Genomic DNA, 891,741 nt, shown 5'->3' on the forward strand with positions numbered 1-891,741 from the left:
CCGCGTGATAAAGCGCAAATCCCCGAACTGTTTTCTCAGGCCGATCAAGCGTTGTATAAAGCTAAGAACAATGGTCGTAATCGCGTAGAAATGTACAAACAGGAATACCAAGTGCCGCCATCGCAACAAAATAGCGACGATTTACCCCTCGGTGATGTTAATTCGAATTTAGCGAATCCTTAAATTTCGCGCATAAAAAAGCCAGCTCAACGCTGGCTTAATACGTTTATGCGTTGGGTTAGATTAACTCAATCCTAATACTACTTTTTCAGAACGCAGTGAGCGGGCTAATAACAATGTCATCGCCACGGCCACCGCCAGTGTAGAAATATTCGTAAAGGCGAATGCAGCAATATCCAAGCTTTCCCCTTTATACAAATCACCCATGATGATGTTTTGTCCCGCAAGCGGCACGTAATCTAACCATGCTGGTTTATGCGGCATAATAGTCACCGCCATTGGCACTAACATAGGTAATAACAGAATCATCGATAGATAAGACTGTGCTTCTTTAAAGCTCTTAGCTTGATATGCAAAAAACAGCTGGGCGATCCCCGCTAAATACGCCAGCGGAATAATCATCAAGGTAATGTAAATCATAGTTACCGGATCGATAATGATAGAAATACCCAGTTTTTCCATCGGCAACATCGACATGGTAAAGCTCATGGTGAACATGGTCAGAATTGAGGCAATACCGCCATAAACACTTACACAAACCACTTTCGACAATACTACTTTTACCGTTGACACAGGCTGACACAAAATTAACTCTAGTGAATGACGTTCGCGCTCGCCCGCACTAGTGTCGATAGATGCAGTCATCGATGCCGTAAATAGCGCCATCATGATAAACATGCCCACTAATCCCATTAATAATCCACTTGTCGATTCAGGCGTTGCCGTACTTTGAACATCGATGGTAATCGGCTGAGTAATTCGTGGATCAATACCACGCATTAATAAACGTGTTGTGCCAATTTGACTGCTATAAGCATTAATAATGGTCTCAATACGCTCAAGCGTTGTACGCAGGTTTTTATCGCTGTAATCCGCTTTAATCGTGATCTTAGCTGGTTTACCAGCGTTTAAGCGCTCGGCAAAATCATCGCTAATGGTTAAAACGATTTCGCGCTCTTTCCATTTCGCCGCTTCACTCTCAGGCACTTCTTCAATAGGTTTAAACTGCTGTGCTTTAAGATAGTTAATCAATTCTGGGGCGTTTTCTTCTCCCACAAATTCAACATAGCTATCTTTCACCGACAATTGCTCGTCAAGTTGAAACATCAATACAGCGGCCATAATAATAGGCCCTGTGACAATGGCAAACAGCGCCGCCATAATGGCGCGCTTATCGCGAAATGCTTCGCGAAATTCTTTGACTACCAGTCCTTTAAAAATACTCATTACGCGGCAACTCCTTCGTCAGTACCAATTATCGCAACAAAGGCGTCTTCTAAATGTTCTTTGCCAGCAAGTTCACACAGCTCTTGCGGAGAGCCTTGTGCAACAACCTTACCTTTAGCGACAACGATTACACGGTCGCACAGTGCCGCTACCTCTTGCATCACATGGCTTGAGAATAAAATACAATGGCCATCGGCTTTGAGTTTCAGTAATTGCTCGCGCAGTAGACGCGTACTCATAACATCAAGGCCACGGGTTGGTTCATCGAGTACCAAGTTTTGCGGACGATGCACTAACGCCTGAGCTAAGGTCACCTTCATGCGCTGACCCTGGGAAAACCCTTCGGTTTTGCGATCGCTAATATCCTGCATGTCTAAATCACTAATCACGCGATCTAATGCTTCATCAAGAGCTTTGCCCGTTAATCCGTGCATTTGCGCGAAATATTCAATCTGTTCACGAGCAGTTAGGCGCTCACTCATACCAAATTGGTCAGGGAAAATGCCTAATGATCTGCGTGCATCGAGCGGCGACTTTGCCACATCAATATCATTGATAAATGCGTGACCAGTATTGGCCTTAAGCAGGCCGTATAAAATGCGCAGCGTCGTGGTTTTTCCGGCGCCATTTGGCCCAAGAATACCAGTGATTTCACCGTCTTTAGCTTCAAAAGATACCGATTCAACGGCGGTAAAATCGCCAAAGGTTTTTGATAAGTTATCTACTTTTAACATGGCTATTTCGCCTCCTTCGCTGAGTCTTTTGCAGGCACAGCCATATTACTGTTGTTGTTTAATAAGAAGCCCGGCAGTGGCTGCTTATCTAAACACGCACTATTTACATCATCAAAATTAAGATTTTCTAAATATTCACTAATCATGTTCGCGGCACAGCTTTGGGTGATAAGTCCGTGGCCTGCATTTTTTGCTATGTAATGTTTGCTGTTGCTTAACCCTTCAGCGGCCAATGAGCCCCAAGCAGGCGGTGTTACAGGGTCTAATTCGCCTGATAACAACATCGTTGGGATATCTGATGTAACTTTATCACCGAAGTTTTCTGGCGCATCGAAAGTTGGCCAGTGCTCACAAATGCTACTGAACACTTCAAATGTATGGGCACCAGAGAAACGATTGGCGCTGTCTTTGGCTAACAGATCGCGACTTGCACGAGGAATATCTTCATTACACAAAATATTAAAGGTCAGGCCGACATACATACCGCCGGTTGAATCTTCACTTTGCGACATCATGCCAACAAAAGGTTTGTAATTGCCTTTACTAAATTCACTCACCACATAAGGGACTAACTCACGCATACCAACGCTGTAGAACATGTTGCGAATTTGATTGATAAACTTTTTACTATCGATGTTTAACGCAATCGGCTTGTCGGTAACAGGGTGATCAATCATCGTTTTGATCGGCGCTTGTTCTAATTGGGCGCGGATTTTTTGATAATCGCCAAGGAAATTAGGAAACTGCTTAGCACAGGCCTCACTTTGACTACACTGCTCAATCATAATATCGAATGCACGCTCAGCTTCGATCCCCATAGGACCAACCACCACCTGTGGCGGTACTACGCCATCTAAAATGACTGAGCGCAATGCAGCTGGTTTTTCGCGCATATACACCATGGCGGCGCGTGAACCATAAGAGATGCCATAAAGATTAATCTGTTGATAGCCAAGTGCTTCACGCACTGCGTCAAAATCTAAAATGGCATTATTGGTATTGTATTGTGATAAATCGACATCAAACGAGGCAATACACTTTTTAACATCATCAACGTTAAAGTCACTGCTGAGCACTTCGTAAATATCGCCATCTTCTTCATCACACACTAACGCGCTTGATTTACCTGTACCGCGTTGGTCGATGAAAACCAAATCGCGATCTTCTCGCACGCTGCGAAAGATTTTTAACAAGCCAGCCACCAGCTCTGAGCTTGCTTGGCCCGGGCCGCCCATTAATAAAAATAGCGGATCGCTTTTTGGCGATTGAGAAACCGCATTGGCAACAATCACGTTAAGATCGAGTGTTTTGTCACTCGGAGCTTGCCAGTTCTCTGGCACTGCTAATGTGCCACATTGCAGTTGTTTAGTTACACCAGCAACGAAACAGCTGTCGAGTTTCAAGGTGGGAGTTGTCCCTTGTGCGGCAACGGCGGAATGTGACATCACAGAAGTCGCTAACGCGCCTGTAAACATGGCGCTAGACAACAGGGTGCCAGTAAGCAAAGAATGTAATCGCTTCAAACCATATCCTTATTCATTATTATTAAAGTTAACGGAGTGTAGCCTACTCTAATGTCAAAAAGCGAGCATCGATTGACATTTTATGTCATTGATAGTCGCCTTAATTTGTAAATTTTTATGTTGATTGAGTTGCGGGCAACATCCAACTTTATAGTCAGCTAGTGCGCCAAGGTGTAGCGCTTCCTTCATCACAATATAAAAAAGCGAGTATCATTTAACATTTTATGTCATTGATACTCGCCTTAATTTGTAAATTTTTATGTTAAGTAAAAGTGCTAACTCAGGTTAACCCACCTTATAAGCCGCCACGGCATCATTAAGGTGCAGCGCATGTTTCGCTAGCTCATCGCTAAGCGCCGCATTGTTGTTTGAATGCTGCGCCGTTTTATCCACTTGCTGACGAATAGATTCAACCCCAGTGTTCACTTCCATCACCCCTTGGCTCTGATGATCGATGGCATCGGCAATCGAAGTGGTCATAGATAAAATGCTCGCCATATTTTCGGTAATTTCAGACAGCATATCGCCTGCTGCAGCGGCCTTATTAGCGCTTTCTACACCTTGTTGCTGACAGTCGGTGATCAGCGCCATCATGTTTTTGCTGCGCTGCTGCAAGGTGTCGACAATGCTCTCGATTTCTTGGGTCGAATCTTGGGTTCGGCTTGCCAGCGTTCGTACTTCATCTGCCACAACCGCAAAACCACGGCCTTGCTCACCTGCCCGCGCAGCCTCTATCGCCGCATTAAGTGCCAGTAAGTTAGTTTGTTCGGCGATTCCGCGGATCACATCCATCACCGTCGTGATATGTTCGCTATCATTCACCAGCTTTTTAGCTTCGGTATGTGATTGTTCGAGGTTATGGGACAGCTGCTGAATTTGCGTTATCGTCGCTTGCACGCCTTGATTACCATCGAGCGCGTTTTTGTTAGTCAGCTGCGCTTTTGATGCAGCGTCTGTGGTATTAACCACTATACCATCGATAGTTGCGGTTAGGTTTTCCATCGCGCTAGTTACTGTTTGCGCCTGATGAAGCTGTGATTCGATGCTTTGCTGATTATCGCCAACGCTATGCGACAAGTCGTCGGTAGCGCCATTAAGTGTTTTTACGCTGTGATTAACATCGACAATAATACTTTCAAACTTCTTGAGCAGCTGATTAAGATGAAACGCCATTTCCGCAATTTCATCCTTGCCAACGTCATTGGCTCGCTTGGTTAAATCATTGGTTTGTTCAACATCAATCATTAAGTTACGTAATCGGCCTATTGCTTGCAAAATACGATTGCTGTTAACAAGGTTAACTACTAACGCTAATGCACTAATCGCCGCAAAGGCACCATAGAGAATCCAAGCCATTAAGCTATTAGTAGCGGTTATTTCTTCCTTACTATGCATAATCAGAGCGTTAAGCATTTCCTCCGTAGTATGAATCGTCGAGCGCATGGTGCCTTGAATACCTAGCTTTGGCGTCAACCCCATGGTTTCATTGGCTTGGGTGAGCTGAATAAACTTATCGTAATAATTATGCAGCACGTCGATATTGCCGTAACTCTGGCTCTTCATTAATTGCTCAAGCTTATAAAAGTTACCTGTAAATTTATCGACGTACTTGGTATCTAAGCGCAGCATAAAATCTTTCTCATTGCGGCGCAGTTGCAGCAACATTATGGTCAGCGAAGGGTCACCACCTTTAACTTGCTCTTCTATCTGATGAGCCGCATCTCTAAGTTCACCATAAAACCCGTCTTTAGGATGATAACCGATGCGTTTTTGCTGGGCGACTAACGCCATAAAATGTTCGCGGTATTTTGCTGTTGCGTTAGCTAAGCCATCGATTTCATTGGTGGTTAAATCGTATTGGACAAAGAGTGCTTTTAACTCAGCAATATCTGCGGATAATTTTTGATATCTGTTGTTGTATTTGTCGACATATTTATCGTCTTTACGCGCCAGAAAATCTTTTTCGTTGCGGCGCAGCTCAAGAATGTCGCTTTTAATGGTTCCCGTTATCTCCACTCCATGACTGAGATCGCCAACTGTTTTTTCGGTATAAGTAGTGACCGAAATGACCACCAGCAAACTCAAAATGAGTAAGGCAGTATTGAACATTAAGCGGTATTTGATAAGCATCTTATTCCCCTTGCAATCAATATGTTGAATGTGGGAATAACGCATTGAGATGGTAAGGAGAATGAACAAAGTCCTTGTGCTATGCAGTAATCCCGAGACTCACTGCTAACATCTAGCGCCGTTTTGCTAGATATTTCGTCCTTAATAAACCATTCAACGCTATCAAAAGGACACTGTCAACGAATTCACCACAAATTGTATAAAATTTGTGTAATTGTTTTTCTCAACCTTTCTCGACATTACATTAGAGAAACCTAATAAATACTTTACATTAGAAAAAACTAATATAAACTATCTGGCATTGTACTATTTTTGAACATGCTCTCATGAACACACTGTCTTTCAATCAACGTTTAGCGCAAATGGTTACCCACTGGGCAATCCATTGGCCAAAGACCATTTATGCCGTTGTCGCCATTATTGCCATTGCCTTGCTGACACAAGTTCCGCGAATCAATATAGATACCGATCCGCAAAATATGCTAAGCCAAGACAATCCGGCTCGTGTCTTCCACAATCAAGTGAAAAAAGAATTCAATCTTTACGATGCCATAGTGTTGGGTGTTGTTAACAAGCAAGGAATTTATACACCACAAAATCTTACCACCATTAAACACATCAGTGATTTTGTTGTGGGTATCGACGGTGTTATCGCCAATGAAGTGATGGCGCCCAGTTTAGTCGACAATATAAAAAATGAATCAGAGGGAGCGCTGCGTTTTAGCTGGCTAATGCCCAAAGCACCGCAAACCCAAATGCAAGCAGATGCAGTGAAAGAAGCTATTAATCGCCTGCCAATGCTAAAAAACACATTAGCATCTAACGATCATCAAGCCATCGCTATCTATATTCCTATTGAAAGTAGCGATGTTAGTTACGCCATTGCCGAGCAAGTTCGTGAATTTATCGCCACGCAAGATCAAAGTAATGAGTATTTCATTACCGGACTACCCATTGCAGAAAACCAATTTGGCAATGAAATGTTTGTGCAAATGGCGATTAGTGCGCCATTAGCAGGCTTAATGATCTTTACCATGTTGTGGCTATTTTTACGTAAAGCCATTGTCACTATGGGGGCAATGCTGGTAGCTATGAGCACGGTGGTTATTACCATGGGCAGTTTAATTGCGCTTGGTTTTTCGGTGCATATTCTGTCATCGATGATTGCCATCTTTTTGATGCCAATTGCCGTGGTGGACGCTATTCACGTGTTATCTGAGTTTAAAGAAAAACTGCAACACAACCGCGCCTATAACATTGAACAATCCACCGAAGATGCCATTAGCGATGTCATCGGTCACTTGTTTCAACCAATGCTATTTACTACCTTAACCTCAGCTATTGGTTTTTATTCGCTAATGCTCACGCCAATTCCACCTGTGAAAGTCTTCGGCGGATTCGTCGGCAGCGGTATTATTGTCGCCTTTATCCTAACAATGACCCTATTGCCTGCGTATTTATCCCGTTTAAACCCGCAAACCATTAGTGCTTTATCACAAAGCGATGACGAAAAGCCCACTATGCTCGTGCGCGGGTTGATCGCCTTATCTCGCTTCACAGTCAATGCCAACAAAACTATTATTGTGTCGTTAATTGCTATTACTGCCATTGGTATTGTTGGAATTAGTCATATAGTGATTAACGATAATCCGGTGCGCTGGTTTAAATCAGATCACCAAATCAGCGTCAGTGATCGCGTGCTAAATCATCATTTTTCAGGTACCTACAACGCTTATCTTGTGTTGAATTACGATAACAACCACCAACAAAATGGCCTTGTCGATAGCTTAATTGGTCAAGCTAATAGCCATGATTTAACACTGCCACAATGGATAACTAAACCTTCATTAGCGCAATTAGCACAAGCCTTTGACGATATAAGTTTTGAAGGTGAACTTAATGAAAAACAGAGTGATTTTGTCGATCGTTCATTAGAAATCATGACTAATGCACTGCGCTCACAGCAAGATTTTTATCAGCCATCCGCGCTTAATGTTATAGAAAACCTTGCCACTCACCTGCGCGCAAACCAATATGTTGGCAAGGTTAATTCGCTAAGCGATATCACTAAAACCGTTAACCGTGAATTGCTCAGCGGCCAAGATGCTGATTACAGGCTGCCAAGCAGCAGTGACGCAGTTGCCCAAGTATTATTGCAATATCAATCGTCACATCGCCCTGGCGATCTCAATCACTTTGTGACACCGAGCAAAGACAAAACCTTGCTCTGGTTACAACTAAACACTGGTGATAATCAGGCAATGATGGAAGTCATTGACAGCGTAAATACTTATTTAGCCAATAACCCTTTGCCGCAAGGTATGAGCATTAATTGGGCGGGCAAAGCTTACATCAACGTTATTTGGCAACAAGCAATGGTTGAAGGCATGCTCGAATCATTATTAAGCGCCTTTGTACTGGTGTTATTGATGATGGTAGCCCTATTTCGCTCTATTCGCTATGGCCTGCTCGCCATGCTGCCATTATCAATTACCATTATTTCAATCTACGGCGTTATTGGCTGGATTGGCAAAGACTACGATATGCCAATTGCCGTACTGTCATCGCTAACCCTTGGTCTATCGGTGGACTTTGCCATCCACTTTATCGAGCGCTATCGCACCTTCCGCAAACAAGGTCAAAGTGCCATTGCAGCTATAGAAGCGATGTTTAGAGAGCCAGCGCGAGCAATTTCCCGCAACGCCATTGTTATTGCATTAGGTTTTACCCCACTGCTTTTCGCACCATTAGTGCCTTATGTCACTGTGGGTCTGTTCTTAGCAAGCATCATGCTGTTATCAGCGTTTGTCACACTTACCCTTATTCCTGCGGTGTTATCCGTCACTGATAAGTCAAATGCTTAGGAGTCAACAATGAAACTACTTACTTCTTTATTTATTACGGCACTGGCAACAACTTCAATCAATGCGAACGAACTTTCAGTGGACGAAATCATTAAACGCGCTAATCATGCTGCATTTTATCAAGGAGATGATGGTTCAAGTGCCGCGCGCATGAAAATAATCGACGAGCAAGGCCGCGTGCAAATGCGTCAATTTAACGTACTACGTCGTGACATTGAAGATGGTGGCGATCAACAATTCCTTATCGCCTTTTCACGCCCGTCTGATGTTAAAGGCATGATGTTTCGAGTTGAAAAGCACATTACTACCGATGATGATCGCTGGCTATTTTTACCAGCTCTTGATTTGGTAAAACGCATTTCCGCCAGTGACAAACGCACCAGTTTTGTGGGTTCGCATTTCTACTATGAAGATATCTCTGGGCGTAATACCTCATTAGATAGCTTTGAGCTTATTGAGCAAACGCCAACTCATTACATCATCAAAGCTGTGCCAAAAGATCCAAGCGTGGTGGAGTTTGCTAGCTATATGGTGGAGATCAAAAAAGATGTGATGCTGCCGACGAAGATTAGCTACACCAATAATAATGGCGATGTTTATCGCATCATCGAAGCGAAAAAGATCAAAGTCATCGACGGTTATCCAACGGTAGTTAGTTCGCAAGTGAGTTTACCGCTCACCGGCGCCAAAACCTTAATGCAATTTAAGGGCGTGAAATACAACAAAGGTATTCCGCAAACAGTATTCTCCGAGCGCAGTCTGCGCAATCCACCTAAACGCTGGTTGAAATAGCTCATGAATCGCTTTTCACCACCAACATTATTGCCAGCGTTATTGGTTTCAGCGTCTCTGTTACTGTGCGCAACAAATGTACACGCCAATGACGACGAATGGGACGATTGGCAAGAGACACCAAGCTCACCATGGAGCTATAACGGCTTTGTTCAAGGTAAGGTAGGTCGTTTTCTGTCAACTCAACCGCAATCTACAAATTTCAGCGCCAAAGATCTTACCTTGCGCCTTGAGACCCAATATGAAGGGGAACTTTTCCAAGCGCAGTTTAAAGCTGATAGCCAATACTTGCTGCTCAAAAGCGATTGGCAACATCAAGTGCGAGAGCTGGCAGTTAGTGTCGATTTTGCCAATAGTGATAATGAGACAATTAGCGACTCAGCGCTGGCTGGCCTGTCGTTTAAAGTGGGCAGGCAGAGCCTGAGTTGGGGGTTAGGTGAGTTTATTTTCCTTAACGATCTGTTTGCTAAAGATTGGCAATCGTTTTTTAATGGCGATGATATTAGCTATCTGAAAAAGCCAAATGACGCCTTGAAACTGAGTTATTTTTTTGGCGAATCGAGTCTCGATGTTGTCTATCAATCACAGCACAGTGTTGATGATTTGTATCAGCCCATCAGCGGCCTGACATCACCAAGTGATAGCAGTATTCACGCCCGTTACTATTTTAGCAGCGGACAAACAGACTACGCTTTTTACGCCAGTGACGGCATTGGCAACACACCGCAATTTATCGCTGGACGGTTTGAATATCAGCAACTAAAAAGTCTTGGTGCCAGCATGGTAAAACCGCTGGCGGGTGGTTTATTTAAAGCAGAGTTTTCCAATTATTGGCTCGATAACTCTCTAGCGCAAAGCAGTAAACAGCAGCGCTATTTAATTGGATTTGAGCGCGAAATAATGCCGCGCCTAAACCTATCGCTACAAGCGCACTTAGAGCAAGACAGCAATCCATACGCCTCTCATACGCTAGACAACCGTCAGCTAATAACCACTAGCTTTAACTATCGCTCTAGTGATGACAATTGGAATAGCCAACTCATGTTATTTCACTCGCCAAACCATCACGACAATTATTTACGTATTAGCAGCAGCTACCGCTATAGCGATCAAATCATTTTGAGTGGTCACATTAATAACCTTAATGGTCACAGCGACACCTTCTTTGGCCAATTAAAAACCATTGATAACGCAGCACTGCGAATCACGTTTTATTTTTAGTAGATTTTTGAATCAGGAGAACCTTATGACATATCAACGCGCAACCTTTATGTTTGCTGGCATTATGATTATTCTGTCAGTTGTTTTAACCCAGATGGTACACCCAAATTTCGTGTACTTTACCCTGTTTATTGGTCTTAATATGATGCAATTTTCCATTAGTAAGTTTTGCCCTGCATCATGGCTATTTAAGCGCCTTGGCATGAAATCAGACTGCGAAATAAAAGAAAGGAGCACAACATGAAACAAATGCTATTAGTACTAACCACAATAATGACCCTATTAATCAGCGTAAATAGCGCCAATGCCGAGCAAGCATCTCGCGAACAAATCGCATGGCAGGATATTAATAACGGCGTATTAGTGATCGACGTGCGCAGTGCTAAAGAGTTTGCTAGCGGCCATATCAAGAACGCCCTAAATATTCCACACGATATTGCCGTAAAACAATTTACCGCATTAGGCATCAATAAAGATCGCCGCGTTGTTCTGTACTGCCGCAGCGGTAACCGCTCAGGTAAAGCGATTGCGGCGCTAACTAAAGCTGGTTACACCAATCTTCATAACGGTGGTGGTTATCAAGGACTCATGACACAAAAACAGTAAAACCCCACTACATTAGACGTGAAATAGCAGTCAAAGCCATTTTTGACTGCTATAATCCGGCGTCCTTTTTTCAACACGTAACTTCAATGATTTCAGATCCGCAAATTTTAGAGCGCCTCGATAAGAGTCAATCGCGCATCACCAAAGCCGTATTCCCATTTACCACTAACCACCACGACACGCTATTTGGCGGTCAAGCACTAGCTTGGATGGACGAAGCCGCCTTTATCGCCGCCACCCGTTTTTGTCGCAAACGTTTAGTTACCGTATCGTCGGATAAGATTGACTTCAAACACCCGATCCCCGGCGGCAGCTTGGTAGAGTTAATTGGTCAAGTGATCCACGTAGGTAACACCAGTATTAAAGTGGAAGTGAATATTTACGTTGAAGACATGTACCACGACCACCGCGAGAAAGCCATTACAGGTACTTTTAGCTTCGTTGCTGTTGACGAAAGTGGGAAACCAACACCAGTTTTACCAGTGGAATAACATCAAAAAAGAGCTTTAGGAAACTAGGGCCTGTTGATCATTCGAGGATGAATTTTGTGCAACTGACAAGGCTTTTTCACAAGGCATAAGGAGCGACGCCTAGTTTACCTCGGCTTTGTCTCCTGAGTCGCTCTACTTCCTGCATCCATGCAGTCATAGGCGAGCGACGAATAACGCGGTGAAAATATCTTGTCATTGCATCCGAAGGACAGCGTTTGTTCGTGATTTCTACGGCGTTATCCTCTGCTAGCTTAGCCCGCTAAGCGTCGCAGGCTCTTCCTTGTATAAAACCCGAACAACTCGCTGCAAAAACCTTCACCAAAGATCAACAGGCCCTAATGCTCTTTTTTATTTTTAAGCTCGCCCCGTTACACGATCACCAACTAAAGGATTCGATGCACGCTCTTTGCCAAAAGTGGAATTAGGTCCATGACCACAAATAAACTCCACCTCGTTACCTAACGGCCATAATTTATTGCAAATAGAATCGATAAGTTGCTGATGATTGCCTTGTGGAAAATCAGTGCGACCAATTGAACCAGCAAAAATTACATCACCAACCCAAGCGCGATTGCTTGCTTGATGATAAAACACCACATGACCAGGAGTATGGCCCGGACAATGCACAACGTTAAGTGATTGCTTACCAACCTCAACCACGTCACCATCATTAAGCCATGTTGTCGGCGTGAAATTATTCGGGGTAGCAAAACCAAACATTTGCGCTTGCTGCGCGAGATTATCAATCCAGAATGCATCGCCTTGATGAGGGCCAATCACAGGCACGTTATAAGCGCTAGCAACATCAGCAGTAGCACCAACATGATCAAGGTGCCCATGTGTTAACAACACCTGCTTAACATGAAGTTGTTGCTGATTAATAAACGCCACTAATTTCTCGATATCACCGCCGGGATCGACAACCGCCGCTTCCTTAGTTTCGTCACACCACAAAATACTACAATTTTGCGCGAATGCGGTCACGGGAATAACTTGATGCCTCAACATAAATTTTGCTCACTATAATTTTTTTCGCCTATTATCCTGCGCTCCGAGCCATTAATCCAGCGTCAATCTATAAAACTTTAAGCTGATAACGTTCCCAAATTCAAAGAATTATCATATGCTTAAATTAGCCGACAAGGAGTCCTACACATTGCGCAGCGGTATACTTATCATTTCTTTATTATTTGCAGCTTCCGCATTTGCCGCCACAGCAAAGGATGAACCGCGCGCCAAAACTCTTTCAACCGTAAAGCAGCAATGCCAATGGCACTTAAAAGTTCCAGTGCCAGACAGTGAATTTCAGACACCACCCATCGAGATCCCAAAATTTCTCGACGGCAAAAAGATAGGCGACATTCAATACACCCGCTACAACGTATTCAGTGATGATGATTCTGTCTCTCTAAACTGGCTCTATCAATGGCTTAATGGCATTCATACCGTCACCAAAGAAAAAGTAATTGAGCAGGAATTGTCATTTAAACGCGGCGAATCTTTCAGTGAAGTCAAAGTACGAGAATCTGAGCGCTTATTGCGCAATCAAAAATTCCTCTACGATGCCCGTATCGAGCCAGTTTCATTATGTAATGACACCGTCGACTTGCGCATTGCCACCCGAGATACTTGGTCAATTACGCCTGCCTTTAACGTCTCTCACAATGGCGATGAAACTAAAACGCGCGCATCTATTACAGAATCAAACTTTCTTGGCACAGGAAAACTGATATCGATTGCCCGTTCAAAAGACGATCAACGCAGTGAATTCGCGTTTATTTATCGCGATCCCAATGTTGGTGGTACACACATTCAAAATGAGTTAGAGATTAGCGATAACAGCGATGGTCACCGTCATTTTATCGCCATTAACAAGCCTTTTTACTCCTTCGCCAGTGTCGATAGCTATGGCGTAAGCTATCTCAACGAAAAACGCGAAGATCCGCTTTATTTGAACAAAGATAAACTCACTGACATTGGTCACGAACTCAAGCACTATTCGGCCTATTGGGGGCACTCAAATGGTTATCACAAAGACAAAACAACGCGCTGGCGTTACGGCGTTAGTTTTGTCGAAGACACTTTTTGGAAAACCGAAAACACCACGCAATTAAAGCCGCTTAACTCGCGTAAAAGTATCTACCCGTGGATTGAATTTAATCTGTTGCAAGATCACTACACCACCCTAACCAACTTTCATTCAATCAAGCGCACCGAAGACATCAACCTTGGCCGCAACTTCTCCGCTAGCCTTGGTTATAGCCCATCATCGTGGAGCGATGACGAGTCGCGTTACATCTTTCATGTGCGTTCTGAAAATGCCTTTAAATTTGATAAAGAGCTAATTGCAGTATCAGGCAGTGTAAGCGGTCACTACCTCAAAGACAGCAGTACAACGAAAAACCTCAGTGCCAACTTTAACGGCGAGTATTATCACTTTTCCACCTCAGATCGCGTATTCTTTGCTGGCGTTAACTACAATTTACTGAAAAATCCATATATTGAAAATCAACTATTTCTCGGTGGCGATACCGGTATGCGTGGGTATCCAGTGCGCTTTCAAACTGGCGATAGAAACGCCGTGTTGAAACTAGAACAGCGCTACTACACCGATCAGTACTGGTGGAAACTGATCCGCGTCGCCGGAGCCGTATTTACCGACATTGGCCGTAGTTGGGGCAAACAAAGTCCATTAGCCAATGCGACTTCGCAAAAAACACCATGGCTGGCAAATATTGGTGCAGGCCTACGGTTAACACCAAGTCGCGCCGATGCTAATCACGTTATTCACATTGATTTGGCCGTCCCCCTCACCGAGCGAGAACACGCCGATAGCGTGCGTTTTATGGTCAGTGTTAAAAACTCGTTTTAACGTTGATTTAGGATAGGTTTAGAAGGTAGAGAATTTGTCTGATAAACTAGTGCCAATATTCGCATGACTCAGGCCAGCGCTTTGCCACAACGCACTATAGAACAACATCACATCGACATTTACCTCGTCGAGCCACAAAGCTTATCCAGTGATGTGCTTTTCCAGTATAAGCAAATAATCAGCCGTGAAGAAAGTGACAAGGCGCAAAAAAAGTATAGCGATGATGGCAAGCGCGACGCGCTAATTACCCGTGGTCTTGTGCGCAGTGTATTATCACAATACGCAGATATTGAAGCGACCGACTGGCAGTTTGACAAAGGCTGGAACGGTAAGCCTTTCATTCAAGAGGTTAATAGCCAACCAACTGAGCTTGAATTTAACCTCTCCCATGCCCACCAGCTGATTGCCTTAGCAGTCACTAAAAATACACCTGTCGGCATTGATGTCGAATACACCAAACGCAAAAGCGACACCAAAAAACTCGCGCCACGTTATTTTAGTGCCGCCGAAACAGCAGCGTTACAGTCACTGCCAGATGATGAGCAACAACGTGGATTTTACGATTATTGGACACTCAAAGAGTCATACATCAAAGCCTGTGGCGATGGCTTAGCCGCCCCACTGCATCAATTTAGTTTTGACGTAAGTGATAAAGAGAATATAGTTTTAAGCTTCGATGAAGCCCGAGATGACAATAGCGACCATTGGCAGAGCAAGCTTTACACAGTGAGTGACGATCACAAAATGGCATTGACGGTTAACACCTCACCGCAAATGCCGCTTAGCGTGCGACTATTCAAACTCAATGAAAACGGTAAAGCAATCGAGTGTCAGCTACCTTTTTAAGGGTGATTGCTGAGTTACAGTAAATGGCGTTTTTCAATCGGCGTGTATTCATCAGCAGCTTCAATCAGCGCACCAGCTGTGAGATCTAACACGCCAAACACCTGACTAGAAACTTGGTGAGTATCGCGCAGCTCATCAAGCAAAATGGCAAAATCACCATCGCCCGATAACAAAATCACTTCATCGACATCAGGCGCGTGTTTAAGCACATCAATGGTAATTCCAACGTCCCAATCGCCCTTTGCACTGCCATCACGGCGCTGAATAAAGGGTTTTAATTTAACGTTAAACCCAATATGACGCAGCGCACTTTGAAACTTCTGTTGTGATACATCGTCTTTATCAATTGCATAGGCATAAGCGGCGACAATCTCATATTCTTGTGCAATACCAAACCAAAACTGACGATAATTAAACGGCCTACCGTAAGTATCTCTAGTGGTGTAATAAATATTTTGGACATCAACGAAGATAGCGACTTTTTTCAAATTATTTCCTTTACGTGCGCTTTAGTGCGCGACACGAATAATTCCAATAGGCACATCATACAGTGCTCAACAACAATTTAGAGCCAATAATTAAATATTTTACCTCGTTTGCTGCACACAACTGAGCGCCAAACTAATAACCATCAATTAAATCCTATATACTAGCGCCCAATTCAATCATTCAAGGCCATCACTGTGCAATCAACTAGCTTTTCTCAATTGCCTCTCAACGCATCGCTGCTAGAGAACTTAAAAACCTTGTCATATAACGAGATGACGCCAATTCAAGCACAAAGTCTGCCGCCGATTTTGGAAGGCAAAGACGTGATTGCTCAAGGTAAAACAGGTTCTGGTAAAACTGCCGCCTTTGGTCTTGGATTGCTTAACAACCTTGATGTAAAAAAGTTTCGCGTACAATCGCTAATCTTATGTCCTACTCGCGAACTCGCCGACCAAGTTGCTAAAGAAATCCGTAAACTGGCGCGCGCGATTCACAACATCAAAGTACTAACGCTATGTGGCGGCACACCGATGGGGCCGCAAATTGGTTCACTTGAGCACGGCGCACACATCCTCGTTGGCACACCGGGACGTATCGAAGATCACCTGCGCAAAGGTCGTATCGACTTAAAGCATCTCAACACGCTAGTACTAGATGAAGCAGATCGTATGCTAGAAATGGGCTTTGTTGATGCCCTTGATTTAATTTTCTCGCTTTGCCCACCAAAGCGTCAAAACTTATTGTTTTCAGCGACTTTCCCTGACGGCGTAAAACCAATCGCTAAAAAGCTAATGAACGACCCAGTATCGATTGAAGTGGCCTCAACCCACGATGACAACTCAATCAATCAAGCGTTTTTCCTTGTCGACGACAACCGTCATCGTGCACACGCCGTACGTTTATTACTGCAAGACACGCAAAGTGAATCTACGGTTATCTTCTGTGCTACCAAGCGCGATGTACAAGATGTCGCTAGTAATCTAAAAGATTACGGCTTTAGCGTCCTCGCTCTACACGGCGATCTAGAGCAGCGCGATCGCGACCAAACCCTAATTCGCTTTGCCAATAAAAGCGCCTCAATCTTGGTTGCCACCGACGTTGCTGCACGCGGTTTAGACATCGACAGTCTCGATACGGTAATCAACTATCACGTGTCGCCAGATCCAGAAGTACACGTTCACCGCATCGGTCGCAGTGGCCGTGCAGGCGCTAAAGGCCGCGCGTATTCGCTGTTTAGCGAGAAGGAATACAACAAAATAGCCCGTATCGAAGAATTCACTAACATCACCGTCGAGCCAAGCGATTTGCCAAACAACAGCGTATTAGATAAGCCACTGCTAAAACCGGCCATGGCAACGCTGCAAATCGATGGTGGTAAAAAGCAAAAAGTCCGCGCAGGCGATATCCTAGGCGCACTAACAGGCAAAGGCGGCATCGCGGGTAAAGACGTAGGAAAAATCAACCTAGCCGACAACTGGGCCTACGTCGCCGTAGCCGCCAGCAAAGCCCAAATCGCATTGCGCAAGATTAGTGAAGGTAAACTTAAGGGACGCAGTTTCAGAGTCCGTAAGATTAAATAACGATACGTTTGATATATCCAAACAATTTAGAAAAACGAGCACATTGATGCTCGTTTTTTTATTTGTCAAATTCATAAGCCTTTGACATTGAATTATTTAATAGTTAGCTTTGAAGTCGCTTGTTTGTATTGAAAGCTTACTCGTATTAAATACACCATCGTATTGTATAAGGAAATTGCATGTGAAACTTTTCTATCTATTTTTCGTCTTTATCTCATTTAATACTGAAGCACTTACTTGCGTTGTGACTGATGAAATGCAGAGTGAAGATAATCGTAAATATGGAGATAAACTATCCATAGAAACAAGACTCAAAGAATCAAATTACATTGTTGAGATTAAGCTTCCGCAGAAAATAGACAATGGCAAGATTAAAAACATCGCATTATTCGCTGACAGTGTAAAAGAGCCGACATTTTTTGCTCCATTAGAAACTTTTGAAGAAGATGGAAATATTCTGACATGGTATAGCATTGACTCTGGCTTCATCAGAAAGCATTTTATAGTGGTTTCATTCGGCGATGATTGCGGTTCAAGTATAATCAAAGAAGTTATTTACGCATAAAATGGCACTGCCGTTGAATTGACCCTAGAGGCTTTAGGCAAAGCGCGATCCATTTTTCATTATTGCTCAATAACCATATCTATGTTGATAAACCATGGACCAACTAACATCGAACGACATTCATTTTTTAGTAGCACTACTTGCAAGTGAAGAATCTGCAGTCCACGAATTAAAAACGGAGTTTGCCGCTCGGGGAGTTGAACAAGAAAACGTTCAATCTATTTTAAGGGGCTTAATCCTTGATGGAACCATCGGTGTTACAAAACTACAAGGGGAAATTTTTCACGACTATAAGAAAGACGAATCTCTCAATTTAATCGAAGATTGGAATTCCTTTATTCAAACAAAGCTACAAATATTTCTTACCGACGAAGGTTATCAACGTTGGGACGTCGATGACTGGGGTATAACAACTGAAAGAGCCAGATATCTGATGCTTTCAAATCAAGGACAAGTGATCCGCGTATTATAAAATGTAACAGCGAAAAACTATTTCTTCGCTAAGAACCGAATCAGAGTGCGATCAATGAAAAATGTTCTAGTTATATCAATTTTACTCGCTATATGCGTGCCTCTATCCTTCAAGGGATACGCACTCTATTCACTTCATAAGAATATAAAAAACAGTGGGATAGTGATTTCAACGCTAAAACTTAGAGAGTTTGAATTACCTGTTTACGAAACCGAATTACCTTCAAAGCCAATGACGGTTTTCGCGCTTAATTTCAGTATTTCAACAGAGTTTAGTATTCACGACAACCAAGACTTTATTACACCGAATAGAGTACTGCTCACAAACGCTAATCAGGTAAAAAATAAATCTCTGCTTATTACTCGTAATACTACACAGCGCAGTTACTCTGAATATCTCAAAAAAAATGTATCAGCAGATAAACTATTAAATCTGTTTGGGCAGGGTAATTTAAATTCTGACTACGCTCTGCGTAAACATCTCTATTCGATAAACCTTAACGAGCTATCACTCATGTCCGATCTTGAAACATATAAATTGGCAAATATAGCCATACTCACTCGAACAATGGACACATCCCGTTCTAAACACCTATTTTCATATCACCTTCCCAATATTAATCTCAATATTTTTCAATTTGGATCACCTCACGACGATCAAGAAGTATACGTAGAACTTCATAATCAAAATCATTTATACACTTTGAAATTTAGAGGCTTCAAACAATCCGATATTGATTTATTACTAACATCATTAAAACTCAACTATTCTAAGCACTAGTCTTTTCAAGGGTTGCTATATTTTACTACGCAAACAGGATTAGAAAATAAACAGTAGTAAGCCAGCATAAAAAGACCTAAAATAAGAACTTAATTTAGCGCTAATTTGGTGGCATTATGAGACAGGTTTTAGCTGACTGTTCAGCAAGTATTTCAGAATTAAAGAAAAACCCAACTGCACTTTTAAATGAGGCAGATGGTTCTGCTATTGCTATTTTGAATCACAATAAGCCCGCAGCGTATTTAGTACCAGCTGAAACTTATGAATTCCTAATGGAAATGATTGATGATTACGAGCTTTCTAAGCTTGTTGAAAACCGCAGAGATGATTTATCAGACGCTGTGGAAGTTAACATCGATGACCTATAAGTTAAAATTTGTTCCCGCTGCCCAAAAAGAGTGGAGTAAGTTAGCAACTCCCATAAAGCACCAATTTAAGAAGAAATTAAAAGAACGTCTCGAGAATCCTCACGTGCCCGCATCTAAATTACGTGGCTATGATTCGGTATATAAAATAAAACTACGCACCGCAGGTTATCGTTTAGCTTATGAAGTTATTGATGATGAAATTGTTGTCTATGTGCTTGCGATCGGCAAAAGAGATAAAGACGCAATTTACAAAAAGCTAGCAGCACGATTTGATTAGCTATTTTTCGGGAGACGACTAAGTCAACTTGCAAAAATTGCTATCACTGCTTAATTTTCACTCAAAAATCATTAAAGGCTCGTAATAAAATGGACAACTTAGAACTTAGTTTTTTTCTCCGATTAAAAGGTCTAATTTGTTCTTTTTTATTTTCTGTACCAATCGCTTATGCTTTATATTTTTTGCTGACAAACATTCAAGAAATTAGGAGCGACGCCATTCCCTTTGCACTGGCGTGTATAATTATTTTACTTTTTTCTTTGTACTCGATTTTCAAACCACTTAGTTTTGTTATAGCCACCAAAAATCTATTTAGAATACTAGTAATTCTTAAACGATTACGTTGTTAGCTGATAAACCACTACATCCAAGTTTTGGTCGATAATTGGATAATCGACGGTAGACATATCCGAATAGAATTAAAGACTTCATTATTTTAGAAAACGTCGGGCATAATATGGTTTGCGGTTATCTCAAATTTAAACAATAAAATTCACAGGTATCTCTAGTTGAACATCACCATAAGAAAAGAACATCCAAACGACATTCAAGCGATTCATGACGTAACTGTTTCTGCGTTCCTAAACGCGCCACACACAGGCCATACTGAGCAGTTTATTGTAAAAGCGCTACGTGAAGCTCGTGTTCTTTCAATCTCGCTTGTGGCAGAAGTCGAGAGCCAAATTGTTGGCCACATTGCCCTCTCCCCAGTGACGATTTCTGACGGTTCAATGGATTGGTATGGACTAGGCCCGATATCCGTTATCCCTGAATATCAAGGAAAAGGCGTCGGTTCAGTATTAATGAAAGAAGCTATTGCAGCATTAAAAGCCCTTAATGCCAATGGTTGTGTATTGCTGGGCGATCACAACTATTACAAGCGCTTTGGCTTTGCCCCTAAAGATGGATTAATTTTACCAGAGGTGCCAGCAGAGTATTTCCAAGCATTGGTACTGCAAGGCGAATTACCGAAAGGAAATGTTGCTTATCACGATGCGTTTTTAGCAACAGCGTAGAATCAGTCAATCTCTAATTTACATTGACTTGAAAATCCCTAAACGAAAACTCGTTTAGGGAAGTACACCACCCCACCAAAAGATAATGACAAGTAACTTTCGATTGATAAGCGTCGACTGAGCGTTGCAGAGAGTCAAATACTTCTTCTATTTCAGTTGGTGTTTTGACTTGAAACACCATGATCTTATATTCAGAGTCAGCCTGTAATAGCTTATTGAAATCATAGCGAAAGTGATAATCCGAGACTTCAATTTCCATAGTAAGGACAACACGCTTTAAGTTATTTTCGTCATCAAATTCACGCCATACAAAATCATAAAGCCATTCACCAGCATTAGTTAAGTGAGACGGTCTTGCTTTAAATCCTCGCGCATCGCCTTCAATGGCAAATCGCGTTTTGATATCCTTATTCTTTTGCGGGCTTGCCCAAATCTCGTGTCGCCATTTCGATTCATCCCCTTTAGCTTGCGCTTTTTGTTTCTTGGTGTCTATTGCCTGCTGGCGGATTTCTAAAAACCATTGTTTAAACGTTTCAATCATCGATTATTATTGGCTCTTGTTTAAGTTATTCGAATAATAATACTATCTAAGAAAATATAAACTATTGAAAAAGTGTAATACTTCATGGATATCACTCAATTAAAGCTTGGATTATTATCCCTACTATTCTCCGTATCTCTTTCAGCGGAAACGATCGTTGTAGGTATTAGCAAAGAACCAAACCCACCGTTTAGCTATCGTAACTTAAACGGCCCTTGGCAAGGGGTTGAAATTGAATTGATTGACGCAATCTGTAAGCAAGCTAAGCTCCAATGTCGTCTAAAACCTGTTCCATCTGACGATTTACTAAAATCTTTATCTAACAAGAAAATTGACGTGATTATGTCTTCTTACGAAATCACCCCAAGACTTTTTGAAAGAATAGATTTTACAGATCGTTACTATCATACGCCATTGCTAGTACTGAGTAAGAAAAAGGAAGATTCGGCGCCAAGTAAGCCGATAGAAGACATCATATTAGGCTTAAGGGTCACCTCGATACCACAAATTTACGCCCAGAAATACTTAGCTAATATTCAAACAAAAATGTATCACTCATCATCACGTACGATTATTAATAATGCTAAGCGTGACCTAATATCAGGGAAAATAGATGCCCTGATTGAAGACGCAATCACAGTCGATCGTTTTCTCGATACACACGACGGAAATTGTTGTGAAATCACTCAGCAATTACCCATTGATGCAGAAATTCAAGGATACGGTGTTGGCGCTGGACTTTTAAAAGGTCAAGACAAGTTAAAACAGCGGCTCAATGACGCAATAAAAGCAACTATTAACAACGGCGATTATCAAAAAATTACCGAAAAATATTTTCACTTTAAAATGATGTAATCAGCCAACTGCTGATAATAAAAAAAGCGCTTACCTAGGTAAGCGCTTTTCGTTCTAGCCTAACTAAACTCGATTGTTAAGCAGTTTCTTTATCGCTAATGCGCATAAACACCGAATAGAGCACAGGGATGAGCAGCAGAGTTAACAGGGTGGCGAATGTTAGACCAAACACCAATACTACAGCCATCGACTGGAAGAAGGCGTCGAAAAACAGTGGGATAACGCCAAGTACTGTGGTTAGTGTACCCATCATTACCGGACGAACACGGCTAGTTGCTGAATCGATAACGGCATCGAAACGCGCCTTGCCATCGGCAATTTCAATATCCATTTGATCCACCAACACGATAGCGTTTTTGATCAACAATCCAGAAAGTGATAACACACCCAAGATGCCCATAAATTCAAGTGGAATACCAGTAACTACAAGGCCAAATACTACGCCGATAAACGACAGTGGCACTACTAGCCAGATCACAATCGGCTGACGTAATTTGCCAAACAGTATTACCACTACCAACACCATCGCCAATAAGCCTAGTGGAATAGTCGACATTAAATCGTTTGACGATTCTGACGAGTTCCCCGCTTCACCGTCCCACGTTAAGGTGTAACCGTCTGGTAATTCAATCGCTTCGATTTGCGATTGAATACGTGCTTGTAGCACCGATGCAGGCACGCCAGCGATAGGATCACACTGCGCGGTGATGGTAAAGACGCGATCTTCACGGCGAATGATGCCATCGCGCCAAATGGTTCTAAAGCCATTTGTCACTTGCGCGATAGGCACCGAGCGACCAGTTGCTGAACTTAACACCTGGATGTTGTAAATATCGTCAATGGTCGCGTTTTGCGAGTCAGGTACACGAGAGATAATCGGAATTAAATCTTCGTTTTCACGATAAACACCCACGGTTTTACCCGAGTAATAATCTGCCAACGCATTGGCTAAGTCTTGACGAGAAATACCAGCACGACGGCCTTTAGACTCTGAATAAATCGGCTCGATAACGGCAACAGGCTGACGCCAATCGTCTTTTACCGACAAGCTTTCGCTGTCGCTGGCCATAATGTCTTTCGCTTGATTAGCCAATTGACGCAGAATTTTTGGATCGTTTCCTTTAAACACCGCTTCAATTTTTGAGCCGCCACCAGGACCTAATACAAAACGCCATGCTTTTGCTTGCGCCGTTGGGAAGTTCTTGGCGATATAATCTTGCACCTGCGGCAGCATGCCGTTGATTTCGTTGTAATCATCAACACGCACCAACAATTGACCGTAAGCGCCATTGGCAGGCTCTGAGCCATAGGTCAGCATAAAGCGTAAACCGCCACTACCGATGAGTGTTTGCACGGCATTAACACCATCCATTTTACTGACATACTGCTCAATCACCTTCATGTCTTCGGCTGTCTTTTCGATTTTAGTGCCTTCAGGCAACCAGTAATCAATCACCATTTGCGGCGTAGTCGATTGCGGGAAGAAGCCTTGCGTCATGTACTTTGCGCCCCACACTGACGCGCCAAATAAAGCAATTGAGATAAAGATAACAGGCCATCTAAAGTGCAAGATGGTGCGCATAAAGCCTTTGTATTTTACCGCCAAGGTACTTGGCTTATTGGCAGCTTCATCATCGCTATTCTGTGGCAATAACCAGTAACAGGCTAATGGCGTAAGGGTGATAGCGAATATCCAGCTAAACATCAGTGAAATCATTACCACCCAGAACAAGTCGCCAGTGTATTCCGCCGTTTCACCCGGTGCGAAACCGATAGGTGCAAAGGCAATAATGCCAACAAGCGTGCCGCCTAGTAGCGGCCATTTAGTTTGACTAACAATATCTTTGGCAATTTGCAGTTTCTTAGCGCCATTCTTAAGGCCAACTAAAATTCCTTCAGTAACAACAATGGCGTTATCAACCATCATCCCCAAGGCAATAATAAGCGCGCCCAGCGAGATACGGTGCATTGGAATATTAATCATATTCATAGTGGCAAGTGTCGCGCCAATGGTCAGTAGCAAGATAAAGCCAATAACCACGGCACTGCGAATCCCCATGAATAAGAAAATAGTGACAATGACGATAGCTAGCGCTGCAATAACGTTCCACACGAAATTATCAACGGACGCCTCTACAATACTGCCTTGATGGTAATATTCGTGAACTTCCATGCCAATCGGACGGCGGCTAATTGACTCAGCGAGCTTGGCATTTACCGCCTCGCCCATGACCACAACATTACCGCCAGCAACATTACTGACACCTAATGCGATAGCCTCTTGCTGGTTGTAGCGAATATACTGGCTAGTAGGCGTTTTGTAACCGCGATACACCTTGGCGATATCTTTAAGATAAGTAATCTTGCCGTCGGCACTGGTTGAAACTAGTAAGTTTTTAATCGATTCAATCGAGTCGATGCCGCCAGACGGGTCGATAATCAACCGTTGATCGCCAATGGCCACATTGCCCGCTGCAACTACTTCGTTTTGCGCCCCTAGAATCTCATATAGTTTAGAGATAGAGACACCTAATACGGCAGCAGTATCACGAGAAATCTCGACAAAAATGGCTTCTTGTTGTTCACCTGCTAACGCTACTTTGGCAACACCTTTAATTTGCAATAGCTCTTTTTGCAGCGACTTAGCGTATGTACGCAGCTCCGCCGGTGAATAATCAGGACCAGTAATGAAGTAATACAGACCGTACACATCACCAAAGTCGTCATTAACAATTGGCGTAGATGCTTGTGATGGCAACGAGCGCTGAGCGTCTTTTATTTTGTTACGGATCTTGGTCCAAATTACCTGCAGGTCTTCTTTGTTTTTCGAAAACTCGTATTTCACATCAACATTGATTTCAGAAACACCCGCCGACGATTTAGAGCGCACTTCCTTCACTTCTTGCAATTGTTGCAAGGCTGTTTCAAGTGGTTCTGTGACTTCGCGTGCCACCTGCTCAGGACTGCCACCGGGATATTGGGTGAAAATAACCGCGGTGCGAATAGTAAATTCGGGATCTTCAAAACGCGCCATATTCTGATAGGCCTGCCAACCACCAGCTAACGACAGCAAGATAATAATGACACTTAAGATCTGATTTTTAATGGAAAACTCTGCAATATTCATAGCACGCTCTCACAATTGGATAAGTAAAATGAAGGTGAAGTCATTAGTCTTTCACCCACGCGCGTACTTTAGTGCCCTGCACTAATGAGTCGATGCCAGCAGCGACTATGGTTTCGCCTTTGGCTAAGCCGCTAACTACTTCTAAATTCGCGCCAACGCCCGGTTTTAGCACCACATCGCGTTTGCTCACCGCCATGGTTTTCTCATCGACAACCCACACAAAGGTTGCGTCGCCATTTGAACCGATTGCCGTTAATGGCACAGCGATATTACTCGATTTTTTAGCTTGAGTCGGCGGCTCTAACCATAACGTCGCACTCATTCCCGGCAGGATATTAAGATCGTTAATGGCGTCGAAGCCAAATACCACTTCATAGGTTTGCGAGTTCAAATCAGCTTCTAGATTTAATTCTTTAAACGAAGCATCAATCTTTAAGTTTGGCGCAGCGTCTAACACAATATAGGCACGTGGCGCTTCAGACTCTTCTTTTGGGGCGCGCAGAATTATGTTCGATGGGATGTTAATTTTTGCTTCCAGCTTAGCAAGCGATAACAAGGTCACTACCGTTTGTCCCGCTTGAATGGTTTCTTGTGGCTCGATCAGTACATTGGCCACGTTGCCAGTAAATGGCGCTCTTAATGTGGTGTCATCGAGTGCCTTTTGTGCACTGACCATTTGCGACTGTGTCACTTCGTAATCAGTTTTCTTACGGGCTAGTTCACTCTTAGAAATAACCTTGGTGTCCATTAACTGTTTCGCGCGCTCGTATTCTGCTTTCGAGTTTTCAAACTGTGCTTTAGCAACATTGAGCTTTGATTGATAATCGCGTTTATCAAGCTGTGCTAGTACATCACCTTGCTTGACTTCATCAGAATCGCGCACCGCTAAAGTGTCTACCTTACCGCTCACTTGAAACGCCAATTGCGACGACTGGCTCACTTCAATAACTGCTGGGAAATTCAAAAAATGACTTGTTTGTACCTGACCGATTTTAATGAGTTTGGCAGGACGAATAACTTCTTTAGCGTCTTTTACTGTTGCCTTGGTGTCGTCTTGGCAACCGCCAATCAATGGCAAGGTGATAATAAGAGACATCACCATGGCGAGTTTGGTTAATTTCATAGTTCCTCCGTAGGAGCTGATATGGACTGATATTTGGGTAAGTTAACAAGAGCATAACCCATTGCTGTGTATATTGTTTTTTCTATTTCTTCTCGAGTACCTGATTTGAAAGATGCAATGAGACGTTCAATTCCTGTATCGGTATCAACGAACCATTTTGCATTATCGATGGCTTGCCTAAACTGGTGATTGGATTTAATCGCACTAACCCAAGAATCGTAAAAAACATCGGGATTATCGAAACACAATGCATCGCGAATAATTATTGAAATCTGCGGTCGTAATTCAGCGAGTAAATCGTCTTTCTTTTTAAAATGAGCATTAATGCTAGAACGCCCGATAGCGGCTTTGTTAGCAAGATTGGTAAAGGTTAGAGCTGACACACCTTGAGATAATAAAATCTCCAGCGCACAGTCGATAATTCGCTGACGTGTTAGCTGCGCTTGTTGTTGGCTAACTTTAGGCATTTAAGATCCAAGAAGAAAAAATAAAGGATAGCATCCGTTATTCGTAAAAAGCCAGTAGTTTATTCTTACTTTAGCGCTAAAATTTGAACAAAATCAATAAAGGAGTTGGTTATCAGTAAACTACGAACGAAATTCAGTAAACATAGTTCAGTAATTGAGAATAGACCTTCAACACGAATCACTGCTTCTATTAATTTGTGTCGAAGGTAGAAGTGGGAGTTAATGAATAGAGCGAAATTGTTGTGGTGTCATATTAGTTTTTTTCTTAAATATCCTGCTGAAATACTGAGGATATTCAAAACCTAAACCATAGGCGATAGTAGCTACACTGTCGTCGCTGTTGAGCAAGCGATATTTGGCCTTTTCGATTAGTTGATGGTGAATCAATTCTTGCGCACTTTTGCCCGTTTGTTTACGCAACAAGTCGCTCATATAATTGGGAGACATATTCATCGCCATGGCTAATTGATTAACCGTTGGCAAGCCTGACTCTTGCTCTACTGCGCTGTCTAAATGCGCGTTAACTAACTTGGAAAAGCGCTCTACACTGTCTTGATAAAAGGGCTTACGTGTCAAAAACTGTCGATTAAAATAACGATCCGTATATTTAAGTAACAATTCGACACTAGATAAGATGATATCGAGACTAAATTCATCTAGATTCTGATTAATTTCTCGCTTGATTTCCCCCACCATCTGATTGAGCGTGTTTTGCTCTTTATCTGACGCATGTAGTGCCTCACAAACATCATAGGAGAAATAACCATATTTCTTGATCTTCTCTTGCAACGGATGATTGAGAAAAAGATCGGGATGCCACATTACCGACCAGCCTATGAGTTCTCCCGGCTTGTACTCCTCATCAATTTGAATTGTTTGTCCAGGCGCATAAGCCGTGATGACGCCACTACTAAAATCGTACCTATTGCGACCGTATTGGACCTTTGAACTCGCGTTAACTTTAAGTACCAAGCTATAAAAATTACTGCAAATTCTAGTATTTAGAAACTCAGGAAGGATCTGTGTATCTGCTAAGTCAACGACGTGGATAAGCGGGTGTTGCACCGCTTTTCCGGTGTACATTTTAACCGCTTCTTCAACGCTATTTATTTCTATCAAGTTAGGCATAAGTCGACTATTTTACTGTTTTTTGAATTATATTTTCGCTTTTGCGCTCAGGTGATATTGCCCACCATACAAAGGCTATAAATACAAATTGTAACGCTATTCTAAAGTGTAAAACCAGCGCTGGAATGTCACTAAAATGCTGGGCATTCACTGACATATGAATATGGACCGGCAATACCGCCAGCATAAATGCTATTAAACAATAACCAGCCGCGAGACGAGTTCTAGCAAGTAGAATACCTACAGCTCCCAGTAATTCAAAAACGCCGGTAATCGCAACTAACTCTGCATGATAGGGCAAATAATCTGGCATCATTGCTGTGAAAAATTGTGGATTTGCAAAATGGCTAATGCCGCCAAAGGCAAAATACAGCGCAATAAATAGTAAAGGTAATCTTGGCATGTTAGCTCCGTCTGTGCGGCGCAATGCATTGTCATCTTGCACCACAAAGAATTAATAGAAATTAAGTTTGAGGTAAAAAATTTAGTCCGAGAATGCGTTCTGTTGTGTGCCATAGTTTTTGTCTGTGATTAGCGTCTTCAGCCGATGTCGGCAGTGTATTAAATCCTGGGTAACCGCGATAGTTCGACATTTTCATTGGCCCGATATATTCGCCTCCCTTGAGCGATGGATCTGTTGCCGCTTTCAAAGTAGGTAAAGCTCCCATCTCAATTTTTTGTGCCATCAAAGTATTCATTACGGTGCCTAAGAGCCCCATGTGTTGTTGCAAGTTTGTTGCGGTATAACCAGGGTGTGCGGCGATTGACACAACTTTGCTACCAGATTCCTTAAGGCGTTTATCTAACTCAACTGCGAACATAGCGTTGGCTAACTTACTTTGCGCGTACGCCGCCATCTTGTCGTATCTTTTCTCGAAATTTAGATCTTGATAATAAATATCTGCTGCTTTCATCTTGGCCACTAAGCTGCTCAAAGTAACAATTCGCGGTTGTTCGGCTTTTTCGAGTAGCGGCAATAGTCCAGCAGTAAAGGAAAAATGGCCTAGGTGGTTAGTAGCCCACTGAATTTCATGCCCTTGAACCGATTTAGTGTGCTGATTCAACATCATTACACCAGCATTGTTAATCAATACATCAATCTTCTTATCTGTTTCGATGAGTTGTTTTACGCAACTATTTACTGAATCTAAATCTGATAAATCAAGCGCGATTACACTAGTGTTAGCCGATGGAACCAAGGCCAAAATTTCTTGTTGTGCCAGTTTACCTTTATCGAGGTTTCGCACCGCTAAAATAACTTCAGCACCTTTAGAAACAAGCATCTTAGCTGTTTCTAATCCAATTCCGCTATTGGCCCCAGTGATTAATACGCGTTTGCCTGCCTGACTCGGGATATTTTCTGTAGTCCAGTTCATGAATAACTCCTCACTGTTTTCTCAATTCGTATTAGTTAACGAAAATCAGTATAGGAGCAAGCCAGCTAAAGTCAGTTATACAAATCATGGAAGTTTGTATACGGATTACAGCTCTAGAGGCAATCAAGAATTAATGATAGCTACTGTTACGAGTGGTTATAATCTCAGCAAAAAAATTGGGGAGGGAGTTCTCCCGAATTTTCGTTAGTTGAAAATTCGGGAAGTTATACCTCAATAAGTTATTTCTAACTCATTGATTAATTGCAATTAAAACGAATCAATTAATACAAAATCAAACTCGCCAGCACCATCACGCAGGTGTTTAACTTGCTGATATTCTTCGCTGTTATACCATCGTTTTGCTTGCTCTGAGCTAGGAAACTTAAAAATAACAGTACGCTCTTTGTTATGGCTCCCTTCCAATACAGCATTTAAGCTACCGCCGAGTAAATAGCTGCCATTGTATTGCTCTAAAGAACTTTCTGCCGCAGCCACATAATCTTGAAAAGCAACTGGATCTGTTAATTTCGAATGAACAATCAGTAGTGACGACATAAATATCAATCTCCAACAAATAAAAACGGAAACTCTATGGTTTGCTCTTGGTTTACACAATGGACGCGATTAGATATTTACATTTTTTACACCAGCAACATTCTTCAACCAATGCTTAGCGATGTCTTCACGCGTCGCAAACCACACATCGTCAAACTGTGTCACATATTCGAGGAATCGTCTCATGGCCATAATACGGCCGGGTTTGCCTAAAATTCGACAATGCATACCGATCGACATCATTTTTGGCGCTTTGTGACCTTCTAAATATAAGGCGTCAAAGCTGTCTTTAAGGTAATTAAAGAACTGATCGGAATAAGAAAAACCATGTGGTAAAAAGCGCATGTCGTTATTGTCGAGCGTATAAGGAATAACTAAGTGCTGTTTGCTGGTAATTTCTGGGGCGAAATACGGTAGGTCGTCATTATAGGCATCGCTGTCATACAAAAAGCCGCCTTCTTCGACCACTAGTTTGCGGGTGTTTTCACTGTCGCGCCCCGTATACCAACCAAGAGGACGTTTGCCAATCATCTGCTCTAACACTTCGATACTTTTATACAGATGATCGCGCTCGACAGACTCTTCAATATTTTGGTAACTGATCCAGCGATAGCCATGTGAACAAATATCATAATTGTGCTGCGCGAGATATTCAGCAAGTTTCGGGTTTCTCGCAACAGCCATAGCAACGGCGAAAATAGTAACAGGCACATCAAAGTCTTTAAACAGCTCTAAAATACGCCATACGCCAACGCGCGAGCCGTATTCATACAAAGATTCCATCGATTTATGACGTTGGCCGACAAAGGCTTGTGGATTAACCATGTCAGAGAGGAATACTTCAGAAGCTTCATCACCATGGAGAATCGAATTCTCACCGCCCTCTTCGTAATTTAAAACAAATTGCAGTGCAACCTTGGCGTTATTCGGCCATTTAGGATTAACTGGGTCGTTGGCGTAACCGATTAAATCGCGAGGGTAATTGTGATCAAACATCGTCTTAGTATTCCTTGTATTTATTGCCTTGCTGTAGCCTTGTATTTATTGCTTTGTTGTAGATAGTGCAATGCAAATTTATAAAACGGAGTATTTAAACTAACTGCAATAGAATACTAAGTCATTAGTGTTGTTGATATTTTTAAGATAAATTGCGAGCTAGTTATCAATTTATAGAATTCTCAATTTACCCTCACAGCAGATTAAATTCTAAATTTAATTAACGGTAAGACCTCTCGACTTAGCGACCTTTCTAGTCTTTTCATCGATAATAGCTCCCTGTTTCACTAAATAGTCAAACGTTTTTTGATCTTTACAAGCGAATGTATAAAAGATGGGAGAAACACCGTCTTTAGATAGCACGTTTATATTTGCTCCTAATGCAATAAGCGCTTTGATGTTGTCGAGTCGATTAGAATTTACGGCTAAATGAAGGGGTGTCATACCTGTTTCAGGAATGGCAAAATTAATATCGAAACCTGCTGAGTTGAGATATTTAATGACTTCAGGATTAGCTTCTATAGCAGCAATATGTAACAGACTCAGTCCCCAAGTGTATTTATGAGTAACTAATGGCGCGCCATTTTTTACAAGTCGCTTAACATCTTTTAGACTGTTCGCCATTACAGCAGCCTCTACAATATATCGAGAGTCTTCTTCAGTCGATTGCGCAACAAGCTCTGCTAGCTTAGCTTGTGCTAGCTGGTAATTTTCTCCGAAAACATCACACAAACTATTGCCATTACTAATCTTGGCAGAAATAACATTTGCTCTTAAAGCAAACAGCTCTTCTTCGCGCTTGCTCCCAAATTGCATCGTTATATTTTTGAACTCTAACTGCTTCCTCTTTTTATCTTCTGCGCTAAAGCAATAGAAACTACAAAATATTAATAAAAACAATATAGTAATACGCATATCTTTCCTTATTTAAGCGTAACTCATGAAAGTCGACTCTATTAAGTCAACGTTATGACCACCTTAACTTTGCCCTTATTCAATTCGCCAATAAAGCTATTAAAGGATACAAGTTGGCAAAACTCACCAAAGTCGTTATTGCGTTTAGATTTGGCCAGCCATTGGTTGTAAAAACTATCGATTGAAGCTTCAGTCTGTGGTTTGAGTTTTTTATCGATCAGCCAAATAGCGCCAGCGCCTTCAACACCTGCAAGCTCAGTTTTAGTCAGAGTCGAGCCAAACATTTCCATTAACATTACAAGCTCAGTTTCCGAGGCCAGTGTGATGACCTCTTCTGATTCAACGCGATAATCGATGTCATTTAACTGCGTTGCCGATAGCTTTTTAAGCGGCACAAATGAAAATTTGATCAAGCTAATAATCCTCTCGCGATGTCGTTACGACGCATCTTGTTGTTGAATAGTCACTATCCGCTGCGGGAATGGAATTTCAATGTTATTTTCGTTCATGGCTTGATAAACCAAGCGATTAACCGCCAATTTCGTTTCAATAATCTTCGTCGTTGGTACCCAGTAACGATAGCTAATAGTGACTCCGCTAGCAGCAAAGGCTTCGATACCTACTTTACATTGCGGAGCATCAGCAACGTTGTCATGCTGAGCTAACACCGATTCAATCAGCGAAATAGCGGTATCAGAGCAGGCGTTGTATGCAATATCAATTTCGCCTTTCACTAGTGAAAACTCATTCGAGTTATGGAGAATTTCGCCAATGACATGCTTATTGGGAATGGTAATTTCGACGTTTTCTTCGTTAACTAACACCGTATGACCTAAATCGATGGTTTTAACCTGACCACTAACCCCCTTCACTTCGATAGTATCGCCAACCACATAGGGTCGTGTCGCAATAATAGCTAAACCAGCGCCATAGTTGGCCAGCATTCCCTGTACCGCAAGGCCCGCACCTAGCGATGCCGCACCAATAGCAGCGACAAATGGCGTCACGCTAATGCCGATTTTTCCAAGACATATCACAACTACACCGATGATTATCAGTACCTTTACCACACTACTTACAAAGTTGGTTAGCGTGATATCGACATTGTGGCGTGTCATTACTTTTGCAACTAATGCTGCTGCCTTCTTAGCAATCCATAAGCCGATGATAAGTATGAAAATCGCACCAACAATTTGCATGCTGTAGGTCAGGAGGTATTCCATCAACATGTTGTAGTATTTTTCAAATTGGGCGATTTCTTGGTCAATCATAACGCGCTCTTTTTAAAGGAATTAACATTGATAGCTATCTTAATCTGTCTATTTTAAGTTAGCCATAAAAAAAGCGCTGTTTAGATAACTAAACAGCGCTTTATAGACGATGAATATTTCAGTTTCTACTTAAGTAACTCTAAAACCTTAACACAACGACCGATTTCCTGATGGCTGCGCTTCACGCCTTTAAGTACTTGTGGCTTCATGCCTTGATACTTTTCAACTAATTCACCAAGCTCTTGATGACTTTCAGCAGTACAAGACGTTGGTAACATCGCGCCAGCAAAAGCACCTAATAGCATGAGGTTGCCTTCGTCATTAAGTTTCTCAATGTGCGCTAGAATACGCTCTTTATATGGCGCTTCGAGAGCTTTTTGATTGCCTGGGAAAATTCCCCACATTGCATAACGCAGTGTCGCTAGCTTAAGGTTATCAGGGTTATTGATAATAATATCAAACCACTTTTCTTTAACCTTAGGATCTGGACGTAAAACTTCGGCTAAGATAGCGTTTTTCGCCCCCAAATCAGATTTATCACGCTTAACTTCTGCCGCTAAACGCGCCTTGTAATCACCTACTTGACGGTGGTTCAAGGTGCGAACGATACGCCAGCGCTTATCTTGGTCGATCTTCAAGCCAGCAAACGTTAGTTTACCGTCGAGAATATCTTCTAATTTAGCAAGCTGTGCTGGCGTGCGAGTCGTCGACAAGAAACGGCCAAACCACAATTGCTGCAAGTCACTGCCCGCTTGCGCGTTTTGTAGTTGCTTAAAGTAAAAATCATTCACTTGGTTCCGCTTGGCATTAAAATCAGCAACGCCTAACTGGGTAGCAGTACCTAAATAGCCAAGTGCACCACTAAGCTTGCCAGAGATTGAACGAATAACGTTAAGATCTTTCTCGCCTTCAAGATTGGCCAGTGCAAAATCGACAAAAGTCGCTGGTGATAACTGTGCATCGTTCACACTATCAGACAAGCTTTGCCACAACATTAAGCGCAGTGATGGGCTTTCAAAATCGTTGATATGCTTGTTTAGCGTAGCGAGTGAACGCTTATCGAGATTGACTTGCACATAGCCCCAGTCATCGAGATTTGGATATACTAAATCAGGACACTGTTTACCTTTCATCGAGGCAACATCAGTCATCGCACCTTTATAGGTAACAGGCATTTCACCTGTTAACTTCATGGTGCCATTGTCATAGTTAAACAAGCCAACATTCACGCGCTGCTGACGCAGCGTTGGATATTGCTCTGGTGCCGTTTGTTTGATGGCAAATGAGTCGATAACACCGGCATTACACTGATAGCTCACCTCGATGGTGTTTAAACCCGCTTTATAAAGCCAATCTTGTGTCCATTGCGTAAGATCGGTATTAGACGCCTCAGCCAACGACGTAATAAAGTCATTTAGTGTGGTGTTTTTATACGAATATTTCTTCAGGTAATTACTTACCCCTTTGCGGAAGTTTTCTTCACCAAGGTATTTAGGCACTTGCTTTAATACAGAGGCACCTTTACCGTAAGTGATACCGTCGAATACTTCCATCGCTTCGCGCGTTGTTGCTACAGGTAGTTCTATCGCGTGAGTATTTACCGAACGATCGGTGCTATATGCCCATTGTTTAAAGCCCGTGTAGAAGTCGTCCCACACATTCTCAAAGTCAGAGCCTTTTTCTAACGCAAGCACCGCCATGTAGCTGGCAAAACTCTCATTGAGCCATAAGCCGTTCCACCAATCCATGGTCACGAGATCGCCAAACCACATGTGTGCCATTTCATGGGCGATAGTATCTGCTAGTGATAAACGCTGTGCTTCTGTTTTAGCACCACGAGAAATAAAACTCTCGTTAAAGGTTACCGCAGCCACGTTTTCCATTGCGCCGGAATTGTAATCTGGCACCATCACCTGATCGTATTTGCCAAACGGATATGGAATTTCAAAGTAGTTGTTAAAGAATTTAAAGCTTTGCTTAGTCGGCGTGAACCACTCTTCGGTATTAACGTATTCCGCCATGCTTTGACGAGCGAATAAACGCAGTGGAACATCGCCAGTCTTGCCGTGATAAACATCTTCCCATACCGCGTATTTACCTGCGTGGAGTGCAAATACATAGCTAGAGATTTTGGCCGAAATTGGGAAATCCCAGTGTTTAACGCCATCTTTCTCAGTGATCTTAGTTTCGCGAGTGGTTGAAATAATTTGCCAATGACTCGGCGCATCAACTTTAACTTTAAACGTCGCTTTTAGGTTTGGCTGATCAAAATGCGGGAACATTTGATTAGCTGCATACGGCTGAAAATCAGAATAAAGATAAACATCACCGTTAGCTGGGTCTTCAAAGCGATGTAAGCCAGAGCCATCGGTTTCGTATGGACGGTTATAAACAATTTCTATCGCGTTTTTCCCCGGATTAAACACCGAAGGATCGATAGTAATAAACCATTTCTCATAATCAAAAGCGACAGGCTTGCCGTTAACCTTCACCGCATCGACAGTGCCAGAATCAAAATCAACAGTGACTGGAGACTTGTTGCCTTTCGATAAGTTAAATTCAATTAACGTCTTACCGTTGTAAGATTTTTTCTTATTATCGAGATTAAAATACAACTCATACGCCACGTCGCTAATTTGCTGCTCACGCATCACCGAGTATTTCTCAGAGAGTGCTTCATTGAACTCGCGGATCACTGGTGCATTTTGCTCCATGGTGCGAACGGTTGAAATTGAATTGTCGGTTGTCATACAACCTGTTAACGATAGCGAACTAATGGCTAACGCACTGGCAATTGCCAATTTAGTGGGGGTAAATTTCATTGTTATGTGCTCTTTCCGTTGAGATTGGAACCAGCTATGCTGGATTTTTGTGACCTTGTTATATCACAATTTTGAAAAAAGCACTTTATAGAACAGATATTTAGGACATTGAATGTGTTTCAAGATGTAACACATTCAATGAAGGCTGGGGACTAATCTTTAATACTTGGCCAAACAAAGCCACCATCGCTAGTTGAACGGCTCTTGCGCTCTGCAGTTTTGTTTGCATGCGATGAATTACGCTTTCTCGTTGGCTTTTTATCACTAAAAGTCGAGATATATAGCTCTTCAACTTTAGTACGCGCCCATTGCGTTTTTCGCAAAAACTTCAAACTCGATTTCACACTAGGCTCGTGATAAAAACAGCGAATTTCAATCTGGCGACTCAGCGCCTTAAACCCATAATGGTCAACCAATGCGGTTACTATAGCTTCCAGAGTTAAGCCGTGAAGTGGATCGTTATTGCCTGCGTGCATTGGTTGCCTGTAATTTAGGAAAAATAAAGGAAGTATTTTAGCAAGGAATAGCTAACGAATATAGCCTTAAAATGATACTTAACATCACCAAACCTCATCTTTATCAGCCATTTTTTCCCCTAAGAATTCTAACCAAACTCTTAGCTTTTCCGGCATGTATTCCCGCTCGGGATAAACGGCGTAAATTCCGTGCTCTGGCAATGTGTAATCGTCTAATAAAGTGACTAACTCACCGCTTTTTAAATATGGCTCGACGATAAATAGTGGCATTTGGCAAACACCGACTCCATCAAGCAATAGTTGCTTAAGCACTTCACTGTTATTAACTTGCATATTGCCTTGCGGCTTAATGCGTTCAATACCGTTGGGGCCAGTGAAACTCCATTCTATTCCCGCTCGAAAATAGGAATAAAACAAACAGTTGTACTTTTTAAGTTGCGACAGTTCTGTTGGCATCCCTGCTTGTTCAATATAATCAGGAGAAGCGCACAAAACACTGCGACAGCGCGATAGTTTCTTAGCGATTAAGGTCGAATCAGGCAATGCTCCGATACGAATCGCCACATCTATTTGATCGGCAAGTAAATCAACGACTCTATCGTCTAAGGTAATAACAAGCTCAATATCAGGGTAACGGCGGGAAAATTCAGCTAACAGAGGTGCTACATGCTTTTGGCCAAAAACCATCGGTAAGCTTACTTTTAGTAGCCCTTTTGGCGAACCTTGCAGGCTATTAACTACATCTTGACCATCTTGAATTAGAGCTTGTGCTTGAGCGATATAACCGTAATACAACTCCCCAGCTTCGGTGAGGCTTAACTTTCGAGTGGTGCGCTGAATCAACTTAACGCCTAGCTCTTCTTCAAGCGTCTTAATTCTTTTACTGACAGCGGATTTTGTCATACCAAGTTGTTGGCTAGCAGCCGAGAAACTGCCCGCTTGAATAACGGCATGTAAAATTGGAATATTTGTAAATACAGACATTTCTGTCAACCCTGAGGAAACAAAGTTATTCCAATTTACACAATTATCAACTATCAGGAAACAAAATATAATCTTCGTATCCTAAACATCAACAGATTAACAAATGAAACAAGGTTTATTTAATTACCTAATTGCCTTTAGTGGCGGCTGTTTATTAGCGCTAATGATCGCCTCAAATAGCGAGTTGGCAAAATATAGTTCTGCCGTTGGCGCATCTTGGGTAGCGCACCTAATTGGCACTATTGTCTCACTAATTTTAATGGTGATTACGACTCTTTATTTCTCCACCTCAAACAAAATATCTCATCATCGAAAAATCCCAATGTGGGCCTATAGCGGTGGTATTTTTGGCGCTTTTACCGTGGTATTAGCGGCAATCACTGTTAATAGCCAACTCGGTCTAGCTGTCACCATTGCACTTGTTATGTTCGGACAGTTGCTATTTGGCATAATTAGCGATTATTACGGATTATTTGGCTCTAACCGAAAGAAGCCGATGCTTAAAGATATTCTTGGCATTTGTCTTACCTTCAGCGGTTGTATTGTTATGATTATGGGAGCGCAATACTAATGATTACGTTGTGTTTAATCGCTTTGTGCAACGGTGTGGTAATAAGCATGTGCCGCGTTATAAACGGTAGATTAGCGCAAGATACCGATGCTTTTCATGCCGCCTATTGGAATCATTTGGTGGGTTTAGTCGTCCTCAGCGTTATCTGCTTAGTTAGTAGTTCCGGTATCAGCACTCTCCTATTTAATGCACCTTGGTGGGCATGGTCAGGAGGCATCATTGGCGCTCTTTTTGTTGCTATTAATGCCTTTGTGGTCACTAAATTGGGCGCGACACTCACTGCGCTGTTAATAATATCTGGCCAACTCTTTAGTGGAACAGTGATTAGCTTATTTCAACAAGGCTTTTCACACGGAATGGCAATAACCCCACTCATTGGCTGTGTGCTTGTTTTTGGCGGCATCGTCATTATCAAATCAGATTTTAATACAACAAATACAAAGGAAACGACGTGAACAACATCATTAAAAAAGCCGCTTGGATAACAATTAAAGACAGAAAGTTACTTTGCGTACGCTCAACAGGCAAAACGTTATTTTATGTGCCGGGTGGTAAAATTGAGGCTAACGAATCTATAGAGCAAGCCCTTATCAGGGAGATTAAGGAAGAGCTATCTGTCTCACTTATTGAAAGTTCAATTGCCAAGTGTTGCACTGTTACATCTCCAGCTGATGGTAAACCTGCTGGCACCTTAGTTGAGCTTTCCTGTTTCACAGCTAATTACAGCGGAACATTAACGGTAAATGCAGAAATAGAAGAATTGGCTTGGCTAGGGATAGAAGATACAGAGAGATGCTCAGTGGCCACAAGAGCACTATTTGAAAAACTTATATCATTAAAACGATTAAAATAATCTCAAACACATTAGATTTTCTTAGGCAGCTGTTTATTTTCTAATTGAGCTGTATTGCTTTCATGATTATCTAGTAACGATTTAGCTTTGTCATAGCCAGATTCAACCGCGAGTTTTAGCATTTTCAATGCAAAAGCCTTTTGTTCGGCGTTAAATTGCTCAGGTATTTCAATGTGGACGATATAATAAAACATCGATGCTGCGTGATTGTGGCCAGAAAACGTCGCAGCGGCGTATAGATCGAGAGCCATTTTAAGATCTTTATCTACGCCATAACCGAAGAAATAAAGCTCAGCGAGTAGTGTCGTACTACTGTTATTCTTTTCAATCTCATGGCCAATACCACACCACTTAAACGCTTTAGCATAATCTTTTTCGACACCTTTATAGCCGTAACTATAGGCATAACAAGCGTCGTGCGCAGAGTCGAAACCGTCAAACATTTTGTCTGAAGCTGCATTTATAGAACACGTGATAAAGCAGCACACGGCGAATATTAAACGGTTCATTTAAAGTCCTTTTTAAAATTCAAGAGTCTTAATCACTCTAGCGTTAATTAATAAATGCCGCTAGTTTTTTGAATATCTCGCAATAAATTTCTCACAATCTCCAGCATGCGTATTATCAATCAAATAAACAATCTTCCAGTCATTATCAAATTTCACCAACTGAAAACTGTTAACGCCACAATGACTTAGTTTACCGTCGAGATAAAACACGTATGGTGTCCAAACTGAGGCTAGGTTGTCGCTGATAGAAACGTCCACCGCTAATAACTTTTCATCCAAATGCTTATCAGTTTTCGAAACGAATGCTGCGAACTTTTTAAGATCATTGGTTTTGACCTCGTCGCCCTTACCCGCTCGCTGCAATATCGCATTGTCAGTAAACTGAGCTAATAGCTTGTCGCCATTATGCTCCCGCATTGCGTCAAACATGTTGTTAATTGGCTTTGCGCTAGCGTGCTCTTTTGCAAAACTAGGTGTGCTCATAGTGAAAGAACTCATTAAGGTCGCTAGTAATAACAGTGATTTTTTCATAACTTTTCTCCTATCAATAAAAAAGCGAGTGAACTTTCACTCGCTTTTTCGTAGTCCAATTAACTACTTAATAGTGCCGAAGCTAATTGAGCTTGGGTACTTAGCACTGTGGTAGATTTTGTGCGTTGCCTTAACAAAATCGACTTCCTTCGCGTTAAAGATGTTGTCCACGTAGTGTTGTGGGTTGCGATCGATAAACGGGAACATGCTACTTTGGATTTGAATTTGTAGCTTGTGTCCGCGTTTAATGGTGTGCAACACATCGTATAACTCAAACGACACCTTTGTCGGTTTGTTTGGCACGAATGGTTTAGGGTCGCTCATGCTGTCTCTAAAGCGGCCGCGGATAACGCCCCAGCGCACTAGCTCGTGACGATTCGCTTTTTCGCGATCAACTTTATCGGTGTTTTCATTGATGCTTGGGAACACATCCACCAGCTTAACCACAATATCGGCACTGCTTTGTGATGTAGAGAACCATAAGTCTAAATCAATAGCACCTGCGATAGTTTTGTCTTGTTCCATTACTGGCGTTTCAAAGACTAATACGTCTGAGCGACGCGCCGCAAAACGCTGATCTTCAACCATGTATGGCTTGTCCCAACCACGGCTAATTTTTGCTGAATGCGGTACAGGTTTGTTTGGATCGCTCACCCAGTCACTAGCGCTTTCGCTGTGCTTAGGCTTACTCGCTGTCAGTACTTGCTTTTCATCGAGGAACAGCGTTTCTTTCTTAGCGTTCTTCGGTGGCCATGCATCGAAGTGTCTAAAGCGGTTAGCACCAGTTTCAAACATCGTCGCCTTAGCTAAGTTTGGATCTTTCTTGCCTTTTAAATGGTGATTAAAGAACGGCAGTAGTACAGACTTTTGGAACCATTTACTGGTATCAAAGCCAAAGTCCGCTTCACCGAGTTTGTTGCCCTTACCGCGATTCCATTGACCGTGATACCAAGGGCCCATAATCATTTTTACGTTGTCTTTTTTATTGTTCTTAGACATCGATTGATAAGTCTCTAACGGACCGTATAAATCTTCGGTGTCATACCAACCACCAACAACTAAGGTTGCAGGCTTAACTTTGTTAAGGTGCGGCAGAATGTTGCGCGCTTGCCAGTACTCATCGTAATTAGGATGCTCGGTCAGCTCATTCCAGAATGGACGCTTGCCGTGGAAATATTTCTTATTAACGTTCGACAATGGGCCGAGTTTTAAGAAGAAATCGTAACCGTCTGTAGTTTCACGTTTCATACCTTCTGGCCAATGAGCGTGCGGCTTTTCACGTTGCTTATCAAAGGTATCGAAGAACAAGAACGCCATTGGCACTACAAAGGCACCGTTGCGGTGGAAGTCATCAAAAAACCAATCAGCGATTGGCGCTTGTGGTGAAATCGCTTTTAGCGCCTTGTGACTGTTAATCGCTGCAACAGAGGTGTAATAACCAGGGTAAGAGGTTCCGTGCATCCCCACTTTACCGTTGTTGTTATCAACGTTTTTCACCAGCCAATCGATGGTGTCATAAGTGTCTGTCGCATCATCAACCGCTTTTTTACCGCGTTTGTAAGCGTCTTGCGGGCGCATGTTTACGTATTCACCCTCTGACATGAACTTGCCGCGCACGTCTTGGAATACGAAAATAAAGCCTTCTTTTTCAAACATCGCATCTGGACCAAGGCGCGTTTTGTATTTATCGCTGCCATATGGCCCAACCGTATAAGGTGTGCGCTGCATGATCATTGGATAGGTTTTTGAACGATCTTTTGGCGAATAAACCACAGTAAAGAGTTTAGTGCCATCGCGCATTGGGATTTGATATTCGTATTTGGTGTAGTTAGCGCGAATGTATTCGGCGCGAGGGTTTTCTTTCTTTGCCGCATAACTACTAGCAACAGGTGCAGCAAGCAGCGACAGCGCCATACAGACGGCGGCTAAAGGCTTCAAGTTCATACCATTTTCCTTAACAAAAACAGGTTATTATTTTTATAAAATCGGCTTATATTAGCGCACTGATTACTTTCTCCACAGCATTAGTTAAATAAGACTTGTAACTAAATGCTATAGCGCTATTATCTGCCTCCAATAACGGTTAGGAATTTATTCAAATGAGCAAAAAACATTACGTGGTATGGAAAGGATTGAAAACTGGTGTTTTCGATTCATGGCCAGAAGTCAAAAGCTACATCGACGGCCAAGCAGACGCACAATACATGGGATTTGCCTCGAAACAACTGGCCGAAGAAGCGTTTAAAGACAACTACACACGCGCCTTAATGAAACGCTCTTTAGAAAAAGGCGGTAAAGCGAGTGCACCAGCTTCAAGCAAACCTAAAGTCAGCAATCGCGCAATCACCTCAGCCGATGTGGATATTTATTGTGATGGCGCCTGTTCACCAAATCCTGGCAAAGCCGGAACAGGTGTTGCGGTGTATGAACAGGGAACACCTACCAGCTTGTACTATGGCTTATATGACGCCAATGGCACTAATAACTCAGCGGAATTACTGGGCATGTTAGAAGCTTTTAAACTTGCGCAAACTTTTGTATCGCAACAAAAAAGCGTACAAATTTTGTCAGATTCAAAGTACTCCATTGATTGTATTACCAAATGGGCTGCAGGCTGGCAGAAAAAAGGCTGGGTGCGTGGTAAAAACGAGCCAATCAAGAATCTAGCGTTAATTCAAGAGTGCTTCGCTCGCTATCAACAACTTCAAAATCACATTACTATTAGCCATGTAAAAGGTCACGCCGATATCGAAGGTAACGAATTATCTGATCGCATGGCGGTGTATGGTCGTACTACTAAAGAAACTGGCTTTGTGGCGTATCAAAACGCCATTGATATTAAAGAAATTCTCGCGATGCCATCAGGCTAAGCGACAATGCATTAGGTTTCATGAACAACACATTATCACCAACGCCCAAAGTGGCAATTATCGGCGGCGGCATTGCTGGCTCAACCGCCGCGTTAGGGCTTGCTAGCCATCAGCTTGACACGGTGCTTATCGAAGCTGGCCCAAGTTTAGTCAACGGGCCGCCAATTTGTCATCTCCATGCCGGCGGTAACCTCTATCGCGAAATCGATGACGAGCAGTGCTTAACTTTGCTTAGACAATCTATCGATACCCTAAAGCTTTATCCGCAATGTGCCGATTATCGCCCGACACTCATTGCCATTCCCAAGCGCGATCCCGGCACCTTTGAGCAATTATTACCGCGGCTTGAACTATTAAAGTCTCATTACCAAACCTTGGTCAATGAGAGTGAAGACAATCGGATGATTGGCGATCCCGCTAATTATTATCACGTGTTTGAACAAGCTGACGTTGAAGCGCTGCTTGAGTTGCCTAATCCAACTATCGCTAAAACGCCACGCGACTGGTTAATTCCAGTCGTTAAAAAACTCGATATTACGCAAATAAAATTTCCGCTGATTTTGGTCGAAGAATATGGCCTTAATGTGTTTAGACTTGCTGCCAGCGCAACACTTGCCAGTGAGCAATTGTCGCATTGCCAAGTGATGACCAATACACGCGTCCAAGCCATAGCGCGCATTGATAATCAGTGGCAACTAACGGTAAATAACAATGGCGATGTTAGTACAATCAATGTCGACTATCTCGTTAATGCCTGTGGATTTAAGAGCGGCAGCATCGACGATCTTATCGGTTGTCACGAACAGCGTTTAGTGGAATTTAAAGCGGCCTACGTGACTAAATGGAATGAAGTAGAGGGCCATTGGCCTGAGGTTATTTTCTATGGCCAGCGTGGCACGCCAAATGGCATGGCGCAGCTTACCCCGTACCCTAACGGCTATTTCCAAATTCATGGCATGACCAAAGATATTACCTTGTTTGACGATGGCTTAGTCAGCAATGATAGCGATTCTTCACAGCCTGAACTGCCACAAGGACTCGCTAGCAAAATTGCTCAGCACCAATGGCCAGCAGAGGTTGCCAACGCACGAACTCAGAAATCCATTGATTTTATGGCTCATTTTATTCCGGCCTTTGATAGCGCACAAATCGGCGGTATTCCGCTTTATGGCGCGCAACAAATACCCGGTAAAGATCCCGACCTGCGTGCAGCCGATGTCGACTTTTCCACACCGTTTTACGCCCGCAGTGAAATTGTAAAAGCCTCATCAGCCATTGACGCTACTGCGCTGATTTACAATGATATTTGTGAAAAATTCAGCCTCGAATTAGCGCCTTTTTCGATGCCTGCAATCAATAATACCCTTATTGAGACTGACGTTGCAGCAAAGGCCGTTCAACTCGCTAGCGAGCGCAAATACCCTACCTATTTAGCTAGCCGCATCAACGAAGCCTAAAGCGCGCATTCTATAAAAATTGGACTTAGTAAATTGCTAAGTCCATTTTCCCGTCTATACTTTGTTGGAATTGTCGTTAAATGCTTGACCACAAAGCATTTCATCAACATTTAAAACGATTGTTAAAAGTAGTTAATAAAATTAGATGCCAGATGCATCAATGAGACTATCCCCATGAAGAGTATGACTATTGACCTTAATAAGCGCTTGGTCTTAAAAGTACTATGGACCCTCTCGCTGTGTGATGTAATTCTTCTATTAACCCTATTTTTCGCCGCAGAATATTTCACTAAATATCAGGCGCAAAACGAACTGCAACAAGCCTTTGCTTACATTTCATTTAATTTTCCCAAGCTCAACCTCGCCATCGGCTTAGTGCTTATTGTTGCCTTAATGATTGGCATTTATACCTTACAAAACATCGAACAGCGTGAACATGATGATGTCGACTCGACCATCAACAATCTCATCGATGGCAAAATTGCTAATATCAAAATCCTTGAACGTTATACCGTGCTGCGACATCTCGCCGTTTTTATTCTGCGCTTAAAACAATCTTTGCGTAAGACCGAACGTCAACGAGAAGCGCTCCTTAGCGATATTGAAATTCTCGGCGACAGCAAAGCCCATTATTTTATGCTGTTAGATGTTACTGCCACTGCCACCCTGACCATCAACGATTCACAAGAAATCGTTCAGTTTAATCAGGCAGCACAGCGCATGTTTGGCTACGAAAAGCACGAGATTATTGGCCGCTCCCTAGTTACATTATTGCCAAAGCATGTGCGCGCTGGACACCATAAGAAAGTCAAAGCCTTTGATAAATCCAAAAATAGATTCGCGAGCCTCCGAGAAGGCGCTCGTGTACAAGGCGTAAGGAAAAATGGCCAAGAATTTCCCGTCGAAGTCGATGTCACTAAAGTTGAAATAAAATCTGAAAAGCTGTTTATTGCCTCGGTATTCGATATTTCCCAGCGCTTAGTCCAGCAAGAAAAACTGGCGCAACAAACACAGCAACTAAAGCAAAATAATCAACAACTCAAACACTATCAAAAAATGCTGGAAGAGCTCGTCAATGAGCGCACCGACGAATTAGAACTAAGTGAACTAAGCCTTAGTGCAGCCAACCAGCAACTAATAGACGCTGAGAAAATGGTTGCCCTTGGAGAAATGGTGTCAGCTGCAGCACATGAGATTAATACGCCAATAGGCATTGGCATTACCTGTGGCTCTAACCTGCTTGAAGCCACTGAAAGTCTAAACAAGCGAATCGCTGATAATCAATTAACCAAAAGTGACCTTAATGCTTACACCGCCATGGTGGAGAAAAGTGCCAAAATTGTCCTTAGTAACATGGAGCGGGCAGCGGGTTTAGTACACAGCTTTAAAGCAGTTTCTTCTGATCAAGTCACCGACATGCAACGTTTGTTTAATTTGCGCGAATATTTAGAAGAAATTCTACTGAGTCTAAATCCAAGAATTGGCAAAACATCACATGAAGTACTAATCAACTGTGACAGCAATATTGTGCTAGATACGAAGCCCGGTGCGATATCGCAAATTATCACCAATCTCATTATGAATAGTCTCATTCACGGTTTTGAAGCGATGGAAAATGGTATGGTCAATATCAATGCGACTCAACTCGGTGGTGAGCTTCAACTTATCTACAAAGACAATGGCAAAGGACTTAACAAAGAGCAATCAAAGAAGCTATTTGATCCTTTTTACACGACGAAAAAAGACCAAGGTGGTACAGGTTTAGGCATGCATATAGTCGAAGAGCTAATCAAAGACTCATTACAGGGAAATATCGAATTGATGCCAAGTGAAGAAGGTATTTGCTTGCGTCTTACCTTCCCCACTATTTTAGAGAGCGCAGAGTCGTGAGAGCAAAAAAGAAGCTACTCAGTCGCCTCTTGCCAACAAGTAATATCTAGCTGAATTGACGTGTCACCACAACTGAGCCACACATCGCCATCACTGATGGAAAATTGTAGCTGCATAGTGCGCTGCGCAATTGCCGCCAATTGTTCCATGGTGTCATCACTCACAAAATACACAGCTAAATTACTGTATTTACGAGCGATATTTTGATGCTGCTTCCACCACTCATTAGCGCTATTACTGCTATAAGTAAACAGAATCGCCTGTTTTGAACGGACACTTGCTTTCTTTAAGCGCTTTTCATCTGGCGTGCCCAAATCAATCCACAGCTCGATTTCGTCGCTGTAATTCTTTTGCCATAACTCAGGCTCGTCTTCTTCACACAACCCTTTGGTAAATGTCAGTTGTTCATTGGCATTTAATGCCCACGCTACAATGCGTAGCATCATGCGTTGCAGTGTCTCTGACGGATGCTGTGCGATGGTTAGATTTTGATCGAGATAGATATCTTGATCCATGTTCGCCAAGTTAACATCGGCTTTGTAAATGGTGGCTTTTTGCGCCATGGGGATTGTCCAAAAATTTGCAGATGGCTAATGGTACGACAACTACTTAAAACTTCCAATTATTTAACAATTTATCTATCGATAAGATCACCTTGTTTGTTACACTCAAGCCGTTATACACCCGCTGGAAATGGAAGATGCAAACAAGCAAGCTCAACGTAGAACTACTACTCACTGGCAACGAACTGATGTCAGGTGATGTAATTGATAGCAACTCAGCATTTATCGCTCAAGAACTTGGCAGTTTAGGCCTCGAAGTGACCCGCCGCGTTACCGTCAAAGATGACCTTTCAATGCTAGCAGAAGAAATTGCTTGTCACGCCAAGCGCTGTGACATACTCATCATCAACGGCGGTTTAGGGCCGACAGTGGACGATATGACAGCGCAAGCGCTTGCAATGGCCGCAGGTGTTGATATTAGCGAACATCCTGATGCCATGGCGCATCTGGTTGATTGGTGCCAACGCCGCAACTACACGCTAAGTGATTCCAATAAAAAACAAGCGATGCTGCCAACGGGCTGTGACATTATTCCCAATGAAGCAGGCAGCGCCGTTGGCTTTACCATGCGCGTCGGCAGCTGTCAGATCTACACCACGCCGGGTGTGCCGCGTGAATTAAAGAAAATGCTTGGCAGTGAAATTCTGCCGCACATTCAGCAGTGTTTTTCGATTAACGACACGACAGACGTTAGCCGCTTTCAAGTATTCGGCCTCGGCGAATCAACCATTCAAGACATGGTTAATGCACAACTCCCAGATTGGCCAAAGCACATCGAACTAGGCTATCGCGCCGCCATGCCAATGCTAGAAATCAAGCTCACTAGTCACCATCAACAAGGCCATGACGACAAGCTAATTTGGCAACAAAAGCTAATGGATATTCTCGGTGCTCACGTGATTGGTGAGGGCCGCATTTCGATGGCGCGCTCGCTCATTAACGTGTTAGAAGAACAAGATAAAACCGTCACCTTTGCCGAGTCTTGTACTGGTGGCTTAATGGCTTCATTAATCACCAAAGAAGCAGGCTCTTCGGCTGCATTTGAAGCGGGCTTTGTCACATACTCTAACGCCATGAAGACCAAGTTAGTCAATGTGCCGGAGCAAACCTTAATCGACCACGGCGCAGTTAGTGAGCAGGTAGTTATCGCCATGCTAAAAGGCGCACTCGAAGTAAGCGGCGCCGATGTTGGTGCAGCAGTGTCAGGCATCGCAGGCCCCGGTGGCGGCAGCGACGAAAAACCAGTGGGCTTAGTGTGGATTGCATGGGGCGATAAAGACAACATCAACACCGCCGCATTATATCTGCCACTTGGCCGGCTCTACTTCCAACAATACGTCGCCACTTGCGGCTTAGATTTAGTGAAGCGACATCTATTAGATATCGCAGAGCCTGCTAAGTATTTAGATGCTAGAAAGGCTACAATTTAGAGTAGTTAAGGGCGACTAACTACTTTGTTGTCGCCCTTGGTTAATAACATACTGCATATAAATAACGTGAAGAATTGACGTTATAAACGGATTCAACCACATCCTCTCACCGCGTTTTGTTGCCGTAATTCGATTAATCCGGTTGCGCACCATAATTATCCAAGTGACATCAAATAGCGTTGAAATTGCATGGATAACAATAGTCAACTCAATAGCTTCGGGGCTATTCAGATTCATAAAAACATGAATCAAACTAGCGAACGAAACTCCAAAGAGAAATATCGCTGTGGCAATAAACCAGCTCGGAATTTTATATTCGGTATATCGATTAATACGTTGAGAATACTGATATAGCTTTACAATCAAATAAATGCCAACAGTAAGAATACACAGTACTAAGACCTTAGCAACAGACTCGTATTCAAAAATATCGGCCACTTTATTTTGCACTATAGTTTCCATAAATAATTCAATCTATCCAAATGAATCTCATAACCAATCACCATCTGAGCACAATAATTCTTTTAGTCGATTACTCTTGGTGGAAGATAAATCGTAAATTCATTGAGCGGCTCTATCAACACGCAGTATGGTTTTTGTTGCTCCTCTTTTGTAACAATATTTAAGTCAGTTAATAGCTTAAACTGAGCTGATACTAAACGCGCAGGGTTAACTGCCAACTCTTTATGCCACACACTATAGGTTCCTAATTTACCGTCTCGACGATAATAAAAACCCGTCAATGGATGCGTTAGATAAACCAACATCGATTCCTTGTTAGGAAATCCTGAATATTCAAATTGGTCGTCGATAGACTGTTTTAATTCCACCTCTGCGGCAGCCCATTCAGACTGTGTTTGCATGCAATATCTGTCATACAAGCCAGTGCTGTTATTCAATGAACAATCAAAATGCACTTTGCCTGCATGCCATGGCAGATTCCACAAATAGCGTGGCACAGCCAGCGTCCAAGAATCGAGTGTCGTGCCAATAAACCACACACACCGCTCTCCAGTCTGCTTATCAATGATATACACGCGATAGTTTGTCTGCCCCATCGTGAATTTGGGAAACGGAAACACCGCTGAAGTGAAATCGACATCAATAAAAGGAACTACTGAAATAAGCCCGAGGGACTGTCCATTTGCTTCTATCGTATCCAATTCAAATCGGTCAGGAAACATGCCATTAAAGCGCTCAGCAGGCACCCCGTAGGTGATAATCGCGAAGTGCTTTAAGCCACACAAAACATCTATACCACTCGGCTTTAGGCGCGGCGTTAAATAATCGTTAAACTCTCTGGACTCTTGCATCTAAAACTCCATCTAACTAAATCCTAAATAAATCAATACCACGCCACCAAACACAGCAACAAAGCCTAACGGCCTAAAATACGGGCCAATCTTCGTGGTTAGTGCTGCAAACTTCTTGTGATTATTGCTGCCAATGACCAGTAAAAATACGCTGACAAAACAAAGCACTGCGCCGATTACTTTTACTGTTAACGGATAGGACGTTTGTTCTGCAAATAGAATCAATAAAACACCTACAGTTAAACGACTGACAATTTCAAAGGCGTGAAACCACGGTTTTTCACTAAAGGCAGTAATGCCTTTTGCGAATGCGAGTGGTTTTGCAATCATCAAACAGCCGAAGAGACACATGCCTATTCCGAATAGAGTGAGGATTATCATTAGTGAGCAGCCGTTTTCTGGTTAGCCTTATTGCGCAATAAAATCACACTAAAAGCAATTAATGGCAGATTTGTGGTGACTGGGTTAAAAGCCTCAATTAACAATTGCGGCTGTAAAGTCGCCACAAAAAGAAGTAACGCTAACATGCCGATAATGTTAAGAACATTGAGGATCTTATTGGTATAAAAGACGAAGAAGACTATTCCGAAAAGTATCTCACTTACCCCAGCAAAACGAGTCACCCAGTCCGACATCTCAGTTGATAGACCCAAACTTGCAGTCATCAGTCTTTCTAAAGGTGCAATATGTATTAATTTGGGAAACAAACCGTGGTAAATCCACGAGAAGGCAATAACATAGCGAGCGATTTGTTGTGCGTTCAAGGCACTTCCTTTTTCTATTCTGATTTACAACACGAGTAAAACTTGAGTGACACTTGCTGTACCTGCTAATCCTTTTATCATCTCTCAAAGGCAAAGTACAAATATTCATATTCATATTTATTGAGATACGCATTGATTCAGAAGTGCTATGAGCTAGGCTCACACACATACCCAACTTCAAACTCAGTCGCAGAAGCGCAGTGGACGAAATCTTCGTTATTGTCTTTACCAACAAACGTCTTAGTCTCTCCCTGAGCTAGCTTGAAGTCTTCTAAATCAATAGTAATACAGGTTTCCCTACCAGCATCTAGAAAACAACGTCGAGAAGCGACTTTAAAATAACAAACTCCAGAATCACTTTCTTTACAGTCGATAACAGTCGATTCGTTTTTAATAGCCGTGATAACGGTCATTTTAACGCCGTCTTCAATGGTAGTATTTGTATGATGAGCATAGCGCGTTGAAAAATCACAGCCAGCAAGCAGAATCACGCCGAAAATTAAGGTTAAGAGAGTTAGTCGCATAGATACATCCTTGTATATTGAAAGTTTTGACACCATAGATTTATAGTCTAAAAAGTCCTAGGTTGATACTTTATTTGTGCTGATGACGAATTGAGAAACTTTTGGGTATCTATTGTTTTTTTGTCCTTTTGAATGACTTGTTATGCAGACTTTTGCCAAACGCTCTCAAACTCTTCTCTTGATATTTCTCGCGAATCTGACAAGCCTAGATCTTTAATGTTTCCATCATATAACCAACACTCTTCAACTGAATCATTTCTAGATGAAAACCACTTACCATCATATTGTTCAACCTGCCTGAGCGCATGTCCCTCATCAGCAAACTCTGTCCAAATAGTTCCTTCGTCTAAGTATGATTCAGACACTCCTATCCAATATTGCACTGAATTTCCTTATCTGCATAACGCCCCAAGCAGGGGCAACGTTTAAGCTGGTTAAAATTAGGAGCGAAGCGACGGGAGCCAGCTTAAATTGTCCCGTTGGCTAGGCTTGTTAGGTGTTACCTACTCTAGACCACTGAATTTCATTTATTCCGTCGGTTTCTTCTAAGATATCACGAACGGCATCCAATAAAGGCTTTGTTAATTCTAAAGGAGCTTTGTTTCTTCCGAAAAAACCTCTAGCGTATGGTTCAAGAAAGCACTGCCACTCAGTCTGCGAACCTTCAACGTTGCCACAACATAACCTATATTCATTGTCACCTAAAAAATGTTCGATATACCAACCCCAATCTTCACTTTCAGGGTATGAAGTTACAATCCCCTTAGACGATAACTTTTTACTAATCCAAAACGCTAACTCAGCACCATAAACTTCAGGATTCACCTGCAATTCATCTGGTAAAAACGGTTTGAATAGCTCGGATTTAAAACTTACAGACGTATCCATACGTAACACCTAACGCTCCAATAATGGGCTAAAACTTGTTGGCTATAATGACTGAGGCACGAAGGAAAGCCAACGAGTTTTTGTCCCAGTGACCGAAGGGAACGAATTCATTGGCTTGTTATATTCTCAATCACTCAAAGCCATTTTGATTGCTTTATCTAAACGGTCTTCGTCATCTGCTAGATGTTGATAATCAGCGTAAGGCAATTGGCCATCATTGAATTGTTTTTCGAAGAAAATCTTCAAGCGCCATTCATCCGGCTCATCTTCACCGAAATCAAAGTCGATTCCACCGACCTCAGGGGTTTTAAAAACATCTATACCTACACCATGTGTACGATAAAACCAGTTTGTCCCTGGAATTTGATTTCTTCCTCGATATTTTTGACCCAAAATATCTTTTGCATCATCCAGTTTATAAGAATGAACCAATACTTCTTTTACCCACGCCATAACTCCATGCCACAAAGGGATTAAGTTTTTAATTAACTCTTCGTCTTTCACCAAATTTCCCTGAGAATATAGCAGTATATTATCCAGCACGCTTAATAATACCGGACAATTAATTTTAAAACAGACACAAACATTAGTAATAAATACAATATTTGTCAATGAGTTAGGAAATGCAAACACATGGACATTCATTGGAATGCTTTGGGGAAAGCGTGCATTGCGTCATACATTGCACACCTATGCAATGTATGACGCACAGCTATAATATTTATCATTTAGTAATCAATTGTTTATAAATTCTATAGTGTAGAAAGCGTGCAACATCATGCACGCTTTCCACACAACATTTAATATTTTTCATAGAACTTATTATAACTGTACAGATAAACAGCGTTAAGCTGTGACGGTTCCGATCATTATTTCACTTAAATCTAATACCGCTCTTGAACGTCCTTGGGCATTGACTGAATTTGAAAATCCACCATTGCTTTGAAGCTTGTTAGTAAGCCTTCAAACTTGTCGCCTTCGACGACGGTTAACACCGCGTGAATCGCTTCTAGGGTCGATAAACTATCAGCGCGGGAAGATTTGCGGATACGGTAATCGCTTTCGTTAACCGCGTCGATACCAATAGCTGGTAAGTCAGATAGAAATGGATTAAGTTGGAGGGTTTTGAATGCCTTTTTCCAGCTGCCGTCGATCACCACTAGTTGGTAATCACTTAGCTTTAATGCATGATTTTCAAAGATTTGTTGCGCGAGTTGTTGCGGTAAAATGGCGTCTTCTTGAGGGTATAACAACAAGCTCTTTTTAGCTGCTAGTTTAGTGAGTAATTCGTCGTTATCCGTAAAGTCTTCTCCGACAAAAACATCGATATTATTTAGGGATAACTCGACGATTTTCGCGGTGCCTTTCGCGTGCTTCACTTCGCTGGTGTGTTGTAAAATTATCACAGGTAGCTCATTGTCAATCAGGCTAATGGTGTGACAAAAACAAGCGGCTAAGGCTCTGTTACATTGTGGGCAGCGGGCTCTTTTACTCATGATGATTTTTCTAGTGTTAAAAACGCCGTTATTGTATCACCAATCGCATCGGGCACATGGTTACATTGCTACCGATTTGTGTAACACTGCCCACAACCTTGTGATTTGTTATTATTTTTCCAATGAAGTACTTTTACGTACCATCTAAATATCTACTAATGCCACTTGCGCTAATTTTAATTAGCAGCTGTTTATATATACTACAGCCTGTTTCATTACCATTGTTTGAGTTTAGCCGTATTGCCATCGAAAATGGAGAGTTATGGAGACTCTTTAGTGGCAATTTGATGCATTCTAATATTTGGCACTTATTGATGAATCTAGGAGGGTTATTTCTCGCAACAGTCCTTACTGGGCACCTATATTCCAAAAAGCACTTTTTATTGTTTACATGTGTTAGCTTTAGCTTAGTAGGGTTATTTGTATATTTTTTTAGCCCCAGTACCAAATTTTATGTTGGTCTTTCTGGTTATTTACACGGCTTTTTTATTTACGGCGCATTATTAGGAATTTTAAAATCATATAAGTTGAAACTGCTTCATGATAAGTACTTTCCATTGGCTACTGCAAAAAATAGTGCACAATTTAAAATCCCCCAAAAGTGGTTGAGTAAAATTGATTTTGACAGAAACACATATCTTTTTTTATTGCTAGGATTAATTGGAAAGATAGGCTACGAACAAATATTTGGTGCCAGTGAACAGCTAAGCCAGATGATTAACATAAAAATAGCAACCGATGCCCACCTTTATGGCGGTGCAACGGCCGTTCTACAATTTGTATTACTTCTTTGTTACCTTCGAATTAGACGCTAACGCGCCAACACAATTTCGTTGAGTTTTTCAATTTCATCACGCAATTTAGCGGCTTCTTCAAACTCAAGATTACGTGCGTGTTCATACATTTGATGCTCGATATCGGCGATTTGTTTTTCGATGTCTTTGTTGGACATCGCTTGGTAAGTCGCTTTTTCTTCCGCCACTTGATCCAAGCTTTCTTCATCACCCACATCCAGATAATCGGCGATTTTCTTATTGAGGCCTTTCGGCACTATGCCGTGCTCTTCATTAAAAGCCTCTTGAATGGCGCGACGTTCAATAGTCGCATCCATCGCCTTTTTCATCGATTTAGTAATGGTATCGCCATATAAAATAGCTTTACCATTGAGGTTACGCGCAGCGCGGCCAATCGTTTGAATCAGTGAACGCTCAGAGCGTAAGAAGCCTTCTTTATCGGCATCGAGAATAGCCACCAACGACACCTCAGGGATATCCAAACCCTCGCGTAACAAGTTAATTCCGATTAATACGTCAAACTTACCAATACGCAAATCGCGAATAATCTCGATGCGCTCAACAGTATCAATATCTGAGTGAAGATAGCGGGCTTTTACGCCGTGCTCATCCAGATATTCCGATAAATCTTCCGCCATTCGTTTAGTTAGCGTGGTCGCCAAGATACGTTCGCCTTTGGCAGTGCGTGCAACAATCTCACTGTAGAGATCATCAACCTGTGTCGCTACTGGGCGCACTTCAATCACAGGATCAAGTAAACCAGTTGGTCTCACGACTTGGCGGGCAATTTCATTACCAGATTTTTCTAATTCGTAATCCGCTGGTGTTGCCGATACGTAGATCGCTTGCGGACAAATTGCCTCAAACTCTTCAAATTTAAGCGGACGATTATCAAGCGCCGATGGCAAACGGAAGCCATATTGAACAAGGTTTTCTTTACGTGAACGGTCACCTTTATACATCGCGCCTATCTGCGGCACGGTTACATGCGACTCGTCGAGAATGATCAAACCATCGCTTGGCAGATAGTCAATCAGCGTCGGTGGCGCTTCGCCAGGCTGACGGCCAGAGAGATAACGCGAGTAGTTTTCAACCCCTGAGCAGTAGCCCAGCTCTAACATCATTTCAACGTCGTAGCCGACGCGCTCACTAATACGCTGCTCTTCGATAAGCTTGCCGAGAGATTGCAGCTGTACCTTGCGCTCTCGCAGCTCTTCTTTGATTTTATCAACCGCGCCTAAAATAGTTTCACGAGGAGTCACATAGTGAGTTTTCGGGTAGATAGTAAAGCGAGTAACCTGACGCTCCATTGCACCAGTTAGCGGATCGAATAAGGTAATTCGCTCAACTTCATCGTCGAACATCTCAACACGCACCGCGAACTTTTCAGAGTCAGCTGGGAAAATATCAAGTACTTCACCGCGCACACGGAAGGTACCGCGGGCAAACTCCATATCGTTGCGCTTATATTGCAGCTCGGCCAAACGGCGTAAAATGGCGCGCTGCTCCATGATGTCCCCTTGACGGAAATGCAGTAGCATTTTCATGTAGGAATCAGGATCACCAAGACCGTAAATCGCCGATACAGACGCAATCAACACAACGTCTTTACGCTCAATTAGTGCTTTAGTGGCTGATAGTCGCATTTGCTCGATATGAGCATTAACAGCAGCATCTTTCTCAATAAAGGTATCTGTCGAAGGCACATACGCTTCTGGCTGATAGTAGTCATAGTAAGATACGAAATATTCAACGGCGTTATGCGGAAAGAATTCTTTCATCTCGGCATAAAGCTGCGCCGCTAGAGTTTTGTTTGGCGCAAGAATTAAAGTCGGTCGCCCCATCTTGGCAATTACATTGGCCATGGTGTAAGTTTTACCCGAACCAGTTACACCCAGTAATGTTTGGTGTGCGAGCCCAGCTTCAATACCTTCACATAATTGTTCAATGGCTTTTGGTTGGTCACCTGCCGGTTGGTAATCACTGACTAATGAAAACGTCATTGGTGTTATTCCGCCGTTTATTCTTTTGAAGTTTCTTGATCGGTATCGTGACAGTCATTACGTTCGTCACAATCACCCAACAATTCCTTGAGGTTTTTACGCATTAATAGCAAGGCAATAATACCAGTTAACACACCCGATAAACCAACACCAATAATCAAACCACGAATGTCATCGATGTAACCGCCTAAATAAGCTAATGGCAGCATTAATACGAATAGACGAATAATGTTGAGCCCCACCGACGCCATTGGTTTGTGCAGCGCATTAAGGGATGAGTTGGTTAAGATAGTGATACCACCAAAGCCGTGAGAGATTGGAATGATCATTAAGTATAAAATGATAATCTCCACTACAGATTTATCATCGGCAAAGGCTTCGGCAATCATGCCTGAGAATACTAATAGCACTAAATAAATAGCCGCCTGCCACAGCATGACAAATTTGATACTTGAGTAATAAGCTTGCTTAACGCGTTTATAATGGCCCGCACCATAGTTTTGGCTAATAAATGGCGGTAGAGACATCGACATTGCCAGCACCACAATCATTGCAAAAGACTCAATACGCGAGCCAACACCAAACGCCGCCACGGCTTCACTACCATAGGTCGCTACAATGGCAGTTAAAATACTTGATGAAATTGGCGTCATCATGTTTGACGCAGCGGCTGGTAAGCCAATCGCCAGTACCTTTGTCGCCGATTCTTTAATTTGTGCAAAGCTGTAACCCCAACCCAGCATGTCAAAAGTATGAGTTACACGATAAAACACAATGATACAACTGACAATGCTAGCGATGATGCTGGCAATAACAGCACCTTGCAGCCCCATTGCCGGAACAGGCCCCCAACCAAAAATAAACAGTGGATCTAATGCAGCATTAATCACCGCACCAATGCCCATCACTTTGGCAGGCGTTTTGGTATCGCCCGAGGCGCGCATTACCGAGTTGCCGATCATCGGCATAATCAGTATTAAACTACAAACAAGCCACGGTGCCATGTAATCGCGAATAAGGCCGAGATTTTCAGGCTTCGCGCCCATTAAGGTAAAGATGAAATCGTGTTGCCACCAGCCAATCATTGCCAAGCTAAAGATCAAAATAGCCGAAACGCCCATAGATACGGATGCGTGCTGACGTGCGCGATCTTTATTGTTCTCACCAAGGGTTTTCGCAACTACCGCAGAAACACCAATCCCCATACCGATAGCTAAGCTAACTAAGGTAAATGTTACTGGAAAGGTAAAACTAAACGCCGCCAACGGCTCTGTGCCCAACATACTGACGTAAAGCGTATCGACGATATAAAATGACATCATTAGCACCATGCCGTAAAGCATAGGGATCGTCATGTTTTTGATCGTTGAATTGACCGGAGCGTTTAATAAGGTAGATGGATTCATCAAAAAGCCGCAGTGAAAAAATAGGAAGCTAATCCTATCAGATTGCTTTAATACAATGAACTCAAATACACTCATGAGTGCACATATTTGCGTTACAAGATGTTAAGTAATGCCAGTGATCGAAAAACAAGCAAAAAGCGATCGAAAAACTTGCTATTTAATCGTTGACAATTAGAGAGCCCTTATAAAATGCGGCATTATTCGATAATTAATACAGCATGAGTTGTTGAATGCCAAATTATTGGCTGAGCAAAACTTATCCAACGATGTGACAATAAAAAGTCAGACTAAATGTCAAGAGGTTAAAGAAGGACTAACTCAAATCATAATTTACCTATCCACAGGCTATTGACTTGAACTAAGTGCATGAAAATAAAATGATTTATAGTTTTGAACAAAAAACATCAAAAATGTATACAAGTCCCGCTACCATGGGCTTTGATCGACTTCTAAAAGTTTAATAAACACACTTATCCACAGATTTGGTGGATAACCATCTCTACCCCTTTTATTCATTGGGTTTGTGATTTATTCACTGACGATGAAAATAATTCTCAAAAAAAATTAATTCAATAAATTAGAAAATATCGATCATCATTTTTCGATCTTTTCTCAGGATCTTTTCGTACTTTCATTATGATCGCCTGTTCATTTTTTGACGTTTCACCTGAGATTATCGCCAATCGCACAACTTCGTCGTTTAACAAACAGTGAAAACGGTCCCCGAACATCTATAAAATGATTATCAAACAAACGAAATGGCGAAAACTAGTTCTATTTGTTTAACTGTTGCACAAACAGACATTTTTTAAAGATCGAGTGTTGACAGCTGTGCTACCAATCTTTAATATGCGCTCCGTCTTCACCGACAATCGATTCCCCAATAGTTCAGTTGGTAGAACGGCGGACTGTTAATCCGTATGTCGCTGGTTCGAGTCCAGCTTGGGGAGCCATTATTTTTAACTTATTGAAAGTAGTGGTTAAATGTTTTCTACCAAAACTACGATTGCACCGGTGATTTTGTGATTCCCCAATAGTTCAGTTGGTAGAACGGCGGACTGTTAATCCGTATGTCGCTGGTTCGAGTCCAGCTTGGGGAGCCATTTCTTATTCAAACTTAACTTTGAGTTTTTAGTAAGAATTGGTTTCACAACAAATAGTAATTCCCCAATAGTTCAGTTGGTAGAACGGCGGACTGTTAATCCGTATGTCGCTGGTTCGAGTCCAGCTTGGGGAGCCATTACTGACTCAAACTTTGTTGATTGAGATAGGCATATTTAACAGTATTGTTAATCCACTCTTTATCTCACACTAGTTCGAGTCCAGCTTGGGAAGCCATTCTTTTAAAGATAAGCTATTTGAACATCAGACAATTCAAGATTCCCCAATAGTTCAGTTGGTAGAACGGCGGACTGTTAATCCGTATGTCGCTGGTTCGAGTCCAGCTTGGGGAGCCATCTTATTTCTTAAGTTAATCCGTGATAAATCAATAACAGTCCAAGACTGCTAGTCCCCTGTTTATCTCACACTGGTTCGAGTCCAGCTTGGGAAGCCATCTTACTTCTTAAATTACTCCGTGATATATCAATAACAGTCCATGACTGTTAATCCACTCTTTATCTCACGCTGGTTCGAGTCCAGCTTGGGGAGCCATCTTATTTCTTAAGTTAATCCGTGATAAATCAATAACAGTCCAAGACTGCTAGTCCCCTGTTTATCTCACACTGGTTCGAGTCCAACTTGGGAAGCCATCTTACTTCTTAAATTACTCCGTGATATATCAATAACAGTCCATGACTGTTAATCCACTCATTATCTCACGCTGGTTCGAGTCCAGCTTGGGGAGCCATCTTATTTCTTAAGTTACTCCGTGATAAATCAATAACAGTCCAAGACTACTAATTCTTTCTTATCTCATACCAGTTCAAACCTGATTAACAGCTATCAATACTTAAAAATTTCATGCAATTAGGTGTACATTGCAATAACGCCTATATCAATTCGCAATCACGTCTGTCATAAAAACGACTTTATCCAACACTACACTCTTAGTCTATCAATTTTCGAAGTCGTGACTTTTTCAAATTTCTGCAACAGTTTTGTCATAAAGCCACCTTAAACTGGTCTAGTCCAATAGATGATTTAAGGTTTTATTGTGTTGCGTATTACCAACTACCTCAAGCAATCTCCAACAATAGTGTTTGTGATGTATGCGTCTTGTGCCGCATTTATGACCTACTTTTGTATGTATGCCTATCGCAAGCCCTTTGCCGCAGGCACCTATGAACAGGCAACACTATTCCTAGGGATCTTAGATTTCAAAGTTGCACTCGTATTATCTCAAGTATTGGGCTATCTATTATCCAAACTCATCGGTATCAAAATCGTTTCTGAAATGACAGCAAAACGCCGTGCTGTATCACTGCTATCACTCATTATGGTGGCACAACTGGCGCTTGTTCTATTTGCTGTAGTGCCAGAGAACATAAAGCCTCTTGCAATGTTTCTCAATGGCATTCCCTTAGGCATGATATGGGGCATCGTTTTTAGCTTTCTGGAAGGCAGAAAAACCACAGAGATACTTGGTGCGTTTTTAAGTATTACTTTTATCGTAGCTTCCGGCTTAGTCAGAACCACAGGTAAATGGCTCATTTTAGAGTTGGATATTGCGGAATATTGGATGCCAGCCGCAACGGGTGCCCTATTTGCCATTCCGCTATTTTTATCGGTATTTCTCCTATCACAATTACCGCCGCCAAGTGCTAGCGACAATGCGGCTCGTCAAGCGCGTTCACCTATGGATGGTGCACAACGCAAACGCTTTTTTCTCGCCTATGCGCCGGGATTAATTCTACTCATTAGTAGCTTCTTATTATTTACAGGCCTACGTGATTTTCGAGACAACTTCGCCGCTGAAATATGGGCGGCGTTAGGCTACGGGCAAGAACCAACAATATTTGCCTATGCAGGTATTCGTATTGCAGGGTTAGTATTAATCGCCTTGGCGTTAATGGTTTTAATTCGAGACAACACCAAAGCATTTTTAACAAACCACTTATTTATTTTACTCGGTTGTTGCTTACTGGGTGGCTCAACATTGGGCTTTAGCCAACAAATCATCGACGGTAAAACGTGGATGGTATTGCTCGGTGCGGGTCTATATATTGCCTATATCCCCTACAATTGCTTTTTATTCGATCGCATGATTTCAGCCGTAGGCTCAATTGCTAATGCCGGATTTTTGATTTATCTCGCCGATTCCGCTGGCTATTTAGGGAGCGTTAGCATTTTACTTTATCGCACCTTTGCATCGCCAGATATCAGCTGGCTCACATTCTTTATCAACCTCTGTTTTATTGTTGCCACCGTCGGTGGAGCATTGGTCATAAGTTCAATGATTTACTTCAGAAAAAAGCTGCAAGTTCATCAATCTAGCAACGTCGCCAGCGCGGCTGTTGTTCCGCAAACAAATCAATAAATTAAGGAATTATCAATGAATAACATCGAAGCTGTGATACTCGATTGGGCAGGCACTGTTGTCGACTATGGCTCAGTGGCGCCAACAACTATTTTTGTTGAAGCTTTTAAACGCGCCTATGATTTTGACGTCACATTAGCAGAAGCACGTGTACCAATGGGAATGGGAAAATGGGATCACATAAAAACGCTTGGTCAATTGCCTTCAGTCGATAGTCGCTGGCAACAACAATTCGGCGCATCAATGTCTGATGATATTGTCGATGCTATCTACAATACCTTTATGCCACTACAAAAAGCGAAAGTAGCAGATCACGCGACGCCGATTGATGGCGCTTTGGCAACAATTGAGTGGCTAAAAGCACAAAACATCAAGATAGGCAGCTGTTCAGGCTATCCACGTGAAGTCATGGAGATCTTAGTTCCTGCCGCTAAAGAGCAAGGCTATGAGCCTGATTGTTGGGTGGCCAGTGATGACACTATTGGCTCTCGTCCAGGCCCGTGGATGGCACTTGAAAACGTACAAAAACTTGGTATCAAAGATGTTGCAAACTGTATTAAATTTGACGACTCAGCACCTGGTATTACCGAAGGAATTAGCGCAGGCATGTGGACAGTGGGAATCGCCTTAACTGGTAATGCGGTCGGTCTTACTGAAAATGAATGGTTGGCGCTATCAAGCGAGCAACAAGCAGAATTAAAACGCAAAGCCTACAGCGAGCTCTACGATGCCGGCGCACACTATGTGGTTGATTCATTAGATGATGCTATTGCAGTTGTGCAGCAAATTTCAAGCCTTCGTGCCCGTCAAATGAGACCTTAACAGCCCTCTCCCCATTCAACGCCGTCTTTGTACACAATAACATAAAGAACGGCGTTTATTCTCGTCATAAAATTGCAATAAAAATCAGTATAATTACTACGGTAAGCATTCACGACGTTATCACTAGCATTTGCAAAATAACACGTTATCATAAACCTAATTAACTTTGTTAGGGGACCCAAAGCTCAATGTTGCTTTATCAACAAATTCGCTGCGATCTGCAGCAAATGCTCGCTGATCAACCAGCGCTCAAAAAGCTTCCCTCTGAACGCACCTTACAAGATAAATACAATTCCACGCGAATTACCATTCGAGAAGCCTTATCAAAACTCGAAGCCGAAGGCGTTATCTATAGGCAGAATCGCAAAGGATGGTTTATTTGCCCGCCTCGTTTTAAATGGGATCCAGTGCAAAAAGTTAATTTTTATCAATTCGCTCAAGAGCAAAATTTCAGTGCTAAAACAGCATTAATTAGCCTTACAACGTCGCCTTGTAACTCTGAATTGATGAGCTGTTTTTCATTGACTGAATCAGAGCCTGCATATTGCATTACACGTATGCGCTCCCTTGACGAACGGCCAGTAATGGTAGAAGAAATTTATTGTTTAAGTTCAAAGTTTGACGACTTACAAAGCAAAGCATTAGACGGTTCAGTAACATCGATTTTTGAACGGGATTACGGCGTAGAAATTGCCTATGAGCGCAGTACGTTGATTGTAACTGCAACCCCAGAAGACAAAGCGAACCTGCTTAATTTAAGCTCTGGTTCGCCGTGTTTGAAAATTATTAGATCTCGCTACGCTAAAGACGACACATTGGTCGACCACAATATCGAATATTGGGTCCACGGCGCTATCGAAATTAGCGTGCAAAGTAATCGTTTTTAAGCAGTAACTGGTAATTTTTCCCAGTAGATAGTTTCTTCAATGGCCGCTAACAATCTGTCGATATCAGCTGGGTATACCTCTCCGATATTACCGATTCTAAAACAATCGGCGTCTGACACTTTGCCTGGATAAATCACAAATCCTAGCTGCTTTAGTCCCTCGTAAAAACGCTTGAAGTCATAATCACTTGCCGCAGGCGAGTAGAACGAAGTAATAATTGGCGAATGCATGGTTGATGATAACAAAGGCTCAAAACCTAACTTGAGCATGCCTTTAACCAAGCGCGATTGATTTTCACGATAACGCTCTTGACGCGCAGCAACGCCGCCTTCCTGTTTAAGCTCAGTTAACGCTTGAGCAAATGCGCGCACTACATGAGTTGGCGAAGTAAAACGCCATTTTCCATTTGCCGTTTCCATTGTATGCCATTGGTCGTAAAGATCTAAACTCAATGAACTAGCATTGCCACGACAACGTTCTAGTGACTGTTTTCGACCAATAACAAAACCGAACCCCGGTACGCCTTGAATGCACTTGTTAGCAGAACTAATCATAAAATCGATGCCAAGATCACCAATGTCCATTTCTATACCGCCAAAGCTCGACATAGCATCGAGAATAAAACGGATATCTAGGCGCTGACACATTTGAGCGACATCAACCAGTGGATTTAACATACCGGTTGTGGTTTCACAGTGCACCATCGCCAAATGAGTAATTTCTTTATCTTGAGTAATTGTTTGCTCAATAAGCTCAAGATCTGGCGCTTGTGTTTCTTTAAAATTAAGCACATGGTGATTGAGCTTTAGCACCTGACAAATCTCAGCCATACGCTTACCGTAAGCACCGTTATTAATAATTAATATCTTATCGCTTGGCAATATTGCACTGCCCAATACAGACTCGACAGAAGCTGTACCACTGCCTTGCATTAATACGCTACTGTAATGCGGTGATGTTGTCGCCAACGACACTAATTCCGCTCTAATTTTTTGTACTACGCCAACGTTGTAATCGTCATCCCAAGTACACCAATCTTTGAGCATAGCTTGACGCACAGTCTCTGATGTCGTTAAAGGGCCAGGGGTTAATAGTAAATAATGATTCATGTGAACTCCGTCCCATCTGGTCTAGTCCAATTATAAAATTTATCTGTCAACAAACTCAATACGTCACATCAATTGTCACGAAATTGTCATATTGGCAGCGAAAAAAGCGCGTTACTTCGACGCGAGTGATAACAACTCAGCTGTGCTTAACACCTCTGAAAACACATAAAACTGTGAGAGACGAGCATTGAGTTTATGGTCAAGGTTATATCGCCCTAAACCACCTTCGCCTAAGGTAAGTGGCAATCCAGAATCTAGCTGCGGTTTACCCTGTAACTCAATACTTCGCTGATGAAGTCCTGAGTCAACATCGAATACCGTTAGCTGAGCAGACTGATGCTCTGCATCAATAGTGATAGCGGTAAAAAACCATTGTTTCTTAGGCACTGCGATAGGTTTAATATCATTACGCGCTTGGTTGCCACCGATATTAAAACCTATTTGCTGATCTTTGAGATATAACGTAAAGCCGGGATTACCACCTGAGCGCCAGTCTTTATTGGCGATAATATTGGGATCGCCCATCACAGAGCCATCGAGATAAATCCAAGCAGCAATCGTCATTTTTCCATCGATTGACGGGAGCGACGTTGTAGCAAAGCCGCGTTTACGATTAAGTACAACGGCTTTGTCATCTTCGCTATTGCCTGGTGCATAAGGAACAACAAATCCACCACGCCATGTAAAATCTCCTAACGCATTACGGAAGCCTTCACTAATTAATGCCTTTTTAATAATGGCCGCTTTATCAGGTAACTGACCTAGATTGAAACTCAGCTGCGTTGAAACAGCAGAACCACGCTTGGCAACTAGTGTGTAGTTAACCACCTGTGGCCCTACACCCAAGTCTTGTTCAGTAAGGGTTTCACTGTAAGATGTTGTACCTGCAGCTAGCTCTGTAACCAATTGATTATTGCGATACAACTCAATGACTCCCGCTTGCAAAGGCACTTGCCATGCTAAATCGATCACGGCGGCACTTTGCTTGCGAACAACCTTGTGCTTGCCATAAAGTTTATGGACACCAAGAGGACCAATCAGGGATGCGCTGTCAAAGTGATAAGCTTTTGATGGTTGCTCGGCTAAATAACTCATTATCGTCGGCACAATGGCCGTTATTGCCGGATAAGCCACTAATTGATTTTGTTGAGCATTATCGGTTAACGCCAGCGCCTTTGCAGGTTGCTTAAATAGTTTGTTCATCAATTGTGGACGATTTGTCCCTATTACCGATGTGCGCTCCACTAATAAATCGCCGCCGTGGCCACCTTGTTGCTTATGGCCATGATCTGACACTAGCAACACCAGCCACTCTTCATTAAAACGCTGTTCTCGCGTTTGCACAGCATCGAGTAAACGACCTAATCGCTTATCTGTTTTAGCCACCTTCTTTTCATATAAGCCACACCAACCGCACGCATGACCAGCGTGGTCAATATCGTCAAGGTGAACAAAAGTGAACAATAAATCAGATGCCGGATCCGCCAAATCTGCGACGGCCTTACGCGTAATAAAGTCATCAACGCCTTCTCCTTTTGGATGAGAGGCGCCGTCAATGCGGTGGCTTACATAGGCCATGTCTTTGACTAAATGACCTGCGTTAATAGGAGTCCACGCAGCGTAACTTCCCATTTTGGCCTTGGGAAACAATTCGTGCAGATAATTAAAAATTCCCTTAACTTGAACCGGTTGTTTGTTGTTGCGAGGGATTTTATGACGATTGACCCAAGTGCCCGTCAAAATACTTGCCCAACTAGGCCCTGATGAAGATGCCTGATACGTTTGGGTCGATAGCATGCCACCAACATGCGCTTTGCTAAGGCTTAAGCGAGCAAAGTTTGGCGGTTGCACATCATTTAATTTGGCGTCATTAACACTATCGATATACGAATACATTAAGCCATCAACGCCAATTAGCAAGACTTTGCGCTCAATAGGTTGTACTGCGTTTACATTATCACAATGGCTACTACAACTGATGAGCGACAAGGTTGCTAGCAATCCTAACCAACTGGATAATTTGCGATTTATCATACTTGCTTTCCACTAAAAAAGGGCAGTGCTACTGCACTGCCCTATTGGCGATATTAGAACTTAAAAATTCCAGCTTAAGCCCAAGTTAAATACGCGACCGCCTTCAACATAATCCATCATATTGCGACGCGCAGAGCCTGATGTCGTAAAGTAGCTAGCTTCTTCAGTTAAGTTTTTCGCTTCAAAGCTCACACGAACATCGTACTCTTCCCAGATATAGCTGATATTCATATCAACATACTCAAGCGCTTGATGATATTTATCGATACCGTAATCGCGCGGCGATTGTAGGTATTTACCAGTGCGCTGATAAGAGATGCGCGCTTCCCAGCCATTTTGCTCCCAATATACTGATAAGTTCTGTGTTTGATCCGGAGCACTTACAATTTCAGGATCATCGTTGCGCCAGTCGTGAATGTTATCGCTTTTGGTGTCTTGGAACATTACATTAGCGTTAAAACCCAAGCCATCGAATGGCGCCGGTAACATTGTTAGCTGTTGACTAAAGCCTAGTTCAATGCCTGTGATTTCTGCGCTATCTAGATTGGTTGGCTCAGTAACTAATACATCACCTTGGTTACCCGTTTGATTATTTGACGCGCCAACCACTAAGTAATTATCGATATCTTTGTGATAAGCAGCAACTGACAGGTAGCCCGTTTCCATGTAGTACTCAAACGAGATATCTAAATTAGTAGACTCTTGTGGCTTTAAATTGATGTTTTTACGCGAAATTGAATCTATTTCATTACCATCATAGTTGTAACGAGTTTGACCGGCGATCATGCTAAACGCAGGACGAGTAAAGCTGGTCCAAATTGCGCCGCGTACGGTAATTTCGTCGCTAGGACGGTAATTAACGTGAAAACTTGGTAAAACGTTGTCGTAGTCTGCTTCTGCAACTTCAGCGCGAGTCACGTTTTGGCCATTGCGACTTTCAGTGGCCAAGGCATCAGATGAATGCTCAGTGTATTCATAACGGATACCCGAAATCACTTCCCACTCATCTTGCGCACCAAAGTTCCACGTCCCCATCACGTAAGCCGCCAAGATATCTTCTTCAAATTTCAACTTATCATCGCGGGAACCTTCACCGCTGCGGTTACAATCTTCGCTTTGGAAAAAGTTTGTATCACAGTTGTTGATCAAAGCATAAACGGCGTTGATATCTTGACTGCCGCCTAAGGTGCGTAGACCGCTGTAACGACCATCGAGATGAGAGTTAAAATAAGGACCTTTTATACGGTCATCAGCCAAACTAATGCTATCGAGGGCTCTAAAGTTAACACGGCCTTCATCTGAATTACGCTCAGAGGTTGAGTATTTAGCACCAAAATCAATAGTAGTTAAGCTGCCAGAATTAAACTGATAACTGAAATCGATTTGACCGCTTAAACGCTTGTCTTCCGATTCTTCCCACTTATCCCAAGCACCTACATTGCGATACTTAGTCATATCTTGCAGATCTCTTAATCCTTGCTCGCCATTACGCGGATTAAATTGAGGGTAACGCGGATCGCTAATATCAAATAATATACCGCCAGCTTCATTGAGTTGCGCGGTATTGTAGCTGCCTGCAATACCGTATGCTTTAGGCAAAGAAGTCTCAGACTTAGCATGAGAAATTGCATAATCAATGGCTAGCATATCGGTGTTGTGCTCACCACCAATAGTGATGATGGCTTGATTTTCTGTTTCTTCACGAAACTCAGTACGACGTGCTGTGCGATGGGCCACGGGATCCCACTGACCTTGCTCGTTGTATAAGCTATTATTGCCATTGGCGCGAGCTGTCGGGTAATTACGCATCTCTAATGAACGATGCACTTCTTCGTCAGTGTAATCGTTGTAACTACCGCGTAAATAAACGCGATTATCATCGCCATAACGACGATCTAGGGAAAAATTCACGCCATAACGATTAAGTTCTTTCTCGTAGCGATCTAATTCATCACCTTGCATATGCAGCGTGTGCTGGTCAGCGTATTGATTCGTAGCAGTTTGAGTCTGAGGTTCCCAGCGTCCCCAGTTTTCGCTTTCCTCAGAAACGATATCCTTATTGCCTACATAACCAGCTAAATAGATCCCCCAGTCGTCACCGAGGATGTTTGATACCGAGCCAGAGAATAAGGTACCAGATTTATCAGAGCGATCTTGCACACTGTAGTCTGCGCTAAAGCTTGTTTGAAAACCATCGAAATCAAATGCGTTAAACAACTCAACATCAACCGCTCCTCCCAATGCATCACCATCCAAATTTGGCGTCAGCGTTTTAGTGACAGAAATAGACTTTACACCTTCTGGTGGTAACGATTGCAATGACACTCGACGGTCACCACCCGACGTTGCCATACGTACACCGTTAACACTGTATGTGTTTAATGAAGCGTCTAACCCGCGAATAGTAACGTATTTACCTTCACCAGTTTCAAAGTTCAACACAACACTCACGCCCGGTAAGCGACCTGCCGCTTCTGCGATATTATTCTCAGGTAATTTTCCCAAAGCGTCGACACCGACAAAATCAGCAATCACAGATTTGTCTTGTTTCATTTGTTGAGCTTTAAGACTCTGCGCTACTGAACCGTAAACACTAATGGTTTCAACTTTTTTATTGTTGTTTGCATTTGCCTCAGCGATAGCCTGCTGGCTCAATATTAAGGCAGTTGCTATGGCACTAAATTTAAACGTCATGTTGTTTTTCATCGTTTCAAATTCCGAAAGAGAGAGTTATGTTGGTAAAAACTCAGTGCCCTAATCTCTGTTGAGCAACTTTGAGTTTTACTTTTATTTACACAGTTTATATTCGCTACAAATCTGGTATAGACCAAACTTTAAAGACTCAAGATGACAGAAATATTTAACTAAAGTTAAAGTTATAATTCGCAGAGGTTACAATCTGATTACGATAAGCTAAAAACCAAGCTGGTAACTAGGTTGGCGCCCATAACCAAATATTTCGATAACATCTTTTTTAAATAAAACTCTCGCAAAAGACGTATTTTGGGTGTCTAGCATCGCGTGAAGGGTCAGGTAATGGATGCCGTCTTTTTGAGCATAATCACCATTGTGTTGATGCCCGTTAAACCACACTTTTACATTGTCGTATTGTGATAACAGCAATCTCACTTGCTCTGCGTTCCATAGATTGTGAGCGTTGGTTGGGTATATAGGGAAATGGCAAAACAATGCTACTTTTTGATTCGCTGTTTTCGCATCCTTTAATTGAGACGTTAACCAGTTAAGTTGCTGCTTACCAATACCGCCATTCCAGTCTTTTTTATCCTTAAAAACCGCTTGATATAATTTACTACTACGCAAATATTGAGGACTATTCTTAGGCCACGCATACAAACTTACATCATTGCCATCGAGATAAATAAAGCGCCAATCGCCAATAACTTGTGATGAATATCGCGTCGAAAGTCCCAAGTGTTGAGGCACCTTGAGCTTTTCGTCATCACTCACCCAAAATTCGTGATTCCCTAACACATGCTGTATTTTGAGCGGATGCTTATTGACAACGTCATCGAGAGGCTTAAAACTCTGCCAGTCGCGATCGATGTAATCCCCCAAATGCACAACAAAATCAACCTGCTGTTTTGATAACGTATTCAAAGCATTATCAAGTTTTTGTGGACAACTGCGATACAAACGCTGCCCTTTTTCAGCTTGATCCGCGTATTGGCAATCAGCAATCAGTCCGATATCAATTGTTGTGTTGGTCGGTTCGGCAAACGCAATGGCCGAAAATAATGAGGCGATAACATAATATTTATAATTCATAATTCACTCCGTCAAATCTGGTATAGTCCAGACTAACGTTAAATTATGACAATTAGATGGCATTGAGTGTTGAAGTAATGTGAACATTTTTTCAACGGAATGTAAAAGTGGGCAAAGTTACTTGCGGCGGCACTGCGCCGCAATTATGATGAGCGTGTAAGTGTCAAATTCAGTCTAAACTACCGCATTCTAAGGAATAGAAACGTGATCTCGATGAAAAGTTTTGCAATTGCTCTAATGGCTATCGGCATTATTTCAGGTGCCGGATTATTGTTTGTGCTAATGGACTCAAGCACGCATGCCAAACTACCGTTTGACAGCATTCGCTGGTTTTTAATCATCCCTATTAGCGCTCTAGTCAGTGGGATTGTTTTATCCTTTAACCTCGACGCGTCTTCGTCTGACTAATCGCCAAACCAACACCTACTACAACACAAGCGAGCAATTGAAATGACGTTAATTGCTCGTCTAAAATTAGCCATGCCAGTAATAGTGTGAACACTGGAATCAAGTTAATAAAGGCGCCTGCAATAGTCACAGGCAATTTAGTAATCGCCAAGTTGTAGCACAAGTACGCGCCTAGCGTGACACAGGCACCTAGATACAATATGGCGCTAATGCTCGGCCAATTAATTTGTGTTGGCCACGGCTCAATCACTACAAACACGCTAAAAAATAACAAACCGATAAACGCCGGAAATGCCGTTAAAAACATTGGCGAATAGCGACTACTAAAACGCTTTAACAACACTGAATACGCCGCGGCGCAGCACATGGCAAGGAATTCTAAGAAATTACCTAACAGCGGATTTGGCGCGTCTTCTGTCGCTTCGCCACCAAGCGATAATGCCACTACACCAGCAATAGAAATCACAAAGCCAAACAACTGACGCCGAGTAATGTTTTCATCAAGCATATAATATGCGAGCACTGCGATTATCAGTGGGCTAAGCGATGCAATCATCCCAGCTTCTGACGCACTGGTTAGCTGCAATGCTTTGGCCTCTAAAATGAAATACAAACAAGGCTCAAGCGCCGCCATTACTAAGAGTAATTTCCAATCCCCTGCTTTATATTCAAAGCGCATCACCTGTTTGATAAACACCAAAAAGCAAACTGAAGCGATCAACATCCGCGCCCAAATCACTAACATCGGCGAATAATTCTCAAAGGCAATCTTAAGTGCGATAAAAGAGCTCGCCCACAACAGCATCGCGAAAACGAGCAGGATCATCGATGAATAATAAACAGGTTTTTGCATGATAATAAACAGCGACCTCGAATGAAATTGGCGCCAGTGTAATTGAAAACCACCGTTTGGCAATCAAAACGCCATGATTTGCGTCAAATGATAGGAATTTTCTGCATTACACCTATAGCTTATGTGGTTGTTTATCGGCGAATAAACACGGATAATATGCGCCATTAAAAATACAATGAATAGCATAATGGTCGAATACTTTTTACTATTAATTGGCACAGTGTTGGTAAACAACTTTGTGTTAGTTAAATTCCTTGGCTTATGCCCGTTTATGGGGGTATCGAGCAAACTCGAATCCGCCATCGGCATGTCCATGGCAACTACCTTCGTACTCACGATAGCCTCGCTTTGTAGTTATCTAGTTAACGAATTTTTGCTGGTGCCACTCGAACTAGAATACCTTCGTACCTTGAGCTTTATCCTCGTTATTGCTTTCGTTGTTCAATTCACCGAAATGGTGGTACGCAGCACGAGTCCAGCGCTTTACAAAATGCTTGGTATCTTCTTACCACTAATTACTACCAACTGTGCGGTTCTTGGTGTTGCGCTGTTAAACACCAATGAAAACAACAACTTCATTGATTCTATTATTTACGGTTTCGGTGCCGCAGCAGGCTTCTCTCTAGTATTAATTCTATTTTCGGCCATGCGTGAGCGACTTGCGGCCAGCGATGTGCCTATGCCATTTCGCGGCGCTTCGATTGCCATGATTACCGCCGGATTAATGTCCTTAGCCTTTAGCGGTTTTAGTGGGTTAGCTTAATGTTGAGTGTTGTATTAATTGCCATCGCCGTATTAGGCGTACTCGGCCTAATCTTTGGTATGGCGCTTGGCTTTGCGTCAATCAAATTCAAAGTACAAGAAGATCCTATCGCCGAGAAAATCGATAACATTTTGCCGCAAACTCAATGTGGTCAATGTGGTTACCCAGGTTGTAAGCCATACGCCGAAGCCGTTGCCAATGGCGACGACATCACCAAATGTGCACCGGGAGGCCAGCAAACTATTGAGACCATCGCCGAGATTATGGGTGTTGAAGTTCCTGCCGCCGGTGGCGATGTCGAAGAGCCAGTTAAAAAAGTCGCCTTTATTATCGAAGAGGATTGTATTGGCTGTACCAAGTGTATTCAGGCGTGTCCTGTCGATGCCATTTTAGGCACCACCAAACAAATGCACACCATTATCGCCGATGAGTGTACGGGGTGTGATTTGTGTGTCGATCCTTGTCCAGTTGACTGTATAGAAATGATCCCAGTGGCGCAAAAGACCAATAACTGGAACGGTCAACTCAATATCATTCCTGTGAAGCAGTTGGAGCCTTGATTGTGAGTAGTATTTTTGAATTAATCGATCAAGGTCAACTGGGACAATTCCACGGTGGCATTCACCCGCCGTCGCGTAAAGATCGCACCAAAGATTTAGGCATTATCGACATGCCAATGGTGGACAAAATTGCGCTACCACTCGCCCAACACTCCGGCCAAGCGGCATTGTGCAGCGTAAAGGTTGGCGATAGCGTCAGCAGCGGTCAAATTATTGGCCACAGCGATGGTTTTGTCTCAGCCAACGTATTAGCCCCGCTTGGCGGCATAGTAAGCGATATTACCCAGTATCCAGCCAGTCATCCATCAGGACTTAACACCGAAACAGTGGTGATAAAAACTGAATCAGATGCGCTAGAGTCGTGGGAGAAATTATCGTTAGAAGACGACAATCAACTGATTTTAGATCGCATCAAACAAAGTGGTATTACCGGACTTGGCGGCGCAAGTTTCCCAACGTCAGTGAAATTATCACCACGTAAATCTATCGATTTATTGCTGATTAACGGCGCGGAGTGTGAACCTTATATCACCGCAGATGACGCGTTAATGCGCGCCCACAGCGAACAGATTATCGCTGGCATTATGGTAATGAATAAACTACTAACGCCACAGCGCGTGGTTATCGCCATTGAAGACAATAAACCACAAGCCATTAAGGCGATGGAAAACGCCGCCAGTAAACACGAGCATATCGTCGTTCGCCCTATTCCAACGCTTTATCCTGCCGGTGGCGAAAAACAGCTAATCGAAGTTATCACTGGGCATCAAGTGCCTAGCGGTAAGATCCCAGCCGATATCGGCGTTGTCGTACAAAACGTAGCAACAGCGCATGCTATTGCCGATGTTGTTTTTCACGGCAAACCACTATTGTCGCGCGTTGTTACTGTGACTGGCGACCTCGTCGAGCGCCCGGGTAACTATCGCGTATACCTTGGCACCCCGATTATCGACTTGCTTAACTTCTGTGGTTTTAAAGCCCAAGAACGACAAAAAATCATCATGGGTGGCCCTATGATGGGCTTTGCATTGCAAAACCTCGATGCACCTGTAGTCAAAGCCACCAACTGTATTATTGCCGCCAGCAATCAAGAGTTACCAGATGCACCAGCAGAGCAAAACTGTATTCGCTGTGGTGATTGTGAACAGGTATGTCCTGCACAGTTATTGCCGCAACAGCTACAATGGTTTGCCAAAGACAAAGATCACGACAAGCTGCAACAACACAACCTATTTGATTGTATTGAATGTGGTGCTTGTGCCTACGTTTGTCCGGCGCATATTCCACTGGTTCAATACTATCGCGTTGCCAAAGCAGAGATTCGCGAAGCGCACCAAGAGCAGCTTGCCGCGCAGCGCGCGAAAGAGCGCTATGAACAGCGCCAAGCACGACTTGAACGTGAAAAACAAGAGCGCGAAGAGCGCAATCGTCTCGCAAACGAACGCCGTAAAGCCGCGATGGCGAAAAACAATGATGGTGACGCTATTGCCGCCGCGCTAGCTCGTGTAAAGGCGAAAAAAGCAGGTACACCAGAGCCAGCAGCTGACACCCCAGCGAAACCGCAAAACGATCGCGTCGCAGCAGCGATTGCCAGAGCAAAAGCTAAAAAAGCGGCAGCGGCTGGCGAGCAAGCTGTCACAGATACAAACAGCGACAGTCCAGCGCCAATTAATCCAGATAAAGCCCGTGTTAGCGATGCCATCGCCCGCGCCAAAGCAAAAAAAGCAGCTAAGGCGGCGCAAGCATCAAATGCTAACAACAATGTGGCAGCTGAAAGCAGTGCTGCGCCTGAAAGTGGCGATGACAAAAAAGCGCGCATCGCCGCGGCAGTAGCCAAAGCGAAAGCCAAAAAAGCGGCGCAAGCAACTGACGTAGTGGAAACAGCTGAAACGGCTGAAAGTACTGATGATGCAACTGCATCGACCCCAGCCGATGACAAAAAAGCACGCATCGCAGCGGCGGTAGCCAAAGCAAAAGCGAAGAAAGCGGCGCAAGCAGCTGGAAATGAAACAGCCAACAAAACCGTTGTTGAAGCTCCAAACGATTCTGAAACATCAACGCCAGCCGATGACAAAAAAGCGCGCATTGCTGCGGCAGTTGCCAAAGCAAAAGCGAAGAAAGCAGCGCAAGCTGCTGGAAATGAAACAGCCGATGAAACCGTTGTTGAAGCTCCAGTCGATTCTGAAGCATCGACCCCAGCCGATGACAAGAAAGCGCGTATTGCTGCCGCTGTAGCCAAGGCTAAAGCCAAAAAAGCAGCGCAAGCAGCTGACACTGTGGAAACAACTGATGATGCACCAACATCGACACCAGCTGACGACAAAAAAGCGCGCATTACCGCTGCGGTAGCCAAAGCGAAAGCAAAGAAAGCGGCAAAAGAAGCGGGTTCACAAACTAACGATGACAGTGCTAGCGATACTCAGCAGTCGCCAGAGCCAAAACAAGCGCAAGATTCAGAGGTTGAAACAGACTCTGAAAGCACCGTCACGCCAGCTAATGAAGCAACACCAGCTGATGAAAAAAAAGCACGTATTGCTGCGGCAGTTGCCAAAGCCAAGGCTAAAAAAGCTGCGCGCGATTCTCAAACAAATGATAAATAGGCACCGATAATATGTTTTTATCCGTCTCACCATCACCACACAATTTAGCGCAAGTTGATGTCTCGCGTGTTATGCGCGCCGTCGCACTGGCGACTATTCCCGGCATCATTGCCATGGTGTTTTTCTTCGGCATCGGTAGCCTAGTTCAAATCGCCTTATGTATCGGCGTTGCGCTGATTAGTGAAGCGGCCATATTGAAGATCCGCAAGCGCCCAATTAGCCATGTGCTAAAAGACAACAGTGCCCTGCTAACCGGGTTATTACTAGGAATTTCCATTCCTCCGCTTGCCCCTTGGTGGATCAGCGTTATTGGCGTTGGCTTTGCGATTATCGTCGCTAAACAACTCTACGGCGGTTTAGGTTTTAACCTGTTTAATCCTGCAATGGTGGGATATGTACTGTTGCTGATTTCCTTCCCTGTGACTATGACCAACTGGCAAGTTCCTAGTGAACTGGCGCAATATCCACTGAGTATTGGCGATGTATTTAGCGCTATTTTCACTGGCGTAACAACCTCGGGACTGACGGTTAACGAACTGCGTCAAACCGTTGATGGCGTGACTATGGCAACGCCACTAGACACACTGCGCACCGATTTAAGCCTTGGCTTAACCACTTACGAGAGTTTTACCAAACCAATCTTTAATGGCTTTGTGAGCGTTGGCTGGGTATGGGTTAATCTCGCCTTTTTATTTGGCGGTTTATGGTTAGTGGCGCAGCGCATTATTCGCTGGCATATTCCTGTGGCAATACTGGCAACCCTGACAGTTTGTGCCACCTTGGGATATTTAGTTGATCCTGATACTCACGCATCGGCATTTTTCCATTTGCTTAGCGGCGCAACCATGTTTGGCGCATTCTTTATTGCTACCGATCCTGTAACAGCGGCCACTAGCAACAAGGGAAAAATCATCTTTGGCATCATTATCGGCATGCTGCTGTATATCATCAGACAATACGGCGGTTACCCTGACGCCCTTGCCTTCGCCGTATTGTTAGCCAACATGACAGTGCCAGTAATTGATATGTACACCAAGCCATCGAGCTATGGTCATCAGCGTCAGGGAGGTAAATAATGACTAAAGTTATCTCGAAAAACGGATTAATTTTAGCGGTATTTGCGCTCATAGTTACCGCCATTGTTGCCCTCACTCAACAGCTAACCAAAGATGCTATTAACAAACAAGAACAGCGCTACCTGTTGACCTTGTTAGAGCAAGTTGTCGATCCTAAAACCTATAACAACGATTTAGCCAACCAATGTGTTTTAGTGACTTCACAAGACATGCTTGGCCGTGCGACACCACAACGCGCTTTTATCGCTAGAAAAGACAATACTCCTGTCGCCATAGCTATTGAAACCACTGCGCCAAATGGCTACAGCGGCAATATCGACATTATCGTTGGCATAACCACCGAAGGTGTTGTTAGCGGGGTGCGTACCTTGCGTCACCAAGAAACACCGGGCCTTGGCGATAAAATCGAAATCACAAAATCGTCTTGGATGGACAGCTTTAAAGGCTGGTTACTCACCGATAAAAACGAATCACAATGGCGGGTTAAAAAAGACGGCGGCGAGTTTGATCAATTCACCGGCGCAACCATCACGCCGCGCGCCGTGGTTGAAGCCACGCGTAAAGCGCTTGCGTTTGTTAACAAAGAGCAACGCGCAATTATCGAATCAACTCAACGCTGCGGAGGTCAATAATGAATACCTACGGCGAACTCACATGGCAAGGATTGTGGAAAAACAACCCCGGACTAGTACAACTACTTGGTCTGTGTCCACTACTCGCGGTTACTTCGACCCTCACCAATGCACTGGGTATGAGCTTGGCGACAATCTTGGTAATGGTCGGCTCAAACGCCACTGTCTCCCTTATTCGTCAGTTCATTCCCAAAGAAATTCGCATCCCAATCTTCGTGATGATTATCGCGGGCTATGTAACCTGTGTTCAATTGCTGTTTAACGCCTATGCATTTGGTCTCTATCAATCACTGGGTATTTTCCTACCGCTGATTGTAACTAACTGTATTATTATCGGCCGCGCCGAAGCCTACGCCTCTAAAAACGCGCTTATTCCGTCTATTTACGATGGCTTCATTATGGCAATTGGCTTTAGCGTAGTATTAGTGCTGTTAGGTGCTATCCGTGAAGTATTGGGCCAAGGCACCTTATTTGATGGCGCAGATTTACTACTAGGTCCGTGGGCGAGTAGCCTGCGAATCGAACTATTCGCCATCGATCAATCCTTCTTATTCATTATGCTGCCACCGGGTGCATTCGTCGCCTTGGGCTTTATTTTGGCACTTAAAAACAGCCTCAATAACAAAGTTGAAGCTATGGTGGTGCCGCCCGTTGAAAAGAAAGAAATCGAGCGCGCCCGCGTTAGTAAAGTCTCATAATAATCGGAATAAATAATGACTCAGCCACTATCAAAACAACAAAAAGTACAGGCGATCATCGATATTCTCGACGAGTTATATCCAGAAGTACCGATCCCTTTAGATCACACCGATGCCTACACACTTCTGGTGGCGGTATTGTTATCGGCCCAATGCACCGATGAGCGCGTTAACCAGATTACCCCGCTGTTATTCGCTAAAGCAGATAATCCGTACGACATGGTGAAGATGACCATTGAAGAAATTCAAGAAATCATTCGCCCATGCGGTTTATCGCCAATGAAATCGAAAGGCATTTGGCACCTATCGCAAATGATTATCGAGCAACACGACGGCGAAGTGCCAGCTGATATGGCCGCGCTTGAAGCCATGCCGGGAGTTGGCCATAAAACCGCATCTGTTGTTATGGCGCAAGCCTTTAATATTCCAGCCTTTCCAGTTGATACCCACATCCACCGTCTGATGTATCGCTGGGGTTTGTCTAACGGTAAAAGTGTTGAGCAAACCGAGCGCGACGGTAAACGCCTGTTTCCAAAAGAACGCTGGAACGACTTACACCTACAAATAATTTACTACGGCCGTGAATATTGCCCCGCCCGTGGTTTTTCGCTAGATAAGTGTATTATCACCCGCGAATATGGCCGCAAGAGCTTTATTAATGAAGTGCTTAAAGAGCAAGAGAAGAAAGCCCAAAAACAAAAAAAGCAGCAGCAAAAGAAGAAATGAATAAGTCGAAGCGCCAACAAATACTAACGATTTTGCGTGACGAAAATCCACATCCGGAAACGGAGCTGGAATTCAATTCACCATTCGAACTTTTGGTGGCCGTGACGCTATCAGCGCAATCGACTGATGTTGGTGTTAACAAAGCCACTCGCGTTCTTTTTCCAATAGCCAACACACCACAGGCCATCGTTGATTTAGGCGTTGAAGGGCTTGCAAGCTACATCAAAACCTTGGGGTTATATAATTCCAAAGCGAAAAATGTTCACAAAGCCTGCCAGATGCTCGTTGAGCTGCACAACGGTGAAGTACCAGAGAGTCGCGAAGCATTAGAAGCACTGCCGGGAGTGGGCCGCAAAACCGCCAATGTCGTCCTTAACATCGCTTTTGGCTGGCCAACAATTGCCGTCGATACCCACATTTTCCGCGTCGCCAATCGCACCAAATTCGCGATGGGTAAAAACGTCGATCAAGTAGAAGAAAAACTACTAAAGGTCATTCCCGCAGAGTTTAAAGTCGACGCCCACCATTGGTTTATTCTACACGGTCGTTATATCTGCACCGCCAGAAAACCCAAATGCGGCGCCTGTGTTATTGAAGAGCTGTGTGAGTTTAAAGAAAAAACAGAGTATTAGTTCTCTTCAAAAAATCAAAAAAGGAAGGTTTACACCTTCCTTTTTACTTCTCCATCAAAACCCTTAATGACCAAACTTAAAGCGAATGCCCGCATTAACTGTGAATCCGTCATTACGAGACCAGATATCTGTCGCCCAACGACCACTTGGGGCACGTTCTAACAACAAAAGTGACTCGTCTTTAGTTTGACGTACATTGAGTAGGTTTTCCGCGTTAATGAAGTAACTCACCTTACCAATGGTAATTTGGCCAAGCAGTCCTAAGTGCCAATAAGCATCACTTTTCTCGCGATAGGGATTACCTTCAAGGTGCTGAGTACCTGTGTAATAGGCTTCAAAGCCAACAAGATGACTCCCGTGCTCTTCCCACATTAATACTGCACCTGCAGAATGTTTCGGTGTTAAGGTAAGCGGCGCGCGGCCAATATCGTTTTGCGCTTGCTTTGTAGCGTCAGTATATAAATAACTGCCTGTTAGCTTAATGTCTCGCCAGCGATAACGCAGCAGTAATTCTGCGCCGCGAATTTCGCTCTCTCCCGCTGCGTTAATAATTCTTACCTGCTTAGCTGCCTCGCTATTAACAAGCGGATCAATCACTTCAAGCTCGGTAACATTATCAACATTAGACGCAAACAAAGTAACGCTGGCTTCAACATTATCCATCGCGTAGCTGACATCGATAGATGCCGTCGTAGCTCGCTCCTCTTCAATGCCATCAAGCGGCGCTAAGCGTGATAGCCCAGCGTCTTCAATATCTTCAATAAACGGCGTTGGCGCAAAGAACCCTTGGCCATAAGAGCCGCGAATTGTCCAAGTCTCTGGGCTATAAAGCACCGACACACGTGGGCTGACCTGTGTGCCGTATTCACTATGCCAATCAGCACGGGCACTAAGTGACATAGACACATCATCGTTGGCTTGATAGTCAACTTGTGAGAATAATCCCGGCACTTGGTAGTCGTAATTAAACTCACTAAAGTCTTGCGAATCAAAACGCTCTGATTGATATGCAGCGCCCAGTAGCCATGCTATTTCGTCGCTATAACCAGAAATGCTCGACTCCAAAAGATAGCTCTCATGAGTATCGTTTTCTTCAACGACACCATAAAGATGATCGTGCTCTTGCCGCATCGCTGAGCCACGCAGGTTGAGATTAAGATCATCTGCCAGTGGCTGATCGAAAATAAAGCCACTATCGAGCCTTAACGAGTCTTGGTTTTGGGCAAACGGATTGCCATCGGCAACAGTGCCTTGTGCGGTAGTGCCTCCTTCTCGCTCTTCTTTCATTGCGCCAAAGGTTACATACAAATTAGCGCCACTGTCGCTCTCCCAATACAAACGCGGACGAACCGTTGCTCGTTGATATTGGGCAATATCATTCCAGCCATCACTATCGAGATCTTTATCTGCTTGATTATGTAAGCCAGCAGTTACTGAGGCACTTGTCGACTCATTAATTGGCGAGGCAAAATAAGAAGTAACATCTTGGCCGCCTTTTGAGGTGGCATTTAATAACACCTCTCCCTCAAATTCATCAGATGGCGTGCGAGAGATAAGTTTAATTACGCCGCCAAGTGCTGAACCGCCATAGAGTGAAGACGCCGAGCCTTTGATGATTTCAACGTTAGCTAAATCTGTCGGCGGAATTTGCAATAAGCCAATGGATGCGGTTTGGCCGCCATATAGCGGTAAACCATCGCTCAGTAGCTGTGTATAACGACCATATAGACTTTGTAATCGAATGTTGGCACTGCCTAGCGCAGGCGAAGTATTTTGGACTCGCACGCCGCCAGTTTCAGCCACCAGCATTGAAATGTTTCCGGGTCTCATGAGCGCTTTTTCTTGCACTTCTTCGCCGTTGATAATTTCAGTGCGGGTTGCTGATTCCGTAACAATGCGACCTAGGCGCGACGCCGTCACTTGAATTTTCTCTATCTTTTTATCTTCGTGTTTATGATGCTCGTTATGATCATCGCCACCAGCGATTGCCATTGATGGTGCAAACAACACTGCCAGTGCCACTTTAGAATATTTAGTAAGCATTTCGACCTCAAATAATGCTAATGCTTATTCCATGTTATTGATGGAATAGCGTTAAACCGCGTCAATTCGCAGCAAGTAATGTAATTAAGAATGTGAAAGATTAAGAACCGAAAATGGGAGGTCGATATAAGGATTTGGCGAATAAATGAGGCTGCTTAGTTGAGACTATGCACTGCGCTTCATTCAACATCACTAATTCTGACAATGAGAAATTGGCGATGAGATAGGCGTAAGAACTACAACTGTTGTCAGGGCAAATACACTCGCCGACACAACAATCTACGTCACAACAATCATCCTCTGCTGAGGACTCATTGCTATGGTTCGATTCTTGGTAAATCTCAGCTGTTTTTTGCTGCTGGGTTTGAGAAGACGCGAGATCGTCATGTACTGTCGCCATATGATAAGCCATTGATTGCCCTGTAAAGGCCACCAAAGTAACTAACATAACTAAACAGCGTAACAATGATTTAATCATAACTATCTCAAACAAAAATCGCCGCTATTGTAGGTGCTTTTATAATAGATGTGAAGACGTTTCAAATCAGTGAATCACCTGTCATAAAACTTCGGTATAATCACGCTCATAAAAAATAGAGCAAAGCAATCTGGAGAAAATCATGCGTTTTTTACACACCATGTTACGCGTCGGCAACTTAGAACGTTCAATAGAGTTTTACACTAAGGCGCTAAAAATGCGCTTGTTACGCCAATCTGAAAACACCGAGTATCGTTACACACTAGCGTTTCTTGGTTACGACGATGAAGCAACAGGTACCGTATTAGAATTGACTTACAACTGGGACACCAGCGAATACGATATGGGCACGGCCTTTGGCCACTTAGCCATTGGTTGTGATGACATTTACGCCACCTGTGACGCTTTAAAAGCAGCAGGCGCAACCATTTGCCGCGAGCCTGGCCCAGTGAAAGGCGGCACAACAGTGATTGCCTTTGTTGAAGATCCAGACGGTTATAAAATTGAGCTGATTGAAAACAAGTTTGCAGGTAAGGGCTTAGGCGAAGATTAAGTTACAACAGATACAACAAACAAAAATGGCGCTACTTCATTATGAGAGCGCCATTTTTATTTGAATATTAGGATTGGTTTAGTATCCACGATTCATGGTGATCACCACGCGTCTGTTCCCGTTACGTCCTTGCACCGTTTCATTTGATGCGATGTGACGTTTTTCACCGTGTCCTGTCACTAAAATTTTATCGCCAGCGATGCCCGACTCTTCTAACATGCGCTTAATATCATTAGCACGCTGCTTAGATATTTGACGGTTTTTCTCACGGCCACCGTAACTATCGGTGTATGAGTCTACCAGCACCAACTCCATCTCAGGCTCGTATTTAAGATAATCGCGGATCATCTTGAGCTTTTGCTGTGAGCGGCGATCTAAAATCTGCGTATTCTTTTTGTAATTGAGCGTCGTAAATGAAATATCTTCGAAGCTATATGGCAGCAACTTGCTTACGCATTCCATAAACGCTAGATGTTGCGGTGCGAAATTAACCGCTGACACACCAACGGCAACAGAGTCGTTGCTGTTGTACCAATCGCGATAGAAAAAGGTTGGATTCATGCCCTTTTCTAATTCGTTAAGCATTAACCACGCTTGATCGTCTAACACTTCGCCATCGAACTGCTTGTAATAAGCGAGATCGGCAATATGGGCTGACGGTGAATTTGCACGCCAGCTTGGCGGCATTGAGCGCAGTTCAACTTCGGTATATTTAGCCGGCTTTTGCAACATATTCATTGCAAAATCGAGATTGATGTTTTTGTTGGCAACACTGGAAAAGTTCACTTTGCCAAAACGCGGAATACTGTGTTCAAGTACACAGGCAGTCGGCGTGTTTTTGGTCATCGACCAACTAGATTCCTGCATCGACGCACCATAACTACGCATCATGCCATTGGCAGGTAAAGCCAATAATGCCGTTACGCTAAGCGCTGCACTAAAACTAAGCAATCGATTTGTCATTGACACCTGTCCTGTGTTGTCTGAGGAATACTTAAAAATACTATCGGCGCTGTTTATTAGATCTTTAGCAATAAAAACGATCTTTATTTGCCAGCTAAAACCTTGGATAATGTCGACTCTTTAAATCGAAATTACCGAATAATATGTCTGACCAAGCACCTTCATTGATGAGCCAACGCTTTCGCGGCTACTTCCCTATCGTTATCGACATCGAAACCGCAGGCTTTAATGCCCAAACTGATGCCGTGCTCGAACTCGCTGCCAGCATATTGCAATTCGACGATAACGACAATCTAGAAATCGCGCAAACGCATCACTATCACATCGAGCCATTTGAAGGTGCGAACCTAGAGCAAGCATCATTAGATTTCACAGGCATCGACCCATACAATCCATTGCGCGCTGCTGTTAGCGAGCATGATGCTTTACACGATTTATTTAAGCACGTGCGTAAAGCCATGAAAGCACAAGGTTGTCATCGCGCCATCTTAGTGGCCCACAACGCCGCCTTTGATCAAGGATTCTTTAAAGCCGCAACAGCGCGTAGTGGCCTTAAGCGCGACCCATTCCATCCTTTTGTTACCTTTGATACCACAACGCTTGCAGGATTAGCAATTGGCCAAACAGTGCTAGCCAAAGCCTGTATCGAAGCCGGCATTCCATTTGACAATAAAGAAGCCCATTCGGCACTTTACGACACTGAGCGCACTGCCGAACTGTTTTGCTACATAGTTAATAAATGGAAAGACTTAGGCGGTTGGCCAATGGCAGTGCCAGCGCAAGACGAAGAGTAACCATTAGGAAATACTCAGTGTTTAGCATTTAAATGAACAACACTAGACGTAAAGTGATATTCAGCGCTAAGGGACTACTTAGCGCGTTCTATGTTATGTAATTAACCTCAGCATAAATTAGCGATATTTCGCTGCCGTAATAAATTCATTAAAACTCTCGCACCACACAATCACTGTATTGTATTGCGACGGATCGACATCACTTGGCAGGTTAACCACAAAATTATCGAAGGTTTTTACATCCCCCACTAACGCCATTTGCGATTTTAGTTGTTTAAATTTCGCTTCGGTCTCAACAAACTCTTTAGCTAAATACAGCTTATAAGATGGTCCCGGAGCCAGCTCCCCCATTAGCGTAATGGCGTTGTTACCAATAGTAACCTCGCCTTCTCCCCAATGCAGCGTGTCACTATCGGCAAGATCACGCGTAAATTGCGCTGAATATTGTACATCGCTGACGGCATTGGTGACTTGCTGTGCTGTTGGCGCAGGCGGCGCACTTAAAATAGGCAGGGTATAAATCCCTAGTGCGAATCCGAAAAAGCCAATGGCCAAGTGGCTCACAACCAAAAATGCTAATAATCTCTTACTCATTGTTCTACCGTTAAAAATTTTTCTTCTGTTAACTACTTAAATTTCAATCTTGTTCAATATGTAAAACACCCCGTTTATCGAGTGTCAATACTTGAAAATCCTGCGCTAAAAACAATGACCGTGAATAAGCTGTTTTTGCTTCATTTTCAATGTCACTAATATTTGGCGACTTAGTGAGATCTTGCTGATAGCGCGCACTAAAATGCGTCAGTACCAAGTTATCGATGTTGGCACTCTCAGCAAATTCTGCAACTTGTCGTGCATAACTATGACCAACATCGCCTGCCTTAGTTGCCATCTCTTGGGTATAAGTAGATTCATGTACAAGCACCTGAGACGACTTACACAACTCCTGCAATAACTCAGGATTATCATTGTCACCACACACCACGATTTTACGCGGTGCATTATCCACAATCAGATAATCGCAACTCTTAATGGTGTTACCTTGAAATTCAATGTCATTACCAGCTTGTAGTTGCCCCCACAGCGGCCCTTTGGGAACACCAAGTGCACTAAGCTTAGCGCCATCAAGTCGTTTAGTGTTTTCCGTTTCGGTAAAACTGTAGGCAAACGAAGGGACGCGATGAGACAATTGCGCCATATCAATTCGCGTCTTACCAATCAATTTAGGCGTAAAATCCTCAACTTGTTCATACTTAATTTCATAAGGAAAAAACAGTTCTGTGTGGCGTTGTGTCGCTTCAAGCCACTCTCTTATACCGCGTGGCGCAACTATTGTGAGCGGCGCAGTTCGCCCGTTCATTCCAGCACTTGCTAGCAGTCCCGGCAGACCATAACAATGGTCACCGTGAATATGCGTAATAAAAATAGCCTTTAATGAATTCACCGATAATGATGTGCGCAGTAGCTGATGCTGAGTTCCCTCGCCGCAATCAATCAAATACCAATCACTACCCTGACTTTCAATAATGGCAACCGCTGATACATTGCGATCTCTAGTTGGCGCCCCCGACGAGGTGCCTAAAAAACAAATTTTCATAATGGTTCAATAACTACTAACAATTAAACTTATAAGCTCTTTTTACTTCGACCACTTGCACTAAATACGACTCATACCATTTATCGCGGCCAAGTTGCTGGGCTATGGTGTGTTCACTGTCGCTTTTCCACTCTCGAATAGCTTCTTCGGTTGGCCAATAGGAAATAGCAATTTCTTGATCGCCCTCGGTCACCGCGACAAAATCAATGCAACCGTATTTCTCAAACGCCAACTCACGCATTTTCGCCACCATAGTCCCGTATTGACTATCCTGCTGTCCCGCTTTTGCTCTAAAAATTACAGCGTACATATCATTTTCTCAGTATATTAAGTGCTTCGTCAGCCAATGGCGGCTCAAAGTATTGGGTGACTTGATGAAATACTTGTGGCGTGTCGAATTTAGCCCGCGCTGGCTGTTCAATGCGGCGTTTAGCAATTTGCCTTAAACACACCTCATCGCTGACCTCGAGATAAATCAGTTGGTGCTGACAGCCAACTTCCTGCGCCAGTGTTAAGAACCAAAGACGTTGACGTTTCATATTGGCTGGAAAATCCATCACCACGCTTACGCCTTTAGCTAACAATTGCTGCACATGCTGTTTGATAAAAGGTTTTATTTGCGCCGAATAACGGATGTAATCATCAAACGAGTGTATCTGCTCAGGATAATGCGCGGCAAGCCAATCATCTTCACTGATCAGAATAGCCTCGTGCTCACTTGCTAGTTCTTTAGCTAGCGTCGATTTTCCCGCGCCCATCTTTCCACAAAGAAAATATAACGTTGCAGTCAAATTTAACTCCGTTAGTTAGAACAATGGATTAAAGAAACTGCGCTCATAACTAACGATGCAGCGTGTTTTCTCGGCATACGCAAATGCGGCAATACATTCATCATCTTGCATCGAGCGCTTACGATAGTCTTCATAAGCCGCCATGCTTTCGAACGTAAACAGTGCCAATGCAATGTTATTAGCGCCTTCTGACGGTAAAAAGTAACCGTGATGTTGGCCGCCAAATTTATTCACCAACGGGATCCACAGCTTGGCGTAATGTTCAAATTCATCGAGCTTATAAGGGTCGATAACATACCTTAAATAACAAGTAATCATGAAGTTTCCTTAGTTAATAAAGGTATCTTTAGCACGCTGCGAAACAAATAAATACGGCGTCCAAATAAGTAATGCAAAACCACTACGAGCAAGCGCTCTAATGGTATCTATGTCAAACATTTCTATCTCGGGAAAGAAGACGATTTTGGCAATGGCGGCATCAAATAAAATAAAGCCGGTAGAGGCCAGTGCCAAGCCAAAGTACCAATGAGGAAAATAGCGCTTCTTTTTAAAAAACAGCACCATCAAATAAAAACTACAGCTAATAATCAATAAATTAATGACGATTTCACTAGCAATAAAAGCTGCTAATAGCGGAGCGTAATGTTCACTCGTTGGCTCAACAAACATATCCCAAGTGCCATCAGTGAAAATTGGAATAAATAATGACGCCATTTCAAACGACACCCTAAAAGGTGCGATAACGACGCCGATTGCAACAAGAATTAACCAGCCACCAATAGGCAATGCCGTTGCTTCATTTTCGGGTTGTAAAGAAGTTACTTGTGCGGGAATGGTCTGCGAAGAGTGCTGTTGAGATTCCAAAATTAAGTCCATCTAATATCGTAAATATGGACACCGATAATAGACTACTTAATGCCCTTTTGAATACCTCTATTCAAATAAAAAGGCCACTTCATAATGGGAAGTGGCCTTTGAGTTTACTAATATCGCTTATTGATACTTGTTAAACCATGCGATGGTATTTTCTATTTTGGCAATCATTCGCGATGGTCGCCCAGCGATGCCGTGAGGCGCATCAGGCACGCGCACCATAATGGTATCGACCTTTTTAAGTTTCAGCGCTTGATAAAACTGCTCTGTTTCTGACATCGGCGTACGGCGGTCATTCTCGCCAGTAATCAACATGGTTGGCGTTGTTACATTGCCAACAAGTGATAGCGGTGAACGCTCCCAATAATGCTCAACGTTATCCCAAGGTAAGCCCGGGAATTGATACGGGATTTGGCCTAAATAGCTATCTGCCGTCAGTACCTTAGACAACCAGTTAATAACGGGTTTAGATACCGCAGCCGCTTTAAAACGATCAGTTAAGCCAATGGCATAGGCACTGGCGATACCGCCTGCCGAACCACCAGCAACATACAAGCGGTTTTCATCAATAAAGCCTTTATCGATCATCGCGTTAATACCACTGTTGTGATCGGCAAAGTCCCACTTACTTGAATATTTATTTTGCAGCAATAACGCAAAGCGCTCGCCATAAGAGGTACTACCGCGATGGTTGTCGTAAAACACCACGTAACCTTCCGCCGCAAAACGCTGTAGTTCAGCAGTAAAATGCGGGCCATATGATAGATGCGGGCCACCGTGAATTTCTAAAATCAGTGGGTATTTTTTCTTAGGATCAAAATTCGGTGGCAAGATATACCAGCCTTGAATTTCCTCACCGTCGATAGACGATTTATAAACAATCTCTTTCACTTCACCCAAGGTTTTATGGCCCAGCACGTCTTCGTTTAACTCAGTCAACTGACGTTCTTTACCGCGGTATAGGCTATAAATATCTGCTGGGCGATCGGTGCGACCTTTGGTAAAAGCAATGACATCATCGTTAACGTCAAAGGTTGCCGATGTATATGGACGCCCCATACTGCCGCCACCTAAACCAGTCACTAGCTTCTTGTGTTTACCTTTGATTGTGGTGTAGCCAATGGTTACCGAGCCACGCTCTGCCATTTGGTAATACAAGCCTTTGCCTTTCTTTTGCCAATGAATATTAGCAATCGAATTATCGATATCTTTCGACAGGTTCTTAGTTGAATCGCTACCAATTTTCTTCACCATCAAATAGCGATTGCGATAAGCGAGCTTTTTGCCGTCGGTGTCCAAGTAGGCTAAGTACTTGCCATCAGGGCTGACTGTTGGATTGTATTCGCTACCTTCGTCATCGGTAATTTGTACGATGTCACCTTTAAGACTGACCGAGAAAATATCAGAGTCGCGTTGCTGATATTCCCACTCTTTATTGCGATTAGCTGAGAAATAAATTTTATCGCCGTTGCTGCTCCACGATAATTTACCGCCGTGATTAAAGTTGCCAGACGTTAGCTGACGCGGCGTACCACCTTCACTAGGCACCACGAAAATATGCTTATAAGCTGGCGATAATATGCCGCGACCATCTGCTTGATACTTCGCCTTGGTCACATACTTAACCGGTTTAGACCACTTAGCGCCTTTCGGTTTTTTCGGCATCTTAACTTTTAGTGGCTTACTGTTATCACTTACATTCATTGCAAAAGCGATTTGTTTACCATCAGGTGACCAAGTAATGCTGCCAATAGATGATTGCACGTTAGTCACTAGCGCCGTTTGGCCACTATCCATCCAGCGCACATAAAGCTGCGTTTTACCTTCTACATTCGACAAATACGCCAATCTATCACCACTTGGTGAGTAGACTGGTGACCAAAAGTTGCTTCTACCAGAAAGCAGCGGACGATGAGAATTACCGTCGATACTAGCAATCCACAAATTAGAACGACTAGAGTCTTTCATGATGTCGTTAGAACGGCGTACATACACCACATTTTCACCATCAGGTGAGACCTTGGGTGATGTGGCAACTTCAAGATTAAAAATATCTTCCGAGGTAAAGGTTGTTACTTCATCTGATTGTGCGGCAGCGTTAAACGACGAAGCACATAACAACCCAAGCATTAATGGCTTAATAGGAAATTTCATCACTTTCTCTTGTTATCAATTTATCGGGGATTAATACTGGCTCAAGGCTAGCATGGTGAAACCAATAAATCACGACAGTAATCTCCATAGATTGTAACAAGTTACTCGATAAAATCCTTAGTTCACGATAAGCATTTATTTCTTAGCAATCGCCTGTACTACTGACGCTAACCCCGTATGATAGATTCCCTCCACCACCTCGCGCTCAATCTCTTGTAAGTGAATAAACTCTAGCTGCGGAAACTCCGCTGCTAGCGAGGCTTTGGACTGCATAGTATCGGCATCATCGCCACCGCCAGTACCATAATGTACTTGCGCTGGTGTGTAAGATTCAGTTAAGAAAACACCACCCTTTTTCAGTCCTTTTATTACTCGTTGATGCATCAACTTACGCGCTTGAGAACCTAACGGGCTGTAAATGGATACAATGGCATCCCAGCAAGCTTCACCCATATCAAAAGTCGCTAGATCAGCTTGAATACATTCAATGACTACGCCTTGTTGCTTAGCCAACTGCTGCGCTTTTTCGAGCCCCACTGCAGAGCTATCGACAGCCGTTACTTCATAACCCTGTTGAGCAAGAAAAACCGCATTGCGCCCCTCCCCTTCTGCTAAGCTTAATACTCGCCCTTTTGGCAAGGCACTAAAATGCTCACGTAAAAAATCATTCGGCTCAGTGCCATAAGCATATTCTTCACCACTAAATCGTTGATCCCACATCGTTAACTCCTCGTCATTGTTCAATTAATCAAATGTGTGAGACCATGCTACAACGTCAAGTCGACTTTAAGTCAATAACAAATTTATCAGGGGAGAAGAATGGATATTAAAGAGGTTTCTAAACGCGCCAATTTACCCGCTTCAACACTGCGTTATTACGAAGAAAAGGGATTGATTCAATCCATTGGCCGCAGTGGCATCACACGCGTATTTGCAGAAAACATAGTAGAGCGCTTGGCTTTTATTTCACTAGGGCGCTCGGCGGGATTATCACTTGATGAAATTAAGCTCATGCTTGCACCAAACAACATTACCATCGATCGCACATTACTACTTAACAAAGCAGATGAACTAGACGCCCAAATCAAACAACTCAAATCAATGCGCGATGGCCTGCGCCATGCAGCACAGTGCACAGCGCCCAATCATTTTGAATGTCCTACCTTTAAACGGCTATTAACGATTGCAAATCAGCGTTGGAACAGAACAAATAGATAGCACTTGAGAAACAATTGCTAGCAGCAAGCAGCTAGCTATTCATTTGGCCGAATTGCTTTAATATCCTGATCTGCCGCCCAAGACAATACATCCTCGCGTTTTAATGCCGTCGCCATAAGATCCGGAAATTGATCTGGTGAACATGCAAATACCGGGCTTCCGATTGCTGCAAAATCCCCAGCCATTTGGCTATCATACGAAGGTTTACCATCATCACTAAGCGCCAACAGTGTAATCACGTTGACATCTTGCCTAATTAAGTTAGCAACCCGTGTTTTTAGTGCTTCACCGTCACCGCCTTCATAAAGATCGGTAATTAGGATCAAATGGGTCTTACTCGGCTGCTCAATTTTTCCTTCACAATAAGCCACAGCCTGATTAATATCCGTACCACCACCAAGCTGCACACCAAATAATACGCTAACGGGATCGGCTAAATCTTCAGTTAAATCAATGACTGCAGTATCAAAACAAACGAGCTGTGTATTTACCGCTGGAATCGATGCCATAACGGCCGCAAAGATTGAACTATAAACCACAGAAGTCGCCATAGAGCCAGATTGATCAACGCACAAAATCACATTGTCCAAATCAGCTATTCTGCGCTGCTGACGCATAAAGCCTATGAGTTTTTCGGGAATAACAGTATTTAAATCAGGCTGATAATGACGTAGATTGGCACCAATAGTACGATGCCAATCGATGTCATTAAACCGCGGGCGAAAGGTCTTTTTAGACCTATTAATTGCACCACGAATCGACTCAGTGGTGCGTTGTTCTAGACGCTCCATTAGTTCATCAACGACTTTTTGAATAACTTGTCGCGCCGTTTCCATGGTTTTTTCTGGCATAACTGAGCGTAAACTAACAAGATCTGCCACTAAATGAACGTCTGCTTCAATTGCCGCTAAAAACTCCGGTTCCATTAGCATTTCTTTTAGCCCCAAGCGTTCAAAAGCATCCTTTTGCACCACTTGAACTACGCTCGATGGAAAGAACTCGCGGATATCACCAAGCCATTTAGATACTTTTGGCGCAGAGCGAGAAAGGCTACCGCGTCCTTTATCAGACGCTTCACCGCCATAAAGAGCAGTAAGTGCAGACGACAAACGTCGATCAGATGCAGATAAACTACTGCTCTCATCGCTCTCTGCCCCCAAGACTAACCGCCAGCGGCGATCTTTATCCTGCTGCGAGCTCTCATCTTGATTAATATCTTGTAATGAAGTGCCCTGTGATGAATTATCTATTGCTGCCACGCCTTATTCCTTTTCAATAACAGTGAAACACGAGCGAGTTGCAGTGGCCACGTCTCTAACATTGATTCATTAACCACCAACTCAGATTGACGCTGCTCTCTTCCTAACAGCACACGATCGATGAGACGCTTTCGCTCCATGGCGTCTAGATCGGAAAAGATACGGCGAAATAGCGGTAAATTTTGAACAAAGTCATCTTCATCAATACCAATCAGCCAATGTTCTATCGCGTTTAACAACACGTCGTCATAAAGTAACCTATCCACAGCATCGCTAAAAAAGCCATCGAAATAACGTGCAGCCTGTGCAGGTTCAATTGCTAGCGACAACATTTTCGCCAACAATATTTCTAGCTCGTCATCAGATAATCTTTGCGCTTGATAAAGCAGACGAGAACACAACCCTGAAACTTGGCGAGTACTGGCTTCAGTTTCGATGATTACCTGTAAAGTTTTCCACCATTGTTCGGCGGTGGCGTCATCCCAATCAGTCAGAAGTAATGCCTGATGCGCATCACTAATGGCGCGGCGATAATGCCAAGCCTCGTCATCGTCTAGATTACGGCAAGCATAAGGCAACGCCAAAGCGGCTTGAATCGTTAAACGTTCTATCAATTGGACAATATGTGGCAATGAAATTTCACGCGCAGTACCGTAGCGACTAATTTCAATGAGTGGAGTGATACTTTCTAACAGCTCAAGGCAATCACTAGTATGTGCCGCGCGCTTGCTCAGCAACTCGATGCCCAAACTTGCTGCGTTATCCAGCTGCGACTCCAAACATAGGTGGACAGCATTAGCTAATTGACCGAGGTTCTTTTCCTTGCGAATGATTTCACTAATTTTATTGCTTGCCGCAAGTTCGATACTACTGCCGTAGACTAGGTTCTCCACTAGCTTTACCGAAAACTCAGGTTGCCAGCTCAACGTCCAATTTTCTCTAAAGGTTCCGCGACTCTTGCCACCACCATTGAGATTTCCCCAATCAACGCCGAGAATAACCAGACGATGTAACAATGTGGACTTGCGAAGTCCCGCATCGCTACGCAGATCTAGAGCAACCTCTCGCGGCAGTGCTTCTGGCTTTAACTTGAGCTTCTTTTGCTGACTTTGCAAATCCTCAATCAGCGGAATAAGAGGAGCGTCAGCAGGAATTTCCCCCACTGCGCTGCCGAGTAACAATTTCGCCTCAATTTGGTGCCACAAAGCCTGCTCACCAAAACACAAACAGGCGATAACGGCCTCGCGAATTTCTTCAAAACCAACAGCAGGTCTATTTCGCACAGCAGCTAATGTTTGGCACAAACGACTTGCTTCGATCACCGACGCAGTAGAGACAATATGACCAGTGGCTCTCAGTTCATGGCAAACCTGCGCTAGCCAGCGCTCAATTTTATTGACATCATTGTGATATTGCCACAAATGCTGATACCACATCGGTGCGTCAATCCCCGCACCGTAGCCTGAGCGCACTGATAGTCGTGCGCTGGTCCAAGGGATCCAGGTCGATTTTAATTTCTTGGCAGATAATTTATTCGGCAGAGTTTTCACTAACTCACGATCAGCTTTTAATGTGTGTTTTGCCGTTAAAGCAGGTACATGCCATGCGCCGCAAACGACAGCAATGGGACCGTCGGTAAGCTTTTTAGCTTTGTTAATTTCAAGACGCATATAGGCTTCACGAACCAAATCACGTTGCATTGATGGAATATCACTGGCAATGCTTTGTCGTAATGTGCCCATCGCGTTTGCGACAACATCGAAAATAGCGGCATTATCATCGCTATTTTGTTCAATTAAATCATTCCACCACGCCTCACCGTCTTGATAATCTGCAAGTTTTGCTAATTCACCGATAGGATCTAACACTACTGCGGGTGTTGCGAGATGCTCGTCTGTAGCTTCTGTCTCAGTATCAATTTCGTCCTCGCTTAATGCGCTTTCCTTCGCGGCCACTTGCACAGCTAACTGAATATTGACTGGAACATCGATAAAAGCAGCTTCAACATTATGCTGTGCGGCGTAAAGCGTTGCTTGATACTCTGGCGAATATTGCGCAAAGGGATAAAACACACTACTATTGGCGTCATCGGTGGCATATGCTAGCAACGCCACCGGAGGTTTCATTTCTGCATGTGCCAAAAGTGACAACAACTCAGAACAATCTGTCGGCCCTTCGATTAAAATTCTCGCTGGCTGCAATGCTTCCAATGCAGATATTAAACGTTGGCTCGATCCGGGACCGTGATGACGAATTCCAAAATAATGAATGTTGGACATGATGCGCCCTTACAAAACTTCGTTCATTATCTTGTAATAATCAGCATATCCGGGACGTTTCTTAAGTACGGTTTCTAAATATTCTTCCAATACAGCTTTGTCTTGCACCGGATCTTTAACAATCGCTCCAACGATATTGCTACTTAGATCTTGAGCATCTAGTGCGCCGTCGCCAAACCAATTCGCTTGACTCAAGCCACCCACCATCACGGCAATAGCTTCGGCAGTCGATAAGTTGCCTGTTGGCGTTTTCAAAGTTACCTTACCGTCTAAAGTTTCTCCCCCGCGCAATTCTCGGAAAATGGTCACAACCTTTTCAATTTCCTGCTGAGCGTCTTTAGGCATAGGTAAGGCCAAGCTTTCACTCATTTCCTCAACGCGTTTAGCAATAATGGCAATCTCTTGCTCCATATCATCAGGCAACGGCAGCACAACAACATTGAAACGGCGTTTGAGTGCAGCTGATAACTCATTGACGCCTTTATCGCGATTATTAGCGGTAGCGATGATGTTAAAGCCTTTCTTTGCATAAACAGCATCATTAAGCTCGGGAATTGGCAACATTTTTTCAGATAACACAGTGATTAACGTATCTTGAACATCAGAGCCCATACGGGTTAATTCTTCTAAACGACATAATGTTCCCGCTTCCATGGCGCGATAGAGTGGTGTTGGCACTAAAGCATCACGACTAGGACCGTTAGCGAGTAATTGCGCGTAGTTCCAACCGTAACGAATTTGGTTTTCATCTGTCCCCGCCGTACACTGAATGACCTGTGTACTATTACCACAAATACCCGCTGCTAGGTGCTCCGAGACCCAAGATTTCGCAGTTCCAGGCACCCCCAAAAGTAATAACGCGCGATCTGTCGCCAGCGTAGCAACTGCGGTTTCAATAAGCCGACGATTACCAATGTATTTAGGGCTAATTTCAACGCCGTCTTTCGTTGTTCCGCCTAATATATAAGTGACTACAGCTTGTGGAGATAATGCCCAGTTTTCAGGTTTCTCGCCGATATCCTGTGCTTTTAATGCATCCAATTCAGCTTGATAAATTACTTCAGCGGGTTGGCGAAGAATGTCATTCATAAATAATTCCTTGTTTTGTTCACACCTGATATTTACTGTAATTCAGAGAGTTTAATATTTAATTTAAGACAATCGAAAACAGGATCAACGTTTAGCATGCCTAGTTTTACCAAGCGTTCGATAATTTGTTTAGCGCAGTCACTTGAAACCAATAAACCAAGCGCGATAATTCCTCGAGTGGCGTATGACTGTTCGAGATAACTCGTTTTTTCAATTTGTTCGATAATCTGTTGTTCAAGCGTCTTCCACGCAAGTGTTTTAGCTAATACACGCCATTGAATGGCACCTATAGGCTGGTCAGTAAAAGGTAATAACTCGTCAAAACGATAAATAGCTTTGTTATGCGACATAATTTCCGATACCAACTTCTGGCGTTCATCACTACTTAACCGAGGCAATAACAGCTCAAGTAAGTTGATAGCGTGTTGTTCTTCGTTCAAATAGTCTCTTAAACGCGTAATAACAATTTGAATAATTTCATCTGGCGCATGGCGAGCGACGTTGGTGATAAAATTGTAGTTATCGAGATAGCGATGCTGGCTAAATTGCCAGTTCTCTACCAACTCGCGTGGCGATAGTGACAGTGCTTGTGCTAAGTGAATTAAAGACACTTGCTCTAACCACTCTGAACGAAGCGCTTGTTGTTTCTTGCTCTTTAAGGGCGCAGCGACAACGTGTTTTGTTTTTTTAAACAAACCAGAAGTTTTTACAGTTAACCACGCCGCTAATTCATCCGCCAATTCACATGCTCGCTGATCATCTGTAGGCGGTACATTCTCCCCTAAGCGCATCAGCAATTGAGTACTTAACTCGACGACCTTTTTAGAGCGATCATTGGCAAGAGAATTAAGATATTCGATATCTTGCTGTGACAACTTGATTGCTAATGTATCGATAACTTTATAACGTCGCTCTGCCGGCTCATTAGCGGCACATTGTGCAATAATTTCACGCGCTTGTTGCGGGTTATTTCTGCGCAATGCGCGCAATAACTCTATGTGTTGAGCAGGTAAAAACTGTGACCAATTATCAGCGGTTAACGATTGCTGTGACTGATTGACTTGCGTAACCCACGCTAACCACGGCCAATATAGTGCGGGTACATCGTCGTTTTGTTTTGGTAGCCAATCTGCTGGATGCGCACTGATTTTGTGTTGTGCCAGTATATTCAATAGATGATTGGTTTTACTTGGTGAAAACTGTTTAGTTTGCTCAAGGCAGCGTTTAAACAGTCCTCGAAGATCGTCAGCTAGCGTTACAAATTCGAGCTGCGGCAAAGGTGGCTTAGTAAGCAGTTCTTGAGGTTCAGACTGCGCCAGCAACCATGACCGTTGAGCGCTAGCCAAAATAAGTGCTTGGCGTCGTTGACAACTATGAGAAAGATTCTGATCCAGCTCTGGCCAACTCTTTGGCAATTGCGTATCAATTGCAGTTGTTCCCTGACCACCAATTAACCAACGCTTATACAACTGATCAATTTGCGCGAGTTCTTGTCTTGCAGTTTCAATTAACACGAAATGGTCCCCCACAATAGCGTATTGGCACTCATAAGTTGCGCTTTGTAACCATCCGACAAAACAAATGCATGCGACAATTCACTCCCCAACAAGACGGAGTTAATCGATTTATTACTCAAAGCAATCGTTTGTTCAGAGACCTGATCACTCCACCAATAGTCGCCACTCTCACTCTGAGCAATACGACCAGCACCAATTAATACAGGAAAAGACTCTAGCCATGGCGAAGATGCTAAATACCGTTGAAAGGCAGCTTGATGGGTGCTTATTTGATAACTTGGAGTTTCTGATGCATGAGTTATGACTTGATACTCGCCAAGTACAGCGCGCAATGGCTGACGTGCAGGATAGAAAATCAATTCTCCTTCGATTAAACGGTCTATGCTGCTAATCATTTCTTTACGACCAGCACTAGCAGGATAAAAATCGAGCAATAAAGCAGGCTCTTGATAGCGACCATCAACGTTTATTAACCACTTAGCGTGCGCTATCAAACCATCCTTACGGCTTTCGATATGTTCGCCGACAGTCTGCCATATTCCAGTGATTCTTAATGCTTTTTCGTCACTAATGATTTGTTCTCTAGTTTCCGACTTCGCCACAGCACGCCTAACATCTACATCGTTACAATCGGTAAACCACGCCTCTGATAACATAGCTAACTTGCCAAGTTCTTGATAAACCATCTCGGCTTGCACAGCGGCATCGGCAGCCATAACTTTAGCTGGTAACTCATCGACACGTGCAGCAAAGTTAGTTGCCTTAGCATCAACAAGACGCGACGCAATGCGTCGGCAACGCTCATTTACTTCCTTAATGAAGGTGGTAACACCATTGAGTAACTGATCATCTAACCACTGTTGAAACTCCACAAGTCCTTCGCTAATCGAGGTGTCTGTCTTAGCTTTGTTACTTGCAGCTCGCTTAGCCTGCGCCGCTTCTTTTTTCGCTAATTCCTCAGGAGATAATGGTTTAGCTTCTTGTGTTATCGCTCCAATATCTTTAGCTACTGTAGGTTTAGTTGCTTCTACGGAGCCAGCAGTAGGTTTACGCTTTCGCCTGCCTAACCAATCGTGCACCCATTGCGGTGGTTCCGCGTCAGCAAAACCGTGCTGTGCATCTGAAAACTGCCACAGCAGAGCCAATACGTGTTTACAGGGAAATTTTCGTGATGGGCATGTACACTTGTAACCGTGCTCAACAACATCAGCGACAGTGTAATAGGGTTTAGAGCCAGAGCCTTGGCACTCACCCCAAATGGTATTAATTGCAGGTGCTTGTTCAAGTACTGGCCATTTTGCGGGTTTGAGTAGTTTTTTTGCGGCATTCAAAGACGCCTGATCTGGCGCTAACTCTTGAATGGTTTCAAGCGAAATATTCACGTCCTTTTGAACTCTTGTATCTTAATTTTTATTATCGGCAGTGATTATAGATTAAAAACAATAAATTGATACGGCGAATTTAGTTCGGTTCAATTGATATGTGTTGGAATCAATTGAAACACAATGAATAAAACAAAGTATAGAAGAGCTGTGAATGCTCACTAAACGTGACAGGATTATATAAAATATAGGACAACCGTAAATATCCCTAGCGGATTACAATGATTGGAGCTTTTAATATTTTGTGGGCGTCTAATATTTTGTGAATGAGCATTATTAGTTACCCAATGCGCTCAATCAATAAATTAACTATATTAATCACAAGGCTGCCAGTTAACCACCAAATAAGAACTCTAATTAATACAACTTTTTGAAATAGCTTAAAAGTTTTTCCCCCCCCCAAATATGTATTGAAACCAGAAACAACGATATTCCAACAATCAGTTCAAATATCAAACTCGATTCACCTAGTGTTAGATACAAAAATATACCAATATAAAACAGGAACACATGAAAAACCGCCGTTAAAACAGCGGTCTTAGCATTTGGCTTTGGATAGGTAAGAATCTTTACAATTTAAGTACACAATCATCACGAATTTAATAACTGTTCGACACAAAAATGTATCGAATAACACTCAACCGTCATTCTCTCGTTTAAAGCAGTTAAAACAAAAATTCACTGTAACAAACATAAGAAAACTAAAGACGAATATAAACACTACCTTGTAGAAATAGAGTAACTGTTCAGCACTGAAAAAATACTGATAAATAGCATTCCCAATGGCAGTACATAATGACATATAAAAACTATGTATGACTTCCTTTTTCATAAACTCTCCTTGATATATAACAATAGGTTATCCAGCATGCATGGAAGTAATGGATATTAAATTAAGATAGGAAATTTAACTGTAGTAATGGCCTCAATATCTATCAACGAACGGTGAAATAATACTAAATGCTAGTCCAGCGAACACAACGGGAAATGACGTGATAGAAAGGTGTAGCGGCAAAATCAATTAAACTGTTTCTTGCCCTAGCCATAACAACCTCCTCAAAAAAGAGTGATTATTAGACTAGGACAAAATCAATTTATTGCCAGAATCTTTTGGGTGTCTATTTTTTGTTACGATTATGGCTAGTCTCTCTGAACAGATCTCAATTTTCTTTCATTTTTCGCGCTAACATACATCAAACACATTACGTGTTTATTTCTTTCTGAGACCTCAATAGAGTCCAAATATTTTCGCAAATTGTTTCTTGCATTTTTGGTAGAATAACCCTCCTTTCGATAGTCCCCTGTCATGCCAATTAAAACCTCGGGACTAGTCTTATCGCCAAGTACAGGGAAATAGTTGAAGTTCAGGCTAATTCCGCTTACAAGTGAATCACACTGTAATTCTTCAAAGTTTGGAAATGTAGCCATCTCTATTTTTCGGTTTTTTGACTCAACTATGGAGTAATGAGGGTGGTAGTCCGTAGTAGATCCCACATTCCTGTGGGCAGTAGTTGCAACTGTTGTAATATAAAAATTTTCAGCAAACCTATTATTACGTGGACCTTCGTCAGGGTCTTCAATATGCGTATGTGCCGAAAGCCATAAGTTTCTATTTTTTCCCTTTAATAAAAGATCTGCTGGTCTTCCCACATAAACACTAGTATATCCAAGTCCTTCAATCGGATAGTGTGACGTTATGATTCGGACATCATCATATGAAGAATTTAAATTGCTATTTATCCAGTCTGTTTGCCCACCTTCTTCCCATGAAATACTTCCTCTAACACCATAAACTTCGGTTATTAACACCTCAGGTTTAACATTAATATCTTGGTAATCAGAAGTATCAGTCAAAATTATCTGCCCTTGAATTCCCCCTTTGCTGTATTCAATGATACCGGAGTAAAAGCATCCGTTCTTGTGCTGTTCCTGTGATGGCCCAGGACATATGTCATCAAGGCTTTCTTCTATGGTTGTCCCTGCTTCAATGGGGTGTATATTGTCTTTGAATGTGATAAATATTGATGGATCACTAAAGCTTGAAAATGATTCCCTATTAAACTGGTAAGTCATTTTTATAATTTCTTTCTTTGTATAGTAGAATTTATCTGTCGAGCCTTCCTCGCCTCCACAAGACGCCCGTCGAATAGCCGGTTCAACTTGATTTCCGGTCGCCAAATAGTCATGATTTCCGATAACAAAATATATTGGTTTTCCAAGCTCTTTTCTTGAATGCCTTAGTGTTGAAAAAAATTCATCCGCCTCGTCCTTACAACCGCTATTCATTCCGTCGCCAAGGTAAAAAACAATATCTGGATTTTGATTCTTCATGTCAGAAAAAAAATAGCCAAGATTTTCAAGTGCTAATGTTTCCTGTGTTGTTGTTCGCACAGCCCAATTTGAAAATTTGTCAGCAAGAGGCGTTCTAAAAGGGTTACCTTCGCTATTTTTCTCTGTTGTAATTTGAGAATCAGCAATCGTCGCGATCTTAATTCCAATATCTATATCTTCACCCTCTCCCATTAGTGATATATTTGTAACTATTGAACATGAGCTCAGCATCAATGATGCAGTTAGAAGAGTAATTGCTCTTATCATGGTTGTCCCCTATTACTAGCTTAAATGTATTGATTTTTTGACGTTATTCTCTGTTGTAGGCCCGAACACTTAACGCCGCCAACACAGGCCGAGCGGACAAGAATAATTCGTCGACACCCAAAAATTAGCTTGGATATTTTACCTCTCAGCCAATGTCCTTATACCTACAGCGGTAATGCTCATTAGCGCACTGCCTTAACCGTTCTAGCGAGCCTACGAATTTACCGTATTGGCGTCTAAAGTGATTTATGATTTCTATCCAGTCATCACTTGCAATCCCCAAACTATCAAGTAATTTAGGCTGATACTCTTCCACAAAACCGCGCTTATTAGGCACTATTTTCCTTGAACTCCAGTCAGCTAATTCAAAATAATCATATAGTGTAAATTGAATAGCAAGTGATAATAGTATTTCGTTGACACCCAGAAATTAGCATGGACGTTTAACCAATTTTTTGCAATTCGTTTTGCAGCAAATTTCAATCAATTAACAATTTCATTTCAATTAAATCGGTAATAAATCGTTTTAGAAGTGTTTATTGCTATCAGACGCCGAGAAAAGCACAAAGAAAGCCTGTAAACAACTCGATTATCTACATTTCTCAGATAGCTTGGCTAGTTTATCCGTTAGCCAACGCCCTTATACCAACAGTGATGATGCTCATTGGCACACTGCCTTAACCGCTCTCGCGAGCCTGCGAAGTTACCGTATTGGCGTCTAAAGTGATTAACAATTTCTATCCAATCATCACTAGCAATCCCCAAACAATCAAGTAATTTAGGCTGATGCTCTTCCACAAAACCGCGCTTATTAGGCACTATCTGTCTTGCACTCCAATCCGCCAGTTCAAAGTAATCATAGAGGGTAAAAGGGATGGCAAGCGATTGTTGCGAACCGCCAAATGGTAAAAGGTTAGCGGGTTGTTTCGGTGAGGCTTTATTGTGTTTGGAGGTGGTTCTTCGGTCTTGCTCATAACTACGGATTCTGGCTTGAATTGAGGTAAAATCACTCTCTTTAAAATCATTGGCCATACCTGCGCGAATAGGGTTTAAATCAACATACATCATGCAAGATAACAAAGCTTGTTCATCCAACAATGCCTGTGAATAATAACGACCTTCCCAGTAGCGTCCTTTGCAGTTATCTTCTTTATTAGCGGCTCGAGCTATCGACTCATTGAGGTGACGCATAAACCAACTAATGTCATAAAGCCTAAATCGCCACACGCTGACCACCTCAGCAACCTTGGCTAGACTCGCTTTGTCGTCTATCTCGCCTTTGCGATACCTATCAACGACAGGATGACCTTTATGCAGTTGATACCAACGTTCAATTACCTCATCATCAGACCAACTTAACGCACGTTCTCGGTCTACACGCAATACTAAATGGTAATGGTTACTCATAATTGCATAGGCAGCGATATGGATAGCGAAAATCCCTGATAACGCATGGAGCTTGTCCAACACCCATTGGCGCCTGTGGTTATAGTTCTTACCGGAGTATTTATCTTCACCACACAGAAATGCGCGACGAACACAACGAGAAATGACGTGATAGAAAGGTGTGGCGTCTAAATCAATTAGACTGTTTCTTGCCCTAGCCATAACAACCTCCTCAACAAAGAGTGATTATTAGCCTAGGACAAATTCAATTTATTGCCAGAAACTTTTGGGTGTCTATTATTTTGTTTAAAATTAGCGAGGAACGAGCAAAAGCCAACTGTTTTTTGTCCGTTCTTTAGCGCCTTGTTAGGTATTGCCTACACCAATAAAATCACTATTGGCCGCAACCCCACATAATCCAGGAGTTTCAGGCCACCACATGACATGTAAGAAAGGTAGTAGATTCTCTCTTGGCACCACTGTAAAAGTTCCTACAGCATTCCCATCAATAACTTTAAAATCAAGTTTCTGCGATTCTTGCATAAACTTGAAACCTTCAGCATTCTTCGGAGAGTAACCCAAGTTTATCTCTAACTCATCTAACCCTCCTATTTCGGATGGAATAATAAATTTATATACACCTTTATCGTTAGTGCTGATAACTTCTATTTGCTCGTTAAATCGTTGACACCCAAAAATTAGCTTGGATGTTCAACTACTTTATTTCAAGTCGTTTTGCGCTAAAATTTCAATCAACTAATACATTGACTTCAATTAAATCACTAATAAACAACTTTAATTACGTTTTTTGCTACCAAACACTGATAAAAACACATAGCGATCCCTCAAGTTGCACGATTATCTGCTTCTTTTTTGAGATAACTTGGATGGTTTATCTGTCAGCCAACACCCTTGTACCAACAGTGATGATGCTCATTGGCACATTGCCTTAACCGCTCTCTGGAACCTGCGAAATTACCGTATTGGCGTCTAAAGTGATTAACGATTTCTATCCAGTCATCACTAGAAATTCCTAAACTATCAAGTAATTTAGGTTGGCTATCTTCTACAAAACCACGCTTATTGGGTACTATCTGTCTCGCGCTCCAGTCAGCCAATTCAAAGTAATCATATAACGTAAACGGTATGGCAAGCGGTTGTTTTGAACTGCCAAATGGCAAGAGTTTAGTGGGCTGTTTTGGTAATGTTTTACTCTCTTTTGAAATCTTTTTTCGTTCTTGCTCGTAACTTCGTATTCGGGCTTGAATTGAAGTAAATTCGCTCTCTTTTAAGTTCTTAGCCATTCCTGCACGAATAGGGTTTAAATCAACATACATCATGCACGATAACAGTGCTTGCTCGTCCAATAATGCTTGAGAATAATAGCGTCCTTCCCAGTATCGTCCTTTACAGTTATCTTCTTTATTAGCCGCTCTAGCTATCGACTCATTAAGGTGACGCATAAACCAGCTAATGTCATAAAGCCTCAATCGCCACATTGAGACAACTTCAGCAACCTTGGCTAGGCTCACTTTATCATCTATTTCACCTTTGCGATACCTATCAACAACAGGGTGACCTTTGTGAAGTTGATACCAACGTTCAATTACCACATCGTCAGACCAACTTAATGCACGCTCTCGGTCAACACGCAATACTAAATGATAGTGGTTGCTCATAATCGCATAGGCAGCGATATCAATAGCAAAAGCCTCCGCTAACGCGTGTAGTTTATCCAGAACCCATTGGCGCCTGTGGTTATAGTTCTTACCGGAATATTTATCTTCGCCACACAGAAATGCACGACGAACACAACGAGAAATGACGTGATAGAAAGGTGTGGCGTCTAAATCAATTAGACTGTTTCTTGCCCTAGCCATAACAACCTCCTCAACAAAGAGTGATTATTAGCCTAGGACAAAATCAATTTATTGCCAGAAACTTTTGGGTGTCTCTTATTTTGGTGTAAAGTTTGTCCGACTGGCTGCGCTTGTTATATCACCACGCCTCAGGATTTTCACACCTAGGACAAACGTTGTCATATGTATCTTCCCAATAGGACATTTCCCCATTTGGCCAAGGGCAACCACAAATATCACAATCCACTTCGATTTCTTCTGATTCTTCATTCTCGCAACTATTTACAGTGCAACGATAGCCGGTGGAAGAGTCAGTATTAGGGATCATCGTATCATTGCCGCAACTCTCACATGTATATACGTTCCATTCGATATCCATCTGATGCTTTGGGCGTACGCCCGCGAAAAGCGCATGCTTTGCCTCAGTTACATCTATGGATGCTTCTTTAAGTTCGTGTTCGTACTCGTCGGCTAAAACTTCAAATACATGGTATTTCTCTGTGCCTATCTCTTCTACCAAATCAAACAGTGAGAAAATGTCAGTAAACTCTGAAAGTCCTCTAACCAGTCTACCAACACACAACCGTACATCTTTAGCTGTAAATTCAAACTGGAAATGCTCTATAGAGTTACGCAAAGATTTCATCCAGTTTATGTCGTCAATGAACTCCTGATCCACAAGATCATTACCTGTAACACTGCATACTTCGCACCTCGCAATGGCTAATGCTTGATCTACTGTTACTGTATGAGGATTACTTTGACCCTTAACTACATTTTCAAAATCAAAGCTTTCAGATTCGAGGGAGTTGAATGCCTCTAATAAACTCACTCCATCAGCTTTAGCTCGCTTTGTGACTTCTCTATAACATTTAGAAAAAACCAGGCTCTCATCTAGAGATTGAAGATACATCTTCAATACCAGCTCGATGCAGTGTGATAGGTGTGTAATCGAGAATTTAAAGGCTTTTAATTCTCCCCCCTCACCTTCTTCATACTTGGACAAAGCCTCGTTGAAGCTATCTATAGCGTTTTCTTTGATATCAAATTCAAATTTCAAATTTAGCTCCATCTATCTTTGGGGATATAACGCCCGCTTAACAGACAAATGCTGGTTGGCTAAAATCCGAAGCGCAGCGTAGGAGCCAATCAGTATTTGTCCTTGTTGAAGTGCTTGTTATGCGCCGCTACCTTGAGTAAAAATAGGCTAGCGGACTAAGGAGTAACAATGTTAAAAGCAATAAACCAAACAACAATATGAAACTGGAAAGTCTTGCTAAAGCCAACGCTATGCTGTCATTCGATTTTTTGTAAATTACACCAGAAACCACAATTAAACAAATTGAAACCACATAGGTAATAAGTGCCATAGAGGTTCCGACTGTAATCCCTTCGCCATTACTGCCATAAAACTTATACAGCCGCCATAGTGCACTAGAGATTCGCTCTCCAACACCATAAAGCTGAATAAAACCTATAAATAAGATAACCAGAGTTAAAGAACGATACAAAAATTTCATAGGCATATAACGCCGCCAGCAGAGGCACGAAAACCAAAGCGAAGCGGCGGTTTTTGTGTCCCTCTGACTGGCCTTGTTAGCTGCTGGCATTTTTCCCACTGTAGAGAGGACTCTCATCATTATTTTCCTTTAGCCACATCTCGTATCCTTCAATGTCAGGGCCACCTACATTAATTGTCATTTCTACGCCATATAGGGCTAAAATGAAATACAATTCTCCCTGCGGAGTATGAAGGAAATCATATTCATGGACTAGCTGGCCTTTTTCGCCATGAATCTCTTTATCTTCATTTGCGTCGTATATGCGCCTAGAGTAGATAGGCCATTCTTTTGGCTGGCCATAACGAGCATGATGTCTTATAGGGTCAAATTGTTCTTCGTCAACAATGTACTCAACCCCACCTTCGTTGCCGAGTACTCGTTGTGCTAATGCTTCAGTTGCTACTTTAGCGATAAATCTAGATGTTTCGCTAACAGTAGGTTTCTCAAAGCCCATGGGTAAGTACAATTGTGAAGAACCGCCGCTCTTTACGAGTTCAAATTGTTCCCTATCGAGCTCTATATTCATAACCACATCCTCTCCATCAAGAACTCGATGCGCTCTTATTGGGGACGATGACCCAGAAATAATACCCTTGATAGGTGGAATTCTGCCCTTCTTACTCGGGATAGCCTGATGAAAACGCAATGCTTCCATATCTGGAGAGCACAAAAAGGGCTTTTCAACTTTCCTTGAAAAATAATTATTGCACTTGTCACAAACAACTCCGGCAGGAAGTATTTGCTTAGTATTCCATAAGCTCTCTGGAATGATATGTTCAACACTCTTTGATTCTGTCGAATCCTTTTTACAGAAAATGCACTTCATATTTTTTCAGCTAACGCCCCATTCAGGGGCTTTTAATTAGTTGGCTAAAATAACAAACGCAGTGAGGGAAGCCAACTGTTAAAAGTCCCACACTGCAATGGCTTGTTAGGTAACGTTTAATTACAAGTGTCACCTGTATGCCATAAAACTTTGCATTGCTCACAAACGAATATAATTGCTTCGTTATCTGCTCCACTATTTTGAGCTGGAGAACTTATGCTACTGCCACAGTCTTTGCACGTAAAAGCTTCGTTATATTCAAGCTTTGTGCGAATAGATACCAAAACCCCAACTAAAAAACCAAGCCCTATTGCCGCATTTGAATACTCAGAATTTTCGATAAATAACGAAGCAACCCAACCTAAGATTATTGAACCAAACAGAAAACTAAAGGCAATGCTTCGTGACTTCAAATTATAGTTTTTGGCTGACTTGACTCGAAATTCCATTTAGTTACCTAACGCCTCATTCAGAGGCAAAAATTGTTGCTTAAAAAAAGCGACGCAGGAGCAAAAAACAACTGTTTTTTTGTCCTTTGGAGTGACTTGTTATGTTTTACATTTTGGCACATCTATTTGTTGCTTTAACTCTTCTCTATACGCTTTTACAGTTTCAATTGGCAACTTAAATACTTCACAATGAGACACATCAACTTCTTTCATTGGAAAAGAACCATAATTTACAAGGTGACTACACCCGCCACCAATATTTTTGCCTAACCCCTGTTTAGTGCATGCAGCAACAGCTTTCCAATGAAAAGCCTCCTTCATTGATTTTTTACAATCAAGATAAGGCTTAAGGATCTCTCTAGATTTAATATAAACCTGTTTACGAGCGTCTTTATAAGACTCAGTTAAAATGCACTCTTCTGATGCAAATGTAAGTGAGCTAAAAAGTAGAGATAATATTAAATACTTCACAGTACTCCTGTAAAACCTAACAATATATTATCCAGCATGCGCGATAATACCGGATTTAAATTTTAAAATTTGAATTTACATTATTAGTAAAACTAATACCTGTCAATTACTTAGGTAGGTGATTTGAATTCGAATTACTTTAAACTATTTGGAGAAAGCATGCATTGAGTTTTACATTGCACAACTATTGATATATGACGATAACCTTTCTACTCCTTATAATTCTCCAAAAACAAAAAAGGCTGCGAAAGCAGCCTTTTATCAAAACAAATTGTTAAGCCTTAGCTTACCAACCAGTCTTTTCTTTTAGTGCAACACCGATGTCTGCTAGAGAACGTACAGTTTTAACACCAGCCGCTTCTAATGCAGCAAATTTCTCGTCAGCAGTACCTTTACCACCAGCGATGATTGCGCCAGCGTGGCCCATACGTTTACCTGGAGGAGCAGTAACACCAGCGATGTAAGAAACTACAGGCTTAGTTACGTTTTCTTTGATGTATTCAGCAGCTTCTTCTTCTGCTGTACCACCGATTTCACCGATCATTACGATAGCTTCAGTTTGGTCATCTTTCTCGAACATTTCTAGAACGTCGATGAAGTTAGTACCTGGGATAGGGTCACCACCGATACCAACACAAGTAGATTGACCGAAACCAGCATCAGTAGTTTGCTTAACGGCTTCATAAGTCAAAGTACCAGAACGAGAAACGATACCTACTTTACCTGGCTTGTGGATGTGGCCTGGCATGATACCGATTTTGCTTTCACCTGGAGTGATAACACCTGGACAGTTAGGACCGATCATGCGAACGCCAGATTGCTCTAGCTTAACTTTCACATCAACCATGTCTAACGTTGGGATACCTTCAGTGATAGTAACGATTAGTTCGATACCAGCATCGATAGCTTCTAAGATAGCGTCTTTACAGAATGGCGCTGGTACGTAGATAACTGTTGCAGTTGCACCAGTTGCTTCTACTGCTTCGCGTACTGTGTTGAATACTGGAAGACCTAGGTGCGTTTGACCGCCTTTACCTGGGCTTACGCCACCAACCATTTGTGTACCGTAGGCAATCGCTTGCTCTGAGTGGAAAGTACCTTGACCACCAGTGAAACCTTGACAGATTACTTTAGTATCTTTGTTAATTAATACAGACATTATTTGCCCTCCGCAGCGGCAACAACTTTTTGTGCTGCGTCTGTTAGTGATTCAGCAGCGATTACAGCAACATCAGAGTTCTCTAATACTTCGCGACCAGCTTCTGCATTTGTACCTTCTAAACGTACAACTACAGGTACTTTAACGCCTACTTCTTTAACAGCGCCGATGATACCTTCAGCAATCATGTCACAACGTACGATACCGCCGAAGATGTTTACTAGAACAGCTTTAACGTTGTCGTCAGATAGGATGATTTTGAATGCTTCAGATACACGCTCTTTAGTCGCGCCGCCACCAACGTCTAGGAAGTTAGCTGGCTTGCCGCCGTGTAGGTTTACGATGTCCATTGTACCCATTGCTAGGCCAGCACCGTTAACCATACAACCAACGTTACCGTCTAGTGCAACGTAGTTAAGTTCCCACTGTGCAGCATGAGCTTCACGCTCATCTTCTTGAGATGGATCGTGCATTTCACGGATTTTTGGTTGACGGTAAAGTGCGTTACCATCGATACCGATTTTGCCGTCTAGACAGTGTAGGTTACCTTCGTCAGTGATTACTAACGGGTTGATTTCTAGAAGTGCGAAATCGTGGTCGTTGAACATGTTAGCTAGACCCATGAAGATCTTAACGAACTGTTTCATTTGTGTTGGGTTTAGACCTAATTTGAAGCCTAACTCACGTGCTTGGTAAGCTTGTGGGCCAACTAGTGGATCGATTTCAGCTTTGTGAATTAACTCTGGAGTTTCTTCAGCAACAGTTTCGATTTCAACACCACCTTCAGTAGAAGCCATGAATACTACTTTACGAGTACCACGGTCAACAACAGCACCTAGGTATAGTTCGTTAGCGATATCAGTACAGCTCTCAACTAAGATTTTTGAAACCGGCTGACCGTTTTCATCTGTTTGATAAGTTACTAAGTTTTTGCCTAACCAGTGTTGAGCAAACTCTTTGATTTCTTCTTTTGATTTAACTAGCTTAACACCGCCAGCTTTACCACGACCACCGGCATGTACTTGGGTTTTAACAACCCACATGTCACCGCCAATTTTATCAGCTGCTTCAGCGGCTTCTTGAGGGGTATCACACGCGAACCCTTCAGATACTGGCAGACCATATTCTGCGAAAAGTTGTTTCGCTTGATACTCATGCAAATTCATGATGATTTTCCGTCATTTGGTTGAAAAAAAGTTGCCAGCCTTTTTACTGGCAACCCTCATAGTGGTGTGAAAACACCAAACTTAAAATTGTTCTACAGTTGATTAAACATCAAGTAGTAGACGCGTTGGATCTTCTAGTAGCTCTTTAACAGTTACTAGGAAGCCAACACTGCCTTTACCATCAACGATACGGTGATCGTATGACAGTGCAAGATACATCATTGGTAAGATTTCTACTTTACCGTCAACAGCCATTGGGCGATCTTGGATTTTGTGCATTCCTAAGATAGCGCTTTGTGGCAAGTTGATGATTGGCGTAGAAATTAACGAACCAAATACACCACCGTTAGTTACGGTGAAGTTACCACCAGTCATTTCGTCAACAGTTAGTTTGCCGTCACGACCTTTGATAGCTAATTCGCGAATCTTCTTCTCGATGTCAGCCATGCTCATTTGGTCAGTGTCACGTAATACTGGCGTTACTAGACCACGTGGCGTAGAAACCGCGATGCTCACGTCGAAGAAGTTGTGATAAACGATGTCATCACCGTCGATTGACGCGTTGATTTCTGGGTAACGTTTCAACGCTTCAGTAACCGCTTTCACGTAGAAAGACATGAAACCTAAACGACAGCCATGACGCTCTTCAAATACTTCTTTGTATTGCTTGCGAAGATCCATGATTGGCTTCATGTTGATTTCGTTAAACGTTGTCAACATTGCTGTGTCGTTAGTCGCTTGTAATAAGCGGTTAGCGATTGTCTTACGCAGACGTGTCATAGGAACGCGTTTTTGATCGCGCGCGCCCATTGCTGGTGCAGGAGCTGCTGCTGGTGCAGAAGCTGGAGCCGCAGCGCCGCCTTTAATGTGCTTTTCAACGTCTTCTTTCGTTAAACGACCGCCAACACCAGTACCTTTGATGTTGTCCGCGTTTAAGTTGTGCTCAGCAAGTAGACGACGTACTGATGGGCTTAGTGCGTCAGAAGTTTCTTCAGAAGCAGCTGCTTCTGGTGCCGCTGCAGGAGCCGCTTCTTCTTTCTTCACTTCTTCGCCAGCTACAGCGCCTTCTTTGATGATGGCAATCACTTGCTCACCAAGAACCGTTGCACCTTCTTCTTCGCGAATTTCAACGATTACACCTTCAGCTGGTGAAGGAACTTCTAAAACCACTTTGTCGGTTTCGATATCAACTAGGTTGTCGTCACGTGAAACGCTATCGCCCACGCTAACATGCCATGTTGCAACAGCAGCATCTGCTACTGACTCTGGTAATACAGGAACTTTAATTTCGACAGTCATCGACTTTTCCCTTAATAATTATTTAATTGTTAACGCAGCGTCAACTAAATCTAGTTGTTGCTGTTTGTGCATAGCTGGGTAACCACACGCTGGTGCAGCTGAAGCAGCACGACCTGCATAAGTCAGGTTGGCCCCTTTTGGAATTGCATTCCAGAAGTGGTGCTGGCTACAGTACCAAGCGCCTTGGTTTTGTGGCTCTTCTTGACACCAAACAAAATCTGTCACGTGGCTGTATTGCTCTAATAACGCATCAACTTCATCGTGTGGGAACGGGTATAGTTGCTCAACACGAATAATAGCGATGTTATTAAGCTTATCTTCACGGCGTTTTTGCAGCAGTTCGTAGTAAACCTTACCACTACAGAACACAACGCGTTCCACTTGCTTAGGATCGATCTCATCAATCTCACCGATAACGTTCTGGAAAGAACCTTCAGCTAGCTCTTCTAATGAAGAAACACACAGTGGATGACGCAATAATGACTTAGGCGTCATTACTACCAATGGACGACGCATTGGGCGAACCACTTGGCGACGTAACATGTGATAGATTTGCGCTGGCGTTGATGGAATTACCACCTGCATATTGTGATCGGCACAAAGCTGTAAGAAGCGCTCTAAACGAGCCGATGAATGCTCAGGACCTTGGCCTTCATAACCGTGTGGTAATAGCATAGTTAGACCACATAAACGGCCCCACTTTTGCTCACCCGATGAAATGAATTGGTCAAATACCACTTGGGCACAGTTAGCGAAATCACCAAATTGTGCTTCCCAAATGTTTAGACCAGCCGGCTCAGCTGTGGTGTAACCGTATTCGAAGGCTACTACTGAGTTTTCAGATAGCACAGAGTCGAATAAACGGAATTTACCTTGATCTTCAGATAAATTCTTAAGCGGCACATAAGTCGACGCATCGTTTTGGTTATGTAGCACTGCATGGCGGTGGAAGAAAGTACCACGACCACTGTCTTGACCGATGATGCGAACATTCGCTTTGTCGTTCAAAATAGTTGCGTAAGCTAGGTTTTCAGCAAAGCCCCAATCAACTGGTTTTTCGCCGTTAGCCATAGTAACGCGGTCGTTGTAGATCTTAGCAACACGTGAGTGTAGCTTGTGATCTTCTGGGTATTCACACATCTTATGCGCAAGTGACTTAACCGTATCTAACGGTAAAGTGTTGTCATAAGGGATGTCCCAATCGTGACCGATGTACGGAGACCAGTCAGTTGAATGAAGGGTCATTGGACGCCACTCGTCAACCACACAGTCACCGTGATCTAGACGATCGCGATAGTCATTAATCATGGCCGAAATATCACCCTGCTCTACTAGACTTTGACCTAATAGCTTGTCAGCGTAAATCTTACGCGGGGTAGGATGACGTTTAATCTTTTGATACATCAATGGCTGTGTTGCATTCGGCTCATCGGCTTCGTTGTGACCGTGACGACGGTAACAAACAAGGTCAATAACCACATCGCGCTTAAACTTGTTACGGTAATCAACCGCAATGCGCGATACGAAAGCAACAGCTTCAGGATCATCACCATTAACGTGGAAAATAGGTGCCTGAACCATTTTCGCGATATCCGTACAGTACATAGTAGAACGGGTATCTTGTGGGTTGCTGGTTGTGAAACCAACTTGGTTATTAACCACGATACGAATAGTACCGCCCACTTTAAAGGCACGTGCCTGAGACATGTTGAAGGTTTCTTGAACCACGCCTTGACCAGCAATCGCGCTATCACCATGAATGGTAATTGGCATTACTGAGCTGCCGTCACTACAACCTAAACGGTCTTGACGAGCGCGTACACTACCGATAACCACTGGATTAACAATTTCCAGATGAGATGGGTTAAAGGCTAATGCTACGTGCAGTGCACCAGATGGCGTTTCAAAATCTGAAGAGAAACCTTGGTGATATTTAACATCACCCGAGCCATTCATTTCGTCGTGGTTACCAGCGAACTCGTCGAATAGTTCCGACGGTTTCTTACCTAGTAGGTTAACCAATACGTTTAGACGACCACGGTGTGCCATACCCAATACGATTTCTTTTGCGCCGTGCTCACCAGCTTTGTAAAGCACTTCGCGTAGCATTGGGATTAATGCACCACCACCTTCTAGCGAGAAGCGTTTTGCACCAGGGAACTTAGCACCTACGTATTTTTCAATACCTTCGGCACAAGTTAAGCCTGATAACAGACGTAGCTTTTCTTCTTTCGAGTATGCAGGTGTACTTTGCACTGATTCAAGTTGTTGTTGAATCCAGCGTTTCTCTTCTGTGTCTGTGATGTGCATGTATTCAGCACCAACACTACCACAGTAAGTTTGTTCTAACGCTTTGTGCAAGTCCTTGAGTTTCATTGAGTCTTTGCTTACCGCAAAAGAGCCAACGTTAAACTCAGTGTCCATGTCGTCTTTATCCAGATTGTGAAATGCTGGATCAAGCTCCGCCACTTTATCACGCTGCCATAATCCTAATGGATCAAGGTTGGCGTGTTGATGACCGCGGAAGCGGTAGGCGTTGATCATTTGCAGTACTTTTACTTGCTTAGAAGCAGTCTGCGGATCAATTTCGCTTGCACCACCACCACGAATCTCTTTGGCAGCGCGACGGAAATAATCGCGGATTTTAGTATGATTTACTTCTTCAACGCCATCAGTTTCGCTGCGTGGTAGTTGCTCAAAAACAACACGCCACTCATCAGAAACTAATGTTGCATCTTCGAGGTATGCTTCATACATTTCTTCTATATAGCCCGCATTAGCACCAGCTAGGTGTGACGATTCAAGCCACTCCTTCATTATGCCTTCATGCATTTTTTGCCCTTATAAATTAGCCAAACGCTACAATTAATTTCAGAAACCACCGCTACAAGTCAACTATCTCAATCGAGAATACTTATCATCTAGCGTAAATTCAATCAAAAATTTTAAAAGTTTCTAACGCAAAAATAGCCATACCTCCACGGGAGAATACGGCTATTTAATTCTTATTCTTTTATCAACCTAAGGTCAACAACCATACAGTTACACCGCGCGGTTTAACAGCATAGATTTGATGTGACCAATGGCTTTAGTTGGGTTTAATCCTTTAGGACAAACATTTACACAGTTCATGATACCGTGACAACGGAATACACTGAACGCGTCATCCAACTCGCTCAAACGCTCATCTGTTGCTGTATCACGGCTATCGATTAAGAAGCGGTAGGCGTGAAGTAGGCCAGATGGACCGATGAACTTATCTGGGTTCCACCAGAACGACGGACAAGCAGTCGAACAACAAGCACATAAAATACACTCGTATAGACCATCTAACTTGTCGCGATCTTCAATTGATTGTAAGTGCTCGCGTGCAGGCTGCTCTTTACCATCGTTAATTAGGTATGGCTTGATCTTCTCATATTGAGTGTAGAACTGGCTCATATCAATAATTAGGTCACGTATAACCGGCAGGCCTGGTAATGGACGTAAAACAATCTTGCTACCTTTAAGTGCAGATAGTGGCGTGATACACGCCAGACCGTTTTTACCGTTCATGTTAACGCCGTCACTACCACATACACCTTCACGACAAGAACGACGGAAAGATAATGTAGGATCTTGCTCTTTAAGCATGATCAGGGCGTCTAGCACCATGATGTCAGAGCCATCTTCTAGCTCTAACGTGTAATCCTTCATGTAAGGCTTCGCATCAACATCAGGGTTGTAGCGATAAATTGAGAATACTTTTTTCATCACTCTCTCCTTAGTATGTACGAGCTTTAGGTGGGAAGGCTTCGCGAGTCTTAGGCGAGAAGTTAACTTCACGCTTAGTCATCGTTTCTGATTGTGGGTGATAAACACTGTGACATAGCCAGTTGTCATCATCACGCTCAGGGAAATCTTCACGAGAGTGAGCACCACGAGATTCTTCACGGAAGTTTGCAGCCATTGCCGTTGCAAATGCAGTTTCCATTAAGTTGTCTAACTCTAGACACTCGATGCGTTGAGTATTGAACTCTGCAGAGTTGTCAGACAATTTCGCGTTCTTAAGACGCTCACGGATCTTCTTAAGCTCTTCAAGACCTTCAGCCATTGCTTTACCTTCACGAAATACCGAGAAGTTAAGCTGCATACATAGCTGCATGTCTTTCTTGATTTGTGCAGGATCTTCACCGTCTTTGTTGTTTTCCCAACGGTTTAGACGCGCTAGTGCAGCATCGATGTCAGCTTCTGAAGCATCTTTGTGCTGTAGGTCAGATGTTAGGTATTCACCTAAGAACTTACCAGCGCTACGACCAAATACAACTAAGTCAAGCAGTGAGTTACCACCTAGGCGGTTTGCACCGTGTACAGATACACACGCAATCTCACCAACAGCGAATAGACCTTCAACGATCTTATCTTCGCCGTCTTCGCCACGTGTTAACGCTTGACCGTGGATGTTAGCCATTACACCACCCATCATGTAGTGACATGTTGGTAATACTGGAATCGGCGCATCAACAGGATCAACGTGTGCGAATGTACGTGATAAATCACAAACACCAGGTAGACGAGATTCAAGTGTCTCTTTACCTAGGTGATCAAGTTTTAATAAACAGTGTGGACCTAATGGGCCATCTAAACCGCGACCTTCGCGGATTTCGTTCATCATAGAACGAGCAACAACGTCACGAGATGCTAAATCTTTAGCATTTGGTGCATAACGCTCCATGAAGCGCTCGCCGTCTTTATTTAATAAGTAACCACCTTCACCACGACAACCTTCGGTTACTAGTACACCAGCACCAGCGATACCTGTCGGGTGGAATTGCCACATTTCCATATCCTGCATAGCACAGCCAGCACGGATAGCCATACCAACACCGTCACCAGTGTTAATGTGAGCATTGGTAGTAGATGCGTAAATACGACCAGCACCACCAGTTGCAAGTACAGTAGCGCGAGATTTGAAGTAAACTACTTCGCCAGTCTCGATGCTCATTGCTGTACAACCAACAACAGTACCTTCGTCGTTTTTAACTAAATCTAGTGCATACCACTCGCTAAATACGTTAGTTTTGTTTTTAACGTTTTGTTGGTATAGCAAGTGAAGTAGTGCGTGACCTGTACGGTCAGCTGCCGCTGCAGTACGTGCCGCTTGCTCGCCACCGAATTCTTTCGATTGGCCACCAAATGGACGTTGGTAGATTTTACCGTTTTCGAAACGAGAGAATGGTAGACCCATGTTCTCTAATTCGATGATAGCTTCTGGGCCAGCTTCACACATGTATTCAATAGCGTCTTGGTCACCGATGAAATCAGAACCTTTTACGGTATCGTACATGTGCCAGTGCCAGTTATCGTCGTGGCTGTTACCTAGAGCAACAGTGATACCACCTTGAGCTGATACTGTGTGTGAACGCGTAGGGAAAACTTTTGAGATTAACGCACAAGTTTTGCCTTCTTGTGAAATTTGCAATGCAGCGCGCATACCCGCACCGCCTGCGCCGATTACTACGGCATCAAATTCTAATACTGGAATGCTCACTTTACACTCTCCATAGGATAACAAGACCAGCAACTACGTAGCTGAACGCTGCCGCATTAAGTGCTAGTTGAAGAACAAAACGAAGGCCAACAGGTTTAACGTAATCCGTTAATACTTGCCATAAGCCAATCCAGATATGTGCGAGTAGTGAAAGCAAAGTAATAATTGTGAATACTTGCATTCCTAGGTTTGAAAATAGATCTTTCCAAACATTGTAAGTAACATCGTTGCAAAGGAAAAAACCAAGTAGGAAAATTGCATACAATGCTAAGTTAATACCGGCAACACGAATAATAATAAAGTCATGAACGCCACTGCGTCCTAGAGTTGCTGCATTGTTTACCATAACCACACCCCTGCTAATACTGAAAGAATCACCGAAATTACCATAGATAGTTGAGCCGATTTGGTAGCTGAATCAAATTCTTCACCGTAACCCATATCCATAATAATGTGGCGAACGCCAACAACGAGGTGGTATGCAAGAGCAGTTAGAGTGCCCCAGATAATGAACTTAGCTGCGAAGCTATCCAGAATATCTTGAACGTTAGCAAAACCCATTGGGCTTGATAGCGACTCAGATAACAACCACATAAGGATACCCACAGCGAAGAACATAATAACGCCACTGATACGGTGTAAGATTGATGCGATTGCAGTTAATGGAAAGCTAACGGTCTGTAAGTCTAGATTTACAGGTCTTTGCTTTTTCACGATTGTGCTCACTTAAGCTAAAAATTGAGGCCCATTATTTTTATAAAAGAGAAAGCCTCTCGGCCTCCGACAAGAAATATTTTCAGTAACTAACACCCATTAATTACCTATCTTTCTCTTTGTTTGGTGCTTACGGATTGTGTCAAATCACCACAAGCCGTTAAATCCGACGAAAGTATACTGGGACTGTTACATAAATACAATTAATGTGAGCCCATTATTCGTGCTTTTTCGGCGTCTAATATAGACTAATAACCAACATCAGTTTTAACAATTTGGACACATTCCCTAATTAAGGTATCTATTAATCGCACATAACGGTCAACAAATAAACACCGGTCGTACATTATTCGTCCATCACAGCACTAAAACACGCATTTGAATTGACAAGTTATGCAAATATTAGGTTAAATACAGGCCATTTATTTATGTAGCCTGAATATTTATTGGTCAGATTGAATAAACTGATATAAAAAAATAGACAGAAAAATTACAGGAGCAAATCGTATGACAGAGCGTCACGCTACCCTATCGATCGACGGAAATGATCTTATTGAACTTCCAATTTCATCTGGTACCGAAGGTCATGATGTAATCGACATCAGCAAGCTTGGCAGCACCGGCCACTTCACATTTGATCCGGGCTTTATGGCGACAGCCTCTTGTGAATCTGAAATCACTTACATCGATGGTGCCAAAGGCATCTTATTACACCGCGGTTACCCAATTGATCAACTAGCAAGCAACGCAGATTACTTAGAAGTTTGTTACATTCTGCTACACGGCGACAAGCCTTCACAAGCAGAATACAACGAATTTGTTGCGCTAATTAAGAACCACACTATGGTTCACGATCAACTAATGCAATTCTTCAAAGGCTTCCGCCGCGATGCTCACCCAATGGCTATCCTTTGTGGTGTTGTTGGTGCATTATCGTCGTTCTACCACGATTCACTAGACGTAAACAACCCACGTCACCGCGACATTTCAGCGATTCGTTTAATCGCTAAAATGCCAACACTTGCAGCAATGAGCTACAAGTACAGCATCGGTCAACCGTTCGTATACCCTAAGAACGAATTATCTTACTCAGAAAACTTCTTAAACATGATGTTCTCTGTACCGGCCGAAGATTACAAAATCAGCCCGACTATCGCTCGCGCAATGGACCGTATATTCACTCTACACGCTGACCACGAGCAAAACGCTTCAACGTCAACTGTACGTTTAGCAGGTTCTTCTGGTGCTAACCCATTCGCGTGTATCGCTGCAGGTATTGCGTCACTATGGGGCCCTGCTCACGGTGGTGCTAACGAAGCATGTCTAAACATGTTAGAAGAAATCGGTTCAGTAGATCGCATCGAAGAGTACGTTGCTAAAGCGAAAGACAAGTCTGATCCATTCCGTCTAATGGGCTTTGGTCACCGCGTTTACAAAAACCACGATCCACGTGCAACAGTAATGCGTGAAACTTGTCACGAAGTACTTTCAGAACTAAACATTGACGATCCACTACTAGACGTAGCTATGGAACTAGAGCGCATCGCCCTAGAAGACCCATACTTCATCGAGAAGAAACTATACCCGAACGTTGATTTCTACTCAGGCATCGTAATGCGTGCTATGGGTATCCCTGTATCTATGTTCACAGTAATCTTCGCCCTATCTCGTACTGTTGGCTGGATTTCACACTGGAAAGAAATGCTAGGTCAACCAGGTCACAAGATCGGTCGTCCACGTCAGCTATACACAGGTGCAGCAGCACGTGATTTCGTATCTGACGCGAAAAAATAAGCTTTAAACATTACGTTTAAAAACTGTAAGCCCAATTGAAAGTTTTCAATTGGGCTTTTTTATGCCCTAAACTTTTTGACGAAAGCTCACCAACAAATATTTAATCAATTTCACCAATTCAATTGGTACATTTCGCTAAAACAGCATATTACCCCTCAGTATGTATTTATTAAGCCTTTGTTTTGTTTAGGTTAATATTAATTGGCACAAGCTATGCTCTTTGGCTGTAGATTTATAACATTAACCTTTATCGATATTAGAAACTCACGCGAATAAATACGCCATCATTGAAACTTATTTGTTATACACAAATCGTAACAATGCCAGCGTAGATTTAAACGCTAAGAAATGAGTAACTAATTATTGGATTGGTATTAAAACAAGAGCACAGGATCATGCAAACTACTACTAAAGCGTCAATTATCACCGCCCTTCTTATTACAGGCCTACTTTCTGGCTGTAGTGAATCAAACGCCAAAGACGAAGAAAAGAAAGAAAAAGAATTTGCGATCCCTGTCGTCACAGCTCAAATCAAACAGCAACCTATTTCCTCCACCTATCATTCAACAGCCACCCTAGAATCGCGTGATGATGCACAGGTTATCAGCCGCGTAACAGGTATCGTTGAACAGCTTAATGTTGAAGAAGGCGACTACGTTGAAAAAGGTCAATTACTCGCGAAGATTGATTCGCGTCGCTATAAGCTAGCGCTAGATAAAGCGAATGCTGAACTGGCGAGTATCAATCAAGAACTTAACCGTCTTAAAAAACTCGAATCTAAAAAGTTAGTTAGTCACGATCAAGTCGATAAACTTAAGTTCTCATTCCAATCAGCTAAAGCTGCGCGTGACTTAGCAGCACTCGATTTAGAAGATAGTTTAATCAAAGCACCAATCTCAGGTTTCATCGCTAACAAAATGGTTAAAGAAGGCCACTTTAGCCAGTCTTACCAACAGCTGCTGCACATCGTCAATCAACAAGACTTACAAGCGGTGCTTTACGTGCCTGAAGCGCAACTGGCGAATGTAAAGCTAAAACAACAAGCAACCTTGTCATTCTCGGCCCTACCAAACCAAACATTTAACGCTCATGTTCGTTCGATTGCGCCAGTTATTGATAACAAAAGTGGCACCTTTAAAGTCATCTTAGCACTAGCTAATAACCAATCACTCTTAAAACCGGGTATGTTTGCCCAAATCTCGGTTATTTTCGACACCCATCAAGATTCATTAACGGTGCCGTCAGATGCAATTATTCACCGCGACGGTCAACAATATGTGTTCGTGGTGAGCAACAACAAAGCCAGCGAAGTAGCAGTAACCACAGGTTATGTCGAAGAAGAAATCACAGAAATTACTGGTGATATCGATAGCCAAACGCAAATTGTCATTAAAGGTCATCGCAATCTTAAAAATGACACGCTAGTAGAAGTATTGAACCAACCTAAGGCCGACGTTGAACCGTCAACGGAAGAAGCACAACCACAAGCTGTCGCAAAAGCGTCTTAGGATTTGTCATGAAAATTATCGATACCGCAATCAAACGTCCGGTGACAGTTTGGATGGCCACCTTTGCTGTCATCCTGTTCGGCCTAGTCGGACTATCGCGCTTAGCCGTTAATCTATTACCTGAGCTAAGCTACCCAACACTAACCGTTAGAACCACATACACAGGTGCTGCTCCGTCTGAAATCGAACAGCTGATCAGTAAGCCCATTGAAGAAGCGGTTGGCGTAGTCAAAGGTCTACGCAAAATCAGCTCAGTGTCTAAGCCAGGTCAGTCTGACGTACTACTCGAGTTTGAGTGGGACGTGCAAATGGATATTACCAGCTTAGAAGTACGCGAAAAGCTCGATTTAATTTCATTGCCGCTCGATGTTGAAAAACCACTGATTTTGAAATTTAACCCAAGCTTAGATCCTATCGTGCGTCTTGCGCTACAGCCAAAGAATGCAGTGTCTACAGATACCGATGCTGGCGTCTATACTCTCACCGCAATGCGTACTTACGGTGAATATGACGTTAAGCGTCAATTAGAATCTATCGTTGGTGTAGCCTCGGTTAAACTTGGCGGTGGTTTAGAGCAAGAGTATCAGGTGGTGATCGACCAGCATAAACTGGCTCAACTTAATCTAAGCAGTGAGCAAATTAGCCAAATCATTCGCCGTGAAAACATTAATATTTCGGCGGGTAAGCTTATTGAAGGCAACACCCAATATTTAGTACGCACCCTCAATCAGTTTAACGATATTGCCCAAATTGGCGATTTGGTGGTGTATCAAGAAAACGACCAGATTATCTACCTCAAAGACATCGCTACTATTAAAGACAGCTACAAAGAGCGCACCGATGTTACCCGCATCAACGCTAAAGAAGCAGTTGAGCTCGCGATTTACAAAGAAGGTGATGCCAACACCGTTGAAGTAGCCAATCGAATCAAACGTCAGCTTGAACGCGCCAAAGACCGTGGCGACAGTCGCTATGAGCTCACTCTGGTTTACGATCAATCTACCTTTATTAGCAACGCCATCAGCGAAGTTAAATCTGCTGCAGTTATCGGTGGTCTACTCGCCATGCTGGTACTGTATTTATTCTTACGCTCTATTATTCCAACACTGATTATTTCACTGTCGATTCCAGTCTCTGTTATCGCAACCTTTAACTTAATGTACGCCAATGACATTACCCTCAACATTATGTCACTCGGCGGCATTGCATTAGCGACTGGCTTATTGGTGGATAACGCTATCGTAGTGCTGGAGAATATTGCGCGCTATAAAGAGCAAGGCTATTCCAACATGGAAGCTGCTGCCAAAGGTACCAATGAAGTAAGCGGCGCTATTGTTGCTTCAACACTTACCACCTTGGCGGTATTCGTACCACTTATTTTCGTTGAAGGTGTCGCGGGACAGCTATTTCACGATCAAGCCATGACAGTAACCTTCGCCCTGCTTGCTTCATTACTTGTAGCACTAACATTGATTCCAATGCTCGCCTCACGTGAGCGCTCTTCAGCCAACGCCGACGGTGAAGGCTATCAACGCGTAGCGTTTCGCCAGCGTACAACGTGGGGCAAAATACTCTACATTCTAACGACGCCATTCTATTTATTATGCATCCTCTTACCAATGCTACTTTCGCGCATCGTACTACTAGTATTTTACGCAGTGAGCAAGGTGCTAGGATTTGGATTAAAACCAATAACTGGAGTATTCAACAAAACCTTTGATGTGGTCGCTATTGGCTTTAAAGGCTTACTCTCTGGTGCCCTCGCCCATCCGATTAAAACCTTAGTCATTACTCTCGGTCTTGCCAGTACTAGCGTAATTATCGCGCCGCGCGTTGGCTTTGAATTATTACCTCCACTATCGCAAGGTGAATTTTATTTAGAGCTCGAACTCGCTCCGGGAACGCCATTGGTTAAAACCGATGAAGCCATTAACCACATTGCCCAAGAGTTAGCGAATGATGAGCGTATCAAAAGCACCTACTCACTAACGGGTCGTGGCAGCTTAATGACCAGCAGCGCAAGTAAAGGCGGCGAGCATCAAGCGCGCTTACAAATTATTGTCCACAATCAAATTCACGAAGACGCGGTAATGGATAAAACCCGTCAAATTGCTCGCAATATCGTTGGTGCAAGTAACGAGTTAAACCGCCCTGCGTTATTTACGCTGAGCAAGCCTATGAGTATTGAACTGGCCAGTTATGATCTAGCTACCCTCAATACCTACAGCAAGCAATTAACGACCTTAATGAGCAACTCGCCAGTGTTTGATGATGTGGTTAATAGCATGCGCCGCGGCCAACCAGAATTAGCTATCGAGTTTGATCACAAACGCATCGCCAACCTTGGACTAAATACTGCCGATATTTCACAACTTATTGCGGTTAAAGTGGGTGGTAATGTGGCAAGTCAGTTTACGATGTTCGATCGCAAAATTGATATTCTGGTACGCAGTGATCTCAACGACCGTAACTCGGTTAACGACTTACGCGCCATGATTGTTAATCCTAATAGCGAGCACCCAATTTCATTACAAAGCGTTGCTACCATCAAAGAAACCGTTGGCCCAGCACAAATCAATCGTGTTGATCAGCAGCGCGTGGCAGTCATTAGCGCCAATATCGCTGTTGGCGATCAACAAAGCGCCATCGAAGAAGCTAATCGTCTATTAAGCTCACTTGATTTACCACTGAATGTGACGAGTAATTTTGGTGGCCAAAGTGAGGAAATGGAGCAATCGTTTAACTCAATGATGATGGCATTAGCGCTAGCTGTTTTCCTTGTTTACCTAGTCATGGCATCACAGTTTGAATCGTTGCTACACCCACTGCTGATCTTATTTAGCGTGCCACTAGCCGGTGTTGGTTCACTGCTTGGTTTATACCTAACGGGCACTAACCTTAGTGTTATCGTTTTCCTTGGTCTGATCATGCTAAGCGGTATCGTCGTGAACAACGCCATCGTGTTAGTGGATCGCATTAATCAATTGCGCTTGGATGGCATGGCAAAAGTAACGGCAATTAAAACCGCAGCTCAGTCTCGCTTACGCCCGATTATCATGACCACCATGACCACCATCTTAGGTCTATTACCTATGTGCTTAGGCCTTGGTGAAGGTAGTGAACTACGGGCGCCAATGGCGATTACGGTTATCAGCGGCTTAATATTTTCGACCTTGCTGACGCTTATTGTTATTCCGGTGCTTTATCGACTGTTTGATAGCAAAAAGTTCGTTGAGCAAACCAAAGACGCACAACTAAGCAAACCAGCGGCGGAGGTGTAACATGAGCACATCAAGTTCAGGCCTCACCGCCCTAGCGCTAAAACGCCCAGTCACCACCTTTATGATTGCGCTGAGCATGCTATTGCTCGGCCTAGCGTCGGCGCGCTTATTGCCATTAGAAAAGTTTCCGGGCATCGATATTCCTGAGATGTACATCAATGCCCCTTACCCTGGCTCTAGTCCAGCGGAAGTTGAGCGCTTAGTCACCAAGCCCATCGAAGAAGCGCTGGCGACTATGAGTGGTATCACCCGCATGAACTCAAATTCCAATGAGCACGGCGCTGGTGTTTTTATTGAAGTTGAATGGAGTAAAAGTCTTACCAGTAAAGGGATTGAAGCGCGCGAAAAAATTGATGCGATCCGTCATTTATTACCAGAAGATTTAGAGCGCATTTTTGTTTATCAATTCTCCACCTCAGATATGCCTATTCTTACCATGCGCATATCCAGCGAACGCGAGCTTCGCAACAGCTACGACTTACTGAATAATTTTCTTAAAAAACCAATTGAGCGCATCTCAGGCGTATCGAAAGTTGAGCTTTATGGCGTCGACCCACGCCAAATCATCATTCGCCTATCTAGCGATCGCATGGCAAGCCACAACATTAATGTCGCGCAACTCACGGCAGTGTTAAGTAAGCAAAATTTCTCTATCAATGCAGGTGCGATAAAAAGCGATAATCAAACGATGCGTGTATCGCCACAAGGTGAGTACACCAACCTTAACGATATTCGTAATTTGAAAATCAACGATCACGTTTATTTAAGTGATATTGCCACCGTAAAATACGAGCAAAAAGAGCTGGAAGAAGCGCGCCATCTCAACCAAAGCTTTGCCATTGGTATGGATGTGTTTCGCGAATCGAGCGTTAACTTAGTCGATGTTGCCTCTCGCGTGAGTACTACCATCGACGAGATTGCTCGCAGTGACAAATTCCAAGGCATCGACATTTTCTTAATGGACGATCAAGCCAAAGGTGTAAAAGATTCATTAGGTGATCTATTACAAGCAGGCGGCATTGGTGCAATCCTATCTTTTGCGGTGCTCTATCTATTTATTCGCAATACCCCAGTGACTTTATTAGTGGTTACCTCGGTGCCTTTCTCTATCTGTTTAACACTGGCTGGTATGCACTTGATGGGTTATTCCCTCAATATTCTATCGATGATGGGTCTATTACTCGCCGTTGGTATGCTAGTTGATAATTCGGTGGTAATTACCGAATCCATTGCCGCACAATACAAAAAAGATCCCACTAAGCCGATAAACCAGATCATTGAATTTGGTGTGTCGAAAGTGAGCCTAGCGGTCATTACAGGTACTGCCACTACAATGATTGTGTTTCTTCCAAACATTATTGGTGAAAAAGTTCAGCTAACCATTTTCTTAGAGCATGTGGCCATAGCAATTTGTATTTCGCTAGCGGCATCACTGCTGGTTGCTAAAACTCTGCTTCCACTATTACTGTCGAGAATGGATTTACAGAAACTACTGCCTAAAGAGAAGAACAACGACGCCAATAAACCTTCGCGTCGCTACTACCAACGCAGTCTAGATTGGGTTTTACATCATCCGAAAATCACCGGTGTAATAGCCATTATCATCTTAGCCAGTACCGCGTTTCCAGCTAGCGTTGTCACTTCAGACAATAACAATAGCGACGATACCACGCGCATTCGTCTCCATTATCACCTCAAAGGGCAATACCCATTAGAAGAAGTGGAAAAGCTCGTAAACAAAATGGAAGACTACTTGTATGGCAATCAAGAAAAATTCGAGATTGATTCGGTGTACACCTATTTCAATACCGAATATGCCAACTCAACGCTATTGTTGAAAGAAGGAAAAGCGAAATCCGTTGATGAAATAAAGCGCCTGATCCGCGAGGAAATGCCCAAGTTTGCCATTGCTGAACCGCAGTTTAGCTGGCGTAGTGCCTCTGCTGGCGGCGCATCACTGTCATTAACAGGGCCGTCGACTGATAAGTTAATTGAGCTGAGTGATCAAGTTATTCCACTACTTAGCCAAGTAGAAGGTTTAACGGATGTGCGCAGTGAAGTAGATGAGCAGCAGCAAGAAATGGTGCTAATTGTCGACCGTCAAAAAGCCAGTCGATATAACCTAAGCTCGCAAGATGTCGCCTCGTTAGTGTCTAACGCTCTGCGCGGCAGAAACTTACGCAGCTTCCGCCACGATCCACAAGGCGAAGTACGCATCGAAATGCTATTTGAGCGTGAGTTAAAATACTCGCTGGCCAAACTCAAGCAAATTCCAATCACTCAATTTAATGATCAAATCATTACCTTAGAAAATTTGGTGCGCTTTGAAGTGAGACCACGTCTTAACAACATTTGGCGTCAAAACAGAATGACATCGCTAAAAATTGGTGCCAATCTGGACGACATCACTATTGAGCAAGCGGGTGATCGCATAAAACGCGCAATGGAAAATGTTAACCTGCCACAAGGTTACAATTGGAAATTAGGCCAAGGCTTTGAGCGCCAACAGCAAGAGCAAAACATCATGTTAGTCAATATGATGCTAGCGGTAGCGATGATTTATATCGTGATGGCGGCACTATTTGAATCACTGTTGTTACCAGCAGCGATCATCAGCTCCATTATCTACTCTATCGTCGGCGTGTTTTGGTTCTTCTTAGTCACAGGCACCAATATGAGTGTGATGGGCATGATAGGTATCTTGATCTTAATGGGTATTGTGGTTAATAACGGCATAGTGCTTATAGATCAAATCAACCAAATGTCACCAAAACGCGAGGAGCTAGAGAAAGTCGTTTCCGATATTTGTATTACCCGTCTGCGCCCTGTCTTAATGACGGTAGCTACAACGGTATTAGGGATGGTTCCTTTGGCGATGGGCAGCGCACAAATTGGCGGTGATGGTCCGTCATATGGCCCGTTAGCAATTGCGATTATCGGCGGCCTAAGCTTCTCAACTATTACCAGCTTATATCTAGTACCGTGGTTGTACTTAGTACTCAGTAAAACAGCACTCAATACCAGCGTAGGCGTTGGCAAAGCGAGTAAATTCGCTAGACGTTTTATACCGAGCTAATCTCATCAGATGATATAAAAGAGCGCCTAATTACGATTAGGCGCTTTTACTGGTTAACCAAAGCTAGGAATAGATATCAATTTATCATGCGGGCTCAGATAAAAAGCCTTCTTAAAACCCTGCTCACTAAAATCGATGCGCCATAAATAAGGCACCAGCGTCATTATCGAATAATGGACATGCGGCTGTTTTCCCTTAGCATTACCAGTATCGCCAATGCCGCCAATTTCGTCACCTACGCTCACCCAATCTCCAACTTTCGCATCGCGATATTGTAAATGCGCCATATAGTGAATTCGCCATTTAGGGCCTAAAATCGCAACTGCGTGACCGCCACGCTTGAGCTCACCAGAGAAAACAACAATCCCACTCACTGGCGCAATGACCTGTTGAAAACGCTTACCAAAAATATCGATACCTTTGTGAACACCTGATGCGCCCCACGGCGAGTACCAAAAGGTTTGATGATTCCAATCGCGACTTGTCGCGCCTTTGACAGGGTTAACAAGCCGCTCGGGAATCACTAGCCCTAGGCTAACAACGATAATAATAAAACTAAAATACAATAGAATCTTGCGAGATTTATACAACATATCCTCACCGTAGAAATAGACATGAACCATGACATTGTTTGAACAACAGCCTTAATCAACGATGAAGGAACGTCATTAATTAATTTTCGTAAAGTTCTAACGGCAAGCCATCAGGGTCGTTAAAAAACGTAAAGCGTTTGTTAGTTAGTTCATCAATGCGAATCGCTTCAACAGCAATATCTTGCGAGATAAGATACGCCACTGATTCATCGATATCATCAACGGCAAAGGCCAAGTGCCTTAGTCCTTGCGCTTCTGGATAACTTGGGCGCTTGGGTGCTCCTGGAAAAGAAAATAACTCTATTTGTGTGCCATCGGGTAGTCGCAAATCAAGCTTGTAAGAATCGCGAGGTTGGCGATAAGTTTCCCGAATTATCTCGAAGCCGAGTACTTCACAATAGAATTTTTTAGAACACAGATAGTTATTGCAGATAATAGCGATATGATGAACGTGACTAATTGATAAATGATTCATACTTCCTCCAATAGTCAAAAGTATCTCATCAATCAATAAAAAAGCCAGCTCAAAGCTGGCTTTTACTATTAAACATCAGCTTACTGACAGCTAACGCCTACCGCACTAAATGCTGCGGTAACATCGCTCACACTACGGCCTAGATCAGCTGCTGCTGATTCAACGCCACAAGCACCTTGATCGAAGGTCGATGTTGCACTCCAGTAGATTTGGTTAGCACGTAAGAACACACCAAATGCATCGCGAACAGTCCAACCTTGAGAAGTTGCTAATAGGTAGAATGCTTTATTGTATACACCTGAGCTGTAGTGAACATCCATTGAACTCGTAAAGTCAGATGCGTGGTCAATTGAACGGCCGTCAAGCGTTGGGTTATCCATGTAACGCAATGCACCATTGCCTTTAAAGATTTGCTCACCAACTTTCCAGTCGTTGCTGCCTAACATGTAAGACTCAGCAGCTTCACCCGCCATATCAGAGAAGGCTTCATTCATGCCACCTGATTGCGAAGAGTATTGTAGACCTGAGTTTTGCTCGGTTACACCATGGCTTACTTCGTGTGCAGATACGTCTAAGCTAACTAGTGGGAAGAAGGTTGAACCACCGTCACCAAATGACATAGCACGGCCATCCCAGAATGCGTTTTCATAGCTACGGCCATAGTGAACACGCATTTCTAGTTTAAAGCTCAGTGGAGCTGTGTTGTACCAATCGCTGTACATATCGAAAATTGCGTTACCAAATGCGTGAGCATCATTTAATGGCGCATAACTACCGTTGATTGATTTAAACGTATTCTCAGGACATGTAAATGAGTGCACGCTACCGCCACGAGTACGATTGTTCATGTTAATAGTACGCACGTTGTCATTTTCCATGTAACAAGTACCACTAGCTTCACCAACTTTCATTGCCGCGAAATCACTGCCGTATTGGTACTGGCCAGTTTTAGTATTACCACCAGGGCCTGTCGCTAAAAATGGTGTTGTAGTGACAGTACCGCCACCACCTGGTTTGCCACCGCCTTTTTTGGTTGTTAAAGCATTGTGGCTCTCGATGATCTCACCTGAGTGAGCATCAACTAAAGCAAACGGACGAGACGGAGTATCAGCGTGGTCGGCAAAATAACTTACTTTATAAGCCAGCATCGCTTTGCCGTCTTTATTAATAATTACTAATTCAGAAGACGGATGCTTTACCTTAGTGCTTGTGCCATGACCATTTTGCTTTTTAACTAAACGCTCTGCTTCTTTAGCAGAAATACTTGGTTCAACAGACGCTAAGTTGATATCGCGCACCACATCACCAGACATCGACATCAATTCACCGAAATCGTTTGTCTCAGCGACTAAGTTTTGACCATATACTGGCACGCCCATGTAGTGTTGCTGCATACGAGCCTTGTTAGTGCCTTTTACTGTTTTAAGCGATTTAATTTTTTTGAAGCTGGCATTGCCATTCATTTTTAATGCAGCTTTAACATCATGACCTTTAGCTAATCCGTTAACCTTTTCTTTTACTGCTGCACTTACTGGGTTCATCATTGCTAATAGTGCAGTTGCTGTTACTAGTTTGGTTGAAATACTCAAAGGAAACTCTCCTATTGTTATTATTATTGTTCGAATACCATTTGCGGATTCGATGTGTGTAATGACGTTAATAGAATGTTAAATACAACCTTCATCCGCTAGCACTTAAACGTCAGAAATTCACACAAATCCGTCGTAAAACAACAAAGCGACTACAACACAATACTTATCAAGGACTTACTGCATAAGCAAAGGTTTCCAAACATAAAGAAACACAAATAAACCATTGATTAATAACAAAGTAATGCTCACCAACTTCATTTTTCAAATACATTAATGTCGGAAAAATACGAGTTTTTGACAGCTTTTTACTAGGCATGTTAGCCAGCAATGTTAATATCGTGTGAAAATATGAGCACGCCATTAAGCGAGCCAATAAATTACTTTATTCTCACCACCTATTGGAGAGCTCCATGTCACTAAACTGGATTAAAACTACATCGGTAATTGCAGTGGTAACGATTGCCGTTTATTCAATTAGCCAATTTTCGTCATCGCCAAACGAGGCTGCTCAGCAATCTCACTCTTATATCGTACAAACAAAAAATAAAGCAGCACTACAAGAAATCATGGTGGACTTAGACCTTTTGCCAAGCCATGACTTATCGATAATTAATGCCTATGCACTGACACTTAATCAACAGCAACTAGAAACAATTCGCGAGCTTTCAGGCGTGACCATAACTCCCAATGCGACAGTGACACTTGCTGGCTGGGCCAAAGGAAAAAGACGCTGGCAACCTAAAGCCGATGCTTCACAATTAATCGAAGCCGATAAAGTACACGCTAATAAGATTTATGGTGATAATGTCACCATTGGTGTGCTAGATACTGGCTTAGATCAGTTAGCAGGATTAGCAACAGACTTACGCGGACGCGACAAGGTATGGGGTACTTACGACGCGATAAACAACACAGTACACAACTTCGAGCGTGAACAAAATGGTCATGGCACTCATGTTGCCAGTCTCGCAGTAAATAGTGATTTTGATATCAATGGTAAAATCTACGGCATTGCGCCTAACGCTGCACTTGTTGGTATAAAAGCCTTTGACAGTGAAGGTAAATCAACTTACGCCGATGTTATTCGCGGTATTGCTTGGGCAATCGATATTAAAGATGTCATTAATCTTCGCGTATTAAATATGTCATTTAGTGGTCCTGCTCAATCTCATTATTGGCAAGATCCACTTAATCAAACTGTGATGAAAGCGTGGCAAGCGGGTATTGTTGTTGTCGCTTCAGCGGGTAATACAGGTCCTCAGCCAATGACAATTGGCGTGCCAGGCAACGTGCCATACATTATTACCGTTGGTGCGATGACAGATAATTACACGCCAAGCGATAAGACTGACGACAAGCTAGCAACTTTCAGCTCGGCAGGACCAACTATTGAAGGCTTTATCAAACCAGAAATCGTTGCACCAGGTGGTCACGTTTCTGGGCTAATGGCCTTTGACACCACTATAGTTACCGAACATCCTGAATATCACGATGGCGGTCGTTATTTTGAAATGTCTGGCACCTCACAAGCAGCGGGTGTTGTTTCAGGCGCCGTAGCGCTGCTGTTAAGTCAGCAACCAGAATTAACACCAGATCAAGTAAAGTGTCGTTTAATGAACAGCGCACGACCAGCAGTAAATGCGAACGGTTCACTTGCTTATAGCGTATTTCAGCAAGGCGCTGGTATCATCAACGTTAACGATGCACTAGCTAATTCGACGCATTGCCCGTCTTCAACTATGGATATCGCTAAAGATATTGCTGGCGAGCAACACTATGTAGGTCCTGCGTTTATTGACGAAAACGGCAATATCGCCATCAAAGATTCAGACTCACTATACACGTGGAATGTCGCGCAAAAAGAGCTCAGTGGCGACGGATTCATTTGGCGAACTAATTTTGACGTTGATGGATTTATCTGGCGCACCAACTTCGACATTGATGGCTTTATTTGGCGTACATCGTTTGACAGTAGCAGTGAACTGCTATGGCGCAGTGAATTCGAAACAGATGGTTTTATTTGGCGAACTAACGTAGACACCGATGGTTTTATTTGGCGCACAAGTGCCGATATTGACCCTAACGCACCTATCGGTATCAACCGCTGGGTAGCTCAAGAATAATCAACGTCAATAGCCACCTTCGGGTGGCTATTACCTACCAATAATATCCTTTATACTCATCAATGTGTTACCGCCTTTATTAGGATAATTTTCTAGTGCTTTTACGTGTCTTATTAGTTGCTCTATGCTTTTTCACATCCTTTAATACACTCGCCGATAAGCGATTCCTAAAAAGTTTCCCCTCGACCAATCCACTGTCATATCAATATGTAAAAAGCATGATTCAGGATCGTCAAGGCTTTATGTGGTTTGGTACCCAAGACGGTCTTCATCGATTCGATGGTTACGATTTTAAAAGCTATCATCACGACGCCCAACAACCCGACTCACTCAGCGCTGATACAATTAGTGCTTTGTTAATCGACAAACAAGGTCAGTTATGGGTAGCTACACGCGGCGGCGGCATAAGCATATATCAAGAAGCTTCTGACACCTTTATACACTTAAATACTTCATTATCTGAGCATGCACTGAGTAATGATAACGTCAATGCATTGCTGCAAGACAGCCAAGGAAATATATGGGCAGGGACCGAAAGTGGCCTTAATAAGATAACTAAGCATGATGATTCTTACGTTATTGAACAATTTTATCAACAGCTCGGTAACCGCAAATCACTATCAACAAACATCATTACTAGCCTAACAGAAACTAGCGCCCAAGAAATTTGGGTTGGCACTAGTGGCGGTGGCATCTCAATATTCTCAGTCGAAGGACAATTTCTCCGTCACACTTCATTACCATTATCAAATAAGCCAAACGAAACAGCCAAGCTTATTAGCAGTATGCGACAAGACAACCGTGAAAATATCTGGATTGGCACACTGGAAAATGGACTATTTCAGTTAAATAAAAACGGCGATGTTGAGCGCCATTACTATCACTCAGCCCCTAAAGCATTTGATATTTCAAGCAACAATATTGAAGATATTTTTGAAGATAGCAGTAAGCAGCTATGGGTCGCAACCGATCAAGGTTTCTTAGTGAAAAGTAATGAATCGAGTACATTCAATGCTTATCGACATACCAATAATCCGTATAGCCTAAACAATGATTTTGTTTTAAGTTTCTACGAAGATAGCGACAACATGATGTGGATAGGCACCTATTCTGGTGTCAATCGCTGGGATCCACTAATGACAACCTTCAATCAGTATAACGCAGCCCTTTATCCACAACTTGCTGAAGATATCGTTACTGGATTCGCTCAAGACAATGCCCAACGTTTAGTATTTAGCACCTACAGTTCAGGGCTATTCGCATTATCACTGAGCGATAATGGCATCAGCCAATTGCCGATTTCTGAATATTTTAAAGATATGCGGATTATGACCTTATTTAGCGATGGCGAATACTTATGGGTAGGGACTCGAACCAAGGGGGCATACCGGCTTACTATTGCTGACGGTACCATCAATAAATACGTCCATTCTACGACTGATAGCAATACTATTTCTGCCAACAGCATTACCGATATCTATAAGGACCAATACGGTCAAATGTGGATCGCTACCTATCATCAGGGACTCAATCGACTTAATCAGGACGGCAGTGTAACTCGCTATATCAAGCGAGATGATGATACAAACAAAGGACCAAGTTCAAATCACATTTTGCAAATTCAAGAAGATGCGCTCGGCAATATTTGGTTGGCAACCTATGGCGGCGGCTTAAATAAATTCGATCCCCAGACCGAAACCTTTACTCATCTGCTGCATGACGACAATGATGCAACTAGTATTAGTAGCAATCTCGCCTGGATTTTACACGTCGATGACAGCAATAATTTGTGGGTTGGTACCCAATCGTCAGGGGTGAATATACTAAGCGCGGACAACATCAAACAACAACGCTATCAATTCCAACACATCGGGGTTAAAGACGGTCTTAAGAGCCGAACTATTTACGCCATTAACCAAGATCGCCATGGCAAAATGTGGTTTAGCTCAAACCGTGGGATTTCCAGTTATACACCTCATACCAAAGTTATTCAGCATTTCGACGCCAGCCATGGCCTCGAAGATCTTGAATACAATCATGGCTCGGCGTTTCGCAGTCGCAATAAAACGCTGTATTTTGGCTCATCGAAAGGCTTTGTTGGCATAGATCCCAGCCAGACTAATCCACCCCGTGAAGTTCCAAATATCCAATTAGTAGATATTTTTTCCCTTAACGAATCTATCAAACTCGATCGATCGCTGCATCAGGTTAGACAACTGACATTTGATTATGATGAACGTTTGATTTCATTCAATTATGTCGGGTTGAACTATAGCGAGCCCAGCACGACACGGTATAAATACCGTTTACTTGGCTTTGACAAAGAATGGATAGATGCTGGCGCATCGCGAAGAGCTACCTATACCAACTTGCCCCACGGCGACTATCAATTTCAAGTGATGGCCACCAGCGATGGAATAGCTTGGAGCCAGCCACAAATTAACTTACATATCACGGTGAATTCAGCGCCGTGGAACACTTGGTGGGCTTATTTAATTTACACGCTAGTAATCGTTGTCGTATTACTGAGTTACACACGTTTTATCAATCGCAAAGTACAAATAGAACAACAGAAAAAACAAGAGCTGGCATTACTAGTCAAAGAAAAGACTGAAAAATTTGTCCAGAAAAATGATGAGCTAGCAGCAGCAAATAAACAGCTAGAAGCGCTATCTACGATAGATGAGAAAACGGGGCTCTATAGTCGCACCTATCTCGACATTTACATCGAACAATCCACCAAGTTACTAGCGCAGTTCCATCGCAATATCTTACCGATACAGCGTCAATTACTGCCGCGCTTATACACTGTAATGGTCAAACTCAAGCCAGAACATAGCGCGCAACTGCTTGCAGTATCGGAATTATTGTCATACAGCCGCAATACCGACGATTTACTTGTTAAGTGGTCACAAGACAGCTTTATCATTATTGGCTATGAAAAAGATGATAACGCCCGAGAACTTGCTCAACGACTCAGCCAGCGGCTTAATGAACTATTTTCCAACAGCACAACACCCGCAGTGAGCTATACCTTTTATCCATTTGATGTGGAAAATCCAATAGCGCTCAATTGGGATCAAATAAATGTATTAACTGAACTTGCTGGTGATATCGTCGACGGCGACTTAGAGTTAAGCTGGTTAGGGCTTTATAGCCCCAAATCTCAGCCATTTGATTACTTACGTTTACTACAAAGCAAAGACAAGCAAGCGCTATTCGATGCTGTGCGATGTAAATACAATTAACAAATTAATTGATACTCAGGTCAACTTAGAAACTTGAGTATCTTTATTCTGCTTCGCGAAGTTGTTCCTGCTGATATTGTTTAGGCGTCATATCAAATGTCTCCTTGAAGCAGCGACCAAAATACGTTTGTGATGAAAATCCTACGTCTAGTGCGATACGGGAAATTTGTTGCCCCTGTGCTAGCATGGCTTTTGCCTTATACAATCTAACCTCGCGAATAAACTGGCTTAGTGTAGTGCCTAAGATAGCCTTTACTTTACGCTGCAACTGACGCTCACTCATTGCCATCTCTTTAGCAATAAAATTAACATCTAGCATAGGGTCGCTATGATGCTGTGTTACCACTTCTTTAAGACGACTAATAAACTTATCTTGCTGCGACGGCTGATTAGTATCGACAAATTCCTGCTCAACACTGTGCTGTAAGTCTTCCCGTCTCACTTCTTGTTGCTGCTCGTCAAACTGACGCTTAAAGGTTTGTTGCAGCAACGCGCGATTATCTATTAGGTTTTGAATTCGCGTTAATAGCTCATTATGTTGGAAGGGTTTCGCCAAGTAATCATCGGCACTCAGGTTAAGTCCCTTTAATTTAGATTCGAGATCAGAGCGCGCGGTTAACAGAATCACCGGAATATGTGCGGTTAGACTATCAGCTTTGATCTCATTTAGTACTTCAAAACCATCGATCCCAGTTAGCATCAAATCACAGACGATTAAATCCGGTAAATAGGTTTTGGCTAATTCCAATCCAACTTCTCCACTGCCCGCCAGCATACAATGGTGTTGTTGCTCGATCACTTGTTTTATGTGCGATTGCATATCTAGGTTATCTTCTATGACTAGCACAACCTTATGCGAATGAGCTTGCTGTTTAGCGTGAACACTTTGTGGCTCTACAAAGAGCGGTGATAGGTCCCTTTGTAACAGATTCGCATCGACAAATTGCTCTTGTGATTTAGCTTCCGCCAACGGCATAGACACACTAAACTTGCTACCAGCGCCAAGCTGGCTATTCACAATCACTTGCCAACCGTGAGCGTTCACTAACTCATGAACGAGAGATAACCCTATACCAACACCAAATGTCGCGCTCTTTTCATCTGTAGCACGTTGAAAACGTTCAAAGATCTTGGCTTGCGATTCATCGCTAATTCCCACACCATTATCGATTACATCTAATACCACTGAGTCGTGCTCTCGATGTGTCACTATCGATATTTCTCCGCCACTAGGGGTATATTTAATTGCGTTAGACACTAAGTTAAACACTATTTTTTCAAAAGCTTGCGCATCACATTCAATCCATAACTCATCATCGACAGCGACACTTAAATTCAAATTATGTTGCGATGCTAAACGTTCAAAGGATTCAACAGGGATCGCCATTAATGTAGATAGGCGATAGTGGTGTAACGTTAACTGGGGGTTGTCTCTCAGGCGCGACAGTTCGAGTAACTGCTCCACCATAGTCACCAACCTCATACCATTGCGTTTAGCAACTTGCATTTCTTTCGCTTGCCCGCTGTTTCCTTGAGCGCAATAGCGATCGAGAATGCCATTAATGATTGTTAGTGGCGTTCTAAACTCATGAGAAATATTAGCAATAAACTTATCTTTTAATTCTAAGCTTTCGCGCTCTCGTCGTTTGCGCTCCGTCAAATTAAAAAACGTCATAACGATTAGCGGCTCAGCGTTTCGCTCTGCCCATTGCATCGCCACCTGCACTGGAAATTTATGCTGATCAGATCGCAATGCAACGCTTTCTTTACTAATGCCATCAAGGTTGCGTTTGAGCGAATAAACATGACTCTGAAAGTCGAAGAAATAATGCATTTCGTCATGTTCATCAAATAGCGACTTAACATTCATACCCACCAGCTGTGTCGGCAGACATTGGAACATTTGACTTGCAGCTGGATTAGCCGATAAACAGATTCCTTGCGTATCAACCGTCAAGATCGCATTGTTTGACACACTGACAATTGCAGTATCTTCACTATTGATAATGTGCGCTTCCAGCGTTTTTATTTCCGCAGTCTTAGTTGCGAGTAATTCACTAGTACGTTGCGAATTGGTGCGAAAAATATTTGCGCTCTTTGCCATGCTGAAGCTATTTGAGCTAATCAGGAACGCAGCACAGATAAACCATAAAACCACGATAATAGATTGCAATAGCTCGCTCACCATATAGGCGGGTTGCTCCACAATTCCTATACCTTGAAACAACGCTAATAAAACAGTCATGGCCATAATATTAGTGTTGGCATATGCATAAAGATTTGGACTACTTGGTGCAATACTGTTTTTCTTATTTATTGCAAAACGTCGATAATAAAAAGCAACTAGCGACCACAGTGCCACCATCACCAAAGGAATTACTACTTCGCCTTCCCCTGCATGAAGTTTATGATCGCCATAGCAATTTAGCCAAGATAGGCCAATGGCTAACAAAGAAAAAGACAACGCCTTAGCATGTACATCGAATCGACTATTGATAGCGTGTTGTAACAACCTGCCAAACAACAAACTGACTACAATATTGTGGAAATATTCGGAAGAAATTGCGGTTTGCGCAGGCTCTTGAGAGTACTCGAGTGGAATCAACACAAAGTAGCCAAATAACATCGCAACAAAAATTAGCATTGCAAATACGGGGCTTAGCAAAGTCGTAACTTCGTGCTCTTGTCTTCGCGGGATAAACTCAATAGCAATAGCCAAAACCAGATAATGTATCAGTAACATTGATTCCAGTGCTAACCGAGGAATATCATAGCTAATACTAATAAAATGACTAACCAAAGGCGTTGTCATAGCAATACTCAACAATTGCCAAAAGAGACTCGTCTTGATCAACGAGGTTGCCGTACTGTAATACAAAGTCACACCACAGCCCAATATCAAAAAGCCCATAATAACAAGCGTGGATGAAATATCGATAAACTCGCTAGACGCCACACTAATAATTGCTGCAATTAAGACAGTTAAAGGGCTAAGTACATTAAACTTCATAAACTTAAGCCTTACTTAAGGTAAGTGTTTTTATTGCCTCCATCATACTACCACTATCACAAAATGTAAGATTAAAGTGCTTAGTTACGAAAAAAGCCCGCAACACGCGGGCTGGTTTCATTTTTAGTTTAACTAAACGTTTTATACTGAAATGCGTTTAGGCATTGCTAAAAACTGTGCAATAACTACAAGGTTAGCGATGTACCATAAATCTTTAATCACAAACTGACCTAAGCCATTGATTACAGTATTAGCATCGAAACCACCTGAGGTGATTAAGAAAGTTTGCGTCATACCAAATACGGCGCCACAAGCTATGCCAGCAGTCCACATAATTTTCTTATTACCTAACACCATTCCTAGCGCTAACAATAACGCAAAAGCAATATCGTAACTACCGATGGCGTTTGATGCCCCTTGCAATGAGAACACGTCATACAACCATGACATTAATGGTGAATTAACTAATAATCCTTCAATCGCTTTGGCTTCGTATTCAAAAAACTTAACACCACCAATCCAAAATAACACCATTGCCATCGTCGCCCAGTTAAACCATGCTTGTTGACGCTCGGTCAATGCCTGTGGTTTAAACAAATAAAACGCCAACGGCAAGATAGCGAAATACTTAATAATGCCCTGACCAGAGCCAATTACAGGAAAGCCACCGTGAACAGCAACCCATCGCGTTTCACTTAGTAGTGTTAGCAAAGGCACAGCAGCAATAAGCATCATACCCCAGAATGCGAGAGTTTTAGCCCGCTCATGTGGCGTTAGAATAGCAATGGCGACAGCAATCAAGGTCGCACCCGCGATTTTACCCAGTACAGGCGTCTCAAATAGTGAAGTTAATGAATAAAAACTAAAAGTGGCTTCAATGGCTCGTGCATTTTGACCAAGGAAGAAAGATAGGCCCAATAGCAAAAAACTAAGTGCCAATAGAGATTTAACAATAAGCTGAAACTGCTTGTCAGTCATAATGGTTACCCGTTAAAAAGATTCCAGTACAAGACCCGACAAGCATTAAAAACAATTCACGAAATCAGAAAGAAAACGCTTTAAACCAATTCAACCACGTTAACCAAACTATCAACCACGTGATCAGCAGCTGCTGCGGCTTCGTCAGTAACCACTTTACCAGTGCGCACCAAAATATTAGTGCCAATACCCGCATTTTTTCCCGCTTGTAAATCAGATAATTTATCGCCCACTAAAAACGATTGCGATAAATCGATATTCAAATGACGCTGCGCGCTTAAAATCATTCCCGGCTCGGGCTTGCGGCAGTTACAATCTTGTTTAAATTCACCAATTCCTTTTTCAGGATGGTGCGGACAAAAATAAATCCCGTCCAAATCGACGCCCTTATCGGCGAGTGACCAATCCATCCACTCGGTAAGCGTCATAAATTCATCTTCAGAGAAATAGCCGCGTGCAATGCCCGATTGATTAGTAATAACCACCAGCGCATAACCTTTTTCTTTTAGCGCTTTACAGGCATCGATAACACCTTCGATAAACTCAAAATCATCGCTGTGACTTACATAGCCAGTATCGATATTGATAACACCATCGCGATCTAAAAATACGGCCTTAGTGACACCTGATTGATTCGACACAATTATTACTCTATAAAATGAAAAGACGCGCTAGTCTAGCACAATCAAGCACTTGAAACAGGCATCTAGCAAGCAAAATTTTCAGTTTAAAATAGCGTAGCAATTAGCAAAACAGCCATGATATATTGTATACAAATTTCATTTGAGACCTAATTATGATCCATCTAGATGCACAACAAGTACAAAGCGCACTTAACTTCCCAGCATTAATTAAGGCACTAAAAGATGCTTTTTGTAGCGACATCACGACCCCAATGCGCCATCACCACGACATGGCTAATCCTAATGCCTCACGCGAAACCACTTTACTACTAATGCCAGCATGGCAAGCAGGTGAAAAAGCAGGGGTAAAAATGGTAACGGTTGCACCGGACAATGCGCAAGTTAACTTACCCGCTATTCAAGGCATTTATTTATTAATGGATCTCCACACTGGCACGCCTGAGTTTATGATGGACGCGCCAACCCTTACCAGTAATCGCACCGCAGCAGCATCAGCACTTGCTGCTAGCTTTCTAGCTCGAGAAGATGCAAGCCGCCTATTTATGGTGGGTACGGGAGCACTTTCTTCGAAACTCATTCGTGCGCATCACGCCGTTCGTCCAATTACCCATGTAACAGTTTGGGGACGCAGTAAAGCAAAAGCTCAAGCAGTTATCGATCAAGTACAAGATCTTAACCTAACCTTCGAGATTATCGACTCTATCGAGCAAGGGGTTAAAAATGCCGACATCATCAGTGTCGCCACCTTAAGTCAAACGCCACTTATTAAAGGCGAATGGCTAACTGAAGGCCAACATGTTGATCTTGTGGGGTCATATCGACCTGATATGCGCGAAGCTGATGACGACGTCGTAAAACGCTGTGAAATATTTGTCGATCATCGCCCTGGCGCGACTAAAGAAACCGGTGATATTAAAGAACCACTAGACAACGGTATTATTAGTATTGATGATCTTAAAGCTGACCTATTTGAGCTAAGTAATGGCACCCACAGTGGCCGTGATAACGACCAACAAATTACCCTGTTTAAATCTGTTGGCCACGCACTAGAAGATTTAGCCGCGGCAATGTTGGTTGCTCAATATTACAAAAAGTAATTATTGTGTGAAAGCACAAGCGCCATTAATAAAAAGTACCTTCAATATCAATAATTAGAGAATAGCCATGACGCCTTATGCCTTGCGCCGATTACAACTTGCTAGCCAACTAGACAGCGATTCTGTCGCCATTATCGTTGGCAACATTGAACAAGTTCGCAATCTCAACATTAGCTATCCATTTCACCAAGACAACGACTTTTACTACCTAACAGGCTTTAACGAACCTGATTGTGTGTGTGTCATTCGCCCCGGTCACGATACGCCATACGTGATGTTTGCCCGCGATAATGACAGCTATCAAGAAGTGCAATTTGGCGCACGCGCAGGTCTAAAAGGACTAGAGCAAAATCACAGCGTTGACAAGGCCATCGATATTAGTGAATTTGAAGGAACAATCATTAGCCTATTTGAAAAGCGCCACAAACTTTACATCAGTGATAATCACGGCCGCTTTCATAACCAACTTGGTCATTGGCTCACGGCGAGACAACCGGATCACGCTTTTGACAGTGTTAAAGTTTATCGTTCAATCCATCAATTATCGCCAATGATTGCTCAGATGCGCGTGATTAAAGACGAGCACGAGCTTTCTCTCATCAAACAAGCCGCCGAGGCGTCCATCAACGGCCATATCGCAGTGATGAAAGCGTGCGCACCTGATATTAACGAACGAGTATTAAGCGCAACCTTTAACCGCACCATCAGCGATTATGGCTGTGATAGCGTGGGTTACGGCAACATAGTCGCCAGTGGCAACAATGGTATTTGTCTGCATTATGAAGATAACAATCAGCTATGCAAAGATGGTGATATGGTGTTGACCGATTTAGGCGGCGAATACCAACACTACACCGCTGATATTTCTCGTACCTTCCCCGTTAATGGCAAATTTAGCGACGCCCAAGCAGCACTTTATCAAATCGTGTTAAACGCATTAGACGCTTCAATTTCGCTAGTAAAACCCGGCGCAAAATGGAATACGCTGTTTGAAGCTAACCAACGCGTGCTAGCCCAAGGCCTGTTAGATTTAGGTATCTTAAGCGGCGATATAGAAGACATCCTCGCCAACGAAGCACAACGCGAATTCACCGTCCATAAAACCGGCCACTGGATGGGGTTGCACGTTCATGATGTGGGCTCATATCAACTGCCAAGCTCAGACGAATGGACGGTATTAGAACCCAATATGGTGTTCACCATAGAGCCCGGCGTCTACATTCCGGCAGATTGCGATAAAGTAGACGAAAAATGGCGCGGCATTGCCATACGCATCGAAGACGATATTTTAGTAACGGAAGATGGTTTTATTAACCTGACTGAGCGTGCACCAAGAACTATTGCGGAGATTGAGGCATGTATGGCAGAGTCACACTCGTAAGAGTTGATACTAAATAAGTTAACATCGTATCGAACAACTGTTTCAGCTAATACTTTGACAATATTTACGATTCCTCTTAGTTTAATGTTTTATCACGGATAATTTTACTCAACAAACGAGTGATGAGACTCATTTAGCTAACGAGATACAAAACGCGAAAAATAACTATGCTCAATATTGTTAAAAAATTGAGATGCTTTCCTTTATTGTTTTTAACTTTAATAACCATGGGGGCATCAGCAACACAACAAATTAGAGAAGTTCTCGAGCTAGATGGCGCTAGGTTCGACATTGATGAATTTCCGTTGGACAGTCACCCAGAAATTGTCGAACTCGTTAAAAAAATTGATTCGAGAACGTGCTCCGCCGCTTGGCGTGGTTACAAAGCTCTTTGGACAATCAGAAAAGACAAACTTTACTTATCTCACATAGTTAAGAATCCATGCGCCGAAAAAAGCCGCCGTAAACTTAGGAGTGCAGAATACATTTATCCAAATAATTTATTCAATACAGAAACATCTGATTACATCGCCAATTGGTATTCAGGAAAAATTACTTTTAGAATTTCGGATAAAGTATATGTTTATAAAAGTGGAGTTACTGGTCAAAAATACGAAGCCGTTGTTTACGATATTCTCAACGGAGAAGTCATATCACGAAATATTGAAACCGTTGAACGTATCTGGGAGTGAATAAAAGATGCTCTCAACACAGTAAACCAATAACCTTTTACTTTTAAAATCAAGGAGTTAAACATAAGACTCTAATAACAAAAGCGGAGTTCTAGAATAATTAATACAAACAAAGCGCATTTAAAGGATTGATACTTTTGAAATACATAATTTTATTACTAATTTCGTTCCCAACCCTAGCAGAAATCACCTTTGTTAATATAGCTCCTAACACTCAAAAACAATTAATCTCAGCAATCGATAAAGGCGTTCCTGTGTTTTATAGCGATTTTGATACTGGGGAAAAGTCACTATTAAAAAGTAGCTCTATTAGCAAAATCACCCAACATGGCAATATACTCTCAGTTTGTATTAATCCGTCATCTCTCTATAAAATCAAGTTCAAATGCTTTAAACAAGCGCCCTGTCATTTCATTACCGATGGTTCAGTTTTTAAAGCAAGATTCTCCCACAAAGAGTGTCTTATATCAGAAGAAAAGTGATACCAAAGTTAGTCTTGGCAAACTTACTTTGGCACTATATTGAGGGAATTATTTTATAAACCTAAATTGAACTGCTTTTAAATCAACCCAAAGTGATTCACCGTAGACCCAATCTGATTCAGCATCATTGAGAAGGAGAGAGCCAGACGAATTAATTGGCATAAACACATCTTGCTCGAATAAAGAATCAAAATGCTTCTCGCTTGACCAATTCCATGGTCCATCTTGCCAACCGTCAATAACGGTTGATTCAGGCTCTAAATAGCTCATATAGCCACTAACTTGAATCGGTGTACTTTCATTCACATGTGCTAGGAGCGCATTTTGAGTTACGTCAAACTTAAACGTCAGTGTATTCTCATTTTGGGTTACGTTAACATAATTATGAGCTTCACTTCCTGTAGTACTAAATTCAGTACCCGCTTGATGATTCGGTAATCTCATCCATATATCACCGCCTAAACGAGTAATTGAAACCTGATAATTACTTGGATAGTGACCTTCACCTTTGTAATGGCTCGCTCTTATTGCCAAATCTCCAATATCATGAGTTCCGTTCTCATTAATATCAAAGATAATTTCGTAATCATATTCAACTCTCCCGGTACTATGAGCATCTCGATTGAGCGTAATCTTAGGTGGCAAATAAGCTAATTCAACATCTACCTCAATACTTTTTATTTGCTGAGAATTTTCACAACCCGGAACAGGATTAAGAAATCGTTCTTCTTCGAAAGTAAGTGCAACTCCGTCCTCTTCGATAACCAATTTATCAAAATCAACCGCAAACTTAAGCTCGCTCTTTTCATTTGTGTGAACATTAATTAGTGATGCTGATGTTTTGGTACTTTTATCTATCGTAAAGACATCAGATGAATAGCAACTTCTATCTGCTTCATAGGTATATAGATTAATCGCGCCTTTAGAAATAGTTGTGTAGACTACATCTCCAATTTTCCATCCACCATGAAAAGCAGTATCTAATGGAACACTCTGAACTGGAGGTGGTGTAGGAGTTGGCTCAGATGAACTATTACTATTTGAACCTGAGCCACCGCATCCAATTAAAAACGCGCTAAATAATAGAGGGAAAGAAAGCTGCTTAATCATAAATATCCTTATCAAATAGCAATGCTGTAGAGTAAGTCAGAGCAGCGCAATCTATTCTTTTGATGTAAAAAAGTCAATTGTTAGAGCGCACAATACAATCGATTAGTCAATTCGCGGTTTATTTAGAGAGTCTATGGCGCAAGTACAGGAAAATTTTTACGAAGCTCAAATAGATCGCATCTATGATGAGACGCCAGTTCGGGCTGAGCATTATGAGCACATCAAACAGTCGCGCGCCTTTATGGTGCAGCACCACTTTGAACAACTTGATCTTGATGCACTAGCTAAATCAGCCTTTATGTCTCGCTTTCATTATGTGCGTGTATTTCAACGAGTCTATGGTGTTACTCCGCGCGCCTATTTGCGAGATATACGAATTGAAAAAGCAAAATCACTATTGAGACAAGACCTACCAATAACCCAAGTGTGTTTCGATATTGGCTATGAGAGCATTAGCACCTTCTCATCGGTATTTAAAAAGTGTGTCGGCTGCACACCGAAACAGTATGCACGTGACAATCAAGAACCTGATTCCCCACAATAATCAAAAATACTGCCAATAGAAATTAGCAATCTAGAATAAGTTTTATTAATTGCCCTTGGGTATGCTAGCGTTATTATTCACCCACGAAGAGTTTATCGCCATGATCAAAATTACCGTTACCAGCGTCCCAGTTGACGACCAAGACAAAGCCCTCGCCTTTTACACCGACAAACTTGGCTTTATCAAGAAAACAGATGTGCCTGTTGGTGAACACAAATGGCTTACTGTGGTATCACCTGCTGCCCAGTCCGGTGTTGAGTTGCTATTAGAGCCGATGGCGTTTGAGCCAGCGAAAGTCTATCAACAATCATTAAAGGAAGCGGGCATCCCTTGGACCTCTTTTGAAGTAGAAGATGTCGATAAAGAATATGAACGCCTGTCGGCATTAGGTGTCGAGTTTTCAATTGCCCCAAAAGAAGCAGGGCCAGTAAAAATCACCGTATTAGATGACACCTGCGGTAACTTCATTCAATTGATGCAGATGTTATAGCTAGTCATTATACACCGTTCGATTGCCTACAAGGATGTAAGTACATAGATTTTCAGGAGTCTAGAATCTTGACCGTTCTTCCTCGGCTCTGGCTCCTGCTTCGCCCTAACTCCTAAATCCATTTAGTTGCCTACAAGGATGTAGGTACTATGTTTTACAGGAGGAATAAAACATGCGTGAACATAAAAAAACGCCCCGTAGGGCGTTTTTAGGACTAGAAGACAACTAATTAGTCTTGTTCTGGTCTAGACACTTCAACGCTATCTGACATTGAAAAATCACTGCCGACATGGTCGTTTAATTCCGTTGTTGGCATTTTAGGATTTAGAGAGTTATTACCCGTTAACAAATCGTTTAACGAACCATTTTCTTTGTCCACCAATCCAAGCTCTTGCAACATAGAATCAACTAATGGCGCGTTAGCACGGTAGTTAAGTGCCGCTGCTGTTACTTGCTCTGCCATGCTGCCATTACCAGCACTGCTAATGGTTTGACCGTCGCCTTTAGCGCCAGCGCCGTAGCCTTGTAAAATCTTGATACCTTCAATATTTTCAAGTGGCTTAACCGAGTTAGCGATAATCTCAGGTAATACTTTCAGTGTTGCTAATGCGCGTTGCAGCTCGATTTGCTCGTCGCGTAGCATGTTCTCAGCTTCATAAAGTGCTTGTTTACCAGCCGCTTCAACCGCCAAGATGCGCTCGTCTGCTTCAGCTTTTAGCATTAACGCGTCAGCGTCTGCCTTTGCTTCAATTAATACCGCACTTGCCTTATCTTCCGCGGCACGTTTTTCAGCGTCAGCTTGAACAGTAATACCAACCGCTTCACGCTCAGCTTCTTTCTTCGCGTCGATAACTTCGATTTCTTTACGACGATTTGCTTCGGCAACTTGGCGTGTGGTGATTACCGATTCTTCTTTCTCTACACGCTCTTTCTCAGCTTCTGCCGCTTTTGCTCGCGCAGCAGATTCAGCTTCTGATTTCTCTGCTACGGCAATTTGCTTGTCCTGCTCAGAAACTTCAACATCGCGTTGTTGTTGAATGCGCGCTCGCTCAAGCGCGGTGCGTTTTTCGATTTCGCGCGCTTCAACATCGCGAGCTTTTTGAATTTCAGCCAGTTCAACCGCTTGCTCTTTGGCGATTTGCGCTTCGCGCTCTTCACGCTCTTTTAACTCACGAGTTTTCGCAATTTCAGCTTTTTGCTCAACGCGTTTAAATTCAAGTACTTGCTCTTGAGCAATACGCAGCTCTTCTTCTTCCTTTTCGATTTCTAAAGAATCGCGCTCAGCATCTAGGTTACGACGCTGAATTTGAATGCGATTTTCTTGCTCGATATCGTTAGTCTCTTTGCGCTTTTCTTCGATAATTTTCGCAAGACGAGCACGACCTTCGGCGTCAAATGCATTGTTTTCATTAAAGAAACCAAGATCAGTTTGGTCAAATCCAGTCAGTGATACCGACTCTAACTCTAAGCCATTTTTCTCAAGGTCGTTACTGACATTTTGCTGTACTTTTTGCACGAAATCGGCGCGTTGTTCGTGCATTTCGGTCATTGCCATTTCAGCAGCAACGGTACGCAGTACATCGACAAACTTTGATTCCATTAACTTTTTAAGTTCTTCTACACGCATGGTACGGCTACCAAGGGTTTGTGCCGCCATCGAGATGCCATCGGCATTTGGAGCAACGCGCAGATAGAAGTCAGCTTTAACATCAACACGCATACGATCTTTGGTGATAAGTGAATCTTTTTCCACTTTTTCAACTTCGATACGCAGTGTATTCATGTTTACAGGAATCGTTTCGTGTAATACCGGTAGGCAGATAGCACCGCCGTCTTTAACGACTTTCTCGCCCCCCATACCCGTGCGAACAAAGGCGATTTCCTTAGTTGCACGTACGTAAAGTTTGGCAAAAATAAGACCGATAATTAGCAGCGCGGCAACGCCGACACCCGCCATTATCAGGATAAAAGTTGTGTTTGCATCTAATGCTTCCATAAAGAGTTTCCTTTTTGTTTTAGCAACGCTTAAGCGTTAAATTTGACGGCAATCCAACATTTTTCTTGTTTTTCTACCAAGACGACTTGTTGTGATTGCTCAAAGATTTCATTGCTGGTTTCTGGTGCCACCAGCACATAGTGTTTCTGATTGTATTGATCAGTTAAAACGGCCTCGGCTGGCGAGTCTTTAGTTGCTTTACCTATGGTAATTTTTGCCACTAAACCAGCAAACGAGTTGGAAGATACCGCTGAGGTTTCATTTTTAGGCATCAGTCTGGCCAGCGGAGCGCCAAATGCACGGGTTAAGAAAATTGCTGCTACAAACGCCGTTAAAGAGGCTACAAATGAAGGCAGCGTGAGTGATAACACATTGAGGTTAAGATAATTAAAAGTGTATCCGGCGATAGCAAAGCTCGATAAGAACAGTACTAACCACACTAACATTGGCAGTTTATTGAGATAGAGCCAACCAATTAGAGAGGTTAAGCCACCGCTGCTAACTTCGGCTTCAAGCTCAACATCAACTTCCATTTCAAAGGGTGAAAATTGATCGAATAAGCTCATGATACTCATGCCAACCAACAAACCGAGTCCTTCGAGTAACCCAAGTATAAGGACGGTTCCTAAGGCGATAGCGAATGGGGTGTTAATATCTGCGACGAGAAATTCAAACATAGCCTAATTCCTTTTATTGAGTGGAGAGGTAACTATCAATTAGCGTCATTTGACACAGTGTTCCACTGCTTCATCCTTGGTTATAAAAAGCAATAAATTATTCAAACACAAAGCATAGTAGAAAATTGATAGCTTGCTTAAAAAGCAAAATAATATTTACACCGCGAGACATAATATGTCAACAAACATTAACCTAAGTGGTCAGATTTCGGTCAATAAAAAAGCGCTGCACGCGCTTTTTATTTGAAATAATTGGTGTTCTCTAAAACAATTCGACTTCACCTTCGATTTCAATCTCAGGCTCAATAACGACAGGTTTTGGCTTTTTAGGTCGATGATCAATATCCCAGTGAGCACCAGATAATACGAAACGATCCAACACAGTTTTAAGGGATTCCGATAAGGCAACTAAATCACATGAAGATAACTCTTGCTCTCGCGAACTAGCTAGCACTTGCGAGTTTAAAGTCACCATACTGTCAATTTCATTCTGGGCTTGATGCGCAAGCGATATTTGGTTGTCAGACGATGCTTTAATATTGCTTGATAGTTGATTAATAGTATCTATAGCTTCAAGCACAATGTTTAAGTTGTCCGCTGTTTGTGTTGATAAGTTAACGGACTCATTTGATGACTCAAGCCCAACCTGCATGGTTTTATAGGCATTATCTGTGCTGCCTGCAATGCGGGTCACTATATCGCGAACTTCCTGTGTCGAAGTTGCTGTGCGCTCAGCAAGGGTTCTTACTTCATCGGCAACAACCGCAAAGCCACGGCCTTGCTCACCTGCACGTGCCGCTTCAATAGCAGCGTTAAGGGCAAGCAGATTTGTCTGCTCAGCAATGGAATTAATCACATCGATGATAGTGTTAATTTCTTCACTATCTTTCTTTAGCACATCGATATGGGACGCAGCCTGATTGAGTTTTTCTTGCAGCGCAATTACACTATTTTTGGCTTGATTTGACGCGTCTTGCGCCACTTTAGAAGAGCTTGCACTCACATCCGCCTGTTCTATTAATCCTGCAAGATCTTCATGTAAACCATGTGAAGTATTGCCTATTTGAGTCAAGACATTATGAATGCCCTGTCCTAAGCTATCTTGCATGCTCGCCTTTTGCATCATCGTTGAATAAGAGTTGTTGAGCTCTTCTGACATCGGATGTAATCGAGCCGAAGATGCATAGAGTGAACACAGCGATTTATCCATTTCTTTCGTATTACGGTTTATAGTGGCAAAGGCTTGCGCCAACATACCACTATTTTCACTCGATAATGTTTTGGTTAAATCGATATTATCGCCGCTGCGGATACTCGCGACATAGTTATCTAGTTCAGTAATACTGGAAAACAAGCTGCTCTTAACCGAAATGATGAAAACTAAGGTCGACACTGCACTGACCGCTAAAATTCCAATCGCTGCTGACAAACTAATATCGAAAAACCAACTACATAATCCAACGCCAATAACTTGAATAAGGGTGGGAATAACTAAAATCTGAATTAATTGCTGCGCCAGCGATTTTTCCTGCGTATACGCGGTGTTAGATAGACTAGACATACGACGTCAACTGCTCCCTTAGTTGCTGATTTAAGTTGTCATAGCCCTATTAATACGACAAAAATACGACATTAATATGACTAATTAATAATTTATCATACTTAATTATTTTCTATATACAACCGTTTAAAAAGTGTGCTTTTAGGTCATGTTAATCTAATAAATGCCACAAAAGCGTCACCCTGTCGTGTTAAGCTGTAGAAATAAAGGAGATTCAATGACCTATTCGCTTTACTTAGCACATATTAACGACACGCACTCACACTTTGAGCCAACACCATTGCCGATGAGGCTACCGTTGACTGACAAGCCTATAGAACTAACTGTCCCTTGCGGCGGTTACGCCATGATAGCCAGTGCAGTCTCAAATCTAAGAAAGCAAGCGCAAGCTGAAAATCTACCGTCATTATTTCTCCATGCCGGTGATAGTTTCCAAGGCACTTTATATTTCAGCCGATTTAAAGGCATGGCAAACGCAGCCCTGTTAAAGCAACTTAGCCCCGACGCCATGACCATTGGAAATCACGAATTTGATTTAGGTAATTTGCCGCTATCTCGCTTTATTGATGCCGTCGATTTTCCATGCCTCGCGGGTAACATGGATTTACAAGATGAAGACCCTAACAAAGAATTACCACTGGCCACACATAGCAATTTGTATCATTACGATAATGACAAAGACATCGCCAGTTATATAACTAAGCCACTTGCAGATAAGACGCTAGCGACTGTTGGCATTACCTTAGATCAAATGGCGAAAATAGGTTGCCCCGATCACGATTGCCATTTCTTAAATGCCATCGAAACCACCAAACGCACCATTGCGCACCTTCACCAACAAGGCATTGTGCATATTATTGTGCTGTCTCATTTAGGCTACCAAGGGGACTTGGAACTAGCAGAAGCAGTATCGGGCATCAGCGTCATTGTCGGCGGTCATTCACACACGCTAACAGGTGATTTTAGCGAGTTAGGGCTTAGTTCAACTGAGCAACAAGTAATAGTTAATAACACCCTGATTTTACAAGCAGGCAAACACGCCGAATCAATTGGCCTTAGCAAGTTGACCTTTAACGATTCAGGACAAGTAATAACCCAAAGTGGCGGCGTTAAATTTTTACCTTGTGCTAACTGGCACCACGCACCAGAAAATCAACACCTCAGCAAGTCTGACATCGAGCAATGCAACCAATATATGGCACGCAGTGAGTTATTTGAAGTCACCAAACCTTGCCAAGTAATCACCGAGCATATTTATCACGACTATCGCCCAATGATTGAAGCAATGAAAGCCAATGTGATTACCAATCTCTCAAAAGACTATCGACACGTAAGACTGCCAAACGATGAGTTACCTAACGGCAGTGAAATAGCGCCTCACGTTGCCGCCGCTTTTTTCCATTGTGCTAATAATGAATACCCAACAGATTTTGCGCTACACAACGCCGGTGGTGTTCGTGTGTCCCTTAATAAAGGGCCACTAACAGCCGCTGATATTTGCGGTCGCCTGCTACCCTTTGAAATCCAAATTGTGCGTTATAAAGTTACTGGCAAAGATTTGCGGGCCGCGCTAGAAGGCGGTATCAACAACGCCACCAACAATAGCGTTATTGGCACAGGTGATGGCAGTTATCCATACACTAGCTCACTGCGCTTTGAGTATCGCGCTAACAATGAAGCTGGACAACGGATAATTAATTTACAGATTTTCCGTGACAATACATGGTGTGATATTGTTCCTGAAACCTATTACTACGGCGTGTCATCCGCCTACACCATTGCAGGCAAAGAAGGTTATGACGCCTTATTAAATGCAACAGAGCACCAAGACCTCCCCTATTCAATGAGTGACGCTTATATCGAATACGTCAGCCAGCAGTCGTTATAGTACCAATTCAGACAACGGAATTGGTACAAGCTGTGATAATTGACATATTTTGTTACCGATAAAAAGTGTACTAATCACAGCAGCCATTTACATTATCAGCAGTTTCAAAAATCAAAATAAAGAATCAACAAGGAGTTTCAATGATCAAACGACTGTTACCTCTAACCATTGCCGCAGTAGTAGGCATGAGTAGCGCCCACGCAGGCGACATTAGCGATGGCATTAAAAAAGCCATGAAATCAGATATTCGCACCGCTAAAGAAGTACAGCGCGATCGCAACCGCAAGCCAGTGCAAACACTTGAGTTCTTCGGCATCAAAGATGACATGAAAGTACTAGAGCTAATTCCAGGTGGCGGATGGTACACCAAACTACTAGCGCCAGCATTGCGTGACAATGGTAAATACTATGCGGCCATTGGCACTAAGCGTATTAAAGACAATCTCGTTGGTAAACCAGGCTTTGACAATATCAGTATCGTCAATCCTGAAGCCAACATGAAATATAACCGCGAGCTACGTGATTTCGAAATCGAAAATCTCGATTTAGGTCGCAACGACTTCGATGCTATTTTAACCTTCCGCAACTACCACAACTTTGTTGAAAGTGCGCGTCACGACATGAACAAAGCAGCTTTTAAAGCACTTAAAAAAGGCGGTATTTACGGCGTTGTTGACCATACTCGTCGTCACATGCAAGGCGAAAACGATGAAAACGGCCGTCGCTTTGATCCTGTATTAGCCATCAAAGAAATTGAGGCTGCTGGTTTTAAGTTTGTTGACTACTCAAATCTACATTACAAAGCTGACGATGAGTTACGCTACGAAGTGGGACGTAAAACAGTAACAGGCAACACCGACCGCTTTACGCTGTTATTTAAAAAGATGTAATAGTTCGAAAAACAGAAACAAAAAAGCGCTTCAAATGAAGCGCTTTTTTATTATTTCTATACTTTAAACTAATCTTCGACGACAAATTCCATCGGGGTATATTTAATGCCATGTCGGCATTGTTCGTCATCAGTAGTAGCAAATCCCCAACGCTCGTATACTGGTAATGCATAAGCAGTGGAATTTAGGGTGAATTTACCGCGATTACCATGCTCCATACTGTGCTGATAAATAGCCTGCCACAGTTGCTTAGCAATGCCTTTATTTTGATGGCATTGATCGACGAATAAGTGGAACATATGGCTGTAGTCTTTCATGGCAATTACGCCAACAATATCGCCATTTTCTTCTGCGACTAAATAAGAGAATCCTTGCTCCATATAATCGCGAATGGCACGCTTTTCAACGGTGGTTAAAAAGAAATCCAAACCGCCTTCTTCAAATTCATCCCGCAACAACTTCTTGGCATTGCGCGCGATAAGATCACTAATGATCTCACTATCTGCAATTGCTGCTTGTCGTATCGTTATTGAAGCCACAAATCGTTCCTTTCCATGTTTAGAGCGCTCTATCATAAACTGAACTGATATATTTTTCCATCAAATCAGCCACTTTAGTCGTAGAGATGTCCCCTTAAGAAAACAAAAAGCCCCGCCACTTTGCGGTGGCGGGGCTTTACGGTCTGACTTGAAATTACAGCGCTTTCTTCGCCATTAATTCTCTAAATGCCGCTAGCATTTCGCGCATCTTATCACTTGATAAGCGCTCGCCTTTGCTATCGACAATAGTCAGTAGCGCAATGTCTCCACGCTCAACCAGCTTCACTTGATACTTGTCATTCTTCTCTAATTTAATAGCTTCAACACCATCTTCTTCAGAGAATAAGTTTGACCAGAAACCGTCTTTAATCGGCGAGAATTTAGTAAAGTAAGTATTTACTGACTTATCGCGATCTTCAACTTCTAAACCAAGCTTAGGTAATACGGTTGCAAGTTTTTCCCAAGCCAGTTCATAAGGTGCATGAATTTGGTAAACCGTATTTTGCTCATTGTCTAAACCAAGCTCTAACTTAATACCTTTATTGGTCTTAACGCGGTTCGCTAACAATTGCTTGTTGTGCTCAACATATACTTGCGACAAGAAATGATTAAGCATGCGCGCTTCATAACGACGCTTAGCAAATTGATTTAACTCTACGTTTTCACCTTGCTCTTGGTGCTGCGTTAATGAAACCGAAACTGTCGCTTTATGACCTTGTGGCTCAACATTGATATCAAAACTGTATTGCTGATCGAGGCTAACTTCTTCCTCTAAACCAAACAACACCTTGAAGTATTCATCAGAAACAATAGTACGTGTTGTTAATGATTGGCCTACCTGCTCGCTGCCAACACCATAACCTTGGTTAGTAATGAAGGTAGTTAGCTTGTTCCACAAATCATCGCGGAATTTATCATGCGATAAAAAGGATTCAAAAATAACTTCTGTTTTACCAGTGCTATCACTTACTAGGGCATTAGGCGCCACAGGCATAACCAACGATGGTGCACGGATATCTAACTTATTACCCACTAACTGCTGATTAGCTTTCGGGGAAATAGCAGGAATGTCGTAAGCCGTGCTGTGCTTTAACGGTGTAAATCCTTCAGGGTATTTAATTTGTTTTTCTGTTGTTTGGTTTAAATACTCAAAGTTACCGCTGGCTTGATGTCGTTCACTAAAACTACTACAACCCGATAATATGATACCGCCACACAGGGCAATATAAAGCTTTCTCATTGTTACTCCAATCTTATAATACTTGTGCTTTCTGCATGGCGCTCTTTAGCAACTCATGATATTCGCTTGATAACTCGACTAATGGTAAACGCAACTTACCATTGGAAATTGCCCCCATTTGAGCAACACACCATTTCACAGGAATTGGATTCGCTTCAACAAATAGATCCGTATGCAGCGCTTGTAGCTTGCTATTAATAGCTTCTGCCTCTGCGCGCTCACCTGCCAATGCGTGGCGACACATTTCGCTCATCAATTTAGGTGCTACGTTATTAGTTACCGAAATAACCCCGTGGCCACCTTGCAGCATGAACTCCATTCCAGTGTCGTCATCACCGCTAAAGAGCAGGAAGTCGTCATCACACAGCGCTTTGATCTCACTAAGACGCGATAAGTTCCCCGTCGCTTCTTTAATTCCGATAATATTTTTTACTTTCGATAATTCAGCAACGGTTTCTGGTAATAAATCACACTGCGTGCGACCAGGTACGTTATATAGAATTTGTGGAATCTCGGTCACTGCGGCAATGGCTTTATAATGCGCAACTAATCCGCGTTGTGGCGGTTTGTTGTAATAAGGGGTAACACCTAACATGGCATCGACGCCACATTCGTTTAAGCGCTTAGTCAGTTCAATAGCTTCGGCCGTTGAATTCGAACCATTACCACCAATAACTGGAATGCGACCATCGACAAAAGACACCACTTTTCTTACAACTTCAATGTGCTCGTCGTGGCTTAGTGTTGTTGATTCACCAGTTGTGCCTACAGCTACAATCCCATCGGTGCCCTGTTGAATGTGAAATTCCACCAGCTGTTCTAACTGCTGATAATCAACATCACCGTTGTCATTAAATGGTGTAACTAATGCAACAATACTACCTGAAAACATCACTTTAAAATCCTCTGTTAATCTAGGCAAGCTATGGTACGGATAGCCGATAATAAACTCAAGGAATTAATCGCCGGATCACAGAACTTACCTAAGAAATTTTTGAAACTTGTGCTAATATCACGCCCAATTTTTATACCATTAGTTTTTATTGTTACTTTCCTCGTTTAAAGACGGCGAAATCAGGAGCACCATGGATAACTTTTTAGTAGTTACTGCAATGGGAACGGATCGTCCCGGCATTGTTAACGAACTGACTAAGATAGTCACCCAAACCAACTGCAACATCGTCGATAGTCGCTTGGCAGTGTTTGGCAATGAGTTCACACTAATTTTGCTACTCAGCGGCGATTGGAATGCTATTACCCGCTTTGAAACCGATCTTTCTGTTCGCAGTGCGCAGCTAGAGCTAATTACGCTCATGAAACGTACCAGCGAACACAAATTAGTGAACTATGAAGGCCAAGTCTCCGTAAAACTAGATGGTAAAGATGCACCGGGTTGTATTGGTCAATTCACCGAATACCTTGCAACCGAAGGCATCGACCTTTGTAGTTTTCGCACCAAAGCCAAAAGTGGCTACCAGCGCATTGAGATGTTAATTAATCTCACGCACAATACGAATTACGAAAAACTACAACAACATTTCGATGAATTAGCTGAGCAGTTATCACTAACTATTCGCTACGAGCATCTAGAGCAGCATTAAAACAATAGGAAGATTAATGAATACTTTACAAGCAGGCGATAAAGCCCCGGAATTTACTCTTTTAGATCAAAACGAAAAAGAAGTTAGCCTAAACCAATTCTCAGGCAAAAAAGTATTAGTCTACTTTTACCCTAAAGCCATGACACCAGGCTGTAACGTTCAAGCCCAAGGCCTGCGCGATAGCCTAGAAGAATTAAAATCACTCAACGTTGAAGTATTAGGCCTAAGCCCGGATGCACCAAAGCGCTTGGCTAAATTTACCGAAAAATTCGATTTAAACTTCAGCCTACTGTCTGATGAAGACCACGCAATTGCCGATGCATTTGGTGTTTGGGGTTTAAAAAAATTCATGGGTAAAGAGTACGATGGCATTCACCGCATCAGTTTCTTAGTTGATGAAAACGGTGTAGTTGAGCATGTATTTAACAAGTTCAAAACCAAGAACCATCACGAAGTAGTACTAGAGCATATAAAAGGTTAACGCGAAAGATATCGGCTCCTTGCCATCCATGGCACCGCTCGATTGCTTACATGGATGTAAGTACATAGATTTTCAGGAGTCTAGAATCTTGACCGTTCATCCTGAACATATAAAGCCGCCAATCTCTCGATTGGCGGCTTTTTACTATCTATTGAAATTACTATTTCAAATTATCAATTTGACGTGCTAAATCAAATTCCTTTGAAGTAACGAAACTCTCAACATTTCTAAGACGTAATTCGATTTGACGAAACTGTGTCTTAACTTCGCGAAACGCTTCGCGTGGCGGTTGTCCCTGCTGCCATACTTTCGATTTTACCGATACCGTGTGGTCTAAGCCGCCAATGTTTGGTTGTACATAGGGCTTTTTATCTAACATAAACCACGCTGCGATATACATTAGAAAAACAAAACCTGCACCGCCTAGGAAGAACGCCGACAACACACCGACGCGAACCAACCAAACTTCCATGTTAAATCGCTCTGCAATCCCTGCACATACACCAGCGATCTTGCCTTGTTGTGGAATTCGATAAAACTCTTTCACTGGTTCTTGTTGGTTCATTGCTTTGCTCTCCATTGTGGTGCTTCAGCATCTAAAATTGACTCTAAGGTTTCAATGCGCACTGCCATCGCTTCCGCTTGTTGGCTTAGTGATGTTAGCTCTTGATACTCTTCATCAGTTAACCCTTGACTTACTTGGCGCTTGCTGCGGTAATGTAGGAATAGCCACATCGGTGCAACAAAAACTAAAAACAGTGCTGTTGGAACTATGATTACCGCTAATACTCCTTCATCCATCGCTAATCCTCCCTATTTCTTTTTCATTTTCTTTTTAAGTGCTTCTAACTCATCTGAAATGGCGTCTTGCTGTTCTAACTCGGCAAATTCGTCATTTAATGAACGAGCACCTAAATCTTGGGCTTCAACTTGCGACTCTAAATCTTCAACACGGCGTTCGTATTGTTCGAACTTATCGATAGAGCTTTGGATCTTGCTAGAATCTAGTTGATTCTTCACTTTTAAGCGTGACGTCGCTGTTTCAGTGCGAATAACCATGCTCTTTTGACGAGCACGCGCTTCATCTAATTTAGTTTGCAGTTGAACAACTTCTTCTTTAAGTAGCTCTAGCTGCTCTTCAATTTGCTTCATATCTTCACTAAGCGCTGTAGCAAGCTCTGCACATTTTTGCTTTTCAACCAGTGCAGCGCGAGCTAAATCTTCGCGATCTTTGCTAAGCGCTAGCTCAGCTTTTGATTGCCACTCAGCTTCTTGATTAGAAGCGCGAGTTACGCGACGTTGTAATTCTTTCTTTTGTGCAATTAGGCTTGCAGAGTTAGAGCGAACTTCAACTAAGGTATCTTCCATTTCTTGAATGATCAGGCGAACCATTTTCTTTGGATCTTCCGCCTTGTCTAATAGTGACGTGATATTCGAGTTAACGATATCTGCAAATCTGCTAAAAATTCCCATAATGAACTTCCTCTTATCTTCGAAACTTTATGAATTTGATTTATGGTATTCAGGATTGATGCCAGTCTAACATTTAATTCCTAAACCATTAAAAATTAAGTAAATAATTATTTTTTAGTTTGTGATATTTTTCTGCCAACTTATTTGTTAGACTAATTTTTAGTTAATTAAACCAATAAAAAGCATAACTATGAGTCGTTTTAACAAAAAAGATAACCTAGTGGGTCAAGCTGCTAGTTTTTTGGAAGTTTTAGATCACGTTTCCCTAGCTGCACCAATCAATAAACCCGTTCTTATTATTGGCGAGCGCGGCACAGGTAAGGAGCTCATTGCCGAGCGTTTACATTATCTATCCAAACGCTGGGATGCCAACTACGTCAAACTAAACTGTGCGACTCTATCAGAAAGCGTCTTGGAAAGTGAACTCTTTGGTCACGAATCAGGTGCCTTTACTGGCGCAAGTAAACGCCATGAAGGCCGTTTTGAACGCGCCAATGGCGGTACACTGTTTCTAGACGAACTAGCTAACACCTCACTGCGTGTGCAAGAAAAACTACTCAATGTTATTGAATATGGTGAATTTGAGCGCGTAGGTGGCACGCGTCCAGTTAAAACCGATGTCAGACTTATTTGTGCTACCAATGAAGATTTACCAAGCTTAGTGGCGAAAGGGAAATTCCGAGCCGACTTACTAGATCGCCTAGCCTTTGATGTAATCACCCTCCCGCCGTTAAGACACCGCCAAGAAGATATCCTGTTACTAGGCGAAACTTTCGCGATTAATATGGCGCGTCAATTAGAGCTTGAGTACTTTGGTGGTTTTGGCGCCAAAGCCAAACAAACCCTACTTAGTTACGATTGGCCGGGTAACGTGCGTGAACTTAAAAATGTGGTTGAGCGTTCACTATACCGTCATGACAACGCGGCGCTACCACTACAGAAGATCTTAATCGACCCATTCGAGTCTGCATTTAGACCACAACAATCAATTGCCTCTTCGGTGGTTGCAAGTGATAACGTTGCTCCTATGCCAACGCAAACCACTAGTGCACCTGCTGCAACTAGCCCAGAGCCAGCGGCTAAAGCGACTTTCCCGCTAGATTTTAAAACCGTTACCCAAGACTTTGAAATTGACCTAATTAAACAAGCCCTTGCCAGTGCCCAATTTAGCCAGAAGAAAGCCGCTGAACAATTAGGTGTGACCTACCATCAACTGCGTGGCTTACTCAAAAAATATCAACTGCTAGAGTCTAGTGCCGCCAATGAGTAATCTTTTGCTCTAAGCGAATAGTCATTTGGTCTAAATGAGTCACAAAAACGCCGAGATACCTGATTTTACGTCTATAATTATGTTGATGTTACAGGGACTTGGCGTTACATTAGCAAATATCACTAGCGGCGCTCACACCAGCATGAAAAATTGGTTAATTTTTGTTTTAAAAGTATGCTTTATCACTAGCATTTTGATGCTAGTAGGTTGTGGCCCTAGTGTTGATAAAAACCTCCATACGCCGGGTATTGTATATTGCTCAGAAGGCGATCCAACATCCTTTAATCCACAGCTAACCACCAACGGCACTACCACTGATGCGTCGTCGTATCAGATATACAACCGCTTAGTTGAATACGACCCTGCGCTTGGCAGCATAGTACCAGCGTTAGCCCGTCACTGGTTTATTAACGAAGATGGCACCAGTTACACGTTTTACCTGCGCAAAAACGTAAAATTCCACAGCAATAAAGATTTTACGCCAACGCGCGATTTTAATGCCGACGATGTGCTGTTTAGCTTTAACCGCGTCATAGATGCTGCTCATCCATACCACCAAGTGTCTGGTGGCAGCTATCCGTTTTTCCAAAGCGTTGGCTTTACCGATATCATCAACAAAATCGTAAAAGTGAATGACTACATGATAGTGATTCACCTGACAGAAAAAGACGCCTCATTTATGGCCAACCTCGCAGCAAACTTTGCGGTGATTCAATCTAAAGAATACGCCGATCAACTAGCGGCGCAAAACAAACAAGCACAAATCGATAGCAAGCCAATTGGTACAGGCCCATTTGTCCTCGATTCTTACTTTCAAAATGACCACATTCGCTACAAGCCAAATCTTAACTACTGGAATGGCGCGCCAGCGATTGAACAACTGGTATTTGATATCACGCCCAAAAGTACCAACCGCATCGCTAAATTGATGACTGGTGACTGTGATGTCTCGGCACTGCCGCAATCGAGTGAAATCGATATCATTCGTCAAAACAAGAAACTCGAACTACAAATCCAAACAGGATTTAACGTATCTTATCTTGGGTTTAACACCGAACGCGTGCCCTTTAACGAACCTAAGGTGCGCCAAGCATTAGCACATGCCATTAATAAACGAGCCATTGTCGAAGCTGTGTATTACGGCAGTGCGACTATTGCCGATAGTGTTTTACCATCTCTGTCTTGGGCATATAACGATGCGTTACCGCCTTACGAATACAATATCGATAAAGCAAAAGCACTGCTAGCAGAAGCTGGATACGCCGATGGTTTTGAAATGACCTTGTGGGCAGCTCCCGTGCAGCGAATTTACAATCCTAACGCCATCAAAACTGCCGAATTAATTCAAGGACAACTAAAGAAAATCGGCGTTGAAGTTAAAATTGTGACCTATGGCTGGAATGTGTTTATCGAGAAGCTCAACGACTATAGCTACGACTCACTGTTGCTTGGCTGGACCGCTGACAATGCGGATCCCGACAACTTCTTTAGGCCACTATTTAGTTGTGCTGCACTGCTATCTGGTGGTAATCGCGTTAACTGGTGTAACGATAATTTCGATGAAACCATTAACCAAGCTATCGCCTTTACCGACGAGAAAAAACGCGTTCCGTTTTATTTGGCAGCGCAGCAAAGCCTTAATGAACAAGTGCCCTTGATTCCTATTGCTCACGCGCTGCGCTTTCAGGTTAAGAGTCGTAATATCAGTGGTATGTCGCTCAATCCGTACGGTGGAATTTCATTTGCCAAGGCAAAACGCAAGGCTGCTGTTAATCAAGCGGGAGGTGCTCAGTAATGTGGTTTTACATTGTTAGACGCATCAATCTGTTTGTTTTTACGGTCGCCGTTTTATTTCTATTAGTCTTTATCATGCTCAATGCGCTACCTGGTGAATTAGCGACTAACCTTAGTGGCGTGCAAAACCCAACTATCGCCCAATACGATGCCATAGTGGCGCAATACCAGCTGGATAAAAGCTGGTTTAATCAATACATTTCCTTTATTAAACAGCGAATACACGGCGACTTTGGCGTTTCTTTTAGCGATGCGAAACCTATTTTCGATGAGATGCTACGCTTGCTGCCAGCAACGATTGAACTGTGTATTTACGCCATGACTATCGCTTTATTACTAGGCTTGCCGCTGGGTATTATTGCGGCGGTTTACTACAAAAAGTTTGGTGATTTTTTCCTGTTAGGTACCAGTCTGATTGGCTATTCTATTCCGGTATTCTGGCTCGGCGTTATCGCCATAATGTATTTTGGTTTAGATCTGCAATGGCTACCCGTAGCTGGCAAACTCAACCTGTTATATCAAGTAGAGCACGTGACGGGCTTTACCCTGATTGATATCTACTTGTCAGATATTCAATACAAGCAATTGGCTTATCAAGATGCGCTAGCTCACCTTGTGATGCCAACAATCACGCTAGCTGTTATTCCTTGTGCTATCGTATTTCGCATCACGCGCACCACTATGCTCGAAGAGCTCAATGCCAATTATATTAAAGCTGCGCAAGCACGTGGATTGCACCCCCTTTCAGTCATTTTTCATCATGCTCTGCCAAACGCGATTCAGCCAGTATTATCACAAATCACGCTGCAACTAAGTACGCTACTCACGAGTGCTATGGTAACGGAAGTGATTTTTTCGTGGCCTGGGATTGGTCAATGGTTGATTCAAGCGACCTATCAGCAAAATTATCCAATTATTAGCGCAGGTATATTGGTCTGTGCCGGATTTGTAATTGTAGTGACAGTGATCAGCGACGTCTTGTTGATTGCTACCACCCCTAGAAGAAGGAGCGCTGAGTATGGCTCGATCTGATAGCATTTACCAAGAAGAAACTATTCCGTCACCATTGCGTCAAATTTGGCTAAACTTCGTTAGTTATCCGGTGGCAATGCTAGGTTTGTGGGTATTTTTAGGCTTTTTACTCATCACCATAATCGCCCCGTTTATTGCGCCGTACCCTCCAGGATTGCAGCACCCCGATGCGCTTTTATATCCGCCGTCATGGCATGAAAATGGTCAAGTTGCTTACTTCTTTGGCACCGACGATTTAGGACGTGATATTTTCTCAGATCTTTTACACGGCGTGCGCACCACCTTTGGTGCTAGCCTGATCGTGACAATTTTTGCAGCATTTTTCGGCATTTTGATTGGTATTTTATCCGGCATGTCTCGCGGCTTAAAATCGAGTATTCTCAACCACATTCTCGACGCGACCTTAGCGATTCCATCTCTACTGCTTGCCATTGTTCTGGTTGCCATTAGCGGCCAAACCATGACCAACGTAATGATCGCCGTAGGCATTGCCCTTGTGCCGCAATTTGTTCGTGCTACTCATACCGCCGTTCATCATGAGCTATCGCGAGAGTATGTCATCGCCGCTAAACTCGATGGTGCTAATAAATTTCAAATCTTCTATAACGTCATTTTGCCTAACGTACTCAATGCACTGATTGTTCAATTTACCTTGGCAATATCCATCGCCATTATCGATATTGCAACGCTAGGCTTTTTGCGTATTGGCGCGCCATCGTCAACCTCTGAATGGGGCACTATGCTGGCAGACGGCGTCGATTTGATATTTATTGCGCCGTGGAACGTTACCTTCCCCGGTATGGCAATTTTCGCGAGCGTACTAGCTGTTAACTTTATCGGTTACGGCCTGCAACGCGCGGTGAAGGAGGGTCTGGGATAATGCCATTACTCGACATTCGCAACCTTAGCATTGAATTTGATAGTCCTCACGGTCGCATTCGCGCGGTAGACAGAGTGAATTTGTCGCTTAACGCTGGCGAGATAATGGGATTGGTAGGCGAATCTGGCTCAGGCAAAAGTCTAGTGGCCAAAGCCATTATGGGCATATTAACCGATCGCTGGACAGTATCAGCCGACCGCCTACGCTACAACGGCGTCGATTTACTAGGACTTAGTGCCAGCGAACGTCGTAAATTGATGGGGCGTGAAATTGCAATGGTATTTCAAGAGCCATCATCAAGCCTCGATCCCAACGATACCGTTGGCCATCAATTTCACGAATCCTTGCCGATGGACGAGTGTGATGTGCCCTTTTATCGCCGTAAAAAATGGCGTGACGAGCAAATCAAAAGCTTATTACACAAAGTCGGTATTCGCGATCATAAACGCGTACTAAAAAGCTACCCGCATGAGCTTTCTGAGGGGATGTGTCAAAAGGTATTAATCGCCATGACAATCGCCTACAAACCGCGCTTGCTAATTGCTGATGAACCGACAACAGTTATCGAAGCAGGCGCGCAAGATCAAATATTCAAGCTGTTTAAAAAGCTCAATCAACTTAATGAAGTTTCTATTTTGCTTATTACTCACGATTTAGAACACGTTGAGAATTGGACTGAAACACTTACCGTAATGTACTGTGGCCAAACCGTTGAGTCAGGCTTTACTAAAGATATTTTCAAGCAGCCATTTCATCCATACACCATGGCGCTATTGCAAAGCATGCCTCATTTTGACGAGCTGCTAAACCACAAATCGCAGCTCACTACCTTATCGGGGTGTGTTCCATCATTACAGCATTTACCAATCGGTTGTCGTCTTGGGCCGCGCTGTCCCCGCGCACATCGCAAATGTGTAGAAACGCCTGTCATGGAAAAGTCTCGTGGTCACTACTTTAGCTGCCATTTCCCGTTAACTGAGAGTGTAGAATCCTAATATGAGTACCTTACTTAAAGTTAACAACCTAACCAAATCCTTTAAGGTGGGCTATCGCTGGTTAATCCCGCAATACCAACGTGCTTTAGGGCCTGTTTCCTTTGAATTAGCAGAGCAACAAACCCTATCCATCGTTGGTAATGCCGGCTCAGGAAAAACCACCCTAGCACGCATTTTAGTAGGCGCTGAGCAACGCACCTCTGGCGAAATTATTCTCGAAGGTGAACAGCTAGAAATTAAAAACCATATTCAGCGTTGTTGTGCTATTCGGATGATTTTCCAAGATGCTAACACCAGTCTCAATCCGCGAATGCGTATTGGCAACCTGCTAGAAGAGCCACTGAAATTTGCCACCGATATGCCAGCGAAAGATCGCGAGCAAGAAGTTTATAGCAAACTACGTCAAGTTGGCTTATTGCCAGAGCACGCTCACTTCTACCCACATATGATTTCTGGCGGCCAAAAACAGCGGATTGCGGTTGCTCGTGCGCTAATGCTAAATCCGCATATCATTGTGGCAGATGAAGCACTATCGGTACTTGATATGTCGGTGCGTTCGCAAATTATTAATCTGCTATTGAAACTACAACAAGAAATGGGATTGTCGTATATTTTCGTATCCCATAACATTAACGTGGTGCGTCACATTAGTGACAAAGTGATGGTGTTAGACCAAGGACAAGTGGTTGAATCAGGTGATGCAGAGCAAGTATTTAAAGCGCCAAAGCACGATCAAACGCGTAAATTGTTATATAATCTCGGCCATTAATTTATTCATCAAGGTCAGAGATTATGCCTACCGCCAGCGCCGTACACATTTTAGTAAAAACCCAGAAAGAAGCCGAGAAACTAAAACAGCAACTTGCTAAAGGTGCGAGCTTTGCTGATCTTGCAAAGAAACACTCTACCTGTCCATCAGGAAAAAAAGGTGGCAACCTCGGTGAGTTCAGACCGGGTCAAATGGTTAAGGCTTTTGATAACGTCGTATTTAAAAAACCTATTTTAGAAGTCCACGGCCCCATCAAAACTCAGTTTGGTTATCACCTGATAAAAACACTTTATCGCAACTAGTGAAATTATTGCCGTTGTGCCAAAATTAGTAGCCTGAAACAGGCTACTAACATGGACAACACAGATGGATTCAGCGAACAAAACTCCAACCTCAAATTCAACACAACCAGCGCGTTTTACGCAAAGACTCGACAATAGAGAGCTCACCAAAACCAGTTTTTGGATCAGCCAGATCTTTATGATTATTGCGACCATCACTGGTGTGTATTTGGCAGCTCAAGAAGGTTTATCGCAAGCCATTCAGTTTGATTCACTCAATCGCCAAGAAAACAACTATCACCTGCGTCGCTCCCTCGACAATGAAATTACCGCTAACATCGCAACACTCAAAGAGTACGCCGATTTGGTTGCATCAAACAAAGTTTACGACTTGAAATCACAACGCCCTGTGCTGCTGAAATTCGTATGGGAAAATATGAAATTCTCATCATCAACGCTAGAAACACCGTCTGACATACTGTCGCAAGCAAGTCACTTTTACGCCCAATCTGACGACATTATTCGCCGCATTGAAAACCGTAAATACGGCGCGACATTCGGCTCGAAAAAACTGCGTGAATTAATAAATGAAATGGAAAATAACGGACTAAAAGCGCTGCGAGCTAACCACCAGCAACTGGCCGCTAAGCTCGCTCAATCAGGTATTGTAGTTAACTAGCTCTGCTTATTTACTAGCTGACGGCTTAATGCGCTGCCATTGCGCATTAAGCTGCTGATAAAAATACTCATCATCACCGCCTGCCTTCGGCACATAAAGATCGAAGTTACTATCATCTAGTCGAGTCACCGTAATGGTAGCGTTAAATGAGCCTTCCCCCGGTTTAAATTCAATGGTTTTAATATCACTAAAAGCGGCGCGCTCGACATTAAAGTCCTTCTGGGCATCAAACCAATAGGAAAATACATTGTCCTTTGTAAAACCATTACCATCTTTTGTCATATCAAGCAGCGCATCACTGTAAAACAAGGTTGGAACTTCATCTTCCATCAGTACGGCATTACGACGCATAAACTGAATATCATGTGGCCACAATGCATCAGTCGCCACCACGCGTTGCGACGGCACAAAGTGACTCCACTGGGCTGCTACATACACCACACTTGGTAAAAACAGCGCTAGCATGGCTAAATGACGAGGCAACCAGCGATTGTTAAAGTTCACTTCTTGCTGATGTTCTTTGTTGGCACTATTAATCGCCGCCACCATTGGCCACAAACTAACGGCGATAATCGCAGGGGTAATCAACCAATAGTGATCGTAATAACTGACCCACGCCGCGATCAAAAACAACAGATACATCACTAATGCCAAAGATACTGATAGTAGTTTTGGAAAGGAAAGCTTCATGTGGTGATTATCTATTTCGCGGATCCGCAGCCACAATGGAATAAACCACAACACGCCAAATACAGCGCGAATAAAAGGTGATAGCGACTCACCAGTGCGCTCTTTAATAGCTTGCCACTGGCGATACATCCAATAGCTCGGATAAAATCCAAGGGTTAAGAGAGATAACACCAATACCTTGGTAAAACTCACAGGATAGAGGAATGTTTGTGGTTTTCGATTGTATTCGCTGCCATCAATTAACCACGCCATCATTATCACGCCATAACCGACAAAAAACACGGTAACGACGGCAAGACTCACTAGCTTCTCAACACTGGTGTAGTTATTACTGCTAGATTCACTTGGCGCTGTGTCTATGTAGTCAGAAATTGAATAGTAAGTTTCCTTGCGAGCTGCTTCTCGCTGCTTATTGTAGGCTGCTAGGTTTTCAACGCTAACAAAGCCCACTTTAGAGCGGTATTCATAATCGATCGTTAATTCGCGTGCTTGCTCATCAAAATTCAATTGATAATTAAAGTAATAAAAATCGTTATCTTGCTTTAATGAGTCTTGATTAAACTCCCAACCATCTTCGCCAATTAATACCTTAATTTGCTGTTTAACGTGCACCGGATGGCTCAAATAATACGGTGAATTACGCTTGAGCTGTGACGGTTTCTTTAAATAGCCGCGAATGGCATGGGCGTAAAACTCGCCGTCAAAGCGTCCTGAACCTTGCTCTTGCCAAAAGTCATTAAGCTGATAATGTTCAGTAAGATTGACCTGCCCTGTCGTAGCATCTTGCGACACGGCAATAGGAGTGATTGTCTCTGTTTGCGCGTAATAATCGCGATAAAAATTAAGGTAATCTTTCTCCAATTCCGCTAAGCCATCTTCGGCAACGCGGCGGCGGTTTCTATCGGCTATATTGCCAAGGTATTGCGATTCAACCGTCAATTTAGCTGGCTTGCCTCCACCCTCAGTGACATCAAATATCTCTTGCACAAACTCGCCAACCTTACGCTCGCTCTCATCCATAGAAATTAGCTGGTTGCTGCCAGGCTTAATCAATAACGCAACGTCATAGTTTGGCTGAAAAATATCATCGATTTGTCCCGCCTGAAAACTCAATGTTGGATCAAACCAATAATGCTTATCGCCCATCACAACCTGCGCAATAACGTGATCAAAGCTGCCAACGCCCGGTGGTACATTTAGCAAACCACGGCCATCGTCGGTATTAACTAACGCTGGATACGCCTCGATGCCCAACGCCTTGAGAATAGAAACAAAGAGAACTACTTTGTCTTTACAATCGCCGTAGCGTCTTTCTAAGGTTTCACTAGCGTGGGAAGGTTGATGAGAGTTGCGCCCCATTTCAATACCAAAATAACGCACATCGTCTTGCACCACTTTTAGCGCCGCAGCGACTTGCTGCTGTGGTGTTTTGTGCGCCAACTGAATATCCAGCACTAATTGGTTTAACGCGCTATTTTCATTGTCAGAAAATGCGGCTTGATACATCGGCAATGCCCAATCAACAATCTCGCCCCAGCTTTTAGATTGAGTAAAATACAGACGCTGATATGGCTCAAACCAATCAGGAGTTTGACTGTTGTAGTCGTGATATTCGCCATCAATACGCTCAAACTCATACAGTGCATAAGATTTGCCGCTATCATCTGTGCTCGTCGATTCACTGATTTTAAAATTCTCATCAGAAGCACTCACGTAAAGCGGCGCCTCTTTACCCCACAACACACTGACATATTGCTGATGCAAAGGCACCGACCAGCTGACGTACGGACGATAGTTATACAGCCCCTGATAGACAGGATTACGGCCGATGCGCGAATAAGAATATTCCAGAACATCGTTAACACGCACATCATCAATAATAATTTTGGCGCTTTGACGGCCATTATATATCAGCTTATCAAATTCAGGTTCAACGCTAATTAATTTGATATCGCTAGCCGCTAATTTGTCGAGCACTTCACCATCGCGAATTATATTGAGGCGATGAAACACCACAGACTCATAAATGGGATCGAAAGTAACACTCACCTGCCCTGACTGCTGCACGCCTTTTTGATTAACAATAAGCTCGGCGTAATGCCTAAACGCCTGCGCGTTGTTTTCTGTTACACGATTTTGCTCATCAGCCAGCAAATAATAAGTGCCATTACTAATGTCTTTAATGGGAATTTCTTGCGGTAAATTAGGTGTAATTGATTTTACCCAGCTCGGTGCTGGCTGCTTCGTAGCCTTGCCAACAACAGGCGATGATGCCATAGCGACAGAAGCGTTAGCAAACAAACCAAACAGGATGAATAAACGGAGAAACAGCAAAATGAACGTCCTTGTTGAAACGTAGCTAGAAACTACATTGTTGCAGATTGTAATTTTGAAGCAGGCCAGCGACCTGTTTTTTAGGTGTACAAGAAATCTGTTGCATCAAAGAGAAAGGCACCGAACTAATATGGAACTGCTCGTTAATGATATCGAGCATCGACAGCCACAGTTTCGCCGTCATTTGCGCGTCAAACAACGCTCTGTGAAAATTGCCTTCGCCAGCAAGTGCTAAGTGCTTCACTAAGTTGCCTAAACTATGACTGTTAGAATCGGTAATCAAACGGCGTGCGGCGAGCAGCGAGCAAGTAAATTCACCACCATATTGTCGATTGATTAGCCCTAGCTCATGCTCTAAAAACTTCTGATCGAAAGAAGCGTTATGCGCCAATAAATTATCGTCACCAATAAAGTCACAAAACTCCGCCATTACTTCACGACATGGCCGTGCGTCAGCTAACATCTCATTGGTGATGCCGGTGTAATCTTCAATAAAACTACTGACCTGACGACCCGGATTCATTAACGATTGAAATTGCTCGGTAATTTCACCGTCAACAATTCTAACCGCACCAATTTCTATGGCTCTATCGCCATTATCAGGCGAGAGTCCCGTGGTTTCAAAATCCAAAACAACCAGTGAATTGGCCAGCTTATGCGCCATGTAAAATGCTCTTTTTTGAAGGCCTACGGCCTGTAAATAGAAATGCTATCTCTCAACATTACTTTAAAAATTATATTGTTACAAATCTAAGCGCTAATTCTGCGAATAAATTAACCAACGCTTTTGTTTGCACACTACAACACTGCTATATTATGCGCCTATTTCTATTAAGCCTAGGCATGATAATGACAACAATTAAAAACATCGCCACAGCAGGACTTCTACTTAGTGCATTAAGCATTCCTGCGCAAGCTGCCGATTTACTGGTCAACAAAACTAATCCTATATCTCACCAAGAAAAACTGCGCGGCAGCATCACGCCTGAGCGCAGCTGGTGGGATCTAAAACATTACGATCTCTATGTCGATGTCCAGCCAGAAAAACGTTACATCTCTGGCACTAATGTCATGACCTATAAGGTGCTGTCTAACAAAGACCGCTTGCAAATAGAACTGCAACCGCCAATGAAACTAGGCAAGGTGACGCAAAATGGCAAACAATTAAAAGTAGATAAAGACGGTTACACCTACTTTATTCATACGGTAGGTAAACAAGAAATTGGCAAAGAATATCAAGTAACTATTGAGTTTGACGGCCAACCGCAAGTTGCCAAACGCCCACCATGGGACGGCGGCATTCAATGGGAAAAAGATGCCAACGGCAATCACTTTATTGCTACCTCTAATCAAGGCAATGGCGCTAGTATTTGGTGGCCTAACAAGGACCATCCATACGACGAACCAGACAACGGCGCTGATGTATCTGTGGAAGTTCCAGAAAACCTAATGGATATTTCTAACGGCCGCCTCGTGGGTATCGATGAAAATGCAGCACGAAACACCAAGACCTATCACTGGCGCGTAACTAACACCATTAACAACTACGCCATTAGCCTAAACATTGGCGACTACGTACACTTTTCGGAAAAATACCAAGGTGAAAAAGGCGTGCTCGACATGGATTACTACGTGCTGCGCGACAATCTTGCCAAAGCAAAAGTACAATTCAAAGACGCTACGCGCACCATGGAAGCACTTGAGCATTGGTTCGGTCCTTACCCATTTTATGAAGACAGTTTTAAGCTAATCGAAGTGCCATACCTTGGCATGGAACATCAAAGTGCCGTTACCTATGGCAATGGTTATCAAAACGGCTATTTAGGCCGCGATCGCAGCCGCACTGGTTGGGGTTTGAAATTCGATTTCATTATCGTTCACGAATCTGGTCACGAGTGGTTTGCTAATAACCTAACCAACAAAGACGTGGCGGACATGTGGATCCACGAAAGTTTCACCACCTACAGCGAAAACCTGTTTGTGGAATACTTTTACGGCAAAGAAGCAGGTCATGAATACATGCGTGGTCAACGTGCCAATATCGCAAATCAAAGCCCAATTATTGGCACCTATAATGCAGATCGCAGCGGTTCAAGTGACATGTATGACAAGGGTGCAAACATGTTACATACAATCCGCCAAATCGTTGATAACGATAAATTGTGGCGTGAGATTCTGCGCGGCCTAAACAAAGACTTTTACCATCAAATCGTCACAACAGAGCAAATTGAAAAATACTTGAGTGAAAAATCAGGTAAAGATCTCAGCAGTATCTTCGATCAATACCTGCGCGACTATCGCCTGCCAACACTTGAGTACCTAATCAAAGACAAAAAGATGATGGTTCGTTGGAGCAACAGCGTTAAAAACTTCGCGATGCCAATTAAAGTTACCATCGATGGTAAAGAACGCTGGATAACACCAACAACTCGCTGGGCAAGTGTCAAAATCGACAAAGCCAACCCGAGCTTTAGTGTTGATAAGAACTTTTATATTTCAACGCTGAACGTATTGGGTGAATAACTTGCTTGATTAAGTGAGTTTGTAAAAAAGCAGCATTATTGCTGCTTTTTTGTGTCACCGAATTATTTTAGAAATAAAATATACGGCCACAAAACTGACAACAAACTGACCTGTCATCAACATTAAAAGCTTTGGCCAAAATGTCACTTCTTCAGTAAATATAGGATGCCAAAAATACTCGAGTGTTAGATTGCCCGGAAACAATAATGTTTGATAACCAGGCATTGGCCCATTAAAGAATTCCCATAAATTCCAATTAATAATAAAAGCGATTAATCCAACAAATGTTAGGATGATGGCAATCAGTAATGGTGATTTCAAAGACACGAATTCCTCAACGCGGAGAGGTTAATCGCTTAACTCATCTGCTGTAGGCGTTATTAAGGACAGTGGAAAAAAGTTATCACGAATAAACTTAAACAATCTCAGCTCTTTGCCATGATCTATTCTGTCGCGAATAGGAATATGCCACTCACTAAATCCTTTCATTTTTACCATCAATAAATGGATATCTACGCCCCTTTCACGATCATCTTTAACGCCAACTTTATAGCTCATAGCTTCAACCTTTTCTAAAGGGATCGACTCAATACGAAAAATACCATCACGGATATAGAGTTCATCATTAGTGATCCACGCAGCTGGTTTAAGGCCACTTTTAAGACTAACGAACGTAGATAGTAAAAAGACAGGTACAACATACATCAAGATGTCTGAAGTCAGCGACGGTAACTGCCAACAAACAAAAGCGACGAATACTGCAGGGCTAAACATCCCCGAAACAATTTGCAGATAATTTTTACGCCTAGTTAAAACATGTTTCAAAAGTGGTATCTCCGTATAATTAGATTCTTGTTGGTGAGTTATTTTCTAATGTAAAGCGCTTTGTAATGAAAGCTCGTTCGTAGTTCAGCTATCCCATTACTTCATTGATAATTTCATAAGCACGAGCCAATGAGATTCCAGTTGACTGCTCTTGTGACAATGGGTGTTCACTTGGTTCGATAGTTATCGAAGGTACTTGGCCAACAGCACGAGACTGAACACCCGTTTTTAAGTGCATAGTATCAGGATAACGAGGTAACGATGTACATAACCAACCAAAATAAGGTGAATGACTCTCCCTTTCTTCGTCATTCCAATGCGTATTTACATGCTCAAAACTGTCTTTACTCAACGAAACCCATACCGACCAAATAAAAGGATCATCGTGATCAATTACAGGTATTTCAATATGTCCTCTAATAAAAAAGTGTTCGTCATCAATGACGCACAAATCACTATTTTCATTAACCCGCGTGTCATACTCATTAGGCGAAACCAACAAAGATGCAGGAGAATTGGCGCCAAAGCACATTGGTAATTCAGTTAGCTCGCCGTTACATACGCTACAATGACTCATCGTTACTCCTAGTCATAATACCAAGCCTGCTTTTCCATAAATTTACAAAATTCTTCTCTTGCAAATTGGTTAGCATTAGGCGCAGTAGCTGCACGTTTCAACACAAAACCTTCGATAAATTTAGTGCTATTTGGAATTGAAAACCATGCTCTTGGAGTCTTAGGATCGTTAACTAATTTAGTCAGATAAGCCAAACTCGCTTTAGCCTTTTCCTCGTTAAACTCTGACTCATCGATACGCATGTCTTCTGCAATATTTTCATTTACAGGACAAATATTTTTCGCATGCAGTGAGTTTGGTAATACAGAGAAAAATAAAAGTCCCAAAACAAAATATAAATTCTTCATAAAATCACTTCCCAAGTTTGTGAATTAAATTACCTTAAGCAAGCACTCGGTCACCATGACTTATTGGCTGAGAAATCACTAACATTTCAAGCTCATCAGTGCCGTTATTTTTCAATTGATGTGGTTCGCCGGCAGGTACGTGAATACCACTGCCAGCAGCGACTTGATGAATTACACCCGCTATTTCCATTTGTGCGCTTCCCGCTAAAATATAGAAAAACTGTTGCGAATGATTGTGATAATGCCGACACTCTTGCTCGCCAGCGGGCACACGTTCTTGTATTACGCTTAAGCCGTCAGACTTTAACAAATTCCAACCATCACAGTTTTCGCCCCATTTATAATGCTCGGTGTTGTCAGTATTTTTAATATTCATTATTTGCCTAATAATTAACAAAACGTTTTTTCAAAGCGTCAATTCGCATTCCCTTTCGAGGTGTTACGATAGCACCATCACTTGCAATAAAACGAAATGGAACTGAAACTGTTCTAGCGCCAGAATTTTTACGTACAACAAAGTGAAGGTGAGGGCCAGTCGAATAACCGGATGAACCTGATTTCGCCAACAAGTCTCCAGTTTCCACAGTGTCTCCTGCTTTAACAGTAGCCGAACCAGCTATAATATGAGCATAAGTTGCGTATGTTCCGTCCTTATGAAGGATTTTTATATAATTTGCTTTATCAAGAAAGAATTTACTCTTTCCGCCCCATTGATAATCGTCTTTAACCCATATAACAATTCCATCTCTTGCTGCTATTATATTCGTTCTCAATGGTAGAGCTATATCGACGGCAAATTTACTTGGTTCTTTAGAATGTGAAAAAGCGCCATAAAATGCTTGAGTTATTTCATGCGTAGACCGTGATGAAACTGGTATCTTATAAAGAAAGTTGTCCGGTTTGGCTGCCGAGTCTCCCAACCTCCAACGGTATTTATACTTTCCTAACTTGCTAGGCTTTGATAAAAGAACTTCGCGGCTTGCAGCTGAAACTATGAACTTTTTAGAGCCGTTAGAAAACTGTGTTGACTTTACAAGAAACTCAACTGGAGCATGATATGGGTTATTGGCAACTAACTGGATTTTTCCATTCTTTCGGCGAGTGTATACCCTTGGTTCAACCTTTAACGACTCTCTCTTAAATTTTACACTTTTGTATTCATCCTTTTTTAGATCCAAAGGACGTTTATCAGTATAAACCCACTTACCACTCGCGTCCTTGTACTTGAATATCTCATCGCTGTAGACATTATGAGAAAATAATAAAAAAATTATTAATATCAATCTGTACATCACGCCAATAAATCCCTTTTTAATGCCAATAGCGCACTAAAATACTAAAGCTGAAATAATATTGCACGAATTGATTAGACTTAGGCCACTTCCCCTCCCCCACATCCTCAGCTACACTAGCCAATTAACAACAGTTCTCATTTAAAAGGTAATTCGTGACTCATCCCATTGCGCCTATCGCTAAAAAAATCCCGCATCAACTCACCACTCACAATGAAACACGTATCGACAATTACTATTGGATGCGTGATGACAGCCGTACTGATAAAGAAATTCTGGCGCATCTAGAGGCCGAGAATGCTTATTGTGATGCGATGCTAGCACCACAAAAGCCACTTCAAGATGAGCTGTTTGAAGAACTAAAAGGCCGTATTTGCAAAGATGACAATACGGTGCCAGTGAAAGATGGCGATTTTTGGTATCACAGCGAAGTTAGCGGCGATGACGAATATGCCCGCTATTTTCGCAGCACTGATAATAAGTACGCCAATAAGCACTTACTGCTAGATGTGAACGCATTAGCGCAAGAATGTGAGCATTTTGAGCTTGGTGATATGTCGATTAGCACCGATGATAAGCTTCTGAGTTGGGCCAGTGATTTTGACGGCCGCCGCATTTACACTATTCACTTTAAAGATATTGCCAGCGGTGAGCTACTAAGTGATGTGTTGGAAAACACCGAAGGTCAGGTCATTTGGGCCAATGACAGTCAAACGGTGTTTTACGTGAAAAAAGACGAGCAAACTCTGCTGGGCACTCAGCTCTATCGCCACGTTTTAGGCACGCCGCAATCAGATGATGTGATGGTGTATGAAGAAGAAGATCATAGCTTTTACATGAGCCTGAGTAAAAGCCGCGATGAGTCACTTATTTTCATCAACCTCAATGCCACTGAAACCAGCGACACCTTATTTATCGATGCTAATGAGCCAACGGCAGAATTTGCTCCATTAGTCGACGTTATCGAAGGTCACGAATACAACGCAGACAAACTCGGCGATACCTTCTACATCACTTCAAATCATCAAGCGACCAACTTTAAAGTAATGACAGCCACAGTTGAGACCATTGGCGATATTAACCAATGGCAAACCTTGATTGCTCATCGCGATGAGGTGCTAATTGAAGATATCGAAATCTTTAACGATTTCTTAGTCGTGTCTGAACGTGAGCTTGGACAAATTCGTTTTGTGATCCACGCTGGCGACAAACACTACCCAATTGAATTTAACGATCCTTGTTACTACGCCTGCCTTGGTGATAATCCTGAGCCTGAAGCCACTAGCGCGCGTATTTATTACAGCTCGCTTACTACGCCGGGCTCGCTGTTTAGTGTCGATTTAGCTACGACGGCGCAAACGCTACTCAAAGAGCAAAAGGTGCTTGGCGAATTCAATCGCGATGAGTACGAATCACAACGTCTGTTTGTGACTTCCCGTGACAATCAGCAAGTACCAATTTCACTGGTGTATAAGAAATCGTTATTTAAACAAGATGGTACTAACCCAACGCTGCAATATGGCTATGGCGCTTATGGCATTACCATCGACCCTAATTTCAGTCCTCATACTTTAAGTTTGCTCAACCGCGGTTTCGTTTATGTTATCGCCCATATTCGCGGCGGTGAAATGCTTGGTCGTCATTGGTATGAACAAGGCAAAAAGGCGCATAAACAAAACACCTTTAACGACTTTATCGATATTGGTCGTTATCTGATTGAGCAGAAAATTAGTCACCCAAACAAACTCTTTGCCAGTGGCGGCAGTGCTGGTGGCTTGTTGATGGGCGCAGTCATCAATCAAGCGCCTGAGCTTTATCGCGGCGTTGGCTCACACGTGCCTTTTGTGGATGTGCTTACTACCATGCTCGATGAATCTATTCCGCTGACCACCAACGAATATGACGAATGGGGAAATCCTAACGAATTGGCGGCTTATAACACCATCAAAGCTTATTCGCCGATGGATAACATAGTAGCGCAAGACTATCCAAACTTATTAGTCACCACGGGTCTTCACGACTCACAGGTGCAATATTTTGAGCCGATGAAATGGGTGGCTAAGTTGCGTGAATACAATACCAGCGATAACTTGCTGGTGTTTAAGACTGATATGGACAGTGGTCATGCGGGTGCGTCGGGGCGATTTAAAAGTCTGCATGAGAAAGCGTTAGAGATGGCGTTCTTCATTAGTCTAAGCAAATAAGCATAAAAAAACGCCTTAATAACTAAATTATTAAGGCGTTTTTATCATTTAAGAAAAATTAACGGCGTTTGTTACGTGCGCTAATTGTCGCTAAAAATCCTTTTAGTGCTTCATCTGCCTATGCTTGAGCTTTTTCTTCAAGTAAACGAATATCAAATTTTTTGCTGTTGCTCATTGCTAAATCCTAGAGATGTAAGAGGTTCGCCATGATGTGACGATAATGAGCGACAGTGTACAGGCTTATCAATTGCTGTGCTGACAATTTTTATGATGTTGCTTCAATAGTGCCACTTTCCTGGGGAATATCAGCACAGGATGTTGGTTTTGTGCGTCTTGATAAGAAAATTGCCGAGTGGCCGAATTTCTTGGCTTGTTTTTTAGCATCACTCGCCATTTCAGCAATGTCGTGATGAGAACTGCAGACTGTTACATCAGGAGCAACAACACCAACAGCAAGACTCAGTAGCGGGAAAAACTGTTCGTCACCACTGCGTGATTTCGCATAAATGCCAGATTGTGCTAAATCTTGCTTGCTATAAAACTTGCGCACTTCATTATCAAACTCGCTCAGAATTTGCTGACAGTGATGATGCCAGTTATCCCGTTCAAATATTGCCACAAAATCATCGCCGCCAATGTGACCAACAAAGTCACTAGCCAAGCAACTTTGTTGCATTAATTTAGCCACCAGCCCTATGACATCATCGCCTTTCGAATAACCATATACATCGTTAAATGGCTTGAAGTTATTGAGATCAAAATACGCGAAGTAAAATTTGCGTTGTTCACTGAGTAGTCGGTCGACATGACGATAAATGGGCACATTACCCGGCAACAAGGTCAGTGGATTGGCATAACTGGCGTGTTTGATTTGTTGTTGGGTCAGCTGTCTCAGCAAGTCTCGAATCGACCCAATACCAATGTAGTGATCGCGATCGGTAATAATAAAATGCCATTGCAACTGATCATCTTGCTCTGCCGTTACCACTTTGGATAACTCATCGAGACGGGTGCTTGCATCGACGATTACTGGCGAATCATTCATGATTTCTTTGATACGTTTGCGCTCGTTAAGCGCGCGCCCATATGGCGTCGAATACAGCTCTAGAATATCGCTACGCAAAATCATGCCAACTGGCTTTTTACCATCAAGCACCGGAATTGAATTAACGTTGGTATGCTTGTGAAAATAGTTCACCACATCATTAGCGCGCGTATTCATATGAAAGGTTTGCGCGGGTTGTAACAGCGAACTTGCTGTTAGCTCCAATTGCGGTAAATACAAGCTTGAGCGCTGATAATTGAGAATAACCGCAGGCACATCTCGCTTGGGGTAAGATTCAGGTCTAGCAAATAAAAAACCCTGTCCAAAGTTAATACCGAGATCTTGCAGTTGCTCAAATTCTTGTTCGGTTTCAATGCCCTCAGCGAGCACTCGCGCGTTAATTTTCTCACCTAAATTGAGAATGCTTTTAACAAATTCACGCTTAACAGGATCAACATGCAGCTGATTGATAAAGTAGTAATCAATTTTCACAAAATCCGGCTTCACCTGCGACCAGAGCTTTAGCCCGGCATAGCCAGCGCCTAAATCATCCACCGCAATACGAAAACCTAAATCGCGATAATGCATCAGGGCTTTTTGCAACACACTTGGGCTGTCGATAGGGTATTTTTCGCTAAGCTCAATCACCACCTGCTCCGGCAGCAAGCCGCTATCTTTAACATAAGAAAGTGTTTTGCCATGCGGATGGTCGGTTTGCAAAAAGATCATGGGACTGACGTTGAGAAACAACATTCCCTTCAATTCTAAATCGGCGAAACGGGCAATGGATATTTTGCGACAAACTAGTTCAAGCTGTGACAGCAAACCACATTCAAGAGCCGTATCAAACAGCATTTGTGGACTAGCAAGCGCGCTATCTGACGGGCCGCGGATCAGCGCTTCATAGCCATAGAGTTCACACTTATCTGTCGCGTAAATAGGTTGGAATACCGCATTAAGGGATTCGTGTTTAATAATTTGCGCTAACTCTTGCTGTAAGCTCATAATGATTTAGTTGTATTTTAGAACGATAAACTCCAGTGTATTGAATGGATATGACAGTCTTGTGACAGTTTTTCTTCGTTGTGAATCAGGGCTATTCTCGCCACTCGAGGGCGTCAAATGGATAGCCGCCAAACCACTTAGGTTCATCGAGAATAAAATGGCTAGTAATTTTAGCGATCCCTAATGGACTCTGTAACAATTCGTCACAAAGCTGGTTAAAGTCTTCTATCGACGAGCACACCATAAACACAATGTAATCGATACCGCCATTCACACGTAAGCAGTCCAGTGCCTGTGGACACTCACGAATGCCTTTTTCAAAAATACTGAAATCTTGATAGGTATGATTTTTTAGATTAATCATGGCGTAAGCTTTGACGTTATTACACAGTTTATCGAGATCGGCGACCATGACGTATTGCTGAATATATCCCACATCCTCTAGCGCTTTAACGCGTTGTAAACAGGCACTTGGCGATAATCCAATTTTCTCTGAGAGCTCGTTATTGCTAATCCGCGCATTGTTTTGCAATTCCACAATGATACGGCGATTGATACGATCTAATTTGACTTGTTTTTTTGTCATTACCAACACTCTCGGCAGAAAATAATTTCGTTTAATGAAACAAATTTAACACACAATATTGTAAAACCACCTGTTTTCAATGCACTTTTTTGTGGTCGCCATCCGATAATGATATCAGTGGTATTTCAACTGGAATCAACAAACTATGTCACACAACTCTATTAATCCTTTGATCTGCATTACAACATCACTTGGCGAGATAACCGCCGAGCTTTTTATTGATGAGGCGCCAATTACGGTAAATAACTTTTTGACCTATGTTGCACAACACCGCTTTGACGATAGCAGCATATTTCGTATCGTTAACGAAACCAATCCCGAGCAAGCCGAAGACGACAACGCCAAAATTCAAGTTGTGCAATGCGGCATCATGCCAGAAGAGAGTAATTTACTGCCGCCAATTGTGCATGAATCGACACAGCAGACAGGATTAAAGCATCTCGACGGCACCTTATCGATGGCGAGATTTGCCCCAGGTACCGCTGATGGCAGCTTCTTCTTTTGCATTAACGATCAACCAGAGCTTAACTTCGGTGGCAAACGCTATGATGATGGCTTAGGCTTCGCCGCCTTTGGTCAGCTGCGAACGGGTCGAGAGGTACTGCACAGCATCTATCACTGCGCAGAAGACAAAGAGTATTTGCGCTCACCTATTCCGATTCTATCCATTCGCTTGATTAACCCGATGTAACACATCAGCTTGTCTGAGTTTATTAATCAGCGGCAGTACCAAAATAAAACACAATAAGAATGAAATGGCGGCCATCATGAGTACCCCGTGATAGGCTAGCCTTTCAAACATCATGGCCGCGATAATAGGCCCGACCATGTAACCCAAACTCAACACTGTTTGCGCCGCACTAATAAATTTTCCAGATTTATCGGCATCGCTAACCACAGCAAACAAGCGCGCTCCTAACAGTGACCAGAAAAAGCTAAATACACATAAAATCAGTAAATAACTCATAGCAGTGAACTGATAAAAACCAACGGCACAGGCCATCATGATAAAAATAGATAACGCGAAGAGACCTCGGCTGTCACCGCGCTTACCAAGGGCAGCAAAGGCCAGTCCACCGAGGGCGCCAACCGCCATCGCAATAGCTAATGAGCGTGACACAACATCAATTGCTAACCCTTGCTCGCTTCCCATTAAAGAAATGTAGGCCCAAATACCACCAATACCAGCGTAGAAAACAAGTTGCCCTGCGAGTGCTAACAGTAGCAGTCGCGACAAACTGCTGTCGTTATCATTCACCTGTGACTCGGCAAGCTCAGTATTCGCCTTACTAGGTAGCTGAGAAACCACTAAAAATGGCAATACAAATAGCGCTGCTAAAAAGATAAACAGACCGCTAACGCCAAAGCCATCGTTAATGCCTGGTAACACAATAAGACCAAGTCCCTGAACTACCACTACTGCAGCCGTATAGATGCCAAACCAACGATTGGGATTACTCACCATACCGATCACCGTGATCCCAGCCGCGACCACCAGCCCCTCACCAAAGCCAGTAACGATTCGTATGAAGCACAATAATTTAAAATCGTTAATAGGAATCGATAGCAGATTTCCGATTAACGCGATAGCACACCCCGCAGCTACCACGTATCGAAAGTTCAGCCGTTTAACCAAAAGTGCAAAGAGCAGTGCAGCCAGAGCTAATCCACCAGCATCGGTAGATGCTAGCCAACCGATTTGCGATTCATTGAGAGACAGATGTCCACCAACAAATTCCAAATACAGCGGCATAAATAAAATTAAGGTATAACCAACACAAGTAGTCAGCATTCCACTTAATCCAAAAGACAAATCACGACTCTTAATAGCACTCATAAACTTCTCGATTCTATATTTGATAACCGTAAACACGGCTTGCTTGTGATGGCGTAATAAACCCGTTAGCGATATCACGCGCAATCTTTTCTGCTGGACGCTGCTTCGCATCGCCCCAACCACCGCCATTGCCGGTAATTAATCGCAGGCGATCGCCCTTGTTAAGCTGATAACGACTCACGCGGCTAAAACTTGCTTTTAACTCATCATTGGCATCATATACTTCAACCACATTACAACTGCCTTCAGCGCCATCATCAATACCCCATGGCGGTGTTTCACCACGACCAAAGAAGCTCGAAAGCTCAGTGTTATCAGACAGGATGCGATAATCGAGTATCACACCACGACCGCCGTTGTATTTACCAGCCCCAGCAACACTTTCATTAAAGGCGTAGCGCTCGACACGAACACCGTATCTCGCCTCGGTAATTTCGATAGGAATATTGCTGGTTTCGCCATTACCAACACAAAACTGCCCAGACTCACCGTCTTTGCTATCACATGCGCCCCAACCGCCAACGAGTGGCTCTACAAGTAAATAAGGCTGCTTGGTATCAGGATCTTGCCCCGATAAATTCATAGTACACACCGAGCCAAATTGCCCCGCGGTTAACACGCCAGGAATCGCCTCGGCCAAGGCGCGTCTTGCAACATCTGCCGCACACACCATGGCTTCGAAATACGATGATACTGGTGCGGGACGCGCCGCTGTTAATAGTGTGCCTTCTGGGCAAATCACTTTTAGTCGTCTAAAGCACCCTTCAGTCGCTGGCGCATCAGGTTGCACAACGCCCATGAAAACTTCTCTTGCCGCTGAGACTAACACGCCCATAGTGCAGTTGATAGGACCGGGAGCCTGTGGTGAAGAGCCAGTAAAATCCAACACAAAGGCATCATCGCTAATGGTCACTTTTACCTTAACCGAAAAAGGCCCATTGCCTAAGCCGTCTTCATCGATAACATCTGTCGCGTAAAAATCACCTTTTGGTAATTTTTTTAAGCTCGCCATAACCATCACATCGCCGTGATCAAGCAATTTATCGATGGCTGTCAAAGTCACCTTTTTACCGTACTTTTCCATCACCGCTAGAAAGCGTTGTTCACCGAGTTTCAGAGATGCTGCACATGCCTGTAAATCGCCGAGAGTCATCTCAGGTAAGCGCACATTAACTTCAATCAAATCGAGTAACGCTTGATTGGCAACACCTTTTTCAAACACTTTGATACCGGGAAATTGCAGGCCTTCTTGATAGATTTCAACCGCATCAGCACTATAGCTGCCGGGATCTTTACCACCAATCTCAGTCCAATGCGCTTTGTTCGCCGTCCACGCTACAAGTTCGCCGTCAAAAAAGACCGGACGGATCATACAAACATCAGACAAATGTGTACCGCCGCCAGCGTAAGGATCATTTAATATAAACACATCGCCATCGTAAATATTTTCAATAGCATACTTGCTCAAGATAGTTTTTACACCGCCATCTAAGGTGCCAATGAATCCTGGAATACCATTACCTTGTGCGATAAGACGTCCAGATGCATCGGTAACCCCAATACCATAGTCAAGCGATTCATAGATAATCGGACTCTTACTGCTGCGTTTTAAGGCTAAAAACATTTCTTCGCCAATTGCCACCAGCGCGTTCTTGATAATTTCAATAGTAAAAATATCGGTTGAATGATTCATAATACGCTCCTATGACTGTGAAAAATAAATGTGAAGTCCACCAAAATCATCTACCTCTACGCGGTTATTCGGCAATACCACAGTTGTTGTTGTGGCCTCTTCAACAATCGCTGGTCCAGTAAATTGCATATTTGGTTTAAGCAGATCTCGTTGATAAATATCTGCTTGATGAATACCAAGATCGTCGTAATCAACTTGTCTAGTGGCGGTTATTGCACCTGAAGCATCGCTATTTTCACTCGGAACTAGTGGCTTAAGTTCTGCTTTATCAAGCAAACCAAACGCCACAACATGAAAGTTAACCACTTCGATAGCAGAGCTCTCTAATGAAAAGGTATATTCCTGAAAATGCGCTTGATGGAAGGCATTGCTTAATTGCGCAATGAATTTATCTTGTGGTAAATCAAGCGAAGGGATCTTCACTTTCACTGTGTGCTCTTGGCCGTGATAACGCGCATCAAGGTACATCTCGTGAATAACTTGCGACTCACTAAAACCATCTGCACCGTAATCACTATTTGCTTTATCAGTGATAGCAGCAAAGGCTTTCGCAATTTCGCACTGCGAATGTTGATTAATTTGCAGCTGATGGGTTTGGATATAATCTCTGCGCAAATCAATCATTAGCATTCCCCACGCCGAGAAGACTCCGGCAAACGGCGGAATAATCACTTTGCGAGCATTAAGCTCAAGTCCTAGAGCAGTTGCATGCATAGCACCACCGCCACCAAATGCCATTAGCGCAAAATCGCGAGGGTCGTAACCGCGATTTACCGAAATGAGTTTCAGGGCATTTACCATATTGGCATTTGCAATTTTAATAACGCCGTGGGCGACGTCCATGCCACTGACCTTAAGTTTCTTGCCTAGCGCGTCAAATGCAGCGTTAACACCATCGACATCTGGTGATATATCACCGCCAGCAAAGTTATCTGGATTAATGCGGCCTGTAATTAGATTTGCATCTGTTGTTGTTGGCTCACTACCGCCACGGCCATAGGCAACGGGTCCCGGTGTTGAGCCTGCGCTTTGCGGCCCGACATGCAGACTTCCCGCCGCATCGACCCACGCAATACTGCCGCCGCCATTACCAATCTCGACGATATCAATCACTGGCGTTTTTATTGGATAGCCCGCTGTTTTGGCCGTCTTCTCAATAACGTATTCTGTGGTCACCCGAGTTTGACCATTGTGGATTAGTGAACATTTCGCGGTTGTGCCTCCGATATCAAGCGCCATAATGTCGCCTTCATCGATTACCGCGCCATAAGCCGCCGCGCCGAGAATACCGCCAACAGGCCCTGATTCCACCAAGGTAATTGGATTATTTCGCGCTGCGTTTAGCGTCGCGATGCCGCCATTAGATTGCATGATAAAGGGATCGCTACTTAGCCCATTGTTGGCAAGTTTTACCTTTAAATTATCTAGATATTGCTGTGCTGGCGGCAACACATAGGCAGAAAGTACAGTGGTACTGCTGCGCTCGTACTCTCGCCATTCACTGGAAATTTCATGCGAAGCAATAACGTGAATCTCAGGCCAATAAGACTTGATTGCTTCAAGCAAACCAATTTCATGCTGTGGATTGATATAGCTATGTAATAAACAAATACCGATAGCTTCAACCTGCTGCTCTTTAAAGTATTCAACCAACGCTGGCACCTGAGATAGATCGATGTCGCTAATGACTTCACCGTTATAGGCAATGCGTTCATCAATTTCTAAACGCAATGAGCGCGGTACAAAAGGCGCTGGCTTTTGATAATAATTGTTAAAGATATCCGGCGTATTACCTCGTGCTATTTCCAGCACATCTCGAAACCCTTTAGTGGTAATAAGGCCAGTTTTAACCCCTTTTCTTTCCGTTATTGCGTTAATAACAACCGTTGAACCGTGAGCAAAAAAATCAACATCTTGCAGCGCAATATTGGCTTTATTAGCGGCGTTAACAACGCCTTGTTCAAAGTTCGGTGGAGTGGTGTCACTTTTGACAGCCTTGATGGCACCATCGTCGATATAAACGAGATCCGTGAAAGTGCCGCCAACATCAGTTGCAACTCTAACAGTCATAATAAAAGTCTCAATTAGTGGAAAATATCGCTACGCCATTGGCGTAGCATGAGAAGTGGAAACGATATAATCGTTAGAAGCGATAACTCGCAGACATCCCCACTTGACGCGGCTGATTAGCAAAGCGGATCAATGGGTTGTATAAAAATACCGTTTCAGCAGAGCGCTCGTCGGTTAGGTTCGATGCAAACAGTGAGAGCGTCCAATTTTCGTTAGTTAGACTGATGTTAGCGTCGATAAAGGTGTGAGTTTTAGTATCGCCCGTGGTGTCTTTAAACAAGTCAAACGAACGTGGTCCTTGAGTGTTAAACGAGAGTCGCGAGTTTAAATCCCAAGTGTCATTTAATGTTGTTTCATGATTAATTGCGCCATTTAGATTGAACTTAGATACGTAAGGCATTGAATCGCCCACCGATTCACTTAAATTGCGGCCAGATGCTAAATCAATACCTTCGTTTTTGGTGATTTCGTTATCAATCCAACCTGCACCAAAACTCAAGGTCACTTGTTCACTGACTTTCGCCGACATTTCGATTTCGGCGCCATTAATGGCCACTTCGTCGATATTTAAATTTTCCAGCGTAAAGGTATTTGGGTTAAGGCGAGTAAACTGCGCGTCTTGTTGATCGATTCTAAACAGCGACATGTTAAGCCACACTTTGCCTTCCATCCACGTGGTCTTTAAGCCTGTTTCAAAGGTGTTTGATACTTCTTTGTCGTACTGACGAACCACTTGTGGACTGTACTCGTTAAAGCCGCCAGAGCGGAAGCCTTTCGAGTAAGTAAGGTAACTCAGGACATCGTCGGTCATTTGCCAAGCGATAGACGCTTTAGGTTGCAGCTGACTAAAAGTTTCATCAACTTGTGATGCAGCTTTATCACGAGAATCATAGGCATCGCGCTTTTCTGAATCATAACGCAGCGCTAGTGTTAGCTCGACATCGCTATTAATATCGTATCCCGCTTGACCAAAGAGTGCATAAGACTGACTATTTTGCACAGTGCGCTCTCCCATAATGACATCACCAACATTTTCGCCGCGCTTGAAAGACTGATATGTCATTAATGAGGTAGGCGCTAAATCGATAATTTGGTCGTAATTAACCTTGCGATCTTTATCTTCTAAATACGCCCCGATTTGCCAGTGCAAATCGCCACCATCGTCGAAGCTGTAGCGCAGCTCTAGGTTAGTAGTATCTTCTTTGATTGGATTGTTTTGAACAATAGGGAAAAAGAAATTATCACTAGACGCTTCTTGCCCCGTAAAATCGCCATCTGAGAAGAATTTAGTATCGGCGCTATTTCGCCCTAAGATCACCGTGAGTTTGGCATCATCAAATTCTGATTCTAGTTTTGATGAAATTGACCAAAGTTTCGATTCATCACTGCCCAGCACATTTTGTTGTGGGGTAATAGAAAAGTCTTCTAACTGCTCTTTGGTAATAAAGTCTTGATAGTTACTGCCCTGAGTGGTGTCTGAAAAATTGGCGAATACCGACAGTTTGTTATCGTCGTTTAAATTAACTTCGACCATGCCCTGAAGACCATAAGCACCATCGACAAAATCTACTTCGCGATTTAAAAAGTCATTATCGATTAAACCATCTTTGTCTTTGTAATGGGCAGATAATCTAAAATACGCTTTATCTTCGGCGATAGGGCCACTTATCATGCCATTGAACTTCTTCTCATTACCTTGCGCGAATGAGGCTTTAACACTGCCTTCAAATTCATCGGTTGGTCGTTTGGTTACGATATTTACCGCACCACCAATGGCATTCTTACCGTAGATAGCCCCCTGAGGACCACGTAGAACTTCAATACGGTCAATATCGTGTAGCCCTTGGTTAATAAAGTCTAAACTCGGAACGGTAATGCCATCGACAACATAAGCAATAGGAGCCTCACCTACTTGTGGCGTGATCAAACCACGCACGGTAACGAAGTTTAATCCACTGCGAAAATTAGAAGATACATTGAGATTAGGGGTAAGCGCAGAGAAGTCTTTAATTGACTCGATACCAGAGGCTTCGATGAGCTTATCGTTAAAGACGGTCACCGAATCAGGAATTTGTTGAAGTGTTTCAACGCGTTTACGGGAAGTAACGACGATTCGTTCAACATCAGATGTTGCGGCTTTACCCTCTTCAGGCGCAGCTTCAACTTGAGAAGAGACGGTTAATGAAGTTGAGATAATTAACGCCAAGGCGCTAATTTTATACGGTAAAACTCTATTCGCTGACATGGGAGACCCTCTTATAATTATCGTTGTATGGCGTCACACATCGGTGTTTATGCCACTGATAATCATCTTAACTAAGGCCTTAGAAAAATAAGCCGCGTTTTAATAACGCATAACAGCAAATATTATTGAATTTAGCAATTAGTGCAAAATTTTTAACACTTATATTACAAACATAAATACGCCAACAGACTATGTTGGCGTCAAAAAATAGAAGTTAGCGGCGACGACGCAACGCAACCAGTGCACCACCAATTAGCGCGATAATGCCTAATGCACCACCAGAGCTATCGCTTTTAGGTGGAGTCGTTTTAGCCTTAACTGGATTTAAATTGGCAGCCGTATCTGGCGAAGCATCTTTAATATCAACATTGGTAATGCTAATGAAGTTTTCAAACCCTGGTACTGAGCCAGAATCAGCACATTGCGCCGCTGTGTAGTTAACAAACGGGGTTGAACCACAATGATTAAGCGCTTGAATCTTTTCTAATACGTCAAAACCACTAATGACTTGTCCAAATACCGTAAAACCTCCGTTTTGGAAATCGAGGTTTTCTGAATTGTCCGCCATGTTAAAAAACCATTGGTTAGTGGCACTGTTTTTGTCATTACCCTTTTTCGCCATAGCAATAGTGCCTTTAACGTTTGAGTAAATTGGTTCGTTAACAACAGGATCTTTGCCCTCTCGCTCAACCAGCTTCGCACCATCAAAAGTAAAACCACCGCCTTGAACAATGAAGTTTCTAACACTGCGGTGGATCACTGTTGTGTTGTAGCTATCGTCGTTAACGTAGCTCAGAAAGTTCTCAACTGTTTTTGGCGTTGTTTTGTCAAATAGGTTGACCTCGATGTTACCTTGCGACGTTTGAATTTCGACAATGGTAGCGTAACTAGGTGTAGCGATTGCCGTTAATGATGCGGCAACTAGCAATGAGCGTTTAAGGAATTTCAACGTTATCTCTCTTATATATTGTTTAGTCGAAGTGTGAAGCTTACTGGCACTGTATTTGAAATAGACGGTAAACCAGCGAGCTGACGTAGTTTTTCAATTCCGTTGACTAGATTAAAATCAGTCGCTTTCACCAAAATAGGCTTATTACTAGCAACTAACAAGGTGCCATCACTTAGTTTTGTCACACTAACATCAGCATTAACTGCTTTTGTTTGGCCGTGTAAATTTAAGGTCGCAGGTACCTTCATTTGCGTCGTTTGATTAACAGCTAAATTTGCTAGTGCTTTGCTCGGAATAGTTGCATTTAATTCAGCTTGTGGAAACTGCTTCGTCTCAAACAGGTATTGCCCCATACGCGAATCGCGGATTGAGATTGCGGTATCAACTGATGCTAAATCAATGCTCAATGAGAAAGCGCCTTTATCGCTTAAACTCGCCGACATTTGCTTAAAGTGATGTGATTCCATTACATCGCCTTTTTTCACTGATACAAAGCTCAATGTCGAGTTGTCATTATCTAATGACCAATCAGCCAATGCAGTATTGCTTAACGCTAATAACAGGCTTGCAGCGATGGTAGATTTAATCATGGTATTTCTCCTAAGTGGGCGGACATGGTAACTAACCATTAGTATTTATCAAGCAAACTGCTCAATTTTTACCTTTGATTACATTTACTTATACTTGGTAACAAAGTCGTTCTACCAAATTTAAAGCAAAAAAAAGAAGTGTTAATTAACTTAACACTTCTTTTCTGTTGGTGAGATCACTCTTTAAGAACGATTTATTCTATCGCTTAGAAGAATGATACCTTGTATTCAACACCCCAGAACGCTGGCTCTTTTACCATACCTGTAAGGTTGTTGAAATCAACGCCACCTGTAATGCTGTCGTCATCAGTGATGTTGCGACCAAAGATGGCAACTTCGTGGCTGTTGTTATCAGTGTCCCAAGCGTAACCAAAGCGCACACCACCTTCTAACATGCTGTCGTCGTTAAACTCAACTGACTCGTATAGGAAGAAGTTGATTTTGCTGCGGTAAGCCCAGTCAGTGTAAGCAAAGATTTCACCGTCCGCGAACTCTTTAGAGTAGCGTAATGTGAAGTTAGCAATCCACTCTGGCGCGTTCGGTAGGCTGTTGCCATCGATAATAGCTAATCCATCTTTGTTTAGTGGATCTGTTACTGTACAAGAACGACAGAATTGAACAGCTAGGTCGCTATCGTTAATTTCTGTTTTGTTGTAGCTCACACCAGCAGTCATTAATAGATCTTCAGTAATTGCTACTTCAGAATCGATTTCAAAACCGTAACCCTTAGTGTTGTCAGCGTTTAACAGGCGCGTAGTGTTAGAACCACCACCAACAGCTGTTAGCTGTTGATCGTCCATTGTGTAGTAGAAGGTAGACACGTTAACACGTGCGCGATCTTCCCAAACACTTGATTTCACACCAAACTCAATTGAGTGAAGCGTTTCTGAATCAGCAGTTGTGATGTCATCACCAAAAGATACACGACCTTGAATTGACGGAGCACGGAAGCCTTTAGCAGCGCGAGCATATAGGTTTACATCATCAGAGTAGTTGTAGAACGCACTGATGTCCCAGCTCACTTGTGAATCGTTTACGTTTAATTTCTTAAGCGCTAAGTTAGCACCGCCGAATGCTGTTTGAGTACGCTCAGCTTCAAAGTCTTTGTCATCATCAGTGTAACGAACACCAGCAGTTACTTTTAAACGATCTGAAACGTCGTAATCAGCCGATGCGAATACCGCCCACGCTGTAGTTTCTTGGTTTTGACGTGCGAAAATATTTTGTACACCGCCACCAAGTGTGTCGAAACCTAGGTTGTGAATCGTTAAATCTTCTTTAAAGAAGAATACACCGTATTGGTAGTCCAACTGACCTAGTTCATTTGACGCTACGCGGAATTCTTGCGTGAATTGTGAATGATCTGGAATTACGCCGGCACTTTCAGATGGGAAAGGAATTGGTGTTTCGTCAGTACGAGGGCCACTTACAGGTAAGAAAACAGCACCGTAACCACCGTCGATATCACCTTGTGAGAATACTTCGACAGACTCGTAGCCAGTGATAGAGGTAAATGTGTGATCGCCTAGGTTGTACTCTAGGTTTAAGCTAGCGCCTTGATTATCAACGAATTGCTTAGAACGACTAGCAGCATCGTGGTAGATCGTTTCGTAATCAAAGTCATCAACTAAATCGTTAGTACCTGGCTTAATGATGTTCGCACGGAAGTTGATTGGCGTACCATTCATATCGCGCCAGTGGTAGTTGAATAACGCGTTCATGTTGTCGCCTTCGTAAAGGAACTGAACACGACCAGCGATTTCTTGGTAACCGCCAACTACGTTGTCTTCTTCAAAACCCGGCGCTTTGTTGTCGATAAAGTTATCGCGTGATTGACGCAATAAAGATACACGAGTCGATAATTCGTCTGTTAAACCAAAACCTGCAGCGCCTTGTAGATCCATAGAGCCCCAAGTACCGTATGATGCAGACATGTAGGCATCAAACTCTTGTGATGGTTTTACTGAGTCAAACTTAACCAAACCAGCTGGTGTGTTACGACCAAATAATGTGCCTTGTGGACCACGAAGCATTTCTACGCCTTCGAGATCAAATACTGGGAAACCTTTCAAGATTGGGTTTTCCATCACGACGCCATCAAATACTAATGATACAGGCTGTGACGCATTCAAATCGAAATCAGCGTTACCTAAACCACGTACGTAAAAACGCGGGAAAGTACGACCGAAAGACGTTTCGATATTTAAACTTGGAATTCGGCCCGACATGAAACGAATATCCATACCACTTGAACCATAAACATCCAGAGCTTCACCTTGTACAGCAGCTACAGAAAGTGGCACTTCTTGTAGATTTTGTGTACGGCGTTGAGCAGTTACTTCAATGGTTTCTAATTTGATTTTTTTCTCTTCTGTTTCAGCAGCTACGGCATTAACAGCAGAAAAAGTAGACGCAAGTAAAGCAGCCTTAACACAGATGGCTAATGGCTTATGTTTAAGTGAGTTCATAGTAGTCTCTAAGTAGTTATTTATCGGCTCCGTGGATACGTCGCTAACCAAATTAACATTTGATTAACACAGGGCCTTCCTTGAAAGTTCCGCGCGAATTGCAAAACGGGCGTATTTTAAGATGTAACTCGCGTTTTTTACACTACAACCCGCAATTAGTGTGACGCACGTCACACCAGATTAAACGTCAGTTTAAATTTGCATTTTGTCAGCTTGTGCTAAGTACTGAGTTCTACTGAAACATTTCATTAACCTGTACAAAGTGTCAGGTTTTATTTTAGTAGATATAACCGCATCAACATCAATGCTTTTTCATAACGTTGATAAACATTGGCAGGTTCAATACCATCAATTCGCGTGTCATTATGCTCAATTAAATAACCTTGTCCTTGACGACGCATTAAGTCTTGTAACAAAACGCGATTCATTACAGTGATCGTAAATACGTGAATTGGCTTAATGTGCTTGTTGTTATATGGGCTGTAATATGGACGGCTAGGATAGTCGATACCAAACTTAAGCGATGTCGCACTCATCAGGGGATTAAACATATTTTCTGCATTAACAAAAACATCATTGGGCTTAACGCTGTTGTATAACGGGTATTGTTGTTTAACAACGGTGGGAAAATCAGTTTGAACGGCTTTGGTGAGTAATTTTTCTATTTGACCGACCACACGATACGGCGACGAAGGTAAGATCTTTTTATCCAATAAATTATCGAGTAAGAGATTACAGCGAACTAACACCCGTAACACATCTTTCGGTTTTTTATTTTTATAGACTTTACTGGTGAAATCGGCCTCAATATTAAACAACTTCAAATTATGCTCAATGGCTAGCATTAAGGTTAATACCTGCGCAGGCGTAATATCTTTGCTGGGAAAATCAGGGCGAATATACTGTGATTTATTACCGAGTTCATTGAGGATAAGTATTTTCTCATTGAGCGCTGTGCCTATCGCATAGACATGAAGTGGTTTAGCGTCGATGAGCTTAATGGTGGCGATGCGCTGTTTTCTATTGCCACTCATCTTCTTAATCACTGACTCTATGGCTTTAACACGGGAATAAACATCACTTGGAGTAACAGTTGATTGTGCGTCTACAGATAATAACAATCCGCAAATAACAATAAATAACGATCCAAACTTCACAATACAATCTCCTTCGCCATTTTCAGTGTGACTCGCTTATGCAGGTGAATACCAGCACATTAATTCAACAAGTTAACGATTTATGCCAGTAAAGCAAGCAAAATCAATTGTTGGCCGTTGATTCACGGAGTAACTCAGCAGCCCATCCAACACGGACTACGATAAAAATAGTGAAAATAACGAAAATCTAGTACAGCGAACCTACTAGACATTAACAATAAATACCAAGATATTGATATTTAAATAATAAAAACGTTGGCAGAGTCATTGCGTATTGCAAGTAAAAATGACAACAAGGAAATATCATGTCTCTGGAAATTAAAAACCTACACTTGAGTTACAACAAGAAAAAACATGCGTTAGACAATCTATCCCTCAACAGCAATACGGGAGTGCTTGGCTTATTAGGTCCCAATGGCGCAGGAAAGTCGTCATTAATGCGAATTTTAGCCACCTTAAAGCAACCAACTTCTGGCGAAGTACTTTGGCAAGGGACAAATATCTGCGATAATCCACAAATTTTGCGCCACCAACTAGGCTACTTACCACAATATTTTGGCGTTTATGATCAACTTACTGCAAAAGAGTTTTTACATTATCTCGCAGGCTTAAAAGGCCTTGAACATCAGGATGCTGAAACGCGAATAGACGAGCTGTTAAATCAATTTAATCTCAGTCATGTAGCCAATTCGCCACTGGCTAGTTTTTCTGGTGGTATGCGTCAACGCATAGGCATTGCTCAGGCTTTGTTAAACTCACCTAAATTACTCATTGTCGACGAGCCTACAGTTGGTTTAGATCCTCATGAACGCTTAGTTTTCCGTCAAATGATTGCCGATATCAGCAAAGATTCATTGGTCATTCTATCCACGCACATAGTGTCAGACATTGAAACCATTGCCGATTCCATTGCCATTATGAATCAAGGGCAACTCATCACTCACAACACGCCAGAGCAACTTATCGAAAAAGTCGCGCCCTATTGTTTTGAATTAACGGTGCCGCGTGAAGAAGCAAAAGCACTGCAAGCTCATTTACAAATAAGCCATAGCGTGCGCCAAGGCGATAATATGACGCTCCATTTTGTAAGCGCTAAAGGGCTGCCAAAAGGTGCGGTCGCGCGAAAAGCAACTCTCGAAGATGCTTACTTATACTTCGTGAACTCAGGTCATATCACTGAGTCTTCACCTATCACCGACACTACTGTGGAGGTCGCATGAGCAACGTATTATTCGCCAGCATTAAAGCCGATTTTAAACAACGAATTCGCCAATCGAGCTTCCCAGTCACTTTATTGGTAATGGCGCTACTAGCGGTACTATTTTTCCCTGCGCCAACGTCTGAGTATCAAACCTTGCTCATCAATGGCTACCGCGGTATTTATAACAGCGCATGGGTGGGACTTTGTCTGGTAAGTCTCAATGTGGTGTTCTTGCCCATCATCTGTTTCTATCTCGTTAAAAATACCGTCAATAATGACCGCTTATTACTCGTTTCAGAGCTTATTGCCGCAACACCTGTCAGTAAAACGAGTTACCTTGCCGCAAAATGGCTAGTAAGCGTAGCGATTCTGAGCAGTGTGGTTATTGCGATGATTGCGATTAGTGTATTTATGCAGCTGTATTTTGGTGAAAGTTATCAGGTAAATTTATGGCAAATTGTCTGGCCACAACTGGTTTTCGTATTACCGTTACTCTTTGCAATTTCGGCTATTGCATTGTTGTTTGAAACCATTCCATGGCTACGAGGTGGTTTAGGCAATGTGGCTTACTTCTTTATTTGGGTAACATCGATTGCTCAGCTCATCACCTCTGGCAGCGGTATCGCGAAAATACATGATCAAGTGCAACAAGATCTCTATCAAATCCATCCACACACCAAAGGCGATAACAGTGTCTCTGTTGGCGCCAGCTCAACCGGTGAAATCACGCCAACTTTTGTGTGGGACGGCATAGCCCTTTCTAGCGACTTTATAGTGGGCGCTTTACCCATACTAGCTATCGGCATAGTTGCATTTACCCTAGCAGTAACCTTCTTCGATAGATTCGCAAATACCGCAGTAAGCAGCAGTAAAACCTCTTCATCATTTATCGACAATAAACTTACCGCTATAGGTTCGCTTGCCGATAAACTGCTGCTGTCACTGACCAATTTCAGCAGCTTCACCCGCCAAATGCGGTTAGAGCTGCTATTAATGCTCAAGGGGTTATCGAAATATTGGTACCTTGCGATAATCGGTGTCAACATTGCACAAGTGGCGGTGCCAATGACAACACTCAACACCGTAGTAATTCCCCTTAGTTGGCTACTTTGTGTGCTGGTACTTTCCCCAATTGGTATTCGCTCTCGCCTCGCTAATACACAAGCACTAATGGGCTACTGTGATTTTTCCATCCAGCGTCAAGCTCTCAGCGTAGTCTCTGCTGCAACTTTACTGTTATTACTAACGACAAGTGGCGCACTGGTTCGAATGCTGGTGACTGGCGAATGGTTGATTGCGCTGCAAATGCTCATTGCTACTAGCTTTATTAGCGCGTTGGCATTTGCACTGTCGAGTCTAACGAAAACCACCCGCACATTTGAGGTTATCTATCCAGCACTTTGGTATGTGGGACCTGCCCATGCGATGGTTTATTTTGATTACTTTGGCGTAAAAAGCAGCGCTAGCTGGCAAGCTAAAATGCCAATTTATACGCTGGTTGCTGCAGTATTACTCTTTGCTGTCGGATTGCTAAAATCTCGCCGTAATTATGCTGTTAGCTAATCACAATATTGTTTACACTAGAGCCATTGTAAAAAACACTAATTAGGACATTCAATGGCTCAATTCATTTACTCGATGAATCGCGTTGGTAAAGTAGTGCCACCAAAGCGACATATTCTTAAAGACATTTCTCTGAGTTTTTTCCCCGGCGCTAAGATCGGTGTACTCGGTCTAAACGGTGCGGGTAAATCAACCCTATTAAAAATCATGGCTGGCCTAGATACTGAGATCGAGGGTGAAGCGCGTCCACTAGCTGATATTCGTATCGGTTACTTACCGCAAGAGCCAGTACTCGACGAAGAGCAAACAGTACGCGAAGCCGTTGAAGAAGCCTTCGCACCAGTGAAAAATGCACTATCGCGTCTTGACGAAGTATACGCTGCTTATGCTGAAGAAGGCGCTGACTTTGATGCGCTAGCTAAAGAGCAAGGTGAACTTGAAGCCTTAATTCAGGCAACTGACGGTCACAACCTAGAGCACGCCCTAGAGCGCGCAGCCGATGCCCTACGCCTTCCTGAATGGGAACAAAAAATTAAAGTACTTTCTGGTGGTGAGCGTCGCCGTGTTGCACTGTGTCGTCTATTACTCGAAAAACCAGACATGCTGTTACTCGATGAGCCTACCAACCACTTGGATGCTGAATCAGTTGCTTGGTTAGAGCGCTTCTTACACGATTACACTGGCACTGTTGTGGCCATTACCCATGACCGTTATTTCTTAGATAACGTTGCTGGTTGGATCTTAGAACTTGACCGTGGCCAAGGTATTCCTTGGGAAGGTAACTACTCAAGCTGGCTTGAGCAAAAAGATGCGCGTCTTGCGCAAGAGAAAGCGACTGAGAAAGCCCGTCAAAAATCGATTGCCAAAGAGCTTGAATGGGTGCGCTCTAACCCGAAAGCACGTCAAGCGAAAAGCAAGTCGCGTATGGCGCGTTTCGAAGAGCTTAACAACACAGATTACCAAGCGCGTAATGAAACCAATGAGCTGTTCATTCCACCGGGTCCTCGCCTAGGTGACAAGGTGCTTGATATTACAAACCTCAACAAGTCATTCGATGGCCGTGTGCTTATCGATGACTTAAGCCTGAGTATTCCCAAAGGCGCTATCGTTGGTATCGTTGGTGCAAACGGCGCGGGTAAATCAACGCTGTTTAAGATGATCAGCGGCACAGAGCAACCAACCTCAGGTGAAATCACCGTTGGTGAAACTGTGGTAGTAGCGAGTGTTGATCAGTTCCGTGACGACATGGATGAGAACAACACCGTATTCCAAGAAATCGCCGAAGATCAAGATATCTTAACTGTTGGCAACATTCAGATCCCATCACGTGCTTACGTTGGCCGCTTTAACTTTAAAGGCTCTGATCAACAAAAACGCATCGGTGAATTGTCGGGTGGTGAGCGCAACCGTGTGCATTTAGCCAAGCTATTAAAAGCTGGCGGCAACATGTTACTACTCGATGAGCCAACCAATGATCTTGACGTTGAAACGCTGCGTGCGCTAGAAGATGCCCTACTGGAATTCCCTGGCTGTGCCATGGTTATTTCCCATGACCGTTGGTTCCTCGACCGTATCGCAACCCACATCATCGATTACCGCGATGAAGGCAAAATCAACTTCTTCGAAGGTGCTTACTCAGATTATGAGAAGTGGCTAAAAGAAGAGCTTGGCGAAGCGGCTGTCAATCCACATCGCATTAAATACAAGCGTATTTCTTAATGAGAAATTAAGCTGTTAAAAAGGGGCGATTGACTGAGTCAATCGCTCCTTTTTTTCTTTAATGCCTTAGTAATTTGCATTCCCCTCGCGCAAGCGCTAAGTTTATAAAACTAGACTAATTTTTTGTTAGAGGTGGTTATGGAAGAGAAACGCATTTTTCAACGTGTCTTATTTAGCCACGACGCTAAACTCATTTGCAATGGTGAAAGCCATACGGTGCAAGTACTAGATTTATCGATGCACGGTTTCTTATGTACGCAACCAAGCTCTGCGCATATCAATCTTAACGATGAAGCAACCTTGATTATGACATTAGAGCAAGGGCGAAAAATCGTGATGGAATCAACCGTCGTTCACATCGAAAATTCACACCTAGGTATGGATTGTCATCATATTGATATCGATAGTGTCAGCGAGCTCAAACGATTAATTCAGCTTAACCTCGCCAACGATGAATTGCTCAATCGCGATTTAGGACTACTAGCCCGTTAGAAAATAGCATCGAGTGCTTCTGAAAGCTTCTTGACGCCAACTACCTGCATTCCTTTTGGCGCTGTTTTTGGTACATTACCCATTGGTACTATGGCACGGGTAAAGCCGTGCTTAGCCGCTTCATTTAGGCGCTCTTGACCACTTGGTACAGGGCGAATTTCTCCCGCTAGACCAACTTCACCAAAAATCACCAAATTATGTGGCAAAGCATAATTTTTAAAGCTCGATACCATAGCGCAAAGTAATGCTAAATCGGCAGCAGTTTCAGCGACGCGCACCCCACCAACAACATTGGCGAAAACGTCTTGATCTGACATCTGTAACCCACCGTGACGATGCAATACTGCCAGTAACATCGCTAGTCGGTTTTGCTCTAAACCAACGGCAATACGCCTTGGATTTGGCATTTGTGAATAGTCCACCAGCGCTTGTAGTTCCACCAGTAGCGGACGGGTTCCTTCCCAAATAACTAAAACCACAGAGCCGGGGCTTTCTTCATCATCACGAGATAAGAAAATCGCCGATGGGTTGGTCACCTCTTTTAGCCCTTTGCCCGTCATAGCAAAAACGCCTAGCTCATTCACCGCACCGAAACGGTTTTTATGACTGCGCATGGTTCTAAAACGACTATCAGTCGAGCCATCAAGCAAGATAGAACAATCAATACAATGCTCTAACACCTTAGGTCCCGCCAAGGTGCCATCTTTAGTCACATGACCAACAAGGAAAATCGCTACGCCATACTGCTTAGCAAATCGGGTTAAAAACGCCGCCGATTCACGCACCTGCGCCACACTGCCCGGCGCCGATTGAATATCCGCTACATGCACAACTTGAATCGAGTCGATAACCATTATCTTTGGCTGCTCTTTACGGGCAATATCACAAATGGCTTCAACCGAAGTTTCCGACAGCATTTGCAGCTTATCCGTTGGCAACCCTAAACGATTGGCACGCATCGCTACTTGTTGTAGTGATTCCTCACCAGTGACATAAAGCGCTCCCATCGAATTGGCAAGGCCACACATCACCTGTAATAGCAAGGTACTCTTACCTGCGCCCGGATTACCACCAATCAAAATAGCCGAACCCGGCACTATACCGCCACCAAGCACACGATCGAGCTCAGAGTAGCCACTACCGATGCGCGGTAGTTCATTTAAGGAGATATCAGAGAGTGTTTGAACCTGACTGCTACCGCTGCCTGCATATCCTGAATAACGTGCACTACGAGCGTCTTGTGCTTTGGGTGCTTGCACAGCTTCGGTAATGGTATTCCATTCCTTACAGCCATTACATTGGCCTTGCCAACGTGAATGTTCGGTGCCGCAATCATTACAGACATAAATTGTTTTTGCTTTAGCCATAATTTTTAATTAACTTAGAATTTATTGAGGCACATTAATTGCTTTATTTAACGAAGATATAGTATAAAAAACTGAAATATAACCAATTAATGTCTAATTTTTTGGCAATTTCTATTTCAGTTGTTATTTAGTGCCAATTTATTGCCGCTAATTTACCAGTTTTGTGACCTTTTAAATACGGATTTTATTGAGTTTATGTCGGTAGACGCTGATCAAGCATTAATAAAAAAGCTGATTCCCTATTATCGAGACGCTAATTTTAACGAGCGTTTTGAGCATGTTACTCGTGACATTTCTAAATCACGCCGCTTCCTCGTTAAGATGGAGGTTAACCGTTTATACAACGATTGCAATCGCGTGATAGATTTGCGTGGCCGCGTTGACGCACCGTGTTTTGAACATCCCCATGAAGGGCTTAATCACCACCTTGATGATGTAGCACTTAATGTATTTGAAGAAGCGATTTCCGTATATGGCAAGTTCACCATGGGTGTCTTTGAAGAAGTTACCAACGCCAAAAACAGTTATCGTGAAAAACAGCAACGCGAAGATGAAGCGCGCCGCAACGAGCTCAAAAACAAAAGCCTTAGCGCTACTAAAAATGCCGCTGAAGAAGCTGATATCGCCCCTGAAGAAATTGTCATTCCGCCAAACTTCGCGAGAAAAATCAGCCTAACTAATCTTAACCCACGAATCGAAGAGCGTATTAACATCTTAACCCGTGTTAAGGTGCGTCTGGCCAACGGACGAACTATTCACGGCTTAACGACGAACATGTCGACTCATGGCGCTAAAATCAAACTGACAAATACCTATAAAATCGCAGTAGGTGATTTACTTTCTGTCGAGTTTGTTGAAATTGAGCAACCCGATGACAACCCAGTATCTCTTGATTTAAGTTACAAGGTTATCGATGCCCACTCTAATGGCGATCAGCATTGGTTTAATTTACATCGCGTACACCAACAAACGGATGTCGATGAAGTATTAACTAAATTCATTAAAAAAGAGCGCCCGTCATCATCCACCGATGTTGAGCACATTATTGAAGCGGTTCGCTCATTGGGCTATCAATACATTCATCTCAATAAAATGTCTGGCTTACCTATTTTCTTCGAACGGCAAGAAGACACTTATTTACCAATGTTCGCGCTAAGTAATTTTGAAAACAAGAATCTGCTTAGTTACTGGCACACTCACAACAATATGCTGCGCATTTCATCGCTCATTTCGCATGATCGTATTCAACAAGCATTGGACAATGGCCATCCAGAAAAACCAATCTTGTTATTTTGCTTTACCCATATTGCCAAAGGGCGCAAGTTTTTCTACAGCGCCACAGAATACGAGCTAGAACAAACTGGCCTCACTGACTTGTTTATGCAATTTGGTGCCAGCAAAGACAGTTGGAAGGTTTATCAGCTATACGTTAGTGACGTAAAAGACTACGAATGGCATATGCCTGACGTGCTTCCACAGCACTTAGTACTCAAAGAAAAATCGACCCTTGAGCAGCATCGTCACCTGCTTAAACTTCACGATATCGAAGTCATGGCTTATCTATTTGAAATTGCCACAGGTGATAGCTTTAAACATTATCGCATGCGCAAGCCAACAGAAACGCGCATTAATCAGCTGCAGCAATTCGGTCACAAAGACACGAAAGACTCAGGCATTAAACTGATTGAAACCAGTATTATGACCATGAGTAATCGCCGTGAAGATCGCTTTAACTATCAAACCAAGGTCAGCGTTTTACACAAGCGTAAACAGTTTGCAGGCATGACGGTCGATTTTTCGGTGCACGGTATTCAAGTGAATATGAGTGAAACCTTTGACGTTAAAAAAGGTGATATCTTGAATATGGTAATCCCTATTTTTAACAAGGCGGGTAAACAACCAGAAGACACCGTTTTGCATTATGAAGTGATGCGAGTTGCCAACGAGGGGAAAATCCTCAACCTGAAAATCTCCATTACCCCTGAAACGGAATTTGGTCCAAAAGCAGTGTATCGAATTATTAAAGGCAACCAGCACAAGTTAACAGCGCAGATTGCACCACCAGCTAATTTCACAAAATCGCTGATCCTGCAGTATTGTCATTACATCAGCTCGTTAATCATTATGATTTCGAAGATGCAAAACAGCTATCGGATCTCGCAGGTCGTGACACCGTCACAGCACAATCCGCTGTTTAATTTATTTTCGGTGCTATCTTCAATCGACAGTCATTGTGATATGTCACCAATTTCTCAAAATAACCTGTTTAAAGAGATCTTTGGCAATACCTTAATGCAGTTGGCCGCTAATTCGCCAGCGGCTAGTAAAGAAGTGTACGTGCAATTGATTAACGAAGGGCAAGATTACCGAACCTTGACCCACCAATTCGAGAGTTTCACCAGTGCCCAAGAGCATTGTGAATTCATTGAAAGCGCCACTAAAGAAGGACAGCTTTTTGCACTGCGTATTAGCATGAGTCGCAGTCCAAAAATGAATTACAAGGCGTTTTCACGAGAAATTATCTACGCGGCAAAACAAGCGAGTTTTAAGACGCGACAACTTCAAGCTGAATTAGACGCGGTGGTTGCCACTGCTGAAATCGTCGATATTATGAGTGAAGTGCGTCAACGCTTTAATTGCACCTAACGCACTGCATGACTTGCGTACTTTATTGCAGGTAGGCCTTTAGTAAGTGTTATCTAGATAGGAGCGCGATAACACTGCGTAAATCGCCTGAGTTAATTGCCACATCAGCTTGTTCTTGCACCAGAGGTTTTGCGTGATAGGCAATGCCTAATGCGGCCTTTTCCATCATGACCAAATCATTTGCGCCATCGCCAATGGCAATAGTTTGCGACATTTCAATGTCGTATTCTTTAGCAAGGGCTTCAACGGTATCTGCTTTTACTTGTGCATCGACAATGGTGCCAGCCACTTCGCCAGTTAGCTTACCGTCTTCAATAACCAAGGTATTTGACACTGCGGCATCTAAGCCTAACAATGCCTTTAGGTTGTCGGCAAAGTAAGTAAAACCACCCGATGCGATAGCAACGCGCCAGCCATGGCTCTTGAACGCCTGCGCCAACTCTTTCATACCGGGCATTAATGGTAAATCATTGGCGATGGTATCTAATAACGACACTTCAATCCCTCTGAGTTTACTGACTCGTGAACGCAAACTTTGGGAGAAATCGAGTTTCCCTTGCATCGCCAATTCTGTAATTTCCGCAACTTGTTTACCAACATCAGCCAATTTAGCAATTTCATCGATACACTCAATGGTAATACTCGTTGAATCCATATCAAGCACAACAAGACCAGGCTTTAATAGCGTTGGTTTGGCAGTTAATTCAATCACATCAAGCTTATGCGTAATACATAATTGTTGTAATGACTTTAGCTGCGCACTGGTTAGGTGAACACTGTACGAAACATCAACGCGGGAAACATCAAGGTGTTTTGTCAGCGCGCCTAACTGCCACGAGTCACTATCAGTATTAGCAACTAGCTGGCTGATAAAATCGCTTGTAATGTCACTGCCCAAAATAGCGAAGTGCTGAACCGCGATATCACTCTCCACCGATGGCTCACAAAGCTGCATTCCCGCTAATGGCAAAGAACTCATGGCTAATTGAGCAACCTTGTTAGAAAAAAGCACGCTAGCTCCTACAGCAAGCTCAGTGGTAATCAATTGGTAAATATCTTTATTTTCAATACTATAAAACTGTTTTTGTGACACTGCGCCTATCCCAAGTAGCCAAATCTTTACAATGTCGGTTAAACTAGCAAAAATGGATTTGTTTTAATATGCCCATTTAGTGGATTTTTTAGATTATTTAAAAGCGTCCTATTACATTCAATTACAGACAAGCGTTTAAAATATGCTTTAATTGAAATGAGTTTATTGAATATTTCAGGGATGGTATTTGTTGGAAAGTGTATGAAAAAGAATTCGTTAAATAAGCAAATAATTATTAGGCGATTGTCCCAGTTCTCGCTGGCGCTAGTGTTAGTCGCTGGCCTTGCCTCACTCCTTTGGCACTCCCAACAACAGTCGAAAGAGATGCGTGCACAACAAGAAGCTTCGGTATCGGGTATTCTAAAGCAGCAATTGGCACTCGCCGCCACTATGGGATTAAAGCTTAACGATCAGCAGCAACTACAGTGGTTAGCCCAAACCCTTAATGAATCACCGCTGATCAACGGCGTGTGGATCCACCGCAGCGACGGCACCTTAATGGCTGAATCAACGGTGCCACCAGTAGGTCCAACTATTATGTTGGCAGAAGAAATTCGTCAAGATGCATTACTGGGCTATTTACGACTTCGCTTAAACCAAGATGTTTTCGTGCAGCCGATAGTTGAAATTCAGCAACAGCAATTAGAATGGCAACGCTGGTCGTTATTGCTGGCTGGTCTTATCGGTATTTTACTTGCCCGCGCTCTATCGCAGAAACGCGCTAAATATCAGCTGCGAGACTTACTCAACAAATATCGTCGTAAAGAGCGCAGCGAACAGCAAGAAATCAAAGAGTCTTAAAGATAAAAATTATATATAAAAAACGTAGATATAAAAAAACCAGTGAATATTCACTGGTTTTTTTATTGCCTTGAGAAAAGACGCTTAAGTATTAGTCTTTAAACTCTTAGTCTTTAAGAAGGGACTCAAGTGCAATTTCGATCATGCCATTGAAGGTTAACTGACGCTCTTCAGCAGTCGTTTCTTCACCGGTACGGATGTGATCAGATACTGTCACGATACATAATGCTTTAGCGCCAAACTCAGCCGCTACGCCGTATAGACCAGCAGCTTCCATCTCAACACCTAGTACATTCATCTTCTCAACAGTGTCGAACATGCTTGGTTGTGGTGTGTAGAATAAGTCAGCTGTGTAAACATTACCAACAGCTACATCGATACCATTTTCTTTCGCCGCAGTTACTGCATTGCTTAACATACCGAAATCAGAGATCGCTGCATAGTCGTGATCTTGGAAACGGGCACGGTTAACTTTAGAGTCAGTACAAGCGCCTTGAGCTACGATAATATCGCGAACTTTAACGTCTGTAGATACAGCGCCACAGCTACCAACACGTAGTAAACGCTTAACGCCGTACTCGGTAATTAGCTCTTTCGCGTAAATAGAAATAGACGGGATACCCATACCAGTACCCATTACAGAAACGCGCTTACCTTTGTAGTAGCCAGTGTAACCAAACATGTTACGCACGTCGTTTACTTGCTCAACGTCAGTTAAAAAAGTCTCTGCGATGTATTTTGCACGCAGTGGATCGCCCGGTAATAGAATATCTTCAGCAAATGCGCCTTCTGGAGCGTTAATATGCGGAGTCGCCATAATTGTTTAACCTTTCAAAAAATTTAAATTATAAAAATGATTTACCGTAAGCTAATGCAGGTAAATTTAAGTAGGTTGCAATGCTTTGACCAATATCGGCAAAAGTCTCTCTCTTGCCAACAAATCCACCCTGCATTGATGGGCTATAAAAAATTACTGGGATGTGTTCACGTGTGTGATCACTGCCCGGCCAGCTTGGATCACAACCGTGATCTGCTGTTAACACTAATAAATCGTCATCTGCCATTTGCGCCATAAATTCAGGTAAGCGTGAGTCAAAATACTCTAACGCCGCGCCATAACCTGCGATATCGCGGCGGTGACCATAGGCTGAATCGAAATCTACAAAGTTAGTAAATACAATGGCGTTCTCTGGCGCGTCTTTATGAGCGGCTAAAGTCGCGTCGAATAAATCTTTAAGACCAGTAGCTTTAACTTTCTTGGTTATGCCCTGCTGCGCGTAGATATCGGCGATTTTACCAATACTCACGACTTCATTGCCCGCATCTTTAGCGTAATCAAGAAGCGTTTTTGATGGTGGCAGTACCGATAAATCACGACGATTACCTGTACGCTCGAAACAGGTCTTATCTGCGCCAACGAATGGACGAGCGATAACGCGGCCAATGTTGTATTCATCAAGCACTTCACGTGCTACCTGACAGACTTCTAATAAGCGCTCTAAACCAAAGGTTTCTTCATGTGCTGCAATTTGAAATACGCTGTCGCTTGACGTATAGAAAATTGGCTTACCTGTCGCCATGTGCTCTTCGCCAAGTTCGCTAAGAATCGTTGTACCTGAGCCGTGACAGTTACCTAAAATACCAGGTAAATCGCAACGCTCAACGATGGTATCAATCAACGATTGTGGGAATGAATTTTCTTTTTCAGTGAAATACCCCCAGTCGAATAATACTGGCGCGCCAGCAATCTCCCAGTGACCACTTGGCGTATCTTTACCAGTGCTGATTTCAGCGGCGAAACCGTACTGACCAATTGGCGCGGTTGCTTGGTCATTTCCTTCTGGGAAGTAGCCAGAGCTTTCTAAGCAAGCGTGTGACAAGCCAAGTTTAGTTAAGTTAGGAATTGTCAAAGGACCTTGACGGTTAACTTCTGCCTCACCAGCTGCACATGCTTTAGCAATAGCACCTAAGGTGTTTGAACCTTCATCGCCAAAATCTTTAGCATCATCGCTAGCGCCAATGCCTAGCGAGTCTAACATCATAATAGTTACGCGTTTCATCGTATAAATTCCTAAATCAACAATTAGTAACCGACACTGTTGGTGTCGATTGCTTGATTATTTAATGTCGCCAATAAGTTATTGAGCAAGCTACTGGCACCAAATCTAAAGTGTTTTGGTGTAATCCACTCACTCGATAAAATCGATTCAGTTAGCGATAAGTACGCAGCTACATCTTCACTACTCTTAACGCCGCCGGCCGCTTTAAAACCGCACTTGCCACCTGTTTCGCTAATTGCTTGTAGCATTTGCTCAGCCGCTTCTAGCGTAGCATTTACTGCAACCTTGCCAGTCGATGTCTTAATAAAATCAGCACCAGCATCGATAGCAATTAAACTAGCCTTCTTAATCAGCTCTGGTGATTTCATTTCGCCAGTTTCAAGAATGACTTTCAGCAATGCCTTATCGCCACAAGCCGCTTTACATTGTGCCACTAAATCATGACCGACTTGCTCGTTACCCGCTAGAAATGCGCGGTATGGAAACACAACATCGACTTCATCGGCCCCTAACTCAACGGCTTGTTGTGTCTCTTTAACTGCAACTTGCACGTCACCATTGCCGTGTGGAAAGTTTGTCACGGTAGCAACGAGTACATTGCTAGCATTTAGCTCGGCTAGCTTCGCCTTAGCTGTTTGAATAAACTGCGGATAAATACAAACTGCAGCGGTATTGCCCGCATCAGTAATCGCTTTTTGACACAAAGCCTCGACTTTTTCAGCGGTGTCATCGTCACTTAAGGTCGTGAGATCCATCAGCTGAATACCGTAACAAGCGGCTCTTTCTAAATCGGTCATTTTTCTCTCAAAATTGGGAACTAAATTACTGCTAACTACGGCGTAATTCATAATAAAACTCAATGTAACCAGTTTTCCTAAGCGTTACCATCGCCATGATCACATTTGTTGTAAAAACTAGCTTTGAGGCGAATCAGCGTTCGGGAGATTAAAGAGAGATTTCGCATTTTTGCTCGTCAAATAAGCAACTTGCGTGACTGACATATCCAGTGTGTCTGCCAGTATCTGTGCAATCAGTGGAATGCGATGCGGGAAGTTAACTTGCCCTTGAAAGCCATGAAGCGGCATATCAGGACTATCAGTTTCAAGTAGCAAGCGATCATGCGGTAATTGCTCAATCACACTGCGCAGTTTATGCCCTCGCGGATAGGTAATGCTGCCACCGACACCAATGTAAAAACCCAAATCAATAAAGGCTGTCGCCTGCTGTAAGCTACCTGCAAATGCGTGAATAACACCACCACGTGGCAACTGATAGATGCGTAATTGCTTGAGCAGTGCATCATAGGCTTTGTGGCCGTGACAAATCACCGGAAGCGCTAATTCTTTCGCAAGTTTAAGTTGTGGCTTTAAAACTGAAAGTTGCGTTTCAAGTGAGATGTCTAACGCACCATCTAGGCCAATTTCGCCAATAGCGACTATATTATCTCGCTGTGCTGTCGCTAGCTTGCCGAGCTCATTAAGCTGATTATCATCACTTAAGAAATAGGGATGCACACCCAAGGCGGCGTAAATAGCAGTGTGCACTTTTGATAATTCCAACACTCGTTGCCAATTATCGGCATTGACACTAGGCACAACAAACTGACGCACATTTTCAGCGTTACTTTGTGATAACACATCGTTGAGATCGCCGATGCGGTCGAAGTCTAGGTGACAGTGGGTGTCGATGAAGTAATGTTCTTCTTTCACAAGTAACTCGCAACTCTAAAAACTTAATTACAGATTCAGCGAGGCAACAAAAGTCTGAGGAATTTATGATGTGCTAGGAAAGTAATGCGCTCAATTAAACTCTGGTGAGAGCACATCAGTTACTTTTCTTTGCGTCGCCAAAGAAAAGTAACCAAAAGAAAGGCGAACCGCAAATTTATCGTTGATTCTGAAATGATAAATTGACTGCTCGATAACGCATTTAACCTGCGTCCGTGCAGAAAATGCTAAAAATCATCCATGATTTTTTTATCGGTCAATTTCTAATTTCAGACGATAAATAGCGGCCTAAATTGTCACTCAACCTATTGCTGTTGACTAATTTTCTCTTGTCTCTCTAAACGTAATCTCAGGATAACGCTCGTAAGCTAAATTCAAGTTCACCATTGTTGGCGCAATGTAAGTTAGGTTATCACCGCCATCTAATGCCAAGTTATCGAAAGCTTTCTTTCTAAACTTCTCTAGCTTGATTGGATCTTCACAATCAACCCAACGTGCTGTTGCAACAGATACAGGTTCATAAATCGCCTCAACCTTGTATTCTGATTTCAGACGAGCAACAACTACGTCGAACTGAAGAATACCGACCGCACCTAGGATTAATTCGTTTGAACGCAGTGGTCTAAATACCTGTACCGCGCCTTCTTCTGATAGCTGAATTAGACCTTTTTGCAGCTGCTTCATCTTCAATGGATCTTTAAGCAGAATACGACGAAATAGCTCAGGCGCGAAGTTTGGAATACCGCTGTATTTCAGCATCTCACCTTGAGTGAAAGTATCACCGATCTGGATAGTACCGTGATTATGTAAACCGATAATATCGCCAGAAGTCGCGCCATCAGCATGAGCACGATCTCCCGCCATAAAGGTCAATGCGTCAGAAACATTGATGTCTTTACCGATACGCACGTGCTTCATTTTCATGCCTTTCTCGTATTTACCCGAACAAATACGCATGAATGCGATGCGGTCACGGTGCTTAGGATCCATGTTAGCTTGAATCTTAAATACGAAGCCTGAGAATTTCTCTTCTGTCGCTTCGACTTCACGTTGTTCAGTCACGCGATTTACTGGAGTTGGTGCCCAATCAACGAAAGCATTTAGCATGTGATCGACACCGAAGTTACCCATCGCAGTACCGAAGAATACAGGTGTTAACTCACCTGCTAAGAACATTTCTAAATCAAATGGGTTAGATGCGCCTTGCACTAGTTCCATAGTTTCACGCAGTTCTTCAGCGTAGTAACCGATTTCTTCATCCAGCTCTGGGTTATCTAAGCCTTTGATTGTACGAACTTCTTGAATGGTGTGCCCCTGACCAGTTTGGTATAGCACGGTTTCATCAGTTAGTAGGTTATAAATACCTTTGAACTCTTTACCCATGCCAATCGGCCATGTAATAGGTGCACAAGCGATATCAAGTACGTCTTCAACTTCATCCATTAACTCAAGCGGATCGCGTGTATCACGGTCAAGTTTATTCATGAAAGTCACGATAGGCGTCGTACGCAAACGTGTTACTTCCATCAATTTAATGGTGCGTGCCTCTACACCTTTCGCTGCATCTATTACCATCAAACACGAATCTACCGCCGTTAGAGTACGGTAAGTATCTTCCGAGAAATCTTCATGTCCCGGTGTATCAAGTAAGTTGATAAGACAATCTTTGTAAGGGAACTGCATTACCGAGGTCGTGATAGAGATACCACGCTCTTTTTCCATATCCATCCAGTCAGACTTTGCGTGCTGACCAGACTTTTTACCTTTTACCGTACCCGCTTTTTGTAGCGCTTGTCCGAATAATAATACTTTTTCGGTGATGGTAGTTTTACCGGCATCGGGATGCGAAATGATCGCAAAGGTACGTCGTTTATTGACGGAAGTTTCAAAAGGCGTCATAGAAATCTCTATAGCAAATAGTGTTCGTAAAAATTTAATGGCGGCGATTATAACGGATTTTGCACTGAGTTGTACGATGTTTTACCAAGACTGTGGTTTATCACTAACAAAGCATTCACAACCAAATTAAAACAAATGTTTAAATATTCATTTGCATCGTTGAAAATTCGTGTTAAGTTCACAACTAGAGTTAATACTCTAATAGGTGTTTGATAATAATTTATTGATGGCACCGATAACAATTAAGCTTTAGCAACATAAAGAATAATAAGGAAAAATTATGTCGAGCGTAGCAGAATATAAAGAAATCCTAGCTAGTAAATTTGATGCCAATGCAGCGGCTGGTTTAGATGAAGTGTTTCAATTTGATTTAGAAGGCGAACTGTTTCACCTAATCGTTAAAGATGGCGAGTACGCTATCGAAGCCGGTGAGCACGATGATCCATCAGTTACCCTACAACTGGCTAGCGATACATTAAAAGGCCTGCTGGATGGTAGCGTTAACGGTATGACTGCTTTTATGATGGGTAAAGTAAAAGCCATTGGTAATATGATGCTAGCCACTAAGCTAACGCAGTTATTCCCAGCTTAAGTAACAATATATAAGTCGTTTATTAAAGCCCGCATGCTCTCCCGCGGGCTTTTTTGTGTCCTATTCTCTGTAGCCCTAAAGGTTATAAACTAGAAATGGATATAACTCATGATAATGGCATCTTCCTTACCATTAGCCGTCGGATAATAATTAATACGGCGATCGACTTCATTAAATGCCATCGATTGATAGAGTTGATGAGCAGCAACATTCGACTCTCGTACCTCCAACCAACAACTCATCGCGCCGCGCTCTTTCGCTTGGCCCAAATAGTGGTCGAGTAATTGTCGACCCAGGCCTTGTCCCTGAAATTTAGGAGAAATACAGATTTCGATAAGTGATGACTCATCCACTACAATATCGCCGATGTAAAAACCTGCGAGGCAGTCATCAACATAGATAGCAGCATTGAAATAGCGTTTTCCCAAACAAGAATGCATTACAGAAAGTGACATTGGATGTGACTGTGCGGCAGTTTCTATTTGATAGATAGCATCCACATCATCTCTAGTAAAAGGAAGAAAACTGATAGTCATAGCTACTGCTTATCTGAAAGCTCACTAAGAAGCGTCCATAGTGATTTCTTCAATGACGGCGTGCTAAATACCGCCTCTAACGGCGGTAATTGCAGCTCATTGTCACGCCATTGAATTTCGCTAGCATCAACATTAACCTGCCATGAAATGTTTTGTTGCGAAGATTCCTTAGCGACATAATTTAATACCTTTTCTAGCTGAGATAATAAATGTGCAGGCGCTTGATAAGCAGACTTGTTATACGGAGCCTGTGCTTCGGCAACCTGAGTGGCAGGAGTCCCCTCTCGATTTATAGAAGGCTGTTCTATTTTAACTTGCTCAGATTCTATTTCTGTCGTCATCGATGCCAATTTCAATCGCGATTGAAACTGCGGGATCCCGATGCCAGCTAAGCAATGCTGTTGTAATGACGATAATTCAAGACTCATAAGCAATCTAAAGTAATAGGTATTAAGCGCAAATAATACTTAAAATTTGGCGCTGTTGATAGGCTTATCAAGCGACTTTTCGAAACAAGCAGTAGGTAAATTGCTGCGTTATATCGAAAGGCGTAATGTGGCTTTCATTACAATGTGCTACTAGTTCGAAACTATCACCAACGAAGTCTGCTAGCGTCTGCCAACTGTATTGTACAATATCGATACCACTGCACTTAGTTGGCCCACCGATATCGAAAGTAGCAATAATCGCATATCCACCCACTTTAAGGGCATTATTAAGCTGTTGTCGATAGGAGGCCTTATCGTTCTCACTCGTCAAAAAATGAAATACCGCGCGATCGTGCCATATGCTAAATTGTCCGGTATTAAATTCAGCGTTCAATAAGTCTATCGCTAACCAGTCTACCCTTTCAGCTTGCTTAGCAAGGCGTGATTTAGCAACTTCAAGAGCCTGCGATGAAATATCTAATACGCTAACATTGCTGTAATCTAGGGCTAATAGCTCATCTACCAAGACTGACGCCCCGCCCCCAATATCGATAATAGCCTCAGATTTATCTAACTCGCTCTGCATTATATACGCTAATGACTGCGCTGCGCTTTGCTGAAACCAGCTCAATTGCTGGGTATCTTTGGTGCTGTAAACTTGCTGCCAGTGAGCTTGTCGTGTATTCATAAAGTTCTCATCCTAATTGTCTAAAAGAGCAGATTATCTGCAATGGCGCTGTTCCAAGCTATCCCTCATAAACATATCGGCTCCTTGTCATCCGTGGCGCCGCTCGATTGCTTACATGGATGTAAGTACATAGATTCTCAGGAGTTCAGAATCTTGACCATTCATCCTCGGCTCTAGCTCCTGCTTCACTCTAACTCCTAAATCCATTTAGTCGTGAACATATCGGCTCCTTGCCATCCATGGCACCGCTCGATACCGTTCATCCTGAACATAAAAAGCCCCGCTAAGTTGCCTTAGCGGGGCTTTGAGTAAAGCATTTAACTAAAAATTATTTTTTAGCAGCTTTAACTTCTTCGATAACTTTTTCAGCTACGTTTTGTGGACATGGGTTGTAGTGTGAGAACTCCATAGAGAACTGACCACGACCTGAAGTCATTGTACGTAGTGAACCGATGTAACCGAACATTTCTGATAGAGGTACGTCACCTTTGATGCGAACGCCAGTTACGCCAGCCATTTGATCTTTGATCATACCACGACGACGGTTAAGGTCACCGATTACGTCACCAACGTGATCGTCTGGCGTGAATACGTCAACTTTCATGATTGGCTCGATTAGCTGTGGAGCAGCTTTTGGAATCGATTGACGGAATGCACCTTTAGCAGCGATTTCGAACGCAACAGCTGATGAGTCAACTGCGTGGAAAGCCCCATCGTAAAGTTCAACTTCAACGTCTAATACTGGGAAGCCAGCTAGAGTACCTTCGTCCATCATACCCTTGAAACCTTTCTCGATTGCAGGGAAGAATTCTTTAGGTACGTTACCACCAACAACGGTAGATGAGAAAGTGAAGCCTGAACCAACTTCGCCTGGCTTGATGCGGTAATCGATCTTACCGAACTGACCAGAACCACCAGATTGTTTCTTATGCGTGTAGCTATCTTCAACTTCAGCTGTGATAGTTTCACGGTAAGCTACTTGTGGTTGACCTACTTCTAGCTCTACGCCGTAAGTACGCTTAAGGATGTCAACTTTGATGTCTAAGTGAAGTTCACCCATACCTGAAAGGATAGTCTCACCTGAATCTTCGTCAGTTTCAACGCGGAATGATGGATCTTCTGCAACCATCTTACCGATAGCGATACCCATTTTCTCAGTTGAACCTTTATCTTTTGGCTTAACAGAGATAGAGATTACTGGCTCAGGGAATACCATTGCTTCAAGAATACAAGGTACTTTAGCATCACATAGAGTGTGACCAGTTTGAACGTTCTTCATACCAACAACAGCAATGATGTCACCGGCTTGCGCTTCAGTTAACTCGTTACGCTCGTCAGCTTGCATCTCAACCATACGGCCGATACGCTCAGTCTTACCAGTTGCAGAGTTAAGGATAGTGTCACCCTTACGCATTACACCTGAGTAAATACGGATGAAGGTTAAGGCACCGAAACGGTCATCCATGATTTTGAATGCTAACGCACGTAATGGCTCGTCAGTAGCAACAGTTGCTACTTCACCAGTAGGCTCACCTTCTTCGTCAGTTAGTGGCTGTGGATCAACTTCTGTTGGGCTTGGTAGGTAATCAACAACAGCGTCAAGTACTAATTGAACACCTTTGTTTTTGAATGCAGAACCACAGTAAGTTGGGAAGAAGTCCATTGTACGAGTACCTTTACGGATACAACGCTTGATGTCTTCCATTGAAGGCTCTTCACCTTCCATGTACGCTTCCATTAGATCGTCGTCTTGCTCAACAGCAGACTCGATTAATTTTTCACGCCACTCTTCAACGTCGTCAACCATGTCAGCTGGAACGTCTTGGATTTCGTAGTTTTCTGGAAGACCTGAGTCATCCCATACGTATGCTTTACGAGTTAGTAGATCTACAACACCAACGAACTGATCTTCAGTACCGATTGGTAGAACCATTACTAATGGGTTTGCAGCTAGTACGTCTTGAGTTTGCTTAACAACACGGTAGAAGTCAGCACCTAAACGGTCTAGTTTGTTAACGAAAATGATACGAGCAACTTCAGATTCGTTCGCGTAACGCCAGTTAGTTTCTGATTGAGGCTCAACACCACCAGAACCACAGAATACACCAACACCACCGTCCAGTACTTTTAGAGAACGGTATACTTCAACTGTGAAGTCAACGTGTCCAGGAGTATCGATAACGTTTAAACGGTGGTCGTTCCAGAAACAACTTACCGCTGCAGATTGGATAGTAATACCACGCTCAGCTTCCTGATCCATGAAGTCAGTAGTTGACTCACCGTCATGTACTTCACCAGTTTTGTGGATTTGACCAGTAAGCTTCAAGATACGTTCTGTGGTAGTTGTTTTACCAGCATCAACGTGAGCGAAGATACCAATATTTCTGTATTTTGATAAATCTGCCATTGTTTTACTCTATTAAAGTTGCAATTTAAAATTAATGTGAGAGGGCTACAAACCGCATAAACACACGATTTTTGTCATAACCATCCCCATAGGGTTCTTTTTGTGACGCGACATTATAAAGGAATGACCACCAGATGAAAACTAGTAGTCACAAAAAAGATAGCGGCTCGGGTCACAAACCGCTAAACGGTGATTCTTCCATCACTAAGAATTGATATGCACGCTATAACGGTCGCGTTCTCTTGCCAAGATATCAACAATTTGCGGCGTTTTGTTTAACGTGCGTATCTGACCAAAGAGCTCTTTCGCTTCGGGGTATTGCTGGCGTAAGTAAGTCAGCCACTGTTTGATGCGATTGGGATAGTAAAGTCCTTTATCGCCCTCCACCTCAAAAGTGGTGTAACGACTAAGCAGCTCTAACAGCTGGGCGTAGCTCATAGGTGCTTGTTGTCCTTTTATCACCGCCGCTAAATTGGGCAATGCTAGTGCGCCGCGACCAAGCATTAGATTCTCACAGCCTGTCATACACTGGCATTCAAGCGCATCTTGCTGACTCCAAATCTCACCATTAGCAGTTAGACTAATTTCACCTTTAGCCGCAATTGGCGCTATCGCTTCCCACTTAATCGCATCACTTTTATAACCGTCGACCTTGGTACGAGCGTGAATGGTTAGCTCATTTGCCCCTGCACTAATTATCGCATCACTAATTTCATGGACGGCATTAGCGTCATCCCAACCAAGACGAATTTTTACGGAGAAGATATGCTCAGGTGCAATACCCTCACGCATTGCCTTAACAAGGTGATAGATAGTTTCTGGCTCTTTGAGCAGTACCGCACCACCTTTGTTAGAATTAACAATTTTACTAGGGCAGCCAAGATTCAAATCAATGCCATGGCTACCAAGCTCAATGGCGCGGTTAGCGTGATCCGCCATCAACTGTGGATGTTGCCCCAGCAGTTGCATCCGAATAGGCACACCTGCAGGTGTCAAGCCACCATTATGCAGTTCTGGGCACAACTTATAAAAGCTACGCTCAGGCATAAAGGTGTCAGACACTCGCATAAATTCGGTGATACACAGATCAAACCCACCAATTTCGGTGAGTAAATGCCTAACCAAATGATCGATAACCCCTTCAAGGGGTGCTAATACTAACTTCATTACTACTTGTTACTTCATCGCTATTTAGCTAATTTAGTCGCTATCCATCGATCGATTTTAGACTCCAGTACCGCAAGAGGTAATGCACCGTCGAGTAATACTTGGTTGTGGAATTCTTTAATATCAAACTTATTGCCAAGTTTGTCTTGAGCGCGCTTACGCAGTTCGATAATTTTTAACTGACCAATTTTGTATGACAGTGCCTGTCCCGGAAGTGCCATATAGCGTTCTACTTCGGCAATCACATCTGACTCAGCCATAGTAGAATTTGCAAGCATGTAAGCAATGGCCTGCTCACGACTCCAACCTTTTGCGTGCAATCCTGTATCGACTACCAAGCGCATGGCACGAAGCATTTCGTCCGCAAGCTTGCCAAAGTATTGATAAGGATCTTCAAATAACCCCATTTCAATACCTAAATATTCACTGTATAGCGCCCAACCTTCAATAAATGCAGTTTGCCCACCAAACTTTTGAAAATCAGGTACACCTTCAAGCTCTTGCGATAATGAGATCTGAAAATGGTGACCCGGTGCCGCTTCGTGTAACGATAAAGTCATCATGCCCCATTTCGGCTGAGCTTTAAGGTTATAGGTATTGATATAAAATACTCCAGGGCGAGTACCATCAGGACTTCCCGGCATATACGAAGCACCTGCGGCACTCTGTTCTCGAAACGCTTCCACCGCCTTAACGATGTAAGGTGATTTAGGCATTACGCCGAAATATTGTGGTAGCACCTTGTCGATACGTTTTTTAAATTCTTGATAACCGTCTATTAAATCTTGTTTTTCACTAAAGTAATATTGTGGTGAGTTACTTAAATGCTCAAAAAATGCTTTGAGGTCGCCATCAAAACCTACTTTTTCGCGAATGCCATTCATCTCTTTTAAGATGCGCTTGACTTCTATAAGCCCTAACTCATGAATTTGTGCAACATCCATCGTTGTTGTAGTATGAGTGTTCGCTAGATATTGATACCACGGTAACCCGTTAGGCAGTGAGCCATAGCCATCTGTTGCGCGTGTATGAGGTAAATAATCTTCATTTATAAAATCGATTAATCCTTGATAGGCTGGTATCAGTTCATCTGCGATCAAAGATTCATAGGTTTTACGAATGGCATTAGCTTCTGATTGAGGGATGTCATCACCAATCTCTATAATTGGCTGATAGAAAATACTGTCTTGCGATTGTTTGACAACTTGGGCTTCTAATTGCCCTAAGAGACGCTTAACGAGCACTCGCGGCAGGACAACTTTATTGTTAACGCCTTCAGCTAAACGCTGTTTCGCGGAATCAAACCATGTGATGTAACCACGTAATCGCTGGGCAAAATCTCGATAATCCTGCGCCGTTTTGAACGGCTGAGCGCTCTGCCCAGAACCGAGTTGAGCCATAGTGCTCATCAACGAATCGAACTGTGAAAAAGGTAAGAAGTGACTCGGGAACGCATTACCTTGTAATTCGTTTTGTAAATTTCCCTTGAGAATTTGATAGCTTATTTGATTTTCTAGCGATAGCTTTTCAATAGATAAACCATTTAAAAAAGCTAGTGTTTTAGTGGTTAAATCATGACGCTGCTTTAAATAGTCATCTGTTAAATCATTCACAAACTCACCATTATGCGAATAATCACCAATATAAAGAGCATAGATTGGATTCAGTGCGATATGCTGCTCAAAGTAATCTTTTGCTAACCGCGCAAAGTTTTGATTCTCATCCGCCACTTTATTTGGCATTTCCACCGCTATATTCTGCTGCGCTACTTGATAACTGTTGTCACAACCTACCAACGCTAAGGCACCACACAGTAATAACGGTTTCATCAACTTCATTTTTTTACCCTTTAAAAAATCAAAAAAAAGCCCCGCACGAGGCGGGGCTTATCTTAGCAAATTAGAATGTGTTATGAATTAAATTTTCACTTTACGACGCTTTGCAGTGTCTTCAATGTATTTAACCCAAATCTTAGCATTCTTAGCAACACTTCGTGTTTTAGCATTTTGCATAGATTTCATTGTTCGATGAGCAGTTTTATATTGCCCATTGTAGAAATATGCTTGTGCTAGAGTAAACATAGCGTTGTCTGGTTTACGCAGCTTTTTGTCTTCTAAAGCTAACTTAAGGGCTTTAATAGCATCCTTGTGTTTTTCTAGCTCAAACGACAATGTACCTTGTTTATAGTACAGCTCACCATTATTTTCGATAGCAGCAGCTTCACCGTAGTACTTAATCGCTCTTTTGGTTTCTTTAGCTTGATGCCAAGAAGCAGCGATTAATTTAAGCATACGCTCGTCACGTGGAATCAAACCTGATTTCATGTGTTTCTCGAGTACTACAGCCGCACGATAAGGAATCATGTTGTTAGTATAAAGTTGCGCTAACACTAAGATTTGACTCTTCGTTGTTAGGTAACCATTAATGTAAGCAATATGCATTGTTTCTAATGCCTTTTCATATTGCTCATCCAACATGTAGAACTGACCTAACTGAGCCCAATATTTAGCTTCAGCTGGGAAAAGCCCTACCATAATTTCTAAAACACCAATGGCTTTTTTCGGTTGCTGACTTTCGTAGTAAGCGCCCAATTTTAAACGATATGGTGCATCGTCCGGTTTTGCTTTTTGCAATTCGATAGCTTTATCTGCTGGTGCTATAACATTGTTGTACTCTTTGAGTTCCATGTAGGCAACACCGATACGAATATACACTTTAGGATCTTCTTTACCTGTAAAGTCCATCCATAAGCGATAGTTTTTAATCGCATCTTTGAAAAGCTTTTCTTGTACTTGCAAATCTGCAAGCGTTCGAATTGCATTACCGTGCTCATTGGTACTTAAGATATCAGCATCTACAGATGCTTGAAGATACTTAATTGCTTCTAAGCCTTTACCTTTTTGACCAGCATACATACTACCCAGAAATTTCGCCATGTAAGCCTTATCATATGGCTTCTTCGGTTTTATTTCTAAAGCTAGCGTAATAGCTTCGTCAATCTGATCAGCTGCATAAAGATCGTAGATTTTCGCTACTTTCTTACCTACACGCTCTGAGAGCGTATAGGTTTTACGTTCAGAGTTATCTTGAGCGTAAGCAAATGCATCAGAAGATACGCTTGACATGCCGATTACTGAAGTCAGTAACAACGCAGCAAATTTAGCTGAATATTTCATCTTCTATTACCTCTGCTTATCAAGTGTAAAGTCTAATCGTACAGTCTGATTAGGTACTTTCTGTGGTTTGCCATCAACCAACTTCGGCTTGTACTTCCAACGTTTCAATGCACGTCTGGCTTCTTTATCAAACAATCGCTTTGGTTTAGCTTCGATAACTTTTACGTCATCTACACCACCAATCTCATTGATTGTAAAGCTAAGCACAACATAACCTTCTTTACCATCACGAGCCGCTTTGATTGGGTATCTAGGGTCGATTCGTACAATAGGTGTTGCTTCACCATCTTGCATACCACCGACACCAGGACCGTCCATCGTGCTGCTAACACCACCTACATCAACCCCACCAATATCGAACTGCATGCCTGCACTACTATCGTTAGTATCAGGCTCAGCCGGGGCTGGCGGTGGCGGTGCATCTGGTGGTGGTGGCGGCTTCGGTTTGAAGCGCGTTTTTTGCGTTGTCTTCGAATCTTCCCTATCAGGATTGATTACTAAAGGTGGCGTTTTTTCACCTTTATCCAGACGTTCGCCACCAAGGCTAACCAAAAATGACATAAAGGCAAATAATGCGAAAGTGACAACGGCACCAAGAATTACGGCTACCAATGCTCTTATCATAATTACTCTCCTTCAGCGTTAACCATTATCTTATCGATACCCGCTGCTTTAACTTGGTCCATGACCTTAACAACAATACCGTGCTTAGCGTCAACATCTGCCATGATCATCACAGCTGCTTCCGGCGACTCAGCGAGCATACGCTCTACGTTCGCACGAACGCGTTTGATATCAACAACACGTTTTTCCATATGGATTCGGCCAGCTTTATCAACAGCGATGAAGATATTTGCTGATGGCTTTTTAGTAGCCTGTGCCGCTTGTGGCTTATTAACATCAAAGCCGGCTTCTTTAACGAATGAAGTTGTTACGATGAAGAAGATCAACATGATGAATACGATGTCAAGCATCGGCGTCATGTCTACTTCAGCTTCATCTTCTTCATGAAAACGTCTACGTGCCATAATTTATTCTCTCTCTAATGATGTGGCATACTGTCAACTAGCGTTTCACGTGCAATTTTTAGCTGACCAGCTAATCGTGCACTAAAGAAAACACCAGAAAGCGCAGCAACCATACCAGCCATCGTTGGCATTGTAGCCATCGAAATACCGCCCGCCATTAAACGTGCGTTCGAGGTACCTACTGTTGCCATAACCTCAAATACGCTGATCATACCTGTTACGGTACCTAGCAATCCGATCATCGGACACATTGCTACTAGCGTTTTGATAATGGTCATACGCGCAGTTAATTTTTCATTGGCTTGGGAAATCCAGGCCTCACGGATGCGCTGGGCATACCAAGAAGTTGTATCTTCTCTGGCGTCCCACTCTGCAATAATACGCTTGCGCTCTTTTGGAAATACGAGACGTAAGTACATATAACGCTCGAGCATCAAGCTCCACATTAGGAACAATGTCACCGCTACGAATAGTAGGACATCGCCACCAGTGGCCATGAAGTCCCTGATAGATTCCCAAAGGCCCATCAGGTAATAAATCATTACTTAGACTCCTTCTCGGCGTGCTCAGCGATAAGACCTACGCTTTGCTCTTCAAGAACGTGTTGTAATGCTTTTGAACGACCAGATACTAATGCGTGAACTAACATTAATGGTAGTGCAGCAACTAGACCTAGAACCGTTGTAACCAATGCAGTAGAGATACCGCCAGCCATCATTTTAGGGTCACCAGTACCGAATAACGTGATAGATTGGAAAGTTGCAATCATACCAGTTACTGTACCTAGAAGACCTAGCATTGGAGCGATTGCCGCCAATACTTTGATGATTGAAATACCGCGTTCAATACGTGGTGCTTCTTTCAAAATAGCTTCATCAAGTTTCAGCTCTAATGTTTCAACGTCTGAATCTTTGGCACTGTGGTACACTTTTAAGATACGACCAAGTGGGTTGTCACCTGGGTTGTTAGGGTTCTTAAGTTGAGCTTTAACTTTACCGCTTAATAGAGTCAGAGTAATTACACGCTCTAATGCGATTAGAAGACCTAAGATTAATACTGCAGTAATGATGTAACCAACAGTCTCACCTTGGTGGTATTTTTCTTCTAGCGTTGCTTGACCAGTTAGTAGGCTTAATAAACCGCCACGAGCTGGATCAAGGAATAACGATTGGTAACCAGAAGTTGAATCTAAGTATGGCTTAACAGTAGCAAGCATGTGACCTTCTGGTTGACGCGCTAGCTCAGACACACCATCTTCAGTGTAAACTAAGAAACCGTTGTCATCTAAAAGGTTGAAAGCACCAATACGAGTTACTTTACGCTCAGTAGTGTTACCTTGAACGTCAGAAACAGGTACTGTGAAAGTAGAGATCTTTGCAGACTCAGTCATTTCAGTTTGTAGTGCGAACCATAGGTTTTCTAGTTCAGCTAGACCAGGTAGACCTTTAAGTGCACCGATAGCCGCTAGCTCTTCAGCACGACCTGGGTATTGTGCAGAGATAACAGATGCAGCAACGATACCAGTAGAGTCACCAGCAACACCACGTACAACACCGAATGCCTCTTTTAAGTCACCCTGTGCAGCAGCAAGATCAGCTTCTAACTCAGCCATGCGGCGTTCGTTGTCAGCGTGTTGCTTTAGAAGGTTCTCACCACGTACTTTTTCAGCAGCTAATTCAGCTTTAGCTTTACGTAATAAAGCAGCTTTATCAGCACGAGCGCTACGGAACTCAGCTTCACGTTTCTTATCGATACGCGCTTCAGAGATACGCTCTTTTTTGATTTTTTCTAATAGTTGGTCAAGTGTTACAGACGGCGCTGACGCTTGAGCAAAAGATGCAGACATTGCAATTGAAGCAATCGCTAAACCTTTAAATAACTTATTCATTATTTAGCGCTCCCTAGTGCTGGTACAGGTAGTTTAACTAAGTTAGGTGACTTATCTTTACGTACAACGTCAATCGCGTTGCGGATTGGACGACGCCATTCTTCACCTAATGCATCCCATTGCTTAGAGCTCTTGTTCCAAACCCATTGCTGTTTTGAGTCAAGAGTTTGCGCTACTAGCGTTACACGGCCAAATTGAAGTACGTCAACAGTAAGTTCTTTACCACCGATGTTTTCTTTGCCTTGAGTAACTTGAGAAGTACGACCTGACTGCAGTTCGATTTGGTAAGCTTCTAATACTTTACGGTATTTTTCAGCGGTAGAAACGTTTGAGTCAAGCATCATTTCTTTAAGATAAGCGATACGATCTTCACGCTCTTTCTTTTCGAAAGGTAGATCAAGAGCAACGAACTCTTCAATTGTATCGATCATTTTAAACATCAGAGGTACTAGACCTTGGCGAGTTTTATCGATGCCGTTGATATCAGCTTGAATAGCGTCAATCTTAGCTTGTTGGTCAGCAACAAGTGTAGCAACGTAATCGTTGTATGAGCGACGACCATCTGTGTCATCAACAACTTGGCGATATTGGAATACTAGATCACCAGCTTGCTCATGCAATTTGTTCACTTTCTTTTGTGAATTAGCTGCGGCTTTTTGAATAGTACCGTCTGCGTTTTGAAGTTTTTTAACGTCTTCAGTAGCAGAGGCTGCGAAGGTTGTTGAAAGAGCAACGGCTCCCGCTATTGCTATAGCGATTTTATTTTTACTTAACTTGGACATAGTTCCTAACCAAATTTATTGTGGAAACTGCTGAGGTATCGTAAGTACAAATGTACATACTTATGACACTCACAGAACGTCTTTAGGTTTTAATATTATATTATTTATACCTGAACCCTTCGGTTTGAAGGGGCAAAACCGATGACATCATTTCACATTCAGGTTTTCACTGTCAACACAAAATCCCACCTAAAACCACCAAGCAACAACCAACATAACCAATTGATAAAAAACAGGATTAACAAAAAATTAACAAACGATTCACACGACAAAAACATATCTTGTTATCTACAATTGACATACTATGTCAAATATCAGACCAAGATTTCGAGCAATACACCTTCTGTTACACAAAACTTAAAACGTAACTATTTATTGATTATCGTCAAAATGTATTATTAATAAGAATGCTATAGAAAGGCATAATAACGCACAAAGACTACAATAAAATGTTGTTTTAAAATAAATTAATTGGCACAACACATATTTTAACAACAACAAAAGAGTTAATTTTCAACCGTGGGTCAGAATTAAGTTGAATGGAGAATCATTTGTCACTTTAGATAAATAAATATGCATTTGCCATTCGTAACAAAATGTTAATTTAATGTAATTTTGAATTTTTTATGACAAAAAACACACTTTTCGTACAAAAATCCCTCGTAAGCAGCTAATAATTAAAGAATTGTTTAATTGATAAACAAATTCGAATTAATTTATTAAATTTTGAGCTAGGCATCTCTTCTAAGCATTTCGCTAAATTCAGGAGAGTTATGCTTATTTATGCGTAAGTTTGATATGATATCGAACAATTTAATGCCTCACAGATATTCTCAATGCTCTCTGCAAAAGTTCAAAAGTCGATTCAACACTGCTTTAAGCAATTTAAGACGCAAATACCTAATTTCATTTCGAGAAAAGAACAAAATTATATGGTGGCGCAAACAGCTAAAATTTTAGCGGGCGAGTTTGATAAATCACGTCGAATTGGTGTGATTGAAGCTGGGACTGGAACCGGAAAATCTCTTGCTTATTGTTTGGGCTCTATTGTTTTAGCGCGTGCGTTAAATAAGAAAGTGTGTATTTCGACGGCAACAGTTGCCCTCCAGGAACAACTACTCAATAAAGACTTACCAATGTTTCGCCAGTATAGCGATCTCGATTTTTCTTTTGGCTTAATTAAAGGAAGACAACGTTATATTTGCACCAGCAAGTTAGAACTACTTGCCGATCCTAACGCCTCTGACTCTGCCCTGTGGCAACAGCCACCCGATGAGGCGATTATTAAGCTAACAAAAGAACTCTGGCGAGCTTGGACAAACAAAGAGTGGGATGGCGAGCGTGATAGCTGGCCAAAACCAATTCCCGATACTTTGTGGTACCAAATTCAATGCGACAAGTTCGGATGCAATAAGCAATTAAGTGCTCATCGCAATTGTCCATTTCATAAAGCACGAGAAAAGATTGATAAACTCGATGTGCTAATCGTCAATCACAGCTTATTATTGGCTGACCTCGAACTAGGTGGCGGTAAAATTCTGCCCGAGCCACAAGATATGTTTTACATTATCGACGAGGCTCACCACTTACCAGAAAAAGCTCGCGACTTCTCAAGTGCATCCTCGAGTGTTTTAGCGACAATGGATTGGCTTAGTAAAATTCATGTTCTTGGTAAGAAAATCTCCGACAGTATGCGTAGTGACTCACTGATTGGCCCATTAATGAAACTCAGTGATCACTGCAATGAATTAAGCTCTGAGATCAAGCTGATTCATCAATGGCTCACAGCAAACTTGTCATTGTTTAGCAATGAAGATAAACGGCATCGTTTTGAAGGTGGCATAGTGCCGGAGAGTCTGATGCCATTGGTAGCTAACAGCGATGAAATGAGCAAGCTCGCCCTGCGCGATCTTAATAAAATCCACCAAGTTGTCCTGGACTCTTATAAAGACGGTGATGTTAGCCCATGGAAAATAGAGGCCATCCTCGGCGACCTAGGAACTGCAATTGCGCGGATGGAAAATCATCAAAAGTTATGGGCGATGTTCAAACGAGTCGATAGCAAAAACAGTGCGCCAACGGTTCGTTGGGTCGAGTTAACCGACGACGTCAAAAACGAGTTCATTTTGCACGCAGCGCCGATAGAAGTCGGCTATTTTCTTGAAGATTATTTGTGGTCACAAGCAATGGGCGTTGTCTTGTGTTCAGCAACTGTTACCGCGCTAAATTCATTTGATCACTTTAGGCGCAGTGCTGGCTTGAAAACCAACGATGGCACCCAATACATTAAGCTAAACTCGCCTTTCGATTTTCCTAACAATGGTGAATTGATTATTCCGAAAATGGCCATCGAGCCTAATAGCGACTCCTTTACGCATGAGCTAGTAAAAGATCTTGCCACTCGCCTCAATAATAAAGACGCAATACTTGTGTTGTTTTCCTCGTATTGGCAAATGAATCAAGTGGCTAAAACGTTGCGTGAAAAGCACAAATTTTCACTGCTTGTTCAAGGCGAAGCTTCTCGCAATGCCCTTTTAAAACTCCATAAGGATAAATGTGATAACAACCACGGTAGCATTTTATTTGGTACTAGTAGTTTCTCAGAAGGTCTCGATTTACCAGGAAATTACCTGACGAATTTGATCATTACGAAACTGCCCTTTGCAGTACCTAACTCCCCCATAGAGCAAGCCCATAGTGAATACATTAGGAGTAAGAACGGCAACCCCTTTATGATTTTGACTATTCCTGATGCATCACGAAAACTGATTCAATCCTGTGGTCGCCTCTTGCGCAATGAAAAAGATAAAGGCACTATCACCATCTTAGATCGCAGACTTGTTACCAAGCGCTACGGTCAATCACTAATCGACTCCCTTCCGCCATATAAGGTTACCATTGAGCGTTAATGAATGATTGAGTTTCTCGACAGTATCCCGTTGTGGCTTATTTTATCTAGTGTTGCCATAATCGCAGGCTTCGTAGACGCTATTGCTGGCGGCGGCGGATTACTTACCGTACCAGCACTACTAAGTACAGGTATGCCAGTTCACATGGTATTAGGCACCAATAAGCTCGCGTCAAGCTTTGGTACTGCGACAGCCAGTTATACCTTCTATCGCAACAAACTATTTTCTCCAAAACTCTGGATTCACTGCGCTATCTCAACTTTTATTGGCGCGGCGCTAGGCGCAGGGGCTGTTTATCTCGTTAATGGTGATTTCTTAGAGAAAATATTGCCACTACTTATTATGGTAACGGCAATTTACACCTTATTTAAAAAGACGCCATCAACCCATACCTGCCTTAAGACCACCCAGCCTTGTAAAGTAAAACAGTGGTTTCAAGGCTTATCTATCGGCTTTTACGATGGTTTTGCAGGACCTGGTGCTGGTGCGTTTTGGACAGTATCAGGTCAAGTACTTTATAAAATTGATATTCTTTTGAGCAGCGGTGTTGCTCGTACCATGAATTTTATTAGTAACTTCACCGCACTTATTACCTTTATTATTCTCGGCCAAGTTGATTACATGATCGGCATCAGCATGGGTGTATGTTTAATGATCGGTTCAGTGATTGGTGCCAAAGCCGCCATCCGATTTGGCAGTGACTTCATCCGGCCGATTTTTATATTTGTCGTGTTATGCATCAGTGCCAAATTAGCGTGGAGTGCTTGGCTATGAGAAAAGAGCTCAACAAAATACGCGAAGTACTTTCAAAGCTGGCCGCTGACGCACAAATTTACGATCAGACAAATATCATCCCTGATTTAGCCCGCAAAGCACTCTTTGAAGAGCGCTTATTCAAGTCTCAATCGCGTCAACTAAGTCATTACGTCAAAGAAAGCCAAGCCTTAGTCATTCACGTACAAGCACTCATCGATAGTAATAGCGCCAACTCGATCATCGCATTTCAATGTGAAAAACTCGTCGACCAATGCCAAGCCATCAAAAAAGAGTTATCAAGCCAAGAGCTACAAGGGCGTAGCTATAAAATAGATAAAGCGAGCAAAGCGAAACAATTTGCCAAAAAACAGCAAAATAGTGGCGATAACTTTAAATGGTTGGCACAAAAAATCATGAGCAATAGCCAACATCTCTATCAAGAGCTATCGAAACATCACGAATATCGCAGTAGATTTAATCAACGGATACACCAGTTAAACGAACAACTAGCCAAAGCGAATCAAGACCAAAAAATAGGTCTACAGCAAGAAATCCTAAAACTACAGAAACGTTTAGGCCAATGTAATAAAGCGATTTATTTCATCGAGCAAAAAATTGAAAACCTAGAAAAAGGCAAGCGTCCATTTTAACTGAGCAGGAAAGACTATGAGCCAATCGACCCCATTAGAACAAGCGCCGGATTACATAAAACTCGCCGTCGATCTCATCGAAATACTAGAAGAGACGAAACTGCCAAAAGAAACAGTTTTAAAAGCACTAGAAATCGTTAAAAACGATTTCGAAAAGCATCAACAGTAGTCACTGAACATGAAAAGACTCTTATTTGCTTCAACACTGATTATTAGCTTAGTGCTCGTTGCTTTATTGGTTCCTCCTTATATAGACGAGCAACGTAACGCTATTACCTCCCATACGCCATACAAGGTTTCAGCGACAAACCAAACGTTTCATCAATCATTATTCATCGGCGATTGGCACAGTGACAGCTTGCTTTGGAATCGCAATATTCTAGAGCGCTCTGATTATGGTCATATGGATATTCCTAGACTGCAAGCAGGTAACGTTGCACTTCAAATGTTTACCACGACGACAAAGAGTCCGCGCAATCAGAATTATCACAACAATAATAGCGATGCCTTCGACAACATTACTTTACTTGCCATGGTGCAAGCGTGGCCTCCTAGAACCTGGTTTAATCTCACCGAGCGCGCGTTATATCAAAGTAAAAAACTAAAAACAGCTATTGCTAATGCACCGCAACAATTAATGCTCATCACCAGCCAACAGACTTTGCGACAATTTATTAGCAAACGTAAAGAAGCCCCCGCGATGCTTGGTGCACTTTTAGGCACAGAAGGCTCCCACGCATTGGAAGGCGATCTTAATAATATAGACGTACTGTATGACGCGGGTTTTCGCATGATGAGCTTACAACACTTCTTTGACAACAAACTCGGCGGCTCACTCCATGGTCAATCAAATCAAGGCCTTACCGAATTTGGACGACAAGTAATTAAAAGACTCAATCAAAAATCAATTATTATCGATGTTTCCCACTCATCTTCCCAAGTAGTGAAAGATATTTTAGCCCTATCTAAACGACCGATTATTGTGAGCCACACAGGACTGCAAGGTTTTTGTGATAGTGCACGGAACATTGATGATAGTTTAATGATACAAATCGCCAATAAAGGTGGCTTAATTGCCCTTGGTTATTGGTCTGCAGCAGCGTGTGATACCTCACCGCAGCAAATTGCGAAACAAATTGCCTATGGCATTAAGCTCGTTGGCCCACAACATATTAGCCTTGGCTCAGACTTTGACGGCGCAGTTACCACGGCGCTTGATACCTCTGAGATCGCAATTATCACCCAAGAACTATTAAAGTTGGATATTTCAAAATCAGATATTCGACTAGTAATGGGTGAAAATATGAAAAACTTTTTGTTAGCGCAATTGCCACAAAATTAGAAAGTTTAAAGGGATATATTGAAGAAGTGAGTGGTAACTAATCAGCCACACCTCGGCACACGAGTCGATCGCTACGGTTGCTCCCTTCCGGGCCTGGCCGGGTTCACCATCTATCGTTGCGAGGGGACCAATTAGTCACCGAGGCGCATTATCCATGACCAACGCCGTTTAACGCAAGTACTTTTTAGTAAAATTAGCAGCAGGATAAATCAAACGCGCAAATATCCAGCAGACATAACAATCCCTTCTATACTTAAAGCCCGACAATGGAAAAGTAATAAAGGAAATAACTATGTCTATATTTCACCGTCTCATCACCCCACTCGTTGCACTAAGCCTATGTTGCGCAGCCCCTCTTGCTGTTGCCGCTGATACGACTAGCGATAAAGCCAAGACAACTAAACAGGAAGCTAAAGCGCAAAAGGACAAACTGAAGAAATCACACAAAACCGATAAACTGAAAAAGAAAGCCAAAAAGCAAACGCTAAAATACAGCTCAGTAAATATCAATAGCGCCAGCGCCGAAGAGATTATGCTGAGCTTAAAAGGCGTAGGTAAGAAGAAGGCGAAAGCCATTGTCGATTACCGCAAAAAGAACGGTAAATTCACAACTATCGATGATTTAATGAAGGTTAAAGGTATTGGCAAAAAGCTGATTGCCAAAAACAAAAAGCGCGTGCGCTTCTCGGGTAAAAATGTGTTGGAATAAAGCCAACCTTCTTGATACTTAGGAAAATATCGCTGAGAGCCATTACAACTAAGCTCTCAGCGGTTAATCAATCCACGCGCAAGCTACTTGGCAAACTCTTCAATAATTAGCTCGCTTAACAGCTGACCAGCTCGCCCTAGCGGACGCTCACTCGAATGTACTAAGCGCGGCGTGAAGGTGTGACTCGCACCGCCAACAAAATCTAATTCTACTAAATCACCAGCGGTTAGTTCATCGCTAATCAAATAATCTGGTACCCAACCAAAACCAAGCCCAAGCATGATGGACTCTTTCTTCGCCATAAAGCCATTGAGATAAAACACGCGATCTCCGCCAAACTGCAATTCATCTTGCGATTGTGGATCTGTATTACCCGAATCTGCGATAGTTAGCTCAACGTGCTCGTGAAGGTTTTTTAGCTCTACATTTTTCATTTGTGCAAGCGGATGCTCTTTTGATACCACTAATTTGAAATCAATTGGTTGCAGTGGCTTTGCTACAAGATATGGCGTTGATTGATAATCTTTAACTAACATCAGATCTGAGCTTTGCTTGTCAAACCAACGTTGACAACCGCTCAAAAACTCAGTGCGTAGCTGAACGCGAGTCGACACATCCATTTCAGATAAACGCTTTAACGCTTTCATCACTGGTGCCATTGGCACTGAGCCGTCAATAACAATCTCTAAACGTGGCTCCCAGCCCTGACTAAAACGCTCTGCCAGAATTTCTAGGTTATGTGCTTGCTGGAGTAATCGACGCCCTTCAGTCAAAATTGCATTACCTTCAGGCGTTAGCTCCGCGCGATATTTACTGCGGTCGAAAAGATTAACCCCAAGGTGCTGCTCAAGTTTCTTAACTTGGTAACTAATTGCTGACTGCGCGCGATTTAATTGGTCTGCCGCCTTGGCAAAACTCCCCAAGCGGACGATCAAGTCTAAAATTTTCAGCGTTTCTATATCTAATCTCATGTTACCAAGCCTTAAAATACAATCTAAATATCAAATCATGTTGATTAAAACATAATAATATTTTTCGAACAAGATTAAAGATATGATTATTTGCAATTGGGCGAGACACTCTTGCAAGAGTGTTGGTAAGCACGATATCAAAACTATTATTAAAAACAACCCAAAGTAGAGTATATATTATGACAGATTCAGCAAATCCAATTGGCCTGTGCGGCATCGAATTTACAGAATTTGCAACACCTGATTTCGATTTCATGCATCAGGTATTTTTAGATTTCGGTTTTTCTCGTATTAAAAAACACAACGAAAAAGAGATTTACCACTACAAACAAAATGACATTAATTTCTTAATTAATACCGAGCGCAAAGGTTTTTCTTTCGAGTTCGCCAAATCTCACGGCCCAGCAATTTCATCAATGGGCTGGCGTGTCGAAGATGCAAATCAAGCATTCGACGAAGCGACAAAGCGTGGCGCTAAAGCCGTTAGCGACGAAGATAAAGACATGCCTTACCCAGCTATTTACGGTATTGGCGACAGCATTATCTACTTCATCGACGCATTTACTGCAGACAACAATATCTACAACAGCGACTTTAGCGATTTAGAAAATCCAGAAATCGTTGAAGAAAAAGGCTTCCTACGCGTCGATCACCTAACAAATAACGTTTACAAGGGCACCATGGAAAAATGGGCCAACTTCTACAAGGATATCTTTAACTTTAGCGAAGTACGTTACTTTGATATTAACGGTGCTAAAACTGGCCTTGTATCATATGCACTGCGTTCTCCAGATGGCAGTTTCTGTATTCCAATCAACGAAGGTAAGGACGACGATAAGAACCAAATCGACGAGTACCTCAACGAATACAATGGCCCAGGTGTACAGCACCTTGCCTTTGAATCTCGCGATATCGTCGCGTCACTCGATGCCATGGAAGGAACTAGCATTCGTACCCTTGATATTATCGATGAGTACTACGACACCATCTACGATCGCGTACCGCAAGTTACTGAAGATCGCGACCGCATCAAACATCATCAAATCCTTGTTGATGGCAATGAAGATGGTTACCTATTACAAATCTTTACCCAAAATCTATTTGGCCCAATCTTTATCGAGATTATTCAACGTAAAGACAACCTAGGTTTTGGTGAAGGTAATTTCCAAGCACTATTCGAATCAATCGAACGCGATCAAGAGCGTCGCGGTGTTTTATAAGCACTAGCAAACTCTATAGACAAAAAAAAACCAAGTCGATTGACTTGGTTTTTTTATTACTTTTGTTAGGGCCTGTTGATCTTTGGTGAAGTTTTTTGCAGCGAATTGTTCGGGTTTTATACAAGGCAGAGCCTGCGACGCTTAGTGGGCTAAGCTAGCAGGCAATAACGCCGTAGAAATCACGAACAAACGCTGTCCTTCGGATGCAATGACAAGATATTTTCGCTGCGTTTTTCGTCGCTCGCCTAGGTAAACTAGGCGTCGCTCCTCATGCCTTGCGAAAACGCCTTGTCAATTGCACAAAATTCATCCTCGAAAGATCAACAGGCCCTAAAACCGTTATTCGAATCCCAACGGCTCATTTTCCCAAATCACCACGTTGCGGCCACTCTCTTTTGCTTGATAAAGCGCGATGTCAGCTTGGTTGATTAAATCATCTAAACTCTCAACCTGATTAATATTGTTGGCAACGCCGATACTCGCGGTAAAGTTAATGGTGTGCTCATCAATATCAAATTGCTGCTGTGCCGTGTATTCACGAAAAGCATTCAATAAGGTGTTTACCTTACTAGCGCTTAAGTCTTCGATCACAACGATAAACTCTTCGCCGCCATAACGGGCTACTAACATGCCTTCAAACCATTTGTTTAGAATGGCAGCCATTTCAATTAATACTGTGTCACCGACATCATGGCCGTAGTTATCGTTAATCTTCTTAAAAAAATCGATATCCATAAGCGCAACACTAAAGTTGCTACTGTCATTTTTAGCTTGTTCAAATGCAGTCTCACCAACGTTAAAAAAGTAACGTCGATTATAGAGTTTGGTCAAGTAATCACGATTTGCCGCATCGCGAATTTCTTTGATAAGAGCAATCTGTTCCATAGCTTTAATAATGCGCCACTGAAACTCTTCTTGCATGAATGGCGTCACCAAGAAGTCATTGGCACCATGCTTAATAAATCGTGCCGACAAAGTCGGATCATTCGACGACGACAAGCCTATGATCGGGAACTCATCCCGCAGACGGCTCTGACGAATATGGCGAATAAGCTCGATACCATTCATCTTCGGCATATTGTAATCGGTAATCAACAGCCCTGTATCTGGGTGCTCAGTTAAACGCTTAATAGCCTCAACACCATTTTCAGCCTCGATCACTTGATATAACAGTTTCGACAACTGCGACTTGATATAACCGCGCAGCGTTTTAGAATCATCTGCCACCAATACTTTAATGTCTTGATTAAGAATTAGCTGATTGATTAGCCTAATCGCGCTGACATAGGAATCGCGATTCTCTTTAAAGATGTAATCAAGTACCCCCATTGCTAATAACTTTTTACGCAACTCCTCATTGGTGGTTGCCGTTAAAACAATGGTAGAAATCCCTTGCTCTAGCGTAAGTTGAACTACTTCACCATTAGGGGCATCGGGTAAATTAAGGTCAGCTAATGCCAAAAAATAATCGTTGTTGGCAATAAGCTCTTTGGTCTGAGCATAACTTTCGGCAAAGTCAAATTCACAGCTCAATTCCGTTGTTGCTAAATGCTTAATAACTTTACGAATAAGGGGACTATCTTCAATAATCAACAGTTTTGACATGTTTCTACGTAATTTCCAGTTTTACTACTACAGTCAGAATTAAGACTAAGTTACTATATTTTAAACACATTACAACTAAAGAATTAGAAAAAAGACGAATACTGTTGCTCGGTCAATCTAACCCAGTCTCCTTGTTGAAGTGAACCATCAAGTCTAACACTACCTACTCGTGATCGATGCAATGCAGTGACATGATTGCCAACGGCCGCAAACATGCGTTTAACCTGATGATATTTTCCCTCGCTGATAACCAGTTCAGCGCGATGTTCATTAAGAATAGTCAATTGAGCTGGTTTCGTCGGTTTATTTTCATTATTTAGCATGATGCCATTAGCAAAAACTTCTACAAGCTCCTGAGTAAGAGGCCTGTCTAACGTTACTTCATATGTTTTATCACACTTAGAGCTTGGCGAGGTAATTCGATGTGACCACTGCCCGTCGTTGGTTAGTAAAACTAGCCCAGTGGTATCCTTATCTAAACGTCCGGCAATATGCAGTTGCTCGCACCACGGCTCATCAATTAAATTGAGCACGCTAATGCCATCATCATCGACAGTCGAACAAACATAGCCTGCTGGTTTGTTTAGCATAATATAAAGCTGCCCTATAGGTGACACTTGTTGTCCCGCAAGCATGACGCATTGCTGATCTATTTTAAGATCGCCTTTTCTTACTATCACGCCATCGACTGTCACATATCCGCGATGTAATGCCTGTTTAGCGGTTTTACGCGTTAAGTTAGCGTTGTCGCTCAAAAATTTATCTAACCGGATCATTATAATTTTCACTTTGCCATAAAAAATGCCAGCAACAATATTGCTGGCATTTTCATTATATCAGGCAGCCTAAATATGTTCGATGATCAAACAACCCGCTGAATAACCGGCGCCAAACGAACAGATAATAGCTTTATCGCCAGCAACCATATCATCGTGGAACCGGTGAAAAGCGATAATAGATCCCGCTGAAGCCGTATTAGCAAACTCATTTAAGATAATAGGCGCATCATCACCTTCTGGATCGCGTCCCAATACTTTCTTGGCAATAAAAGTATTCATATTGATGTTAGCTTGATGCAAGAATAAGCGCTTTAAATCATCCTTACCGATATTAGCTAATGTCATTTGCTCATCAATTAGCTTAGATACCATCGGCAATACTTCTTTAAAGACTTTACGCCCCTGCTGAACAAACAGCTTATCGCCTTCAAACGCCTGCTCTGGTGTATGGCGAGCGAGATGGCCAAAGTTACTGCGAATATTGTTTGAGAATGTGGTGATTGGCTTTTTAGCTAACAATCTAAAAGCATGGTCACTGGTTGCAGTTTTTTCTTTCTCAACCACAACCGCAGTTGCGACATCGCCAAAGATGAAGTGGCTATCGCGATCGCAATAATTAATTTGCGGCGAAGCAATTTCCGGACTGATTACTAATACGGTATTTGCCGTGCCACTCTCAATCGCATTTGACGCATTCATAATGCCAAAAGTCGCCGACGAACATGCCACCAGCATATCAAATGCCCAACCGCCACAACCAAGCTCTTTTTGCACTTCAATCGCTATCGCAGGATAGGCACGCTGGGTGTATGAACAAGCGACAATGACTAAATCAATATCTTCAGGCTTTTTATTGGCGTTTTCTAATGCTTGCTTAGCTGCACCAATTGCCATTTCAGCTTGTAGTGACACTTCTTCATTAGTGCGCGACGGCGTTAACGGCATCATGGTTTTAGTATCTAAAATACCTTCTTTGGTCATTACGTAGCGGTTTTCAATACCTGATGCCTTGGTGATGAATTCACTGCTAGAGTGTTTTAACGCTTCTAATTCACCAGCTTCAATGGCTTGCTCATTTGCCGCATTGAACTCATCAACATATTGGTTAAAAGCGCCAACGAGTTCGTCGTTAGAAATTTTGTGAGGCGGTGTATATAAACCAGTTCCACTTAATACAATTGACATTCTTTACTCTCTCAAGCCCCGCAAGGCTATTTACTTATCAGCCGTTTCGCTAACGACTGCATTATCATTATTTTCATTGCTTTCAGTTCTATCACTGTGATTACGTACGGCAGCGATTTTTCCTTCTCGCGCAGCTAGATTGAGATCTATTACCACAGTGGCTGAAATCTTGTCTTGAATAGCTTGGCGATTAGCATCCCAATAAACTTGGATAAATCCCAACAACCCTGTTGCTAAACCAGCCCCATAGCCGCCGTAGCGACCAAAAGAGTCCCACAGCCCCATAGGTTCATTACTCAGTTGTAAAACACGTGTATTAAACAGCATTTTACCTAAAGTTTGGCCGTTAAACCATGCGGTAAAGCACGTAAAATAAATTGCGGCAAAACCAAATCCCAATCCGAGATCATTGATAAAGCCAAATAACCACTGCATTGGCGATGATGCTGACGACGCTTGTTCACTGTTGTCAGTTGATTCTTTCGATTCTTTGTCAGCATCATTTGTTAGCACGATTTCAGTCGCATCACTTTGAGGCTCTTGTGCTTGGTCATTTTTCCAACCGTCATACGTCTGTGACCACTGGCGCAGCGCTTGTTGCTCAGTTTCTTCAATGCCGCTGGTTTTCAAAAATTTTTCGACAATTTCAACAACATCAGATTGCTGAGGTTGCTCGTTCGTTGCAAGCTGTTGTGCGATGACAATCTCAAGCACAGGTTTCCAACACTCAGCATCAGGACATTGGCTGTTGTTATAAGCAGAGAGCCCGGCTAACGCCAGCTCAGCAACCAAGGAGTCATCATCATCATTGTTACTCTGACTATTGGTTTGACTCACCATTAAACTCGCCAAATAAAAACCCGTGATAACAATCATTAGACTGCCGCCGCGAATAAGCCAAACGCCGTGTCTTGGTATTCTTCCCAGCAGCTGCCATACCCGCGCTTTGTGAAATAACCACACGACGAGCAACATACTTATCAGCACCACATCATCCATTGATGTTAAAACAGCGACAATCATTAAATCACATAACATCGCCCCAGCTCTTCGCCACGGACGCGCTAAAGGTAGATCAAACAAGGATTCATCAGGAGCGAAAGCGACAGGCGTGATCCTATCCTTTGTATCTTCATTCACTTATCGCTCTCCTCTACAGATTTATACTCAGTTATCGCAATGCCTTAATGGCATTTTCCAGTCCAGCAATAGTCATCGGAAACATGCTGTCGCTCATTAGTTGCTTAATATAGTCAATACTCACTGTATAACGCCAGTGTTCTTCTTTTACCGGATTGAGCCAAGCGACATTATCAAAATGACTGGTTAAGCGGCTCAACCACATCTCGCCAGATTCCTCATTCCAATGCTCTACGCTACCGCCCGGATAACTTATCTCATAAGGGCCCATAGACGCATCGCCAACGAAAATCACTTTATAGTCACGGCCATAGGTGCGAATTAATTCCCACACATCCTTTTTATCGGTATAGCGACGATGGTTATCTTGCCACACTGATTCATAAACACAGTTATGAAAGTAAAAGTACTCAAGATGTTTAAACTCAGTTTTCGCAGCACTAAACAGTTGCTCAACTTGTTCGATATAAGGATCCATCGAGCCGCCAACATCAAAAAACATGAGTACTTTTACCGCATTGTGGCGCTCCGCTTTCATTTTTATATCGAGATAGCCGGCATTATTAGCTGTAGACTTGATGGTTTGGTCGAGATCGAGCTGATCTTGTGCCCCGGTGCGGGCGAACTTGCGCAAGCGGCGCAGTGCCACTTGCATATTGCGACTGCCCAGCAGTTCGTTATCACTCAGGTTGGCAAACTCACGCTTATCCCATACCTTAGCGGCGCGATTGTGACGGTTACCTTTTTGACCAATACGCACACCTTGCGGGTTATAGCCATAAGCACCAAATGGCGATGTACCACCAGTGCCTACCCATTTATTACCGCCTTGATGACGCTTTTCTTGTTCTTTTAAACGTTGCTGCAGCGTATCTAATAGTTCATCCAAGGACCCCATCGCTTCAAGCTGTGCTTTCTCCTCCTCGGAAAGATACTTCTCTAATTCCTTACGCAACCAGTCATCGGGAATGTCTTTATCAAACAAATCAATAGAGCTAACACCTTCAAAGTAATCAGCAAAAGCGCGATCGAATTTGTCATATTGACTTTCATCTTTGATCATTACGATGCGCGATAATTGATAAAACTTATCGATGTCACCAAAGATGACTTGTTTATCTAACGCCTGCAATAAATCGAGCAACTCACGCACACTGACCTTGAGCTCGTATTTACGCAGAGTAAAGAAAAAGTCGATGAGCATTATTGCTGCCTACGCGCTAAAAAAGCGATTTTTTCAAACAACGTCATATCTTGCTCATTTTTAAGCAGCGCGCCATAAAGGGGCATAATTGAATCATCGTGCTGTTTATCGCGCAGCACTTCAGGGGCGATATCTTGCGCTAGTAGTAACTTAAGCCAATCGAGTAACTCAGAAGTCGATGGCTTTTTCTTGATGCCGCCTAACTGACGCATCTCAAAAAAACGAGTCAACGCTTGCTCTAACAATTTTGGCTTAATGTTTGGATAGTGCACATTCACAATCTCTTGCATCTGCGCTTCATCAGGGAATTGAATGTAATGGAAGAAACAGCGACGCAAGAAGGCATCTGGCAACTCTTTCTCATTATTTGAGGTAATAATCACAATCGGACGAACTTTGGCTTTTACTTGCTGCTGAGTTTCATAAACAAAGAACTCCATTTTATCGAGCTCTTGTAGCAAGTCGTTTGGAAATTCGATGTCTGCCTTATCAATTTCATCAATCAATAAAATAGGACGCTGCTCGCTTTCAAAGGCTTGCCACATTTTGCCTTTAACAATGTAATTGCCAATGTCTTTAACGCGATCGTCGCCAAGCTGTGAATCACGAAGTCGAGAAACGGCGTCGTACTCATATAAGCCTTGCTGCGCTTTAGTGGTTGATTTGATGTGCCATTGGATCAGCGGCGCGTTCATCGACTTGGCTAGCTCCAACGCCAACATGGTTTTACCGGTCCCCGGTTCACCTTTGATCAGTAATGGTTTTTCAAGGGTAATTGCCGCATCAACAGCAAGGCGCAGTTCGTCGCTAACGACGTAGTTCTCAGTGGATTCAAATGACATAACAACAGAATAAAGTAGTGATTAAACGGATGTTTAAACCCTAACATAAAACAATCTCGAATAGAAAAGCTTCCTCCAACACGCTAGAACTATTGATATAAAAACTTAGTTTTTTATTACATATCGTTATAACAAAATATCATTTCACTTCCGTCGTCAAATCTATAGGCTAGCTATAACAGAGAAATCTCAAACAATTTTGGCACTTTCAGCCTAACGATCAGTGAGGAAAGCACAATGGCTAACATCGCAGAAGACAATTCATTAACCATCGGTAAAACGCCGCTGGTTCGTTTAAACAAAGTTTCTAACGGCAAAGTTATCGCTAAGGTAGAAAGCCGTAATCCAAGTTTCAGTGTTAAGTGTCGTATCGGCGCTAACATGATTTGGGCCGCTGAAAAAAATGGCGAGTTAACTAAAGACAAAGAACTGATTGAAGCGACAAGTGGTAACACAGGTATCGCACTAGCCTTCGTAGCTGCATCACGCGGTTACAAGCTAACCCTTACTATGCCAGACACCATGAGTCTTGAGCGTCGCAAGCTACTAAAAGCATTAGGAGCTAATCTAGTGCTTACTGAAGGTGCTAAAGGCATGGGCGGCGCTATTGCAAAAGCGCAAGAGCTAACGGATAGCGCACCTGAAAAATACGTGTTATTAAAGCAGTTCGAAAACCCAGCAAACCCAGAAGTTCACGTCCAAACCACAGGTCCAGAAATCTGGGAAGACACTGATGGTGAAATCGATGTATTCGTTGCTGGTGTCGGTACTGGTGGTACTATTTCTGGTGTGAGCAAATACATCAAACAAGTACAAGGTAAAGCAATCACTTCTGTGGCTGTTGAGCCAACTGCTTCACCTGTTATTACACAAGCTAAAGCAGGCGAAGAATTAACACCAGGTCCACACAAAATTCAAGGTATCGGCGCTGGTTTTATTCCTGCAAACCTAGATTTAGACCTCGTTGATTTAGTTGAACAAGTAAGCAACGAAGACGCTATCGAAATGGCACAACGTCTAATGGACGAAGAAGGCATCCTAGCGGGGATTTCTTCAGGTGCCGCTGTTGTTGCTGCAAACCGCATCGCTGAGCGTCCAGAATTTGCTGACAAAAACATTGTTGTAATCTTACCAAGCTCTGGTGAGCGTTACCTATCGACTGCATTGTTTGCTGATATCTTTAGCGATAAAGAAAATATTCAGTAGTCGCGAATGACAAAATAATGGAAAGGGAAACTTAGGTTTCCCTTTTTTGTTATTAACCCTCACCACACCTTGCAGATCCCAAGCTATAGCAGGTAGACTAAACCGCTCTAGACACTTTGAAAATACAGCTGAGAAATACAGCCGGAAAATAAAACTTTAGTTAAAGTGTAGAAATGGATAGCCGTCATTCGTGGAGCGAAATTAATGCCAATACAGACACTAGCAGTACTGCAAACAGAGTTTACTATTCACAGCTTTACGCCTGAAACACAGCCAGATGCCAGCATTTTTACCCAAGACATCTACTTTATTGGTAAAACCAGCGATGAATTATCCGTTGTTGTGCCATCAGAGCTCAAACTTAACAGCCTCGATAGTGAAACTGGCTGGCGCTGTTTAGAAGTGATGGGGCCACTTAATTTCTCACTCACTGGCATTTTATCTGGTATCGCGGGCGTCCTCGCCAGTGCCGATATTAGTATTTTCGCGATTTCTACCTTTGACACCGACTACATTCTCGTTAAACAAGACTGCTTGTCTAAAGCCGTCGAAGTACTAGAGAAAAACGACTACAAAGTTAACCAACTCGTTGAATCATAGCGGCCGATGACCACTGCAGAAAAACCAGCTCAGCAACTTGTAAAACTACCACTGCTTGCACCAGTAAGCGGTGAGGCATTGCCCATTTCTCAGCACTATGAGCCAGCAATCAGCCACGGTTTGCAAGGTCAAGGCGTGATGTTTAAGCCACTAGGCAGCCGCCTTGTTGCGCCTTGTGACGGCATAATCAGTGAAATAGCCGCGACCAATCATCAGCTAAAAATGCAGGCGTCACACGGCGTTATTGTTGAAATAACCTGTGGCTATCAAGCGCTCGATACCCATGGTTGTGGCTTTGTGCGCAAGGTCAACGTTGGTCAGCGAGTGAAGTGTGGCGACGTGCTGCTAGAACTCGACTTAATTAACATTCGAAAACAAATACCTCACCTTGATATTGCCCTACTTCTCACTAACGGTGTACTTACCGTTAAGCCTCACTATGGCAATGTCAGAGCCAATGAAGAAACCGTCCTCACTGGCGTGATTAAACCCAAATAACATTCTAAGGATCATCATGACTACTACCATTTACGGCATCAAAAACTGCGATACCATCAAAAAAGCACTCAAGTGGTTAGATGCCAATGGCGTTGAATACACTTTTCACGACTATCGCGTAGATGGCTTAGATGCCGCGCTACTAGACTCTCTCGTGGCCGTTAGCGACGTAGAGCAAATGCTAAACAAGCGCAGTACAAGTTATCGCGACCTGAACGATGAGCAAAAAGCAGATACTTCTGAAGGTGCACTAAAGGCGCTGTTTATAGAAACGCCGACACTCATTAAGCGCCCATTACTAGTTAGTGGCGACAAAACACTGCTCGGCTTTAAAGACGCGCAGTACCAAGAATTTTTCGCTTAATTCCCATCAATAAAAGTAGTTCGCCACCTATGTCATATCTCAACGCCGTTAACGATCAAGCCCTACTCGATTTGAGTATCGATTTACTCTCTCGCCCGTCTATTACACCTCTTGATGAAGGCTGCCAAGACTTAATGGCGAGCTACCTTGAACCACTTGGTTTTAACATAGAGCCAATGCGCTTTGAAGATACCCAAAACATGTGGGCGCGCAAAGGCGACAGCGGCCCGCTGTTTTGTTTTGCTGGCCACACCGATGTGGTACCAGTTGGCGAAGAAAGCCATTGGCACAATCCGCCGTTTGAACCCAAGCTCATCGACGGCATGTTACACGGGCGCGGCGCGGCGGACATGAAAGGCAGCCTTGCGGCGATGGTTATTGCTACCAAACGTTTCGTCGAGCAGCATCCAAATCACAAAGGCTCTATTGCGTTTTTGATCACCAGTGATGAAGAAGGACCTTTTATTAACGGCACAACCCGCGTAGTAGACACCCTTGAAGCGCGCAACGAAAAGATTCAATACTGTATCGTGGGCGAGCCAAGCAGCACCGCTAAATTAGGCGATGTCGTAAAGAATGGACGCCGAGGCTCCTTAACAGGTGATCTCGTCATCAAAGGAAAACAAGGCCATGTTGCCTATCCGCATCTTGCTACCAACCCCATTCACAAAGCGATGGCTGCGCTAGATGAGCTAGCAAAAACGGTATGGGATAACGGCAATGAGTATTTCCCGCCAACCAGTTTCCAAATTTCCAATATCAACGGCGGCACAGGCGCAGGTAATGTCATTCCGGGAATTTTAAAAGTCCAATTTAACCTGCGATTCTCCACTGAATTGACCTTCGATTTAATCAAGGCGCGCATCATTGCCATTCTGGATCAACATGGCCTTGATTACGATATCGATTGGACCTACAACGGCCTACCGTTTTTAACTGACCACGGTCAATTGTTAAACGCTGTCCGTTCATCCATTAAAGAAATTACGGGCTATGATACCGATCCACAAACCAGTGGCGGCACCTCTGACGGTCGCTTTATTGCGCCAACGGGCGCCGAGTTAGTCGAATTGGGACCTGTTAACGCAACTATTCACCAAGTCAATGAATGCGTGAAGTTTTCTGATTTAGAAATACTCACCGATGTTTATCAGCGCCTACTCGAAAAGCTATTGCTTGATTAAAGTTATGACTGATTTTACGCTGCCACAACAGATTGCCCTAGGCCTCAGTGAAACCCATTTAACCGAGGTGCTATCTAATGGCAAGGCGCATCAATTGCACCAGCAAGTGAAAAGTGATTGGCAGCGATTATTCACAAGCGCTCAAAATGACGGCATCGACTTAACCATAGCTAGCGCCTATCGCTCATTTGAACGTCAACGGATGATTTGGAACAACAAAGCCAACGGCCTGCGCCCAGTTAACGATGCCAATAATCAGCACCTTGATGTTGCATCACTTACAAAAGAGGAACTGCTGTTTCACATACTGCATTGGTCAGCTCTGCCCGGCGCTAGTCGCCACCACTGGGGCACAGATCTCGATGTCTATGCGCCAAGCATGCTAACGCAATCGTTGCAATTAGAGCCTTGGGAATACGATGCAGGTGGGCCTATGGAACAACTTGGCACTTGGCTGATTGAAAACCTCAATGATCATGGCTTTTTTCTGCCCTATCAATCCTATAACGGCGGCGTAGCACGTGAACCTTGGCACATCAGTCATATAGAGCAATCTCAGCAATACAGCGATACGTTAAACCTAATGCTATTAGAACAATGTGTTGAGCAGCACGAGATGGGCCTAAAAACACAAATACAACGCAATTTGGCAGAAATCTACCAGCGGTATATCATCAACATCGTGAAATCGAGCTAACGAGAGGAAAGCCATGCTTTGGATCTTAATTATCATCGGCGTTGTACTGGGTATAGTGCTACTGCAATTTTCCCTCATCAAAGCCAGCAACAAAATAAAAATGCCACCACCGAAAGAGTCTACCTATGACGACAAATGGGATGAAGACGAAGAAAAGTGGTAACGGGTGCCAACTGGTATTAATTAATTTCAAATACATAAAACAATAAAAATCATTGAGAGAACCTTTATGAAAAAATCATCGATTGCCCTGCTTGTTTCAGGCATTATCGCATTATCAGGTTGTGGCGAGACAGCCAAACCAGCGGCAGAAACCGCCCCTGCGAAACAAGAAGTTGCAGCAACGGGACCACAGCTTCTACCTGCGTTTAAAAATAGCTTAGACGTGTACCAAGAAGTTACCCTAACTACTGATTTATCACACCTTTCAGCTAATCAAAAACTAATGTTAGGTAAGTTAATTGACGCTAGTGTCATTATGGATGACCTTTTCTGGAAACAAGCCTACGGCAATGACAAAGCAGGCTTCCTTGCTAGCATTAACGATCCTAAAGTGCGTGAGTTTGCCAAGATTAACTATGGTCCATGGGATCGCCTGCAAGGTGATAACCCGTTTTTAAGTGGTTTCAGCGAAAAAGCCAAAGGCGCGCAGTTCTACCCGCAGGACATGACCAAACAAGAACTTGAAAATGCCCCAGCAGGTGTCGATAAGAAAGGCTTGTACAGCGTTATTCGCCGCGACGATGCAGGCGCGTTAATGTCGATTCCTTATTCAAAAATCTATGAGAGTGAATTAAAGCAAGCGAGTAAGTTATTACTTGAAGCATCAGCGCTAGCCGATGATAAAGATTTTGCCAACTACCTAAAAATGCGCTCAGTAGCGTTGCTAAACGACGATTTCCAAGCGTCTGACTTTGCATGGATGGACATGAAAAACAACCCGATTGACGTGGTTATCGGTCCAATCGAAACATACGAAGATCAACTCTTTGGCTATCGCACGGCTTATGAATCTTACGTACTAGTTAAAGACATGGCGTGGTCAAAACGTCTAGCAAAATTCGCTAGTTTCTTACCTGCACTGCAACGCGGTTTACCTGTTGACGAAAAATTTAAGCAAGAAACACCGGGCACAGATGCAGACTTAAACGCCTACGACGTTATCTACTACGCTGGTCATTCAAATGCTGGCGGTAAAACTATTGCCATTAACCTGCCGAATGATGAAGAAGTACAACTCAAAAAAGGTACCCGTCGTCTGCAACTTAAAAACGCCATGAAAGCGAAATTCGATCACATTCTACTGCCGATTTCAGACGTTCTTATTGCACCAGAACAACGTAAACACGTGACTTTTGATGCCTTCTTCGGTAACACCATGTTCCACGAAGTAGCCCACGGTCTTGGCATTAAAAACACCATCAACGGCAAAGGCACTGTTCGTCAATCGCTAAAAGAGCACGCGTCAGCACTAGAAGAAGGCAAAGCCGACATTCTGGGTCTTTATATGATTACCGAACTGTTTAAGCAAGGGCAAATCTCTGAGGGTGTGGTTGAAGATAACTACGTGACCTTTATGGCGGGCATCTTCCGCTCTGTACGCTTTGGCGCAAGCTCTGCTCACGGCAAAGCCAACATGATGCGCTTTAACTACTTCCAACAACAAGGCGCATTCGAGCGCGACGCCAATGGTTTCTATCAAGTGAACTTTGAAAAAATGGCCAAAGCCATGGCGTCACTGTCAAATCTTATCCTAACCATTCAAGGCACTGGTGATTACGACAAAGTTGACCAGCTGATCAAAGACACTGGTCTTATCAAACCAGAGCTAGCGGCTGACTTAGATAAACTGACTAAAGCCAATATTCCAGTGGATATCGACTTCAAACAAGGTAAAGAAGTACTAGGCTTAAAATAAGCTAGACTCAACTTTGCGCAATGAAAAGCACGCTATTTGGCGTGCTTTTATTACTTATAGCTAAATTTAATCTTCATTTTATAGGGATAATTAAATGAAAATAAATTCCGATCTGTTTCTGAAAAAGCTACTTTGCGTAGCATCCATTTTATTTATCAATTCACTCATAAGTCCTGCACTAGCATGTTCTTTTATGAGTATTTATACAAAACTAGATATTGAAAGTTATACCGGACCGGCGGTAAAAGCGGTTTCACCGAACTTCAAAGTAGAATCGATTAAGCGTGGTTCAGATGATGGAAATTTCGCTTCATGCTCCGATGCTGGAGTTTTAAAGCTAAGAAATAGTAATCATAGTTCAGACCAACAAGGCTATGTTTTTGAGGTTGTAGAAGGCGCATACAAAGAGCCTATTTTTTCAGGCGATATCTTATTTCCGGATAAGCTATGGCACGATAAGAGCCTATATAAAATCATTTGGTTTGACGGAAACACAAATGAGCAAGAGCCATTTAATATTTTAGTAAAAATAACGGCAGTCTCGATTTCTGGAGATAAAAGTGAACCACAATATCTCGCAATTAAACACTCCGGAACTAAAGCTCAAAGAGATTGGATTGAAGTCGAGCTATAAGTTTAATTATCACTCAATAAATAGTTACAAAAGTATACAAATTAAACATTGTTCAATTTTTGTCATGCTTTACTGTATTTACCTAAAATAACAATAACAAAGGTAAAACTGTGAACATTTTCAAAGGACTTTTTTACACAACAACCTTGTTGACTAGCCTTGCCGTAAACGCCAATCAAATCTCTATCAAAAACAGTGTTAATAGCGATGGGCAGGTTTCGATGCTTTGGCCGATTCAAGACAAAGTACAAAAACCGCTAACTGTAAACGAGCAAGCATGGGCGACTTTGATATCAAAAAAGAAAGATGTTTGGCGCACACAATTTGACACCTTAGCAATTCCATTTTCAGAGACACCAATCACACGAGATATTTCAATTATCATAGGCAACCGAGGTGGTCGAGATGGCTTTACCATCACCAACAAACATCCAACCCATATATATTTTAACGTCAGTGTATTATCACGATCATACGGTGATGCTAATTCGGTCCAAAACCAAACGCGTATCTCTAGAATTTTCGCCCACGAGTATACCCACCTACTGCAATACCAATGGCTAAAAAGAAATCCTTACCCAATAAAAACGCCACTTCAACAAGCTCTTTATCAATCTTATATCGAAGGTCTTGGTCATTTTCGGTCTATCTCTAACAAATGGCGTGACGAGCACGGGCGTATAACACCACATGCAGAAAATCGGTTACGAGACTTAGAAAAGACCTTTGTTAACCGATTAATCGCTTTAAAAACGGCGAATAAAGAGCAAGTAGATGAGTTATTACGCGGTTTAGCTTCAGGTCCTTTCCATAAGAAATGGGGAGCATTAACTGTTGCCTTATGGCTAACTAAGGAATCTCAAGGTGATGACAAAAAACTCAGAAAGTGGGTCAACCTAGGTCCCAATGGCGTTTATCAATTGGCGGATAAGTACTTGTCCAATGATCTAAAATCTAAACTAAGCAGCCATAATATTTCTACTCTATAACTGATTTTATTTATTCGCGACGAGATATTAGAACCTCAAAAAACATTTTTGTATAAATAACTTATCTATTAATAGAGCACAAATGCATGGATACAAAATTATACAATTTCACTAACTGCCATCAGTTACATTAAGGCATACATAAAAGCATAGACGGATATTTATGAAAACTATTACCCTATCATTAGTGATTCTGCTGCAAGGCTGCTCAGCAGTTGGTGCAGCGCTAGATAGTGCATTAAAGACCGACGAAAATAAGCCTTCACTAGCAGATGTGGGTGCTAAAGTTGATGGCGAAATGATTGTCTATGGTATTGAAAAAAGCTTATTTGTACCCAAACATCCGAAGCGCTGTAAAGAGCTCCATAAATCAGATCAAGCGGCGTGTGAGCAAAAAGTAAAACAGCTCAATCAACATTTAAAAAAATACACCGATGGTGCGGAATAATCTAACACCATCGGAATATTTGAAGATTAGCTGTATTAATATATGTTATCAATTACGAGATTACTGAGAATACGCACACCTAACTTGTAGTAGCGAGTTTTAAAGTTCTTATGATAAGCATCATATTGGCTTTAATGGCATTGAAGTTCGCACACTGTTGCCAGTATCGCTGCAACCTGGAGCGCAAGGCACACGGTAAGTTGTTCTATTTTGATACCATTTGTAGACGTTGCTACCGCCACGTAACACATCGTTGCCACATTGACGCGAATAGTCATAATTAGAGCCATCACAGCGCCATGAATACGGTGCTCTATCTTCACTAACATACTCTAATAAATTACCTAGCATTCCCAAAAGCCCAAATGCATTAGGTAGCTTTTGATCAACAGCGGTAAAAGTATGGTATTCGCCTTGTTTCTTCAAAATATCGCGTTTAATGACTCTCCATACTTTCTTGAAAATTGAAGGAGGCGGCAATATCCCATTGCGCTCTTGAGAGGCTTCAAGATCAAATTCGCAATTATTATCAACCCACGCATATCGATTACTAGGCTCATTTCCCCAATAGAAAAAATCTTTCGAACCTGCGCGACAGGCATACTCCCACTGTAATTCAGTCGGAACCATTAACCCAGATTTTTCACACCAGTTATGTATATCGACAAGCTCTACACCATTTACAGGGTAATCGTCTCCAAAATTCCAGAATAGTTTTACATCAGAAAATTTCTTCCAAGCATATTCTGTAAGTAAGTACTCTGCCATTAAAAATGGCATAACTTCTAACTTTATTGGCATATCTATATATGATTCTGATGCGAGCTCATCGTTTGTAATTCCCCAGATAGCTAGTTGTTCTTCTGTCGCTCCAGGATAAAAGAATCCTCCTGGAATTAAGTGAAAATTCATGCGAGTTTCACGATGAAAAAAGCGAGCTATTACATTGGAATTTCGGTTACAGCGAAAACGCTTAAATCCGAGAAAATCAAATTGTTCTTTTAATTGATATTGCATTAAAAATTCAACTTCCGCTAAACGCTCTGCATCACTTGCTTTATTCCAGTCATCAAAGTCAGAAATAAGGCTAGTAGTTGGGAAGTCGTAATATAAAACATCTCGCCAATTACCTAATCCTAGTGTGTTGGCAGCGTATAGATATTGTTTACTGAATCCACTCTCTTCTTCTCCTGCCAAGGCATGAAAAGTGTCTACAGCTTTATCTATGTCGTAAGATAAATCTTGAATCTGTTCAAATAGAGACTTATTTTGCTCTTCTAGATCATCATCTATCAAATCGAATATTTCTCCTGCTTCCAACACGAAGAATTCCCTATTAAAGTCCCAAATTCCTAATGCAGATTCAGCATCTTTAATAAGCTTCTCAGTTTCCTCATTTTTAATACGCTCTAAAAACTCGAAGAGTCTTTTCCTTCCTTCTAAATAATCTCCAGAAATAGCAATTTGTAAATCACCTTTCCAAATTGATGACTTACAAACTCTGGTTTGTGCAGAAACTAAAACCTTATAGACTAGAGGAATATCAGAATTCCATTCTGATATTCCTTTTAATTGGGGACGCTTACGTTGCTGATTTGGGTGAATCCCACAAGAATAAAGATAACTTCTATTGGCCATGTTCAATCCATGAAAAATTAAATGAGAGCTAAGTATAAGCATTTCCGCTTAAAAGTCACCGCTATCAATACTTTAACCTGTATACATGAATACGTATGCACCTGCTATCCATCGATTGCTGGTTTGATTAGCATGTTACGACTAGATAGTTGCTTATGATAAAAAGGGTAATAATGAAAAAATTAAGCATGGTCATGTTGGGAGTTTTAGGATTAAGTGGCTGCATGGCTACAACACCATCCCAGCAAATAGACAACACGATATTCACGCAACCAAGCGCTGATTTTTCTGCTCACTGGTTGACGCCAAACTTAATGTTATTACCCCAAAGTAACGCGACAACCACCGTCTTGTATGTCGGTGGCGATACGCCACAGCGCATTAAATTATCAACGGCAACATTACCTGAAGCTATTGCCAAACAATTTCCACACCTCAAAGACTTTCAAGCCTATCAATTATCACAATCAGCTGATGATATTAAACAGTGGTTAACACAGCCATTAATGGTTAAGCAAAGTTACGAGGGCAAAAGCGCTAGCTTTTCGCAAGTGCAGTTTGGCAATTTACTCGATGCGCTATACACCCAAGGCAGTAACGATGCTAATGAACTAACAGATCTTGGCGCTACTACGATTGATCACCACACCCAATTTAAGCTGTGGGCACCAACTGCGCAGCAAGTATCGGTATTGGTTTACGGTAAAGATAAAAGCGCGCCAGCGCAGCAACACGTTATGACATTTGATGATAAGACTGGTGCATGGTCATACAAAGCTAAAGATGATTTATCTGATCACTACTATCAGTATCAGCTTAATGTGTTTCATCCACAATCTCGACGTGTGGAAACACTGACGATTAGCGATCCCTACTCGCTTAGCTTATCCACCAATAGTCAGCTATCACAGGTTGTCGATCTCAATGATGCGAGCACCAAACCAAAAGGCTGGGATAACCAACCCGATGTCAAGGTTAACAATTCACTGGATAACATCTTTTACGAGACGCATATTCGCGATTTCAGTGCTAGCGATAAAACCGTGCCTGTTAATCTCAGAGGGAAATACGCCGCCTTTTCGCAAAAAAATAGCGATGGTATTAACCACCTAAAATCGCTAAAAGAAGCTGGGATTAATACAGTACATCTACTCCCGGCGTTTGATATCGGCACCGTTAACGAAAATCACGATACCGTATTAACACTAGACTCTTCGATGAAAGAGTTATGCCAGCAAGTAACTTCGCTGAAGCAATGTAAAGAAAGCAATCAGACGCAATCCATCCGTGATCATTTATCACAACAAGCAGCAACCAGTGACAATCAACAAGCTGTGGTGAGCGCTATGCGTCAACTTGATAACTATAACTGGGGCTACGACCCCTATCACTACGCCGTACCAGAAGGCAGCTATGCCCAAGATCCTGACGGCAGTGCGCGTATCGTTGAGTTTCGTGAAATGGTGATGAATCTGCACGAGCTTGGCTTTCGTGTCGTGATGGATGTGGTCTATAACCACACTCACCAAGCAGGCCTTTCTGGTACTGCCGTGTTAGATAAAATAGTGCCTAATTATTATCACCGCCTCGATCCTATTACTGGCAAAATAGCGCAATCAACCTGCTGCGATAACACCGCCACCGAGCGCGCGATGATGGACAAACTAATGGTGGATACCTTAGTGGTGTGGGCGCGCGATTATAAAATCGATGGTTTTAGATTCGATTTAATGGCTCATCAACCCAAAGATGCCATGCTGCGCGCACGCGATGCAGTTCACGCCGTTGATAGCGACAACTACTTCTACGGCGAAGGTTGGAACTTTGGTGAAGTTGCTAATAATCAGCGTTTCGTGCAAGCAAGCCAATTAGAGCTTGGCGGCACGCAAATAGGTACCTTTACCGATCGTCTGCGCGATGCCGTACGCGGCGGCGCTTTTAACGCTACCGCACTAGATATTCGCAAAAGCCAAGGTATTGGCAGCGGACTGGTGACATCACCGAATGAATTAACGCAAACGCCAAATCGCGATGATTACCGTCACAAGATGGCTCAACTACGCATTGGCCTCGCGGGTAATTTACGTCACTTTCCTTTAGAAAACGCCAAAGGTGAACAAGTAACAGGGGAAATGATTCCTTACGGTGGCCAACCAACAGGCTATGCGCTGCATCCTGCCGATACCATTAACTATGTGTCGAAACACGATAATCAAACGCTATGGGACAACAACCAATACCGCTTGCCATATGATATGAGCACAGAAGATCGCGTGCGTATTCACAATCAGAGTCTGTCTTATGCTGTACTTGCACAGGGCATTCCGTTTATTCACATGGGCAGTGAGTTATTACGCTCAAAATCATTCCTTCGCGACAGCTATGATTACGGCGACTGGTTTAACAAAGTCGATTTCAGCAAGCAAAGTAATAACTACAATGTTGGCTTACCGCCAGCTGAGAAAGACGTCGCCAATTGGCAGTTAATCAAAACCCTAATCGCTAACAACGAAGGACGAGATACACCACAACCAAAAGATATCGCTTTTGCCGATAGTGTGTTTAAAGAGTTCATAAAAATTCGCATGACTAACCCGATCTTCAGACTGCAAACAGCCGATGAAATCATCAAGCAAGTGCGCTTTTTAAATACCGGAATAGATCAGCAAGATGGCATTATCGCGATGCAAATTAATGCAGCGCCAAATACAGAGCAGCAGTCAGTTGTCGTTATCTTTAACAGCAACGAAAGTGAGCAGTCACTGTCATTTAAAGATGCAGATAAATTCAAGTTACACCCAGTACAACAACAAGGTGCCGATAAGACGTTGCGCAGTACTAGTGCCAAGAAAAACAGTTTAACTGTCCCTGCACTGTCAACTGTGGTCTTTGTTAAAAAGTAATGACTAACAAACACAAAAAGAGCGACGATTAAGTCGCTCTTTTTATTTCAAATCTCACCTAATAATTATTGAGACAAGGTTGCCGTCAATTGCTGTAATTGCTCTTTCAGGCTAATTAATGCCTCGACATCTCCCTGCGCGTTACACAGCATTTCTTGGCGCATTGTCAGTGCATCTTGTTCTAGTGCTTGACCTTGCGACGTTAAAAACACTTCCACTACTCGCTCGTCATCGCTGTTGCGCTTGCGACTGACTAATTCATTAGCCTCTAAACGTTTTAACAGCGGTGTTAACGTGCCGGAGTCTAAAGACAATCGTTCGCCAAGGGTTTTAACGTTAGTCACACCATATTGCCAAAGAGATAGCATCACAACGTATTGTGGATAAGTAAGTCCCAACTTTTTAAGATGAGGTTGATATGTCTTAGTCATTGCTCTACTTGCATTATAAAGTGCAAAACACAGCTGATTTTCCAAGGCTAATTCTGGATGATTTGCCATATCTATAGTCGCTTTAATTACAGTAATTTTTCGATATCGGCAGCAATGGCTTCTGGTTTAGTCGTTGGCGCATAACGCTTTAATACCTTGCCATTTTTACCGACTAAAAACTTAGTGAAGTTCCATTTGATACGTTTAGAACCCAAGATGCCGCGGGCGTTATCTTTAAGGTAGTTATATAACGGCGCAGCATTGTCGCCATTGACTTCGATTTTTTCAAACAATGGAAAGGTCACGCCAAAGTTAAGCTCACAAAATTGTGAAATTTCGTCGCTATCACCTTTTTCTTGCTCACCAAATTGATTACAAGGAAAACCAAGTACCGCCAACCCTTGATCTTTATGGGCTTTATAAAGGCTTTCTAAACCAGCATATTGCTTAGTAAAACCACATTGACTTGCCGTATTAACAACTAAAACAACTTGCCCTTCATATTGAGAAAGCGACACTTGCTCGCCGGTAATAGTATTAACTGAAAACTCGTGAATTGATTGGCTCATAATAGTTACCTAATTTTAATACGCCACCAAAAGGGTGGCGTTAATTTGATAACCAGCATCATATCAAAAAATAAATTGTTCACAATTTAATTTTTAGCAATATAATTAACAATGTGATCTACAACGATTCATGTGGGCCAAATACTTCATAATGAATGCGTGATTCATCAACGCCTTTTGCCATTAATTCTTGCTTAGCAAATTGCATAAAGCCAACAGGTCCACATAAATAAAAATGGCCATCATTAATCGGCAACGCCCTCACTTCAAAGTGCATAAAACCACTAGCGATATGGCTATCACTCTGCGCGCCAGATTGATACCAAACCTTATAGTCCCAACCATGTTCATCACAAATTTCTTTATTTTGCTTATTAAACGAGTGTTGCTCGCTATTTTCACAGGCGTGATAAAAGCTCACAGGGTGTTGGTACTTTGTCTTGGCTAAGGTTTCTAACATCGATTGCATTGGTGTTATACCAACACCAGCAGAAAGTAAAACAACTGGCGATTGACGATCGACAAAATAGAAATCGCCGGCGGGAGGATATAAATCAATAACATCACCTACTTCAATGTGCTCATGTAAATAATTAGACACCAAACCTTGTGGGGTATCGCCGCCGAGTTCGCGTTTTACACTAATTCGATAATTACTATCATTGGCCGCTTGAGAAATTGAATATTGGCGAATTTCTCGATATTCACTCTGCTGCGGTTTAACTTCTAATCCTAAATATTGTCCGCTTTCATAGCTCAATACTGCACCACCATCAACAGGCTCGAATACAAAGCTAGTGACTAGTTTCGATTCTATTTGTTTTGCCACAACCTTAAATTTACGTCGCCCTTGCCAACCGCCATTAGCGACTTTACGTTCTTGATATAACTCCCCTTCACGACCAATAAAGATGCTAGATAATAAACCGTAAGCCGCTGTCCACGCCTCTTCAACTTCAGCAGTGAATGCTTCAGGTGCAAGTTCTCGCAATGTTTCAATTAAATGGTGCCCCACAATTTGATAATGCGCAGGTCGAATATTAAAACTGGTATGCTTTTGCGCAATACGCTCCACGGCCCCTGTTAGCTGAGGCAAATCCTCAATAAACTTGGCATAAGCAGCAATAGCTTCAAACAAAGCGAACTGCTGTCGACCTGTAGCCTGATTAGTAAGATTGAAAATGTGTTTTACTTCTGGGTTTTCACGAAACATCCGTGTGTAAAAATGTTCCGTTAACCCACGTCCAGCATCTTCCAGTAACGGAATAGTACTTTTGATGATTGGGATATGACGTTCTTCTAGCATGTTTGACTCCAATAGCTAAACAATAAACAAGGCGCACCTCTGCCCCTCGCCATTTCGACGAAAGACATAACAATGCAATTAAAAAAATTAAAGAGTTAGAAATTCAGGAAAGAATTAAGATTCGTTACGCCACAAGATGGGACTATAGAGCACAAGGAATATTACACTGGCGACAACCCACATTGCCGCGCTAATAATCCAGCCCCATAGGTTGTGGTGAGTAATTGCCATAATAACGCGAACAAAAGCTGCTCCCGCCATTAGTGCATAAATCAGATTGACCCAACGGCTCGGTTGCAACGCTCTACCAGTATGTCCGAGCGATACGCGGCTCATCATTGAAAAAATCATCAAACCAATCGCGCCAATCGTAATCAAATGTAAGGCATCGCTAAACATTAAGCCATCAAGGTGATAGCTCAGACCGATAGCAATTAAACCAAGCCCCATCAATAAATAAGACAAATGTAATGACCACAGCAGTGGGATCTTAAAAGTCACGGCTGATTTCCAAAAACTCAAGCGCCACAAATGTAAAGCACCACCTAACATCATGATGGCAGCAGGCGTAAATGGTAACTCTACAAACCCACTGATGAAAAATATCAATACGCCGATAACTGATACACTAGCTACTAGTGGTGTTAACCAACTTGGCGATTGTGGTGCAGGAACTCTGGCGCCAGAAGCTGTGAAAAATGGAATTACGCGTCCGCCAATCAGTCCCATCAAAATGACAAACATCAAAATAGCTGTGCGCGCGATGTGCAATGTAACTAGTGGCGACTCAACAAAAAATGGGCTGGTAATTACGGCGATATTAAGCGCGCCTATTACGCTAATAACAGGTATCAACACATAGTTACGTTTGTTCTCGCTTTTAAAAAGTAACCTTGAGAACCCACCGATGACTATCACCCACCAAATCAACTGAACAACGATAGCTATAGTCAGTGAGGCCTGTGAGTTAATGTATAAACCAGCTCTTACGGCGAGCCACATAACAACTAATGTCAGCACCCAGCCCTTAGATAAACTTGGTAATTTAGTCCATGTTTGTACCGCGGTCAGGACAAATCCAACAGCGACGGTGGCAGCAAAACCAAAAATCATTTCATGAACATGCCAGACTGTCGGTGTCATAAACGCATCATCTTGAAAGGTATAACCCAAAAAGAAACCAACCCACATCATTAGGCTAAGCGCAGAAGCACCAGCGGCTAGCAAGAAAAATGGTCTGAATGCCAAACTTAGAAAGTCGTGATTAAGAATCTTATCGAGCCCTTGATGCTGAGGCTTATCACTCGCTAAACGCGGATCCTGCGGTTGTAATACTGCCATCTTTAAAAAGCCTTATGTCCTAAATTAAATGCACCGACGCAACGCATAGCATAGCCAAGCTTAAAAATCGCAGCACTGATAATAGTCAATAAATGTGCTGCTACTTCTGCTGCCAAGATTAGAGATTGCTCTATGCCATAAGAAACCCAAACGGACGCCAGAAAAAAGCTCAGAGACACCAACATAATTTTGTTAGCAAACTTGATCAATCGCTTGTGTTTATCTTTCAGAGCAACAACCGATTTAATAGGAATGTCGATAGCGCTAGCCATTAGGATATCTCCATAAAGTAACTTCAAATACAATTAACGCTTTAATAGCAACGCCAGTGCCAACTTTTATAATCACTAATTATCAACAACTTAAATAGACAAAAACAATAATAGAGTCATAATGACACTTTTAATTTAGAGTCAATATGACTACACTGGGTCAAAATGATTTATCGAATGAACGCTAATGCATCCAATTACCTCTGACTCATTGCTCGCCTTGTCGCTTGATTTAGCAACGAGCCTCACCACTAAAGATCGCTTTAACAGATTGTTAGCGACGGTGCGAAAAACCATTACTTGCGATGCTGTAGCGCTGCTTTCATTTGATAACGACACCCTGACACCTCTTGTGCAACAAGGATTAAAAAACGACGTGTTAGGTCGCCGTTTTCACATTGATGAGCACCCGCGCTTTGAAGCCATTTGCCAATCACTACATCCAGTGCGTTTTAGCGCCACCAGCCCACTGCCGGATCCTTATGACGGATTATTAATTGAGCACGATGGCGATTTGCCAGTGCACGCGTGCATGGGCTTACCACTGTATTTTGATCAACAACTTATCGGCGTTCTTACCCTTGATGCTCTCCAGCCAAACGTTTTTGACAATATAGCCAAGCGCACGCTTGAAATTATTTCGGCATTAGCTGCAGTTAGCCTCAATACCGCAATGACCTTAGACTTGCTAGAAAAGCAAGCAATGCACAACAAACAAGTTGTTGAAACACTTGCCATGCAACCGGGTAATATTAAGAGCAGTGAAATCATTGGTAATAGCTCAGCAATGATCAAACTAAACAACGAAATACGTCTTGTTGCTCCCTCGCCATTTACCGTACTCATTCAAGGGGAGACTGGCGTAGGCAAAGAGTTAGTGGCCAGCGCAATACACGCCAATTCATCACGTGCTCAAGCAGCGATAGTGCATGTAAACTGCGCTGCACTGCCGGAAAATCTAATAGAAAGTGAGTTATTTGGTCACGTTAAAGGTGCCTTTACTGGCGCAGAAAAAAACAGAGCTGGTAAGTTTTCCATTGCCAACGGCGGCACATTATTTTTAGATGAGATTGGCGAGCTACCATTAAGTGCACAAAGCAAATTACTGCGTGTATTACAAAACAATGAGATCCAAGCCCTTGGTCAAGACAAAGTCGAAATTGTCGACGTGCGAATTATAGCTGCCACTAACCGTGACTTGGCTCTAGAAGTGGAAGACGGGCGATTTCGCGCAGACTTGTATCACCGTTTAAGCGTATTCCCAGTGAGCGTTCCGCCGCTGAGAGATCGTATTGGCGATGTTCACCTATTAGCAGGTTATTTTTGTGAAAAGTTAAAACGAAAACTAGGCTTGGCGCAAATAGCACTGAGCAGCGACTTTTTAGACGCGCTTGAACAATATCAATGGCCCGGAAATGTCAGGGAATTAGAGCATTTTATAAACCGAGCCACCTTAAAAGCCAAAGCGCAAAACAAGCCGCCATTTGCAATAAAAATCAATGCGTTAGACGCTGGTGAACTTGTCAATGAACCTATGGTTAGCACCGCAGTTCAAACTAATACGCAGACAGCGTCTGTGACAGATTTAAAACTCGCGACTAATCAATTTCAGCGTAAAATTATCCAAGAGGCGCTCACCCAGCACACTGGGAATTGGGCAGCTAGCGCACGCACGTTAAATACCGATAGATCCAACCTGATGCGCTTGGCCAAACGCCTAGGAATAAGCGTTGAAAAGACAGTAATCAAAAGCGACTAAGCGGTCGCCGCGACACTGCAATTTCGCCCCTGCCCCTTGGCCTGATAAAGCGCTCGGTCGGCTTGCTTAAATAATTGATGGAAGTCATTAGCATTTGCAAGCTCAGCGACTCCTATAGAAATCGAAAGTTGAGGCAACTCAGGGAATTCTTTGGCGGACAACACACTAAATTGCTGCCTGATCCACTCCGCTTTGACAAAACCGCTGTCGATATCAGTGTTAGGCAAGGCAATTAAGAATTCCTCACCGCCATAACGGCTGACTAGGTCTCCAACACGGCAGGCGTTTTTCATCACCTTGGCTAAGAATTTTAAAACTTCATCACCTACCTGATGGCCAAAATCGTCGTTAATGCGTTTAAAGTTATCGACGTCTAAAATCAATAACGACAGCGCGCCAGTGTCGCGCTGTGCCATTAACACTTCGATTGATTGCTCAAAGTGACGACGATTGTGTAATCCGGTTAGTACATCCATTGCTGCTTGCTTTTGCAGCTCGTCTTTAAGTAAGGTAATTTCAGCAACTTTCTCATTGAGTGAAACATTCAAATTAATTAAATCGTATTCCAACTCTTTTTGCTCGGTAATATCGGTGGAAATACCGATAAAGCGATCGATCTCCCCTGCTTCATTCTTCAATGGAATCTTAACCGTCCAGTAATACAAAGTAGTATCTGGCAACTCGAAGGTTTCGATACAAGTAACCTTTTTGGCAGTTGCAAAGACTTGGCGATCGGTGCGCATGAATTCCTCGCCCTGCTTTTCACCGAGCAACTCAATGTTATTCTTGCCGAGGATTTCATCTTCAGGTTTCTGAAACAGCTCACTAGTGCGCTTATTAATGTACTTAAAGCGATAGTCACGATCTTTAATAAAAATATAAGCGCCAGCATTATCTAAGATAGTTGCAAGTTTTTGCTCGTTATCGAATATCTGCTTTTCTAAACGCTTTTGCTCGGTAATGTCCAGTGAAATACCTAATAGGCCATTGATAACACCGTCTGAGTCATATTGCGGCTTTTTAATCGATAGATAATAACGGTGCTCGTGTAGATGAGGGAGATAATTACACTCTTCTTGCTTAATTACTTTGCCTTTTTCAATTACGTCATAATCATAAATTTCGCGCAGACGTTTTCCCGACTCCTCGCCAAACAAATCACAATCTGTCTTACCAATAATCTCATCAGAGGTAAGTCCAAATAACTGGTAAACCTGCTGATTAGCATAGGTGTAGTGATAGTCCTTATCCTTGCAATAAACGTAGGCACCTAGGTTATCTAACAAACTATAGAAATAGTCGACACACTGAACTGACTCTTCCACTAGCTCAAGAGCGATGGCCAATACTGGTCGATCTCCAATATCGACAGGAGACGACTCCATTTTAATGCTGCGGTTGTTATACAAAACAGGTGACAAATCACTAAGCGCAGGAACAAAACTCTGCTGCCAGTCTTCATTTTCGATTTCCGGATGACTTAACCCCAATAATGACTGCGCAGCTGGGTTAACATATAGAAGTGCCAGATCCTTTTGACAAACAATAAGATAAGCTTGCTTTAGTTGCGCAAATATCTCCATAGAGTTTCCATCCTAATGGCGAGGGGTCAAAAATAGTCATCAACAAGAGCGTTGATGAAATACCAGCATGAAATAAATTACGACTAATTTCAATTATAAAATCAGTCATTATTGCTAGTTCAATGCCAATTATCTCACCTAAGTGGTCTTAGTTTATTGATATTGGGTAATTATCATTTAGATAGCTTGGAAGAAATATGAAAGCCAGCGATAAGGGCTAGAGAAAGATAGTCGTCGGAAACATTAATCAAAAAGATCAAACTCACAGCACCTTCACTCATAAACTCAGCCTTCCGAAAACAAAAAAAACGAAGCGTAACTGCTTCGGCTTTTTCGTGGAATTTAATTGGCAGGGATGGAGCCAGTGTTTGAGGAAGTCGAACTCACAACATCTTTACTTACTAAACACTACCGTCCAAAAACAAAAAAGCCGATGATAAATCATCGGCTTTTTCATTGAATATGATTGGCAGGGGTGGAGAGATTCGAACTCACAACATCCGGTTTTGGAGACCGGCGCTCTACCAATTGGAGCTACACCCCTGCGAACGAGGTGAATTATACATAAGCACAGGTGAAGGTAAAGGGCTTTTTTTCAAATATCTTTCAAGCGACTAGTTTTCACGCAAAACGCTGTTAATTCCATCGAACTAGGCACTGCGTGCTTGATCGTAGCTTGATTCTTCCGCAATTGGCTCAGGTGCGACGACTTCATCATTAAGTGCTTTATCGTCAGACGGCTGTTCTGAATCTTCATCTTTATCAACTAACGCCTCTTCCGGAATCATCAAAAGGTGATTAAGTGTTGTCAGACTATTTTGATAAAATCCAGCATTATATCCGCGAGGTTGAGTTGGCAAGTTATCGACAAAGAGTTCGATACGCTCGTGTACAGTTTCTAAATCATCGTACTCATTGAAGTGATGCAATAGATCGGCAAAGCTCTTTGATAATTTACTCGTCGCGATTTCAAAGACTGCGACATTGTCCTCGTTGATACTTTGATAAACGAAAAAGTTATTCGCTACAGTGTAGAGTTTATCGCGTACGACTTTCGGTAAACTAGTTTCGTCACAAAATCGTTCAACATCGATTTTATAACTGTTTTTACTATCGCTTACTCGAGAATTTAATGCTTGTTTAGCTTCAGCAATACGCTTTTTCCGATTGTTATCGAAAATAAAAAACGTAATAAATAACAACAATAACAAAGGAATAGTAATAGCGGCTATACTACTTAACATCTGGACCTCAACTGCCTATTCACCGACTTAAATTTCGGTTTTATAATTCTCGCGGTCACGATAACAACTAATAAACACAGGTTCAATTACAAAGTACTAATCTCAAGATGACATTGATCATTTTCGTGAACTTGTGTGGAAATGCTTATGCTGCAATGCCCAATATGTAACCAGTCTAATTACTGTCAAGTTGATACACCGCAGCAATGTTGGTGCATGAATACAGATATTCCAAAAGAGCTTCAGCTATTAGTTAGCGCTAAAGGTGCTAATCAATATTGTATTTGCTCACAGTGTGTCATGCTTTTTAAACAAAACCCTGAGATAATATACAATATACTTAATTCCTCACCACCAACTGACCAAGGATAACAGTGAAAACCACGCTTATCTCCCTAATCTCACTCTTTGTGAGCTGCTTTATTCTGTTTTTTGCCAACGGACTCATTAACGTATTACTCCCAGTACGCATGGGACTCGATGGTGTGAATACCGACACGATAGGTATGGTGCTATCGCTGTATTTCGTCGGCCTTATCATCGGGGCGATTTACAGTAAAAACTTAATTAAAAAATCTGGCCATATTCGAATGTTCGCAGGCTGTGTCGCGTTGAGTGCGGTGAGTATTTTAGTGTGCAGCCTATACACAGACCCTGTGTTGTGGGGCTTAATGCGAGTTTTACTTGGTTTTTGTAATGCCTGTGCGTTTACCGCGATGGAAAGCTGGCTTAGCGATAGCGCGACTGAAGAAAATCGCGGAAAGTTACTGTCGGTCTATCACGGCACCGCACTATTTGGATTATTTGCAGGTCAGTTTTTAATGAACGCCGCCGATCCTCAAGAAAGTGTGCTCTTTGTTTTAGCGGGTATTTTCTTATGTATGGCGGTAACGCCAGTGGTGCTGAGCCGACATAAAGGGCCTCAAGTAGAAGATGTTGCCTCCATGTCCATTAAACGGCTGGTGCAAATCTCGCCACTCGGTATGATGACCTGTTTTATTTCAGGCATTGTTTACGCCTCTATGTTTAACTTATTGCCAGTTTTTGCTAAATCCTCAAATATCATTGCCTTTGATTTATCCCTCTACATGGGATTTGCGATTTTTGGCGCCTTTATTATGCAATTTCCAGTGGGGTATTTATCCGATAAGTACGACCGTCGTACCGTATTATTAGGCATGATTAGTCTGTCTTTAGTAACCGCTTTCTTAGTGACAATGTCATCAGGCGATGGATTATCAAGTGTGCTTGTGCTCGCAACTTTAATCACCGGTGGCACCCTTGCGTGTCTTTATCCCCTTAGCGTTTCTGAAACACTAGATAAACTCAAGCAGAGTGAGATGGTGGCGGCAATGGGCACCATGATTTTAGTGCAATCAATCGGCGGGGTTATTGGCCCTTACACCAGCTCGCTAATCATGAAATCAATCGGCGCTAACTCTCTATTCTATTTCATTATCCTAATCGAGCTGTTCTTGGCGGGCTTTGTTCTTTATCGCATGAGTGTGCGTAAAGCGCTGCCAGTTGAAGAGCAAGAGGCCTTTGTTATGCAAAGCGCCGTGGTTGCCGCCACAGCCTCTCCAGCTCTCGATCCGCGTACTCAATTTGTTGAGCCAGAGCCGAAATTATCTCGCCAAGCTAAAACCGCTAAAGATCTTGCCGAGCTCGATCCCGCTGCTGCCGTAAAAATGGCCCGTGCTATTGCGCTAGACAATCCAGAATCGGGTGTTGAAATTGCGCGTGCTATTGCTACCGTTGACGGCATTGATGTATTGCGTTTTTACGAAGTAATGCAAGAAGCATCGCCATTCCAAATGCCTGAAATTACCCAAGCATTAGTCACAACCAATCCTGATCACGCTTATGATTTAGTGTCTAAGCTGGCGCAATGGCACCCAACACAAGTGGTTAATGTAGCACAGCAAATCTCTGAATCACTGCCAGAGCTGCGCAGCGAAATGGCCAAAGTGGCCGTTGAACATGCACCTGAGTCTGCGATTCAAGTTGCCCAATATTACGCGCAGGTCATTAGTGACGAGCAACAAGCGCTACGTCCAGCCGACCGTGAAGATGATACCAGCGAAGAAGAAGCGCTAGAAATTGCTTCACAAATTTGGGAGTCGGCGCCAGAGCAGGCGGTGGAGGTTGCGGTTGCGATTGCCGATAACTTACCCGAAGCAGCAGTCGATATTGCGAGCGAACTGGCCACAAACTTCCACGAGCCAGATTCACCTATTATCGATAGCGCGCAGCAAGAAAACGAATCAGAGTTAGCGGTAGAGTTAGTGCAGCGTCTTGCAGAAGTCGCCCCTGAAAACGCCGCCGAAGTTGCTGGCGCCGTGGTAGATGTGGTGCCTGAAGTGGCCTCCGACATTGTTGAAGCCATTAGTGAAGGCGATAAACCGAAAGAAGGTGAATGGGTTGACTTAATCGACGATGGTAGCGAAGAGTCCAAAGAAAGAGATTAGCCCTCAAACCTAATTACTCCTCAAATTTAGTTAGCCAGTCTTGCCACTGCGCCTCAAACGTCATCATTTGTCGATGACGTTTTGAGGCCAAATGCGCTTGCCAATCCAATTGTGTTTCAATCGGTCCAACCCGGCACATGGCGCAATAGTTTTGCTCAGTGCAATAATCTGGTAATTCGAGATTTAAGTGCGCTTGCGCTCTATCGCTAAACACATAACTATAACCTTGCGTGTCTTTAACAAACTTATCGCGATCAACATTGCGCACCAGATAGCCATCAAACATAGAGATATCAAACTCACAGCGCCCCAGATAGTTAACAGCTAGCTCGTGACAGAGGCTGGTTTCAATATTCCACTGCCGATAAGGTTTCACATCTTTTGAGGTAATTACGGCAAGGCGCGCACCTGTTTGCGACAAAAAATAGCTAAAACAATGCTTGAGAAAGGATCGAAGTAACCAGCGATTTAAGGTATTGGTGGAGCCGATTTGCGACAATTTCGCAAATTCGCTGGCAGAAAAATCACTGGGGATTAGGGGGAATTGAAATATCACCGCGTCATATTGGCCAAGCTCAATACCATGCCATGTATCGGGATTTAAGACATCAACAGAAGCTTGCACATTAATGCCCTTTTCTGTGAGACGCTTAAAATGAGTCAAGCCGTATTTATTGGCTAAAACGGATTTATCATCATAGACAGTGGCAGTTAGCTGCGATGGCGCTACTTGCCCAGATAACGCAGCTGAGAACGACAAGTCGCCATCGCCAATGGTTAATATTTTCCACTCTGGATTTAGCGCTATCATTAGTGGCGAATTTGCTCGTCAATCCACTGTCTTACCTCGGCAAATGGATAGGCTTCTAACGCAGCAAAATGGGGCATTGAGCGCGCCTTAAGCTTTGTAAAAATAGGCGTTGTTAAACCACAAAGAAAACGCGCCAGTAAACTCACGCTAATAGCTAGCTCGGTGTGCTCGCGATACTTGAGGGTAATTTCACTGGTCAGTTGTCCGTAATCGAAACTCGCTAATGGTGTTAATGCTTTAGGCTGTGGCATCACCGCCACTTGACCAGCACACACGCTGCAATGACCACAGGCTTGGGTTAGGCTGTTATCCGAGAAATAGCGCGATAACGACTGCGATAAACAAAGATCGCTTTCGAAAAATGCCATCAGCTGCTCAATGCGATTAATTTCACTCACTTCTTTGTCTTCAAACTTGGCGCACAGTTTTTCCACCAATGCTTCGCCGTCAAATACCTTAGGATTTATTTGAAAGACTTGCGTCATTTTCGCTGTGTGCAGCTCAATAGCGCCCTGCTCCTGCAAATATTCTAACGCCGCAATAACTCGCGAGCGCTCACTGCCATATTGCTGATAGAGGGTATCAAAATCTAATACCGACCACACACGCGCGTGTTTAGAGGCATCAAATATCGCCTGAATAAAACGCGCGCGCTCGCCGTCAAAACGGCCAGTGATGTCACTTTGCGAAGACAGTATCTTGTATTTGTACTGGGCAAAATAGCTGTAGCTCGGTTTAATAACATTAAGTAATTCTAAATATACCAAGAGTGTTTTTAAGGTGAGTGGCCGAATGTTGGCATCGCTGGATAATGCGTTTTCAATGACTTCCCATTGACCGCTGGTTTGATACTGACGAATTTGATCTAATACCACCTTGATCGCTTCACGCGAAGGCGTATCAGCGTAAACAAAGTTTTGCAGCACATTAAGATTGTCGCGATTCGCCAGCACTAAACAATCACTCGCCATGCCATCACGTCCCGCACGGCCAATTTCTTGGGCATAGTTTTCAATCGATTTTGGCATATCGAAATGGGCAACAAAGCGAATATCGCTCTTATCAATGCCCATCCCAAAGGCAATTGTGGCAACGATTATTTGATTAGTGGAGTTCATAAAATCGCTAACAATACGCGCGCGCTCATCGCTGTCCATACCTGCGTGATAGGCAATAGCATTAAAGCCTTGCGCCGCTAAATCAGCCGCTAGTGTTTGCGCTGTTTTTTGCAAGGTCACATACACGACACCACATTGCTGACGGCGCGGTGTTAGCCATTGGCTAAGTGTTGACAATCGCTTATCAGACTCACAGCCCACCACATTTAAATTTAGATTCGAGCGATAAAAACCAGTAAGCGTAATATTTTGCTCATGGATAGCGAACTTACGCCCCATATCTGCCACAACTTTTTCAGTAGCAGTCGCCGTTAACAGCAAGACTTGAGGAATATTAAACTGACGTTGATAACGGGGCAGTTTTAAGTAATCCGGCCTAAAATTATGCCCCCATTCTGAAATACAGTGAGCTTCATCAATCACCAATAATGAAATAGGCACGCTAGATAAAAACTGCCTGAAACGTTCGTTGTTAAGACGCTCAACAGAGACCATTAAGATCTTGCAACGGCCATCGCGCACATCACTCATCACCTGTTGCGACTGCTGCGGCGTTTGTGTGGAATCGATTGTCCCAGCTGCAATGCCTTTACTATGCAAAAACGCTAACTGATCTTGCATCAAAGCCAATAACGGCGAGATAACGAGGGTTAGATGAGGGAGTTGGGTTGCTGGAAACTGATAACAGAGGGATTTACCCGAACCAGTTGGAAAAATAGCAGCAGCACTTTCGCCACGTAAAATAGCTTCAACCACCGGCTGCTGACCAATGCGAAACTGATCAAAACCAAAGGTTTGCGATAATTGTTGTTCTAACATAATGAATTTTAGAAAAAGCTACCACCAGCTATCAGACAAATCGTCCTTACACTTGGCATATTGCCCTGCGTAGCGCTTAGCGCGTGCTTGTACCTTTTTCGACACCTTCTTCAGCCACGGTTTTTTATTATAGCTCTTGCGCTTATAACCGCCCCAACCTTCGTGATAATTAAGGTATTGGCCATAGGCATCCCATTTAGAAACGCCATTGATTTTATGCGTTTTATAAATAAACCAGCCCATAAAATCTATCGCATCGGCAAAGTCATTACGATCGCCCCAGCTGTTGCCAGTTTCACGCACATAATCATCCCAAGTCATGGTTTTAGCTTGGGCATAACCATAAGCTGAGCTTGCACGACCATAAGGAATAAAGCCGAGGAAATAGCGCATTGGCGGGCGAGCATCGCTCTTAAAAGAACTCTCTTGGTACATCATGGCGATAGGCACGTGAACAGGCACGCCCCATTTGGCTTTAGTATCTAAAGCGGCTTCATGCCAATGGTCATGCTCTTTAAAAATCGCACAGATATTTTCTGGATTAGCAGGCGGTGAGGTGGCGCAACCACTACTGATTAGCACCACAAAAGCCAAGCATATTTTAAGGGGTAACAGGCGCGACAATCTTTGTTTCATCAATGGGCTGTCCTTGGCTAATTAATTGGTTATTTAGCAAAATAATTTGCTAGATACTCATCGATTGACAGGGTGTCTGCCGTTTCAATTTCCGCTTGTTCACGCAAGGATTCCTCGGCGCGTTGACGCAAGATTTGTGGCGACAATCGTTGATATTCACGCTCACTAAACTGCTGCTTAAATTTCTGAGCCTGCGCCACACCAAACGGAGTGTTATCAAGCTCATTTTCTTTGAGCAATGCCATTAACTTACCTGACAAGGTTGCTTCTGGGTCATTCACCATAGGGCGCAACTCGTCTAAACAAGCACGGTATTCGTTGCCACCGTTGTGGTGGTCAAATAACTCAGCGATACTTCCTAGCGCATCAAATAAGCGTGTCATCCAATCTTGTAATGAAATCTCGTCATCACCTTCTTCAAGCATTAAGCCAGGCTGACGGCCATTTAAAATCACGTTATTTAAGTTGCGAACCTTTTGTTGGCGTCGCTCTTGGCTCATCGGTTTGTCTTGCCATAACATGCAGTGCATCAAGAACATATCAAGGAATTTGATTTGCGTTTTGTCGATGCCAACATTAACAAATGGGTTAACGTCTAGAGAACGAACTTCGATATATTCAACGCCACCTTCTTTTAGTGCTTCAGACGGCTTTTGGCCAGAGCGAGCTACGCGCTTAGGTCTAATTGGTGCGTAAAGCTCATTCTCAATTTGCAGTACGTTCGAGTTGAGCTGTTTGTATGCGCCATTTTCTTTGATACCGATCTTTTCAAACTTTTCAGATGGCATAGAAATAGCGTTATTAACTGAGTTGACGTAGTTTTCGATATCGTTATAACAGATAGATAAATTGTCTTGCTCGCTATTGGTGTAGCCTAAATCACTTAAGCGAAGACTAGTGCCGTATGGCAGGTAATAAGTACCATTACCGAGTTTTTCAAAATCATACGGCATGCCATTCTTGATGAATGAACCACACAGTGCAGGCGATGCGCCAAACATATATGGAATGACCCAACCTAAACGGTGGAAGTTGCGAATTAACGAGAAGTAGCGAGTAGAGCGAAAATCTTGTAACTGATTGTCATCTTTGAAGAACTGTTGCAGTACAGGCCAAGCATCATCACCTAATGAATAGTTAAAATGCAGTCCAGAAATCACCTGCATCAAACTGCCATAACGGTTCTTTAAACCTTGGCGGTAAATGTGCTTCATTTGACCAACGTTTGATGTGCCGTAATTGGCTAGCTCAATGTCATCTTCATTGGCTACCATACACGGCATACTCATCGGCCATAGCAATTCATCATCGATATTATCTAAGGTGTAACGATGCAAATCAGCCAAATAGTCCACCAATTCATCAATATCGTTGTGAACAGGGGTAATGAATTCCAGTAGAGTTTCGGCATAATCTGTAGTGATATCGCCGTGGGTTAATGCAGAGCCTAGCGCCTTTGCGTGTGGCTTATCCGACAGCTCAGCTTTGTCGTTCATTCGCAAGGCTTCGCGCTCTATGCCACGTTGTATTTGCGTAAAAATTGGCGCGAATTTAGGCTCTTTTAATTGGGAGAGTTTGTCTTTATAACAATTTATCAAAATTTTTCTCTACTTATATTCAACGTCGCAGACACGACTCTATCATTGCCAGTTTAGTGCAACAAGCGACTTGTGTAACAAAAGACATCAAGCGGCGAAATATAAAGTGGCAACAATGCAATAGCGTGTCGTTTTACCGATAGCAATAAACAAAATACTGCGCCACAATGGCAACTTAAACAAACCAGCAGCAATGCAAATCACATCACCAATCAGCGGCAGCCAACTGAGTAACAATGAATAAACGCCATGGCGTTTAACCCACAGTGCCGCCTTAGAATTTAGCTGTTTTTCACTCAGTTTCTTGGCGCCAATCGCCCCTAAACCGTAACTGGTTACGCTGCCTAGCGTATTGCCAACACTCGCCATAACAACAAGCCATATCACTAAATCTGGTCGTTGATTTAGATTAACCAACAATAACGCTTCTGAGCCGCCGGGCAATATAGTTGCCGCCAAGAAGCTCGCTACGAACAGCGTGATTAACATTAGTTAGTTGTCAACACGATTTTGCCACCAGCAGCGCCTGACTCAGCGAGTTGATGTGCAGCGCTCGCTTGTGCTAACGGCATGTACTTGGCGATATTGAGACGTAACTCATTATTTTCAACCGCGTGCACCAATTTAGTCAGCTGCTGTTTATCGTTTTTCACTAACATGCCCAGTGCGCTAGTCGCCTTGCCTAATACACTGTCACAGACAAAATCTTTACTCACTGTTGGCACTGTGACTAGACGCTCTAGCTCGTTAGCTGCAGTAAGTTGCAATATAGCTGGTTCACCGCCGATCAAATCAAACCACAAGTCGATTGCTGGCAGCGTTTCAAATACGCTCGCATCACTGTAATCGATCAGCGTAACTTCACCCAAGGCTAGTAACTTATCACCGCTTGCTTTACTGGCTACTGCAATAACTTTAGCCCCCGCATTAAGGGCTAGTTGCACTGCGAGATAACCAACGCCACCGCTAGCTCCGCTGATTAAGACCGTCTCACCCGCTTTTAATTTCCCGTGTTCGAATAATCCTTGATAAGCAGTTAACCCTGCTAGTGGCAATGCCGCTAACGCATTGTAGCTGCGCTCAACCTTTACCAGCTCATCGCTAGTGGCTACGACATACTGACTATAACAACCTGCATCTAACGGAAAACCAACAAAGCCGACGACTTTATCGCCAATGGCGAATTCAGAAACATCAGCACCTATTTCAACGATTTCGCCCAAGGCATCATACCCCAGCACCATTGGCAGCTTGTCGGCATTTTCTTGCGCTGCCCAACCAAGCCCTTGACGGGTTTTAAAGTCGATTGGATTAATTGATGTTGCAAGGGTTTTAACACGAATTTGTGTACTGGCTAAATCCTTTGTCTCTCGCTGGACATAACTCAGCTTGTCGGGCTCTCCGAATTCATGAAATTCAACGGCGGAGTAAACAGATGGGATTGAACAATCAGACATGCGGTAATTCCTTGAGTAATAAGTTTTAATCGCCTAAGTAATAGGTTTAGCAGTAGCTCATGTAAAGACATTTTGCTAAAGTGACGATATCAATTTGCCTAATGATAATAGATTCATGATTACAAAAATATTCTTAATCCCAATTATTCTTTGCATTTTATGGGCGCTCTATCTCAATGCTAAGGGCTGGAAGCTAAGCCAAGGGAAACAAGGGTTTAAATGGATCTTAGGTATTGGTGCTGGTATTGGTCTGTTTTACACCATTATGTTATGGCTAGTTTCCCCTTAATCCTGCACTTGTTATTACTCAATTTTACAATAGGGACATTATGAATAATTTCTCAAAGTCAGCCCTCGCTATCGCTTTATCGTCAACACTTATCGCTTGTGGCGGTGGCTCAGACAGTGGCTCTGGCGACAGTCTCAAACCACCAACGACTTATACCTTCACCTTAAACGCTAAAACCATAAATAAGTGCGGTGTCGAGCAACCTGTTGCCAATGCAGATTTTTATCTTCAAGACAGTGAATGGGCGCTGGTTAGTTCACATCAAACCGATGCTAACGGCCAAATTTCCATTACGACAACCGATAAAACCATCAATTACACCATTGCCAAAGAGCAACTAAATAATGGCAACGTAGCCAATGTCGAGTTACGCTCTTTTATCGATGTAAATAGCGCTAGCCAAGCAACAGTCGTCTTTGAAAATCCTCAACTAAGCGATGATTCGAGTTGTCAGTGTCAAACGCAAGATCTCGATCTTTCCTATTCGCTAGTAAGTTCAGTGGACAAACTCGCTAGCTCAGCAGCATTTGCCTCTGCGGCAGTAATCGATGCCAGTAATGCCCGTTTTAGCGATGTTGAAGTGTGCCGAGAAAGCGACAAAGCATGGCCAAATGAATCATTCATGGTTGTTGCAACTAATAGCCAAGACAACCTCACGGCGTTTTCTGGCTTTAGCAACAGTTTCGATGCCACACCCGGTGAAAACTGGCGCTTAAATACCAACGCAATTGCCATTGCCCTAGATGTTGATCATACAAAATTACAACAGCTAACTACGGCCCAGTTAATCGATAATAAACTGCATTTTGATTTTACAGCTAAACAAAACGACTCACAGACGATTGTGTTTGATAATCATGCGCAAAGTGACAACGCAACTTACTATGGTCAAGCAGTCAATGTGCACCAAGAGTCAGTGTCAATTGTTGGCAAAGTCATTGTCAAAAGCTTCCACACGCGATTAAGCGCTCAATACGAAGATACTGTCGCCTTAACACCTGCTTTAGAAGCGCCAGTAGTCGACACAGTTATTTTCTCAGAAGTATCCGCCGATGGCAGTTACGATTACAGTAAAGTGGACGGTTACAGCGCTATCCATTTCACCACTAAGGTGAATGCAGACCATCCGCAATCAAGCGGTAAAATACCAACCACTTGGCATGTATATGGCCCAATGGCTGGTAAATTGCCTGTTGCCGATACGCTAGAGAAATACAGTTATATCAAACGCGATATCGCCACCATTGAAACGCTACATGTTGAAATGTTTGCCAGTGACAGTGCATCAAGCTACGACAGTTTTATCAATGCATTTAGCAAAGGTAGCGCTTATCAAACAAGTGGTGTTTTGAGTAACTATCGCACACATCTATTGGAGCTTGAAAAATAAGTGATTAAGCAGTCAGAAGCGGTTAACTTACCGCTTCTGGCATTCTCGATGAATGATGCTCAATGATTTGCCAACAATTATCAATCCACTGATAAACAAAGGTATATCTCGCCTGAACCTCTCCCTGCCCTTCTAAGTTAAACTGACAAATACCAGAATTAATACCAATATCACCCACGACTCGAGTGTTGGAGCTTAACACTTTGCCTTGTGGTTTTAGTGGCAAGAAAATCTCAAAATAGTCTTCAATTTCCTCGATATTGGTGCGCATTTTATTAGATATCGTCGGTAATAAAATCGCGCTTTTGTGATAAAGCTTAGCGACTGTTTCAGGACAGCCTGTTTGCAGCGCGTTATTCCAGCGCTCAAATTCTAGCGCTACATCGGTATAGTTATTCATGGTGATTTACTCTTTGGTTACTAATTTTTGATCCAAGGGACTAACTCAGCTGCTGATGGAGCGCTTTTCGATAGATAGAAAACGCAGGGATTATTGCTGCAATTATTGCAGTAATTACAATACCAGCCGCAGTTAACAGCAGGTTATTCGACAGGATATTACTGCTAATAAACAAGCCAAACTCGCTGGCTAACCAAGGTTTAAACAAGGTTAAAGCAACCACCAGCCCAGATATACTGATAGCTAAAGCAAGTGCGGTAATTAATAACACTTCGGCGAAAATTAACGCGGTTACCTGCCACGGTCTTGCCCCTAGCACACGTAATACTGCTATTTCGCCCTGCCGCTCATTAATCGATGCTAATAACATGGTGGTTAATCCACAAAACGATGACACCACGACAAGCGCAGCAATTAGCATTAACGCACTTTCAACACCATCGGTAATTTGCCACAACTGACTCATGGCAACACCGGGGAGTATAGCCATCAGGCGATCCGCTTGATAATTATTGATTTGGCGCTGCAATTTAAACACCGCCATTTTGCTCTCAAGTCCGAGCATTACCGCGCTTAGCTCACGCGGTGGCATCGACAGTGGCTTAGGCGCTGCGAGTTTTTTAAATAATAAGGTTGGTGGTAAGTGAATAGCGGTAATCGCATCAAGGGTCACATGTACCGTTTTATCCACGGGCGTCCCCGTCGGCTGCAAAATACCTGTAACTTTCAACGGAGCGTGCTTGTGCTTACTAAAACTGGTGTTACCGATACCGTGAGCAACGATTATCTTGTCACCGATTTTATAATCTAAGCGAGCAGCGACTTCAGCGCCAAGCACTACATCAAAAATGTTATTAAATACCTTCCCCGCCACAAGCTCTAATTTTTGCTGTTCACCATAACCATAGTGTTCAAAATAAGTGTTATTGGTGCCCAATACGCGATAACCGCGATGTGAATCGCCAAGCGCTAACGGAATAGCCCACTTAACTTCTGGCTTATTCTCAAGGGCAATAAAACTCTGATATTTAATTGAGTTCGTTGGCTGCCCAAGACGGAACACAGTATATAACAATAAATTTAATGGCCCACTAGGCGCTCCAACAATTAAATCGGTACCAGAGTTCGTGCGGTTAAAACTCTCCTTTAATTGCCATTGCAAATGCTGAACACCAAACAACACCACCATACTTACGGTTAAAGACACCAGTGTTAACAAGACTGTTTTTTTGCGGCTTATCAAACTGTCTTTGGCAAGGGAAATTAGCACGATAACGTCTCCTTGGCATGGAGAGTATTAAGACTATCGAATGCAATAACGGCATCAAACTTATCGCAATAGAGGCTATCGTGACTAACAAAAAGCATCGTGGCGCCCTCTTCATCAGCGATTTCTAGCAATAGTTTAATAAAGGCTTGTGCAGCGCCTTTATCAAGTGCCGAAGTAGGCTCATCCACCAACAGTAAACGAGGTTTATTTATCAGAGCTCGCGCGATAGCAACTCGTTGCTGCTGCCCAACACTTAGCCGAGTAACCGGATGATGCAAAACGTCAGCGGGTAAATGTAACCGTGATAACATAGTCTGCACTCGTGTCGTTAAGTCAGGCGTTTTACTTGCCGCAAAATAGCAAGCAAGTTCTATATTCTTAAGTACAGAAAGATAGGGAATTAGATTAAAGGACTGAGAAACAACGCCAATATTCTGCGCTCGAAAAACATCTCGCTTGGACGATGATAATTGATTTAACAGCTGGCCCAGTACCGAAACGCTACCACTTGTCGGCATCAGAATGCCACTTATCACATTAAGCAGCGTTGATTTACCGCAACCAGAGTCCCCAGCAAGAAATAGCTTTTGCCCCTGATGCACTTGCCAGTGTTCGATGTTCAATACGCGGTTAGACTGCGGATAGCTATAGGTAACATTGTCGAATTCGATTACTGGACTGCTCATCTTAAAACACGCCTTTGCGACTAGCTAATTAGTTTATTTGCGCAACATTTTGTTATAACATTACAATTAAAGCAAGATAGCCAATCGAGAAATTCACATAATGACATTTATTACATCACGCTATTTCAATCTGATTTGTTTGTTAATAGCTGTTTTATTTTGTCTGCCAACTCAGGCGTTTAATGATAAAAAAGCCGCGAAAAATCCCACCTATGAAACGCTAGAATGGGATGCTTTAATGCCCAAAGAAGATCTCGAAGCTATTCTCAACCCTCCAAATTCCATCATGGACATTGCCGATGGCTCGACATTAGACAGATTAGATGCCATCGATTCCCTTACTCAAAATGATCCTGCGGCTAAACGTTTTTTTGAGGCGATGAATTCAAGCAAGGTTGTCGAAACACTAAAAGGAAAACGCGTGAAATTACCGGGCTTTGTGGTGCCATTAAATCATGACAAATACCATCGTGTGACAGAGTTTTTTATCGTTCCTTACTTTGGTGCCTGCCTCCATATGCCGCCACCACCGCCAAATCAAATGATTTTCGTCAAACTCGATGAGGGTATCGTCGTCGAGGATTTATACATCGCGTTTTGGTTTGAAGGCACTATGGAAATATCATCAAAAGATCACGCATTAGGTAGCTCTGCTTACACTTTAAAATTCGATCATTTCTATGAGTATATGCTGTAAAAAATTACCAATTTAGCTTTGAATTTTTTGATGAAAGCTCCTCACTTCCTTGTCCCTTATTTGTAATCCACTGAGCTGTCAGGCTGTGCAAGTGATGCGTCTGTTCAAATACGGTAAAGGAAAATGAAGTCGCCATTTCAGCGCACTTATAATGAAAACTAAACACAACATCACTGTGCTCGTGAGAATCGTGATGATGTTGGTGCTGATGTTTATGGACTTCGCCCTTCAAATAATGCTCAGAGAACTGCTCTTGGCTACTAGTAAGTTGGCAAGAATCCTTAATTTCAATAAAGCGTTCAGGCTTAGCTAATGAGTCTAGGAAAGCTAATACCCGTTGATTTTGTTTAGCAGTTTGCGCGCGATGCTCAAATTCGAAGACGTTAATTGCAGGGATTTCAAATTGAATCTGCAATTCATCGTGCTCCTGTACAATAAATACTTTGCCTTTATCGTGCACGTGTTCACCAGCAAAAGGCGTTGCTATCATCAAAATTCCAACCAGCGCGACGAATGCCTGCGATGCTATTTTCATTTTTATCTTCTCCGTCGTAGTAAAACCAATTGTTATAATATAACATTTAAAACCACAATTTCACGACTATTTTATATTCAGCAATGAAACTACTTATTAAAAACGCCGCAACCCACGCTAAGCTATTGGGCTTTCAAGAAGATCGTCAGCTAACTGTCAATCTGAGTATTCAAGACGATGTTATAGAGTTAATCTCAGCCAGCCGCCCGTGTGGAGATTTTGATCATGAAATCGATGCCACTGGATTGTTTTTAGCACCCGGTCTTGTTGACCCTCAAGTACACTTTCGCGAGCCCGGACAAGAATACAAAGAAGATATAACTTCAGGTTCCAAAGCCGCAGCGCAAGGTGGCTTTACCCAAGTTGTTTCAATGCCTAATACCTCGCCGACAGCGGATAATCCAGATGTTGTGGCCTATATGAAACAGCGTTCGCAAGAAGTGGGGATCTGCAAAGTCCACCCAACAGGTGCGTTATCAGTTGGCCTTGCAGGCAAAACGCTTACTGATTTCAAAGCCCTAAAAACGGCTGGTGCTGTGGCAATTACCGACGATGGCAAAGGGGTACAAGACGATCAATTATTTGAACGCGCCCTCATTAACGCCAAAGAGGTTGACCTACCAATTCTTGATCACAGTGAGGATGAATCCCTATCAAATGGTGGTGCAATTCATCTAGGTAAGGTTTCTGACAAATACGGCATCAAAGGAATAGATGCTAGCTCCGAAGCAGTTCATGTCGCTAGAGGCTGTCAATTAGCCGCGAAAACTCATGCCCATTACCATGCACTTCACGTATCGACTAAAGCGTCAATAGACGCCTTGCGAGAGGCCAAAGCTCAAGGATTCAAGGTTACTGCGGAGGTCTCGCCGCATCACCTGTTATTATGCGATGAAGACATTCCAGAAAAGCCAGATGGTACTCTCGATGCGAACTGGAAAATGAATCCACCACTGCGCAGTCGAGAGGACATGATGGCATGCCGACAAGCGCTAATCGACGGCGTATTCGATGCCATTGCCACCGATCACGCGCCCCATTCGCCAGACGAAAAGTCATTGCCTATTGAGCAAGCACCATTTGGGATCATTGGTTTAGAAACTGCTTTCCCGTTAATTTACACCCATTTTGTAAAGACCAAGCAAATCACGCTCACCCAATGTATCGATCTGATGAGCCAACAAGCAGGCGCCTTGTTCAATATTAAATGCGGCAGGCTGATCCAAGACAGCACAGCGGACATTGTATTACTCGATCTCGATAATTCGTTTGAAGTTAGCGCTGACTTTTTCGCGTCTAAATCCCGCAACTCACCATTTATCGGTAATAAACTTTACGGTCGCCCCGTACTCACCATCAATAATGGCAAGATCGTATTCGATGCTTTGACCAATCAAACATAAATGCTGACTATAAATTCAAGGCATAAAAAAAGCACTTCAATTGAAGTGCTTTTCATTTGGCCGTAAACGACTAGCCACCAACAATCGCCAGTAAAATACCCGCAGCCACTGCCGAACCTAATACACCTGCCACATTTGGGCCCATTGCGTGCATCAACAAGAAGTTATGCGGGTTAGCCTCTAAGCCAACTTTATTGGCAACACGTGCCGCCATAGGTACCGCCGAAACACCAGCCGCACCAACGAGTGGATTAATTGGCGTTTTCGAGAATTTACCCAATACCTTCGCCATCATTACACCAGACGCAGTACCGATACTAAAGGCCACAGCACCAAGGACTAAAATACCTAGCGTTTCAATCGTTAGGAATTTGTCAGCCGATAACTTAGAACCAACAGCTAAGCCTAAGAAGATAGTAACAATATTAATCAACTCGTTTTGCGCCGTATTACTTAAACGCTCAACCACGCCAGCTTCTTTCATCAAGTTACCCAAACAGAACATACCAACTAGCGGGGTTGCTGCAGGCAAGAACAAGATTGTCATAAACAGCACAGCTAATGGGAACAATACTTTCTCTTTCTTAGAAACAGGACGCAATTGCTCCATTACGATTTCACGTTCTTTTTGCGATGTTAGCGCTTTCATAATTGGCGGCTGGATAATTGGCACCAGTGCCATGTAAGAATACGCAGCTACCGCTATCGCACCGAGTAAGTCAGGTGATAAACGCGACGCTAAGAAAATCGCCGTTGGGCCATCGGCACCACCGATGATCGCAATAGCAGAAGCATCAGCTAGCGTAAATTCAAAGCCAGGAATGAAGTTAAGCGTAATTGCCCCAAACAAGGTAGCAAAGATACCGAACTGCGCCGCGGCCCCTAAAAACAGCATTTTAGGGTTAGCAATAAGCGCCCCAAAGTCTGTCATCGCACCAACCCCCATAAAGATCAGCAATGGGAATACACCAGTTTCAATGCCGACGTGATACACGTACCACAGCAATCCACCTTCATCGTTAAAACCCGCCGCTGGAATATTGGCCAAAATGGCACCAAAACCAATCGGTAGTAATAACAGCGGCTCATAGCCACGCGCTATCGCCAAATACAATAACAAGGCGCCAACCGCCATCATTACGATTTGACCGGGAACGAAATTGGCAAGGCCAGTATCGTTCCACAATGTCATTAAACCTTCCATTACAACCTCTCTACAGCGTTAACAGCGTTTGACCAACAGTCACACTGTCACCTTCTTTAACGCTAACTTGCCCAACAACACCAGCGTTAACGGCACGAACCTCAGTTTCCATTTTCATGGCTTCCAAGATCATCACCACTTCACCAGCAGCAACTTGTTGACCTGGTGAAACAAGGATCTTAAAGATATTACCAGCTAATGGCGCAGCCAACGGCTCGCCACCTGCTACCGGTGCTGGTGCGGCAGCAACAGGGGCTGCTGCAACTTGGATATCACTAATTTCACCGCCCGGACCAACTTCTACCTGATAAGCTTGACCGTTAACACGCACGCTATATGACTCTACGCCGCCACTTTGTGCTGGCGCAGCTGCTGCAGGCGCAGGCTCTGGGGCAACTTCGTTATCAGGATGCGGCTCAAATGCATCTGGATTATTGCGATTTTCTAAGAATTTCAAACCAATTTGTGGGAATAACGCGTAAGTTAAAACGTCATCTTCGACATTTTCACTTAATTCGATGCCCTTCTCTTTAGCTAACGCTTGAAGTTCGCTCGATAGTGCATCAAATTCATCGTCGATTAAATCAGCTGGACGACAGGTAATTTCTTCTGCGCCATCTAATACACGCGCTTGTAACTCAGCGTTCTTAGGTGCTGCAGTCGCGCCGTATTCACCTTTAAGCACGCCAGCTGTTTCTTTCGAAATGCTCTTATAACGCTCGCCAGTTAATACGTTCAATACCGCTTGTGTACCAACAATTTGCGACGTTGGAGTAACCAATGGAATGTAACCAAGATCTTCACGAACTTTAGGAATTTCTAACAATACTTCGTCCATGCGGTCACCTGCGCCCTGCTCTTTAAGCTGGTTTTCCATGTTAGTTAGCATGCCGCCTGGTACTTGTGCCAATAGAATTCGTCCATCTACGCCGCGTAAACTACCTTCGAACTTGGCATATTTTTTACGCACGTCGCGGAAATACGCTGCAATCTCTTCAAGCAATTCAAGATCTAAACCTGTGTCGTATTCAGAGCCTTGCGTCATCGCCACAACAGTCTCAGTCGCCGTGTGGCCATAAGTCATACTCATTGAAGATGACGCGGTATCAAGCATATCAATGCCAGCTTCAATCGCTTTTTGATAAGTTGCAGTCGACAGACCTGTTGTCGCGTGACACTGCATCGCAATAGGTAAATCAACCGTTTGTTTTAGATTAGTGATTAACTCATGGGCATCGAATGGACGTAGTAAACCCGCCATATCTTTAATACAAATCGATTGCGCTCCCATGTCTTCAAGACGGCGCGCCATATCTAACCAGGTTTGTAAATTATGCACAGGGCTAGTGGTGTAAGAAATAGTACCTTGAGCGTGACCGCCAACTTCAACAACAGATTTTAGTGCAGTCTCAAGGTTGCGCACATCATTCATCGCATCAAAGACACGGAATACATCAACACCATTTTCGTGAGCGCGCTCTACGAATTTACGCACAACATCATCCGCATAGTGACGGTAACCTAGTAGGTTTTGACCACGAAGTAGCATTTGCTGCGGCGTGTTAGGCATCGCTTTTTTCAATTCGCGAATACGGTGCCATGGATCTTCGCCAAGATAACGAATACATGAATCGAAGGTCGCTCCGCCCCAGGATTCTAAAGACCAAAAGCCAACTTTGTCGAGCTTCTCAGCAATTGGCAACATATCTTCCAGACGAAAACGAGTTGCTAATAATGATTGATGCGCGTCGCGTAGTACAACGTCGGTTAAAGCAAGAGGTTTAGACATAACAATTCCTATTTCTAGCAGAGTGACTATTTATTTGATTGACGATACTGATGAACGGCACCACTGATGGCGGCAACTATGTTGTTATCAATACCTTGTTGCGCAGGCGCTACTGGCTTAGGTGCAGTTGGTTGCTCAACCTCACCACCGGCAAATCGCTCTAGCAATTTAATTGCGACAACCAAGATACTTAAAAACGTAAATACACATACCATACCGAGCAGCATGATATTGGCAGCAGTAGAAAGTGCTTGTGTAATATCCATAGCAGATTTTCACCTCAAATAATTAAACAGTCATTTGAATTTTTACCAACAAAACTAACTAAACAATCAACTTAGTCGCATGAAAATTCAATTTAATGACTAACAGCATTCGAAATTAACATTTTTATTACGAATGCAAAACTTTGACGACACATTTATACCTGTGCTTAAAAACAGATGCAATAGCAATTGGTATGACAACTTTACCACAGACAAATAACCGACATTAACCAATAAAATCAACAACTTAATACGATCCACAGCAAATTAACTGTGTTTCCGTCAATGAGATTGAAGCCACTCACAAAGTTGACGTTTAGGTAAACTTAAACGAAAGTCCGCTTCTCTGCACTCATCCTTTAGTAATAGACAAATCAAAGGATAAATCTATAGATTCAAATAGATATGTTAAATTGGAAAACAAACTTGTCACATAAATGACATATTTATTCAAACAAAAATAAGCAACAAATTACTTTACCTATACGTAAAGTTAGAAAATTTCGGTTTTATAGAAATAATTCAAAATAGATAGATAAATTTGCTATTTAGGCAAAAAAATCACGATGAAATGCGATAGATCATCAATCGGCCCTCGTATTTATCATTGTGTGGTGAGTAGGTATGACCAATTTTTGAAGTAGTTGTAAGGCTTATTGCTCTTTAGTGAAGGTTATTTATTGAGAATTGTTGGGTCTTTCTGCAAGGCTGAGCCCTACACCACTTACAGGATTTGGATGCAAATGGACGTTTTGAAGCGGTACAAGAACGCATTCCGACCATTGGCTAGCGATTGGAATTTAAAGAGCCGTTGAGCCTGAAGGAATATAGCAACTGACGCGAACAAAACGCAGTAGCCTTATTGTTAGTCTAAAAACAGAATCATTTACCAAAACCGGTAAACATCTAAGGCAAAAACTAACGCCAATACATATAAAGTAAAACTTATACTAAAGACAAAGAGGAAATTTATTATTTGAGAAGATTTAAGAATTTAAAAAGAAATGGCGCGCATGGAAGGAGTCGAACCTCCGACCGCCTGGTTCGTAGCCAGGTACTCTATCCAGCTGAGCTACATGCGCGCATCAGAAACGAAAGTAAGAATGGCGCGCATGGAAGGAGTCGAACCTCCGACCGCCTGGTTCGTAGCCAGGTACTCTATCCAGCTGAGCTACATGCGCGCATCTTATTTCTAACAACGACTGGTCTATCGCCCCATTTATCAAAAACAATAAGAGATAAAGTGGCGCGCATGGAAGGAGTCGAACCTCCGACCGCCTGGTTCGTAGCCAGGTACTCTATCCAGCTGAGCTACATGCGCATTATACTTTAACTATTTATTACAAGTAATAAATGGCGGAGAGGGAGGGATTCGAACCCTCGACGGGATATAAAGCCCGTACTCCCTTAGCAGGGGAGCGCCTTCGGCCTCTCGGCCACCTCTCCGGTATGCGGCGTATAATACTGGCTCGATAAAATAAGTCAAACAGTTTTTATGGGAAAACTCGACGAGTGCATCGTTTTTAAGCAAATGGCGTAAATATGAATCACATCGGTGGATTAGGAGATTAAATTAGCGTCAAAGACAATAAATTTAATTAAAGAGTTAGAAGATGATGATGGCTGTATAACGGGAAGTAAGGCAAAAAAAATGGAAGCATAAATGCTTCCATTATTCATCGATGATTACATCATGCCATCATCAGACGATTTTTCTTGCTGAATGCGCTGATAAATTTCTTCGCGGTGAACAGCAACTTCTTTTGGTGCGTTAACACCGATGCGAACTTGATTACCTTTAACACCTAAAACGGTAACAGTAACTTCATCACCAACCATTAATGTTTCACCAACACGGCGAGTTAAAATTAACATAGATTACTCCTGTAATATGATTCCGATTGACCCCGGATTAAAATCTCGCGACAAAAATCTAATCGCTTAATTCAATTATATAACTAGATCGAAACTTCATGCGGACTTTTTTTTGAAAAAAGACAAAATTAGCACAATATTGATTTAATTTTAAACACTTCATCACAAAATCCCCTGCTCTTGTCTCCATAGATAACAAGATCAATAGCTTGAATAAAAACTCTTCTCATTAAATACGAGATAAATTCAGAGCAAGGTGCCACATATGCGACATTGTAATAGACCGTCTATTCGCTTTTTTGTTTCCATTGTGCAATAAAAAAGCCTCGAATTATTCGAGGCCTTTAAAATCAGTAGGCTAATAAAGCGTTATAGGCGCTCAGTTAGCCAAGCGTTTACGCTCTCTAGTGCAGCTGGAAGCGCTGCGGCATCACTACCACCGGCCATTGCCATGTCAGGACGACCACCGCCCTTACCGCCAACTTGCTGTGCAACCATATTTACAAGTTCACCAGCTTTCACCTGACCAGTAAGGTCTTTAGTTACACCAGCAACCAAGCTAACTTTTGCGCCATCGGCTACACCAACAACAACAATACCACTGCCAAGTTTGTTTTTAAGCTCATCAACCGAACCGCGAAGTGTTTTGCTATCAACCCCATCTAGCTGCGCGACCAATACTTTAATACCGCCAATTTCAACGACGTTATCTAGTAAGTTTGCACCTTGTTGACTCGCCAATTGTGCCTTCAATTCGTTAACCAACTTATCTAGCTGCTTGTTTTTGTCTACTAACGCCTGTGCTTTATCAAGCATATTTGCACTATCAGCTTTTAATACACTAGCAGCTGCTGCAAGCTTGGCTTCTTGCTCTTGAATTGCATTGATAGCATGTTGGCCTGTAACCGCTTCAATACGGCGTACACCAGCAGCAATACCAGCTTCTGAAGTGATTTTAAATAAACCAATTTCACCAGTATTCTTAACGTGAGTACCACCACATAGCTCGACAGATAACTCGCCCATGCTAACAACACGTACGTCGTTATCATATTTCTCGCCAAATAGCGCCATAGCACCGGCTTCTTTGGCTGCATCGAGCCCCATCTCTTTAGTCACTACAGGCACGTTTAAGCGAATATGATCGTTAACCATGCGCTCAACTTCGGCTAATTGGTCACTAGTCACCCCCTCAAAGTGAGAGAAATCGAAACGCATTTTGTCAGCTTCAACTAAAGAGCCTTTTTGCGTTACGTGATCACCTAATTCACGACGTAATACGGCGTGAAGAATATGGGTAACAGAGTGGTTCAATGCGATATCGTTACGACGTTGAACATCAATCTCAGCTTTGGCATTACCGCCCTTAGTAATAGTGCCTGACACTACTACGCCGCGATGACCAAATACTTTACCGATTTTAACCGTGTCTTCTACTTGGAACACACCGCTGTCAGTCGTAATGGTACCGGTATCACCAACTTGACCACCTGACTCAGCATAGAAAGCTGACTCATCTAATACGACAACCGCTTGTTGGTCAGCGCTTAAGCTATCAACTTCATCGCCATCCAAGATTAAGGTCGTTACAACTGAGCTATTTTCAGTTTCCGTGTAACCTAAGAAGTTGGTTTCACCGTCGAGCTTTACTTGATCGTTGTAATCAACGCTAAAGTTGCTAGCACTTTGTGCAAGTTCACGTTGCGCAGCCATTGCTTTTTCAAAGCCGGCTTGATCGATCTCTAAATTGCGCTCACGTGCAATATCCGCTGTTAAATCTGCTGGGAAACCGTAAGTGTCGTAAAGCTTAAACACCAACTCACCGTCAATAACATTGCCAGTTTGATCTTTTAACGCTTCGTTTAAGATCATTAAACCGCGGTCAAGTGTGCGAGCAAACTGCTCTTCTTCCGCTTTTAATAGTTTAACGATAATCGCTTTGTTCTTCTCAAGCTCTGGATAGGCATCGCCCATTTGTACGATTAACTCATCAAGTAATTTGTAGAAGAATAAACCGTCGGCACCTAGACTATTACCGTGACGTACAGCACGGCGAATAATACGGCGCAGTACATAGCCACGTCCTTCGTTAGATGGCATCACACCATCGCTGATCAAGAAGGCACAAGAACGAATGTGATCGGCAATAACGCGTAGTGATTTATTTTCTAAATCTGAAGTGCCAATAATCTTAGCGGCTGCATTGATTAAGCCTTGGAAGATGTCGATTTCATAGTTTGAATGAACACCTTGCATGATTGCCGCAATACGCTCAAGACCCATACCAGTATCAACAGACGGTTTTGGCAAGTCTTCCATGGTTCCGTCCGCTAGGCGGTTAAACTGCATGAAAACTAAGTTCCAGATTTCAATGTAGCGATCGCCATCTTCTTCTGGCGTACCAGGAGGACCACCAGCAACTTCTTCGCCGTGATCAAAGAAAATCTCTGTACAAGGACCACAAGGACCAGTGTCCCCCATTGACCAGAAGTTATCTTTGGCACCAATGCGAGATAAACGCGCAGGATCAACACCAATCTCGTTAATCCAAATAGCTTCTGCTTCGCTGTCCTCTTCAAATACAGTAACCCAAAGTTTTTCTTTAGGTAGTTTCAATTCATTAGTTAAGAAATCCCACGCAAAAGCAATGGCTTCTTTCTTGAAGTAATCACCAAAGCTAAAGTTACCTAGCATTTCAAAGAATGTGTGGTGACGAGCCGTGTAACCAACGTTTTCTAAATCGTTGTGTTTACCACCGGCACGAACACAGCGCTGCGATGAGGTCGCGCGGTTGTAATCGCGTTTGTCACTACCGATAAATACGTCTTTAAACGGCACCATACCCGCGTTAGTGAATAATAACGTGGCATCGTTACCTGGAATTAATGAGCTGCTATCAACAACCTGATGCTGCTGCTTTTGATAATAAGTTAAGAACGCCTTTCTAATTTCTGCGGTTGTCATATGCATCGCGATTTTCCTGAACTGCTTCACTAATAATAAAAATAACGCACATTATAAGGTCACTAGCCCCAATTGAGCTAGCGCAAAGGTGCAAATTTTAAAAATAGCCATAAAAAATGCGGCAAGTTTATCTTTTTATTGATGGGAGAAATGCTTGAGGAGTTGCAAGACGTAAAAAAAGAGCAGCCAACTGGCTGCTCTTTCATATATTCAAGAGTAAAAATTTACTCTTCTGGTTGCTCTAACGGCTCTTCATCAGGCTGATCCGTTGGCTTAATTAATAGCGCATCACGAAGTAAGTTTTCTAATTCATTACATACTTCAGGGTTTTCTTTTAAGAAGTTGATGCTGTTTGCTTTACCTTGGCCTATCTTGCTACCTTTATAGCTATACCAAGCACCGGCTTTTTCAACTAGCTTCTCTTTCACGCCCCAGTCAATTAACTCACCGTATTTAGAAGTACCTTCACCGTAAAGGATTTGGAACTCAGCTTGTTTAAATGGAGGAGAAACTTTGTTCTTAACAACTTTAACGCGAGTTTCATTACCAACGATTTCATCACCATTTTTAACAGCGCCTGTACGACGAATATCTAAACGAACTGATGAGTAGAATTTAAGTGCGTTACCACCAGTAGTAGTTTCTGGGTTACCGAACATCACACCAATCTTCATACGAATTTGGTTAATGAAAATACATAATGTGTTCGAGCGTTTGATGTTGGCAGTTAACTTACGTAATGCTTGCGACATTAGACGAGCTTGTAGACCCATGTGTGAATCACCCATGTCGCCTTCAATTTCAGCTTTTGGTGTTAACGCAGCAACCGAATCGACAATAATGACATCAACAGCACCAGAGCGCGTTAGCATATCTACGATTTCAAGCGCTTGCTCACCAGTATCTGGTTGAGAAACTAATAGTGAATCAATATCAACGCCAAGCTTAGTCGCATATACAGGATCTAATGCGTGCTCAGCATCAACGAACGCACATACTTTGCCTTTAGCCTGCGCTTCAGCGATAACTTGAAGTGTTAGCGTTGTTTTACCCGAAGACTCAGGACCGTAAATTTCAACGATACGACCCATTGGTAGACCACCTATGCCAAGAGCGATATCAAGACCAAGTGAACCAGTTGACACTGATTCGATATCTAATGCTCTCGCTTCACCCAAGCGCATAATAGAACCTTTACCGAATTGTTTTTCGATTTGACCCAAGGCGGCTTCAAGTGCTTTTGTTTTGTTAGCGTCCATCAATTGCTCCGTAATAAATTCTGTAACTTTAGTTAATGCAAATTAGTATACTGTACAGTCATACAGTATCAAGTTTTTTTTTATTAAATTTTAAAATACTCCGAACAAATAACATAAAGCATTGTTTTTATGAACTTTAACTTTAAACAGAAAAATATCACTCAGTACTTAAAAGAAAACTACTGTATAACTTCATCCAGTAGTTTTTCATTTTACTGGTTACATCAAACTATCATCTTATTTTCCATGCCTTCGCACACTCAAATTCCGTGATAGCTCTTTCTGTTTGGGGCGCTTTCGCGTATCCTTAGCCGATAATTTTTTACAGTAAAATAGTCCCATTTTTTATGAGCACGCCTATCCTAACGCCTGAAACAATGTCTTCTCATACTCCGATGATGCAGCAGTATCTCACCATCAAAAATGAGCACCCTAATACGCTGGTTTTTTATCGTATGGGAGATTTCTATGAATTGTTTTTCGACGATGCAAAAAAAGCAGCAGAGCTATTAGGTATTACCTTAACGGCGCGCGGGAAAACGGGCGGCAATGCGATTCCGATGGCGGGGATCCCCTATCACTCCGCTGATAACTATTTATTGAAGCTAGTCAATTTAGGTGAAAGCGTTGCGATTTGTGAGCAAACTGGCGATCCAGCAACGAGTAAAGGCCCGGTGGAGCGCGAAGTTGTGCGCATTGTGACACCTGGAACTATTACCGATGAAGCGCTACTTGGCGATCGCAAAGACAATATCATTGCTTGTATCTATGAGCAGAAATCAGTCTTTGGTTTTGCCACCTTAGATGTGGCAAGTGGTGAATTTAACATTAGTGAGTTAACGACTACCGAGCAGTTTGAGTCGGAATTACACCGCACTAACCCAGCAGAAATATTACATATTGAGCAATGGGAAAACGTCGAATTACTCGGTCAGCGCAGTGGACTTCGCGCCTGTCCTGCATGGGATTTTGATTTAGATACCGCCAACGAATTGCTCAACCGACAATTTAAAACTGATAGCCTCGATGGCTTTGGTGTCGCAGATGCCAAAGTTGCATTAATTGCCGCTGGTTGTTTAATGCAATACGTTAACGACACACAGCGAGTTGCACTGCCACAGATCAGGCAGATAAAACTTACCAATCAAAATGCGTGCATCATTTTAGACGCGGCAACGCGCCGCAACTTAGAGCTTACCCAAAATATCAGTGGCGGTTTCGACAATACTTTAATGTCGGTGCTAGATAGAACAGCAACTGCGATGGGTTCGCGTCTATTGCAGCGCTGGATCCACCAACCATCGCGCGATCAATACCTGATCAGTCAACGCCATAGCGCGATTGCTTCATTAATTGAACAACAAAACATCGAACCGATCCGCGATGTTTTAAAGCACGTTGGTGACATCGAGCGTGTTTTAGGGCGTATGGCACTGCGCTCTGCACGACCGCGCGATTTTGCCAAGTTACGCCAAGCACTATCATGCTTGCCCGCTATTCAAAAACTGCTGACGGAAAACAGCGATTGTAATCGCTTAAACAAGCTATCAAGCGACATCAAAGAATACCCAGAATTATTTGACTTACTAAGCCGCGCCGTCGTCGATAATCCACCAACGCTAATCCGCGATGGCGGTGTGATTGCTCCAGGCTATCATGAAGAGCTGGATGAATGGCGCGCGCTAAGTAAAGGCGCTACTGATTATGTTGAAGAATTAGAAGAGCGGGAGCGTGAAGCAACGGGCTTGTCATCACTAAAAGTTGGCTACAATAAAGTCCACGGTTACTACATCGAAATTAGTAAATCGCAGGCACAACAGGCGCCTGTGCACTATGTTCGCCGTCAAACGCTTAAAAATAACGAACGCTTTATTATTCCTGAGCTCAAAGAGCACGAGGACAAAGTACTTAACAGCCAAGGTAAAGCGTTAGCATTAGAGAAACTACTGTACGAGCAACTATTTGATCAACTAATGCCACTGCTAGCCGCCTTACAAAACACCTCAAGTGCGCTCTCACAACTAGACGTACTTAACAACTTCGCTCAACGCGCGCTAGATCTGAATTATAATCGCCCAAGTTTTCATGATGGCATAGGCATTTCATTAACCGAAGCTCGTCATCCAGTTGTCGAGCAAGTCATGGACACCCCATTTATCGCCAATCCAGTGAAACTAGATCCAGAGCGCCAAATGCTAGTGATCACAGGTCCAAACATGGGCGGTAAGTCTACTTATATGCGCCAGACTGCACTGATTTGTTTAATGGCTCATATCGGCTCTTATGTACCAGCCGACACTGCCTTTATTGGCAACATCGATCGTATCTTCACGCGTATTGGCGCATCAGACGATTTAGCCAGTGGCCGCTCGACCTTTATGGTAGAAATGACGGAAACGGCTAATATTCTTCACAATGCGACAGAATACAGCTTGGTATTAATGGATGAAATTGGTCGTGGTACCAGCACCTTCGATGGCTTGTCCCTAGCTTGGGCATCGGCTCATTACCTTGCGACCAAATCAAAATCACTAACGCTGTTCGCCACACATTATTTCGAACTGACGCAATTATCTGAGCACCTATCACAAGTAGCTAATGTTCATTTAGACGCGATTGAACATGAAGAATCCATCGCTTTTTTACATCACGTCGCCGATGGCGCGGCTAACAAGAGTTATGGCATTCAAGTAGCTCAACTGGCAGGGATCCCAAAAGTTGTTACGCAAATAGCCAAAGCAAAACTTACTGAACTTGAGCTAAGCGGCCAACAAACCAGTGACGTTTCAATGGCGATGCCAACGATAGTCGAAGACAATAAAAATGAACAATTGATCAATGACATTAAGGCGATTAATCCAGACGAGCTATCACCAAAAGAAGCACTTAATCTGCTTTATTCACTCAAAGCGCAGGTGAAATAATCCAGCCTGAAAATAGGCAACAAAAAAGCCAGTGATTTATTCACTGGCTTTTTAATAATTAGTTCGAAACTTGGTAAAATTATGAGCCTGCAGGGAACAGAGTTTCAATAGATAAGCCTTGGCTCTTCATAATGTCCTGCATGCGCTTTAATGCTTCCACTTGAATTTGGCGAACACGCTCACGTGTTAAACCAATTTCTTTACCAACGACCTCTAGCGTTGATGGCTCATGGCCAAGTAAGCCAAAGCGACGTGCTAGTACTTCACGTTGTTTAGTATTGAGCTCATTTAACCAACGAACAAGACTTTCATTAATGTCTTCTTTCATCATGGTTGGTTCCGGAGAGTAATGGTCACCCGCTGAAACAATATCTAATAAGCCCTTTTCGTTAGCGCCGCTAATAGGTGAATCCACTGAAGAGACTTTTTCATTGAGTTTAAGCATTTTACTCACATCGCTCACTGGCTTGTCTAACTTGTTAGCAATGTCTTCTGCAGTAGGCTCGTGATCTAGCTCTTGTGCTAACTCGCGGGCTGTACGCAAATAAATATTTAGCTCTTTAACCACATGAATTGGCAAACGAATAGTACGAGTTTGATTCATGATAGCGCGTTCAATTGTTTGACGAATCCACCATGTCGCGTAAGTCGAAAATCTAAAGCCTCGCTCTGGATCGAATTTCTCTACCGCGCGGATCAGGCCAAGATTTCCTTCTTCCACTAAGTCGAGTAAAGCAAGACCGCGATTTAAATAACGACGAGAGATTTTAACAACAAGACGTAAGTTACTTTCAATCATTCGACGTCGTGCAGCAGCATCGCCACGCAGCGCTAAACGAGAGTAATAAACTTCTTCTTCAGCAGTTAATAAAGGTGAGAAACCAATTTCACTCAAATAGATTTGAGTTGCATCTAAGTGGTTTGATTTTTCTGTTTCTACAGTTTGTGCAGTAGTGGTTGCAGTTTTACGTCCCATAATATTCTCCCTGATAGCTTACACACAATGACGGCTCATTGAACAAGCGCATAATTAATTGAGTTATCGTTTAGGAAGATAATTTGCTGGATTAACCGACTTACCGCGGAACCGAATTTCGAAGTGAAGTTGAACACGTTCCGACTCTGTGTTCCCCATCTTGGCAATGACTTGCCCTTGCTTAATCCGTTGTTTTTCCTTGACAAAAATTGCGTCATTGTGTGCATATGCACTTAAGTAATTATCGTTATGCTTGATAATAATCAAGTTTCCATAACCTCTTAGCGCATTGCCAGCATAAACAACTTTGCCCGCCGCAGAAGCAACAATGTTGCTTCCTTTTAATCCTGCTATATCTATCCCTTTGTTTCCCTGCTTGGTGGCAGAGTACGCCGATACTACACGCCCTTTCGCTGGCCAAATCCATTTTGAAATTTTCTTAGCGTAATTGCTTTTCTTTTTAACAGTCGAAACAACTTTCACTGACTTCGTCTGTTTTGTTGTAGAGCGTTTTGGCTTAATTACATTTTTAGAATACGTGTCTTTATTTTGACGATCAAGCTTTTTTTGCCATTTTTTTGACACTTCATTTTTTTTGACTATCTTAATAGATGGTTTTTCATTCACCAAGCTTAGCCACTTACCAGGATAAATAATATAAGGCGGTTTTATCTTATTGATTTTAGAGAGTTCTTTCGCTGACATCCCCGCAGCAAAAGCAATTGAATAGAGCGTATCTCCTTTTTTAACTTTGTATTTCTTGCCCGTCAATTTTACGGGATAGGGTTTGTTTTTTTGACTAACAGAGATAGAAGAGACAGGTGCAGGTCCAGTTGGCGTGGTACAAGCTGCCATAGTCAAAACTATGACAGCCGATAATAATATCCTTATTTCACGCCAATCCAATTTCATAACTTTACAATTTCATCACTATCAAGGCGATTACGATTAAGGCAACAACGGTCCAGCCAATTCTATCGACATAGAGTTTAAGCTTCTCTTCCATTGCCTCGCCGCCCCAACGCATTAGTCCAGCTACCATAAAGAAGCGCAAGCCTCGTCCGATAAAAGAAACCAATACAAAAGGTAAAAACGCCATCGACATAATACCAGCAGTTACCGTGAACACTTTATATGGCACAGGCGTAAAACTAGCAATAAAGATAACCCAAATACCGTATTCGGTGAACCAAGCTTCGGCAGTGGTCAATTTATCTTGATAGCCGACAGATTCAATGATCGGTTGTACAACACTATCGTACAGTGCATAACCCAAATAATATCCGACAACACCGCCGATGACAGAAAATGCCGTCGCTAAAAACGCGTAATACCACGCAGATTTTGGCTTGGCCAAAGCCATTGGCGCTAGCATCACATCGACAGGGATGGGAAAGAACACAGATTCAGCAAAGCTCATAAAGCTTAAATAGTAACTTGAGTGTTTGTGCCTCGCGGCTTTCATAGTCCACTCATACATCGCACTAAATATTTTCAACTAAGGTCTCCAGCTAATAAAGGAACAAATTTAACGGCTTCGACTTCGCGTTTGCTAAAGCGTTCACCTTCTCGTGTGATAAGTAACAATTTTTGCGTTACATCACCTACTGGAATAATAAGCTGACCACCGTCAACTAATTGTTGCAACAACTCAACTGGGATCTCACTAGGCGCAGCGGTGACGATAATTGCATCATAAGGACCTTTTGAAGACCAGCCTTGCCAGCCATCGCCATGCTTCATCGAAACATTGTGCAAATCTAACTGACGTAAGCGCCTTCTTGCTTGGCGCTGCAAGTCTTTAATGCGCTCCACGGTATAAACATGCTCAACTAGCTGGGCAAGAATAGCGCACTGATAACCTGAGCCTGTGCCAATCTCTAGTACATTTTTGACCGGCCCGTTAGCCAATAAAAGCTGAGTCATTTTCGCAACGATATACGGCTGAGAGATCGTCTGCTTATGGCCAATAGGCAACGCCGTGTTTTCGTATGCTTTATATTCCAACGCTTGGTCGATAAACAGCTGACGCGGGGTTGCAGCAATAGCCGCCAGCACTAGCTCATCGCTAATGCCTTCTTGCTTCAAACTTTGCGCTAATCGCTGTCCGTTGCGGCTAGTGGTCGTTAATAGGTTGCTCATATTTGTTCAGCCCATTGGCGCAGCTTCTCTAGACGTTGATGCGCAGTCAAATCGACGGTGATTGGCGTAATAGAGACGTAACCATTGGCAATAGCATGAAAGTCTGTGCCTTCTCCGGCATCATCTGCTTTAGCCAATGGACCAACCCAATAAATATCACGACCACCAGGATCTTGAGTTTTGACCATAGAAGTCGCGCGATGACGTGCACCAAGGCGGGTAACCTTAATGCCTTTTATTTGTTCTAGTGGTAAATCAGGTACATTAACATTGAGGATCTGATTAGCAGGCAATGGGCAATCACGCAGTTGATGCACTATTTTCGCGGCGTAAATGCCAGCGGTTTCATAATGAATAAGCTCTTTTCCAGCCAGCGAAACCGCAACAGACGGCAATCCCATATAGCGTCCTTCCATTGCCGCAGCGACTGTACCTGAATAAATCACATCATCACCAAGGTTGGCTCCGGCATTAATGCCAGTCACAACCAACTGTGGATCTTCTTGACACAGCATATTAATCGCCAGATGAACACAATCAGTCGGTGTACCATTAACCGCGATAAAGCCATTGTCCATAGTGGTTGTGCGAAGCGGATTACTTAATGTTAATGACGAGCTTGCTGCACTGCAATTGCGATCGGGAGCAACAACTAAGGTGCTATCCATGCTGTCATTTAGCGCCTTATGTAAGGTCGCAATACCCGGCGCGTGTACACCATCATCATTGCTAATTAAGATATTCAACGGTTACTCTCCCATTTGTTCGCTGTTTGAAGCGTCGCTAATTATTGCTAACTCTCGCAATACACTAGTGGCATAACTGCCTGATGGCAATGAAAAATTTAACTTGAGACCATCGTCAATTACCTGCCAACTCATGTCCTTAAGTTTAACGAGCAGTGCGCGGCGCTCTTGCTTTAATCCATATTGCGCAAGACCTGAGGCAAATAGCTCGTATTTGTCCACTACCTGTTGCTCTAATTCCAGCGCTTGGTCAGTTGCCTTATTAAGGCCTTTTCCCCACATCGGCGCACTAAGCTCGATGTCACCATCGTTAAATCGCTTAATAATGACATCGTCGTTTTGCTCAGGCTTAAAAGAGGCTTTGCTACCACCGAGCATAAACACATCACCATCGATAGGTTTAGTGTGCAGGCCTGAGGCAATTCGCGCGCTAACAACATCATTAAATATTAAGGAGCGAGCACTAGATAACAGCATCCCTCGCACATCTTTATTTTTGACTTTATTGCCAGTAAACAAAGACTGTGCGCGCTCAATATTTTCGCCATCCCGGCCAAAGCGCTGCTGACCAAAATAATTCGGCACGCCGCTATTTTTGATTGCAGTTAAACGCTTTTCTAAATCATCGTCTAGTTGAAGGTCACGAACGACTAATTCAAAAGTATTGCCTTTAAGTGCACCTGTTTTAATTTTTTTATTATGACGAGATGTATTAAGTACCCTAAGCTGTGGCGTTACTAACGCGTCAATATTAGGTGCGTCTTTGCCCGGTAAATGAACCGTAATACTCTGGCGAGTCACCCCATAGCGATCTTTCTTTCCCGCATAGCCAATTTCACGCTGTGTAACACCCGCCCAACGAGCAATGAGTTTGGCAGCGAACGCTGTGGTTAAACCGTCTTTCTCGATATCTAACCATAGGTGTTCACCGCTTCCTTCGGGGCCATAACCGAGGTTTTCAATAACAATGAAATCGCTGTTATAAGTTTTAATGCGCCCTAATGCGGTTGGCTCGGCATGCAGATGACGCCAGTTTGGTAGTGTCATAAATTACGCTTTTACCAGTAAGACAACGGCATCGGTGGCAATACCTTCTTTACGACCTACAAAGCCTAACTTTTCAGTTGTTGTCGCTTTCACATTAATTTGTGAAAGTTCAGCCTCTAAATCACTCGCTATCGCCTGACGCATCGCCTCGATATGCGGTGCCATTTTAGGGGCCTGTGCGGCAATAGTAATATCGGCGTTACCCAATTTATAACCTTGCTCTTTAACCAAGCCATAAACATGGCGTAATAACATTCGCGAATCCGCACCTTTGAATTCGTCATCGGTATCTGGAAAATGATGGCCGATATCTCCCATCGCCACTGCACCGAGCAGCGCATCACTCAATGCGTGCAGTGCTACATCACCATCTGAATGAGCCACTAATCCAAATTCGTGCTCAATGGCAACACCACCTATTATTACCGGACCTTCGCCGCCAAATTTATGTACGTCGTAACCGTAACCAATTCTTATCATGAGTTTTCCTGTGAATTATTTAAACGCCCTTGGCTTTGTAAAAATAGCTGTGCTAGTTGCATATCTTCTGGTCTTGTCACCTTTATATTGTCACTGCGACCATTAAGCATCGTTATTTGCATACCGCCCCACTCCATTGCCGAAGCTTCATCCGTGACTGTCACACCTTGAGCCAAGGCTTCTTTTAACGTGGATTTTAAGGAGGATAGCGGAAACATTTGCGGGGTTAATGCGTGATATAAATTTTCTCTATCGACTGTATTTTCAATGGTGCCATTACTGTTAATTCGCTTCATGGTATCTCGCACCAATGAACCGACAATGGCTCCACGATCCATCGAAGCATTACTCAACAATAAATCGATATCTTGTGTAGTTAAACAAGGTCTTGCCGCGTCGTGCACTAATACAACACCATCTTCCTCAATCGCATGCAATGCCGATAACACCGAATCAGCGCGCTCAACACCACCTTCAACAACCACGAGTTTAGGGTGACTAGCAATGGCTAGTTCGCTAAACCACTTATCATTTTTACTTAGCGCGACATAAACACTGTCGATACGCGTATCGTTTAACAATGGCTCTAAGGTATATTCAATAATGGCTTTGTCATTGATGGTTAAATATTGTTTAGGGATTTCGCTGCCCATGCGTGAACCAATACCAGCGGCAGGAACGACAGCGTAAATAGGGTATGATAACAAAATAGATCTGCTCTTATTTTTATTCGATTTATTACTCAACAATTCGGTAGAAGGTTTCGCCGTCTTTGATTAAACCTAGCTGGTTTCGCGCGCGCTCTTCCACGGCATCAAGACCGTTTTTCAAATCGTTGATCTCTTTGTATTGCAGTGCATTTTTTGCAGTTAGCGCTTGATTCTCTTTAGTTTGAGAGACAATTTCTTGTTTGAGCTGTAAATAATCGGGCCAGCTGTTTTTCCCAAACCACAAACGGTGCTGCAATAATGCCAACAAAACAATGAGAACGGCGGCGAACCATTTCATAATATACTCGGCGTTAGCGTTATTTTTTACGTAATTCTCGACATTCTATCAGCCATTAAGATTTATGAAAGAGATTAGCTCTGATAAAATCAAGCTCATTATCCCGATTGTTAGGAATTGAACATGAGAATCGATGACTCAGTACTGGTATTTGCCACCGACCGTGGTCGTATTAAAGAAGAAAAACCAGAACAAGAAATCCCTCAAGGCGACGGAATTGTTCGCATCAGACGTGAAACCAAAGGCCGTAAAGGCAAAGGCGTTATGACCATTAGCGGCTTGCTAATGAATGAAAAAGATCTCAAAGCCTTGGCTAAAGAGCTAAAGAAACTTGCTGGTTGCGGTGGTGCAGTTAAAGATGGCATTATTGAAATTCAAGGAGATAAGCGCGATGTCATCAAGGCGCATCTCGAGAAAAAAGGCCATACCGTAAAATTGGCTGGCGGCTAAATAACGATTGAGGATCACCGTCTAGATGGATAGTTTGAGAAACCAGTTTTTAATTGCGATGCCCAATTTGGACGATCCTTATTTTAATCGCACTGTAATTTATTTGATCAAACACGACGAAGACGGTGCGATGGGCTTTATTATCAATCAGCCTATTAGTCAGCTAAACGTCGAGCAGTTGCTAGAAAAAATGGAATTGCCCATTACGACTCACGCAACGCCAAACATCCATCAGCAAGTTTTTAATGGCGGCCCTGTCAATCAAGAGCGTGGATTTGTCTTACACTCCCCACAAAACGGCTGGAATAGTAGCGAGCAATGTTCTGACGATATTATGGTAACGACCTCTAAAGATATTATGTCATCTTTAGGTACAGGTGATGCTCCTGATAACTTTATCATCGCTCTGGGTTACGCCAGTTGGGAACCGGGACAACTCGAACAAGAGCTACTTGAAAACTCATGGCTTACTTGTCCCTGCGATCCAGAGCATTTGTTTGCGACACCAATCGACCAGCGCTGGCAGTTGGCTACGCAACAATTAGGTTTTGACGTATGGCAAATATCTCACCAAGCAGGCCATAGTTAATTTGACAATTAACACCGTTATTTCACTTTAATTTATTACCTTTTAAGAGATGCTATGAGCTGTATTATCGCTTTCGACTTTGGCGCCAAAAGCATTGGCGTTGCTATTGGCCAGCAAATCACTGGCACAGCCAGTCCCCTTCCAGCATTAAAGGCTGTCGATGGTATTCCCAACTGGCAAGCCGTCGATGACATTTTTAACGAATGGCAGCCGACAGATATTGTTATCGGCTACCCCACTAATATGGATGGTAGTGAGCAATTACTGACAGCGCGCGCTAAGAAATTCGGAAAACGCCTCTACAACAGATTCAAATTACCTGTCCACGGCCACGATGAACGCTTAACCACAGTTGAAGCAAAAGAGCGCTTATTCGAGTTAGGCGGTTATAAAAAATTGACCAAGGGAAAAGTAGATAGCGTGTCGGCGGTACTTATCTTAGAGAGTTGGTTTGAAGCGCAATATGGTGCTTAGCTTAGGCACAAAAAAAACGGCGGTAAACAAATCTATCCGCCGTTTTCTATTTAATGAATCAACTCACTAATCCATATCTAAAGTCACTTCACTTAATAACCCGGCATCGATATCCTTACCGCCATTAAGTTTGATCATCAGACGTAAATCATTTGGTGAGTCTGCGTGATGCAGTGCGTCGGCGTAGCTGATCTCGTTTAGTTGATAGAGATTAAATAACGCTTGATCGAAGGTTTGCATCCCTAACTCGTTTGACTTTGCCATGGTTTCTTTCAGTGAATGCAGTTCACCTTTGGCGATCAAATCCGATACGCGAGATGAGTTAAGCATTACTTCGATCGCCGCGCGGCGTCCTTTACCATTTTTAACAGGCACTAATTGTTGTGCCACAATAGCTCGAAGATTCAGAGATAAATCAAACAATAACTGCTGATGTTTCTCTTTTGGCACTAAGTGCATAATACGTTCAATGGCTTGGTTGGCATTATTGGCATGAAGTGTTGCCACACATAAATGACCAGTTTCGGCGAACGTTAGTGCGTATTGCATAGTAGCAGGAGAACGGATTTCCCCAAGCAGTACTACATCAGGTGCCTGACGCAGTGCAGATTTTAAACCCGCTTCAAAGGATTCGGTATCGACGCCAACTTCACGTTGATTAACAATAGAGCGGCGGTGTTCATGCACGAATTCAATAGGATCTTCTACTGTTAAAATGTGGCCTTTACTATGACGATTGCGATGGCCAATCATCGCCGCCAGAGACGTTGATTTACCAGTACCAGTTGCACCAACCATAATGACTAGACCGCGTTTACTCATGATCACATCTTTAAGTACGGCTGGTAGTTTTAAATCATCCATTTCAGGGATTTCAGTTTCAATACGACGAGCAACCAAGCCCGCCATATTGCGCTGCCAGAAGGCACTTAAACGGAAACGGCCTACGCCATCAACCGCGATTGCGTAGTTACATTCTTTAGTGGTTTCAAACTCTTGACGCTGCTTGGTGTTCATCGTGCCCAAAACAATTTCTAGCGCCTGCTCTGGCGATAAATCATTATCATCAACAGGCACCATAGCGCCGTGAGCCTTGATGCTTGGTTTGGCATTAACGGTAATGAATAAATCAGAGCCGTCTTGCTCAACCAAAGCCTGTAAATAAGGTAATATTTTCATCTATCTGTCCTACAGTGTTGCTTTGCCAGAACCTTTAAGCATTGCGTCTTCACGCGTAATATCGCCGCTATTTACTAAGTTACTCAAAGACTGATCAAGAGTTTGCATACCAAACGCCATACCGGTTTGAATTGCCGAATACATTTGCGCCACTTTAGCTTCGCGAATTAGGTTACGAATCGCAGGTGTCCCCACCATGATTTCATGAGCAGCAACACGCCCACCACCAATTTTCTTGACCAGCGTTTGCGAAATTACCGCTTGTAGTGATTCTGATAACATGGTTCTTACCATGTCTTTTTCTGCCGCAGGGAAAACATCGACAATACGATCGATGGTTTTAGATGCAGAGGTGGTATGGAGCGTACCAAATACTAAGTGACCGGTTTCAGCTGCCGTTAATGCAAGGCGAATGGTTTCTAAGTCACGCATCTCACCAACAAGAATTACATCGGGATCTTCACGCAATGCACTTTTGAGTGCCGCGTCAAAACCATGGGTGTCGCGGTGTACTTCACGCTGGTTAATCAATGATTGCTTGTTTTGGTGGACGAATTCGATTGGATCTTCGATGGTAAGAATATGCTCGCGTTTTGATTCGTTAATATAATCAATCATCGCAGCTAACGTGGTGGATTTACCTGAACCAGTAGGGCCTGTCACCAATACTAGACCACGTGGATTTTCAGAAATCTTCTTAAAAATATGCGGGGCGTTAATTTGCTCCAAGGTCAACACTTCACTTGGGATGGTACGGAATACCGCGCCAGCACCGCGGTTTTGAACAAATGCATTAACACGAAAGCGCGCCATATTTGGTACTTCAAACGAAAAGTCACACTCTAAATGCTCTTCGTAATCTTTGCGCTGCTTGTCATCCATGATGTCATAAATCAGATTGTGAACTTCTTTATGCTCTAAAGGTGGCACGTTTAGCTTTCGTACTTCACCATCAACACGTATCATAGGCGGAACACCAGCAGAAAGATGCAAGTCTGATGCGTCATGTTTTACACTAAACGCCAATAATTCGGTAATATCCATAAAAAACCTTCGATTTATAATTAGTTAATATTATGCCTAACATAACAGAACGATTAAATTCAGCAATTGACAGTATTCGTTTTTTTGAGAAAAAATCTAATCGCGACGAAAATTCAGTGCAATTGATTGCGGTCAGTAAAACCAAACCTGTAGAAGATATCACCGAGGCCATTACTGCTGGACAGCGCGACTTTGGAGAGAATTACGTTCAAGAGGGCGTAGAGAAAGTCACTCATTTTAATGATAAATCCCTGACATGGCATTTCATCGGTCCGCTGCAGTCAAACAAATCACGCCAAGTGGCTGAGCACTTCGATTGGGTTCATACCATTGATCGTTTAAAAATAGCTAAACGACTCAATGAGCAACGGGGTGTTTATCAACAACCGCTACAAGTACTGATTCAAGTTAATATCAGCGGTGAAGACTCCAAATCAGGCGTATTACCAACAGAGGTGATGTCGCTAGCTAAAGAAATAGTAAGTTTTGAGCGCCTTACCCTGCGCGGTTTAATGACTATTGGCGTCAAAACAGATGATGTCGATGTTATCAATCAACAATTTTCCACCATGAATGAGTTGTTAACGCAACTGAAAACGCAATATACAACGGTTGATACGTTATCGATGGGCATGAGCAGTGATATCGAGCACGCTATCAATAACGGTTCGACCATGGTTAGAGTCGGTAGCGCAATCTTTGGCGCACGTGGCTAAATCCAATTTAACAGTTTAAAGAAACAGAGAGTTGTCATGCAACAACACAAAATAGCCTTTATTGGCGCAGGTAACATGAGCCGCAGTATTATCAGTGGATTGTCTGCTAAGCACTACCCTAGCAGTTTGATAATGGCGGCAAATCCATCAACTGAAAAACTCGACGCACTAGAGCAACAGTTTGGCATCAGCACAACAACGGACAATAATGCCGCAATTGCATGGGCTGATATCGTTGTTATCGCCGTCAAACCACAACTGATGGAAACGATGTGCCGTGCTATCACGACTGATTTATCCGACAAACTATTCGTGTCGTTAGCCGCAGGACTGTGTTGTCAAAGTTACTACGACTATCTAGGCCAGCAAGTACCTTTAGTACGAGTGATGCCAAATACGCCATCGTTATTAGGTTTAGGTATGAGCGGTCTCTTTGCCGATACAGGGGTGACTGAGGAAGATAAAGCACTGATCAGCCAAATCATGGACAGTGTTGGCGAAACCCTATGGGTTGAACAAGAATCTCACATCGATTTAGTTACAGCCTGTAGCGGCAGCTCACCAGCATACTTCTTCTTAATGATGGAATATATGCAACAAAGTGCCGTTCGCATGGGACTAACAGGTGAAGAAGCGCGTTTATTGATTCAACAAGCCGCGTTAGGCGCTGCTGAAATGGTAAGACATAATGATCATTTAGAGCTTAGCGAACTGCGAAAACAAGTCACTTCGAAAGGCGGAACCACTCATGCAGCTATCGAGACCTTTAAATCTCAAGGTTTTGACACCATGATAGATAATGCAATGACCAACGCCGTTAAGCGCGCAAGCGAAATGGCCAAAGAGTTTTAATATCAATTAATAGGATACCCACTTAATGAGTTCTTTTAATTTTCTAATCGATATTCTGTTTAACACCTATTTTATGATTGTAATACTGCGCGTTTGGCTACAAATCGCCCGCGCTGATTACTACAATCCGTTTAGCCAGTTTATCGTTAAGGCGACAGATCCTTTAGTGCGTCCTCTACGACGCTTGATTCCGGGGTTATTTGGCCTAGATATGGCGAGCATCGTATTAGCTCTCTTAGTGAGCTTTGGTAAAATGGCGGTGCTCATGGCAATGGGGAATGGTTTTGATCCATTATCGCTGCTAATTTTAGGCCTGTTGTTTGCTGTGAAGAAGACGGGATTACTGCTATTTTGGGTATTATTGATCCGCGCCATCATGAGTTGGATTAGCCAAGGTAGACACCCAGTAGAACAAGTACTGGCGCAAATCTCCGAACCAATTCTTTACCCTATCCGTCGCCGTATGCCAGATTTAGGAGGTCTCGATTTATCATTGATGGTGGTCTCTATGGTGCTTATTTTTATCAATATGCTAATGGGCGATTTACTTGGTCCTATCTGGCAAGTTCTCTAGCGGCTATTAAAGGAAAAACAATGAAAAAATTCATCACTTTATTAAGCTCGTTGTTAATTGGCCTGTCTGTTTCAGTTCATGCAGCCGATGACAAAGAGGTTCAAACAGGCGGTCAGTACGAGCAGTCAGGACGATTCCAAATTCATTACATCGCGCTACCGACAACGTTATTAACACCAAAAGTAGCCAGCACTTATGGCATTAAGCGCTCTAGCTATAATGGCTTTATCAATATTTCTATCTTAGATACGGTACTTGATGGCAATCCTGCGGTATCAGGCAAGGTAACAGGTGAAGCCGTTAATCTAACCGGAAAAATCGTCAAGTTAGATTTTAAAGAGATCAAAGAAAGCAATGCGATTTTTTACATCGCATCAATTCCATTTCGTCACAAAGAGCAATTTACAATTAAAGTACGCGCAGTTAACAAAGATGGCCTCAATAGTCAGGTTAACTTCACTCAACAATTTTATGTCGACTAAGCTCTAAATTAGGTTTTTTATATGTCTCAAATCGTTTTAGCCACAGGCAACCAAGGTAAAGTTAAAGAGTTGGCATCAATGCTGGCGCCACTCAAGTTAGACGTTGTTGCACAAAGTGAATTCAAGGTCCCAGATGTGCCAGAAACAGGCACTACCTTTGTTGAAAACGCGATTATTAAAGCGCGCCATGCCGCAAAAATTACTGGCAAGCCAGCCATTGCCGACGACTCAGGCTTAGAAGTTATGGCATTGAGCGGCGCACCTGGTATCTATTCTGCGCGCTACAGCGGCGATAACGCCACCGATCAAACTAATATCGACAAACTACTCGACACAATGAAGGATATTCCTTCTTCAGAGCGCCAAGCACGCTTTGTTTGTGTACTGGTATATATGCGACATGAAAATGATCCAACGCCTATTATCTGTCAAGGTTTCTGGGATGGCGAGATCACCACAACCCAAGAGGGCCGCGAAGGTTTTGGTTATGATCCAGTATTTTTAGTTCCTGAACTAGGGTGCACCAGTGCCCAATTGGAAAAAGCTGACAAAAACAAACTCAGCCACCGCGCCAAAGCACTTGCAGCGCTAGTGCCTCAGTTGGCTAATCACCAATAATGAATGCAAGTCTGTTACAACTGCCACCACTGAGTCTGTATATTCATATTCCGTGGTGCGTGCAAAAATGCCCTTATTGCGATTTTAACTCCCACGCCCTCAAGACTGATATTCCCCATCAAGCCTATGTCGACGCTTTGTTAGAAGATTTAGATCAAGAATTAGCAAGCGTTCAAGACCGCCAATTACAGTCAATCTTCATCGGTGGCGGCACGCCTAGCTTACTAGAGCCAGCACAAATGAAGCGCTTACTCGATGGCGTCAAAGAAAAAATAGATTGTAGCGACGAACTGGAAGTCACCATGGAAGCCAACCCTGGCACCGTGGAAGCGGGTCGCTTCAAGCTGTTTCAAGCTGCTGGAGTTAACCGGATTTCTATTGGCGTACAATCTTTTCAAGAAGACAAATTAACCATTTTGGGGCGAATTCACGACGGTAACGAAGCGGTGAATGCCGCAGTGCAAGCGAACTCACTTGCACTGCGCTCTTATAATATCGATTTAATGCACTCCCTCCCCAAACAAGGGGTTGGCGATGCGCTAAGCGATCTCAAGCAAGCGATAGAACTAGCACCACCTCACCTATCTTGGTATCAGCTTACAATAGAGCCCAATACCCAGTTTCATTCCAAGCCGCCAACAATTCCCGACGATGAAGTATTAGCAGATATCTTCGATGCTGGACGCCAAGCGTTAATCGATGCTGGTTATGTGCAATATGAAATATCAGCCTTTGCCAAACCGGGCTATCAATGTCAGCACAACCTGAACTATTGGCGTTTTGGCGATTACATCGGCATAGGGTGTGGCGCACACGGTAAAATAACTGATGTTAAGCAAAATAAAATTTGGCGCACCAGCAAGGTAAAACACCCGAAAGGCTATTTAGATCCTGCTAAGGATTACACCTTTGATCGCTGGTCAATAGACGAAGAAGACATCGCCCTCGAATACTTTATGAATCGCTTGCGATTAGTTGAGCCATGTCCACGCAATGAGTTTAGCCATTACACAGGATTAAGCGAACAAGCCATCGCAAATCCGATGAATAAAGCGATTGACAAAGGACTAATAGAACAAAGCGAAAGTCATTGGCAAGTAACGCCGCTCGGCCAGCGCTTTCTGAATGAATTACTTAATATTTTTATGGAAAATGGTTAGTTAATTTGAACACTTGATTAGATCTTGTAGACTAACTTCGAAACGCCATCGAATAACAAGGGAAAACCCCATGAATCATAAACTACTCTTTTTAGGTGCCGGCGCACTTGCGCTGGGCGGTTGTAGCCTTAATTTTACGCCAGATGAATCAGATAAAGAGCAACTTGCACAGCAACTAACTCCTGCGCAACAAGTGAATGTAGCCACCTCACCGGCAGTTACAGCAACTCAGGTAGCGCAAATTGCGGCGCATTCAGCAATGGCCAACCAGCTATTTGATGACATCTACAAAGAAAATTTGATGGCAAGCCCGATTCGTCAAACCTATATGGGTATTAAACAAGACTATGACAAATGGGATGATATTAGTGATAGCACGGCACAAGCTAATCATTTAAAAGATATTAACGATCTCAATCGCCTTAAAAAGCTCAACCCAGAGCTATTAGATGAGCAAACAAAACTAAGTTTCTACCTGTTTGAAAACAAGCTAAAAGACGCTATTAATGATCATCAATGGCGCTTTCACACCTACCCTGTGAGTCAAATGCGCGGCTTACACAGTCAAGCGGTAAGCATGTTGATTAACGCCCATAAAATTGAAAGTGTAAGCGACGCTCAGGCGTATATTGCTCGCCTTCACGGCTTGAAAAAACTAATGAAGCAGCTGACTCAAAACCTACGCGATCGCGAAGAACGCGGCATTATGGCACCGCACTTTGTTTATGCTTACGTTATCAATGATTCAATGAATGTGTTAACAGGCAAGCCCTTTAACTCAAAAAGTGTGAGCCCGTTATACGCAGATTTTTCTCGTAAAGTAGACAAATTATCTTTATCAGATAACGAGAAAGAAACACTCAAGTACCAAGCGAGAGATGCGTTAGTAAGCGATGTAAAATCTGGCTACAGCACATTAATTAGCTATTTACGAGAGCAGCAAGCCCGCGCGAGTTATGACGACGGCGCTTGGAAGTTTCCAGACGGCGATCTGTTTTACAAACGCGCATTAGAAAACACCACTACAACCGACTTAACCGCAAAAGAAATTCACGAAATAGGTTTAAGTGAAGTTGCCCGCATTCACGAAGAAATGCGCGAGATTATACGCAAAGTGAAATTCCAAGGGGACTTAAATCAGTTCTTCGAGTTTATGCGTACCGATAAACAGTTTTACTACCCTAACACCGATGAAGGCCGTCAGGCTTATCTGACCAAAGCCACCGATTACATAGATCAAATGAAAGGCCGTTTAGACGAGCTGTTTATCGTCAAACCAAAAGCCGAGCTAGTTGTAAAAGCAGTTGAACCATTTCGCGAAAAATCTGCAGGCAAAGCCTTTTACAACCGCCCTTCTCCGGATGGTACGCGACCAGGTCGTTATTACGCCAACCTTTATGACATGAACAATATGCCGAAATACCAAATGGAAGCATTAGCTTTCCACGAAGGTGTACCAGGCCACCATATGCAATTGTCATTAGGCATGGAGCTTACTGGCATTCCAGACTTTAGAAAATATGGCCACTACACGGCCTATTCTGAAGGTTGGGGCTTGTATAGCGAATTGCTGCCAAAAGAGATTGGCTTCTACCAAGATCCATATTCTGACTTTGGCCGCTTGGCGATGGAACTATGGCGCGCATGTCGCTTAGTAGTTGATACAGGCATCCACCAAATGCGCTGGACACGTGAACAAGCAATCGATTATTTAGTGCAAAATACACCAAACCCGAAAGGCGATGTGGTTAAAGCGATTGAACGCTATATCGTGATGCCATCACAAGCGACGGCGTATAAGATTGGTATGATAAAAATCGTTGAATTACGACAAAAAGCCAAAGACAAATTAGGGGCGAAATTCTCGATTCGCGATTTCCACCACGCGATTTTACGCAATGGCCCGGTGCCATTAAATGTCTTAGAGCAACAAGTTGATAATTACATCAATCAAACGCTGTAGCTGTTAAAAAATAGCTATCTAACCCTGTAGAAATGAAGAGGCCGCTAACTAGCGGCCTTCTTTTTGTTCTTTACATCGACAGTTATTTGCATCATTGCACCTAATTGAGGTACATCTTCTGATACTGTTTCCACAAATTTCTGCAGCGGTGCCGTGCGGCTAGTTGCCTTGTAATAAACTCGCCAATGACGTGTACGTTGACACTTTTCAACTTCATCGTCCTTACATTTTTTATCTACCAGCTTTAAGATTTGTTGGATCTTATCTACTTTGTACCAAGCGGTAGAAATCGTGGCATCGGCCTGTGCAATTGGCATTAGTAGCAGAGCTAGTGCACAGATTTTGGATTTAGTGAATATTGTCATGGTGTCGATTGCAAATGGGCATTTAAGCTATCTTGAATTAAAATTCATAACTCTACAAGGGACTTAACTGATCTTTGTATCTAAGCGCTGCGCAAAATGCTAGCTCAGTAAACATTAAGCGTAATATTTTATATAAGATAATAAGCTATTGAAGCTATTAACATTTAATTAAAAATTAAGTAAAAAACTTGCTAAATCAATATTTGGTTAATTTCACCTTTGTTACTGATTGACTTTCAACCACCAATCATTAGACTTTCCGCGTACTAAAACAAATCACAATAATAAAAAAGAACTAGTTTAGTAACCTTTTATAATGATCAAACGACTGTCACAATATCTATTTGTTGTTCTTATGTTACTCATGAGTTATCAAACTTACGCGTTTGATGGCAACAATGTACTATCTAAAATTACATTGCAGTTAGACAGTCAACACCAATTTAGTCATGCTGGTTTTTACATCGCGAAAGAACAAGGTTTTTACGAAAACTATGGTCTCGATGTCGTTATTAAAGATGCTCCAAACGATGGTTTTGATCCTCTAACCCCGTTACTCAACCAACAAACCAACTTCACTGTAGTAGGCTCATCAGTAGTCAATCAACTAACATCACATCCCGATTTACGAGTGTTAGCAACCATCGAGCAATTTTCGCCTTGGGTTCTTCTCACTAATCCCAACGTTACTATTGATTCACTAAAGCGAAAAAATATAGCTATTACGCATCGCGCCAGCGAGTTGCATGCAATGCTACGTAAAGCAGGGCTAAGAAAAGACGATTACCAAGTTATCAACAGCGAAGATATTAGCTTATTTAACAATAATCAAGTGGCTGCTATTGCCATTGAAATTACCGATTTACCTCACATCTCAGCGCAGATATCCAAAGCTTATGAGCTAATAAATTCACGCTCATTGGGACTCAACTTCTACGGCGCGAGTATTGTCGCACTTGAGCCTTACCTCAGTGGCAATATTGATTTAGCTAAAAAATTTAAACAAGCGACCATCCAAGGGTGGCAATTCGCGCTTGATAATCCGCAGTACAGTGCCAGCTTTATTAAAAGTGTTTACAATGATGCTCTAAGCGTTAATTCGATGTTGGTTGAATCGAGACAACTGATCTATTTAATGCAGCCAAATTTATTGGAAATTGGCGATTCTAGCGAGATGCGTTGGCAACAAATAGCTGCTGATATTGCACCGCAACAAAACGTAAAAACTGACTCTTTAGTTTTTAATCTCGCCGCAACAGGCTTCATGTTGTCGCAAACGGTGATTTGGTTTTTAAGTTTTACTCTTTTTGTATTTGTACTGATTCCCATTGCATTTTTGTGGCGCTCCAAGCACCTTGCTATTAAAGAAATGCGTTTGATGAACAGTATTCTAAAAACGCAGCAGCAAGCATCGATTGACGGTATTCTTACATTCAATGCACAAGGAAAACTAGTTTCTGCAAACAAACAGTTTAGAGAACTTTGGGGCTTAGACGAAAAGCAATTCGTTAATACTGACAATTGGCATGTGCTTTACGCTATGACCAAAAAAGTAACTAACACCAAAGAATTCTTAATGTCGGTTCGCTCCCACAACGCCGATAACAATACACAAAGCTTCGCCGAGATTAATTTGAAAGATGGCCGTACCTTTGAGCGATTCTCCGCGCCGTTATTTGACGAGCAAAAAACCTTTGTTGGCCGCTTTTGGAGCTTTCGCGATATCACGCAGCGTAAATTGGCAGAAGAAAATATATGGTTACAAGCCAACTTTGATAGCCTAACAGATTTACCCAACCGCTTAATGTTTAAAGAACGCCTGATTTTCGAAATCAAAAAAACCGCGCGTAGCGGCAAGCAGGTAGCGCTCTTGTTCTTAGATCTCGATCGCTTTAAAGAGGTCAATGATTCAATGGGACACGATGTCGGCGATCAGCTGTTAATTGAAGTTGCCTCTCGCCTCAAGAAATGTGTTCGAGATATAGATATGGTCGCTCGTTTAGGCGGTGACGAATTTACAATAATTCTAAGCGATCTCGAAAATATCTCAGTCATTGAACGTATCGCCAATAGCATTTTAGCAGCCTTAGCGACACCATTTGAACTCAATGGCCAACCTCATTACATTAGCACCAGTATAGGTATTACTTTTAGCCCAAATGATGGTGTAGACGACGTACAATTATTAAAAAACGCCGACCAAGCTATGTATCACGCCAAAGCGCTGGGGCGTAATAACTTTCAATACTTTACTCAAGAATTACAATCAAACGCCAGTAAACGCGTCGCTCTGTCCAACGACTTACGGATGGCAATTGAACGCCAAGAACTCTATCTAGAGTATCAACCAATCGTTTGCATGCATTCTAAAAAAATTATGAAAGCAGAGGCCTTATTGCGCTGGAAGCATCCAGAGCTTGGTATAGTGCCACCAAATGAATTTATTGAATTGGCTGAAGAAACCGGCCTTATCAATATCATTGGCGAATGGGTGTTTGAGCAAGCTGCGAAACAAGTTAAAATTTTTCAACGAATTGAGCCGCAGTTTAGTATTTCGGTGAATACCTCGCCGGTGCAGTATCACAGTGAAACGCTCGATCCTAAAGCATGGTGCCGCCATTTAACGGAGCAAGGCGTGCGGGATAAGTCGATTATTGTGGAATTAACAGAAACCTTGCTGATTAAATCTAATCAAAAGTCGATGCAAACCTTAAAGGATTTCCGCTCTTGTGGTATGCCTATCGCACTTGATGACTTTGGAACGGGCTACTCTTCGCTATCTTATCTCAACAAATTTGATATCGATTACTTAAAAATAGATCGCAGCTTTGTTTCGAACCTGAGCCCACAATCAAAAGAAATAGCTCTGTGTAAAGCGATTATTACCATGGCTGATAGCCTTGGTATGAAAACCGTAGCAGAAGGTATTGAAACCGCAGAACAAAGCCAGTTGTTAAGTGAAATGGGCTGTAACTTTGGCCAAGGGTTCTTCCTTTCAAAACCGATGCGCGCTAGCGCGATCATTCAATTACTCAATGAGCAATCCGTTGTTGAGCTGATTTAATTACGCTGCTCAAATGGATTGCTGAACGCCGGGTTGACTATAAAATCTTGATCGCTAAGGGCATGTAAAAACGCTAATAAATCCTGTTTTTGCTGTTCATCTAAATCAAACCCTTTAACAAACTGGCTCTTATGTGGATTAAGACGGCCATCACCAACGTATTTACCATCAGTTATATTTCGGCCCCCAGCTGCATAAAACTCTATAACCTGCTCTAATGTCGCAATACTCCCATCGTGCATATATGGGGCAGTTAATGCGACGTTGCGAAGCGTAGGCGTGCGAAACCTGCCGACATCTTGCATCTTAGCGCTAGCTTCAAAAAGTCCAGTATCTAGCTCAGGATAGTTATATTTTCCTGCGGTGTTATACAGACCAGTATTGTGAAAGGCACGCAAGTCCAGCTGCTGTTTTTCATGGGTTGTCGATTGCGTAAAATTAAATCCGCCATGACAATGATGACATTCGAGCTTTTCGGAAAAAAACATATTCATTCCTCGCAACTGAGAAGGCGTCAAAGCGTTGTCTTTCATTTGATAGGCGTATTGGTCAAATGGACTGTTTAAAGAAATTAAACTTCGGGTAAAACTAGCCAAAGCCTTAACGATGCGATCAAAATTAATCTCATCATCACCGAAGGCATCTTCAAATAGCGATTGATACAAGGGGGAATCTAATCGTTTTAAAATCTCAAATTCATGCCCTGTTACCCCCATTTCCACAGGTTCCTCGCCAAATAACGGCAATAGTATTTGTCGTTCAAGAGTGAAGATTTCATCATTCGCCCAAGTGAGGGAATGATTAAAAGCCACATTAACCAATGCTTGAGCGTTACGGCGATGCACCTGCCCTGTTGAGCCAATTGAAGTTACCAGTGGCTCTGAGAATGCTTTTGATTGTAGATGACAGCTAGCACAAGATTGCACCTGATTCGCAGACAATCGGGTGTCATAAAACAAATGACGTCCAAGTTCGACTTTTTCCACCGACATGGGATTATCTGCTGGCACGAATGGCTTGGGAAAGCCTTGAGGAAACTTCCAGTCATAAGGTTCATTTGAGGTAGTAGTATCACCGCACGACACCATGAATATGCTACTTAAAACCGCAATTAAAACTGGAATTTTAAACTTCATCATTATTGATAAAACACCGATGTATTTTTGTTGTTCATATTGCGATTTAGCTCATTACAGCTTTTCTGAGTAGGCATAGATAAGCACCGTGTCGACGCGCCCAATTCAATTCCTTGCACGATACGGCCAATATCAACTTTGATGGCTTTGTTTTTATCAAATTGTTCAACAAGCACATTAATATGATTTGGTTCTCGGCATTGCTGCTTCGGCGCCCTCATTGCGCTAGGAGAGTTACAACCAACCGCACCAATATGATACGCCCAGCCTTCACCAGCATGATTATCAAGATCTAGGCGCAGAGATTTATATCCTTGCTGCCAAGTCCAAAACATATTGCCATTGTCAAAAATACCTTGTGCCTGCAGCGGGTTTTGATGATTTAAATTAAACGGTACCGCTATCTTAAAAGAGATGGCAGATATTTTTTCCGGTAAGGCGTCAGTAAGTGCCAACTGCCAATTTTGTGATTGATTGTCTCGACAGTGCTGCCCTATTAACGCCACACCATCGGTTTGCCATTTAGTTGCTTGCAAAGAGACAGGGTGCCAGCCTTTATCACCTTTAACTTGTACTGACGAAAGGTAAAACCAAAACTGCGATAGCTGATACTGCTGTTTTAACGAAGAATTACAATTGACGGGTATATTGTCACTTTGTAACAAAAACTCTAAGTATTGATTTTGCTTATTATTATCACATCCAACTAGCAGCGCTATCGATGCAACACTACAAAGTAACCCTATATTTTTTAATACTTTAATTAACACGTTTACGTTAAAGTCCATTACTATTTTGCTTGCTAAAATAGCACAATACAGTAAGGTACTGGCAACACAATTTTACAAGGATTTTACAAATGTCGTCATTTACTAAGTTTATGACCTGTAGTATTTCTGTATTTCTAATGATTTTAGCTTCCTTTGATAGCGATGCACACGCTGAAAAAGACAAGGCTCGCTATGTCGCTCCTAATGGTGTGGATCAGGGGTTATGTGATAATCCACTGCGCCCGTGTAAAACGATGCTTTATGGCATTTCCAAAGCGGCTAAAGGCGATAAGCTATTAATGGCTGCTGGCGACTACAGTCTTGAATCACTTGAAGAAATTTTAGCGTTAAAAGGCGCTTTAGTGCCAGTGTATGGCGGCTATAATAGATTCGACCATTACAGTAACCAAAGCCCTGCTACTAATATCACTCGATTATATGGCGTACCCAGTGACTTGACAGATATCGCACGCCAGAAAGGCTTTACTTTAATGAATGATGGCAAGTCTAAATTCTCACAGCAAAGAATAGCCAGCGCGAATCAACAATACACTGCTGCTAGCCAAAGCCAATCCGCGACTCCCTGTGTCAATGGTAAAGCAGGTGCATTTAGCTGTAATAATATTGATTTAGTCGCTCATGTTGCGCTAGAAGATTTTAGTTTTAAACCTAGTGCTGGCAATGATATTTGGGGACATGTTGATTTAAACACTAATAAAGAATACGCCATTATGGGCATTCTCAATGGTATTGCAGTATTCGATCTCTCAAATCCTGAAGCACCGAGAGAAGTAGGCTCAATATCTGGAAAAAACTCGAGCTGGCGTGATATCAAGGTCTATCAATATTTTGATAAAAATATTGGCACTTGGCAAGCTTATGCCTATGCAACTGTTGACGACACGAATGACTTTGTCAGCATCATAGATCTCAATCAATTGCCAAATAGCGTCTCTTTAGTGACCAAAGACACAGCTGTCGCCATGGCACATAACGTTTATATCAGCAACGTAGATTACACTACTAATACCGCACTCAAAGATGCAACTCCAACATTACAGCTAGTTGGTGCGCAAGGCTCAAAGATAAGCTCAAGATCCTTCTTGAGTTACTCACTGGCAGATCCGAAGCAACTTTCGCCACTGCCTGTCGGTGCTAACGGTTCAAATGGATATACCCATGATGGAACATCATTGCGAATTGATGACGATCGAAAGGCGACTGATTGTGTCGATTCAAACAAGACCTGTGAAGTCTTTGTTGATTTTAATGAAAACGAAATCATGATTTGGGACGCAACAACGCCAGGACAAGAAAGGAAATTAAGTCAAACGACTTATAACGACGTTTCACCATCAGCTCAATATGTCCATTCTGGATGGTGGAGTGAGGACAAGAAGTACATTTTTGTTCATGATGAATTTGATGAAAGCCGCGGTGGTCTAAACACAACATTGCGGATATATGACATCTCGTCGTTGACTAAACCTAGTCTCGCAGCAGTGTGGAAAGGTGAAACTCGGGCAATAGATCACAACGGTTTCGTGAGAGGAAATCGTTATTACATGTCCAATTATCGCCGCGGATTAACCATTTTAGATATTACCGATCCAACAGCGCCCCAAGAGGTAGGATTCTTCGATACCTATGTCGCAAATGACTCTAGTGGGTTCGATGGCGCATGGGGAGCCTACCCTTTCCTACCATCGGGATTAATATTAGTTAGCGATATTAAAGGTGGCCTTTTCGTATTAAGAGATAATACTCGCACGGTTTCGCAAGGCACTCTTTCTTTTGCCACAGATGAAACACAGATTGCGGCAAATAACACTGTAGATATCGATATTAAGCGCGTAAATGGCAGCGAGGATGAGATTACCGTCGGCTGGGAAATTCTCCCTGGTAGTGCACTAGCTGGCGAAGATTATGTTGATCAATCAGGCATCCTCACTTGGCAGGCTGATAACACTGATTCTAAAACTATCAGTATTCAAGTTGCCGACAATGGTGTAAATGAAACAAAAGAGCAATTTTTTGTTCGCTTATTTAATCCAACAAACGGTGCAACACTGTCTAGTCCTCACTACACCACAGTCACTATTGAAGGAAAAAAAGTTGCGGGAGCAATAGGATTCGAGCATTCACAACTGGCTTTAAATGAGCAAAGTGGTACGACAAAAATTCAAGTTTATAGGATCGGTGGCAGCGATGGAGCTGTTAGTGTGTCATTTGAATTATCAGCAGATAGCGCAACTATCAACGAAGACATTGTTAACGCATCAGGCACTCTTGAATGGCAAGATGGCGATATGCAGCCCAAACCTATTGACTTAACATTAATTAACGATGAATTATTAGAACAAGACGAGTCACTAACGCTAACCCTATCGGCAAACAACGACACAGTGCTTGCAAGCAACTCCGCGCTAGTAGTGACGATTAAAGACGATGATAGTAACACTCCACCAGTGCTTACTATTAGTGAAAATTTTGAGGTCAATACTAGCCAAACAGCTAGTCTAACTAGTAGTGCTACAGATGCTGAAAATGATGAAATAACCTTTCAATGGCGACAAACTTCTGGTCCGTCAGTCACGCTAATCAATAGTACAATGAGCGAAGCGAGCTTCGTCGCACCACTCCAAGCCATGACTATTGAATTCACTGTTACAGCCACAGATAGCCGCGGTGCTGCGTCAGAAAAGTCGCTTACTGTTACTGTCAAGCAGTCTACAGAGCCAGAACCCACCAACCCTGATATTAGTGGCGGTAGTTTGTATTACTTCCTCTTCATGCTTGTGGGGTTAGTCACACTTCGTCATAGACGAATAATCAAATCGTAGATACTAAAATGCCGCTTTAAAAGCGGCATTTTTTATGGGAAATTTTAAAGCATTAAATCGATTGAGCTTTAAGTAAATCAAACGCTGCTATCGCAGGAATTTTCTCTTGCATTTGCGTTTCTAGCGCGTCTAATTTTTCCATCTTAACACACATAGCTTCGGCGCTTTTCTCTAGTGCTTCACCACGTGCTTCCATTGTTTCACCAAAGGCTTCCATTTTACGCTCAAAATCTTCCATGCCACCTTCGCCTTTTAGCATCATCTTACCGATCAATACCATCATATGACCGGCAGATTCTTTCATTAGAGTTTCGATCTCAGCTTCAATTTCTTTCCCTAATTCTTCACCACCACTGGCCATTTCATCTTTAGGTAAGTAATACTCACCTTTTTCTTCGTTCATGAGTGGCGAGATGCGATCTTCAAATCTAGCGACAATAGTTTCAACTTTACTTTGCAATTCGGTTTCATCACCAAATAACTCGGTAAATACTTGCTCAACAGCATCCTTTGCCATTTCTAAACCTTGACTAACAAGATGGGCAACTTCTGGAGCAAGTTCCTGCATTAAATCGCGGTATTCATCGACAATGGCTTGTTGTTCACTGTTTAAGTGAATACGCTTCCCCTGCGCATATAACTCTGAATTGTCGGTAATGCGGAACAAAGATTTATCACCGTCTAATACTTGAACGTAAGCAGGTGTAACTTTAATACTATTGTTAATATTGATGTCGCAAGAATTGTGGCGACCATGAGAATCATGGGCGAAAGCTGAAGTTGATAATAGAGCAGTTAATGTAAGAGCAATTTTAGTTTTCATGATCTTTCCTTTATCTATTGAATTGGCTATTTAGTTTTAATTTCTAATATGCCAACTAATTGCAATCACTAGACCAAACTTAAAACAAGATTAATTTCAACAACTTAACAAAAAACCATAACACAATATCCAAAAAAAAATGGCCAATAACACTAACGATTAGTGCTATTGGCCATTTTTAAAATCTAAATGTGAAGAATTATCCCCACCAAAGATCAAATAGCTCTGTCACTTCAATATTTTCTAGTGACTGGCTTTCTAGGTAAGCTTTTACTGCCGCACGATGCTCTTCGGTACACTGACCGATTTTCTGAGTACAAACAATACCTTCCCACTCGAGATCACCGCCACCAGCAAAACCCAAACCATTAACTTCAATAACGTCATTGATCAAGCCATCGATAATTGCATCGATTTTCGCATCGTCTGTGCCTTGCGGAAAGTGCCAGCTTACTTCAAAACCTAGCTCTTTAAATTCGTCTACACGTAACTTTTTGCGAATTCGACGATTGCGCTTTGCGTTGTCTTTCATGGTGTTTCCCTTTTTTTAGAGTCGTAATAACTGTTGTTTAATCTAGCTTAATTCGAATCGATTAGCTAATGCGCTGATACATCAGATCCCAAACACCGTGCCCCAAACGCTGACCACGCGCTTCAAACTTAGTCAATGGACGATGCTCAGGACGCTCGATGTAGTCGCCTTTCTCTGCAATATTCTTATAACCTGGCGCAACACCTAATACTTCAACCATATGCTCAGCATAGTTTTCCCAGTCAGTAGCCAGATGGAAAATTCCGCCAACGCTTAGGCTTTGACGAACATTTTCACAAAACTCTGGTTGCACTATACGGCGCTTGTGATGGCGGGCCTTATGCCAAGGATCGGCAAAGAATAACTGCATGCAAGATAAGCTCGCCTTAGGAATACAATCTGCTAGGATTTCAATGGCGTCGTGACAATATACGCGTAAGTTCGTCACGCCCTGCTCACCCGCTTCCATCAAGCAAGCACCAACACCCGGTGTGTGAACCTCAATGCCAATAAAGTTTTTTTCTGGCGCAGCTTTGGCCATTTCAACTAGAGATTTCCCCATACCAAAACCAATCTCAGCAACCACAGGGTTGTCATTACCGAAAACTTCTTTGAAATCTAGCATGCCATCTTTATGCTCTAGACCCATAGTTGGCCACAGCTGCTCTAATGCGGCTTCTTGACCTTTAGTCAAGCGTCCTTCGCGCTTTACAAAGCTTTTGATGGTACGAATATAAACACCGTCTTTTTTCTTTTGTTCGATGATGTCGTTGCTATCTTCTTTAGTCATGTCTCTAGTCCTAAAAATTAAAGGGGACGTTATGCGGCGGCATTTTATACACTGGGTATATTGAGTCAATTGATTTGTGTAACTTTGTCCTAGTTTTGCAAGCAGAGCGGCTACTTTTGTCATAATAGCGCTAGCAAAATAAGTTGAGCGCAGTACACTGACGCCAATTACAAAAATAAAACAGCAATTATGTCGCAACCTTTTAGCTCTGAGCAATTACCCTTAACCGAAAATTTTGCCACTCGCATCGTCGATTGGTATCACGAATTTGGACGCAAAACGCTACCTTGGCAAATAGACAAAACGCCTTATCGCGTGTGGGTGTCTGAGGTTATGCTACAACAAACACAAGTAGCTACAGTCATTCCTTATTACCAACGCTTTATGGAAAGCTACCCCACGGTGATCGACCTAGCAAATGCCCCCATCGATGAAGTACTTCATCATTGGACAGGGCTTGGCTATTACGCCCGTGCTCGTAACCTGCACAAAACCGCACAAATAGTCAGAGATGACTATCACGGAGAGTTTCCTATAACCCTAGAAGAAGTAAACGCACTACCGGGAATTGGTCGTTCTACCGCTGGCGCGGTTCTATCTCTGGCCCTTGGTCAGCCCCACTCTATTTTAGATGGCAATGTAAAACGTGTTTTAACGCGTCACTTTGCTATTGAAGGATGGTATGGCGTTAGTAAAGTCGAAAAGTATCTATGGCAGGTCACAGATTTTCTGACGCCACAACAAGACGCGACATTTTACAATCAAGCGATGATGGATTTAGGGGCTTCGCATTGCAGCCGCTCAAAGCCACAATGCTCTCAGTGCCCAGTATCAACAACTTGTATTGCGCATAACAGCAATCGCGTAAAAGAATTTCCTCATTCAAAACCCAAGAAGACCACACCAGTAAAAACAACAATTATGTTACTGCTAGAGTTAGATGGCGAAGTATATTTGGCCAAGAGGCCGAGTAGTGGCATTTGGGGCGGCCTTTACTGCTTCCCTGAATTTAAAGACAAAGACGCAATGAATATATGGCTAGATAACCAAGGACTGGCTGGTGTATTAAAAAAATTACCGGAACTGCGCCATACCTTTAGTCATTATCATTTAGATATTACGCCATATCATTTATCATTACCCAACAATGCGCTCTCACAAGTGAGTGAAGCCGAGCAATCAATTTGGTACAACCTTAGCGTTCCGCAACAGGTTGGCCTCGCCGCAGTGACTAAATCGCTGCTTACACAAATACAATAGGAGGCCTCAATGGCTCGTACTATCTTTTGCACCTACTTACAAAAAGACGCCGACGGTTTAGATTTCCAAACGCTGCCTGGCGAATTAGGTAAAAAAGTTTTCGAAAATATCTCAAAAGAAGCTTGGGGAATGTGGATGTCTAAGCAAACCATGCTTATCAATGAAAAGAAGCTTAATTTAATGGCACCTGACGATCGCGCTTTACTAGAGAAAACTATGGTAGACTTTTTGTTTGAAGGTAAAGATGTGGAGATTGAAGGCTATACTCCTGAGAAAAAATAACCAAAACATCTAAAATTCAAACAAAGCGCACAACAAAGCAGCAAGCGGCATTAAATTCTAACTTTATTTGAAAATAGTAGTTGACTTAAACCCTCAAAATCTATTTAATAGCCGCCGTTGCTTAGGCAGACTGCTTCAAAAAACAGTTCTAATCAATTCGATTAAAATTGTGCAAGATGCCTCGATAGCTCAGTCGGTAGAGCAGAGGATTGAAAATCCTCGTGTCCCTGGTTCGATTCCGGGTCGAGGCACCATTTTTAAAGATGGTCAACAGAGTAACAGATAGTTTAGGCGTGCCGACATAGCTCAGTTGGTAGAGCAACTGACTTGTAATCAGTAGGTCCCGAGTTCGACTCTTGGTGTCGGCACCATTAAACTAACATTTCTAAATGATTCAATTACTGAATCGCACTTTATGTGCCTCGATAGCTCACTCAGTAGAGCAATCGAAGCATTGAAAATCCTGAGGTAGGTATTCCTATTACAGGTGCATCCTTTAAGATGCCTCGATAGCTCAGTCGGTAGAGCAGAGGATTGAAAATCCTCGTGTCCCTGGTTCGATTCCGGGTCGAGGCACCATTTTAAAACACTCCCTTTAATTCTTTTAATATCTAAGTTTATTTTATCGTCCGTATATAACGTCTCTAATTATTGCCTTCTAGCAATAAAAAACGGCGCCTGTTACCAGTTACGCCGCTTAAGAAAATTACTTTTTAATTAGCTGTTGCCGCTAACTACAGTTTTCTAAATTCCAATCATTGAGATATCTAGATACTGGCGCCATCTTAATCATTAGATCTTTATCTTCATGCTTAATAGCTGTTTCAGCTTGTTCAAGCACTTGCTCAAAAGACTCATCATTAAAGTAGCGTGCATTGCGCTTTAATTTTTTCAATAATTTGTAATCGTCAAATTGATAGTTCGCCAATGAGTAAAAATCATCGGCATGCTTATCTAATTTAGTGATTTGAGAGGTTACTTCTTTACAAAGTTTTGTATTTGCCTGCGCAGGAGTTGCAAGACTTAATATCGCTACGGATAGAGAGGTGAGAAGTAATTTATTCATTGAAAGTCACTCGTTATTCCATGTTTATATAAACTAAAAGTACACTATCGTGAAAGAGACATACGTAATCTTTTATGATTACACGTTATCAACTGTTATTCGTACTTAACTATTCGACAAAAAGATAATTCTTCATGCCGAATTCACTAATTATAAATAAAAATGTCATAAAAGACCTTCATTTCACGAAAAATACGTAAAACAGATGTTTGAATGTTTATATTTACTACCAATCACCTATCTTTTAGACGATTGTAAAAAGGGTTTGTGATTAACTGAGGAGCTGAGGTAGATTAATACATAATCTGTTTTTAAAGGACTGGAAAATTGCGATTTATAACTATTGCCCTGTTAGCGCTTTATTCTACGCTTACCCTAGCGGCACAGCAGTCAAGCGAAAATACGCCCTCCTCGCACAAAGTCCAACAGATATTTTTGCAAATGACTGCGCAACAAAAGCGGGATGCCTTCATCAGTACCATTACTTCGACAGGCAATATCTGTAAACAAGTTACCCAAATGGTATTTGATAAAATTAAGGATAATAAGGCCTATTGGTATGTTGCGTGTAATAAACGGCACTATGAAGTCTATATTCGCGATGATGAAACCGGCACCACACATGTGACCTCTTGCACGGCATTAAACTTAATTGGACGAGTATGCCCATTGCAGGAGCTTGAGTGACGCCTAACCATCTAACGGCATTGTTACGGTAAAGCTTGCACCACCCAAAGCAGAGTGGCCTACATCGATTGTTCCGCGCATATTCAATACCGCCGCCTTGGTAATCGACAAGCCAAGTCCAATCCCACCTGTCTTTCTGCTACGACTACTATCTAATCTAGCAAAGGGAATGAATACTGTTTCATAACTCGTACTGTCTATGCCAACGCCATCATCTTCTACCAGCATATAAACTTCACCTGACTCGACATAGACAATGATATTTACTTGGCGATTGGCGTAAATCAGCGCATTTTTAATGAGATTATCTACGACTAATCGTAAATAAACAGGATTTGTCGTTATCCGAGCCTCGCTACAAATATTTAGCGCTATCGACTTGTCGCTGGGTACAGTGACGAGTGCCATCCGCGATTTTATGAAATCCGATAAAAAAATCGTTTCATAATTCTGGTAATACTCTGCTGATTTTGAATTGGTCAATTTCGAGAAGTTAACTATTTGCGAAATCAATTCGTTAATATCAACAATGTATGCATCCACGTCATCGAGTAAGGCCGCCACCTTGTCATCACTGCTCTGCTGTCTCAATAATCCAGCTGCGAGTTGAATTCTGCTCAATGGCGTTCTAATTTCATGCGGAATTGCATGAGCAAACACTTCCTTTTCTTTAACACTTTTATCAATTGCCTCAGCCATGTTATTAAAACTAATAGCAATATCATTGAGTGGCCGCAAGATGTCTTCATCGGCACGCGCACTCATATCACCGCGACCAAATCGTTTTTGTGCTTTGTTTAAGCCGTAAATCTGTCGATGCATTTTTTTTAACGGCCAATACAAACTAACAAATATTAAAACCAAACACAGAATTAAGAAAAACGGTGAGTCTAACTCATCGATATGCAATTCAGACTCTTCCCCCTCTACTCGCTCTTCATCGGTTTTTTCATAAATCAATAAACCTCTCATGGAAGTCACTGTAGAAAAATACGCAATGCGTTCACCTTCAACGAATTCATAATATTCAACGCTGTCACTTCGCCCAACGAACAAACATGATTGACATAGTTTTTTCCATTGTTGAGGCGATATAAATTTAGCTGAATAATAAAATGAAAAGGGCGGCGGCAATTGATAGTCATATTGCTCAGAATGTTTCGAAACATCCTGCACAGCCAAATCTTTAAGGTAGTCGGCAGTAATCGAAAAATGGGTAAACTCCTCTTTTTTAAATACCATTTCTCCGACGAGTCGTGTCACTACAATACTGCATAACATAACAACCGCAACGCCTAAATAGAGCCTAGAAAATAGCGAGAGGGGTAATCTAATCATTGATTAACTTATATCCTTTATTTCGCACGGTAGTGATAATTTGATAAGGCATTTGATCGTCTCCTAGCTTCTTCCGCAAACCAGAAATACGCATATCAATAGAGCGATTGCTAAAGTCATAATCTATACCACGTAGTGCCTGACAGCACTCTTCACGACTAACAATATCCCCTTCATTATCGACAAGAATTTTTAGCATCTCAAATTCGGCATTTGTCAGTTCGAGCTTAATGCCACGACAAAATACTTGCTGACTGTGTATTTCAATAACTTTATCAACGGCGGGTTGTTGTCGCATAGATCGTCTTGTTAACGCCTCGATACGAGCCACTAAAACATGAGGCTTGAGCGGCTTAACCAAATAATCATCGGCTCCCTGTCGCAAAAGACTCACTTCACTAATGTCGTCATCGCAGGCTGTTAAAACTAAAATGGGGTTGGTATAAAAATCGCGGGCTTTCTTGCATACTTCAATGCCATTCATTCTCGGCAGCATAAGATCTAGTATCACCAAATCAGGATTGATTCTCACAATAGAATCGATGGCCAAGGCACCATCATCAATGGTGGTAACAGTATATCCTTCAGCCTCAAGATACATCGTCGTAAGACGTGATATTTCAGCATCATCTTCAACCAATAACACATGTGCTTTTTTCATTCTTGACTCACACCGAATTTACGCAAAATAACAAAAAAGACCGCACTTTATAAGAATAGTTCGCTCATTTACACCACCCCTTACAAAGGCTTACAAAGCCACAATTTGAGTTACACGACCTTACTCAGTAAATGCAACCTCATTGCTAAGCTCCCGTCAAAAATCGTCACAGTTCCTTCGATAGATTTTTTATGCACAGGATAAGACGTTAATGCTTCAAAGATTACAACCTAAACTCACCAGTAGCCAATTGCTACTTGTTATTACCCTCTATTTCACCTTGGTATTCAACTACCCATTTTTACAAGGATTCATGGGGGCTATTCTAGCGCTTGAGCAATTCAATATTGCATTTCTACTGTCAGTGCCCTTAGTTATTGGCTGTATTTTACTGATTGTCTTCTCAATCTTAGCGTTGCCGAAATTACTTAAACCAACCTTAATCGCTATTACATTAACATCGGCGTTAGTCTTTTACGCATCCCTTAACTACGGCACAGTTTTCGATTATGGAATGATTCAAAATTCCGTTGAGACTGATCAAGGCGAGGCGCTGTCTTACGTAAACTTGCAGGCATTGATAACCTTTGTGCTCGTTGGTGTATTACCCGCCTTATTTATTGCGACCACTCAATTAACGCCGTTGAGTATTGGTCAAGCTGTTATTTCTCGCCTGCGACTAATTGCCGCCGCCTTTGCAGTGCTGCTTACTTTAGTGTTCTTTTTCTATCAAGACTATGCAGCAGTTGGCCGTAATAACAGCCATCTTAAGAAAATCATTAACCCAACTCAATATATATACAGCGGAGTGAAGTACGTTAAACACAACTATTTCGACAATGAAATTCCTTTTAAAACGCTCGATAGCTCACCGACGCTCAATACCCCAAAAGAAAAAGAAGTGATGGTTATAGTGCTAGGTGAAACAGCTCGTGCCAAGAACTTCGCTAGTAATGGCTATGACAGGGATACCAACCTATACACAGCCCCTTATGCCATGACCTCTTTTGAGAAAATGTATTCGTGCGGCACGGCAACTGCCGTATCCGTTCCTTGTATGTTTTCCTCAATGACGCGAGATAACTTCGAACGTCGCCAAGCCGACAAACAGCAAAACGTTATAGATATTGCCCAACTCGCCGGATTTGACGTGCAGTGGATAAGTAACAATGGCTGTAAAAATGTGTGCGACCGTGTGCCAACAATTAACATCGATCTCAACCAGCCAAGCCCGCTATGCGATGGCCACTATTGCCAAGATGAAATACTGCTAACACCGCTCGCCAAAAAACTCGCCAACCTGCAACAGGAAAAAACCTTAATAGTGCTTCATATGATGGGCTCACATGGCCCTACTTATTACAAACGCTATCCCAATAGCCATCAGAAATTCACGCCTGACTGCCGGCGTAGTGACATTCAAAACTGCAGCCAAGAGCAGCTAATAAATACTTACGATAACACCATTGCTTACACGGATTTTGTCATTTCAAAAGTCGTTGCCCAATTAGATTACCTAGCACCGCAATACAAAGCATCGATGCTCTATATTTCAGATCATGGTGAATCTCTTGGTGAGTCAGGCGTTTACTTACATGGCCTCCCCTACTCTTTTTCTCCCGTTGAGCAACGTCACATTCCAATGCTGCTGTGGAGTAGTAACCAACGTCATAGCAGCGCCTGTATTGCACAACGTGCAAAAGAGCAAAGATTTAGTCACGACAACTTGTTTCACAGTCTGCTCGGCTGGCTTTCAATTTCAAGTAGTGCGTACCAAAACGAATTAGACATTTTCGCCCACTGCGAACCATCACCAAACATAGCCAACAACTCCCTCACACATTAGGAACAATCATGAATTTTGACAACACCAATAAGCCCAAAGGTGCCCTGCGTCTGTGGTTAGCATTTAAAAATACACTCAAAGGCCTAGGCTGGATGTGTAAGAACGAAGCAGCGTTTAAACAGGAAATATTACTAACTGCAGTGCTCACTGTCGTTACCTTCTTTCTCAATGTAACACCTATTGAGCAAGCCATTTTAATTTGTTCTCTCTTGGTCATTTTACTCGTCGAAACCATTAATACCGCAATAGAGGCTGTGGTTGATCGCATAGGACTAGAAATGCACCCGCTGTCTGGCCTAGCGAAAGATCTGGGCTCTGCCGCAGTATTTATTAGCTGCCTCATTAGCACTATCATCTGGGGCGCAGTGTTATGGCCATAATCACCATGTTTTCAAATAAACTACGCAGCCAATTGCTAGCAAAGCAGCTTGGTCCTTTTTGGTTAAGTGTTGTTTTCGCAATATCCTCACTACTATTACTGACACTGAGCCGCATGGCACTGACCATATGGCAAATAGATCGCGTTAATGATATTGACGCTTGGCTATCTATTATCATTGGCGGCTTACGTGTCGATATTTCTACCGTCAGCTATATCTCCGCTATTCCTGTAATATTAGCCTGCCTAACATTGTTTATTTCTCACATTACAAAGCTTGTGAAATGCTTTTCCATCATCTGGTACAGCGCATTTCTCATTCTCTTGGTCTATTTAGAAGTCATAACGCCAACCTTTATTAATGAATACGACTTACGCCCTAATCGACTACTTATCGAATATCTCATTTATCCCAAAGAAGTGATGGCGATGCTGTCTAGTGGTTATAAACTAGAAATTCTCCTGTCATCACTAGCGTTATTAATCACTGCGATTGTCGGTTTTCGTTTTCTAAAGTCACAATGGTGCGAAAAGACAGCTGTCAGGGGGCTAAAACGACCAGCATTAGCAATCTGCGCGATATTGTTAGTATTACTCGGCGCGCGCTCATCGCTGGGACATCGCCCACTTAATCCTGCGATGGTGTCATTTTCTACCGACCATCTCCTCAATACACTGGCGCTAAACTCAACCTATTCAGCGGCATTTGCCATAAAACAAATGCAACTAGAAAACTCAGCAGCTAGTTACTATGGCGAAATGCCGCAGCAAAATATTTATCAGAATATTCGAGCAAACATGCTGCACGCCGTTGAGGATTTCACAGACAATGACATCCCCACTGCGAGTTTCAAACAAGCAAGCTATACAGGTAAGCCTAAAAACCTAGTTATCCTATTACAAGAAAGCTTGGGCGCGCGTTTTGTCGGAGGTTTGGGCGGTCTGCCACTAACGCCCAACCTAGATGAGCTAATGCAGCAGGGTTGGAACTTTACCGAACTCTACGCCACAGGAACCCGTTCTGTCCGAGGCATTGAAGCGGTGATTACAGGCTTTACACCGACGCCATCACGGGCTGTGGTTAAGCTAGATAAATCACAACGAGACTTTTTTACCATTGCCAGTCTGCTCAAAAAGCACAACTATCACACCCAATTTGTTTACGGTGGAGAAGCCCACTTTGACAATATGAAGAGCTTTTTTCTCGGTAACGGATTTAATGAGATTGTCGACAGCGATGATTTTGCAAAAATTGACTTTGAAGGTTCATGGGGGGCTAGTGACGAAGATCTTTACGATCAAGCGCATCTCGAGCTAGAAAAACTCAGCGCGCAAAACAAACCATTCTTCAGTTTAGTCTTTACCAGCTCTAACCATTCGCCATTCGAATACCCAGATGGCAAAATAGAGCCCTACGATAGCCCCAAACGCACCCGCAACAACGCCGCTAAATACTCGGATTTTGCTTTAGGAAAGTTTTTCGAAAAAGCACGCCATGCGAGCTACTGGGATAACACAATTTTCCTAGTTGTCGCAGATCATGACTCTCGTGTATTTGGCGCAGAGTTAGTTCCCGTTAAACACTTTCGTATTCCAGGTGTGATATTAGGTAAAGATATTAAGCCACGACAAGACGCGCGTTTAGTAAGCCAAATTGATTTAGCCCCTACGCTATTATCATTGATAGGAATTAGCGATGTTACGCCGATGCTTGGTCACGATCTCACTCAAGAAATTCCCGTTGAAAAACAACGAGCGTTGATGCAATACGACAAAAATTTTGCCTATATGAGCCCAACTGAAATCACTGTCTTGCAACCTAACCTTGAGCCGCGTGGATTTGTGCGCGTTGGCAATAAGCTAACTGAAATTCCCATAGCGCAAAGGCTTATTGACCGAGCTAAAGCCCATGCTCTTTTTGGTTCTTTAGCTTACAGCAACCAACTTTATCAACTTACTGATGAATAGGTGATTTTAGCCACTGTAACTGCAATTGATGTTTAATGCCTTTAGCAACAACGGTTTGATAAGCGCTGCGCAACTTCTTAGCCAGCGCTTCGTCAGACTTTTTACTCAGCGCGATATAAAGTTTTTGGTCGATTTGCTTAAAATGAAAATCGGTTTCAACGCTGCTTTCATCGTGCTTAGTTTCTTTTAAAACTTCTTCTAGCGGACCTTGTGATGCAAACAAAAAGTCAAAGCGATTAGCAGCAAGCATATCCAACAGCTGAGCATATTTCACACCAGTAGTTAATCGAGAGAAACCAAGATTGAGTAGCGTATCGTGCTCAAAGGAAACTTTGGTGACACCAATGCGATAGTTTCTTGCCTCTGCCACTGAAGATACGGAAAGATCTTTACGTGAACTAAGCTTATATAAATAGTAATGCAGTTGGTCGACTTCACCGATCCATTTAAACAGTGGCTCTCGCTCTGGTGTTCTTACCATGGAAAACAAAACAACATTCTTTTGATTTAATGCTTGGTTGTAGCCACGTGCCCAAGGCACTATACGGATCTTGCTATTTATTTTCGCCTGCTTAAGTACCGCATCCATCAATGCCACAGCATAGCCAGTAGCATCACCCAATTCATCTTTATATTGGTATGGTGGCAAGTCCTCAGTCAGCACAGTAATTCGCTGAGCTACAACACTATGTGATAACAATATTCCCCAAAGTAACAGCAATAATCGAAGAGCCATTGGCAATCCTTTTCCTAGGAGTCGGATTGATAAAATAACCTAAGTTACAATGCGATAAAAGAATTATGTTTGAATTTTATACGGTTATTTCTTATCACGTACTAGGGGATAAAGTGCTTTAACTTGTAATTGTTCAGCAGCAGAAAGCCTCTTATAACCATACGGGAATGGCCATCCGTACCCCCAGCGAAAAGGGGTTGGTAAAAAAGGGCTGCCACCAAGCTGTACACCATTAAACATCATAATCGCGATTTTTTTATGGCCAGTATCAGCAACGCAAGATTGCAGTCGTAAATCAGATAACAAGCGTTGGGCCTTAGTGCCCCCCTGCCAATAATCTAAATCGTGTGCTTTACAGCAATGGAGCCATAAATCTGGCTGACCGATAGGTCCGTTGGGAAATAAACTACAACCATCAGTAGTAAAAGGAACAAGCGTTGACTGAGAGTTGCTGTCTGCTAAGCATGAAAAAGAAAAAACGGAAAATATCAACAAAGATGCTGCTGTTATTTTCCGTATCATACTATTCTCAATATGCGCTTTTTAGGGAATAATCGGGCGAATTAAACGCCGTGACGAGCTTCAATCATCTTAGCGCGAATATCTTTCACCGCTTGCTCAAGACCAACGATTGACGCGCGAGCAATAATTGAATGACCAATGTTCAATTCGTAAATCTCTGGGATCGCGGCAATTGGACCAACGTTGTGATAATGCAAGCCATGTCCAGCGTTCACGACAATACCTTTACTATGCGCGTAAGCCGCCATCTCTTGAATGCGTTTTAGCTCTTTTGCTTGCTCGAAGCTATTTTCAGCATCTGCGTAACAACCTGTGTGCAGCTCAATGTATGGCGCACCTACAGTAACTGCCGCATCAATTTGCGCTTTGTCAGCGTCGATAAATAGCGATACTTTAATACCAGCGCCTTTGAGCTGGGCCACAGCTTCTAGCATAGTATCGAGTTGACCTGCCACATCTAAACCACCTTCAGTGGTTAACTCTTCGCGCTTTTCTGGCACTAAACAAACGTATTCTGGCTTAACATTACACGCGATTGATAGCATTTCTTGCGTCACAGCAATTTCAAGATTCATGCGTGTTTGGATAGTTTGCGCTAGCGTGTAAACGTCTCGGTCTTGAATATGACGGCGATCTTCACGTAAGTGGATAGTGATGCCATCGGCACCAGCTAACTCAGCTACACTGGCAGCGTGAACTGGATCTGGATACGTGGTTCCGCGAGCCTGACGTAAGGTGGCGATATGATCGATATTAACGCCAAGATAAATTGGATTCATGATTAATTCCTTAACGATTTTGAGCGTGAAAACAAACGCCTACTGTGCAATGGCTTAGTCCCCAACAATGGAGAAAGTGCTTGTCTCGTCAGCTGCTTTGCATGATTGCGGGTTATAGTGTCACAATAATTTGTGTTTGCAATATTAATTAACGATTGACCGAGAAATTTCCCATCGACTCGCGCGATAAATCCTTGCTCACTTAATAAGTCGTAACGCCAATGAGCTTCAATTGCCATGCCGTCAACATCGGTTAACAATGCAATGCCATGGCCGAGTTCACCGAGTAAAGACAATTCAAATTGTCGCAGCGATATTTCAATATCATCATTTTTGGAAAGTGCTAATAACGTGGCATGATAAGCAGAGTAAATCACTGGCTGAGCTGCTTCTTTAGCCAATAACCGCATGACTAACTCATTGAGGTAAATCCCGCTATACAAATATTGCTTAGCCAGTGGAAATGCCAAGGTTGGAGAGTCAATTCGAGTCAGTGTTTTTAAATCCCCTTCTCCGCGCCAGCTAACCAACAAAGGTCTAAAAGGTTGTAATAAACTCTTATTGATATTTTTTTTGCGTTTGGCGCCATTAGCTACTGCAGCAATGCGACCATGTGACTCGGTAAAGAGTTCGACAATAAGGCTAGTTTCACTAAAGGGACGTGAATGAATGAGATAAGCGGCGCACAGTCCAGAATCACTGGAACTACGCGCCGAAGAATAAGGGTTAGTCGTCGCCATAACCAAGGCTATTTAAGGCGCGCTCGTCATCAGCCCAGCCAGATTTAACCTTAACCCATAGCTCAAGGAAGACTTTATTATCAAACATCTCTTCCATATCTTTACGAGCTTCGCGGCCGATCTGCTTAAGCTTCTCGCCTTTTTTACCGATGATCATGCGCTTTTGGCCTTCACGCTCAACTAGGATAAGCGCGCTAACGTTAAACACACCATTTGGTTGCATGGTAAAGGCTTCAATTTCCACCGTGACTGAATAAGGTATTTCATCACCTGTAAATCTCATCAGTTTTTCACGGATGATTTCAGAGCCCATAAAACGCTGTGAACGGTCGGTAATATAATCTTCTGGGAAGTGATGTATCCCCTCAGGAATAGCTTCACGTGCTAAATCAACAAGCTTATCAACACCTTGACCGTGTTTAGCCGATATAGGAATGATCTGCTCGAAGTCATATTGACTCGCTAGCCATTGAAGATGCGGCATCATTTCAGAGCGAATTTGCACATTATCTTCTTTGTTAACTACACAAATTACTGGAATATCGCGACAGCTCTTGCGCAGTTTATTCAAGATCATTTCATCGTCGCCAGTCCATTGCGTACCTTCAACCAAGAAAAACACCATTTCAACGTTGCCGATTGAGCTCGCAGCAGCGCGATTCATCAAACGGTTAATAGCGCGTTTTTCTTCGCTGTGTAATCCCGGCGTATCGACGTAAATCGTTTGATAAGCACCATCGGTATCAATGCCCATCACGCGATGACGCGTGGTTTGTGGCTTGCGCGATGTAATACTAACTTTTTGTCCTAGAATGCGGTTGATCAGTGTTGATTTACCAACATTGGGACGGCCAACAATGGCAACGAAACCACAATATGTTACGTCATCATTATTTTGCTGATGCATGAATAACCTCTAATGCTTTTTGCGCCGCGTCCTGCTCTGCTTTACGACGAGACGTGCCTACGCCTACGGTTTTATCGGCAACACCTTCAACGCTACACGACATGGTAAAACGCTGATTATGCGCTTGCCCAGTAACTTCAATCACTTCATAAGTTGGCAGTGGCAATCGGCGACCTTGTAACCATTCCTGCAACTGTGTTTTTGGATCTTTTTGACTAACGCCTGGCTTAATGCCTTCTAAACGAGTTTTATACCAACCCAGCACCAAAGACTCACATTGCTTCATATCACTATCGAGATACACCGCAGCAATAATGGCTTCAACCGAATCAGCAAGAATCGAATCGCGACGATAACCGCCACTTTTCAGCTCACCGGGGCCTAAACGCAAGAAATCACCAATACCAAAGTCGCGGGCTAATTCAGCCAATGTTTGACCGCGCACTAAGGTTGCGCGCATGCGACTTAAATCGCCCTCAGGCACCTTGGGAAACTTAAAATACAAGGCTTCGGCGATAAACATGCCTAGCAGTGAATCACCTAAAAACTCTAAACGCTCATTGTGCTCACCCCCCATGCTTCGGTGGGTTAATGCTTGAAGCAAGAAATCTCTATTTTTAAAGCGATAACCGATTTGTTTTTCTAATTTTTCGTACGGAATCTGTCTCATTTACTATTGTCCAATTTTTCCTATACGTTCGGTGCGAATACCACTCGGCACCCACGTTGGAAGAAAGTCTTGTGGCGAACGATCAAACTCAAAACTCGTCCACACGTATACCGCTTTACCCACCATGTTCTGCTCAGGAACAAAACCCCAGAAACGGCTATCTAGACTGTTATCGCGATTGTCACCCATCACGAAATATTGCCCTTGTGGCACAACCCACTCGTCTTTACGGGGACCAGTGGCGCCAAAGTACTCAGGCGTGCCTACAAATGCAGGGTTATATAAAATTTGGTGCTCTATACCTAACAAGTTCTCGTTAGCTTCCGTTAACGGATAGCCTTCTTGAATGAAATCACCTTGAGAAACGATATCTAACTCAACACGCTTAAACTGACCACAGCCTTCAACTTCCTGCCCATCAACACAAGGAGTTTTAATAGAAAGCTGCTTGTTGCGATAACGCACTACATCACCAGGCACACCGATTACGCGTTTAATGTAATCAACATCTGGTTTCGGCGGATATTTAAATACCACCGAATCACCACGTTGAGGCTTACCAGTTTCCAATACCTTAGTGCGCAACACTGGTAGCTTAACGCCATAGGCGTACTTCTCTACCAGAATAAAATCGCCCACTAACAGCGTTGGCATCATAGAGCCCGATGGAATTTGAAATGGCTCGTACAAAAACGAGCGCAATACCAACACAAAGCCGATAACAGGGAAAATGCCGCGACAATTTTCCACCAGCGGCGATTCTTGTAACACCGCCTCTTTAGCTTCATCTTCAATATTGTCAGGCAAACCAGCCACTACTGCTTTGCGTTTAGGCAAGAACATAAAATAATCAACTGCCCATACAATCCCTGTAAATAATGTAGCGAGAACTAAAATTAGTTCGAAATATACCGCCATTAATTAGTCTCCAACTTTTAGTACGGCTAAGAACGCTTCTTGTGGTAAATCTACGTTACCTACAGACTTCATGCGCTTTTTACCTTCTTTTTGTTTTTGTAGAAGTTTCTTCTTACGACTCACGTCACCACCGTAACACTTAGCAGTTACGTCCTTACGCAACGCTTTGATGTTAGTACGAGCGATAATTTGGCTACCGATAGCAGACTGTACCGCAATATCAAACATCTGACGTGGAATTAGCTCTTTCATCTTCTCAACCACAGCACGGCCGCGATATTGTGCGTTGTCGCGGTGAGTAATCATCGCTAATGCATCAACGCGCTCGCCATTAACTAACATGTCAACACGCACCATGTTCGATGCTTGGAAACGCTTGAAGTTGTAGTCAAGTGACGCATAACCACGAGATGTCGATTTCAAGCGGTCAAAGAAATCTAGCACTACTTCAGCCATTGGCAGCTCATAAGTTACCGCAACTTGTTTACCGTGATACACCAAGTTAGTTTGCACGCCGCGTTTCTCAATACAAAGCGTAATAACGTTACCAAGGTACTCAGACGGCACAAGAATGTTAGCTTCAACGATAGGCTCGCGAATTTCGTGAATGTTTTGAACCGGTGGTAAATCAGATGGGTTATCGACGTTTAATACTTCACCAGCCGTCGTTTCTACTTCGTAGTTTACCGTCGGTGCAGTGGTAATAAGATCAAGGTTATATTCACGCTCTAGACGCTCTTGAATAATTTCCATGTGCAGCATGCCAAGGAAACCAATACGGAAGCCAAAACCTAGTGCGCTTGATGTTTCAGGCTCAAATTGCAGAGATGCATCGTTAAGACTTAACTTGTTTAACGCGTCACGGAAGTTCTCATAATCATCAGAACTAATTGGGAATAGACCTGCGTAAACCTGAGGTTTAACGCGCTGGAAGCCAGGTAACGGCTCTTCAGCGCCGTGCTTCGCTAGCGTTAACGTATCACCTACCGGCGCCCCGTGGATCTCTTTAATGCCCGCGATGATGTAACCTACTTCACCACACTTAAGCACGCCAGTATCGGTTTGCTTCGGCGTAAAGATCCCTACTTTATCAATCACGTGAACATCACCGGTCGACATAACTTTCATCTTGTCGCCAGCTTTAACCTGACCTTCCATAATACGAACCAGTGATACTACGCCTTGGTAGTTATCGAACCACGAATCAATAATCAGGGCGCGCAATGGATCGTTATCGCTGACGTTATCCTCTGGTGCAGGAACCTTAGCCACAATTTCTTCAAGTACGTCTTCGATACCCAGGCCCGTTTTCGCACTACAGCGCACGGCATCAACAGCATCGATACCCACTAAATCTTCAATCTCTTCAGAGGCTGAATCAGGATCTGCTGAAGGCAAATCAATCTTGTTTAGTACAGGAACAACTTCTAAGTCCATTTCAATCGCGGTGTAACAGTTAGCAAGTGTTTGTGCTTCTACACCTTGCGCCGCATCAACAACCAATAACGCACCTTCACAAGCCGCTAATGAGCGAGATACTTCATAGGTAAAATCTACGTGTCCCGGCGTGTCGATGAAGTTTAGCTGGTAAGTTTCACCATCTTTTGCTTTGTAGTCCAAGGTAACACTTTGCGATTTAATGGTGATGCCGCGTTCACGTTCAATATCCATTGAATCAAGAACTTGCGCTTCCATTTCACGGTCTGATAAACCACCACAAAATTGAATAAGACGATCAGAAAGAGTTGATTTGCCGTGGTCGATATGGGCAATGATAGAGAAATTACGTATATGCTTCATTGAAAGAATAGCCAACTTAAAAATTTAATTAATTTACGATCGGTTATCATTTGCAAACGGATCATAAATTTAGACACAAGAATTGTCGGCAATTCTATCGTAAATAAGCGCGACAAGCCAAAGGTATTCGCGCTAACAGTGAAAATCATCACATGAGGAGATAACTAAGAATAGTGTGGTGCAACAATCACTATTGATGGGGAGAGATGTGAATTTTTACGTAGCCAAAATTTACCGAGTTGTTGGCTTAAAACGCCACAGCTAATGCCGAATAGTATTGCGCTGTAATTAGCCAAAGCGAGCGTATCAACCAGCCACTTTTGACCGACAATGCTACCTAGCAAAAGCCCAACCAACGGCAGTAAATAAGTCACCGCGCTAGCCACTAAAACGTTTGCTTCTTTAGTGGCAATAGTCACCCACTGGCCAACATTAAGGATCTGATTGGTTGCTACTTTGATACGCTGTGTTTTACCGTTAAAAGCCTTAGCAACAGTCCCTACTCCACAACTATCTTCACTAGCACAGCCAGAACAGCTGGAGTTGAGCTCATACTCAAGCTCAACACCATTGTGAAAAACGTCGCGTACTAAGGCTTTTTGCTCAATCATTGCCTAACCTTTCGGCTCAATTGATTGGGCAATCTTTAATGCCGTTTCATAGGGAATTCGGCCAATGACGGTAATATCCGTTAAGCCGCGTCTAAAGTTCGCAACCGACAGGCCATTATTCGTTTGCAGCCTCGCTGGTAATTCCGCTTTTTGAGCGTTGGCAACGTAAACGGAGACTTGCGTCAATCCATCACTTAACATCAAGTAATCGACATTTTGCGCCGTGTTTACTACGCGATGCTCATCGCTGGCCTTAACCTCAAATCCTGCTGGCAGCCAACTAAAGCGCCAATTATCTTGCGCCGTAGACGGCAACATAACTGTTTCGTGCTTTGGCTGAGCAGCAAGCTTTTCAATGTTATCGCTTGGTCGCTCGTTAAGGTGTAAACCAACCGCTTGAACCTGCTCAATCAGGTTGTTGTTAAGATCAAACAAATCGTAACGCAACAACAACTTAGTCTCGACGTCTAACCACAAAATATAGTTAAAGCGATTGTTATCTTTCGCTTTAAGACGAATAAGCTGAGTTACACGGCCTGCAATGCGCCCTTTCTCAATCATTGTCAGGGTGTAATTATCGAGAATGTGCTGTACTTTACCAACAAATATCGCAGGCGACGGCCCAATAATTTGCGCAGCATTAATACTGTATGGACGACTCTCAGGTTCCATATAAGTCACAACGTTATCAACCCGATAGCTGTGACGCACCGGACCACTCAATGCAGCAATATAGACCACTTGACGATCGTTACTAACACCGTGTTCAAATAAATAAGTTTGGGCTGAATTTGGCTCTAAATGAACCATAGGAATGGTAAAATTGAGTGTTTGATGGGCCAAACTCATCGAGTCTAGCCAATCTGTCGGTGTCTTTTCAGCTAAAGCGACGCTCGAAAAGAGTAATGAAAAGGCACCGATAATGCGACGACAAGTGAACAATACTTTCCCCTATTTGTCTTTTTGTGGCGAACTCGCCTTTAAGCGCTGCTGCAATAAATGATCTTTAATATAGGCATTCATTTTACGCTCAACCGCCATGCGCTCTTCTTCAGTCATTTGCTGTTGAACATCAGTTGATGTTCTCGAGAACTGCTGACTTACTGGAGATGCATACCCCCCCGTTGGCATGGTTTGTAATACTGGAATATCTTGCTCTGCTGTTTGATTAGACTGCAACTGAATTGCACTAACCACCATAACCGCAGCAACAGAGGCAGCGATGCCATATGAGCCAAAGCGACCAAATAGTGATACCACGTTACCACTTGGTTTTTCTACTTTTTCGTCTGTGGTATTAACCGCAGTTTTTGGTGCTAAGATAGCTGGTTCTAGCTCGATAGCAGCACTAACCTTACTGGCAAAATCTGTTGAAAAAGCTGGTGCTAATTCATCGCGCATAGCATCACCAATGGTGTGAAAACGCTCGAAGTCTTTTGCACTTTCTACATCGTTAATCAATGCTTCTAACTGTGCTGCTGAAAGTTCTTGTCCATCCATGAAAGACGACAATAATTCTTTATTCTTTGACACTATTAATACCTTCTATCGTTGCATTAGCGGATCGATTTGCTTATCTAACGCTTCACGAGCCCTAAAAATACGCGAACGAACTGTCCCAACAGGACATTCCATTACATTAGCGATATCTTCATAACTTAAGCCATCTAATTCACGCAGCGTGATTGCCGTGCGTAAATCTTCTGGTAACTTCTCTAGAGTAGCAACTACTACCCCTTGTAATTCATCGGTTAACAACAAGCGCTCAGGCGATGCACCTTCGCGAAGCTCTTCACCGCCATCGTAGTATTCACCATCTTCAATATCGATGTCTGAACTCGACGGCCGGCGCTTTTGTGCAACTAGGTAGTTTTTAGCTGTATTGACCGCAATTCTATATAACCAAGTGTAAAATGCGCTATCGCCACGAAAGTTTGGCAGTGCGCGATATGCCTTAATAAATGCTTCTTGAGCAACATCTGGCACATCACCTTGGTTTTTCACAAAACGACTAACTAAATTTAATACCTTGTGTTGATACTTTCTAACTAAGAGATCAAAAGCGGCCTTATTACCTTGCTGTACTAATTCAACTAACTGCTGATCTGTTTTTGTTTCGCTCATTCAAGCATTTTCCTCAACATTTGTTCCACTTTACTGATTGCTCGAAGTAAACGCACAATGAATAGACTTAGGTGTCTGGTAAAAGTTCACTTAATGTAACAATTTTTTATTTTACGTAAAAACTACGCCTAATTTAACACCATTGGACGAGTTTTTTACTAGTTAATTCAACGTTTGTTAGCTAATATTGGCCAACTTCAAATTTCCATACAACATCATGACAGACGCGATTGAACATTTCTGTGACACATTAATTATTGGTAGTGGCGCTGCTGGCCTAACGCTGGCGCTGCAAGTTGCTCAATTTTCAAAAGTTATCGTTTTGAGCAAAGCCAATATCAACGATGGTTCGACTTTCTACGCCCAAGGCGGTATAGCAGCAGTCTTTGATAAAAAAGACAGCATTGAATCTCATGTTTCAGATACTTTAATCGCAGGCGCGAATTTGTGTGATAAAAGTGTTGTTGAAATGACAGCGCAAAATGCCAAAGCATCTCTAGAGTGGTTAATTGATTGCGGCGCAGATTTCGATCAAGAACTATCGAGTAAAGGCGAACAACGCTATCACCTGACTAAAGAAGGTGGTCACAGTCATCGTCGTATCTTGCACGCCGCCGATGCGACGGGTAAAGAAGTACAAACCACTTTACAATCTCAAGTATTGGCCCATCCCAATATTACCGTGTTAGAACGTTATAATGCCGTTGATCTCGTCACTGCTTCTAAAGATGAAACGAAACGTGTTATTGGCGCCTATGTTTGGTGTCGCGATCGCGAACAAGTGGAAACAATTCACGCACAGCATATCGCGTTAGCAACTGGCGGAGCTAGCAAGGTTTATCAATATACGAGTAACCCTGATGTTGCCAGTGGTGACGGTATAGCCATGGCTTGGCGCGCAGGTTGTCGCGTAGCTAATTTGGAATTTAATCAATTTCACCCAACGAGTCTATTTCATCCTCAATCGAATAACTTTCTCTTATCTGAAGCATTACGCGGTGAAGGCGCTTATTTAAAACGGCCTGATGGCAGCCGTTTTATGGATGACTTTGACGCACGTGGTGAACTTGCACCGCGCGATGTTGTAGCTAGAGCCATTGACTATGAAATGAAGCGTTTAGGTGTCGACTGTCTCTATCTGGATATTAGCCACAAGAATGACGAGTTTATTACCTCGCATTTCCCTACGATTTATCAACACTGTTTGTCCTTGGGTATCGATATTACTAAAGAGCCGATGCCAGTAGTGCCAGCGGCGCACTATACCTGTGGCGGCGTCAAAACCGATAAACACGGTGCAACAGATATCGAAGGCCTTTATGCCATCGGCGAAGTAGCTTACACAGGGTTACACGGCGCAAATCGCATGGCGAGTAATTCACTTCTGGAATGTTTAGTCTTTGCCAAAACTGCAGCTGACCATATTCAGGCGGACTTCAAAGCACCACATAGCCACACACCAATTGCTCCGTGGGATGAGTCTAAGGTCACCAATTCAGATGAAGAAGTTGTCATTCAACACAACTGGCATGAACTGCGTTTATTTATGTGGGACTATGTGGGAATTGTGCGTACTAACAAGCGATTAGCCCGAGCTAAGCGCCGCGTTGAGCTATTGCAAACAGAAATCGACGAGTACTATTCTAACTTTAGAGTCTCAAATAATCTGCTTGAGCTACGAAATTTAGTGCAGGTTGCGCAGCTTATTATCGATTGCGCTATTGCTCGCAAAGAAAGTGTGGGGCTTCACTATAACCTTGATTATCCTCAGGCGAGTAAGAATAGTGGCCCTACGGTATTAGGTCCTCGCTAACACAACGTTGTCTGTGCCGTATGATTCGGCGCAGACGTCGATACTGTTGATTGGTCACAGCATCTCGCCAAATAAGCAGTTGAATATGTTGTGCTTCTTCTGTTTCTTCAAGCTTTAAACAAACCAATAAATGGGACTCAACGCTAGTGGGTAAAACCCTAGCATCGAAGATCAAGTTACCGCGGTAATGGACATCTCCCGATTGACTAATTGTCAGTAGGTAATGCGCTTCTTTCTCAAACCACAATAGTGCACAAGCAGCAATAAAACCTCCGCCCCATACGATGATGCCTAACCAAATAGATGAGAACCAACTCAGGCTGAAATAAAACATCAAGCCATGAAGCACAGCAAAAGCAGAGACTGCTGAAACCACCCTCATTCTAGAGGCTGTCACTTCGACGGAGTATTTCGATTTCATCTTAATGTCGAACTCTTACTTAAAATAATTCACCCTATGAGTATAGGAGAGTTTCTCAATGAGCCAAGAATCCTGATTTGGGGAACTCAACCGACACAATATCCTGATATAAGGAATGTCAAAACCAGCATAGTTCAATAAATCAATCACTTAAGATTGGCATCTTCTCTGAATACCTCCGCCTGATTAACAACACCATCAAGGAAATAATAAATGACGAGTTATTCACTACTATCAACATTTAAAAGCTCGAAAATTATCGCGCTGAGTTTTACATTGTTTGGAACAGCACTATTAGCGAAAAATTCTCTAGCATCTCAAACCAATGCCGCTTTAAACGAACAAGTTAAAAAGCAACTTGCTGCAATGCAAGCGCAACAAAACCTTCCCAAACTGACTTTAACTAAAGTACATCAAGCAAAAACCTTTACTCTTTGGAATACAACAGCGAATCAAAGTCCAACATGGGGGGCTTCCCTTGAGCAAGCAGCTCAGTTATTTGAATCTGTCGTTGGCTTACCTCAAGCCATTGATATTGTATTGGTGGATAAGCCTGCTGATGTTGCGAGAGTCGATACTAGCGCTTTTAACTATCCATTAGTTCTACCCATCAACGCGGTTCGTTCAAAAAAAGTCAGCGAAGCATCAGTAATTGACGGGGTGATACGTCACGAAAGCTGCCATCAGTGGCTAATTAGTTACGCTAATTCCAAGGGGCTAAAGAGCATTCCAAACGCTGATGGCATGCCGTCATATGGTCACCCACAACTCCCTGACTGGCTCGATGAAACCGTCGCTGTCATGTGCGAAAACAGTGAATTAAAAGGCTCAAGACTCAAAGATAGTAAGTTTGAAAGCATTGATATGAAGAACTATCTAACCATGGAGCACCCGGTTTACGCGCAAATTAAAACAATGCTGCAAGCTCAAAAACAAGCACAGGAGGTAAAATCAGAAAATCACACCATGGTGTTAACACTAGAGGACAACGAGCAAGATAAACTAAATTACTATACTCAGTCCGCCTATTTTAAGCAGTTTTTAGTCGCTAAATTTGGCATAAAATCACTAGGGATGATTGTCGATGATTTCATCGATGGCAAAACCATAGAACAATCACTGGCTTCGCGTTTTAATGTGGCTAGTATCAAAGCGCTTGAACGAGAATTTGAGAAGTTTTTAATCGAGTCGAAATAGTAATTCGGAGCACCAATAGCAAAAGGGCAGTTAATTTCAACTAACTGCCCTTTTGCTGTATTTCTGGTTACACTTTTACGCGATTAACGATATAAGTCATCATCGCTTGCAGAGCAGGGTCATCACTCTTTTGATGGCCCATCGCCCACGCAAATAAATCGGGATCGTCACAACGCAACAAACGCTCGAACGTCGCTTTATCGACATCATTCAAATCATCCCATGCTTCTTCGACAAAAGGACTAAATAGTACGTCTAATTCCAACATACCGCGGCGACAGGCCCAGCGTAAACGAGGTTTATCTAGCGTTGGTTTTTCGTTACTCATTTCTTTAATTCCTAAAACTAGTTGTGTAGCTAAACTGCAACAGGCGCGCTAATGTGTGGGTGTGGATCATAATCACTGATTTCAAAATCTTCAAATTTGTAATCAAAGATAGAATCAGGTTTACGCATAATGGTAAGTGTTGGCATTGGACGTGGTTCACGACTGAGCTGTAAAGCTACCTGCTCCATATGGTTGCTGTATAGGTGGGTATCACCACCAGTCCACACAAACTCACCGACGTCGAGTCCAACTTGTTGCGCCAGCATATGCGTTAACATGGCGTAGCTAGCAATGTTAAATGGCAGCCCTAAGAACACATCACAACTGCGCTGATAAAGCTGACAAGAAAGTTTGCCGTTAGCAACGTAAAATTGGAACAAACAATGACAAGGGGACAATGCCATTTCACCTAGCTCACCAACATTCCATGCACACACAATCATGCGGCGAGAATCAGGATCGTTTTTCAACAGTTCAACCAAATCAGTAATTTGATCGACAAATTCGCCATCGCCTTTTGGCCAGCTGCGCCATTGCTTACCATAAACAGGACCAAGATCGCCATTCTCGTCAGCCCACTCATCCCAAATTCGAACGCCGTTATCGGTCAAATAGCCGATATTAGTATCGCCATTTAAGAACCACAGCAACTCGTGAATAATAGAGCGTAAATGACATTTCTTAGTGGTCACTAATGGAAAGCCTTTGCTTAAATCAAAACGCATTTGATAACCAAACACACTGCGCGTACCCGTGCCAGTGCGATCTGATTTGTCATTGCCGTTATCGACAATGTGTTGCATTAAATCCAAATACTCTTTCATGATTAAGCGGCTTCCTTTAACGACGATTTATTTTGTAATGCGCGATAAATTAACCACGCGCCAATAATGAGCATTGGGATAGTTAACATTTGTCCCATGCTTAAACTGTATTCTGTTACCAATGATTCTAAATGCTTATCCGGTGCTCTAAAGAACTCAATAATAAAGCGACATACACCATAACCAAACAAGAACGCACCACTTATTAAGCCAAGTGGACGAGGCTTACGAGAAAGTAAAAATAACACTAAGAACAAACAGAAACCTTCTAGTGCCGCTTGATATAACTGAGAAGGATGTCTTGCCAGTGGGCCACCGCCCGGAAATACCATTGCCCAAGGCACATCAGTGACTCGTCCCCATAACTCGCCATTAATAAAGTTACCGATACGACCAAACCCTAATCCCAAGGGAACTAGCGGGGCAACAAAATCACCTATTTGCAATAGATGTTTCTTTTCACGACGCGCAAAGTAAAACAGTGCAGTTATTACACCAATGAGGCCGCCATGGAATGACATACCGCCTTCCCAGACCTTAAATAAATAAATAGGATCGGCGAGGAATAAATCAAAATGATAAAACAAAACATAACCGATACGACCGCCGAGAATTACCCCTAAAAAGCCGTAAAATAGAAGATCACTAACTTGATCGCGTGTCCAACCAGAATTAGGTTTGTCTGCCTGTTTATTACCAAGCCAAATTGCCCCTGCAAAGCCCAACAGATACATTAATCCGTACCAACGAAGCGCAATTGGACCAATACTGAAAATAACAGGATCTATTTGCGGAAACTGAATAAACTCTTGCACAAAGCTACCTTTAACTAAAAATAATTTCTGCTGCAACTATAAAGAGCAACACTGAAAAACACCGTTTTAACACCTTCACCGGTAATCGCTGCGCCACGCTAACGCCCAGTGGCGCAGTAAACATCGACAAACAAATAATCCCCAATAACGCTGGAAGATAGATATAGCCAAGGCTCCACGTCGGCAAGGCAATTGACGAGTTTAATCCCGCGCCTAAATAACCAATTGAGCCCATTGCAGCAACCGCGAATCCCACCGCAGCAGAAGCACCAATGGAGCGTCGCATATCGAGTTTAACGACCGATGTTAAAAACGGTACCAATAATACACCACCACCAATACCCAATAAACTGGCAATTACACCAATGATGAAGCATACAACCGTCAATGTGACCGATGAATACTCTGGACGTTCAATATATTCGCCTTCAATTTTCTTCGAACCATGCCACATTTGCACTGCCATCAACATTGCAAAAACAGCGAACAGAATTTGTAAATAATCACTGGGGATGAGATCTGCAAAATATCCACCAGCTAAGCCACCTGTGCCAACGCCAATTAGCATTTGTGGTAAGAAAAAACGGGGAATATTGCGCTTTCGATAGTGAGTTAATAAGGTAGAAATGGCCGTTAAAACAATTGCAGCCAAGGATGTTGCCAGCACAACGGGCATTAGCGCATCAGGTGCAATACCAGTTAAGGGAAGCATTAAAATAAGTGCGGGGACAATAACCAAACCGCCACCAATACCGAGCAATCCAGCCAAGAAACCCACTACAGCGCCCAGTGCTAAACACATCAAGAAAATTTGTAGTGAGATATCCAAAGCGTTTTAACTCAATTAGTGATCAGTGAAAAAAGCGTTAATGACGATTTGCGTGCTCTTTTTTAGGAATTGGCATACAGTGGCCGACTAACTCTTTCATTGCTCGTCGGTAAACATCGCGTTTGAAAGAAATCACCTGTCTAACTGGATACCAATAACTTACCCAGCGCCAGTCATCAAATTCTGGATGGTTAGTACGCCCAAAATCGATCGCATCTTCTGAGCTAACCAGCTTGAGTAAAAACCAGCGCTGTTTCTGACCAATACACACAGGTTTACTGTCGTGTCTAATCATGCGATTAGGCAATTTATAATGTAACCACGAACGCGTTGAACCGAGAATCTTGACATCTTTCGGTTTAAGTCCAACCTCTTCATAAAGCTCTCGATACATAGCTTCTTCAGGAGACTCACCTTTATCAATGCCACCTTGAGGAAATTGCCAAGAGTGTTGACGATGCCGTTTTGCCCACATTACTTGCCCATGTCCATTGCATATAATTATGCCGACATTAGGTCGGTAGCCGTCAGCGTCAATCATGAAGTAACCTCAAAATAGGCGATTTTTATCGAGTAGAGACCTTATATCAGAATATGGAATAAATAGATATAACAGCCATTTAGATCGCGTAAAGATCGCACAGTTGATCTTTATTACAAAACCTCGAATATTATGATCCAACAAGGTTATTAACTTTTTCTGTGGATAAAGCAGTGTGAAAAATGAAATAAATGTCATTATATCCACAAAAACAGTAGCACCTAATGCTATTAGCAGAGTTAACCACTTTTACACCCAAAACAAAAATAAATTTTAAAACATAAAGTTAACTAACTAATTCACAGGAAAGATAACAAATAACTCACTACCTAAATTTATTCAGATTAACGGCTAATAAAATGCTAAAAGCACTGTTCGTTATTCATACAATTTAAAGTTACCCACAAAAATGGGATTAAAATTGAGTAAAATTTGCCTAAATATTACTAAATTTTAATTTTTATGTAAGTTATGAACAGCACATCAAATATCAAACTAACTTATCCAACAAATCTGTGCATAACTTTGTGCATGAGAGTCTTATATGTTAATTTTAATCGCACAATGCGTAAAAAACTGCGCGAAAAACTACCTCTAAATACGATTAACTTACTGTAAAATAAGCATTAGCTAAAATCGTCACTATTTAACAACAAAATACTGAGCAAAAAACAATCACTAGTATTAAAGAATGAGTCAAGGCAAAGAGATTGCAGCTAACGCCTTATCCATCGTAAACTAATACCTCCTCATTAATAAGCTTCCTAACTATGTCACAGCCACCTATCTCCGAAAGCGATTTACTTGATGCCGCACAGGCGCTGTCAGGACTAACCTTGGCGCAGGTTGCTAGCGATAACAATATCCAAGTACCACAATCATTGCTTAGAAATAAAGGCTGGATCGGCAACCTATTGGAGATTGCCCTAGGCGCTAATGCTGGCTCTAAACCGATACAGGATTTTCCCGAGCTGGGCATAGAGCTAAAAACCATTCCTATCGACCGCACAGGAAAGCCACTTGAAACGACCTTTGTTTGCGTAACTCCGCTACTCGGAATCGCTGGTCTACAATGGCAACAGAGCAACATCGCCAATAAGCTAAGTAAGGTACTTTGGGTGCCAATATTATCTGAAAAGGAACTAGCCATTGGCGAGCGCCAAATTGGCACACCGTTCTTATGGCAACCATCACCACAGCAAAATCATTTATTGCAACAAGATTGGGAAGAGATCATGGAAATGATTGCGATGGGACAAATTGACAAGATTACCGGAAAAACTGGCGAAGTTTTGCAATTGAGACCAAAAGCGGCTAACTCTAAAGCGCTGACCGATGCCACAGGTCCTAATGGTGAACTAATTAAAACCCTGCCCCGCGGTTTTTATCTCAAAATTCCTTTTACTCACGATATCTTAAAACAGCAATTTGGTTTCGTATAATCTCCCCCTTTGCACAACGATTAAAATTGCTTAAGTTGTAATCTAATTAGACTTAGCGTAAAGTTCAAACTAGCGTTTGATTCGTTAACTTATAAAGCTGCTAAAAGCAGCTCTAACAACAATAAAAATAGCAACATCGAATTGCACCTTCGGAGCCAATATGTCGAGCACTACAACCTCAGCAACACCTTTGCCAAATTCGCCTTATCCACACATGCTAGCGCCATTGGATTTAGGTTTTACTACCCTTAAAAACCGTGTACTTATGGGCTCAATGCATACAGGTCTCGAAGAAGAGAGAAACGGTTTTGATAAACTCGCCGTATTCTACGCCGAGCGTGCGCGCGGCGGTGTCGGCTTAATAGTAACAGGCGGTATAGCGCCAAATTTCCGTGGCCGCATCGCTCCGCACGGCTCGCAATTAAGTTTCGGCTGGCAAACTAAAAAGCACAAAAAAGTGACCGATGCGGTCCATAAAGAAGGCGGCAAGATCTGTTTGCAAATTCTGCATACCGGCCGCTACGCTTATCATCCTTTTAATATCAGTGCTTCGGCTATCAAAGCGCCAATCAATCCATTTAAGCCTCGTCAAATGAGCGAGCGCCAAATTAAAAAGACCATTAAAGACTTCGCATCGACCTGTGAACTTGCCCAAAAGGCCGGTTACGACGGTGTTGAAATCATGGGCTCAGAAGGCTATTTGATCAATCAGTTCTTATGTCAGCGCACTAATCAGCGCCAAGATCAATGGGGCGGTAATTATGAAAACCGGATGCGACTGGCATTAGAAATAGTCAAAGCATCACGTAAGAAAGTCGGCACTGACTTTATTATTATCTTCAGACTATCGATGCTCGATCTTGTTGAGCAAGGTAGCACGTGGGACGAAGTTGTAGAGCTCGCTAAAGCGCTGGAGCAAGCTGGTGTGACTATCATTAATACAGGTATCGGCTGGCACGAAGCCCGTATTCCAACTATTGCAACCTCGGTTCCTCGCGCAGCATTTAGCTGGGTGACGGCGAAAATGAAAAAAGAAGTTAGCATTCCACTAATTACCACCAACCGAATTAACACTCCAGAAGTCGCAGAAGACATCCTGAGTCGCGGCGACGCGGATATGGTATCGATGGCAAGACCGATGCTGGCAGATGCCGACTTTGTAAATAAAGCGGCGGCGGATCAAAGCGATAGCATTAATATCTGTATTGCCTGTAATCAAGCGTGTTTAGATCATGTCTTTAAGCAAAAACGCGCCTCTTGTTTAGTTAATCCACGTGCCTGTTATGAAACAGAACTTAACTTTGAAACCGCAGCACAGAAGAAAAAACTGGCGGTGATTGGCGGTGGTATGGCGGGTATGTCATTTGCCATCTATGCCAAACAGCGCGGCCATGAAGTCACTCTGTTCGAAGCAAAAGATCAATTGGGCGGTCAGTTTAATCTCGCTAAAAATGTTCCTGGCAAAGAAGAATTTATTGAATCACTCAAGTATTTTACTAGTGAACTAAGCCGTCAGAACATCACTGTGCATCTCAATTCGGCACAAACTGTTGAGCAATTAAAAGCTGCAGATTTTGATGACGTTATTCTCGCAACGGGTGTTGTACCACGTATTCCAGCGATCGACGGAATAGATCATCCAAGTGTTTACAACTATCAACAAGTACTCAGTGGAGAAGCAACCATAGGTAATAAAGTAGCCGTACTAGGTGCAGGTGGCATTGGCTATGATATTAGTGAGTTCTTAACTGAAAGTGGTGAATCACACACCGTTAATCTCGATTTATGGCTTAAGGAATGGGGTATCGATCAAGAGATATCTCATCCTGGCGGTATTGAAGGCGTGCAGCAAGTTCAACCGGAGTCTGCTCGTCATATTTATATGCTGCAGCGTAAAGACGAACGTTTTGGTAAATCATTACAACCGACAACTGGTTGGATCCATCGTGCCGCATTAAAAAAACGCACCGTAGAAATGATTGGCGGTGTGAGCTATGAAAAGATTGATGATCAAGGTCTGCATATTTCAATTGATGGTAAACCACAAACCCTAGAGGTGGATAACATTGTTATTTGTACTGGCCAAGAGTCTCAAAACCAACTTGCCCAAGGTCTGCAGGATGCAAATATTTCAGTACACTTAATTGGTGGCGCTGATTTCGCCGGAGAGTTAGATGCCAAACGCGCCATTAGGCAAGGCGCCGAGTTAGCCGCTCGAATTTAAATTAAAAAATCGATGGTGAGCTAATCCCTTAAGCACAAGAGATTAGCTTACCTTCTCTATCTTCATGAAATCCATCTCCGTCGCTATCGGTAGATAATCGAGCACGCCCTATCTTAGTAATAATGAGAGCTCGATTGTAATGTTGTGGTTCATTGGCAAAACAAAAGCGAAAAGTACCATTCTGATTATTGGTCCAGCCACTAGCCACATATTGCAAGTAGCTCCTATTTGGAAAAGCACGCCATGTCACTTGTAAATTTTTCGCTCGTGCTTGAAAGAACTTAATAACTTTATCGTCAGGATCTCGTTTTCGATCACCATTGTGGTCGACAAACACTAGCACTCCCTCATGCCAATACTTTTTTGCCATACACTTTTGGCCATCTGTTGACGCGCACATAATGACATCTGTTTTGTTATACAACGCATATTGCCTTGCCATTCTTTGCACTGCAACAAATTCATTAACATGAGTGGTCATATGATTACGTAGTGTCATTTCCTTTAAAGACGAGGCACCTAGATGGAGGACGATTATAACAATAGCCATTGCTATCATGAGCTCGACAATAGTAAACCCGCTAACTGATCGCTTCATTTCATTGCTCCCTGCAATTTGCGTGTTTCAAAGTATAGTCAAGGGATTTACTTTAAGAGCGGCGATTAAAGTCACAATTTTAAATTGATAATATTTACATTCACTTAAATTAAAAATAATTGTGTTAGGCTAAGCCCACTCTAATAACAAGGTTTTGGATGACTCATGAAATTTAACCCGATACTTGTATCTCTGCTGTTAGCAACTGGGGCTGCGACTCAAGTCGCTCACGCGACGACTACAAAAACCATTATGGAAATACAGGGCGCAGGCGCTCATTCCCCATTGGTCAATGTTGATAACAAACAATATGAATCAAAAAGTGAGATTACAACTACCGGTGTAATCACCCACATTCAGCAGCGCCCACTGGGTCGAGACATCGCCACGGGTTTTTATATTCAAGATGCAAAAGGCGATAATAATCCTTACACCTCAGATGCGCTTTTTGTTAGCGCGTCAAAAGAGCAGCTCGCAAAACTAGCTCTCAAAGTCGGTCAAACGGTAACTGTGACAGGAAAAGTCAAAGAGCATTACAGTTTTACTCAGTTATCTGGCAAAGACGTTAAAATTAGCGACACATCAATCACAATGATTAACGCTACTCCGGTACTGTTAAATCCCAAAGACAAACACCTGAGTGATGCGCTAGAGCGTTACGAAGGTATGCGAGTGAGTATTGATGACAGTAACAAGCTATTTGTCAGTCGTAACTATGGTTTTGATCGCAAGGTACGTCGCAATAACCTCGCTCTGTCATATCAGTCAATCAACATGCAGCCCAATCAACAGGCAGCTCCTAGCTCACAAGCCTCTAACAACCAAGTTCGACAAATTCGCGATAACGAGTTGATTGTCGAGTCATTCAACAAGGCTCCTGCTGGCACTATCGCTTGGTATCCAAGCTTTGGGCAAAGCACTAACGGAGCAGATTACGATTACATTCGCATTGGCGATAGCGTTAATAGCATGGCGGGTATCGTAGGTTATTCACACGGCAACTATCGCTTGTTTGTGGAAACTACAGCAAACAAAGAAACCTTCACTCATCACAATCCACGTACCTCGGCGCCAAGTTTAAAAGACGGTGATATTAAGGTCGCTACCTTTAACGTACTCAATTACTTTAATTCTCCATTTGGTGGTGATGCCAACCCCCTATCGCAAAATCGCGGTGCCAAGACTCAAGCAGAATTTGAAATGCAGCGAGCGAAAATCGTTAAGGCGATCCTTGCGCTAGATGCCGATATCATCGGTTTAATGGAAATTGAGAACAATGGCACTCAAACCAATTCAGCGTTGCAGGATTTACTTAATCACATCAATAAAAACCTGCCGCTAGAAAAACATTATCAGTTTGCATCTAATGGCCAAAAATACAATGGTACTGGCGCTATTACCTCACAGGTTATTTATCGCCCGAGTAAAATGTCTGTCGCTAATTTCCAAGTTATCGACATGCCACAGCAAGATGCGCCTGAAATTGGTAAAGAAAATGGTAAGAACTTCATGCGTAATGCAGTGACACCAACCTTTAAGTTAACCGAAAGTGGTGAAAGTCTTACCGTATCCGTTAATCACTTTAAATCGAAAGGCTCGACCTGTTGGGAAGATGTAGCGCTGCAAGACTCGAAAGATGTTGATCAGCAAGGTAGCTGTGAGCATTTTCGCGTATCAGGTGCTTACCACCTAGGAAAAACACTGGCAAAAATCGATGGCCATAAACTAATTATTGGCGATCTCAATGCCTATGCCCTAGAAGATCCATTATCGGTGCTAACAAATCGCCAGCACTTACCACAAGATTACGTCATTCGAGCAGCTCGCAATACGTACATTGGCGGTAATTCGTCGCAAGGTCAGCAGTTACACGGCGATGATGGCGCAGTTATCGACCAATCATTTGGGTACATTAATACGGTACGTGAACTCCATCCGAATGCATTCGGCTATAGCTTCTCAAATGTTGTAGGTACGCTAGATTATATTCTCGCGTCACCATCATTAAAGTCTCACATTGTTGATGTCACCGAATGGAATATTAACTCACCAGAGTCAACATTATTTGAATATGGCACTCGATATACCGGTGATATGAAAAAGCTTGCCGATGTTTATCGCTCATCAGATCACGATCCAGTCGTTATTTCACTGGATTTTGGCAAGGCTCAAGGCCACGAAAAATCGGCAGATAAAGCGTCTGATGATAAGCAAAGCGGCGGTGCAGGCATCATAATGCTAATGGCTGGATTTGCCCTAGCATTTCGACGCAAACTAATTTCGTAAATAATGCGAATCAAACTAAAACGCCCGCTAGCACCATGGTGTTCGCGGGCGTTTCTTTTTAGATAAGAATCTCTGAACGTAAATTACTTAATTAAACTATCAACCGAAATTTTACCGCCGCCGTGTTTAATTAAATAAAGCAATGGCACTAGCCACAAGATGTGTGTAGGCCAAGCATCTGGATAAACTAAAAACTGAATCACCGCAGTCATCACTAACAAACCAAGTGCGCTCAATCTAGTCAAAATACCCAGAATAATGGCTCCCCCTAAAAAGAACTCACCATAAGTTGCTAAAGGCGCAGCAATATCACTAGGAATTATCGGTAACTCGTATTCATATTCAAACAATGCATAAGCAGAATCTGACACATTAAAAAACTGCCATTTTTGCCCCAAGATAGTGCCGCCATCTATTTTCGTTTGTGCACTGCGCCAAAACACCATACCAACAGCAATGCGTGCCACCAATGCGATAACGTCATCAGGAATTTTACTCAACAACTGATTTATCGATTCAAAAAAATTCTTCATCACTTCACTCCTCTGTACCTAACTGGAAACCACTAAATACGTTTAAACTAAATAAGTAACCGAGCATGCCGCCAAGTTCACTATCATCGATATCCCTTCCTGCTTCTTGAGCCGAATTCACCGTTTCTTGCCACGCAACGCCAATCGCTTTTCCGCTAATCAATTGGCTAAGCAACACATAACAATTTCTATCTAAGTTAACCATTTGCACGGCTAAATCTTCGCGGTAAACGATGAGGTTTGCCGCTACAGCATTATCTAAATCTATTGTTTGCTGCTCTTGCTGTTGATTTTGCTGCCAAATTTCGTCAATTGGCCACACTGAATCAAGCAAGTACAGCGAATCTACGACACTAAAGCTAACATTGGCCAATTGCTCGGCAGGAACCTGTCCCAATATTTGAGGATCGAATACCTCACTATCAGCTTGGTGATAGGCTTGATTTTGCACAAACTCCAAACGCGCAACATCTGCTAAGAATGGTAAATCTACACAAGGTGGAAAGGTGCTAATGAACTCACTAAATTCCTCACCATAGTGTAATAATGCAGCGTGCTTTGGCGGGTGTAAACGAACAAATTCTGTGGCAGCTGCCTTAAAGCAATCATCGCCAATTAATTTTTTGATAACAGGATACAAATCGCCAAGTGCGGTCGTAAGCGAGTGCATCACATTATTGCGATAAATAGCGAGTCTAAGCTCAGCTTCGTCCTTAGATGTAGTAACCTCACCTTTAGTGGCAAACAGCGCCATCAGCTCATGACAATCATCGTCCAGCATCGCGGTTAAGAGACTGTGCTCCATTAATGCTTGATAAGATTTCAAATTAGGTGCCGTCATCTCAAGATACCTGCCCTAAATAGTCATTAGCGATATTGGCTTGCGCTTCCAGCGTTTGCCACGTTGGAACATCGTGATCCCATTCGATCAGCGTAGGCATAGCCCCCACTCTGTTCAATGTGTGCTGATACAATTGCCATACATCGTCACAAACCTTAGAGCCGTGATCATCAATACGAATTTCACTATCAAGCAACTTTTGTACACTATGGCCCGCTAAATGAATCTCACCAACTTGCTCAGGCGCTATTGCATCGATATACCCCATAGCGTCAAAACCGTGGTTCATCGCACTAACGTAAACATTATTCACATCCAGTAAAATTTTGCAGCCCGACTGTTTAGCGACTTCGATTAAAAATTCCTGCTCCGAAAACTCGTTATAATTAAGCTCAAAATAGCTCGATGGATTTTCAACGAGGATTTCGCGACCTAACACTTCCTGAGTTTGACTTATATTATTAACGAATACTTGCAGGGTCTCTTTGGTGTACGGCATAGGTAATAAATCATTGAGACTATGAGCACCATGTCGTGACCAAGACAAATGTTCTGACACCATCGCTGGTTGATAGCGCTCTACCAACTGCTTTAGCTCAGATAGCTGCTGTAAGCACAATCCATCGCTACTCCCCAACGACAGACCAACTCCGTGAATAGACAACGGGAACTCTTGACGAATACGCTCTAAATGACGATGAAAGCTACCGCCTTTTCCCATGTAATTTTCTGCGTGGATTTCAAACCAAGCGACCTTGGTTGGCTGACTGAGGATTTGTTCGATATGCTGGGGTTTTAAACCAACTCCAGCACGTGCTGGAATTGGTTGATTTGAATAGTTAAACATTTAGTAATGCGACTATTTCTTAGGCTTTAAGCTACCGCCTACGATTTTTTCACAAGTGCCTTTAGGAACAAACATCCAAGCATTTTTTTGACCATCTTTAGTTGATGAACCAGCACAAGATGTACCAGGACCCGCGTGACAATCGTTTTTACCAGCTTTGGCAATACCGTAACATTTTTCTAGTTTTTTACCTTTTGCTTCAACATCAACTGATGTTACTGCAGCTAAAGAGATTGCAGCAGCAACTGCACCTGTAACTAATACTTTGTTAGACATAATTTCTTCCTCGTGTGTTGTTTAATTTAGTACAGCATATTCAAGTAACCGACATATGCTCAACTTATCTTAAAAGACCTGATAGGCAAAAAATAATTTCAGCAAAATGAGTTATTTGTTTAAATACTATAACTACAGATTGATTACTAAACAACAACCTCCTGAAATAGTGGAGTTTTATTTCCACGATTTCATAGGAATTATCATTTCATTCGCGCTCGCTGTTTTAATTTTTCAACAGTTTGCAATGGCACTAGCGTAAACTGATAGCTCATTGAGGTTGGTGCAATTTGATACTGCTTGTGCACCATGCGTCCCCACGACGTATCACCGCCCACCCCCATTTGACGCATATCGATATTAAAAGTCGTAATATCGCGCATCGGCACATGAGCGCCGTGTTTAGTGGTTACCGGCACTAAACCAGATGCTGATTGTGCGCCATCACCATCGTTGAAATCAATGTCACTTTGATAATAAGGCCACACACTAGTGCTTAACGGCTGTTTGCCGATTGCCAATAACCCGATGCCGTCATTATTGTGCACAGCCATCCAGCGAACGTCGGTTTTATTGGCATTTTCTTGCGGACGGGCATAGTGGTGAATTTGATCTTTGACCTGCCCCGCAAAATAATCGACGCGCGCGCCGGTTTTGCGATCACTGTAGGTCTCATGTGGACCACGGCCAAACCACTTAACATTATCCATGCCTTGCGTGGTAACCAACTGCATTCCGAAGCGCGGCAGTGATGATAATTTATGTTCGCTATCAAGAGAAAGTGAGCTTGTAACGTCAAGCGCACCAGTTTCTGACACTAAATAACTGACGTTATAAGTACCTGGTAATAACTTACTTTGATAAGCAACGGATAGTTCAATACCCTGCTGCTCCTCATTAACTGTTAGATTACTTACAGATAGCGAATCAGCCATTCTCTGCCACACACTGGCCCAGCGATTCATTTTATTACCGAGATCATTATCAGTTGGCGCACGCCAAAAATTAGGTTTTAACGGCTGGCTAAGTAGCGATGTCTTATTAACAATAACTTGCTCTAACCAACCCGTTTGTTGACTAAATTGATAGCGAGTATCGCCACTGGCAATTTCAATAACATCACCTTTAGTGCGCTTAGTAACAGGCTGTTTCACTACATTTAGCGGTGCTGTTTTCAAGGCAACTGGCAACTTAAACTGCTCAACCGCAACCTCATGACCAATAGCTAACACTTGTGTATTGTTCCGTAATTGCGCTTGTTTGGTTACCGCGCTAAGGGTTAAGAAATACTCTTTACTATCACGCTTAGGCAGTTTAGGCAGCTCAAGCGTTAATGTTTTAGCGCTTTGTGCTGAGATTTTTGGCATCGCTATTCGGCCTGAGTAGACAACATCACCATCAGCTTCAATAACCCAATCAAGAGCCAATTCGTCTAACTGCTTAAAGTTATAACGATTCTCGATACTCACCTTACCGCGTGCTAAATCCACAGCTTTAAAGCGCACTGGCTGATAAACCTTTTTCACTTCATAGGCATGAGGATGTGGCTGGCGATCTGGGTTAACTAAACCGTTGTTTAAGAAATTGCCATCGGTTGGTAACGTCGGATGAAAATCCTTACCATAGGCCCAGAATTTAACGCCATTTTCGTCGGTGTATTCCAGTGATTGATCCACCCAATCCCAAATAAAGCCACCTTGTAATACAGGATATTTATCGATTACTTGCCAATAATCTTTCAAATTACCCACCGAATTACCCATCGCGTGCGCGTATTCAATCATAATGCCTGGTCGATGTGGATTAGATTTGGCGTATTTCTCAAGGCGCTGAATTGACGGATACATAGGTGCGAAAATATCGGTGTAATGCTCTTCGCCCGCAGGTTCATACTGCACAGGGCGTGAAGGATCGCGCTCTTTGATCCACTGATAGGTGGCTTCAAATACCTTACCCTCGCCAGCTTCATTACCAAGCGACCAGATGATAATTGACGGATGATTCTTATCCCGCTCAACCATCCGCTTAGTGCGATCTAAATGCGCTGGGATCCACGATAACTCATTGCCTATTTGCGTCTTCGAATTTATCGCCAATGGATGAGACTCAATATTGGCCTCATCAATCACATACATACCGTATTTATCAGTTAGCTCATACCAATAAGGATTATTTGGGTAATGACTCGAGCGCACCGCGTTAATATTAAGCTGTTTCATTAGCTTAATATCTTGTTCCATCGACTCTTTAGAAACGACATGCCCTGTTTGCGGCGATGTTTCATGTCTATCGACACCGCGAATAGTAATTGCCTTGCCGTTAACCTTTAGCTGTGCATTTTCGATGGTGACTTCCCGAAAACCAATCTCGTGACGATGAGTTTCTATCACTTTCTTCTGACTATCTTTTAGCGTCACTAACAACGTATATAGGTTTGGCTGCTCGGCATTCCACAAGGCTGGCGATGTTACCTTCTTGCTAAGCGCCACTTGCGCTTGTTGGCCTTTACTAACAGTCACTTTACCTTGTGATGAAGCCACTTCGGTGAGCTGGTCTCTAGGATCGAGTAGTGAAAATTCAACCTTGAGGTCTCGCTTGTTAACTTGGCTATAATTATTCACCTTCACCGCCACTGAGAGTTCAGCAGCGCTAAAATCGTCATTAAGGTCGGTTTGTACTTCAATATCATAGATACGCTGTTTAGGCGTTGCGTACAAATACACATCCCGCTCAATGCCAGAGATACGCAGCATATCCTGACTTTCTAAATAGCTCGCGTCAGTCCAGCGGCGAAGTTGAAATGCCAACAGATTATCGCCCGCTTGAACATAATCGGTAATATCAAACTCGGCCGGCGTCTTAGCCCCCTGACTAAAACCAACTTTCTCCCCATTTAACCAAACATCTAACGAAGATTTGGCGGCGCCAACATGCAAGAAAACTTGCTTATCACGCCAGCTTTTTGGCAGCTCAAAGTGCTTTCGATAACTACCAATAGGGTTGTAATCTTTTGGGGCGTCGGGCCATTTAGTGGTAAATGGAAAACGTTCATCGAGATAAATCGGATAACCAAAGCCAGAAACTTCCCAATTGGCAGGTACCTTAATTGACGACCAGTCACTGGCATCATAATCAGGTTTGAAGAAGCCTTTGGGCGCATCAGCAGGTGATTTACGCCAATGGAACGGCCATTGACCATTAAGCAGCATAAAGTTCGCCGATTGCTCTTTTGATAAGGTTAAGGCCGCCATCTCATTGGCAAAACCAAAGCTAGTGGCTCGTGGCGGTAATTTGTTAATGCCAAATACGCGGTGATCTTCCCACGGCTGACGCTTATTTGTTTCGCTAGCAATTGACTGGCTCTGGAAACCAACCAATGCGGCAGCCCCAAGAAATAACAAAGGAGTGACTTTCATAACTTAACTCGATGAATAAAATTGTATACTTTATATCAAATTAAATTCAGAATGTCGTGGCGAAGACGAAAAAAAAGCCAGCACGCTAGTGCTGACTTCTTCAAAACTATGTTCTTTCTGCAGATTACATTATCCAAGCCACGTAAATAACATAGCCAATTAACGTTAAGGCGCCTGCTACTAAGTTATAAGGTAACTGCGTTTTAACGTGCTCAATATGATCACATCCACTGGCCATGGAAGCAACGATGGTTGAATCTGATATCGGCGATGAGTGATCGCCAAAAATACCACCACCTAATACCGCGGCAACAAGGAACGCTGGTTCAAGTCCTGTACTAGCAGCCAAAGGCATAGCAATTGGAATAAGCACCGCAAAGGTGCCCCATGATGTTCCTGTTGCAAACGCCATAATACCAGCGGTAATGAATAATAGCGGCGCTATATACATTAGTGGAAATTCACTGCCGAGTAATTCACTAACAAAGGTGCCTGTGCCAAACGCCTTCACCGCATCACCAAAAGCAAATGACAACACAAGTATAACTACCACAGGCAACAAGTCTTTCATACCTGACGCACTAATCGTTAGTGCACGCTTAACATCAAACACCTTATCTTTGAGTAACATCGCCATTAAAATAACGTAACAGCTAATCACTGCCCACATTACAGACCAAGAGCCAGAGCCCTTGCGAATATCGCCATTACCGCTATAAAGCAACAAACCTAACGTAATAACACAGATGCCAACCAGTGGAATAACTAAGTAACATGCTTTGGTCGCTTTTATCTTAAGCATTGGATCGCTAGCGTCGGTAACTTCCCCATTGTCTTCACTACTATAAGGATTAGGCACGCTATTTTTCATCGGGCCGAAGACGCGAGTCGAAATAGCAGTGTAATAAACCATAATCAAAATAATAATTGGGTAAAAGTTAAAGAAGATGGTGTCAATGAGGACACCAACAGTGTCAGACAGTTGATAGCCATCGAGTAAACCAAGAATATAAGCGCCCCAACCATTTACTAACAATAAAATACTGATTGGCGAACAAGTCGAATCGAGAATAAACGCCAAACGTGCGCGGCTCATGCCGTATTTATCAAACAGACTCTGACTGGCGATACCCGCAGTAAACATACTTAGATTGGTATCGGTAAAAATAGAGGTACCGATGACGGATGGCAGTAAACTGGCTTGTCGCTGATTAGTGACTAATCGCTTTTGCGCTAACCCATCGACAAAAGCATTTACGCCGCCACTTTGCTTCATCAACGCCAGTAATGCGCCAATGAGTAAACTGAATATAATGATACGGCGATTGCCATCACTAGACACTACATCCCACAAATTTCCCAACGTGTCTTTAGCGCCTTGAACAACATCAAGTTGGGCATTGAGCATCCACGTGAGGACGATGCCTACTGTTAACGCCAAGATTGCATTGCGTTTCCACACAGCAATTAAAATAGCCACTACCGGCGGAAGTAGTGTCCAAAATCCTTCAAAAATCATACGGTTCTCTTTTTTTACGCCCTAGCTTGCAAAAGAAGCAGGCAAATAGCAAGGGATAATACATGATTTGAAACAATTGCGCTGAGCGTAAAGGGTATATCTCATAACAAAAAAGGAGCCGAAGCTCCTTTTTTAAACAAGTGTTGATTTTTACTCTGACGCGGCTTGCGACTGGGTTTCGTAGATCAAGATAGGATCTGATTCACCCTTGATAACGGTATCATCAATAACCACTTTGGTTACCCCTTCAACCGACGGTAAATCATACATAGTATCGAGTAATACATCTTCAACAATAGAACGTAAACCACGAGCACCTGTTTTACGGCTCATCGCTTTCGCAGCAATCGCTTTTAGGGCATCTTCTCTAAACTCAAGCTCAACGTTTTCTAACGCTAACAGTGCAGCATATTGCTTAGTTAACGCGTTCTTAGGCTCAGATAGGATTTGAATTAACGCTTCTTCATCTAATTCATTCAGCGTCGCTACTACAGGTAGACGACCAATGAATTCAGGGATCAAACCGTATTTCACCAAATCTTCAGGCTCAACTTTAGCAAAAGTAGCCGATAAACTATCGCTTTCAGCACTCTTCACTTCAGCGCCAAAACCAATGCTCGAACCAACGTGTGAGCGGGCTTCGATTACTTTATCTAAACCAGCAAAAGCACCGCCACAGATAAATAAGATCTTAGAGGTATCAACCTGTAAAAACTCTTGCTGTGGATGCTTACGACCGCCTTGTGGTGGAACCGCTGCTACCGTTCCTTCAATCAGTTTAAGTAGTGCTTGTTGCACACCTTCACCCGATACATCACGCGTGATCGACGGGTTATCTGATTTGCGAGAAATCTTATCGATTTCGTCAACATAAACAATACCGCGCTCGGCTTTCTCGACATCGTAATCACATTTTTGCAGCAGCTTTTGAATGATGTTTTCAACATCTTCACCAACGTAACCAGCTTCAGTCAACGTCGTTGCATCCGCCATAGTAAATGGCACATCAAGCATACGAGCCATCGTCTCAGCTAATAATGTTTTACCACTACCAGTCGGGCCTATAAGCAGAATGTTACTCTTACCTAATTCAACGCCATCTGTCTTGCCAGCAAACTGTAAGCGTTTGTAGTGGTTGTATACCGCTACAGACAATACTTTCTTCGCGTGCTGCTGACCAATAACGTAATCGTCTAGGTTTTCACGAATTTCATGCGGCGTCGGTAATTTATCCGGCTCTTCCGCATCCATTTTTTCTTTAATTTCTTCAGTGATGATATCAGTGCATAAATCTACACACTCATCACAAATATACACTGAAGGACCGGCGATCAACTTTCTTACTTCATGCTGGCTCTTGCCGCAAAAAGAGCAATACAATAATGCTTTGCTGTCGTCATCGCCACTAATGATGTCTGTCATCTATCATCCTCACTGGATCTTTCACACTTGATTACATCAAGTTTAACACTGCTCAAAATAGCAAACAAAACCCACCATTGAGCTATTTGCTATTTTTTGCTTATCGTTTAGTTAATATGGAGTCGATTAAGCCATAATCAAGGGCTTCTTGACTGCTCATAAAGTTATCGCGGTCAGTATCTTTCTCAAGTACTTCTAATGGCTGACCAGTATGCTCAGCTAATAGCGTGTTTAATTTGTTTTTAATGCCCAAAATTTCTTGTGCGTGAATTTGAATATCAGAGGCTTGACCTTGGAAGCCACCAAGCGGTTGGTGAATCATCACACGAGAGTTAGGTAAACAATGACGCATGCCTTTTTCGCCGCCCGCCAATAAAAACGCGCCCATACTTGCCGCTTGACCAATACACACAGTACTTACTTTAGGTTTAATAAATTGCATTGTGTCATAGATCGACATCCCTGCGGTCACACTACCACCTGGTGAGTTGATGTATAAGAAAATTTCTTTATCTGGGTTTTCTGCTTCAAGGAACAATAACTGAGCAACGATTAGGTTTGCCATATTGTCTTCAACAGGACCGACTAAAAAGATAACGCGCTCTTTCAACAGTCTTGAATAAATATCAAAAGAACGCTCCCCTTTCGGAGTTTGCTCTACAACCATAGGTACTAAAGCGTCCATTGGTGATAAAGATGAATTGTGTTGCATGGTTTATATCCCTTAAAAATCGGTGTACTAATGATTATATAGTGCAAGTACGATAGAAAATAACTGAAATGCTTATCAACCGTGAGCTACGGTTAGTTACGCTATAAGATAACCATTCGCTGTAGTAAAGACAATGACTATCTTGCATTTAGCCTGCAAAAATAGCGCCTAAATTGGATTTGTAGTTAAGTTAAATTTCAGGCATAAAAAAACTCGCGTATAAAACGCGAGTTTTTTAATCAAACGCAGTGATTAAGCTTGTTGCTGAATCATGTCGTTGAATTTTTTCTTAACTTCTTTCACTTTAGCTTGCTCTAAGATGAAGTCAATTGCTTGATCTTCTAGTGCAAGGTCTTTCATGTTTTGGCTAAGTTTTTCATCTTTAGCGTAATGCTCGATAACTTCACTTGGATCTTCGTAAGCAGAAGCCATAGTTTCGATCATTTCTTTAACGCGGTTTTCGTCAGCTTCAAGTTTGTTTACCTTGATTACTTCACCTAGTAATAGGCCAACTTTAACGCGACGTTTAGCTTGCTCTTCGAATAACTCGTCAGGTAGCTGTGGAGCATTCTTAGGATCGATTTGACCACCGAAACGTTGCATAGCTTGCTCGCGTAATACTTGGATTTCACCTTGAGCTAGAGAAGCTGGGATTTCGATTTCGTTAACGTCGATTAAACCGTCGATAACTTGCTGCTTAACGTTGTTTTTAACGTTTTGGTTAAGCTCGCGCTCCATGTTCTTACGAACATCAGCTTTAAGTGTTTCGATGCCGCCTTCAGTAACACCGAATTTCTCTGCGAACTCGTCAGTTAATTCAGGTAGAACTTGGTCTTCAACTTTCTTCAGGTTGATTGCGAATACCGCTTCTTTACCTTTTAGGTTTTCTGCGTGGTAATCTTCTGGGAAAGTTACAGTGATGTCGAACTCTTCACCCGCTTTGTGAGTAACGATTTGCTTTTCGAAACCTGGGATCATGCGCTCTTCAGATAAGTTTAGAACGAAGTCTTCAGCTTTGCCGCCTTCGAACTCTTCACCGTCGATAGAGCCAGTGAAGTCGATAGTTACGCGGTCAGATTTCTTAGACTTACGCTTAACTTCTTTGTAAGTAGCGTGTTGCTTCTGAAGCGTTACTAGCATTTCGTCTAGATCTTTGTCAGTTACTTCAACAACTGGCTTCTCAACTTTGATTTTATCTAGGTTAGCTACTTCAATTTCTGGGTAAACTTCAAAAGTTGCAGTGAATTCTAGGTCGCTACCTGCGTCGTTCTTAACAACTGCTAGTTGAGGCATACCTGCAGGGTTTACTTTCTCAGCTACAACTGCTTCGAAGTAATGACGTTGCATTAACTCACCAGCAACTTCTTGGCGAACAGCTGCGCCGTAACGCTTTTGAATAACAGTTACAGGTACTTTACCTGGACGGAAACCGTCGATGCGCTGAGTTTTAGATAATTGTTGAAGACGTTTTTTAACTTCAGAATCAACAGTAGCGGCTTCAACTGTAATTGTTAGGCGGCGCTCTAGGCCTTGAGTCGTTTCAAGAGAAACTTGCATTGCATACCTCAAAAATTTCAAATGGCCCTGTGGGCTCTTTTACATTAACGACGTTAAAACAACGCGTTAAGTTATCTATAAATGCCGTTATTTGTTCTTAATTTCAACAAAAAACCAGCAAGACTATGGTTTTCGGACGCGACATTATAACGATGGTTATCGAGTTAGTCGAGCCCTAATAATTGGCAATGTTTTTTTGCGTAATCAGACAAAAATATTGGGACTCTTTTCGAGACTTCAAGCCCGATCATAAATTTTTATCAAACCGCGCTATATCAGCATAAAATAGTAAGTCCTTTGTTTATCTCATCAGTTAGTGCATAATAATTTTTTAACAAATTTTTAAAGTGTCTTGGACCCCAAAATCATGGTCGATAAAAAAAGTAACAATGTCAGCACCGACGATATCCTCTTAAAGTTATGTAATTCCGTATCAGGCGTTCTCACTAAAGCGTCGCACAGTCAAATTCATCATGCTGCCATGGTTCAAAAAATCAAAAAGACCAGCTTAAAGCCAGATATTGGCTGTTTCGTTATCTTTGACGGTGGTTTTTCAGGTTTAGTTATTATTAACTTTACCGCCGAAGCAGCGTTGGAAATTTATCGCGGCTACTTGCTCAATATGGGCATGCCAGAAAGTGAACTTGCAACAAGTCACACCGCCGATGAAGTAGCCAATGTGATGGGCGAGCTCATGAATCAGATTTTAGGTAAATTCATCTCAACCATTAGCCAAGATTTACAGACGTCTATTACTCAAAGTCAGCCTAAAATGTTGACGGTAAATAAACAATTAGTGATCTCAATTGAAGCTAACTTAGACGAACCGGTATCGCGCCGCGTTTCGTTTAAAACAGCGCAAGGCAATGTGTTCTATTTAGAGCTTTCGATCGATGACACCCAATTCATTCAACTCAAAGAATTTGAAAGCGTGGAAACGGTTGACCCAGATGAACTTTTAGAGCAACACCAGACTTCGGCGCCAACACCTGCTCCTGTAGCAACTGAAGAAGCCGCCGGAAATGACGATTTGTTAGATGAACTCGGTATCTAACTGATTAGTAACGAACGGATCAAGGATGATAAATTATGAATAATGAAATTTTCGAATCAATCATCGAAATCACCCGCCAGAAAGATACAGACTCACTGGAGTACTCACTGGCGGCGACTCTCGCAGAATTAATTGACATCAATGAAATAAATTTATTGAACGTCCCTTACAAAGGTGAAGTTTCTTATCTCTCATCTGAATTGCGTTTAACAGTTCAACTTGAAGGCGGTAAAAAACGTTATAAATGGGACAACCAACTCACCAATGTCGACATTAACAGCGAACTTGAAACCGTTATTGCTCATCACCAACCATTAAGCCATAAGATTTCTGATGACTATGAGTTTTACTTCCCTATTGTTATCAATGACGAGCTAAATTCAATTCTAAAAATTACTAGTCAAAATGATGTAATGCAGCACAGTGATTTGATTAATGGGTTTGTGCGAATTTATCAAAATTATCAAGTCATTCTCACTGAAAATGAACGAGATAAACTGACAGGGCTACTTAACCGCAAGACCTTCGAAAACAAGCTTAATCGACTGCTAAAGCCACGTGATGAAACTTCAACATCAAGTTTATTGTCCAATTGCTGGTTGGTAATGATTGATATTGATCACTTCAAGTCAGTCAATGACAACTATGGTCATGTTTGCGGTGACGAGATCCTGCTTCACCTGTCTCAGTTAATGAAGGATTACTTTATTAACAACAGTTTACTATTCAGGTTTGGCGGCGAGGAATTTGTAATAGTCTTGGAATACATGCCAATGGAAGTAGCAATTGCCACTCTTGAGCATTTTAGAAACCTAGTCTCTGAATTCAATTTCCCATTTGTCGGCAATGTCACCATCAGTATGGGCTTCTCACAATTTTGCGTCGACGACTTTCCACCGAGTATTTTAGACCAAGCCGATAAAGCCCTTTATTACGCGAAAGAACACGGCCGAAACTGTCTTTATAATTACGAGCAGTTGATTGTAGAAGGCAAGTTAAACGCACCACAAGAAGCTGGCTCAGTAGAGTTGTTTTAACACAATTTCAAACAGAGAGCCCGATCGTCATATAAGCCAACTAGTGGCTGACAACTAAAAATCAGAAGCGCTTAATTTAACAAAAAGATTTATAAAGCGATAGTCGCCTGCGAAGCAGGTGCAATATAGTTTATTGGATCGTAGACAGTACGTGGAAGTGGTCGGTGATAGAGGATTCGAACCTCTGACCCTCTGGTCCCAAACCAGATGCGCTACCAGGCTGCGCTAATCACCGACATCAGATATCTACCGAAGTAGGAATTTACGAAGAACCGTTATGCCAGTGGCATAAGGAAGTCTGAGTAAATAAAGTGGGGTGACTAATGGGGCTCGAACCCACGACAACCGGAATCACAATCCGGGGCTCTACCAACTGAGCTATAGTCACCACTAAAGACCTTTTATAAAATGGCACGCCCGGCAGGACTCGAACCTGCTACCCACGGCTTAGAAGGCCGTTGCTCTATCCAGATGAGCTACGGGCGCTCTTAACATTTTATAAAAATGTTAAATTTCAAAATAGTCACTCTTTTTAGACAAGCACAACTGCGTATCTAAAAATAAGACCGTTACACAGTAGTTTAACGCAGCTTATTTTGAAATTTTGGTCGGTGATAGAGGATTCGAACCTCTGACCCTCTGGTCCCAAACCAGATGCGCTACCAGGCTGCGCTAATCACCGACACTGATTGTAAAAGATTTCTCCTTAACAACGGAGCGAGATAGTACAGTTGTTATGAGCCTTGGTCAAACGTTTTTAATAAAAAAAAATCGTTCGCTCAATTACCACGCAATAATCGACTAAAAACCCAACCCACTCCACTTTTAGCGCAAATACTCTTTATTGATCATGGTCACACTTTTTAGGCTGTGGCATAATAGCGCGTCTTTGAATTCTTGGAGCTAAAAACTCACCATGAGCGCGCGAATAATTGATGGTAAAGCTGTTTCACAAAAAGTTAGAAATGATGTAGCGATTGAAGTTGCACGCATGAAAGAAGAAGGCCAAAGGATCCCTGGCTTAGCGGTAATCTTAGTTGGACTTGATCCTGCTTCTCAAGTTTATGTATCAAATAAGCGTAAAGCCTGTGATCAGGTAGGATTCAAATCACGTTCATTTGATTTACCTGATACCACACAGCAAGAAGAGCTATTAACGCTTATTGATGAGCTTAACCAAGATAAAGAAATCGATGGTATTTTAGTGCAGCTGCCACTACCCGCACATATCGATTCAGAGTTAGTACTAGAGCGTATTACTCCGCATAAAGATGTTGATGGCTTCCATCCATATAACATTGGCCGCCTAGCACAGCGTAATCCAGCCCTGCGTCCTTGTACACCTAAAGGTATTATGACGCTAATTGAGTCTACTGGAGTTAAGACGCACGGATTAGACGCAACGATTGTTGGCGCATCAAATATCGTTGGCCGCCCAATGACACTAGAGTTGCTACTTGCCGGCTGTACTACAACAACCTGTCATAGATTTACTAAAGATTTAGAGCAAAAGGTACGTGGCGCAGATTTATTGATCGTTGCCGTAGGTAAAGCGGGCTTCATTCCTGGCGAATGGATCAAGCCAGGTGCTATCGTTATTGATGTTGGGATTAATCGCCTAGATGACGGCCGTTTAGTTGGTGATGTAGAGTTTGATACCGCAAAAAATAACGCGGCCTTTATAACACCAGTACCCGGTGGTGTTGGTCCAATGACGGTAGCCAACCTAATTGAAAATACACTGATTGCTGCCAAAGATTACCACAGTTAATCGACTAGAAAGCAGTCATAAAAAAACCGCCTTAATCGGCGGTTTTTTATTATCTGATGTCTGAGCAATTATTCAATAAGACTGATTTTAATTTGCTCTTGTTCCATACGCTTCTTGCGTTTGTCACAAGGGTTATCACAATCACAGGCCTTCTCGACACCAATGGCACCTAGGCCACCACAACTCCCTGAAATCGCTTTCTTTTGCACGATGTAGCCAATAGCCATCGCTACTATCACAATTAAAAATGCTGCAAAGGTATATAAAAATATTGCCATGTCAGTTCCTAGTTTACGGGTTTTACGAGGTATTGCTCAAAGGCGTCAGTATACACGGTATCAAAACCACTGTCTGTCTTAGTCACTAAATAAGCGGCCAAGTTTTGAGCTCGCGCAAACTCTAAGCCCTTCTCAGGTCCCATCAACATAATTGCCGTCGACAATCCATCTGCCGTCATACACGACGGATGAATCACACTGACCGATACTAACTTGTGGTCGATAGGCATTCCGGTATCAGGGTCAATAATATGAGAGAAACGGCGACCGTTTTCTTCAAAGTACTGACGATAATCACCAGCCGTTGCCAATCCATTATTGCGCGGCGAGATATACTCTTGAATTGCACGATGTGACGATACCGGCTTTTCGATAGCAATGACCCAATCACGTTGTTCGTTAGCACGGCCTTTAATACGCGCTTCACCACCGATTTCAACAAGGTAGTTGGCTACGCCTTCACCGTCTAAGTAATTGGCAACAACGTCAACGCCAAAGCCCTTTGCCGTTGTTGATAAATCGACGTAAAGCTCAGGAATTGCCTTAATCAAGTAGTTACCATCGACGGTAAGTTTACCGATGCCAACTTGGTTCATCGCTGTTTCTAGCTCATCGCTACTTGGCAGTTTCTCAACCCGCATATTAGGACCAAAGCCCCACAAATTAACCAGAGGGCCGACAGTTACATCGAGCTTTCCTTCTGACAGCTGTGCCAAACGAATCGACTCACTAACTACTTTCGCTGTATCAGGCGACACTTCAAATGGCTCTAGTGAGCGTGATTGATTAAAGCGCGATAGCTCAGAAGTCTTGTCATACGTAGACATCTGCTCATTAACGGTTTTAAGCAGCTTATCAATAGCACTCTGACGTGCTTTTGCGATTTCTTCGCTATTTTTAGCTACGTCGATATAGGTGATATGATAGTCCACGCCCATAGTGCGACCACTAAGCTTGATTTTTGTTTGCGTTGGCGTTGTATCAAAACAACCAGATAAAAAAATGGCCAGCGCACAAAGCGCCAGCCATTTAACATACTTAATAGCCATCAGGGATTAACCACCGAAGTCATCAAGTAGGATGTTTTCATCTTCAACACCTAGATCTTTTAGCATGCCGATTACAGCAGCATTCATCATCGGTGGACCACACATGTAGTATTCACAATCTTCTGGCGCTTCGTGATCTTTCAAGTAGTTCTCGTAAAGCACGTTATGGATGAAGCCTGTTAAACCGTCCCAGTTATCTTCTGGTTGTGGATCAGACAGTGCAACATGCCACTCAAAGTTGTCATTTTCAGCCGCAAGACCGTTGTAATCATCTTCATAGAACATTTCACGCAATGAACGTGCACCGTACCAGAAAGACATCTTACGCTTAGACTTAAGACGCTTAAGCTGATCGAAGATATGTGAACGCATTGGCGCCATACCAGCACCACCACCGATAAATACCATCTCATTATCAGTTTCTTTAGCGAAGAACTCACCAAATGGGCCAGAGATAGTTACCTTATCACCTGCTTTCAAGCTCCAAATGAATGAAGACATTTTACCTGCAGGTAGTGACAGGTTGTTTGGCGGCGGCGTCGCGATACGAACGTTAAGCATGATAATGCCTTCCTCTTCAGGATAGTTCGCCATTGAGTATGCACGCAATGTATCTGTATCAACTTTAGACTCGATGTCGAAGAAGCCGAAACGCTCCCAGTCACCGCGATATTCTTCTGGAATATCGAAATCGCTGTATTTAATGTGGTGAGCAGGCGCTTCAATTTGAATGTAACCGCCGGCACGGAAAGGTACAGACTCACCGTCAGGGATGCCAAGCTTAAGTTCTTTGATGAACGTCGCTTTGTTATCGTTAGAGATAACTTCACATTGCCACTGCTGAACACCGAAGATCTCGTCTTCAACTTCAATTTCCATGTCTTGCTTAACAGCAACTTGACAGGCTAGACGCTCACCTTCACGGGCTTGCTTCTTAGTAATATGGCTTTCTTCTGTTGGTAGTAATTCACCACCGCCAGAATGAACGTGTACTTTACATTGACCACAAGTACCACCACCGCCACAGGCTGAAGGAATGAAGATTCCTTTTGCAGCTAGTGCGCCAAGTAGCTTATCGCCAGGCTTAGTAACGACGCCTTTTTCAGGATCGCCGTTGATTGCTATGGTAACGTCACCCGATGAAACTAGTTTAGATTTAGCCATTAAAATGATTAAAACCAAAACCAATACAATCGCAGTGAACATTGTTACGCCAAGAATAATTTCTTGCATAAACTTTTCCTTTGAACTTGGTTATTGAGCCGCTAGGCAGCCCAATCAACTAATTATAACGAGATACCGCCGAACGACTGGAAGCCCAGTGCCATCAGACCAGAAGTGATAAAGGTAATACCTAAACCTTTCAGGCCATCAGGAATGTCTGAGTATTTCAGCTTTTCGCGAACCGCTGCTAATAAGACAATTGCCAATGTCCAACCAACACCACTACCAACACCGAATACTACAGATTCAGCAAGGTTGTAGTTACGTTGAACCATAAAGGCAACACCACCGAAGATTGCACAGTTAACCGTGATAAGTGGTAAGAATACACCTAACGCGTTGTATAGCGCTGGCATGTACTTATCAAGTACCATTTCAACAATCTGTACCAGTGCCGCAATAACACCGATGTAAGTGATGTAGCTTAAGAAGCTTAAGTCGATACCTTCACCTAACGCGTTTGGCGCTAAGATCGCATGGTAGATGATTTGGTTAACAGGTACCGCAATCGCTAGTACGAAGATAACCGCAACACCAAGACCAATCGCTGTACTAACTTTCTTAGATACAGCTAGGAAGGTACACATACCTAGGAAAAAGCTTAAAGCCATGTTTTCTACGAAAACGACTTTAACGAATAGACTTAAATAATGTTCCATAATACTCCCCTAGTCCTTCTCAACTTGCTCTGGCTTGTACTGGCGAATTGCCCAGATAATCAAACCAATTACGAAGAATGAACTAAATGGTAGAATCAATAGGCCATTACCTTGATACCAACCACCGTTTTGAACAAGCGGTAGAATTTCGATATCAAATAACGTGCCCTTACTAAATAGTTCACGGAAGAATGCAACAGCCATTAACATAGCGCCGTAACCAATACCGTTACCGATACCGTCTAAGAAGCTCATGAATGGTGGCTCTTTCATCGCATAGGCTTCAGCACGGCCCATAACGATACAGTTAGTAATGATCAGTGCGATATATACCGATAGCTCTTTAGACATTTCATAAGCGAATGCCTTAAGTACTTGGTCTACCACGATAACCAAAGATGCGATAACAGCCATTTGCACGATAATACGTACGGCGTTAGGGATCTGGTTACGGATCATCGAGATGAATAAGTTTGAGAAAGCACAAACCAAGGTTACCGCAATGGTCATGATTAATGCTTTTTGCATCGAGCCTGTTACAGCCAGTGCCGAACAAATACCCAGAACCTGAAGGCCGATTGGGTTATTGTCTAGAACTGGACCCCACAGGGCTTTTTTCATTGCTTGAGAATCAGCCATGATTATAAGCCTCCGTTACGGTACTTGTTGATGAATGGGCCAAAGCCTTCTTCACCAAGCCAGAAAGTAAAGGTGTTTTCTACGCCATTCGCTGTCAACGTTGCGCCAGACAGACCGTCTACACCGTGGATATCGCCGGCTTTAGCGCCGCCTTTAACCACTTTAATAGCGATTTCACCGTTGTCATTAAACAGCTTCTTGCCAACCCATTTTGCTTTCCAAACTGGGTTTTCAATTTCGCCACCTAGACCCGGAGTTTCACCTTGGTCGTAGTAAATTACAGACTTAACAGTGTTTAAATCAGTAGATAAACCAACGAAAGCGTACATCATTGACCATAAACCACTACCGCGCATTTCTAGAACAACAGTCTCAGTGTTACCTGATTCGCCTTTCACTAGATAAACCACAGTTTGGTTAGCGCGACGGTTGATTTTAGCAACGTCGTTGTTTGGTTTGATACTCTTGCTTGAATCTAACGCCGCTAAACGTTGATCGTAAGCTTCAGCGTCACCTTCAACAAACTCACCAGTGGCTAAATCGATTAATTTAGCTTCTACGAACTTGTTGTAAGTTGCAGGAATATCACTGCCTGCTTGCGCAAGTAGACCAGATGCTTCTAAGATTTTAGTTTGCTTGTAAAGCAATTTATTTTTGGTTTGTAACGGTTTTAAACCAACCGCTGCACCAGCAACGATTACCGAACAAGCCAGACAAACGGCTAATACGAAAATTAGCGTTCTGCCAAATGAGTCTTTATTACCCATGACGAGCAGCCCTCCGCTTGATATTCGACTGAACTACGAAGTAGTCGAATAAAGGTGCAAATAAGTTTGCAAATAAGATAGCTAACATCATACCTTCTGGGAATGCAGGGTTAACTACACGGATAAGCACAACCATAATACCGATAAGTGCGCCAAACGCCCAACGACCAGTATTAGTGAATGATGCAGAAACAGGATCAGTTGCCATGAAGATCATACCGAAGGCAAAACCACCTGTTACTAGGTGCCATTTCCAGTCCATTGCAAACATGCCGTTTGTTTCGCTGCCGATAGCATTGAATAACAAACTAGTTGCAACCATACCGAAGAACACACCTAAGATAATGCGCCATGAAGCAATACGTTGGTAAACAATAAATGCACCACCGATTAAGATAGCTAGTGTAGAAACTTCACCTACTGAACCTTGCATCTTACCTAGGAAAGCATCCATCCAAGTCATAGTACCTTGTAGTGCAGTCATGCCTTCGTTAGCAACAACGCTTAGTGCAGTTGCGCCAGAGAAACCGTCGATTGCAGTCCACACAGTGTCACCAGAGATATCAGGTGCGTATGCGAAGAATAGGAAAGCACGACCCGCTAATGCTGGGTTTAGGAAGTTCTTACCAGTACCACCGAATACTTCTTTAGCAACTACAACGCCAAATGAAATACCGATAGCTACTTGCCATAATGGAATAGTTGCCGGCAGGATAAGCGCGAATAAAATCGAAGTTACGAAGAAACCTTCGTTGATTTCATGGCCGCGTACCATGGCAAATAACACTTCCCAGAAACCACCAACGATAAAGGCAGTGGCATAAATAGGCAGGAAGAAACAAGCGCCGTAGAACATTAAGGTTCCAACGCCGGCATTGGCACCTAACTCACCGCCTAGAGCAGTAAATAACTGTTGTTGCCACGCGTCGCCCATTGCCATACCAGCAATAACAGCGTCGTTCGCTTGTAAACCGATGTTGTACATACCCCAGAACATTGCTGGGAATGTCGCCATCCACACCATGATCATGATACGTTTTAATTCAACACCGTCACGTACGTGAGTTTTACCCTTGTTTACAAAACCTGGGGTATAGAAGATAGTCGCAGCAGCTTCGTAAAGCGCGTACCACTTCTCGTGTTTACCGCCTTTTTCAAAGTGCGGCTCGATACTCTCGAGATAATTTTTTAAGCCCATCTGCTTAACCTTCCTTCTCAATAGTCGTTAGTCGCTCACGTAAGATCTGACCGTGGTCGTACTTACCTGGACATACGAAGGTACATAGTGCTAAATCTTCTTCGTCTAGCTCTAAACAACCTAATGCTTGAGCACCATCGTTATCACCAGCGCAAAGGTCACGCAGTAACATCGTTGGTAAAATATCTAATGGCATAACGCGCTCGTAGCTACCGATTGGCACCATGGCACGATCACTACCGTTAGTAGTAGTAGTTAGGTTAAGTAAACGCTTAGGCGATAAATGAGAGATGTAAGAACGCGTGATAGACACTACGTTTTTACCAGCTTTCATCCAGCCCATGAATTCTTTTTCACGGCCTTCCGCTAATACGCTAACTTGGTTGGCGTAACGACCTAAGAATGCAACAGCACCTTCAGCAGTAGCGCCTTGTAGGATAGAACCAGAAACAACACGTAAGTCGCCGTCAACTAATTCACCAGCGGTTAAATCAGTTGTGCTAGCGCCCATGCGAGTGCGTACTAAACGTGGGTTCTTAACACCAGGACCTGCAAGAGAAACTACGCGGTCAGTGTGAATTTCACCAGTCGTGAATAACTTACCAAAGGCGATAACGTCTTGGTAACCAAGCGTCCATACTGTGCGCTCAGCACTTACTGGGTGCAAGAAGTGAATGTGAGTACCAACAAGACCTGCAGGGTGAACACCCGCAAATTCGTGTTGTTCAACACTGCTTACATTGCTGTTTGGAACTTCAACGCCAGCTTTTTTACCAACGAATACTTTACCGCTAGTTAAACGTGATAACACGGTTAAACCATTGATAAAATCTTGAGAGTTCTCGTTGATAATTACCGCAGGATCCGCTGCTAATGGATTAGTATCCATTGCTGAAACGAAAATCGCTGAAGGTTCAGAATCAATCGCAGGCACCTTTGAGAAAGGACGCGTACGTAGCGATGGCCATTGTCCCGATTTTACAAGGTTGTCAACAACAACGCTGCGCTCTAATTGCGCTAGCTCAGTTGCTGGGAAACTTTGGAAAGTTTCTTGCTCTTCACCTTGAACATCGATAACTAGAGACAAAAATGCTCGTTTAGCACCGCGGTTGATTTGTGATACGACACCACTAGCTGAAGCAGTATAAACTACGCCAGGATTTTTCTTATCTTCGAAAATTACCTGACCTTTTTTGACAGTATCGCCAACACGAACTTTCATCGTAGGACGCATGCCAAAAAACTCTTCACCCAATGTCGCAACTTGTTTGATGGACGGACCATCATGGATTACTTGCTGGGGTAATCCTGCGATAGGCAGGTCCAGACCTTTTTTTATTGTAATCATATTCACTTGCACTGGTTAACGGAAAGAATTAGCCGTTAGGCTCGACAGTTGCTTGCTATTTTAAAATGTAAAGACTGCGTTTTAAATCCTTCCTAACTGACAAGATTTAAACCACATATCAATACAATAGCGCTCAAATTTTTAGGACAATATTTTTTAAATTCGCACAAAAAACGTGCAGCATTAAAAGATACTACCCTAACTGGGGCGCAATTCTAGCATCAATAGCAAATATTCTGAATATGTAAATGAATGTTTTCGCCCTAGACTTTAGTTATTTTTGTTATAACCAGTCCAAAAACAGAGCAGTAGCTGATAGCGTAATCTTTGATTCTGCTGATAGTCGAAAATCTTTTAAGATTAAAACCAAAAAACGCGCTCAAGTGAACGCGTTTTAAACGAATAAACGAATAAGGGAAGTCTAAAATTTATATTGATAGGTCAGGCTAGTGTGGCGAGTTCGTGCCATCATATTGCTACCGAATAGTGAATGTTCTACATATTCCTTGTCTGTTGCATTTTCAACGGTAAGAGATAAGCGATGTTTATTATCAAACTGATAGCTCGCAGTCAGATCGACTAAGGTTACCGCTTCGTGACTATTAACGGAAGTTAACGGCTCCTGACCAGAGGTTTTTCTTAACTCACTGCGATATTGAATTCTGCTACCTACATAAAGATTATCAAACTGCATCCCTAGCTTGGCATTAAACTGTTGCTTAGGTAGATGAATCAGCTCATCACCACGTTGTAGCCCCAAATTTAATTGTTGAGCATCTAGCGTATAAGAAGCATCTCGCTGAGTATAATTAAAGGATATTGGCAAGCTAAAGCTATCAAAATCAAATTGATATCCACCAGTTAGCTCAATCGCATTAACTTCGATATCGGTAGAATCATTATCCAAGGCTAAGCAGGCATCTGTTTCACCACAGCGCGTCAACGCGTTATCAAATTCACGCGCATAGCCAGTTAAAGAAACGAAAGACGTATCATCTTTATACACAACCCCAATAGCGGCCTGATTGTTGAGCTTTGCCAATTTCGGCGAGTACACTGAAATATCACCACTCACTCCCTGCCTTGCGCCAACAAAGCCAAACAGATTTGGCGTAAATTGATAGCTCAACTGCAAGTTAAATAGCGTGTGATTGTCATCTTGTCGACTGTAACGTTGAATATCATTATTTTGACGGCGGTCGTCAAACTTAACCCAACGAACACCGGCGTCGACCTGCCAATCACCATTGCGCCACTTATCAGTAAGATAAAAAGCGTTAATTCTCGCTTCAAACTCTAAATTTTCAGCGCTATTATCACTTTCTTGCAGCGTTAGCGCTAGATTACTGTCTAGTTGATAATCTTCAGTTAGCGTTGTTTGCTCTAATTCTTCTTTTTGATACACCCATCCCATATTGAACTGATGGCGCCCCATCTGCTGTTCAATATCCATACGTATTCCAGACGATGTATATGTTGAATCAACTAACTCTTTATTAATGCTTTGGTTACCAATCGGATTACCTTCATAGATTGCTAATAAAGGCGCGGTTAATAAAAAATGATTGCCTGATACACTATCTGTTTGCCTATTGTTGATAGCACCGCGGCGATAGTGGACATCAGTCGTCACCTGCTCGCCAGCAAATAAGGTTGTTTGATGGCGTACACCAAATAGTAAGTCGTCGCCACTAACATAATCACCGCGAGTTGCGCTGTATCTGTGGGTCGGCTTTGCATTAAAATCTGTATCGCTAATTCCAATCAAAGACTCATCATTGTGATAGTCTTGATAGTGCAGCATTAATTGCGTAGTTTGCTTATTTTTACCATTGTTAGCCGCACTAATTTCGTGCATTTTAATCATCACTTCATTCGAGTCGAAGCGACCTTGCTCACCATCACTAAACTTGCGATGTGAGTCTTGTTGGCGTTTATTCACATACAATCGATGACCGAAATTATCACGCTGACTGCCATGGTCAATCACTATTCCACGCTGAGCAAATGAGCCGATAGTTAACGCAAGATTAGCGCTATCTTCTATCGCAGGTCGTTCACTCACTAGGCCAGCGGCATGTGATGAAGGAAATGTCACACCAGTAATGGCACCCTCAACACGAGCATTTTCCAAAAATAATGGCGTAATAGTTGTCAAGTTCGGAAAAAAATAAGGCAGTGGTGACCAACTTATATTGTCGCTCTCCAATGACACATTGTGAGTCAATAGGTGGCTGTGATGGGAAATAATAGGACTGACATCATTTGGTAGCCGATTTACCGCGAAAATCCCCGGTAATTGATTAAGTGTTCGAGCAATATCACTATAGAGCATCGACTCTTTAGCATCATTAGCCTGTTTTTTCTCAACAGGCTTCTTTTTATTCTTCACCAAAGAAATTGGCTTTTTTATTAAAGAAATCGTTTTTGGCTGCTCTTTAGCAACAGCGACTCCCGCACAACTCATTCCGACTGCAATCGCTACCAACGTCTTTCGGACGTGAACAAAAGAGTGACTCGTTGTTGTCATATTTCTAACCCTTACCCATCTTTCAATATACAAATTGTCATGGAAGTTCGACGTTAAGCAGCGATTTCACGCAATTTAACACTTTCCTTGTCAAAGAATTGTAGCGATGATTTAAAACCTATTCATTGAGCTATACCCTATCAATAATTTTAATAAAATTCGACCTTTGTAAAGAAACAGTTAATGCCTGATTAGGAATAAACCTCCATTAAGTTCACATTTTTTGTCATTAAAGAATTAGAAAAAGCGCATTTCTAAATAAATACTGAAGCAAGAGCGCTTTTTTGCGACAATATGGCAAATTTACATAAAGTACCCAAGCGATGAACACAATACTGACCATCAACTCAAAAGAGCTTCGCCTCAACCGTTTCCCTCCTTCAAATGATAAAAATCTCCAAGCGTGGGACTCAAGCGATGAGTACGTTATAAACTATTTAGTTGAGCAGCAATTGCAGCCGAGCAAGATTCTAATAATCAATGACACATTCGGCACCCTTGCTTGCGCACTTAGCGAACATGAACTTTATTGGCAAACAGACTCGCGTGTCGCACAATGTGCTGTTGAACAAAATCTCTCAGACAATTTCCTATACCCATCAATTGAGTATTTAGATAGCCTTACAACGCCTAGCGTAACGCCTGACGTTGTGCTGTTAAAACTTCCAAAGAGCAATGCACTGCTAGCACAGCAATTACAACAAATTAATCAGGTAATGGGCCCTAATACTCAGGTCATTGGTTTTGCCAAGGCGAAAGATGTTCATACATCCGGTTTAAAACTTTTTGAAAAATATATCGGCACCACAACAACTTCGCTTGCTAAGAAGAAGTCTCGATTAATTTTCTCCACACCAACAGCTCAAAAGCTTACAAATGATGATCAACAGTTAATTGAGTGGCCGCTTGAAAACACCGACTACACTATTGCAAATCACGCCGGTGTTTTTGCCAACAGCAAGTTAGATATTGGCGCGCGCTTAATGCTCGAAAACCTACCGTCAAACTTAGATGATGGCTATGCCATTGATTTAGGTTGTGGCAACGGCGTATTAGGATTGATGTTGGCGGACAAAAATCCACAGGCAACGATTCGCTTTACCGATGAATCGTTCATGGCGATCGCCAGTGCTAAACTCAACTGTGATAATGCTTTTGGAAGCACTGAGCGCTTTGAGTTTGATTGGCACGACTGTTTAAGCGACTACGATTATGACCAAGCTGATTTGATTATCTGTAATCCACCGTTTCATCAGCTAAAAACCGTCACAGATCACATTGCTTGGCAGATGTTTAACGACGCCTATCGCACTCTGAAACACGGCGGTAAATTACGCATCGTTGGCAATCGTCATCTTGGCTATCACATTAAGTTACAGCGAATTTTTGACAACTGCACCACAATCGCATCAAATAGCAAGTTCGTGATTTTAGAAGCCACTAAAGCATAGAAATACAACCAAAAGGGTTATAATGAAAAAACTCGCCTTTATTAGCCTGTTGGCAGCCAGCATTGTTGGCTGTAGTGCAGCACCAAGCCACTTTATCGTTAATACATCGCCAGCTATTACAACTAATACACCGGTGCTTAAAAACATCGCTATTAACGTTAATGATCCTCGTAGTCGGCAAGCTATTTTACGCACCACTAACGATGGTAAGCACAGCTATATGTCAGCGCCAATCGCAACAACACAGTTAGTAAAGCAAGGCTTAGCTAGTCATTTTCGTCAGCAACTTGCCGTTGGTCTTAGCCCAATGAGCGCGCAAACACTAAATATCACCATCGACAAAATGGCGATGAAACTCGATCAAGGGTTGGTAAGTTATGAAGCGCAAAGTCTAATCGTATTTAATGTCAGCATTAATAACGGTACCAAAACCCTCACTAAATCTTTTAAACGCCAAGGAACGAATAAAGGCCCATTAAAAGCAGATATTGCAGTGCTGGAAAGTGAGTTTAGCGGACTATTACAACAGCTTTATAATGACATCGCGCAAGACGCCCAAGTTAAAAGCTACCTAAACATTTAAGGAAGAGCCATGATATTTCGTCATCTATTCGTCGCCTTGATAGCTACAGTAACACTAAGTACTAGCCTGCACGCCGCTGATAAAAAGAATCAAACCTTAGACCTACGTCAGCAATACCGCGGCGCAGATATTCTGCCTGAAAACGGTTTCCCTCAAGTCAAGCTAGTTACTAGCATGGGGGATATAGTCGTTGAGCTAAATCGCGACCGTGCGCCCGTTACTGCTAATAATTTTTTATGGCTGGTAAAAAATAAAGAATACGATAATACTATCTTCCATCGCATCATAAAAAACTTCGTTGTTCAGGGTGGTGGCGTGGCTCCTGACATGACATCAAAACCAGATAACTACCTGATAGTTAACGAATCAGGTAACGGACTGACCAATGACTTTGGCACTATTGCCATGGCTCGAGAAACCGAACCTCATTCAGCTTCACGCCAGTTTTACTTCAACGTAAATCCCGAAGGAAATCGCAATTTAAATCCCAACTCTCGCAGATGGGGCTATACTGTGTTTGGAGAAGTAATAAATGGAATTGAAGTATTAGAGCAGATGGCCCAAGTTCACGTGGGTACTGACTCTAAAAAAGGTTGGGACGATGTTCCATTGACTAAAATTTATTTAAAGAGCGCAACTATTATTAATCCGTAAATCGACAATCCAATAGGACGGTTTATCGATCAAGCAGCTAGGGAGATCCATCATTGAGTATCTATATTTTGACACCTGAACTGTTTATTAAACAAAAAGCACAACAGCTGGTATACGTTGTCAATCAATTGATGAAACAAGCCATCCCATTCTCAGAAGTACACATTATACTTTGGGATATTTTAGAAGAGTGGAATCGATTGGATAAAGAAGATAGCGATGGTTTAAGCGATTTCGAACGCGTCTTCTGGCATTTGTTTTACACGATACAGTTTGAAACAGAGTGCGACTTAGCCAATAACAAGCACCTGCGATTGGCTATCGACAAATGTTGTAAATATTTACAGCAACCTGATTTACCCACACCAGCGGGATGTGTTGGCGTCAGACCATAACAAAAAACGGGATTATCATTGATAATCCCGTTTTTTTACGCTTATTCATAACTTTACGTTTGATTAGCTTCTTTACTGCCTTCTACTTCTTTATCGTGCCAAGGTGCTACTTTAAACAGCATTAACATACCCGGCACTGCGAGTCCTACGCACAAAAAGTAAAATCCTGTCCAGCCAATCTGCTCAACAATCAGTCCCGTTGTCGCATTAGCAAAAGTTCTTGGCAACGCGGTTAACGCGCTAAACAAGGCAAATTGCGTAGCGGCAAATGTTGGGTTGGTTTGTTTCGCCATAAAAGCAACGAATGCGGCAGTGCCAAGACCAACACCTAAATATTCAAAGCCCATCGCAAAGGCTAGTGCATAGACGTTATTACCAATTTCTGCCAGCGCTGCAAAGCCCAAAATACTGATAATTTGCACAAAACCAAACAACCACAACGCCCTACTAATGCTAAGCTTGAGCATCACCAAACCGCCAACGATCAACCCAACGGTCATCGCCACTAAACTCGCCGTCTTGGCAACGACGCCAATTTGAGTTTTAGTAAAACCGAGATCGATAAAAAAGGGGGTTTGCAACGCCGTTGCCATGCTATCGCCGAGTTTATACAAAAATAAAAACGATAAAATAAACAACGCGCTTTTAATACCTTCGCGACCAATGAAGTCTTTAAAAGGCAATACCACCGCTTCTTGCAAAGACTTTGGCGTATTGGCAGCAATATGCGCTTCTTTGATACACAAGGTGACAATAATACCTATTGCCATAAATGCAGCGACAACTAAAAATACCGTGCTCCACGGCATGTGATCAGCGAGAATAAAAGCAAGCGAGCCCGGCACAAGTCCCGAAATTCGATAAGCCTGAACACTCAACGAATTACCTAATCCAAGCTCTTGATCTGATAAAAGCTCACGCCGATACGCATCAATGACAATATCTTGGCTAGCGCTAAAAAAGGCAACGGCAGCTGCTAAATAAGCGACTGACCAAATATTGAGGGTGGGGTTAATAAAGCCAAATACCCCAATGGATATCAGTAGCGCGATTTGAGTAATTAGCATCCAACCACGGCGCCGCCCTAAAAACGGAAAGCTAAAGCGATCAAGTGCAGGTGACCACACAAATTTCCACACATAAGGAATGCCAATCAACGAAAAAAGACCAATTTCCGCTAAACTCACCCCTTCGTCCCTGAGCCAGCCCGGCACTAGCTGATACAGTACAAATAAAGGCAGACCCGAGCTAAAGCCGGTAAAGATACAAATTAACATGCGGCGATTAAAAATCGCCTCTTTCATGGACAGTGCGGTCATTAACAGCCTTTATGATTGTGGTAAAAAGTTAGTCTCTAAAGTTCTCAAACTGGAATGGTTGCTCAGCATCACTTTGACGAATCAACGCCATAACCGCTTGTAAATCATCGCGTTTTTTACCAGTGACACGTAGCTTTTCTCCCTGAATAGCCACCTGAACTTTAATTTTAGAGGCCTTAATTTCTTTCACTAATTTTTTAGCAACCAAGGCTTCGATACCTTGCTTGAATTTAACGTTACTCGAGAAAGTTTTACCTGAATGCGTTGGTTTTTCATCAACTTCCATCGCCTTAGTATCCACATTGCGACGTACTAGATTGGCGCGAAAGATATCAAGCATTTGATTGATTTGAAATTCATCTTCCGCTTTTAATACCGCAACTTCTCCGTTTAACTCGAAAGTCGCGTCTTTACCGCGAAAATCAAAGCGGGTTGCTAGTTCGCGATTTGAATTATCAACCGCATTTCTTACTTCAGTGATTTCAATCTCTGATACAACATCAAATGATGGCATAAACAGCTCCAACAATTCTTAACTAATAATGTCGGGATAGTATCAGGTTTAAGCTGAATAAACAGGTAATAAATGCTGCGAAATGTAAAAGTTATTTGTTTGTTATCAATAGCCTTGTGGTAAAGTTAGAGCAAGATTCGTTTTATTAGCAATTTGGAAATCACCTTGGCGTCTTTTATCAGCTCACTTTGGCACAATCGCACCTTTTCGCTGTCGGTGCTCGTCTTATCCCTTGCCATCTTTTCATATCTATTTTTTAGTAAGCAAAGCCTACCGCCGGGTGTGCCCCATTCTGATAAATACGGCCATGTCATTGTTTTCTTCTGCTTGAGCGTATTGATGTATCGCTGTTTCAATTTCTCTCGTCTGTGGCAAATCATAATTTTGGTAGGCTATGGCGTAGCCGTTGAGTGTGTGCAGTATTACATCCCTTACCGCTCAAGCGGGCTCGATGATGTATTGGCAGATGCTCTAGGGGTTGTTCTTTTCTACGCACTCACTCTCATGCCAAGTGTTCGAAACCTGTTTGGCAAAAGTAATGCCTAAGCCAGTTAGTCAACACATTTGCATCATAGGTCACGGTGCCATCGGACTGCTATGGGGTCACCATCTCACAGCGGCAGGACATCAAATTACATTCATAAGTCGTCGCCAGCAACTGCCGGCTTCGAAGCAGCGCATTAGCAGCTATAACGGAATAGAATCAGTCAACGAGTTCACTTTCAGCCATCAACTGCCACAAGATTGTGATTTGGTATTAGTTACCACCAAGGCCTACCAAGTACATGGCGCGCTTGCGCCTTTTTTAGCAGATATAAACGTGCCTATTATCTTGTTGCACAATGGCATGGGCGCGGTGGAAGCATTGCCATTAACAGCGCATCAACAGGTCATGCTAGCCACTACTACTCATGGTGCACTCATCGATGAAAATAGTCTTAGTCATACAGGACTCGGTAATACAATAATAGGTAACTATCAAGGGCTAACTGATAGACAACTAGAGCATTGGCAACAACTACTTAAGTCGGCGCTACCTACCGTCGAAATTCATCATAATATTCAGCTGCCATTATTACTCAAACTCGCCATTAATTGCGTAATCAATCCTCTCACAGCGATTCACCAGTGCAAAAATGGCGAGTTACTATCTCCCAAATTCGATAGCCAAATCGATAAGCTCATTCACGAAATTCAGCAGGTAATTAGCCAGTTAGAACCCAATTGGCATCATGACAAAGCCTCTCTAAAACAAGCAGTTTTGGATGTAGCAAACGCTACTGCTAATAATTATTCTTCGATGGCGCAAGATGTAAAATACTGCCGAACAACAGAAATCGAATTTATTAATGGTTATATTTTAACTCAAGCAAAACGCCTCAAGATATCGTTACCGGAAAATGAGAATCTAATAATACGGCTAGCTAATGCAAATAAATAATGAGGGACATATTAAATGTTGACTAGAATTATTAGTTTCACAGTACTATTACTTTCCTTGGTTTCAAATTTTAGCCGAGCGACTACTACAGAAGCATCCATCATTGAAACAAGTAAAAAATACGCCTTAGCAATAGTAACAATTGACGAATTTGAACGCTTAACACAACTCGTTAACGAGAAGTGCGACTCACAGCTTTCGATTAGAAACAAAGATTACTTTACCATTGACTACTTCGTCAGACATCGGATTAATTACAACGTCAAATCATTTATTATTGACCATATTCCGACAGAACAAATTGAGAATGTGCAAGCGCAACTTGAGTTATTCGTCGCAGCCAACGTTGAGTGTACAATCAATGATTTATCAATATGGCACTATGAACATGTTGAAAGACCAATCTCAGAGTTGGCCGAAATGGTACGGAAGCTTCCACACGCATATGAAATCGCGTCTAGAGACAAATTACCGCAATCTAAAGTCCGTCAATACTTTCATCAACAGCTTAAAAAATACGAGCAACTCCCACTACCAGAAGTATTTGAGTTAGCTAAAGCTTTAAACAATGGCCGCTATAGCTACAGTTTATTTTCGCATATAAAAAATGCGCCGATCGATTACCGAAAGTCGCTCGAGCTATTTAAATATCTTTACGACCAAACGGGCCACTTAAAATACCTACATCAACTTGCAGGCGCCCAAGCTAATATCAGTAAAACAGCCGCCTTAGATTCTTATCACAAGGCCGCTAAGCTGGGATACAACCGTTCACAACTTTGGCTAGGAACTTATTATGGCTGTCAGAAAAAACCATTAAAAGCGAAATACTGGCTCAACAAAGCGAAAAGCGGAGCACCAGAAGACGCCAACGATATTTCGATGGAAATTAAAGAATTAGGAGAACCAGTTAATTGCAGTAATACAGGTTGGACTCTTGATTATTAAAACCGTTCTTTTCAATAAACTCGTAAAAATAACATTATGAAAATAAAACAAGTCACGCCTTCCATTAAAATCTTCTTCGTCAGTTTAGTTGCACTGTCATTAGGTGGCTGGCAATTTGGTTTCTACCTAGGTGCTTACGATACGATTTTTTTTCACTACGTGTTTAGTGTCTGGTTTATATCACTGGCATTCGTACTCGCCTATTTCTTTTTACCCAAAGCGCAACGTCCTTTTAATGCGTCCGCCCTCTTTCCGCTTATTATGCCTACGGTGTGGTTACTACTAGAGATAACCAAGGCAGTAATGCCAGATAACACATTGATCTATTTCACCTCGACGATATTCGGCGTGGTCACTCTATGTTTTTGTGTGCCTTATATTGTCTATTTACTTATCTCGATCACTCAATCGGAAGCGCTGAACCTACAACCTAAAAACCTGTTGTGGTATCTGGTTCTCACAGTATTTTTAATCTTTGCGATTGCTTATTTCGTCGGTAAAAATCACCACATTTTTCTGACCTGCCACGATTTTCAAATCAGCGGAGAAGCCATTCCAGAAAACTGCTGGAAGAACACTATGGAATAATTCCCCAAGTAAAATTCGATACTTCACAAAACAGCATAAAGTTGTATAAAAAACCTACGCCACCCCACAATTTATTGCATCAGTACTATCGAGTTTTACTTATTACTTGTAGTATGCCTTTCCAGTGTCTGGATTTAAAAATCTATTGGGCGGCACTTTGTAAAAGAACAGCGTGGTAGCAATTAACGTGAATCGTAATTTAGGTTTTACTCTTATTGAATTAATTATCGTCATTATCATTTTGTCGATACTGGCGATTACAGCGCTGCCCAGATTTATTGACTTTTCTAAAGATGCACGCATTGCAGCGGTGACAGCAGAGGCTAGAGCGTTAGAATCGGGAGTTAACCTCGCTCGTCAGAAATGGCGACTATTAGGCTCACCACGCGCTAAAGACGCCCGTGATGATGTGCAACTCTGGGGCAACAGCAGCGCGGGGCAAATTGATTTTAATATTCAAGGTTGGCCCGCACAAAGTTACGCTTTTGGTGATAGTGTCCTCACCAATGATGGTCCAGATGACTGCCTGTCGCTCTATCAAGCACTCGTAGAAAACGGTGATGAAAAAGCAGCTCTCAATCAAGACGCAACATTCCAAGTCACTAAAAGCAGTGGCAACTGTACCTACACTTTAGTTGCCGATTCGAGTTTAGGTATTTATTACGACCCGTTAACTGGACAAGTTAGCGTTTTTGGCAACTGATTAAACCAATCAAGGAAGATAATGCGCTTAATTAAATTTGCAATCCTCAGCAGTATTATCACTATTATTGCCTGTTTTATTCAGCGTAATACACTTCCAAGCCAAATGGACTTTTCTTCAAAATTACAACTTGAGCCCATTCAATATCGGTCTTACGCAGAACCATTTAATGTAGCGATGAGCGGTATTAATTATAAAGTTGAGCCTCTTTATGATTACACCCTCTACGGTATGGTAGTTTCTTTAAAACAACACAACGGCGATAGCGGCCTTCATCGCGCATGGGGCGATCACTTAAACATTGCGGATTTATGTGTAGTTTGGAGCGATACGGCATTTAGCCCATTGCTTCACAAAATAGAATTTTGGAACGGTCAATTTACATGTTTTACCCGCACCAGCAATATGAATGCTTGGGCACTGTTCAAAGGACATCAGTTGTCCAACAATCATTTGATTACCGAAAGTAGTTACCTGCGTAATAAAATCAAAGACATTCAAATCGGCGATCAGATTCAAATCAAAGGATGGTTAGCAAATTATCAAAATGATCGTGGTAACAAGCGCGGCACCAGTATAACCAGGACAGATACAGGTAACGGCGCTTGCGAAACAATTTATGTCAATGAAATAAAGATATTAAAGCCGTACCATAGCCCATGGCGGATAGGACTCTACGCGGCAATTACAGCTCTTATCTTGTCGATAATAGCGTTCTTTAAAGCGCCTTTAGCGCGCCATATTTAACGCCTGCGGCCGCCACTGCGATTGCGGTGCTTATTAGAACCCGATTGACGTTTACCACTGGCGCGTTCGCGCGTGCGGCGTTTCTGCGCTGATTTGCTGTTCTTTTTCACGCTGCTGGTTTTAGTAAGATCAGGCTCATAACCCGGATACCAAGCTTGTGGCAGTTTATCGCCAATAATTGCTTCGATTTCTTCCAGTAACCACTCTTCATCAATACTCATCAACGACACCGCGTGTCCTGCATTGCCAGCTCTGCCAGTCCGGCCAATGCGATGAATATAATCTTCGGCAATGTATGGCAGCTCATAATTAATCACATAATTAAGCTGAGCAATATCCAGCCCGCGCGCCGCTACATCAGTAGCAACTAAAGCTCTTGTCTTGCCCGATTTAAACTCTTCCAACACCTTATCGCGAGCACCTTGGGATTTATCGCCATGGATCGCCGCCGTCTTCACGCCGTCTTTACACATTTCTTTAGCAAGGACGTCCGCCCCTTGACGAGTTCGCACGAAAATCAGCACCTGTTGCCAATTTTTCGAGCCAATCATAAAGGAGGTTAATTCACGCTTTTTGTCTTCATCGACGTTATAAACAATCTGCTCAATCTGCGAAGCTGTCGCATTGCGCTGCGCTACTTCAATCAGTTCAGGCTTGTTGAGTAAGCGTTTAGATAGATCGATGATGGCATCATCAAAGGTCGCTGAAAATAGCATGGTTTGGCGTGAATCTGGCACGCGTTTTAGAATGCGTTTGATATCGACAATAAAGCCCATGTCCAGCATGCGATCTGCTTCATCGAACACTAAAAACTGCAGCGCGTCTAAATCGAAAGTACCTTTAAAAAGCAAATCAAGCAAACGTCCCGGCGTAGCCACCAACACGTCACAACCGTTTTTAAGCGCGTCAATTTGCGGGTTTAAGCTCACACCACCATAGGCAAGTTCGATAAATAAATCAGTGCCTTTACTGTAGCGTTTAAAACTTTTCTTAACCTGCTGTGCAAGCTCACGCGTCGGGGTAAGCACTAACGCACGAACAGCTTTGTCAGCACGGGGAGCCTTAACCAGCTGTTCGATAATCGGCAGCGCAAAGGCACCAGTTTTACCAGTTCCTGTTTGCGCCCCAGCCATCACATCACGACCTTGCAAAATAAGCGGAATCGCTTTCTCTTGCACCGGCGTTGGTTTTTCATATTCCAAAGCAGTGAGATTATCTTGAAGTTGTTGATTAAGGCCTAATTGAATAAAAGTCATCATCTTTCTCTAGCTGAGGCTATTATTGAGTGTAGAATTATTTGGTGTGCTAATGATTCAAGAGTTCCAATTGGCATAATCGTTAGCACACCAGTTACTTTTCTTTGCGTCGCCAAAGAAAAGTAACCAAAAGAAAGGCGACCCGCAGATTTATCGCTGATCTAAAATGATAAATTGCCTATTCAATACCGTATTTGATCCGCATCCCTGCGGCAAATACTCAAAAATCATCCCTGATTTTTGCATTGGTCAATTTCTAATTTAAGGCGATAAATAGCGGTAACTATGCCCTCTCAGGTAATGAGATTGTCTATTTTCTATAAACCTTAATATTACTAAACCCTTGTTCGATTAAGAACAGTGCTTGTAGCTTACTCATTACACCGCGCTCACAGTAGAATAAGTACTGCTTCGATTGATCTAAGTCGCCAAACTGCGTTGCCAGTTTGTAGAACGGTAAGTGCTTAACCTCTACATCGTCAATTTCTAATGGATTTTCGTCTTCTTCATCAGGTGAGCGAATATCTAAAATCACATCGTTAGCACCAAACTCAGAAACAGTTTCTACTTCAGCAACTACTTCGTTAGTTTCATTAGCGATATCGCGAATATCCATCACTACTGATTCTTCAAGCGCTTTGTCTAATACCGCAAAGTCAAAGTTCGCTTCTTCTGCTTCAATCTTTGACATTACCGCTTTAACAGTTGGGCTCTTAGAGATTACGCCGCAATACTCTGGCATCACTTCCGCAAATGGCTTAGTACCAATCTTATCAGCGATGTTAATAATATCTTGCTTATCGTAAGCCGTTAGGGGGCGAAGAATTAAGGTATCAACACTTTTATCGATAACACCAAGATTAGTTAGTGTTTGGCTAGATACTTGGCCTAATGATTCACCAGTTACCAGTGCGTTAACCTTCATTTTCTTAGCAACACGTTCGGCAGCACGCATCATCATACGCTTTAAGATAACGCCCATTTGACCGTTTTCTACTTTCTCTAAGATTTCGCCAACGACGCCTTCAAAAGGAACTGTCACAAACTTAACTTTGTGTGATGCACTAAAGCGATCCCATAGGTAGTAAGACACTTGCTTTACGCCAATCTCGTGCTCACGACCACCTAAGTTAAAGAAACAGAAATGAGTACGAGCGCCTTTTTTGATCATCATGTAGCTAGAAACGCCTGAATCAAAACCGCCAGACATTAGTGACAACACATCTTCTTGCGCAGGCAGTGGGAAACCACCGATACCTTCGTAACGGGCCGAGATTACAAATAAATCGTTATTACGGATCTCAAGTTTCACTGTGTGATCAGGATTTTTTAGCTTAACGCCATTTGATGGGTAGTGCTGATTTAAGCCACCGCCAACATAGCGCTCGACTTCGTTTGAGGTAAAGTCGTGTTTACCAGCGCGTTTAACGCGAACACAGAAGCTCTTGCCTTCGATTTCATGGGCTACAAGTGGCGCTACCGCTTGATAAATGGATTCAACATCACTAAAGCTGTGCTGACTCACTTGCAAAATATGCGCAATGCCAGGAATACATTGCATTGCATCGATAAGACGCTCAATGTTCTCTTTACTGTCATTACTAGTGGCAACGTTTAATTTATCCCAGTCCAGTTGCACCGCTACAGTCTCGTCAAAACGACGTAGTACATTACGTACATTGGAGCTCAGCAATTTACAGTAACGCTTGCGAACTGACTTACTTTTGATGGTAATTTCAGGGTAAAACTTAAGGATAAATTTCATTAGAGTGGCCACTTGAAAAAATAATGGCGCGCATTATACATAAAGAGGCTATATAGAAGAAGTTATAAGCAATGAAATGTGAAGCGAAACAGCAATAAAAAAGGGAAGCTCTAGCTTCCCTTGTCAAGTTTTTCAAATCGATTAGGTTGATTACTCGGTTAAACCAATCTTCTTCGATTCCTTGGCTTTACCTTGCATTATCGATATCTCAACTCGGCGATTGCGACGCTGCGATAACACATCAGTACCATCGGTGAGTGGCTTCATATCTGCCAAACCAACCACTTGCAGGCGAGACGGGTTGAAGTTCCTTACCTTCACCAGCTCATGTGCCACAGCTACTGCACGCAAACTTGATAGCTCCCAATTCGACTTATAAAGTTCGGTGTGAAGCTGATCGCTGTCTGTGTGACCAGATACCGTAATTTCCCCTGGGATATCAGCAAGTAACTCACCAACTTTGGTAATCACCGGCACAAAACGCGGCTGTAAATTTGCTGAGCCTGATGGGAATGATCCTTTCTCGCGAATTCGAATAATAATTTGCTGACCTAATGATTCAATCTCAATCGCACCATCTTCAATCTGCTCTTCCAGCTTCTCAGCCATTTTCTTTAGCTCTTGGTTAGTCTCTTCTTGCGCTGCCGATTTTTCTGCATCAGATGGACTGTCAGCTGCTGCTGCAGCGCCGCGTTGATCACCGCGTTGCTGCTCCTTACCACCAGAATTGGCATCTTCACCCGACTGATAATCGAGCTCGCGCTGCGTTACTTCCGCAGTTTGCTGATTAATAATTTCAATAGGTGTTGGATCGGGACGTCCCGGACGGAACTCCTGCGCGATAACACTGGTACCTTTAGGAATGTCTTTGACTTCAATCTTATTTTGAACACCAAAAGCGTATTTCATCGAACCAGCGATTTGCTTAAATTTAAGCACATCCATTTCTGACATTGCCAGCAGCAATACGAAGAAACACATCAATAACGACATCAAGTCAGCGAATGTTCCCATCCATGCGGGGAGACCTTCGGGAGGACAGTCGGGACATTTAGGACAATCGTCACTCATGCTTACTCCTCAGGCGCCGGACGTTTACCTTCAGCAATGTAGTTTTGCAGCATGCCTTCGATAACACGAGGATTCTGACCGTCTTGAATAGCAAGAACAGCATCTAAGATGAGTGTTTGGTTCAGAGCTTCTTCACCGCCGCGCAGGCTTAGCTTTTCACTAATTGGCAGTGCAATAAGATTAGCAAGCATCGCCCCGTACATGGTGGTTAACAAGGCTACCGCCATCGCAGGACCGATAGCTTTTGGATCGTCCATGTTTTGTAGCATCGCTACCAGACCGATTAGTGTACCGATCATCCCCATCGCAGGACCAACATCACCAAGCGATTTAAAGAAACCAGCACCCGCTTTGTGACGTTCTAACGTTAAATCGATATCTTTACCTAGCGTTGCTTTTACAACATCCGCTTCGTGGCCATCCACTAACATATCGATGCCCTTTTGCATGAACGGACTTGGAATTTCAGCTTCTTCTAAGGCAAGGAAGCCACCTTTACGGGCAGCATCGGCAAGTTCGACAGCTTTAGCAATTAAATCTTGTGGATCATCGAGCTTAAGCATGAAGGCTTTACCAAACACCTTACCTGCACCGACAAACTGCCCCATCGAATACATCATCATTACTACGAACGGCGAGCCACAGAATACGATAAGAACGGAAGGTACATCGACGAACATCCCGATATCACCACCTTGAACCATCGCCATGACGATCATACCAAATGCACCAAGCATGCCGATTAATGTTGCTAAATCCACTGAGTCTCTCCTGTGCCCAATTTTTTACGCGACTTTGATTTTCGAAAGGAAAAAAGTGCTAAAAGATAACAATTTAGAATTTCTTAACATCATATCGGAACAAGGCGTCATTTGTTTAGTGTTTTTATCAATTTTTATGGAAAAAACACCAAGCAGGCGTAAAAAATTGAAAACATCGGTGAAGTGGGCTAAGGTGGCGCGAAATAGTCAGTTAGAGCGTCGAAATGGCCACTAAAAAAATTGAAAATATGAGTTTTGAAGCCAGCGTTGAAGAGCTAGAAACCATCGTAAATCAACTGGAACAAGGTGATTTACCACTCGATAAAGCCCTAGCGCAATTTGAACGCGGCATTGGCTTGGCTCGCAACGGTCAGCAAAAACTGCAAGGCGCGCAGCAAAAAGTTGACATTCTAATGAACAACAACGGCGAAGCTACTTTAACTCCTTTTGATAATACGCCGGAAAGCTAGTGCCAGTAGTAAAAATTCAACAAAACCAGCAGCGTGTTAATGACTTTTTAGAAAGCGCATTAGCACAAGTTACTGTTAATGAGCCACGCTTGCATCAAGCGATGAATCACGGTTTACTGCTTGGCGGTAAACGCATTCGTCCATTTTTAGTTTACGCCGTTGGCGAAATGTTTGGGCTTGAAAAATCACAGCTCGATCATATTGCAGGCGCTATCGAAGCGATTCACGCTTATTCGCTAATTCACGACGATTTACCCGCAATGGATGACGACGAACTACGTCGCGGCCAGCCGACATGTCATATTGCCTTTGATGAAGCCACCGCTATTTTAGCGGGTGACGCACTGCAAACATTCGCCTTTGAATTACTTTGTCAAGCACCTCAAAGTGATGCCCAAAAAGTTCAGCTAATGCAGTGCCTTACCAAAGCCAGTGGTTATCGTGGAATGTGTGGTGGACAAGCCCTAGATTTAGCGGCGACAGATCGCAGTGTAACACTTGAGCAGCTTGAGCAGATTCATCGCCTAAAAACTGGGGCACTAATTTGTGCAGCAGTTGAGTTGGGCGCCATTGCCGCAAACGCTTCTAGCGCACATCGCGAGCTACTTAGCACTTTTGCACAAAACATTGGCCTTGCCTTCCAAGTTCATGATGACATTTTAGATGTCATCGGCGATACTGAGACCTTAGGCAAGCCACAAGGCTCCGATGAAGCGGCCAATAAGAGTACCTACCCCGCTTTACTCGGTCTTGAACAAGCTCAAGACAAAGCTAAACAGCTGATTGAGCAAGCTATTTCATCATTACAAGCCTTGCCATTTGATAGCACATTATTACAAGCGTTCGCGCGCTATATTATTGCGCGCAACCAATAAAAAAGAATTATAAGCAAGTTTATGAGCGTAGATATTTCACAATTTCCGTTACTCGCGTTAGCCAATACGCCGCAGGAGCTTCGTCAACTGCCGCAAACCAATTTGTCGCAACTGAGCGACGAATTGCGTAGCTATTTATTAAAAACCGTGAGTAAATCCAGTGGTCACCTAGCATCGGGCTTGGGGACGGTCGAGTTAACTGTCGCGCTGCATTACGTGTTTAACACTCCTAAAGATCGCATCGTCTGGGATGTTGGCCATCAGGCATATCCACATAAAATATTGACTGATCGCCGCGACCGCATGCACACCATTCGTCAAAAAGATGGTTTGCATCCATTTCCGAATCGCAAAGAAAGTGAATACGATACCTTTACCGTAGGCCATTCAGGCACCTCTATCAGTGCTGCACTGGGTATGGCAATTGCCGCCGAGAAAGAAGGCTTAGATCGCAAAGTTGTTGCCGTTATTGGCGATGGCGCATTAACTGGCGGTATGGCTTTTGAAGCAATGAATCACGGTGGTTCAATCGACAAAGATATGCTGATTATCCTTAACGATAATGAGATGTCGATTTCAGAGAACGTTGGAGCACTGAACAACCATCTAGCCAAGTTACTTACCGGCCAAATGTACACCTCAATCCGCGAAGGTGGTAAGAAGTTACTTTCTGGCGTCCCTAGCATTAAAGAGCTGGCCCGCCGCTCAGAAGAACATCTTAAAGGCATGGTAGTGCCAGGCACCTTGTTTGAAGAATTTGGCTTTAACTATATTGGCCCACTCGATGGCCACGATGTTAATGGCTTAGTGGAAACACTGAAAAATATGCGTAACCTTAAAGGGCCGCAAATTCTTCACGTGATGACTAAAAAAGGTAAGGGCTACGAGCCTGCCGAACAAGATCCTATTGGCTATCACGGCGTACCTAAGTTCGATCCTAAGACTACCTCACTGCCAGCTGGCTCAGGCGCCATGACGTTCTCAAAAGTCTTTGGCAACTGGCTATGTGATATGGCGGCGCAAGACGACAAGTTAATGGGTATTACCCCTGCCATGCGCGAAGGTTCTGGCATGGTAGAGTTCTCACAGCGCTTTCCTCAGCAGTATTTCGATGCAGCAATCGCCGAACAGCACGCCGTTACTCTAGGTGCAGGTATGGCTTGTGAAAAGTTAAAACCTGTCGTCGCTATTTACTCGACGTTCTTACAGCGTGGTTATGATCAGCTTATTCACGATGTTGCTATTCCAAATCTCGATGTACTGTTTGCTATTGACCGTGGCGGCCTTGTTGGTGCTGACGGAGAGACTCACCAAGGCGCGTTCGATTTAAGTTACCTGAACTGCATTCCGAATATGCTAGTGATGGCACCAAGCGATGAAAACGAATGTCGCCAAATGCTTTACACCGGTTATGTCCATCAAGGCCCAGCAGCGGTTCGCTACCCTCGTGGCGGCGCAACTAATGCTGAAATAAACTCGGAGATGACAGCACTAGAAATCGGTAAAGCAGTAGTTAAACGCGAATCAACCAAAACACAAGATGGCAATAAAGTGGCTATTTTAAGTTACGGTACGCTGCTTAATCACGCATTGGTAGCGGGCGAAAGCCTAGATGCTACAGTCGTTGATATGCGCTTTGTTAAGCCATTCGATGAAGCTTTAGTACGCGAATTATCACAAAGTCATGATGTGATTGTTACTGTAGAAGAAAATGCCATTATCGGCGGCGCAGGCAGTGTTATCAGCCAATTTGTCATGAACAACCGTCTCAATGTGCCAGTATTAAACCTAGGTTTACCAGATCAGTTCGTGTGCCAAGGCACTCAAGCCGAGCAGCAAGCGATGCTAGAACTTGATGGTGATGGTTTAATTAAGCAGATTAACCGCTATCTAGCTCAATAACTAGAAATGAATTTGAAAAAGGGGCGATTAATTTGCCCCTTTTTTTATACCTGTAATACTGTAATATTAGTTAAGCCCTCGGATGATGCTGACTGTGTAGTTCCTGTAACCTTGCTTTTGCCACATGGGTATAAATCTGTGTTGTCGATAAATCACTATGCCCTAGTAACAGCTGTACAACCCGTAAATCAGCACCGTGATTCACCAAATGGGTAGCAAAGGCATGACGCAGCGTATGCGGTGATAAATCGACGTTGATATTGGCGCGCACAGCATAAGCTTTAATACGGTGCCAGAACGTTTGCCTTGTCATTTGCGTGCCGCGTTTAGAAGGAAATAACACATCACTGGCGTTTTTAAGTAATTCGTTACGAGCTGTTTTTAAATAGTTTTCGATGGCATCAATCGCCATTTCCCCCATAGGTACTAAACGCTCTTTATTGCCCTTACCCACCACGCGAATAACGCCTTGCTGCAAACTAATTTGCGACATTTGTAAACTCACTAATTCAGTTACCCGCATCCCTGTTGCGTACAGCAGCTCTAACATGGCGCTATCGCGACATTCGATGGCATCTTCTAAATCTGGTGCAGCGAGTAATGCCTCAACCTGCTGTTGTGACAGTGTTTTGGGTAACTTCTTATCAGCCTTTGGCATCACGATTTTTGCCATCGGATTACTGCTAATGAGCTCACTTGTTTGCAAAAAATTATAGAAACGGCGCAGCGCGCTAATCATTCGAGTAACACTGGTTTTAGCGCGGTTTAAGCTCACTAAATGATGCTGAAATGACTGAATATCTTCAAAACTCGCGCTATCGACATCGCTATTATTAGCTAAAAGAAATTGGCGAAAGGATTTTAAGTCACTGCGATAACTGCTTAAGGTGTTGTCGCTTAGCCCCTGCTCTAGCCATAACATATCGATAAATTGCGCCACTAACGGATGCTCATCGTGCGCTTTGTCATTTCGCGCCTTATTTGTGACTTTTTGCTGTTGTGGTGAATTGCCTTGCACAATCTCTCCCAGATTTTGATAAACTAGCGCCCAATTTGTTGTCTCTTGGCGTTAATGCTAGCGTCATCTTGTAAAATTTAGTGAGTAACTACATGAAAATAGGTCTGTTTTACGGTTCAACCACCTGCTTTACAGAAATGACCGCTGAAAAAATGCAAGCCTTCCTAGGTGAAGATCTCGTTGATATTTATAACATTAAAGACAGTGGACTCACGCCAATCAAAGATTATGACATCTTAATATTGGGCATTTCAACGTGGGATTACGGCGAATTACAAGAAGACTGGGAAGCGCTGTGGGACGAGTTAGACAACTTCGATTTAAAAAACAAAACCGTTGCTCTATTCGGTCAAGGTGACCAGCTGGGTTATACCGATTGGTTTGTTGATGCCATGGGCTTGCTGCACGATAAGTTATTGCCATTAGGGCCACAAATCGTAGGCTACTGGCCAAATCAAGGTTATGACTTTGCCGAATCTAAGGCGCTGACCGAAGATAAAAGCCACTTTGTCGGCTTGGCACTCGATGATGAAGATCAATTCGATCTCAGCGAAGAGCGTATCGCCACTTGGTTAACGCAGGTGATGGAAGAAATCGCCGAGTTGTCTTAATCTCGACAAGAAATAAAACAAAGTGAGGCGCAGTCCCCACTCTCAGTAGAAATCAAAGCACGATGTGCACGGCGACGTTATAATGGCGCCAATTAATTTTAGGAACTATTTTCATCATGAGTTTTGCAGAGTTAGATCTCGATCCATCATTGGAACAAGCCTTAGCAAAAATGGGCTACGACGCGCCAACCACTATTCAGCGCGAAGCTGTGCCTGCGGCGATGGATCAGCGCGACATCCTTGGCTGTGCCCCTACGGGTACGGGTAAAACCGCTGCGTTCTTACTCCCTGCAATTCAGCATTTGTTGGATTTCCCACGTAACAAACCCGGCGCACCACGCATTCTAGTTGTTACGCCAACGCGTGAGTTAGCTAACCAAGTTTTCGAATACGCCGAGCAGCTGACTGAATTCACAGCACTTAAGCCAATTTGTATTACTGGCGGTGTCACCTATGAATTGCACGAAGATATGCTGCAGAAAAATGCTGACATTCTAGTAGCAACTCCGGGTCGTTTAATCGAGTTTATCGATACCGAAGAATTAGACATGCGCTCGATTGAGTTTTTGATTATGGACGAAGCCGATCGCATGCTAGATATGGGCTTTATCAAAGACATGGAGCGCGTAGCCGATGAAGCGCGCTGGCGACTACAGACTATGTTGTTCTCTGCGACATTAGAAGGTAAAGGCCTTGAGAAATTCAGTGCAACAGTTCTAAAAGATCCAATCCGCGTAGATGCTAATCCATCGCGTAAAGAATCAGCCAAGATCAATCAATGGGTTCATTTAGCTGATACCCTTGAGCATAAACAAGCAATCTTAGCGCGTTTATTGGTTCAACCAGAATTTGAACGCACTATCGTATTCGTTAAAACTCGCGAGCGTTTGGCCGAGCTAGTTTCAACATTACAAAGCCTCGATATTCCTGTTGTTTATCTGCAAGGTAAGATGGCACAAGACAAGCGCAATATGGCACTAGAGCGCTTTAAAAGCGGTGAGCTAAACATTCTTATTGCCACCGATGTTGCAGCGCGCGGCTTAGATATTGATGATATTACTCACGTGATTAACTACGACTTACCGTACACCAGTGATGTTTATCTACACCGTATCGGTCGTACTGGCCGTGCTGGCAAAAAAGGCACCGCGATTTCGATTACCGAAGGTCACGAAATGAAGATCTTAGGGAAAATTGAGCGCTACACAGACCAAAAGCTACGTCGTCGTAAGCTAGAAGGTTTAGAGCCAAAGCACAAAGAATCACGTGTTGTTTCGAAGAAAAAGAAAGTGAAACTCACCACAGCACAAAAGAAAGCCAAGGCTAAGAAACAAGCTAAAAAACAGAAGAAAAAATAGGCTAACTGTTCGTTAGTTAAATACTTTTAATACTAAGCCGCGGATTTCGCGGCTTTTTTATGCACAGTGCAAATTTAAACGTACATTTTTATACATACTTTCATACATATTTTTACATTATTAACATAGTGTTAATGACGGCGATCTGCTATTTTAGCGACCATCAAAATTTCTCTTCAATTCGGAACAGGTATGTCGACGTCAGCGAAAAAAATAATGCGGGTATTATTGCCGTTTTTGTTATTAGTGTTTTGCGGCTTGATCGCTATTGTGATTATGAGCAGCGCACAAAAACCAGAAAAGAAGGAAGAGGTCATCAAAGCACCTCTTATCTCAACTTATGAAGTTGAGCTTTCTGATCAGCCTCTCCTAATGAGTTCATACGGCGTCGTCCGCCCGAAACACAAAACCTCGATTGTTGCTCAAGTCAGTGGTGAAGTTATTGAGATTTCTCCTGTATTTGCTAGCGGTGGCATTGTAGAAAAGGGAACAGTTTTAGCTCAAATTGATCCTAGTGATTACAAGGCTGCATTAATTGAAGCTCAAGCAAATCTTCAGCGCGCTAAAGCTGCATTGCAAGAAGAAGAAGCGCGCGGCATCGTTGCCAAAGAAGAGTGGCGCGGTGCAACATCAAAACTGCCACCAGCTTTAGGCCTGCGTAAACCACAACTTGCGCGTGAGCAAGCAAACTTACGCTCGGCAGAAGCCTCTTTAGCGCGTGCAGAGCGCAACTTAGCCCGCACGAAAATAGTCGCACCATATAATGCGATTATTAACAGCCGCGACATCGATTTAGGCCAGTTTGCCGGTACAGGTTCAACGCTTGGTGTTTTATCTTCGATTGATACTGCTGAAGTGCGCTTACCAATTTCGAGCACTGATTACAGTTACCTAACAGATACCCAAAGCGGAACAGTGTCATTAGCGCGTGAAGAAGGTAACGGTGATGTGCAATGGCAAGGTACTATTATCCGTGACGAAGGCGTTATCGATGAAAACTCACGCATGATTTACATCGTTGCGCAAATCGAACAGCCATATGCGCAATCTCCGAGTTTAAAATTCGGTACCTTTGTTAATGCGCAAATCAAAAGCAAGGTACATAACAACATTGCAGTAATTCCAAATCATTTGTATCAAGATGGTCATGTCACTATGGTGACCAACACACGCCAGCTTCACCAACAACCTGTGACATTGTTAAAGCGCGACAAAAAGAACGTTTACATTCTAGATGGCTTGCAAAACGGTGACTTACTGTTAGACAGTAAACTTGAAAACCTTTACGAAGGTATGAAAGTTCGTGTCGACGGTGACAAAGAACCAGAAGTAGAAACTAAAACTGGCGACGTAGAATTAGCCTCAGGAGATATTAAATAATGGATCCTAAAAAAGGCATCATCGCCTGGTTTGCCCGCAATAGCGTTGCGGCAAACCTCTTGATGATATGTATTATCGTTGGTGGTTTCTTGACGGCAATGTCCATCAATAAGAAATTCATGCCGAAAATAGAAGTCAATGTCATTGCCATTAGTGTCGCCTATCCAGGTGCTGCACCGCAAGAGATTGAAGAAGGCATCAATATCAAGATCGAAGAAGCCATTAAAGAAGTCGAAGGCATTGAAAAAGTTACCTCTACGGCTTCCGAAGGCTCAGGTCATGTCTCAATTACCGTTGAAACATCTTACGATCCTGACAAGGTTTTAGATGAAGTAAAACTGCTAGTCGACGCGATCTCTACCTTCCCGACGAGTATCGAAAAACCGAATATTTATCGGATAAAACCAAAAGAAACCGTACTTTATATTTCTGTCTATGGCGATATCGCTCTTAAAGAAATGAAAGAGCTAGCGAAAACAATTCGCGAAGAAGTAACTGCCCTACCAGGCATAACTCGTGCAGATATTGGCGCAGTTCCAAACTATGAAATAAGTATCGAAGTCACCGAGTTTAAACTGCAAGAATACAACTTAAGCTTTGCGCAAGTTGCTCAAGCGGTGCAGCGCTCGTCAATTGATTTACCCGGCGGCTCAATTAAAGCCCACAATGGTAACATCTTACTGCGTACCAAAGGCCAAGCATACGTCGGTGACGATTTTGAAAACATCGTGGTCAAAACTAATCTTGACGGCTCACGTGTTTATTTAAAAGATATTGCGACGATCAAAGATGGTTTCACCGAAGACGCCAGCTACGTTAAGTTCGACAAACAAGATACAGTTCTTGTTGAAGTATTTAGTGTTGGTGATCAAAGCTCACTTAATATTTCAGAGCAAGTAAACAACTACATTGCAAAGAAAAAAGAAACACTACCTGAACAAGTAAAAATCGATGTTTGGGGTGATACTTCATTCTATTTAGAAGATCGCTTAAACCTGATGCTTAACAATATGATGTCGGGTGCGGCATTAGTATTCATAGTACTAGCACTCTTTATGCGTGTTCGCCTTGCGTTCTGGGTAATGATGGGTTTACCTGTTTGTTTCTTAGGTACCTTGTTATTAATGCCGATGGAATATTTCGATATCTCCATCAACATGATTTCTCTATTCGCCTTTATCATGGTACTAGGTATTGTGGTGGATGACGCCATAGTTATTGGGGAAAGCTCCTATAGTGAAATCGAAAAATACGGTCAGTCTCTCGATAACGTGGTTCGTGGCGCACAGCGCGTGGCCATGCCAGCGACCTTTGGTGTTTTAACCACCATAGCCGCATTCGTGCCTTTAATTATGACTGAAGGGCCAATGAGCGCCTTTACCAAGTCAATTGGTTTTGTGGTCATCTTGTGTCTAGTGTTCTCTCTAGTCGAGTCTAAGCTCATTCTCCCTGCGCATTTAGCCCGCATGAAAATGGCAAAACCGAAAGAAAAAGCCAATCGCTTCGAGCGTATGCGCAATAAGTTTGATAACGGATTGAAGCACTTTATTCAAAACATATACCGCCCTTCAATCGAGAAAGCGGTAGAGTTTAGATACAGCGTTTTAGCCTTATTCTTTGGCTTACTAATCATTTGTTCGTCACTAATTGGCGGCGGTTTCGTTCGCACAGTATTCTTCCCGAATATCACCAGTGATTTTATTCAAGTGAATATTGAAATGAGTGAAGCAACGGCTGAAGAAACAACAATGCGTACCGCACAAATTGTTGAAAACGCGTTGTTTGATGCCAATGAAAAACTGCGTCAAGAATACGGTCAAGACGCCGTTAAGCACAGTTTTGTAGCCATGAATTCGCAATCGAGTATCTTCTTATTCGTTGAGCTTGCCAGCACCGAGTCACGCGATATTAATGGTGAAGCTGTCGCACAAGCATGGCGCGACGAGATCCCAGAGCTACCAAGTGTTAAGAAAATTTCGATGAATGCGTCACTTGGCTTTGGCGGCGGTGCACCTATTGCGTTCCAACTTAGCGGCAAGGACTTGGATTCTCTTAATGCGGCCACCAAAGAGCTCAAAACTAAACTTGGCGAATATGAAGGTTTAGTTGATATTGCCGACTCTTCAACCTCTGGTCGTCAAGAAATCAAACTCAATGTCAAACCAGCAGCTGAAGCCATGGGTATTTCGCTATCAGATCTTGCCCAGCAAGTTCGTTGGAGTTTCTACGGTTATGAAGCACAGCGTATTCTGCGTGGCAAAGAAGAAATCAAAGTTATGATCCGCTATCCGCTTGAAGAGCGCCGCACTATCGGTCAACTTGAGCAAATGCGTATTCGTACCAATACTGGTATGGAAGTACCATTCTCTGCCGTAGCTGACATTGAAATTGGCGAAGGTTTAGCGAGTATTGTGCGTGTTGATGGTCAGCGCTCGGTAACAGTATCTGCCAACATCAATAAAGACAAAGTAGAGCCAGGCAAAATCATGCAAGATATTCAGCGTGACTATATACCAGATCTACTAAGCCGCTACCCAAGTGTTAGTTCAAAAGTGGATGGTGAAGCCAAGCAAGAGGAAGAAGCGAAGTGGGATATGCTGCGCGGCGCATTCTTCGCCCTATTTGCTATTTATGCGCTAATTGCAATTCCACTGCGTTCATACGGTCAGCCGCTGATTATTATGTCGGTGATTCCATTTGGTATTATTGGCGCGATCTTCGGTCACTTTATAATGGGATTATCACTGAGCATGATGTCAATGTTTGGTATGGTTGCCCTGATTGGAGTTGTAGTTAACGATTCACTAGTGATGGTGGATTACGTTAACAAAGCCCGCGAAGAAGGCATACGTATTAAAGACGCCGCAATTAACGGCGGTTGCGCTCGCTTTAGAGCGATAATCCTAACCTCACTCACCACTTTCTTTGGCCTAGTTCCAATTTTAAGTGAAACCAGTATGCAGGCACAAATATTGATTCCGATGGCGGCATCTATCGCCTTTGGTATCTTATTCTCAACGGTAATCACCTTATATCTAATTCCGGTGTTATACGTGATTGGTACCGATGTTAAAAATGGTTTCCGCGGTTTAAGAAACTTGTATCGCTCAGAGCCAAGTCCTCTAGAAAATCAGTAAGTTTCTAATCCGACATCAGCGAAAAAGCCAAACCAATATCGGTTTGGCTTTTTTTATGCACAGCGTTATAGTGAAATCAAAAACATTGGAGTTGATATATATGTCTTTAGCACAAGTCGAAACAGCCCATCAACAAACCCAAATCATTACCGCCGATTGTCCTAGCCAACCAGGGACTGTTGACGTATTAACCCGCTATCTTTATGTCAGCGGTTTTTACATTAACGAAATCCATTCATTTGACGATGTTGATAAACAGCGATTCTTTATTCGCATCGAGTTTAGGCCACAACAAGATAATACCTTTGATCGTGAGAAGTTTATCGAAGAGTTCAGCCCCAAGGCAGAAGGCTTTAAGATGAATTGGCAACTGCACGCCAAAACGCAAAAATCACGTGTTTTAATCATGGTATCTAAACACGACCACTGTCTTAACGATCTACTCTATCGCTATCGAACCAATGATCTTAATATCGAAATACCAGCGATTATTTCCAATCACCCAGATTTAGAAGATCTCGCTAAATGGCACGGTATTCCCTACTATCACCTACCAATAAGCAGCGATACCAAGCCACAGCAAGAAGCACAGGTTTGGAAGATAATTGAAGAAACACAAGCGGATTTGGTGGTATTAGCGCGTTACATGCAAGTGTTATCGAGTGAAATGTGTCAAAAGCTTGCAGGGCGAGCCATTAATATTCACCATTCATTATTGCCGGGTTTCAAAGGAGCTAAACCATATTTCCAAGCGTATGACAGAGGCGTCAAGCTGGTGGGTGCTACAGCACACTATGTGAGTGATGACCTCGATGAAGGACCAATTATTAGCCAAGGTGTTGAACCTGTTGATCACACCTATTACCCCGCAGACTTAACCGCCAAAGGACGTGATATTGAATGTTTAACCTTAGCGCGTGCAGTGCGTTATCACATCGAACATCGGGTATTTTTACACGGCGATAAAACTGTGGTTTTTTCTGACTAAACCGTTACTCAGCGCAATAAAAATGCCAGTCGATTGACTGGCATTTTTTATATTGATGCAACAGAGCCTATTAAAGTGTGATAGCTGCTTTAACTGTACCATCTAGGTTAGCGCTATCAATGTACCCGATAGCATTCGGATTACTCGCCACGAACGCTTTTATTTCAGCGTCAGATGCAAATTCTTTCGGCGGTGTTCCTTTGCCAGAAAATACGAGCTTTGACCAATAAGCCTTAACTTGACTAGAGCTCTTATTGAGTGCCTTCTTATTAAATTCAGCTCGCAATGCATTACCACTACTGGCATTTACAGGCGTATACTTTTTCATTTTACCGAGGAAAATACGAGAAACGTCACTCTTGGTCAGTGTTGCTCCATTCCCCTTGTTTACGACAACTACAATTTCAGCTTGCGCCACAGAGGTTATTAATAGCCCCGCCATAATTACTACAATGCTTAGTATTTTATTCATGATAGAGACTCCCTTAGAATACGGTAACTAACGCAGCTTTAACAAGTGTTGAATCTTGTTGGCTGTTAAGATCATTTTCAAATTGAGTAACTTCAAATTTAAACGAAGCAGTTGGATGGAAGTCATACTTCAAACCTACCGTTAAGTAACTCTCATCACGCATTTCATTCGCTATAATTCCCTGCGTAGCAGTGTATAACGGCGCAATAGCAGCGACATTATTAGGTACACCTGCAAGTAGGTTTTCTAGCTCGTCATCATCTTTGCCGTAAGTTACATGTAACGTAAATTCGTCGAAGCGTTTACCCACTGATACATAATATGAATCATCATTTGAGAAAGCAGCTCCCTCAATGTCAACGCGGGTAAATTCACCAACGACAAAAATATCGTTGTAGTCAATTTGAAAACCTAGCTCTGCGAACCATACATCGTCTTCTTTAGTTTCAATACTGTTGGCAACATCTTCAAAGCCAGCCGCTTTCCATCCGTCAATAACTGGTGAAATAGCATTAACTGGAATCGTCATTTCTGCTTGGAAATATGCAGTACGCAGCGTCAACCAATCGCGATTCACTGTCCAAGCAGCGCCAACTAAGTTCTTAAAATCAGGATTTACCTCTTCGCCAGTTGAAATGGTTAATTCGTCGCGATTACGACCGAATACAGCGTGGAAAGTACTATCAAACTCTCCTAATTGAGACGTATAAATTGAACCGACTCCATCAAAGCTATCAAAAGCAAGGTTATAAGCTCCTGCTGGCGGTGCTATCCAGTGATAAGCAAAAGATACATCTAAAAAGTCTGAGTACATAAAAAACGGAGCGCGCTGGCGACCAGCTAGAATCTTCCAGTTATCATTAACCTCATAACCTAAGAAGGCCCATTCAAAGGATGGCGACCAATCATCTCTACCGCGTGCAATCAGCTGCGCCGTAACGCTAAAGCCATTTTCTAAATCACTCGACGTTTGTAATGCAAATAGAGAGTCTTGGTTGAAATCAATATCGTTAGTGTAACCGAGATATTTCTCATTCGATGACGTTGTTGTACCCGCTGCTATGGTTGCAAACCCCGAAAAATCAATATCGGCGCCGTAGCTTGATGTAGCCACTAGCAACGGAATGCTCGCGCATAGCGATTTTAATGTAGTAGGTTTCATAGTTAGTCCTATTGGTTAAGTTATACTTTGAATTGACGTGCAATGGTTTCTAAGTCACTTGCAAGATCAGATAATTGTTCACTAACTTTGGCAATTTCCGTCGATGCGCCGACAGCTTCATCTGTACAAGACTGAATGTTGTCAACGTGGCTTACCATAAGTTGGGAAGTGTTCTGTTGTGCTTCGGTTTCAGATGCAATAGCGCTATTCATATCGGCGATAGTGTTCACCGTATCGTTAATCACGACTAGGCTTTCACCAGCGATATTGGCACTCTCGACACTGGTATCTACTTTCTTCTTAGATTGCTCCATAGTCGATACAGCAGCTTGTGCTGCCGATTGAAGCTGCTCTAGCATTTGGTTGATTTCTTCGGTGGATTCTTGAGTACGCGATGCCAAACTTCTGACTTCATCTGCCACTACAGCAAAGCCTCGTCCCTGCTCTCCTGCACGTGCTGCTTCAATAGCGGCATTAAGCGCCAACAGATTGGTTTGTTCAGCAATTCCCTTGATGACATCGAGTACAACATTGACACGATTGGTATCTTGTTCGAGCTTTAAAATGGTGTCAGCCGACTCATTGATATTAACGGCAAGCTCTCGAATATCCTCAACGGTACTTTCCACAACTTCCTTACCACGTACCGCTTCAGTATTTGCGTTCAGAGCAGCATCTGCTGCGTTAGCGGCATTAGCAGTGATAGAACTTACGCTGCTAGTCATGTCCTCTACTGAACGTTGTGACTCTTCAACACTTTGCTTTTGGTTATCAAAAGTTTGCATCGATTGATTAGACAGTTCGCTAATTTTTGATGCGGTATTAGCCAGCGGTAAAGCAGTTTGCACCACATCGCTAATAACGCCTTGCAACTTTTCAATAAAATTATTGAACCAATAAACCAAATCACCGAAATCATCTGTAGAGTTCGTTTTTAAACGAACGGTAAGATCGCCATTGTCCTGCGCTATATTCTGCATCGACTCAATAATGTCTCGCAGGTTTGAGCGAATAGCGTTGGCAATTGGAATAGCCACAGCAAACAAGATCCCAACGGTGATTACCGCGAGAATTAATCCGATATTTGATGCTTGCTTTGACGATGAAATAACATCATTTAAGGCAGTATCAAAGGCAATGCTGCGTTGCTGTTGAAAGGCGTTGAGCAGTGCCTGCAGAGCAGCTAAATCCTTGTTCATGGTTTCACTTTTCGCACCAATTTTAGAAAAGTCAGCACTGCCATCAACCAGCTGCTTAGACAGTTCAAAAGCATTATCGTAATACTTATCAAATGCGATCAATATTGCTGATAACTTGTTGGCATTATTTCCGCTCAACGCTTTTACCTGATTTAATTCGTCACGAAACAGATTCGCCAACTCTTGTGCATTAGACAGTAACTCAGCTTCTCCCGTAGTTACGGCGCTACCAAGCGTTTCTTTAATTTTATCAAGAGTCACTAAGCTCTTGTCTGCGGCCTGCAAGAGCGGAAACTCAACGTTTTTAGCGCTGCCTAAGAGTTGTTCAGTGGTATTCATGTTTGAAAAGGTGACGGCTAGATAGCTCAAAAAGCCAATTACGCCGACGATGGGGATCAGGAGGATCTTGTATTGCACCGATAGAGATTTCATTTACGCACCGTTTTGATTAGTTATCTAATTTAAAGAGTCATTAGAGGCTTCGTCCTTAAGCAATAAAAGTTGCGAATTCACAACCGATGTCTGTCCAATCATTCGACTAAAGTATAGATGGCAAATAATTAATCAGGCGCGGTGCTAACTTTTAACGTGACAAAAATCACGCGTAATCTCATGATTACATTAAGTTTTGCGGTAACCCATCGCAGAACTGATACAAACTAATGTTGTTGACTTAAAAGCCATACCAATGGTGTATTGTCGACCTTAAAACGTGATAAATAGCCCTATAAATCGCAGCACTTAATTACCAAATTTATCCAAGTGGAATACAAAAATATTAAATTTAACTATTTTTCGAAAAATTCGTCGCGAGACGCCGATAGTAAGTAAATGAGCTATTTTGAAATAAATTAGGGTTGAGATAGGTCTGATTGGATAACTAAAACTAGGAAGATTACAAATGACATATACGCTTTATCACATGGGACACTGCCCCTACTGCAAGAAAGTTATCAAGCAAATAAAACAGCAACAATTATCCGTCAATTACAAAGATTTGGATATTCATCAAAAACTGCGCAACGAGCTAAAAAACGGGGGAGGTAAAATTCAAGTGCCTTGCTTGTTGATTGAAAAGAAAGGCCAAAGCGCACAGTGGATGTACGAATCACAAGATATTATTGATTATTTACAGCAGCTGTAAAAACCAAAAAACCACAACAAACGTGACCTTGCTGTGGCAAAAACGGATAGCTCGCCGTCATTTTTAACGACGAGCTAAATTTTTAAAGGTTATGATAAGGCTGCGACAGCTTCTTTACATAACTGGGTAATTTTATCCCACTCACCTGCTTCAACCAGATCGACCGGTACTATCCAACTACCGCCAATACAATCAACAATATCTAACGCCAAATAGTCCGGAGCATTAGTTAGTGAAATTCCACCGGTCGGGCAGATTTTAATACCTTGGAAAGGTGCGCCTAAAGCTTTTAGCGCTTTCACACCACCGTTAGCTTCAGCTGGGAAAAATTTAAAATGATCATAACCATGATCTTTTGCATTCATTAGTTCTGACGGACTCACTACGCCTGGAATAAATGCCATATTGCCTTGCTGTCCTGCCGAAAGTAATGCGTCGGTTGCACCTGGGCTAATGGCAAATTTACCGCCAGCCGCAGCAACGTCAGCCAGCTGCTGTGTGTTTATTACAGTACCAGCGCCAATGAGTGATTCAGGGAACTCGGCAGCGATTTGTCTAATTGCTTCCAATCCATGTTCGGTACGCAAAGTAACTTCCATCACATTAATACCGCCGTCTAATAATGCTTTGGCGAGTGGTAAAGCCTGCTCAATCTCAGTGATAACAATAACAGGAACCACTGGACCCGCACTAAAAAGTTCACTTGGCTGAAGTGTCCATTGATTACTGCTCATTATAAATTTCCTTGTTGTTGAGTGAGATAAACCTGTGCGCCAATAAGGCCTGGTTGTGGCTCAGTAATTAGATGAATTGGCGCCTTTAGCGCGTAATCGCTAAAGCGTCCTTTGCAGCTAAATGCGTTAACAAAAGCTTTTTTATCAAGTACATCGATGATGCGAGGCATAATGCCACCAGCAATGTAAACGCCGCCGAAAGCGCCACTAGTTAGCACCATATTTCCGAGATACTGCGCAAGCACATCACAGAAGATTTCCATGGTTTCTACGCACAATAGATCACTCTTTTTGATATAGGCTTGGCTAATTTGGCTGGCATCAAATGCTTGCGCATCAATGCCATCGATAAAGGCTAATGACTGGTAAATATTGACGATACCTTGACCTGACAACAGTCGCTCAATAGACACGTGTTCAAACTTCGCCATTAAATTTTCAAGCAATTTAAGCTGGCGAGGATTAGTCGGCGCAAAATCAGCATGACCACCTTCGCCACTAACGCAGTGGTAATAACCATTAACGTTTATCAGTTGCGCGACACCTAAGCCCGTGCCCGGACCACAAACAATACGCGGTGCAGTTTCTTGATAATCGCCTTTGTGAATCGTCGTCAACTGCTGCTCGTTTAATGAGGCAAGCGACATCGCAATGGCGGTGTAATCATTAATGAAGTGAACCTGATTAAAGCCAAGCGCCTTTTTCACAGACTGTTTTGAAAATGACCAACCAAGATTAGTCATAGTAAGAACTTCACCAACGACTGGGCCAGCGATGCCAAAACAAGCATCGTTGACTGTTAAGCTATTTTTTTCTACGTAATGCGCAACTACTGATTCAAGAGAGTCAAACTCAGCACATTTAAAACACTCTAACTGAGTGATTTCGCCATTATCTATGGCGGCCAAACGAATATTAGTTCCGCCAACATCGGCAATTAAATTCACCATTTCCATTTATCCTTCGGCAAATAAACAACAAGCACCTTGCTCGGCACCTGATAATTGACTACGCATTGCGCCAAACATTTCACGTCCCATACCAATGCGGCTTTCAGCCAACTTCGGCTCGGCGTTTTCGCGTTTAGCCAGCTCCTCTTCGCTCACTAACAGCGTTAATTCACCACTATTGGCGTCAAGGCGAATTAAGTCACCTTCGATAACTTTAGCCAATAAAGAGCCATCGATAGCTTCTGGAGTAAGATGAATAGCAGCAGGTACGTTACCCGATGCACCAGACATACGACCATCAGTCACTAACGCAACCTTATAACCTTGACCTTGGAGTACTGATAATGGCGGCGTTAATTTGTGTAATTCCGGCATGCCGATAGCACGCGGACCTTGGAAACGAACTACAACCACACAGTCTTTATTTAGCTCACCCGCTTTAAAGGCTTTATCTAAATCGTGTTGCGATTCGAAAATTACCGCAGGCGCTTCAACAACCATCTGCTCAGGATTTAGCGATGATGTCTTAATCACACCACGGCCTAAGTTACCCGCCATTAACTGCAAACCACCGTTAGTTTGGAATGGCTTATCGATACTGGTTAATACCGTTTCGTCGCCACTTTTCTCAGGCGCGTCAACCCAATCGAGTTCACCATCAACCAGAGTAGGCATTAGGGTGTAACGCTCTAGGCCTTCACCAACGATAGTTTTAACGTCATTGTGCAGGTAGCCACCGCGTAGTAATTCACGGGTTAAAATAGCCATACCACCAGCTTGCTGGAAGTGATTTACGTCCGCCTGACCGTTTGGATAAATACGCGTGAGCAATGGCACTGCTGTTGATAGCTCAGCCATATCAGACCAATCGATAATAATGCCCGCGGCACGTGCAACAGCCACAAGGTGCATGGTTAAGTTAGTAGAGCCACCTGTCGCTAACAAGCCAACAATGCCGTTGATCATCGATTTCTCATCGACGATTTCGCCAATCGGCAGATATGAACCACCTTGGTCGGTAATACGGCTTACTTGTTTGCCAGCAAAGTCTGTCAACGCATGACGCAACTTGCTGTTTGGTGCAACAAACGATGAACCTGGTAATTGTAAACCCATCATTTCAATGACTAATTGATTCGAGTTTGCGGTGCCATAGAAAGTACAAGTACCAGGCGAATGATATGACGCCATTTCAGCATCGAGTAATTCAGACTCGTCCGCTTCGCCTTTGGCATAAGCCTGACGCACCGCTGCCTTTTGTTTGTTCGGGATACCAGACGGCATAGGACCTGCTGGTACAAATACTGTTGGCAAGTGACCAAAGCTTAACGAACCCAGTAATAATCCAGGTACGATTTTGTCACAGATACCCAGCATTAATGCGCCATCAAACATGTTGTGAGATAAACCAACTGCAGTTGTCATCGCAATTACATCACGACTAAGTAGGCTCAACTCCATGCCCGGTTGACCTTGGGTCACACCGTCACACATTGCAGGCACACCAGAAACAAACTGAGCAACAGAGCCTTCACGTGCGATAGCCTCTTTAAGCTGACGCGGATAGGTTTCATAAGGCTGATGCGCCGACAACATATCGTTGTATGATGAAACAATACCAATATTCGCCTTAGTTAAAGATTTCAAATCGTCTTTAACTTCTTTACCACAAGCTGCTACGCCATGGGCTAGGTTGCCACAAGACAGTGCGCCGCGCATTGGACCTTCACTACGCGCTGCACCAATTTTGGCTAAATATGCCTGACGCGTCTCGCGACTTCGCTCGATAACGCGCTGGGTAACACGTGAAATAATCGGATTCATACTATTACTCTTTGCTTTGCTCAAAGCCTTACTGGCTAATTAATACAGCTAAATTTTCGTGTTGTTTTATTACCGCTGCAATTGGCATTTTCTTTACATCGTCAAGTTGCTTAGCTTGCTCAAATACCGTTACTTTGTTTACACCGCTAAGTGGTAAATACACCTGCTTAGCTTTTAAAATTTCATTTAACGTGAGGCTAATGCGCTCAAATGGTGCCGTTGTCGGCTGTGTTGCAATGAGGCGTCCGTTATTATCTTTCGCTATTGCTGCATCTACCTGCTCACTACATGGGAAAATAGACGCTGTGTGACCATCTTCACCCATGCCTAAAATCAGCACATCGATTTCATTAATATCTCGGATTTTAGCAACGGCGCTATCGACGCCATCGAAAGCACTTTCTTCATTGCCAACTAAACCAATAAAGTTCGCTTTAGCCGCAAAGCCATTTAGAAGGTGAGTGTTAACTAATAACTCGTTGCTGCTTTCGTGCTTGCTATCAACCCAGCGATCGTCAACTAGGCTAATGGTCACCTTATCCCACGCCAATTCTGTTTGGCTAAGTTGCTCAAATAACGCGATTGGCGAACGACCACCTGAAACGAAAAAGCTTGCTTGCCCTTTTGATTCAATAGCTGCACTCAATTTAGCAGCGATATCACCTGCTAAAAATTCCGTAATTTCAGCGCTATTGTTAAATTCTGTAAGTTGCATATTATTCATCCCACGCACGGCCATCGCGTGCAATTAAACCGATTGAAGCTACTGGGCCTGAGCTACCTGCTGGATAGGTGGTAAGTGGCTGACCTGTTGATTTCCACGCCGATAAAATGCCATCACACCACTTCCACGAGGCTTCAACTTCATCGCGGCGTACGAATAGTGCTTGATTACCTTGCACTACTTCTAACAGTAAACGCTCGTAAGCATCAGCAATACGTTGGCCTTCAAAGGCTTGTGAGAAACTTAAATCGAGTTTAGTTGTTTGCAGACGCTGTGATTGAGTCAATCCAGGTACCTTATTAAGCATCTGAATTTCAACACCTTCTGATGGTTGCAGGCGGATGGTCAGTTTGTTTGGCGGTAAATCTTTGTAATGCTCACTAAACAGGTTATGAGCTGGATTTTTAAAGTAAACCACGATCTCAGAAACCTTAGATGCCATACGCTTACCCGTTCTTAAGTAGAAAGGTACGCCAGCCCAACGCCAGTTATCGATTTCCGCTTTAATAGCGACAAAAGATTCAGTGCTACTTTGAGTGTTAGCACCTTCTTCCTCTAAATAACCTGGTACAGCTTTGCCTTGAAGGAACCCTTTGGCGTATTGGCCACGGACAGTGTTATCAAAAACATTGTCAACATTAATGCTTTTAAGTGCTTTTAATACTTTTACTTTTTCATCGCGAATATCATCGGCATCAAGACTAAGTGGAGGATCCATAGCCACCAAGGTTAAGATTTGAATCAAGTGATTTTGTAACATATCGCGCATTTGACCAGCTTGGTCGAAGTAACCCCAGCGGCCTTCGATACCTACCTCTTCAGCAACGGTAATTTGCACGTGATCGATATTGCTATTATCCCACTTCGACGAAAACAGCGAGTTAGCAAAACGTAAATCCAAAAGATTTAGAACAGTTTCTTTACCCAAGTAATGGTCGATGCGGTAGGTTTGTGATTCTTTAAAATACTGAGCTACTAAATCGTTTACTTCATTTGAAGATAGTAAATCATGACCAATGGGTTTTTCGAGTACAACGCGAGAGTTGTCATGATTTAAACCCGCTTGCGATAGACCTTCACAGATGTTGCCGTAAATAGAAGCAGGCACAGCGAAGTAATTGATTAACGCATTATCGGTACCGGCAACCAGCGCCGCTAATGATTGATAGCTGCCAGCGTCTAACAAATCTAATTGCAGATAACTCACTTTGCTAATAAAGCGCTCAACAACAGCTTCATCAAGAGGTTCACTAATAAATTCTCTAAGACAAGCTTTTACATTCTCTAAATATTCGGCTTGGTCAAATTCATTACGCGCAACACCGATAATGCGGCTACCGGCAGCTAGTAAATCAGCTTTTTCTAATTGATAGAGCGATGGAAGAAGTTTGCGTCTCGTTAAATCCCCCTGACAGCCGAATAACACGATGTCAGAAGGGTGAAGGGTATTATCTTTACTCATGGTAGGAGCCCTTGAAAACTCTTTAAAAACTTAGTTCAAACAACAGAGTATCTAAACTCGGTTGCCATTGATGTTTCGCTAAATTGACTTTACTGCCCTTTAACTCAACACCTTCTTCCCGCAACAAACTCAGTTGCAGTCGATGGCTAGGTTCACCTACTGGAATAGAAATCTTGCCTTGACTATTAACTACTCTATGCCAAGGAACACTGTTATCTCTATTCGCTTTAAGCGCTTTACTAACCATGCGAGCTCCCCTTGGAAGCCCTGCTAAATCGGCTACTTGGCCATAGCTCGCGACGTAAGACGGTGGAATTAATGACACCACAGACAATATTTTTCGATATGATTTGTTCATCCACAGATCATATCCTACTTGCTGTCATTAATCCCCTAAAACCGTGCTAGCTTATGCAACCTCAGCTGTATTAACAGCTGGTGCATTATGCAGTGCAACAGCGTTATCCAACATACGATTACTAAAGCCCCACTCGTTGTCATACCAAGACATCACTTTTACTAAGCGGCCAGCAACACGAGTTTGCGTTGCATCGAAAATCGAGCTGTGTGAGTTGTGATTAAAGTCGATAGACACTAGTGGTAACTCGTTAACATCAAGCACGCCTTTTAGCATTTCGCTTTGCGCTGCTTTTGCTACCAATTCATTGATTTCTTCAACGCTAGTATCACGTTGAGCGATAAATGATAAATCTACTAATGAAACATTTGAGGTAGGAACGCGAACAGCCATGCCGTCGAATTTACCTTTTAGCTCAGGAACTACTAAACCTACTGCCGCAGCAGCACCAGTGTTTGTTGGGATCATTGACATTGCTGCTGCACGAGCACGACGTAAATCGCTGTGTGCTACATCTGATAACACCTGATCATTAGTGTAAGCGTGAATCGTCGTCATTAAGCCAGATTCGATACCGATAGCATCATTTAAAACTTTAGCGAACGGCGCTAAACAGTTAGTTGTACAAGATGCGTTAGAAATTACCGTCATATCGCTGGTTAATTCGTGATGATTTACACCGTGAACCACTGTCGCATCAACATTCTTAGCTGGCGCTGAGATAATTACTTTCTTCGCGCCAGCTGCTAGATGCGGTTGCACAGCTTCTTTAGACGTAAAAATACCAGTACATTCAAACACGATATCGATATCTAGTTCATTCCATGGAAGCTGACCCGGATCGCGCTCGCTAAACATCTTAATATCATCGTTATTTACCGTCATCACACCATCGTTGTAGCTCACATCACAATTAAAGCGGCCGTGCACCGAGTCGTATTGCGTTAAGTGAGCGCTTGACGCGCCATCACCTAAATCGTTGATGGCAACGATTTTTACTGGTGAGTCTTTTTTCTCTTCGTATAAAGCACGCAAGATATTGCGACCAATACGACCATAACCGTTAATAGCAACTTTAATTGTCATTTTATTTCACCTTTTACACTGAGGTAATTCAATTTCATGTAATTTAATTACAAAAATACACAATCAAGGACTGAAAAACAACTTTAATAGCAGGTTATTTTGGTTTTATTACAAACAAAAATAGTTAACTTAAAGATGAGTAGCAAAAATTCGTTATTTAATAACCAAGTAGGTCATTAACTATTATTAGCAAGCGAAAATGTCATATGTTGAGGTGAGTGTTTTTATACGGTAGCTTTAGTATTACTAGGCTAATTAAGCTAGTGACTTCAGAAGTTTTTTCAAATTAATAAAAATTATGTGAAAGATAAAATCGTCTCGGCGGTCTTAATACTCGATAATTAAATAAAGGAAAATTTCCATGAGTTCACAATTAAAATCAAAAATCGGTGGCGCTTCATTAGCAATGGCAGCAGCAGGTCTAATGGGTTGTGCAGCAACAGCTGATTCAAACACTGCAGCAGCTTCTTCATCAGCGAAAGCTGAAGTAGCGGCAAACACAGTTGAACTAGTTCACTGTTACGGCGTTAACAAATGTAACGGTCACAACGACTGTAAAACCGCTGAAAATGCGTGTAAAGGTCAAGCAGTATGTAAAGGCCACGGCTTCGTTGCTATGCCAGCTAAAGCATGTTCTGATGTTGGCGGCGAACAAAAAGACGACTGGGTTGGTAAAACAACTAAAGTTGACCTAGTACACTGTTACGGCGTAAACGTATGTAAAGGTCACAACGACTGTAAAACTGCAAACAACGCTTGTAAAGGTCACGCATCTTGTCAAGGTCAAGGTTTTGTTGCGACAGGCGCAAAGTCATGTGAAGCCATCGGCGGTAAAGTTGGTGCTTAATTGATACTTCAGATCAATTAATCTTTAAAAGGGAGACTTTATGTCTCCTTTTTTATCCCCAAATTGAGCTGAGATTGGTTATAGTCACAGCAAAGTAATACTGAGTAGCGTCCATGATTAACAATCACTTTTTAGGTTTTGGCCTCGGCCTGCGTATTCCGCATTTCGAAGATGTTCTAAACGGTAATCACAATATCGATTGGTTTGAAATTCTGTCAGAAAATTACATGGTAGACGGTGGCAAGCCTCGTTATTACCTAGAACAAGTAGCCGAGCGCTACCCAGTAGTGATGCACGGTGTTTCCATGTCGATTGGCAGTACCACGCCTTTGGACACCACTTATTTAAAACAACTTAAACAATTAATGAATGATGTGAAACCACGCTGGATTTCAGATCATTTGTGCTTTACCCAAGCTAACGGGGTAAATAGTCACGATCTTCTGCCGCTACCTTACACCGAAGAAGCAATAAATCACGTTGCTAACCGCATCATGCAGGCACAAGATTATATTGGCGAACAAATGCTAATAGAAAATGTCTCTAGCTATCTCACTTACAAAGAATCTGGCATGACCGAATGGGAGTTCTACAACGAAGTCTGTCAACGCGCCGACTGTTTAATGCTATTAGACATCAACAATATCTACGTTAGCGCTCGCAATCATCAATTTGATGCGATGGATTACGTCAACGCCATCGACGGCAAGCGCGTACGCCAAATTCACTTAGCAGGTCATACTGACTATGGCGATTACGTCATCGATACTCATGATCACGACGTATGCGATCCTGTGTGGGATTTGTATCGCGCTGCGGTGAAAAAATTTGGCGCGGTAAGTACCATGATCGAGCGTGACGATAACATTCCACCATTTGCAGATTTAGTGGCAGAACTAGACATTGCCAAAAAAATTGCTCATCAAGAATTGCCGGATTTAAGCAGTTGGAACAAGGAAACAGCCAATGTCTGATCTCGCGCGTCTACAACAACAATTCGTCGCCTTTTTACAAGGACAAGAATCAGCGTTTCCTGAACTTATTGGCGATCAACCACCGGTACCTACCGATGTTAGGCTTAATATTTATCACAATGCCTATCGCATGCGACTGCGAGAAACCATCGATAATGACCATCCTATTCTAGGCACGTATCTTGGTGATGAACTCTATGACTTGATGGTGGCTAACTATATCGACAGCTATCCATCAAAAGTAAAATCACTGCGCTATTTTTGCGACGCTATTCCGCAGCTGTTAGCTGAGCAAGCGCCTTTTAATCAGCATCCTATTTTATCGCCACTAGCAGCATTCGAACGTATCTTGCTTAGCGGTTTCGACGCTAAAGATGCCGCTGTTATTGGTATTAACGAATTAGCGACTCTGCCAGCAGAGCAATGGCCGGAGCTAACCATTGCCTTTCATCCAAGCGTACGCATTTTTGAAGAATCAATAAATGCCGTTGAAACCTGGCAAGCACTAAAATCAGAAGTTCATCCGCCGCAGCCAACTCCGCACCCGCTGCCTATCTACTGGTTAGTGTGGCGCAACCAAGAGCGATTAACCGAGTTTAGACATCTGCCACCAGCCGAAATGGTGCTCTTAAAACACTTTATCGAGGGTGGTAACTTCGCCGATGGTTGTGAACTACTCACTGAATACTTCCCTGTTGATGAAGTCCCTGCCCACGCAGTACAAATGCTGCAAAACTGGCTCAATAGCGAATTAATCACCAGTTTCTAACTGTATTTAATAGGTGTTACACGCTTTGTAACACCTATCATTCACTTCTTGAGTCAGATTGATATAAAATAAGCGCATTTTTGTAGCCAGTGAATATCAATTCCCTATGTATGAATCGTTAAAATTCAATTTAAATCGACTGAAAAACAACAAAATTTTTGAATTATCTGTTGTTACCGTCATCATTATTTCCGCGCTTGAAATCGGCGCCAAAACCTTCGAGTTACCAGACAGTGCCATCTCTATCACCGATATTCTCGATATTTTTATTACCGTTTTCTTCCTGTTTGAACTCACTATTCGTTTTATCGCAGATGAAGATAAAAAGAACTTCTTTAAAAAAGGTTGGAATGTCTTCGATACCCTAGTTGTGGTGATCAGCCTGATTCCAATTAACGATTCCGAAATGGCCCTCCTCGCCCGTCTAGTGCGCGTATTCAGGGTGCTGCGAATGGTGTCGGTTGTGCCTGAATTACGTGTTCTAATCAACTCGCTAATCAAAGCACTTCCACAACTAGGTTATGTTATCTTATTGATGTTTATCATCTTCTACATCTATGCTGCTATCGGTAGTTTCGTATTTGCGCAAATTAATCCAAAGCTGTGGGGCGACATCGCGATCTCGATGCTAACCCTGTTTAGAATCATGACCTTTGAAGATTGGACAGATATCCAATACGAAACCATGGAAGTTTATCCAATGTCTTGGGTGTTCTATCTATCGTTTATCTTCTTTACCGCTTTTGCTTTCCTCAACATGGTAATAGGTATCGTGGTTAATGTGATGGAAGAAGAACACGCGCTTGCCCGCAGTGCCAAAGAGCCATCGATGACCGAGTTACAAGACGAAATTCGCGAACTCAAAGCCATGATTGGCGAGCTTAAAAAATAGCTTCAAAAGTAACTTAATAAGCAAAATAACAAACGCCGCGAATTACTGCGGCGTTTTTATTTCCATCGCAATTAATTCCTTTGTTTTCACTAAAGCATAAAAAACCTATTGACGATAGGTTTTTAATCTCTACAATAAACCCATCAACAATCGGTTTTTAATTACATTAGGTCACAACCATGAAACTCGGTGAATTAGAAAAACTCGTACTTCACTATTTATGGAACCATGATTCACGGGATGTGAAACAAGTTTTTACCCACTTCGAACGCATTCGCGGTGGTAGTCTTAATACCTATCAAAGCACCTTAGATCGTCTGTATAAGAAAGATTTACTGGCGCGCGAGAAGGTCGGGCATGCATTTCAGTACCGTGCTAAAGTCGAACGTCATGAGCTAATTGGTCAGCTAATTAAATCGGTGACGAGTGACTTTATGGCGGAAGATGATTCGAGTCTAGTCGCGGCATTCTCATCACTTTCCAAAGACTTTAACGTCGAGCAATTAGATAAGCTAGAACAGCTTATTGACGCCCAACGTCAGAAGCTCAAGCAGGAAGGCTAATGTTGCAAGACAACCCGTCAGTCATTCTCAATATGCTTACCATCGCCGTGTTAACCTTCGCGCTGGCTAACAGTGCTGTGTCAGCAGTGGTTAGCTTATTGGCGCAGCGTTTTCTCACAACTGAAGTCAAATCACGCCGCACCATGCTGTGGTTGCTGGCCGGCCTCCCTTGGTTTGCCAGCCTGTGTGTTACGGGTTGCTTTCTCTATAAATACTACGCTAGCAATCCCTTTGAGCAACCATTCCAGTTTGCTCACTGGCATCACATGGCGAGCTTTAATTGGCTAAGCTGGCACGGCGTAACATTGGTTATTGCTCTTTCATTAATTAGCTATGTGCTAATAAGTAAGCTGTGGCAACTGCTTAAGCACCACCGCCAATTGGCATTACTGACGCAGTTTTCTCAGCCGATTGAAGACAATCTCTATCGTCTCGAAGCGCCTTATGCCAGTGCCTTTACCAGTGGATTTATCAATAAGCGCTGTTTTGTAACAGATAATCTAATGGCTAATACCACGGCGCAAGAGCAGGCGATTATTATTGGCCATGAGCAGGCTCATGCAAAGAATAACGATCCCTTTAAAAAGTGGTTATTTAGCCTACTGTGCGCCTTTTTTATTCCGGCGATTGGTAAACGTTTAAAGCTACACATGACGCTCGCCATGGAGCAAGATGCCGACAACGCAGTCATTAATCATCAGCAAGATTCTACAATGGTTGCCAGTACGCTAGTGAAAATAGCTCGTTTAAACGCGCAACAAGTCCCCATTTGCGATAACGATTTAGTGGCCAGCTTTGGCGCTCAAGTATTAGAGCAACGGGTGTATTTCTTACTGGGACAATTAACACTCAAACCGGCAAATAAAGTCATTACCACTCTATTTATCGGCGCAACATTATTGCTGTGTTTAGGCTCTATCGATGCCTTGCACCATTTTATAGAAACCATTTTTAATCACTAAACGCACAACGTATCCGTGCGTTTTTTATTAAGCATAAAACCGATTAACAATAGGTTTTATGCTAGTAAACGAGGACACCATGTTATTAAACAAACTGTTATCTTGCACAAGGTCATCAACTAGCCGTTGCTGTAGATTTCATTTACACAAAAAACCGATTGGCAATAGGTTTAAACAGTGGCCGCTATTATCATTAACGGCCCTTTCACTCCTTAGCGCGCCAGCGTGGAGCCAAGACATTACCGCTGATGCAGACTTAAGCCTCAATCAAGCAATTAGTAAAACCCTGGCGCAGCACCCACAACTGCGCAGCTATCAATATGCCAAGCAAGTTGCCGATGGCCGGTTGCAGCAGGCCGCCACAACTACTCCCTACTCCATTAATGCGCGTGTGGAAGATGTGTTAGGCAGCGGTGAATACCGCGGTTTATCGGGCATGCAAACTAATCTAAGTATTTCATGGCTATTAGAAAATGACGTGATTGATTCGCGTATTGTTGTGGCTAAGAGCCAAGCGCAGCTTAGTCAGTTTGAGCGCCAACTGACCGCGCTTGATGTCGCCGCCGATACCGCGACTCATTTCATCACCCTGCTATCACAGCAAGAACAGCTATCTCTCGCCAAACTAGCCCAACGCACAGCGAGCGATATGCTCACCCAAATTAGTCGCCGCGTAGCCGTTGGACAACTCACCGCAATTGATGAGTTGCGCGCTAAGGCTAATTTATCGATAAAAGCATTGGTGGTAGAAGATCTTACTCATGAAATCGAGGCTACCAAGGCACAGCTGGCAGCGCAGTGGCAAGGCAATACCGAATTTAATGTCGCAGGAAATCTGCAAGTTATTCCAACGAGTAAGCAACTCGATGGATTAATTAAGCAACTAAAAAACAGCCCACAGTTTTTACACTTTGCAGCGCAGCGCCAAATCATGCAATCGCAGATGGCGTTAGCTAAAACGACGGCGCAACCAAGTTGGAAATTCGATGTGGGTATTAAGCGCAACGAAGCTATCGATGACACGGGATTCACGGCAGGCATTAGCATTCCTTTTGGTGGAAAAAACCGTAATCAAGGCAGGATTCGAACGCTCAATGCCCAGCAGCTACAAAACGAAGCGCAAGCCGATGCTTGGTATAGGCAGGTGAGCAAAGAGTTACTGCTAATTAGCCACAAGATCAGACACAACAGCCATGTCATAGAAACGTTATCTAATGAGACTATCCCAACGTTAGAGCAAGCTAGTAATCAAGCGAAGAAAGCTTATCAAATCGGTAGTTTGCGTTATAGCGAATGGAACGATGTCCAGCAGGAGCTTATCACCACACAAGGCGAGCTTATCGAGGCATACACCAATATTGCCTTACTCAATATCGAGTTAGAACGCCTCGCTGGTGTATCGCTTTCCGCCAGCGAATAAAACAAATTTTAAGAAGATTATTTATAAAGAAACCATTATGAAAAAGAATCCAATTATTAGCGCCCTACTGCTCGGCCACATCGCCCTCGTTGGTATCACAAGCAGTCAATCCGTCTTTGCTGGCGGCAGTCACGCTCATCAGCCAGCCTTGACTGACGAAGTAGAGAAAGGCCCCAACAACGGCCGTATGCTTCGTGATGGCGACTTAGCCATTGAACTAGCTATCTTTGAGACAGGTGTGCCGCCAGAATTTCGCATCTACGCTACCAATAATGAGACCGCAATATCACCGTCTGATATCGACATCAACGTTAAACTTACTCGTTTAGGCGATGTGGTGGATGATATTAGTTTTTTCCGTGAAAACGATTACTTACGCGGTGATATGGAAATTTACGAACCGCATTCATTCGCCGTGACTCTAACAGCTACTTACCAAGGTAAGGACTATCACTGGCACTACGATAACTTCGAAGGTCGCGTCACCATTGCCGATGATCTTGCCAAAAGCATGGATATTCAAACCAGCATAATAGGTCCCAAGGCACTGCATCAGCGCCATCAAGCTTATGGCAAGTTAGTACTAGCTCCTAATGCTATACGCAATATAAGTGCGCGTTTTGCTGGCGAAGTGAAAAAGCTTCACATCACTCAAGGGCAATGGGTAACCAAGGGACAAAAATTACTGACGGTTGAGAGTAATAACAACCTGAGTAATTACGACATCAAGGCACCGATGGCGGGATATATTAGCGCTCAGATGACAGGAGTCGGTGAACAAACTGGTGATAAAACACTATTAACTATTGCCGACACTCGCCAGCTAATTGCCGAAGTTGCGGTCTATGGCGAGATGAAAAAAGTCGTCCCTAGCGCTCCCGTTGCGCTAACCATTGGCGATACCACAGTTAATACCAACTTTTTCGATGCGCTGCCGCAGCTGACAGATAATCAGGCAAAAATTTACCGTGCTTATGTCGATAACAGCGACGGTAAATTCAGCCTAGGTCAGTTTGCTAAAGCCAGTATTTCACTCGGTACCTTTAACGCAGTCATGGCTGTTAACAAAGACGCGCTGCAAGCCTTTCGCGATTTCACCGTGGTGTACACCAAAATCGGCGAGCAATACGAAGTGCGTATGCTAGAGCTTGGTCGCGAGTCCGATGGTTGGGTTGAAATTCTCAGTGGTATCAATTCCGGTGATAGCTACGTCTCTAAAAACAGTTACATCATTAAAGCCGATATCGAAAAATCTGGCGCATCACACGATCACTAAGGACATCGCATGTTAGAAGCTATTCTCAAGTTTGCGATCCAGCGTAGCAAACTCATCATGATACTGGTGCTCGCCGTTGCAGCACTCGGTATTTACAACTTTACTAAGCTGCCAATAGACGCAGTGCCTGACATCACCAATGTACAGGTGGTGATTAACACCGAAGTAGCAGGTTACACGCCGCTTGAAGTCGAGCAGCGTATCACCTATCCACTAGAAACGGCGCTAGCAGGTGTGCCCAATCTTGAATACACCCGCTCGGTATCCCGATACGGCTTATCGCAAGTTATTGCGATTTTTAAAGACGATACCGATATTTACTTTGCCCGCCAGCTCGTTAACGAGCGCCTAAGCGCGGCAAAGTCTGAACTGCCAGCGAATGCAGAGCCAGAGCTTGGTCCTATCGCAACAGGGCTTGGCGAAATATTTATGTTTACCGTCGATGCCATCGACGGCGCCACCAATAGTGACGGTAGTGCCATTACGGCAACACAGCTGCGCACTGTTCACGACTGGATTATTCGCCCTCAGCTAATGCAAGTTGAAGGTGTGGTAGAGGTTAATCCGATTGGCGGCTTTGAGCGTGAAATTCTCGTTGCCATCAAGCCAGAGAAACTGATGGAATATGGCTTGTCTCAGCAAGATGTGATTAGCGCCATTGGCAGCCACAATCAAAATCGCGGCGCGGGATTTATCGAGCGTAACGGCGCTCAATGGCTGATTCGCCTGCCGGGACAAATCGAAGATATTCAGGCTCTTAACAACGTGCCAGTTTCAGGACGTGGTACACAGATCATTACCATCGGCGATGTAGCTACCGTTGGCGAAGGCAAAGAATTACGCTCTGGTGCCGCTACTCAAAATGGCCGCGAAGTGGTGTTAAGCACAGTATTTATGTTGATTGGCGAAAATAGCCAACAAGTTGCCAAAGACGTGGGTGAGCGCCTTGCTATCATCAACCAAAATCTGCCTGACGGTGTAGTCGCCAATGCGGTTTACGATCGCACAACCTTGGTCAATAAAACCCTAGACACGGTGAAGATGAACCTCACCGAAGGCGCTATCTTAGTCATCGTTATCTTATTCATCGTGTTGGGAAATTTTCGCGCCGCGCTACTTACCGCAGCAGTGATCCCATTTGCCATGCTAATGACAGTAACAGGCATGGTGCAAACCAAAACCAGTGCCAACTTAATGAGCTTGGGCGCGCTAGATTTCGGCCTCTTAGTAGATGGCGCCATTATCATTGTTGAGAACTGCATGCGCCGTCTATCTCAGGCATCTCACAACGCTGTACTGCCACTAAAAGAGCGCTTGGCCTTGGTGTTTGATGCAACGCGAGAAGTGATTCGTCCCGCGCTATTTGGCGTCTTTATTATCACCGCTGTTTATCTGCCAATCTTTGCCTTATCTGGCGTTGAAGGCAAGATGTTCCACCCAATGGCGATTACCGTAGTCATTGCACTGGTTAGCGCGATGATCTTATCCGTTACCTTTGTGCCAGCCGCTATTGCCCTATTATTCAAAAAACCGGTGGTTGAAAAGCACAATATAGTGATGAGCAGCGCCGAGAAGCTCTATCGTCCACTACTTAACATCGTCATCAAAGCCCGTTGGTTAGTGATTATTATTGCCGTAGGCTTAGTAAGCAGCGCAGGATTTGTAGCCAGTAAGCTTGGCAGCGAGTTTGTGCCTAACCTTGATGAGGGCGATATCGCGATGCACGCCCTGCGTATTCCCGGCACCTCCCTTAGCCAATCTATTGAGCTACAACGTGAGCTTGAAGCCCGTATTGCTCAGATGCCCGAAGTCGAACGCGTATTTACCAAAATTGGTACGCCAGATGTCGCCACAGATCCTATGCCGCCAAGCGTTGCCGATACCTTCGTCATCTTAAAACCACGCGAGCTATGGCCAAATCCTGACAAGTTAAAGACAGAGGTAGTGAGTGAACTCGAAGCCATAGTTACACCAATACCTGGCAACAGGTATGAATTTCTACAGCCTATTCAAATGCGCTTTAACGAGCTGCTTGCTGGCGTGCGCTCAGAGTTGGCCGTTAAAGTATTCGGCGATGATTTCGAGACGCTAGCCGCTACTGGTAAAGCCATCGAAAAAGCCATCGCTAAGGTAGAAGGTATTCGTGATGTATCACTAGAGCAAACCAAAGGTTTGCCGATGCTCACTATTGTCGCTAACGACCAGCAACTCGCCTTTTATGGCCTTAGCAAGCAAGCGTTGCAAGAGCAGCTAGCCGTTGCCATGGGTGGCATCAATGTTGGTAAGTTTTACGAAGGTGACAAGCGCTTTGATATCGTGGTGCGCCTTGGTGAGAACGATCGCAACAATGTCGATCAACTGCTTAATTTCCCTATCACCTTAACGGATAACCAGACTGTACCGTTAAGCCAGCTGGCAACTATTGAGATGGTTAACGGCGCTAATCAAATCAATCGCGAAAACGGTAAACGCCGTGTGGTGGTGACCGCCAACGTACGCGGCCGCGACCTTGGCAGTTTCGTCAAAGACGTGCAGCAAGCCATTAACGCGCAAGTGGAATTACCCGCAGGTTATTGGATTGAATACGGTGGCACCTACCAAAAACTGCAATCAGCTTCAGAGCGTTTGAGTATTGTAGTCCCTGTTACCCTGATCTTAATTATCGGCTTACTATTACTAGCAATGGGCTCATTTAAAGACTCGATGATTATCTTTAGCGGCGTACCTCTGGCGCTAACTGGCGGTATCTTTGCCCTAGTGTTGCGAGATATTCCATTCTCAATATCAGCTGCTATCGGATTTATCGCATTATCAGGCATCGCCATCTTAAATGGCTTGGTCATGGTGTCCTTTATTCGCGATTTACGCGTAAAAGTCAGTCTTGAAGCGGCGATTATCACAGGTGCTGTGACACGTTTACGCCCAGTACTCACCACAGCACTAGTGGCCTCATTGGGCTTTATCCCTATGGCGCTTAACACTGGCATAGGCTCAGAAGTACAACGCCCACTAGCCACCGTAGTGATTGGCGGCGTTATTTCATCGACGCTATTGACACTTTTTGTACTACCAGCACTTTATCGTCTGCTACACAAAGACACTTTTAGTTCAACCGATTCAACCGACTCAACACAGGAAACAATTTAGTGAATAAAGCAAAAATACTCCTGTTACTGCTTATTTCGACGCTGCTAATGGCACTGACATCATTCGATGTCCTTGCCCATGGCGTTGATGATAAGACCCGTAACTTTTTAGAAAACAACAGTGGCGTGCACATTCTGCCATTTATCTATATTGGCGCTAAGCACATGGTGACAGGCTATGATCACCTGCTATTTTTAGTGGGCGTATTGTTCTTTATCCGCCGCGCTAAAGAGGTATTAATTTACGTTACCATGTTTACCGTTGGCCACTGTATTACCCTGATGAGCGGTGTATTGGCAGATATTCAAGTCAATGCGTATCTTATCGATGCCATTATCGGTTTCTCAGTTATCTACAAGGGATTTGACAACCTTGGCGGCTTTAAACGCATCTTTGGAGTGCAGCCTGATCCGAAAAAAGCCGTGCTTATTTTCGGCCTCTTTCACGGCTTTGGCCTTGCCACCAAAATCCAAGAGTTTGGGCTGCCAAGCGATGGTCTAGTACCCAACCTTATCGCCTTTAACGTTGGGGTAGAACTTGGACAAGTACTGGCGCTGATCTTTATCTTACTCGCCATCAATATTTGGCGTCGCCACCCAAGCTTTATGCGTTTTTCAGACTGGACCAATACCGCACTCATGAGCGGCGGCATTATGCTGGTTGGCATGCAGCTAACTGGCTATTTCATCAACTAATTCAATTTATAGAGAAGTCACAATGGAACAACATCAATCAACAATTTCACTCGTAAAAGCGAGCTTACTCGCCAGCGTTGTCGCGATTATTACGCTAGTGCTATTTATCTTACCGGCAGAATACAACATAGATCCGACGGGCGTTGGTCAAAAGCTTGGCCTAACTGTATTTAACGAAGAAGCCTCAGATAGTGCAGGTTTAACAAGTAAGGCGGGCAAAGCGAGCAGCGGTGAGCAAGAAAGCGTTATCGTTACCGTACCAGCGGGACGCGGCGTAGAGTACAAACTTGCGATGCAACAATATCAAAAAGTGGCCTACGAGTGGATGACCGACAACGGCGCGCTTTATGTCGACTTACACGGCGAGCCGCAAGGTGATACGACTGGCTATTTCGAGTCTTACACCATTGCCACCAGCGACAGCATGAAAGGCAGCTTTACCGCCCCATTTTCAGGCTCTCACGGCTGGTACTGGAAAAACACCAGCGACCAAGACATTCAAGTACAACTTATCTTCAGTGGCGACTACGTCATCGAAGGCCTTAAATAATAATTTATTAATAAATAGGAAAACATCATGAAATTAATCAAAGCATTCTTACTACTAGCCACTGTTGTAACATCAAGCGGCGCAATGGCCCACGGCGGTGGTCACGGCGCTATTGAAGGCGATAAAGCTGTCGCCTTAGCCCAAACCTCAGCCAAGATGCTAACCTTTAAATCTTATGAAATGTCGGTAGGAAAATTAGATAAGTCATGGAATCAAGTCACCAAAGAGCAGTTTATCTTAGTGGAAGAAGGCAAAGAAAACTTCATCGTAAAAGCCACCAACAAAGCCAACAACCAAACCTTATACTTCAACGTCAGCAAAGAAGGCCGCATGACTGAAGTATCTGAATCAGCAAGCTTTGAAAAAGCCCATGGTCATCAACATTAACAAAAGCGATAATTTCAGCTAAGTTTTATTTGGTAGGTGCTTTACGGTACATCCCATCAAAAACCTGTTGCCAAGTTTTTCCCTTATCATTAGACACCATCCACTGCTGGCGCACTGTGCCATCGGTATTTGGTGTCCAGATAATTTTATTGAGGACTTCTTTGCCATCAGCATTATAAGTTAAGCCGCTGAGTGTCATTTTTCCTTGCTCAAACTTACCATCGAGTTGCAAAAGCGTGCCACTATTATCAATCCACGTCTGATGCCATTGTTGCGTCGTCGCATCATAGATATTAAGGCTTTTTCCCTGATAACCCGTTGCCGTGGTGTATTCTTCTAAAATACCGCAACCGTCATTAATTGAAGTGATGTTACTCTGACTCACATTAGTATTTTTCGAATTGGTGACTTGCCATTTACCGAGCCAAAAATCAAATTGACGATACTCTGGCACAGTGCACTTTGTTTCAGCATTAACCGATAACGATGTCCCGAATAAAACAACTACAGCAGCTAATATTAGGAGTTTAATGTTCATTTTAGTGTATCCTCGATGTTATTTTTCAACTACTTACGAATGCAAATGGGCTTCAATGAGGTCAAGTTACCATGAAATTACCTAATACAATTGCTTTATTGGCAACTCTTCTTTTATTACCTACATTGTCTGAGTTCATTAGTACCTTAACGAGTGCGGCCGGACTTACCGCTTTTTTTCAGTCAGCGTCAATAAACGGCGTCGCAGATCCCAAGTTACTTTCTGGCTTCCTTGCCAGTCATATCGTTTCCCAAATCCTGTCGATAGCTATTTTGCTCCCAGGGTTAATATTCAGTTTTATAGCGATAATCAGGCTCAAGTACACCGCTGCTTGGTTTAGGCGAGTACTAACCGTCTATCAGTGGTTACTTATCCTCTCTTTGCCAATAGTCTCATTCATTGGGTTATTGATTTGGTGGCTAAAAAGAAAAATACCCCAAAAATCACCTTAACCTTCAGATTGCTGCAACTCCCACAACGCTGCATACTCACCGTTTTTCGCCAATAACTGCTGATGGGGACCTTGCTCGGCAATGACGCCGTCTTTCATGACGATGATATTGTCGGCATCGACAATGGTGGATAGGCGATGAGCGATTACCAAGCTGGTATTATTGGCGGTGACCTCATTAATTGCCGCCATGATTTGCTGCTCACTGTAACTATCAAGTGATGATGTTGCTTCGTCAAATACCAGCACATGAGGGTTCTTTAAAATGGTACGGGCAATGGCAACTCGCTGCTTTTCGCCGCCAGAAAGCTTAAGGCCACGCTCACCAACCGTGGTTTGCGCTTTGTCGGGTAGGCTTTCAATAAACTGCTCTAAATGCGCCAGCTTAATGGCTTGTGCAACGTCATCATCACTTGCATCTGGTCTGCCGTAACGAATATTTTCTTCGAGCGTGGTGTTAAACAGTACGGTATCTTGCGGCACTATGCCGATGGCTGCTCGCAAAGATTCTTGGGTAACGTCTTTTATATCTTGACCGTCAAGCGTAATTGCGCCGTCGTTAACATCGTAAAAGCGATATAGCAGTTTGACCAAGGTAGATTTTCCGCTGCCACTTGCACCAACGACAGCAACCTTTTGACCGCGCTCAATGGCAAAGTTAATCCCCTTGATGATGGGGCGTTTTTCGTCATAGGAAAAATAAATATCGTTAAATTGCACTCTGCCCTTTTCAACGATTAATTCACCCGCATCTTTTGCATCGACAATAGCTGGCTTTTTATCGAGCAGTGAAAACATCTGCTCAATGTTTGCTAACGATCCTTTAATTTCGCGATACACAAAGCCCAAGAAATTCAGCGGCATAAAAATTTGCATGGTAAAGGCGTTGATTAGTACAAAATCACCGATGGTCATGGTTCCTTCACTAACCCGATAAGCCGCTAATCCCATCATCGATGTCATAGCAATAGCGATAATAAATGCTTGGCCGCCATTTAGTGCAAACAGTGATAATCGATTTTTTCGGCGCGCTTGTTCCCATACCGCAAGTTGCTCGTCATAAGCATTGGCTTCATAGCGCTCGTTGCCAAAATATTTTACCGTTTCATAGTTAATTAAACTGTCGATGGCACGAGTATTGGAAGTCGAATCCGCCGCATTAGCCTCGCGAATAAACTTGGTACGCCAATGAGTTGCTTTTACCGAATAGCTCACATAAGTCACCACCGCCAAGCCGATAATCAGTGCAAAGCTATAACCATAATTAAATAGCAATACGCCAATAACAAAGCACAGCTCTATAAAGATGGGAACGATGTTAAACACCATAAAACGCATCACGAAACTAATGCCAGTGATCCCGCGCTCCATATCACGGGCTACGCCACCTGTTTGGCGATTGAGGTGATAATTTAAGTCGAGCTTGTGTAGATGATTAAAGACTTCAAGACCAATGCGGCGCATCGCTCGTTCAGTCACTCGCCCAAACAAGGTATCGCGCAACTCCCCAAATAACACCGAACTCAATCGCAAGGCGCCATAAGCAACAACTAGAGCGATGGGTGCAGCCAGTAGCTGCTTGGCACTGTCGAGATCATCAACGATATATTTGAGAACAAAGGGTAAATAAACCGTAGCCACCTTCGCCATAATCAAACAGCCAACAGCGATAGCCACCCGCCATTTATATTCAGTTAAATAAGGCGCGATACTTTTAAAAACTGCCCAGTTTACTGTATCAGGCACATCCACTTGCTTCATTGAACGCATTAAACAATTCCAGTTTTAGTTATTACGGCTAGTTTACGCAGCCCCTCACCTAGTGTCAGTATGATTTTTAGGCAGTGTTCATTTATTTTCACACTCTTTAACAAAAAGTCTACAAATCAGCGGTTCAAAGGTGAGACATTCGCTAAAATCCCTGCTAGCATCGAGACAGATAAATTGGTAGTTATAAACCATAATAAAAACAAAAAGGTTTAAGTATGAACGATAACAGAGAGCAGTTTGGATCTCGTCTTGGGTTTATCCTAGCTGCGGCAGGAAGCGCAGTAGGTATTGGTAACCTCGTTGGTTTCCCAGTTAATGCGGCAAAAAATGGTGGCGGTGCATTCCTCGTAATGTACGCACTTTTCGTTGTTGCCTTGTGTTTACCAGTAATGATGGCTGAATTGGCTATGGGCCGCGCCACACAAAAAGGGCCTGTTGGCGCTTATGGTGGGCTGTCTTCATCAACGAGTAAATGGCGCATCGCCGGACTCATGGGGGTCCTGACCCCGTTTATGATTGGTATTTTCTACACCGTTATCAGTGTTTGGATCTTAGGTTACCTATTTATGGCAGCCACTGGCGATCTCGCTCATTTAGCCACCGATGGCACCTTTGGCGGCTTTGTCAGTAGTAATTATATCTTTGCCGCTATGGTTGGGGTTGTTGCCATCATCTACCTAATTCTAAAAATGGGTGTACAAGACGGTATCGAGAAAGTATCTAAAATTCTCATGCCTGCACTATTCATTATGCTAATTGGTTTGGTAATTTTCGTACTAACTCTAGACAATGCCAGTGCTGGGGTTGAATTTTACGTAATTCCAGAGTTTTCAAAAATTACCGCATCGGTAGTTAATGGCGCGCTATCGCAAGCGTTTTTCTCATTGTCATTAGGTATGGGTATCTTGATTACCTACGGCTCTTACCTAAGTCGTAAAACTAACATTGCTAGTTCGGCAAAAATGGTAGCAATTGCAGATACTTCAGTGGCTTTCATCGCCGGTCTAATGGTAATGCCTGCAATTTTCTCGTTTAACCCATCGGTTGATCCAACTGAGTTAAGCGATTCATCGGTGAGCTTAATTTTCGTATTGCTACCTAAAATCTTCTTAGCGCTTCAAGCCTCAATCGGTTTTATTGGCGCAAGTATCGTTGCAACGCTATTCTTCTTGCTCGTATTCTTTGCTGCAATTACTTCGTTAGTATCTATTATCGAAGTACCAGTTGCCTACCTAATGGATGAGAAGAAACAGACTCGTCAAAAAGCACTTACCACTATCGGTATTTTCGGTGGCGTGTTAACTATTGTGGCGAGTATGTCGCTGGGCATGGTTGGCTTCTTAACAGAAATGGTAACCTATGGCGGTAAAGTTAAGTCGTTCTTCGATATCATTATCGACATTTTCTACGATACCATCTTGCCATTAAACGGTTTATTGGTGTGTTTATTTGTTAGCTATCGCTGGAAGAAACACAACTTGAATCAAGAGATGAGTGATGGCGATGCCAGCTACGAAGGTTCGTTAATGCAAAAATACGTTAACTTCTCGCTAGGCACTTTCATCCCAGTTATTCTGCTAGTGATTTTCCTAAACACCGTAGCAGATAAGTTCTTTGCTTATTCGTTATTTGGGCTCTAATACTTCCGTAGAAATGAAAAAAGGCTGCAACTAGCAGCCTTTTTTATTGCCTATACGTAAACTCATACCTTAAGCACAATGTCACATTTTTATCACACTGGCCTTTTTAAACTATTCCGTGATAAAACTACCCAATGCCTGCAATGAAATTACTATTAATTGAAGATCACGCCGAGATCTCCAAAGTCATCTTTGAATACTTTGAACTTAAAGGTCATGAGATGGATTACGCCAGCGATGGCAAACACGGCATTGAGCTCGCCACAACCAACCACTACGACATGATTATTCTCGATATTATGCTACCGCAAATAGATGGTCTGTCAGTGTGTCGTCAGCTGCGCCAACAAGGCAATAACACACCAGTGATTATGCTCACTGCCTGTGATGAAAAAGAAGATATTCTCAGTGGTTTCGAACAAGGCGCCGATGATTATTTAGTAAAACCCTTCGATCTCAATATTCTTGAAGCTCGCATTAACGCTATTTATCAACGTTTTGCCGGAAAAAGAGCGGTTAACGAACTCTCGTTCAATGACTTAGTGCTCGACCTCACCAATCATCAAGCGCTCCGCGGTGAATGTCACTTCACGCTTAACAATGCGCAGTTTAAATTACTTAAACTGCTCATGTTAAAAAGCCCCGGTATTGCAACAAGAGAAGAAATAAGTCGCGAATTATGGCAAGACGACGAGCCAGATGAAGATTTGATCCGCAATCACGTCTACCGCTTACGCACACTCATCGATAAACCTTTTAAAAAAGGCTACATTAAAACTATACCCAAGGTGGGATACCAACTGTCTATCGGATAATTTATGAAAAAACTTTATACGGCCAAGCGGTTAACCATCATCTATTTTTCGTTAATCGCCATTGCCCTCGCCTCACTGCACCTATCCGTTTATCAGCTTACCACCAGCGATTTAGAGCAGCTTTACGCCAACAATAGACTCACGCATATCAAACGCTATACCACCGAATTATTCGCTAATAAATCGGTAAAACAACAAGAAAAAATCGAAGTCAAAACGCATCAACACCAAGAACTCGATCGCGGTTTTACCATCTACATCGACCTAACGAAATTGCCCTCTGATGTTCCTAGTGCCAACGAAATTCCTTACGATGAAGCAATAGAAATCATTGCCGAGAATTCACCAGCACTTGAGCGAGGCAAAGATTACTTTGTGCAAAAGAGTAAAATCAACTCTCTCGATGGCTGGATTGATGTTTACTTTGTCGTAGATAATAGCCTTTATGAGTTAAGTGAGCGCCAACTACTCGCATTACACAGCAAGCAAATAATAATTTCGTTAGCGCTCTTATTCGTCAGTCTAATTGCCGTGATTAAAATATCTGACAAGCTTACTAGGCCAACATCAGATCTCGCCAAAGCGCTGTCTAATCGTCCCGCCGACGATTTGTCGCCACTACCCAAGGGCAATAATCTAACAACCATTGAACACGCCAAGCTCATCGATACCTTTAACCATTATCAAACTCGAATTGGCGAGTCTATTGAGCGTGAGCGATCGTTTAACCGCTTTGCCAGTCATGAATTGCGCTCTCCTTTAATGGTGATGACGGGGGCGTTGAACATTCTCGAAGTATCAGATAATCCACAAGTCGTCGCCAAACAACACCTAAGGCTGAAAAACGCTACCTCCACCATGACAGAATTCGTCGATATCTTACTCAGTCTGACTAAATCAATTGCCACTCAACAAAACCAAACACTAACTATCGACCGTGCCGCAATCGGCGAAATTATCGAGCATCATCACTATCTATTAGAAAACAAAGCAATTGAGATAGTGATAGACATTGAGCAACCAACACAAGTTAATTTACCCAAGGCGGCATTTCAAATACTGCTAGGTAATGTAATAAAAAACGCTTTCGCTTATACAGTTGAAGGCGAAATAAAGATAAAGGTGCAGCACGATAAAATTACGGTGGTCGACAGCGGCAAAGGACTCAATAGTGCAGATTCAACCGCAGATGGCTACGGGTTAGGATTACTAATCGTCAAAGAGTTATGTCAAAGATATAACTATCAATTTTCACTTACCGACAATCAAAATAACGGTTGCAGCGCAGAGATTTTATTCAAACCTTAAATAATAGTGTTTAAGCGAACACATTTTGGTGACGTGATTGCTATTACAGTAGCAATTCACAACAACCAAAATACAACGCTATGAAAACCATAATTACCGCAGTCTGCATCGCATGCATTCTAGTGTCGAACAATGTCGCAATAAGTAAAGAGCGATCCACTCATCCCACCAAAAGCAATCACTGGCTTCTTGACGAAAAAGATCCGCAAAAGCGCTTACAAAAACTTGAGAAATACCTTCGAGGCTTTGATCAACCGATGCTTGAAGTTGGTCAGCGATTTAAACGTTTGCATCAAGCCCTCGTCGACAACAATCATGAGTTAGCGGTATATCAGTGGAAGAAGATCAAGAAAACCATCGAAAACGGTTACATGAAGCGCCCTAAGCGGGAAAAGAATGCCAAATTGATTTTTCTAAACGAACATTGGAAAGAAATATTAAAAGACTTTGAAAACCCCAACTCTGCAGTGTCGTGGCAAGGATTTCAAAAAGCGCAAGCAGCATGTATGGCCTGTCATGCTGCCGAAGGCGTGGCTTTTATGAATAATCAGCCCGTATTTAGATTAAAGATTTATGACAATAGCGCTAAACCATAGTGCTCTCGTCACAACTCCTTTATCATGAACTAGTTCCACACTTATCAATTAACCCACTATGTTTGACGTTATTAAACAATTTTTTATCTTAGGCTTAATGAGTTTTGGCGGCCCTGCTGCCCACATAGGCTACTTTCACAAACAATTTGTAATCGACCAAAAGTGGCTTAGCGAAGAAGAATTCGCAAGTATTGTTGCTATCAGCCACTTGCTACCAGGCCCCGGCTCAAGCCAAGTTGGCTTTGCCATTGGCTATCACCGTGCAGGCCTCATTGGTGCAATTAGCGCCTTTGTTGGCTTTACACTGCCATCATTTGTTTTGATGATAGCACTGGCTTATTTCGGTAATGCCTTTAACGATAACGCTATCTTGAACGGCGTTATTCACGGCTTAAAACTGCTGGCGGTAATTGTCGTAGCTGATGCAATTTGGGGCATGTTTAACAATTTCTGTAAAAACAAACTTACCCAAGCACTGTGTATTGCTACTGCAATAGCTATTTTATTATTCCAATCAATTAGCGTGCAAATGCTAGCGATTGTCGCTACTGGCATTATTGGCTATCGCTATTTGTCAGAATCAAAAAACACAACTCAAAACCAATATAAACTCGCGTTAAACCTACCTGTGCTAGCAGTGACCACAGTGCTATTTGGTGCAAGTTTCCTCGTTTATCAGCAAGAATTGCTGAGCGTGTTTTTCAGCTATTTTCAAGCGGGAAGCTTAGTGTATGGTGGCGGCCATGTGGTGTTGCCATTGCTGCAAAACCTTACCCAAGATGTGCTAGATAGTGATACCTTCTTAACTGGCTACGCCCTTGCCCAAGGTGTTCCGGGGCCTATGTTCACCTTAGCGACATTCCTAGGCTATAACACAACAAATGAAATGCCTTTGCTTGGCGCAACCTTGGCAACTTTAGGCATATTTCTACCAGGCTTTTTATTACTGTGCTGCTTTAAGTCGAGTTGGAGCGCTGTTTCTAGTAATCCAACCCTCAAAGGAATTACCGCAGGTATCAACGCTAGTGTTGTTGGCTTACTCATCGCCGCGTTTTATCAGCCAATATTCACCAGCGCTGTTAGCAACGCCTCAGATTTTGCAGTGATATTAGTTGGCTTACTCGCGCTAAAATCTCAAAAACTCTCAATCTTAAAATTGATTGTAGTGGTGCTCATCTCCAACTTTTTGCTAATGCAATTACCTGTTTAAGCCGTTCATAACTTGCTATGATTGTCGGGCGTACTAGACTGCGCCCGCCGTAGATATTAATTGAGTAATCCCGATGACTAGCACTATTGAAGATACAGCCAAAGCACTCAAAGAACTTGGCCACCCTATTCGACTAACTATTTTTAAACGCTTAGTTAAATCGGGAATGCAGGGATTAGCTGTTGGTCAACTACAAAAAGAACTTAAAATCCCTAACTCGACGTTATCTCATCATATCTCAAGCCTTGCATCGGCATCTTTAATAAAACAACGCCGCGAAGGAACCACTCTTTATTGCGTCGTCGAATACGATCGTTTTCTACAAGTGATTGGCTTCTTACAAGACGAATGTTGTATCGAGTCTCCTTCTCCGGTCAACTAATTTTCGTTAACACTCCTGAGCGCGAGTTCAATAATCAATAACTTAGCATTGAGTTTCTAATCGCGCTCACAAATCAGCCAGCTTATTTCCATAAAACACGAAATAAAAATTGATCTTTAATTCGATCCTTATTATATTTCCCACTACTTATTTCGATATTTTTAGAAATACAAATTTTAAAGCGAGAAACAAACCATGAATATCACCTCTGAAATGATAGAAAATACCCTCGGGATGTTTGCATTCCTAGCCGTAGAGCTCACCCTCTTATTCCTACTCATTAGCTATATTGTTGGCGTATTACAGCTATACATTCCACCGCAAAAAATCCAACAGATCCTCAGTGATAAAAAGGGGAAGGGATACATCATCGCCGGATTCTTAGGTGCCATTACCCCGTTTTGCTCATGCTCAACAATTCCATTTTTAAAAGGGCTTTTACGGGCAAAAGCAGGCTTTGGCACCATGATGGTATTCCTGTTTGCTAGCCCGCTTCTAAATCCGATTATTATTGGCTTATTCGCCGTTACCTTTGGTGTTGAAGTCACTGTATTTTATTTTGTGATGGCGATGGGCGTATCGATCATTGCAGGATTTGTATTGGAGAAATTAGGATTTGAAAAATACGTTAAAGCCGATGCCTATGCACAGCCGCAAATTTCAGGCTGTGGCACAGGCTGTGGCCAAGCTGCTCCAGTCAACAAATGGCTTAAGATTTGGCACAGTACCTGGAAAGACTTCTTAAAAGTATTGCCATACCTATTAGGCGGTATTGCCCTTGGTTCGATGATTTACGGCTTTATGCCAACAGAGTTTGTGGCCAATGTCGCCAGCGAAGACAATCCATTTGCAATCCCTGTTGCAGCGGTTATCGGTATTCCACTCTACATTCGTGCTGAAGCGGTGATCCCGCTAAGTGCCGCCTTAGCAGCGAAAGGTATGGGGTTAGGGGCAGTCATGGCATTAATCATCGGTAGTGCTGGTGCCAGCTTAACGGAAGTTATTTTATTAAAATCAATTTTCAAAAACAAAATGATCGCCGCGTTCTTATTTGTGATTCTATCGATGGCGGTTAGTGCTGGCTTTATCTATAGCTGGTTGTTCTAGCCATCCATTGGCAAAATGAAACGTAAAAAGCGGCTGCTAATTTAATTAGTTAGCCGCTTAATCAGGTGTTTATTATTTTAGTTTATAAACCACGTGAATTGATTTATTGAGTTCAATGGTTTCAGGGGTAAACATGTTCATCCCTGGTGACTGCAAAATAGAGCCAGAAACTGCCATCCGCTCGATTCTTCCACTATAGCTGCTTTCAGATACCCCAAAACGTGCAAAGAAGTTGTTATAACTACTATCTTGCGTTGCGGCATAAACACTGCCTAGCTCGGCACCTAGGCCAGAAGCCAAATCACTTGCTTTCAGTTTTGCGTCATTTGCTGCTTTCTTCACCAACGCCTGCACGAGTTGCTTACGATTGGAAACATCGAACGAAATATTAACGTCATTTAAATTTTTCATGCCGATTAGTTGGTCCATGATTTCAGAGTAGTCGGCTAAATTTCTCAACGTTATATCAAAACTTTGACTAACTTCGTAGCCAATTATTTTTCCCTCTTCATAATCTTTATTACGTTGGCGTCTGATTTCTTTGTATAATGCAAACGACTGAATATCTGATAATTTAACATCGTATTTTTTGAGTAAAGTTACCACTTCTACTCCTCGGACATTAACTACATCCATCGCTTTGTTGGCTTCTTTTTCATACGCTATTAATTCAAAAGTTATCGTAGCCATATCCGGCGCAACCTTCGATGTAGCCTCACCTTTCACCAACACAAAAGGAAAATCAGGTAAGTTAGTCGCATTAGCCACCGTACAACAGATAGCCATTAAAGGTGCGGCTAACCATTTTAATTTAATCATCATAAGATCCTGTTTTTGAATATGAATACTGCACACCCTACCTGTATTAAAACGCAAAATAAACAAAGATTACATTTAGCTACAATTGTGAACGCAGACTAAATTGCAATTACCGACGATGACTTTTATAGTTGTGTTTGCAATGTGATCTACCAATCAGCTACCCACAACAAAACCAATTACAAGGGACTGTGATGAGTAATAGATTTCAAGATATTTTAAGCCAATGGCATCCCGCCAAAGATGAGACCGATTGGGCACTAGCCACTATAGTACAAACCAAGGGCTCCTCATATCGCAAAGCTGGTGCACATATGATGATCAACAGCTTGGGTCAAAGCTTTGGCATGTTATCTGGTGGTTGTTTAGAAGCTGATCTCAAACGCCAAGCTCGAAAGTGCTGGGACTCGAATCAACCACATATTGTGTGCTATGACATGAGCGATGAAAGTGATATTTCATGGCAACTCGGCATCGGTTGTGGCGGCATGGTGCGGGTACTCATTCAGCCGGTCACTAAAGACAATAACTACCACAATTTGGCTGAGGTTTATCAAGCACTAACCAATCATCAGCCAGTTAGCTATTCACTCGATATCAATAACCCAAGCTCGATAAATGCGCTGAGCCTAGAACCAACAACAACAGTGAGAAGTAGCTCGTTTAATCACCACAGTCAGCAATTTACTAGCATCATCAGCTCAAAGCCCCAATTGGTTATTTTTGGCGCAGGCATAGATACCCTACCACTGATTTCATTAGCGAAAACAATGGCATGGAATATCACTCTAATTGACGAGCGCAGTAACTATGCTCGACCATCAGAATTTAAAAGCATCAACATGATGATTAATCAATCATATCAATCGCTTACAAATCACGCAGCGATAAAAAATGCCGATGCTATTGTTATCATGCATCACAATATAGAGCTCGATGCCAAAGCCATAAATTTAGCCCAACACAGCAACGCAAATTACCTTGGATTGCTAGGCCCTACTCATCGCACCGAACGCGTTTTTGAACATACAAATCACAAAGCTGATCAATTGCGATGTCCATTAACCAATCCCATCGGACTCGATTTGGGCGGCGACTTACCAGAGACCATTGCTTTGTCGATCGTTAGCCAAATTCAGGCGCATCTTGCACAGCGTTCGGCTAAATCATTAAATCAGTATAACAACACGATTGCAGAGGTGACCGATGCCTCTTAATGCAATAGTGCTAGCCGCCGGAAAAAGCACGCGTTTTAACGGCATTAAACAACTGGCTAACCTCAATGGTGAGAGTTTGGTTAATCACACTATCGCTCGCGTTGACTGCCCAACTATAAATCGTGTTTTTGTGACTTTAGGTGCCCACAGCTGCCGCGTAATGTCACAGCTACCAACGCATGTTAGTCCGCTAATTAGTCAAAATTGGGAGTTGGGATTAGGACACAGTTTGGCAGATTCGGTAGAGCAACTCTCAGATCTCAGCGGCCGATTGTTGGTTTGTTTAGCGGATCAAGTGGCAGTTAAAAATGAGCATTATCGTCAGCTAACAGCTCTTAGCCAGCAGCAGCCAGATGCGATCATCGCCTCATCGGTTAACGATCGTGCTTGTGTGCCAGCGATCTTCCCCAAACGCTTTTTCGATTCACTCACTCAATTGACTGGCGATCAAGGGGCTAAGGAATTATTAAAACAACACGCGGCTGATGTCGTCACCGTCGATTGCCCATGTGCGCAACAAGATATCGACACCAATGAAGATTTATATGCGTATCAACAACGCCAGACTTAAAAATTATTAAAAACAGTAAATTATTAAAAAAGCAATAAATAGTCGTCACCAAATAAAGGTAAACCTATGATCACACTCAATATCAATAATAAAGAAGTTGCTATCGACGCACCGCCAGAAATGCCGCTACTTTACGCGCTGCGGGATATTGCGCAAATGACAGGCACCAAATTTGGCTGTGGTCAAGGATTGTGCGGAGCCTGTACCGTACATTTAAACGGCCAACCAATTCGTTCTTGTGTGACACCTATTGCAGCGATTGGCGAACAAAAGGTCACCACCATCGAAGGCCTTGGCGATACCCCACAACACCACGTACAGATTGCGTGGCGCGATTATAAGGTGCCGCAATGTGGCTATTGTCAGAGCGGACAACAAATGAGCGCGGCAGCCCTACTGGCGCAAAATAGCTCGCCAAGTGACGAACAAATCGATCAGCACATGGCTGGAAACATCTGCCGCTGCGGTACTTATAAACGAATCAAAGCTGCCATCAAACAGGCGGGTAAGGCTATCGCAAGTGATCAAACCTTACCGTCAAATGCAGGAGGCCAATCATGAGTCAACATCAAGATACTCAAGCATTAACGCGTGACGAGCATAGCGTTGAAAACGTGAGTCGCCGCCGCTTTTTACAAGGATTAGGTCTCACTTCAAGCGCCTTCGTGTTAGGAGTTTCAATTCCACTGCAGAGCATGGCAAACGCCACTACCGACGGCCAAATCCCCCTCAACTTTTTTGTTAGTCTCGATAGCAGCGGCGCTATTACCATCGTCTGTCATCGCAGCGAAATGGGCCAAGGTATTCGCACCTCGGTGCCGCAAATTATCGCCGATGAGATGTGCGCCGATTGGCATAATGTTTCTGTAGTTCAGGCCCCCGCCGATCGCGAAAAATACGGCTCGCAAGGCACTGCTGGCTCGGCGTCTATCCGCAGCCACTTCAAAACGATTCGCACCATAGGCGCCACAGCACGCCATATGTTAGAGCAAGCCGCCGCCAACGTTTGGTCGGTGGATAAATCGCAGGTCAACGCGGAAAATGGATTTGTTATCAATAAATCCACTGGTAAAAAACTCAGTTTTGGCGAGCTCGCTAGCATTGCCGCTAAAGTAGCAGCGCCAGCAAGTGATGCCATTCAACTCAAAGACATTAAAGATTTCTCGCTGATTGGTCGCGACGTCAAACTCAGCGATCTTGAAGACATAGTCGCAGGCAAGGCGCAATACGCTCAAGATATTCAACTACCCAACATGCTTATCGCCAGTATCACGCGGCCACCAGTACTTGGCGCAACAATCAAATCAGTGGACGATAAAGCCGCGCGCGCCGTCAAAGGTGTCGTGGATGTTATCAAACTAAAACCGCGCAGCTTTCCCGTCAACGTCAACCCGCTTGGCGGTGTCGCTGTTGTTGCAACCAACACATGGGCGGCACTCGAAGGGCGTAAAAAGCTAAAAATCGATTGGGAAATGGGTGCTAAAGCCAGTCACAATAGCGAACAATTTAAAAAAGAATTAGTAAACGCGGTACAACAAAAAGGACAAGTGGTGCGTGGCCGTGGCGATGTTTATCAGCATCAATACAACGACAATGCACTAGAAGCCACCTATACCGTTCCTTACCTTCACCACGCTTCGATGGAAACGCCCGCTGCAACAGCCGTTGTAAATGGCGATAAATGTGAAATTTGGGCAGGAACGCAAAACCCGCAATGGGCGCAAGGGCAAGCCGCTGCTGAGCTAGGTTTAGCGCCAGATAAAATGAAAAATGTCATCCTCAATGTCACCCTGATGGGCGGCGCATTTGGTCGTAAATCAAAAGGTGATTTCGTTGTTGAGGCTGTTGAACTAGCCAAGGCGACTAAACGCCCTGTCAAAGTGGTGTGGAGCCGTGAAGACGATGTTAAACACGGTTTTTATCATTCCATTGCCGCCAATTATCACAAGGCGCAGCTCGATGATAAGGGCAATGTCGATCATTGGATCAGCCGCAATGCCTACCCGCCGATCGGCTGGCTGTTTAACGATCAAACCAAAACACCGAGTAGTAGCCAACTCTCGCTTGGCTTTGCAGATTTGCCATTTCAAATGAAAAATCTTAGCGTAGAAAATCACCAAGTTGAGTCTTATGTCCGTCCGGGTTGGCTGCGCTCTGTTGCCTGTATTAACAACGGATTCGCCCTTGGCTCATTTGTTGATGAACTCGCCCACAAAGCCAAAGTTTCACCGCGCCAAATGTGGCTTAACTTATCAGGTAATGATGCCTATATCGATCCCCGAGACGACGGTTTCGACAAATGGTCAAACTACGGCATGGTCAATGAAAAAGACCATCGCATTAGCACCAAGCGCATCAAGGATCTCATCAATCTAATCAGCGACAAAGCCAATGTTGACGAGAAGCTGCCTGAGAACCAAGGTTGGGGCATTAGCTTCTTGCGCAGTTTTGGTAGCTATGTTGCTGCGGCGTCGAAAGTTGAAGTTAAAAACAACAAGGTTACTGTGCTTGAAATGCATACAGCCGTGGACTGTGGCATAGCCGTGACGCCAGATCGCGTTAAGGCGCAAATGGAAGGCGCTATGGTGATGGGACTTACTATCGCGTTGATGGGTGAAATAACCACCGACAAAGGCGAAGTCGTGCAGTCCAATTTCCACGATTATCCAGTAGCGCGCATTAATCAAATACCGCCGCTTCACGTTCATATCGTAGAATCTGATCTCGCCCCCGGTGGCATCGGCGAGCCGGGATTACCGCCAGTTCCGCCTAGCATCACCAATGCAATTTTTGCAGCGACAGGTAAACGAATTCGCGACTTACCCGTTAACAAAATTTACTCAGTGTAAGATTAGTGATGTTGTTCAGTTAAATTGGTGCAGATTTGCGATACAATCTGCACCAATTCAGTCACATTAAATTAGACATATAAACTATGAGCATTCAAGACATCACCGTTTCAAACAACATCCGTAAGAAAATCATTAACGCCGTTCGCGATGATTCAGCCATTATCATCGAAGAAAACGGTGATGTGATTATCAGCGTTGCCGCCTATCAAGAATTTGCAGAGCGCATAAAACGCTCACCATTAGAAGAGATTTTAGGTGAGGATACACTTGATTTTTCGGCGGAATACTTAGTCTTTAGCTAGTCGTTAATAGTTTAAGCCTAATCAATAGCCAGTATCTCAAAGTGCTGGCTTTTGTTATTAATATTCAAACAAACTTCGCCATCAACACTCTTGCCCATTAACGCACTACCCAGTGGCGATTGCGGCGTGATAACCAACACTTCAATCTCATCACAAACCAATTTAATACCACCGGCACTTGGACCAATAAGTACATAACGCAAACCTTCATCTGACTCTAGAGTGACAATAGCACCGAGCGTAACTTCATCGCCAATTTGTTTAGTGCGATAAAGCTCATCAAATAATGCATTATCTTCAATGCATTGCGCCATGCGCTCTTGCTGGCCATGAGCAAGGTAGGATGCTTCTAAGCCACGGGTGTCGTATTTATTTTCGGCAATGGCTTCTTTATCGGTCGCCGCAGCGTGTGCCCGATCGGCGCCGTCTTTAGCAACGCCAATCAGCCGAGTTAGCTCGACAAATAGGCTTTGCCAAATCAACTCAGGATTTACTGTCATACTCACACTCAACAGGTAATTCTTGCTGACCCAATAATGATTTGACTGTAAATGGCTGTTGTTGATTATTTGGATCAAACACAACTTGCGCCGCATCGCTAATTCTAAAATCGCCCAAGCCATTTAACCGCCAGAAATTAGGCGTCGCATCTTGCATTTGATGCAAGCAATAGGCATTAGTGTCTCCATGAATCACTAACACTGGCTTATCTGTTTGCGCCGCTTTATGGACTAAATGCTGGCGAATTTTATAATAACCATCGCATTTAACAGGATTATCATCACTGCAAGCCACTGGATATTGCTTAGTGGACGGCTGATAAATATCCGCTTGGAACGCAATGACATAACCTTTGCTATCCGCATCTTTGGCAAACAAATCATCTAGCCAAGCAATATCATTAGCTTCTCGGCGTTTAGCTTCGTCCCAGACCTTTTGCTTATCGCCCATCACGATATTGTCACGACCAAAATTTGTGCCCGGTACGTTGATGGTGGCAAAGTGCAAGCCATTGATTTGCCATTGTGCGTTTTCAATATACTCTGGCTGGCGGGTTAAATTGCTAAGCTTAGACGTTAGCTTGTTGCCGCCATGACTAAAGAAATGTTGACGCAAAAAGTCCAAACGCTCTAACTCAAAAAAGCGCGGTGACATGCTCTCTCTGTCACAGTCTGTCCAATCGTTATCACCAGGTGTAAACACAGCTCGGTTTGGCCACAAGCTATAAAGTTGTTCACGGCGCTCGATTAGTAGCTCATTAGTACAAGCCGTCCCGCCAGATTTAATGTCACCAAAATGAATAACCACTTCTGGAGAAAACGCCTTTACCGCTTTTACGATCTTGCCGTTAGGCGCTGTTAGCATTTCATTTTCTTGTGGTAAATAAGGCATATCCCCTACGGCAATAAACGCTACTTGTTCATTAGCACTCTTTGCTGTGACCTGTAGCTGCCCTTTCTCACTACAACCAAACATCAATAACGATGTTAGGCTGGCAAGCAATACTGCTCCCTTGTTCATACCCTTTTCTCTTTAACCTTTTCGAGGGCTAAACATACCCTATTGAGCGTCAATTGGCTCTACTTTATGGTCGATTGACGATAAAAAATACACACAAAGTTTGATCTGAATTAGGATTTGAAGCATGATTTTGTTATATCGTCTTAAATCTTTGAATTTTAAATTCATCTTGAAAATTTTTGGGATCACTATGCTAACTTTGGCTCGCAAAATACAGCTAGCACTAGCCTTTATTGGCTTCTCGTTATTATTAACAACCGTGCTCTATTTTTATAACGACGAAAAAAACATGGCTGAAGACTACGTCGCCATCAATCTCGAAAGCATCGCGCAAAACTATTTCGATTCCGTCAACACCATGATGCTCACAGGCACCATGGCCAATCGAAAAATTTTCCAAGAAAAAATACTCTCCCACCACGACATCGTCGAAGCAAAAATTATCCGTACCGACATCGTAAATAAGCTATACGGCAAAGGCTTTAGCGACCAAGTAGCGGTCGATGACTTTGAACGCTCAGGATTAGCGGGCAATGAAGGCACCCAAATAGTTACCAAAGACGGTAAGCGCATCATGCAATACATTTTGCCGATTTACGCCCATGCCGACTATCGTGGCACCAATTGTTTAGCCTGTCATCAAGCCAAAGAAAACGATATCTTGGGTGCGGTAAAAGTCAGTTACGATTTGTCAAAAAGCGATAGCAATATTCACACCTCGATTGTCAAAGCAGGCTTGTTGCAACTATTCGTGACCTTGGTTTGTTTTGGTGTCTTAGGATTCATTCTTTACAAACTTATCTTTATGCGCATCAACCGCTTAAAGGGTCATTTAAATAATATTGAACGCGACCTAGATTTGAGCAAAGAATTAGTGATTCATCACGACGATGAGCTAAGCGACTTAAGCCGCGCCATTAACTCATTAATGCGCAAGTTTAGAGAAAGCTTACTCAATGTTTCGCAAGCAACACATGATCTAACTAGCGCCGCCAAAGACGTTAACGACATATCGATGCTCACCAAAGAAGCTGTGCTAACGCAAAAAACCGCAACCGAATCTGTGGCGGCGGCGATAAATGAATTAGATGCTTCAGCCAAAGAAGTCGAAAATCACACTCAGTTCGCCGCACAAAAATCGATTGAAGCAAACCAAGGTGCAAGCAAAGGCTTAACCATTGCCGAAGACGCTCATCAAGGCATCAATGTGCTGCGTGATGAAGTGCAGGTTAACAGTAAAAAAATCGAAGAACTTGGCGCGAAAACCAGCGAAGTTGGTACTGTGTTAGAAGTCATCACCCAAATTGCCGAACAAACCAACCTACTCGCGCTAAACGCCGCTATCGAGGCTGCGCGTGCTGGCGAACAAGGCCGTGGCTTTGCGGTAGTAGCAGATGAAGTTCGTAGCCTAGCAACGCGAACAGGTGAATCTATTGTCGAGATTCAAGAAACCATCAACAGCTTACAGCAAACCGCTGGAGAGGCCGTTGAGTCAATGGTTAACGTAAGTCACGAAGCCAATGAAAAGGCCGATAACGTGGCTAATGTAGCTAACTTATTGACTGACATTGCAGCGCAAATCCAAGAGCTAGATGAACTAAACTCACAAATTAGTACCGCTGCTCATCAGCAAAATCTCGCTGCCGATGAAATTAACGAAAATGTCATCAACATCAGCGATGTTGCTGAGAAATCAGCAGAAGATGCAATAAAAGGCGAAGAAATTAGTTTGTCCTTGTTAGAGCTTGCTAACGGCCTAACGGCTCAAGTGGATAAATTTAAGCTGTAAAATCACCTCCCCTCTTCACGTATCAGATGCTTTAGTTGTATCTGATACGTGGTTATAATGCTCACCAAATTCAATAATAATTAAGAAATATCATGAGCAATCAACTAACTGACGAACAATCACAAGAATTAATGGACGCCATTGCCAATATCTGTGGCGAAATGGAATTAGAGCCTGAGCAAATTTTAGATGGTATTGCTCGCTCATTAATGGGTGCCTGTAGCGCATTAGGCACAGCTAATTTAACGGTATCTGTCGATAACTTCGGCCAATGTGAAGTTAAATTACTCGAACACGCTATTGCAGAATAAACAATGGCGCAAGATCATTTTAAAGGCCAATTCGAAGTTGAACTAAAGTATCAAATCGATAATGTTCAGCGTTTTAAAGACGCATTAGCATCAATTAAACACCAAGTCCGATTTGAAAGTAACAACGAAGTCGACTGGTATTACGATTGGCCAAATGATTCCCTCAAGGCGCAAAATAAACACCTTATTTTGCGCGATATCCAGCCGGAAAACATTCAATTATGGATAGTCAAAGGCCCCGGCGGCGATGACTGCGAAGCCAGTGACATCTTAGATTTGAGCGCTGCTCACAACATGCTAAAAACGCTGGGATATCACAACACACTGACTCTAGCTAAAACCCGCAGCATGTACTTTGTTGGCGACTATCACATCACCTTCGATCACCTCGATGGCTTAGGCTATTTCGCTGAATTCGCCATTATGACCGACGATGAAGCAAGTCTTGAATATCACCGTAGCCAGTTGACTGTCCTAGCAGAAAAATTTGGATTAAGTCGCCATGAAGAAATAGCCACTTCCTACCGACAACTCGTTGAAAGACTAAGATAACGCCTTTGTAAAAGCCATCCGCAACTTAGCTGGCTTAATCGGTTTATGCAGCAGTATTGCGTCACAGGCGTTAGCGCGAGTGATACAATCAGGTGCCGTATCTCCAGTAAGAATGATTGCAGGCACAGTAACACGATAGTTCTCTCTAACAAGGTCGATTAACTTATCACCGTATAGCCCTTGCTCGAGGCGTAAATCAGAAATAATTAATTCCGGCGCAGTTAGTTTTTTCATCATTTGTTCAACTTGCTCACTCGATTGAGCACTGTATACCGTTGCGCCCCAACTCTCGAGTAAACTTGTTAGCGCATCGAGAATTAACGTATCGTCATCAACAACCCAAGCAGTAATCGTCATTGAATCAACAGCTGTTGGCATAGTGTTTTGCTGAGCAATTTGCGAGCCAAAACAGCGCTTTACCGATAACTTAAACAAGCAATAGCGATTAACCTCCGATTGATGAGAAATAGAATGCCCTAATAATGCACAGGTTTTCTTTACAATGGAAAGTCCAAGCCCTAATCCTTTATCGCGTTGTCGCCCATAATTATCCACTTGGTAAAATTCACTATAAATATCGTCGGCGAATTCGGCGGCAATACCACGTCCATTATCCATCACAAAGATACTAACTGACTTGCCGCATCGCTTAGCTCCCACCAGAATTTTAGAGCCTTTGCTGTGCTTAATGGCATTAGTGATTAAATTACTCAAACAGCGCTTCAATAGCACCGCATTACTCTCAATCACTAACGATGTTGGTACAATACGTAACCTGATATCGTGCTGGGCGGCAACTTCATCAAAGCTGGCAATCGTATTCTCAAAGACTCTTTGCAGTGAAACTGGTGATTTTTGATGGTCAATATCACCTGCTTCCAAGCGCGAAATATCTAACAAGGTATCTAATAACGCTTGTAAAGACTCCGCAGATTTACTGACTTTAGACAAAATCTGTCGATGGGTTTGCTGCGTCAGTTCAATGTTCAATTGGTCGAGAAACAGCATCATCGCCTGCAATGGCTGGCGTAAATCGTGGCTAGCCGCCGCCAAAAACTTGGACTTAGCACGATTATTGGCTTCGGCTATTCTGCGTTGTTTGTCATAATCTTTTGCTAACTTATGATTGCTAATTTCTAATCGAATAGACTTAATAAACTGCTGATTAATGTTAAACGCAAACAAAAATAACGCAGCAGTGTAAACCACTAAAAAGCCAGCAATACCAAGAAAATAAAAAGCGTCTTCTCGCACCATCACAAACGAAGTTACGGTGATTATCATTAGCGGGGCTATTGCGGAATAATACATAGGGAGATAGGCGGTAATAGAGCCAAGTGCCGAACTAGACATACCTATGGCCAAAATAACGACACCAATGAGGAAGAAAATATGCTCTTTGCTATCTAGGGTAATATCAGTAATTAGCAAACTCGGCATTCCCCAGACAACACCAGTGAAAAACACTAAGCCAGCAAAATACTTTAACGCGCTATCGGCATGCTTAATCTCAGTAATTTTCTTCGTCGAGCGAGCAAAAATAGCGTTTGCTAAGGCGCAAATGAAAACAGCAGTCAACCAAGAGATAACGGTTTGAGAGTCGTCAATCACATCGAAAAACAAATAGGCAGCGGTCAAGCCCGCAGCAATTGAGCCAAACGACCCCATATACATTTGCGAGCGAATCAATTCCAACTGACGTAATTTGACATTCATAACAACTAATACCGCACAATAATAAAACCGAATGAATGTTTGATTCTAACGTTTTATTTAATTATTAAACAACCGTTTATAATTCCTTACTCGCCACTTAATATCTGCCGCCCATAACGCACGATTTCTTTAGAGATCTGCTTATGAATACCTTGAACCAACACCCAACTATGCCAATACAAGGTTAAAGTAATTGATTTATCGGGACAGAGGTTTATCAACTCACCATTGGCAATTTCTTCTTCAATTTGCAAGGTTGGCACCAAGCAATAAGCCGCTCCTTGCTTGGCCAGTTCAACAAAAGCTTGTGAAGAGCGCACACTGTGACAGTAATAATCACGCGCCTGAATATTAAAATGCTGCTCAATGAATTTCACATGCATATCATCATTAGGATCGTAACTGATCCCCGGCGCAAAACGCAGACTGTCTTTGGTAATGCCATTGGGGAAATAACGTTTAGCGAACTCCGGCGAGCACACCAGAATAAAAGTTACATCACCTAGTTCAAATGATTGATAGCCCGGCAATGCCTTTTCAAAACAACTTACCGCGCCAGTTGCTTGCCCCGAGCGCAATGCTTCAATGGTTTGGTATTCGTTTTTAACAATAAGATCGAGCTCCACTAAATGACGTTTTAGCACAGGTGTAATAGCACCTAGAAACCACGTGGCGATAGAGTCTGCGTTAACCGCCAGAGAGACTTTAATGGGTTTGGACGGTGAATCTGGCGCTAACTCGGGAATCAACTCATTTTCCAACTCTCGCACCATCTTAAAATGAACAACTAAACGCTCTCCAGCAGATGTTGCCGAAATAGGATTCGAGCGAATAATTACTGGCTGACCGATATTCTCTTCCAATAACTTAATGCGTTGCGACACCGCAGATTGAGTAATAAACAGCTTAGCCGCGGCCTTTTCAAAGCTTTGTAAGTCAATCACCGCGGTTAGCGCTTCAAGTAATTTGTAATCAAATTTCACAGTCGATGTTACCCCAATGTAAACACATCATTCAGATGGAATATTCCATGCCAATTAGCCCCAACCATCATAAGTAAAATTAATGATATATCAAATTTATTAATTTTATTTAATTAAGTTTCCACCGCACAATAGCCGCATATTTAGCCACACCGCTTAAACCACTCAATCACGAGGAGCTCACAATGAGTTATTTAGTCGCCATCAAAGGATTTACCCTAGGTCTTAGCATGATCGTTCCTATTGGCGCACAAAACGCCATGATCCTAAACCAAGGAATCAATCGCAATCATCACCTACTTGCCGCAGCGCTTTGTGCGTTTTACGACATTTTACTGATTAGCATTGGCATCATGGGTGGTAGTTTGATTCTAAACAGCAACGATACAATGTTCACACTACTGACTTGGGGCGGTATTTTGTTTCTGATTGGTTATGGAGCTAGTGCTTATCAAGCGGCGTTTTCCGAGCAAACAACAGATAGTGGTCAAAAACGCAGCGCGCATAAATCGATTAAAGTGATTGTGCTAACCAGCTTAGTGGTTACCTTTTTGAACCCGCATGCCTACATCGATACCGTCATGGTTATCGGCAGTGTTGGTGGACAGTTTGACGGCGTAAATAAATATTACTTCATGGCAGGTGCAATGGCGGCATCACTGGTATGGTTCTTCACATTAGCATCCGGCGCGGCTAAGCTCTCTCACTTATTAGCACGCCCTAAAGTAAAACAAGGTATCGACTTGGCGATTGCTGCCATCATGTGGATTATCGCTGCAAGCCTTTTTCAATCTTGGATTGAGCGATTTTATAGTTAATGTAGACCAAAAAGCACCGACTCATTGAGTCGGTGTTTATGCCTAGCGTAGCGGCTTACTGGGTTATTCAATAATAAACTCAGCTTTACAATAACTAGGCAGCATATTACCTGCCATTTCAACCATTTCGCGTTTTTCAGTAATATCTTCGACCTGATCTAAATCAGTTTGCATCATCGACACCATTTCGTCACACACAATGTCACAACTCGCTCTAACTGAATCTGCACCGTCATTTGCACTACATTCACTCATCGCTGTCATCATGCGTTTTTGCTCTTCATAGCTCATTGGTTCACGCTCTGCTGCCCATCTAAACATCGGTAAATAACCAAGGTTCTCAATCATGTTTTCCATGTCTTTATCAAACCCTTTCGTCACGTCATACGAGACAAATGCGCCAGCCATATCACGTGGTGTCATTCCTCCCATAACAGGCAGAACGACATAAGGTCCAGATCCAACACCATAAGTCGCAAGCGTTTGTCCAAAGTCTTCATCGTGTTGAGGAATCCCCATCATCGATGCCCAATCAAAAATACCTAATAAGCCAATTGTCGAGTTAATACCAAAGCGACCTAAGTCTTGGCCAGCCGCTTTGAATTTTCCTTGAAGAGCATTATTTAACGCGCTATTTGGCACCGACAAATTCTCTAACATCGACTCGACAGAGTCTTCAACAACATCTGGCACCACATAATCAATCGCTGTACCTATTGGTGAAAGAACCCATTCATGAACGCCTTGGTTAAAGCTATGCATAGTCTCGTTATAGCTCTCTAACGTCGACTTATCTTGTTGGCCATCCTTATTTGTTGCTTGCTGATCAGACTCTGATTCAGGGACACTTGAACAGCCAAAGGTAATAAAGATCACTGAGCACAGTGCGACAATGTTTCTATGTTTCATATTCAATCTCATCTAGCGAATTAGAAACAAATTGTCACACTTAGGGCGTTACATCGGGGTTACGGCAAGTAACCTTATTCACTAAAATATAAAGTTACTCGGCGCCCGCCGCTTACATCAATAGATTCAAACCGCCATGCTAGTTTTTCAGAGGCGCGTTTAACCAACTCAATCCCTAAGCCAAATCCATATTCCTCTGCTGCTAAAGTCGATTTTTTCTGATCTTTAACACAGCGATTAGTCACCCGAATATATTGCTCAGTTAACTCAATTTCAATTTCCCCCTGATGGGTATATTGATAGGCATTACGGATTAAATTGGTGAGAACAATACTGCACAATGCAGCAGGTACATCGATATCAATAGCAGCGAGCCGTGTATTGACATCGACGTCTTTGTTGGCGAGTAAATAACTATTCTCTTGCTTTAGCTGCCGAATAAGCTCGTCTAATGACACTTGCTGCGCAACAAAGTTGTCTTGCGTATCCTTACTCAGCCACAAAATAGTCTGCATTAACTGCTTCATATTTTCTGCCGCGCGGATCAAACGCTCTATCACCTTGTCTTGCGCGTCATTATCTTTATTGTTTAATCGCAGCTTCTCAAGCAATGCTAAATTTGTCGCCAATACTGCAACCGGAGTTCGCAGTTCGTGGCTAGCATTATTGAGAAAACGTTGTTCATTATCTAACACAGTGCTAATGCGTAAAAATGCTTCTTGTAATTGATTGGCAACGATTTCAAGCTCAACAAAGCGTAAATTGGGTAAATCATCATGTACATTGTCAACATTGAGGTGCTGCGCCCAAAGCGCTAATTCAGTAATGGGTTGGCTGATTTTTCTGACCAAGGCAAACGCCAATGCCATCAAGGCGACAAAAAATGCGCCAGCAATTGAAAATAACATATTGAGTGCAAATTGGAGCTGTTCCTCTTCCGCCACTTCAGGAGTGATTCCCATGGCAAAATAAATCCACTGCTCTTCATCGAGTTGATAACTGTAGAACAGAATGATTTCACATTCTTTATTGCGACACATCCAGTCGAGTTGTCGAACAATCTTTAACGTTTCTGACTTAAAGCCAAAATCAGATGTATCAATAATTAACATCTTGCCGTGTTCGCGCTTTTCCTCAGGAAACAATTTCGCCAATGGCGCTGGGATATTCTCTATCTTGCGATAACTTTTTAAGAAACTGCGCTCTGGCTTGCCTGCGGTTGTATCCTTTTTATAAAGTTCAGCAAAAGATCTCGCCTCATTCGCCAAGATAATTTCATTGGTTAACGCGATGCCATACATAAAAAAGGAAGAAATGACCAAGCTATACAGCACAATAAAAATAGCACTGCACGCTCCCAAATACGCCAATAATCGCCGATTGAGACGCTTTTTAGTCTTCATCGTTAACTCGCATCGCAAAACCTTGATTAACAACGGTGTGAATGAGTGGCTTGCCAAATGGTTTATCTATTTTCGAGCGCAATCGAAATATATGTACTTTAAGTGCTCCCTTATCCGGAAAGTCGTCTTGCCAAATTTCTTGCTCTAGTTGCTGCCGACTGACCGGGTTGGGGCTCTGTCGCAATAAAATCTCAACAATTTTCCAGCCAATCGCCCCCAACTCAATGTTAACACCTGCACGCGTGGCCTGTTTCATCGTTAAATCTAAACAGAAATCGTCTAAGCAAAGCTTTTTACTTTGTGTGCTGCGTCGCCGCGCTTGTACCCTAATCCGAGCGAATAGCTCTTGGATATCAAATGGCTTCACCAAATAATCATCCGTTCCGCAATCAAAGCCCTTGAGTTTATCCGCCATTGTGTCTTGCGCTGTAAGCATCAATATCGGGGTGTCATTTCCCATGTCGCGCAGCTTTTGACAGACTTCTAGCCCACTTTTCATCGGCAAATTAATGTCTAACACGATGATGTCATATTGATTGGCTAATGCGAGATTCAGTCCCGTCTGACCGTCACTGGCAAAATCACATTCAATATCTTCCAGCTCAAGAAACTCGATAATGCCATTGGCTAAATCAATATCATCTTCCACTAATAATAATTGTAAACTCACTTTGCGGTCTCCATATTGCTTGCTGCAACACTAAACAGTTTGCGCTTAACCTGCTTAACATCATCAAATATAACCAATAACACAGGCACAAGCACCAAAGTAATGACTGTTGAAAATAAAATACCATAGGCCAACGATGCAGCTGCGGGTATCAAATACATCGCTTGTTCAGACGTTTCCTGTAATAAAGACGCGAGCCCAGCGTATGTCGTTAACGACGTTAGAATAATTGCCCTTAAACGATCGCTACACGCTTGAGTAATTGCGCTCATCAGCGCATGTTCTTGTAATCGCAACTTATTAAAGCGATCCACCAACAACAAACTGTTATTCACAACTACACCACTTAGAGCCAATATCCCTAATATCGATAAAATACTAATAGGTAAACCAATAATCCAATGGCCTAAAATTGCCCCTAAGATGCCAAATGGTATAGCAGACATAATAATAATCGGCTGGGTGTATGATTTAAGTGGAATCGCCACCAGCGCATAGATTAAAAACAGCGACAGCGCGAATATTTTTATCATGGAATTAACCGTTTTTTCTTCTTCAGCTGACTCACCGCCGATGAGCACTTCAGCATTAGGATATTTAGCCAATAATCCCTGAAGTAACTGCTCATCCACTGCATTCATCAACCGATCAGCCGAAATAACAGCTTTATCTAAATTTGCTGTAATAGTAACGGCCTGACGTGTATTAACGTGCTTAATATCTTTAATGGTATACACGCGTTTTTGCGTTGCCACCAACGATAAAGGCACGATGACGCCACTTGGTGTACGAATACGAGCAGATTCTAAATCCGTTGTGTCTCGGCGCTTTTGAGCATCGTAACGCACGAATACTTTAACCTGATCTTTCCCGCGCTGAACTCGCTGCACTTCAGCACCAAAGAAAGCTTGTCTAATTTGCTGAGTTAAACTTGCCGTTGTTAACCCCAACGAACGGCCAGCGGCGGTCAATTCAAATTCAAGTTGCGGCTGGCCTTTCAATAAATCGGTTTCTATATCCGTCACACCACCGATATTTTGCATAAACTCAATAACACTATCATTCATTACACCAATTTCTTCTCGTGTATCTGCCAAGATTTTTAAGTTAAATCCATCGACATTTTCTTCAGAGCTAATGATCTTTAATTGACGAATACCTTCAGGTTTTGGGAGCAGCGCGCGCAACTCATTTCCGACAACTTCAGCTGTCACAGTGCGCTGCGGATCTCCATTGAGCTCTAGCGCTAAATAGCCATCGGTTTCATTTAATACCTGCGTCAGCATGCTAGCAATCACAGGGCCGTCGCTTTGTTTGCTGTCGATCCATTGTTGATTAAGCGTCGTTACCGCCGTCTCAACGTCTCGAGCCATCGCATGTGAAACGTGATACCCAACCCCCATTTCAGTCGAATAACGCACCTCAACAACTTCTCGCACAATATTTGGGAAAAAAACAAATCCGACTTTTCCAGCGGGTATCATGCCAACAACTACGATAAAAATGGCAATGAAACCACTTAACGTTAAATACCTAAAGTGTAATGCAGTGCGAATAGCAGGTTGGTAATAACGACTGTTAAACGTAGAAATGAGTCGATTAGCCAGCTGTTGAATCCATGAAATTGCCGCCATAAACCAATTAGGTTTAGCAGGCTGAATTGTATTTACATGAGCCAAATGCGCGGGAAGAATTAACTTTGACTCAATCAATGAGAAAATCAAACATGCAACAGCAACCAGTGCAAACATGCTAAAGACTTTACCCAGCATCCCTTCTATAAATGACATCGGATAAAATGCTGCCACCGTCGTTAACAAACCAAACAAGGTTGGTGCAGCAATGCTCTTCACCCCCCGTATTGACGCGGCTAAGTTATTACCATCTCGTTGACGATGGCTGTAAATACTCTCCCCCACAACCACAGCATCATCGACAAGGATCCCTAATACAATAATAAATCCAAAAGTCGTTAATTCATTTAACGTCATGTTCAGAAAGTTATCGCCCAGCAGAATAAATGCTCCAGCAAAACACACTGGAATCCCCATTCCTACCCAAAACGCGACCTTTAAATTGAGAAAAATCCCCAACACTAACATCACTAAAAACACGCCTACCAAGCCATTCTTAGCCAAGAGTAGTAATCGATCTTGCATAAACTGAGAACGATCCCACATCGTTGCCAACTGCATATTTTGTGGTAACAATCCTTCACTCTGCCACTGCTGAGTCAGCCGCTTTGCATCCTTAGCAATCGCCAAAATATCTGCGCCTTCATTCACCATCACTTTGAAATTAATCGCGCGCTGCCCTTGATAGCGAGAAAGTACTTTAGGATATTCGGCGTATACATCCTTAATTGTTGTAATATCTCCCAATCGAACTTCACTGCCATTGGCTAACGTTTTAACCAAAATATTGGCAAAATCGCGTTTGATATAGCCCTGCTTATCGGCCTTTAGCAATATAATGCCGTCACTTGAACGCAATTGACCGCCATTTTCACTAACCGATTCCGCAGCAATCACCTGCGCAATGTCACTAATGGTTAAATTCAGCGCTTGAAGTTGCAATTCATTAACTTCAATCGATATTTCAGGTGTTTTCCAGCCCGTGCGCTCAATGCTATTTACAGCGGGTAGACGCAACAATGCATCTTCAAATTGACGAGCTACCTTTTGCAGGGCTTGCTGTGTATCGCCGCCATACAAGTTAATCCACAACGCATGCTCTTCCATTTTTTGCTGAGTAATAATTGGTTTTTCGGCAGTATCAGGCAGGCCATAAATACCATCGACCTTGTTTTTTACCTCTTTGGTGAGAAGCGATAAATCATAATCTTCCTCTTTTTCGACAACGATATTGGCACCGCTTAATGAACTAGTAGAACGAATTTCTTTAATACCATTAAGCCCTTGCAACGCCTGCTCGATTTTTATCGCTATCCCTTCTTCAGTCTGCTTTGCACTGCCGCTATCAAAGCTCACATCGATCATAACAGTGTTGGCGTCTATGCTCGGAAATCCTTGTATTCTCAACCCTTGTAACGAGAAAAAGCCAATGACCAAAATTGATACCATCAATAAGTTTGCCGCCACTGGATTTTGCATAAACCATGCGATTGGCCCAGTAAACAATGATTTATCATCGTGGCGATTCGTTTGATTATTCATCATTCCCCCTAGCTTTGCGCTGCAACGGCAAGCACAGATTGCTTAACGACAAACGTTGGCAATGGCGTAGCAACAATATTTAAAACGTCAGATTGCTGTGGGTGTGCCAGAGATAACGGCGGTTTAATATAAACAACGCCATCTTTTTGATAAACAATCTCGACATCCATTGCATTAAGGTAGTTATCTTTGACAAACCAAAGCTGGCCGTCTGCGCTAACACTTTTTGCAGGAATAGCTAACAACGGCTCATCGATATCAAGAGTTAACTCAACATGAGTAAAAGTGCCGGCAAACAATTGGGGTTGCTGTTTGAGTGGTTGATCAACACGCACAATTACCGCTCGTTGCTGATTAGCCAAATCAATGTGCTGCTCGATGCGATCTACGCGCCCATGCCAGATATCCCCTTGCAAGCTCTTAATCGTAGCGGGAATAATCGCTCCATTGCGCCATTGCCGAGTGAGTAAACGCCACTGATTATTTGGCAAGAACACGCGAAACTCCATCGTATTAGCATCGTACAAGGTGGCAACTTGTTGACCTTGTTGTACATATTGACCTGGTGCCACCGCGCGTTGAACCACTAACGCATCAAATGGCACCTTGATGTGTGTATTGTCTAAGTCTCGTTTTGCAATAGCCACTTGACGCTGCGCGGTTTCAAGCCCCGCTTTCGCGGCTTTGAGCTGGGGCGTACGATAGACAAGCGCAGATCCATGTTGTTTTTTAACACCGCGATCACGCTCGACAATCTTGCGCTGACGCTCTTCCTCTAAAATCGACACCTTGGCCTGCTCAACGGCTTGCAGCGCACCAGCCAGTGATTGTTGATATTGCGTTGGTTCAATCCATGCTAAGACATCGTCCTTACGAAACAACTTGCCCGACTCAAAATTTTCAGCAAGTCGTTGTACTTGTCCATTCACTTGGGAAGTCAGAGCCAATTGATACTTTGGCTGCGCTTGAGCATTCCCCTGCAACACGATAGGAAATAGCGCCGGAGAAACCTCCATCACCGACACGCGTTGCAGTGAAACAATTGCCTTTTCAGGTTCGACAACAGGGCGATTAGCAATGGCAACGCTGTTGTAAAATAGCGCCGCAATAATTAGTCCTATGCCCAGAGCGCCTAATAAAGCAGAGCGGCCAAACGAAAAACGGTTAGAAAACATATTTTGATCCTGTCGAACATTGTGTAGTGAGTTATCCAATGTTCAACATGGTAAAAGAGATGGGGTTAGCTAGCGGTTACGCCTGATATTTGAATGGTTTGAAAATACAGTTCATTTAAAATAAAACGCCTCAAGAGGCGTTATACGTCAGCCAAATTATTCACCAGCTGATAGATACTAAATAGTGCAAATAAGAATGCTAATGCAATCAGCCAAAAGCCATAACTAACGCCAATCAGCATCAACTGCCACGAATGCACAATCACTTGATAGGCATTATCAATAATGGCCCATTTAGCCTCGCCACTTAATAACCATTCAATGCCAAGTACAGCAACAATGCCAACAAAAATGCAGCATATTACAACAGCCACATGATATATAAATTTAGATATCGAACTCAGCGGCATCAAAGAGCCAGTCTCAATTAGTTTCATCAAACAACTCTCCATTTAAACGAAAAAACACAACGTTTTTTCTAGCAATGGCCATAGACTAACCAAAGGCAAGTTAAGTGAGGGTTACATCGGTTTAGCAATAACCTGTTTATTTATTTCAGCGAAAACCTTTCCAATCAAGACAATCGCAATTGCGCCGACAAAGACAGGAAAAAGCAAAAACGGCCATCCAGCACCCGCCATTAAAATTAAGATGGGATTAGCACCTGCGGGCGGATGAGTCGTTTTAGTCATTAACATCCCGCTCACTCCTAAGCCGGTAGCCAACGCAATAGTGATAGGCGTTACGGGAAACAACACCACAAAAGTCACACCGATTACAGCAGTTAAAAAGTGTCCAAAAATGACATTTTTAGGTTGTGCTAACGGACTATCAGGCACACCAAATACCAAGACAGCACTCGCCCCTAATGGCGCCATTAAAAACATCAATCCTGTTTGCAACGTGTCTAACCACGCCAACAGTCCAATTGCTACTGCAGCGCCAACACCTGCAAAAACAGATTTAATTAACGAGTCTCTATCAAGCATTTCACGCCCTCACAAAAGTAGACAACATTGTCTACCAAGAAAAAACGCAAGTGTAGACAACTTTGTCTACTTGTGTCAATCTTCCTATTAATCCTCTGCACCACGAATTGAAAAAATGAGCGCCAAACGACAATTATTAGTAGAAACTGCCCTTAACCTTTTTTATAAACACGGCATCAACAGCATTGGTATTAACGAAGTTCTTAAAGTATCTGGCGTTGCAAAAAAGACGCTGTACAACCATTTCAGCACTAAAGAAGATCTGATTTTGGCGGCGCTGCAAGCGCGCGATGAAAAGTTTTTAGGCTGGCTATCGGCAGAATTATCAAAGGCGAGTGGCGACAAGCAAGTTATCTCAAATTTGTTTAATGCGCTGCACCGTTGGTTCAACAATCAAGTGTCAGAACTTACACCATTCAACGGCTGCTTCTTCATCAACACCAGCGCCGAATTCTCCGATAAATCACACCCGATAAATCAATACTGCCAGCAGCACAAACAAGCTGTACGCGAGCTCATCGCTAGCCATTTATCATCAGATGACGAACAGCTACTGACATTAATTTGTGTCTTAAAGGAAGGCGCGATAGTGTCAGCATCGGTGGCTAATGAGTTAGATACTGCGCCGAAATGTTTAAAAATCGTATTGCGGAGCATGAGTCAAAGCGCTTAAAACAATGGTGATATCTCAAACACATTTGTACACACTTTAGTTAAAACAAGGCGCTTAGAAATAGGACGATTGGTGATAACATAACAAAAAATAACAACATGGAATCACTATGAAAACCTCACCTTTTTTGCTCGGCTTGAGCATGGTGCTGTTAGTTAGCTTTAACAGCGCCGCCAAAGACTACAGTCGTAACATTGAAATCGACGCTAGCAATACCACCAAGCACAGCACCACCATTAACGGTAAGAAAGTCAAATACACCGCCACCACAGGCACCCAACCAGTTTGGAATAGCGAAGGCGAGCCAACAGCTAGTTTGTTTTACACCTACTACCAACGCACCGATATTAAAAACAAGGCCAAGCGCCCATTACTGATTTCATTTAACGGTGGTCCCGGCTCAGCATCAGTTTGGATGCACGTGGCTTACACTGGTCCGAAAACTCTAAACGTTGACGATGAAGGCTATCCGCTACAACCTTATGGCGTAAAAACTAATCCCCACTCAGTGCTAGATATCGCCGACATCGTATTCGTAAACCCAGTAAATACCGGCTATTCACGTGTGCTACCAAACAAAGACGGTAAAATGCCGAGCAAGGACAAACAAAAGAAAATGTTCTTTGGCGTTAATGCGGATGTTAAATACCTCGCCGATTGGATTAACACCTTCGTCACTCGCAATAATCGCTGGCGCTCACCTAAATACCTTATCGGTGAAAGCTACGGTACAACCCGTGTTTCTGGTTTAGCGCTAGAACTTCAATCGCGTCAATGGATGTATTTAAACGGCGTGATTTTAGTATCACCAACCGATATCGGCATCGAGCGCAAAGGCCCAGTGAAAGCGGCTAACCGTCTGCCATACTTCACAGCCACAGCATGGCATCACAAAGTACTGCCACCAGCACTGCAAAACCGCGATTTACTCGATGTCCTAAAAGAAGTTGAAGCCTTTACTATCGACAGCTACTTACCAGCTATTGCCAAAGGCGGCTTTATTAACGCCGATGACAAACAAGCTCTTGCCGACAAAGTCGCTTATTACTCAGGGTTATCAAAACGTGCGGTGTTAGATAACAACCTCGACATTAACACCAGCTTCTTCTGGAAAGAGCTGCTGCGTGATAAAGAATTCACCGTTGGCCGTCTAGATTCGCGTTACCTTGGTATCGACAAGAAAAACGCTGGCTCACGTCCCGATTACAACGCAGAATTGACTTCATGGTTACACAGCTTCACCCCAGCGATTAACTACTATCTACGCGAAGAGTTAAACTACAAAACCGATCTCAAATACAACATGTTCGGCAATGTGCACCCATGGGATCGCACAGGTAACCGCACTGGCGAAAACCTCCGCTTAGCCATGGCACAAAATCCATACCTAAATGTAATGGTACAAGCGGGTTACTATGACGGCGCAACAAACTATTTCGACGCCAAATACACCCTATGGCAACTCGACCCAAGTGGAAAAATGAAAGATCGCATGTCATTCAAAGGCTACCGCAGCGGCCACATGATGTACTTGCGCAAAGAAGATTTAAAACTGTCTAACGACGACCTACGTCAATTTATTAAAAACACAATGGTTGATGGAAAAACGGCGGCTAAGTACTAAATTAAACAATTTTTAATTCCCTCATCCGCGTCATACATTGCATAGACCTGCAATGTATGCCGCAGTGCAATCTTTCCTCACAAAAACTCATCTTCCCGCAAAGACCTTCAACCAATTAAGTAGTTGACAGCTATATATTTTATCAATAACGTAAGTGCAAAATTTAAATGTGTAATGTCGGTATTATCGTGCATGCACAATAAACTAATGTTATGCCTAAAAGGAAGTTATGGACATTAAAATAATTGTGGCACTAATTGGGTTGACTGGAGTTGGGGCTAGCACCTTAATTCAGTATTACCTTGGGCGTCGAAATGAGAAGACTAAAAAGGCTATTGATATTCGTGCACAAGCTTATCTTGACTTGGTCAATACAGTTTCTGAAATTGCGTCTTCGGCCAAGCATGATGAGAAACGAAATTTAGAGCAACTACAACAGCTCACACAAGCTAAAACCAGAGTAGTTCTAATAGGTAGTGATGACGTGGTAAACGAGATACATCAGTTTTTCACAAACTATGGAGCCTTAAACACCGAAGGTTCCTTTAATGCATTCAGCAATATAGTTGCAGCAATGCGCTCAGATCTTTCAGGTAACAATAATCTGTCAAGCCGTGTTCTCTCAGAGGCATTATTTGGCAAATAATTGCGGGCATAACAACGCAATGTGCGGCGTTATAACACGGGAGAGCCATGAGTTCTTACAAAGAAGAAAATAGAAAACGGCTCATTGATCTACTTGGGTATGTGAAAGCTGACAAAAATCCCGAAGGGTGGTCTCATGTTAATTCTGTGGCAGTAGGTGGGCTTCTTAGCGTCGGCTTCTCAAGGGTGGAAACCAATCTTCTCTTGGTTGTTTCTAGTTCCGGTCGTAGCTTGGTTGATTGCGATACGGGAAATAAAATCGAACGAGATTACGAAGAGTATGAAGGCCTAGATGACTGGAATCTTACATGTAAAGGAATTGGTAGGTTAAAGGAAGAAACAATTACCATTTGTGGGCTCAATGGTGGTGGATTACCTCAAAGTAATTCGGCAGGCGAATCGTTAGAAGTGGTTTCACCTAATTGGCCTGACTATGACCTTGTATTATGTAGAGATCACAAGTGTTCATTAATTGATGGTCATCAGAGCTATTGCAATATTATCTATACCGAACACTTGCGAGGCTTTGGATTTTCTTGGTGTGGCAATTACATTGTGGCAGCTTGCGGAAGTGATTTTGACATTTGGCGAAGAAATGAAAAGTTATGAGTAGGCAGAAACGTCTCCCAAATGGGATGTCAGTTAATTCGCTAAACCAAGTTTACAAAAATGAGCTTGAGTGCTATACGATTCAATTAATAGATGAAATTAAACTACTCGTTAGAGTTCATCATTTAATAAACACCTATCTTCTTGTATATCAAGGTAATATCAAAGCTATGCGCTTTAGCGAAGTAATGCGAACAAGAGATGCGTCGTAACGAATAAAACGCGCACCTTTATACAGAGAACATGTAATTCCATCAATAAAGTGCCACGACAGTGAATAAACAAAAAGCACAACGCTTGGTTGAGGCCGAGCTAGAGCAAATCAAAGATAAATACAATCCAATAGACTGTGTGGTAATTACAGAACAAACGATAGAAAAAAATTGGGGCTGGGTGTTTTTCTATCAAAGTAAAGCCTACATTGAAACTGGCGATTTTCGCGAAATGCTTAGCGGCAATGCCCCGATAATAGTTAATCGAATGACAGGAGAGTTGTCATATACAGGCACAGCTTATGACGTAGAACACTATATAAATGAGTATGAAGCGGCATTAGCACTCAATTCCAAATAGAAACTTAGTTTTACAGAGACATAACTGGAGTATTATTATTTTTATCCGCGCTTTACGAAGTGAATTTAATTTAAAACCTTACTTTCGTGTTCAAGCTAAGAAAGTGTGCGTAGCTGGATGTGTACTCGCCCTTCCCACTTGGTATTACTTAATACATATGCTGTCCCCCTTCTTAGGTATAGAAGATAACCTTCCCATTAGACAGCATGACGTAACAATTCAGATTGCGTTTTTTGCAAGCTTTGTAATCACATTAGTTCTTTGTCTTTATATGTTTGGCACCTTAACCGCGTTGATTTATTTTGGGATAAAGTACAAGAAAGGCCACTTGAGCAAGAAGGAATTATTCGACATAGTATTTAAATGGTTATACCCCGAACGTTGGCAAAATGGCTTTTCAGAATACTTTGAACATAAAGAAAAGTAGCCACAATACGCTCATATGAATTAACAAAACTTTTAATCAACTAAAGTCGTTGGCTTTTGTTCTTTCATCATTTAAGGTTACCAACCATATTAGTTTAATCATTTGAATCTAATACTCTTTTAGTTTCCCTAGTTAGAAAATGGAATTTAAAATTTGAAGATCCTTACTGCAATACTGCTCTGCTTTATCTCGACTATAGCCAACGCGTCAAATTTCACAGAGTTGAAAACTCCTAAGTCAAAGTACTTAGTCCAAGCGCCTAAAATCACCATTGCCTTGCCATCTTCTTACGAGAAAGATCCAACTAAGAAATATCCCGTTTTTTATGTACTCGACGGTGAATTAAATGGTGATTTGGTAGATGCAACGTTACGCCGATTACATATATCTAATGGCGCAAACGAACACATAGTTATTGGTATTTCTAGTCAAAATCGACTTAGAGATTTTGCACCGACAGTCAATAAAAACCCGAGAGGGCCTGTTGGCGAAGGTGGTGGTGGCGATCTATTTCTAGATTTTATAGAAAAAGAGTTAATGCCACAGATAACTAGAAACTACCGCACAAATGGTTTCAACATCTTAGCTGGTCACTCTATCGCAGGGCTGTTAGTCGTACATAGTTTTCAATCGCGACCTACTCTCTTTCAAAGCCATTTAGCTTTTAGTCCTGCGGTTTGGTGGGGCGCAAGAGAAACATCGGCAGCGGCTAAACAATATGTAACATCGGGAAAACAAGTACCGACGTATCTCTATATGGCGATAGGTAACGAAGGCGGAAAAATGCGAGATATCTATGACTCGTTAACGCAGACGCTCGTTCGAAATCGTCATTTAAACTCAAGTTTGCTGCTCGATGAGTTCGATAATGATTCCCATGATTTCACAATGGTCGCAGGCCTTCTTAATGCGCTTAAAGGTTTATTCCAATATCAAGAGCAGCGCATGAAATAATAGTCCCGCTATATAACAGGCTGCGGCGCATAATAAGAATGCCATCAGTTTATAAATAACCCTTTATAAGCCATTTACACAAGGAACTTGATCGGTGAAGACTAGTATTTTATCGCTAGACGATACAAATTATGAAGTGCTCTGCGATGAGTACCGCGGCACTGAAATAAAATCTCTAAATGATATTCTCGACAAACTAGCTGAGTTTGAGAGTAAATATCCCAATCATGTCGCGTTAACAACACTAGATGATTTAGGTCAAGCAGAATACACGTCTATGCATGCAATAATGTCTCATGACTTAGATGATATTGAAGGCCATGATTTATCAACGGTTGACTCCTCTGCCTTTGAAGATGGGGAACACATTGGTTATCTATCTACAAAATCAGAATTTTTTATACAAAAGAGCAATTTTATTGCAAAAGCTAAATCCGTCACTTTCTCAAATGTTTGTCGTGAAAGTCTGACTTTAGATAACAAAGAGCTCAGTGTTATTGAGAAAATACACGCAAATCCACTCGACTATATTGACCGTGAAGTTGTAATAAAAATAGTTCCTGTTGAATATCCTGCTTCGGCCATTTGCGCATTTCCGAATGGGTATTTTGCATGTGATCTCAGTCCATTTGATAATTACGCACTTGCGAAGCATCTAGAGAAAAATTATGGATATAAACTATTTGGAATAGGTGCATCACTCGTTGGCTTTCAGCGTAAAGAGCCGTTAAACGCCACGCAAGCCTTACAGCTTTCAAAAGACATCGCCAAACTTTATAACAGAGATAACGATATTGCGGTTGTTAATTCCTTTTCGAAATTAACGCAAGAATTCAGCTACTTGTTCTTAAAATATGTTGAGTATCTTGAATATTAAATAGCTTTTAAATATTTCGGTCAATGGCTTCTAACTAACACTAATCAGTCGATAGTACGCAAATAAAGCCCGCATCACTTAATCAGTCAATGCGGGCTTTTTTAATCATCAATAATACGCTAACAGCGCCCTATTTCTTGCGATTTTTCCAACGACGCCACGATAGCATTACGCCAGTGTAAACCAACAAACACGCCATGAATGAAGCGACACCAGCGATGGTTTGACCGACAATACCGTAGTACTCACCAGTGTGAGCGAAGCGTACCCAGTTGCGGATTTTGCGATAGGTTGAGTAATCGTCGAAACCAGACGTATCGGCGATTACACCTGTTAGGTTATCAACGGCTACCGAGAAACGTTTCTTCGGCTCGCCGCCATTACCATTATCGACACTGAAGATGCTAACGTTTTGTGGCTCAGCTGCTACCGAGAAGCGGATAGTTTGCCACTCTGGATAAGTATCTTTGAGCATACTTAGTTGAGAATCTAAGCTTACAAGTTGCGTCGATTGCTCTGGTGCTAATGCCACAGGTTTAGCGAGCTCTTTAACAGGCTGTGTTGAAACGATTTGTTTAAGACCGTCGCCTGGCCATTTGAACGAGAAAAACAGCGCTGTTGCTGCAAGCACTACTAACACTGGCGTTAAATAAATACCAAATACATTGTGCCATTGATAATCACGCGCTTTAGTGCTGGTGTAGTTGCCCGGCAGCGTTAACTGCTTTTTAAAGGCACGGCGGTTAAAGCGTTTTGGTAGCCACAGGTAAATACCTGTTAGCGCGAGTAACACAAAAATAGCGTTAGATACGCCATTGACCCAGCGACCATTGGTGCTGAATTTGCCATCAAGCGTTAACCAGCGGTGGAAGGCGCGAACTTTACGCCAAAACAGCGTTGATTCCTTACCCGGCTCTACCAATTTTTCACCTGTGACAGGATGAAGATATGCTAATGTTTTACGGCCATCACGCAGCATAATCGGCGCGTTATGCTCATTGCTTAAAATGATCGATAAGCTGCGCTCGACTGGATAGGCGCTGGCAATGTCTTTGACTTGCGCCATCGATAGATGCTTTGCATCGGCGGCAACTACTGGATAGTCGGCGCGTTTGCCTGCGTTAATCATTTGACGTTCGTAGGTTAGTAGACCGCCAGTAATAGACATCAAGAAGATGAAAATCGCGGCACTACACCCAATGATAAGGTGAAACCAAAATAGTATTTTTCTAATGCTCATGCTATTGCTCTTTTTATTGCTTATTTTGTTACTTAAATTTTTAAGGCTGTAGAAACCCAAAAAACCAGCACCCCGTAGAGTGCTGGTTTAACATTCAGCTAACTATCTAATTCTTATATTGTTTTTATTGAATTAGAAAGATGTTTTAACTTCCAAACGCGCCATAGTGCCGTTGCCAACAGTCACGTTGTTTAAACCACCGCCTGCAACATAATCGGTGTCGAATAGATTTTCAATATTTAATCTAAAATCAACAGCTTGGCCAGAGAACTCAGTGCTGTAAGTCGCACCTAAGTTAACACGTGCGTAACCGTCTTTCTCAACAGTGTTTGCACTATCGGCAAAACGTTTACCTTGATAGAACACACCAGCGTTGAAAGCGATTGCTTCATTTAGTTCGTAACGAGACCAAACCGCTGCCGACCATTTTGGTGCATCAACAGGCGTTTTGCCTTGGTATTTAGCATCGCGCTCGTACTTAGCGTTTAGGTACATCGTTGATGCCATTAGGAATAAACGATCAGTTACCGCACCTTGTGCCGATAACTCAAAACCTTTGTGACGCTGTAAACCAGATTGCGTAGTGATTGAGTCAAAGTTAGGGTTGTCTAACACTGGCGTAGAAATTAGCGTACCGCTCTTTTCGATATCGAAAATTGCAGTTTCTACTAATAGACGTTCAGAAACCTGCCATTTACCACCGATTTCAACTTGCTTAGACTCAACTGCATCTAATGCCATGCCGTGGTTAAGATCGGTTTCGTTGTTTAGTGTTTCGCTACGTTGTGGCTCAAAACCTTCTGAGTAGTTCACGTAAACAGTCATGTCGTCTTGTGGGTGGTATAGCACGCCAAACTTAGGTACGAATGAATCGCTGTCAGCACCTTCGCGGTTTTGCTGGTCGAAACGACCACCAAATGCTACTTGCCACTCGTCGTTAAAGGTTACTAAGTCTTGGAAGTAGAAACCGTAGTAGTCATATTCACTGGTGTATAGCGTGTCATCTGTCTTGTAGCTAACATCAGGGCGTGCTGGCTCAGTTTGGCCTGGCGTGTGCTTGATGCTGCTTGATTTAGTACGTAATTGACCGTAGTAGTAATCTAACTTGTTAGCACCGAATAATACGTTGTGCTCAGTGCTGCCTAGCTTGAATTGCCCCGTTAAATCAACGAATGCTGTTTTGAACTGCCAGTCGTCGAAACGATCGTATGGGCTAGAGCTGTACTCTTGACCAGCAACGTAATCACTTGGCTTTTTAGGCGCAGATTCAAAGCGTTGACGCTCGAATGTTTGCTCGTTGTAGCCAACTTTTACTGTCCATGCATCGTTGATGTAGTAAGTTGCTTTAGCGCCAACGTTGTTTACTGTGATGTCAGTAAATGCCCAAGAGAAATCGTAAATTTTGTTCTTATCGCCAATTACTTCACCATCTGCATCTAACCAAGCACCAGTGTCTAGGCCTGCTTTGTCGTTAGTGCGATCGTAGTAAACGTTAAAGATTAAATCTTCGGTCGCTGCGTAATCGAAAGATACCGAACCTAGGAAACGGTCACGCTCGCGCTCTTCACCATTTTGGTATTCGCGATCGTACTTAACGTCTTGTTTTACTAACACACTGCGGAAAGTTAAATCATCAACGATTTGACCACCAAAGTCGCCCATGAAACGCGTAGAGCCGTTTTGATCAGTATCGAAGCTTAAGTCAATTAAACGCTTTGACGTTGGCTTTTTAGTAACCATGTTTACTAAGCCGCCCGGCGCAGACTGTCCGTACAGGATGCTTGATGGGCCTTTGATTACTTCTACGCGCTCAAGTGTTTCAATTGGCTGTTGGTAATGAGACCAGTGTTGGTGACCGTCGCGCAGGTAGCCGTTAGACGAGCTTAGCGTGAAACCACGTGAGCTAAATACTTCACGGTTACGCTGCTTAGAACCCGGTGACAAACTCGCGTCGTTGTTAAGTACTTCACCAAGCGTTGTCGCAAGTTGCTCATCGATGATCGTCTCTGGAATAACAGTAACCGCTTGTGGCGTTTCCATGAGCGAGGTATTTGAGCGCATTGCGCCTGATGCATTGTCTACTTTGTAGTTATTGAAGTAAGTACCTTTTACTTGAATAACTTCCATATCAGATTTTTTCTTTTCAGGCGCCTTGTCAGCGGCCATTGCAGACAATGGTAAAAGCGCAGCAGAAACTGCTAGAGAGAGGTAACTAAGTTTCATAAGACCAGCCATGATTTAATTAAGAGAGATTAAATTTGGGCGGCATTTTACGTTTCTTTACAATTAATGCAAACCATTCTCATTAACAACCTTATTACAATTGGTGATATCCTTTAATATTTCGACTATTTAAGAATATAAAAAAAGCGACCTATTGGCCGCTTTTTCACGAAAAATCAATGTCATTTCAAGACATTTAGCACCTTTATTACTTTGCTATGCCAGTAACAACAGTTGCATCAACTTTTTTGTCATTGAACGTCTGACTGCTGTTATTTTGAGCAACAGATTGATAGCGACGACTACCACCGAGCTTGTCACCAATGATCAAGAGACATGGTGTTAAGAACAAGGTTAGTAGAGTGGCGAAGCTTAAACCACCTGCAATAGCACTCGATAATTGTGTCCACCATTGAGTCGATGGCGCGCCAAAACTAATGCTACGGCCGATTAAATCGATATTCATCGCCAGCACCATCGGCATTAAACCAAGAACAGTTGTTACTGCCGTTAGTAATACCGGACGCAAACGCAAGCTACCAGTAATCAATGCCGCATCATATGGTTTATGACCCTTTTGGCGCAGATCATTGTAACAGTCAATCAAGACGATATTGTTGTTAACCACGATGCCCGCTAGCGCGATAATACCTACGCCCACCATTACGATACCGAAGGTTTGTCCCGTCACTAGTAAGCCTAATAAAACACCTGCCGTTGAAAAGACAATCGCCGACAATACCAAGGCCGTTTGGTAGAAGCTGTTAAATTGGGTCACCAAAATAAGCGCCATTAAGAAAATCGCAATGGCAAAAGCGGTCGCTAAGAAAGCGCCTGTTTCTTCTTGCTGCTCTTGCTCACCTTTAAACTTAAAACGAATATCTAACGGGAACTGCTCAGCTTTTAGTTTTTCGCCCATTTCAACCACTAAGTCGTTTAACAAGAAGCCCGGCGCAGGCTCTGCTTGAATAGTTACAACACGGCGACTATCAACGCGGTTAACCGTACTAGTCTTATTCGCTGGCTCAAGCGTCACGAAGTTAGACAGTGGCACTAAGCCTTGTACTGTATTGATCTTAAGCTGTAACAGCTGATCCAAGCTGCGCTGCTCTCGTGGAAAGCGAATGCGAATATCAACTTCATCATCTGACGAATCAGGACGGAATTCAGCGGCTTTAATGCCGTTGGTCACCATTTGAACCGCGTTACCAATGACACTGATATTAGCGCCATAACGACCCGCTTCTTGACGATCTACTTTTAAACGCCACTCGATACCCGGTAATGGACGGTTATCTTCAACGGCTTCAAAGCCCCCCATGTCATCCATCATGTTGCGAATTTTCGCTACCGTGGCATAAATGTTTTTGTTGTCCAAACCACTAACGAGGAGCTTGAATGGTTTACCTTGAACAGGACCATCATCGGCTTTCTTGAATTCAAGCTGCACACCGGCGATATCCTTGGTGACTTCACGCATATTCTGCAAAATTTCTTGGGCAGGACGACGCTGCTCCCAGTCAACAAACTGAAATTGAATGGTTGCGATAACATCTTCCGTCTTTTCGCCATCAACTTTGCTAAAGCTGCGACCGTACACAGATTTTAACTCTTTAAAGTCTAATAAGCGGCGCTCAACTTGGAACAATAAAGCATCTTTTTCGGCGATAGATAAATCGCCGCGAGCGTGAATATCTACCAATGCTGATTCAGGCTCAGTTTCCGGGAAGAATTCAACACCGTGCCCCAGTTGGAAATAGGCTAAATAAGTGCCCGCAATCAACAACAATGCAGCGCCAAGCGTTTTGCCTGGGTGACGCAGTAGTGTCGCCAAGATTGAACGATAGCGCTTATTAAATTCAGTATCAGGCAGTTCATCTTCATCAGCTACTGATTGCACGCCCTTGCTGCGACTGATTACGCCACCAAGCACCGGCATAAATACCAACGCCATTAGCAGTGAAGCCGTTAGACAGAACAATACGGTAATTGGCAGATACTTCATAAACTGACCAACAACGCCCGGCCAGAATACTAGCGGCATGAATACGACCAGTGTGGTTAGCGTTGCTGCTATTACAGGCCACGCCATGCGACGCGCCGCGTAAGCGAACGACTCTTTCGGTGCTATGCCCTGCTTCATACGACGGTCGGCAAGCTCGATAACAACAATAGCGCCATCTACCAGCATACCTACCACGAGAATTAGACTGAATAACACAACGATGTTAAGCGTGTAACCAATCATATTCAGTACTAAGATACCCGCAAGGAATGAACCCGGAATAGCCAAACCAACTAATAACGATGAACGCAGACCCATAGCGCCAAGGATAATAATCATTACCAGAACTATGCCTGTCATTACGTTGTTAAGCAGATCATCAAGCATGGTTTTAACCTGCGTCGACTGATCCATGATGTAGCTGTGTTTTAAGCCTTGTGGCCACAGTTTTTGATGCTCGTTAACCAGTGCCTGAACTTCTTCGATGGTTTGAATGATGTTGGCACCAACTTTCTTTTTGACCTCTAATACCATCGCTGGCTTACCACCAACGCGGGCAAAGCCTTCAGGATCCTTAAAGGTTGAACGCACGCTCGCGATGTCTTGGAAAGTCACCACCTGATCGCCAACCACTTTAACTGGCATGTTCAGCATGTCTTCAACGTTGTCGATAACGCCCGGTACTTTTAGCACCTGTCGACCGTTGTCAGTATCAATCGCACCAGCTGCAACAAGGCGGTTGTTAAAATCGATAGTACGCAATAATTCGTAGTAATCGATGTTGTAGCTTTCAAGCGCTTGTGGATCGACAATCACTTCCATTAGCTCTTCGCGATCGCCACCAATATCAACTTCTAGTACGCCAGAAAGTCCTTCGATATTGTCTTTTAAATCGCGAGCAATACGACGCACCACCCGCTCAGGAACATCACCTGATAGCGCTAAACTCAATACAGGAAATAACGCGACATTTACTTCGTGAATTTGCGGTTCGTCAGTGTCAGCAGGCAATTTACTTTTCGCAGCATCGACTTTTTCACGCACATCAAGCAGTGCTTTATCGGCGTCAAAACCCGCGTCAAATTCAAGCGTTACCGAGGCATGACCTTCACCAGAAACGGCGCGCATTTCTTTGATGCCTTCGATAGATTTCAGCTCTTTCTCCATCGGACGCACTAGTAAGCGCTCACCATCTTCTGGAGAAATGCCATCATAGGTCATCGACACATAGATAATAGGAATGGCAACGTCAGGCTGCGATTCCTTGGGAATAGAATTAAATGCCACCAAACCACTGATGAACAAGAACACCAAGATCATCATGGTGGTCCTTGCGCGGTCAACGGCGGCATTGATTAGTGCATTAATCATAATAACCTTCCTAACCTTGGCTTACGTCGACAGTTTGGCCAGCAATCACAAAATCCTGACCTAAGGTAATTAATGAAATGTTTGATGGCAGTCCCGCCAGCCACACTTTGTCACTATCAGTGCGTACAATAGTCACCGGATAAGCGACAACCTGATTGTTTTCATCCACCGCTTTTACCTGTAGGCGACCTTGATTATCGAGACTAATCGACGATGCACTTACCAAGTGTCCTTCGACTTCTTTAACCGGGATATTAAGTGATGCAGTCATACCCACCAAACGGCGGTGCTCAGGGTTGTCCACCAGCACTTCGATACGGTAGCTACGGGTATTTTCATCAGCAGTTGCCGAGATAAATGACAGAGCACCGTGAATGCTTTCACCGTTAATCAGCTGCGCTGTAACATCTTGACCTAGTACTAAACTGTCTACTTGTTGCTGTGGCACCATGGCAGTGATTTTTAGTTTCAAATCATCGACTAGTGAAATCACTTGCTGTCCGCGATCTAAGTAATCACCTAGCTCAACGTAACGACGATCGAATACACCGTCGAATGGCGCACTAATAGTCGAGTTTTCGATGTCATAATTAATTTGCTCAAGTGAAGCTTTTGCCGCAGCTACATTTGCTTGTTGTAAGCTTAAACGACTGCCAGACTCTAGCTTGCGATCAAATAATTTTTTAGTCGCTTCTAGCTCTTTCTCTTGATACTTAAGATTAGCAATGGCTTGCTCGCGCTGCGCTAAACGCGTTTTTAAATCAACCTTAGCCAGCACATCGCCTTTTTCGACACGACTACCCAATTCAACAGGCAACTCGATAATCTTGCCGTCAACTTCGGTTTTTAAGGACAGAACGCGGTTAGGTTCAACTTGTCCTTGCACGGTAATTTTCTTTGCCACTAATTTCGCTTCAGATGGCTTAACCACCACGCTCATTAGTTTATTGGCATTACTATCGCCGCTTTCGGCTTGCTCTGCTGGCGCTTCACTGCTACCAGATAACATCCAAACGATTAATAGACCAGTTAAGGCCGACGCCATAACAACGGATTTATTCATGTGAGTCTCCTGACAGATTAGCTGGTGTATCTGAGTAACCAAATATTCCTGTCATAGTAAAATTAATAATATTGGTAATAAATTTGTCTCGGGTTAAGGCGGGGGAGTCCTTAAAACAGCGAAATGTTTTGTTGTTGAGCATATCTAAGGCACCGAGATATGTTGCAAATGCTCCTAACAAGAGTTCATCAATAGGTTTTTCTGGTAAAACGCCTTCTGCTACTCCCTGTGCAAAAATACCACTGAGCATTTGAAAGTATTTCATCTCAATATCATCAAAAGCTTGTTGATATTCAGGTGGTAGACGATCATAGAACACTTCTTGATCGCAACGACGGCAGAGTTCGCTTTTTAGCGGTGATTCGATATGAGATACAAAGCTCAATTCAAACAATTGACGCATCTGGTGCTGGCATGATTGTGAACTATCAACCATAGCCATTCGATCTAATACTTCATAAGCAAAATCACACGACAAGCGCGCCATAATGGTGTCTTTACTAACGAAGTGCTTGTAAATCGTTCCTTTACCAATATCAGTCGTTTTTGCGATATCGGCGACAGTGACATTATCTAGTCCTTTCTCTTCAAATAAGGCAGCGGCAGCATCTAAGATTTCTTGCTCACGCAACCGAAATTCTCGCTCTTTTCTAGATTCAGGCATGCTTTTCTCAACTTTAGCTAATATTAAGCCATTGTTTTTAAATGGGAACCACTAGTCACACAAGGACCAACAGTCACTTTAAGACCGCCAGTCAAAGTGTGACCATCGGTCACGAATGACGAAATAGTATCTTAAATACGGCGTTGATAAAAGAGCTGTTCTATGAAAAAAAGTGATCTCAATAGATATTTTTTAGATCAGAGTGAGAGTTTATTAATTTATTTTACACAGAGTGTTTAATGTCCCCGTGTACGGGATACAGCAAACAATAAATTGATGGATCGACTTATGAAATACGCTCTGCTCTACCTCACCCTGCTCCCTGTAATAGCTGTTGCGGAAGTCACCAGTGTCAACATCGTGATTGAAAACACCATCGACTGGGGCAACGCCAAGTGGGATAAACTGGTTTGGCAATAACTTCTTCTCTCTTAAAGAAGAAAACCGCGACTCAATACGAATCGCGGTTTGCACAAATACTCTTATTTAAAAGAGCTTTGCAGAAAGAGAGATGAGTTACATGGTGGAGTTAATATCATTATTTCCTAAATAACGCTGGCGCTTCTTCGCTTTGATAAGGTGAGTATCCACCAGCACCAAACCATCGACACAATCAGAGAAATCAGGATCGATATTAAAATCTAAGAACTGCGCACCGCCCGCTTCACATAGCTCACTGTATTGTTTGTATAAGGTTGGGATTTGACATTCCATATTGGCCAACATGTTTTTAACGATAACAAAGTCGGCTTTATAGTCTTCACCAGTGATTTGCAGCTGCACCGCATCGCAAAAATCTTGTGGTAAATGATATGGCATTTTCGAGTTTACCAATTGCACATCTTCATTTGAGAAATGTAATTTGTAAAAGAATACCAATAGATCTTTAGCCGCCTTTGGCATCGCATTACTCAAGGTAACAGGCCCAAATAAATAACGTATCTCTGGGTGTTGATTGAGATAAGCACCAATGCCGTACCACAGATAATCGAGGCTGCGTTTACCCCAATATTTGGGCTGCACGAAGCTGCGACCTAGCTCCAAACCGCGCTCGAAATATGGCGTCATTTGCTTGCTGTAATCAAAGAGCGATTCTGTATATAAGGACTGCCCTGCATCCAAGATGCGTTTGGTATTGCCAAGGCGGTAAGCCCCGACAATTTCTAAATCATCCTTATCCCACAGGATCAAATGCTCGTAGTAGCGATCAAAGGGATCGACATCCCGTCTATTGCCGCTACCTTCACCCACCGCGCGAAATGCCACTTCTCGCAAACGCCCTATTTCGCGCATGACTGGCGAACTACCATGGTGTTGATAGAGATAAATCTGCTTGCCGTCTTGAGTTTTGCCAATGTGCTGACAGGCAGCAATGGCTTTTTTTAGTTCAACTTTTGGTTCGGGATGGGCAATAGCGCTCTGCGTCTTGAATAGAGGTTTCTTGTTTTTATCAATTTGATACAAATGACGACGGAACAAGCGCACTTTTTCTTTGAGATTAATGGGTAAGCCGCTATAGCTTTCAAATGGGATCAAATTACCAATGCGCATCGGTAAGTTTTTTGAACGCTGTTTAAACATCTCTTTGACTAAAAACAACGTCGATAACGGTTTGTAAATCATCGACAAGCTGTAAAACAGTGGCGAGTTTTTACCATCGACAAAAATCGGCAACACCGGCGCTTTCATCGACGTTGCCAAACGCAAAAAGCCACTGTGCCACTTGCCATCTTTAACGCCATTAGGACGCAGGCGCGATACTTCACCACAGGGAAACATAATCACCACACCTTCGTCGCTAAGTACCTTGTGCATGCGATTAATATTCTCTTTCGCTGTGCCGCCCTGCATATTGTTCACGGGAATAAGCAATTCATGCAGCGGTTCAAGTGTCATCAATAGCTGATTAGCCACCACTTTAAAGTCTTTGCGCACTTCACTAACCAATTTAATTAACGCCAAGCCATCGAGTGAACCAATCGGGTGATTTGCAACAATCACACAACGCCCAGTCGCGGGAATGCGCTCCAACTCCGAATCGCGAACCGAGTATGTAAAGTCGAAATACTGTAAAACCTGCTCGACAAAATCGAGGCCAGTGAGGTGCGGATAACGCTGAGAGAAATCGACAAAGTCTTTTTCGTGGAGTAAATCCCGCAATATAAAACGAGTGATAGAAGCCCGCAGCGAACTTGGCTCTAATTGCGGATAATTTTGTTTGATAACTTGGTCGACTGAAAACACAATTCGCTCCCTACCAGCTAAAGCTATTTCGATGCCTTAACTGTAAAAAGCGAATGTGACGAAGGTGTTCCAGTTTTATGTCGTTTTTGTGTCGAACAATATAATTGCCATGTTGTAAATACGTATCCACTCTTAATAACTTAGTTTGACTCAGCACCTAAAGCATAGGAAAATGCACGGCTAACCAACACTTGGAACCGATATGAAGTCAGACGACCCACTCTCATTAGACAATCAATTTTGTTTTGCGCTTTACGCCTCATCGTTAGCCATGACTCAATTGTATAAAAAGTTTCTTGAGCCAATCGGCATTACCTATCCGCAATACACTGTATTACTGATTTTATGGGAGCAAGATGGCGTAAGTTTAAAAGCCATTGCAGAACGACTTGGTCAAAAGTCAGGTTCGCTCACGCCTGTGTTAAAACGCATGGAAAGCGAAGGACTCATCAAACGCGTTAGAGGCATTGAAAATGACCGTTCATTAAGCGTGCAACTCACCGAACAAGGCAAAGCACTCAAATCAAAAGCTAGCGATATTAGTGATTGCGTTGTCGAGACATCTGGCCTGCCACTGGAAGAAATTAAGTCAATTATCGACAAATTAGCTCACATCAGAGCCAATATTCTCGCCGATTAGCAATAAAAAGGGTATATATCGGCTATCACGCTGGCTATTTAATTATCTCATTCCTTTAACTTCATTACATAAACTCTTCAGTTTTTTGCTTTCTACTTAAGTCTATAAAATCAATGTTTGCGCAATTATAGTTATCGCGATAACATTGATTGCAATAATACTGATTACGATAATTTAAATAGCAGGAGATATAATGCAATCTATAGTCACCTTCATCGGCAGTGGCATGCTTTTAGCTGGCGCAATAACAGGTCAATCGGCTATCGCGCAAGAGCAAGAAAAGGTGCAAGCCATCGACTTCATTAAACTGTTTCAACAAGCTGCAGGTGAAAACCCAGGCCAGCGCAAAGCGCATACCAAAGGAGTATGTGCGAAAGGAGAATTTCAACCTATTCAAACAACCGAATTTTCCTCCTCATCATTACTAACAAATGGCACGCTGCCAGCAACGGTGCGTTTTTCTATGGGGGGAGGCAATCCTAAGGCTGATGAACGAGAGCCGGGTATTCGTGGTATAGGCGTAAAACTATCACTACCAAATGGTAGCCAACACATTTTCACTGGAATAAATGCACCTGTATTTGCAGGTAAAGAACCCAGCGATTTCTTTGGCTTACTTAAAGCATTATCGCCTGATGAATCAGGCAGTGTTAATCAACAAAAACTCGCCGCATATATTGCTGCACACCCAAGCGTCGCTGAACATGTGAAGTGGGCAACATCATCAAAAACACCGACCTCATATGCCAATACTAAGTACCATGGTTTGCATACATTTTTTTATGAACAAAATAATAAAATGACAAAATTCCGCTGGCAGTTAATACCTCAGTTAGGCGTAACTACTTACAGCAAAACACAAGCAGAGAAACTACCGCCACACTTTCTTGAAGATACATTAATCCAACAAGCTAAACAGCAAACTGTTACCTTTGACCTTATTGCTCAGTTAGGTATGGCAAGCGACACCAATAACGATCCATCTCAACAATGGCCTACAGAGCGTCCGACTGTGAAACTTGGCACAATCAAACTTAATAGTGCGGGCGACGTTGACTGTCAAAACATCAATTTTGATCCCAACGTTTTATCTAGTGGCTTCTCGCCTAGTGACGATCCAATTTTGAGAATGCGTTCTGCTGCTTATGCCATCTCTTTTGGTAAGCGCTTAGCTGGACAATAAATCGTTAAAAATTTTTAAGCAATTAATTATCGCGATAATATTTACCGCAAAAACAACAAAAAGGAATAACTATGAAAACTCCCACAAAGCTACTTTCCTTAAGTGCAACTGCAATGCTGATCCTCAGTGTGTCAGGTTGTAATGACAGCAATAATCGTCGACAACCTGAGCCACCGGCTCCCGCACCTGTGGCACAGCCTGTAACACTAACGCAGGCACTTGATACCACATTGCCATCAAGCCAATTGATGAGCTCAAAGATTCAATCTTACGGTCTACCATCGACGTCAATTAATTCAATGCGTTTACCATCTTGGGAAATGGATGATGGTTCAGACACACTAGTAACAGTGTCTAGCACCTTAACAGCAAGTCAAGAAGTGATGGCGAATGCAGCTATGGCTTATGGTCAAACCATGGCTTCTGCGCAAGCAACCATTATGGTTGATAAAATGAGTGGAATGATCAGTGGCGAAGTCATCGTCAAAGACTTAGGCGAAGCCGTGACCGCCCTGCATATTCACAGTGGTTACGCCGGAGCAAACGGCCCAGTTTTAATCGGACTACAACAAGATCCTGAGAACGAAATGCGTTTCGTTATTCCAGATAATACGATGTTAAGCAACCTAGCGATGGAAATGGGCAATGATTTAGCGACTTTCGAAGCTGGTGGTTGGTATTTTAATTTACACACAGCATCTATGCCAATGGGACATCTACGTGGTCAAATCCTGCCAGATGGTGTTGAAACACTACGTGTTAAATTGGACAAGAAACAGCAAGTTCCAATGCAAATGGGTTGGAGCGATAGTGCAGCAGTCGCCTACTTCACCTATTATGACGAGGCAAACGACAGTGTAATCGGAAACGTACAAGTTATGGGATTCAGTGGCACTATGGCCCATATCCACAGTGGTTTTGCCGGTGAGAATGGCGACGTTACTATAGCGCTAGAAGACATTAGCTCATCAATTCCCAACAGTATGTCAGGTACCTTCTTCAGAACACCTAGCGATGCAAAATTGACGAACAAAATGATGCTCCAAAACGGCGGCTACTATTTTAATGTTCACTCTTCAGCAAACCCGGCAGGCGAAGTACGCGGCCAAATTGCACCAGCAACTGTAGAAGTTTCTCGCGTTGAACTACAAAGCGGTCAAGAAATTCCTAAAGTAACGACTCCAGCTAGCGATAATGTCACTGGCGTTGGTTATGTTACCGTAAATAAAGACAGTGAATTTGTAAAAGCCAACCTTCAGGTCAATGGTTTTGAGGCCACAATGGCCCATATCCACAAAGGATATGCAGGTAAAACTGGCGACGTTGAAGCGGGCTTAATGAATGTTACGGCCGACATGGGGATTGCCAATGCAGGTATGTTCTTCCAAAGCGCTAATGATGCCAAGCTAACTGACATGATGGCGCTAGCTAATGGCGGTTACTATTTCAATGTTCATTCAGCGACTAATCCAGCCGGTGAAATTCGTGGTCAAATCCTGATGAGTAATACCCAAGCATCTCACGTTATTCTCAGCAAAGAGCAAGAAATTCCTATGGTGAGCATGCCAAGTTCAGACAATGCGATGGCTGATGGCTACTTCACAGTAAACACTATGAATAACAGCATTCACGCCATTGTTCGCAACAGCGGATTTAGTGCGACAGCTGCCCATATTCACAGCGGATACGCTGGAAGTAATGGCGGCGTATCGATTGGCCTAACTGATACAAGTAGCATGTATGAAATGCCTGCTGGTAGCGTTTTTGAAACCGCTATGTACGCAATGACAGAAGATGCAATGGGTTTATTAAACGGTGGTTATTACTTTAATACACACTCGCAAGCAAACCCGTCTGGTGAAGTTCGTGGCCAAATTCTATTTAATGGCGTTCAAGCAATTCAATTCCCGTTGACAGCCATGCAGGAAGTGCCAAGTGTAATGATGCCAGCGTCAGCACAAGCCGGTGGTATGGGTTATGTTACTGCCAATATGAACAACAACATGGTCACAACCAATGTGTGGACTAACGATTTCACTCCTACAATGGCGCATATTCACAGTGGCTACGCTGGTGAAAATGGTGGTGTCGTTACGGCACTGACGAAATCTGATATGGACAATTCATTCTCCAGTATGACAACCATGACAGCAGAGCAAATGACTATGTTGGCCAATGGTGGTTACTACATCAACGTTCACTCAGAGCAAAATCCAGCTGGCGAAGTACGTGGCCAGTTACTATTGCCGAACATTGAAGTAACTCGTGTAATGCTTGAAGCAGCACAAGAAACAAATCCAGTATCAACGCCAGCGGCTGATAACGCGGGTGCAGTGGGTTATGTGACAGTTAACAAAAACACGCAGGATCTGGTAGCAAATCTATACACCATGAACTTTGCTGCAACAGCTGCGCACATTCACAAGGGTTACGCAGGTTCAGATGGTGATGTAGCTATTGGCCTACAAGATGTCAGTTCAATGATGCAAGCACCAGCAGGCACACGCTTTAAATCTGAAATGAATGCAAAAGTTGATAATTTCCAACAACTACTGATGGGTGGGTACTACTTTAATACTCACAGTAATGCTAACCCAATGGGTGAAGTACGTGGGCAAATCACCACTCAACAAAGTCAAGTGTTTAAGATTAACACTACAGATAATGGCGCGAGCGCAATGGGCTACGTTTCCTTAAAGGACAAAATGTCTGGCAGTGTAGAGGGTGTGTTAACTGTTTCTGGTATCAACAACACCATGGTGACACTAGAAAATGGCCAAGCAGAATCGATTAACTGGGCGGCATCAACATCAGCAGAAAATACCTATGTGCTAGATAGCCAAATGGTGAAATCACCAATGCCATTAACCAAAGGAGAATACTCTGTGACAGTTAAAGGTGAAAGAAAACAATAATTTTATCGTGCGATAAAAATCGGGCCGCTATCTATTTGATAGCGGCCTTTTACATTCTAAACCTAATCAAAAGGCAAAAAAAAGTTGAGCCGCAAGCGGCCCAACTTCACTGGATAACTCAGATTAACAATAAAATTACGCTTTCATAAAGCGGTCAAACCACTCGATCATCTCAGCTGGATGTTCGCCAAAATAGTTATAACCAATGAAACGTTTAGGATTTCCATCTTCAATCCAATGTAATTTTTTATCAGCTACAGGCAATAGATCAAAAGTAGTCTGTACATCATCCGGAACTGTCCAGACATCATCTTTATTTTGCAATAAGAAAGTTGGAATCTTGACATTAGGTGCAAACAAATGTGGTGTCATCTTATCGATATCAAACCCCGACGCTTTTTCAATTTCTTGGGCAAAAGCAGCTTTGTGTTCACTTAACCCCATACCAGCTAATGTTATGTTCGACATAATATTAATAGAAGCAGGTTGCGCGCAAACTAAGGCTTTAACATCGGTAAAATACTCTGGATTTTTAGTCATTGCATGCATCGCTGCATTGCCACCAGCACATGGGTTAAACAAACCAATGGTCATGTCTTTTAAGGTGTCTTGTGATTTCACATAATCAAATGCTGCTAGCACATCTTTGTATTCATCACCAAAACCCTGCCCCCAGTTATTATCTGGTGCTGATTCACTTTCACCGTGGTTACGAAAATCGTAAGTGAGAACATTGTAACCAGCTTCATGCAACGCTTTATAAACCTTACCGAAAGTTACTTGTACATCTTGAAAATCACTCCATGGTTCTTGATGCCCAGGAAACCCGTAGCGATTAAACGTTGCAGGATGATTACAGATGATCAGCTTATCGGAATCGGCACATGGAATTAACCAAGCAGCTAATTCAACACCGTCTTGCGCTTTAAACTTCACATCGCAATAGGTCAAACCGTAATCTTGTGGCGTTTCTAAAACTGGAGTTGGATGATCCACTGTCGTTAACCCTTGGGCTACGGCAGTTAATGTTGCTAATTGCTCAGGTGTCGTTTCAATATCATTACTTGTTGCCATATTCTAGCTCTCCGTAAATTTGGTTGCTGTATTGAGTCTATATTTTACCCAACTAACTTTACCCATTGAATTAACTTACAACTAGAGGGTTTAAACCTAAGTAACTATTAGAACAATTCTAACAATAAGAAATTCAAACCAACAAATTAGTAACGATAAGAATTAAAAAATATTTAACTATTACAGGTGATTAATCGTTTTACGCCAGTAAAACTATCAAATAATTGCTGGTGAGCGCGTTGTGAAAAAGTGTCGTCGCGCTTTGTGTATTGCGCTATCCAGTCAATTAACATATCAAGATTAGCATCTTGCGCGGCTTTGCTTTCGTACTTATGAGGCTCCCATGGTCTAGCTTTGGCATTAGCGATACAGGCTTCAACGGGCAAGTTCATAAAAATCATTTCACTAGCGACAGGCGTCAGCAACTCCAACAAGTCAGCGTAACAACCTTCAATAACCCAGTTATCATTCTCCGCAGTGAAGTCATCCAATAAGGCTTTCGATTCTTCAATCGGCATACGAGTGACAGGCGTAGTAGCCTGCCATGCAACTGTGTCTAAATCTAGATGAGCTAGCTGGTTTTCCGCTGCTAGCTTTTTGGCCAAGGTTGATTTTCCTGAGCCTGAGTTTCCAAAAATTAGGACTCGTTTCATAATCGCATTCCCTGTAATTTATTACTGTAATTGCTCAACCTTAGCGCGCACCAAAAACACCGACAATGCACCTAAGATTAGTGAACCGCCTGCCATCCACATCATGCTGATGGCGTGGTTGTTAAACCAGTAGAGTAAAATAGGTCCGGCGAGAAAGCCACAGACAATTTGCGGACCAGCAACAGTAAAGTTAAAGATCCCCATGTAAATACCCGTGCGCTCGGCAGGCAATGCGCTTGATAGCATGGTATATGGCATCGCCAGTAGCGTTGCCCACGCAATACCGACACCAAACATCGGCACTAACATATCGACTGCGCCTTGTGGCACCACAACTTGGGTAATGAGTAAGTTAAGCTCCACTGCCGTTGGATCGTTAAATAGTCCGAGTGAAATAAAACCAACGCCACCAATAAATAGCCCCAGTGCGTATATCGGTTTGCGGCCAAAGGTATTGGCGAGCTTGCCCATGATGGCAGAATAGAAAGTAGCAGACACATACATCGCCGCGTATAAGATGCCAATCCAGTCCCCTGCTTCACCGCGCGCTTTTGTGATTTCCGCGGGCACTTCACCCACCGATTTAATGTGGTCAGGATCGAACCATATCGGATCGATGCCCCACGCCGTTTGCGTCACAGCTGCGAAAATATAAACCCACATTAAAAACATCGGCAGCCAAGAGAAAAACTGTACCAATGCCAATTGCTTCATGGTCTTTGGCATTGACGATACTAGGCTGAAAAAGTCACGTAACCGCTGTGCTAGCGGTAGTTTTTCACTTGGTTCTGGCGATACTTCGATGTTATTCATCGCGCTATAGGATTGTGGGTCGTACTCGCGGGTTTTAAATACCGTCCAAGCCACCGAGCCAACCATAATGGCTGCGCCAATATAGAATGACCACGCGACAGTTTCGGCAACTTCACCTAAATTCGACTCATTGCTCATCATCAACACGTTAGTCAACACGAATGGAAGGATTGAGCCGACGACTGCACCAATATTAATAAGTAGTGATTGAATAGCATAACCTTGATTGCGCTGCTCTTCTGGCACCATATCAGCTACCAGCGCCCTAAATGGCTGAAACGCGGCGTTAAATGCAGCGTCCATAATCGCTAGCATCACTAGTCCGAAAATCATTGGCGCTACAACGGTGACAAATAACGGCGCTTGCGGCATCAGTAACATCGCCACACCAGCGGTGAGTGAGCCACCTAGAATGAATGGTGCGCGGCGGCCAAAACGATTCCACGTTCTGTCAGATTTAGCGCCAACTAGCGGCTGAATAATAATGCCCATGATCGGAGCCAGCAGCCACATGTAAGACAATGAATAGAGATCTGCACCTAAATCGGAGAGCACCCGACTAATGTTAGCGTTTTGCAGTGCAAAGCCTATTTGCACGCCCAAAAAGCCAAAACTCAAATTCCAAATTTGCCAAAAACTCAATCGCGGTTTATTCATTATTATTATCCACTTTTTATCAAGGTCTTGATAATTGGCGATAAAGCTCAATAAGTAAACGTTTTCGGCAATACATACGTATGCAAACACCCAACGAAAATCCGCCACTAACCCTGCCACTGCGATCACATAAACAGTGATAGCAATCAGTCAGGCATCGGGTTAAAATATGCCGCTTTTTTATCCTCGCTGCTGTAAACAGCGCAGAATAATATTTATCAGTTACTTAAAAAGAGAATCTAACTTTGATTACTACCGCTAATATCACCATGCAATTTGGCGCCAAGCCTTTGTTTGAAAACATCTCAGTAAAATTTGGCAACGGCAACCGTTACGGTCTTATCGGCGCAAACGGCTGTGGTAAGTCAACGTTTATGAAAATCTTAACTGGCGATTTAACACCATCGTCAGGTAACGTGAGCGTTGAGACAGATCAGCGCATCGGTAAACTACATCAAGACCAGTTCGCCTTCGAGCAATACTCTGTTATCGATACGGTAATCATGGGTCACAAAGAAATGTGGGCAATCAAAGAAGAGCGCGACCGCATTTACGCCGACCCAGAAATGAGCGAAGAAGACGGCATGCGTGTAGCCGACTTAGAAACGCAGTTCGCTGAAATGGACGGCTACAGCGCCGAAGCTCGCGCTGGCGAATTATTGTTAGGTGTAGGCATCGAAGAAGAACTGCACTACGGCCCAATGACCGAAGTTGCACCGGGTTGGAAACTTCGTGTGCTACTAGCGCAATCGCTATTCTCAGATCCAGATATTCTATTACTTGACGAGCCAACCAATAACTTGGACATCGACACCATCAAGTGGTTAGAAGACACGCTGAATGAGCGTAAATCAACCATGGTTATTATCTCGCATGACCGCCACTTCTTAAACTCAGTGTGTACTCACATGGCTGATTTAGATTACGGTGAAATGTCGGTATTCCCAGGTAACTACGACGAGTACATGACAGCAGCCACTCAAGCTCGTGAGCGCTTACTAGCGGATAATGCTAAGAAAAAAGCACAGATTGCCGAATTACAGTCGTTCGTATCTCGCTTCTCGGCTAACGCATCTAAAGCGAAGCAAGCAACTTCACGTGCTAAGCAAATCGATAAAATCAAACTTGAAGAAGTTAAAGTATCGAGTCGTGTGTCGCCGTTTATTCGCTTCGAGCAAGAAAAACAACTTTACCGTAATGCCATCACTGTAGAAGGCGTAAGCAAAGCATTTGACGACCTAACGCTATTCAAAGATTTCGAAATGATCACCGAAGTTGGCGAGCGCATCGCAATCATCGGTCAAAATGGCGCGGGTAAAACCACTTTAGTTCGTATCTTACAAGGCGACTTAGAAGCAGACAGCGGTGAAATCAACTGGTCTGAAAACGCTAACATCGGTTACTACGCGCAAGACCACTCAGCTGATTTCGACATGGACATGACATTATTTGAATGGATGTCACAGTGGATGCAACCGGGCGATGACGAGCAATCAGTACGTGGTATCTTAGGCCGCCTATTGTTCTCACAAAACGACATCGGTAAATCAGTGAAAGTAATCTCTGGTGGTGAGCAAGGCCGTATGCTGTTTGGTAAGCTAATGATGCAAAAGCCAAACGTATTAATTATGGATGAGCCAACTAACCACTTGGATATGGAGTCGATTGAATCAATCAACTTGGCGTTAGAAAACTACCCAGGTACCTTATTCTTCGTATCTCATGACCGTGAGTTCGTATCGTCACTAGCGACGCGTATTTTCGAAATCACGCCGAACGGCATCAACGATTTCCGCGGTACTTACGATGAGTTCTTAGCAGCGAAAGAAGCCGCTAAAAGCTAATTAAGTTTAGCCTCCGAACAAGCCGACATTGTCATGATGTCGGCTTTTTTATTGCCTGTTAAAAAGCACATACCAATATAACTCTTTGTTATAACAAGCATCATTGAATACGTATGCAATGGCTTTCGCCAAATGTTAAATCTATGTAAACATGCCAGCAGTTAGGCAGGAACCACAAAGGACTGCGCCTAGCATTCATTGGGACATAATAAAAATAACCTATCTATAGGAAGACTAATGAACATCCAATCGACCTTCAAAAAGGCCGTTGCTTTAGGTGCTATTGCACTAAGTAGCGCCACCATTTCACACAACGCTAGCGCCGACACCATCCTGCATGCCTTTAACTGGGAATATGATGAAGTTGCGCAAAAAGCCAAAGAAATAGCTGATCTTGGCTATAAAAAAGTATTGGTGTCTCCTGCCTATAAATCGACAGGCGATCAATGGTGGGCACGTTATCAGCCGCAGGATTATCGCGTTATCGACAATCCATTAGGCGATACCCAAGACTTTAAAGCTATGGTTACCGCACTAAAAGCGCATGGCGTTGAAACCTATGCAGACATTGTGTTTAACCACATGGCAAATGAAGCACATCAGCGTAGTGACTTGAACTATCCTGGCGCAGCTGTATTAGCCGAATATGCTCAAGATGCCACGAAAAACGAAGCCAATAAGCTCTTTGGTGATATCACCGATAATTTCCTAGCCGCTCATGATTTCCAAGCGCCGGGCTGTATTACCGATTACACCAATGTTCACCAAGTACAAACATTGCGTTTGTGTGGCGGCAATGGCGATTCTGGCCTGCCAGATCTCGATCCTAATAACTGGGTCGTCGAGCAACAAAAGCTCTATCTCAATAAGTTAAAGTCTTTCGGTGTCACCGGTTTTCGCGTCGATGCCGCTAAGCACATGACCAACTATCACATCAACGCTGTTTTCACGCCTGAAATCAAAGCTAATGTTCACGTGTTTGGCGAGATCATCACTCTTGGCGGCGCAGGCCACGGTGATCACGACAACTTCTTGGTGCCATATTTAAACGAAACAGGCCACAATGCCTACGATTTCCCGCTGTTTAACCAAATGTTTAACGCCTTCAAATTTGGTGGCTCGATGAACTTACTTGTCGATCCTGGCGCCTATGGGCAAGCGCTACACGGCAGCCGCGCTATCACCTTTAGTGTTACCCATGATATCCCGTTAAACCAAGGTTTCCGTCATCAAATTATGGATCCTACCGATGAGAAGCTCGCAAATGCTTACATCATGGGACGCGACGGTGGTGTGCCACTAATTTACTCTGATCACAACGAAAGTGGCGACAACAGATGGCAAGACTTCTACAAACGCGATGACATCAAAGGCATGCTGAAATTCCACAACGCCCTACAAGGCCGTGGTATGCAGGTGATTAATCACAATGACTGTATGATCCTATTCAAACGCGATCACGCAGGTGTGGTGGGTATCAATAAATGTGGCAACGGCCAAGATGTGTGGGTGAATACAGCCACTGACAATCTGTACTGGCATCGTAATTATCGCGATGTGTTAAGTAACGATGTCCAACGTGTATCTAGCCAATGGCATAAATTCTATTTACCAGCACGCAGCGCACGTATGTGGTTAATGGAATAACAATAAGATGTTGATCTCAACAGAGATCCACATCATCACATCCCTTTAGTGGCTTTGAAATGCCTTACTAATAATCTTCCAGCCACTGCCATCGTTTATTAGATGAAAGAAGTTAGTAAAGTCAGTTTCCCCAAGCCCCTGCTCTTTTAATGTTACCGTAGCTACTGTGCCATCCACTTCAAGGTGGGTGATTTTCGCTTGATACTTAGCACCTGTTGTATTGAGTTTTAATTTCCCCATACTCTCAATAAAGCGCTTCGGAGTTGCCAACACCATTTTGCCACGTAACGAACCGTTCATTACTGCATTAGCGTGAAACGCTCGGGTTAGTTTATCGGTATCGCCTTCAAAAGTGCCTTGGGTATATAAATCAATCACGGCTCGAACCGCGGCTTCTTCATCTTTGGCTTGTGCAGACCATGTCATCAAAGTAACAACGGCGGCTATAAATAGATTTTTTATGCTCATTACGATTTCCCTACCATGCGTTTTAGGGTCGCATCTTTATCGATAATGTGATGTTTTAGCGCTCCGACCACGTGCAATACAATAGCGCCAATAACGACATTACTTACTAAGCCGTGTAATTGATGGCCTAAACCGCCAATAGCATCACTGCGAGCAACCGTCTCATTTGTCACAGGATCATGATTTGAGCCCCACACTTCAACACCAAATACAGCCAGTTCATGACCGCCGCCCCACGACATCATTAAGCCTGATAGTGGAATAATTACCGAACCAATGAGCAGTACGTAATGCATTAGCTTTGACATCAATTGCTCTACTTTTTTGTATTCACTAGCTGGCGTTGGCCAACCTTGTTTAATACGCCATACAACACGTACTAAAATGACAACGAAAATTAGTGCGCCAATGGATTTGTGCAAATCATAAAATTGGTAGGCTTCGTTCTCTTCCATATAGATACCGAGCGCAAGTAGACCAATAATGGTCCACGCGATTATCCAATGGAGGGAGATGGTTATTTTGCTCAACGGCGTTACTTGACTATTCATTGCTGTACTCACTTTGCTAGGTTTATTTTATATTGCTATGTAAGCAAATATAAAATAAGCAACGTCACCGCAACGTGAAGATGTGATTTGACCTTATTTGTACCAATGAAATAAAGGATCTGATTATAGAAATTATCTAAATGACTTTATGGATCCGATATCTTGTCGTTGGATAAAATTGTCCAAACCTTCAGCCAAGCGCTCAGTTTCTGCGAAAACCTGTTGCCAGTAGGCAATTCGCGTATCTGCGTCCAGCTCGGTAAAGTCGGTACGATCGGGGATTTTTCCATAAGGCAGGTTAGCGATAAACTCAGGCGACGGACAAATCAGCACTACGTTATCGTAACTCTGTTTGCTCACACCACGTTTGAGGGATTTATCAAACCAGCCCGCTTTTGGAGTGGCATTAAAGTGCGGATAAAGCACCAGCCCTTTATTCTTGAGCTTGAGATCGAAGTGATAGTCAATAATGCCGCCATCGCGATACATCCCTTTTGGGCAACCGGGAATATCGCGGATCCCTTGCATCACTAACGGAATAGAGCCAGAGGCTAATAAAGAAGGTTTTAAATTATCGGCATCAAGCGTTTGCGTATGAGTGGTAAGCTGCACCGGATCGTCAAACAACAAATTGCCACCCGCTGCACTAAACACATAACGCTCATATTGCTTGGCCAACAAGGCGCGATCTTTACGATTGAGTAGATAGCTCTTTGCTAATCCCAACGCTTGCAGCGGTTTCTTTTCACTTGCCAATACACCATTGGTTTTGGCAACAAAAAAGTGCGCTTTGTAGCGTGGATTGTTAATGATTTCATCCACCCCGCTATCACCGAGCATAATATCAAGCAGCTCTCGCGCCTTGTCGGTAATTTCAGCGGCCGTCGCCTTATCCGAATAACGGGTATGAGCATAATTGTGAGCTAAACGCTCGATAGCAGCCACGGGATCATTTTGCGTAAAACACGCCGCGCGAAAGGCCCCTGCACTAGAGCCTATAATATCGAGTTGCGTTGAGCGGCCTTTAAAAAACTCACCGAACAAGTATTTGTCCCAGCCATAAAGAGAAAACCACTTCGGACCACCGCTCGCGCCTATAAACACATCGAATAAATCTTGGCTAAAGCCGTGTTGTTCAATTTCCTTTTTCGCCTTGTCACCTGCGTAAATCTCAAACAAGGTGCAACTCCCTAATCACTCAACTTAAAAGCGCATCTTACCCATTACGCTCAACTTGTTCAAAAGCAATCAAAAATTCCCTTAGCTAATAAATTAAAGGGTACTTTGGTACCGCATGAAAAATGTACGTAATGTGTTAGGCTAATTCCAATATTTTCTATTTCACAGGAGACATGGCGTCATGTTGGCAAATAAAGTGGCTTTAATTACCGGCTCAACCAGCGGCATTGGATTAGCCGCCGCACGCGTTTTAGCAGAGCAAGGAATCAACTTGATTTTACACGGATTGATGAGTGAGGAAGACGGCGCAGCGCTGGTCAAAGAGTTTGAAGCCGAGTACAAAATCAATGCTTATTTTAGCAATGCCGATTTGCGCGATCCTGATGCCATTAGCGACTTTATGGCCACAGGCGCAGCGGCGCTTGGCAGTATTGATATTTTGGTGAATAACGCAGGTATCCAGCACACCGAAGGTGCAGCTACTTTTCCTACCAACAAATGGAATGACATTATCGCTATCAACCTCAGCTCAGCATTTCATGCCATTCAGCAGTGTTTACCAGCAATGACAGAAAAGAAATGGGGCCGCATTATTAACATAGCCTCAGTTCACGGCTTAGTGGGCTCTAAAAACAAATCAGCCTATTGTGCCGCTAAACACGGCATCGTTGGTTTAACCAAGGTAGTAGCACTAGAATGCGCCGAAGACGGCATTACCGTAAACTCCATCTGTCCCGGCTGGGTCGATACCCCACTTATCGGCCAACAGATCACCGATATCGCTGAAAAAGAAGGCGTCAGTTTCGACGAAGCCCAATACAAACTCATTACCGCTAAGCAGCCACTACCAGCGATGGCAGATCCACGTCAGATTGGTGAGTTTATCCTGTTCTTATGCAGCGACGCCGCCAAAGGCATTACTGGCTCAGCACTACCAATGGACGGTGCTTGGACGGCGCAGTAATTCCGAGAGTTTTTCCCGTCTTCAAGCCTTGCTTTATGCAGGGCTTTTTCTTGCCCAACTTATAGCACCTAAACATGGCATTTAAAAAACCTATAAATATATCAAAACTATAAATTTGATTAATAAATAAACTACCACCAAACTTAAGCCATTATCAGTAACGAGTTGTGAGGTTTGATATGACGGGTTTTAACAAAGTAGTTAACGATTTTTCTACGGCGCTAGATGGCCTAAAAGACGGCATGACAATAGTGGCAGGAGGATTTGGTTTATGTGGCATCCCACAGGGTCTTATTGACGAAATTAAACGCCGTGGTACGCGAGAGCTCACCGTGGTTTCCAATGATTGCGGCACCACAGAGCACGGTTTAGGTATTTTACTGATCGACTATCAAATCAAAAAAATGATCGCATCTTATGTGGGAAACAGCGCTAATTTCGAGGCACAAATGATCAGCGGTAAACTCGATGTAGAACTCACGCCACAGGGGACATTAGCCGAAAAAATGCGTGCTGGTGGCGCGGGCATTCCTGCTTTTTATACCGCTACTGGTTACGGTACGGCGGTAGCTGAGGGTAAGGAATCTCGCTTTATTAATGGTCGTCACTGTATCCTCGAAGAGTCAATTACAGGTGATTTTGCACTAGTCAAAGCATGGAAAGCCGATACATTCGGCAATCTAATATTCCGTAAAACAGCACGTAACTTTAATCCCCTTGCCGCGATGGCGGGAAAGATTACTGTTGTTGAAGTTGAAGAGTTAGTGGATGCAGGCGAATTAGATCCCGATGAGATTCACACTCCAGGGATCTACGTCAATCGCGTTATTGTTGGTTCGCGTCATAAAGAAATTGAATTTGTGACCACAAAACCTAGGCAGTGAAGTCCTTGATTAGCTTAAAGGTTTGTTGATATTCATCTTGAACTAAATCATTAATCAACATATACGCGTGGATCATATCGTTAAACTGATGGTGTTTAACCTTTACGCCGTGTTGAGCCAACTTCTCAGCATACGCATTGCCTTCGTCTCGTAATGGATCACAGCCTGCTGTTATCACTAAAGTCTCAGGCATTCGATCGTTAAAAGTTCCAAATAGCGCTGATGCTGATTGCGCAGCTTGATCGATATCTTGCTCCGAATGGAAATATTGCTCGAAATACCACTCAACTTTAGCCGTTTCAAGCAAGAAACCACTGCCGTTTTCTTGGTAGGAGTCAAAGCTCATGGTGTAATCGACGCTTGGGTAAATCAGGATTTGCTTATCAATTTTTATATCGCCACGCTGATTATTGTTCATCACTAAGTTAGTACAAATTGCGCCGCCTGCGCTATCACCAGCGATATAAAGCACGTCGTTGTGATTGTGCTCCACTAGCAGCTGGCGATAGTTTTCGAGTAAATACTGACAATCGTTTAAGCCCATCGGATACGGAAATTCTGGCGCTAAACGATATTCGATACACAGCACGATTGCTTGGCACTGCTGTGCCAGCTCACGGCTGATAGGATCGTATAACTCCACCGAACCACACATGTGTCCGCCGCCGTGAAAATGCAATAACACAGGTAGCTTTTTATCGGGTGCAGGGTTGTAGATTCGGACATTAATCGCCGCCTCATAGTCTGGCATCAGCACATCAGTCACGCTCGCTATCTCAGGCCCTTTGGCCATGAGTCCCGCTAAATTATTTAAACCTTCGCGAGTTAACTCGGGCGTATAACCAATCCCCTGCGCTCTGGCATTGGCCATAACTTCATTTACTTGGTCGAGAAAAGGTTCGAGTTTGGAAGATACAACGCCGCGCATTAGCTTTCTCCTTGCGTCTTTGCAGTCTCTGGTAAAAAGAAACTGCCGATAAAAAAGGTGGTGCTCACTACTGCAATCAATATGAATGATTGGGTGAAATCACCATTGTTCATATCCACCAACTTGCCAAACAACCATAACAAGACGGTAGAAAACAGATAACTAATCGAATAGAACAGGCTAAAGATAACGGTAATGCGTGCTGTAGTCATGTTTGCCATTTCGTGTGGAATGGACACTAGCGCCGTTACAGGTAGGAAAATAAAGAAACCCAACAGCATCGCCGAAATCATTTGCACAGCTTCTGAGCCACCAAAAGATAAACCAATAATAGTTAGCGTGATCATTAAGCCCGACCAACGAATCACTGGCACCCGTTTCGGAAACTTCTTGCTGTAAAGAATACCGGCGAAGGTACCGATAATGCCAAAGCCAATCACCCATTTACTCTGACTGATGCCTGCTTGCGGATAGAAGGTAAATAGACAAATGTAGAAAGTTAACAGACCCGCATAGGTCAAACCATAAACCCAGTTAAATTTGTCTTTAAGACCTTCGATATAGCTATAACTTTCTTGTTGTTGATCATCGTTATTATTGGCCGCTGGCGCGTTAAATTTCACTAATAACCAAACTGCCGCCAAAGCAAAACTAATAATTGAAAAGGCGATTAAGCTATTTTTCCAGCCGCCAGTGATGGCGTTAATATCCGCCATAAACCACAAGATAATCGCCGTACCGACATTAAAGGCAACCGCGTTTAACCCATTAATCGCTGGGCGCTCATCGACTTTGAAAAACTCCATCACAATCGGATTGAAATAAACAATCATAAAGGCGCCGCCAAGTCCCATTAAAAAACGGCTCAGTAATAACAACTCGTAGTTAGGTGATATAGGCGTAAATAAGCCGATGGCAATGAGAATACTAGAAACAAAAAACGCTCCCTTAACCCCGAGTTTTACCGCCAACCACGCAGCGCCAAAGGTGCCGACAATTTTTGCAAAAGTCACCATGCCGCTAATAAAGCTAGCAGAGGCTAAGCTGTCGATATCCATCGCCGCCATAATTTGCTCCATGCTAGCGGCACCGCCAACCCACGCCATGGCAAATAGCATATAGCTTAGAAAAACTAGGGCTTCAACGAGGTATTTGTTCGTTATTTTCATCTGTGATAATTTCTTGTGTCGATAGAACCGTCTAGCTAGATTACCGCAAGGGCTTTTTCAAATATCTGGCACCTTAGTACACTACCCAAATTCGGCTCTGATAGTCACAATACGCCATAAAAAGGAATCGCTGTGTTAGTTTGGATCTCGTTAGATCGGTGGTTTGTAACCGCTGTTGCCATCGGCTATCTAGCACTGTTATTCGTCATCGCCTATCAAGGGCAAAAACAATCACCAAGCCAATGGCGCTCTCGGCCATGGATTTACAGTTTGGCGCTCGGCGTTAGTTGTACCTCATGGGCGTTTTACGGCACCGTTGGCCAAGCAGCTACTACAGGCGCATGGCTCGCCCCCATCTACATTGGCAGTATTTTGTGTTTAGTCGCCGCATGGCCGATGCTGGCCAAAATACTCAGTATCGTAAAACAGCAAAACCTCACTTCCATCGCCGACTTTATTGCCTTTAGATACGATCGCTCCCCGATGCTCGCCGCCGCTATTGCACTCGTGGTATTGGCGGGAACAGTGCCTTATATTGCGCTACAACTCCGCGCAATTAGTACCAGCTTTGATTTGCTAACAGGCACCTATCAATCGGGAATTAGCACCGCCTTTGTCGTGACCCTAGTGCTTATAGTTTTTAGTATTTTATTCGGCACGCGACAAATCGCCGCTAGCAAACAAAACCAAGGTTTGATGCTAGCGATAGCGGTTAGCTCAGTGGTCAAACTCTTTGCCCTATTCGCCGTTGGCATCTTCGCGACTTTTTATGTGTTTGATGGTGTCGAGCAACTACTAACCGCACAAAAATCACTGCCACAAACGCCAGTAAACAATGCTTACTTAGCGGTGTCACAGGCAATATTAGGCGCTATCACTATCTTTATTCTGCCGCAGCAATTTCACATGATGATGATCGAGAATCATCACCGCGACGAGCTTAAAGCCGCCCGCTGGCAATACCCGCTTTATCTATTATTGATAAATTTATTCGTCCTGCCGATTGCTATCGCTGGCCAATCAACTTTTCCCGGTGGCAGCGTCGCCGCCGATACCTTCGTGCTGACATTGCCATTGTTTTACCAACAAGCTTGGCTAGGTTTAGTGGTGTTTATTGGTGGCTTGGCCGCGGCCACCAGCATGGTGATTGTGTCAGCCATCGTGCTTAGTAACATGCTGTCAACGGAAGTCATTACCCCGCTGATGTTAAAAATGAAGCGTTTTGACGCCAGCCAAACACCGCAATTATCAGGTTCGTTATTAAGTGCCCGTCGTCTGACTATCGGTATCATTTTACTGCTCGCTTTTAGTTTTGAACGTGTGATTAACCAACACGATCATCTCGCCACCATTGGCCTTTTATCGTTTGTATTACTGTCACAATTCGCGCCTGCAACAATCGGCGCACTCTACTGGCGACAAGGCACATCGCAAGGAGCGCTAGTTGGTTTGGTTGTCGGAACAGTCGTGTGGTTATACACCTTGTTTTTACCGCTGTTTTTCAAAGATTCTAGCTGGTTATCACAAGGATTATTTGATTTATCATGGCTTAAACCAACCGCGTTATTTGGCCTCGATTGGCTCGATGAAATCAGTCACGGCGTAGTATTTAGTCTGCTGCTCAATACGCTTGCTTTTGTGATTGTTTCCCTAAAAAGTCGCCGCAGTGTTGGCGAAAAGCTCCAAGCTGAGCTCTATCTTGCCAAAAGTCAAAGTAAGTTCGAACAACGCCTAACCTTTGATGATCTCGCCAACTTACTGCATCGTTTTACCAACGACGATATCGCAAATAAACTCAACGACTTTAAACACGGCAATCGTCCTAATGCCGCTCTCAATGAAGCCATTGAGTACACAAGATTACAGTTATCAGGCGTATTAGGCTCAGCCTCGACACGCATGGTAATGAAAGCCGCTTCAACCTCGCAACAGATGCCACTTGAAGATGTGGTGAGCATTGTGGATGAAGCGAGCCAGATGTTCGAATTTAACCGTGAACTATTGCAATCTGGGGTTGAAAACATCGAGCAAGGGATCAGCGTTGTCGATGCCGATATGCGCATTGTAGCGTGGAATCAGCGCTATGTTGATTTACTGTGCTACCCTGCGGGATTTGTTACCGCCGGCAAATCGGTGCGAGAGTTGCTGCAATACAATGTTGAAAAAGGCATTATCACAGGCGCACAAGCCGACGAACTAGTCGAGCGCCGAATCGAACACATGCGCCTTGGCCACAGCCATCAGTTTCAGCGCACCATGCCCAATAACGTGGTGTTAGAAATTCGCGGCCAAGCAATGCCCGGCGGCGGTTTCGTTAGCACTTACTCTGATATTACTGCCCACATTGAAGCGGAAAAAGCGCTGCGTCTTGCCAATGAAAATCTCGAAAAACGAGTAAAACAACGCACCCAAGAGCTAGAAGATGCCAAGGCACAAGCGGAAGCTGCCAATCGCAGTAAAACCCGCTTTTTAGCGGCAACCAGTCACGATTTAATGCAGCCTTTTAACGCGTTGTCACTCTTTACTTCGATGCTGAAAAACCGCGTTGAAGGCACAGATTTAAGCGAGCTTGCAGATCATATCGACGATTCCCTTAATGTCGTTGAAGGCTTATTGTCAGATTTAGTGGAAATTTCACGGCTCGATAGTGGCTCGCAAAAAATAGAAATCAGCGAGTTTGCGGTAGATGATGTGCTGGCAACATTGGAAAACGAATTTACCCTGCTTGCCGCACAGGACAACATCACCTTTAGCTATCAACGATCCAGCGCCAGCGTTAAAACCGACAAGCGCATGCTGCGCCGGATCATTCAAAACCTGCTTAACAACGCCGTGCATTATTGCGATGACAAAACAGGCGCTAAGGCCAATATTCGCAACAAAATAGTGCTTGGTGTTAGACATTGCCCTGATACGATTTCGATTGAAGTATGGGACAACGGCCCGGGCATTTCGCCAGCCCAACAGCAGCAAATATTTAAAGAATTTGAGCGCCTTGAGACCCACCGTGAAGTGCCCGGCCTCGGCCTTGGACTAGCGATTTGTGAACGCATGGCCAAATTGTTAGAGACGAAAATCACTATCGAATCTGAGCTCGGTAAAGGCACTGGTTTTAAAATTCGTATTCCTCGGGTCGCTACTACGCAAACGGATGTTCCAAGCGCGGCTAAAGTGCCAACTGAGCAAAGCGGTAATGAGTATCACGGCATCCGAGTATTAGTGATTGATAACGATAACCTGATGCTAACTGCCATCGCCTCTCAGCTATGTGACTGGGGCTTTACGGTAATGACCGCCAAGGATAAAGCCAGCGCTGAGCATGAGGTTATTAGCGGCACGCCAAGCCTGATTATCGCCGATTATCATCTGGACAATCATTGCAATGGCGTCGACGTCGCGCGTCAGCTGCAAAGCGAAAACAGTTGGCAGTTACCTTGTATTATTTGCTCCGCCGATCCTTCGGAGCAAGTTCGCCAGCACACGAGTGAGGCGAGTTATTTATTCTTGCGCAAACCTGTGAAAGCACTGGCGCTGAAGCGGATGATAAAGCAGTTGCTATGATGAATGATTCTAATTTTATAGTGGTATTTCTTTCGCTAATTATTGTTCATGGAGCTTGTTTAATCGGACTTTACGTGACAGTAAAACGCGTTCGATATCGTATGGAAGAAAAGAAAAACAATAAGAAAACTCGTAATGCCTTTGAAGATAAGCTCAGACGGCAACGAGTTCTCATAATCGTCTTGCCAATCATCGGTCCTTTGCTAGGACTAGCTACCTGCTTTGGTTTAAATTCAGGCCACCAAGATGCGGGAAAGAAAGTAAACTTCCCCGCAGACAATCACTCATCAGATAGTGATTAATCGCTGCGATTTTCAGGGGCGGCTAGCATCAGTTGCTGATAAGCAAGACCCGCTAAGGTGCGGTTGTTGACTTCTAGCTTGAGTAAAATGGCCGACACATGTTTTTTGACTGTGGTTTCTTTGATATCCAAATCATAGGCTATTTGCTTGTTTAAGCGGCCATCGGCGATTTGGGTCAATACGACATATTGCTGCGGCGTGAGCTGAGCCAGTTGCTTAGCAAGATGTTGATTCGCTTTGGTTTGTGTATCATCAGTCAAGGCTTGGTCGACGTGCTCAGGCAACCACACTTCACCATCCAACACCACTTCAATAGCACTAGCAATTGTAGAAAGGTCGGCTGATTTAGGAATAAATGCCGCCGCGCCAAAGCTAATGGCCTTTTGCATGGTTTCGACATTATCGTCTGACGACACCATAATCACCACCAAATCCGGATAGTGATTTTGCAATTGCATCAATCCAGTAAAACCATTGTTACCGGGCATGTGAAGATCTAAAAACACAATCTCCAAGCTAGGATTGGCCTCAACGGCTTCAAGCACTTCTTCGAAACACTCCGCCTCTAAAATCTGCGCATCATCAATACACTCAACAATCGCCTGCTTCAACGCCGTGCGAAACAGTGGATGATCATCGGCAATAATAACTTGTGGCTGCATGTTTTTTCCTTGAAATGAAGTGTGATGTAGATTTCGACGAACAATTTATACATTAAAAATCAGAGTCAAACAAAAAGAGCCGACAATGCGTCGGCTCACTAAACTAATCACTGAAAGTGACTAAAACTGATAACCCACTGTCAACGAGACTGTTCTAGGGTCGCCATAATAACCAATCAACGTATTATCACCACCTAACCCTGGAGCATAACCGCCATCAGCTTTTGGTGTAACAAATTGATAACCACCAACCATATACTCTTCATCGGTTAGGTTTTTAAGATGTAAACCAACACTCCAATCTGTATCGTCGTCATACCAAGTGATGCTGGCGTTCGCTAAACCGTAACCGTCTTGAGTTAATAAACTATTTTCTTCAAACAACACATAGTCATCGCGGTAGTAGTAGCTGGCGTTAACAATAAAATCACCCATGTTCGATTCGATAGTGTAATTAGCCGCTAGGTTATAGGTAAAATCTGGCGTGTTCGAGATAGTAAAGTTGTCAGATTTATCAAACACAGCACCTGTTTCAGGGTTAGTATCTAACACCTCTTTAAACTCAGAGTCGATAAAGCCAAAGCTTGCCGTTAGCACTAATTCGTCAGAAGCTAGGTAAGTAAATTCAGCTTCAATACCCTGACCTGTCGACGAACCTATGTTACCTAAACGTTGGTTTAATTCCGTTGAGTCTTTACCGGGTAGTACTGAGATGTATTGGCGATCTTCGTGATCAAGCGAGAACAAGGTCACGTTGGCGCGTAAACGATTGTCTAACCACTCACTCTTCATACCGATTTCGATTGAATCAACGTTTTCTGGATCCGCCGCTGGCTCAGCAGTTGTAGCACGCGGGTTAAAGGTACCTGATTTAAAGCCCTGCGAGAAACTAGCGAAGAACATCATATCGCGGTTCGCTTGGTATTCAACGCCAATACGCGGCGTGAATTTCGACCATTCTTCAGAATCGTCTAATACCACAGGCACCAAATCACCATCTGGGCGGACATAGCCATCAACCCAACCTGATTCTGGATAAACGGTGTTAAACACTAAACCGTTGCGCACTAATGAGTCTTTCTTGTCTTTGGTGTAACGAGCACCTGCGGTTACCGACCATTGCTCATCGATATCATAAGTTGCTTGTGCATAAATCGCTTGGCTCTTAGCATTACTACAACCGCTCACTTCACGGGTTAAGCCCGGGGTTTTAAAGGCTGATTGTCCTAGTACGTCTAAGATGGCGTCGAATACACCACATGATTCACCGTCGTAAAGGTAAATACCACCAACCACTTTATAGTCATCGCCAACATTGTTGATTTGTAGCTCGTGAGTGCTTTGCTCATCGTCGTAAATCGCTGGTACGTCGAAGATGCGTAGTGGCGTGTTATCAAAGTCGATATTAGTTGGTGAATAGCTATCGCGTGACGAATAAACGTATTTCAGCGTAGTGCTATCATTCACATCGTATTTTGCTGTAAAGCTAATGCCTTCAAGCTCAACTTTGTTGTTGGTTGGCAAACTGGTGTAAGAATCGTAAACGCTATCTGGCACTGGCGCGTTGGTGAGCAAACTAGGCAATAAACGATAACCGCCTTTGGCATTTGACTTATCTTCGGTACGATCCCAGTTCAGTTTTAACAATAGATCTTCAGTGGCATGGTATTCCAGCGTTACCCGCGCCGCCATCACTTCTTTGTTGTAGTTATCGGCATCTTGATCTTCTAACGCCGATAATAAGTATTCGCCATAACCATTGCGATTTAAGCTCGCAACACCAAAACCAAAGTATAATTTGTCTTCAACCAGTGGCATTTGACCAGTGAGTTTTACATCGCCTTGGCCGTAACTACCAACAGTGCCTTGCACGCTAAATTCAGCATCGCCAGACATTTCTTTAGTCACGTATTTAATCGCACCACCAATGGTGTTTTTACCGTATAGCGTACCTTGTGGACCACGTAAAACTTCGACGCGTTCAATATCTAATAAATCTAATACCGCCCCTTGAGGACGCGCCATGTAAACATCATCGACATAAATACCGACACCCGCTTCATAGCCCCATAAAGGATCTTGCTGACCTACACCACGGATAAACGCGGTAATGGTCGAGTTAGTACCACGGCTGCGTTGCAGCGTTGTATTTGGCGAAAACTGTTGAACTTCGGTGATCACTTCAATGCCGCGCTCGGCTAAGTCTGTGGCGCTAATCGATGTAATAGCAACAGGCACTTCTTGCAGGCTTTCAACGGTTTTACGTGCCGTAACCTCGATGCGTTCAAGCGCGCCGTCTTTTGCTTTCTTTTCGTCTTCTGCTGCCATTAGTGGCTGAGTCACTAGCGCACTGCTCACGGCCAGTGCAAGCGTACTTAGACTTAGCTTTGCATATGTCATTTTCATGATCTTCCCCATCGTTCCTGTATTTTTAATAGTAATTTTTATGGCCAAACCTTTAGCTCAGCGGGTTATTTGGAATTAGTTCAGTTGCCAAAAATCGACAATTTGTTGCGCAGTACTCAGCTGCGCTTTAGGTAAAAATGGCGCGGTTGAGCCGCCATTTTTTACAGCAGGATTAACGCTCCAGCCGTGATCCATTCCTTTGATCGTCACCAGCTCGATCGTTGGTTTATCGCCGCTTTTCCATTGGCTAAAACTGGCGCCTAACTTATCTTCGGTTGCAACTTGCTTGCTGCCAGAAAGCGCGGCCCATTGCTCGGCTAGTTTTTGAGAATTGACCGCATTTACTACCTTGTCGCTATCGCCAGTCGCAATAAACAGTGGCGGCCAAGTCGTAGTCTTTGGCGATGTTTTCTGTGCCAAGGCAACCAATTCTGCCGCGCTTTGAGACGGCCCCGCCCGCATACAAGAAATGGCTTTAATCAAGTTGTCTGCGCAGGGGTACGGCAAGCCAGCAATCACAGCACCGCCGTCAAACATTTGCGGATAAGTCACCAACAATCCACTGGCCATGGCGCCACCAGCAGACAAACCAGCGATGTAAACTTGATCCACCTTTAATGATCCTTTTACGGTGGTGATCATATTTTTCAGCGAAAGTGTCTCACCTTGATCGCGTGCGGTGTCCGGCGTTGAAAACCAGTTGAAGCATTGCTTGATGTTGTTGCTTTTACTTTGCTGCGGCAAAAGTAGTGCAAAGTTATGGCTCTTCGCTAAACCGCGAAAACCACTGTCTACAGCAAGCTTTTCAGCGTTTTGTACACAACCGTGCAATAACACAACCAGTGCTTTTGGCGTTTTAGTCGGCCTGAACACGCTAGCGGTTAGTTCACCAGGATTTTCACCAAATTGAGAGAGCGGTAAACTAGCAGGCACTTGTTCACTAGCGGCGTTTGCAAGCGGCGAAAAACTCACACTAGCAACAAAACCAAGGGCAGCGATGGCAGAAATTAACAGAGATTTATTTTGGGGCATCATAGATTGCCTACTTTATATTCGATGGGGTTAGCATGGCGTAAAGTGTTTTGGTGTTGAATGGTACTTTAGATCCAACACAGGCAATTTAATGATGAAATGATTATTTATCAATTGGTTAATTGTTTAGTAACTTTATTTTTCAAGCAAGAAACGACGGAAATTTTCTTTATGCGTGATTCGGTTCATCCATACTTTTCAACCAATTGCCCTATAAAAGACTGCGCAGCTACAGATAGTGGCTTTCGTTGCTGAGTCACTATACCAACACGGCGCATTAGCGGCGGAGATTGCAGTGGTACACACTTGGCGCCTTGCGCTTCAAATAACGGCGTGCAGAGCGATGGAACCGCGCTAACGCCTAGTCCGCTTGCTACCATTTGACCGATTGTCGCCAGTTGATTTGCTTCAAACTCTACATCAAATGCCAGCCCTTGTTCATCGAGCAAGGCTTCAATTTGTGCACGAATGGTTGACGGTTGTTGTAGCGCTATCAAAGGGGATTCTAATAGCTGAGCCCAAGAAAAATGTTCAGTGCAATCCTGTGCAAGCGCTGGTGGAATGGCCGCAACAAATTTATCTTCAAACAGTGGAATGAAATCGAGTTGTGGCACATCGGGCACTTCAAATACCAATGCTAATTCGACTTGATCGTCAATTACCATTTGCACCGCATCTTCTGCCACAACATCGTGCAGTTTGATTTTGACATCGGGAAATTCATTGCGAAAACGCTTGAGATAACTTGGCACTAACGAGCTGGCAAAAGACGGCATGGCAGCAATAGATAAAATGCCATGCTCAAGAGTGAATGCTTGTGATAAATCGATAAAAGCATCATCCCAATCTTGCAGTAAGCGTTTAGCGGTGGGTAAAAAACGTTGCCCTTCTGGTGTTAACACCACCGCACGGGTGGTACGTGAAAATAGCGCCCCTCCCACTTCTGTTTCTAGATTTTTAATGGCAATACTTAATGCAGGCTGTGAAATATGCAGTAGCTCACAGGCGGCCATAAAACTCTCTTGCTGAGCGACCACCACAAATGCTTTGAGTTGTTTTAGCGTTACATTCATTACAGCTCCTTACACTTACACCATATTAATAAAAATAATCTATCAATTAATCAAAACAATAAATTTGTTTAATAAACAAACTTAGCACAAACTAATCTGCAACGAGTAGAAATTGATGAGATTTAGGAGCACATATGGCGGGATTTAATAAAGTCGTTTCCAGTTTTCAAGAAGCGATGAATGGCCTCGAAGACGGTATGACAGTGGTCGCAGGCGGTTTTGGTTTATGTGGCATTCCTCAAGGCTTAATCAATGAAATTAAAAGCAAAGGTACGCGCGAGTTAACCGTAGTTTCAAATAACTGCGGCACCACAGAGCATGGCTTGGGTGTGTTGTTAGTTGACCGTCAAATCAAGAAAATGGTGGCGTCATACGTCGGTGAAAACGCTAATTTTGAGTCGCAAATGATGAGTGGCGAGTTAGAAGTTGAACTGACTCCACAAGGAACACTGGCAGAAAAAATGCGTGCTGGCGGCGCTGGCATTCCGGCATTTTTCACCGCGACGGGTTATGGCACGGCAGTCGCCGATGGCAAAGAAGAGCGCGAATTTAATGGCCGCCAATACATTTTAGAAGAATCGATTACGGGTGATTTCGCCATCGTAAAAGCGTGGAAAGCCGATACTTTTGGCAATTTAATGTTTCGAAAAACGGCTCGTAACTTTAATCCACTAGCGGCCATGGCTGGCAAAGTCACCGTGGTGGAAGTCGAAGAAATTGTAGAGCCGGGTGAGCTTGATCCCGATGAAATTCACACGCCGGGGATCTATGTTAATCGCATTATTTTAGGCACTAGTGAAAAACTGATTGAGCAACGCACCGTCGCTCAACAAGGAGAATAGTCATGGCATTATCAAGAGAACAACTAGCAATGCGCGTGGCGCAAGAGCTACGCGATGGTTACTACGTAAACCTTGGTATTGGTATTCCAACTTTAGTGGCGAACTATATTCCCGATGGCATGCAGGTCATGTTGCAATCTGAAAACGGTTTATTGGGTATGGGAGAGTTTCCGCAAGAAGAAGATGTCGATGCCGACTTAATCAATGCCGGTAAACAAACAGTAACCGCAGTAACTGGCGCAAGTATTTTTGACTCAGCAGAATCTTTTGCGATGATCCGCGGCGGCCACGTTGATTTAACCGTGTTAGGCGCATTTGAAGTGGATACTCAAGGTAATATCGCGTCTTATATGATCCCCGGTAAGCTCATTAAAGGCATGGGTGGCGCGATGGATCTTGTGGCTGGCGCCGATAATATCATAGTCACCATGACTCACGCGTCTAAAGGCGGCGATTCTAAATTACTACCCGAGTGTAATCTGCCACTCACAGGCAAGGGCTGTATCAAGAAGGTACTTACCGATCTCGCTCTCATCGAAATTAAAGACGGTAAGTTTCACCTGCTTGAACGCGCCCCCGGCGTCAGTGTTGAAGAGATAAAATCACTAACCGCAGGCGAACTGGTGGCTGACGGTGACATTCCGGAGATGCAGTTTAATTAATCTTTTTACTTAGTTTGGTTGTCTTGCCATTGATAGCGTGTCAACTGTCAATGGCCTTTTTCCTTCTTCTATGTTGTTAGAGTTTTACAATTCCTTTCGTTACTAAAATCCCGCCAACCAAGGTAGAGCCGCCATAATCTTTTGCTAAGCGCATCAGTGTTTTGTGAAAGCCACAATTAGCGAATGTCGCTTCTACTTTTTTAATATTTCCCCGACTCACACCTTTGCGAATTGTTCCCATTGAAGCGTCTATCCAATCTGCTTTACGACAAGCGTTAATCAATCTTTCATGCTCTCCGCGATAGGAAAAAATCTTGTGATGCCAATGAATGGCACCCACTAGTGCACTTTCCTCTAATCCCCAACCGTGTTTTTTATTATCTGCTAACGCAACGGCTTCTGAAGGCTCTAGGTAGGCCAGTTTGTGATCTGTCCACAAACCAATATCGTGATAAACAAAAGCCGTTTCAACGAGCTGTTCGTAGCTAGGATCGTTATCTAAAAAGTTCATTGCATAAGTCACGGTGCGATAGACGTGATTGCGATAACCCTCAAAATCATCACCAATTACGATTCTGTACTGCGCTAATAGCTCTTCAACTCTTGGACGATGTTGTTTGATAATAAATTCTTTCACGGTGACTCCTAATATTTGCTAATACCAATGCAATTATGGAGCAGTAGTAAGTCTCCCACGAGAGTCACAAATGACTTTTATCATGCCATTTACGACATTGATGAATCGAAAGCAAAAAAACGTCGAATTGACAGGCAGACAATTCGGCGTGAAAAAGGTTTACAACAAGGAGAGGAAATCTAAAGTGCTTTAAGGCCTGCTACGGCTTGTTCGACAAATAGTTTTGATTGCTGCCAAATGCGTGTTTGCCACTCATCGCTAGGCGTCATAAAGGCATCGCGCACGGTTTGAATGATACGTCTACGCTCGCTATCGCTACAATCTGGATTGGCTTGGAGCCAGCTATCGTTGATTAAAGAAACCAGCACGTGATCGATATCTTGCGTGCCAAACTCCAAGGCGATGGCAATGTTATTGACATTAAAATTATCTAAATGAGATGCAAGATGTCCTGTAATAGGTTTACTCGTACTGCCTTCAGTGCCGGGGATTTTTACGATATCTTCACCAAACCACTCGATGACACTATCCTTAATTTTGTCTTGATTGCCACCGAGATACATCAGCTCACAATCGCCGTTTTCACCAAGTCCAGTATGGATATCGATATGGACCACATGCTCGAACTCTGCTGCTAGCTCATGACAAACGCGATCCCATAACTTGCGTGTCCATTGCGGCTCAGTACCGCCATAGAAAATACCGCCGGGATAATGATATTGACCGCCAGTGAGCACAGTTTGGAGCTGCGATACACCACGTTGCTCGCGATATTGATAAACAGCTTCAAATACATCGCTTAGGTGAGAGCCTTTCCATTGCAACGGAAATACGGTTTCATTGAACTCTTTAATATCATCATCGAGCGGGATTTGCAGCGTGTAATCCATGAAGTTACGATTCATATCGACATTGTTTTCATTCACCCGCTTAGAAAACGAAAAACCATATGGATTAAAGGCGTGAATGAAAATAACGGAGATATCTTGTGGTAAGTGCTCTAGTGTTTCTTGCAGCAGTAATTGATGCTGAACACCCGAGCCACAGTAGCCTTCAACGCCATGCAGGCCGGAAGAAATAACGATACATTTATTATTGCCGTCATGTCCTTTTCGAGCAATGTCACAATACAATAATTCATCATCAATGCCGCGATAACCTTGAAGCAAGTTATTTTCGATGGCATACCCCTTCGCTTCTGCTTGCGCTAAAAAGGCGGCTCTGGCGCTTTGATAAGATGGCGATAATTCAATCATAGTGTTACATCCTCTAGCTAGAACAATGCACGCTACTCACGGCAGGCAGCATTGAGTTTCGATAGTATTTTCAACAGTGACTTCTTCTCATTTTGAGTGATAGCACTATCAAAAAAGTCATTGTATTTACTCAGAATCTTCGTGACACTCGCGCCAACTTCTCGACCGGAGTTAGTAAGCGTAATAACTTTGCGTCGCTTGTCATTTTCATCTTGAGTTAGAGTGATAAGGTGCTTACGACTTAGTGAGTTAATGTTTCTGGTCACTAAGGCTTTATCCATCCCCAACGCCTCGGTAAAGTCAGACGGAGAAGCAGCCTTGCCAAAGTAAATACAAACGAGTACACGCAGTTCTCCTTGCGATAACGGCTTACCATCAACCAAAGCGGTTTCCATATCTTTACGCCCCACGCGATACATCATTAGCTCGGTGTAAAGCACGTTAAATGGAATATAACTATCTAAGTCGAAAGAACCGTCGTCGTAATTTTGCTTACTCATTTACCTATCACTCTTGTTAAATAATCGTTGTTTTCTAGCTGATTCATTATCACCCAGAAAATAATGATTTACAAAGTAAACCAAAATTAATTTACATTGTAAACTAATTTAATTTAAAAAAAATGTTAAAAAATAGTTTGCGATGTAAACTAAATTACCTTAGGTTTAGTTTACACAGTGAACAAAATATCGTCATTTATAGCTCTCATTCGATACCGTTTACGTGCAATAAAAATTAGCTACATCAATCTCTAAAACTGGTGTGGTTGTAAAAAGATAAGTAATGTCGAGGATAAGAAAATGAAGTTGTCAAATGTAGCAATCGCCGTAAGTGCTCTTATGTTTACCAGCGTAAATGCCGTAGCAGAAGAAACAAAAGACCAAGCGAAGCAAACAGAAAAACGTAAAATTGAAACCATTTCTGTTACTGCGCAAAAACGTGTCGAGAGTGTGCAAGATATTCCTATCGCCATCACAGCCTTTTCTGGTGATCGCCTAGTAGAATCCGGCATTGAAAATTCCCTCGACCTACAAATGATCGACCCAGCATTAGTAATTACCACTAATACCGTTGCCGCACAGCCATACTTACGCGGTGTAGGTACTGACATCTTTACTCCGGGTGCCGAGTCGAGTATTGCCACCTTCGTTGACGATGTTTATGTGTCACGTACGACATCTGCTCTGCAAGACTTTCTAGATATTGAGCGTGTTGATGTTGTAAAAGGCCCGCAAGGCGTACTATTTGGCCGTAATGCGGTAGGTGGTGCAATTAACGTTTATTCCAATAAACCGACAGAAGATTTAGAAGCCAAACTAAGTGCAACTATTGGTAATTTCAACAAACGTCGCCTCGAAGGTATGGTGAATGTGCCACTAGTCGAAGACAAAGTATTTTGGCGCTTTGCAGCACTTAGCAGCCAGCGTGATGGTTATTCACATAACCTGCACACGGGTAAAGATGTTGATGATGATGATGTATTCTCTTTTCGTACACATCTGCGCGTTGATGTGACCGATGATTTTACTCTGACCTTCTCAGCCAATCACACCAAAGAAGATAGCACCCGTAACCTTGCGATTCACGTTGATGATTACGGAATTAGTCCAGCCAGTGCTGCCGATAAGCGCATTGTAAAAGACAAGCACGATGTGTCGCTCAACGAAGATAGCTACCTAGATAGTGAAATCAGCGGCTACTCAATGACCGCAAATGTCGACTTTGATAGTGTGTCATTTAAATCTATTACCGCCTATCGCGAATCAGACGTGGTTGAGCACCTTGACTTAGACGGTACCGAGTTAAATTACCTGTCAAATACACCAATGTTTACTTCTGAAGTGCTCACGCAAGAGTTTCAGTTGGTATCTAACACTGGTGGCGATTTAGATTGGGTTGTTGGTGCATTTTTTCTAAGTGAAGAAGCGACGCAACAACTTAATATTGCACTAAAATTTGTACCTGATGCCTTTAAAATCCAACCTGATGGTCTAGTAGAAACTGATGCCTATGCGCTATTTGGTAATGTGAAATACCACATTAACGATGAGTGGGCTATTTCGGGCGGTATTCGTTATAACAACGACGAACGTAAAATCGACTTCGTTCAAAACAGCGTGTTACTGGCCGATAATTCAATTATTGATGGCCAGACGCTAGCTCATACAAATTCTAAAAAGTTTAATTCAACTACTCCACGTCTAGTTGTTGAGTACACACCAGAGCAAGACCTTATGTTCTATGGTTCGGCATCTCGCGGCTATAAAGCAGGTGGTTTCAATACCAACGTTTACCAAGAAGAATCGTTCGCACCGGAATACGTTTGGGCCTATGAAGCGGGTATGAAATCGACAATTTGGGACGGCAGCGCGCGAATTAACGGCGCCGCGTTCTACTACGATTACACAGACATGCAGTTAAACTCGATTCCACCGGGCTCGTCGACAGGTACTTTCCAGGTGGTTTACAACGCCGCCGCGGCAACCGTACAAGGTATTGAGTTAAACACCACTTTTGTGCCAAATGATGACTGGGAATACGGTATTAACTTACAACTACTAGATGCACAATTCGATGACTTTGTCGCCGAGAATCCAAATGAGCCTGCAGCAGGTGAAGTAAATCGTTCGGGTGAGCGTATGCCACGTGCGCCAGAAGTAAGCTTAAGCTTTACCTCAAAATACATTTGGCTCATTGGCGAACGCGCACTAACATGGCATGTTGATGCTCGTTATGAGAGTGACCAATACCTCGATGTGTTCCAAGACGACTTAGTACAACGCGATTCAAATGTAGTGATTAATACTCGTCTAAACTATGAAATTAACGATGATATGACAGTGTCAGCTTGGGTACGTAACCTAACCGACGAAGAAGTTGTGCAATCGTCTATCCGCGCCGACAACCTAATTGGTACCGCAAACTTCTATGCGCCGCCACGTACGTTCGGCCTAACGTTAGATTGGAGCTTCTAATATGATCTCCCCAACCGCAAAGCAGTATGAATTTAAATTGGGAGCCGCCAGCTTGGCGGTAACCCGAGGTGGTCCCAATACCGACACCAGCATCTGTTTTATTCCCGGCTGGGGTGGCGACCACTGGTTGTGGCAACAACACTTTGAGCAGTGTAGTCAAACCCACGACACCCTAATTGTCGATTTACCGGGTTTTGGTCGCTCGCAAGTACCACTGTCACAACTCACTGTTGAAGCCTCAGCGCAATTAGTTTCCGCTGCGTTAACCGATGCAGGCATCAAGCAATGTGTGTTAGTCGGCCATTCACTCGGCGGTGCTATTTCATTGGCCATCGCAGCATTGTTGGGCGATAAAGCGCAAGCAGTTATTGGCGTAGATTCATTAGCATTTAATGTTATCTACCCCGCAACCTCGCAAGAAGGCATCGACGAAATGGTCAACCCATTTCGCTGTGATTATACTGCTGCAATTAACGGCTTGGCAGATGCCTATATGAGCGAAAACACGCCAGCAGGCGCACGAGATAAAATTGCTGCTGATATGCTTAGCAATGATCAGAAAACAGGTGTAACAGTGTTAGAAACCTATTTGGCGTGGGACAGAGACGCAGATTTAAAGCGTTATCAAGGTCCAGTTTACGGCTTGTTAGCTCAGGTACATGAACCCATTATCGACCATCGCGTAACCGACAGAATCGATATCGAAATCGTCGATGGCACCGGTCATTACATCATGCTCGACCAACCTGATGCCCTACACAAAAAAATAGACGAAGTACTCAACTCATAAGTACTCCGCCTAAAAATTTATCTCTCATTGGGGACTGTGAAGTCCCCTTTTTTGTACGTTAGTTATCTAACTTAAAAGAATCCCAATGGATTAATATCATGACTTACCAGCATGTTTTTAGTTTGCTGATAGTGATCTAACATCATCTTATGGTTTTCACGGCCAATCCCCGATTGCTTGTAACCGCCGAAGGCTGCATGTGCTGGGTAGAGGTGATAACAGTTAGTCCACACACGACCCGCTTCAATGCCACGCCCCATGCGATACGCACGGTTAATATCGCGCGTCCATAAACCAGCACCTAGACCGAATTGGGTGTCGTTAGCAATGGCCAAGGCTTCAGCTTCATCTTTAAAGGTAGTGATGCTAATGACCGGACCAAAGATTTCTTCTTGGAACACGCGCATGTCATTGGTACCTTTAAGCAGCGTTGGCTGAATGTAATAACCATCGTTTAAGCCATCAACCTTTTCGTAGTCACCGCCAGAAAGCACTTGCGCACCTTCGTCACGGCCGATGTTAATATAAGACATAATGCGATCGAACTGCTCTTTTGATACTTGTGCACCAACTTGACTGCCCATGTCTAACGGGTTGCCTTGAGTAATGGTTTTAGTGCGCTCGACAAGGCGTTTAATGAATTCATCGGCGATTGATTCTTGGACTAAAAGACGCGATGGACAAGTACACACTTCACCTTGGTTAAAGAAGGCTAAGGTTGCACCTTCTAAACATTTATTGATGTATTCATCTTCTTGATCAAGTACGTCTTCGAAGAAAATATTTGGCGATTTACCACCAAGCTCTACGGTCGATGGGATCATGTTATCTGCAGCGCATTTTAGAATGTGTTTACCAACAGGGCTTGAACCCGTGAAGGCCACCTTAGCAATGCGCGATGACGTTGCTAGCGCTTGGCCGGCTTCGGCGCCAAAACCATGCACCACGTTTAGTACTCCCGGCGGCAATAAATCACCAATAAGCTCCATTAAGAACACAATTGATAGCGGTGTTTGCTCTGCTGGTTTAAGGACGATACAGTTACCTGTTGCTAATGCAGGTGGAATTTTCCACGCCGCCATCAGTAATGGGAAGTTCCAAGGAATGATTTGCCCCACTACGCCGATTGGTTCGTGGAAATGATAAGCAACGGTATTATTGTCGATTTCACCAATAGAGCCTTCTTGGGCGCGAATACAACCTGCGAAATATCTAAAATGGTCGACTGCTAATGGCACGTCTGCGCCCATGGTTTCACGGATACACTTACCGTTATCCCACGTTTCCACCAGCGCTAATGTTTCAAGATTTTGTTCGATGCGATCGGCAATTTTAAGCAGAATATTAGATCGCTCAGTCACCGACGTTTTGCCCCATGCATCTTTAGCAGCATGTGCGGCATCAAGGGCTAGGTTGATATCGTCTTCATCTGAGCGCGCGACTTCACACACAGACTCGCCTGTTACGGGCGTAGTGTTAGTAAAGTACTTACCATTGACGGGAGCGACCCATTCGCCATTGATATAATTGTCGTACTTCGCTTTGAACGATACGCTAGATTCACTTGTCCCAGGGTTTGGATAGATCATAAAACACCTCTAAATTATTTTTATTGTTTAATGGTTGTTGAGCTGTATATTATTCATCCTAAGTTCAAATTTTTGATGCGCATGACTGACAATTCACATTAGTTGACTGACAGTCCAATTCGACGGAGATATGGCTGATATGATCAAGGAACGCCTTCATTTACAACGCAAAGATCCTCAGGTTTTGGTGGAAAATAAATTGTCTTTTGCGGGTGAAGAATCAGAGCTGAGTATTTACGATACTTTTGAGCAAGCCAATGCCATAGATTTAGTGTCAGACCAATTGATGTTTTGCGGCATGGTGACAGGGAAAAAAGTCATGCACGGTGACGCGGGCAACTTTAATTGCGACTTTTATCCCCACGAATCTTTTGTGATGGCACCTAATCAACCCGTCGCCATCGATTTTCCTACCGCCAGTCTAAATGAGCCAACCACCTGCATCGCTATCGAAATGAGCGATGAGCGCATTAAACAAGTATGTGACGGTTTGAACGTCGCTGCGCCGCTTGAGAGCTATCAGCAAGAATGGCATTACCGCGAAACTGTGGTTCACACGCATCACAATGCCCAAACCCAAGCATTGCTAGATCGCATGGTGACGATCTTTACCGAAAACCATCAAGATCGCAGCTTTATGATCGATTTAGCGGTGAGAGAGTTAATCGCGCGGTTGCTGCGTCACCAAACCCGCGATTTTATTATTAATCACTCCCTATCTCAGCCTGATCATAGTGGCCTTAACGCCGCTATCGATTATTTACATCACAATCTGAAAGATGAAATTGATATTGACCATCTGTGTAAACTCGCCTGCATGAGCCGCACCAAGTTCTATAGCGAATTTAAACAACACCTAGGAAGTTCGCCAGCCGAGTTTTTATTCCAGCAACGCCTAAAACAAGCCGCCCAGTTGCTAAGTCAAAATCAGTCAGTTACCCAAGCTTGCTTTGGCAGTGGCTTTAAAGATACCAGTCACTTTAGCCGCAGTTTCAAACGCTTTTATGGCCTATCTCCACTGCAATATAAAACACGGCATCAAGAACTCCCACCACAAACAAGCACCAAAGTACTACCAACTCAAAAATAAAGCACCTTTTCATTATTTAACAATAAGTTAAAGGTTATTATTTGGATATTTAGTCTGTTCATTTTAAGCTGCTGAGCTATCTTTAAGTAGTCAGCTAATCCACTTTACACGGAGTTTGAAATGAACCTTCACCAACGCGCCTATTTTCTTATGCAGCGCCTGTTTTTGATTATTGGCATTGTTGCAATCAGTGCTTGTAATGACGGACCTGAAACGAATCAATCCAAGACCAAACCAACAACTCCTGATTTAGCTGCTAATGCAGTTGGTGAATTTATGGTAATCGATGACGAGCAGCAGCCTGTCAGCGATGCCATCTTTGTATTAAAAGTGGAAAGTGACGCTGCAATTACGCTGGGAATGAGTGACGCTGACGGTAACTTTTCATCACATGTTTTTCCCAGAGGCAAATCAGCCAATTTAACCGTCAGTAAAGAAGGATTTCTCGATACTGTTATTAGCTATGATGCGATTCCCAATCTTGATACGCTCGAATTACAAAACGTTGTACTTTCATCAAGCACACCAAAGCCTGAGCCAACAACCTCTTACGCTTCTTTCGTAGTAAAAGACGAAAGCGGTCAAGCACTCACTGATGCCTCTGTCACTCTATCTATTGAGCAACAAGCACCAATTGATATTGGCAACACTGATAGCGAAGGCAAATTTTCCTATAGCGACTTCCCTAACGGCAAAAGTGTCAAAGTAACCTTTTCAAAAGCGGGTTATTTACCACAAATTATTGAATTTAACGTGCCAGAGAAATCGCAAACACTCGATCCCAAATCGCTCACATTAACAAAAGAAGTACCGGAGCCAACAACCTCAACCGCATCCTTCTTTATTCAAACTCCTCAAGGCGTTGCTATTGATGAAGCAACTTTGACCCTGAATATTGCAGATAAAGAACCTGTTTCTCTAGGAAAAACCAATGCATCTGGTTTTCTGGCATCTAGTGTATTCCCCAACGGTAAAGCTGTTTCAATTGCCGTGACTAAATCTGGATTTGCCAATCAAGTTATTCAATTTGAAGTGCCAGACACTAGCCAACAAATCAGTCCACAAACCATTACCCTTCTTGAACGCGTTGCCGCAAAAACTTTTGATGGCTCGCAGGACAGCGAAGTGAAAGGCGATGACGGGGCCCAAGTCGCCGTTAAAGCAAATGCCTTTGAAAATGCGCAAGGCGAGACGATAAGCGGTGACATTAAATTGCATATCACGCCAGTTGATGTTTCAAATGATTCTGCCGAGCAAGGCGGTTTCCCAGGTTCATTCTCAGGCATTACCGACGATGATGAAACTGTCAACATTGTGACCTACGGTACTACCGAATTTGTATTTACTGACGATAATGGCAATGAATTACAACTTAAAGATGGTGAAAATGCCGATATTTTATTACCAATCTATTTAACCCAGCACATGGATGGCACACCAATCAAAGCTGGCGATAAGATCCCCTTATGGCACCTTAATGAGGAAACAGGTATTTGGCTCCAAGAAGGCGAAGGTGAAGTAGTTGTGTCAAGCAGCTCACCGACAGGCTGGGCATTATCTGGCACAGTCAGTCACTTTACGTGGTGGAATGTTGATGTCGCGCCACCAGAGCAGCAAGAAGGCCTCACTTTCGAGTTAAATATAGATACTCAGCTGGATAATGACTACCGCGTTACCTACCGTGTCGCGCCACTCAATAGCCGTGCGTCAACAGCTATTGACACTTTTGAAGTAACCAACGAACAAGTTAAAGCAGGCACCATAGTAAACGCGTACCCGGTATTTATGAATATTCAATTGATTGTCGATATTTATATCGATCGATTAATTGATGATGAAGGATCCTTTATTCCTGTTTATCGCGACACTCGTTCTATTCGCGTCCCACGCAATATTCCAAAAACTATCACCATCGATATCGAGGACACGCAAGAAGCACCGAAGGTATTTTTACTCGATGATGAGCCTCGCGAATCATTACCAAACGTTGACGACGCAATTACGTTGTTTGATGGAAAATTCAATAAAGTTAAATTTTTAGGCACAGAAGATTTTGTTGTTTGCATCGATTGCAGTGAGCAAGATGAGCTAAAAGTGACTGTGGTGCAAAGTGACATCAGTGATGAGCAATGGGACAACCTAAAAATAAAGTTTGATTATCAAGAGCGCACCTTTTCATTGTTAGGTGAACTGCCGCACCGCGCCGCGCCTTATACGATGACATTAAAAATAAGTGATGGCGCAAATAACGAAGTTACCACTGAGCCAATTGCGATCAAAGTAGTCGGAACACCAACACTATCTTTCGCTAGCGATAGTATCGATTTAAAAGTTGGTGAAGAGTTATCTTGGCAAGACATTGTAGTCAATCAAGGTCGTGCACCATTTAAGTACTTTATCGAGAGCATTTCGAATGCTGACCAACTCACTACCTCAATCGATAATTTAGTCTTTAGTAGTCAAGGAGCGTTAACTGGTATTGCTGCATCACCGTTAACAGATCTAACGATGACATTTTACGCTACCGATGCTAACGGCTTAAAAAGTCCGACATCAGCACCTCTAACTATCAATATTGAAGCCGTAGGTGTTGCGCCAAGCTTTGCGAACGCCACCAGCAACGTCACATTAAAGTTAAATGATAATTGGCAGTCAAACAGCACGTTAAGTGGAAGTCCGGTGACCAGTTATGAAATTGATGGCGAACTCCCTCGCGGTTTAAGTCTCAACGACAACACGGGCGTAATTAACGGTGACATTGACGTTGTCGGCCAATACAGCTTTAAACTTGTGGCTAAAAATGAGTTTGGACAAGCGAGTAAGACTTTCTCACTTGATGTCGCCATAGATACATTGACCCAAGGAGACGCTTTTTCATTTGCGTTAAATGATTATACCCAAGGTACTGATAGCGCTTGGACCTTAATTGGACAGCTACCTGCTGGTTTTGTGTTTGATGGTGCATCAGGCGAGTTCTCCGGCATCAGCTACGCCACGGGTAACTTCCCTATCACGCTTACTCAAGGCAGTGACCTCACTGTTAAATTAACATTGGTGTTGCAAAGCGCAGACAATCAGCCGCCTATAATTACTTCACTAACGCCATTGACTGTCACTCATGGCCAACAAACCGAGCTTGCTGTAAGCGCAAGCGATCCCGAAAACGGCGCTTTAACCTATGCAATAAGTCTTGTTGAAGATGTTACTGGTGTATCTCTAGTTGACGACGATAGTGATACGCCGAGTCTAGATGTCGATTTATCGGTGGTTGCCAACACACAAGTTAAAGTAAAAGTGGAAGTCAGCGACCGTTTTGGCGTTGAAACCGAAAAGACTTTTGACGTTACTATTGCCCAACAGCCGGTTACGCTTGGTTTACAAGACGCATATTTGCCAACAGCAGAACCCTTTAGGATCAGAAATTTTGATGATGTATGTTATCTAATTGGTGGCCGCGATAATGATATATTCACGCTTGGCATCGACAGTAAATGGCAACGCATAGCGAACCAAGGCACGGCAGAAATCAACCAGTTTAGTGTGACTGATGTGATTAAACTGTCTAATGGTACTGTGCTGTGGACTGGTGAAAATAGATTAAATACTGCTGGTGCTGGCCTTGGAAAACTCAACGATGATGGCACACTAGCGTCCTTTGCAAACTTGCCTGTGATTGATAACGGTAAACACGCTGCATTTTCAACGTTAATTTCTAACGGTAGTACTGTGATTGCAGCGGGGCACAATCAAATCCTTTACAGCAATAATGATGGTGAGACATGGCTGCGCAGTGATATGACTGCTGGTGCTAGACCTGTAATTACTAGCGATAAGCATAGTTTCACCATTCTAGACGGGGTTTATGCAGCAGGTAATTTCACGCTAGTTGGTGAGTTTTCCGATACCACTGACGAATCAAATCGCCAAGCTGGCTATCTAATCATTAGCAGCAGTGACAACGGCGCAACATGGACACCAGTAGTTACGGATTTACAAACCATTGCCAAAGATGTGAGCGATGATTTTGGCGAATTCGACTTCACGCCACGACAAACTGAATTGCAGCGCATTGGAAAAATAACCAACCATACTAGCGTTCACAATGGTCGATTAAACGCCATCGCCTTTGATTCTACCAATAATAAGTTTATTGCAGTAGGTTCTCCCCAGTATCGCGGTTATGCCGAAGGTTTAGAATTGCCAATATCGAACGCGGTCTACAGTAGTGACAATGGCACCGAGTGGACTAAGGTTGCAATGACTCCCCGCGATGTTCAACGCGGTGCGAACGATAACGACTATATTACCCGCTCAGGTTTATCGAGTGTAACTCATCATCCAACCCTCGGCTGGCTAGCTACCGACAACACGCTAAAAAACGGCCAAGGCTTGCTTGCGAGTGTTGATGGAGTAACGTGGCAAACAGAGCAACAAATTGCACTGAACACCATTGCCCGCTGTGATAATTCGCAACAGCAACGCTGGCTCGCCGCGGGAAATAATTACAACGAGTTGGTGATTAATGACGCCGCGATCACCGTCAATAATCAGCAAAATGCGCTATTAATCCAAAAGACTTTTATCACTAACAATAATACAACGTTCACCGCTTTTGGTATTGAACTTCCCGTCGAGCAAGAAGTCATGCTTCGCTCAACCGACAGTGGAAAAACGTGGAGCCGTGCGCCAATTGTTATCGCTGACAATCCAAATGGCGAACGCGTTGAATTTATCGACATGGTTAAAATCAACGATAATAGCTGGTTGTCGCTAAGTGCTAATTCCTATCATTCATCTGATGGTGTGAACTGGACTAAAGTAGTCAGTCCTAATATGGTGAATGGAAAGTTCTCTGCATACTTTCAACTATTTAGTAGTGACAACAAGGCTCATGTTATCGTCGAGCAAGAAGATAACCTTGGCAATGCCCATTTCTTCTATCGCAATACCAATAACGGTTCAATTTGGTCAGATCCCGTTGCCATCGATATTGGCGATTTCTCGGGTTTTACGAGAGGATCACTACGCTTTAGCGAAGACAGTAGCAAGCCTTGGCACATGACCAATGTGAACAGTAATCAGAGTATTGCAATTTCTACTGCAGACGCTGTTGGAGAATGGCAGTTAACCGCTGAAGATGTGTGTAGCAATGAAGCAGAATGTGATATCGAAGAAGTTAATGTTCGAGCAGCACCGCTATCGACCACCGAGTTATTTAGCATGCAATACAGCGAAACTTATAGCGAACAATTAGATACAACCTGTTTCGCCAGCGACTTAAAGTGGTGGCACAAACAAGACGACGATAGCTGGTTATCAACTGATACCAACTTGGCGTCACTAACCCGAAATCAAGGCTGTAATGACGAACAACCAGCACCGCTACAAGTATTAAGTCACAATAACGGTAACTTGGTAGAGCTGCGTACTGAAAATGGACGCAATAGCTATTTTAGTGAAGATAAAAGCTCTTGGCGCAGTTTTAACTTTGCTAACTTCCCACTACAACAGGTTAGCTACTCACCCACGGCAGTATTAGCGACCATAGACACCTCTGACAGCGGCCAGTTCTTGTTTAAGCATTCAGCTAGCTTGCTGGGCGTATCCAATCATCGACTAGTGGTGGTTGAGACGGAGTAATACCTCAATAAATTGTCCCCAAGAGCAAGCAACTTCGCTACTTGGGAACATTTTGATTCTTTGCCAAAAACTAAACGGCAATCAGACAACAAAAAGCCCCGCCTATCAATCGATAAGCGGGGCTTTAAACGCTCTAAGAACTAACGATTAAACGCGTTTTACAGGAACTGCAGCATCGTATTTAGTTGTCATTTCTTCTGTAGGCGGAGTAAAGCGTGTTAGGTCGATGCCTTCAACTGCTGACTTGTACTCGTCCATAGTTGGGAAACGACCAAGCACTGTTGAAAGAACTACTAACGGTGTAGAACCTAGTAGTGATTCACCTTTCTTATCGCTTGCATCAGCTACAACACGGCCTTGGAATAGACGTGTTGAAGTAGCGATTACAGTGTCACCTGGTTCAGCTTTCTCTTGGTTACCCATACATAGGTTACAACCAGGACGCTCTAGGTACATGATGTTGTCGTACTTAGTACGTGCTGCTTCTTTCGGGTTAGTATCGTCGAATACGAAACCAGAGTACTTAGCTAGGATATCCCAGTCGCCTTCAGCTTTTAGCTCATCAACGATGTTGTACGTTGGTGGAGCAACAACTAATGGTGCTTTGAATTCGATAGCACCGTTTTGCTTCTCAAGGTTACGGAACATTTGCGCGATGATTTGCATATCGCCTTTGTGAACCATACAAGAACCTACGAAACCTAAATCTACTGGCTTGCCATCGTAGTAAGAAACTGGACGAATAACATCGTGAGTGTAGCGCTTAGATACGTCTTCGTTGTTTACGTCTGGATCGGCAATCATTGGCTCAGCAATAGCGTCTAAGTCAATTTCAACTTCAGCGTAGTACTTAGCGTTGTCATCTGGTGCTAGTGCTGGTTGCTCGCCAGACTTGATGCCTGCGATACGCTCGTCAGCTAGCTTGATTAAGCCACCTAGCATGCCTGCTTCGTTTTCCATACCCTTGTCGATCATGATTTGGATACGGCTCTTAGCAAGTTCGATAGACTCGATTAACGTCTCGTTGTTTGAGATACAGATAGACGCTTTCGCTTTCATTTCTGCAGACCAGTCAGTGAACGTGAACGCTTGGTCAGCTAGAAGAGTACCGATGTGTACTTCGATGATGCGACCTTGGAATACGTTTTCACCGTCGAACTGCTTAAGCATTTGTGCTTGTGTAGCATGTACGATATCACGGAAGTCCATGTGACCAGCCATGTTGCCTTTGAACGTAACTTTTACCGACTCTGGAATTGGCATTGCCGATTCACCTGTTGCAAGCGCAATTGCAACCGTACCTGAGTCAGCACCGAATGCTACACCTTTAGACATACGCGTGTGAGAGTCACCACCGATAATGATTGCGCGATCATCGATAGTGATGTCGTTCAATACTTTATGGATAACGTCAGTCATTGAGTGGTAAACGCCTTTTGGATCACGTGCTGTGATAACACCAAATGCGTTCATGAATGCCATTAGCTTAGGCGTGTTAGCTTTTGCTTTGTTGTCCCATACAGAAGCTGTGTGACAACCAGATTGGAAAGCACCGTCAACGCTTGTTGAGATAGTAGAAGCAGCCATAGCTTCTAATTCCTGACAAGTCATTGGACCCGTAGTATCTTGAGAACCAACGATGTTTACTTTAACACGTACGTCAGAACCGGCGTGTAGCGGCGCGTCGGAAGCAACACCTACTGCGTTGCGGTTAAAGATCTTCTCAACAGCAGTTAGGCCTTGGCCTTCATGAGAAATTTCTTTTGATTGTGCGTAAACGGCTGGCGCATCAACACCTAGCGTTTCCGCTGCGAAAGTTTGTAGCTTCTTACCGAAAGTAACAGCATAAGAACCGCCAGCTTTCATGAACTCCATTTTTTGTGGAGTGAATGCCGAAGAAATGTCTGCTAATTCGTCGCCGCCGTTGAATAATTTCTTCGCTTTCGTGTCGATAGTTAACACAGTACCTGTAGCAACTGAGTATGCTTCTTCTAGTACTGGGTCGCCGTTAGCATCTGTTACTGTGTTGCCGTCTGCGTCTACTTTCTTAACCCAGTTTTTAAGGTCAAGACCGATACCACCTGTTACGTCAACAGTAGTTAGGAAGATAGGTGCGATACCGTTTGTACCAGCAACAACTGGTGCAATGTTAATGAATGGAACGTAAGGAGACGCTTGCTCACCAGCCCATAGTGCAACGTTGTTAACACCTGACATACGAGAAGAACCAACACCCATGGTGCCTTTTTCAGCAACAAGCATAACTTTCTTGCCTGGGTGCTGCTCTTGAAGAGCAACGATTTCTTGCTGTGCTTCAGGTGTAATCATACACTGGCCGTGTAATTCACGGTCCGCACGTGAGTGAGATTGGTGACCTGGAGATAATAAGTCAGTTGAGATATCACCAACACCAGCGATGTAAGTAACAACTTCAATTTTCTCTTGAACTTCAGGAAGTTTAGTGAAGAACTCAGCGTTTGCGTAGCTTTCTAAAATGTCTTTTGCTACAGCATTACCCGCTTTGAATGCATCTTGTAAACGTGCAGTGTCAGCGTCGTATAAGAATACTTGCGTCTTAAGTACTGTTGCCGCTTGTGTTGCTAGTTCAGCATTATCACCTAGTGCTAAGTCTAGAAGTGCTGCGATTGATGGACCACCTTTCATGTGAGAAAGCAATTCGAAGGCAAACTCTACTGAAATTTCAGCAACAGTTTCTTGGCCTGTGATGATTTCTTTTAGGAAAGCGGCTTTAACACCTGCAGCACTTGTTGTACCTGGCAGAGTGTTGTAAATGAAGAATTTTAAAGACTCTTCGCGGTGCTCGTTACCAGTATCTTTGATTTGAGCGATGATTTCAGATAACAGCTCTGCGCTGTCGATTGGCTTTGGCGCAAGACCTAGTTCGGTTTTACGGCTTTCAATTTCTGCTAAATAATCTAAATACAGACTCATTGGACACTCTCTCGCTATCTAACGCTAATGCTCATTGTCATTAGCTGGGAATAATTTTGCGGCACATTTTACCTGATTTTTTGTTTACTATAAATCCTTTGAATGCGCAAACGACATTCATGCAGATTATGGTTAACATAAATAATTCATATACAAGTGTAGCACTCATATCAATTGTGACAACGTGTTAAATCTTCGGCAAATTATCCTGCAATTTCACTCGTTAATTAGTCGTACAACTAACTTTACCGAAATATATAACCAACTGATATTTAATAACTATCAACAGCGTACATAATGAGGATTAACAATCTACACCCTAAGTCGAGTCAACAAATTTGATTATTTCCGTAAGATGGTGATTAAAAATCAATCGTTGTTGGTTAACGTATCGTGAGAGATTTGTAGTACTAAGAAATAAGCTCTCCACCAACACTTATAATAATAAGAGGTAATCACTGTGCTTGAACAATACCGTAAACACATCGAAGAGCGCGCCGCAGAAGGCGTTGTTCCTAAACCATTAGATGCAGCGCAAGTTGCTGAATTAGTCGAGTTAGTTAAACAGCCACCAGCGGGCGAAGAAGAATTAGTCTTAGATTTACTTACCAATCGCGTGCCACCGGGCGTTGATGAAGCGGCTTATGTTAAAGCAGGCTTTTTAGCCGCGGTTGCTAAAGGCGATACTAGCTCTCCTATTTTATCTAGTGAACGCGCGACTGAACTTCTTGGCACCATGCTCGGCGGCTATAACATCGCACCGATGATCGATTTATTGGATTCTGATCTTGCCGATACCGCCGCCGCTGGCTTAAAGAAAACGCTGTTAATGTTCGATGCCTTCTTTGATGTAAAAGAAAAAGCCGATGCGGGTAACGCAGCCGCTAAATCAGTAATACAATCATGGGCAGATGCCGAATGGTTTACTTCTCGCAATAAAGTGAGCGAAAAAATCACCGTTAAGGTGTTTAAAGTCACTGGTGAAACCAATACCGATGATCTCTCCCCTGCCCCAGACGCGTGGTCGCGTCCTGATATTCCAGTGCACGCTAAAGCCATGTTAAAGATGGAGCGCGATGGCATTACTCCTGATGATGCTGGTCATGTTGGACCAATCAAGCAAATCGAAGCACTGCAACAAGACGACATTCCACTGGCTTATGTCGGCGATGTTGTCGGCACAGGCTCTTCACGTAAATCCGCTACCAATTCAGTATTGTGGTTTATGGGAGAGGACATTCCGTTTGTGCCTAACAAGCGCACAGGCGGTGTCTGTTTAGGCGGAAAAATCGCACCAATTTTCTACAACACTATGGAAGACTCTGGCGCGCTGCCAATCGAGCTTGACGTACAGCAAATGCATATGGGAGATATTATCGATATTTACCCGTATGAAGGTGTGGTCAAAAAAGGCGACGAAGTCATCTCAACCTTTGAGCTAAGTCCAGTATTGCTTGATGAAGTGCGTGCAGGCGGTCGTATTCCTTTAATCATTGGCCGCGGCCTAACAAGCCGCGCTCGCGAAGCCCTTGGCTTAGGCGAAACCGACTTATTTGCTAAACCTGTTGATGCAACAGACACCGGTAAGGGTTATACGCTAGCGCAGAAAATGGTGGGGAAAGCGTGCGGCGTTGAAGGGGTTCGTGCAGGTCAATACTGCGAGCCTAAGATGACAACTGTTGGCTCACAAGACACCACAGGGCCTATGACACGTGACGAGCTTAAAGATCTTGCCTGTCTTGGCTTTTCAGCAGATTTAACCATGCAATCTTTCTGTCACACATCTGCTTATCCAAAACCAGTGGACGTAAACACCCATCACACGCTACCTGATTTCATGATGAATCGCGGCGGCGTGTCTCTGCGCCCCGGCGATGGTGTTATTCACTCATGGCTCAATCGTATGTTATTGCCTGATACTGTGGGTACAGGCGGCGATTCTCATACTCGCTTCCCGCTCGGTATTTCTTTCCCAGCAGGCTCTGGTCTAGTGGCATTTGCCGCTGCAACTGGCGTGATGCCGCTTGACATGCCGGAGTCAGTATTAGTGCGCTTTAAAGGCGAGATGCAACCGGGGATTACGCTACGCGATCTAGTACACGCGATCCCTTATTACGGTATTAAAGCGGGAATTCTCACGGTAGAAAAAGCAGGTAAAGTGAACGAGTTTTCTGGTCGCGTATTAGAAATTGAAGGTCTTAAGGGGCTTACCGTCGAGCAAGCTTTTGAATTATCTGACGCCTCAGCTGAACGCTCAGCAGCAGGCTGTACTATCAAACTTGAAGAAGACGCGGTAAAAGAATATCTAGAATCAAACATTGTGATGCTCAAATGGATGATTTCTGAAGGCTATGGTGATGTGCGTACCATCGAGCGCCGTATCGCTGGCATGAAAGAATGGCTTGCCAATCCATCACTAATGACAGCCGATAGTGACGCCGAATACGCTCATGTACTAGAAATCGACCTTAATGACATTAAAGAGCCTATCGTTTGTTGTCCTAATGATCCTGACGATGCCAAGCTATTATCAGAAGTTCACGGCGCTAAAGTCGACGAAGTCTTTATCGGCTCTTGTATGACTAACATTGGCCACTTCCGCGCGGCGGGTAAACTGATTGATGCTGCTAACACCACCTTACCAACACGCATGTGGGTGGCACCACCAACTAAAATGGATGCGCAGCAACTCACCAACGAAGGTTACTACAATATTTATGGCCGCGCTGGCGCACGCATCGAATCGCCGGGTTGTTCACTGTGTATGGGGAACCAAGCTCGCGTTGCGGAAAAATCAACGGTACTCTCAACTTCAACCCGCAACTTCCCGAATCGTTTAGGTACCGGCGCCAATGTCTACCTAACATCGGCAGAGCTCGCTGGTGTTGGCGCGATTTTAGGTAAGCTACCAAGTCCTGAAGAGTATATGGAATACGCCAAGCAAATCGATGCGACGGCAGCTGATACTTATCGCTATCTCAACTTCCATCAAATGGAGAGTTACACCAAGAAAGCAGAAGGCGTTATTTTACAGCAACCTGCGTAATTAAAGTTTCTACAACTTAATCTGAACGGCGTGATAGCAATATCACGCCGTTTTTCTTTGCCTTATTGAAGCTAAATATAAAGACAAAAAGTAGTCACAACTGTTATAACTGCTCATAAAATGGTATATACATTAGTCGCAATTCTCACTGTCCACATACAGACAGCACAGAACAATAATAAGGACTAACTATGACACAACCTTCTTTAACCCAAAGAATGCTCAATCGCGTCGAGCATTACGGGAATAAGCTGCCGGATCCGGCAGTTCTCTTCATTGCCCTCCTCGCTTTTGTTTGGGTGCTATCTTGGGCATTGTCAGGCATCGACTTTTCGGCAATCGATCCACGCACTGGTGAAAAAGTAATTATCCATAATCAGCTATCAGGCGAAGCGATCACCAACTTGTTCTCGACTATGGTGACCAACTTCTCTCACTTCCACCCAGTAGGCGTAGTGCTAGTTGCCATGCTAGGTATTGGCGTTGCTGAGTATTCTGGTTTTATTAACGCAGGACTTCGTTCGCTACTTGCTAAAACATCAACGGCACTATTAACGCCATTAGTAATCTTGATTGGTATAGTTTCACACACTGCAGTGGACGCGGGTTACGTGTTAGTTATTCCACTAGGTGGCGTTATGTTCTACGCCGCAGGTCGTCATCCTCTTGCTGGTATCGCAGCGGCATTTGCCGGTGTATCAGGTGGTTTCTCGGCGAACTTTGTACCATCGGCCATCGATCCTATGCTGCAAGGTATTTCACAAGCTGGTGCACAAATTCTCGATCCTAAAGTAGTGTTAAACCCATTAAATAACTACTACTTTACTGCAGCATCGTCATTACTTATCACGGGCTTGGGTTGGTTTATTACTGACAAAGTTGTTGAGCCCAAATTAGCGGACAACAAGCTCGATGGTGATCTAGAAGATTTGCCAAAGATGGAAGCGCTAACTGAAAAGGAAGGCAAAGCACTAAGTTACGCATTGTGGTCAATTGTTGCAGCTGTGGCAGTATTAATCGCAACTGCCGTTCCGGAATCTTCACCATGGCGTGGTGCAGACGGCACGTTAACTGCGTTTACCGCACCGCTAATGAAGTCTATTGTACCGCTTATCTTTTTGTTCTTCTTACTACCGGGATTGGTTTACGGTATCACCATAGGCAAAATTAACAGCTCTAAGAACTTTATCGAAGGCATGTCGACGGCGATGTCAGGCATGGGTTATTACCTTGTTATCATGTTCTTTATTGCCCAGTTTATTTACTCATTTGGTCAGTCAAACCTCGGTATTTTACTCGCAGTAAATGGCGCTGAATTCCTTAAAGCATTAGAACTACCAGGCGCTGTAACCATTGTCGGTATCATCGTTTTAACAGGCTTTATTAATCTGTTTGTTGGTTCAGCTTCGGCTAAATGGGCGCTGTTAGCACCTATTTTCCTACCAATGCTAATGCAACTTGGTATTTCACCAGATTTAGCCCAAGCGGCGTATCGCATCGGTGACTCGAGTACTAATATCATTACACCACTAATGCCTTACTTCCCACTAGTGGTAGTGTTCTGTCAGCGCTACGTAACCTCAGCAGGTATCGGCACGTTAACAGCAATGATGCTACCGTTCTCAATTGCCTTCATGGTGTGCTGGACTATTTTCCTACTTATCTATTGGTCAATTGGTATTCCATTAGGCCTACAAGCCACTTACCAATACATCGGTGGTTAATTAATAAAACTTAACCCCAATAAAAAGCCCCGTGATTTTTCAATCACGGGGCTTTGTTCGTTTTTGGGGTACAAGTTACTTATCGAACTTACTGCCACCTAAGCAGTTTGGCGAGTCTGGCACATTAGCGTTTTGCCACTGTGAATTATCGAAGGTGTGGAGCGCCAGCGCGTGAACTGGGCCAGCTAACTCTTCACTGAGCACTTTGTAAATCATTTGATGGCGCTTAACCTGACGAATGCCATCAAACGCATCACACACCAAGGTTACTTTAAAGTGAGTTTCTGAATTTGGCGGCACACTGTGCATGTGCGACTCGTTAAGAATCTCCAAAAAGCTCGGTGCAAATTCATCATTGAGCTTTTGCTCGATGGCGCGTTGAACAACTGTGTAATCACTCATGCTTATTCCTTACCTTTAGCGGCTAGACGCGCTTCGATTGCATTCATTAATGCGCCTGTAATATCAACATCAAAGGCAGCTTCAATTTCTTTAATACAAGTCGGACTAGTGACATTAATTTCGGTCACCTTGTCACCGATAACATCTAAACCGACGAAAATTAAGCCTTTTTCTTTTAGCGTTGGACCGATACGACGAGCAATTTCCCAATCAGTATCAGATAGCGGGCGAGCTTCACCACGACCACCAGCAGCTAGGTTACCACGCGTTTCTCCTTTAGCTGGAATACGCGCTAGACAATATGGTATCGGCTCACCATCGACAATCAAAATACGCTTATCGCCATTACTAATATCAGGGACGAAGGCTTGTGCCATCGCATAAACAGTATTTAACTGAGTTAGAGTCTCAATAATCACGCCAACGTTGGCATCGCCTTCTTTAACGCGGAAGATTGATGAGCCGCCCATGCCATCGAGTGGCTTTAAGATCATATCTTTGTGCTTGGCGTAAAACTCGCGAATTTTATCTTCACGGCGTGTCACTAAAGTTGGCGGGGTTAAATCTGCAAACCATGCGGTGTAGAGTTTTTCGTTACAATCGCGCAGGCTTTGTGGTTTATTCACGACGAGCAAACCTTCATCTTCGGCGCGCTCTAGCAGGTAAGTGGCGTAAACAAACTCGGTATCGAATGGCGGATCTTTACGCATCAGTAATACATCTAAATCACTTAAGCGAATTTCCTGCGGCTCACCAAGTTGATAGAAATCGTTGGCATCGTCTTTAACTGAAACAGGCATGACACGAGCATAACTATGGCCTTGATCGAGATAGATGTCGTTCATTTCCATGTAAAAGAGCTCGTAGCCGCGGGCTTGCGCTTCCATTAACATGGCAAAACTACTGTCTTTTTTGATATTGATGTCCTTGATTGGATCCATCAAGATCCCTAATTTTATACTCATGCTGTTTCCTCTGATCTCTTTCTATAATTCTTCATTGTGAGCGACTATTAACCCAAATCGCCAAAACGCGTTTGTAATGCACTAATGACCGTTAATCCTGCGGTTTCAGTTCGCAGTACACGTGGGCCTATTAAAATTTCCTCAAAACCGCGTTCGCTAGCGTATTCAATTTCGGTATCTGATAAACCGCCTTCTGGACCAATCACCAAGCGCACACCGTCACTAGGTTCAGCTAACCCATTGATGCCGTGGCTAGCCCGTGGATGTAAATTGAGCTTTAATTCGTTCGTTTCTTCACTCGCCCAAGTTTCAAAACTTTTCGGCTCATGAATAATCGGCAGTGTATTGCGAGCGCATTGCTCACAGGCACTAATGACGATTTTACGCCACTGATTGAGTTTCTTTTCCAATCGCTCGCCGCTAAGCTTTACGCCGCAACGTTCGGTAAACAATGGAGTAATTTCTGTCACGCCAAGCTCAACCGCTTTTTGAATAGTAAGCTCCATTTTATCGCCGCGAGAAATGCCTTGCCCTAAGTGAATTTTTAGCGGCGATTCGATGCACTTATCGTTAAATTCTCCCACCAGCGCCGAGACTTTCTTTTTGCCAGACTCAACCAGGGTAGCCTGATATTCACCGCCTTCGCCGTTAAATAAAATGATTGGCGCATCGGCGTTTAGCCGTAATACACGGCCAACGTGATTGGCAGCATCGCTTTCTAATTGAATGGTTTCGCCACATTTGAGTGGCAGTGGATGATATATGCGTGGGACTCTCATGAACTCAACCTTTAATTGTGAGCGACTAATATAACTCAAATGGTTCCATTATCGTTACTTTTCAAGCCCATTGAACAATTAAAACAACAACGAAAAGTTACAAAATAACACTGGAAAAAATCACATAATTGTATACCGTGTACAAGTTTTATTCCCGCTAATCACATTTAGGATCCCAAATGAACAAGAATCGTTTATTTAAACGCCTTGCATTGACGCTTGGCTTAGGGGTTGCTTTGGGAGGCTGTCAGGCAACAAATGACACGCCGACGACTCAAGCGACTGTTGCAAAACCACTAACTCTCGAACAAATCTATAAAGACGGCGAGTTCCGCTCTGAGTGGGTCGGCCGTATTCGTTGGTTAGCCGATGGTACCGGTTATACCGCTGTTGAAAAATCTAGCTATAAAATGAAAAACGATAAAGGCGAGATGAAAACAGTAGGTCGTGACATCGTTCAATACGATCCAAAAACCAACGAGCGAACTGTACTTATTTCTGCCGAACAACTCATTCCAACAGGCAGTGATAAACCACTATCAATCCACGATTACATTTGGTCGAAAGACCGCTCACAAGTACTTATTTACACCAACTCAAAGAAAGTATGGCGTTCAAATTCGCGTGGTGATTACTACGTTCTTAACTTAAAGAACTCTAAATTGACGAAAATCGGCGGTAAAGATTACCAAGATAGTCGTTTAATGTTCGCTAAGTTTTCACCAGATGCTAGCAAAGTTGCTTACGTATACTTTGATAACATCTACGTTCAAGACTTAACCACTAAGAAAATTACGCAACTTACTAAAGACGCTTCAAAGTCGATTATCAATGGCGTATTTGATTGGGTTTACGAAGAAGAATTTAGTATTCGCGACGGTTTCCGCTGGAGTCCAGATGGTCAAAAGATTGCGTACTGGCAGTTAGACACTAGCGGTTCACGTGATTTCCACATGATTAACAATACCGATGGCCTCTACCCAACAATTACTACTTTCCCTTATCCAAAAGTTGGCGAGAAGAATGCCGCGGCGAAAGTAGGCGTGGTTAACCTAGCCAATCAAAAAACAGTATGGGCGAAGTTTAAAGGCGATGCCCACAACATGTACATTCCACGAATGAGCTGGGCGGACAATAGCGATGAAATCATCGTTCAACGCATGAATCGCAAACAAGACACTAATAAAGTGTACTTGGTGTCGGCTAAAACAGGCGCGCTAAACCACATTTACACCGAAAAAGAGAAAACATTTATAGAGTGGGTTTACGACGTTACTTGGATTGACGATGGTAAATCATTCTTGTGGATCAGCGAACAAGACGATTGGCGTCACATCTACAAAATCTCTCGCGACGGTAAAACGGTAATCGATTTAACGCCAGGCAACTTTGATATCACATCAATTCAGTCTATCGATGAGAAAAATGGCTGGGTTTACTTTATTGCCTCGCCTGACGACGTTGCACAGCGTTACCTATTCCGCGCAGCCTTAAACGGCAGCGGCAAAAAAGAGCGCGTAACTCCAGCGCAGTTTAGCGGTACTAACAGCTACTACATGGATCCTAAAGCCAACTGGGCAATTCACACCCATTCTAGCTTTAACGTGCCATCAACCAAGCGCCTAGTATCACTTAAAACGCATAAAACTGAGCGCGTATTAACTGAAAATAAAGCACTTAAAGCTAAACTAGCCAAATTAGATTTAGGCGAAACTGAGTTCTTCCAAGTTGAAGCGCGCGACGGCGTGGTATTAGATGGTTACATCACGACACCAGCAGATTTTGATCCAAACAAGAAATACCCAATCATCTTATATGTTTACGGCGAACCTGCTGGCCAGACAGTAAAAGATAGCTGGCGTGGTAGCTCTTACCTATGGGATCAACTGCTAACTCAAAAAGGCTTTATCGTTGCCTCTATCGACAACCGCGGCACCAAAGCGCCAAAAGGTCGTGCATGGCGTAAATCGATTTATGCAAAAGCTGGCGTAATTCCATCACGCGATCAATACGATGCGCTAATGGCAATGCAACAAAAGTTCCCATTCATCGATAAAAATCGCGTCGGTATTTGGGGTCACTCTGGCGGCGGTACATCAACGCTAAACGCACTGTTCCGCTACCCAGATCACTACAAAGTAGGCATCGCCAACGCGCCTGTACCAGATATTCGTTTATACGATACTATCTATCAAGAGCGCTACTCAGGTCTGCTAGAAGACAATAAAGAAAACTACGAGCAAAGCGTTGCCATCAACTTCGCAAAAAACCTCAAAGGTAAATTGCTACTAGTTCACGGTACTGGTGATGACAACGTACATTATCAAGGTAGTGAGCGTTTGATTAACGAATTAATCAAGCACAACAAGCAGTTCGACTTTATGTCTTATCCAAACCGCAGCCACGGCCTGTGGGAAGGTGAAGGCACAACACTGCACCTTAAAACCATGATGACAGAATATTTCTTAGATAATCTGTAATGATTAAGTGATTTGACTGAACAAGCCTGCAACTCGCAGGCTTTTTTATTCAAAAGTTCATATTGGGCACGACAATTCCCCGCTATTTATCGCCTTAAATTAATGATTGCTCAATACAAAAATCAGGACGATTTTGATTCGTACAGTCCATGTACTCACCTCTACGAGGCCAGCTAAAGCAGTTAAAGTTTGTTCCAGACAAGCTTTTGAGTATTTACCGCAGGCGCCTGCATGGACGCAGAAGGTAGAGCAACGCAGGAGCAGTTGCCGAAACGCGGATCAAATACGGTATTGAATTAGCAATTAATAATTTAAGAGTAAGCGATAAATCTGCGGGCCGCTTTTTTGGTTACTTTTTTGGCGGTTTAAAAAAGTAACTAATGTGCTATCGCAATAGTTAAAGAGATTGACGTAATTCAAAAGCACATTACAAGGAAGTGACTTTCTAATTTAATTCATCTAGTTATCGTTGTGACAAAAACTCATCAATCACCACTTCATACCGCTGCCAGTCAAACTCTTCTTCTAAACTATCTGCCAATGCATTGATACTTTGCTCTCGCAGCGCTTCATAATCAACACTCTCAAATGAATCGCCATCGCTGGCCCAGTGTAGTATCGCATCTAATGCCGAAGGCTTATCCATCAAGCCGTGCCAATAGCTAGCGAATATTTGTTTGTCTTTCGATAAGAAACCAGCGCCAGTATTTGCTGCATTATCGTCATCGCTTACAACTGAAATAATTTCATTTTGCGCGTACTGTGTTTGCCCTGCGTGAATTTCATAACCGCTAATTTCACAAGGCTCTTGATTTGGTAGCGTGATAATCCCCTGCTTTAAGGTAAGCTCTTTCGCTGTTGTCATTTGCGTATTAAGTGGTAAATAACCTAAACCTTGTGACGCTTCACCTGTTGGTGATTCAATACATTGCGGATCTTCGATTAGCTGCCCAAGCATTTGCATACCACCGCAAATAGCTATTACCTTGCCGCCATAACGTAAATGTTTGGCAAGGGTTTTATCCCAGCCTTGCGCTTTAAACCACGCCAAGTCTGCTTGAGTGTTTTTCGAGCCCATTAACACAATGACATCACACGCTGGGTGATTTGGTGTCAGTTGCGGACCAACTAATTCGACATTAACCTGCGGATGCGCGCGCAGTGCATCGAGATCGTTATGATTGCTTATCCGAGGGTACACAGGCACGACAACGTTGAGCTTGGTGTTTTGCTTAACTTGCTCTGTGGCAACTGCATCTTCACTATCTAAATACAAACCTTGTAAATAGGGTAAAACAGCTAATACAGGCTTACCTGTTTTCTGCTCAAGCCATTCATTACCCGAGGTTAACAATGAGCGATCGCCGCGGAATTTGTTAATTACAAAACCGATTACGCGATCTTGTTCAGATTGACTCAAACACTCCAGCGTACCAGTGAGATGCGCAAAGACGCCCCCGCGATCAATGTCAGCCACTAAAATTACTGGGCAATCAACTTCTTCTGCAAAGCCCATATTGGCAATATCGCGATCCCGCAGATTGATTTCCGCGGGGCTGCCGGCCCCTTCGACAACCACCAGTTCAAACTCATCGCGTAGTCGCTGATGAGCTGCTAACACAGCTTTCATCGCTGTCGGTTTATAGTCGTGATAATTTTTTGCATCAAGCTGCGCCGCTACCTTGCCGTTAATAATCACCTGACAACCAATCTCTGAGCTCGGCTTGAGTAAGACAGGATTAAAATCACAGATAGGTTCAAGGTTACAGGCTTGTGCTTGTAGCGCTTGAGCACGACCGATTTCACCGCCATCAATAGTCACCGCACTATTAAGCGCCATATTTTGCGGCTTAAACGGAGCAACTTTAACGCCGCGTCTTTTAAATGCCCGCGCTAAGGCACACACCAAAGTCGATTTTCCGGCATCAGAGGTTGTGCCCTGAACCATCAAGGTTAACTGATTCATAGACTTGTGATGACCTCAAAAGCAATGAAACCAAGCCATGACAAGGCCAGTAACAGCCAAGGTAATTTAGTTGGTGTAGTGCTTTCACTACTAACAGGCTGGCTCACGGCAACAGTTTCTTGTGCCTTCTCCTTGCGCAGCTTCTTCTTAGCTTTATCGGCTTGTCGTTGTTTGGCTTTGTGCTGTTTTTTATATTCGCTAATGCCCTTTTCGATACCCGCCGCAATTAGTTTGGTTTGCTCTTTCGTTTGTCCTGGACGTTGCGTCGCTTTGGCAACAGATAACGCTTCGTCTTTTGTTTGCTGTGAACTACTCATCTAATTAACTCACATTTTTAACTGGTGGCAGAATATCGAGTAGTTGTTCAAAATGATCGAAAATAGCCGTTGGCTGATGTAACCCGATATTTTCGCCATAGTTATATCCGTAAGTAAGGCCGACACTGTCCATAGGTGCAGCATTAGCGGCAAGCACATCGTTATGAGAATCTCCCACCATCACACAGCTTTCCAAACTAACCTTTTGCTCGTTAGCAATGTGTAATAACGGCATTGGATGAGGTTTTTTCTCTGCTAATGAATCAGCACCCAATACATGCTTAAAATAAGAATCGATTCCAAGATTTTCGAGAATAGGCGCTACAAAAACCAAAGGCTTATTAGTGACTATATGTAGTTGATAACCGCCCTGTTTGAGCTCTGCTAAAGTTTTTTTAACATTGGGATAAAGCACCGTATCGACACAAGCATGTTGCTGATACGCATCGAGAAAAATAGCCAGCGCCTTAGCAGCATAATCAGCATCAAGATCAGAGGCTATATCTCGCTGACCACTCAGCGCTCGTTCAACCAAGGTCTTTGCGCCATTGCCAACCCAGCTGCGAATAATCTCCTCGCTAAAATGCTCTCGCTCTAGTTGCGTTAGCATCACATTAACTGCCGAAGCAAGATCGGGAACACTATCAACCAGAGTACCATCGAGATCAAAGAGAATATCGGATTTACCTTGAAAAACTACATTGCGTTGCGCCATTGAAACAAACCTACATCACAGATAAAAATAATTGAAAATGTGTTTTATCATGTATCGCTTTTTAGTGATATATATCTCTGATTAAATCAATCGAAATAGTGTATTATGCGCGCTGTTTGATAGGTTAATACAAATCCACGGTGCATTAGGTGAGTTCTAAAACAATAGCGATTGGCGATTTAAAAGTAGGCATGTTCTTACTGGCATTTCACGATGCCAAACAAAAGATTGCTGTTAAAAAACCGGGACGCGTGCCTAGTCAACAAGTTATCGACAAGCTAATTAACGACGGTATTATCGAAGTGACCGTCGATTTTGAACGTTCAACTTTTACTACCAAAATTGAGCCAGCCTCATGGAAACGTGATAAATCAAAGCTGGTCGCCTTTGATAACGAAATAACTCGTGCCCATCGCTTGCTTAAAGAATCAAAAGCCACCGTCAATAAAATGCTTGAAAATGTATTTGCTGAGCAAGCAGTAGATTTAGAGCCCATTAATAAAGCTGCCGACGATATCGTTGAGTCCTTATCAAATAACAGCGATGCCTTGCATTCATTGTCAGCACTGCGCACCAAAGACGCCTATTTGGCAGAGCACTCGTTGAATGTCGGCGTGTTACTGGCAACTTTTGGTAAATATTTAGGCTGGCCTCGCTCCGATTTAGCACAGCTAATTGTCGGTGGTATTGTGCACGATATAGGTAAAACACGCGTTAAACTTGAAATATTAAACAAACCGGGTCGCCTAGAGCCTGAAGAGTTCGAGCACATGAAATTGCATCAGGTTTATTCGAAAAGCTTACTCAATGAAATCGAAAATCTGACGCAAATGAGCCGTGAAGTAAGCACTATGCATCACGAAAAACTCGACGGTAATGGTTATCCGTTGGGTTTAAAAGGCGAACAAATTTCTGAAGTTGGCCGCATGTCATCCATTGTTGATATTTACGATGCGCTTACCGCCAGCCGCTGCTACAAAAAAGCCATGTCACCGGCAGCAGCCTTAAAGATTATGATGGGGCTCAGTGGCCATCACCTCGATAGTGAGTTACTAAAAGCCTTTATTCTGTGTATTGGCTTCTACCCAGTCGGCTCCTTAGTGGAGCTGTCAAACAACCTATTAGGCTTGGTGTGGGAGTCGAACGAAGACGATATGAAAAAGCCACTGGTTAAAACATTTTATAACACGCAGTACAACAAGTATTACGAAGTGAAGATGATAGATTTAGCCACCAGCAATCTAACCATTAAACGCGGCGTCAATCCATTTGAATACAACATTGATATCGACGCCTATCGCCATCAAGCGGCTAATTAGTCCTGATTGAATTAGTTAAAGATTAATTAAAAAATATAAACCAGCGATACAGAGGTTTCGGTATCGAGTTTTTCTTTGCCAACTTCAACGTCTGCATCGTATTTAGTGGCATAGGCAATTTTCATTTTTAGATTTTCAACTACACTCGCAGAAAGCGATGTTTCCGAACGGTAAACATCGTATTCGTTACCATCGGTATTAAAATCCGCCACTAACTTTTGTTCAAATTCTGTAGTTTCGCTAAGGCGATATTTAAACTGAGACCCCATGTGGACAATTTTTCGCGTCGCTTCACCAGTATCCATTGTTGTACGCACGACACCGGGACCAATATCAGCATTCCACAACATAGCTTGGTTGTCTAAAATGCGTTGAGTATAACCTGCCGCAAAGGTAATAGTCTGCGTTGCACTGGCAAACTTATCACGAGCATACTCGAAAATAGCAAATGAGCTACTGTGCTCATTGAAGTAGATATTGTGCTTTAAACCAGCTTTCCATTTATCGGCATTTTTCTCTTCATCAACAGATTTTTGATAAAACTGCGCCAAGTAGCTCAGACGACCACCCAAATAATCGAGTCCACCTTCTAGTTTGCCCTTAAAGGTTTGGGTATCTGTGTTGCCTGATGTCAGTGTTGCCCCAACTTCCATCGCCATATCCCATGTATTTTCACCGTCATCTTTTTTGACATCAAACGAAGATTCAGCAAATTCACTCTTTACGAGCTTAGAATCAGCAAAACAAGAAGTTGATACGATAAAAATTGACAAAAACAACACAGTAAATTTCATGGATTACTCTAATTAAGGATCTGATAAAACAAAAAAACGCCAGCAAAAGCTGACGTTTTTAGTATATCGCAAGAAAGTATTAACTAAAACGTGTATAACAAGGTAATTGTTGTCTCGGTATCAACACTTTTCTTATCGTCGGCAGCATTATTGTCATGGCGAACAATAAAACCTAATTTCATCGCTAGCTCACCCATGATATTTGCCGTAATAGCAGTTTCTGAGCGAGAAATTGTCGACTTTTCATCTTCAAATGCAATGTCACTCGTTAATACTTGAGTGAATTTAGAAGTTTCCGATAATGCATTTTCGTAGCTTAACCCTACATGAAGGATACCCGTCTTTTCTGAATCACCCTCTTTAACATCGAAAAATTTGATACCAGGACCAAGATCGGCGTCAAAAGTCGCTGTTTCAGACTTGAATAAATTCTTGCTGTAACCTGCCGCAAAGCTGCTTACTGAATCATAGGTACTGAATTCATCTTGCTCATGCTCACCTAAGATAAAGATGTTACTTGTCTCATCTAATACATAAGCGCCTTTAGCTCCGATTTTCCAACGTGATGCCGTTTTTTCGTCATCATCTTTACTGTACAGCGTGTCGAAGTAATACTCATTTTGCCATTCAGCAAGGGTATGAGTTGCATCAAGGCGTGCCTTTAACGTCGACGTATCTGTGTTACCCGTGGTCATTGTGCCACCAAGTTCCGCCGTTGCTGCCCACGTTTTATCATCTTCGGCCATTGCTGCCGTGCTAAATAGTGACGTGATAACGCCAGCAATAAGTAGTTTTTTCATGTTGCTCTCCATTACTATGATTCTTTGTGTACATGCACATCCATTTGCGGATATGGGATACCAATTTTTTCTTCGTCTAAACGAATCTTAATAGTTTCCATTAGGTCGAAATGCGTTGGCCAGTAATCAGCTGAATTAACCCACGGACGAACCACAAAGTTAACACTGCTATCAGCAAGTTCAGCTACTGCAACAACTGGCTCAGGATCTTTTAGAACACTTTCGTGACCGTTAACAATTTCTTCTAGTACTTTCTTGGCGTGTTTAATATCAGCGTCGTAGCTAACACCAATCACCAGATCAATACGACGGGTTGGTTTAGTTGAATAGTTAGTGATAGCACCACCGGTTACTGACGAGTTTGGCAGGATAATCTGCTTGTTGTCGCCACTGCGAATATAAGTAGAGAACAGTTTAATTTCTTCGACGATACCGCTTACACCACCAGCTTCAACGAAATCACCTGACTTAAACGGACGGAACACGATAATTAACACGCCTGAAGCAAAGTTTGACAATGAGCCTTGCAGCGCTAAACCGATAGCTAAACCAGCAGCCCCTAAAACAGCGATGAAAGACGCAGTTTGAATACCGACTTGACCTAATGCGGCGATAATCACACCAGTCATTAATACGCCATAAACAATATTCTTTAAAAAGTTAACCACGATTGAATCTAAATCGCGCTTTGCTAGTGTTTTACCAAAAGCATTACTGATCACACGAGCGATTTTACCACCCACCCAGTAAATGATAATTGCAGTAGCAAATGCGATAACATAATTAACAAGCATTGGTGAATACTCGTTATACCATTGTTGGATCATTTCCATGTTGTGTTCCCTGTAGTTTGTTAAAAGCGTCAATAAAATGACAATTGCGCATATGATACGCACTTCAAATAAAATCTCACAGTAATTTTTGCAAAAAAGGTGGCTTTTTCACAACTTTAATACCAGCTCTGTGCAGTTCAGCAAAGATTCATTTTAAAGTCCTGCTTTACCTGATTTATTGCCCGCTTAACTCTATATTTCAGTCATTTATATTAAGGCTACATACAGTTTTGCAAAGATAAGCAGGTAAACTAAACAAGCATAAAAAAAGCAGCCTTAGAGGCTGCTTCTATTAGCTCATACGATAAGGACTGCTTAAAGTACTTTCGCGTCTAACTCACCCGTTAGGTAACGCTGGTACATTTGCTCCATTGATAATGGCTTGATCTTACTTGCCATACCAACACAACCAAATGCTTCGTAACGATCGATACAGATTTGCTCCATCGCTTTTTGAGCTACAGCAAAGTATTTACGTGGATCAAATTCACTTGGATTTTGCGCTAAGAAACGGCGGATAGCACCGGTTGACGCTAGACGTAAATCAGTATCGATATTTACTTTACGCACACCAAATTTAATACCCTTCACGATTTCTTCAACTGGAACACCGTAAGTTTCAGGGATTTCACCGCCAAACTCGTTGATAACAGCTAACCAATCTTGTGGTACTGATGAAGAGCCGTGCATTACTAAGTGGGTGTTAGGAATGCGTGCCGCAATTTCTTTAATACGGTCAATAGCTAGAATGTCACCAGTAGGTTTACGAGTGAACTTGTAAGCACCGTGTGAGGTACCGATAGCAATAGCTAGTGCATCACAGTTGGTTGCTTTAACAAAGCTTGCAGCTTCATCTGGGCTTGTTAACATTTGATCGTGGCTTAAGATACCTTCAGCGCCAACGCCGTCTTCTTCACCCGCCATACCAGTTTCTAGTGAACCTAGACAACCAATTTCACCTTCAACTGATACACCACACGCATGTGAGAAATCAACCGTACGCTTGGTTACATCAACGTTGTACTCGTAGCTAGAAGGAGTTTTACCGTCAGCCATTAATGAACCATCCATCATTACTGATGAGAAACCAAGCTGGATAGAACGCTGACAAACGTCAGGATCTGTACCGTGATCTTGGTGAATACACACAGGAATATGTGGGAATTCTTCGATTGCAGCATTCATTAGCGCTTTAAGAAACGGAGCACCGGCGTATTTACGCGCACCAGCAGAAGCTTGCACGATAACTGGGCTGTCAGTTTTGTCAGCCGCTTCCATAATAGCGCGCATTTGCTCTAGGTTATTAACGTTAAACGCTGGAATACCATAGTTGTATTCAGCGGCATGATCCAAAAGTTGACGTAGTGAAATTAAAGCCATTGTTTTGTCCTATCACGATTTTAATGGGCGAAAAATACCCGAAAGAGCCAGCAAAATGCACTGGCTCAGAAAATTTAAAATTAGTTAGCAGCGCGTTCTTCTAAGATCGCTACTGCCGGAAGTTTTTTCCCTTCTAAAAACTCCAAAAATGCACCGCCACCAGTGGAGATGTACGATACCTTATCGGCGATATCATATTTATCTACTGCAGCTAGTGTGTCACCGCCACCAGCAATTGAGAATGCCGAACTGTTAGCGATAGCTTGAGCGATTGCTTTGGTGCCTTCACCAAACTGATCAAACTCAAATACGCCCACAGGACCATTCCAAACGATGGTGCCTGCATTGTCTAAAATATCACACAATGCCTTAGCTGAATCAGGGCCAATATCAAAAATCATGTCTTCATTGCTAACATCGCGAACTGATTTCAATGTTGCCTCTGCACTTGGTGAAAATTCGCCCGCAACAACCACATCAGTTGGTACAGGAATATCACCGCCGTTTGCTTGTGCGTTTGCAGTAAGCTGCTTAGCGTCATCGATTAAATCGGCTTCATACAGTGATTTGCCCACTTCATGACCAGCAGCTGCGATAAAGGTATTAGCGATACCACCACCAACAACAAGTTGATCGACCACTTTTGACAAGCTTTCAAGCACTGTTAACTTAGTCGATACTTTAGAGCCACCAACGATAGCCACCATTGGGCGCGCTGGATTATCTAGCGCCTTACCTAAGGCTTCTAACTCGCCCGCAAGTAGCGGACCAGCACAAGCAACAGGTGCGTATTTAGCCACGCCGTGAGTCGATGCTTGTGCACGATGCGCCGTGCCAAAAGCATCCATCACAAACACATCACATAATGCCGCTAGCTTTTGTGCTAGTTCGTCATCGTTTTTCTTTTCGCCTTGGTTAAAGCGCACGTTCTCGAAAATCACTAATTCGCCAGCGGCAACGTCAACACCGTCTAGGTAATCGCTAACTAAGCGAACATTAACGTCTAGTGCGTCGTTCAAATAATCAACCACAGGTTGCATTGAATATTGTGCGTCAAACTCGCCTTCAGTTGGGCGGCCAAGATGAGACATTACCATCACGCTAGCGTTTTGCTCTAACGCCAATTTAATGCTAGGTAGTGCCGCACGTAAACGCGCATCAGACGTTACTACGCCATCTTTTACTGGCACGTTTAAATCTTCACGAATTAACACGCGTTTGCCGCTTAGTGCTAAATCACTCATCTTAATTACAGACATCAATTTTCCTTTTACTAAACATGCGCCAACTGGCGTCTTTACATTTCATTTATATGGCTTTCGCCAAATCTAATCTTTTACGCCCATAGCGATGCTGGTATCCAGCATTCGGTTAGCAAAGCCCCATTCATTATCACACCACAAAAGTAGCTTCACTAAATGGCCGTCACTTACCCGCGTTTGCGTACCGTCGACAATGCTCGAATGAGGATCGTGGTTAAAATCACAGGATACTAACGGTGCTTCGGTGTAATCCAGAACCTCACCAAGCCCATTACTGGCTTCGGCTTTTAACATGCTGTTGATCGCGTCAATATCAACGCGTTTATCAACGGTGACACTTAAATCCATCGCGGTAACATTCACCGTTGGCACACGTACAGAAATAGCTTCCATCTTGCCTTTAAGCGCAGGCAAAATACGTTCAACACCAGCGGCGAGCTTGGTATCAACTGGAATAATCGATTGACTGGCTGCGCGAGTACGGCGCAAGTCACTGTGATAAGCATCGATAACCTGCTGATCGTTCATCGATGAATGAATAGTCGTTATGGTGCCGCCTTTGATCTTAAAGTGTTTATCTAAGGCATCGATAACTGGCACCACACAGTTGGTAGTACAAGAACCGTTAGAGACAATCACATCATCATGGGTTAACAGGTGATCGTTAATGCCAAAAATAACGGTTCTATCAACATCATTAGCGGCTGGCTGGCTAAAAAGTACTTTCTTGGCGCCAGCATCGAGATGCAGCTTGGCATCATTACGACTGCTAAACACACCGCTACATTCAAGTACGATGTCTACAGCTAATTCCTGCCACGGCAGATCACTTGGGTTTTCTTGATGAAATAAGCGGATGCGATCATCGCTAATCAAAAATTCGTTAGTCGACTCATCTAGTGACACTGGCAATATAAAACGGCCATGCGTACTGTCGTACTTAGTCAGATGTAGCATAGCTTCAGGCTCGGCTAACTCATTAATGGCAACCACTTCTATTTTTTCAGAATAATTACGCTCGTAAAACGCGCGCAATACACTGCGACCAATACGGCCGTAACCATTAATAGCAACTCGTAACTTAGCCATTCGACTCCTAAATACTTTCGGATTAATCTTTCTTTTATAGACTCTCAACCATTCCAACTTGACACTCATGCCAACTTTTAAGAGCCCATAAAAGAAAGGGTCGCTCTATGGCGACCCTAAACATCAATTACAAAATCGATTTTGCAGTGCTTACTACGTTGTCGACAGTGAAGCCGAAGTGTTTGAACAACTCGCCTGCTGGTGCTGACTCACCGAAGGTGCTCATGCCAACAATCTTGCCGTTTAAGCCAACGTACTTGTACCAGAAATCGGCACTTGCTGCTTCAACAGCTACGCGTGCTGTTACTGCACTTGGTAATACCGCTTCTTTATATGCCGCATCTTGCGCATCAAATACGTCTGTAGAAGGCATAGATACAACGCGAACTTTTACGCCATCTTGTGCAAGTACAGCTGCTGACTCAACCGCTAGTGCTACTTCTGAGCCTGTTGCGATTAAGATAAGCTGTGGCTGACCGTCGCAATCAACTAGTGTGTAACCACCACGTGCAGCGTCTTTAAGTTGCTGCTCGTCACGCGCTTGACCCGGAAGGTTTTGACGCGAGAAGATTAACGATGTTGGGCCATCAGTACGCTCTACCGCATGACGCCATGCGATTGCCGACTCAACCTCGTCACATGGACGCCATGTTGACATATTTGGCGTTAAACGTAATGACGCCATTTGCTCAACAGGTTGATGCGTTGGGCCATCTTCACCTAGACCGATAGAATCGTGGGTGTAAACAAAGATTGCTGGTTGATGCATTAATGCCGCCATACGCAATGCGTTGCGTGCGTATTCCATAAACATTAGGAACGTTGCGCCGTAAGCTTTAAAGCCACCGTGCAGTACTAAACCATTCATGATGGCTGACATACCGAACTCACGTACACCGTAGTGCAGGTAGTTACCGCTTGCATCTTCCGCCGTAATAGCTTTCGAGTCTGACCACATAGTGAGGTTAGACGGTGCTAAGTCCGCACTACCGCCGATCATTTCTGGCAATAAAGGACCAAATTTGTTTAGGGTGTTTTGCGACGCTTTACGTGATGCGATGTTACCTTGATTAGCTTGTAAATCGCTAATGTAAGCATCGATAGTTTCGTTCCAGTTATCAGGTAACTCACCAGATAGACGACGTTGTAATTCCTTAGCAAGCTCAGGATAAGCCGCTTCGTACGCTGCAAACTTATCGTTCCAAGACGCTTCTTGTGCACTGCCTTGCTCGCGGTTGTTCCAAGCATCAGCAACATCCGCTGGAATTTCAAATGGCGCGTGTGGCCAGTTTAAGAATTCGCGTGCCGCAGCAATTTCATCGTTACCTAGTGGCGCGCCGTGACAATCGTGGCTGCCGCCTTTGTTTGGTGAACCGTAACCGATAGTTGTTTTACAACAAATCATCGTTGGACGTTTAGTTTCCGCTTTAGCCGCTTCGATAGCTGCGCTAATTTGCGCACTGTCGTGACCATCTACATCAGCGATTACGTGCCAGCCGTAAGACTCAAAACGCTTAACAGTATCGTCGGTGAACCAACCTTCTACTTCACCGTCGATTGAAATACCGTTGTCATCCCAGAATGCTACTAGTTTGCCAAGACCCAAAGTACCAGCAAGTGAACAAGCTTCATGAGAGATACCTTCCATCAAACAACCATCGCCTAAGAAAGCGTAGGTGAAGTGATCAACAACATCGTGACCTTCGCGGTTAAACTGTGCTGCTAATGTTTTCTCAGCAATCGCCATACCTACCGCGTTAGTGATACCTTGGCCTAGTGGACCAGTGGTTGTTTCAACGCCTGGTGCGTAACCGTATTCTGGGTGACCTGGTGTCTTAGAACCCATTTGACGGAAGTTCTTTAATTCTTCGATTGGTAAATCGTAACCAGCGAGGTGTAATAGAGAATAAAGCAGCATAGAACCGTGGCCGTTTGATAGCACAAAGCGGTCGCGATCAGCCCAGTTTGGGTTTGCTGGGTTGTGCTTTAAGAAATCACGCCATAGAACTTCGGCAATATCAGCCATTCCCATAGGTGCTCCCGGATGACCAGAATTGGCCTGCTGGACAGCATCCATACTTAAAGCGCGAATAGCATTTGCTAATTCCTTACGTGACGTCATATTGACTCCTGACAACTAAATAAATGAAATGTTTTTAGGCCGCACATTGTCCATGAAAACACCTACTTTTACAATGGTGAAGCTCAGGTATTATGCGGAAAGTTACAGCTTTTTTACATTTACCGTAATGTAGTAAATTACCAACAAAAATATCGATTGATTAGCGTTGTTTAAGCACAATATTTTTGACTTTTTTCCACTGGTTAAATACGTCATGGAAAAGTACACTTCATCCTTATACGTTATCAACGAACAAGTCTTTTATGACAGTAGAGCCATCAAGAAAACTCCTAGACACATTTATATCACTGCTTCGCAGTGCCTTTATCATTCTTGCTTTTTTACTGATTGGTAAATGGATTACGTATCTCATCGCTTGGTCAATTCCCGGCAGTGTCATTGGTTTGATTTTACTCTTTATTGCACTGTCGGTCCGCGTGATTCCGCTTAGTTGGGTTAAGCCCACCGGCGACTTATTACTCGGCTACATGACACTGTTTTTTGTCCCAGTCGGCGTCGCGTTATTAAATTACAGTGATTTGTTATCGCAATATTGGTTAGCCATTTTGTTGAGCAGTATTGTGAGCACTATGGTGGTGTTATTGATAGTAGGCCTTTGTTACCAAAAGCTAATCAAGGATTCATCACATGATTGAACTGGTTTTATATAGCTTGCTCACTGTTATTACTTTTCTATTCTTAAAAAGATTATTAGCGAGATTTTCACATCCCATAGCCAATCCATTGTTGTGGAGCATAGTGCTACTCATCCCAGTATTTTTATTTACACCGCTTGATGCTAAAGCCTATCAGAGCGCTAATCACTGGCTAATAAAACTGTTAGAGCCAGCCGTTGTTGCACTCGCTATCCCCTTGTTCGTACAACTACAGCATGTAAAAAAGCAGCTTTTACCGATAATAATATGTTGTCTAGGCGGCTCAATTTTAGCGTCGGCCTCAGGCTTGTTGCTAGCTAGGCTGATCAGCAATGATGAAATCTTGCTAATGTCGTTATTACCCAAATCAATCACCTCGCCAATTGCAATGGAAATTAGCCAGCAATTTGGTGGCCTACCGCCATTAGCTGCCGGCGTGGTCATTATCGTCGGGCTAATTGGCGCGGTATTTGGTCCTGTTTTAATGAAGCTTGTTGGTATAACTCACCCACAGGCCCAAGGATTAGCAATGGGGACCAGTGCGCATGCAATCGGTACAGCAGCGGCCCTTAACCTTGGTGAACAGCAAGGAGCCTTTAGCTCTATCGCCCTTGTACTGTGTGGTATCTTCACCGCTATCTTTGCACCACTATTGGCATGGTTAATAATGTTGATTTAAGAGGGCGTTACTCGCTACACTCTGGCGCAATAAAATAATAAATGAGAAACTCTTATGAACGAAAAGTTTATGAACAAAAAGCTTGTCGCCAGCACTATCGCTATCGCACTTGGTAGTATCACCTTAACCGCCTGTCAATCGCCAGCTGTTGAAACGGCAGCTCCAATCGCCAAAATAAATGCCGAACAACAAGCGAAAGTATTTTCAGCTCAATTTATCGATTCGCTATGGAAACTATCACCCACTTGGGCATTGTATAGCGGTTACACCAAATACGCTGGCGAGTTAGTTATTCCAAATGACGCGTCGCGTAAGCAATCATTAGATTTCGTAAACACGCAACGTAAAATGCTCGACGCAATTGATACTAAGAGCGTGTCACCTAGCATGCGCATCGATTTAGCGCTAATTGCCAACACATTAGATTCAATTGAGTGGGACATCACGACCTTTAAATCATGGCAATGGCAGCCGACACAATACAATGTCGCTGGCGGCTTCGCGCAAATTATTAATGGTAGTTACGCACCGTTAGATGAGCGTTTAGATTCAGTATTAGAACGCCTTACCTCAGTACCACAATATTACGCAGCAGCTCGCGCTAATATCGACAATCCGACCTTAGAGCACACTAAGTTAGCCATTATGCAAAACAAAGGCGCATTAGGAATTTTCTCTGATGATTTAATCGAAAAAGCCAATAACTCTTCAATGACTGATGATGAGAAAGCACTATTTGCAGCCCGCACACTAGAAGCACGCCAAGCGGTAATGAGCCACATTGATTGGCTAGAAAACCTTAAAACTGATTTAGAAAAGAATGGCGCTCGTAGCTTCCGCATTGGCAGCGAGTTATACGAGCAAAAATTTGCGTTAGATATTCAATCTGATTTGTCTGCTAAGCAGCTTTATAACAAAGCGCTAGCCGATAAGCAAACCGTGTTAGGTGAGATGGCTAAAATCGCCGATAAGCTTTGGCCTAAGTATTTCGCAAATACTGCCAAACCAAATAACAAGCAGGCGATGATTAGCCAGCTGATCGAAAAACTATCGGTTAAGCACGTCAAACGCGAGAACTTCGTTGAAGAAATCCGTCAGCAAATTCCAGCGCTTGAAGCCTTTGTAATGGAAAAGAACCTGATCACGCTGGATAAAGAAAAGCCTTTAGTAGTGCGTGAAACGCCAGAATATATGCGCGGTTTTGCCGGTGCATCAATTAGTGCCCCAGGCCCTTATGATAAGAAAGCCAATACTTACTACAACGTAACACCGCTCGATAACATGACTGATGAGCAAGCTGAAAGCTATCTGCGCGAATACAATCACTGGGTGTTACAGGTGCTTAATATTCACGAAGCTGTACCGGGACACTACACTCAGCTTGTGTATTCAAACATGGCACCAAGCTTGGTCAAAAGTCTGTTTGGCAATGGCGCAATGATCGAAGGTTGGGCGGTTTATACAGAGCGCATGATGCTTGAGGAAGGTTACGGTGATTTCGAACCTGAACTGTGGCTAATGTACTACAAGTGGAACCTACGCGTAATCACCAACACAATTCTAGATTACGAAATCCACAACAAAGGCATCAACAAAGAGCAAGGTTTGTCATTAATGATGGATGGCGCCTTCCAACAACGCGCCGAAGCAGAAGGCAAATGGCATCGCGCCACAGTATCGCAAGTACAGCTAACCAGCTACTACTCAGGCTACCGCGATATCTACGACTTCCGCGATGAATACAAACAAATGAAAGGCGACGGATACAACGTCAAAGCCTTTCACGACAAATTCCTAAGCTACGGCAGCGCACCAGTGAAATTTGTGCGTGAATTGATGATGGAGAAGTAATTACTTTTCCAAACGAAAAAAGGGGTTGTCATAGTGTTATGACAACCCCTTTTTATTTAAATCTACGCTTGAAAAGTATTTAGATTAGCTCTTTGTGTTTAGAGCTTTATATTTGGCTAAGAGTCCTTGAGTTGAAGCACTAAAATCAATCGAGCTAGCCTCACCATTCATACTCGCAATCACATCCTTACCAATCTGCTTGCCAAGCTCAACGCCCCATTGATCAAAAGGGTTAATATCCCACATCACACCCTGAACGAATATCTTGTGCTCATAGAGCGCCATTAAACTTCCCATTGCTTGTGGTGTTAATTTGTCCATGGTAACGGTGACACTCGGCGAGTTGCCCGGCATCACTTTATGCGGTGCTAAGCGCTTTACCTCTTCTTCGGGTAAACCTTGCGTTCGAAGCTGCTCAGCAACCTCTTCTAAACTAATGCCACGCATCAAAGCTTCACTTTGCGCCAAACAATTAGCTACCATAGTTTTATGATGCTCTTCATGACCGTGATGAGGCGTCAATGGCAAAATAAACTCACTAGGAATCGGTTCTTGTCCTTGGTGCATCATCTGCATAAAAGCATGCTGGCTATTTGTCCCCTCTTGACCAAACACCATAGGCGCCGTCGCCAGCTCCACCAACTCACCTTGATGATTAACGCGCTTGCCATTACTTTCCATATCCAATTGCTGAAGATAACCAGGAAAATCACGTAATGCGTGATCATAAGGTAATACCGCAAGACCTGAATAGCCTAAAAAGCTTCTATTCCAGACACCTAGGAGCCCAAGAATAACAGGCATATTATTTTCAAGTGGCGCTGTCTGGAAGTGCTTATCCATTTCATAAGCACCTTCTTTGAGCGCTAGATAATTATTCATACCAATGGCACAGGCTAGCGGAAAACCTACAGCCGACCATAGTGAAAAACGGCCTCCGACCCAATCCCACATTGGCAAGATATTTTCTTGCGAAACACCAAACTCAATCGCTTTGTCAGTCGCACTAGTCACAGCAATCAGATGCCTACTTAGTTGCGCTAAAGAGCAGCCACCATCAAGCAACCACTGCTTAAAGAAGTTAGCATTCAGTAATGTTTCTTGTGTGGTAAATGTTTTAGAGATCACAACAACTAAAGTCGTTGCAGGCTCAAGTAACGCTATTTTTTCTTCGATCGCGCCGCCGTCAACATTAGCCACATAATGAACTTTGACTGCACCACTAGAGTAAGGCTTAAGTGCTTGCGCACAAATTTTAGGACCGTAATAAGACCCACCAATACCGATAGCAACAATATCTTTGATTGGCTGCCGACTAAAACCAAGTCTTTTTCTACTGGTAATCTCCCCCACCAACGTAGACATTTTTTGCTCGGTAATAATGACCTCATCTGCTAATTCAGTGCCAAGCACTTCTTTCTTGCGTTCATCAGACGCACGTAAAACACTATGCAAAACGCTACGCTTTTCGGTGTGGTTAATTACTTCACCTAAAAACATCGCATCGCGCTTTTGCTCAAAGTTTAACTCTCGAGCCCAAGCAAATAATGTATCCAGTACCGCGTCAGAAACACTCTGCTTCGAATAATCTAATTCCAGTGATGAGCCAGCAACGGTTCTGGATATATTATTGTCAATGAAGTGCTGTTTTTGTTCTTGAGACAAATGATTAAGTTTTGTATTTAATTCCATTCTGTTTTCTACATCAGTTCTTTGCCACCCATGGCGCCACCGTATACCGTTCATCCTGAACATAAAAAAATAGCGGCTAGCGCCGCTATTAACAATTTTAGTTACTTTAATAATTCTTGAAGATGTTCCCTAAAATCTTGACCTAAAGTTTTATCTCGAAGACCATATTCGACAAAAGCAGTCATATAGCCAAGTTTACTCCCACAGTCATGAGACTTTCCAGTCATATGAAATGCTTCAACAGTCTCAGTTTTCATAAGTGTTGCAATTGCATCAGTTAATTGAATCTCATCACCTGCACCAGGAGGTGTAAACTCTAACAAATCCCATATAGCACTAGAGAGGACATAACGACCTACTACAGCAAGATTCGAAGGAGCTTCGTCTACAGGTGGTTTTTCAACGACAGCCGTCATGGCTTTCGACTCACTAGCTTTAAGTTCATGCCCTTCACAATCAGCGACACCATAGCTGCTTACTTGTTCCATGGGAACAGGTTCAACCATAATTTGACTATACCCAGACTCATCAAAGCGCGTAAGCATCGCAGCCATATTTTCAGTCTTTAAATTACTTGCGGCTTCATCCAATATTACATCTGGTAATACAACAGCAAATGGCTCTTCGCCTACAATAGGACGTGCTTTCAACACGGCGTGCCCAAGTCCTTTGGCTTCACCTTGACGAACATGCATAATTGTAACTCCTTTAGGGCAAATAGCTTGTACTTCATCTAAAAGCGAGCGCTTAACGCGTTTTTCGAGTGTTGTTTCAAGCTCAAATGACTTATCAAAATGATTTTCAATAGCATTTTTTGAAGAGTGAGTGACTAAAACTATCTCTTTAATGCCGGCAGCCACACACTCATCAACAATGTATTGGATTAGCGGCTTATCTACAATAGGAAGCATTTCTTTCGGAATTGCTTTTGTTGCAGGTAGCATTCTAGTTCCTAAACCAGCTACTGGAATCACTGCCTTTTTAATTTTTTTCATTTTATTTTTCAACTTTATTTGTAATAGGCAGCGACATTGACGAATCCAACATCGCTAATATTTCTTGCGTCTTATCTTTCATAAGCTCCACATTGCCTCTAGATTCAACATTTAGCCTAACTACAGGTTCAGTATTTGACGTACGTAAATTAAAGCGCCATTGCTCATGCTCAATACTAATACCGTCAGTATAATCGACAATCAGAGCATCCTCAGAATACTCATCAGTCACTTTTTTAATCGCCGCTTTAGGCTCGTTTAATTTACGATTAATTTCACCTGATGATGGGAATGCATTAATACGTTGCTCGACAAGAGTAGATAACGGTAACTTTTTAGCTGATAACATTTCAGCGACAAGCAGCCATGGAATCATTCCTGAATCACAATATGAAAAATCTCTAAAATAGTGATGCGCACTCATTTCACCACCATAAATCGCATCTTCGCTACGCATTCTCTCTTTAATAAAAGCATGGCCTGTCTTACATAAAATAGGCTCACCACCCGTTTGTTTGACTAAATCAATCGTATTCCACGTCATGCGAGGATCATGAATAATCTTAGCGCCCTTATTTTTTAGTAAAAACGCTTCAGCCAATAAACCAACAATGTAATAGCCCTCAATGAAATGACCTCTTTCATCGAACAAGAAACAACGATCAAAATCGCCATCCCAAGCAATTCCCATATCTGCGCCATGAGCAATTACAGCCTCACTAGTCGCGCTTCTGTTTTCTTGTAACAAAGGGTTAGGAATACCATTTGGGAAATTTCCATCTGGTTCATGGTGAACTTTAATAAATTCAATTGGTATATTTAACTGCTTAAATTTACTCTCAATGGCATCAATCACATGGCCAGCAGCGCCATTTCCTGAATTAACCACTAACTTTAACGGCGCAATATTACTCGGAACTATATATGTCATTAAATGTTCAATATAAGGTTTCAGATTTGACGCTTTGGTTAAATTTCCACGCTGAACAACTTCACCAAAACTATTCTCCTCCGCTAAACGTTTAATATCCAATAGCCCTGTATCGCCACTTATCGGCTTAGAACCTTCTCGAACTAACTTCATACCGTTATAATCCATAGGGTTGTGACTAGCAGTTACTTGAATACCGCCGCAACTCCCCATAGAAGTCGTAGCATAATAAATTTCTTCAGTGCCGGTCATGCCAAGATCTATAACATCTACACCTGCATCTAATAATCCATCAGACACAGCCTCTTTTAATGCTTCAGAAGTAAGACGAATATCGCCACCAATAACAACTGATTTAGGCGTAAGGTATTCTCCGTAGGCACGACCTATTCGATAAGCGATTGATTCATCTAGTTCTACGCCTAACTGACCACGTATATCATATGCCTTAAAGCAGGTTAATAAACTACTCATACCTACTCCTTAATTAGTTTTTTTTCTGCTCTACCGTAAATGTCTTCAAATCTCACTATATCATCTTCCCCAAGGTAGCCTCCAGATTGGATTTCAATAAGCTCTAAAGGTACTTTTCCAGGGTTTTCTAATGCATGAATTTCCCCAATAGGAATATAAGTAGACTGATTCTCAGTTAATAGAAACGTTTTGTCGCCATTTGTAACCTTTGCACAACCACTCACAACAATCCAATGTTCAGCTCTGTGGTGATGCATTTGCACCGATAATTTTGCCCCTGGTTTCACTGTAATACGCTTAACTTGATAACGTTTACCATTATCAATAGAGTCATACTTTCCCCAGGGGCGATAAACTTCACGGTGTACTGTAGCTTCCGAACGAGCTTTATTCTTTAACTTATTAACGACGTCTTTAACATCTTGACTCGCTTCAACGCTAGATACAAGCAATGCATCAGGAGTATCCACAATAACAAGATCTCTTATACCTAAAGTCGTTACCAAGCGACTATCAGCATGTATATAAGTATTCTCTGTGTTGTGAGAAACAACATCACCTTTGAAACAGTTTCCTTGTTCGTCTTTAGTGGCTATATCATATAAAGATGCCCAACTACCTACGTCATTCCAACCAGCGTCAAGGGGCACAACGGCTACAGAGTTATTATTCTCTGCACACAGGGGCTCCATAACAGCATAATCAATAGATTGATCAATGCATTTTTCAAATTCTTGAGGGTCAACACGAATAAAATCTAAATCGCTCTCTAATTCGTTTATAGCTGCACGGCAAGAAGATAAGATTTGAGGATTAAATTGCTCCAGCACCTCCAAGTAACGGCTTGCTTTAAACATAAACATACCGCTATTCCATAAGTACTGTTTTGAATCTACATATCCTTGTGCTGTAGTAGCATCAGGTTTTTCAACAAAACTATCAACACTAAATGCTCTTTCGCCTAACGCTTGTCCCTGCTTAATATAACCATAACCAGTATGAGGACTTTGAGGTACAACACCAAAAGTAACTAATCTTCCTTGCTCAACTGCTTTTTGCCCTTCAACAATTGCACATTGAAATTCAGCTTCATTTTGAATCACGTGATCCGCAGCTAAAACCAACAGGGTAGGATCATCGCCTTTTTCGGTTGCTACTAACGCACTCAGCGCAACTGCTGGAGCAGTATTTTTACCTATTGGTTCTAAAATAATTTTTCCAAGCTCACCTATTTGACGCAATTGCTCAGCCACAATAAATCTGTGCTCTTCATTACAAATAGTAATAGATGGTGCCAACTCCAGCCCTTCAAGGCGTTCTAAAGTTATCTGCAACATAGTTTGACGACCATTTAACGGTAAAAATTGCTTCGGAAATAGTCTTCGAGAAAGGGGCCATAAGCGCGTACCTGACCCTCCGGCCATCAGTACAGGGATTAACATGTAATATCCTTGTAATTTTTAATTCTTAATAAAATAAATTGCTAGTTTGCCATTGGTAAAAATAAGCAATAGCATAAAAACAGTTTATGAGTGCTGTTAACCACTCATACATTGATGACTAAAGAATGTCATGCTTATATTAATCATTACTTAGTGAGATTATAAAACTCTGAATACCACTCAACAAACTTTGATACACCATGCTCAACATTCACTTTAGCCTTATGGCCTGTAACCGAAAAGAGATCTTCTACCTCAGCATATGTTTGATATACATCACCAGCCTGCATCGGCATAAAATTCTTATTAACCTTCATTCCTAACGATCTTTCTAAAGAGTTAATAAACTCCATCAATTTGACAGGGTTTCCATTGCCAATGTTAAATATACGATACGGTGCAGAACTTTTCGCTGGAGAATTCAATTCCACTTTCCAAGATTCATCAAAAACAGGTACTTTATCTTGCACTTTAATGATGCCCTCTACAATATCATCGATATAAGTAAAGTCACGACTCATATCTCCATTGTTATATACGTCAATTTTTTTGCCTTTGACAATTGCATCGGTAAACTTGAACAATGCCATATCAGGTCTTCCCCATGGACCATATACAGTAAAAAAACGTAAACCAGTTGTTGGAATACCATAAAGATGGGAATATGTGTGAGACATTAATTCATTTGCTTTTTTTGTTGCAGCATATAATGAAATCGGATGGTCTACACTATCCGCTGTAGAAAAAGGTGTTTTATTATTAAGCCCATAAACAGAACTAGACGAAGCATAAATCAAATGTTCAACTTTATTATGACGACAACCTTCTAAAATAGTTAAATGACCAACTAAATTTGAATCTGAATACGCCATAGGGTTATCAATAGAATATCGAACTCCTGCCTGTGCAGCTAAATGAATTACTCGATTAAACTGCTCTTTTTCGAATAAAGCTGCAATCCCTTCTCTATCAGCTAAATCTAACTTCACAAACCTGAATAGACCTTTTGAAGCCTCCGCTGAATTAGAAAGTTCCTTTAATCTGGCAAGCTTTAAATTAACATCATAGTAATCATTAAGATTATCGAGTCCAACAACTTCATAGCCCATATCACAAAGCTTTCTCGCGACATGAAATCCGATAAATCCAGCTACACCTGTAACTAAAAACTTCATTATTATTCCTTTTAAATTATTTTAAATTATTGACAACTAATCTGAGCCAAATAAGTCTCTGGTATATACTTTGTCACTAACATCATCTAGTACTTTATCCATACGATTTGAAATAATAACATCTGATATGTTCTTAAATTCATTTATGTCAGTAATTACACGGGAATTAAAAAACTTTGATTCCTTTAATTCGGGCTCATAAACAATAACATCAATTCCCTTTGCTTTAATACGCTTCATGATTCCCTGAATAGAAGACGCCCTAAAATTATCTGATCCAGTTTTCATTATTAAACGATAAACACCAACTACCTTAGGATTATGTTTAATAATAGAATCTGCCACATAGTCTTTTCGGGTGCTGTTAGCTTCGACAATCGCGCTAATTAGTGAGTTAGGAATATCTTTATAATTAGCGCGAAGCTGTTTAGTATCTTTAGGTAAACAATAACCACCATAACCAAAAGATGGATTATTATAATGGGAGCCAATTCTAGGATCTAATCCAACCCCTTCTATAATATGTTTAGTATCTAAACCATGTGTTTCAGCATAAGTATCAAGCTCATTAAAATACGCTACACGCATAGCTAAATAAGTATTAGAAAACAGTTTAACAGCTTCAGCTTCAGTTGAATCCGTTAACAAAACGGGGATATTTTCTTTTATTGCTCCTTGGACCAATAATTCAGAAAAAACTTGAGCACGTTGAGAGTTTTCACCAACAATAATGCGTGATGGGTGTAAGTTATCATATAACGCTCTCCCTTCACGTAAAAACTCAGGTGAAAATATGATATTATTTGAAGAAAACAGCTCCCTTATATGCTTTGTATATCCAACTGGAACAGTTGACTTTATAACCATTACTGCATTCTTATTTATTTCTAAAACTTCTCGTATAACTGATTCAACCGTAGATGTGTCAAAATAATTAGTATCAGGGTCATAGTCTGTAGGTGTTGCTATTATAATAAAATCCGCACTCCCATAGGCTTGTTTCCTATCTAAAGTTGCAGTAAATTTAAGGTTAGGCTTTAAAAGAAATGCCTCTATTTCTGCATCGACAATAGGCGACACTCGCTTATTTAATAAATTTACCCTAACTTCATCTATATCTACTGCAACAACCTCATTATGTTGCGCCAGTAACATCGCATTAGATAAACCAACATAACCAGTTCCTACAATCGTAATTTTCATTCATTTTCTCTTTAACTAATCTAAACAATTTTTTATCGCATTGAGATACTTATTAATCACAATACGTTCATCAAATTCGCGCTCTACTTTAATACGACTCTTTTCTCCCATTTTGAGGCGCTCTTCGTGCGACATTTGAATTATCACATCTAATTTGTTAATCAAGCTTTCTGTAGAACGTACCTCACATAAAAAACCATTACTTCCATCTTCAACAGTTTCACGACACCCTACATTATCCGTAGTTACAATAGGCTTTCCCATCGCAGCAGCTTCTAAAAGAGATTTTGGAACACCTTCTCGATAAAACGAAGGAAGAACCATGCAGTCAACTTTTGCTATTTCCTGCTCAACATTATTGGAAATACCTATATATCGAACAATTCCTTCAGCGACCCAATCATCCATCTGTTTTTTTGACACAGAAGAAGGGTTATCCACATCTAGAAAACCCAATAATTGAAATTCAACACTCTCTCCATAACGAGCTCTCAATTCACGCGCGGCTTCGACATAGTGTCCAATACCTTTATCAAATAACATTCTAGCAATTAGCAAAAAGCGAATTTTTTTATCATTTGGAGCAGGAGTCAATTGAAAGCGAGCCAAATCAACGCCAGAACCAGGTAATCGCTCAGTGACTGAAGAGCGGGCTAATTTATATGAGAGAAACAACTCTCTATCATCTTCATTTTGAAAAAAAATTTTATCAGCTTTGCGCTGACTATACCTATACAGAACGCGAGCTATTTTTGATGTTAAATTCTCTCTTATGAATAAAACACCCAATCCTGCTATATTATTGATTACCCTTGCATCGGCAACTTTTGCTGCTAAAGTGCTATAGATATTATTCTTAGGGGTGAAATTTAATACAACATTCACCCTATGCCGTTTATAAAGAATAAAAAAACTAAATAAGGTTTTTAAATCTCGAAAAGGATTCGTCCCTCCCTGATCAATATCAACGTGAAAATAGTTACAACCAAGCTCAACAAGCTTTTCAGAATACTCATCTTGAGGAGCTATAGCTAACACTGTATATCCCTTATCCAGTAGAGCAGTAATCGTGTTCTTTCGAAAGTTATATAAATACCAGCTAGTATTAGCAGAAATTACTATTGATGCCATTCTATTTTTCTACTGTAATAATTATCAAAATATTTTTATTCATAATTTAATCTAAATGCTCTTCACACCATTGAAAAAAAGTAATTAAAGTCCAAATTTGCGTCTGGTAATTTTGCCCTCCTGTCTGATGCTGCTCCCACATATTTTCTAATAATGAAGGTTCAATCACATCTTCAACTCGATGCTTATGTTTTTCTAGCATCGCAAAGCTCCAATCTTTTAAAGAGCCTCTCAGCCAACTTCCCATAGGGACTGCAAATCCCATTTTGGGTCTTTCAAAAAGCTCCCTTGGAATATACTTTTCTAAAAGCTGACGTAATATCCACTTAGATTGATTATTTCTTATTTTTAAACCACTAGGTAAATTAACCCCAAACTCTATAACCCTCTTATCCAGAAAAGGAGCACGTGTCTCTAAGCTATTTGCCATCGCTGCGCGATCAACTTTACAAAGTACTCCATCTGCCATGTAGTTCATAAAATCAAGCACCATAAATTGCTCTGGCGATGATAACGCCTCAAAAGCATGTTTCTGAGTGCTGGATACTTGATTAAAGCCTGAATGACGAGCAATCATTCCTAATGAAGAAAACTGATTCAATATCAATTCATACATCGCCAGATTATTTGGGGCAGAAAACGAACGAAGTGCTTTATGGGCTTTAATTCCTAATTCATTTACACGGTACTTGTAAGGAAGCATTTTCCCTAAAAGTTCATAAGTGGCAGGACTAACAGATGACAATAACTTAGCGAGAAACAACCTTACTCCAGTGGGAAAAGCTCTAGTTGCCTTATTCACTTTATTTGCCCATAAATACCGATTATATCCACCAAAAATCTCATCACCAGCATCCCCAGTTAATGCAACTTTAACCTTCTCACTAGAAAATTGAGATACTAAATAAGTTGGTAACTGACTCATATCAGCCATAGGCTCATCGTAAACACTTGGAAGTTTAGGAATTACATCCATAATAGCTTTATCATCAACATAAAGCGTGTGATGGCGAGTTCCAATAAAATTGGCGACTGCTTTAGCATGTTCGGCTTCATTGTACTCCTTATCCTCAAAGCCAATTGAAAAAGTATCAACATTGCTGTCAGTTGTTTTATTCATCATCGCAACAATTAATGATGAATCTATTCCACCAGATAAAAAAGCTCCTACAGGCACATCAGAAGCTAGCTGCTCATGAACAGCGCTATTTAAGATATTATCTAATTCATTAATATACTCGTAATCTGTACACATAGACTGACTACTAAGATTATCTTGCTCGTTACCTAATATTTCCCAGTAAGAAAACTCTTTACTTAACTGCCAGCCCCCTTGTGACAAAGTAAATTGAATCATAGTTCCAGGTCTTTGTTTTACTACGTCTTTAAAGATAGAATGACCAGAAGTAATAAAGCCGTGCAATAAGAATTGCTTCAATGCTTCTTTGTTAAGAGCTTTATCAAAATTAGGCCACTTTAATAATGGCTTCAACTCAGAACCAAATATTAACTCACCATTCTTATAAGAATAATACAGGGGTTTCTCACCCGCACGATCTCGAACAAGGCTTAGCTGATTTTTATGAGTATCAAATAAAGCAAAAGCAAACATTCCTCGAATATTATTTAGAGTCGTGACTAAGCCAAACTGCTCAATATACTGAATCAACACTTCAGTATCGCTACTGCCGACAAAACGAGTCCCTATAGAGCATAGCTCTTCTCTCAGTTCCTTATAATTGTAAATTTCCCCATTGTAACTAATGATATATCTACCATTTTGGCTATGCATTGGCTGAATACCAGCATTGCTTAAATCTAAAATAGAGAGCCTTGTATGCACCATTCCAAGCCCAAGTTTAGAATGATTAAATAATTCAATATGATCTGGCCCCCTGTGATATAGACTTTCTCCCATGTTTTTCAACACAGTAGAACCATCAAACCCCAAATCTTTTACTAAAAAGCCTGCAAAACCACACATAGCTATGCCCCTTTACTATCGCTAAAAATACCTTTTGCAGTTTTTGACCAGGAAAAACTAGAAATAAATGAGCTATTATCTATAGTTTTATTTGACGCAAGGTACATCGAAATATCCTCTGCCAATACCTCTACCTCAAGTGTTGGCTCTAATAGTAGCCCAGTATCTGGTGTCACTTCTGGTAGAGATGATATATTGGAAGTAATAATCTTTTTATTAAAAGAAGCAGCCTCTAATATGGGTAATCCAAATCCCTCATATTTCGACAAAAAAAACAAAGACTCCATCCCACGATAATAACTATTCAACTCTTTATCTGAAACAATTCCAATTAATTCTATATAAGGCTTATCGGAAATATAATTCTCAAGTTCTAAATCAAAATTTTTTGTCGAGCCTGCAATCAAAAATTTACCTCTGTAAGCGTGCCTGTCCTTAAGAACTTTAAATATATCAATCATTTTCTTTAAGTTCTTATGGGGGCGTCTATCTCCGATATAAAACAAATATGGAGGTACTTCGGCTACTGAAATATCGCTATTATCTTCAATAGCCAAGCAGCTAGAAGAATGTACTGTTCGTATTTTATTATGACTAACAAATGGGAAGTACTTTCTAATATCTTTATTCGTTGACTCCGAAATAGCCACACACTTTACTCTTTTCCCCAGCAAAGAGTGCAAGCACAACCCATAAAATATCACTTTTTTTAATAATGCTTGACGGACAATGTACCCTTTAACAATTAAAGGAAAAAGATCATGAATTACGAACTGTGTTCTATTTATTATGCCAAACGGTAAATCGAAATGAGGATAAAAGTATTCATGTTCTGGATATTTCTTCAAATACTTTCGCATTCCAAAATAATGCTTCATCGAAAAAACTTTTATTGGTACTAAATCAATCTCGATCGCCTGATGAGCAGAACTCAAACTTTTCAACTTTCGATATAAGCTATTACTTTCGTCGATTGAAGACTCCACAAGAACTATTAACGATGAGACTTCATCTATATGTGCCAGCAAACCTTCAAGTAAGTTGATACTGTAGCGGCCTAAGCCGCTAAATTCATTGCTAATATGCCGTGCATCAAATATTATTTTTTTAATAAACATCTTTTAAAATCTTTCTAACCTTAACCTTGAAATCCTGATAACTTCTTGCGACTAAAGGTTCTTCATAATTTACTGCTTCAGGCAAGCCACCAATATTGTTAACAACACATGGAATCCCTAAAGCGAGAGACTCAGCTGCAACTCTTCCATAAGCCTCCTGACATATTGAGGGCATTACAACAAGCTTAGCGTACTTAAATGCGTGTTCAGGAGAACGAACCCAAGGCATATAGCAGATATTTTTAGCTCGTAATGGCTCTTCAACTGCACGACTAAAAATATAAAACTTTTCCAGTGGCAAATCATCAGCTAACTTCTTAACAATGTCTACTCCCTTTATCTTCGAATCACCAAGCAAAACAATTCCTTTTTGTTCAGGAGGAATATTATCGACAACGTCAGCGAAAGCCTTTTTTAATCTATCAGGGTCAATAAATGGATATTGGACCTTAGCCACTCTTCCAAATCGATCTTTAATCTCCTTTGCCATAAATTTAGAGTTAGCGATAACTTCGTCAGCTGACTCAATAGCTAAACGATTATCTTTACAATAAGTTATGAAACCAGGACTATCTAAACAGTCATAAAATTTTTTAGCATATCTCTTAATACCACTAAAATAATTAGGTCTTACATTAAGAAAGTTCTCATCTCTTGCAAAATATACAGTCCGCTTACTAAAACTATTGATTGCAACTGGTGCCCATAAATTTTGAGCCCAAAGCTCATCAAAATCAGAACATTCAGAGGTTATAAAAGCTCGTATTGTATCTCGATTTAATAAATACTCATTAAAAAAGAAACGGTTTATTAAAATTCGAGGCTGAAAAGCCGCTATGTTAAAGTTAGCCGGTAACTCTAATTTAAGTTTATGGGCATTAAAAGACTTTACACCCTGCACTGATGCCAACGTAACATTATCTGTAGGTCCTACTTTTTTTAACTCTTCGACAAGGCTGCGTTCAGCCCCCCCGACTCCGTAAACTAAATTTTTTGAAAATGCAATAATATTCGACACTAATTTAAGCCTGCAATATAACTAAAGATAATCGAGCGAATTCCTAAAAGCTCTGCGGAATAAGTCAACCTTTAGAAGATTAGTTTTTATACTGTGATTCAATTATTTACTCTACATAACTCCGTACCTAAGAGTAAAATTATAAATTAAATAATTAAATGCTCTAAATTTCGTTGCATAGCAATAAACGCTAGAAATATAGACAATAAAGAAAAAGCATAAATAACATTTCTGCTGCAATACTTGATCAACATGATATAAGTTATTGGTAGTAATATAACCGGAAAACGATCAGAACTTGGAAATACTTCAACTAGCAAGAGATAATAAACAGTAGTTACTAAGGCTAATTTAATAAGTTTTTTATCCTGATGAGCCACATTTTTTTTAAATGCCCATTTTTCAATCGTCGCTATAAGTAGATAACCAATTGGAAGGATAATCAGAAGAATCACTTGGAACTTACGCCCCCATGTAAACTTCATTTCATCAGCTAATATTCGACTATTATATATATTTTTTAGCACTTCGATATTTTGTGTCACTTGTTCGACAATAAATTTTGCAAAAAAACCAGTTGGAAAGCTAAGCAGCGATAATAAAAAACCAAAGAGGATGATCCGCAGTGGAACTAAGTAAACAGTTAATAGACATATGAAAAATAAGATAAATTGAAACTTATGGACTAATAAAACTAGAGGTATGAAAAAGCACCATATGTATTTCCTGTCAAGAACCTTTAAATAACAATAAATCAAAAGAGATGAACAAATAAAAGAACGAATCACATTCGAATAATGGCTAAGAGCAAGCCTGTTCAAGAGAATCATACTTAACATAAAAAAGAAAAATAACAGTAAGCTCTGTGCGGGTGCTCCTTTAGAAGAAAATTTAGCAAGTGACCAAATAAAGACAACTACATAAATGCTTATTAATAAAACAAATGTACCTGGAGAATCAAATACACGAGTGAATACAAACAGAAGATAAGAAAAACCAGGATCTTTTCCCCAAAGATCTATATCAGTGTAACTGTCTAATCTTGCGACACCTTCGAACCACTTTATATACTCTAAAAAGTCGTCACTATAAGAGTAATGTAAAACGTTAAAATAAAGTAAGAAATGCGTTATAAATAAGCAAACACCGAAAGCCAAAAATAAATCTACTATTTTCTTATTCTCACTAAACCTAACGCAATGTAATATTATTAACTCTAAAATTGTAAAAAGCGTAAAGATAATAGAAGAAAAGCTTAGCATTCAAAGATAAACCTACATATATTCTGCCCTCGTTGCTCCCAAGTATAAAGTTCAGCAACCTCCTTTAAGCATTTATTTCCAAACATACGACCCAATTCAGGACTATTAATAAACCCCTGAATAGAAGTCACTATACTTTCTTCGCTTTGAGGATCGAATTGGAAGGAGTTATCTGTATTTAAGACCTCAGTCAATGAACCTAATTTACTAGTGCATATCGGATTTCCAGTAGCCATATACTCAAATAGTTTCATTGGCGATGTGCACCACCAAATAGAAGACGCTTTTGTCATAGGTAAAAACATTAAATCTGCTGCCATTTGAAACTTTACCAATGTAGAATTATCCTGATGACCAAAAAACTCTATATTGGAAAATTCACGATATTGACTCTTCCAATATTCAATATCCTTCTCTTTCCCTCCAACTTGAACAAAATATAATTCTGGAAAGTTACGAATTACCGTATCAAACAATTCAGCCCCACGCCCTGAAAACAAACTACCAGTGTGCATGACAATAGTTTTATTTATCGGAAGGCCCAGTTCTTCACGTAGTAATGATTTTTCTACATTACGTAACGCATCGTATTTATCAAGAAATACGCCATCATGAGCAACAAGCACTTGTTTTTCAATAATATTAAACTCAGCTAATAAATATTTTTTTAAAGCTTCAGAAATAGCAACAACTTTTAATTTATGCCGTAAACGATTAAATATTCGTTTATTAGTACCTGAAATTGAATCATGAATTTCCCATACAATTTTTTTTCCAAGTAGGCTAGCAAGCCATAATACAGATAAATTTCTTGAATAAACAACATCAGATTTTAATATATCTACAACTACCTGGGAGTGAAACATAAGTTTACGTATACTGGAGCTTTCTTGCTCAATATTGCAAACCCAAATATTTTTATAGTTATCTGAACGCTCACCAACAGCGACACACTGAAAGTCACCTCTTAGAGATTCAGAAAAAACCCGAGTATTCGCATTAATCTGAACAGAACGAGCAAAGTTACCATTTAAATTGGCATTAACTATATATTTTAATTTCAAGACAAATACTCACTATATATTTTATCGACATTTTGGGCATATCGTTCCCAAGAAAAAAGCCTAGAATAATTTTGAGCTGACGAGCCCATCTTCTTTATTAAATCAGGATTATCTAAAAAGAGATTTAACTTTTCAGCAATTGCAGCGGGGTTATTAATAGGAACAATAAAGCCATCAATCTCATCCCTTACTATGCTACCAGCATTAAAAGTAGTAATAACAGGTAAACCGCAACTCATTGCTTCAAATACAGTTTTAGAAGAACCTTCAAAATATGTTGGATATACATAGATATCAGCATTCTGATATTGCTTTATAATATCGTCATTAAATCCCATTATGCAGATATTATCATTACCAGACATCAACTCTTCTAGTTCACTAGCTATACTATTATGTAAACGTCCAAATATTTTTAACTCAATCGTTTCTTTAGGAAAATAGGTAACAGCCTCTACAAGTTCTAAGACTCCCTTTGTTCGCTTCAATCCCCCTGCAAATACTATTTTTAATGGTTTACCAACACAATAATTTCTATCTTTCTGCTTGTGGACACCATAAGGAATAAACTCAACATTATCTTTATGTATTCCCGCAAACTCCAGATTGTCATTAACCCATTCAGAAGGAGAGACAATCAAATCACTTTTTAAATAACAAGGGATGCTATGGTCATCAGATGTTTCATTATTCGAGTCAAACTTTATGCCTTCTCTTCGCATTCTTTTTAGATAATCAGGGTGAGAGAATGCTTCTATAATAACTTTTTTATTCAACCCTTTCGCATAATCGATCAATTTTTCATCGTGATAAAAAAAATGTACAACATCTGCAGACTCTATATATTTCTTAGCTCGAAAAGAAAAGGCATTAATCTCAATATTTTTAAAAAAGCTGTAAAAACAGCCATCTCCCAAGGTTTTAAGTACATACTGAGTCATTCTACTATAGAGCCTAGAACCGGGGTATGGCGTTGCAATACTTCCTCCAGTAATTCTACTTAAATTTGCCCTACAAAATACTTTAATATCCCTAGAAGAGTTTTTAACAATTTGATAAGAGCGATAGCCCATTGTCGAAGCGAGCCCAAAATCAGAATTTAGAACATGTAATATTTTCAAAATTGGTTTCCTCAGCTACGGTGCAATGATGATTTACCCTTGCACTGCTTAGTTTCACGCCAAGCAATAAATACCTTCGCTATTTTTACAAATTTTAATTCTATGAATTTCTCCGTGAGTAAGCTCACAAGACATGTAAGAAAAACAACAATAGCCAAAAATAACATTAATGAAATAATTCCATATCCTCTAAAGACATCTAAATAATCAGATTTTACAACATATGTAATGACGAAAAAGTGAAGTAAATACATTGAAAATGATAATTGTCCAATTCTCTGCAACCACTTCTTATTAAGAAGCACTACAGATTCAAAAATAAAAAACAAATGATAAAAAGACCAGGCAGACATTAAAGGAACAAAAGACACGTAAAATAGCGGTTTCAGTTGCCATATAATCAATGTACATAATGTTGTGCAAACAAACAGTATAAAATGGCTAATAATTGGCAATTGATTTTTTCGTTCTTTAATCGCACGATAAAGTATAATTCCGACAATAAAAACAGGTAATTGGTTTAACGGAGACCAGTATCCATATTTCCACAGGCTAGAATAAGATGGCAATTCTAGCTGAAAATAAAGATTTTGCAGTAAACTAACTACAATAAAAAATGCAAAAATTCCCCATAAGTGCATTCTTTTATTATATTTCCTTAATAAGAAAAATAATGCAGGAAATATGAGATAAAAAATAAACTCAACGCCGATTGACCAGCCACCAGGAACAACAGCTCTAAACGCATCGACTGAAAAACCATGCAATAAAGTCACATGTAATAAGTAAAAAGAAAGAGTACTCTCAGCATTAGGAAAATGGTCAAAAACTAAAGGAGAATAAATAAAAACTCCTAAGATATACATAGGTGCAATTCTAAAGTAACGACGAATAAAAAAATTACCGACAGGATAGCGCTCTGCGCTTCGACTTTCCATTGACAGACATAACGTTAAGGCAGAAATAACAAAAAAAAGCTGAACCCCCATTCGACCATAAACAGTAAGGAACGTTGCAGTTTCCTGCAATGCTGGTCCAACATGAGTGGCAATAACCATTAAAATTGCCACTCCTCTAAGAGAATCAATATGTTGATATTTACGCATGCAAAGAGCCTCACAAAAAACAACCAAAAGTAAATAGGAACAGTTATCAACTACTCTTATTTATATATATTTTACCTAATAAAAACCAAACAGTAGCCAATATTAACTGCAATATAAATAATGCGAAAATGACACCATTGAGCCCCCAAACGTAAGCGCATAATGCAACTACTAATAACTGATAAAATGATGAAAAAAGATTAATATTAACAGAGTACATCGGATTAACTGTATTCGAAAATGGACGAGCCCACCACTGCATTGAAGCAAAGACCATAGTGAAAGATATTATTAAAAAATATAAAAAATAGTTTGATACAACATTAAGCGACATAAAGCCTAATAAGGCATCAAAGAAACCACCTGCTAGAACAATATAAGCCATTGAAAATAAAAGCACATACTTACAGACTTTAAGAATCATCATTTGTGATTGCTGCATGTTATTTTCTTCAAAGGACTTAATCATTTTAGGATAAGTGAGCATTGCAAGCGGTTGTACAATTATTGCTATTGGACTTACTAACTTCTTAACAGTTTGATAAACACCTACAGCCTGCGCATCAACAAAATACCCTATAATCAAACTCTCAATATTTTGATTCCCAGCTTTTAAACTACTGGAAGTAAATGTCTTTAAATTAAACCTCCAGTATTCAGCCCAAATTTCTCGATTATAAGTAGTTGCATAGCCTTTATAATAACGCTGAAAATCTGCATAGAATTTCATAGACATAATTAACCACGAAAGCGCATTAGCAAACACTATAGAAATAATTAAAAACTCAAGAGTAGGAGAGAAAAAATATACAAATATACTAATAAATAAAATATTTAAAACCGCAGTCAGAGAACTAAATATATTAATAACAATAAAGTTTTCTTTCGCCTGATAAAAGCCCGTAAGAGTTCCCTTAAGAAAACCAAAAAACACCACAAAAGCATATAAAAAAAGTTCTAATGCATATTTAGCGTCTTTAAGAAAAAAACTAGAAAACCAGCCAGCTACAATATACGACAAAAGCAACAATAAAAAGGCAGTTAGAAGATCTACAAGTAGACCAGTCACAATAACAAACTTAGCACTTTCCCAATTTTCACTTAGTTCTTCTCTTTTTAAAAACCGAGTGACAGCTTCGGAACTGCGTGCAGTGACTACTGATGAAAAAATCCCTATAGTCGCTAATATAATTGAGAATTGTCCAAATATCTCAACCCCATAAAATCGATTAATTAAAAATAGCTGTATGAAGCCAGCTAAAATAGTTATCGCTTGCGTGCCATAACTAGATAGTAAATCGATAGAAAATTTGCTACTAGTTAATTTTTGTATTGAGCTCACTATTTATTCCCAATAAATCTGGTAATCCCAAGTAGGCTTAGTATCTTTAATAGAAACGATTTAAATAATACAAATGGTAATGAAGCAGATTTGAATGGAACCGTACGTACAAGTGAATCTTTAACTATATATTGAGAAATACGCTTAACAAGCTCTTTATTCTCATAACTTTCATTTACTACCACTTTACTTACTTTTTTACTAAATTTATCTACCTCTTTTTGCGCATCAAAGAATACATCCTTTCCCTGCCATTCCTGCATGTATGCTTTAATATACCAATCAAACTTTAACTTAAAATCTTCGAGCGTCTCGATACCAAAAACATCAATGATATAAAATGGAAAATCTCGTTGTAAACCACCTTTCCATCCATAACGAGCACCTTTATACTCCATCACATCTACGTCAATTTTTATATCATCAACAAAGTCAAGATTTGCAATCAATGGCAGTAACGAATTGGGATAACAAACCTTGTCATATAGCTGAAAAGCTTTTGCAAAATACCCAAAAGGCCTGCCTTCAGCTTTAATTCTCTCTAAATAAACTCGCATATTATGACTATTTTCATCATCAATATAACAATTTATTGCTGAGCAAAACAAAAAGTCCATATGCTCATTTTTAGCGACATGGAGCGAGTGATTATATGCATTATATATTTTATAAATACTAAAACACTCTACCCCTGTCTCATCCAGTTCAAAAAGAACATCATCAATGACAACTAATTCGACATTAGGAATGTTTATTTCTAAACCAATGTTTTGTCGCGTGGTACTATATAAATATACTTTATCGAAAGCTTGCGCTTGAATAGCTAAAGCATCTCTCCATATATATTGATATCCATACCGGTCTAAAGCCCCAATTGGAATACATGCAGCAACTTTTACTTCAGAACTACTCACTACTAGATTTCCTTTCATAAAGCACAAATATGCTCAATTTAACCTTCATAAGAATTTATAACCGAGATAATCTTGGATATATCGGATTCTTCCAAATGAGCACCGATTGGCAATGATAAAATAGATCCATGAATAGCTTCAGTAGTAGGAAAATGTAAGTCACTTAAAGATTTGTAAGCTTGTTGCTTATGCGGAGGAATAGGATAATGAATTAGTGTTTGTATTCCATTTTCGTCTAAAAATTTAGCCAAATCATCTCGCTTATCTGACTGAATAACGAACAGGTGCCATACATGCCCCGTCTTGCTAACAACATGAGGCATTGTAAGTGAAGAGTTCGTTATCTCAGCTAAATAACGCTCAGAAATTTTATTGCGCAACTCAATCTCTCTATCTAAATACTTTAACTTAACTCGAAGCATTGCAGCTTGAATTTCATCAAGCCGACTATTTACTCCTTGGTATATATTTTGATATTTTTTCTCACTGCCGTAATTTCCAAGCACTCGAATTGTTCGAGCTAACTCATCGTCATTCGTAGTCACAGCACCAGCATCTCCCAGTGCCCCTAAATTTTTTCCCGGGTAAAAGCTAAAACCACTGGCATGTCCCCAGTTCCCCGCCTTTATGCCATTGACTTCAGCACCGTGTGCTTGTGCAGAATCTTCTAAAACCAATAAGTTGTACTTTTCTGCCACTCTCATAATAGCAGGCATATCACTTAGCTGCCCATATAAGTGTACAGGCAGTATTACTCTCGTTTTATCGGTAATAGCAGCTTCTGTGTTTAAGGGACACAAATTAAAAGTATTAGGCTCAGGCTCTACTAAAACTGGTTTTAAGTTGTTTTCTGTTATTGCTAGAATACTGGCGATATATGTGTTCGCAGGAACTATAACCTCGTCACCGTCTTGAATCCGGCCAAGCTCCCTCCATGCCCGTAAAGTTAGAGTTAAGGCATCTAAACCGTTAGCAACACCTATGCAATACTTGGTACCACACCAAGAAGCAAACTCTTGTTCGAATGCCTGAGTTTCAGTTCCTTGAACATACCAACCAGACTCTATAACGCTAGCACAAGCGTTTTTTAATTCAGATTGGTATTGTTCGTTAATTTTTTTTAAATCCAGAAAGTTAATCATTTTATTTAGTTACTTTTCATTAAACCAAGATTGAATATCACTCTCGCTATAGCCACGATGAAATCTCTCTCGCCACGGGTAAGCTTTGATTTTGGGATTATCGTGCATTCGTAATACCTTTGCATCGCACATGATTTTAGAAGGATTCCCGTTAACAAGTTTTCCTTCTGGAATATCGTCCTTAACAAGCGTTCCTGCAGCAACGACAGCATCTTTTCCTATAGCTACACCTGGTAACACTAATACTTTAGCAGCCAAAACAGCAAAGTCTTCAATCGAAACTCCTAACAATGTATCACTCGGAGGCATGGGATCATTAGTTAGTAACACTTCAGGGAACAGCCAGACATAATTGCCTATCTTAGATTGCTTCCCAATGTGAACGTCTGCATGCATTTTGGTATAATTACCAATTTCACAATCCCCTTGTATATCTCCTCTAGAGCCGATTTGGCAATGTTCTCCAATCAAACTATTCTCTCTAATTGACACATAATGACCGGAATGAAAATTAGCACCAATATCAGACCCAATATAGATAACAGAATGACTACGAATAACTGAATTATCACCTATTTTAAGTGATTGCTTCTTAGCCAGTGCACTTGGTAACCCAATCTCACAATAATTACCGATAGTTGTATTGTCGGATATTACAACGTGATCATGCACAATCGAAAAAGCACCGATAGTAACATTTGAACCTAATGTTGCATTTGGTGAAATAATAGCTGTTGAATGAATCATCAATTGTCTCTCTACGCGGTGCTACCGGCATCTACAGTTAAAGTTGTACCAGTTATTGATTCGGCACTGTCAGATAATAAAAACGTGATTGCCTTTGCAGCATCATCTACTTTAGCTAACTTCCCTAAAGGACTTCTGCGCTTGATACTCGCTAACTTATCGCCTTGTAGTCCCTCTGTCATTGCTGTTTCCATATAACCGGGTGCGATGGTATTCACCGTAATATTGGCCTTACCAACTTCCCTAGACAGGGATTTTGTGAACCCCCCAAGTGCAGATTTAGTCGCTCCATATACACTCAACCCATTAAAGCCAGTAGAACCAATTATCGATCCAACATTAACAATTCTCCCTTTCCTATTAAGTAACATAGAACGAGAAACGTATTTTGTTAAGAGTATTGGCGCTTCAATATTGACTGCTATTAACGATTTGATATCAATTTCATGCATGGTTCCTAAAACACCATCATGCCCTAATGCAGCATTATTCACTAATGCATATGGTCTTCCATGCTCTTTCACAATAATTTTGACCAATGATGATATTTCACTAGTATTATGAAAATCAAAAGCATAGAAGAAAACACTATTTCGATTAGCTTCCATCAAGTCTGAAAATTCGACCGTTATAGAACGGCTTATCCCTACGACAATGTATCCTAACCTGATTAATTCGGCGCTAGTTGCTAGGCCAAGCCCTTTTGTTGCTCCTGTAATAATAACTACTGGCTTCATTCTAATTTCTCGCAATTTTTCCTGACTCATTTGTATTAATCACATCAACATTTTTTATTAATGCAGGTACTTTATATGCCTCTAGGTGTTCCCTACAATGTCTCAATATTTGAGACTTCAACTCTTTGTTATCTAGAGACTTTGCAGTTTCATTGACTACGATTTCAGCGCAAACTAAAGTCCCTAAGACCGCACTCTTCTTACCAAATACTCTAGACAACGAAATATGCTCAAATAAATTTAATACGGCCTCGATTTCTTCTGGTATTACTTTGCTACCACCAACATTGATTGAGCCATTTTTACGGCCACAAAAAATAACTCTATTATCTTTAATTTTAACGACATCACCAGTATCTATATAACCGAGTTCATCAACTTCTAGCTCACCTACTAATAATGTTTTCGAGCCTCTTGCAGTCTTAATCCACAAATTATCTCCCTTAACCTTCAAGCTTAGCGAAAGGTGATTATCATTACTCAAATATGCAATGGGAAAACCTGCTTTGCCATCCTTAACAGAAAAGCCGACACCAGCCTCCGTTGACGCATAAATATGAACAATAGTTGCGTGCTGATATTGTCTTTTGAGTGCATTTAAAATTGTTTGATCAGAGATCTCTCCGCCTAGTGTTATTCTCTTAAGAGGAAGGAGTGAGCAAGCAGGAGACATGAGTAGTTTACGCCAAAACGAAGGAGTACCTGACATTGCATTTACTGAATTAGATGAAAATAATTCAATATACGAATTTGGAGAGTCAATACCATCAGGGATTACTAAACAAGAACCAGAGCTTATACCTTGTAAATACACTTGCAGACCAGCAAATCGATTAATGTCATAACATACCCCCCAAACATATTCTTTTCCTACCTTCAGGTCTGCTTTACATGTCGATAGTAAAGATGCCAACTTATACGATGCTAACTTGGGGCTCCCTGTAGTACCTGAAGTTGCTAACAGCCAACCTTCATGTTCTTTGTGTATAGTTTCTTTATGCTCAATCGAAGTGACGACGATGTTGTCATCAGAGATATCAACTAAGTATTCGATGCTAGCAGCTAAATAAAAATTATCGATAGCCTCTTGTGATAAATTAGCTGGTTGTAAAAATATGGCTGATGCCAGACTATCAACACAAGGAAGGTAAAGTGCCAACGAAGAATTCACATCAGCTCTTATCGCACAACGAGCATTTTCCAAAAAAGAATATAGAGATGAAAACCTATTAATGAGCTCTTTTAACTGCCCATAATTTACGTTTTTTTTATGAGAAACAATAAAACTTCTATCAGACGGAATTAAATCAATAAGTTCAATAAGTTTATGAGGCATTGCAAGACTCATAAATACTTACAAACTCACCAAATGTTCTTGGGTAAACAGGCGTGTCCATAATCTGAAATGGATCTATATCTAATTCTTCTTCCAACAATGCAACTAAAATTGCAAACCCAAGAGAATCTAATCCGGTCTCTAAAAGCACAGCGTCATCATTGATTTCTTCATATTGCATCGGTTTATCAGTTTGCTGCAATGCTTCATTAAATGTTTTTAAAATCACTTCTTTCATTTGTTCTCTCCTGACATAAGTTGCTTAAATACGTCGTAACCTCTAATGTAATCAGATTCATCATACCACGCGTTTGCTAGCACCATTAACACACAATCACCACTAAAGTCATGCATTTCCCGCCATATCATCTTATCGATGAATAGCCCTACACTAGAATCAGACAATTCGACAGTTTCTTGTTGCTTACCATCATCCATCAAAATTTTGCAACTGCCGCTAACACAAACTAATACTTGCTGAAGGTCTTTATGCGCATGAAAACCTCTTGGTTTGTCGCTTTCCATGCCATGCATGTAATATACACGCTTAATGTCAAATGGTATGTTTTTATTGCTTTCAAGCGAAATAAGTTGCCCTCGTTCATCGCCAAGAGATTCAAATTTTATTAATTTTATTAAGCTCACGTATTTTCCTTAGCAAGTTTCTTCAAATAGTCGCCATAACCGTTTTTCTTAAACTTATCGGCGCGATTTAAAAGCTCCTGATGAGAAAGCCAACCTTGACTCCACGCAATCTCCTCTAAGCAAGCTACTTTTAAGCCTTGTCTATGCTCTATAGTTTGAACAAAATGACTCGCCTCTAACAAACTTTCATGAGTCCCAGTATCTAACCAGGCAAATCCACGCCCCAGTAGTTCGACATGTAAATCACCGCGTTCTAAATAAACATTATTAATGCAAGTAATTTCTAATTCACCGCGCTCTGATGGTTTTATAGATTTCGCAATTTCTACTACATCATTGTCGTAGAAATATAGACCTGTAACAGCATAATTTGACTTCGGTTTTTCAGGCTTTTCTTCGATAGAAAGCGCCTTCATGTTGTCATTAAATTCGACAACGCCAAAGCGTTCTGGATCTTTGACTTGATAACCAAAAACAGTTGCACCGTGATTTTTGCTAGCGGCGTTAGTTAACTTTGGAGTAAAGCCCTGTCCATAGAAAATATTATCACCCAATACTAAACAAACACTGTCATTACCGATAAATTCTTCTCCGATAATAAAAGCCTGCGCTAAACCATCTGGTGAAGGTTGAATAGCATACGAGACATTGATCCCAAATTGCTTACCATCCGCCAGAAGGCGTTGGTAACCACTAATATCCTCAGGTGTCGAAATAATTAATACATCACGAATACCGGCTAACATAAGCACAGATAACGGATAAAATATCATTGGCTTATCATAAATTGGTAAAAGCTGCTTCGAAACTCCTTGAGTTATAGGATGTAGACGCGTACCTGAACCGCCTGCTAAAATAATTCCCTTCATCAATCTACCCTTTTATACCTAAACGCTCTCTCGTATACGAGCCATCTAATACTCTTTTCCACCAACTTTCATTAGACAGGTACCACTGGACAGTTTTTCGAATACCACTATCAAAAGTTTCCATAGGAGACCATCCTAAATCACGCTCTATTTTTGCAGCATCGATTGCATAACGAACGTCATGACCAGGACGATCTGCGACAAAACAAATTAAATCTTCGTATTTTTCCACGTTATTAGGCTTGTTCGGCACTAACTTTTCCATTATTGAGCAAATAGCTCTAACAACATCAATATTCGCCTTTTCATTATGACCGCCAATATTATAGGTTTCGCCAACCTTTCCTTTAGTTGCAACTAAATACAGCGCTTGCGCATGGTCATCAACATATAACCAGTCTCTAATTTGCTGACCATCACCGTATACTGGTAATGCTTTCCCTTCTAACGCATTTAATATTATCAATGGAATTAGTTTTTCTGGAAAATGAAACGGTCCATAATTATTGGAGCAATTGGTGACCACCACCGGCAAACCGTAAGTTCTGCCCCATGCTCTTACAAGATGGTCGCTAGATGCTTTTGATGCAGAATATGGACTACTTGGAGAATAACTAGTATTCTCGGTAAATAAGTCATCTGTACCCTCTAAATCACCATATACTTCATCTGTTGAGATATGATGAAATCTGAATTTTTTTTTGTTTTCTTGAGATAGTGAAAGCCAATACTTCCTTGCCGTTTCTAGGAGTGTATATGTCCCAATTATATTAGTTTGAATAAACTCTGACGGCCCATCAATTGAGCGGTCAACATGGCTTTCTGCGGCTAAATGCATTACGACATCAGGCCTATATAAAGAGAATATCCTTTCTAACTCTTCTCCGTGACAAATATCTACTTGTTCAAAATAATATCTCGGAGATGACGATACATTAATTAAAGATTCTAAATTACCTGCATAGGTCAATTTATCTACATTAACTACTGAATCATTCGTATGCTCAATTATATGTCTAATTACTGCAGAACCAATAAAGCCCGCACCACCTGTTATTAATATTTTCATTTTTTTGCCAAAAAATTAACATACCATGGCATCGATTTTTCGATCCCGCTCGCGACATTAAACTCCGGTAAATAACCAAGTAATTCAGATGCCCTAGATATATCAGCCTGAGAATGTCGAACATCTCCAGCCCTAAAGTCTCTATATATTGGCTCTCTATCAACTTTAGTACCTATAACGTTTAACGTATCCTTGAGGAGCTGGAATAGTTCATTCAACGACGTCCTATCACCAACAGCCACATTATATATTTTATCTTTTGCTTCATCTTTCGCAGTAGCAGCAAGAATATTCATTTGGACAGTATTCTCAATGAAACAGAAATCTCTACTTGTATTACCATCACCATTAATAAAGATTTCGTCATCATTAAGTAGTGATGCGGTCCACTTTGGAATTACTGCTGCATATGAGCCATCAGGGTCTTGCCTCTTACCAAATACATTAAAGTAGCGTAAACCTATTGATTTAAAACCGTATACTCGAGCGAATACGTTCGCATATAATTCATTAACATATTTAGTAACAGCATATGGCGACAATGGGTTTCCTATATTATCTTCCATTTTAGGTAGTACAGGGTGATCACCATAAGTAGAACTACTAGCGGCATATGTAAAACTCTTCACCTTTAACTCTTTCGATGCCTGTAACATATTTAGAAAGCCAGTTATGTTAGATTCATTGGAAGATATTGGGTCTGCTACAGAACGAGGGACAGAACCGAGTGCAGCCTGATGCAATACATAATCGACTCCCCTAAGTGCCTCTAAACAATTGTCATATTCTCTGATATCACCTTCAATAAAAGTAAATCTCTCCCACTGTTCATCAGAAACTAATTCTCTTACTTCACTTAAATTATGCCTATATCCCGTAGAAAAATTATCTAAACCGATGACTTCTTGATTTAATTTAAGCAGTTCTTCTAGTAAATTAGAGCCAATAAAGCCTGCTACACCAGTAATTAGCCAAACTTTAGGTTTCGCTATAAGCTGTTGCTTTACATGTTTATATTTTGACATATGTATATACTAACAATTTCTTACAAATAGACTTTTTTAAAAATATACAGCTATATTTATAAACGCATATCTACACTTTCACTTGGGAATAAATACTTCAAATCATAAATGACGCTATTCTTTTTACTCAGGCTTCGAATATACTCAACTCCGAGTTCTTTAAATGTATTATGTGCAACAGCTACAATAACCGCATCATAGTGATTTGTTGATAAATCAGACTTAAGCGTCAGACCGTATTCTGTTTTAGCTTCTTCACTCGAGCACCAAGGATCTGTTACATCAACATTGATATTGTATTCCTTCAATTCTGATATAATATCAACAACTTTCGTGTTTCTTAAATCAGGACAATTTTCCTTAAATGTTAGTCCCATAATCAATACGTTAGCACCTTCAATGTGAATCCTTTTCTTCAACATTTCTTTGACTAGTTGCGATACTACATATGCTCCCATTCCATCATTAAGTCTTCGACCCGCAAGAATCATCTCAGGATGATACCCTACCGTCTGCGCTTTGTGCGTTAAATAATATGGGTCTACACCTATACAGTGCCCCCCTACAAGGCCAGGTCGAAACGGTAAAAAATTCCACTTAGTACCAGCAGCTTCTAGCACTTCTAACGTATCAACGTCTAATTTATTAAAAATAATGGAAAGTTCATTAATCAAAGCTATATTTACATCGCGTTGAGTATTTTCAATTACCTTAGCAGCTTCAGCAACTTTTATTGAACTAGCCTTATGAGTTCCAGCGTGAATTATAGAATTATATAATTCATCGATCACTGTTGCGATAGTTTGCGTAGAACCTGACGTTACTTTCTTAATATTCGTTAAAGTATTTACTTTATCACCTGGATTAATTCGCTCTGGTGAATACCCAGCAAAAAAATCTACATTAAACTTCAGCCCGGAAATCCGTTCTATAATAGGAATACATACTTCTTCAGTCGCACCTGGGTAAACTGTTGACTCAAAAATAACAATATCGCCTACAGAAAGAACCTGAGCTACAGTAGCTGATGCAGATTCTAAAGGCGTAAGATCTGGAGTCTTATTATTATCGATAGGAGTAGGTACTGTTACAATATAAATATTTGAATCTGAAATTTCATTTAATTCTGAAGTGAATTCAAGCCTTTTTACCTTTTTTAGCTCGTCTGAGCTGATCTCTAAAGTACTATCTTTTCCATCTTTTAGCTCACTGATTCGTCCTTTATTAATATCAAAGCCAATAGTTTGATATTTTTTACCAAACTCAACAGCAAGAGGTAGACCTACATAACCCAAGCCCAAAATACAAATTTTCTGGTTTTCTAACAATAACTTACTTTCCATCTTTAAACCTTGTAATAAATTTATCTATATCTCTTTAAAAATCTTAATAATCGCCATATGTGATTTATTGCATAAACGTAAATAAAGAATACGAAACCAAAAAGGGCCAACATTATCCACTCTGGCATAGCGATTGAATCAAGAAAAATACCTATAATTGACAGTGCTAGTGCAATACCACTAATGAAAAATAGTGTCTGGCGTGCTGAAAAGCCTGCGCGCATAAAAATATGATGCAAATGATCTCTATCAGGTTTAAATGCTGATTGTCCTTTACGTATTCGTCTCACCATTATGGCAGCCATATCCATCAAAGGCACAGCGATTAGCCACAAGGCTGTCACGGGCTTAAAAGCTTGCACTTCTGACTGACTGCCAACTGTTAATAACCAAACAACAGTTAAGCCAATCAGCATGCTTCCAGCATCCCCCATAAAAACTTTTTTAAATTTCGAGCTTGGCCACTCAAGATTAAACATTAAATATGCACTAATAGCAGATATAAATAATACTGGCAGTAAAAACCATTCATTTTGAACTCTACTAAGCAAAAAAGCTAATGCAAGAAATGTAATCAAAGACAGCATCCCAACTAAGCCATCGATCCCGTCCATCATATTAAAAGCGTTAATCGCTGCAACTACTGCAACAACGGTAAAAGCAATGCCGATGGCGCCAAGATTTATGTCCGAATATCCAAATAGGTTCCCTAAGTTTTCAAGGTATAAATCGGCTCCAAAAATCATTAGACTAGCAACAATTACTTGTGCAATAATTCTTGGTTTTACAGGCAAATCATAGAAGTCATCTAAAGCTCCTATGAATACTATTAGTGCCGCTGCAATTAGGTATATATTCAATTCCAAACTTATTGGTAAAAAAACTATAGCTCCTATTAAAACACCTACATAAACAGCGATTCCTCCCACTAACGGCACTGAACCTACATGCAACTTTCTCGTATTAGGGTTATCAACTAAGCCTAGTTTAACTGCTATCGGTTTCCCAAAACCTATACAAATGAAAGAAGTCAGAAATGTAAAAATAAGTAATAAGATAAGTTGCATAATCAACCTTACTAAACCTGCTTTAAGTTAAACGAACTAAGCATCTGCGAATAGTTATTTTTTCTTTCTAACATAACGAATAAGTACAATCATTACAGACAGCATTCCACCTAAAAACGTTCCTGCAATACAAATAATGGCACGTTTAGGACCACTCTTTAATTCTGGAACTAAAGCGGGATCTATAGTTTTAAAAGCAAATTGTTCTCTGATTTCAGCAAACATAATAGTCTTAGTTTGCTCTTCAATAATTTGATAGAGTACATTTTTAATTTCTTTCAAATTAGTTTGTTTCAATTGGAGCTTTAAATAACTAATACTTTTCTCTGATTCACTCAAAGCTCTATTTTTCATCTCAAGATTTATCGAGTAAAGCAACTCATCAACCCACTCTTTGGCTAAATAAGGAGAATAATGTTTAACAGATAAGTGTATCAATGAACTTTTTTCATCTAGTGAAATATCAACTAAGGCCCTAAAAGCAATATATGCCTCTTGTGCACTAGGCTTACCCTTGCCATTTCTCAACCACTTTCCAGTCTTTGTATTATACGCATCTGAGTCGTAAATTAACTTATTTAATTGTGGGTCCCAACCTTTAGTAGCCATTAGAGGTATCAAGAGATCATTTTGCTCTATAAATCTAGTAATAAAGATACGGGATTTTATGATCTCAATTGCCAAATTTGTTTTATCAATACCTCCTGCGCCGCCAAGGTTAACACCAGCTAGACTAGCTAACCCTCCAAATTGTGAAGCAAGTCCTCCTAAACTATTCTGTTCTTCAGTTGCTGGAACCAACAACGCTTCAGACTTATATACATTTGGTAGGGACAGCGCGTAAATTACGGAAGAAATGGCAAAGATAAAAGTTATGGTACAAACTAACCATTTCTCTGACCAAATGACCTGCCATAAGGCAATCAAATCGACCTCATTTTCTCTCTTTTCTGATTGACTAGTTTGCATAGCTAACCATTGTTGATAGAGTTCATTTCCTTTATCACCATAATTCATAGTTATAACCCTTGAACTGCTCTGACAGCTACTGCAACATTATAAATAATGCTGGTGACTTGAGACCATAATTCTAGATTGTCTTTATACTCTGTATCCAAAGGAACAACGATAGTATCACCTGGCTTAATTTGTGCCTTAGCACTAAACCATAAATTACTCTCAGGTATCACTACAGAACCATTTGCACGAATAATATATGCACGAGAATCATCAGCACGTTTTTTAATGCCACCAGCCTTTGTTATATACTCATGAAAAGAAATACCATCCTCAAAGAAGTGAGTAGAAGCGTGTTGAACTTCTCCCACGACGGTGACAGTTTGCTTTTGAGATGGAACATGTAACATATCTCCATCTTCGACCAATAAATCATTGTGCTTACTATTATTTTCCTTTGACAATGATACAACCATTCGACCAACAGCTTGAAGACTTTCTAGTTCTTTTAACATTAAAGATGCTTCTGAAAATGCAACGCTATTATCGCCACTCAAACCTTTAGCCGCAATGTCTAACCTAAGCTGGTCAGCAAATTTAATAATTTGTGTTAATTCCTGTTCCTTTACAGATTCTCGTGTAAACACTGCACCTTCAAGAAAAGCCTGTTCAGTATACCCGCCAGCACGCTTTATCACGCTATCAAGCGTTTCCCCTTCGCGTACTGAATAAGTACCAGGAAACTTAACCTCTCCTTTTAAGGTAACGGTCATATTTTCCTGCCACGCCGGGATTTTTAGTATGGTTAGATGGTCTCGACTTTCAACTAGCAAATTATCCAACTCAATACCATTGAGTGCATTATTTAGTGCAATACTTTGATGATGAACACTAGCCCCCTCATCAGCATCAATGTGAAACTTGGTTAATTCAGCTTGTTTAATAAATGCACTTTCTTTGATACCACCTGCTGCAGCAACCAGATCACTAACTCGAGCGTTTTTTGAAACCGGATACTCGCCTGGGAAGCGAACTTCTCCTGAGATACTTGCGACATTTGTTACACCATTAACTAAATCTTGCGATTTCAGCTGGTCTATTATCGGTCTTAATAAGGTTTGCCTAGTAAATTCACTGCTACGTTTAATGAGTGATTTATCTTTATAGAGTTTAGAAAGGTCTTCTTTCTCTGAAAGCTCTTCTAGTTCATCTTCATCAACTTCGTATATTTCAGCGTTAATTTCATTAAAGCTTTCTCGATTATTTGAAGTGACATTGCGTTTTTTATTTCGTTTCTCTGTAACCAAAGCTTCTGCAATAGTTCCTGTTTGACTGAAAATAATCAGCGTATCGCGAGGTTTTAAATACAAATTATCTGACGAGTTTTTGTCTTCAAAAATTTTTGCAAGGCTAAATTGTCTCGTTTCAATATCTGCCTGCAAATTTACCTCTCGGGTTAATAGCGCATATTTTAAATCCACAACGCCCTTTAAATCACTCCATTGGGATGAAATCAAATCGCTGATTCGCATACCAGAACGCCATTGATAAAAACCTGGGCGACTCACAGAGCCAGCAACTAACACTTGATTCTTAATTTTGTTAGTCGTTGATTGAACAGTTAAAATATCACCATCTCGAATTTTTGTTTTCTGTTGCAACTTATTAGTTAGGTCTATATTTAATAACGTTGGCAAAAACTGCTCTGAATAACGTTCAATTACACTTGCTTTGGGGTAAGCGTTTGCTTTAAGGCCAGCTGCAAGCATGATTAAATCTTTAGCAGTTTCGTTGCCTTTCAGCTCATAAATAGCAGGGCGTCTTACATCGCCTTTCACAGTGGCAGTATTACCAACAGGGGGAATGAATATAACGTCGCCAGATTGCAACCTCACGTCATCCTTCGCATCGCCCTTCATTAGCAAGTCATATAAATCGAATGTAACAATTTTCTTGCCAGCTCTCTTTAATTGAATATTACGTAAAGATGCTATGTCACTAACCCCACCTGAAACGAAAAGCGCTTGTGTAATGGTAGACAATGAACTCACTGTGTAAGATCCTGGCTTGTATGCTTCGCCAGTAATAATAATACGAATCGAACGGAGCTCACCTAAACTGATGTTTGCCTTTACGCCCGTAAATTGCTCTTCAATCTTTTGACCTAATTGTTCCTGCAGACTTTCAAATGACAAGCCATTTACACTAACAGGTCCAGAATTTGGCAAGTCGAGCATACCGGAACGTGAAACGGTTAATGAATAAGTTTGATTTTCTTTACCATAGATCTGAACGTTTACCACATCGCCTGGGCCCATTAAATATTCTGCTGGAACAGGGATGTCACTGACAGGTGCAAAAGTTGAAGGCTCGCCTTCAAAAATGTCATAGCCATACTTCTTAATAACAAGCGAGGAGTTTACCTTGACTTCTTTGACAGTTTTATTTTCTTGGAAAGGCTCTATTCGAGGCTGAACAACCGATGGGTTCTCTAATACTGTTGGTGGTATTGAAACATTAGAATTAAGCATTCCCGGAGAAATACCATACTGCTTCATTAATCTCTGCTGCTCAGCTTTAGGGAGCTTTTGAAACTGTGCAATCATTGCAGGAGAAGGAGTAACAGCATCGACATTGCTTGAATATGATGCAAGTGCAACACTACAAAATGCAGCGATTAATAGACTTTTAAGATGAACTACAGTGTTTTTCAAAACAAACTGTCTCCAAATAGTAAGAATCAAAAGAAAAAGAGAGTATCAAACTACAAATCGTTTGTAGAGAGTAAAACGATATTTTCTACCGTTTAGGTACGCTACCGCCCTAAGGTCGTAGCTCCTCATTCGCCAGAATTGAAAAAACTAATCGCGGTAATCGTCTTACGAACGAATGCAGTAGTTTACTTATTTCAATCTAAAATTTTTGTTTTCAATTGTTAATTCAGCCTGTTGCTCAATTAACTTAATAAGTAGTACTGAGCGCTCTAGCCCATCACTAACTTTAAATATTGCTTCAAGGCCTTGATATACGCCGTAATTAATCACAACACTATCGCCAGCTTTTGGCATCGCAGAGATATCCACACCAGTGCTATTCACAGCGACTTTCTCGCGCAGACGCTGGATAATATCATCACTAATTTGTGTATAAACTTTGCCGAAACGCACAAACGAAGACACGCCACGCGTTGAACGAACGGCATTAAAATTTGCTGTATCAGGATCTAAACTAACAAAGAGGTAATTTGGAAAGAGGGGTTCATGCTTGACGCTTTTGACACCTTTTCTGATCTTTTCAACGTTTTTAACAGGATAAAAAGACTCAATTCCCTGGTTTTGCAGATGTTGGACAGCGCGTTCTTCTTCGCGCGGTTTACAATATAGTAAATACCAACGATTATTTCCTTGTAGCATGATAAAAATGGCCTATGCTAAATTCGGCGGCAATTCTATCACCATCCTCAAACCAACTACAACGCGAATCTGTTAAATAATCGTTAATTTACGCCAAGTGTTGTTTATATCAACTTTTGGCGAATAAAACGGTCATAAATCCATCACTTTAGTTATTTCCATTTATTACAAATGGGGCAATTCTTCGCGAAACAATTCATCTTCGACGAAAGTTTGCTATAGTGTCGCGCAGGCTACGCTGGCCTCCGCTTAAAAATGCAATAAAAGCCAGCATGCGTATATTACAACAACAGCCTCATAATAAATTTAAGTAATTGATCAACTTGGCATTTGCTAATAGTCAATCGAGACAGGTTAATTACTTACTCTTAAATAGGAAACTTTATGAACAATCCAACTTCATTTGGTGCGAGTACTGACGTATTTGGCCATCCGCGTGGTTTGCCTACGCTATTCTTCACAGAGATGTGGGAGCGCATGAGTTACTACGGTATGCGTGCACTTCTTGTACTCTTCATGACGACAGCAATGCAAGACGGTGGCTTAGGGATTACCGCTGCTAACGCTGCAGCTATCTATGGTTTATATACAGGTGCAGTATACTTTATGGGCCTTTCAGGTGGCTGGGTTGCCGACCGTTTGATTGGTAGCCAGAAAGCGATTTGGTACGGTGCTATCATTATTATGTGTGGCCACATCGTGCTTGCGGTGCCAACAGATGAAAGCTTCTTTGTAGGTTTAGTTCTAGTTGTTTTGGGTACTGGTTTGTTAAAACCAAATATCTCTGCATTAGTAGGCTTATTATACAAAGCAGGCGATCCACGCCGCGATGCAGGTTATTCAATTTACTACATGGGCATTAACCTAGGCTCCGTGATCGGTAACCTTGTGTGTGGTTACTTAGCCGTATCTATGGGGTATCACTGGGCATTCGGCGCCGCTGCAGTAGGCATGGCTTTAGGTCTTCTATACTTCCGCACTAAGCTAGACAGCTTAGAAGGCCACGGTAGCGAAGCATCTGAGCCAATGACTCAATCTGCTGAAAAGAAAAGCTGGGGCGTTATCGCATTTATCATGGCAGGTATTGCAACTGTAACAGTTCTAGGTATTGCCGGCGTGATAACTTTTGATCCAGTAACTATTGCTGGTTACACAGCTGTTATCTTTACAATTATTTTCTTCCTTTACTTCGGTTACATATTTTTCTTAGGTCAATTAGATGAAACTGAGAAAAAAGGGATGCTTGCGTTATTCTTGATCTGTGTTGCTTCAACACTGTTCTGGTCAGGATTTGAGCAAGCTGGTTCTTCAATGAACTTATTTGCTCAAGATCACACCAACCGAATGATTGGTAGCTTTGAAATTCCAACAGCTTGGTTCCAAGGTCTAAACTCTGTTTACATCATCGTATTATCACCGTTTATTGCAGCGCTTTGGATCAATTTAGGTAAGAAAGTTTACAATCCAACTTCTGGCATTAAGTGTGCAATTGGTCTGCTAATTATGGCATCTGGTTTCTTGGTGATGTTCTCAGCAGCGACTTATGCAGCTCAAGGCATGAAGGTAGCACCGTACTGGTTAGTAGTTACCTATTTCCTACACAGTGTTGGTGAATTATGTCTAAGTCCTATCGCTTTAAGTGCGGTAAGTAAACTTTCGCCGAAGCGTTTCGCTGGTCAAATGATGGGCGTATTCGTACTAACCTACTCTATCGGTAACATCGTTGCTGGTTTATTGGCAACTGGCTACGATCCTAAGAACGTAAGTACGCTACCTGGTCTTTACTACGACATCGCAACAATTAGCTTAATTGCCGGTGCTGTTATTTTAGTATTAATGATTTTTGTAACTCAGAAATGGGAAAAAGCAGTTGAGACTGCAACAAACGATCAAAGTGAGCAAGAAGCTAAAGCAGCAACAGCTAGCTAACTTCTGAAACTCTCCAAAATAAAAGCCCCGTCAACATTGTTGGCGGGGCTTTTTAAATTTACAGTATTACAATGAGCTAATTAATCATCTAAATCGTCATCAAAATCTTCGTCTAACTCTTCTTCGACTGGCTTTGGTACTTCGCCATCATAAATATCGTGCAAGCGACTCTGGAAATAAGCCTCTTTTACAAATGCATACTGGTCAAGCGATGAATTTAACACGCCTTCTTGCTCTATTAGCTGAGCGCGAACGTGAATTCCTTTAACTAATGTTAAGCCAAGGCTCTGCATCGTCGACATATCAGCTAGTGGAAAGTACAAATTATCCACTTGATCGCCAATTTCATTTCGCAATGTCGTTGGACCTAAGCCCGGTAGCATTAAGTATGGGCCAGCGTCGACACCATATACCGCCAATACTTCACCAAACTCATCTTCTTTCTTTGCTAAACCAATTTTTTCAGCAACATCGAATAGCCCGAACACCCCTGCGGTAGAATTTACTAAAAACCGCGCAAAAGCATTACCACTGTCTTCAACATTGCCTTGCAACGCGTTATTTACCATAGTAGATGGCTCTTCGAAGTTATTGGCAAAATTATAAATGCTCGTTTGCGCAGGCACTGGAATGTAATCGCGATAAGCAATTGCCACAGGCCTTGCGATATATTTATCTAGATAGTTTTGATTAAAATCCCACATCGCGCGGTTAAACCCTTCCCAAGGATCAGAGCGCTCCGCATCAATCAACGTCACCGCTTCTTTTTCCTGCTCCGATGCTTCCTCGGCATTTACTGACGAAACAGTAAATAACGAAGCACAAAGAGCTCCCACAATGGATAAGTGCCACCGTTTAAGCGGGCTGCGTTTTTTTTCCATCAATTATTCCTCAAAAACTATTCTTTAAAACTTAATCGCTCAAGTATACCAGCACCTGCGCCGATACTTTACATATCATAATAACAGTAAGTGCTAAAACACATACGATCGATTACTATGGTAATTTCGATTATCGAACGACTTCAATTAATTACGGGCAATAATGGCAGATATTCTCCCAAGTTCAACTCCCTCAAATTCTACGGCCGTTTCGGCGAGTAAAGAAGGACAAGTTGTATCTAATGTATCTGTCACTAAGCAGTCTGTAACTACAAGCGGAAACAATCATCAAACGATTCCTTCGCAGGTTATTGCTAAAAGCGAATCGCAAATAACCCTAAGTATTCCAAATGCTAAACCGCTAGTACTCGATATCAGCCAACAACCAGAACTAGCACAACGCTTTGCTATTGGCGAAAAGGTCAACCTTGCGATTATTAAAGATGACCGTAATGTTATCATTCAGCTTTCACCAGCTCCGACTAAAGCGACTGGTGAAGTAACAATTCCTGCCAGCGCACAATTGCTTGAAAAGCTAACGCAGCAAACTAGCTTGCCTGCGGATATTGAGCGCGTTAAAGCCCATTTGCAAAAACAAGGCGAAATAAACTTAGGCCAAGCACGGCGACTGCCCCAAGAGCAACTGCAGTTGCAAACAACAACTAACGTCACATTAAAAGCAGCTTTACCGGGCGTTAGCGCTCTACCGTTGAATACCACAATGCAAGCGAGCCTAGTGCTTAGTAAGGATAATCAACTATTAGTTCAATTGACTCCTAAGCAAAGGCTACAGCAGCCAACATCCTTGGTAATGCCACTGCGCCAAGTTGAAACTAAATTGCCGCTCCAACAGTTGCCAGTCACCAAGGTCAATAATTTAAGTGAGGTTATTGAGCCCGCAAAGCTCAGCAATGCCATCGAAAAAATGCAAACGGTGGATATGACGAAGCCACTTAATCAACTATGGCTTAGGCACCAACCTAGTGAACAAACTATCGCTAATCTTGGAAATCAACTCAAGCAATTAGCAAACTTCACTAATGAGCAAATCAAAGCTGAACTCAATAAGCCTAATCAGACGCAGATGACTGATAGTTCTGCGCCAAAACAACAGACAATACCGCCTGACGCTAAACAGTTACCGATAAACACTCATCAGCAAACACCACAAGCTAATCAAATCAAACCATTAGCATTAAAAGAGCTCGTCAATCAACAAACGCAAGCGACTTTAGTTTCTAAAGACAGTGTTTCCAAAGGCAGTGAGCAAACAACTAAAGTCTCCAACGAAGTTGCGCCCACTCAACCACAAAATAATCAAACGACACGTTCTCAAACATCTAGTACCCAATTACAAGGCAATGATACGCAGGTAGCCAACAGCAAATTCGAATCAACGAATAAAGCTGAGTTAATCAACAAAGCATCACAAAATGTGATGGCACAGTCAGATAAGTTTGTGGCCGACAAATCAATGCCACCTCAGCCAGCAACTGAGAAGCAACCATCGGAAAAACAAGCGTCAATTAATAGCGCTCAATTAACTCAGCAAATTAACGAGACATCTAAGCAATCAGCCGTAAGTAAAACGACACCGTCGGCATCAGAGCTACAACCATCACTTACCACAAATAATGCTAAAGCATCTGAAAATGCACCTTTAGCTAAAGACGTAAGTTTTGCGCAAGATCTCAAACAAGCCACTGCACAACAGGCACTTCAATCTACTACGCAACGTTCAACGCAACCACAACAAAGTGATACAGCCAATAATCAAGCCGCAACTAACAGCACTAAAGCATCGTCAGAATCACCAGCATCACAGCCGACTAAAGAAGCATCAGATAATACTCAGCCAACTAAAACAGAGCAGCCAGCAACAGCATCGGTGCCATTAAAAAAACTTAATGAACTTATCGGTTTACTCAAGGTATCACAGCAATCTGCAATCAATAATCAAGCAGCAACATCCACAAACGATAATAAAACAGTTTCTCAATCATCTGCGATGCAGCAATCTCTTACGGATGATATTGAACAATCATTAAAGCCCAACAGTAAAATAGAGCTTGGCGCGATTAACGAATTGAAAAATTTATCGCAACGGGTACTGCAACAATTGCCAACGATGAATAGTCTCACTAATCCGCTACAACTAGCACAGGTGGTTGAGCAGTTTAGTCGTTTTGAGCCACTGAGCACCGCATCGGTTTCACTAACCAACCTAGGGCCACTAGCTAGTGCGCTTCACGTTATGCTCGGCGGTCGCCATATTGCCAATGGTCAATCACCATCACCGCAATTACTGAAACATCTAGGGCAACTCGTTAAACAAGGCAAACAACCAACGAGTCATTTAATGTCTGCCCTGCAAATGCTCGGTAACCTACAGAGCTTCAAGCCACTCGAAGAAGCACTCACCGGAATGAGCGCTAACATTCAATTTTATCAATATCAAAACGCCGAGCAGCAACAAACCAATCAGAACTTATTCTATTTTAATGTGCCCACCAAAGAGCAGCATATACCTCAAATCGAGGGTGAAATAGAGCGCGAGCATCAAGATGAGAAAACTGGCGAAAAATGCTGGCGTCTAACACTATTATTGCCTTGTGGCCAAACAGACAAAGTAAAAGTAAATGCCCTACTCACATCACAAGGAGTTGAATTGGACTTAACTTGTAATAATGCATCCTTACTAGAACGCGCCAATTTTTACTCGGGATTCTTAAGCGACCGATTAGAAGCCTTAGGCTTTAACAATACCAACATCAATTGTACCGAAGGTGAAATTCCAACAACCTTGGTCAAACGCCCCAACCAACTTGTCGAGCTAATGATATGAATGAAAACAACGCTCCTAAAGAAAAACAGCTCGTCGCCCTCAAATACGACCAGCAATCGGCCCCCAAAGTTACCGCTAAAGCCTATGGTTCATTGGCAGAAGAGCTATTAGAAATAGCCAAAGAAAACAACGTCATGATCCACCAAGATCCTGCACTGAGCCAATTTTTACAGCGCCTAGACATGGGACAAGAGATCCCCAAAGAGCTCTATCTGATCATTGCCGAACTCATCGCCTTTGCCTTTGTACTCCAAGGTAAGTTTCCCGACAATTGGAAGAACATCCACAATAAGGTCGACATCAAAAGTTAGAGTCTTCAACTGCAACTAAGAGTCCTCAACTGCAACCAATTGAAGACTCTAAACTACTACTTAGCTACAGGCTACCACAGGCCACTATTGCTTATAATCCCACAACATGTTTTTAATCTGCCACCGTTTATCAAGCTTCACCAAATGTAAATATTCAATCCAATTGTCCGACACCATCTTGACCGTCGCCATATCGCGGTGTACATCCAAAATGGTTACTTCAACTGTCATTTCGGGAGGAAAACGGACCCCATTGAGATTCCAACTTTCAGCAAATTCCATCAGCTTTTCATAACTAGTTTGGCGCAATGTATGTTCACCGCTTGGCAATGGGAATAACGGAACGAAATGCTTGTGCAAATCTTGGTGAATGACCTCTTTCATTAGCTCAGGCTTACGGTTTTTTAACGCTTGCAAATAACTAAGCGACACGCGTTTTATTTCTGCTCGAGTATTACTTTTATCATCCGACTTAAAAGGATCGACAACTTGTAATGGCGTGCCATCAACCTCATACCGACTGGCTTTTTGATAATAACCTTGCTCGTCATAATGCTTGGTTGCATAGGCATATCCCCATTGATTCTTCACCATTTCTCGCTGGTGATTAAAATATGAAAATTTAGTATGTCTACCGAGGTTATCGTAATCATCCTCATAATAGGCAACGCCGTCTTTATTATTAGCAATGTTTAAATCGCCATCTAAATTGTAATGACGCTTAGGATTGCCCTGTTTGTCGTATTCAATGGCCGTATCAGCAAACTCAAAATAGGGTGATAAAGGTTGTTTTTCCCCTTTTAAATTGTAACGACGTTCAACGACCCAATTATCCTTTTGCTGCCACTTGTACTCAGCGATATTCCAACGTGACTCAACTGCTTTATTCGAATCATTGAAGAAATTTAACTGATAAATAAAGCCATCGGCATCGACTTTAAATACCTCTTTATGGACTCCGCGAATGTTCATCATCGGTTTATTGTTAACATCGAAATATTCACGAGTTTGCAAACCATTGCCGTAGCTTATTTTCACAAACTTTGTACCAAAGCTCGTCAATGGATGGCGGCGAGGATTGCCATAACTGTTGTTTTCAATCTCCGACAGTCGACCATTAGCATCGTAATGAAAAATATAATGAGGTTGTGACTGTGCCTTTTTCGCCGACATTGGAAAGATCCCTTTGATCTCAGCATGAAGGGAAACGTGGTTATACCTAAGTGAAGCGAAATACTCTGAATCTTTAGCGCTAGCAATATTACTTATCGCTGTTAGCGCTATTAGAACTAAATAAAGTGCATTTCTCGTTATCTTTGTTACATACATCGTCTATTCCTTGTTGTTTAAAGCCATAACACTTTGCGATATTGATTTGCTAAAGTTGTGAAAAGACAGGGAAAAAACATGTAGAAAAGGTGAATTTTCACCATTTACCAACCAATTGTATAAAAACAATACACTTTAGGGTTTAATCCTGAGGTTATTGTAGTCAGAATATAAAAATTGAGAATTACTGGATGTCTTTCGCCGTGTATAAGATTGGCAATTTCAAACTCGACAAGAAAAATGCTCGTTTATTTCAATGTGACGTTGAGATAACAGTAGAGCCTAAACTCTACCAATTACTATTACTCTTCGTCGACAATCCAGAGACCATCATCTCCAGAGATATGATTATTGATTCGCTCTGGGACGGTAGGTACGTCACCGATAATGCCATCAATAAACAAGTTGCCAATCTGCGAAAGTTACTCAATGACAACCCAAAACAACCAGAATACATTCAAACGGTTCCCAAATTAGGTTATCGATTAATTTGTTCAATCGAAACACTAACGCCCGCACCAGTTCATTCAAGAAACGCTCCTATAACGACTAATCCTATATCTCGAGTTTGGTGGTTAGCAGCTTCAATATTAATAATAGTAATTTTAAAGACACTTTGGCCTTCACATTCCCCAACTCAACTCATCAACACAAAAACTCAGGAATTAACTCGTCAAACGGGAATTGAACATTCGCCAAGGCAAATTATCGGTACTGATTCCATTGTGTTTTTACGGCAGCAATTAGGCCAATCAGACACTCATCTATGGAGCAAAGATCTAATCGAAAATGATCAAACTAAGATTGAATTAAACGGCCACGTGATTTCACGAATTATTACCGTCCACAAAGAGCAAGATGCTTTAGCGCGGATTATGTTTTTAGAAAATAAAGGTCCGGATTGTAATGTTTTTCAAAGCAGCATCAATATTGACAATCAATTAAGCGATTCGACTAGACTATTTAATTGTAACGGCCAACGAATTAACGACATAGCATTAAGTCCCAACAAAAAAACACTGTTCTACACCGCCTCATCACGCAACTCCCCAGAAAGTCAGCTTTACAGCTATGATATCGATTTACAACTACATGAATTACTGCGTCAGCCAGATCCTGTAGGGCGTGGTAATCACGCGTTAGATATTTCCCCCGACGGGGAAAAATTGCTGTTGATGAGTAGTGATGCGCAAAGAAAAACAACATTACACACCCTCAATTTGACTTCAAATAAGCTCAGTCGTCACAAAACATTCAACTATTATGTCGACGAAGCAATTTGGGATCATAACTCACAAGGAATTTACTATTTTGCCGCACCGCCATCACATCAAATAATTCACTCAGATTTAGACGGTGAAGACACCAACACAGTCGTCAGCGCTTCAGATTATCTTGCTAGAAATTTGTCTCGTCTTAACAAGCAAGATCTTTTATTTTCGACTCGTAGAAACAATTTCAACAACTTGTGGCTGAATCAAGGTAATGCACTGCTCACCGATAATTCTTCGGTTTACGATATTATCCCGAGCCTCTTTCACCAAGATAATAACTATTTGTTCATTTCAAAACGAAGCGGTAAAAGCGAACTATATCTCACCGATTTGAACACATCGAATACAACCCTACTTTCTAACTTTGACGATTACCATTCGTTCCGATATTTAGAATTATCACCGGATGATAATCAGCTGCTGCTTTCAGACCACAACTGTGTGTGGAATATTCTCGTCCCTACACTTTTATCTTCACCATCCAAGATCAACCTCTCTGATATGACAGAATCATTCTGCAGCCCAGCAACGATTACTGGGTTAGGATGGCTTAACCACAATACTTTTTACGTTGCCACAGCAGATAAAGCACATCCGATGAAATTTTTTACGATAACGAATGACAGCATCAAATTAACTCAAATTGAAGATATCGAAAACTGGCACTATTTGATTAGCGATCACTACACTCAGCAAATATTTCTCGTCGATAAAGTATCAAGAAAAATATCAACTGCAGCGAATTTTAAACAATGGCAAACAGGAGAATCAGCGACTGAAACTGGACTCATTTTGCCCAAAGGGGCCTTTCATCCAAAGGTATCACAAGGCATGCTTTACTATGTCACCAGAGATAACAAAGGCTTCAAACTTAACTGGCAAACACTAAAAGCTCCCTACTCAAAAGGAGAGTTAGCATTAGCTGGCTATTACCTCTACGATAGCGCTAAATCAGGCACAATTGTAAGCCAACTCGTCTCTATCGAAGGAGATATTCACAGGGCGCTTAGGTAATTTGCTCGCGCGCTAATTTTACTATATCCTAGCGCGCCTTTTTTCTGGCACCTTTTTCTTCACAGGAATTCATCATGATTGGCTTTGACTACGGCACTTCAAATTGCGCAGTTGCATTCATGCAACAAGACAAACCGCAACATATCAACTTAGGCCAGCACGGCCGTTATATGCCGTCAACGCTTTATGCACCGAGTCGCGATATTATTAGCCTCGATTTAATGCAAAAACTACCAACGGCTAAGCATCAAGGGTTTAAATCAGCTCGCCAATTGCAACTTTCTAAAGGCAGCGCCGCGATGCGTGAACTTCGTGAAGATGATATTCCAACGCATCTTAGTTTCGGACAGTTAGCTCTTGACCGCTATTTAGAAGATCCCGAAGAAGGCTATTACATTAAATCGCCAAAATCCTTCCTCGGTGCCAGTGGATTATTACCGCCACAAATAGCCCTATTTGAAGACATTGTTGCGTCGATGATGCTAGAAGTAAAAACCAATACAGAGCAGCAATTGGGCCGTGAAATCACCCAAACCGTTATTGGCAGGCCAATTAACTTTCAAGGCTTAGACGCGCAAAAAAGCAATCAACAGGCCATCGAGATTCTAACGAATGCGGCAAAACGCATTGGCTTTAAAGATGTCGAATTTCAATTTGAGCCCGTAGCCGCTGGTTTTGAATTTGAATCAACACTCACCAAAGAAACCAAAGTACTAGTAGTTGATATTGGTGGTGGTACATCTGATATCTCAATGCTGTTAATGGGACCACAATACAGCGTACTTGATAATCGAACACAGCAATTGCTTGCCCATAGCGGGCAGCGAATTGGCGGTAACGATCTCGATATTCAGTTATGTATGCGCGGCCTGATGCCAGCGCTTGGTCTTGGCAGTTTAGCGACGACGGGTAAGCCTCTACCAACAAGCTTTCACTGGCAAGCGGCGTCGATTAATAACATTAACGACCAAACCGAGTTTTACAGCGACAGTAACGGCCGCGCCCTAGCTCAGCTGAAAAAAGAAGCCGCAGAGCCACAACTCATTGAGCGCCTAATAAAAGTTCAGCAAGAAAAATTAAGCTATCAACTGGTTAATAGCGCCGAGCGCGCTAAAGTTTCCCTCACGGATAACGGCAATATCGCGGTGCCACTTAACTACCTAGCCGATGAACTAACAAGTCCAGTAAGCCTAGACACTCTCTATCAAGCCAATACTCGCCATCTTGATAACATTGGCAAACTCATCGACAACACCATCGAGCAAGCCAATTGCCAACCAGACGTTGTTTTTGTCACAGGCGGCAGCGCACAGTCACCCGTATTGCGAAATTTTTTAACCAATTATTTTAAAGATGCCGATATTGAATTAGTGACCGGCGATCACTTTGGCAGCGTTACAGCGGGCCTAGCAAGGTGGGCTGGAAAGGTTTTTAAATAAGGTTGGTCAAAAAAAAAACAGCCTTATGTGACTCTTGATTCACTAGCGCGCGGCATTTTTACTCCCGTTATTTAGCGCCTTAAATGACAAATTGCGCAGTAAGAAAATCATGGATGATTTTCTAGTATTTGCCGCAGGGATGCGGATCAAATACGTTACTGAAAAAGCAATTTTTCATTTGAGATCAGCGCTAAATGTCGGGTCGCCTTTCTTTGGTTACTTTCTTTGGCGAAGCAAAGAAAGTAACGGGTGTGCTATTGGCTTCACTAGAGTGGTCGACTCAGTTAAAAAAGCACATCCTAAAACTGAGATATAAAACGAGTCGATGGATCAATTAAAAATTATAACTAAACGAAACCCTAACTGTCCGTGGTTCAATCACGTGATAGTGTAGATCTTCCACTGGTGCCGCTTCGCCTTTTAGTTGCGACTCGTATAAATAATCGATGTCATGAGCATCAGAGTTAAACAGATTCAAAATATCTGCTTTCACATTCCACTCATGGGTTTGATAACCAATACGTAGATTGCTCACTAAACTTGAATCAGACTCAACGCTGCCATCTTCGATTAATGGACGCTTGCCAAAATAACGTGCGCGGAGGTTGGCAAACCAGCCATTGTCGCCTTGATAGCTAATACCAGTTTGCAATACATGTTTAAGCGCACCAGGAATTTCATTGCCTTCTGGTGCATCGTCGCTAAACTCAGCGTCGGTATAAGCGTATTCAACATCCAGCGTAAACTGAGGGTTTAAGCGATAGTAACCAGTTACTTCAATACCGCGACGATCTGATTCACGGCTCGCTTCTGTATTACCCGCATCACCAACAAACAGCAATTCCTCATCTAATGATAATGACCATAACGCCACCGACGTATTAAAGCGCTCGCTCCAGAAACCGCGTAAACCAATTTCATAACCTAGCGAATTAACTAAAGGATCGACTTTATCAGCCTTATCACCCGACAATGGATCAACGTTAATCGTTGTGCCACGAGCGTCATTTGAGTGAAACCCTTGGCCGATAGAGGCATAAGTCTCCCACTCATCATTTAGAGTATAAATCACACTCGCTTTTGCTGACACCTTGTCATCATCAGCTGTGCCACTGTTAGCGCCCAATGCAACGCCGTGTTTATTAACATCAACACGAGATTTCACGTCAAAATCATAATAGTCATAACGCAATCCAAACACAGTGCGTAAATCATCAGTCAGTGCCAACTGGTTTTCCCAGTAAACGCCAACACTTGCTTGGCTAACATCATCTGACTTAACAACGCCAGTGCGCAAGCGGGCTTTAGACGAGTACAATCCAACTTCATCGATATTATCGACACGAGTTTGCACACCAAATAAATTAGTCATTGGCTTGCCAGCAAGTTCACCAAATTGTTGGTAACTCACTTGGCCACCGAAAATCATGCGATCATCAACTTGCTCAAATTGATCACCATTAACAGGATCATCTAAGAAATAAGTGAAATTCGACCACAATTGCATGTCGTAACTAATCGCATAAGCCGATGCTGTCCATTGCTCGTTTTGCCACTGTGCATTAACGCTATAACGGCTCGACTCACCGCCCACAGTTGTATCTAATGAGCCTAATTCATCAATTAGACCTGATTTAACCGCGCGTTCAGGAATTTGATCGGCACTATTCCAACTATTGTCATAGCCCATAAACGAGAGTGTTAACTGACCATCACCAAGTTTTTTGCTGTGCTTGAGCAGTACATTAACTTTGCCCAAATCTTCGCTAACATCAGTCCAAGGACCATCGTAATTATTGGCTTCAACTGCCCACAACCACTCACCGGAATCTGTTGCGACACTATCAAGCGCAACTAATCGCTGATAGTTATCTTCACCTAAGGTCACTGAAACCAAGCCGTGCTCTAACAGATTGGCCGTCGACATATGGGCGCTACCCGCACCGCTAAAATCGCCAACTTGGGCGTAATAAGCACCCTTTTTATAGCTTACGCCAGCAATAGTTTCTGAAATGATAAAGTTAAGGTCGGTATAACCTTGACCGTGACCATGAGTGCGGTTGTTAATTGGCATGCCGTCGATCATGGTAGAGAAATCAGAGCCGTGATCTAAATTAAAACCACGCAAGAAATATTGATTCGCTTTACCAGTACCACTGTGTTGAGTCACCACCATGCCTGGCACCAGCTCTAATACTTCACCAGTGCGTAGCATCGGGCGAATTTCAATTTCCGCCTGACCAATGTAGCCTTGCGATGCAGAAATCGCCTCACCAACCAAGTTTACTTCACGACCCACGACGGAGATGCGCTCCATGCCATTACCGTGTGCTAATGCTTCTGCACTCAACGCGCATAAAACGCCGCTAGCAACTAGGCTAACAGACCATTTCTTAGAAATTAAAGACATAAAAAAGAGAGAGATAATTAATAACTGATATATTGTAACGTTAGCAATTGAGAATAACTAGCATTTAGGCGCTAACTACATACTTCAATACACTAATTAACATTGTGTTAACTTTTAGAGTTAACGCATAAAAAAACGCGTATTCAGTAAAAGTACAAACCTTTACTAAATACGCGCTTACTATCAGATAATTAAACTAGTTAGCTTGCAGCAAAACTACAGAAAATGGGCTATTTAGATTAACTTTACCATCAACAACCGTAGTTTTAAGACCTGAATAAGCATCAGTTAACTGCTGACCATTATTAAATACCTTACCCACAGTAATAGTCTTCTTTCCTTTAGGTGCATCTAGCGCAACAACGACTTTGTCACCACTCTTGTCATCAACGCGGCTAAACACGTATGGGCTAGCATTTAATTGCTGATGTTTACCCGTGCCAACGGCAATATGCGCTCGTCTGAATTGTCCAAGCTTTTGCCAATGTGCTAATACAGCTTTGGTATGTGGTTTGTCGAGATCTTGCCAATTCATAAATGAGCGCCATGTAGCATCGCCAAAGGCATCTTTTATCGTCAATGAACGAGCCGTTTCATCACCATAATAAATCTGCGCCATGCCGGGTGCTAATAGCAACTTGTTAGCAGCGTCAAACGAGTCTTTGCGCGCTTTATCGAACGGATGCTCATCATCGTGCGATACGAGGTAATTCATTACACCAACGCCAGATAACTCACCGCTGTTTAATGATTTTGAATAAACCTCAAACATCGATTTAATATCGCCTTTGGCGTGCTGCGCAAAGCCCATGTTGATCAAACTATCGAAACCATAGTTAAAGTAGTCGACCTGCTTGTCACCAAAATCATATAAACGTGTGCCCTTTGGTGTTTGGCCATGTCCATCAACGCCAAAATTCATCACTTCTCCCACCATAAAGAAGTCCTTGGTGGTTGGCAGCGCATTAGGATTTTTCTGCTGCCATTCTCTAAGCGCTAAAGTTGATTCATCTTTTAGCACCTGCCAAATTTCTTCTTCGGCATGTTTAGCGGTATCGACACGGAAACCGTCAAGACCGTGATCACGCACCCAGTCGGTAAGCCATTTAATCACATAGTTTTTCGGCGCGCGTGGCAAGCCAGTGCGCTTAAAGAAGGCATCAAGCTCGGCTAACTCCTGCTGCTCGCGCCCTTCTTCACGCCATTTCTTTAATAAAAATGGTGGCAAGGCAACTGGCTTATCTGACTCTGTTTTGAGATCGCTTAAACTCGTCGCTAGATTACAAGTCACCACCTGCTCATAGTTTTGCCATTGACACAACGGGTCAATGCGCACCCAATCATCTGGCCATTGCACATCGATATTGGTTTTTGGTCCGGTATGATTAAGTACAACATCGGCTAAAACCCGAATGCCTTTGGCGTGAGCGGCATCGATCATGGCTTTCATATCAGCTTCAGTGCCCCAGTTAGGATCAACCGCCGTCCAATCTTTGATCCAATAACCGTGAAATGGATAGCTTCGACCCCAATCTTCATCCCAATAGCCGTGAACTTGCTCGTTAAGTGGCGTCATCCACAATACGTTAACGCCGAGATCGTTAAAGTATCCCTCGTTGATTTTCTGGGTAATGCCTTTGAGATCACCTCCCATGAAATTACGCAAGGTCGCACCATCTTGCTTGCGGTTGTAATTAACATCATTACTCTTGTCACTGTTGGCAAAGCGATCCGTCATCATGAAATACACAGTCGCATTGTTCCAATAAGGATCAATTGGCTTATTTTTTTGCTCTGCAGCGTATGCTTGAGTAGCAGTTGCACAAAGCAACGCAGGCATTAGCAATTTATTCAATGATTTAAGAATCATACTTCTCTCCGGTTAGGGGCGGGCGCGAAACAAGACTCGCCCCGGCACTTCAATAAAACGAAAACTCAGCGCCGCGCTAATCAGCGTCAACGTTAGAAAACTTGCGGTATATAGCATGAGCAGGGGGATAGATAGCTGCTGTATCTCGAATGCAATAGCAAGCTCAGGTAATAAAAACCAATACAGCATGAAACACACACCATGCATCATATAAATAGAGTAAGAAATCTTACCAAGATACTGTAAAGCAGGTGTCATCAGCAGATGATAAAAATGAGATCTGTTGTAAACAGCAGTGAGAATTAGCAAACAGAATAAAGGAATAATCAGCAAATCATTGAGCCGCCAGTGCAGCACCGCTATAACAGCGACAAGGGTGATTAAAGCAATACGATTTAAACTCAGCGCTGATTGTGCAATTCCCCGTTGATAAAACACATATAAACAGGCACCGATAGAGAATTCAAATAAACAGCGCAGTAACCCGCGATCAAAGGTGATGTCTAGATTTTGCTTGTCGCTGCTATACATTAGCAGCGCTAAGGCAACAAAATTAACCATTGCCACTAACAGCGTTCGCAACGGATGTTTCAAATTGACGGTAAAAAACAGCATTATCGCTGCGATATAAACCCACCACTCAGCACCAATCGACCAAGCGACAATATTCCACGACAAGGTATCATGCACACCAACCGCATTAAGCATTAGCACATTGCTCAAAAAAGCCTGTTCATCAAAATAATTTACCCAACTGGCATCCATCACCTGTGGTAACAAGGCACCTACTACGCCCGCAAAAATAGCTAGCAGCACCAAGGTAAACAGATGTAGTGGATAAATTCGGAAGAAACGCGCTTTAAGATAACTGCTAATAGTTTGACGCGATAAGCGCTGCTCAAAACGCGCGCCATAAACATGCATTAAAACAAAGCCACTGAGAATAAAGAAGAAATCTACCCACAAATAGCCTTGAGTTAACAAACCAGAGAATTCTTTTGGCAACAAAGTGCCTAACTCACGGTAATAAACAATTACATCGATGTGAAACAACATCACCCAAATAGCAGCAACAGCGCGCAGTGCGGTCAGCGTCGAAAAATAAGACTGCACCGACGCAGCGTCACTTGGGGCTTCAACAGAAAATTGTGAGACAGTTGCCATTGAGATGATGCGACCTTGATGAATGATTGACCTCATTATTAATGAATCATCATCAAGGCGCTAGTGAGATGCATACGTATTCAGTGAGTGCGATCACTGAATACGAAAGCGTTTTTTAAGCTGTTTTTGCCAGTAGTTGCTTTTCTACAACGCGATCTAAGCTTAACTTACCGCCACTAAAAATCACCAATTGCGCTAATAATGTGCCCCATAAGACATGCTGAATGTAAGCCGCAGCCGCAATATCTTCGAGACTAATTACCACAACGATATTAACGAAAAACAAGCCTAATGCCGAGAAACGACTGGCAATGCCCGCAAACAGCAGAATAGGTAAAATCAACTCCGCCGCGGTGCCTAAATAAGCCGCGAGCTCATAAGGCAATAACGGCACTGCATATTCTTCCTCAAATAAAAACAAGGTAGTGTCCCAGTCATCGATTTTGGTCAACCCTGAGGCAAAGAATACCCAACCAACGTAAAATCGAGCCACCAGCAACGCCACTGGTTCGAGTAAACTCACTTTGCACGCAATGTCGCGATACAAATGTGATAAAGATACAAATAAATTTTTCATAATAGATTCCTAATTCTCGATGCTAAGCTGTGCCTAAACAACGTTAAGCCTTTGAATAACATTATTTTCAATCGCCCATAACAGCCAGTTTTCAAAAGAAAACTCCTGCGCTTCGGCCACTAAATCTAGCGCTTCCTCTAATGTTTGTTGCCGCAAAAGAGCGCTAACAAAAGTCACCTCACCATCATTAAGCGCCATGACTTTGGGCTGGAATTCAGGGCGATAGACTAGGCATACGTTCATCTGTGGCTGCTGTAATCGCTCTTTCGCTCGCCCAAAAGCAACCGCTCGTGATGATTCATCTTCCAAATGATGCGCGTTATAAATATCGACGATGGGAAACTCGCTAGCTAACAAGCTCACATTAGGATTGAATTCAACCTGCAATTGGCTTGGCTCGGTATCACCTAAACGCGCTAAAGAAGCACTTTCAACAGTTACATCATCGCCGTGCAAAGCCTGATGAACAGCCCAATCCAATGCTGCGCAATCTGCTAAATACGGAAAGTCTTCACTAAAGCGATGAATTTCTAAAAATCTAGCTAGTTCACCGCCCCATTGCCCCCAGTCACCTTGATTTGGTGACGAGTAACGTAAAAATTCAGCGACCATTTCATCGCTATCACCACCATCTAATAGCTCAAATAACGTTGGAAAAGTCACCGCTAAACCACGCTTAGCATTGGCAAGTAAATTACGACGATAAATTGCTATTCCCTCTTCGCTAAAGTCATGTGCTATCGCGGAATCATCCCAAATAGCAGACAGTAGTTGTTGCTGCTCATTCATAGCTGCCTCCTACCACAGGATTAACTTCTTTGTCCAAGACGCGATTAGCGATAGCGCGCGCTTTATCAGCCTCGCCAACCAATACCGACCATTCAGGTAAGTTGGTGTCCCATTCAACTAAGGTTGGTACATTGCCAAAGCGTTTTAACGCCAGTTCATATCCTCGCCAAACATCCCTCGTAACAGGACAAGCGTGATCGTCAATCACCATTCCTTGCTCTGGTATCGTCGCGCCCGCCAAATGGATTTGCGCCACACTATCGAGCGGTAATACATCGATATAATCATTAATCGAACCAACAACATCCCCCTGCTCAAAGTTGAGGCTATTAACGGCGATATTGTTGAGATCGAGTAATATCTTGGCATCTGTTTGCATGGCAACTTGCGCCAAAAACTCCGCCTCAGATAGATAACTTTCCGCGAACTGCACATAAGCCGAAACGTTTTCTATGACTAAGTGACGCCCCAAGAAATCTTGCACTCGCTCGATTTGCTCACAAATTACTTTCAGGTTTTGCCTCGTGTGCGCGATGGGTAGTAGGTCGCCGCTATGGATCAACTGCCCTTGTTGCTGTCCCCACGTAAAACACGCGTGTTCCGACATCAAGAATGGATCAATATCATTCATCAAACGCTTTAAACGATTTAAATAATCAACGGGAATGTTTTGGTGAGAGCCAAGTCCCATCGATGTCGAATGTAAACTCACTGGATAACGCTCTCTCACTTGGCGTAACACCGACAATGCTGCGCCGCCGTCAGAGAAGAAATTTTCGGAGTGGACTTCAACAAAGTCCACTGTCTTGTCAGAGGTTAAGATGTCGGCAAAGTGCGGATGCCTTAGGCCAACACCAACCAATACATCACTTTGCCACGTTGCCGACATAACTCGCTCCTAACCGTTCTTTTTCTTGTACAGCTTTTTAGCTTCTTTCTTAGATAAGCCACCTAACTCAGAACAGGTGCCTTTTTTCACTAATTTCCACTCGCCCTTGTCGTAATCGACATTTGATTGACCAGCACAAGAGTGAGTTCCAGCTAGGTTGGCACAATCATTTTGACCAGCTTTGGCAATGCCGTAACACTTTTCTTTTTTGCTGCCCGCTTCTGCTGGTGCAACTACACCTGAAGCGATTACCGCTGCTAATGCAGCACTTGCTAATAATTTATTACTCATGATGATGTCCTCATTAAGTTCGTTGATTTAGCCACTGCATTAACTGCTGTGGTGGTACGGCGCCTACTTGCTGCGCCATAATTTGATCATCTTTGACTAACATCAGCGTTGGTACACTGCGAATTCCGTATTCCGCCGCCGCTTGTGGCGACTGGTCAACATCGAGTCTGATGGTATTAAATCGGTCACTCATCATGCTCGCGACACCCTCAACTACAGGTTTCATTTGCTGACAAGGTCCACACCAAGAGGCGCTAAAGAACAAGAGTGAAAAACCGTCTTTCGACACAAAGTCATCTAAGTTTTCTGCTGATGTTAGTTGTTTCATGTGATCCGCCTTGATTGATTATTCAAATACTTTTTCGATTTGGTCAGCTGTTAGGCCTTTAATGCCATTCCAGTTGCCTTGTGCAGTTTCGATGTAGCCAGGAATGTCTGATGACCATTTCTTTTGTACTGCTTTGTTCAGGTTGAGGTATAACTTGCCATCGCGAACGTGCCATGCAGTTGGATCAGTATCGAATTTCTTGTTTAACGCCACGCCCATTGCACAGTAACCGCCGTATTGTGGCGCATATTTAGCAGGCTCAGCTTTAAATAAATCGCGGTTTTGCGCACTTGAGAAGTGATAGATAGCACCGTTGTATGCTGCTGTGAACTTATCAGAACCTTTAGTTGGTGCGCCTTTAGTGAAGTAAGAAACAGTATCATAACCTTTGATGGCTAAGTCATTAGCGTTAGCGTTAACTTCTACGTTTGCTGCGAAGCTCAGGCTGCTTGCTAATAATGTAGTAGAGGCAAGAGTTGCTTTAACTAGAGTTTTAAGTTTCATAATGTTGCTCCTAATAAAGAGGTTTAAGTTTGATTATTTGATAATTAAGTAAGGTTGCTTTCCTTGGTTGATAATATAGAGCTTCCAATTAGCCGAAAGGGATGACATAGTCCTAACTTTGAACCCAATCGTCCAAAAACGATAAAAAGAGGCAAAAAATGGATCAACTTTCCGTCATTCTTCAGCGCTTCTCGATGAGCACAGACGTTTTTTTCACGGGAAACCTTTGTGGCATAGCGAGCTTTAATCGCGAACCCAATCAAGGTCACTTACACTTATTACGCAGCGGTGCTTTAACCATTGTTGATGAACAAGGACAGTCACAGCTGATCGACCAGCCAACGGTATTGTATTTTCCAAAACCGCATGCTCATCGCATCATTGCCAGTGAAGAGCATCCACCACAATTGGTATGTGCCAATGTGGTTTACAACGACAACTCATCAAATCCGATTGCCGATGCCCTGCCATCACTATTGTGTTTCAGACTTACTGACTGTCAGAAAATGAATCAGACCGCCCATTGGTTGTTTGAAGAAGCCTTTGAGGAAAACTGCGGTAAGCAGCCGATGATCAATGCGTTAACCGATGTCTTTATCATCCACGTACTAAGGCATGTGATGCACAACGAGCTTATTCAACACGGCATGCTCGCTGGACTCGCCCATCCGCAATTATCGAAAGTGCTGTTGGCCATTCACGAAACACCAGACCACAGCTGGGGCCTAGAAGAAATGGCGGAACTAGCGCTAATGTCGCGCTCAAAATTTGCCGACTTGTTTAAGAAAGTCGTCGGTCAAAGTCCCGGTGATTATGTTATTGACTGGCGTATCACCGTTGCCAAGAGCTTACTGCTCCAAGATAAGCCAGTGGCATTAGTGGCTAACGCCGTCGGTTATGAAAATGGCTCAGCATTGGCGCGGGTATTTAGAAAAAAGCTAAATATGTCGCCTAAAGAATGGCTAGAGCTAAAATAAGAACAAATAGATAAAAAGAGATATCAAATGCATTTACAACAACACTTTCCACACATGGGCGCGATTGCCATGGGCTGCATGGGATTTGGCGGCGCTTGGGATGGCGATAATTACACTTCTGACGATGTAACAACCCTTGAGCGTGCGATAACGACGTGTTTAGAGCACGGCATTAACTTGTTCGATCACGCCGATATTTACAAACATGGCCGCAGTGAGCAAGCCTTTGGCGATGTGCTAAAACAATCACCGCATTTACGCGATGATCTAATTCTGCAAACCAAGTGTGGTATTCGCTTTGCCGATGAGAAAAACGTTGGCCGCTATGATTTTTCACAGCAGTGGATTACCCATAGCGTTGAGAACTCGCTGCGCCGACTCAACACCGACCACATAGATATTCTGTTGCTACACCGTCCGGATCCGTTAATGGAAGTCGACGAAATCGCATGCACTTTTGACGAGTTAAAACAAAGTGGCAAGGTAAAGCACTTTGGCGTATCCAACATGCATCCCTATCAAATTGACTACTTACAACGCGCCCTTGCTATGCCATTGGTGGCTAATCAGCTGGAAATGAGTCTGCTCAACAATAACTGGATTAATCAAGGCGTTGTCGCGGGTATGACTGACAATCCTCATTTTTCTGATGGCATTATAGAGCACAGTCAGCTCAATAATATTCAGCTACAAGCATGGGGCTGTCTGGCCCAAGGAAAATTCACAGGAAATGGCGATGCGAATCACGCCCATACCAGTGATTTAGTAGCGACATTAGCGCATGAATACAATGTCAGTCCTGAAGCTATCGTTATCGCGTGGCTAATGCGCCATCCCGCCAAAATTCAACCTGTGTTAGGCACAACTAATAGCGAACGCATAAAAGCCTGCGCCCAAGCAAAAGATATTAGCTTGTCACGCGAACATTGGTATCAACTGCTCGTTAGCGCCCGTGGTCAAGCTTTGCCTTAAGGCTACAACAAATAGCACTGTCACAAATAAGTCTCGCATCTGTCATAAAACTGTGGCTACAATAGAATTGTTAATGCCATAGCATAAAGAGAGATGTGTGATATCCCAATTTGCTAGCGTCAAATATCATCTACTTTCAATTCCTTATCGCGATAAGGCATTAACAACTCTGTCACTTCAAAAACTCCAACAACACTTCATTAAAAGCGTCTTTTCCAAAAGGACATTGTTTAACGCAACTGGCAGCACAGCTTCAAATTTAGGCAGTTTGTTTCATTTGCTGTCATAGTTTCCAAGAGGTTTTACGTATGAATGGTCACTGTGATAATAAAAATCCCCGCGTATTAGATACATCAGCACTAGTGCATGATCCCAAGAGCCTGCTCGCCTACGAGCAAGATATCTATATCTGTCTCACGGTTCTAGAAGAGCTCGACAATCTCAAAGAGAGGCGCGATAGGAGTGTTAGCGCCGACGCTCGCGTCGTTATCCGCATGCTAGACGACATTATCAACGGCCACAGCGCCGAAGAAATGGAAGCAGGCATCGAGCTACCTTGTAATGAAAGCGCCAAACGAGGCCGTTTATTTATCGGGATAGATACGCAGCTCGATCTCGCCAAGGAGCTTAAGAACGGGATTGGATCGAACGCCGACAATCACATCATTAACTATGCCCTGCATCTGCAAAAACAATTAGGCCAATCCGTCACCATAGTCTCTCGCGACATCAATATGCGCTTAAAAGCGCGCACTATTGGTGTTCATTCTGAAGATGTACAAATTGAGCACGACATTAGCGATGCCGATATGCTTTATACTGGCGTGCAAGCTTTCGAAGGTGACTTCTTTAATGCGCTGGATGAAAACTCTAAGCTCAAGGTCAATCACAACATCTACAAACTCGACCGTCATCTTTTTAACGACAGCGCCCAGCCCAACATGTATTGGTATGATGCCGAAGGCCATGTTGGAAGAATTTTAGAAGTGAGTGAAACATCCGTCGTTACTAAGCTATTTCTCAAAAGCCAAGAAAAAGTCTGGGGCATAGCGCCGAAAAACCTGCGCCAAGAAGTAGCACTGCGCCAAATGACTGATGACTCATTCGATCTCAATATCATCTTAGGGCCGGCAGGCTCAGGCAAAACCTTCCTCGCGGTGGCCGCTGCCCTGCATCAAGTGTTGGAAACCAAGCAATACAAAAAAATCGTTGTAGTACGCAGCCGTGATTTTATGGACGATGAACCGGGCTATCTACCCGGCGATCTCAAGGAAAAATCTCTGCCGTTACTCGCAGGTATTACCGACGCATTGGTTTCCATGCACAGTAACACCGAAGATGACCGCCAAACATCAGCGACGGTGGAGCACATCGTAGAGCGGGCGAATATCGAGTTTACCTCGATGGCCTATTTCCGCGGCCGCTCCCTCGATGATGCGGTTTTAATTATTGATGAAGCCCAGAACATGACCCGAGCGCAAATGAAAGGCATGTTATCGCGCGGCGGCCGTAACTGCCGCACCATAGTATTGGGCAATCTTGCACAAATCGACGATAGATTCGTCACTCCCGCAAGCTCAGGCGTGAGTGCCGCCGTTAACATCTATCGTCACTACGAGCGTGGCTCTGTGCTGATATTCGATGAAGTAGAACGTAGCAGTCTGGCGCAATTTACTGAACAGTATTTCTAGGCAGCGATGCTCAGACCAGTCGCCGAAATAGTGCCATCCGATTGACCACAATGTTCATCGCGTGGCACTATGAATTAGCTGATAATGGCACACCAATCGTGAGGTTGGGTCGCAAAGCTTCCGGTCTTGCAAAAGATAGCGGGGTTACCTAAAGCACTCGATCCCATTTCTGCCATATTAGCGTTTAGCAATAGTCCTAACTTTGTGAGAGCGCCATGTATAAAAACTCTTATCTCTCTTTAATTATCGCCGCACTCTTAAGTATCAGTATCACCGCTTGTGGTGGTGGCGGTGATAGTGAATCCCCTGAACCTCCGACACCGGTGCAGCCAGATGATAATCAAGGTAACGGCAGCCAAACAGGAACTGGCAATAATGGACAGACAGGAAATGGCCAAACTGGAAGTGGTACTACAGATCAAACAGGTACGACTCCAACACAAGATCTCGTTTATAGCGATCCCAAACAAGTGGCGAGGTTCTTAAATCAAGCGACCTTTGGCGCTAAGCAAGATGCGGTATCATCGCTGACCGGTCAAAGCCTATCTGAGTGGTATCAACAGCAGCTCACTCAAACACCTAGTTATTTAATGCCGGTGCTTGATGAGATGTCAGACAAAGCCATCGATCCTGACGAAACTCATCTCCTAGAGCTAGAAGCGACGACCATAGGTTTTTGGCGCAATGCAATTAGTAGCGACGATCAACTGCGACAGCGCGTTGCTTTTGCATTATCGCAAATATTAGTGGTTTCCAATGGCGGTGGCGAAGTTCTGACAGATATTCCAAGTGGCGTCACCTACTATCAAGATTTACTCATCAAACACGCCTTTGGAAACTATCGCGACATACTAGAAGCAGTAACCTATTCTCCAGCAATGGGCCAATACCTCACCTACCGCGGCAGTAAAAAAGGCGATCCCGAAACAGGAAGGATGCCCGATGAAAACTACGCCCGCGAATTATTACAACTATTTACTCTAGGCGTTGTTGAACTCAATACAGATGGTAGCCCGAAACTGGATAGCAATGGCCAACAAATAGAGACTTACTCCAATCAAGACATTACAGGTTTAGCCCGTGTTTTTACTGGTTTTAACCTCAACTCGACACTTGTGGAAGAATCTCTTGATAGCGCCTTTGCTGCCCTCATGAATATTTACCCTCGCTCTCATTCAGAACGCGAAAAATCTTTTCTTGGTACAACAATAGCTGCCAATACTGCAGGAGCAGAAAGCGTCACACAAGCATTGGATCATATCTTTGCTCATCCAAATCTAGCGCCATTTGTCACAAGCCAACTCATTCAGCGCTTAGTCACCAGCAATCCACAACCTGAATATGTAGCGCGTGTCAGCGAAGCCTTTAACAATGGTCAATACACACTTCCTAATGGCGATACTGTAGGCACTAAAGAACGTGGTGATTTAGCAGCAACCATCGCTGCAGTATTATTTGACGAGCACGCCAGAACATCGCAAGGCGATACTGACGGAAAAATCAGAGAGCCGCTATTACGACTAACTCATTGGGCACGGGCATTTAACGTTGCGCAGGTCACGCCAGAATTTCAGGAGATTTTATGGGATACCACTGGCCCATCAAGCCTGTCACAGCATCCTTATCGCTCGCCTTCGGTATTTAACTTTTACCGTCCCGGGTATATCGCCCCCGGCACCAAAACTGGTGAGCAAGGATTAAAAGCCCCTGAAATGCAAATCATCAACGCTAGCTCAGTGGCGGGGTACACAAATTTACTCACTTATTTTGTGTTCCTCGACGATGAACAATTCGACACTGTCGACGTTAAACAGTTTTTTATCGATGAAAATATCAATATTGATACATCACAAGCGAAAGATAGTTTTATTGCCAATTATTCGGCAGAACTAGCACTTGCTAACGATATTGAAGCGCTACTTAATCATCTTGATTTACTGCTCACTAACGGTGCCCTCAGCGCGCAAACTCGAGCGCATATTGTCGACCTACTTAATGAAGTTGACAGCGACGATGACGATGGGAAATTGTATCGCGTAAGATTAGCGATAGTGCTGATAATGACTTCTCCCGATTATTTAATTCAACAATAGGGGCCAGATTATGACTTTAGATCGCCGTGCATTTTTAAAAGCTTCTTCAGCCACGCTGGCCTGTGCCTCATTGGGTGGCATGACGTCATTACTCACCAGTATCAAAGCCCACGCTAGACAATCAAGTGATTACAAAGCACTGGTGTGTTTGTTTCTCTATGGCGGCATGGATAATCATGACACTGTTATTCCATATGATGCCGACAGTTATCAGCAATGGGCAACAATCCGCAGCGATATCATTTCCCAGCAATTGGCGCCAAGAACGAGAGACACTTTGCTCCCTCTAACGCCCCTAAATTCAGCGCAATTCGGCAACCGTCAATTTGCTCTACCCGCTGAATTCAAGCATCTGCATCGACTGTTTGAAGAAGGCAATGCCGCCATTATCGGTAATGTCGGCCCATTAATTGAAACAGCAAACGCCACTTCGTTTAACGAAGAAAGCGTAAAATTACCGCCACGACTATTTTCACACAACGATCAACAGGCCACTTGGATGTCTGGCACCACTGAAGGAGCGCAATACGGTTGGGCGGGCCTCTATTCAGACGCAATTACTCAATCGAATAACACCTTTGCCAACATCACAACCTCAGGCGGTGAATTGTTATTAACGGGAAGAAACACCTCTCCTTACATTATTTCAGGCGGCAAAGCGCTCGGATTGGATGTTATCGATGAAGCCGACGACGAGCTAAAAGCTACGTTAGCGAAACACTTTAACGCTGACTACTTTCATGGCAATGGCCTACTTGCTCAAGACATGAAAACTAAAATTAGTCAGTCTTTTACGGCCAACAATCAATACAACGAAGCAACAGCAGATGCTCCCAACATTGCGACTCAGTTTCCATCAACAAGATTGGGCAAGCAACTAGAAACAGTGGCCAAAACAATCGCCGCTAGAGACAGCCTCGGAAACAATAGACAAGTATTTACCATCGCATTAGGCAGCTTTGATACCCACTCTGAGCAGGCAAGAACATTACCACGGCTCCAACAGCAGATAGACACCAGCATTGCTGCTTTTTATCAAGCGATTACGGAAATGGGGTTGCAAAATAATATCACGCTATTTAGCGCAGCAGACTTTGGCCGCACCCTTGCAACCAATGGCGATGGTACTGATCACGGCTGGGGCGCTCATCACTTTGTCGTCGGCGGCGCCGTTGCAGGACGTCAAATTTACGGAGATATTCCAGAATCAACACTAGGCCATGCGCTTGATGCGGGTAGCGGACGATTAATTCCAACCCAATCTGTCGATCAATACGCCGCAGCTCTTGGCCAGTGGTTTGGGGTTGAACAAGATGAACTAAACGCCATTTTTCCTAATCTCAATCAACTAGGGCAACCACCTAAGTTATTCGGATAATAAAAAACGCCGCTTCATTTGAAGCGGCGTTTTTATTTCTGCTCAGACATTCTGATTATTCTTGGGTGATTTCCCAAACGCTTACTGAGCCAGAAATTTCATTACCAACAACTAAGCGCGCCGGCGTATCGTCTGTTGCAGGAATAAAAGTCATGCCTTCTGGTGCTAAATCACCAGTGATATCACTGCCTTCCGATGTGCCACGGTTAATAAAGTAATCTTTAAACTGCACGTCAAATGGATTGGTGATGTCATATACCATAATCCCTGCCATGCGCTCTAAGCCTACGAATGCATAATGACGATCGTCAACCATGCCTAAAGCTAAAGCTTCTGGCTCAGCGCCTTTGGCGTCAGAGCGGGTATCGCCTTTATTTTCATCTTCGTCATTGTTAAACGCTTCGCCGTGAATTGCTGCAGTAATGCGGCCTACGTCGTCACCAGAGTCGAACACCAAGTTGCCGTTACCATCCCAAATTGAGAATGAGCGAGCGCCATAGGTGTATAACTTGTCAAAATCACCATCATTGTCAGTATCACCTTTTGCATTTGATACTTTAAGACGGCCGATATCATCATCGTCGTTATTTACGTGGCTAAAGGCGTCGGCATCTAAGGTTAAGTCTTCAGCACGCACTTCATCGGTATAAGACAAACAGCCGTCTTTATCATCGAAGTCTAAACCACCAGCAGCTAGACAGCTTGCTTCGTCATCGGCGTCAAAGAAGTATTCACGGCCATCACCTTCATTAGCACTGACGATAAAGTTAGCGCCTTTCCAATCGTAGCTCGCAATGGTATCTGGCTGATACATCCCATAGAGGTTTTCATAGCGCTGAAAATTAATACCACTGTCTTTGTCAGATGCATCAATGGCCAATTCTGCCCACGACTTAACGCCAAGCCCTTGCACCTTAACGATCTCTTTCTTAGTCAAATCTACAATCGCAATAGCGTTGTTTTCTTGCAGCGAAACATAAGCGGTTTTGCTATCTTTGCTCACCGCAACGTATTCAGGCTCTAAATCCATCGCCACCGTGGTTGCAATAACTTGTCCTTTAATTGTTCGACCTTTAGGATTTGGGAACATAGCCCCTTGCGCTTCAAGCGTTGCTTGTTTGTCGTTATAGCTCGCAAAGCCTAAATCATTCGCCGTTGCCGCCACTTCACCATTAGTGATATCGATAATCGAAATGCTGCCTACAGGATCTGTTAAGTAATCACCACTTGGCTCACCTTCGTTGGCAACTACAACTTGCTTACTATCCGGTGTGAAGGTCACCATATCCGGCAGATAGCCTACTTCTACGTTTTTCACAAATGAAGGCGTCGCACCTGAAATATCATAAAACGCAATATGCCCTTTCGCGCCTTTGCTATCAGCTGCCATAGCAACTGCTAGCATATTAAGCTCGTTTGAAATCGCAATCGAATTAGCATCGCCAGCCGTATTAGCGGATAGATCAATCTGCATTACTGTTGTCATATTAGTGTTGGTAATAACACCTTCATCATCTGCACTTAGCGAGCTAGCATCGGCATTTTTTAAATCTAACACATCGACCGTGGCTTTATCACCAGAACTATTGACGGCAAACACATAACCAGTTGATTGTTGATATTGAACGATTTCAGCTGCGCCTTCTGGCGATTGGGCATTAAGCACGGCACGTGCTACTAAGGTTGCTTTAATTGAGGTAACAGCATCTTTGCCATCGCTACCTGCCGTCCCCTGTTGACCTTGAGAGCCCTGCTCGCCTTGAGGACCTTGTGCACCAGCCGCGCCGCTTACTCCATCTTTACCATCATCGCCACTGCACGCAGATAATGTACCTGCAATTAGCGCCGCTAACGTTAGTTTTTTAAAAGTTTTGTCCATCACAATCACTCATCATTGTTTTAAAAATCAACTAACGATAGAGGGTAAAAATGACAGTTTGGTGGCAGAAATATAGTGAAAACGTGATGCTTTGGTGACAGTAAAACATCCAGACTATTGAAAATCTGAATGGTACGACATGTAATGGAAATGTTAAGAATATTGATCCAGTTAACAGTCTGCCCCGTAGTTTGAAATGCGACTAACAAACTCTAAGGTTTTATTATGACTATTAAAAGGATCAACACGACTATTGTAGCACTGCTATTTTCCTTCGTCATCACTGGCTGTAGCGGCGATGATGATAAGGACGAACCAGTGCCTCAAGCCACTACCATTGTTGACGTTGCCACCAGCAATGGAAACTTTACAACACTAGTTCAAGCCCTCAAAACAGCAGGATTAGACGAAACCCTATCCGATACCAGCAAGAAATTCACCGTATTTGCCCCAACCGATGATGCTTTTGCACTTCTTGGCACTGACGCCATCAACGCGTTACTGGCGGACAAAGATCAACTGACATCAGTATTGACTTATCACGTGCTCGGCGGCGAAGTAAAAGCGGCAGCCGCGATTAGTTCTGCAGGTAGCCGCATAGATACAGTTAACGGTGCCAAACTTGGTCTATCTCTCGCTGGCGAATCGCTATTAGTTAATACGGTAACTGTAACATCGACGGACATCATGGCAGACAACGGCGTCATTCATGTTATTGACGCCGTACTCATGCCACCAGCGGTAGCTAACAGCCCAACTAATAACATTGTTGATACGGCAGTAGCAGCGGGCAGCTTCACCACATTAGTAACCGCACTGCAAGCAACTGGCCTTGACGACTTACTAAGCGACGATAACCAAAAGTTCACCGTATTTGCACCAACAGATGCTGCCTTTGCGATGATTGACGCCGCTGTTTTAGATAGATTGTTAGAAAATCCAGATCACTTGGCGGCAATCTTAAAGCAGCATGTTATTGCTAGCGAAGTTGACTCAACGTTAGCCTATAGCCTCAATGGTAAAGCGGCGACAACAGCTGCAACCACAGATGATGGTAATGTCACCATTCCAGTAGCAATCGATAGCACAAAAGATACTTTGACTTTCGGTGGTGCGACTGTTGTCACTAAAGACATTCATACAACTAACGGCATCATTCACGTCATCGACATGGTCGTTATTGCCGATGCAACTATTCCACCAGCCTATGGCAATATCGCCGAAGTTGCCATCGCTAATGGTTCGTTTAAAACTTTAGTGGCGGGCCTTACGGCAGCTGATTTAGTCACCACAATCTCAGACGCAGACAGTGCTTTTACAGTTTTTGCACCAACAGATGCAGCCTTTGCCAAACTCAATTTGACAGTCGATAACATCGCTGATTTAGATAATCTAAAAGAAATCTTGCTGTATCATGTACTTACATCAGAGGTTAAGCAAGATGCAGCGGTAACCCTTGCGCAATCAGACATGAACACAACGATGAGTGCCAACACTGCTAAAAATAAACTGGCATTATCAAAACCTGCTGACGATCTTTACGTCAACAATGCCAAAGTCACGCTAGCTAATGCCTTTGCTGACAATGGCGTTATTCACGTGATAGATACCGTATTGTTGCCACCAGCAGATCCTGCTACATCTCGCTCTGATAGCACAATCGCACAAATCGCCGTTGCCAATGACGATTTAGAGACGCTAGTCACTGCGTTAACTGCTGCAAATCTTGTTACTGCGCTGTCTGATGAGAATGCAACATTCACAGTCTTCGCGCCAACCGATGCCGCTTTTGCTGCCTTACCAGATGGCGTACTAACTGGTCTGTTAGCCGATGTACCAGCGTTAACCGATGTATTAGAGTTGCACGTTATTAAAGATGCAGAAGTCGATTCAGTAACCGCAATGAGTCTCAACGGCAAGTCTGCCGCGACGCTTGGCGGTGAAAACATTGCTATTGCAATAAAAGACGGGGCGCTAACTGTCGGCGGCGCTAAAGTTACCGTCAAAGATGTTTATGCTAAGAATGGCGTTATCCACATTATTGACGCGGTAATAACTCAGGCCGCGCAATAGCTATCGATAAGTAAAGCTATCGATAAGTAAAACCATCGAAATAACTTTGCCCCAGTTTTAATGCTGGGGCAAACTATCTAATTCGAAAACTTTTTACTTCTTATTTTCTAATCCCCGTCATTAAAATTACATTGTTCCCTATCCATGAAGCTCCATCGAGTTCGATAGTTAAGCTCTCTAACTTCAATATCTACATCCCAAAAATCACCAAGCTTGATAACGATAATGATTTTCATTAACATAGTGTGATTTTATTATTTGTCAGTCGCATTTTATGAGTCACACCACAACGTTAAATCAATTGCGCAACACCATTCGTCATGGCTTAGAGCCTGAGCAACCGCAACTTTTTCAGCTGTGGTTTAGCATCGAAGATGAACACATAGAAAATACACAAGTTGACGCGTGGCACGCCAATATCAATCAGTTTCAGCTGCTACTCGACACCTTTGCCGATGTGATTATTCCTTCGCAATGGCGCTGGCAATGTCTCGATCATATTCAACGACCACTCATTAGACTCTCTCGCTTAGTGAGTAATGCCAATCAACAGCAACAATTAAAACAGTTACTCACCGAACTACGAGTGACTAGTCACTACTTTAAATAAAGGAAACCTCATGGAATACAGAATCGAAAAAGACAGCATGGGCGAACTCAACGTACCAGCCAATGCTCTTTACAGCGCTCAAACACAACGCGCTATCAACAACTTCCCTATTAGCGGCCAAGGTATGCCTAAGTCATTCATTACCGCATTGCTGCAAGCCAAAGCGGCCTGTGCGCTTGCCAATAGCGAGCTAGAGCAAATTCCAGCTGACATGAGTAAAGCGATTTGCGACAGTGTCGATGAGTTATTAAACGATGAAAACTTCATGCAACACTTCCCTGTTGATGTCTTCCAAACTGGCTCTGGTACCAGCTCAAACATGAATGCGAATGAAGTGTTAGCTAACCTTGCTACGCAAAAACTTGGCTCAGAAGTTAATCCAAACGATCACATCAACTACGGTCAAAGCTCTAACGACATCATCCCAAGCAGCATTCACATCAGCGCAGCCTGTCAGATCCAAGATAAACTATTACCAGCGCTAACTTACTTGAGCAATGCCATCAAAGAAAAAGCCGAAGCTGTGGATCATCACGTGAAAACTGGTCGCACCCATTTAATGGATGCCATGCCTGTGCGTTTAAGCCAAAGCCTCTATAGCTGGCAGGCTCAAATCGAGCTGAGCATTAGCAACTTAAGCCAAGTTCACGAAAAACTATGTCACCTGGCTCAAGGCGGTACAGCGGTGGGCACAGGCATCAATGCGCATCCTGATTTTTCTCAAAAATTTAGCGAGCAACTAAGCAAGCGTACTGGTATTAGTTTTAAACCAGCTGACAACCTGTTTAGCCACATCGGCACGCAAGACACCGCCGTAGCGGCCTCTGGTCAGCTAAAAACCTGTGCCGTATCACTCATGAAAATTGCTAACGATTTACGCTGGATGAACTCAGGTCCACTGGCGGGTCTTGGTGAAATTGAACTAGAAGCACTGCAACCAGGCAGCTCAATCATGCCGGGCAAAGTAAACCCTGTCATTCCAGAGGCTACAGCCATGGTTGCTGCACAGGTGATTGGCAATGACACAACTATCACAGTGGCTGGTCAATCGGGTAACTTCGAGCTAAACGTAATGCTACCTATAGTTGCGCGTAACTTACTTGAAAGTATCGAGCTAACTAGCAACAGCGCCGTGTTATTGGCTGATAAAGCCATCACTACCTTCAAAGTAAACGAAGCTAACTTGCAAACTGCGCTTTCGCGTAATCCGATTTTGGTTACTGCTTTGAACCCAATTATCGGCTACCTAAAAGCAGCTGAAATAGCTAAGAAAGCCTACAAAGAAGGTCGTCCTGTTATCGATGTAGCGGCAGAAGAAACGGAGCTTAGTGTCGAAGAGCTTAAAAAGTTATTAGACCCACGTAAACTGACTACAGGTGGTTTGTAGTTTTAAACCTAAAACAAAAAACGGCGCTAAATAGCGCCGTTTTTTATTTGATGTGAGATTGCGATTAACGCAGTTCTACTGGTACTGCGAACACAGTATCTTCAACGATACCAGGATTCTCTACGACTTCACCATCGGTTAGTTCAACCAGTTTTTCAATCACTTGGTTGACTAAAATCTCAGGCGCAGAAGCACCAGCGGTAACACCAACAGCTTTGACGCCATCTAACCAACTGGCATCGATGCCATCGCTGTTATCGATAAGATAAGCAGTGGTGCCGTTTTTCTCAGCTAGTTCGCGCAGGCGGTTTGAGTTAGAGCTGTTTTTAGAACCAACTACTAATAACAAATCAACCTTGGCTGAGATGTCTTTTACCGCATCTTGGCGGTTTTGCGTTGCGTAACAAATATCGTCTTTACGCGGACCTTCGATTTCAGGAAAGCGTTCGCGCAGCGCGTCGATGATGTTTTTAGTATCATCAACCGACAAGGTGGTTTGCGTTACATAGCTTAGGTTACTCTCGTCATTGACCACTAGGTTGGCAACGTCTTCGACCGTTTCCACCAAATACATGGCGCCGTCTTCATTTGAATACTGGCCCATAGTACCAATGACTTCAGGGTGTCCTTTGTGACCGATAAGTACACATTCAGTGGTGCGGCGGCTTGAACGGGCAACTTCCATATGAACTTTAGTCACTAATGGACAAGTAGCGTCAAAGACGCGTAAATCGCGGCGTTTTGCTTCTTGACGCACCGCTTGTGAAACACCGTGAGCACTAAAGATAACCGTTGAGTCATCTGGCACTTGATGGAGCTCTTCTACAAATACTGCACCGCGTTCACGCAAGCCATCTACAACATATTTGTTGTGTACCACTTCGTGGCGCACGTAAATTGGGGCATCAAACAAATCGAGCGCGCGTTCAACAATGGTGATTGCGCGGTCTACGCCAGCACAGAAACCACGTGGATTAGCGCGAAGTATTTGTACGCTCATTACTCGTTAACCTCAATTATTTCAACGGCAAAGGTAATAGTTTGACCAGCTAGCGGATGGTTAAAGTCGATCGTGACTGAGTCGCCAACCACTTCGCGAACAACGCCAGGGATCTGTGCGCCATTTTGCTGATCGAACATGATAATAGCACCAACTTCTAACTCTGACTCGCTAAACTTGCTGCGATCCATATGGTAGATATTATCAGGATTATTTTCGCCAAACGCGTCCTTCGCAAATAAGGTAAATTCCTTTTCATCACCTGCTTTTAAACCCATTAAGTTAGACTCAAATGCCGGTGACAAACTGCCATCACCCATGCGCAACTTAGCTGGTTTATTATTTACCTTGGTGCTGTCAGCAGCAGAGCCGTCTTCTAGCTTCATGGTAACGTGAAAGATAATTTCGCTTGTTTGTGTAATCATTAGTTTGACTCTTTGCTCGCTGCTTCTTCATCTTTATTGATGAAGGCATCGAAGATAATTAAAAACGCGCCACAACAAATGGCGATATCGGCAACGTTAAACACAGGCCAGTGATAGTTTTCGTAATAGAGATGCAGAAAATCCACCACGAAACCATAACTAAGGCGATCAATTAAATTGCCAATAGCACCTGAAATCACCAAGGCATAAGCGATGTTTAACATGCGCTTAGATTTATGTAATCCGCGCATCCAATAAATGAGTAAGCCACTCACACCAACTGCAATCACGGTAAAGAACCAGCGTTGCCAGCCACCAGCTTCACTTAAAAAGCTAAAGGCTGCGCCGCGGTTTTGGGCGTAAGTAAAATTAAAAAATGGCAATACATCTACTGATTCGTGCAGCTTAAAGTTAGCCAGTACATAAAGTTTAGTGGCTTGATCTGCCACTAAACCCGCAACTGCTAACCACAGCCACATGATGCCACTTTGCGCTAATGCTGGTTTGGCATTAGCAGCCTGAGCTGAATTAGGCATATGTACGCTCTTCGCCTTCGCCGTCAACGTTGGTAATACAACGGCCACAAAGTAGTGGATGCTCTTCGCTTTGGCCCACTTCTTCGCGGTGGTGCCAACAACGGTCACACTTCTCGCCACTTGACGCTTCAACTAATACTTTAAGACCTTCAACTTCAGTCTCAACTGCATTATCGGCAGCAGTGCCAGTTTCAATAGTCACGTTCGACGTAATTAATACGAAACGTAATTCACTAGCGATCTTATTTAAGTTCGCTGCTAGCTCATCACTTACATACAGGGTAACGTTGGCCGCTAAACTGCCACCGATAACCTCGTCACGACGCGCTTGCTCCATCGCTTTATTCACGGCATCGCGAACTTCTTGGATTTGATTCCAGAACTCACCGTTAAACTCTTCGTTGTCATTTAACGCCGTTAAGCCTTCATACCACTCAGCGGTGAATACAAACTCTTCTTCGTTGTTTGGTAGTGCTTTCCAAATCTCATCAGCAGTGAAGCTTAAGATTGGTGCAATCCAGCGTACTAGTGCTTGCGCAATGTGGTACATCGCTGTTTGACAGCTGCGACGTGGCAGGCCATCAGCTTTGGCAGTGTACTGTCTGTCTTTGATGATATCTAAGTAGAAGCTACCTAGTTCAATAGAACAGAAATGCGTTAGCTTTTGTACTACAGTGTGGAATTGGTAGTTCTCATAAGCTTCAACGATTTCTTGTTGAACTTGATGCGCACGACCAACGATGTAGCGATCTAACGCCACTAAATCTTCATTTGCAACGATGTCATCTTTGCCATCGAAACCGTTAAGGTTTGATAGTAAGAAACGCGCAGTGTTACGAATACGGCGATAAGCATCGGCGCTGCGATCTAAGATCTCATCAGAAACGGTCATTTCAGCAGTGTAGTTAGCAGAAGCAACCCATAAACGCAGAATGTCAGCACCTAAGCGGTTAACCACTTGCTGTGGTGACATCACGTTACCTAATGACTTAGACATCTTCTTACCTTCACCATCAACGGTAAAGCCGTGAGTAAGTACTTGCTTGTATGGCGCCTTGCCATTCATAGCTACAGAAGTCATTAGTGATGATTGGAACCAACCGCGGTGTTGGTCACTACCTTCAAGGTATAAATCAGCAGGGCCAGATAACTCTTCGCGTGCGTCAACCACACAAGCGTGAGTTACACCAGAGTCAAACCATACGTCTAAGGTATCAGTCACCTTAACGTATTGCTCGCCGCCTTCGCCTAGGAACTCGCTTGGCTCGATATCAAACCACGCTTGAATACCCTCTTTTTCAATTAGCTGAGCAACTTGCTCTAATAGCTCAGAGGTATTCGGATGCAGTTCGTTCGTATCTTTATTGATAAATACAGTTAGTGGTACACCCCAAGTACGCTGACGTGATACACACCAGTCTGGACGACCTTCAACCATGTTTTCGATACGTTGTTGGCCCCAATCAGGGATCCATTGTGTCTTTTCAATTTCGCCCATTGCTTGGCTGCGCAAACCATTTTTGTCCATGCTAATAAACCACTGCGGCGTAGCACGGAAGATGATCGGCGTTTTGTGTCTCCAACAATGCGGGTAGCTGTGAACTAGCGGCTGATGATTAAGTAGCGCGCCCTTTTCAGTTAACACTTCAACGATAGCATCGTTAGCTTTAAAGACGTGTTGACCTTCAAACAACGGTGTACCTTCTAAATACACACCATTTGCGCCTACTGGGTTAGCTACTTCGATATCGTATTTGTTACCAACCACGTAATCTTCTTGACCGTGGCCAGGTGCGGTGTGAACGATACCCGTACCAGAATCAGTAGTAACGTGGTCGCCTAAAATTACTGGCACATCGAAATCGTAGAATGGGTGGTTAAAGCGTACTAATTCAAGCGCACTACCAGCACACTCGCCAAGTACACTGTAGTTTTCAACACCGTAACGCTCCATCGCGCTATCCATTAACTCACGAGCCAAGATCAGACGCTCTTTGGCGCCATCTTTCTCTAGCTGAATTAATACATATTCAACACTCTCATGCATTGACAACGCGCGGTTAGCAGGCAATGTCCAAGGAGTTGTTGTCCAGATAACTGTAGAAATAGTACCTTCGCCACCGTTTGCTGCGTCGATGCCCATTTTCTCTAGAATTTGTGCTTCATCTACCGCGTTAAAACGCACGTCGATTGCTGGTGATTTTTTGTCTTCGTATTCAACTTCCGCTTCGGCTAGTGACGAACCACAATCTAAACACCAGTGAACTGGCTTAGCGCCTTGCTGCAGGTGACCATTGTCGATGATCTTACCCATAGAGCGTACGATGTTAGCTTCGAAATCAAAGTTCATCGTTTGATAAGGATTTTGCCAATCACCTAACACACCTAAACGGATAAAGTCTTTGCGTTGACCATCAACTTGACGCTGTGCGTAAGCACGACATTTCTTACGAAATTCAGCTTCAGAGATCTTTTGACCCGGCTTACCGTGTTTTTTCTCTACTTGTAGTTCAATTGGCAGACCGTGACAATCCCAACCAGGAATGTATGGCGCATCATAGCCAGCGATAGTTTTTGACTTAATAATGAAGTCTTTAAGAATTTTATTTACTGAGTGACCAATGTGAATATCACCGTTGGCGTATGGAGGGCCATCATGTAAAACAAAGCTCTTGCGCCCTTTGCGAGCCGCACGAATTTTGCCGTAAAGATCCGCTTTGTCCCATGCTTTAAGCATCATTGGCTCGCGGTTTGCCAAGTTAGCCTTCATAGAAAATGAAGTTTTTGGCAGGTTTAAGGTCTTTTTGTAATCACTCATTATTACTCACGCCTATAACAGGTCAATAAATTATAAAATTATACGGTCACTACTCGCCAAAATACGCTTTGGCCGCAATAACATCTCTTTCAATTTGCTGCTTAAGCAAATCAAAAGATTCGAATTTTTTCTCATCTCGAATTTTAGTCAAAACTCGCGTATCTAGGCATTTGCCATAAATATCGCCACTAAACTCGAATAAATGTATTTCTAGTTGAATGCGATGTCCATTCACTGTCGGTCGTTTACCAATATTGGCCACGCCTTGATAAGTGCAGTCATCAAGCGTTACTTCAACGGCAAATACGCCCTGTACTGGTGATACTTTGCGATCGAGTGCGATATTAGCCGTTGGAAAACCAATAGTTCGGCCTTTTTTATCGCCATGACGTACGCGGCCACTAATCACAAATGGATGTCCGAGCATGGCTTCAGCGGCTTCAACATCACCACTTTTTAGCTTTTCACGAATCAAGGTGCTGCTAACCCGATGATTAGACACTTTCAAACTTTGAGTGCTGACCACTTCAAAACCGTGCTTTTTGCCAGCGGCAACTAGCATCTCAAAGTCACCTTGGCGCTTGTAGCCAAAGCGGAAGTCATCACCGACGACTAAAAACTTAACACCGAGTTTTTTTACTAGCAGTTGCTCGATGAAATCATTAGCACTCATCGCCGAGAATTTACTATCAAAACGCACACAAAGTAAGCGCTGGATGTCATATTGCGCTAACAAGCTCAATTTATCACGTAAACGAGAAAGTCTTGCTGGCGCTTCATTGCCATTAAACAGCTCTTGTGGCTGCGGCTCAAACGTCATCACCGTACTGGGCAGAGATAATGCTTTTGCTTGTTGTTTCAATCCATTAAGCACTTCTTGATGACCTAGATGCACGCCATCAAAATTACCAATAGTTAATACACAACCGGAGGTTTGCGTATCAATATTGTGTATACCGCGAATTAATTGCATAAAACCAAGCTATCTCTTGCCCCATAAAACTGGCGGATTATATACCATTAGCGCCTAAGGCGCAGTAAAAATAGTCGACCGAATTGGCATAAAATAAAATCTATTGCAGCTGCCACGACACGCGTTTTATCGAGGTATTTTTATATTGTCGTTTTGTAAAAATAACCGTGTTGTCGTCAACCACTGAAAAATCGCGTTGTTTAAACGGAATTGCAATACTTTCAAGCTCGCCAGAATCTAACGACATTCGGTAGAAACTCTTAAGCGCATCAGTACCGAAAAGATAATTTTCAGACATATCTACGAACACCAGGCCAGTCTCTGGCACAGTCACAACGTGCTTTTTGCCGCTTGCAACGTCAACAAGGTAGTTACTCGATAAATAAAACACATTGCCTCTACCATCGGTCAACAGCTTCTTGACATCACTGGCATCAATAGGCGTCGTTTGACGTGTCATTAAATCAAACTTTGCTAGATACTTGTTGGTATCTTTCACCGCAGTAAAGTAAATAAATTGTGGCTTCTCACCCCAAACTGCATTAGTGATATTGATATCAGCTAACTCGTTAATTACGTGAAGCTGATTTGAATTCAAATCTAAAAACACTACTTTGCTATCTTGCAGAAATAGTAAACACTTACCATCTTGAGAAAGTTCAAGCGATGAGGTGGAAAAAGATGTATCAAAGTTGGTGATCTGTTCTAGTTCGCCATTTCTATTGCGCCAAATCTGTCCATTCCCTGTGCGGCGTGATACAAAATAATATTCAGCAGAGTTACTTCGCGACGCTTCAGGAAAATAGTCGCTACTTTCGGAAGAATGCGGACTTTCAAATTGTGCTTGGCCCCCTTCAAATAACCCTTTACCTTCAATAACTTGGTACTGCTGCATATCTTGTTGCGCAACTAACAACTGATTATCGAATTCTAGCGCGGCATAGAACGGCGACAACTGCTCAGGTAAAGTAATCGTTTCAACCATTGCGGTATCGATATCAACCTTAATAAGCTTGTTATATTCGCTTACTAACAGGTGCTTACCATTATCAAACCAGTTAAGCGCAAAATTTAGATGTTCTATAGACATTTGATGTAATAAACGCGTTTCTTGAGTCTTAAGATCCAAAATATAAACGCGCATCGGTGTTTTGAGCTGTGCTTTTAGATACGCCAGATAACGTCCATTAGGCGATAATCTAAGTTGAATGACTCCGCTTGGATTGTCGCTTGGCGGCACCAATACTTTGCTGCGTTGTTTAGTTAAGTCATATTGATATATAGCAGCACCAGAGAAGCCTTCAGGTAATTCGGTGTAATACAAATTCTCACCCGACTTATCAAGCTGCCCATAACCATTGCTCACCGAATGGCAAGTTTTAAGCTTTTTAGGTGGTTCAACATCTGGGAATGTCGACATATCAAATAAGGCATAGTGACACTCTTTGCGAGGAATATTCACTAATAGCGTTAATAATTTACTTTCGCCAACTTGCCAAGAGAGCCCTCCGACATCGTAATCGTCAGCTTTTAATATCACTTCAGCTTGATCGCTCAATCTTTTTACATAGGTATTAACCGCTCCTTGATAAATATTGCTGTAAGCAAAAAAAGTCTTATTTGAAGAAATGAGCGGATTAGATTCACCGCCGTGATTCCACGTTGCAGAAGTGATGGAGAATTTGTAGTTTTGCTCAGGCACAGAGTTGTTAAAAGTTTTATCAACTTCACCGCCATTATTCGTCGATTGATCGCTAGTCTGCGTCTGAAGCCCCGTTACCCACAAATAACCAACGACAATGGTTAACAACATAATAATAGTTATTAATGTGCTAACAAGCTTATTCGAGCTTATCGCTTGCGATTGCTGCGGGTAAGATGGACTACTTGATTGCTCTGCAAAATCTTCTGACGCAGTTGCCTTCACCGATACATCAACAGTGCGTTCTGGATTAATTTGTTGCTGCTCTACAACGTCTTCCTGCCACGAACTCTGTAGCTGTGCCGTTTCACCGTTAGATTGAGGAGTTTCACGCTCAACACTAACCGTTAAACTGTAGCCTTTTCGATAGTGAGTTTTAATGATGCCAGAGACTAAATCAGGATGACTGAGCTGCTTTCTTAATTCAGAAATTGCACGATTAATCGCATTGTCATCAACGAATGACTGTTGCCAAACACTTTCAACTAACTCCTGACGAGTAATTATTCGAGTTTCATTGGCAACAAAATAACTCAGTAGTTTAAAACTCAACGGATCTAATTCGCGCTCAATGCTATCTGACGTAATGAGACAACGCTCACTAACAAAAAGCCAAGGTCCTATTTTTACATTCACTGATTTACCTGCTAAATGATAAAAAACGTCAAAACAACAATTAAACTATTGATAAATATTACTTAAAACTCAAACCTTATCATCAGATATGTTCTTCATAAGGTTTTAATAAGGATTCGATATTAAACCAAATACCTCAATAAAAACAACAGTTAATATCACCAAATAGTTATGAATTGATTGCTAATAGTTTGATAAGCGACTTTGCAAAAATTTCTCACTAATCTTGTCCCCATCGAATCAAGGCGAACAACGAAACAACGCCTAATTCAACAAGTAGTAACAACACAATTTACTTAACTTATTTAATTAACTCGTTTCATTAGAGCTGAGAATTTAAAAGGACATAGATATGACAAAGCAAAACATCAATACATTAGTTATGGCGACCGTTTTTGCAGCATCACTTGCAATCCCAACACATTGTGAGGCCGACACTAAACACAACATCAATAACTCGATAGTTCAGCAAAAACTAACGCAAGAAATCACAAAGCAAAGCGACAAGCGTTTAAACCAGTTTATGACCTCAATGACAACGCAGCTAGACGAGCAATTAACGCAGCTAATTAGTGCCAAATTAAGACTGTAACTTTTAACAACCTAAAATTTTAAAACCACACTTTAAACAAACTAACTTTGAACTTTAAAAAGAGAACTATTATGAAAGCAACTAAAATCATCAAATCACTAACAGCAAGCGCAATTCTTCTTTCAGGCGCAGTATCAACCACCGCTTTTGCAGATGCCGCAGTTTGGAAGGTAAGCAACGGTCAAAACGAATTATATCTCGCTGGTACTGTCCACATCTTGCCACCATCAGAGTTCCCGTTGCCAAGCGAGTTCGATAAGGCCTATAAAGCCGCTGACTCAATCGTGTTAGAAGCGAAGCTACCGGATCCACAAGATCAGCAAGCACAAATGGCAATGATCCAAAAGCTCGCCTACCCTCCGGGTCAAAAATTAAGTCAAAAAATTAGTGAGTCGACTTATAAAGAGTTAAAACAATACTTAGGTGGTCTAGGTCTAAATTTAGACGAATTAAATGGATTTAAACCAGGCTTTATTCTTAGCATGATGACGGTAATGGAAGCGCATAAAGCACAAATGGCCGGCGAAGGCGTAGACTCTTATTTCGATAAACTAGCGAAAAAAGATAATAAAGCCATCGATTACCTTGAGTCGACTGAATTTCAACTAAACATGATGGCCAATATGGGTAAAGACAAAGAAGAAGCTTTCATTCTCGACACCCTAAAAGAGATGAGCAAGTTCAAACCACAGCTTGAAAAACTCATTGCAGCATGGCGCACTGGCGACATGAAAACCATTGACTCTCTTATATTGGAGCAAGCCAAAAGCAAAGATCACGAAGCATATGACACCTTGTTCACTGACCGCAATCGTAATTGGGTCCCTCAAATTAGCGAGATGCTTAATGACAAAGACAAGGAGCTAGTATTAGTGGGCGCAGGTCACCTTGCTGGCGAAGACAGTGTTATAAAAATGTTAAAAGACAAAGGCTATAGCGTATCTAAGTTATAATCCCTATTTAGACATACAAAAGGCGCCCTGTTTTATACATTAGGGCGCCTTTTTCTGTTACTGAGGTGATTATTTAACCTTTTACTGAGCGTGACTCTTCAAATGTCTCGGCCGTAAACCTAGCGCGGTGAATACCGCAAAATAACTCACAGCCGCAACAACTATTAATTTAGTTAACTCAAAAATCTTAAGTAATGATGACTCATCAATCCAGAATGATTGCTGTGGCATTAAGTACAATACAACCGCCGCCATCACTCCCGCAGAAACAAAGGCTTTGACGCCAAAGAGTAATGTTTGCAGCGAAATATGGAAAATACCGTCTTGCTTCAAGCGCTGATGAAGCCAAAATGCGTTACAAGTTGCAGATAGCGCCGTTGCCCCGGCTAAACCAATATAACCGTATTCATAACCCAAACTCACCACTAAAATTAGGTTAAAGACCATATTTGCAATCATTGCTTTAATGCCGATTCGCACTGGTGTTTTAGTATCTTGGCGGGCATAAAAGCCGGGCGCTAAAACCTTAATTAACATAAAGCTCAGTAGACCACAGGCATAGGCCATTAAAGAATAGCCCGCCATAGTGACATCATGCGCAGTAAAAGCACCTCTGAAAAATAAGACATTAATCATTGGCTGCGCCAACACAATCAAACCAATCATTGCCGGAATCCCCATAAGCATCACCATGCGCACGCCCCAATCCATGGTGGCCTTAAAATGAGTATTGTCACCGCTATGCTGACGCGACAATAACGGTAAAATAACCGTTGCTATCGCAATTCCGAATAAACCCAATGGAAACTCTAATAAGCGGTCCGAATAGAACAACCAACTCACCGAACCACTATTGAGGTATGATGCGATGACAGTGTCTAATAGCAGGTTAATCTGCCCCACTGACACACCAAATAATGCAGGGATCATTAATGTGCGTATTTTCACCACCCCTTCATCATGCCAGCCCCATTTGGGACGAACTAGCATCTTTGCCTTGTATAAAAAGGGGATTTGAAACAGCAACTGTACTAAACCGCCTAAAAACCAGCCCCAAGCGATACCAATCGCAGGTTCATCGAAGTGCGGCGAGAAAAAGACAACCGCGCTAATAATAGATAAGTTAAGAAAAACAGGGGTAAATGAAGAAACAGCAAAACGCCCCATCGCATTGAGAATAGAGCCTGATAAACCAACTAATGTTATAAACCAAATATAAGGAAAGGTAATTTTAAGCATGAAAGAGGCAAGTTCATACTTATGAGCATCGTTGCCGTCGTTTAGCCATTCCAAAAACCAACCATTAGCAAAAAGCGCTGCCAACATTGGTGAGCCAATAACGCCTAAAATCGCAACTATGGTGACAATTGTTCCTAACGTCCCCGAAACATTAGCAATTAAGCGCCTAACTTCATCTTCACTCTTGTTAGTTTGGTATTCACTCAACACCGGAACAAAGGCTTGTGCAAACGCCCCTTCGGCAAATAAACGGCGTAAGAAATTAGGTACCTTAGCCACCAAGTAATAAACATCTGCTACGGCGCTTGCACCGAGTATTTGCGCTAAAAATACATCACGTACTAATCCTAAAATACGTGATAAAAACGTCATGACACTGACGATAAGGCCGGAGCGCAGTAGCTTTTTACTCAAAGAAATATCCCTAAACCAACAATCGAAACTAACAATTTGCCATAGTCTAACGAAATCACTGCTTAATGACAGCAACCGAAATCTATCTTTGGAACTTTTCCCGCTAAAAGTATTCTTAAACTATTCTGAATAGTGACAAATAACCAGTTTTCGTTTAAAGGGAGTTCACATGAAAATTGCCAAGTATTTACCCTTATTACTACTTTTAACCACCCAAGAAGCATTTTCAGCGAAAAAGAGTGATGATTTATTTCAAGAATTAAAAATAACTTCTCCAACCTCTTTAACTCACCCTGTGCACATTGCCGATGTTCTTCCCGATGCAGGTAAAGAATTAGTCACCTTTGGTGTCGATAAAGACAACGAGTATTGGTTAATTATTTATAAGCAGGTACAAGACAGCGTTGAAATAGCAGCTCAACTAAAACTGGATAAATCGATATCACGCTTTGATATCAGCGAAGACGACGTCAAACAACAAAAAATCTACTTTCAAACTCACGATAGCTTGATGACCTTTGAGCCTGCAGCAACAGATTCACCAGCCCAGATAAAAACCATTGCTGCGATCAACTCGATCTTTCTCGATCCCAAGCCACAATTTATTGCTAAAGACGATTTTGTCTATCAACTCAACGACAAAGGGCAAGATTTCGTTGTCATTACCCAATTTGATGGATTGGCGATTTTCGATAGCAATGGCAATCGAATGAATCAAGAATCCATCAACATCAAGCCACAGATAAAAATGGGAGATGATTTTGCTGAGTTTATTAAACCCAAGATCTATATCGCCGATGCCAATTTCGACGGCTTGCTAGATATCATTCAAGCTGGCGAAGGTGAACTAATTAGTTACGTCCAAACACCCGCAAATACCACGCAATCACAAATAGCATTTGCGCGTTCAAGTATCGACGTTAATGAGGCCATTAGCGGTATCGATTGGTGGGATAAGCGCGATGCCTCAGGTGACAGTCTCGATCAAACCAATCTTATCTATCGCACACTCGAAGATATGACAGATGTCAACGGTGACGGAATTAGCGACTTAGTCGTGAAATATACCCAAAGCTCTGGCGTTCTCGATAGAGCTAATGATTTTGAAGTGTTCTTCGGCCGCAATCAAAACAATCAACTGGCCTACAGCGACAAAGCAGATACCGTGATCAAGGGTGAAGGGACATTAACAGGTTTGCGCTTAGTCGATATTAATAACGATAACGTCAAAGAAATAATGCTATCAGGCTTTGATATCGGCGTATCGCAAATTATTAGCGCACTAATGTCTGGCAACGTCGACCAAGATGTCTACCTATATAAACTCGACGCCAACAATAAATTCGGCGAAGATGCTGATGTTGAAAAAGAGGTAGAACTAAGCTTTAGCATTAGTTCAGGACAGAGCGGTAGCCCCATCATTGAACTAGTGGATTTAAACAACGATGGTTTGAAAGATCTTCTATTATCTAGCAGCGAAAAGACACTAAAAGTTTATTACGGACAAAAAAGAAAGCGACTGTTTAGCAAGCGCTCTAAACGCTATCGAACTTCTCTACCCAAAAACGGTTTTGCCGTTCAAACTGGCGACTTAAATGGCGATGGTAAGGAAGACATTGTCTTTAAATACGGGCGCTTAGATGACGATGATAAGAAGAAAGAGTTTCGAATATTACTAAGTAAATAGAGAAGCTCATTAGAGCTTCCCTATCAGTTTTTTATCTAACTAAATCTGCAAACTTTGGATTAGTTACAACTTTACCAATCAGGTTTTGAACCGCTGGCATCAATGCTTGTGCTGTTTGGTTACAAGCCGTTTCGCCGTAAAAGCTGGACGTAAAAGCATAGTTCTCTTTTACTGACATAGTCTTACCATTTGATGATTTCAAAGATAAACCAATATTCCATTTCCCGGAAGTTGAAGAGAAATCAATAAAATCTAAATTACCTGTAATGATTACAGGAGCTGACTCAGAAAAGGCTTCAGCTAATTTCAACTCATCAATCAGTGCTTTTCGAATAAACTGCTCAAAATTTTGATTATCAGGAGTCTTAATAGGACCAACACCCCGACACATTATTTCTCTTTTATATTCAGAGGCTGTGAATTTACCAATATTAATTGGGTTTTCTTTATATGCTTTGATAGCTGAGACATTATCAACTGATACAGAATAACGATCTACAGAATACGTAGAGCATCCCCCCAAAAACAACAATGTCGAAACTGCAATCATCGATTTGATTTTCATAATAATTCCTTTATTAAATTACTGCCACGGTATACAGCAGACGCTATAGATTATAGACCTATATCATAAAAGCAAATGGAATCTTAGCTTTGCTTCAAAAAGCTAATTAATATGAGAAAACAATTACCAAATGCGAACTCGTCAACATTTTTAACTTTATGCCAATAAAATCCCAAATAGGGCTAGGACTGACCAATAAATGTTGGTAGAATTCGCCCGTTATCATAACGGTCAATCTTTGGACTGCGAGTTTTTTCACAACGACAACGCAGACAATTTTGCCAAACATGGTAAAACTAAACCAAAATTGAGACTGTTGTGTCTTACTTTTAATTAATTGCGATTGATATTAGGCCAAGAATCGGGCATAATCCCCGGCCTTAAAATTGTCTCGCACAAGCAAAGTTCTAGGAGTTAACCTTGGCTAACATTAAATCTGCTAAGAAACGCGCTATTCAAGCTGAAAAAAATCGTCAGCATAACGCAAGCCGCCGCTCAATGATGCGCACATACATGAAAAAAGTTATGGCTGCTGTTGAAGCTGGTAACAAAGAAGATGCAACTAAAGCATTCGCTGAAGTACAACCAATTTTAGATCGCTACGCGACTAAAGGTTTAATTCACAAAAACAAAGCTGCACGTCATAAGTCTCGTTTAAACGCTCTAGTTAAAGCGCTTTAATAGACTCTGATTGTTCAGTTAAAGAAACCGGCATTTGCCGGTTTTTTTATGTCTGAAAATCGAGTTTGTTACATTCTATTTCAATCATTGTATTGTCATCTTACACCCTCTAGAATAATTCCCTTTCTCAACTAAATTAACGGAAAAACAATGAAGTCACTTCTTCTGCCTTTAACTATGGTTGGCGCATTAGCAATGCCTGCGATAGCTAATGATTCAATCGACAAAGCATCACTCGAAAAAGCTCACCAACTGCGCGACAGTGCACTGCGCTCAAACCTAGGTTACGACCTAGTTGAATCACTTACTGTAGAAGTAGGACCGCGCTTAGCTGGCACGCCAGCAGATTTATTAGCGGTTAAGTGGGCAGAAGACAAATTTAAAGAATTAGGCTTCGACAAGATTTACAAACAACCAGTTGAAGTGCGCCATTGGGAGCGTGGTTTTGCTAAAGCCAGCATTACAGCTCCTTTCCCACAACCACTTGCTATCACTGCATTAGGCGATAGTGTTGCTACGCCAAAAGGTGGCTTAAAAGGTGAATTAGTATTTTTTGATTCAGTTGCTGAACTGCGCGAAGCCGATCCTAAAACAGTTAAAGGAAAAATCGTTTACATCGATGCCCGCATGCACCGTCATTTAGAAGGTAAAGAATACAGCACCACTGTAGCAGGTCGTTCGATTGGTTCATCAGTAGCTAGTGAAAAAGGCGCTATCGGCCTAATTATTCGCTCAATTGGCACCGATTCATCGCGTTTTCCTCACACGGGTAACATGAATTACAAAGACGGCGTTAAGAAGATCCCAGCGGGTGCAATCTCTACCTCAGATGCCATGATGCTAATGCAAATGAAAAAACGTGGTAAGCCAATCAGCGTTAACATGGAATTAGAAACTCGCGCCTACAGCCCAAAGACGTCTTATAACGTCATTGGTGAAATTACTGGTAGCAAATACCCTGACGAACATATCTTGATCGGCGCTCACCTAGATTCTTGGGATGAAGGTACAGGTGCACTAGACGACGGTGCTGGTGTAGGTATCGTTATGTCGGCAGCTTATCAAATCAAAAAGCTCAAGCCTAAGCGTACTATTCGCGTAGTATTATTCGCTAACGAAGAAGGCGGCCTAGTTGGCGCTAAAGAATATCGCGACGCCAATGATTTAAGCAAAATCAAACTTGCGGGTGAATCAGACTTCGGCGCACGCAATATCTGGCGTTTCGATACCCAAGTTCATCCTGACAATCTAGATGTCATGGCACACATCCACAAGGTATTAAAGCCACTTAGTATCAACACAGGTAACAACAAAGCTGGCGGTGGTCCAGACGTTTCAATCCTGCCAGCGAAAGGCGTTCCTGTATTTAGCCTGCGTCAAGACGGTACAGACTACTTCGATTACCATCACACGCCAAACGACACCTTGGATAAAATCAATCCAACGGAACTAGCGCAAAATGTTGCAGCTTGGTCTGTAGTTGCCTACTTAACGGCACAAGCCGACGAAAAGCTATTACCGCTACCGAAGAAAAAATCGAAAAAGTAACTGATTTTTTTCAACAGAAAATAACTCAAGCCTCGATTCGTTCGAGGCTTTTTTGTTTAAATTACGAGCGATTTTGAAATTATTGACTAAGCTATGAATCTGGGTGAGAGAATCCTCCCCCGCCCCGCACTAACAATTTAATGCAGTAATTGTTAAGGAAAGGACAGTGCTTAGAGTAGTCAGTGACAACCAAGTTATCGATAACAAAGCATCGAAAGCCCAAAGTGACAACTTTGAGCCTGTCGCTATTGTTGCTCGAATTCAACAAGGTGACGCCAGCGCCGAAACCGAACTAATCAACTTCTATCGCACTCGGCTTCACTTTATTCTCACACGTAAATTTCCAGATACCGAACTTTGCCAAGACGCCACCCAAGAAGCATTTATTATTGTCCTCAACAAGATAAAAAATAACGAAATCAAAGATCCCACTAAATTAACAGCTTTCATTAGGTCTACCGCTATAAACAACGCGCTAATGATGATTCGAAAAAACAATAAATATGTCGATGCTAGTGACTCTGCCACCCTTGACAACCTTACGGACAACCAACCAGCAGCCAGTGATGAAATTGAACAACGTCAACTCGCGACTATGGTCATCAATGTAATCAATGAGCTTACAAACGAGCGTGACCGGACAATTCTTACCAGCTTCTACATTTCTCAACTAGACAAGCTACAAATTTGTCAGCAATTGGATATCACACCTAACCACTTCGATAAAGTCATCTACCGCTCAAAACAGCGCCTTAAAAAACAAATATTGTCCAGCTCTAACACCACATTCATGACGAGTATTAGCCAATGGTTTCGTCACAACATCAAGGGAACCAATCATGAATAATTCATCGCCTTTTCAACAACAAATACGCGATTATTTACTCAATCGCCTCACACCTGAACAAGAAGAAGCTTTTGAGATCTGGCTACTCAACACCCCAAGCGTACAAGACGATTTAGCGCTGGAGCAAGCCATGCTAAATGGCGCACAAAACCTCACCGATATTGCCAGCGACAAAGGTCAAATCGTAGCCCTTGAGAACTCGCCAGAAACTCAATCTAAAACCAACTATGTCGTAGCACTGGCTGCATCGATTTTTATAGCAATTACCCTGTCATTAACATGGCCTCAACTGACACAAGATGAGAGTTACCAAACGGTTTACATCGAACAACTGCGCAGTTCAAATATCCCTAAAGTTCACCTTAGCTCTCAAGACGACAGTAACAATTATCAATTCGTTGTTGCGCTCGATGACATGGAGCCGCCAGCATTTGATGTCACCATTACCGACGTCGCCTCACAAAAAATAGTTTTCAACGATATCGTCAAACCCAATGCTCAAGAAGAGCTAGTCATCAATATCAAGAAATCAGCGCTTCCCTCTAACCAATATCGCCTCGATATCAAGCCGCTTATTTACCAACAATCCGTCAGCTTTATCTTGCAGGTATCGCCATGAGAATTGTTGCCTATCTTTGTCTTTCTTTTTGCCTATTGAGCTTTGATATTCACGCCAATACCGTACCGCTAGTGATCAAGCAAGGCATCGAAAAACAAGAGTTCACAGTTGCCATAACCAACGAAGCCAAGCCAGTCGTAAAATTTGAAATTGAAGAAGACGGCCTACTAATAATCGAAGTTAAACAACGCGGCCATTTTTTTTATGAAAGATTGTGGATTGATGGTAAACCTCAAGCTTACATGGACATGTTTGGGTTTAGCGAAGGGAGTGATTTTGTATCGAAGGAAGTTAAAATTGGAGACAAAATCGGATTAGAAATATCTCCAACGTATCCTCGTGATGAAATAAAACCCTTAGTCAATAGCTATATACTTGAAAGGCATACAACAGATTTTTCAAACGTTAAAATTGCTTTCAATAATTTGACCACACAAAGTATACAAAGTTATTTTTCCTATATTCAATCTCCCGCAGACTTTCTAGATTCGATAAAAAAACTCTCAAGTCAAAATAGAGCCGCCATAAACAACTTTACTAACTTACAATATCCTAATTTGCTCCAACAACTAATTTTTAATCAGGGAATTATCAATAGCGATATAGGTAAAAAGAAAATTGCATTTACAACATTAAATAATTTAGCAGCACAAAAAACTTCAGACTCTTTAGAACTCTTAATAAACTATTATCTTGCACTACTCTTGCCCGAATTTATTAACGAAGAACAGCTTTTTTCATATCTGAATAAATCGATATTACTAGCCCATAATCTTAATAATCAATATCTGTACAAAAATGCCCGAACTGATTTATGTACTGCCTACTTACAACGAAAGTCTTCAAATACATTAAGTTGCTTCCAAGCTATTATTGACGAAAGACTATTAAAAAACTCGCCCTATGAACTTGCTATAATGCAAGGCAACATAGCTCATTTACACTTTAAGTCTGGCAATTATTCAGAAGGAATCAAGGTTGGTCATGACTCCTTAAAAACTATTGGAAAAGTAAAAATCACTACCAATAATCGAAGAGATGTACTACTTAGAACCGCAATTTTATCTCAGCAACAGTCAACTCGACTCAAAAGTTTAGGAGAAAGAAATCATGCCTTAATCAACTTAATGTCAGCGATAAATATCTATAATCAACTCAATGATAAAACACGACTGAAAAGCGCTATCATCGAACTTGGCTTCATATATCTAGAAAATGCTCAACCAGATATTGCAAATTACCTTGCAAAGTTCGTATTTCACCAATTTAGTTCCGACCAACTCAATGACCATTATAATCTCTACACAACCAGTTTATTTCTCTTAACTAAAAGTTCAATAGCTATAGGGGATATAAAATCGGCAAAGACTTATCGTGATATTCTTATAAAAAAAATAAACAATCGAAACAATTCAAGTTTGCACATCAGCACTACTTTATTGTTTCTATCATTCGACTATAGTTCTCCCATATCTAGAATCGAAAAACTTAAACAGCTTATTTCTAGCGCAGATCTAGCTCAAGAAAAACATGTTGAAGTCTATTTAGCTTTAGTTAGAGAATTGATAAAACTAAATGAATATCAACAAGCTTATAATATTTTGATTTCTATTGAGAGTGTTTCAACAACATTCAATCAAAGAGCAAGTTATTTAACTCTATTAAGTAATATTCAATTTCAGCTCAAAAATTACATACAAGCCGAGCAAATAATTGATCAAGCTTTGGCCCTTGTACAAGAACAATATTTATACCTCCAAAATTCAGGTTTAAAGAGAACTTTCTTCGAGCAATTTTCTGAGCTTTTCTATTTAAAAAACAAAGTTACTCATTCACTTGTTTAATTTCACAGGAAATAATGCATATCTAAGAGAGGCTAGCCAAATCAATCTACCGAACCTCCTCCTTTCTAGTCAGCAAAGGCATCTACTCACTCATCAAAACAAACGAGAACAACTTGCTAAAAACTTATCGACAGCTCCCTTGAATAGAGAAAATGTCATAGATGTTATATTCACATTACTCCAATTAGAGAACACTTTTATTAATTCTATTGATGACAATCAACTCCCTTCTCAAACATTTAGTAAAGCAAAATCATCGGCGTCAGGCATAACTATTCAATATGTTCTATTTTCACAAGAATCTTTCGCTTTTATTCACAGTGAAAATAATATTTCGATCGAATTTCTACCTAAAAAGTCTGAAATAGAAACGCGAGTGAGCCAACTTTTATCAGCATTAAAGAATCGGAATAATGATACATTCAAACAATCGATGGCTTTAAGAAAAACTCTAATACCATCATCTCTTGAAAATAGTTCTCAAGAACAATTAACAATCATTCCAAGTGGACTTCTATGGAATCTACCATTTAGTATCTTGCCGCTTAATACAAGTAAATCCTGGCAAGACTTACTTTTATTAGATAAATACCACATTAACAAATCCATAAATTTAACCCCTTCTTTTCACTTCGATCCTAAGCAAGTAGGCGCAATCCTAGCTGTTGCAGATCCAGTTTTCTCTAATAATGACAAACGAGTAGCCAACAGTGCTCAGCCAGCTGTTCCCAATGACTTACTTCCGAGAATAAAGCAAACTCAACGTGAAATTGATGCACTCGAATTATCTTTCAAAGATACAACCCCACTATTACTTTCAGGATACGATGCAACTAAAAACAGGTTTATATCAGAATTAAAGGAAACGCCTCAAATCATTCATGTTGCAACTCACGGATTCGCAACCCTTTCTGGCTTTCGAGAGGCAAGCCTTAGTTTTACCGCTCTTACTCCACAAGGAGCCCAAATAGATAATCACTTAAATATTTACGAAATTGAACAGTTAAAGAACAATGCACAATTAGTGATACTCACTGCATGTGAAGGAAACCTCGGCCAAACCAGATTCAAGCAACCAAGCGACAGCTTGGCATTAGCATTTGCACGTGGCGGGACAAAAAATGTAATCGCGAGCCAATGGGCAATTCCCTCACGTTCCTCTGCACAATTAATAGAATACTTTTACCAATACCTTATTCAATCAAAGAACTATAGCACTGCTTTAAATAAAGCAATGCGTACTCTTAGGAAGACGAAACCTGACCCGCTCAACTGGGCGGGTTTAACTTTAACCCAGTATAAGGAAGATTATGATGAATGATTCTCTCGGAAAAAATAAAATAACCCTGCACTTTGGCTCCACCAACTCTAACGACCCTGCATTACTTAAGTTGTCAAAACTTAAGTTTGAGATATCCGATCAAACTCGAGAAAAAAACCACGCGATTATTGATTGCGTTGAAGCTTTCTCAACAGCGAATGACAATACTGAAGAGAAGATAGAGGAATCATGGAAATCTATGAAAAGGGCTCATTTAGTCACCAGACTAGCGGGGGAATATCGAATCATATCAGGAACCTTGAATTCAACGTTAGAGGGAAGCGATAGCGTATCTGGCCCTTGGTCCGTATTAATAGAACTATTCGATGATAGTTTTAAACTATACCTCATTGGTGATCCATATAGCGAAATTAATATGATAGGGGCTAAAAGAGGACCAGCATCTGTTGTTGGGACAACAACTACAGAGGCCTAAAAACATCTCATCACTCTAATCAAACCAACACCGGATAAATCGACGCCAGCAAACACGCTGCCATGGTGTAGTTAAATAGCGCCAACCGGCGTTGGTTGTTTAAAAATAAACTGATTTTTTGGCCAAGAACAGTCCATATACTTACCGTCGGTATATTGATGATTGCAAAAATTGCCGAGATGATAGCAATCGACATTAGGCTGCGATCCGGCGAGTAAACACTGATAGCCGTCAGTGCCATTGTCCAGCCTTTTGGGTTTACCCATTGAAACGCGCAGGCTTGAAGAAAAGTTAATGGTTTAGCGTTGCTTGTTGCGTCGTTTTTCACTTCTCCAGCACGTGCTATTTTATAAGACAGATAAATCAAATAAGTCACACTAAGGATTTTTAACACCGTATGAGTGATAGGAAACGCATCGAAAATTCCCATTAACCCCAACCCAACTAAAATTACCATCGCAGCGAATCCTAGCACCACCCCCGCCATATGAGACAGTGTTCTTTTGAATCCAAAATTGGCGCCAGAAGACATCAACATTAGGTTATTTGGCCCCGGAGTAAAGGTTGAAACTGTGGCAAAGATAACCAGCGCGATAAATAATTCAGTAGTCATTGTTAGCTCTCTATAAGTGAAACTCCTAAACAATGTTATGAGAGATATGGTTAAATTATCTTGCTTATTCAGCGCTAAAACTGTTAATTTTGCAATCTATGGATAAATTAGATCGAATAAACGAAAGAATATTGCACGAGCTATCTCAAGACGGCCGTGTTAGTAATGCTGAGTTGGCCAATCGGGTTGGCTTGTCGCCGTCAGCGTGTTTACGCCGTGTGCAGGAATTAGAAAACTCAGGCCGCATTGCCGGATATCGCGCGGTATTAAACAAAGAAAAGTTGGGTATTGGCTGTGTTGCCTATGTGATGGTGGGACTGTCTGATCATACAAAAGATTCACAACTTGCTTTCGAAGCCGCAATGGAAATCACGCCTCAAGTTACTGAGTGTCACAATATCACGGGAGCTTTTTAATATTTGATTCGCGTAGAAACGAAAGATCTTAACGCTTATAAGAACTTTCACACTGAGGTGTTGGGAACCCTAGCTCAAGTTACGTCCATTACAACTTATGTTGTGATGGACTCCACGAAAGATCAGCGCTCTTAACGAGCGCCAATTCTCTTGAAGATTAGTCTTCTAATTTACGAGTAAAGACCATTTCTTTCGCGCTAGAAAGCTCAGCATTGTACTGATACCCTTCGTAATCAAAACTTTCAAGCTCTTGTGGTGATGAAACGCGCTTATCAATCATATAACGTACCATTAGACCACGTGCTTTCTTTGCATAGAAACTAATGATTTTATACTGACCGTTTTTATAGTCTTTAAATACTGGCGTAATAATTTGTGCATTCACATTCTTTGCTTTTACCGCCTTAAAGTACTCGGTAGAGGCTAAGTTTACTAAAACCTCACTCTTGGCTTCTTTAAGCGCATCATTAAGGGTATTTGTGATCAAACTTTCCCAAAAATCATAGAGGTTTTTACCGCGAGAGTTATCGAGTTTAGTGCCCATTTCTAAACGGTAAGCCTGCATTAAATCTAGCGGGCGCAATAAACCATATAATCCCGATAAAATACGCAAATGAGTTTGCGCAAACTCAAGATCATCATTCGATAACGTATCGGCATCTAATCCAACATACACATCGCCTTTAAACGAATGTACCGCGTGTTTAGCATTATCAGTATTAAACGGCGTAGCCCACTCGCCAAAACGCGCGGCATTTAAACCCGCTAGTTTGTCGCTAAGTTTCATTAAACTAGCAATGTCGCTAGCTGACAATTCTTTACAACGCTTAATAAGTACTTCAGCTTCATTAAGCAGTGCACATTCCGTACTCGGAAAATCTTTGGCAGGTGTTTCAAAATCGAGTTTCTTGGCAGGTGAAATAACCGCTAGCATATGGGGTACCTAAATTAAGAATAATGCAGCTATTGTACTGCCAAACTAGTGCAATTCAACCATGCATAACTTATGGATAAATGTGAGCTAAATAACGAATTCATGACACAAGTGTCAAATTCGTTAGTTCTTGTAATTAAATTACACATATTGCCTTTGGTTCTCCCAAATTACGTGTTATATGTAATTACAACAAAATTTAACCCGCCCTACAGTATGTATTTATACTCATCAGAGCGTTTGCCTTATTAGGAATATGGAACAGTAATGAACAAACTTGAACAACTTAAAGCAATGACTTCTGTCGTTGCTGATACTGGCGATTTCGAAGCCATCAAACTATACAACCCAGAAGATGCAACAACCAACCCATCACTTATCTTAAAAGCAGCTCAATTGCCGCAATACCAAGCGTTAGTTACTGAAGCTATCGCGTACGGTAAAGAAAATGGCGAATCACAGGCGCAGCAACTCTCAAGCGCAAGTGATTACTTGGCAGTAGCCATTGGTCGTGAAATTCTAAATACCATCCCGGGCCGTATTTCGACAGAAGTTGACGCGCGCTTATCTTTTGATAAGGAAGCTTCTGTTGCGAAAGCTAAACAGCTTGTAGCTATGTACGAAAAAGCTGGCGTCGATAAGAGCAAGATCTTAATCAAACTTGCTTCTACTTGGGAGGGCATTAGCGCAGCAAAAGAGCTAGAGCAAGAAGGCATCAACTGTAACCTAACCTTACTATTTAGCTTTGCACAAGCCAAAGCCTGTGCCGAAGCAAACGTATTTCTAATTTCACCGTTTGTTGGTCGCATTCTAGATTGGTACAAGGCTAACACTGACAAGAAAGAGTATGAAAGCCACGAAGATCCAGGTGTTATTTCAGTGACTGAAATCTACAAGTACTACAAAACTTACGGATACGACACTGTGGTAATGGGCGCGAGCTTCCGTAATACTGGCGAAATACTAGAGCTGGCTGGTTGTGATAAGTTAACGATTAGCCCTAATTTGCTTGAAGAGCTAGAGCAAGCGGAAGGTGAAGTAGTAGTTAAGTTGCAAGACAACTTCGAAAAACAAACACCGCCAGCGCCATTAACTGAAGCACAATTTAGATGGGAAATGAATCAAGATGCTATGGCAACCAATAAGTTGTCTGAAGGCATTCGCAATTTCGCTATCGATCAAAACAAGCTAGAAGATATGCTACTAGCGCAATGGAGTTAATATTTAGGTTCTAGTTATTGAACTAACTCACGAAAAAAGTTTCATTTATTTATTGACTCCTTCTCTGTAACAAGGTAAACATTAACCAATCCAACAGCAGAAGGAGACAACCATGGACAGGTTAGAATTCGCAGCAAACTACGATGCAGTACCAGCAAAACGCGGTCGCCCGAAAGGCAGCAAGAAGAAAAAATGGCGTGAAATTGAAGCCATTCAAGACAGGCAACGTCTAGCAAAAGAGCTAAGTGATATGGACCTCGGTCACGAGTATAATATCGACGACTTAGATCTCGATTTTTAAAGTGAATTAATTCAAAATAAAAAGCGTCTCACAAGACGCTTTTTTTATGCCTATAGGAATGACTCACTTGTACCCGATCCCCTCAACTATTCATCAAAGCTGGCACGCTTTCTTTGAAAGCGAATTCTCAAAACCATACATGACGAAATTGTTCGATTTTCTGACCGAGCAAGAACAACAAGGCGTCGTTATTTATCCGCCGAGAAACTTGTGGTTTAGAGTGTTTGAAATGCCATTAGATGAGATTAAAGCCATAGTGATTGGCCAGGATCCTTACATTAACGAAGGACAAGCGATGGGCTTGTCTTTTAGCGTTCCTGTGGGTGAGAAAATCCCGCCAAGCTTGCGAAATATTTATGCCGAGCTTGCTAGTGATCTTGGTTTCGAATCGCCTACACATGGCGATCTCAGTCGATGGTTCGACCAAGAAGGTATTTTTCTACTCAATGCCTCACTGACGGTAGAATCAGGCAAGGCAGGCAGCCATTTGAAAAGAGGATGGCAACAATTCACCAATGCAGTGCTCAATTACATTAACGAGCATACTAGTCACTGTGTATTTATCGCGTGGGGTGCTTTTGCCCACAAATGCTGCGCGCAAATCGATCTTAGCAGACATCAGGTTACAAAAACGTCTCATCCAAGCCCGTTAGGCGCTTACAAAACGATGAAAGACGCCCCAGCATTTCTTGGTTCTCGATGTTTTAGCACGGTAAATGATTATCTAACAACACATAACATTGCGACCATTAACTGGGAAATCAAATAGTTACATCGGTTAATTACGCCATTACAAACCGCTTACGAAGGCTTACTCAACTACTAAGTTTTACTGGCATGATATTAACTCATCAGCAGTAACAGCGAGTAAGCCTATGAAAAAATCCACCATTGCATTAGCCATTTCTTTAGTATGCGTGTCGACCCTAACCCTCTCTTGTCTTACTGGGTGCGGTTCTTCTTCAAAATCTTCAACAGTAACGCCAACACCGGCACCTAGTCCGTCACCAAGTCCAACACCAACGTCTTCTTTGTCTGAAGCAACATTAGCGCTAGGCATTAAGCCTGTACCAGATAACCTCGCCACAACATACACAGCGGCACTCAAGTTTAATCGTTACACTAGCGTTGTAGCGCCAAACGGCAAAGAAATCGGCATAGTTGCTCAAGACGGGCTGACCGATAACCAAATTGTTCGTGCACGTTCGATCCTCGGGTTTTACCTAACAGATGTTCCCGGTACTAAATACGGCGCTAATAAAGCTCAGGTTGCCAACAAAATGGCAGACAATGGCAGCAAACTTCTTTTATTAAATGGTGTTGATGATGGAACAAATAAAGGCGCCGAGCTTGACGGCCAGCCGCTCTATTACGGCGAGTTACAAGTCGAAGGTGGCGACTGGTACATCAAACAAAATTATGAACATCGCGACGCTTCTTATGAAGAGATCCTGCACTTTGTGCATGACTACGGTATTGGCGTCGACCAAAACCCCAGCTTCATTGGTGCTCTTCCCCAATACCAAGCTGAAATTAGAGCTGCCGAAGTCGATGCATCAGCAAAGAAATTATGGGGAATAGGCCAAGATTCGTGGATTAAAGAACTCACCGCTGAGAACAGTTTAACGCAAGAGTACCTTGCGGCAGTTATCGACTCATATTACGGTTTGTGGGGTGCATGGCAAGCAGAAACACCAGCACAGCAAGGCAATGGTATGTGGGGCCTATATGTCGGTAAAGACCGTGCAGATACCGCTAAAGATGATCCTTTGGGAACCGCTGTAGTGGAGCAATTCTTCTCTCCAGTTATTACCTACAATGCGCGTATAGAAGAATCATTTACGGGAGTATTCTCTCTCGCTTTTGATCAGGCTCTACCTTACACACATCATTCACAGTACCTCAAAGATGTCACATTAACAGGGAGCAATGAAAGTGGTGTTCGCGTTAACCAATACGACAACGACATTACAGGAAATGATAGTGAGAATACGGTAGTGTTTAGTGGTAGCTCATCCGAGTACAGCATAAGCTTTAAAGATAATGTTGTAACGGTAAAAGACCTCCAAGACAACAGAGACGGCACTAACTCTCTAAAGAGCATCGAAAAACTGAAATTTAGCGACGGGGTTATTGAGGCTCCAAGTTCCTAGATATATGACCCCATATCTGTGCGAGTTCAGAGTCTGCAAGAGCATAAAGCCTGATGACGGTTCATCCATGAACGTATCGGCTCCTTGCCATCATAATGCGTTAGCATGAGCGATCGCTTTCGGAACACTGCTCTCGCCGTCCATGGCTTCGCAGTATACGGTTCATCCATGAACGTAAAAAGCCGTGTGATATTGCTATCACACGGCTTTTTATTAAAGTGCTTTCTAAGCGGTTAACTGATTACTCAGCAACAACTTCGATAACAACTTTCGCATCAACTTCAGCGTGAAGGTGAATAACGATTTCGAACTCACCAGTGTGGCGTAAAGCGCCTTCTGGAAGACGAACTTCGCTCTTCGCGATTTCAGCACCAGCAGCAGTCACAGCATCAGCGATGTCGCGAGTACCGATAGAACCGAATAGCTTACCTTCGTCACCAGCTGCAGAAGTGATAACAACGTTACCTAACGCGTTAACAGCTTCGCCGCGAGTTTGAGCAGTTGCTAATTTAGCAGCTAGACCAGCTTCTAATTCAGCACGACGCTCTTCAAATTTTGCTACATTTTCTTTGCTAGCAAATACCGCTTTCTTTTGCGGAAGTAGGTAGTTACGTGCGAAACCAGACTTAACTGATACTGTGTCACCTAACTCACCAAGCTTAGCAATTTTATCTAGTAAAATAACTTGCATTACCTTTCTCCTAAAATTTCAATAACCGGCTTACTGATGTAAGTCTGTGTATGGAAGTAAAGCTAGGTAACGAGCGCGCTTGATTGCAACAGCAAGCTGACGCTGGTATTTAGCGCGAGTACCAGTAATACGACTTGGTACAATTTTACCACTTTCAGTGATGTAGTTTTTCAAAGTAGCGATATCTTTGTAGTCAATTTGTGCTACACCTTCAGCGGTGAAGCGACAGAACTTACGACGTCTAAAAAAACGTGCCATGGAGATTTCTCCTAATTCATCAATTCAATCGAATGAGCATGTAATACTATTTTGGGCTGACCATTTCGGCCTTGATGCCAGACAAGATACCCTCTTGCCTTAATATTACTGCCCTTAACCAACTTATTGCTGGTAATTTGATTTTCTTTTCCGCTAATCACAACAGTCATTCGGCAATAAATTCCCCGAGGGAAACCAGCTTCAACTTGTTGCGAACGGTGGTCCATCACGATATAGGTGTGAGGAATACCCGCGGGGCTGACTTTCTTGCGAGGACTAGTACACAAGGTACCTGTCAACACGGTTGAGTTTTCAGCCAACAAGATTCAAATTACTCGGCAGCAGGTTGCTCTGCAGTTGCTTCATCGCTAGCCGGAGCTTCACGACGTTTAGTTTCACGACGCTCTTCTTTTGCTTTAGCAATGTCAGAAGCTTCAGTGATAGCACCTTTAGTACGTAGAACTAAGCTACGGATAACTGCGTCGTTGTAACGGAAAGTGCTTTCTAGCTCATCCATTACTTCTTGACCAGCTTCAACGTTCATAAGAACGTAGTGTGCTTTGTGTAGTTTTTCGATTGGGTATGCTAATTGACGACGGCCCCAATCTTCTAGACGGTGAATCTCACCACCAGAATCTTTGATAGAAGCAGTGTAACGCTCAATCATTGCAGGTACTTGTTCACTCTGATCAGGGTGAACCATAAATACGATTTCGTAATGACGCATTTATATTTCCTTACGGTTTAGTAGCCCGTACTTGGCTCGGCTAGACCAGTATGAGGGCAAGAAAATATGGATAGCCGAATTTGGACGCGAATTATAGATTAATTGACCAGTCAGAGCAATGACTAAACCACAATTAACCACATAATAAACAAAGCTGTGACCGAAGCTGCAAGTTTAGTTACGACAACCAGCCTGTTTTCATCGATACACCGACAAAAACAAACAAAACCGAGGTAATAGTGACCGGAATAATATGCCATGCCAGCGCAATAATATTGTCAGCAGATAATTTGGGGATAATACGCAGCCTTGCATCGACAGCTAACATCGCTGTGAGTAGCAATAAGCCGAGTTTGAGACTGATTATCTTAGCCACTGGATTGCTCCAATCTAACCACTGACTGTGATCGGGTAACAGAGAAAACGCCATATAAAAACCCGTGGTGACTTGAATAACAAGCGCTGGAATACCTATTTTTTCATAACCTTGTTCAAAGGTTCTTAAATACTCAACATCCTTGGTTTTTAGCGCGCGTGGCAAAATGGTTGTTGCTAACACTAAGTGGCCGCCAGTCCAAATTGTTGCAGCTAGAATGTGTAGAAGTAGCGCAAGTGAATACATGATTGTTCTCCAAGCATAGGTCTACTGAAGACAATAATAGATGCACGGAGAAACAATATTGATCGCAAACAAAAAAGGTTCGCAATGAGCGAACCTTTTAAAGCCAGTGCTGCAAAATCTATTACAAACCGCGCTGACGCACCACTTCGAATAAACAAATACCCGTAGTTACCGAGACGTTAAGGCTTGAAACACTGCCCGCCATCGGCAATGACACCAAGCTATCACAATGTTCGCGTGTTAGGCGGCGCATGCCGCTACCTTCGGCGCCCATCACAACGGCAATAGGACCGGTTAACTTAGTATCGAATAACGGCTGACTCGCCTCGCCTGCTGTACCGTAAATCCAGATACCACGCGCTTGAATGTCACGCATGGTGCGAGCAAGGTTGGTCACTTGAATTAGCGGCATAGTTTCAGCAGCACCACAGGCAACTTTGCGTACCACAGGTGTTAGTGATGCAGCATTGTCTTTAGGCACGATAACCGCGTGTACACCAGCAGCATCGGCGCTACGAATACAAGCACCGAGATTATGCGGATCGGTTACGCCATCGAGGATCAATAAAAACGGCTGTTCGTTCGCTTCAATAATGGCATCTAGGTCAGCTTCTGTTTTTACGCGAGCAGCGCGAGCATTAGCCATAATGCCTTGGTGAGACTCACCACGAGCGCGATCTTCAAGTGCCTTTTTACCGACAAAAGAGACACTCACGCCATACTGACGCGCCAAACCAATTACGCGGTTCATACGCTCATCATCGCGACCTTTTAAGGCGAAGATTTCTAAAATGCGCTCAGGTTCGTTGTTTAATACGGCTTCGATACTGTGAAGGCCGAACAATAAATCGTGTTTACTCATTGGTGGATCGTACTCTATTTCTTTTTCGCTTTAGCGCGGGCATTTTTACCAGCGCGAGAAGTTGTTTTCTTGGTTGCAGCTTTTTTGCCAGCGCTTTTCTTCGCTGGCTTAGCAGCGGACTTTTTAGCCCCCGTCGATTTAGTGGCTTTTTTAGCAGTGCTCTTCGACTCAGCTTTTTTACCGCTGCTGCGTTTATTAACCGCAGACGACTTAGCTGGGCCACCAGCTTTGCTAGCACCACGTGTTTTACGACGTTGCTTTAGCTTAAAATCGGCAACGACTAAATCGATTTTCTTTTCATCAAGGTTAACCGACGCCACTTTCACAGCAATGCGATCTCCCATGTGATAAGTGGTATTTGAATGCTCTGCTACCAAACGCGCTTTCACTTGATCAAAGTGGTAATAATCCTCAGGCAAGGCGCTAATGTGTAGCAAACCTTCGATATTAATATCGTCAAGACGCACAAAACAGCCAAAGCTGGTTACTGTGCTGATAGTGCCTTCAAAGCTATCGCCAATGTGCTCTAGCATGTATTCACACTTGAGCCAGTCGTTCACATCACGCGTTGCATCATCGGCGCGGCGCTCAGTCATTGAGCAGTGTTCACCCAAGCCAGACATCTCGTCATCGTCGTAAACATAGGCGCCAATCTGCTGGCCATGAGCCTTAGTCAGCTGCTTGTTTTTCACCAAGATTGATTTGATGGTGCGATGCAAAATCAAATCAGGGTAACGACGAATTGGTGAGGTAAAATGACTGTAGTTAGTCAACGCCAAACCAAAATGACCATCGTTATCTGGTGCGTAAACCGCCTGTCTCATCGAGCGCAGCAACATGATTTGAATTAGCTCGCTGTCTGGACGATCTTTAACACTATCAAGCAGTGCTGCATAATCTTTTGGCTGTGGTTTGTTACCACCGCCTAATTCTAACCCGAGCTCACCGAGGAAAGCGCGGAAGTTCATCAACTTTTCGTCACCTGGTGTGTCGTGAACACGGAATAATGCATTGCCTTGATGCTTTTCAACAAACTTTGCAGAAGCAACATTGGCTAAGATCATGCATTCTTCAATCATCTTATGCGCGTCGTTACGCACTAAGGGCACGATAGATTCGATCTTGCGATTGTCATCGAAAATAAACTGAGTTTCACTGCTTTCAAAGGCAATGGCTCCACGCTCTAATCGACGAGCATTTAACGCACTATACAGGCGGTGTAACTCTTCTAACTCTGGCACGCGCTCTTTGTACTCCTCCCGTAGCGCTTCATCGCCATCGAGAATGGCAGCAACCTTAGTGTAGGTAAAACGGGCATGTGAATTCATTACCGCTGGATAGAATTTGTGACCAGACAGGTTACCCGCTTCACTTATCGTCATTTCACACACCATACATAGGCGATCAACGTGCGGATTAAGTGAACACAAACCGTTTGATAACACTTCCGGCAGCATTGGAATTACATTACCCGGGAAATACACTGAGTTACCACGATCAAAGGCTTCGTTATCTAAGGCGCTATTTTTGGCAACATAGCTACTCACATCGGCAATAGCGACCCATAAACGCCAACCACCACTTTTTTTGCGCTCACAGTAAACTGCGTCATCGAAATCACGAGCGTCTTCGCCATCGATGGTGACTAGTGGTAAATCGCGTAAATCGACGCGGTTGAGCTTAGCTTCTTCGGGTACTTCTTCTGATAAGCCAGCAATTTCATCGAGCACGGCTTGTGAAAATTCATGTGGAAGATCGTGATTACGCAGCGCAATTTCGATTTCCATCCCTGGATCCATTTCATCACCCATGATTTGGGTAACAACGCCTAGTGGGCTTTGGTGACGCGTTGGTCGCTTAGTAATACTCACTAACACAACTTGGCCATTGCGAGCGCCGTTAATCTGATCATTTGGAATAATGATATCTTGGGCAATGCGCGCTTCATCAGGCACGACAAAGCAAATATCACCATCGACAAAGAATCGGCCAACGTATTCCGTTTTACCAAACTCAACCACGCGCACAATACGCGCATCGCGCTTGCCACGGCCAAAGCTACTGTGCTGGGCTAGCACGGTATCGCCGTGAAATACGGTATGCATTTGCTTTTGATCGACAAATAAGTCTTTACCGCCATCATCTGGGCGGAAAAAACCAAAACCATCGCGGTGACCAATGATCTTGCCACGCAATAAATCCATGCGCTCAGGCAGGCCGTAGCTGCCATTGCGAATATAAACAGCTTGTCCATCGCGCTCCATTGCGCGCAAACGACGGCGCAATCCTTCTAATGAATCTTCATCAGTAATATTAAAAGCTTCGGCGATTTGTTCTCGTTTGAGGGGAGCGTCAGAATTCTTGAGTAGTTCTAGGATAAGTTCGCGGCTGGCGATAGGGTTTTCGTATTTTTGTTGTTCCCGTTCAAAATGTGGATCTTGATCGGCAGTAAAGTTTTTTGTCATTCAGTTTCGTCATTATTTTAAAATTCGGCGGCAGTATAACAGATATAACGACAACTGCCTAAAAATGAAACGACGTTTCACATAAATTTCATAACAGACTCCTAAATATTTTCATTTCGCATTTTCAAAATGCAAAACAGATTTAATCACCAATCAACAAAATAACGTAAACAATTGAATGTTAACACTTATTTTTATTGGCACGACGACTGCTATTACTAAGCATCATTTCAACTTTTCGATGAGGAATGGCAGCCCATGTTAAATTCAAATAAGAAATTCGCGATTAGTACCCTAACCCTGTGCGTAGCAATAGGTGCTCAATGCTACGCTAAAGCCAACGCGCAGCCATTCACCGAATGTCCGACAGAGGCCTTTCTAATTCAAGATAAAATTGCCAATCTATACGGCGTCAAGCTAGCAACAGGATTCTATGAAAAACTCTCTCCTAACGACTGGGGTCAACAGAAAATGAATGCGCTGGCATTTAATTTTCACGATCAATATCTCTATGCTTACAACTACTATTACAACTCAGTAGTGCGTATCGACTCAAACTACCAAGTAACACCGATGACCATGACAGGTATGCCAAATAGAGGTTTTTACATCGGTGATATTTCACTAGAAGAGAATACCTATTATCTCTATCGCCCCGGCTCAAATTACGGCCTTTACCGTATGTCACTCGATGCGGCTGATAGTAATTACATGCAGTTAGAGCGCGTTGTTAATGGTTCAACATTAAACCTCGCCATTTACGACATGGCATTTCATCCAACGAATGGCAGTGCCTACGCCGTCGATCGCTGGGGTAACTTATGGCAGATCGATGTTGAAAATGGTACTAGCGAAAAACTGAGTAATGTTGGCCAATCTGGTACCTTTGGCGCGGTTTATTTCGATGTCACAGGCAATCTCTATATCAGCCGCAATAACGATGGCAAAATCTTTCGCATCAATACCAATTGGGATTATCCAGTTGCAGAGTTTTTCGCCCAAGGTCCAGCGTCGAGCAACAATGATGGTGCACGTTGTGCCCTAGCACCTATTGTCTCTGTTGAAGCATCTACAACAGACTTTGGCCGTGCGCCGGATTATTACGGCACCAGTATTAACAACAATGGCGCACGCCATGAGATTGAAGCGGGTGAATTATATTTAGGCGACACAGTGCTAGCTGAGCCAAACGCCTATGCTAGCAATGGCACCGATATCGATGACAACGACGGTGTTGCTTTTGTCACTGGCATCGAAGCTGGTAAAACGGCCATTGTTAGTGTCGACGCATCATCATCTGGCTTGCTCAGCGCATGGATCGATTTTGACAAAAATGGCGCCTTTGATGACGATGAGCAAATCTTTACTGATCTAGCCGTTAATGCAGGCACTAACAACCTTGCCTATGACGTTCCAACATGGAGTGTTGCTGGCTCAAGTTGGGCGAGATTTAGAATCAGCTCGCAAACGGGACTATCACCAATCGGCGGCGCAGCTGATGGCGAGGTGGAAGATTATGCCATTAATATCGCTGAGCAAAATGTTATTGCAACGCACTACCCGTCTGAAAACGGTTGGGCAACTTTGGCTTTTGAAGATAACTGGCCACTAATGGGCGACTACGACATGAACGACGTAGTAGTGCAATACAATCTGGCATCTTATGCCGTCGATAACAATCTCATGCGCGTCAAAATATCAGGCAAAGTGATGGCAACAGGTGCGTCATATCACAACGGTTTCGCCTTCAGACTGCCAGGCTTATTACGCAGTGAAGTCGACACAAGCCGTTTGAGCTACAAAATCAATGGTGTAGCCCAACAGACATCGCCGCTAGAAGAGGGTCGCAATGAAGCTATTTTCATTATTGCCGATGATCTTGCCAACTATGTTACCGCTGGAGAAAACTGCAAATACTACCGCACTGAACCCGGTTGTGGATCGAATATTCAAATGACCTTCGAGTTAGAAGTTCCGATGCAAGCCAATAAAGATAAAGCAGAGGTTGCGGCTTTCCCTTACGATCCCTTTATCTTCGCTGCGCAAGGCTTTCAACGTAGTTACATCTTTGGTGAAGCCCCAAACAGACGTTTTGAAGTTCATTTGAAAAACCAAGCCCCAACAGAAGCCTTCCAAGCGAACTTCTTCGGCCGTGGCGATGATGCATCGGATGCAGACAATCAACAATACTTCATCAATGCCAATGGCATGCCGTGGGCGATAAATGTGCCATATGAATGGGAACACCCTATTGAATACATGGACATTAAGTTCGCCTACCCAGACTTCCATGGATTTGTAAGTAGTTCAGGTCAGTCGAATCTAGATTGGTATAAAGCAGAAAAAGCCACCACCAAAAACGTATTCAAAGAATAACGAACTGAATTTCCCATCGAAAACAGCCAATAGAGGGACGAGGAGAACAGCATGAAGATCAAAACATTAAGCCTAATTTCAATGACTAGTTTCGCATTAATAGCCTGCGGTGGAGGTGGAGGCGGTGGCAGTGACAGTAGCCAAGCAACGCCAGCGCCTGCGAGCACAACACCGACGCCTACGCCGACCTCTACCCCAGCGCCAACGCCGACTCCGACGCCAACAGCAGTGCCAGCGCCCGTCGCAGATCCCAATGCGACATACGAAACAACAGCTGAGCTCATTGCTAATCGCGACTTTAATTTAAACCAAGAGTATCAGCTAACGGTAAACTACAAAGCACGAGAAGCACGCAACGTTTATTTGTCATTGTGTAGTGACTTTACGCAAACGCAAGAGAGTATCGAGGTTGATTACAACAGCTGCCTCATGCGCACAGCGACAAATAGCGACTATTCAGGCGTTGTGAATGTCGCCGCCGAAAACCAACAACTGGTGATGGCGATTTGGTATCTCGATGACATTAACAACCCAAGATTCGTGGTATGGGAAAATGATTCACAGCAAATTGGCGATAAGACCTTTGTTGTTAACTAATAACGTTAACAGTCGGTATTGATATTAAATACAGGATCCTCACCAACAGCCGTTGGTAAAATGTATTCCACGTAACAACGGCTGATTTGATTAATAACCCGTGGATCGGTAATGGTGTTTAAACCTGTTGGTGCAGTACGGCTGCGCTTTGCACTTTGCCCACCAACTACACCGGGTTCATAGGTGAAGTCCCAGTCTTGTGGTATCTCTACGTCGAGGATTGCCTCAAAGTCTGCAACAGCTCTAGCAGGTACAGGATCATAAGCAAAGTAGCCATAGCGTGTGCGAATCAATGTGCCGTTGTAATCTAAATCGGTATAGGTCGTAGCATTAGCAATATTTGAAATCTGCGCTTTTGCATGAATCATTTGAGCGCTTGAGCGAAAGGTTCCCGCTAAGCCGTTAAGCGTCGCAACACGCGCTTCTTTAGAAACATCAATAAACCTGGGCGCTGCGGTAATGGCTAATATCCCGAGAATAATAATCACCACGATAAGCTCAATTAAGGTAAAGCCGCTTTGTAACTGAGAAGTTCTTGAGTTTCTACGCATAGTCCTAACTACAAATGATCCTTTATACAACCCACTCATTTAAGCAGTAGACCATCGTAAATTCAATTAACTATGGGTTTTTAATCACTTCAAACAAGCCAAATAAGATCAAGGTAAGTATATAACCAATGACCCGCCACAGCTTCGGCGTCATAATGGTTTCTGTTGTCTGCGAAAAGCGCGGCGAATATTTAATATTGAAGGCCTTGGGATAAGCAATCATCAAAATACCACTAGCACATATTATCAACGCAAACGCAACGCGCCCGCCGCCATTGGCCAAGATGTCAGTTAAGTTTTCCAACATTTGATGATAGTAATCGATATATCCAGCAAATATCGCGATAAGAAAAAGAAGTAGCGCGAAAGCAACGCGTTTATGAGTCACTACTGAAAATTACCTATTTTAACAATGGGCGCTGTGCCCTGCGCACCACTCGTTCTGGCATTAAACGGGCAAGCTTGGCTAGCAACTGCTCAGCTTCGAGTCGTTTTTCATCATCGGCTATTATGGAGTTATAAAGCCAGTGGTAAGCGTTTTCATAATCACGCGGACTCCCTTGTTCATCTGCGAGAATTTCAACTAAGCGAAATTGCGCCTTGAGATTTCCTAAACTGGCAGCTTCGGTGAGATAACGCAGAGCGCGTTTGAGATCTTTTTGGAAAAATTTACCGATGTGATAGTAACGGCCTAATTGCTCAATCGCCTCTACAAGTCCCTGATGCGCCGCCTGCTCCATCATATAAACACCATAGTTAGCATCGCGCGGCACACAAACGCCGTAGGCCAACATATCACCATAGAGAAATTGATAACTTGGTAGTTTTACGATTTCGGCACGAGCTTTAATATCCTCCACCAGCTGACAGTCATCTTTGCGCACTTGCTGCAAGTGGGTATTTTTAGCAATCATCGCCAACAGCTCACGCTGCGTATAAAGTTGAATCACCCCTTCTTCTTCCGCTGCCAGCACAGACTTTACTGGTAATAAGCTAGCCATGGCTGCACCACCAATTAACAAAGATATTAGTAACTTTTTCATCATCAACTCTCATCACTCCCTATGTCCGGCTATTTCATCACAAATGTTGGCCGAAAACATATTATTTATTTTGTAAATCACTTATCCATCGTGCAATGTCTATGTATAAAATAACTTAAGAATTCAACAGCGCGAATTCTCCCCGTTTTTTATCGCCTTAAATGATAAATTGACCAATAAAAAAATCAGGGAAGATTTTTTAGTATTTGCCGCAGGGATGCGGATCAAATACGTTATTGAATAGGCAATTTGTTATTTAAGATAAAGCGATAAAACATCGGGTCGCCTTTCTTTTGGATACTTTTCTTAGTAAGTCTCGTCCTGAGACTGATCGCTTCGCGACCAGCTAACGCAGTCCTAAAATGTTCCAGACATTCTAGTGACGACGCACAAATTTGTTTGGAACAAATTTGAATAGTCGTCAGACTACCCGCAGGGTGAAATACACGGACGTATTTCATATAAGAAAAGTATCTGGTGTGCTATCTCCTATAGTCGATAATTACACCATATCTTGACAAGCACACCACACATTCTCGATCTAAATTATTTCAGCTTGCCATTTAAGGATATACAATAGCGCCCTTTATTACCCAACAGGATAATCTCGTGGCTTTTGTTTACAACCCACCGACCACACCGTGGCTTGATATTGTTTATCGCGATAACGACATTGCCGTAGTCAACAAACCTAGCGGATTACTATCGGTGCCCGGTCGAGAAATTATCCATCGCGATAGTGTTACACTGCGGCTAATGAGCGTATTACCTACGGCGCTAATCGTCCATCGCCTCGACATGGATACCTCAGGTATTATGCTGTTTGCACTCAACAAAGCTGCACAAAGCGGTATTTCCCGTCAGTTTCAACAGCGTACCACTCAAAAAACATACTTGGCCAAAGTCCTTGGCCACCCATCTGAGCAATCAGGCTCGGTAGATTTACCACTCATTTGCGATTGGCCGAATCGTCCCCTGCAAATGGTTGATTTTGAGGTAGGCAAACCATCTCTAACCCATTATCGCGTGCTTGAGCAACAAACTGAGTCGAGTTTGGTTGAACTAACACCTGTTACCGGACGCTCGCATCAATTACGTGTGCATATGCAACAACTAGGCCATCCAATTTTAGGTGATAGATTCTATGGCAAACCTGTGGCACACCCAATGGCACCAAGGCTTTGTTTACACGCTCAATCGCTAAGCATCAATCATCCGATAACCAATGAACCAATGACATTTACCGCACCTTGCCCATTTTAATGGCACAGCCTTTGCCTTATGCTGGATTAAACGTATATGTACTAAATACCAAAGGATTAACTATGTGGCGTAATATGACGAGTAACATCAAAACAACTTGCTTATTGCTCATAGCGTCGATGACGCTAATTCCCTGTTATGCCACCGTTAGCACACCTGCCGCAGCAACTGCGAAAGAAACACCTAAACCTGCGATGTTGTCGCCACAAGAGCAACTAGCGACAATGTTACCTAGCGATGAAGTCACTTGGCTCACTACTGAAAGCGGCAAGTTTTTGGCACTAAAACGCGATTATCTTGCCGCTAAACATCGCGGCGTCGCCATTTTCGTCAGCGATTTATCTGCGCCAATTAATTACAGTCTCGATATCGAGCCATTGCGAACTAGCATCACCCAATACGGTTATTCTTCAATCACTATCAACGCCCCTAGTCTCGACTTATTTGCCCCCTCGACACCAAAAAATGAAGCGAATGAAGGCGTAGCTAACAGTGCAGAAAGTAAAACCTCTGAAGAGACTGCTTCTGATACTATGATTGAGGCGACAGGATTGGTTGAAGCAACAGAGCTAAACGCAACGCCGTACGTACAAGAGCTTGTTGAACGCATCAATAGCGCACATAAATTAGGCGCTATGAGTAGCAAAGAAGTTATTTTGGTTATTCAAGGTCGTCAGGTTGCTTATCTCACCAATGCACTGATTCAACAACACTTGCGCCCATTACGCGCCGTTGTGGTCATCGATGCCAACGTGGCAATGAACGAAAATCAAGCGACTATGTATCCAGCGACGATGAAACAGTTATCGCAGCAGCTAGTTCAGCTGAAAATGCCGCTATTTGATATTTACCACTTGTGGGATACACAAATTGAAGAGCAGATGAAGCTTCGCAAGCAATTGAGCATCAAAGCTAAACAGAGTCGCTATCGTCAGCACCTAAAACCGACGTATAGCGAAGAGCAAACCTTGTCGAAAGTGATATACGGCTGGTTAAAATCACTCGGAATTAGCTGACAAGCTAACGGCTAAAGTAAAAGTTGAACCTCGATCTGGTTCACTACTGACGCTAATACTACCTTGTAGATCCTGCTCGGCTATTTCTTTACAAATCGATAGCCCTAATCCTGAACCTCCTTGACCTAGCTTAGTGGTGAAATAGGGCTCGAAGATTTTAGCTTGCTGCTCAGGTGACATGCCAAGGCCATTGTCAGATACCTCAATATATAACTGTGTTTCTTCAGTCCATGCAGTAATACTAATAGTTCCACCACCTCTATTCTCAAATGCGTGAATTAGCGCGTTATTAATTAAATTAGTTAGCACTTGAGCTAATGCGCCTGCGTAACAAGTGACTTCAATATCGCGAGCAATATTGGCTACTATTTCATGTTGATACTGTTTGATTGTCGGTTTATTCGTTAACAAAATATCATTGACATAATCGGCGAGATTAATGGTCAGTTGTTCCTGATTACACTGATTAACCGCGATGTGTTTAAAGCTGGTAATTAATTTGCTGGCACGTGAGTTATTAGACAAGCACATGCTAATGGTACTTTGAGAGTCGTCGAGGTAGCCCTTCAGCTGTGATTGTTTAAGGGTATTTGTCGTCATCGCTTTAATAATACTCTCTGTACTGAGCAAGTGATGATCAAGTGCGAGATTTATATTGCCTAAAGGAGTAGCCACTTCATGAGTCGTCGCGGCAACCATAGCACCTAATTCCGCCATTTTTTGCGATTCTTTATACTGGTGCAATAACTCATCATTCTTAAGTTTTTCGATTTGATGGCGACTTTGCAACATTATCAAATAACTACCACCAAATAGAGCAGTCAGTAATAGTCCGGCCCCGAGAATAGTCATGCTGCGAAAAATTGAATCTGCCGATGCTAAGCTACGCTCCATCGGCAGAGTAACTTCGAGCACACCGCGTAATTGACCAACTTTCCAATCTGTTTTGGGAGACTGAGGGTGCGTATTGTGACAATCTACGCATTCTAGGCGCATCGAATCGGCCATCGCGAGTCGGATATGTGGGACACCATTCAGCTGAGTGATTTCTGTAACAATTTCATTGTCACTAATCGACAGCTCATTCCAAGCCTTATGGGCAAACTTATCTGTTAGCCCACCATCTCTTTTTCGCCACGGAAACGGATAAGGGCTGTATAGCTTAATGCTAACGTCTTTATGGTTGTTATTTACTGACTCCCCTAACAACATAGTTAAAGTGGCTGGCAATGGAATAGCTTGGTGATGTTTGTTGTAGTCGTGACTAATTTCAATGGATGAATTTGCTAAACGAGATACGACTTGCGAGGTGTATAGACTGCGAAACTCGGTGAGAACTTCGGCATAACGTTGGGCGCTTTCGATAGCATTGCCTTCAATAAGCTTTTTATGAAGGTGATTGAAATATACAGAAATGACAATGAATGCGGCAAGAAGAAGCACGAATAATGCGAAGAACGGCTTTTTTTCTTTAATCCATCCTAATTTCGCTAGCACATTCATACTTAGTTAAGCCTCACACCACAAATTGCGATGCTACTAAGCGTAGTCAAGGATCGATAAAAAAGCATTGTTGAGCGCTTGATTTATAACCAAACGCTCAAATGAAGGAACTGTTTATTTAAAATAAGAACTAGCGAAGCTGCGCAATCTCTTCATCGTCAAGGTGACGAATGTCTTTACCCTTGATGAAGTAAATGACATATTCAGTGATGTTCTGCGCGCGATCGCCAACACGCTCTAGCGCACGGGCAGCCCACATAACTTCCATGATTGATGGGATCGCACGAGGATCTTCCATCATGTAAGTCATTAACTCACGCATTAGACTTTCATATTGCGCATCAATCAGGTTGTCGGTACGGTGAATTTCAAATGCTGTGTCAACATCCATACGCGCGAAACAATCGAGTACATCGTGCAACATAGTGACGCATTGACGGCCTAGATTTTCTAAGCTCACCAATAAACCACCTTGGTTGGCTGCTTTTTTCTCTAACGCAACGTTGGCAAGCATTTTCGCGCTATCACCAATGCGCTCTAAGTCAGTTACCGTCTTAGAAATAGCGAAGATAAGGCGTAAATCACCCGCCGCTGGTTGGCGCTTAGCGATAATACGCGTACATTCTTCGTCGATGGTTACTTCATAAGTGTTAACCTTGCGATCGTTATTTAGCACTTCTTCCGCAAGACTCACATCCATTGAGCTGATGGCAGTAATAGCATCAGTAAGTTGCTTTTCAACCAAGCCGCCCATTAACAGCACGTGATTACGAATACTCTCTAATTCGCTGTTAAACTGGCCAGAAATATGGCGTTTTAAATTAACGTTATCCATTGTCATATCCTATTAACCGTAACGACCGGTAATGTAATCTTCAGTTTGTTTCTTCGATGGTGTGGTAAACAGCGTATTCGTATCGCTGTATTCAATCAACTCACCCATGTACATAAACGCTGTGTTATCAGAAACACGTGCCGCTTGTTGCATGTTATGAGTTACAATAACTACCGTGAATTTCTTCTTAAGTTCGGTGATCAATTCTTCGATAACTAGTGTCGAGATAGGATCAAGTGCCGACGTTGGCTCATCAAGCAGTAATACTTCTGGCTCAATCGCAATTGCGCGAGCAATAACTAAACGTTGTTGCTGACCACCCGATAAACCTAATGCGTTATCGTGCAGACGATCTTTCACTTCATCCCACAATGCAGCGCCACGTAGTGAATCTTCAACAGCTTTGTCTAATACACGGCGATCTTTCACGCCTTGTAAGCGCAAGCCATAAACCACGTTCTCGTAAATTGATTTAGGGAACGGGTTTGGACGTTGGAATACCATGCCAACGCGGCGACGCAAGGTAGCAACATCGACATTGCGATCAAAGATGTTTTGCTGCTCTAACTTGATTTCACCGGTGATATTACAGTTATCAATCAAATCATTCATGCGATTCATACAGCGTAATAAGGTTGATTTACCACAACCAGATGGGCCGATAAACGCCGTTACCTGACCTTTTGGAATACGCATAGAAACATTTTTCAGCGCTTGTTTTTCACCGTAAAACAAATCAAGGTTTTCAATCGAAAAAGCAGTTTGCTCGTCGGTTAAGTTTGCTAAATCCAACACTTGGTTTTGCGTTGCATCTGTTGGTTCAAGATTAATCATTTAATTCTATCCTGCCTAAAATTTGCTTATTCACTAGTGTTCTAATGAACGGTATTTTTCACGTAACAAGTTTCGAATGCGAATAGCCGCCATATTCAAACCAACAATTACGGTTACTAATAATAATGATGAAGCAAATACCAATGGGCGTGCCGCTTCAACGTTCGGGCTTTGGAAGCCCACATCGTAGATATGGAAACCTAGATGCATGAATTTTCTATCTAAGTGGAAGAATGGGAAGTTACCATCAACAGGTAACGTCGGCGCCATCTTCACTACACCAACCAGCATTAGTGGTGCCACCTCACCTGCCGCACGAGCAACAGCGAGAATAAGGCCCGTCATAATCGCCGGACTGGCCATTGGAATAATAACTTTCCATAAAGTTTCCGCCTTAGTCGCACCCAGTGCCAAACTGCCCTGGCGCAATGAAATCGGAATACGCGATAAACCTTCTTCGGTTGATACGATAACCACTGGCAGGGTTAAAATAGCTAGCGTTAGTGCCGACCACATTACACCTGGACTACCAAATACTGGCGCTGGTGCCGCTTCTGGGTAGAACAGCTCATCGATGCTGCCACCTAAAATGTAAACGAAGAAGCCTAAACCAAATACGCCATATACCACCGAAGGTACGCCTGCAAGATTGATCACCGCAACGCGAATGAACTTAGTTACCACGTTTTTCTTCGCATATTCGTGGAGGTAAATAGCTGCAACTACGCCAAATGGCGTCACGATAACAGCCATTAACAATACCATGAAAATGGTACCGAAGATTGCTGGGAAAACACCACCCTCAGTATTTGCTTCACGTGGGTCGTCCATTACGAAGCTACCGATATTCATTAGCCAATGACCAAACTTCGAGAACACGCTCATTTGGTTTGGCAAAGTGAAACCAAGTAGGTAGCTTAAGTTAATGTCAACAAGCTCACCGCGCATATCTTTAACAGTAACAAAGTCACGAGTCATCTCGCCGCGTAGCTTAAATAACTCAGTTTCGTGAACAAGGTATTCATCGTTAAGCGCTTTGCGCTGCGCATCTAAATCAGCTAAACGATCTGGCGTTAGTGCATTGTCGATCTCATAACGGCGCTGTTGTAGACGAATCTTTTCTAGCTTGTAGTTGATACTGTTGATCTTGCTTGATTGCAACTCATCAGCTTGCTCTTGTAGCATTTCAACACGCTCTAGTGCAGTGTCTAGTGTTGCCACTAGCTCTTCCATACTACCCGTGTGCTTTTTGCCCTCAAGGGTAATGCTGCTAATAGTACCGTAGAAATTACCGTTTTTATTACGCTCAAATACCGCTAAGTTTGGCAGTGCTTGTTGCTTAGTAATAGTCGGTGTTAACAACCAACGGAAATCGAGCTCAACAAACTCACGGTTACCGGTTTTAACCAACTTAGACTCAACTTCGTCAATATCAGCTGGAATGTTATGACCGTTTTCACGTAGACGTTGAGCAGGAATGGTGTCGGTTTCATAAACCTCACCAATGACCGTTTCTACCTGACCTTGTGGATTAACCACGTCAAATTGATAAATAGTGCTTGGCCAGAAATAAACTAGGCCGCGCCATGCGATTAAAATCAACAAGCCAACAACAGCAATTAAGCTAACACTTACCGCACCTGAGGTAAGCCAGATCATTGGCGAGCCGCTTTTTCTCCAAGAATTCATCACGTTATTAGTTCCAATAGTCATTACAGCGAACCATATCTATCGCGCAGACGCTGACGAACCAGCTCCGCAACTGTGTTAAAGAAGAAAGTGAAAACAAACAATACAAAGGCCGCTAAGAACAGCACGCGATAATGCGTTGAACCAACTTCAGATTCTGGCATTTCAACCGCGATGTTTGCAGACAAGGTACGCATACCTTCGAAGATGTTCCAATCCATGATTGGCGTATTACCTGTTGCCATTAATACGATCATGGTTTCACCAACGGCGCGGCCAAGTCCCATCATCACTGCCGAGAAAATGCCCGGTGATGCAGTCAGTAACACTACACCAACCAGTGTTTGCCAGCGCGTAGCACCTAGTGCTAATGAGCCGTTACTTAAGTGCTGTGGCACACTGAAGATTGCATCTTCAGTAATCGAGAAGATAGTAGGAATAACCGCAAAGCCCATTGCGATACCAACGATTAATGCGTTACGTTGGTCAAAATCGATACCTAGCTCATTGCTGATGAACATACGTGCGTCGCCGCCCATAAATTGCGCTTCAATCATTGGGCTTAGGCTGTAACAAATCATCGAGGCGATAATGATCACTGGGATAAGCATCAGCGTCGAATATTCTTCGTTTAAGCGGTTACGCCATTTCTTCGGTAGCTTGTGATGAATGTAAGCGAACAATACGATAGTCGCAGGGATCACAAAGATAATTAAGAAAACAAAGGGTAAGTAAGCTTCTACGATTGGCGCTAACCATAAGCCCGCTAAGAAACCTAGGATTACCGTTGGTAGCGCTTCCATGGTTTCAACCGTTGGCTTAACGATTTTACGCAAGCTTGGCGGCATGAAGTACGCGGTGTAGATTGCACCAGCAATCGCTAATGGCACCGCAAATAACATGGCGTAAAGCGCCGCTTTAATAGTACCGAATGAAATTGGAACTAACGAAAGCTTTGGCTCAAAGTCGTCACTAGCTGAGGTTGATTGCCATACATAATCCGGCTCAGGGTAACCTTCATACCAAACTTCTTGCCACAACGCGCTCCAAGTTACTTCTGGGTGCTCGTTTTCCAAGTTGTAGAAATCGATGCTGTCTTTAGTCGTTACGATAAGCGCGTTGTTACGTGGCGAGAATTGCAATGCGCTTGCTGGGCTAACTAACTTCTCATCCAATAAGTCTGCTTCACTGGTTGAGTGGAATAAACGCACATCGCCTTTATCGTTTAATACCGCGAAGGTCTTTCTATAAGGTTCTGCTTTGATCTTTACAGCGCTGCCTTCGACAGTGAAATCACGTACACGCGTCAAACGACGACCGCGATCAGATTTAGTCTCAAACCATTGCGTAATAATGCCATTGTCATTACCAACTAGAATTGAGCTACCACCAGACATTAAGCTAATGTCGGTAACCTTCGCACCTGGCTCGTTGATTTCAACCACTTGACGCGGCGCATCGAAGTTGCCGCCCATCAAGTCGTAAATGTAAAGCTGATTACCACTTAATACGAACAGTAAACGTTGATCAGGAGTGATTTGTAACTTGTTAATTGACGTCGGAATGCCCTGCAACTGATTAACATCGCTAACCCACTCAATCTCTTCCGTCATAAAGTTTTCTTCAGCAACTAGGCTAGCGATAACTAAGCGGTGATCTTTGGTCAGTGCAACTGCAGTAACTTGTTCTTCATCACGCTGGAAAGCAAGCTGAGTTAACGCTTGCGCTTGCGGGTCAATGCTTAAGCTCTCTTCACCTAATGGGTATCTAACCGTTGGTGAAATCTGACGACCTTTATCGGTGAAAGACAAATTAAAGCTCGGTTGAGAAACAAGTAGACTACCGTCACTTAAACCAAAAGCGACGTCGCTATTCACCGATGCATAACTGCTAATTGCTTGCTCTTGTGTCAATGGCAAGGCCACAGTGCTTTTGGCAGGGCTGGTTTCTACCAATGGGTAGAATGTTAGCTGACCTTTATCGTCGTAGTAATAAGCGATTTCGTTGAGCTCATCACTGCCAGTCGCCACCACCTTGGTGTTAGCTTCTATCTTTTGCTGTTGCTCAATTTCAATACTTGCATCGCGAAACACTGGCTCAACGACGTAAAGTAAGTAACCAAATATCATTAACAGTGTCATAAGCACCATCAAGCCGCCCATCGTTATGCTGTAACGAGCAAACTTGTCTTTAAAAGCGCGTAACGGATCACTCGCTCCTAAATCGCTGCGTGACTGACGCGTTAATGTGTCTGCAGACTGTGACATTAAGTAAATTTCCTAATTCCCAAAAAACTGGCGTAATTTTACTTTGTCAATATGACACTAATATTACACCGTCTTTTTTCGTCACCATTTCTTCGTGAGTTTTCCGTAATACTTGGTTTTACTGGACAAAGCGGACTATCAGGTTTATTAATGAACTAAGCCCGTTAGAGAATTAAGGATTATTATGAAAAATGTTGTCATCACTTTTGTCGGAAAAGATAAAGCCGGACTTGTCGATCAATTAGCGCAGGTTGTTATTGACCACCAAGGCAACTGGTTAGGCAGCTCAATGAGCCATTTAGCGGGTCAGTTTGCCGGGATCGTGCAAGTGGAATTACCTGAATTAGAGCTGGCTAAATTTAGTCTTGAGCTAGGTCAGCTTGACGATCTCAGTACCACAATTCAAGAAGGTCACCCAACCAGTGGTGACATCGAGCCACAAGACTTACTCAATATTTCGATTGTCGGCAACGATCGCAAAGGGATCGTCCAAGAAGTAACTAAAGCACTGCACAGCGTCGATGCCAATATCGAGCAATTAGGCAGTCAGCTAGAAAGTGCGCCAAACACGGGCCAGCTGTTATTTAGAGCCAATGTAACCGCCCTGCTGCCAGAGCATTCATCCATTGAAGAACTTACCGACGCCATCGAAAATCTCGGCGACGATATCATGGTTGATGTCGAGTACGGTTGTTAACATCGCGTCTTCCCCCCTTCGGTGCGCTAACCATTTAGCGCACCAACGAATCCAGTCATCCTAATTCCAAGCCATTTGGAAAAGAATTTGTAACACCTCACCTCTATTTTTTACCGTCTACTATTGTTAAGGTGACAAATCGTCACATTAGTTCGTAGGTTTCATCTTGTCCGAGTCAACATCCACGCCCAAAACCGCTAATGCTTATCAAAGCCTCAAGCCTATTTTTAAGTTCGTTACGCCGTATAAAAGAAACGTTATTCTAGCGCTGTTTTTCTTAGTATTTACCGCCACCATTAGCCTATCGCTTGGACAAGGGGTCAAAATGGTGATTGATAGCGGCTTTATTTCAGGCTCAGTGGAACAACTCACGCAAACGATTTTGATGCTGATTGGCATGATATTTCTACTCGCATTCGGCACCTTCTTTCGTTTCTATTTGATGTCGTGGATTGGCGAGCGCGTGAGCGCCGATATTCGTACCGACGTGTTCAATCAAATCATAAAACTGCATCCGAGCTACTTTGAAGAGAATCGCAGCGGCGAGTTAATGTCACGCCTCACCACTGATACCGCGCTACTTCAATCGATTATCGGCTCGTCGTTCTCAATGGCACTGCGCTCGATGTTCATGTTGCTTGGCGGCCTGATCATGCTCTTTGTTACCAACCTAAAGCTGTCACTAATAGTGATCCTTTGTGTACCGCTAGTACTGCTGCCGATGATGATTTTTGGCCGCCGCGTCCGAGATCTTGCGTCAAGTTCTCAAGATGCTATCGCCGACATTGGCACCTACGCTGGTGAAATTATTCAAAACATCAAAGTAGTACAAAGCTACAATCACGAGCCTCGTGAGCAAGCAGCATTTGGCGGCGAAGTTGAGAAAGCTTTTGAAGTCGCGAAAAAACGTATTATGCAGCGCTCGTTCTTATTTGCAGCGGTAATTTTACTGACCTTTGCAGCAATCAGCGTGATGCTATGGGTTGGCGGCATGGACGTGCTTTCTGGCGCGATGACAGGTGGTGAGCTAGGCGCCTTTATTTTCTACGCCATCATGGTCGCCATGTCTGTGGCTACCGTGGCCGAAGTCTACGGCGAACTGCAACGCGCCGCAGGCTCTGCAACACGCTTGCTCGAATTATTGGCATTAGAAAGTGACATTCAATCACCAGCTAAGCCGCAACAACTTCCGTCAGTTAGCCAAGCGGCTATTACCTTAAAAAACATCAACTTTAGCTATCCATCACGTCTTGATATTCCAGCGCTAAATGACATTAACCTCACCATTAACCACGGTGAAACAGTTGCCCTCGTTGGCCCATCAGGGGCTGGTAAAACAACCTTATTTGAATTACTACAACGTTTTTACGATCCGCAAAGCGGCACAGTCATGGTTAATGATACCGCTATCGAACAACTCAACTTAGAAGACCTGCGCCACGTAATGGGCATGGTGCCACAACACCCCGTGTTATTTAGCAGCGATGTGCGCCACAACATCGGCTACGGTAATCCCAAAGCTAGCGAGCTAGAAATTGAAAACGCCGCCAAGCGCGCTCATGCACATGAATTCATTACGGATTTACCCGATGGTTACAGCAGCTTCTTAGGCGAGCAAGGCGTGCGACTTTCCGGCGGTCAAAAACAACGTATTGCCATTGCCCGCGCAATCTTAAAAGATCCCGACATTCTACTTCTGGACGAAGCCACCAGCGCGCTTGATGCCCAAAGTGAATATCACGTTCAAGCCGCGCTTAATGAGCTAATGGCGGATCGCACAACCATCATCATCGCCCATCGTCTCGCGACAGTCATTCATGCGGATAAAATTGTAGTAATGGACGGCGGCCGCATTGTCGATGTTGGCAACCATCAATCGCTACTTGAAAGTTCACCGATGTATCAACGTCTATGTGAATTACAGTTTGAGCAGGCCAAAACGCCAGCAGCAGAATAGATGTTAGATAGATTCAAACAAATTGCGATAGCACTGCGATGCTTTAAACCCATCGCCTTGCTGCTAATGCTCGCCTCAATAATTATGGTGGGTTATGTGCTAATTGGTAAATCAGGCGCCGATGACTATTACCTGATTCCCAGCATCTTAACCGCCTTGTGGTCATTTTCGGTATTTTGGAGTTTGCACACCTTTCCAAGTATTCCCGCTAAACCCGATAAATCACTCGGTTTCTTTAAGCGCGTTTTCATTCGAATTAAACGCTTTGCCTATTACGTTATTACTATCATCGCCATTGGTTTATCGCTAACAATTGTCGTGTTCACAATACGTGCTTTGCGGGTTTGGAGTGGGGATTTTTCTTAAGCTACCCCACTCATACCGATAGGCGTTGTTTCATTGAAGGAAGCAATGACTTTTTACGTTGGATAAAGACATTGCCCACAATGACTAACAACAATCCCAGCGTTGAATAAGTCGTCCACTGATAACTCTCAAAAATCGCGGACGCGCTTAGCGCAACTATCGGCGTAAGAACGAGAATATAAGCAGCGTTGCTGGCGCCCAATCTATCAACCAAGATTAAATAAAAAGTGAAACCAAGCACCGAAGCAGGAATCGCTAAATACATTAAGCTACCGATGTATTGTGTTGTCATAGAAAACTCGAACGATAAACCACGCACGAAAATGATGATTAACAGCGCTCCGCAGCCATAAAACATGGCATAACAAGTGGCCGTATAGGGCGTAACATTGTGTTTGGTATTGCGAATACTCAGCATATTGCCAATCGAAAAACACCAAGTCCCCACCAATGAGAAAACCAACCCCATTAAAGTGTCACTCGACCAACTTGTTTGTGCCAAGTCTCCAGCGAACAACAAGCTAATGCCAATTAGTCCTAACAATGCGCCAATCCAAAAGTTAGCGTGGGTTGTTGTGCCGTAAAACAATCGGCTGTGCAATGCGTTATAAATTGGAGCAGTCGCCATTAATACCGCGACTAATCCACTGGGGATATACAAAGTCGCACTATAAAACGCGAGGAAGTTACAGCAAAACAAACAAACACCTTGTAGCGCAATATAATAATGGTCCACACGAGTGACGGGTTGAAGTTTTCGCCATAACTTGCCGATGATTAACATCACCAATGCCGCAATAATAAAACGATAAAAAATCGAGACTTCCATCGGCACATCACCGTGTTGCCATTTGATGGAAATCCACGATAAGCCCCACAGAAAAATCATCAATACATATAAAAACGCCGACATAATATTTCCCATAAAATCATCTGAAGCACATTGTCGCGAAATGTCGGAGCGGGAAATATCACAATCTCATCCAAACTAGCACAATCTTGCGGTTAATTTATGAAATAGCTCAAAGTGATATGGCGTGAATATTTTTTGATGATAAGATTTTTGCATGACCATGAGTAATAAAGCGATGGATACTACATCGCTAAGTCCAAAAAAATCGACGCCAACAAATTTCGATGAATCTGCCAGTAAAATCTGTTTTCGACAACGTTCGTTAACAGACTCTTTGTCATGGGCGCATTATCAAAATCAGCACGACCACCTTTATTACATCAACGAACAACAACATACGTTGAGTTTGTATCTCGCCGGCGGCTACGATACACATCGCACCGATGCACCATCCGCTTATGGTGGCCCAGGAAAGTTTTGCTTAATGCCTAAAGATGCGCAGAGTGAATGGCAATTAGGCCAGTCTCAACAGTTTATGCATCTGTATTTTAGTGATGATTACCTCAAACAACTGGCGTTGAAGATGTTTGATATGGATCCGCGCCAATTGCAGCTTCCTGAGCTAAATTATACCAGCGACGCCGCCACTGAAGCGCTATTTCGCCATTGCATAGCATCGAGTGATTGGCAAAGCAATGACAACCATTTAGCCATGGAGCAAATGACCAACACTATCTTGGTAACCATGCTAAAAAATATGGGAATTTCTAAACAAGCAATTACAGTAAAAGGCGGCTTATCACCTAAGATCGTAGCCTTGGTGTGCGACTTTATTCAAGCCAACTATCATCGACAAATTTATCTCTCAGAATTAGCCGATTTAGCCCAATTAAGTGAATATCATTTCTGCCGCATGTTTAAAGCCAGCCTCGCGCAAACGCCACAAGCGTATTTATTAGGCGTGAGAATAGAGCAAGTGAAATTACGTGTTCGTGAAAATACTGCCAATCTAACCGACATTGCATTGCAATGCGGCTTTTCGAGTCAAAGCCACATGGGACGTTACTTTAAAAAGCTAGTGGGAGTGTCGCCGAAGCAATATCGTGATTTGATAATGAAATAAATAATATTGCGTTCACACTACTCCATGAACTTTAAGCAATTTGAGTTTAAGTGCTTTACTGCAGCACTTGCTTAAATCTTTTCAGTTATTTAAATTCAATTGCACGACATCATTCGTAACCCAGAGACACGCCATGAGATCATTTTTACTAACTATTTTCTTATTTACATCGTTAGCTAGCAACGCCGAAGTTACCAAGCAAACCGCTAACGGTTTTGAAATCACTAATAGCGTTAAGGTCAGCGCTGATACGTCACAGAGCTACCAGCAATTTTTAAAGGTTGGTCAATGGTGGCATGACTCTCATACCTATTCTGGCAAAGCGGCGAATATGACGTTAGATATTGAGAGCGGTTGTTTCTGTGAGCGTTGGGATAACAACATAGTACGTCATATGAATATTGTGATGGCGCAGCCGAACAAGCAACAAGTGTGGCGCGGCGGTTTAGGGCCATTACAAACTTTGGCGGCTAGCGGTGCGCTCATATGGCAGTTTAAAGCTGTCGATAACAAAACAACGGCCATTAGTTACACCTACAAAGTTCACGGTGATATTGGCGATGTGAAAATGTGGTCAAAGGCCGTTGATGGTGTCTTAACTCAGCAACTTACTCGACTGCAAGAGCGTATACAAAAATAATTAACAACAGAGGAATCATCGATGCTAGCACTTAAGCCCAACTGTGAATGTTGCGATAAAGACTTAGCAGCTAATGCTACCGAAGCGATGATTTGTAGTTACGAGTGCACCTTTTGTCGCGATTGTGTCGATAACGTACTGCAAAATGTCTGTCCAAATTGCGGCGGTGGTTTTACGCCGCGCCCTATACGGCCAACACTAGCAAGACGCAATGGCGTCAATTTAGCGCATCAACCAGCATCATCAACGCGTGTTCACAGCAAATATACGCGTCAGCAAATGGCCGAGTTTAGTGAAACGGCGAAACATATTCCCCCACAGGATAGGTAACGAGATGTCTCAAGCGATAAATTTTAAAGAGAAGTTTGGTAAGTTTTCAGAACACTGGTCACCTAAAGTCATTGCCGAGATGAATGACTATCAATTTAAACTAGCCAAAATTAAAGATGAGTTTGTGTGGCATAGCCACGATGATACCGATGAAGTCTTTGTAATCATGAAAGGTTCAATGGTGATGCGATTGCGCGATAAAGATATTGAACTAAATGAAGGGGAAATGTTTGTAGTTCCCAAAGGAGTTGAGCATCAACCTTTCGCTGAAAAAGAATGCCACATCATGATTATTGAGCCGCGCGGTGTAGTTAACACTGGCGACAGCGACTCAGAACTTACCGCGCAAAACGACGTGTGGATTTAACGGCACACGTCTTCAAACAATTGCTGTGCTAATTCTTCCAAGATATCTGTCGTTGGATGAGTATGGGCAAAGGTACGCAGGCCATAAATTCCCATAACTAAACTTTGAGTACGCTGCGTAGGCGTGCGGGTATTATCGACTTCACCTGCTGCCAGTGCCTTCTCGAATACTTCAATAAAACCACGCTGCCAATCAGCCATGTTTTTAGCAATCACCGCTTCAACAGCAGGTGTTTGTTGGGTAAGTTCACTGAGTGCTTTTTGAGAGAAACACACGCGTTCTGGTCCACTTGATGTGCAATTAGTGACAGTTTGCATCAGATAGTTTTTCAATCCACCAAGTATTGTTGGCTCGCCGTCAAAATAACCAGAAAACTCACCAGTGCGATCCTTGTTATACTGCTGAAGTGCGGCGATTAGCAGTCCTTCTTTATTTTCGAATGCGCAATAAATAGAACCGGGATGCAAGCCCGTCGCTTTTTTTAGATCTTGCATGCTGGTCTTGTTGTAGCCCTTATCAACAAAAGCGGCAATTGCAGCTCTAAGCACTTGTTCTTTATCAAATTCAGCGGTTCGCATTCTAATAATCTCTAATAATTCAAGGCGCTATTGTAAGTTAATTTGAACGTTTATTCAAAAAAGTACTTGAATGATCGTTCAACAACCTTTATCTTGAATGAACATTCAAATAAGAGAGTTAACCAATGACTGACAATTTATTTCAATCGTTCGCCTTAAACGACACTTTAGAACTGAGCAACCGTATCGCAATGGCACCTCTAACTCGCTGTATGGCTGATGATAATCTAGTGCCGACTCAAGCAATGGCCGATTATTACGCCAAGCGCGCCCAAACAGGACTCATTATCAGTGAAGCCACCATCATTCGTCCAGACGGCCAAGGTTATCCAAATACACCAGGGTTATTTAGCGCCGAGCAAATTGCAGGTTGGAAGAAAGTAACTGATGCAGTGCACAGCAAGGGCGGTAAGATTTTTGCGCAGCTATGGCATACAGGCCGTGTCGCTCACCCACACTTTTTTGGTGGCGGGGATGTGCTAGCACCTTCCGCAACACTTGTTGAAGGCACAGTGCCGCGCATGCGCGATTTAACTTATGTCACTCCCAAAGCAGCCTCTAAAGATGATATTGCTCAGCTTGTTGCCGATTATGCAACAGCCGCAGCAAATGCCATTGAAGCAGGCTTTGATGGCGTGGAAATTCACGGCGCTAACGGTTATTTAATCGATCAGTTTTTACATCACGATGCTAATAAACGTGATGATGAATATGGCCAAACACCAGAAAATATGGCGCGTTTTCCACTAGCAGTCGTCGATGCCATTGCCGAAGCCATTGGCTGGCATAAAACAGCACTGCGCATTTCACCGGGGGCTTATTTCAACATGGCAGGCGATGCTCGCGATGGCGATGTGTTTAAGTATTTACTTGGTGAATTAGAGCAACGTCAGCTCGCGTATCTGCACCTAGGCTTATTCGATGACAGCATGGAATTTGATTATCTCGATGGTAATGCCACTGACTTTGTACGCCGTCATTACAGCAAAACATTAATGGGCGTAGGTGGCTACACAGCAGAAACAGGCAGCCAAGCTATTGAAGATAATCGTTTCGACTTAGTGGCAATTGGCCGCCCATTTATCGCTAATCCTGATTATATCGAAAAGGTAAGACAAGGCGATGAGTTAACGCCTTACAGCGATGAAATGCTAGCCGAACTGGTTTAGATCTTCACTGCGAGAGCCGTATTGATGCGGCTCTCGCATTAGCTATATTTATACCTATATAGCTATTCTGCTCTTCTCTCTCCACAATATTCTAAGCGACTCACGCTCATTACGAGTAAAGAGCTAGTAATTCTTCTCCCTTTAGGTATTATTTCTAATTAAATAAAAAATGAGCAAAGGGATTAGAAAGGATTTTCTGCGGTTTCTCTTAATCAACGTTGATTGAATGTTAACCTTTTTACAGTGAGTAGAATTTGTGAAGTTACTAATTGCGGATGACAGTAAAGTTTCCCGAATGATGTTGCAATCCATCACCCAAGAATGGGGATATGATGTAGTGTTAGCCGAAGATGGCGAGCAAGCTTGGCAAATCATGCAACAGGAAAATCCACCAGCATTACTGCTTTTAGATTGGGAAATGCCAAAGCGCAATGGCGTTGAAGTCTGTGAGCAAGTCATTGCTCAAAATCCCGAACACCCTCCTTATGTTATGCTACTAACCTCTCGCACGTCCCCCAACGACATTGTTGAAGGATTGTCCCGCGGCGCCAATGATTACATCGCCAAACCCTTTGATAGCGATGAATTAAAAGTTCGCCTGCAAGTGGGCAAGCGCATGATTGAAATTCAAAACAAACTTAAAGATACCTTAGCGGAGGTCACCTTATTGGCCACCAATGACTCGCTAACAGGGATTTTTAATCGCCGCGCCGTGTTGGAAATGATCCCGCGAGAGATCAAACGCGTTGAACGCCTTGATCAAATCTTGTGTGTTGGCATGTGCGATATCGATCACTTCAAAAAAATCAACGACACCTATGGTCACTTAGTCGGTGACGAAGTCATCAAAGAAGTCACTAAACGCATGCAACACGCCCTGCGTGATTACGACTTAATTGGTCGTTATGGTGGTGAAGAATTTGTCATTGTAACGCCAATTGACCAAATTGACGCCCGTGTCGTGTATCAACGGGTTTGTGACAATGTATCCCGCACGCCGTTTCTCATTGGCGAACATGTCATTGATGTCACTATCAGTTGTGGTGTTTCTGTTTATTCAGAAGACGATAATTATGATGAGTCACTGGTGATCGGTCGCGCCGATAAGGCACTATATCAGGCCAAAGAAGCAGGCCGCAATCGAGTGGTTCAAGCAGAGTCGCAGCATGAAGCTCCCGTTGCTATCGAAAACCTATGAATCATAATGCGTTGCCCGATTGGCTCTCTCTATAGCGCATCTGACATCTATAGTGCGTCGGCTCCTTGCCATCCATGGCACCGCCCGATACAGTTCATCCTCGGCTCTAGCTCCTGCTTCGCTCTAACTCCTAAATCCATTTAGTCGTGAACATAAAAAAGCCGCTCAATGAGCGGCTTTCTTTTTAGATATCAACTATTAAAGTTTGATGCCTAATTTCTTAAGTTCTTTGTTTGCTACTTTTGCAGATAGTGGGATGTAACCATCTTTAGCAACAATTTTTTGACCCGCTTTAGATAGAACCATTTTTAGGAACTCACGCTCCATTGGCGCTAATGGCTTGTTTGGGTGCTTGTTAACATAAACGTATAGGTAACGAGAAAGTGGGTAAGTACCGTTTAACGCGTTCTCTTTAGTTGCAGCGATGTAGTTAGTGCCTTTCTTAGCAAGAGCAATCGCTTTAACGCTTGATGTTTTGTAACCGATGCCTGAATAACCTAGCGCATTGATTGAAGATGCTACTGATTGTACTACAGATGCTGAACCTGGTTGCTCGTTTACTTTAGTGTTGAAGTCACCTTTACACAGTGCTTTCTTTTTGAAGTAACCGTAAGTACCTGATACTGAGTTACGACCGTAAAGTTGAATGTCTTTACCAGCCCAGCTACCTGTTAGACCTAAATCGCCCCAACGGTTTACTGGCTTGCCACCACATTTATTAGTTACTGAGAAGATGCTATCAACTTGGGCGATAGTTAACCCTTCAAGTGGGTTGTCTTTGTGTGCAAAAACAGCAAGCGCATCGATAGCTACGCGAACTGGTGTTGGCTTGTAACCAAAACGCTTTTCGAATGCTTCGATTTCACGTGCTTTCATCTTACGGCTCATAGGACCGAACTGAGAAGTACCTTCAGTAAGCGCCGGTGGAGCAGTAGAAGAACCAGCAGCTTGAATTTGAATGTTTACATTTGGGTAGTTACGTTTAAATTCTTCTGCCCAGAATGTCATCATGTTAGCTAGCGTATCAGAACCAACTGAAGACATGTTGCCAGAAACACCTTGAGTTTTTACGTACTCAGGAAGTTTCTTATCGATAGTTGACGCACTTGCAGAAACCGCTACACCAGTAGTTAGTAGGGTAAATCCGATGTTACGCGCTAATTTTAGTAATTTCATTTGTTACTCCGATGTAGTCCTAAATTTTTGAACTATTTAGTATTAATGTGTTAACGCAATCTATGTTGCACCAGTTAGGTGACAGTTAGGTGACTTAAATATGAAGGTTTTGTGACGGTTCATTATTTTGTCGTTTTTTATTAATAAACGACACAATACGATCGTTATCGATCACAAAACTAAAACGACAGCCCTTGCCTAGCGTACTCTTGATTTTGAGATTCGACTGATGATTCTTCAGCACGTGCTTAACAATCGCCAGCCCCAATCCTGTGCCACCACTATCACTTGATCGCGATTGATCGATACGATAAAAACGCTCTGTCAAACGATTGAGGTGAATTGGCGCGATGCCCGGCCCGTTGTCGCGCACCATAAACTGCGCGCCATGAGGATGATGATGCCAGGTTACCCAAATAGAACTGCCATCAGGACAATAGCGAATTGCATTAGTAACAAGGTTGGCACAAGCACTGTAAATTTGGGTTTCGTCGCCATAGACATCGAGATCTTGCTCAATGTCGAAATTGATTGTCATATCGCGCTCACCAATCAGGCTTAACGCATCTGACTCCAACATGTCCATTTGCTCGACCATTTTAACTTTGGTGTGCTTAGAGGCCATGCTCGAAAATTCTAACTTAGATAACGCTAATAACTGCTCAACCATCGACTGCATACGCGATGTTTGCATACGCATCGCGCGAACTGCCTTGCTATTACTCGGGTTGCTATTTTCATCGTCATCGAACAACTCTAAATAACCTTGTAGAACTGTCAGTGGCGTTTTAAGTTCGTGGGAAACATTAGCGACAAACTCGCGGCGCATTTCTTCTAGTTGATTAAGGCGTGTAACATCGCGTGATACCAATAAGTATTGATTTTCACCGTAGGAAATAATGCGATTTTCGAGCAAGATTTCTTCATTGGCTGGCGATTGAATTAATAACGCTTGGTTGTATTCTCTTGCCGCAAGATATTCGGCAAATTGCGGGTAACGAATTAGGTTATCTAGACGCTGTCCTTGGTCAGTTGGCCATTTTAGACCGAGCAGTGCTCGTGCTTGACTGTTACACCACAAAATATTGTTTTCATTGTTGTACATCACCACGCCATCGGGTAATGCATCGGCACCTTGGCGAAACTCGCCGAGATTGTTAACTAGCTGGCGACGACGACGGCGATTGCCACGCTGAATGTTGTCAACGCCGTAATAAACATTGTCCCAACTGGAATTCGCCCCTTGGTGTTTTTTCTGCGGCGATTGCCACACCCAAAGCACTAATTTATGAAATTCTTTTAAATTGAAAATGAATAGCAGGAAGGTGCCAGCAAAGAGGACAATGAACAGCTCAGACGTTATCAAACCAATGATAACTAAACAAAGATAAAAGCCGCTAAGTTTAGCGGCAATCTTACTAAATAACTGATTATCAAGCATCAACTAGACTCGAGTTGAGAAACGGTAACCCGCTCCGCGCACAGTTTGCACAAAATTTTCATGCCCCTGTCCGCCAATGGCTTTACGCAGTCGTCTGATGTGAACATCAACGGTGCGATCTTCAACATAGACGTTAGTGCCCCATACGTGATCGAGCAATTGCTCACGGCTGTATACGCGCTCGCTATGTGTCATAAAGAAATGCAGTAATTTAAACTCAGTTGGGCCAATAGGCACAGGTTGATCGTTTAAACTAACCCGGTGACTCACTGGATCTAACACTAGCCCTTTAACATCAATTAACTCTTCAAGTGCCGTTGGCATTGCACGGCGCAGTACAGCTTTAATGCGAGCGATAAGCTCTTTAGGAGAAAATGGCTTGGTGATGTAATCGTCGGCGCCAACTTCTAGGCCACGAATCTTGTCTTCTTCTTCACCGCGAGCTGTTAGCATGATAATTGGCACGTCCTTGGTGAGATCGTTGCGCTTGATTTCTTTTGCCAAACTGATGCCATTGCCACCTGGAAACATCCAATCTAACAAAATTAGATCCGGCACTGGTTCAACCAAACAATCTACTGCTGACGCATAATCATGCGCTTCAACAACATCAAAGCCTTGTTGCTCTAATACAAAGCACAGCATCTCTCGGATGGCTGCTTCGTCTTCAACAACGAGTATCCTTGCACTCATATTATCTAAACCTATTAGTGATATTTGATAACACCTATTATTAATAACTATTGTGACATAAATATGACTAATCTATGAGAAATTTCATTTATGTCACTAAAAATTACGAATCAATTTTGAGTTATTAAAAATTCATTATATTCGTAATTTTTAGCAAAACACCACCGCTATTTCTAGTGGTGTTCTTACCATAAAAAAAGCCGCTAATTAGCGGCTTTTATAGTCATAAACACGGGCAAGTGATTAAAATTTGTATTCCATACCTACAGCTAGGTGACTTTCTTCTTTACCATCTTCAAATGAGTAGTCAGTGTAGAAACCAGTTAACTTAACGCTTTTCGCTAGTTTGTAATCAACACCTACTGAGATAACGTCGCCTTCTTTCTTGTCGTCGCCATCTTGGTATTGTGCTTTAAGCGTTGCTTTACCTACTGGGTACGCTGCGCTTACTAAGAAACCATCGCCTTTTGAAGTGCCGTCGATGTACTCTGACTCATTGTAGATAGCGCCTAATTTTAGATCGCCTAACTTACCTTGCACAGAAACACGAGTCGTGTCGCTACCAGCAACTTTAGAATCAAAAGCTACAGAAGCGTAGAATTTAGATTTTTTAAGCTTTGAATCACCGTACATTAACGCAAGACTAGTACCGTTTTCGCCATCAGACTTAGCGCCGTCTTCCGCAATGAAAGTTGCACGAACAGCGAAACCATTAAACTTAGGAGAGATGTAAGTTAGGGTATCGTCTAAACGGTTATCACCGCTGAATAAGTTTTTGATATCAGCCTCGTAGTCATTAAATAAATCGATTTTACCTTGTGACTTTTTCATTGCCGTGTCGTTACGACCTAGCATTACAGTACCGAAATTACCTTGTAAACCAACCCATTGGCTACGCGCTTTGAAGTTATCTTTCTCATCGTCAGCAACATCGACTTGCCATTCTACTTGGTAGATAGCTTTTAGATCGTTGTCGAGTTTAATGCCGCCTTTAACACCGATGCGAGATGCATTTGATTTAACGTTAGTTTCGCGCTCACCCGTGTCATCACTTTGCAAGGTTGCGTTAACTTTACCGTAAACTTGTACTTTTTCGTCAGCAACTGCTGCGCCAGAAAATAGTAAACCCGTAGCTACTGCTAGAAGTGTTTTAGAGAATGTAGTCATGTTTATTCCTGATAAATGAGTGTGTTAAACAACTTTATGTTATATGGATCACATTTTATCTGCGTATTATTACAAACTTATGACAAAGATCATCAACTTTATCTATTTAGTAACGCAATTGTAGAAAAACCGTCACCTTTAGATGTTATTTGAACACGGGTACCGACTCGTTCAACCAATCCTTGTACATGAGAAATAATACCGATTTGTCGACCACTCGCCTGCAGAGAATCCAAGCAGCTAAGGGCCACTTCCAATGTATCGGGATCTAAGGTACCAAAGCCTTCATCAATAAACAAAGAGCGAATAGTGGTTTGCAGGCTAGTTAAAGATCCTAGGCCAAGCGCCAGTGCCAAACTCACCAAAAACGTTTCGCCGCCAGAAAGTGAATCTATTGATCGCACTTCATCCCCCATGTCTTTATCGATCATTTGCAGCTCAAGCTCTGCTCCTGGCACACGTTGTAAGCAATAGCGCGGTGCGAGATCTGCAAGATGATGATTTGCCCCCAATAACATTTGCTCTAACGTGAGACTTTGTGCGAAGGTTCTGAACTTAGCACCATCTGCACTGCCAATCAGCTCTTTCATGTTTTGCCAAATCTGGCTTTGCGCTTTTTGAGCTTCAATTTCGCCGCTTAACTCGCCGAAACGCACCATACCTTGATTATGTTGTTCAAGTTGTGCCCGAATTTCGAATTGCTGTTGGCTCAATTGTGACAGATTTGCGTCAATAGATTTTGCTAACATGGTGCGTTGTTCATCTGAGCTGAGCTTAGGATCTGGCGTCAGTGGTGGAAACAATGTTTGCAAGTCTTGCGATCGTTCATCAAGCGTCAACTCTAACTGGGCCATTTGTTCGGTAAGCTGCTCAACAACGGCATGAGCCTGATGGCTAGTTTGTAATAACTGCGCCTGATGCTGGCGCTGCTCGATAATCCATTCCTGCTCGTAGGATAATAAATCAATCAGATCTTGCTCACTCATATTCATGGCGCGCTGCCACTCTTGCCACTGAAGGTTGAGTTGCTGACTATTGGCATACAAGCTTTCTAGATGTTCCTTAGCTTGCTTTAATTGACTATCGACCACCAAACAATCGCTGTGTTGCTGGCTCAATGTCGCACTGGCATTTTGATGCGCTATCGACAACTCTTTCACACTCGCTTCTAATGTCTCTCGTAATGCCCTTGGATCTTCGCCGCCAGTTAGCTGCTGCAGTTTAGATAATTCCTCAGTGATTTGTTCGTTAAGCTGCTGAACTTGAGCTTGTAAAGGCTGTTGCTGCTGTGAGAGCTGCGCTCCCTGCTCTTCAAACACAATAATTTGCTGCTTGATGTGAGTGAGTTGATTGGCTAGTGACAACTGATTTTCTTGTGCTGTTACATAACCGTCAATATTCATCGCAAGTTCGCGTTTAAAGGCAGCGAGCTCAATATCGACACTCAATACATGATGCCAATTGACGGCGTTATAAAGTGAGTTAAGTGCGTTAATACGATCATCTTGCTGCTGTTGATATTGGGCAATTGATTGTTGGCCGAGCGTAAGGTCATTAGCCAATGTTGATAGTTGCTGCTGAACGCTACTAAGCTCTTGGCGAGTTTTATCACTCTGATGCTTGGCGTTTTCTAACTTTTGCAGCGCTTGATGCAAATCGTTTTGCAAATGCTGAGCTTGCTTGATTTGCGCTTTGTGCTGCTCAATCATATTGAGCGTTTGCGCCAACTGCTGTTCTACCTTACCTTGGCGTTCGACACTGACTTCTTCGACGGCCAGTTGTTTAATTAACTGCGTTAATTCATTAATCTCGTGAACCAAAGTTTGTTGTTGCTGTGCTTTTTGCTTACCAATAGCATCAAACTGGGTTAACTGCTGTTGAAATTGCTGTGCCTGTTCATCTAATTGCTCGAAGCGCTGTGACAACTGGACAATCATTTCATTGCCGACACTGTGCTCATTACTGTAAGGATGTTCTTTGCTACCACAAAGTGCACAAGGCTCTCCGTCAACCAAGGTGTGACGGTGCTCGCTAAGTGACATGACTTGTTTAGCAGTATTGAGTGCTTTAAGTGCTTCGTCACGCAGCGGCATATGCTGGTCGAGCTGATTTTTTGTCTGGCGATAACTTTGGCGCAGCTGGTCTAGTTCACTATTAACTTCATCTTGCTGCTGCTTTTTTTGCGCGATCATCGCTTGATATTGCAAACCTTGCACGATTAATTGCTGCTCGTTGATTAGCGCATTATGTTGCTCTTGTTGGGCAGATAATTGCTGTTCGATAGCATCGATATCAGACGTCGCATTTAGGGTAGTCAGTTGCTCGTGATCACGCTGGGCAAGCTGCAACTGCTGTTGTTCGCTAACCAACTGTTGGTTAAGACTATGTAACTGCTGATTAAGTGTTTCACTCGTCACCTTGCTACTATTGAGCTTCTCTTCTAATGCCTCAATATGAGAAAGCCCCAATCCATATTCTTGGATATGCTGCTCTATAACCCCCACTTGATTAACTAACGGCGCAATTTGCTGATGCTCACCTAGGTATTTTTGCAGCTTGTCATGCTCCAGCGTAGTGTTAACGAGCTGGGTTTTAAACTGCGTGAGCTTTTGTGCGTTGTCGTCGCTATGCTGCGCTAATCCAGATAATTGCTGATTTAAACTGTCTTGTTGTGCTCGTTGTGATTCAACAGCCGCCAATTTAGTGATAGCCAGTTCAATCTGCGGCAGCTTTTCTTCGAGTTGTTGCTGCGCCTGTTGTTGCAATTGCCCTAAGCGTTGCGTTTGCTCGCTCGTTTGTGAATGTAACTCAACACTTTGCTGATGCTTGCTGCTTAGCGTTTCTATTAGCCTTTGTTGGTCAAGCTGCGCTTGCTGTTGCTTACTTTGCTGAGCATAAACGACACGAGCATCTTGCGCTTTCTCGATCTTATCGAGAATTTGATTGACGCTTTGTTGTTGCACTATTGCCGCTTGCGCGCTTTGTTGTTGTGCTTTCTTATCGTTAAGATCGCGGGTTAATTGCACCTTTTGTTCAATCTTATCGCCAAGCCAAGTTAAAGAGGTTTTCTCGTGCTCGGCATCAGTAATTTTTTCATTGATACCAGCAAGTTGATTCACTAAGTCTTCCTGCTCTTCACCAGTGAGTAATTTCACTTCGCCAAGCTTAGACTCAAGCAATAATAACGCTTGCTCTTGCTCCTTGGCTTTTGCAAATGCTTGCTTTGAGATTTGTGAATAAAGCCCAGTGCCGGTAATGCGTTCTAATAATTCTGAGCGCTCTTTGGCTGGCGCTTTCAAAAAAGCCGCAAAATCTCCCTGCGCTAGCAATACTGAGCGCCTAAATTGCTCGTAGTTAAGACCTATTAACGATTCAATAAGAACTAGCACTTCGGTTTTTTTAGTGGCTAATACCTGCGCTGTCTTGCAGTCGAGTAATTCCATCTCTTGTGCTTGTAGCCGTCCATGGGCAGAGTTTCGCGCCCGCTTTACACTCCATTTGGCTTGATACTTTTCGCCACTATCGAGCTGAAATACCACTTGCGCAAAACCATTAGCCGCGCCGCGGGTAAGAATATGACGCACATCATTGCTTTTAACACGATCGCTTTCATCGCTATGCGCATGGCCTATAGCAGCGCCGCGACGACTGTTAGAAAAACGCGGCATCGCATCAAACAACGCCAAGCAAATGGCGTCTAATAATGTGCTTTTACCAGCCCCGGTATTACCGCTAATTGCAAATAGCCCAGCATCGGCTAACACCCCTTGGGCAAAATCAATGTGAAATGGTGCAGCTAAACTCGCTAGGTTTTCACCCGCTAATGAAATGATTTTCATAAATAGTTAGTAGTCTTATTAGTCGGCTGTAGATTCAGATAAATGGGCTTCGGTTAGGAGACTGGCAAAGGCGTCAACATAAACTTGCGATGGTTCTTCGCCGTATTGCTGTTGATATTTCAGTGCAAAGACTTGCTCTGGTTGCAATTGATCAAGTTTCTTACCATCAAAAGCTATTTGCTCTTTAGCTTGTTCCCTGTATTGCGTAGTAATCTTAACTAAACGAACGGATTTGTCCGCCAGCGCTTGATTAATCTGCTCGCGCAACATGGCTTGCGGCTCATCAAGCAAGATTTTTACTTCAAGCAATGGCTGTAAATGATTTTCCATCGGCTCTTGTGGCAGCATCGTCAACTGCGCCAGCACATCGGCCAGCGGTTGCGCCGTTTTAGGAATACATAACATATCAACAACGCGAGGAATCAAAATACTACTAACGTCACTGACTCTATTGCCTTGAAATTCCACAAACTTGATCTGATGTTTGTAATCGCGCTCAGAAAGAGACAACGGGATCGGCGAGCCACAATAATACACCTGCTGTCCGCCAAGTTGCTGCGGCTTATGTAAATGCCCTAGCGCGGTGTAATCATAATTGCGCGAGAATATCTCGATTGGTAAAGCGTGCTGATTACCCCCCAATATCCGTCGTTCTGACATTTCGCTAATAGTACTAGACACAAGATAAGCATGAGCAACCGCCACGCTCGCTTGCTGCGGCGTATTTAGCTCGTGGATTTTGTCAGCAATTTGTTGATAAACCCGCTCAACACCGGCAATGAGTTTATCATCACATTCATCTATCGATGCTAAATCTAAATCACCGGGACGTAAGAAAGGCACCGCAGCCACTCGCGCGGCAATCTCACCATCGCTATTAGTTAACGGAATAATCAGCTTATCAAAGTCTAAAGAATTATCAGCCAATCGCGGTAAGCCGCCGACTAAATGAATATCAAATGCCTTTAATAAATGATCTGGCGCATCGAGTTTACTTGGGGAATCGTGATTTCCAGCCACCAGCACTAAATCGAGTTTAGGTAACTGTTGTTTCACCTTAGCCAAAAATTGATAAAGCAAACGCCACGCCCAAGCAGGTGGATTTGCTGTATCAAATAAATCACCAGCGACAATTAAAGCGTCAGCCTTAGTCTCGATTAGCTGAGAGAACAAAAAGTCGAGAAACTGCTGTTGTTCGTACTCTCTTGAAAGCCCAAATAAATGATGCCCCAGATGCCAATCTGAGGTATGGATAATGCGCATAAAATTCTCTTTTGCGGGTGCGATTAATTGCTATCTTAATGACTATCTACTACTTTTTAAAACAATCATTGTTTTTTCTTAGCTTAATCCATAAAGACCTTTGTACAACGTCTTAATTTTCCGATATCTTCAAGAGTGGCTAAGCAAAATATCTGTTCTAATAATAACTACTACGATACCTAAAATAGGGTAGCAAATAGTAGACAATAAAGGTGTGTTGATGGCGGTAGTCAGTATATCCAAACAGCTCCTCAATAAAGTCTTGTTAGCTTATGTCTTGCTGACAATGACAGTGATGGGCGTGCAAGTACTGTTTAGTTACATGTCGGTTAAAAATGATATCAACGCCGAATTAAAGCAGCTAAAGCACACAATTGACGATAGTTTAAGCCAAGCAATTTGGGAGTTAAATGATCCACAAATCGATGCCATTGGCAAAGGCTTGTCTGACATGAAACTTGTGCAGGCCGTTTTAGTCATCGATGAATATGGCGTTACTCGCTATCGCAGCGGTTTAAATAGTGATGACGATATTATTCAAAATACTTTTGAAATAGGCAAAATCGTTGAATTCCAAGATTATTTTGGATTTCATGGCGATTTAACATACGGTATCAATGATATAAATACCAACAACAAAGGTCATGATGTAGGCACCATTACCATTCTGTCTAATTATTCCAATATTTACTCAGCAGTCATCGTTCAAACCATGTTTCCAATGATCGGTGCATTATTTAGTATTTTCCTGATCAGTTACGTTATCAAACGTTTATTCCACAATTTACTAACCACCCCTTTAGAAATGCTCAGCTATGGTATTAGTCGCATTAACTTAACCAATCTCAATCAATCAAAATTAGATCCACCCAGTGGTCAAAACGACGAGTTAAGCGTGCTAACCGATTCGTTTAACTTGCTACTCGACAAGCTCAACGAATACAAAGACAATTTAGAGCAAGCGCAAAGTGAGCTGGTGGACGCCAATCGACGCCTCGATAAACAGAACTTATTTTTAGAGCAAGAGGTCACCAAAAAGACCTCCACCTTGAGTCAAGCAAACCAAGAGCTCGCCAATCAAAAAGCAGAGCTAGAAGAGAGCGAAAAAGAATTACGCCATTCTCTCGCGCAACTAACCCAAACTCAAAATCAGCTGGTACAGTCTGAAAAAATGGCATCGTTGGGAAGCTTAGTTGCTGGTATTTCTCATGAAATTAACACGCCAGTTGGCATCGGTGTTACCGCTGTAACTTATTTGTCTGAATGCGTTTCAACGCTCTCTCAAGAGATTGATAATAAAACGCTAACCCAAACCAAGATGAAAACCTTTATTAGCGATGCTAATCACAGCTGCCATTTATTAACGTCTAACCTCAATAAAGCCTCACAGCTGATTCAGAGCTTCAAAGACATCGCCGTCGATCAAACCAGTGAGGCCATTCGCGATGTCAACTTAGTTTCTTACCTCAATGAAGTGATTACTTCACTGCAACCTAAGCTCAAGCGCACTCAGCACAAAATTGAAGTATTTGGCGATGAAGACATCGTATTGCACTGTCGCGCTGGTGCACTGTCGCAAATGTTTACCAACCTCATTTTAAACTCAATAGTCCATGCCTTTGATGGCATTGATAAAGGCGTGATGACATTTGAATTCAAGGTTGATAGCGATACGGTTTACATCAATTACAAAGACAACGGCAATGGTATCAGCGAAGATAATCTCGCCATGTTATTTGAGCCTTTCTTCACCACCAAACGAGGCCAAGGCGGCAGCGGATTAGGCACCCATATTTTGTATAACATTGTCACTCAATCATTTAATGGTGAAATTAGCGCCCGCAGTGCTGCCGGCGAAGGATTAGAATACGCCATTAGCTTTCCCATCAAACAACAAAATTAAAAAAGTTTCATTGCCCCGCAGCGATGTTTTACATAAACTCGCTGCCATTATCTCCTAAAGTAAGTGACCTATTATGTGGTTTAAAAACCTGATTGTTTATCGCCTTTCTAACCCAATCGATTTGACTGAAGACGAGCTAGAAACTCGTTTAGAAGAGTTTGCCTACCGCCCTTGTACTAGCCAAGAAAAAAGTAAGTACGGTTGGTCTAAGCCAATGGGCAAACACGGCGAGTCACTACTGCATGTGACCAATGGCAACATTTTGTTATGTGCTAAAAAAGAAGACAAAATGCTACCAGCTTCTGTGGTTAAAGAAGCTTTAGATGAAAAAGTAGAACAAATTGAGTCGGAAACAGGCCGCCCGGTTAAGAAGAAAGAAAAAGATGCGTTAAAAGAAGAAATTGAGCATCGACTATTACCACGAGCGTTCTCTCGCATGGGCACGACATTCGCCTACATTGCACCGAAGATGGGACTGATTGTGGTTGATGCATCAAGCCACAACAAAGCCGAAGATTTATTAGCACTGCTGCGTAAATCTATTGGCTCGCTTGCTGTATTACCAGTACAAAGTAAAGCGGCCGTTGAGCAAACGATGACAGATTGGCTACAAAATGAAACTTCTACTCATCCGTTTGAGCTGTTAGAAGAAGCTGAGCTAAAAAGCCCATTAGAAGGCGGCCCAATTATTCGTTGTAAGAATCAAGACTTGATTTGCAACGAGTTAAAAGCACACATCGAAAACGGTATGTTTGTGGTTAAAGCGGCCATGCAATACGCAGAATCTCTAACCTTTGTCCTCAACGAAGATCTAACCATAAAACGCGTTAAATTTACCGATGTGGTAATGGAGCAAAAAGAAGACCAAGACAAAGACGATAGAGCTGCTTGTTTTGACGCCGACTTTGCGATTATGACGGGAGAGTTTGAGCAATTTATTCCTGCACTACTCGATCTATTAGGTGGTGAAGAGCAAACTGTTAGCGAATAGTTTTCTTCTCGCCGCTTTTACCTTCGATGGCACAGCGGTAGTCAGAATATATCGGCTCCTTGCCATTGCCTACATGGATGTAGGTACTTGGACTTTGCAGGAGCATAAAGTCTGTGCCTACATGGATGTAGGTACTTAGAAAATGTCCGGAACAATTTTCTGCCCTGGCATCGCCCGATTGCTTACATGGATGTAAGTACATAGATTTTCAGGAGTCCAAAATCTTGACCGTTCATCCTCGGCTCTGGCTCCTGCTTCGCCCTACCTCCTAAGTCCATTTAGTCGTGAACATATCGGCTCCTTGCCATCCATGGCATCGCCCGATACCGTTCATCCTGAACATAAAAAAACGCGGTTGAATTGGTTCAACCGCGTTTTTCATATCAATTAATATAAATACTACTTCTTCTTCGGTACTTCTAACTCAACACCACGCCAAGCTTTGTAAAACGCTTTTTGTTTGTTAGTCGGATTTTTCACAACGCGGATCATTGGCTTCTTATCTTTCTTCGCTGTTAGGGTCAGAGTTTTCTCAACCAAACGATCACGTCTAAATAGTGACAATGTTACTTCTTCGCCAACTTTGTATTGAGCTAGGCGAGTTTTAAGGCTGCCTTGAGTCACTTTCAAACCATTAATTGCAACGATTTGATCGCCAGTATTTAAACCCGCTTTCCACGCCGCAGAATCAGCGTAAACACGTGACAGTGTTAACAAACCGTCTTTGTTGTAGCTAGAGAAACCAGTAGTTGAAATCTCTTTCGCAGTCTTTGGATAAACAAACTCAAGACCAGCTTTGGCTAACAATTTATCAAAATCAATCGTTAGTGGAGAATCGATATTCTGCTGCCACCACTTCTCATAACTCTTGCCTGTTAAGTCAAAAGCGATTTTCTTCATATCTTGAGAATTAAACGGTTTTGGCAAACGATGACGCTTAAATAACTCACCGTGTAACTCGCTATAACCCGCTTTTAGACCCGAGTCAGATAACAGTTGAAAATCCATCGCAAGCGAAGCCATGTAACCTTCTGAATAGATATTTACACTGTTGTTTGTCGCAAAATCACCTGGTAATGCAATCCAGCTTTCGTGACTAGATGCCGCAACAGACTGAACTTTACGGCCAGGCTTTTTGATATGACCATCAATTCGACGCGCCAGAATATCGAAGAACTCTTTTTGCTTCATCAGCTTCGATTGCTGCAGCAAATGCTCTTGGAAGTAGCTGGTTGAACCTTCTGACACCCACAGTAGATCAGTGTAGTTTTCACGCTGATAATCATATTCAGCCACGCCTTTCGGACGATAAGCTTTTACATTCCACGTATGTACGAACTCATGTGCAGCTGTATTTAAGAAACTCAAATATTGCTTACGCGGCGCAAAGGTAAAGCGTTTACGCTGAATAACTGTTGAATTTAAGTGCTCAGTTGCACCGCGCGCGTCGGTTGTCGCATGAACCATAAAGACGTAGTTATCAAATGGGTAGCCCTGCCAAATATTCTGACTCGATTTAACCATTTGTTGTAAATCTTTAGCCATTTTAGGTGCGTCGTAGTTACCTTCGCCCCAAATCACTAACTGATAATCTTTGCCGTCTTCTTTAAAATCGAACACTTGGCTAATACCAGTTTCAATTGGCGAGTCCACTAACACATCGTAGTTATCTGCCACGAACTGATGTGCACCAGTGCGTTCCATTCCAGCATAACTCTTCCACGTTTCTGGCACGTCTAAAGTTACACGAATGTCTTCTTTACGACGCTTAGGATCATACATAAATACGCCTGTCGCATCTAAATAAGCATGGCTGTCATCGATGTGACGAGTACGTGTACCTAGATCGTTTGCATATACCGTATAGCTAATCGTAATTTCGCTTTTAGACGGGTTCTCAATCACCCAAGTCGCTTTGTCAGTATGATCAAAAGCAAGCTCATTGCCTTTACTATCAGTGGCTTTAAAGTGACGAACACCGTTAGCAAGGTCCAAAATCTTGTATTTACCTGTACGCCAAGCTGGCATCATGACACTTGGCATTTCACTGCCAGCTGGTAGCGTCATCGTTACTTTACCAACGTGATGGTCAGGTTTAGTTAAATCAATCTTGTAGTCAACTGTCGCATTAGCGCCAAAACACGCTAGCATTAAACTACTTAAAGCTAGTTTTTTAATCATTTTATTATCTTTGTTGTGATGGGAATAAGGCGACGAAGAGTATAAACTATCCGTCGATTACTTTTAATCCCTGTAAAAGTAACAAGGTGTTATTTTCTTTCGGGGTCTTGTCATTATCGACTTCACATTAGAGTGATTTATTTAAATGAATTTGAAAGCTTTATTTTATATTTGCAAAACTCTACTAATCAGTATTTTCTTTCTATTGTCCTCTACGGCGACGGCAGCTGACGATGCAGTGACGACTCGCCTATTGTTCGCAGAAGACGAAGCTGTCGTTCAAAAATATCGAGCCCTTTCCAAAGAAGAACAAAAGCAGTGGGCTACGGAGCTCCAACAAAGCCTCTCCGATACAACCCTGCCGCAGCTATTAGTTATTTCAGCCCATTATTACGAAACGGGTCAGTATAAATTAGCCAAAAAATCCATTGACCAATTGCTTGAACAAACCGTTGATTCGACACCGCTAGTGATTACGGCCAATGCATGGTTTTTAAATAGCATGAATACCGCTATTGGCCTCGATCAGTTTGATGGTTCGGTAGCAGTATTTGAAAAAACAGTTGCTACTTTAAATCGCGTCAGCGATATTGAAGAACAACAACAGTTGTTAGAGCTAGCTATCGTCGCCAAATACCGCTTGGGCTCGCTATTACTATTTCTCAAGAAAACAGAACGCGCTAAATCCTATATTCAAGAAGCTATCGCATTAGCTCACAAAGCCCCAGATAGACGCTATCTAATTACGCCAATTCTCGAGTTAGCAAAATATTACATCGCAACAGGCGAGCAACAACAAGCAGAGCAGCAACTGATTGAGTCTTATGATATAGCGCTAGCAACTAAAAGCGCTCGCAGAGCGGATATTTTACATCAGCTGTCTCGTTATTATCGCAAGAATAAACGCTATGATTTAGCCATTGAATACGCCACTCGCTCTCTAAAATATCGCGAAGAGTACTTAGATAGATTCACCTACTTGCCGGAAGCTTATAACAACCTAGCTATAGCCTATGAAGAGTCTGGCGATCTGAACTCTGCCTTGGTGCACTATTTAAATTCGATAAAAATTTTAGAAGGTAAAACCGGTTATCATTATTTAGCCCTCGCCACCCACAACACTGGGCTCATTTATCAAAAGCAGAAAAAATTTAAGCTTGCACTCGACTATTTACTCGACGCGAATAAACATTTTCTAGCGATGGGACACAATTACTTTTTAATGTCTAACCATCTAAGCCTCGCAGAGGTTTACTTCTCTCAAGACGACTTTTCAAATACGATAAAATATGGTGAATTAGCACTAGCTGCTGCCACTAAACACAATCAACGCGCTGTTGAATTTGATGCGTTGCGTTATTTAAGTAAGTCTTATTTAGAAACTAAAGCATTCGAAAAATCTGCGGCATACTATCAACGCTACTCGGTTTACCAAAATGACGACAAAGAAAAGCTAGAAGAGAAACTGGCACAAAAAAATTCATCCGCCGTCACCGATAATGCCGCGCTAAAAGCCAACCTATATGAAGTAAAAAGTGAACTGAATGCAGAAAAGCTCATCACAGCTCAACAAGCACGCAGTATCTCTAATAGAACTCAATTACTTTATTTAATGGTGGCAATTGCAATTACCTGCTTTGCGATTTATCTGCGTACCAAACGACTATCCAAACGATGGAAAGCCCAAAATAATTTAGATAAAGCAACCCAAGTTACCTATTTGCACAATGAACAAATATTGCTATCCACCATTAACAAGGAGTTTATTGGTCACAGTAATATTTTCGCACTAAAACTACCTTTGCTAACTCAGTTACCTGATGTGATGGATATTGAACAGGCACAAGCGTTTAAAATTCACCTAATGGAACAACTAAGTAGCTTTATTGAGCGACCACTTTACAAGATCAGTGAAGATACTTTCGTCTTTGCAAAAACGCCTCCTGCAGAGCAATCTGTTGGCCAACGATTTGATGTACTAATTAGTTACTACTTAACACTAATCCCACAAGAACTTAATGACCTAGCTTCTCAGCATTGTATTATGCTCGGCGGGATCAGCAGAAAACCAACAGATAAAGCAGTAAATCTGATCCAAGCCAAAAACATGATCAACCTTTCGCTAACAGCATTAAGCGCGGTTAAGCAGCATCAAACATGGGAAGCTAAAAATAACTGGCTCATGCTCACCGAGAAAGAAAATAGCAGCACCACTATGTTTACTTGTCCGTCGCGCAAAGAGTGGTTACAACTAATCAATAATCATATGTTGACGGTAGAGAGTGGATTAGATCAAGATATAGATTGGCTAAACGTGCCACACTATGACCAATAATAATGACTTTTTGTAAAACACCTATGCTTGAACAGCTGCTGACTCAATTACAGTATTTAATGAAACAATCTCCTCAGTTTGATGAGGAGATGTTAAAGCTCATATTTAAAGAAAATAGTCTTGGTGATATCACTGTTGATAGCGCCGCATTAAAAGCACAATTATTGCAGTATATTGAGGCTAAACAGACGGAACAGTCGCAACAGAAACACACTGTAGAAGAAGTATCACAAGCATTGCCATCAGCTCCCAAATTAGCTGTTGAAGACGGCAACTCTTTACAGCTTATTATTGGCAACCTTGAGAGTTTCGCCGACTTTTATGCGCAAACATCAACCCAACTCGCCAGCGAATTAGGTGAAGAAAAAGCGCAACAACTAGAATTAATCACGACCCATAAAGAGAACCTGACCCATCTTTATGAAACCATTGATATTAACTACCAGCTGCATTCTGCCTTAAATGAACTCGCGGCGGCATTAACCTCAATTGAAACCACCGAGCAGTTGCTAGGCAATGTCGAAGAAGTCATTGCCCTACTTCTAAAGAGCATGCTCAGTGAAAAAGAGCAATCGAAGTTTTTTGTCAAAGATATCCAACAGGAAATTGACGACTTAAAAGCCATCAATCAACAAACTGATGATATCAACCGCTCAGGTCAAAAACAGCATCAACAGTGGGATAAAACCGCTAGTCGTAATCTCAATAACCTCAATCAGTTATCTGGTAGATTAGCGCTAAACGAATCAGATGCTAAGGCAATGAATAATGAAGTGGCCTTGCTAAAAGAATCATTAGCCGAGAAAACTGTAATTGATGAGAAACTATTTGCACTGCAACAAAAGCAAATCGAAAAGCTAACTAAAAAACTAGAGCAGACCGAACAAGAAGCCTCGACTTATCATTCGCAACTCGTTGAACAGCGTCTCATTAACATGCAAGATTCGCTAACTAAACTGCCAAATCGCAAAGCGCTTGAACAGAAGTTTGAGGCGAATTTCACCGCCGCCAAACAATCTAATCAATCGCTGTGGGTAGCTGTAGCTGACATTGACCATTTTAAATCCATTAACGATAACTACGGCCACAGCGCCGGAGATAAAACGCTGCAAGTTATCGCTAGCGCGCTAAGTAATTCCATCCGCGATAGTGAATTCATTGCGCGTTATGGCGGTGAAGAATTCGTGCTGCTCATTCCTGATTTACCGCAAAATGCCATCACCAATGTCTTAAACCGCGTGCGCGAGCGAATTAAATCGATCCCGTTTAAGTTTAAAGACAAAAAAGTGCAAATCACGGTGTCGATTGGTGCAACCAAAATCAAAGCCACAGACAGCAATCGTCAAGTGAGCTTCGATCGCGCCGATAAAGCCCTTTATCAAGCCAAGCGCCAAGGGCGTGATCGGGTCATTATTTACTAATCACCATCAATGATGCTAAGTTAAAGGTAAGCCAATCAAACGCTTACCTTTTCTTTTTTGTGATTGGCAATCGAGTCACAAGGAGTGTCTATGATCGTAAAAATTAGCCCACGCGGTAGTTTAGAACAACTTTCTCAAATAGAAGCGTCACGTTTACAAAAAAACGTTAACTCCACTCACTATCAACTTTTCAGACGCTGCGCCCTCGCCGTACTTTGCTCAGGTATTGAAACCGATGATGCCGATGCCTTAATGGAAAAACACAAAGATTTTGATATCGAAGTCGTAGTGCGGGAACGCGGCGCCCAGTTAGCACTCATCAATCCACCACAAGAAGCCTTTGTCGATGGTAATATTATCGTAGGTATTCAAGAGCATCTCTTTTCAACGTTGCGCGATATCGTGTATTTAAGCGATCACTACCTCGATCAAGTCGCTAGCACCGATGATGAAGGCCACTTTATTACTAATCGCGTGTTTCGCGGGTTGCGCAACGCCAAACTCATTACCGATCCTATCGATCCCAATATTGTCGTTTGTTGGGGCGGCCACTCTATTAATGCAGTGGAATATCAATACACCCGAGATGTCGGTTATGAACTGGGACTGCGCGAACTCAACATCTGTACGGGTTGTGGCCCCGGTGCGATGGAAGGCCCAATGAAAGGTGCAACCATTGGTCACGCCAAGCAGCGGGTTGAAAACAGACGTTACATCGGATTAACTGAACCCTCTATTATCGCTGCCGAGCCGCCGAATCAAATCGTTAACGAGCTGGTGATTTTGCCTGATATCGAGAAACGCCTAGAAGCCTTTGTACGTGTTGGTCATGGCATTGTCATTTTCCCTGGCGGCGCAGGCACTGCAGAAGAATTACTGTATTTATTAGGTATCTTGCTCGATGAAAAAAATCGCGATTACCCATTTCCATTAGTGCTAACGGGGCCAAAGGAAAGCAAGGCGTATTTCGAACAAATTGACCGCTTTATTGGCGCCACATTAGGCGAGCAAGCGCAGCGCTTATACACCATAGTGGTGGACGATCCTCAGCAAGTTGGTCGATTACTCAAACAAGGCATGGCGGATGTTCGCGCCTATCGCAAAAAGCGCGAAGACTCTTATCGCTTTAATTGGAGTTTGCATATTCCAGTGGAATTTCAACAACCTTTTGAGCCAACTCACGACAACATGAGTCAGCTCGATTTACATCCAACTGATGACATACAACAACTCGCTGCTAACCTGCGTTGTGCATTTTCTGGTATTGTTGCGGGCAATGTTAAACAAGAAAGTATCCTTGCGATTAAAAAACACGGTCTTTATCAACTCTCTGGCGACATTGCCTTAATGGAAAAGATGGATGTACTGCTACAAAGTTTTGTCGACCAATGTCGCATGAAGCTGCCTGGCAGTGCTTATGAGCCGTGTTATCGCATCATTAAAGATGACTAAACGATCTGACATCCACGTTGTAATCATCGATGCACTGAATCTGATTCGGCGCATCGATGGCGCGCTGCGTGGCTATTCGAAAACCGCCCAACTCGATGGCCAGCAACTTATCGACTTAACGGTGCAAGCACTTAACAAGTTAATTAAAGGTCATCGCCCATCTCATATCATGGCAGTATTCGACGGAGATGGTGATAACTGGCGTAAAGCTTTTTATCCCGAGTACAAAGCCGATCGCAAGCCAATGGCGGATGACTTAAAAGCGCTCTTACCAACACTAAGAGAGCGTTGGCAAGCCTTGGGTGTCGCCTCTATTGTTCCTGCTCACGATGAAGCCGATGATATTATTGCCACCATTGCTCACAAGGTTAGCCAGCACAAAAACCAATGCACTGTCATTTCTACCGATAGCGGATTTTGGCAATTGATTCCGCAGGGAATAAATATTTGGGACCACTTTGCGGGTCAATGGGTGCATCACGAGCAGGTTTATCGCAAGTTTAATGTCAGACCACAACAACTATTAGATTACTGGGCCATTGTCGGTCAAAGCGGTAATAAAATCCCTGGTGTAAGCGGCTTAGGTCCTAAAGCCGCATTAACGATTTTGTCTGAGTTTGGCGATCTAAAAACCGCCTTTTCACACAGCGATCCCGACAATAAAACACTCACCAAACTCTTGGCAGCTAAAGAGCAAGCTCAAATTAGCTATCGACTTGTTTTGCTTAAACAAGATATTGCATTGGGGATTAACTTACGCGATTATGCCTACACAGTGCCAACGGGAAATTAACACTCATTATGAATGCGCCAAAAGAGCCAGTGTCATTAACAGCAAAATGTCATCAGCAACAAGCTCAGCTTAACGCAACGTTAGAGCAACTGACGCAAGAATTAACCCTAGGTGCAATCAAACGCCTTAAAGCACAAATATTGGTGTTGAGTGAATGGTTATTTAGTCTCAATGAAGACAATAGCGACCTCGTATTGGGCCAAGCGTTAACCTTCCCTAACGCTTATTTACCTCACACTAATCAGGCTTTTTGCCAAGGCATCATCGCCGCCAAGTTTGCTCATCGCCAACACTATCACGGTCAGCACGCTAAGCTACTTATTAGCAGCGCGTTAACCATGAACATCAGCCTATTGCTAAACGGCGTATCGCAAAAACTATTTGAACAACAAAAACTCACACCGCAACAACTTAAGCAATATCAACAGCACCCCATTAGCAGCGCGCAGTTTCTCAATAAATATCACGTCGTTGAAAAGAGTGCTTTAAGCGACATAGTCAGCCATCGCGAACATCTTGATGGCAGTGGTTTTCCCACCAAAGTGAGCCACCAGCAATTGACTGCCAATATGCGAATGTTGAGTCTGATTGCAAAGTTTACCGAGCTCACATCACCGCGTATCAATCGACAGGGCTATCGCATCAAGCAAGCATTGAGTTACCTGCTAAAATATCAAGCTCACTATGATATTGCTCTGCTTAATCAGCTAATTACCTTAGTCGATAAGCCACTGCCTGGATTAATTTACAAACTTAATAAAATCCAGCACGGCCTCGTAAGCCAAGTGAGCCATTACACCAACGAAGTCACTTGTTACCCATTTAGTATTGAGAACGGGGAATTACAGCTCGATTCAGAAACCACAACAAATGAAATCGATAAACAGAAACACTACACAGCACCACCAAGCGCCATCTCACTGCGCTTAATCAATCAATGCTTAAATGAGTTTATTGACGAGCCACTGGAAGATATTAGCGACCATACACAGCGTCTGAAGCCAAGCGATGACCTATCCTTACTGCTAACCGAGCTAAATGCTCATATTCCCGACAAAGAAACCATAAGCGATCTAATTGCACGCCAACCAGTTCTTGGCGATCAACTTGTCCAATACTTACAGCTGCAATATCCAAGCAGTCAGTTTAATAGCAGCTTTCACGCGTTGCAGATGGCAGGTTTTTCACAAGCAAAGCCACTATTATCTCGCCTAGCTCTTGAGTCGCAGCTCAGCCAATTTACCTTTGTTGGCAGTGCGATGCTACGGCAAAAAATCAACTTCACCATTGCCGCAAGCCAATTGATTGCACAGCACTGTCAGCAAGTATTGCCGCATCAATTAGCTATTTTTGTGCTGCTCAATTTAGCTCCGTTGTATTTAGAGCGACAAATCATCAATAGCCCGCGTGTAAAAAACACCGATATCAGCCAATGTCAGTTACATCACGCCTATAGTATTGCCGGCCACAATAACAACGCTAAACAAGCAAAAATCAGCATGGCGTTAGCTAAGATCTGGGCGCCGCAAGCTCATGTTATTAATGCCCTTTCGTCAATGAGTAAACCGGATAACGCATCAGCTTACGAGCGTGAGTTGATTGCCGCATTCGAAATAGCGCTATACATCACTCATCACGTCTTCCATCACCTATCACTCAAAGCATTAGTGGCTGACAACCACCTTAGTGCCAAGCTGCGTCAACTCAAAGTAAAAGCCAGCGCTTTACAAAATATCATCAATCAATCGCTGACTAGCCAACCGATGTGTGAGCTGTAACAGACTTATACTAATTGGTGACTAAATTTCGAAAATATTCGAACACTTATTTGCTATAATATGGCGATTTTTTTAACCGTTCGCTGCAAATAGCGCTTAATTGAAGCTATTTTCAACAATAAAAATATTGCAGCCATCGGCATCAACACATAGGCACAAAAATGACACAAACAACTATTACAGTAATTCCGGGCGACGGCATTGGCCCAAGCATTATCGACTCAGCACTACAAATCCTCGACAAAGTTGGCTGTAACTTCAACTACGAGTTTGCCAAAGCAGGTTTAACTGCGTTAGAAGAAACTGATGAGTTATTACCACAAGAAACTCTTGATTTGATTGCCAAAAACAAAGTAACCCTTAAAGGTCCTTTAACAACGCCAATCGGTGCTGGTTTTACTTCAATTAACGTAAGCCTACGTAAGCAATTCGGTTTATACGCGAACTTACGCCCAGTGCTTTCTTTCAAAGGTACTAAAGCTCGTTACGACAACATCGACATCATTACTATTCGCGAAAACACGCAAGGTATGTACTCAGGTGTTGGCCAAGTTGTTAGCGAAGATGGTACTTCTGCTGAAGCAATGAGTGTAATCACTCGTGAAGGCGCGGAAAAGATCGTTACTTTCGCTTACGAACTAGCGCGTAAAGAAGGTCGTAATAAGGTAACTGCGGTACACAAAGCCAATATCTTAAAATCAACGTCAGGTCTTTTCCTAGAGGTTGCTCGTGAAGTGGGTGAGCGTTACCCAGAAATCGAATCAAGCGAAATGATCGTCGATAACACTTGTATGCAACTAGTGATGAACCCAGAGCAGTTCGACGTAATCGTAACTACTAACCTGTTCGGCGATATTCTATCTGACTTATGTGCTGGTTTAGTTGGCGGTTTGGGTATGGCACCAGGTGCAAACATCGGTGAAAACGCGGCGATCTTCGAAGCTGTTCACGGCAGTGCACCAGACATCGCAGGTAAAAACCTAGCAAACCCAACATCAGTAATCTTGGCTTCTATCCAGATGCTTGAATACTTAGACATGGGTGACAAAGCTGAGAAAATCCGTGAAGCACTAAAAGATGTAATCGCTTCAGGTGACCGCACGACTCGCGATTTAGGCGGTGAGCACGGTACAACTGACTTCACTCAAGCGATGTTAGATCGTTTATAATGCCCAAAAGTATTTTATAATTTATATTGATATTTAGTCTGAAAATAAGTTGACGCTTTTGGAAGGCCAGAGACTGTATCACTGGCCTCATTAATGAATAACTCAAAACTTATTTTTTAGAATCTTTTACGCCCTTTAACCTACTAATTTAGCATCTATTTTTATTATATCTCCTGAAAGTTTAAATACATTCAGGACGAAACATTAAAAATGAGTCCCGTATATATCATAGCTCTTCAAACGGTCTTATATAATTATCCTAAGTACCTAAGAGTTAATAGTTCATCTCAGTACCAATATTCTATGCTATTTGACTTTATACAACCTTACAACTAGCTTAATAAATTGCATCAAATAAGGAGATTGTTATGGTCATTAGGTTATTCTTCGTTTTACTTACTCTGTGTATTTTTACTCCGCTATTTTCCGCAAGCTTGGATCGCTGTGAGCAAAGAGGCAGTTTTTGCACAAAGATTGAAAATAAACAAATAGGAGAAGTTGTATCCGGTATAAATGAAGATGGAGACTCATTTACCTTAACTATTAAATACAAATTTCGCTTCGAAAAAATAATAGAGAATGGGAGAATTGTTGCTAAAAATATCAAAAACTTTGATATAGAAGAAACTAAAATATCAATCAAACATAAACTTTGTGAAAACAAATACAGTTGTGGTTTACAAGAGTTTGAACAATATCTTACAAGAAGAGGTGTTGCAGATAGTATTATGTTTGAACGTGCATTTTCTCGTTCTCACGATAAAGTTGTTAAAAAAGTCATGACCGAACTAGATATAGATGCCAAGCCCAACCTTATTAATCTACTAATTAGTGGTTTGAAAGGTGTCCATAAGAATCTCAAACGCCCTTTATATATAGAGTTTGTAGCAAAAAACGGAGATGTAATGGGCTGGGTAAAAGTCACTAGCAAAAACGGAAAACTCTTTATTTCTGAACATCTTCTTTATGATTTAGATTATGAAGAAAACAAAGTTTTAATAACAGCTCCCGGCACTCTTGGAAAAAGTGACTTTATTCGAGATACAATATACACGAAGCACTTAGTCAAAAGTTGTGTTGACCAAGTTTTTACATGGAGTGATGGAAAAGGAATTGTTCACCAATCAGTTAAAACTGTCTGCCGTTATGAAACACAACTAAGATATCACTAGAGTGTAGTCTGAAGTAGTTTAGATAAGATCTGACATCTATTCTTGAAAAGTTGAGAGTTACCCGTTTGGATGAAGGTGCTGAATCTTTAATCAAAACAAAAAGAAGTAACTCTCATGCTTCATACTAACAATCCAATCATTAACACAAAGCAGGTTTGCTTTATCTAGCCGGAGAACCTGGTAACGTTACCTGAGTTTGCAAAGTTTTGGGCGTCTCAATAGACACATTTTATCGCTATCAAGAGCTGGCTTGGAAACGCTTATCGATAAATCCCGTCGAGATCCAAATCTTAAAAATCGTGTAGATGAAGAAGCTGAAAAGGCTGTCATAGATTATGACATCAAATTTCCTGTGCATGGCCAAGTTCGAACGAGTAATGAATTACGCAAGGAAGGTGTGTTTGTCTCAGCCAATGGTGTTCGTTCAATTTGGTTGCGTCACGACTTAGAAAGCTTCAAGGCTCCTTGGAGGATAAAGATTTCAAGATTTTTTTCAGGACATCGACTATAGTTATATGAAGCGTACATTTGAAAAGGAGTCGATGCTATGCTTCTCAAAGGAATTATCGGGGCGTTACTACTGTGTTTATCGCTCTATTGTATTAACTACAGTAACGCGACTTTATTTGGATGGTTAATCTTTATTGTCGCCACATTATGGCTAGTGTTAGCACTATCAGCGGCTAATTTGAGAGAGATGTACGACACCCTTTACGATATCGATATGTTAGACGGAAATAACTCAGATGGCGATGACTAGTACCAATTTGATATAACACCGCCATTTTAGTTGCTATTTTCTACGATTAAGTAGCTCAATTGAGACAGTCACTTCTTCGCGATCGTGATATAGGTGCTTACATTGCAAGTTGTAAATTAGTCCCGCTTTGCGTAATTTCGATTCGATTAACTCCAAACATTTATATACTTCAACAAAGCGCTTTTTCATCGGTAATTTCAAATTGAAAATTGTCGCGCGACACCAATCGTTAATCAGCCAATCAGACATTAAATCTGCCACCATAATTGGCTTTTCCACCATGTCACAAATCATCCAATCGACAGTTTTCTCAGGTCTAAATTTAAAACCATCTTCCGTAAAATGAGTTACTTGACCAGTATTCATGAGTGATTGCGCCATAGGCCCGTTATCCACTGCGCTAACAAATAAGCCGCGGCGAACTAGCTGATAGGTCCAGCCGCCAGGACAAGCCCCTAAATCAACGCCTGTCATCCCAGAATGCATGCGCTGTTCAATCGTGTCTTTCGGCAAGAATAATAAGATTGCTTCTTCAAGCTTGAGCGTTGAACGACTAGGTGCTTCACTTGGAAATTTAAGACGTGAAATGCCCATAAAATCGGCAGAGCTATTATCAGGATATGAATAGCCTAAATAACCATTACCAGAATCTAACATCATCAAGTGCAAAACAGGTTTCTTGTTATGCTCTTTCTTAGTTAAGCTGCCATGTTTACGCAATGCACCGCGCAATGGCACAGTAAACTTGCGGCAAAAGCCTAATAACTCTTTTGCTTCGTTGGTATCTGGTGTTTCTACTCGAATGTCACCACACAATGGCAGATCATCACAGCGCGCTAAAATTGCAGAAACGCGATCGTCACTTGGTAAATCGCTAAGCTTAGCGACAGTCACAATCATTTGGCGGGCAAATACCAATTTAGTAAATGGGATCTGACGAGCTAACTTGTCTGCAGAGGCGAGATCAGGCGTAATGTAATTGACATAGCCAGAATTATCTTTGACCACGCAATAGCCATAGACTTCTTGTTCACTTGCTAGCTGATCTATTTCTCCCGCACATTCTTTTTCGAATCCACGACGACAATACAGCAATAACCCATTATTCATTTATTCGCTCCGCAGCAGGTGATGTCTTGGTAAAAGCGATACCAATAAGCGACAACCAGCCCAACATAAAACACACACCGCCAATGGGTGTTAAAAAGCCTGCGATTTTAACGCCAGTGACACTAAATAGATACAAGGTATAGCTAAAAAGCACGATGCCGAGTGTGAAAAACCCCGCACTCATCACTAACCAACGACTTGGTCGCATCAAGCTAACAATAGCGATAGCCAACAACGCCAATACGTGAATGGCATGTTGCGTCGTCGCGCTTTCAAAAATCGTTAAAAACTGTGGATAATCAACAAAGCGTTTGGCATGGCTGGCATAGGCATTCAATCCCACAAAAGTGGCACCGTTAAGGGCAATAAAAACCCACAATAATCGATAAATTAGTTTCATTATAATCTCCCCGGTAAGCGGCTACTGTCTTGCTCTTGGGCGAACAAGTTAAGCATCCACTCACGAAACGCCTTAATTTTTCCAAGCTCACTTTGATTATCTTCACAAACGATGTAATACGCATCTTTACTTGGTAACACTTGATCAAAAGGACAAACTAAACGACCAGCCTCGATATCTGGTCGAGAAAACACACTGTAACCCAGCGCTACGCCCTGTCCGTAAATCGCCGCCTGTAACACCAGTGACGACAAGCTGAAAATTGGCCCTTGATTGACATTAACTTCAGTTGCGCCAGCATTACGGCACCATTGTTTCCAGTCTTTACGAGAATGGTCGTGTAATAAGGTATGATTATTGAGGTCTTCCGGTTTGTTAAGTGGATTATCACCTGTCAACAACGAAGGTGCACACACCGGAATTAAGTATTCATCCCGCAGTTTATCCGCTCGTACTCCTGACCAATTACCGCGACCGTAGTAAATCGCGATATCGACATCATCCTCTAAAAAGTCTTCATCGAGATCGATAGCTTTGATCCTTACATCAATCTCAGGATGCAATTCACTAAATTGCGCTAAGCGCGGTACCAACCATTGAATCGCGAAACTTGGTTGTGAGGCTACAGTTAACGAACCACTTGCCGTTTTTGACAATAGTTTTTCTGTGGCATCTGAAAGCGCAGTAAAGGTATCTTTAATGTCTAAGAAATATGACTGCCCTTCTTCAGTTAACAACAGTGCGCGATTTTTTCGTCTAAATAATTTTATGGAAAGATGTTCTTCCAATGCTTTTATTTGATGAGAAACAGCGGCCTGCGTCACAAAAAGCTCCTCGGCAGCCTTAGTAAAACTCAAGTGTCTAGCGGCAGTTTCAAAAGCTCGCAATGAATTTAATGGGGGTAATCTTCTGGACACCGCGCCCTCTCTAATTATTAGTTTTTCTAATCTGAAATATTATATTTTATCGTTTGTTGACGCAATATTAAGCGGCTATATTATCACCACTTAACACAAACACTGTTTTTAAATTAATCAAACTTTATAAAAGGAACCAACAATGAACGCCCTAACTAAATTCGCCCTTGTAATCGCTACTATCGCTTTGCCTTTGTCTGCAAACGCGACAGCTAACAGTGCGTTACAAGATTCTACAACAGTAGCTAAAAGCGACGTTGAGAAAATGGTGAAGCTAGAAATGAAGTTAAACGCGTCAGAGTTGGTTAACAGCATCAGAGTTAAAGCAGACGTTACTGTGCCTGATTACCGCCTGTATGCTGGTAGCAACTTCATCGCTACTAAAAATGGTCGACGCGTAGTAATCAATAAACCATAAGCTCAACAAGCCATAAGCGTAACCCATAAGAGATACGATTAGCTTAGCTGTAACGCTCTCTCTCCTTTACCGCTAAGTTAACAACATCGCTAATGGTATAAAAAAGGGCGCTATCAACTATTTGATAGCGCCCTTTTTAGTTAAACAGCTTTTATTAGCTACCAGTATCAATTTCTGGCAGTGATTTAGTCACTTCATCAATCGCTTTCATTTGCGATAAAAATGCTTCTAAACGATCTAATGGCAATGCACATGGACCGTCACATTTCGCGTTATCAGGATCTGGGTGCGATTCTAAGAATAAACCACCAATACCTTGGCTCATGCCAGCCAAACCTAATTGAGTAACCTGCGCGCGACGACCACCAGCACTATCACTACGGCCACCTGGACGTTGTAGCGCATGAGTTACGTCAAAAATAATCGGATAACCCGTTTGCTTCATAATGCCAAAGCCAAGCATGTCTACCACTAGGTTATTGTAACCAAACGAAGTACCGCGTTCACACAACATCAGCTTGTCGTTACCCGCTTCATTAAACTTAGTCAGGATATGACGCATTTCTTCAGGCGCTAAGAATTGCGCTTTCTTGATATTGATTACCGCATCAGTCTTCGCCATCGCCGTTACCAAATCAGTTTGACGTGATAAGAATGCTGGCAGTTGAATAACATCAACAATCTCAGCCACAGGCGCCGCTTGATACGGTTCATGTACATCAGTAATCAAAGGAACGTTAAAGGTATTTTTAATCTCTTCAAAAATACGTAAACCCTCTTCCATACCTGGGCCACGGAAAGAGTTAATCGACGAGCGATTCGCTTTGTCGAAAGATGCCTTAAAGATATAAGGGATGCCTAATTTGTCCGTCACTTCGACGTACTTCTCGGCGATACGCATCGCCATATCACGCGACTCTAATACGTTCATACCACCAAATAAGGTGAACGGCTTGTCGTTAGCAACATCAATCTTGCCAACAGAAATTGTTTTTTGTTCCATAATTATCGTCCTAAGCGACTGCTATAACTTGTAAAATTTGTCCACAGAACCACGCAGCAAAGGTACCCAATAAGTAACCAAAAACCGCTAATAGTACACCGACAGGAGCCAACGCTGGGTGGAATGCCGACGCAACAACTGGCGCAGACGCAGCACCGCCTACATTTGCTTGAGAGCCGACAGCCATAAAGAATAATGGTGCTTTAATTAGTTTAGCTACCGTTAACATCAAAACAGCGTGAACTAACATCCAAATACCACCTAATACAAATAAGCTAAATGCATTAAAGATTTTTAATACATCCATGTGTAAGCCTATTGAAGCAACAAGGATATACAAATATATGGTACCCACTTTAGAAGCGCCAACCGCTTCTAAATTACGTGCTTTTGTAAACGATAAAATCAATCCCATGATAGAAACAGAAACAATTAACCAGAAGAATTTACTGTGGAAACTTAGCTTCTTTAGCTCAGGATGATTTTCAACAAAATAAGGCGTTACAGTATCAGCAAAAATATGCGCCAAAGCGGTGAAACCAAAACCTATAGCAACAATTAGCATTAAATCAGTTAACGATGGATTTCTATCATTAGCAGCTTTGTAAGCTTCAGCTTTTTCACGTAAAGCATCAATTGCTGATGTATCCGCGCCCGTCTTTGCGTCAATTTTCTTAGCATTGCCCGCCAGAATTAAAATTACCGCCATCCAAACGTTAGCGACAATAATATCAACGGTTACCATTGCCGAGAAAATATCACCGCCAACTTCATAAACCTCTTTCATAGCAGCTTGGTTAGCACCACCGCCAATCCAACTTCCTGCAACAGTCGTCATTCCTCGCCATACAGCGTTTGGTCCGTCAACACCAATAATTTCAGGGCTCACGGCCGACATAATGAGTAGCGCAATTGGACCACCAATCACGATACCTAGTGTTCCGGTTAAAAACATAATCACGGCTTTAGGCCCGAGATTAAAGATAGCTTTCAAATCTAAATTAAGTAGAAGCAATACTAAACAAGCTGGCAAGAGATAACGTGACGCAATGTAATACACCTGAGATGCATCACCATCAACAATCCCAAAGGTGTTTAGTAATGAAGGAAGGAAGTAACAAAACAACAATGCAGGAACATAGGTGAATATTTTCTTAAACGTTGGATGGTTACTTGCGTAGAAAACACCACCGAGAATGGTGGCGAGCAAGCCAAGTACCACTGCATCATTGGTAATTAATGCGGTATTCATTGATTAACCTCTTATTCTTGTTATTGAGCAATAGCCACGCTTAATGCATGATAATTGCTTGGTCTTTTAATTTATCGATGTGAACTTTTAACACATCACTATTAGGGTGCTCTGGACACTGCTCAACAAAATAAGAGAAGTCTTCCATCGCCCCCGTAGCATAGTCGAGCTGCTGTAATATAAAGCCGCGTTCCATAATAATGTTTGGATCTTTAGGCAATAAGGTCAGCAATAACTCACTAAGCAATAATGCAACATCATACTCTTCATCGAGTAAACACGCTTGTTTTAAGCTGACTAAAAAACGTTTCTTAACATTCTTAATAGTCGCAATTTCTAAATGCTCATCACTCAAACGAATATGATCGCCTAAATGCCCCCGCACTAATCCTTCTAGTAAACGACGTGGCATTTCTTTGCCTGTTAGTGGATCGATTTTAATGCCATTGATGCCATCGACTTGCAGCACAAAAGGACCAGGGAAATCGATAATTTGTGGCTCTAGCTCTAATAGATTAAGCAGGTGATAAACCAAAATCGTCGATAACGCATTGTTCCCATTGCGGGTTTCAAGAAAGTAAAACAAGTTGTTACTTTCTATCGAAAAGTAATCGTCTTGATTAATGGTGAATTGCCACTCGTTGTAAAACAACTCTTTGAATTGTCGCCAACGACCTTCCGCCGACAGTTCATCGCGAGCAATTTCACGCACCTGTCTTAGCAATTCATCGAGTTGAAAGTAAGCGCTTTCAGAAACCGAATCACCATCACTGAGCTGAGACGTAAATTGCACCAGCTCTAACAAATCGATTTCGTGAATATTAGGGAGTTCGTTATCTAAACTCACGGCTTACCCTAAAAACATTGCTTGCTTCATGACGGCAATTTTACCTGCGATGAGCACCCAGCCAACGGCACCGACAGTAGTAAGAATTTTCGTTTTAGTGGTTTGCGCGCGATAAAGCGCTACGTATGCGAGAATAATATAAGCCACTAAACACAACACTTTTTCAGTCAACCAGTTGTCAGCAAACGGATACTGACTAATGATGGTACATAACAGGATGGCAGAAACGAGTAAGAAAGTATCGGCGATACGCGAAGTCATCTTCGCCCACTTTTTGTCATGAATAGGTTTCTTCATAAACATCAAGCCAGCGCGAATAACGAAAAATAGTACGCTAAAGGCAACAAGAGTCATGTGAAGGTGCTTAATTGGCAGGTATAAATTTTCCATTGAAAAAATCCGCATAAATGAGTTGCGAATATTTTACGCACTTTAACTCATAATGCGAATCTCAATTTCAAAAATGACACCAAGTGCACAACTAACAGACTAAAAAAACGTCATTGCACACCGCGTTATTTATCAGGGAATCGTTCGAGAATATCCATAAACTTATCAAGGTTTACCATAAATAAATCCACGAGCGTTGGATCAAAGGCAATACCGCTATTATCCGTAATGTATTGCGTACAAAAATCCGCTTCAAATGCCGGCTTGTAACAACGTTTATGATAGAGGGCATCAAACACATCAACCAATGACACAATGCGGCCATAAATATGAATATCCTCACCAGAAAGCCCTTTGGGATAACCGCTACCATCCCATTTCTCATGGTGAGTTAATGAAATAATTGCGCCCGTTTGAAGTACCTTACGCGGCGAATCATGCAGCAAATCATAACCAATTTGCGCATGTGTCTTCATGATTTCCCATTGCTCATTATCAAGTGGCCCTGGATGATTTAATACAGAATCTGGAATACCGATTTTTCCAACATCATGAAGTGGAGCCGCAAGGCGCAGCGTTACTACGTCTTGCTCATCTAAGCCAGCTAAGCGGCCTAGCAGCGCAGAAAAGTGGGCGACGCGTTTGAGGTGATGCCCAGTTTCTTTAGAGCGAGTTTCTAAAGCGTTACCTAAGCGATAAACAATCTCACGTTGTGTATCTTCAATCTCTTGACTTAAAAGAATGTTGTCATAGGCAATTTGCACATTGCGGGAGAACAATTCGATTAAATGTTTGTCATGAGCATTAATATCGTCGGGAATACCGCAAATAAAAACTAGTGTTGAAAACTGTTCAGGATCGGAGCTGTAGTAAAGAATATAGCCATCACCAAATATCAGCTGATTAGTCTCTTGCGCCTGTTGATACACTTCTTTTAGCGGTTTAGGCATAATGTCTGCGACCAGCTCACCTTCAGTGCCAGCAAACTCCCCTTGCGCAGCCACTACAGTCAACTCTCTTTCGCAGGCGTGACTGGCGTGTAATTCCGCCACAAAAGAACTCAATTCAAACGCATTATCAGCGTGGTTAAAAATAGCATTAAGTTGCATTAATAAGCCGTGTACAAATGGGCTCATGGTGTGAGTAGAGAACAAGTCACTCGATGCGGTAATGACCCGTTCTAATCCTTGGCGATTAGACTCGATAGAAACTAGGTCGCGATATGATCGCAGTGAAGCAACAATAGTAGTGAAAAGGCGTTGTGAAGTAAGTTCCGTCTTAGATTTATAATCGTTGATATCATAGGTCACTATGACATCGCGCTCAGGTGCTTGGCCCGGCTGGCCAGTACGCAGTACAATACGCACCATGTGATTTTTCGCTTGTTCGCGAACGTAACGGGCAACCCGTAACCCCGCATCGTCTGTTTCCATCACGACATCTAGCAGAATAACCGCGATATCGCGATCTTCATCGATGATCTTCTTAGCCTCTTCACCGCTATAGGCGCTGATAAACTCAACTTTTCGCCCCAAAAACTCAAAGTCGCGCAAAGCTAATTTAGTGACGGCATGAACTTCTTTTTCATCGTCAACTATTAGCAGTTTCCAAGTTAGGCCGTCATCACTTGGGATTTCGTCTTCTTGTTCTTCAGCGAAGATAAAGTCGTCCATAGCTACTCCACTTAATTTGCATTAAATTAAGCGTAGCTATAAAACCGTTAGATGGCTAACAAAAAAGCTAAATAACCTGACCGAAAGTAACGCGATCATTGCCGCCGTAATCGACAACTGTTTCTATGTTGCTAAAGCCATGAGCTTTAAATAGCTCTTGTAGCGCCTTAGCTTGTTCGAAACCATGCTCAAAAAACACTTTACCGCCAGTTTTTAAATAGGGCTTAACATTGGTCAAAATATCAATGTAGTCTTGTAGGCCATTATTGGCAGCAACCAATGCTGAATTTGGCTCAAACCTTACATCACCTTGCGATAAATGCGGATCGTTTTCATCGATATAAGGGGGATTCGACACAATAAAATCGCACTGTCCCAGCCAAGAATCATCAACCTTACTTAGCCAGTCAGACTGAATAATTTGCGCGTTAGCTAATTGCAAATGTTGGCGGTTGGACTCAGCCAGCGCTACAGCATCTTCGCTGTAATCAAGGCCCAGCATGGTCCATTGTGGCATCTCATGCGCTAGGCTTAGTGCTATTGCCCCCGTCCCTGTGCCTAAGTCGATCCCTTTTGCTGTATTCTCAGATACTTGGTTTAGCACAGTTTCAACTAAGACTTCAGTATCTGGTCGCGGGATCAAGGTTGCAGGACTCACCTTAAATGGCAATGACCAAAACTCTTGCTCACCAACAATATAGGCGATGGGTTCGCCAGACAAACGGCGCTCAAATAAGGCGTTAAACTGCACTAAGTGCTGTGCTTCAACAAATTTATCCGGCCAAGTATAAAAGTAGCTGCGGGAAACATTGAGAACGTGAGCGAGAAGGATTTGAACATCGAGTAACGCGCTATCGCTATGGACAAGCTGCGCGCTACTCGTATTGAGCAATTGCTCGATGGTAGGCTGAGACACTTACGCGTTTTCTTCCGATAACGCAGCAAGCAGATCTGCTTGTTGTTCGTTAAGTAGTGGCTCAACAACAAGGTCTAACTCACCTTGCATAAACTCAGCAAGACGGTAAAGCGTTAGGTTGATACGGTGATCACTGACGCGGCCTTGTGGGAAGTTGTAAGTACGAATACGCTCACTGCGATCACCACTAGCCACTAACGAGCGACGTGTTGATTCTTCTTCTAAACGACGTTTTTCATCTTCCGCTTGTTGCAGACGTGATGCTAGAACAGACATCGCTTGCGCACGGTTTTTGTGTTGCGAGCGCTGATCTTGACACTCAACCACAGTCCCAGTTGGAATATGCGTAATACGGATTGCTGAATCGGTTTTATTAACGTGCTGACCACCAGCGCCAGATGCGCGGAAGGTATCGACTTTTAGGTCTGCTGGGTTAATTGAAATGGCTTCGCTTTCTGGAATTTCAGGCATAACCACTACAGTACAAGCAGAAGTATGAACACGGCCTTGTGATTCTGTTTCAGGAACACGTTGTACACGGTGACCACCAGATTCGAATTTCATACGACCATAAATGCCTTCACCAGAAATCTTAGCGACGATCTCTTTAAAGCCACCTTGCTCAGACTCATTCATATTAATGATTTCTACGCGCCAGCCTTTTGCTTCAATATAACGGCTGTACATACGGTATAAATCACCAGCAAAAATAGCCGCCTCATCACCACCAGCGCCCGCTCGGATCTCTAAAAACGCATTGCGATCGTCGTTAGGATCGGTTGGCAGTAATAGGATTTGCAATTCGTCTTCGATTTCAGTGATAGCAGCTTTCGCTTCTTTAAACTCTTCTTGCGCCATTTCACGCATGTCAGGATCATCGTCCTTTAACATCTCTTGCGCCGATTCAAAATCTTCTTGTGCTTGTTTGTAGTTATTGAACGCTTCAATAACCGGGCCTAATTTTGAATATTCTTGATTTAAGGCGCGGAATAAATCTTGGTTGGCGATAGTTTCTGGATCGCCAAGCAGCGCTTCTACTTCTTCATGACGCTCTTGTAGCCCTTCGAGCTTAGCGTAAACACTTGGTTTCATTTATATAATTCTCTATAACATAACAACGCAGGTGATAATTATCACCCGCGCTTAAAATTTAATTACCGACTATTGTATTAGTTATCGTCGCCAAGACCTAGTGCCTTGGAAATAATATTTAGTGAATCGATATCACCGGCAAGGCTCGCGTTACTCATGGCACGAGTTGGATGATGAATCAATTTATTGGTGAGCTTATTGGCGAGCTCGATTAATGTTTTCTCAGGATCATTACCTTGCGCCAACTTAGCAATTGCCTTTTCTAACAGTTCGTCTTTAGACGCCAAGCTACTCTGACGGTATTGCTTAATATGGTCGACTGTATGGAGTGATTTGGTCCAAGCCATAAACTCTTGGGCTTCTTCACTGGCAATAACTTCGGCCTCATCAGCAGCTGCGCGGCGTGATGCCATGTTTTGCTCGACAATGCCTTGTAAGTCATCAACAGTGTACAAATACACATCGTCTAAATCCCCTACCTGCGCTTCAATATCGCGTGGTACGGCGATATCGACTAACAGCATAGGTTGATGTCTTCTGCTAGATACTGCACTTTCCACTAAGCCTTTACCTAAAATAGGCAAGGTACTGGCAGTAGATGAAATCACAACATCAGCTTGCGATAAATGGTCGGGAATTTGTGCCAATGTAATAGCTTCACCGCCTAGTTCATCCACCATCGTCTGCGCGCGGGCAAGCGTTCTGTTAGCGATGGTGATATTAGTGACGCCAGCGTCTAACAAATGCTTAGCTACCAACTCAATAGTTTCACCAGCACCAATCAGCAACACATTGGTTTTATCCAGCTCACCAAAAATTTGCTTAGTTAAGCTCACCGCCGCAAAAGCTACTGAAACGGCATTAGCACCAATACTTGTGTCGGTGCGAACACGCTTAGCGACCGAAAAGGTGCGCTGAAATAATTTATCGAGTGTAATGGCAATAGCACCAGCGGTTTTCGCCGTGCTATAGGCCTGTTTGATCTGACCAAGAATTTGCGGCTCGCCTAACACTAATGAATCTAGGCCACAGGCGACGCGCATTAGATGATTAACCGCTTGCACATTCTCGTGAATATATAAACTCTGCTCTAGCTCGCCTTTATCAACTTGATGAAAATCACTCAGCCAATCCACTAATTGCTGCGGCGATGTTAGGTGACAATACAGCTCAGTGCGATTACAGGTCGATACAACAACCGCTTCACTGTCGCTACTAATTAGGCGTAATTGCTTTAGGGCTTCCACCATCTGATCTGGCGAGAAGGCGATTTTTTCGCGCAACTCAACCGAGGCAGTTTTGTGATTGATACCCAAGGCAACTAAAGACATTTATATAATTCGAAAATACGTTAGACAATTTGATAACGGCGAATTTTACATGAAAGCATCAGTGAATTAAAAGGATCTGTAGTGAACTATCGAAAAAGAAGTTACTCTTATTCCTACCTAAATCAAATTTTCTAGCAAATTACTGTGTTCAAACGATTACTATTATTATTCATTGCCATAACCATGACCGGATGTGCTTCTTTTAATACGCCTACAGACGCATCTGCTAGCAATCAGCAACAATGGCAATTCAATGGTAAGTTTGCCATCAAAACCCCAGAAGAAAAAAATGCCGCTAAGATGCATTGGTCGCAGATTGATGATAGCTACGAAGTGAATCTCTATACCTTATTTGGCATATCCTTAATGAACATTAACGGCGATGAACATCAAGTTACTATTACCACCAGCGATGAAACCTACCGTGGCCGCAACGCGCAAGAACTCATTTATCGACTCACCCGCTGGCATATTCCAGTTAATGATATTCCTGCTTGGTTAACAGGCAAGGTCAACAATGCCACCGATGTTACCCTTGATGATCAAGGCAACTTCTATCGCGGTACTATTCTTGGCGATGATGGACGAGCTTGGCAGTTAAAGCTCTCAAACTATAAAATGGTAAATGGTCAACGTCGGCCACATCAATTATTGTTAAAATCGCAAGATAGTTACTTTAAACTAGCCATCTCACAATGGAATATTCAGCGCTAATACGACTGACCTAATAAAAGAAAGATTACATATTCATGTTCAAGCCCAATCAATGGCCGGCGCCAGCCAAATTAAACCTGTTTTTACACATCACTGGACGTTTACCTAACGGTTATCACAGCCTGCAAACTAACTTTCAGTTTTTAGATTATGGTGATTCACTAGCCTTTGACACCAATTCTTCAAATAACGTGTCGGTATCGCCTGAAGTTGAAGGAGTTACCTTAGAAGACAACCTAATTTATCGCGCCGCGATGATGCTAAAGCCCTATACAAAAGAGCCTGTTGGCGCAGATATTACGCTGACTAAAATACTGCCAATGGGTGCGGGGCTAGGCGGTGGCTCTTCCGATGCTGCCACTACCTTAGCTGCTTTGAATCACTTGTGGAACATCAACCTGCCAACAGACAAACTAGCTGAGCTAGGGCTAGCCCTTGGCGCGGATGTCCCTATTTTTGTCAAAGGGGTCGCCGCATTTGCCGAAGGGGTTGGTGAAGAGCTCACGCCAATCTCGCCACCTGAACCATGGTATCTTGTGATTTGGCCCGGTGTTAGTGTCTGCACAAAAACCATCTTCAACTTGCCACAACTGCCAAGAAATACGCCAAAAATAACCCTTGCAGACCTTGACAAAGCGACATTGAAAAACGACTGCCAAGAAGTGACAAAAAATAGGCATCCCGAGGTTGCTTCAGCACTAGACTGGTTGATACAATACGCGCCAGCAAAAATGACGGGTACCGGAAGCTGCGTTTTCGGAGAATTCTCTTCACGTGCTGACGCCACTGTAGCATTAGAAAAGTTACCTCCAAACATGCATGGCTTTGTTGCAAAAGGCGTAAATATCTCGCCACTTATTTCGACACTATCCGCTCGTCGTTAATGCCACACTTAACCTGTTAGCACTATTGCTAATGAAATGGCGGAATTCACACCGCCCACCAAACCAAAACCTGGGGTTTTACGTGCCTGATATTAAATTGTTTGCGGGAAATGCTATTCCTGAACTTGCTCAAAAGATTGCAGATCGCCTTTACCTTAAGCTAGGTCGCGCCACTGTTGGCCGCTTTAGCGATGGCGAAATCAGCGTTCAAATTAACGAAAATGTGCGCGGTGCAGATGTGTTCATTTTGCAATCTACTTGTTCACCAACCAATGACAACCTCATGGAGTTGCTGGTAATGGTCGATGCACTGCGTCGTGCATCTGCAGGCCGTATTACTGCTGTTGTTCCTTATTTTGGTTACGCTCGTCAAGACCGTCGTGTACGTTCTTCTCGAGTACCTATTACTGCAAAAGTTGTGGCAGATTTCTTATCTAGCGTTGGTGTAGACCGTGTTCTTACAGTTGATTTACACGCCGAGCAAATTCAAGGTTTCTTCGACGTTCCAGTAGACAACGTATTTGGCACACCTGTGCTATTAAATGACATTCAATCACGTGACTTCGACGATCCTGTTGTTGTATCTCCAGACATCGGCGGCGTAGTGCGCGCACGTGCATTAGCAAAACTATTAGACGATACAGATCTAGCAATCATCGACAAGCGTCGCCCTCAAGCGAATGTTGCCCAAGTAATGCACATCATCGGTGATGTTGAAGGTCGCGATTGTATTATCGTTGATGACATGATCGACACTGGCGGCACTTTATGTAAAGCCGCTGAAGCACTTAAAGAGCACGGTGCACGTCGCATCTACGCTTACGCTACTCACGCCGTATTCTCAGGCAGCGCGGTAACTAACGTGGCAAACAGCGTAATCGATGAGTTCATCGTCACTGACTCAATTCCACTTACACCAGAAATGAAAGCCACTGGTAAAGTGAAAGTACTATCGCTTGACGGCATGATGGCAGAAGCCCTACGTCGTGTGTCAAATGAAGAGTCAATTAGTGCGATGTTCCAGTATTAAAATACGTCAAGGAGTTTGCCATTTAAGCCAACTTCGTTGTCGAGCATACTCATTGGCAGGAGCCAATTCCGTGTGCTCTCCTAGAATTTGACGTAAATGGCTGCATCCTTATTGTATTTTTTAAAAGCGATCTTCGGGTCGCTTTTTATTTTAATGTTGTAACTTAAGTCCCCCCAATTCTCCGACCTTAATCACAGATTCTTTGTCGTCCAGACAAATTAACCAATTGCCTATAATTTCCACCTCAGTTATAATGTCGCGCCGAATTTTTCGGGTTCGAGAAGATTTTGGTCGCAAAAATCTTCAACTTTTAATATTTATTATTGGAGACATCTAATGTCTGAAGCAATTACACTTGACGCACAAATTCGTACAGATTTAGGGAAAGGTGCGAGCCGCCGCCTACGTCACGCGAACCAAACTCCAGCGATTATCTACGGTGGCGACAAAGCTCCTGTATCAATCACTTTAGCGCACAACAAACTATTTAAAGCTCAAGAAGCAGAACACTTCTACTCACAAGTTTTAACTATCAACGTTGATGGTACTGAAGAGAAAGTAATCGTTAAAGCTATGCAGCGTCACGTGCACAAGCCACAAGTTAACCACGTTGATTTCCTACGTGTTGACGCTACTCACGAGCTACACACTGCAATCCCAGTTCACTTCTTAAACGAAGACAAATGTGCTGCAGTTAAAGCTGGTGGTACTATCGCTCACCACGCAAATGAAATCGAAGTAGCTTGTTTACCAGCTGCTCTACCTGAGTTCATCGAAGTAGACGTAGCTAACCTAGAAGCTGGTCAAACTCTTCACCTATCTGACATCGCACTTCCAGCAGGTGTTGAATCAGTAGAACTTCGCAAAGGCGAAAGCCACGACCAAGCTGTAGTTTCTGTAACTGCTGCTAAAGGTGGTGCTGCTGAAGAATCAGCTGAAGAAGCTGACGCAGAATAAGACTACTCTCTTGAGTGATCGAATTCAGCTAATTGTGGGCCTGGCTAATCCAGGCCCCGAATATGCCAACACCAGACACAATGCTGGTGCTTGGTATATCGAACAACTCGCCAACTGGCACAATACCTCACTAAAAGCAGAAGCTAAGTTTTTCGGACACACTGGCCGCATTAATATCGACGGCAATGACGTTCGTTTACTCATCCCTACAACCTTTATGAATCGCAGCGGTAAAGCAGTTGCAGCAATGGCCAAGTTCTACCAAATTCCGGTAGAGAACATTCTCGTGGCACACGATGAATTAGATTTGCCACCGGGCGTTGCCAAATTCAAACAAGGTGGTGGCCACGGCGGTCACAATGGCTTGAGAGATATCATTAGCGCGATGGGTAATAAAAAAGACTTCCATCGACTGCGTATCGCCATCGGCCATCCGGGGCATAAAGATAAAGTGACGGGATACGTGCTAGGTAAAGCCCCTAAGGCAGAGCAAGATATTATCGACGGCGCAGTAGATGAAGCCGTTCGTTGCACCAGCCTTATTTTTTCAAATGGCTTTACAGGCGCTAAAAACAGACTTCATAGCTACAAAGGCTAGTCTTAATTAAACAAATTTTTGAGGAATCACCATGGGTTTCAAATGTGGTATCGTCGGATTACCAAACGTTGGTAAATCAACACTATTCAATGCCTTAACTAAAGCAGGCATCGAAGCAGCAAACTTCCCATTTTGTACAATCGAGCCAAACACAGGTGTGGTTCCTGTTCCAGATTTACGCTTAAACCAGTTAACGGAAATCGTTAACCCAGAACGCACTATTGCCACCACGATGGAATTCGTTGACATCGCCGGCCTAGTTGCAGGTGCATCGAAAGGTGAAGGTTTAGGTAACAAATTCCTAGCGAACATCCGTGAAACTGACGCTATCGGTCACGTGGTGCGTTGTTTCGAGAACGAAAACATTGTTCACGTTAGTGGCCAGGTTGACCCATTATCAGATATCGAAGTCATTAACACTGAGCTAATGCTTGCCGATATGGATGTGTGTGACAAAGCAATGTTACGTCAAGCGAAGAAAGCGAAAGGCGGTGACAAAGACGCTAAGTTCGAAATCAGCGTATTAGAAAAGATCAAAGCACACCTTGATGAAGGCTTGATGATCCGCGCGCTAGAGTTAGCGAAAGAAGAAAAAGCAGCGATTACTTACCTGCAATTCTTAACTATCAAACCAACTATGTACATCGCCAATGTTAACGATGACGGTTTCGAAGATAACCCACTACTAGATAAAGTACATGAGTTAGCCGATGGCGAAAATGCTGTTGTAGTTGCTGTATGTGCCGAAATGGAATCTGAAATCGCCGAGCTTGACGAAGAAGAGGCTAAAGAGTTCATGGATGATCTAGGTATTGAAGAGCCGGGTCTAAACCGTGTAATTCGCAGCGGTTATGAGCTACTTAACCTACAAACTTACTTCACTGCGGGTGTTAAAGAAGTTCGCGCATGGACAGTTAATGTTGGCGCAACTGCACCACAGGCCGCTGGTAAAATCCACACCGATTTCGAGCGTGGCTTTATCCGTGCTGCCGTTATTGGTTTTGATGATTACATCGAGTACAACGGTGAGTCTGGCGCTAAAGATGCCGGTAAACTTCGCGTTGAAGGTAAAGACTACATCGTTAAAGATGGTGACGTAATCCACTTCCGCTTTAACGTGTAATCAACCACACGTTCTAAAAACACTTTAAAGCCCTGCCGTTACTCGTAATGGTGGGGCTTTTTAATTGGCGCTATTAATGCGTCAGAATAACTCTAATCGTAATGAAAACGAATCTTAATATCTTGTTACACTCATTAACAATCTCTCAAACTGACAATCGATTCCCTCAACGCTAAAATATCAACCAATTATCACACCTCCAATCACTAGAGCTTTCTGGCTCAAGGAATCTAATTTTGATCACCTTAGACGATAGTCAATTCTTTGCCAAGGGCGGCGAGCGTAAATGCTTTATCCACCCTGAAGATACGTCAAAATTAATCAAAATTCAGTACGATAATACCCTAGGTCGTAATCAAAACACCTTAGATCTGCACTATTACAATCACCTTAAACAACGCGTCAGCGATTTTAGTGGTATTGCTAATTTTCATGGCCAGGTCGAGACTAATCTCGGCGGTGGCTTAGTATTTGATATTGTAAGAAATTACGATGGGAAGCTAGCCCAAACCTTTGAAGACATGGTGCGTAATAACTTTTTCAGTGCACAGCAAGAAATGAGCTTATTAGAAGAGCTGCAACAGTATCTCACCAAACACTTAATCGTATTTGGCGATGTTGTTCTCTCGAATATCTTGTGCCAAGAATATGCGAAAAATGCCTTTAAACTGATTATTGTCGATGGCTTAGGTGCTCGCAGATTTAACTTCAAACTTTGGCTGCAAAATCGCTCTGATGCCTATGCAAAGATTCGTATTAACATGCAATATGAAAAGTTATTACTGAAATATCAGCAAATTAAAACACAAAGCTAACCAAGCTACCCTTTACTAAACTTTCCGTTATCCCTTAAAGTAATTGGCACATATCTTAATCAGCGCCATTACAATGAAAATAACCGAGCAAACCGTCCATACACCACCAGTACTCTCTAGCAATGGCATTACCTTGCGCTTAGCAGCAAGTGAAGATCTACCAGCTATTCGCGCTTATCGTAGCGACCCCGAAAATTGCCGCTACATTGCGCCCGTCGAGTCTTTTGCAGACACACAAGCGTTAGTCAAAAAGCTCGCTCAGCCATGGCGTTTTACAACCGGTTATTGGAATGGTTTTGTCGTGTGCAAGGAAGGCTGTAACAAAGCAATTGGTGAAGTTGTATTTCGCGTCGAAGATTGGGACAACCAACGCGCCGAAGTAGGCTACCGTATGGCACCAGAGAGCGCTGGGCAAGGAATATGTACCAAAGCCATGGCGATGTTGATCCAATATATTTTTGATGAATTTTGCTTTTACAAAGTCGTTGCTAAATGCGATCCGCGAAATATCGCTTCTTATCGCGTCATGGAAAAGCTGGGAATGCAACGAGAAGCCCATTTTAAAGGTCATTACCGCATTGGAGACGAGTGGACAGATCAATATGATTATGGCTTGTTGCGAAGTGATTTTTAGATCTTAATTAACCTGAGTTCGGGTTAATTATAAAGAAATGGTGGCTACGACGGGATTCGAACCTGTGACCCCATCATTATGAGTGATGTGCTCTAACCAGCTGAGCTACGTAGCCATTTTGAAACTATCTTTATCTAAAGAAAAGGACCTTTCTTTAGGCAAAAACTTTATTATTCAATAACAAGTCGCTTTCGCGATTCATTATTCAAGTTTTTTACAGGCAAAAAAAAATCGCTTTCGCGATTCATTTTTCAACTTGTCTTGATGGTGCGGGAAGAGAGACTTGAACTCTCACACCCGAAGATACTAGAACCTAAATCTAGCGCGTCTACCAATTCCGCCACTCCCGCATATCAAGTTGTGCAATTATTTGGCTGGGATACAAGGATTCGAACCTTGGAATGACGGGATCAAAACCCGCTGCCTTACCGCTTGGCTATATCCCAACAAATAATTGTTTCTTTACCGAAGTAAAGATGGTGGCTACGACGGGATTCGAACCTGTGACCCCATCATTATGAGTGATGTGCTCTAACCAGCTGAGCTACGTAGCCATCATAATGTTGTGCATTTAAAGTTACACTTCTTTGTCATTCACCCAACTAAAGTTGGCTGGGATACAAGGATTCGAACCTTGGAATGACGGGATCAAAACCCGCTGCCTTACCGCTTGGCTATATCCCAACTGTAAATGGTGCGGGAAGAGAGACTTGAACTCTCACACCCGAAGATACTAGAACCTAAATCTAGCGCGTCTACCAATTCCGCCACTCCCGCACTGACTTGAGATTAAACATTCTATTTTCACTTCTGAAAAAGAAACTTCGTTGTCCTCATCAAGTGCGGCGTATTATGCTGATGGAGGACGAAACCGTCAATACTTTTTTGTCAGTTTTTTTACTCTTTTTATCTGCATGAGCATTTAATAGACATAACGCACACTATTTCATCCAGATTTGGCGAATTCCCTTGAGTTAAGTGAAAAATTACAAGCCCATGGCGTACTTCATCACCTGTTTTTTTCCCCAAGCAGAACGCTGCGCAGCTTTTAATGCCGTATTGCGCAATAGCTTTAACGGCGGTGAATCATTGCTAAAGGTTAGATAAAATACATCCATTGCCGATTGCATCAATAAGTTATCAGGACGGCGCTTGGACTCATACTCTTGCAGTACTCGCTTATCCCACCAAGACTCACCACGAGAAACCGCATTACAAATAACACTCGATAACGCTGCAACATCTTTAAATCCAAGATTAACGCCCTGCCCTGCAAGTGGATTAATCGTGTGTGCCGCATCTCCAAGAATGCACAGATGATCTTTAACGTACTGTTGAGCATGTCGCCGCGTTAGTGGAAAACCACCAGCGTTATCGACATCAAACTCACCTAGTCGATTCGGGAAATGCTCTACTATCTCATTCTTTAGTTGAGATAACGGCAATTGAGACAGCGCCTTAATTCGAGATGGTGAGTCATACCAGACTAATGAAGCATGATTTTCTGATAGTGGCAGTAAAGCCCTTGGGCCAGATGGATAAAACTGCTGCCAAGTTATATCTTGCTGAGGTTGCTCTGTTGTAATATTAATCAACATTGCGTGTTGGGCGTAGTCCCACGAGGTAACACCAATATTCGCCGCACTGCGCACCATCGAATTTGCACCATCTGCACCTACGAGCAATTTACAATGCACAATATCATCGCCGATATTGAGCTGATAGCCATTTTCAACTCGCGTGATTTGACTAATAGTCGCGTCACTTAACAACTCGATATTGCTATGCGTTTGCATCTGTTGCCACAACGCTAACTGGATCAGGCGATTTTCAATAATATGCCCTAATTGCGGATGCCCCATCTGCTGACTATCGAACAACAAATTAGAGTTTGGTCCTTCCCAAGTTTCAAGATAGCGATAAGGACAACTGCGCATCGCCAAGATTGCATTCCACGCATTGACCTCTTTAAGCAAATCCGCAGAGGCTGCACTGATTGCTGAAACACGAAGGTCCATCGGTTGCTCTTTAAAAAAAGGTTTCGGCTCCGCTTTTTCAATCACCGCAATGGATAAATTACTCGACGATAGCGCACAGGCTAAAGCACCACCGACCATACCACCGCCAACGATGGCGATATCATATTGTTGCATGGGAAAATCCAACTATTAAGTTGTAGTCGATTTTATGAATTTGGCGAGATAAAAGCTACAATTTATCAACTGACGTCTCACTAATTTTGATTTAAGGCAAATCGAGTTGATTATTTGCTAGCACCACCCTGTTAGATAACGGATAATGACGCGCTATTAACGCCTCCTATTTAGGTTGATTCATCCTTATGAACAACAAGCCACTTATTATTGGCATCTTATTAGTTCTTGCATCAGAACTCACCTTTGCGCTAGTTGGCGCACAAATTAAATATCTCAGCCAAGATGTTTCAGCGGTGCAAATTGTATTCTTTCGCAATTTATTCGCGTTAATTCCCCTTGCACCTTGGCTAGTAAGTAACAGAAAAACCTTATTTAAAACACCAAATATGCCATTTCATTTACTGCGCGCCTTTACCGGCATATTGGCGATGTTTATCTATACCTATGCATTGAGTCATTCGACACTGGTTAATGGCGCAATGACGTTAATGCTAGCACCATTCTTTATTCCGTTAATCGCATACTTTTGGCTCGGCCAGCCTCAATCAAAATTGACAATCAGCTGCATTATATTGGGCTTTATCGGGGCAACCATTTGCTTGACGACTAAATCAAAAGCAGACGGCCCAGAACTGCAAATAGGTCTAGCCGCCCTCATTTTGTTTGGCGCTGTACTCATTGCCATTAGTAAAACCACGATCAGTCGCATGATAAAAACTGAACCTAGCAAAGCAATCGTGGCCTATTTTTCATTGATAAGCATTGTAGTTTGCGGCGCTATGCTGCCATTTAGTTGGCACGAATTATCGCTGCCGACCTTTGCGTTGTTAGTGAGTTTGGGGATCAGTTCATCATTGGGGCAATTAATGATGACTAAGGCATTTACTAAAGCTGGTGCCAGTACAATCGGGATGTTTAGTTATAGTTCGATTTTATTCGCCGCTCTTTTAGGCGCATTATGGTGGCAAGAATATCCAACGTTATTGTGGTATTTAGGTGCATCTATTGTGTTGTTAGCTGGCTACTTAGCAATAAAATACAATCGCACGCCCTACCGAGTTCAACATTAATTTGTTATTGTTGTTAACCAATTACCTCGTTTAACTAAGGGTCATCACTTACCATGGGTAGCGCCTTACTTCGCACAGCACTAATAACACTTATGCTCTTCGTTTCACCAAAGGTATTTAGCTTTGCTCTGTCTAAGCAATGCATCGAAGCACCGAAACGAAAATATGCCTGCGACAACATGATTTACACCAGTATCAAACGCGGCGAATCTAAAGCTCTCGTTTGTGTCTGTAAAACAGATAAAGAGGCTATCTTTTCACTATTAGAAAAGAACAACATTGCAACTCAACGGATCGAGATCCGCAAGCTCTTAGCTAAGCACCAAATGACGAAAGCACAGCTCATTGAAATCCTAAATCAAATAAACTAACCCATGTCACACAAAGTGTTATATTCGCTTCACAATTAGCGTATAAAACGTACACTTGTCTGGAATAAAAATAAATGCTGCACAGCGGCCAACAACAAAGATAACAACATGAACAAACTATTATCGACATTACTAACCACTACAGTCGTAATGACCACTACAGTAGGTTGTACCTCTACTACTCCAAAACAAACTTCCGGCCCTAAAAACATCATCATGGTGGTTGGCGACGGTATGGGGCCAGCTTATACGTCTGCTTATCGCGTTTACAAAGACAACCCAAACACACCTGCGGTAGAATCAACTGTATTTGACGATATTCTTATTGGTCGTTCAACGACTTATCCTGCCAGAGTAAGTGGTGTTGTAACAGACAGTGCGGCATCTGCAACGGCATTAGCAACAGGGCATAAATCTTACAACGGCGCTATCGGTGTTGATGTCGATGTTAAGCCTGTTGAAACTGTGATGGAATATGCCAAAAGCATCGGTAAATCAACTGGCCTAGTTGTTACATCACAAATTAACCACGCTACGCCTGCAAGTTATGCTGCCCATGTAAAGCAGCGCAAAATGTACAATGACATTGCTGACCAATTCTTCGATAACCGTGTCAACGGCGCGCACACCGTAGACGTTATGCTTGGCGGTGGCACTAAATACTTCAAGCGTGACGACCGCGATATCACCAAGCAATTTAACGATGCAGGCTATCAATACATTGATCAATACAGCCAGCTATCAACGGTAAATAACGATAAAGTACTCGGTTTATTTGCACCAGTCGGCTTGCCATGGGCGCTAGACGACAGCAACAAGCATCGTTTAAAAGCAATGACCAAGGTCGCTTTAGATCGTTTAGACAACAACGAAAACGGCTTCTTCTTACTGGTTGAAGGTTCACAAGTAGACTGGGCTGGTCACTCAAATGACATCGCAGCGGCAATGGCTGAAATGGATGATTTGGCGGCGACTATTGCTTATTTAAAAGATTACGTAAAAACGAATCCTGACACCCTTGTGGTAATCACAGCAGATCACTCAACTGGCGGCTTTACTATTGGCGCTAACGGCGATTACGCATGGAAACCACAAATCCTTCATAAGTTATCGGCATCACCTGAAGCGATGGCCAAAGCACAAACCGCTGAAACATTAGATGTTGCAATGCTTAACGATAAACTTGGCTTTGAATTAACCCAAGACGAAATCGACAACCTAGCCGCGGCGCACAAGCAAGGCGGTAAGGCATTGTATAAAGCAATCAAGAAAATGTTAGATATTCGCACCAATACTGGCTGGACGACTAGTGGCCACACAGGTGTTGACGTGCCTGTATTCGCTTTTGGTCCCCATAAAAACGACTTCAAAGGTCAGGTAGACAACACTGACATTGCTAAGAAGATCTTTACTTTATTAGGTAAGTAAGACCTCAAGTACTACAATAGCGCCGCGTAGTTTTGTCTGCGCGGCGCTTTTCATTTACCATACTCATTTTTGTGCTGGAAACTCCATGTCTACTCTCGCTAACCCAAGCCAAGTCATTGCTCGCAACTTCGAGCTATTTGAACATCAACGCGTCATAGTCGCAGGCTTTCTCGACGATAACCTGCCTCAACAACTATGTGAGCACGGCGCTAGAGAGGTGCTAGCTTGGGGATTGGACTTCCATAATCACAAGGTAGTAAGTCGCTTTAGTCAGCCTGACAATCTAACTCTCCAATTTGCGCCTTATTTTACTAATCCGAGCGAAGAAAAGTGGCAGCAAGTTATTCTGTACTGGCCAAAAGCAAAAGAGCGAGCGATTTACTTCTTGGCTAATGTGCTTCCACATCTTAGCGACAATGCCGAAATCTATTTGGTGGGCGACAATAAAGGTGGCGTTAAATCGGCAGCGAAACAAGTTAAAGACTATTGTGACAAACCAGTCAAAGTGGACTCAGCGCGTCATTGCGCGCTATTTCGCGCTAATTACAACAACACAGCACCTGACTTTACTAAAGAAGACTGGATCAAGCGCTATCAAGTATCTGCCGAAGACGAAACCATTAATATAGTTTCATTACCCGGCGTATTTAGTCACGGCGAACTCGATTTAGGAACCCAACTTCTACTGCAAAACTTAGGGCATATTAAAATGAAGCGTACCCTCGATTTTGGCTGTGGCTGCGGCATTATCGGTACCTTTATTGGCCTTAAACGCCCTCAGATACCTCTTGAACTCATTGACATTGATGCACTGGCCATCGAGTCAGCTACTATGACATTAGCTGCGAACAATGTTGAAGGAAAAGTATACCCAAGTGACGGACTCGCAGATTTACATGGAAAATTTGCCACTATCGTTTCTAACCCACCGTTCCACACGGGATTAAAAACAGACTATAAAGTGCCAGAGCAATTCATTAGCGGCGCGCCCAATCATTTAATGGATGGTGGACAGCTACGTATTGTTGCCAATAATTTCCTCAAGTACGAACCTTTTATGGCAACACATTTTGCTAAGCACGAGCAGGTTATTAGCGACAATAAGTTTAAAATCTTATCGGCTAAAACGTAAATCGAGAGTTTTAAGGGCGCGAGTTAACAATAATTATCATTATGGCTTGTGGTTTATTGTTAAAGTTTACTAAAGGGTTTACAATCACGCCCTAAAATATCAGCGCAATCACTTTACCAGCGGTAATATTGATTCGAATTAGATAAAAATAATGTTGCTCGAAAAAGCTTTTAGTATTTTTCTCAATGGCAAGCGAACTTATTCGCCAGAACATGCTCTATAACTGAGCCTATTCAACTTTCTGGCACATCTTTGTTCTTCGCAGGCTCAAGCCCATATTCGAGTAACATTTTGACAACAATTTTTTATCATAAATCTTACATAAGAAAGGTTTATGACATAGACTTAAATTTAAGTGAACTAATACTAGGTAACTACTATTATGCAAAGCCCGCACATTCTAATCGTTGAAGATGAACTAGTAACGCGTAATACCCTACGTTCTATTTTCGAAGCTGAAGGTTATCACGTTCACGAAGCCAATAATGGCGATGAAATGAATCGCTTGCTTAAGCAAGAACCAATCTCTTTAATCATCATGGACATCAACCTACCTGGTAAAAACGGCTTGTTATTAGCACGTGAAGTTCGTGAGAAAGACGACATTGCACTAATCTTCTTAACGGGTCGCGATAACGAAGTTGATAAAATTCTTGGTTTAGAAATTGGTGCCGATGATTACATCACCAAGCCATTCAATCCGCGTGAATTAACTATTCGTGCTCGCAATCTACTAAGCCGTATTAAGAGTGCCAACAGCGAAGATAAATCAGCAAACGTTGTTGAGCGTTATAAATTCAGCGGCTGGGTGCTAGATGTAAACTCTCGCTCGCTAATTAGCCCGACTGAAGAACAATTCAAATTACCGCGCAGCGAATTTAGAGCGATGATTGAGTTCCTAGAAAATCCAGGCAAGATTTTAACGCGTAGTGACTTACTAATGAAAATGACTGGCCGTGAATTAAAGCCACATGATCGCACTGTTGACGTGACTATCCGCCGCATTAGAAAACATTTCGAAAGCCACCCTGGTAGCAGTGAAATCATTGCAACGATTCACGGTGAAGGCTACCGTTTCTGCTCTGAGCACGAAACCGAGTAGCAATAAAACTAATTATAAAAAAGGCGCTAACAATCACTTGTTAGCGCCTTTTTTAATGATAAGAGATAAAAAACTAACAGCTGCTTAAGTAAGTTCGCAACTTCTCAATGTCACTTACATAATGGTTCTCTAAGCACTCAATCAACTTAGGTGCATTATCAAGCCATGCTTCATCTTCGCGGTTTTGCAGCATTTGTGCCCATTGACTCAACCTAGCCAAACCAATTGCGCCTGCTGCGCCTTTCATTTTATGTCCGTGTTCTGCGGTTAACTTGTAATCAGCAGCCGCGTACGCCGCCTTTAACTCATCGAGGTATTCAGGATATTGTCCAGCAAACAAATCAACGCTGCCAAGCAGTGCTTGCCCACCAATGGCTTGGGTATATTGCTCTAGGATATCAAGTTCTAACACTTGATCTAAATCGATTGGGCTTTCTACAGACATAATAGTGACTCTTTAAACTAACTGTGCGAACCATACCATTATGTCTGTATAAAAACTACGACTGAGGTATTAATTCCAACTAATTACGAGTTAAGGATAAGGAAAGTGCATTAATAGAGCAATAAAACTCGTAGCCGTCTTTCACTTTCACCCCGCCCATATGCAATTGACTATCCGCTGTTTTAGCTAACTTAACCATAAACTGCTTGTTGCGCCCTGCCAGACCTTGCCATGATTTGTCGTTAATAACACAGGCTTGTTCAGCAAAGCGATTAAAATTATCGCCATAAAACAAATTGTTGTATGTCGCTAATTGTGCCTGTGGATCTTTGGCGATAGTTTTCCATTCTGGATATGCTACTGAAACTGCGCCAGCGTTATTTGTGACTAGGTCACCAGGGGTAAAGTAGTGATAATTAATTTTTTCTAAAGACGGCTCTTGAGTTTGATACGACAAGTAGATAACGCCGCCTTGTCCTATTACTTCAAAATCGACTTTCGAACCGCGTTGATTGAGTAAAACAGCGGTTCCCTTGTCAATGGCCATACTTTGCTGCAACCGAGTATCAAACCCAACTCGTGCTAGCCTTGCTATATTACCGTGTGACGAAACTTGAGTATCGATAATCGGGAATTTCAGCAGCCCTAAACCACCATATTGATAAGTAACGCTATTGTAATCATTGTCACAGCTACCATAACTGTCGCAGGCTAAACGCTTTTGCACCAAACTAGAAGTGCCATTTAACAACGCATATTCACTATTGCCACTTAAGATCACTGCCCCACGGCTTCCTTGATTAACGACACCTTTTACCATCTCACCTGCAGCAACTAAAGTTAACTTTTTCGCATCGATTTGCTGCTTCATTAAACTTAGTAGCACTGTCGCTTCACCGTTATTCAAAAAGGTTTGCTTGAGCAGTTGTGGTTTATCCCCCACTAATACAATGGCATTGGCGCCTTTGATCGCGTCATTAAATAGCTTTGGATTAGCACAGAACTGCTGCTGAGTTGTGACGAGATCTTTGTAAATTCGATTGCGATCATAGCTCTTTAAAACATCTGCGCGATATTGCTCAAGTGAACGACAAGATTCTTTCGCATGCATCAATTGGGCAAGCGACGCATCAATTGGCAGCCAACTAGCGTCACCGCCAAGTTGATTAAATAGAGAAACATAAGCATCAACTTCAGAATAACCGTCGCGATAACCAACAGTTGCCACTAAGATTTTAGGCCTCGCTTCTTCTTTTTTAGCAACTTCTACAACCTTTTGAGCAAAATTAATCGAGATAGAAGGCTCTTTTTTATCGACAATAACAGCATCTTTTAATCGGCGTCCAGCGTGATCAAGTTGTGCATATTCAAGATGATCTAAGATCATTGACAGCTCAGATTCTGTCATTGATAAAAACAGTGAATGGCCACTTAGTGCTTTACCATCACGACGAATGGACATCGACTTCCATGCGCTTAACAGTTGAGAGTATGAGAGAATTCGTGTGCCGGCACGCTTTGCGGTTGCATTAAACAACAAATGAAGATCATAACGCAGCGCTTGACGATCGGGGGACCAGCGATCGACATGCATCATTTTTTCAATTTGGGAAATGGCTAACTTATATTGCTTAGCAGTTCGATTATTGCCATTGCGAAAGGCGGACACATCTTTCGCCTTACAAAATTGAGTTTCGCTACTTCGACACAGCTCAAAATCGCTACCGATTAGCATCATTTCATAAGAAGTTGACTGTGCGTTCGCTTCATTGTGAAATGGCACACTTAGCGACAACAACGCAAACAGCATCCCAGCAAACTTTTGCATGTTATTTTCCCTAGAACTAAATGGATATGACGAATTAATATAGTAAAAAGTCATAATTTTTACCTAACTTACCATTAATTACTGCAACACTCATCATTATTATTGATGAGTGAGCAAAATGTGCTGCGGGCATAGTTTAGATAAAAATAGTTGTCATTTTGGTTTTACTGACATAGTAGAAAAGGATAATAGCGTGCTACAATTCGTCGCTTATTGCCCGAGCTAACGATTAATTTTTTGCAACGGGCTTAACTCGGATTCTAGCACTGCGACACGCCAACTGCTGAAGACGTACTATTGATTAACCTGTTGGAGTTGTAATTTAATGCCCCACCAAATGCCAGATATTGCCAGCAATTCACCTGCTCAAACCGAAGGCAACATAAATTGGGTTGGAATGAGTGAAATCGAAATGCCGATGTTACTCGACTCACTTGACGAAGCACCGCAACGCGTTAGTGCCAAAGTGGAGGCGTTTGTAAATGTAATCGTACCATCAGCGAAAGGCATTCATATGTCACGCTTATTCTTACGACTCGACGAATTATCAACAGAAGAGTCTTTATCTCCTTCTACTATTAGCAGTGCGCTAAACGACTTTGTTTCTTCACATGATGACATTAGCGATGAAGCACAGTTGTCGTTCAAATTCGATTACCACCTAAGACGCGCTTCTTTATTAAGTGGCAAAAAAGGTTGGAAAGCTTATCCAACGACAATCACCGCGACGAATACACCAACGGGTATCACTATCGATCTTGGAATCGAAGTGCCATACTCATCAACTTGTCCGTGTTCAGCAGCATTGTCTCGTCAGCTAATTCAAAAAGCCTTTATTGAACAGTTTAGTGACAAGACATTAGAGCAAGAACAAATAGTAGAATGGTTAGGTAGTACAGAAGGTATTGTCGCAACGCCGCATAGCCAACGCAGTGTTGCGCAAATAAAAGTACGTCTAAGTACAATGGACGATTTTCCAATCAAGCAATTAGTTGATTTAATCGAACACGCTGTACAAACCCCTGTTCAAGCAGCGGTAAAACGTGAAGATGAACAAGAGTTCGCGCGCCTAAACGCAAGCAACCTAATGTTTTGTGAAGATGCAGTGCGCCGCGTAACCCATGCATTAAATAGTGAAAGCCACCTTGATTATTGGGTTCGCATAAATCATTACGAATCTCTACATGCTCACAATGCAGTAGCAATAGCGGTAAAAGGCGTGGAAAACGGTTTTACAGCTTAACCATTTTCTATTTTCTATTAAAAAAGTCGCTTTTAGCGACTTTTTTTTCGTCCACTATTTACTCCCCAGAGCAACAACTCTCATTCTGCACACCAACATTTAGAATTTTTATTCACAAAATTACGACTAACTATTTAAACCAACGTTTGAATTAGTGTTAAAAACGACTTATCTAACAGCTACATAAATTTAACATTACGCCAACGTAAAGCTATTTTTGTAATTTAATTACAAAATTTCACTTTGTTCGACTTTAGTTTACGTCGGCGTAACCCTTGTGAAAACGAGAACTATTAACATCAACAAAAACACTATAATAAAATAAAAACCAATAACTTAACCAAGGTAACGTTCGATGTTATAGATTAGACTTTTCGCAGATTGACTTTAGTAATCTTTCACGATAATTTACAAATCAATTGTAAATTTATTAGCTATCCTCAGCAGTTTCACAAACGCCCCTGCTTGCATAACATTTGCATAAAAAGTTTTAAAGTTTAGAGATTATTACTATGGCATTAACTAACCCAGCTTTTGAAAAAGACAATTGTGGTTTTGGTCTTATCGCCCAAATGGACGGCGAACAAAGCCACAAAATAATACGTACCGCGATCGAAGCTTTAGATCGCATGCAACACCGCGGTGGTATTTCTGCTGATGGCACCACAGGCGATGGCTGTGGCTTGCTAATGCAATCACCAGAAGTATTATTTCAGGCGATTGCAAAAGAAAATAATTGGTCGCTGAGTAAAAAATATGCCGTGGGTATGTGTTTCTTAAATACAGATCCTATGCTTGCTCAAATCAGCCGCGACGTACTTCAGCAAGAGCTTGAAAAAGAGACTATGGCTGTAGTGGGTTGGCGTGAAGTGCCTGTCAACAAAGACATATTAGGTCCAATTGCATTGGCCGAATTACCTGTTATCGAACAAGTATTCATTAACGCGCCAGCGGGTTGGTTAAATCGCGATATTGAGCGTCGTTTATACATGGCCCGTCGCCGCGCAGAAAAGCGTCTTGCTGAAGATAACGTTTTCTACATTGCTAGTCTTTCTTCGATGGTGACGATTTACAAAGGCTTAGTTAAGCCAGTCGATTTACCAAATTTCTATCTCGACTTAGCAGACTTGCGCACGCAGAGTTCGATTTGTCTGTTTCACCAACGCTTCTCGACGAATACATCCCCGAAATGGCCATTAGCACAACCATTTAGATTCTTGGCCCACAATGGTGAAATCAATACCATTAAAGGCAACCGTCAGTGGGCGAAAGCGCGCTCATACAAATTCCAAACACCATTGCTGCCTGATTTACAAGATGCTGCGCCATTTGTCAGTGAAAGTGGCTCTGACTCGTCATCACTCGACAACATGCTAGAGCTACTGCTCATGGGCGGAATGGATTTATACCGCTCTATGCGTATGCTAATTCCACCTGCATGGCAATCAAATCCAATTATGGATGACGATTTACGTGCGTTTTACGACTTTAACTCAATGCACATGGAGCCGTGGGACGGCCCTGCCGGTGTAGTAATGACCAATGGTCGTCATGCCGCTTGTGCGGTAGATCGCAATGGTTTACGCCCTGCCCGATACGTAGTGACCAAAGATCGTATCTTAACGCTGGCCTCAGAAGTTGGCATTTGGGATTACCAGCCCGATGAAGTTGCTGAAAAAGGTCGTGTTGGGCCCGGGGAATTACTCGTCATAGACACCTATTCTGGCAAGCTAACATCGACGTTTGATATCGATAACGAGCTTAAGAATCGCCACCCATACAAAAAATGGTTGGCGAACAATTCACGCCGTTTAGTGCCTTTTGATAAGCGAGAAGAATCGAATTCTGGTAACCGCAGTCTCTCTGATGAAGAACATGCGGTGTACCTCAAACAATTCAATTATTCGAAAGAAGAAATTCACGATGTCATCAATGTGATGGCAGGTTGTGGTCAAGAAGTCACTGCGTCTATGGGTGATGACGCGCCTATGGCCGTATTATCGCAAAAACAGCGTAGCGTATTTGACTATTTCCGCCAGCAGTTTGCGCAAGTAACCAATCCGCCTATCGATCCACTACGCGAAGCACACACCATGTCGCTAGCGACTTGCATCGGTAGTGAACAAAATTTATTTAAAGAAACCCTCGGCCATGCCGATCGCATCTTGTTTGACTCACCAGTCCTAGTTTATAGCGATCTAGAACAGCTTAAAGCCCTCGACGAAGCTCACTATAAAATGGTTGAGCTGTCGATGAATTACGCCACTGACGTAACTCTAAAAGAAGCGATTGTTGCGCTGTGTGATAAAGCAGAGCAAGCCTCCAAAGATGGAGCGGTAATTATCTTACTGACTGATAGAGACATCAGTAAAGAGACACTGCCAATTCCTGCGGCAATGGCTGCAGGCGCTGTGCAGCAGCGTTTAGTTAACAATAACCTACGCTGTGACACTAACTTGGTAGTAGAGTCTGGTGCAGTGCGCGATCCGCATCATTTTGCCGTGCTATTTGGCTTTGGTGTGACAGCGGTATACCCGTACCTTGCTTATGAATCAATTCTTGAGCAAATTGAGCAAGGCAAAATCACTCACTCACCAAAAGAAGCGGTGATTAACTATCGTAAAGGTATCAATAAAGGCTTGATGAAAATCATGTCTAAGATGGGAATCTCCACCATTGCTAGTTATCGTTGTTCGCAATTATTTGAAGCAGTTGGTTTTGCCAATGAAGTGGCAGAGCTGTGCTTCAATGGCGTCACAAACCGTATTAAAGGTGCTGATTTTAGTGATTTCGAACTCGACCAAGCCATCTTACGCGATAAAGCCTATCGTAAACGCGAGCAAGTTGAACATGGCGGTTTACTAAAATTTGATTTCCGCGGAGAGTACCACTGTTACAATCCTGATGTGGTTCAGCTATTACAAAAGTCTGTTAAGTCGGGGGAATACAGCGATTATCAAGCTTTTGCAAAAGCCGTTAATGAACGTCCGGTGGCGACTATTCGCGACTTGTTCAAGCTAGACACCTCGCGTGGCGCAATCGATATTAACGACGTAGAACCAGCGAGCGAACTATTCCCGCGCTTTGACAGTGCTGCAATGTCTATCGGCGCACTCAGCCCAGAAGCGCATGAAGCGCTAGCAGTTGCCATGAACCGTTTAGGCGGACAATCTAACTCAGGTGAAGGTGGCGAAGACCCTGCCCGTTTTGGCAATGAGCGTAACTCAAAAATCAAACAAGTTGCTTCAGGCCGTTTCGGTGTCACTGCCCATTACCTAATGAATGCAGAGGTTATTCAAATCAAGGTGGCGCAAGGGGCTAAACCAGGTGAAGGTGGACAGTTACCGGGTGATAAAGTCTCTGCAGAAATCGCAGGATTACGTTATTCAACGCCTGGCGTAACGCTAATTTCACCACCGCCACATCACGATATTTATTCGATTGAAGATTTAGCGCAGCTGATTTTCGATCTCAAACAAATCAATAGTAAGGCGTTAATTTCAGTGAAATTAGTGTCAGAACCAGGCATCGGCACCATTGCAACCGGTGTTGCTAAGGCTTATGCCGATCTCATTACCGTATCAGGCTATGACGGCGGCACGGGTGCTAGCCCGTTAACCTCTGTTAAATATGCAGGGAGCCCGTGGGAACTTGGTCTTGCCGAAGTGCAGCAAGCACTGGTCGAAAATGGCCTACGCCATAAGGTTCGCCTGCAAGTAGATGGCGGCTTAAAAACTGGTCTTGATGTTATTAAAGGCGCGATTTTAGGTGCTGAAAGCTTTGGTTTTGGTACCGCCCCTATGGTTGCTTTGGGTTGTAAATACCTACGTATTTGTCACCTTAATAATTGTGCTACGGGTGTTGCGACGCAAAACAAAGAACTACGTGATAAGCACTTTAGAGGCCTACCAGAAATGGTAGCCAACTACTTTGAAGCATTAGCACAAGATATTCGCGAGATCCTTGCGGGCCTTGGAATCAACAAGCTAACGGATCTTATTGGCCGTACCGATCTACTGCACGTTATCGAAGGACAAACGGCCCGTCAGGCGAAGTTGGATCTTAGCGATATTCTTTATCGCCCAGTCCCGAAAAACGGCACGGCGGTATCTTGGACCGATAGCAATCCTCCGTATGACGAAGGTTTGAAGAATAAGGAATTGGTTGAGGTAACTAGCGAAGCTATTAAATCTAAACAGGGCGGCGATTTTGCATTGAGCGTTCGCAATACCGATCGCTCTGTCGGCGCAACGATCAGTGGTTTGATCGCCCAGCATCACGGCAATCAAGGGATGAGTGGTTCACCGATTAATATTGAATTCACCGGCACTGCAGGACAGAGTTTTGGCGTTTGGAATGCTGGCGGCTTAAATATGACGGTGATTGGCGATGCCAATGACTACGTCGGTAAAGGCATGACAGGTGGCCGTTTAGTTATCCGTCCGCCGCAAGGCGTCGCTTTTGACAGCCATGATGCAAGCATTATCGGCAACACCTGTCTTTATGGCGCAACGGGCGGCGAATTATACGCCGCAGGCCAAGCAGGCGAACGCTTTGGCGTACGTAATTCTGGCGCGACTACCGTCATTGAAGGCATGGGTGACAATGGTTGTGAGTACATGACTGGCGGCGTTGTGGTTTGTTTAGGTCCGACTGGCGTTAACTTCGCTGCGGGTATGACAGGTGGTTTCGCTTACCTCCTTGATGAAGAACAAACCATTGAAAAACGCATGAATCACGAGTGCGCAGAGGCGCTGCCGATCGAGCTACCTGCTTATCAGCATCACCTAAAATCACTCATTCAAGCGCATTTTGATGCGACAGCCAGTGAGCGTGCTAAAGAAATCTTGGATAACTTTGAGCAATGGTTACCAAAATTCTTATTAGTAAAACCAACGGCAAGCGACATTAAAACAATGCTTCCAAATGCCACTAACGTTCTTAAATTAGCCGTAAACGCAGGATAGTCGTCATGTCGAAATACCAGAAAATTATCTCAAATGTTGTTCCGAACGATTTTCAATATATCGAAGTTGGCAGACAGGATCCTAATAAAAAAGAGATAGAAAAACGCAAAACAGAGTTTATCGAAATCTACAATTTGTTTGACCAACCGCAGGTTGAGGAACAAGCAGATCGCTGTTTAGATTGTGGTAATCCATATTGTCAGTGGAAGTGCCCATTGCACAACTACATTCCAGATTGGCTAGAGCTGGCAAAGCAAGGTCGTATTATGGAAGCAGCGGATTTGTGTCACCAAACCAATACCCTGCCAGAAGTCTGTGGTCGTGTGTGTCCACAGGATAGATTGTGTGAAGGCGCATGTACACTCAACGATGGCTTTGAAGCTGTGACTATCGGTAATGTTGAAAAATACATTACCGATAAAGCGTTAGAGCAAGGTTGGACACCAGATCTAAGCGCTGTGGCCAATACCGGTAAAAAAGTAGCGGTGATCGGAGCTGGACCTGCTGGCCTCGGCTGTGCCGATATTTTAATTCGCAACGGTGTTACGCCAGTGGTGTTTGATAAGAACCCTGAAATTGGTGGCCTGCTAACTTTCGGTATTCCAGCATTTAAGCTCGAAAAATCGGTAATGAGTAAGCGTCGTGAATACTTCGAGTCACTTGGCGTTGAGTTCAAACTCAATACCACAGTTGGAAAAGACGTAGATTTTAGTCAGCTGCAACAAGATTACGATGCGGTATTCCTGGGAATGGGAACCTACACTTATATCCGCGGTGGCTTTGCTAATGAGAGTGCCGATGGTGTGCTAGATGCACTGCCTTATTTGATTGGTAACACTAATCACCTGATGGGCTATGAAGATGCACAAAACCCTTACATTAATTTAGCGGGTAAACGCGTTGCAGTGCTAGGTGGTGGTGATACAGCGATGGACTGTGTCAGAACCGCGGTACGTCAGGGCGCCAAAGAAGTGCGTTGTGTTTATCGTCGTGATGAAGCCAACATGCCAGGCTCAGTGCGTGAAGTTCAAAACGCTAAAGAAGAAGGCGTAGAATTCCTGTACAACCGCCAACCGTTAGATGTCGTAGCAAAAGATGGAAAAGTAGCAGGCGTTGAGCTAATTGAAACAGCAATGGGCAAACCCGATGAAAATGGCCGTCAACGTGCCGAGTCTGTTGCCGGTTCAGAACATATCCTAGACGTTGATGTGGTAATCATGGCCTTTGGATTTAAGCCTAACCCACAACCATGGTTTAAAGATTATGGTATCGAAGTCGATGAGTGGGACCGTGTGATCGCTAATTCATCGCAGGTGCCATTCCAAACGACCAACGAAAAAGTATTTGCCGGTGGCGATATGGTTCGCGGTTCAGATCTCGTTGTTACTGCTATAGCAGAAGGTCGAGATGCCGCCGAAGGTATTTTGCAATACTTAGATGTGTAATTAGCACAAGCTAGCTTAAGGCTCCGAAAGGAGCCTTTTTTATTTAAGATGTGAGTGGATTGGGGTAAGATCCTTTCTTTTTATATTCGACGAGCACCCTATGAAAATTGGTATTATTGGCGCCATGGAGCCAGAAGTAGCCGTATTGCGCGACCGTATACAAGGTTTAGAGACTCATAAGCAAGCAGGTATTGAGTTTTATACTGGCACTATTAACGGTGTCGACGTTGTAGTTTCAATGTCAGGCATTGGCAAGGTCGCAGCTGCTGTATCTACAACGCTTCTTATCGAAAAATACGCACCTGATTGCATAATTAACACTGGCAGTGCTGGCGGTTTCGACCCTGAGCTCAACGTTGGCGATGTCGTTATTGGTAGTGAAGTTCGTCACCACGACGCTGATTTAACTGCTTTTGGTTACGAGATTGGCCAACTTCCTAAAATGCCAGCAGCATTTAAACCGCACCCTGCGTTAGCCAAAGCGGCTAACCAAGCGATGCAAAATTCAAAACAAAACGTAAAAATCGTAGAAGGCCTTATCGCCACAGGTGATACCTTCATGGCTGATCCTGTTCGCGTAGAACAAGTACGTGCTAATTTCCCAACGATGCAAGCTTGTGAAATGGAAGCTGCAGCGATTGCTCAAGTGTGTCACTTATGTGAAGTGCCATTTGTTGTGATTCGCTCACTGTCAGATATCGCTGGTAAAAAGAGCGAGCTAAGCTTCGACGAATATCTCGTTGTTGCCGCTAAAAACTCGGCAGATATGGTAGTTGAAATGCTACCTCTATGCCGAAAAGAAGATTTAGCATAATCTAAATGATGGACTTACTACCGCAATTTTCCGCTAATGACATCGCGTTATCAGAACTCTCAGTTCGCTTGCTAATTGTTTTGAGTGTAATGCTTATCGAGCAGAAATTTGCGGTAGATGCATCCTATCATCCTGGTACCCTATGGCGTCATATGGCGCTTATTTTCAGCAAGAAAACAGGCAAAGGCAGTAAGTCACAACAAAGACTGGCGGGCGTAATAGCGTCCTTTATTATGCTTTTCATAGGCATGTCGATTACCATTGCTATTCTTTACTTCGCAACCTATACATGGTTTTTCGAGGTTATTTTCCTTTTACTCGCAATTAACAGTAACTCATTGCTGACTCATTGCCGCCGTATTTATCACAGCCTACGTTACGACAAAAAGAATCTCGCCAGAGAACAACTCAATCAGATCTGCGTAAGAGACACCCACGCGTTATCAAGCATGGGAATTGTTAAAGGAACAATTGAAGGCGCGGTTCAAAAGTTTTCCCTACATTATGTGTCGCCTATTTTGATTTATCTGCTGTTTGGCCCCTTCGCATTGGTCAGTTACGGCTTGATATATTCTCTTAGCCAGCACTGGAATCCCAAGAAGCAGAAATTTCGTGAATTCGGTCTTCTGCCTAGTCAGCTAATGGCAATGATTTCATTACTGTTTAACTGTCTGTCAGCCCTTTTGATTGGCCTTCTTTTTGGTATTAAACATCTATCCCTCAAGCGTAACAGTTGGCACCGTTATGGCGCAGGAGCATTACTCACCACCACAGCAAACGCAATGAACCGAGAATTGGGGGGCGCAGTGATGTATGACAAACTAAAAATAAGACGCCCTAAATTAGGCACACGTATACATCCAGAAAATAGCGACCTAGTTGATTTAGTTCGCCTAATCAAAAAACTACGCCAAACCTTATTGCTACTCATCGCCTTGCTCGCAATTTTTTCACTGATTATTTAACGATATTCTCAAGAACAGTTATTTAGGAGCTCCCATGGAGTTTATTTTTGACGGCCCCAAAGACGGTCCAATTTTCTTATTCGCTCATGGTGCGGGTGCCGATGCAGAGTCAGAGTTTATGACCAATTTTGCGCAGGGCTTGGCGGAAAAAGGTATCCGCGTCGTGCGTTTTAACTTTCCGTATATGCAGCAACGAAAAATCGATGGTAGGAAACGTCCACCCAATCGCGCACCAGCACTAGTCGAATTTTTCAGTACAATTGTTAAAGATTTGAATCAACCCGTTTACATCGGTGGAAAATCTATGGGCGGCCGCATTGCTTCGATGGTTGCAGCTCAAGGGGACGAAGAGCTAAATAACCTAATTAAAGGCGTAATATGCCTTGGATACCCTTTCCATCCGATTGGCAAACCTGAAAAGTTACGTATTGAACATCTAAAAGACGTTACGGCACCGCTATTTATTGCCCAAGGAACGCGAGATAAGCTTGGTAACCAAGAAGAAGTAGCAACCTATGCTCTAGAAAAAGAAGTCGAGTTATTATGGCTAGAGGACGGCGATCATGATTTTAAACCAAGAATTAGAAGTGGATTTGAGCAACAGTCACATATTGAAAGCGCCACACTTAACAGTTTTAAATTCATTTTAAATCTCACTAATTAACTAATTTTTATTAAAAATTCATTTTATTCGCACATTTTTTATAAGTCTGAAGTACAAAAATCGTTATTGCGAACATTAGAGCACCTGAAAAGCTAACAAACAAAACAATTTAAAATCATAACCTTACATAACAAACCACAATTCATTAAACAAGCCTACTAAATGTTATGTACATTTATAATATTAGAATCACGAAGTTAACAATCGAATATTATTAGAAATATAATCTGCCAAGTTGTGTTACAAGCTATTTACAAACTGGAAAAAAGTGTTATTTTATACGCGTTCCCTAAATTGTATCCAATTAAGAGATGCAATTAGAAACAATAATAAATAAAGAGAGAGAGATAGCTAATGAAAAATATGACTAGCTTCAAACGCACCGTTGCAGCAGCTGCTGTAACTGCGGCGCTAAGCATTTCATCTACAGCTTTTGCTGGTAACAATGACGGTGTCCTTAAAGGTTTAATCGTTGATACAGCTCAAGCTCCAATCGCTGGTGCAGTTGTAACAGCAAAAGATCCTAAAACTGGTTTTACTCGTACTACAGTCGTTAAAGCTGACGGTTCATACCGTTTTTCTGCGTTACCAGTAGGTAACTACGACATTACAATTAGCAAAGATGGCTTCTCAAGCATCGAGCAAAAAGGTGTACGTATCAAGCTAGGTGGTCAAACTGAATTCAGTACTCCAATGGCCGGTGTAAACGATAACGTTGAGACTATTGAAATCAGTGGTTCTGCAATGGCTGTTATCGATACAAGCTCTGCTGAGTCTGCATTAAATATCGGTGAAGTTGAGTTGTCTCGTCTTCCTGTTGCTCGTGACGTAACTTCTGTAGCACTTCTTGCCCCAGGTACAACTAAAGGTGACGGCGCATTTGGTAATAACGCTTCATTCGGTGGTGCATCTGTTGCAGAAAACGCATACTTCGTAAACGGTCTAAACGTTACAAACTTCCGTAACGGTTTAGGTGGTTCTACTATTCCTTTCGAATTCTATAAAGAATTCCAAGTTAAGACTGGTGGTTACTCAGCTGAGTTCGGTCGTTCGACTGGTGGTGTAGTTAACGCTGTAACTAAGAGCGGTAGCAATGACTGGGAATACGGTGCAAACATCTACTTCCGTCCAGATTCTCTATCAGAACAGTCACCTAACGTACTTCGTACAGACGGCACAATGTTAACATACAACGGTGCTGATTCTTTTGACAAAACTGAAGCTAACATCTACCTTTCTGGTCCATTAATTGAAGATACTTTATTCTTCTACGTATTATATAACCCACGTGATGTTCAACAAGAATATGCTTACTCAAATGGTAAGTCTTTTGATACTACAGATTCTAGCGATGCTTTCTGGGGTGCAAAAGTTGACTGGAATATCAATGAAAACCACAAGTTAGAATTAACAGCATTCTCCGATGAGCGTGAAACTACAACTACTACTTACGGTTATGACTACAAGACTGATACTCGTGGTGATTTAGTTGGTTCTGGTACTTCTTCACGTGGTGGTGACAACATCTCTGTTAAATACACCGGTTACATCACAGACGATTTCACACTATCTGCGTTATGGGGTGAAAACGAAGCTGATCTAAGCGATTCTTCAGATGCTGATTTCACATGTCCAGTAGTTTACCAATACGATGCAGGTTCTTACCTACGTCAAGGTTGTTTCGTAAACTTCAGCTTCTCGCAAGCTAAAGATACACGTGAAGCATTCCGTATCGATGGTGAATATGTAATGGGTGATCACACTCTACGTTTTGGTTACGATAACGAAACTAATACTTCATTAGACCAAACTCGTTTATCTGGTCCAGGTGAGTTCGGTGTTTACTACCTATACCGTACATATGCAGCTGGCGCTACTGAAGCAGCTATCGACTACACATTCGCAGAAGAAACAGACACTGTTCGTGTACGTACTTATGCAACTGGTGGTGAGTTCGAAACTCTATCAAGTGCTTTCTACATCGAAGATACTTGGACAATCAATGATGACCTTGTAGCAACTATTGGTCTACGTAGTGAGTCTTTCAACAATAAGAATGCTTCTGGCAACTCTTTCATCAAAGTTGACAACCAAATCGCTCCACGCTTAGGCATCTCTTGGGATGTAAACGGCGACGGTGAATCTAAAGTATTTGCTAACTTCGGTCGTTACCACTTACCAATCGCGGCGAACACAAACATCCGTATGGCAGGTCCAGAAACATACATCCACGACTACTACAAAGTTGAAGGCGATTACAGCCAACAAAACGCTGATTTAACTCCTATTCTAGGTGAGAAGTTAGGTACTCGTGTAAACGGTGACGGTTCTGAGCCGGATGTTCGTGAAGTACTAGATACATCTATCGACCCAATGTACCAAGATGAGTTCATCTTAGGTTACGAAGGCTTAATCAACGACGATTGGTCATGGTCTGTAAAGGGTATCTACCGTAACCTAGGTAGTGTTATTGATGATATTACTATCAATAAAGCTATCACAGCTAACGGTTGGAAAGAGCCAGGTCACGACGTTTATGTATTGACTAACCCTAACTCTGACATCGTTACTTACTACGATACAGATGGTGATGGTACATTAGAGCAAGTAAACATTGCAGCTGATACGCTTGGTTACCCAGATCCAAAACGTGTATACACAGCGATCGACTTAACAATCAAACGTCAGTGGGATGATGTTTGGACTCTAGACGCGAAATACACTTGGTCTAAGAGCTACGGTAATGCTGAAGGTTACGTGAAATCAGATAACGGTCAAGACGACGCTGGTTTAACAACTGACTGGGATTTCCCTTACCTAATGGATGGTGCTTACGGTGATCTACCAAATGATCGTCGTCACACGTTCAAAGTTTACGGTGCATACGCTCTAACCGAGAAATGGACTGTAGGTGCAAACCTATTAATCCAATCTGGTCGTCCAGTAAATGGTTTCGGTCACGGTCTACCTGACGGTTACCCAGACCCATACGGATACGGTGACACTTACTACGTAGCTGGTAACAAGGTTCCACGTGGTAGCTACGGTCGTACTCCATGGAGAAACGAGTTAAACGTTAACGCTAAATACACTACTCAAATTTCTGATGCAGAAGTTAGCTTCCAAATTGACGTATTCAACGTATTGGGCTCTAACATCGTAACTGAAGTTGTCGAGACAGCTGAGTCAGCGAAGAACGAAACTAACCCGAACTTCCTATTACCAAGCAGCTTCCAAACTCCACGTTACGTGCAGTTAAGCGCATCAGTTCGTTTCTAAAAACTAACTGAAATAAATAAGAACCGCGCCATTTGGCGCGGTTTTTTTTTGACCTTTCAAATTTTGATGTAAGAAAATGTTTAATTAAAAGGAGTTTTATTGATAACGATATGTAATCAGTCATAATCAATCCGTTAACAATAAATTCTAAGGAATAATAATGAAAAAACTATCAACACTAATTGCGACAGCCCTATTCTGTCTTAGTGCACAAGCAGCTGAGGTCAAAGTTGAATTTGTAAAGAAAGAACAGTTTAAGGATATTGACTCTGGTGCCAATCAAAGCCAGGCAAGGTTCGAAGAAAAACTCTTTTCAGTTCTTGAAAGTACTTTTAAGAAGCAAGGAGAAAAGCAACTGCCCAAGGACATGACGTTAGATGTATCTGTATTAGATATTGATTTAGCTGGACATGTTGCCCGTGGATTAGGTATGGGGCAAGATATCAGACAAGTATCAGACAAGGATTTTCCACGAATTCTTTTTTATATGATCTTACGTGATAAAAATAACAATATTGTTTTTCAAGGTCGCCAGAACCTTAAAAATAACGACATGAAACACGGAGAATTTCGAATGAAAGGAAGCCAATCTGACTTTTACATGGAAACGATGCTAATAGACAAATGGTTTGATCAGGCTTTAGTACCCGCAGTAAACCGCCTCTAAAATATTAGTTATACAGACTGCCAAAGCATGCAATGCATCGGCAGTCTTTAATCCCTTTAGAAGATATCTGGAATACGAACCCAGCCTTCCATCAATATCCTCGCGCTGCGGCTCATGATCGCTTTATCGACTTGCCACTCGCCATCAACACAGCTAGCTTTAGCGCCAACGCGTAGTGTGCCAGAAGGATGACCGAAACATACAGATTCGCGTTCTCCGCCACCAGCAGCTAAATTTACTAACGTGCCTGGAATGGCTGCTGCGGTGCCAATGGCTACTGCTGCGGTTCCCATCATGGCGTGATGCAGCTTACCCATTGATAGTGCGCGAACGTTTAAGTCGATATCATTTTTGCCAATCGCCTTGCCGCTCGATGATACGTAATCCATCGCCTCTCCAACAAACGCCACTTTCGGTGTATGCTGACGCGCAGCGGCTTCTGAAATATCGCTAATTAATCCCATTTTCACCGCACCGTAAGCACGAATGGTTTCGAATTTAGTTAGCGCAGCATTATCGCCATTAATAGCTTCTTGCAATTCACAGCCTGTATAACCGATTTCATCGGCATTGAGGAAGATGGTTGGAATACCAGCATTAATCATAGTGGCTTTAAAAGTACCGATTCCCGGAACCTCTAAATCGTCTACTAAATTACCCGTTGGAAACATTGCACCGTCGCCATCACTAGGATCGACGAATTCCACTGGCACTTCCGCCGCGGGGAAAGTCACACCGTCTAGCTCAAAGTCACCTGTTTCCTGTACTTCACCGTTAGTGATAGGTACATGAGCGATAATAGTTTTCTTGATATTGGCCTGCCAAATACGCACGGTGCAAACACCATTCTCTTGAATACGGTCACTATCAACCAGACCAGAATATATCGCAAATGAACCAACCGCAGCTGTTAAGTTACCGCAGTTACCACTCCAATCAACAAAGGCGCGATCGATAGCTACCTGACCAAATAAGTAATCCACATCGTGTTCCGGCACTGATGCCTTGGATAAAATCACCGTCTTGCTGGTACTAGAAGTGGCGCCACCCATACCATCAGTTTGCTTGCCATAAGGATCTGGACTACCAATCACGCGCAACAACATAGCATCACGAGCTTCACCCGCTACCTGTGCAGCCTGTGGTAAATCAGTCAGATTGAAAAATACCCCTTTAGAAGTACCACCACGGATATAGGTAGCCGGGATTTTTATTTGAGGTTTAAAAGACATATATCATTCCTTTCGAACAACACATGAAAAGCTTATGTGTTTCGATATCTCGCAGCGCCAATATGATGGCCGCTATTTATTGCCTTGAACAAGATAGCTGTTAGAAGAAAAAATCAGGGATGATTTTTTAGCTTTTGCTGCAGGATGCAGATCAAAAGCGGTTTCGTTAAAACAGCTATTTTGTTTAAGAGAGGCAATAAATCTGCGGTTCGCCTTTCTTTTGGTTACTTTTCTTTGGCGACGCAAAGAAAAGTAACTGGCGCGCATACGATCAAACTTACTTGATCGCTTCAGGTAAATGCGCGTCAAATATAATGACGCGCCCGATTATTAAACACTACCTTCTAAAAAATCCTGCGCAAAACGCTGTAACACACCACCAGCACTGTACACAGAAACTTCTTCTGCCGTATCTAAACGACATTTAGCATCGATAGTCACCTGCTCACCATTCTTACGCGTCATTAACACTTGCAGCGCCGCACCTGGGGCTGGTGTGCCAATAACGTCATAGGTTTCAGTACCATCGATATTGAACGTCTCACGTGTTTCGCCGTTGACGAATTCAAGCGGTAAAACGCCCATACCCACCAAGTTAGTACGGTGAATACGCTCAAAGCCTTCGGCTAAAATAACTTCAACACCAGCAAGACGAACGCCTTTAGCCGCCCAGTCACGTGATGAACCTTGACCGTAATCAGCACCAGCAACAATGATGAGTGGCTGCGCGCGATCCATATAGGTTTCAATCGCTTCCCACATACGTGATTCAATGCCTTCTGGCTCGATACGCGCTAGTGAGCCTTGCTTGATTTCACCATTGTCATCGCGACACATTTCGTTAAGTAATTTAGGGTTAGCGAAAGTTGCACGCTGCGCCGTCAAGTGATCGCCGCGATGGGTTGCATAGGAGTTAAAGTCTTCTTCCGGTAAGCCCATTTTGTGTAGATAAGCACCGGCAGCACTCTCTAGCATAATCGCATTTGATGGCGATAAATGGTCGGTAGTGATGTTATCACCTAGCACTGCTAATGGACGCATACCTTTCATGGTCCGCTCGCCTGCAAGTGCCCCTTCCCAATAAGGAGGACGGCGAATGTAGGTACTCATTTCACGCCAGTCATATAACGGCTGACGATCACCCATATCGACTTTCAAATCGAACATCGGCATGTAAACCTGTTTAAACTGTTCAGGTTTCACTGCGGCATCGACAATCGCATCGATTTCTTCATCGCTTGGCCAGATATCTTTAAGCGTAATGGCATTACCATCGCTATCATATCCCAGCGCGTCTTGCTCGATATCAAAACGCATAGTACCAGCGATAGCGTAAGCAACAACAAGCGGTGGTGATGCTAAGAATGCCTGCTTGGCGTATGGGTGAATACGGCCATCGAAGTTACGGTTACCCGACAAAACAGCCGTAGCGTATAGGTCGCGATCGATAATTTCTTGCTGGATCTTAGGATCTAACGCGCCGCTCATACCGTTACAAGTCGTACAAGCAAAGGCAACGATACCAAAACCAAGTTGCTCTAATTCAGGCAATAAGCCTGCTTCTTTGAGGTAAAGCTCCGCTACTTTTGAACCCGGCGCGAATGAAGATTTCACCCAAGGTTTACGGATAAGGCCAAGCTCATTTGCTTTACGTGCCACTAAACCCGCAGCAACAACATTGCGTGGATTACTGGTGTTAGTACAACTGGTGATTGCCGCGATAATTACCGCGCCATCAGGCATTTCGCCCTCAGTTTCTGTCCAATCTTTAGCGATTCCGCGATCGGCTAAGTCCGATGTTGGTAAACGGCGATGTGGATTAGAAGGACCCGCCATATTGCGGCATACAGTCGATAAATCGAAAGTCAGCACACGCTCGTATTGCGCTTCTTCTAAATCATCAGCCCAAAGGCCTGTTTCTTTAGCGTATTGCTCAACTAGCGCCACTTGCTCAGGCTCACGACCTGTAATTTTCAAGTAATCGATAGTTTGCTCATCGATGTAGAACATACCTGCACTCGCGCCGTACTCAGGCGTCATGTTAGAGATTGTCGCGCGATCACCGATGGTTAAGCTACGTGCGCCTTCACCATAGAATTCTAGGTATGACGATACTACTTTTTGTTCACGTAAGAACTCAGTAATCGCCAATACAATATCAGTTGCAGTAATGCCCGGCTGACGCTTACCCACCAAGCGAACACCAACGATGTTTGGCAGACGCATCATCGATGGACGACCTAGCATCACGTTTTCTGCTTCTAAACCACCAACACCAATCGCGATAACGCCTAGTGCGTCAACATGTGGCGTGTGTGAATCGGTACCAACACAGGTATCAGGGAAGGCTACGCCATCGCGTGCTTGAATCACAGGTGACATCTTCTCAAGATTGATTTGATGCATGATGCCGTTACCTGCAGGGATCACATCGACGTTATCAAAGGCAGTTTTACACCAATCGATAAAGTGGAAGCGATCTTCGTTACGGCGATCTTCGATTGCGCGGTTTTTTTCAAACGCGTCTTCGTCAAAGCCGCCGTGCTCTACCGCCAAACTGTGATCGATAATCAGCTGAGTAGGAACTACTGGGTTAACCTTTGCAGGATCGCCACCTTGATCGCTAATCGCATCACGCAGACCCGCTAAGTCCACGAGTGCGGTTTGGCCAAGAATGTCATGACAAACAACGCGCGCTGGATACCAAGGGAAATCCAAATCTTGCTTGCGGTGAATTAATTGTTCTAATGATGCGGTAAGTTTTTCTGGCTCACAACGACGTACCAGTTGCTCGGCTAGGATACGTGAGGTGTAAGGCAGTTTGGCATAAGCGCCCGCTTGAATGTCTTCAATAGCGGCGCGCGTGTCATAGTAATCTAATGACGTGCCAGATAATTGTTTACGGTATTGAGTATTGTTCATAAGTGTTTCCGTGCATTTGCTTTGCATTAACACTGTGATTTTGCTGCTTAACTCATTACTAGAACGCTATAGATACATCCCTGTAAGCTTGCTTTTTCATCCATGAAAAATACATCTAGTAATAAGTCAACCAGCATCACTTATTCGCTAACGCAAATGCCTCCTACACTTATTCAGGTAGGAGGTGGGTGGTATTATCGCTCGCTAATTGGCTGAACTTTACGTGGTTCGCTGCCAGTGTAGTCGGCGCTTGGGCGGATGATGCGGTTGTTAGAGCGTTGCTCGATAACGTGTGCCGCCCAGCCTGTTAGGCGTGAACAAACGAAAATTGGGGTAAATAGCTTCGTTGGAATACCCATGTAGTTGTATGTCGACGCATGGAAGAAATCGGCATTACAGAACAGCTTCTTTGTATCCCACATATACTCTTCACAAGCTACTGAGATATCGTATAACGAGGTATCGCCATTCTCTTGTGCTAGTTTTTCAGACCATGCTTTGATAATCACATTACGTGGATCTGAGGTGCGGTAAATCGCGTGACCAAAGCCCATGATTTTCTCTTTACGCTCAAGCATGCCAGCCATTTGCTCTTTGGCATCTTCTGGCGACTTAAAGCGCTCAATCATATCCATTGCAGCTTCGTTCGCACCGCCGTGTAGTGGGCCGCGAAGTGTACCGATTGCACCAGTGATACAAGAGAACATGTCTGATAGCGTTGAGGCACAAACACGCGCAGTAAAAGTTGAAGCGTTAAACTCGTGCTCTGCGTATAAGATTAACGATACGTCCATGACGCGTCGATGTTGCTCGCTTGGCGTGGTACCGTTAAGTAGACGTAAGAAGTGACCACCTAGTGAATCTTCATCTGTCACACAGCTAATGTCTTCGCCGTCGTGGCTAAACTTGTACCAGTAACACATGATGGCAGGGAATGCTGCAAGTAGACGGTTCGCTGCGCGATGTTGCTCGCTAAAGTCATTCTCAGGCTCTAAGTTACCTAGGAATGAACAACCGGTGCGCATAACGTCCATTGGATGCGCGTCTTTTGGAATGCGTTGTAGCACTTCTTTTAGCGCCTGTGGTAAGTCGCGCATTTCAAATAGCTCAGCTTTATAAGCAGCTAACTGCTCTGCATTTGGTAGCTCGCCGTTAAATAGTAAGTAAGCTACTTCTTCAAAGGTTGCGTTATCGGCTAAGTCGCTAACGTCGTAACCACAATAGGTTAAGCCACTACCGCTTTTACCTACAGTACACAGCGCCGTTTCACCTGCGCTTTGACCACGTAATCCTGCACCACCTAATTTCTTATCTACCATTGCCATTCTCCTGACTTTCTTCCTATCTGTTTAATATTGTTATTTTTAAAAATGATTATTTGTTTTTGCCTTCGGCGAACAACGCATCGAGCTTTTGCTCGTAGTCGTGGTAACCGAGGTAATCGTATAAATCCATACGCGTTTGCATGCTGTCGACAACGGCTTTTTGATCGCCCTGCTCTAAGATGCTGGTGTATACCATTTCCGCCGCTTTATTCATGGCGCGGAACGCTGATAATGGGTAAAGCACCATAGCTGCGCCCCACTCACCTAGCTCTTTCTTGTTCCATAGTTCGGTTTGACCAAACTCGGTAATGTTCGCCAGGATTGGCACGTCTAGCGCTTCGCTGAATGCGCGGTAATGCTCTTCTGTTTTAACTGCTTCTGCGAAAATACCGTCGGCACCAGCTGCCACATAAGCCTTAGCACGCTCAATAGCCGCTTCTAAACCTTCTTGCGCGAATGCATCGGTGCGCGCCATGATGAAGAAATCAGGATCGGTACGGGCATCAACCGCCGCTTTAATGCGATCAACCATTTCTTCTGTCGATACAATCTCTTTATTTGGACGATGACCACAACGCTTTTGCGCTACCTGATCTTCCATATGAACTGCCGCCGCACCTGCTTTTTCCATATCGCGAATGGTTTTAGCAATGTTAAATGCGCCGCCCCACCCGGTATCGATATCGACTAATAACGGTAAGTCACACGCCGAAGTAATACGCTGCACATCAACAATCACATCGTTCAGTGATGTCATGCCTAAATCTGGTAAACCGTAAGAAGCATTTGCAACACCGCCGCCTGATAAATAAATGGCTTGATGACCAATTTGCTTTGCCATCATGGCTGAATAAGCATTAATGGTACCTACGATTTGTAGCGGTTTATTGGCTACTAGTGCTTCTCTAAACTTTTTTCCTGCGCTCATGTCATTTTCCTCTGCTATACAGCTAGTTATTTTCAACGCGCTACTTATCGAACCTTTTTGGTGATAGGCGCTACGTGTTGTAATTTATTTTCGATGTTTCTCATGGAATAAGTGATGTGACGACGCATTAGCATCTCAGCAAGCTCTTCATCGCGATTAGCAATGGCGCGTACGACGTGTTTGTGCTCATCAAACGCAGTCGTAACACGAGGGCCCGCCATACCAAGTTGCACGCGATACATGCGCACTAGATGATAAATTCCGTCGATTAAGGTGCTAATTAAATGCTGATTTTTACTGCCAAGAATAATGCGATAGTGAAAGTCCACATCACCTGCTTCTTGATAGTAAGACTCACCGCTTTCGACTTTCTTAGAATGGGAATCGAGCAGCTGCTGTAAATCCGCAATCTCGTCATCCGACATATTCTTAGCCGCGAGTCGTGCCCCCATGCCCTCTAACGCTTCGCGCACCTGATATAACTCGATAAGCCCCTGCGGCGACAGCGATACAACACGCGCACCAACATTGGCTTTGCGCTCAACCAGATTAGAGGCTTCTAATCGATTAATGGCTTCGCGAATAACGGCACGACTAACCTGATATTTTGTCGACAATTGTGTTTCGCTTAGTTTTGAACCAGCCGCGATATCGCCTTCTACAATGTCTTTTCGCAGTTGAAAAAACGTTGTATCCGCCGCTGTAACTGGTTTTTCGCTAAAAAATGTCATGCAAAACTCAAAATCATCATCACTTAAAGTGTCGACAATCTTGCGGGATATTTAACAAATGGTCAACAAAAAAGCTCAGATTGTCGACAAAAGGATAATAAGAAGTGGAAAGTTTGTGTTACAAATGAGCGAATGTCAGGGATACATTCGCTATAAACAAGTAAAATTAAATTGTAAGAGATTTCTTTATTTGATTATTTATTTTAGCAAGGTCAACAAGCTTCACTTGCTCAGCTAATAAAAATGAAGTCTGTGGGTGAGAATCGATAAAGCGCAGATGATAATCATAATTTTTCAAACGGAAACATATTCTTGTGAATATTCTTGTCGTTTCGGGGATTTTAATCAAATCATCAACCACAACAAAGTTTTCAACACGATACTGACCGACTTGTTGCGCGGTCAATTTAGAGTCATCCACCAAAGCAGCCATAATGGCTATAGATAGAGTCGTAACAACGACGGCCAATAGTGAAGCTATTATTTTATGCATCTAAACCTCCATTTAATCGATGCTATCTAGACTAACTCATGTCCTCGGCAAGCGCTATCGGCTTTTTTAATCAAGGTAGGTAGACGAAAATCGCCATGCATGTTGGCGATGGCCTCTTTGGCACGATCAGTATCGATTCCCATAGCTGTGGCATATAGCGGCTTTTGGCTGCCACCACGTAATACACCAAAATTATCACCCAACGCACTGTGACGGTTCTTCGCCACGCCAATAATCACTGGCGTAAAATCAATCGCTTGTTGCAAGTGATAACCTAGCGCTGGTTTAGATACACCATCGAGCCAAACATACCCATCCAGAATAATCACTTCTGGTGTTAAGTGATGCTCGTCTAACAGCTTTAAAATGCACGGCAATTCGCGTTTATAAAATTCACCCGACTTATAATCTGCCACGCCACAATATTCACTGGTGAATATCTGTGTTTCCTTATCATCCAACCAGTTATCAAAAGCAACGCCAGCAATGCGCGCCTTATCATCAAAATAATGAACGTCGATAATTAATTTCATACTGTCCCTATAGTTTCTTAAGCAGTCCATATAGTTGATTTATTTCATCGTTTGATAGGTTTACCGACATCATCATTAGCGCTTTATCGCCATCACGGTGCGCCTGTAATCCTTGTTCGGTCGCGGTAATAAACACAGTTCGCTGATCTTTGTCACAACGCTTTTTGGTGACATATTCCTTATCTACTAACTTATTTAACGCGCGCGATACATTTGGGCTCTCATCAACCATAGTTTGCTTAAGCTGATTAACGGTCAGCGTATGGTCTGGTGCAAAATCTAATGCATGTAACAACATCAGCTGCACCATCGATAATTCGGTAGGCTTTAACAGCCGGGTCATCTCCGCCTTTTGCTCTTGGGCAATACACGCCAAAAGACCAAGAACCTTTTGTTCGGTATCTATCTTAGAATCAATGATAAGTTGTTTATTTGCCACGAATTGCTCCTCACTTTGCCATGGCAGTATACACGCGCTAGCAATCTCACTCCACGTTAACTCACCGCATAATTTATAAACAAAAACACAAACACAATTATATTCCTTGTAAATATATTCCATGGATCATATCATCCATTACCATTCTCAGCTCATTAATTATGCAAGGTCATTATGCTAACGGTTCACCATCTAGAAAATTCACAGTCGATACGTATTTTGTGGCTATTAGAAGAGTTAAAACTCGACTATAAACTCGAACATTATCAACGTAATAAAGAGACATCTTTAGCACCAAGTGAATTTAAAAAACTTCATTTAGTGGGGACTTCTCCCTGTATTACCGACGGTGAACTAGTGTTACCAGAAACTAATGCCATCGTTGATTATATTCTCGATCAAGTATCGGACTCGCCGCTAAGACCGCAACCCAACAGTGAAAATCGCCAAAGCTATCTTTATTGGTTACATGCAGCACAAGGCAGCTTTATGCCGTTACTACTCGACGCGCTGATCTTTAAGCGCATGGTGAGTAAGGTGCCTGCCATCATTCGCCCTATTATCAAGTTTGTGGTTAATAAAGTTGAACAGGCTTATCTAAAGCCACGCCTCCATAAGATGCTAACCCATATCGAAAACACATTAAGTCAACAAACATGGTTTTCTGGAGATAATTTTACCGCCGCCGATATCGTGATGGGTTATTGCATGGATGTTGCCGCGGTGCGTGTCGGCATGGACGAGCGCTATCCGAATGCTCAAGCCTTTTTACAGCGCATGCGCCAGCGTCCTGCTTTTAAGCGTGCGATGGAAAAAAACGGCGACTTCGTCCCATTTAGCGAATAAATTGTCATGAGTAATATTTCAACGCCAATCCTGTTACATCGAACGATTACCTCTGCTTATAGTCAGAAGAGTATATTTCAGCTGCAATACAGTAACTTGCCATGGCATAGCGTGTTAGCTAACAAAGCTATGCCAAGACCTACTCAGCAAACCTTGGTCGGTGATTTCTCGCGCCGTATTCCAATCTTGCAAGTTGGAGCCGATATATACTGCGATACTAAACTGATTTCTAATAAAATTGCCGAACTTGCACAGCAACCAAACTTGTCGACTCAGCAGCAAGATCCCGAGTTAGTATCATTAATCAACCATATAGAAATGCGTGGACTAGGCGCTATCCTCGGTATATTAACGCCATGGAATTTTATTGCCGGTTATACCAAGCACGGCGGGATAAAAAATGCCTGCGACTTTATTAAAGATCGCGCAGCATTAGCTAAACAGTACCCAGATTTATTAAAAGACCGACCTTCCAAAAATGAAGCACAGCAAATCGCTCATCAATACTTCCAGTATTTAGAGCAGCAATTAGATAGCGATCAGTTTCTTTATGGTGACAGCCTTAGCGCCGCAGATTTTAGCGCCTACACCGCGATATGGTATTTGCATATTCTCACTAACAGCAAAGTACTGCGCAATTATCCAAAGCTGTCATCGTGGTTGAAAAACATGTTAGCTCTCGATGCAAAACATCACCGCCCTATCGATGAACTTAGTGGTCAACAAGCCATAGAAATAGCAAAAGCGTATCAGCCTCAAGCAATAGATGAAGCGATGAGATGCGAGCCACAGCAACGCACTGTGCACTTCAACGATCCGCTACTGGGACAGAATATAAAGTTAAAGCTCAACGGGCTATTAGTTGGAGAAAGTGACAGTGAATTGATTATTGAACGAGAAAATTTACACACGGGTAAATTACATATCCACATGCCCAAACAATGCTTTGGCGCCTGTGGTTAGGAGGGAAAAATGAACGACTTAGCGCTACACTATCATCCATTTTCCAACTGCTCACAGCGTGTTTTTCTCCTGCTGGAAGAGCTAGGTATTCCCTATCAAAGGCATGTTATTAACTTGATGAAGAGCCAACAACTAACGCCTGAGTACCTTGCAATTAATCCTAAAGGACGAGTCCCCGCACTCACATATGGACGACAACACTACACAGAATCTTGTGATATTTTGCGTTTTATCGACCAACAATTTGCTGCAGGTAAATTAACACCAAGCGATCCGGTTCAGCTGACTGCAATGAATAATCTATTAGATGACGTTGCAGACTCTCATGATGTCATTAAAGACTTCGTTTACTCGCAAGGCATTGGCCGTTTACCTAATGACGCAGAATACGATTTATATCAACAGATAGATCCTGAAAATTTTACTTTTCATGAAAAGCGCCGCCAAGGATTCATCGGCAGTAATAAAAGCGTTGGCCTGGCTCGAATAAGGCAACAATTTGCAAAGCTAGAACACCAGCTATCTTCTAATCATTGGCTAGTGGGGGAACTTTCTCTCGCCGACTTCGCTTGGTATCCCAATACCATTATCTACCGCCAACTCGGCTATGGATTCGAAGACTTTCCCAAGGTTGCTGACTGGATAAAACGCTTCGAAGCACGTGACTGTTACCAACAAGGCTTAAAGCCCGCGCTGGATAAAGTACCTAATTGGCTAATTAAACCAATAATGATTATCAAGCGATGGCTGCAACCGAGTAGATATTAACTACTTAAAAATCGCCACCTTCGCGGTTTCACCTTCAACACGTGAGCCGCGATACATGCCTTTGGTATTAAAGGTCAGCGCGATGTTACCTTTAGGATCAATCACAATCACGCCACCAGTGCCGCCGGCTTTGAACATTGGGCCGAAGATAACTTCTTTGCTTGCCTCTTCAACACTCTTGCCTTGATATTGCACACGGGCACAAATATCTGATGCCACGCTATAACGAATGAAGTATTCACCGTGACCAGTTGCCGATACTGCACATGAGTTATTATCAGCCCAGGTACCAGCGCCAATCACTGGTGAATCACCGATACGGCCGTAGCGTTTAGCGGTCATGCCGCCAGTGCTAGTCGCAGCTGCAACATTGCCGTGTTTATCGACGGCAACAGCGCCAACCGTGCCCATTTTGTATTGGCTATCTAGCTGACGATAATTAGCTTGATAATCTTTATTACTATCAGACTTATCTTTGAGCTGTTTAAGCTTTTTCTTGGCTCGAAGTAGCGACTTATAACGGTTATCTGTATCGAAATGACTGTTATTAATCAGTTGCACGCCTTGCTCTAAAGCGAATTCTTCAGCGCCTTGGCCTGATAGCATCACGTGGACAGATTCAGTCATCACTAAGCGAGCAAGATTGATTGGATTTTTGATGTGTTTTACGCCAGAAACAGCGCCCGCTTGTTTATTGCGCCCGTCCATGATTGAAGCGTCGAGCTCATGAGCGCCGTCATAAGTATAAACAGCGCCCTTGCCTGCGTTAAACAGCGGCGAGTTTTCAAGAATATTTACTGCGCGATTTATGGCATCTAAGCTTGAACCACCAGCGGCTAAAATCTCATAGCCTGCATTTGTTGCTTCAGTGAGTTTAGCTTTATATTTAGTTTCTTTTTCTGGTGTCATCTTAGATTTAGCTATGGCACCAGCGCCGCCGTGTATTGCGATAGCAAATTTATGTTCGCTCGCCTCAAGCGGTGTTAAAAATCCGGCAATTGCAACCAATGCCACCATCGACTTACTTAACTTCGCGAACATAAATAGCTCCTCACTTTGTTATTATTTTTTGATCCACTTATCGGCAGTTAATACAAATTTAGACAATACATTAACGTTTTGATCTAACTGTTTTTGTAAGCGCTTTGAGAAGCGCGGCAATAAATAGTCTGGGTGGTCAAATTTGGTATGCCAGATTGATCCCCAGTGATGCTCAGTTTTGCGATCACACGCGCCAATAGTCTCTTCGTCGAAACAGCTCCAGAAGGTTTTATCTGTTACTTGTGAATAACCGTCATTGCCACTTTTACCGTTAATTTCAAAGTTAGTCGCTTCTAAGTAAGCCGTCTTAATTCCATTACAGGCGAATGGCGCATGATCTGACCAACTGCCAGTTTGACCTTCTGGGTAACCAGGGAATGGCTGATGTAATAAGTGAGCGTCTTTACCGTAAAGATCTTTAGAAACACTGCGCAGTGCTTCGCGTAGCTCTGGTGAGCTTTCAAAAGTCGGTGATTTCACATAACTACAGTTGTACGGTTTAGTCAGCGGACTATGAACGTAGAGTTTATCACCACCAATGATGGTATCGAGGTTAATCATTGCCACAACATTTTTCAGCGGGTTATCGCTGCGATTAACGTAAGCTTTAGAGCCATTCAGACCATTCTCTTCTGCACCAAAAGCAATTAAACGTACGCTATAAGGTAGTTTTTTACCTTTAAGATCATTGGCTAACGCCATTAACGCCACCATGCCTGAACCATTATCTAAAATACCTAATGAACCAGCTTTTTCGCCTGTTGAATCATAATGCGCACCAACCACGATGATATCTTTAGAATCACCTTTGATATCGACCACTAGGTTTTGCGATTCAACTTTGCCGTTTTTAGCACGATATTTAAATGGCAACGATTTAACCTTATAACCCATGGCAGTCATCTCATCACTCATCCACTGCGCCATTTCATTTTCTTGCTTGGTGCCAGCCACGCGAGCGCCCATTTTTTGAGTGACTTCAAGCAGTGACTGAAATTGATTCCACGCATAACTAGTCGAGTTATCGGCGGCGAATGTTGAGGCGCTAGAGGTCATTAGGCCCAAAGCCAGAACTAAGGCTGATTTTTTCATGAGAAGGGATCCACTAAATTCTTTTAATGGCGCTGAATATACCTTGTTTTGAGATGAGTGTTAACCAACGCTTGTTTTACTTTGTAACTAGCTTTGTCAATTAGCGACAAGATGCCCCTTTACGCTGATAATCAATAACATTGCCATTTTTATCTAATTCAAAATGACAACAATCATCAAACTGCTTTTTTAACAATTCCCGTGCTTTCTTCACTCGGGATTTTAATGTGGAATAGCTGATGCCGTTTTGCTCGGCATAGTCTTTTTGCGAAATACCTTCAAGCTCAATTGCCATAAGTAGCAGACGCTGGTGTTCAGGTAACTGCTTAATAAATGGTTCTAGGCAAGCAGTAAAACTATCGATAACATCACTCACATCTTCATCATACCAAGTAACATCAGCCTCTCGCTGCTGCGTACTCCCTCGCTTGCGATAAAAATCGATAACAGCATTGTTAGCAATTTGAAACAACCAAGGCTTAATCTTGCTTTGTTGATGTACTTCACCAAGATGGTGATGTGTTTTTATTAGCATTTCCTGCAAGATATCTTCAACATCAGCGCTATTAGCAACTTTTGAATGCAAAAAGCCACGTAATGCGGTTTGGTATTCTTGCCATAATTGTTGAAGATTCATTTTGCTGTCTCTTTATTTTCATACCAATGAGAGCATAACAAAAAGGAGTCAAAACTGACTCCCATGCTGTTAATTTTTAGCTGTACTTTTAGCTTACGAACGAATTAACCTTAAGTGCTCATCAACCACTTCCGCAAACTTACCGTAGTCTGCTTCGCTTTGCGTTTGAACATAATGATGGCCTTTAAACGGCATATGCATATATTCAGCGGTGAGTCTTATCGGCTCAACGAAACATTCTGGGAACCCTGCATTATTACCTGTCGATAACATAGACGTTGTTTTGCCTTTAAGAGAGCGCCCTAAATCCTTTTCGATAGTTAATAAATCAGACAGACGATCGAAAAATACCTTCATCTGTGCCGACATCGAATACCAATAAAGCGGCGTGGCGAAAACGATATGGTCAAAGCCTGTTAACTCTTTAATCAGCGGTAAGAAATCATCGTTTCTATTGTGATGCTGATAATCGTAATATGAGATATCGTACTTTGAAAAATCGAACACCGTTGCGCCACTTTGCGCTGCGAACTCTTGTACCAAGTGATGAGTATTTCCTTGCTCACCAGAGGTACCTAAAACAATTGCAATTTTCATGTCATTTTCTCCTTTATGCACTTTTCAAAGTAGGTTGCGTCGCTAATTCTTCACTGTCATTAGCGCTTTCTTTTGGGCGATGATCGCTGGCAAACCACACGTAAAACACTGGCAATATAAATAAAGTAAATACGGTGCCAATCAGCATTCCCGCCACCAAAATAACGCCGATACTATTGCGTGCTTCAGCACCCGCTCCAGTTACCAAGACTAATGGGAAATGCCCAAGTACAGTGGCTAATGTCGTCATTAAGATAGGACGTAATCGCGTGCTGGCCGATTCGACAACCGCCTGCAATTTATTCTGTCCCTGCTCTTGCAGATGATTTGCAAATTCAACGATTAAGATTCCATTCTTAGCAATGAGACCAACTAGCGTAACTAGGCCAATTTGCGAATAAATATTGATGGTGGTGATTTCAAAAAACGGCAGCATTAATGCGCCTGACATAGCTAGTGGCACACACCCAAAGAGGATCACTAAAGGATCTCTAAAGCTGTTAAATTGAATAGCTAAAATCATGAACACGATCGCCAGAGAAATCCCCATAATAGTCATTAAACTATTACCTTCTTTACGGATTTCGCGCGACTCTCCCGCATAATCAACCGCATATGATTTCGGCAATATATCGGCAGCAGCTTGCTCAAGAGCAGCAAGTGCTTGCTCTTTTGTTACGCCTGGTAAAATACCGCCGTAAATCTTAAACGCATTTTGCTGACCAAAAGATCCCAATGCTCGCGGCACTGTGTTGTAGCTAACAGTCACGAAATCGCTAATACTAACCAACTCACCGCTTGGTATTTTTATCGTTAATGTTTTTAACTGCTGCGGATCATTGGCAATCGCGTTATCTAACATTGGAATGACACGATAAGCCTTGCCATTAGCATCAAAGCGATTAACGAAGTTTGCCGACAGATAGACATTAAGTTGGCGACTCACATCTTGAACAGTCATCCCTAAGTCAGCGATTTTTTGTCGATTAAACGATAACTGCATTTGCGGCAGATCGATCTTTAAATCGGTATCAGCGTATAAAAATAATCCACTGCCAAAAGCGGCATAAACCAATTGATCGGCATAGCCTTTCAGCTCATCATAGGATGCACTCGACTTGACGACCATTTCGACATCAAACTGGCCAGCGGTTGGCAGCGGTGAAGGCAAAATAGGTAAGTTATTTAATGCAGCAGAGCCTGTTAGCCGACCATAAATTTCTGGCATTTTTTCATTAGTAGTAAAATCGCGCTCACTACTCTCAACGAACTCCAATCCGCCAAAGCCGCCGTTGCTAGTAACGATTTGCCACATTTTTTTTGAACCATCGACGCTTAGTAAATTATCGACAACAGGTTTGATATTGGATTCGTTATAGGCCAGTGAAGACTCAGGCGGCGATTGCATCACCACATTAATACTGCTTTGATCTTCAATTGGTGCTAATTCCTTCTTCGAGTGAAGATAGAAAGGAACAATCAATAGTCCGATAACTAACGCTACCAACATTATCTGACCTTGAAAGCCCATCGCGCGAGTCAATAGTGAACTATAGCGCTGCTGCAATTTGGCAAACACGCCGTTAACAGCCTTAGTTAAACGTCCCTCACGTCCCTGCGTATCTGAAACATAAGCACTCATTATCGGCGAAAGCGTAATCGCCACCACACCAGAAAGCAGCACGGCAATCGCCAGCGTAAAGGCAAATTCTTTAAACAACACACCAGTTAAACCAGATAAAAACCCGATAGGTGCATACACCATCGCTAACGTTAAGGTCATTGAAATAACTGGTACCAACAATTGGCGAGAGCTTACCAAAGCCGCTTGTATGCGAGGCATGCCATCACGCACATGACGCGCAACGTTTTCTACGACCACAATGGCGTCATCCACCACCAAGCCAACAGACAACACAATTGCTAGAACCGTGAGTAAGTTAAGCGTAAACCCCATTACCCAGATTGCAGCAATAGCGCCTAAAATCGAGATGGGAATAGTAATAAGTGGCACTAATGCCGTCTTAAATGAGCCCATCATTAGTAAAACCACAATACCAACTAACACAACTGTTTCAATCAACGTCGATACAATCTCTTTAAGGGCATCGCGCATATAAAGCGTGCCATCGTAAGCGATATTAATATGCAGTCCGTTAGGCGCATTGGCGTTAATGTTATCCAGCACTTGATACAGACGATCACCAATAGCGATTTCATTTGCACCGGGCAAAGGATAAACCGAAATGTAAACCGTATCCTGCTGATTAAAACGCGCGGTATTTGACGCCTGCTCAGCTCCCAGTTTTACATCGGCTATATCTTTGACATAGACGATGCCATCTTGATCGCGTTTTACAATAAGTTGTTCAAACTCTTCGATACTCGATAGCTGAGTATTGGCAACAATATCAATGCGCTGCGTATCATCTTGGCCGTAACCCAAGGTAGAAATGCTGTTGTTGCTGGCCAATGCGCTATAAACTTCATCGCTACTGACATTAAGCACATTCATTCTATTTGCATCGAGCCAAATACGCATTGCTGGTGTGCGTGCCCCTTCAATACCCACTTTCTGTACGCCGTCGATATTACTGATGATGGGATTGACTTGTCGCGTCAAGTAATCGCTGAGCTGAGAGAGACTCGAACCTTTGGCTTCCACATTGAGATAGAACACCGCATGTGGACGATCGGTTCGCGTGACCGACACAGCAGGATCTTCTGCTCCCGGCGGCAGCTCAAATTTAATTTGACTCAATCGGGTATTTAATTCAGCCAGCGCAGCTGTCGTATCTTCGTTAAGCTTTAACCACGCGGTTACTGTGCTTTGACCAGATGTCGTTGAGGAATCGACATACTCTACGCCCGGTACTGTCGCTGCCACACGTTCGATAGGATCGGTAACAAAGCCCTTAACGACTTCTGCCGACGCACCAGTGTAAACAGTGTTAATCGTCAAGGATGCACTTTTGATCATCGGAAATTGCAATACCGCAATGCTCTTAACCGCCCATAATCCCGCGAGACAGATAAATAACGATAAAACAATGGACAGCACAGGACGTTTAACAAAGGCATCCATCACATTACTTTTATAATGATTGATCATCGAATACCTCCTTGCTCAGACATTTCGACAATGTCATCAATAGCAGGTGTTTCAATGACGACCTTAGCGCTTTCCCACAACTTAAACGCGCCAATAGTTGCAATGCGCTCACCCAGCTCGACACCGGACTCAACGATTACACCTTCGGGTAGGCGCTCACCAAGCTGAACTTGTCGACGCGAAACTCGTAAATCTCCGTTAACATCGGCAATAACATAAACATAATCGCCAAGCTGGTCGCGCACTATAGCCAAGTTTGGTACCACAATCGCTTGTTTTGATTGCGCGATAGGTAGATTCACATTGAGGAGAAATTGCGGCTTTACCGTAAGAGCATCCAGTGACAGTTTAGCGCGATATTGCATTTGGCGGCTTTGACCGCGAAGACTTGGTGCGACAGAAACAATCTGTGCTGTTGTGCTGGCTTGCTGATGAGGCAATGACAGCTCAACAGCACTGCCAATATCCAACATCGGATAGACCTGCGGCACGTTAAAGTCGACCCAAATACTGTCATTAATACCAATTAACTCAACAATATCGGCATTAGCAGTCAAGGTTTGACCAAGTGCCAAGTTGTGAATTCCCACCTCGGCGTCAAACGGCGCCTTCACCGTTTTCTTATCGATTATAGATTGAATTTCACCAACGCTAGCCTGTGCAATCGCCAGCTCAGCCGTTGCCACATCGAGCTTTTCACGGCTAATGCGTTTATCGTTAAACAACGATTCAATACGCTCAAGTGTTTGACGCTTTAAATTAGCGCTAGCCTGTGCACTGCGCAGCTGGGCTTGCTCTTGTGAATCGTCAATACGCAAAAGCACCTGATCTTTTGTAACAGGTACACTTGGCTCTAAGTTTAAATAAACAATTTTGCCACCTAACTCGTTCTTAAGCATGACTTGTTCAGTGGCTACAGTTTCTCCCAGTACCTGATGGCTTGGCTGGATGAGCTGCTTCTGAATAGACACCGCTTGAATTGTTGCGGCAGGTTCATAACTCTCTTGCGCCGACTCCGCCGAAATTGAATACTTTAAATAAAAGATCCCCAGCAGTCCTAACGCAATGAAACATAGGGTGATAACCCAAGAAAAATACTTCATTAATAGCTTCCTTCATCAAAAATTTGCAGGCATGCTAAAACCTCAACTATACTTGAGGTCAACAGTGAAATAAGGAAAAATTAGACATGGCTCTCAAAGAAGAACTATCGGTAGGTGAAGTAGCCAAAAGAACTGGGGTTGCAGTTTCCGCATTACATTTCTATGAGAATAAAGGACTGATTACCTCTTTTCGCGACAAAGCCAATCATCGCCGCTACAATCGCGATGTTTTGCGAATTATTTCAGTGATTAAAGTCGCTCAAGAGTCGGGGATTCAATTACAAGAAATCAAGAGCGCGTTAGAAACCCTGCCTAACAAAAAACGTATTTCAGTGTGTGACTGGAATAAGCTTTCCAATGAATGGCGCGATCAATTGCAACAGCGCATCGACCAACTTAATAACTTGAAAAACAACCTAGATGACTGCATTGGCTGCGGGTGTTTATCGATGGAAAAGTGTCGCCTTGTTAATCCTAAAGATGTGTTGAGTGAACACGGACCCGGGCCGCACTTTGCGCCAGATGAAAACACCTAAGACGTAAACGCATAACAATAGATAACCGTAATTCGCCAAGTATCGTATTTTAATACTTAATTAATAATCAGAATTGACCAATCTTAAGACCTATCAATCATTAAAAATTTAGTGAATACTACTTTCCGTAATTCATAGAAATAGTTACTAAATTAGAGAGTGTTATATGTCGTCACAGAGTCAATTTTCACTGTTTTCACAACGTCGTTTTTTGCCATATTTTATTACCCAAGCCTTGGGTGCTTTTAATGACAACCTCTATAAAAACGCACTCATTTTATTTATCGCGTTAATGGCGATTAACGATCAAGCACAATCGAGTTTATTGACTAATATTGCCGCAGGATTGTTTATCTTGCCGTTCTTCTTATTCTCGTCTATTGGCGGCCAAATCGCCGACAAATACGAAAAATCGCGACTCATTCGCGTCATAAAGCTCGCCGAAGTCGCCATTATGATCCTTGGCGCGTTGGCTCTTGTCTGGGAACAAACCAACCTGATGCTAGTCGTGCTATTTTTAATGGGCACGCAGTCAGCATTCTTTGGTCCTGTGAAATTCTCACTCTTGCCACAGCAGCTTGATAAAAGTGAGCTTGTTGGCGGTAATGGGCTTATTGAAATGGGTACCTTCCTCGCAATTTTAGGCGGTACGATTTGCGCAGGCTTGTTATTTGAATTTGAAAAAGCACTAATAATTGTCGCCGTTGCTGTTATCGCATTTGCCTTATTGGGCTATCTTGCCAGCCGCTCTATTCCACAAGCGCCAGCGAACGATCCTACGCTAACCGTCAATTACAATCCCTTTAGTAGCATTAAAAAAACATTAGGCGATGTAAAAAAAGAACGTTCACTTTTCTTATCTATTCTGGCAATCAGCTGGTTTTGGTTTCTAGGAGCTGGCTACTTAACACAGTTTCCAGCGTTTGCACTAAGTGAACTAGGCGGCAATACGCAGCTAGTTACCTTATTGTTAGTTATCTTTTCCTTTGGTGTTGGTCTTGGCTCTATCTTATGTGAAAGACTATCTGGCCACACCATCGAACTAGGCATTATCCCTATTGGCTCTATCGGCATGAGCGTCTTTGGCATTGATATTTATTTTGCTGCTCAGTCACTCATGGTGATTGATAACATGACGGCAATGGAGTTTGTTAGTCATAGCGAGAACTATCGTTTACTTGCTGACTTATTACTACTCGCCATGTTTAGTGGCATCTATGTGGTGCCATTAAATGCATTAATTCAAACCCGTGGTGATGACAAGCAGCGCGCGCAAATCATCGCAGCGAACAACGTGTTAAATGCATTATTTATGGTACTAAGCGCCGTAACCGCCATTGTATTACTTTCTGTATTAGAGTTATCTATCGTCGAATATTTCTTAGTACTGGGCATCGCGAACCTAATTGTTGCTGGCTACATCTACTGGCAAGTGACCGAATTTGTGTTGCGCTTTGTGATTTGGATTATCAGTCATACTATGTATCGCGTTAAACATCGTGGAATCAAGAATATCCCAGAACAAGGCGCTGCCGTGTTAGTGTGTAATCACGTCAGCTTTGTCGATGCACTACTTATCGCAGGTAGTTCGCGTCGCCCAGTCCGCTTTGTGATGGATAAAACTATCGCCAATATGCCAGTAATGAAGTATGTATTTAAATGGGCGAAAACCATTCCTATTTGTTCACCTAAACAAGATATCGATACTTATAACCGCGCGTTTGAGCAAATTAAGCAAGAGCTTGATGACGGTGAACTGGTGTGTATTTTCCCTGAAGGACGCATTACCAAGGACGGCGAACTTAACGAATTTAGAGGTGGCATCGAGAAAATCCTCGCGACTAATCCTGTGCCAGTCATTCCTATGGTATTAACAGGTTTGTGGGGCTCATTCTTTAGCCACAAAGACGGCCATGCATTTACCACTAAGCCGCGCCGTTTTTGGTCACGCGTTGGTTTAGTTGTCGACAAGCCGATTGCTGCACAAGATGCATCAGCTAAACATTTACAACAGGTTACCCAAAATCTGTTAGACAGCGAAGAAAAGCGTTAATTATTAGTCGCTAAGCCTTTAAAAATATGGTTAAGTATTCGCCACTATAATAACAAAGTAGGATTTTATTATGTGGCGTTTACTTTTGCCCCTCTGGCTAACTTCAGTTTCCCTCACCGCCAACGCCCAGCAAAGTTTTGACGATGAGAAGTTTAACGATCTCACGCTGACCAAAGCCCAGCAGCTGCTAGCAAGTAAGAAGTTAACCAGTGTCGAACTGGTAAATTTCTATTTACATCGCATCGAACAATACGATCAAACAGGGCCCAGCGTAAATTCTGTGCCGGTCATCAATCCAATGGCTTTAGCGATTGCGAAGCAATTAGATAACGAACGGGCAAAAGGACAATCTCGCGGGCCTTTACATGGCATTCCAGTGGTATTAAAAGACAATATCGATACCGGTGACGGCATGGCCAACACGGCTGGCTCCTTGGCGCTAAAAAATAACTACCCAACACAAGACGCTCACCTCGTCGCAAAATTAAGAGAAGCAGGGGCTATTATTCTAGGCAAAGCCAATCTAAGTGAATGGGCAAATTTTCGCGGCTATAAATCATCAAGCGGTTGGAGTGGCCTTTGGGGACAAACTAAAAATCCACATAACATAAATTACTCAACATGCGGTTCAAGCGCTGGCTCTGGTGCAGCTGTCGCAGGTGACTTTGCCTTACTTGCTATAGGCACTGAAACCGATGGTTCTATCACCTGCCCTTCAGCACTAACAGGTATTGTTGGAATCAAGCCAACGCTTGGTACTGTTAGCCGCCAAGGTATTATTCCACTTGCTCACAGTCAAGATACTGCAGGCCCTATGGCAAAGACAGTAGCTGGAGCAGTAACCGCATTGGACGCAATGCGTAATTTTGATGCCAAAGATCCGAATGCCATTAAAACCACTGACTCGTTGCTGCCTCACTTGAAATTAAATGGTCTCAAAGGAAAACGCATTGGCATTGTTAGAAACCTTATGGGATATCACAAAGGGTTAGATGCGCAATTCGACATAGCCATCGCAGACTTAAAAAAGCGTGGCGCCATCATCGTAGATAACGCTGACATCCCAAATTTAGAACAAGCTGGAGAATATGAGTTTACCGTTTTACTGTATGAGTTTAAGCATGATTTAAACAAGTATCTCACAGCTGCCAACACAGGATTTACGTTAAAAAAATTAATCGAGTTTAACAAAAAGCATGCTGACAAAGAGCTAGTACATTTCGGCCAAGAACTGTTTGTACAAGCTCAAGCAACAGCGGGGATAACTGACAAAGCCTACCTCAATGCCAGACAACAAGCCCAGCAGCTCATGGGCAAAAATGGAATAGATAAGGTATTAAAAAAGCACAAGCTCGATTTATTGATTGCACCAACAACCCAACCGGCTTGGAAAATAGACTGGAAAAATGGTGATGAATACCTAGGCTCAGCAACCAGTCCGGCAGCTATTTCCGGCTATCCACATATTACCGTTCCCATGGGATTTGTTGATAACTTACCCGTCGGCTTGTCTTTCTTCGGTGGATTCTTATCAGAGCCGACGTTGATAGAAGCGGCCTACGATTTTGAACAGGCGACTCAATACCGCAGACAACCGAAATTAGCTCTCAACTAAATCGATAATTTCATATCTACAACTATCAACCTCTCATCCTGAAGATTTGCGGTTGATAGTTTTTACGCAAGTCTTTAAGATCTTGCGCCGAATTTAATGCCATACTGTTTTTTTAAGTCCATTGGCATTAAGTAATAATTCCTAATGCTTATTACATCAATCAACAAAAAGAGCTGATCAACTTTTATTGCAGTAATACTGATCACAACCTTATATTGATGAATATCGATAACAAACTACAAAGTGAGCAGATTCATGATTAAAACATCAATCGCATTACTAACTGCTGGCATGCTAACGCTTAGTTCACATGCCAATGCTGATATTTCATCGACAGTAAAACTGGCGTCTGACTACACTTTTAACGGTGTTAGCCAAACACAAGATAAACCAGCGCTGCAAGCGAGCTTAGACTACGCCAATGACAATGGTTTATACGCTGGTACTTGGGCATCAAACGTTGACTTCGGCGGCGCAGATGACACTAATCTAGAGTGGGATTTTTACTTAGGTAAATACTACCAACTCAACGAAAAAATCGGTGTTGACGTAGGCATCGCCTACTACACCTATCATGGTGATTCTGCATCGAGCGATTACAAATACCCAGAGGCTTACGCTAAGTTTAGCTCAACCTCGAAACTAGGAACCAGTGAGTTCAACTTATGGTACAGCTGGGACTATTTCGGCCTAGACGTTGGCCACACTATCGCTATGGTTGCCCATACTTTTGAAGTAGCTCCTAATCACAACGTACGCGTGAGCTTTGATCGTTCTATTTCTGACGACAGCGCCAAGTGGACTTGGGACGGTAAAAGTGGCTACAACCACTATCGCGTGGCGTATAACACAACGTGGAAAAAGTTCGATTTAGAGCTGGCTTTAGAAGACACCAGCATGAATTTAGATACAGCAGATACTCGTGTCGTGTTCTCTGTATCACGCACCTTTAATCTTTAATTATTGTTTGAGAAGATCATGACCAACACAAACAAACCAAACGGCAGCGCGATGCTAGAGCGCGCTCATCAAAACATGCCGATGGGCGTTGCCGACAGCTACCGCTACTGGGGCGAAGACAACACCGTATTTCTAAGCAGCATGAAGGGTTGCACCATCACAGATTGTGACGAGCAAACCTTTACTGACTTTCGTCTAGCCTATGGCCCTATTATCCTAGGTTACCGCGACGAGCGTATCGACAACGCCGTTGTTGACGCCATCACCAACATCGGTAGCATCTCAGGCTTCTCAACTGGCTTAGATTCGGACGTAGTTGAGCTTATAAAATCACTTTGCCCTAATATCGAAAAGATGCGTTTTGCTAACTCTGGTACAGAAGCTGTGATTGGCGCTGTTCGCACGGCACGTGGCTTTACCGGGCGCAATAAAATCGTTGTTGTTGAAGGTGGCTTCCACGGTTTACACGACGAAGTTATGTGGAAATCAGACGTTGATAACTGGGACGTAGCCAATGAGAAAGATCCTGCGATCATTCCATTTGGTGCTGGTATCCCAGATAGCACTAAAGATCACCAAGTAAGCGTTCCTTTAAACAACTTCGACGCATTAGACGCAGTTTTCAAAGCATTTGGCGATGATATCGCTGCAATTCTTATCGAGCCAATCATGGGTAACTGTGGTTCAATTGCCTCAACGCAGGAGTATATGCAAAAGCTACGCGATATCTGTGATGCCAATGGTTCGCTACTTATCTTAGATGAAGTTAAGACAGGCTTCCGCGTAGCTAAAGGCGGCGCACAAGAATTATACGGCATTCACGCCGACTTAACCACTTATGCGAAAGCCATGGGTAACGGTTACCCAGTTGCAGGTTTCGGTGGTCGTGCGGATGTCATGGATACTATTTCATTTGCGAAAAACGGCGTGACTCACGGCGGTACCTACACGGCGAATATGGTGGCACTAAGTGCAGCTAAAGCGACGCTAACTGTATTAAAAGAGACCGATGCATTAGCAAACGTTGATAAAGTAGGTCGCGATATCCAAGAGCTACTTTCTCGCGTATTCACTAAGCACGGCGTTGAGCATCGTTTTGCAGGCCCAGACTCAATGTTTGGAGTTCACTTTGGCAGTGAAGTACCGCAAAACTACCGCGATTGGAAGCAAACAAACAGCGATCTCTACACCGAGTTCGCCATGAATCTAATCGCCAACGGCGTTATGCTAGAACCAGATTCACGCGAACCTTGGTTTATCTGTGAAGCTCACAAAGACATGGATTTAGCATGGCTTGAGCAAGTGGCTGACAAATCAATGGCAGACGCCATTACTGCTCACAACGCTTAATTAAGCACGCAGTTTAATCCCCAAAAAGCTTGGCTGTATAGCCAAGCTTTTTTCTTTTAAGCATCAATAAGAGCAGTTGCACTTGTGGAGTGCTCCTACTTTTCCCGCTATCAAACGCCTCAGATTTGCCCACTAACAATTTACTACTATCAATTACCTAAACTTATTCAATAACAGAGTAATTTAGAATATCAATGGTAAGATATTCCCAACATCCACGGTCTCTTGCCATAACGAGTGAATATTGAGAAAAATTAGATGATTTTACCTGTGATTATGGCGGGCGGTAACGGGTCGCGATTATGGCCGCTATCGAGACAGCTTTTTCCCAAACAGTTTCTTAAACTGCATAGTGATGACACTATGTTGCAAAGCACAGTTTCCCGCTTACAGGACATCGAGCACCAGCCGCCATTGATTATCTGTAATGAAGAACATCGCTTTGTTGTTGCCGAGCAGCTGCGCAGTGCGGGGCTTAATCACGGGCAAATTCTATTAGAGCCAGTCGGTCGTAATACAGCTCCCGCTATAGCACTGGCTGCATTTAATGCCGTTAATCAAGGGCAAGATCCTCTACTATTAGTACTAGCCGCCGATCATGTGATTCAAAATACCGATGCTTTTACGCAAGCTGTCGAGCAGGCAGCTACACTGGCGGCACAAGATAAACTCGTCACCTTTGGTATTACACCAACTCATCCAGAAACAGGCTATGGCTATATTAAAGCTGGTGTTATGGAAAGTAACAGCGCTGCGGTTGAGCAGTTTGTTGAGAAACCTGATTTAGCCACCGCACAAGATTATCTTCAATCAGGGAATTATTTTTGGAATAGTGGCATGTTTATGTTTAAAGCCAATGTTTTCCTCGACGAGCTAAAACAGCACCGCCCTGATATCTACAGCGCTTGTCAAAGCGCTATGAACAATACCAGTAGTGATTTAGATTTTATTCGCATTGATAAAACGGCATTTGAACTATGCCCCGATGACTCCATCGACTACGCCGTAATGGAAAAAACCGCCCAAGCTATGGTAGTTCCTATGAATGCAGATTGGAGTGATATTGGCAGTTGGTCAGCATTGTGGGATATCGAAGAAAAAGATGACAACGGCAATGTCTGTCACGGTGACGTACTTAACGTTGATAGCCGTAACAGCTACATCAATGCTCAAGATAAACTCGTTGCTACCGTAGGTTTGGATAATGTAGTCATTGTCGAAACCAAAGACGCAATTTTAGTGGCAGATAAATCCAAGGTGCAAAACGTCAAAGATGTGGTTAATGAGTTAAAAGCTCAAGGACGCAGCGAAGTCTCTGAACACCGCGAAGTCTATCGTCCTTGGGGAAAATACGATTCCCTCGATGACGGTAATCGTTTTAAAGTTAAACGCATCACGGTCAAACCCGGCGCGCGTTTATCAACGCAGATGCATCATCACCGCGCCGAACATTGGATTGTGGTAACGGGCACAGCCAAAGTCATCAAAGACAATGAAGAAGTGTTCCTTACCGAAAACCAATCAACCTACATTCCCGTTGGCAGCGTTCATTCGCTAGAAAACCCAGGAATGGTAGACTTAGAACTAATTGAAGTGCAATCTGGCGGCTACCTTGGCGAAGACGACATAGTGCGCTTTGACGATAAATACGGACGCGAATAACACCTATGGCACTCGCTTGTTTTAAAACTTATGACATTCGCGGCCGTTTGGGCAGTGAACTCAATGAAGACATTAGCTATCGTATTGGCCGCGCCTTTGGCCTAGTGACGAAAGCCAAATCCGTGGTGATTGGTGGCGATGCACGAGCAACTTCTCCAGCACTAGCGATTGCTTTAAGTAATGGTCTGCGCGATAGTGGCGTTAATGTCATCGATTTAGGACTCGCAGGTACCGAAGAGATTTATTTTGCTACATCGAATCTCGATTGCGACGGCGGCATCGTCATTACTGCCTCTCACAATCCTATCGATTACAATGGCATGAAACTGGTTGTTAGAAACAGCAAACCAATTTCGCGCAATAGTGGTTTGAATGAAATTGAACAACTAACAGAAACCCAACCTTGGTTAATAGATAAATCTTCAGCTGCTCGTGGCAGCTATCAACGTCATTCCAATCTCGATGCTTACATAAGCCACCTCTTTGGCTATATTACACCCAGCAATATCAAGCCAATGAAGTTGGTAGTTAACGCGGGGAATGGCGCAGCAGGCCATGTCATCGATGCACTGGAGCAACAATTCACAGCGTTAAAGATTCCCGTTGAGTTTATTAAAATCCACCATCAACCCGATAGTAATTTCCCCAATGGGATCCCCAATCCATTACTTGTTGAAAATAGAGCGTCAACCCGCAATGCGGTAATTGAGCATAAAGCGGATTTAGGTATCGCGTGGGACGGCGATTTTGACCGCTGCTTCTTATTCGATGAACGCGGTGAATTTATTGAAGGGTATTACATTGTCGGTCTACTCGCGCAAGCGTTTTTAGCAAAGGAAAACGGTGCTAAGATCATTCACGATCCGCGCTTAACGTGGAATACCCAAGAACTCGTTAGCAATGCAGGCGGTCAAGCGATAGAAAGTAAAACAGGTCATGCGTTCATCAAAGAGCGCATGCGTGATGAAGATGCTATCTATGGCGGAGAAATGTCGGCGCACCATTACTTTCGCGACTTTTTCTATTGCGACTCGGGCATGATCCCTTGGCTATTAATTATTGAACTGCTTAGTAAAGAAGGAATATCACTATCACAAGCGGTCAATGCACGCCAGTGGCGCTATCCTTCATCCGGTGAAATCAATTTAAGATTAACAGCCCCTGCCGAAGCAATTGCCGCTGTTAAAGCTCACTTCTTGAAGAGTGCTACAAAGATTGATGAAATAGATGGCCTTTCGATGGCATTTGAGAATAACGACCAGCGCTGGCGTTTTAATTTACGCAGCTCTAATACCGAGCCTGTTGTTCGTTTGAATATTGAATCATTTGCCAATAACGAACTAATGAAAGAAAAAACAGCCCTAATTTTGTCCCTGCTACAAGAAATTAATCCTTAATCAACGAAAAAGTACAAAAAATCAGCACTAAAGTACCAAGAATATTGGTTGTTATTAGTGTATTTTACTAGTTATAAAATAACAATAATAACAAGGATTGCTTACCTAGTATTTGGCAAGACACGGAAGGTTTATCATGACGCCGCAATTGGTACAAAATATTCAGCATCGCCGCGAAGTAATGCGTGCACTGCTTTTTATTATTTGCTTGGGTGGAGTTAGCTTTTTTACTATCAACATCTATCGCGAAATCTATTTTCTCGCCTTTCTTGAACTCAGCTATAGTATCTACGCCGTTGCTCTGCTGCGCATTATTTCCAAGACAGACAATTTTCAACGCTGGGTTGTCGCCTTTTTAATCCCCTTGTACTCGCTGATCCTGTACGCCCTTTATTTACCTGAAACATCAAAATCAATGTTTGTGTGGATATTGGCATTTCCCATCGTTTCTTATTTGTTATTAGGAAAAAAGGCAGGTTGCTTAGTTTCAGTTTTATTCTTGATGACGGCACTTATCATCTATCACGTAAAGTTTTTAACGATGCAAGGCTCAGTGGATATAGCAGAGTCACTCAACGTAATATTTAGCTCTGCCTTAATGATTTCATTTGCTCATGTCTATGAAAAAAATCGCGAAAGCAACGAAGTGAGGCTGCTGGAATTAGCGGGTACCGATAGCCTAACAGGCGTACCTAATCGACTAAAACTCTATGAAAGCTACGGCCAATGGCTAAAACAGCTCAAGTGTGGACAGCCTACACCGATGTCGGTTGCGCTAATAGATTTAGACCACTTTAAAACAATCAATGATAAATATGGCCATAGTGCTGGCGATGAAGCATTGCGTCATGTTGCTAATTTCATTCGCGCGAAAATGCCTGCTAATGCCTTGCTAGCAAGAATTGGTGGTGAAGAATTCACATTGAAAATAACCGAAGTAGAGCTAGCGCAGTGTTGCGACTTTATTAATGAGCTACGAAAAGAGCTCAATGAATCTCCACTTGTTCACGAAGGCAAGGTGATAAAGATTACATTTAGCGCTGGCATTGCAACCTATGGCGAAGATGGCACTAGCCTTGATGCCTTATTGGCTTGCGCCGATAAACGCTTATACATTGCTAAGCGTCAAGGGCGCAATCGCGTGTGTTGCGAGGGTGTTCACGAGGTTAAAACATCAAACAAAGTTCTTTGCTGAGGATCCATCGCCTCAACAGGCGTTAGTACTGAGCTAGCCAATACGTGATTACATCCTGTTTGACATACAGCGTCTTGTCCTTTGATATAAGCGGCTAATACGGCCTTGGCTTTTTCTAAACTCTTGCCATAGCGACTAATCACCTGCTCTACCGTCACATGCTCTTTAGGATCGTCTTGCCAGCAATCATAATCTGTGGCTATGCCGATAGTGCAATAACAAATTTGTGCTTCGCGGGCTAAAAACACCTCAGGCACGTTTGTCATACCAACTAAATCTGCCTGCACGGCATTTTTGAGAAATAAACTCTCAGCTTTAGTGCCTAAGCGCGGGCCATCGACACAGGCATAGGTTTTGTTGCGATGAACATCGATATCGATAGTAGCCGCCGCTTCGCTAATGCTATCGGCTAACGCACTACACGTTGGCTCTGCCGTTGAAACATGTGCTACTAAGCCATTACCAAAGAAAGTTTTCTCACGTGGTGATTTCACGAAATCAAAATACTGATCGGCAATAGCTAAATCACCTGGCTTAATTTCTTGCTGCAAGCTACCTACGGCAGACATCCCAATAATTTGTTTTACCCCTAGCGATTTTAGCGCCCAAATATTAGCGCGATAATTTACTTCCGACGGCAATAACCCGTGGTGGTTACCGTGACGCGGTAAGAACAAGATTTCCTTACCCAGATATTGGCCGCGAATAATAGGTGCTGACGGCGCGCCAAATGGCGTCTCTACTTCGTGAGTCTCGATGACCTCTAAGCCATCAATGCTGTAAATTCCAGTGCCACCGATAACGGCTAACATAAACTTTCCTTATTAAATTGAGCTGGCAATGAGGTGATCCAATGTTTAATTTCGTCACGTACATCGCGATAGTAATTGAGTGCTTCCTCTGGTGAACTAGCACTTTGCGCGAGTTTCGGCGGATCGTCAAATTGACGCATAATTACGTTCGTTTTAGCGGGAAATGTCGGACAATTCGTCGCCGCATGTTCACACACTGCCACCACGTAATCGAACTCACAATCGTCGAATTCATTCAGCGTTTGCGATTGATGATTACTAATATCTACACCCACTTCTTGCATTACTTGCACCGCATTCGGGTTTAAGCCGTGGGATTCAATTCCCGCCGAATAGCTACGGAATTCATCGCCGAGTAGTGAATTAGCAAAACCGTGCGCCATCTGGCTGCGACACGAGTTTCCGGTACATAAAAATAAAATCGATTTCATCGTTTCCTCACATTTCACTACAACTGGCACCTAGTGCAAAACAGCTGTAACACCTATGGTGTTTAAGGTTTATGATTTGCTTCATGCTCGCGGCAAGGCTAGTTGCCAAAAAGTAATCTTCGTCATCGTCCACCAACGTGCAAGCGTAAACCTGCATCTGATTGCCTTTCTTAATGATCATCTTAGAGTTGGCGCACATGTAATTTTCACGCTGCTGTTCAGTCTGATACTTGGTCATACAGGTGGTAGTAATATGCGGCACATCGGCGATAGAACCCGGCGCTAAAAAGTCAGGAAAGGCCACCATAGTCATATCTTCTGGCAGTTTATACTGCGCAAAAAGCTCGTGATACTGCGCTTCAACAGTCGCCGTATCTTCCCCTTTAGCCATGTGTCGTGCGAGAGAGACGTGAAAACCGTGTTCGTGCAACAGCTGCATACCTTCGAACGCTTTAACGAAGTTTCCTTCACCGCGTCCTGCATCGTGCGTTGCTTGATCTGGTGAATCGATACTGACACGAAAAGATACAGGATGTTGCCCCTTAGCTTGCAATGCCAATAAGGCATCCATGCGTTTAACCAAAGGTTCGGTGCCATTAGTCAGCACCAAACAAGGTTTAAACTGCGAGGCATAATCTAAAATTTTAACGATATCTTTAGCGAGAAATGGCTCACCGCCGGTAAACGAAAACTGTTCGACGCCCATAGTTAAGGCTTCATCGATAAAAGGCTTAACTTCTTCAAACTTAGGCGTTAACAAACGCTTATCAGACGGGCTTGAGCCCTCCAAACAAAAATCGCACGCCAAATTACACTTGGTGCCAGTGTGAAACCACAGCTCTTTTAGCGAATGCGGTTTAATGTAACCGCGCGCATCACCCAGTGGCGTGTACTGCCAATTGTGCAGACGCTCCTGACGAATAGGGATGATTTCACCGACGGAGATATTCATTAGCAGCAGCTCGTCTTAGCTTTAGGTGCGGGTGCGCAGCAACCACCACTTTGCTCGGTTTCATCAGCCATAAAATCGAATTGATGAGCAGGTACGTCAAATAGTCCTTGATGCGTATTAAAATCACCATGAAACTCGAAATGTTTGGCAAAACGAGACTGCTGTAGTGTGCGCCATGTATTGCCGCTAACCGCCGTTGCTTTCCCCTTAGCAAAGGCCGTATTCTCATCAAAGTTCCACTTACAACCGTGATCTTTAATGGTGCCTAAATAGGTTACTGTTTGGCCGTAGTCTTGCGGTGATACTTCAAGATCTTGCGCTTTGAATAAGCGATAAGTCGCCGATGTAAACTTAATGTCGCCAAGCTTTTGTGCCAGTTCATCATTATCTATAGTAATGGCGCGACTGCTCACTAAGCGCGGCTCAGCAAAGCCAACCGCCTTAGCTAGGTTTTCGAAATCGTTCCAATACAGCGCGCCACTTAAGCACTCACCGTACAATAAAGGATCGTCTTTTAGGTGTTGCGGCACACGCTTGTCGGCGTAAACATCGGAAAAGTAAATTTCGCCACCCGCCTTTAAGATGCGGAACACTTCTTTTAGTACCGCATACTTGTCTGGGCTTAGGTTAATCACACAGTTAGAAATCACTAAATCCATGCTGTTATCGCTGATATTTAGCTCATCTAACTTTTCAATATAACCTTTTAAAAACTGTGTGTTGGCCTGTTGATAGCCAAATTTTTCACGATGATATTCGACATGCTTGTTAGCGACAGCTAGCTGCTCGTCTGTCATATCAACGCCAGTTACACTACCATTTTCCCCAACCATTTGTGCAATGGCGTAACAATCGCGTCCAGCGCCACAGCCAAGATCTAATACATCACAGCCAGCTAACTCTTCTGGCGTAACCAAACCACAACCGTAATAGCGTGCCATCACTTCATCGTGAATATTCGATAAAATCTGTTTAACCTCTGGCGTTAAATCGTCGTCGGTGCAACAAGCATTGGTTTGTAGATCCTCTGATCCTTGTAACACATTGCCGTAATAATCTTGCACAACGTTATGCATGGCTAATTACTCCTGAAGAAATAAACATTTCATTTAAAATAGATAATAATTTTTTGCGCGCCGGGCGCTCATCGCCTTTCAAATCTTTGATCAGCTTTTTAATATCAGCGACATAATCGATGTCATAACCCGGCGTCATATAGTGCACATCGAGCTCTTGCTCGCTACAACTTTGCGAGAGTGCCTGCGACAAAGACTCGGTACTCCACGGTAAGTCGATGATGTTTGGCCAAGGATGAGCGTTGGCCATAATCACCACCCCACCATCGTCGGCGTGACTAAGCACGATGTCGTGCTTGTTTAGCTCGCGCGCTGCTTCGCTAAAATGCTGCGCGGTGAGCATAGGCGCATCGGTGCCTATGGTAATAATTTTTTCATGACCGAAAACGCGTAATACGTGATCGACATAGTTAAGGCGCTGTCCCAAGTTACCGGACATTCCTGACGGTAATTGCGTCATTACCTGGGCGTTTTCGTTTAAGCTCTGCGCCCATTCGACATCTTCGTCATGGCTACAAGCGATAACGACAGGCCCGCGCCACGCGTGGCTATCTTCGATTGCACATGCCAACAACGCCTTAGCAACAATCAAGGTTTTTTCGGCAGAAATCGTCTCGGCGATGCGCTGCTTTCCTTGATGCAACTTAGGACGTTTACAAAACAACACCAAGGTCGGCCACTGCTTATTAGCAGTCCCGTCATAATTTGATGTTGGTAATTGATAAGGCATTGGCTCTCTCGAATAAATAGCGGTTAAATCAAAAGACCCTAGTTCGGCTGATTTAATTTCCAGTTATATGCAAAATCTATGTTGCCGTCGAAGTTACGCAATTTTTCACCCAGCTCAGGCTCAGCGTAATGGCTAAGATGAAGCAATAAATCGCGCTCGTTATCGCCAAAGTCGATAGAGAACCAGCTGTAAATACTCGAAAGGACCAAGGTGTCATTATCAAAGTGTACGCCTTTGCGCTGATTGATAAAACGTTTGGCGCCCTGCTCTAATTGACTTTCGATATCCGATCCAGTTAAGGGTTTTGCTGGTAAATCGGGACAGCCAATGCTGGCACAATTAATCACATAATGAATGCGCTTATCTTGATAGATACCGCGCAAAATACCGTGCTCTATTTGATTAAGGGTCAATGGCGTATTAGCGACTACTGCAAGCTCTTCATTCCACGGCCCAGTAATGCCATCACCAATCTCTTTAATGGATGAAAGTGGATAATTTTTTAAGATCAGATCTATGGTGAGGGCGTTATAGAGGTTTGCCCAATAAGCCATTTGTTCACGCTGATTATAGTCTCGCGGATCGATGCCTTGCAGCTGCGTTAAATAAATCGTTAACTTAGCTTTATCGCCTTGTGACACCGCAGCGTAATCAAATTCGCGCACGCCGCTATTAACATTTTCACGCAGATAATGATTGAGAATATCGCCCCATAATTGATGATCGATAACGCCGTTACTTTGCTCATCACTTTGCTGCCATGAAACAATGGCATTGGGGCTAATAGCTTGATACAGCGTGTAAGCTTTTATCGCCAATGCACCAGCGAAAATCACGGCGATAATGAATAAAATCTTTAACTTACTCATTGCCCGTACCGCAAATAGTGTTTAACGATACGGCGCTTTTTTAGATAAAGCTTGGCAATCATCGATAAGATACCGATACCCGCTTTTACCGAGCCTGACAGCGTGCCACTGATTTTAGACTCACCGATACGCACCTTCGAATCTACCGAGTATTCGCTCACCTGCATGCCGCAAATAATAGCTTTCACTTGCATCTCTACCGTCCAACCGAACGTTTTATCCTGCATATCGATTGCCATTAACGAGTCACGGCGCATAGCGCGAAATGGCCCGAGATCAGTAATCTTTTGTCCCCAAAACAAAGTAATGAGATGGCTCGATAACCAGTTACCAAACATCTGAGTGCTAGTGAGTGCACCTTTTTCGATGTGACCGAGATTGCGAGAGCCAATCGCCAAATCATCACCATTAACGATCCCTTCTAACATAGGCAACGCTTGCTCCGCAAAGCACGAATCATCACCATCGACAAAGAGCACGATATCGCAATTAGGTAAACGCTCCATTGCCGTTAAACAGGCGATGCCATAACCCGGAATATCTTGTCTCACCACAACAGCACCAGCCTCTGCTGCCACTTGCGCCGTGCTATCGGTAGAGCCGTTATCGCAAACGATAACTTCATCAATAACCTGCTGCTCATTCGCGCGCAGCGCCAGCAATTGACTCACTACCTTCTTGATAGCAAGCTCTTCATTAAGCGCTGGAATAATGGCGACAACCGATTGACCTTTATACATGTAAAACCTCTATGTGCTCAAAGTTATCCTATTGAGCGTGAATATCTCGACTTATCGCTTTATGACTTATCCATTGACGATAAAAATAACGCATAACAGCAACCGCAGCTGCCAACTGTACCAAGCCAACTAACCACACTGGCCAAACGGCAGGTTGCCATAGACGCTCACTTAAAAAACCGTTTAGTACTTCATACGTCAATGGCATCAGAAGCGTCCACAAAATTAAATAACGATTTGGCGCTAACGCTAACAGGGGCAATAATGGCATTAAATACCACGGGAAAATTACCGGACTAATGAGTAGCGGAATAGCTACAGCAATCTGCGCAGCAAGAATCAATTGTGATTTATCTGATAACTTTACTCTTTCTTTCCATAAGAAAAGCGCGATTGCCAGTGAAAGTGCAGCGGCGAAAATCAGCATGGTTATCAATATTTGATAGCCGTTAAATACCTGATCCAACGCTACAAATAATGGCGCGGCAAAACGCCATTTTTCAAAAAATACCCCGATACTGCCTACCGGATGCAGCCCTAATCCCAAGGTCACTAGATAAATAGTCGCAATAGTAATCAGAGCGCTAACAACTAATTTAGCAGCGGCTTTGATATTAGGCATGGTAAATATCAAAGGTAATAACAACATGATTGGTACGACCTTTATCGCCGTACCTAATCCGATGACAACGCCTGTTAGTACAACGCGCTGTCGTTGCCATAAATAAAGCGCAGCAGCCACCGACAAGGTCGATATTGCATCGATATGTAAACCAATATTGGCTTCTAAGATCAGCAGGGGCGAAAAGGCAATTAACGATAAATGCTGCAATTTCCCCGCATACTCAAGCACTTTAGCGGCAATAAAAAGTGTGGCTAAACTAGCGCTAAGAATAATCAGCTTCCACGCTAAAAGCGCATGTTCTAATCCAACCGATGCTGCAAGTGAAAACAGTCCTAATGCCAAAGGTGGATACAAAGTGACATATTTGGCGTGTTCGCTTGGTGGTTGCCATTGCGCCCGCAGTTCTTGTAGCTGCGGCGCATCGTGACTAACCCGATAAGGATCTAGTCCTTCAACGGCAATGCGGCCATCAAACAAATAACGATCAACATCGTTAGAGGCATAAGATCCCGCATCAATAAGTAGTATGCGTGCCAGCACTGCAACCGCTAATAACCAGCTAATATCCTTAAAGCTAATTGCCTCTGGCGCACTCTTCCATGCCGCTAGCATGGCGATTGCCATGAGCGAATACTGCGCCATGGTCAAATAACCCATGTTATAAGCAGGCCTAACCGCAGCAAGCTCTGCTAAGTAATAACTTGCCAAGGCGAGTAGCAACACCGCAAATGCGCTAATCCGAAATACAGCGCTATGTGGCGTGCGCGCAAAAAGCCCTGACAAAACAGCCATAACTACTTAGATAGCTGGTAGTGGTGATAGAAACTATGCAGCGCTGCTGTAACAAAGCCGATGGTTAGTAGCAATAAGAACGGCAACATAAACCAATGTTGATGGTTAATCGCCCACATTAGTACTACGGCATAAACACCAGCAATAATGAATTCGAATATGGCTCCTTTCGGCGCTACGGCTTTATAGTTCTTAATCGTCTCAGGAACAATACTCACCGGCTTAACGTCATTTTGCAGCTCGCCCGTCTTCGGCGTGCGCACGAATTCACTTTCGCGGCCCATTAATGCTTCGAGACCCGCTTTCGAGTTGTTAATCGCCAGCTGAATACCAAGCATCACTAAGTTAGGTACTTTCACTAATGCACGACTCTTATTACGTTTCAGAGCGATTTGTCCCCAGTACAAGTAAATTAGGTGACCACCAGATGACATGATTAACAGCGGAATATCGATCCACCAGATATTCAAGAAATCGTATTTATCACGTAATAATAAACTCGGCACCAAGAAGAATAAGGTGTCCACTAGCATCACGAAATACGCAAGGTTATTCGACAAATGAAAGGTCGACTCGATTTTCTTAGTCAGCGGTATTTTAGCGCGCCATACTGTCGACAGCATCTTCATCATTACCTGCACACCGCCTTTCGCCCACCGATATTGCTGTGACTTAAAGGCGTTCATATCAGCAGGTAACTCTCCCGGACATGGAATGTGATTTAGATACACCATCTTCCAGCCTTTAAGCTGAGCACGGTAACTTAAATCGAGATCTTCGGTAAGAGTGTCGGCGCTCCAATGTCCAGCATCGATAATGGCCGACGTACGCCAAATACCCGCAGTACCATTAAAGTTAAACAGCATATTACTCGCGCTGCGCACTTGTTGCTCCAGACTAAAATGCGCATCAAGCATAATGGCTTGGGTCTTGGTTAACAGGCTGCTACGGCGATTTAAATGCTCCCAACGCAGTTGCACCATAGCCACATCTTTTTGGGTGAAATAGTGAATGCTATCGAGCAAGGTATTAGGGTGCGGAATAAAGTCGGCATCGAAAATTGCGATAAATTCACCAGTCGCCGTATCCATCGCATCTTTAAGCGCGCCTGCTTTAAAGCCTTGACGATTAACGCGCTGCACATGCTCGATGTCGATGCCTTGTTGCTGATAAAACTTTACTCGCTCGGCAACTAACTCACAGGTATCGTCGTTAGAATCATCGACAATCTGTATTTGCAGCTTATCGTGTGGGTATTCTAACTTAACGATAGAATCGACAATACGCTGCGCCACCATGCGCTCGTTATACAACGGAATTTGCACAGTTACCTTAGGTAACTGAGCAAATTCTTTCGGCGTTGCAGGTTGATGCTTGCGATAGCGAAACCAACGAAATACCATCGACAAGCGATGCAAACCAAATAAACAAAGGATAAATAGCAATGCAAAGTGAATTGCTATAATCGACATACTTAACACCGACATGTTGTAACGACCTACCTAGTAAAATTTATCTAAAAGACTTACTTAGAAGACTTTGGTAAAACCAATTTCAAATCTATCGCCTTTCAAAATATTGTCGCCATAGATTTCATTGGTATAAGTGAACTCGACACCATAGCCTTTAAGGCTGCTGTTTTTGTCGAAGTTCCAACCAGCTGTTAACTCTAACTTACCAGAATCGAACTCAAATGGGTTAGAAAGGTTTCCAGTGTTGACCGCCGTCGCATCAGAGTTCTCTGCGCTTAAAATACCATCAAGTTTGGTTCTAAAATACAGATTTTCATTGGCGTTAAAACCGTATTCTAGTAAATAACGATACTCATCTGATGGATCGCCTTGACGCAGACGGTAACCAAATTCAGCACCAAAATAACCGTATTCGTTTAAGCTCTTACCGATAAGTACTTTAGCTTCGTAATCGGTTTGGTCATTCCCCAAACCATCTTCCGCGTCATACAAGAACGGGGTTTTGATTAAGAATGACGTTGAAACAACAAAGGGATTTGCTTGCCATTGGTATTTGATACCAATTTCTGCATCGCCAAAACCGCTCGCACTGCTTTTACCAAGCACTGTATCTTCTTGATCGTAAGATTGGTTTAACAGTGACCCATAAAGCGCGAATTTCTTACCTAACCCGTATTCTGCATAAAGTGAAACACTGTTGCTTTCGAAATCAACGAATGTTGGATTAGAGCCGTGGTAATCATCTGCACTGTAGGTAGCAACGCCTAGTTTAACGTAGCCAGAATCTTTCTTGGCAACCCAAGCACCAGCGTTGGCATTAGCAGTTGCTAATAGTGCTGTTACCGCTAGTGCAGTAGCAGATAATTTAGTTATAGAACCTTGGGTACTGCCTGACTTTAAGTTTTTCATTGTTTTTCTCGAGTCCGTAGTTAGTAGTTGGATGGTTTCAAACTAGATTTTCAGCTTTTAAAAAACAAGCGACACAGGCTGCTTTAACTAAAACGTTAATGTTCTGTGATAAATCTGTTAGAAACTCCTTAACGAACTAAAAGACCCACCTAAAACTAAATATATTTCAGGCAGCAATAAAAAACTTTAGGAAGAGTGATATACCCAAGCTACTTCAAGACTTGCTGAAGACTAGCATCTTAAGGTGGCTTGGGTATACAAGTTAGTCAGCAACCGAATGGCTGATTAGTTTTGATTGATGCAAAGCACTCGGTTTATCAAATAGATACCCTTGAAAATACTCGATATTGAGAGTGCACAATGTTTCATAAATAGATTGGTTGGCAACATATTCAGCAACTACTTTAACGCCGAGCGCATGACAAATCTCTACAATGGCCTTTACTGTCACAAAATGGCGTTGGTTTATATCGATATCTCGAACGAGAGAGCCATCAATTTTGACAATATCAACAGGGATTTGCGTTAAATAATTAAAATTTGAGTAGCCGCTACCAAAGTCATCAATCGCCAGATGGCAATTAAAGCGTTTAATTAGCGCTAAAAACGCCGTAAAAAATTCACTTTCAATATCTAAACTATCTGACTCTACTAACTCGATAGTTACTCGACTGCCACATTGATATTGCTCAAGCAGTTGCTCTAGTAACCCCATAGTTACGGCATCGCAGATATCCATATAGGTTACATTGAGAGAAAAACGCTGCGTAGAATCAGCAAAGTAAGCAAATGCCTTTTCAAAAACTAACTGAGTTAACTTGTTATAAAGTTTGGCTTTACAGGCATAGTCCAAAAAGAAATACGGAGAGGTGAAGATGTCTTTCTCATGATCGTGATGGCGCATCAAAACTTCAGTTGAATACGTATTTTGTTCACGGTCAAAAATCTTTTGACCAAATATCGCAAAGCCATCACTTTGCAATGCATGTTTAATACTTTGAGTCCAACCTACTGTTTCTTCAATAGCTCTTAATAGCTTTCGCTGTGGTTTGTAAACATTAATTTTTGCGCAACTACCTTCCGCGAGTTTAATCGCGTGAATTGCGTTAATGTATGGATCCATTCCAGCAAAGTTTTCAGCCACGCCAACAAACAAAGATAAATTCATTGTTTTGTTTTGGCATTCGAATCCAGTTTCTTCAAAGCGATTAGCCATCTTTTTACAAAAATCAGCGAAGCTTTCGATACTATTATGCACTTTAGAAACTAAGGTAAACTGATATTCGCCAGTGCGATACAACGTTAAATCTCTAGTCACTAACGAGCGTAAATGGCTGACAATATCTCGTAATAGTTCGGTAAATTGCTGCTTGGTGGTAATTTGATTAATAGCTTCGAGTTCGTAAACATCTAATACAGCTAACTTAGCGCCTAGTGCTTTCTTAAGATCGCTATATAGTTTGGTTTTATTTGGCAAACGAGACTGACGATCTGTATTTTGAAAAACGATAACTTTTTCTTTTTCGATAAGACTCGTAATGTCGTTACGAATTGCAATGTATTCGACGATTTCACCATCAGTATTAAAAATCGGGCTAATGGTAGAATCAACAAAGTAACTCTCGCCATTCTTTTTACGGTTTTGGATAACACCTTGCCAGATTTTTCCAGCACGTATCGTCAGCCAGAGATCTTTAAATAAAGCCTTAGGGACATCGGGGTGATTAATCACGCTATGATCGCGACCTAACAGCTCTTCCATTTCGTAGCCAGAAATATCACAGAACTTTTTATTGGCATAAACGATCTTGCCTGCGGCGTCTGTTTTAGACACGATCGAACTAAAATCAATGACTTTTTTATGCTCATTGAGCAAATTGTAATTTATGGAATCGATGGCGCGGTTGTTTTCTAAGTCACCGCCAAACTCCTTTTGTAGCGCCTTAATGTCAATTACGCTAGCAAGCACCATTCGCTTATTTTGGTAGGAAATATCCAATAGGCGTACATAGGCCTCATTCAGCTGCCCGTCTTGGCTTCGATGCGTCCAGAAAAACTCAGCATGGCCATCTCGGTAACATTTTTCTCTAAAATGTGCAGCCTTGGAGACAGAGCTTTGGCCATCTGGCTGATATTCTGGAGCAAGCTCGGTAGGATGAATAGAGACACACTTTGATTTATCGTTAAAACCCAAATAAGCTGCGGCGGCGGGGTTACAGTCTAAGATACGATTATTTGCTAATACATAAATAGGGATAGCTGCGCGTTCATAGGCCGCCGACGAGATATATTCACTCAGATTGGTGTATTTATTTTGAGAGGAATTATTCAATGCTATACCTACGATAAACCAGCGACTGTCAGATACTAATCAAATTCAGTTTAGCATCCTGCTGAAAAAGCTCCGCAATGTATATTTTATATTTTTTCGAATAAAGACTAAATTGATCGGTATCAACTCACAGTATATTAACGGCAATTAACTCTAGTTAGAACTAATTTATTCTAGTGCTTTAGGTTAACAGTTGAGATTTAGTCTTAAAAGGAAAGGGAGTTGGCCGATAAGCCGGGTTTTGTCGTGGGCAATCATTCGTCTAGGCCTGCAATTGCTCACAGGCTCAAGCAACCTACCCGGTTTCAACGCGAGCAACGCCATATGAAACCCTATTTGGTCTTGCTCCGGGTGGAGTTTACCTTGCAACGAACTGTTACCAGTCGCCCGGTGCGCTCTTACCGCACCCTTTCACCCTTACCTGTACCATCCTATAAATAGAAAGGCCATCGGCGGTCTTCTCTCTGCTGCACTTGTCGTAGGCTCGCGCCCCCCAGAAGTTATCTGGCACCCTGCTCTTTGGAGCCCGGACTTTCCTCCCCGTTAATACAAGTATTAACGCAGCGATTGCCTGGCCAACTCCGAGCGCGGATTATACGGCAAGCATTTCAAAATTCATAGAATTTGATAAAATTAGATTTAGTGATGTGATCTTTCATCACATTATGGTTTTATATATTAAGAACACCGCAAGACACTGGGGTCAAACATGGTTATACAAAGTGAGGGATACTCTTCATTAATTGAGTATTTATGTGAAAACATAGCAGTTTTTGGCCCGTCTGAATCAGAGCATCATCAACCGATGACAATTAAGCTCTACATTAGATACCAACTAGTAGAACAAATGTCCTTACTCTTTGAGCAGAATAAAGGGCTCATTGAGCAAGAAAAAATTTACATTGTTGAAGAGTTTGATAAAGCTTACGACGACTTATGTGAAGTACTAGGCCAAAACGTCAACAATAAAATCACCGAAAGTCAGCGCGCCTTTATCACTGACTTTGCGGGATTATTAAAGAACCTATTCGATGCACAGCTAGAGCCAGTTTAAAGCCCTAGCTCAAGCCCTGTTTTATACAGGGCATTTTTTTTGCCACCATATAATTTAGCCACTAATGCCGCCGCTTTTTTAAGTGGTAATTCCTCGCTCAATAATTTAAGCGCATCAATTACTTCAGGTGCAATGGTTTCATCGTTAGCTTTATAACCAGCAACCATCACCACCATTTCACCACGTTGATTATTTTCATCACTTCTGAGCCATTCCAGTAAATCACCTGCTGGTGCACCGTGAATAGTTTCGAACGTTTTAGTCAACTCGCGAGCCAATACAATATGGCGCTCGCCACCAAATACTGCAATCATATCGCTAATCGTATCGACAATACGGCGTGGTGACTCATAAAACACCATGGTGCGCGGCTCACTCTTTAAATTAGCCAACTGAGATTGACGGCCTGCACTTTTCGCGACTAAAAAGCCTTCAAACGCAAAACGATCTGTTGCCACCCCAGCTGCGCTAAGCGCGGTAATTGCCGCACAGGCTCCCGGTAAAGGAACAACTTTAAAACCTGCATCGCGAATACCATTAACAAGATGATAGCCAGGATCACTAATCAACGGCGTTCCAGCATCAGATACTAAGGCAATTGACTGCCCCTGCTCGAGCTTGTTAACCAGTGTTTGTACCCGAGCGCGCTCATTGTGATCATGTACCGACATAGTTTGAGTTGTAATATTGTGATGACTCAATAATTTGCCAGTATGACGGGTATCTTCAGCACAAATTAAATCGACTTGTTCGAGAACCGTTAAGGCTCGTAAGGTAATATCTGCCATATTCCCGATTGGAGTCGGCACGATATACAATGTTGCGCTGGATAATTCCATGAACTTCCTCAATGATTACTGTCTTAACTGACAGTTTGTTATACACTTAACCGACTATTGTAACAGAGAGAAATATTGTGTTTAAACTTTCCTATGGCAAAGGCTGTAAACAATTATCTTGTATTGCGGCGGTTTGCTTAACACTTTGGGGCTGTGGCTCAACCCCGACAACTAATGCACCACGCACCACCAATGTTATTAGCCTGGGACAAGCAACACAATCTCACGAGTATTACGCCAATAAAGCAGTGCAATCATCTGGCATCAGTCAACAGGCTTATCGCTTACTCGCTCTTCGCGCGGCGTTGAATAACGGACAACTAGAAGCAGCGGATAGTTATTTAGGTCAACTGCCTAGTAGTGCGATGCTAAACGACAATCACCGCCTAGAATTACAACTGTTACAAAGCCTACGCTTTGCCTATGCCGATGATTTAACGCTAGCAATTGCAACATTGACTCCATCGTCAACTTGGCAAGTTGCCCCACAACGATTAGCGTCGGTTTATCAACAACGTGCTAATTTTCATGCCCAGAATCAAGCCCCACTTATAGCTGCGAGCGATTTGATAAAAGCATTATCACTTTCCCAAGATGAAGACTCAAGAGCAGCACTGCGGCAAGCAATATGGCAAGAATATCAACTGATTTCTACTGAAGACTTAACCACACAATTAACCAATACCAGTGACCGAGAAGAGTCTGGTTGGCTCGCGCTCGCAGTCATCGAAAAAAACGCATTGCAGTCGCCAGAAGCGCTTAAGCAACAACTTATGCAATGGTCAAGTGACTACCCAAATCACTCCGCGAGTAATCATCTGCCGGAGCGCTTAGTAGCTGCCGCCAGCGTTGTACCTTATGCACCTCAAAAAATTAGCGTGATCCTACCACTCACAGGTCGCTATGCCAGACTCGGACAAGCGGTACAAAATGGCTTGTTAAGCAACCTGATGCAGAATAATAGCGAGCAAGACATTACGCTTATAGATAGTAACGAATTAGGAGCTCAGGCAGCCTACCAACAGGCTATCGATGATGAAGCACAATTCATAATTGGCCCCCTGTTAAAAAATAATGTCGAGCAAGTAAGTGCAATAGAGACAGAGATCCCGACCTTATTCCTCAATGCGCCACAGGAGCTCAACGCAGCATCAAATCAATTTTATTTCGCCCTTGATAGAGAAAGTGAAGCATTGCAAGGCGCTCGTTATATTTTTGAGCAAGGCAAAGAGCATCCAGTAGTCGTTGCACCAGATAATGTGCGCGGCCATCAGATCAGCAAACTATTTTCACAGCAGTGGCTAGAGCTTCACGAAGGCGATATTGAAGCCGACGATGTCGAAGTAATTTACTTTAAAAAAGACAGTGAATTAAAAGCGACAATTGAACAACTCTTTGAAACAGATAAGTCACAGGCGCGCATTAACACCATGCGCTACTTAGTCGGCACTAAAATGCAGGCTGAAACCCATTCAAGACGCGATATCGACGCTATTTATTTAGTTGCAAACCCTAAACAAACAGCGATGCTAATGCCCTCGGTAAAAGTTACCGTTAGTGCCTACGCCAGTGAAGTTCCTGTTTTTGTCGGCTCCGGCGGTAATGCTTACCAAATAACAGATGGCGGGTTAACACATCTCAACCAACTTACTGTTAGTGAAATCCCTTGGTTACTCTCTACCAGTAATGACCTGTCGCCAAGCGAAGTGCAAAATTTATGGCCGAAGATGAAACAAAGTCAGATGCGCCTATTTGCAATGGGACATGATGCCTATAGTTTGATCGCGAAATTAGCACAGATGAAACTATTTCCTGAATATCACCTCGAAGGCTTGAGTGGCCAACTCAACCTCGACCAAGACAGTAAAATAAACCGTCAGATGTCATGGGCACAATTTCAGCGAGGACGACTGAAAAAAATCCAGTAGAGGGAAAGAAATGCGAGAACGTGGTAACAAATTTGAGCAAATTGCCAAAAGCTACCTACAAAACCAAGGTTTAGTAGCGATTTGTGACAACTTTTCGTGTAAAGTCGGTGAAATCGATTTAATTATGTCCGACGGTAAAACGCTGGTATTTATTGAAGTAAAACAGCGCGCTAGCAACGCCTATGGCGGTGCATTAGCCGCAGTGTCGAAGGCTAAACAAGGCAGAGTTATTAAGTCAGCCATGTTTTACTGTCAACAGCATAAAATTAACTTTCAACAACAAGCTACTCGTTTCGACGTAGTGGCTATTACAGGCTCTAAAGAGCCGCTAGAGATCGCGTGGATAAAGCACGCTTTTCCACAATAAAGAACAAGGTATCAAGTATGTTAGAGCGCATTAAAGAATGTTGCACCCAAAGCATCCAAACAAAAATTGACGCATTAGAAATCCTCCCTCCTTCAATTGAAAAAGCTGCGCAAATGATGGTGAGTTGTTTATTAAACGATGGGAAAATCTTAACCTGTGGTAATGGTGGCAGTGCCGGTGATGCGCAGCATTTCTCATCAGAGCTTTTAAATCGCTTTGAAACAGAGCGCCCTAGCTTACCAGCTATCGCATTAACCACTGATAGCTCAACATTAACGTCGATTGCTAACGATTACAGCTACAGCGAAGTATTCTCAAAGCAAATTCGCGCGCTAGGTCAACCGGGCGATATCCTGCTAGCGATCTCTACGAGCGGTAACTCAGAAAACGTTATTAAAGCAATGGAAGCAGCTGTAAGCCGCGATATGGTAATTGTTGCCTTAACAGGCAAAGACGGTGGCGACATGGCTGGACTGTTAAGTACTAATGACGTTGAGATTCGCGTACCATCGACCAGCACAGCACGTATTCAAGAAGTTCACTTACTTGTTATTCATTGCTTATGTGACGCTATTGACCGTACCCTATTCCCTCAAGAAGACGAGGAATAATCCATGACGCGTCATCACAAGTCGCTTAAACTCGCCGTTTGCTTAACCGCCTTTCTGTCTTTACAGGGCTGTGTATCTGGTATCGTATTAGGTGCACTTGGCGTGGCAAGCGTTGTTAACGATCGTAGAACCACTGCGACGCAGTTGGAAGATGAATCAATCGAGATCAAAGCTAACAGCGCATTAAATAAAGATGAAGGATTAAAAGATCACAGTAATATCAGTGTTGTTAGTTACAACCGCACTATTTTATTGATTGGTCAGGTACCCAACACCATGCTCAAAGACCGCGCAGCTAAAATAGCGGGCGATGTTGAGAATGTCGTGCGTGTGCACAATCAGCTTCGAATTGGTAATAAAACCGCATTAACCACTCGCACAAATGACAGTTGGCTAACATCGAAAGTTAAAGTTGCGCTGACCGGAGATGAAACCTTAAAGGGCTCACAAATTAAAGTAATTACGGAGCACGGTGAAGTCTTTTTAATGGGGTTAGTGACTCAACAAGAGGGTAACTTAGCGGCAGAGTTAGCACGCAATGTTAGCGGTGTTAAGCAGGTTATCAAAGCGTTTGAATATCAATAGTTAACCTGAGCTCGGGTTAGTTAATTACGTCAGACAACAAAAAAGGAAGCCTAGCTTCCTTTTTAGTTTTTATTACACGGTTAACACTGCGCTTACTTGATGACCTTCAAAAACGAACGATCTTTCTTGCCGCCATCTTTTGGTTTTTCAGCAGCTTCGTCAGCATTAGTAGAATGTTCAAGTTTAATTTCATTAAGCATGTTATCAACTTGCTCGATGTAGAAATCTTCTTCTTCGAACATGGTGCCAGCACCGTTTTCACGCGCGTAAATGGCAACAACCGCCGCCATAGGAATGATTAATTGAAACGGTTTACCACCAAAGCGCGCACTAAACACCACGCGCTCATTGCTCATTTCAATATCACCAATCGCATGTGGCGCGATATTTAAAACGATTTGTCCGTCTTGTACATGTTCACTAGGCACCTGAACACCGGGAATATCGGCGTTAACGACTAGATGCGGCGTCATTTCATTGTCCAGTAACCACTGGTAAAAAGCCCGCAATAGATATGGACGATTCGGACCCATCATTATTTCAATCGAATTTCGCGTTCTGCGTCTGTTAATGACGCTTGGAAAGACTCACGCTCAAATACGCGTTGCATGTATAAGCGAAGCTCTTTACTTGCATTACCCGTTAGTTCAATGCCCAACTCAGGTAGACGCCACAATAGCGGTGCAAGACAACAATCAACTAGGCTAAAGTCTTCACTCATAAAGTAAGGCATTTCAGCAAAGATAGGTGCGATAGCCGTTAGCTCTTCGCTAAGTTGTTTACGAGCCGCTTCGCTCTTAGAGCCTTCTAGTTGAATAGTTTCAACTAGCGAGTACCAGTCTTGCTCAATACGGTGCATCATTAAACGGCTTTTTGCACGTGCTACTGGGTATACAGGCATTAAAGGTGGGTGCGGGAAACGTTCATCCAAGTATTCCATTACGATGTCAGCTTTGTATAACACAAGGTCACGGTCAACTAACGTAGGAACGTTGTTATATGGATTTACTTCGATTAACTCTTCAGGAAGGTTATCAGGATCAACCTGTTTGATATCAACGTTGACGCCTTTCTCTGCTAATACGATACGTACTTGGTGACTCTTCATGTCTTTTGCGCCTGAATAAAGCGACATTACTGAACGTTTGTTGGCAGTTACGGCCATTGATACTCTCCAATATTTCTAATTTTTTCGATACTCGGCCACTTAGGCCTAGCAAGTTTACTGGCGCGTAGTATAGCAGATAATTACATTCAAGCGGCATAATATGCCTCAAACTCCCGTAGAACCTGAGTTCGCTTGATGTCAATAATTATCTTTGTTTGCGGCAATAAAAAAGGAGAACCGAAGTTCTCCTTTTTAGTATCATCAATTCACTACAAATTAGTGAACATCTCTCCAGTATTCTTTCTTCAGGAAGTACGAAAGTACGAAGAAGAAACCTAGGAATACTAACACCCAAACACCAATGCTTTGACGCTCAAGTTTAGTTGGCTCTGCAGAGTATGTTAAGAAGTTAGTGATGTCACGTACAGCATTATCGTACTCATCATCGCTCATTTCACCACTGCCATCAGTAGAGAAAATTGCTAAACCATTCTCGTCTTTTACAAGAACTTTGTTACCGTCTGCGTCAGTCGTAAACTCAGCAGTTGGAACACCTTGAAGGTTTTGAAGTACGTGTGGCATACCTACGTCTTTAAATACGCTGTTGTTTACGCCAAATGGACGCTCAGGATCAACATAGAAGCTCTTAAGGTACGTGTATACAAAATCTGTACCTTTAACACGAGTGATCATTGTTAAGTCTGGTGGTGTTTGACCAAACCACTTAGCACCTTGCTCGTCAGTTGTTGAGTTATACATTAAGTCACCAACTTTAACGCCAGTGAAAACCATGTTCTCAAGCATTTGCTCATCAGTGATACCGATGTCGCGAGCAACGCGGTTGTAACGCTGATAACGTGTATCGTGACAACCAAAACAGTAGTTCATGAACAACTTAGCACCATTTTGCAGAGATGCTTTGTCAGACAAATCAATTGGTGCTTTCATAGTCGGTGCACCGCCACCGGCTGCCATGCCCAGTGTTGGGATCAAAGCAACTAACGCGATAATTAATTTTTTCATTAGTGTGAAATCCTCTCTGGTAATGGCTTAGTCTTTTCGTTCTTCGAGTAGAACCAAAGCGCGATAAAGAACCCGAAGTAACCCACAGTAGTTACTGTACCGATGAAGTTATTTAATGGTGTAGCAGGTTTAGTACCTAAAATACCCAAGATAACGAAACACACACAGAATTGAATTAAGTTAATTTTGTGTGCTGTACAACGGTAACGTACAGATTTCACAGTGCCACGGTCGAACCAAGGCAATAGGAATAGCATAATAATTGCGCCAAACATTAACGCCGCACCAGCTAGCTTATCTGGAACTACACGTAAAATGGTGTAGAACGGACCGAAGTACCATACAGGAGCAATATGCTCTGGTGTCTTCAGTGGGTTAGCAGGTTCAAAGTTCGGTTTCTCTAGGAAGTAACCACCGCCTTCAGGTGCGAAGAAAATTACCGCACAGAAGAAGAATAGGAAGCCAACCACGCCCATGATGTCTTTAACAGAGTAGTATGGGTGGAAAGGTACCGCATCAACGATGTCGTACTTATCAGAGAATTGCTTGTGGAACTTAAATGGGGCTTGCTCTTCTTCTGGGATAGAACCTTTAGGCTTCTTGATTTCAATACCTTCAGGGTTGTTAGAACCCACTTCGTGCAGTGCAACGATGTGAAGGAATACTAAAACAACAAGTACTAACGGTAATGCAATAACGTGTAATGCGAAGAAGCGGTTTAATGTTGCACCAGAGATTACGTAGTCACCACGGATCCAAGTAGTTAGGTCATCACCAACAATTGGAATCGCACCGAATAGTGAAATGATTACCTGTGCCCCCCAGAATGACATGTTACCCCATGGTAATAAGTAACCCATGAAGCCTTCAGCCATTAATACTAGGAAGATGAACATACCGAATAACCACAGTAATTCACGTGGTTTTTGGTATGAACCATACATCATACCGCGAAGCATGTGCAGGTAAACAACAACGAAGAATGCCGACGCACCAGTAGAGTGCATATAGCGTAGCAACCAACCGTATTCAACATCACGCATGATGTATTCGATCGAAGCAAATGCTTGCTCGCCAGATGGCGTGTAGTTCATGGTCAGCCAAATACCTGTAAGGATTTGGTTAACTAAAACAAGAATGGCTAATGAACCAAAGAAGTACCAGAAGTTAAAGTTCTTTGGTGCTGGGTATTGACCAACATGCTTATTGAATGAGTCGGTCATTGGAATGCGCTTGTCAATCCAATTCATAATATTTGTAAGCATTATGCCTCTCCCTCATCAACACCGATAAGTAGTACACCATCGTCTTTATAGCTGTGTGGTGGAACTACTAAGTTTAACGGCGCTGGTACGTTGTTAAATACACGACCAGCCATATCAAATTTAGAACCGTGACATGGACAGAAGAAACCGTTCGCAACACCTTCAACGATCTCGTTGAAGTCGCCAGCACGGTAGGTTGGAGCACAACCAAGGTGAGTACATACACCTAATGCCACTAGGAATTCTGGATTTGGTGAGCGGTGACTATTTACCGCATACGCTGGTTGTTGATCTTCAACTGAATCCGGATCTTTCAACTGATCATTGTGCCCTGATTTCAATTGCTCAAGTACTTCTTCAGTACGGCGAACAACATATACCGGCTTACCACGCCATTTAACCCTAACAAGTTGTCCAGGCGCCATTTTAGTTACATCGTACTCTACTGGAGCACCTGCAGCTTTTGCCTTTTCACTTGGGTTCCACGACTTGATAAAAGGTACAGCAACACCTACGGTGCCAGCACCACCAACCACTGCCGTAGCAAGGGTTAGAAAGCGGCGACGACCATTGTTCTCTGGCGCACTACTCATCCACATATCTCCTGTTTAGATGCTTTGGGGAAGCATCACTAAATTTACGGTTATTTTTCTAATCATTTACCAGTTTATAAAACCAGCAACCTTAGTGTTTTTCTTCTAAGAATTGACAACGACTAAAGCATCATCCACCCAGCGGGCAGAAAATTTTACAAATTATAAGCGTTTTGAAATGAAAAATCACAGCTTATTGATGGGAAAAAGGTATTAATTTCTCCTCGAAGGGCGATTTAAATCAATTTTATTTCACCTTGGGATAGAAAATAATCAAATCAAGGGTTTTGGGAGGTTTGAGGATATCGAAATCAATCGTTTTGTCTCAATTAGCAGTCTTAAACATTAGTCGTATAAAAATGAAAGTTAGATGGTGTGTTGGTTTGGTTGGAGGGTTTAGAAAGTATCGGGGCGGTTTTATTTAATGGTTTTGTATTGGGGATTGTTTTAATTCCGTTTTGCCATTGCCTACATGGATGTAGGTACTTAGGCTTTGCAGGAGCCAAAAGCCGGTGCCTACATGGATGTAGGTACTTAGGCTTTGCAGGAGCATAAAGCCTGACGATTCATTCCTGAACATCCCAGCTCCTTGCCTAAATGATCTATTGAGATTAATGAGCGCTTCCGGAACACTGCTTTCGTCGTCCATAACTACGCATTAGCGCTCGCTTTAATCGCGTCGCTCTTTGCCATCCATGGTACCGCGCCGTACTGTCCATCCTGGACATAAAAAAACCCAGCCGGAGCTGGGTTTTTGTCGTTTTGCATTTGGTGAGGATTGTAAAACAACCCAAACCAAAATAACTGCATATAACGATTAACGTTTTGAGAATTGTGGCTTCTTACGTGCTTTACGTAGACCAACTTTCTTACGCTCAACTTTACGTGCATCACGGGTAACGAAACCAGCGCCACGTAGTTCAGAACGTAGAGATTCATCAAATTGCATTAGTGCACGAGTGATACCGTGACGGATAGCACCAGCTTGACCAGTAGTACCACCACCTTTAACAGTAACGTTCACGTCGAATTTTTCAGTCATTTCAACTAGCTCTAATGGTTGACGAACAACCATACAAGAAGTTGGACGACCAAAGAACTCGTCTAATGGACGGTTGTTGATAGTGATGTTACCGCTACCTGCTTTAATAAAAACACGAGCTACTGAGCTTTTGCGACGACCTGTGCCGTAGTATTGATTTTCTGCCATTTGCTTAAATTCCGTATTAGATGTCTAAAACTTGAGGCTGTTGAGCAGCATGTTGGTGCTCAGAACCCGCGTATACTTTCAACTTACGGAACATTGCGCGGCCTAGAGGACCTTTTGGCAACATACCTTTAACTGCTTTCTCGATGATTTGCTCAGGAGCTTTATCAAGTAACTTATCGAAAGTGATAGACTTGATACCACCGATGTAACCAGTGTGGTGGTAGTAAGTTTTATCAGTGCGTTTTGCACCAGTTACAGCAATCTTTTCACAGTTGATAACAACGATGTAATCGCCAGTGTCAACGTGTGGAGTGTACTCAGGCTTGTGCTTACCACGTAAACGTGAAGCGATTTCAGTAGCCAAACGACCTAACGTTTTACCGTCAGCATCTACAACATACCAGTCGCGTTTTACGCTTTCTGGTTTTGCGCTAAAAGTTTTCATTATATATAAAACCCATATAAAATTTTTATTTATGCTTTTGTCTGCCACAAACAATCAAAGCAAGACAAAAACAATGTCCAGTGTGCTTGAATCTTACCCCTTCGAGTAATTTTCGAAAGCGAACGCTGCATAATCTCGGGAAAAAGAATACACAACTAACTTGGGCAGGCGCAGGATTATACAAGACGGCGAATGAAAAATCACCTGTTAATTATCAATTTGGGTAAGGTTTTTTGCGGTTTTTAGTGGCTTTGATAAATTTCGCCAAGTCTCTCACAAAAACAAGAGACTTGGCGCAGCTAATCATCGCTTTATGGCTTGTGGGCTTCAGCTAAGTAGTCGTGAGATTGCATTTCTTGAAGACGGCTAAGGCAACGCTTAAATTCAAACTCTAGTTGCCCTTTGGTATACAGATCTTCCATCGCGACTTCAGCCGAGATTATCAATTTAACGCGGCGCTCATAAAACTCATCCACCATCGCGATAAAACGACGCGCAATATCATCAACACCTTGCCCCATTTGCTCAACGTTACTCACCAATACAGAGTGATAGCAACGAGCAATTTCCATGTAATCAACCTGGCTACGCGGCCCATCACACAACGCTCTAAACTCAGCTAATAAAACGCCATCGGCATCTAATCGCACATCAATGGCACGCCCTTCAACTTCGATGCTACCGACGTCATGGCCTGGTTCTGGCGCTAATTGTTCGAAATACGTCAGCAAATTGCTATCAGCCACTTCATCTAATGGATAGTGGTAGATTTCCGCCTGCTCAAGTGCCCGCAAACGATAATCGACGCCGGAATCGACATTCACAACTTCAGTGTTTTCGTTAATTAATGCAATTGCGGGTAAGAAACGGGCGCGCTGCAAACCGTTGCGATAAAGTTCATCGGGAATAATGTTTGAGGTTGCCACCAAAATTACGCCATGCCCGAAGAGTTCTTGGAATAAGCCGCCGAGGATCATCGCATCGGTAATGTCCGATACGAAAAACTCATCAAAGCAGATAATGCGGGCTTCTTGTGCGAATTGTTTCGCGATGATCTTTAAAGGATCACTTTGCCCCTGCAACTGAGTAAGCTCGTGATGAACGCGATGCATAAAACGGTGAAAGTGCACCCGCATTTTTTGCTCAAACGGCAAAGCCTCAAAAAAAGTATCTACCAAATAAGTTTTACCGCGGCCAACTCCGCCCCAAAAATACAACCCTTTTATTGATCTAACTTCTTCTTTTCCACCAAGGAATGATTTCAATTTGTGTGCAAATCCCTTAGGCTTATCTTGTGGCGCAGTCAGGTCATCGAATAAACGTTGTAAGTGTTTTACGGCGTTCTCTTGAGCTCCGTCGTAGCTAAAATCATCACGTGTTAAGTCTTGTTGATATTTTTGTAACGGGGTAAGCTGAGCCATAGATCGCAATTTTCCTTTGGGTAACAATTGACGGTTGATTTAAGGACGTATTTTCAAAGCCAGTGATATTAGCACATTCGTTAAAACTGGCACTATCATTCTTTAGGAGACACTATGGATTTGACGATTAGCATTCTTTTAATTGTTATTGCTGCGGTAATTGGTTTTGTCGTTGGCAAGGTCACGTCAAATACTTCTGCAGACAACAGTGCAGAAAAGGCTAAAACTCAGCAACTAGAAGCCGAGCTCAATCAATACAAGCAAGATGTTGAGCAGCATTTTGCGCAAAGCGCGGAACTGCTTGGCAATATGGCGCAAGAATATCGCAACGTTTATCAGCACATGGCACAAGCTCAGCAAAGCCTACTTCCTGAAAGTGACGAAATTATTAAGATTCCGTTTAAAGAGCCTAAAGAAGCAAGCTTAGTTCAAGAAGCGATTAGCGAAGTTGAATTAGAAGCACAAGAAGCGGCTAATGATACAGAAGAAGTGGTTGCAGCCCAGCCAAATGACTACGTACAAGGCACCCATAACATTATCACGCCGAAAGCTGATGATGACAAAGACAAAGCTTCAGCGTAACTTAAGTCGCCTAAGCATAAAAAACGCTAGCCAACTTATCCGTTCGCTAGCGTTTTTTTTATGCTTAGCTCACATTTTTGTTTAAATTTAATGCAGTTGTACCATTGAATGAACTTGAACTGGAACTAATACTAATTAAGCCAGTCACTTTGAATAGACGCATTCTTTTTAGTTAGGAGACACAACACTATGACGACTAAGAAACTTACTGTAATTAGTGCCGCATTACTCGCGCTTTCTCTTGGATTTACCTCAGCGCCTTCTCAAGCAGCGTGGCCAAGCTCTAGCAGTGCATCACAAAGTCTTGCACCTATGTTAGAAAAAGTAACTCCAGGTGTAGTATCAATTTCTGTAGAAGGCACACAAAAAACTCGTAACCGAATTCCTGAAGCATTCCGACCTTTCCTTGGTCGCGGTGGGCAACAACGAGAACAACCATTTCGTGGTTTAGGCTCTGGCGTAATTATCGATGCCGATGAAGGATACATTCTTACTAATCATCACGTTGTTGATAATGCAGATAAAATCAAAGTGTCATTAAACGACGGTCGTAGCTTTGAAGCGAAAATGATCGGTTCCGATCCACAAAGCGATGTCGCATTACTGCAAATTGAAGGCGAAGACTTAGTGGAAGTAAAAAAGGCCAACTCAGATGATCTACGCGTTGGTGATTTCACGGTGGCAATCGGCTATCCATTTGGTTTAGGTCAAACGGTGACATCAGGCATCGTATCAGCCTTAGGTCGCTCAGGCTTAAACAATCAAAACCTTGAAGACTTCATTCAAACTGATGCTGCGATAAATAGCGGTAACTCAGGTGGTGCTTTAGTAAATCTAAAGGGCGAGCTAATTGGTATTAATACTGCGATTATTGCACCAACCGGTGGTAACGTAGGTATCGGTTTTGCCATTCCGATTAACATGGCAGATAACCTCGTTAAACAAATTATCGAGTTTGGTGAAGTTCGCCGCGGCGTATTGGGTATTAGCGGTCAGCCACTAACTCAAGAGCTGGCAGAAAGCTTCGGTCAGAAAACCAAGCACGGCGCTTTCGTTAGTCAAGTGATGGACGATTCAGCTGCGCAAGAAGCCGGTATTGAAGCAGGTGACATCATCACTAAGATCAACGGTAAAGCAATCAAAGGCTTTGGTGATCTTAAAGCGAAAATCGGCACCATGGGCGCTGGTAGCAAGTTAAAAATCACCGTTATCCGTGACGGAAAACAAAAAACTTTTAACGTTACACTTAAGAAAGCTGATGGCACTGATGTAAACGCTGGTGCTATTCACCCTGCCCTTGAAGGCTCAACGCTTTCAAATGCCGAAGACGGTTCAGTAAAAGGCATTTTAGTGAGCGATATTCAGCGTAACTCGCCTGCATTCCAAGTGGGATTACGCAACGACGATATCATTATTGCAGCTGGCAGAACACGTGTTAAAACGGTTGGCGAATTACGTGATTATGTAAAAGATCACGAAGATGTTGCAGCACTGCGTGTTAAACGCGGTAACAACGTGCTCTACATCATTTTAAAATAATAGACTGTAACTCCAGAACAAAAGCCAGCCTCGCGCTGGCTTTTATTTTTCCTCCCCAAAATTAACCGCTTATGTTAATCTTTCCAGTCCGTCATTTATATGAGTATTAGGTGTGTTCAAAGGGTTAGTCTCTACATTCAAAGCGGTCGCCGTCGGTATTGCGATAGGCGCTGTTATCGTTATCGCATTACCTAATACGCGAACAGCCACCCTCAGTGCAATTAAAGAATGGCTGGTTACACACACAGCGCCATTGTCATATTCCTATGCCATAAAACGCTCAGCGCCTGCAGTTGTAAACATTTATTCAATTACCCAGCACCGAGATCCATTTAATAACTCTAAAGCTGATATTCAAGGCTTAGGCTCTGGCGTTATCATGTCATCTAATGGCATTATTATTACTAATCTGCACGTGATTAGCGGCGCTGATATTATCTATGTCGCATTGCAAGATGGCCGCCACGCCATCGCATCTATTGTCGGTACAGATGATTACACGGACTTAGCTATACTCCATATCAAAGAAGATAACTTGCCTGTCATTCCATTTGATTTAAAGAAAGAACCACAAATAGGCGATCTGGTGTTGGCTATCGGTAATCCATATAATCTGGGACAAACGATAACCCAAGGTATTGTCAGTGCGACGGGACGAACTCGCGGCATTACTCGTTCGGCGTTTCAACACCTGCTTCAAACAGATGCCGCGATCAACGACGGCAATTCAGGTGGCGCACTGATCAATTCCCGCGGTGAGTTGGTGGGAATTAATGCTGCTAACTTTCAATCACTTGATACTAACAGTAGCAATGGAATTGGTTTCGCCATTCCCGCCAAAATCGCCTACAAAGTGTTGAAAGATATTATTGCCGAAGGTTACGTGCCGCGCGGTTCACTTGGTTTTAATATTGATCGAGTATTTCGGCAAGACAATAGAACAACCTATGGCGAAGTTAGCGCGATTGAACCCAATGGTCCAGCAGACATCGGCGGAATGGAAGTAGGCGACATTATCGTCGCGGTGAACAACACCCCATTTGCGAGTATCGACGACTTGTTGCACGTGATATCAGAAACCAAGCCTAACAATGAAATCGAACTGACAGTGCTACGGGGAACAGAGTCGTTCAACTTGAGTATGAAAACGGTGCAACGCCCACCGCTAATCCTCAACACAATCAATCGCCCATAAAAAAAACGCCCTAACGGGCGTTTTCAGAATCTAATCTCTGATGAGAAAACTACTCAGCTAAACGCAAAATATTTGCACCTAAACCATTGAGCTTTTCTTCAATCTTTTCGTAACCGCGATCTATGTGATAAATGCGATCAACTACCGTCTCACCATCACTCACTAAACCTGCAATCACCAAACTCGCTGAGGCGCGTAAATCGGTTGCCATCACCTGTGCGCCACTCAAACGAGACTTACCATGACAAATAGCCATATTGCCTTCTAACTCGATTGTCGCTCCCATACGCTGCAATTCAGGCACGTGCATAAAGCGATTTTCAAAAATCGTTTCAACGACATTAGCACTGCCATCAGCTAGTGCATTGAGTACACAAAACTGCGCTTGCATATCCGTTGGAAATGCTGGGTGTGGCGCTGTTTTAATATTAACCGCTTTCGGCTGTTTTCCGTGCATATCAAGGCTAATCCAATCGTCGCCAACTTCAATGTCTGCACCAGCTTCTTCAAGCTTGGCAATCACTGGTTCCAATGAACTTGCATCAGCATTCAAACAACGGATTTTGCCGCGAGTAATTGCGCCAGCGACTAGGAAGGTACCAGTCTCGATACGATCAGGCATCACACTGTACTGAGTCGCCTTAAGCTCATCAACACCTTTTATAGTGATAGTATCTGTACCTGCTCCAGAAATTTTGGCGCCCATCGCAATTAAGTAATTCGCTAAATCAACAATTTCAGGCTCACGGGCACTGTTTTCAAGAACCGTAGTTCCTTGTGCAAGCGCAGCCGCCATCATAAGGTTTTCAGTGGCGCCGACACTCACCATATCCATAAAGATGGTAGCGCCTTTTAAACGACCATCGACACGTGCTTTGATATAACCGTTATCAACACTAATTTCCGCGCCCATTTGCTTGAGGCCCTGCAAGTGCAGATTTACTGGTCTAGCACCGATTGCACAACCACCAGGTAGAGAAACATCGGCTTCGCCAAAGCGCGCTAATAATGGGCCCAATACCAAAATCGACGCACGCATTGTTTTTACTAAATCATAAGGTGCACAGTATTGATTAATACCGCAGGCATTTACCTTAAATTCGTTGTTTTCGAAAACAACTTTTGCGCCTAAGCTCTCTAGAACTTTACCTGTCGTACGGATATCGTTTAACTCAGGAACATTAGTAATAGTCGTATCGCCCGTGGCTAAAATCGTTGCCATCAAAATAGGTAACGCCGCATTTTTCGCGCCTGAGATAGTTACGTCACCTTGCAAGCTATCAACAGCGGTAATTTTCAGTTTTTGCACGAACGAACCTTAATTTAGAGGATTTAACAGCTGCTCACGCTGCCATTTTTCAGGAGTGAATGCTTTGATTTGTACGGCATGTAAAGCGCCAGATGCAATAACTTCGTTAAGCGGTGCATAAATAGCTTGTTGCTGTTTTACGCGGCTCATGCCTTCAAACATTTCTGATACAGCAATTACTTGGTAATGACCGTTTTCACCTTTAACGTGTAATTCGTCTAACGTTAGCTGCGCTTCAATCAGCGCTTTGATTTCTTCAATTTCCATTACAACCTCTAAACTTAAATTCTCTACTTAACCGCAAAACCTAATTTGCCAGTAATGATTCGGCATTATACAGCGCGACTAACTTTTCTAGCGCTGGTGTCGCGCCTTCATATTGCAATGAAATCCCCTTGTGATGACAGTATTGCTGTAATTCCACAAGGTAAGCGAGTCCCGCACTGTCGACTTTCGTTAATTGCCCTAAGTCGATATAAAGCTGGTCATTATACTGCTGTAGATACTTTTTAATAGGAATTAATGAAGGAACTGTCGACTGCGACAATTTACCAGTCAACACCACTTTATTATCTCCAGCTGATTGCCATTCAACTGTCATTATTTCGCCTTAGCTTCAACTGATTCAGCTGCCTTTTTGTTAAGCTGATTAATCAAGTAATCGATGCCTTTCTTATTAATGATGGCATCAAATTCTTTTGCTTTCGTTGATACCATGCTGATGCTTTCAGCAACCATGTCATAGGCTTTCCAATCACCTGTTTTTTTGTTTTTACGCAACTTAAAATCAATATCAACTGGAGGACGCTGTGCATCAACGATAGTTACTTTAACTGTGGCAACTTTCCCCTCTACTGCTTTTGCCGGCTCATAAACAATCTTTTGATTGTCATAGAGTGTAAAAACATTAGCGTAAGTCAGAATTAAGTAATCGCGAAATGCCGCGCGAAAAGCGCTAAATTTTTTGTCTTTACGCGCTTTCTTATAGTGCTTATTGCCCAACACCATGCCCGCAGCACGTTTATCATTGATATAAGGCATCAACTCTTCTTCGACAATGACTTTTAAATGGTTTAGATCTTTGTCGATTAGCTCGCGGTCAGCTCTAAAGCGCGCAAAAGTTTTTTCTGACACGTTTTTGATCAGCGCATGAGGATCTTTCATGTCAAATAGTTCTATTTCGGCAGCATTGGCACTGCCAAAAGCGAATACAGCAGTAAGCAACAATGCACTTAACTTGGTAAATAATGCTTTCATAATCTTTCTCCTAGTCTTCACTGTTGCCGTATAGGAACTGGCCGATTAAATCTTCTAATACCATGGCTGAGCGAGTATCTTCAATGACATCACCGTCAGCTAAGATTTCTGTTTCTTCGTCAACAAAACCCGGTGTTAAGCCAACAAACTGCTCACCCAACAAACCAGAAGTTAGAATGGCTACCGAGCTAGAATCAGGAAACTGGTTAAACTTCGTGTCAATTTCCATCACTACCTTAGGTGAGAAATCATCATCAAGGCTAATCGATGAAACGCGGCCAACCACAACACCGCCAACCTTCACTGAAGAACGAACTTTTAGACCACCAATATTGCTAAATTTAGCAACGAGCTGGTAGCTCTCTGAACTACCGCCCAACTGACTATCTGCTACTTTCAAGCCCAACATCAATATCGCAGCAATGCCTGCAAATAAAAATGCGCCCACTAATAATTCTATTTTTCTACTCATTATTTTTTCCTTGCGCCGTCAATGGCAAACTAACTTTGGCGCGATGGCCAATATACTTAACTGTGATTAACCGAACATGACTGCGGTTAATACAAAATCTAAACCTAAAATTGCTAAACTCGATTGAACTACAGTTGATGTGGTTGCCGCGCTAATACCTTCCGAAGTTGGCACCGCGTCATACCCTTTGTGTAAGGCAATCCACGTTACAACGATAGCGAAAATAATACTCTTGATACCGCCGTTAACGATATCTTCGCCCCATTCAACCGACGATTGCATCACCGACCAAAATGCGCCACTGTCAACACCTAACCAATCAACACCAACTAAGTGGCCACCTAAAATACCCACCGCCGAGAAAATCGCCGCTAGTAAAGGTAGGCTAATCACGCCCGCCCAAAAACGCGGCGCAACTATTTGATGCAGTGGATCTATTGCCATCATCTCAAGCGAGCTAAGCTGCTCCGTTGCTTTCATCAAGCCAATTTCAGCAGTTAACGCAGAACCTGCTCGACCAGCAAATAGCAACGCGGAAACTACAGGACCGAGCTCTCTAAGTAACGACAAAGAAACCATTTGCCCTAAGCTTTGCTCTGCGCCATAGCCCACAAGAATGGTGTAGCCTTGCAGTGATAACACCATGCCAATAAAGAGGCCTGATACCACAATAATAATTAGTGATTGCACACCAACAACATAAAGCTGCTTAATTAATAAAGGTAATATTTTAAATCCGCGCCCCGACGGTTTTAAGGCGCCAAATAACATCGCCCCTGCGCGGCCTAATCCGGCAATGGTAGACAAACCATTGCGGCCTAGATTTGCAATAGTGTTAAGTAACATGATTTAGCAAATCCTTCTTATAATCTTCACTTGGAAAATGGAAAGGCACTGGGCCATCTGGGTTACCCTGCATAAACTGAACAACCTGAGGAGACGTTTCACCGCGCAACTGCTCTGGCGTGCCATGAGCAATAACCGTTTTATTAGCGATGATGTAAACGTAATCGGCGATACTTAGTACTTCATCAACATCGTGAGAGACCACAATTGAAGTCACGCCTAAGGCATCGTTTAACTCTTTAATCAGGCGAACGATAACACCCATTGAAATAGGATCTTGGCCAGTAAATGGCTCATCATACATGATTAAATCAGGATCCAATGCGATGCTTCGCGCTAACGCTGCTCGTCTTGCCATACCACCAGACAGCTCTGACGGGAACAAATTAGCTGCACCACGTAAACCCACGGCTTCGAGTTTCATTAACACGACTTTGCGGATAATTGATTCTGGTAAATCAGTGTGCTCACGAATTGGAAACGCCACATTATCGAACACACTAAGCTCGGTGAATAATGCACCAGATTGGAATAACATGCCCATCTTGCGGCGCACCTTGTAAAGCGCTTTGCGATCGATGCCCACTAACTCCTGGTCGTTAAACTTAATTGAGCCAGAACTCGGTTTAATTTGTCCACCGATAAGGCGTAGCAGCGTGGTTTTCCCTATCCCACTCGGCCCCATAATGGCCGTTACTTTGCCACGGGGCACAGAAAGATTAATATCGTTATAAATCACTCTATCTTCACGACTAAAGTTCATCGCAGATATTTCGATTATATTATCTGTTTGATTCAAAAGTGTATTGTCCTTAATGACGCGGTATTTTTGCCTATTACTTGCTGTTAATTCACGAGAGTATAGACAAATGCAATGAATGAGCAGTGCTAATCTCAAGAATTTTAATCGATTTTCCAACAAGGGTACAATGAATGTTGATTATATCCTATGTCGGACACGGTCTACGACCGCAAAAATTTTAAATAATTCGCATAAAATGATAATTATTTAATTGTCACAGATTGTAAAATGACTTTAACCCGCCGTTATTTGTTCGTTATTATCTGAGTTATCGCAAAATAACCTGTTTTTATACTTTATTTTTAGCAACTAAATAGGGACAATTACTGCTTTATACGCTGAGGACTACCTTCTCCCCATGACATTCCCTGAATTAGGCAGTAGTTTTGCCATCTTACTTGCTGGTCTCGTCGGATTAATCTGGAGTGCCGATAAATTTGTATACGGCGCAGCAGCAGTAGCCCGTAACTTCGGTTTACCGCCACTAATCATTGGTTTAACCATAGTAGCAATGGGATCGTCAGCGCCGGAAATCATGGTCGCCTTTACCTCAGCAATGGATGGCAACAGCAATACTGCAATAGGTAATGCGCTGGGTTCTAACATAACCAATATTGCATTGGTCCTTGGTATAACCGTATTACTGCAGCCCTTGGTTGTTCATTCACAGCTGCTTAAACGCGAACTACCTATTCTACTGCTTGTCACATTAATCGCGGCCTACATGCTGTGGGACCAAACCTTAACCTTTACTGAAGGCTTAGTGTTAATCATCTTATTTTTCACGACCATTGGTGGCCTGTGTTGGTTAACGCTACGTGATAAAAAACATAAAGATCCACTGCTAGAAGAAGCCCAAGAAGATGTCCCAGAAGGCGTATCAAATGCGATGGCTGCATTTTGGGTGATTTTAGGCATGGTAATGCTGCCTGTCGCTTCCCATTATGTCGTAGAAGGCGCTAGCGACATTGCCCGCTACTTTGGTTTATCTGAACTCATTATTGGCTTAACTATTATCGCAATTGGCACCAGCTTGCCAGAACTCGCCGCGTCAATTGCCAGTATCAAAAACAATGAACACGACCTTGCGCTTGGTAACGTCGTAGGTTCAAACATTTTCAACATTCTCGCCGTATTGGCAATGCCAGCACTGTTTAACCCAGGTGGATTCGATCCAGAAGCGGCAACTCGCGATTTATACATGGTTGTCGGCCTTACTGCGTTATTATTCTTAATGAGCTGGCATCTTTTTGGTAAGCGTAAAATTACTCGACTTGAAGGTGGTATCTTATTTGCCATATTCATCGCTTATCAATTTTTACTATTTGGTTAACGAGAGATTTTTATGGCTACAGCGCAAGAACTATGTCAGTGGGGAAAATCAGTTATAGAAACTGAAATCGCCGCACTCAACGAAGTCACTCAATACGTCGACGAAGCCTTCGCACAGGCGTGTCAGTTGATACTAGACTGCAAGGGCAAAGTGATAGTGATGGGCATGGGCAAGTCAGGCCATATTGCCAACAAAATTGCCGCGACATTAGCCAGCACAGGTACGTCATCGTTTTTTGTTCACCCTAGTGAAGCTAGCCATGGCGATCTTGGCATGATCAGCCAAGATGATGTCGTGTTAGCCATTTCCAATTCAGGTACCTCAGCAGAAATTCTTACCTTGTTTCCAGTGATTGAGCGCGTAGGCACACCAGTTATCTCGATGACAGGCAACCCGCAGTCAGCGATGGCAAAACTCGCCCAGATTCATCTGTGTATCTCGGTTTCGAAAGAAGCTTGTCCATTAGGCCTTGCGCCTACCTCAAGCACCACAGCAACCCTAGCAATGGGGGATGCCCTTGCCGTTGCGCTACTGCAAGCTAAAGGATTTACCGCCGATGATTTTGCGCTATCTCACCCCGGTGGCGCGCTCGGCAAGAAATTACTACTCCGCGTTATGGACATAGCCCACACAGGCGATGAATTACCACTAGTTAAAACTGATACCAGCGTCAGTCACGCACTAGTAGAAATTTCAGAAAAAGGCCTCGGTATGACAGGTGTCGTAGACGAACAAGGTAAGTTTATCGGCATATTCACCGACGGTGATTTACGCCGCACACTCGATCAACGCATCGATTTTCACACGACTAGCATTGCGCAAGTCATGACTGAAAACCCAACAGTTCTAACTGAAAACGTCTTGGCAGCTTCTGCACTAAAAACCATGGAAGAATGCAATATTAACGGCTTTTTCGTGTTAGAAAATGACAAGCCTGTCGGCGCATTAAACATGCTAGATATGGTTCGAGCGGGAGTAATGTAGTGAAGCAAGTCGAAACTATTTACGGCACCATTAACGAGTCAGCTTGGATTAAGGCGCAGCAAATTAAGTTACTGATTTGCGACGTAGATGGCGTGTTTTCAGATGGCCGTGTCTACATGGGCAATGATGGTGAAGAGCTTAAAGCCTTCCACACCAAAGACGGTTTTGGCGTAAAATCATTACTCAACGCAGGCATTGAAGTGGCTATTATCACGGGTCGTAAATCAAAGATTGTTGAAAATCGCATGACGGGCCTTGGCGTTAAATACATCTACCAAGGCCAAAGTGACAAATTCGCCGCCTACCAAGAGCTGCTAACTAAATTGAACTTAACGCCAGCCCAAGTGGCCTACATTGGCGACGATGTTGTCGATAAAATCGTGATGGATGATTGCGGTTTAGGTGTCGCAGTAAATGATGCCCATCCTTTATTGCTCAACGACTGTGATTACACCACGTTCACACCGGGTGGCTTTGGCGCAGTGCGTGAGTTAAGTGATTTAATATTGGCGAGTAATGGCCAATTGGAAAATGCCGAAGGCATGAGTGTATGACGAGAATTATTGTATTAATCGGGCTTTTCTTTGCCTCTTGTGCGCTGTTTTTCTACAACCCGTTTTGGTCGGTAACTGAAGAAAAACAAACGCCAGCACAAGATGTTTATTTGCCAGATTTTACAGCCAAAGACATGACACTAAGACGCTTTGACGAACAAGGCGCACTCGAGTCATTAGTGAAAGCCGAAAAAATGGAATACTATGACGATAGCGTGACGACCTTTGTTAAGCCAAGTTATGTTATTTATCCTAAAAATGGTGCTCCCCATTGGAAGATCGATGCAGATAACGGCGTATTCGATCAAAACGATCGCGTGATACTCAATGACAATGTCATCATTAGCTCAACAGATCCAGAGCAATCGTTGAAGCAAATTAAAACCTCTTATTTGGAGGTTAATTTAACGACGATGCAAGTCACTAGTGACAAAAAGATTATTATTGAAGGAACACAATACAACGCCACCGGAATTGGCTTAAAAGCAGATCTCAATCTGCGACAATTTGAATTAATTAAAGATATACAGGCAACCTATGAAACTATTACGCCTTAGTGCCCTATTGTTAGTTGGTGTGTTAACACAAACCAATGTGCACGCGTTAACAGACGATTTAACCAAAAAAGCGGAAATTAGTGCCGACAATCAAAATATCGATATAGGTAGAAACATTGCCATCTACAAAGGCAATGTACGTATTACACAAGGCTCAATCAATATCAGCGCCGACTACCTTGAAGTGTACAATCACGGCCGCCGCGGCGAAGAAGTCATGGTGTTTAGTGGCAAGCCAGCGAGCTTCTCGCAAACGATGGATGATGGCGCGAAGATCTCTGCCCAAGCCAAAGACATCCGATTTGAACGCGCCAAAAATCTTATCAAAATGTCAAAAAGCGTTTCAGTAAAATGGGGCGAGAATACAGTGAGTGGCGACGCCATCAACTACGATATTGAAAAACGTATTCTCAATGCCGACGGCAACCCAAAAAACGACGAACAAGTGACTACGGTGCTACAGCCTAAAGAAGAGCCGCAGCCTAAAGAAGACAAGCAGCCTAAAAAAGACGAAAAAGAATAAATGAGCAAACTCAGCGCTTCACATCTAGCAAAAAATTACTCTGGCCGTCAGGTTGTAAAAGACGTCAGTTTAGAAGTATCCAAAGGCCAAATCGTTGGCCTACTCGGTCCTAATGGCGCCGGTAAAACAACGACCTTTTACATGGTTGTTGGACTTGTACCAAGCGACAACGGCCAAGTGACTATTGGCGATACCGATATGACGTTGATGCCAATGCATTTGCGTGCGCGCCAAGGCATCGGTTATCTGCCGCAAGAGTCGTCAATCTTTCGCAAGCTCACTGTCTTTGACAATATTATGGCGATCTTGCAAACCCGCAAAGATCTCAACAAGAAACAGCGCCTAGAAAAGCTAGAGAGCTTACTCGATGAGTTTCACATTCAACACATTCGTGACAGTTTAGGGATGGCACTCTCTGGTGGCGAGCGTCGCCGCGTCGAAATCGCCCGCGCCCTTGCCGCTGATCCCGAGTTCATTTTACTCGATGAGCCATTTGCAGGCGTCGATCCCATCTCGGTAATTGACATAAAACAAATAATCGAGCAATTAAAGAACCGTGGTCTCGGCGTATTAATTACCGACCACAATGTACGTGAAACCCTTGATGTGTGTGAGTTTGCTTATATCGTTTCTCATGGCGAAATGATTGCCCAAGGCAAGCCCGATGAAATATTAGCCAATCAAACTGTAAGAGATGTTTATTTAGGTGAGCAATTCAGATTATAGTAGTAGGCAGCTGTCACAGTAAGAAAAACAATAACGGATATAGATGAAAGCGTCATTACAGTTAAAATTAGGTCAGTCACTCACTATGACCCCTCAGTTGCAACAAGCAATTCGCTTATTGCAACTATCAACGCTCGACCTGCAACAAGAGATACAAGAAGCACTCGACTCAAATCCGTTACTTGAAGTAGAAGAAAACTTTGAATCAAACGACAAAGCCGACGCATCAACAAGCGAACAAAAATCAGAGGAGTTCAACAACAACGACGATTTTGAAGCGCCATCCGATGCCAGCTCAATAGATACCTCAGAAGCCCTTGATCAAAACAGCGTGTCAGATGAATTACCAACTGACACCACTTGGGACGATTACATATCTTCAGGTCCAGCGGCGCCAGTTTCATCTTCAACTCCTGGCCCAGATAGCGATTTTGTCTATCAAGGTGAAACCACTGAAAATCTACAAGACCATCTAATGTGGCAAGCTAACCTAACGCCATTTTCAGATACCGATCGCGCTATCGCTTTTGCCATTATCGATGCCATTGAAGAAACAGGTTACCTCACACAAGATTGTGAAGACATTCTACAAGCAATGTCAGATCCTGAAATTGAACTAGACGAAGTAGAAGCGGTTTTAAAACGCGTTCAACACTTCGATCCTATCGGCGTAGCAGCACGCACTCCAAGCGAATGTTTGGCTATTCAGCTCAAGCACATGCCAGATGACACCGAATGGCGCGACGAAGCCATTATGCTGGTCGAAAACTACATGGAAATGCTGGCACTACGAGATTACCGCACCTTAGCCCGCAAAACCAAGCTCAAAGAATTACAGCTTGGCAACGCCATCAAGCTAATTCAAACCTTGAACCCGCATCCGGGCACAACGGTTGTTAAAGAAAAAGAAGAATACGTCATCCCAGATGTTTCTGTGAAAAAAGTAAAAGGGCGCTGGAAAGTCGAACTCAATCCAGATTGTATGCCGAAGATTCGCGTCAACGAGCAATATGCGGCGCTGTCTAAAACCAGCAAAACCAGTGGTGACAGCCAGTTTATTCGCGGTCATTTACAAGAAGCAAAATGGTTTATTAAAAGCATCGAAAGCCGCAACGAAACACTGCTAAAAGTAGCCAACTGTATCGTTATGCAGCAACGCGGCTTCTTTGAATATGGCGAAGAAGCCATGAAGCCGCTAGTATTAAATGACGTGGCCGAAGCAGTAGAAATGCACGAATCAACCATTTCTCGTGTCACCACTCAAAAATACATGCACACTCCACGCGGTATTTTTGAACTTAAATACTTCTTCTCTAGTCATGTAAGTACGGAGAATGGTGGCGAATGCTCATCCACCGCCATTCGCGCTATCATCAAAAAACTGGTGGCAGCGGAAAATCCTAAAAAGCCATTGAGCGATAGCAAAATTGTAGATTTGTTAGCGGAACAAGGGATCAAAGTAGCTAGACGTACTATTGCAAAATACCGCGACGCGCTATCTATCCCACCGTCCAATCAAAGAAAGAGCTTGTTGTAAGCTCTATTACGGAGGATACACTTTATGCAAATTAATTTATCTGGTCATCACGTAGAAATTACCGAATCTCTTCACGAATACGTACACAGTAAATTTAGCAAGCTTGAGCGACACTTTGAGCACATCAATAACGTGCACGTCGTTTTGAATGTAGAAAAGCTCCAACAAATAGCCGAAGCAACCCTTCATCTCAACGGCGGTGAAGTCTTCGCTCAGTCATCTCACGAAGATATGTACGCCGCCATCGATTCCATGGTGAGCAAATTAGACCGACAAGTGATCAAACACAAAGAAAAACTACAACGTCACTAATTTACAATTCGATTCTAAAGGCCCATTTTATGGGCCTTTTTAATGTCCAAACCTTCGTCTTGCTTTGCCGCTTTCAGCACTATGATGGGCTCACAATGATAAAAATGTGTAAATATTCATGAATACTCAGCAATACATATCCCCGGTTCACCGTTTTATCATCATCTTTGCTATCGTCTTCGCAGGCGAAATCATTTTCAGCTTACCTTTTCATATTGCGCGATTCTTCAGACCAACGCTGTTAGAAGTATTCGAGCTCTCTAACACCCAGTTAGGCGACATCTTCGGTTTATACGGCATTATGGCAATGATTGCTTATTTCCCCGGCGGCGCAATCGCCGACCGTTTTTCCGCTAAAAACTTAATGACTATTTCACTAGTAGCCACTGCATTAGGTGGCTTCTATCTAATGCAAATACCATCAGTACTAGGATTAACAATACTATTCGGCTATTGGGGCGTAACCACAATACTGCTGTTTTGGGCAGCTATGATAAAGATCACTCGCTTGTGGGGCGGCGAAAACACACAAGGCATCGCCTTTGGGATTCTCGATGGTGGGCGCGGTTTAGTGGCAGCAGCCATGGCTACGGTAAGTGTACTCATCCTTAATTACAATCTACCTAGCGAAGCGGGATTAGTCTCGTTAGCGGACAAACAAGCGGCCTTAGTATACGTTATCGCCTTCTATACAACCTTGACACTGGCAGCGGCGGCGCTGGTATATATCATGATACCCTTTACCCCAGCTACTAGCTCAGAGCATAGAAGTATTAAAAAAACTATTCTCGATGTCATCAAACAGCCAAGTATCATTAGCCAAGCACTGATCGTACTCAGTGCCTACTGCGCTTATAAGAGCATCGATTACTTTGGCCTTTATGCGACTCAGGTGCTGAATATGGATGATGTAGCTTCGGCGCAACTAGTATCTAACGCCTCTTTTGTAAGACCTCTAGTCGCCATTGGCGCAGGTTTGTTAGCCGACCGATTACAGCCAAGTAAACTCATCAGCATTATATTTGCACTGGCAATCGCCGCTTACTTAAGTTTCATTCCATTAGGCGAGTCTTGGTTACTGCAAGCTAATATCTTCATTACCTTCGTTTTAGTATTTGCCGTTCGCGCCGTCTACTTCGCACTTTTAGCAGAATCTAAAATCAGCGGCGCCATCACAGGCACAGCAGTGGGGATCATCTCAGTGGTGGGCTACACGCCAGATATTTTCTTCGCACCTATCGCTGGACGCATTCTAGATGCATCCCCAGGCACAGCAGGATTCAACCAATTGTTTATAGTGATGGCAGCGATATCTGTAATAGGTTTAGTAAGCTCACTGTTTTTAAGTAAGACGACCTGTAACGGAAATTCTCAATAGAACATCATTTTTAATGACTTTATCTTTGTTCCTCTTAGCGCAAGAATCACTGCGCTATCTGAAATTTGGTGTTGCTCCTTTATAGAAGCAACAACAAATTTCAGTTGTAAGAATAATATGATCTTTCATTAAACAGCATTCGTATTCATGACTTAACCACCTTAAATAAGGAGAGCGTTATGACTCACGAACCTACCATCATAGGCATTGCTGACGGTACGCACTATTTAGTTGGCTCCACCGACAATCAAGGAAACTTCTCAGCCCTGCCTAGTCTTAGCGAAGTAGCTATTTGCCAATCACTTAGCGATGCGAAACAACTATTGCGTCAGCATGACGTTCAATCGGCAACCTTGAGCTTGCAGACCGCTTACGACGAAATGTGCGGTTTATCATCGCCAGCAGCAACAAACGAAACTATCTGGTTGTAGCAACGCAATGGCGCTTCATAATTATTTAAAAGTATTCAATAAAATACTCGAACATGGTGTCGAGCGCGATGGTAAATATCACTATCGCCAACTCAGTGCGTGGCATGATTTTGATGGTTATACCTGCTTTCTTAGTTATAAAACGCTAACTATGACCATCTACTTTCACAACAAGTACACCATTGAATCGTCAGATCGCATCGCTAGAAGCGAGTTTGAAAATTTAATCAGAAAAATCGCTCGCGATTAACAAACCAATGAGTGGTGACATGATGAAAACAGTAATCACTATAATCGGACTAGCGTTAATGACCTACAACCCTTCACTCGCTAAAAAAACAAGCAGTACGCCAACTCAACTAGCATTCAATAGCGCTAACTGGCGTATCACCAACGACGGTGTCATGGGAGGACTTTCTCAAGGAAATGTCGTTAAAGTAAATGGTGACATTGTATTCACAGGCCAAATCTCTACCGAAAATAACGGCGGTTTTAGCAGTACTTACACAGCGCTGCCGCCACTTAAGGAAGGTATTGAGACTGTTAACATTACTGTGACTGGCGACGGCAATGACTATCAGCTTAGATTTCGCAGCCTGTTTCGCGGCTATTTAATTGGTTATAAACTAGAGTTTCCAACTAAGGCTAATCAAACCATCAGCCATCAACTCTCATTACGAGACGCCCAAGCAACGTTTCGCGGGCGACTTATAAGCAACGCGCCAACATTGAGCAGTGATTCAATTCGCGATATCGGCGTATTAATTTCAAGTAAAACTCCCACCCCTTTTCACATAACACTGCACAACATTAGCTTTAGCGAGTAACTATGAACAAAGTTAGCCCTAAAAGCCTGCTCCACAGTAAATGGACCAAGGTAAATATCACAAACAAAGAAAAACACTTCGCTATCATTCAAGTGGACTACGACGAAGAACAGCGCGTTGAGCAGTGCATCATCCAAGCTGTCATCAACAACAACGAATACGCCATCAACTGGCGCGATCTAAAAGATCCCAAACAATGGAAATTAGGTTGGCAGTAACTCTCATTGCTAGCCATTACCACTCAATAGTTTTCCCTTGCCAATCGAGATAACTCAGCAAGCCATCGAGCTTGCTGCGCTCGACAATATCCACCAGCTGTTTCGCGACAAATTCAGCGCTAAACAGCTTTTCTGGCGCGACATTATGGGAAAATGGCTTTGATAGCGGAGAATCCGTAGTACCGGGATGAAAAGAAATCAACTTAACATTTTTAGCGCGGCGGCCAAGCTCTATTGCTGCTGATTTTAATAACATATTAAGCGCTGCTTTTGATGCGCGATAGCTATACCAACCACCTAATCCATTATCACCAATGCTGCCAACCCGGGCTGAGAAAAACGTCATCACACAACGATACTTAGAATTTACCAAAGGCAATAGATATTTAAGCCACAACATCGGCGTAGTGGTATTGGCTCCAATAACGTCATTAAACGCTTTAGACGAAAAATCTTCCAAGCGCTTTTCAGGAAAAACATCATCGTTGTGTAAGACACCATGACAAATAAATACTCGTCCAATGATCACGTCATCTTTGAGTTTCGCAATCTTACGGGTTGCCGCTTCAATCGAGCTTTCTTGATAATCAGCAATATCAATACAATGAACGCCATTGAACTTAGCTTGCTCATAATGGCTTGTATTGCGACTTATCACGATAAGACGCTCGTCTGCACTGAAATATTCACAAGCCAGCGCTTTAGCGATTTCGCTGTTAGCGCCGATGATTAGTGTTGCGCTCTTTTGCATAACACACACCTCCGTCACAATGCGCTTGCCCCAAACCAAAACGGCGATGTAGAAAGCTTGAGATAGTCTGACGATGCTTCGCCACCTGCAGATATATACGATGAGATACGGGTTTGATTATCGGCCACAGCAGTGGCGCTACCCAAAATCCCAATCCAACTAACTGCCAAGCGCGATGAGTCACATCTAGCGCCTTTAGTATTTGTCCTTGATAGACACCGTGCAACACCGCCATCGCCTCGGCTTTTGTCACTTGCTCAAAACGCTCAAAGTCTCTGCTGTGAATGTTAATCAAGCGAATCAAATTATTGTTATCACGGGCGCGCAGTTTATCCATTTCCATACAACACAACGGACATTCTCCATCATAAAAGATGGTTAATTTTTCCCTCACTTTGCTATCTCCTGTGCAAGTACGGCGCGCAAATTATTCAGCGGCTCAACGGCGAATCCGCGATCGTAAAAATAAATCACCTTACCAGCACTATCTAACAGCAGCACCCGAGCATTGTTAGGGTTAGTATTGCCTGTAAACTCCTGAACGGCTGCGCCATCTTTATAAACCGTCACCACACCGCCCCACAACTCCTTTGGAATACCAGCGCGCATGCCATTGTCGATAACGGTACTGAACATACGAGGAAACATTCCAGCAATGGTAGGAATTTCATAGACTGCCACTTGAGTCTGCGTCATATCTAAACCGATAAGCCAGCGGTCGATATCAAATTGTGAGTCTTGAACATAACCGACAAGCAGCAAGGTTGGCTCACCAGAAAAATCTTGTGGAATCAGCACCGCTTTTTGAGAAAGACTTTCGCCAGATACACTTGGAAAGGCAAGTCCTGTCACATCTTGGTTGGGAAACACAGTGCTACAAGCAGAAACAGTCAGTACCAGCAACATTGCAAAAATTGCACGCATAATAAATCTCTTTGATTAGGGATAGATTTACATACGCAGTCCCAAACAGTACCGATCATCCAAAAACAAAAAACCTCGCCGCAGCGAGGTTTTGAATAAGCAATTTGATTAAGCCAAGAAGTTTACAAGTCGCGAGCGATATTCACTAAGGCTTCACTATTTAGTTCACTAATGCTCTTAGCACCAGTGAGTGTCATCGCAACGCGCATTTCTTTTTCAATTAAGTCCAACACGTTATACACACCGCGTTCACCGTCAGCTGCTAATGCGTAAACAAAGGCACGGCCTAGCATGGTGCAATCTGCGCCCAATGCAATCATTCTCACCACATCCAAGCCTGTGCGAATGCCTGAATCAACTAAGATTTTTAAATCACCTTTTACGGCATCGGCAATCGGTGGTAGCGCCTTAGCGGTGGAGAGCACGCCATCAAGCTGACGTCCGCCATGGTTAGATACCACGATGCCATCTGCACCAAAACGCACAGCGTCTTGGGCATCTTCTTTATCTAAAATACCTTTGATGATCATTGGACCATCCCAAAAATCGCGGATCCATTCGAGATCTTTCCACGAAATTGAAGGATCGAAGTTATTACCAAGCCAGCCAATGTAATCTTCAAGCTTGGTTGGTTCACCGCGATAGGTAGAAATGTTGCCTAAATCGTGCGGTTTACCCATCACGCCAACATCCCACGCCCAGCGTGGATGCATAGTTGATTGCAACACACGACGAAATGCCGCATTAGGGCCACTCATTCCCGAGTGAGCATCGCGGTGACGCGCACCAGGCACAGGCATATCAACAGTAAAGACCAGCGTCTTCACTCCCGTAGCTTTAGCGCGCTCAAGCACATTGCGCATAAAACCGCGATCTTTTAACACATATAGCTGAAACCACATCGGACGAGAAATCGCAGGAACCACCTCTTCAATCGGACACACAGAAACTGTCGACATGGTAAATGGAACGCCTTTGCGCTCTGCCGCTTTCGCCGCCTGAACTTCACCACGGCGAGCGTACATGCCCGTTAAACCGACTGGCGCCAATGCGATTGGCAAACCAAGTTTTTCATCGAACAACTCAGTGTCGAGACTTAAATCAGACATATTACGCAGCACGCGCTGACGCAGCGCAACATCGGCTAAGTCATCGCTATTGCGACGCAGCGTTTGCTCGTCGTACGAACCACCATCAATATAGTGAAACAAAAACGGCGGTAACTTCGCCTTAGCCGCTGCGCGGTAATCATTCGATGCTGAAATAATCATAAACTTTACTCAACCTTTATTGCCCGTATCACCGTTTTTATAAGAATAAACACAGGAATTAATTGCTTGACTCAAACCATATCTCAGCCGCTTATTTTAAATAAATAGAAACAATGAAAATAACTACTTCCAAAAATAACACAATATAAATAAAGAACAGCTAAAACAGTTAATTAAATTAAAATGCAAAATATAATAATCAACGATAGTAAGAAAATAAGACTAAAAAAGATACTCAAACGAGCTCGACCTTGGTCTAGCGGTGTCTAATAAAGACATCACACAATGCTGTTAAAATTCGTTACAACTTTATGATTTTTAAACATACAAATCTTTATTACTCTGATGGTAATTCATACAAAAACTATAAAAACAATGAAAAAACATATCGCCCTCGCAGCCTTGGTAACGATTTTCACGCTTTATTTCACCTCGCAAGCCACAGCCAATACATCCCAACCGATTCCTAAGAGTCTCAATGAGAACTTCGGCGAAATACACTACATTTCATCAAAGATACTCGACGAGAATAGAGAGTTACTCATCCACCTCCCTGATTCCTACTCTTCTTCGACTATTTCTTACCCTGTGTTACTCGTTCTCGATGGCGACAGCCACTTTAAACATGCAGTGTTGGCGAGTGACATGTTACAAGCAAGTGGAAAGATTCCAGAATTAATAGTTGTAGGCATTCCAAATAATACCGGGCAAAGAATGCGTGATGCCTATGATGCATCAGACAAGTTCCTCGCATTTATCACCGAAGAAGCTGTGCCATATTTAAAAAATAAATTCCGTGCATTAGATATCAATACACTTTTCGGGCATTCCGCGATGGGGACTGTAACTCTAACAACGAAACTGACTACACCTCAGACTTTTGAAAATTTGATAGCGTCTAGCGCCGCTCTAGGTGATTCAGACAAAGAATTAATCGCAAAGCTAGCTAATACAATAAAATCCGCGCCATCCAACGCTATTTATTTTTCTGTTGGTCAAGCAGAACGGGAAGGTAAGGGCTTTTCAGACAGTGCCCATGAATTGGCTAAAAGACTCAACTCTAGTAACGCCCTAAATTGGACATTTGAACAGCATCCTAGACACAATCATACTTCCGCAGCTTATATAGCTCTTTATCAAGGATTGGCCTATGTTCATCAAGATTACGAAGGACCAGCATTAAAGACTTATCAAGAATTCAAAACGTTTGGTGGTCTTGATGCCCTTAACAAGTTTTACCAGCAACGCGGTAAAAAGTACGGCGACAACTCACAGATCCCAATTCACGTGATCACAGGCTTAGCCTTTGCGTTTTACGGAGAAAATAAAATAGATCGAGGAATCGAGTTACTGAATAAAACGGTCGCCAATTATCGTGATGCATCACGAATTTATGGAGCACTAGGCTTTTTATACGAACAGGAGAAAGATACTAAAGCAGCCAAATCTTCATATCAAAAAGCACTCGACGCAGTTATTAAAAACAACGGGAAAGCAGACTCTAAGGCCTATTACCAAAGTAAGGTTGAGCAATTAACAACGCAAATAGGTAATAACTGATTAAAACATTCTAGAGAGAATTCATGAAAAATCGACTGTGGGGATCAAGCTGATAATCACCAAAAGGGCCACATTCGCGAAAGCCGTGTTTCTCATACATCGCAATCGCGGGTAAAAAGGCGTCATGGCTGCCAGTTTCTAGATACAAAAATTTGTAGCCGCGTGTAGTTGCCGACTCAATAATCGCAGACAAAATACGCTGCGCAACACCTTGGCGCAAAAATGCTGGATGAGTTTTCATTGACTTAATTTCTCCGCTATTGTCCGTTAAAGATTTCAATGCGCCACATCCCGCGAGCTTACCGTTTGATTTCGCGCTCCAAAATGTCATGGACTTATCGCGTAGCTTATCCATATCTAACGCATGAATGCTCTCTGCAGGAGAGTACTTTTGCATTTCACGTAAATGCATCGTTAGTAACTCGGCAATAGCGCCATCACTTAAATCATCAACTTCAATGCTAAAATCCATTAAGAGCCTCGTGTCTCATCAATACGATCAATCAACGCTAAAATGTCTCTATTCTTCTTAAATGCCCATAAAGAAGTTACCGGAGTGAATGATATCTCTTGGCCAAAATCTATCTTCTTGCGCAAACTCAAGGTCACCCGCTGCGGGTTGCTCATGACCTGATAACTAACATTTTTAATATCTTTCAACGCAACGCGAATATCTCGTCCCTTATTGCGAACAATCAAGCTATCACCAGCGTCAAAAACCTCATCCATCAAATCAAAGATCAAAGCCTTCATTACCACATAGCCGACAATCATAAACATTAAAGGCGCCCCCATGAACATCCAATCAATGGGATTCTCGAGTGATCCCCAGATACCGATGGCGAGCATACCAACACAGAGACCAAGCCAAATTATTGGAAAAAATACTTTATTAAAGAAGGTACTGCGTGAAGAGATTTTTTTCATATGACGTAATATTCCATTAAAAACGAAAACGATGATAACTCATTAAAAACAAAAACTTAATGGATAAATCACGAAGAAACTGACTTACCTTTACTCGATAGTGCCCACACATTGCCTAGCAGCATAATAAGCGCGCCTACAATCAGCGACAACTCAAAGGCTTCGTTGTACAACAACACGCCCACAACGCCAATGGCAGGCAAGCGTAAGAAGTCTATAATCATCACCAGAGTTACTTCGGTTGTCGCCATGGCCTTAGCCAAACAAAAATGCGCACTCAGTGCCGTAATTCCAATAAGCGTGAGCCACATCCATTCAACACTCGTCGGCCATTGCCAATTGTCTAACGAAAATAAAAATACGACGGGAAGCTGCATCACACACATCATATATAGAATCGTCAGCGGATGCTCAGTACTAGCAAGTGACTTCGTGGCGACATGAGAAACCGCGTAACAAACTGCCACACCAAGCACAATCAACGATGCCATATCGACTGCATCAGTCGACGGCTTAACGATAATCAGCACACCGATTAATCCCAACACAATAGATAACGCTTTCTTGCCCGTCAGCCGCTCCCCTAAAGACACCGCCGCAATTAACGCTGTCCATAACGGAACCGTGAATTCCAACGCAAACACCTGCGCCAATGGCAGTAGCGCAATGCCGACAAACCAGCCGTATTGACCAATCAAATGAATACTATTGCGCGCCGCATGAAGTTTCAGTCTGTTGGTGGTAAATAACGTGAAGTCCTTAGTGGCCATAATGAGCACAGTCACTATCGCCAAGCCGATTAAGCCGCGAAAAAATAGCACCTGAAAAGTACTCAATTCCCCTGTTAACTCCCGCGCGCCAATCGCCAATAAGCAAAAGGACAGCACAGTGCCAAACATCCAACCAACCGACTGTAAAATAACGTATTCCTCAATTCATCAAACTCACTATCAGCACTATAACCACTACCGTAATAAGTGCAATGACAGTCCGACGAATGTCGATAATAAACAAATGATTCAATTAACAACGCTAATCGACTCAAAATATGAGTCGATTAGAGCGCTAAGTAAAATAAAAAGGGACAGTCACCTTTTAATTTATGAATAATTTTAGCAATCTGAAGCTAGCCCATTAAAAATTCGTAACGATACTCCTGTGACTTTCTTACAGACATAAAAAAAACTCGTCTAAGCGAAGTTTAAATATTCACCAAATGGTATCAATTGAGAGCGCAGAATTGTCTGTCTGCGACTTTCTTACAGGCATAAAAAAACCAACTTTCGTTGGTTTATTTATTCACGAAATGGTACCGGTAGGCGGACTTGAACCGCCACGCCCGAAGGCAACGGATTTTGAATCCGTCATGTCTACCAATTCCATCACACCGGCATTTCATGTGGCTATTTAGCGGGGTTGTTGCTAAATAAGTGTCTGGCATTATACCTAGGCTTGCTATGTTGGCAAGCCTGATTTTGGCCAAATAGTGTTAATTGTTGGTCACTTGCGTTTATTCGTTTAAATAACCAACAATTGATTTATCTGCGACGTCGACGGCGGCGGCGTTTCGGTTGATCGTCGTATGACGCCACCATTTCCTCTTCTAGCTGATCGCTGATGGCATCAGAATCTTCAACACTCTCGTCGACACGGCGGCCAATGCTGCCATCATCGACGTATTTACCTTTGAGAATATAGTCAAAGTCACCTTCTGTACCTGTGGCATGAGCTGGTGATTCGTAAGACTGCGGCGTATCTTCATCAATCGTCATTGATTGAATTTTCGCGGCAATGGCCAAGTCTTCGGCGGTAATGTCTTCGCTAAATTCAACACGTGATATTTGCTTTGGCGCAGGCTGACTATAACTAGGTTCAGGCGCGATGCTTTCGACCTGTTCAGACAGTGACGCCGCAGCACGGCTGGCTTGTGGACTCGCTACTGCATCAGGCTTTTTCACGACTCGTTCAACGATTGGGCCTGTTGTAGTTTCAGCTTCAACAGCGGGTAAAGACTCATCTTCAATAGAGAAACTATCAGACTCGGTAATGGAAACACTTGGCTCTTCTAAAACTTGTTTTTCTGAATCGAGTTCCTTCGAAACAGGCTCTTTTAAAACCGATTCTTTAGAAATCGCTGGTGCTTGCTCAGTAACAATAGGTTCTAAAATCACATCTTCATCAGCGACTGTTTCGCTGACAACAGTTTCATTCACAACTGGCTCTGGCTTAGCAACTAAGGGCTCTGGCGTCGCGGACACTTGAACATCCTCAACAACAGGTTGCGCTGGTGCAACAGTTGGTGGCGTTACAGCTTGTGCTTCCTGCACCTCAGGTGACTTTTTTGGCGTTAAGGCCTCTCCACCCGTCGATACATTTTTGAATTGCTCTACCGTTTGTGCAAACGCTTTCTTATCGCTGGCTGCATTTTGGGTGAAGTTCTGAAGATTTGCTTTTAGACGAGCGTATTGCTGCTCGATGCTATTAAGCGTTTCTTGCACGTCTAAATTACAGTTACGCGTGAGCTCTTTGTAATACTCTACTTCAGATTCAAACTCAGATAATGCGTTAATCGCATTAATGATTTTGCCATCTAGGGTACTTAGATTTTCTACCAGCGCTTTTTCTTTAGTGATGAACTGTTCGATAAGTTCTTTAGGAACTGTGCTGGGTGCTTTTGGCGCTTTGATGATATTGGCAAATTCAGCAATGTAGGTTACTGGCATCCAATGGGTATAAGACGGTCGCCATGCGTAAGCCGTCGGATTGTTAGCGACATACTGCATTGCTTCTTCGCCGCTAAGTGGTTGAGTTGTCTGGTCATTACAGCTAAAAATCCAAGATTTCATAGCGTTCTCACTGTTCTTATTATTCTTATCCATAGAAACTATTGAGTACAACACAATTAAAACAATAGCGAGATGATTGGCAGGCATCTTATCAGCTAAAAGTATTAAATTGTACTCTATATTTCGAATATCCTTATTCCGTAAAATCAATACAAATTCATTTGCTTTTGGTAAACTAGCGCCACGCTAAAAAGAGATTCCACATCAATGAAAAAATCGAAGAAAAAGACCAAGGCTCAACCTGAAGAACAAGTTCAAGCACAACCAGCTCGCGAGAATCATGCCGACTTTCTACGTGCTAGTTTTACCCGTCGTTTAGGCGCGCTCATGTACGACTCGTTAGTAGCCATGGCGGTGTATGCGGTAGCCCATTTTATTGGTTTTATTGTTGTTGCCCTATTAGCGCAGGTAAATCCGAGTTTCTGTAGCGACAATACTGATATTCAACGCTGTGTTATCACCAGTGATGTGTACTCGGGTTACTTAATCTTTGCTGTGTGTTTCTTCTTTATTTGGTTTTGGACGCACGGCGGTCAAACCCTTGGCATGCGTGCGTGGCGCTTAAAGGTTCAACGTATGAACGGCGCTTCAATTACCACCTTGCAAGCGGTTATTCGCTTGTGTACTGGTTTTTTCGGTTTAGGCAACATCTGGTTATTATCAAAAAATAGCGAAGGCATGAGCTTGCAAGATCGCATGTCAGGCTCTGAAATTGTAGTGCTTAGTCCTGAGGCTAATAAGATTAAGAACTGGCGTCAGCTATAAGCTGAGACTACTCTCGGGAAAGGCGACTTATGAGTCGCCTTTCTTTTCTATAAACAACACGATTTCTCCCACTTTAAAACCAAACTTCAAGATATCGGTTTTATTAAATAAGCGTTTGTCATCGAGTAAATACATCCAATCATCCAGCGTCACTTGATAGTCGGTGCCATCAACGTTTATTGTCATGTCATACTGCCAATAAAGCGCTGATCCTGATGTTTCGCCAGTAGCAATACCAATCACGTCCCCTGCTTCACCTTGATATTGATTCGGTGCGGTTTTAGTCAGACGCCAAACGCGTGTTGATTGCTCGCCGTCGTCAAAATAAAATACTTCATCGATAACACCTTTGTCAGCCTCCCAAGACGCTACTAAATCAGCTCTAAAACGGCGCGTCAGTTTACCACCGCGATCGAGCACCATGCCGTAGGCGGTCAGCTCACCATTGAAGAATTCTTCTAAATTTAATTGCGGCGTGGTTTGCTGATAATCCGATAACGAAGGACTTGAACAACCAATAATACTCCATGCGATAACAGTGGCTAAAAAATTACGCATTAACTTCATGAGGATGCTCCTAACAATTTGCGACGAAATTTAGGCCGCGAGGTGTTTTCTGATAACCAAATGGCCAGAAATGCCGGGCCAAATTCCGGATTAGTAATCTCGCCGATTGGCTTTATCTCACCGCCTTTAGGCTTAAAATAAAACTGAGAACGACGCTGTTTATCGACGTATAGCACTATGCTGTCACCATCGGTAACATTTGGAAAAATCGGTTGTAACAAGGTTATCCAAGGCGCGCGTTGCGCCTTATCAATCTTAAGGTGCTGCCATTGCTCGTCTGTTGCAGTAACGAGATCTTCACCGTCGATATCGCGCAAGTAAGTTATTTTGAGGGCTTGTGGGTAAACGTTTTGCTGATAGCCATCGTTTACCGTGAAAAACTCAGCGCTATACACCTTCCAAAACATGACTTTCATGGTGCCTTGGCCAAGCTTGGTCAATTGCTGCAATTTCTGTTCAATGCTTATTTTGGATGTCGACGATGAATCTTTTTCCAGTGATTGATTTGCTATTACAATTGATGAGAACAAGAAGCTCACAACCAATAAAAGACTACGCATAACCTTGTTTCTCCTTACGATGAGTATCTATAAGTCGTTGGCGAAGCACACACAGCGCTGGCAACAAACCGCACCAAATAATAGCTTCGATCATTGTAAAAACAGTTAGCGTTAATGGGGTTGAAATAGCACCTAATTCTATCGCCGCCAAATAACTAGTCGCTCCCAACACGCCGCCCAAGATGGCCACTTGCCACAGCTTGATATTACTAAGCCAAGACAGGCTATGGTTTAAGCTCCACGTAAGAATGATCCACAGTAAAACAAGCCATATGGGAATCATCGACTGCTTAACGTCAATCACGCCAAAACTAATCAGCAACTGATCTACTACAATGCCGATTAGCGCTAATGGCAAAAGCTTCAAGTCATCTAATTTAGTGGGAGACAGCGCAAGGTGGAGAATGAGCGTAGCACTCATAATGAGTACTGCACGTTGGCTAAATAGCGCGGCGCTCCACCAGCAAAGCTGAAATAATGCGGCGTTAATAATCCAAAACAGTCGCATCGTGGTTGTCTTTGTATTGCGGCTTGCGAGCAACGATATGATGGGTGCTAATGACGCGCTCGATAAAGGCGCCTTCGCAATAACACAGGTAGTAATGCCACAGGCGCTTAAAGGTATCGTCGTAACCGAACTCAGTAATATCAGCCCAGTTTTCATCGAATTTGTGACGCCAATCGAACAAGGTTCTGGCGTAGTGCAAACCAATATCTTGCACGTTATCAATCATCATATCTGTCGTGTCTGCAATATGCTGACTCATTACCGCCATCGACGGTAGACAGCCACCAGGGAAGATGTACTTATTGATAAAGTCCACTGATTTACGGTAAGTATCATAACGTTGATCGGCAATGGTTATCGCTTGGAGCAGCATCTTACCGTCCGGTTTTAATAAGCTAGAACACTTATTGAAAAACTGTCCTAAGAACTCATGACCAACGGCTTCAATCATTTCAATAGACACTAACTTGTCGTACTCGCCTTCAAGCTCGCGATAATCTTTTTTGAGTAAAGTGATTTGTTTGCTAAGTCCTTGCGCTGCAATTTTCTCACGAGCATAGGCGTGTTGAGCGTCAGAAATAGTAGTTGTTGTTACCTTACAACCGTAATTTTGTGCCGCGTAAATAGCTAAACCGCCCCAACCTGTGCCAATTTCAACTAGGTGATCACTTGGCTTGAGATCGAGTTTATCGCAAATGAGTTTTAGCTTGGCTTGTTGTGCCTCTGACAACGAGATATCACCATCATAATAAGCACAGGAATACATCATCTTTTCATCGAGAAAACGAGTGTAGAGTTCGTTACCTAAATCGTAGTGCGCCAAAATATTACGCTTAGAGCCTTCTTGAGTATTGCGATTGCTAAAGCTCAACAACTTCTTCTGTAGCTTATTGAGAATGCTACTATTTCTTTCTAACTCATCCACTAATTTTTGGCTGCGAGCGAATACTTGAATAAGTTTGGTTAAATCAGGACTATCCCATTTCTTATCGATGTAAGCTTGCGCAGCTCCTAAGCTACCGCCCGTCACAAAATCGCTGTAAACGCTACTATCGTTGATACGCAACTCACCAGCTAACTCACTTTCAATATTGCCAAGTTCAACACGCTGACTACCTTCAACAACAGTGATTTTGGCATCGGTAAGTTGTGCTAATAAATCAAAAATACCTTGGCGATATTTGTTGTCTAACCAGCTCAATTTGTCGCTTGGTGCTTTACCTGCTGTTTGCGTTTGTTGCATGTTGACCTCGTGCTAGTCTCATTGCTTAGGGTGGGGAATAAAAGGCACACCACCAATAAATATTTTTAAAGCTTGCCAGTAAATTAAGCTCACTATTTTGATAGCGGAAAATGGCAAACTAAACCATGTTTTTATCATCGCCAAGCTACTCATAGGCTGCTTAGTTAACGCCATGGTGGCATCGAATACCTTAGCTGCCTGTGGCGATTTATCTAAGTTCTCCAAATGAACAAATAACTTGTCACTCGGTGGCTTCACTCGCCATTTGTAATACATATCCAGTGGCATAAAAGGCGATACGTGAAAGTCTTTCTGCGTTAACTGTGGCTGTTCAACATCCACCAAATAGTAGTGTTTTTCATGCCACGGCGTATTGCTCACTTCAGCTAACATCAACGGACAACTGCCATCGTCGTTAAAGCAGAAAAAGAAGTTCACCGGACTAAAATACATCCCTAAACTACGACATTGCACCAGCATCATCACTTGATTGCCTTGCCAGTCGCCGCCTAACTTAGCGACTTTCGAAGCAATACGTTGCTTGAGATTGCCCGGTTCACTTTTTATGTAATCTTTTTCGCAAAAACGCACCGGATTAAACCAACGGGTGCCAAATAAGAAGTGCTTTTTGGTGACTTGTTCTATTGCATCGGGATTAAGGCCAAACATCGAGAAAGAATAACTAAAGGCGCGAGCAACAGGGCTAAACCTGCGATGGCGCACATTGCCTGTGTAGATACCGCTTTCTTGAATAATTGGCCGCTGAATCATTACAGTGTTATCCCAAAACGTTTGGCAACATCGACAGCACTTTTAACACCGTCTTCGTGGAAGCCGTTATACCAATATGCCCCGACAAAATGGGTGTTGTTTTGACCGCAAATCAGCGAACGCTGACGCTGCGCCGCCATGCTTTTACTGTTGAACACAGGATGGTGATAAACGTACTGTTCAATGATCTTTTCAGGATCAATCAATTGAGTCTGATTGAGCGTGACACAAAAGGTCGTTTCACTTTCAATCCCCTGTAGAATATTCATATTGTAGGTGACGGTTGCAGGCTGAGTTTGCGTACCTGATTCGGCCAGTAAATAGTTCCAGCTTGCCCATGCTAAGCGGCGCTTAGGCAGTAGATTGGTGTCGTGATGTAACACAACCTCATTGCGACTATAAGGAATATCCCCTAATACTGCAGTTTCACTTGGTGTTGGGTTGTGAAGCAATGACAATGCTTGATCTGAATGACAAGCAAATACCACTTCATCGAATCGCTGCTCACTGCCGTCTTCGAAGACCAAGACAATGCCATCACTATCACGCGACACATGTTTTAGTTGGCTATTGAGAAAAATGCGCTCACTAAAATTTGCTGTCATCGCAGGAATATAACTACGAGAGCCGCCTTTAATGACATACCATTGTGGCCTGTCAGAGACATTCAATAAGCCGTGGTTATAGAAAAATTGAATGAAAAATTTAAGCTCAAAATCGCGCATTTCTTTGAGCGATGTTGACCAAATCGCCGCCCCCATTGGCAAAATGTAATGCTGCGCAAAAAAATCTGAAAACCGATAAGAATCTAGAAAATCACCAAGGGTTAACGTGGTATCGATATTGCCCTCAGAATAGAGCTTTTTACACTGTTTATTAAAGCGCAGAATCTCACTGATCAAGCGCCAGAATTTAGGACGAAAGATATTGCGACGTTGGGCAAACAAGGTATTGAGATCATGACCGTTATATTCCATGCCAGTACGCTGATTATGTACGCTAAAACTCATTTCTGTCGCTTGTAACTCAACACCTAATTGGTCGAGTAACTTTAAGAAATTTGGGTATGTTGTATCATTACAAACAATAAACCCAGTATCGATAACATAATCGCGGCCGTTGTGAGCAATGTCTTTGGTGGCGGTATGACCGCCGATGTAATCGTTTTTCTCAAATACGCTAACTTCATGCTCACGACTTAATAAGTGAGCGGTTGTTAGGCCGGCGATACCACTGCCAATGATGGCAATTTTCTTCATGATGTTTTCCTAATTAAATTGCGAACGGCGAATGCGCGCCACCAGCTAAACGGCAACCTTGCTAGCATCGATAAAACCAAGGTAAAGAATGATGGGAAATTGATTGTGTGACGCCTTTTGCTAAGCCCATGATAAATCGCTTTTGCTGCATCTTCACTACTAATACGCCCCGGCATCGGAAAATCGTTTTTATCCGTCAGCGGCGTTTCAACAAACCCAGGGTTTATCAAGCTGACATCGATGTGATGAGGCGCTAAATCAATACTCAAGGTTTTAGCCATATAACTAAGTGCTGCTTTAGACGCGCCATAAGCTTGCGCTCGAGGTAGTGGCAAAAAAGACGCACTCGAGCTAGTAAAGGCTAACTGACCACCTTGTTTTACTTTACATAGCCAATGATTGAGACAATACGCTACTGTCATGAGATTAGTATTAATCACTCGTTGAAATAACGCCGCATCAAAATGAATAGGATCGTCCACATATTCACAACTGCCAGCGTTTAATAGCATAACATCAAGCTCGGGTAAGTGAGCCGCTGCATTAATCACCGCCTGTTCATCACACAAATCAGCCACCAGCGGTGTTACATTAGCATATTGAGAAACTAACTCATTGAGAGCCTGTTCATTGCGCCCACCAGCAATCACGTGCCAGCCATGTTCGCTGTAATGTTGCGCGAGAGACTTTCCAATGCCGGATGATGCGCCTGTGATCAAAATAGTTTTCATTGGCTAGCTCGCTTTTTAATAAATCGTACACCAGCCCCCAACAGCGGTATATGTTCGTAAAGCATGGCGCCAACATCGAGATAGTCACGATGATAGATAACCTTATCGTCTTTGCCTTTAAGGTGACTGTGCCCTTCAACCTTTATTGGCTTAGCGCCATTGAGCTTTGCATGAACAAAAGTCATGTGCCAATAAATACAGGCCTCATCCTCTGCAGCAAAGTGGTGAGTAATCACAAAATCACAGCTTGAGAGATTGGTGTATAACCCTTGAAAGTATGCAAGTAGATTAGATAGCCCGTCGACGCGGTGGAGTGGATCTTGAAAGGTCACCTCGGTGTGGTAAATGTTGAGAATATTATCAACATTATCAACTGCTAAGTTTTGATAAGTATCGATAAATTGCTGTAACCATTGGGGGGTTCCATTATCCACAACTGACTCCTAGCAGGCTTTATAGGTTTCTAGCGCTCTTAACCGCGCGGTTTTATGATCGACAATCGCAGGCCAATAATTATCTTGCTGCTGCGATTGAGCTAAATATTCGTGAGGAAAGTGAATTTTTTTCGCCGGAATATCTTTAAGCTCTGGCACATACATACGGATAAAATCGCCGTCGGGATCAAACTTCTCACTTTGAGCAATCGGATTAAAGATACGAAAGTACGGCTGCGCATCACAACCTGTGCTAGCCGCCCACTGCCAGCCGCCATTATTAGCTGCCAAATCGCCATCGATAAGATGTTGCATGAAAAACTGCTCTCCCCAGCGCCAATCGATAAGTAAGTGTTTAGTCAGAAAGCTTGCCACTATCATCCGCAAGCGATTGTGCATCCAGCCTGTTTGCACCAGTTGGCGCATTGCAGCATCCACAATGGGATAACCGGTTTTACCGTTGCACCACGCCTTAAATTCATCAGGATCATTGCGCCAGTTTAGGCCATCGTATTTAGTTTGAAAGTTGTTACCCTTACACAGCTCGGGAAAATGAAATATCAAATGACGATAAAAATCGCGCCACACTAATTCGTTTAACCACGCAAAGCTGTCACTTTTGGCATCTTCTAGCACCATAGGCACGTGATAGAGCAGCTGATTAACAACTTCTTTGCCACTGATTGCACCAATAGCTAGATACGGCGATAATCGGCTGGTGCCATTGATAGCAGGAAAGTCTCGCTTGGCGTGATATTGCAGATGCTGTTGTTTGAAAAAACCTATTAATCCCTGACTGCGAATTTGCCAAGCAGACGGCCATTTATGCAACTTGTCAGCAAGCGACTTGCTAATAGCAGGTGCCTTATAGTGATTTATTCTACGCTCAGCAACAGCTTGTGGCGCGCTGTAAGGAACATAAGACTGGCGCTTAGCCTGTCTGAGCCACGCCATTTTAAAGGGCGTGAATACCTTGTACATTTCACCACTGCCAGTCAGCACTTGGCCTTTCGGCACTATCACGTCTGACTCGTATAACGATAGCGGTATGCCTTGCGCTATTAGCTTGTTATCGCGATTAATTTCATTGATTTCAGGTTCGCTATTGGCAAACACACGCGTGATACCATGTAGTTGGCAGTAACGCGTTAAGACATCGATTTGACCATTAAAATCGTGCGCTTCAATAACGTCTAATTCGATACCTAAAACAGCCAATTCTTGGCTTAAGGCTTCAAGGTGCTGCTGCACAAAAGCGATTTTTATCTCACTCCAGTGATGCTGTTGCCATTGGCGGTCTGTTAATAAAAAAAGCGCTTTGCAAGGACCATGACTCATGGCGTCGCATAGCGCTAGATTGTCCACAGCGCGTAAATCGCTGCGAAACCACATTAAATGCATTGTTTAATATCCGTATCTTAGGCGTAAATCTTCTGGATAAGGTGCAAGGTACACTTGCGACGCCAAGTATTGTTGATCATCAAATTGACGTAAATAATGATTAATCAAAGTTAATGGCACTAGTAACGGTGTTAGGCCTGTGCGATAAGCTTCAATTTGCTCCACCAATTCTTGTTTCTGAGTTTTATCCAATAGCTTTTTAAAATAGCCTTGTAAGTGGAACAGGGTATTAGCATGCGACTTGCGGGTCGCTAAATTGCTAAGGGCCTCCATTAAACCACTGATATATTGATGTGCTAATTCTTCTAATGGCAATTCGCTTTGCCCTAGCAAACGGCCTAAATCTTTGTAACTCACCAAGTTGTGACTCATCACTAAATATTTATGCTTGCTGTGAAATTGAATCAGCTTGTGTTTAGTCAGGCCACTGGCGATCATTTCTTGCCACGCTTTGTAGGTAAATACACGTAAAATGAAATTTTCACGCAGTTTAGCATCGTTTAAGCGGCCATTTTCTTCACAAGGAATAAGCGGATTGTTTTCCATGACAGCGCGGGCGAAAACGCCACGACCGTCGTGTTTCGCGCCAAGACCGTGTTCGTAATAAACCTTTACGCGCTCCATGCCACAACTGGGGCTTTTCTGACAAAAGATAAAGCCACTTAAATGATCAAGTTGACCGGATTTTTTCTGACTAAAGGCTTCGAGTTTGTCGGTAACATCACCAGAAAAGTCTGCCTGACACACGCGAATTTCTTCACCCACCATCACCTGACGGATGGGTTTGCGCGGCAAACTCATACCTATCGCTAGTTCCGGGCAAATGGGCTCGTAGTCAACGTGTTCAGACAACTTGTCCATCACGAAATCCGAGCGTTTATGCCCAGTATCAAAACGTACTTTTTCACCTGTAACACAGGCGCTAATACCAATGAGTGGTTTATCAGACATAACAGCCTCCCTACTAATATAAATAGCTACCGATTGGATTAAACAACTTACTAAAGCCCTCTTTAAACTGCATGGCGTCGTCAAGTACCGCATAACACAAACATCCGTCAGTGGTACGCGGGCTATGAGTATGGGATTTATCGAGCCAAATAAAATCACCGGCGTGATAGGTGCCCATATCATCTTCAAATGAACCGTCTAGGAGTAGTGTTAGCTCAAACCCTTTATGGGTATGCAGTGGCACGGTGCCGCCGGGAGCAATATCGAGTAAGCTACTGCGAATTGGCTCTTCATCGAGTTCAACGCGAGCACGACTCACATCGCCCAGCTTGCTCCACTTTTTAAGGGTTACACTGGCTAAAGCGCGCGGAAGTTGAACCGTGTCATAACTCAGCTCAATCGATTTATTTTCAAATGGCACTAACAGTGATGGCGTATCATCTTTGGTAATATCGTCAATCATCGATAGCCAATCCATGTTTTCAGTACAATCTGCCACTTCTTGATTGCTGCTATCTTCATCGAATACAGCTTGTGCCTGCGTTGCTGTCAACGCGTCAACTTTTTGTTGGCAATGTGGACACATTTCATTGTGTGCAGCCACTGCAATAGATAATGACGCAGTTAACTCACCTTGTGCAAAGGCTTTCAATAATGCGTCGCTAGGATGATGCTTTATCATAATTTGCCTCCCATTTTCTGTTTGAGTTTGCCAAGCGCCAAGCGCAGTCTTGATTTAACCGTTCCAACCGGAACGCCAAGTTGTTTCGCTAACTCTTCTTGGGAAAGGTGCTGAAAATACACACCGCGGATAACCTGTTGTTGTGCATCAGGTAACAATGATAGATAACGCCTAATTTCTTTTTGCATCAAGTGGTCGTCATATTCGCCTTCTTCTACAGCTTGCGCCTCGACAAGTGGCCAAATATCATCAGATAACATTTCTTCGCGATTCGATTGCACCTTGCGCAACATATCGAAACTGGCATTACGCATGATGGTGTAAACCCAAGTGGTCACAGCGCCTTTATCTGCATTAAAATAATGCGCTTTCTTCCACACATTACTCATGGTTTCTTGCAGCAGTTCTTGCGCATTTGATTGCGTGTTGAGGTGAGAGACACCGTAACGAAGAATCTTAGGAGCAAACCAAGAAAACAGCTGCGAAAATGCTTTTTTATCTCGTTCGTTCGCGACTGCTATTAACCAACCCAGCAACTGCTCGGTATTTTGCTCTTGCTTCATCGTATTGGTATTCCCATGATTTTTAATTCCTTGCACAGCCTGTGATGAATCTATCATGTTAAACCCAATTCAATTGAATATTAATGGCTTATACGGACTATTTTTTGAAAAGGATCAATTTATTTTTTATTTTCTGTTTCAACACCTTGCTCCCTTTCCCCTTGTACCAGAGTTTTTAGAAATGCTTGGCACTGAGTGAGATCTTGTTGAAAAACGAGTTGTTGTTTCTTGCTGTTAGACAATGGCAATAGTTCGATATAACGAGCGCACACCCAAGCCAAGTTGTTATATTCCCCCGCTGGAAAGTAGCTTTGTAGCTCTTGGTGATTGGTTATTAAGTTTTCCAATGGCCCCGCCAACGTTGCGTCGTATTGCGCTTTTTCTTGTCCTGACCAATGCTCGATACCTGTTGCATCGGCGCGATGCAAACCATCATCATCTTGAGAAAAGTTACTCAGACTAACCATGCTTTGCGCCTGAACTTTTATTCCTAGCATGCCATCGTCTAGTGTTTCGAAATCGATAATTTTCACCACGGTGCCGTAGTCACTGCTGGTAAAAGGCTTATCAATATCATAATGGCTCATCACAAAGCCCTGCCCCAAACTGGCTTCACTCACCAAACGAATATAGCGCGGTTCAAAAATTCGCAGCTCAGTGACACCGCCAATCAAGATACAGACTGGAAGTGGAAACACTGGAATAGATGTTATTTGTATTGACATAAATTTAGCTGCTGTTGTTAACTATCAATTGGCTATACGCAGTAAACATCGATTTAGATCCCTCTGATCTAAATTTCTTACAAGGACGTATTACATAGCATGTCTGACTTACTTGATTCGATTTGGCAGATATGAGGAGGAATTACTATGAATATTTTGATTACTGGCGGTACAGGCCTTATCGGCCGTTCATTTATCCATGCACTAACTCCAGACGCACAAGTCATACTGCTAACTCGCTCGGTCCCCAAAGCACAATCAATGTTTAAAGAACGTCCGGTGTTGTGCGTTGAAAGTCTCGATGACGTCGATTTCAACAATATTGATGCCATTATCAATTTGGCTGGAGAGTCTATCGGAGATCGCCGTTGGAGTGAGAGTCAGAAGGAGAAGATTTGCCAAAGTCGTTGGCAAATGACGAGCCAATTAAATCAAGCTATCAACAGTGCCGAGCAAAAACCTCAGCTACTCATTTCTGGCAGCGCCATTGGCTATTACGGCCGTCAGGGCAATCAAATCATCAACGAAGATTATCAGCAATTTCACGATGAATTTACCCATCAGGTGTGTGCCAAATGGGAAGAGCTCGCTTTTGAAAATTTAAAACACGACATGCGCGTTTGTGTGTTGCGAACAGGCGTGGTGTTGAGCCGAGAAGGTGGCGCACTACCTAAAATGGCACAGCCCTTTAAATTAGGTGTTGGCGCGGTTATTGGTGATGGTCAGCAAGTATTATCGTGGATCCATATCGACGATATGGTGGCCATAATTTTGGCGCTGTTAAATGAGAACTACTCTGGAGTGATTCACGCCACAGCTCCCGGCGCGGTGACCAATCAGCAGTTTTCTAACGCCTTAGCTAAAACCTTACATCGCCCGTGCTGGTTTAAATTACCTAACTTTGTGATGAAATTAATGATGGGAGAGCAAGCAGACTTAGTAATTTATGGCCAACGAGTATTGCCGCATAAACTAATCACACAAGGTTTTGAATTCCAGTACCCCGAAATAGGCGAGGCACTGGCTGATATTTATAGCTAGACCTAGCTCTCTGCGCCAAATTGCTTGGCGCGAGTTACGCGGTTTTCAACATCATTATCAAGTTGCCAACCGCCTAAATGATTGTCCAGTAACGCTGTTAGTGCATCGATATGCGACTGGTCACTGTTTAACGCTTCGATATATTCAAAACGCTCACCACCCGCTTCTAAGAAGTAGTCACGATTTTCTTCGCCAATCTCTTCAATAGTTTCTAAGCAATCGGCGCTAAAGCCCGGACAGACCACTTGCAGTGACTTAACACCCTGACTTGGCAACTCCTGTAGCGTGTGATCGGTATATGGCTTGAGCCACTCTTCGCGTCCAAAACGCGATTGGAAGGTGGTCATGTACTCTTCCTGATTTAGACCGAGCTTTTCCGCCACCAAACGCGAGGTTTTATAACACTCACAATGATACATGTCGCCATTAGTGAGGTAGCGTTTTGGAATGCCGTGGTAAGACAACACCAGCTTATCGGCGCGGCCGTGCTTGTCCCAATGTTGTTGAATCTTGTCAGCCAACGCATCGATATACGGCGTAAAATCGTGATAATTCTTAATAAAGCGCAGCTCGGGAATGGCGCGTCTTTTGGTTAATGCTTTTGACACAGCATCGAATGTCGAGGCGGTTGTTGTCGCGCTGTATTGCGGATATAGCGGCAGAACAACGAGCTTCGTCACACCTTGTTTAAGCATGCTGTCGATCATCGAATCAACCGATGGATTGCCATAGCGCATCGCAAATTCAACCACCACATCTTCACCGTACTTTTCAGTAAGCGCTGCGCGAACTTTCTCAGTCTTTCGCTTGGTGTGAATGAGTAACGGGGAGCCCTCTTCTGTCCACACCGTCTTATAAGCCGCGGCTGAACGGCTTGGTCTAAAGGTCAAAATAATCAGATTAAGCACAAACCACCAAATAACACGGGGCACTTCCACCACGCGAGGATCTGACAAGAACTCTTTTAAATAACGGCGAAGCGCACCAGTAGTTGGCGCATCTGGCGTCCCTAAATTAGTCAACAGTACGCCAATTTTTGCTTTTTTAGCGTGAGTAAAATCCGTGTTATTAATGTATTTCATCGATATTCAACAACGTCAATTAAGTGCGCTTATTTAAGAAATAAACCGCGATGGTTAAAAACAGAATACTTGGCAACACAGCACCAAAAACCGCAGGCACTTGGTACACCAAACTAATAGGGCCAAAGGCGGCATTACTCAGATGGAAAGCAAAACCAGTGATAACCCCCATCACCAAACGCGCCCCCATACTTACACTGCGCAGCGGGCCAAAAACAAACGACAATGCCAACAGCATCATTACCGCAACGGTTAGAGGCTGCATAATCTTGCGCCATAGCGCCAAGTCATAAACTGAAGTTTCTTGTTTATTGGCTTCAAGGTAATCAAGATAATCTGTTAATCCTTGAATAGATAAGGACTCTGGTTTTACTGTAACAACGCCTAACTTGTCTGGCGTTAAACTCGACGTCCAAGGCAACATTTCGGTATTAGTTACCGAGGTCGACACAGCGTTGTACTCGGTTTGATGCACATCTTGCAGCACCCAGTGATCTTTCTCAAAAGTAGCAACAGCGGCTTTGGTGATTTTTTGCAGCGTTTTATTGTCGTCAAACTGATAAATTGAAACCTTGTTTAATAGTCCAGTTTCAATAACCTTGCTTACGTGGACAAAGTTTGGACCATCTTTAGCCCATAATCCGCGCTCACTCTTTATTAGACTACCGCCGGAAATTTCTTGGGTCCGTTTGTTAACCGCTTCCCGCTCTGCCCAAGGTGCGCCCCATTCTCCCAGCATCATCACTAGAATCATCAGTGGAATAGCAGTTTTCATCACCGAAATAATAACTTGTAATTTAGAGATGCCTGCCGCTTGTATGACCACAAGTTCACTGTTGCTTGCCATCATGCCAAGGCCAATTAGTGCCCCAAGCAATGCCGCCATCGGAAAGAAGATTTCGATATCTCGTGGCACCATATACAACACGTAAATTGCCGCATCAAACATCGAATAACTGCCTTGCCCCACCGATTTTAACTGCTCGACAAATTTTAGCATCGAGCTAAGTCCGACTAGGATCAGCAAACAGAAAGCCATGGTCGTTGCGATGTTTTTCGCAATATATCTATCTAAGATATTCATTAGGCATGCGCTCCCTTGTTCTTATTACGAGAAAGCATCATGCGTACATAAACCCCTAATTCACGCTCTTTCATTAACAAGGCTAAGCCCAGCACAAAGGCTGATATGTGGATCCACCACAAGCCAAATTCCATTGGAATAACTTCGTCTTCTAGCGCACTACGCCCCGCCATAAGCATCACGTAATAACCGAGGAATAACATTATCGCTGGGAATAATTTAGCGAATTTACCCTGACGCGGATTCACTCGTGCCAGCGGCACCGCAATCAGCGTAAGCATAGGGACAGTCAACGGAATAGCAATGCGCCAATGAACTTCCGCCATCGAATCAACATCGCCATTTTCAATCAATTGCATCAGCGGAATAGCACTTAATTTACGGCGGCGCTGCTCTACTTCCTGCTCTTTGATTTGCATTTGATATTCAGAAAATTCAATCTGTGTTCCGGCAGCTTCACCGGCGACACCTTGATAACGACGACCGTCATTAAGTTGTAATTGCTCAGAGCCAGAGGCTTCTTCTAGCACGTTACCTTGAGTGGCTATAACCACACTAGACTCTTGTACAACGTCTTCTTCGCTTGGCATCTGTGCTACAAAAACATGATTGAGCTGTCCGTCATCTATGGATTCGACGTAAATCACTGCTTTTTTGTTAGAGGAATACTGGAAACGCCCCGGCGCCAATGAGGAAATCCCCGCCTGAGCTTGCGACTCTTCAACCACCTGATATTCTTTTTCTTGAGCCCAAGGGCCGAGCCAAATACTGTTGAGGCCCGCAACGCACATCATAATAAACGCCAATACCAAAGTAACACGTGTAACATACCATTCGCTGATACCTGTGGCGTGCATCACCGTCATTTCACTGTCGGCATACATGCGAGAATGCGCCATGAGAATGCCTAAGAACAAACTCAGTGGCAGAATGAGACCGGCTAATTTGGGCAGATTAAGCGCAATTAATGTCGCTACGAGTTCGCCCGGGAGATCACCATCAACAGCATCAGCTAATGTACGTACGAACTTATTGCTAATAAAGATCGCCATAAGTACAAATAAAACGGCCATTTGTGACTTTAATGCTTCTCGAATCAAATAACTAAAAATAATCAAATGTGTTTTCCGTCACTAAACTTACAATTTTACTGTCAACAGCCTATTATTTCGGTAGACTATTCGTTTTCGCTAGTTAATTTATGGATTTTTGGTAAATTAACCTAGAGTATTTTTATTTTACGCTAACACAACAGGCCAATGGTAGACCTTTGTGAGGACGCATCTCACTATTATCTAATAAATAGCGGCCTTTGTCTTTAAGAACTAGGAGAGCTCATGGAGTTCAATGTAAAAAGTGGTAGCCCAGAGAAACAACGCAGCGCTTGTATCGTTGTTGGCGTATTTGAGCCACGACGTTTATCACCCATTGCAGAGCAATTAGACAAAATCAGCGACGGCTACATCAGCAATTTATTACGCCGTGGCGATTTAGAAGGAAAAGCAGGACAAACCCTGTTATTACACCACGTAGACAATATTTTAAGCGAACGCGTTTTATTAGTTGGCTGTGGTAAAGAGCGTGAGTTAGACGAGCGTCAGTACAAACAAATTATCAATAAAACAATTAGTACGCTTAACGAAACTGGCTCAATGGAAGCCGTGTGTTTCCTGACTGAATTACATGTAAAAGGTCGCGATACTTACTGGAAAGTTCGCCAAGCCGTTGAAGCAACCAACAATGGCCTATATGTATTTGACGCGCTTAAAAGCAAAAAAGACGAGACCCGTCGCCCACTGCGCAAATTAGTATTTAACGTGCCAACGCGCCGCGAACTATCTGTTGGCGAGCAAGCAATTAATCACGGTAACGCCGTTTCAGCAGGAATGAGCCTGTGTAAAGACGTGGCAAATATGCCACCAAACATTTGTAACCCAGCTTACCTTGCACGCCAAGCTCGTCAATTAGGCGAACAATGTGAAAAAGTTAACGTTGAGGTGATTGGTGAAGAGCAAATGGCAGAATTAGGTATGGAATCATACCTAGCCGTTGGCCGTGGTAGTGACAACGAATCACAAATGACCATCATCAAATACCAAGGCGCACCAGATTCTGATACCAAACCAATTGTTCTAGTTGGTAAAGGCTTGACCTTTGATTCAGGTGGTATTTCACTAAAACCAGGCGAAGGCATGGACGAAATGAAATACGACATGGGTGGCGCAGCTGGTGTATTAGGTACGATGAAGTCGTTGGTTGAATTAGATTTACCAATCAACGTGATTGGCGTATTAGCTGGCTGTGAAAATATGCCATCGTCTAACGCTTATCGCCCAGGTGATATCCTAACTACCATGTCTGGCCAAACCGTAGAAGTGTTAAATACCGACGCCGAAGGCCGACTAGTGTTGTGTGACGTATTAACTTACGTTGAACGCTTCGATCCTGAGCTAGTTATTGATACAGCGACCTTAACGGGTGCGGTTATTGTTGCACTAGGTAAACACGCTTGTGGCGTGATGAGTAATCACAACCCTCTAGCACATGAAATTCTAAACGCTGGTGAGCAATCGAGTGACCGTGGTTGGCGCTTACCGATTTGGGACGAGTATCAAGAGCAACTTAACAGTCCATTTGCTGATTTCACCAACTTAGGTGGTCGTGCAGCTGGTACTATTACTGCGGCTTGTTTCTTATCGCGCTTTACTAAAAAGTACAACTGGGCACACATTGATGTTGCCGGCACGGCTTGGAATAGCGGCGCCAATAAAGGCTCAACTGGCCGTCCAGTACCACTGTTAACTCAGTTCTTACTTAACCGTGCGGATAATTCATCTAGCGCAGAGTAATCACTATTTAACACCCTAAAAGGCAACCACTCGTTGGTTGCCTTTGAGATCATAGAATATGGCAACGACATTTTATCCCCTAGCAGAACAAGACAACGAACAAGAAGCATTACTCGCTAAAGTATGCCAATTGTGTGGCGATCTCTACGGCCAAGGATTACGCGTTTTCGTTGCCACCAATGATGTCAAAACCGCCGAACAATTAGATGAATTGATGTGGAAACTGCCAAGCGAGCAGTTCATTCCCCACAATTTACAGGGTGAAGGCCCTCATTATGGCGCGCCAATCGAAATTGGCCACCAGCCACCGCAGACCCGGCGCCAAGTTTTAATAAATTTGTGTCACCCTTTGCCGCAATTTGCGGTAAAATTCACGCAAATTATCGACTTTATTCCTAACGACCCAGCCCACAAGCAGCAAGCGAGAGAGCGATTTCACCACTATCGCCAATTAAACCTCGCTCCGCAAATGGCCGCTGAGTAGTTTGACAACATCAACACAGAAAGATTTTGACCATGGAAAAAACCTATAACCCTAGCGCTATCGAGCAAACCATTTACAAGAAGTGGGAAGCCAGCGAGCAATTTAAACCAAGTGGCGACACCAATGCGCCGAGTTACTGTATTTTATTGCCACCGCCGAATGTCACGGGTAGCTTGCACATGGGTCATGCGTTCCAGCACACCATCATGGATGCCCTAACCCGTTATCACCGCATGGACGGCGACAACACTTTATGGCAACCAGGTACTGACCACGCCGGTATCGCAACGCAAATGGTTGTAGAGCGTCAATTAGAAGCTCAAGGGCTTTCTCGTCACGATCTAGGTCGTGATAAATTCGTTGAAAAAATCTGGGAATGGAAAGAACAATCTGGCGGCACTATCACTAGCCAAATGCGCCGTTTAGGTACATCACCTGATTGGTCTCGTGAAGCCTTCACCATGGACGACGATCTATCAAACGCCGTACAAGAAGTGTTTATCTCGCTATTTGAAGAAGATCTAATCTACCGTGGTAAGCGTTTAGTAAACTGGGATCCAGTACTTAACACCGCCGTATCTGATCTCGAAGTAGAAAATACCGAAGAAAACGGTCACATGTGGCACATGCGCTACCCACTAGCCGATGGCAGTGGTGAGCTTGTTGTTGCAACGACCCGTCCAGAAACCATGCTAGGTGATAGCGCAGTCGCTGTTCATCCAGAAGACGAGCGTTACGCGCACCTTGTTGGTCAAGAAATCAAACTGCCATTAACGGGTCGTTTAATTCCAATTATCGCCGACGATTACGTTGATCCAGAATTCGGTACTGGTTGTGTGAAAATCACTCCGGCACACGATTTTAACGATTACGAAATGGGTCAGCGTCACGACTTACCGCTAATCAATATTCTGACAAAAGAAGCCACCATGAATCACGAATGCCCAGAGCAATACCGTGGTTTAGATCGCTTTGACGCGCGTAAGCAAATCGTCAGCGATTTAGAAGAGCAAGGCTTCCTAGTAGAAATCAAACCACACAAATTAATGGTACCGCGCGGCGACCGCACTGGCGCTGTAATCGAGCCACTATTAACTGACCAGTGGTATGTAAAAGCAGGTCCATTAGCCGAGCCAGCGATTGAAGCTGTGCGCAGTGGCGAGATTAAATTTGTACCAGAGAACTGGGACAAGACTTACTACAACTGGATGGATAACATTCAAGACTGGTGTATCTCTCGTCAACTGTGGTGGGGTCACCGCATCCCAGCGTGGTACGACGAACAAGATAACTTCTACGTTGGCCGCGACGAAGCCGATGTACGCGCTAAGCACAACCTTGGCGATGACGTGAAACTGCGTCAAGACGAAGACGTATTAGATACTTGGTTCTCATCAGCATTATGGCCATTTGCAACTATGGGCTGGCCTGAGAAAACACCAGAGCTAGAGACTTTCGTACCAAGCTCAGTGCTGGTAACTGGTTTTGACATCATCTTCTTCTGGGTTGCCCGTATGATCATGATGACTAAGAAGTTCACAGGTCAGGTGCCATTTAAAGAAATCTACATCACGGGTCTTATCTGTGATGAACAAGGCAACAAGATGTCGAAATCGAAAGGTAACGTGTTAGATCCTATCGATCTACTAGACGGTATCACCATCGAAGATCTCGTTGCTAAGCGTACTAGCGGCATGATGCAGCCTCAAAAAGCGGCGAAAATTGAAAAAGCCACACGTAATCAATTCCCAGAAGGTATTGATTCATACGGCACCGACGCACTACGTTTCACTTTCGCAGCACTAGCGTCAGCCAACCGCGAAATCAGCTTCGATTTAGGTCGTGTTGAAGGTTACCGCAACTTCTGTAACAAGCTGTGGAACGCGAGCCGTTACGTATTAATGCATACCGAAGAGCAAGAGTTCTTAACAGGTGACGATCAAGAATACAGTCTCGCGGATCGTTGGATCAACGCTAAGCTACAAGAAGTGACAGAGCAATACCGCAAGCACCTTGATACTTACCGCTTTGACCTTGCTGCACAAGCCATTTACGAATTCACATGGAATCAGTTCTGTGGTTGGTACCTAGAGCTAACTAAACCAGTATTATTCAAAGGCACCGAAGCACAGCAAAAAGGTACGCGTAAGACACTAGCACAAGTATTAGAAACGACATTGCGTTTACTACACCCATTAATGCCATACATCACCGAAGAGATTTGGCAGCGTGTTGCACCGCTAGCAGGCATCCACGGCGATACCATTATGAGTCAGCCGTTCCCTAAAGCGGACAGCGCCCTAATGGACACAACAGCCCTTAACGATCTAGAGTGGGTTAAAGACTTTATCGTTGGTATTCGTAACATTCGCGGCGAAATGGACATCAGTCCAAACAAACCGCTTAATGTATTACTGAAAAACCTAAACGACGAAGACAAGCGTCGCCTAGAAGACAACAGCGCGTTCTTACAGGCACTAGCGAAAATCGAAAGCTTCGACGTATTAGCCGATGATGCGGAAGCTCCAGCGAGTGCAACAGCACTGGTAGGCGCGATGGAAATTTTGATTCCAATGGCAGGCCTAATCGACAAAGACGCTGAATTAACGCGTATTAACAAGGCACTGGAAAAGATCCAAAAAGATCTAGACCGTACCTCAGGTAAGCTAAACAACGAGCGTTTCGTGAGTAAAGCACCAGCAGACGTTATCGCTAAAGAGCGCGAGAAGTTAGCAGAAATGGAAGCAACCGTTGCCAAGTTAAAAGAACAACAAGCAACAATTGAAGCGCTTTAATAGCGCTTCTTTAAAGCTTCAAATAAAAAAGGCCGACGTTAGCAATAACGTCGGCCTTTTAAATGGATTTTTAAAAGCTTATTTTAATGAACTAAAGTAAGCCGCGATGTTTTCGATATCAGCGTCAGATAACAAACCAGCCATCGGGTACATTAACGCTGATTGACCACCAGTACGAGTTTTGTCGCGGAAGGCTTTTAACGAAGTGATAATGTACTTCTCGTTTTGACCTTTTAGGTGTGGATAACCGTCTAATACTGCTTTGCCATCCATGCCATGACAACCAGCACACATAGCCGCTTTCGCTTTACCAGCCGCAGCATCACCTGCAGCATTTGCCGCCAACGGCGCAGCAAGCATCAACGCTAACGCGATTGATTTTTTGTTTAACATAATAATCTCCTGATTTTTATTAATACTATTGCTTCACAAATTTTTATTGCAATGACTGCTGTTCTTAAAATAGCTGAATTTATTATTATTATTGATTATGCTAAGCCAGATGCCATTTACCTTAACTTAATATGACCAACCCTAACCTGCAACAGTTTTATATTGCACAAGAGCAATCTATTTACCTGCTAAATCATCACGATGCTAAAAAACTCCGTGATTGGATTGACCTGTGTAAGCATCAACTAGCGCAATTGGGGTATCACGATATTGAGTATGTCGGTAAAGGCGCTTACGGATTTGCTTTCTCAGCCACCACTGTCGGCGGCCAACAACACGTCTTTAAATTCTCTCGTATCACCCTACCTGAACACGTTCAAGACAGACTTGAAGAAGAAAGCTTTATGCTTGAACAGGTCAAACATCCGTTAGTGCCAGCTAACCTCGGCTATTTTAAAATTGGCAGTCAACGCATTCTATCGATGGAACGAGCGTTGGGAATAGATCTAGAACAATATTCTCTTAAAAAAGGGCCACTTAGCGCGAGAGAAGTTATTAGTATTGCCCATCAGATGGTGGAGATTCTCAATTACTTACGCGAGCAACCCAAAGCCGTTATTCATGGTGACATCAAGCCATCGAATATCGTTTATGACCAAGAGACAGGAAAACTTGGCCTTATAGACTGGGGCTCTTCCGTTTACGCACAAGTTGATACCAAAGGACAGTTTTACAGCCAAAACGTAATGGAGCTGATGTCTGGTGATCTGCAACATTCCAACGCAAGAATGGGCGATGTTTATTTTATTGGTGATGAGCAACTCAACGGCGCACTCTCTTCCGTGCGTTTTGACGAACAAGGTCTGGCGGGTACGCTTTACGCACTAGCTTCGGGTCAATCATGCCGTTTTGGCTCTCGAGTCATTCCAGTAACAGCGCTAGGGCTACCTAAAGAATTCGCTATTACTTTGCAAAATATGCTTAGTGATGACATCCGTCTGCGCCACAAGGCCGGTGATTATTTCATGGCTAACATGAAATATATGAAAAACATCGTACTAGCAAATAATCTTGATGATGTGCGTGAGCCGCAACTACCGGTGTGGGTTATTCAAGGAGACGAAGATCTTGAGTCTGTAGTTTATACCTCGCGTAAATCTTTCCTTCGAGAAGAAGCGCATCTGCACGATTTTGACGAAATTGAAGACGCCCAACTCGATAATTACTACAAGAACTTTCTTCAAGGTATGGGTGAAAACGCTAAAGCATTTTTGGCTGCGGTTAGTCGCTTAAGTAAATTCCCTATCGTTGGCGGGTTAGCGATTCATTGGCAGGACGATGGTTTGTATATCGATTCATCGTTAAATTTATTCGACAACGAGCTGCATCAGTCATTTGTTAGTGCTGTTAATAATGTTGTTAATCTTGCGCGCGCCATCGATCGCGAAGGGATATTTAAAGCCTGTTTCTTTGACGCTAAAAAAACCCAACACATCGACCGTGGGCACAACGACGAACCGTTTTTACCAGATCAAGATACCGTGTTAGATTTTGTTACCTACGACCGCCCTAAAACCGATAACGAAAGCCGTCTTCACTCTTATTTTGAAGATGAAAAAGATCCTGACGAACAACTCAACTTACCCGATGAAATCTTAAGTACGCTGGCACAGCTTAACCTTATTCACCATACCGGTTGTATTATTTTTGAAAGCTTGGAGAAGAACCTCAAGATCCATAACTACTTTGCATTGTTAGATCCAGAGAAAGAAGAAGAGTTTAGCGAACTACTCGCGCAGCTTACCGCGCAAATTCCACTAATAAAAGGCACGGGTGTATCCGGGTTTATGAAGTTTCCATACAAAGACAGTAAGTTCTTTACTCCGCAACCGCAAATGCCAGTAGACTTTATGGTGAAAATACCAGCCGAGCCAGAGCGGATATAAATCACACTGAGCAATCCAAATTCGTATTAGGTAAAAATGACCGGGCGCCCAAACAAATGACCTTGACCTGCATCGACGCCCAAAGTATTTAAAAATTCCCACACTTGAGAGTTTTCCACTTGCCCTGCAATGACCGGAACATTGATATCATGGGCATTACTAACCAATGTTTTGATAAAACCACTCGATTGTTGCGCTTCGACAATAGGCTGATTTTCAGGGCCAGAGACTTTCACCATATCAATGGCCAATGCTTTCACATGTTCAGTTAACTCAAACGCATCAGAAGATTGCTGACAATCTAAAATTACTCTAGCCCCTACTTTATGAGCCGCATTAATAAACAAACGTGATGACTCTAAATGCTCGACAACAACGGTTTCAGGAATTTGAAAAACCAAGCGTTTTGCTAATTTTAGATGATGCGATAATAGATGACTGACCCAGTTTCTAAAGCGTTCGCTCGCCACCGAATCGCTAGAAATCTGTAAGGCATAAACATCTTGCTCACCGTCTTCATCCATATATTCCACCAATTTGGTCACTACGAGCTGATCGAGCTTGTGAGATAAATCAAATCGACTAGCGGCAGCAAAAACCTCTTTCGCTTCATAAGATTCGCCGTGAGATTTAAAGCAGGCATTAATTTCATATTGATACGACTGAAAGTCATCGCTTACTGGGCGAATTAAGTGGCGTTGTAGTACAACGTTCTTATCGCGAATAAAATCAGAAATCCTGCGATACCAGTGATTCAGACCACCAGATACCTCATCGCTACTATCAGCGATAACATACGCATTATGATACTTAGCCATCGCTTGAGATAAGTTGCAATCGAGTAAGGTCATTAATTCCGAAAGCTTTTGTCCCGGCTTAAACTCGATGATAGAGAAATAACCACAGCCGTTTTGATAACTATCATTTTCTAGCTTATCCAAATAGCTCTTAAGTTCTTCGGCCAAAAAATCGATGGTGGTGCTATCTGCATTAGAAATCACCACTAGCATCTCGCTGCCTAAATTGCGAAATACCTCGCCTGATACCTGTTTAAAATTGCACAATTTATTGAGTACGTTGGCCATGCGGCTGATATAAATATCACCTTCCTGATGCCCTAACTGGATATTAATTTGCTCTAAACTCGCTAACTTAAGCAGCAAAATATGGCCACCGACACCGTCTTTGTCCCGTAACCGCTTTTTCATAAGATTGTGAAAACACTGCTTATTGGCGAGGCCCGTTAAGGCATCGTGTTGAGTTAATGCTTCAAACTTATCCCGTTCTTGCTCCAATAGCTTTATACGACGTAAATTGGTCTCTGACATATTGTTAAAAGCATTTAGCACTCGCTTGACTAGCGTAGGGTCATCGGCGCTTAGCTGGTGTTGATAACCGCCATCTTTCGCTTGTTCCATTGCCACAAGCAGACGCTCAACTAAGCGTTCAATAACACGCTCTTTGTGAGCAAAAAGCCGCATTACCACCAGATACAACACCGCAAATAAGATAATGCCGCAAATATAAGAATTCCAAACCTCTCGCAATAAAGCATTAGGGATCATAGTGGTATAGATGGTGGCACGTTTCTCACTCTCGTTATAAAACGACATCTGATATTCGATAGGATGTTGCATAAAGATTTGATTAAACCAAGGTGGTGGTGCTACATGACTATTGGTAGGGGCAATGGTTCTCACCTGATTAGAGCGCTTCATTTCGATGCGTACTGAGATGGAAGGAAAGACTTCAATAGGGATATCACTGTTAGCGAGGTCATCAGAATGAGCTAATGAATCGCCGAGTTGCACTGCAATATTTTGTGTTTCATTTTTGAGAAAGGTTGGTAGATGGACATGAAACAGCGTCGTGACACGAAAATATTCGTGCGCACCCACTAAAAGCGCTGTAACAATAATTACAGCGCCAGCAACCAAATTAGACTTCATAATTCACCCGCGGACAAAAGGCTAGGACCTTTTATAAAATTTCCCCTAGTCAATTAAATGTAGTCTAAGTTGCGGGATTTTCAATCGGGATGGATAAATAACCAACAAAAAAGAGCTTTCGAATTGAAAGCTCTTATTAGGGTTTGGTGATTAGTTAAATCGGCGAGCCTGGTGGCATTTTTGCAGGTTGATTAATCACTTTGTGTTTCGAGTCTTTAATCCCCGACGCTAACTGCTGTGCTAACCACGCAAAATGGCGCTTAAGCGAAGTATTTTGGCGCTTGCCTTTTTTGGCGAGTGACTTTTGCAGCTCGTTAACCTTGGTGCTTACCAATTGTTGAGCTTCAACACTTAGGCCATTACTGTGCAGTAACTTCAACAATTGCTCGATAACCACGGCGTTTGTGCGCTGAGTCGTCAACCAAACCAAACCTTTGTCTTCGTAATCTTCGCTCGCTTCAATCGTCGCACTAGCTAACGCGTCGATAACCTCTTCAACCGATAGTTGCTTAGTATTTTGCGCGTGTTGCACCATGAGTCGATTAATACGCGCACTGTTAAGTAGTGTATTCAAACTATGGCGGGCACTTGCCTCTCCCAACGACAATGGATCAAACTGTCTGCCCATTTGCGAGCTAGCACTCTCGCGTGAGTTATAAGTGCCATAAGACTTGGCTGGTAATTTACTCAATAGTTGCTCAGGAAACACCAGGTACTGGCTTTTTAGGGTACTCAGTACACTGGCCAAGGCTTTGCGTTGCCACTTACCATCTACTGGCTGTTGAGTCAGAGCTTCGTCGCGCAGTGCATAGTTAAAATCAACACCCGCAATGATCTTGTTAGCCGCAGTCACTTGAAAGCGATGCAGCAGATAAATCGGCACTAACGCTTCACGTAAATCCGATTGTGCCTGTGAATCGTCTAGAATCGATTTATCTAGATTCGCCAACGCTTTATTGCGAACTTTCATCAAGCGAGATAACTCTTGATCGGCGTATTTACCGTTATCCCACAGATGCGCCCAAGGGTTAGAACCAGAAGCAGCACGAGCTTCGCTATCGGAAATAAACTTAAGGCCACTCGCCATTGTCTTATCGCGTAATGCCTTTAGTTGCGTATCAGATAAATTACCGTAACCATAGGCAACGGTGTAATCGTCCCACAGCCCCATGCCAACACCATAGGCATCGTGCACATCGATTTTGTTATTTTCCAATGTAATCAACGGGTGTGGATAATCCATTACTGACGCGCGATCGTTAGTACTCGCCGCAAAGTTATGGGCAATACCTAGAGTATGGCCAACTTCATGCGCAGATAATTGTCTAATACGAGCCAATGCCATCTCTTGAGCACGCTGGTTGCTATTAGCTTGACCAGCTAGCAGGCCAGAAGCAATTAAGTAATCTTGTTTTACGCGTAGAGAACCTAAAGTCACATGACCTTTGAGAATTTCACCGGTGCGGGGATCAACGACTGAACTGCCGTATGACCAACCACGTGTTGAACGGTGCACCCACTGAATAACGTTGTAACGAACATCAAGAGGATCGGCATCTGCTGGCAACATTTTCACTTCATAAGCATTGTGTAAGCCCGCTTTTTCAAAAGCAGTTTTCCACCAGCGAGCGCCATCTAATAACGCACCACGCACAGGCTCTGGTACACCAGGATCTAGGTAGTAGGTAATAGGTTTAACAACCTTGCCATTATTATCAAATTGCAGACGATGACGAGTGATATAACGTTGTGTCAACGGCTTATCGATTGGCTGACTGTAGTCATCAAAACCAAATGAGAAATAACCACTGTAAGGATGGAATTGACGTGGCTCATAGCCAGCTTCAGGTAATGCGACAAATGAGTGACGGAATTTAATCGACACATAACGCGCATCCGGTGTTACTGATGATAAGTAGTACCCCTTTGGCTTGCCCTTAAAAGTAACAATTGAGCTCAGCTCAGTATTGCGCGGGAAAGACTTACTCTGTCCCCAGTTAATTACCGAGCGCGAGTTATCTAACGAATAACTACCTTGATTGCTGCGCGCTAACGAACTGGCGATACCGTGAAAGTCTTGCTTAGAGAATTTACTAACATCGATTAAGAAGCGCTCACCTTGCTTAGCAACAATGTCAAAGCGGTACAAAATTGATTCCGCAAAGGCTTGAGTCAACGCTAACTCTTCACTTGGATTGTTTGTATATGCACGATAGTCAGTGTTTAACTGGCGTAAAACAATTTGCTCGCCATAGCGCTCAAATTGGACTAAACGGGATTGGCCAATCTGCCCGCGATCAAGACCGATATCATTAGAACCGACACCTTGCATCAGGCTAGTAACATAAATAAATGGCTGCTCTAATTTGTCTACCGACAGCAACATGGACGATGAGTTTTTACCGCCATATAGGGTAAAGAGTCCTTTTTTGGCGGTTAAATTTTTTGTTTTGTCATCAAACTTGGCGGCAAATGCGCCGAAACTCAATGTACTCAACAAGGTTGAGAGTGCCAAAAGCTGGCAAGTTGTTTTTATTAGTCGCAAGGTGTCATCCCTCAGAGTTTTTATATTGTATACATTCGCTTATGGTATCAAACATTTCCTTGAGTACCAGCGGTTTAGTAATGTGAGCATTCATTCCCGCTGCTAAGCTCTTTTCTTTGTCGCCTGTCATGGCATGCGCCGTCATGGCAATAATTGGCAATTGCTTATCAGAATAGGTTTCACGGATTTTCTTAGCTGCTGCTAATCCATCCATCACTGGCATTTGAATATCCATCAACACTAATTCATAAGATTTGCTCAATGCAGCATCCACGGCTAATTGACCATTGTCCGCCAACTCCACTTCGTAGCCTTGCGATTCCAACAACCCTTTGGCCACTTGCTGATTTATCGCATTATCATCCACGAGCAATAAACGTCCCTTCGCTGGTTTTTCTTCGACAGGTTGCGGTTGTTTAGGGCGCGATTTTAAGGTGCGGCCGATACGGCCAGTCATATGTGCTGGTGTTAACGGCTTGCTGAAAATACCGCGAGCGACATCTTTAATGACCGGCTGTTTCATCACGTCATCGCCGTAATTCACCATCATGAAAATCATCGCATCGCTAAATTGCTCGGCGAGTTTAGCGAGCTTTTCAGTATCAGACTCTTGCACCCAATCTATTAGAATTACTTGCGGCTCATCGCGTTGAGCTAAGGCATCATCAAGCGTATCAACTTGGGTTAACGCAAATCCAAGCTCAGGTAACATGTCGTGATAAGAAGCATTAGCTTGCTGATTATTTGCCACCATCAACATGTTAGCGCCATCAACAGATTGCGGTAGCTGCCACTGTTGCTGGGTTTGTTCGCTATCTAAATCGATATCTATGGTGAAGCTAAAGCAACTACCGCGATTTATTTCGCTAGTCACATCGAATTCGCCCCCCATCATTCGCACTAGATGCTGCGATATCGATAAGCCCAAGCCTGAGCCACCAAATTCACGAGTGATAGAGCCATCCGCTTGGCTAAATGCCTTGAACAGATTGCCAAGTTTGTCTTGTTCGATACCAATACCGCTATCAGTGACGCTAAACTTGAGGCGCGCCTTATCTTTAGCTTGCTCCAATAAATCACAACGAAATTCCACATAGCCATTATTAGTAAACTTAACGGCGTTGGACACAATATTGGTTAACACTTGGTTGAGGCGCAATCCGTCCCCCACTACGCGCAATGGCACAGTCGGCGCATTTAATACGAACTCTAATCCTTTCTTCTGCGCTGCAATGACATTGACGTTAATCACTGCATCTAACACATCTTCAAGATTAAAAGGCACCGACTCTAACTCTAACTTACCCGCTTCAATCTTCGAAAAATCGAGAATGTCATTAATGATCAGTAGCAATGAATTGGCCGAGTTAAACGCTTTATCCAAATAGTCGTGCTGTTGATTGTCGAGATCGGTGCGCAGCGCCAATTGAATCATCCCCATAATGCCGTTCATCGGCGTACGAATTTCATGGGACATATTAGCCAAGAACTCACTCTTATAGCGGTTAGCTAACTCAGCGTCTTGCTTGGCTTCAATGATTTCACGCTCGTGCTCTTTGCGCTTAGTAATGTTTTTATGAGTTCCAAGAACACGCGTTGGCTGATTGTCTTCATCGTATTCAACCACGCTACCACGAGATAAAATCCACTCGTAATCGCCGTTGGCCGCCTGCATTCTAAACTCGTGCTCATACGGCTCTAGCGGATTTTTCACGTGCTCATTAAGCTTTCCTTGGACACACTTCCAATCATCGGGGTGCACCAGTTTTCTAAAGCCTTCCCAGCTCGGTAATACCTGACTCGGTTCATAGCCAAGCATAGTGAAATAGGCAGAATTACAGTGCAATTGATCGGTGTTGATATGCCAATCCCACAAGCCCTCTTCTACCGCAGCCATCGCCAGTGCATAACGCTCCTCACTGTAACGAAGCTTTTCAGCCGCTTCGTGCTCTTTGGTAATATCGCGTGCAATACCAATCAAGCCCAATAACTCACCATCGAGATCGGTATAAGGTGTTTTTAAGGTTTCTAGCAGCTTAGGTTGTTCGTTAAGCACCATTTCCTGTTGGATAGTAACGGTACTGCGCCCTTTAATAACTTTCTGATCGTTTAGCTGCAGTTTTTCAGATAATTCCGGCGTTAAGAAATCTTCACTATTGCGGCCGATAATATCAGACTCACCTGCTCCAAATAATTCCTGCGCCGCTTTGTTACAACCGAGGTACTGGCCTTGGGTATTCTTATAAAAAATAACATCGGGAATTGAATCGATAAGTGCTCGAAGCAGTGAATATTCTTGCTCACGCTGTTTGGTGGTTTGACGCAGGCTTTCTGTGCGCTGCGCTACTTGAATATCGAGCTGACGATTATCCTCTGCTAATTGCTGGGTATAGGTCTTATTTTCACTAAAGGTTTTACTGATCAATGAAAAGAATGGTAACCAAGCAGAAGAAGTATTAGATGGCGGTGAGATAGGCTCTTTAGCACAGTTCTCCAAATGCACCATTAGGCGCGATGCAGGGCCGATAAATGATTGCTTCGCTAACCAATGTACTACCGATAAAAGAATTGATAACGCCAGAGTAATAGACACCAAACTCACCACAAATTGACGCCAAGAGTCGGCGAATAAATCAGTCTCTTTCTCGTAATAAACTAACTTAAATGGCGCATTTACCAGCTCAACCGTTTGCACATAATAGCCGTTGAGAAGTTGCCCTTTGGTCAGACTAAATAATTTTTCACTGCCAAGCTTTTGCAGTTCAGGTGGCAAATGAGTTTTTAAATGTTCAATAGATTGCGTAACTTGGTTCTTCTGTACTTCACTATGTGCCATCACATTGTTTTTGCCGTCCACTAAGATCATGTGGCCGTTTAAACCACCTTGCGGCAATAGCTCTTTGCTCAAACTAGACAGCGTAATATCAATGGCCAGCGCACCATAATATTGATCACCAATATACAAAGGGGAACCAACGGTGGTCATCAAGCCTTTGCCAACTTCATCGGCATAAACATCGGTCCAATAAATCTTGCCTTGAGGGTTTGCAGATTTTTGTGAAGCTAAATAGGCGGGGCTTTTCAGTGTCGCCTTGTTAAAGGCGTAATCATCTCCCGGCCAAGGATAGATACCGATAAATTCATTGGCAGACAAGTAATAAACGCGCGTAGCATCTGGCACCATCTCCATCGCCACAGGAAAAGACAGATTCATCTCAAATATCATATCCATTTCGCGATAGTACTGATCGGAACGATTTTCTAAGTTGCCGAAGCCCGAGATAAGCCCAACTTCAAATTGAAATTTATCCTGTAAGTCTTCTTGAATATTTGGAACGATTTCGAAAACTCGATCGATGGAATTATAAGAATAGTAATAATAAGAAAGCAGCAGTTCGATGCGCGGCGCTTCCGCCAAACTCAAGTGTTTGGTGGCATATTGATTAAGCGAGGTGACCGCGCGAACACCAGAATCTAATAATAGTTCAACTTGATGCTCATGAGCTTGGATTTGCGTGAAACGTTCTGATAACGCCTCTTTTCTATTGTTACCTAGTACCCACAACGAAGTTATCACTGCCATCGCCAAAACGGCAAAGTAGGTATAAAGCACCGTTTTGTTATAGTTACTTAATAGGTTTATTTTCAAAATATGCCGCCTTGATGTCTTTGGCTACTGCGCCATCGAAATTAGCAAGATTATACCCTTAAAAGAAAGTCAATAAATCCTCTATTTTTTAGCTGAAATAGTGACGACTGACTACACTTTAACTATTCGCAAAATTAGTAGCAAAATAGCCATGCAATGGCTGTGGGCTTCATGTAAGATACGCCCCGTTTTTTTGTCTGACCAGAGAGATATCCCTTTATGCCTTATGTTTTGGCTCAACGTTGGATTAGTGATACCGAATCGGATCTCGGCCTAGGTACTGTTGTTGCTTTAGATGCACGCAGTGTAACCATTTTATTTTCCGCGACTGGCGAAAGCCGCCTCTTTTCTCGCGATGATGCGCCGCTAACCCGCGTTGTGTTTAACGTTGGTGACACTGTAGAAAGTCACGAAGAATGGTCGATGACCATCACCGACGTTAAAGAAGACAAAGGCTTAATCACCTACATTGGCACCCGAACTGATACCGATGAGCAAGACGTGACGCTACGCGAAGTGATGCTGTCTCACAACATTCGCTTTAACAAGCCACAAGATCGCATGTTCGCCGGTCAAATCGAGCGCATGAATCACTTCTCACTGCGTTACGATTGTTTAATGGCGCGCTACAAAATGGCGCAAAACGATCTATTAGGTCTCTCGGGTACTCGCGCTAGTCTTATTCCGCATCAGCTCCATATCGCTAAAGAAGTCGGTTCACGTTACGCGCCGCGCGTACTGCTAGCCGATGAAGTAGGTTTAGGTAAAACCATTGAAGCGGGCATGATCATCGTCCAGCAAGTGCTCACAGGCCGCGCCGAACGCGTTCTTATCTTGTTGCCAGAAACACTGCAACACCAATGGCTGGTAGAAATGCGTCGCCGTTTTAACCTTAACTTCACCATCTTCGATGAAGAGCGCTGTGTTGAAGCTAACCTCGATGCTGAAAACCCATTCGATACCGAGCAACTGGTTATCGCCAGCTTATCACTGCTGCGTAAAGCTAACCGTTACAAACAAGCCCTTGATGGCGACTGGGATCTATTGGTTGTCGATGAAGCTCATCACCTTGAGTGGGATAGTGAAAAACCATCACGTGAATACAAAGTTGTTGAAGGGCTAGCCCAAGAAACACCGGGTATCTTGCTATTAACGGCAACGCCAGATCAATTAGGCCACGAATCGCATTTCGCTCGTCTACGTTTATTAGATCCTGATCGTTTCTACGACTACCAAGCTTTCCTAAACGAAGAAAAAGAATATCAACACGTTGCCGAAGCGGCCAACGAGTTAATCGAACAAGACGTGCTCTCTGACGCCACTGTTAACGTACTGACAGAATTACTCAAAGAGCGCGACATTAGCGAGCTGCTAGCGGCAATTAAAGCCGACGCCAAATCACCAGCTCGCGACGAATTGCTGCAATTATTATTAGAGCGTCACGGCACCAGCCGCGTATTAATGCGTAACACGCGCCAAGCGGTAAAAGGCTTCCCGAAACGTATCGTTAATACGTACGAGCTAGCAATGCCAAATCAATACACCACCTCAATGAAAGTGGCTAAAATGATGGGCGGTGCTAAATCGGTGGCCGAAGGCGCGCAAAAATCATTATACCCAGAAGAAATCTTCCAAGAATTCGAAGGTAAGGACGCTTCTTGGTGGTCATTCGATCCTCGTATCGATTGGTTAATCAACCTGATTAAAGACAGCAAAGAGAAGATGCTAGTCATCTGTGCTCATGCGCAAACCGCACTCATTATCGAGCAAGCAATGCGCGTAAAAGAAGGCATTCGCAGCGCAGTATTCCACGAAGGTTTATCGATTATCGAGCGTGACAAAGCCGCGGCTTACTTCGCTCAAGAAGAAGACGGCGCACAAGTATTAGTGTGTTCTGAAATCGGCTCTGAAGGTCGTAACTTCCAGTTCTCGCGCCACTTAGTGTTATTTGACTTACCACTAAACCCTGACTTGCTAGAGCAACGTATTGGTCGTCTCGATCGCATCGGTCAAGCCAGCGATATCCAGCTACACATTCCATATCTTGAAGGCTCAAGCCAGAAGGTATTACTAGACTGGTATCACAACGGCCTTAACGCCTTTGAAACTACTTGTCCGTCAGGCGGCATCGTATTTAACGAAGTGAAAGACGATTTATTCGCGCTCTTACACGACATTGAAACAGCGCCTAAATCGCTAGATGAAATCATCACTCAAACCGATGAAATTCACAGCGAATTAAAAGCGAAAATCGAAAGCGGCCGTGACCGTCTGCTTGAACTAAACTCTGGCGGCCAACAAGCTGGCCAAGCCATTGCCGATCGCATCGCCAAAAACGACAACGGCACCGAGCTACCAACCTTCATGTTTAACATGATGGATATCTGCGGCGTCGAGCAAGAAGATCACAGCGACAACGCGCTGATCTTAAAACCGGGTGGCCACATGCTACACAGCCACTTCCCGGGCTTAAGTGACGAAGGCACAACAGTCACCTTTAGCCGTGACACGGCACTTGCCCGTGAAGACTTCCAATTTATCAATTGGGAACACCCGATGGTACAAGGCAGCATCGACATGGTGCTAAGTGACACAACTGGTAACAACGCGGTATCTATTCTTAAGAGCAAGGCGCTACCAGCAGGCACCATGCTATTAGAGCTATTGTTCGTTGCCGATACCTCTGCACCAAAAAAATACCACATCGGCCGTTTCTTACCACCGACACCAATGCGCATGCTAATGGATAAAAACGGTAACGAGCTAAACGCCAACATCAGTTACCAAAAGCTCAGCGATCAACTAAGCCCTATCGGCCGTCACATCGCCAGCAAGCTAGTAACAGCATCACAAGCGTTCATCCACCAGCAGGTAACTAACGGTACGGATAAAGCGCAAGATGCACTTGTCAGCATTCAAGAAGATGCGCTAGCGAAGATGCACAAGGTGTTAGATAGCGAAATCGAGCGCCTAACAGATCTGAAAGCGGTTAACCCAAATATCCGCTCGGAAGAGATCACGCACCTTGAAACGGAAAAAGCCCAGCTAACGAAGTACATTGGCAACGCCCAAATCAAACTCGACAGCCTGCGTTTTATCGTGGTGTCGCCAGAGTAAACTCACTGCGCGCACGACTTTAAATTCAAGGCAAACAAAAACGCCAGTCACTGCTTAGTGACTGGCGTTTTTTTAATTTGCCTCAAATCTCGATGAATTTAGAAAAGATTCAAACTCTTAGCGGCGGAATAGAAATTGGATTTATATTAAGCCTTGCGCAAGATGACTGTAAAACTTCTCTCCAATATGGCCAAACATGATAAAACACATGCTGCTGTCCGAATTGCTTTATTTCATCTTCTGAAAGCTCACATGTCGACTCATACTGCGCTACAAACTCAGAGCTAATTTCTAACAAAGGCTCGATGGCAACGTCAGAATTCTGCTGATTAAAGTCTTCATCTGAGATGAACCTAATTCCGATTACGGTATATAATTTATACAACCACTTTCCATTTTCAACTTCACAACTTTTAAACATTTTCAGGCCTTTTAATTCCTGAGAATTATTTAAATAACTATCATCAAAATTTTCTGAATCTATGTCATCATGTAAATTAACATATAAATTTTTCAAAATTACAGATTGAATTAATAAACTCTCTGTACATTTCTTTATCTCGGGAGTCATCAAGCGACCTTCTTCTTTGACCATTCTTTATCATATGCAAGGTAAACATTTCGCGTTGTTCTCTTTTCCAGATTTTTACTAGAAAACTCATGCTGTCCAGAGTTTACCCATTCGCTCTTTTCCAACTTAGCTGGAGCTACAGGTACTCGAACTTCTGGCTTAAACCCTAAAACAAAACAAATATCTGAAAATGATCCTAGCGTCATATTTCTTGAACCACTTAAAATTTGTGTTACATATGATTTAGACTTGCCCAATCTCCGGGCTAACTCAGCTTTAGAAATCGATAAATCTTCAAGAATTAACAAAAGATCTTCAGTAACGTTAAATACTAAATCTTCTCTAGCATACGCTTTTTCTTCAGCATTACTAAAATCTTTCGCTGTTGAGTAAAACATATCTTTAGCACTCATAATCAATTCTCCTTATCATTCCAATTTGCATGTACTCTATCTATATCTCTCTGATCAAGCTTTTGCTTATCTTTATAAGTATAATGACTTATAAAATAGGTATTTGGATATTTTAACGATAACCAACAATAAGCTCTAACTGGTATTTTCTTAAAAGCATTAAACTTACCTCCATTCCTTGGCAAGCTCCCTTCTTGAGGAAAATTTTCCCTAGACATTCTTTTACCATCAGCCAAACGCTCAATCAGCTGAATTATCGTATTTGTAACTGTTCTCTTCCTTTTATGAGGAGATACACTTAACAATGCTTCTTCAAAACTTTCTAGGGCATTATCGCAATGTTCCACCGTAAAATGTGTCCCTACATGCTTATTTTTAGGTTTATCAGTCACTCTACATAATTCTCAATCAAGTTTAGTTAACATATATGTTAACCCAAGTGCAATGTAACACTTTCGTGAATTAAAATTCAAATTATTTTTATAGAATTTAGATCTAAATAACTTAAACGCGCCTTATGAATAATAACAATCAAAGATATAGCTCATAAACTGATAATTACTAATTTACCACCTTCAGCAAAGGCCACTTCTTCAACCATCCTTTATTCTCAACACGCCCGTCGAACACTTCACGTGGTCGTAATGGATTATGCGTCACTTGCAATGCAAATAGTGATTCAAAGCCAAAGGCGGCGATACATTCGTATTCACTTTTAGCTGTTTTACGAATGGCGACGGCAGTTTCTTGTTCAGGCCAATGACGCATGGCATCGAGTGAGTTTAGGTAGGGAACATCGTTATTACGCAGATGCATCTTGGCTTGATTACGCACCTGCCAATTGAATTGTGGAATCAGTTGTTTGAGTTTTTCTTCGTAAGCCAGATATCGATTAACGTCAGTTTCGCTGTCATCGAAATAGATAACATCAACATCATTAAGGGGTGTGGATTGCGCAAACTGGTGCAGATGATCCCATACCAGATTACGGACAAAGCCAGCGGCGATATAACATTGCGGGAGTTTTAATTGAGCAACAGCATCCAGAGCCTTAACGCGCAGTGGATCTTGTGCCACCAGCTCGATAATTTTATCCATAATAAAAAATACTAGCTCACAAACTCCAACCAACTTTCTAGCATGGCTTCGAAATCTTCGATACCGCATTCGCCAACGCTTTCGCTGTCATAGTGAGATAAGTCTTCGCCGTCGGGTAATTCGCCGTCAACATACAGGCTGTTAGCCATCACGATTGCATCGTCGTCTGTTAGGGTAAGTGAGAAATCACGGCCTTCAATCAACTCTTCCACATCTTGCTGCGTTTTTAAGTGTGTGATTTTGGCGAGTAAGGCTTTAATCTTTGTTGGCTCTGCGCCTATTTCACTCATTAGCCAGCGGCCAAAAGCTTCGTGTTCCATTGAAAATTCAACGCGGTATGAATCATTAAGGGTGTCGGTTTTAAATTGAAATTCCATGGAAAGGCCTACTTCTTTACGTTTACAGTCCACTATTTTAACGCCAAAACAACGTCATCAACAGCACCAATTTACGGCAAACTTTCTTTGAGGGGCATATATCTTGAGACACTTTTTCCTTGAGACAACGGGATAAAAAAGCTAAATTGTATACATTATAAAAAGTAGAATTATCATCATGTCATCACGCACCGTTTTATCAGCAGTAATTAGCAGCTTAGTTGCTAGCACATTTATCCCTCCTGCCACGGCATCTAGCGCGAATGAGCCAATAAGATCCACGATTGATCGCAGCGGCTCAGCAACATCCTTTAAGGATTTCGATAAGTACGGTAATCAAAAGCTCAATCCATTATTTGATAACGGCAGTTGGCATGGATTTACCCAGCCAAACGATACTGCACAATACGGCGGTTTTACTGGGCCGATGATTATCGCGCAAGAATACCCAATAAATCTGGCGGCGCAATTAGATCAACTAACGATTAGCGATGCTAATTCAAACAAAATTTACGCCTTTGAAAACGCTAAGGCAGATATCCAAACGCTACCGGGGCAACTGGTTCAAGACTATGACTTTGGCGATTTTACACTGCGTTTAACGCTGCAATTTGTCAATCAGCGCATCGCTCTTATTCAATCGTCATTTACCAACAAACTCAATAAACCACTGCGTCTTAAACTCAATTGGCAAGGTAAACTGAATCAACTTTGGCAACCTAAAAAGCCTTTAACTAACACATTAAAAAATTGGCAACCTCAGATCAGCGATGATTTACAAGGAATTACGGTTAATCTACCCGCCGAGAAACAACGTTGGCATATGATGCTAGATGATAGCGCTCAATATCAAATCAGGCGTGATATCGAAACAACCAATAGCATTAATAACAAAACACTAAGTTATCGCAGCAGCGCTAGCATTGAACTAATGCCTAAACAGACACGCCGCATCAATACTACACAAAATTATTGGCAAACTGCTGAGCTAGCGAAGCAAGATCTAGCGTTAGTGAACCAGCTAATGACTAATCCGATGTACGCTAATTCGCAGGTACAACAAAGCAAACAACGCTGGCAACGTTATCTCGATAAAGGGCTTAACGACAACAGCCTATTACCAACAGATATCGCAGTAAAAGCAATTGAGACACTAAACGGCAACTGGCGCAGTGCCGCAGGTGCACTTAAGCACGATGTTGTGACACCGTCTGTCACCGCGCGTTGGTTTAACGGCGCATGGGCTTGGGATACTTGGAAACACGCCTATGCGATGGCGTCGTTTAATCCGAGCGTTGCCAAAGATAACATTCGCGCGATGTTTGATTATCAAATTACTCGCGATGATACGCGCCGTCCTTATGATCACGGTATGGTGGTAGACGCCATTTTCTATAACAAAGACAAAGTGCGCGGCGGCGAAGGCGGCAACTGGAACGAACGCAACACCAAACCACCCTTAGCGAGTTGGGCGGTATGGGAAGTATACGCCCAAACCAAAGACAAAAACTTCATTAGCGAGATGCTCCCTAAACTAGAAGCCTATCATCAGTGGTGGTATCGCAATCGCGACCACAATAAAAACGGCTTAATCGAGTATGGTGCCACCAATCACCGTTATCACAATACGCCTCAAGGCGAGTTGACCTTTAAAGTGAATTACGGCGCAGGCAAAACACCAGACTTCGTATCGAACTGTAAAAAAGGCGATAAGCAATGGCTAAGTTGCCACTCGATGGCTACCTACAATCAGGTGTTAAATGACGGTAGCTACCAGCAGCTGGACATCGGCGCGCAGCACGGCGCAGGCTGGGAGTCAGGCATGGATAACGCCGCTCGTTTTGGTTTTATCAATCAACAGCAGCTTAAGCGTTATGCCGATAAACACTATCAAGGTGATTTAAAGCAAGCCAATGCCGACTGGCAGGTGCGTTTTTTCGAAAACCGCGATAGCAAAAACCAGCTAGTTAGTTTTACCATCGATCAAGAATCAGTAGAGCTCAACAGTTATCTTGCGGCAGAAAAACAATTACTAGCGCAAATGGCTGGTGTTGTCGGCGACAGTATCAAAGAAAAGGAATACAGTGCAGCGTCGAAGCAATTGGCTAAACGCATTAATCAATGTTTCTTCGATGACAAAACGGGCTTTTACTACGACAGAAAAATTACTGCTAAACAAGTAACTGACAGCAGTTGCCCTGGAACCTTACTCACCAAACGCGGCCGCGGCCCAGAAGGCTGGAGCCCACTGTGGTCAAAAATTGCAACGCCAGAACAAGCATTGCGTGTCATTCAAGTGATGCTCGATGAAAACGAGTTTAATACCCTAATTCCATTTGGCACCGCCTCTAAAACCAATCCGGCCTACCATCCTGATATCTACTGGCGCGGCCGCGTATGGCTCGATCAGTTATATTTCGGCTTAGTCGCTTTAGATAATTATGGTTTTAAAAACGAGGCGAAGAAATTACTTAAACGCGTAGTAAAAAACGCCCAAGGACTCAATGCTCAGGGCGCAATTCGAGAAAACTACAACCCTGAATCTGGTGTAGTACAAGGCGCAACAAACTTTAGCTGGAGCGCAGCTCATTTGTATATGTTGCATAGAGAGTTTAATAACTAAGGTTTGCTAGGCGAGAATTTTAATATACGCGAACTATTTGGTGTGCTTACAAGGTTCACCTGCTTATTATAAATTCGCTAAAGCACACCAGTTACTTTTCTTTGCGTCGCCAAAGAAAAGTAACCAAAAGAAAGGCGACCCGTGGTTTAGCGCTGGTTCTTAAAAGATAAATTGCCTATTCAATACCGTATTTGATCCGCATCCATGCGGCAAATACTCAAAAATCATCCCTGATTTTTGCATTGGTCAATTTCTAATTTAAGACGCTAAACGGCGGGATTTATCCACGCTTAAAACCTATCACTCCGATCAATTACTCGGTAATACGCTAGATTTTTTATTTATTAACGATTAGAAACGCTATCAGTAATAACTTTCAAGCGATTATTCAATTGCAATAAGGGCGTTAAAACGAGTGAGCTTGTAAGGCGCCAAATCAGCATAAATAGCACCACACAATAGCCGAGTGATTGCAGAACCTGACGCACTAAGATTTCCTGTAGCGTTGACTCTAGCAGTTGATGATTAATCAGAATTTGCGCGAAACCGATATTGTTGTCGATGCCGCCTTCCACAAAAGTTAGTGGAATATCAATTACCCACTCTTGCTTTTCAAAGGGTTCAAAGTCTTGCTCTGAGATAATATTTTTAATGTTGGTCTTCGCGGAATAAAGCACGGTGCTGCCGTCTGATACAACCATGCCACTGATAAAGGCATTTTTGAGTTCGGCATTGGTAAAGTCTTTAATACTCTCTTCTGAGAAGTTCCAAATCAAGGCAGGAAGAACGGTTTCTGCACGTACTTTAGCGAGGGCAATCTGGGTAGTCATTTGCTCGTTGAGTTCGTCTTTCTCTTTGTAGTAATTCAATACGCCGGTGCAGAAAAACAGTAACAAAAATATTGATAGCGAAAAAAACAAAAACTTCGCTTTAAGAGACTTACCCAATTTAAACGCTAATTTCACTACCTAAGCTCCGTTTAAGCACTATCCATTAAAGTACTAACTGTTTACGAACTGACTACTATTTCTACTACTTTATCTCTAATTTAAGTCAGCGGCAACGGTTAAGTCCACATTACCATGATGGCAGCAATCGCAATTAATACTAAACCTAAACCATCTTTAATTTTTACCGGCTGTTTTAACCACAATACCGACACTAACATGGTAAAAAATATCTCCACCTGCCCCAATGTTTTAACATAAGGCACGCTTTGATACGCCATTGCACTAAACCAGCCGATAGAGCCGATACAACTGGTTAAACTGATCATAAAAGTAAGTTTACCGTGCTCTTGTAATTTGCGCAGTGTCGCTGGTCGTTTGACGGCTAAGTAGCTCACCAGCATTAAGGTTTGCAACACAATCACTATTAATAGCACCCAAGCAGCGCGATGGGTTGTCGGTAAATCCAGTGTTAAACTCGCTTCACGCACCCACAAAGAAGTCAGCGCGAAGCTAGTGCCACAGGCTAATCCCAACATTAACGTTTGCAGCGATAGTCCTTTAATGCCTTGGCGAGAGCTCATCAATAAAATAGCAACCGTACCAATCAGCACCCCGCCCCAACCAAACAAGCTTAAGCTGGTGCCAAAGAAAATGGTTCCCAAGATTGCAGCCACTAACGCCTCACTCTTGGCAAGGCCAGCACCAACGGCAAAATTGTTTAGCTTAAATAGTTTTACCATCAGTGCCGTGGCAAGGATCTGCATGCAAGCCGCGCCGACGACAAAAAAGATCAGTAATGGAGAAATAGTGGGAAATGAGGCAGGCTGAAAATAATACAGCCCACCTAAATAGAGTGCAGCTAAAGGCACTGCCCACAAAAATCGAGCAAGGGTTACGCCAACAACATCGACATCTTGACTGAGTTTACTTTGAAATGCATTACGCCATGACTGCGAAAACGCCGCCATCAGCGTAAAATAAATCCACATGTTGTGTCCTATAGTCTTTACTCAACAACGCAGATAGTGTGCTTTATCACGCCGCAAACTCAAGTGTATTTAATGAATGCTTGATATAGATTATTTAAATTTATCAGACAACAGACCAACGGTAATGGCGTAACTATTTGCACAGTTATAACGCAAAATAGTGCGGAAATTACCGTAGGTTAAAAACGCATCGCCGTTAACACCATCAGGTACCGTTAGCGTAGCTTTTAAGTTAACCGTTGGTAACTCAGCATTATTTAAACGACGTACGCCTAATTCGTTCCATTGCGACAGTGGCAGCTTTTCGCTATGAGCTCGTAAGGCACGACAGCCTTTTTCTGGCGTCACTTGCTTGGTGTCAGCCACCAGCTGTTTAGCATTTTCAGGTAGCGTAATTTGACGTCCCCAAGTTTGCTGGTCGTTCCAACCATAATGCTTTAAATAGTTCGCAATCGAGGCAAACACGTCGGCATGAGTGTGCCAAATATCTTTGCGACCATCGCCATCAAAATCTTGTGCAAGTTGCAGGAAGCTCGATGGCATAAACTGCCCTTGCCCCATCGCACCGCTCCAAGAGCCTTTCATATCTTCGAGTTTGATATGACCTTCTTTCAAGATAGTCAGTGCGTTAAATAACTCTTTTCTAAAGTAAGGGCCACGGCGCTTGTCATAGGCTAAGGTTGCTAACGAGCGAATGATGTCATTATTACCGGTGTAGTTACCATAGTTAGTTTCAAGGCCCCAAAACGCCAGAATAAAACGCGGCTGAACACCATAAGCTTTACCTACTTTTTCAAGTAGTTCACCGTGCTCTTTTTTCATTTTTAAACCAGTGTTAATACGCCAGTCTGACAAACGCTTAGTGCTGTAGCGCTTGAAGGTTCGTTTAAATTCTGGTTGTGCGCGGTCACTCTTAATCGCTTTTGGATAAGGCTTTAACCCAGTAAGTGCCTCTTCGATTAATTGATCGCTAAACCCTTTTTGTTTAGCTTCTACTTTGAGAGCTTCTAACCATGTTTGAAAATCTTGTTGTTGCTCGGCCAAAGCCACGTGGCTTAAACCGCATAGAGAAAAGGCAACTGCACCCAATGAAAAACGCTTTAATAGCTTCATCTTAATTTCCTAATGTTCTTTAAACTTTGTCAATCTTGCTCATGACCACCATGGTCTGCGAATGGAATTCGCGCTGGAATAACACCACCACAACCATGGTTGTTGCAAAAACAAATGCAATTGGGTGGATAAACCACGCCAAGGTCGACAGTGCAAAATAGTATGACCGCAGGCCATAGTTGTAGCTGTGACCAGCGTGGTCAATGATCTTAGCAAGGTGTTTTACAAATTTTTCGTCTTCTTCACTCACCTGTTCGCCTTTCGGCACATGAGGGAATGCCCCCATCAATACCGAACAGAACCCGTATTGGCGAAGCGACCACGTGAAGGTAAAAAACGCATAGATAAAGATTGCAAGCATCAAAATTAATCGTACTTGAATATCGAGTAAAGTCGCTGGATAAACCCCGGGAACAGATTGCATGATGGAGAATAGTCGTTCGGATGCTGACAATAGAGTAAGCAAAGCCGCTAGAATCAGCATAGTTGTCGAGGCAAAAAAGGTCACTTGTCGCTCAAGACTGGCGAGCAATGCCGTATCGGCAATCAGGTGTTCGCGATGAAGTAAGCGGGTCATCCAAGAAATTCGGTGTCGGTGCATCACAGACGCAATACAGTCGGTTTTTTTCGCTTGGCGCCTTGCAAAACGCGCATAACCAAACCAACACAGACACAACCACAACAAACAAAGAACAGTCACCATCACATTGTACATTCGACCAACCACCTCACGGTTTATATAAACTTAAAGATTCATCACTGATTTCAATGGTTTCTTATACTATCGTAAAGCGCTGTGGGTAGATATAATATTTAATCGCATTACCCTTGTTTTTTTACTCTATCGCCCATATACAACACCCATTACTTAATTTGTTGTATTTGCCCGATTTAATAAGGCCTCCAGTATGTCAGTTTATTATGTAGATTCATGTCGTTTACCTACTCGTTTAGGTGAGTTTACTATGCACGGCTTTAATGAAATCGAGGGCGATAAAGAGCACATCATTTTAACTTACGGCGATATCACGCCAGATGAACCACTGTTAATTCGCTTGCATTCAGAATGTTTAACGGGCGATTCGTTATTTAGTATGCGTTGTGACTGTGGCTATCAGTTAGAGACGGCGATGGCCGAAATTGTCAAAGCTGGCAAAGGGGCATTACTTTACCTACGCCAAGAAGGTCGCGGCATTGGCTTGATTAACAAAATTAAAGCCTACCACCTGCAAGACGACGGTGCCGATACGGTTGAAGCCAATGAGCGCTTAGGTTTTGCCGCTGATTTACGCCAATTTGATATGTGTAAACCTATGTTGGAGCACTTTGGCGTTAGCGCAGTGCGCTTGATGACCAACAATCCACGCAAAGTAAAATCGCTGCAAGACGTTGGTGTTAATGTTGTGGAACAAGTACCACTGCAAGTTGGCCGCAATCAACACAACGACGAATACCTCAACACTAAAGCCGAAAAAATGGGCCATATGTTTTTCCAAGGCTCTTTAAATGACTTAGGCTAGCCAAATACCCAGCCAAACTAGTGGAATGATTTAAAACTTCCACTAGTCTCCCTTCTCGACTTCCGATACAGTAATACGTTAATTATTTCATTTACCGCGAAAGAAAATCTCAGTCTTTCGGGTCTAGCACAGTCACCAACAGACAACAATTTAGGAAGTTTACTTAGTGACGGTTCAGGCAAAGACGCATTCATCTTGGCATCAACGAATTCGCAGCTGGCATAAATGGCTAGGCGTTGTTGTTGGCTTGCAGATGATCATTTGGATGGCAAGCGGCCTGTACATGGTGAGTATCGATATCGAGAAAATCCATGGCGATCACTTTGTAAAAGAAACTTCTTCGCTGCCGGTTACCGAGATAACGTCAGTTCCCAAGCAATTTTCTCAGGCTAAACGAGTGCTATTAACCAGCCAGCTAGGACGCCAAATTTACCTTATCGATAACCGCTGGCTCATCGATGCGATTAGCGGTGAAGCAATCACCGTCGATAAAACCTACATTACCCAACGCGCCAAAGAGTCCTATAAAGGCACTGCCACTATAAAGTCAGTCACTAAGCTGCTGCGCTACCCCGATGAGCTAGGAGGACGTAAGCGCCCAATATGGCGAGTCGATTTTGAGGATAGTTTTAATCCGAGCTTTTACTTTTCAGTGCAAACAGCCGAATTAGTGCGTAAGCGCAGCGATTTATGGCGCATGTTCGACTTTTTATGGTCGCTACATATCATGGACTATCAAGATGGTGAAGATAGCCATAATTCCTTATTGCTAATCGCGTCGATTGTTGCCCTGCTATTGACCACCAGCGGAATTTGGCTCATTTGTTATGCCATTTGGCTACCAGCGCCTGTTGGTAAGCTCGGTTGGTTGGTTAACACTCATCGTTATTTAGTGCTTATCGTCGGCATTCAGATGTTATTATGGGTGGCAAGCGGCCTTGCGTTCAATTTGCTCAGTAGCGATAAAACTAGTAGCGAAATCAAGGTTAACCGCATGGCTAGCGTGCGCTTTGTGCCGCAAGCTATTAATTTCAACGACATCAAAGCGAAGTTCCCAGCAGCCAGCAGAATCAATATTGCCGCAACAGAAACTAAGCCGCTTATTTATGTCACTGAAAGTTTCAATAGCCAACAGCTTCCACCATTCACTCTCGCGTTAAAAAACGAGTTGTTAAGCCGTGAGCAGATCCGTGAAATAGCGAGTAGAGCCATCAACCAGCCCTTGCCGATTAACAAGATCGAATTGGTAAAAAGTGAAGATGCAGAAGCGCGTCAATTTAAACGCAGAGTGTGGCGGGTTCATTATGACAATGACAATCACACCGCCGTTTATATAGATGCCTACAGCGGAAAAGTCCTTAAAGCGATTGAAGATACGTGGCGCCTGCGAGATCTCTTTTGGATGCTGCACATTATGGATTATCAAGCGCGCAGTGATTTTAACAATCCACTGATTATTTGCGCCGCAACAATTGCCTTTATCGGCAGTTTAGCAGGCGGCGTGTTAGTTTTCTTGTGTATTAGAGTCGGTCGCAAGAATCGAGATAATAGTATTAGCATCACGTTTAAGTCAGGTGATGATGAACAAAGAGTTTCTGCCGTGGCGCAACAAACGCTGCTTAGTGCCCTCAATAAAGACGAGCAACGAATACCGTCGGGCTGTGGTGGTAAAGGTACGTGCGGCCAATGCATAGTAGCAATTGATAACTACGATGCGCCGCTTAACCATCAACAGCAAATGACTCTGCGCAACAGTGAAATTAATGCAGGGTTACGCCTTGCTTGTCAGACTAAGATCAACGGTAACTTAACAGTACAATTAGGCGCTGGCGATAATTTCTCGTCGACAACAGCAACAGTCGTTAACTCGCGTTTTGTCGCACCATTTATCAAAGAAATCACCTTGCGAGCTGACAGCAACTTCCGCTATGGCGCAGGTCAGTATGTCAATATCACTATTCCCACTGGCAACTATCAACTGAATAGTCATATTCCCGTCCAATACAAAAATCAATGGCAGCAGCTGCAAGCGATTAACCCTCAAGTGGTTGTGTCAGCAACAGAGCAACGCAGTTATTCCATCGCCAATGAATATGATGGTTCCGGCACTATCACTTTGTTAGTTAGATTGATAGAACAAAACGGCCAATTAGGTAGTGGCTCAGGCTATTTATTTACTTTAGATAATGGCGCACACGTTGAGCTTTCTCCGGCGATGGGGGACTTTTCGTTAGAGCGCGACCAAACACGTGAAGTCGTATTAGTTGGTGCTGGTTCAGGATTAGCGCCGCTGCGAGCGATGTTACAACAAGCCATTAGTCAAAATCGTCGCCGTATTTCACTATGGGTAGGTGCTCGCGCTCAAACAGATATAGTGACCGCGCCATACTTTGATCAATTGAGTCATTCACACAAAAACTTTCAATGGCGACTGAGCCTGTCGCAACCTGATACGTCATGGAATGGTTTAACGGGCTATATTCAAGAGCACTTATTTGAAGGTTATTTAAATAAGCATCAGGATTTATCGCAAGTGGACTTTTATCTTTGTGGTCCGGAGGCGATGATGAACGATATACGTCAGCGCCTTATCTTAAAGGGTGTTAGGCATCAGCAAATCAAGCGCGATAGTTTTACCTAGCTCAACGCGACCATAAAAAAAGCCGTTTCAGCATTCACTGAAACGGCTTTTTAAGATATCTGTAATATTAGATATTGAAGCTAGAGCCACAACCACAAGTTGCTGTAGCATTTGGATTATCCACTAAAAAGCGAGAACCCTCTAAGCCTTCTGTGAAATCAACTTTGCCGCCAACAAGGTATTGTAAACTCATAGGATCAACGACCATACGCGCGCCGTCTTTTTCTAACGTCATGTCGCCATCGTTAACTTTGTCATCAAAGGTAAACCCGTATTGGAAACCTGAACAACCACCACCCGTGATATAAACACGTAGTTTAAGATCTTGATTATCTTCATCTTCAAGCAAGTACTTTACTCGCTTAGCCGCAGCAGGCGTGAACTCTAATGGAATTCCTGCCTCAACAACTTCTACCGACATATTAACCTCTTCACATTTGCTATCGAGTTTTAGCTATACCCGACTAATTTGGTCAATTATCTAATAGTGACCGCTTTGGTGCAACGATTAATTGCTCATCAATGAGGCAATGAGACAATGAGCACAGCTTTAGCAACAGTTAGCTTGCCGTTGGCAATATTGGCTGCATTGGTAACTTAATGAGCTCATTCCACGGGTACTCTTGTACTACGTTTGCCGCTTTTTGTCCGCGCTGGCGCGGCATTTTGATAGTGACCGTTAATCGCTCTGGCATGAAACCTTCAGGCAACTCAAAATCACTTTTAACGTGTTGAAAAAAACGAAAGCTCAGCTTGAGATCTTTAGTAGATTTAATCATTTTCGCCACGTCTAACACCTGAGGTTTGCCATCGATGCTGCCGAAAATCTCCAATGCTAAATTACCTTTGATATAGCGCTTACGCTTTTCGAGTTGCGCAATCAACACCTCAAATCGGATGTGGCGCTGGCTAATGCCTTGCGTCAAAATCACCTTTTCAATATGAACGCCGTTGGCGGTGTATTCTGGCGCCATAACTTTTTGATAAAACCTCAGCGCCAATTGCTGTTCAAGCGATTCAGCTTGCAGTGACAACAAGGTCGTATTCATTTCGTTAATTGTTTTGCGTTCAATCTCTAACGCCATATTAGCTTGTGCTAATGACTGCTCAATTTGCGCCACTTTTTGTGTCAATTGCGCCAGTTTAGGATCTGGCGGAGGCGGGGGCTGTTGCTGCCAAATCATTGCTACTCCACCAGCACCGGCAAGCACAGCCACCAGCAGTGATATAACGCCAAAGCGCGCTTTGTTTATTGTTTTAAAACTTAACATTACAGCCTTTATCTGTTTCAATAGGTCAGATTTTCTCCGACGCGATGTCGGTGCTATAAAATATCATTGTTCAATCAGCTAGGCCAACTATCGATTTTGATGAGACTAAGACACGCCATTAAACTTCCCCTTTCAAATGCAGCTCCGTCATGGCAGTTGGTTGTCTTGGGGGCAATTGTCGGTTTAATAGCCGCCTTTGCGATTGTGGCAATGCGTCAATCTATCGAAGCGATTCAACTTTACTTTGGGCTTGGTCATCACGACTCATTTGGCGCAGAAGGTCAGATTACTCGTATGTTAGCGCCATTGGTTGGCGCACTTGTTATCTTGTTTATCGCCTTTATTACTCATCAAAAATACCACCGCATGGGGATCCCCTTTGTGTTGCATCGCCAACGCAAATTCAATGGATTCATCCCCATTGGCAATACTATTAATCAGTTCTTTAGCGCAATAGCAGCATTAGCCAGTGGCTTCTCTGTGGGTAAAGAAGGCCCCGCCGTTCACGTGGGTGCAGGTAGCGCCAGTTACTTATCGCAAAAGCTTAATATACCTCATAACTCAATGCGTATCCTCACCTCTTGCGGCATAGCAGCGGGTATAGCAGCGACCTTTAATGCACCGCTAGCTGCTGTTGTTTTCGTGCTTGAGGTCGTATTACAACAATTTCGCATTCACTCCTTTTTACCGCTTATGGTGGCATCACTAATAGGTAGCACCGTCAGCCAGCAGTTTTTTGGCGATAACCACGATTACGCCCATATTGCCATTACTACCTTAAAACTCGATTCTATCGGCCCTTTTATTGTCCTAGGCCTCATTGTCGGTATCGCGGCAACCATATTTAATCGATCCTTACTTACGGTAATGAAAGCATCCTCAAAGATGACTATGGGCGTGCGATTACCGCTGGCGGGTTGTATTGTTGGCATTATTGCGTGGTTTATTCCTCATGTGGTGGGCACAGAAGCTGGCGCGCTTAACATTGCCTTTAGTGAGCAACCGGAATTGAGCTTTATTGCACTAGTGCTTATTGGTAAATTTTTAGCCACGATCTGCGCGTTAGGCTTAGGCATTCCTGGCGGTGTGATTGGTGTGTTATATGCGCTTGGCGCGCTGCTCGGAAGCGTATTAGTGTGGAGCGTCATGCCCTATTTGCCAGAGGTCGCTCCCTATGCGTCGATGGCGATTATGATTTGTATGGTGGCACTTATGGCATCGAGCCTCAACGCACCATTGGCGGCCTTGGTGGCAATCTTAGAAATCTCTCAACAGGCGACTATTATCTTCCCGAGTCTGTTGGTTGTTGTGCCTGCCATTATTGTTGCTCAACAAATGTTTGGAACCCGCTCACTCTTTATTGAGCAATTAGAATTCCAAAAATTGCCTTATAAAACAGCCCCCGTCTATAACACCCTGCAAGATACCGGCGTGCTGAGCTTGTTGCGTCGTAAATTTCATTGTGTGCAGCGATTTAAAGCCGATGAGTCGACGTCAATTTCAAAACCAGTATTCATCAAACCCGATCCGCAAATCGCGCGTTATTATGCACCGCACGCTATTCAGTCATTACCCATTCTCTATGACAACGCCACTTTAGCCGATGTTTATCAAGAGCTAGCACCAAATCGCGACGGTTATGTGCTTATCGTAACTCAGGCAACAAATGAGCTTATTGGCTTTGTTACTTGGCGTTCGTTAAGCAAGCACTTACATCGGGAATACGAGTAAACTTTTATTGTTCTAATGGTCATATCTTCATTGGTTTAGCCCGCTTATTCTGGTATATTTTGCGCCCAACATAAGCACTATCTGAGCTTGCCCAATTCACACTGCCATGAGGTTTCAACCATGACCGATTTTACCGGAAATCACATCCTGTCTGTTAATCAACTAGATCGCGATGCCATCGCTAAGATTTTTGAAACCGCTAATATGATGTTGCCTTACGCCCAGCGTAAAAAACGCACTCACGTACTCGATGGTGCAATTCTCGGCAATATGTTTTTTGAAGCCAGTACCCGTACTCGCGTTAGCTTTGGCAGTGCCTTTAACTTACTCGGTGGTTTCGTACGTGAAACAACGGGCATGAGTAGCTCAGCGTTAGCCAAAGGCGAGTCTCTTTACGATACAGCGCGTGTATTAAGTAGCTACGCCGATGTAATTGCGATGCGCCATCCACAATCAGGCTCTGTAAAAGAATTTTCAGAAGGTTCGATGGTGCCGGTGATTAATGGTGGTGACGGCGCTAATGAGCACCCAACGCAAGCCCTACTCGATTTGTACACCATCGAAAAAGAGTTAACCGCTAGTCTGCAAACTATCGACAAGATGCATATTGCTATGGTGGGTGATTTAAAACACGGCCGTACTGTTCATTCGCTATCTAAACTATTGGCGCAATATAAGAACATTACCTTTAGCCTGATTTCACCGAAAGCGCTGGCGATGCCAGATGAAATTGTGTCAGTGCTTGAAAATGCAGGTCACAAGGTCATTATCACCGATAGCATTGAAGGCAATGTCGATGCCGATATTTTGTACCTTACACGCATTCAAGAAGAGCGTTTTACTAGCCAAGAAGAAGCCGATTTATACCGCGGTCAGTTTAGACTTAATCAACAGATTTATACCAAGCACTGTAAATCTAATACGGTAATTATGCACCCATTACCGCGCGACAGCCGTAGTGATGCTAATGAGTTAGATACCGACCTCAACTTAAACCCCAATTTAGCTATTTTCCGTCAGGTGGAAAACGGCGTATTAATTCGCATGGCGTTATTTGCCCTAACCCTAGGTGTTAGCGATCAGGTGAGCAAACACGAATCAGATGTTCACTGGTTTAGCCGCAAGTAACCCTATTTAATTTTTATAAGGAATCGCAATGAGTCGTTCAGAGCAATTATTTAATCAAGCGCAAGAAACTATTCCAGGTGGCGTAAACTCACCAGTGCGTGCATTTAAAGGTGTTGGTGGCAGTCCACTATTTATCGAGAAAGCCGATGGTGCGTTAGTCACAGATGCCGACGGTAAAGACTACATCGATTACGTTGGTTCTTGGGGCCCGATGATTTTAGGTCACAATAACCCACAAGTTCGTCAAGCAGTTATCGATCAAGCAGCATTCGGTTTAAGTTTTGGCGCACCGACTGAACTTGAAATCACCATGGCAGAAAAAGTGCGCAAGCTAGTGCCTTCGATGGAACAAGTGCGCATGGTTAGCTCAGGCACAGAAGCAACGATGAGTGCGATTCGCCTTGCGCGTGGCTACACTAATCGCGACAAAATCTTAAAATTTGAAGGCTGTTACCACGGTCATGCTGACTCATTATTAGTAAAAGCTGGTTCTGGCGCCCTAACGCTAGGCCAACCTAGCTCTCCGGGTATTCCAGCAGATTTTGCCCAGCACACATTAACCGCACAATTTAACGATATCGATTCAGTGAACGCGCTTTTCGACGAACATGGCGCTGATATCGCGTGTATTATTGTTGAGCCAGTTGCAGGCAACATGAACTGTATTCCACCGCGTGATAACTTCCTGCAAAAGCTACGTGAAGTGTGTGACAAGTCAGGCGCTTTATTAATTATCGATGAGGTGATGACAGGATTCCGCGTTGCATTGGGCGGCGCACAAGCTTACTACGAAGTAACACCTGATTTAACAACGCTTGGTAAAGTCATCGGTGGCGGTATGCCAGTAGGTGCATTCGGCGGCAAGAAAGAAGTGATGCAACACATTGCGCCTACAGGTCCTGTTTATCAAGCGGGTACTTTATCTGGCAACCCAATTGCAATGGCAGCAGGCCTAAAAACACTAGAGCTATTAGAGGAAGATGGCCTACACGCTAGCCTGACTGAAAAAACAGAAAAGCTAGCGCTTGGTTTTAAAGCGCTAGCCGACAAACACAATGTGCCATTAACGGTAAATTACGTCGGTGCGATGTTTGGTATTTTCTTCACTGACCAATCAGAAGTTACCTGTTTTGAGCAAGTAACCAAGTGTGATATTGAACGTTTCAACACCTTCTTCCACTTGATGTTAGATGAAGGCGTTTACCTAGCACCTTCTGCCTATGAAGCAGGCTTCTTATCTATCGCTCATGGCGATAAAGAAATTGAAGCGACACTCGCGGCGGCTGATATTTGTTTCGCGAAGCTAGCGAAATAATCGAATCGGCATAAAAAAGGGCGGTAAATCTTAGGATTTACCGCCCTTTTTCTTCTTTAACTTTCATAAGAGCCTAACTTTGAGTCGCCAAAATGAACTCCATTTGTTCGTTTGACCATTGCAGCGCTTCTTCATAGATCTCTGGTACTTTATCTTCGGCAATACCTAACAGTGCGAGTTCTTCATTAACCGTTTGCCAATTCGACACTTCATAAGCCCGAGCGACATCCACAACATGGGCTAAGATACCTTCACCTGATACTAAAGCATTCTTAATATCTGCAGATAAAGGCAGTTTTTCCATCGCATTTTCCATGCTATCGCCTAATATCGCGTCAATTAACGACAACATCCCCGTTAAAAAGGCGACACTACTTTCTTCAACCTTAGGGCTTATCATGGCCAACCCCTCAGCAAAACGAGCGCGAGTTAGCGACATTGCCATTAATTCAGGTGGCTTATTCGATGCCAACTGTGCCGAAAATAGCACTGATAAAAATTTCTGTAGTTCTTTCTTACCCAAGGTAACTAAGGCTTGTTTAATGCTTGAAATCTCTGCACGGCGGCGAAAGACGGCCGAATTACTATAACGCAATAATTTATAGGCGAGATTAACATCGAGCTCAAATACCGAAATAATCTTCGGTAAATCAAGATCCACCTTACTCGTTTCGTAAAGTAATTCCGCCAGACTAAATTGAGCTGGCGATAATGACTTAGCTTCTACCATTTGTGGTTTAGCGAAGAAATAGCCTTGAAAGTAGCTAAATCCCAAGTCTTTAGCGCGTTCAAACTCTTCGTGAGTTTCAATTTTTTCGGCTAGCAAACTGATATGTGGATAATCGGCAACAGCAGCAATAATCTCATCGATCTGCGCTGGCGTAGACGCTAAAAAATCCACCTTAAGCATTTTGATGTAAGGAAAGAAATGGCGCCAAACAGGTTCGTGCTCATAATCATCAAGCGCTATAAAGTAACCTGCCTCATGCAACTCTTTTACTTCCGCCAACAAACGTTTACCCGGACGCTCAGTCTCTAAGATCTCAATCACTACATCTTCTGGTGGGATCAGAGTTGGATATTTTTTGCTTAAAGTTTGATAGGTGAAGTTTATAAATGCAGGTTTGTTGTTAGTGAGATCTGATAATGAAAAATCGAATTGGCTACCAGCGATAATCTTTGAAGTCGCTTCGTTACCATCAATATTCGGAAAAGCATTAGTCACTCCATCACGAAACAGCAATTCGTAGGCATATAAATTTTGCTCAGCGTCTAATATCGGCTGGCGAGCTGCGTGAAATTTCATGAACGGTGGAGCCTTTTGTTACTTTTATTATTGGGGACTACATATGGTCTACCAAACTAGCCCAAATTGCATATTAATGCAAAGGTAACGCATGGATTATGATGGGTTCGGCTAATTCTTGAACGGCGCAACCTGTGTGCTGCGCCGTTAATGAAGAGTTTAGGCGGAATGACGCTTTCTAAAGATAATTGTGAGGATCGCACTAGCGGCTAAAATCATCGGATAGAAAACATGCATCGAGACATCGAGTGGTGACAAGCTAAACATCGCACCTATCATCAATGCTTGAGCGCCATAAGGCAGCAGGCCTTGAATACAACACGCAAAAATATCAAGTAAACTCGCACTGCGTTTGGGCTCAACATCATGAGTATCCGCCAAATCTTTTGCAACGCCACTGGCGACAATAATAGATACGGTGTTGTTCGCGATAGCCAGATTGGTCAGACTAACCACGCTAGCAATACCCAGCTCAGCAGAAACCGTGCTGACCTTGCCTTTTTTCTCACTCATGCGCGCTAGAATTCGATCGATAAATTTAACAATAAAAGCCAAACCACCTTGATGACTCATCACAGCGCCAAGACCGCCGATTAACATGGCAAGAATAAGGATCTCTTGCATGTCACTAAAGCCCTTATAGATATCTTTAGCCCAGTTCATTAGCGCGTAATCTGGTGTTTGGAATAAGCCAACGAGGCCTGCCATTACCACACCACTACCAAGTACGACAAAGACATTCACTCCAGCAACTGCCAACACCAGAATAGCGATATAAGGCAGTACCTTAATCCAATCAATTTCACCAACTGGCGGTAGCGGTGCATCACTGCCTAGGAAAAATAATAGAATTAATACACCCAATGCAGCAGGCATCGCAATGCGTAGGTTTTCTTTGAATTTGTCTTTCATTTCACAACCTTGGGTACGAGTTGCCGCAATAGTTGTGTCTGAGATAATCGATAAATTATCACCAAACATCGCGCCGCTAATTACCGCGCCTCCCATAATGGCAACATCAATGCCAGCGGTTTGTGCAACACCTAACGCAATAGGTGCAACAGCACCTAGTGTACCCATTGAGGTCCCCATAGCTGTGGCGATAAATGCACTAATCAAAAAGAAGCCAGGTAGCAGGAACCACGACGGAATTAAGCTCAATCCAAGATTTACCGTCGATTCAACGCCGCCAGTAGCGCTAGCAACAGCGGCAAAAGCACCTGCCAGCAAATAAATAAGACACATGGCGATTACATTGCTATCACCAACGCCATTGGTGAATTGCTCAATAGTGTCGTTAATGGTGTCGCGAGATAAGATTATTGCGAGGACAATTGCAGGTAACACAGCAACAGGGGCAGGCACTTGATAAAAGGCGTATTCAACACCTTGTAGTGTCAGGTAAACACCGGTTCCTAAAAATAGTGCTAAAAATAGCATTAGTGGCAATAATGCGATGCCACTAGGAACAATAGTCGATGGAGCTTTTGAGTTCATGGATAAACCCTTTTAGTTTATTAGTGTGGGAAAAATACCCAATCTCCAACGACATGTCAAACTAGACGTCTAAACATCTAGACGTAGATCTACTTTCGTTGCGCCTTGATCTTCTCATAGGCTGCTTGAATGTCTTGTGCCTTTTGATTGGCAATTTCTAACATCTCTGGTGGTAAGCCTTTTGCTGCTAACTTATCTGGATGATGTTGTGCCATTTGCTTACGCCATGCTTTTTTAATGGTGTTATCATCAGCATCGCTGCTTACACCTAAAATATCGTAAGCATCCTGTAGTGACGGTCCCGACTGCGACGACGAAGCCTGCTGACGATGAAATTTCATTTGTGCGTCGAGCTGTTGCAGTAATCTGTCGAGATCGCGGCTAGAAAAGCCCAATGATTTAGCAACTACATGCAGAATCGTGCGCTCTTTTGGATGTAACTCACCATCGGCAAACGCCGCTTGTAACTGTACTTCAAGAAATAGCTGCAAAATATCTCGCTGACCAAATGAGCTTTTTTTAAAGTCTTTCAGGGTTTGTTCAAGAGGAAAGTCACTCGACTTCCCCTCACTAAACGCCGCTTGCGCCTCACGACGTTTATCACCCGTTAACCCCATGCGATCCATTAACGCTGAAGCCGCGCTAATTTCTTGTGGAGTTACCTGACCGCTGGCCTTTGCGATATGACCATAAACTGAAAATACCGCATGGAAAAATACGGCTTGATTAGCAAAGGAATCCTTATTAACAAAGAACTTAGTAAAACCACCTTGGTTTGAAAAGTCTTGGCTCATGCTGCGATCAAATCGATGACCTATATATAGCCCTAAGAGCGCACCTGCCCATTTTCCAAACATAAAGCCGAACATAAAGCCCAGCACCTTACCCCAAATTTTCACTAACTCTTCACTCCTAAGCTTTATTTGTGTCAGCTTTACTTGTCTAAGTTTTGTTTACGCAGCTGCAGGTCAAGCAGTTCAAGACGCTGTGGCGTGCCAATATCAAACCATTGACCACGATAAACTTCACCAGCAACACGATTATGTTCAATATGCTGTCTAATAAGCGGCCCTAAGGCACAAACACCATCGTCCACGCCATCAAAAAAATCACGATGATAAACTGCAATGCCGGAAAAGGTGAATTGCTCCTCCCCCGTTGTTAACAAACCATCAGCAACAGCAAAGTCCCCAGCCGGATTGTGTTGTGGGTTTTCCACTAACACTAAATGTGCTAGAACGCCTGCGGGGAGCTGCTTTGGCAATAGTGAGAAATCAAAGTCAGTCCATACATCGCCATTAACTACCATAAAGTAATCACTGTCTATTTGAGACAACGCTTTTTTAATACCACCAGCAGTTTCCAGTGCGTTATTGCCTTCATCACTGTAATGGATGTTGAGGTTCCAGCTATCACCATTACCTAAGGTTTGCGGCAACAAGTGCCCTAACCATGCGTGATTAATGACAACATCTTTAAAACCACAATCACGTAACTTGTCGAGGTGATAGCTAATCAAGGGCTTATCATTAACACAAAGTAGTGGTTTAGGCAGAGCGTCGGTGAGTGGTCGCATACGCTCACCGCGACCAGCAGCAAGGATCATTGCGTACATTGTTCAATCCTCTTGGCAAGTATTGGTAGAACTTTGTGCTCGAATAATTGTTGCAGTTGGCTAAGTTGTGGATACTGTCGGCAAACTTCTAATATGTAATCGACGACTAGTGGTAAGTCATTTAAATAAGCCGATTTGCCGTCGCGTAAATGTAAGCGGCTAAAAATCCCACATACTTTTAAATGACGTTGCAAGCCCATCAAATCAGCGGCTTGGCGAAATTCATCGCAAGATAAGGTCAATTTAAGTGCACTGTGATATTTATCATAAGCTTCATCCAGTAATTGCTGTCTTAGCTCATCATCGATTTTAAAATAACAATCTTTAAGCAGCGAAATAGCATCATAAGTAAGTGGGCCAACAACGGTATCTTGATAATCAATGACGGCGAGTGACTGACCATCGCGCACCATAATGTTTCTTCCGTGAAAATCGCGATGAGTGGCCACTTGAGGTTGCTCAATGGCGCTTTGCACCAGCCAACTAAAACACTCATCAAGCTGATAACTCGCCATGTCTTGCGCAGAAAGACCTAACAATTGCTGACAAAACCAATCTTTGAACAGCCCTAACTCTAGATTAAAAAACTCAGCGTCATAACGAGCCTTATCATCTGTCACTGCAACTTTGGCCATTAAAGGTAATAACCCTATTGCTTTGCGATACCAATAAAGTGGATTGTCTTTAACCAGTGGCAGCAGCGCTTGGTCACCGAGATCCGTTAAGCACAGAAACCCTAGAGTTAAGTCTGAGGCGATAACACGTGGAACATCGATGCCAACGGCGGCGTATTGCGCCGAAAACTCCAGAAATTGCGCATTTTTCTCTGTCGCTGGCGGCGCGTCGACTAAGATGTAACTAACACCTTGAACCATCGCTCGAAAATAGCGTCTAAAGCTGGCGTCGGCGCTTACAACTTGCCAGTCTTCGATAGCTTGGTCTATTTGAGAATCAAACCATTGCTGCAGTAATTGCTGTCGAGTATCGATAACGTCGCTCCTTAAAACTGTGCGATTGTCGCTAATATGAAGCAAAAGGCGTTACATAAATAGCCCTAGGCCGAGAATTGCGATATTATAGCCGTTTAATTTTTCTATCGGAAAGCTTTGATTTTCAAACTCTTGATAATCAAAGTAATAGGCCGATTTCTTGATGATTTGAGTATACCTGAACTTAAAATGCGCTTAATCACTTTATTATTATTTTCATCTTTTGCAGCGACATCATGGGCGGACTCATCTAATTTAACCAAGCAATGTCGTATTAATACCCCTTACATTGCTGCAAAAGATCTTCCGAAACTGGAACTTGGCCCCGACCAAATCTCCGTTAGTGCCGATAAAAGTAACATTCAGTATCCAGATATTCTCGACTATATCGGCAATGTCACCTTCACTCAAAATAAGAAGTTTATCCGCGCCGACCAAGCTCGCTATGACGAAGGTACCAATATTTTCGCTGCCACTGGCAACCTTCATTTTCAAGATGACCAATTAACCTTAAACAGTGAATCACTCACCACTACTCTCGATGGTGAATCAACAGAATTACTCAATACCAAATACTGGTTTAACAATTCGATGATTCACGGTAAATCGAGTAGTTTTCGCGTTGAAGATGGTCGTTTTCTGATTTTAGACGACGCGCTATTTACTACCTGCCCCGACGAAACACCTGACTGGGCGCTGCGAGCTAAAGAAATAAAAATCGACTCTTCTGAAGCTTGGGCAACGATAAAACGCGCCACTTTAGAAGTTTTCGAAGTACCTGTATTCTACTTTCCTTACCTAACGTTACCGATTTCAGATAAGCGTAGCTCAGGCTTTTTATACCCATCTATTGGCAGTAATTCTCGCAATGGCATTGAGATTAGTACGCCATATTATTGGAACATTGCACCTAATTACGATATGACAATAACACCACGCATCATGACAGATCGCGGTGTGCAGCTAAATACCGAATTCCGTTACCTCAACGCAGGGCAATCGGGCTTATTTAATATCGAATATCTACATCACGATCGTTCAACCGATGACAAACGCTATTTAGCTCATTGGCAACACGGCGGTGCTATTGGTGAAAACTGGCGTATTGCCAGTACCTTCACTCATGTTAGCGACGATAACTACCTTAGCGATATTGGCAGTGATTATGGCAATAAGACTGACAGCCAGTTATTAAAAAACATTGAGTTAGCCTACTTTACTGATACGTGGTGGCTGGATATGCGAGTACAGGATATTCAAGTTTTAGGACAGCAAACTAAGCCTTATCAACTAGTGCCTCAACTGTCTTTTAACAGCTACAACAATCCGTTTGGCAATAAATTCGAATACGATATGTATTCTGAATTTAGTCACTTTAGAAAGCGCGGCGACGATAGCAACAACGCTTCGCGCCTGCACGTTGAACCGACACTGCGCTTACCAATTAATCTATCGGCAATTAATTTCATCACCGAAGCAAAATTAATGCAGACGTGGTATCACCAAGATAATGGCGTTACTTCTGAATCCATTAGTCGATCTTTGCCGCAGTTTAGATTCTACGGCGATGTTAATTTCGAGCGTCAGTTAAAACTGCAACCTAACCACACGCAAACACTTACACCGAAAATTCAATATTTGTTTGTTCCTTATGAAGAACAGCAAGACATTGGCCTGTACGACACCGCATTATTGCGCGATGACTACTTAGGTCTATTTAGAACACGACGTTTTAGTGGTCTCGATCGCATTATCGATACCGAACAATTAACCCTTGGTATGACGACAGAGTTGCGCGATGAAAACCACAATCCTTATTTTGTCGGTAGCATTGGGCAAACCTTCTATTTAAGAAAATCAGAAATGGCGACGCTGGAAGGCAATGTCAATGATTTTCCAGACCGCTCGGCGCTAGCTGGCGAGTTTAGCTACTCACTTAACAAGCAATGGCAATTTGATGTGGCATTGCAGCTCAATGAACAGCAAAGCTCAGTTACTCAAAGTAAATCGAGCGTTAACTACCACTTTAGTGACTCTAAATTACTGCAACTAAGTCACAGATACGTTAAGCAAATTAACGATACCAAAATCAATCAACTCGGATTACAAACGGTTTGGCCAATTAACAGTGAATGGACCTTTGTGGGAAATTATCACCGCGATATCAACCTCAATCGAACTATTGAGGCATTCGCAGGTCTGCAATATGAATCTTGTTGTTGGGCAATCCGTGTTCAAGCGTATCGCCAGCTACAAGCGCAATACGAAGACAACGTAAACACACTAAACGTCGCGACAGAAGAATTTGACAACGGCATCTCATTTAACTTTGAGATTAAAGGCTTAGGTTCAAACAGCTCTTCCAATGCTTATGACATGCTTAGCGACGGTTTATTTACTTATCGCAAACCCTATTACTTAAAGCAATAAACACGGGGTTGCGAATATTAACCAGTTCTTATGCGAACTATGATAGATTAGCGACAGTTGTCGCCAAGATAGGAAAAAGATGAAGTTATTAAAGATTGTATTGGCTATTTCTTTACTGGGTAGCACTCAAGTTAGCCAAGCTGAAGTCAAAGCGTTAGACCGCGTTTCTATTGTGGTTAACGATGGTGTAATTTTAAAAAGCGAAATCGATGCACTAGTTAATCGCGTTAAACAACGCTCTATCGCGAGTAATCAAGAATTACCTAATGATCGCGTGTTAAAAACTCAAGCTACCGAGCGTCTTATCGACAATTTGCTTAAAAAACAAATGGCAGAGCGAATGAGTATGCGTATTGGCGACACGCAACTTGATCAAACTATTAGCAATATCGCTGCCGAGCAAAAACTATCACTCGACGAATTTAAAGCGCAACTGGCCAAAGAAGGCCTAGACTTTGCTACTTACCGCGAATCAGTGCGTGATGATATTTTACTGGGTCAAGTAGAGCGTATTGCCGTTCGTCGTCGCATTAACATTTCAGAGCAGGAAGTGGTTAATCTGGCAGAGCAAATCAAGCACCACGGTCAATCAAATACTAAATATCGCCTCGGTCATATCTTAATTTCTCACAATGGTGATGAATCAACTGATGGCTTAAAAGCAGCCCGTGAAAGAGCAGACCGTGTTATTGAATTGCTCAATGATAACGGTGACTTTAAACGCATTGCTATCACTTCATCTTCAGGCCCTAAAGCGCTTGAAGGCGGTGATTGGGGCTTTATGAATATCAATGAAATGCCAACGCTATTTACCGATGCCGTAAAAGGTAAAGGCAAAGGCGATGTAATAGGCCCATTCAAGAGTGGCAACGGTTACCACATCCTGAAAATTTTAGACCTTCAAGGTCAACAGCAAATGGATGTCAATGAAGTCAACGCCAAGCATATCCTGATCAAACCTTCGATTATTCTTAGCGATCAACGCGCTAAAGAAATGCTGGAAGGCTTTATTGAAGATATTAAAGCGGGGAAAGCAACGATTGAAGAACTCGCCAAGGAGCACTCAGATGATCCTGGTTCTGCAATTAAAGGTGGCGAACTTGGTTGGGCAGACCCAAGTGTTTACGTACCAGCATTTAAAAATACACTAGCCCAGTTAGAACAAGATGAAATCAGCGCACCATTTAAATCATCACACGGCTGGCATATTGTTAAATTACTCGGCAAGCGCAAGGTAGACGCCACAGAACAATTTATTAAGAACCGCGCACACCAATTGCTATTCAACCGTAAGTTCTCGGAAGAAAGTGATGCTTGGGCACGCGAAATGCGCTCATCTGCATATATTGAAATTCTAGATTAGGAAAACAGAGTGACTTTACGTATCGCTTTAACCCCGGGCGAACCAGCTGGGATAGGACCAGACTTAGCGGTTAGCATTGCCCAGCGCGATTGGCCAGTTGAAATTGTCGTTATTGGCGACCAAGAACTGTTGCTAGAGCGTGCCAAAATGTTAGACCTACCGCTGACACTGCGTCCATACGACGCGGCATCGCCAGCACAGCCACAGCAAGCCGGTACCCTTACCATCAAGCATATCGCACTGCCGGAAAAAGCAGAGTGTGGTGTGCTCAATGAGAAAAACGGCGGATACGTATTAGACACTTTGCAATTTGCTTGCGATCACAATATCGATAGCGAATTCTCAGCTGTGGTTACAGGGCCGGTCCACAAAGGTATCATTAACAAATCTGGCATCGCATTTAGTGGTCATACTGAGTTTTTTGCGCAGCAATCCAACACAGCTGATGTTGTTATGTTATTGGCCACAGAAGGTTTACGCGTTGCCCTAGTAACAACGCATATTCCGCTAGCTTATGTGGCTAAAGCTATAACTTATGAGCGCATTATTAATATCAGCCGCATTCTTCATACTGATTTGGTGAAAAAATTTGGCATTAAGTCGCCGCGAATTTATATGTGTGGACTCAACCCTCACGCTGGTGAAGGTGGCCATTTAGGCCGTGAAGAAATAGAAATCATTGAACCAGCCATCGAAGCGCTGCGTGAAGAAGGAATGGATATTGTTGGCCCCTTAGCCGCCGATACCTTATTCCAAGAAAAATATTTAGACAATGCCGATGCGGTATTAGCCATGTATCACGATCAAGGCTTACCAGTATTAAAATACAAGGGCTTTGGTAACTCGGTAAATATTACCTTAGGTCTGCCATTTATCCGCACATCGGTAGATCACGGCACGGCGCTAGATTTAGCAGGAACCGGTAATGCAGACTCAGGCAGCATGATTGTCGCAATTAATGAAGCCATTACCATGGCACAAAAGAGTAATAATGAGCAATAAAGTACATTTAGGCCACACGGCTAGAAAACGATTCGGACAAAACTTTTTAAACGATCAGCGTGTTATCGACGCTATCGTTGCTGCGATCAATCCAAGAAATGAAGACCACCTCGTTGAGATTGGTCCGGGTCTTGGTGCTCTAACTGAGCCTGTTGCAGCAAAAATCGATGCGATGTCTGTAGTAGAGTTAGATCGCGATCTCGTAGAGCGCCTTGAATCGCACCCGACATTAAAAGACAAATTAACCATTCATCAAGGCGATGCACTGCAATTTGATTTCTCCGCATTAGCCAAAGAAGGCGAACGCCTAAAAGTATTTGGTAATCTGCCTTATAACATTTCAACACCGCTGATGTTCCACTTGTTTGAGCAAGCAGATATCATCGAAAATATGCACTTTATGCTGCAGAAAGAAGTAGTTTTACGCCTTTGTGCTAGCCCGAACACTAAAGCCTATGGTCGCTTAAGTGTAATGGCGCAGTACTACTGTAAAATGATTCCAGTTATTGAAGTAGGTCCACAGTGTTTTGTGCCGCCACCAAAGGTAGATTCGGCAGTAATCCGCCTTGAGCCGTACCGTGAATTACCGCATCCAGCGCTAGATATTAAACAGCTACAACACGTGGTAACTCAAGCCTTTAGTATGCGCCGTAAAACTGTTCGCAATAGTTTAAAGGGCATTTTGACCGCAGAAGAGATGGAGCAAATTGGCGTTGATGTTACCTACCGCGCTGAACAAGTATCGTTGAAGCAATTTGTAGACATTGCTAACTACATTACAAAACGCTCGCAAAAATAATCAAGGAATAGAGAATGAGTCAAATCGACGCTATCAGTGAATTAATTACCGTTGATGTAAAACCTTATTACATCGAAGAGCGAGAAGTTGATGATGCGCCACTTTTTGTCTTTGGCTATGAGGTAACGATCCGCAACAATTCTGATATGCCGGTGAAATTACTCAACCGCCATTGGTACATTACCGATGGCGATGGCAAACAGAGTGAAGTTAAGGGCGAAGGCGTTATTGGATTGCAACCTGTTATTGAGCCAATGAGTGAATTTCAATACTCGAGCGGTTCAAACTTCAGAACACCTGTTGGCACTATGCACGGTCAATACGAAATGCAATGTCAGCAATTGGGCAATCAATTATTTCACGTCGATATTTCGCCTTTCTTGTTAGCTAACGACACAGTTATTCACTAGATATGGCAACCTATTTTGTTGGTGATCTTCAAGCCTGTTTTGACGAGTTTGAACTGCTATTAGCTCAAGTAAATTTTGATCACCAACAAGATAAACTCTACTTGGTGGGCGATCTTATTGGTCGTGGTCCAAAGCCCAAACAAACCCTCGACTTTCTGATTGCCCATCCTGAATCTATGTTGCCTGTTTTAGGTAATCACGATTTACATTTCCTTAGTGTTGCTAATGGCATTAAAGCAAACAAAACCAATGATAACTTCACACCTCTGTTGGCGAGCCCTAATCTAGCATCCTATGTTGATTACTTGCGACAACTGCCGCTACTTCGCTACCTTGAGCCACAAAAAATTCTAGTTAGCCACGCTGGCTTAACGCCACAATGGGAGCTAGCGACGGCTATTGAACAAGCAGCTCTAGTGAATCAGCAACTTACGGCAGAGTCTTATACTGATTTACTCAGTACTATGTATCGCAACATTAACGATTGGCACCAGTGCGAAAACAATCATGAACGATTAATATTCACGATTAACGCACTTACACGTATGCGCTTTTGCAATACTCAAGGCCACCTCGAATTTGCGACTAAAAACTCTCCTGCCAAAAATACAAACAGCGCTCTATTTCCATGGTTTAAGCTAGCACCAAGTACTCCGCAATATCGCAGTGTGTTCGGCCACTGGGCTGCTCTAATGGGTGAGACAAACAATCCAAATTACTTAGCATTAGATACAGGCTGTTTATGGGGCAACTGGTTAACGTGCTGGCACCTCGAAGATAATCAATTTTTCACACAAAATTCGTTACAGATTTGTTAATAGGCGCCGATAAGCTATTAACAACAAAATGTATAGCTGATATGATTAAATTAGACTAACGGCCTAATAAACGTGTGTTTTTTAATCAAAATTTAGTTTATTAGCAAAACTCCGCTTACTCTGATAGGGAAATTGAAGTAGCCCGCTTTTCGCGACAAATTTTACTGGAGAACAATTAATGACTCTTACCGTAGCTAATCGAATTAGATTAGGCTTTGGCAGCATTCTCTTAATGCTTTTTATTATCGCAGCCAATTCCTATTACAACTTCTCCAATGTCGAAAAAGAAACACTTCACTCTAAAAACGTTTCTTTGCCAGCACTTGAAATAAGTACAACCCTTGAAGCGCAATTAATGAAAATGCAGCGCCTCGCTTTGCAGGAATACTACGCTACAGAAATTGCTCAGTTAGACGGCTATCGCAATGCTATTTCAACTGCGCATAAAAAAGTTAGCTCATTATTGGTTAAATTACAGGAGCTGGCGGCTGGCGATGACAATTTATCAAGCAAATTACCAGGGTTGATTGCAACAGTAGACAAAATCGAAGAAACAACGTCGTCTTTATATAGCAGTAAACAATCTGTGCTCGCCAATAAAGCAAAACTTGCAAGTACACTAGAACAACTTAGCGAAATTGGCGACAACTTATCCAGTACACTGCTTGATATTAGTGATACTGAAAGTGAATCAGACCAACTCGATAGCATCGTCGGTTTAGCCAACGACTTAGACAACTTAATATTAACCTTACTTAAAACCAGTGAAGATTTATCGAAACAAGCAGATGTAGCGAAAACTCAAGCAATTGCTAAAGAGGTTTCTTTCATTAGCGCTGATATCGATTCAAAACTAAAATTCTTAGTTTCTCGCTCTCAAGGTATTGTCGATACCGAATATCTAGATGCATTAAATAGCGACTATCAGTCGCTCACGCCGTTAGTTTCCGGTTCGCAATCTATAGAAGCGATTCGCATCAATCTACTTCAAAATATCGAACAAACGTCGTTGTTAAGTCAAGGTACCGATAAACAAACGGATAAAGGTGTAGAGCAGGTTGAACGTCTACTACAAGCAGCCTCACACAGTGCCGAAAAGTCAGAAGAACTAATTCTAAAAAGTGTTAATTCCGGTATTACTCAAGTTGTCATTGTATTGCTTGTTGCTGTAGTGATTTCAATTTTTGTTTCACTACGTACGTTAAATAGTATTTCACAACCACTCAACAAGATTAATAAGGCGTTAAAGGCCTTAGCAGCAGGTGACCTAACTCAAACCGTCAATCACTCCGCAAATGACGAATTTGGTGCATTAACTAGTAATATTAATCACCTGTCAGTGTCATTGAAAGAGATCATTACCAGCATTGCTTTGGGCTCTCGTCAACTCGCTACAGCGTCAGAACAAACATCATCGATAACTCAAGAGACAACGCAAGCTATTGGTGAACAGCAAATTCAAGTTGATCAAGCTGCTGCTGCAATCAACGAGATGAGCTTAAGTGCAGGTCAAGTTGCCGATCACGCTGATTCGACATTAAGCGAAGTAAAACAGACCAACGAACAAGCCATCGAAATTGCCAAAATCTCTGAGAACAATAAAACAACGATTACCTCACTATCATCAGACATTAGTAATGCGGCAGGTGTTATCAACAAGCTGCACGACGATAGCTCGAACATCGGTTCTATTATCGACGTAATTCGTGGTATTGCTGAACAAACCAACTTGTTAGCTCTTAATGCAGCAATTGAAGCGGCTCGTGCAGGAGAACAAGGACGCGGCTTCGCTGTAGTAGCCGATGAAGTACGTAATCTAGCTAATAGAACCCAGCAATCAACCACGGAAATCAACGATATGGTTGAACTGATTCAGACCGGTGCTCAAGACGCAGTTAAAGTTATGGAAGTTAGCCAAGAGCACGCACTAGCTTGTGTGTCTGACTCAGAAAAGACATCACATGCACTGCATGAAATGAGTGATGCGCTAGTCCGTGTCGAAGAAAAGAGTGGACAAATATCTCAAGCAGCACAAGAGCAAAATGTTGTTTCAAACGAAATCTCACAACTATTAGAGAGCATTGTTGAAATTGCCAATAACACCTCAAGTGGCGCCGCTCAAACTGAGCAAGCGACTGCAGAAGTGGCAAACCTTGCTGTTGAATTGCAAACAGCGGCGGGTAATTTCAAAGTGTAGAGCTTAGATTACTCCAACAAAAAAAGGTCGATGAATTCATCGACCTTTTTTGTTTTTTGCTCGTGATTACAGCTTAGCGCGTGCTTTTACCGCTTGAGCAATTGACGATGCTTCTTTACCGTTAGCTTTTGCCCAATCATAGACAGTAACACCGTCCGCCTCTGGCTTTTGCAATAATGACGCTGGTAAGCGTTTAACGATAAACTTACCGACATTTTCCGCATCCTTAGTCATTGCAAAACGTAATAGGCTGTGTCCGTTACATGTGATTTGCTTGTAGACTTTCTTAAGTTTGATCTTATTTGATCGCAATTGATCACGAAAACGCGATTTATGATCGGCAACCACGTAGTTACACATTGCCGCAGCAACATTATCGTAGGCTTTAACTGGTGTACTAAACAAACCAGCTGATAGGATAGTGGCAGAGACTGCCATAGCGATTTTTTTCATAACAATTTCCTGACATTTACCACGCAAATCAGCGAGTTATTTTCTCAGCTAATCGCTTTGTCATTTTTGAACCGGGGACAACCAAGAACACTCCCTGCTCTTTGGACTAAAGTCGAATAGTTATCATTTGTTTACTTTGATAACAACTCATCAACATTGGCTATTATGATGCAAAATTGCTAGCCGTTAAGTCAACCTTTTTATGACTTTTAGTATCTAACTAATGAAAAAGTACTAAACTTTAATCCTGATTTACTGTCATGCTGTAAGACTTCACTTTTTTCCCAATCGTATTGCGTGTAATCGGGAAAATAAGCATCGCCTTCAGCCTGCAAATCTATCTGGGTTAAATACAAGATATCCGCTTTAGGTAGCATGTGTTCATACAGCATTGCACCACCGATGATCATCAACTCATCACACTGCTGAGCCGCCTCAATCGCCTGCTCGACGCTATTAACAACATCTACACCATCGATAACTAAATCAGGATTACGACTCACTACTATATTCTGACGCCCAGGTAATGGACGACCAATCGATTCAAAAGTATTGCGGCCCATTACAATAGGTTTGCCCATTGTTACCTTTTTAAAGTACGCCAATTCCTCAGGCAGGTGCCAAGGCATTTTATTATCCTTACCGATTACTCTGTCTTGTGCCATGGCGGCAATCATTGCTATTTTCACATCAATTTCCTAATTCTTTCAGTTATAAAAACGGCCGCTAATAGCGGCCGTTATATACGGTTATGGTCGATATTCTACTTCAACATCGTAATCATCTTCATCCCAGTCGTCCCAATCATCATCGTCTTCAGTGATAACAGCGGCACCATTAATCTGCTCAGAATGATAATCATCCCATTTAAAGTCAACTTCTTCATCGGCATCAAACTCAACTTCTTCAATTGGATTTTGCTCGATGTAATCCATTAACTTATATGAAAGCTCTTTAGTGCCTTCTTTATTAATGGCTTCAATTGTGAAATATTCGTCATCCCAAGCTAATGCATCCAATACATCATCGATACGCTCTTGACGCTCTTCTTCTGGCACGAGATCTAGCTTGTTGAACACTAACCAGCGTGGCTTGTCTGCCAATTCTGGTTTGTGTTGTTCTAACTCAGCAACGATTTGCGCAGCACCTGAGGCCACATCTGAGCCGTCAATCGGCATTAAATCAACTAAATGAATCAACACACGACAACGCTCTAAATGCTTAAGGAAACGCGTTCCAAGGCCTGCACCATCTGCAGCGCCTTCGATAATTCCCGGAATATCAGCAACTACAAAACTGCGGTCTGCACCAAGGCTTACTACACCCAAGTTAGGTACTAAGGTCGTAAATGGGTAATCAGCAACCTTTGGCTTGGCAGCTGACACACTGCGAATAAAAGTAGATTTACCGGCATTCGGGAAACCTAATAAGCCAACATCAGCTAACAATAGGAGTTCGAGTTTCAATTCACGAACTTCACCTGGCGTTCCTAGGGTCTTTTGACGTGGCGCGCGATTGGTACTGGTTTTAAAACGCGTGTTACCTAAGCCGTGGTAGCCACCTTTAGCAACCATGATTTTCTGACCCGCTTTAGTCAAATCACCAACTAGCTCACCAGTTTCTTTGTCAGTAACTCGAGTACCAACAGGCACACGGATCGTTAGATCCTCGCCACGCTTACCAGTACAGTTGCGCCCTTGACCATTAGTGCCGCGCTCAGCCGCATAGAAACGCTGATATCTAAAATCGATCAATGTATTGAGACTCTCGTCTGCCAACATATAAATATCGCCGCCATCTCCGCCGTCGCCACCATCTGGGCCACCGTCAGGGACAAACTTTTCACGTCTGAAACTTACAACACCTGAACCGCCGTCACCAGCGTCAACTTTGATGTTTGCTTCATCAACAAATTTCATTATTTTGCTCCACCATCTCGCAATTGATGACATTATACGCGCTATTAGCAGCGGATTATATGCTAGCTATCGCAATTGCTGAGATCGATATAGATTTCGGTAAAATTTACCAAAAAAAAACCCCGCATTAAGCGGGGTTTTCGAATACGTTTTAAACCTATTACTCAGCGATGATGCTGATGTATTTACGGTTTAAAGAACCTTTTTGCTCGAATTGAACTTTACCTTCAACTTTTGCAAATAAAGTGTGGTCTTTACCCATGCCTACGTTAGTACCAGCGTGGAATTTAGTACCACGTTGACGAACTAGGATGTTACCAGCAAGAACTGACTCGCCACCAAAACGTTTAACGCCAAGACGTTTACTTTCTGAATCGCGACCGTTACGGGTACTACCAGCAGCTTTCTTATGTGCCATTTCAGTCTACCTCTATTAAGCGTTAATTGCAGTGATCTTCACTTCAGTGAACCACTGACGATGACCTTGTGATTTACGAGAGTGCTTACGACGACGGAACTTAACGATTTTTACTTTATCGCCACGACCGTGAGTAATTACTTCTGCAGTTACTTTGCCGCCTGCAACATAAGGTGCACCGACATTAATATTTTCGCCATCGGCGATCATTAGAACTTTGTCGAAATCTGTGCTTGCGCCAGCTTCAACGTCTAATTTTTCCAGGCGCAACGTTTGGCCTACAGCCACACGGTGTTGTTTACCGCCACTTTGGAAAACAGCGTACATGTTTATCTCCGCTATGACATAACGTGCGTAATTTGGGTTGCAGGTTATGCCTCAATCTAGTTTCTCAATAGGGCGCAGATTCTACGCAACTGACAGTTTTTAAGCAAGCCTTAATTGAAAAAAATTATAAAAAAATCACAATTAATGTGAAGTGGTTAAATTCAGGGCTGGTAAGGCCAAAACAACGACGCAATATAATGTTAATGCGCAATTTTTATTGTACAATCCGTGCCATTAAAAATGACCCTAATACCAAGCTTTCAATACAAAGTGGTATTAAATAGCCAAGTTATAGAGAGAACTATGGATTTTAAAGCAATTAGCCAGTTGTCACACACCGACATGGATGCGGTAAATTCGCTAATTACTGAGCAGTTGAGCTCTGACGTAGCCCTAATTAATCAACTTGGTTTTTATATTATCAATAGTGGCGGCAAACGCATGCGTCCATTATTAACGGTATTAGCAGCTCGCGCTTTAGGCTATCAAGGCAAGGATCATATCTCGATCGCCGCGATCATCGAATTTATCCATACTTCTACATTACTCCACGACGATGTTGTTGATGAGTCGACAATGCGCCGCGGTAAAGAAACTGCTAACGCCCTATTTGGCAATCAGGCTAGTGTCTTAGTGGGTGACTTTCTTTACTCGCGTTCATTCCAAATGATGACAGAGCTTAAAAGCCTAACAGTAATGGAAGTACTGGCAGATGCCACCAACATTATTGCCGAAGGTGAAGTATTACAACTTATTAATGTAAACGACCCTGATACGACCGAAGAAAGCTACCTACGAGTTATCTACTGTAAAACAGCCAAGCTGTTTGAAGCTGCAACCCATTTAGCGGCAGTGATCAATGGTGATGATCAAGCAACGATCGATGCCATGAAAGCCTATGGTACTCATCTAGGCACAGCATTCCAATTAGTAGATGATCACCTCGATTACACGGCAGATAGTGAAAAGCTTGGTAAAAACATCGGCGATGATTTAGCGGAAGGTAAACCTACGCTACCTCTTATTCATGCAATGGCTAAAGGCACTGAAAAACAAGCTGCTTTAATTCGCGAAGCCATTGTCGAAGGTAATGGCATGGATAATCTCGAAGAGATTTTGGCTATTTTAGATGAAACTGGTGCGTTGGATTACACCTTAAGACAAGCACAGTTAGAATCAGAAAAAGCTATTGCAGCCTTAAACCTCTTGCCTCAGTCTGATTATAAGGATGCATTAATTAGCCTAGCACGAATAGCTGCTAATCGTTCAACCTAACTAACAACCGTCTGTTATTATAGTGATGTCTGGCTCATTAGTTGGTGAAACGTTTGCGGTGTCATAATTAACACTGCAGTTTAATTGAAACTCGCGCCTTGGCCTCTCAATCCCATACCAAAATCTATAGGCACTAAAGGTACTAGTACTAATAAAGGCATTACTCAAGCCACCCTCGACTCTATTTGTGCCAAATAAACCATACATGGTCCCCTCTGAAACCCAACCATACTGCACTCTAAGAAGTTCACCATTGACACTGATATTTTCCAGCGACTTTAACTTATTTTGGACGATCGCTTTGTATCGTACTTGCTGAACAGTTGCCCTCACTTTAGCTGCTGTATCATTGAGGGCTGCAATACGTGCATCTCGTTGCAAATTAATTAGTTTCGGAGCAGCTACAATTGCCAACACGCCAAGAATAATAATCACCAAGATTAATTCTATTAGCGTAAATCCATTTTGTTTTTTAGCTATTTGCAAATAGTTACATCTCATCAGAACAATGACAATTTATAGCATAGACAAAGATGTTCACTTTCACCGTTCAGGCATAAAAAAAGCACCCGAAGGTGCTTTTTTCGCGAAACATAGATTTACGCACAAGTATCAACACCACCAATAACAGGTGCTTGTCCTGCACCAGTAGAGGCAGTAATAGTTACCGTACAATCCGATGCCAAAGTAATAGTTATTGGGCTTGTTTTTGTTGTATTTGCTGGCGCATTTGCGATACCACTTAAGTCAATAAGCTCCAGTAAATTATAACCATTTCCAGTCGTGCCATCTGGAGTTCCCGCTGCAGCAACAGCAGGATAGCCGTTATCAATGGCTACGTAAACACCGCCAATTTGAACTTCGCCATCTCCTGTTACGCCGCCAATCGCTGCTTTGGCATTGCCAATAGTCAAAGCACTCTTTATCGATCCTACTAGTGCAGTGCGTACTGATTTACGCGCATCACCTTGAATGTCAATAAACTTAGGAGCCGCAGTTACCGCTAAAATACCTAGGATGATGATTACAATAATCAATTCAATTAAGGTAAAACCTTTAGCCTTCTTAAAATTACTGCTTAGTTGTTGTTTCATATTTCAAATCGCCTTATGTTGATGATTATTGGTCATAGTCAATTTTATGACTAATTAGTAGTAGTTTATTCGAATCAATAGTGCTTTATCAAGCCTAATCTGATGATTTATTAGCACATTTTATCTTGTATTTTACTTAGAAATTATTACTGTAAACCTGTACTTGGCCAGTCGCTGGATTATACGTAAAACTATTACCCGTACTTAAGTCCACAGAGCCTTGCGGTATGCCAGTATTTGAGTCGAGCTTTAACGTCGCTACAAGGTGATAAACACATAAGTCATAGGCAACATTATTATCAGTTTGGCCCGCACCGCTGCGTACGCTGATATAGTAGCGAACGTTGTTTGCACTATTACCCGAAGTCACACTGCGGACAGGACTTTGCATAATGCCATCAAATACTGATTTACAGGCATTTGCTGTCATCTGTGAAGGTGTTAAGTTAGTCCCGGCATTGGCACCACCAGTACCGGCCGTTGGAAAACCGAATTCATTGACGCGAATTTGTGTTAAATCCATTGTTATTAATGCCTGATTTCCCGTAGGGCGCCCTTCAATTTCCCACTGTGCACGAACCAAACCAACAGCAGCGGCGAAACCACCAGCAACACCTTCCACAGAGGCATCTTCTGCCTGTTCACTAATGTTGACAAATCTAGGCAGTGCGGTAACGGCTAATAGACTTAGAATGACTACTACAATAATCAATTCTATTAATGAAAATCCACGTTGCTTATTCATTTCTACCTCAAATTAAAATCAATGCGTTGCAGTCTGAGCAACGCTGTTAACACCGCTAAGACCGGAATATTCAATGCAGGTGTTATTGTCACCAGCATCACAAAATTGACAGCTAATGTCATTACTTTTTTCGATTTTTTTCACCGATAAATAATGACTTATATTTTCACTTGCTTCTACATTATTTATATCGAACCACAGGTTGTAACAAGCGCTGTCATCTTGTTTATCAACTAACGGCCACCCTCTGCGCGTCAAGTGAAACAATCTAGTGTTTTTCACCGTATTGCGATCGATATAAAACTTAAAGTCCATCGACGAGGGGCGCCCTTCTAACAACCACTGCGCATGAATCAATGACGCATTATGATCAAAGTTTTGCTTAGCCATCTCAAAGTTAACTTCATCAATCACGCCTTTCTGAGACAAGTTCATACGTGTAATAAAAAATATCAACAACAACACCACGACTATCGCAATTAAAAACTCGAACAGTCGAATGTCTTGAACCTTAACCGATTTCATCCGTTTACTTCTTCATCGCCGACATCATGTCCCACATAGGCGTAAAGATACCCAACGCAAGGATCAATACCATGCCAGCAACGATGGATATCAAAATAGGCTCAATTTTAGCGGTCAAACTCTTTAAATCAAAGTCGACTTCTCGCTCATAGTATTCCGCCATACTCGTCAGTAGCTGCTCTAAGCGCCCCGTTTCTTCACCAACGGCAATCATCTGCAATACCAAGGGGTTAAACAGGCCTGAATGCGTTGAAACGCGCAGCAGACTCTCGCCGCTACGGATACCGACACTCATCATAATCACTTTACTGCCCATGTAGGCATTATCGACGGCATCTGATACTAGTTTCAAACCTTGTAACAAAGGAACCCCTGCCGCGATCATCATCGAAAAGCTGCGACCAAAGCGCGCCAACAAAGCGCGTTCTATGACACTGCCAACGACTGGCATTCGCAGCTTTTTCTCATCCCATATTAAGCGCCCTTTCTCGCTGGCCATCCAATGCTTAATCCAAAAAAATCCACCGATACTGGCCACTAGCATGATTGGCCAGTAATTTACAAAGAAGGAAGACGTAGCCAATAGCGCACGCGTGGTCCAAGGCAACTCAACACCAAATTTAGTAAACATATCGGCGAAGACTGGGATAACCCAGATATTTAAAATAACCATTGCCGCAATCAACGCCATGATAACGAATGTTGGATAGCGCATCGCCGCTTTAATTTGCTTACGCGTTTCTTGCTCTTTTTCTAAATAAGTCGCCAACTGTAAAAATGCCTCATCAAGTTGACCGGTATTCTCACCAACATGCACCAAACTAATTACAATTTGAGAAAACACTTTCGGTTGTTTGGCGAGTGCAGTTGATAAGGTACGACCCGATTCCAAATCACTGAGTACCTTACTCAATGCATTTTTCATTACAGGATTGTTAGCGCTATCACGCAAGCCAGCTATCGCTCGCATAACGGGTATTCCCGCCTGCATCAAACTAAACATTTGGCGAGAGAAAATAACCAGTTCATCAAGCGTAATCGGCTTTTCAAGCAACTTAGCAAATGAAAAGCCTTCGCCATCATCTTTTATTTCGCTAATATCCACAGGGATCAAGCCACGGCTCATTAGAATGTCGGCGACATGGTTAGACTGATTGCCTTCCATTTTACCTTCAACCAACTTACCTTGGTGATCACGTGATTTATAACGAAACATTGGCATAAATTAGGCTCCTACAATCGTCGACTGCTGCTGATACTGCTGATTCGATTGTTCAGCTAAGCGCAATACTTCACTCACCGGAATAGTGCCATCAAGAGCAAACTGCAATGCAGCTTGTGCTAAAGGCTGAAAACCTTCACTGGTTTTTGCAGCTTTTATAAAATCATCAGGCTGATCTTTACGCATCGCCTGCGCCATTTCTTCGTTGATTTCTAATAACTCAAATACACCGACACGTCCCGTCATTCCCGTCTGCTGACAACGTTGACAACCGATGCCTTTATAAAAGGTGTGATGGCTAATATCTTTGCCAGCAATGTGGGCAAGCCAGCTTTGTTCACTCTGATCGAGAATATGCTCTGATTTACAGTGCTGACAATTTTTACGTACCAGTCGCTGTGCAATCACCGCGCGCAATGAACTTGCCACTAAATAACCGGGCGCTCCCATATCTGTTAAACGCAACGCACTAGAAATCGCATCATTGGTGTGGAGTGTAGATAACACCAAGTGACCAGTTAATGCGCCTCGCAAGCCGATTTCTACAGTTTCATGATCACGCATCTCACCAATCATCAAGATATCGGGATCCTGACGCAAAGTGGTACGCAATACATTAGAGAAATCTAAACCGATTTTTGAGCTAACCTGTACCTGATTGATACGAGGCAGGCGATACTCCACCGGATCTTCTACCGTAATAATCTTCTTGCCCGGTTCATTGAGCTCATTGAGCACACCGTAAAGGGTAGTTGTTTTACCACTACCTGTCGGACCGGTAACCAAAATCATGCCATGAGGGCGACTAATTTGATAACGCAATCGAGTTTGAATGTCGGCGGGCATCCCCGTTTGCGCCATGGTTAACACGCCAGATGATTGGTCCAGAAGACGCATAACCACCGACTCACCATATTGCACAGGCATTGTCGATAAACGCACATCAATACTATGGCCTTTGATCTTGATATTAAAACGGCCATCTTGTGGTAAACGTTTCTCTGAAATATCTAAGCTCGCCATTAGTTTCAAACGCAATACTAGCGCCGAGGCAATATTGGCCTCATTGATCACGTTTTCTTGCAGTACGCCATCGACACGCTGACGAATACGTACAAGGCGCTCTTCTGGTTCGATGTGAATATCCGACGCTTTGATCTGGACCGCATCTTCGAAAATCGACTGCAATAACTTAACAACGGTGGCGTCTTCATCGGTTTCAGCCAGACCGACCAACTCGAACTCTTGCTCGTCACCGTGCTCCTCACTTAACTGCTCGGCAAATGCGGCAATATCTTGAGTACGACGGTAGAGCTGATCGAAGGCTTCAATTAGTTGCGTTTCCGTAATCGCCGCTAAACGAATTTGCTTAGGCGATAATAGTAATTCAATGGCGTCAACGGCACGCAGATCGGCAGGATCATTCATTGCCAGAGTCACCACCATACCGTCATCATCAATAACTAAGGCGCGATGACGACGAGCATGTGCTTCTGGTAATTGCTGAGCAACTTGAGGATCTAACTTGCGCTGTGTTGTATCGACAAACTCAACATTTAACTGCTGCGCCAAGAAGGTCAGCAGTTGAACCTCTGTTAAATAGCCAAGATCAATTAACGCCGCCCCGAGTTTCTTACCCGTGGTTTTCTGTGACTTAAGCGCATCCATTAATTGATCTTCGGCAATGATATTCTCATGTACCAAAAGATCGCCTAATCGCATGCGTAATTTTGCTTTAGCCATTTTGTCCTCGTTCTGCTAATTCTTGTTGTAACACAGCAATGCGCCCAGCAGCGTAATCATATACGCCCAGATCACCAGTTAAGGTCAATAAGTGTTGATATTGCTTCAGTGCTTGTTGCGACAATTGTTGTGCATCTTGCGAGATTGCTAGCCCCAATACCCACTGCGGATTATTACCCTGCCTGTTCACTAATTGCTGATAGTTATTCATAGCCACAGGCCAGCGTTTTAACTGCTGCGCAATTGATGCTGCAAGCGTGAGATTTTCTTCGCTAGCCGAGCTATCTAAATACGGATTGTCTAATACAGCTAACGCCCGACTAAACTCGTTTTCTTGATAATAAATCTGTGCCGCCAACAATCGATAACCGTCAAAATTAGGGTACTTCGAGTTACCTTCATCAAGTATTTTCAGCGCATCAGGACTATTATTCTCGCCGTAATAGCTCGCTGCCAATTGAATGCGAGCATCGTGAAGTATTGGCTCAAGTTTTAACGCTTCAAGCCAGCGCTTTTGTGCCAGTTCGATTTTACCGACCTTCTGCGCTTTTAGGCCTTGCTGAAACTTTAAATTTGCCACTTCTTGTGGCGAAACCTCTACCGGAGTAATGCTGAGCTTTTTCTTAGGTGCTTTGTTCGTTGCTAAAGGGGTCTTTTGCTCAACAAGACTCTTAGTTGGCTTAACGATTTTCGTTTCAACAACGGCATTGGTTGGTGTTACCTGCTGTTGTTGAACAATATCTACAACCTGTGTCGGCTCTTCAATCGTGTTTTCTGTAATGACATTTTGATTTACAGTTTTTTTGGCTGCAGCCATCTCAACATTTTGTTGAGTAACCTGCTCCTGCGCCAATTCTTGTGAACTAACAGTAGGCTCTGCATTCACAACAATATTAGTCTGCTCTACTTTGGCAGCTACAGGAGGCTCAACGACACCAGCTTCTTGGGAAGTAGGAGCTTGCTGCTTAACATTACTTTTTGGATCTAAGGTTAGCGCATAACCTAAACCAGCTAACACCACACAACAAAGAACTAAAGCCACAATCCATTTAGTATTACTAGGCGGCTCTTTAATATTCACCGCCTCATAGCCTTGCGCCGCCTCTTCTTGTTGCTTGCGCTGCTCGATATCATTAAGAACGCGATTAATCACACTCATTAGCGTCCTCCCATTGCAAAAAACACTGCCGAGGTAACTAACGCACCAAGTACAGCAGCAACGCTGCCAATCACTAATGGATTAAAGCTCGTTGACGCATCAACGGTATCTTTAATGGCTAAGTTAACATGTTGGCGGGTTACCGCCTTTTCCTTGTTACCGAAACACAGCAACAATGACTTGTGACACAAAATATTGACTAACCTTGGAATGCCGCGACTGGCCTTGGCTATTTTTTTCGCGCAATTAAAGCTAAATAAGTCGTCACCCTGATAGCCAGCAACCTGCGTGCGATGAGTGATGTAATGCGCGACTTCTGCCACTGTCATACTGCGCAACTGATAAGAAAACGAAATACGCTGTCTTAATTGTCGAAATTGCTTGGTCGCTAAGCGCTCATCTAATTCAGGCTGCGCAAACAAAATAACCTGTAATAGCTTACGGCGTTCAGTTTCTAGATTGGTGAATAAACGCAATGCCTCAAGACTCTCATCAGGAAGTGCTTGCGCCTCATCGAGAATAACCACAACACCTTTTCCTTGCTTGGAGAGATCGAGTAAATGTTGCTGCAAGCGCTGAGTAAGTGTTTGCTGATCGATATTACTGTCGAGATTTAGCCCCAGCTCGGTTGCTACCGCCCAACGTAACTCACTTGGTGTGAGATACGGATTGGGAATATAAGCAATGGCGAACCCCTTAGGAATTTCATTGAGCAACTTACGACAGATAAGTGTTTTGCCTGTACCAACTTCGCCGGTAACTTTTATAAAACCTTCGCCTTGCTTCAAAGCGTTAAGCAATACCTGCATCGCCTCAATGTGCGGCTTGAGGTTTAAGAAAAAGTCCGTATTTGGCGTTAGCGTAAAAGGCAGCTCGCGCATTCCAAAGTGATACAAGTACATAGTGACAATCTACTCTTGGTACCACTTATCTAACAGTGCTTTCGACTTCTTAAGCTGGTTTTGCCAAGTTCCTTTACCAACAACCACTGGTTTAATTAGAATGATAAGTTCGGTTTTCTTTACTTCTTCCTTGCGATTGGTAAATAGTTCGCCAAGCACTGGGATAGAGCCTAATAACGGAACCTTAGATGTATTATCTAGAGTGCGTGAACTCATCAAGCCACCGATAACAACCACATCACCGCTGGCCGATTTAATAATGGTATCTGACTCGCGAATAGAGCTATTGGCTAATGGCAATTGGAAAGTGCCATCCTGCAATTCAATGGTTTTTTGCTGCTCTTCCACTTCAATAACCGATGGGTGAACGTGCAATAGTACGTTTTGTTCATCGTCGATTTGTGGCGTTACATCTAATGCAATACCAGAGAAGAATGGCGTTAATTCCACTTCAGGATTAGAAACCACATTGCTACCAACACTGTTGGTGGCAGAAGAAACATCAGTTACAAAATACTCATCATTACCGGCTTTGAAGACGGCTTTTTGATTATTAATCGCTGTAATACGCGGACTCGAAAGTACATTGACATCGCCTTGGGTACTCAATAGATTTACCACGCCAGCAAAGTCTGCATTTTTAAAACTAATCGACGCCACACCGCCTAGCGCTGAAGTTACCGCGTCAGAGACATTAGCGGCACTTGTTTTAAAATTAAAATCAGTGACGTTATTGGTACCGATATTTGATAACAGGTTTTGCCACTCAATGCCCTGCTGGTAACCATCGTGTAATGTAACTTCAATGATGCGAGCCTCAAGAATGACCTGACGTTGCAGGTTTTCTTCCGAGCGCTTTAAGAAATCTTTCACTGTCGCGATATCTTTCGGATAACCTTTTACTGTTACCAAACCAGCTTGAGGACTAAGAATGACTTGACGGCCTTCGCCGCGAATTAAGTTAGACAGCGTTCCTTCAAGCTCTTTCCAGTAATCAGTCTCCGACTGTGATTCGATATAGGTGCCATTAACACCATTGCCTCCCTGACCATTATTAGAGCCAGAGTTGTTAAAGCTATTGCCGTTATTATTGCTATTACCGAAATTATTACCGCCGCTGTTATTGCCATTTTGATTTTGAGTAATACCGCCAGAAGACACACTCGACTTAGACATACCGTTACGCTTAATCATCAAATAATTAAAGCTAAAGGTTTCTGTGGTTAGGCTGGCTGGAAAAATTTGTAGAATGTTGCCTTCACGCTCAACGCGATAGTCGTACAACGCAGTTACCGCATCGATAGCTTCTGACAAGGTCACTTGTTTTAAGTCTAAAGATAAAGTGCCAGTTAAATCATTGTGGAAAACTACGCTATATGGCGTTTGTTCAACCAAGCTTGAGAAGAAACTCTTAACATCAATACCATTGGCAGCGATATCAAAACGTTTCTCTAACACGGTTGGAACTTTATTCATTGCCGCCGGCATCATTTTCTGCTGAATATTGGCAGGAACAACAAACTCCGCCGCTTTTTGCGGTTGCGGTTTTGCTTCTGAATTAATCGCATTCTGAATATGCGCTTTTTCCTCATTTACCGGCGTCATCTGACAACCAGCCAACGATAATGTCGCACAGGCAATAGCTAATTTAGTTAGGCTAATTCGAGACATCAGTTATGAACCCTTTTTCGCAACAGTGACTTGTGATTTATCAAATAAAGTTAATTCTTTACCTGATGCTAATACCACTTTATTTTTCGAAATTGACGTAATTATTTGCCCTGCAATCCCTTGGCCAACACGCAATGATTGTCCGTTAATAATGGCAATTTTACTCTTTGTTTTTATTTGAATTCCATTAAGCGTAAGTAGCACTTGACCAGATTCAATCTTCTCGCCAACAGCACGTTGCTGTTTTTGTACCAGTACTGGCGGCTTAGTTGGATCTGTCACGGCAATACTCTGCGCAGCACCAAAGGTCAATAACGTAGTGATTATTAATAAACTAAGCTTTAACACCGATAAACTCCTTATCAGTACTGATGGTGTAAATCTCAAAAGAAATCACAGCTTCTGGGTACTTTTCGACACGATAATTAATATCGCTCCACAATACTGATTTCTTCTTAGCCTCGATATTTTGCATAAATTTAAGCAGCGCAAAATAGCGCCCTTTTAATTTAATGTTCATGGCATGACGATAAAGTAACGGCTGTTTTGTACTGTCATTATCTTTATATAAAATAGGTTCTGGCGCTAAAGAGCGTAACGAAAGCACTGATAAATGCTTATTCTCATTAACTAACGCTTTTACCAAACCTGACATTTCATCGCTGCCAACTAACGATAAACGAAAGCTCTCTAATCGCTTAACTTGTTCTTCATGCGCTACATTAAGTAATCGCAATTCTTCTTGCAGTTTCTTAAGTGGATCGGCGTTGAGTTTAGCTTCAATATTGGCCACCTCAATTTCAATCGCACTAATCGATTGCTTTGTCGTTTCACCTTGTTTATTTAACTGGCTGTATTCTTTATAAAGCGGTTCAATCACAAAGTTAAAACTAAGAAATAGAATAAGAATAACAGCGGTTACCAGCACTAATACTTTCTCGCGCATCGCAAGCGCGGCATGCTTTTCCGATAACATATCCCAATTCATTATTGCGACTCCTCTGCTATCGTACTGCCGGAATTTTGCAGCGTGAAATTAACTAAGTCGTCTTCTCGCTGAATTTCTAATCCTGCAAAACTGTGGCCACTAAAGACGGGAGATTGCTCCATAGCTTCAACCCAACGTGGGATTGCTTGTGATTTAAGGGCGCTACCGGCAAAGCTCAATTGTCCATTTCGGCTTTCAATTGCGGTTAACCAAACACCATTCATATCAATATTACTTAAACCTTCAAATAACGCTGAAAAGCCGTCATTGCGATCAAAAGATCTTCTTAGGGTTGCCAAAATTACTTTCTTTTCAGCGGTTTTTGCCTTCGCTGCCTTTATATCATTAAGCAGTGGTGAATTAGTGGTTACCGCAGCCAGCTCATTTGATTTATCACCCAAGATAGCTTCTTGCAATCGGAGTTCACTTTGAAAACGCTGATTATCTGCTTTCAACTGTTGGTTAAGGTAGGTAAAGCCGCCAATAACAAGCACTGCGACAAATAAACTCAAAGCCATATAAGTTACACTTTGGCTAAGCGGCAGAACTTCTTTAACTGGTCTTAATTCAGGTAAATAGAGGTTAATCCGCGACTTCATACTACGACGCCTCCATTACTAGCTCATCAAAAGCTGCATAGTTCATCGGGAAACGTTCAAATTCGTCGGCATCGAAAGGCTTTAAAATAGAAACTTTAGTATCAAATAGCTCTTGCAGGCTACTTACGATGTATTGCGAATCGAAGTTTTGAACACAAACATAAATATTATTAACAGACTCAAGCTTCAACTGCCCCACTGCATAGTCAATTGAGCGTTGCACTTCTAGGCCAAGATTACCAAGGATCCCCGCCTCAAATTCAATCTCACTTAACTGATGCAAATTGTCATAGCCGTGGATGTGACGACTAAAACAAAGTTCGCCATCTTTGATAATACCAAGTAACAACTGCGAGCCAGGATTGTGAAAAATCACCAAATTGGCATTTTCATCTTTCACAAAATTTGTCAGTACAATATCTTCAATAGAAATACCGATTAGATTGAGCTCTAAATCTTTTAAAATGTCTAATACTGGCTCAATGACTTGGCGATCACCTGCGACTACATTGAGCTTATTATTATTAGGAACATTACTGACATTCTGATAGTAATCTAGCAACTGATTTTCAGGGGAAATAGTAAAGAAGTCTTTTGCACTAAAGCTCAGTGCTTTGCTATATTCAGCCTCAGGAACACTTGGCTTATCAATCTGCGTCATTTGATACATGCCATGGGCTAGCACCACATAACAATTAGCGCCGCTAATTGATTGCTCATGTAATAATTCAGAAATGGTATTTGCGTAATTTTGATCTGGACACGCCAACTGCTTCACCATTGGCTCCTGCTCACAAAGCACAGCCACAGTAACGCTTGCTGGTTGTAATACAATGCTCACCTTACAATTCGTAACGGCTTGTTTTTTGCGAAACAGCTTAGCTAGCACTTAGACATTTCCTTGACGTGTCAAATATTTGATAAATAAGATTATCCCTAATTAAATCAGGCATGCAAGCAAATAGTGACGAAAATCACTCAAGGCGACAAAATTTTGTTACATTCAACTGTCTCTTCACCATTACAACAACTTAGCGACCCATTATTCGATGAGCATCGAATCAAAGTTTACATCAAACGCGATGATTTAATTCATCCTCAAATCTCCGGCAACAAGTGGCGAAAGCTCAAATACAATCTGCTCTATGCCAAACAACAAGGCTATAACGAAGTCTTGTCCTTTGGCGGTGCTTACTCCAACCATATCCATTCGTTAGCCTTTGCTGGCCAAGCTAATGGTCTAAAAACAATTGGTATAATTCGTGGTGAATACGATCCCAACAATCCGACTATTCGTGATGCCAAGGAAGCAGGAATGCATATAGAGTTTGTTAACCGCAGTGATTACCGCAGAAGATTTGATCAAGATTATCTTAGTGAAATTCAAGACAAATACCCCAACGCGCTAATTGTTCCCGAAGGAGGAACTAACGACTTAGCTCTGTTAGGATTGGCAGAAATGGTAGAGGAAATCCCAAAGGAAAAAGCGCAGTTTATAATAACGGCATGTGGCAGCGGCGGTACTAGCGCAGGCATATTAAAGGCAATGCAACCCGAACAAACACTCATCAGTATTCCTGTATTGAAAAAAGCTGACTACTTAAAACAAGAAATAATAGATTTAGCAAAGTGCAATGTGCATCAGCTCCAATTCCTTACAGAATTCCATCAAGGTGGTTACGGTAAAGTGACGCCTGAACTAGTAACCTTTATCGAGCAATTCGAAACTACTCACGCTATCCAACTAGAACCCATCTACAATGGAAAAATGATGATTGCTTTTTATCAACTCGTTCGAGAAAATTATTTTAAACCACATTCATCAGTTACCCTTATCCATACTGGTGGATTACAGGGACTTAACGGTTTGAAACAACGTGGAATAATCAATTAACCTTTTTTAGCCAATACGTCCTTAATAAAAGTCGCCGAATCACGATACGTGCGAGGCCCCAGATTGCCATGAGTGCCATCTTTTGACCAACTACCAACAACTCCAATGACGGGATCATTCTCCATTAGTGACAACGTTTTTTCATAAGTGTAATAACTATATGACAGTCCTTCTTTAAGAATCACAACATAAAAACAATGAGGCGCTTCCAAAGGTGTGGGAAACGAGATTAACACAGCGTCATGCCCATCTATAGCTTCACTAGTAACTTTATCTCCATATTCAATCGATACAATTTCACGCGCACTGTCTCGTAGCTTATCAAGATTTCCAGCTACAAGATCATCAAAAAAACGCCCTTCGGTTTCAAGTGTCCATTTAGGAATTAGTCGATGTTGAAAAAAGTAAATACGTTGCGATAAAGAAGGTTCCTCTTGGCTATTTTTCTCTCTATTTTCGACAACGCTTGTTTTATTTATAGATGAATTAGTCGACGCACACCCAGTGAGAACAAGTGTAATGATGATCAATAGGTACTTCATAATTAATTTCCATTTAGCAATGATGTTGGTAATTCGAATTTCACAAACTCGATAGATAGTATTGCTTTTAATGATCTAATACCAGAAACAATCAACTAAATAGGTATTTGGCAATGACGTGTATGCGACTGAAGGGATTCAGGAGGTAGAGCAATCATGGAGACCATTGCCGAGATGCACTAATACCGCGAACGCAGGATGCGTAAGAGCGGTGTCCTACTCAGGCGCGACAAGACCGTTAGTCCAGCGAACTAACACAGCTCGTCGTGACAAGTTGGGGACAAAATGGCAGGAAAGCCATTTTGCACGGCGTCAGCCGCCCGAAGGGTGAGCTACATGGATGTAGCGAATGAAGCCCACGGCTGAACGTCGAGAGTAAGACTGCGCGGTAGCGCTTTAGAGTGAAGCTCCCCGCCTATGCGTTGCTCTCAAATGAATCGATGAAATATTTCAATACGCAGAAACGAAAAAAGCCCCCGCAATCAATGCGGGGGCTTTTCTCTAAATAGGTGTTTGGCAATGTCCTACTCTCACATGGGGAAGCCCCACACTACCATCGGCGCTAAGTCGTTTCACTACTGAGTTCGGAATGGGATCAGGTGGGACCAACTTGCTATGGTTACCAAACTAAAACTTTTACAATCTAGAAAGCTTGCTCTTCAAAAGAGCTTTAATTCTGTTCTTCTAACAACAAATGTCTTGTTATTTCTGAGGTCTCTAAAACACATTAGGTGTTGTATGATTAAGCCTCACGGGTCATTAGTACGGGTTAGCTCAACGCCTCACAACGCTTACACACCCCGCCTATCAACGTCGTAGTCTCCGACGGCCCTTCAGTTGACTTAAAGTCAAAGTGAGAACTCATCTTGAGGCTCGCTTCCCGCTTAGATGCTTTCAGCGGTTATCGATTCCGAACGTAGCTACCGGGCAATGCCATTGGCATGACAACCCGAACACCAGCGGTTCGTCCAC

The 891,741-nt window shown here is 42.8% G+C and carries 808 protein-coding genes, 23 tRNA genes, 2 rRNA genes, 2 other RNA genes, 2 pseudogenes and 1 riboswitch (1 of these 838 cut by a window edge); of the genes and pseudogenes, 338 read left to right on the plus strand and 499 right to left on the minus strand.

The window, feature by feature from the left end; genetic code table 11:
• Positions 1 to 183: the 3' portion of a diguanylate cyclase gene (locus MHM98_RS04675; RefSeq protein WP_239438117.1), read on the plus strand. 1,701 nt of this gene lie to the left of the window's left edge; the window shows 183 of its 1,884 coding nt (coding positions 1,702–1,884); its start codon lies off the left edge, out of view; it ends in the stop codon at positions 181 to 183.
• 60 nt (positions 184 to 243) lie between these two features.
• On the opposite strand, the gene MHM98_RS04680 is transcribed toward MHM98_RS04675, so the two are convergent.
• The 4 genes from MHM98_RS04680 to MHM98_RS04695 form a co-directional block, all read right to left on the minus strand.
• Positions 244 to 1,407, minus strand: coding sequence for an ABC transporter permease (locus MHM98_RS04680; RefSeq protein WP_239438118.1), 1,164 nt, complete (start codon positions 1,405 to 1,407; stop codon positions 244 to 246).
• Positions 1,407 to 2,141, minus strand: coding sequence for an ATP-binding cassette domain-containing protein (locus tag MHM98_RS04685; protein ID WP_239438119.1), 735 nt, complete (start codon positions 2,139 to 2,141; stop codon positions 1,407 to 1,409). The genes MHM98_RS04680 and MHM98_RS04685 overlap by 1 nt, the downstream gene beginning before the upstream one ends.
• 2 nt (positions 2,142 to 2,143) lie before the next feature.
• Positions 2,144 to 3,664, minus strand: coding sequence for an alpha/beta hydrolase (locus tag MHM98_RS04690; protein WP_239438120.1), 1,521 nt, complete (start codon positions 3,662 to 3,664; stop codon positions 2,144 to 2,146).
• Between the two features lie 285 nt (positions 3,665 to 3,949).
• Positions 3,950 to 5,794, minus strand: a complete 1,845-nt coding sequence (locus MHM98_RS04695; protein ID WP_239438121.1) for a methyl-accepting chemotaxis protein — start codon at positions 5,792 to 5,794, stop codon at positions 3,950 to 3,952.
• A gap of 326 nt (positions 5,795 to 6,120) precedes the next feature.
• Here MHM98_RS04695 and MHM98_RS04700 point away from each other — a divergent pair, with 326 nt between their 5' ends.
• The 6 genes from MHM98_RS04700 (at position 6,121) to MHM98_RS04725 (ending at position 11,768) form a co-directional block, all read left to right on the plus strand.
• Entirely contained in the window at positions 6,121 to 8,658 is a 2,538-nt protein-coding gene (locus MHM98_RS04700; protein WP_239438122.1) for an MMPL family transporter, read from the plus strand.
• Between the two features lie 9 nt (positions 8,659 to 8,667).
• Positions 8,668 to 9,450 carry an outer membrane lipoprotein-sorting protein gene (locus MHM98_RS04705; RefSeq protein ID WP_239438123.1) on the plus strand — a complete coding sequence of 261 codons (783 nt, stop codon included), beginning with the start codon at positions 8,668 to 8,670 and terminating at the stop codon, positions 9,448 to 9,450.
• 3 nt (positions 9,451 to 9,453) lie between these two features.
• Positions 9,454 to 10,671, plus strand: a complete 1,218-nt coding sequence (locus MHM98_RS04710) for a hypothetical protein (protein WP_239438124.1) — start codon at positions 9,454 to 9,456, stop codon at positions 10,669 to 10,671.
• Between the two features lie 25 nt (positions 10,672 to 10,696).
• Positions 10,697 to 10,915 carry a YgaP-like transmembrane domain gene (locus MHM98_RS04715; protein WP_239438125.1) on the plus strand — a complete coding sequence of 73 codons (219 nt, stop codon included), beginning with the start codon at positions 10,697 to 10,699 and terminating at the stop codon, positions 10,913 to 10,915.
• Positions 10,912 to 11,277, plus strand: coding sequence for a rhodanese-like domain-containing protein (locus MHM98_RS04720; RefSeq protein ID WP_239438126.1), 366 nt, complete (start codon positions 10,912 to 10,914; stop codon positions 11,275 to 11,277). Before MHM98_RS04715 ends, MHM98_RS04720 begins: the two co-directional genes overlap by 4 nt.
• A gap of 86 nt (positions 11,278 to 11,363) precedes the next feature.
• Entirely contained in the window at positions 11,364 to 11,768 is a 405-nt protein-coding gene (locus tag MHM98_RS04725) for an acyl-CoA thioesterase (RefSeq protein ID WP_239438127.1), read from the plus strand.
• Positions 11,769 to 12,122: 354 nt separating this feature from the next.
• Here MHM98_RS04725 and MHM98_RS04730 read toward each other — a convergent pair whose 3' ends face one another.
• Complete coding sequence (locus MHM98_RS04730) at positions 12,123 to 12,773, minus strand: MBL fold metallo-hydrolase (RefSeq protein WP_239438892.1); 651 nt, start codon at positions 12,771 to 12,773, stop codon at positions 12,123 to 12,125.
• A 118-nt stretch (positions 12,774 to 12,891) separates the two neighbouring features.
• Between MHM98_RS04730 and MHM98_RS04735 the strand changes: the two genes are divergently transcribed.
• Positions 12,892 to 14,640: a POTRA domain-containing protein gene (locus MHM98_RS04735; RefSeq protein WP_239438128.1), complete on the plus strand. Its 1,749-nt coding sequence runs from the start codon at positions 12,892 to 12,894 to the stop codon at positions 14,638 to 14,640.
• Between the two features lie 63 nt (positions 14,641 to 14,703).
• On the plus strand, positions 14,704 to 15,486 hold the full coding sequence (locus MHM98_RS04740) for a 4'-phosphopantetheinyl transferase superfamily protein (RefSeq protein WP_239438129.1): 783 nt from the start codon (positions 14,704 to 14,706) through the stop codon (positions 15,484 to 15,486).
• A gap of 14 nt (positions 15,487 to 15,500) precedes the next feature.
• Here the strand turns inward: MHM98_RS04740 and MHM98_RS04745 are convergent, their stop codons facing one another.
• Positions 15,501 to 15,974, minus strand: coding sequence for an NYN domain-containing protein (locus tag MHM98_RS04745; protein ID WP_239438130.1), 474 nt, complete (start codon positions 15,972 to 15,974; stop codon positions 15,501 to 15,503).
• 195 nt (positions 15,975 to 16,169) lie between these two features.
• Between MHM98_RS04745 and dbpA the strand changes: the two genes are divergently transcribed.
• The 7 genes from dbpA (at position 16,170) to MHM98_RS04780 (ending at position 21,033) form a co-directional block, all read left to right on the plus strand.
• A complete protein-coding gene (gene dbpA / locus MHM98_RS04750; RefSeq protein WP_239438131.1) occupies positions 16,170 to 17,555 on the plus strand; it encodes an ATP-dependent RNA helicase DbpA in 1,386 nt (461 codons plus the stop codon).
• A gap of 181 nt (positions 17,556 to 17,736) precedes the next feature.
• The gene (locus tag MHM98_RS04755) at positions 17,737 to 18,120 is read left to right on the plus strand and encodes a hypothetical protein (protein WP_239438132.1); all 384 of its coding nucleotides are present in this window, start codon (positions 17,737 to 17,739) and stop codon (positions 18,118 to 18,120) included.
• Between the two features lie 94 nt (positions 18,121 to 18,214).
• A complete protein-coding gene (locus MHM98_RS04760; RefSeq protein ID WP_239438133.1) occupies positions 18,215 to 18,592 on the plus strand; it encodes a hypothetical protein in 378 nt (125 codons plus the stop codon).
• A gap of 54 nt (positions 18,593 to 18,646) precedes the next feature.
• Positions 18,647 to 19,372: a hypothetical protein gene (locus MHM98_RS04765; protein ID WP_239438134.1), complete on the plus strand. Its 726-nt coding sequence runs from the start codon at positions 18,647 to 18,649 to the stop codon at positions 19,370 to 19,372.
• A gap of 116 nt (positions 19,373 to 19,488) precedes the next feature.
• Positions 19,489 to 19,740, plus strand: a complete 252-nt coding sequence (locus MHM98_RS04770; RefSeq protein ID WP_239438135.1) for a type II toxin-antitoxin system Phd/YefM family antitoxin — start codon at positions 19,489 to 19,491, stop codon at positions 19,738 to 19,740.
• Positions 19,730 to 20,017 carry a type II toxin-antitoxin system RelE/ParE family toxin gene (locus tag MHM98_RS04775; RefSeq protein ID WP_239438136.1) on the plus strand — a complete coding sequence of 96 codons (288 nt, stop codon included), beginning with the start codon at positions 19,730 to 19,732 and terminating at the stop codon, positions 20,015 to 20,017. Before MHM98_RS04770 ends, MHM98_RS04775 begins: the two co-directional genes overlap by 11 nt.
• Positions 20,018 to 20,526: 509 nt before the next feature.
• Positions 20,527 to 21,033, plus strand: a complete 507-nt coding sequence (locus MHM98_RS04780) for an N-acetyltransferase (RefSeq protein WP_239438137.1) — start codon at positions 20,527 to 20,529, stop codon at positions 21,031 to 21,033.
• Positions 21,034 to 21,046: 13 nt separating this feature from the next.
• Here the strand turns inward: MHM98_RS04780 and MHM98_RS04785 are convergent, their stop codons facing one another.
• A complete protein-coding gene (locus tag MHM98_RS04785) occupies positions 21,047 to 21,574 on the minus strand; it encodes a hypothetical protein (RefSeq protein ID WP_239438138.1) in 528 nt (175 codons plus the stop codon).
• An 84-nt stretch (positions 21,575 to 21,658) separates the two neighbouring features.
• Between MHM98_RS04785 and MHM98_RS04790 the strand changes: the two genes are divergently transcribed.
• Complete coding sequence (locus tag MHM98_RS04790; RefSeq protein WP_239438139.1) at positions 21,659 to 22,429, plus strand: transporter substrate-binding domain-containing protein; 771 nt, start codon at positions 21,659 to 21,661, stop codon at positions 22,427 to 22,429.
• 76 nt (positions 22,430 to 22,505) lie between these two features.
• On the opposite strand, the gene MHM98_RS04795 is transcribed toward MHM98_RS04790, so the two are convergent.
• The 14 genes from MHM98_RS04795 to MHM98_RS04860 all read right to left on the minus strand — a co-directional run bounded on the left by MHM98_RS04795 (position 22,506) and on the right by MHM98_RS04860 (position 37,669).
• Positions 22,506 to 25,556, minus strand: coding sequence for an efflux RND transporter permease subunit (locus MHM98_RS04795; protein ID WP_239438140.1), 3,051 nt, complete (start codon positions 25,554 to 25,556; stop codon positions 22,506 to 22,508).
• Between the two features lie 43 nt (positions 25,557 to 25,599).
• Positions 25,600 to 26,679 (minus strand): efflux RND transporter periplasmic adaptor subunit, encoded by a 1,080-nt coding sequence (locus MHM98_RS04800; protein ID WP_239438141.1) that lies wholly within the window; start codon positions 26,677 to 26,679, stop codon positions 25,600 to 25,602.
• Positions 26,676 to 27,146 (minus strand): TetR family transcriptional regulator, encoded by a 471-nt coding sequence (locus MHM98_RS04805; RefSeq protein ID WP_239438142.1) that lies wholly within the window; start codon positions 27,144 to 27,146, stop codon positions 26,676 to 26,678. The genes MHM98_RS04800 and MHM98_RS04805 overlap by 4 nt, the downstream gene beginning before the upstream one ends.
• Positions 27,147 to 27,365: 219 nt before the next feature.
• Positions 27,366 to 28,274, minus strand: a complete 909-nt coding sequence (locus MHM98_RS04810) for a helix-turn-helix transcriptional regulator (protein ID WP_239438143.1) — start codon at positions 28,272 to 28,274, stop codon at positions 27,366 to 27,368.
• Positions 28,275 to 28,281: 7 nt separating this feature from the next.
• Positions 28,282 to 28,722, minus strand: a complete 441-nt coding sequence (locus tag MHM98_RS04815) for a DoxX family protein (protein WP_239438144.1) — start codon at positions 28,720 to 28,722, stop codon at positions 28,282 to 28,284.
• A 16-nt stretch (positions 28,723 to 28,738) separates the two neighbouring features.
• Positions 28,739 to 29,650: an oxidoreductase gene (locus tag MHM98_RS04820; protein WP_239438145.1), complete on the minus strand. Its 912-nt coding sequence runs from the start codon at positions 29,648 to 29,650 to the stop codon at positions 28,739 to 28,741.
• A gap of 267 nt (positions 29,651 to 29,917) precedes the next feature.
• The gene (locus tag MHM98_RS04825; protein ID WP_239438146.1) at positions 29,918 to 30,205 is read right to left on the minus strand and encodes a DUF1330 domain-containing protein; all 288 of its coding nucleotides are present in this window, start codon (positions 30,203 to 30,205) and stop codon (positions 29,918 to 29,920) included.
• Between the two features lie 69 nt (positions 30,206 to 30,274).
• Entirely contained in the window at positions 30,275 to 31,201 is a 927-nt protein-coding gene (gene puuE / locus MHM98_RS04830; protein WP_239438147.1) for an allantoinase PuuE, read from the minus strand.
• 216 nt (positions 31,202 to 31,417) lie between these two features.
• A complete protein-coding gene (locus MHM98_RS04835) occupies positions 31,418 to 32,116 on the minus strand; it encodes an ankyrin repeat domain-containing protein (protein WP_239438148.1) in 699 nt (232 codons plus the stop codon).
• A gap of 41 nt (positions 32,117 to 32,157) precedes the next feature.
• Complete coding sequence (locus MHM98_RS04840) at positions 32,158 to 32,529, minus strand: hypothetical protein (RefSeq protein ID WP_239438149.1); 372 nt, start codon at positions 32,527 to 32,529, stop codon at positions 32,158 to 32,160.
• A gap of 24 nt (positions 32,530 to 32,553) precedes the next feature.
• Entirely contained in the window at positions 32,554 to 33,387 is an 834-nt protein-coding gene (locus tag MHM98_RS04845) for a mechanosensitive ion channel family protein (protein WP_239438150.1), read from the minus strand.
• Positions 33,388 to 33,512: 125 nt separating this feature from the next.
• Positions 33,513 to 36,209: an aminopeptidase N gene (gene pepN / locus MHM98_RS04850; RefSeq protein WP_239438151.1), complete on the minus strand. Its 2,697-nt coding sequence runs from the start codon at positions 36,207 to 36,209 to the stop codon at positions 33,513 to 33,515.
• Between the two features lie 152 nt (positions 36,210 to 36,361).
• Complete coding sequence (locus MHM98_RS04855; RefSeq protein ID WP_239438152.1) at positions 36,362 to 36,685, minus strand: VF530 family protein; 324 nt, start codon at positions 36,683 to 36,685, stop codon at positions 36,362 to 36,364.
• 84 nt (positions 36,686 to 36,769) lie between these two features.
• Positions 36,770 to 37,669, minus strand: coding sequence for a LysR family transcriptional regulator (locus MHM98_RS04860; protein ID WP_239438153.1), 900 nt, complete (start codon positions 37,667 to 37,669; stop codon positions 36,770 to 36,772).
• A 103-nt stretch (positions 37,670 to 37,772) separates the two neighbouring features.
• On the opposite strand from MHM98_RS04860, the gene MHM98_RS04865 reads away from it, so the two are divergent.
• From MHM98_RS04865 to MHM98_RS04875, 3 genes are read left to right on the plus strand one after another with little or no spacing between them, the layout of a single operon-like run.
• Positions 37,773 to 38,240: a DMT family transporter gene (locus tag MHM98_RS04865; RefSeq protein WP_239438154.1), complete on the plus strand. Its 468-nt coding sequence runs from the start codon at positions 37,773 to 37,775 to the stop codon at positions 38,238 to 38,240.
• Positions 38,240 to 38,695, plus strand: a complete 456-nt coding sequence (locus tag MHM98_RS04870; protein WP_275441418.1) for a DMT family transporter — start codon at positions 38,240 to 38,242, stop codon at positions 38,693 to 38,695. Before MHM98_RS04865 ends, MHM98_RS04870 begins: the two co-directional genes overlap by 1 nt.
• Positions 38,692 to 39,093 carry an NUDIX domain-containing protein gene (locus MHM98_RS04875; RefSeq protein WP_239438156.1) on the plus strand — a complete coding sequence of 134 codons (402 nt, stop codon included), beginning with the start codon at positions 38,692 to 38,694 and terminating at the stop codon, positions 39,091 to 39,093. The genes MHM98_RS04870 and MHM98_RS04875 overlap by 4 nt, the downstream gene beginning before the upstream one ends.
• An 11-nt stretch (positions 39,094 to 39,104) precedes the next feature.
• On the opposite strand, the gene MHM98_RS04880 is transcribed toward MHM98_RS04875, so the two are convergent.
• The 3 genes from MHM98_RS04880 to MHM98_RS04890 all read right to left on the minus strand — a co-directional run bounded on the left by MHM98_RS04880 (position 39,105) and on the right by MHM98_RS04890 (position 42,077).
• On the minus strand, positions 39,105 to 39,602 hold the full coding sequence (locus tag MHM98_RS04880; RefSeq protein ID WP_239438157.1) for a hypothetical protein: 498 nt from the start codon (positions 39,600 to 39,602) through the stop codon (positions 39,105 to 39,107).
• Between the two features lie 60 nt (positions 39,603 to 39,662).
• Positions 39,663 to 40,133, minus strand: coding sequence for a nuclear transport factor 2 family protein (locus tag MHM98_RS04885; RefSeq protein ID WP_239438158.1), 471 nt, complete (start codon positions 40,131 to 40,133; stop codon positions 39,663 to 39,665).
• A gap of 63 nt (positions 40,134 to 40,196) precedes the next feature.
• On the minus strand, positions 40,197 to 42,077 hold the full coding sequence (locus MHM98_RS04890) for a CocE/NonD family hydrolase (protein ID WP_239438159.1): 1,881 nt from the start codon (positions 42,075 to 42,077) through the stop codon (positions 40,197 to 40,199).
• A gap of 155 nt (positions 42,078 to 42,232) precedes the next feature.
• Between MHM98_RS04890 and MHM98_RS04895 the strand changes: the two genes are divergently transcribed.
• The 3 genes from MHM98_RS04895 (at position 42,233) to MHM98_RS04905 (ending at position 46,350) form a co-directional block, all read left to right on the plus strand.
• Positions 42,233 to 43,003, plus strand: a complete 771-nt coding sequence (locus MHM98_RS04895; RefSeq protein WP_239438160.1) for a ribonuclease H family protein — start codon at positions 42,233 to 42,235, stop codon at positions 43,001 to 43,003.
• Between the two features lie 20 nt (positions 43,004 to 43,023).
• On the plus strand, positions 43,024 to 44,460 hold the full coding sequence (locus MHM98_RS04900; RefSeq protein ID WP_239438161.1) for an FAD-dependent oxidoreductase: 1,437 nt from the start codon (positions 43,024 to 43,026) through the stop codon (positions 44,458 to 44,460).
• Between the two features lie 174 nt (positions 44,461 to 44,634).
• Entirely contained in the window at positions 44,635 to 46,350 is a 1,716-nt protein-coding gene (locus MHM98_RS04905) for a sensor histidine kinase (RefSeq protein WP_239438162.1), read from the plus strand.
• Positions 46,351 to 46,364: 14 nt separating this feature from the next.
• Here the strand turns inward: MHM98_RS04905 and MHM98_RS04910 are convergent, their stop codons facing one another.
• Positions 46,365 to 46,913 (minus strand): YaeQ family protein, encoded by a 549-nt coding sequence (locus tag MHM98_RS04910; protein WP_239438163.1) that lies wholly within the window; start codon positions 46,911 to 46,913, stop codon positions 46,365 to 46,367.
• Positions 46,914 to 47,050: 137 nt separating this feature from the next.
• Here MHM98_RS04910 and MHM98_RS04915 point away from each other — a divergent pair, with 137 nt between their 5' ends.
• Entirely contained in the window at positions 47,051 to 48,343 is a 1,293-nt protein-coding gene (locus tag MHM98_RS04915) for a CinA family nicotinamide mononucleotide deamidase-related protein (protein ID WP_239438164.1), read from the plus strand.
• 15 nt (positions 48,344 to 48,358) lie between these two features.
• On the opposite strand, the gene MHM98_RS04920 is transcribed toward MHM98_RS04915, so the two are convergent.
• The 9 genes from MHM98_RS04920 to MHM98_RS04960 form a co-directional block, all read right to left on the minus strand.
• On the minus strand, positions 48,359 to 48,793 hold the full coding sequence (locus tag MHM98_RS04920; RefSeq protein WP_239438165.1) for a hypothetical protein: 435 nt from the start codon (positions 48,791 to 48,793) through the stop codon (positions 48,359 to 48,361).
• A 74-nt stretch (positions 48,794 to 48,867) separates the two neighbouring features.
• Positions 48,868 to 49,656, minus strand: a complete 789-nt coding sequence (locus tag MHM98_RS04925) for a DUF2071 domain-containing protein (RefSeq protein ID WP_239438166.1) — start codon at positions 49,654 to 49,656, stop codon at positions 48,868 to 48,870.
• Between the two features lie 12 nt (positions 49,657 to 49,668).
• On the minus strand, positions 49,669 to 49,986 hold the full coding sequence (locus tag MHM98_RS04930) for a hypothetical protein (RefSeq protein WP_239438167.1): 318 nt from the start codon (positions 49,984 to 49,986) through the stop codon (positions 49,669 to 49,671).
• A gap of 50 nt (positions 49,987 to 50,036) precedes the next feature.
• Positions 50,037 to 50,420 carry a DoxX-like family protein gene (locus tag MHM98_RS04935; RefSeq protein WP_239438168.1) on the minus strand — a complete coding sequence of 128 codons (384 nt, stop codon included), beginning with the start codon at positions 50,418 to 50,420 and terminating at the stop codon, positions 50,037 to 50,039.
• A 146-nt stretch (positions 50,421 to 50,566) separates the two neighbouring features.
• A complete protein-coding gene (locus MHM98_RS04940; protein WP_239438169.1) occupies positions 50,567 to 50,944 on the minus strand; it encodes a hypothetical protein in 378 nt (125 codons plus the stop codon).
• Positions 50,945 to 51,084: 140 nt separating this feature from the next.
• Positions 51,085 to 51,327 carry a hypothetical protein gene (locus MHM98_RS04945; protein WP_239438170.1) on the minus strand — a complete coding sequence of 81 codons (243 nt, stop codon included), beginning with the start codon at positions 51,325 to 51,327 and terminating at the stop codon, positions 51,085 to 51,087.
• 109 nt (positions 51,328 to 51,436) lie between these two features.
• Positions 51,437 to 51,832, minus strand: coding sequence for a hypothetical protein (locus tag MHM98_RS04950; protein ID WP_239438171.1), 396 nt, complete (start codon positions 51,830 to 51,832; stop codon positions 51,437 to 51,439).
• A gap of 126 nt (positions 51,833 to 51,958) precedes the next feature.
• A complete protein-coding gene (locus MHM98_RS04955; protein ID WP_239438172.1) occupies positions 51,959 to 52,336 on the minus strand; it encodes a hypothetical protein in 378 nt (125 codons plus the stop codon).
• A gap of 380 nt (positions 52,337 to 52,716) precedes the next feature.
• Entirely contained in the window at positions 52,717 to 53,328 is a 612-nt protein-coding gene (locus MHM98_RS04960; protein ID WP_239438173.1) for a tRNA-uridine aminocarboxypropyltransferase, read from the minus strand.
• Between the two features lie 158 nt (positions 53,329 to 53,486).
• On the opposite strand from MHM98_RS04960, the gene rrtA reads away from it, so the two are divergent.
• Positions 53,487 to 54,143, plus strand: a complete 657-nt coding sequence (rrtA, locus tag MHM98_RS04965; RefSeq protein ID WP_239438174.1) for a rhombosortase — start codon at positions 53,487 to 53,489, stop codon at positions 54,141 to 54,143.
• On the opposite strand, the gene uvrB is transcribed toward rrtA, so the two are convergent.
• Both uvrB and MHM98_RS04975 read right to left on the minus strand, forming a co-directional pair.
• Positions 54,140 to 56,125 carry an excinuclease ABC subunit UvrB gene (gene uvrB, locus MHM98_RS04970; protein WP_239438175.1) on the minus strand — a complete coding sequence of 662 codons (1,986 nt, stop codon included), beginning with the start codon at positions 56,123 to 56,125 and terminating at the stop codon, positions 54,140 to 54,142. The genes rrtA and uvrB overlap by 4 nt on opposite strands.
• Positions 56,126 to 56,142: 17 nt before the next feature.
• Positions 56,143 to 57,531 carry an MATE family efflux transporter gene (locus MHM98_RS04975; RefSeq protein ID WP_239438176.1) on the minus strand — a complete coding sequence of 463 codons (1,389 nt, stop codon included), beginning with the start codon at positions 57,529 to 57,531 and terminating at the stop codon, positions 56,143 to 56,145.
• An 877-nt stretch (positions 57,532 to 58,408) separates the two neighbouring features.
• Between MHM98_RS04975 and MHM98_RS04980 the strand changes: the two genes are divergently transcribed.
• From MHM98_RS04980 to MHM98_RS05010, 7 genes are all read left to right on the plus strand, one after another.
• Positions 58,409 to 58,484: transfer RNA gene (locus MHM98_RS04980), tRNA-Asn, on the plus strand.
• A 74-nt stretch (positions 58,485 to 58,558) separates the two neighbouring features.
• A tRNA-Asn gene (locus tag MHM98_RS04985) sits at positions 58,559 to 58,634 on the plus strand.
• A gap of 61 nt (positions 58,635 to 58,695) precedes the next feature.
• A tRNA-Asn gene (locus MHM98_RS04990) sits at positions 58,696 to 58,771 on the plus strand.
• 141 nt (positions 58,772 to 58,912) lie between these two features.
• Positions 58,913 to 58,988: transfer RNA gene (locus MHM98_RS04995), tRNA-Asn, on the plus strand.
• A 698-nt stretch (positions 58,989 to 59,686) separates the two neighbouring features.
• On the plus strand, positions 59,687 to 61,009 hold the full coding sequence (locus MHM98_RS05000) for a DUF5690 family protein (RefSeq protein ID WP_239438177.1): 1,323 nt from the start codon (positions 59,687 to 59,689) through the stop codon (positions 61,007 to 61,009).
• Between the two features lie 15 nt (positions 61,010 to 61,024).
• Entirely contained in the window at positions 61,025 to 61,831 is an 807-nt protein-coding gene (gene phnX, locus MHM98_RS05005; RefSeq protein ID WP_239438178.1) for a phosphonoacetaldehyde hydrolase, read from the plus strand.
• Between the two features lie 188 nt (positions 61,832 to 62,019).
• Positions 62,020 to 62,718 (plus strand): UTRA domain-containing protein, encoded by a 699-nt coding sequence (locus tag MHM98_RS05010; protein ID WP_239438179.1) that lies wholly within the window; start codon positions 62,020 to 62,022, stop codon positions 62,716 to 62,718.
• Here the strand turns inward: MHM98_RS05010 and phnW are convergent.
• The 4 genes from phnW to MHM98_RS05030 form a co-directional block, all read right to left on the minus strand.
• Positions 62,715 to 63,827: a 2-aminoethylphosphonate--pyruvate transaminase gene (gene phnW / locus MHM98_RS05015; protein WP_239438180.1), complete on the minus strand. Its 1,113-nt coding sequence runs from the start codon at positions 63,825 to 63,827 to the stop codon at positions 62,715 to 62,717. The two genes, MHM98_RS05010 and phnW, sit on opposite strands and share 4 nt — an antisense overlap.
• 111 nt (positions 63,828 to 63,938) lie before the next feature.
• Positions 63,939 to 65,861 (minus strand): alkaline phosphatase family protein, encoded by a 1,923-nt coding sequence (locus tag MHM98_RS05020; protein ID WP_239438181.1) that lies wholly within the window; start codon positions 65,859 to 65,861, stop codon positions 63,939 to 63,941.
• Positions 65,862 to 65,921: 60 nt separating this feature from the next.
• On the minus strand, positions 65,922 to 68,555 hold the full coding sequence (locus MHM98_RS05025) for a TonB-dependent receptor (protein ID WP_239438182.1): 2,634 nt from the start codon (positions 68,553 to 68,555) through the stop codon (positions 65,922 to 65,924).
• A 219-nt stretch (positions 68,556 to 68,774) separates the two neighbouring features.
• Positions 68,775 to 69,647 (minus strand): metallophosphoesterase, encoded by an 873-nt coding sequence (locus tag MHM98_RS05030; RefSeq protein ID WP_239438183.1) that lies wholly within the window; start codon positions 69,645 to 69,647, stop codon positions 68,775 to 68,777.
• Between the two features lie 213 nt (positions 69,648 to 69,860).
• On the opposite strand from MHM98_RS05030, the gene MHM98_RS05035 reads away from it, so the two are divergent.
• The gene (locus MHM98_RS05035; RefSeq protein WP_239438184.1) at positions 69,861 to 70,055 is read left to right on the plus strand and encodes a hypothetical protein; all 195 of its coding nucleotides are present in this window, start codon (positions 69,861 to 69,863) and stop codon (positions 70,053 to 70,055) included.
• On the opposite strand, the gene MHM98_RS05040 is transcribed toward MHM98_RS05035, so the two are convergent.
• Complete coding sequence (locus MHM98_RS05040; protein WP_239438185.1) at positions 70,027 to 70,908, minus strand: DMT family transporter; 882 nt, start codon at positions 70,906 to 70,908, stop codon at positions 70,027 to 70,029. The genes MHM98_RS05035 and MHM98_RS05040 overlap by 29 nt on opposite strands.
• A 187-nt stretch (positions 70,909 to 71,095) precedes the next feature.
• On the opposite strand from MHM98_RS05040, the gene rsxA reads away from it, so the two are divergent.
• The 8 genes from rsxA to nth (MHM98_RS05080) are packed head-to-tail and all read left to right on the plus strand — an operon-like array spanning position 71,096 to position 78,595.
• On the plus strand, positions 71,096 to 71,671 hold the full coding sequence (gene rsxA / locus MHM98_RS05045) for an electron transport complex subunit RsxA (RefSeq protein WP_239438186.1): 576 nt from the start codon (positions 71,096 to 71,098) through the stop codon (positions 71,669 to 71,671).
• Positions 71,671 to 72,231 carry an electron transport complex subunit RsxB gene (gene rsxB, locus MHM98_RS05050; RefSeq protein ID WP_239438187.1) on the plus strand — a complete coding sequence of 187 codons (561 nt, stop codon included), beginning with the start codon at positions 71,671 to 71,673 and terminating at the stop codon, positions 72,229 to 72,231. The genes rsxA and rsxB overlap by 1 nt, the downstream gene beginning before the upstream one ends.
• 2 nt (positions 72,232 to 72,233) lie before the next feature.
• Positions 72,234 to 74,831 (plus strand): electron transport complex subunit RsxC, encoded by a 2,598-nt coding sequence (gene rsxC, locus MHM98_RS05055; RefSeq protein ID WP_239438188.1) that lies wholly within the window; start codon positions 72,234 to 72,236, stop codon positions 74,829 to 74,831.
• A gap of 11 nt (positions 74,832 to 74,842) precedes the next feature.
• The gene (gene rsxD / locus MHM98_RS05060) at positions 74,843 to 75,907 is read left to right on the plus strand and encodes an electron transport complex subunit RsxD (protein ID WP_239438189.1); all 1,065 of its coding nucleotides are present in this window, start codon (positions 74,843 to 74,845) and stop codon (positions 75,905 to 75,907) included.
• Positions 75,907 to 76,539, plus strand: a complete 633-nt coding sequence (gene rsxG / locus MHM98_RS05065) for an electron transport complex subunit RsxG (protein WP_239438190.1) — start codon at positions 75,907 to 75,909, stop codon at positions 76,537 to 76,539. Before rsxD ends, rsxG begins: the two co-directional genes overlap by 1 nt.
• Positions 76,539 to 77,237, plus strand: coding sequence for an electron transport complex subunit E (locus MHM98_RS05070; protein ID WP_239438191.1), 699 nt, complete (start codon positions 76,539 to 76,541; stop codon positions 77,235 to 77,237). Before rsxG ends, MHM98_RS05070 begins: the two co-directional genes overlap by 1 nt.
• Before the next feature lie 15 nt (positions 77,238 to 77,252).
• Entirely contained in the window at positions 77,253 to 77,963 is a 711-nt protein-coding gene (gene nth, locus MHM98_RS05075; protein ID WP_239438192.1) for an endonuclease III, read from the plus strand.
• Positions 77,960 to 78,595 carry an endonuclease III gene (gene nth, locus MHM98_RS05080; protein ID WP_239438193.1) on the plus strand — a complete coding sequence of 212 codons (636 nt, stop codon included), beginning with the start codon at positions 77,960 to 77,962 and terminating at the stop codon, positions 78,593 to 78,595. Before nth (MHM98_RS05075) ends, nth (MHM98_RS05080) begins: the two co-directional genes overlap by 4 nt.
• Before the next feature lie 63 nt (positions 78,596 to 78,658).
• Here nth (MHM98_RS05080) and MHM98_RS05085 read toward each other — a convergent pair whose 3' ends face one another.
• The gene (locus MHM98_RS05085) at positions 78,659 to 80,638 is read right to left on the minus strand and encodes a TonB-dependent receptor (protein WP_239438194.1); all 1,980 of its coding nucleotides are present in this window, start codon (positions 80,636 to 80,638) and stop codon (positions 78,659 to 78,661) included.
• 100 nt (positions 80,639 to 80,738) lie between these two features.
• The gene (locus tag MHM98_RS05090) at positions 80,739 to 81,116 is read right to left on the minus strand and encodes a hypothetical protein (RefSeq protein WP_239438195.1); all 378 of its coding nucleotides are present in this window, start codon (positions 81,114 to 81,116) and stop codon (positions 80,739 to 80,741) included.
• 142 nt (positions 81,117 to 81,258) lie between these two features.
• Between MHM98_RS05090 and gloA the strand changes: the two genes are divergently transcribed.
• Complete coding sequence (gene gloA, locus MHM98_RS05095) at positions 81,259 to 81,669, plus strand: lactoylglutathione lyase (protein ID WP_239438196.1); 411 nt, start codon at positions 81,259 to 81,261, stop codon at positions 81,667 to 81,669.
• 78 nt (positions 81,670 to 81,747) lie between these two features.
• Here the strand turns inward: gloA and MHM98_RS05100 are convergent, their stop codons facing one another.
• Positions 81,748 to 82,632 carry an OmpA family protein gene (locus MHM98_RS05100; protein ID WP_239438197.1) on the minus strand — a complete coding sequence of 295 codons (885 nt, stop codon included), beginning with the start codon at positions 82,630 to 82,632 and terminating at the stop codon, positions 81,748 to 81,750.
• Positions 82,633 to 82,775: 143 nt separating this feature from the next.
• On the opposite strand from MHM98_RS05100, the gene rnt reads away from it, so the two are divergent.
• Positions 82,776 to 83,426 (plus strand): ribonuclease T, encoded by a 651-nt coding sequence (rnt, locus tag MHM98_RS05105; RefSeq protein WP_239438198.1) that lies wholly within the window; start codon positions 82,776 to 82,778, stop codon positions 83,424 to 83,426.
• A gap of 117 nt (positions 83,427 to 83,543) precedes the next feature.
• On the opposite strand, the gene MHM98_RS05110 is transcribed toward rnt, so the two are convergent.
• The 8 genes from MHM98_RS05110 to MHM98_RS05145 form a co-directional block, all read right to left on the minus strand.
• Positions 83,544 to 84,020: a DM13 domain-containing protein gene (locus MHM98_RS05110; RefSeq protein ID WP_239438199.1), complete on the minus strand. Its 477-nt coding sequence runs from the start codon at positions 84,018 to 84,020 to the stop codon at positions 83,544 to 83,546.
• A 43-nt stretch (positions 84,021 to 84,063) separates the two neighbouring features.
• Positions 84,064 to 85,023, minus strand: coding sequence for a ribonuclease Z (locus MHM98_RS05115; protein WP_239438200.1), 960 nt, complete (start codon positions 85,021 to 85,023; stop codon positions 84,064 to 84,066).
• Between the two features lie 16 nt (positions 85,024 to 85,039).
• Positions 85,040 to 85,333, minus strand: a complete 294-nt coding sequence (locus tag MHM98_RS05120) for an antibiotic biosynthesis monooxygenase (protein WP_239438201.1) — start codon at positions 85,331 to 85,333, stop codon at positions 85,040 to 85,042.
• Between the two features lies 1 nt (position 85,334).
• Entirely contained in the window at positions 85,335 to 85,814 is a 480-nt protein-coding gene (locus MHM98_RS05125) for an ATP-binding protein (RefSeq protein ID WP_275441420.1), read from the minus strand.
• 15 nt (positions 85,815 to 85,829) lie between these two features.
• The gene (locus MHM98_RS05130; RefSeq protein ID WP_239438202.1) at positions 85,830 to 86,132 is read right to left on the minus strand and encodes an NIPSNAP family protein; all 303 of its coding nucleotides are present in this window, start codon (positions 86,130 to 86,132) and stop codon (positions 85,830 to 85,832) included.
• A 9-nt stretch (positions 86,133 to 86,141) separates the two neighbouring features.
• Positions 86,142 to 86,690, minus strand: a complete 549-nt coding sequence (locus MHM98_RS05135; RefSeq protein ID WP_239438203.1) for a DUF2569 domain-containing protein — start codon at positions 86,688 to 86,690, stop codon at positions 86,142 to 86,144.
• Positions 86,691 to 86,807: 117 nt separating this feature from the next.
• The gene (locus tag MHM98_RS05140) at positions 86,808 to 88,841 is read right to left on the minus strand and encodes a S9 family peptidase (RefSeq protein WP_239438204.1); all 2,034 of its coding nucleotides are present in this window, start codon (positions 88,839 to 88,841) and stop codon (positions 86,808 to 86,810) included.
• 135 nt (positions 88,842 to 88,976) lie between these two features.
• Entirely contained in the window at positions 88,977 to 89,561 is a 585-nt protein-coding gene (locus MHM98_RS05145; protein ID WP_239438205.1) for a class I SAM-dependent methyltransferase, read from the minus strand.
• Positions 89,562 to 89,660: 99 nt separating this feature from the next.
• On the opposite strand from MHM98_RS05145, the gene MHM98_RS05150 reads away from it, so the two are divergent.
• A complete protein-coding gene (locus tag MHM98_RS05150; RefSeq protein WP_239438206.1) occupies positions 89,661 to 90,059 on the plus strand; it encodes a helix-turn-helix domain-containing protein in 399 nt (132 codons plus the stop codon).
• A gap of 35 nt (positions 90,060 to 90,094) precedes the next feature.
• Here MHM98_RS05150 and MHM98_RS18910 read toward each other — a convergent pair whose 3' ends face one another.
• From MHM98_RS18910 to sdhC, 23 genes are all read right to left on the minus strand, one after another.
• Complete coding sequence (locus MHM98_RS18910) at positions 90,095 to 91,318, minus strand: VWA domain-containing protein (protein WP_239438207.1); 1,224 nt, start codon at positions 91,316 to 91,318, stop codon at positions 90,095 to 90,097.
• Positions 91,306 to 93,597 carry a DUF5682 family protein gene (locus MHM98_RS05160; protein WP_239438208.1) on the minus strand — a complete coding sequence of 764 codons (2,292 nt, stop codon included), beginning with the start codon at positions 93,595 to 93,597 and terminating at the stop codon, positions 91,306 to 91,308. Before MHM98_RS05160 ends, MHM98_RS18910 begins: the two co-directional genes overlap by 13 nt.
• A 9-nt stretch (positions 93,598 to 93,606) precedes the next feature.
• On the minus strand, positions 93,607 to 94,686 hold the full coding sequence (locus tag MHM98_RS05165; RefSeq protein ID WP_239438209.1) for an AAA family ATPase: 1,080 nt from the start codon (positions 94,684 to 94,686) through the stop codon (positions 93,607 to 93,609).
• Between the two features lie 32 nt (positions 94,687 to 94,718).
• A complete protein-coding gene (locus MHM98_RS05170) occupies positions 94,719 to 96,200 on the minus strand; it encodes a DUF5691 domain-containing protein (RefSeq protein ID WP_239438210.1) in 1,482 nt (493 codons plus the stop codon).
• Entirely contained in the window at positions 96,194 to 97,585 is a 1,392-nt protein-coding gene (locus MHM98_RS05175) for an SWIM zinc finger family protein (protein WP_239438211.1), read from the minus strand. Before MHM98_RS05175 ends, MHM98_RS05170 begins: the two co-directional genes overlap by 7 nt.
• A 1,140-nt stretch (positions 97,586 to 98,725) precedes the next feature.
• Positions 98,726 to 100,183, minus strand: a complete 1,458-nt coding sequence (locus MHM98_RS05180; protein WP_239438212.1) for a metallophosphoesterase — start codon at positions 100,181 to 100,183, stop codon at positions 98,726 to 98,728.
• Between the two features lie 145 nt (positions 100,184 to 100,328).
• A complete protein-coding gene (locus tag MHM98_RS05185; RefSeq protein ID WP_239438213.1) occupies positions 100,329 to 100,520 on the minus strand; it encodes a hypothetical protein in 192 nt (63 codons plus the stop codon).
• A 290-nt stretch (positions 100,521 to 100,810) separates the two neighbouring features.
• Positions 100,811 to 101,791, minus strand: a complete 981-nt coding sequence (locus tag MHM98_RS05190) for a transposase (protein WP_239438214.1) — start codon at positions 101,789 to 101,791, stop codon at positions 100,811 to 100,813.
• A 144-nt stretch (positions 101,792 to 101,935) separates the two neighbouring features.
• Positions 101,936 to 102,112, minus strand: coding sequence for a hypothetical protein (locus MHM98_RS05195; protein WP_239438215.1), 177 nt, complete (start codon positions 102,110 to 102,112; stop codon positions 101,936 to 101,938).
• A gap of 356 nt (positions 102,113 to 102,468) precedes the next feature.
• A complete protein-coding gene (locus MHM98_RS05200; protein ID WP_239438216.1) occupies positions 102,469 to 103,449 on the minus strand; it encodes a transposase in 981 nt (326 codons plus the stop codon).
• A gap of 118 nt (positions 103,450 to 103,567) precedes the next feature.
• Positions 103,568 to 104,488, minus strand: a complete 921-nt coding sequence (locus MHM98_RS05205) for a hypothetical protein (RefSeq protein WP_239438217.1) — start codon at positions 104,486 to 104,488, stop codon at positions 103,568 to 103,570.
• Between the two features lie 127 nt (positions 104,489 to 104,615).
• Positions 104,616 to 105,038 (minus strand): hypothetical protein, encoded by a 423-nt coding sequence (locus MHM98_RS05210; RefSeq protein WP_239438218.1) that lies wholly within the window; start codon positions 105,036 to 105,038, stop codon positions 104,616 to 104,618.
• Positions 105,025 to 105,816 (minus strand): HNH endonuclease, encoded by a 792-nt coding sequence (locus MHM98_RS05215; protein ID WP_239438219.1) that lies wholly within the window; start codon positions 105,814 to 105,816, stop codon positions 105,025 to 105,027. Before MHM98_RS05215 ends, MHM98_RS05210 begins: the two co-directional genes overlap by 14 nt.
• A gap of 116 nt (positions 105,817 to 105,932) precedes the next feature.
• Positions 105,933 to 106,265: a hypothetical protein gene (locus tag MHM98_RS05220; RefSeq protein ID WP_239438220.1), complete on the minus strand. Its 333-nt coding sequence runs from the start codon at positions 106,263 to 106,265 to the stop codon at positions 105,933 to 105,935.
• 99 nt (positions 106,266 to 106,364) lie between these two features.
• Positions 106,365 to 106,736 (minus strand): hypothetical protein, encoded by a 372-nt coding sequence (locus tag MHM98_RS05225; RefSeq protein WP_239438221.1) that lies wholly within the window; start codon positions 106,734 to 106,736, stop codon positions 106,365 to 106,367.
• A gap of 286 nt (positions 106,737 to 107,022) precedes the next feature.
• Entirely contained in the window at positions 107,023 to 107,895 is an 873-nt protein-coding gene (gene sucD, locus MHM98_RS05230; protein ID WP_239438222.1) for a succinate--CoA ligase subunit alpha, read from the minus strand.
• Positions 107,895 to 109,061: an ADP-forming succinate--CoA ligase subunit beta gene (gene sucC / locus MHM98_RS05235; protein WP_239438223.1), complete on the minus strand. Its 1,167-nt coding sequence runs from the start codon at positions 109,059 to 109,061 to the stop codon at positions 107,895 to 107,897. The genes sucD and sucC overlap by 1 nt, the downstream gene beginning before the upstream one ends.
• Positions 109,062 to 109,163: 102 nt before the next feature.
• The gene (gene odhB / locus MHM98_RS05240; RefSeq protein WP_239438224.1) at positions 109,164 to 110,360 is read right to left on the minus strand and encodes a 2-oxoglutarate dehydrogenase complex dihydrolipoyllysine-residue succinyltransferase; all 1,197 of its coding nucleotides are present in this window, start codon (positions 110,358 to 110,360) and stop codon (positions 109,164 to 109,166) included.
• Positions 110,361 to 110,378: 18 nt separating this feature from the next.
• A complete protein-coding gene (gene sucA / locus MHM98_RS05245; RefSeq protein ID WP_239438225.1) occupies positions 110,379 to 113,192 on the minus strand; it encodes a 2-oxoglutarate dehydrogenase E1 component in 2,814 nt (937 codons plus the stop codon).
• A 210-nt stretch (positions 113,193 to 113,402) separates the two neighbouring features.
• Positions 113,403 to 114,113, minus strand: coding sequence for a succinate dehydrogenase iron-sulfur subunit (locus MHM98_RS05250; protein WP_239438226.1), 711 nt, complete (start codon positions 114,111 to 114,113; stop codon positions 113,403 to 113,405).
• Between the two features lie 10 nt (positions 114,114 to 114,123).
• Complete coding sequence (gene sdhA / locus MHM98_RS05255; protein WP_239438227.1) at positions 114,124 to 115,890, minus strand: succinate dehydrogenase flavoprotein subunit; 1,767 nt, start codon at positions 115,888 to 115,890, stop codon at positions 114,124 to 114,126.
• Between the two features lies 1 nt (position 115,891).
• Positions 115,892 to 116,236 carry a succinate dehydrogenase, hydrophobic membrane anchor protein gene (gene sdhD, locus MHM98_RS05260; protein WP_239438228.1) on the minus strand — a complete coding sequence of 115 codons (345 nt, stop codon included), beginning with the start codon at positions 116,234 to 116,236 and terminating at the stop codon, positions 115,892 to 115,894.
• Positions 116,230 to 116,604 (minus strand): succinate dehydrogenase cytochrome b556 subunit, encoded by a 375-nt coding sequence (sdhC, locus tag MHM98_RS05265; RefSeq protein WP_343229205.1) that lies wholly within the window; start codon positions 116,602 to 116,604, stop codon positions 116,230 to 116,232. The genes sdhD and sdhC overlap by 7 nt, the downstream gene beginning before the upstream one ends.
• Before the next feature lie 507 nt (positions 116,605 to 117,111).
• Here sdhC and gltA point away from each other — a divergent pair.
• From gltA to MHM98_RS05285, 4 genes are all read left to right on the plus strand, one after another.
• Positions 117,112 to 118,398, plus strand: a complete 1,287-nt coding sequence (gene gltA / locus MHM98_RS05270) for a citrate synthase (protein ID WP_239438230.1) — start codon at positions 117,112 to 117,114, stop codon at positions 118,396 to 118,398.
• A gap of 395 nt (positions 118,399 to 118,793) precedes the next feature.
• Positions 118,794 to 119,906, plus strand: coding sequence for an efflux RND transporter periplasmic adaptor subunit (locus tag MHM98_RS05275; protein ID WP_239438231.1), 1,113 nt, complete (start codon positions 118,794 to 118,796; stop codon positions 119,904 to 119,906).
• Positions 119,907 to 119,914: 8 nt separating this feature from the next.
• Positions 119,915 to 123,187 carry an efflux RND transporter permease subunit gene (locus tag MHM98_RS05280; protein ID WP_239438232.1) on the plus strand — a complete coding sequence of 1,091 codons (3,273 nt, stop codon included), beginning with the start codon at positions 119,915 to 119,917 and terminating at the stop codon, positions 123,185 to 123,187.
• Position 123,188: 1 nt separating this feature from the next.
• Entirely contained in the window at positions 123,189 to 126,263 is a 3,075-nt protein-coding gene (locus MHM98_RS05285; protein ID WP_239438233.1) for an efflux RND transporter permease subunit, read from the plus strand.
• Positions 126,264 to 126,316: 53 nt separating this feature from the next.
• On the opposite strand, the gene MHM98_RS05290 is transcribed toward MHM98_RS05285, so the two are convergent.
• From MHM98_RS05290 to MHM98_RS05300, 3 genes are all read right to left on the minus strand, one after another.
• Positions 126,317 to 126,856 carry a M23 family metallopeptidase gene (locus tag MHM98_RS05290; protein WP_239438234.1) on the minus strand — a complete coding sequence of 180 codons (540 nt, stop codon included), beginning with the start codon at positions 126,854 to 126,856 and terminating at the stop codon, positions 126,317 to 126,319.
• 79 nt (positions 126,857 to 126,935) lie between these two features.
• The gene (locus MHM98_RS05295) at positions 126,936 to 127,331 is read right to left on the minus strand and encodes a VOC family protein (RefSeq protein ID WP_239438235.1); all 396 of its coding nucleotides are present in this window, start codon (positions 127,329 to 127,331) and stop codon (positions 126,936 to 126,938) included.
• 80 nt (positions 127,332 to 127,411) lie between these two features.
• Complete coding sequence (locus MHM98_RS05300) at positions 127,412 to 128,920, minus strand: M4 family metallopeptidase (protein WP_239438236.1); 1,509 nt, start codon at positions 128,918 to 128,920, stop codon at positions 127,412 to 127,414.
• 413 nt (positions 128,921 to 129,333) lie between these two features.
• On the opposite strand from MHM98_RS05300, the gene MHM98_RS05305 reads away from it, so the two are divergent.
• Positions 129,334 to 131,046 carry a S8 family peptidase gene (locus MHM98_RS05305; protein ID WP_239438237.1) on the plus strand — a complete coding sequence of 571 codons (1,713 nt, stop codon included), beginning with the start codon at positions 129,334 to 129,336 and terminating at the stop codon, positions 131,044 to 131,046.
• Between the two features lie 95 nt (positions 131,047 to 131,141).
• Positions 131,142 to 134,294 carry a two-component regulator propeller domain-containing protein gene (locus tag MHM98_RS05310; protein ID WP_343229206.1) on the plus strand — a complete coding sequence of 1,051 codons (3,153 nt, stop codon included), beginning with the start codon at positions 131,142 to 131,144 and terminating at the stop codon, positions 134,292 to 134,294.
• A 43-nt stretch (positions 134,295 to 134,337) separates the two neighbouring features.
• On the opposite strand, the gene MHM98_RS05315 is transcribed toward MHM98_RS05310, so the two are convergent.
• The 3 genes from MHM98_RS05315 to gmhB form a co-directional block, all read right to left on the minus strand.
• Positions 134,338 to 137,304 (minus strand): ATP-binding protein, encoded by a 2,967-nt coding sequence (locus MHM98_RS05315; RefSeq protein WP_239438239.1) that lies wholly within the window; start codon positions 137,302 to 137,304, stop codon positions 134,338 to 134,340.
• Between the two features lie 141 nt (positions 137,305 to 137,445).
• Positions 137,446 to 138,282: a DUF417 family protein gene (locus MHM98_RS05320; protein WP_239438240.1), complete on the minus strand. Its 837-nt coding sequence runs from the start codon at positions 138,280 to 138,282 to the stop codon at positions 137,446 to 137,448.
• Between the two features lie 80 nt (positions 138,283 to 138,362).
• Positions 138,363 to 138,923, minus strand: a complete 561-nt coding sequence (gmhB, locus tag MHM98_RS05325; RefSeq protein WP_239438241.1) for a D-glycero-beta-D-manno-heptose 1,7-bisphosphate 7-phosphatase — start codon at positions 138,921 to 138,923, stop codon at positions 138,363 to 138,365.
• 155 nt (positions 138,924 to 139,078) lie between these two features.
• On the opposite strand from gmhB, the gene MHM98_RS05330 reads away from it, so the two are divergent.
• The 3 genes from MHM98_RS05330 to MHM98_RS05340 all read left to right on the plus strand — a co-directional run bounded on the left by MHM98_RS05330 (position 139,079) and on the right by MHM98_RS05340 (position 142,096).
• Positions 139,079 to 140,023, plus strand: coding sequence for an ornithine cyclodeaminase family protein (locus MHM98_RS05330; protein ID WP_239438242.1), 945 nt, complete (start codon positions 139,079 to 139,081; stop codon positions 140,021 to 140,023).
• A gap of 67 nt (positions 140,024 to 140,090) precedes the next feature.
• Positions 140,091 to 141,404 carry an aminopeptidase P family protein gene (locus MHM98_RS05335; RefSeq protein WP_239438243.1) on the plus strand — a complete coding sequence of 438 codons (1,314 nt, stop codon included), beginning with the start codon at positions 140,091 to 140,093 and terminating at the stop codon, positions 141,402 to 141,404.
• 167 nt (positions 141,405 to 141,571) lie between these two features.
• Positions 141,572 to 142,096 (plus strand): hypothetical protein, encoded by a 525-nt coding sequence (locus MHM98_RS05340; protein WP_239438244.1) that lies wholly within the window; start codon positions 141,572 to 141,574, stop codon positions 142,094 to 142,096.
• Between the two features lie 530 nt (positions 142,097 to 142,626).
• Here the strand turns inward: MHM98_RS05340 and MHM98_RS05345 are convergent.
• Positions 142,627 to 143,688, minus strand: coding sequence for a hypothetical protein (locus MHM98_RS05345; RefSeq protein WP_239438245.1), 1,062 nt, complete (start codon positions 143,686 to 143,688; stop codon positions 142,627 to 142,629).
• 133 nt (positions 143,689 to 143,821) lie between these two features.
• Between MHM98_RS05345 and MHM98_RS05350 the strand changes: the two genes are divergently transcribed.
• Together MHM98_RS05350 and MHM98_RS05355 are read left to right on the plus strand one after the other, a co-directional pair.
• Positions 143,822 to 144,232 carry an AraC family transcriptional regulator gene (locus MHM98_RS05350; protein WP_239438246.1) on the plus strand — a complete coding sequence of 137 codons (411 nt, stop codon included), beginning with the start codon at positions 143,822 to 143,824 and terminating at the stop codon, positions 144,230 to 144,232.
• A gap of 61 nt (positions 144,233 to 144,293) precedes the next feature.
• Positions 144,294 to 144,722, plus strand: coding sequence for a VOC family protein (locus tag MHM98_RS05355; protein ID WP_275441422.1), 429 nt, complete (start codon positions 144,294 to 144,296; stop codon positions 144,720 to 144,722).
• A gap of 229 nt (positions 144,723 to 144,951) precedes the next feature.
• Here MHM98_RS05355 and MHM98_RS05360 read toward each other — a convergent pair whose 3' ends face one another.
• From MHM98_RS05360 to MHM98_RS05370, 3 genes are all read right to left on the minus strand, one after another.
• The gene (locus MHM98_RS05360; protein WP_239438247.1) at positions 144,952 to 146,718 is read right to left on the minus strand and encodes a flotillin domain-containing protein; all 1,767 of its coding nucleotides are present in this window, start codon (positions 146,716 to 146,718) and stop codon (positions 144,952 to 144,954) included.
• 29 nt (positions 146,719 to 146,747) lie between these two features.
• On the minus strand, positions 146,748 to 147,395 hold the full coding sequence (locus tag MHM98_RS05365; RefSeq protein ID WP_239438248.1) for a YqiJ family protein: 648 nt from the start codon (positions 147,393 to 147,395) through the stop codon (positions 146,748 to 146,750).
• Between the two features lie 262 nt (positions 147,396 to 147,657).
• Positions 147,658 to 148,956, minus strand: a complete 1,299-nt coding sequence (locus MHM98_RS05370; RefSeq protein ID WP_239438249.1) for a methyl-accepting chemotaxis protein — start codon at positions 148,954 to 148,956, stop codon at positions 147,658 to 147,660.
• A gap of 217 nt (positions 148,957 to 149,173) precedes the next feature.
• On the opposite strand from MHM98_RS05370, the gene MHM98_RS05375 reads away from it, so the two are divergent.
• The gene (locus tag MHM98_RS05375) at positions 149,174 to 150,844 is read left to right on the plus strand and encodes a bifunctional UDP-sugar hydrolase/5'-nucleotidase (RefSeq protein ID WP_239438250.1); all 1,671 of its coding nucleotides are present in this window, start codon (positions 149,174 to 149,176) and stop codon (positions 150,842 to 150,844) included.
• Between the two features lie 140 nt (positions 150,845 to 150,984).
• Positions 150,985 to 151,734: a methyltransferase gene (locus tag MHM98_RS05380; RefSeq protein ID WP_239438251.1), complete on the plus strand. Its 750-nt coding sequence runs from the start codon at positions 150,985 to 150,987 to the stop codon at positions 151,732 to 151,734.
• A gap of 68 nt (positions 151,735 to 151,802) precedes the next feature.
• On the opposite strand, the gene MHM98_RS05385 is transcribed toward MHM98_RS05380, so the two are convergent.
• From MHM98_RS05385 to dapA, 3 genes are all read right to left on the minus strand, one after another.
• Positions 151,803 to 152,273 carry a GNAT family N-acetyltransferase gene (locus MHM98_RS05385; RefSeq protein ID WP_239438252.1) on the minus strand — a complete coding sequence of 157 codons (471 nt, stop codon included), beginning with the start codon at positions 152,271 to 152,273 and terminating at the stop codon, positions 151,803 to 151,805.
• A gap of 154 nt (positions 152,274 to 152,427) precedes the next feature.
• The gene (gene bamC, locus MHM98_RS05390; protein WP_239438253.1) at positions 152,428 to 153,513 is read right to left on the minus strand and encodes an outer membrane protein assembly factor BamC; all 1,086 of its coding nucleotides are present in this window, start codon (positions 153,511 to 153,513) and stop codon (positions 152,428 to 152,430) included.
• Positions 153,514 to 153,526: 13 nt separating this feature from the next.
• The gene (dapA, locus tag MHM98_RS05395; protein ID WP_239438895.1) at positions 153,527 to 154,405 is read right to left on the minus strand and encodes a 4-hydroxy-tetrahydrodipicolinate synthase; all 879 of its coding nucleotides are present in this window, start codon (positions 154,403 to 154,405) and stop codon (positions 153,527 to 153,529) included.
• 193 nt (positions 154,406 to 154,598) lie between these two features.
• Here dapA and MHM98_RS05400 point away from each other — a divergent pair, with 193 nt between their 5' ends.
• Both MHM98_RS05400 and bcp read left to right on the plus strand, forming a co-directional pair.
• On the plus strand, positions 154,599 to 155,114 hold the full coding sequence (locus tag MHM98_RS05400) for an ACT domain-containing protein (protein WP_239438254.1): 516 nt from the start codon (positions 154,599 to 154,601) through the stop codon (positions 155,112 to 155,114).
• A 16-nt stretch (positions 155,115 to 155,130) separates the two neighbouring features.
• Positions 155,131 to 155,595, plus strand: coding sequence for a thioredoxin-dependent thiol peroxidase (gene bcp, locus MHM98_RS05405; RefSeq protein WP_239438255.1), 465 nt, complete (start codon positions 155,131 to 155,133; stop codon positions 155,593 to 155,595).
• Between the two features lie 160 nt (positions 155,596 to 155,755).
• Here bcp and pspC read toward each other — a convergent pair whose 3' ends face one another.
• Genes pspC through pspA form a run of 3 tightly spaced genes read right to left on the minus strand, consistent with a single transcriptional unit; the run spans position 155,756 to position 157,068 of the window.
• Positions 155,756 to 156,160, minus strand: a complete 405-nt coding sequence (gene pspC, locus MHM98_RS05410; RefSeq protein ID WP_239438256.1) for an envelope stress response membrane protein PspC — start codon at positions 156,158 to 156,160, stop codon at positions 155,756 to 155,758.
• On the minus strand, positions 156,157 to 156,396 hold the full coding sequence (pspB, locus tag MHM98_RS05415; RefSeq protein ID WP_239438257.1) for an envelope stress response membrane protein PspB: 240 nt from the start codon (positions 156,394 to 156,396) through the stop codon (positions 156,157 to 156,159). The genes pspC and pspB overlap by 4 nt, the downstream gene beginning before the upstream one ends.
• A gap of 12 nt (positions 156,397 to 156,408) precedes the next feature.
• Positions 156,409 to 157,068: a phage shock protein PspA gene (pspA, locus tag MHM98_RS05420; protein ID WP_239438258.1), complete on the minus strand. Its 660-nt coding sequence runs from the start codon at positions 157,066 to 157,068 to the stop codon at positions 156,409 to 156,411.
• 190 nt (positions 157,069 to 157,258) lie between these two features.
• Between pspA and pspF the strand changes: the two genes are divergently transcribed.
• The 8 genes from pspF to MHM98_RS05460 all read left to right on the plus strand — a co-directional run bounded on the left by pspF (position 157,259) and on the right by MHM98_RS05460 (position 164,768).
• Positions 157,259 to 158,338 carry a phage shock protein operon transcriptional activator gene (gene pspF / locus MHM98_RS05425; RefSeq protein ID WP_239438259.1) on the plus strand — a complete coding sequence of 360 codons (1,080 nt, stop codon included), beginning with the start codon at positions 157,259 to 157,261 and terminating at the stop codon, positions 158,336 to 158,338.
• A 79-nt stretch (positions 158,339 to 158,417) separates the two neighbouring features.
• Positions 158,418 to 160,133 carry an ABC transporter substrate-binding protein gene (locus MHM98_RS05430; RefSeq protein ID WP_239438260.1) on the plus strand — a complete coding sequence of 572 codons (1,716 nt, stop codon included), beginning with the start codon at positions 158,418 to 158,420 and terminating at the stop codon, positions 160,131 to 160,133.
• On the plus strand, positions 160,133 to 161,164 hold the full coding sequence (locus MHM98_RS05435; protein ID WP_239438261.1) for an ABC transporter permease subunit: 1,032 nt from the start codon (positions 160,133 to 160,135) through the stop codon (positions 161,162 to 161,164). The genes MHM98_RS05430 and MHM98_RS05435 overlap by 1 nt, the downstream gene beginning before the upstream one ends.
• A complete protein-coding gene (locus tag MHM98_RS05440; protein WP_239438262.1) occupies positions 161,151 to 162,044 on the plus strand; it encodes an ABC transporter permease subunit in 894 nt (297 codons plus the stop codon). The genes MHM98_RS05435 and MHM98_RS05440 overlap by 14 nt, the downstream gene beginning before the upstream one ends.
• Positions 162,044 to 163,039: an oligopeptide/dipeptide ABC transporter ATP-binding protein gene (locus MHM98_RS05445; RefSeq protein WP_239438263.1), complete on the plus strand. Its 996-nt coding sequence runs from the start codon at positions 162,044 to 162,046 to the stop codon at positions 163,037 to 163,039. Before MHM98_RS05440 ends, MHM98_RS05445 begins: the two co-directional genes overlap by 1 nt.
• A 1-nt stretch (position 163,040) precedes the next feature.
• A complete protein-coding gene (locus tag MHM98_RS05450; RefSeq protein ID WP_239438264.1) occupies positions 163,041 to 163,808 on the plus strand; it encodes an ATP-binding cassette domain-containing protein in 768 nt (255 codons plus the stop codon).
• Between the two features lie 23 nt (positions 163,809 to 163,831).
• Positions 163,832 to 164,110 (plus strand): peptidylprolyl isomerase PpiC, encoded by a 279-nt coding sequence (ppiC, locus tag MHM98_RS05455; protein WP_275441424.1) that lies wholly within the window; start codon positions 163,832 to 163,834, stop codon positions 164,108 to 164,110.
• Between the two features lie 64 nt (positions 164,111 to 164,174).
• Complete coding sequence (locus MHM98_RS05460; RefSeq protein ID WP_239438265.1) at positions 164,175 to 164,768, plus strand: hypothetical protein; 594 nt, start codon at positions 164,175 to 164,177, stop codon at positions 164,766 to 164,768.
• 6 nt (positions 164,769 to 164,774) lie between these two features.
• Here MHM98_RS05460 and MHM98_RS05465 read toward each other — a convergent pair whose 3' ends face one another.
• Both MHM98_RS05465 and MHM98_RS05470 read right to left on the minus strand, forming a co-directional pair.
• Positions 164,775 to 167,792, minus strand: coding sequence for a DUF3857 domain-containing protein (locus tag MHM98_RS05465; protein WP_239438266.1), 3,018 nt, complete (start codon positions 167,790 to 167,792; stop codon positions 164,775 to 164,777).
• Positions 167,793 to 167,817: 25 nt separating this feature from the next.
• Positions 167,818 to 168,456 (minus strand): 3'-5' exonuclease, encoded by a 639-nt coding sequence (locus MHM98_RS05470; protein WP_239438267.1) that lies wholly within the window; start codon positions 168,454 to 168,456, stop codon positions 167,818 to 167,820.
• 185 nt (positions 168,457 to 168,641) lie between these two features.
• On the opposite strand from MHM98_RS05470, the gene MHM98_RS05475 reads away from it, so the two are divergent.
• Positions 168,642 to 170,315 (plus strand): M1 family metallopeptidase, encoded by a 1,674-nt coding sequence (locus tag MHM98_RS05475; protein WP_239438268.1) that lies wholly within the window; start codon positions 168,642 to 168,644, stop codon positions 170,313 to 170,315.
• Positions 170,316 to 170,369: 54 nt separating this feature from the next.
• On the opposite strand, the gene MHM98_RS05480 is transcribed toward MHM98_RS05475, so the two are convergent.
• The 6 genes from MHM98_RS05480 to MHM98_RS05505 form a co-directional block, all read right to left on the minus strand.
• A complete protein-coding gene (locus MHM98_RS05480) occupies positions 170,370 to 170,636 on the minus strand; it encodes a hypothetical protein (RefSeq protein WP_239438269.1) in 267 nt (88 codons plus the stop codon).
• Between the two features lie 27 nt (positions 170,637 to 170,663).
• Positions 170,664 to 171,140, minus strand: coding sequence for a hypothetical protein (locus tag MHM98_RS05485; protein WP_239438270.1), 477 nt, complete (start codon positions 171,138 to 171,140; stop codon positions 170,664 to 170,666).
• An 88-nt stretch (positions 171,141 to 171,228) separates the two neighbouring features.
• Positions 171,229 to 171,717, minus strand: a complete 489-nt coding sequence (locus MHM98_RS05490; protein ID WP_239438271.1) for a DUF2199 domain-containing protein — start codon at positions 171,715 to 171,717, stop codon at positions 171,229 to 171,231.
• A gap of 8 nt (positions 171,718 to 171,725) precedes the next feature.
• On the minus strand, positions 171,726 to 172,064 hold the full coding sequence (locus MHM98_RS05495; protein ID WP_239438272.1) for a hypothetical protein: 339 nt from the start codon (positions 172,062 to 172,064) through the stop codon (positions 171,726 to 171,728).
• Positions 172,065 to 172,098: 34 nt separating this feature from the next.
• Entirely contained in the window at positions 172,099 to 172,440 is a 342-nt protein-coding gene (locus MHM98_RS05500; RefSeq protein ID WP_239438273.1) for a cupin domain-containing protein, read from the minus strand.
• Positions 172,441 to 172,447: 7 nt separating this feature from the next.
• Positions 172,448 to 173,356, minus strand: a complete 909-nt coding sequence (locus MHM98_RS05505) for a M23 family metallopeptidase (protein ID WP_239438897.1) — start codon at positions 173,354 to 173,356, stop codon at positions 172,448 to 172,450.
• Between the two features lie 155 nt (positions 173,357 to 173,511).
• Between MHM98_RS05505 and MHM98_RS05510 the strand changes: the two genes are divergently transcribed.
• The gene (locus tag MHM98_RS05510) at positions 173,512 to 175,560 is read left to right on the plus strand and encodes a S9 family peptidase (RefSeq protein ID WP_239438274.1); all 2,049 of its coding nucleotides are present in this window, start codon (positions 173,512 to 173,514) and stop codon (positions 175,558 to 175,560) included.
• A 265-nt stretch (positions 175,561 to 175,825) separates the two neighbouring features.
• Here the strand turns inward: MHM98_RS05510 and MHM98_RS05515 are convergent, their stop codons facing one another.
• Positions 175,826 to 177,610 (minus strand): GGDEF domain-containing protein, encoded by a 1,785-nt coding sequence (locus tag MHM98_RS05515; RefSeq protein ID WP_239438275.1) that lies wholly within the window; start codon positions 177,608 to 177,610, stop codon positions 175,826 to 175,828.
• A 91-nt stretch (positions 177,611 to 177,701) separates the two neighbouring features.
• Positions 177,702 to 178,196, minus strand: a complete 495-nt coding sequence (locus MHM98_RS05520; RefSeq protein ID WP_239438276.1) for an Lrp/AsnC family transcriptional regulator — start codon at positions 178,194 to 178,196, stop codon at positions 177,702 to 177,704.
• A gap of 145 nt (positions 178,197 to 178,341) precedes the next feature.
• On the opposite strand from MHM98_RS05520, the gene MHM98_RS05525 reads away from it, so the two are divergent.
• Positions 178,342 to 178,887: a peptidylprolyl isomerase gene (locus MHM98_RS05525; protein WP_239438277.1), complete on the plus strand. Its 546-nt coding sequence runs from the start codon at positions 178,342 to 178,344 to the stop codon at positions 178,885 to 178,887.
• On the opposite strand, the gene MHM98_RS05530 is transcribed toward MHM98_RS05525, so the two are convergent.
• From MHM98_RS05530 to MHM98_RS05565, 8 genes are all read right to left on the minus strand, one after another.
• On the minus strand, positions 178,858 to 180,033 hold the full coding sequence (locus MHM98_RS05530) for an MFS transporter (RefSeq protein WP_239438278.1): 1,176 nt from the start codon (positions 180,031 to 180,033) through the stop codon (positions 178,858 to 178,860). The genes MHM98_RS05525 and MHM98_RS05530 overlap by 30 nt on opposite strands.
• Positions 180,034 to 180,046: 13 nt before the next feature.
• Complete coding sequence (locus tag MHM98_RS05535) at positions 180,047 to 181,726, minus strand: hydantoinase B/oxoprolinase family protein (protein ID WP_239438279.1); 1,680 nt, start codon at positions 181,724 to 181,726, stop codon at positions 180,047 to 180,049.
• Between the two features lie 9 nt (positions 181,727 to 181,735).
• On the minus strand, positions 181,736 to 183,796 hold the full coding sequence (locus tag MHM98_RS05540; protein ID WP_239438280.1) for a hydantoinase/oxoprolinase family protein: 2,061 nt from the start codon (positions 183,794 to 183,796) through the stop codon (positions 181,736 to 181,738).
• A 73-nt stretch (positions 183,797 to 183,869) separates the two neighbouring features.
• Positions 183,870 to 186,041: a TonB-dependent receptor gene (locus MHM98_RS05545; RefSeq protein WP_239438281.1), complete on the minus strand. Its 2,172-nt coding sequence runs from the start codon at positions 186,039 to 186,041 to the stop codon at positions 183,870 to 183,872.
• 214 nt (positions 186,042 to 186,255) lie between these two features.
• The gene (locus tag MHM98_RS05550) at positions 186,256 to 186,990 is read right to left on the minus strand and encodes a peptidylprolyl isomerase (RefSeq protein WP_239438282.1); all 735 of its coding nucleotides are present in this window, start codon (positions 186,988 to 186,990) and stop codon (positions 186,256 to 186,258) included.
• Positions 186,991 to 187,001: 11 nt separating this feature from the next.
• Positions 187,002 to 187,580: a YceI family protein gene (locus tag MHM98_RS05555; RefSeq protein WP_239438283.1), complete on the minus strand. Its 579-nt coding sequence runs from the start codon at positions 187,578 to 187,580 to the stop codon at positions 187,002 to 187,004.
• A 206-nt stretch (positions 187,581 to 187,786) separates the two neighbouring features.
• On the minus strand, positions 187,787 to 190,048 hold the full coding sequence (locus MHM98_RS05560; protein WP_239438284.1) for a TonB-dependent receptor: 2,262 nt from the start codon (positions 190,046 to 190,048) through the stop codon (positions 187,787 to 187,789).
• Positions 190,049 to 190,320: 272 nt separating this feature from the next.
• The gene (locus MHM98_RS05565; protein WP_239438285.1) at positions 190,321 to 191,205 is read right to left on the minus strand and encodes a hypothetical protein; all 885 of its coding nucleotides are present in this window, start codon (positions 191,203 to 191,205) and stop codon (positions 190,321 to 190,323) included.
• A gap of 305 nt (positions 191,206 to 191,510) precedes the next feature.
• On the opposite strand from MHM98_RS05565, the gene MHM98_RS05570 reads away from it, so the two are divergent.
• The 4 genes from MHM98_RS05570 to MHM98_RS05585 all read left to right on the plus strand — a co-directional run bounded on the left by MHM98_RS05570 (position 191,511) and on the right by MHM98_RS05585 (position 196,180).
• Positions 191,511 to 192,425 (plus strand): ABC transporter ATP-binding protein, encoded by a 915-nt coding sequence (locus MHM98_RS05570; protein WP_239438286.1) that lies wholly within the window; start codon positions 191,511 to 191,513, stop codon positions 192,423 to 192,425.
• Entirely contained in the window at positions 192,422 to 193,969 is a 1,548-nt protein-coding gene (locus MHM98_RS05575) for a hypothetical protein (protein WP_239438287.1), read from the plus strand. The genes MHM98_RS05570 and MHM98_RS05575 overlap by 4 nt, the downstream gene beginning before the upstream one ends.
• A 54-nt stretch (positions 193,970 to 194,023) precedes the next feature.
• Complete coding sequence (gene ettA / locus MHM98_RS05580) at positions 194,024 to 195,688, plus strand: energy-dependent translational throttle protein EttA (protein ID WP_239438288.1); 1,665 nt, start codon at positions 194,024 to 194,026, stop codon at positions 195,686 to 195,688.
• A 138-nt stretch (positions 195,689 to 195,826) separates the two neighbouring features.
• Positions 195,827 to 196,180: a PilZ domain-containing protein gene (locus tag MHM98_RS05585; protein WP_239438289.1), complete on the plus strand. Its 354-nt coding sequence runs from the start codon at positions 195,827 to 195,829 to the stop codon at positions 196,178 to 196,180.
• Here MHM98_RS05585 and radA read toward each other — a convergent pair.
• Positions 196,177 to 197,547 (minus strand): DNA repair protein RadA, encoded by a 1,371-nt coding sequence (radA, locus tag MHM98_RS05590; protein ID WP_239438290.1) that lies wholly within the window; start codon positions 197,545 to 197,547, stop codon positions 196,177 to 196,179. The genes MHM98_RS05585 and radA overlap by 4 nt on opposite strands.
• 195 nt (positions 197,548 to 197,742) lie before the next feature.
• On the opposite strand from radA, the gene MHM98_RS05595 reads away from it, so the two are divergent.
• The gene (locus MHM98_RS05595; protein ID WP_239438291.1) at positions 197,743 to 200,193 is read left to right on the plus strand and encodes a PilZ domain-containing protein; all 2,451 of its coding nucleotides are present in this window, start codon (positions 197,743 to 197,745) and stop codon (positions 200,191 to 200,193) included.
• Positions 200,194 to 200,242: 49 nt separating this feature from the next.
• Here the strand turns inward: MHM98_RS05595 and serB are convergent, their stop codons facing one another.
• Positions 200,243 to 201,205, minus strand: coding sequence for a phosphoserine phosphatase SerB (serB, locus tag MHM98_RS05600; protein ID WP_239438292.1), 963 nt, complete (start codon positions 201,203 to 201,205; stop codon positions 200,243 to 200,245).
• A 282-nt stretch (positions 201,206 to 201,487) separates the two neighbouring features.
• Here serB and MHM98_RS05605 point away from each other — a divergent pair, with 282 nt between their 5' ends.
• Positions 201,488 to 202,087: a hypothetical protein gene (locus MHM98_RS05605; RefSeq protein ID WP_239438293.1), complete on the plus strand. Its 600-nt coding sequence runs from the start codon at positions 201,488 to 201,490 to the stop codon at positions 202,085 to 202,087.
• Positions 202,088 to 202,193: 106 nt separating this feature from the next.
• On the opposite strand, the gene deoD is transcribed toward MHM98_RS05605, so the two are convergent.
• The 5 genes from deoD to prfC all read right to left on the minus strand — a co-directional run bounded on the left by deoD (position 202,194) and on the right by prfC (position 207,779).
• Positions 202,194 to 202,904: a purine-nucleoside phosphorylase gene (gene deoD, locus MHM98_RS05610; RefSeq protein ID WP_239438294.1), complete on the minus strand. Its 711-nt coding sequence runs from the start codon at positions 202,902 to 202,904 to the stop codon at positions 202,194 to 202,196.
• Positions 202,905 to 202,932: 28 nt separating this feature from the next.
• Positions 202,933 to 204,147: a phosphopentomutase gene (locus MHM98_RS05615; protein ID WP_239438295.1), complete on the minus strand. Its 1,215-nt coding sequence runs from the start codon at positions 204,145 to 204,147 to the stop codon at positions 202,933 to 202,935.
• 23 nt (positions 204,148 to 204,170) lie between these two features.
• Positions 204,171 to 204,944: a deoxyribose-phosphate aldolase gene (deoC, locus tag MHM98_RS05620; RefSeq protein ID WP_239438296.1), complete on the minus strand. Its 774-nt coding sequence runs from the start codon at positions 204,942 to 204,944 to the stop codon at positions 204,171 to 204,173.
• Positions 204,945 to 205,061: 117 nt separating this feature from the next.
• A complete protein-coding gene (locus tag MHM98_RS05625; RefSeq protein ID WP_239438297.1) occupies positions 205,062 to 205,856 on the minus strand; it encodes a TatD family hydrolase in 795 nt (264 codons plus the stop codon).
• Positions 205,857 to 206,192: 336 nt separating this feature from the next.
• A complete protein-coding gene (prfC, locus tag MHM98_RS05630) occupies positions 206,193 to 207,779 on the minus strand; it encodes a peptide chain release factor 3 (RefSeq protein ID WP_239438898.1) in 1,587 nt (528 codons plus the stop codon).
• A gap of 274 nt (positions 207,780 to 208,053) precedes the next feature.
• Here prfC and MHM98_RS05635 point away from each other — a divergent pair, with 274 nt between their 5' ends.
• Positions 208,054 to 208,365: an SCP2 sterol-binding domain-containing protein gene (locus tag MHM98_RS05635; RefSeq protein WP_239438298.1), complete on the plus strand. Its 312-nt coding sequence runs from the start codon at positions 208,054 to 208,056 to the stop codon at positions 208,363 to 208,365.
• Positions 208,366 to 208,454: 89 nt separating this feature from the next.
• Here the strand turns inward: MHM98_RS05635 and rimI are convergent, their stop codons facing one another.
• From rimI to MHM98_RS05695, 12 genes are all read right to left on the minus strand, one after another.
• The gene (rimI, locus tag MHM98_RS05640) at positions 208,455 to 208,901 is read right to left on the minus strand and encodes a ribosomal protein S18-alanine N-acetyltransferase (RefSeq protein ID WP_239438299.1); all 447 of its coding nucleotides are present in this window, start codon (positions 208,899 to 208,901) and stop codon (positions 208,455 to 208,457) included.
• Positions 208,902 to 208,903: 2 nt separating this feature from the next.
• Positions 208,904 to 209,329, minus strand: a complete 426-nt coding sequence (locus MHM98_RS05645) for a hypothetical protein (protein ID WP_239438300.1) — start codon at positions 209,327 to 209,329, stop codon at positions 208,904 to 208,906.
• 67 nt (positions 209,330 to 209,396) lie between these two features.
• Complete coding sequence (locus MHM98_RS05650) at positions 209,397 to 210,017, minus strand: class I SAM-dependent methyltransferase (protein ID WP_239438301.1); 621 nt, start codon at positions 210,015 to 210,017, stop codon at positions 209,397 to 209,399.
• Positions 210,018 to 210,345: 328 nt separating this feature from the next.
• Positions 210,346 to 212,424 carry an elongation factor G gene (gene fusA, locus MHM98_RS05655; RefSeq protein WP_239438302.1) on the minus strand — a complete coding sequence of 693 codons (2,079 nt, stop codon included), beginning with the start codon at positions 212,422 to 212,424 and terminating at the stop codon, positions 210,346 to 210,348.
• A 204-nt stretch (positions 212,425 to 212,628) separates the two neighbouring features.
• On the minus strand, positions 212,629 to 213,591 hold the full coding sequence (gene dusC, locus MHM98_RS05660) for a tRNA dihydrouridine(16) synthase DusC (protein WP_239438303.1): 963 nt from the start codon (positions 213,589 to 213,591) through the stop codon (positions 212,629 to 212,631).
• A 20-nt stretch (positions 213,592 to 213,611) separates the two neighbouring features.
• Positions 213,612 to 215,420 (minus strand): DUF885 domain-containing protein, encoded by a 1,809-nt coding sequence (locus MHM98_RS05665; protein WP_239438899.1) that lies wholly within the window; start codon positions 215,418 to 215,420, stop codon positions 213,612 to 213,614.
• Positions 215,421 to 215,507: 87 nt separating this feature from the next.
• Positions 215,508 to 216,767, minus strand: coding sequence for a hypothetical protein (locus MHM98_RS05670; protein WP_239438304.1), 1,260 nt, complete (start codon positions 216,765 to 216,767; stop codon positions 215,508 to 215,510).
• Positions 216,768 to 216,773: 6 nt separating this feature from the next.
• Positions 216,774 to 217,391, minus strand: a complete 618-nt coding sequence (locus MHM98_RS05675; RefSeq protein WP_239438305.1) for an energy transducer TonB — start codon at positions 217,389 to 217,391, stop codon at positions 216,774 to 216,776.
• A 2-nt stretch (positions 217,392 to 217,393) separates the two neighbouring features.
• Positions 217,394 to 217,795: a biopolymer transporter ExbD gene (locus tag MHM98_RS05680; protein WP_239438306.1), complete on the minus strand. Its 402-nt coding sequence runs from the start codon at positions 217,793 to 217,795 to the stop codon at positions 217,394 to 217,396.
• A gap of 14 nt (positions 217,796 to 217,809) precedes the next feature.
• The gene (locus tag MHM98_RS05685) at positions 217,810 to 218,334 is read right to left on the minus strand and encodes a MotA/TolQ/ExbB proton channel family protein (RefSeq protein ID WP_239438900.1); all 525 of its coding nucleotides are present in this window, start codon (positions 218,332 to 218,334) and stop codon (positions 217,810 to 217,812) included.
• A 2-nt stretch (positions 218,335 to 218,336) separates the two neighbouring features.
• Positions 218,337 to 219,683, minus strand: a complete 1,347-nt coding sequence (locus tag MHM98_RS05690; protein ID WP_239438307.1) for a MotA/TolQ/ExbB proton channel family protein — start codon at positions 219,681 to 219,683, stop codon at positions 218,337 to 218,339.
• On the minus strand, positions 219,683 to 220,465 hold the full coding sequence (locus MHM98_RS05695) for a DUF3450 domain-containing protein (protein ID WP_239438308.1): 783 nt from the start codon (positions 220,463 to 220,465) through the stop codon (positions 219,683 to 219,685). Before MHM98_RS05695 ends, MHM98_RS05690 begins: the two co-directional genes overlap by 1 nt.
• Positions 220,466 to 221,301: 836 nt before the next feature.
• On the opposite strand from MHM98_RS05695, the gene dinG reads away from it, so the two are divergent.
• Genes dinG through MHM98_RS05720 form a run of 5 tightly spaced genes read left to right on the plus strand, consistent with a single transcriptional unit; the run spans position 221,302 to position 226,122 of the window.
• Positions 221,302 to 223,374: an ATP-dependent DNA helicase DinG gene (gene dinG / locus MHM98_RS05700; RefSeq protein ID WP_239438309.1), complete on the plus strand. Its 2,073-nt coding sequence runs from the start codon at positions 221,302 to 221,304 to the stop codon at positions 223,372 to 223,374.
• A 3-nt stretch (positions 223,375 to 223,377) separates the two neighbouring features.
• Entirely contained in the window at positions 223,378 to 224,148 is a 771-nt protein-coding gene (locus MHM98_RS05705) for a TSUP family transporter (RefSeq protein WP_239438310.1), read from the plus strand.
• A complete protein-coding gene (priC, locus tag MHM98_RS05710; RefSeq protein ID WP_239438311.1) occupies positions 224,145 to 224,780 on the plus strand; it encodes a primosomal replication protein PriC in 636 nt (211 codons plus the stop codon). Before MHM98_RS05705 ends, priC begins: the two co-directional genes overlap by 4 nt.
• A gap of 16 nt (positions 224,781 to 224,796) precedes the next feature.
• On the plus strand, positions 224,797 to 224,949 hold the full coding sequence (locus tag MHM98_RS05715) for a YbaM family protein (RefSeq protein ID WP_239438312.1): 153 nt from the start codon (positions 224,797 to 224,799) through the stop codon (positions 224,947 to 224,949).
• A 9-nt stretch (positions 224,950 to 224,958) separates the two neighbouring features.
• On the plus strand, positions 224,959 to 226,122 hold the full coding sequence (locus tag MHM98_RS05720) for a dipeptidase (RefSeq protein ID WP_239438313.1): 1,164 nt from the start codon (positions 224,959 to 224,961) through the stop codon (positions 226,120 to 226,122).
• A gap of 36 nt (positions 226,123 to 226,158) precedes the next feature.
• Here MHM98_RS05720 and ffs read toward each other — a convergent pair.
• Positions 226,159 to 226,255, minus strand: an RNA gene (ffs, locus tag MHM98_RS05725) — signal recognition particle sRNA small type.
• Between the two features lie 159 nt (positions 226,256 to 226,414).
• Between ffs and MHM98_RS18740 the strand changes: the two genes are divergently transcribed.
• Positions 226,415 to 226,831 (plus strand): helix-hairpin-helix domain-containing protein, encoded by a 417-nt coding sequence (locus MHM98_RS18740; protein ID WP_275441427.1) that lies wholly within the window; start codon positions 226,415 to 226,417, stop codon positions 226,829 to 226,831.
• A gap of 83 nt (positions 226,832 to 226,914) precedes the next feature.
• Here the strand turns inward: MHM98_RS18740 and MHM98_RS05735 are convergent, their stop codons facing one another.
• Complete coding sequence (locus tag MHM98_RS05735) at positions 226,915 to 227,802, minus strand: LysR family transcriptional regulator (protein WP_239438314.1); 888 nt, start codon at positions 227,800 to 227,802, stop codon at positions 226,915 to 226,917.
• A 179-nt stretch (positions 227,803 to 227,981) separates the two neighbouring features.
• Between MHM98_RS05735 and hppD the strand changes: the two genes are divergently transcribed.
• Positions 227,982 to 229,022: a 4-hydroxyphenylpyruvate dioxygenase gene (gene hppD / locus MHM98_RS05740; RefSeq protein ID WP_239438315.1), complete on the plus strand. Its 1,041-nt coding sequence runs from the start codon at positions 227,982 to 227,984 to the stop codon at positions 229,020 to 229,022.
• A gap of 339 nt (positions 229,023 to 229,361) precedes the next feature.
• On the opposite strand, the gene MHM98_RS05745 is transcribed toward hppD, so the two are convergent.
• The 6 genes from MHM98_RS05745 to MHM98_RS05770 form a co-directional block, all read right to left on the minus strand.
• Entirely contained in the window at positions 229,362 to 230,627 is a 1,266-nt protein-coding gene (locus MHM98_RS05745) for a response regulator (protein WP_239438316.1), read from the minus strand.
• Between the two features lie 83 nt (positions 230,628 to 230,710).
• On the minus strand, positions 230,711 to 231,403 hold the full coding sequence (rsuA, locus tag MHM98_RS05750; RefSeq protein ID WP_275441428.1) for a 16S rRNA pseudouridine(516) synthase RsuA: 693 nt from the start codon (positions 231,401 to 231,403) through the stop codon (positions 230,711 to 230,713).
• A 69-nt stretch (positions 231,404 to 231,472) separates the two neighbouring features.
• On the minus strand, positions 231,473 to 232,591 hold the full coding sequence (locus MHM98_RS05755) for a beta-ketoacyl-ACP synthase III (RefSeq protein ID WP_239438317.1): 1,119 nt from the start codon (positions 232,589 to 232,591) through the stop codon (positions 231,473 to 231,475).
• A gap of 30 nt (positions 232,592 to 232,621) precedes the next feature.
• Entirely contained in the window at positions 232,622 to 233,731 is a 1,110-nt protein-coding gene (locus MHM98_RS05760) for an RDD family protein (protein ID WP_239438318.1), read from the minus strand.
• 31 nt (positions 233,732 to 233,762) lie between these two features.
• Entirely contained in the window at positions 233,763 to 234,935 is a 1,173-nt protein-coding gene (locus tag MHM98_RS05765; protein WP_239438319.1) for a VWA domain-containing protein, read from the minus strand.
• On the minus strand, positions 234,935 to 235,777 hold the full coding sequence (locus MHM98_RS05770) for a MoxR family ATPase (protein WP_239438320.1): 843 nt from the start codon (positions 235,775 to 235,777) through the stop codon (positions 234,935 to 234,937). Before MHM98_RS05770 ends, MHM98_RS05765 begins: the two co-directional genes overlap by 1 nt.
• Positions 235,778 to 236,014: 237 nt before the next feature.
• On the opposite strand from MHM98_RS05770, the gene cysK reads away from it, so the two are divergent.
• The 11 genes from cysK (at position 236,015) to MHM98_RS05825 (ending at position 244,315) form a co-directional block, all read left to right on the plus strand.
• Positions 236,015 to 236,983: a cysteine synthase A gene (cysK, locus tag MHM98_RS05775; protein ID WP_239438321.1), complete on the plus strand. Its 969-nt coding sequence runs from the start codon at positions 236,015 to 236,017 to the stop codon at positions 236,981 to 236,983.
• 204 nt (positions 236,984 to 237,187) lie between these two features.
• The gene (locus tag MHM98_RS05780; RefSeq protein WP_239438322.1) at positions 237,188 to 237,583 is read left to right on the plus strand and encodes an ACT domain-containing protein; all 396 of its coding nucleotides are present in this window, start codon (positions 237,188 to 237,190) and stop codon (positions 237,581 to 237,583) included.
• 6 nt (positions 237,584 to 237,589) lie between these two features.
• Complete coding sequence (locus MHM98_RS05785) at positions 237,590 to 238,081, plus strand: PTS glucose transporter subunit IIA (RefSeq protein WP_239438323.1); 492 nt, start codon at positions 237,590 to 237,592, stop codon at positions 238,079 to 238,081.
• A gap of 16 nt (positions 238,082 to 238,097) precedes the next feature.
• The gene (locus MHM98_RS05790; protein ID WP_239438324.1) at positions 238,098 to 238,445 is read left to right on the plus strand and encodes an ArsC family reductase; all 348 of its coding nucleotides are present in this window, start codon (positions 238,098 to 238,100) and stop codon (positions 238,443 to 238,445) included.
• Between the two features lie 29 nt (positions 238,446 to 238,474).
• A complete protein-coding gene (gene dapE / locus MHM98_RS05795) occupies positions 238,475 to 239,629 on the plus strand; it encodes a succinyl-diaminopimelate desuccinylase (RefSeq protein ID WP_239438325.1) in 1,155 nt (384 codons plus the stop codon).
• Positions 239,630 to 239,633: 4 nt separating this feature from the next.
• Positions 239,634 to 240,326 carry a M15 family metallopeptidase gene (locus MHM98_RS05800; RefSeq protein WP_239438326.1) on the plus strand — a complete coding sequence of 231 codons (693 nt, stop codon included), beginning with the start codon at positions 239,634 to 239,636 and terminating at the stop codon, positions 240,324 to 240,326.
• A 13-nt stretch (positions 240,327 to 240,339) separates the two neighbouring features.
• Positions 240,340 to 240,489 (plus strand): DUF2897 domain-containing protein, encoded by a 150-nt coding sequence (locus MHM98_RS05805; RefSeq protein ID WP_239438327.1) that lies wholly within the window; start codon positions 240,340 to 240,342, stop codon positions 240,487 to 240,489.
• Between the two features lie 66 nt (positions 240,490 to 240,555).
• Positions 240,556 to 242,244, plus strand: coding sequence for a Zn-dependent hydrolase (locus tag MHM98_RS05810; protein ID WP_239438328.1), 1,689 nt, complete (start codon positions 240,556 to 240,558; stop codon positions 242,242 to 242,244).
• 94 nt (positions 242,245 to 242,338) lie between these two features.
• Positions 242,339 to 242,878 (plus strand): hypothetical protein, encoded by a 540-nt coding sequence (locus MHM98_RS05815; protein ID WP_239438329.1) that lies wholly within the window; start codon positions 242,339 to 242,341, stop codon positions 242,876 to 242,878.
• A gap of 110 nt (positions 242,879 to 242,988) precedes the next feature.
• On the plus strand, positions 242,989 to 243,867 hold the full coding sequence (locus MHM98_RS05820) for a hypothetical protein (RefSeq protein WP_239438330.1): 879 nt from the start codon (positions 242,989 to 242,991) through the stop codon (positions 243,865 to 243,867).
• Between the two features lie 163 nt (positions 243,868 to 244,030).
• On the plus strand, positions 244,031 to 244,315 hold the full coding sequence (locus tag MHM98_RS05825) for a hypothetical protein (RefSeq protein WP_239438331.1): 285 nt from the start codon (positions 244,031 to 244,033) through the stop codon (positions 244,313 to 244,315).
• Between the two features lie 120 nt (positions 244,316 to 244,435).
• On the opposite strand, the gene MHM98_RS05830 is transcribed toward MHM98_RS05825, so the two are convergent.
• Entirely contained in the window at positions 244,436 to 245,953 is a 1,518-nt protein-coding gene (locus tag MHM98_RS05830) for an SUMF1/EgtB/PvdO family nonheme iron enzyme (RefSeq protein ID WP_239438332.1), read from the minus strand.
• Positions 245,954 to 246,126: 173 nt separating this feature from the next.
• Between MHM98_RS05830 and pulA the strand changes: the two genes are divergently transcribed.
• Entirely contained in the window at positions 246,127 to 248,856 is a 2,730-nt protein-coding gene (gene pulA / locus MHM98_RS05835; protein ID WP_239438333.1) for a pullulanase-type alpha-1,6-glucosidase, read from the plus strand.
• A 65-nt stretch (positions 248,857 to 248,921) separates the two neighbouring features.
• On the opposite strand, the gene MHM98_RS05840 is transcribed toward pulA, so the two are convergent.
• The 5 genes from MHM98_RS05840 to MHM98_RS05860 all read right to left on the minus strand — a co-directional run bounded on the left by MHM98_RS05840 (position 248,922) and on the right by MHM98_RS05860 (position 252,775).
• The gene (locus tag MHM98_RS05840; protein ID WP_239438334.1) at positions 248,922 to 249,356 is read right to left on the minus strand and encodes a MarR family transcriptional regulator; all 435 of its coding nucleotides are present in this window, start codon (positions 249,354 to 249,356) and stop codon (positions 248,922 to 248,924) included.
• Positions 249,357 to 249,373: 17 nt separating this feature from the next.
• Entirely contained in the window at positions 249,374 to 249,856 is a 483-nt protein-coding gene (locus MHM98_RS05845; protein ID WP_239438335.1) for a glutathione peroxidase, read from the minus strand.
• A 118-nt stretch (positions 249,857 to 249,974) separates the two neighbouring features.
• On the minus strand, positions 249,975 to 251,162 hold the full coding sequence (gene hmpA, locus MHM98_RS05850; RefSeq protein WP_239438336.1) for an NO-inducible flavohemoprotein: 1,188 nt from the start codon (positions 251,160 to 251,162) through the stop codon (positions 249,975 to 249,977).
• Between the two features lie 114 nt (positions 251,163 to 251,276).
• On the minus strand, positions 251,277 to 252,503 hold the full coding sequence (locus tag MHM98_RS05855) for an NnrS family protein (protein WP_239438337.1): 1,227 nt from the start codon (positions 252,501 to 252,503) through the stop codon (positions 251,277 to 251,279).
• 2 nt (positions 252,504 to 252,505) lie between these two features.
• Positions 252,506 to 252,775, minus strand: a complete 270-nt coding sequence (locus MHM98_RS05860) for a hypothetical protein (protein ID WP_239438338.1) — start codon at positions 252,773 to 252,775, stop codon at positions 252,506 to 252,508.
• 187 nt (positions 252,776 to 252,962) lie between these two features.
• Between MHM98_RS05860 and norR the strand changes: the two genes are divergently transcribed.
• The gene (gene norR, locus MHM98_RS05865; protein WP_239438339.1) at positions 252,963 to 254,534 is read left to right on the plus strand and encodes a nitric oxide reductase transcriptional regulator NorR; all 1,572 of its coding nucleotides are present in this window, start codon (positions 252,963 to 252,965) and stop codon (positions 254,532 to 254,534) included.
• Here the strand turns inward: norR and MHM98_RS05870 are convergent.
• The 3 genes from MHM98_RS05870 to MHM98_RS05880 form a co-directional block, all read right to left on the minus strand.
• Positions 254,531 to 256,117 carry a diguanylate cyclase gene (locus tag MHM98_RS05870; protein ID WP_239438340.1) on the minus strand — a complete coding sequence of 529 codons (1,587 nt, stop codon included), beginning with the start codon at positions 256,115 to 256,117 and terminating at the stop codon, positions 254,531 to 254,533. The two genes, norR and MHM98_RS05870, sit on opposite strands and share 4 nt — an antisense overlap.
• A 467-nt stretch (positions 256,118 to 256,584) precedes the next feature.
• Positions 256,585 to 256,661, minus strand: a tRNA-Trp gene (locus MHM98_RS05875).
• Between the two features lie 106 nt (positions 256,662 to 256,767).
• Positions 256,768 to 257,361, minus strand: a complete 594-nt coding sequence (locus MHM98_RS05880; protein ID WP_239438341.1) for a hypothetical protein — start codon at positions 257,359 to 257,361, stop codon at positions 256,768 to 256,770.
• 374 nt (positions 257,362 to 257,735) lie between these two features.
• Between MHM98_RS05880 and MHM98_RS05885 the strand changes: the two genes are divergently transcribed.
• Complete coding sequence (locus MHM98_RS05885; protein WP_239438342.1) at positions 257,736 to 259,829, plus strand: MFS transporter; 2,094 nt, start codon at positions 257,736 to 257,738, stop codon at positions 259,827 to 259,829.
• 13 nt (positions 259,830 to 259,842) lie between these two features.
• On the opposite strand, the gene MHM98_RS05890 is transcribed toward MHM98_RS05885, so the two are convergent.
• The 6 genes from MHM98_RS05890 to MHM98_RS05915 form a co-directional block, all read right to left on the minus strand.
• Complete coding sequence (locus MHM98_RS05890) at positions 259,843 to 260,640, minus strand: class I SAM-dependent methyltransferase (RefSeq protein WP_239438343.1); 798 nt, start codon at positions 260,638 to 260,640, stop codon at positions 259,843 to 259,845.
• On the minus strand, positions 260,640 to 262,577 hold the full coding sequence (locus tag MHM98_RS05895) for a RecQ family ATP-dependent DNA helicase (RefSeq protein ID WP_239438344.1): 1,938 nt from the start codon (positions 262,575 to 262,577) through the stop codon (positions 260,640 to 260,642). The genes MHM98_RS05890 and MHM98_RS05895 overlap by 1 nt, the downstream gene beginning before the upstream one ends.
• An 18-nt stretch (positions 262,578 to 262,595) precedes the next feature.
• On the minus strand, positions 262,596 to 263,213 hold the full coding sequence (locus tag MHM98_RS05900) for a hypothetical protein (RefSeq protein WP_239438345.1): 618 nt from the start codon (positions 263,211 to 263,213) through the stop codon (positions 262,596 to 262,598).
• Positions 263,214 to 263,242: 29 nt separating this feature from the next.
• Positions 263,243 to 264,811 (minus strand): glutamate--cysteine ligase, encoded by a 1,569-nt coding sequence (gshA, locus tag MHM98_RS05905; RefSeq protein WP_239438346.1) that lies wholly within the window; start codon positions 264,809 to 264,811, stop codon positions 263,243 to 263,245.
• 87 nt (positions 264,812 to 264,898) lie between these two features.
• Entirely contained in the window at positions 264,899 to 265,300 is a 402-nt protein-coding gene (locus MHM98_RS05910) for a YqaA family protein (protein WP_239438347.1), read from the minus strand.
• On the minus strand, positions 265,300 to 266,268 hold the full coding sequence (locus MHM98_RS05915; RefSeq protein WP_239438348.1) for an NADP-dependent oxidoreductase: 969 nt from the start codon (positions 266,266 to 266,268) through the stop codon (positions 265,300 to 265,302). Before MHM98_RS05915 ends, MHM98_RS05910 begins: the two co-directional genes overlap by 1 nt.
• A gap of 115 nt (positions 266,269 to 266,383) precedes the next feature.
• Here MHM98_RS05915 and MHM98_RS05920 point away from each other — a divergent pair, with 115 nt between their 5' ends.
• A complete protein-coding gene (locus MHM98_RS05920; RefSeq protein WP_239438349.1) occupies positions 266,384 to 266,557 on the plus strand; it encodes a hypothetical protein in 174 nt (57 codons plus the stop codon).
• A gap of 40 nt (positions 266,558 to 266,597) precedes the next feature.
• On the plus strand, positions 266,598 to 267,947 hold the full coding sequence (locus MHM98_RS05925) for a hypothetical protein (protein WP_239438350.1): 1,350 nt from the start codon (positions 266,598 to 266,600) through the stop codon (positions 267,945 to 267,947).
• 22 nt (positions 267,948 to 267,969) lie between these two features.
• Here MHM98_RS05925 and MHM98_RS05930 read toward each other — a convergent pair whose 3' ends face one another.
• Genes MHM98_RS05930 through MHM98_RS05940 form a run of 3 tightly spaced genes read right to left on the minus strand, consistent with a single transcriptional unit; the run spans position 267,970 to position 270,303 of the window.
• On the minus strand, positions 267,970 to 268,347 hold the full coding sequence (locus tag MHM98_RS05930; RefSeq protein WP_239438351.1) for a DUF4440 domain-containing protein: 378 nt from the start codon (positions 268,345 to 268,347) through the stop codon (positions 267,970 to 267,972).
• 40 nt (positions 268,348 to 268,387) lie between these two features.
• Complete coding sequence (locus tag MHM98_RS05935) at positions 268,388 to 269,617, minus strand: ABC transporter permease (protein WP_239438352.1); 1,230 nt, start codon at positions 269,615 to 269,617, stop codon at positions 268,388 to 268,390.
• Positions 269,611 to 270,303, minus strand: coding sequence for an ABC transporter ATP-binding protein (locus tag MHM98_RS05940; RefSeq protein WP_239438353.1), 693 nt, complete (start codon positions 270,301 to 270,303; stop codon positions 269,611 to 269,613). The genes MHM98_RS05935 and MHM98_RS05940 overlap by 7 nt, the downstream gene beginning before the upstream one ends.
• 100 nt (positions 270,304 to 270,403) lie before the next feature.
• On the opposite strand from MHM98_RS05940, the gene MHM98_RS05945 reads away from it, so the two are divergent.
• A complete protein-coding gene (locus MHM98_RS05945; protein ID WP_239438354.1) occupies positions 270,404 to 271,000 on the plus strand; it encodes a DUF3299 domain-containing protein in 597 nt (198 codons plus the stop codon).
• Positions 271,001 to 271,004: 4 nt separating this feature from the next.
• Here MHM98_RS05945 and MHM98_RS05950 read toward each other — a convergent pair whose 3' ends face one another.
• Positions 271,005 to 271,535, minus strand: coding sequence for a DUF2796 domain-containing protein (locus MHM98_RS05950; RefSeq protein ID WP_239438355.1), 531 nt, complete (start codon positions 271,533 to 271,535; stop codon positions 271,005 to 271,007).
• An 83-nt stretch (positions 271,536 to 271,618) separates the two neighbouring features.
• On the opposite strand from MHM98_RS05950, the gene MHM98_RS05955 reads away from it, so the two are divergent.
• Positions 271,619 to 272,938, plus strand: coding sequence for a dihydroorotase (locus tag MHM98_RS05955; protein WP_239438356.1), 1,320 nt, complete (start codon positions 271,619 to 271,621; stop codon positions 272,936 to 272,938).
• Positions 272,939 to 273,008: 70 nt separating this feature from the next.
• Here the strand turns inward: MHM98_RS05955 and MHM98_RS05960 are convergent, their stop codons facing one another.
• The 10 genes from MHM98_RS05960 to recA form a co-directional block, all read right to left on the minus strand.
• On the minus strand, positions 273,009 to 274,142 hold the full coding sequence (locus tag MHM98_RS05960; protein WP_239438357.1) for a sodium ion-translocating decarboxylase subunit beta: 1,134 nt from the start codon (positions 274,140 to 274,142) through the stop codon (positions 273,009 to 273,011).
• Between the two features lie 10 nt (positions 274,143 to 274,152).
• Positions 274,153 to 275,931: a sodium-extruding oxaloacetate decarboxylase subunit alpha gene (oadA, locus tag MHM98_RS05965; protein WP_239438358.1), complete on the minus strand. Its 1,779-nt coding sequence runs from the start codon at positions 275,929 to 275,931 to the stop codon at positions 274,153 to 274,155.
• Between the two features lie 26 nt (positions 275,932 to 275,957).
• Positions 275,958 to 276,197 (minus strand): OadG family transporter subunit, encoded by a 240-nt coding sequence (locus MHM98_RS05970; RefSeq protein WP_239438359.1) that lies wholly within the window; start codon positions 276,195 to 276,197, stop codon positions 275,958 to 275,960.
• A gap of 1,005 nt (positions 276,198 to 277,202) precedes the next feature.
• Positions 277,203 to 277,279 (minus strand) — tRNA-Arg (locus MHM98_RS05975).
• 22 nt (positions 277,280 to 277,301) lie between these two features.
• Positions 277,302 to 277,378: transfer RNA gene (locus MHM98_RS05980), tRNA-Arg, on the minus strand.
• Between the two features lie 63 nt (positions 277,379 to 277,441).
• Positions 277,442 to 277,518, minus strand: a tRNA-Arg gene (locus tag MHM98_RS05985).
• 33 nt (positions 277,519 to 277,551) lie between these two features.
• Positions 277,552 to 277,643: transfer RNA gene (locus MHM98_RS05990), tRNA-Ser, on the minus strand.
• Positions 277,644 to 277,883: 240 nt separating this feature from the next.
• A complete protein-coding gene (gene csrA / locus MHM98_RS05995) occupies positions 277,884 to 278,072 on the minus strand; it encodes a carbon storage regulator CsrA (protein ID WP_239438360.1) in 189 nt (62 codons plus the stop codon).
• A 369-nt stretch (positions 278,073 to 278,441) separates the two neighbouring features.
• On the minus strand, positions 278,442 to 281,042 hold the full coding sequence (alaS, locus tag MHM98_RS06000) for an alanine--tRNA ligase (RefSeq protein ID WP_239438361.1): 2,601 nt from the start codon (positions 281,040 to 281,042) through the stop codon (positions 278,442 to 278,444).
• A 218-nt stretch (positions 281,043 to 281,260) separates the two neighbouring features.
• A complete protein-coding gene (gene recA, locus MHM98_RS06005) occupies positions 281,261 to 282,295 on the minus strand; it encodes a recombinase RecA (protein ID WP_239438362.1) in 1,035 nt (344 codons plus the stop codon).
• A 347-nt stretch (positions 282,296 to 282,642) separates the two neighbouring features.
• Here recA and mutS point away from each other — a divergent pair, with 347 nt between their 5' ends.
• Positions 282,643 to 285,219, plus strand: a complete 2,577-nt coding sequence (gene mutS, locus MHM98_RS06010; RefSeq protein WP_239438363.1) for a DNA mismatch repair protein MutS — start codon at positions 282,643 to 282,645, stop codon at positions 285,217 to 285,219.
• Positions 285,220 to 285,298: 79 nt separating this feature from the next.
• Here the strand turns inward: mutS and rpoS are convergent, their stop codons facing one another.
• From rpoS to ftsB, 9 genes are all read right to left on the minus strand, one after another.
• Positions 285,299 to 286,195, minus strand: a complete 897-nt coding sequence (rpoS, locus tag MHM98_RS06015; RefSeq protein WP_239438364.1) for an RNA polymerase sigma factor RpoS — start codon at positions 286,193 to 286,195, stop codon at positions 285,299 to 285,301.
• Between the two features lie 63 nt (positions 286,196 to 286,258).
• The gene (locus tag MHM98_RS06020; RefSeq protein WP_239438365.1) at positions 286,259 to 287,107 is read right to left on the minus strand and encodes a peptidoglycan DD-metalloendopeptidase family protein; all 849 of its coding nucleotides are present in this window, start codon (positions 287,105 to 287,107) and stop codon (positions 286,259 to 286,261) included.
• Positions 287,108 to 287,111: 4 nt separating this feature from the next.
• Positions 287,112 to 287,693: a YqaA family protein gene (locus MHM98_RS06025; protein WP_239438366.1), complete on the minus strand. Its 582-nt coding sequence runs from the start codon at positions 287,691 to 287,693 to the stop codon at positions 287,112 to 287,114.
• Complete coding sequence (locus MHM98_RS06030; RefSeq protein ID WP_239438367.1) at positions 287,690 to 288,337, minus strand: protein-L-isoaspartate(D-aspartate) O-methyltransferase; 648 nt, start codon at positions 288,335 to 288,337, stop codon at positions 287,690 to 287,692. Before MHM98_RS06030 ends, MHM98_RS06025 begins: the two co-directional genes overlap by 4 nt.
• Positions 288,334 to 289,083: a 5'/3'-nucleotidase SurE gene (surE, locus tag MHM98_RS06035; RefSeq protein ID WP_239438368.1), complete on the minus strand. Its 750-nt coding sequence runs from the start codon at positions 289,081 to 289,083 to the stop codon at positions 288,334 to 288,336. The genes MHM98_RS06030 and surE overlap by 4 nt, the downstream gene beginning before the upstream one ends.
• A 3-nt stretch (positions 289,084 to 289,086) precedes the next feature.
• The gene (locus MHM98_RS06040) at positions 289,087 to 290,130 is read right to left on the minus strand and encodes a tRNA pseudouridine(13) synthase TruD (protein ID WP_239438369.1); all 1,044 of its coding nucleotides are present in this window, start codon (positions 290,128 to 290,130) and stop codon (positions 289,087 to 289,089) included.
• A gap of 3 nt (positions 290,131 to 290,133) precedes the next feature.
• Positions 290,134 to 290,610, minus strand: coding sequence for a 2-C-methyl-D-erythritol 2,4-cyclodiphosphate synthase (gene ispF / locus MHM98_RS06045; RefSeq protein ID WP_239438370.1), 477 nt, complete (start codon positions 290,608 to 290,610; stop codon positions 290,134 to 290,136).
• Complete coding sequence (ispD, locus tag MHM98_RS06050) at positions 290,607 to 291,317, minus strand: 2-C-methyl-D-erythritol 4-phosphate cytidylyltransferase (protein WP_275441429.1); 711 nt, start codon at positions 291,315 to 291,317, stop codon at positions 290,607 to 290,609. Before ispD ends, ispF begins: the two co-directional genes overlap by 4 nt.
• 31 nt (positions 291,318 to 291,348) lie before the next feature.
• Positions 291,349 to 291,618, minus strand: coding sequence for a cell division protein FtsB (ftsB, locus tag MHM98_RS06055; RefSeq protein ID WP_239438371.1), 270 nt, complete (start codon positions 291,616 to 291,618; stop codon positions 291,349 to 291,351).
• Positions 291,619 to 291,741: 123 nt separating this feature from the next.
• Here ftsB and yciH point away from each other — a divergent pair, with 123 nt between their 5' ends.
• The 3 genes from yciH to ruvX are packed head-to-tail and all read left to right on the plus strand — an operon-like array spanning position 291,742 to position 293,131.
• Positions 291,742 to 292,068: a stress response translation initiation inhibitor YciH gene (gene yciH, locus MHM98_RS06060; RefSeq protein ID WP_239438372.1), complete on the plus strand. Its 327-nt coding sequence runs from the start codon at positions 291,742 to 291,744 to the stop codon at positions 292,066 to 292,068.
• 25 nt (positions 292,069 to 292,093) lie between these two features.
• Entirely contained in the window at positions 292,094 to 292,657 is a 564-nt protein-coding gene (locus MHM98_RS06065) for a YqgE/AlgH family protein (protein WP_239438373.1), read from the plus strand.
• Positions 292,658 to 292,711: 54 nt separating this feature from the next.
• Positions 292,712 to 293,131: a Holliday junction resolvase RuvX gene (gene ruvX / locus MHM98_RS06070; RefSeq protein ID WP_239438374.1), complete on the plus strand. Its 420-nt coding sequence runs from the start codon at positions 292,712 to 292,714 to the stop codon at positions 293,129 to 293,131.
• A gap of 66 nt (positions 293,132 to 293,197) precedes the next feature.
• Here the strand turns inward: ruvX and MHM98_RS06075 are convergent, their stop codons facing one another.
• Together MHM98_RS06075 and MHM98_RS06080 are read right to left on the minus strand one after the other, a co-directional pair.
• A complete protein-coding gene (locus tag MHM98_RS06075) occupies positions 293,198 to 294,310 on the minus strand; it encodes a PilT/PilU family type 4a pilus ATPase (protein WP_239438375.1) in 1,113 nt (370 codons plus the stop codon).
• Between the two features lie 9 nt (positions 294,311 to 294,319).
• Positions 294,320 to 295,354, minus strand: a complete 1,035-nt coding sequence (locus MHM98_RS06080) for a type IV pilus twitching motility protein PilT (protein WP_239438376.1) — start codon at positions 295,352 to 295,354, stop codon at positions 294,320 to 294,322.
• A gap of 32 nt (positions 295,355 to 295,386) precedes the next feature.
• Here MHM98_RS06080 and MHM98_RS06085 point away from each other — a divergent pair, with 32 nt between their 5' ends.
• The 7 genes from MHM98_RS06085 (at position 295,387) to MHM98_RS06115 (ending at position 301,719) form a co-directional block, all read left to right on the plus strand.
• Positions 295,387 to 296,070, plus strand: coding sequence for a YggS family pyridoxal phosphate-dependent enzyme (locus MHM98_RS06085; protein WP_239438377.1), 684 nt, complete (start codon positions 295,387 to 295,389; stop codon positions 296,068 to 296,070).
• A gap of 36 nt (positions 296,071 to 296,106) precedes the next feature.
• Positions 296,107 to 296,922, plus strand: coding sequence for a pyrroline-5-carboxylate reductase (gene proC, locus MHM98_RS06090; RefSeq protein WP_239438378.1), 816 nt, complete (start codon positions 296,107 to 296,109; stop codon positions 296,920 to 296,922).
• Between the two features lie 25 nt (positions 296,923 to 296,947).
• Positions 296,948 to 297,496 carry a YggT family protein gene (locus MHM98_RS06095; protein WP_239438379.1) on the plus strand — a complete coding sequence of 183 codons (549 nt, stop codon included), beginning with the start codon at positions 296,948 to 296,950 and terminating at the stop codon, positions 297,494 to 297,496.
• 20 nt (positions 297,497 to 297,516) lie between these two features.
• Complete coding sequence (locus tag MHM98_RS06100; RefSeq protein ID WP_239438380.1) at positions 297,517 to 297,978, plus strand: DUF4426 domain-containing protein; 462 nt, start codon at positions 297,517 to 297,519, stop codon at positions 297,976 to 297,978.
• Between the two features lie 21 nt (positions 297,979 to 297,999).
• Positions 298,000 to 298,596: an XTP/dITP diphosphatase gene (locus tag MHM98_RS06105; protein WP_239438381.1), complete on the plus strand. Its 597-nt coding sequence runs from the start codon at positions 298,000 to 298,002 to the stop codon at positions 298,594 to 298,596.
• Positions 298,596 to 299,756 (plus strand): radical SAM family heme chaperone HemW, encoded by a 1,161-nt coding sequence (hemW, locus tag MHM98_RS06110; RefSeq protein WP_239438382.1) that lies wholly within the window; start codon positions 298,596 to 298,598, stop codon positions 299,754 to 299,756. Before MHM98_RS06105 ends, hemW begins: the two co-directional genes overlap by 1 nt.
• 70 nt (positions 299,757 to 299,826) lie before the next feature.
• The gene (locus MHM98_RS06115; protein WP_239438383.1) at positions 299,827 to 301,719 is read left to right on the plus strand and encodes a DUF885 domain-containing protein; all 1,893 of its coding nucleotides are present in this window, start codon (positions 299,827 to 299,829) and stop codon (positions 301,717 to 301,719) included.
• Between the two features lie 44 nt (positions 301,720 to 301,763).
• Here the strand turns inward: MHM98_RS06115 and MHM98_RS06120 are convergent, their stop codons facing one another.
• Positions 301,764 to 302,084: a hypothetical protein gene (locus MHM98_RS06120; RefSeq protein WP_239438384.1), complete on the minus strand. Its 321-nt coding sequence runs from the start codon at positions 302,082 to 302,084 to the stop codon at positions 301,764 to 301,766.
• A 316-nt stretch (positions 302,085 to 302,400) separates the two neighbouring features.
• On the opposite strand from MHM98_RS06120, the gene MHM98_RS06125 reads away from it, so the two are divergent.
• Positions 302,401 to 305,148, plus strand: a complete 2,748-nt coding sequence (locus MHM98_RS06125; protein ID WP_239438385.1) for an EAL domain-containing protein — start codon at positions 302,401 to 302,403, stop codon at positions 305,146 to 305,148.
• On the opposite strand, the gene MHM98_RS06130 is transcribed toward MHM98_RS06125, so the two are convergent.
• Together MHM98_RS06130 and MHM98_RS06135 are read right to left on the minus strand one after the other, a co-directional pair.
• Positions 305,145 to 306,236, minus strand: coding sequence for a methanobactin export MATE transporter MbnM (locus MHM98_RS06130; RefSeq protein WP_239438903.1), 1,092 nt, complete (start codon positions 306,234 to 306,236; stop codon positions 305,145 to 305,147). The two genes, MHM98_RS06125 and MHM98_RS06130, sit on opposite strands and share 4 nt — an antisense overlap.
• A gap of 50 nt (positions 306,237 to 306,286) precedes the next feature.
• Positions 306,287 to 307,072 carry an MbnP family copper-binding protein gene (locus MHM98_RS06135; RefSeq protein ID WP_239438386.1) on the minus strand — a complete coding sequence of 262 codons (786 nt, stop codon included), beginning with the start codon at positions 307,070 to 307,072 and terminating at the stop codon, positions 306,287 to 306,289.
• A 71-nt stretch (positions 307,073 to 307,143) separates the two neighbouring features.
• Between MHM98_RS06135 and MHM98_RS06140 the strand changes: the two genes are divergently transcribed.
• Positions 307,144 to 309,897 carry a choice-of-anchor B family protein gene (locus tag MHM98_RS06140; protein WP_239438387.1) on the plus strand — a complete coding sequence of 918 codons (2,754 nt, stop codon included), beginning with the start codon at positions 307,144 to 307,146 and terminating at the stop codon, positions 309,895 to 309,897.
• A 52-nt stretch (positions 309,898 to 309,949) separates the two neighbouring features.
• Here MHM98_RS06140 and MHM98_RS06145 read toward each other — a convergent pair whose 3' ends face one another.
• From MHM98_RS06145 to trmB, 3 genes are all read right to left on the minus strand, one after another.
• Complete coding sequence (locus MHM98_RS06145) at positions 309,950 to 310,720, minus strand: DUF2884 family protein (protein ID WP_239438388.1); 771 nt, start codon at positions 310,718 to 310,720, stop codon at positions 309,950 to 309,952.
• A 199-nt stretch (positions 310,721 to 310,919) separates the two neighbouring features.
• On the minus strand, positions 310,920 to 311,252 hold the full coding sequence (locus MHM98_RS06150; RefSeq protein ID WP_239438389.1) for a YggL family protein: 333 nt from the start codon (positions 311,250 to 311,252) through the stop codon (positions 310,920 to 310,922).
• Positions 311,253 to 311,313: 61 nt separating this feature from the next.
• Complete coding sequence (gene trmB / locus MHM98_RS06155) at positions 311,314 to 312,042, minus strand: tRNA (guanosine(46)-N7)-methyltransferase TrmB (protein WP_239438390.1); 729 nt, start codon at positions 312,040 to 312,042, stop codon at positions 311,314 to 311,316.
• Between the two features lie 189 nt (positions 312,043 to 312,231).
• Between trmB and mutY the strand changes: the two genes are divergently transcribed.
• The 5 genes from mutY (at position 312,232) to MHM98_RS06180 (ending at position 314,163) form a co-directional block, all read left to right on the plus strand.
• On the plus strand, positions 312,232 to 313,302 hold the full coding sequence (gene mutY, locus MHM98_RS06160; protein WP_239438391.1) for an A/G-specific adenine glycosylase: 1,071 nt from the start codon (positions 312,232 to 312,234) through the stop codon (positions 313,300 to 313,302).
• 9 nt (positions 313,303 to 313,311) lie between these two features.
• The gene (locus tag MHM98_RS06165) at positions 313,312 to 313,584 is read left to right on the plus strand and encodes an oxidative damage protection protein (RefSeq protein ID WP_239438392.1); all 273 of its coding nucleotides are present in this window, start codon (positions 313,312 to 313,314) and stop codon (positions 313,582 to 313,584) included.
• 178 nt (positions 313,585 to 313,762) lie between these two features.
• A tRNA-Phe gene (locus tag MHM98_RS06170) sits at positions 313,763 to 313,838 on the plus strand.
• A 41-nt stretch (positions 313,839 to 313,879) separates the two neighbouring features.
• A tRNA-Thr gene (locus MHM98_RS06175) sits at positions 313,880 to 313,955 on the plus strand.
• Positions 313,956 to 314,087: 132 nt separating this feature from the next.
• Positions 314,088 to 314,163, plus strand: a tRNA-Phe gene (locus MHM98_RS06180).
• Positions 314,164 to 314,314: 151 nt separating this feature from the next.
• Here the strand turns inward: MHM98_RS06180 and MHM98_RS06185 are convergent.
• Complete coding sequence (locus MHM98_RS06185) at positions 314,315 to 314,650, minus strand: hypothetical protein (RefSeq protein WP_239438393.1); 336 nt, start codon at positions 314,648 to 314,650, stop codon at positions 314,315 to 314,317.
• A gap of 327 nt (positions 314,651 to 314,977) precedes the next feature.
• On the opposite strand from MHM98_RS06185, the gene MHM98_RS06190 reads away from it, so the two are divergent.
• The gene (locus MHM98_RS06190; protein WP_239438394.1) at positions 314,978 to 315,337 is read left to right on the plus strand and encodes a hypothetical protein; all 360 of its coding nucleotides are present in this window, start codon (positions 314,978 to 314,980) and stop codon (positions 315,335 to 315,337) included.
• A gap of 3 nt (positions 315,338 to 315,340) precedes the next feature.
• Here MHM98_RS06190 and MHM98_RS06195 read toward each other — a convergent pair whose 3' ends face one another.
• Both MHM98_RS06195 and MHM98_RS06200 read right to left on the minus strand, forming a co-directional pair.
• Positions 315,341 to 316,579 (minus strand): ATP-binding protein, encoded by a 1,239-nt coding sequence (locus MHM98_RS06195; RefSeq protein WP_239438395.1) that lies wholly within the window; start codon positions 316,577 to 316,579, stop codon positions 315,341 to 315,343.
• 88 nt (positions 316,580 to 316,667) lie between these two features.
• Positions 316,668 to 317,336, minus strand: coding sequence for a response regulator transcription factor (locus tag MHM98_RS06200; protein ID WP_239438396.1), 669 nt, complete (start codon positions 317,334 to 317,336; stop codon positions 316,668 to 316,670).
• A gap of 211 nt (positions 317,337 to 317,547) precedes the next feature.
• Between MHM98_RS06200 and MHM98_RS06205 the strand changes: the two genes are divergently transcribed.
• The 3 genes from MHM98_RS06205 to MHM98_RS06215 are packed head-to-tail and all read left to right on the plus strand — an operon-like array spanning position 317,548 to position 321,529.
• The gene (locus tag MHM98_RS06205) at positions 317,548 to 319,182 is read left to right on the plus strand and encodes a phosphoethanolamine--lipid A transferase (protein ID WP_239438397.1); all 1,635 of its coding nucleotides are present in this window, start codon (positions 317,548 to 317,550) and stop codon (positions 319,180 to 319,182) included.
• 8 nt (positions 319,183 to 319,190) lie between these two features.
• Complete coding sequence (locus MHM98_RS06210) at positions 319,191 to 319,562, plus strand: diacylglycerol kinase (protein WP_239438398.1); 372 nt, start codon at positions 319,191 to 319,193, stop codon at positions 319,560 to 319,562.
• On the plus strand, positions 319,553 to 321,529 hold the full coding sequence (locus MHM98_RS06215) for an LTA synthase family protein (protein ID WP_239438399.1): 1,977 nt from the start codon (positions 319,553 to 319,555) through the stop codon (positions 321,527 to 321,529). Before MHM98_RS06210 ends, MHM98_RS06215 begins: the two co-directional genes overlap by 10 nt.
• Here MHM98_RS06215 and MHM98_RS06220 read toward each other — a convergent pair.
• The 12 genes from MHM98_RS06220 to rpoE form a co-directional block, all read right to left on the minus strand.
• A complete protein-coding gene (locus MHM98_RS06220; RefSeq protein ID WP_239438400.1) occupies positions 321,516 to 322,265 on the minus strand; it encodes a transporter substrate-binding domain-containing protein in 750 nt (249 codons plus the stop codon). The two genes, MHM98_RS06215 and MHM98_RS06220, sit on opposite strands and share 14 nt — an antisense overlap.
• An 84-nt stretch (positions 322,266 to 322,349) precedes the next feature.
• Positions 322,350 to 322,787: a hypothetical protein gene (locus tag MHM98_RS06225; protein WP_239438401.1), complete on the minus strand. Its 438-nt coding sequence runs from the start codon at positions 322,785 to 322,787 to the stop codon at positions 322,350 to 322,352.
• Positions 322,788 to 322,828: 41 nt separating this feature from the next.
• A complete protein-coding gene (pdxJ, locus tag MHM98_RS06230; protein ID WP_239438402.1) occupies positions 322,829 to 323,566 on the minus strand; it encodes a pyridoxine 5'-phosphate synthase in 738 nt (245 codons plus the stop codon).
• Positions 323,567 to 323,568: 2 nt separating this feature from the next.
• Positions 323,569 to 324,306 (minus strand): DNA repair protein RecO, encoded by a 738-nt coding sequence (gene recO, locus MHM98_RS06235; protein WP_239438403.1) that lies wholly within the window; start codon positions 324,304 to 324,306, stop codon positions 323,569 to 323,571.
• Positions 324,293 to 325,213: a GTPase Era gene (gene era, locus MHM98_RS06240; RefSeq protein WP_239438404.1), complete on the minus strand. Its 921-nt coding sequence runs from the start codon at positions 325,211 to 325,213 to the stop codon at positions 324,293 to 324,295. Before era ends, recO begins: the two co-directional genes overlap by 14 nt.
• The gene (rnc, locus tag MHM98_RS06245) at positions 325,197 to 325,883 is read right to left on the minus strand and encodes a ribonuclease III (protein WP_239438405.1); all 687 of its coding nucleotides are present in this window, start codon (positions 325,881 to 325,883) and stop codon (positions 325,197 to 325,199) included. Before rnc ends, era begins: the two co-directional genes overlap by 17 nt.
• A 3-nt stretch (positions 325,884 to 325,886) precedes the next feature.
• The gene (gene lepB / locus MHM98_RS06250) at positions 325,887 to 326,801 is read right to left on the minus strand and encodes a signal peptidase I (RefSeq protein WP_239438406.1); all 915 of its coding nucleotides are present in this window, start codon (positions 326,799 to 326,801) and stop codon (positions 325,887 to 325,889) included.
• A gap of 3 nt (positions 326,802 to 326,804) precedes the next feature.
• On the minus strand, positions 326,805 to 328,601 hold the full coding sequence (lepA, locus tag MHM98_RS06255; protein ID WP_239438407.1) for a translation elongation factor 4: 1,797 nt from the start codon (positions 328,599 to 328,601) through the stop codon (positions 326,805 to 326,807).
• A 164-nt stretch (positions 328,602 to 328,765) separates the two neighbouring features.
• Entirely contained in the window at positions 328,766 to 329,212 is a 447-nt protein-coding gene (locus tag MHM98_RS06260) for a SoxR reducing system RseC family protein (RefSeq protein WP_239438408.1), read from the minus strand.
• Between the two features lie 3 nt (positions 329,213 to 329,215).
• Entirely contained in the window at positions 329,216 to 330,154 is a 939-nt protein-coding gene (locus tag MHM98_RS06265) for a MucB/RseB C-terminal domain-containing protein (protein WP_239438409.1), read from the minus strand.
• Between the two features lie 9 nt (positions 330,155 to 330,163).
• Positions 330,164 to 330,745, minus strand: a complete 582-nt coding sequence (locus MHM98_RS06270; protein ID WP_239438410.1) for an RseA family anti-sigma factor — start codon at positions 330,743 to 330,745, stop codon at positions 330,164 to 330,166.
• A 12-nt stretch (positions 330,746 to 330,757) separates the two neighbouring features.
• Entirely contained in the window at positions 330,758 to 331,336 is a 579-nt protein-coding gene (gene rpoE / locus MHM98_RS06275; RefSeq protein WP_239438411.1) for an RNA polymerase sigma factor RpoE, read from the minus strand.
• 217 nt (positions 331,337 to 331,553) lie between these two features.
• Between rpoE and nadB the strand changes: the two genes are divergently transcribed.
• Complete coding sequence (nadB, locus tag MHM98_RS06280) at positions 331,554 to 333,149, plus strand: L-aspartate oxidase (RefSeq protein ID WP_239438412.1); 1,596 nt, start codon at positions 331,554 to 331,556, stop codon at positions 333,147 to 333,149.
• Here the strand turns inward: nadB and MHM98_RS06285 are convergent.
• On the minus strand, positions 333,127 to 333,570 hold the full coding sequence (locus MHM98_RS06285) for a protein YgfX (protein WP_239438413.1): 444 nt from the start codon (positions 333,568 to 333,570) through the stop codon (positions 333,127 to 333,129). The two genes, nadB and MHM98_RS06285, sit on opposite strands and share 23 nt — an antisense overlap.
• 213 nt (positions 333,571 to 333,783) lie before the next feature.
• On the opposite strand from MHM98_RS06285, the gene MHM98_RS06290 reads away from it, so the two are divergent.
• A complete protein-coding gene (locus MHM98_RS06290) occupies positions 333,784 to 334,767 on the plus strand; it encodes a hypothetical protein (protein WP_239438414.1) in 984 nt (327 codons plus the stop codon).
• A gap of 67 nt (positions 334,768 to 334,834) precedes the next feature.
• Here the strand turns inward: MHM98_RS06290 and MHM98_RS06295 are convergent, their stop codons facing one another.
• The 5 genes from MHM98_RS06295 to rppH are packed head-to-tail and all read right to left on the minus strand — an operon-like array spanning position 334,835 to position 338,104.
• Positions 334,835 to 335,095 (minus strand): succinate dehydrogenase assembly factor 2, encoded by a 261-nt coding sequence (locus tag MHM98_RS06295; RefSeq protein ID WP_239438415.1) that lies wholly within the window; start codon positions 335,093 to 335,095, stop codon positions 334,835 to 334,837.
• 29 nt (positions 335,096 to 335,124) lie between these two features.
• A complete protein-coding gene (thyA, locus tag MHM98_RS06300) occupies positions 335,125 to 335,919 on the minus strand; it encodes a thymidylate synthase (RefSeq protein WP_239438416.1) in 795 nt (264 codons plus the stop codon).
• A gap of 2 nt (positions 335,920 to 335,921) precedes the next feature.
• On the minus strand, positions 335,922 to 336,734 hold the full coding sequence (lgt, locus tag MHM98_RS06305; protein ID WP_239438417.1) for a prolipoprotein diacylglyceryl transferase: 813 nt from the start codon (positions 336,732 to 336,734) through the stop codon (positions 335,922 to 335,924).
• 10 nt (positions 336,735 to 336,744) lie between these two features.
• On the minus strand, positions 336,745 to 337,563 hold the full coding sequence (locus MHM98_RS06310) for a sulfite exporter TauE/SafE family protein (protein ID WP_239438418.1): 819 nt from the start codon (positions 337,561 to 337,563) through the stop codon (positions 336,745 to 336,747).
• A gap of 37 nt (positions 337,564 to 337,600) precedes the next feature.
• Positions 337,601 to 338,104, minus strand: a complete 504-nt coding sequence (gene rppH, locus MHM98_RS06315) for an RNA pyrophosphohydrolase (protein WP_239438419.1) — start codon at positions 338,102 to 338,104, stop codon at positions 337,601 to 337,603.
• A gap of 770 nt (positions 338,105 to 338,874) precedes the next feature.
• Here rppH and mutH point away from each other — a divergent pair.
• Both mutH and MHM98_RS06325 read left to right on the plus strand, forming a co-directional pair.
• Positions 338,875 to 339,546, plus strand: coding sequence for a DNA mismatch repair endonuclease MutH (gene mutH / locus MHM98_RS06320; protein WP_239438420.1), 672 nt, complete (start codon positions 338,875 to 338,877; stop codon positions 339,544 to 339,546).
• Positions 339,547 to 339,706: 160 nt separating this feature from the next.
• Positions 339,707 to 341,770, plus strand: coding sequence for an NADPH-dependent 2,4-dienoyl-CoA reductase (locus MHM98_RS06325; RefSeq protein WP_239438421.1), 2,064 nt, complete (start codon positions 339,707 to 339,709; stop codon positions 341,768 to 341,770).
• A 28-nt stretch (positions 341,771 to 341,798) separates the two neighbouring features.
• On the opposite strand, the gene MHM98_RS06330 is transcribed toward MHM98_RS06325, so the two are convergent.
• Positions 341,799 to 342,368 carry a GspH/FimT family pseudopilin gene (locus MHM98_RS06330; protein WP_239438422.1) on the minus strand — a complete coding sequence of 190 codons (570 nt, stop codon included), beginning with the start codon at positions 342,366 to 342,368 and terminating at the stop codon, positions 341,799 to 341,801.
• Positions 342,369 to 342,533: 165 nt separating this feature from the next.
• On the opposite strand from MHM98_RS06330, the gene MHM98_RS06335 reads away from it, so the two are divergent.
• Positions 342,534 to 344,654 carry an ExeM/NucH family extracellular endonuclease gene (locus MHM98_RS06335; RefSeq protein WP_239438423.1) on the plus strand — a complete coding sequence of 707 codons (2,121 nt, stop codon included), beginning with the start codon at positions 342,534 to 342,536 and terminating at the stop codon, positions 344,652 to 344,654.
• A gap of 83 nt (positions 344,655 to 344,737) precedes the next feature.
• On the opposite strand, the gene MHM98_RS06340 is transcribed toward MHM98_RS06335, so the two are convergent.
• The 9 genes from MHM98_RS06340 to tig form a co-directional block, all read right to left on the minus strand.
• Positions 344,738 to 345,187 (minus strand): DoxX family protein, encoded by a 450-nt coding sequence (locus tag MHM98_RS06340; protein ID WP_239438424.1) that lies wholly within the window; start codon positions 345,185 to 345,187, stop codon positions 344,738 to 344,740.
• A 4-nt stretch (positions 345,188 to 345,191) separates the two neighbouring features.
• Positions 345,192 to 346,028 (minus strand): DNA-binding domain-containing protein, encoded by an 837-nt coding sequence (locus MHM98_RS06345; protein WP_239438425.1) that lies wholly within the window; start codon positions 346,026 to 346,028, stop codon positions 345,192 to 345,194.
• A gap of 1 nt (position 346,029) precedes the next feature.
• On the minus strand, positions 346,030 to 346,875 hold the full coding sequence (locus MHM98_RS06350; RefSeq protein ID WP_239438426.1) for a DUF692 domain-containing protein: 846 nt from the start codon (positions 346,873 to 346,875) through the stop codon (positions 346,030 to 346,032).
• A gap of 12 nt (positions 346,876 to 346,887) precedes the next feature.
• A complete protein-coding gene (locus MHM98_RS06355; RefSeq protein WP_239438427.1) occupies positions 346,888 to 347,151 on the minus strand; it encodes a DUF2282 domain-containing protein in 264 nt (87 codons plus the stop codon).
• A gap of 203 nt (positions 347,152 to 347,354) precedes the next feature.
• The gene (locus tag MHM98_RS06360) at positions 347,355 to 350,567 is read right to left on the minus strand and encodes a glycoside hydrolase family 2 TIM barrel-domain containing protein (protein ID WP_239438428.1); all 3,213 of its coding nucleotides are present in this window, start codon (positions 350,565 to 350,567) and stop codon (positions 347,355 to 347,357) included.
• A gap of 124 nt (positions 350,568 to 350,691) precedes the next feature.
• A complete protein-coding gene (locus tag MHM98_RS06365; protein ID WP_239438429.1) occupies positions 350,692 to 352,086 on the minus strand; it encodes a Na+/H+ antiporter NhaC family protein in 1,395 nt (464 codons plus the stop codon).
• 150 nt (positions 352,087 to 352,236) lie between these two features.
• A complete protein-coding gene (gene clpX / locus MHM98_RS06370) occupies positions 352,237 to 353,508 on the minus strand; it encodes an ATP-dependent protease ATP-binding subunit ClpX (RefSeq protein ID WP_239438430.1) in 1,272 nt (423 codons plus the stop codon).
• 100 nt (positions 353,509 to 353,608) lie between these two features.
• Positions 353,609 to 354,193, minus strand: coding sequence for an ATP-dependent Clp endopeptidase proteolytic subunit ClpP (gene clpP / locus MHM98_RS06375; protein ID WP_239438904.1), 585 nt, complete (start codon positions 354,191 to 354,193; stop codon positions 353,609 to 353,611).
• 279 nt (positions 354,194 to 354,472) lie between these two features.
• Positions 354,473 to 355,777 (minus strand): trigger factor, encoded by a 1,305-nt coding sequence (gene tig / locus MHM98_RS06380; RefSeq protein WP_239438431.1) that lies wholly within the window; start codon positions 355,775 to 355,777, stop codon positions 354,473 to 354,475.
• 367 nt (positions 355,778 to 356,144) lie between these two features.
• Here tig and MHM98_RS06385 point away from each other — a divergent pair, with 367 nt between their 5' ends.
• Positions 356,145 to 356,831 (plus strand): DUF3334 family protein, encoded by a 687-nt coding sequence (locus MHM98_RS06385; protein ID WP_239438432.1) that lies wholly within the window; start codon positions 356,145 to 356,147, stop codon positions 356,829 to 356,831.
• Between the two features lie 35 nt (positions 356,832 to 356,866).
• The gene (locus MHM98_RS06390) at positions 356,867 to 357,868 is read left to right on the plus strand and encodes a GGDEF domain-containing protein (protein ID WP_239438433.1); all 1,002 of its coding nucleotides are present in this window, start codon (positions 356,867 to 356,869) and stop codon (positions 357,866 to 357,868) included.
• A 158-nt stretch (positions 357,869 to 358,026) separates the two neighbouring features.
• On the opposite strand, the gene MHM98_RS06395 is transcribed toward MHM98_RS06390, so the two are convergent.
• The 4 genes from MHM98_RS06395 to MHM98_RS06410 all read right to left on the minus strand — a co-directional run bounded on the left by MHM98_RS06395 (position 358,027) and on the right by MHM98_RS06410 (position 358,550).
• Positions 358,027 to 358,103, minus strand: a tRNA-Pro gene (locus MHM98_RS06395).
• A 77-nt stretch (positions 358,104 to 358,180) separates the two neighbouring features.
• Positions 358,181 to 358,256 (minus strand) — tRNA-His (locus MHM98_RS06400).
• 21 nt (positions 358,257 to 358,277) lie between these two features.
• Positions 358,278 to 358,354, minus strand: a tRNA-Arg gene (locus MHM98_RS06405).
• 119 nt (positions 358,355 to 358,473) lie between these two features.
• Positions 358,474 to 358,550 (minus strand) — tRNA-Pro (locus tag MHM98_RS06410).
• A gap of 234 nt (positions 358,551 to 358,784) precedes the next feature.
• On the opposite strand from MHM98_RS06410, the gene folD reads away from it, so the two are divergent.
• Positions 358,785 to 359,639, plus strand: coding sequence for a bifunctional methylenetetrahydrofolate dehydrogenase/methenyltetrahydrofolate cyclohydrolase FolD (gene folD, locus MHM98_RS06415; protein WP_239438434.1), 855 nt, complete (start codon positions 358,785 to 358,787; stop codon positions 359,637 to 359,639).
• 68 nt (positions 359,640 to 359,707) lie between these two features.
• On the opposite strand, the gene nqrM is transcribed toward folD, so the two are convergent.
• The 9 genes from nqrM to MHM98_RS06460 all read right to left on the minus strand — a co-directional run bounded on the left by nqrM (position 359,708) and on the right by MHM98_RS06460 (position 369,331).
• Complete coding sequence (gene nqrM, locus MHM98_RS06420) at positions 359,708 to 359,917, minus strand: (Na+)-NQR maturation NqrM (RefSeq protein ID WP_239438435.1); 210 nt, start codon at positions 359,915 to 359,917, stop codon at positions 359,708 to 359,710.
• 8 nt (positions 359,918 to 359,925) lie between these two features.
• Complete coding sequence (locus MHM98_RS06425) at positions 359,926 to 360,966, minus strand: FAD:protein FMN transferase (protein WP_239438436.1); 1,041 nt, start codon at positions 360,964 to 360,966, stop codon at positions 359,926 to 359,928.
• 6 nt (positions 360,967 to 360,972) lie between these two features.
• A complete protein-coding gene (nqrF, locus tag MHM98_RS06430) occupies positions 360,973 to 362,199 on the minus strand; it encodes an NADH:ubiquinone reductase (Na(+)-transporting) subunit F (protein ID WP_239438437.1) in 1,227 nt (408 codons plus the stop codon).
• 53 nt (positions 362,200 to 362,252) lie between these two features.
• Positions 362,253 to 362,849, minus strand: coding sequence for an NADH:ubiquinone reductase (Na(+)-transporting) subunit E (gene nqrE / locus MHM98_RS06435; protein WP_239438438.1), 597 nt, complete (start codon positions 362,847 to 362,849; stop codon positions 362,253 to 362,255).
• A 9-nt stretch (positions 362,850 to 362,858) separates the two neighbouring features.
• Positions 362,859 to 363,488 (minus strand): NADH:ubiquinone reductase (Na(+)-transporting) subunit D, encoded by a 630-nt coding sequence (locus MHM98_RS06440; RefSeq protein WP_239438439.1) that lies wholly within the window; start codon positions 363,486 to 363,488, stop codon positions 362,859 to 362,861.
• A 2-nt stretch (positions 363,489 to 363,490) separates the two neighbouring features.
• Positions 363,491 to 364,255: a Na(+)-translocating NADH-quinone reductase subunit C gene (locus tag MHM98_RS06445; RefSeq protein ID WP_239438440.1), complete on the minus strand. Its 765-nt coding sequence runs from the start codon at positions 364,253 to 364,255 to the stop codon at positions 363,491 to 363,493.
• A complete protein-coding gene (locus tag MHM98_RS06450) occupies positions 364,248 to 365,453 on the minus strand; it encodes an NADH:ubiquinone reductase (Na(+)-transporting) subunit B (RefSeq protein ID WP_239438441.1) in 1,206 nt (401 codons plus the stop codon). The genes MHM98_RS06445 and MHM98_RS06450 overlap by 8 nt, the downstream gene beginning before the upstream one ends.
• Before the next feature lie 4 nt (positions 365,454 to 365,457).
• A complete protein-coding gene (locus MHM98_RS06455; RefSeq protein WP_239438442.1) occupies positions 365,458 to 366,801 on the minus strand; it encodes a Na(+)-translocating NADH-quinone reductase subunit A in 1,344 nt (447 codons plus the stop codon).
• A gap of 421 nt (positions 366,802 to 367,222) precedes the next feature.
• On the minus strand, positions 367,223 to 369,331 hold the full coding sequence (locus MHM98_RS06460; RefSeq protein ID WP_239438443.1) for a TonB-dependent receptor: 2,109 nt from the start codon (positions 369,329 to 369,331) through the stop codon (positions 367,223 to 367,225).
• 323 nt (positions 369,332 to 369,654) lie between these two features.
• On the opposite strand from MHM98_RS06460, the gene MHM98_RS06465 reads away from it, so the two are divergent.
• Genes MHM98_RS06465 through MHM98_RS06480 form a run of 4 tightly spaced genes read left to right on the plus strand, consistent with a single transcriptional unit; the run spans position 369,655 to position 372,414 of the window.
• Complete coding sequence (locus tag MHM98_RS06465; protein ID WP_239438444.1) at positions 369,655 to 370,782, plus strand: methyltransferase; 1,128 nt, start codon at positions 369,655 to 369,657, stop codon at positions 370,780 to 370,782.
• Between the two features lie 22 nt (positions 370,783 to 370,804).
• Positions 370,805 to 371,365 carry a YajG family lipoprotein gene (locus MHM98_RS06470; RefSeq protein ID WP_239438445.1) on the plus strand — a complete coding sequence of 187 codons (561 nt, stop codon included), beginning with the start codon at positions 370,805 to 370,807 and terminating at the stop codon, positions 371,363 to 371,365.
• A 12-nt stretch (positions 371,366 to 371,377) separates the two neighbouring features.
• Positions 371,378 to 372,019 carry a peptidylprolyl isomerase gene (locus MHM98_RS06475; protein ID WP_239438905.1) on the plus strand — a complete coding sequence of 214 codons (642 nt, stop codon included), beginning with the start codon at positions 371,378 to 371,380 and terminating at the stop codon, positions 372,017 to 372,019.
• 53 nt (positions 372,020 to 372,072) lie between these two features.
• On the plus strand, positions 372,073 to 372,414 hold the full coding sequence (locus MHM98_RS06480; protein WP_239438446.1) for a hypothetical protein: 342 nt from the start codon (positions 372,073 to 372,075) through the stop codon (positions 372,412 to 372,414).
• Between the two features lie 53 nt (positions 372,415 to 372,467).
• Here the strand turns inward: MHM98_RS06480 and MHM98_RS06485 are convergent, their stop codons facing one another.
• Both MHM98_RS06485 and MHM98_RS06490 read right to left on the minus strand, forming a co-directional pair.
• Entirely contained in the window at positions 372,468 to 373,733 is a 1,266-nt protein-coding gene (locus tag MHM98_RS06485; RefSeq protein WP_239438447.1) for an AmpG family muropeptide MFS transporter, read from the minus strand.
• 28 nt (positions 373,734 to 373,761) lie between these two features.
• On the minus strand, positions 373,762 to 374,247 hold the full coding sequence (locus tag MHM98_RS06490) for a YajQ family cyclic di-GMP-binding protein (RefSeq protein ID WP_239438448.1): 486 nt from the start codon (positions 374,245 to 374,247) through the stop codon (positions 373,762 to 373,764).
• Between the two features lie 165 nt (positions 374,248 to 374,412).
• Between MHM98_RS06490 and MHM98_RS06495 the strand changes: the two genes are divergently transcribed.
• The 6 genes from MHM98_RS06495 (at position 374,413) to MHM98_RS06520 (ending at position 378,674) form a co-directional block, all read left to right on the plus strand.
• Complete coding sequence (locus MHM98_RS06495; RefSeq protein ID WP_239438449.1) at positions 374,413 to 374,793, plus strand: VanZ family protein; 381 nt, start codon at positions 374,413 to 374,415, stop codon at positions 374,791 to 374,793.
• On the plus strand, positions 374,786 to 375,688 hold the full coding sequence (locus MHM98_RS06500) for a 2-dehydropantoate 2-reductase (RefSeq protein WP_239438450.1): 903 nt from the start codon (positions 374,786 to 374,788) through the stop codon (positions 375,686 to 375,688). Before MHM98_RS06495 ends, MHM98_RS06500 begins: the two co-directional genes overlap by 8 nt.
• Before the next feature lie 15 nt (positions 375,689 to 375,703).
• Positions 375,704 to 376,636 carry a hypothetical protein gene (locus tag MHM98_RS06505; RefSeq protein WP_239438451.1) on the plus strand — a complete coding sequence of 311 codons (933 nt, stop codon included), beginning with the start codon at positions 375,704 to 375,706 and terminating at the stop codon, positions 376,634 to 376,636.
• 36 nt (positions 376,637 to 376,672) lie between these two features.
• Positions 376,673 to 377,224, plus strand: a complete 552-nt coding sequence (locus MHM98_RS06510; protein WP_239438452.1) for a hypothetical protein — start codon at positions 376,673 to 376,675, stop codon at positions 377,222 to 377,224.
• Between the two features lie 187 nt (positions 377,225 to 377,411).
• On the plus strand, positions 377,412 to 377,927 hold the full coding sequence (locus MHM98_RS18745) for a prepilin-type N-terminal cleavage/methylation domain-containing protein (RefSeq protein WP_343229207.1): 516 nt from the start codon (positions 377,412 to 377,414) through the stop codon (positions 377,925 to 377,927).
• 21 nt (positions 377,928 to 377,948) lie between these two features.
• Positions 377,949 to 378,674, plus strand: a complete 726-nt coding sequence (locus MHM98_RS06520) for a hypothetical protein (RefSeq protein WP_239438453.1) — start codon at positions 377,949 to 377,951, stop codon at positions 378,672 to 378,674.
• Here the strand turns inward: MHM98_RS06520 and MHM98_RS06525 are convergent.
• The 4 genes from MHM98_RS06525 to pomA all read right to left on the minus strand — a co-directional run bounded on the left by MHM98_RS06525 (position 378,671) and on the right by pomA (position 383,527).
• Positions 378,671 to 379,930 carry a DEAD/DEAH box helicase gene (locus MHM98_RS06525; RefSeq protein ID WP_239438906.1) on the minus strand — a complete coding sequence of 420 codons (1,260 nt, stop codon included), beginning with the start codon at positions 379,928 to 379,930 and terminating at the stop codon, positions 378,671 to 378,673. The genes MHM98_RS06520 and MHM98_RS06525 overlap by 4 nt on opposite strands.
• A 310-nt stretch (positions 379,931 to 380,240) precedes the next feature.
• A complete protein-coding gene (gene thiI / locus MHM98_RS06530; RefSeq protein WP_239438454.1) occupies positions 380,241 to 381,695 on the minus strand; it encodes a tRNA uracil 4-sulfurtransferase ThiI in 1,455 nt (484 codons plus the stop codon).
• Positions 381,696 to 381,845: 150 nt separating this feature from the next.
• Positions 381,846 to 382,766: a flagellar motor protein MotB gene (locus MHM98_RS06535; protein WP_239438455.1), complete on the minus strand. Its 921-nt coding sequence runs from the start codon at positions 382,764 to 382,766 to the stop codon at positions 381,846 to 381,848.
• Positions 382,767 to 382,768: 2 nt separating this feature from the next.
• Complete coding sequence (gene pomA / locus MHM98_RS06540) at positions 382,769 to 383,527, minus strand: flagellar motor protein PomA (protein ID WP_239438456.1); 759 nt, start codon at positions 383,525 to 383,527, stop codon at positions 382,769 to 382,771.
• A gap of 224 nt (positions 383,528 to 383,751) precedes the next feature.
• On the opposite strand from pomA, the gene xseB reads away from it, so the two are divergent.
• From xseB to dxs, 3 genes are read left to right on the plus strand one after another with little or no spacing between them, the layout of a single operon-like run.
• Entirely contained in the window at positions 383,752 to 383,997 is a 246-nt protein-coding gene (gene xseB, locus MHM98_RS06545) for an exodeoxyribonuclease VII small subunit (protein WP_239438457.1), read from the plus strand.
• Positions 383,997 to 384,872, plus strand: coding sequence for a (2E,6E)-farnesyl diphosphate synthase (gene ispA, locus MHM98_RS06550; protein WP_239438458.1), 876 nt, complete (start codon positions 383,997 to 383,999; stop codon positions 384,870 to 384,872). The genes xseB and ispA overlap by 1 nt, the downstream gene beginning before the upstream one ends.
• 21 nt (positions 384,873 to 384,893) lie before the next feature.
• Entirely contained in the window at positions 384,894 to 386,774 is a 1,881-nt protein-coding gene (gene dxs / locus MHM98_RS06555) for a 1-deoxy-D-xylulose-5-phosphate synthase (protein ID WP_239438459.1), read from the plus strand.
• Between the two features lie 70 nt (positions 386,775 to 386,844).
• Here the strand turns inward: dxs and xerD are convergent, their stop codons facing one another.
• Positions 386,845 to 387,714, minus strand: coding sequence for a site-specific tyrosine recombinase XerD (xerD, locus tag MHM98_RS06560; protein WP_343229209.1), 870 nt, complete (start codon positions 387,712 to 387,714; stop codon positions 386,845 to 386,847).
• A gap of 170 nt (positions 387,715 to 387,884) precedes the next feature.
• Here xerD and fldB point away from each other — a divergent pair, with 170 nt between their 5' ends.
• The 5 genes from fldB to purU all read left to right on the plus strand — a co-directional run bounded on the left by fldB (position 387,885) and on the right by purU (position 395,266).
• Positions 387,885 to 388,403 (plus strand): flavodoxin FldB, encoded by a 519-nt coding sequence (fldB, locus tag MHM98_RS06565; protein ID WP_239438460.1) that lies wholly within the window; start codon positions 387,885 to 387,887, stop codon positions 388,401 to 388,403.
• 116 nt (positions 388,404 to 388,519) lie between these two features.
• Entirely contained in the window at positions 388,520 to 389,761 is a 1,242-nt protein-coding gene (srmB, locus tag MHM98_RS06570) for an ATP-dependent RNA helicase SrmB (protein ID WP_239438461.1), read from the plus strand.
• A gap of 192 nt (positions 389,762 to 389,953) precedes the next feature.
• Entirely contained in the window at positions 389,954 to 391,141 is a 1,188-nt protein-coding gene (locus MHM98_RS06575; RefSeq protein ID WP_239438462.1) for an efflux RND transporter periplasmic adaptor subunit, read from the plus strand.
• A complete protein-coding gene (locus tag MHM98_RS06580; protein ID WP_239438463.1) occupies positions 391,141 to 394,278 on the plus strand; it encodes an efflux RND transporter permease subunit in 3,138 nt (1,045 codons plus the stop codon). Before MHM98_RS06575 ends, MHM98_RS06580 begins: the two co-directional genes overlap by 1 nt.
• A gap of 100 nt (positions 394,279 to 394,378) precedes the next feature.
• Positions 394,379 to 395,266 (plus strand): formyltetrahydrofolate deformylase, encoded by an 888-nt coding sequence (gene purU / locus MHM98_RS06585; protein WP_239438464.1) that lies wholly within the window; start codon positions 394,379 to 394,381, stop codon positions 395,264 to 395,266.
• 70 nt (positions 395,267 to 395,336) lie between these two features.
• On the opposite strand, the gene MHM98_RS06590 is transcribed toward purU, so the two are convergent.
• Genes MHM98_RS06590 through MHM98_RS06600 form a run of 3 tightly spaced genes read right to left on the minus strand, consistent with a single transcriptional unit; the run spans position 395,337 to position 398,531 of the window.
• On the minus strand, positions 395,337 to 395,738 hold the full coding sequence (locus MHM98_RS06590) for a phosphate ABC transporter substrate-binding protein (protein WP_239438465.1): 402 nt from the start codon (positions 395,736 to 395,738) through the stop codon (positions 395,337 to 395,339).
• A gap of 13 nt (positions 395,739 to 395,751) precedes the next feature.
• Positions 395,752 to 396,900: a porin gene (locus MHM98_RS06595; protein ID WP_239438466.1), complete on the minus strand. Its 1,149-nt coding sequence runs from the start codon at positions 396,898 to 396,900 to the stop codon at positions 395,752 to 395,754.
• Positions 396,901 to 396,920: 20 nt separating this feature from the next.
• Complete coding sequence (locus MHM98_RS06600; protein ID WP_239438467.1) at positions 396,921 to 398,531, minus strand: methyl-accepting chemotaxis protein; 1,611 nt, start codon at positions 398,529 to 398,531, stop codon at positions 396,921 to 396,923.
• A gap of 469 nt (positions 398,532 to 399,000) precedes the next feature.
• Between MHM98_RS06600 and MHM98_RS06605 the strand changes: the two genes are divergently transcribed.
• Positions 399,001 to 399,243, plus strand: coding sequence for a glutathione S-transferase N-terminal domain-containing protein (locus MHM98_RS06605; protein WP_239438468.1), 243 nt, complete (start codon positions 399,001 to 399,003; stop codon positions 399,241 to 399,243).
• 89 nt (positions 399,244 to 399,332) lie between these two features.
• Here the strand turns inward: MHM98_RS06605 and MHM98_RS06610 are convergent, their stop codons facing one another.
• The 7 genes from MHM98_RS06610 to gap are packed head-to-tail and all read right to left on the minus strand — an operon-like array spanning position 399,333 to position 406,381.
• Positions 399,333 to 399,977 carry a bifunctional 4-hydroxy-2-oxoglutarate aldolase/2-dehydro-3-deoxy-phosphogluconate aldolase gene (locus MHM98_RS06610; RefSeq protein WP_239438469.1) on the minus strand — a complete coding sequence of 215 codons (645 nt, stop codon included), beginning with the start codon at positions 399,975 to 399,977 and terminating at the stop codon, positions 399,333 to 399,335.
• Positions 399,977 to 400,927 (minus strand): glucokinase, encoded by a 951-nt coding sequence (glk, locus tag MHM98_RS06615; protein ID WP_239438470.1) that lies wholly within the window; start codon positions 400,925 to 400,927, stop codon positions 399,977 to 399,979. The genes MHM98_RS06610 and glk overlap by 1 nt, the downstream gene beginning before the upstream one ends.
• 6 nt (positions 400,928 to 400,933) lie before the next feature.
• A complete protein-coding gene (gene edd / locus MHM98_RS06620) occupies positions 400,934 to 402,751 on the minus strand; it encodes a phosphogluconate dehydratase (RefSeq protein WP_239438471.1) in 1,818 nt (605 codons plus the stop codon).
• A gap of 28 nt (positions 402,752 to 402,779) precedes the next feature.
• Positions 402,780 to 403,466, minus strand: coding sequence for a 6-phosphogluconolactonase (pgl, locus tag MHM98_RS06625; protein WP_239438472.1), 687 nt, complete (start codon positions 403,464 to 403,466; stop codon positions 402,780 to 402,782).
• A gap of 1 nt (position 403,467) precedes the next feature.
• A complete protein-coding gene (gene zwf, locus MHM98_RS06630; protein WP_239438473.1) occupies positions 403,468 to 404,937 on the minus strand; it encodes a glucose-6-phosphate dehydrogenase in 1,470 nt (489 codons plus the stop codon).
• A 22-nt stretch (positions 404,938 to 404,959) separates the two neighbouring features.
• Positions 404,960 to 405,295, minus strand: a complete 336-nt coding sequence (locus MHM98_RS06635) for an MGMT family protein (protein WP_239438474.1) — start codon at positions 405,293 to 405,295, stop codon at positions 404,960 to 404,962.
• Between the two features lie 51 nt (positions 405,296 to 405,346).
• On the minus strand, positions 405,347 to 406,381 hold the full coding sequence (gene gap / locus MHM98_RS06640; RefSeq protein ID WP_239438475.1) for a type I glyceraldehyde-3-phosphate dehydrogenase: 1,035 nt from the start codon (positions 406,379 to 406,381) through the stop codon (positions 405,347 to 405,349).
• Between the two features lie 361 nt (positions 406,382 to 406,742).
• On the opposite strand from gap, the gene MHM98_RS06645 reads away from it, so the two are divergent.
• The 12 genes from MHM98_RS06645 (at position 406,743) to MHM98_RS06700 (ending at position 418,863) form a co-directional block, all read left to right on the plus strand.
• Positions 406,743 to 407,228 (plus strand): hypothetical protein, encoded by a 486-nt coding sequence (locus tag MHM98_RS06645; RefSeq protein ID WP_239438476.1) that lies wholly within the window; start codon positions 406,743 to 406,745, stop codon positions 407,226 to 407,228.
• Positions 407,229 to 407,341: 113 nt separating this feature from the next.
• Complete coding sequence (locus MHM98_RS06650) at positions 407,342 to 408,202, plus strand: DUF692 domain-containing protein (protein ID WP_239438477.1); 861 nt, start codon at positions 407,342 to 407,344, stop codon at positions 408,200 to 408,202.
• Positions 408,195 to 408,971: a DNA-binding domain-containing protein gene (locus tag MHM98_RS06655; protein WP_239438478.1), complete on the plus strand. Its 777-nt coding sequence runs from the start codon at positions 408,195 to 408,197 to the stop codon at positions 408,969 to 408,971. The genes MHM98_RS06650 and MHM98_RS06655 overlap by 8 nt, the downstream gene beginning before the upstream one ends.
• A gap of 106 nt (positions 408,972 to 409,077) precedes the next feature.
• Positions 409,078 to 409,863, plus strand: coding sequence for an ion transporter (locus tag MHM98_RS06660; RefSeq protein WP_239438479.1), 786 nt, complete (start codon positions 409,078 to 409,080; stop codon positions 409,861 to 409,863).
• A gap of 179 nt (positions 409,864 to 410,042) precedes the next feature.
• Positions 410,043 to 410,426 (plus strand): BlaI/MecI/CopY family transcriptional regulator, encoded by a 384-nt coding sequence (locus tag MHM98_RS06665; protein ID WP_239438480.1) that lies wholly within the window; start codon positions 410,043 to 410,045, stop codon positions 410,424 to 410,426.
• Positions 410,426 to 411,388: a M56 family metallopeptidase gene (locus tag MHM98_RS06670; RefSeq protein WP_239438481.1), complete on the plus strand. Its 963-nt coding sequence runs from the start codon at positions 410,426 to 410,428 to the stop codon at positions 411,386 to 411,388. Before MHM98_RS06665 ends, MHM98_RS06670 begins: the two co-directional genes overlap by 1 nt.
• Positions 411,389 to 411,467: 79 nt before the next feature.
• On the plus strand, positions 411,468 to 412,808 hold the full coding sequence (locus MHM98_RS06675) for a TolC family protein (RefSeq protein ID WP_239438482.1): 1,341 nt from the start codon (positions 411,468 to 411,470) through the stop codon (positions 412,806 to 412,808).
• A gap of 37 nt (positions 412,809 to 412,845) precedes the next feature.
• Positions 412,846 to 414,084, plus strand: coding sequence for a biotin/lipoyl-binding protein (locus MHM98_RS06680; protein WP_239438483.1), 1,239 nt, complete (start codon positions 412,846 to 412,848; stop codon positions 414,082 to 414,084).
• A gap of 9 nt (positions 414,085 to 414,093) precedes the next feature.
• Entirely contained in the window at positions 414,094 to 417,231 is a 3,138-nt protein-coding gene (locus tag MHM98_RS06685) for a CusA/CzcA family heavy metal efflux RND transporter (protein ID WP_239438484.1), read from the plus strand.
• 47 nt (positions 417,232 to 417,278) lie between these two features.
• Positions 417,279 to 417,926 (plus strand): HupE/UreJ family protein, encoded by a 648-nt coding sequence (locus tag MHM98_RS06690; RefSeq protein ID WP_239438908.1) that lies wholly within the window; start codon positions 417,279 to 417,281, stop codon positions 417,924 to 417,926.
• Positions 417,927 to 417,948: 22 nt separating this feature from the next.
• Positions 417,949 to 418,476, plus strand: a complete 528-nt coding sequence (locus MHM98_RS06695; RefSeq protein WP_239438485.1) for a hypothetical protein — start codon at positions 417,949 to 417,951, stop codon at positions 418,474 to 418,476.
• A 27-nt stretch (positions 418,477 to 418,503) separates the two neighbouring features.
• Positions 418,504 to 418,863 carry a DUF6488 family protein gene (locus MHM98_RS06700; RefSeq protein WP_239438486.1) on the plus strand — a complete coding sequence of 120 codons (360 nt, stop codon included), beginning with the start codon at positions 418,504 to 418,506 and terminating at the stop codon, positions 418,861 to 418,863.
• 25 nt (positions 418,864 to 418,888) lie between these two features.
• Here the strand turns inward: MHM98_RS06700 and MHM98_RS06705 are convergent, their stop codons facing one another.
• Complete coding sequence (locus MHM98_RS06705; RefSeq protein ID WP_239438487.1) at positions 418,889 to 419,401, minus strand: hypothetical protein; 513 nt, start codon at positions 419,399 to 419,401, stop codon at positions 418,889 to 418,891.
• Between the two features lie 448 nt (positions 419,402 to 419,849).
• On the minus strand, positions 419,850 to 421,622 hold the full coding sequence (locus tag MHM98_RS06710) for an ABC transporter ATP-binding protein/permease (protein WP_239438488.1): 1,773 nt from the start codon (positions 421,620 to 421,622) through the stop codon (positions 419,850 to 419,852).
• A gap of 215 nt (positions 421,623 to 421,837) precedes the next feature.
• Between MHM98_RS06710 and MHM98_RS06715 the strand changes: the two genes are divergently transcribed.
• From MHM98_RS06715 to MHM98_RS06745, 7 genes are all read left to right on the plus strand, one after another.
• Complete coding sequence (locus MHM98_RS06715) at positions 421,838 to 423,262, plus strand: sodium-dependent transporter (protein WP_239438489.1); 1,425 nt, start codon at positions 421,838 to 421,840, stop codon at positions 423,260 to 423,262.
• Between the two features lie 143 nt (positions 423,263 to 423,405).
• Positions 423,406 to 424,077, plus strand: a complete 672-nt coding sequence (locus MHM98_RS06720) for a response regulator transcription factor (RefSeq protein ID WP_239438490.1) — start codon at positions 423,406 to 423,408, stop codon at positions 424,075 to 424,077.
• Between the two features lie 3 nt (positions 424,078 to 424,080).
• The gene (locus tag MHM98_RS06725) at positions 424,081 to 425,385 is read left to right on the plus strand and encodes a HAMP domain-containing sensor histidine kinase (protein ID WP_239438491.1); all 1,305 of its coding nucleotides are present in this window, start codon (positions 424,081 to 424,083) and stop codon (positions 425,383 to 425,385) included.
• A gap of 122 nt (positions 425,386 to 425,507) precedes the next feature.
• On the plus strand, positions 425,508 to 425,981 hold the full coding sequence (locus MHM98_RS06730) for a hypothetical protein (protein WP_239438492.1): 474 nt from the start codon (positions 425,508 to 425,510) through the stop codon (positions 425,979 to 425,981).
• Positions 425,982 to 426,039: 58 nt separating this feature from the next.
• Positions 426,040 to 427,191, plus strand: a complete 1,152-nt coding sequence (chrA, locus tag MHM98_RS06735; protein ID WP_239438493.1) for a chromate efflux transporter — start codon at positions 426,040 to 426,042, stop codon at positions 427,189 to 427,191.
• 73 nt (positions 427,192 to 427,264) lie between these two features.
• Positions 427,265 to 427,573, plus strand: a complete 309-nt coding sequence (locus tag MHM98_RS06740) for a metalloregulator ArsR/SmtB family transcription factor (RefSeq protein WP_239438494.1) — start codon at positions 427,265 to 427,267, stop codon at positions 427,571 to 427,573.
• 195 nt (positions 427,574 to 427,768) lie between these two features.
• A complete protein-coding gene (locus MHM98_RS06745; RefSeq protein ID WP_239438495.1) occupies positions 427,769 to 428,680 on the plus strand; it encodes a permease in 912 nt (303 codons plus the stop codon).
• A 72-nt stretch (positions 428,681 to 428,752) separates the two neighbouring features.
• Here the strand turns inward: MHM98_RS06745 and MHM98_RS06750 are convergent, their stop codons facing one another.
• Positions 428,753 to 429,499: an SIMPL domain-containing protein gene (locus MHM98_RS06750; RefSeq protein WP_239438496.1), complete on the minus strand. Its 747-nt coding sequence runs from the start codon at positions 429,497 to 429,499 to the stop codon at positions 428,753 to 428,755.
• Positions 429,500 to 429,693: 194 nt separating this feature from the next.
• On the opposite strand from MHM98_RS06750, the gene MHM98_RS06755 reads away from it, so the two are divergent.
• The 5 genes from MHM98_RS06755 to MHM98_RS06775 all read left to right on the plus strand — a co-directional run bounded on the left by MHM98_RS06755 (position 429,694) and on the right by MHM98_RS06775 (position 434,441).
• The gene (locus tag MHM98_RS06755) at positions 429,694 to 430,716 is read left to right on the plus strand and encodes an XdhC family protein (RefSeq protein ID WP_239438497.1); all 1,023 of its coding nucleotides are present in this window, start codon (positions 429,694 to 429,696) and stop codon (positions 430,714 to 430,716) included.
• The gene (locus tag MHM98_RS06760) at positions 430,706 to 431,287 is read left to right on the plus strand and encodes a nucleotidyltransferase family protein (protein WP_239438498.1); all 582 of its coding nucleotides are present in this window, start codon (positions 430,706 to 430,708) and stop codon (positions 431,285 to 431,287) included. Before MHM98_RS06755 ends, MHM98_RS06760 begins: the two co-directional genes overlap by 11 nt.
• Before the next feature lie 66 nt (positions 431,288 to 431,353).
• Positions 431,354 to 431,848, plus strand: a complete 495-nt coding sequence (locus MHM98_RS06765; RefSeq protein ID WP_239438499.1) for a (2Fe-2S)-binding protein — start codon at positions 431,354 to 431,356, stop codon at positions 431,846 to 431,848.
• A complete protein-coding gene (locus MHM98_RS06770; protein WP_239438500.1) occupies positions 431,845 to 434,136 on the plus strand; it encodes a molybdopterin cofactor-binding domain-containing protein in 2,292 nt (763 codons plus the stop codon). The genes MHM98_RS06765 and MHM98_RS06770 overlap by 4 nt, the downstream gene beginning before the upstream one ends.
• 86 nt (positions 434,137 to 434,222) lie before the next feature.
• Entirely contained in the window at positions 434,223 to 434,441 is a 219-nt protein-coding gene (locus tag MHM98_RS06775; protein WP_239438501.1) for a hypothetical protein, read from the plus strand.
• Positions 434,442 to 434,458: 17 nt separating this feature from the next.
• Here MHM98_RS06775 and MHM98_RS06780 read toward each other — a convergent pair whose 3' ends face one another.
• Both MHM98_RS06780 and MHM98_RS06785 read right to left on the minus strand, forming a co-directional pair.
• The gene (locus tag MHM98_RS06780; protein WP_239438502.1) at positions 434,459 to 434,941 is read right to left on the minus strand and encodes a GreA/GreB family elongation factor; all 483 of its coding nucleotides are present in this window, start codon (positions 434,939 to 434,941) and stop codon (positions 434,459 to 434,461) included.
• Complete coding sequence (locus MHM98_RS06785) at positions 434,925 to 435,962, minus strand: hypothetical protein (protein WP_239438503.1); 1,038 nt, start codon at positions 435,960 to 435,962, stop codon at positions 434,925 to 434,927. Before MHM98_RS06785 ends, MHM98_RS06780 begins: the two co-directional genes overlap by 17 nt.
• Before the next feature lie 190 nt (positions 435,963 to 436,152).
• Between MHM98_RS06785 and MHM98_RS06790 the strand changes: the two genes are divergently transcribed.
• The 3 genes from MHM98_RS06790 to MHM98_RS06800 all read left to right on the plus strand — a co-directional run bounded on the left by MHM98_RS06790 (position 436,153) and on the right by MHM98_RS06800 (position 438,614).
• Positions 436,153 to 437,751 carry a methyl-accepting chemotaxis protein gene (locus tag MHM98_RS06790; protein ID WP_239438504.1) on the plus strand — a complete coding sequence of 533 codons (1,599 nt, stop codon included), beginning with the start codon at positions 436,153 to 436,155 and terminating at the stop codon, positions 437,749 to 437,751.
• Positions 437,752 to 437,843: 92 nt separating this feature from the next.
• Positions 437,844 to 438,062 (plus strand): hypothetical protein, encoded by a 219-nt coding sequence (locus MHM98_RS06795; RefSeq protein ID WP_239438505.1) that lies wholly within the window; start codon positions 437,844 to 437,846, stop codon positions 438,060 to 438,062.
• Between the two features lie 3 nt (positions 438,063 to 438,065).
• A complete protein-coding gene (locus tag MHM98_RS06800) occupies positions 438,066 to 438,614 on the plus strand; it encodes a class IV adenylate cyclase (protein WP_239438506.1) in 549 nt (182 codons plus the stop codon).
• Here MHM98_RS06800 and MHM98_RS06805 read toward each other — a convergent pair.
• Both MHM98_RS06805 and MHM98_RS06810 read right to left on the minus strand, forming a co-directional pair.
• Positions 438,606 to 440,330, minus strand: coding sequence for a hybrid sensor histidine kinase/response regulator (locus MHM98_RS06805; RefSeq protein WP_239438507.1), 1,725 nt, complete (start codon positions 440,328 to 440,330; stop codon positions 438,606 to 438,608). The two genes, MHM98_RS06800 and MHM98_RS06805, sit on opposite strands and share 9 nt — an antisense overlap.
• Before the next feature lie 86 nt (positions 440,331 to 440,416).
• Positions 440,417 to 441,313 carry a LysR family transcriptional regulator ArgP gene (locus MHM98_RS06810; RefSeq protein WP_239438508.1) on the minus strand — a complete coding sequence of 299 codons (897 nt, stop codon included), beginning with the start codon at positions 441,311 to 441,313 and terminating at the stop codon, positions 440,417 to 440,419.
• 185 nt (positions 441,314 to 441,498) lie between these two features.
• Between MHM98_RS06810 and MHM98_RS06815 the strand changes: the two genes are divergently transcribed.
• Positions 441,499 to 442,131, plus strand: coding sequence for a LysE/ArgO family amino acid transporter (locus tag MHM98_RS06815; protein WP_239438509.1), 633 nt, complete (start codon positions 441,499 to 441,501; stop codon positions 442,129 to 442,131).
• 63 nt (positions 442,132 to 442,194) lie between these two features.
• Here MHM98_RS06815 and MHM98_RS06820 read toward each other — a convergent pair whose 3' ends face one another.
• The 7 genes from MHM98_RS06820 to MHM98_RS06850 form a co-directional block, all read right to left on the minus strand.
• The gene (locus tag MHM98_RS06820; protein ID WP_239438510.1) at positions 442,195 to 443,040 is read right to left on the minus strand and encodes a VacJ family lipoprotein; all 846 of its coding nucleotides are present in this window, start codon (positions 443,038 to 443,040) and stop codon (positions 442,195 to 442,197) included.
• 74 nt (positions 443,041 to 443,114) lie between these two features.
• Entirely contained in the window at positions 443,115 to 444,443 is a 1,329-nt protein-coding gene (locus MHM98_RS06825; protein WP_239438511.1) for a HAMP domain-containing sensor histidine kinase, read from the minus strand.
• Entirely contained in the window at positions 444,433 to 445,113 is a 681-nt protein-coding gene (locus MHM98_RS06830; protein ID WP_239438512.1) for a response regulator transcription factor, read from the minus strand. The genes MHM98_RS06825 and MHM98_RS06830 overlap by 11 nt, the downstream gene beginning before the upstream one ends.
• Positions 445,110 to 448,289, minus strand: coding sequence for an efflux RND transporter permease subunit (locus tag MHM98_RS06835; RefSeq protein WP_239438513.1), 3,180 nt, complete (start codon positions 448,287 to 448,289; stop codon positions 445,110 to 445,112). Before MHM98_RS06835 ends, MHM98_RS06830 begins: the two co-directional genes overlap by 4 nt.
• Positions 448,290 to 448,297: 8 nt before the next feature.
• A complete protein-coding gene (locus MHM98_RS06840; RefSeq protein WP_239438514.1) occupies positions 448,298 to 449,464 on the minus strand; it encodes an efflux RND transporter periplasmic adaptor subunit in 1,167 nt (388 codons plus the stop codon).
• Between the two features lie 140 nt (positions 449,465 to 449,604).
• Positions 449,605 to 449,901: a hypothetical protein gene (locus tag MHM98_RS06845; RefSeq protein WP_239438515.1), complete on the minus strand. Its 297-nt coding sequence runs from the start codon at positions 449,899 to 449,901 to the stop codon at positions 449,605 to 449,607.
• Positions 449,902 to 449,985: 84 nt separating this feature from the next.
• Positions 449,986 to 450,453, minus strand: coding sequence for an HPP family protein (locus tag MHM98_RS06850; protein ID WP_239438516.1), 468 nt, complete (start codon positions 450,451 to 450,453; stop codon positions 449,986 to 449,988).
• A 115-nt stretch (positions 450,454 to 450,568) separates the two neighbouring features.
• On the opposite strand from MHM98_RS06850, the gene MHM98_RS06855 reads away from it, so the two are divergent.
• The 7 genes from MHM98_RS06855 to MHM98_RS06885 all read left to right on the plus strand — a co-directional run bounded on the left by MHM98_RS06855 (position 450,569) and on the right by MHM98_RS06885 (position 456,835).
• A complete protein-coding gene (locus MHM98_RS06855) occupies positions 450,569 to 451,126 on the plus strand; it encodes a TetR/AcrR family transcriptional regulator (RefSeq protein WP_239438517.1) in 558 nt (185 codons plus the stop codon).
• Positions 451,127 to 451,268: 142 nt separating this feature from the next.
• Positions 451,269 to 452,750 carry a carboxypeptidase gene (locus tag MHM98_RS06860; protein ID WP_239438909.1) on the plus strand — a complete coding sequence of 494 codons (1,482 nt, stop codon included), beginning with the start codon at positions 451,269 to 451,271 and terminating at the stop codon, positions 452,748 to 452,750.
• Positions 452,751 to 452,979: 229 nt separating this feature from the next.
• Complete coding sequence (locus MHM98_RS06865) at positions 452,980 to 453,396, plus strand: hypothetical protein (RefSeq protein WP_239438518.1); 417 nt, start codon at positions 452,980 to 452,982, stop codon at positions 453,394 to 453,396.
• Positions 453,397 to 453,443: 47 nt separating this feature from the next.
• Complete coding sequence (locus MHM98_RS06870) at positions 453,444 to 454,004, plus strand: hypothetical protein (protein ID WP_239438519.1); 561 nt, start codon at positions 453,444 to 453,446, stop codon at positions 454,002 to 454,004.
• A 273-nt stretch (positions 454,005 to 454,277) separates the two neighbouring features.
• The gene (locus MHM98_RS06875) at positions 454,278 to 454,577 is read left to right on the plus strand and encodes a YrhB domain-containing protein (RefSeq protein ID WP_239438520.1); all 300 of its coding nucleotides are present in this window, start codon (positions 454,278 to 454,280) and stop codon (positions 454,575 to 454,577) included.
• 580 nt (positions 454,578 to 455,157) lie between these two features.
• Positions 455,158 to 455,958, plus strand: a complete 801-nt coding sequence (locus MHM98_RS06880) for an alpha/beta hydrolase-fold protein (RefSeq protein ID WP_239438521.1) — start codon at positions 455,158 to 455,160, stop codon at positions 455,956 to 455,958.
• A 94-nt stretch (positions 455,959 to 456,052) separates the two neighbouring features.
• On the plus strand, positions 456,053 to 456,835 hold the full coding sequence (locus tag MHM98_RS06885) for a hypothetical protein (RefSeq protein ID WP_239438522.1): 783 nt from the start codon (positions 456,053 to 456,055) through the stop codon (positions 456,833 to 456,835).
• 130 nt (positions 456,836 to 456,965) lie between these two features.
• Here MHM98_RS06885 and MHM98_RS06890 read toward each other — a convergent pair whose 3' ends face one another.
• The 5 genes from MHM98_RS06890 to MHM98_RS06910 form a co-directional block, all read right to left on the minus strand.
• Positions 456,966 to 458,075 carry a PepSY-associated TM helix domain-containing protein gene (locus MHM98_RS06890; protein ID WP_239438523.1) on the minus strand — a complete coding sequence of 370 codons (1,110 nt, stop codon included), beginning with the start codon at positions 458,073 to 458,075 and terminating at the stop codon, positions 456,966 to 456,968.
• A gap of 132 nt (positions 458,076 to 458,207) precedes the next feature.
• Positions 458,208 to 460,298: a TonB-dependent siderophore receptor gene (locus MHM98_RS06895; RefSeq protein ID WP_239438524.1), complete on the minus strand. Its 2,091-nt coding sequence runs from the start codon at positions 460,296 to 460,298 to the stop codon at positions 458,208 to 458,210.
• A 208-nt stretch (positions 460,299 to 460,506) separates the two neighbouring features.
• Positions 460,507 to 463,674, minus strand: a complete 3,168-nt coding sequence (locus MHM98_RS06900; protein ID WP_239438525.1) for an efflux RND transporter permease subunit — start codon at positions 463,672 to 463,674, stop codon at positions 460,507 to 460,509.
• Positions 463,675 to 463,684: 10 nt separating this feature from the next.
• A complete protein-coding gene (locus MHM98_RS06905) occupies positions 463,685 to 464,737 on the minus strand; it encodes an efflux RND transporter periplasmic adaptor subunit (protein WP_239438526.1) in 1,053 nt (350 codons plus the stop codon).
• Positions 464,730 to 465,401: a TetR/AcrR family transcriptional regulator gene (locus tag MHM98_RS06910; RefSeq protein ID WP_239438527.1), complete on the minus strand. Its 672-nt coding sequence runs from the start codon at positions 465,399 to 465,401 to the stop codon at positions 464,730 to 464,732. The genes MHM98_RS06905 and MHM98_RS06910 overlap by 8 nt, the downstream gene beginning before the upstream one ends.
• 276 nt (positions 465,402 to 465,677) lie before the next feature.
• Between MHM98_RS06910 and MHM98_RS06915 the strand changes: the two genes are divergently transcribed.
• On the plus strand, positions 465,678 to 465,821 hold the full coding sequence (locus MHM98_RS06915) for a hypothetical protein (protein ID WP_239438528.1): 144 nt from the start codon (positions 465,678 to 465,680) through the stop codon (positions 465,819 to 465,821).
• Positions 465,822 to 465,917: 96 nt separating this feature from the next.
• Here the strand turns inward: MHM98_RS06915 and MHM98_RS06920 are convergent, their stop codons facing one another.
• On the minus strand, positions 465,918 to 467,645 hold the full coding sequence (locus tag MHM98_RS06920; RefSeq protein WP_239438529.1) for a lysophospholipid acyltransferase family protein: 1,728 nt from the start codon (positions 467,643 to 467,645) through the stop codon (positions 465,918 to 465,920).
• 202 nt (positions 467,646 to 467,847) lie between these two features.
• Here MHM98_RS06920 and MHM98_RS06925 point away from each other — a divergent pair, with 202 nt between their 5' ends.
• From MHM98_RS06925 to MHM98_RS06935, 3 genes are all read left to right on the plus strand, one after another.
• A complete protein-coding gene (locus MHM98_RS06925) occupies positions 467,848 to 468,285 on the plus strand; it encodes a MarR family transcriptional regulator (protein ID WP_239438530.1) in 438 nt (145 codons plus the stop codon).
• 193 nt (positions 468,286 to 468,478) lie between these two features.
• Positions 468,479 to 469,468, plus strand: a complete 990-nt coding sequence (locus MHM98_RS06930; protein WP_239438531.1) for a catalase family peroxidase — start codon at positions 468,479 to 468,481, stop codon at positions 469,466 to 469,468.
• Between the two features lie 71 nt (positions 469,469 to 469,539).
• Positions 469,540 to 472,383, plus strand: a complete 2,844-nt coding sequence (locus tag MHM98_RS06935) for a CHRD domain-containing protein (protein WP_239438532.1) — start codon at positions 469,540 to 469,542, stop codon at positions 472,381 to 472,383.
• Positions 472,384 to 472,518: 135 nt separating this feature from the next.
• Here MHM98_RS06935 and MHM98_RS06940 read toward each other — a convergent pair whose 3' ends face one another.
• The 3 genes from MHM98_RS06940 to MHM98_RS06950 all read right to left on the minus strand — a co-directional run bounded on the left by MHM98_RS06940 (position 472,519) and on the right by MHM98_RS06950 (position 475,586).
• Complete coding sequence (locus MHM98_RS06940; protein WP_239438533.1) at positions 472,519 to 473,457, minus strand: alpha/beta hydrolase; 939 nt, start codon at positions 473,455 to 473,457, stop codon at positions 472,519 to 472,521.
• A gap of 173 nt (positions 473,458 to 473,630) precedes the next feature.
• Complete coding sequence (locus tag MHM98_RS06945; protein WP_239438534.1) at positions 473,631 to 474,110, minus strand: AAA family ATPase; 480 nt, start codon at positions 474,108 to 474,110, stop codon at positions 473,631 to 473,633.
• Between the two features lie 21 nt (positions 474,111 to 474,131).
• The gene (locus tag MHM98_RS06950; RefSeq protein ID WP_239438910.1) at positions 474,132 to 475,586 is read right to left on the minus strand and encodes an MFS transporter; all 1,455 of its coding nucleotides are present in this window, start codon (positions 475,584 to 475,586) and stop codon (positions 474,132 to 474,134) included.
• A 239-nt stretch (positions 475,587 to 475,825) separates the two neighbouring features.
• On the opposite strand from MHM98_RS06950, the gene MHM98_RS06955 reads away from it, so the two are divergent.
• A complete protein-coding gene (locus MHM98_RS06955; protein ID WP_239438535.1) occupies positions 475,826 to 477,424 on the plus strand; it encodes an ABC-F family ATPase in 1,599 nt (532 codons plus the stop codon).
• A 237-nt stretch (positions 477,425 to 477,661) separates the two neighbouring features.
• A complete protein-coding gene (locus tag MHM98_RS06960; protein WP_239438536.1) occupies positions 477,662 to 479,071 on the plus strand; it encodes an alpha-amylase family protein in 1,410 nt (469 codons plus the stop codon).
• A 45-nt stretch (positions 479,072 to 479,116) separates the two neighbouring features.
• On the opposite strand, the gene MHM98_RS06965 is transcribed toward MHM98_RS06960, so the two are convergent.
• From MHM98_RS06965 to MHM98_RS06975, 3 genes are all read right to left on the minus strand, one after another.
• Positions 479,117 to 479,539 (minus strand): nuclear transport factor 2 family protein, encoded by a 423-nt coding sequence (locus MHM98_RS06965; protein ID WP_239438537.1) that lies wholly within the window; start codon positions 479,537 to 479,539, stop codon positions 479,117 to 479,119.
• Positions 479,539 to 480,090 (minus strand): cytochrome b, encoded by a 552-nt coding sequence (locus MHM98_RS06970; RefSeq protein WP_239438538.1) that lies wholly within the window; start codon positions 480,088 to 480,090, stop codon positions 479,539 to 479,541. Before MHM98_RS06970 ends, MHM98_RS06965 begins: the two co-directional genes overlap by 1 nt.
• Before the next feature lie 132 nt (positions 480,091 to 480,222).
• On the minus strand, positions 480,223 to 481,269 hold the full coding sequence (locus MHM98_RS06975; protein ID WP_239438539.1) for a patatin-like phospholipase family protein: 1,047 nt from the start codon (positions 481,267 to 481,269) through the stop codon (positions 480,223 to 480,225).
• A 181-nt stretch (positions 481,270 to 481,450) separates the two neighbouring features.
• Between MHM98_RS06975 and MHM98_RS06980 the strand changes: the two genes are divergently transcribed.
• The gene (locus tag MHM98_RS06980) at positions 481,451 to 482,233 is read left to right on the plus strand and encodes a 3-hydroxybutyrate dehydrogenase (RefSeq protein WP_239438540.1); all 783 of its coding nucleotides are present in this window, start codon (positions 481,451 to 481,453) and stop codon (positions 482,231 to 482,233) included.
• Between the two features lie 179 nt (positions 482,234 to 482,412).
• Complete coding sequence (locus tag MHM98_RS06985; protein WP_239438541.1) at positions 482,413 to 483,117, plus strand: CoA transferase subunit A; 705 nt, start codon at positions 482,413 to 482,415, stop codon at positions 483,115 to 483,117.
• Here the strand turns inward: MHM98_RS06985 and MHM98_RS06990 are convergent.
• Complete coding sequence (locus tag MHM98_RS06990; protein WP_239438542.1) at positions 483,107 to 484,045, minus strand: alpha/beta hydrolase; 939 nt, start codon at positions 484,043 to 484,045, stop codon at positions 483,107 to 483,109. The genes MHM98_RS06985 and MHM98_RS06990 overlap by 11 nt on opposite strands.
• Entirely contained in the window at positions 484,045 to 485,214 is a 1,170-nt protein-coding gene (locus MHM98_RS06995; protein WP_239438543.1) for an MFS transporter, read from the minus strand. Before MHM98_RS06995 ends, MHM98_RS06990 begins: the two co-directional genes overlap by 1 nt.
• Positions 485,215 to 485,346: 132 nt before the next feature.
• Here MHM98_RS06995 and MHM98_RS07000 point away from each other — a divergent pair, with 132 nt between their 5' ends.
• Entirely contained in the window at positions 485,347 to 488,775 is a 3,429-nt protein-coding gene (locus MHM98_RS07000; RefSeq protein WP_239438544.1) for a PAS domain-containing hybrid sensor histidine kinase/response regulator, read from the plus strand.
• 74 nt (positions 488,776 to 488,849) lie between these two features.
• On the plus strand, positions 488,850 to 489,077 hold the full coding sequence (locus tag MHM98_RS07005; protein WP_239438545.1) for a hypothetical protein: 228 nt from the start codon (positions 488,850 to 488,852) through the stop codon (positions 489,075 to 489,077).
• Here MHM98_RS07005 and MHM98_RS07010 read toward each other — a convergent pair.
• The 4 genes from MHM98_RS07010 to MHM98_RS07025 all read right to left on the minus strand — a co-directional run bounded on the left by MHM98_RS07010 (position 489,074) and on the right by MHM98_RS07025 (position 494,250).
• Positions 489,074 to 489,739, minus strand: coding sequence for a response regulator transcription factor (locus MHM98_RS07010; protein WP_239438546.1), 666 nt, complete (start codon positions 489,737 to 489,739; stop codon positions 489,074 to 489,076). The two genes, MHM98_RS07005 and MHM98_RS07010, sit on opposite strands and share 4 nt — an antisense overlap.
• A gap of 120 nt (positions 489,740 to 489,859) precedes the next feature.
• Positions 489,860 to 492,139 (minus strand): TonB-dependent receptor, encoded by a 2,280-nt coding sequence (locus tag MHM98_RS07015; RefSeq protein ID WP_239438911.1) that lies wholly within the window; start codon positions 492,137 to 492,139, stop codon positions 489,860 to 489,862.
• A gap of 81 nt (positions 492,140 to 492,220) precedes the next feature.
• Positions 492,221 to 493,180 carry a PHB depolymerase family esterase gene (locus MHM98_RS07020; RefSeq protein WP_239438547.1) on the minus strand — a complete coding sequence of 320 codons (960 nt, stop codon included), beginning with the start codon at positions 493,178 to 493,180 and terminating at the stop codon, positions 492,221 to 492,223.
• A 182-nt stretch (positions 493,181 to 493,362) separates the two neighbouring features.
• Positions 493,363 to 494,250: a LysR family transcriptional regulator gene (locus MHM98_RS07025; protein ID WP_239438548.1), complete on the minus strand. Its 888-nt coding sequence runs from the start codon at positions 494,248 to 494,250 to the stop codon at positions 493,363 to 493,365.
• A gap of 134 nt (positions 494,251 to 494,384) precedes the next feature.
• Between MHM98_RS07025 and MHM98_RS07030 the strand changes: the two genes are divergently transcribed.
• Both MHM98_RS07030 and MHM98_RS07035 read left to right on the plus strand, forming a co-directional pair.
• Positions 494,385 to 495,092 carry a CoA transferase subunit A gene (locus MHM98_RS07030; RefSeq protein ID WP_239438549.1) on the plus strand — a complete coding sequence of 236 codons (708 nt, stop codon included), beginning with the start codon at positions 494,385 to 494,387 and terminating at the stop codon, positions 495,090 to 495,092.
• Positions 495,093 to 495,094: 2 nt separating this feature from the next.
• Positions 495,095 to 495,754 carry a 3-oxoacid CoA-transferase subunit B gene (locus tag MHM98_RS07035; RefSeq protein ID WP_239438550.1) on the plus strand — a complete coding sequence of 220 codons (660 nt, stop codon included), beginning with the start codon at positions 495,095 to 495,097 and terminating at the stop codon, positions 495,752 to 495,754.
• A gap of 76 nt (positions 495,755 to 495,830) precedes the next feature.
• Here MHM98_RS07035 and MHM98_RS07040 read toward each other — a convergent pair whose 3' ends face one another.
• From MHM98_RS07040 to MHM98_RS07050, 3 genes are all read right to left on the minus strand, one after another.
• Complete coding sequence (locus tag MHM98_RS07040) at positions 495,831 to 496,391, minus strand: hypothetical protein (RefSeq protein ID WP_239438551.1); 561 nt, start codon at positions 496,389 to 496,391, stop codon at positions 495,831 to 495,833.
• 179 nt (positions 496,392 to 496,570) lie between these two features.
• Complete coding sequence (locus MHM98_RS07045; RefSeq protein WP_239438552.1) at positions 496,571 to 497,647, minus strand: DUF2817 domain-containing protein; 1,077 nt, start codon at positions 497,645 to 497,647, stop codon at positions 496,571 to 496,573.
• 32 nt (positions 497,648 to 497,679) lie between these two features.
• Positions 497,680 to 498,147, minus strand: coding sequence for a MarR family transcriptional regulator (locus MHM98_RS07050; RefSeq protein ID WP_239438553.1), 468 nt, complete (start codon positions 498,145 to 498,147; stop codon positions 497,680 to 497,682).
• Positions 498,148 to 498,447: 300 nt separating this feature from the next.
• On the opposite strand from MHM98_RS07050, the gene MHM98_RS07055 reads away from it, so the two are divergent.
• Positions 498,448 to 500,622: a TonB-dependent receptor gene (locus tag MHM98_RS07055; protein WP_239438554.1), complete on the plus strand. Its 2,175-nt coding sequence runs from the start codon at positions 498,448 to 498,450 to the stop codon at positions 500,620 to 500,622.
• 1 nt (position 500,623) lies between these two features.
• A complete protein-coding gene (locus tag MHM98_RS07060) occupies positions 500,624 to 501,412 on the plus strand; it encodes an alpha/beta hydrolase (protein ID WP_239438555.1) in 789 nt (262 codons plus the stop codon).
• A 71-nt stretch (positions 501,413 to 501,483) separates the two neighbouring features.
• Here MHM98_RS07060 and MHM98_RS07065 read toward each other — a convergent pair whose 3' ends face one another.
• Positions 501,484 to 503,001: an aldehyde dehydrogenase family protein gene (locus tag MHM98_RS07065; RefSeq protein WP_239438556.1), complete on the minus strand. Its 1,518-nt coding sequence runs from the start codon at positions 502,999 to 503,001 to the stop codon at positions 501,484 to 501,486.
• A 139-nt stretch (positions 503,002 to 503,140) separates the two neighbouring features.
• Here MHM98_RS07065 and MHM98_RS07070 point away from each other — a divergent pair, with 139 nt between their 5' ends.
• On the plus strand, positions 503,141 to 504,091 hold the full coding sequence (locus MHM98_RS07070) for an AraC family transcriptional regulator (protein WP_239438557.1): 951 nt from the start codon (positions 503,141 to 503,143) through the stop codon (positions 504,089 to 504,091).
• Between the two features lie 120 nt (positions 504,092 to 504,211).
• Entirely contained in the window at positions 504,212 to 509,731 is a 5,520-nt protein-coding gene (locus MHM98_RS07075) for a carboxypeptidase-like regulatory domain-containing protein (RefSeq protein ID WP_239438558.1), read from the plus strand.
• A 147-nt stretch (positions 509,732 to 509,878) separates the two neighbouring features.
• Here MHM98_RS07075 and MHM98_RS07080 read toward each other — a convergent pair whose 3' ends face one another.
• Complete coding sequence (locus MHM98_RS07080; RefSeq protein WP_239438559.1) at positions 509,879 to 512,683, minus strand: bifunctional aconitate hydratase 2/2-methylisocitrate dehydratase; 2,805 nt, start codon at positions 512,681 to 512,683, stop codon at positions 509,879 to 509,881.
• 460 nt (positions 512,684 to 513,143) lie between these two features.
• Here MHM98_RS07080 and acnB point away from each other — a divergent pair, with 460 nt between their 5' ends.
• Both acnB and MHM98_RS07090 read left to right on the plus strand, forming a co-directional pair.
• Positions 513,144 to 515,729 carry a bifunctional aconitate hydratase 2/2-methylisocitrate dehydratase gene (gene acnB / locus MHM98_RS07085; protein ID WP_239438560.1) on the plus strand — a complete coding sequence of 862 codons (2,586 nt, stop codon included), beginning with the start codon at positions 513,144 to 513,146 and terminating at the stop codon, positions 515,727 to 515,729.
• A gap of 191 nt (positions 515,730 to 515,920) precedes the next feature.
• The gene (locus MHM98_RS07090) at positions 515,921 to 517,453 is read left to right on the plus strand and encodes an AbgT family transporter (protein WP_239438561.1); all 1,533 of its coding nucleotides are present in this window, start codon (positions 515,921 to 515,923) and stop codon (positions 517,451 to 517,453) included.
• A 75-nt stretch (positions 517,454 to 517,528) separates the two neighbouring features.
• On the opposite strand, the gene MHM98_RS07095 is transcribed toward MHM98_RS07090, so the two are convergent.
• From MHM98_RS07095 to rsmE, 3 genes are read right to left on the minus strand one after another with little or no spacing between them, the layout of a single operon-like run.
• Positions 517,529 to 517,855, minus strand: coding sequence for a BolA/IbaG family iron-sulfur metabolism protein (locus MHM98_RS07095; protein WP_239438562.1), 327 nt, complete (start codon positions 517,853 to 517,855; stop codon positions 517,529 to 517,531).
• 2 nt (positions 517,856 to 517,857) lie between these two features.
• Complete coding sequence (gene gshB / locus MHM98_RS07100; RefSeq protein ID WP_239438563.1) at positions 517,858 to 518,820, minus strand: glutathione synthase; 963 nt, start codon at positions 518,818 to 518,820, stop codon at positions 517,858 to 517,860.
• A gap of 47 nt (positions 518,821 to 518,867) precedes the next feature.
• On the minus strand, positions 518,868 to 519,599 hold the full coding sequence (gene rsmE / locus MHM98_RS07105) for a 16S rRNA (uracil(1498)-N(3))-methyltransferase (protein WP_239438564.1): 732 nt from the start codon (positions 519,597 to 519,599) through the stop codon (positions 518,868 to 518,870).
• 179 nt (positions 519,600 to 519,778) lie between these two features.
• Here rsmE and MHM98_RS07110 point away from each other — a divergent pair, with 179 nt between their 5' ends.
• Positions 519,779 to 522,079 (plus strand): S9 family peptidase, encoded by a 2,301-nt coding sequence (locus tag MHM98_RS07110; protein WP_239438565.1) that lies wholly within the window; start codon positions 519,779 to 519,781, stop codon positions 522,077 to 522,079.
• Positions 522,080 to 522,542: 463 nt separating this feature from the next.
• Here MHM98_RS07110 and MHM98_RS07115 read toward each other — a convergent pair whose 3' ends face one another.
• From MHM98_RS07115 to MHM98_RS07125, 3 genes are read right to left on the minus strand one after another with little or no spacing between them, the layout of a single operon-like run.
• Entirely contained in the window at positions 522,543 to 524,045 is a 1,503-nt protein-coding gene (locus MHM98_RS07115; protein WP_239438566.1) for a cobyric acid synthase, read from the minus strand.
• Positions 524,042 to 524,362 carry a DUF2956 domain-containing protein gene (locus tag MHM98_RS07120; protein WP_239438567.1) on the minus strand — a complete coding sequence of 107 codons (321 nt, stop codon included), beginning with the start codon at positions 524,360 to 524,362 and terminating at the stop codon, positions 524,042 to 524,044. Before MHM98_RS07120 ends, MHM98_RS07115 begins: the two co-directional genes overlap by 4 nt.
• A gap of 4 nt (positions 524,363 to 524,366) precedes the next feature.
• Positions 524,367 to 525,077 (minus strand): phosphoglycolate phosphatase, encoded by a 711-nt coding sequence (locus MHM98_RS07125; RefSeq protein ID WP_239438568.1) that lies wholly within the window; start codon positions 525,075 to 525,077, stop codon positions 524,367 to 524,369.
• 149 nt (positions 525,078 to 525,226) lie between these two features.
• On the opposite strand from MHM98_RS07125, the gene MHM98_RS18915 reads away from it, so the two are divergent.
• On the plus strand, positions 525,227 to 526,396 hold the full coding sequence (locus MHM98_RS18915; protein WP_239438569.1) for an HD-GYP domain-containing protein: 1,170 nt from the start codon (positions 525,227 to 525,229) through the stop codon (positions 526,394 to 526,396).
• A gap of 26 nt (positions 526,397 to 526,422) precedes the next feature.
• On the opposite strand, the gene MHM98_RS07135 is transcribed toward MHM98_RS18915, so the two are convergent.
• The 7 genes from MHM98_RS07135 to tkt all read right to left on the minus strand — a co-directional run bounded on the left by MHM98_RS07135 (position 526,423) and on the right by tkt (position 534,676).
• Complete coding sequence (locus tag MHM98_RS07135) at positions 526,423 to 527,190, minus strand: DUF481 domain-containing protein (protein WP_239438570.1); 768 nt, start codon at positions 527,188 to 527,190, stop codon at positions 526,423 to 526,425.
• Between the two features lie 83 nt (positions 527,191 to 527,273).
• Positions 527,274 to 527,990, minus strand: a complete 717-nt coding sequence (locus MHM98_RS07140) for a DUF481 domain-containing protein (protein WP_239438571.1) — start codon at positions 527,988 to 527,990, stop codon at positions 527,274 to 527,276.
• A 14-nt stretch (positions 527,991 to 528,004) separates the two neighbouring features.
• Entirely contained in the window at positions 528,005 to 528,823 is an 819-nt protein-coding gene (locus tag MHM98_RS07145; RefSeq protein ID WP_239438572.1) for a mechanosensitive ion channel domain-containing protein, read from the minus strand.
• Positions 528,824 to 529,138: 315 nt separating this feature from the next.
• The gene (gene fba / locus MHM98_RS07150) at positions 529,139 to 530,203 is read right to left on the minus strand and encodes a class II fructose-bisphosphate aldolase (protein WP_239438573.1); all 1,065 of its coding nucleotides are present in this window, start codon (positions 530,201 to 530,203) and stop codon (positions 529,139 to 529,141) included.
• Positions 530,204 to 530,283: 80 nt separating this feature from the next.
• Positions 530,284 to 531,462 (minus strand): phosphoglycerate kinase, encoded by a 1,179-nt coding sequence (locus MHM98_RS07155; protein ID WP_239438574.1) that lies wholly within the window; start codon positions 531,460 to 531,462, stop codon positions 530,284 to 530,286.
• 69 nt (positions 531,463 to 531,531) lie between these two features.
• Positions 531,532 to 532,554 (minus strand): erythrose-4-phosphate dehydrogenase, encoded by a 1,023-nt coding sequence (gene epd, locus MHM98_RS07160; protein ID WP_239438575.1) that lies wholly within the window; start codon positions 532,552 to 532,554, stop codon positions 531,532 to 531,534.
• Positions 532,555 to 532,681: 127 nt separating this feature from the next.
• On the minus strand, positions 532,682 to 534,676 hold the full coding sequence (gene tkt / locus MHM98_RS07165) for a transketolase (RefSeq protein WP_239438576.1): 1,995 nt from the start codon (positions 534,674 to 534,676) through the stop codon (positions 532,682 to 532,684).
• Between the two features lie 263 nt (positions 534,677 to 534,939).
• On the opposite strand from tkt, the gene MHM98_RS07170 reads away from it, so the two are divergent.
• The 3 genes from MHM98_RS07170 to MHM98_RS07180 all read left to right on the plus strand — a co-directional run bounded on the left by MHM98_RS07170 (position 534,940) and on the right by MHM98_RS07180 (position 537,862).
• Positions 534,940 to 535,332, plus strand: a complete 393-nt coding sequence (locus tag MHM98_RS07170; RefSeq protein WP_239438577.1) for a CidA/LrgA family protein — start codon at positions 534,940 to 534,942, stop codon at positions 535,330 to 535,332.
• Positions 535,325 to 536,011, plus strand: coding sequence for an LrgB family protein (locus MHM98_RS07175; protein ID WP_239438578.1), 687 nt, complete (start codon positions 535,325 to 535,327; stop codon positions 536,009 to 536,011). The genes MHM98_RS07170 and MHM98_RS07175 overlap by 8 nt, the downstream gene beginning before the upstream one ends.
• A gap of 69 nt (positions 536,012 to 536,080) precedes the next feature.
• A complete protein-coding gene (locus MHM98_RS07180) occupies positions 536,081 to 537,862 on the plus strand; it encodes a DUF885 domain-containing protein (protein ID WP_239438579.1) in 1,782 nt (593 codons plus the stop codon).
• Positions 537,863 to 537,946: 84 nt separating this feature from the next.
• Here the strand turns inward: MHM98_RS07180 and pgi are convergent, their stop codons facing one another.
• The 30 genes from pgi to rfaH form a co-directional block, all read right to left on the minus strand.
• A complete protein-coding gene (gene pgi / locus MHM98_RS07185; RefSeq protein WP_239438580.1) occupies positions 537,947 to 539,554 on the minus strand; it encodes a glucose-6-phosphate isomerase in 1,608 nt (535 codons plus the stop codon).
• Positions 539,555 to 539,655: 101 nt separating this feature from the next.
• Positions 539,656 to 540,549 (minus strand): UTP--glucose-1-phosphate uridylyltransferase GalU, encoded by an 894-nt coding sequence (gene galU / locus MHM98_RS07190; RefSeq protein ID WP_239438581.1) that lies wholly within the window; start codon positions 540,547 to 540,549, stop codon positions 539,656 to 539,658.
• Between the two features lies 1 nt (position 540,550).
• The gene (locus MHM98_RS07195) at positions 540,551 to 541,954 is read right to left on the minus strand and encodes a phosphomannomutase CpsG (protein ID WP_239438582.1); all 1,404 of its coding nucleotides are present in this window, start codon (positions 541,952 to 541,954) and stop codon (positions 540,551 to 540,553) included.
• Positions 541,955 to 541,956: 2 nt separating this feature from the next.
• Complete coding sequence (locus tag MHM98_RS07200; protein WP_239438583.1) at positions 541,957 to 543,396, minus strand: mannose-1-phosphate guanylyltransferase/mannose-6-phosphate isomerase; 1,440 nt, start codon at positions 543,394 to 543,396, stop codon at positions 541,957 to 541,959.
• A 146-nt stretch (positions 543,397 to 543,542) separates the two neighbouring features.
• Entirely contained in the window at positions 543,543 to 544,571 is a 1,029-nt protein-coding gene (locus tag MHM98_RS07205; RefSeq protein ID WP_239438584.1) for an NAD-dependent epimerase, read from the minus strand.
• Positions 544,572 to 544,607: 36 nt separating this feature from the next.
• Positions 544,608 to 545,774 (minus strand): nucleotide sugar dehydrogenase, encoded by a 1,167-nt coding sequence (locus tag MHM98_RS07210; protein ID WP_239438585.1) that lies wholly within the window; start codon positions 545,772 to 545,774, stop codon positions 544,608 to 544,610.
• 15 nt (positions 545,775 to 545,789) lie between these two features.
• The gene (locus tag MHM98_RS07215) at positions 545,790 to 546,905 is read right to left on the minus strand and encodes a glycosyltransferase family 4 protein (RefSeq protein WP_239438586.1); all 1,116 of its coding nucleotides are present in this window, start codon (positions 546,903 to 546,905) and stop codon (positions 545,790 to 545,792) included.
• Positions 546,906 to 546,951: 46 nt separating this feature from the next.
• Entirely contained in the window at positions 546,952 to 548,889 is a 1,938-nt protein-coding gene (gene asnB / locus MHM98_RS07220; protein WP_239438587.1) for an asparagine synthase (glutamine-hydrolyzing), read from the minus strand.
• 2 nt (positions 548,890 to 548,891) lie between these two features.
• On the minus strand, positions 548,892 to 550,007 hold the full coding sequence (locus tag MHM98_RS07225) for a glycosyltransferase family 1 protein (RefSeq protein WP_239438588.1): 1,116 nt from the start codon (positions 550,005 to 550,007) through the stop codon (positions 548,892 to 548,894).
• Positions 549,997 to 551,025 (minus strand): glycosyltransferase, encoded by a 1,029-nt coding sequence (locus MHM98_RS18920; RefSeq protein ID WP_239438589.1) that lies wholly within the window; start codon positions 551,023 to 551,025, stop codon positions 549,997 to 549,999. The genes MHM98_RS07225 and MHM98_RS18920 overlap by 11 nt, the downstream gene beginning before the upstream one ends.
• A gap of 146 nt (positions 551,026 to 551,171) precedes the next feature.
• Positions 551,172 to 552,287: an EpsG family protein gene (locus MHM98_RS07235; protein WP_239438590.1), complete on the minus strand. Its 1,116-nt coding sequence runs from the start codon at positions 552,285 to 552,287 to the stop codon at positions 551,172 to 551,174.
• On the minus strand, positions 552,281 to 553,351 hold the full coding sequence (locus MHM98_RS07240) for a glycosyltransferase family 4 protein (RefSeq protein WP_239438591.1): 1,071 nt from the start codon (positions 553,349 to 553,351) through the stop codon (positions 552,281 to 552,283). The genes MHM98_RS07235 and MHM98_RS07240 overlap by 7 nt, the downstream gene beginning before the upstream one ends.
• Positions 553,348 to 554,472, minus strand: a complete 1,125-nt coding sequence (locus MHM98_RS07245) for a glycosyltransferase family 4 protein (RefSeq protein WP_239438592.1) — start codon at positions 554,470 to 554,472, stop codon at positions 553,348 to 553,350. Before MHM98_RS07245 ends, MHM98_RS07240 begins: the two co-directional genes overlap by 4 nt.
• Before the next feature lie 11 nt (positions 554,473 to 554,483).
• Positions 554,484 to 555,578, minus strand: coding sequence for an acyltransferase (locus MHM98_RS07250; protein WP_239438593.1), 1,095 nt, complete (start codon positions 555,576 to 555,578; stop codon positions 554,484 to 554,486).
• A gap of 46 nt (positions 555,579 to 555,624) precedes the next feature.
• Positions 555,625 to 556,920, minus strand: a complete 1,296-nt coding sequence (locus tag MHM98_RS07255; protein WP_239438594.1) for an oligosaccharide flippase family protein — start codon at positions 556,918 to 556,920, stop codon at positions 555,625 to 555,627.
• Positions 556,920 to 557,834, minus strand: coding sequence for a hypothetical protein (locus MHM98_RS07260; RefSeq protein ID WP_239438595.1), 915 nt, complete (start codon positions 557,832 to 557,834; stop codon positions 556,920 to 556,922). Before MHM98_RS07260 ends, MHM98_RS07255 begins: the two co-directional genes overlap by 1 nt.
• A gap of 38 nt (positions 557,835 to 557,872) precedes the next feature.
• A complete protein-coding gene (locus MHM98_RS07265; protein ID WP_239438596.1) occupies positions 557,873 to 558,976 on the minus strand; it encodes a DegT/DnrJ/EryC1/StrS family aminotransferase in 1,104 nt (367 codons plus the stop codon).
• Positions 558,977 to 558,985: 9 nt separating this feature from the next.
• Complete coding sequence (locus MHM98_RS07270) at positions 558,986 to 559,723, minus strand: acyltransferase (RefSeq protein WP_239438597.1); 738 nt, start codon at positions 559,721 to 559,723, stop codon at positions 558,986 to 558,988.
• Positions 559,724 to 559,734: 11 nt separating this feature from the next.
• Entirely contained in the window at positions 559,735 to 560,460 is a 726-nt protein-coding gene (locus MHM98_RS07275) for an SDR family oxidoreductase (RefSeq protein WP_239438912.1), read from the minus strand.
• Between the two features lies 1 nt (position 560,461).
• Complete coding sequence (locus MHM98_RS07280; protein ID WP_239438598.1) at positions 560,462 to 561,796, minus strand: class I adenylate-forming enzyme family protein; 1,335 nt, start codon at positions 561,794 to 561,796, stop codon at positions 560,462 to 560,464.
• Positions 561,786 to 562,034 carry an acyl carrier protein gene (locus tag MHM98_RS07285; RefSeq protein WP_239438599.1) on the minus strand — a complete coding sequence of 83 codons (249 nt, stop codon included), beginning with the start codon at positions 562,032 to 562,034 and terminating at the stop codon, positions 561,786 to 561,788. Before MHM98_RS07285 ends, MHM98_RS07280 begins: the two co-directional genes overlap by 11 nt.
• The gene (locus tag MHM98_RS07290) at positions 562,031 to 562,441 is read right to left on the minus strand and encodes an FdtA/QdtA family cupin domain-containing protein (protein WP_239438600.1); all 411 of its coding nucleotides are present in this window, start codon (positions 562,439 to 562,441) and stop codon (positions 562,031 to 562,033) included. Before MHM98_RS07290 ends, MHM98_RS07285 begins: the two co-directional genes overlap by 4 nt.
• On the minus strand, positions 562,438 to 563,310 hold the full coding sequence (gene rfbA / locus MHM98_RS07295) for a glucose-1-phosphate thymidylyltransferase RfbA (protein ID WP_239438601.1): 873 nt from the start codon (positions 563,308 to 563,310) through the stop codon (positions 562,438 to 562,440). The genes MHM98_RS07290 and rfbA overlap by 4 nt, the downstream gene beginning before the upstream one ends.
• A 4-nt stretch (positions 563,311 to 563,314) precedes the next feature.
• A complete protein-coding gene (rfbB, locus tag MHM98_RS07300) occupies positions 563,315 to 564,379 on the minus strand; it encodes a dTDP-glucose 4,6-dehydratase (RefSeq protein WP_239438602.1) in 1,065 nt (354 codons plus the stop codon).
• Positions 564,376 to 565,404 (minus strand): NAD-dependent epimerase/dehydratase family protein, encoded by a 1,029-nt coding sequence (locus MHM98_RS07305; protein ID WP_239438603.1) that lies wholly within the window; start codon positions 565,402 to 565,404, stop codon positions 564,376 to 564,378. Before MHM98_RS07305 ends, rfbB begins: the two co-directional genes overlap by 4 nt.
• Positions 565,405 to 565,460: 56 nt before the next feature.
• Positions 565,461 to 566,747, minus strand: coding sequence for a Vi polysaccharide biosynthesis UDP-N-acetylglucosamine C-6 dehydrogenase TviB (tviB, locus tag MHM98_RS07310; RefSeq protein WP_239438604.1), 1,287 nt, complete (start codon positions 566,745 to 566,747; stop codon positions 565,461 to 565,463).
• Positions 566,748 to 566,767: 20 nt separating this feature from the next.
• On the minus strand, positions 566,768 to 567,814 hold the full coding sequence (wecA, locus tag MHM98_RS07315) for a UDP-N-acetylglucosamine--undecaprenyl-phosphate N-acetylglucosaminephosphotransferase (RefSeq protein WP_239438605.1): 1,047 nt from the start codon (positions 567,812 to 567,814) through the stop codon (positions 566,768 to 566,770).
• A 54-nt stretch (positions 567,815 to 567,868) separates the two neighbouring features.
• Positions 567,869 to 568,831, minus strand: coding sequence for a Wzz/FepE/Etk N-terminal domain-containing protein (locus tag MHM98_RS07320; protein WP_239438606.1), 963 nt, complete (start codon positions 568,829 to 568,831; stop codon positions 567,869 to 567,871).
• 2 nt (positions 568,832 to 568,833) lie between these two features.
• Complete coding sequence (locus MHM98_RS07325; RefSeq protein ID WP_239438607.1) at positions 568,834 to 571,485, minus strand: SLBB domain-containing protein; 2,652 nt, start codon at positions 571,483 to 571,485, stop codon at positions 568,834 to 568,836.
• A 189-nt stretch (positions 571,486 to 571,674) separates the two neighbouring features.
• A complete protein-coding gene (gene rfaH / locus MHM98_RS07330; protein ID WP_239438608.1) occupies positions 571,675 to 572,184 on the minus strand; it encodes a transcription/translation regulatory transformer protein RfaH in 510 nt (169 codons plus the stop codon).
• A 384-nt stretch (positions 572,185 to 572,568) separates the two neighbouring features.
• Between rfaH and MHM98_RS07335 the strand changes: the two genes are divergently transcribed.
• The gene (locus tag MHM98_RS07335; protein WP_239438609.1) at positions 572,569 to 574,113 is read left to right on the plus strand and encodes a peptide MFS transporter; all 1,545 of its coding nucleotides are present in this window, start codon (positions 572,569 to 572,571) and stop codon (positions 574,111 to 574,113) included.
• Between the two features lie 80 nt (positions 574,114 to 574,193).
• On the opposite strand, the gene MHM98_RS07340 is transcribed toward MHM98_RS07335, so the two are convergent.
• Positions 574,194 to 574,994 carry a VacJ family lipoprotein gene (locus MHM98_RS07340; protein ID WP_239438610.1) on the minus strand — a complete coding sequence of 267 codons (801 nt, stop codon included), beginning with the start codon at positions 574,992 to 574,994 and terminating at the stop codon, positions 574,194 to 574,196.
• A gap of 163 nt (positions 574,995 to 575,157) precedes the next feature.
• Between MHM98_RS07340 and MHM98_RS07345 the strand changes: the two genes are divergently transcribed.
• Both MHM98_RS07345 and MHM98_RS07350 read left to right on the plus strand, forming a co-directional pair.
• On the plus strand, positions 575,158 to 577,839 hold the full coding sequence (locus MHM98_RS07345) for a hypothetical protein (RefSeq protein WP_239438611.1): 2,682 nt from the start codon (positions 575,158 to 575,160) through the stop codon (positions 577,837 to 577,839).
• Positions 577,836 to 578,150 carry an EscU/YscU/HrcU family type III secretion system export apparatus switch protein gene (locus MHM98_RS07350; RefSeq protein WP_239438612.1) on the plus strand — a complete coding sequence of 105 codons (315 nt, stop codon included), beginning with the start codon at positions 577,836 to 577,838 and terminating at the stop codon, positions 578,148 to 578,150. The genes MHM98_RS07345 and MHM98_RS07350 overlap by 4 nt, the downstream gene beginning before the upstream one ends.
• An 84-nt stretch (positions 578,151 to 578,234) precedes the next feature.
• On the opposite strand, the gene MHM98_RS07355 is transcribed toward MHM98_RS07350, so the two are convergent.
• Complete coding sequence (locus MHM98_RS07355) at positions 578,235 to 579,323, minus strand: nuclear transport factor 2 family protein (protein ID WP_239438613.1); 1,089 nt, start codon at positions 579,321 to 579,323, stop codon at positions 578,235 to 578,237.
• 347 nt (positions 579,324 to 579,670) lie between these two features.
• Between MHM98_RS07355 and MHM98_RS07360 the strand changes: the two genes are divergently transcribed.
• Positions 579,671 to 581,767, plus strand: coding sequence for a winged helix-turn-helix domain-containing protein (locus tag MHM98_RS07360; protein WP_239438614.1), 2,097 nt, complete (start codon positions 579,671 to 579,673; stop codon positions 581,765 to 581,767).
• Positions 581,768 to 581,841: 74 nt separating this feature from the next.
• Complete coding sequence (yegD, locus tag MHM98_RS07365; protein WP_239438615.1) at positions 581,842 to 583,206, plus strand: molecular chaperone; 1,365 nt, start codon at positions 581,842 to 581,844, stop codon at positions 583,204 to 583,206.
• A gap of 334 nt (positions 583,207 to 583,540) precedes the next feature.
• Here the strand turns inward: yegD and MHM98_RS07370 are convergent, their stop codons facing one another.
• From MHM98_RS07370 to MHM98_RS07410, 9 genes are all read right to left on the minus strand, one after another.
• Positions 583,541 to 585,616, minus strand: a complete 2,076-nt coding sequence (locus MHM98_RS07370; protein ID WP_239438616.1) for a TonB-dependent receptor — start codon at positions 585,614 to 585,616, stop codon at positions 583,541 to 583,543.
• A gap of 196 nt (positions 585,617 to 585,812) precedes the next feature.
• The gene (locus MHM98_RS07375) at positions 585,813 to 587,486 is read right to left on the minus strand and encodes an alpha-amylase family glycosyl hydrolase (protein ID WP_239438617.1); all 1,674 of its coding nucleotides are present in this window, start codon (positions 587,484 to 587,486) and stop codon (positions 585,813 to 585,815) included.
• A 12-nt stretch (positions 587,487 to 587,498) separates the two neighbouring features.
• Positions 587,499 to 588,686 carry an acyltransferase gene (locus MHM98_RS07380; RefSeq protein WP_239438618.1) on the minus strand — a complete coding sequence of 396 codons (1,188 nt, stop codon included), beginning with the start codon at positions 588,684 to 588,686 and terminating at the stop codon, positions 587,499 to 587,501.
• Between the two features lie 79 nt (positions 588,687 to 588,765).
• A complete protein-coding gene (locus MHM98_RS07385) occupies positions 588,766 to 589,227 on the minus strand; it encodes a DoxX family protein (protein WP_239438619.1) in 462 nt (153 codons plus the stop codon).
• A gap of 33 nt (positions 589,228 to 589,260) precedes the next feature.
• The gene (locus MHM98_RS07390) at positions 589,261 to 590,016 is read right to left on the minus strand and encodes a putative DNA-binding domain-containing protein (RefSeq protein WP_239438620.1); all 756 of its coding nucleotides are present in this window, start codon (positions 590,014 to 590,016) and stop codon (positions 589,261 to 589,263) included.
• Positions 590,009 to 590,905, minus strand: a complete 897-nt coding sequence (locus MHM98_RS07395) for a DUF692 domain-containing protein (protein WP_239438621.1) — start codon at positions 590,903 to 590,905, stop codon at positions 590,009 to 590,011. The genes MHM98_RS07390 and MHM98_RS07395 overlap by 8 nt, the downstream gene beginning before the upstream one ends.
• A 9-nt stretch (positions 590,906 to 590,914) precedes the next feature.
• The gene (locus tag MHM98_RS07400; protein WP_239438622.1) at positions 590,915 to 591,196 is read right to left on the minus strand and encodes a DUF2282 domain-containing protein; all 282 of its coding nucleotides are present in this window, start codon (positions 591,194 to 591,196) and stop codon (positions 590,915 to 590,917) included.
• Between the two features lie 13 nt (positions 591,197 to 591,209).
• The gene (locus tag MHM98_RS07405) at positions 591,210 to 591,524 is read right to left on the minus strand and encodes a thioredoxin family protein (RefSeq protein ID WP_239438623.1); all 315 of its coding nucleotides are present in this window, start codon (positions 591,522 to 591,524) and stop codon (positions 591,210 to 591,212) included.
• 18 nt (positions 591,525 to 591,542) lie between these two features.
• Complete coding sequence (locus MHM98_RS07410) at positions 591,543 to 592,028, minus strand: YHS domain-containing (seleno)protein (protein WP_239438624.1); 486 nt, start codon at positions 592,026 to 592,028, stop codon at positions 591,543 to 591,545.
• Positions 592,029 to 592,186: 158 nt separating this feature from the next.
• Between MHM98_RS07410 and MHM98_RS07415 the strand changes: the two genes are divergently transcribed.
• From MHM98_RS07415 to MHM98_RS07435, 5 genes are all read left to right on the plus strand, one after another.
• Positions 592,187 to 593,005, plus strand: coding sequence for an AraC family transcriptional regulator (locus tag MHM98_RS07415; protein ID WP_239438625.1), 819 nt, complete (start codon positions 592,187 to 592,189; stop codon positions 593,003 to 593,005).
• A 27-nt stretch (positions 593,006 to 593,032) separates the two neighbouring features.
• Entirely contained in the window at positions 593,033 to 593,977 is a 945-nt protein-coding gene (locus MHM98_RS07420) for an aldo/keto reductase (RefSeq protein ID WP_239438626.1), read from the plus strand.
• 308 nt (positions 593,978 to 594,285) lie between these two features.
• Positions 594,286 to 595,668, plus strand: coding sequence for a PhoH family protein (locus MHM98_RS07425; protein WP_239438627.1), 1,383 nt, complete (start codon positions 594,286 to 594,288; stop codon positions 595,666 to 595,668).
• Between the two features lie 76 nt (positions 595,669 to 595,744).
• Positions 595,745 to 595,820, plus strand: a riboswitch (cyclic di-GMP riboswitch).
• Between the two features lie 63 nt (positions 595,821 to 595,883).
• Positions 595,884 to 597,761: a DUF1800 domain-containing protein gene (locus MHM98_RS07430; protein ID WP_239438628.1), complete on the plus strand. Its 1,878-nt coding sequence runs from the start codon at positions 595,884 to 595,886 to the stop codon at positions 597,759 to 597,761.
• A gap of 10 nt (positions 597,762 to 597,771) precedes the next feature.
• Positions 597,772 to 599,139, plus strand: coding sequence for a DUF1501 domain-containing protein (locus MHM98_RS07435; protein WP_239438629.1), 1,368 nt, complete (start codon positions 597,772 to 597,774; stop codon positions 599,137 to 599,139).
• A 55-nt stretch (positions 599,140 to 599,194) separates the two neighbouring features.
• Here MHM98_RS07435 and MHM98_RS07440 read toward each other — a convergent pair whose 3' ends face one another.
• Positions 599,195 to 601,018 carry a choice-of-anchor I family protein gene (locus tag MHM98_RS07440; protein ID WP_239438630.1) on the minus strand — a complete coding sequence of 608 codons (1,824 nt, stop codon included), beginning with the start codon at positions 601,016 to 601,018 and terminating at the stop codon, positions 599,195 to 599,197.
• Positions 601,019 to 601,243: 225 nt separating this feature from the next.
• Between MHM98_RS07440 and MHM98_RS07445 the strand changes: the two genes are divergently transcribed.
• The 3 genes from MHM98_RS07445 (at position 601,244) to MHM98_RS07455 (ending at position 605,088) form a co-directional block, all read left to right on the plus strand.
• Positions 601,244 to 603,091: a fasciclin domain-containing protein gene (locus tag MHM98_RS07445; protein ID WP_239438631.1), complete on the plus strand. Its 1,848-nt coding sequence runs from the start codon at positions 601,244 to 601,246 to the stop codon at positions 603,089 to 603,091.
• A 274-nt stretch (positions 603,092 to 603,365) separates the two neighbouring features.
• Positions 603,366 to 603,701: a hypothetical protein gene (locus MHM98_RS07450; protein WP_239438632.1), complete on the plus strand. Its 336-nt coding sequence runs from the start codon at positions 603,366 to 603,368 to the stop codon at positions 603,699 to 603,701.
• Between the two features lie 10 nt (positions 603,702 to 603,711).
• Entirely contained in the window at positions 603,712 to 605,088 is a 1,377-nt protein-coding gene (locus MHM98_RS07455) for a class II fumarate hydratase (RefSeq protein WP_239438633.1), read from the plus strand.
• 64 nt (positions 605,089 to 605,152) lie between these two features.
• On the opposite strand, the gene ispH is transcribed toward MHM98_RS07455, so the two are convergent.
• The 6 genes from ispH to MHM98_RS07485 all read right to left on the minus strand — a co-directional run bounded on the left by ispH (position 605,153) and on the right by MHM98_RS07485 (position 613,178).
• Positions 605,153 to 606,088, minus strand: a complete 936-nt coding sequence (gene ispH / locus MHM98_RS07460; protein WP_239438634.1) for a 4-hydroxy-3-methylbut-2-enyl diphosphate reductase — start codon at positions 606,086 to 606,088, stop codon at positions 605,153 to 605,155.
• On the minus strand, positions 606,088 to 606,513 hold the full coding sequence (fkpB, locus tag MHM98_RS07465) for an FKBP-type peptidyl-prolyl cis-trans isomerase (protein WP_239438635.1): 426 nt from the start codon (positions 606,511 to 606,513) through the stop codon (positions 606,088 to 606,090). Before fkpB ends, ispH begins: the two co-directional genes overlap by 1 nt.
• Positions 606,513 to 607,049, minus strand: coding sequence for a signal peptidase II (lspA, locus tag MHM98_RS07470; protein WP_239438636.1), 537 nt, complete (start codon positions 607,047 to 607,049; stop codon positions 606,513 to 606,515). The genes fkpB and lspA overlap by 1 nt, the downstream gene beginning before the upstream one ends.
• Entirely contained in the window at positions 607,042 to 609,867 is a 2,826-nt protein-coding gene (gene ileS / locus MHM98_RS07475) for an isoleucine--tRNA ligase (RefSeq protein WP_239438637.1), read from the minus strand. Before ileS ends, lspA begins: the two co-directional genes overlap by 8 nt.
• 49 nt (positions 609,868 to 609,916) lie before the next feature.
• The gene (gene ribF, locus MHM98_RS07480; RefSeq protein WP_239438638.1) at positions 609,917 to 610,840 is read right to left on the minus strand and encodes a bifunctional riboflavin kinase/FAD synthetase; all 924 of its coding nucleotides are present in this window, start codon (positions 610,838 to 610,840) and stop codon (positions 609,917 to 609,919) included.
• 100 nt (positions 610,841 to 610,940) lie between these two features.
• Positions 610,941 to 613,178 carry a winged helix-turn-helix domain-containing protein gene (locus tag MHM98_RS07485; RefSeq protein ID WP_239438639.1) on the minus strand — a complete coding sequence of 746 codons (2,238 nt, stop codon included), beginning with the start codon at positions 613,176 to 613,178 and terminating at the stop codon, positions 610,941 to 610,943.
• Positions 613,179 to 613,530: 352 nt separating this feature from the next.
• Here MHM98_RS07485 and MHM98_RS07490 point away from each other — a divergent pair, with 352 nt between their 5' ends.
• Both MHM98_RS07490 and MHM98_RS07495 read left to right on the plus strand, forming a co-directional pair.
• Positions 613,531 to 613,770, plus strand: a complete 240-nt coding sequence (locus tag MHM98_RS07490) for a hypothetical protein (protein WP_239438640.1) — start codon at positions 613,531 to 613,533, stop codon at positions 613,768 to 613,770.
• A 71-nt stretch (positions 613,771 to 613,841) separates the two neighbouring features.
• Complete coding sequence (locus MHM98_RS07495) at positions 613,842 to 614,723, plus strand: TraB/GumN family protein (RefSeq protein WP_239438641.1); 882 nt, start codon at positions 613,842 to 613,844, stop codon at positions 614,721 to 614,723.
• A gap of 81 nt (positions 614,724 to 614,804) precedes the next feature.
• On the opposite strand, the gene murJ is transcribed toward MHM98_RS07495, so the two are convergent.
• Complete coding sequence (gene murJ / locus MHM98_RS07500; protein ID WP_239438642.1) at positions 614,805 to 616,376, minus strand: murein biosynthesis integral membrane protein MurJ; 1,572 nt, start codon at positions 616,374 to 616,376, stop codon at positions 614,805 to 614,807.
• A 169-nt stretch (positions 616,377 to 616,545) separates the two neighbouring features.
• On the opposite strand from murJ, the gene MHM98_RS07505 reads away from it, so the two are divergent.
• Complete coding sequence (locus MHM98_RS07505) at positions 616,546 to 618,063, plus strand: VCBS repeat-containing protein (protein WP_239438643.1); 1,518 nt, start codon at positions 616,546 to 616,548, stop codon at positions 618,061 to 618,063.
• A gap of 31 nt (positions 618,064 to 618,094) precedes the next feature.
• Here MHM98_RS07505 and MHM98_RS07510 read toward each other — a convergent pair whose 3' ends face one another.
• Entirely contained in the window at positions 618,095 to 618,628 is a 534-nt protein-coding gene (locus MHM98_RS07510; RefSeq protein WP_239438644.1) for a hypothetical protein, read from the minus strand.
• Positions 618,629 to 619,048: 420 nt separating this feature from the next.
• Here MHM98_RS07510 and rpsT point away from each other — a divergent pair, with 420 nt between their 5' ends.
• From rpsT to MHM98_RS07545, 7 genes are all read left to right on the plus strand, one after another.
• Positions 619,049 to 619,309, plus strand: coding sequence for a 30S ribosomal protein S20 (gene rpsT / locus MHM98_RS07515; protein ID WP_239438645.1), 261 nt, complete (start codon positions 619,049 to 619,051; stop codon positions 619,307 to 619,309).
• Positions 619,310 to 619,459: 150 nt separating this feature from the next.
• The gene (locus MHM98_RS07520; protein ID WP_239438646.1) at positions 619,460 to 620,857 is read left to right on the plus strand and encodes a M28 family peptidase; all 1,398 of its coding nucleotides are present in this window, start codon (positions 619,460 to 619,462) and stop codon (positions 620,855 to 620,857) included.
• Between the two features lie 166 nt (positions 620,858 to 621,023).
• The gene (locus MHM98_RS07525; RefSeq protein WP_239438647.1) at positions 621,024 to 621,704 is read left to right on the plus strand and encodes a sigma-70 family RNA polymerase sigma factor; all 681 of its coding nucleotides are present in this window, start codon (positions 621,024 to 621,026) and stop codon (positions 621,702 to 621,704) included.
• Complete coding sequence (locus MHM98_RS07530) at positions 621,697 to 622,323, plus strand: hypothetical protein (protein WP_239438648.1); 627 nt, start codon at positions 621,697 to 621,699, stop codon at positions 622,321 to 622,323. The genes MHM98_RS07525 and MHM98_RS07530 overlap by 8 nt, the downstream gene beginning before the upstream one ends.
• Positions 622,320 to 624,167 (plus strand): hypothetical protein, encoded by a 1,848-nt coding sequence (locus tag MHM98_RS07535; protein ID WP_239438649.1) that lies wholly within the window; start codon positions 622,320 to 622,322, stop codon positions 624,165 to 624,167. The genes MHM98_RS07530 and MHM98_RS07535 overlap by 4 nt, the downstream gene beginning before the upstream one ends.
• Positions 624,168 to 624,306: 139 nt before the next feature.
• Entirely contained in the window at positions 624,307 to 625,488 is a 1,182-nt protein-coding gene (locus MHM98_RS07540) for a CHAT domain-containing protein (RefSeq protein ID WP_239438650.1), read from the plus strand.
• Positions 625,481 to 625,924: a hypothetical protein gene (locus MHM98_RS07545; protein ID WP_239438651.1), complete on the plus strand. Its 444-nt coding sequence runs from the start codon at positions 625,481 to 625,483 to the stop codon at positions 625,922 to 625,924. Before MHM98_RS07540 ends, MHM98_RS07545 begins: the two co-directional genes overlap by 8 nt.
• A gap of 19 nt (positions 625,925 to 625,943) precedes the next feature.
• Here MHM98_RS07545 and MHM98_RS07550 read toward each other — a convergent pair whose 3' ends face one another.
• The gene (locus tag MHM98_RS07550; protein WP_239438652.1) at positions 625,944 to 626,537 is read right to left on the minus strand and encodes a LysE family translocator; all 594 of its coding nucleotides are present in this window, start codon (positions 626,535 to 626,537) and stop codon (positions 625,944 to 625,946) included.
• A gap of 98 nt (positions 626,538 to 626,635) precedes the next feature.
• Between MHM98_RS07550 and MHM98_RS07555 the strand changes: the two are divergent.
• Positions 626,636 to 627,088, plus strand: a pseudogene (locus tag MHM98_RS07555) (Lrp/AsnC family transcriptional regulator).
• A 22-nt stretch (positions 627,089 to 627,110) separates the two neighbouring features.
• Here MHM98_RS07555 and yaaA read toward each other — a convergent pair.
• Entirely contained in the window at positions 627,111 to 627,887 is a 777-nt protein-coding gene (gene yaaA / locus MHM98_RS07560; protein ID WP_239438653.1) for a peroxide stress protein YaaA, read from the minus strand.
• A 267-nt stretch (positions 627,888 to 628,154) separates the two neighbouring features.
• Here yaaA and tal point away from each other — a divergent pair, with 267 nt between their 5' ends.
• From tal to ung, 3 genes are all read left to right on the plus strand, one after another.
• Positions 628,155 to 629,108 (plus strand): transaldolase, encoded by a 954-nt coding sequence (tal, locus tag MHM98_RS07565; RefSeq protein ID WP_239438654.1) that lies wholly within the window; start codon positions 628,155 to 628,157, stop codon positions 629,106 to 629,108.
• Between the two features lie 112 nt (positions 629,109 to 629,220).
• Positions 629,221 to 629,409 carry a DUF3545 family protein gene (locus MHM98_RS07570; protein WP_239438655.1) on the plus strand — a complete coding sequence of 63 codons (189 nt, stop codon included), beginning with the start codon at positions 629,221 to 629,223 and terminating at the stop codon, positions 629,407 to 629,409.
• 67 nt (positions 629,410 to 629,476) lie between these two features.
• Complete coding sequence (gene ung / locus MHM98_RS07575; RefSeq protein ID WP_239438656.1) at positions 629,477 to 630,178, plus strand: uracil-DNA glycosylase; 702 nt, start codon at positions 629,477 to 629,479, stop codon at positions 630,176 to 630,178.
• A gap of 60 nt (positions 630,179 to 630,238) precedes the next feature.
• Here ung and MHM98_RS07580 read toward each other — a convergent pair whose 3' ends face one another.
• A complete protein-coding gene (locus MHM98_RS07580) occupies positions 630,239 to 630,469 on the minus strand; it encodes a hypothetical protein (protein ID WP_239438657.1) in 231 nt (76 codons plus the stop codon).
• Between MHM98_RS07580 and MHM98_RS07585 the strand changes: the two genes are divergently transcribed.
• A complete protein-coding gene (locus MHM98_RS07585; RefSeq protein WP_239438658.1) occupies positions 630,441 to 631,562 on the plus strand; it encodes a hypothetical protein in 1,122 nt (373 codons plus the stop codon). The genes MHM98_RS07580 and MHM98_RS07585 overlap by 29 nt on opposite strands.
• Before the next feature lie 241 nt (positions 631,563 to 631,803).
• Here MHM98_RS07585 and rplI read toward each other — a convergent pair whose 3' ends face one another.
• From rplI to rnr, 7 genes are all read right to left on the minus strand, one after another.
• Entirely contained in the window at positions 631,804 to 632,253 is a 450-nt protein-coding gene (rplI, locus tag MHM98_RS07590; RefSeq protein ID WP_239438659.1) for a 50S ribosomal protein L9, read from the minus strand.
• Positions 632,254 to 632,283: 30 nt separating this feature from the next.
• Complete coding sequence (gene rpsR, locus MHM98_RS07595) at positions 632,284 to 632,511, minus strand: 30S ribosomal protein S18 (RefSeq protein ID WP_239438660.1); 228 nt, start codon at positions 632,509 to 632,511, stop codon at positions 632,284 to 632,286.
• A gap of 11 nt (positions 632,512 to 632,522) precedes the next feature.
• Entirely contained in the window at positions 632,523 to 632,831 is a 309-nt protein-coding gene (gene priB, locus MHM98_RS07600; protein WP_239438661.1) for a primosomal replication protein N, read from the minus strand.
• Between the two features lie 11 nt (positions 632,832 to 632,842).
• The gene (gene rpsF / locus MHM98_RS07605; RefSeq protein ID WP_239438662.1) at positions 632,843 to 633,238 is read right to left on the minus strand and encodes a 30S ribosomal protein S6; all 396 of its coding nucleotides are present in this window, start codon (positions 633,236 to 633,238) and stop codon (positions 632,843 to 632,845) included.
• Positions 633,239 to 633,416: 178 nt separating this feature from the next.
• Positions 633,417 to 633,860 carry a CopD family protein gene (locus MHM98_RS07610; RefSeq protein WP_239438663.1) on the minus strand — a complete coding sequence of 148 codons (444 nt, stop codon included), beginning with the start codon at positions 633,858 to 633,860 and terminating at the stop codon, positions 633,417 to 633,419.
• A gap of 121 nt (positions 633,861 to 633,981) precedes the next feature.
• A complete protein-coding gene (rlmB, locus tag MHM98_RS07615; RefSeq protein WP_239438664.1) occupies positions 633,982 to 634,722 on the minus strand; it encodes a 23S rRNA (guanosine(2251)-2'-O)-methyltransferase RlmB in 741 nt (246 codons plus the stop codon).
• Positions 634,723 to 634,736: 14 nt separating this feature from the next.
• Positions 634,737 to 637,187 (minus strand): ribonuclease R, encoded by a 2,451-nt coding sequence (gene rnr / locus MHM98_RS07620; RefSeq protein WP_239438665.1) that lies wholly within the window; start codon positions 637,185 to 637,187, stop codon positions 634,737 to 634,739.
• Between the two features lie 258 nt (positions 637,188 to 637,445).
• Between rnr and MHM98_RS07625 the strand changes: the two genes are divergently transcribed.
• The gene (locus tag MHM98_RS07625; protein WP_239438666.1) at positions 637,446 to 639,563 is read left to right on the plus strand and encodes an LruC domain-containing protein; all 2,118 of its coding nucleotides are present in this window, start codon (positions 637,446 to 637,448) and stop codon (positions 639,561 to 639,563) included.
• Between the two features lie 51 nt (positions 639,564 to 639,614).
• Positions 639,615 to 640,160: a hypothetical protein gene (locus tag MHM98_RS07630; protein ID WP_239438667.1), complete on the plus strand. Its 546-nt coding sequence runs from the start codon at positions 639,615 to 639,617 to the stop codon at positions 640,158 to 640,160.
• A gap of 5 nt (positions 640,161 to 640,165) precedes the next feature.
• Here the strand turns inward: MHM98_RS07630 and MHM98_RS07635 are convergent, their stop codons facing one another.
• The 3 genes from MHM98_RS07635 to MHM98_RS07645 all read right to left on the minus strand — a co-directional run bounded on the left by MHM98_RS07635 (position 640,166) and on the right by MHM98_RS07645 (position 641,754).
• A complete protein-coding gene (locus tag MHM98_RS07635) occupies positions 640,166 to 640,711 on the minus strand; it encodes a prepilin-type N-terminal cleavage/methylation domain-containing protein (RefSeq protein ID WP_239438668.1) in 546 nt (181 codons plus the stop codon).
• A gap of 70 nt (positions 640,712 to 640,781) precedes the next feature.
• The gene (locus MHM98_RS07640) at positions 640,782 to 641,099 is read right to left on the minus strand and encodes a hypothetical protein (protein WP_239438669.1); all 318 of its coding nucleotides are present in this window, start codon (positions 641,097 to 641,099) and stop codon (positions 640,782 to 640,784) included.
• Positions 641,100 to 641,112: 13 nt separating this feature from the next.
• Entirely contained in the window at positions 641,113 to 641,754 is a 642-nt protein-coding gene (locus MHM98_RS07645; RefSeq protein WP_239438670.1) for a tetratricopeptide repeat protein, read from the minus strand.
• A gap of 609 nt (positions 641,755 to 642,363) precedes the next feature.
• Between MHM98_RS07645 and rluA the strand changes: the two genes are divergently transcribed.
• The gene (gene rluA / locus MHM98_RS07650; RefSeq protein ID WP_239438671.1) at positions 642,364 to 643,017 is read left to right on the plus strand and encodes a bifunctional tRNA pseudouridine(32) synthase/23S rRNA pseudouridine(746) synthase RluA; all 654 of its coding nucleotides are present in this window, start codon (positions 642,364 to 642,366) and stop codon (positions 643,015 to 643,017) included.
• A gap of 62 nt (positions 643,018 to 643,079) precedes the next feature.
• Positions 643,080 to 644,033, plus strand: a complete 954-nt coding sequence (locus MHM98_RS07655; RefSeq protein WP_239438672.1) for a DUF3530 family protein — start codon at positions 643,080 to 643,082, stop codon at positions 644,031 to 644,033.
• Here the strand turns inward: MHM98_RS07655 and MHM98_RS07660 are convergent.
• From MHM98_RS07660 to MHM98_RS07680, 5 genes are all read right to left on the minus strand, one after another.
• A complete protein-coding gene (locus MHM98_RS07660) occupies positions 644,016 to 645,530 on the minus strand; it encodes an ATP-binding protein (RefSeq protein ID WP_239438673.1) in 1,515 nt (504 codons plus the stop codon). The genes MHM98_RS07655 and MHM98_RS07660 overlap by 18 nt on opposite strands.
• Before the next feature lie 136 nt (positions 645,531 to 645,666).
• Positions 645,667 to 646,371, minus strand: coding sequence for a phosphate signaling complex protein PhoU (gene phoU, locus MHM98_RS07665; RefSeq protein ID WP_239438674.1), 705 nt, complete (start codon positions 646,369 to 646,371; stop codon positions 645,667 to 645,669).
• Positions 646,372 to 646,383: 12 nt separating this feature from the next.
• The gene (gene pstB / locus MHM98_RS07670; RefSeq protein ID WP_239438675.1) at positions 646,384 to 647,205 is read right to left on the minus strand and encodes a phosphate ABC transporter ATP-binding protein PstB; all 822 of its coding nucleotides are present in this window, start codon (positions 647,203 to 647,205) and stop codon (positions 646,384 to 646,386) included.
• Between the two features lie 33 nt (positions 647,206 to 647,238).
• Positions 647,239 to 648,897, minus strand: coding sequence for a phosphate ABC transporter permease PstA (pstA, locus tag MHM98_RS07675; RefSeq protein ID WP_239438913.1), 1,659 nt, complete (start codon positions 648,895 to 648,897; stop codon positions 647,239 to 647,241).
• 20 nt (positions 648,898 to 648,917) lie between these two features.
• Positions 648,918 to 651,161 (minus strand): ABC transporter permease subunit, encoded by a 2,244-nt coding sequence (locus tag MHM98_RS07680; protein WP_239438676.1) that lies wholly within the window; start codon positions 651,159 to 651,161, stop codon positions 648,918 to 648,920.
• Between the two features lie 184 nt (positions 651,162 to 651,345).
• Between MHM98_RS07680 and MHM98_RS07685 the strand changes: the two genes are divergently transcribed.
• From MHM98_RS07685 to MHM98_RS07695, 3 genes are all read left to right on the plus strand, one after another.
• Positions 651,346 to 651,858 carry an ACT domain-containing protein gene (locus MHM98_RS07685; RefSeq protein WP_239438677.1) on the plus strand — a complete coding sequence of 171 codons (513 nt, stop codon included), beginning with the start codon at positions 651,346 to 651,348 and terminating at the stop codon, positions 651,856 to 651,858.
• Between the two features lie 166 nt (positions 651,859 to 652,024).
• On the plus strand, positions 652,025 to 653,815 hold the full coding sequence (locus tag MHM98_RS07690; protein WP_239438678.1) for an ABC transporter transmembrane domain-containing protein: 1,791 nt from the start codon (positions 652,025 to 652,027) through the stop codon (positions 653,813 to 653,815).
• On the plus strand, positions 653,816 to 654,181 hold the full coding sequence (locus MHM98_RS07695; RefSeq protein WP_239438679.1) for a hypothetical protein: 366 nt from the start codon (positions 653,816 to 653,818) through the stop codon (positions 654,179 to 654,181).
• A 10-nt stretch (positions 654,182 to 654,191) separates the two neighbouring features.
• Here MHM98_RS07695 and MHM98_RS07700 read toward each other — a convergent pair whose 3' ends face one another.
• Positions 654,192 to 655,094, minus strand: a complete 903-nt coding sequence (locus MHM98_RS07700) for a DMT family transporter (protein ID WP_239438680.1) — start codon at positions 655,092 to 655,094, stop codon at positions 654,192 to 654,194.
• 160 nt (positions 655,095 to 655,254) lie between these two features.
• Between MHM98_RS07700 and MHM98_RS07705 the strand changes: the two genes are divergently transcribed.
• The 4 genes from MHM98_RS07705 to MHM98_RS07720 all read left to right on the plus strand — a co-directional run bounded on the left by MHM98_RS07705 (position 655,255) and on the right by MHM98_RS07720 (position 657,494).
• The gene (locus MHM98_RS07705) at positions 655,255 to 656,157 is read left to right on the plus strand and encodes an AraC family transcriptional regulator (RefSeq protein WP_239438914.1); all 903 of its coding nucleotides are present in this window, start codon (positions 655,255 to 655,257) and stop codon (positions 656,155 to 656,157) included.
• Positions 656,158 to 656,290: 133 nt separating this feature from the next.
• Positions 656,291 to 656,797: a hypothetical protein gene (locus MHM98_RS07710; RefSeq protein ID WP_239438681.1), complete on the plus strand. Its 507-nt coding sequence runs from the start codon at positions 656,291 to 656,293 to the stop codon at positions 656,795 to 656,797.
• 21 nt (positions 656,798 to 656,818) lie between these two features.
• Positions 656,819 to 657,127 (plus strand): DUF1272 domain-containing protein, encoded by a 309-nt coding sequence (locus MHM98_RS07715; protein ID WP_239438682.1) that lies wholly within the window; start codon positions 656,819 to 656,821, stop codon positions 657,125 to 657,127.
• A 4-nt stretch (positions 657,128 to 657,131) separates the two neighbouring features.
• On the plus strand, positions 657,132 to 657,494 hold the full coding sequence (locus MHM98_RS07720) for a cupin domain-containing protein (protein WP_239438683.1): 363 nt from the start codon (positions 657,132 to 657,134) through the stop codon (positions 657,492 to 657,494).
• On the opposite strand, the gene MHM98_RS07725 is transcribed toward MHM98_RS07720, so the two are convergent.
• Positions 657,491 to 658,072 carry a TetR/AcrR family transcriptional regulator gene (locus MHM98_RS07725; RefSeq protein ID WP_239438684.1) on the minus strand — a complete coding sequence of 194 codons (582 nt, stop codon included), beginning with the start codon at positions 658,070 to 658,072 and terminating at the stop codon, positions 657,491 to 657,493. The two genes, MHM98_RS07720 and MHM98_RS07725, sit on opposite strands and share 4 nt — an antisense overlap.
• Before the next feature lie 125 nt (positions 658,073 to 658,197).
• On the opposite strand from MHM98_RS07725, the gene MHM98_RS07730 reads away from it, so the two are divergent.
• A complete protein-coding gene (locus MHM98_RS07730; RefSeq protein ID WP_239438685.1) occupies positions 658,198 to 659,241 on the plus strand; it encodes an alkene reductase in 1,044 nt (347 codons plus the stop codon).
• Between the two features lie 256 nt (positions 659,242 to 659,497).
• Entirely contained in the window at positions 659,498 to 660,439 is a 942-nt protein-coding gene (locus MHM98_RS18925) for a diguanylate cyclase (RefSeq protein ID WP_239438686.1), read from the plus strand.
• A 198-nt stretch (positions 660,440 to 660,637) separates the two neighbouring features.
• On the opposite strand, the gene MHM98_RS07740 is transcribed toward MHM98_RS18925, so the two are convergent.
• From MHM98_RS07740 to MHM98_RS07765, 6 genes are all read right to left on the minus strand, one after another.
• The gene (locus MHM98_RS07740) at positions 660,638 to 661,615 is read right to left on the minus strand and encodes a phosphate ABC transporter substrate-binding protein PstS family protein (RefSeq protein ID WP_239438687.1); all 978 of its coding nucleotides are present in this window, start codon (positions 661,613 to 661,615) and stop codon (positions 660,638 to 660,640) included.
• 94 nt (positions 661,616 to 661,709) lie between these two features.
• A complete protein-coding gene (phoR, locus tag MHM98_RS07745; RefSeq protein ID WP_239438688.1) occupies positions 661,710 to 663,056 on the minus strand; it encodes a phosphate regulon sensor histidine kinase PhoR in 1,347 nt (448 codons plus the stop codon).
• Positions 663,057 to 663,059: 3 nt separating this feature from the next.
• Positions 663,060 to 663,749 (minus strand): phosphate regulon transcriptional regulator PhoB, encoded by a 690-nt coding sequence (gene phoB, locus MHM98_RS07750; protein ID WP_239438689.1) that lies wholly within the window; start codon positions 663,747 to 663,749, stop codon positions 663,060 to 663,062.
• A 243-nt stretch (positions 663,750 to 663,992) separates the two neighbouring features.
• On the minus strand, positions 663,993 to 664,916 hold the full coding sequence (locus MHM98_RS07755; protein WP_239438690.1) for a porin: 924 nt from the start codon (positions 664,914 to 664,916) through the stop codon (positions 663,993 to 663,995).
• 98 nt (positions 664,917 to 665,014) lie between these two features.
• Entirely contained in the window at positions 665,015 to 668,755 is a 3,741-nt protein-coding gene (locus MHM98_RS07760; protein WP_239438691.1) for an AAA family ATPase, read from the minus strand.
• Positions 668,756 to 668,773: 18 nt separating this feature from the next.
• On the minus strand, positions 668,774 to 670,018 hold the full coding sequence (locus tag MHM98_RS07765) for an exonuclease SbcCD subunit D C-terminal domain-containing protein (protein WP_239438692.1): 1,245 nt from the start codon (positions 670,016 to 670,018) through the stop codon (positions 668,774 to 668,776).
• A gap of 220 nt (positions 670,019 to 670,238) precedes the next feature.
• On the opposite strand from MHM98_RS07765, the gene MHM98_RS07770 reads away from it, so the two are divergent.
• Together MHM98_RS07770 and rdgC are read left to right on the plus strand one after the other, a co-directional pair.
• The gene (locus tag MHM98_RS07770; protein WP_239438693.1) at positions 670,239 to 671,921 is read left to right on the plus strand and encodes an ATP-binding protein; all 1,683 of its coding nucleotides are present in this window, start codon (positions 670,239 to 670,241) and stop codon (positions 671,919 to 671,921) included.
• Positions 671,922 to 671,994: 73 nt separating this feature from the next.
• Positions 671,995 to 672,912, plus strand: coding sequence for a recombination-associated protein RdgC (gene rdgC, locus MHM98_RS07775; protein WP_239438694.1), 918 nt, complete (start codon positions 671,995 to 671,997; stop codon positions 672,910 to 672,912).
• A 399-nt stretch (positions 672,913 to 673,311) separates the two neighbouring features.
• Here the strand turns inward: rdgC and MHM98_RS07780 are convergent, their stop codons facing one another.
• Positions 673,312 to 675,093, minus strand: a complete 1,782-nt coding sequence (locus MHM98_RS07780; protein ID WP_239438695.1) for a PDZ domain-containing protein — start codon at positions 675,091 to 675,093, stop codon at positions 673,312 to 673,314.
• Positions 675,094 to 675,298: 205 nt separating this feature from the next.
• On the opposite strand from MHM98_RS07780, the gene MHM98_RS07785 reads away from it, so the two are divergent.
• From MHM98_RS07785 to MHM98_RS07825, 9 genes and pseudogenes are all read left to right on the plus strand, one after another.
• A complete protein-coding gene (locus tag MHM98_RS07785; RefSeq protein WP_239438696.1) occupies positions 675,299 to 677,428 on the plus strand; it encodes a tetratricopeptide repeat protein in 2,130 nt (709 codons plus the stop codon).
• A 59-nt stretch (positions 677,429 to 677,487) separates the two neighbouring features.
• Entirely contained in the window at positions 677,488 to 678,849 is a 1,362-nt protein-coding gene (locus MHM98_RS07790) for a GGDEF domain-containing protein (RefSeq protein WP_239438697.1), read from the plus strand.
• A 90-nt stretch (positions 678,850 to 678,939) separates the two neighbouring features.
• Positions 678,940 to 680,301: a nucleotide 5'-monophosphate nucleosidase PpnN gene (ppnN, locus tag MHM98_RS07795; protein WP_239438698.1), complete on the plus strand. Its 1,362-nt coding sequence runs from the start codon at positions 678,940 to 678,942 to the stop codon at positions 680,299 to 680,301.
• Complete coding sequence (gene xni / locus MHM98_RS07800; protein ID WP_239438699.1) at positions 680,267 to 681,094, plus strand: flap endonuclease Xni; 828 nt, start codon at positions 680,267 to 680,269, stop codon at positions 681,092 to 681,094. Before ppnN ends, xni begins: the two co-directional genes overlap by 35 nt.
• An 8-nt stretch (positions 681,095 to 681,102) precedes the next feature.
• Entirely contained in the window at positions 681,103 to 682,872 is a 1,770-nt protein-coding gene (locus MHM98_RS07805; protein ID WP_239438700.1) for an HD domain-containing phosphohydrolase, read from the plus strand.
• A 161-nt stretch (positions 682,873 to 683,033) separates the two neighbouring features.
• Complete coding sequence (locus MHM98_RS07810) at positions 683,034 to 684,041, plus strand: isocitrate dehydrogenase (protein WP_239438701.1); 1,008 nt, start codon at positions 683,034 to 683,036, stop codon at positions 684,039 to 684,041.
• Positions 684,042 to 684,409: 368 nt separating this feature from the next.
• Positions 684,410 to 685,213, plus strand: a complete 804-nt coding sequence (locus tag MHM98_RS07815; protein WP_239438702.1) for a hypothetical protein — start codon at positions 684,410 to 684,412, stop codon at positions 685,211 to 685,213.
• 114 nt (positions 685,214 to 685,327) lie between these two features.
• Positions 685,328 to 685,673, plus strand: a pseudogene (locus tag MHM98_RS07820) (helix-turn-helix domain-containing protein); the annotation flags it as partial.
• A gap of 87 nt (positions 685,674 to 685,760) precedes the next feature.
• On the plus strand, positions 685,761 to 685,973 hold the full coding sequence (locus tag MHM98_RS07825) for a hypothetical protein (RefSeq protein WP_239438703.1): 213 nt from the start codon (positions 685,761 to 685,763) through the stop codon (positions 685,971 to 685,973).
• Positions 685,974 to 686,006: 33 nt separating this feature from the next.
• Here the strand turns inward: MHM98_RS07825 and rlmM are convergent, their stop codons facing one another.
• From rlmM to MHM98_RS07840, 3 genes are read right to left on the minus strand one after another with little or no spacing between them, the layout of a single operon-like run.
• Complete coding sequence (gene rlmM, locus MHM98_RS07830) at positions 686,007 to 687,083, minus strand: 23S rRNA (cytidine(2498)-2'-O)-methyltransferase RlmM (protein ID WP_239438704.1); 1,077 nt, start codon at positions 687,081 to 687,083, stop codon at positions 686,007 to 686,009.
• Positions 687,076 to 687,483, minus strand: a complete 408-nt coding sequence (locus MHM98_RS07835; protein ID WP_239438705.1) for a DUF423 domain-containing protein — start codon at positions 687,481 to 687,483, stop codon at positions 687,076 to 687,078. Before MHM98_RS07835 ends, rlmM begins: the two co-directional genes overlap by 8 nt.
• Positions 687,483 to 688,400: a transcriptional regulator GcvA gene (locus MHM98_RS07840; RefSeq protein WP_239438706.1), complete on the minus strand. Its 918-nt coding sequence runs from the start codon at positions 688,398 to 688,400 to the stop codon at positions 687,483 to 687,485. The genes MHM98_RS07835 and MHM98_RS07840 overlap by 1 nt, the downstream gene beginning before the upstream one ends.
• 142 nt (positions 688,401 to 688,542) lie before the next feature.
• Here MHM98_RS07840 and MHM98_RS07845 point away from each other — a divergent pair, with 142 nt between their 5' ends.
• Complete coding sequence (locus MHM98_RS07845; protein ID WP_239438707.1) at positions 688,543 to 688,818, plus strand: hypothetical protein; 276 nt, start codon at positions 688,543 to 688,545, stop codon at positions 688,816 to 688,818.
• A gap of 154 nt (positions 688,819 to 688,972) precedes the next feature.
• Here the strand turns inward: MHM98_RS07845 and kdsA are convergent, their stop codons facing one another.
• The 8 genes from kdsA to hemA all read right to left on the minus strand — a co-directional run bounded on the left by kdsA (position 688,973) and on the right by hemA (position 697,322).
• Positions 688,973 to 689,821, minus strand: a complete 849-nt coding sequence (kdsA, locus tag MHM98_RS07850) for a 3-deoxy-8-phosphooctulonate synthase (RefSeq protein WP_239438708.1) — start codon at positions 689,819 to 689,821, stop codon at positions 688,973 to 688,975.
• Between the two features lie 10 nt (positions 689,822 to 689,831).
• Complete coding sequence (locus tag MHM98_RS07855) at positions 689,832 to 691,073, minus strand: DUF819 family protein (protein WP_239438709.1); 1,242 nt, start codon at positions 691,071 to 691,073, stop codon at positions 689,832 to 689,834.
• A 40-nt stretch (positions 691,074 to 691,113) separates the two neighbouring features.
• The gene (locus MHM98_RS07860) at positions 691,114 to 691,920 is read right to left on the minus strand and encodes a tetratricopeptide repeat protein (protein ID WP_239438710.1); all 807 of its coding nucleotides are present in this window, start codon (positions 691,918 to 691,920) and stop codon (positions 691,114 to 691,116) included.
• A gap of 3 nt (positions 691,921 to 691,923) precedes the next feature.
• A complete protein-coding gene (locus MHM98_RS07865) occupies positions 691,924 to 692,310 on the minus strand; it encodes a SirB2 family protein (RefSeq protein WP_239438711.1) in 387 nt (128 codons plus the stop codon).
• Between the two features lie 125 nt (positions 692,311 to 692,435).
• The gene (locus tag MHM98_RS07870; RefSeq protein WP_239438712.1) at positions 692,436 to 693,983 is read right to left on the minus strand and encodes a DUF3369 domain-containing protein; all 1,548 of its coding nucleotides are present in this window, start codon (positions 693,981 to 693,983) and stop codon (positions 692,436 to 692,438) included.
• A gap of 67 nt (positions 693,984 to 694,050) precedes the next feature.
• A complete protein-coding gene (gene prmC, locus MHM98_RS07875) occupies positions 694,051 to 694,899 on the minus strand; it encodes a peptide chain release factor N(5)-glutamine methyltransferase (protein WP_239438713.1) in 849 nt (282 codons plus the stop codon).
• On the minus strand, positions 694,900 to 695,991 hold the full coding sequence (prfA, locus tag MHM98_RS07880; RefSeq protein ID WP_239438714.1) for a peptide chain release factor 1: 1,092 nt from the start codon (positions 695,989 to 695,991) through the stop codon (positions 694,900 to 694,902).
• Between the two features lie 77 nt (positions 695,992 to 696,068).
• Positions 696,069 to 697,322, minus strand: a complete 1,254-nt coding sequence (gene hemA / locus MHM98_RS07885) for a glutamyl-tRNA reductase (protein ID WP_239438715.1) — start codon at positions 697,320 to 697,322, stop codon at positions 696,069 to 696,071.
• Positions 697,323 to 697,466: 144 nt separating this feature from the next.
• Between hemA and lolB the strand changes: the two genes are divergently transcribed.
• The 8 genes from lolB to MHM98_RS07925 all read left to right on the plus strand — a co-directional run bounded on the left by lolB (position 697,467) and on the right by MHM98_RS07925 (position 704,077).
• Positions 697,467 to 698,036: a lipoprotein insertase outer membrane protein LolB gene (gene lolB / locus MHM98_RS07890; RefSeq protein ID WP_239438716.1), complete on the plus strand. Its 570-nt coding sequence runs from the start codon at positions 697,467 to 697,469 to the stop codon at positions 698,034 to 698,036.
• 35 nt (positions 698,037 to 698,071) lie between these two features.
• Positions 698,072 to 698,920: a 4-(cytidine 5'-diphospho)-2-C-methyl-D-erythritol kinase gene (gene ispE, locus MHM98_RS07895; RefSeq protein WP_239438717.1), complete on the plus strand. Its 849-nt coding sequence runs from the start codon at positions 698,072 to 698,074 to the stop codon at positions 698,918 to 698,920.
• A gap of 82 nt (positions 698,921 to 699,002) precedes the next feature.
• Positions 699,003 to 699,950 carry a ribose-phosphate pyrophosphokinase gene (locus tag MHM98_RS07900; protein WP_239438718.1) on the plus strand — a complete coding sequence of 316 codons (948 nt, stop codon included), beginning with the start codon at positions 699,003 to 699,005 and terminating at the stop codon, positions 699,948 to 699,950.
• Positions 699,951 to 700,286: 336 nt separating this feature from the next.
• Positions 700,287 to 700,907, plus strand: coding sequence for a 50S ribosomal protein L25/general stress protein Ctc (locus tag MHM98_RS07905; RefSeq protein ID WP_239438719.1), 621 nt, complete (start codon positions 700,287 to 700,289; stop codon positions 700,905 to 700,907).
• A gap of 10 nt (positions 700,908 to 700,917) precedes the next feature.
• Positions 700,918 to 701,505 (plus strand): aminoacyl-tRNA hydrolase, encoded by a 588-nt coding sequence (gene pth / locus MHM98_RS07910; RefSeq protein ID WP_239438720.1) that lies wholly within the window; start codon positions 700,918 to 700,920, stop codon positions 701,503 to 701,505.
• A 31-nt stretch (positions 701,506 to 701,536) separates the two neighbouring features.
• On the plus strand, positions 701,537 to 702,628 hold the full coding sequence (gene ychF / locus MHM98_RS07915) for a redox-regulated ATPase YchF (RefSeq protein ID WP_239438721.1): 1,092 nt from the start codon (positions 701,537 to 701,539) through the stop codon (positions 702,626 to 702,628).
• Between the two features lie 236 nt (positions 702,629 to 702,864).
• Complete coding sequence (locus MHM98_RS07920; RefSeq protein WP_239438722.1) at positions 702,865 to 703,443, plus strand: YrbL family protein; 579 nt, start codon at positions 702,865 to 702,867, stop codon at positions 703,441 to 703,443.
• A gap of 73 nt (positions 703,444 to 703,516) precedes the next feature.
• Positions 703,517 to 704,077 (plus strand): GNAT family protein, encoded by a 561-nt coding sequence (locus tag MHM98_RS07925; RefSeq protein WP_239438723.1) that lies wholly within the window; start codon positions 703,517 to 703,519, stop codon positions 704,075 to 704,077.
• Positions 704,078 to 704,115: 38 nt separating this feature from the next.
• On the opposite strand, the gene MHM98_RS07930 is transcribed toward MHM98_RS07925, so the two are convergent.
• The 7 genes from MHM98_RS07930 to MHM98_RS07960 form a co-directional block, all read right to left on the minus strand.
• Positions 704,116 to 704,192: transfer RNA gene (locus MHM98_RS07930), tRNA-Met, on the minus strand.
• Positions 704,193 to 704,342: 150 nt separating this feature from the next.
• Positions 704,343 to 704,427 (minus strand) — tRNA-Leu (locus MHM98_RS07935).
• A gap of 21 nt (positions 704,428 to 704,448) precedes the next feature.
• Positions 704,449 to 704,523 (minus strand) — tRNA-Gln (locus MHM98_RS07940).
• A 31-nt stretch (positions 704,524 to 704,554) separates the two neighbouring features.
• Positions 704,555 to 704,631, minus strand: a tRNA-Met gene (locus MHM98_RS07945).
• A gap of 55 nt (positions 704,632 to 704,686) precedes the next feature.
• Positions 704,687 to 704,761: transfer RNA gene (locus MHM98_RS07950), tRNA-Gln, on the minus strand.
• Between the two features lie 8 nt (positions 704,762 to 704,769).
• Positions 704,770 to 704,854: transfer RNA gene (locus tag MHM98_RS07955), tRNA-Leu, on the minus strand.
• Between the two features lie 209 nt (positions 704,855 to 705,063).
• Positions 705,064 to 706,230 carry an FAD-dependent monooxygenase gene (locus MHM98_RS07960; RefSeq protein WP_239438724.1) on the minus strand — a complete coding sequence of 389 codons (1,167 nt, stop codon included), beginning with the start codon at positions 706,228 to 706,230 and terminating at the stop codon, positions 705,064 to 705,066.
• Between the two features lie 188 nt (positions 706,231 to 706,418).
• Between MHM98_RS07960 and MHM98_RS07965 the strand changes: the two genes are divergently transcribed.
• From MHM98_RS07965 to arcA, 5 genes are all read left to right on the plus strand, one after another.
• On the plus strand, positions 706,419 to 707,303 hold the full coding sequence (locus MHM98_RS07965) for a DMT family transporter (RefSeq protein WP_239438725.1): 885 nt from the start codon (positions 706,419 to 706,421) through the stop codon (positions 707,301 to 707,303).
• A gap of 92 nt (positions 707,304 to 707,395) precedes the next feature.
• Positions 707,396 to 707,674: a hypothetical protein gene (locus MHM98_RS07970; protein ID WP_239438726.1), complete on the plus strand. Its 279-nt coding sequence runs from the start codon at positions 707,396 to 707,398 to the stop codon at positions 707,672 to 707,674.
• 150 nt (positions 707,675 to 707,824) lie between these two features.
• Complete coding sequence (locus MHM98_RS07975; protein ID WP_239438915.1) at positions 707,825 to 709,102, plus strand: alkaline phosphatase; 1,278 nt, start codon at positions 707,825 to 707,827, stop codon at positions 709,100 to 709,102.
• An 85-nt stretch (positions 709,103 to 709,187) separates the two neighbouring features.
• Positions 709,188 to 710,234 (plus strand): 16S rRNA (guanine(1207)-N(2))-methyltransferase RsmC, encoded by a 1,047-nt coding sequence (rsmC, locus tag MHM98_RS07980; protein WP_239438727.1) that lies wholly within the window; start codon positions 709,188 to 709,190, stop codon positions 710,232 to 710,234.
• Positions 710,235 to 710,616: 382 nt separating this feature from the next.
• Positions 710,617 to 711,336 (plus strand): two-component system response regulator ArcA, encoded by a 720-nt coding sequence (gene arcA, locus MHM98_RS07985; protein ID WP_239438728.1) that lies wholly within the window; start codon positions 710,617 to 710,619, stop codon positions 711,334 to 711,336.
• A gap of 73 nt (positions 711,337 to 711,409) precedes the next feature.
• On the opposite strand, the gene MHM98_RS07990 is transcribed toward arcA, so the two are convergent.
• Entirely contained in the window at positions 711,410 to 711,781 is a 372-nt protein-coding gene (locus tag MHM98_RS07990; RefSeq protein WP_239438729.1) for an Hpt domain-containing protein, read from the minus strand.
• A gap of 79 nt (positions 711,782 to 711,860) precedes the next feature.
• Complete coding sequence (locus MHM98_RS07995) at positions 711,861 to 713,609, minus strand: hypothetical protein (protein ID WP_239438730.1); 1,749 nt, start codon at positions 713,607 to 713,609, stop codon at positions 711,861 to 711,863.
• A 325-nt stretch (positions 713,610 to 713,934) separates the two neighbouring features.
• Here MHM98_RS07995 and folE2 point away from each other — a divergent pair, with 325 nt between their 5' ends.
• The 8 genes from folE2 (at position 713,935) to MHM98_RS08035 (ending at position 727,653) form a co-directional block, all read left to right on the plus strand.
• Positions 713,935 to 714,852 carry a GTP cyclohydrolase FolE2 gene (folE2, locus tag MHM98_RS08000; RefSeq protein WP_239438731.1) on the plus strand — a complete coding sequence of 306 codons (918 nt, stop codon included), beginning with the start codon at positions 713,935 to 713,937 and terminating at the stop codon, positions 714,850 to 714,852.
• Positions 714,853 to 715,364: 512 nt separating this feature from the next.
• Positions 715,365 to 719,819 carry a glutamate synthase large subunit gene (gene gltB / locus MHM98_RS08005; RefSeq protein WP_239438732.1) on the plus strand — a complete coding sequence of 1,485 codons (4,455 nt, stop codon included), beginning with the start codon at positions 715,365 to 715,367 and terminating at the stop codon, positions 719,817 to 719,819.
• Positions 719,820 to 719,824: 5 nt separating this feature from the next.
• Positions 719,825 to 721,264, plus strand: a complete 1,440-nt coding sequence (locus MHM98_RS08010) for an FAD-dependent oxidoreductase (RefSeq protein WP_239438733.1) — start codon at positions 719,825 to 719,827, stop codon at positions 721,262 to 721,264.
• A 100-nt stretch (positions 721,265 to 721,364) separates the two neighbouring features.
• Positions 721,365 to 722,078 (plus strand): 5'-methylthioadenosine/S-adenosylhomocysteine nucleosidase, encoded by a 714-nt coding sequence (gene mtnN, locus MHM98_RS08015; protein ID WP_239438734.1) that lies wholly within the window; start codon positions 721,365 to 721,367, stop codon positions 722,076 to 722,078.
• Positions 722,079 to 722,083: 5 nt separating this feature from the next.
• Positions 722,084 to 723,043, plus strand: a complete 960-nt coding sequence (locus MHM98_RS08020) for a cobalamin biosynthesis protein (RefSeq protein ID WP_239438735.1) — start codon at positions 722,084 to 722,086, stop codon at positions 723,041 to 723,043.
• Positions 723,044 to 723,077: 34 nt separating this feature from the next.
• A complete protein-coding gene (locus tag MHM98_RS08025) occupies positions 723,078 to 723,707 on the plus strand; it encodes an alpha/beta fold hydrolase (RefSeq protein ID WP_239438736.1) in 630 nt (209 codons plus the stop codon).
• Positions 723,708 to 724,061: 354 nt separating this feature from the next.
• A complete protein-coding gene (locus MHM98_RS08030) occupies positions 724,062 to 726,986 on the plus strand; it encodes a TonB-dependent receptor (RefSeq protein ID WP_239438737.1) in 2,925 nt (974 codons plus the stop codon).
• A gap of 160 nt (positions 726,987 to 727,146) precedes the next feature.
• Entirely contained in the window at positions 727,147 to 727,653 is a 507-nt protein-coding gene (locus MHM98_RS08035) for a DUF3016 domain-containing protein (protein WP_239438738.1), read from the plus strand.
• A gap of 56 nt (positions 727,654 to 727,709) precedes the next feature.
• Here MHM98_RS08035 and prpF read toward each other — a convergent pair whose 3' ends face one another.
• From prpF to MHM98_RS08080, 9 genes are all read right to left on the minus strand, one after another.
• Positions 727,710 to 728,885, minus strand: coding sequence for a 2-methylaconitate cis-trans isomerase PrpF (prpF, locus tag MHM98_RS08040; RefSeq protein ID WP_239438739.1), 1,176 nt, complete (start codon positions 728,883 to 728,885; stop codon positions 727,710 to 727,712).
• 72 nt (positions 728,886 to 728,957) lie between these two features.
• Positions 728,958 to 729,152 (minus strand): hypothetical protein, encoded by a 195-nt coding sequence (locus MHM98_RS08045; protein ID WP_239438740.1) that lies wholly within the window; start codon positions 729,150 to 729,152, stop codon positions 728,958 to 728,960.
• 63 nt (positions 729,153 to 729,215) lie between these two features.
• Positions 729,216 to 731,807, minus strand: coding sequence for a Fe/S-dependent 2-methylisocitrate dehydratase AcnD (gene acnD, locus MHM98_RS08050; protein WP_239438741.1), 2,592 nt, complete (start codon positions 731,805 to 731,807; stop codon positions 729,216 to 729,218).
• Positions 731,808 to 732,001: 194 nt separating this feature from the next.
• Entirely contained in the window at positions 732,002 to 733,126 is a 1,125-nt protein-coding gene (gene prpC, locus MHM98_RS08055) for a 2-methylcitrate synthase (RefSeq protein WP_239438742.1), read from the minus strand.
• 55 nt (positions 733,127 to 733,181) lie between these two features.
• Entirely contained in the window at positions 733,182 to 734,060 is an 879-nt protein-coding gene (prpB, locus tag MHM98_RS08060; protein ID WP_239438743.1) for a methylisocitrate lyase, read from the minus strand.
• 44 nt (positions 734,061 to 734,104) lie between these two features.
• Positions 734,105 to 734,791 carry a GntR family transcriptional regulator gene (locus MHM98_RS08065; RefSeq protein ID WP_239438744.1) on the minus strand — a complete coding sequence of 229 codons (687 nt, stop codon included), beginning with the start codon at positions 734,789 to 734,791 and terminating at the stop codon, positions 734,105 to 734,107.
• A gap of 166 nt (positions 734,792 to 734,957) precedes the next feature.
• On the minus strand, positions 734,958 to 735,284 hold the full coding sequence (locus tag MHM98_RS08070; protein ID WP_239438745.1) for a hypothetical protein: 327 nt from the start codon (positions 735,282 to 735,284) through the stop codon (positions 734,958 to 734,960).
• 26 nt (positions 735,285 to 735,310) lie between these two features.
• Positions 735,311 to 735,817, minus strand: a complete 507-nt coding sequence (locus MHM98_RS08075) for a hypothetical protein (protein ID WP_239438746.1) — start codon at positions 735,815 to 735,817, stop codon at positions 735,311 to 735,313.
• A 7-nt stretch (positions 735,818 to 735,824) separates the two neighbouring features.
• The gene (locus tag MHM98_RS08080) at positions 735,825 to 736,256 is read right to left on the minus strand and encodes a MarR family transcriptional regulator (protein WP_239438747.1); all 432 of its coding nucleotides are present in this window, start codon (positions 736,254 to 736,256) and stop codon (positions 735,825 to 735,827) included.
• Between the two features lie 174 nt (positions 736,257 to 736,430).
• Between MHM98_RS08080 and MHM98_RS08085 the strand changes: the two genes are divergently transcribed.
• Genes MHM98_RS08085 through MHM98_RS08095 form a run of 3 tightly spaced genes read left to right on the plus strand, consistent with a single transcriptional unit; the run spans position 736,431 to position 738,833 of the window.
• On the plus strand, positions 736,431 to 737,102 hold the full coding sequence (locus MHM98_RS08085) for a glutathione S-transferase (RefSeq protein WP_239438748.1): 672 nt from the start codon (positions 736,431 to 736,433) through the stop codon (positions 737,100 to 737,102).
• A gap of 6 nt (positions 737,103 to 737,108) precedes the next feature.
• On the plus strand, positions 737,109 to 738,065 hold the full coding sequence (locus MHM98_RS08090; protein WP_239438749.1) for a glutathione S-transferase family protein: 957 nt from the start codon (positions 737,109 to 737,111) through the stop codon (positions 738,063 to 738,065).
• A 9-nt stretch (positions 738,066 to 738,074) separates the two neighbouring features.
• Positions 738,075 to 738,833 (plus strand): glutathione S-transferase family protein, encoded by a 759-nt coding sequence (locus MHM98_RS08095; protein ID WP_239438750.1) that lies wholly within the window; start codon positions 738,075 to 738,077, stop codon positions 738,831 to 738,833.
• Here the strand turns inward: MHM98_RS08095 and MHM98_RS08100 are convergent, their stop codons facing one another.
• The 6 genes from MHM98_RS08100 to MHM98_RS08125 form a co-directional block, all read right to left on the minus strand.
• Positions 738,834 to 739,850 carry an isoaspartyl peptidase/L-asparaginase gene (locus MHM98_RS08100; RefSeq protein ID WP_239438916.1) on the minus strand — a complete coding sequence of 339 codons (1,017 nt, stop codon included), beginning with the start codon at positions 739,848 to 739,850 and terminating at the stop codon, positions 738,834 to 738,836.
• Between the two features lie 45 nt (positions 739,851 to 739,895).
• Positions 739,896 to 740,966, minus strand: coding sequence for a M28 family metallopeptidase (locus MHM98_RS08105; RefSeq protein ID WP_239438751.1), 1,071 nt, complete (start codon positions 740,964 to 740,966; stop codon positions 739,896 to 739,898).
• 100 nt (positions 740,967 to 741,066) lie between these two features.
• Positions 741,067 to 741,603 carry an RNA polymerase sigma factor SigZ gene (sigZ, locus tag MHM98_RS08110; protein WP_239438752.1) on the minus strand — a complete coding sequence of 179 codons (537 nt, stop codon included), beginning with the start codon at positions 741,601 to 741,603 and terminating at the stop codon, positions 741,067 to 741,069.
• Positions 741,604 to 741,696: 93 nt separating this feature from the next.
• A complete protein-coding gene (locus MHM98_RS08115) occupies positions 741,697 to 742,200 on the minus strand; it encodes an NAD(P)H-dependent oxidoreductase (protein ID WP_239438753.1) in 504 nt (167 codons plus the stop codon).
• A gap of 13 nt (positions 742,201 to 742,213) precedes the next feature.
• Positions 742,214 to 745,312 (minus strand): efflux RND transporter permease subunit, encoded by a 3,099-nt coding sequence (locus MHM98_RS08120; RefSeq protein WP_239438754.1) that lies wholly within the window; start codon positions 745,310 to 745,312, stop codon positions 742,214 to 742,216.
• Positions 745,309 to 746,415, minus strand: a complete 1,107-nt coding sequence (locus MHM98_RS08125; RefSeq protein WP_239438755.1) for an efflux RND transporter periplasmic adaptor subunit — start codon at positions 746,413 to 746,415, stop codon at positions 745,309 to 745,311. Before MHM98_RS08125 ends, MHM98_RS08120 begins: the two co-directional genes overlap by 4 nt.
• 86 nt (positions 746,416 to 746,501) lie before the next feature.
• On the opposite strand from MHM98_RS08125, the gene soxR reads away from it, so the two are divergent.
• The 8 genes from soxR (at position 746,502) to MHM98_RS08165 (ending at position 757,183) form a co-directional block, all read left to right on the plus strand.
• Positions 746,502 to 746,951, plus strand: coding sequence for a redox-sensitive transcriptional activator SoxR (gene soxR / locus MHM98_RS08130; RefSeq protein WP_239438756.1), 450 nt, complete (start codon positions 746,502 to 746,504; stop codon positions 746,949 to 746,951).
• A 166-nt stretch (positions 746,952 to 747,117) separates the two neighbouring features.
• Complete coding sequence (locus MHM98_RS08135; RefSeq protein ID WP_239438757.1) at positions 747,118 to 749,004, plus strand: MFS transporter; 1,887 nt, start codon at positions 747,118 to 747,120, stop codon at positions 749,002 to 749,004.
• Positions 749,005 to 749,074: 70 nt separating this feature from the next.
• Entirely contained in the window at positions 749,075 to 750,619 is a 1,545-nt protein-coding gene (locus MHM98_RS08140; protein WP_239438758.1) for an amidase, read from the plus strand.
• 255 nt (positions 750,620 to 750,874) lie between these two features.
• Positions 750,875 to 751,579 carry a TorF family putative porin gene (locus MHM98_RS08145; protein WP_239438759.1) on the plus strand — a complete coding sequence of 235 codons (705 nt, stop codon included), beginning with the start codon at positions 750,875 to 750,877 and terminating at the stop codon, positions 751,577 to 751,579.
• A gap of 18 nt (positions 751,580 to 751,597) precedes the next feature.
• A complete protein-coding gene (locus MHM98_RS08150; RefSeq protein WP_239438760.1) occupies positions 751,598 to 752,929 on the plus strand; it encodes an aminotransferase class III-fold pyridoxal phosphate-dependent enzyme in 1,332 nt (443 codons plus the stop codon).
• A 258-nt stretch (positions 752,930 to 753,187) separates the two neighbouring features.
• Complete coding sequence (locus MHM98_RS08155; RefSeq protein ID WP_239438761.1) at positions 753,188 to 754,591, plus strand: mannose-1-phosphate guanylyltransferase/mannose-6-phosphate isomerase; 1,404 nt, start codon at positions 753,188 to 753,190, stop codon at positions 754,589 to 754,591.
• Between the two features lie 5 nt (positions 754,592 to 754,596).
• Positions 754,597 to 755,988 (plus strand): phosphomannomutase CpsG, encoded by a 1,392-nt coding sequence (locus tag MHM98_RS08160; protein WP_239438762.1) that lies wholly within the window; start codon positions 754,597 to 754,599, stop codon positions 755,986 to 755,988.
• A gap of 136 nt (positions 755,989 to 756,124) precedes the next feature.
• Positions 756,125 to 757,183, plus strand: coding sequence for a GGDEF domain-containing protein (locus MHM98_RS08165; protein WP_239438763.1), 1,059 nt, complete (start codon positions 756,125 to 756,127; stop codon positions 757,181 to 757,183).
• Here MHM98_RS08165 and mtnP read toward each other — a convergent pair.
• From mtnP to rnpB, 12 genes are all read right to left on the minus strand, one after another.
• Entirely contained in the window at positions 757,147 to 757,995 is an 849-nt protein-coding gene (gene mtnP / locus MHM98_RS08170) for an S-methyl-5'-thioadenosine phosphorylase (RefSeq protein WP_239438764.1), read from the minus strand. The two genes, MHM98_RS08165 and mtnP, sit on opposite strands and share 37 nt — an antisense overlap.
• A complete protein-coding gene (locus MHM98_RS08175; protein WP_239438765.1) occupies positions 757,989 to 758,426 on the minus strand; it encodes an arsenate reductase ArsC in 438 nt (145 codons plus the stop codon). The genes mtnP and MHM98_RS08175 overlap by 7 nt, the downstream gene beginning before the upstream one ends.
• A 7-nt stretch (positions 758,427 to 758,433) precedes the next feature.
• A complete protein-coding gene (locus MHM98_RS08180) occupies positions 758,434 to 759,378 on the minus strand; it encodes a radical SAM protein (protein WP_239438766.1) in 945 nt (314 codons plus the stop codon).
• Complete coding sequence (locus MHM98_RS08185) at positions 759,378 to 760,454, minus strand: methyltransferase domain-containing protein (protein ID WP_239438767.1); 1,077 nt, start codon at positions 760,452 to 760,454, stop codon at positions 759,378 to 759,380. Before MHM98_RS08185 ends, MHM98_RS08180 begins: the two co-directional genes overlap by 1 nt.
• The gene (locus tag MHM98_RS08190; protein WP_239438768.1) at positions 760,447 to 761,184 is read right to left on the minus strand and encodes a DUF2064 domain-containing protein; all 738 of its coding nucleotides are present in this window, start codon (positions 761,182 to 761,184) and stop codon (positions 760,447 to 760,449) included. The genes MHM98_RS08185 and MHM98_RS08190 overlap by 8 nt, the downstream gene beginning before the upstream one ends.
• A gap of 38 nt (positions 761,185 to 761,222) precedes the next feature.
• A complete protein-coding gene (locus MHM98_RS08195) occupies positions 761,223 to 762,053 on the minus strand; it encodes a DUF547 domain-containing protein (RefSeq protein ID WP_239438769.1) in 831 nt (276 codons plus the stop codon).
• Positions 762,050 to 762,793, minus strand: coding sequence for a glycosyltransferase family 2 protein (locus MHM98_RS08200; RefSeq protein ID WP_239438770.1), 744 nt, complete (start codon positions 762,791 to 762,793; stop codon positions 762,050 to 762,052). Before MHM98_RS08200 ends, MHM98_RS08195 begins: the two co-directional genes overlap by 4 nt.
• 28 nt (positions 762,794 to 762,821) lie before the next feature.
• Positions 762,822 to 764,210, minus strand: a complete 1,389-nt coding sequence (locus MHM98_RS08205) for a glycosyltransferase 87 family protein (protein ID WP_239438771.1) — start codon at positions 764,208 to 764,210, stop codon at positions 762,822 to 762,824.
• A gap of 2 nt (positions 764,211 to 764,212) precedes the next feature.
• Entirely contained in the window at positions 764,213 to 765,682 is a 1,470-nt protein-coding gene (locus MHM98_RS08210; RefSeq protein ID WP_239438772.1) for a glycosyltransferase, read from the minus strand.
• Positions 765,683 to 765,739: 57 nt separating this feature from the next.
• On the minus strand, positions 765,740 to 766,591 hold the full coding sequence (locus MHM98_RS08215) for a hypothetical protein (RefSeq protein WP_239438773.1): 852 nt from the start codon (positions 766,589 to 766,591) through the stop codon (positions 765,740 to 765,742).
• A gap of 262 nt (positions 766,592 to 766,853) precedes the next feature.
• On the minus strand, positions 766,854 to 768,923 hold the full coding sequence (locus tag MHM98_RS08220; protein ID WP_239438774.1) for a bifunctional diguanylate cyclase/phosphodiesterase: 2,070 nt from the start codon (positions 768,921 to 768,923) through the stop codon (positions 766,854 to 766,856).
• Positions 768,924 to 769,137: 214 nt separating this feature from the next.
• Positions 769,138 to 769,506, minus strand: an RNA gene (gene rnpB, locus MHM98_RS08225) — RNase P RNA component class A.
• 126 nt (positions 769,507 to 769,632) lie between these two features.
• Between rnpB and MHM98_RS08230 the strand changes: the two genes are divergently transcribed.
• The gene (locus MHM98_RS08230; protein ID WP_239438775.1) at positions 769,633 to 769,977 is read left to right on the plus strand and encodes a DUF3802 family protein; all 345 of its coding nucleotides are present in this window, start codon (positions 769,633 to 769,635) and stop codon (positions 769,975 to 769,977) included.
• Here the strand turns inward: MHM98_RS08230 and rsmI are convergent.
• Positions 769,974 to 770,816, minus strand: coding sequence for a 16S rRNA (cytidine(1402)-2'-O)-methyltransferase (gene rsmI / locus MHM98_RS08235; protein ID WP_239438776.1), 843 nt, complete (start codon positions 770,814 to 770,816; stop codon positions 769,974 to 769,976). The genes MHM98_RS08230 and rsmI overlap by 4 nt on opposite strands.
• Positions 770,817 to 770,893: 77 nt before the next feature.
• Between rsmI and MHM98_RS08240 the strand changes: the two genes are divergently transcribed.
• The 4 genes from MHM98_RS08240 to dolP are packed head-to-tail and all read left to right on the plus strand — an operon-like array spanning position 770,894 to position 774,307.
• A complete protein-coding gene (locus MHM98_RS08240; RefSeq protein ID WP_239438777.1) occupies positions 770,894 to 772,744 on the plus strand; it encodes a penicillin-binding protein activator in 1,851 nt (616 codons plus the stop codon).
• A 10-nt stretch (positions 772,745 to 772,754) separates the two neighbouring features.
• Positions 772,755 to 773,111, plus strand: a complete 357-nt coding sequence (locus tag MHM98_RS08245) for a YraN family protein (protein ID WP_239438778.1) — start codon at positions 772,755 to 772,757, stop codon at positions 773,109 to 773,111.
• 17 nt (positions 773,112 to 773,128) lie between these two features.
• The gene (locus MHM98_RS08250) at positions 773,129 to 773,722 is read left to right on the plus strand and encodes a phosphoheptose isomerase (RefSeq protein ID WP_239438779.1); all 594 of its coding nucleotides are present in this window, start codon (positions 773,129 to 773,131) and stop codon (positions 773,720 to 773,722) included.
• 3 nt (positions 773,723 to 773,725) lie between these two features.
• Positions 773,726 to 774,307: a division/outer membrane stress-associated lipid-binding lipoprotein gene (gene dolP / locus MHM98_RS08255; RefSeq protein ID WP_239438780.1), complete on the plus strand. Its 582-nt coding sequence runs from the start codon at positions 773,726 to 773,728 to the stop codon at positions 774,305 to 774,307.
• 92 nt (positions 774,308 to 774,399) lie between these two features.
• Here dolP and MHM98_RS08260 read toward each other — a convergent pair whose 3' ends face one another.
• From MHM98_RS08260 to zapE, 8 genes are all read right to left on the minus strand, one after another.
• On the minus strand, positions 774,400 to 774,843 hold the full coding sequence (locus tag MHM98_RS08260; protein ID WP_343229208.1) for a ClpXP protease specificity-enhancing factor: 444 nt from the start codon (positions 774,841 to 774,843) through the stop codon (positions 774,400 to 774,402).
• Positions 774,843 to 775,472: a stringent starvation protein SspA gene (gene sspA, locus MHM98_RS08265; protein ID WP_239438781.1), complete on the minus strand. Its 630-nt coding sequence runs from the start codon at positions 775,470 to 775,472 to the stop codon at positions 774,843 to 774,845. Before sspA ends, MHM98_RS08260 begins: the two co-directional genes overlap by 1 nt.
• Before the next feature lie 219 nt (positions 775,473 to 775,691).
• Positions 775,692 to 776,438, minus strand: a complete 747-nt coding sequence (locus MHM98_RS08270) for a cytochrome c1 (protein WP_239438782.1) — start codon at positions 776,436 to 776,438, stop codon at positions 775,692 to 775,694.
• The gene (locus MHM98_RS08275) at positions 776,438 to 777,703 is read right to left on the minus strand and encodes a cytochrome bc complex cytochrome b subunit (RefSeq protein WP_239438783.1); all 1,266 of its coding nucleotides are present in this window, start codon (positions 777,701 to 777,703) and stop codon (positions 776,438 to 776,440) included. The genes MHM98_RS08270 and MHM98_RS08275 overlap by 1 nt, the downstream gene beginning before the upstream one ends.
• Positions 777,703 to 778,296 (minus strand): ubiquinol-cytochrome c reductase iron-sulfur subunit, encoded by a 594-nt coding sequence (petA, locus tag MHM98_RS08280; RefSeq protein WP_239438784.1) that lies wholly within the window; start codon positions 778,294 to 778,296, stop codon positions 777,703 to 777,705. Before petA ends, MHM98_RS08275 begins: the two co-directional genes overlap by 1 nt.
• Before the next feature lie 817 nt (positions 778,297 to 779,113).
• The gene (gene rpsI, locus MHM98_RS08285; protein WP_239438785.1) at positions 779,114 to 779,506 is read right to left on the minus strand and encodes a 30S ribosomal protein S9; all 393 of its coding nucleotides are present in this window, start codon (positions 779,504 to 779,506) and stop codon (positions 779,114 to 779,116) included.
• A 16-nt stretch (positions 779,507 to 779,522) separates the two neighbouring features.
• A complete protein-coding gene (gene rplM / locus MHM98_RS08290) occupies positions 779,523 to 779,951 on the minus strand; it encodes a 50S ribosomal protein L13 (protein ID WP_239438786.1) in 429 nt (142 codons plus the stop codon).
• A 311-nt stretch (positions 779,952 to 780,262) separates the two neighbouring features.
• Positions 780,263 to 781,372 (minus strand): cell division protein ZapE, encoded by a 1,110-nt coding sequence (gene zapE / locus MHM98_RS08295; protein ID WP_239438787.1) that lies wholly within the window; start codon positions 781,370 to 781,372, stop codon positions 780,263 to 780,265.
• A gap of 114 nt (positions 781,373 to 781,486) precedes the next feature.
• On the opposite strand from zapE, the gene MHM98_RS08300 reads away from it, so the two are divergent.
• The 3 genes from MHM98_RS08300 to MHM98_RS08310 all read left to right on the plus strand — a co-directional run bounded on the left by MHM98_RS08300 (position 781,487) and on the right by MHM98_RS08310 (position 784,688).
• A complete protein-coding gene (locus MHM98_RS08300) occupies positions 781,487 to 781,954 on the plus strand; it encodes a YhcB family protein (RefSeq protein WP_239438788.1) in 468 nt (155 codons plus the stop codon).
• A 189-nt stretch (positions 781,955 to 782,143) separates the two neighbouring features.
• Positions 782,144 to 783,493 carry a DegQ family serine endoprotease gene (locus MHM98_RS08305; protein ID WP_239438789.1) on the plus strand — a complete coding sequence of 450 codons (1,350 nt, stop codon included), beginning with the start codon at positions 782,144 to 782,146 and terminating at the stop codon, positions 783,491 to 783,493.
• 112 nt (positions 783,494 to 783,605) lie between these two features.
• Positions 783,606 to 784,688: a trypsin-like peptidase domain-containing protein gene (locus MHM98_RS08310; RefSeq protein ID WP_239438790.1), complete on the plus strand. Its 1,083-nt coding sequence runs from the start codon at positions 783,606 to 783,608 to the stop codon at positions 784,686 to 784,688.
• Between the two features lie 49 nt (positions 784,689 to 784,737).
• Here MHM98_RS08310 and murA read toward each other — a convergent pair whose 3' ends face one another.
• The 7 genes from murA to MHM98_RS08345 all read right to left on the minus strand — a co-directional run bounded on the left by murA (position 784,738) and on the right by MHM98_RS08345 (position 789,335).
• The gene (gene murA / locus MHM98_RS08315) at positions 784,738 to 785,997 is read right to left on the minus strand and encodes a UDP-N-acetylglucosamine 1-carboxyvinyltransferase (protein ID WP_239438791.1); all 1,260 of its coding nucleotides are present in this window, start codon (positions 785,995 to 785,997) and stop codon (positions 784,738 to 784,740) included.
• Between the two features lie 9 nt (positions 785,998 to 786,006).
• Entirely contained in the window at positions 786,007 to 786,264 is a 258-nt protein-coding gene (locus MHM98_RS08320; RefSeq protein ID WP_239438792.1) for a BolA family protein, read from the minus strand.
• Positions 786,265 to 786,304: 40 nt separating this feature from the next.
• Positions 786,305 to 786,598 carry an STAS domain-containing protein gene (locus MHM98_RS08325; protein WP_239438793.1) on the minus strand — a complete coding sequence of 98 codons (294 nt, stop codon included), beginning with the start codon at positions 786,596 to 786,598 and terminating at the stop codon, positions 786,305 to 786,307.
• The gene (locus MHM98_RS08330) at positions 786,598 to 787,254 is read right to left on the minus strand and encodes an ABC transporter substrate-binding protein (protein WP_239438794.1); all 657 of its coding nucleotides are present in this window, start codon (positions 787,252 to 787,254) and stop codon (positions 786,598 to 786,600) included. Before MHM98_RS08330 ends, MHM98_RS08325 begins: the two co-directional genes overlap by 1 nt.
• A gap of 10 nt (positions 787,255 to 787,264) precedes the next feature.
• Entirely contained in the window at positions 787,265 to 787,729 is a 465-nt protein-coding gene (gene mlaD, locus MHM98_RS08335; protein WP_239438918.1) for an outer membrane lipid asymmetry maintenance protein MlaD, read from the minus strand.
• Between the two features lie 63 nt (positions 787,730 to 787,792).
• Complete coding sequence (mlaE, locus tag MHM98_RS08340; RefSeq protein WP_239438795.1) at positions 787,793 to 788,572, minus strand: lipid asymmetry maintenance ABC transporter permease subunit MlaE; 780 nt, start codon at positions 788,570 to 788,572, stop codon at positions 787,793 to 787,795.
• Positions 788,562 to 789,335 (minus strand): ATP-binding cassette domain-containing protein, encoded by a 774-nt coding sequence (locus tag MHM98_RS08345; RefSeq protein ID WP_239438919.1) that lies wholly within the window; start codon positions 789,333 to 789,335, stop codon positions 788,562 to 788,564. The genes mlaE and MHM98_RS08345 overlap by 11 nt, the downstream gene beginning before the upstream one ends.
• A gap of 397 nt (positions 789,336 to 789,732) precedes the next feature.
• On the opposite strand from MHM98_RS08345, the gene MHM98_RS08350 reads away from it, so the two are divergent.
• The 13 genes from MHM98_RS08350 (at position 789,733) to MHM98_RS08410 (ending at position 798,754) form a co-directional block, all read left to right on the plus strand.
• Positions 789,733 to 790,707 (plus strand): calcium/sodium antiporter, encoded by a 975-nt coding sequence (locus MHM98_RS08350; protein WP_239438796.1) that lies wholly within the window; start codon positions 789,733 to 789,735, stop codon positions 790,705 to 790,707.
• A 12-nt stretch (positions 790,708 to 790,719) separates the two neighbouring features.
• Positions 790,720 to 791,691, plus strand: a complete 972-nt coding sequence (locus tag MHM98_RS08355) for a KpsF/GutQ family sugar-phosphate isomerase (RefSeq protein WP_239438797.1) — start codon at positions 790,720 to 790,722, stop codon at positions 791,689 to 791,691.
• A complete protein-coding gene (gene kdsC, locus MHM98_RS08360; RefSeq protein WP_239438798.1) occupies positions 791,691 to 792,245 on the plus strand; it encodes a 3-deoxy-manno-octulosonate-8-phosphatase KdsC in 555 nt (184 codons plus the stop codon). Before MHM98_RS08355 ends, kdsC begins: the two co-directional genes overlap by 1 nt.
• Positions 792,242 to 792,802, plus strand: coding sequence for an LPS export ABC transporter periplasmic protein LptC (gene lptC / locus MHM98_RS08365; RefSeq protein WP_239438799.1), 561 nt, complete (start codon positions 792,242 to 792,244; stop codon positions 792,800 to 792,802). Before kdsC ends, lptC begins: the two co-directional genes overlap by 4 nt.
• Complete coding sequence (gene lptA, locus MHM98_RS08370) at positions 792,783 to 793,325, plus strand: lipopolysaccharide transport periplasmic protein LptA (protein ID WP_239438800.1); 543 nt, start codon at positions 792,783 to 792,785, stop codon at positions 793,323 to 793,325. Before lptC ends, lptA begins: the two co-directional genes overlap by 20 nt.
• Complete coding sequence (lptB, locus tag MHM98_RS08375) at positions 793,326 to 794,051, plus strand: LPS export ABC transporter ATP-binding protein (RefSeq protein ID WP_239438801.1); 726 nt, start codon at positions 793,326 to 793,328, stop codon at positions 794,049 to 794,051.
• 43 nt (positions 794,052 to 794,094) lie between these two features.
• Complete coding sequence (locus MHM98_RS08380; RefSeq protein WP_239438802.1) at positions 794,095 to 795,588, plus strand: RNA polymerase factor sigma-54; 1,494 nt, start codon at positions 794,095 to 794,097, stop codon at positions 795,586 to 795,588.
• A gap of 24 nt (positions 795,589 to 795,612) precedes the next feature.
• On the plus strand, positions 795,613 to 795,900 hold the full coding sequence (gene hpf, locus MHM98_RS08385; RefSeq protein ID WP_239438803.1) for a ribosome hibernation promoting factor: 288 nt from the start codon (positions 795,613 to 795,615) through the stop codon (positions 795,898 to 795,900).
• Positions 795,901 to 796,018: 118 nt separating this feature from the next.
• Positions 796,019 to 797,278 (plus strand): MFS transporter, encoded by a 1,260-nt coding sequence (locus MHM98_RS08390; protein ID WP_239438804.1) that lies wholly within the window; start codon positions 796,019 to 796,021, stop codon positions 797,276 to 797,278.
• A 179-nt stretch (positions 797,279 to 797,457) separates the two neighbouring features.
• Positions 797,458 to 797,709 carry a DUF6482 family protein gene (locus MHM98_RS08395; protein WP_239438805.1) on the plus strand — a complete coding sequence of 84 codons (252 nt, stop codon included), beginning with the start codon at positions 797,458 to 797,460 and terminating at the stop codon, positions 797,707 to 797,709.
• A gap of 7 nt (positions 797,710 to 797,716) precedes the next feature.
• Positions 797,717 to 797,959 carry a DUF3081 family protein gene (locus MHM98_RS08400; RefSeq protein WP_239438806.1) on the plus strand — a complete coding sequence of 81 codons (243 nt, stop codon included), beginning with the start codon at positions 797,717 to 797,719 and terminating at the stop codon, positions 797,957 to 797,959.
• A 19-nt stretch (positions 797,960 to 797,978) separates the two neighbouring features.
• Entirely contained in the window at positions 797,979 to 798,536 is a 558-nt protein-coding gene (locus MHM98_RS08405; protein WP_239438807.1) for a CIA30 family protein, read from the plus strand.
• Between the two features lie 2 nt (positions 798,537 to 798,538).
• Positions 798,539 to 798,754, plus strand: coding sequence for a TIGR02450 family Trp-rich protein (locus MHM98_RS08410; RefSeq protein WP_239438808.1), 216 nt, complete (start codon positions 798,539 to 798,541; stop codon positions 798,752 to 798,754).
• 16 nt (positions 798,755 to 798,770) lie between these two features.
• Here the strand turns inward: MHM98_RS08410 and MHM98_RS08415 are convergent, their stop codons facing one another.
• From MHM98_RS08415 to lldD, 4 genes are all read right to left on the minus strand, one after another.
• Positions 798,771 to 799,505: an SDR family NAD(P)-dependent oxidoreductase gene (locus MHM98_RS08415; RefSeq protein ID WP_239438809.1), complete on the minus strand. Its 735-nt coding sequence runs from the start codon at positions 799,503 to 799,505 to the stop codon at positions 798,771 to 798,773.
• Positions 799,471 to 799,899 (minus strand): DUF393 domain-containing protein, encoded by a 429-nt coding sequence (locus MHM98_RS08420; protein ID WP_239438810.1) that lies wholly within the window; start codon positions 799,897 to 799,899, stop codon positions 799,471 to 799,473. Before MHM98_RS08420 ends, MHM98_RS08415 begins: the two co-directional genes overlap by 35 nt.
• Positions 799,896 to 800,432 carry a hypothetical protein gene (locus MHM98_RS08425; protein ID WP_239438920.1) on the minus strand — a complete coding sequence of 179 codons (537 nt, stop codon included), beginning with the start codon at positions 800,430 to 800,432 and terminating at the stop codon, positions 799,896 to 799,898. The genes MHM98_RS08420 and MHM98_RS08425 overlap by 4 nt, the downstream gene beginning before the upstream one ends.
• Before the next feature lie 119 nt (positions 800,433 to 800,551).
• Positions 800,552 to 801,700 carry an FMN-dependent L-lactate dehydrogenase LldD gene (gene lldD, locus MHM98_RS08430; RefSeq protein ID WP_239438811.1) on the minus strand — a complete coding sequence of 383 codons (1,149 nt, stop codon included), beginning with the start codon at positions 801,698 to 801,700 and terminating at the stop codon, positions 800,552 to 800,554.
• Between the two features lie 375 nt (positions 801,701 to 802,075).
• Here lldD and MHM98_RS08435 point away from each other — a divergent pair, with 375 nt between their 5' ends.
• Entirely contained in the window at positions 802,076 to 803,260 is a 1,185-nt protein-coding gene (locus MHM98_RS08435) for an alpha/beta hydrolase-fold protein (protein ID WP_239438812.1), read from the plus strand.
• Positions 803,261 to 803,270: 10 nt separating this feature from the next.
• Here MHM98_RS08435 and MHM98_RS08440 read toward each other — a convergent pair whose 3' ends face one another.
• The 5 genes from MHM98_RS08440 to MHM98_RS08460 all read right to left on the minus strand — a co-directional run bounded on the left by MHM98_RS08440 (position 803,271) and on the right by MHM98_RS08460 (position 807,033).
• Complete coding sequence (locus MHM98_RS08440; protein ID WP_239438813.1) at positions 803,271 to 803,732, minus strand: GNAT family N-acetyltransferase; 462 nt, start codon at positions 803,730 to 803,732, stop codon at positions 803,271 to 803,273.
• Positions 803,732 to 804,187 carry a hypothetical protein gene (locus MHM98_RS08445; RefSeq protein ID WP_239438814.1) on the minus strand — a complete coding sequence of 152 codons (456 nt, stop codon included), beginning with the start codon at positions 804,185 to 804,187 and terminating at the stop codon, positions 803,732 to 803,734. The genes MHM98_RS08440 and MHM98_RS08445 overlap by 1 nt, the downstream gene beginning before the upstream one ends.
• 68 nt (positions 804,188 to 804,255) lie before the next feature.
• Positions 804,256 to 805,086 carry a DMT family transporter gene (locus MHM98_RS08450; RefSeq protein ID WP_239438815.1) on the minus strand — a complete coding sequence of 277 codons (831 nt, stop codon included), beginning with the start codon at positions 805,084 to 805,086 and terminating at the stop codon, positions 804,256 to 804,258.
• 408 nt (positions 805,087 to 805,494) lie between these two features.
• Positions 805,495 to 805,579: transfer RNA gene (locus MHM98_RS08455), tRNA-Leu, on the minus strand.
• A gap of 146 nt (positions 805,580 to 805,725) precedes the next feature.
• On the minus strand, positions 805,726 to 807,033 hold the full coding sequence (locus tag MHM98_RS08460; protein ID WP_239438816.1) for a hypothetical protein: 1,308 nt from the start codon (positions 807,031 to 807,033) through the stop codon (positions 805,726 to 805,728).
• 207 nt (positions 807,034 to 807,240) lie between these two features.
• Here MHM98_RS08460 and MHM98_RS08465 point away from each other — a divergent pair, with 207 nt between their 5' ends.
• The gene (locus MHM98_RS08465) at positions 807,241 to 807,798 is read left to right on the plus strand and encodes an RDD family protein (protein WP_239438817.1); all 558 of its coding nucleotides are present in this window, start codon (positions 807,241 to 807,243) and stop codon (positions 807,796 to 807,798) included.
• A gap of 27 nt (positions 807,799 to 807,825) precedes the next feature.
• Here the strand turns inward: MHM98_RS08465 and MHM98_RS08470 are convergent, their stop codons facing one another.
• From MHM98_RS08470 to MHM98_RS08530, 13 genes are all read right to left on the minus strand, one after another.
• Positions 807,826 to 808,356 carry a DUF3833 domain-containing protein gene (locus MHM98_RS08470; protein WP_239438921.1) on the minus strand — a complete coding sequence of 177 codons (531 nt, stop codon included), beginning with the start codon at positions 808,354 to 808,356 and terminating at the stop codon, positions 807,826 to 807,828.
• Positions 808,357 to 808,361: 5 nt separating this feature from the next.
• Positions 808,362 to 808,925: a chalcone isomerase family protein gene (locus tag MHM98_RS08475; protein WP_239438818.1), complete on the minus strand. Its 564-nt coding sequence runs from the start codon at positions 808,923 to 808,925 to the stop codon at positions 808,362 to 808,364.
• Positions 808,918 to 809,433, minus strand: coding sequence for a DUF2878 domain-containing protein (locus tag MHM98_RS08480; protein WP_239438819.1), 516 nt, complete (start codon positions 809,431 to 809,433; stop codon positions 808,918 to 808,920). Before MHM98_RS08480 ends, MHM98_RS08475 begins: the two co-directional genes overlap by 8 nt.
• Entirely contained in the window at positions 809,411 to 810,676 is a 1,266-nt protein-coding gene (locus MHM98_RS08485; RefSeq protein WP_239438820.1) for a cyclopropane-fatty-acyl-phospholipid synthase family protein, read from the minus strand. The genes MHM98_RS08480 and MHM98_RS08485 overlap by 23 nt, the downstream gene beginning before the upstream one ends.
• Positions 810,677 to 810,694: 18 nt before the next feature.
• Entirely contained in the window at positions 810,695 to 811,447 is a 753-nt protein-coding gene (locus tag MHM98_RS08490) for a DUF1365 domain-containing protein (RefSeq protein ID WP_239438821.1), read from the minus strand.
• Positions 811,447 to 812,706, minus strand: coding sequence for an FAD-dependent oxidoreductase (locus MHM98_RS08495; RefSeq protein ID WP_239438822.1), 1,260 nt, complete (start codon positions 812,704 to 812,706; stop codon positions 811,447 to 811,449). The genes MHM98_RS08490 and MHM98_RS08495 overlap by 1 nt, the downstream gene beginning before the upstream one ends.
• Positions 812,703 to 813,437 (minus strand): SDR family NAD(P)-dependent oxidoreductase, encoded by a 735-nt coding sequence (locus tag MHM98_RS08500; protein ID WP_239438823.1) that lies wholly within the window; start codon positions 813,435 to 813,437, stop codon positions 812,703 to 812,705. Before MHM98_RS08500 ends, MHM98_RS08495 begins: the two co-directional genes overlap by 4 nt.
• Positions 813,434 to 813,871, minus strand: a complete 438-nt coding sequence (locus MHM98_RS08505; protein ID WP_239438824.1) for a nuclear transport factor 2 family protein — start codon at positions 813,869 to 813,871, stop codon at positions 813,434 to 813,436. The genes MHM98_RS08500 and MHM98_RS08505 overlap by 4 nt, the downstream gene beginning before the upstream one ends.
• Before the next feature lie 9 nt (positions 813,872 to 813,880).
• Positions 813,881 to 815,272 (minus strand): deoxyribodipyrimidine photo-lyase, encoded by a 1,392-nt coding sequence (phrB, locus tag MHM98_RS08510; RefSeq protein ID WP_239438825.1) that lies wholly within the window; start codon positions 815,270 to 815,272, stop codon positions 813,881 to 813,883.
• A 3-nt stretch (positions 815,273 to 815,275) separates the two neighbouring features.
• Positions 815,276 to 816,223, minus strand: a complete 948-nt coding sequence (locus tag MHM98_RS08515) for a DUF523 and DUF1722 domain-containing protein (protein ID WP_239438826.1) — start codon at positions 816,221 to 816,223, stop codon at positions 815,276 to 815,278.
• 13 nt (positions 816,224 to 816,236) lie between these two features.
• Positions 816,237 to 816,905 carry a ChrR family anti-sigma-E factor gene (locus tag MHM98_RS08520; RefSeq protein ID WP_239438827.1) on the minus strand — a complete coding sequence of 223 codons (669 nt, stop codon included), beginning with the start codon at positions 816,903 to 816,905 and terminating at the stop codon, positions 816,237 to 816,239.
• Entirely contained in the window at positions 816,902 to 817,525 is a 624-nt protein-coding gene (locus MHM98_RS08525; RefSeq protein WP_239438828.1) for a sigma-70 family RNA polymerase sigma factor, read from the minus strand. The genes MHM98_RS08520 and MHM98_RS08525 overlap by 4 nt, the downstream gene beginning before the upstream one ends.
• Before the next feature lie 62 nt (positions 817,526 to 817,587).
• A complete protein-coding gene (locus MHM98_RS08530) occupies positions 817,588 to 818,193 on the minus strand; it encodes an LON peptidase substrate-binding domain-containing protein (RefSeq protein ID WP_239438829.1) in 606 nt (201 codons plus the stop codon).
• Positions 818,194 to 818,340: 147 nt separating this feature from the next.
• Here MHM98_RS08530 and MHM98_RS08535 point away from each other — a divergent pair, with 147 nt between their 5' ends.
• Entirely contained in the window at positions 818,341 to 819,234 is an 894-nt protein-coding gene (locus MHM98_RS08535; protein ID WP_239438830.1) for a TIGR01777 family oxidoreductase, read from the plus strand.
• A gap of 2 nt (positions 819,235 to 819,236) precedes the next feature.
• Here the strand turns inward: MHM98_RS08535 and hemH are convergent, their stop codons facing one another.
• The 3 genes from hemH to lptF are packed head-to-tail and all read right to left on the minus strand — an operon-like array spanning position 819,237 to position 822,518.
• A complete protein-coding gene (hemH, locus tag MHM98_RS08540) occupies positions 819,237 to 820,316 on the minus strand; it encodes a ferrochelatase (RefSeq protein ID WP_239438831.1) in 1,080 nt (359 codons plus the stop codon).
• Between the two features lie 19 nt (positions 820,317 to 820,335).
• Positions 820,336 to 821,400 (minus strand): LPS export ABC transporter permease LptG, encoded by a 1,065-nt coding sequence (gene lptG, locus MHM98_RS08545; protein ID WP_239438832.1) that lies wholly within the window; start codon positions 821,398 to 821,400, stop codon positions 820,336 to 820,338.
• Positions 821,400 to 822,518 carry an LPS export ABC transporter permease LptF gene (lptF, locus tag MHM98_RS08550; protein WP_239438833.1) on the minus strand — a complete coding sequence of 373 codons (1,119 nt, stop codon included), beginning with the start codon at positions 822,516 to 822,518 and terminating at the stop codon, positions 821,400 to 821,402. The genes lptG and lptF overlap by 1 nt, the downstream gene beginning before the upstream one ends.
• A gap of 219 nt (positions 822,519 to 822,737) precedes the next feature.
• Here lptF and pepA point away from each other — a divergent pair, with 219 nt between their 5' ends.
• The 3 genes from pepA to MHM98_RS08565 are packed head-to-tail and all read left to right on the plus strand — an operon-like array spanning position 822,738 to position 827,528.
• Positions 822,738 to 824,249 (plus strand): leucyl aminopeptidase, encoded by a 1,512-nt coding sequence (pepA, locus tag MHM98_RS08555; protein ID WP_239438834.1) that lies wholly within the window; start codon positions 822,738 to 822,740, stop codon positions 824,247 to 824,249.
• Between the two features lie 58 nt (positions 824,250 to 824,307).
• Positions 824,308 to 824,733 (plus strand): DNA polymerase III subunit chi, encoded by a 426-nt coding sequence (locus MHM98_RS08560; RefSeq protein ID WP_239438835.1) that lies wholly within the window; start codon positions 824,308 to 824,310, stop codon positions 824,731 to 824,733.
• Positions 824,734 to 824,765: 32 nt separating this feature from the next.
• Positions 824,766 to 827,528, plus strand: a complete 2,763-nt coding sequence (locus tag MHM98_RS08565) for a valine--tRNA ligase (RefSeq protein WP_239438836.1) — start codon at positions 824,766 to 824,768, stop codon at positions 827,526 to 827,528.
• Positions 827,529 to 827,606: 78 nt separating this feature from the next.
• Here MHM98_RS08565 and MHM98_RS08570 read toward each other — a convergent pair whose 3' ends face one another.
• Positions 827,607 to 827,921 carry a cytochrome c gene (locus MHM98_RS08570; RefSeq protein ID WP_239438837.1) on the minus strand — a complete coding sequence of 105 codons (315 nt, stop codon included), beginning with the start codon at positions 827,919 to 827,921 and terminating at the stop codon, positions 827,607 to 827,609.
• 131 nt (positions 827,922 to 828,052) lie between these two features.
• Between MHM98_RS08570 and MHM98_RS08575 the strand changes: the two genes are divergently transcribed.
• Complete coding sequence (locus MHM98_RS08575; protein WP_239438838.1) at positions 828,053 to 829,867, plus strand: phosphotransferase; 1,815 nt, start codon at positions 828,053 to 828,055, stop codon at positions 829,865 to 829,867.
• A gap of 26 nt (positions 829,868 to 829,893) precedes the next feature.
• Here MHM98_RS08575 and MHM98_RS08580 read toward each other — a convergent pair whose 3' ends face one another.
• From MHM98_RS08580 to MHM98_RS08590, 3 genes are all read right to left on the minus strand, one after another.
• Positions 829,894 to 831,816: an EAL domain-containing protein gene (locus tag MHM98_RS08580; RefSeq protein WP_239438839.1), complete on the minus strand. Its 1,923-nt coding sequence runs from the start codon at positions 831,814 to 831,816 to the stop codon at positions 829,894 to 829,896.
• Between the two features lie 154 nt (positions 831,817 to 831,970).
• The gene (locus MHM98_RS08585) at positions 831,971 to 834,361 is read right to left on the minus strand and encodes a zinc-dependent metalloprotease (protein WP_239438840.1); all 2,391 of its coding nucleotides are present in this window, start codon (positions 834,359 to 834,361) and stop codon (positions 831,971 to 831,973) included.
• A 4-nt stretch (positions 834,362 to 834,365) separates the two neighbouring features.
• Entirely contained in the window at positions 834,366 to 838,010 is a 3,645-nt protein-coding gene (locus MHM98_RS08590; protein ID WP_239438841.1) for a PAS domain S-box protein, read from the minus strand.
• Between the two features lie 219 nt (positions 838,011 to 838,229).
• On the opposite strand from MHM98_RS08590, the gene rapA reads away from it, so the two are divergent.
• Positions 838,230 to 841,127, plus strand: a complete 2,898-nt coding sequence (gene rapA, locus MHM98_RS08595; protein WP_239438842.1) for an RNA polymerase-associated protein RapA — start codon at positions 838,230 to 838,232, stop codon at positions 841,125 to 841,127.
• Positions 841,128 to 841,236: 109 nt separating this feature from the next.
• Here the strand turns inward: rapA and MHM98_RS08600 are convergent, their stop codons facing one another.
• The 5 genes from MHM98_RS08600 to MHM98_RS08620 all read right to left on the minus strand — a co-directional run bounded on the left by MHM98_RS08600 (position 841,237) and on the right by MHM98_RS08620 (position 843,586).
• Complete coding sequence (locus MHM98_RS08600; RefSeq protein WP_239438843.1) at positions 841,237 to 841,722, minus strand: hypothetical protein; 486 nt, start codon at positions 841,720 to 841,722, stop codon at positions 841,237 to 841,239.
• Entirely contained in the window at positions 841,698 to 842,111 is a 414-nt protein-coding gene (locus MHM98_RS08605) for a helix-turn-helix transcriptional regulator (RefSeq protein WP_239438844.1), read from the minus strand. The genes MHM98_RS08600 and MHM98_RS08605 overlap by 25 nt, the downstream gene beginning before the upstream one ends.
• 2 nt (positions 842,112 to 842,113) lie before the next feature.
• Positions 842,114 to 842,503, minus strand: coding sequence for a hypothetical protein (locus MHM98_RS08610; RefSeq protein ID WP_239438845.1), 390 nt, complete (start codon positions 842,501 to 842,503; stop codon positions 842,114 to 842,116).
• Between the two features lie 169 nt (positions 842,504 to 842,672).
• Positions 842,673 to 843,209, minus strand: coding sequence for a nucleotidyltransferase family protein (locus MHM98_RS08615; RefSeq protein ID WP_239438846.1), 537 nt, complete (start codon positions 843,207 to 843,209; stop codon positions 842,673 to 842,675).
• An 11-nt stretch (positions 843,210 to 843,220) separates the two neighbouring features.
• Positions 843,221 to 843,586, minus strand: coding sequence for a YacL family protein (locus MHM98_RS08620; RefSeq protein ID WP_239438847.1), 366 nt, complete (start codon positions 843,584 to 843,586; stop codon positions 843,221 to 843,223).
• 178 nt (positions 843,587 to 843,764) lie between these two features.
• Between MHM98_RS08620 and ygjK the strand changes: the two genes are divergently transcribed.
• On the plus strand, positions 843,765 to 846,209 hold the full coding sequence (gene ygjK / locus MHM98_RS08625; protein ID WP_239438848.1) for an alpha-glucosidase: 2,445 nt from the start codon (positions 843,765 to 843,767) through the stop codon (positions 846,207 to 846,209).
• A gap of 344 nt (positions 846,210 to 846,553) precedes the next feature.
• Here ygjK and MHM98_RS08630 read toward each other — a convergent pair whose 3' ends face one another.
• The 4 genes from MHM98_RS08630 to MHM98_RS08645 form a co-directional block, all read right to left on the minus strand.
• A complete protein-coding gene (locus MHM98_RS08630; protein ID WP_239438849.1) occupies positions 846,554 to 847,174 on the minus strand; it encodes a hypothetical protein in 621 nt (206 codons plus the stop codon).
• A 101-nt stretch (positions 847,175 to 847,275) separates the two neighbouring features.
• Positions 847,276 to 848,148, minus strand: coding sequence for a DMT family transporter (locus MHM98_RS08635; protein WP_239438850.1), 873 nt, complete (start codon positions 848,146 to 848,148; stop codon positions 847,276 to 847,278).
• Between the two features lie 90 nt (positions 848,149 to 848,238).
• Complete coding sequence (locus MHM98_RS08640; protein WP_239438851.1) at positions 848,239 to 849,261, minus strand: lytic murein transglycosylase; 1,023 nt, start codon at positions 849,259 to 849,261, stop codon at positions 848,239 to 848,241.
• 19 nt (positions 849,262 to 849,280) lie between these two features.
• A complete protein-coding gene (locus MHM98_RS08645; protein WP_239438852.1) occupies positions 849,281 to 849,976 on the minus strand; it encodes a DUF599 domain-containing protein in 696 nt (231 codons plus the stop codon).
• A 193-nt stretch (positions 849,977 to 850,169) separates the two neighbouring features.
• Here MHM98_RS08645 and ribA point away from each other — a divergent pair, with 193 nt between their 5' ends.
• Positions 850,170 to 850,781, plus strand: coding sequence for a GTP cyclohydrolase II (ribA, locus tag MHM98_RS08650; RefSeq protein ID WP_239438853.1), 612 nt, complete (start codon positions 850,170 to 850,172; stop codon positions 850,779 to 850,781).
• A gap of 166 nt (positions 850,782 to 850,947) precedes the next feature.
• On the plus strand, positions 850,948 to 853,422 hold the full coding sequence (locus MHM98_RS18930) for a 2Fe-2S iron-sulfur cluster-binding protein (RefSeq protein ID WP_239438854.1): 2,475 nt from the start codon (positions 850,948 to 850,950) through the stop codon (positions 853,420 to 853,422).
• Positions 853,423 to 853,489: 67 nt separating this feature from the next.
• Here MHM98_RS18930 and erpA read toward each other — a convergent pair whose 3' ends face one another.
• Together erpA and MHM98_RS08665 are read right to left on the minus strand one after the other, a co-directional pair.
• Positions 853,490 to 853,843 (minus strand): iron-sulfur cluster insertion protein ErpA, encoded by a 354-nt coding sequence (erpA, locus tag MHM98_RS08660; RefSeq protein ID WP_239438855.1) that lies wholly within the window; start codon positions 853,841 to 853,843, stop codon positions 853,490 to 853,492.
• 139 nt (positions 853,844 to 853,982) lie between these two features.
• Complete coding sequence (locus tag MHM98_RS08665; RefSeq protein WP_239438856.1) at positions 853,983 to 854,693, minus strand: DUF6776 family protein; 711 nt, start codon at positions 854,691 to 854,693, stop codon at positions 853,983 to 853,985.
• Between the two features lie 99 nt (positions 854,694 to 854,792).
• On the opposite strand from MHM98_RS08665, the gene MHM98_RS08670 reads away from it, so the two are divergent.
• The 3 genes from MHM98_RS08670 (at position 854,793) to hemL (ending at position 858,867) form a co-directional block, all read left to right on the plus strand.
• Positions 854,793 to 856,424, plus strand: coding sequence for a chloride channel protein (locus MHM98_RS08670; RefSeq protein ID WP_239438857.1), 1,632 nt, complete (start codon positions 854,793 to 854,795; stop codon positions 856,422 to 856,424).
• A gap of 120 nt (positions 856,425 to 856,544) precedes the next feature.
• The gene (locus tag MHM98_RS08675; RefSeq protein ID WP_239438858.1) at positions 856,545 to 857,552 is read left to right on the plus strand and encodes an aspartate carbamoyltransferase; all 1,008 of its coding nucleotides are present in this window, start codon (positions 856,545 to 856,547) and stop codon (positions 857,550 to 857,552) included.
• A 28-nt stretch (positions 857,553 to 857,580) separates the two neighbouring features.
• On the plus strand, positions 857,581 to 858,867 hold the full coding sequence (hemL, locus tag MHM98_RS08680; RefSeq protein ID WP_239438859.1) for a glutamate-1-semialdehyde 2,1-aminomutase: 1,287 nt from the start codon (positions 857,581 to 857,583) through the stop codon (positions 858,865 to 858,867).
• A 73-nt stretch (positions 858,868 to 858,940) separates the two neighbouring features.
• Here the strand turns inward: hemL and MHM98_RS08685 are convergent, their stop codons facing one another.
• The 5 genes from MHM98_RS08685 to MHM98_RS08705 form a co-directional block, all read right to left on the minus strand.
• Positions 858,941 to 860,173: an HDOD domain-containing protein gene (locus MHM98_RS08685; RefSeq protein WP_239438860.1), complete on the minus strand. Its 1,233-nt coding sequence runs from the start codon at positions 860,171 to 860,173 to the stop codon at positions 858,941 to 858,943.
• A gap of 159 nt (positions 860,174 to 860,332) precedes the next feature.
• Entirely contained in the window at positions 860,333 to 861,670 is a 1,338-nt protein-coding gene (locus MHM98_RS08690; RefSeq protein WP_239438861.1) for a Na+/H+ antiporter NhaC family protein, read from the minus strand.
• Positions 861,671 to 861,759: 89 nt separating this feature from the next.
• Positions 861,760 to 862,569: a co-chaperone DjlA gene (gene djlA / locus MHM98_RS08695; protein ID WP_239438862.1), complete on the minus strand. Its 810-nt coding sequence runs from the start codon at positions 862,567 to 862,569 to the stop codon at positions 861,760 to 861,762.
• A 35-nt stretch (positions 862,570 to 862,604) separates the two neighbouring features.
• The gene (gene murU, locus MHM98_RS08700) at positions 862,605 to 863,285 is read right to left on the minus strand and encodes an N-acetylmuramate alpha-1-phosphate uridylyltransferase MurU (RefSeq protein WP_239438863.1); all 681 of its coding nucleotides are present in this window, start codon (positions 863,283 to 863,285) and stop codon (positions 862,605 to 862,607) included.
• Positions 863,273 to 864,319: a phosphotransferase gene (locus MHM98_RS08705; protein ID WP_239438864.1), complete on the minus strand. Its 1,047-nt coding sequence runs from the start codon at positions 864,317 to 864,319 to the stop codon at positions 863,273 to 863,275. Before MHM98_RS08705 ends, murU begins: the two co-directional genes overlap by 13 nt.
• 144 nt (positions 864,320 to 864,463) lie before the next feature.
• Here MHM98_RS08705 and lptD point away from each other — a divergent pair, with 144 nt between their 5' ends.
• The 7 genes from lptD to MHM98_RS08740 all read left to right on the plus strand — a co-directional run bounded on the left by lptD (position 864,464) and on the right by MHM98_RS08740 (position 873,293).
• On the plus strand, positions 864,464 to 866,704 hold the full coding sequence (gene lptD, locus MHM98_RS08710; RefSeq protein ID WP_239438865.1) for an LPS assembly protein LptD: 2,241 nt from the start codon (positions 864,464 to 864,466) through the stop codon (positions 866,702 to 866,704).
• A 79-nt stretch (positions 866,705 to 866,783) separates the two neighbouring features.
• Entirely contained in the window at positions 866,784 to 868,067 is a 1,284-nt protein-coding gene (gene surA, locus MHM98_RS08715) for a peptidylprolyl isomerase SurA (protein WP_239438866.1), read from the plus strand.
• Between the two features lie 9 nt (positions 868,068 to 868,076).
• On the plus strand, positions 868,077 to 869,069 hold the full coding sequence (gene pdxA / locus MHM98_RS08720) for a 4-hydroxythreonine-4-phosphate dehydrogenase PdxA (RefSeq protein ID WP_239438867.1): 993 nt from the start codon (positions 868,077 to 868,079) through the stop codon (positions 869,067 to 869,069).
• Complete coding sequence (gene rsmA, locus MHM98_RS08725; RefSeq protein ID WP_239438868.1) at positions 869,059 to 869,868, plus strand: 16S rRNA (adenine(1518)-N(6)/adenine(1519)-N(6))-dimethyltransferase RsmA; 810 nt, start codon at positions 869,059 to 869,061, stop codon at positions 869,866 to 869,868. The genes pdxA and rsmA overlap by 11 nt, the downstream gene beginning before the upstream one ends.
• A 14-nt stretch (positions 869,869 to 869,882) precedes the next feature.
• Positions 869,883 to 870,278 carry a Co2+/Mg2+ efflux protein ApaG gene (gene apaG, locus MHM98_RS08730; protein WP_239438869.1) on the plus strand — a complete coding sequence of 132 codons (396 nt, stop codon included), beginning with the start codon at positions 869,883 to 869,885 and terminating at the stop codon, positions 870,276 to 870,278.
• Positions 870,279 to 870,280: 2 nt separating this feature from the next.
• Positions 870,281 to 871,096, plus strand: coding sequence for a symmetrical bis(5'-nucleosyl)-tetraphosphatase (locus tag MHM98_RS08735; protein ID WP_239438870.1), 816 nt, complete (start codon positions 870,281 to 870,283; stop codon positions 871,094 to 871,096).
• A 178-nt stretch (positions 871,097 to 871,274) separates the two neighbouring features.
• Positions 871,275 to 873,293 (plus strand): methyl-accepting chemotaxis protein, encoded by a 2,019-nt coding sequence (locus MHM98_RS08740; protein ID WP_239438871.1) that lies wholly within the window; start codon positions 871,275 to 871,277, stop codon positions 873,291 to 873,293.
• Between the two features lie 66 nt (positions 873,294 to 873,359).
• Here MHM98_RS08740 and MHM98_RS08745 read toward each other — a convergent pair whose 3' ends face one another.
• The 5 genes from MHM98_RS08745 to rplU all read right to left on the minus strand — a co-directional run bounded on the left by MHM98_RS08745 (position 873,360) and on the right by rplU (position 876,410).
• On the minus strand, positions 873,360 to 873,746 hold the full coding sequence (locus tag MHM98_RS08745) for a DUF3718 domain-containing protein (RefSeq protein ID WP_239438872.1): 387 nt from the start codon (positions 873,744 to 873,746) through the stop codon (positions 873,360 to 873,362).
• 209 nt (positions 873,747 to 873,955) lie between these two features.
• Positions 873,956 to 874,435 carry a type 3 dihydrofolate reductase gene (folA, locus tag MHM98_RS08750; protein WP_239438873.1) on the minus strand — a complete coding sequence of 160 codons (480 nt, stop codon included), beginning with the start codon at positions 874,433 to 874,435 and terminating at the stop codon, positions 873,956 to 873,958.
• A gap of 60 nt (positions 874,436 to 874,495) precedes the next feature.
• Complete coding sequence (gene cgtA, locus MHM98_RS08755) at positions 874,496 to 875,665, minus strand: Obg family GTPase CgtA (RefSeq protein WP_239438874.1); 1,170 nt, start codon at positions 875,663 to 875,665, stop codon at positions 874,496 to 874,498.
• 160 nt (positions 875,666 to 875,825) lie between these two features.
• On the minus strand, positions 875,826 to 876,083 hold the full coding sequence (rpmA, locus tag MHM98_RS08760; RefSeq protein ID WP_239438875.1) for a 50S ribosomal protein L27: 258 nt from the start codon (positions 876,081 to 876,083) through the stop codon (positions 875,826 to 875,828).
• Positions 876,084 to 876,098: 15 nt separating this feature from the next.
• Positions 876,099 to 876,410 carry a 50S ribosomal protein L21 gene (rplU, locus tag MHM98_RS08765; RefSeq protein WP_239438876.1) on the minus strand — a complete coding sequence of 104 codons (312 nt, stop codon included), beginning with the start codon at positions 876,408 to 876,410 and terminating at the stop codon, positions 876,099 to 876,101.
• A gap of 303 nt (positions 876,411 to 876,713) precedes the next feature.
• Here rplU and ispB point away from each other — a divergent pair, with 303 nt between their 5' ends.
• Entirely contained in the window at positions 876,714 to 877,685 is a 972-nt protein-coding gene (gene ispB, locus MHM98_RS08770; protein WP_239438877.1) for an octaprenyl diphosphate synthase, read from the plus strand.
• Here ispB and MHM98_RS18785 read toward each other — a convergent pair whose 3' ends face one another.
• The 13 genes from MHM98_RS18785 to MHM98_RS08835 all read right to left on the minus strand — a co-directional run bounded on the left by MHM98_RS18785 (position 877,686) and on the right by MHM98_RS08835 (position 889,174).
• A complete protein-coding gene (locus MHM98_RS18785) occupies positions 877,686 to 878,171 on the minus strand; it encodes a prepilin-type N-terminal cleavage/methylation domain-containing protein (RefSeq protein ID WP_275441455.1) in 486 nt (161 codons plus the stop codon).
• 113 nt (positions 878,172 to 878,284) lie between these two features.
• Positions 878,285 to 878,779, minus strand: a complete 495-nt coding sequence (locus MHM98_RS18790; protein ID WP_275441456.1) for a prepilin-type N-terminal cleavage/methylation domain-containing protein — start codon at positions 878,777 to 878,779, stop codon at positions 878,285 to 878,287.
• Positions 878,780 to 878,915: 136 nt separating this feature from the next.
• Positions 878,916 to 879,524 (minus strand): type II secretion system protein, encoded by a 609-nt coding sequence (locus tag MHM98_RS08785; protein ID WP_239438878.1) that lies wholly within the window; start codon positions 879,522 to 879,524, stop codon positions 878,916 to 878,918.
• An 18-nt stretch (positions 879,525 to 879,542) separates the two neighbouring features.
• The gene (locus MHM98_RS08790) at positions 879,543 to 880,049 is read right to left on the minus strand and encodes a hypothetical protein (RefSeq protein WP_239438879.1); all 507 of its coding nucleotides are present in this window, start codon (positions 880,047 to 880,049) and stop codon (positions 879,543 to 879,545) included.
• A 4-nt stretch (positions 880,050 to 880,053) separates the two neighbouring features.
• Positions 880,054 to 881,271, minus strand: a complete 1,218-nt coding sequence (locus tag MHM98_RS08795; protein ID WP_239438880.1) for a type II secretion system F family protein — start codon at positions 881,269 to 881,271, stop codon at positions 880,054 to 880,056.
• Between the two features lie 3 nt (positions 881,272 to 881,274).
• Positions 881,275 to 883,014 carry a type II/IV secretion system protein gene (locus MHM98_RS08800; RefSeq protein ID WP_239438881.1) on the minus strand — a complete coding sequence of 580 codons (1,740 nt, stop codon included), beginning with the start codon at positions 883,012 to 883,014 and terminating at the stop codon, positions 881,275 to 881,277.
• Positions 883,007 to 884,173, minus strand: coding sequence for a hypothetical protein (locus MHM98_RS08805; protein ID WP_239438882.1), 1,167 nt, complete (start codon positions 884,171 to 884,173; stop codon positions 883,007 to 883,009). Before MHM98_RS08805 ends, MHM98_RS08800 begins: the two co-directional genes overlap by 8 nt.
• A complete protein-coding gene (locus MHM98_RS08810) occupies positions 884,173 to 885,075 on the minus strand; it encodes an AAA family ATPase (protein WP_239438883.1) in 903 nt (300 codons plus the stop codon). Before MHM98_RS08810 ends, MHM98_RS08805 begins: the two co-directional genes overlap by 1 nt.
• Positions 885,076 to 885,084: 9 nt before the next feature.
• Positions 885,085 to 886,746: a pilus (MSHA type) biogenesis protein MshL gene (gene mshL / locus MHM98_RS08815; RefSeq protein ID WP_239438884.1), complete on the minus strand. Its 1,662-nt coding sequence runs from the start codon at positions 886,744 to 886,746 to the stop codon at positions 885,085 to 885,087.
• Positions 886,747 to 886,749: 3 nt separating this feature from the next.
• A complete protein-coding gene (locus MHM98_RS08820) occupies positions 886,750 to 887,094 on the minus strand; it encodes a hypothetical protein (RefSeq protein WP_239438885.1) in 345 nt (114 codons plus the stop codon).
• On the minus strand, positions 887,081 to 887,734 hold the full coding sequence (locus tag MHM98_RS08825; RefSeq protein WP_239438886.1) for a hypothetical protein: 654 nt from the start codon (positions 887,732 to 887,734) through the stop codon (positions 887,081 to 887,083). Before MHM98_RS08825 ends, MHM98_RS08820 begins: the two co-directional genes overlap by 14 nt.
• The gene (locus MHM98_RS08830; protein ID WP_239438887.1) at positions 887,734 to 888,333 is read right to left on the minus strand and encodes a PilN domain-containing protein; all 600 of its coding nucleotides are present in this window, start codon (positions 888,331 to 888,333) and stop codon (positions 887,734 to 887,736) included. Before MHM98_RS08830 ends, MHM98_RS08825 begins: the two co-directional genes overlap by 1 nt.
• Position 888,334: 1 nt before the next feature.
• Positions 888,335 to 889,174, minus strand: a complete 840-nt coding sequence (locus tag MHM98_RS08835; RefSeq protein ID WP_239438888.1) for a hypothetical protein — start codon at positions 889,172 to 889,174, stop codon at positions 888,335 to 888,337.
• A 123-nt stretch (positions 889,175 to 889,297) separates the two neighbouring features.
• Between MHM98_RS08835 and MHM98_RS08840 the strand changes: the two genes are divergently transcribed.
• Positions 889,298 to 890,227, plus strand: coding sequence for a pyridoxal-phosphate dependent enzyme (locus tag MHM98_RS08840; RefSeq protein WP_239438889.1), 930 nt, complete (start codon positions 889,298 to 889,300; stop codon positions 890,225 to 890,227).
• Here MHM98_RS08840 and MHM98_RS08845 read toward each other — a convergent pair.
• The 3 genes from MHM98_RS08845 to MHM98_RS08855 all read right to left on the minus strand — a co-directional run.
• Positions 890,224 to 890,769: a hypothetical protein gene (locus MHM98_RS08845; RefSeq protein ID WP_239438890.1), complete on the minus strand. Its 546-nt coding sequence runs from the start codon at positions 890,767 to 890,769 to the stop codon at positions 890,224 to 890,226. The genes MHM98_RS08840 and MHM98_RS08845 overlap by 4 nt on opposite strands.
• A gap of 511 nt (positions 890,770 to 891,280) precedes the next feature.
• Positions 891,281 to 891,396 (minus strand): 5S ribosomal RNA (rrf, locus tag MHM98_RS08850).
• Positions 891,397 to 891,507: 111 nt separating this feature from the next.
• A 23S ribosomal RNA gene (locus tag MHM98_RS08855) occupies positions 891,508 to 891,741 on the minus strand; the annotation flags it as partial.

This window comes from Psychrobium sp. MM17-31 (assembly GCF_022347785.1).
In the GTDB taxonomy this organism is placed as follows: Bacteria; Pseudomonadota; Gammaproteobacteria; order Enterobacterales; family Psychrobiaceae; genus Psychrobium.

Coding starts and splice junctions, on each gene's coding strand:
- MHM98_RS04680 (WP_239438118.1), bottom strand. CDS start 1,407: ATGAGTATTTTTAAAGGACTGGTAGTCAAAGAATTTCGCGAAGCATTT.
- MHM98_RS04685 (WP_239438119.1), bottom strand. CDS start 2,141: ATGTTAAAAGTAGATAACTTATCAAAAACCTTTGGCGATTTTACCGCC.
- MHM98_RS04695 (WP_239438121.1), bottom strand. CDS start 5,794: ATGCTTATCAAATACCGCTTAATGTTCAATACTGCCTTACTCATTTTG.
- MHM98_RS04700 (WP_239438122.1), top strand. CDS start 6,121: ATGAACACACTGTCTTTCAATCAACGTTTAGCGCAAATGGTTACCCAC.
- MHM98_RS04705 (WP_239438123.1), top strand. CDS start 8,668: ATGAAACTACTTACTTCTTTATTTATTACGGCACTGGCAACAACTTCA.
- MHM98_RS04710 (WP_239438124.1), top strand. CDS start 9,454: ATGAATCGCTTTTCACCACCAACATTATTGCCAGCGTTATTGGTTTCA.
- MHM98_RS04715 (WP_239438125.1), top strand. CDS start 10,697: ATGACATATCAACGCGCAACCTTTATGTTTGCTGGCATTATGATTATT.
- MHM98_RS04720 (WP_239438126.1), top strand. CDS start 10,912: ATGAAACAAATGCTATTAGTACTAACCACAATAATGACCCTATTAATC.
- MHM98_RS04725 (WP_239438127.1), top strand. CDS start 11,364: ATGATTTCAGATCCGCAAATTTTAGAGCGCCTCGATAAGAGTCAATCG.
- MHM98_RS04735 (WP_239438128.1), top strand. CDS start 12,892: ATGCTTAAATTAGCCGACAAGGAGTCCTACACATTGCGCAGCGGTATA.
- MHM98_RS04740 (WP_239438129.1), top strand. CDS start 14,704: ATGACTCAGGCCAGCGCTTTGCCACAACGCACTATAGAACAACATCAC.
- MHM98_RS04760 (WP_239438133.1), top strand. CDS start 18,215: ATGGACCAACTAACATCGAACGACATTCATTTTTTAGTAGCACTACTT.
- MHM98_RS04765 (WP_239438134.1), top strand. CDS start 18,647: ATGAAAAATGTTCTAGTTATATCAATTTTACTCGCTATATGCGTGCCT.
- MHM98_RS04770 (WP_239438135.1), top strand. CDS start 19,489: ATGAGACAGGTTTTAGCTGACTGTTCAGCAAGTATTTCAGAATTAAAG.
- MHM98_RS04775 (WP_239438136.1), top strand. CDS start 19,730: ATGACCTATAAGTTAAAATTTGTTCCCGCTGCCCAAAAAGAGTGGAGT.
- MHM98_RS04785 (WP_239438138.1), bottom strand. CDS start 21,574: ATGATTGAAACGTTTAAACAATGGTTTTTAGAAATCCGCCAGCAGGCA.
- MHM98_RS04790 (WP_239438139.1), top strand. CDS start 21,659: ATGGATATCACTCAATTAAAGCTTGGATTATTATCCCTACTATTCTCC.
- MHM98_RS04795 (WP_239438140.1), bottom strand. CDS start 25,556: ATGAATATTGCAGAGTTTTCCATTAAAAATCAGATCTTAAGTGTCATT.
- MHM98_RS04800 (WP_239438141.1), bottom strand. CDS start 26,679: ATGAAATTAACCAAACTCGCCATGGTGATGTCTCTTATTATCACCTTG.
- MHM98_RS04805 (WP_239438142.1), bottom strand. CDS start 27,146: ATGCCTAAAGTTAGCCAACAACAAGCGCAGCTAACACGTCAGCGAATT.
- MHM98_RS04810 (WP_239438143.1), bottom strand. CDS start 28,274: ATGCCTAACTTGATAGAAATAAATAGCGTTGAAGAAGCGGTTAAAATG.
- MHM98_RS04820 (WP_239438145.1), bottom strand. CDS start 29,650: ATGAACTGGACTACAGAAAATATCCCGAGTCAGGCAGGCAAACGCGTA.
- MHM98_RS04825 (WP_239438146.1), bottom strand. CDS start 30,205: ATGTCGTCACTACTGATTGTTCATTCGAAATTAACAGATCCAGTTGCT.
- puuE (WP_239438147.1), bottom strand. CDS start 31,201: ATGTTTGATCACAATTACCCTCGCGATTTAATCGGTTACGCCAACGAC.
- MHM98_RS04835 (WP_239438148.1), bottom strand. CDS start 32,116: ATGCGTATTACTATATTGTTTTTATTAATATTTTGTAGTTTCTATTGC.
- MHM98_RS04845 (WP_239438150.1), bottom strand. CDS start 33,387: ATGATTGACCAAGAAATCGCCCAATTTGAAAAATACTACAACATGTTG.
- pepN (WP_239438151.1), bottom strand. CDS start 36,209: ATGAAATTTACCCCCACTAAATTGGCAATTGCCAGTGCGTTAGCCATT.
- MHM98_RS04855 (WP_239438152.1), bottom strand. CDS start 36,685: ATGCACGCAGGCAATAACGATCCACTTCACGGCTTAACTCTGGAAGCT.
- MHM98_RS04860 (WP_239438153.1), bottom strand. CDS start 37,669: ATGTCTGTATTTACAAATATTCCAATTTTACATGCCGTTATTCAAGCG.
- MHM98_RS04865 (WP_239438154.1), top strand. CDS start 37,773: ATGAAACAAGGTTTATTTAATTACCTAATTGCCTTTAGTGGCGGCTGT.
- MHM98_RS04870 (WP_275441418.1), top strand. CDS start 38,240: ATGATTACGTTGTGTTTAATCGCTTTGTGCAACGGTGTGGTAATAAGC.
- MHM98_RS04880 (WP_239438157.1), bottom strand. CDS start 39,602: ATGAACCGTTTAATATTCGCCGTGTGCTGCTTTATCACGTGTTCTATA.
- MHM98_RS04885 (WP_239438158.1), bottom strand. CDS start 40,133: ATGAAAAAATCACTGTTATTACTAGCGACCTTAATGAGTTCTTTCACT.
- MHM98_RS04890 (WP_239438159.1), bottom strand. CDS start 42,077: ATGAACTTGAAGCCTTTAGCCGCCGTCTGTATGGCGCTGTCGCTGCTT.
- MHM98_RS04895 (WP_239438160.1), top strand. CDS start 42,233: ATGAGCAAAAAACATTACGTGGTATGGAAAGGATTGAAAACTGGTGTT.
- MHM98_RS04900 (WP_239438161.1), top strand. CDS start 43,024: ATGAACAACACATTATCACCAACGCCCAAAGTGGCAATTATCGGCGGC.
- MHM98_RS04905 (WP_239438162.1), top strand. CDS start 44,635: ATGAAGAGTATGACTATTGACCTTAATAAGCGCTTGGTCTTAAAAGTA.
- MHM98_RS04910 (WP_239438163.1), bottom strand. CDS start 46,913: ATGGCGCAAAAAGCCACCATTTACAAAGCCGATGTTAACTTGGCGAAC.
- MHM98_RS04915 (WP_239438164.1), top strand. CDS start 47,051: ATGCAAACAAGCAAGCTCAACGTAGAACTACTACTCACTGGCAACGAA.
- MHM98_RS04925 (WP_239438166.1), bottom strand. CDS start 49,656: ATGCAAGAGTCCAGAGAGTTTAACGATTATTTAACGCCGCGCCTAAAG.
- MHM98_RS04930 (WP_239438167.1), bottom strand. CDS start 49,986: ATGATTGCAAAACCACTCGCATTCGCAAAAGGCATTACTGCCTTTAGT.
- MHM98_RS04940 (WP_239438169.1), bottom strand. CDS start 50,944: ATGCGACTAACTCTCTTAACCTTAATTTTCGGCGTGATTCTGCTTGCT.
- MHM98_RS04950 (WP_239438171.1), bottom strand. CDS start 51,832: ATGGATACGTCTGTAAGTTTTAAATCCGAGCTATTCAAACCGTTTTTA.
- MHM98_RS04960 (WP_239438173.1), bottom strand. CDS start 53,328: ATGAGTAAAAGAGCCCGCTGCCCACAATGTAACAGAGCCTTAGCCGCT.
- rrtA (WP_239438174.1), top strand. CDS start 53,487: ATGCCACTTGCGCTAATTTTAATTAGCAGCTGTTTATATATACTACAG.
- uvrB (WP_239438175.1), bottom strand. CDS start 56,125: ATGACGTTTTCATTAGTCAGTGATTACCAACCGGCAGGTGACCAACCA.
- MHM98_RS04975 (WP_239438176.1), bottom strand. CDS start 57,531: ATGAATCCATCTACCTTATTAAACGCTCCGGTCAATTCAACGATCAAA.
- phnX (WP_239438178.1), top strand. CDS start 61,025: ATGAATAACATCGAAGCTGTGATACTCGATTGGGCAGGCACTGTTGTC.
- MHM98_RS05010 (WP_239438179.1), top strand. CDS start 62,020: ATGTTGCTTTATCAACAAATTCGCTGCGATCTGCAGCAAATGCTCGCT.
- phnW (WP_239438180.1), bottom strand. CDS start 63,827: ATGAATCATTATTTACTATTAACCCCTGGCCCTTTAACGACATCAGAG.
- MHM98_RS05020 (WP_239438181.1), bottom strand. CDS start 65,861: ATGATAAATCGCAAATTATCCAGTTGGTTAGGATTGCTAGCAACCTTG.
- MHM98_RS05025 (WP_239438182.1), bottom strand. CDS start 68,555: ATGACGTTTAAATTTAGTGCCATAGCAACTGCCTTAATATTGAGCCAG.
- MHM98_RS05030 (WP_239438183.1), bottom strand. CDS start 69,647: ATGAATTATAAATATTATGTTATCGCCTCATTATTTTCGGCCATTGCG.
- MHM98_RS05035 (WP_239438184.1), top strand. CDS start 69,861: ATGAAAAGTTTTGCAATTGCTCTAATGGCTATCGGCATTATTTCAGGT.
- MHM98_RS05040 (WP_239438185.1), bottom strand. CDS start 70,908: ATGCAAAAACCTGTTTATTATTCATCGATGATCCTGCTCGTTTTCGCG.
- rsxA (WP_239438186.1), top strand. CDS start 71,096: ATGGTCGAATACTTTTTACTATTAATTGGCACAGTGTTGGTAAACAAC.
- rsxB (WP_239438187.1), top strand. CDS start 71,671: ATGTTGAGTGTTGTATTAATTGCCATCGCCGTATTAGGCGTACTCGGC.
- rsxD (WP_239438189.1), top strand. CDS start 74,843: ATGTTTTTATCCGTCTCACCATCACCACACAATTTAGCGCAAGTTGAT.
- rsxG (WP_239438190.1), top strand. CDS start 75,907: ATGACTAAAGTTATCTCGAAAAACGGATTAATTTTAGCGGTATTTGCG.
- MHM98_RS05070 (WP_239438191.1), top strand. CDS start 76,539: ATGAATACCTACGGCGAACTCACATGGCAAGGATTGTGGAAAAACAAC.
- nth (WP_239438192.1), top strand. CDS start 77,253: ATGACTCAGCCACTATCAAAACAACAAAAAGTACAGGCGATCATCGAT.
- nth (WP_239438193.1), top strand. CDS start 77,960: ATGAATAAGTCGAAGCGCCAACAAATACTAACGATTTTGCGTGACGAA.
- MHM98_RS05085 (WP_239438194.1), bottom strand. CDS start 80,638: ATGCTTACTAAATATTCTAAAGTGGCACTGGCAGTGTTGTTTGCACCA.
- MHM98_RS05090 (WP_239438195.1), bottom strand. CDS start 81,116: ATGATTAAATCATTGTTACGCTGTTTAGTTATGTTAGTTACTTTGGTG.
- gloA (WP_239438196.1), top strand. CDS start 81,259: ATGCGTTTTTTACACACCATGTTACGCGTCGGCAACTTAGAACGTTCA.
- MHM98_RS05100 (WP_239438197.1), bottom strand. CDS start 82,632: ATGACAAATCGATTGCTTAGTTTTAGTGCAGCGCTTAGCGTAACGGCA.
- rnt (WP_239438198.1), top strand. CDS start 82,776: ATGTCTGACCAAGCACCTTCATTGATGAGCCAACGCTTTCGCGGCTAC.
- MHM98_RS05110 (WP_239438199.1), bottom strand. CDS start 84,020: ATGAGTAAGAGATTATTAGCATTTTTGGTTGTGAGCCACTTGGCCATT.
- MHM98_RS05115 (WP_239438200.1), bottom strand. CDS start 85,023: ATGAAAATTTGTTTTTTAGGCACCTCGTCGGGGGCGCCAACTAGAGAT.
- MHM98_RS05120 (WP_239438201.1), bottom strand. CDS start 85,333: ATGTACGCTGTAATTTTTAGAGCAAAAGCGGGACAGCAGGATAGTCAA.
- MHM98_RS05130 (WP_239438202.1), bottom strand. CDS start 86,132: ATGATTACTTGTTATTTAAGGTATGTTATCGACCCTTATAAGCTCGAT.
- MHM98_RS05135 (WP_239438203.1), bottom strand. CDS start 86,690: ATGGACTTAATTTTGGAATCTCAACAGCACTCTTCGCAGACCATTCCC.
- MHM98_RS05140 (WP_239438204.1), bottom strand. CDS start 88,841: ATGAAATTTCCTATTAAGCCATTAATGCTTGGGTTGTTATGTGCTTCG.
- MHM98_RS05145 (WP_239438205.1), bottom strand. CDS start 89,561: ATGTGGGATCAACGATTTAGTGGTGAAGAATATGCTTATGGCACTGAG.
- MHM98_RS05150 (WP_239438206.1), top strand. CDS start 89,661: ATGGATATTAAAGAGGTTTCTAAACGCGCCAATTTACCCGCTTCAACA.
- MHM98_RS05160 (WP_239438208.1), bottom strand. CDS start 93,597: ATGTCCAACATTCATTATTTTGGAATTCGTCATCACGGTCCCGGATCG.
- MHM98_RS05165 (WP_239438209.1), bottom strand. CDS start 94,686: ATGAATGACATTCTTCGCCAACCCGCTGAAGTAATTTATCAAGCTGAA.
- MHM98_RS05180 (WP_239438212.1), bottom strand. CDS start 100,183: ATGATAAGAGCAATTACTCTTCTAACTGCATCATTGATGCTGAGCTCA.
- MHM98_RS05190 (WP_239438214.1), bottom strand. CDS start 101,791: ATGGCTAGGGCAAGAAACAGTCTAATTGATTTAGACGCCACACCTTTC.
- MHM98_RS05195 (WP_239438215.1), bottom strand. CDS start 102,112: ATGCAAGAATCGCAGAAACTTGATTTTAAAGTTATTGATGGGAATGCT.
- MHM98_RS05200 (WP_239438216.1), bottom strand. CDS start 103,449: ATGGCTAGGGCAAGAAACAGTCTAATTGATTTAGACGCCACACCTTTC.
- MHM98_RS05210 (WP_239438218.1), bottom strand. CDS start 105,038: ATGCCAGCAGCTAACAAGGCCAGTCAGAGGGACACAAAAACCGCCGCT.
- MHM98_RS05215 (WP_239438219.1), bottom strand. CDS start 105,816: ATGAAGTGCATTTTCTGTAAAAAGGATTCGACAGAATCAAAGAGTGTT.
- MHM98_RS05220 (WP_239438220.1), bottom strand. CDS start 106,265: ATGGAATTTCGAGTCAAGTCAGCCAAAAACTATAATTTGAAGTCACGA.
- sucD (WP_239438222.1), bottom strand. CDS start 107,895: ATGTCTGTATTAATTAACAAAGATACTAAAGTAATCTGTCAAGGTTTC.
- sucC (WP_239438223.1), bottom strand. CDS start 109,061: ATGAATTTGCATGAGTATCAAGCGAAACAACTTTTCGCAGAATATGGT.
- odhB (WP_239438224.1), bottom strand. CDS start 110,360: ATGACTGTCGAAATTAAAGTTCCTGTATTACCAGAGTCAGTAGCAGAT.
- sucA (WP_239438225.1), bottom strand. CDS start 113,192: ATGCATGAAGGCATAATGAAGGAGTGGCTTGAATCGTCACACCTAGCT.
- MHM98_RS05250 (WP_239438226.1), bottom strand. CDS start 114,113: ATGAAAAAAGTATTCTCAATTTATCGCTACAACCCTGATGTTGATGCG.
- sdhD (WP_239438228.1), bottom strand. CDS start 116,236: ATGGTAAACAATGCAGCAACTCTAGGACGCAGTGGCGTTCATGACTTT.
- gltA (WP_239438230.1), top strand. CDS start 117,112: ATGACAGAGCGTCACGCTACCCTATCGATCGACGGAAATGATCTTATT.
- MHM98_RS05275 (WP_239438231.1), top strand. CDS start 118,794: ATGCAAACTACTACTAAAGCGTCAATTATCACCGCCCTTCTTATTACA.
- MHM98_RS05280 (WP_239438232.1), top strand. CDS start 119,915: ATGAAAATTATCGATACCGCAATCAAACGTCCGGTGACAGTTTGGATG.
- MHM98_RS05285 (WP_239438233.1), top strand. CDS start 123,189: ATGAGCACATCAAGTTCAGGCCTCACCGCCCTAGCGCTAAAACGCCCA.
- MHM98_RS05290 (WP_239438234.1), bottom strand. CDS start 126,856: ATGTTGTATAAATCTCGCAAGATTCTATTGTATTTTAGTTTTATTATT.
- MHM98_RS05295 (WP_239438235.1), bottom strand. CDS start 127,331: ATGAATCATTTATCAATTAGTCACGTTCATCATATCGCTATTATCTGC.
- MHM98_RS05305 (WP_239438237.1), top strand. CDS start 129,334: ATGTCACTAAACTGGATTAAAACTACATCGGTAATTGCAGTGGTAACG.
- MHM98_RS05315 (WP_239438239.1), bottom strand. CDS start 137,304: ATGAAGTTTAATGTACTTAGCCCTTTAACTGTCTTAATTGCAGCAATT.
- MHM98_RS05320 (WP_239438240.1), bottom strand. CDS start 138,282: ATGACTGACAAGCAGTTTCAGCTTATTGTTAAATCTCTATTGGCACTT.
- MHM98_RS05330 (WP_239438242.1), top strand. CDS start 139,079: ATGATCCATCTAGATGCACAACAAGTACAAAGCGCACTTAACTTCCCA.
- MHM98_RS05335 (WP_239438243.1), top strand. CDS start 140,091: ATGACGCCTTATGCCTTGCGCCGATTACAACTTGCTAGCCAACTAGAC.
- MHM98_RS05340 (WP_239438244.1), top strand. CDS start 141,572: ATGCTCAATATTGTTAAAAAATTGAGATGCTTTCCTTTATTGTTTTTA.
- MHM98_RS05345 (WP_239438245.1), bottom strand. CDS start 143,688: ATGATTAAGCAGCTTTCTTTCCCTCTATTATTTAGCGCGTTTTTAATT.
- MHM98_RS05350 (WP_239438246.1), top strand. CDS start 143,822: ATGGCGCAAGTACAGGAAAATTTTTACGAAGCTCAAATAGATCGCATC.
- MHM98_RS05355 (WP_275441422.1), top strand. CDS start 144,294: ATGCTAGCGTTATTATTCACCCACGAAGAGTTTATCGCCATGATCAAA.
- MHM98_RS05360 (WP_239438247.1), bottom strand. CDS start 146,718: ATGGAAGCATTAGATGCAAACACAACTTTTATCCTGATAATGGCGGGT.
- MHM98_RS05365 (WP_239438248.1), bottom strand. CDS start 147,395: ATGTTTGAATTTCTCGTCGCAGATATTAACACCCCATTCGCTATCGCC.
- MHM98_RS05370 (WP_239438249.1), bottom strand. CDS start 148,956: ATGTCTAGTCTATCTAACACCGCGTATACGCAGGAAAAATCGCTGGCG.
- MHM98_RS05375 (WP_239438250.1), top strand. CDS start 149,174: ATGACCTATTCGCTTTACTTAGCACATATTAACGACACGCACTCACAC.
- MHM98_RS05380 (WP_239438251.1), top strand. CDS start 150,985: ATGATCAAACGACTGTTACCTCTAACCATTGCCGCAGTAGTAGGCATG.
- bamC (WP_239438253.1), bottom strand. CDS start 153,513: ATGAGAAAGCTTTATATTGCCCTGTGTGGCGGTATCATATTATCGGGT.
- dapA (WP_239438895.1), bottom strand. CDS start 154,405: ATGTTTTCAGGTAGTATTGTTGCATTAGTTACACCATTTAATGACAAC.
- MHM98_RS05400 (WP_239438254.1), top strand. CDS start 154,599: ATGGATAACTTTTTAGTAGTTACTGCAATGGGAACGGATCGTCCCGGC.
- bcp (WP_239438255.1), top strand. CDS start 155,131: ATGAATACTTTACAAGCAGGCGATAAAGCCCCGGAATTTACTCTTTTA.
- pspC (WP_239438256.1), bottom strand. CDS start 156,160: ATGAACCAACAAGAACCAGTGAAAGAGTTTTATCGAATTCCACAACAA.
- pspB (WP_239438257.1), bottom strand. CDS start 156,396: ATGGATGAAGGAGTATTAGCGGTAATCATAGTTCCAACAGCACTGTTT.
- pspA (WP_239438258.1), bottom strand. CDS start 157,068: ATGGGAATTTTTAGCAGATTTGCAGATATCGTTAACTCGAATATCACG.
- pspF (WP_239438259.1), top strand. CDS start 157,259: ATGAGTCGTTTTAACAAAAAAGATAACCTAGTGGGTCAAGCTGCTAGT.
- MHM98_RS05430 (WP_239438260.1), top strand. CDS start 158,418: ATGTTGATGTTACAGGGACTTGGCGTTACATTAGCAAATATCACTAGC.
- MHM98_RS05435 (WP_239438261.1), top strand. CDS start 160,133: ATGTGGTTTTACATTGTTAGACGCATCAATCTGTTTGTTTTTACGGTC.
- MHM98_RS05440 (WP_239438262.1), top strand. CDS start 161,151: ATGGCTCGATCTGATAGCATTTACCAAGAAGAAACTATTCCGTCACCA.
- MHM98_RS05445 (WP_239438263.1), top strand. CDS start 162,044: ATGCCATTACTCGACATTCGCAACCTTAGCATTGAATTTGATAGTCCT.
- MHM98_RS05450 (WP_239438264.1), top strand. CDS start 163,041: ATGAGTACCTTACTTAAAGTTAACAACCTAACCAAATCCTTTAAGGTG.
- ppiC (WP_275441424.1), top strand. CDS start 163,832: ATGCCTACCGCCAGCGCCGTACACATTTTAGTAAAAACCCAGAAAGAA.
- MHM98_RS05460 (WP_239438265.1), top strand. CDS start 164,175: ATGGATTCAGCGAACAAAACTCCAACCTCAAATTCAACACAACCAGCG.
- MHM98_RS05470 (WP_239438267.1), bottom strand. CDS start 168,456: ATGGCGCATAAGCTGGCCAATTCACTGGTTGTTTTGGATTTTGAAACC.
- MHM98_RS05475 (WP_239438268.1), top strand. CDS start 168,642: ATGACAACAATTAAAAACATCGCCACAGCAGGACTTCTACTTAGTGCA.
- MHM98_RS05490 (WP_239438271.1), bottom strand. CDS start 171,717: ATGAGTCATTGTAGCGTATGTAACGGCGAGCTAACTGAATTACCAATG.
- MHM98_RS05495 (WP_239438272.1), bottom strand. CDS start 172,064: ATGAAGAATTTATATTTTGTTTTGGGACTTTTATTTTTCTCTGTATTA.
- MHM98_RS05500 (WP_239438273.1), bottom strand. CDS start 172,440: ATGAATATTAAAAATACTGACAACACCGAGCATTATAAATGGGGCGAA.
- MHM98_RS05505 (WP_239438897.1), bottom strand. CDS start 173,356: ATGTACAGATTGATATTAATAATTTTTTTATTATTTTCTCATAATGTC.
- MHM98_RS05515 (WP_239438275.1), bottom strand. CDS start 177,610: ATGAGCTTACAGCAAGAGTTAGCGCAAATTATTAAACACGAATCCCTT.
- MHM98_RS05520 (WP_239438276.1), bottom strand. CDS start 178,196: ATGACAAAAAAACAAGTCAAATTAGATCGTATCAATCGCCGTATCATT.
- MHM98_RS05525 (WP_239438277.1), top strand. CDS start 178,342: ATGTCACACAACTCTATTAATCCTTTGATCTGCATTACAACATCACTT.
- MHM98_RS05530 (WP_239438278.1), bottom strand. CDS start 180,033: ATGAGTGCTATTAAGAGTCGTGATTTGTCTTTTGGATTAAGTGGAATG.
- MHM98_RS05535 (WP_239438279.1), bottom strand. CDS start 181,726: ATGAATCATTCAACCGATATTTTTACTATTGAAATTATCAAGAACGCG.
- MHM98_RS05540 (WP_239438280.1), bottom strand. CDS start 183,796: ATGACTGTTAGAGTTGCAACTGATGTTGGCGGCACTTTCACGGATCTC.
- MHM98_RS05545 (WP_239438281.1), bottom strand. CDS start 186,041: ATGTCAGCGAATAGAGTTTTACCGTATAAAATTAGCGCCTTGGCGTTA.
- MHM98_RS05555 (WP_239438283.1), bottom strand. CDS start 187,580: ATGATTAAATCTACCATCGCTGCAAGCCTGTTATTAGCGTTAAGCAAT.
- MHM98_RS05560 (WP_239438284.1), bottom strand. CDS start 190,048: ATGAACTCACTTAAACATAAGCCATTAGCCATCTGTGTTAAGGCTGCT.
- MHM98_RS05570 (WP_239438286.1), top strand. CDS start 191,511: ATGTCTCTGGAAATTAAAAACCTACACTTGAGTTACAACAAGAAAAAA.
- MHM98_RS05575 (WP_239438287.1), top strand. CDS start 192,422: ATGAGCAACGTATTATTCGCCAGCATTAAAGCCGATTTTAAACAACGA.
- ettA (WP_239438288.1), top strand. CDS start 194,024: ATGGCTCAATTCATTTACTCGATGAATCGCGTTGGTAAAGTAGTGCCA.
- MHM98_RS05585 (WP_239438289.1), top strand. CDS start 195,827: ATGGAAGAGAAACGCATTTTTCAACGTGTCTTATTTAGCCACGACGCT.
- radA (WP_239438290.1), bottom strand. CDS start 197,547: ATGGCTAAAGCAAAAACAATTTATGTCTGTAATGATTGCGGCACCGAA.
- MHM98_RS05595 (WP_239438291.1), top strand. CDS start 197,743: ATGTCGGTAGACGCTGATCAAGCATTAATAAAAAAGCTGATTCCCTAT.
- MHM98_RS05605 (WP_239438293.1), top strand. CDS start 201,488: ATGAAAAAGAATTCGTTAAATAAGCAAATAATTATTAGGCGATTGTCC.
- deoD (WP_239438294.1), bottom strand. CDS start 202,904: ATGGCGACTCCGCATATTAACGCTCCAGAAGGCGCATTTGCTGAAGAT.
- MHM98_RS05615 (WP_239438295.1), bottom strand. CDS start 204,147: ATGAAACGCGTAACTATTATGATGTTAGACTCGCTAGGCATTGGCGCT.
- deoC (WP_239438296.1), bottom strand. CDS start 204,944: ATGACCGATTTAGAAAGAGCCGCTTGTTACGGTATTCAGCTGATGGAT.
- MHM98_RS05635 (WP_239438298.1), top strand. CDS start 208,054: ATGTCGAGCGTAGCAGAATATAAAGAAATCCTAGCTAGTAAATTTGAT.
- rimI (WP_239438299.1), bottom strand. CDS start 208,901: ATGACTATCAGTTTTCTTCCTTTTACTAGAGATGATGTGGATGCTATC.
- MHM98_RS05645 (WP_239438300.1), bottom strand. CDS start 209,329: ATGAGTCTTGAATTATCGTCATTACAACAGCATTGCTTAGCTGGCATC.
- MHM98_RS05650 (WP_239438301.1), bottom strand. CDS start 210,017: ATGAATACACGACAAGCTCACTGGCAGCAAGTTTACAGCACCAAAGAT.
- fusA (WP_239438302.1), bottom strand. CDS start 212,424: ATGGCAGATTTATCAAAATACAGAAATATTGGTATCTTCGCTCACGTT.
- dusC (WP_239438303.1), bottom strand. CDS start 213,591: ATGAAGTTAGTATTAGCACCCCTTGAAGGGGTTATCGATCATTTGGTT.
- MHM98_RS05665 (WP_239438899.1), bottom strand. CDS start 215,420: ATGAAACCGTTATTACTGTGTGGTGCCTTAGCGTTGGTAGGTTGTGAC.
- MHM98_RS05670 (WP_239438304.1), bottom strand. CDS start 216,767: ATGAAATATTCAGCTAAATTTGCTGCGTTGTTACTGACTTCAGTAATC.
- MHM98_RS05675 (WP_239438305.1), bottom strand. CDS start 217,391: ATGATAAGAGCATTGGTAGCCGTAATTCTTGGTGCCGTTGTCACTTTC.
- MHM98_RS05680 (WP_239438306.1), bottom strand. CDS start 217,795: ATGGCACGTAGACGTTTTCATGAAGAAGATGAAGCTGAAGTAGACATG.
- MHM98_RS05690 (WP_239438307.1), bottom strand. CDS start 219,683: ATGAATAAGTTATTTAAAGGTTTAGCGATTGCTTCAATTGCAATGTCT.
- MHM98_RS05695 (WP_239438308.1), bottom strand. CDS start 220,465: ATGTCCAAGTTAAGTAAAAATAAAATCGCTATAGCAATAGCGGGAGCC.
- dinG (WP_239438309.1), top strand. CDS start 221,302: ATGCTCTCTGCAAAAGTTCAAAAGTCGATTCAACACTGCTTTAAGCAA.
- MHM98_RS05705 (WP_239438310.1), top strand. CDS start 223,378: ATGATTGAGTTTCTCGACAGTATCCCGTTGTGGCTTATTTTATCTAGT.
- priC (WP_239438311.1), top strand. CDS start 224,145: ATGAGAAAAGAGCTCAACAAAATACGCGAAGTACTTTCAAAGCTGGCC.
- MHM98_RS05715 (WP_239438312.1), top strand. CDS start 224,797: ATGAGCCAATCGACCCCATTAGAACAAGCGCCGGATTACATAAAACTC.
- MHM98_RS05720 (WP_239438313.1), top strand. CDS start 224,959: ATGAAAAGACTCTTATTTGCTTCAACACTGATTATTAGCTTAGTGCTC.
- MHM98_RS18740 (WP_275441427.1), top strand. CDS start 226,415: ATGTCTATATTTCACCGTCTCATCACCCCACTCGTTGCACTAAGCCTA.
- MHM98_RS05735 (WP_239438314.1), bottom strand. CDS start 227,802: ATGAGATTAGATATAGAAACGCTGAAAATTTTAGACTTGATCGTCCGC.
- hppD (WP_239438315.1), top strand. CDS start 227,982: ATGACAGATTCAGCAAATCCAATTGGCCTGTGCGGCATCGAATTTACA.
- MHM98_RS05745 (WP_239438316.1), bottom strand. CDS start 230,627: ATGTCAAAACTGTTGATTATTGAAGATAGTCCCCTTATTCGTAAAGTT.
- rsuA (WP_275441428.1), bottom strand. CDS start 231,403: ATGATCCGGTTAGATAAATTTTTGAGCGACAACGCTAACTTAACGCGT.
- MHM98_RS05755 (WP_239438317.1), bottom strand. CDS start 232,591: ATGTCAATTGTATTAAGTGGAACTGGTTTATATACACCGCCTCACAAA.
- MHM98_RS05765 (WP_239438319.1), bottom strand. CDS start 234,935: ATGCTCATCGACTTTTTCTTTACTCTGCGTAAATACGAGCTCAAGGTC.
- MHM98_RS05770 (WP_239438320.1), bottom strand. CDS start 235,777: ATGTCATTTGAATCCACTGAGAACTACGTCGTTAGCGACGAACTGCGC.
- cysK (WP_239438321.1), top strand. CDS start 236,015: ATGGCTAACATCGCAGAAGACAATTCATTAACCATCGGTAAAACGCCG.
- MHM98_RS05780 (WP_239438322.1), top strand. CDS start 237,188: ATGCCAATACAGACACTAGCAGTACTGCAAACAGAGTTTACTATTCAC.
- MHM98_RS05785 (WP_239438323.1), top strand. CDS start 237,590: ATGACCACTGCAGAAAAACCAGCTCAGCAACTTGTAAAACTACCACTG.
- MHM98_RS05790 (WP_239438324.1), top strand. CDS start 238,098: ATGACTACTACCATTTACGGCATCAAAAACTGCGATACCATCAAAAAA.
- dapE (WP_239438325.1), top strand. CDS start 238,475: ATGTCATATCTCAACGCCGTTAACGATCAAGCCCTACTCGATTTGAGT.
- MHM98_RS05800 (WP_239438326.1), top strand. CDS start 239,634: ATGACTGATTTTACGCTGCCACAACAGATTGCCCTAGGCCTCAGTGAA.
- MHM98_RS05805 (WP_239438327.1), top strand. CDS start 240,340: ATGCTTTGGATCTTAATTATCATCGGCGTTGTACTGGGTATAGTGCTA.
- MHM98_RS05810 (WP_239438328.1), top strand. CDS start 240,556: ATGAAAAAATCATCGATTGCCCTGCTTGTTTCAGGCATTATCGCATTA.
- MHM98_RS05815 (WP_239438329.1), top strand. CDS start 242,339: ATGAAAATAAATTCCGATCTGTTTCTGAAAAAGCTACTTTGCGTAGCA.
- MHM98_RS05825 (WP_239438331.1), top strand. CDS start 244,031: ATGAAAACTATTACCCTATCATTAGTGATTCTGCTGCAAGGCTGCTCA.
- MHM98_RS05830 (WP_239438332.1), bottom strand. CDS start 245,953: ATGGCCAATAGAAGTTATCTTTATTCTTGTGGGATTCACCCAAATCAG.
- pulA (WP_239438333.1), top strand. CDS start 246,127: ATGAAAAAATTAAGCATGGTCATGTTGGGAGTTTTAGGATTAAGTGGC.
- MHM98_RS05840 (WP_239438334.1), bottom strand. CDS start 249,356: ATGGCAAATCATCCAGAATTAGCCTTGGAAAATCAGCTGTGTTTTGCA.
- MHM98_RS05845 (WP_239438335.1), bottom strand. CDS start 249,856: ATGAGCCAATCAATTCACGAGTTTTCAGTTAATACTATTACCGGCGAG.
- hmpA (WP_239438336.1), bottom strand. CDS start 251,162: ATGCTAGAAGAACGTCATATCCCAATCATCAAAAGTACTATTCCGTTA.
- MHM98_RS05855 (WP_239438337.1), bottom strand. CDS start 252,503: ATGGCAGTATTACAACCGCAGGATCCGCGTTTAGCGAGTGATAAGCCT.
- MHM98_RS05860 (WP_239438338.1), bottom strand. CDS start 252,775: ATGGCTAGCGCTATCGACATTCCTATTAAATCGGTTGTTGCTCTGAAA.
- norR (WP_239438339.1), top strand. CDS start 252,963: ATGCATCCAATTACCTCTGACTCATTGCTCGCCTTGTCGCTTGATTTA.
- MHM98_RS05870 (WP_239438340.1), bottom strand. CDS start 256,117: ATGGAGATATTTGCGCAACTAAAGCAAGCTTATCTTATTGTTTGTCAA.
- MHM98_RS05880 (WP_239438341.1), bottom strand. CDS start 257,361: ATGTTAAGTAGTATAGCCGCTATTACTATTCCTTTGTTATTGTTGTTA.
- MHM98_RS05890 (WP_239438343.1), bottom strand. CDS start 260,640: ATGATAGCGCTAAATCCAGAGTGGAAAATATTAACCATTGGCGATGGC.
- MHM98_RS05895 (WP_239438344.1), bottom strand. CDS start 262,577: ATGTTAGAACAACAATTATCGCAAACCTTTGGTTTTGATCAGTTTCGC.
- MHM98_RS05900 (WP_239438345.1), bottom strand. CDS start 263,213: ATGAAACAAAGATTGTCGCGCCTGTTACCCCTTAAAATATGCTTGGCT.
- MHM98_RS05910 (WP_239438347.1), bottom strand. CDS start 265,300: ATGTTAATCACGCTGTTCGTAGCGAGCTTCTTGGCGGCAACTATATTG.
- MHM98_RS05915 (WP_239438348.1), bottom strand. CDS start 266,268: ATGTCTGATTGTTCAATCCCATCTGTTTACTCCGCCGTTGAATTTCAT.
- MHM98_RS05920 (WP_239438349.1), top strand. CDS start 266,384: ATGATTACAAAAATATTCTTAATCCCAATTATTCTTTGCATTTTATGG.
- MHM98_RS05925 (WP_239438350.1), top strand. CDS start 266,598: ATGAATAATTTCTCAAAGTCAGCCCTCGCTATCGCTTTATCGTCAACA.
- MHM98_RS05930 (WP_239438351.1), bottom strand. CDS start 268,347: ATGAATAACTATACCGATGTAGCGCTAGAATTTGAGCGCTGGAATAAC.
- MHM98_RS05940 (WP_239438353.1), bottom strand. CDS start 270,303: ATGAGCAGTCCAGTAATCGAATTCGACAATGTTACCTATAGCTATCCG.
- MHM98_RS05945 (WP_239438354.1), top strand. CDS start 270,404: ATGACATTTATTACATCACGCTATTTCAATCTGATTTGTTTGTTAATA.
- MHM98_RS05950 (WP_239438355.1), bottom strand. CDS start 271,535: ATGAAAATAGCATCGCAGGCATTCGTCGCGCTGGTTGGAATTTTGATG.
- MHM98_RS05955 (WP_239438356.1), top strand. CDS start 271,619: ATGAAACTACTTATTAAAAACGCCGCAACCCACGCTAAGCTATTGGGC.
- MHM98_RS05960 (WP_239438357.1), bottom strand. CDS start 274,142: ATGGAAGGTTTAATGACATTGTGGAACGATACTGGCCTTGCCAATTTC.
- oadA (WP_239438358.1), bottom strand. CDS start 275,931: ATGTCTAAACCTCTTGCTTTAACCGACGTTGTACTACGCGACGCGCAT.
- MHM98_RS05970 (WP_239438359.1), bottom strand. CDS start 276,197: ATGGATATTACACAAGCACTTTCTACTGCTGCCAATATCATGCTGCTC.
- csrA (WP_239438360.1), bottom strand. CDS start 278,072: ATGTTAATTTTAACTCGCCGTGTTGGTGAAACATTAATGGTTGGTGAT.
- alaS (WP_239438361.1), bottom strand. CDS start 281,042: ATGCATATGACAACCGCAGAAATTAGAAAGGCGTTCTTAACTTATTAT.
- recA (WP_239438362.1), bottom strand. CDS start 282,295: ATGGACGCTAACAAAACAAAAGCACTTGAAGCCGCCTTGGGTCAAATC.
- mutS (WP_239438363.1), top strand. CDS start 282,643: ATGAGCACGCCTATCCTAACGCCTGAAACAATGTCTTCTCATACTCCG.
- rpoS (WP_239438364.1), bottom strand. CDS start 286,195: ATGGGACGTAAAACTGCAACCACTACTGCACAAACTGTAGAAACAGAA.
- MHM98_RS06020 (WP_239438365.1), bottom strand. CDS start 287,107: ATGAAATTGGATTGGCGTGAAATAAGGATATTATTATCGGCTGTCATA.
- MHM98_RS06030 (WP_239438367.1), bottom strand. CDS start 288,337: ATGAGCAACCTATTAACGACCACTAGCCGCAACGGACAGCGATTAGCG.
- MHM98_RS06040 (WP_239438369.1), bottom strand. CDS start 290,130: ATGACACTACCAAACTGGCGTCATCTGCATGCCGAGCCAACCGCATTA.
- ispF (WP_239438370.1), bottom strand. CDS start 290,610: ATGATAAGAATTGGTTACGGTTACGACGTACATAAATTTGGCGGCGAA.
- ftsB (WP_239438371.1), bottom strand. CDS start 291,618: ATGAAATGGTTCGCCGCCGTTCTCATTGTTTTGTTGGCATTATTGCAG.
- yciH (WP_239438372.1), top strand. CDS start 291,742: ATGAGAATCGATGACTCAGTACTGGTATTTGCCACCGACCGTGGTCGT.
- MHM98_RS06065 (WP_239438373.1), top strand. CDS start 292,094: ATGGATAGTTTGAGAAACCAGTTTTTAATTGCGATGCCCAATTTGGAC.
- ruvX (WP_239438374.1), top strand. CDS start 292,712: ATGAGCTGTATTATCGCTTTCGACTTTGGCGCCAAAAGCATTGGCGTT.
- MHM98_RS06075 (WP_239438375.1), bottom strand. CDS start 294,310: ATGAAAATATTACCTTATTTACAGGCTTTGGTTGAGCAAGACGGCTCT.
- MHM98_RS06080 (WP_239438376.1), bottom strand. CDS start 295,354: ATGGATATTACCGAATTATTGGCGTTTAGTGTAAAACATGACGCATCA.
- MHM98_RS06085 (WP_239438377.1), top strand. CDS start 295,387: ATGCCTAACATAACAGAACGATTAAATTCAGCAATTGACAGTATTCGT.
- proC (WP_239438378.1), top strand. CDS start 296,107: ATGCAACAACACAAAATAGCCTTTATTGGCGCAGGTAACATGAGCCGC.
- MHM98_RS06095 (WP_239438379.1), top strand. CDS start 296,948: ATGAGTTCTTTTAATTTTCTAATCGATATTCTGTTTAACACCTATTTT.
- MHM98_RS06100 (WP_239438380.1), top strand. CDS start 297,517: ATGAAAAAATTCATCACTTTATTAAGCTCGTTGTTAATTGGCCTGTCT.
- MHM98_RS06105 (WP_239438381.1), top strand. CDS start 298,000: ATGTCTCAAATCGTTTTAGCCACAGGCAACCAAGGTAAAGTTAAAGAG.
- hemW (WP_239438382.1), top strand. CDS start 298,596: ATGAATGCAAGTCTGTTACAACTGCCACCACTGAGTCTGTATATTCAT.
- MHM98_RS06115 (WP_239438383.1), top strand. CDS start 299,827: ATGAATCATAAACTACTCTTTTTAGGTGCCGGCGCACTTGCGCTGGGC.
- MHM98_RS06120 (WP_239438384.1), bottom strand. CDS start 302,084: ATGACAATATTCACTAAATCCAAAATCTGTGCACTAGCTCTGCTACTA.
- MHM98_RS06125 (WP_239438385.1), top strand. CDS start 302,401: ATGATCAAACGACTGTCACAATATCTATTTGTTGTTCTTATGTTACTC.
- MHM98_RS06130 (WP_239438903.1), bottom strand. CDS start 306,236: ATGGTGTCGTGCGGTGATACTACTACCTCAAATGAACCTTATGACTGG.
- MHM98_RS06135 (WP_239438386.1), bottom strand. CDS start 307,072: ATGGACTTTAACGTAAACGTGTTAATTAAAGTATTAAAAAATATAGGG.
- MHM98_RS06140 (WP_239438387.1), top strand. CDS start 307,144: ATGTCGTCATTTACTAAGTTTATGACCTGTAGTATTTCTGTATTTCTA.
- MHM98_RS06145 (WP_239438388.1), bottom strand. CDS start 310,720: ATGAAAACTAAAATTGCTCTTACATTAACTGCTCTATTATCAACTTCA.
- MHM98_RS06150 (WP_239438389.1), bottom strand. CDS start 311,252: ATGAAAGACAACGCAAAGCGCAATCGTCGAATTCGCAAAAAGTTACGT.
- trmB (WP_239438390.1), bottom strand. CDS start 312,042: ATGACTAAAGAAGATAGCAACGACATCATCGAACAAAAGAAAAAAGAC.
- mutY (WP_239438391.1), top strand. CDS start 312,232: ATGTCGCAACCTTTTAGCTCTGAGCAATTACCCTTAACCGAAAATTTT.
- MHM98_RS06165 (WP_239438392.1), top strand. CDS start 313,312: ATGGCTCGTACTATCTTTTGCACCTACTTACAAAAAGACGCCGACGGT.
- MHM98_RS06185 (WP_239438393.1), bottom strand. CDS start 314,650: ATGAATAAATTACTTCTCACCTCTCTATCCGTAGCGATATTAAGTCTT.
- MHM98_RS06195 (WP_239438395.1), bottom strand. CDS start 316,579: ATGGTATTTAAAAAAGAGGAGTTTACCCATTTTTCGATTACTGCCGAC.
- MHM98_RS06200 (WP_239438396.1), bottom strand. CDS start 317,336: ATGAAAAAAGCACATGTGTTATTGGTTGAAGATGATGCTGAAATATCA.
- MHM98_RS06205 (WP_239438397.1), top strand. CDS start 317,548: ATGCTTCAAAGATTACAACCTAAACTCACCAGTAGCCAATTGCTACTT.
- MHM98_RS06210 (WP_239438398.1), top strand. CDS start 319,191: ATGAATTTTGACAACACCAATAAGCCCAAAGGTGCCCTGCGTCTGTGG.
- MHM98_RS06215 (WP_239438399.1), top strand. CDS start 319,553: ATGGCCATAATCACCATGTTTTCAAATAAACTACGCAGCCAATTGCTA.
- MHM98_RS06220 (WP_239438400.1), bottom strand. CDS start 322,265: ATGGCTCTTCGATTATTGCTGTTACTTTGGGGAATATTGTTATCACAT.
- MHM98_RS06225 (WP_239438401.1), bottom strand. CDS start 322,787: ATGATACGGAAAATAACAGCAGCATCTTTGTTGATATTTTCCGTTTTT.
- pdxJ (WP_239438402.1), bottom strand. CDS start 323,566: ATGAATCCAATTTATCTTGGCGTTAATATCGATCATATCGCCACCTTA.
- recO (WP_239438403.1), bottom strand. CDS start 324,306: ATGGCGACGACTAACCCTTATTCTTCGGCGCGTAGTTCCAGTGATTCT.
- era (WP_239438404.1), bottom strand. CDS start 325,213: ATGCATCAGCAAAATAATGATGACGTAACATATTGTGGTTTCGTTGCC.
- rnc (WP_239438405.1), bottom strand. CDS start 325,883: ATGAGACAGATTCCGTACGAAAAATTAGAAAAACAAATCGGTTATCGC.
- lepB (WP_239438406.1), bottom strand. CDS start 326,801: ATGGCGGTATATTTCGAACTAATTTTAGTTCTCGCTACATTATTTACA.
- lepA (WP_239438407.1), bottom strand. CDS start 328,601: ATGAAGCATATACGTAATTTCTCTATCATTGCCCATATCGACCACGGC.
- MHM98_RS06260 (WP_239438408.1), bottom strand. CDS start 329,212: ATGATTGAGCAAAAAGCCTTAGTACGCGACGTTTTTCACAATGGTGTT.
- rpoE (WP_239438411.1), bottom strand. CDS start 331,336: ATGAGCGAAACAAAAACAGATCAGCAGTTAGTTGAATTAGTACAGCAA.
- nadB (WP_239438412.1), top strand. CDS start 331,554: ATGACAGACGCGATTGAACATTTCTGTGACACATTAATTATTGGTAGT.
- MHM98_RS06285 (WP_239438413.1), bottom strand. CDS start 333,570: ATGAAATCGAAATACTCCGTCGAAGTGACAGCCTCTAGAATGAGGGTG.
- MHM98_RS06290 (WP_239438414.1), top strand. CDS start 333,784: ATGACGAGTTATTCACTACTATCAACATTTAAAAGCTCGAAAATTATC.
- MHM98_RS06295 (WP_239438415.1), bottom strand. CDS start 335,095: ATGAGTAACGAAAAACCAACGCTAGATAAACCTCGTTTACGCTGGGCC.
- thyA (WP_239438416.1), bottom strand. CDS start 335,919: ATGAAAGAGTATTTGGATTTAATGCAACACATTGTCGATAACGGCAAT.
- rppH (WP_239438419.1), bottom strand. CDS start 338,104: ATGATTGACGCTGACGGCTACCGACCTAATGTCGGCATAATTATATGC.
- mutH (WP_239438420.1), top strand. CDS start 338,875: ATGTCACAGCCACCTATCTCCGAAAGCGATTTACTTGATGCCGCACAG.
- MHM98_RS06325 (WP_239438421.1), top strand. CDS start 339,707: ATGTCGAGCACTACAACCTCAGCAACACCTTTGCCAAATTCGCCTTAT.
- MHM98_RS06330 (WP_239438422.1), bottom strand. CDS start 342,368: ATGAAGCGATCAGTTAGCGGGTTTACTATTGTCGAGCTCATGATAGCA.
- MHM98_RS06335 (WP_239438423.1), top strand. CDS start 342,534: ATGAAATTTAACCCGATACTTGTATCTCTGCTGTTAGCAACTGGGGCT.
- MHM98_RS06340 (WP_239438424.1), bottom strand. CDS start 345,187: ATGAAGAATTTTTTTGAATCGATAAATCAGTTGTTGAGTAAAATTCCT.
- MHM98_RS06345 (WP_239438425.1), bottom strand. CDS start 346,028: ATGACGGCACCTAATTTGAAATCTTATCAAGCATTAATGGAGCACAGT.
- MHM98_RS06350 (WP_239438426.1), bottom strand. CDS start 346,875: ATGTTTAACTATTCAAATCAACCAATTCCAGCACGTGCTGGAGTTGGT.
- MHM98_RS06355 (WP_239438427.1), bottom strand. CDS start 347,151: ATGTCTAACAAAGTATTAGTTACAGGTGCAGTTGCTGCTGCAATCTCT.
- MHM98_RS06360 (WP_239438428.1), bottom strand. CDS start 350,567: ATGAAAGTCACTCCTTTGTTATTTCTTGGGGCTGCCGCATTGGTTGGT.
- MHM98_RS06365 (WP_239438429.1), bottom strand. CDS start 352,086: ATGATTTTTGAAGGATTTTGGACACTACTTCCGCCGGTAGTGGCTATT.
- clpX (WP_239438430.1), bottom strand. CDS start 353,508: ATGACAGACATCATTAGTGGCGATGACGACAGCAAAGCATTATTGTAT.
- clpP (WP_239438904.1), bottom strand. CDS start 354,193: ATGGACGCTTTAGTACCTATGGTTGTAGAGCAAACTCCGAAAGGGGAG.
- tig (WP_239438431.1), bottom strand. CDS start 355,777: ATGCAAGTTTCTCTTGAAACGACTCAAGGCCTAGAGCGCCGCCTAACA.
- MHM98_RS06385 (WP_239438432.1), top strand. CDS start 356,145: ATGGTCGATAAAAAAAGTAACAATGTCAGCACCGACGATATCCTCTTA.
- MHM98_RS06390 (WP_239438433.1), top strand. CDS start 356,867: ATGAATAATGAAATTTTCGAATCAATCATCGAAATCACCCGCCAGAAA.
- folD (WP_239438434.1), top strand. CDS start 358,785: ATGAGCGCGCGAATAATTGATGGTAAAGCTGTTTCACAAAAAGTTAGA.
- nqrM (WP_239438435.1), bottom strand. CDS start 359,917: ATGGCAATATTTTTATATACCTTTGCAGCATTTTTAATTGTGATAGTA.
- MHM98_RS06425 (WP_239438436.1), bottom strand. CDS start 360,966: ATGGCTATTAAGTATGTTAAATGGCTGGCGCTTTGTGCGCTGGCCATT.
- nqrF (WP_239438437.1), bottom strand. CDS start 362,199: ATGCAAGAAATTATTCTTGGCGTAACAATGTTCACTGCGATTGTATTG.
- nqrE (WP_239438438.1), bottom strand. CDS start 362,849: ATGGAACATTATTTAAGTCTATTCGTTAAAGTCGTTTTCGTAGAAAAC.
- MHM98_RS06440 (WP_239438439.1), bottom strand. CDS start 363,488: ATGGCTGATTCTCAAGCAATGAAAAAAGCCCTGTGGGGTCCAGTTCTA.
- MHM98_RS06445 (WP_239438440.1), bottom strand. CDS start 364,255: ATGGGTAATAAAGACTCATTTGGCAGAACGCTAATTTTCGTATTAGCC.
- MHM98_RS06450 (WP_239438441.1), bottom strand. CDS start 365,453: ATGGGCTTAAAAAATTATCTCGAGAGTATCGAGCCGCACTTTGAAAAA.
- MHM98_RS06455 (WP_239438442.1), bottom strand. CDS start 366,801: ATGATTACAATAAAAAAAGGTCTGGACCTGCCTATCGCAGGATTACCC.
- MHM98_RS06460 (WP_239438443.1), bottom strand. CDS start 369,331: ATGACAACAACGAGTCACTCTTTTGTTCACGTCCGAAAGACGTTGGTA.
- MHM98_RS06465 (WP_239438444.1), top strand. CDS start 369,655: ATGAACACAATACTGACCATCAACTCAAAAGAGCTTCGCCTCAACCGT.
- MHM98_RS06470 (WP_239438445.1), top strand. CDS start 370,805: ATGAAAAAACTCGCCTTTATTAGCCTGTTGGCAGCCAGCATTGTTGGC.
- MHM98_RS06485 (WP_239438447.1), bottom strand. CDS start 373,733: ATGACCGCACTGTCCATGAAAGAGGCGATTTTTAATCGCCGCATGTTA.
- MHM98_RS06490 (WP_239438448.1), bottom strand. CDS start 374,247: ATGCCATCATTTGATGTTGTATCAGAGATTGAAATCACTGAAGTAAGA.
- MHM98_RS06500 (WP_239438450.1), top strand. CDS start 374,786: ATGCCTAAGCCAGTTAGTCAACACATTTGCATCATAGGTCACGGTGCC.
- MHM98_RS06505 (WP_239438451.1), top strand. CDS start 375,704: ATGTTGACTAGAATTATTAGTTTCACAGTACTATTACTTTCCTTGGTT.
- MHM98_RS06510 (WP_239438452.1), top strand. CDS start 376,673: ATGAAAATAAAACAAGTCACGCCTTCCATTAAAATCTTCTTCGTCAGT.
- MHM98_RS06520 (WP_239438453.1), top strand. CDS start 377,949: ATGCGCTTAATTAAATTTGCAATCCTCAGCAGTATTATCACTATTATT.
- MHM98_RS06525 (WP_239438906.1), bottom strand. CDS start 379,930: ATGACTTTTATTCAATTAGGCCTTAATCAACAACTTCAAGATAATCTC.
- thiI (WP_239438454.1), bottom strand. CDS start 381,695: ATGAAATTTATCCTTAAGTTTTACCCTGAAATTACCATCAAAAGTAAG.
- MHM98_RS06535 (WP_239438455.1), bottom strand. CDS start 382,766: ATGAGTGACGATTGTCCTAAATGTCCCGACTGTCCTCCCGAAGGTCTC.
- xseB (WP_239438457.1), top strand. CDS start 383,752: ATGGCCACTAAAAAAATTGAAAATATGAGTTTTGAAGCCAGCGTTGAA.
- dxs (WP_239438459.1), top strand. CDS start 384,894: ATGAGCGTAGATATTTCACAATTTCCGTTACTCGCGTTAGCCAATACG.
- fldB (WP_239438460.1), top strand. CDS start 387,885: ATGAAAATAGGTCTGTTTTACGGTTCAACCACCTGCTTTACAGAAATG.
- srmB (WP_239438461.1), top strand. CDS start 388,520: ATGAGTTTTGCAGAGTTAGATCTCGATCCATCATTGGAACAAGCCTTA.
- MHM98_RS06575 (WP_239438462.1), top strand. CDS start 389,954: ATGTCGACGTCAGCGAAAAAAATAATGCGGGTATTATTGCCGTTTTTG.
- MHM98_RS06580 (WP_239438463.1), top strand. CDS start 391,141: ATGGATCCTAAAAAAGGCATCATCGCCTGGTTTGCCCGCAATAGCGTT.
- purU (WP_239438464.1), top strand. CDS start 394,379: ATGTCTTTAGCACAAGTCGAAACAGCCCATCAACAAACCCAAATCATT.
- MHM98_RS06590 (WP_239438465.1), bottom strand. CDS start 395,738: ATGAATAAAATACTAAGCATTGTAGTAATTATGGCGGGGCTATTAATA.
- MHM98_RS06595 (WP_239438466.1), bottom strand. CDS start 396,900: ATGAAACCTACTACATTAAAATCGCTATGCGCGAGCATTCCGTTGCTA.
- MHM98_RS06600 (WP_239438467.1), bottom strand. CDS start 398,531: ATGAAATCTCTATCGGTGCAATACAAGATCCTCCTGATCCCCATCGTC.
- MHM98_RS06605 (WP_239438468.1), top strand. CDS start 399,001: ATGACATATACGCTTTATCACATGGGACACTGCCCCTACTGCAAGAAA.
- MHM98_RS06610 (WP_239438469.1), bottom strand. CDS start 399,977: ATGAGCAGTAATCAATGGACACTTCAGCCAAGTGAACTTTTTAGTGCG.
- glk (WP_239438470.1), bottom strand. CDS start 400,927: ATGGTGAATTTAATTGCCGATGTTGGCGGAACTAATATTCGTTTGGCC.
- edd (WP_239438471.1), bottom strand. CDS start 402,751: ATGAATCCGATTATTTCACGTGTTACCCAGCGCGTTATCGAGCGAAGT.
- pgl (WP_239438472.1), bottom strand. CDS start 403,466: ATGCAACTTACAGAATTTAACAATAGCGCTGAAATTACGGAATTTTTA.
- zwf (WP_239438473.1), bottom strand. CDS start 404,937: ATGAGTAAAGATAATACCCTTCACCCTTCTGACATCGTGTTATTCGGC.
- MHM98_RS06635 (WP_239438474.1), bottom strand. CDS start 405,295: ATGAACAAATCATATCGAAAAATATTGTCTGTGGTGTCATTAATTCCA.
- gap (WP_239438475.1), bottom strand. CDS start 406,381: ATGACAATTAAAGTTGCTATTAACGGTTATGGTCGTATTGGTCGCAAT.
- MHM98_RS06645 (WP_239438476.1), top strand. CDS start 406,743: ATGAGTTCACAATTAAAATCAAAAATCGGTGGCGCTTCATTAGCAATG.
- MHM98_RS06650 (WP_239438477.1), top strand. CDS start 407,342: ATGATTAACAATCACTTTTTAGGTTTTGGCCTCGGCCTGCGTATTCCG.
- MHM98_RS06655 (WP_239438478.1), top strand. CDS start 408,195: ATGTCTGATCTCGCGCGTCTACAACAACAATTCGTCGCCTTTTTACAA.
- MHM98_RS06660 (WP_239438479.1), top strand. CDS start 409,078: ATGTATGAATCGTTAAAATTCAATTTAAATCGACTGAAAAACAACAAA.
- MHM98_RS06665 (WP_239438480.1), top strand. CDS start 410,043: ATGAAACTCGGTGAATTAGAAAAACTCGTACTTCACTATTTATGGAAC.
- MHM98_RS06670 (WP_239438481.1), top strand. CDS start 410,426: ATGTTGCAAGACAACCCGTCAGTCATTCTCAATATGCTTACCATCGCC.
- MHM98_RS06675 (WP_239438482.1), top strand. CDS start 411,468: ATGTTATTAAACAAACTGTTATCTTGCACAAGGTCATCAACTAGCCGT.
- MHM98_RS06680 (WP_239438483.1), top strand. CDS start 412,846: ATGAAAAAGAATCCAATTATTAGCGCCCTACTGCTCGGCCACATCGCC.
- MHM98_RS06685 (WP_239438484.1), top strand. CDS start 414,094: ATGTTAGAAGCTATTCTCAAGTTTGCGATCCAGCGTAGCAAACTCATC.
- MHM98_RS06690 (WP_239438908.1), top strand. CDS start 417,279: ATGGCACTGACATCATTCGATGTCCTTGCCCATGGCGTTGATGATAAG.
- MHM98_RS06695 (WP_239438485.1), top strand. CDS start 417,949: ATGGAACAACATCAATCAACAATTTCACTCGTAAAAGCGAGCTTACTC.
- MHM98_RS06700 (WP_239438486.1), top strand. CDS start 418,504: ATGAAATTAATCAAAGCATTCTTACTACTAGCCACTGTTGTAACATCA.
- MHM98_RS06705 (WP_239438487.1), bottom strand. CDS start 419,401: ATGAACATTAAACTCCTAATATTAGCTGCTGTAGTTGTTTTATTCGGG.
- MHM98_RS06710 (WP_239438488.1), bottom strand. CDS start 421,622: ATGCGTTCAATGAAGCAAGTGGATGTGCCTGATACAGTAAACTGGGCA.
- MHM98_RS06715 (WP_239438489.1), top strand. CDS start 421,838: ATGAACGATAACAGAGAGCAGTTTGGATCTCGTCTTGGGTTTATCCTA.
- MHM98_RS06720 (WP_239438490.1), top strand. CDS start 423,406: ATGAAATTACTATTAATTGAAGATCACGCCGAGATCTCCAAAGTCATC.
- MHM98_RS06725 (WP_239438491.1), top strand. CDS start 424,081: ATGAAAAAACTTTATACGGCCAAGCGGTTAACCATCATCTATTTTTCG.
- chrA (WP_239438493.1), top strand. CDS start 426,040: ATGTTTGACGTTATTAAACAATTTTTTATCTTAGGCTTAATGAGTTTT.
- MHM98_RS06740 (WP_239438494.1), top strand. CDS start 427,265: ATGACTAGCACTATTGAAGATACAGCCAAAGCACTCAAAGAACTTGGC.
- MHM98_RS06745 (WP_239438495.1), top strand. CDS start 427,769: ATGAATATCACCTCTGAAATGATAGAAAATACCCTCGGGATGTTTGCA.
- MHM98_RS06750 (WP_239438496.1), bottom strand. CDS start 429,499: ATGATTAAATTAAAATGGTTAGCCGCACCTTTAATGGCTATCTGTTGT.
- MHM98_RS06755 (WP_239438497.1), top strand. CDS start 429,694: ATGAGTAATAGATTTCAAGATATTTTAAGCCAATGGCATCCCGCCAAA.
- MHM98_RS06760 (WP_239438498.1), top strand. CDS start 430,706: ATGCCTCTTAATGCAATAGTGCTAGCCGCCGGAAAAAGCACGCGTTTT.
- MHM98_RS06765 (WP_239438499.1), top strand. CDS start 431,354: ATGATCACACTCAATATCAATAATAAAGAAGTTGCTATCGACGCACCG.
- MHM98_RS06770 (WP_239438500.1), top strand. CDS start 431,845: ATGAGTCAACATCAAGATACTCAAGCATTAACGCGTGACGAGCATAGC.
- MHM98_RS06775 (WP_239438501.1), top strand. CDS start 434,223: ATGAGCATTCAAGACATCACCGTTTCAAACAACATCCGTAAGAAAATC.
- MHM98_RS06780 (WP_239438502.1), bottom strand. CDS start 434,941: ATGACAGTAAATCCTGAGTTGATTTGGCAAAGCCTATTTGTCGAGCTA.
- MHM98_RS06785 (WP_239438503.1), bottom strand. CDS start 435,962: ATGAACAAGGGAGCAGTATTGCTTGCCAGCCTAACATCGTTATTGATG.
- MHM98_RS06790 (WP_239438504.1), top strand. CDS start 436,153: ATGCTAACTTTGGCTCGCAAAATACAGCTAGCACTAGCCTTTATTGGC.
- MHM98_RS06795 (WP_239438505.1), top strand. CDS start 437,844: ATGAGCAATCAACTAACTGACGAACAATCACAAGAATTAATGGACGCC.
- MHM98_RS06800 (WP_239438506.1), top strand. CDS start 438,066: ATGGCGCAAGATCATTTTAAAGGCCAATTCGAAGTTGAACTAAAGTAT.
- MHM98_RS06805 (WP_239438507.1), bottom strand. CDS start 440,330: ATGAATGTCAAATTACGTCAGTTGGAATTGATTCGCTCGCAAATGTAT.
- MHM98_RS06815 (WP_239438509.1), top strand. CDS start 441,499: ATGAGTTATTTAGTCGCCATCAAAGGATTTACCCTAGGTCTTAGCATG.
- MHM98_RS06820 (WP_239438510.1), bottom strand. CDS start 443,040: ATGAAACATAGAAACATTGTCGCACTGTGCTCAGTGATCTTTATTACC.
- MHM98_RS06825 (WP_239438511.1), bottom strand. CDS start 444,443: ATGAAGACTAAAAAGCGTCTCAATCGGCGATTATTGGCGTATTTGGGA.
- MHM98_RS06835 (WP_239438513.1), bottom strand. CDS start 448,289: ATGAATAATCAAACGAATCGCCACGATGATAAATCATTGTTTACTGGG.
- MHM98_RS06840 (WP_239438514.1), bottom strand. CDS start 449,464: ATGTTTTCTAACCGTTTTTCGTTTGGCCGCTCTGCTTTATTAGGCGCT.
- MHM98_RS06845 (WP_239438515.1), bottom strand. CDS start 449,901: ATGAAACTAATTGAGACTGGCTCTTTGATGCCGCTGAGTTCGATATCT.
- MHM98_RS06850 (WP_239438516.1), bottom strand. CDS start 450,453: ATGCTTGATAGAGACTCGTTAATTAAATCTGTTTTTGCAGGTGTTGGC.
- MHM98_RS06855 (WP_239438517.1), top strand. CDS start 450,569: ATGAGCGCCAAACGACAATTATTAGTAGAAACTGCCCTTAACCTTTTT.
- MHM98_RS06860 (WP_239438909.1), top strand. CDS start 451,269: ATGGTGCTGTTAGTTAGCTTTAACAGCGCCGCCAAAGACTACAGTCGT.
- MHM98_RS06865 (WP_239438518.1), top strand. CDS start 452,980: ATGGACATTAAAATAATTGTGGCACTAATTGGGTTGACTGGAGTTGGG.
- MHM98_RS06870 (WP_239438519.1), top strand. CDS start 453,444: ATGAGTTCTTACAAAGAAGAAAATAGAAAACGGCTCATTGATCTACTT.
- MHM98_RS06890 (WP_239438523.1), bottom strand. CDS start 458,075: ATGAGCATTAGAAAAATACTATTTTGGTTTCACCTTATCATTGGGTGT.
- MHM98_RS06895 (WP_239438524.1), bottom strand. CDS start 460,298: ATGAAACTTAGTTACCTCTCTCTAGCAGTTTCTGCTGCGCTTTTACCA.
- MHM98_RS06900 (WP_239438525.1), bottom strand. CDS start 463,674: ATGATTAATGCACTAATCAATGCCGCCGTTGACCGCGCAAGGACCACC.
- MHM98_RS06905 (WP_239438526.1), bottom strand. CDS start 464,737: ATGAATAAATCCGTTGTTATGGCGTCGGCCTTAACTGGTCTATTAATC.
- MHM98_RS06910 (WP_239438527.1), bottom strand. CDS start 465,401: ATGCCTGAATCTAGAAAAGAGCGAGAATTTCGGTTGCGTGAGCAAGAA.
- MHM98_RS06915 (WP_239438528.1), top strand. CDS start 465,678: ATGGATCGACTTATGAAATACGCTCTGCTCTACCTCACCCTGCTCCCT.
- MHM98_RS06925 (WP_239438530.1), top strand. CDS start 467,848: ATGAAGTCAGACGACCCACTCTCATTAGACAATCAATTTTGTTTTGCG.
- MHM98_RS06930 (WP_239438531.1), top strand. CDS start 468,479: ATGCAATCTATAGTCACCTTCATCGGCAGTGGCATGCTTTTAGCTGGC.
- MHM98_RS06935 (WP_239438532.1), top strand. CDS start 469,540: ATGAAAACTCCCACAAAGCTACTTTCCTTAAGTGCAACTGCAATGCTG.
- MHM98_RS06940 (WP_239438533.1), bottom strand. CDS start 473,457: ATGGCAACAAGTAATGATATTGAAACGACACCTGAGCAATTAGCAACA.
- MHM98_RS06945 (WP_239438534.1), bottom strand. CDS start 474,110: ATGAAACGAGTCCTAATTTTTGGAAACTCAGGCTCAGGAAAATCAACC.
- MHM98_RS06960 (WP_239438536.1), top strand. CDS start 477,662: ATGAACATCCAATCGACCTTCAAAAAGGCCGTTGCTTTAGGTGCTATT.
- MHM98_RS06965 (WP_239438537.1), bottom strand. CDS start 479,539: ATGAGCATAAAAAATCTATTTATAGCCGCCGTTGTTACTTTGATGACA.
- MHM98_RS06970 (WP_239438538.1), bottom strand. CDS start 480,090: ATGAATAGTCAAGTAACGCCGTTGAGCAAAATAACCATCTCCCTCCAT.
- MHM98_RS06980 (WP_239438540.1), top strand. CDS start 481,451: ATGTTGGCAAATAAAGTGGCTTTAATTACCGGCTCAACCAGCGGCATT.
- MHM98_RS06985 (WP_239438541.1), top strand. CDS start 482,413: ATGACGGGTTTTAACAAAGTAGTTAACGATTTTTCTACGGCGCTAGAT.
- MHM98_RS06990 (WP_239438542.1), bottom strand. CDS start 484,045: ATGCGCGGCGTTGTATCTTCCAAACTCGAACCTTTTCTCGACCAAGTA.
- MHM98_RS06995 (WP_239438543.1), bottom strand. CDS start 485,214: ATGAAAATAACGAACAAATACCTCGTTGAAGCCCTAGTTTTTCTAAGC.
- MHM98_RS07010 (WP_239438546.1), bottom strand. CDS start 489,739: ATGCAGCCACAAGTTATTATTGCCGATGATCATCCACTGTTTCGCACG.
- MHM98_RS07015 (WP_239438911.1), bottom strand. CDS start 492,139: ATGACATATGCAAAGCTAAGTCTAAGTACGCTTGCACTGGCCGTGAGC.
- MHM98_RS07020 (WP_239438547.1), bottom strand. CDS start 493,180: ATGATGCCCCAAAATAAATCTCTGTTAATTTCTGCCATCGCTGCCCTT.
- MHM98_RS07025 (WP_239438548.1), bottom strand. CDS start 494,250: ATGAATGTAACGCTAAAACAACTCAAAGCATTTGTGGTGGTCGCTCAG.
- MHM98_RS07030 (WP_239438549.1), top strand. CDS start 494,385: ATGGCGGGATTTAATAAAGTCGTTTCCAGTTTTCAAGAAGCGATGAAT.
- MHM98_RS07035 (WP_239438550.1), top strand. CDS start 495,095: ATGGCATTATCAAGAGAACAACTAGCAATGCGCGTGGCGCAAGAGCTA.
- MHM98_RS07045 (WP_239438552.1), bottom strand. CDS start 497,647: ATGATTGAATTATCGCCATCTTATCAAAGCGCCAGAGCCGCCTTTTTA.
- MHM98_RS07050 (WP_239438553.1), bottom strand. CDS start 498,147: ATGAGTAAGCAAAATTACGACGACGGTTCTTTCGACTTAGATAGTTAT.
- MHM98_RS07055 (WP_239438554.1), top strand. CDS start 498,448: ATGAAGTTGTCAAATGTAGCAATCGCCGTAAGTGCTCTTATGTTTACC.
- MHM98_RS07060 (WP_239438555.1), top strand. CDS start 500,624: ATGATCTCCCCAACCGCAAAGCAGTATGAATTTAAATTGGGAGCCGCC.
- MHM98_RS07065 (WP_239438556.1), bottom strand. CDS start 503,001: ATGATCTATCCAAACCCTGGGACAAGTGAATCTAGCGTATCGTTCAAA.
- MHM98_RS07070 (WP_239438557.1), top strand. CDS start 503,141: ATGATCAAGGAACGCCTTCATTTACAACGCAAAGATCCTCAGGTTTTG.
- MHM98_RS07075 (WP_239438558.1), top strand. CDS start 504,212: ATGAACCTTCACCAACGCGCCTATTTTCTTATGCAGCGCCTGTTTTTG.
- MHM98_RS07080 (WP_239438559.1), bottom strand. CDS start 512,683: ATGAGTCTGTATTTAGATTATTTAGCAGAAATTGAAAGCCGTAAAACC.
- MHM98_RS07090 (WP_239438561.1), top strand. CDS start 515,921: ATGACACAACCTTCTTTAACCCAAAGAATGCTCAATCGCGTCGAGCAT.
- MHM98_RS07095 (WP_239438562.1), bottom strand. CDS start 517,855: ATGAGTGATTACACAGTTGTTCAACGCGCCATCGAGCAAAAGCTCAAT.
- gshB (WP_239438563.1), bottom strand. CDS start 518,820: ATGAGTATAAAATTAGGGATCTTGATGGATCCAATCAAGGACATCAAT.
- rsmE (WP_239438564.1), bottom strand. CDS start 519,599: ATGAGAGTCCCACGCATATATCATCCACTGCCACTCAAATGTGGCGAA.
- MHM98_RS07110 (WP_239438565.1), top strand. CDS start 519,779: ATGAACAAGAATCGTTTATTTAAACGCCTTGCATTGACGCTTGGCTTA.
- MHM98_RS07115 (WP_239438566.1), bottom strand. CDS start 524,045: ATGAATCAGTTAACCTTGATGGTTCAGGGCACAACCTCTGATGCCGGA.
- MHM98_RS07120 (WP_239438567.1), bottom strand. CDS start 524,362: ATGAGTAGTTCACAGCAAACAAAAGACGAAGCGTTATCTGTTGCCAAA.
- MHM98_RS07125 (WP_239438568.1), bottom strand. CDS start 525,077: ATGGCGCAACGCAATGTAGTTTTTCAAGGTAAATCCGATATTCTCTTT.
- MHM98_RS07135 (WP_239438570.1), bottom strand. CDS start 527,190: ATGAAATTTACTGTGTTGTTTTTGTCAATTTTTATCGTATCAACTTCT.
- MHM98_RS07140 (WP_239438571.1), bottom strand. CDS start 527,990: ATGAAAAAACTACTTATTGCTGGCGTTATCACGTCACTATTTAGCACG.
- MHM98_RS07145 (WP_239438572.1), bottom strand. CDS start 528,823: ATGGAAATGATCCAACAATGGTATAACGAGTATTCACCAATGCTTGTT.
- fba (WP_239438573.1), bottom strand. CDS start 530,203: ATGGCTTTAATTTCACTACGTCAACTTTTGGATCATGCCGCTGAATAC.
- MHM98_RS07155 (WP_239438574.1), bottom strand. CDS start 531,462: ATGTCTGTAATTAAGATGAGTGATTTAGCACTAAGCGGCAAACGCGTG.
- epd (WP_239438575.1), bottom strand. CDS start 532,554: ATGGCTAAGTTACGAGTTGCTATTAATGGTTACGGCCGTATTGGTCGC.
- tkt (WP_239438576.1), bottom strand. CDS start 534,676: ATGACGTCACGTAAGGAATTAGCAAATGCTATTCGCGCTTTAAGTATG.
- MHM98_RS07170 (WP_239438577.1), top strand. CDS start 534,940: ATGACAGTAGAGCCATCAAGAAAACTCCTAGACACATTTATATCACTG.
- MHM98_RS07175 (WP_239438578.1), top strand. CDS start 535,325: ATGATTGAACTGGTTTTATATAGCTTGCTCACTGTTATTACTTTTCTA.
- MHM98_RS07180 (WP_239438579.1), top strand. CDS start 536,081: ATGAACAAAAAGCTTGTCGCCAGCACTATCGCTATCGCACTTGGTAGT.
- pgi (WP_239438580.1), bottom strand. CDS start 539,554: ATGGAATTAAATACAAAACTTAATCATTTGTCTCAAGAACAAAAACAG.
- galU (WP_239438581.1), bottom strand. CDS start 540,549: ATGAAAAAAATTAAAAAGGCAGTGATTCCAGTAGCTGGTTTAGGAACT.
- MHM98_RS07195 (WP_239438582.1), bottom strand. CDS start 541,954: ATGAGTAGTTTATTAACCTGCTTTAAGGCATATGATATACGTGGTCAG.
- MHM98_RS07200 (WP_239438583.1), bottom strand. CDS start 543,396: ATGTTAATCCCTGTACTGATGGCCGGAGGGTCAGGTACGCGCTTATGG.
- MHM98_RS07205 (WP_239438584.1), bottom strand. CDS start 544,571: ATGAAGTTTTTAGTTACAGGTGTAGCTGGATTTATCGGATTTCATGTC.
- MHM98_RS07210 (WP_239438585.1), bottom strand. CDS start 545,774: ATGAAAATTACGATTGTAGGAACTGGTTATGTTGGTTTATCTAATGCG.
- MHM98_RS07215 (WP_239438586.1), bottom strand. CDS start 546,905: ATGGCATCAATAGTAATTTCTGCTAATACTAGCTGGTATTTATATAAC.
- asnB (WP_239438587.1), bottom strand. CDS start 548,889: ATGTGTGGTTTTGCAGGCTTTTTAGTAAAAGATTTGGGGTTTGATGGT.
- MHM98_RS07225 (WP_239438588.1), bottom strand. CDS start 550,007: ATGTTTATTAAAAAAATAATATTTGATGCACGGCATATTAGCAATGAA.
- MHM98_RS07235 (WP_239438590.1), bottom strand. CDS start 552,287: ATGCTAAGCTTTTCTTCTATTATCTTTACGCTTTTTACAATTTTAGAG.
- MHM98_RS07250 (WP_239438593.1), bottom strand. CDS start 555,578: ATGCGTAAATATCAACATATTGATTCTCTTAGAGGAGTGGCAATTTTA.
- MHM98_RS07265 (WP_239438596.1), bottom strand. CDS start 558,976: ATGATTAACTTTCTGGATTTAAAAAAAATTAACGAACAATACCAATCT.
- MHM98_RS07270 (WP_239438597.1), bottom strand. CDS start 559,723: ATGATTCATTCAACAGCTATTATTTCACCAAATGCAACATTAGGTTCA.
- MHM98_RS07275 (WP_239438912.1), bottom strand. CDS start 560,460: ATGAAGCCAGTAGTTATTATTACAGGAGCAACAAAAGGGCTTGGCCTA.
- MHM98_RS07280 (WP_239438598.1), bottom strand. CDS start 561,796: ATGCCTCATAAACTTATTGAACTTATTGATTTAATTCCGTCTGATAGA.
- MHM98_RS07285 (WP_239438599.1), bottom strand. CDS start 562,034: ATGAAAGAAGTGATTTTAAAAACATTTAATGAAGCATTGCAGCAAACT.
- rfbA (WP_239438601.1), bottom strand. CDS start 563,310: ATGAAGGGAATTATTTTAGCAGGCGGTTCAGGTACGCGTCTACATCCT.
- rfbB (WP_239438602.1), bottom strand. CDS start 564,379: ATGAAAATATTAATAACAGGTGGTGCGGGCTTTATTGGTTCTGCAGTA.
- MHM98_RS07305 (WP_239438603.1), bottom strand. CDS start 565,404: ATGTCAAAATATAAACATGTAAAGCAACAGCTTATAGCGAAACCTAAA.
- tviB (WP_239438604.1), bottom strand. CDS start 566,747: ATGGAAAGTAAGTTATTGTTAGAAAACCAGAAAATTTGTATTTTGGGC.
- wecA (WP_239438605.1), bottom strand. CDS start 567,814: ATGCAACTTATCTTATTACTTATTTTTACATTTCTGACTTCTTTCATT.
- MHM98_RS07320 (WP_239438606.1), bottom strand. CDS start 568,831: ATGAATTATGGTGATAAAGGAAATGAACTCTATCAACAATGGTTAGCT.
- rfaH (WP_239438608.1), bottom strand. CDS start 572,184: ATGCTACAAGGAAATAATCGTTGGTATTTACTATATTGTAAACCGCGC.
- MHM98_RS07335 (WP_239438609.1), top strand. CDS start 572,569: ATGAACAATCCAACTTCATTTGGTGCGAGTACTGACGTATTTGGCCAT.
- MHM98_RS07340 (WP_239438610.1), bottom strand. CDS start 574,994: ATGGAAAAAAAACGCAGCCCGCTTAAACGGTGGCACTTATCCATTGTG.
- MHM98_RS07345 (WP_239438611.1), top strand. CDS start 575,158: ATGGCAGATATTCTCCCAAGTTCAACTCCCTCAAATTCTACGGCCGTT.
- MHM98_RS07350 (WP_239438612.1), top strand. CDS start 577,836: ATGAATGAAAACAACGCTCCTAAAGAAAAACAGCTCGTCGCCCTCAAA.
- MHM98_RS07355 (WP_239438613.1), bottom strand. CDS start 579,323: ATGTCGGCGAAAAAGGCACAGTCACAACCTCATTATATTTTTCATTAC.
- MHM98_RS07360 (WP_239438614.1), top strand. CDS start 579,671: ATGTCTTTCGCCGTGTATAAGATTGGCAATTTCAAACTCGACAAGAAA.
- yegD (WP_239438615.1), top strand. CDS start 581,842: ATGATTGGCTTTGACTACGGCACTTCAAATTGCGCAGTTGCATTCATG.
- MHM98_RS07370 (WP_239438616.1), bottom strand. CDS start 585,616: ATGTCTTTAATTTCTAAGAAATGGTCTGTTAGCCTAGTTGCTAGCGGC.
- MHM98_RS07375 (WP_239438617.1), bottom strand. CDS start 587,486: ATGATTCTTAAATCATTGAATAAATTGCTAATGCCTGCGTTGCTTTGT.
- MHM98_RS07380 (WP_239438618.1), bottom strand. CDS start 588,686: ATGAGGTCAATCATTCATCAAGGTCGCATCATCTCAATGGCAACTGTC.
- MHM98_RS07385 (WP_239438619.1), bottom strand. CDS start 589,227: ATGAAAAATTTATTTGTATCTTTATCACATTTGTATCGCGACATTGCG.
- MHM98_RS07390 (WP_239438620.1), bottom strand. CDS start 590,016: ATGAATGAGCAGCAACAACTACTGTCTGCTATTTGGGATGATTCCGCG.
- MHM98_RS07395 (WP_239438621.1), bottom strand. CDS start 590,905: ATGTCGGCAACGTGGCAAAGTGATGTATTGGTTGGTGTTGGCCTAAGG.
- MHM98_RS07400 (WP_239438622.1), bottom strand. CDS start 591,196: ATGAGTAATAAATTATTAGCAAGTGCTGCATTAGCAGCGGTAATCGCT.
- MHM98_RS07405 (WP_239438623.1), bottom strand. CDS start 591,524: ATGAAACAACTAACATCAGCAGAAAACTTAGATGACTTTGTGTCGAAA.
- MHM98_RS07410 (WP_239438624.1), bottom strand. CDS start 592,028: ATGAAACTTAAAACTCTAGTTAAAGCAACTCTTGCCTCTACTACATTA.
- MHM98_RS07415 (WP_239438625.1), top strand. CDS start 592,187: ATGGATCAACTTTCCGTCATTCTTCAGCGCTTCTCGATGAGCACAGAC.
- MHM98_RS07420 (WP_239438626.1), top strand. CDS start 593,033: ATGCATTTACAACAACACTTTCCACACATGGGCGCGATTGCCATGGGC.
- MHM98_RS07425 (WP_239438627.1), top strand. CDS start 594,286: ATGAATGGTCACTGTGATAATAAAAATCCCCGCGTATTAGATACATCA.
- MHM98_RS07430 (WP_239438628.1), top strand. CDS start 595,884: ATGTATAAAAACTCTTATCTCTCTTTAATTATCGCCGCACTCTTAAGT.
- MHM98_RS07435 (WP_239438629.1), top strand. CDS start 597,772: ATGACTTTAGATCGCCGTGCATTTTTAAAAGCTTCTTCAGCCACGCTG.
- MHM98_RS07440 (WP_239438630.1), bottom strand. CDS start 601,018: ATGGACAAAACTTTTAAAAAACTAACGTTAGCGGCGCTAATTGCAGGT.
- MHM98_RS07445 (WP_239438631.1), top strand. CDS start 601,244: ATGACTATTAAAAGGATCAACACGACTATTGTAGCACTGCTATTTTCC.
- MHM98_RS07450 (WP_239438632.1), top strand. CDS start 603,366: ATGAGTCACACCACAACGTTAAATCAATTGCGCAACACCATTCGTCAT.
- MHM98_RS07455 (WP_239438633.1), top strand. CDS start 603,712: ATGGAATACAGAATCGAAAAAGACAGCATGGGCGAACTCAACGTACCA.
- ispH (WP_239438634.1), bottom strand. CDS start 606,088: ATGAGCGTACAAATACTTCGCGCTAATCCACGTGGTTTCTGTGCTGGC.
- fkpB (WP_239438635.1), bottom strand. CDS start 606,513: ATGATTACACAAACAAGCGAAATTATCTTTCACGTTACCATGAAGCTA.
- lspA (WP_239438636.1), bottom strand. CDS start 607,049: ATGCCTAATTCAGCTCAGGCTGCTAATGCCAAACCAGCATTAGCGCAA.
- ileS (WP_239438637.1), bottom strand. CDS start 609,867: ATGAGTGATTACAAAAAGACCTTAAACCTGCCAAAAACTTCATTTTCT.
- ribF (WP_239438638.1), bottom strand. CDS start 610,840: ATGCAATTAATTCGCGGTATACACAATATTGATACGCAAACCTCCGGT.
- MHM98_RS07490 (WP_239438640.1), top strand. CDS start 613,531: ATGACAAAGCAAAACATCAATACATTAGTTATGGCGACCGTTTTTGCA.
- MHM98_RS07495 (WP_239438641.1), top strand. CDS start 613,842: ATGAAAGCAACTAAAATCATCAAATCACTAACAGCAAGCGCAATTCTT.
- MHM98_RS07505 (WP_239438643.1), top strand. CDS start 616,546: ATGAAAATTGCCAAGTATTTACCCTTATTACTACTTTTAACCACCCAA.
- MHM98_RS07510 (WP_239438644.1), bottom strand. CDS start 618,628: ATGAAAATCAAATCGATGATTGCAGTTTCGACATTGTTGTTTTTGGGG.
- MHM98_RS07520 (WP_239438646.1), top strand. CDS start 619,460: ATGAAGTCACTTCTTCTGCCTTTAACTATGGTTGGCGCATTAGCAATG.
- MHM98_RS07530 (WP_239438648.1), top strand. CDS start 621,697: ATGAATAATTCATCGCCTTTTCAACAACAAATACGCGATTATTTACTC.
- MHM98_RS07535 (WP_239438649.1), top strand. CDS start 622,320: ATGAGAATTGTTGCCTATCTTTGTCTTTCTTTTTGCCTATTGAGCTTT.
- MHM98_RS07545 (WP_239438651.1), top strand. CDS start 625,481: ATGAATGATTCTCTCGGAAAAAATAAAATAACCCTGCACTTTGGCTCC.
- MHM98_RS07550 (WP_239438652.1), bottom strand. CDS start 626,537: ATGACTACTGAATTATTTATCGCGCTGGTTATCTTTGCCACAGTTTCA.
- yaaA (WP_239438653.1), bottom strand. CDS start 627,887: ATGCTAGCGGTTATTTCACCTGCCAAGAAACTCGATTTTGAAACACCT.
- tal (WP_239438654.1), top strand. CDS start 628,155: ATGAACAAACTTGAACAACTTAAAGCAATGACTTCTGTCGTTGCTGAT.
- MHM98_RS07570 (WP_239438655.1), top strand. CDS start 629,221: ATGGACAGGTTAGAATTCGCAGCAAACTACGATGCAGTACCAGCAAAA.
- MHM98_RS07580 (WP_239438657.1), bottom strand. CDS start 630,469: ATGCCTAGCGCTAATGTTGCTTCAGACAAAGAAGACGTTGGTGTTGGA.
- rplI (WP_239438659.1), bottom strand. CDS start 632,253: ATGCAAGTTATTTTACTAGATAAAATTGCTAAGCTTGGTGAGTTAGGT.
- rpsR (WP_239438660.1), bottom strand. CDS start 632,511: ATGGCACGTTTTTTTAGACGTCGTAAGTTCTGTCGCTTCACCGCTGAA.
- rpsF (WP_239438662.1), bottom strand. CDS start 633,238: ATGCGTCATTACGAAATCGTATTTATGGTTCACCCTGATCAGAGTGAA.
- MHM98_RS07610 (WP_239438663.1), bottom strand. CDS start 633,860: ATGTATTCACTTGCGCTACTTCTACACATTCTAGCTGCAACAATTTGG.
- rlmB (WP_239438664.1), bottom strand. CDS start 634,722: ATGAGTAAACACGATTTATTGTTCGGCCTTCACAGTATCGAAGCCGTA.
- rnr (WP_239438665.1), bottom strand. CDS start 637,187: ATGACAAAAAACTTTACTGCCGATCAAGATCCACATTTTGAACGGGAA.
- MHM98_RS07625 (WP_239438666.1), top strand. CDS start 637,446: ATGTTAAATTCAAATAAGAAATTCGCGATTAGTACCCTAACCCTGTGC.
- MHM98_RS07630 (WP_239438667.1), top strand. CDS start 639,615: ATGAAGATCAAAACATTAAGCCTAATTTCAATGACTAGTTTCGCATTA.
- MHM98_RS07635 (WP_239438668.1), bottom strand. CDS start 640,711: ATGCGTAGAAACTCAAGAACTTCTCAGTTACAAAGCGGCTTTACCTTA.
- MHM98_RS07645 (WP_239438670.1), bottom strand. CDS start 641,754: ATGAAAAAGTTACTAATATCTTTGTTAATTGGTGGTGCAGCCATGGCT.
- MHM98_RS07655 (WP_239438672.1), top strand. CDS start 643,080: ATGTGGCGTAATATGACGAGTAACATCAAAACAACTTGCTTATTGCTC.
- phoU (WP_239438674.1), bottom strand. CDS start 646,371: ATGGATAACGTTAATTTAAAACGCCATATTTCTGGCCAGTTTAACAGC.
- pstB (WP_239438675.1), bottom strand. CDS start 647,205: ATGATTAATCTTGAACCAACAGATGCAACGCAAAACCAAGTGTTGGAT.
- MHM98_RS07680 (WP_239438676.1), bottom strand. CDS start 651,161: ATGTCACAGTCTGCAGACACATTAACGCGTCAGTCACGCAGCGATTTA.
- MHM98_RS07685 (WP_239438677.1), top strand. CDS start 651,346: ATGAAAAATGTTGTCATCACTTTTGTCGGAAAAGATAAAGCCGGACTT.
- MHM98_RS07695 (WP_239438679.1), top strand. CDS start 653,816: ATGTTAGATAGATTCAAACAAATTGCGATAGCACTGCGATGCTTTAAA.
- MHM98_RS07700 (WP_239438680.1), bottom strand. CDS start 655,094: ATGTCGGCGTTTTTATATGTATTGATGATTTTTCTGTGGGGCTTATCG.
- MHM98_RS07705 (WP_239438914.1), top strand. CDS start 655,255: ATGAGTAATAAAGCGATGGATACTACATCGCTAAGTCCAAAAAAATCG.
- MHM98_RS07710 (WP_239438681.1), top strand. CDS start 656,291: ATGAGATCATTTTTACTAACTATTTTCTTATTTACATCGTTAGCTAGC.
- MHM98_RS07715 (WP_239438682.1), top strand. CDS start 656,819: ATGCTAGCACTTAAGCCCAACTGTGAATGTTGCGATAAAGACTTAGCA.
- MHM98_RS07720 (WP_239438683.1), top strand. CDS start 657,132: ATGTCTCAAGCGATAAATTTTAAAGAGAAGTTTGGTAAGTTTTCAGAA.
- MHM98_RS07725 (WP_239438684.1), bottom strand. CDS start 658,072: ATGCGAACCGCTGAATTTGATAAAGAACAAGTGCTTAGAGCTGCAATT.
- MHM98_RS07730 (WP_239438685.1), top strand. CDS start 658,198: ATGACTGACAATTTATTTCAATCGTTCGCCTTAAACGACACTTTAGAA.
- MHM98_RS07740 (WP_239438687.1), bottom strand. CDS start 661,615: ATGAAATTACTAAAATTAGCGCGTAACATCGGATTTACCCTACTAACT.
- phoR (WP_239438688.1), bottom strand. CDS start 663,056: ATGCTTGATAATCAGTTATTTAGTAAGATTGCCGCTAAACTTAGCGGC.
- phoB (WP_239438689.1), bottom strand. CDS start 663,749: ATGAGTGCAAGGATACTCGTTGTTGAAGACGAAGCAGCCATCCGAGAG.
- MHM98_RS07755 (WP_239438690.1), bottom strand. CDS start 664,916: ATGACTACATTCTCTAAAACACTTCTAGCAGTAGCTACGGGTTTACTA.
- MHM98_RS07760 (WP_239438691.1), bottom strand. CDS start 668,755: ATGAAAATCATTTCATTAGCGGGTGAAAACCTAGCGAGTTTAGCTGCA.
- MHM98_RS07765 (WP_239438692.1), bottom strand. CDS start 670,018: ATGCGCATTATCCATACCTCAGATTGGCATCTGGGGCATCATTTATTT.
- MHM98_RS07770 (WP_239438693.1), top strand. CDS start 670,239: ATGGCGGTAGTCAGTATATCCAAACAGCTCCTCAATAAAGTCTTGTTA.
- rdgC (WP_239438694.1), top strand. CDS start 671,995: ATGTGGTTTAAAAACCTGATTGTTTATCGCCTTTCTAACCCAATCGAT.
- MHM98_RS07780 (WP_239438695.1), bottom strand. CDS start 675,093: ATGATTAAAAAACTAGCTTTAAGTAGTTTAATGCTAGCGTGTTTTGGC.
- MHM98_RS07790 (WP_239438697.1), top strand. CDS start 677,488: ATGAAACAATCTCCTCAGTTTGATGAGGAGATGTTAAAGCTCATATTT.
- ppnN (WP_239438698.1), top strand. CDS start 678,940: ATGATCGTAAAAATTAGCCCACGCGGTAGTTTAGAACAACTTTCTCAA.
- xni (WP_239438699.1), top strand. CDS start 680,267: ATGAGCCGTGTTATCGCATCATTAAAGATGACTAAACGATCTGACATC.
- MHM98_RS07805 (WP_239438700.1), top strand. CDS start 681,103: ATGAATGCGCCAAAAGAGCCAGTGTCATTAACAGCAAAATGTCATCAG.
- MHM98_RS07810 (WP_239438701.1), top strand. CDS start 683,034: ATGACACAAACAACTATTACAGTAATTCCGGGCGACGGCATTGGCCCA.
- MHM98_RS07815 (WP_239438702.1), top strand. CDS start 684,410: ATGGTCATTAGGTTATTCTTCGTTTTACTTACTCTGTGTATTTTTACT.
- MHM98_RS07825 (WP_239438703.1), top strand. CDS start 685,761: ATGCTTCTCAAAGGAATTATCGGGGCGTTACTACTGTGTTTATCGCTC.
- rlmM (WP_239438704.1), bottom strand. CDS start 687,083: ATGAATAATGGGTTATTGCTGTATTGTCGTCGTGGATTCGAAAAAGAA.
- MHM98_RS07835 (WP_239438705.1), bottom strand. CDS start 687,483: ATGAAACTAATTTATCGATTATTGTGGGTTTTTATTGCCCTTAACGGT.
- MHM98_RS07845 (WP_239438707.1), top strand. CDS start 688,543: ATGAACGCCCTAACTAAATTCGCCCTTGTAATCGCTACTATCGCTTTG.
- kdsA (WP_239438708.1), bottom strand. CDS start 689,821: ATGGAACAAAAAACAATTTCTGTTGGCAAGATTGATGTTGCTAACGAC.
- MHM98_RS07855 (WP_239438709.1), bottom strand. CDS start 691,073: ATGAATACCGCATTAATTACCAATGATGCAGTGGTACTTGGCTTGCTC.
- MHM98_RS07865 (WP_239438711.1), bottom strand. CDS start 692,310: ATGGAAAATTTATACCTGCCAATTAAGCACCTTCACATGACTCTTGTT.
- MHM98_RS07870 (WP_239438712.1), bottom strand. CDS start 693,983: ATGGACGACTTTATCTTCGCTGAAGAACAAGAAGACGAAATCCCAAGT.
- prfA (WP_239438714.1), bottom strand. CDS start 695,991: ATGAAACCAAGTGTTTACGCTAAGCTCGAAGGGCTACAAGAGCGTCAT.
- hemA (WP_239438715.1), bottom strand. CDS start 697,322: ATGTCTTTAGTTGCCTTGGGTATCAATCACAAAACTGCCTCGGTTGAG.
- ispE (WP_239438717.1), top strand. CDS start 698,072: ATGTTCAAGCCCAATCAATGGCCGGCGCCAGCCAAATTAAACCTGTTT.
- MHM98_RS07905 (WP_239438719.1), top strand. CDS start 700,287: ATGTCTGAAGCAATTACACTTGACGCACAAATTCGTACAGATTTAGGG.
- ychF (WP_239438721.1), top strand. CDS start 701,537: ATGGGTTTCAAATGTGGTATCGTCGGATTACCAAACGTTGGTAAATCA.
- MHM98_RS07925 (WP_239438723.1), top strand. CDS start 703,517: ATGAAAATAACCGAGCAAACCGTCCATACACCACCAGTACTCTCTAGC.
- MHM98_RS07960 (WP_239438724.1), bottom strand. CDS start 706,230: ATGCAACAATATGATATCGCCATCGTTGGCGGTGGTATGGTCGGTGGT.
- MHM98_RS07965 (WP_239438725.1), top strand. CDS start 706,419: ATGAACAACAAGCCACTTATTATTGGCATCTTATTAGTTCTTGCATCA.
- MHM98_RS07970 (WP_239438726.1), top strand. CDS start 707,396: ATGCTCTTCGTTTCACCAAAGGTATTTAGCTTTGCTCTGTCTAAGCAA.
- MHM98_RS07975 (WP_239438915.1), top strand. CDS start 707,825: ATGACCACTACAGTAGGTTGTACCTCTACTACTCCAAAACAAACTTCC.
- rsmC (WP_239438727.1), top strand. CDS start 709,188: ATGTCTACTCTCGCTAACCCAAGCCAAGTCATTGCTCGCAACTTCGAG.
- arcA (WP_239438728.1), top strand. CDS start 710,617: ATGCAAAGCCCGCACATTCTAATCGTTGAAGATGAACTAGTAACGCGT.
- MHM98_RS07990 (WP_239438729.1), bottom strand. CDS start 711,781: ATGTCTGTAGAAAGCCCAATCGATTTAGATCAAGTGTTAGAACTTGAT.
- MHM98_RS07995 (WP_239438730.1), bottom strand. CDS start 713,609: ATGCAAAAGTTTGCTGGGATGCTGTTTGCGTTGTTGTCGCTAAGTGTG.
- folE2 (WP_239438731.1), top strand. CDS start 713,935: ATGCCCCACCAAATGCCAGATATTGCCAGCAATTCACCTGCTCAAACC.
- gltB (WP_239438732.1), top strand. CDS start 715,365: ATGGCATTAACTAACCCAGCTTTTGAAAAAGACAATTGTGGTTTTGGT.
- MHM98_RS08010 (WP_239438733.1), top strand. CDS start 719,825: ATGTCGAAATACCAGAAAATTATCTCAAATGTTGTTCCGAACGATTTT.
- mtnN (WP_239438734.1), top strand. CDS start 721,365: ATGAAAATTGGTATTATTGGCGCCATGGAGCCAGAAGTAGCCGTATTG.
- MHM98_RS08020 (WP_239438735.1), top strand. CDS start 722,084: ATGATGGACTTACTACCGCAATTTTCCGCTAATGACATCGCGTTATCA.
- MHM98_RS08025 (WP_239438736.1), top strand. CDS start 723,078: ATGGAGTTTATTTTTGACGGCCCCAAAGACGGTCCAATTTTCTTATTC.
- MHM98_RS08030 (WP_239438737.1), top strand. CDS start 724,062: ATGAAAAATATGACTAGCTTCAAACGCACCGTTGCAGCAGCTGCTGTA.
- MHM98_RS08035 (WP_239438738.1), top strand. CDS start 727,147: ATGAAAAAACTATCAACACTAATTGCGACAGCCCTATTCTGTCTTAGT.
- prpF (WP_239438739.1), bottom strand. CDS start 728,885: ATGTCTTTTAAACCTCAAATAAAAATCCCGGCTACCTATATCCGTGGT.
- MHM98_RS08045 (WP_239438740.1), bottom strand. CDS start 729,152: ATGCGCGCCAGTTACTTTTCTTTGCGTCGCCAAAGAAAAGTAACCAAA.
- acnD (WP_239438741.1), bottom strand. CDS start 731,807: ATGAACAATACTCAATACCGTAAACAATTATCTGGCACGTCATTAGAT.
- prpC (WP_239438742.1), bottom strand. CDS start 733,126: ATGGTAGATAAGAAATTAGGTGGTGCAGGATTACGTGGTCAAAGCGCA.
- prpB (WP_239438743.1), bottom strand. CDS start 734,060: ATGAGCGCAGGAAAAAAGTTTAGAGAAGCACTAGTAGCCAATAAACCG.
- MHM98_RS08065 (WP_239438744.1), bottom strand. CDS start 734,791: ATGACATTTTTTAGCGAAAAACCAGTTACAGCGGCGGATACAACGTTT.
- MHM98_RS08070 (WP_239438745.1), bottom strand. CDS start 735,284: ATGCATAAAATAATAGCTTCACTATTGGCCGTCGTTGTTACGACTCTA.
- MHM98_RS08075 (WP_239438746.1), bottom strand. CDS start 735,817: ATGAAATTAATTATCGACGTTCATTATTTTGATGATAAGGCGCGCATT.
- MHM98_RS08085 (WP_239438748.1), top strand. CDS start 736,431: ATGCTAACGGTTCACCATCTAGAAAATTCACAGTCGATACGTATTTTG.
- MHM98_RS08090 (WP_239438749.1), top strand. CDS start 737,109: ATGAGTAATATTTCAACGCCAATCCTGTTACATCGAACGATTACCTCT.
- MHM98_RS08095 (WP_239438750.1), top strand. CDS start 738,075: ATGAACGACTTAGCGCTACACTATCATCCATTTTCCAACTGCTCACAG.
- MHM98_RS08100 (WP_239438916.1), bottom strand. CDS start 739,850: ATGGTGGCATTGGTTGCAATTGCCGGATTTTTAACACCGCTTGAGGCG.
- MHM98_RS08105 (WP_239438751.1), bottom strand. CDS start 740,966: ATGAAAAAATCAGCCTTAGTTCTGGCTTTGGGCCTAATGACCTCTAGC.
- sigZ (WP_239438752.1), bottom strand. CDS start 741,603: ATGAATCTTCAACAATTATGGCAAGAATACCAAACCGCATTACGTGGC.
- MHM98_RS08115 (WP_239438753.1), bottom strand. CDS start 742,200: ATGAAAATTGCAATTGTTTTAGGTACCTCTGGTGAGCAAGGAAATACT.
- MHM98_RS08120 (WP_239438754.1), bottom strand. CDS start 745,312: ATGATCAATCATTATAAAAGTAATGTGATGGATGCCTTTGTTAAACGT.
- MHM98_RS08125 (WP_239438755.1), bottom strand. CDS start 746,415: ATGAAGTATTTTTCTTGGGTTATCACCCTATGTTTCATTGCGTTAGGA.
- soxR (WP_239438756.1), top strand. CDS start 746,502: ATGGCTCTCAAAGAAGAACTATCGGTAGGTGAAGTAGCCAAAAGAACT.
- MHM98_RS08135 (WP_239438757.1), top strand. CDS start 747,118: ATGTCGTCACAGAGTCAATTTTCACTGTTTTCACAACGTCGTTTTTTG.
- MHM98_RS08140 (WP_239438758.1), top strand. CDS start 749,075: ATGTGGCGTTTACTTTTGCCCCTCTGGCTAACTTCAGTTTCCCTCACC.
- MHM98_RS08145 (WP_239438759.1), top strand. CDS start 750,875: ATGATTAAAACATCAATCGCATTACTAACTGCTGGCATGCTAACGCTT.
- MHM98_RS08150 (WP_239438760.1), top strand. CDS start 751,598: ATGACCAACACAAACAAACCAAACGGCAGCGCGATGCTAGAGCGCGCT.
- MHM98_RS08155 (WP_239438761.1), top strand. CDS start 753,188: ATGATTTTACCTGTGATTATGGCGGGCGGTAACGGGTCGCGATTATGG.
- MHM98_RS08160 (WP_239438762.1), top strand. CDS start 754,597: ATGGCACTCGCTTGTTTTAAAACTTATGACATTCGCGGCCGTTTGGGC.
- MHM98_RS08165 (WP_239438763.1), top strand. CDS start 756,125: ATGACGCCGCAATTGGTACAAAATATTCAGCATCGCCGCGAAGTAATG.
- mtnP (WP_239438764.1), bottom strand. CDS start 757,995: ATGTTAGCCGTTATCGGTGGCACTGGAATTTACAGCATTGATGGCTTA.
- MHM98_RS08175 (WP_239438765.1), bottom strand. CDS start 758,426: ATGAAATCGATTTTATTTTTATGTACCGGAAACTCGTGTCGCAGCCAG.
- MHM98_RS08180 (WP_239438766.1), bottom strand. CDS start 759,378: ATGAATATCTCCGTCGGTGAAATCATCCCTATTCGTCAGGAGCGTCTG.
- MHM98_RS08185 (WP_239438767.1), bottom strand. CDS start 760,454: ATGCATAACGTTGTGCAAGATTATTACGGCAATGTGTTACAAGGATCA.
- MHM98_RS08190 (WP_239438768.1), bottom strand. CDS start 761,184: ATGCCTTATCAATTACCAACATCAAATTATGACGGGACTGCTAATAAG.
- MHM98_RS08195 (WP_239438769.1), bottom strand. CDS start 762,053: ATGAGTAAGTTAAAGATTTTATTCATTATCGCCGTGATTTTCGCTGGT.
- MHM98_RS08200 (WP_239438770.1), bottom strand. CDS start 762,793: ATGTATAAAGGTCAATCGGTTGTCGCCATTATTCCAGCGCTTAATGAA.
- MHM98_RS08205 (WP_239438771.1), bottom strand. CDS start 764,210: ATGGCTGTTTTGTCAGGGCTTTTTGCGCGCACGCCACATAGCGCTGTA.
- MHM98_RS08210 (WP_239438772.1), bottom strand. CDS start 765,682: ATGTCGATTATAGCAATTCACTTTGCATTGCTATTTATCCTTTGTTTA.
- MHM98_RS08215 (WP_239438773.1), bottom strand. CDS start 766,591: ATGAAAAACTTAAAGTCAGGCAGTACCCAAGGTTCTATAACTAAATTA.
- MHM98_RS08230 (WP_239438775.1), top strand. CDS start 769,633: ATGGTTATACAAAGTGAGGGATACTCTTCATTAATTGAGTATTTATGT.
- rsmI (WP_239438776.1), bottom strand. CDS start 770,816: ATGGAATTATCCAGCGCAACATTGTATATCGTGCCGACTCCAATCGGG.
- MHM98_RS08245 (WP_239438778.1), top strand. CDS start 772,755: ATGCGAGAACGTGGTAACAAATTTGAGCAAATTGCCAAAAGCTACCTA.
- MHM98_RS08250 (WP_239438779.1), top strand. CDS start 773,129: ATGTTAGAGCGCATTAAAGAATGTTGCACCCAAAGCATCCAAACAAAA.
- dolP (WP_239438780.1), top strand. CDS start 773,726: ATGACGCGTCATCACAAGTCGCTTAAACTCGCCGTTTGCTTAACCGCC.
- MHM98_RS08260 (WP_343229208.1), bottom strand. CDS start 774,843: ATGATGGGTCCGAATCGTCCATATCTATTGCGGGCTTTTTACCAGTGG.
- sspA (WP_239438781.1), bottom strand. CDS start 775,472: ATGGCCGTAACTGCCAACAAACGTTCAGTAATGTCGCTTTATTCAGGC.
- MHM98_RS08270 (WP_239438782.1), bottom strand. CDS start 776,438: ATGAAAAAATTAATTATCGCGTTAGTTGCTTTGATCCCAACACTGGGC.
- MHM98_RS08275 (WP_239438783.1), bottom strand. CDS start 777,703: ATGCTTACAAATATTATGAATTGGATTGACAAGCGCATTCCAATGACC.
- petA (WP_239438784.1), bottom strand. CDS start 778,296: ATGAGTAGTGCGCCAGAGAACAATGGTCGTCGCCGCTTTCTAACCCTT.
- rpsI (WP_239438785.1), bottom strand. CDS start 779,506: ATGGCAGAAAATCAATACTACGGCACAGGTCGTCGCAAAAGCTCAGTA.
- rplM (WP_239438786.1), bottom strand. CDS start 779,951: ATGAAAACTTTTAGCGCAAAACCAGAAAGCGTAAAACGCGACTGGTAT.
- zapE (WP_239438787.1), bottom strand. CDS start 781,372: ATGGCTCAGCTTACCCCGTTACAAAAATATCAACAAGACTTAACACGT.
- MHM98_RS08300 (WP_239438788.1), top strand. CDS start 781,487: ATGGATTTGACGATTAGCATTCTTTTAATTGTTATTGCTGCGGTAATT.
- MHM98_RS08305 (WP_239438789.1), top strand. CDS start 782,144: ATGACGACTAAGAAACTTACTGTAATTAGTGCCGCATTACTCGCGCTT.
- MHM98_RS08320 (WP_239438792.1), bottom strand. CDS start 786,264: ATGGAAATTGAAGAAATCAAAGCGCTGATTGAAGCGCAGCTAACGTTA.
- MHM98_RS08325 (WP_239438793.1), bottom strand. CDS start 786,598: ATGACAGTTGAATGGCAATCAGCTGGAGATAATAAAGTGGTGTTGACT.
- MHM98_RS08330 (WP_239438794.1), bottom strand. CDS start 787,254: ATGAAAGCATTATTTACCAAGTTAAGTGCATTGTTGCTTACTGCTGTA.
- mlaE (WP_239438795.1), bottom strand. CDS start 788,572: ATGTTACTTAACACTATTGCAAATCTAGGCCGCAATGGTTTGTCTACC.
- MHM98_RS08345 (WP_239438919.1), bottom strand. CDS start 789,335: ATGAACTTTAGTCGTGAAGATAGAGTGATTTATAACGATATTAATCTT.
- MHM98_RS08350 (WP_239438796.1), top strand. CDS start 789,733: ATGACATTCCCTGAATTAGGCAGTAGTTTTGCCATCTTACTTGCTGGT.
- MHM98_RS08355 (WP_239438797.1), top strand. CDS start 790,720: ATGGCTACAGCGCAAGAACTATGTCAGTGGGGAAAATCAGTTATAGAA.
- lptC (WP_239438799.1), top strand. CDS start 792,242: ATGACGAGAATTATTGTATTAATCGGGCTTTTCTTTGCCTCTTGTGCG.
- lptA (WP_239438800.1), top strand. CDS start 792,783: ATGAAACTATTACGCCTTAGTGCCCTATTGTTAGTTGGTGTGTTAACA.
- lptB (WP_239438801.1), top strand. CDS start 793,326: ATGAGCAAACTCAGCGCTTCACATCTAGCAAAAAATTACTCTGGCCGT.
- MHM98_RS08380 (WP_239438802.1), top strand. CDS start 794,095: ATGAAAGCGTCATTACAGTTAAAATTAGGTCAGTCACTCACTATGACC.
- hpf (WP_239438803.1), top strand. CDS start 795,613: ATGCAAATTAATTTATCTGGTCATCACGTAGAAATTACCGAATCTCTT.
- MHM98_RS08390 (WP_239438804.1), top strand. CDS start 796,019: ATGAATACTCAGCAATACATATCCCCGGTTCACCGTTTTATCATCATC.
- MHM98_RS08395 (WP_239438805.1), top strand. CDS start 797,458: ATGACTCACGAACCTACCATCATAGGCATTGCTGACGGTACGCACTAT.
- MHM98_RS08400 (WP_239438806.1), top strand. CDS start 797,717: ATGGCGCTTCATAATTATTTAAAAGTATTCAATAAAATACTCGAACAT.
- MHM98_RS08405 (WP_239438807.1), top strand. CDS start 797,979: ATGATGAAAACAGTAATCACTATAATCGGACTAGCGTTAATGACCTAC.
- MHM98_RS08410 (WP_239438808.1), top strand. CDS start 798,539: ATGAACAAAGTTAGCCCTAAAAGCCTGCTCCACAGTAAATGGACCAAG.
- MHM98_RS08415 (WP_239438809.1), bottom strand. CDS start 799,505: ATGCAAAAGAGCGCAACACTAATCATCGGCGCTAACAGCGAAATCGCT.
- lldD (WP_239438811.1), bottom strand. CDS start 801,700: ATGATTATTTCAGCATCGAATGATTACCGCGCAGCGGCTAAGGCGAAG.
- MHM98_RS08435 (WP_239438812.1), top strand. CDS start 802,076: ATGAAAAAACATATCGCCCTCGCAGCCTTGGTAACGATTTTCACGCTT.
- MHM98_RS08440 (WP_239438813.1), bottom strand. CDS start 803,732: ATGGATTTTAGCATTGAAGTTGATGATTTAAGTGATGGCGCTATTGCC.
- MHM98_RS08445 (WP_239438814.1), bottom strand. CDS start 804,187: ATGAAAAAAATCTCTTCACGCAGTACCTTCTTTAATAAAGTATTTTTT.
- MHM98_RS08450 (WP_239438815.1), bottom strand. CDS start 805,086: ATGTTTGGCACTGTGCTGTCCTTTTGCTTATTGGCGATTGGCGCGCGG.
- MHM98_RS08460 (WP_239438816.1), bottom strand. CDS start 807,033: ATGAAATCTTGGATTTTTAGCTGTAATGACCAGACAACTCAACCACTT.
- MHM98_RS08465 (WP_239438817.1), top strand. CDS start 807,241: ATGAAAAAATCGAAGAAAAAGACCAAGGCTCAACCTGAAGAACAAGTT.
- MHM98_RS08470 (WP_239438921.1), bottom strand. CDS start 808,356: ATGCGTAATTTTTTAGCCACTGTTATCGCATGGAGTATTATTGGTTGT.
- MHM98_RS08475 (WP_239438818.1), bottom strand. CDS start 808,925: ATGCGTAGTCTTTTATTGGTTGTGAGCTTCTTGTTCTCATCAATTGTA.
- MHM98_RS08480 (WP_239438819.1), bottom strand. CDS start 809,433: ATGCGACTGTTTTGGATTATTAACGCCGCATTATTTCAGCTTTGCTGG.
- MHM98_RS08485 (WP_239438820.1), bottom strand. CDS start 810,676: ATGCAACAAACGCAAACAGCAGGTAAAGCACCAAGCGACAAATTGAGC.
- MHM98_RS08490 (WP_239438821.1), bottom strand. CDS start 811,447: ATGATTCAGCGGCCAATTATTCAAGAAAGCGGTATCTACACAGGCAAT.
- MHM98_RS08495 (WP_239438822.1), bottom strand. CDS start 812,706: ATGAAGAAAATTGCCATCATTGGCAGTGGTATCGCCGGCCTAACAACC.
- MHM98_RS08500 (WP_239438823.1), bottom strand. CDS start 813,437: ATGAAAACTATTTTGATCACAGGCGCATCATCCGGCATTGGAAAGTCT.
- phrB (WP_239438825.1), bottom strand. CDS start 815,272: ATGCATTTAATGTGGTTTCGCAGCGATTTACGCGCTGTGGACAATCTA.
- MHM98_RS08515 (WP_239438826.1), bottom strand. CDS start 816,223: ATGTCTGATAAACCACTCATTGGTATTAGCGCCTGTGTTACAGGTGAA.
- MHM98_RS08520 (WP_239438827.1), bottom strand. CDS start 816,905: ATGATAAAGCATCATCCTAGCGACGCATTATTGAAAGCCTTTGCACAA.
- MHM98_RS08525 (WP_239438828.1), bottom strand. CDS start 817,525: ATGATAGATTCATCACAGGCTGTGCAAGGAATTAAAAATCATGGGAAT.
- MHM98_RS08530 (WP_239438829.1), bottom strand. CDS start 818,193: ATGTCAATACAAATAACATCTATTCCAGTGTTTCCACTTCCAGTCTGT.
- MHM98_RS08535 (WP_239438830.1), top strand. CDS start 818,341: ATGAATATTTTGATTACTGGCGGTACAGGCCTTATCGGCCGTTCATTT.
- hemH (WP_239438831.1), bottom strand. CDS start 820,316: ATGAAATACATTAATAACACGGATTTTACTCACGCTAAAAAAGCAAAA.
- lptG (WP_239438832.1), bottom strand. CDS start 821,400: ATGAATATCTTAGATAGATATATTGCGAAAAACATCGCAACGACCATG.
- pepA (WP_239438834.1), top strand. CDS start 822,738: ATGGAGTTCAATGTAAAAAGTGGTAGCCCAGAGAAACAACGCAGCGCT.
- MHM98_RS08560 (WP_239438835.1), top strand. CDS start 824,308: ATGGCAACGACATTTTATCCCCTAGCAGAACAAGACAACGAACAAGAA.
- MHM98_RS08565 (WP_239438836.1), top strand. CDS start 824,766: ATGGAAAAAACCTATAACCCTAGCGCTATCGAGCAAACCATTTACAAG.
- MHM98_RS08570 (WP_239438837.1), bottom strand. CDS start 827,921: ATGTTAAACAAAAAATCAATCGCGTTAGCGTTGATGCTTGCTGCGCCG.
- MHM98_RS08575 (WP_239438838.1), top strand. CDS start 828,053: ATGACCAACCCTAACCTGCAACAGTTTTATATTGCACAAGAGCAATCT.
- MHM98_RS08580 (WP_239438839.1), bottom strand. CDS start 831,816: ATGAAGTCTAATTTGGTTGCTGGCGCTGTAATTATTGTTACAGCGCTT.
- rapA (WP_239438842.1), top strand. CDS start 838,230: ATGCCTTATGTTTTGGCTCAACGTTGGATTAGTGATACCGAATCGGAT.
- MHM98_RS08600 (WP_239438843.1), bottom strand. CDS start 841,722: ATGGTCAAAGAAGAAGGTCGCTTGATGACTCCCGAGATAAAGAAATGT.
- MHM98_RS08605 (WP_239438844.1), bottom strand. CDS start 842,111: ATGAGTGCTAAAGATATGTTTTACTCAACAGCGAAAGATTTTAGTAAT.
- MHM98_RS08615 (WP_239438846.1), bottom strand. CDS start 843,209: ATGGATAAAATTATCGAGCTGGTGGCACAAGATCCACTGCGCGTTAAG.
- MHM98_RS08620 (WP_239438847.1), bottom strand. CDS start 843,586: ATGGAATTTCAATTTAAAACCGACACCCTTAATGATTCATACCGCGTT.
- ygjK (WP_239438848.1), top strand. CDS start 843,765: ATGTCATCACGCACCGTTTTATCAGCAGTAATTAGCAGCTTAGTTGCT.
- MHM98_RS08635 (WP_239438850.1), bottom strand. CDS start 848,148: ATGTGGATTTATTTTACGCTGATGGCGGCGTTTTCGCAGTCATGGCGT.
- MHM98_RS08640 (WP_239438851.1), bottom strand. CDS start 849,261: ATGAAGCTATTAAAGCGTTTTTCATTGGGTGCAGTTGCCTTTTCTCTA.
- MHM98_RS08645 (WP_239438852.1), bottom strand. CDS start 849,976: ATGTACAATGTGATGGTGACTGTTCTTTGTTTGTTGTGGTTGTGTCTG.
- ribA (WP_239438853.1), top strand. CDS start 850,170: ATGTCAGTTTATTATGTAGATTCATGTCGTTTACCTACTCGTTTAGGT.
- erpA (WP_239438855.1), bottom strand. CDS start 853,843: ATGTCGGTAGAAGTTGTTGAGGCAGGAATTCCATTAGAGTTCACGCCT.
- MHM98_RS08665 (WP_239438856.1), bottom strand. CDS start 854,693: ATGTTAAGTTTTAAAACAATAAACAAAGCGCGCTTTGGCGTTATATCA.
- MHM98_RS08670 (WP_239438857.1), top strand. CDS start 854,793: ATGAGACTAAGACACGCCATTAAACTTCCCCTTTCAAATGCAGCTCCG.
- MHM98_RS08675 (WP_239438858.1), top strand. CDS start 856,545: ATGACCGATTTTACCGGAAATCACATCCTGTCTGTTAATCAACTAGAT.
- hemL (WP_239438859.1), top strand. CDS start 857,581: ATGAGTCGTTCAGAGCAATTATTTAATCAAGCGCAAGAAACTATTCCA.
- MHM98_RS08685 (WP_239438860.1), bottom strand. CDS start 860,173: ATGAAATTTCACGCAGCTCGCCAGCCGATATTAGACGCTGAGCAAAAT.
- MHM98_RS08690 (WP_239438861.1), bottom strand. CDS start 861,670: ATGAACTCAAAAGCTCCATCGACTATTGTTCCTAGTGGCATCGCATTA.
- murU (WP_239438863.1), bottom strand. CDS start 863,285: ATGTACGCAATGATCCTTGCTGCTGGTCGCGGTGAGCGTATGCGACCA.
- lptD (WP_239438865.1), top strand. CDS start 864,464: ATGCGCTTAATCACTTTATTATTATTTTCATCTTTTGCAGCGACATCA.
- surA (WP_239438866.1), top strand. CDS start 866,784: ATGAAGTTATTAAAGATTGTATTGGCTATTTCTTTACTGGGTAGCACT.
- rsmA (WP_239438868.1), top strand. CDS start 869,059: ATGAGCAATAAAGTACATTTAGGCCACACGGCTAGAAAACGATTCGGA.
- apaG (WP_239438869.1), top strand. CDS start 869,883: ATGAGTCAAATCGACGCTATCAGTGAATTAATTACCGTTGATGTAAAA.
- MHM98_RS08735 (WP_239438870.1), top strand. CDS start 870,281: ATGGCAACCTATTTTGTTGGTGATCTTCAAGCCTGTTTTGACGAGTTT.
- MHM98_RS08740 (WP_239438871.1), top strand. CDS start 871,275: ATGACTCTTACCGTAGCTAATCGAATTAGATTAGGCTTTGGCAGCATT.
- MHM98_RS08745 (WP_239438872.1), bottom strand. CDS start 873,746: ATGAAAAAAATCGCTATGGCAGTCTCTGCCACTATCCTATCAGCTGGT.
- cgtA (WP_239438874.1), bottom strand. CDS start 875,665: ATGAAATTTGTTGATGAAGCAAACATCAAAGTTGACGCTGGTGACGGC.
- rpmA (WP_239438875.1), bottom strand. CDS start 876,083: ATGGCACATAAGAAAGCTGCTGGTAGTACCCGTAACGGTCGCGATTCA.
- rplU (WP_239438876.1), bottom strand. CDS start 876,410: ATGTACGCTGTTTTCCAAAGTGGCGGTAAACAACACCGTGTGGCTGTA.
- ispB (WP_239438877.1), top strand. CDS start 876,714: ATGGATTTTAAAGCAATTAGCCAGTTGTCACACACCGACATGGATGCG.
- MHM98_RS18790 (WP_275441456.1), bottom strand. CDS start 878,779: ATGAAACAACAACTAAGCAGTAATTTTAAGAAGGCTAAAGGTTTTACC.
- MHM98_RS08785 (WP_239438878.1), bottom strand. CDS start 879,524: ATGAATAAGCAACGTGGATTTTCATTAATAGAATTGATTATTGTAGTA.
- MHM98_RS08790 (WP_239438879.1), bottom strand. CDS start 880,049: ATGAAATCGGTTAAGGTTCAAGACATTCGACTGTTCGAGTTTTTAATT.
- MHM98_RS08795 (WP_239438880.1), bottom strand. CDS start 881,271: ATGCCAATGTTTCGTTATAAATCACGTGATCACCAAGGTAAGTTGGTT.
- MHM98_RS08800 (WP_239438881.1), bottom strand. CDS start 883,014: ATGGCTAAAGCAAAATTACGCATGCGATTAGGCGATCTTTTGGTACAT.
- MHM98_RS08805 (WP_239438882.1), bottom strand. CDS start 884,173: ATGAGTGTGATTAATCGCGTTCTTAATGATATCGAGCAGCGCAAGCAA.
- MHM98_RS08810 (WP_239438883.1), bottom strand. CDS start 885,075: ATGTACTTGTATCACTTTGGAATGCGCGAGCTGCCTTTTACGCTAACG.
- mshL (WP_239438884.1), bottom strand. CDS start 886,746: ATGTCTCGAATTAGCCTAACTAAATTAGCTATTGCCTGTGCGACATTA.
- MHM98_RS08825 (WP_239438886.1), bottom strand. CDS start 887,734: ATGAATTGGGATATGTTATCGGAAAAGCATGCCGCGCTTGCGATGCGC.
- MHM98_RS08830 (WP_239438887.1), bottom strand. CDS start 888,333: ATGAAGTCGCGGATTAACCTCTATTTACCTGAATTAAGACCAGTTAAA.
- MHM98_RS08845 (WP_239438890.1), bottom strand. CDS start 890,769: ATGAAGTACCTATTGATCATCATTACACTTGTTCTCACTGGGTGTGCG.